Annotated in this window: 718 protein-coding genes, 14 tRNA genes, 1 rRNA gene, 8 pseudogenes and 3 riboswitches (1 of these 744 cut by a window edge); of the genes and pseudogenes, 304 read left to right on the forward strand and 437 right to left on the reverse strand. The window is 66.2% G+C overall.

Annotation, left to right across the window (positions count from 1 at the left end):
- Positions 1–114, forward strand: the 3' end of a protein-coding gene (locus Q7514_RS00555; protein WP_330131332.1) for a hypothetical protein. 201 nt of this gene lie to the left of the window's left edge; 114 of the gene's 315 nt are visible here — the last part of the coding sequence; its start codon lies off the left edge, out of view; its stop codon occupies positions 112–114.
- A 143-nt stretch (positions 115–257) separates the two neighbouring features.
- Here the strand turns inward: Q7514_RS00555 and Q7514_RS00560 are convergent, their stop codons facing one another.
- The 8 genes and pseudogenes from Q7514_RS00560 to Q7514_RS00590 all read right to left on the reverse strand — a co-directional run bounded on the left by Q7514_RS00560 (position 258) and on the right by Q7514_RS00590 (position 5,599).
- Positions 258–671, reverse strand: a complete 414-nt coding sequence (locus tag Q7514_RS00560) for a PPOX class F420-dependent oxidoreductase (RefSeq protein WP_330131333.1) — start codon at positions 669–671, stop codon at positions 258–260.
- A gap of 269 nt (positions 672–940) precedes the next feature.
- Positions 941–1,159 (reverse strand): hypothetical protein, encoded by a 219-nt coding sequence (locus Q7514_RS00565; protein ID WP_330131334.1) that lies wholly within the window; start codon positions 1,157–1,159, stop codon positions 941–943.
- 34 nt (positions 1,160–1,193) lie between these two features.
- Positions 1,194–1,910 (reverse strand): SOS response-associated peptidase, encoded by a 717-nt coding sequence (locus Q7514_RS00570; RefSeq protein ID WP_330131335.1) that lies wholly within the window; start codon positions 1,908–1,910, stop codon positions 1,194–1,196.
- 46 nt (positions 1,911–1,956) lie between these two features.
- Positions 1,957–2,298, reverse strand: coding sequence for an RES domain-containing protein (locus Q7514_RS00575; RefSeq protein WP_330131336.1), 342 nt, complete (start codon positions 2,296–2,298; stop codon positions 1,957–1,959).
- Between the two features lie 92 nt (positions 2,299–2,390).
- Entirely contained in the window at positions 2,391–3,107 is a 717-nt protein-coding gene (locus tag Q7514_RS00580) for a hypothetical protein (RefSeq protein WP_330131337.1), read from the reverse strand.
- Positions 3,108–3,173: 66 nt separating this feature from the next.
- A pseudogene (locus tag Q7514_RS33135) lies at positions 3,174–3,329 on the reverse strand (hypothetical protein); the annotation flags it as partial.
- Between the two features lie 74 nt (positions 3,330–3,403).
- Positions 3,404–3,955 carry a D,D-peptidase/D,D-carboxypeptidase VanY-N gene (vanY-N, locus tag Q7514_RS00585; protein WP_330131338.1) on the reverse strand — a complete coding sequence of 184 codons (552 nt, stop codon included), beginning with the start codon at positions 3,953–3,955 and terminating at the stop codon, positions 3,404–3,406.
- A 1,044-nt stretch (positions 3,956–4,999) separates the two neighbouring features.
- Positions 5,000–5,599, reverse strand: coding sequence for a TetR/AcrR family transcriptional regulator (locus tag Q7514_RS00590; protein WP_330131339.1), 600 nt, complete (start codon positions 5,597–5,599; stop codon positions 5,000–5,002).
- A gap of 97 nt (positions 5,600–5,696) precedes the next feature.
- Between Q7514_RS00590 and Q7514_RS00595 the strand changes: the two genes are divergently transcribed.
- The 3 genes from Q7514_RS00595 to Q7514_RS00605 all read left to right on the forward strand — a co-directional run bounded on the left by Q7514_RS00595 (position 5,697) and on the right by Q7514_RS00605 (position 9,142).
- Positions 5,697–7,184, forward strand: coding sequence for a carboxylesterase/lipase family protein (locus tag Q7514_RS00595; protein ID WP_330131340.1), 1,488 nt, complete (start codon positions 5,697–5,699; stop codon positions 7,182–7,184).
- A gap of 383 nt (positions 7,185–7,567) precedes the next feature.
- Positions 7,568–7,849: a transposase gene (locus tag Q7514_RS00600; protein WP_330131341.1), complete on the forward strand. Its 282-nt coding sequence runs from the start codon at positions 7,568–7,570 to the stop codon at positions 7,847–7,849.
- 507 nt (positions 7,850–8,356) lie between these two features.
- Complete coding sequence (locus Q7514_RS00605) at positions 8,357–9,142, forward strand: aminoglycoside adenylyltransferase domain-containing protein (RefSeq protein ID WP_330131342.1); 786 nt, start codon at positions 8,357–8,359, stop codon at positions 9,140–9,142.
- 146 nt (positions 9,143–9,288) lie between these two features.
- On the opposite strand, the gene Q7514_RS00610 is transcribed toward Q7514_RS00605, so the two are convergent.
- The 5 genes from Q7514_RS00610 to Q7514_RS00630 all read right to left on the reverse strand — a co-directional run bounded on the left by Q7514_RS00610 (position 9,289) and on the right by Q7514_RS00630 (position 12,161).
- Positions 9,289–9,834, reverse strand: coding sequence for a DUF2716 domain-containing protein (locus Q7514_RS00610; RefSeq protein WP_330131343.1), 546 nt, complete (start codon positions 9,832–9,834; stop codon positions 9,289–9,291).
- Positions 9,831–10,424, reverse strand: coding sequence for a hypothetical protein (locus Q7514_RS00615; protein WP_330131344.1), 594 nt, complete (start codon positions 10,422–10,424; stop codon positions 9,831–9,833). Before Q7514_RS00615 ends, Q7514_RS00610 begins: the two co-directional genes overlap by 4 nt.
- A 399-nt stretch (positions 10,425–10,823) precedes the next feature.
- On the reverse strand, positions 10,824–11,273 hold the full coding sequence (locus Q7514_RS00620; RefSeq protein WP_330131345.1) for a GNAT family N-acetyltransferase: 450 nt from the start codon (positions 11,271–11,273) through the stop codon (positions 10,824–10,826).
- A gap of 9 nt (positions 11,274–11,282) precedes the next feature.
- Entirely contained in the window at positions 11,283–11,744 is a 462-nt protein-coding gene (locus Q7514_RS33140; protein WP_408016008.1) for an HIT domain-containing protein, read from the reverse strand.
- A 96-nt stretch (positions 11,745–11,840) separates the two neighbouring features.
- The gene (locus tag Q7514_RS00630; protein WP_330131346.1) at positions 11,841–12,161 is read right to left on the reverse strand and encodes a hypothetical protein; all 321 of its coding nucleotides are present in this window, start codon (positions 12,159–12,161) and stop codon (positions 11,841–11,843) included.
- A gap of 177 nt (positions 12,162–12,338) precedes the next feature.
- Here Q7514_RS00630 and Q7514_RS00635 point away from each other — a divergent pair, with 177 nt between their 5' ends.
- The 3 genes from Q7514_RS00635 to Q7514_RS00645 all read left to right on the forward strand — a co-directional run bounded on the left by Q7514_RS00635 (position 12,339) and on the right by Q7514_RS00645 (position 14,259).
- The gene (locus Q7514_RS00635; protein ID WP_330131347.1) at positions 12,339–13,037 is read left to right on the forward strand and encodes an ATP-binding cassette domain-containing protein; all 699 of its coding nucleotides are present in this window, start codon (positions 12,339–12,341) and stop codon (positions 13,035–13,037) included.
- Between the two features lie 60 nt (positions 13,038–13,097).
- A complete protein-coding gene (locus Q7514_RS00640) occupies positions 13,098–13,730 on the forward strand; it encodes a pyridoxamine 5'-phosphate oxidase family protein (RefSeq protein ID WP_330131348.1) in 633 nt (210 codons plus the stop codon).
- A gap of 175 nt (positions 13,731–13,905) precedes the next feature.
- Positions 13,906–14,259, forward strand: coding sequence for a type II toxin-antitoxin system Phd/YefM family antitoxin (locus Q7514_RS00645; protein ID WP_330131349.1), 354 nt, complete (start codon positions 13,906–13,908; stop codon positions 14,257–14,259).
- Between the two features lie 193 nt (positions 14,260–14,452).
- Here Q7514_RS00645 and Q7514_RS00650 read toward each other — a convergent pair whose 3' ends face one another.
- Positions 14,453–15,025 (reverse strand): GNAT family N-acetyltransferase, encoded by a 573-nt coding sequence (locus tag Q7514_RS00650; RefSeq protein WP_330131350.1) that lies wholly within the window; start codon positions 15,023–15,025, stop codon positions 14,453–14,455.
- 122 nt (positions 15,026–15,147) lie between these two features.
- Positions 15,148–16,056, reverse strand: coding sequence for a LysR family transcriptional regulator (locus tag Q7514_RS00655; RefSeq protein ID WP_330131351.1), 909 nt, complete (start codon positions 16,054–16,056; stop codon positions 15,148–15,150).
- Positions 16,057–16,131: 75 nt separating this feature from the next.
- Here Q7514_RS00655 and Q7514_RS00660 point away from each other — a divergent pair, with 75 nt between their 5' ends.
- Positions 16,132–17,358, forward strand: coding sequence for an MFS transporter (locus Q7514_RS00660; protein ID WP_330131352.1), 1,227 nt, complete (start codon positions 16,132–16,134; stop codon positions 17,356–17,358).
- Between the two features lie 346 nt (positions 17,359–17,704).
- Here the strand turns inward: Q7514_RS00660 and ykgO are convergent, their stop codons facing one another.
- A complete protein-coding gene (gene ykgO / locus Q7514_RS00665) occupies positions 17,705–17,827 on the reverse strand; it encodes a type B 50S ribosomal protein L36 (protein WP_120285218.1) in 123 nt (40 codons plus the stop codon).
- Positions 17,828–17,898: 71 nt separating this feature from the next.
- Here ykgO and Q7514_RS00670 point away from each other — a divergent pair, with 71 nt between their 5' ends.
- From Q7514_RS00670 to Q7514_RS00685, 4 genes are all read left to right on the forward strand, one after another.
- Entirely contained in the window at positions 17,899–18,864 is a 966-nt protein-coding gene (locus Q7514_RS00670; protein ID WP_330131353.1) for a GTP-binding protein, read from the forward strand.
- 118 nt (positions 18,865–18,982) lie between these two features.
- Positions 18,983–19,112, forward strand: a riboswitch (cobalamin riboswitch).
- Positions 19,113–19,346: 234 nt separating this feature from the next.
- Positions 19,347–20,183 carry an ABC transporter substrate-binding protein gene (locus Q7514_RS00675; RefSeq protein WP_330131355.1) on the forward strand — a complete coding sequence of 279 codons (837 nt, stop codon included), beginning with the start codon at positions 19,347–19,349 and terminating at the stop codon, positions 20,181–20,183.
- Positions 20,180–20,947, forward strand: a complete 768-nt coding sequence (locus Q7514_RS00680) for a class I SAM-dependent methyltransferase (RefSeq protein ID WP_330131356.1) — start codon at positions 20,180–20,182, stop codon at positions 20,945–20,947. The genes Q7514_RS00675 and Q7514_RS00680 overlap by 4 nt, the downstream gene beginning before the upstream one ends.
- 244 nt (positions 20,948–21,191) lie before the next feature.
- Positions 21,192–21,656, forward strand: coding sequence for a hypothetical protein (locus Q7514_RS00685; RefSeq protein WP_330131357.1), 465 nt, complete (start codon positions 21,192–21,194; stop codon positions 21,654–21,656).
- A gap of 45 nt (positions 21,657–21,701) precedes the next feature.
- On the opposite strand, the gene Q7514_RS00690 is transcribed toward Q7514_RS00685, so the two are convergent.
- Both Q7514_RS00690 and Q7514_RS00695 read right to left on the reverse strand, forming a co-directional pair.
- Positions 21,702–22,229 (reverse strand): helicase associated domain-containing protein, encoded by a 528-nt coding sequence (locus Q7514_RS00690; RefSeq protein ID WP_330131358.1) that lies wholly within the window; start codon positions 22,227–22,229, stop codon positions 21,702–21,704.
- A 96-nt stretch (positions 22,230–22,325) separates the two neighbouring features.
- A complete protein-coding gene (locus Q7514_RS00695; RefSeq protein ID WP_330131359.1) occupies positions 22,326–22,883 on the reverse strand; it encodes a TetR/AcrR family transcriptional regulator in 558 nt (185 codons plus the stop codon).
- Between the two features lie 82 nt (positions 22,884–22,965).
- On the opposite strand from Q7514_RS00695, the gene Q7514_RS00700 reads away from it, so the two are divergent.
- The 4 genes from Q7514_RS00700 to Q7514_RS00715 are packed head-to-tail and all read left to right on the forward strand — an operon-like array spanning position 22,966 to position 28,693.
- On the forward strand, positions 22,966–26,100 hold the full coding sequence (locus Q7514_RS00700) for a bifunctional cytochrome P450/NADPH--P450 reductase (RefSeq protein WP_330131360.1): 3,135 nt from the start codon (positions 22,966–22,968) through the stop codon (positions 26,098–26,100).
- 47 nt (positions 26,101–26,147) lie between these two features.
- A complete protein-coding gene (locus tag Q7514_RS00705; protein ID WP_330131361.1) occupies positions 26,148–26,810 on the forward strand; it encodes a TetR/AcrR family transcriptional regulator in 663 nt (220 codons plus the stop codon).
- A 34-nt stretch (positions 26,811–26,844) separates the two neighbouring features.
- A complete protein-coding gene (locus Q7514_RS00710; protein ID WP_330131362.1) occupies positions 26,845–27,819 on the forward strand; it encodes an ABC transporter substrate-binding protein in 975 nt (324 codons plus the stop codon).
- A 22-nt stretch (positions 27,820–27,841) separates the two neighbouring features.
- A complete protein-coding gene (locus Q7514_RS00715; protein WP_330131363.1) occupies positions 27,842–28,693 on the forward strand; it encodes a siderophore-interacting protein in 852 nt (283 codons plus the stop codon).
- Between the two features lie 121 nt (positions 28,694–28,814).
- Here Q7514_RS00715 and Q7514_RS00720 read toward each other — a convergent pair whose 3' ends face one another.
- On the reverse strand, positions 28,815–29,711 hold the full coding sequence (locus Q7514_RS00720) for a diacylglycerol kinase (RefSeq protein WP_330131364.1): 897 nt from the start codon (positions 29,709–29,711) through the stop codon (positions 28,815–28,817).
- Complete coding sequence (locus Q7514_RS00725) at positions 29,708–31,330, reverse strand: FAD-binding oxidoreductase (protein WP_330131365.1); 1,623 nt, start codon at positions 31,328–31,330, stop codon at positions 29,708–29,710. The genes Q7514_RS00720 and Q7514_RS00725 overlap by 4 nt, the downstream gene beginning before the upstream one ends.
- 17 nt (positions 31,331–31,347) lie before the next feature.
- Between Q7514_RS00725 and Q7514_RS00730 the strand changes: the two genes are divergently transcribed.
- Genes Q7514_RS00730 through Q7514_RS00740 form a run of 3 tightly spaced genes read left to right on the forward strand, consistent with a single transcriptional unit; the run spans position 31,348 to position 34,526 of the window.
- Complete coding sequence (locus Q7514_RS00730; RefSeq protein WP_330131366.1) at positions 31,348–31,995, forward strand: TetR/AcrR family transcriptional regulator; 648 nt, start codon at positions 31,348–31,350, stop codon at positions 31,993–31,995.
- Between the two features lie 2 nt (positions 31,996–31,997).
- Positions 31,998–33,527 carry a glycerol-3-phosphate dehydrogenase/oxidase gene (locus Q7514_RS00735; protein ID WP_330131968.1) on the forward strand — a complete coding sequence of 510 codons (1,530 nt, stop codon included), beginning with the start codon at positions 31,998–32,000 and terminating at the stop codon, positions 33,525–33,527.
- A gap of 42 nt (positions 33,528–33,569) precedes the next feature.
- On the forward strand, positions 33,570–34,526 hold the full coding sequence (locus Q7514_RS00740) for a macrolide 2'-phosphotransferase (protein ID WP_330131367.1): 957 nt from the start codon (positions 33,570–33,572) through the stop codon (positions 34,524–34,526).
- Here Q7514_RS00740 and Q7514_RS00745 read toward each other — a convergent pair.
- The gene (locus Q7514_RS00745) at positions 34,478–35,122 is read right to left on the reverse strand and encodes an MBL fold metallo-hydrolase (RefSeq protein WP_330131368.1); all 645 of its coding nucleotides are present in this window, start codon (positions 35,120–35,122) and stop codon (positions 34,478–34,480) included. The genes Q7514_RS00740 and Q7514_RS00745 overlap by 49 nt on opposite strands.
- Positions 35,123–35,330: 208 nt before the next feature.
- A complete protein-coding gene (locus Q7514_RS00750; protein WP_330131369.1) occupies positions 35,331–35,816 on the reverse strand; it encodes a hotdog fold domain-containing protein in 486 nt (161 codons plus the stop codon).
- A gap of 57 nt (positions 35,817–35,873) precedes the next feature.
- On the opposite strand from Q7514_RS00750, the gene Q7514_RS00755 reads away from it, so the two are divergent.
- The gene (locus tag Q7514_RS00755) at positions 35,874–36,338 is read left to right on the forward strand and encodes an SRPBCC family protein (RefSeq protein ID WP_330131370.1); all 465 of its coding nucleotides are present in this window, start codon (positions 35,874–35,876) and stop codon (positions 36,336–36,338) included.
- A gap of 12 nt (positions 36,339–36,350) precedes the next feature.
- On the opposite strand, the gene Q7514_RS00760 is transcribed toward Q7514_RS00755, so the two are convergent.
- Complete coding sequence (locus Q7514_RS00760; RefSeq protein ID WP_330131371.1) at positions 36,351–36,893, reverse strand: CGNR zinc finger domain-containing protein; 543 nt, start codon at positions 36,891–36,893, stop codon at positions 36,351–36,353.
- A gap of 26 nt (positions 36,894–36,919) precedes the next feature.
- Between Q7514_RS00760 and Q7514_RS00765 the strand changes: the two genes are divergently transcribed.
- Positions 36,920–37,126, forward strand: a complete 207-nt coding sequence (locus tag Q7514_RS00765) for a hypothetical protein (protein WP_330131372.1) — start codon at positions 36,920–36,922, stop codon at positions 37,124–37,126.
- Between the two features lie 476 nt (positions 37,127–37,602).
- Positions 37,603–38,316 (forward strand): hypothetical protein, encoded by a 714-nt coding sequence (locus Q7514_RS00770; protein WP_330131373.1) that lies wholly within the window; start codon positions 37,603–37,605, stop codon positions 38,314–38,316.
- A 90-nt stretch (positions 38,317–38,406) separates the two neighbouring features.
- Here Q7514_RS00770 and Q7514_RS00775 read toward each other — a convergent pair whose 3' ends face one another.
- Positions 38,407–39,645, reverse strand: coding sequence for a Glu/Leu/Phe/Val dehydrogenase dimerization domain-containing protein (locus Q7514_RS00775; RefSeq protein ID WP_330131374.1), 1,239 nt, complete (start codon positions 39,643–39,645; stop codon positions 38,407–38,409).
- 150 nt (positions 39,646–39,795) lie between these two features.
- On the opposite strand from Q7514_RS00775, the gene Q7514_RS00780 reads away from it, so the two are divergent.
- Positions 39,796–40,740 (forward strand): LysR family transcriptional regulator, encoded by a 945-nt coding sequence (locus Q7514_RS00780; protein ID WP_330131375.1) that lies wholly within the window; start codon positions 39,796–39,798, stop codon positions 40,738–40,740.
- A 67-nt stretch (positions 40,741–40,807) separates the two neighbouring features.
- Here the strand turns inward: Q7514_RS00780 and Q7514_RS00785 are convergent, their stop codons facing one another.
- The gene (locus tag Q7514_RS00785; RefSeq protein ID WP_330131376.1) at positions 40,808–42,391 is read right to left on the reverse strand and encodes an ABC transporter substrate-binding protein; all 1,584 of its coding nucleotides are present in this window, start codon (positions 42,389–42,391) and stop codon (positions 40,808–40,810) included.
- A gap of 178 nt (positions 42,392–42,569) precedes the next feature.
- Here Q7514_RS00785 and Q7514_RS00790 point away from each other — a divergent pair, with 178 nt between their 5' ends.
- Positions 42,570–43,532 carry a DUF2332 domain-containing protein gene (locus Q7514_RS00790; protein ID WP_330131377.1) on the forward strand — a complete coding sequence of 321 codons (963 nt, stop codon included), beginning with the start codon at positions 42,570–42,572 and terminating at the stop codon, positions 43,530–43,532.
- Between the two features lie 34 nt (positions 43,533–43,566).
- Here Q7514_RS00790 and Q7514_RS00795 read toward each other — a convergent pair whose 3' ends face one another.
- A complete protein-coding gene (locus tag Q7514_RS00795; RefSeq protein ID WP_330131378.1) occupies positions 43,567–45,072 on the reverse strand; it encodes a protein adenylyltransferase SelO in 1,506 nt (501 codons plus the stop codon).
- A 124-nt stretch (positions 45,073–45,196) separates the two neighbouring features.
- Here Q7514_RS00795 and Q7514_RS00800 point away from each other — a divergent pair, with 124 nt between their 5' ends.
- The 4 genes from Q7514_RS00800 to Q7514_RS00820 are packed head-to-tail and all read left to right on the forward strand — an operon-like array spanning position 45,197 to position 48,342.
- Positions 45,197–45,541: a hypothetical protein gene (locus Q7514_RS00800; RefSeq protein ID WP_330131379.1), complete on the forward strand. Its 345-nt coding sequence runs from the start codon at positions 45,197–45,199 to the stop codon at positions 45,539–45,541.
- Positions 45,538–46,047 carry a hypothetical protein gene (locus tag Q7514_RS00805; RefSeq protein ID WP_330131380.1) on the forward strand — a complete coding sequence of 170 codons (510 nt, stop codon included), beginning with the start codon at positions 45,538–45,540 and terminating at the stop codon, positions 46,045–46,047. Before Q7514_RS00800 ends, Q7514_RS00805 begins: the two co-directional genes overlap by 4 nt.
- A complete protein-coding gene (locus Q7514_RS00815) occupies positions 46,047–47,567 on the forward strand; it encodes a TPR repeat region-containing protein (RefSeq protein ID WP_456239139.1) in 1,521 nt (506 codons plus the stop codon). The genes Q7514_RS00805 and Q7514_RS00815 overlap by 1 nt, the downstream gene beginning before the upstream one ends.
- Complete coding sequence (locus Q7514_RS00820) at positions 47,560–48,342, forward strand: hypothetical protein (RefSeq protein ID WP_330131383.1); 783 nt, start codon at positions 47,560–47,562, stop codon at positions 48,340–48,342. The genes Q7514_RS00815 and Q7514_RS00820 overlap by 8 nt, the downstream gene beginning before the upstream one ends.
- A gap of 61 nt (positions 48,343–48,403) precedes the next feature.
- Here the strand turns inward: Q7514_RS00820 and Q7514_RS00825 are convergent, their stop codons facing one another.
- The 11 genes and pseudogenes from Q7514_RS00825 to mshC all read right to left on the reverse strand — a co-directional run bounded on the left by Q7514_RS00825 (position 48,404) and on the right by mshC (position 59,378).
- Positions 48,404–48,844 carry a VOC family protein gene (locus Q7514_RS00825; protein ID WP_330131969.1) on the reverse strand — a complete coding sequence of 147 codons (441 nt, stop codon included), beginning with the start codon at positions 48,842–48,844 and terminating at the stop codon, positions 48,404–48,406.
- Positions 48,845–48,950: 106 nt separating this feature from the next.
- On the reverse strand, positions 48,951–49,490 hold the full coding sequence (locus Q7514_RS00830; RefSeq protein WP_330131384.1) for a VOC family protein: 540 nt from the start codon (positions 49,488–49,490) through the stop codon (positions 48,951–48,953).
- 124 nt (positions 49,491–49,614) lie between these two features.
- Complete coding sequence (locus Q7514_RS33145; RefSeq protein ID WP_408016030.1) at positions 49,615–49,839, reverse strand: hypothetical protein; 225 nt, start codon at positions 49,837–49,839, stop codon at positions 49,615–49,617.
- Positions 49,840–49,887: 48 nt separating this feature from the next.
- Positions 49,888–51,295: pseudogene (locus Q7514_RS00835) on the reverse strand (DEAD/DEAH box helicase); the annotation flags it as partial.
- 106 nt (positions 51,296–51,401) lie between these two features.
- Positions 51,402–52,076 (reverse strand): hypothetical protein, encoded by a 675-nt coding sequence (locus Q7514_RS00840; protein ID WP_330131385.1) that lies wholly within the window; start codon positions 52,074–52,076, stop codon positions 51,402–51,404.
- 107 nt (positions 52,077–52,183) lie between these two features.
- Complete coding sequence (locus Q7514_RS00845; protein ID WP_330131386.1) at positions 52,184–52,723, reverse strand: helix-turn-helix domain-containing protein; 540 nt, start codon at positions 52,721–52,723, stop codon at positions 52,184–52,186.
- A 268-nt stretch (positions 52,724–52,991) separates the two neighbouring features.
- Positions 52,992–53,897 (reverse strand): 4-hydroxy-tetrahydrodipicolinate synthase, encoded by a 906-nt coding sequence (dapA, locus tag Q7514_RS00850; RefSeq protein ID WP_330131387.1) that lies wholly within the window; start codon positions 53,895–53,897, stop codon positions 52,992–52,994.
- Positions 53,898–53,963: 66 nt separating this feature from the next.
- Complete coding sequence (locus tag Q7514_RS00855; RefSeq protein ID WP_330131388.1) at positions 53,964–55,202, reverse strand: vWA domain-containing protein; 1,239 nt, start codon at positions 55,200–55,202, stop codon at positions 53,964–53,966.
- A complete protein-coding gene (locus Q7514_RS00860; RefSeq protein ID WP_330131389.1) occupies positions 55,199–56,440 on the reverse strand; it encodes an AAA family ATPase in 1,242 nt (413 codons plus the stop codon). Before Q7514_RS00860 ends, Q7514_RS00855 begins: the two co-directional genes overlap by 4 nt.
- Positions 56,441–56,525: 85 nt before the next feature.
- Positions 56,526–57,896: a hypothetical protein gene (locus Q7514_RS00865; protein ID WP_456239140.1), complete on the reverse strand. Its 1,371-nt coding sequence runs from the start codon at positions 57,894–57,896 to the stop codon at positions 56,526–56,528.
- A 240-nt stretch (positions 57,897–58,136) separates the two neighbouring features.
- The gene (gene mshC / locus Q7514_RS00870) at positions 58,137–59,378 is read right to left on the reverse strand and encodes a cysteine--1-D-myo-inosityl 2-amino-2-deoxy-alpha-D-glucopyranoside ligase (RefSeq protein ID WP_330131391.1); all 1,242 of its coding nucleotides are present in this window, start codon (positions 59,376–59,378) and stop codon (positions 58,137–58,139) included.
- A gap of 144 nt (positions 59,379–59,522) precedes the next feature.
- Here mshC and Q7514_RS00875 point away from each other — a divergent pair, with 144 nt between their 5' ends.
- Positions 59,523–60,476 (forward strand): DUF808 domain-containing protein, encoded by a 954-nt coding sequence (locus Q7514_RS00875; protein ID WP_330131970.1) that lies wholly within the window; start codon positions 59,523–59,525, stop codon positions 60,474–60,476.
- A 43-nt stretch (positions 60,477–60,519) separates the two neighbouring features.
- On the opposite strand, the gene Q7514_RS00880 is transcribed toward Q7514_RS00875, so the two are convergent.
- The 4 genes from Q7514_RS00880 to Q7514_RS00895 are packed head-to-tail and all read right to left on the reverse strand — an operon-like array spanning position 60,520 to position 63,587.
- On the reverse strand, positions 60,520–61,317 hold the full coding sequence (locus tag Q7514_RS00880) for an SCO1664 family protein (protein WP_330131392.1): 798 nt from the start codon (positions 61,315–61,317) through the stop codon (positions 60,520–60,522).
- Between the two features lie 4 nt (positions 61,318–61,321).
- Entirely contained in the window at positions 61,322–61,909 is a 588-nt protein-coding gene (locus Q7514_RS00885; RefSeq protein ID WP_054719069.1) for a DUF3090 domain-containing protein, read from the reverse strand.
- 45 nt (positions 61,910–61,954) lie between these two features.
- A complete protein-coding gene (locus tag Q7514_RS00890; protein WP_330131393.1) occupies positions 61,955–62,686 on the reverse strand; it encodes a histidine phosphatase family protein in 732 nt (243 codons plus the stop codon).
- Positions 62,687–62,741: 55 nt separating this feature from the next.
- The gene (locus Q7514_RS00895; RefSeq protein WP_330131394.1) at positions 62,742–63,587 is read right to left on the reverse strand and encodes an undecaprenyl-diphosphate phosphatase; all 846 of its coding nucleotides are present in this window, start codon (positions 63,585–63,587) and stop codon (positions 62,742–62,744) included.
- 207 nt (positions 63,588–63,794) lie between these two features.
- Between Q7514_RS00895 and Q7514_RS00900 the strand changes: the two genes are divergently transcribed.
- The 8 genes from Q7514_RS00900 to Q7514_RS00935 all read left to right on the forward strand — a co-directional run bounded on the left by Q7514_RS00900 (position 63,795) and on the right by Q7514_RS00935 (position 71,013).
- Positions 63,795–64,733, forward strand: a complete 939-nt coding sequence (locus Q7514_RS00900) for an aldo/keto reductase (RefSeq protein WP_330131395.1) — start codon at positions 63,795–63,797, stop codon at positions 64,731–64,733.
- Between the two features lie 90 nt (positions 64,734–64,823).
- Complete coding sequence (locus Q7514_RS00905; protein WP_330131396.1) at positions 64,824–65,489, forward strand: biliverdin-producing heme oxygenase; 666 nt, start codon at positions 64,824–64,826, stop codon at positions 65,487–65,489.
- Positions 65,490–65,494: 5 nt separating this feature from the next.
- The gene (locus Q7514_RS00910) at positions 65,495–66,517 is read left to right on the forward strand and encodes a heme/hemin ABC transporter substrate-binding protein (RefSeq protein WP_330131397.1); all 1,023 of its coding nucleotides are present in this window, start codon (positions 65,495–65,497) and stop codon (positions 66,515–66,517) included.
- 55 nt (positions 66,518–66,572) lie between these two features.
- The gene (locus Q7514_RS00915) at positions 66,573–67,634 is read left to right on the forward strand and encodes a FecCD family ABC transporter permease (protein WP_408016026.1); all 1,062 of its coding nucleotides are present in this window, start codon (positions 66,573–66,575) and stop codon (positions 67,632–67,634) included.
- 5 nt (positions 67,635–67,639) lie between these two features.
- Positions 67,640–68,509, forward strand: a complete 870-nt coding sequence (locus Q7514_RS00920) for a heme ABC transporter ATP-binding protein (RefSeq protein WP_330131971.1) — start codon at positions 67,640–67,642, stop codon at positions 68,507–68,509.
- Positions 68,510–68,641: 132 nt separating this feature from the next.
- Positions 68,642–69,649, forward strand: coding sequence for an NHL repeat-containing protein (locus Q7514_RS00925; protein ID WP_330131399.1), 1,008 nt, complete (start codon positions 68,642–68,644; stop codon positions 69,647–69,649).
- Positions 69,650–69,651: 2 nt separating this feature from the next.
- Positions 69,652–69,906 carry a DUF5703 family protein gene (locus tag Q7514_RS00930; protein ID WP_330131400.1) on the forward strand — a complete coding sequence of 85 codons (255 nt, stop codon included), beginning with the start codon at positions 69,652–69,654 and terminating at the stop codon, positions 69,904–69,906.
- 42 nt (positions 69,907–69,948) lie between these two features.
- Positions 69,949–71,013: a quinone-dependent dihydroorotate dehydrogenase gene (locus tag Q7514_RS00935; RefSeq protein ID WP_330131401.1), complete on the forward strand. Its 1,065-nt coding sequence runs from the start codon at positions 69,949–69,951 to the stop codon at positions 71,011–71,013.
- An 83-nt stretch (positions 71,014–71,096) separates the two neighbouring features.
- Here the strand turns inward: Q7514_RS00935 and Q7514_RS00940 are convergent, their stop codons facing one another.
- Positions 71,097–71,639 carry a YbhB/YbcL family Raf kinase inhibitor-like protein gene (locus Q7514_RS00940; protein WP_330131402.1) on the reverse strand — a complete coding sequence of 181 codons (543 nt, stop codon included), beginning with the start codon at positions 71,637–71,639 and terminating at the stop codon, positions 71,097–71,099.
- Between the two features lie 41 nt (positions 71,640–71,680).
- Entirely contained in the window at positions 71,681–73,033 is a 1,353-nt protein-coding gene (locus Q7514_RS00945) for a M20/M25/M40 family metallo-hydrolase (protein ID WP_330131403.1), read from the reverse strand.
- A gap of 119 nt (positions 73,034–73,152) precedes the next feature.
- Here Q7514_RS00945 and Q7514_RS00950 point away from each other — a divergent pair.
- Positions 73,153–73,238, forward strand: a tRNA-Leu gene (locus tag Q7514_RS00950).
- A gap of 211 nt (positions 73,239–73,449) precedes the next feature.
- A tRNA-Leu gene (locus tag Q7514_RS00955) sits at positions 73,450–73,535 on the forward strand.
- A gap of 65 nt (positions 73,536–73,600) precedes the next feature.
- On the opposite strand, the gene Q7514_RS00960 is transcribed toward Q7514_RS00955, so the two are convergent.
- Entirely contained in the window at positions 73,601–73,846 is a 246-nt protein-coding gene (locus Q7514_RS00960) for a hypothetical protein (protein WP_330131404.1), read from the reverse strand.
- Between the two features lie 95 nt (positions 73,847–73,941).
- Between Q7514_RS00960 and Q7514_RS00965 the strand changes: the two genes are divergently transcribed.
- From Q7514_RS00965 to Q7514_RS00990, 6 genes are all read left to right on the forward strand, one after another.
- The gene (locus tag Q7514_RS00965) at positions 73,942–75,417 is read left to right on the forward strand and encodes an SDR family NAD(P)-dependent oxidoreductase (RefSeq protein ID WP_330131405.1); all 1,476 of its coding nucleotides are present in this window, start codon (positions 73,942–73,944) and stop codon (positions 75,415–75,417) included.
- Between the two features lie 137 nt (positions 75,418–75,554).
- Positions 75,555–75,923, forward strand: a complete 369-nt coding sequence (locus tag Q7514_RS00970) for a universal stress protein (protein ID WP_330131406.1) — start codon at positions 75,555–75,557, stop codon at positions 75,921–75,923.
- An 18-nt stretch (positions 75,924–75,941) separates the two neighbouring features.
- The gene (locus Q7514_RS00975) at positions 75,942–76,334 is read left to right on the forward strand and encodes a DUF2784 domain-containing protein (RefSeq protein WP_330131407.1); all 393 of its coding nucleotides are present in this window, start codon (positions 75,942–75,944) and stop codon (positions 76,332–76,334) included.
- Positions 76,335–76,343: 9 nt separating this feature from the next.
- On the forward strand, positions 76,344–77,588 hold the full coding sequence (locus Q7514_RS00980) for a saccharopine dehydrogenase family protein (protein WP_330131408.1): 1,245 nt from the start codon (positions 76,344–76,346) through the stop codon (positions 77,586–77,588).
- A 271-nt stretch (positions 77,589–77,859) separates the two neighbouring features.
- Positions 77,860–78,807: a sulfite exporter TauE/SafE family protein gene (locus Q7514_RS00985; RefSeq protein ID WP_330131409.1), complete on the forward strand. Its 948-nt coding sequence runs from the start codon at positions 77,860–77,862 to the stop codon at positions 78,805–78,807.
- A 72-nt stretch (positions 78,808–78,879) separates the two neighbouring features.
- Positions 78,880–79,482, forward strand: coding sequence for a hypothetical protein (locus Q7514_RS00990; protein ID WP_330131410.1), 603 nt, complete (start codon positions 78,880–78,882; stop codon positions 79,480–79,482).
- 66 nt (positions 79,483–79,548) lie between these two features.
- Here Q7514_RS00990 and Q7514_RS00995 read toward each other — a convergent pair whose 3' ends face one another.
- The 4 genes from Q7514_RS00995 to mutA are packed head-to-tail and all read right to left on the reverse strand — an operon-like array spanning position 79,549 to position 85,419.
- Positions 79,549–80,256 carry a lysoplasmalogenase gene (locus Q7514_RS00995; protein ID WP_330131411.1) on the reverse strand — a complete coding sequence of 236 codons (708 nt, stop codon included), beginning with the start codon at positions 80,254–80,256 and terminating at the stop codon, positions 79,549–79,551.
- Positions 80,253–81,302: a methylmalonyl Co-A mutase-associated GTPase MeaB gene (gene meaB / locus Q7514_RS01000; protein ID WP_330131412.1), complete on the reverse strand. Its 1,050-nt coding sequence runs from the start codon at positions 81,300–81,302 to the stop codon at positions 80,253–80,255. Before meaB ends, Q7514_RS00995 begins: the two co-directional genes overlap by 4 nt.
- A gap of 1 nt (position 81,303) precedes the next feature.
- Positions 81,304–83,550 (reverse strand): methylmalonyl-CoA mutase, encoded by a 2,247-nt coding sequence (gene scpA / locus Q7514_RS01005; protein WP_330131413.1) that lies wholly within the window; start codon positions 83,548–83,550, stop codon positions 81,304–81,306.
- Positions 83,551–85,419, reverse strand: coding sequence for a methylmalonyl-CoA mutase small subunit (mutA, locus tag Q7514_RS01010; RefSeq protein WP_330131414.1), 1,869 nt, complete (start codon positions 85,417–85,419; stop codon positions 83,551–83,553).
- A gap of 252 nt (positions 85,420–85,671) precedes the next feature.
- Here mutA and Q7514_RS01015 point away from each other — a divergent pair, with 252 nt between their 5' ends.
- The 4 genes from Q7514_RS01015 to Q7514_RS01030 all read left to right on the forward strand — a co-directional run bounded on the left by Q7514_RS01015 (position 85,672) and on the right by Q7514_RS01030 (position 88,798).
- Entirely contained in the window at positions 85,672–86,373 is a 702-nt protein-coding gene (locus Q7514_RS01015) for a TVP38/TMEM64 family protein (protein WP_330131415.1), read from the forward strand.
- A gap of 31 nt (positions 86,374–86,404) precedes the next feature.
- Positions 86,405–86,986, forward strand: coding sequence for a hypothetical protein (locus tag Q7514_RS01020; RefSeq protein WP_330131416.1), 582 nt, complete (start codon positions 86,405–86,407; stop codon positions 86,984–86,986).
- Positions 86,983–87,498 (forward strand): hypothetical protein, encoded by a 516-nt coding sequence (locus tag Q7514_RS01025; protein ID WP_330131417.1) that lies wholly within the window; start codon positions 86,983–86,985, stop codon positions 87,496–87,498. Before Q7514_RS01020 ends, Q7514_RS01025 begins: the two co-directional genes overlap by 4 nt.
- Before the next feature lie 54 nt (positions 87,499–87,552).
- Positions 87,553–87,640, forward strand: a riboswitch (glycine riboswitch).
- Positions 87,641–87,781: 141 nt separating this feature from the next.
- Entirely contained in the window at positions 87,782–88,798 is a 1,017-nt protein-coding gene (locus Q7514_RS01030) for a DMT family transporter (RefSeq protein ID WP_330131418.1), read from the forward strand.
- Between the two features lie 57 nt (positions 88,799–88,855).
- Here the strand turns inward: Q7514_RS01030 and Q7514_RS01035 are convergent, their stop codons facing one another.
- The 3 genes from Q7514_RS01035 to Q7514_RS01045 form a co-directional block, all read right to left on the reverse strand.
- Positions 88,856–90,109, reverse strand: coding sequence for an SPFH domain-containing protein (locus Q7514_RS01035; RefSeq protein ID WP_330131419.1), 1,254 nt, complete (start codon positions 90,107–90,109; stop codon positions 88,856–88,858).
- Positions 90,110–90,541: an NfeD family protein gene (locus tag Q7514_RS01040; protein ID WP_132469968.1), complete on the reverse strand. Its 432-nt coding sequence runs from the start codon at positions 90,539–90,541 to the stop codon at positions 90,110–90,112.
- Positions 90,542–90,610: 69 nt separating this feature from the next.
- Entirely contained in the window at positions 90,611–91,429 is an 819-nt protein-coding gene (locus tag Q7514_RS01045) for a DUF3097 domain-containing protein (RefSeq protein ID WP_408016027.1), read from the reverse strand.
- 116 nt (positions 91,430–91,545) lie between these two features.
- Between Q7514_RS01045 and Q7514_RS01050 the strand changes: the two genes are divergently transcribed.
- The 4 genes from Q7514_RS01050 (at position 91,546) to Q7514_RS01065 (ending at position 96,342) form a co-directional block, all read left to right on the forward strand.
- Positions 91,546–92,358 (forward strand): hypothetical protein, encoded by an 813-nt coding sequence (locus tag Q7514_RS01050; protein WP_330131421.1) that lies wholly within the window; start codon positions 91,546–91,548, stop codon positions 92,356–92,358.
- Positions 92,359–92,470: 112 nt separating this feature from the next.
- A complete protein-coding gene (locus Q7514_RS01055; protein WP_330131422.1) occupies positions 92,471–93,529 on the forward strand; it encodes an ABC transporter substrate-binding protein in 1,059 nt (352 codons plus the stop codon).
- 22 nt (positions 93,530–93,551) lie between these two features.
- On the forward strand, positions 93,552–95,195 hold the full coding sequence (locus tag Q7514_RS01060) for an ABC transporter permease (protein ID WP_330131972.1): 1,644 nt from the start codon (positions 93,552–93,554) through the stop codon (positions 95,193–95,195).
- Between the two features lie 58 nt (positions 95,196–95,253).
- Positions 95,254–96,342, forward strand: coding sequence for an ABC transporter ATP-binding protein (locus Q7514_RS01065; protein ID WP_330131423.1), 1,089 nt, complete (start codon positions 95,254–95,256; stop codon positions 96,340–96,342).
- Here the strand turns inward: Q7514_RS01065 and Q7514_RS01070 are convergent.
- Complete coding sequence (locus tag Q7514_RS01070; RefSeq protein ID WP_330131424.1) at positions 96,323–97,150, reverse strand: class I SAM-dependent methyltransferase; 828 nt, start codon at positions 97,148–97,150, stop codon at positions 96,323–96,325. The two genes, Q7514_RS01065 and Q7514_RS01070, sit on opposite strands and share 20 nt — an antisense overlap.
- Before the next feature lie 161 nt (positions 97,151–97,311).
- On the opposite strand from Q7514_RS01070, the gene Q7514_RS01075 reads away from it, so the two are divergent.
- The gene (locus Q7514_RS01075; protein ID WP_330131425.1) at positions 97,312–98,007 is read left to right on the forward strand and encodes a winged helix-turn-helix transcriptional regulator; all 696 of its coding nucleotides are present in this window, start codon (positions 97,312–97,314) and stop codon (positions 98,005–98,007) included.
- A 1-nt stretch (position 98,008) separates the two neighbouring features.
- Here the strand turns inward: Q7514_RS01075 and Q7514_RS01080 are convergent, their stop codons facing one another.
- The 8 genes from Q7514_RS01080 to Q7514_RS01115 form a co-directional block, all read right to left on the reverse strand.
- Complete coding sequence (locus tag Q7514_RS01080; RefSeq protein WP_330131426.1) at positions 98,009–99,055, reverse strand: ferrochelatase; 1,047 nt, start codon at positions 99,053–99,055, stop codon at positions 98,009–98,011.
- 30 nt (positions 99,056–99,085) lie between these two features.
- Positions 99,086–99,892 carry an NADH-dependent enoyl-ACP reductase InhA gene (inhA, locus tag Q7514_RS01085; RefSeq protein ID WP_330131427.1) on the reverse strand — a complete coding sequence of 269 codons (807 nt, stop codon included), beginning with the start codon at positions 99,890–99,892 and terminating at the stop codon, positions 99,086–99,088.
- A 51-nt stretch (positions 99,893–99,943) separates the two neighbouring features.
- Positions 99,944–100,690: a 3-oxoacyl-ACP reductase FabG1 gene (fabG1, locus tag Q7514_RS01090; protein ID WP_330131428.1), complete on the reverse strand. Its 747-nt coding sequence runs from the start codon at positions 100,688–100,690 to the stop codon at positions 99,944–99,946.
- 64 nt (positions 100,691–100,754) lie between these two features.
- A complete protein-coding gene (locus Q7514_RS01095) occupies positions 100,755–101,735 on the reverse strand; it encodes a VWA domain-containing protein (RefSeq protein WP_330131429.1) in 981 nt (326 codons plus the stop codon).
- Positions 101,732–102,682, reverse strand: a complete 951-nt coding sequence (locus Q7514_RS01100) for a DUF58 domain-containing protein (protein WP_330131430.1) — start codon at positions 102,680–102,682, stop codon at positions 101,732–101,734. Before Q7514_RS01100 ends, Q7514_RS01095 begins: the two co-directional genes overlap by 4 nt.
- Positions 102,679–103,959, reverse strand: coding sequence for an AAA family ATPase (locus Q7514_RS01105; protein WP_330131431.1), 1,281 nt, complete (start codon positions 103,957–103,959; stop codon positions 102,679–102,681). The genes Q7514_RS01100 and Q7514_RS01105 overlap by 4 nt, the downstream gene beginning before the upstream one ends.
- Before the next feature lie 112 nt (positions 103,960–104,071).
- Positions 104,072–105,649, reverse strand: a complete 1,578-nt coding sequence (locus Q7514_RS01110; RefSeq protein WP_330131432.1) for an NlpC/P60 family protein — start codon at positions 105,647–105,649, stop codon at positions 104,072–104,074.
- A 544-nt stretch (positions 105,650–106,193) separates the two neighbouring features.
- A complete protein-coding gene (locus Q7514_RS01115) occupies positions 106,194–106,775 on the reverse strand; it encodes an Rv1476 family membrane protein (protein WP_330131433.1) in 582 nt (193 codons plus the stop codon).
- Positions 106,776–107,109: 334 nt separating this feature from the next.
- Between Q7514_RS01115 and acnA (Q7514_RS01120) the strand changes: the two genes are divergently transcribed.
- Together acnA (Q7514_RS01120) and Q7514_RS01125 are read left to right on the forward strand one after the other, a co-directional pair.
- On the forward strand, positions 107,110–109,911 hold the full coding sequence (gene acnA, locus Q7514_RS01120) for an aconitate hydratase AcnA (RefSeq protein WP_330131434.1): 2,802 nt from the start codon (positions 107,110–107,112) through the stop codon (positions 109,909–109,911).
- A gap of 136 nt (positions 109,912–110,047) precedes the next feature.
- Complete coding sequence (locus Q7514_RS01125) at positions 110,048–110,614, forward strand: TetR/AcrR family transcriptional regulator (protein WP_330131435.1); 567 nt, start codon at positions 110,048–110,050, stop codon at positions 110,612–110,614.
- A 32-nt stretch (positions 110,615–110,646) separates the two neighbouring features.
- On the opposite strand, the gene Q7514_RS01130 is transcribed toward Q7514_RS01125, so the two are convergent.
- Both Q7514_RS01130 and Q7514_RS01135 read right to left on the reverse strand, forming a co-directional pair.
- Positions 110,647–110,901: a helix-turn-helix domain-containing protein gene (locus Q7514_RS01130; protein WP_330131436.1), complete on the reverse strand. Its 255-nt coding sequence runs from the start codon at positions 110,899–110,901 to the stop codon at positions 110,647–110,649.
- A 141-nt stretch (positions 110,902–111,042) separates the two neighbouring features.
- Positions 111,043–112,674 (reverse strand): ABC-F family ATP-binding cassette domain-containing protein, encoded by a 1,632-nt coding sequence (locus Q7514_RS01135; RefSeq protein ID WP_330131437.1) that lies wholly within the window; start codon positions 112,672–112,674, stop codon positions 111,043–111,045.
- Positions 112,675–112,839: 165 nt separating this feature from the next.
- Here Q7514_RS01135 and Q7514_RS01140 point away from each other — a divergent pair, with 165 nt between their 5' ends.
- Positions 112,840–113,958, forward strand: coding sequence for a lycopene cyclase family protein (locus Q7514_RS01140; RefSeq protein ID WP_330131438.1), 1,119 nt, complete (start codon positions 112,840–112,842; stop codon positions 113,956–113,958).
- Positions 113,959–113,997: 39 nt separating this feature from the next.
- Positions 113,998–114,954, forward strand: coding sequence for a non-homologous end joining protein Ku (gene ku / locus Q7514_RS01145; RefSeq protein WP_330131439.1), 957 nt, complete (start codon positions 113,998–114,000; stop codon positions 114,952–114,954).
- A gap of 29 nt (positions 114,955–114,983) precedes the next feature.
- Here ku and Q7514_RS01150 read toward each other — a convergent pair whose 3' ends face one another.
- From Q7514_RS01150 to Q7514_RS01185, 8 genes are all read right to left on the reverse strand, one after another.
- Positions 114,984–115,502, reverse strand: a complete 519-nt coding sequence (locus tag Q7514_RS01150; RefSeq protein ID WP_408016009.1) for a MarR family winged helix-turn-helix transcriptional regulator — start codon at positions 115,500–115,502, stop codon at positions 114,984–114,986.
- On the reverse strand, positions 115,499–115,909 hold the full coding sequence (locus tag Q7514_RS01155; RefSeq protein ID WP_330131440.1) for a metal-sulfur cluster assembly factor: 411 nt from the start codon (positions 115,907–115,909) through the stop codon (positions 115,499–115,501). Before Q7514_RS01155 ends, Q7514_RS01150 begins: the two co-directional genes overlap by 4 nt.
- Entirely contained in the window at positions 115,906–116,385 is a 480-nt protein-coding gene (sufU, locus tag Q7514_RS01160; protein WP_330131441.1) for a Fe-S cluster assembly sulfur transfer protein SufU, read from the reverse strand. The genes Q7514_RS01155 and sufU overlap by 4 nt, the downstream gene beginning before the upstream one ends.
- On the reverse strand, positions 116,385–117,674 hold the full coding sequence (locus Q7514_RS01165; RefSeq protein WP_330131442.1) for a cysteine desulfurase: 1,290 nt from the start codon (positions 117,672–117,674) through the stop codon (positions 116,385–116,387). Before Q7514_RS01165 ends, sufU begins: the two co-directional genes overlap by 1 nt.
- A 4-nt stretch (positions 117,675–117,678) precedes the next feature.
- Positions 117,679–118,479 carry a Fe-S cluster assembly ATPase SufC gene (sufC, locus tag Q7514_RS01170; RefSeq protein WP_330131443.1) on the reverse strand — a complete coding sequence of 267 codons (801 nt, stop codon included), beginning with the start codon at positions 118,477–118,479 and terminating at the stop codon, positions 117,679–117,681.
- A gap of 51 nt (positions 118,480–118,530) precedes the next feature.
- Entirely contained in the window at positions 118,531–119,781 is a 1,251-nt protein-coding gene (gene sufD / locus Q7514_RS01175) for a Fe-S cluster assembly protein SufD (RefSeq protein ID WP_330131444.1), read from the reverse strand.
- Positions 119,782–121,230: a Fe-S cluster assembly protein SufB gene (sufB, locus tag Q7514_RS01180; RefSeq protein ID WP_330131445.1), complete on the reverse strand. Its 1,449-nt coding sequence runs from the start codon at positions 121,228–121,230 to the stop codon at positions 119,782–119,784.
- A gap of 100 nt (positions 121,231–121,330) precedes the next feature.
- Entirely contained in the window at positions 121,331–122,074 is a 744-nt protein-coding gene (locus tag Q7514_RS01185) for a helix-turn-helix transcriptional regulator (RefSeq protein WP_408016010.1), read from the reverse strand.
- Between the two features lie 117 nt (positions 122,075–122,191).
- Between Q7514_RS01185 and mptB the strand changes: the two genes are divergently transcribed.
- The 4 genes from mptB to Q7514_RS01205 all read left to right on the forward strand — a co-directional run bounded on the left by mptB (position 122,192) and on the right by Q7514_RS01205 (position 126,697).
- Positions 122,192–123,931 (forward strand): polyprenol phosphomannose-dependent alpha 1,6 mannosyltransferase MptB, encoded by a 1,740-nt coding sequence (gene mptB, locus Q7514_RS01190; RefSeq protein ID WP_408016011.1) that lies wholly within the window; start codon positions 122,192–122,194, stop codon positions 123,929–123,931.
- On the forward strand, positions 123,928–124,872 hold the full coding sequence (locus Q7514_RS01195) for an ABC transporter ATP-binding protein (RefSeq protein ID WP_330131447.1): 945 nt from the start codon (positions 123,928–123,930) through the stop codon (positions 124,870–124,872). Before mptB ends, Q7514_RS01195 begins: the two co-directional genes overlap by 4 nt.
- Positions 124,869–125,669, forward strand: a complete 801-nt coding sequence (locus Q7514_RS01200) for an ABC transporter permease (protein ID WP_330131448.1) — start codon at positions 124,869–124,871, stop codon at positions 125,667–125,669. The genes Q7514_RS01195 and Q7514_RS01200 overlap by 4 nt, the downstream gene beginning before the upstream one ends.
- 62 nt (positions 125,670–125,731) lie before the next feature.
- Positions 125,732–126,697 carry a COX15/CtaA family protein gene (locus Q7514_RS01205; protein WP_330131975.1) on the forward strand — a complete coding sequence of 322 codons (966 nt, stop codon included), beginning with the start codon at positions 125,732–125,734 and terminating at the stop codon, positions 126,695–126,697.
- 72 nt (positions 126,698–126,769) lie between these two features.
- Here the strand turns inward: Q7514_RS01205 and Q7514_RS01210 are convergent, their stop codons facing one another.
- Positions 126,770–127,111 carry a hypothetical protein gene (locus Q7514_RS01210; protein ID WP_330131449.1) on the reverse strand — a complete coding sequence of 114 codons (342 nt, stop codon included), beginning with the start codon at positions 127,109–127,111 and terminating at the stop codon, positions 126,770–126,772.
- Between the two features lie 22 nt (positions 127,112–127,133).
- On the opposite strand from Q7514_RS01210, the gene Q7514_RS01215 reads away from it, so the two are divergent.
- Entirely contained in the window at positions 127,134–128,099 is a 966-nt protein-coding gene (locus tag Q7514_RS01215; protein WP_330131450.1) for a quinone oxidoreductase family protein, read from the forward strand.
- 87 nt (positions 128,100–128,186) lie between these two features.
- On the opposite strand, the gene Q7514_RS01220 is transcribed toward Q7514_RS01215, so the two are convergent.
- Positions 128,187–129,164, reverse strand: a complete 978-nt coding sequence (locus Q7514_RS01220) for a heme o synthase (protein WP_330131451.1) — start codon at positions 129,162–129,164, stop codon at positions 128,187–128,189.
- Positions 129,165–129,375: 211 nt separating this feature from the next.
- Here Q7514_RS01220 and tkt point away from each other — a divergent pair, with 211 nt between their 5' ends.
- The 5 genes from tkt to pgl are packed head-to-tail and all read left to right on the forward strand — an operon-like array spanning position 129,376 to position 135,826.
- The gene (gene tkt / locus Q7514_RS01225; RefSeq protein ID WP_330131452.1) at positions 129,376–131,478 is read left to right on the forward strand and encodes a transketolase; all 2,103 of its coding nucleotides are present in this window, start codon (positions 129,376–129,378) and stop codon (positions 131,476–131,478) included.
- A gap of 5 nt (positions 131,479–131,483) precedes the next feature.
- Entirely contained in the window at positions 131,484–132,629 is a 1,146-nt protein-coding gene (gene tal, locus Q7514_RS01230) for a transaldolase (protein WP_330131453.1), read from the forward strand.
- A gap of 2 nt (positions 132,630–132,631) precedes the next feature.
- The gene (gene zwf / locus Q7514_RS01235; protein WP_330131454.1) at positions 132,632–134,173 is read left to right on the forward strand and encodes a glucose-6-phosphate dehydrogenase; all 1,542 of its coding nucleotides are present in this window, start codon (positions 132,632–132,634) and stop codon (positions 134,171–134,173) included.
- On the forward strand, positions 134,170–135,078 hold the full coding sequence (gene opcA, locus Q7514_RS01240) for a glucose-6-phosphate dehydrogenase assembly protein OpcA (protein WP_408016012.1): 909 nt from the start codon (positions 134,170–134,172) through the stop codon (positions 135,076–135,078). Before zwf ends, opcA begins: the two co-directional genes overlap by 4 nt.
- Positions 135,071–135,826: a 6-phosphogluconolactonase gene (gene pgl, locus Q7514_RS01245; RefSeq protein WP_330131456.1), complete on the forward strand. Its 756-nt coding sequence runs from the start codon at positions 135,071–135,073 to the stop codon at positions 135,824–135,826. Before opcA ends, pgl begins: the two co-directional genes overlap by 8 nt.
- A gap of 14 nt (positions 135,827–135,840) precedes the next feature.
- Here pgl and Q7514_RS01250 read toward each other — a convergent pair whose 3' ends face one another.
- Positions 135,841–136,791, reverse strand: a complete 951-nt coding sequence (locus Q7514_RS01250) for a GlxA family transcriptional regulator (RefSeq protein WP_330131457.1) — start codon at positions 136,789–136,791, stop codon at positions 135,841–135,843.
- A gap of 102 nt (positions 136,792–136,893) precedes the next feature.
- Between Q7514_RS01250 and Q7514_RS01255 the strand changes: the two genes are divergently transcribed.
- Together Q7514_RS01255 and Q7514_RS01260 are read left to right on the forward strand one after the other, a co-directional pair.
- On the forward strand, positions 136,894–137,085 hold the full coding sequence (locus tag Q7514_RS01255) for a hypothetical protein (protein WP_330131458.1): 192 nt from the start codon (positions 136,894–136,896) through the stop codon (positions 137,083–137,085).
- Between the two features lie 298 nt (positions 137,086–137,383).
- Complete coding sequence (locus tag Q7514_RS01260) at positions 137,384–137,872, forward strand: SRPBCC domain-containing protein (protein ID WP_330131459.1); 489 nt, start codon at positions 137,384–137,386, stop codon at positions 137,870–137,872.
- A 48-nt stretch (positions 137,873–137,920) separates the two neighbouring features.
- On the opposite strand, the gene Q7514_RS01265 is transcribed toward Q7514_RS01260, so the two are convergent.
- The 4 genes from Q7514_RS01265 to secG form a co-directional block, all read right to left on the reverse strand.
- Positions 137,921–139,180: an RNA polymerase sigma factor gene (locus Q7514_RS01265; protein WP_330131460.1), complete on the reverse strand. Its 1,260-nt coding sequence runs from the start codon at positions 139,178–139,180 to the stop codon at positions 137,921–137,923.
- Positions 139,181–139,184: 4 nt separating this feature from the next.
- Positions 139,185–139,529, reverse strand: coding sequence for a YciI family protein (locus Q7514_RS01270; RefSeq protein WP_132470039.1), 345 nt, complete (start codon positions 139,527–139,529; stop codon positions 139,185–139,187).
- Positions 139,530–139,635: 106 nt separating this feature from the next.
- Complete coding sequence (gene ppc / locus Q7514_RS01275) at positions 139,636–142,392, reverse strand: phosphoenolpyruvate carboxylase (RefSeq protein ID WP_330131461.1); 2,757 nt, start codon at positions 142,390–142,392, stop codon at positions 139,636–139,638.
- 47 nt (positions 142,393–142,439) lie between these two features.
- Positions 142,440–142,673 carry a preprotein translocase subunit SecG gene (secG, locus tag Q7514_RS01280; RefSeq protein ID WP_054720914.1) on the reverse strand — a complete coding sequence of 78 codons (234 nt, stop codon included), beginning with the start codon at positions 142,671–142,673 and terminating at the stop codon, positions 142,440–142,442.
- Positions 142,674–142,886: 213 nt separating this feature from the next.
- Between secG and Q7514_RS01285 the strand changes: the two genes are divergently transcribed.
- Positions 142,887–143,822 carry a tyrosine-protein phosphatase gene (locus tag Q7514_RS01285; RefSeq protein ID WP_330131462.1) on the forward strand — a complete coding sequence of 312 codons (936 nt, stop codon included), beginning with the start codon at positions 142,887–142,889 and terminating at the stop codon, positions 143,820–143,822.
- 75 nt (positions 143,823–143,897) lie between these two features.
- Here Q7514_RS01285 and tpiA read toward each other — a convergent pair whose 3' ends face one another.
- From tpiA to Q7514_RS01360, 15 genes are all read right to left on the reverse strand, one after another.
- On the reverse strand, positions 143,898–144,683 hold the full coding sequence (gene tpiA / locus Q7514_RS01290; RefSeq protein ID WP_330131463.1) for a triose-phosphate isomerase: 786 nt from the start codon (positions 144,681–144,683) through the stop codon (positions 143,898–143,900).
- 3 nt (positions 144,684–144,686) lie between these two features.
- Positions 144,687–145,898, reverse strand: a complete 1,212-nt coding sequence (locus Q7514_RS01295; RefSeq protein WP_330131464.1) for a phosphoglycerate kinase — start codon at positions 145,896–145,898, stop codon at positions 144,687–144,689.
- A 29-nt stretch (positions 145,899–145,927) separates the two neighbouring features.
- Positions 145,928–146,944: a type I glyceraldehyde-3-phosphate dehydrogenase gene (gap, locus tag Q7514_RS01300; protein ID WP_330131465.1), complete on the reverse strand. Its 1,017-nt coding sequence runs from the start codon at positions 146,942–146,944 to the stop codon at positions 145,928–145,930.
- Between the two features lie 123 nt (positions 146,945–147,067).
- Entirely contained in the window at positions 147,068–148,045 is a 978-nt protein-coding gene (whiA, locus tag Q7514_RS01305) for a DNA-binding protein WhiA (protein ID WP_330131976.1), read from the reverse strand.
- Entirely contained in the window at positions 148,042–149,067 is a 1,026-nt protein-coding gene (locus Q7514_RS01310; protein ID WP_330131466.1) for a gluconeogenesis factor YvcK family protein, read from the reverse strand. Before Q7514_RS01310 ends, whiA begins: the two co-directional genes overlap by 4 nt.
- Complete coding sequence (gene rapZ / locus Q7514_RS01315; RefSeq protein WP_330131467.1) at positions 149,064–149,963, reverse strand: RNase adapter RapZ; 900 nt, start codon at positions 149,961–149,963, stop codon at positions 149,064–149,066. Before rapZ ends, Q7514_RS01310 begins: the two co-directional genes overlap by 4 nt.
- A 20-nt stretch (positions 149,964–149,983) precedes the next feature.
- The gene (gene uvrC / locus Q7514_RS01320; RefSeq protein WP_330131468.1) at positions 149,984–152,146 is read right to left on the reverse strand and encodes an excinuclease ABC subunit UvrC; all 2,163 of its coding nucleotides are present in this window, start codon (positions 152,144–152,146) and stop codon (positions 149,984–149,986) included.
- A gap of 10 nt (positions 152,147–152,156) precedes the next feature.
- Positions 152,157–152,630 carry a PH domain-containing protein gene (locus Q7514_RS01325; protein WP_330131469.1) on the reverse strand — a complete coding sequence of 158 codons (474 nt, stop codon included), beginning with the start codon at positions 152,628–152,630 and terminating at the stop codon, positions 152,157–152,159.
- Positions 152,627–153,109, reverse strand: a complete 483-nt coding sequence (ribH, locus tag Q7514_RS01330) for a 6,7-dimethyl-8-ribityllumazine synthase (protein ID WP_330131470.1) — start codon at positions 153,107–153,109, stop codon at positions 152,627–152,629. Before ribH ends, Q7514_RS01325 begins: the two co-directional genes overlap by 4 nt.
- Positions 153,109–154,359: a bifunctional 3,4-dihydroxy-2-butanone-4-phosphate synthase/GTP cyclohydrolase II gene (locus tag Q7514_RS01335; RefSeq protein ID WP_330131471.1), complete on the reverse strand. Its 1,251-nt coding sequence runs from the start codon at positions 154,357–154,359 to the stop codon at positions 153,109–153,111. The genes ribH and Q7514_RS01335 overlap by 1 nt, the downstream gene beginning before the upstream one ends.
- A 74-nt stretch (positions 154,360–154,433) precedes the next feature.
- Positions 154,434–155,039 (reverse strand): riboflavin synthase, encoded by a 606-nt coding sequence (locus Q7514_RS01340; protein WP_330131472.1) that lies wholly within the window; start codon positions 155,037–155,039, stop codon positions 154,434–154,436.
- Positions 155,040–155,076: 37 nt separating this feature from the next.
- Positions 155,077–156,093: a bifunctional diaminohydroxyphosphoribosylaminopyrimidine deaminase/5-amino-6-(5-phosphoribosylamino)uracil reductase RibD gene (ribD, locus tag Q7514_RS01345; protein WP_330131473.1), complete on the reverse strand. Its 1,017-nt coding sequence runs from the start codon at positions 156,091–156,093 to the stop codon at positions 155,077–155,079.
- Positions 156,090–156,773, reverse strand: coding sequence for a ribulose-phosphate 3-epimerase (gene rpe / locus Q7514_RS01350; RefSeq protein WP_330131474.1), 684 nt, complete (start codon positions 156,771–156,773; stop codon positions 156,090–156,092). Before rpe ends, ribD begins: the two co-directional genes overlap by 4 nt.
- A gap of 313 nt (positions 156,774–157,086) precedes the next feature.
- A complete protein-coding gene (locus Q7514_RS01355) occupies positions 157,087–157,584 on the reverse strand; it encodes an SgcJ/EcaC family oxidoreductase (RefSeq protein ID WP_330131475.1) in 498 nt (165 codons plus the stop codon).
- Positions 157,574–158,086, reverse strand: a complete 513-nt coding sequence (locus Q7514_RS01360; protein ID WP_330131476.1) for a MarR family winged helix-turn-helix transcriptional regulator — start codon at positions 158,084–158,086, stop codon at positions 157,574–157,576. Before Q7514_RS01360 ends, Q7514_RS01355 begins: the two co-directional genes overlap by 11 nt.
- Before the next feature lie 125 nt (positions 158,087–158,211).
- Here Q7514_RS01360 and Q7514_RS01365 point away from each other — a divergent pair, with 125 nt between their 5' ends.
- On the forward strand, positions 158,212–159,060 hold the full coding sequence (locus Q7514_RS01365; RefSeq protein ID WP_330131477.1) for an SDR family oxidoreductase: 849 nt from the start codon (positions 158,212–158,214) through the stop codon (positions 159,058–159,060).
- Between the two features lie 125 nt (positions 159,061–159,185).
- On the opposite strand, the gene Q7514_RS01370 is transcribed toward Q7514_RS01365, so the two are convergent.
- From Q7514_RS01370 to Q7514_RS01415, 10 genes are all read right to left on the reverse strand, one after another.
- Entirely contained in the window at positions 159,186–160,115 is a 930-nt protein-coding gene (locus tag Q7514_RS01370) for a 1-phosphofructokinase family hexose kinase (RefSeq protein ID WP_330131478.1), read from the reverse strand.
- Positions 160,116–160,213: 98 nt separating this feature from the next.
- Entirely contained in the window at positions 160,214–160,759 is a 546-nt protein-coding gene (locus Q7514_RS01375) for a dihydrofolate reductase family protein (protein WP_330131479.1), read from the reverse strand.
- 155 nt (positions 160,760–160,914) lie between these two features.
- A complete protein-coding gene (locus Q7514_RS01380; protein ID WP_330131480.1) occupies positions 160,915–162,162 on the reverse strand; it encodes a glycerate kinase family protein in 1,248 nt (415 codons plus the stop codon).
- 55 nt (positions 162,163–162,217) lie between these two features.
- Entirely contained in the window at positions 162,218–163,723 is a 1,506-nt protein-coding gene (locus Q7514_RS01385; RefSeq protein ID WP_330131481.1) for an SLC13 family permease, read from the reverse strand.
- Positions 163,720–164,379 (reverse strand): response regulator transcription factor, encoded by a 660-nt coding sequence (locus Q7514_RS01390; RefSeq protein WP_330131482.1) that lies wholly within the window; start codon positions 164,377–164,379, stop codon positions 163,720–163,722. Before Q7514_RS01390 ends, Q7514_RS01385 begins: the two co-directional genes overlap by 4 nt.
- Entirely contained in the window at positions 164,376–165,971 is a 1,596-nt protein-coding gene (locus Q7514_RS01395; protein WP_330131483.1) for a sensor histidine kinase, read from the reverse strand. Before Q7514_RS01395 ends, Q7514_RS01390 begins: the two co-directional genes overlap by 4 nt.
- A complete protein-coding gene (locus tag Q7514_RS01400; protein WP_330131484.1) occupies positions 165,940–166,440 on the reverse strand; it encodes a hypothetical protein in 501 nt (166 codons plus the stop codon). Before Q7514_RS01400 ends, Q7514_RS01395 begins: the two co-directional genes overlap by 32 nt.
- Positions 166,441–166,574: 134 nt before the next feature.
- Positions 166,575–168,011, reverse strand: coding sequence for an RsmB/NOP family class I SAM-dependent RNA methyltransferase (locus tag Q7514_RS01405; protein WP_330131485.1), 1,437 nt, complete (start codon positions 168,009–168,011; stop codon positions 166,575–166,577).
- Positions 168,008–168,931 (reverse strand): methionyl-tRNA formyltransferase, encoded by a 924-nt coding sequence (gene fmt, locus Q7514_RS01410; protein ID WP_330131486.1) that lies wholly within the window; start codon positions 168,929–168,931, stop codon positions 168,008–168,010. Before fmt ends, Q7514_RS01405 begins: the two co-directional genes overlap by 4 nt.
- Positions 168,932–169,119: 188 nt before the next feature.
- Positions 169,120–170,100 (reverse strand): esterase/lipase family protein, encoded by a 981-nt coding sequence (locus Q7514_RS01415; RefSeq protein ID WP_408016013.1) that lies wholly within the window; start codon positions 170,098–170,100, stop codon positions 169,120–169,122.
- Between the two features lie 124 nt (positions 170,101–170,224).
- Here Q7514_RS01415 and Q7514_RS01420 point away from each other — a divergent pair, with 124 nt between their 5' ends.
- Positions 170,225–170,644 carry an NUDIX hydrolase gene (locus Q7514_RS01420; protein ID WP_330131487.1) on the forward strand — a complete coding sequence of 140 codons (420 nt, stop codon included), beginning with the start codon at positions 170,225–170,227 and terminating at the stop codon, positions 170,642–170,644.
- Between the two features lie 10 nt (positions 170,645–170,654).
- On the opposite strand, the gene Q7514_RS01425 is transcribed toward Q7514_RS01420, so the two are convergent.
- The 16 genes from Q7514_RS01425 to Q7514_RS01500 all read right to left on the reverse strand — a co-directional run bounded on the left by Q7514_RS01425 (position 170,655) and on the right by Q7514_RS01500 (position 188,380).
- Entirely contained in the window at positions 170,655–172,673 is a 2,019-nt protein-coding gene (locus Q7514_RS01425; protein ID WP_330131488.1) for a primosomal protein N', read from the reverse strand.
- A gap of 18 nt (positions 172,674–172,691) precedes the next feature.
- The gene (metK, locus tag Q7514_RS01430) at positions 172,692–173,906 is read right to left on the reverse strand and encodes a methionine adenosyltransferase (RefSeq protein WP_330131489.1); all 1,215 of its coding nucleotides are present in this window, start codon (positions 173,904–173,906) and stop codon (positions 172,692–172,694) included.
- A gap of 161 nt (positions 173,907–174,067) precedes the next feature.
- On the reverse strand, positions 174,068–175,339 hold the full coding sequence (gene coaBC, locus Q7514_RS01435) for a bifunctional phosphopantothenoylcysteine decarboxylase/phosphopantothenate--cysteine ligase CoaBC (RefSeq protein WP_330131490.1): 1,272 nt from the start codon (positions 175,337–175,339) through the stop codon (positions 174,068–174,070).
- Complete coding sequence (gene rpoZ / locus Q7514_RS01440) at positions 175,336–175,638, reverse strand: DNA-directed RNA polymerase subunit omega (RefSeq protein WP_054720830.1); 303 nt, start codon at positions 175,636–175,638, stop codon at positions 175,336–175,338. Before rpoZ ends, coaBC begins: the two co-directional genes overlap by 4 nt.
- A gap of 91 nt (positions 175,639–175,729) precedes the next feature.
- On the reverse strand, positions 175,730–176,341 hold the full coding sequence (gene gmk / locus Q7514_RS01445; protein ID WP_330131491.1) for a guanylate kinase: 612 nt from the start codon (positions 176,339–176,341) through the stop codon (positions 175,730–175,732).
- 5 nt (positions 176,342–176,346) lie between these two features.
- Positions 176,347–176,667 carry an integration host factor, actinobacterial type gene (mihF, locus tag Q7514_RS01450; protein WP_054720859.1) on the reverse strand — a complete coding sequence of 107 codons (321 nt, stop codon included), beginning with the start codon at positions 176,665–176,667 and terminating at the stop codon, positions 176,347–176,349.
- 400 nt (positions 176,668–177,067) lie between these two features.
- Positions 177,068–177,910 (reverse strand): orotidine-5'-phosphate decarboxylase, encoded by an 843-nt coding sequence (gene pyrF, locus Q7514_RS01455; protein WP_330131492.1) that lies wholly within the window; start codon positions 177,908–177,910, stop codon positions 177,068–177,070.
- The gene (carB, locus tag Q7514_RS01460; RefSeq protein ID WP_330131493.1) at positions 177,907–181,245 is read right to left on the reverse strand and encodes a carbamoyl-phosphate synthase large subunit; all 3,339 of its coding nucleotides are present in this window, start codon (positions 181,243–181,245) and stop codon (positions 177,907–177,909) included. The genes pyrF and carB overlap by 4 nt, the downstream gene beginning before the upstream one ends.
- Complete coding sequence (gene carA / locus Q7514_RS01465; RefSeq protein ID WP_330131494.1) at positions 181,245–182,429, reverse strand: glutamine-hydrolyzing carbamoyl-phosphate synthase small subunit; 1,185 nt, start codon at positions 182,427–182,429, stop codon at positions 181,245–181,247. Before carA ends, carB begins: the two co-directional genes overlap by 1 nt.
- Positions 182,430–182,534: 105 nt before the next feature.
- Positions 182,535–183,026 (reverse strand): PH-like domain-containing protein, encoded by a 492-nt coding sequence (locus Q7514_RS01470; protein ID WP_330131495.1) that lies wholly within the window; start codon positions 183,024–183,026, stop codon positions 182,535–182,537.
- Positions 183,026–184,381, reverse strand: coding sequence for a dihydroorotase (locus tag Q7514_RS01475; protein ID WP_330131496.1), 1,356 nt, complete (start codon positions 184,379–184,381; stop codon positions 183,026–183,028). Before Q7514_RS01475 ends, Q7514_RS01470 begins: the two co-directional genes overlap by 1 nt.
- Complete coding sequence (locus Q7514_RS01480) at positions 184,378–185,319, reverse strand: aspartate carbamoyltransferase catalytic subunit (protein ID WP_330131497.1); 942 nt, start codon at positions 185,317–185,319, stop codon at positions 184,378–184,380. The genes Q7514_RS01475 and Q7514_RS01480 overlap by 4 nt, the downstream gene beginning before the upstream one ends.
- Positions 185,316–185,933: a bifunctional pyr operon transcriptional regulator/uracil phosphoribosyltransferase PyrR gene (gene pyrR / locus Q7514_RS01485; RefSeq protein WP_330131498.1), complete on the reverse strand. Its 618-nt coding sequence runs from the start codon at positions 185,931–185,933 to the stop codon at positions 185,316–185,318. Before pyrR ends, Q7514_RS01480 begins: the two co-directional genes overlap by 4 nt.
- Positions 185,934–186,155: 222 nt before the next feature.
- Positions 186,156–186,680 carry a transcription antitermination factor NusB gene (gene nusB, locus Q7514_RS01490; RefSeq protein WP_330131499.1) on the reverse strand — a complete coding sequence of 175 codons (525 nt, stop codon included), beginning with the start codon at positions 186,678–186,680 and terminating at the stop codon, positions 186,156–186,158.
- The gene (efp, locus tag Q7514_RS01495; RefSeq protein WP_054719624.1) at positions 186,681–187,244 is read right to left on the reverse strand and encodes an elongation factor P; all 564 of its coding nucleotides are present in this window, start codon (positions 187,242–187,244) and stop codon (positions 186,681–186,683) included.
- 35 nt (positions 187,245–187,279) lie between these two features.
- Positions 187,280–188,380 carry a M24 family metallopeptidase gene (locus tag Q7514_RS01500; protein ID WP_330131500.1) on the reverse strand — a complete coding sequence of 367 codons (1,101 nt, stop codon included), beginning with the start codon at positions 188,378–188,380 and terminating at the stop codon, positions 187,280–187,282.
- A 75-nt stretch (positions 188,381–188,455) separates the two neighbouring features.
- Between Q7514_RS01500 and Q7514_RS01505 the strand changes: the two genes are divergently transcribed.
- The 4 genes from Q7514_RS01505 (at position 188,456) to Q7514_RS01520 (ending at position 191,061) form a co-directional block, all read left to right on the forward strand.
- Positions 188,456–189,064: a B-4DMT family transporter gene (locus tag Q7514_RS01505; RefSeq protein WP_330131501.1), complete on the forward strand. Its 609-nt coding sequence runs from the start codon at positions 188,456–188,458 to the stop codon at positions 189,062–189,064.
- 78 nt (positions 189,065–189,142) lie between these two features.
- Positions 189,143–189,571, forward strand: a complete 429-nt coding sequence (locus tag Q7514_RS01510; protein WP_330131502.1) for a helix-turn-helix domain-containing protein — start codon at positions 189,143–189,145, stop codon at positions 189,569–189,571.
- Positions 189,568–190,404, forward strand: coding sequence for an alpha/beta fold hydrolase (locus Q7514_RS01515; RefSeq protein WP_330131503.1), 837 nt, complete (start codon positions 189,568–189,570; stop codon positions 190,402–190,404). The genes Q7514_RS01510 and Q7514_RS01515 overlap by 4 nt, the downstream gene beginning before the upstream one ends.
- A gap of 63 nt (positions 190,405–190,467) precedes the next feature.
- Positions 190,468–191,061, forward strand: a complete 594-nt coding sequence (locus Q7514_RS01520) for a TIGR03086 family metal-binding protein (protein ID WP_330131504.1) — start codon at positions 190,468–190,470, stop codon at positions 191,059–191,061.
- A gap of 34 nt (positions 191,062–191,095) precedes the next feature.
- Here the strand turns inward: Q7514_RS01520 and aroB are convergent, their stop codons facing one another.
- From aroB to Q7514_RS01545, 5 genes and pseudogenes are all read right to left on the reverse strand, one after another.
- Entirely contained in the window at positions 191,096–192,205 is a 1,110-nt protein-coding gene (aroB, locus tag Q7514_RS01525; RefSeq protein ID WP_330131505.1) for a 3-dehydroquinate synthase, read from the reverse strand.
- Positions 192,202–192,762 (reverse strand): shikimate kinase, encoded by a 561-nt coding sequence (locus Q7514_RS01530; protein ID WP_330131506.1) that lies wholly within the window; start codon positions 192,760–192,762, stop codon positions 192,202–192,204. Before Q7514_RS01530 ends, aroB begins: the two co-directional genes overlap by 4 nt.
- Before the next feature lie 4 nt (positions 192,763–192,766).
- A complete protein-coding gene (aroC, locus tag Q7514_RS01535; protein WP_330131507.1) occupies positions 192,767–193,954 on the reverse strand; it encodes a chorismate synthase in 1,188 nt (395 codons plus the stop codon).
- Between the two features lie 138 nt (positions 193,955–194,092).
- A pseudogene (locus Q7514_RS01540) lies at positions 194,093–194,971 on the reverse strand (RNA-guided endonuclease TnpB family protein).
- Positions 194,972–195,134: 163 nt separating this feature from the next.
- Entirely contained in the window at positions 195,135–195,761 is a 627-nt protein-coding gene (locus Q7514_RS01545; RefSeq protein WP_330131508.1) for a prepilin peptidase, read from the reverse strand.
- Positions 195,762–195,905: 144 nt separating this feature from the next.
- Here Q7514_RS01545 and Q7514_RS01550 point away from each other — a divergent pair, with 144 nt between their 5' ends.
- Positions 195,906–196,268 (forward strand): DUF1622 domain-containing protein, encoded by a 363-nt coding sequence (locus tag Q7514_RS01550; protein WP_330131978.1) that lies wholly within the window; start codon positions 195,906–195,908, stop codon positions 196,266–196,268.
- Here Q7514_RS01550 and Q7514_RS01555 read toward each other — a convergent pair.
- The 7 genes from Q7514_RS01555 to Q7514_RS01585 form a co-directional block, all read right to left on the reverse strand.
- Entirely contained in the window at positions 196,255–197,484 is a 1,230-nt protein-coding gene (locus tag Q7514_RS01555; RefSeq protein ID WP_330131509.1) for an RNA polymerase sigma factor, read from the reverse strand. The two genes, Q7514_RS01550 and Q7514_RS01555, sit on opposite strands and share 14 nt — an antisense overlap.
- A gap of 1 nt (position 197,485) precedes the next feature.
- A complete protein-coding gene (locus tag Q7514_RS01560; RefSeq protein WP_330131510.1) occupies positions 197,486–197,839 on the reverse strand; it encodes a YciI family protein in 354 nt (117 codons plus the stop codon).
- 113 nt (positions 197,840–197,952) lie between these two features.
- A complete protein-coding gene (locus Q7514_RS01565; RefSeq protein ID WP_330131511.1) occupies positions 197,953–198,798 on the reverse strand; it encodes a shikimate dehydrogenase in 846 nt (281 codons plus the stop codon).
- Positions 198,788–200,470 (reverse strand): endolytic transglycosylase MltG, encoded by a 1,683-nt coding sequence (locus Q7514_RS01570; RefSeq protein WP_330131512.1) that lies wholly within the window; start codon positions 200,468–200,470, stop codon positions 198,788–198,790. Before Q7514_RS01570 ends, Q7514_RS01565 begins: the two co-directional genes overlap by 11 nt.
- On the reverse strand, positions 200,467–200,988 hold the full coding sequence (ruvX, locus tag Q7514_RS01575) for a Holliday junction resolvase RuvX (RefSeq protein ID WP_330131979.1): 522 nt from the start codon (positions 200,986–200,988) through the stop codon (positions 200,467–200,469). Before ruvX ends, Q7514_RS01570 begins: the two co-directional genes overlap by 4 nt.
- Positions 200,988–203,654: an alanine--tRNA ligase gene (gene alaS, locus Q7514_RS01580; protein WP_330131513.1), complete on the reverse strand. Its 2,667-nt coding sequence runs from the start codon at positions 203,652–203,654 to the stop codon at positions 200,988–200,990. Before alaS ends, ruvX begins: the two co-directional genes overlap by 1 nt.
- 121 nt (positions 203,655–203,775) lie before the next feature.
- Entirely contained in the window at positions 203,776–205,188 is a 1,413-nt protein-coding gene (locus Q7514_RS01585; RefSeq protein WP_330131514.1) for a replication-associated recombination protein A, read from the reverse strand.
- A 196-nt stretch (positions 205,189–205,384) separates the two neighbouring features.
- On the opposite strand from Q7514_RS01585, the gene Q7514_RS01590 reads away from it, so the two are divergent.
- Complete coding sequence (locus Q7514_RS01590; RefSeq protein ID WP_330131515.1) at positions 205,385–207,010, forward strand: alkaline phosphatase D family protein; 1,626 nt, start codon at positions 205,385–205,387, stop codon at positions 207,008–207,010.
- Between the two features lie 10 nt (positions 207,011–207,020).
- Here Q7514_RS01590 and Q7514_RS01595 read toward each other — a convergent pair whose 3' ends face one another.
- A complete protein-coding gene (locus Q7514_RS01595; RefSeq protein WP_330131516.1) occupies positions 207,021–208,187 on the reverse strand; it encodes a phosphotransferase family protein in 1,167 nt (388 codons plus the stop codon).
- A gap of 415 nt (positions 208,188–208,602) precedes the next feature.
- Positions 208,603–210,393: an aspartate--tRNA ligase gene (gene aspS, locus Q7514_RS01600; protein WP_330131517.1), complete on the reverse strand. Its 1,791-nt coding sequence runs from the start codon at positions 210,391–210,393 to the stop codon at positions 208,603–208,605.
- A gap of 139 nt (positions 210,394–210,532) precedes the next feature.
- On the opposite strand from aspS, the gene ypfJ reads away from it, so the two are divergent.
- Positions 210,533–211,444 carry a KPN_02809 family neutral zinc metallopeptidase gene (gene ypfJ, locus Q7514_RS01605; RefSeq protein WP_330131518.1) on the forward strand — a complete coding sequence of 304 codons (912 nt, stop codon included), beginning with the start codon at positions 210,533–210,535 and terminating at the stop codon, positions 211,442–211,444.
- Positions 211,445–211,480: 36 nt separating this feature from the next.
- Here the strand turns inward: ypfJ and Q7514_RS01610 are convergent, their stop codons facing one another.
- From Q7514_RS01610 to Q7514_RS01630, 5 genes are all read right to left on the reverse strand, one after another.
- Positions 211,481–212,101 carry a hypothetical protein gene (locus Q7514_RS01610; protein ID WP_330131519.1) on the reverse strand — a complete coding sequence of 207 codons (621 nt, stop codon included), beginning with the start codon at positions 212,099–212,101 and terminating at the stop codon, positions 211,481–211,483.
- A gap of 182 nt (positions 212,102–212,283) precedes the next feature.
- A complete protein-coding gene (locus tag Q7514_RS01615; protein WP_330131520.1) occupies positions 212,284–212,754 on the reverse strand; it encodes a nucleoside deaminase in 471 nt (156 codons plus the stop codon).
- 52 nt (positions 212,755–212,806) lie between these two features.
- Positions 212,807–213,106, reverse strand: coding sequence for a protease inhibitor I42 family protein (locus Q7514_RS01620; RefSeq protein ID WP_330131521.1), 300 nt, complete (start codon positions 213,104–213,106; stop codon positions 212,807–212,809).
- A gap of 59 nt (positions 213,107–213,165) precedes the next feature.
- Complete coding sequence (locus tag Q7514_RS01625) at positions 213,166–217,347, reverse strand: cation-translocating P-type ATPase (protein WP_330131522.1); 4,182 nt, start codon at positions 217,345–217,347, stop codon at positions 213,166–213,168.
- Positions 217,348–217,584: 237 nt separating this feature from the next.
- Complete coding sequence (locus Q7514_RS01630) at positions 217,585–217,716, reverse strand: hypothetical protein (RefSeq protein ID WP_330131523.1); 132 nt, start codon at positions 217,714–217,716, stop codon at positions 217,585–217,587.
- Positions 217,717–217,778: 62 nt separating this feature from the next.
- Here Q7514_RS01630 and Q7514_RS01635 point away from each other — a divergent pair, with 62 nt between their 5' ends.
- Positions 217,779–218,051, forward strand: a complete 273-nt coding sequence (locus Q7514_RS01635; RefSeq protein WP_330131524.1) for a hypothetical protein — start codon at positions 217,779–217,781, stop codon at positions 218,049–218,051.
- A 16-nt stretch (positions 218,052–218,067) separates the two neighbouring features.
- Here Q7514_RS01635 and Q7514_RS01640 read toward each other — a convergent pair whose 3' ends face one another.
- Positions 218,068–218,523, reverse strand: coding sequence for a hypothetical protein (locus Q7514_RS01640; RefSeq protein ID WP_330131525.1), 456 nt, complete (start codon positions 218,521–218,523; stop codon positions 218,068–218,070).
- A 235-nt stretch (positions 218,524–218,758) separates the two neighbouring features.
- On the opposite strand from Q7514_RS01640, the gene Q7514_RS01645 reads away from it, so the two are divergent.
- Positions 218,759–219,106, forward strand: coding sequence for a PH domain-containing protein (locus tag Q7514_RS01645; protein ID WP_330131526.1), 348 nt, complete (start codon positions 218,759–218,761; stop codon positions 219,104–219,106).
- On the opposite strand, the gene Q7514_RS01650 is transcribed toward Q7514_RS01645, so the two are convergent.
- Positions 219,096–219,968: a TIGR03620 family F420-dependent LLM class oxidoreductase gene (locus Q7514_RS01650; RefSeq protein ID WP_330131527.1), complete on the reverse strand. Its 873-nt coding sequence runs from the start codon at positions 219,966–219,968 to the stop codon at positions 219,096–219,098. The genes Q7514_RS01645 and Q7514_RS01650 overlap by 11 nt on opposite strands.
- Before the next feature lie 41 nt (positions 219,969–220,009).
- On the opposite strand from Q7514_RS01650, the gene Q7514_RS01655 reads away from it, so the two are divergent.
- Entirely contained in the window at positions 220,010–221,719 is a 1,710-nt protein-coding gene (locus Q7514_RS01655; RefSeq protein ID WP_330131528.1) for an alpha/beta hydrolase, read from the forward strand.
- A 48-nt stretch (positions 221,720–221,767) separates the two neighbouring features.
- On the opposite strand, the gene acnA (Q7514_RS01660) is transcribed toward Q7514_RS01655, so the two are convergent.
- Entirely contained in the window at positions 221,768–224,563 is a 2,796-nt protein-coding gene (acnA, locus tag Q7514_RS01660) for an aconitate hydratase (RefSeq protein ID WP_330131529.1), read from the reverse strand.
- Between the two features lie 210 nt (positions 224,564–224,773).
- Between acnA (Q7514_RS01660) and Q7514_RS01665 the strand changes: the two genes are divergently transcribed.
- Positions 224,774–225,955: a trans-sulfuration enzyme family protein gene (locus Q7514_RS01665; RefSeq protein WP_330131530.1), complete on the forward strand. Its 1,182-nt coding sequence runs from the start codon at positions 224,774–224,776 to the stop codon at positions 225,953–225,955.
- A 41-nt stretch (positions 225,956–225,996) separates the two neighbouring features.
- Here Q7514_RS01665 and Q7514_RS01670 read toward each other — a convergent pair whose 3' ends face one another.
- Positions 225,997–226,347 (reverse strand): hypothetical protein, encoded by a 351-nt coding sequence (locus Q7514_RS01670; protein WP_330131531.1) that lies wholly within the window; start codon positions 226,345–226,347, stop codon positions 225,997–225,999.
- Between the two features lie 478 nt (positions 226,348–226,825).
- On the opposite strand from Q7514_RS01670, the gene Q7514_RS01675 reads away from it, so the two are divergent.
- From Q7514_RS01675 to idi, 7 genes are all read left to right on the forward strand, one after another.
- Positions 226,826–226,924: a potassium-transporting ATPase subunit F gene (locus tag Q7514_RS01675; protein WP_330131532.1), complete on the forward strand. Its 99-nt coding sequence runs from the start codon at positions 226,826–226,828 to the stop codon at positions 226,922–226,924.
- Positions 226,925–226,931: 7 nt separating this feature from the next.
- Positions 226,932–228,632 (forward strand): potassium-transporting ATPase subunit KdpA, encoded by a 1,701-nt coding sequence (gene kdpA / locus Q7514_RS01680; protein ID WP_330131533.1) that lies wholly within the window; start codon positions 226,932–226,934, stop codon positions 228,630–228,632.
- Between the two features lie 89 nt (positions 228,633–228,721).
- A complete protein-coding gene (gene kdpB / locus Q7514_RS01685) occupies positions 228,722–230,737 on the forward strand; it encodes a potassium-transporting ATPase subunit KdpB (protein WP_330131980.1) in 2,016 nt (671 codons plus the stop codon).
- 3 nt (positions 230,738–230,740) lie between these two features.
- Positions 230,741–231,379 (forward strand): potassium-transporting ATPase subunit C, encoded by a 639-nt coding sequence (locus tag Q7514_RS01690; RefSeq protein ID WP_330131534.1) that lies wholly within the window; start codon positions 230,741–230,743, stop codon positions 231,377–231,379.
- A gap of 7 nt (positions 231,380–231,386) precedes the next feature.
- Positions 231,387–233,921 carry a sensor histidine kinase gene (locus Q7514_RS01695; RefSeq protein WP_330131535.1) on the forward strand — a complete coding sequence of 845 codons (2,535 nt, stop codon included), beginning with the start codon at positions 231,387–231,389 and terminating at the stop codon, positions 233,919–233,921.
- Positions 233,918–234,598 carry a response regulator gene (locus Q7514_RS01700; RefSeq protein ID WP_330131536.1) on the forward strand — a complete coding sequence of 227 codons (681 nt, stop codon included), beginning with the start codon at positions 233,918–233,920 and terminating at the stop codon, positions 234,596–234,598. The genes Q7514_RS01695 and Q7514_RS01700 overlap by 4 nt, the downstream gene beginning before the upstream one ends.
- A gap of 142 nt (positions 234,599–234,740) precedes the next feature.
- Entirely contained in the window at positions 234,741–235,298 is a 558-nt protein-coding gene (gene idi, locus Q7514_RS01705) for an isopentenyl-diphosphate Delta-isomerase (RefSeq protein ID WP_330131537.1), read from the forward strand.
- Between the two features lie 54 nt (positions 235,299–235,352).
- On the opposite strand, the gene Q7514_RS01710 is transcribed toward idi, so the two are convergent.
- From Q7514_RS01710 to Q7514_RS01720, 3 genes are all read right to left on the reverse strand, one after another.
- Positions 235,353–235,709, reverse strand: a complete 357-nt coding sequence (locus Q7514_RS01710) for a VOC family protein (RefSeq protein WP_330131538.1) — start codon at positions 235,707–235,709, stop codon at positions 235,353–235,355.
- 52 nt (positions 235,710–235,761) lie between these two features.
- Complete coding sequence (locus Q7514_RS01715) at positions 235,762–236,229, reverse strand: hypothetical protein (RefSeq protein ID WP_330131539.1); 468 nt, start codon at positions 236,227–236,229, stop codon at positions 235,762–235,764.
- Between the two features lie 71 nt (positions 236,230–236,300).
- Positions 236,301–236,891: a TetR/AcrR family transcriptional regulator gene (locus Q7514_RS01720; protein ID WP_330131540.1), complete on the reverse strand. Its 591-nt coding sequence runs from the start codon at positions 236,889–236,891 to the stop codon at positions 236,301–236,303.
- Positions 236,892–236,956: 65 nt separating this feature from the next.
- Between Q7514_RS01720 and Q7514_RS01725 the strand changes: the two genes are divergently transcribed.
- The gene (locus tag Q7514_RS01725) at positions 236,957–238,009 is read left to right on the forward strand and encodes an alpha/beta fold hydrolase (RefSeq protein WP_330131541.1); all 1,053 of its coding nucleotides are present in this window, start codon (positions 236,957–236,959) and stop codon (positions 238,007–238,009) included.
- A 9-nt stretch (positions 238,010–238,018) separates the two neighbouring features.
- Here Q7514_RS01725 and Q7514_RS01730 read toward each other — a convergent pair whose 3' ends face one another.
- Entirely contained in the window at positions 238,019–238,411 is a 393-nt protein-coding gene (locus Q7514_RS01730) for a hypothetical protein (RefSeq protein ID WP_330131542.1), read from the reverse strand.
- Between the two features lie 27 nt (positions 238,412–238,438).
- Positions 238,439–238,551, reverse strand: a riboswitch (SAM riboswitch).
- Between the two features lie 145 nt (positions 238,552–238,696).
- Between Q7514_RS01730 and Q7514_RS01735 the strand changes: the two genes are divergently transcribed.
- Together Q7514_RS01735 and Q7514_RS01740 are read left to right on the forward strand one after the other, a co-directional pair.
- Positions 238,697–239,560, forward strand: coding sequence for a formate/nitrite transporter family protein (locus Q7514_RS01735; protein ID WP_330131543.1), 864 nt, complete (start codon positions 238,697–238,699; stop codon positions 239,558–239,560).
- A 56-nt stretch (positions 239,561–239,616) separates the two neighbouring features.
- On the forward strand, positions 239,617–240,228 hold the full coding sequence (locus Q7514_RS01740) for a nucleoside/nucleotide kinase family protein (protein ID WP_330131544.1): 612 nt from the start codon (positions 239,617–239,619) through the stop codon (positions 240,226–240,228).
- Position 240,229: 1 nt separating this feature from the next.
- Here Q7514_RS01740 and Q7514_RS01745 read toward each other — a convergent pair whose 3' ends face one another.
- Positions 240,230–241,414 carry a winged helix DNA-binding domain-containing protein gene (locus Q7514_RS01745; RefSeq protein ID WP_330131545.1) on the reverse strand — a complete coding sequence of 395 codons (1,185 nt, stop codon included), beginning with the start codon at positions 241,412–241,414 and terminating at the stop codon, positions 240,230–240,232.
- Positions 241,415–241,462: 48 nt separating this feature from the next.
- On the opposite strand from Q7514_RS01745, the gene Q7514_RS01750 reads away from it, so the two are divergent.
- Positions 241,463–242,116 (forward strand): MSMEG_1061 family FMN-dependent PPOX-type flavoprotein, encoded by a 654-nt coding sequence (locus Q7514_RS01750; protein ID WP_330131546.1) that lies wholly within the window; start codon positions 241,463–241,465, stop codon positions 242,114–242,116.
- 9 nt (positions 242,117–242,125) lie between these two features.
- On the opposite strand, the gene Q7514_RS01755 is transcribed toward Q7514_RS01750, so the two are convergent.
- Positions 242,126–242,584 carry a PPOX class F420-dependent oxidoreductase gene (locus Q7514_RS01755; protein ID WP_330131547.1) on the reverse strand — a complete coding sequence of 153 codons (459 nt, stop codon included), beginning with the start codon at positions 242,582–242,584 and terminating at the stop codon, positions 242,126–242,128.
- An 822-nt stretch (positions 242,585–243,406) separates the two neighbouring features.
- Between Q7514_RS01755 and Q7514_RS01760 the strand changes: the two genes are divergently transcribed.
- Positions 243,407–244,822 (forward strand): hemolysin family protein, encoded by a 1,416-nt coding sequence (locus Q7514_RS01760; RefSeq protein WP_330131548.1) that lies wholly within the window; start codon positions 243,407–243,409, stop codon positions 244,820–244,822.
- On the forward strand, positions 244,815–245,828 hold the full coding sequence (locus Q7514_RS01765) for a hemolysin family protein (RefSeq protein WP_330131549.1): 1,014 nt from the start codon (positions 244,815–244,817) through the stop codon (positions 245,826–245,828). The genes Q7514_RS01760 and Q7514_RS01765 overlap by 8 nt, the downstream gene beginning before the upstream one ends.
- A gap of 166 nt (positions 245,829–245,994) precedes the next feature.
- On the opposite strand, the gene Q7514_RS01770 is transcribed toward Q7514_RS01765, so the two are convergent.
- The 3 genes from Q7514_RS01770 to Q7514_RS01780 form a co-directional block, all read right to left on the reverse strand.
- The gene (locus Q7514_RS01770; RefSeq protein WP_330131550.1) at positions 245,995–246,780 is read right to left on the reverse strand and encodes a pirin family protein; all 786 of its coding nucleotides are present in this window, start codon (positions 246,778–246,780) and stop codon (positions 245,995–245,997) included.
- An 18-nt stretch (positions 246,781–246,798) separates the two neighbouring features.
- Positions 246,799–247,806 carry a pirin family protein gene (locus tag Q7514_RS01775; RefSeq protein ID WP_330131981.1) on the reverse strand — a complete coding sequence of 336 codons (1,008 nt, stop codon included), beginning with the start codon at positions 247,804–247,806 and terminating at the stop codon, positions 246,799–246,801.
- Between the two features lie 82 nt (positions 247,807–247,888).
- Positions 247,889–248,392: a VOC family protein gene (locus Q7514_RS01780; protein WP_330131551.1), complete on the reverse strand. Its 504-nt coding sequence runs from the start codon at positions 248,390–248,392 to the stop codon at positions 247,889–247,891.
- A 106-nt stretch (positions 248,393–248,498) separates the two neighbouring features.
- Between Q7514_RS01780 and Q7514_RS01785 the strand changes: the two genes are divergently transcribed.
- The 3 genes from Q7514_RS01785 to Q7514_RS01795 all read left to right on the forward strand — a co-directional run bounded on the left by Q7514_RS01785 (position 248,499) and on the right by Q7514_RS01795 (position 249,852).
- On the forward strand, positions 248,499–248,969 hold the full coding sequence (locus tag Q7514_RS01785) for a MarR family winged helix-turn-helix transcriptional regulator (RefSeq protein WP_330131552.1): 471 nt from the start codon (positions 248,499–248,501) through the stop codon (positions 248,967–248,969).
- 83 nt (positions 248,970–249,052) lie between these two features.
- Positions 249,053–249,382 carry a GNAT family N-acetyltransferase gene (locus Q7514_RS01790; protein ID WP_330131553.1) on the forward strand — a complete coding sequence of 110 codons (330 nt, stop codon included), beginning with the start codon at positions 249,053–249,055 and terminating at the stop codon, positions 249,380–249,382.
- Entirely contained in the window at positions 249,379–249,852 is a 474-nt protein-coding gene (locus Q7514_RS01795) for a carboxymuconolactone decarboxylase family protein (protein ID WP_330131554.1), read from the forward strand. Before Q7514_RS01790 ends, Q7514_RS01795 begins: the two co-directional genes overlap by 4 nt.
- Here the strand turns inward: Q7514_RS01795 and Q7514_RS01800 are convergent.
- Positions 249,812–250,513 (reverse strand): phosphatase PAP2 family protein, encoded by a 702-nt coding sequence (locus Q7514_RS01800; protein ID WP_330131555.1) that lies wholly within the window; start codon positions 250,511–250,513, stop codon positions 249,812–249,814. The genes Q7514_RS01795 and Q7514_RS01800 overlap by 41 nt on opposite strands.
- Positions 250,514–250,592: 79 nt before the next feature.
- Here Q7514_RS01800 and Q7514_RS01805 point away from each other — a divergent pair, with 79 nt between their 5' ends.
- Positions 250,593–251,012: a glutaredoxin family protein gene (locus tag Q7514_RS01805; protein ID WP_330131556.1), complete on the forward strand. Its 420-nt coding sequence runs from the start codon at positions 250,593–250,595 to the stop codon at positions 251,010–251,012.
- Positions 251,013–251,094: 82 nt separating this feature from the next.
- Positions 251,095–251,535, forward strand: a complete 441-nt coding sequence (locus tag Q7514_RS01810; protein ID WP_330131557.1) for an acyl-CoA thioesterase — start codon at positions 251,095–251,097, stop codon at positions 251,533–251,535.
- Between the two features lie 13 nt (positions 251,536–251,548).
- On the opposite strand, the gene Q7514_RS01815 is transcribed toward Q7514_RS01810, so the two are convergent.
- A complete protein-coding gene (locus Q7514_RS01815; RefSeq protein ID WP_330131558.1) occupies positions 251,549–252,484 on the reverse strand; it encodes a LysR family transcriptional regulator in 936 nt (311 codons plus the stop codon).
- A gap of 90 nt (positions 252,485–252,574) precedes the next feature.
- On the opposite strand from Q7514_RS01815, the gene mqo (Q7514_RS01820) reads away from it, so the two are divergent.
- Positions 252,575–253,978 carry a malate dehydrogenase (quinone) gene (gene mqo / locus Q7514_RS01820; protein ID WP_330131559.1) on the forward strand — a complete coding sequence of 468 codons (1,404 nt, stop codon included), beginning with the start codon at positions 252,575–252,577 and terminating at the stop codon, positions 253,976–253,978.
- Positions 253,979–254,226: 248 nt separating this feature from the next.
- On the opposite strand, the gene Q7514_RS01825 is transcribed toward mqo (Q7514_RS01820), so the two are convergent.
- Entirely contained in the window at positions 254,227–254,739 is a 513-nt protein-coding gene (locus Q7514_RS01825) for a hypothetical protein (protein ID WP_330131560.1), read from the reverse strand.
- A 27-nt stretch (positions 254,740–254,766) separates the two neighbouring features.
- Here Q7514_RS01825 and Q7514_RS01830 point away from each other — a divergent pair, with 27 nt between their 5' ends.
- A complete protein-coding gene (locus Q7514_RS01830) occupies positions 254,767–255,321 on the forward strand; it encodes a hypothetical protein (RefSeq protein WP_330131561.1) in 555 nt (184 codons plus the stop codon).
- An 18-nt stretch (positions 255,322–255,339) separates the two neighbouring features.
- Here Q7514_RS01830 and Q7514_RS01835 read toward each other — a convergent pair whose 3' ends face one another.
- On the reverse strand, positions 255,340–255,594 hold the full coding sequence (locus Q7514_RS01835; protein ID WP_330131562.1) for a hypothetical protein: 255 nt from the start codon (positions 255,592–255,594) through the stop codon (positions 255,340–255,342).
- A gap of 65 nt (positions 255,595–255,659) precedes the next feature.
- A complete protein-coding gene (locus tag Q7514_RS01840) occupies positions 255,660–256,679 on the reverse strand; it encodes an Rv2578c family radical SAM protein (RefSeq protein WP_330131563.1) in 1,020 nt (339 codons plus the stop codon).
- A 153-nt stretch (positions 256,680–256,832) separates the two neighbouring features.
- Between Q7514_RS01840 and Q7514_RS01845 the strand changes: the two genes are divergently transcribed.
- Positions 256,833–257,171 (forward strand): type VII secretion target, encoded by a 339-nt coding sequence (locus tag Q7514_RS01845; protein WP_330131564.1) that lies wholly within the window; start codon positions 256,833–256,835, stop codon positions 257,169–257,171.
- Entirely contained in the window at positions 257,168–258,394 is a 1,227-nt protein-coding gene (locus Q7514_RS01850; RefSeq protein WP_330131565.1) for a hypothetical protein, read from the forward strand. The genes Q7514_RS01845 and Q7514_RS01850 overlap by 4 nt, the downstream gene beginning before the upstream one ends.
- 76 nt (positions 258,395–258,470) lie before the next feature.
- Here Q7514_RS01850 and Q7514_RS01855 read toward each other — a convergent pair whose 3' ends face one another.
- The 3 genes from Q7514_RS01855 to Q7514_RS01865 all read right to left on the reverse strand — a co-directional run bounded on the left by Q7514_RS01855 (position 258,471) and on the right by Q7514_RS01865 (position 261,130).
- The gene (locus Q7514_RS01855; protein ID WP_330131982.1) at positions 258,471–259,025 is read right to left on the reverse strand and encodes a hypothetical protein; all 555 of its coding nucleotides are present in this window, start codon (positions 259,023–259,025) and stop codon (positions 258,471–258,473) included.
- A gap of 85 nt (positions 259,026–259,110) precedes the next feature.
- Positions 259,111–260,385 carry a histidine--tRNA ligase gene (hisS, locus tag Q7514_RS01860; RefSeq protein WP_330131566.1) on the reverse strand — a complete coding sequence of 425 codons (1,275 nt, stop codon included), beginning with the start codon at positions 260,383–260,385 and terminating at the stop codon, positions 259,111–259,113.
- A gap of 61 nt (positions 260,386–260,446) precedes the next feature.
- The gene (locus Q7514_RS01865; RefSeq protein ID WP_330131983.1) at positions 260,447–261,130 is read right to left on the reverse strand and encodes an MBL fold metallo-hydrolase; all 684 of its coding nucleotides are present in this window, start codon (positions 261,128–261,130) and stop codon (positions 260,447–260,449) included.
- Positions 261,131–261,279: 149 nt separating this feature from the next.
- On the opposite strand from Q7514_RS01865, the gene Q7514_RS01870 reads away from it, so the two are divergent.
- The 3 genes from Q7514_RS01870 to Q7514_RS01880 all read left to right on the forward strand — a co-directional run bounded on the left by Q7514_RS01870 (position 261,280) and on the right by Q7514_RS01880 (position 263,891).
- The gene (locus Q7514_RS01870; protein ID WP_330131567.1) at positions 261,280–262,152 is read left to right on the forward strand and encodes a peptidylprolyl isomerase; all 873 of its coding nucleotides are present in this window, start codon (positions 261,280–261,282) and stop codon (positions 262,150–262,152) included.
- Positions 262,152–262,922 (forward strand): peptidylprolyl isomerase, encoded by a 771-nt coding sequence (locus Q7514_RS01875; RefSeq protein WP_330131568.1) that lies wholly within the window; start codon positions 262,152–262,154, stop codon positions 262,920–262,922. Before Q7514_RS01870 ends, Q7514_RS01875 begins: the two co-directional genes overlap by 1 nt.
- 150 nt (positions 262,923–263,072) lie before the next feature.
- The gene (locus tag Q7514_RS01880) at positions 263,073–263,891 is read left to right on the forward strand and encodes a peptidylprolyl isomerase (protein WP_330131569.1); all 819 of its coding nucleotides are present in this window, start codon (positions 263,073–263,075) and stop codon (positions 263,889–263,891) included.
- An 18-nt stretch (positions 263,892–263,909) separates the two neighbouring features.
- On the opposite strand, the gene Q7514_RS01885 is transcribed toward Q7514_RS01880, so the two are convergent.
- The 21 genes from Q7514_RS01885 to Q7514_RS01985 form a co-directional block, all read right to left on the reverse strand.
- Complete coding sequence (locus Q7514_RS01885) at positions 263,910–266,222, reverse strand: RelA/SpoT family protein (protein WP_330131570.1); 2,313 nt, start codon at positions 266,220–266,222, stop codon at positions 263,910–263,912.
- A 55-nt stretch (positions 266,223–266,277) separates the two neighbouring features.
- On the reverse strand, positions 266,278–266,835 hold the full coding sequence (locus tag Q7514_RS01890) for an adenine phosphoribosyltransferase (protein WP_408016014.1): 558 nt from the start codon (positions 266,833–266,835) through the stop codon (positions 266,278–266,280).
- Positions 266,832–268,586 (reverse strand): ABC transporter substrate-binding protein, encoded by a 1,755-nt coding sequence (locus Q7514_RS01895; protein ID WP_330131571.1) that lies wholly within the window; start codon positions 268,584–268,586, stop codon positions 266,832–266,834. The genes Q7514_RS01890 and Q7514_RS01895 overlap by 4 nt, the downstream gene beginning before the upstream one ends.
- Position 268,587: 1 nt before the next feature.
- Positions 268,588–269,793, reverse strand: a complete 1,206-nt coding sequence (gene secF, locus Q7514_RS01900; RefSeq protein WP_330131572.1) for a protein translocase subunit SecF — start codon at positions 269,791–269,793, stop codon at positions 268,588–268,590.
- Positions 269,790–271,541, reverse strand: coding sequence for a protein translocase subunit SecD (gene secD / locus Q7514_RS01905; protein ID WP_330131573.1), 1,752 nt, complete (start codon positions 271,539–271,541; stop codon positions 269,790–269,792). Before secD ends, secF begins: the two co-directional genes overlap by 4 nt.
- A gap of 134 nt (positions 271,542–271,675) precedes the next feature.
- Entirely contained in the window at positions 271,676–272,011 is a 336-nt protein-coding gene (gene yajC, locus Q7514_RS01910) for a preprotein translocase subunit YajC (RefSeq protein ID WP_330131574.1), read from the reverse strand.
- Between the two features lie 157 nt (positions 272,012–272,168).
- Entirely contained in the window at positions 272,169–273,275 is a 1,107-nt protein-coding gene (gene ruvB / locus Q7514_RS01915) for a Holliday junction branch migration DNA helicase RuvB (protein ID WP_330131575.1), read from the reverse strand.
- Positions 273,272–273,871: a Holliday junction branch migration protein RuvA gene (gene ruvA / locus Q7514_RS01920; protein ID WP_330131576.1), complete on the reverse strand. Its 600-nt coding sequence runs from the start codon at positions 273,869–273,871 to the stop codon at positions 273,272–273,274. Before ruvA ends, ruvB begins: the two co-directional genes overlap by 4 nt.
- The gene (gene ruvC, locus Q7514_RS01925; protein WP_330131985.1) at positions 273,868–274,446 is read right to left on the reverse strand and encodes a crossover junction endodeoxyribonuclease RuvC; all 579 of its coding nucleotides are present in this window, start codon (positions 274,444–274,446) and stop codon (positions 273,868–273,870) included. Before ruvC ends, ruvA begins: the two co-directional genes overlap by 4 nt.
- 135 nt (positions 274,447–274,581) lie before the next feature.
- Positions 274,582–275,334 carry a YebC/PmpR family DNA-binding transcriptional regulator gene (locus tag Q7514_RS01930; RefSeq protein WP_330131577.1) on the reverse strand — a complete coding sequence of 251 codons (753 nt, stop codon included), beginning with the start codon at positions 275,332–275,334 and terminating at the stop codon, positions 274,582–274,584.
- 65 nt (positions 275,335–275,399) lie between these two features.
- Positions 275,400–276,017 (reverse strand): pyridoxal 5'-phosphate synthase glutaminase subunit PdxT, encoded by a 618-nt coding sequence (gene pdxT, locus Q7514_RS01935; RefSeq protein ID WP_330131986.1) that lies wholly within the window; start codon positions 276,015–276,017, stop codon positions 275,400–275,402.
- A 76-nt stretch (positions 276,018–276,093) separates the two neighbouring features.
- Positions 276,094–276,924 (reverse strand): acyl-CoA thioesterase, encoded by an 831-nt coding sequence (locus Q7514_RS01940; protein WP_330131578.1) that lies wholly within the window; start codon positions 276,922–276,924, stop codon positions 276,094–276,096.
- A gap of 68 nt (positions 276,925–276,992) precedes the next feature.
- Positions 276,993–277,895 carry a pyridoxal 5'-phosphate synthase lyase subunit PdxS gene (gene pdxS / locus Q7514_RS01945; RefSeq protein ID WP_330131579.1) on the reverse strand — a complete coding sequence of 301 codons (903 nt, stop codon included), beginning with the start codon at positions 277,893–277,895 and terminating at the stop codon, positions 276,993–276,995.
- A 206-nt stretch (positions 277,896–278,101) separates the two neighbouring features.
- Positions 278,102–279,181: an NUDIX hydrolase gene (locus tag Q7514_RS01950; protein ID WP_330131580.1), complete on the reverse strand. Its 1,080-nt coding sequence runs from the start codon at positions 279,179–279,181 to the stop codon at positions 278,102–278,104.
- Complete coding sequence (locus Q7514_RS01955; RefSeq protein ID WP_330131581.1) at positions 279,178–280,305, reverse strand: glycosyltransferase family 4 protein; 1,128 nt, start codon at positions 280,303–280,305, stop codon at positions 279,178–279,180. The genes Q7514_RS01950 and Q7514_RS01955 overlap by 4 nt, the downstream gene beginning before the upstream one ends.
- Positions 280,306–281,208 (reverse strand): phosphatidylinositol mannoside acyltransferase, encoded by a 903-nt coding sequence (locus Q7514_RS01960; protein WP_330131582.1) that lies wholly within the window; start codon positions 281,206–281,208, stop codon positions 280,306–280,308.
- A 16-nt stretch (positions 281,209–281,224) separates the two neighbouring features.
- Entirely contained in the window at positions 281,225–281,899 is a 675-nt protein-coding gene (gene pgsA, locus Q7514_RS01965) for a phosphatidylinositol phosphate synthase (protein WP_330131583.1), read from the reverse strand.
- 109 nt (positions 281,900–282,008) lie between these two features.
- Positions 282,009–282,530: an HIT family protein gene (locus tag Q7514_RS01970; protein ID WP_330131987.1), complete on the reverse strand. Its 522-nt coding sequence runs from the start codon at positions 282,528–282,530 to the stop codon at positions 282,009–282,011.
- Between the two features lie 41 nt (positions 282,531–282,571).
- On the reverse strand, positions 282,572–284,650 hold the full coding sequence (gene thrS, locus Q7514_RS01975; RefSeq protein WP_330131584.1) for a threonine--tRNA ligase: 2,079 nt from the start codon (positions 284,648–284,650) through the stop codon (positions 282,572–282,574).
- 173 nt (positions 284,651–284,823) lie between these two features.
- Positions 284,824–285,171, reverse strand: a complete 348-nt coding sequence (locus Q7514_RS01980) for a DUF742 domain-containing protein (RefSeq protein ID WP_330131585.1) — start codon at positions 285,169–285,171, stop codon at positions 284,824–284,826.
- Positions 285,172–285,658: 487 nt separating this feature from the next.
- Positions 285,659–285,730: transfer RNA gene (locus Q7514_RS01985), tRNA-Val, on the reverse strand.
- A 379-nt stretch (positions 285,731–286,109) separates the two neighbouring features.
- Here Q7514_RS01985 and Q7514_RS01990 point away from each other — a divergent pair.
- The 5 genes from Q7514_RS01990 to Q7514_RS02010 all read left to right on the forward strand — a co-directional run bounded on the left by Q7514_RS01990 (position 286,110) and on the right by Q7514_RS02010 (position 286,571).
- A tRNA-Gly gene (locus tag Q7514_RS01990) sits at positions 286,110–286,182 on the forward strand.
- A gap of 25 nt (positions 286,183–286,207) precedes the next feature.
- A tRNA-Cys gene (locus Q7514_RS01995) sits at positions 286,208–286,278 on the forward strand.
- Between the two features lies 1 nt (position 286,279).
- Positions 286,280–286,354, forward strand: a tRNA-Val gene (locus Q7514_RS02000).
- Between the two features lie 48 nt (positions 286,355–286,402).
- A tRNA-Gly gene (locus tag Q7514_RS02005) sits at positions 286,403–286,478 on the forward strand.
- 18 nt (positions 286,479–286,496) lie between these two features.
- Positions 286,497–286,571: transfer RNA gene (locus Q7514_RS02010), tRNA-Val, on the forward strand.
- A 51-nt stretch (positions 286,572–286,622) separates the two neighbouring features.
- Here the strand turns inward: Q7514_RS02010 and Q7514_RS02015 are convergent.
- Entirely contained in the window at positions 286,623–287,165 is a 543-nt protein-coding gene (locus Q7514_RS02015) for an alpha-isopropylmalate synthase regulatory domain-containing protein (RefSeq protein ID WP_330131586.1), read from the reverse strand.
- A gap of 364 nt (positions 287,166–287,529) precedes the next feature.
- On the opposite strand from Q7514_RS02015, the gene Q7514_RS02020 reads away from it, so the two are divergent.
- Positions 287,530–288,087: a GNAT family N-acetyltransferase gene (locus Q7514_RS02020; protein ID WP_330131587.1), complete on the forward strand. Its 558-nt coding sequence runs from the start codon at positions 287,530–287,532 to the stop codon at positions 288,085–288,087.
- Positions 288,088–288,190: 103 nt separating this feature from the next.
- On the opposite strand, the gene zapE is transcribed toward Q7514_RS02020, so the two are convergent.
- Positions 288,191–289,201 (reverse strand): cell division protein ZapE, encoded by a 1,011-nt coding sequence (gene zapE / locus Q7514_RS02025; protein WP_330131588.1) that lies wholly within the window; start codon positions 289,199–289,201, stop codon positions 288,191–288,193.
- A 175-nt stretch (positions 289,202–289,376) separates the two neighbouring features.
- Between zapE and Q7514_RS02030 the strand changes: the two genes are divergently transcribed.
- From Q7514_RS02030 to msrB, 3 genes are all read left to right on the forward strand, one after another.
- Positions 289,377–290,936 (forward strand): alpha/beta fold hydrolase, encoded by a 1,560-nt coding sequence (locus Q7514_RS02030; protein ID WP_330131589.1) that lies wholly within the window; start codon positions 289,377–289,379, stop codon positions 290,934–290,936.
- 60 nt (positions 290,937–290,996) lie between these two features.
- Positions 290,997–292,280 carry a glycosyltransferase family 87 protein gene (locus Q7514_RS02035; RefSeq protein WP_330131590.1) on the forward strand — a complete coding sequence of 428 codons (1,284 nt, stop codon included), beginning with the start codon at positions 290,997–290,999 and terminating at the stop codon, positions 292,278–292,280.
- 119 nt (positions 292,281–292,399) lie between these two features.
- Entirely contained in the window at positions 292,400–292,828 is a 429-nt protein-coding gene (msrB, locus tag Q7514_RS02040; RefSeq protein WP_330131591.1) for a peptide-methionine (R)-S-oxide reductase MsrB, read from the forward strand.
- Here msrB and Q7514_RS02045 read toward each other — a convergent pair.
- The 6 genes from Q7514_RS02045 to hemE form a co-directional block, all read right to left on the reverse strand.
- Entirely contained in the window at positions 292,791–293,516 is a 726-nt protein-coding gene (locus tag Q7514_RS02045; RefSeq protein ID WP_330131592.1) for an HAD family hydrolase, read from the reverse strand. The genes msrB and Q7514_RS02045 overlap by 38 nt on opposite strands.
- Positions 293,517–293,593: 77 nt before the next feature.
- Complete coding sequence (locus Q7514_RS02050) at positions 293,594–294,736, reverse strand: serine hydrolase domain-containing protein (RefSeq protein WP_330131593.1); 1,143 nt, start codon at positions 294,734–294,736, stop codon at positions 293,594–293,596.
- Positions 294,737–294,911: 175 nt separating this feature from the next.
- Complete coding sequence (locus tag Q7514_RS02055; RefSeq protein WP_330131594.1) at positions 294,912–297,200, reverse strand: molybdopterin-dependent oxidoreductase; 2,289 nt, start codon at positions 297,198–297,200, stop codon at positions 294,912–294,914.
- Positions 297,201–297,253: 53 nt separating this feature from the next.
- Positions 297,254–297,949 carry a hydrogen peroxide-dependent heme synthase gene (hemQ, locus tag Q7514_RS02060; RefSeq protein WP_330131595.1) on the reverse strand — a complete coding sequence of 232 codons (696 nt, stop codon included), beginning with the start codon at positions 297,947–297,949 and terminating at the stop codon, positions 297,254–297,256.
- Between the two features lie 5 nt (positions 297,950–297,954).
- Positions 297,955–299,313, reverse strand: a complete 1,359-nt coding sequence (locus Q7514_RS02065) for a protoporphyrinogen oxidase (RefSeq protein WP_330131596.1) — start codon at positions 299,311–299,313, stop codon at positions 297,955–297,957.
- Positions 299,310–300,407, reverse strand: a complete 1,098-nt coding sequence (gene hemE, locus Q7514_RS02070) for a uroporphyrinogen decarboxylase (protein ID WP_330131597.1) — start codon at positions 300,405–300,407, stop codon at positions 299,310–299,312. Before hemE ends, Q7514_RS02065 begins: the two co-directional genes overlap by 4 nt.
- 117 nt (positions 300,408–300,524) lie before the next feature.
- On the opposite strand from hemE, the gene Q7514_RS02075 reads away from it, so the two are divergent.
- The 5 genes from Q7514_RS02075 (at position 300,525) to Q7514_RS02095 (ending at position 307,412) form a co-directional block, all read left to right on the forward strand.
- Entirely contained in the window at positions 300,525–301,100 is a 576-nt protein-coding gene (locus Q7514_RS02075) for a DUF3000 domain-containing protein (protein WP_330131598.1), read from the forward strand.
- Between the two features lie 10 nt (positions 301,101–301,110).
- Complete coding sequence (locus Q7514_RS02080; protein WP_330131599.1) at positions 301,111–302,373, forward strand: ribonuclease D; 1,263 nt, start codon at positions 301,111–301,113, stop codon at positions 302,371–302,373.
- 140 nt (positions 302,374–302,513) lie between these two features.
- Positions 302,514–303,722, forward strand: coding sequence for a thiolase family protein (locus tag Q7514_RS02085; protein WP_330131600.1), 1,209 nt, complete (start codon positions 302,514–302,516; stop codon positions 303,720–303,722).
- 2 nt (positions 303,723–303,724) lie between these two features.
- Complete coding sequence (locus Q7514_RS02090; RefSeq protein ID WP_330131601.1) at positions 303,725–305,833, forward strand: 3-hydroxyacyl-CoA dehydrogenase NAD-binding domain-containing protein; 2,109 nt, start codon at positions 303,725–303,727, stop codon at positions 305,831–305,833.
- A 172-nt stretch (positions 305,834–306,005) separates the two neighbouring features.
- Positions 306,006–307,412, forward strand: a complete 1,407-nt coding sequence (locus tag Q7514_RS02095) for a sugar porter family MFS transporter (protein WP_330131602.1) — start codon at positions 306,006–306,008, stop codon at positions 307,410–307,412.
- A gap of 24 nt (positions 307,413–307,436) precedes the next feature.
- On the opposite strand, the gene dxs is transcribed toward Q7514_RS02095, so the two are convergent.
- The 5 genes from dxs to Q7514_RS02120 form a co-directional block, all read right to left on the reverse strand.
- Positions 307,437–309,350 carry a 1-deoxy-D-xylulose-5-phosphate synthase gene (gene dxs / locus Q7514_RS02100; RefSeq protein ID WP_330131603.1) on the reverse strand — a complete coding sequence of 638 codons (1,914 nt, stop codon included), beginning with the start codon at positions 309,348–309,350 and terminating at the stop codon, positions 307,437–307,439.
- A gap of 151 nt (positions 309,351–309,501) precedes the next feature.
- Positions 309,502–311,121, reverse strand: a complete 1,620-nt coding sequence (locus Q7514_RS02105) for an MDR family MFS transporter (protein ID WP_330131604.1) — start codon at positions 311,119–311,121, stop codon at positions 309,502–309,504.
- Positions 311,118–311,603: a MarR family winged helix-turn-helix transcriptional regulator gene (locus tag Q7514_RS02110; protein ID WP_330131605.1), complete on the reverse strand. Its 486-nt coding sequence runs from the start codon at positions 311,601–311,603 to the stop codon at positions 311,118–311,120. The genes Q7514_RS02105 and Q7514_RS02110 overlap by 4 nt, the downstream gene beginning before the upstream one ends.
- Before the next feature lie 119 nt (positions 311,604–311,722).
- The gene (locus Q7514_RS02115) at positions 311,723–313,015 is read right to left on the reverse strand and encodes a class I SAM-dependent RNA methyltransferase (RefSeq protein WP_330131606.1); all 1,293 of its coding nucleotides are present in this window, start codon (positions 313,013–313,015) and stop codon (positions 311,723–311,725) included.
- Positions 313,012–315,036 carry an APC family permease gene (locus Q7514_RS02120; RefSeq protein ID WP_330131607.1) on the reverse strand — a complete coding sequence of 675 codons (2,025 nt, stop codon included), beginning with the start codon at positions 315,034–315,036 and terminating at the stop codon, positions 313,012–313,014. Before Q7514_RS02120 ends, Q7514_RS02115 begins: the two co-directional genes overlap by 4 nt.
- A 120-nt stretch (positions 315,037–315,156) precedes the next feature.
- Here Q7514_RS02120 and Q7514_RS02125 point away from each other — a divergent pair, with 120 nt between their 5' ends.
- Entirely contained in the window at positions 315,157–315,825 is a 669-nt protein-coding gene (locus Q7514_RS02125) for a potassium channel family protein (RefSeq protein ID WP_330131608.1), read from the forward strand.
- Between the two features lie 10 nt (positions 315,826–315,835).
- On the forward strand, positions 315,836–316,489 hold the full coding sequence (locus Q7514_RS02130; protein WP_330131609.1) for a potassium channel family protein: 654 nt from the start codon (positions 315,836–315,838) through the stop codon (positions 316,487–316,489).
- Here Q7514_RS02130 and Q7514_RS02135 read toward each other — a convergent pair.
- Together Q7514_RS02135 and Q7514_RS02140 are read right to left on the reverse strand one after the other, a co-directional pair.
- Complete coding sequence (locus tag Q7514_RS02135) at positions 316,486–317,202, reverse strand: DUF3159 domain-containing protein (protein WP_330131610.1); 717 nt, start codon at positions 317,200–317,202, stop codon at positions 316,486–316,488. The two genes, Q7514_RS02130 and Q7514_RS02135, sit on opposite strands and share 4 nt — an antisense overlap.
- 59 nt (positions 317,203–317,261) lie before the next feature.
- A complete protein-coding gene (locus Q7514_RS02140; RefSeq protein WP_330131611.1) occupies positions 317,262–317,639 on the reverse strand; it encodes an OB-fold nucleic acid binding domain-containing protein in 378 nt (125 codons plus the stop codon).
- Positions 317,640–317,771: 132 nt separating this feature from the next.
- Here Q7514_RS02140 and Q7514_RS02145 point away from each other — a divergent pair, with 132 nt between their 5' ends.
- Complete coding sequence (locus Q7514_RS02145) at positions 317,772–318,518, forward strand: alpha/beta hydrolase (RefSeq protein WP_330131612.1); 747 nt, start codon at positions 317,772–317,774, stop codon at positions 318,516–318,518.
- Positions 318,519–318,559: 41 nt separating this feature from the next.
- On the opposite strand, the gene Q7514_RS02150 is transcribed toward Q7514_RS02145, so the two are convergent.
- Complete coding sequence (locus Q7514_RS02150; RefSeq protein ID WP_330131613.1) at positions 318,560–319,381, reverse strand: DUF3710 domain-containing protein; 822 nt, start codon at positions 319,379–319,381, stop codon at positions 318,560–318,562.
- Between the two features lies 1 nt (position 319,382).
- Positions 319,383–319,853 (reverse strand): dUTP diphosphatase, encoded by a 471-nt coding sequence (gene dut / locus Q7514_RS02155; protein WP_054714462.1) that lies wholly within the window; start codon positions 319,851–319,853, stop codon positions 319,383–319,385.
- 60 nt (positions 319,854–319,913) lie between these two features.
- Between dut and Q7514_RS02160 the strand changes: the two genes are divergently transcribed.
- A complete protein-coding gene (locus tag Q7514_RS02160) occupies positions 319,914–320,417 on the forward strand; it encodes a DUF3093 domain-containing protein (protein WP_330131614.1) in 504 nt (167 codons plus the stop codon).
- Between the two features lie 92 nt (positions 320,418–320,509).
- On the opposite strand, the gene Q7514_RS02165 is transcribed toward Q7514_RS02160, so the two are convergent.
- Positions 320,510–320,812, reverse strand: a complete 303-nt coding sequence (locus Q7514_RS02165) for a DUF4193 domain-containing protein (RefSeq protein ID WP_054714450.1) — start codon at positions 320,810–320,812, stop codon at positions 320,510–320,512.
- Positions 320,813–321,205: 393 nt separating this feature from the next.
- Between Q7514_RS02165 and cei the strand changes: the two genes are divergently transcribed.
- Positions 321,206–321,889 carry an envelope integrity protein Cei gene (gene cei, locus Q7514_RS02170; RefSeq protein ID WP_330131615.1) on the forward strand — a complete coding sequence of 228 codons (684 nt, stop codon included), beginning with the start codon at positions 321,206–321,208 and terminating at the stop codon, positions 321,887–321,889.
- A 107-nt stretch (positions 321,890–321,996) separates the two neighbouring features.
- On the opposite strand, the gene Q7514_RS02175 is transcribed toward cei, so the two are convergent.
- Entirely contained in the window at positions 321,997–322,923 is a 927-nt protein-coding gene (locus Q7514_RS02175) for an inositol monophosphatase family protein (RefSeq protein WP_408016015.1), read from the reverse strand.
- A 105-nt stretch (positions 322,924–323,028) separates the two neighbouring features.
- Here Q7514_RS02175 and ppgK point away from each other — a divergent pair, with 105 nt between their 5' ends.
- A complete protein-coding gene (ppgK, locus tag Q7514_RS02180; protein WP_330131616.1) occupies positions 323,029–323,814 on the forward strand; it encodes a polyphosphate--glucose phosphotransferase in 786 nt (261 codons plus the stop codon).
- A gap of 134 nt (positions 323,815–323,948) precedes the next feature.
- Positions 323,949–325,298, forward strand: a complete 1,350-nt coding sequence (locus Q7514_RS02185) for an RNA polymerase sigma factor (RefSeq protein WP_330131617.1) — start codon at positions 323,949–323,951, stop codon at positions 325,296–325,298.
- 115 nt (positions 325,299–325,413) lie between these two features.
- Here the strand turns inward: Q7514_RS02185 and Q7514_RS02190 are convergent, their stop codons facing one another.
- Complete coding sequence (locus Q7514_RS02190; RefSeq protein ID WP_330131618.1) at positions 325,414–325,758, reverse strand: DUF952 domain-containing protein; 345 nt, start codon at positions 325,756–325,758, stop codon at positions 325,414–325,416.
- Between the two features lie 285 nt (positions 325,759–326,043).
- Here Q7514_RS02190 and Q7514_RS02195 point away from each other — a divergent pair, with 285 nt between their 5' ends.
- Entirely contained in the window at positions 326,044–326,244 is a 201-nt protein-coding gene (locus Q7514_RS02195; RefSeq protein WP_054714459.1) for a DUF7455 domain-containing protein, read from the forward strand.
- 111 nt (positions 326,245–326,355) lie between these two features.
- Here Q7514_RS02195 and Q7514_RS02200 read toward each other — a convergent pair whose 3' ends face one another.
- Positions 326,356–328,086, reverse strand: coding sequence for a DEAD/DEAH box helicase (locus Q7514_RS02200; protein ID WP_330131619.1), 1,731 nt, complete (start codon positions 328,084–328,086; stop codon positions 326,356–326,358).
- A gap of 222 nt (positions 328,087–328,308) precedes the next feature.
- On the opposite strand from Q7514_RS02200, the gene Q7514_RS02205 reads away from it, so the two are divergent.
- Positions 328,309–329,592: a YihY/virulence factor BrkB family protein gene (locus Q7514_RS02205; protein WP_330131621.1), complete on the forward strand. Its 1,284-nt coding sequence runs from the start codon at positions 328,309–328,311 to the stop codon at positions 329,590–329,592.
- Here Q7514_RS02205 and Q7514_RS02210 read toward each other — a convergent pair.
- On the reverse strand, positions 329,565–329,801 hold the full coding sequence (locus Q7514_RS02210; RefSeq protein WP_054714474.1) for a DUF3039 domain-containing protein: 237 nt from the start codon (positions 329,799–329,801) through the stop codon (positions 329,565–329,567). The two genes, Q7514_RS02205 and Q7514_RS02210, sit on opposite strands and share 28 nt — an antisense overlap.
- Before the next feature lie 73 nt (positions 329,802–329,874).
- Here Q7514_RS02210 and Q7514_RS02215 point away from each other — a divergent pair, with 73 nt between their 5' ends.
- The 3 genes from Q7514_RS02215 to Q7514_RS02225 all read left to right on the forward strand — a co-directional run bounded on the left by Q7514_RS02215 (position 329,875) and on the right by Q7514_RS02225 (position 332,971).
- Positions 329,875–330,234: a DUF3099 domain-containing protein gene (locus tag Q7514_RS02215; RefSeq protein WP_330131623.1), complete on the forward strand. Its 360-nt coding sequence runs from the start codon at positions 329,875–329,877 to the stop codon at positions 330,232–330,234.
- 101 nt (positions 330,235–330,335) lie between these two features.
- A complete protein-coding gene (locus Q7514_RS02220) occupies positions 330,336–331,814 on the forward strand; it encodes a DUF7782 domain-containing protein (protein ID WP_330131624.1) in 1,479 nt (492 codons plus the stop codon).
- Between the two features lie 194 nt (positions 331,815–332,008).
- The gene (locus Q7514_RS02225) at positions 332,009–332,971 is read left to right on the forward strand and encodes a sigma-70 family RNA polymerase sigma factor (protein ID WP_132470281.1); all 963 of its coding nucleotides are present in this window, start codon (positions 332,009–332,011) and stop codon (positions 332,969–332,971) included.
- Positions 332,972–333,090: 119 nt separating this feature from the next.
- Here the strand turns inward: Q7514_RS02225 and Q7514_RS02230 are convergent, their stop codons facing one another.
- Together Q7514_RS02230 and Q7514_RS02235 are read right to left on the reverse strand one after the other, a co-directional pair.
- Entirely contained in the window at positions 333,091–335,778 is a 2,688-nt protein-coding gene (locus tag Q7514_RS02230; RefSeq protein ID WP_330131989.1) for a bifunctional acetate--CoA ligase family protein/GNAT family N-acetyltransferase, read from the reverse strand.
- Between the two features lie 52 nt (positions 335,779–335,830).
- Entirely contained in the window at positions 335,831–337,102 is a 1,272-nt protein-coding gene (locus Q7514_RS02235) for an acetoin utilization protein AcuC (protein ID WP_330131625.1), read from the reverse strand.
- A 103-nt stretch (positions 337,103–337,205) separates the two neighbouring features.
- On the opposite strand from Q7514_RS02235, the gene Q7514_RS02240 reads away from it, so the two are divergent.
- Together Q7514_RS02240 and galE are read left to right on the forward strand one after the other, a co-directional pair.
- The gene (locus Q7514_RS02240) at positions 337,206–337,892 is read left to right on the forward strand and encodes a metal-dependent transcriptional regulator (RefSeq protein ID WP_330131626.1); all 687 of its coding nucleotides are present in this window, start codon (positions 337,206–337,208) and stop codon (positions 337,890–337,892) included.
- A gap of 50 nt (positions 337,893–337,942) precedes the next feature.
- Positions 337,943–338,938 (forward strand): UDP-glucose 4-epimerase GalE, encoded by a 996-nt coding sequence (gene galE, locus Q7514_RS02245; RefSeq protein ID WP_330131627.1) that lies wholly within the window; start codon positions 337,943–337,945, stop codon positions 338,936–338,938.
- Here galE and Q7514_RS02250 read toward each other — a convergent pair whose 3' ends face one another.
- Together Q7514_RS02250 and Q7514_RS02255 are read right to left on the reverse strand one after the other, a co-directional pair.
- Entirely contained in the window at positions 338,939–340,069 is a 1,131-nt protein-coding gene (locus tag Q7514_RS02250) for a DUF4192 domain-containing protein (protein ID WP_330131628.1), read from the reverse strand.
- A gap of 212 nt (positions 340,070–340,281) precedes the next feature.
- Positions 340,282–341,046, reverse strand: a complete 765-nt coding sequence (locus tag Q7514_RS02255; protein ID WP_330131629.1) for a DUF5642 family protein — start codon at positions 341,044–341,046, stop codon at positions 340,282–340,284.
- A 144-nt stretch (positions 341,047–341,190) separates the two neighbouring features.
- Here Q7514_RS02255 and Q7514_RS02260 point away from each other — a divergent pair, with 144 nt between their 5' ends.
- From Q7514_RS02260 to Q7514_RS02275, 4 genes are all read left to right on the forward strand, one after another.
- Complete coding sequence (locus tag Q7514_RS02260; RefSeq protein WP_330131630.1) at positions 341,191–342,132, forward strand: proteasome assembly chaperone family protein; 942 nt, start codon at positions 341,191–341,193, stop codon at positions 342,130–342,132.
- 238 nt (positions 342,133–342,370) lie between these two features.
- Positions 342,371–343,408: an alpha/beta fold hydrolase gene (locus Q7514_RS02265; protein ID WP_330131631.1), complete on the forward strand. Its 1,038-nt coding sequence runs from the start codon at positions 342,371–342,373 to the stop codon at positions 343,406–343,408.
- 31 nt (positions 343,409–343,439) lie between these two features.
- Complete coding sequence (locus Q7514_RS02270) at positions 343,440–345,944, forward strand: DEAD/DEAH box helicase (protein WP_330131632.1); 2,505 nt, start codon at positions 343,440–343,442, stop codon at positions 345,942–345,944.
- A 31-nt stretch (positions 345,945–345,975) separates the two neighbouring features.
- Complete coding sequence (locus Q7514_RS02275; protein ID WP_330131633.1) at positions 345,976–346,749, forward strand: LysR family substrate-binding domain-containing protein; 774 nt, start codon at positions 345,976–345,978, stop codon at positions 346,747–346,749.
- 25 nt (positions 346,750–346,774) lie between these two features.
- Here Q7514_RS02275 and Q7514_RS02280 read toward each other — a convergent pair whose 3' ends face one another.
- Complete coding sequence (locus Q7514_RS02280; RefSeq protein ID WP_330131634.1) at positions 346,775–347,704, reverse strand: LysR substrate-binding domain-containing protein; 930 nt, start codon at positions 347,702–347,704, stop codon at positions 346,775–346,777.
- A 176-nt stretch (positions 347,705–347,880) separates the two neighbouring features.
- On the opposite strand from Q7514_RS02280, the gene Q7514_RS02285 reads away from it, so the two are divergent.
- Together Q7514_RS02285 and Q7514_RS02290 are read left to right on the forward strand one after the other, a co-directional pair.
- Positions 347,881–348,471 carry a peroxiredoxin gene (locus Q7514_RS02285; RefSeq protein ID WP_054716170.1) on the forward strand — a complete coding sequence of 197 codons (591 nt, stop codon included), beginning with the start codon at positions 347,881–347,883 and terminating at the stop codon, positions 348,469–348,471.
- Positions 348,468–349,007, forward strand: coding sequence for a carboxymuconolactone decarboxylase family protein (locus tag Q7514_RS02290; protein WP_054716159.1), 540 nt, complete (start codon positions 348,468–348,470; stop codon positions 349,005–349,007). The genes Q7514_RS02285 and Q7514_RS02290 overlap by 4 nt, the downstream gene beginning before the upstream one ends.
- Before the next feature lie 77 nt (positions 349,008–349,084).
- On the opposite strand, the gene Q7514_RS02295 is transcribed toward Q7514_RS02290, so the two are convergent.
- Positions 349,085–349,801: a hypothetical protein gene (locus Q7514_RS02295; RefSeq protein WP_330131635.1), complete on the reverse strand. Its 717-nt coding sequence runs from the start codon at positions 349,799–349,801 to the stop codon at positions 349,085–349,087.
- 42 nt (positions 349,802–349,843) lie between these two features.
- Between Q7514_RS02295 and Q7514_RS02300 the strand changes: the two genes are divergently transcribed.
- Positions 349,844–350,107, forward strand: coding sequence for a hypothetical protein (locus Q7514_RS02300; RefSeq protein ID WP_330131636.1), 264 nt, complete (start codon positions 349,844–349,846; stop codon positions 350,105–350,107).
- Positions 350,108–350,116: 9 nt separating this feature from the next.
- On the opposite strand, the gene Q7514_RS02305 is transcribed toward Q7514_RS02300, so the two are convergent.
- On the reverse strand, positions 350,117–351,310 hold the full coding sequence (locus Q7514_RS02305; RefSeq protein ID WP_330131990.1) for an aminotransferase family protein: 1,194 nt from the start codon (positions 351,308–351,310) through the stop codon (positions 350,117–350,119).
- A gap of 123 nt (positions 351,311–351,433) precedes the next feature.
- Between Q7514_RS02305 and Q7514_RS02310 the strand changes: the two genes are divergently transcribed.
- Together Q7514_RS02310 and hrpA are read left to right on the forward strand one after the other, a co-directional pair.
- A complete protein-coding gene (locus tag Q7514_RS02310) occupies positions 351,434–352,381 on the forward strand; it encodes a TIGR03621 family F420-dependent LLM class oxidoreductase (protein ID WP_330131637.1) in 948 nt (315 codons plus the stop codon).
- A 63-nt stretch (positions 352,382–352,444) separates the two neighbouring features.
- The gene (gene hrpA, locus Q7514_RS02315) at positions 352,445–356,338 is read left to right on the forward strand and encodes an ATP-dependent RNA helicase HrpA (RefSeq protein ID WP_330131638.1); all 3,894 of its coding nucleotides are present in this window, start codon (positions 352,445–352,447) and stop codon (positions 356,336–356,338) included.
- Positions 356,339–356,364: 26 nt separating this feature from the next.
- Here hrpA and nrdR read toward each other — a convergent pair whose 3' ends face one another.
- Together nrdR and Q7514_RS02325 are read right to left on the reverse strand one after the other, a co-directional pair.
- Positions 356,365–356,841 carry a transcriptional regulator NrdR gene (gene nrdR, locus Q7514_RS02320; RefSeq protein WP_054718166.1) on the reverse strand — a complete coding sequence of 159 codons (477 nt, stop codon included), beginning with the start codon at positions 356,839–356,841 and terminating at the stop codon, positions 356,365–356,367.
- Between the two features lie 190 nt (positions 356,842–357,031).
- Positions 357,032–357,397, reverse strand: a complete 366-nt coding sequence (locus Q7514_RS02325; protein WP_330131639.1) for a hypothetical protein — start codon at positions 357,395–357,397, stop codon at positions 357,032–357,034.
- A 187-nt stretch (positions 357,398–357,584) separates the two neighbouring features.
- Between Q7514_RS02325 and lexA the strand changes: the two genes are divergently transcribed.
- Positions 357,585–358,295, forward strand: a complete 711-nt coding sequence (lexA, locus tag Q7514_RS02330) for a transcriptional repressor LexA (protein ID WP_330131640.1) — start codon at positions 357,585–357,587, stop codon at positions 358,293–358,295.
- A 126-nt stretch (positions 358,296–358,421) separates the two neighbouring features.
- Here the strand turns inward: lexA and Q7514_RS02335 are convergent, their stop codons facing one another.
- The 3 genes from Q7514_RS02335 to ptsP all read right to left on the reverse strand — a co-directional run bounded on the left by Q7514_RS02335 (position 358,422) and on the right by ptsP (position 362,698).
- Entirely contained in the window at positions 358,422–359,564 is a 1,143-nt protein-coding gene (locus tag Q7514_RS02335; RefSeq protein WP_330131641.1) for an acyl-CoA dehydrogenase family protein, read from the reverse strand.
- Between the two features lie 106 nt (positions 359,565–359,670).
- On the reverse strand, positions 359,671–360,927 hold the full coding sequence (locus Q7514_RS02340) for a uracil-xanthine permease family protein (RefSeq protein ID WP_330131991.1): 1,257 nt from the start codon (positions 360,925–360,927) through the stop codon (positions 359,671–359,673).
- Between the two features lie 103 nt (positions 360,928–361,030).
- Positions 361,031–362,698 (reverse strand): phosphoenolpyruvate--protein phosphotransferase, encoded by a 1,668-nt coding sequence (gene ptsP, locus Q7514_RS02345; RefSeq protein WP_330131642.1) that lies wholly within the window; start codon positions 362,696–362,698, stop codon positions 361,031–361,033.
- Positions 362,699–362,810: 112 nt separating this feature from the next.
- On the opposite strand from ptsP, the gene Q7514_RS02350 reads away from it, so the two are divergent.
- From Q7514_RS02350 to Q7514_RS02365, 4 genes are read left to right on the forward strand one after another with little or no spacing between them, the layout of a single operon-like run.
- Positions 362,811–363,578: a DeoR/GlpR family DNA-binding transcription regulator gene (locus Q7514_RS02350; RefSeq protein WP_330131643.1), complete on the forward strand. Its 768-nt coding sequence runs from the start codon at positions 362,811–362,813 to the stop codon at positions 363,576–363,578.
- On the forward strand, positions 363,575–364,579 hold the full coding sequence (gene pfkB / locus Q7514_RS02355; protein ID WP_330131644.1) for a 1-phosphofructokinase: 1,005 nt from the start codon (positions 363,575–363,577) through the stop codon (positions 364,577–364,579). Before Q7514_RS02350 ends, pfkB begins: the two co-directional genes overlap by 4 nt.
- Positions 364,579–366,636, forward strand: a complete 2,058-nt coding sequence (locus Q7514_RS02360) for a PTS fructose transporter subunit IIABC (protein ID WP_330131645.1) — start codon at positions 364,579–364,581, stop codon at positions 366,634–366,636. Before pfkB ends, Q7514_RS02360 begins: the two co-directional genes overlap by 1 nt.
- Positions 366,637–366,663: 27 nt before the next feature.
- Entirely contained in the window at positions 366,664–366,921 is a 258-nt protein-coding gene (locus Q7514_RS02365) for an HPr family phosphocarrier protein (protein WP_330131646.1), read from the forward strand.
- 11 nt (positions 366,922–366,932) lie between these two features.
- On the opposite strand, the gene Q7514_RS02370 is transcribed toward Q7514_RS02365, so the two are convergent.
- The 5 genes from Q7514_RS02370 to Q7514_RS02390 form a co-directional block, all read right to left on the reverse strand.
- The gene (locus Q7514_RS02370; protein ID WP_330131647.1) at positions 366,933–368,003 is read right to left on the reverse strand and encodes a hypothetical protein; all 1,071 of its coding nucleotides are present in this window, start codon (positions 368,001–368,003) and stop codon (positions 366,933–366,935) included.
- Complete coding sequence (gene hflX, locus Q7514_RS02375) at positions 368,003–369,466, reverse strand: GTPase HflX (RefSeq protein ID WP_330131648.1); 1,464 nt, start codon at positions 369,464–369,466, stop codon at positions 368,003–368,005. Before hflX ends, Q7514_RS02370 begins: the two co-directional genes overlap by 1 nt.
- A 73-nt stretch (positions 369,467–369,539) precedes the next feature.
- Complete coding sequence (gene dapF / locus Q7514_RS02380) at positions 369,540–370,406, reverse strand: diaminopimelate epimerase (protein WP_330131649.1); 867 nt, start codon at positions 370,404–370,406, stop codon at positions 369,540–369,542.
- Between the two features lie 37 nt (positions 370,407–370,443).
- The gene (gene miaA / locus Q7514_RS02385; RefSeq protein WP_330131650.1) at positions 370,444–371,361 is read right to left on the reverse strand and encodes a tRNA (adenosine(37)-N6)-dimethylallyltransferase MiaA; all 918 of its coding nucleotides are present in this window, start codon (positions 371,359–371,361) and stop codon (positions 370,444–370,446) included.
- Complete coding sequence (locus Q7514_RS02390) at positions 371,358–372,080, reverse strand: class III extradiol ring-cleavage dioxygenase family protein (protein WP_330131651.1); 723 nt, start codon at positions 372,078–372,080, stop codon at positions 371,358–371,360. Before Q7514_RS02390 ends, miaA begins: the two co-directional genes overlap by 4 nt.
- Positions 372,081–372,229: 149 nt before the next feature.
- Here Q7514_RS02390 and Q7514_RS02395 point away from each other — a divergent pair, with 149 nt between their 5' ends.
- Complete coding sequence (locus Q7514_RS02395; protein ID WP_330131652.1) at positions 372,230–373,645, forward strand: DUF349 domain-containing protein; 1,416 nt, start codon at positions 372,230–372,232, stop codon at positions 373,643–373,645.
- An 84-nt stretch (positions 373,646–373,729) separates the two neighbouring features.
- Here the strand turns inward: Q7514_RS02395 and Q7514_RS02400 are convergent, their stop codons facing one another.
- Both Q7514_RS02400 and miaB read right to left on the reverse strand, forming a co-directional pair.
- On the reverse strand, positions 373,730–374,362 hold the full coding sequence (locus Q7514_RS02400) for an Rv2732c family membrane protein (RefSeq protein WP_330131653.1): 633 nt from the start codon (positions 374,360–374,362) through the stop codon (positions 373,730–373,732).
- A complete protein-coding gene (miaB, locus tag Q7514_RS02405) occupies positions 374,350–375,879 on the reverse strand; it encodes a tRNA (N6-isopentenyl adenosine(37)-C2)-methylthiotransferase MiaB (protein ID WP_330131654.1) in 1,530 nt (509 codons plus the stop codon). The genes Q7514_RS02400 and miaB overlap by 13 nt, the downstream gene beginning before the upstream one ends.
- A 271-nt stretch (positions 375,880–376,150) precedes the next feature.
- Between miaB and Q7514_RS02410 the strand changes: the two genes are divergently transcribed.
- The 4 genes from Q7514_RS02410 to Q7514_RS02425 all read left to right on the forward strand — a co-directional run bounded on the left by Q7514_RS02410 (position 376,151) and on the right by Q7514_RS02425 (position 379,470).
- The gene (locus Q7514_RS02410) at positions 376,151–376,879 is read left to right on the forward strand and encodes an amino acid ABC transporter ATP-binding protein (RefSeq protein WP_330131992.1); all 729 of its coding nucleotides are present in this window, start codon (positions 376,151–376,153) and stop codon (positions 376,877–376,879) included.
- Between the two features lie 71 nt (positions 376,880–376,950).
- A complete protein-coding gene (locus Q7514_RS02415) occupies positions 376,951–377,784 on the forward strand; it encodes a glutamate ABC transporter substrate-binding protein (protein ID WP_330131655.1) in 834 nt (277 codons plus the stop codon).
- A 103-nt stretch (positions 377,785–377,887) separates the two neighbouring features.
- Positions 377,888–378,568, forward strand: coding sequence for an amino acid ABC transporter permease (locus tag Q7514_RS02420; protein WP_054714961.1), 681 nt, complete (start codon positions 377,888–377,890; stop codon positions 378,566–378,568).
- Complete coding sequence (locus tag Q7514_RS02425) at positions 378,565–379,470, forward strand: amino acid ABC transporter permease (RefSeq protein WP_330131656.1); 906 nt, start codon at positions 378,565–378,567, stop codon at positions 379,468–379,470. The genes Q7514_RS02420 and Q7514_RS02425 overlap by 4 nt, the downstream gene beginning before the upstream one ends.
- A 17-nt stretch (positions 379,471–379,487) precedes the next feature.
- Here the strand turns inward: Q7514_RS02425 and recX are convergent, their stop codons facing one another.
- The 8 genes from recX to Q7514_RS02465 form a co-directional block, all read right to left on the reverse strand.
- A complete protein-coding gene (gene recX, locus Q7514_RS02430; RefSeq protein WP_330131657.1) occupies positions 379,488–380,102 on the reverse strand; it encodes a recombination regulator RecX in 615 nt (204 codons plus the stop codon).
- 10 nt (positions 380,103–380,112) lie between these two features.
- Positions 380,113–380,745: a GDSL-type esterase/lipase family protein gene (locus Q7514_RS02435; RefSeq protein ID WP_330131658.1), complete on the reverse strand. Its 633-nt coding sequence runs from the start codon at positions 380,743–380,745 to the stop codon at positions 380,113–380,115.
- Positions 380,746–380,778: 33 nt separating this feature from the next.
- The gene (locus Q7514_RS02440; protein WP_330131659.1) at positions 380,779–381,264 is read right to left on the reverse strand and encodes a hypothetical protein; all 486 of its coding nucleotides are present in this window, start codon (positions 381,262–381,264) and stop codon (positions 380,779–380,781) included.
- 138 nt (positions 381,265–381,402) lie between these two features.
- Positions 381,403–383,538 carry an intein-containing recombinase RecA gene (gene recA / locus Q7514_RS02445; RefSeq protein ID WP_330131993.1) on the reverse strand — a complete coding sequence of 712 codons (2,136 nt, stop codon included), beginning with the start codon at positions 383,536–383,538 and terminating at the stop codon, positions 381,403–381,405.
- Between the two features lie 191 nt (positions 383,539–383,729).
- Positions 383,730–383,924 (reverse strand): DUF3046 domain-containing protein, encoded by a 195-nt coding sequence (locus Q7514_RS02450; protein WP_330131660.1) that lies wholly within the window; start codon positions 383,922–383,924, stop codon positions 383,730–383,732.
- A gap of 60 nt (positions 383,925–383,984) precedes the next feature.
- Positions 383,985–385,130, reverse strand: a complete 1,146-nt coding sequence (locus Q7514_RS02455) for a glycosyltransferase (protein ID WP_330131662.1) — start codon at positions 385,128–385,130, stop codon at positions 383,985–383,987.
- Between the two features lie 79 nt (positions 385,131–385,209).
- Positions 385,210–385,932 carry a PIG-L deacetylase family protein gene (locus tag Q7514_RS02460; RefSeq protein ID WP_330131663.1) on the reverse strand — a complete coding sequence of 241 codons (723 nt, stop codon included), beginning with the start codon at positions 385,930–385,932 and terminating at the stop codon, positions 385,210–385,212.
- A 21-nt stretch (positions 385,933–385,953) separates the two neighbouring features.
- Positions 385,954–386,130, reverse strand: coding sequence for a hypothetical protein (locus tag Q7514_RS02465; protein WP_330131664.1), 177 nt, complete (start codon positions 386,128–386,130; stop codon positions 385,954–385,956).
- Positions 386,131–386,376: 246 nt separating this feature from the next.
- Here Q7514_RS02465 and Q7514_RS02470 point away from each other — a divergent pair, with 246 nt between their 5' ends.
- The 3 genes from Q7514_RS02470 to Q7514_RS02480 are packed head-to-tail and all read left to right on the forward strand — an operon-like array spanning position 386,377 to position 388,271.
- Entirely contained in the window at positions 386,377–386,973 is a 597-nt protein-coding gene (locus tag Q7514_RS02470) for a biotin transporter BioY (RefSeq protein WP_330131994.1), read from the forward strand.
- 15 nt (positions 386,974–386,988) lie between these two features.
- Positions 386,989–387,669: an energy-coupling factor ABC transporter ATP-binding protein gene (locus Q7514_RS02475; RefSeq protein ID WP_330131665.1), complete on the forward strand. Its 681-nt coding sequence runs from the start codon at positions 386,989–386,991 to the stop codon at positions 387,667–387,669.
- Positions 387,666–388,271 (forward strand): energy-coupling factor transporter transmembrane component T family protein, encoded by a 606-nt coding sequence (locus Q7514_RS02480; protein ID WP_330131666.1) that lies wholly within the window; start codon positions 387,666–387,668, stop codon positions 388,269–388,271. Before Q7514_RS02475 ends, Q7514_RS02480 begins: the two co-directional genes overlap by 4 nt.
- A gap of 54 nt (positions 388,272–388,325) precedes the next feature.
- On the opposite strand, the gene pspM is transcribed toward Q7514_RS02480, so the two are convergent.
- The 5 genes from pspM to pgsA (Q7514_RS02505) all read right to left on the reverse strand — a co-directional run bounded on the left by pspM (position 388,326) and on the right by pgsA (Q7514_RS02505) (position 391,885).
- Positions 388,326–389,135 carry a phage shock envelope stress response protein PspM gene (gene pspM / locus Q7514_RS02485; protein WP_330131667.1) on the reverse strand — a complete coding sequence of 270 codons (810 nt, stop codon included), beginning with the start codon at positions 389,133–389,135 and terminating at the stop codon, positions 388,326–388,328.
- A 35-nt stretch (positions 389,136–389,170) separates the two neighbouring features.
- Positions 389,171–389,983 (reverse strand): PspA/IM30 family protein, encoded by an 813-nt coding sequence (locus tag Q7514_RS02490; protein ID WP_330131668.1) that lies wholly within the window; start codon positions 389,981–389,983, stop codon positions 389,171–389,173.
- Positions 389,984–390,191: 208 nt separating this feature from the next.
- Positions 390,192–390,608, reverse strand: coding sequence for a helix-turn-helix domain-containing protein (locus tag Q7514_RS02495; RefSeq protein ID WP_330131669.1), 417 nt, complete (start codon positions 390,606–390,608; stop codon positions 390,192–390,194).
- Positions 390,609–390,710: 102 nt separating this feature from the next.
- Positions 390,711–391,196 (reverse strand): CinA family protein, encoded by a 486-nt coding sequence (locus Q7514_RS02500; RefSeq protein WP_330131670.1) that lies wholly within the window; start codon positions 391,194–391,196, stop codon positions 390,711–390,713.
- Between the two features lie 20 nt (positions 391,197–391,216).
- Positions 391,217–391,885, reverse strand: coding sequence for a CDP-diacylglycerol--glycerol-3-phosphate 3-phosphatidyltransferase (gene pgsA / locus Q7514_RS02505; protein ID WP_330131671.1), 669 nt, complete (start codon positions 391,883–391,885; stop codon positions 391,217–391,219).
- A gap of 42 nt (positions 391,886–391,927) precedes the next feature.
- On the opposite strand from pgsA (Q7514_RS02505), the gene Q7514_RS02510 reads away from it, so the two are divergent.
- Positions 391,928–392,455, forward strand: coding sequence for an amino-acid N-acetyltransferase (locus tag Q7514_RS02510; protein ID WP_330131672.1), 528 nt, complete (start codon positions 391,928–391,930; stop codon positions 392,453–392,455).
- A 59-nt stretch (positions 392,456–392,514) separates the two neighbouring features.
- Positions 392,515–392,799, forward strand: a complete 285-nt coding sequence (locus Q7514_RS02515) for a YciI family protein (RefSeq protein WP_330131673.1) — start codon at positions 392,515–392,517, stop codon at positions 392,797–392,799.
- On the opposite strand, the gene Q7514_RS02520 is transcribed toward Q7514_RS02515, so the two are convergent.
- Positions 392,789–393,814 carry a TerC family protein gene (locus tag Q7514_RS02520; RefSeq protein ID WP_330131674.1) on the reverse strand — a complete coding sequence of 342 codons (1,026 nt, stop codon included), beginning with the start codon at positions 393,812–393,814 and terminating at the stop codon, positions 392,789–392,791. The genes Q7514_RS02515 and Q7514_RS02520 overlap by 11 nt on opposite strands.
- Positions 393,815–394,004: 190 nt before the next feature.
- Positions 394,005–396,461, reverse strand: coding sequence for a DNA translocase FtsK (locus tag Q7514_RS02525; protein ID WP_408016016.1), 2,457 nt, complete (start codon positions 396,459–396,461; stop codon positions 394,005–394,007).
- Between Q7514_RS02525 and Q7514_RS33150 the strand changes: the two genes are divergently transcribed.
- Positions 396,454–396,879, forward strand: coding sequence for a hypothetical protein (locus Q7514_RS33150; protein WP_408016017.1), 426 nt, complete (start codon positions 396,454–396,456; stop codon positions 396,877–396,879). The two genes, Q7514_RS02525 and Q7514_RS33150, sit on opposite strands and share 8 nt — an antisense overlap.
- A 29-nt stretch (positions 396,880–396,908) precedes the next feature.
- Here the strand turns inward: Q7514_RS33150 and Q7514_RS02530 are convergent, their stop codons facing one another.
- The 4 genes from Q7514_RS02530 to thyX all read right to left on the reverse strand — a co-directional run bounded on the left by Q7514_RS02530 (position 396,909) and on the right by thyX (position 401,131).
- Positions 396,909–397,532 (reverse strand): TIGR03085 family metal-binding protein, encoded by a 624-nt coding sequence (locus tag Q7514_RS02530; RefSeq protein ID WP_330131676.1) that lies wholly within the window; start codon positions 397,530–397,532, stop codon positions 396,909–396,911.
- A 55-nt stretch (positions 397,533–397,587) separates the two neighbouring features.
- Positions 397,588–399,399, reverse strand: coding sequence for a ribonuclease J (locus Q7514_RS02535; protein WP_330131677.1), 1,812 nt, complete (start codon positions 399,397–399,399; stop codon positions 397,588–397,590).
- On the reverse strand, positions 399,399–400,304 hold the full coding sequence (gene dapA, locus Q7514_RS02540) for a 4-hydroxy-tetrahydrodipicolinate synthase (protein WP_330131678.1): 906 nt from the start codon (positions 400,302–400,304) through the stop codon (positions 399,399–399,401). The genes Q7514_RS02535 and dapA (Q7514_RS02540) overlap by 1 nt, the downstream gene beginning before the upstream one ends.
- A gap of 71 nt (positions 400,305–400,375) precedes the next feature.
- Positions 400,376–401,131 carry an FAD-dependent thymidylate synthase gene (thyX, locus tag Q7514_RS02545; RefSeq protein WP_330131679.1) on the reverse strand — a complete coding sequence of 252 codons (756 nt, stop codon included), beginning with the start codon at positions 401,129–401,131 and terminating at the stop codon, positions 400,376–400,378.
- Positions 401,132–401,256: 125 nt separating this feature from the next.
- Between thyX and Q7514_RS02550 the strand changes: the two genes are divergently transcribed.
- Entirely contained in the window at positions 401,257–401,865 is a 609-nt protein-coding gene (locus Q7514_RS02550) for a toxin-antitoxin system HicB family antitoxin (protein ID WP_330131680.1), read from the forward strand.
- An 88-nt stretch (positions 401,866–401,953) separates the two neighbouring features.
- Positions 401,954–402,394 (forward strand): SRPBCC family protein, encoded by a 441-nt coding sequence (locus Q7514_RS02555; protein ID WP_330131681.1) that lies wholly within the window; start codon positions 401,954–401,956, stop codon positions 402,392–402,394.
- 18 nt (positions 402,395–402,412) lie between these two features.
- On the opposite strand, the gene Q7514_RS02560 is transcribed toward Q7514_RS02555, so the two are convergent.
- The 12 genes from Q7514_RS02560 to Q7514_RS02615 all read right to left on the reverse strand — a co-directional run bounded on the left by Q7514_RS02560 (position 402,413) and on the right by Q7514_RS02615 (position 418,083).
- A complete protein-coding gene (locus Q7514_RS02560; protein ID WP_330131682.1) occupies positions 402,413–402,880 on the reverse strand; it encodes a flavodoxin family protein in 468 nt (155 codons plus the stop codon).
- Positions 402,881–402,919: 39 nt separating this feature from the next.
- Complete coding sequence (locus Q7514_RS02565) at positions 402,920–403,411, reverse strand: hypothetical protein (RefSeq protein WP_330131683.1); 492 nt, start codon at positions 403,409–403,411, stop codon at positions 402,920–402,922.
- Positions 403,408–404,166, reverse strand: a complete 759-nt coding sequence (dapB, locus tag Q7514_RS02570) for a 4-hydroxy-tetrahydrodipicolinate reductase (protein WP_330131684.1) — start codon at positions 404,164–404,166, stop codon at positions 403,408–403,410. The genes Q7514_RS02565 and dapB overlap by 4 nt, the downstream gene beginning before the upstream one ends.
- 106 nt (positions 404,167–404,272) lie before the next feature.
- Complete coding sequence (locus tag Q7514_RS02575) at positions 404,273–405,607, reverse strand: M16 family metallopeptidase (RefSeq protein WP_330131685.1); 1,335 nt, start codon at positions 405,605–405,607, stop codon at positions 404,273–404,275.
- A gap of 124 nt (positions 405,608–405,731) precedes the next feature.
- Positions 405,732–406,463, reverse strand: coding sequence for a respiratory nitrate reductase subunit gamma (narI, locus tag Q7514_RS02580; RefSeq protein ID WP_132470396.1), 732 nt, complete (start codon positions 406,461–406,463; stop codon positions 405,732–405,734).
- The gene (narJ, locus tag Q7514_RS02585; RefSeq protein ID WP_330131686.1) at positions 406,460–407,152 is read right to left on the reverse strand and encodes a nitrate reductase molybdenum cofactor assembly chaperone; all 693 of its coding nucleotides are present in this window, start codon (positions 407,150–407,152) and stop codon (positions 406,460–406,462) included. Before narJ ends, narI begins: the two co-directional genes overlap by 4 nt.
- The gene (gene narH / locus Q7514_RS02590) at positions 407,149–408,822 is read right to left on the reverse strand and encodes a nitrate reductase subunit beta (protein ID WP_330131687.1); all 1,674 of its coding nucleotides are present in this window, start codon (positions 408,820–408,822) and stop codon (positions 407,149–407,151) included. Before narH ends, narJ begins: the two co-directional genes overlap by 4 nt.
- A complete protein-coding gene (locus Q7514_RS02595) occupies positions 408,822–412,520 on the reverse strand; it encodes a nitrate reductase subunit alpha (protein ID WP_330131688.1) in 3,699 nt (1,232 codons plus the stop codon). The genes narH and Q7514_RS02595 overlap by 1 nt, the downstream gene beginning before the upstream one ends.
- Complete coding sequence (locus tag Q7514_RS02600; protein ID WP_330131689.1) at positions 412,517–413,764, reverse strand: nitrate/nitrite transporter; 1,248 nt, start codon at positions 413,762–413,764, stop codon at positions 412,517–412,519. Before Q7514_RS02600 ends, Q7514_RS02595 begins: the two co-directional genes overlap by 4 nt.
- Before the next feature lie 254 nt (positions 413,765–414,018).
- Positions 414,019–416,319, reverse strand: coding sequence for a polyribonucleotide nucleotidyltransferase (locus Q7514_RS02605; RefSeq protein WP_330131690.1), 2,301 nt, complete (start codon positions 416,317–416,319; stop codon positions 414,019–414,021).
- 310 nt (positions 416,320–416,629) lie between these two features.
- The gene (rpsO, locus tag Q7514_RS02610; RefSeq protein ID WP_054713197.1) at positions 416,630–416,899 is read right to left on the reverse strand and encodes a 30S ribosomal protein S15; all 270 of its coding nucleotides are present in this window, start codon (positions 416,897–416,899) and stop codon (positions 416,630–416,632) included.
- 218 nt (positions 416,900–417,117) lie between these two features.
- Positions 417,118–418,083: a bifunctional riboflavin kinase/FAD synthetase gene (locus Q7514_RS02615; RefSeq protein WP_199233097.1), complete on the reverse strand. Its 966-nt coding sequence runs from the start codon at positions 418,081–418,083 to the stop codon at positions 417,118–417,120.
- A gap of 111 nt (positions 418,084–418,194) precedes the next feature.
- Between Q7514_RS02615 and Q7514_RS02620 the strand changes: the two genes are divergently transcribed.
- A complete protein-coding gene (locus tag Q7514_RS02620; protein ID WP_330131995.1) occupies positions 418,195–419,082 on the forward strand; it encodes a metal ABC transporter substrate-binding protein in 888 nt (295 codons plus the stop codon).
- Here Q7514_RS02620 and Q7514_RS02625 read toward each other — a convergent pair whose 3' ends face one another.
- On the reverse strand, positions 419,083–419,973 hold the full coding sequence (locus Q7514_RS02625; RefSeq protein WP_330131691.1) for an RNA-guided endonuclease InsQ/TnpB family protein: 891 nt from the start codon (positions 419,971–419,973) through the stop codon (positions 419,083–419,085). It abuts the gene before it with no gap.
- 83 nt (positions 419,974–420,056) lie between these two features.
- On the opposite strand from Q7514_RS02625, the gene Q7514_RS02630 reads away from it, so the two are divergent.
- Genes Q7514_RS02630 through Q7514_RS02640 form a run of 3 tightly spaced genes read left to right on the forward strand, consistent with a single transcriptional unit; the run spans position 420,057 to position 422,416 of the window.
- Positions 420,057–420,836, forward strand: a complete 780-nt coding sequence (locus tag Q7514_RS02630; RefSeq protein ID WP_330131692.1) for a metal ABC transporter ATP-binding protein — start codon at positions 420,057–420,059, stop codon at positions 420,834–420,836.
- Entirely contained in the window at positions 420,836–421,711 is an 876-nt protein-coding gene (locus Q7514_RS02635) for a metal ABC transporter permease (protein ID WP_330131996.1), read from the forward strand. Before Q7514_RS02630 ends, Q7514_RS02635 begins: the two co-directional genes overlap by 1 nt.
- 9 nt (positions 421,712–421,720) lie before the next feature.
- Complete coding sequence (locus Q7514_RS02640) at positions 421,721–422,416, forward strand: metal-dependent transcriptional regulator (RefSeq protein ID WP_330131693.1); 696 nt, start codon at positions 421,721–421,723, stop codon at positions 422,414–422,416.
- Positions 422,417–422,425: 9 nt separating this feature from the next.
- Here the strand turns inward: Q7514_RS02640 and Q7514_RS02645 are convergent, their stop codons facing one another.
- Entirely contained in the window at positions 422,426–423,169 is a 744-nt protein-coding gene (locus tag Q7514_RS02645) for a hypothetical protein (protein WP_330131694.1), read from the reverse strand.
- On the reverse strand, positions 423,166–424,098 hold the full coding sequence (locus tag Q7514_RS02650; protein WP_330131695.1) for an ABC transporter ATP-binding protein: 933 nt from the start codon (positions 424,096–424,098) through the stop codon (positions 423,166–423,168). Before Q7514_RS02650 ends, Q7514_RS02645 begins: the two co-directional genes overlap by 4 nt.
- A 107-nt stretch (positions 424,099–424,205) precedes the next feature.
- Between Q7514_RS02650 and Q7514_RS02655 the strand changes: the two genes are divergently transcribed.
- Together Q7514_RS02655 and Q7514_RS02660 are read left to right on the forward strand one after the other, a co-directional pair.
- Entirely contained in the window at positions 424,206–425,381 is a 1,176-nt protein-coding gene (locus Q7514_RS02655; protein ID WP_330131696.1) for a sensor histidine kinase, read from the forward strand.
- A 5-nt stretch (positions 425,382–425,386) separates the two neighbouring features.
- A complete protein-coding gene (locus tag Q7514_RS02660) occupies positions 425,387–426,034 on the forward strand; it encodes a response regulator transcription factor (RefSeq protein ID WP_330131697.1) in 648 nt (215 codons plus the stop codon).
- 130 nt (positions 426,035–426,164) lie between these two features.
- Here the strand turns inward: Q7514_RS02660 and truB are convergent, their stop codons facing one another.
- The 11 genes from truB to rimP all read right to left on the reverse strand — a co-directional run bounded on the left by truB (position 426,165) and on the right by rimP (position 437,050).
- Entirely contained in the window at positions 426,165–427,082 is a 918-nt protein-coding gene (truB, locus tag Q7514_RS02665; protein WP_330131698.1) for a tRNA pseudouridine(55) synthase TruB, read from the reverse strand.
- A 3-nt stretch (positions 427,083–427,085) separates the two neighbouring features.
- Entirely contained in the window at positions 427,086–427,748 is a 663-nt protein-coding gene (npt, locus tag Q7514_RS02670; RefSeq protein ID WP_330131997.1) for a 4'-phosphopantetheinyl transferase Npt, read from the reverse strand.
- Between the two features lie 41 nt (positions 427,749–427,789).
- The gene (locus tag Q7514_RS02675; RefSeq protein WP_330131699.1) at positions 427,790–428,728 is read right to left on the reverse strand and encodes a metallophosphoesterase family protein; all 939 of its coding nucleotides are present in this window, start codon (positions 428,726–428,728) and stop codon (positions 427,790–427,792) included.
- 6 nt (positions 428,729–428,734) lie between these two features.
- Positions 428,735–430,102 carry an MATE family efflux transporter gene (locus tag Q7514_RS02680; RefSeq protein ID WP_330131998.1) on the reverse strand — a complete coding sequence of 456 codons (1,368 nt, stop codon included), beginning with the start codon at positions 430,100–430,102 and terminating at the stop codon, positions 428,735–428,737.
- The gene (locus Q7514_RS02685) at positions 430,102–431,118 is read right to left on the reverse strand and encodes a DHH family phosphoesterase (RefSeq protein ID WP_408016018.1); all 1,017 of its coding nucleotides are present in this window, start codon (positions 431,116–431,118) and stop codon (positions 430,102–430,104) included. Before Q7514_RS02685 ends, Q7514_RS02680 begins: the two co-directional genes overlap by 1 nt.
- Positions 431,102–431,551 carry a 30S ribosome-binding factor RbfA gene (rbfA, locus tag Q7514_RS02690; protein ID WP_330131700.1) on the reverse strand — a complete coding sequence of 150 codons (450 nt, stop codon included), beginning with the start codon at positions 431,549–431,551 and terminating at the stop codon, positions 431,102–431,104. The genes Q7514_RS02685 and rbfA overlap by 17 nt, the downstream gene beginning before the upstream one ends.
- 61 nt (positions 431,552–431,612) lie before the next feature.
- Complete coding sequence (locus Q7514_RS02695) at positions 431,613–431,903, reverse strand: DUF503 domain-containing protein (RefSeq protein WP_330132000.1); 291 nt, start codon at positions 431,901–431,903, stop codon at positions 431,613–431,615.
- A gap of 89 nt (positions 431,904–431,992) precedes the next feature.
- The gene (infB, locus tag Q7514_RS02700; protein ID WP_330131701.1) at positions 431,993–434,887 is read right to left on the reverse strand and encodes a translation initiation factor IF-2; all 2,895 of its coding nucleotides are present in this window, start codon (positions 434,885–434,887) and stop codon (positions 431,993–431,995) included.
- A 92-nt stretch (positions 434,888–434,979) separates the two neighbouring features.
- Positions 434,980–435,483, reverse strand: coding sequence for a YlxR family protein (locus Q7514_RS02705; RefSeq protein ID WP_408016019.1), 504 nt, complete (start codon positions 435,481–435,483; stop codon positions 434,980–434,982).
- Entirely contained in the window at positions 435,408–436,436 is a 1,029-nt protein-coding gene (gene nusA / locus Q7514_RS02710; RefSeq protein ID WP_330131703.1) for a transcription termination factor NusA, read from the reverse strand. The genes Q7514_RS02705 and nusA overlap by 76 nt, the downstream gene beginning before the upstream one ends.
- Positions 436,433–437,050: a ribosome maturation factor RimP gene (gene rimP, locus Q7514_RS02715; RefSeq protein WP_330131704.1), complete on the reverse strand. Its 618-nt coding sequence runs from the start codon at positions 437,048–437,050 to the stop codon at positions 436,433–436,435. The genes nusA and rimP overlap by 4 nt, the downstream gene beginning before the upstream one ends.
- A 174-nt stretch (positions 437,051–437,224) precedes the next feature.
- Between rimP and Q7514_RS02720 the strand changes: the two genes are divergently transcribed.
- The gene (locus Q7514_RS02720; RefSeq protein WP_330131705.1) at positions 437,225–437,695 is read left to right on the forward strand and encodes a hypothetical protein; all 471 of its coding nucleotides are present in this window, start codon (positions 437,225–437,227) and stop codon (positions 437,693–437,695) included.
- Positions 437,692–438,138, forward strand: a complete 447-nt coding sequence (locus Q7514_RS02725; protein ID WP_330131706.1) for a ferritin-like domain-containing protein — start codon at positions 437,692–437,694, stop codon at positions 438,136–438,138. The genes Q7514_RS02720 and Q7514_RS02725 overlap by 4 nt, the downstream gene beginning before the upstream one ends.
- 33 nt (positions 438,139–438,171) lie before the next feature.
- Here the strand turns inward: Q7514_RS02725 and Q7514_RS02730 are convergent, their stop codons facing one another.
- The 3 genes from Q7514_RS02730 to Q7514_RS02740 all read right to left on the reverse strand — a co-directional run bounded on the left by Q7514_RS02730 (position 438,172) and on the right by Q7514_RS02740 (position 440,971).
- Complete coding sequence (locus Q7514_RS02730; protein ID WP_330131707.1) at positions 438,172–439,020, reverse strand: ABC transporter permease; 849 nt, start codon at positions 439,018–439,020, stop codon at positions 438,172–438,174.
- A complete protein-coding gene (locus Q7514_RS02735; RefSeq protein ID WP_330131708.1) occupies positions 439,017–439,625 on the reverse strand; it encodes an ABC transporter ATP-binding protein in 609 nt (202 codons plus the stop codon). The genes Q7514_RS02730 and Q7514_RS02735 overlap by 4 nt, the downstream gene beginning before the upstream one ends.
- Positions 439,626–439,777: 152 nt before the next feature.
- Positions 439,778–440,971: a serine hydrolase domain-containing protein gene (locus Q7514_RS02740; RefSeq protein ID WP_330131709.1), complete on the reverse strand. Its 1,194-nt coding sequence runs from the start codon at positions 440,969–440,971 to the stop codon at positions 439,778–439,780.
- A 62-nt stretch (positions 440,972–441,033) separates the two neighbouring features.
- Between Q7514_RS02740 and Q7514_RS02745 the strand changes: the two genes are divergently transcribed.
- From Q7514_RS02745 to Q7514_RS02755, 3 genes and pseudogenes are all read left to right on the forward strand, one after another.
- Positions 441,034–441,855, forward strand: a complete 822-nt coding sequence (locus Q7514_RS02745; RefSeq protein ID WP_330131710.1) for a sensor histidine kinase — start codon at positions 441,034–441,036, stop codon at positions 441,853–441,855.
- A 34-nt stretch (positions 441,856–441,889) separates the two neighbouring features.
- Positions 441,890–442,216, forward strand: a pseudogene (locus tag Q7514_RS02750) (response regulator transcription factor); the annotation flags it as partial.
- A 92-nt stretch (positions 442,217–442,308) separates the two neighbouring features.
- Positions 442,309–442,743 (forward strand): VOC family protein, encoded by a 435-nt coding sequence (locus Q7514_RS02755; protein ID WP_330131711.1) that lies wholly within the window; start codon positions 442,309–442,311, stop codon positions 442,741–442,743.
- 34 nt (positions 442,744–442,777) lie between these two features.
- On the opposite strand, the gene Q7514_RS02760 is transcribed toward Q7514_RS02755, so the two are convergent.
- From Q7514_RS02760 to Q7514_RS02775, 4 genes are all read right to left on the reverse strand, one after another.
- Positions 442,778–443,257 (reverse strand): carboxymuconolactone decarboxylase family protein, encoded by a 480-nt coding sequence (locus tag Q7514_RS02760; protein WP_330131712.1) that lies wholly within the window; start codon positions 443,255–443,257, stop codon positions 442,778–442,780.
- Positions 443,254–444,345, reverse strand: coding sequence for an NAD(P)H-dependent amine dehydrogenase family protein (locus Q7514_RS02765; protein ID WP_330131713.1), 1,092 nt, complete (start codon positions 444,343–444,345; stop codon positions 443,254–443,256). Before Q7514_RS02765 ends, Q7514_RS02760 begins: the two co-directional genes overlap by 4 nt.
- Before the next feature lie 79 nt (positions 444,346–444,424).
- Positions 444,425–445,078: an O-methyltransferase gene (locus tag Q7514_RS02770; protein ID WP_330131714.1), complete on the reverse strand. Its 654-nt coding sequence runs from the start codon at positions 445,076–445,078 to the stop codon at positions 444,425–444,427.
- A 62-nt stretch (positions 445,079–445,140) separates the two neighbouring features.
- Positions 445,141–446,883: a proline--tRNA ligase gene (locus Q7514_RS02775; protein WP_330131715.1), complete on the reverse strand. Its 1,743-nt coding sequence runs from the start codon at positions 446,881–446,883 to the stop codon at positions 445,141–445,143.
- Positions 446,884–446,937: 54 nt separating this feature from the next.
- Between Q7514_RS02775 and yaaA the strand changes: the two genes are divergently transcribed.
- Entirely contained in the window at positions 446,938–447,681 is a 744-nt protein-coding gene (gene yaaA / locus Q7514_RS02780; RefSeq protein ID WP_330131716.1) for a peroxide stress protein YaaA, read from the forward strand.
- A gap of 45 nt (positions 447,682–447,726) precedes the next feature.
- Here yaaA and Q7514_RS02785 read toward each other — a convergent pair whose 3' ends face one another.
- From Q7514_RS02785 to mqo (Q7514_RS02795), 3 genes are all read right to left on the reverse strand, one after another.
- Positions 447,727–449,154, reverse strand: a complete 1,428-nt coding sequence (locus tag Q7514_RS02785) for an MFS transporter (protein ID WP_330132001.1) — start codon at positions 449,152–449,154, stop codon at positions 447,727–447,729.
- 43 nt (positions 449,155–449,197) lie between these two features.
- Positions 449,198–450,430, reverse strand: coding sequence for a uroporphyrinogen-III C-methyltransferase (gene cobA, locus Q7514_RS02790; RefSeq protein WP_330131717.1), 1,233 nt, complete (start codon positions 450,428–450,430; stop codon positions 449,198–449,200).
- Positions 450,431–450,538: 108 nt separating this feature from the next.
- A complete protein-coding gene (gene mqo / locus Q7514_RS02795; protein WP_330131718.1) occupies positions 450,539–452,065 on the reverse strand; it encodes a malate dehydrogenase (quinone) in 1,527 nt (508 codons plus the stop codon).
- 215 nt (positions 452,066–452,280) lie between these two features.
- Between mqo (Q7514_RS02795) and Q7514_RS02800 the strand changes: the two genes are divergently transcribed.
- Complete coding sequence (locus Q7514_RS02800) at positions 452,281–453,324, forward strand: alpha/beta hydrolase (protein WP_330131719.1); 1,044 nt, start codon at positions 452,281–452,283, stop codon at positions 453,322–453,324.
- Positions 453,321–454,694, forward strand: a complete 1,374-nt coding sequence (mtr, locus tag Q7514_RS02805; RefSeq protein WP_330131720.1) for a mycothione reductase — start codon at positions 453,321–453,323, stop codon at positions 454,692–454,694. Before Q7514_RS02800 ends, mtr begins: the two co-directional genes overlap by 4 nt.
- Before the next feature lie 57 nt (positions 454,695–454,751).
- Here mtr and Q7514_RS02810 read toward each other — a convergent pair whose 3' ends face one another.
- Positions 454,752–455,318: an alpha/beta fold hydrolase gene (locus tag Q7514_RS02810; protein ID WP_408016020.1), complete on the reverse strand. Its 567-nt coding sequence runs from the start codon at positions 455,316–455,318 to the stop codon at positions 454,752–454,754.
- Positions 455,319–455,432: 114 nt separating this feature from the next.
- Between Q7514_RS02810 and Q7514_RS02815 the strand changes: the two genes are divergently transcribed.
- Genes Q7514_RS02815 through Q7514_RS02825 form a run of 3 tightly spaced genes read left to right on the forward strand, consistent with a single transcriptional unit; the run spans position 455,433 to position 457,458 of the window.
- Positions 455,433–455,789, forward strand: coding sequence for a GntR family transcriptional regulator (locus Q7514_RS02815; protein ID WP_330132003.1), 357 nt, complete (start codon positions 455,433–455,435; stop codon positions 455,787–455,789).
- Positions 455,789–456,727 carry an ABC transporter ATP-binding protein gene (locus Q7514_RS02820; protein ID WP_330131721.1) on the forward strand — a complete coding sequence of 313 codons (939 nt, stop codon included), beginning with the start codon at positions 455,789–455,791 and terminating at the stop codon, positions 456,725–456,727. Before Q7514_RS02815 ends, Q7514_RS02820 begins: the two co-directional genes overlap by 1 nt.
- Entirely contained in the window at positions 456,724–457,458 is a 735-nt protein-coding gene (locus Q7514_RS02825) for a hypothetical protein (RefSeq protein WP_330131722.1), read from the forward strand. The genes Q7514_RS02820 and Q7514_RS02825 overlap by 4 nt, the downstream gene beginning before the upstream one ends.
- 20 nt (positions 457,459–457,478) lie before the next feature.
- On the opposite strand, the gene map is transcribed toward Q7514_RS02825, so the two are convergent.
- Both map and Q7514_RS02835 read right to left on the reverse strand, forming a co-directional pair.
- Positions 457,479–458,336 (reverse strand): type I methionyl aminopeptidase, encoded by an 858-nt coding sequence (map, locus tag Q7514_RS02830; protein ID WP_330131723.1) that lies wholly within the window; start codon positions 458,334–458,336, stop codon positions 457,479–457,481.
- 77 nt (positions 458,337–458,413) lie between these two features.
- Complete coding sequence (locus Q7514_RS02835) at positions 458,414–460,039, reverse strand: AMP-binding protein (RefSeq protein ID WP_330131724.1); 1,626 nt, start codon at positions 460,037–460,039, stop codon at positions 458,414–458,416.
- Positions 460,040–460,153: 114 nt separating this feature from the next.
- Between Q7514_RS02835 and Q7514_RS02840 the strand changes: the two genes are divergently transcribed.
- Positions 460,154–461,011 carry a helix-turn-helix transcriptional regulator gene (locus tag Q7514_RS02840; protein WP_330131726.1) on the forward strand — a complete coding sequence of 286 codons (858 nt, stop codon included), beginning with the start codon at positions 460,154–460,156 and terminating at the stop codon, positions 461,009–461,011.
- A 25-nt stretch (positions 461,012–461,036) separates the two neighbouring features.
- Here Q7514_RS02840 and Q7514_RS02845 read toward each other — a convergent pair whose 3' ends face one another.
- The 5 genes from Q7514_RS02845 to dxr all read right to left on the reverse strand — a co-directional run bounded on the left by Q7514_RS02845 (position 461,037) and on the right by dxr (position 467,465).
- On the reverse strand, positions 461,037–462,803 hold the full coding sequence (locus Q7514_RS02845; RefSeq protein ID WP_330132004.1) for a penicillin-binding transpeptidase domain-containing protein: 1,767 nt from the start codon (positions 462,801–462,803) through the stop codon (positions 461,037–461,039).
- A 117-nt stretch (positions 462,804–462,920) separates the two neighbouring features.
- Positions 462,921–463,757, reverse strand: a complete 837-nt coding sequence (locus Q7514_RS02850) for a GNAT family N-acetyltransferase (RefSeq protein WP_054717061.1) — start codon at positions 463,755–463,757, stop codon at positions 462,921–462,923.
- Positions 463,758–463,880: 123 nt separating this feature from the next.
- Entirely contained in the window at positions 463,881–465,032 is a 1,152-nt protein-coding gene (ispG, locus tag Q7514_RS02855) for a flavodoxin-dependent (E)-4-hydroxy-3-methylbut-2-enyl-diphosphate synthase (RefSeq protein WP_132470474.1), read from the reverse strand.
- A gap of 45 nt (positions 465,033–465,077) precedes the next feature.
- Positions 465,078–466,295 carry a M50 family metallopeptidase gene (locus Q7514_RS02860; protein ID WP_330131727.1) on the reverse strand — a complete coding sequence of 406 codons (1,218 nt, stop codon included), beginning with the start codon at positions 466,293–466,295 and terminating at the stop codon, positions 465,078–465,080.
- A gap of 15 nt (positions 466,296–466,310) precedes the next feature.
- Entirely contained in the window at positions 466,311–467,465 is a 1,155-nt protein-coding gene (gene dxr, locus Q7514_RS02865) for a 1-deoxy-D-xylulose-5-phosphate reductoisomerase (RefSeq protein WP_330131728.1), read from the reverse strand.
- 155 nt (positions 467,466–467,620) lie between these two features.
- Here dxr and Q7514_RS02870 point away from each other — a divergent pair, with 155 nt between their 5' ends.
- The gene (locus Q7514_RS02870) at positions 467,621–467,866 is read left to right on the forward strand and encodes a DUF2631 domain-containing protein (protein ID WP_330131729.1); all 246 of its coding nucleotides are present in this window, start codon (positions 467,621–467,623) and stop codon (positions 467,864–467,866) included.
- A 115-nt stretch (positions 467,867–467,981) separates the two neighbouring features.
- Here the strand turns inward: Q7514_RS02870 and Q7514_RS02875 are convergent, their stop codons facing one another.
- From Q7514_RS02875 to Q7514_RS02885, 3 genes are read right to left on the reverse strand one after another with little or no spacing between them, the layout of a single operon-like run.
- Complete coding sequence (locus tag Q7514_RS02875; RefSeq protein WP_330131730.1) at positions 467,982–468,749, reverse strand: enoyl-CoA hydratase/isomerase family protein; 768 nt, start codon at positions 468,747–468,749, stop codon at positions 467,982–467,984.
- Position 468,750: 1 nt separating this feature from the next.
- On the reverse strand, positions 468,751–470,019 hold the full coding sequence (locus Q7514_RS02880) for an acetyl-CoA hydrolase/transferase family protein (RefSeq protein ID WP_330131731.1): 1,269 nt from the start codon (positions 470,017–470,019) through the stop codon (positions 468,751–468,753).
- The gene (locus Q7514_RS02885; protein WP_330131732.1) at positions 470,016–471,290 is read right to left on the reverse strand and encodes a CaiB/BaiF CoA transferase family protein; all 1,275 of its coding nucleotides are present in this window, start codon (positions 471,288–471,290) and stop codon (positions 470,016–470,018) included. Before Q7514_RS02885 ends, Q7514_RS02880 begins: the two co-directional genes overlap by 4 nt.
- Positions 471,291–471,396: 106 nt before the next feature.
- Between Q7514_RS02885 and Q7514_RS02890 the strand changes: the two genes are divergently transcribed.
- Positions 471,397–472,908, forward strand: a complete 1,512-nt coding sequence (locus tag Q7514_RS02890) for a class I adenylate-forming enzyme family protein (protein ID WP_330131733.1) — start codon at positions 471,397–471,399, stop codon at positions 472,906–472,908.
- Positions 472,909–473,022: 114 nt separating this feature from the next.
- Positions 473,023–473,799, forward strand: coding sequence for an SDR family NAD(P)-dependent oxidoreductase (locus Q7514_RS02895; RefSeq protein WP_330131734.1), 777 nt, complete (start codon positions 473,023–473,025; stop codon positions 473,797–473,799).
- Positions 473,800–473,814: 15 nt separating this feature from the next.
- Here the strand turns inward: Q7514_RS02895 and Q7514_RS02900 are convergent, their stop codons facing one another.
- The 6 genes from Q7514_RS02900 to Q7514_RS02925 form a co-directional block, all read right to left on the reverse strand.
- The gene (locus Q7514_RS02900; protein ID WP_330131735.1) at positions 473,815–474,810 is read right to left on the reverse strand and encodes an ABC transporter ATP-binding protein; all 996 of its coding nucleotides are present in this window, start codon (positions 474,808–474,810) and stop codon (positions 473,815–473,817) included.
- Positions 474,810–475,928, reverse strand: coding sequence for an ABC transporter ATP-binding protein (locus Q7514_RS02905; RefSeq protein ID WP_330131736.1), 1,119 nt, complete (start codon positions 475,926–475,928; stop codon positions 474,810–474,812). The genes Q7514_RS02900 and Q7514_RS02905 overlap by 1 nt, the downstream gene beginning before the upstream one ends.
- Entirely contained in the window at positions 475,925–476,845 is a 921-nt protein-coding gene (locus Q7514_RS02910; protein WP_330131737.1) for an ABC transporter permease, read from the reverse strand. Before Q7514_RS02910 ends, Q7514_RS02905 begins: the two co-directional genes overlap by 4 nt.
- Positions 476,842–477,777, reverse strand: a complete 936-nt coding sequence (locus Q7514_RS02915; protein ID WP_330131738.1) for an ABC transporter permease — start codon at positions 477,775–477,777, stop codon at positions 476,842–476,844. Before Q7514_RS02915 ends, Q7514_RS02910 begins: the two co-directional genes overlap by 4 nt.
- 77 nt (positions 477,778–477,854) lie before the next feature.
- The gene (locus tag Q7514_RS02920; protein WP_330131739.1) at positions 477,855–479,456 is read right to left on the reverse strand and encodes an ABC transporter substrate-binding protein; all 1,602 of its coding nucleotides are present in this window, start codon (positions 479,454–479,456) and stop codon (positions 477,855–477,857) included.
- A gap of 93 nt (positions 479,457–479,549) precedes the next feature.
- Positions 479,550–481,124, reverse strand: a complete 1,575-nt coding sequence (locus Q7514_RS02925; RefSeq protein ID WP_330131740.1) for an ABC transporter substrate-binding protein — start codon at positions 481,122–481,124, stop codon at positions 479,550–479,552.
- 258 nt (positions 481,125–481,382) lie between these two features.
- On the opposite strand from Q7514_RS02925, the gene acuI reads away from it, so the two are divergent.
- From acuI to Q7514_RS02940, 3 genes are read left to right on the forward strand one after another with little or no spacing between them, the layout of a single operon-like run.
- The gene (gene acuI / locus Q7514_RS02930; protein WP_330131741.1) at positions 481,383–482,366 is read left to right on the forward strand and encodes an acrylyl-CoA reductase (NADPH); all 984 of its coding nucleotides are present in this window, start codon (positions 481,383–481,385) and stop codon (positions 482,364–482,366) included.
- 11 nt (positions 482,367–482,377) lie between these two features.
- A complete protein-coding gene (locus tag Q7514_RS02935; protein ID WP_330131742.1) occupies positions 482,378–483,574 on the forward strand; it encodes a MaoC family dehydratase in 1,197 nt (398 codons plus the stop codon).
- Positions 483,575–483,604: 30 nt separating this feature from the next.
- On the forward strand, positions 483,605–485,368 hold the full coding sequence (locus tag Q7514_RS02940; RefSeq protein WP_330131743.1) for a class I adenylate-forming enzyme family protein: 1,764 nt from the start codon (positions 483,605–483,607) through the stop codon (positions 485,366–485,368).
- Between the two features lie 65 nt (positions 485,369–485,433).
- On the opposite strand, the gene Q7514_RS02945 is transcribed toward Q7514_RS02940, so the two are convergent.
- Genes Q7514_RS02945 through Q7514_RS02965 form a run of 5 tightly spaced genes read right to left on the reverse strand, consistent with a single transcriptional unit; the run spans position 485,434 to position 490,694 of the window.
- Positions 485,434–486,522 carry an acyl-CoA dehydrogenase family protein gene (locus tag Q7514_RS02945; protein ID WP_330131744.1) on the reverse strand — a complete coding sequence of 363 codons (1,089 nt, stop codon included), beginning with the start codon at positions 486,520–486,522 and terminating at the stop codon, positions 485,434–485,436.
- Positions 486,519–487,730: an acyl-CoA dehydrogenase family protein gene (locus tag Q7514_RS02950; protein ID WP_330131745.1), complete on the reverse strand. Its 1,212-nt coding sequence runs from the start codon at positions 487,728–487,730 to the stop codon at positions 486,519–486,521. Before Q7514_RS02950 ends, Q7514_RS02945 begins: the two co-directional genes overlap by 4 nt.
- Complete coding sequence (locus tag Q7514_RS02955; RefSeq protein ID WP_330131746.1) at positions 487,727–488,557, reverse strand: enoyl-CoA hydratase/isomerase family protein; 831 nt, start codon at positions 488,555–488,557, stop codon at positions 487,727–487,729. The genes Q7514_RS02950 and Q7514_RS02955 overlap by 4 nt, the downstream gene beginning before the upstream one ends.
- Positions 488,554–489,525 carry an acyl-CoA dehydrogenase family protein gene (locus Q7514_RS02960; protein WP_330131747.1) on the reverse strand — a complete coding sequence of 324 codons (972 nt, stop codon included), beginning with the start codon at positions 489,523–489,525 and terminating at the stop codon, positions 488,554–488,556. The genes Q7514_RS02955 and Q7514_RS02960 overlap by 4 nt, the downstream gene beginning before the upstream one ends.
- The gene (locus Q7514_RS02965; RefSeq protein WP_330131748.1) at positions 489,522–490,694 is read right to left on the reverse strand and encodes an acyl-CoA dehydrogenase family protein; all 1,173 of its coding nucleotides are present in this window, start codon (positions 490,692–490,694) and stop codon (positions 489,522–489,524) included. The genes Q7514_RS02960 and Q7514_RS02965 overlap by 4 nt, the downstream gene beginning before the upstream one ends.
- 121 nt (positions 490,695–490,815) lie before the next feature.
- On the opposite strand from Q7514_RS02965, the gene Q7514_RS02970 reads away from it, so the two are divergent.
- The 17 genes from Q7514_RS02970 to Q7514_RS03050 all read left to right on the forward strand — a co-directional run bounded on the left by Q7514_RS02970 (position 490,816) and on the right by Q7514_RS03050 (position 510,541).
- Positions 490,816–491,619 carry a FadR/GntR family transcriptional regulator gene (locus Q7514_RS02970; protein ID WP_330131749.1) on the forward strand — a complete coding sequence of 268 codons (804 nt, stop codon included), beginning with the start codon at positions 490,816–490,818 and terminating at the stop codon, positions 491,617–491,619.
- A gap of 394 nt (positions 491,620–492,013) precedes the next feature.
- A complete protein-coding gene (locus Q7514_RS02975; RefSeq protein WP_330131750.1) occupies positions 492,014–493,603 on the forward strand; it encodes an SMP-30/gluconolactonase/LRE family protein in 1,590 nt (529 codons plus the stop codon).
- Between the two features lie 7 nt (positions 493,604–493,610).
- Entirely contained in the window at positions 493,611–494,456 is an 846-nt protein-coding gene (locus tag Q7514_RS02980) for an SDR family NAD(P)-dependent oxidoreductase (protein ID WP_330131751.1), read from the forward strand.
- Between the two features lie 30 nt (positions 494,457–494,486).
- Positions 494,487–495,869, forward strand: a complete 1,383-nt coding sequence (locus Q7514_RS02985) for an aromatic ring-hydroxylating oxygenase subunit alpha (protein WP_330131752.1) — start codon at positions 494,487–494,489, stop codon at positions 495,867–495,869.
- 33 nt (positions 495,870–495,902) lie between these two features.
- Positions 495,903–497,729, forward strand: a complete 1,827-nt coding sequence (locus tag Q7514_RS02990) for a flavin-containing monooxygenase (protein ID WP_330131753.1) — start codon at positions 495,903–495,905, stop codon at positions 497,727–497,729.
- Positions 497,726–498,646: an SDR family NAD(P)-dependent oxidoreductase gene (locus Q7514_RS02995; protein ID WP_330131754.1), complete on the forward strand. Its 921-nt coding sequence runs from the start codon at positions 497,726–497,728 to the stop codon at positions 498,644–498,646. Before Q7514_RS02990 ends, Q7514_RS02995 begins: the two co-directional genes overlap by 4 nt.
- Positions 498,636–500,342 (forward strand): thiamine pyrophosphate-binding protein, encoded by a 1,707-nt coding sequence (locus tag Q7514_RS03000; protein ID WP_330131755.1) that lies wholly within the window; start codon positions 498,636–498,638, stop codon positions 500,340–500,342. Before Q7514_RS02995 ends, Q7514_RS03000 begins: the two co-directional genes overlap by 11 nt.
- A 79-nt stretch (positions 500,343–500,421) precedes the next feature.
- The gene (locus tag Q7514_RS03005; protein ID WP_330131756.1) at positions 500,422–501,855 is read left to right on the forward strand and encodes an aldehyde dehydrogenase family protein; all 1,434 of its coding nucleotides are present in this window, start codon (positions 500,422–500,424) and stop codon (positions 501,853–501,855) included.
- A gap of 16 nt (positions 501,856–501,871) precedes the next feature.
- Entirely contained in the window at positions 501,872–502,402 is a 531-nt protein-coding gene (locus Q7514_RS03010) for a nuclear transport factor 2 family protein (protein ID WP_330131757.1), read from the forward strand.
- 25 nt (positions 502,403–502,427) lie between these two features.
- Positions 502,428–503,363 (forward strand): SDR family NAD(P)-dependent oxidoreductase, encoded by a 936-nt coding sequence (locus Q7514_RS03015; RefSeq protein ID WP_330131758.1) that lies wholly within the window; start codon positions 502,428–502,430, stop codon positions 503,361–503,363.
- A complete protein-coding gene (locus Q7514_RS03020) occupies positions 503,360–503,929 on the forward strand; it encodes a nuclear transport factor 2 family protein (RefSeq protein WP_330131759.1) in 570 nt (189 codons plus the stop codon). Before Q7514_RS03015 ends, Q7514_RS03020 begins: the two co-directional genes overlap by 4 nt.
- A gap of 64 nt (positions 503,930–503,993) precedes the next feature.
- Positions 503,994–504,827 (forward strand): TauD/TfdA dioxygenase family protein, encoded by an 834-nt coding sequence (locus tag Q7514_RS03025; protein ID WP_330131760.1) that lies wholly within the window; start codon positions 503,994–503,996, stop codon positions 504,825–504,827.
- Positions 504,828–504,982: 155 nt separating this feature from the next.
- Complete coding sequence (locus tag Q7514_RS03030) at positions 504,983–505,579, forward strand: carboxymuconolactone decarboxylase family protein (RefSeq protein WP_330131761.1); 597 nt, start codon at positions 504,983–504,985, stop codon at positions 505,577–505,579.
- Positions 505,580–505,602: 23 nt separating this feature from the next.
- Positions 505,603–506,829, forward strand: coding sequence for an ABC transporter substrate-binding protein (locus Q7514_RS03035; RefSeq protein ID WP_330131762.1), 1,227 nt, complete (start codon positions 505,603–505,605; stop codon positions 506,827–506,829).
- A gap of 65 nt (positions 506,830–506,894) precedes the next feature.
- Complete coding sequence (locus Q7514_RS03040) at positions 506,895–508,907, forward strand: ABC transporter permease (RefSeq protein ID WP_330131763.1); 2,013 nt, start codon at positions 506,895–506,897, stop codon at positions 508,905–508,907.
- A 91-nt stretch (positions 508,908–508,998) separates the two neighbouring features.
- Positions 508,999–509,748 carry an ABC transporter ATP-binding protein gene (locus Q7514_RS03045; protein WP_330131764.1) on the forward strand — a complete coding sequence of 250 codons (750 nt, stop codon included), beginning with the start codon at positions 508,999–509,001 and terminating at the stop codon, positions 509,746–509,748.
- Positions 509,741–510,541: an ABC transporter ATP-binding protein gene (locus tag Q7514_RS03050; protein ID WP_330131765.1), complete on the forward strand. Its 801-nt coding sequence runs from the start codon at positions 509,741–509,743 to the stop codon at positions 510,539–510,541. The genes Q7514_RS03045 and Q7514_RS03050 overlap by 8 nt, the downstream gene beginning before the upstream one ends.
- On the opposite strand, the gene rlmN is transcribed toward Q7514_RS03050, so the two are convergent.
- Positions 510,538–511,647, reverse strand: a complete 1,110-nt coding sequence (rlmN, locus tag Q7514_RS03055) for a 23S rRNA (adenine(2503)-C(2))-methyltransferase RlmN (RefSeq protein ID WP_330131766.1) — start codon at positions 511,645–511,647, stop codon at positions 510,538–510,540. The genes Q7514_RS03050 and rlmN overlap by 4 nt on opposite strands.
- Positions 511,648–511,770: 123 nt before the next feature.
- Here rlmN and Q7514_RS03060 point away from each other — a divergent pair, with 123 nt between their 5' ends.
- Positions 511,771–512,601, forward strand: a complete 831-nt coding sequence (locus tag Q7514_RS03060) for an HpcH/HpaI aldolase/citrate lyase family protein (protein ID WP_330131767.1) — start codon at positions 511,771–511,773, stop codon at positions 512,599–512,601.
- On the opposite strand, the gene Q7514_RS03065 is transcribed toward Q7514_RS03060, so the two are convergent.
- The 6 genes from Q7514_RS03065 to rpsB all read right to left on the reverse strand — a co-directional run bounded on the left by Q7514_RS03065 (position 512,579) and on the right by rpsB (position 517,568).
- A complete protein-coding gene (locus Q7514_RS03065) occupies positions 512,579–513,301 on the reverse strand; it encodes a class I SAM-dependent methyltransferase (RefSeq protein ID WP_330131768.1) in 723 nt (240 codons plus the stop codon). The two genes, Q7514_RS03060 and Q7514_RS03065, sit on opposite strands and share 23 nt — an antisense overlap.
- A gap of 52 nt (positions 513,302–513,353) precedes the next feature.
- The gene (locus Q7514_RS03070) at positions 513,354–514,289 is read right to left on the reverse strand and encodes a phosphatidate cytidylyltransferase (RefSeq protein WP_330131769.1); all 936 of its coding nucleotides are present in this window, start codon (positions 514,287–514,289) and stop codon (positions 513,354–513,356) included.
- Between the two features lie 2 nt (positions 514,290–514,291).
- A complete protein-coding gene (gene frr / locus Q7514_RS03075; protein WP_054719480.1) occupies positions 514,292–514,849 on the reverse strand; it encodes a ribosome recycling factor in 558 nt (185 codons plus the stop codon).
- Positions 514,850–514,877: 28 nt separating this feature from the next.
- The gene (pyrH, locus tag Q7514_RS03080; protein WP_132470557.1) at positions 514,878–515,606 is read right to left on the reverse strand and encodes a UMP kinase; all 729 of its coding nucleotides are present in this window, start codon (positions 515,604–515,606) and stop codon (positions 514,878–514,880) included.
- A gap of 177 nt (positions 515,607–515,783) precedes the next feature.
- Positions 515,784–516,608 (reverse strand): translation elongation factor Ts, encoded by an 825-nt coding sequence (gene tsf / locus Q7514_RS03085; protein WP_330131770.1) that lies wholly within the window; start codon positions 516,606–516,608, stop codon positions 515,784–515,786.
- A 132-nt stretch (positions 516,609–516,740) separates the two neighbouring features.
- Positions 516,741–517,568: a 30S ribosomal protein S2 gene (rpsB, locus tag Q7514_RS03090; protein ID WP_330131771.1), complete on the reverse strand. Its 828-nt coding sequence runs from the start codon at positions 517,566–517,568 to the stop codon at positions 516,741–516,743.
- 321 nt (positions 517,569–517,889) lie between these two features.
- On the opposite strand from rpsB, the gene Q7514_RS03095 reads away from it, so the two are divergent.
- Positions 517,890–518,372 carry a M23 family metallopeptidase gene (locus Q7514_RS03095; protein ID WP_330131772.1) on the forward strand — a complete coding sequence of 161 codons (483 nt, stop codon included), beginning with the start codon at positions 517,890–517,892 and terminating at the stop codon, positions 518,370–518,372.
- Between the two features lie 40 nt (positions 518,373–518,412).
- Here the strand turns inward: Q7514_RS03095 and Q7514_RS03100 are convergent, their stop codons facing one another.
- From Q7514_RS03100 to Q7514_RS03110, 3 genes are all read right to left on the reverse strand, one after another.
- Positions 518,413–519,402 carry a MinD/ParA family ATP-binding protein gene (locus tag Q7514_RS03100; protein WP_330132005.1) on the reverse strand — a complete coding sequence of 330 codons (990 nt, stop codon included), beginning with the start codon at positions 519,400–519,402 and terminating at the stop codon, positions 518,413–518,415.
- Positions 519,403–519,673: 271 nt separating this feature from the next.
- Positions 519,674–519,961, reverse strand: coding sequence for a hypothetical protein (locus Q7514_RS03105; RefSeq protein ID WP_330131773.1), 288 nt, complete (start codon positions 519,959–519,961; stop codon positions 519,674–519,676).
- Between the two features lie 115 nt (positions 519,962–520,076).
- Positions 520,077–521,045, reverse strand: coding sequence for a tyrosine recombinase XerC (locus tag Q7514_RS03110; RefSeq protein ID WP_330131774.1), 969 nt, complete (start codon positions 521,043–521,045; stop codon positions 520,077–520,079).
- An 87-nt stretch (positions 521,046–521,132) separates the two neighbouring features.
- On the opposite strand from Q7514_RS03110, the gene Q7514_RS03115 reads away from it, so the two are divergent.
- Positions 521,133–522,296, forward strand: coding sequence for a multidrug effflux MFS transporter (locus Q7514_RS03115; RefSeq protein WP_330132006.1), 1,164 nt, complete (start codon positions 521,133–521,135; stop codon positions 522,294–522,296).
- Positions 522,297–522,315: 19 nt separating this feature from the next.
- On the opposite strand, the gene Q7514_RS03120 is transcribed toward Q7514_RS03115, so the two are convergent.
- Positions 522,316–523,098, reverse strand: a complete 783-nt coding sequence (locus tag Q7514_RS03120; protein WP_330131775.1) for a siderophore-interacting protein — start codon at positions 523,096–523,098, stop codon at positions 522,316–522,318.
- Between the two features lie 96 nt (positions 523,099–523,194).
- Here Q7514_RS03120 and Q7514_RS03125 point away from each other — a divergent pair, with 96 nt between their 5' ends.
- Positions 523,195–523,473: a DUF6953 family protein gene (locus tag Q7514_RS03125; protein WP_330131776.1), complete on the forward strand. Its 279-nt coding sequence runs from the start codon at positions 523,195–523,197 to the stop codon at positions 523,471–523,473.
- Positions 523,474–523,549: 76 nt separating this feature from the next.
- On the opposite strand, the gene dprA is transcribed toward Q7514_RS03125, so the two are convergent.
- The 9 genes from dprA to Q7514_RS03170 form a co-directional block, all read right to left on the reverse strand.
- Positions 523,550–524,725, reverse strand: a complete 1,176-nt coding sequence (gene dprA / locus Q7514_RS03130) for a DNA-processing protein DprA (RefSeq protein ID WP_330131777.1) — start codon at positions 524,723–524,725, stop codon at positions 523,550–523,552.
- On the reverse strand, positions 524,722–526,230 hold the full coding sequence (locus tag Q7514_RS03135) for a YifB family Mg chelatase-like AAA ATPase (protein ID WP_330131778.1): 1,509 nt from the start codon (positions 526,228–526,230) through the stop codon (positions 524,722–524,724). Before Q7514_RS03135 ends, dprA begins: the two co-directional genes overlap by 4 nt.
- Positions 526,230–526,586: a YraN family protein gene (locus tag Q7514_RS03140; protein ID WP_330131779.1), complete on the reverse strand. Its 357-nt coding sequence runs from the start codon at positions 526,584–526,586 to the stop codon at positions 526,230–526,232. The genes Q7514_RS03135 and Q7514_RS03140 overlap by 1 nt, the downstream gene beginning before the upstream one ends.
- A gap of 171 nt (positions 526,587–526,757) precedes the next feature.
- Positions 526,758–527,072, reverse strand: a complete 315-nt coding sequence (locus Q7514_RS03145) for a DUF2469 domain-containing protein (protein ID WP_006550963.1) — start codon at positions 527,070–527,072, stop codon at positions 526,758–526,760.
- A gap of 37 nt (positions 527,073–527,109) precedes the next feature.
- Positions 527,110–527,808, reverse strand: a complete 699-nt coding sequence (locus Q7514_RS03150; protein WP_330131781.1) for a ribonuclease HII — start codon at positions 527,806–527,808, stop codon at positions 527,110–527,112.
- Positions 527,805–528,545: a signal peptidase I gene (lepB, locus tag Q7514_RS03155; RefSeq protein ID WP_330132007.1), complete on the reverse strand. Its 741-nt coding sequence runs from the start codon at positions 528,543–528,545 to the stop codon at positions 527,805–527,807. The genes Q7514_RS03150 and lepB overlap by 4 nt, the downstream gene beginning before the upstream one ends.
- Before the next feature lie 187 nt (positions 528,546–528,732).
- Entirely contained in the window at positions 528,733–529,074 is a 342-nt protein-coding gene (gene rplS / locus Q7514_RS03160; protein ID WP_054715236.1) for a 50S ribosomal protein L19, read from the reverse strand.
- 83 nt (positions 529,075–529,157) lie between these two features.
- Positions 529,158–530,066: a hypothetical protein gene (locus Q7514_RS03165; protein WP_330131782.1), complete on the reverse strand. Its 909-nt coding sequence runs from the start codon at positions 530,064–530,066 to the stop codon at positions 529,158–529,160.
- A 135-nt stretch (positions 530,067–530,201) separates the two neighbouring features.
- Positions 530,202–532,580, reverse strand: coding sequence for a Tex family protein (locus tag Q7514_RS03170; RefSeq protein WP_330131783.1), 2,379 nt, complete (start codon positions 532,578–532,580; stop codon positions 530,202–530,204).
- 125 nt (positions 532,581–532,705) lie between these two features.
- Between Q7514_RS03170 and Q7514_RS03175 the strand changes: the two genes are divergently transcribed.
- Positions 532,706–533,665, forward strand: coding sequence for a serine hydrolase (locus tag Q7514_RS03175; RefSeq protein ID WP_330131784.1), 960 nt, complete (start codon positions 532,706–532,708; stop codon positions 533,663–533,665).
- 6 nt (positions 533,666–533,671) lie between these two features.
- Here the strand turns inward: Q7514_RS03175 and trmD are convergent, their stop codons facing one another.
- The 21 genes from trmD to Q7514_RS03280 form a co-directional block, all read right to left on the reverse strand.
- Positions 533,672–534,376: a tRNA (guanosine(37)-N1)-methyltransferase TrmD gene (trmD, locus tag Q7514_RS03180; RefSeq protein WP_330131785.1), complete on the reverse strand. Its 705-nt coding sequence runs from the start codon at positions 534,374–534,376 to the stop codon at positions 533,672–533,674.
- Between the two features lie 3 nt (positions 534,377–534,379).
- Complete coding sequence (gene rimM / locus Q7514_RS03185; RefSeq protein WP_330131786.1) at positions 534,380–534,994, reverse strand: ribosome maturation factor RimM; 615 nt, start codon at positions 534,992–534,994, stop codon at positions 534,380–534,382.
- An 8-nt stretch (positions 534,995–535,002) separates the two neighbouring features.
- Positions 535,003–535,245 carry an RNA-binding protein gene (locus tag Q7514_RS03190; protein WP_054718064.1) on the reverse strand — a complete coding sequence of 81 codons (243 nt, stop codon included), beginning with the start codon at positions 535,243–535,245 and terminating at the stop codon, positions 535,003–535,005.
- Positions 535,245–535,685 carry a 30S ribosomal protein S16 gene (gene rpsP, locus Q7514_RS03195; protein WP_330131787.1) on the reverse strand — a complete coding sequence of 147 codons (441 nt, stop codon included), beginning with the start codon at positions 535,683–535,685 and terminating at the stop codon, positions 535,245–535,247. Before rpsP ends, Q7514_RS03190 begins: the two co-directional genes overlap by 1 nt.
- Before the next feature lie 173 nt (positions 535,686–535,858).
- On the reverse strand, positions 535,859–536,929 hold the full coding sequence (locus tag Q7514_RS03200; RefSeq protein ID WP_330131788.1) for an amidohydrolase family protein: 1,071 nt from the start codon (positions 536,927–536,929) through the stop codon (positions 535,859–535,861).
- A 64-nt stretch (positions 536,930–536,993) separates the two neighbouring features.
- Positions 536,994–538,565 carry a signal recognition particle protein gene (gene ffh / locus Q7514_RS03205; protein WP_330131789.1) on the reverse strand — a complete coding sequence of 524 codons (1,572 nt, stop codon included), beginning with the start codon at positions 538,563–538,565 and terminating at the stop codon, positions 536,994–536,996.
- Positions 538,566–538,701: 136 nt separating this feature from the next.
- On the reverse strand, positions 538,702–541,203 hold the full coding sequence (locus tag Q7514_RS03210) for a [protein-PII] uridylyltransferase (protein ID WP_330131790.1): 2,502 nt from the start codon (positions 541,201–541,203) through the stop codon (positions 538,702–538,704).
- Complete coding sequence (locus Q7514_RS03215) at positions 541,193–541,531, reverse strand: P-II family nitrogen regulator (protein ID WP_054717737.1); 339 nt, start codon at positions 541,529–541,531, stop codon at positions 541,193–541,195. Before Q7514_RS03215 ends, Q7514_RS03210 begins: the two co-directional genes overlap by 11 nt.
- A gap of 127 nt (positions 541,532–541,658) precedes the next feature.
- A complete protein-coding gene (locus Q7514_RS03220; protein WP_330131791.1) occupies positions 541,659–542,966 on the reverse strand; it encodes an ammonium transporter in 1,308 nt (435 codons plus the stop codon).
- 211 nt (positions 542,967–543,177) lie between these two features.
- Complete coding sequence (ftsY, locus tag Q7514_RS03225) at positions 543,178–544,722, reverse strand: signal recognition particle-docking protein FtsY (protein ID WP_330131792.1); 1,545 nt, start codon at positions 544,720–544,722, stop codon at positions 543,178–543,180.
- Between the two features lie 12 nt (positions 544,723–544,734).
- Positions 544,735–548,361 (reverse strand): chromosome segregation protein SMC, encoded by a 3,627-nt coding sequence (smc, locus tag Q7514_RS03230; protein ID WP_330131793.1) that lies wholly within the window; start codon positions 548,359–548,361, stop codon positions 544,735–544,737.
- A gap of 22 nt (positions 548,362–548,383) precedes the next feature.
- Positions 548,384–548,644, reverse strand: coding sequence for an acylphosphatase (locus tag Q7514_RS03235; protein ID WP_330132008.1), 261 nt, complete (start codon positions 548,642–548,644; stop codon positions 548,384–548,386).
- A gap of 42 nt (positions 548,645–548,686) precedes the next feature.
- On the reverse strand, positions 548,687–549,124 hold the full coding sequence (locus Q7514_RS03240) for an OsmC family protein (RefSeq protein WP_330131794.1): 438 nt from the start codon (positions 549,122–549,124) through the stop codon (positions 548,687–548,689).
- Between the two features lie 45 nt (positions 549,125–549,169).
- Complete coding sequence (gene mutM, locus Q7514_RS03245; protein WP_330131795.1) at positions 549,170–550,054, reverse strand: bifunctional DNA-formamidopyrimidine glycosylase/DNA-(apurinic or apyrimidinic site) lyase; 885 nt, start codon at positions 550,052–550,054, stop codon at positions 549,170–549,172.
- 7 nt (positions 550,055–550,061) lie between these two features.
- Positions 550,062–550,826: a ribonuclease III gene (gene rnc / locus Q7514_RS03250; RefSeq protein WP_330131796.1), complete on the reverse strand. Its 765-nt coding sequence runs from the start codon at positions 550,824–550,826 to the stop codon at positions 550,062–550,064.
- An 11-nt stretch (positions 550,827–550,837) separates the two neighbouring features.
- Complete coding sequence (rpmF, locus tag Q7514_RS03255) at positions 550,838–551,020, reverse strand: 50S ribosomal protein L32 (protein ID WP_006551208.1); 183 nt, start codon at positions 551,018–551,020, stop codon at positions 550,838–550,840.
- A gap of 2 nt (positions 551,021–551,022) precedes the next feature.
- Entirely contained in the window at positions 551,023–551,586 is a 564-nt protein-coding gene (locus tag Q7514_RS03260; RefSeq protein WP_330132009.1) for a YceD family protein, read from the reverse strand.
- A 162-nt stretch (positions 551,587–551,748) separates the two neighbouring features.
- Positions 551,749–552,507 (reverse strand): DivIVA domain-containing protein, encoded by a 759-nt coding sequence (locus tag Q7514_RS03265; protein ID WP_132470596.1) that lies wholly within the window; start codon positions 552,505–552,507, stop codon positions 551,749–551,751.
- Positions 552,508–552,635: 128 nt separating this feature from the next.
- Positions 552,636–553,127 (reverse strand): pantetheine-phosphate adenylyltransferase, encoded by a 492-nt coding sequence (gene coaD, locus Q7514_RS03270; RefSeq protein WP_054716847.1) that lies wholly within the window; start codon positions 553,125–553,127, stop codon positions 552,636–552,638.
- Positions 553,124–553,690, reverse strand: a complete 567-nt coding sequence (rsmD, locus tag Q7514_RS03275) for a 16S rRNA (guanine(966)-N(2))-methyltransferase RsmD (RefSeq protein ID WP_330131797.1) — start codon at positions 553,688–553,690, stop codon at positions 553,124–553,126. The genes coaD and rsmD overlap by 4 nt, the downstream gene beginning before the upstream one ends.
- Positions 553,687–557,088, reverse strand: a complete 3,402-nt coding sequence (locus Q7514_RS03280; RefSeq protein WP_330131798.1) for a pyruvate carboxylase — start codon at positions 557,086–557,088, stop codon at positions 553,687–553,689. Before Q7514_RS03280 ends, rsmD begins: the two co-directional genes overlap by 4 nt.
- A gap of 303 nt (positions 557,089–557,391) precedes the next feature.
- On the opposite strand from Q7514_RS03280, the gene Q7514_RS03285 reads away from it, so the two are divergent.
- Complete coding sequence (locus tag Q7514_RS03285; protein WP_330131799.1) at positions 557,392–557,952, forward strand: dihydrofolate reductase family protein; 561 nt, start codon at positions 557,392–557,394, stop codon at positions 557,950–557,952.
- Positions 557,953–557,968: 16 nt separating this feature from the next.
- Here Q7514_RS03285 and recG read toward each other — a convergent pair whose 3' ends face one another.
- Positions 557,969–560,275 (reverse strand): ATP-dependent DNA helicase RecG, encoded by a 2,307-nt coding sequence (gene recG, locus Q7514_RS03290; protein ID WP_330131800.1) that lies wholly within the window; start codon positions 560,273–560,275, stop codon positions 557,969–557,971.
- A gap of 45 nt (positions 560,276–560,320) precedes the next feature.
- Entirely contained in the window at positions 560,321–561,982 is a 1,662-nt protein-coding gene (locus Q7514_RS03295) for a DAK2 domain-containing protein (protein ID WP_330132010.1), read from the reverse strand.
- Positions 561,983–562,174: 192 nt separating this feature from the next.
- Between Q7514_RS03295 and rpmB the strand changes: the two genes are divergently transcribed.
- Entirely contained in the window at positions 562,175–562,366 is a 192-nt protein-coding gene (rpmB, locus tag Q7514_RS03300; RefSeq protein WP_054720034.1) for a 50S ribosomal protein L28, read from the forward strand.
- Between the two features lie 88 nt (positions 562,367–562,454).
- On the forward strand, positions 562,455–563,255 hold the full coding sequence (locus Q7514_RS03305; protein ID WP_330131801.1) for an enoyl-CoA hydratase/isomerase family protein: 801 nt from the start codon (positions 562,455–562,457) through the stop codon (positions 563,253–563,255).
- A 40-nt stretch (positions 563,256–563,295) separates the two neighbouring features.
- Here the strand turns inward: Q7514_RS03305 and Q7514_RS03310 are convergent, their stop codons facing one another.
- From Q7514_RS03310 to Q7514_RS03325, 4 genes are all read right to left on the reverse strand, one after another.
- A complete protein-coding gene (locus Q7514_RS03310) occupies positions 563,296–563,994 on the reverse strand; it encodes a uracil-DNA glycosylase (RefSeq protein WP_330131802.1) in 699 nt (232 codons plus the stop codon).
- Positions 563,995–564,057: 63 nt separating this feature from the next.
- A complete protein-coding gene (locus tag Q7514_RS03315) occupies positions 564,058–564,579 on the reverse strand; it encodes a gamma carbonic anhydrase family protein (RefSeq protein ID WP_330131803.1) in 522 nt (173 codons plus the stop codon).
- Positions 564,580–564,588: 9 nt separating this feature from the next.
- Positions 564,589–565,632 (reverse strand): thiamine-phosphate kinase, encoded by a 1,044-nt coding sequence (locus tag Q7514_RS03320; protein WP_330131804.1) that lies wholly within the window; start codon positions 565,630–565,632, stop codon positions 564,589–564,591.
- A 98-nt stretch (positions 565,633–565,730) separates the two neighbouring features.
- Complete coding sequence (locus Q7514_RS03325) at positions 565,731–566,876, reverse strand: RNA-guided endonuclease InsQ/TnpB family protein (RefSeq protein ID WP_330131805.1); 1,146 nt, start codon at positions 566,874–566,876, stop codon at positions 565,731–565,733.
- Positions 566,877–567,011: 135 nt separating this feature from the next.
- On the opposite strand from Q7514_RS03325, the gene Q7514_RS03330 reads away from it, so the two are divergent.
- Positions 567,012–567,617, forward strand: coding sequence for a DUF3515 domain-containing protein (locus Q7514_RS03330; protein WP_330131806.1), 606 nt, complete (start codon positions 567,012–567,014; stop codon positions 567,615–567,617).
- Positions 567,618–567,627: 10 nt separating this feature from the next.
- On the opposite strand, the gene Q7514_RS03335 is transcribed toward Q7514_RS03330, so the two are convergent.
- Entirely contained in the window at positions 567,628–569,175 is a 1,548-nt protein-coding gene (locus Q7514_RS03335; protein WP_408016028.1) for an acetyl-CoA hydrolase/transferase family protein, read from the reverse strand.
- Between the two features lie 165 nt (positions 569,176–569,340).
- Between Q7514_RS03335 and Q7514_RS03340 the strand changes: the two genes are divergently transcribed.
- From Q7514_RS03340 to Q7514_RS03360, 5 genes are all read left to right on the forward strand, one after another.
- Positions 569,341–571,443 (forward strand): RecQ family ATP-dependent DNA helicase, encoded by a 2,103-nt coding sequence (locus Q7514_RS03340; RefSeq protein ID WP_330131808.1) that lies wholly within the window; start codon positions 569,341–569,343, stop codon positions 571,441–571,443.
- Between the two features lie 142 nt (positions 571,444–571,585).
- Positions 571,586–572,104 (forward strand): diaminobutyrate acetyltransferase, encoded by a 519-nt coding sequence (ectA, locus tag Q7514_RS03345; RefSeq protein WP_330131809.1) that lies wholly within the window; start codon positions 571,586–571,588, stop codon positions 572,102–572,104.
- Positions 572,105–572,170: 66 nt separating this feature from the next.
- The gene (gene ectB / locus Q7514_RS03350) at positions 572,171–573,454 is read left to right on the forward strand and encodes a diaminobutyrate--2-oxoglutarate transaminase (RefSeq protein ID WP_330131810.1); all 1,284 of its coding nucleotides are present in this window, start codon (positions 572,171–572,173) and stop codon (positions 573,452–573,454) included.
- A 45-nt stretch (positions 573,455–573,499) separates the two neighbouring features.
- Positions 573,500–573,901: an ectoine synthase gene (locus Q7514_RS03355; protein ID WP_330131811.1), complete on the forward strand. Its 402-nt coding sequence runs from the start codon at positions 573,500–573,502 to the stop codon at positions 573,899–573,901.
- Positions 573,902–573,965: 64 nt separating this feature from the next.
- On the forward strand, positions 573,966–574,904 hold the full coding sequence (locus Q7514_RS03360; protein WP_330131812.1) for a D-isomer specific 2-hydroxyacid dehydrogenase family protein: 939 nt from the start codon (positions 573,966–573,968) through the stop codon (positions 574,902–574,904).
- Here the strand turns inward: Q7514_RS03360 and ligD are convergent.
- Positions 574,898–575,860 carry a non-homologous end-joining DNA ligase gene (ligD, locus tag Q7514_RS03365; RefSeq protein ID WP_330131813.1) on the reverse strand — a complete coding sequence of 321 codons (963 nt, stop codon included), beginning with the start codon at positions 575,858–575,860 and terminating at the stop codon, positions 574,898–574,900. The genes Q7514_RS03360 and ligD overlap by 7 nt on opposite strands.
- A 130-nt stretch (positions 575,861–575,990) precedes the next feature.
- Here ligD and Q7514_RS03370 point away from each other — a divergent pair, with 130 nt between their 5' ends.
- From Q7514_RS03370 to Q7514_RS03380, 3 genes are read left to right on the forward strand one after another with little or no spacing between them, the layout of a single operon-like run.
- Complete coding sequence (locus tag Q7514_RS03370) at positions 575,991–576,596, forward strand: phosphoribosylanthranilate isomerase (protein WP_330131814.1); 606 nt, start codon at positions 575,991–575,993, stop codon at positions 576,594–576,596.
- Positions 576,597–576,647: 51 nt separating this feature from the next.
- Positions 576,648–578,186: an ATP-dependent DNA ligase gene (locus Q7514_RS03375; protein ID WP_330131816.1), complete on the forward strand. Its 1,539-nt coding sequence runs from the start codon at positions 576,648–576,650 to the stop codon at positions 578,184–578,186.
- 24 nt (positions 578,187–578,210) lie between these two features.
- Entirely contained in the window at positions 578,211–579,053 is an 843-nt protein-coding gene (locus Q7514_RS03380) for a Sir2 family NAD-dependent protein deacetylase (protein ID WP_330131817.1), read from the forward strand.
- Here Q7514_RS03380 and proB read toward each other — a convergent pair.
- The 10 genes from proB to Q7514_RS03430 form a co-directional block, all read right to left on the reverse strand.
- Entirely contained in the window at positions 579,050–580,150 is a 1,101-nt protein-coding gene (gene proB, locus Q7514_RS03385; RefSeq protein ID WP_330131818.1) for a glutamate 5-kinase, read from the reverse strand. The genes Q7514_RS03380 and proB overlap by 4 nt on opposite strands.
- Before the next feature lie 13 nt (positions 580,151–580,163).
- A complete protein-coding gene (obgE, locus tag Q7514_RS03390) occupies positions 580,164–581,618 on the reverse strand; it encodes a GTPase ObgE (RefSeq protein WP_330131819.1) in 1,455 nt (484 codons plus the stop codon).
- Between the two features lie 135 nt (positions 581,619–581,753).
- Positions 581,754–582,017, reverse strand: a complete 264-nt coding sequence (gene rpmA / locus Q7514_RS03395; RefSeq protein WP_054720124.1) for a 50S ribosomal protein L27 — start codon at positions 582,015–582,017, stop codon at positions 581,754–581,756.
- Positions 582,018–582,053: 36 nt separating this feature from the next.
- A complete protein-coding gene (gene rplU, locus Q7514_RS03400; protein WP_054720120.1) occupies positions 582,054–582,365 on the reverse strand; it encodes a 50S ribosomal protein L21 in 312 nt (103 codons plus the stop codon).
- 224 nt (positions 582,366–582,589) lie between these two features.
- Entirely contained in the window at positions 582,590–585,859 is a 3,270-nt protein-coding gene (locus Q7514_RS03405; protein WP_330131820.1) for a translation initiation factor IF-2 N-terminal domain-containing protein, read from the reverse strand.
- Between the two features lie 388 nt (positions 585,860–586,247).
- Entirely contained in the window at positions 586,248–586,667 is a 420-nt protein-coding gene (gene ndk / locus Q7514_RS03410) for a nucleoside-diphosphate kinase (RefSeq protein ID WP_330131821.1), read from the reverse strand.
- Positions 586,668–586,684: 17 nt separating this feature from the next.
- The gene (locus Q7514_RS03415; protein ID WP_132470785.1) at positions 586,685–587,014 is read right to left on the reverse strand and encodes a DUF4233 domain-containing protein; all 330 of its coding nucleotides are present in this window, start codon (positions 587,012–587,014) and stop codon (positions 586,685–586,687) included.
- Positions 587,015–587,160: 146 nt separating this feature from the next.
- Positions 587,161–588,603 (reverse strand): bifunctional tetrahydrofolate synthase/dihydrofolate synthase, encoded by a 1,443-nt coding sequence (gene folC, locus Q7514_RS03420; RefSeq protein ID WP_330131822.1) that lies wholly within the window; start codon positions 588,601–588,603, stop codon positions 587,161–587,163.
- Positions 588,600–591,269 (reverse strand): valine--tRNA ligase, encoded by a 2,670-nt coding sequence (locus Q7514_RS03425; RefSeq protein WP_330131823.1) that lies wholly within the window; start codon positions 591,267–591,269, stop codon positions 588,600–588,602. The genes folC and Q7514_RS03425 overlap by 4 nt, the downstream gene beginning before the upstream one ends.
- A 62-nt stretch (positions 591,270–591,331) precedes the next feature.
- A complete protein-coding gene (locus tag Q7514_RS03430) occupies positions 591,332–593,323 on the reverse strand; it encodes a S9 family peptidase (protein WP_330131824.1) in 1,992 nt (663 codons plus the stop codon).
- Between the two features lie 168 nt (positions 593,324–593,491).
- Between Q7514_RS03430 and Q7514_RS03435 the strand changes: the two genes are divergently transcribed.
- The 6 genes from Q7514_RS03435 to Q7514_RS03460 all read left to right on the forward strand — a co-directional run bounded on the left by Q7514_RS03435 (position 593,492) and on the right by Q7514_RS03460 (position 597,517).
- Positions 593,492–593,791, forward strand: coding sequence for a hypothetical protein (locus Q7514_RS03435; RefSeq protein WP_330131825.1), 300 nt, complete (start codon positions 593,492–593,494; stop codon positions 593,789–593,791).
- Positions 593,792–593,915: 124 nt separating this feature from the next.
- Entirely contained in the window at positions 593,916–594,707 is a 792-nt protein-coding gene (gene thiD / locus Q7514_RS03440; RefSeq protein ID WP_330131826.1) for a bifunctional hydroxymethylpyrimidine kinase/phosphomethylpyrimidine kinase, read from the forward strand.
- A gap of 159 nt (positions 594,708–594,866) precedes the next feature.
- Entirely contained in the window at positions 594,867–595,187 is a 321-nt protein-coding gene (locus Q7514_RS03445) for an SAV_915 family protein (protein ID WP_330131827.1), read from the forward strand.
- Positions 595,184–595,474: a hypothetical protein gene (locus Q7514_RS03450; RefSeq protein WP_330131828.1), complete on the forward strand. Its 291-nt coding sequence runs from the start codon at positions 595,184–595,186 to the stop codon at positions 595,472–595,474. The genes Q7514_RS03445 and Q7514_RS03450 overlap by 4 nt, the downstream gene beginning before the upstream one ends.
- Before the next feature lie 327 nt (positions 595,475–595,801).
- Complete coding sequence (locus tag Q7514_RS03455; RefSeq protein ID WP_330131829.1) at positions 595,802–596,548, forward strand: hypothetical protein; 747 nt, start codon at positions 595,802–595,804, stop codon at positions 596,546–596,548.
- A 15-nt stretch (positions 596,549–596,563) separates the two neighbouring features.
- On the forward strand, positions 596,564–597,517 hold the full coding sequence (locus Q7514_RS03460) for a hypothetical protein (protein ID WP_330131830.1): 954 nt from the start codon (positions 596,564–596,566) through the stop codon (positions 597,515–597,517).
- Positions 597,518–597,792: 275 nt separating this feature from the next.
- Here Q7514_RS03460 and Q7514_RS03465 read toward each other — a convergent pair whose 3' ends face one another.
- Complete coding sequence (locus tag Q7514_RS03465; protein WP_330131831.1) at positions 597,793–598,575, reverse strand: SAM-dependent methyltransferase; 783 nt, start codon at positions 598,573–598,575, stop codon at positions 597,793–597,795.
- A 249-nt stretch (positions 598,576–598,824) separates the two neighbouring features.
- Here Q7514_RS03465 and Q7514_RS03470 point away from each other — a divergent pair, with 249 nt between their 5' ends.
- Entirely contained in the window at positions 598,825–600,222 is a 1,398-nt protein-coding gene (locus Q7514_RS03470) for a DUF4185 domain-containing protein (protein ID WP_330131832.1), read from the forward strand.
- Positions 600,223–600,376: 154 nt separating this feature from the next.
- Here the strand turns inward: Q7514_RS03470 and Q7514_RS03475 are convergent, their stop codons facing one another.
- The gene (locus Q7514_RS03475) at positions 600,377–600,676 is read right to left on the reverse strand and encodes a hypothetical protein (protein ID WP_330131833.1); all 300 of its coding nucleotides are present in this window, start codon (positions 600,674–600,676) and stop codon (positions 600,377–600,379) included.
- Between the two features lie 138 nt (positions 600,677–600,814).
- Here Q7514_RS03475 and Q7514_RS03480 point away from each other — a divergent pair, with 138 nt between their 5' ends.
- The 3 genes from Q7514_RS03480 (at position 600,815) to Q7514_RS03490 (ending at position 602,158) form a co-directional block, all read left to right on the forward strand.
- Entirely contained in the window at positions 600,815–601,105 is a 291-nt protein-coding gene (locus Q7514_RS03480; RefSeq protein WP_330131834.1) for a hypothetical protein, read from the forward strand.
- Positions 601,106–601,181: 76 nt separating this feature from the next.
- On the forward strand, positions 601,182–601,355 hold the full coding sequence (locus tag Q7514_RS03485) for a hypothetical protein (RefSeq protein ID WP_330131835.1): 174 nt from the start codon (positions 601,182–601,184) through the stop codon (positions 601,353–601,355).
- Between the two features lie 173 nt (positions 601,356–601,528).
- The gene (locus tag Q7514_RS03490) at positions 601,529–602,158 is read left to right on the forward strand and encodes a hypothetical protein (protein WP_330131836.1); all 630 of its coding nucleotides are present in this window, start codon (positions 601,529–601,531) and stop codon (positions 602,156–602,158) included.
- A 114-nt stretch (positions 602,159–602,272) separates the two neighbouring features.
- Here the strand turns inward: Q7514_RS03490 and Q7514_RS03495 are convergent, their stop codons facing one another.
- Together Q7514_RS03495 and Q7514_RS03500 are read right to left on the reverse strand one after the other, a co-directional pair.
- A complete protein-coding gene (locus Q7514_RS03495) occupies positions 602,273–602,599 on the reverse strand; it encodes an amphi-Trp domain-containing protein (protein WP_330131837.1) in 327 nt (108 codons plus the stop codon).
- Positions 602,600–602,772: 173 nt separating this feature from the next.
- A complete protein-coding gene (locus Q7514_RS03500) occupies positions 602,773–603,378 on the reverse strand; it encodes a GNAT family N-acetyltransferase (protein WP_330131838.1) in 606 nt (201 codons plus the stop codon).
- Positions 603,379–603,533: 155 nt separating this feature from the next.
- Between Q7514_RS03500 and Q7514_RS03505 the strand changes: the two genes are divergently transcribed.
- Together Q7514_RS03505 and fdhD are read left to right on the forward strand one after the other, a co-directional pair.
- Positions 603,534–605,864: an FdhF/YdeP family oxidoreductase gene (locus Q7514_RS03505; RefSeq protein WP_330131839.1), complete on the forward strand. Its 2,331-nt coding sequence runs from the start codon at positions 603,534–603,536 to the stop codon at positions 605,862–605,864.
- Entirely contained in the window at positions 605,852–606,664 is an 813-nt protein-coding gene (gene fdhD, locus Q7514_RS03510; RefSeq protein ID WP_330131840.1) for a formate dehydrogenase accessory sulfurtransferase FdhD, read from the forward strand. Before Q7514_RS03505 ends, fdhD begins: the two co-directional genes overlap by 13 nt.
- A 10-nt stretch (positions 606,665–606,674) precedes the next feature.
- Here the strand turns inward: fdhD and Q7514_RS03515 are convergent, their stop codons facing one another.
- Complete coding sequence (locus Q7514_RS03515; RefSeq protein ID WP_330131841.1) at positions 606,675–607,859, reverse strand: lipase family protein; 1,185 nt, start codon at positions 607,857–607,859, stop codon at positions 606,675–606,677.
- 61 nt (positions 607,860–607,920) lie between these two features.
- On the opposite strand from Q7514_RS03515, the gene Q7514_RS03520 reads away from it, so the two are divergent.
- Positions 607,921–608,562, forward strand: a complete 642-nt coding sequence (locus tag Q7514_RS03520; RefSeq protein WP_330131842.1) for a TetR/AcrR family transcriptional regulator — start codon at positions 607,921–607,923, stop codon at positions 608,560–608,562.
- Between the two features lie 36 nt (positions 608,563–608,598).
- Here Q7514_RS03520 and Q7514_RS03525 read toward each other — a convergent pair.
- Positions 608,599–608,958, reverse strand: a pseudogene (locus tag Q7514_RS03525) (SDR family NAD(P)-dependent oxidoreductase); the annotation flags it as partial.
- A gap of 356 nt (positions 608,959–609,314) precedes the next feature.
- On the opposite strand from Q7514_RS03525, the gene Q7514_RS03530 reads away from it, so the two are divergent.
- The 5 genes from Q7514_RS03530 to Q7514_RS03550 all read left to right on the forward strand — a co-directional run bounded on the left by Q7514_RS03530 (position 609,315) and on the right by Q7514_RS03550 (position 611,423).
- A complete protein-coding gene (locus tag Q7514_RS03530) occupies positions 609,315–609,497 on the forward strand; it encodes a hypothetical protein (protein WP_330131843.1) in 183 nt (60 codons plus the stop codon).
- Complete coding sequence (locus Q7514_RS03535; protein WP_330131844.1) at positions 609,494–609,691, forward strand: hypothetical protein; 198 nt, start codon at positions 609,494–609,496, stop codon at positions 609,689–609,691. The genes Q7514_RS03530 and Q7514_RS03535 overlap by 4 nt, the downstream gene beginning before the upstream one ends.
- 111 nt (positions 609,692–609,802) lie before the next feature.
- Positions 609,803–610,111 carry a hypothetical protein gene (locus Q7514_RS03540; protein WP_330131845.1) on the forward strand — a complete coding sequence of 103 codons (309 nt, stop codon included), beginning with the start codon at positions 609,803–609,805 and terminating at the stop codon, positions 610,109–610,111.
- A complete protein-coding gene (locus tag Q7514_RS03545; protein WP_330131846.1) occupies positions 610,111–610,278 on the forward strand; it encodes a hypothetical protein in 168 nt (55 codons plus the stop codon). Before Q7514_RS03540 ends, Q7514_RS03545 begins: the two co-directional genes overlap by 1 nt.
- A gap of 50 nt (positions 610,279–610,328) precedes the next feature.
- The gene (locus tag Q7514_RS03550; protein WP_330131847.1) at positions 610,329–611,423 is read left to right on the forward strand and encodes an AAA family ATPase; all 1,095 of its coding nucleotides are present in this window, start codon (positions 610,329–610,331) and stop codon (positions 611,421–611,423) included.
- Between the two features lie 540 nt (positions 611,424–611,963).
- Here the strand turns inward: Q7514_RS03550 and Q7514_RS03555 are convergent.
- Positions 611,964–612,200, reverse strand: coding sequence for a hypothetical protein (locus Q7514_RS03555; protein WP_330131848.1), 237 nt, complete (start codon positions 612,198–612,200; stop codon positions 611,964–611,966).
- Positions 612,201–612,307: 107 nt separating this feature from the next.
- Between Q7514_RS03555 and Q7514_RS03560 the strand changes: the two genes are divergently transcribed.
- The 6 genes from Q7514_RS03560 (at position 612,308) to Q7514_RS33155 (ending at position 615,813) form a co-directional block, all read left to right on the forward strand.
- On the forward strand, positions 612,308–612,445 hold the full coding sequence (locus Q7514_RS03560) for a hypothetical protein (protein ID WP_330131849.1): 138 nt from the start codon (positions 612,308–612,310) through the stop codon (positions 612,443–612,445).
- Positions 612,442–612,729: a hypothetical protein gene (locus Q7514_RS03565; RefSeq protein WP_330131850.1), complete on the forward strand. Its 288-nt coding sequence runs from the start codon at positions 612,442–612,444 to the stop codon at positions 612,727–612,729. The genes Q7514_RS03560 and Q7514_RS03565 overlap by 4 nt, the downstream gene beginning before the upstream one ends.
- A gap of 6 nt (positions 612,730–612,735) precedes the next feature.
- Positions 612,736–612,894, forward strand: coding sequence for a hypothetical protein (locus tag Q7514_RS03570; protein WP_330131851.1), 159 nt, complete (start codon positions 612,736–612,738; stop codon positions 612,892–612,894).
- Positions 612,895–613,164: 270 nt separating this feature from the next.
- On the forward strand, positions 613,165–613,713 hold the full coding sequence (locus Q7514_RS03575; protein WP_330131852.1) for an HK97 family phage prohead protease: 549 nt from the start codon (positions 613,165–613,167) through the stop codon (positions 613,711–613,713).
- A 10-nt stretch (positions 613,714–613,723) separates the two neighbouring features.
- Positions 613,724–615,154: a phage major capsid protein gene (locus Q7514_RS03580; protein ID WP_330131853.1), complete on the forward strand. Its 1,431-nt coding sequence runs from the start codon at positions 613,724–613,726 to the stop codon at positions 615,152–615,154.
- A gap of 227 nt (positions 615,155–615,381) precedes the next feature.
- Complete coding sequence (locus Q7514_RS33155) at positions 615,382–615,813, forward strand: HNH endonuclease (RefSeq protein ID WP_408016021.1); 432 nt, start codon at positions 615,382–615,384, stop codon at positions 615,811–615,813.
- An 839-nt stretch (positions 615,814–616,652) separates the two neighbouring features.
- Here Q7514_RS33155 and Q7514_RS03585 read toward each other — a convergent pair.
- The 8 genes and pseudogenes from Q7514_RS03585 to Q7514_RS03620 all read right to left on the reverse strand — a co-directional run bounded on the left by Q7514_RS03585 (position 616,653) and on the right by Q7514_RS03620 (position 624,962).
- Entirely contained in the window at positions 616,653–617,087 is a 435-nt protein-coding gene (locus tag Q7514_RS03585) for a hypothetical protein (RefSeq protein ID WP_330131854.1), read from the reverse strand.
- A gap of 82 nt (positions 617,088–617,169) precedes the next feature.
- The gene (locus Q7514_RS03590; protein ID WP_330131855.1) at positions 617,170–618,582 is read right to left on the reverse strand and encodes a recombinase family protein; all 1,413 of its coding nucleotides are present in this window, start codon (positions 618,580–618,582) and stop codon (positions 617,170–617,172) included.
- 46 nt (positions 618,583–618,628) lie between these two features.
- Positions 618,629–619,072: pseudogene (locus tag Q7514_RS03595) on the reverse strand (SDR family NAD(P)-dependent oxidoreductase); the annotation flags it as partial.
- A gap of 84 nt (positions 619,073–619,156) precedes the next feature.
- A complete protein-coding gene (locus tag Q7514_RS03600; protein ID WP_330131856.1) occupies positions 619,157–619,813 on the reverse strand; it encodes a PaaI family thioesterase in 657 nt (218 codons plus the stop codon).
- The gene (locus Q7514_RS03605; RefSeq protein WP_330131857.1) at positions 619,810–620,679 is read right to left on the reverse strand and encodes a MaoC/PaaZ C-terminal domain-containing protein; all 870 of its coding nucleotides are present in this window, start codon (positions 620,677–620,679) and stop codon (positions 619,810–619,812) included. Before Q7514_RS03605 ends, Q7514_RS03600 begins: the two co-directional genes overlap by 4 nt.
- A gap of 6 nt (positions 620,680–620,685) precedes the next feature.
- On the reverse strand, positions 620,686–622,875 hold the full coding sequence (locus Q7514_RS03610; RefSeq protein ID WP_330131858.1) for an acyl-CoA dehydrogenase: 2,190 nt from the start codon (positions 622,873–622,875) through the stop codon (positions 620,686–620,688).
- Positions 622,876–623,047: 172 nt separating this feature from the next.
- Positions 623,048–624,211 (reverse strand): steroid 3-ketoacyl-CoA thiolase, encoded by a 1,164-nt coding sequence (locus tag Q7514_RS03615; RefSeq protein WP_330131859.1) that lies wholly within the window; start codon positions 624,209–624,211, stop codon positions 623,048–623,050.
- A gap of 145 nt (positions 624,212–624,356) precedes the next feature.
- Positions 624,357–624,962, reverse strand: coding sequence for a TetR family transcriptional regulator (locus Q7514_RS03620; RefSeq protein WP_330131860.1), 606 nt, complete (start codon positions 624,960–624,962; stop codon positions 624,357–624,359).
- A 226-nt stretch (positions 624,963–625,188) separates the two neighbouring features.
- Here Q7514_RS03620 and Q7514_RS03625 point away from each other — a divergent pair, with 226 nt between their 5' ends.
- A complete protein-coding gene (locus Q7514_RS03625; protein ID WP_330131861.1) occupies positions 625,189–626,112 on the forward strand; it encodes a 3-oxoacyl-ACP reductase in 924 nt (307 codons plus the stop codon).
- A 24-nt stretch (positions 626,113–626,136) separates the two neighbouring features.
- The gene (locus Q7514_RS03630; protein ID WP_330131862.1) at positions 626,137–626,880 is read left to right on the forward strand and encodes an SDR family NAD(P)-dependent oxidoreductase; all 744 of its coding nucleotides are present in this window, start codon (positions 626,137–626,139) and stop codon (positions 626,878–626,880) included.
- A gap of 74 nt (positions 626,881–626,954) precedes the next feature.
- On the opposite strand, the gene clpX is transcribed toward Q7514_RS03630, so the two are convergent.
- From clpX to Q7514_RS03655, 5 genes are all read right to left on the reverse strand, one after another.
- The gene (clpX, locus tag Q7514_RS03635; protein WP_132470664.1) at positions 626,955–628,232 is read right to left on the reverse strand and encodes an ATP-dependent Clp protease ATP-binding subunit ClpX; all 1,278 of its coding nucleotides are present in this window, start codon (positions 628,230–628,232) and stop codon (positions 626,955–626,957) included.
- A gap of 230 nt (positions 628,233–628,462) precedes the next feature.
- Positions 628,463–629,125 carry an ATP-dependent Clp protease proteolytic subunit gene (locus Q7514_RS03640; RefSeq protein WP_330131863.1) on the reverse strand — a complete coding sequence of 221 codons (663 nt, stop codon included), beginning with the start codon at positions 629,123–629,125 and terminating at the stop codon, positions 628,463–628,465.
- Between the two features lie 49 nt (positions 629,126–629,174).
- Complete coding sequence (locus Q7514_RS03645) at positions 629,175–629,801, reverse strand: ATP-dependent Clp protease proteolytic subunit (protein ID WP_132470665.1); 627 nt, start codon at positions 629,799–629,801, stop codon at positions 629,175–629,177.
- 110 nt (positions 629,802–629,911) lie between these two features.
- Complete coding sequence (gene tig, locus Q7514_RS03650; RefSeq protein WP_330131864.1) at positions 629,912–631,300, reverse strand: trigger factor; 1,389 nt, start codon at positions 631,298–631,300, stop codon at positions 629,912–629,914.
- A gap of 68 nt (positions 631,301–631,368) precedes the next feature.
- A tRNA-Pro gene (locus Q7514_RS03655) sits at positions 631,369–631,445 on the reverse strand.
- A 159-nt stretch (positions 631,446–631,604) separates the two neighbouring features.
- Between Q7514_RS03655 and Q7514_RS03660 the strand changes: the two genes are divergently transcribed.
- The 3 genes from Q7514_RS03660 to Q7514_RS03670 all read left to right on the forward strand — a co-directional run bounded on the left by Q7514_RS03660 (position 631,605) and on the right by Q7514_RS03670 (position 633,888).
- Positions 631,605–631,678: transfer RNA gene (locus tag Q7514_RS03660), tRNA-Gly, on the forward strand.
- 137 nt (positions 631,679–631,815) lie between these two features.
- Entirely contained in the window at positions 631,816–632,991 is a 1,176-nt protein-coding gene (locus tag Q7514_RS03665) for a WS/DGAT domain-containing protein (RefSeq protein ID WP_330131865.1), read from the forward strand.
- A gap of 105 nt (positions 632,992–633,096) precedes the next feature.
- Positions 633,097–633,888, forward strand: a complete 792-nt coding sequence (locus tag Q7514_RS03670) for a DUF1542 domain-containing protein (protein ID WP_330131866.1) — start codon at positions 633,097–633,099, stop codon at positions 633,886–633,888.
- A gap of 16 nt (positions 633,889–633,904) precedes the next feature.
- On the opposite strand, the gene Q7514_RS03675 is transcribed toward Q7514_RS03670, so the two are convergent.
- Together Q7514_RS03675 and Q7514_RS03680 are read right to left on the reverse strand one after the other, a co-directional pair.
- A complete protein-coding gene (locus Q7514_RS03675) occupies positions 633,905–634,702 on the reverse strand; it encodes an Fpg/Nei family DNA glycosylase (protein WP_330131867.1) in 798 nt (265 codons plus the stop codon).
- A gap of 3 nt (positions 634,703–634,705) precedes the next feature.
- A complete protein-coding gene (locus tag Q7514_RS03680; protein ID WP_054719228.1) occupies positions 634,706–635,182 on the reverse strand; it encodes a ribose-5-phosphate isomerase in 477 nt (158 codons plus the stop codon).
- A 97-nt stretch (positions 635,183–635,279) separates the two neighbouring features.
- Between Q7514_RS03680 and Q7514_RS03685 the strand changes: the two genes are divergently transcribed.
- Positions 635,280–636,221 carry an ABC transporter substrate-binding protein gene (locus Q7514_RS03685; RefSeq protein WP_330131868.1) on the forward strand — a complete coding sequence of 314 codons (942 nt, stop codon included), beginning with the start codon at positions 635,280–635,282 and terminating at the stop codon, positions 636,219–636,221.
- A 146-nt stretch (positions 636,222–636,367) separates the two neighbouring features.
- On the opposite strand, the gene rsgA is transcribed toward Q7514_RS03685, so the two are convergent.
- On the reverse strand, positions 636,368–637,420 hold the full coding sequence (gene rsgA / locus Q7514_RS03690) for a ribosome small subunit-dependent GTPase A (protein WP_330132011.1): 1,053 nt from the start codon (positions 637,418–637,420) through the stop codon (positions 636,368–636,370).
- Positions 637,421–637,827: 407 nt separating this feature from the next.
- The gene (locus Q7514_RS03695; RefSeq protein WP_330131869.1) at positions 637,828–638,457 is read right to left on the reverse strand and encodes a mycothiol-dependent nitroreductase Rv2466c family protein; all 630 of its coding nucleotides are present in this window, start codon (positions 638,455–638,457) and stop codon (positions 637,828–637,830) included.
- 161 nt (positions 638,458–638,618) lie between these two features.
- Here Q7514_RS03695 and Q7514_RS03700 point away from each other — a divergent pair, with 161 nt between their 5' ends.
- Both Q7514_RS03700 and pepN read left to right on the forward strand, forming a co-directional pair.
- Positions 638,619–639,860: an NAD(P)/FAD-dependent oxidoreductase gene (locus tag Q7514_RS03700; protein WP_330131870.1), complete on the forward strand. Its 1,242-nt coding sequence runs from the start codon at positions 638,619–638,621 to the stop codon at positions 639,858–639,860.
- Between the two features lie 63 nt (positions 639,861–639,923).
- The gene (gene pepN, locus Q7514_RS03705) at positions 639,924–642,506 is read left to right on the forward strand and encodes an aminopeptidase N (RefSeq protein ID WP_330131871.1); all 2,583 of its coding nucleotides are present in this window, start codon (positions 639,924–639,926) and stop codon (positions 642,504–642,506) included.
- Between the two features lie 120 nt (positions 642,507–642,626).
- Here the strand turns inward: pepN and Q7514_RS03710 are convergent, their stop codons facing one another.
- The 3 genes from Q7514_RS03710 to Q7514_RS03720 all read right to left on the reverse strand — a co-directional run bounded on the left by Q7514_RS03710 (position 642,627) and on the right by Q7514_RS03720 (position 644,065).
- Positions 642,627–643,097: a DUF5130 family protein gene (locus Q7514_RS03710; protein ID WP_330131872.1), complete on the reverse strand. Its 471-nt coding sequence runs from the start codon at positions 643,095–643,097 to the stop codon at positions 642,627–642,629.
- Positions 643,084–643,350, reverse strand: coding sequence for an aa3-type cytochrome oxidase subunit CtaJ (gene ctaJ / locus Q7514_RS03715; RefSeq protein WP_330131873.1), 267 nt, complete (start codon positions 643,348–643,350; stop codon positions 643,084–643,086). Before ctaJ ends, Q7514_RS03710 begins: the two co-directional genes overlap by 14 nt.
- 88 nt (positions 643,351–643,438) lie before the next feature.
- On the reverse strand, positions 643,439–644,065 hold the full coding sequence (locus Q7514_RS03720) for an HNH endonuclease (RefSeq protein ID WP_330131874.1): 627 nt from the start codon (positions 644,063–644,065) through the stop codon (positions 643,439–643,441).
- Between the two features lie 215 nt (positions 644,066–644,280).
- Between Q7514_RS03720 and Q7514_RS03725 the strand changes: the two genes are divergently transcribed.
- Complete coding sequence (locus Q7514_RS03725; protein ID WP_330131875.1) at positions 644,281–644,673, forward strand: globin; 393 nt, start codon at positions 644,281–644,283, stop codon at positions 644,671–644,673.
- A 28-nt stretch (positions 644,674–644,701) separates the two neighbouring features.
- Here Q7514_RS03725 and Q7514_RS03730 read toward each other — a convergent pair whose 3' ends face one another.
- The 9 genes from Q7514_RS03730 to Q7514_RS03770 all read right to left on the reverse strand — a co-directional run bounded on the left by Q7514_RS03730 (position 644,702) and on the right by Q7514_RS03770 (position 658,126).
- Positions 644,702–645,415, reverse strand: coding sequence for a hypothetical protein (locus Q7514_RS03730; protein WP_330131876.1), 714 nt, complete (start codon positions 645,413–645,415; stop codon positions 644,702–644,704).
- A complete protein-coding gene (locus tag Q7514_RS03735; protein ID WP_330131877.1) occupies positions 645,408–645,842 on the reverse strand; it encodes an acyl-CoA thioesterase in 435 nt (144 codons plus the stop codon). Before Q7514_RS03735 ends, Q7514_RS03730 begins: the two co-directional genes overlap by 8 nt.
- A gap of 3 nt (positions 645,843–645,845) precedes the next feature.
- Positions 645,846–650,636 carry an NAD-glutamate dehydrogenase gene (locus Q7514_RS03740; protein ID WP_330131878.1) on the reverse strand — a complete coding sequence of 1,597 codons (4,791 nt, stop codon included), beginning with the start codon at positions 650,634–650,636 and terminating at the stop codon, positions 645,846–645,848.
- Between the two features lie 125 nt (positions 650,637–650,761).
- Positions 650,762–651,178 carry an acyl-CoA thioesterase gene (locus Q7514_RS03745; protein ID WP_330132012.1) on the reverse strand — a complete coding sequence of 139 codons (417 nt, stop codon included), beginning with the start codon at positions 651,176–651,178 and terminating at the stop codon, positions 650,762–650,764.
- A gap of 7 nt (positions 651,179–651,185) precedes the next feature.
- The gene (gene ettA, locus Q7514_RS03750) at positions 651,186–652,859 is read right to left on the reverse strand and encodes an energy-dependent translational throttle protein EttA (RefSeq protein WP_132470675.1); all 1,674 of its coding nucleotides are present in this window, start codon (positions 652,857–652,859) and stop codon (positions 651,186–651,188) included.
- 59 nt (positions 652,860–652,918) lie between these two features.
- A complete protein-coding gene (locus Q7514_RS03755) occupies positions 652,919–654,076 on the reverse strand; it encodes a lipase family protein (protein WP_330131879.1) in 1,158 nt (385 codons plus the stop codon).
- A gap of 3 nt (positions 654,077–654,079) precedes the next feature.
- On the reverse strand, positions 654,080–656,188 hold the full coding sequence (locus Q7514_RS03760) for a cytochrome c oxidase assembly protein (RefSeq protein WP_330131880.1): 2,109 nt from the start codon (positions 656,186–656,188) through the stop codon (positions 654,080–654,082).
- A gap of 70 nt (positions 656,189–656,258) precedes the next feature.
- The gene (locus Q7514_RS03765) at positions 656,259–656,939 is read right to left on the reverse strand and encodes a response regulator transcription factor (RefSeq protein WP_330131881.1); all 681 of its coding nucleotides are present in this window, start codon (positions 656,937–656,939) and stop codon (positions 656,259–656,261) included.
- Complete coding sequence (locus Q7514_RS03770) at positions 656,936–658,126, reverse strand: sensor histidine kinase (RefSeq protein ID WP_330132013.1); 1,191 nt, start codon at positions 658,124–658,126, stop codon at positions 656,936–656,938. The genes Q7514_RS03765 and Q7514_RS03770 overlap by 4 nt, the downstream gene beginning before the upstream one ends.
- A gap of 180 nt (positions 658,127–658,306) precedes the next feature.
- Between Q7514_RS03770 and Q7514_RS03775 the strand changes: the two genes are divergently transcribed.
- The gene (locus tag Q7514_RS03775; protein ID WP_330131882.1) at positions 658,307–658,783 is read left to right on the forward strand and encodes a hypothetical protein; all 477 of its coding nucleotides are present in this window, start codon (positions 658,307–658,309) and stop codon (positions 658,781–658,783) included.
- On the opposite strand, the gene Q7514_RS03780 is transcribed toward Q7514_RS03775, so the two are convergent.
- Genes Q7514_RS03780 through Q7514_RS03805 form a run of 6 tightly spaced genes read right to left on the reverse strand, consistent with a single transcriptional unit; the run spans position 658,768 to position 665,623 of the window.
- Positions 658,768–660,030, reverse strand: coding sequence for a vWA domain-containing protein (locus tag Q7514_RS03780; protein ID WP_330131883.1), 1,263 nt, complete (start codon positions 660,028–660,030; stop codon positions 658,768–658,770). The genes Q7514_RS03775 and Q7514_RS03780 overlap by 16 nt on opposite strands.
- Positions 660,027–660,926, reverse strand: a complete 900-nt coding sequence (locus Q7514_RS03785) for an AAA family ATPase (RefSeq protein WP_330131884.1) — start codon at positions 660,924–660,926, stop codon at positions 660,027–660,029. Before Q7514_RS03785 ends, Q7514_RS03780 begins: the two co-directional genes overlap by 4 nt.
- Positions 660,923–661,804, reverse strand: coding sequence for an XdhC family protein (locus Q7514_RS03790; RefSeq protein ID WP_330131886.1), 882 nt, complete (start codon positions 661,802–661,804; stop codon positions 660,923–660,925). Before Q7514_RS03790 ends, Q7514_RS03785 begins: the two co-directional genes overlap by 4 nt.
- A gap of 33 nt (positions 661,805–661,837) precedes the next feature.
- The gene (locus tag Q7514_RS03795) at positions 661,838–664,252 is read right to left on the reverse strand and encodes an aerobic carbon-monoxide dehydrogenase large subunit (RefSeq protein WP_330131887.1); all 2,415 of its coding nucleotides are present in this window, start codon (positions 664,250–664,252) and stop codon (positions 661,838–661,840) included.
- Positions 664,249–664,737: a (2Fe-2S)-binding protein gene (locus tag Q7514_RS03800; RefSeq protein ID WP_330131888.1), complete on the reverse strand. Its 489-nt coding sequence runs from the start codon at positions 664,735–664,737 to the stop codon at positions 664,249–664,251. The genes Q7514_RS03795 and Q7514_RS03800 overlap by 4 nt, the downstream gene beginning before the upstream one ends.
- A 4-nt stretch (positions 664,738–664,741) precedes the next feature.
- On the reverse strand, positions 664,742–665,623 hold the full coding sequence (locus Q7514_RS03805; protein ID WP_330131889.1) for an FAD binding domain-containing protein: 882 nt from the start codon (positions 665,621–665,623) through the stop codon (positions 664,742–664,744).
- Positions 665,624–665,914: 291 nt separating this feature from the next.
- Between Q7514_RS03805 and Q7514_RS03810 the strand changes: the two genes are divergently transcribed.
- From Q7514_RS03810 to gdhA, 7 genes and pseudogenes are all read left to right on the forward strand, one after another.
- Positions 665,915–666,613, forward strand: a complete 699-nt coding sequence (locus tag Q7514_RS03810; RefSeq protein ID WP_330131890.1) for a DedA family protein — start codon at positions 665,915–665,917, stop codon at positions 666,611–666,613.
- Between the two features lie 50 nt (positions 666,614–666,663).
- Positions 666,664–666,737 (forward strand) — tRNA-Arg (locus Q7514_RS03815).
- Between the two features lie 107 nt (positions 666,738–666,844).
- Positions 666,845–667,273, forward strand: coding sequence for a DUF1801 domain-containing protein (locus Q7514_RS03820; protein WP_330131891.1), 429 nt, complete (start codon positions 666,845–666,847; stop codon positions 667,271–667,273).
- 229 nt (positions 667,274–667,502) lie between these two features.
- Positions 667,503–667,892: pseudogene (locus tag Q7514_RS03825) on the forward strand (DUF3556 domain-containing protein); the annotation flags it as partial.
- Positions 667,889–669,322, forward strand: a complete 1,434-nt coding sequence (locus tag Q7514_RS03830) for a phytoene desaturase family protein (RefSeq protein ID WP_330131892.1) — start codon at positions 667,889–667,891, stop codon at positions 669,320–669,322. The pseudogene Q7514_RS03825 and the gene Q7514_RS03830, both read left to right, overlap by 4 nt.
- Positions 669,323–669,335: 13 nt before the next feature.
- A pseudogene (locus Q7514_RS03835) lies at positions 669,336–670,394 on the forward strand (PucR family transcriptional regulator); the annotation flags it as partial.
- Between the two features lie 280 nt (positions 670,395–670,674).
- Positions 670,675–672,018: an NADP-specific glutamate dehydrogenase gene (gdhA, locus tag Q7514_RS03840; RefSeq protein ID WP_330132014.1), complete on the forward strand. Its 1,344-nt coding sequence runs from the start codon at positions 670,675–670,677 to the stop codon at positions 672,016–672,018.
- A 78-nt stretch (positions 672,019–672,096) separates the two neighbouring features.
- Here the strand turns inward: gdhA and Q7514_RS03845 are convergent, their stop codons facing one another.
- From Q7514_RS03845 to Q7514_RS03855, 3 genes are read right to left on the reverse strand one after another with little or no spacing between them, the layout of a single operon-like run.
- A complete protein-coding gene (locus Q7514_RS03845; RefSeq protein WP_330131893.1) occupies positions 672,097–672,303 on the reverse strand; it encodes a hypothetical protein in 207 nt (68 codons plus the stop codon).
- An 11-nt stretch (positions 672,304–672,314) separates the two neighbouring features.
- Positions 672,315–673,538, reverse strand: a complete 1,224-nt coding sequence (locus tag Q7514_RS03850; protein ID WP_330131894.1) for a fatty acid desaturase family protein — start codon at positions 673,536–673,538, stop codon at positions 672,315–672,317.
- A 41-nt stretch (positions 673,539–673,579) separates the two neighbouring features.
- Entirely contained in the window at positions 673,580–674,686 is a 1,107-nt protein-coding gene (locus tag Q7514_RS03855) for a ferredoxin reductase (protein WP_330131895.1), read from the reverse strand.
- A gap of 165 nt (positions 674,687–674,851) precedes the next feature.
- On the opposite strand from Q7514_RS03855, the gene Q7514_RS03860 reads away from it, so the two are divergent.
- The 5 genes from Q7514_RS03860 to Q7514_RS03880 all read left to right on the forward strand — a co-directional run bounded on the left by Q7514_RS03860 (position 674,852) and on the right by Q7514_RS03880 (position 678,726).
- Complete coding sequence (locus tag Q7514_RS03860; RefSeq protein ID WP_330131896.1) at positions 674,852–675,502, forward strand: TetR family transcriptional regulator; 651 nt, start codon at positions 674,852–674,854, stop codon at positions 675,500–675,502.
- A 22-nt stretch (positions 675,503–675,524) separates the two neighbouring features.
- A complete protein-coding gene (locus Q7514_RS03865; protein WP_408016022.1) occupies positions 675,525–676,409 on the forward strand; it encodes an alpha/beta fold hydrolase in 885 nt (294 codons plus the stop codon).
- Positions 676,410–676,433: 24 nt separating this feature from the next.
- A complete protein-coding gene (locus tag Q7514_RS03870; RefSeq protein ID WP_330131897.1) occupies positions 676,434–676,874 on the forward strand; it encodes a hypothetical protein in 441 nt (146 codons plus the stop codon).
- Positions 676,875–676,950: 76 nt separating this feature from the next.
- Positions 676,951–677,772 (forward strand): acyl-CoA thioesterase, encoded by an 822-nt coding sequence (locus tag Q7514_RS03875; protein WP_330131898.1) that lies wholly within the window; start codon positions 676,951–676,953, stop codon positions 677,770–677,772.
- A 66-nt stretch (positions 677,773–677,838) separates the two neighbouring features.
- Positions 677,839–678,726: an SGNH/GDSL hydrolase family protein gene (locus Q7514_RS03880; protein WP_330131899.1), complete on the forward strand. Its 888-nt coding sequence runs from the start codon at positions 677,839–677,841 to the stop codon at positions 678,724–678,726.
- On the opposite strand, the gene Q7514_RS03885 is transcribed toward Q7514_RS03880, so the two are convergent.
- Positions 678,712–680,043, reverse strand: a complete 1,332-nt coding sequence (locus tag Q7514_RS03885; protein WP_330131900.1) for an MFS transporter — start codon at positions 680,041–680,043, stop codon at positions 678,712–678,714. The two genes, Q7514_RS03880 and Q7514_RS03885, sit on opposite strands and share 15 nt — an antisense overlap.
- Before the next feature lie 75 nt (positions 680,044–680,118).
- On the opposite strand from Q7514_RS03885, the gene Q7514_RS03890 reads away from it, so the two are divergent.
- Entirely contained in the window at positions 680,119–680,877 is a 759-nt protein-coding gene (locus tag Q7514_RS03890) for an AraC family transcriptional regulator ligand-binding domain-containing protein (RefSeq protein WP_330131901.1), read from the forward strand.
- Entirely contained in the window at positions 680,874–681,707 is an 834-nt protein-coding gene (locus Q7514_RS03895; RefSeq protein ID WP_330131902.1) for an SDR family oxidoreductase, read from the forward strand. Before Q7514_RS03890 ends, Q7514_RS03895 begins: the two co-directional genes overlap by 4 nt.
- Positions 681,708–681,725: 18 nt before the next feature.
- Here the strand turns inward: Q7514_RS03895 and Q7514_RS03900 are convergent, their stop codons facing one another.
- Entirely contained in the window at positions 681,726–682,337 is a 612-nt protein-coding gene (locus Q7514_RS03900; protein ID WP_330131903.1) for a TetR/AcrR family transcriptional regulator, read from the reverse strand.
- A 251-nt stretch (positions 682,338–682,588) separates the two neighbouring features.
- Here Q7514_RS03900 and Q7514_RS03905 point away from each other — a divergent pair, with 251 nt between their 5' ends.
- The 8 genes from Q7514_RS03905 to Q7514_RS03940 all read left to right on the forward strand — a co-directional run bounded on the left by Q7514_RS03905 (position 682,589) and on the right by Q7514_RS03940 (position 690,665).
- Entirely contained in the window at positions 682,589–683,401 is an 813-nt protein-coding gene (locus Q7514_RS03905; RefSeq protein WP_330131904.1) for an ABC transporter ATP-binding protein, read from the forward strand.
- Positions 683,398–684,117, forward strand: a complete 720-nt coding sequence (locus tag Q7514_RS03910; protein ID WP_330131905.1) for an ABC transporter ATP-binding protein — start codon at positions 683,398–683,400, stop codon at positions 684,115–684,117. The genes Q7514_RS03905 and Q7514_RS03910 overlap by 4 nt, the downstream gene beginning before the upstream one ends.
- A 9-nt stretch (positions 684,118–684,126) precedes the next feature.
- Positions 684,127–685,005: a branched-chain amino acid ABC transporter permease gene (locus Q7514_RS03915; protein ID WP_330131906.1), complete on the forward strand. Its 879-nt coding sequence runs from the start codon at positions 684,127–684,129 to the stop codon at positions 685,003–685,005.
- A 1-nt stretch (position 685,006) separates the two neighbouring features.
- Positions 685,007–686,119: a branched-chain amino acid ABC transporter permease gene (locus Q7514_RS03920; RefSeq protein ID WP_330131908.1), complete on the forward strand. Its 1,113-nt coding sequence runs from the start codon at positions 685,007–685,009 to the stop codon at positions 686,117–686,119.
- Positions 686,116–687,378: an ABC transporter substrate-binding protein gene (locus tag Q7514_RS03925; RefSeq protein ID WP_330131909.1), complete on the forward strand. Its 1,263-nt coding sequence runs from the start codon at positions 686,116–686,118 to the stop codon at positions 687,376–687,378. The genes Q7514_RS03920 and Q7514_RS03925 overlap by 4 nt, the downstream gene beginning before the upstream one ends.
- 202 nt (positions 687,379–687,580) lie before the next feature.
- A complete protein-coding gene (locus Q7514_RS03930) occupies positions 687,581–688,093 on the forward strand; it encodes a hypothetical protein (protein ID WP_330131910.1) in 513 nt (170 codons plus the stop codon).
- A gap of 61 nt (positions 688,094–688,154) precedes the next feature.
- Positions 688,155–688,958 carry a mycolate reductase gene (gene cmrA, locus Q7514_RS03935; protein WP_330131912.1) on the forward strand — a complete coding sequence of 268 codons (804 nt, stop codon included), beginning with the start codon at positions 688,155–688,157 and terminating at the stop codon, positions 688,956–688,958.
- A 246-nt stretch (positions 688,959–689,204) separates the two neighbouring features.
- A complete protein-coding gene (locus Q7514_RS03940; RefSeq protein ID WP_330131913.1) occupies positions 689,205–690,665 on the forward strand; it encodes a flavin-containing monooxygenase in 1,461 nt (486 codons plus the stop codon).
- A 3-nt stretch (positions 690,666–690,668) separates the two neighbouring features.
- Here the strand turns inward: Q7514_RS03940 and Q7514_RS03945 are convergent, their stop codons facing one another.
- Entirely contained in the window at positions 690,669–692,237 is a 1,569-nt protein-coding gene (locus Q7514_RS03945; RefSeq protein ID WP_330131914.1) for a helicase HerA-like domain-containing protein, read from the reverse strand.
- Positions 692,238–692,320: 83 nt separating this feature from the next.
- On the opposite strand from Q7514_RS03945, the gene orn reads away from it, so the two are divergent.
- Positions 692,321–692,920: an oligoribonuclease gene (orn, locus tag Q7514_RS03950; protein ID WP_330131915.1), complete on the forward strand. Its 600-nt coding sequence runs from the start codon at positions 692,321–692,323 to the stop codon at positions 692,918–692,920.
- An 85-nt stretch (positions 692,921–693,005) separates the two neighbouring features.
- Positions 693,006–693,078 (forward strand) — tRNA-His (locus Q7514_RS03955).
- A 107-nt stretch (positions 693,079–693,185) separates the two neighbouring features.
- Here Q7514_RS03955 and Q7514_RS03960 read toward each other — a convergent pair.
- The 6 genes from Q7514_RS03960 to Q7514_RS03985 form a co-directional block, all read right to left on the reverse strand.
- Positions 693,186–693,926: an ABC transporter permease gene (locus tag Q7514_RS03960; RefSeq protein ID WP_330131916.1), complete on the reverse strand. Its 741-nt coding sequence runs from the start codon at positions 693,924–693,926 to the stop codon at positions 693,186–693,188.
- Positions 693,927–693,942: 16 nt separating this feature from the next.
- The gene (locus tag Q7514_RS03965; protein ID WP_330131917.1) at positions 693,943–694,821 is read right to left on the reverse strand and encodes an ABC transporter ATP-binding protein; all 879 of its coding nucleotides are present in this window, start codon (positions 694,819–694,821) and stop codon (positions 693,943–693,945) included.
- 18 nt (positions 694,822–694,839) lie between these two features.
- Entirely contained in the window at positions 694,840–695,589 is a 750-nt protein-coding gene (locus Q7514_RS03970) for an SDR family NAD(P)-dependent oxidoreductase (RefSeq protein ID WP_330131918.1), read from the reverse strand.
- Positions 695,586–696,227, reverse strand: a complete 642-nt coding sequence (locus Q7514_RS03975) for a TetR/AcrR family transcriptional regulator (RefSeq protein ID WP_330131919.1) — start codon at positions 696,225–696,227, stop codon at positions 695,586–695,588. Before Q7514_RS03975 ends, Q7514_RS03970 begins: the two co-directional genes overlap by 4 nt.
- A 61-nt stretch (positions 696,228–696,288) precedes the next feature.
- The gene (locus tag Q7514_RS03980; protein WP_408016023.1) at positions 696,289–697,443 is read right to left on the reverse strand and encodes an alpha/beta fold hydrolase; all 1,155 of its coding nucleotides are present in this window, start codon (positions 697,441–697,443) and stop codon (positions 696,289–696,291) included.
- 3 nt (positions 697,444–697,446) lie between these two features.
- Positions 697,447–698,583, reverse strand: a complete 1,137-nt coding sequence (locus Q7514_RS03985) for a L,D-transpeptidase (RefSeq protein WP_330132017.1) — start codon at positions 698,581–698,583, stop codon at positions 697,447–697,449.
- Positions 698,584–698,922: 339 nt separating this feature from the next.
- On the opposite strand from Q7514_RS03985, the gene Q7514_RS03990 reads away from it, so the two are divergent.
- Positions 698,923–698,995 (forward strand) — tRNA-Lys (locus Q7514_RS03990).
- Between the two features lie 65 nt (positions 698,996–699,060).
- Here the strand turns inward: Q7514_RS03990 and Q7514_RS03995 are convergent.
- Together Q7514_RS03995 and Q7514_RS04000 are read right to left on the reverse strand one after the other, a co-directional pair.
- On the reverse strand, positions 699,061–699,828 hold the full coding sequence (locus tag Q7514_RS03995) for a L,D-transpeptidase (RefSeq protein ID WP_330131920.1): 768 nt from the start codon (positions 699,826–699,828) through the stop codon (positions 699,061–699,063).
- Between the two features lie 148 nt (positions 699,829–699,976).
- Positions 699,977–700,201 carry a DUF3618 domain-containing protein gene (locus tag Q7514_RS04000; protein WP_054720792.1) on the reverse strand — a complete coding sequence of 75 codons (225 nt, stop codon included), beginning with the start codon at positions 700,199–700,201 and terminating at the stop codon, positions 699,977–699,979.
- Positions 700,202–700,274: 73 nt separating this feature from the next.
- On the opposite strand from Q7514_RS04000, the gene bcp reads away from it, so the two are divergent.
- The gene (bcp, locus tag Q7514_RS04005) at positions 700,275–700,748 is read left to right on the forward strand and encodes a thioredoxin-dependent thiol peroxidase (RefSeq protein ID WP_330131921.1); all 474 of its coding nucleotides are present in this window, start codon (positions 700,275–700,277) and stop codon (positions 700,746–700,748) included.
- A 25-nt stretch (positions 700,749–700,773) separates the two neighbouring features.
- Here bcp and Q7514_RS04010 read toward each other — a convergent pair whose 3' ends face one another.
- Positions 700,774–702,138 (reverse strand): dipeptidase, encoded by a 1,365-nt coding sequence (locus tag Q7514_RS04010; RefSeq protein ID WP_330131922.1) that lies wholly within the window; start codon positions 702,136–702,138, stop codon positions 700,774–700,776.
- Entirely contained in the window at positions 702,135–702,890 is a 756-nt protein-coding gene (locus tag Q7514_RS04015; RefSeq protein ID WP_330131923.1) for a TetR/AcrR family transcriptional regulator, read from the reverse strand. Before Q7514_RS04015 ends, Q7514_RS04010 begins: the two co-directional genes overlap by 4 nt.
- A 91-nt stretch (positions 702,891–702,981) precedes the next feature.
- Between Q7514_RS04015 and Q7514_RS04020 the strand changes: the two genes are divergently transcribed.
- From Q7514_RS04020 to Q7514_RS04030, 3 genes are all read left to right on the forward strand, one after another.
- The gene (locus Q7514_RS04020) at positions 702,982–703,929 is read left to right on the forward strand and encodes an ATP-binding cassette domain-containing protein (RefSeq protein WP_330131924.1); all 948 of its coding nucleotides are present in this window, start codon (positions 702,982–702,984) and stop codon (positions 703,927–703,929) included.
- On the forward strand, positions 703,926–704,714 hold the full coding sequence (locus Q7514_RS04025) for an ABC transporter permease (RefSeq protein ID WP_408016024.1): 789 nt from the start codon (positions 703,926–703,928) through the stop codon (positions 704,712–704,714). Before Q7514_RS04020 ends, Q7514_RS04025 begins: the two co-directional genes overlap by 4 nt.
- A gap of 91 nt (positions 704,715–704,805) precedes the next feature.
- On the forward strand, positions 704,806–705,606 hold the full coding sequence (locus tag Q7514_RS04030; RefSeq protein ID WP_330131925.1) for a TetR/AcrR family transcriptional regulator: 801 nt from the start codon (positions 704,806–704,808) through the stop codon (positions 705,604–705,606).
- 20 nt (positions 705,607–705,626) lie between these two features.
- Here the strand turns inward: Q7514_RS04030 and acpS are convergent, their stop codons facing one another.
- Positions 705,627–706,052, reverse strand: coding sequence for a holo-ACP synthase AcpS (gene acpS / locus Q7514_RS04035; RefSeq protein WP_330132019.1), 426 nt, complete (start codon positions 706,050–706,052; stop codon positions 705,627–705,629).
- A 38-nt stretch (positions 706,053–706,090) separates the two neighbouring features.
- Complete coding sequence (locus Q7514_RS04040; protein ID WP_330131926.1) at positions 706,091–715,375, reverse strand: fatty acid synthase subunit beta domain-containing protein; 9,285 nt, start codon at positions 715,373–715,375, stop codon at positions 706,091–706,093.
- A 439-nt stretch (positions 715,376–715,814) separates the two neighbouring features.
- Between Q7514_RS04040 and Q7514_RS04045 the strand changes: the two genes are divergently transcribed.
- From Q7514_RS04045 to Q7514_RS04080, 8 genes are all read left to right on the forward strand, one after another.
- A complete protein-coding gene (locus Q7514_RS04045) occupies positions 715,815–716,285 on the forward strand; it encodes an HNH endonuclease (protein WP_408016029.1) in 471 nt (156 codons plus the stop codon).
- Positions 716,286–716,302: 17 nt separating this feature from the next.
- A tRNA-Leu gene (locus Q7514_RS04050) sits at positions 716,303–716,390 on the forward strand.
- Between the two features lie 112 nt (positions 716,391–716,502).
- Positions 716,503–716,886 (forward strand): ArsR/SmtB family transcription factor, encoded by a 384-nt coding sequence (locus tag Q7514_RS04055; protein WP_330131928.1) that lies wholly within the window; start codon positions 716,503–716,505, stop codon positions 716,884–716,886.
- Positions 716,879–718,837 carry a heavy metal translocating P-type ATPase gene (locus tag Q7514_RS04060; protein ID WP_330131929.1) on the forward strand — a complete coding sequence of 653 codons (1,959 nt, stop codon included), beginning with the start codon at positions 716,879–716,881 and terminating at the stop codon, positions 718,835–718,837. The genes Q7514_RS04055 and Q7514_RS04060 overlap by 8 nt, the downstream gene beginning before the upstream one ends.
- A gap of 89 nt (positions 718,838–718,926) precedes the next feature.
- Positions 718,927–719,298, forward strand: a complete 372-nt coding sequence (locus Q7514_RS04065) for a cupredoxin domain-containing protein (RefSeq protein ID WP_330131930.1) — start codon at positions 718,927–718,929, stop codon at positions 719,296–719,298.
- A 168-nt stretch (positions 719,299–719,466) separates the two neighbouring features.
- On the forward strand, positions 719,467–720,828 hold the full coding sequence (locus Q7514_RS04070) for a hypothetical protein (RefSeq protein ID WP_330131931.1): 1,362 nt from the start codon (positions 719,467–719,469) through the stop codon (positions 720,826–720,828).
- 64 nt (positions 720,829–720,892) lie between these two features.
- Complete coding sequence (locus tag Q7514_RS04075; protein ID WP_330131932.1) at positions 720,893–721,309, forward strand: transcriptional regulator; 417 nt, start codon at positions 720,893–720,895, stop codon at positions 721,307–721,309.
- On the forward strand, positions 721,306–721,683 hold the full coding sequence (locus tag Q7514_RS04080) for a DUF3817 domain-containing protein (RefSeq protein ID WP_330131933.1): 378 nt from the start codon (positions 721,306–721,308) through the stop codon (positions 721,681–721,683). The genes Q7514_RS04075 and Q7514_RS04080 overlap by 4 nt, the downstream gene beginning before the upstream one ends.
- Before the next feature lie 22 nt (positions 721,684–721,705).
- Here Q7514_RS04080 and Q7514_RS04085 read toward each other — a convergent pair whose 3' ends face one another.
- From Q7514_RS04085 to Q7514_RS04095, 3 genes are read right to left on the reverse strand one after another with little or no spacing between them, the layout of a single operon-like run.
- Positions 721,706–722,146 (reverse strand): response regulator, encoded by a 441-nt coding sequence (locus Q7514_RS04085; RefSeq protein WP_330131934.1) that lies wholly within the window; start codon positions 722,144–722,146, stop codon positions 721,706–721,708.
- The gene (locus tag Q7514_RS04090) at positions 722,143–723,762 is read right to left on the reverse strand and encodes a sensor histidine kinase (RefSeq protein ID WP_330131935.1); all 1,620 of its coding nucleotides are present in this window, start codon (positions 723,760–723,762) and stop codon (positions 722,143–722,145) included. The genes Q7514_RS04085 and Q7514_RS04090 overlap by 4 nt, the downstream gene beginning before the upstream one ends.
- Positions 723,759–724,952, reverse strand: coding sequence for a PP2C family protein-serine/threonine phosphatase (locus Q7514_RS04095; RefSeq protein WP_330131936.1), 1,194 nt, complete (start codon positions 724,950–724,952; stop codon positions 723,759–723,761). Before Q7514_RS04095 ends, Q7514_RS04090 begins: the two co-directional genes overlap by 4 nt.
- A gap of 197 nt (positions 724,953–725,149) precedes the next feature.
- Here Q7514_RS04095 and Q7514_RS04100 point away from each other — a divergent pair, with 197 nt between their 5' ends.
- Entirely contained in the window at positions 725,150–725,500 is a 351-nt protein-coding gene (locus Q7514_RS04100; RefSeq protein WP_330131937.1) for an STAS domain-containing protein, read from the forward strand.
- 30 nt (positions 725,501–725,530) lie between these two features.
- Positions 725,531–725,962, forward strand: coding sequence for an ATP-binding protein (locus tag Q7514_RS04105; protein WP_330131938.1), 432 nt, complete (start codon positions 725,531–725,533; stop codon positions 725,960–725,962).
- Positions 725,963–726,054: 92 nt separating this feature from the next.
- Here Q7514_RS04105 and rdgB read toward each other — a convergent pair whose 3' ends face one another.
- From rdgB to clpS, 7 genes are all read right to left on the reverse strand, one after another.
- A complete protein-coding gene (gene rdgB, locus Q7514_RS04110) occupies positions 726,055–726,675 on the reverse strand; it encodes an RdgB/HAM1 family non-canonical purine NTP pyrophosphatase (RefSeq protein ID WP_330132020.1) in 621 nt (206 codons plus the stop codon).
- Position 726,676: 1 nt separating this feature from the next.
- A complete protein-coding gene (gene rph / locus Q7514_RS04115; RefSeq protein WP_330131939.1) occupies positions 726,677–727,465 on the reverse strand; it encodes a ribonuclease PH in 789 nt (262 codons plus the stop codon).
- A 47-nt stretch (positions 727,466–727,512) separates the two neighbouring features.
- Positions 727,513–728,274: a cyclic nucleotide-degrading phosphodiesterase gene (locus tag Q7514_RS04120; RefSeq protein ID WP_330131940.1), complete on the reverse strand. Its 762-nt coding sequence runs from the start codon at positions 728,272–728,274 to the stop codon at positions 727,513–727,515.
- 129 nt (positions 728,275–728,403) lie between these two features.
- Complete coding sequence (locus Q7514_RS04125) at positions 728,404–729,027, reverse strand: rhomboid family intramembrane serine protease (RefSeq protein ID WP_330131941.1); 624 nt, start codon at positions 729,025–729,027, stop codon at positions 728,404–728,406.
- Between the two features lie 46 nt (positions 729,028–729,073).
- Positions 729,074–730,141 (reverse strand): P1 family peptidase, encoded by a 1,068-nt coding sequence (locus tag Q7514_RS04130; protein WP_330131942.1) that lies wholly within the window; start codon positions 730,139–730,141, stop codon positions 729,074–729,076.
- Positions 730,138–730,716 carry an oxidative stress transcriptional regulator AosR gene (gene aosR / locus Q7514_RS04135; RefSeq protein ID WP_330131943.1) on the reverse strand — a complete coding sequence of 193 codons (579 nt, stop codon included), beginning with the start codon at positions 730,714–730,716 and terminating at the stop codon, positions 730,138–730,140. Before aosR ends, Q7514_RS04130 begins: the two co-directional genes overlap by 4 nt.
- Before the next feature lie 26 nt (positions 730,717–730,742).
- A complete protein-coding gene (clpS, locus tag Q7514_RS04140; protein WP_054719636.1) occupies positions 730,743–731,078 on the reverse strand; it encodes an ATP-dependent Clp protease adapter ClpS in 336 nt (111 codons plus the stop codon).
- 69 nt (positions 731,079–731,147) lie between these two features.
- Here clpS and Q7514_RS04145 point away from each other — a divergent pair, with 69 nt between their 5' ends.
- Genes Q7514_RS04145 through Q7514_RS04155 form a run of 3 tightly spaced genes read left to right on the forward strand, consistent with a single transcriptional unit; the run spans position 731,148 to position 735,122 of the window.
- Positions 731,148–732,485: a nicotinate phosphoribosyltransferase gene (locus tag Q7514_RS04145; protein WP_330131944.1), complete on the forward strand. Its 1,338-nt coding sequence runs from the start codon at positions 731,148–731,150 to the stop codon at positions 732,483–732,485.
- Positions 732,486–732,490: 5 nt separating this feature from the next.
- Entirely contained in the window at positions 732,491–733,066 is a 576-nt protein-coding gene (locus Q7514_RS04150; RefSeq protein WP_330131945.1) for a nicotinamidase, read from the forward strand.
- Positions 733,067–733,091: 25 nt separating this feature from the next.
- Positions 733,092–735,122, forward strand: a complete 2,031-nt coding sequence (locus Q7514_RS04155; RefSeq protein ID WP_330131946.1) for an ATP-dependent DNA helicase — start codon at positions 733,092–733,094, stop codon at positions 735,120–735,122.
- 4 nt (positions 735,123–735,126) lie between these two features.
- Here the strand turns inward: Q7514_RS04155 and glgP are convergent, their stop codons facing one another.
- The gene (gene glgP / locus Q7514_RS04160) at positions 735,127–737,703 is read right to left on the reverse strand and encodes an alpha-glucan family phosphorylase (RefSeq protein WP_330131947.1); all 2,577 of its coding nucleotides are present in this window, start codon (positions 737,701–737,703) and stop codon (positions 735,127–735,129) included.
- A gap of 485 nt (positions 737,704–738,188) precedes the next feature.
- Between glgP and Q7514_RS04165 the strand changes: the two genes are divergently transcribed.
- From Q7514_RS04165 to Q7514_RS04175, 3 genes are read left to right on the forward strand one after another with little or no spacing between them, the layout of a single operon-like run.
- A complete protein-coding gene (locus Q7514_RS04165; protein ID WP_330131948.1) occupies positions 738,189–740,207 on the forward strand; it encodes a maltotransferase domain-containing protein in 2,019 nt (672 codons plus the stop codon).
- Positions 740,204–742,540, forward strand: coding sequence for a 1,4-alpha-glucan branching protein GlgB (glgB, locus tag Q7514_RS04170; RefSeq protein WP_330131949.1), 2,337 nt, complete (start codon positions 740,204–740,206; stop codon positions 742,538–742,540). The genes Q7514_RS04165 and glgB overlap by 4 nt, the downstream gene beginning before the upstream one ends.
- Before the next feature lie 33 nt (positions 742,541–742,573).
- Positions 742,574–744,022, forward strand: coding sequence for a neutral zinc metallopeptidase (locus Q7514_RS04175; protein WP_330131950.1), 1,449 nt, complete (start codon positions 742,574–742,576; stop codon positions 744,020–744,022).
- A gap of 36 nt (positions 744,023–744,058) precedes the next feature.
- On the opposite strand, the gene Q7514_RS04180 is transcribed toward Q7514_RS04175, so the two are convergent.
- The 3 genes from Q7514_RS04180 to Q7514_RS04190 all read right to left on the reverse strand — a co-directional run bounded on the left by Q7514_RS04180 (position 744,059) and on the right by Q7514_RS04190 (position 746,727).
- Positions 744,059–744,949: a tetratricopeptide repeat protein gene (locus Q7514_RS04180; RefSeq protein ID WP_330132021.1), complete on the reverse strand. Its 891-nt coding sequence runs from the start codon at positions 744,947–744,949 to the stop codon at positions 744,059–744,061.
- Between the two features lie 94 nt (positions 744,950–745,043).
- Positions 745,044–745,403 (reverse strand): DUF3817 domain-containing protein, encoded by a 360-nt coding sequence (locus Q7514_RS04185; protein ID WP_330131951.1) that lies wholly within the window; start codon positions 745,401–745,403, stop codon positions 745,044–745,046.
- A gap of 133 nt (positions 745,404–745,536) precedes the next feature.
- On the reverse strand, positions 745,537–746,727 hold the full coding sequence (locus Q7514_RS04190) for an acetyl-CoA C-acetyltransferase (RefSeq protein WP_330131952.1): 1,191 nt from the start codon (positions 746,725–746,727) through the stop codon (positions 745,537–745,539).
- 97 nt (positions 746,728–746,824) lie between these two features.
- Between Q7514_RS04190 and mce the strand changes: the two genes are divergently transcribed.
- Together mce and Q7514_RS04200 are read left to right on the forward strand one after the other, a co-directional pair.
- The gene (mce, locus tag Q7514_RS04195; RefSeq protein WP_330131953.1) at positions 746,825–747,310 is read left to right on the forward strand and encodes a methylmalonyl-CoA epimerase; all 486 of its coding nucleotides are present in this window, start codon (positions 746,825–746,827) and stop codon (positions 747,308–747,310) included.
- An 82-nt stretch (positions 747,311–747,392) separates the two neighbouring features.
- The gene (locus Q7514_RS04200) at positions 747,393–748,580 is read left to right on the forward strand and encodes a coiled-coil domain-containing protein (RefSeq protein ID WP_330131954.1); all 1,188 of its coding nucleotides are present in this window, start codon (positions 747,393–747,395) and stop codon (positions 748,578–748,580) included.
- A gap of 14 nt (positions 748,581–748,594) precedes the next feature.
- On the opposite strand, the gene Q7514_RS04205 is transcribed toward Q7514_RS04200, so the two are convergent.
- Positions 748,595–748,933 carry an ATP/GTP-binding protein gene (locus Q7514_RS04205; RefSeq protein ID WP_330131955.1) on the reverse strand — a complete coding sequence of 113 codons (339 nt, stop codon included), beginning with the start codon at positions 748,931–748,933 and terminating at the stop codon, positions 748,595–748,597.
- Positions 748,934–748,936: 3 nt separating this feature from the next.
- On the reverse strand, positions 748,937–749,614 hold the full coding sequence (gene nucS, locus Q7514_RS04210) for an endonuclease NucS (RefSeq protein ID WP_330131956.1): 678 nt from the start codon (positions 749,612–749,614) through the stop codon (positions 748,937–748,939).
- Positions 749,615–749,657: 43 nt separating this feature from the next.
- Here nucS and Q7514_RS04215 point away from each other — a divergent pair, with 43 nt between their 5' ends.
- Positions 749,658–751,202: an adenylate/guanylate cyclase domain-containing protein gene (locus Q7514_RS04215; RefSeq protein ID WP_330131957.1), complete on the forward strand. Its 1,545-nt coding sequence runs from the start codon at positions 749,658–749,660 to the stop codon at positions 751,200–751,202.
- 10 nt (positions 751,203–751,212) lie between these two features.
- On the opposite strand, the gene ehuA is transcribed toward Q7514_RS04215, so the two are convergent.
- The 5 genes from ehuA to rrf all read right to left on the reverse strand — a co-directional run bounded on the left by ehuA (position 751,213) and on the right by rrf (position 754,662).
- Positions 751,213–751,977 carry an ectoine/hydroxyectoine ABC transporter ATP-binding protein EhuA gene (gene ehuA / locus Q7514_RS04220; RefSeq protein ID WP_330132022.1) on the reverse strand — a complete coding sequence of 255 codons (765 nt, stop codon included), beginning with the start codon at positions 751,975–751,977 and terminating at the stop codon, positions 751,213–751,215.
- Between the two features lie 46 nt (positions 751,978–752,023).
- A complete protein-coding gene (ehuD, locus tag Q7514_RS04225; protein WP_330131958.1) occupies positions 752,024–752,668 on the reverse strand; it encodes an ectoine/hydroxyectoine ABC transporter permease subunit EhuD in 645 nt (214 codons plus the stop codon).
- Positions 752,665–753,399: an ectoine/hydroxyectoine ABC transporter permease subunit EhuC gene (gene ehuC, locus Q7514_RS04230; protein WP_330131959.1), complete on the reverse strand. Its 735-nt coding sequence runs from the start codon at positions 753,397–753,399 to the stop codon at positions 752,665–752,667. Before ehuC ends, ehuD begins: the two co-directional genes overlap by 4 nt.
- Positions 753,400–753,415: 16 nt before the next feature.
- On the reverse strand, positions 753,416–754,318 hold the full coding sequence (ehuB, locus tag Q7514_RS04235; RefSeq protein WP_330131960.1) for an ectoine/hydroxyectoine ABC transporter substrate-binding protein EhuB: 903 nt from the start codon (positions 754,316–754,318) through the stop codon (positions 753,416–753,418).
- A 227-nt stretch (positions 754,319–754,545) separates the two neighbouring features.
- Positions 754,546–754,662, reverse strand: a 5S ribosomal RNA gene (gene rrf, locus Q7514_RS04240).
- Positions 754,663–754,665: the final 3 nt, after the last annotated feature.

The following is a 754,665-nucleotide window of genomic DNA, read 5'->3' on the forward strand; positions in this document are numbered from 1 at the left end:
GGCCGCGCAGCCTGCACGGCTCGCGTGGTCATCGTGGCCTCGTTTTCGCACTGCTCCGCGAGGCGAGCCACATCCGGAGTACTCATCGGAGTGGACATTTCCTCGATCGACTGATCGAGCCCCGGGAAGTACTTGCAAAAATCACCACGCTCGTCATGCTCGAACCAACGAACTACGAGAAGAAAACCGTGCTGCGGTCACACTTCATCCGCCAGGCGACCTCGAGTTGATCGGCGACCGGAACAACCCGGCGCACCTCATGTAGCAGGCATGGCCGACGGCCCGGCGTCGAGGCTGATCTCCAACCCAACTGCCCGTCCACCGTGTTTCCGGAGGCTGCCGAACAGTGTGGTGATCACGAATACACGGAACTTATTGCCATATTTCGCGGTCATCGCCCGCTTCGCGGTGCGTAACTCATGTGCGGGCAGCACTCGCGCCGAGCCGGACCGCCACGGTCCCGTAGGGATTCCATCGAAGTCCGACGACGCGATCTCAACCCTGGGGTTGCGCCGGATCCGTTCGACCTTCCACGAGCGAGCAGGCGTATACCCATACCAGCGGCCACCGGCAGATGCCAGCCACACCGGCGTCGTCCTCGCCGAACCGTCTCGTCGGAACGTGCGCAGGGCAAAGAACTGGTCACCACCGGGATCGTCACGAAACGCCATACCCGCAGTATCCCAAACCTCAGCACCGACCACGGAATCCACCGATATCGATGATGGGCGATCCACAGATCTTGACAGTGTCTCCATCCGGGGACCTGTCATACAGTACGGCCCACATCGTCGAGGTGACTCCCCGCCGGCATCAGCGCCATCACCTTGCGGCTCAGCTTGCTCGTCATCCCCGACAACATCCTGCCCTTCTCATCCAACGCCAGATCGGCGGACGCGCGCAAATTCGCCGAGCGGGGCCGTCCGGATCGGCGTGCACCTCACCCGAGCTCGAAACACACCGCCTCTGCCTCGATTTCGAGGCTCTTCATCGCCTTGTCCACGCGGGTGAATTTCAGGAGGTGCGCCGGTGTGAGGATCGCTTCGATCGGCGACCACCTCGATACATGATCGCGGGTGAAGGTAGGGAGTCCCGCGTGTGGCGCGGGCGATTCCCTCGACGATTCGCGTACCCGGATCAGCTTCTGAAGCACCTTCATGCTCGCTTGGTCAGATGACATGTCCCCTATGCACTCACCGGTGCACAGGACGCAACAACTCCGGGTCGTTGTTGCGCGGCGAGTTCACCGCCGTAGCCACCTCATACAGATCCAAATGCGGCTCCGGGATCGAATTCAGCAACGCATCGATATCCTCGCGCTCCGTCAGCGCCGGATCAAGCCACGGCCCGACGAACGTATCCGGAAGAATTACCGGCGACCGGTCGTGCACCTGACCGGCCGCATCTGTCGCCGGCCGCGTGAGCACTGTGCACGTCCACAACCACCGATCGGGATCGTCCTTGGGCAGATCCGGATTCGGCCACAACTCGTACAGGCCTGCCATCGACACCGGACCGTCACCGTGCAGGAAGAACGGGATCTTCTTGCCGTAATCGTCCTTCATCCATTCGAAGTAGCCGTCCGCCGGCAACACGCAGCGGCGGCGCACCGAAGCCGCTTTGAAGGCCGGTTTGCTCGTGATCGTCTCCGACCGCGCGTTGATCAACCGCGACCCGATCTTCGGATCCTTCGCCCACGACGGCACCAAACCCCATTTCACCTGCGATGACACCATTCGCACCGGGTCTGCGTCCGGATCGCTGCGCGGCGCGCGTTCGAGCACCACGTTCACCTGCTGGGTCGGCGCGATGTTGTAGGACGGTGGTAACTCCTCCCCCACTGTCTCGACGGCGTCGTACGCCGCGAGCAGATCGCCTCGGGTGCTGGTGCTTGCATAGCGTCCGCACACGATCAGACCTCCGTTGTCACAGATACACAATGAACGATAGCCTCGGTCACCGACGCGTCCGGAGATTCGGATAGGAAATAGGGTGTTCATCTGCGCTGATGCGACGTCCCCGGCGCTTCCGCAAACTGTGTCGCGGTCCGCCCTGCGCACCTCCCGCGGTGCGGCAGAACGACTTGCTGGCCAGGACCTTGACGATCGGTGCCCCCTCGATCTCGTCCGGGCAGTCCCACAGCGCGAGCGCTCGGCCTCCGAAGTCAGCGGACCGGTAGCGGACGCCCGCGACCTTCGCAGCGGCAGGCTGATCCCCATAGATCGCGCGTGCCCACTGCTGGGTCAGCGCGCGGTTCTCGTTCCCGGAGGCCCTCGCGGGCAGCGCACCGATCGCCATTGCCGCGCCGGGCCGAATCGTGAGTGTGGATCTCCCGCAGCAGCCGCAGCCTGGCAACGCGCCATTTCGAGTGCAGCGGCACGACCCCAGCCTCACCGAACACCTAACACGCGGACGTCGCAAGATCGACCGCCAGGTAGATCACCGAGCGCGCATCCGGGTCGACCGCCGGTACGGCGAAGGGCGGCTGTGATGATCGAAAACGGGCATACACCCCGAACAACTGGAACACCGACCCGCTCGGGGTGACCGATCGCGGTGATAGATACGATACCACGGTACCGCCGGCAGGCGCGCACGCCCACCGATGATCCGCAGCGGACAGTCGCCGCGCCGGTACCTCGAGGGGATTGGCCATCAGGCGGCTGACAACGATTCGACGACCGCGAACACGTGGTCGAAGTCGCGAAGCATCTCTTGCGCGGGCGTGGGCCCCCGAAGTTGTCGTTCGGCCGACTCATCCACTGCGACAGGCTCGACACCCCGCCCGGCAAGGCATCGACGAGCGGACCAAGATCCGGCAGCACCGACACCGTCTGAGGAGAAATCCCGAGCACATCGGCGCCGCCTGACGGCCGAACAGGTGCGTCGCGGGAGACCAGTAGCGCGGCGGCGTCCATGGGTTCCAGGTCGCCCAGCTCGATGACCTGCACCATGTCGGCCCAGCCGGGGTCGGCCTGCCACGCCACATCCGGGGGTATGTGCCCGGCCACCACGACCACCGCACCGACCGGCAGCGCCGGCAGAAACCGTTCGCACAGCCAGTTTTCCAGGCTGTGGATATGTTGGAAGTTGTCGATCAGCAGCACCGCGCGCTCGTCGGCGAGTATCGAGCCGGCCTCGGTCGTGAAGGCTGCGGGGGATGTCTCGAGCATCCTCCCGTCCAGCATCAGCACGGTGCGAGCAGCCTCTGCGCCTCGCTGGGCGAAGCGTCCCAACAGCGCCGACTTGCCGACGCCGCCGGGGCCGTGCACGAACATCACTCTGCCGCCGCTGCACAGCGCCTCGTCGAAGGCGGCGAACTCCTCCTTCCGTCCGACGAAGGATCAGTGCCTCGCGGCCTCGAGACGCCCCATCCACGCGCCCGGCATCATCGCGCCCCTCGTCAACGAGCGTGCAGAGCATTGCGAATTTCCTGGGTCGTTGGTGGCACGCCGACGTCCGGGTGGTGTTCGAAGTGCCACCACTCGTTGTCGTAGATGCGGTAGAGGCCGTAGCGGGCACCGTGTTCTTCCAGCCAGCGCGCGCCTTCGAGCGGGCGCACATCCAGTGCACTGCCCTTGACGTGCCTGGATTCCGCAGGTGGCAGTACGTGTATCCGGGCTGCGGCCGGTGAGCCGGCGCGGCGCACCTCCTCGTCGAACAACCGCTGTTGAAGACAGGGATCGCGGTATCCCGAAGTGAGGCCGATAAGCTGCCCGTGGCGCCAGAGCGCCTCGGTGCGCGCAGCGGTGAACGCCGCCCTGGCATCGTCGGTGAGCCCGGTGAGTTCTTCGGCAGGAAATCGCAATCCCAATGCCCAGCAGCAGGCCAGTTCGCGGGCGCGGCAGGGATTGCAGATGAACGCAACGGGCAGCAGGAACACGGCGAGCACCACCGTGACTACGGCAAACAGCCGGTCACGGGGCCGAAGAGGGATGGTGCGTGGTTCGTTCATGCCTCCAGTGAAGGAGGTCTGGTGTTGCCGGCCCGTATTCAGTTTTCGATACTTCCACGATATGCGCCAGCTCGTAGTATCACGTGTATACGCGTGTTGATGTCGAAAACGAGCCCTACATGGCCGATGCCCTCCGCAACAGGCTGCGCCTCGAGGCCATCGAACTCCGCGATCTGCGTGCTCCGGCTCCGCACCACGCAGATCGATCTTCACCGTCCAGTCCGTCGAGTTCGACGTAGGCTCACCCGATTAGGCTCCCATCGTCCCTGAACGCGTACCTCGCGGCGCGTTCCGACCCCGCGATCTATCCGACTGGGAGCGGCAGGACTCGCCAGCACCGGAATTCTGATCGGATTGTCTACCGCTTTCCACAGCGCGAAGTTCCCACCACGCCTTCAGCTGGAGCTGTCCATGACACCATCCACTGATCCCTACGCAATCGAAAACGCACCAACGCATTTCGACCTTGGCTCGCCCTACCTGATCGTCCCTATAGTCGGTTGCATCCTCGGGATCCTCGCGGCGCTGCTATGGACTGTGGCCGAGCGTCGCTCCGCCACCGCACACTGAACGCCCTCAAGAAACACGGCTGCCAGGTGACGCCGTAGAACTGCGCGCGGTACGCGTCGCTACCTCGTTGACCACCGGCACCGCTACGTTCAGGCGATGAGATGTGCGCGCTGCCGTCACGATCCAGCACAACCACATCAACTTCCTGGGCCGCTACGCCTTCTCCCGAGCTGATGTGGCCGGGGGATTTGCGCCCCTTCCACGACGGCGCCCACGAGAGCGGCTGAGTGTCGGTTTCGGGGAACTGAGTCAGGAGCCGCGCGAATATAGGGCTGGGTGAGGGTCAGCCGGTGGTTGACCGCCACGGGTGCATGGGGCTCGGTACGGCGGGCGTCGGCGCGGACACTCACGGCACAAATGGGACAGCCGTTGCCGGGAGCGGTAGCGAGGTAGAGGTGGCCGATCAGTGGACACCAGGCGGGGAGCGGCCGTCCTAGAGCTGATCTTGCCCCACCTCCTTCGTGTCCGGGCAAGTCACGTACTCCTGAACAGCCGGTCCAGATGCACGTCGATCGCGGCGAGCACATCCCGGGGCTCGATCACGTCGAGTTCGATCAGGGAGGTGAAGCCGGTGAGGGCAAGGAGCAGGTTGGTCTCGATCGCCGGGTCGCGGCCGGAGTCGATGTGCCCGTCGGCGATCGCCTGGCGGACCAGTTGCTCGACGAGGGCCCGCCCTTGGACAAGGCCGCGGCGCGCCTGCTCGTGCACGTCCTCGTCGTGCAACGCCTCCAGGACGTAGGCAGCGCTCATCCGGCTGGTCGCGCGGGCATCGGCATGCAGAGGGAGCATTTCCGCGAGCGTCAGTCGCAGCACGTCACGGGGATGCGGACGGTCACCGAGCTTTTCGAGCCCCTGGCGTACGCGGACCGAGGTCTGCTCGGACGCGAAATCCATGGCGAAGGAGAGCATGGCGGCCCGGGAAGCGAAGTAGTGCTGCAGCTGCCCGAGTGACATGCCCGCCTCCTGCGCCACCACACGCATCGTCAGCTGTGTGACGCCGCCCTGCTCCACCACTCGCCACAGTGCGCGGGCGATCACTTCGCGGCGGCCACGGTGATCCACCTGTTTCGGCATCGCCGACCCTCCCCTCGTATCCCGGAACTACTCCAATACAGTTGACATAATACACACGACCCATAAACCTTGGGTCCACGCGAGGGAAGGAATCGTCATGTCCGAACAGCCGAAGGTACGGACCACCGAAGGCGTGGTGCAGGGGCGGCGGCGGAGGCACGCGGTGTTCCGCGGCATCCCCTACGCCCAGCCCCCGGTCGGAGCGCTGCGCTTCGGCGCGCCCGCGCCGCCGCACCGCTGGGAGGGGACGCGGCAGGCGGTCGAGTTCGGCCCCGTGGTGCCGCTGTCCCTGCCGATCGACGTGCCCCCGCAGGGCACAGACTGGCTGACGCTCAACGTCGGCACACCGGATCCCGGCACGGCGGGACTGCCGGTGCTGGTGTGGATCCCCGTGGGCGGCTACCTCTCGGCGGCGTCGAGCGACCCGATGTTCGACCCGGCAGCACTGGCCGAGGCGGGAGTCGTCGTGGTGACCATCAACTGCCGCGTGGGCGCGGAGGGATTCGCGTTCCTCGACGACGTGCCGCCCAACCGCGGATTCCTCGACCAGATCGCGGCGCTGGAGTGGGTGCAGCGCAACATCGCCGCCTTCGGAGGCGACCCCGGCCAGGTCACCGTGGCCGGGGTATCAGCCGGAGCGGGGTCGGTCGCCGCTCTCCTGACGATGAAGTCCGCGCGCGGACTGTTCCGACGGGCAATCGCCCACTCGGTGCCGGGGCTGCACAGCACCCCAGCGCTGGCACGACAGGTCACCGCCGCGTTCGCGGACCGGCTCGGCGCGGTGGCCCCCACCGCCGATGCCCTGCGCGACATCGACCCCTGGCGCCTCGCCGCCGAGCTGACCTCTTTCAACGCAGGCCTCCACGCGCACCAGGAGAGCTGGGGACGCCTCACGGAGACCGGCACCGCGCTGTGCCCCGTTGTCGACGGCGAGGTGCTCGCGGAAACTCCCTGGTCCGCGCTGACAGGCGCGCGCGCGAGCGGGACCGAACTACTCGTCGGCCACACCCGGGACGAATTCCGGTACTTCAGCGTCATGAGCGGACGGTACGGCACCTTCACCGAGGAGGACGCCCATGCAGCCCTGGAACTGCTCGCCCCGCAGCCGGACGGTGCGCAGGCCTACCGTGCCGCGTTCCCGCAGGCAGGCCCGGAGGAGCTCGTGGAGACGGTGTACTCCGACGCCCTCTTCCGCATGCCATCACAGAAGCTGGCCGAGGCGAACGCCGCAGCCGGCGGCACCTCCTACCTGTTCGAACTGTGCTGGGTTGCCCCGGCCCTCGGCGGCATCCTGGGCGCCTGCCACAGCCTCGACGTGCCCTTGGCGTTCGGCACGCTGGACAGCCCCGTCGCCGCCCAGCTCATCGGCGAGGAGCCCACTTCCGAGGCCGTCGCGCTCTCCCGAGAACTCCAGGAGGCATGGGTCCGCTTCGTCACCACAGGCGACGCGGACTGGCCCGCCCACCGGCCCGACAGGCACCTCACCCGCGTCCTGGACACCGAGTCGAAGACTCTGCCCTACCCCGAACAGGCATCCCGCCAGATCTGGGAAGGCCACTTCCCCGCCCCCTTCGACCTCTCGTAATTGTCCGAGTCGCCTCCTACAACTGCGACGCCGCCACCCACCCATCGGGCACAGCGCGAATCGTCCTGCAGCCAGGAAACACCCGGCCCGCTTGGCACCAGATCCCACCAGAGTGTGGACATTGACCACGCGGCCGTTATCGCGGACCTCGAGCACGAGAACATCGGCGGGCGACGAGTGCGTACTGCCCTGGTCCAAGGGGCGGAGATGCCCGGCAACGACGTTGAAGAAGCGACCCAGTTCGAAAGGGCGGGTTGGGGTGGGACATTCCACCGTCGGATGGTCACTGCGCGCAGCCCAACGACAGGCCAGGTGAGCTTCCCCCACTTCCCCGGGGACTTCCGAACCAGGTTTGATCGTAAGAACCGAGGAAGGACGTCATCGTGGGAACGAAGAAGTATCCACCGGAACTACGCGAACGCGCGGTCCGGTTGTATCGCGAGTCGGATCCGAACCCGGTACTCCGCCGACTGGCCGAACAGCTGAACCTGCACCCCGCAGCGCTGCGGAACTGGATCCGGCAGGCCGAGGCCGATCACGGCGAACGCGAGGATCGGCCGACCACGGCGATGCTCGAGGAGAGCTGGCGCCTGGCGAAGGAGAATGCGGAGCTCCGCCGGGTCAACGAGGTCTTGCGGGCGGCGAGTGCGTATTTCGCGTCGTAGATCGACCCGACCCGGAGAAGGTCATGAATTTCATTGATGACCATGACTTCTCGGTCGGTCTCGTCCTGCGGTATTGAAGGTTCCGGCCTCGACCTACTACGACTGGCGAGCCCGGCGCACCCCACCGTCGCCGCGGCGGCGCGGCGACGCCGAGCTGCTGGAGTTGATCGACGAGATCCGCCGGCTCACACGAGTTCGCCAGGCACCTACGGCTCCCCGCGGGTCTCGCTCGAACTGCGACGCCGTTCCATGACATCAAGGATCTCCACGAGCGGCGCCGGTTCGTCGGGGAGAGACCACTGCGTCACCGGCGAGATCGTCGACAAAGTACGGCGCAGATGCATGGCAGACAGTAGCTGCAGTCACCGACATCGACGTGCACAAGTAAGGAACCCAGTGTCGTTCGGTCACCTCGCAGCGGGTAGGCGCGACGAAGATCCAGCCGGACCTCGCAGCCAGCTCCTGTGCCCAGTCGGTGAGTGTGCGGTTCGCGTACATTTGGTACCGATGGACACTGCGATCACCGCCTTGCTGGCGCACCTCGATCACGTCGACCCGGGCGGTGTCGTCGGCGTCTACCTGTTCGGATCAGCCACCGCAGGCGGGCTCCGTCCGCACAGTGACCTGGACCTTCTCCTCCTGACTCGACGCACATTGACGCGGTCGGAGAGGCGCGGGATCGTGAAACTACTGCTGTCACTGTCGGGTTGGCCGGGACATTCCGTACGGTTCCCTGAGGTAGCGGATCGGCGCCCCGTCGAGTTGACGTCACTGGTGCTCATGAACGACCACCCCTGGTCTCCACCTGCGTGGCGAGACTTCCAATACGGGGAATGGTTGCGTAACGATTTCGCCGGTGGCGTGCTACCCGAGTCTTCAGAGGACCCGGATGTTCCGATCCTGTTGGCAACCGCACTCGGGGGCCACCGACCCCTTCGTGGACCGGACCTCGGCGATCTGATCGCCCCGGTGCCGGACGAGGTTCTGCGTCGGTCGATGTTCGATCTGTTGCCCGGCATCCTCGATGGGTTGTCCGCAAATGAGGGCGAAGAGACGCACATACTGCTGGTGCTCGCCCGCATCCTCGTGACGCTCGAGACCGGGCGGATCGTCCCGAAGAACGAGGCCGTCGATCACGTCGCGGTTTATCTACCTGAACCGCACGCGCTGATACTCGAGCGCGCCCGTGCGAGCTACGTCGGTGAGGTACCGGACGATTGGTCGAGCCTCGCCGACGGGGTAGCTGCGGCAGCCGAATACATGGTGGCTCTCGCTCGCAGGCATTCTGCCTAGACCGGCGACCACCACAGTTTCATCCGGTCGAACCCGACCCGGCCTGTTGGTGCGGGCACACACGATGAAAATGCACTTCGCCCGCAGATGGTCAAAGTGCGCATTCTGGACCCGCTTTCCGTAGGGGTGAGGAAAGTTCGGTGACGTTACACGGCGTCAGGTCGGTGGCCATCGATTCGTTTGACGGGTAGCCACGTCGAGAGGGTCCGGCCCAGTGATCCCAGAAGGCGCTCGCCGTACACGCACAGGGTCTGCTCCCATGGGTGCCCGAACGTTCCCTCGCTCAGATCCTCGCGCAGGAAGATGTAGTAGTCACCGTTGGGGTAGACCGGCACCCGCCACTCGGCGTCGCTGGTGGTGGCATGCACGGCCGCATCGAGCCGATAGCACGTGTGCTGCCAGTCCAGCACCACGAACATCGGATCGTCCGGAAACTCAGTGATGAAGCAACGCAACGCTTCGGCGTTGACCGCATCGAACCTGCTCGCCCACGCGCCCGTGACGTCGGCGGGCGCGGTGAGATCGAACGTGATCGACGGTGTCGGTTCGGCGATCGCCGGCCAATCCGGCTCGGTGAGACCCGGCCGGAACCCGAACCGGTCAGTGAACCGACCCCAGTACGGATGCTTGTCGTCGAGTGTGGTCCATCCCGGCGGCAGCGGGCTACCGAAGTCGAGCGTGTGCCTCATCATGGCGCGTCTCCTGTCGACGACTGTTGCGACCGCTTGTACGGGTTCTGCGGTAGCGGGTTGATATCATCGCTGTCCCAGGCCACCCGGTTCGTGGCGGTGGTGTCGATGGTCTCCACGGGCGGGCACGCATGCAGTGCTCGGGCGCAGTCGGTGGAGGAACCGATGTAGGTCGGCATCAGATCGATGTCGGCGGCGGCGAACCACGCCCGGTCCTGCGGCCACCACAGGTTCGGTCCCCACGAGTCGAGAGCACGAACCGCGTCGTCCCAGACGGTGCCCCGGCCGTCCCCGACACCACCGTTGGTCCCGTTATACAGCAGGGAGAACCATTCGACAGTCGGATGGATCACTGCGCCGGTTGCTGCTGCGACCTCGGCCCACCGCACTGGCATCTGCTCACCCGAGCCGGTCGCGATGTGCATCGCAGGATGAAGTATCTGCGTGTCGGCAGGGAAGATCGGCGGCACCAACGATCCGACGGTGCAATCGAAGCGGGGCAGTGCGGCGGTTACCCAGTCACCCGGGTACACGTCGTCGACGGCATCTTCGGCCTGCCACACCAGATTCTGTTCGTGGTCACCCAGAGTCATCGCGCCTCACTTACCCAGCTGCTGGACGTCGGTGGCCTTGAACAATATCCGTCCTGTTCTCCTTGTCTCCAGTCGAACTCGACGGTCTCTCCTACGACCTGGCTCGGAGTTCGGTCTTGTCGATGTGGCTCCAATGAGCCTGTCTTGTCGGCCCGTCCTTCCCAGGCATGTTGTGCGTTGCTTCCTGGCCTTCGGTGAAGGAGCCGTATCGTCCGACGCATCGCACGATTGGAGTTCGGTGTTCTGGAAAGGCGTGGGGTCGGTGGCAGACGGTGGTGCTGCGCCCGGAAGCGTCTTACGACGGCAACGGTGCGGGAGTGGCATGGCGAGGTCGGGTCGGGAGTGCTCGATTCTCCAGAGATCCCGGCGGGTGCTGGGTATCCACAGAGTGGACGGTGGCTACCGGATCAGATTCGGCCTCAGGACAACCCGGAATCGCTCGACACCGGGATAGCGCTGACCGAGCGATGCAACATCGAACCCGATCGCCCGGTAGAACCCGACCGCGTCGCCGTCCGTTTCGGTCTCGATCGGATCGCCCGGATGCTCGGCCTGAACCCACTCGACCAATGCGGCGCCTACACCTTGTCGCTCCCAACGTGGATCGGTGGCGATATGCAACAGCTCCACGCAGCGAAGTGTCCCCCGGCAGTCGGTGTGATGGAAGTAGCCGACGACGCCGATAACAGAACGCTCCGCGAACACGCCCGTGAGTCCGGCTGGTCCGGCGCAATAGCGCGCGCAGGCGCGGTCGAGCCGCGCGCGGTCGTCCCCGCCGACCGCGCGCTCGAGGAGTTCGACGACGCCAGCGACGTCGATGGTCGTTGGCTCAACTACGAATGCCGTCATGACCGGACGCTAACAGTGGAAGCCATTTGCAGTCGCCACAGGAGAACGCCGGTCGAGACGGCGATCTCCCGTTCGTCGCGGCGCAGGCACGCCGCGCTGGCCAACATGGCCGAGACCCCTCAACTCAGAGCGGCGACAGGCGATCACCCAACACCGTGATCGTGTACCTATTGCCGGGAACTTCCGGTGTCGACGGCACCAGACCAGCCGATCCGTTGCCTTGTCGATGTACCGCGGCACCCCATGCAGATGAAAATGGAATGCCGATTGCCACGCGTCAGCGCCGCAGCAGTTGAGGAGATTCACCTCGTCGGCCCCCAGACGCTCGATGGCAGCCTTGGCGATCCGCTGGGCGGACATGATGACTGCAGTCAGGTCCTCAGCCGGTATCTCGATCAGGTCTTTTGCTGCGCCTGTCGCACGACGTCGAATCAAACCCGACGACTCACCTTCTCCTTGCTGCTCGACCATCTTGGCGGACGGGCCAGTCGCGGATGGGTGGCATGCGCCTCGCGATTGCGTGGTATCACATCCGATCTCGGCATAAGCGGTTGATCAATCGCTGGGTCATGTCTTCTGCTCTCCTTGCTGCTGGCGATCGACGTAGGCGGTGAGCTCACCTATCCGCGCTACGATCTCGCCCTTGTACCGTCCCCACATGGCCTGACCGTAACGCTGCTGAGGTGCGAGGTGAGTGCCGTCGGGCAACGCAGGCCACTGCAGCCATTCATCGAAATCCTGGGAATAGCTCCTGATCTCGGCGGCGATTCTGGTGTCGCTGACGTCACTCGACATCCAGAATCCGTTCGTAGGGCTGCCGTTGACCATCATCGTGAGAAGCAACCCCGCTACGGGGTCCACCTCGGGTCTGACGTCGATGTGCCACACACCGGGATCGAACTTGTCCAGTCCGTCGGAGGGCAGGGTGTCAGGGGAGATCCGGGCGAACAGCTCGAAAGCGATTCCGTCATCGCATCACAGGCGTGCGTTGAGCTCCGGTTGCGAGCGCCCACCAATGAGGCCGGCCTCTATGAGATTGTTCGGTGCGGCATTGATACTGGACGCGTGAGTGCCGAACTACGATCCCTTACCGTGTACGTCGACACCGGGCGCTGGGCCGACACCGTACTGACGGAGGTCGATCTGTATGTCCCCGCAGGGCAGATCACCGCGCTGATCGGTGGCCCCGGCGAAGGAAAAACGATGATCGCCTACGCCCTGACCGGCCGACTGCCCGACTCGGCCCAGGCCACCGGTGACATTCTGATCGATGGCACGGTCGGGTACATCCCACAGGAGGGCATCGACGCCTTCGCCCCCGACGACACCGTCTTTGCCCAACTCGATGATCTGGAGCAACGCCATCGGTCTTGGACGGTCACGCAAGCGTGCGCCGCCGCCCACTATCCGCCCGATGCTCGAAAACTCCTTCCTCGGAACAACTCTGCGGGGCAGATCCAGCGCGCCGCTGTTGCCGCAGCTCTCCTCAGGTCCCCCGACGTACTGATCGCCGACGGCCCGACCTCTTCCCTCGATCAGGGCACAGCACTCGGTGTGTGGACATCACTACGCGAGTATGCCGATTCCGGTGCTGCACTCCTCGTCATCACCCACGACATTCCGCTGCTCATGGCTACCGGCTATGCCGACAATGTCGTGGTGATCGAGAAAGGACGCATACTCGCCGCCGGAACGACATCGGAGCTGTCCACCGCGCACGACCCACGAGTGCGTACCTACTTCCGGAACTCGAGGCCCGACTGATGCAGGCCCTGCGGAGAAAATTGGTTGTCAGACGGCCATCGACATTGCTTCGATGTTGCCATGAGCGAACGCACGCAACTCACGCGCATGCACGATCGCGGCACCGACGACCCCGAGATCCTCTATCGCCTCCTCGACGAGGCGCGGGTCGCTCACGTGGCATTCATTCGGCGCGATTACCCGGTGGTGTTGCCCATGGCGTTCGGTCGGGACGGAAACAGGTTGTTTCTGCACGGCTCCACGGGCGCCGGCGCCTTTCTTGCTTCACGTACCGGGCTCGAGGTGTCGGTCGCCGTCACCCTCGTCGACGGTCTCGTGTTCGCGCGCTCGACATTCGACAGCACCATGAACTACCGCAGCGCGGTGGTTTTCGGCCTCGCGACACCGGTGCCCGAAGCCCACAAGGAGAAGGCTCTGCGCGCGGTCACCGAGCATCTCATGCCGGGGCGATGGGACGAGGTTCGCACGCCCACCGCGAAGGAGCTCGCTGCAACGACCGTGCTGGAAGTCCCGTTGAGCGAGGTGAGCGTCAAGATGCGTGCAGCTGGTCCCGGCGAGGATCCGGGCGACAGCGAGGATCGGTCGGTGTGGGCCGGAGTGGTGCCGCTGCGCACTGTCGCCGGCGTTCCTGAACCGTCACCGTTGACCGATTCCAGCGTGCCGGTATCCGATTCGGTCCGGTCGTTGCTCTGACCCGTTCGACCGCGAAGACCCTCATCCGCCTCGTCGGGCGTACACCGCCGACAGGGCCTACACGCCCTCTTGCCAGAACGCGCGCTGACACGCGGATCGCGTTTCCTGCTCGAAATCGGCCCGACGATGGGATGATGCGCTGGGTCGGTCGAGCAGACGAAGGGAGTTCACGCGGGTGCCATCAATCACGGTGAAGGCCGCCCGCGCGCAATTGAGGGATCTGGTTCGGAAGGTCAACGACGATACGGTCGCGGTCGAGATCGACGGTAAACGCGACACCGCGGTGTTGATCTCGAAGGCGCGGTACCTCGCTCTTCAGGAGGCGTCCTTCCTACTACGCTCCCCCGAGTTGATGGCAAGTCTGCGTCGAGAGATGGAGCGGTCGGTTCAAGAGCAGATGGTCGCGCACCCGGTGTCCGAGGACGAATCCGTGGGCGAGCCCACCTCCGCACCGTCTCCCAAGAACACCAAGAACACCAAGAGCCGAAAGAAGCGGAAGACGCGCAAAAAACGGCGGCGGGCCCGGTAGCCCTCCCGAATCCCGTTTCTCACCCGCATGTCGCGGCCGTGCGAGTCCGATTCGAGGCTGAATACGGCACCCCGGTTGCCGCGACGCGATCTCGAACGAACCTTCGCCGATGCGGAGCGCCTCCAGGGTCCTTGACCCGTTGCCGGTGCACGTCGCCTCTGACCACCACCGCGTTACGAACCGGTCGATACCGTCAGCGAAGGTCGAGCCGCATCAGAACTCGGGGATGACCGGCCAGAACGGAGGTGGTGTCGGCGACATGGGTGAACCCGGCGCGTTCGAAGTTCTTTCGGATACCGGCGTAGGCCATCGTCATGTCGACCTTGTCCTCACCACTGTCGAGCGGGTACGCCTCGATCGCCGGTGCGCAGTGGGCGCGGGCGAACTCGATCGCGCCGGCGATCAGAGCATGTGAGATCCCCTGCTTGCGATGACCGGGACGTACACGGATACACCACAGCGACCAGACCGGCAGGTCGTCGACATGCGGGATCCTACGGCTGCGCGCGAAGGACGTGTCCGAGCGCGGCGCCACGGCGGCCCAGCCGACCGGCTCGTCACCGTCGTAGGCGAGAACCCCCGGTGGGGGCTCCGCACGGCACAGTTCGGCGACATAGTCGCCGCGGGCCGATCCGCGAAGTTCGTTGTTGAGCTTGGACGAAATCCGGTAGCTCAAGCACCAGCACACGTTGGCTCCGGGTGACTTCGGACCGACCAGAGCGCGGACATCTGCGAACACCGAGGCGGGGCGAACTGCGATGGTCATGGATCCACGATGCCATGACCTACCTGACGACACCTCTGATGCTGTGTGGTTCGGACCGCTGTGGAGGCGGTGTTCGAAGGTTCCATCCTCGGCGTGCGATCTCCCGACACACGTTGTGGTTCTCATTCTTCGGTCTGCCCGCCCGTGGGAACAGCCGACGAATTCGTGGCGAGGAGCCCGAGAAAGTGCTCTGCGGCCACTGTTGTGGGCGCCAGTGTCCGGCCGACCAGAGCCAGAATCCGCCGGGGGCGATTCGGGCGCACCCGAATCCTTCGCAGACCGCTGCGCCGTGCGATCGTGTCCGGGACAACCGCGACGCCGAGGCCGTGCCGAACCAGCTCGAGTACTCGATCGATGTCGCTCACGCGGAACGTGATCCGTCGGTGCACACCTGCGGCAACGAACAATGATTCGATGGTGGTCTGCAGACCTGTTCCGGCCTGGAAGTCGACGAAAGGGTACGGTTGCAAGCCTGCCAGGTCGATGTCGTCCGTTGCCGAGAGCGGATGGCTTGGAGCCACCACAACGGCCAGTTCCTCGGTGTAGCTACGCAGTGCGGTGAGCCCGGCAGGAAGCGGTCGCGCGTCGAGGGCGACGAATGCCAAGTCCAGTTCGCCGGCGGCCACAGCCTCGAACAGTTCAGCGGTGGTCGCCTCCCGAAGTGTGACCTCGATCCCCGGATATCTGTAATGCAGCCGAGCGAGCAACGCGGGTAGATCCACCGCGGTGAAAGTTTGCACCGTTCCCAACGCCAACGTGCCTGCCTCTCCGGTCCGGAGGCGGCCGACAGCCGCGCCGGCGTCCGCTGCCTCGCGGAGCATCCGCTTCGCATAGGGGTAGAACACTTTGCCGGCCGCAGTGAGAAGCACGGATCGAGTCGTGCGCTCGAACAAAGCCGAGCCGAGCTCACCTTCGAGCGCCCGAACAGAGGAGCTGAGGGCCGATTGGGACAGGTGCATCGACTCGGCGGCGCGGGTGAAATGAGCGTGCTCGGCCACCGCCACGAAATGTCGAATCTGACGAAGCTCCATTAACCGATTCTACTTCTCAATCCGATGAAAATATCCTGTTGGACAGATAGTCGAGATGACTCCACGATCGACAGCATGGCCCGCACCCCCACCACGTTCCCCCGATTGGATCGACGTCTCGTCGCTGTGATGGCGCTCGCTTCCGGCCTGGTGGTAGCCAACAGTTATTACGCCCAACCGCTCGTCGGCTCGATCGCCGAGAGCTTCGACGCCTCGACGTCCGAAGTGGGCCTCGTCGTCACCGCGGGGCAGGTCGGCTACGCCCTCGGACTGGCATTGTTGGTACCGGTAGGAGACATGGTCGAGCGGCGTCGACTCCTGCGCTGGATGCTGGCGGCCACCGCCGCGGCGCTGCTGATGATGGCCTGGTCCCCGACCTGGCAGACCCTTGCCGCCTCCGCGATCCTGGTCAGCACCGGTTCGGTCGTGGGCCAGATCCTGGTACCCTTCGCAGCTACGCTTGCTCACGACGACGAACGCGGGCGGGTCATAGGCAACGTGATGACCGGTCTGCTGCTCGGCATCCTCCTGTCCAGGGTGATTGCCGGGTTGATCGCCGAGATCGCCGGCTGGCGAGCGGTGTTCGTGTGCGCAGCCGTTCTGATGCTGATCACCATGTGCTTGATCCATACGCTCCCGGTATCGGCTCCCACCACCGACTCCGGTTACCGGGCGCTGCTGGCCTCGGTGGTACGACTGGTGACCACCGAACCGGTACTGCGACAGCGAATCGCCTACGGCGCACTGACATATGCGTCCTTCGGGGTATTCTGGACCACCGTCGGATTCCTACTCGCCGGCCCGAATTACGAATGGTCCCAGGCACAAATCGGAGTATTCACCCTCTTCGGTGTCGCCGGCGCACTGGCTGCCCGTGTGGCGGGATCTCTGGCTGACCGCGGATACTCCCGCCAACAAACCGGAGTGTTCGTCGCCGTCACTGCTACGAGTTTCTTCCTGCTCGGCGTCGGAGAACACCATGTCATCGCACTGGCCGTCGGTGTCGCCCTGCTCGATCTCGGGATCCAGGGAACCCACATCAGTAACCAGAGCTTGATCTACCCGTTGCGCCCGGACGCACGAAGCCGCCTGAACACCGCGTACATGACCTGTTACTTTCTTGCCGGGTCACTCGGGAGCGTGTTGTCCACCGTCGCCTACTTCACCGGCGGGTGGCGGGCGGTGTGCGTACTCGGTGGATTCTTTCCCGCATGTGGTGTCCTACTGTGGATCCGGGAAATGTGCGGAAGCGCGGGCTCACCGCGGGAAGTCGGCGTGGAACAACAAGCCAACGGGACCTGATTCAACCGGGAGCACGGAAGCCCCTGGCGACAATGGGCTCAGCGTACGAAAAAGTCCGACTGGTCGATGCGACGAAGAACCCAACCCAGTTCAAGGACGATGACGAGGTCGCTCCAACGCGGACGGAGCATGAGAACGGAAACGCACTCCGCAGCAGCGCAATGGAATCCGGTTGTGTTCCGTGTCCCGGCAGGCAACCCTTGATGAGCCGTTTCCGATGGCAGGATCTGCAGCGGCTTACACCGCCGACGAAGCGTGGGGGCCTTTCTGCTTGCCGCCGGGCAGGCTCACCGGACCGATGCATGGCGGGTTTGTGGGCGTACTTACCTGCATTCGACTGTGCCCGCTATCCCTGCCGCGCCTTGAAGCGCGGGTTCTGCTTGTTGATCACGTAGACCCGCCCGCGGCGGCGGACAACCTGCGATCCCGGCTGGTTCTTCAACGACTTCAGCGACGAACGGACCTTCATACACCCTCCTAATGACAACGGTTATCGTTATACTAACGCATCTCACACGTGCACAGCACAGGACGGAAACCATGAACACCACCGAACCCGTGAAGGTCCACCTGTTCTTCACCCAGCACGCCGCCACCGACGCATTCCAGCGAGCCCTCGGTACAGCCACGAACCGAATGATCGACTGCAGCGCACTCCTGTCCGCGGGCCCGGCGCTGCCGAACTCCGCCACGCCCGACCTCCTCGTCCGGTGCAGCCCCGACACCGACGCGCAGCGCATCGTCTCCGAATTCGAGTCCGCGCGACGCCACTCGGAAATGCGAGCCGATCTGGCATCTGTCATCACCACCCTCGACGCCGACAGCACCGCCCGAACCCTGCTCGGACGGCCACATCTCGGCGCACCCGAGTCACCCGTGACGCTGGCGGCACACATCGAACACGCGTCGACGCTCGTGCTGACCGGATGGGGCTCGATGGAGCCCACCGACCTGCATCCACTCGTGGCTCTGCTCGGACACCTCAATCCCACAGCCACACTTGTCCTTCTCGGTCCGCAAGCGCCACTCGGCCCACTTGGCCACCCCACCGATATCGCAGCGGTGACGTTGAACCGGCCCGGCTGGATCCACCTGCTGGGCGACGCATTTTCCCCGCGGGTCGCGCACGACCGCGTGCAGGCGTTCCGGTATCAGAACTTCCGGCCATTCCACCCCGACCGACTCGCCGCGATTCTCGGTGGCGGGTTCGACTGCGATTCCGGCGGCCGGGTGATCCGCTCGGCCGGTTTCTGCCGGCTGGCATCCCGGCCACACACGACGATCCTGTGGGACCACTGTGGAACAGAGATCGGACTCGGCCGGCTCCGCACCGAAGACCACTCCCCCGAACCGCTGACGTTCGGTCAGGACATCGCGTTCTTCGGCATCGATCTCGACATCCCCCGCACGATCACGATGTTGGACGAGTGCACACTCGACGACGACGAATTCCTCCTCGGGCCCGACAACTGGACCCAGATCCCCGACCCCCTGCCCAGATGGTGAACACTCGTACCGGGCGACATGCGGCGTCGGAAGCCCGTGGAGCCGCCGTCGGAGAATTCGCTGTCGGTGAACGAATCGGACCGGCAGACGGGTCCAATTGGGATGTATGGCCTTCTTTGCTAGATTCGTCACGCCAGGTAGCCCCGACAATGGGGTCAGGTGGAATCCGGTGGGAATCCGGAGCTGACGCGCAACGGTGAGGGGCGAACAACCCCGAGCCCGATACCCTGCTGGACCGGTGGCGGCTCGCCGTGCCCGGTAATGACGTGTGGTCCGCTCGCGTGCAGTGGCTACGGGAAGCTCGATGGGTAATGCACCGAAGAATTCGGAAGTCTGTGGTCGCCGCGGCGACCGTGATGGTGTTGGGCGCGGCCGGGTGTGGCACTTCTACCGATAGCGACGACCCGGACGATACCGTAGACGCTCGCGGTGTGATCAACTGCGGGATCACGGTTTCACCCAGCGGTCCCATCGAGCGGGCAGTGGCCGTCAACCAGCCCGCCGTCGAGTTGCTGCTCAGTCTCGGGCTGGCAGATCGGCTATCCGGGGTCGCACTCGGTGACGACCGGCTTCTGCCGGAGCTCGAACCTGCGGCCTCCGAGGTGTACGCGTTCGACACGGAATTCCCCTCGTTCGAATCGGTGCTGGATCGTGAGCCGGATTTCGTCTACACCACTTTCGACTACACATTCACCGATGAGGGAATCGCGGATCGCGACCGGTTCACTGAAATGGGAATCTCGACGTATCAGTCTCCGAGCGAATGCACCGGGCAGGACGCCGTGCAGGATTCCGAGCTCACTCTCGACGATCTGTACTCCGAGATCGTGGACGTATCCACGCTGTTCGATGTCCGCGAACGCGGCGATGACCTGGTCGGCGATCTGCGTGGCCGGGCAACGACGGCTGCTGGAAGTATCGACGCCTCCGAGGTGACACTCGCATGGTGGTATGCGGGAACTGCCAGTCCGTACATTGCCGGCTGCTGCGGTGCTCCGGGAATCATGACGCGCGAGGTCGGGGCGCAGAACGCGTTCGGCGACAGTCGACAATTGTGGCCCGAGGTGGGATGGGAGAGCATCCTGGATCGTGACCCCACCGTCCTCGTCTTGGCCGACCTCACCCGTGGCAGTGACGGCGACAGCGCCGAGGAGAAGATCAGGTTCCTCGAAGCGGATCCGGTGGCCAGTCGTCTGACCGCGGTGCAGAACAAGCGCTACATCATCCTCGAAGGCACCACCATGGACCCGTCGATCCGCAACATCGGAGGAATCGAGCAGCTCGCCACAGACCTTCGCGAACTGGGTGTGGCGCAATGACACCCGATGAATTGGTCGAGCGCTGGGACAGCCAGCAGGCCGCCTATATCGCCGACCGGGAGGGGCGGTTCACGGCGATTCTCGACACGCTCGAGCTCGCGACAGGAGGCGAGTTCACCGCAGTCGACCTCGCCTGTGGTCCGGGCTCGTTGACCGCGCGGATCTTGGACCGGTTCCCACAATCGCGTGTCGTCGCGGTCGACTACGATCCGATGCTGCTCGAACTCGCCCGCGAGTACCTCGACGACTACGGACATCGCGTGCGTTACGTCGACGCCGACCTCACCGATCCACAGTGGTCGAATCGGGTGGCCGAACAGCTCGATACCTCACCTCGGGCGTTTGTCTCGACCACCGCGTTGCACTGGCTGCAGCCCGAGCAGGTGGTGAGCCTGTACGCCCAGATCAAATCGATGCTCGGACCGGGTGGCCTGTTTCTCAACGGTGACCACTTCCGCTTCGACGGCATCGATCAGCACATCACGGAGTGGTCGGCACAGCACGATCGGTCGACCCAGCGCCTCGGTTTCGCTGCGGGCGCGGACGAGTGGGATCAATGGTGGGACCTGCTGCGGTCACACCCCCGCATCGGGTACCTGCATGACGAACGAACGCGCCGATTCGCAAATCGGGACGGCACTCCCCCGACCACGGTGCAATTCCAGCTTGCCGCGTTGAGACAGGCCGGGTTCGCCGAGTCGGGGACCGTCTGGCAACTGTTCGACGATTACGTCGTCTACGGAGTCGTCCGACCACACCGATGACGTGACGCGCTCGGACTGCTCGGCCGGGGCGACGACGGCGGCGGTACCATCACGACTCGTGCATACTCTCGCGATTCCCTCCCCGGAGGAGATGCGTCCTCGCTGGGCTTCTTACGCAGCCGTATCGGCCGCTCGAGGAAGCCGATGGGCCGAAGGATGCTATGCGCGTGGAGCGACTTGGCATTTCGACGACGGTGGCGGGAACTGGGCAGATCTACGTTGGCACAGCAGGTCGGAAGCTGTCTTGATCGGTTACGACCACGAATACTCCGAAGCCTACTTCGATGCCGCGGCCGACTATTTCGACCGCAGCGAAACAGATCTGTTCGCTGGTGTTCCGCCGTGGTGGAGACATGCTGCGGCCCGCTACATCGAACGCCAGCGTCGAACCGGTGAGTGGATCGGCTTCGTCTACGGCTTCGACGGTTCCCGGTGGAGTCGAGCCGACTACACCGAACCCGACGGGTTCGACGCACTCGGCCTCCCCTTTTCGAGTGACGCCACCTGCAGCCGGCACATCGTCGACCTGCTGAATTCTTGGAATCCCCACGACCGCGCTACCTCTCACACCGTCGCCTCCCTGCTCTCCCGAGGTCACACCCTCGATCGCAGCACAGCCGACTCGGTGCTCGGGGCCAGAAATCTCGACGTTGACGCCGCCGTAGCCGCCGCCAACGCGTTCACACCGCTTCCCAGGGGCGACAACTGAGGTTGGCCGGTGTCGCGCATCGAATGCGCCGCCGATCTACTGGTATCAGCGTCCTTCATCCGAATGATGTTCTGGCACAGCAGTTACCCCCGGCCTGGGGCCGCGTCGACGAGCGTTCGGCGTCACCCCGAACAACTCGAGGACCGCTCGTTCGTCGTCGGCGAGCGTACCGGTGCGCCAGCGTTTGATCTGCCGATACAGCCACTCTCCGAGTCGCTCACCGTCATCGGTGGTGTAGTGGACAGGCACCTCTGCGGTGCCATGCACTTCACGGTACGCGGCAAGTTCGGTGAGCATGCGGAGCCGCTTGGCATCGACTCGAGGAATCGGCTCGACCCGCCAGTCGAAGCCGACCGCATCGAGCTCTCGTTCACGCTGAGAAGGTAGCGTTCGGGTCGCGCGCGCAATCCGTTGCCGCTCCACCCAACGTCCGAGTCGAAATCCGTCTGCGGTCACGAGATCACCGGTTACCGAAACGCGTTGAGCATGCGCGGCGTACCTCCGGACGGCCGGGGACAACGCTCGAGGCTCTTGGGACGGAGGGGTTCTGTGGGCGACGGTGGATGCTCGCATAGACCCAGTATGAACCGTCGACGGCCAGGAGAACCATCGAACGTGAACGCCGCGCGTCGTGAAGCGGGCATAGGTTGGTGAACACGGGCCCCGAATTCAGAATGCCGAGAGCCCCGCAACAGCAAAGTTGAGGAAGGCCTCGAACGTCTTCTCCGGATCCGCGGCTCCACCTTGCTCGTTCAACGCTCCGGTCGTCTCGCCGAGAATGAACCCGGACAGGAGTGCGAACAGAGTCTTGCGGGCGTAGACGAATTCGGCCTCGTCGACGCCGGCACGGGAAAGGATCCGGTCGAGCGCTCGCCAGAGAAGATGGTCGCCTCCGGAAACTTCCGGGTGCGACAGCGCGTAGAGCCACAGTGAAGGGTGCCGGCGGGCGCTGGCGCGGCATGCGTAGCCGAGTGCACGCAATTGTTCCCCCCATGGTGCGTCACCTTCGGGCACGTCCAGTTGGAGGGCCACCAGGGCGCACACTCTCTGGAGTAGCGCGGTCTTGTTGTCGACATGGTGATAGAGCGACATCGGGTTGACGTCCAGTTCGACTGCCAGCTTGCGCATGGACAGGCCCTCCACGCCGCCCGCGTCGACGAGGCGCAGAGCTGTCGAATAGATCTCGTCCGGGGTAAGAGGTGCGCCCCGATGCGCGCTCACAGCCATACACCGTATGCTAGCGATCGCCATACAGTGTATGGCTGGTGACTACCATCGGTTACCGGCCTCGGGCGACAAGGAGTTCTCGATGACTGCGACCCGATCCATCCCCGCGCTGCGCGGGGTGCCGTTCCTCGGCAATGCCCTGCAACTGTCCGGCGACGTGCCCACGGAGTTCCTGGTCGAGGCAGCCGACAAGCACCCCGAAGGGATCTACCGGGTGGATATCCTCGGCCGTCAGGCACTGTTCGTCTATGATCCCGACCTTGTCGACGAGGTCTGCGACGAGACGCGGTTCTACAAGAGCGTCGCGCCCCCGCTGTCGATCGTGCGCGACTTCGCCGGCGACGGCCTGTTCACCGCCCGCGGTAACGAACCGGTCTGGGGCCAGGCCCACCGGATCCTGATGCCCGCATTCGGGCAACGATCCATGAAGGCCTACTTCCCCCAGATGCTCGAGGTCGCCGAAGCCCTGACCACCTCGTGGACAGCCCGGCAGAGCGAGGATCTTGCCGTCGCAGACGATATGACCCGCCTGACCCTGGACACCATCGCCCTCACCGGCTTCGGATATCGGTTCGACTCCTTCTCCTCCCTGCAACTGCACCCGTTCCTACAAGCAATGGGCAATGCCTTGACCGAGGCCATGGTTCGCGCCAGGCAGCCTCTGATGGTCACCCGCATGCGCGCGCGTCGGGAAGAGGCCTACCGGGCCGACATCCGGGCCATGCAGGAATTGGTGGACGACGTCATACGCCAGCGCCGCGGCCACGGTCATGACGGTGGGACAGACCTCCTCGGCCTGATGCTCGAAGCCACGGACCCCCGCACCGGGGATCCGTTGCCCGATGAGAACATCCGCAATCAAGTGCTGACATTTCTCATCGCAGGCCATGAAACGACCAGCGGGCTGCTGTCGTTCGCCCTGTACAACCTGCTTCGCAACCCCCATGTGCTCGCGCAGGCCTATCAGGAGGTGGACCGCTTCCTTCCCGACGGTAGCGTTCCGACTTACGAGACAACAATGAAACTCGACGTGATCCCCCGCGTGCTCGAGGAGACGCTACGGATCTGGTCGCCCATCCCGGGGATCATCCTCAAGCCTTTCGCCGATACCACTATCGGCCAGTACCGTGTCCTCGCGGGTCAACAGATCTTCGTTCTGCTGCCCTCGCTGCATCGGCACGCCAAGGCGTGGGACCGCCCCGACGAATTCGACATCGACAGATGGCTCCCCGAGCGCAGGGGCGAGCACCATCGTGCCGGTTACAAACCGTTCGGGAACGGTGAACGCGCCTGCATCGGGCGACAGTTCGCGCTCACCGAAGCACGCTTGGCCCTCGCGATGATCCTGCAGAAGTTCGCGATCAGCGATCCCCACGCCTACCGAATGCAGGTGAAACAGACACTCACTCTCAAACCCGAGGGCTTCACCATCCGTGTCCGCGAACGTCGTCCCCACGAGCGGGCACCCATGCCTGCCCCGGCCGCCGACCCGAATACCCACGAGCACCACCTCGGCGCGGTGACCGCCGGCACCGCACTCACTGTCGCCTACGGATCCAATCTGGGCACCTGTACCGACATCGCCGAACGACTCGCCGAGCGGGCCGGACGATCCGGCTTCGACGTCCACCTCACCACTCTCGACGAGCTCACTGCCGAGCCACCTCGCGATGGGATGCTCGCAGTGGTCACGTCCAGCTACAACGGGCGCGCGCCCGACAACGCCCAACTCTTCGATTCCCTCGACGAGCTGCCGTCACTGCAGGGAGTGCGATTGGCGCTGCTGGGGTGCGGCGACACGCAATGGCCCACCTACCAGGCGTTCCCCCGTCGCGCCTACGCGAAACTCACCGGAGCCGGGGCGGTTCCACTGATCGCCCGCGGCGAGGCCGACGCAGCCGGCGACTTCGACGGTGGTGTCAGCGCATGGACCTCGGCTCTGTGGAAAGCGTTGGCTGCGGAGTACGGCGCGACCGCTGCGGACCGCGGTTCCCGCTACCGCATGGAAGTCCTCACCGAAGCCGACATTCGACCCGACGTTCTCTCCGCGACCGCCGTCCCGCTGACTGTGGTCGAGAACCGGGAACTCACCGGCGATCCGTCCGGACTGTGGAACTTCAGCCTCGAAGCTCCCCGCCCCGGCGTGCGTTCGATCGTGGCCGAACTTCCCGACGACGTTCCCTATGCCGCCGGCGACCACCTCGCCGTCTTCGCCAGGAACGAGCCCGAACAGGTCCGACGGGCACTGCACCTGCTCCGAACCTCCCACAACCAGGTCATCCGGCTGCGCACCCGAGGAACTACACATCTCCCCGTGGACACGCCGGTCACAGCCGCACTGCTGCTGACCGAATTCTCCGAACTGCAGGAGCCGGCCACCCGCGCCGATCTCGAGACGCTCGCCGCCCACGCTCGCTGCCCGGACACACTCCGACAACTCGCAACGCTCGCAGACTCCTACGCAGAGGAGATCCTGACCAAACGCGTGTGCGTGCTCGACCTGCTCGAACGGTTCCCCGCGATCACGCTGCCGCTGGCGGTCTTTCTGGAGACTGCGGGCCCGATCCGGCCGCGCTACTACTCCATCTCGTCTTCGCCCCTGGCTTCACCGAACCATGTCCGGCTCACGATCGGGCTCGTCGACGGGCCCTCATGGTCGGGTTCCGGCCGGTATCGCGGTACCTGCTCTGCCTACCTGGCCGGCCTCGCCCCGGGCGACGTCTTCTACGGCCACGTTCGCACCCCCGTACCGGCTTTCCGACTGCCCGACGACCCGGACACACCGGTCATCCTGATCGGGCCGGGTACCGGCATCGCCCCCTTGAGAGGATTCCTGGAGGAACGGGCCAACACCGCGTCCAGAGGGCCGGTCGAGCTGTTCACCGGATGTCGCCACCCCGAGCACGACCGTCTCTACGCCGACGATCTCGACAGGTGGCATGCAGCCGGTCTGGTGCGGGTGCACACGGCGTACTCCGCGCTGCCCGACCACCCGGACCGATTCGTCCAGCAGGCCCTCGTCACCGAAGCCGACCGAATCCGGGAACTGCTCGAGCGAGGAGCACACATCTACGTGTGCGGAGACGGGCTGCACATGGCGCCGGCCGTACGACGGGCACTTGCACAGGTCCTTACCGGACGGACCGGCGACGACGGCGAGACCGCGCTACGCCGTCTCGAGTCCGACGGCCGCTTCCACCAGGACATCTTCGCCTGACGTCGATGTCGCACCGATTCGCACGTGCCGCCGCGTACGGTGACCTCATGCGTTCAGGCGGTAAGGGATCGATCACTCCTAAGTTGGGCCGGCCACCCACGACGTCGATCGAGGACATACTCGACGCGGCCGAGCGAGTGGGCCTCGACAACCTCACACGAGCGGCGGTTGCGCGCGAACTCGGAGTGTCGGACGCGACCATCCGTCATCACGTTGAGTCGATCGACCGCCTGTACGCGAGGGCGTCCGCCCGGGTGTTCGGCCGCCTGCAGCTCGACGCACCCGAGGCGCAGACCTGGCAGGAGTATCTGCGCGTCCTCGCGGATCGGTTCACTGCACTGCTGAAAGAGTTTCCGGGGGTCGAGGACTATGTGCTTCGCGGCCCGTACGAGCGCATCACAGTGGACATGTTCGAGGCAATCATCGACGAACTGATGCAGCGCGATACCCGCCTCGACCGAAAGGCGTCGCATCTTCTCGGATCTCGGCTGCTTACCCTCACCGCTGCGCTGCGTCCTCCGCGTCGCAACCGCTATCCCGGCGCCGTCTACCCGCGCAGTGATCTGTACGAGGGTCAGGTGGGCTGGACCATCGAGGCGTTTCTCGTAGGCGCCGACATGCTGATCGCGAACGGACAACTACCCGAAGCGGTGCCGACACCGAACGCCGAGTGGACCCATCTCGACGCAGCCGACCCGTCAAGGCACTGAGGTAACCCTTCCCTTTTATTGCTAGGGTGGCAATATGTCACCTCGCGCATGCAGACGCACGCTCGGACTCCTCGCCACCGCCACGGCAACGGTCCTCGCGCTCACCAGCTGTTCGACTGCTTCCACCACGGACGACGAACACGCACAGAGCACAGCCTCGTACTACCCGATTACCGTCACGACCACGACCGGGTCGACAACGATCCACGAACTTCCCGAACGCGTCGTCACCCTCGGCAACCCCGCTTTCGAAGACGTGATCGCACTCGGTATCGACCCCGTCGGTGCAAGTGTCCACAACATCGAGGCGCTGCCCTATCTCGCCGACCACGCGGATCACGACTCGATCGACGATAATCTCGCAGACCCGTACGCGAACGAAATCAACTTCGAAGCCATCCTTGCGCTGGAACCCGACCTGATCGTCGCCCCCGCGTGGCCCCAGTTCACCGAGCCCACAACGGCCGAGACCCTCCGGAAGATCGCACCGACCCTGATCTTCGACATGCAAGACGCCGACAACGATTGGCAGCTCGGAATCCGGCAGGTTGCACAGGCCTTCGACAGGACGGACGAAGGCGAGCAGCTGATCGCCGACGCCGTCGCCGCCTATGACGACGTGGGCGCGAGGCACCCCACCCTCGCGGAGAAGCCCTACTCGTTCGGCCTCTACTACAACTCCGACATCATGCTGGCGTCCGCCGGCAACGTCCTCCGCTTGTTCGGCATGCGTCCGGCAGACGATCAACACGAGGTCGAGAACGGTGACGCGAAAACCGTGTACTCGGGTGAGACCACCGGATTGGTCGACGGCGCGCTCGTGTTGCTGATGCCGTCGCCGCGCACCTCCACCACGACGCTCGAGTCGTCACCCTCGTGGGACGGCAATCTGTCCGAGCGTGTCGTCTGGCTCAGTGACGCGCAGGGCGAAGCAATCAACAACGCAGGAATCCTGGGCAAGATCTGGCTGCCGCAAGCCATGGACCCGACGTTCTCCGCACTCGATTGAGCCATGCACGGAAGGACTCGCAATGACCGACGGATACGAATTGGGCAATGGAATCGTGATGACCCGCGCCCATATCACCGACATCACCCCACGTCCCGGTTCCATCCTCCGATTCCGGGTCCACGCTCCCCTCATCTCACAGATGCGGCCGCGCGGCCTAGCTCCGGTCTTCAAGATCTTCACCGCCAGGAGCCGGGATGCACGCCTGACCCTCCCGACATTCGACGAGCACCAATTAGCCCTCCCCACCTGGGAGAGCGACCCCAGCCGCCCGATTGCCCGCGCCTACACGGCGCTATGTTTCGTCCCTGGCGCCGACCACATCATCTTCGACGCACTCGACCTCGGAGCAGCCGCCAGTTGGGTTCACCGTGCGCGCATCGGGGACACGGTCGGCGTCATCGGGTTCAAGCATGAGTTCATCGTCGACGACACTGTCGACAGCGTTCTCCTCGTCGGCGACCGCAGCACCTCCCCCGCCGTGGACGAGATTCTGCGGTCGTGTCCGGATCGGGCACGCACCACAGTTCTCCCTACCGATGTCTCATTCGACGACGGCGACTCGTGGGAAACGCGAATGCAATCCGCTCTCGTCGGCGCGGGCGATCACACGTCGGTATGGATCGCCGGTGAGGTCGACCTTGTCGCCGCGGGACGGCGAATCGCCATTGCATCCGGCGTTCCCGGATCCAGAATCGTGTCGCTACCGTACTGGCATCGAGACTTGAGCCGCGAGGACTTCGATCGCGTCCTCTACCGCCGCTATCAGCGCGCCGCCGAGGCCGGCCTCGAGATTTCCGATCCGGAGATCGCCGCGCAGATAGAACTGTCGCGGGCAGAGCCGACGGAACTACACGCGATCGGATCATATTGAGTCCCAGCAGGTTCCCACTTACACCACCGCCCTCGTCAGGCATCGACCCGTGAGCCCCGATTGCCCGTGTCAAGACGAACGATGCATTCGACGACGCCACCCGGTGGTGGGTCGGCCTGCGTCAGTGTTCCGGCACCAGCACCGCCCCGGCGCCGCGCACCGCCTCCACGTCGACCGGCAGTGATCGGAGGGGTTCTCCGTCGGCGTAGACGGTGATGCCCGGGCACTCGAGCCGCACCCGTCGTGCGCGGCGCACCATCACCTCGGGCAGGTCGACGTGGGTGCCCCGATAGACAGTCGGGAACAGGCGCAGGAGGCGAGAACGGTTCGCCGAGGTGGCGACCACCACGTCGAGCAGACCGTCGTCGAGTAGCGCACCCGGTGCAATTCGCATGCCGCCCCCGTAAGTGGAGGCGTTGCCGACGGCCACCAGAGTTGCGTCGAGTTCGATGGCCGGTTCGTCATCGAAGGTGATCCGGTACGGGAGCAGTCGCAGGTTCACCAGTTCGACGACTGTGGCGGCGTTGTACCGCAGGCGACCACGAGGCCACTTCATACGGTTGGCGCGGTCGGTGACGAGAGCGTCGAATCCTCCCGCGAGCACAGTGCCGAACCACTGGTCCGGCCCCTGGGTCGAGGAGACTCGACCCAGATCGATGGTTCGTCGCCGACCGGTGGCGACGATATCGGCTGCTGCGGCCGGATCGTCCGGGATCCCAAGGACGCGAGCGAGATCGTTTCCGGTTCCGGCAGAGACGATCCCGACGGGCGTGCCCGTCGTGGCGGTTGCCTGCCACGCCTGCCACACGATACCGTCGCCGCCGACAGCGACGACCGCGTCGATGCCGTCCTCGACTGCGTGGCGGGTGAGTGCGATCGATTCATCGACGGAATCGGCGGCGATGTGAGCGATGCGCAGTCCGTGCGCGCGTAGTCGTTTGCCGGCAACCGCGAGCGTGTGGAGGGCATCGGCGCCTGCGGTCGGGTTGCTCAGCACCACAACCGAACCGGTGGTCAAGGGATGAGCTTTCCGGGATTGAGGATGTGGTGCGGATCGAGCGCGTTCTTGATGGCACGGAGCACTTCCACACCGCAGTCCCCTATCTCGTCCGTCATCCACGGCAGGTGGTCTCGTCCGACGGCGTGATGATGGGTGATGGTTCCGCCGGCAGCGACCATCGCCGCCGTGGCCGCCTGCTTCGCCGCGGTCCATTGCGCCACCGTGTCATCGGTCTGGGCGCACACGATCGTGAAATACAGTGACGCACCGGCCGGATACGTGTGCGAGATGTGGCACATCACCAGCGGTGGCGTGCCGCCCTCGCGGAGCGTGTCGGTGAGCGCCTCGGTCACCGCTGCACGCAGCCGCGACAGATTCGACCAGGTGGTCGCCGTTTCGAGCGTCTCCGCGAGGGCACCCGCCTGGAGCAGCGCGTCCCGCAGGTGCGGTGCGCCGAATCGCCCGTGCTCCCATTGGCGGGCAGGCTCCGCGCCGAGGTCGACTCCTCCTGCCGCACCGAGGATTTCCTGCACTGCTGCCGCGCGGTCACGCACGTATCGCTCGTTGCCCTCGATGGTGGTCACCGCAAGACATCCACCAGGAGATGTACGCCCGATGTCTTTGTGCAGGGCGAGGTTGAGGCCGGTTTCGGCTTCGTCCGAGAGCCGGAGCACGGTCGGCGGCAGGCCGCTCTGGACGAGAGTTCGAAGTGCGTCCGCGCCGGTGGTGAAATCGGGGAAGCTCCATGCCCGGTGCTCGACCACTGCAGGGATGGGATGGATGCGTACGCCGACCTCGGTGATGATTCCGAAAGTCCCTTCGGAACCGAGGAAGAGTTGTCGTAGATCCGGGCCTGCTGCGGAGGCCGGCGGGTGGCCGACCCGAATGGTGCCGCGCGGTGTGGCCACCGTCATGTGTTCGACCATGTCGTCGAACCTCCCGTATCCAGCAGAGGCCTGACCGGAAGATCGGGTGGCTGCGAACCCGCCGATGGTAGCGTGCCGGAAACTCTGAGGGTAGTGACCGAGCGAGAATCCGTGCCTGCCGAGCAACTCTTCGGTCTGAGGCCCGGTGGCACCGGCCTGCACGGTGGCGATGCGTGAGACCGGGTCGAGATCGGTGAGTGCGTTCAATCGGCGGAGATCCACAGCGATCACTGCGGACAAGCGGCCGGAATCAGGGTCGACTCCCCCGACGACACTGGTACCTCCGCCGAATGGGACAACCGCAATCGACTGTGCTGCACAGTATTCGAGGAGGCTCAGGACCTCGTCGTGATCGGCGGGCAGAACCACAGCGTCCGGTGCCGTCTGCGAATCGGAGCCCTGCCGATGCAACAGGTCCAGAGTGCTCTTGCCGCCGGCGTGACGGAGGCGCGTGGCGTCGTCGTCGAGGACGTGGTCGGCATCGAGGAGGCGAACGAGGTCGGCGCGATACTCCGGGGTGAGCCGGGTAGGGGTGAGCCGGACGTCGGATTCCGCGAGCGGGACCCGCCGGCGGTGGACACCGAGCGCCTGCTCGAGCAGGGTATGCACCTCGGGGCCCAGTTCGGTTCGATGTTCGGCCGTCCCCCATGCGTCCCACTCCATGTTCGGAGCGAGCTGATCGGGTCGTTGGGGCGTGAAGCTCTCAGTCATGCGTTACAGTTTTACACATGACGCCAGTTCGTAACGACATATTCGGTGATGAGGCGTCCTCGCAGCACCCGGTGGGGCCCGATTCCGAGCGCGCCGGCGACAGCATCGAGGACAAGATTCTCGACGCCGCCCGCTCCTGCCTGCTCGACTTCGGATTACGACGCACCACCCTCGCCGAGATCGCTCGCCGCGCGGGCGTCAGCCGACCTACCGTCTACCGTCGATGGCCGGATACGGACTCGGTCCTCGCCGACCTGCTCACCAGGGAAATCCGTGCCGCGCTTCCCGACACACGCGGTGTCGGGCCCACCCGCCCGCTTCTGGTGTCGGCGGTCGTCGCCGCCGCCCACGACATCGGCACGCACCCCATCTTCGAGAAGGTGTTGCGAACCGATCCGGAAGTGTTCATCACGTACATCGTCGACCGGCTCGGCACCAGCCAGCGCGTCATCCTCGATATCCTCGTCACTGCGATCGAACAGGGCCAGAACGATGGCTCCATCCGCGCCGGTAATCCGCAGACGCTCGCCGCGTTCATCCTGCTCACCGCGCAATCGACGGTGCAATCGGTCCGCATGATCAGCGAAGTCGTCGACCACCGAGCCCTACTCGACGAGCTCGGCCAGGCCATCGATTCCTATCTCGCCCCAACCGAAAGGCACTGATGATGACCCCCACCGGGTCGAGCGCCCTGAACGCCACCCGCCGCATCCGCGAGCTCGAGGAACTCGACGAGCACCCCACCGTCGACCTCCTCGTCATCGGCGGTGGCGTCACCGGGGCGGGTGTCGCCCTCGACGCCGCCAGCCGGGGACTGAGCGTCGTGCTCGCCGAACGCCATGATCTCGCGTTCGGCACCAGCCGCTGGAGCTCGAAACTCGTACACGGCGGGCTGCGCTATCTCGCTTCGGGCAACGTCGGCATCGCCCGAGAGAGCGCAGTCGAACGCGATATCGTCATGACGCGCACCGCACCACACCTCGTGCGGCCACTCCCCCAGCTCGTACCGCTCCTGCCATCCGTGGGAGCCGCCGAAGCAGCATTGGTCCGCACCGGATTTCTCGCCGGCGACGCGCTGCGTGCCACCGCAGGAACACCGGCCAGCGTTCTTCCGCGGTCCCGGCGCGTCAGCGCGACGCGCACCGCTGCTCTTGCCCCGGCGGTTCGGCGAGCCGGGCTGCGCGGCGGCCTTCTCGCCTACGACGGTCAGCTCGTCGACGACGCCCGGTTCGTCGTCGCGCTCGCCCGCACGGCCGCCGCGTACGGGGCGCGGATCCTCACCCGCGTCGAAGCCCGCGACGTCACCGGCGACGGCGCCACCCTCCACGACGTCCTCACCGGCACAGACCTGCATGTCCGTGCCCGCGCCGTCGTGAATGCCGCCGGGGTGTGGGCCGGTCGTGTCGACCCCACCATCCGGCTGCGACCGAGCCGCGGTACCCACCTCGTTCTCGATGCGGCGGCACTCGGGAACCCGACCGCCGCGCTCACGGTGCCGATCCCGGGCGAGCGCAACCGCTTCGTGTTCGCCCTACCTGCCCAACTCGGCCGCGTCTACCTCGGATTGACCGACGAGGAAGCGCCTGGTGAGCTGCCGGACGTGCCCCAGGCCAGCGACGGTGAGATCGATTTCCTGCTCGACACGGTCAATACGGCACTCGCGACACCACTGACCCGCGACGACGTGCTGGGAACGTTCGCCGGATTACGCCCACTGCTCGACACCACCGCGCCCGACACCGGGGGTTCGACAGCCGACCTGTCGCGCAAGCACGCGGTCATCAGGACGGAGGGCGGGCCGATCGGCATCGTCGGCGGCAAACTCACCACCTATCGGAAGATGGCCGAGGACGCCGTCGACACGGCAATCGAAGTGGCCGGCCTGACTGCGCGGCCATGCCACACCCGGCAACTGCCGGTGGTCGGCGCAGCGAAATCCGCGGTGCTCGGCATGCTGACGGCGCCGCAGTCACTGGTGCAGCGGTACGGAACCGAGGCGGCGCTGCTTGCGGCCGATCCCGTGCGGATGGAGCCCATCGCACCCGGAATCGACATAACGAGAGCGGAAGTGGAGTTCGCTGTGAGCCACGAAGGCGCGCTCGACGTCGGCGACGTGCTCGATCGCCGCACTCGAATCGGCTTGGTGCCAGGAGAGCGGGCGCACGCCGAAAACGCGGTCTCGACCGTATTCGAGTAAACCGTTGGACCGCGGCTGGACATAGGTGAAATCGTGAGGGACATGACCTCCTTCGACGCCTCCGATGCCATCTCGCTCGCCGCCGCGCACGGCCTGCACCTGTCCGCGGACGACGCCACAGTGAACGAAGCCGGCCTGGACTACCGCGTAGTCATGGCTTCCGACGACACGGGGCAACGCTGGGTACTGCGTGTACCACGCCGCGACGACGTCTCGTCGGGCATGGCCACCGAAATGCGTATTCTCGATCTGGTCTCCCCCGTCCTGGCCGAGGCCGGTATCGCTGTCCCACACTGGCAGATCCGCGCCGCTGACCTGATCGCCTATCCTGCGCTACCCGGAGCGCCCGGATTGACCCTCACCGACACCGGAGAACCCGTCTGGCACATCGAGCCCGCCAGCCCCGACTACGCCCGGCGCCTGGGACACCTATTGGCCCGCCTGCACTCCCTCGGCGCGCAGCAGGCCGAGGCCGCGGGCGTCGAGGTACGCAGCCCCGCCCAGGTACGCCGGTCATGGCGAGACGACATCGATCGGGTGAGTGAGGCTTTCACCGTCGCCCCTTCCCTGAGCCGGGGGTGGCAGACCTGGCTCGAGGACGAGAGCTGCTGGCCCGAACACACTGTCATGACACACGGTGAGATCTACCCCGCACACGTCCTGCTCGACGAAGGCGGCGCGATCACCGGGGTCCTGGACTGGACCACCGCCCGTGTCGACGACCCGGCCCGCGACCTGTCCGCCCAATACGGCGCCGCCGGTGAGGACATGCTGCACGCCACCATCGCCGCCTACGCTGCCGCTGGAGGGCGCACGTACCCCGGGCTCGCGGCCCAGGCCAAACAACTGTGGGACGCCTCCCCCATCGGATACGCCCTCTACGCCCTGACCACCCAGGCAGAAGCCGACCTCACCACGGCAGCCACGCTGCTCAACCCGGTTCGACAACCTCAACGTGTCACGACACCAGACAGCCCGGACAGGGCCTGTTCGAGGTGAGCAGGCCATTCCTGTGGGTCGATCCTGTGTACCGCAGACTCGCTGGGGAAGGCACTGGAGATCACCACATCCGGCGTGAGCGTGCCCAGCAGCCGCAGGCTGTCGGCCAGAGTGCGGGCGTCGCTGAAGCTTTCGATGTACCCCGCCGTCCATTCTCCTGACGCACCGACGAACAGCGTGTCGCCGGTGAACAGGTAGCGGGCTCCGTCGGCGCCGGGAACCAGATAGCAGACACTGCCGATGGTGTGTCCGGGTGTCGGAATCACCTCCACCCCGTTGTCATCGGTGTACCGGTCCGCCAGCGGGACGTCGATGCGTGCGTGCCGTCCGATCGCATCGGCTTCGGCCGCGGGTGCGTGCAACTTCGTACCGAACCGCTCGGCGATCCTTCCGAGCATCGGGCCCGCTTCGTCCTGATGAGACAGATACTGATCAGTGAATCCGCCTCGTCGTTCCAATTCGGCGAAGTCGGCCTCGCCGGCGACCGAGTAGAACAGCACGTTGGTGTTTCCGGTCCACAGGTAGGCATGGGTGGTCAGGCCGGGAAACGGATCATCTTGTTGTGTTTCCCACATGTCAGGCAGCACTTGCCGCATCGTTGTTCCTCCTCGTTGTCAGTGTTGAACGACAACTCCACGGTGCAACCTCGAGCCCACTCGAGGTCAAGGCCGGTGGAGATGAGGGCGTTCCATTCCCGCAACCACCCTGGTGTTGCCGCACCGGCAATCGCGGGAGCTGGAAGCCGACACACGCGCGCGAAGACTGCCCGGTCGTCGAATTCCGTACCAGGCGGAGGTAACCGCGTCACTGCCCGCGCGGCGTGACCCAGATGGTGATGTCCGCGTGCACGACCTCTGTTCCGCCGGTGTCGTAAACACGCACCGGGACAACCAGTTCCAGACCTTCGGAATCGGATGCGAAGTCCGGGAGCGAGCCGAGTTCGGCCACCGCGCGAAGACCGGATTCCGCCTTGACAAGGTACTGGGTGGACATCGCCTTCGGAATCCATCGATGCGTCGAGGGCACTGTCGCCTCGGCGAGCATCCCCATGGCCGCTTCGGCGAGGTTGCACGCGGCGATTGCATGAAAGGTACCGAGATGGTTGTGGACGCCCCACCATTTCGGGGCTCGCACCTCACAGCGTCCCGGTTCCAGCTCGGTGACGCGGGGCAGCACCGTCGCGAAGAACGGCACGCGCACACACATGCCCACCGAGAAGAGCGCGGACCCCACGGCATTGCGCGGCAGCTTCAGCCAGCTTCGATAGGTCGATGTCAAGGCAGATTCCATGCCGCCACCTTACTCGGCAGTAAGAATGGGGAGAGGTGGCTGTGGTTGGATCGAGCCATGACCGAGGACAACGATATCGCCACCGTCGTCAGCGCCGGCCGAGTCATCGCGGCCCGGCCCGAAGTTGTATTCGAATTGATCGCCGACCCGATGCAGCAGCCACGCTGGGACGGCAACGACAACCTCGCCGAGGCAGCACCCGGTCAACGGGTACAGGCGATCGGTGACGTGTTCACCATGACCCTCAGCAATGGCAAGGTCCGCGACAACCACGTCGTGGAGTACGAAGAAGGTCGTCTGATCGCGTGGCGACCGTCGCCGCAGGGTGGGCGCCCGCCCGGACACCTGTGGCGCTGGGAGCTCGAGCCGGTCGACGAGGACCACGTCCGCGTCACGCACACCTACGACTGGACCGAACTGACCGACAAGTCACGGCTCGAGCGCGCACGTGCCACCACATCGGACAAGCTTGCAGCCTCGGTGGACCGGCTCGCCGCACTCGCCGAGTCGACTCGCTCCTGACCCCGCCTCGGCTCAGCGATCAAGTTTGGCCTTCGCCCGGTGTCGACGGACGGCATCGCGGTTCGCGCAACGCACAGAGCAATACCGCTGACGACCGTTGCGGGTGATGTCGACGACGACGGCCGAGCACGGGTCCCCTGGGACCTGCCCTGCGGCGCAACGTCCGAGACGGTGCATTCCGCGGGTGGTGAGGTGCAGCGCCGTGCCGACGCTGATGATGGATCGGAGAACGTCGGGTAGCGATTTCTCTTCGGCGCGGTAGTGCAGATGCCACCCCTCGCCGTCGTGATCGATCAGCCGCGGATAGGCCGACGCGGTGGCCATCTGCGCGTTGAGCAGGCGTGCGCGTTCCTGCGGGTCGGACGCGTCGACGACCGTCAACCACTCATCGATGACCGTCCGGGCGAGTGCATGGTCGTCCGACGCCTCGTCGAATTCCATCGTCATCCCGACATCCCGTGTTCGTGTCTCGATCTCGGCGCGTGTAGCGGGCCAGTCATTGGCCAGTGACGCGGCGAGTACGACTGCATACTCGCCGTAAGGGTTGAGATGCATAACGGCATTACATCATGGTGGGAGGCATGATCACACGGGAAACCTACGAAAACCCCACACTCGCCGGCACGCAGAGCAGCGCGCACGAACACGGGTGGGCTGTCGAGTCGAGCCACGCGACGTCGATGGGTCGAGTGCTCTACGTCCTCTGCGAAGCGTGCAGAGCGCGGCGTATCGATCTCCAACACCACACTCAGGCTCCCCCGGCGGCACTCACCAAAGATCTCCCCTGACAGCGTCGAGCACAGAAATTGGCATGACGCAGCGGCGCCGGATCCGCAATACTGTGCCGTTCGCCTGCAATCGACGAAAGAGGCCAGATCCATGGCTGTAGTTATCGAGCGAGACGACGGTACTCGCATTCACGGACCGGGGAAGTTGTCGGCCGAACGCCTTCAACACGAACTGGCGTTGCGCCGGCGGGCGAATCGAATCCCCAGGCGACGTCACCACGACGGAAAGGGCGGTCGTCGCCAGCAACGCCGCGCTGCCGCGTCGTCGTGGTGACGGGCGCCTTCTCAGTTCGGCTCGGCAATCGAACGCCGCTTCCGCTACGGTGTCCGTGTGTTGTCCACTGCCCGTACCTGGTGGCGGCCGCTCCGGCGGTCGTGACCATTGCGCGTGTCCCGAGTCGCCTTCCGCTGGCGGCTCGGCTCTGAGAGACAGACGACGTCAGTGCAGGCCGCTCCCGAATCGATGGAGCTTTTCGATGCCGACAGAATCCGATCCACCCACCACGATCAGCGACATCCTCGTCAGTTCACGATCACTGGCGGAGTACCGAGCGATGTTCACCCTCACCGGCGACGACCTGCGTTGCCGAATCCTCGACTGTCCGGGCGGTACTGCAGGTTTCACTGCCGACGTGTGTGCGGCCGGCGGCGACGTCACCGCGTGCGATCCGGTCTACGGGCAGTACACGACCATAGAGCTGGCAGCTATGGCTCAGCGGGAATCCGATAGGGGCAACCGGTACTGCCGCAGCCATGCGGACGATTATGTGTGGACATTCTTCTCGGATCCGGACGATCACGCCTTCTCACGCAGCGAAGCCGGCCGTCAGTTCTCGGACGACCGCCGCGCACATCCCGAGCGCTACATCGCAGGCGGACTCCCCCGATTGCCGTTCGACGACAAAGCTTTCGACTTGGTGCTCAGCTCTCACCTGCTGTTCAGCTACGCGGATCGGCTCGATCTGTCGTTCCACCACGATGCTGTGTGTGAACTCATGAGGGTCGCCGCCGCCGAGGTGCGCATCTTCCCTCTCGTCACTCTGGATCAGACCGAGTATCCGCACCTCGACGCCCTGCGACAACGTCTCGCCGACGACGGCATCACCACTGACATTCTCAGCGTCGATTACCAATTCCAAGCCGGTGCCAATGCGATGCTCGTGTGCACTCGGAGCACCGACCCGCAATGACGACTGTCAGGTGCGAGAAAGACTTTCCTCGCGTCGTGCGGGTTTCCGATGGTGATGTTCGTGAGGAAACCCGCACGGCGGAAGGAAGGTTTACGGAATCACCGGTAGCGGCGCCGCACCGGGATCCACCAGCGCCGACGCACGGTGGTGAGCAGCGACCAACTCGTCCGCAGTCTGTCGCGGCGGCACCCGATCGAGCAACCAACGCTCGACCAGCAGCGCAACCTTGGCCAGCATCTCGGTACGCAACCGCAGGAACGAATCCTCCGGATCGTCGCCGACCTGGCCGAGCAGCACCCACCACGCCCATGCGACAGCCCCGGCGTTGGCAACGAAATCCGGAACCACCGGGATACCTCGCCCGATCAGTGCCACCTCGGCCTCCGGGGTCGTCGCCGCATTCGCGGCCTCGACGACGACTTTCGCCGCGACCTGGTCGATGTTGTCCGTCGTGATCGCATACGAGATCGCGGCGGGGACGAAGATGTCTGCCGCGACACCGACCACGGCCGCGCGCGGCAATTGCTGAACGTGCGCCGGGACCCGGGTGCGGTCGATCTCCCCGTAGGCGTCACGCAGGTCGAGCAGAGCCGGGATGTCGAGGCCGTCGGCACAGTACAGCGTGCCCGCGGCATCGGCGACAGCGATCACGCGAACGCCGGCCTCATGCAGATACCACGCGGCACCACCTCCCATGGTGCCGATGCCCTGGATGGCGACGGTCGTGTCGGCCAGTGCCCATTCGTGCGCGTGCATGGTGCCGATGCACGCCTGCGCGACGCCGTACCCACCGACCACATCTCCGAGCAGGAAACCGCCGGTGACCGGCGCGTTCAGCGCTGTCCGGACGCGCTGCAGCGTCCGTTCCGGATCCTGGGCACGCCCGATCGCCGCGTGGTAGGACTGCTGGAGTCCGAGCCGCGCGAAGACGTCGTCGATCAGATGCTGAGGCACTCCCAGGTCCTCCGCGGTGACCCAATGTGTGTCCAGCCACGGACGCATCGCGTGACAGAACCGCTCCAGGACGCCGACCGCACGGGGATCCTTCGGGTCGAAATCGATGCCACCCTTTGCGCCGCCGACCGGCAGGTCGAACACTGCGGTCTTCGCCGCCATCCCGCGGGCCAGATCCTCGACCTCCGACACCGTGCAACCCGCCCTCATTCGGGTGCCGCCGGTGGAAAGCCCGGACACCGAAGTGTGCACGACGAGATAGCCGTGTGCTCCGGTGATCGGGTCGGTCCAGGTCATTCGCAAGAGAGGCTCACGGGGACCTTGTTCTCTGTTGTCGGGTCCTTGCCCGAACGCACGCTCCATCGTCGAGGTCATAGTGAGCCACCCCAATCATCCGCAGTAGATTTTCGTCGCCACGAGTAATCGGCTGACAACGCCAGCGTGCATGTGGTTGCGACCCGGCGTCCAGTTACGAAACATGAATGATTGCGTTCACAGTTCCTACACAGCCCTTACCCTGGCGGTATGGAGCTGTCCCTGCGCCGGCTACGGATGCTTCGGGAATTACATCGCCGAGGCACCGTGACCGCGGCTGCCGCGGCATTGCATTACACCACCTCGGCCGTCTCTCAACAGCTTGCGTTACTCGAACGAGACGTCGGTGCAACTCTTTTCGTGCGACATGGCCGTCGGGTGCAGCTCACCGACGCCGGTCTCGTCCTCGCCGAACACGCCGAGGAGATCCTCCGCTCGGTGGAGCGCGCCACGACCGCTCTCGAACGCACCCAGGACGGAGTCACCGCACGATTGGTCGGCGGCGTGTGGGCGTCGGTCGCATCGAGTCTGTTGCCGAAGGCACTGACCTTGCTCGCGGTCGAGCATCCCGGCATCGAGGTCCGCACGAAGGAGCTCGCGCCGGAGGACACCGCGGGTGCTGTCCAGGTCGGCACGTTGGATTTCTCGTTCGTGATCGATTACTCCAACTATCCGATGCCGTGGGATCCCGCGTTGACCAGGGTGGTCATCGCGGTGGAGCGATTACACGCCGTCATGCCTCCCGGAACGGCACCGGCCGAGACCATGACGTTGGCAGATCTCGCCGAGTACCCGTGGGTACTGGCCGGACCCACTTCCCATTTCGGCCGAGCGGTGCGCATAGCGTGTCAACGCTCCGGGTTCGAGCCCAGGATCAATCACGAGGTCGGCGAGCAGGCGACGGCACTCGCGATGGTCGCTGCGGGCCTGGGCGTCACCCTCGTCTCCGACCTCGGGCTGACACTGCCTCCACCCGGGATAGAGGTGGTCGCGCTCACCGACCCGCTGATGCGCACGATCTCCATCGCCCATCGCGGCGCCGACGCCCAACGACGGCCACTGCAGTTGGTGATCGACGCGGTCCGCACGGCGGCGGCCGCCCAGGGGCTCGCGGTATCGCTACCGTCCGAGGAACCGTCGATCACACACGAGTGAATCGGTTGTGCAGTTTTCGACGTCTGCCCTCGGCGTGTCGCGTCAAGTTCTGCGCACTCGAAATCGCTTATCGCGTCGTCGTCCACAGCAATTCAGGGCGTATCGATCCCATCCCGTACATCTGAACACCCTGAGTGCCTTCGCCGAGCACGGCCGCCGGTGCGGTACGGATGTACCACACGACGGGGTTGAGGTCGACGATTCGCTGCTGGGCTGTCTCGTAGGCTCCGGCGCGATCCTCGAGTTCGGCCGCGGTCCGGCCTTCGTCGATGGCGGCGTTGAGTTCGGGATCGTTGATACCGCTGAAATTCCCGGTCGAGTCACCGTGAAAATTGCTCCAGAGTGCGGTATCGGGATCGAGGATCGTTGCCGACGTGATCGCCACATCGAAATCGTATGTGTGGAGTCGCGGTAGCGCGGCGGTGAAGTCCAGGACTTCGACCTGAACGTCGACACCGTCGAACGCGCTCAACTGCGCCTGGACCGCTTCCGCAACGGCCTTGTTCTCGACCGAGGTGTAGGCCAGGAAGGTGAACGATACGGGTTTGCCCTCGGCTGCGAGTTCGTCGAACAACTGCTGCGCCGTATCCGGGTCATGCGTCGAGATCGGAATGTCCGCATAGAACGGTGAGTTCTCGTCGAACAAGGTCCGCGGAAGTTCGGCGCGTCCTGCGAAAACCACCTCATTCAGTGCGTCGATGTCGATAGCGTGTGCGAGCGCTCGCCGAGCGCGTTCGTCGTCGAACGGTGCTCGGCGGGTGTTCAGCGCGAGAAACTGTCCGCCACCCGACGGTTCGACGAGCGTGCGGAGACCGGCGTCCTCTGCGCGGCCGAGGGTCGCCCAGCTCCCTTCGATAGCAAGACCGGCCTGGCCCGAGATCACGGCGTTGACGCGCTGGTTTGTGTCGCCGTTGTGCACGAGTTCGATTCCGTCCAGATAGGGCGCCGGCTCGTATCCGGGGTTGCGTTCGAGGATGATGCGGTCCTGCCGCCGCCATTGCGTCATCGTGAACGGACCGGCCCCGACAGGATGGTCGTCGAATGCCTGACGTCCCGCCTCGAGCGCGGTGGGGGAAGCGATCCAATTCAAACCACCCCACACCACGGCCTGCGCATAATGCGGGTTGGGCGAAGCGAGTATCACCCGCAGTGTCAGCGGATCGGTCACTTCGAGAGCTGTGATCTGCGATGCCTGGATCAACGACGGCGATCCGGTGTTCTGATCGCGCATGCGTTCCCAGTTGTATCGGACGGCTTCGGCGTCGTAGGGAGTTCCGTCGCTGAAGCGGATTCCCTCGCGCAGTTCCAGTTCGAAGGTGGCCCCACCATCCGACGTCTCGAACGATTCGGCGAGGACGGGCGTCAGCTCGAGCGTCTCCGGATCGTTGACCAGCAACGTTCCATACAGCGCGTTACCGATGAGACTGTTCGACACCCACGCGTTGACGAGAGTCGCCGGATCGAGTGAGCGCGGCTCACCACCCTGGACGACCCTCATCGTCCCTCCTCGAACCGGATCTCCCGCCTCCGCATCATCAGTCCGCACTGCACCGCTGCCTCCACACCCACCGACCACCAAGGCCATCGATGTGACCAACGCCGCCAGCATCGTGCGCCGGGCCACGGGTCGGCGACGCGGGAGGTTCAGCATCTGGGACTCCTTCACTGGAGTCACTGCGCGAGAGCCGGATTCGACTCGAAACAGAGACAATTCGGTGTGGTTCGAAACATGACGAAACGATACTCTCACAGTCAAGAATATAATTCTTCTGCCGGTGTCGAGACACGAGTATTCCGCTGAGCCCGCGCATGCGGTACTCATGTCGATCATGTCCACCAGGGAGAGATATCAGCGATTCGCAGAGCTCGAAGCCCACGGCATCTCACCGACCTACGAGCTGCTGTGTTCGGGGATCGCCGACGACTCCGAGATCGTCGAACACATCGAACGGCTCCCCGAATCCAAACGACAACCGAACCTCGTCCTCGGAGCGTCCCGCCACCTCGGTGCCCCCACGGATTCGTACTCGTCCTTCCGCAGGTGGACTCTCGATAACTGGGCTGCCGTGGAGCGAACTGCCCTCGCTCACTCCACCCAGACGAACGAGGCAGGACGAGCTGCGGTGCTGTTGCCGATACTGGGGTTACTCGACGGACCTCTGTGGCTGATCGAGGTCGGCGCTTCAGCAGGGCTGTGCCTATACCCGGATCGGTACAGCTACCTTTACGACGGACATCATGCGGTGCACCCGGACGACGGTCCCTCGCCAGTCGTGCTGTCTTGCACCACCACTGGGGAGCCCCCGATTCCCCGCCGGCTTCCGACGATCGCGTTCCGCGCCGGTCTCGATCTCAATCCTCTCGATGTCACCAACGAGGACGACATGTCCTGGCTCGACAGTCTGATCTGGCCCGAACACCACACCCGACGCGAGAATCTCCGCGCGGCGGCTGCCATCGCCGGAGCGGATCGACCGCATCTTGTCCGCGGCGACCTCAACACCGCTGTCGCCGACCTGGTGGACCAAGCGCCCACAGGCACCACTGTCGTCGTCTTCCACAGTGCTGTACTCAACTACGTGGACCCAGAGGAACGCGCTGCGTTCGAGCAGACCGTCCGAGCATTACCGTGCCACTGGATATCCAACGAGAGTCCACGCGTCCTCCCCGGCATCACCCGCCTGCTGGGCGTCCCCCTGGGCGAGATCGGTGGACGGTTCGTTCTCGGCCTCGACGGTCGACCTGTCGCACTGACCGGCGCGCACGGACAATCGCTCGACTGGGTTCGGTGATGGCCTCCCTCCTTGCACACGCGACGCGCACCCGTCAGGTGCCGCAGAAGGTCTGGAAGGTGTCGGTGAACGACCGCGGAGCGGGTACGGCGTACTCCGACCACTCGTCGCGCCGCTCGAACGGATGCGTCACCACCTCCAGCAAAGTCTCGAACGGAACCAGATCGCCGGTGGTAGCGGCACGCAGAGCAGCCTCGACGTGGTGGTTGCGCGGGACATACAGCGGGTTGACGCGATCCATCACGTCCGCTGTCTCGGCCATCCCACGCCCATACCTCTCGAGTTCCGCACGCCAGCGTTCCAGCCACGGACCTGCGGATTCGCGAGGCATGAGATCGTCGAGGGGCGCCGAATTCCCGCGGAGTTCGTCGGCGAGGGCACGGAAGGTGCCCGTCCAGTCTGCGCCGTGTGCGGCCATCAGCTTCAACAACTCGTCGGCCAGAGCCCGATCGACGTCCTCGCCGGCCAGTCCCAGTTTGGCTGCCATGCCGCGCGTGAAGCCGGTCTCGTAATGGTCGTCGAAGGTATCGAGGGCAGCGGTCGCGGCGGTGATCGCGTCGTTCGGAACGGAGTCCAGCAGTGCCAGAAGCGTTTCTGCGAAACGCGCCAGGTTCCATTTCAAAACCACGGGTTGTTTGCCGTACGAGTAGCGGCCACTGTGATCGATGGAGCTGAAGACAGCTGAGGGGTCGTACGCGTCGAGGAAAGCACACGGACCGTAGTCGATGGTCTCCCCCGAGATCGTCGTGTTGTCGGTGTTCATCACTCCGTGCACGAACCCGGTGAGCATCCAGTGCGCCACCAGGCGCGCCTGGGCCTCGACCACTGCCTCGAGGAACGCCAGATAACGGTTCCGCTCGCCTTTCGCCGGCAGGTCGGTGAGCTGCGGGTAATGACGGGCGATCGCATAGTCGGCGAGCGTGCGGAGGATGTCGCCGTGACGGACCGCGAGTTCGAAAGTTCCCACACGCAGATGACTGGCCGCGACCCGCGCGAGTACCGCCCCGGGCTCGGCACCGTTGCGGTGGACGGGGCAACCCGTCGCAACGACCGACAACGACCGTGTGGTGGGAACCCCGAGGGCATGCATCGCCTCGCTGACCAGGTATTCGCGCAGCATCGGGCCGACCACCGCGAACCCGTCGCCGCCGCGAGAGAACGGTGTGGGCCCCGACCCTTTCAGATGCAGATCCACGCGGCTTCCCTCGATGTCCACGAGCTCGCCGAGCAGCAACGCTCTGCCGTCTCCGAGGAGCGGCGCGTACCCACCGAATTGATGACCCGCATACGCCATCGCAACCGGTGTCGCGTCGGACGGCGCCGCCGCCCCGGACAGGACTGCGATCCCCTCGTCGCTTCGCAGTACCGCTGCGTCCAACCGCAGCTGCGCTGCGAGCTGGTCGTTGAGCACGAGCAGCGTCGGATCCGGAACCTCGGCGCCCTTCCATGACACGCTCAGCGCACTCAGTTCGTCGACGAAGCTGCTCTCGAGACCGAAGGCTGTATTCGTGTCTGCTGGTGATTCCTGCGTAGCCGCCATGCTTCGAGGGTAGCCACCCCGACCTACCACCGGTGTGTGCATCGCGCGGAGGATTCCACGATGTGTTCGCCTCCGCGCAGGTCCGACGGCTCTGTTACTCTCCATCGCTGTCAAGGGGGGACACATGCCGAATGATGCCTCGAGAGTTGATCTTGATCGACCCTCACACCTGTCGGGCCGGCTCGACCAGCTCGCACGAAGCGCCGGCACACTGAAGGTCGTACCGCACGAGCCCTGGATCGACGCTCCCGCAACGAGCCTGTCGTCGCTCCGGGCAGTTGTCAGCATCTCGACAGACCTGCTCGACGGAGCGTTGGTCGCTGCTGTCACCGAACGGTTCGAGGAAACAGCCGACGTGATGCGTCAGGCCGTAGTCCAGTACAAGAATGCCGACGACGCCGTGGTGGAACAGCTTGCCGCGACCTACCTGTCGGCCACCGGTACCTGGACCACGAGCAGCGACACGTGACACCGACGAGAACCCAGGTCGAGAACTGGACCCCCGGATCACTGCTCACCTGGCGAGACGGCTGGAAAAGCCTCGGAACCAGCAGCGAAGGGCTCTTCGACGACTACGTCGCCCACGTCGAGAAGGTCGACGGCCAGTACTGGGAAGGTGTGGCCGCCGAAGCGGCCTTCGAGCGCGCCCACAGCGACCGCACCACCGCACGCTCCATCGTCGACACACTCGAGCGCGTAGCCGGAACCGTCACCACCGGATACCACGCGATCAAAGGCAACCTCGACGCTGCACGCGACGCTCTCGCCACCGCACAGGAGAACTGCTTCACCATCACCGAGAACCTCGACGTGATCGACCCCCGCACCGAAGACGACGCAGACCGCGAGGCGTTCCGCGCAGGGCTGCAGACCACTCTGCAGCGCTATGCCATGCTCGCCGAGCAGGCAGATCTCGATTTGACGCGCAGACTGGAAGAGGCCCGCACCAGCTTGCAGATGGCCTTCAGCAGTTGATGTCGACGCTGCCGGACGACGCACGAGCGGGTCTGGCCAACTCGTTGCAGATCATCTCGACCGACACCGTCACCGTCGCGACCAGCGGAGACCCCGACGTCCCCAGCCGAGGCGGCTTCGACCTTCTCCCCGAAGGCATCCGCGACTCCCTGTCCCGGGACGACCGGGTGGTTCACAGCGTAGAAGCGGTCGGAGGTACCGCTCTGAGGCAGACCACCCTCCATGGTGTCCCAGAGACACACGCCATCGCGTCGATCGTCGCTGCAGGAGACAGCGAGTACCGCCACGGCAGCGACCTCGACAAGAACCTCCTCGCCGCAGGTCGCGAATATCTCGATGCACAGGTCACGCACGATCAAGATCCCCAGCGTCAGATGACGATCTTCGAAGTCAATGGCCACCCGCCGGGAGATCCGTACCTCGACCCGATATTCGCAGCGGTCTCCGACGATCGCGTTGCCGTCGAGCAGGCAGTCACGGATGCGAACGGTTCCGATTTCGTACGAGACGTCCTGACCCACTCGTGGTCCGATGAATCCGCCGTACAGCCGATGTTCCACTTCGACGAAATCGAAGGCGCCGTCCAGGACCCGAACGATCCCGTCGATGTCGCGGAAGCAACCCGGAGCGGACAGATCATGTCGGCGGTCGCGTCGGCGATGAGCACAGATGCTGCGTGGCAGCAGATGTCGAGCATTCCCGGCACAGATCACCACTCGATCGGCGAGGTGAATCCCGAACTGGTGCGCACCATTTCCCACAGCATGACGCCGTACATCCCAAGCCTCGTGAGTGTCGAGACACCTGGTCGGCCCGGGTTCGATATAGAGGGGTGGACGGACCCCGAAGGCTCCGGAAGCTACCGCGGCTCCGCCAACGTATTCGCCGCGCTGTCCACTGATGACGAAGCTGGGACGCACTTCCAATCCCATGCCCTGAAAGAATCCGTCGCAGCCCAGATCCGATTCGGAGAGAACCCGGATGCTCCGAATTCGAACCAGCATCTCGCCAACGCCGGTCAACTTTTGGCGTTGACCGACAAGGGTATCGAAATGTCGATGCAGGACCGGTACGACGACGAAACCACCCGGGACCTGGCCGTGTATGAACAGAGGGCCAATGCATACAACGCTGTCACGTGGCTCGGAGGTCACGTTCTCCCTGGAACTGATTTGTTCTTCAATACGAGATCCGCCGGCGGGGAGCCCTTGAAAGAAACACTGCTCGGCCCCAAGCCGGATCCAGCAGCCGACGCGTACGTGAATCGCCCGAATTTCGAGCGCCTCAGCTACGTTGCGCTGTCAGCCATTCAAAACTTCCCAGAGTCTGACCGGATGCGCTTCAACGAATTATTCAATGAAGACGGAAACCTGCGCAGCTACGGTGAGCTGTTCTCGCCGGATAGTAGCGATTCACACAAAAAGACGATGGACTACCTTCTTGCCAATCTAATGGACGCATCCGGTGACCACCACGGACTCCAGCTGGCCTACAACGAAGTCAGGCTCTCACGTGACTAGAATCTGCCGTCCTTTAACCGTCATTTCAATGCTCCTATTCCTCGGCGGATGCACCCAGCCGAGCAGTTCCATTCACTCACCCGCTACGCCCGAATTGCAGATAGCCTATACAAACTCTTGGTCCGCCGAACCGAGTATCGACCTGTTCAGCCGCGGTAGCGAACTCGTTCGCGCTTCCCTCGAAGCTGGCTGGCAGACATCCAATTACACGTTCGAGGACTCATTTCCTGGGTATCGCGAAGCCATTGGCTACCCGGGCAAGGTCAACCGAGACATCACTTGGATCGTCCAATCGGAGAACACCGAGAAGAACCGGGTCGGCGAATTCACAGCCCGCTACCATATCACCGAACTCATCGAATCACCCACCGAAATCACTGCCAACGTATGTGAGGACTTCGTCTACGCAGAAACGAAGACCTACGATACTCCTGCCCGCCACGGCTTCTCGTGGACCGTGGCACTCCGCAACACCTCCGACACCCCAGGCCTCCCCGGAATCGTCGATACCGACCCCGACGAACACGATCCCCGCGCCCGCCGCACACCGGGCTGGGATGTGTTCGGCACCTGGAAAATCACCCGACTGACCCCCGACAGTCTCGACAACGAGCAAAACCTTGCCGACCCTGCCTGTACGACATGGTGGCTGACCAATCACCCTGACACTTTGCGGGTCGTCGACCACTTCACGTTTCGCCCGCCCGGAACTGTTCCTGGTGTCCCGCGCACTCCGCAGTATCCCGAGTGGATAGGCCAATCGGAGCCTCAGTAGCGGCACAGACCGATCGCCCTGCCCGGGGAGCGTCGGCGACATAGGTGGGGATCAGGGTTCGTCAACCGACCTGCTCGAACAGCGACACGATGATCCCTTCGGGCCCACGCACGTAAGCCATCCGCACGCTGTTCTCGTACTCACCGATACCGCCGACGAGGCCGAATCCGCCCGCGGACACCGCGTCGATTACAGCTTGAAGGTCGCCGACTTCGAAAGACACGTTGCGCAACCCGATCTCGTTGGCCATCGCCGACGGCGATCCGGGCACGTGATCGGGCGTGACGAAGCTCGAGAGCTCGAGCCCAGAGCCTCCGCCGGGCGGCCGTAGCATCACGATCTCGCAGTGTGCGCCGGGGATGCCGCAGACAGTCTCGACGAATTCACCTTCCACAGATCCGGTGCCCTCCACCTCGAGGCCGAGTTCTACGAAGAATGCCGTCGCTGAGGCGAGATCCGCGACGGTGATGCCGACGTGGTCGAACCGTTGTACACGTGCCAAGGGATTCATCCCCTGATTATCGTCATGTCCAGTTCGGTTTCGGGGTGCAGACCCGGATATTCGACGTGTTCGTACGGAGTGCGACTGTTCCCATCACACTCGGCGATCACGACGTCGTCGATGACCTCGCCGCGAGTCGCTTCCAGACCTCGACGTCGGTGCGAGGTCCTCCCGGCATGTCGGCTCCGTAGCGAGCAATCTCGCCGGGAATATCCAAGGGTGCGACCATTGCAGCACCCGGATACAACGCTTCTTCGATCCGCTCGTCGGGCACAAGCCAGCAGATCTCGAATTCGATCCCGTCGGGATCGCGGCCGTACAGCGCCTTGGTGGCGGCGTGGTCGGCCGCGCCCGTCAATGCTCCCGCGTCGACCAGACGCTGACGCATGTCGTCGAGGTCGGAAAGTGTTTCCACCTCCCACGCAACGTGATACAGCCCGACCCTGCCCGGCACCATCGGACCGCCGCCCTGCGCCTGGAACAGTCCCAGATCATGATCGTTCGCCGATCCCGCGTGTCGGAGAAACGCACCACCGGGGAACTCCCCCGCCAATCGCTCGAACCCGAGCACGTGCTCGTAGAAGTGCAGACTGCGTTGCAGGTTCGCCACATACAGGACGACATGATTGATGCCGCGCATCCCCATCGACAATCCCTCTTCGAAGGCCGCACCGCGTCCGGTGCGTGAGCTGTGAACCTGCCATTCTCCATCGAGCGTTCACCGCCGCGATCACGCGTTCCCGAAGAGCGGAACCCGCACAGTGCGCTCTCTACTCGACCCTCCGGCGAATGGTGCGCGGCACCTCCAATACCGCGTGTGCACCCTCGTCATCACCGAGTCGCTCGGCCAGGGATTGTTCCGCGAGTCCCGGCGGCAATGCGGCGGAAAACTTCAGTCCCGACACCGCATCGGCCGCGACCGTCCGCGCGCGCCACGCAATCTGTGCGAGAGCGGCGGCCACATCGCGTGCGGTGCCATCGGGCAGCAGGCGCAACGATTTCTCATCGATGGGTTGCCGAGGGTCGATCAGCGACGGCAACGACGCCTGCAGGGTTCGGTTGGCTGCAGTACCCGCCCACGTCCACCATCGTCCGCTCCCTTCGGAAGGAAGCGCGATGACCGATGCCTCGGTCTCGACCGCAGGCAGATAGCTCGCACGCAAGTCGACGAGGGTTGATTCGGCTCGTTGAGTCAGCGTGACACCCGGTGGCGTCGCACCGAACAGCACCGATCGCATGCCCTTGCGCGATCTCGTACGCCACGCCGCCGCCGAGGCCGGACCATTTGGCTCGTCCACCCGAGTCGACGGGTTCGACGAAGCAGCGTCTCCGCGGCCGGTCGATGTGGGTGACCTTCCATGAGCGACCCGCGAGCAGCAGGATCCGAGGTCCGTCGACCTCTTCGGTGAGCAGGTCGGTGCCGATCGTGCCGACCTCGTTGCGTCCGGCGAGCACCGTGAATTCCGGTGGGGCACTGAACACCGCAGTCAGGTCAGAAAAGTAGCGTCGGCCGAACCGTCGTTCGGCTTCCGGTCCGATGTCGTTCGGCGGCAGACAACGATGAATGCGACAGGAATGTGGTGATGCCACGGTCGCGCGACGCCGCACCGAGTTCCTCGGCGCGGCGTCGCGAGTCGACGAACACCAATCGCATCTCCCCCTGATGCAGGGATGCGATGACCGTGGCAGCGTTCGAGACGGAACCCACGTAATCGACGGTGATGTCGGGATCAGTAGCGGGTGCTCCGACATCCGGCGCGACGACACGGCGCGGCCGACCGGTTGCACTCCCCTGCAGCCACGCCGGCAACTCGTCGGGATTGCCGACCGTCGCCGACAGTCCGATGCGCTGAATGTCGCGACCGGCGACGCGGGCGAGTCGTTCGAGGACAGCGAGCAGGTGCCTTCGCGGTCGTCCCCCGCGAAGGCGTGGACTTCGTCGACGACGGCGCGCAGTCCCGCGAACAGCACCCGTGGATCGACCTTCGTGGACACAAGCATCGCTTCGAGTGATTCGGGGGCGGTGAGCAGGATATCCGGTCGCTCCCGCAGGATGCGCATGCGTGCAGACTGGCCGACGTCGCCGTGCCACACGGCAGCGCTGCGACCGAGCCATTGCGCGTAGCCGTGTAGACGTGGCTGAAGGTTGTTGAGCAGCGCCCGCAGCGGGCATACGTACAGTACCGAGGTGCCCTGCCGGTCGTGTTCGGCCATGGCCGACAGCAATGGGTAGGCCGCGGCTTCGGTCTTTCCGCCGGCCGTGGGAGCCAGCACGAGCGCATCGTCGCCTGCAAGGATCGGTGCGACGGCAGCAGCTTGGGTGGGTCGAAGGCCGTCCCAGCGCAGGGTGTTCGCGAGGTGGTACTGAACTCCCGGGTGGAGCTGGCCGAAGGCGTCGTCGGTCACGAATCGAATCCTTCGGTCGTGATGGTCGGACACCTCGTCGATCATTCGCGGACGACCCGGACAGAGCAACTCCGCAACCGGTCTCGCTACCGACCCCGAAAGGAATCTGTAGTGACAGGCGATGGACATGTCGCTGCACTCGCCGCCGTCATCAACTTCTGAGGGCACGCGATAGCCCTGCGAGGTCAAGCCGAATCTCGGGAGCGCATTTCCAGCATAGGCCCCGAACTGCGTCCACCCGCCCGCCGAGCTCGACATGCGAGTCGTCGTCAGCGCACTCGGATGCCCTGATCGGCGAGGAACTCACGGGCACGTCCCAGTTGGCGGTCAGTGGAGAAGGCGTACCACTGATCGGCGAGGCCTCCTGGTGGACGAGGTCCCGGAACCGGCCGAAAGCACCATTGCCCTCGATCGCCCGCTCCAGCCGCTCCCGCAGCGCCGCATCATGATTCCGCTCGGTGAAGGCCGCCATGTCATGCCAGCCATCGCGTGAGTCGGCCCGGTCGAATCGGAGCCAATGATCGGGCTCGGCCTCCACGTCGACGGCGGCGTCCTCTCCAACCATCATCGGATCAGTACTGCTGGCGTCGAATACCTCTCCGGTGCGCAGGTCGACGTAGCCGCCCGTCGACATCTCCAGGTCCCCCTCCAATTCGATACCGAGCATCTCGAGGTCGACCGGCACCACCCGCCCGGCCGGCGGCTCGCCGCGCAGGCACGCGAGCAGGTCCTCGGCCAGCACCCCGTCGCCCGTCCCGGCCCGCCAGGTCAGTTCTTCCAGGATCGCCTCCGACCACAGCGGCCGGTACAGACCTTCGATCGCCAAGGACTGCAGGAAATCCCGCTGCCGGCCGGGCCACACTACCGATGTGTCGAGGACAACCGCGAACATCCGTGGAGTGTATGGACGCCGACCGACATGGACTCCGGTGGTTACCTGCGCTCGGCGCGGGTACGTCGGCGCGCCGCCACCGCCTTACGGGCGGCCTTCGACTGCTGGGCGATCTTCTCCGGATCATCCTCGTCATCGAGTGCAACAGAGGTGTTCACCAGCTCCTCGTACTGCTGCGCGCGTCGTCGCTGCTGATAGTCGAGGACATCGCGCAGCACGAGACGATGGCGGGTGCCGATCTTCTCCGCCGGCAACTCTCCCACCGTGATCAACCGCTTGACCGTCGGCCGGCTCACCCCGAGCAGATCGGCTGCCTGCTGCGTGGTCAGCTTCGTCATACGGGGCGCAACAGTAACCGCGCGTCCGGCTTGCAGCGCGGAGACCACCTGCTTGAGGATTGCGTGCACCTCAGGAGGGACCGGCACCTGTTCGCCTTCGCCGGCGCCAACGAGTAGATATCGCGGTTCGACCCGATCACCGAAGCGACGTTCGTGAGCGTCGAGGAAGCTGACCACATCGGCCAGGCCAGTGTGTTCGCCGGGATCCGGAAGGTAGGTGTGTTCCTCCAGTGCTTGCGTCATCACCCAACCTCTCTCCTTCGAAAGAAACGAAACATGTTATCGAAACTTTCGAAATCTGCCCAAGGTACTGGCCGATAGCCCCGAATCAGGTGCAGTCCGGGATGCCTGCGATGAGTGAGATTGTGCGTGCGCGCAGGCCCGCCGCGGCGCTTCAGTCCTCCCAGGTCCCGGCTGTGACGCCGACCACGTCGATCGCGAATCGGCGATCACCTGATCCGGCGTTATCCGGTAGGACTCGTGGAGCCGAAATTCCGGAAGACGGCCGCCGTCAGCGCAGCAGCCCTGAAGCCATCAGCCCCGTTCGAAGCGCGTCGTACTCGCCGTCATCAAGAGCAAGAAGCGGAGACCGCACGAACCTGTTCTGCAGGACACCGAGCAACTCGAGCGCCCCCTTGACCGTCGTCGCACCGTAATTGGGGACGCCCATCACCGCATGCAACGCCGGCTGCAAACGGGCATTGATCGTTCGCGCGGCCTCGACATCGCCCGAGAAGAACGCTGTGATCATCGCGCGGATCTCGTCGCCCGCCACATGGCCGAGCACAGAGACGACCCCGCACGCCCCGTACGCAAGGAATCCCAACGTGAGACTGTCATCCCCCGAGTAGACCGCATAGCCCAATTCGCGCAACAGGATCGCCTGAGTGGGATCCCCCGCTGCGTCCTTCACGGCGACCACAGAGGGCCACTGCGCCATCTCCTCGAACGTCGACGGTGCCAGCTTGGTGCCCGCCCGACCTGGAATGTCATAGATCATGACGGGAACGTCGACTGCATCCACGACAGAACGAAAATGGTGCAGAACTCCACCCTGACTCGGCTTGTTGTAATACGGCGTGACCAACAACAGCCCATCGGCCCCGTGCTCGGCAGCCTGACGCGCCAATTCCAGCGTGTGCCGGGTGTCGTTCGTACCCACCCCGGCAACGATCGTTGCGCGGTCGCCCACCGCATCCTTGACCACACGCAATATCCGACCGTCCTCGGCGGTGGTCGTCGTGGCCGCCTCACCGGTTGTGCCGGAGACCACGATCCCGTCGTGTCCGTGGTCGACCAGATGTCGCGCGATCCGAGCAGTCGCCTCCTCGTCGACGTCGCCATCGGCGGTAAACGCGGTAGCCATCGCGGTCAATACGCGCCCGAACGGCGCCACGGGCTCAGCGGAAACTGTCATTGCCTCAGTATGCGCGACACACCGGCACAACCCCCACAATCCGCGGTCAGCACACTCCGATGCCGATCAGCTGCGCGATGCGCCGATCGCCACCACCTGCGCCCATTCCGGTGGTCGGGTGGGAACGTAGTCGGGGTTCGATTCGTTTCGGGGAACGATGCGAGGGAACAGGCCGACCACCGTTCGGCATCCCGGACGGCTGCTGGGCCAAGGGGTTTGCCCGTCGGTGAGGACAACCACCACATCTGGGCGGGGCCGACTGCGCAGCGCCCTGTCGAATCCGGCGCGCAGATCCGTGCCGCCGCCCCCGAACAGTGGAATGTCCTCCGCCTGGCACAGCGGGTGCACGACCCTGGCTGCCGCGTCGCAGGACAGCACCGTGACCAGGTCGCGGCGCCCGCCCACGGCCCGCGCGATGGCGGCCACCTCGAGGAGTGCGCTGCCCAGGTCGGCGTCGCTGACCGAACCGGAGGTGTCGACGATGACACTGACCCGAGGCGGGGTGCGCCGCAGGCTCGGTAGCACCGCACCGGGCACAGCGGCGGAGCGCCGCGCCGGCCTGCGGTAGGTGTAGTCATCGCCGGTGCCGGACGAGGAGGTGGCTGAGCGGATCGCCGCGCCCAGCAGAGCCCGCCACGGCTGCGGCGGGTGCAAGGCCTCCTCCGCCCACCGTCGCCATCCGCGGGCTGCATTGCCCGATTGCCCGATGATGCTGTGCGCCACCCGGAAACGAACAGCGTCTCGTTGCTCGTCACTGAGCGCGTTGGCGCCCTCGGGGCCCAGTTCCCACTCCCGGCTCAGTCCGTCGGCACCGCTGCCGCAGTCGAGCCACGCCAGTCCGTCGGTCCACGGACCGAGTCCGAACTCGCCCAGGTAATCCTCCATGAGCCGACCGCCGGACAATCCCAGGGTGGACGGCAGTACTGCATCGTGAGGTGTCTGCAGTCCGTCGCCGAACGCGTCGTCGTTGATCTCGGCATCGGCGGCGAGATTCATCCGGAGCCGATCGGCGCGCGACGTCAGTTCGTGTGCGCGGGCGTAGCGGTCGCTGCGGCCGTGATGATCGCGCAGCAGATGCGACACCCCGTGGACCAGGACCGAGGCCAGTTCCTCCACCGGTCGCTGAGCGAGGAAGGCAGGTGAGACGTAGCAGCGCCAATGCCGGTCCACACCGATGGTCGGCACGCGGGGCGACGCGACGATGTGCAGCGCGTACAAGGCGGTCGCGAGGTAGGGCCGGGCGCGAGCGGCGTACAACCGCGCGGCGTAGATCTTGTCCACGTCGACCGCAGGTGCCGCCCTCATCGACCGGCCTGCGCGGCGGCACGGTCGCCGGCGAGGTCTGCCGCCTGAGAGACCGACACGACCCCGGCGAGCCGGTCGATCGCCGCAGGCACCTCCCAGTCGTCCCGGCGCAGAGTGGCAAGGGTGGTCGCCGGGACGACCACGAGGTCGGGTGGCCCGGTTTCCACCGCGGTGACCAGGATTTCCCACGCCGCGTCCCAACGGGGCTTCTCCGGCCGTCGGCGGACGGCGGCGACCACCGCGTCGAGCACAGCCTGACGCAGATCCCCGCGATCGGGGAGATCGGCCGACGCGGGATCGGCGAGCAGCGTCTCCGGGTCGGGGAGGTCCATGCGCTCGATGGCCGCGAGCAGCTCGAAACCGGGCCCGTCGCCGACACTCCCCCGGACCAACAGGGACAGCACGTCTTTCGACGACGAGGTGGCGGTCGCGAAGGCGATCAGCCGCACGGTCATGTCCCAGCTCCGTGGCGACGGCCAGGCGCTACCGCGGCGGGTCTGGCTGCTGGGCAGTTGATGCACGAGGGCGGGTCGGGCGGTGAGGAGCTCGCAGACCGCGCGGCGGGCGAACGTCACCGCGTCGGAGAACGTCTCCGGGTCGAGGCGCGGTAGCGTCGCGCGTGGCCAGGTTCCGCCGAGGCCCCGGACGACCACGTCGTGGTCGTATGCCCAGTGCAGGTGCACGAATCGGTTCGCCAGAGGTGGACTCAGTTCCCAGCCGTCCGCTGCCGACGACGGTGGGTTGGCTGCGGCCACGATGCGGACCTCGGGTGGGAGTTGCAGTGCCCCGATTCGTCTTTCCAGCACGAGACGGAGCAGAGCAGCCTGCACGGCAGGCGGTGCCGTCGACAGTTCGTCCAGGAAGAGCAATCCTCGGCCGGCCTCCACGAGTCGGACGGCCCAGTCGGGCGGGGCCATCGGGACGCCCTGTGTTGCCGGGTCGTCCCCGAGAACGGGCAGACCCGAGAAGTCCGACGGCTCGTGCACACTCGCGATGACGGTGGTCAGTGGTAGGTCCACGGCTTCGGCGAGCTGGGTCAGGGCGGCGGTCTTGCCGATTCCCGGTTCGCCCCACAGCAGGACCGGTAGGTCCGCGGACACCGCCAGTGTGAGGGCCTCGAGTTGGTCGTCGGGGCGAGGTTCGGTTGTGACCGTGCCGAGCATCGCCAACAGAGCTGCGGCACTGTCGAGTTCGATGTTGCCGGGACTGCGGGGAAGGAATGTGGAAGACATGTGCATCACCTGTGGTATCTCGGGGGGAACATCAGGATTCGGCCGGTCGGCCGCGCTGCGGGACAGTGAGTTTCGGGAAACGAGGAAGGGTTCAGTGGGAGCGGGTACGGCGCGACCGTCCGGTACGCCGCGGTCGCGATGCGGGCGGTGTCTCGACCGGTGCCGTACGGAACCGGTCGTAGATGGTGCGGCGGTCCACAGATGCTCGGAGTTCGTCCAGCAGGGGTCCGTCACGGAGAATCGCGTCGGGACCGAGTAGTCCTTCGACGACTGCCAGCGCCCCATCGGTGTCGCCATGGTCCAGGCGTTCACGCACGCCCGGCAGACAGTCCGGGCGGCGATGCGCCTGGTCGATGACCTGAAGACACGGCAGCGGAGTGCCGCGCAACGCAACGAGCAGTTCTTCGCGCCGGATCTCGACGGGGTCGTGGTCGAGTGCGGTCAGTACGCCGTCGACCAGTCCGATCCGGTGTCGTTCACCACGGCATTCGACGAGGTGAATCCGGTTCTCCCGGTTCGGCGTCCGGGAAGTTTTCGGCGGCGACCAGCCCGGTTCCAGGACGGCGGCGACCAGTGGGTGCAGCCGATCGGCGGTGATCGCGCCCGACCGGATGAGTTCCAGGTCGGGCAGCACCCAGGTCGCGGCATCGGGCAGCACCGGGAGCGCGGCGAGCCGGCCGCGCGGGTAGTCGTCCACGAGATGCATCGCGGCGGGGTCGGTGTCCCCCACCGGCTCCACCACCAGGTCGTGCCGGCCCCCGCACCGCACCCGCACAGGGCCATCACGTTGTCCGTCCGCGCCGAGCAGGATGCGGGCTTCGTCAGCCCAGCGGTCGATGGCGCAGCCCTCCGGGATCGCCGCGGCCAGGGCTGGGTCGAGCTCGGCGACGCCCGGCATTTGGCCTGTCCCACTGCGTATTCGCAGATCACCGGATCTGCGCGTATCCCACAGGTGCCGGTGGAGGTCGAGCCGGAACCGCCGGTTGGGTCGCGGATGGGGATGGTTCGCGGAATCCGAGCCGCCCCACAGTGCCAGCACGATTCTCTGCCCGGCATCCGCCCAGGCCGGAGCGGTGCGGACCACCAGGTGCACGGAACCGGTTCCACCGCAACATTTTCGGTTCTCCTGTGGACCGTATCGGGCCAGTGCGATGGTCAGCCCGGGGCGCAGCAGCCCGTCGGGGGCCACGCGCGGAAGGTGCCAACGCAGTAGGTCGGGAGCCAGGTGTCGCAGGTCGTCCAGGACCTGCGACGAGACGTCGAAGCCGTGCGTGCGGGCCAGTACGCGTAGGTCGATGTCGACATCGAATCCCGCTGCTGCACAGGCGCCGCGCCAGTCACCGGCGAGACGCCGGTCGGTTGCGGCTTCGATCACGGACGACGGCACGGCGAACTCGCGCACGCGCAGCCAGAAGGACAGTCGGGTGTCGAACCCATTCGCGTTCGGAGGGTGCATCAGCACTCACCGTGAGCGAACTGGGCCCCCAATCTTGGATCAGAGAACTTTGTCATCCGCGTAATCGTAGCGCGCCTCTGCGATTGCGGCCAGTGTGCTCGCCCGGTTCCTGCCCGTGCGCGCATCCAGCAGCAGCGGGTGACGGGGAGGTTGTGTGCGAGCCTGTCGCCGGAATCGCACACAACCTCCCTCTCACCGCATCCGGAGAAGCCACGTGAGACCGGGATCCGCCGTCGCCCCCGGCGCTCAGCGCAACGAGATACCCAGAAGTGCGTCGACGGCGTCGGCGAACAGGCCTGGCGCGGAGGTATCGTCGCCGCCGCGGTCGACGGCGAACTGTGCCCACGCGTCGAGGGCTGCGAGGGCCTTGGGGGTGTCGAGGTCGTCGGCGAGGTGCTGGCGCAACCGCGCGACCGTGTCCTCCGCGGACGCAGCCGACGTCAACGCCGCCGCCCGCCGCCACAGGTCCAGCCGGGCTTCCGCAGAAGCAAGCACCTCGGACGTCCACGCCCGGTCGACGCGGTAGTGACCGGACAGAAGGCCGAGGCGGATCGCGGCGGGGTCGACGCCTTCGCCACGCATCTTCGAGACGAACACGAGGTTGCCCCGCGACTTGGACATCTTCTCGCCGTCGAGTCCGATCATGCCGGTGTGCACGTAGTGCCGTGCAAAGCGCCGGTCGCCGGTGACAGCTTCGGCGTGCGCGGCGGAGAACTCGTGGTGCGGGAAGATCAGGTCGCTGCCGCCACCTTGGACGTCGAAGCCGCTCCCGATGCGGTTGAGTGCGATAGCGGCGCATTCGATGTGCCAGCCGGGCCTGCCGTCGCCGAATGGGGATGGCCAGGACGGTTCGCCGGGACGCTGTGCGCGCCACAGGAGCGCGTCGAGCGGGTTGCGTTTGCCCGGCCGGTCCGGGTCGCCGCCACGTTCGGCGAAGAACTTCGCCATGGTGGCGTGGTCGTACCCGGACTCGTAGCCGAACTGTTCGGTGGCGTCGACCCGGAAGTACACATCCGGATACTGGTCGTCGTCGACGACATACGCGGCCCCTGATGCGACGAGCTTCTCGACGAGCTCGATCACCTCGCCCACCGATTCGACGGCACCGATGTAGTCGCGCGGCGGTAGTACCCGCAGCGCCTCCATGTCCTCACGGAACAGCGCGGTCTCGCGCATGCCGAGCACCACCCAGTCCTCGCCGTCGCGGGCGGCGCGTTCGAACAGCGGGTCGTCGACGTCGGTGACGTTCTGCACGTAGTGGACATCGTGCCCGTTGTCGCGCCAGATGCGGTTGACGAGATCGAACGTGAGGTAGGTGGCGGCGTGCCCGAGGTGGGTGGCGTCGTACGGGGTGATCCCGCACACGTACATCGTGGCCGTCGCGCCGGGGGTGACCGGTCGCACCGCTCGGTCGGCGGTGTCGAACAACCGCAGCGGGGGGCCTTCACCGGGCACGGACGGAATCGCGACATCGGACCAAGACAGCATGGACCCGAGCCTAATGGAATGGGCGAAACGAGCAGCCTCGCCCCTGCTCCGCGGCGGTGCGTCACCATGGATTCGGTACGGTTCGATGTCGGCCACGACCACGTGCGTTCGGCTCTACTGATTTCGGAATTGTGGGAGGTTCCCGTGGCTGGTGGTCTCGTCGCTCTGTTGGACGACGTGGCGGTGCTCGCGAAGGCGGCTGCTGCGTCCATCGACGACATCGGAGCTGCGGCCGGTAAGGCAAGTATCAAGGCTGCGGGTGTGGTGGTCGACGACACCGCCGTCACTCCCCGCTATGTGCACGGGTTCTCCCCCGACCGCGAACTGCCGATCATCCGCAGGATCGCGATCGGGTCGATCCGCAACAAGCTGCTGATCATCCTGCCGGTGGCGATGCTGCTGAGTCAGTTCCTTCCACAGGCACTGCCGTATCTGCTGATCGCCGGTGGCCTGTTCCTGTGCTTCGAGGGCGCCGAGAAGGTCTACGAAGCGCTGTTCGGTGGTCACCATGCCGACGAGGACGTCCCGGCGGCGGCGCGCGGGCCCGAGTTCGAGAAGACCATGGTCAGCGGCGCGATCCGTACCGATCTGATCCTGTCGGCCGAGATCATGGTGATCTCGCTGTCGTCGGTCGAGAGCGAACCGTTCGTCACCCGGCTTCTGGTGCTGATCGTCGTCGCGCTCCTGATCACCGTCCTGGTGTACGGGGTGGTCGCGCTGATCGTCAAGATGGACGACGTCGGCCTGGCGCTCGCACAACGCACCTCGGCCTTCAGCCAGCGCATCGGGCGCGGTCTGGTGGCCGCGATGCCGAAGGTGATGACGGTGCTCACCGTGGTCGGTATCGCCGCGATGCTGTGGGTGGGCGGCCACATCCTGATCGTCAACGTCGGTGAGGCCGGGTTCCATTGGCCGGCGGATCGTCTCCACGATCTCGAACACTGGTTCGGCGAGCTCGTACACGGCGGGTTCGGCGGCGTCCTGTCGTGGACCGCAGGCACCGTGTCGTCCGCGATCGTCGGACTCGTCCTCGGCGCGATCGTCGTGCTGATCGTGCACTTGATTCCGAAGCGGACGAAGAACTCCGCGGCGCACTGAGACGATCAGTTCGCGGGCAAGATCAGAACGACCGCCGACGCGGTCAGAATGCGGGCCAGGGGATGCGCCGCTCACCGATGGGGCGGGGCATCGCGGGCTGTTCGAGCAGCGTGGTGATGCGGTGGTGCAGCGCCGCGACCTCGGCGTCGGTGATGTGCTCGGCGAGCACATCGGCGAAGTCGCCGTCGAACCGGCGGGCGAGTTTGTCGAGGTCGGTGAGCAGCGCCTGGTCGACGGTGGAGTTCGCCCATCCCCACAGCACTGTCCGCAGCTTGTTCTGAGAGTGCAGGCAGATGCCGTGGTCGATGCCGTAGACGGTGCCGTCGATGCCTTCGAGGACGTGACCGCCTTTGCGGTCGGCGTTGTTGAGGACGACATCGAGCACGGCCATCCGCTGCAGTCGCGGGTCGTCGGCGTGGACCAGCGCGACGTCGCTGCCGTCCATGTCGCGCGCGTGCAGCACGGGCAGCCACCCGTCCGGGACGGCGTCGATCGGGCAGATGTCGACGAGGTCGAGCCGGTCGGCGGAGTCTTCGCGGGTGTCGATCCATCGTTGCACCATCCCGGGCCCGAACGGGCCGTCGCGCAGCACCGTGAGGGGGATGACGCCCCAGCCGAGTGCCTCGGAGATGAGGTAGGAGGCAACCTCGCGTCCGGCGAGGGTGCCGTCCGGGAAATCCCACAGCGGGCGTTCTCCGCGGACGGGTTTGTAGACGCACCGCACGGTCTGCGAATCGAGTGTGGCGTCGCACACGAGGGTGGCGTTGCTGGCGTGCACGACCTGCCCGACGACGGTCAGGTCACCGTCGGGCAGCACGCTGCGCACGTCGGGCACGGCCACGGTGTCAGCTCTCCTCGTCGAACCACGACGTCGGATCGAAGCCCGGTGTGCGCAGGTAGCCGTTGGTGCGCACACAGATGTGGCCTTCACCACCGATGGGTTCGCCGCACAGCGGGCAGGGGGTACGCCCGGCGGAGATGACCATCTCGGAGCGGGTCGCGAAGCCGCGCGCCTGGATCGGAGTGAGGAACACCCGGACCGCGTCGGGGCCTTCCTCGGTGTCGTCGAGGACGACGGATTCGTCGAGTTCGGTCTCGGTGACGGCGAGCAGTTCGACGACGACGGCGCCGGAGTCGGCGTCCCAGCCCAATCCCATGGTGCCGACCCGGAATTCCGCGTCGATGGGGGTTTCCAGGGGGCTGGTGTCGACGTCGGCGTCTTCGGGCAGCGTGGTGCCGAAGCGCCGGTGAACTTCTTCGAGCAGCAGACCCATCCGGTCGGCAAGGATCTGGACCTGCTGCTTCTCCAGTATCACACTCACCACCCGGGAGTCGTGTACGGCCTGCAGGTAGAACACCCGGTCGCCGGGTTCACCGACGGTGCCGGCAACGAACCGGTCCGGAGTCCGGAAGACGTGTATCGCGCGGGCCATTGCACCTCCTCGAGTCCGTTCACTGTGCCATGTCGGTCACTGTCATTATCCGCCCCGGGTGCTGTGTCCCTCTCCGGCCTCGTCTGCCGAGGATTCGTCGGCCCCGCTGCCGGGCACTTCACCACCGGGAACGGATTTCGGGGCGTCGGCGACCGCGAGACCGGAGAAGTCGCCGCCGGTGTCGTTGACGCGCAGGACGAAGGGCCTGGTGTCGGTGTAGCGCACGACGCTGATCGATGCGGGTTCCGCGACGATGCGCTGGAACCCGTCGAGGTGGGTTGCCAGCGCGTCGGCCAGGATCGCCTTGATCACATCGCCGTGGCTGCACGCGACCCACACGACGTCCTTGCCGTGGGTATCGGCGAGGCGACGGTCGTGCTCGCGGATCGCCGCGACCGCGCGGGCCTGCACCTGCGCGAGTCCTTCGCCGCCGGGGAAGATCGCCGCGGACGCATGCTGCTGCACCACCTTCCAGAGCGGTTCGCGGACGAGGTCGCCGAGTTTGCGGCCGGTCCATTGCCCGTAGTCGACTTCGGCGAGCCGGTCGTCGATGGTCGGTGTCAGCCCTCGGTCGGTGGCCAGCGGCTGCACGGTCTGTCGGCAGCGCAGCAGCGGCGACCGGACGATCTCGCTGATCTCGAGCCCTGTCAGGCGGGTGAGAAGGTTCTTGGCCTGCACGTGGCCGACCTCGTCGAGTTCTACCCCGGGGGTACGGCCGGCCAGCATGTGCGAGGTGTTGGCCGTCGACCGTCCGTGGCGCAGCAGGATGACCGTCATGTGATCCAGCCTAGATGTCGTGCGGCGCCATGGCGGCCGAGCGTCCCCACGGCGGCTACGTCGCCGCGATCACACCGGTGCCGAGCAGCCCGAACAGCAGCAGACCGACGATGATGCGGTATCCGACAAACCAGTACATCGAGTGGTTCACCACGAATTTGAGCAGCCAGGCGATCGCCGCGTAACCGACACCGAACGCGATGAGCGTCGCGACCGCGAGCTGAGCACCGGAGGCCTCGAGCCCCTCGCCGACGGGTTCGAACGCATCGGGAAGGCTGAACAGCCCTGAGGCGAGCACGGCCGGGATGGCCAGCAGGAACGAGTAGCGGGCCGCGGCTTCACGCGTCAGGCCGAGGAACAGCCCGGCGGAGATCGTGCCACCGGAGCGGGACACCCCCGGGATCAGTGCGAGCGCCTGCGCCGAACCCATGATCAGGCCGTCCTTGAGCGTGAGCTGCTCGATGGTGCGGCGCTGGCGTCCGTAGTATTCGGCGGCGGCGATGACGAACGAGAACACGATGAGCATGGTCGCGACGAGCCATAGGTTGCGTGCGACGGTGCGGATCTCGTCCTTGAACACCAGTCCCAGGATGCCGATCGGGATGGTGCCGAGAATCACATACCAACCCATCTTGTAGTCGTGGTTGTCGCGGTGCTCCTTGTGGAAGACGCCACGGAACCACGCGCGCATGATGCGCCAGATGTCGCCGGCGAAGAACAGCAGAACGGCGGCTTCGGTGCCGAGCTGCGTCACGGCGGTGAACGATGCGCCGGCGTCTGCTCCGAAGAACAGCTCGGACACGATCCGCAGGTGACCCGACGAAGAAATCGGCAGGAATTCGGTCAGACCCTGCACGAGTCCGAGGATGATTGTCTGCAGCCAGGTCATCGATTCGGTCATGCCGTCACCTCGGCACGGTCGCGGGAGGGTGGTGTCCGGTGGGTCGAGGTGCCCGCATTCGATGAGCGCAGAGTCCGATTCACCCGCGAAACAGTACGCGGCGCGGCGAACCTCCACTCGTCGTGCATCCGACATTAAGGTGCCAGTCATGGGAACGGTCGTGCATCGATCGGCAGGTTCCCTCCGGTCGGGAGGATCACAGGCGGTATGGAACACAGAACAGTGGGTTCGAGTGGACTGCGCGTGTCGCGGCTCGGACTCGGAACATTGACCTGGGGACGCGGCACCGACGGGGATGAGGCGGCTGCCCAGCTGTCGGCGTTCGTCGATGCGGGAGGCACCCTCGTCGACACCTCGCCCGCCTACGGTGATGGGGTTGCGCAGCGCATCCTCGCCGAACTGCTCGACGACGTGGTGCCCCGCGACGAACTGGTGCTCTCGGGCAGTTCCGGGATCGACACCACCAAGCTCGGCGCCGGCCGGGTCGACTGCTCCCGCGGTGGTCTGCTCACCCAACTCGACCACACACTGCGGGAACTGGGCACCGACCACCTCGATATCTGGCAGGTCGCGACCTGGGACCCGCACACCCCCATCGACGAGGTCGTCTCGGCTCTCGAGTTCGCCGTGTCCAGCGGCCGTGTCCGGTACGTCGGGGTGCGTGGCTATCTCGGGTGGCAGCTCGCGACGGCAGCAGCACGCACCCGACGGCCCGCTCCCCTGGTGTGCACGCAGGTCGAGTATTCGCTCCTGGCCCGCGGCGTCGAAGAGGAACTGATTCCCGCGGCAGCACATCACGGCGTCGGCGTGTTCGCGGCGGTTCCGCTCGCCGGTGGTGTGCTCACCGGTAAGTACCGCTCGGGGACGCCCGCCGATTCTCGCGGCGCCGACGACGTGCACACCGACGAAGTGCAGCGGTACCTGACGAAGTCCGCGATCAGGGTGGTCGACGCGGTGGCCACTGCCGCCGACGGGCTCGGCACATCGCCGTTGGCGGTGGCGTTGGCGTGGGTGCGGGATCGTCCGCATGTCGCCTCGGCTCTGGTCGGTGCGCGTGATCTGGCACAGTTGACGGGGGTGCTGGTCGCGGAGGAGCTGGCGTTGCCGCCGGCGATCTCGGCTGCGCTCGACGACGTCAGTGCGTGAGATGGAACCGGACCTCGCCGGCCCATCCCGCAGAGGTTAGGCTGTCCTGTCAACAGGGTTGATCACGGACAGCACAGGGAGGTGGGGTCGATGACCACGACCGAGGTCACAGGGTTCGCCGAGCGGATCCGGATCGAGACACAGCAGGCACATTCCGACACCGAGAACTCGGTGTTCGTCACCGAACTGCTCGCCGGCAAACTCGACGCCTCGGCCCATGCTGCGCTGATCGCCCAGACCTGGTTCGTGTACGACGCGCTCGAACGGATCGGGCAGACCTACGCCGACGACCCGATCGTCGGACCGTTCCTGGCCCCCGAGCTTCTCCGCACCTCGGCACTCGAGGCCGACCTCGTGTTCCTACTCGGCGAACAGTGGCGTGAAGGTATCGTGCCCCTGCCCGCCACCGTCGCGTATGTCGAACGGTTGCAGAAGGTGGCGGCATCCTCGCCGGAAGCGTTCCTGGCGCACCACTACCTGCGCTACATGGGCGACCTGTCGGGTGGGCAGATCATCCGCCGCATGCTCGAACGCGCCTACGGATACGACCGCGACGGGCTGCACTTCTACATCTTCGACGAGATCCCGAAGACGAAGCCGTTCAAGGACTCCTACCGCGCCAAGCTCGATGCCGCTCCCCTCGACGAGACACAGCAGCAGCAAGTGATCGACGAGGCGAACCTCGTCTTCGGTCTCAACGGCGCGTTGTTCGCCGGCCTGGCCGCCGATCTCGACCGATACCGGGCGCAGGTCTGAACGATATGTTCCGTTCGACCGTAAAGGTCCTGTCGGCGCTGCTCGTGGCGATCGTCGCGCTCACGCTCGGCGGCTGCAGCACCGAGTCCGGTGGAACCGGGACATCCGCGGCTGCCGGTGCCCGCACCGCGACCGTCGCAGACCCCGATCCACGACCGATCACCAGGGATACGTCCCCGACGCTTCCCGCGACAGTGCGCAGTTTCGACGGTGTCGATGTCACGGTGACCGATGCGTCGCGGATCGTGGTCGCGGACCGCTCCGGGACCCTCGCTCAGACCGTGTTCTCGCTCGGTCTCGGCGACAACGTCGTCGGCCGTTCCACCGCGATCTTCCCCGCCGGCGAGCACCTGCCGAACGTCACGCCCGGCGGGCACAGTCTCAACACCGAAGCGATCCTGGCGTTGAACCCCACGGTGGTGCTCACCGACACCTCGATAGGTCCGTTGGCCGTGCAGCAGCAGTTGCGCGACACCGGCGTGCCGGTGGTGTTCGTCGATCCGGAACGCAGCCTCGACACCGTGTCGACGGGCATCGAATCGGTTGCCGCAGCACTCGGCGTCCCTGAGGCAGGCGAGGCGCTGATCGAACGTACCAACGAGGAGATTGCCGCGGCACAGGCCTCTGTTCCGGCGGAGCACCCCGAGTTCACCGTCGCGTTCCTGTATCTGCGCGGCTCGGCGATCAAAATGCTGGGCGGACCGGGTTCCGGTGCCGATGCCTTGATCGAAGCCCTCGGCGGACGCGACGCAGGAACTGTGGCCGGTCTCGAGTCACAGTTCATGCCGATCACCAGCGAGGCCATGATCGCGTCTGCCCCCGACACGATCCTGATCATGACGCACAGTCTCGAGTCCGTCGGCGGGCCGGAAGGCCTGGCCGAGCTTCCGGGTGTCGCGCAGACCCCGGCCGGGAAGAACGGCAGCATCGTCGACATGGACGACGCGGTGCTGCTGAGTTTCGGACCCGAGACCGGTGAGGTCCTCGCGGCTCTCGTCGAAGCGTTTTATCCCCCCGATGCCGCGTGACCGTGTATCCCCTGATCGCGTGTCTGCTGTGAGCGAGGTGGGTGAAACCACCGGCCTGCCTGCCGAAGCGCTCCGCAAGGCCGGCCCCACCCGTACCACTGTGGTGTTCACCGGTCTCGTCCTCGCGCTCGTGGCGCTCGCGATCGTGTCGGCGTGCCTCGGCCAGGTGCCCACCAGCCCCGCCGAAGTGGTCGGCAGTATCCTCCACCGCATCGGACTCGACATCGGTCCGCTGCCCGCCCACCCGGCCGGCGAAGTCACGCTGTGGGAGGTGCGGTTCCCACGTGTCGTACTGGCGATGCTCGTCGGCGCCGCACTCGGCTGCTCCGGAGCGCTGCTACAGGGCATCTTCGCGAATCCTCTCGCCGAGCCCGGCGTGATCGGGGTGTCCTCGGGTGCTGCCGTCGGCGCGTCCGCGGTGATCGTGCTCGGTGGTGCCTTCTCGTCGGGATGGTCGCTGGCGTGGGCGGCGCTCCTGTCCGGCCTGGTCACCACGTTCCTCGTGTATGCGATGTCGCGATCGGGGGGACGGACCGAAGTGGTCACCGTGATCCTCACCGGTGTCGCCGTCAACGCCATGGCCGGTGGGCTCATCGCGTTCTTCACCTTCGTCGCGAATCCCGCAGCCCGCGACCAGATCGTGTTCTGGCAGCTGGGCAGCCTCGGGGGCGCCACGTGGGACGTCGTGTCGGTGGTCGCTCCACTCACCGCAGTCGGTGTCGCGGTGGCGATCGTGCTCGCTCCCAAACTCGATGTGCTCGCCCTCGGTGAGAGCGTTGCCCGCCATCTCGGGGTCAACGTCGAGCGGGTCCGGCAGGTGGCGATCGTCGCGGTCGCGGTGCTGGTCAGCGCGGCGGTGGCATTCACCGGCATCATCATGTTCGTGGGGCTCGTCGTGCCGCACCTGATGCGTCTCGCGCTCGGCCCCGCCCACCGCGTGCTCATGTTCGCCAGTGTCCTGGGCGGCGCGGTAGTGCTCCTGGCTGCCGATCTCGGTGCCCGCACCCTCGTGCCCAACGCCGACCTGCCGCTCGGCATGCTCACCGCACTGATCGGCGGCCCGGTGTTCTTCCTGATGCTGCGCCGGACCCGAGCCAAGCAAGGCGGGTGGGCGTGAGCCGGATGTCGTTCACCTCTCCCCTCGCGCCGATACTCGACCGGCTACGTGGCCGCCGCGACCTGCCCGAGCGAGCCACGCCCGGTTCCGTGCCCCTGAGCGGAACCGGGATCCGATTGCAGCGCGGCGAACGCGAAATCCTGCACGGCGTCGACTTCGAGGTTCGCGTCGGCGAAGTGGTGGCACTGGTCGGCCCCAACGGCGCGGGCAAGTCGACATTGCTCTCCGCGTTGACCGGCGACCATCCGCTCAGCGGCGGGCACGTCGAGGTCGACGGACGGGATCTCGACGAATGGACTCCCCTGGCGTTGGCGCGACGACGTGCGGTGCTGCCGCAGCAGCACACCGTCGGCTTTCCCTTCACGGCGCGGCAGATCGTGCAGATGGGCCGGGCCGCGTGGGCACGCACGGACCGCCAGGCCTCCGACGTCGAACTCGTCGACGCCGCGTTCGCAACCTGCGACGTGATGCACCTCGCCGACCGCCCCTTCCCCGCGTTGTCGGGCGGTGAACGTGCCCGGGTCGCGTTGGCCCGTGTGCTCGCCCAGGACACCCAGACGCTGTTGCTGGACGAACCGACCGCAGCACTCGACATCGGACATCAGGAAACGATCATGCGGGTGGTGCGATCCCGCGCCGATCACGGACACGCGGTGGTGGTGGTGTTGCACGACCTCGGCCTCGCGGCCGCGTACGCCGACCGAATCTGCGTGCTCGAGAAAGGGCGCCTCGTTGCCGACGGCAGCCCGGACGAGGTGCTCACCGAGGAATTGCTCAGCCGCGTCTACGACTATCCGGTGCGGGTCAGCGCTCACCCGGAGACCGGGACCCCCCTCGTGCTGCCGCATCGGGAGGTACCCGCGTCGCCGCTGTGAGCGCCACGTCACACCGTCATCGACCGGCGCGGAGGCGCTTGCACCCCCGGGATGACGATCGGGAAGACTGGATGACGGCGGCACCTGCAGGGCACTGCCACAGCCACAGCACAACAGCGAGGAGCAACGACGATGGGTGGACCGGTGATGCGCAGCGCCGCGGTGGTGATCGGGCTCGCGGTGACGCTGGTCGCCGGATGCTCCTCGTCCGAGGACGCGGCCGAGTCGGTACCGACCCGCGACCCGGCCACCGCTGCAGTGGCACCCGCGGTGACCACGACACCCGCCGGCGTCGTCACTCCCCTCGCGGAGTCGGTCGAAGCGATGGTCATCGCCCCCGGCACCAGCGTCGTCGCAGCCCTTGTCGACGACGGGCAGCAGCTGCTGTTGATCGATGGAGCAGGCGCAGACCCGCGCGAGGTGGCGTTGCCCACAGCCGCGGCAACCGTCTCCCCCGGCCCCGACGGAACCGTCCTGGCGCCCGCGGCAGGCGTGGTCGCGCAGGTCGACACCACCACCGGAACCGTCACGGAGGTGCCGGTCGACGGCGAGGCACTCTCGGCCGCGGTCCTGCCCGACGGCCGCTGGGCGGTCGGCACGTCGAACGGCACAGTGCTCATCGTCGCCCCCGAGACCGGTGACGTGGAGTCCACGATCCGCGGACTCGTCTCCGTCGACGCACTCACTGTCACCGACGACACCGTCGCCGCGCTGGACCGGCACCAGACGTCCATCACCGAACTCGACCTCGAGGATTCAAACCTGCGTATCGCACTGCGCGCCGGTGACGGCGCCACGCAGATGACCAGCGACCCGTTCGGGCGCGTCCTCGTCACCGACACCGACGGCGACGAACTGCTCGTCCACACGCTCGACTCGCTGGTGTTGCGGCAGCGTTATCCGGTGGGCCCAGCACCCTACGCGGTGGCCTACGACGAGAAACGTGACCTGGTGTGGGTCACCCTGACCGGCAGCAACGAGGTCGTGGGCTACGATCTGTCGACCGGTATCCCGAGGGAGCGCCACCGCTTCGCAACGGTGCGGCAACCCAACTCGCTCGCCGTCGATCCCGCAGATGCGGCACTGGTGGTGGCATCGGCGACCGGCGATGGACTGCAGAGGATTCCGGTCGAAGGGTAGTGATGACCAGCGAGAATGCGAGCCGGTTCACCCGCCTCCCCGTGGGGTGGGATACCAGCAACGACGACTACGAGTACGTGCCGCTGAAGCTTCCGAAGGAAGTCTCGCGGATCAGCGCCTCGCTGCGGCTCGCGATCTCGGCCGAGTTCCACGGCTGGGAGCTGACCCGGCTGCGGTTGTACCCCGACGGCAGTCGACGCGTGCTGCTGCGTCGGCGCAAGACCGGCCGTCACATCCCCGAACCCACCGTCCGCTGATCGAATATCCGGGCCTCGCGCCCACTCTGCAGGGAGTCGTTCGTGTACCGCTTGCTTCTTCGCGTGATGTTTCTCGTGCCGCCGGAACGGATCCACCACCTGGTGTTCCTGGTGCTACGTCTGATCACCGGCTTCGGGCCGACCCGCGCGCTCGCGTCGAAGATCCTCGCCGTCGACGATCCGGTGCTGGACAACACCGTGTTCGGTGTCCGGTTCCCGAATCCGGTGGGCATGGCCGCAGGTTTCGACAAGGACGCCAAGGGTGTCGACGCGTGGGGCCCACTCGGGTTCGGTTTCGCAGAGATCGGTACGGTCACGGCGCAGGCGCAGCCCGGCAACCCGGCGCCGCGACTGTTCCGGTTGCCGGAGGATCGAGCGCTGGTCAACCGGATGGGGTTCAACAATCACGGTGCCGGTGAGGCCGCGAATCACCTGCGGCAGCGCCGCAGGACGGTGCCGATCGGCGCGAACATCGGCAAAACGAAGATCGTGCCCGCCGAGCAGGCTGCGGAGGACTACACCGCGAGCGCGCAGCTGCTCGGTCCACTCGCCGATTTCGTGGTGGTCAACGTCTCGTCCCCGAACACCCCGGGCCTGCGGGATCTGCAGGCCGTCGAGTCGCTGCGTCCGCTGCTGCTGGCGGTCCTCGATACCGTGACGGTGCCGGTGCTCGTGAAGATCGCCCCGGACTTGTCGGACGAGGACGTCGACGCGGTCGCCGATCTCGCTGTCGAGTTGGAACTCGCCGGGATCGTGGCCACCAACACCACCATCCGCCGCGACGGATTGCGTACCGACGCCGCCCGTATCGAGGAGATCGGGGCCGGTGGCCTGTCGGGTGCTCCCGTGGCAGCACGGTCCCTCGAGGTACTGCGACGGCTGTACACGCGTGTCGGTGATCGATTGACGCTGGTGTCGGTCGGTGGGATCGAGACGCCCGAACAGGCGTGGGAGCGCATCCTGGCCGGTGCATCGCTGGTGCAGGGGTACACCGGGTTCATCTACGGCGGCGCGTTCTGGACGCGTCGCCTCAACAAGGGCCTCGCCCGCAAGCTGCGTGCGTCGGGGTATGCGTCGATCGCCGATGCAGTGGGGGCCGGTCGCTGAGACCGCCACTCCGCCCCACCGACCGAAGGTGACGTTCGGTCACTTGGAGTGTACGAATGTCACCTTCGGTCAGAGCGATCTTGCTACTTCACCTCGTAGGTACCGGTGAGCAGGCCGCGCGCGATGGCGTGTCCGAATACGTTGAATCCGAGGAACGCCGGGCTCGCATCCGGCCCGACGCCCTCGAGTGTGTCGACGTCGAGGGCGTGCACCGCGACGATGTAGCGATGGTGGCCGTGTCCGGCCGGCGGCGCCGCACCGATGAATCCGAAGGCGCCACCGTCGTGGCGCAGCTGCACGGCTCCCGTCGGCAATGCGGACGCATCGGCCGTACCGGCGCCGGACGGCAGTTCGGTGACCGAGGCCGGGATGTTCGCCACCGCCCAGTGCCAGAAGCCGGAGGCGGTCGGGGCGTCGGGGTCGAAGACCGTCACGACGAAGCTCTTGGTTTCTTCCGGGAAGCCGGACCACGACAGCTGTGGGGAGATGTCGCCACCGCCGGGTATTCCGAAGGCGCCGCTGGCCTGCGGGAGCTTCCACTCCTCGCCTTCGGCGAAGTCCTTGCTGGTCACCTGGAAGGTGGGCAGCGTGGGCAGGAACTCGTACGGGTCGTAATCGAAGGCCATACCGGTCCTTTCGGGTTGTGTTCGGTGATCGGTTTCGGTGATCAGGAGTGCATGAGGAAGTGTTCCATGACACGCGTGCCGAAGCGCAGCGCCTCGACGGGAACACGCTCGTCGACCCCGTGGAACAGGGCCGCGAAGTCGAGTTCCGGGGGCAGCTGCAGTGGCGCGAAGCCGAAGCAGCGGATCCCGAGCTTGGCGAACGCCTTGGCGTCGGTACCTCCCGACAGCATGTACGGCACCGTGCGCCCGAGGGGGTCGTGCGCCTCGATAGCGGCGTTCATCGCATCGACGAGGTCGCCATCGAACGTGGTCTCGTAGGAATCGAGGCTGGTGATCCATTCACGGGTCACGTCGGGGCCGATCAGTTCGTCGACGGTGCGTTCGAACTCGGCGCGGCGACCGGGCAGGATCCGGCAATCGACGACCGCTTCGGCGGTCTGCGGAATGACGTTCGCCTTGTAGCCTGCATCGAGCATCGTCGGGTTGGCGGTATCGCGCAGCGTGGCGCCGACAATTCTGGCGATCGAGCCGAGCTTGGCCAGAGTGCCCTCGAGGTCGGGTGAGGTGGGGTCGAAGTCCAGTCCGGTCTCCTCCCCCGCGGCGGCGAGAAACTCGGCAACAGAGTCAGGGACGACGAGCGGGAACGTGTGAGTGCCCAACCGCGCGACGGCCTGTGCGAGAATCGTGACGGCATTCTCCTCGTGGAGGAACGATCCGTGTCCGGCGCGCCCCTTCGCGGTCAAACGCATCCATCCGAGGCCCTTTTCTGCGGTCTCGACCATGTAGAGCCGGCGTTCGGTGCCGTCGGGTCGCGGGACGGTCAGGGAGAAGCCGCCCACCTCACCCACAGCTTCGGTGATCCCCTCGAACAGGTCGGGGCGGTGCCGGACCAGCCATTGGGAGCCGTAGGTCCCGCCGGCTTCTTCGTCGGCGAGGAATGCGAAGACGAGGTCGCGGGGCGGGACGATGCCCTCCGCTTTGAAGCGTCGGGCGACGGCGATCATCATCCCGACCATGTCTTTCATGTCTACGGCGCCACGACCCCAGACATAGCCGTCCTCGACTGCGCCGGAGAACGGGTGCACACTCCAGTCGGCGGGTTCGGCGGGGACCACGTCGAGGTGGCCGTGCAGCATCAGCGCACCGCGGTCCGGATCGGCACCGGGGAGCCTGGCGAACAGGTTGCCTCGACCGGGTGCACCGGATGCGACGTAGGTGGTCTCGTATCCGACCTCCTGCAGTTGGGACGCGACCCATTCGGCACATTCCTTCTCGCCGCGGGTAGTGGCGAGGTCGCCGGTATTCGACGTATCGAAGCGGATGAGCCGGGAGACGAGGTCGACGACCTCGGCTTCGGCTCGGGACGGTTGGTGCGCGCTCGACGTGGTGGCCATGCCTGCATGTCTACCACCGACGGCGTTGTGAATCACTGCAGGTGGGGGTGGCGATTTGGGAGCTGGGGCGTGGTGCGTTAATCTTTCACAGCGCCCGCCGGAGCGGGTGCGAGCATCAAGTCCGAGTGGCGGAATGGCAGACGCGCTAGCTTGAGGTGCTAGTGTCCTATTAACGGACGTGGGGGTTCAAGTCCCCCCTCGGACACTCTGAGTCGAGACAGACGATGAAGGCCCCGAACCGATCAGGTTCGGGGCCTTCATCGTTGTCCGGATGATCGTCGGTCACGACGACGGGCAGGGTGAACGCGCCCCCGAACCGATCTGGGGAGGCGAATTGGGGAACGGCGCATCCATGCGCTACTGTTTCCGACAGCGCCCGCGAGAGCGGGAGTACACCGTGTGCTCGTGTGGCACCGGTCCGAGTGGCGGAATGGCAGACGCGCTAGCTTGAGGTGCTAGTGTCCTATTAACGGACGTGGGGGTTCAAGTCCCCCCTCGGACACCCCGAACATGATGGCCCCGAACCTGTTTCAGGTGCGGGGCCACCTTCGTCGGAGGGAATGCCACTCAGTCGCGGCGACCCTTGCGGAAATAGCTGATCGGCCCCACGAAGTTCACGGCGATGATCAGCGCCCACTCGAGCCTGTTGCCGTTGACCTTCTCGGCAGGCCGCGTCGCGAGATCGGCCCAGGCGCTCGCGGCGAGTGAGAGCTGGATGCTCGCGAGCACGAGCACGAGGGCTCTCTGCCACGGCGGCATGTCGGCGAATTTCTTCTTGGCACAGGTCGCATCCGCTGGTGCGGTCGAACTCATATTCCCTCCGAAGTGATCCTCAGGACACGAGCGTCGGGCCGTCCGCGCTCGCCCGGTACCATTATCGGGCTTCACCACACACCGGAAAAGGGCACATGGACCCCCACAGCGACACTGCAGCGACACTCACCGACACACTCGGATCCGATCGGATCGATCCCGCCGAACTCGACACCTGCCTCCGCGTACTCGATCTGGCGGGTGGACTCGCGGCCGATCACCCGGATGCGGTCACGGTGCAGCGCGCCGTCGGGCACATGTTCAAGAAGTTCAAGCGGCGCCGCCGCAACGAGCGACGCGACCGAAAGGCCGCCGCCGATCGCGAAGTGCTCGAGTCCACCGCGACCGGCTCCCCCACGCGCATCGACGACGAGACCGCCGGTGTTCCGCTCACCTCGTCCGCACGCAATGCCACCGCGGGCACGCTGCTGCGTCCGCGTGGCTGCTACGTGTGCAAGAACAAGTACACCCAGGTGGACGCGTTCTATCATCAGCTGTGCCCGGAGTGTGCTGCCGCGAATCATTCCAAGCGTGACGCCCGCACCGACCTCACCGGTCGACGTGCACTGCTCACCGGTGGCCGCGCCAAGATCGGCATGTACATCGCCCTGCGGCTGCTGCGCGACGGCGCGCACACCACGATCACCACCCGCTTCCCGAACGACGCGATCCGTCGGTTCAGTGCGATGGAGGACAGCGCCGACTGGATCCACCGCCTGCGGGTGGTCGGTATCGATCTTCGCGACCCGGCGCAGGTCGTCGCCCTCGCCGACGAGGTCGCAGCGCAGGGCCCGTTGGATATCCTCGTCAACAACGCGGCGCAGACCGTGCGGCGCTCCCCCGGCGCCTATTCGGCGCTCGCCGAGGCCGAGTCTGCGGCCCTTCCGGCAGGGCCTCGTCCAGAGGTCCTCACGTTCGGGAAGCCGTCGGATGCGCATCCCGCCGCCCTCGCCGGGAGCCTCTCGGACAGTGCGTTGTCGGCGGAGTCCGTGTCGTCGCTGGCCATGGTGGCCGGGTCCGCGACTCCCGAGCGGATCGCCGCGGGCATCGCGATCGACGCCGGCGGCCTGCTTCCCGATCTGGTGCACACCAACAGCTGGGTGCAGACCGTGGGTGAGGTCGAGCCACTCGAGCTGCTCGAGGTGCAGTTGTGCAACTCGGTGGCGCCGTTCATCCTCGTCGACCGGCTGCGCCCGTCGATGGCCTCGTCACCGGCGCGCCGCAAGTACGTCGTCAATGTCTCTGCAATGGAAGGACAGTTCGCGGGTCGCCGATACAAGGGTGCGGGACACCCGCATACGAACATGGCGAAGGCCGCGCTCAACATGCTCACCCGCACGAGCGCCGAGGAAATGTTCAGCGACGATATCCTCATGACTGCCGTCGACACGGGATGGATCACCGACGAACGACCCCACCACACGAAGATCCGGCTGGCCGAGGAAGGCTTCCACGCACCGCTCGATCTGGTCGACGGGGCGGCACGGGTGTACGACCCGATCGTGCAGGGCGAAGCCGGCGTCGATCTGTACGGGTGCTTCCTCAAGGACTACACCCCGGCGCCCTGGTGACATCCGGTCCGGTGAGATCCGGCCGACACGACACCACCGGCGGAGATCACTTGCACACCGATCGGATTCCGGATTCACCGGTGCGGGCCGCGATACTGATAGACGTGGTCCACTGTCCCACCGCGCATAGGAGCATCATGTCTGTCGCCGTCGTCCATGCCGAAACCCCCGAGGGACGCGCCGCCCTGCGTGCCGGCGCCCGCGAGGCCGCCGACCGCGGGCAGAAACTGGTCGTGCTGGCTCTGCTCGACGACCCCGCCGAGAGTGAGGCGGTGGACGCCGACGTCCGTGAGATTCTCGGCGAGGGCGACTGGGAACTGCTCACCGACGTCCACGACGGTGATTCGGTCGGAACACTCGTCGAGTTGCTCGCGCGCAGCGGCGCCGAAAGGGCGGTGGTGGGTAGCCGCGGCCGGACCGCAACCGGCAAGTTCCTGCTCGAACGTGGGCTGCAGCGCATGATCATCGAAGCGGCTGTTCCGGTACTCGTCGTGAAGGACGAATGATCGGCTTACGCTGGTTGCATGGTCTACCGGCTGCTCGCCGACGCCACCGCGTTCGTCCATCTGCTGTTCGTGCTCTACGTCGCGTTCGGCGGGTTTCTCACGTGGCGGTGGCCACGCACGATTGTCACCCATGTGCTCGCCGTGGTGTGGGGCGCTGGATCAGTGATCGTGGGGTTCGACTGCCCGTTGACGTCGGCAGAGAACTGGGCCCGGGACAAGGCCGGTGACTCGGGGCTACCCCCGGGCGGATTCATCGATCATTACCTGACCGGTGTGATCTATCCCGAATCCGCACTCGGCTTGGTCCGCGCGGGTGTCGTGGTCTGTGTCGTGGTGTCGTGGTCGGTGCTGTGGGTGCGCCACGGACGCACGCGGGCGAGAAAGGGCGCACTAGGACTTACTCGACAGTAGGGTGGCGGCATGACTGCCTCACGCCATCTCGACGTCGTCGTCTACGGCGCTACCGGCTTCGTCGGCCGGCTCACCGCCGAGTACCTCGCACACCACCTGCCGTCCGGTCTGACGGTCGGTCTCGCCGGTCGTTCCCACGACAAACTCGAATCCGTGCGCGGGGCGCTTCCTCCCACCGCCGCCGAGTGGCCTTTGATCATCGCAAATGCGGACGATCCCGATTCCCTGGCCGCGATGGCATCCGAGACTCGCGTGGTGATCACCACGGTCGGCCCCTACGCCCGTTTCGGCCTGCCGCTGGTCCAGGCGTGCGCCGAGGCAGGTACCGACTACGTGGACCTGACCGGCGAGGTTTTGTTCCAGCGCGAGAGCATCGACCGGTTCGACGACATCGCACACCGCACCGGCGCCCGCATCGTGCACGCGTGCGGGTTCGATTCGGTTCCGTCCGATCTCGGTGTGCATGCCTTGCGGCGCGCCGCGGACGCCGACGGTGCCGGCGCACTGACCGACACCACGTACGTCCTGACGTCGATGCGCGGCGGTGTCAGCGGCGGCACGATCGATTCACTGCGCAACCAGCTCGATGTAGTGCGCGGCGATCGCACTGCACGGAAGATCGCGGCGAGTCCCTACTCGTTGTCACCCGACCGGGATCTGGAGCCCGATCACGGCCGGCAGAGTGATATCGCGCTGGTCGACGGCAAGGCGATCGCTCCGGAGGTCACCGGATGGAAGGCGCCGTTCGCGATGGCGTCGGTCAACACCCGGGTGGTACGGCGCAGCAGCGCCCTCACCGAGGGGACCTACGGGCCGCGGTTCCGGTATCGGGAGGTGATGAACGTCGGCTCGTCGGTGGCATCCCCTCTGATCGCCGGGGCAGTCGCAGCGGGGCTGGGTGCCCTCGTGGCGGGCCTGTCGTTCCGCCCGACCAGGTTCCTGCTCGACAAGGTGTTGCCCGCCCCCGGTGAGGGCCCGTCGGAGCAGACCCGCGAACGCGGGCATTTCACGGTCGATCTGTACACCACCACCGAGACCGGCGCCCGCTACACAGCGCGGTTCGCCGCGAAGGGCGATCCCGGATACAAGGCGACCGCGGTGATGCTGAGCGAATCCGCGCTGTCGTTGGCCGTCGGAGGTTCGGCGTTGCACGCCGGTGGCGGGGTGCTCACGCCCGCGGTGGCGTTCGGCGACGTGCTGACCGAACGGCTCCGAGCGGCGGGCTTCGAGATCTCGACGCGCCGCCTGCCCTGACTGCGCGCACCGGCGTGGATCCGACATCGGCGACGGGTTATGCTCGATCGGTCGCTCATCCAGCGACCGAAGTATCCGACGGAAGATGGGGCACCATGCACGCGACGAGCATCGAGACGGCTCCGGCCGCTCGGCTTGCGCTGATGGCGTTCTGGCCCACCCGTCGTGGCGCGTGCTTCGACTGCGAGTGTTGTTCCTGGATGTCCTTCTGAGCGGTGTCGCACCGCTCGTCGTGTTCGTCTAGGTCCCTTCCAGTCGCACGGAGCGATGCATGCTCAATCTCCTCGTCTTCACGTTGGTCGGTGCCGGTGCCCAGTTGGTCGATGGTGCACTCGGCATGGCGTTCGGTGTCACTGCCACCACCCTGCTGATCTTCAGCGGTGTCGGCGCAGCGCACGCGAGTGCCGCCGTCCACCTGGCCGAGGTCGGCACAACTCTGGTCTCCGGTGCTGCGCATTGGCGGTTCCGCAACATCGACTGGAAGGTCGTGTTGCGACTCGGTGTGCCCGGCGCGGTCGGCGCGTTCCTCGGTGCCACTGTCCTGTCCGGCCTGTCCACGGAGGCAGCCGTGCCGGTCACGGCGACGATCCTGCTGGTCATCGGTGTGTACGTAGCGTTGCGTTTCTCGGTGCGCCCGCCGGCCGTGGCCGATGCCCGTAGATCGCCGCACACCGCGAAGTTCCTCTCACCACTCGGATTCTTCGGTGGTTTCATCGACGCGAGCGGCGGCGGTGGCTGGGGTCCCATCACCACCAGCACACTGCTTTCGCGCGGAAAGACCGCGCCGCGCACGGTGATCGGCTCGGTCAGTGCCTCGGAATTCCTCGTCGCGGTCGCCGCTAGCATCGGCTTCCTGATCGGCCTGGGGCGCGAGTCGCTCGACAACCTGCTCATCGTCGCAGGATTGGCACTCGGCGGTGCGCTTGCCGCCCCGGTGGCCGCATGGCTGGTCTCCCGCGTTCCGGCGACACTGTTGGGGACCGCCGTCGGCGGCGTGATCGTCGTGACCAACCTGTACAAGTTGTTCGACACCTTCGAGGTGTCCAGCACCGTCGCGACACTGCTCTACGTGCTGCTCATCGCCGGCTGGATCACCCTGTTGGTCGTGTCGTGGAAGCGTTCGAAACTCACTTCGGTCGAGTCGTCGGGCGGCCTCGAGAATCTCGAGGCGCCGACCCCGACAGCGTTGCAGGAAGACCCGCAGGGCCAAAAAATCTAGCACGTACCCCGGCGGGACAAAACGCCCATACCAAGATCATTACGGCGCTTGGCACCCGATAGCATTCGCCGCGTGAATCGACTCCGCCTTGCAGCTCTGCCTGCCATCCTTGCCTGCGCTCTCACCCTCGGTGCCTGCTCGTCCGACGACGACACGTCGGCCTCCGAGAGCGGCAACGCCTCCGAGACTGCCGATGCCACATTCTCCGACGGAGATGTCAGCGTCGAGACGCTCGACGCCGACCTCCTCGCGAAGTTCTCGAGCTGCGACGACGTGGCCCCGGCCGTGGAACAGTACATCGAAGGACTCGACGCCGATCCGAACAACGGCTCGAGCGACTACGGCGTGTACTGCACCTGGTCGACGCCCGCCAGTGCCGCAAGCCTCGACGACATCCGCACGGTCGAGGTCATGATCGAGACCGGGAACGGCGCCGTGTCGGACACCTCGGTACTCGGCACCGCAGGTCTCGAAGTGCTCTCCGACAGCGCCGTCGAGTCGAAGGGGGGCGTCGCGTACACGATGAACATGGGCACCGACGCGGCCGGCATCACCGTCACCACCGTCGAGTTCCCGGACGTGCGTGTCTCGATCACGGGCGGGCAGTGGTCCGACTCCCCCAGTTTGGACGGACCGGCCGCCGTCGCTGCCGCCACCGAAATTCTGGGCCTCTGAACAACCGGTCCGAGACGACCCGGGCGCGATCACCGAGATGGTGAGCGCGCCCGTTCTCGTGTCGGGTCACTCGAGTGTGCTCGCCGCACTCCGATCGGCGTCCTCATCCCGGGCAGCCCGGTCCCGGGTCATCACCCCGTGGGTGATGAGTACCTGCGCCGCGATATAGGTGAGCATCACCCAGAAGCCCGACAGCGGCAGGGGGAAATCCGAGACGAACGCGCGCAGCGCGATCAGCGAATCGGAGACCACGAAGATCACCGCGCCGATCGCGACGGCGCGCCCGACGCCGGTGGCGAGGATCGCCATCGTGGCCAGGCACAACGCGTAGACCACGACGGGGATCAGCAGCACACCTGCGCCCGGAGCGCACACCGCCACGAGGGCGACGACGGCGACACCGAATACGACGAGTACCCACCGCCTGGTGTGCAGCACGCTCCCGGCCCGATACGGCAGAAACGCCGCGATGTACGTCACCTGCGCACACAGGAAGAATCCGACGAGCACCAGGAACGAGGTGTCACCGTCGAACAGATCGGGTGCCGTGTCGCCGAGCCAGGAGAAGGTCAACGCCACCAGCGTCAGCTCGACGAGCCGTGATCGGGGCGCGGTCGTGCCGAGTACGAGCGCGGTCGCCAGCACCGGCATGAGCAGCCATTGAGTGGCATCGACCAGCATGGTCTCGGGGTCGATCAGCTGGGCGATCAGATGCACCGCGGCGAGTACACCGAAACCGGCGAACGCGATCCGCGCACCGATGCCCTGGGTCACCGAGCGGGACCGTCGTTCTCGTCGCCGCCGACACCGTCGAAAGCATCGAGGATCTGCTGCGCACCGATGGCCGCGGTGAGCGACCCGTCGCGCACTCCGGCCTCGACGTCACCGCGGATCGCCTTGACGCGCGGATTGCCTTCGAGTCGCCGGAGCAGCTGGTCGTGCACCATCGTCCACGTCCAATCGACCTGTTGGCGACTGCGGTTCTCGTCGAACTGTCCGGCCTCGGTGAGCACCCTCTTGTGCTCGAGGACGGTGTCCCAGAACGTATCCAGCCCCAGGCCTTCGAGACCACTCATAGTGATCACCGGCGGCTTCCACAACGCGTCGTGCGGATGCACCATGCGCATCGCGCCGGACAGTTCGCGCGCAGCGACACGCGCGTCGCGCTCGTGGTTGCCGTCCGCCTTGTTCACCGCGACCAGATCGGCGAGCTCGAGTACACCCTTCTTGATGCCCTGCAACTGGTCGCCGGTGCGGGCGAGCGTAAGGAAGCAGAAGCAGTCCACCATGTTCGCGACGGTGACCTCCGACTGCCCGACACCGACGGTTTCGACCAGAATCACGTCGAACCCGGCCGCCTCGAGCAGCACCATCGTTTCGCGGGTCGCCTTGGCGACACCGCCGAGAGTGCCGGCGGTGGGCGACGGCCGGATGAAGGCGTCCTGTTCCCCGGACAACCGGGCCATCCGGGTCTTGTCGCCCAGGATCGAGCCACCGGTACGGGTCGACGACGGGTCGACGGCGAGCACCGCGACCCGATGTCCCTTACCGAGCAGGTACATACCGAGCGAGTCGATGAACGTCGACTTCCCGACCCCGGGGACGCCGGTGATACCGACCCTGATCGCACCGCCCGCGCGCGGGAGCAGGCGCAGCAGCAGCTGCTGCGCCTGCTCCCGATGGTCGTCGCGAGTCGATTCGATCAGGGTGATCGCCTTCGCGAGTCCGGCGCGCTCGTTGGCGAGTACGGATTCCGCGAGGGCATCGAGGTCGACCGGACGCCTGCGCGTCACGGTATTCCCGATCGAGGTGTCACTCATGTCAGCTCGCGAGGGAGTGTCCGAGCTGGTCGGCCAGCTTGGTGAGCAACCCGGCCGCAGCGTCGGCGATGACGGTGCCGGGCGGGAAGATCGCCGCAGCACCGGCTTCGTACAGCTCATCGAAGTCACCGGGCGGGATGACGCCGCCGACCACGATCATGATGTCCTCGCGGCCCACCTCTGCAAGCGCCTGCTTGAGCGCGGGCACCAACGTGAGGTGTCCCGCTGCCAACGACGACACGCCGATGACGTGCACGTCGTTGTCGGCCGCCTGCCGGGCGACCTCTTCGGGGGTCTGGAACAGCGGTCCGACGTCGACGTCGAATCCCAGGTCGGCGAACGCGGTGGAGATCACCTTCTGTCCGCGGTCGTGGCCGTCCTGGCCCATCTTCGCGACGAGGATACGGGGACGACGTCCCTCTTCCTCCGCGAACTTCTCGACGAGTGCGATGGTCGTGGAAATGTTGCTCGCCTCCCCAGCTTCGTCGCGGTAGACGCCGCTGATCGTGCGGATCTCGGCCTGGTGCCGACCGTAGACCTTCTCAAGAGCGTCGGAGATCTCCCCGACGGTGGCCTTCGCGCGGGCCGCGTCGATCGCGAGCGCCAGCAAGTTGTTCTCGATGCCGCCCTCGGTGGCTGCGGCAGCACGGGTCAACTCCCCGAGCGCAGCCTGAGTGGCCGCCTCGTCGCGGTCGCCACGCAGCTGCTCGAGCTTCGCGAGCTGCTCGGCGCGCACCTTGGAGTTCTCGACCTTGAGAACCTCGATGCTGTCGGGCTCGGCAGGCACGTACTTGTTGACACCGATCAGCGGCTGGCGGCCGGAGTCGATGCGTGCCTGGGTACGGGCAGCAGCTTCCTCGATACGCAACTTCGGGATGCCCTCGGAGATGGCCTGCGCCATACCGCCGGCCTCCTCGACCTCCGCGATGTGCGCGCGGGCCCGGTTGGCGAGTTCGTGGGTGAGCCACTCGACGTAGTGCGAGCCTCCCCACGGGTCGATGGGCCGGGTGGTACCGGACTCCTGCTGCAGCAGCAGCTGGGTGTTGCGCGCGATGCGGGCCGAGAAGTCGGTCGGCAGCGCGATCGCCTCGTCGAGTGCGTTGGTATGCAGCGACTGGGTGTGTCCCTGGGTCGCGGCCATCGCCTCGACGCAGGTGCGTCCGACGTTGTTGAACACGTCCTGTGCGGTGAGCGACCAGCCGGAGGTCTGCGAGTGGGTTCGCAGGGAGAGCGACTTCGCGTTCTTCGGATCGAACTTCTCGACGAGTTCGGCCCACAGGAGCCGGCCGGCGCGGAGCTTGGCGACCTCCATGAAGAAATTCATGCCGATGGCCCAGAAGAACGACAGGCGCGGTGCGAACTTGTCGATTTCCATGCCCGCGTCGAGACCGGCGCGGATGTACTCGACACCGTCGGCCAGGGTGTAGGCCAGCTCCAGGTCGGCCGTGGCTCCGGCCTCCTGGATGTGGTAGCCCGAGATGGAGATCGAGTTGAACTTCGGCATCTTGGTGCTGGTGTACGCAAAGATGTCGGAGATGATCCGCATCGAGGGCTTCGGCGGGTAAATGTAGGTGTTGCGGACCATGAACTCTTTCAGAATGTCGTTCTGAATGGTTCCGGCCAGCTGCTCGGGGGTGACACCCTGTTCTTCCGCAGCCACGACGTACAGCGCGAGGATCGGCAGCACCGCGCCGTTCATCGTCATCGACACCGACACCTTCGACAGGTCGATGCCGTCGAACAGCTGACGCATGTCGAGGATCGAGTCGATGGCGACACCGGCCATACCGACATCGCCTTGGACGCGCGGGTGGTCGGAGTCGTAGCCGCGGTGGGTCGCGAGGTCGAAGGCCACCGACAGGCCCTTCTGACCGGCAGCGAGGTTACGACGGTAGAAGGCGTTGGATTCGGCTGCCGTCGAGAAACCCGCGTATTGGCGGATGGTCCACGGCTGGTTGACGTACATCGTCGGGTACGGGCCCCGCACGAACGGCGCGATGCCCGGGTAGCTGCCGAGGGGGTAGCCTTCGGCGGCGATGGCGTCGCGGTCGGACTTGGTGTAGACGGGTTTGACGTCGATGCCCTCGGGGGTGTTCCACACGACGTCGTCGACGGTGTAGTTGTTCGCGGACGCAACGGAGTCGACGAGCGCGGCGGTCTGCTCCGCAGTGGGAGCAGCGGGTTCCGGGGAATCCGGATCTGTCAGCGGGACATCGGCGAAGCTGCCGATCTCGGGGTGGATGCTCACTTACGCTCCCAGGGTGTTCAGAAGATCGGTCAGTGCGGCGACCGCGTCGATACGCGCGGTGAGGTAACCGTCCGGGCGGTTGTCGCCCTGCGCGTCACCCACGGCCTTCTCAGGGCCGGCGAGCAGCACGGTGGTGATCCCTGCTGCGCGCAGCGCGGCGGTGGCGGTGCCGCTGTGCTCGCCGTAGCGGGCATCGGTGCCGCACAGCACGGCGACGGTGGCGCCGGAGTCGCGGACCGCGGCGGCAAGGGTGTCGTCGCTCGGATCCACCGGGCCGGGGTTGAATGCCTCGATGCCACCGGCCGCGAGCAAGTTGCTGGCGAAGGTGGTGCGCACGTTGTGCTCGGCGACAGGTCCGAGGGGCGCGAGCAGCACCGTGGGCCGGGAGCCATGCACAGCGAGGTAGACGTCCGAGCGGTCGCGCAGCGCCTCGAACGGTGCTGCGTAACGCGCCGCGAAGGCACCCGAGTCGGCGACACCGGCGGGCAAGGGGGCCTCGCCGAGGTTCGGGAACTCGTTGATGCCGGTGACGGAGGTCTTGCGGTGCGCGATGTCGGACTCGCGGCGGGCGCGGGTCGCGGCGATGCGCTCGGAGACCAGCCCGGCGTCGAGCGCCGCGCGGTAGCCGCCGGCCGCCTCGATCTGCTGGAAGAACTCCCACGACTTGACCGCGACCTGCGCTGTCAGGTCCTCGATGTACCAGGATCCGGCGCCCGGGTCGAGGACGCGGCCGAGATTGGATTCCTCGAGCAGGAGCAGGTTGGTGTTGCGGGCGATGCGTGCGGAGAACGCCTCGGACACGCCGACGGCACCGGCGGGGAGCGCGGCATCGAACGGCAGGACGGTGACGGCGTCGGCGCCGCCGACTCCGGCGCCGAACGCGGCGAGGGTGGTGCGGAGCATGTTCACCCACGGGTCGCGCTGGGCCATCATGGCAGCGGAGGTCACCGCGTGCTGCGGTGCGTTGCCGGCGTCGCTCGCTCCTGCAACCTGTGCGACACGCGCCCACAGCTGACGGGCTGCGCGGAACTTCGCGATGGTCTGGAACTGGTCGTCGGTGGCCGCGAACCGGAACTCGATCTGGCGGAGGGCCTGCTGCGCGGACAGCCCTGCGGCGACGAGCGCGCGGACATACTCGATGCCGGCGGCGATGGCCGCGCCGAGTTCCTCGGCGTCGGAGGCACCGGAGTTGTGGAAAGCGGTGCCGTCGACGGTGAATGCGCGAACGGTCTCGACGCGCTCTGCTGCCGCGGTGGCGAGGGCAACGGCGTCGTCGACCGTGATGTCGGCGCGGCCGGAGAAGGCGCTGGTCAGCGGTGCAGCGCCGAGCGTGATGCGCACTGCGGCACGGTCGGCGACATCGGTGCGTGCGTCGAGGAACGTGTAGAGGGCCTCGGTGGCGGCAGCGAGGTCGCTGCCTGCGTCGAGGCTGATGGGTGCGAGGTCGACGAGCACCTTGTCGAGCGCCGTGGACAGTCCGTCGACGGGCAGTGCCCCGTCTCCGACCTGCAGCCACAGTGCGCTGACGCCGTTCTCCAGGGAGTCGAGGATGCGCTCGCCCAGGTCCTTGGCGTCGGTTCCGTCGAAGCGGGCGCTGACGAGCCAGCCGGCGTTGACGTCGCGGGTGGACGAGCCGCCACGGGTGTACGGGAACTGCCCGGGCAGGGGTGCCTCCGGGCGTTCGTCGCGGCCGCTGTAGAGCGGGGCAACCGTCACGTCGTCGTACGTGGTGGTCTCGAGCAGGCGCTGCGGCTCCGGGCCGAGTTCTGCCGGATCGACGCGGCGCGACTTGGCGAGTACGCCCGCGACCGCTTGCTGCCACTGCGCGTATGCGCGCGCGGCGTCCTCGGCCTCTGCTGCTAATGACACGTGCGATTTCCTCCTACTGCGGGTGGGCAGGCTCTCGGGCGGCCGGGGTGGGCCGACGGGGCGTGGCGCCTCGCAAAACATTAAGCCGATGTCGTTGTGATGCTAGCCGCACACTCCGGTGAATAATCGTGGGGATCACCACAATTTCGCTAGCGATCGATAACCACGCGAAACGCGGTTGTGTGATCCTGCAGTCCGTATCTCGGCGTGCCAGGTGCGTGCAGACCACGGCAGGTAGGCTGAGCCTCCGTGATGAGGATTCTCAGGGACCGCAGGGTCATCGGCATCCTCGTACTTCTCGCAGTCTTGGCGGCGGCGGCGCTGCTGCTTCCCCATCCATCGATCGGGCAGATCCGGGAGTGGTCGGAATCGGTCGACGGCCCCCTGCTGGTCCTGATCTTCTTCGCCGTCCACTCCCTTGTGACGATCACCCCGGTTCCGCGCACGGTATTCACCCTCAGTGCCGGTGTGCTGTTCGGTCCCGTGGTCGGGATCGCGGTCACCGGCGCGGCGACCGCCGTCAGCGCGGTTCTCGCGTTCGTGCTGGTACGAGCGCTGGGACGAGGCGTTGTGGCGTCGTATCTGACGCATCCCGCGGCGAAGGCCGTCGATCTGCGCCTCGCACGACGCGGTTGGCTCGCGGTCGGATCGCTGCGGCTGATCGCCGCGGCACCGTTCTTCGTCGTGAACTGTTGTTGTGCTGTGTCGGCGGTGCGCCTGGCCCCCTACACGCTCGCGACCATCGTCGGGATCCTGCCGGGGACCGTTGCCGTGGTACTCCTAGGTGATGTTCTCACCGGGGAGTCGAGTCCTGCACTGATGGGGACGACGGCGATCTGTATTGCGCTCGGCGTCGGCGGGCTCCTCCTCGAGGCGCGTCTGCCTCAGCCTGCAGGGTCGGCACTCGATGCCGTCATCGATCCGAACGAGAATGAGACAAGCCTGAAGGCTTGATTTTTAACATTCAAGGCTCTATCCTTGATTCATGTATGTGCTGACAGTCGATCAACGCGGCAGCCGCCGCGACATCGACCGCGTCGCCGATCTGCTCGACGAACTCCGCGACGCTCCCCTGCTCCGCAAGTTCGAACGCACCGCCGGCGACGAAGTCCAGGCCGTGTCCGACGACTCCGGCACCGTCATCGATCTCGTATTGAATCTCCTCGACCGGGACAACTGGAGCATCGGCATCGGGATCGGTCCCGTCGAGACACCGCTGCCCGCCCAGACCCGCGCCGGTCGCGGTCCCGCATTCGAGCACGCCCGCATCGCCGTCGAGCGCGCCAAGAACGTGCCCGGCCGCATTGCTGCGGACGGCGCCGACACCGATTCCGCATCCGACGTCGATGCCGCTCTGACCATGCTCGCGACGATTGTGCTCCGCCGTACCGATCAGGGTGTCGAAGCCGTTGCGCTTGCCCGCGCCGGACGGTCCCAGGCCGAGATCGCCGCCGAACTCGGCATCAGCAAACAGGCCGTGTCCCAGCGGTTGCTCACCGCCGGGTGGCAGGCCGAGTTCGCGGGCCGAGCCCTCCTGCACCGACTCCTCGAAAGGGCCGACCGTTGACCGTCGCCTCCCTGGTGCTCCTCGCTGTCGCCGCCGTCGCGCCGGCACTGTCCCTGATTCCGCGTCTTCCGGTGTGGATCGGGGCGGCGGTCACCGCGATCGCACTCGGTATCGCGGCCCTGACCGCGGCCGCCACCGACCCCGCTCAGGGCTTCGCGCTCGGGGCGACGCTCACCCTCACCACCCTCGTCGCCATCACCGGCGGCGGCCCGGCCGTACTTGTCGCGTTCCGGATCGCCCGTCGGCAACCCGACGCGGGACCGACGCCGACACCCCCGCCGGGACCGCTGCGCGGTGGCCGGGTCATCGGCGTCCTCGAACGCGGCGCGGTCGCCGCATCGATCCTGGCCGGGTGGCCGGAAGGGATCGCCATCATCATGGCGGTCAAAGGCCTGGCCAGATACCCGGAACTGCGCGAACCGCAGGCATCCGAGCAATTCATCATCGGCACGTCCACGAGCGTGCTGTGGGCCGCCGCGGCGTGTGGGGTCGGCCACGCCCTGATCACCTGAGCGCCCATACCCGCAGCCCGGCTGGCATAATTGCGGCGCAACTGAATATGCCAAGGAACTGCGGCGGGAGAGTCCCGCGTCTGCGGGCGCCGAAGGAGCAACCACCCGGGAATCTCTCAGGCCCACAGACCGCCGCACGCAAGGCAACTCTGGAAAGCAGCCCTTCGGGGCTCACCGACGGTGTAGGCGAGTCCTGACGGATTCGTGAAAGCTCTCAGGTCCGATGACAGAGCGGGGAACCACTACCGCTGGTGCGTGATGCACCCTGTCCGGAGGAAGTTCCTTGTCGCTGACCGTCGGCGCGCCCACGCGCGTCCAGCCTGTTCCCGTTCCCGTCGCACCGTCGACCACTCCCCCGCTTTCGCGACCACATCCGAATCGACGGCTCGGCATCGCCGCCATCGTCATCTCCGCGACCACCATGGGCGCCGCAGGGCTGTTCGGTCGTATGGCCACCCCGCCCGGCGCAGCGCTCGGCGAGGCCCTGACGCTGGGTCGAATGCTCGTCGGAACCGTGGGAATGCTGCTCCTGACCGTCTTCTCCCGACGGCTCGGCGTCATCCGCCGCACGCGGTTGTCCCCGTCGATCGTCCTCGGCGGTGTGTTCCTCGGTCTGTCGCTGGCCACCTACCTGTCGTCCACCCTGCTCACCGACCTGTCGCGGGCGGTGGTTCTGCACTACCTCGGTCCGCTCATCGCAACGGTGCTGGCCAGGGTTCTTCTCAAAGAATCGATCACTCGCATGGACGCGTTGTCGCTGGTGACCGCGTTCGCCGGGATGCTGCTGGCCGCCGGACTGATCGGCGGTAGCGCGACGGCGGGGTCCGACCAGCAGACCCTGGGAACGGTGCTAGGCGTCGCATCGGGCATCTTCTACGGCTTGGCACTGCTCTGCTACCGGTACCGCTCCGACATGCCCGCCGACGTCCGTAGCTTCTGGAATTTCGCCTTCGGCGCCGTGGCCACCGCGGCGATGGTCGCGGTCACGCGCCCTGACGTGACGGGCATGACCGGCGCCAACTGGGCGTGGGCCGCCGGCTTCTTCGTCGTCTGCGGCCTGCTCGCCCTGGGCCTGCTCGTCATCGCAGGCAAGCACCTACGGGCGGCCGAACTATCGGGTCTGTCGTATCTCGAGGTGGTGGTCGCGCTGATCTTCGGCGCCCTCGCGTTCGGCGAATCCATCTCGCTGGTCGCCGCCCTCGGAGCGGGAATGATCATCGCAGCGATGACGCTGCCCCTCGTCGCCGGTCGCCGGCGCCGCACCATGGCCCCCGCCACACAGATCGCACCCGCGGTATGACAGCGTCGCGGCCCGCACATCGGAGGTGCGGGCCGCGACGATTACGAGCGGAAAGCGTTATTGCTGGGGCGGATATTGCTGCTGGGGATCCGCCTGCTCCGGTTCACCGGTGGGCATCCACCCGGCCTGCGGGGGCTGCGACTGCGGCAGCGCCTGAGGCGGCGTTCCCGCGGCCCCGCCCGCCTGATGTCGCGGCGTCGGCACGGGCACATCGGGATCGACCGGCTTGCGGGCCACGGCCTCGGCTTCGGCGACAGCCTGCGCCACCGCGGGGTCGCTCTTGGTGGTGAACCAGTCCTCGACCTCCTCCGAGTCGTCCTCGGGCCGCTGCAGATCCTCTTCGACCGGACTCGGCTCGAACCGGAACACACCGTCATCGCCCGGCGCACCGAGATTCCTCGCGAAGCCCTTGAGGGCATCCCCGAAATCGCTGGGCAGCAGCCACACCTTGTTCGCGTCGCCCTGCGCCATCTGAGGCAACGTCTGAAGGTACTGGTAGGCAAGCAATTCCGGCGTCGGCTTACCTGACTTGATCGCCGCGAACACCTTCTCGATCGCCTTCGCTTCGCCCTGCGCCTCGAGGTAGCTCGCGGCACGGTCGCCCTGCGCGCGCAGGATCCGCGACTGCCGTTCCGCTTCTGCTTCCAGGATCGCAGCCTGCTTCGCACCCTCTGCGGAGAGGATCCGGGACTGCTTGTCGCCTTCGGCGGTCTTGATCGCGGCTTCACGATGGCCCTCGGCAGTGAGGATCACCGCGCGCTTCTCACGGTCCGCCTTCATCTGCTTTTCCATCGACTCCTGAATCGACGGCGGCGGATCGATGCTCTTGAGTTCGACTCGGGCCACCCGCAAACCCCACCGGCCGGTGGCCTCGTCCAGGACCCCGCGAAGCTGTCCGTTGATCGAATCACGCGACGTCAGGGTCTCTTCGAGCGTCATACCGCCGACCACGTTGCGCAGGGTCGTCACGGTCAGCTGTTCGACAGCAGCGATGTAGTTGCTGATCTCGTAGACCGCGGCCTGCGGATTGGTGACCTGGAAGTACACCACTGTGTCGATACTCAACGTCAGGTTGTCCTGGGTGATCACCGGCTGCGGCGGAAACGACACGACACGCTCACGCAGATCCACCTTGTCGCGGATCCGATCCACGAACGGCACCAGGAAGGTCAACTGTCCCGACGCCGTCCGGTAGTACCGGCCTAGTCGTTCGATCACGGCGGCCTCGGCCTGCGGCACCAACGCCACCGACCTGATCACCACGATCACAACAAGTGCCACCAATACGGCGAGCACTATCAATGCTTCCATCTACGGACCCCTCCACACGACGGCGGTTGCGCCGTCGATCTCCATCACGGTCACGGTTGTTCCGGCTTCGTACGATTCGGTCTCGTCCAGCGGTCGCGCTGTCCAGACGTCACCGTCGATCTTGACCTGACCCGAATGCGCATCGACCGACTCGAGCACCAGCGCGTGCTTGCCCGGCAGCGCATCGATTCCCGTGGTCAGGGCAGGTGGTTGTGCGTAGCGACGCCGCAACGGCGGACGCACCCCCAACAGCAGAACCAGCGACGCAATCGCGAATACCAGGGCGTCGAACCACACAGGCAGATCGGTGACGGCCGCGACACCGGCAGTGGCCAGCGCTGCCCCGCCCAACATCAGCAGGACGAAATCGCCGGTCAATGCCTCGCCGGCCGCCAAGGCGACACCGGCGATGAGCCAAATCAATGCCGTCACATGCCCATCCTGACACAATCCGGACATCCGGCGCAGATTCGCAGATCAGCGGTCCGACCGATGCGCTCGTCAGGGGTTCTCGGTTTCGGTGACGAAATCCACCAATCGTTCCACCGCGCCGAGCAGCGGTGATTCGAGGTCCCGGAATCCCGACACGGCACCGTAGACGCGGCGCCATCCGTCCTGCGGCGAGCCCCAGCCCAACTCGCGGCACACCCCGGTCTTCCAGTCCTGACCTCGTGGGATCTTCGGCCACGCATCGATCCCCAATACGGCCGGCCGAACGGCTTCCCAGACGTCGATGTAGGGATGCCCGGTGACCATCACGTAGGGGCCCAGATTCTGGGTGAGCCTTTCCTCCTTCGACCCGGCGACCAGGTGATCGGCCAGCACCCCGACGCGACGCCCGGGGCCCGGCCGGAATTCGGCGAGCCGCGCTCCGAGATTGTCGAGGCCCTCGAGTTGCTCGACGACCACACCCTCGACGCGCAGGTCGTGGCCCCACACCCGCTCGACGAGTGCCGCATCGTGCACGCCCTCCACCCAGATGCGGCTACCGCGCGCCACCCGGGCACGGAGGCCCTCGACCCGGACCGACCCCGACGCCGACCGGGTCGGTGTCGCTGCGGCGCGTGACTTCGGACGCGTCAACGTCACCGGAACACCGTCGACGAGGAACGCCGCCGGGCGCATCGCGAAGAGACGTGTTCGCCCCCCTGCGTCCTCGAGCCGGACGAAGTCACCGTCGTAGGTGCGTTCGAACCCGATCACCGCCCCACACCATCCGGACGCAGCGTCTTCGACCACCAGGTCTCTTTCGGCTTCGAGTTCCGGGATGGGCTTCTTCTTCGTGCGGCCGTGCCCGGCATAGATGTCGGCACCGTACATATCTCGTGGGCTCACGCCCGACCACGTTAGAACAGAGCGTCGAGGGCCCGATGGCGCCACGCCGAACGCCGCGACATGGACCGGACGCTGTCGGCGGATCGCTCTATGCTCGTCCGGTGAGTTCTCCCAGTCTGACCGTGGCCGTGTGGACGGGTTCGTGGCTGTCCGGCCACGCTGCCGCCGACGATGTGATCGACGCCCTGCTCGAGTGGGCCCCGATGCATCTGGTCGCCGCTCACGACGAGGACGCCGCGGCAGCCGCAGGGTTGCGCGGAACCCGACCGGTGGACGGTGCGGCGGGGTTGCTCACGGCGATCCGCCGGGCCGACCCTGCCGGTGGTGCGGGCCTCCGGTTGGTGCTCCCGGCGGCCGGTGATGTGCACGGACTGCCCGTGGGCACCGAATTCGCGACTGCGGCACTCGCTGCCGGTGAGGGCGTGCTGGCAGGCGCACCCGGCACGCAAGGCCTCGGGCTCGTTCCGACCGTGGAAGGTCCGGATGTCTTGCACTGGAAGGTGTTCGCGCTTCCTATGCTCCCCGAGCCGCCCACACCGCCCGGTCTCGGCGAGGCCGAGTTCACGATGAAGGAAGCGGTACGCGACGCCGCGGCGACCTTGACGAAAATCCAGACCGTGGACACCAACGGCCGACACGCCGATCCTCGAGCCGCGATCGCTGAGCAGATCGCCGAGTATGCGCGGCACCGGTATCCGGGGGTTCTGCCGCCACGGGCGGTACGCATTCTCGAATCCGCCGACCAGGTCGCGGCAATCCTGACTGTCGCGTCCGCAGGCGAGGGCCTACAGGCGGGTTCGGCGTCCGCGGCCGCCGCCCGCGAGGACGCACTGCGTCCCTTGTGGTCGGCGGTACGACTTGCCCGTCTCGGAGCAGTGGCAGCAACGCTCGGCGCGCTGGACCGCCACCGGTAGCCGCCCGCCACGCGGATCGTCGCAGGACAGCCGGAAGTTCACCTTCGGGACGCCTCGGCTTCGCGTGCACGGTGCCTTCGGGCAACACCGATCGCAGATCATTCCCGTCGCTATGACACCTAAATTGCGAAACCTCCGTTCTGCACTGAGCCGCGTCTCCGGTCTCGCTGTCGCTGCCGCCCTGACTGTTGCGCTGGCGGCCTGTTCCGAGCCCGCCACTCCGGACGAATCCACCGACGCGACGACCGACGCTGCGGCATCCACCTCGCTGACGGTCTACACCTCGGAGCCGCAGGCGAAGATCGACGAACTGGTCGCCGCGTTCAACGAGCAGAATCCCGACATCGACGTCGAGGTGTTCCGCGCCGGTACCGGTGACCTGACCGCACGGATCGAAGCCGAGCGCACCACGGGCGCGATCGCGGCGGATGTGCTGCTCGCCGCCGACGCCCCGACCTTCGAGAGCTACAAGTCCGACGGACTGCTACAGCAGTACACGCCGACAGGCGCCGATGCACTCGATCCCGATGTCGTGGATCCGGAGGGGTTCTATGTCGGCACCCGCATCATCCCCACCGTGATCGCCTACAACACCGGCGCGGTGGATGCGCCACCCATGTCGTGGCAGGACCTGACGGATCCGCAGTATCTGGGCAGGATCACCATGCCGAATCCGGATGTGTCCGGAGCCGCCGCCTACAACGCCGCGGTGTGGTTGAACACCCCTGAGCTCGGTGAGGCGTGGCTCGAGGGCCTCGCGGCCAACGAGCCGGTGATCGCCGAGAGCAACGGCCCGGTCGGACAGGCCGTCGCGGCCGGCACACAGCCCGTCGGCATCGTCGTCGACTACCTGGTCCGTGAGCTCGCAGCGAAGGGGTCGCCGATCGCGTTGAGCTACCCCACCGACGGTGTGCCGTACGTGTCTCAACCGGCGGGCATCTTCGCCGATTCCGACAGCACCGAGGCCGCGCAGAAGTTCGTCGACTTCCTCGTGAGCCGCGAAGGTCAGGAACTTGCGGTCGAGCAGTCGTATCTGCCGGTGCGCGACGACGTCGGTACACCCGACGGTGCCCCGGCCATGTCGGAACTGGCATTGCTGACCCCAGACCTGCAGGTGATCACCGATTCGCAGGACGAGGCGGTTGTCACGTTCAACGAACTTGTCGGCTGAGGTCCACGCTGTCGCCGCTGGGATGCAGTCCCGGCGGCGTAGGCGTGTCCGCGGCAGCGTGGACGCCGTCACCCTGGTGCGTGTAGCGCTGTGGGTGTTCGTCGCCGCTCTGATCATTGCGCCGCTGGCCACGGTTGTCTCGCTCGGCGCAAGCGGTCGCCACGTGCAACGTCTTATCGACGACGACATCGCGACCGCGGCAATCAACAGTGTCGTGTCGGCCGGCCTGTCGGCGGTGTTCGCGGTGTTCCTCGGCACGGCGATGGCGTTGCTTCTCGATCGCACCGATCTTCCCGGACGCGCAGCCCTACGGTTGATCCTTCTGTCACCCTTGCTGATTCCTCCGTTCGTCGGGGCGATCGCATGGACCGGTCTGCTCGGGCCGAGCGGCATGATCAACCGGTTCTGGACCGAACGATTCGGGGATGTGCTGTGGAACATCTACGGCGGCGACGGTGTGGTCTTCCTGCTGACGGTGCATTCGTATCCGATGGCGTACCTGATCATCGCGGCGGCATTGCGGAAGGTGCCCGGCGATCTCGAGCAGGTGGCGCGGATCGGCGGGGCCGGTCCGTGGCGTGCGATGCGGACTGTCACTGTGCCGCTCCTGCGCCCCGCCCTGCTGGCCGCGTTCACTCTCACCGCAGTGTCGAATCTCGCGGACTTCGGAATCCCCGCCCTGGTCGGGTTGCCGCAGCGATACGTGACCTTGTCGACGATGGTCTACCGCTATATCCAGTCCGGCACGGCCGATCGTCCGCTCGAGGTGGTTTCCACGATCGGTGTCGCGTTGCTGCTTCTCGCGGTCGCGGCGGTGTTCGCCGATCGTCGACTCGCCCGCCGCGGCCGGCAGCTCGACGGCCCGGTGACAGCGCCCCAACCGATCTCGTTGGACACCAGGCGTATTCCGGTTGGGATCCTCGCATGGATACTCGGTCTCGGTTCGACGGTCCTGCCGATCCTCGCACTGGCAACCCAGGCGCTGCTGCCGGCACCCGGTGTGCCGTTGACATGGGAGAATCTCACCCTCGACAGCATCGCCGGAGCGTTGACGGCGCCCGGCACCCTGGTCGGCATCCAGAATTCGGTGCTCCTCGCTACCGGGGCAGCTGCGGTCTGTACGGTGGTCGGCCTCATACTCGGTGTCCTGACCACCCGCACACAATCCAGGGACAACGCCGGACTCGACCTGATGGCGATGTTGCCGCAGGCGATCCCCGGTCTGGTGATCGCGGTGGGCTGGCTCATCGTCGGCCGTTACACCGGCCTGTTCGACACCCGCTGGGTGATCCTGTGCGCATATGTCACCGCGTTCCTGGCGATTGTGGTGCAGTCGGTGCGGGCGCCGTTGTCGTCGACTCCCCTGGCGCTCGAGGAGGCCGCGCGATCGTCGGGTGCATCGCGACTGCGAGCTTTGCGTGACGTGCCGTGGGCGATGACCGTCCCGGCAGCGATGACCGGCGGACTCCTCGTCGCGCTGACCGCGGTGCGTGAGCTGACGATGTCGGTGCTGCTCGTCTCTCCGGGAACACAGACCCTCGGCGTATCTATCTTCAACCTGCAACAGGCCGGTGACTACAACGCTGCATCGGCGCTGTCACTGGTCGTCGCGCTCGTGGGTACCGCGGGGCTCGGTCTGCTCGCCGGTGCGCGCGGCGGGCGTTGATCCGGCGCGGCGATACAGCGAAAGCCGCCGTACGGCGAAAAGGGAAGGAAACACAGCTATGTCGGCGATCACCCTCACCGGTGTGGACCTGCACTATCCGGACGGCACCGCCGCATTGACCGAGGTCGATATCGATGTGCACGACGGTGAGTTCATCGCGCTCGTCGGCCCGTCCGGGTCCGGTAAGACCACGCTCCTGCGGACCGTCGCCGGGTTCCTCGAGCCCACCGCCGGCACGGTGCGGATCGGCGGCGACACGGTCGCCGACAGCAGCCGTGCTGTACCGCCGGAGAAACGGCGCCTGGGCATGGTGTTCCAGCAGCATGCGATCTGGCCACATCGCTCCGTCGGCCGGAACGTGTCGTACCCGCTCGAGATCGCGAAGATGCCGCGGGTCCGCCGCGCCGCGCGAGTAGCGGAGGTGCTGGACCTGGTCGGGCTGGACGGATTCGAGAAGCGCGATCCCGCAACACTGTCGGGTGGCCAGCGCCAACGGGTCGCACTGGCGCGGGCGCTGGTGACCCATCCTCGTGCGTTGTTGCTCGACGAAGCGCTCTCCGCGCTCGACGAACCGCTGCGTGACAGGTTGCGTCTCGAACTGCGCACGCTCACCCGCGCACGGAATCTGACGGTATTGCACGTGACCCACGACCGTGCCGAAGCACTCGCGCTCGCCGATCGGGTCGCGATTCTCGAGGACGGCCGGATCCGTCAGATCGGAACGCCCGAAGAAGTGGTGTCGCGACCGAAGTCGGCGTTCGTAGCGCGATTCCTGTCGGACGCGAACGTGCTGCGCGGGTCTCTCGACGACGCAGGGTTCCGCTCCGGCGACCGCGCCGTCACGGTGTCGTCGGACGTTCTCCGCACAGCCTCGCGCGGCTCCGGCACACTCGCGGTGCTGCCGGCCGACATCGAGTTGGTTCCACTGGGCGCGCCGTCCGACCACGCCGGTGTCGTCGTGTCGTCGCTGTTCGGCCGCGATGCCAGTGACGTCGTGGTCACCTGTGGCGGGACCGATTTCCGTTGTGCCGTGCGGGGGTTACGGCCGACGGTCGGCGAGCAGGTCGGGCTCGGGATCCGGCGGGCATTGTTCTATCCCGACGACCCGGCGGCGGACCGCGACCCGGTCACGAGCGCCGCGCGGTGAGCAGCAGGTATTCCCAGTCCATGGTTCCCCGCCCGAGATCGTAGCGGCGCGCGAGATCGTCGAGGTCGCGGTCGAGTGCCGCCGCCCGATCCGGTGTGTCCGTCAGCGAGGCGTACACAGCCACGGTGGGTCCGTAGTTCTGCTTGAAGAAATCACGGAACTCGGCTGCGGTTCCGAAGGCGTCGACGCGCACCGTCTCCGTCCGGGTGTCGATGTCGCGCACCCGATCGCCGAGCAGCCCATGCACGTGAGTCTCGTCTCCCCACAGGGGTGGCGGCTGGGCTCCGGGAGGGGGCGGCGGGGCGTACGGCTTCATCGTCGCGAACATTTCTCCGATGAAGCCGGTCGGGGTCCAGGCGAGCAGCCCGATCCGGCCGCCCGGGCGCGTCACGCGTACGAGTTCGTCGGCCGCCGCCTGGTGGTGCGGCGCGAACATGATGCCGACGCACGAGAGCACCGTGTCGAAGGCGCCGGTGTCGAAGGGCAGGGCTTCCGCGTCGGTCTGGGTCCAGTCGAGCCGTGCACCGGCCGCCGCCGCATGGCGACGACCCACCTCGAACAGTTCCGGTGTCAGGTCACCGGCGGTGACATCGCCACCCGCCAGCGCTGCGGGAATCGACGCGTTGCCCGAGCCGGCGGCAATGTCGAGAACCCGGTCGCCGGTCTGCACGCCGGTGGCGGCGACGAGCCGTGCACCGAGGGTGGGTATGACGGTGTCCGCGACGGCCGGGTAGTCGCCGAGTGCCCACATCGCACGGTGTTTCGCCTTGAGCGCGTGGTCGGTGGTGGGAGTGGTGGAGTCGGTCATCTCGATGCTCCTGACTGGATGTACGCAACTCATCTCCGAGTGCGTGTGGTTCGACAGTACGAAGTAGCCTGCCCGCGTCTCCAGTACACGATCTGTACTGCTTTTCTGTTTACTCGGTGCCGAATCTGGTTCGAAGCCGCAGAGGGGCATAACATTCGTTCATGGGGCCGTCGTACCGCCAGTTCTGCCCCGTCGCGAAGGCGATGGAGCTGTTCGACGAGCGCTGGACGTTGTTGATCGTGCGTGAACTGGTACTCGGGAGCGAGCATTTCAACGAGCTGCGGCGCGGTCTGCCACGGATATCTCCGACGCTGCTGTCGAAACGGCTGCACCAGCTCACTGTCGCGGGCATCGTGGAGCGAACCGAGAACGGATCGGACGTCCGATACGTCCTGACTTCCGCGGGACGCGGACTCGAACCGGTCGTCGAGGCGCTCGGTGCCTGGGGTTCCCAGTGGACCGGCCGGCTCGGCGATCATGATCTGGATCCGAAGCTCCTGATGTGGGACATGCACCGTTGTGTCGATCACACGATGGCGCCCGAGACCCGCACGGTCATACAGTTCACGTTCCTGAGCTCGGCGCGCGGTTCACGCCGCTGGTGGATCGTGATCGCACCCGACGACGTCGACGTCTGCGACGAGGACCCCGGCTTCGAAGTCACGGTCCGCGTCAGCGCGGATCTGCGCGCCTTGACCGAGATCTGGCGCGGCGAGCTCGAGTGGCCGAAGGCTCTGCGGTCGGGCGCCGTGGTGATCGACGGGCCGGTGGAGATCCGGCGGAGCTTGCCGACGTGGTTCGTTCCGCGGTCATTCGGCTCGCCGCCTGTCGTCGAACCGGTCGTCTCAGGCGGGTGAGTCAGGACGGCAGGGAGCAACACTCGACGGCGTGACCGTCGGCGTCGACTCCGAGCGTCGGGAGCGTCCCGAGCCGTTGCGCCGCGAGACCGTCGGTCATCTCCTGGACGAGCCCGCGCACCAGTTCCACGAAGCGCTGATCGGTCCCGATCGTGGCGGCGCGAGCGAACACGACGCCGAGTTCTGCTGCACGGTCGCGGGCTTCGGTGTCGAGGTCCCACAGCACCTCGAGGTGATCGGAGACGAAGCCGATGGGGACGACGATGACGGCCCCGACACCCTTGTCGGACAGCGTGTCGAGGTGGTCGACGATGTCGGGTTCGAGCCACGGCACCTGCGGCGGACCGGAGCGGGACTGCCACACCTGGTCGTACTCGTCGACACCGGCGGCTGCGGCGACGAGCGCGCACGCCTCGGTGATCTGCCTGCTGTAGAGATGGCCACCGAGATCGGTGGGCCCGTCGGTCGCATCGGCGCGCACGGGCACCGAATGCGCGGTGAAGATGATACGGGCGTCGTCGCGGACCTCGTCGGGCAGCTCGGTGCGGGCTGCGGCGATCGCGTCGGCGGCCGCGGAGACAGCGAGCGGATGATCGTAGAACTGGCGCAGCTTCGTCAGCGCGGGGGCGTCGGCCCCGACGGCCTCGCGGGCACGCGCGAGGTCCTCGTGATATTGGCGGCACCCGGAGTATCCACCCCATGCCGAGGTCGCGAACACCAGTGCGTTGCAGACACCGTCGCGGGCCATCTCTGCGACGGTGTCCTCGACCATCGGGTGCCAGTTGCGGTTGCCGAAATAGATCGGCAGATCGATTCCGTGCGCATCGAATTCGGCACGCACGGCGTCGATGATCGCGCGGTTGAGCGCGTTGATCGGAGAGACACCCCCGAAGTGCAGGTAGTGCTGGGCGACGTCGTCGAGTCGTTCCGGCGGGATACCGCGACCACGGGTGACGTTCTCGAGGAACGGGCGCACATCGTCGGGGCCTTCGGGCCCGCCGAACGACAGCACCATCAGCGCGTCGTACGCCTCGGGGGTGTTCTCCATCGTGTTGTTCCTACTTCTCCGGTCGGTTCGTCAGGCGCCGAAGCCGACCTGCGAATGGAAGCCACCGTCGACGTAGACGATGGACCCGGTGGTGCCGGGCAGCCAGTCGGACAGCACGGTGCACACGGTCTTCGCGACCGGAGTGGGGTCGTCGACGTCCCAGCCGATCGGCGACGCGGCCGCCCAGCCGTCGTTGAGCTTGTTCATTTCGGCGCCCGGTCCGGTCGCGTCACCGGCGATGGCCTTCGCAGCGAGGGTCTTGATGGGGCCGGCGGAGACCAGATTCGAGCGGATGCCGCGCGGGCCGACCTCTTTCGCCACGTATCGGTTGACGGATTCGAGGGTGGCCTTGGAGACGCCCATCCAGTTGTAGAACGGAACGGCGCGGGCCGGATCGAAGTCCATGCCGACGATGGAGCCACCGTCGTTCATCACGGGCAGGACGGCTTTGGCGAGCGCGGCGTACGAGTACGCGGACACCTCCACTGCTACCGCGACGTCGGACCAGGGAGCGTCGAGGAACGGGCTTCCCAGGCACGAGCGGGGCGCGAAACCGATCGAATGCACGACGCCGTCGATACCTTCGGGCGCCAATTCCCGGATCTTGTCCGCCAGGCCCTCGAGCTGCTCGGGATTCTGCACGTCCAGCTGGATCGCGGGCGGCACCGGCTGCGGCAGCCGCTGCGCGATGCGGTCGATCAGCCGGAGCCGGTCGAATCCGGTGATGATCACCTTTGCGCCCTGTTCCTGCGCGACCTTCGCGGTGTGGAACGCGATCGAGGCATCTGTGATGATGCCGGTGACGAGAATGGTCTTGCCCTCGAGCAGTCCGCCCATGAGTGTGTCGATCCTCCAGTGAGTTTCGGATGTGGTCCGGTTCGCGGGCTGCTAGTGGCCCATGCCCATACCGCCGTCGACGGGGATCACCGCGCCGGAGACGTAGGCGGAGTCGTCCGAGGCGAGGAAGCTGACCACCGCGGCGATGTCCTCGGGCTTGCCGAGACGCTGCAGCGGGATGAACTTCTTCGCCATGTCGCGCATGTCGTCGGACAGATCGGCGGTCATGTCGGTCTCGACGAAGCCGGGGGCGACGACGTTGGCGGTGATCGACCGTGAGCCGAGCTCACGGGTCACCGAGCGTGCCAGGCCGATGACGCCGGCCTTCGAGGACGCGTAGTTGATCTGGCCGGCCTGACCGGCCATGCCGACAACCGAGCCGAGGAAGATCATCCGTCCCCAGCGTGCCCGCAGCATCGCGCGGTTGGCCCGTTTGGCACACCGGAACGCGCCGGTGAGGTTCGCATCGAGAACGTTCGTGAACTGGTCTTCGGTCATGCGCATCAGCAAGGTGTCGTCGGTGATGCCTGCGTTGGCGACCAGTACCTCGACCGGCCCCTGGTGTTCCTCGACGTCGCTGTATGCGCGGTCGACGGAGTCGCTGTCGGTGACATCGCAGACGACGCCGAACAGGTCCTCGGGCACGCCGGATCCGCGGTGGGTGACGGCGACCTTGTGTCCGTCCGCCTGGAGGCGTCGGGCAACGGCGAGGCCGATGCCCCGGTTTCCTCCGGTGACGAGGACCGAACGGGGGGTGGCCACGTGCCGCGACGGCGTGGCGCTGGTTGCGTCAGTCATGCCGACAAACCTATCTGGTAGTGGATCGAGTACGGAAAAGGCACCGCTGCTGCCACAACGCGGGTCAGGGCAGTCGCTGACGGAGCACCATCGCGGCGATCAGACCCCCGGCGACCGCAAAGACACCGAGCATGAGCCACGGACGGCTGGCGTCGCCGCGGGTGGTCTCGAACCCGATCTGCTCTTCGAGGGTGTCGTAGGCGCCTTCGAGTTCTTCGAGGCTGGACGCGGCGAAGAAACTACCACCGGACAACTTCGCTATCTCCTCGAGCGACGGATCGTCGACGGGGACCGGGATCTGTTCGTCCTCGATCGTCACGCTGCCGTATTGGGTGCCGAACGAAATGGTGGACACCGGGATGTCCTTCTCCGCTGCCTGACGGGCCGCGGTGAAACCGCCTCGGGGATCGTCCGGGCTTTCGGGCACGGTCTGCTTGCCGTCGGAAAGCAACACGATGCGCGCCGGTGGGGCCTGGTCGCTGCCACCGAGGACCGCGGCGAGGGTCTCGATGGATTGCATCGAGGTGAAGATCGCCTCGCCGGTCGCGGTGCGTTCGCTCAGTTGGAGATGATCGATCGCGGTCTTCGTCGCTTCTCTGTTGGTGGTGGGTGAGACGAGGACCGACGCCGTCCCGGAGAACGCGACGAGCCCGAGGTTGATGCCCGGGGTGAGGTCGTCGGCGAACGACTTGGCCGCTTCCTGTGCCGCCGCCAACCTGGACGGTGCGACGTCGGTGGCCTCCATCGACAACGACACATCGATCGCGAGGACAACGGTCGCGCGGTTGCGGGGAACCCGCTGTTCGGAGGTGGGTCCGGCCAGTGCGATGGTCAGCAGCGTGAGTCCGACGAGGAGCAGCGCGACGGGGATGTGCCGCGCGCGGCCCGGTCTGTCGGGTGCGACCTTCTCGAGCAGTTCGAAGTTGGTGAACCGCAGGGTGTTGGTGAGCCGGCGACGCTGCACGAGGATGTATCCGACGGCGAGAGCCGCGACGACGACCAGGAACAGCAGCCACCACGGGGAGGCGAAACCGGAGAAACTCATCGTCCCCCCTGTCCTGCGCCGATGCTGTGTCTGCGGGATGCGACGAAGCGGACGACATCACCGATCCAGTCGCGGTCGGTGCGCAGGCTCAACCGCGGTACGCCGCACCGTCGCAGAGCCTGTTCCACTGCGGCACGGTGGTCGGAGGCGGCCTGCGCGAAGTCGGCGCGCAGTTGCGGGGTGGTGGTGAATTCGCGGGTCCGGCCGGTTTCGGGGTCGTGCAGTACGACATCGCCGAGATCGGGTAGTTCGAGATCTCGCGGGTCGAGGACCTCGACGGCGAGCACGTCGTGCCGGGCAGACAGTGCCCGGAGCGGGCGCTCCCAGTCGATGGGGCCGAGGAAGTCGCTGATGACGACGATGAGTCCGCGGCGTCGTTGTGGGCGACGAAGTGAGTCGATGACACCGCGCAGATCGCCGCGGGTGCCATCCGCTGGGTGCGGAGTGGTGGCGATCGTGCGCAGCATCGACTGCGCATGCAGGCGTCCACCGCGGGCCGGCATGCGCGCGAAGTCGCGTCCGTTGGACACCACCGCGCCGATACGGTTTCCGCCACCGCCGGTGAGATAGGCAATCGCGGCAACGGAAGCGATCGCGAGGTCGCGCTTCTCGCAGGTTCCGGTACCGAAATCCAGGCTGGCCGACAGATCGAGTGCCAGCCAGGTCTCGAGTTCGCGGTCGGCTACGGTCTGCCGGACGTGCGGGTGGGTGGTGCGCGCGGTGACCGACCAGTCCATCTGCCGGACGTCGTCGCCGGGCTGGTATTCGCGGGCGTCACCGGGCTCGGATCCGGGGCCGGGGATCAGACCGAGGTGATCGCCGTGCAGGACACCGTCGAGGCGGCGGCGGACCGTCAGTTCCAGCGTGCGCAGCGCAGCGGTGAGTTCGGGTTCACGCAGTTGACCGGCACGGAACGTCGGCGGCGACCCGGGGGCGCGTTCACTCACCGGGGCGCCGCACCCGCCTCGGGTCCGGTGGACGGTGCGCCGGCACGTGCCGGCTGCGGAGGTGCAGACGCAAGAGGCGCGACCTGCGGAAGGCCGACGGTCTGCAGGATCCGGCCGATGATGTGATCCGGCGAGACGTCGTCGGCGAGCGCGTCGTACGACAGCACCAGACGGTGGCGTAGCACGTCGGGGATGACATCGATGATGTCCTGCGGGATGACGTAATCGCGTCCACGAACCAGCGCCAGCGCTCGGGCGGCAGAGATGATGCCGAGCGTCGCGCGGGGTGAGGCACCGTAGGCGATCCAGCCCTGCACGTCGTCGAGACCGATTTCGGCCGGGACGCGGGTCGCGAAGATCACCCGCACCACATAGTCGACGAGTGCATGGTGCACGAACACGCGACTCGCGACCGTCTGCAGGCGGATCAACTCGTCGCTACCGAGAATCTGCTTGGGTTCGGGTGCCGCGACACCCATGCGGTAGACGATCTCGCGTTCTTCCTCGACCGTCGGATAGTCGACGAGGACCTTGAACAGGAACCGGTCGCGCTGCGCCTCGGGAAGCGGGTAGACGCCCTCGTTCTCGATCGGGTTCTGGGTCGCCATGACGAGGAACGGATCTGGCATCGGGAAGGTCTTTCCACCGATGGTCACGTGCCGCTCGGCCATCACCTCGAGCAGCGCCGACTGCACCTTCGCGGGGGCACGGTTGATCTCGTCGGCGAGGACGAAGTTCGCGACGACCGGGCCGAGTTCGGTGTCGAATTCCTCGCGACCCTGCCGGTAGATCCGGGTGCCGACCAGGTCGGTCGGAACGAGGTCGGGGGTGAACTGCACGCGCGAGAACGAGCCGCCGACGACCTTGGCGAAGGTTTCGACGGCGAGGGTCTTGGCCACACCGGGCACGCCTTCGAGCAGCACGTGGCCTCTGGCGAGGACGCCGACCAGCATTCGTTCGACAAGCAGATCCTGTCCGACGATGACCCGTTTGACCTCGTAGATGGCCCGTTCGAGGAGCCGGACATCGTTCGCAGGATCGACCGCTTTCGGCGCGCTCTGGGCGTCACGGTTCTGTCCGTCGGGTTTCGGGCCGTCGTTGCGCGGCGGGGCCGGCTGCTGCGCCTTCGTCGTGTTCACTGCCGCGTTGTTCGCCGCCGGTGTGTTCCCGACCGGGGCTTTCACTGCGTTGTTACGCTCGCCGCTCTTCTGGCCGGTCGAGTCGCTCTTGTCGTTCGACCCTGCAGTCCCCGACGTCCCACCCTCGCGTGAGGTCACCAACAATCCACCGCTTTCGCCTGTCGCTCCGCTGGAAACACCTGCCGGCACCACTATTGCAGGTACCGGTATTCCGTGTCGTCACCCCCGCGCGACCTGCGCCGCGTTGCCGTCACGACACCATGCGCACCACATACGGTGTCATGCCGTCCCAGCGTACCGGCGAGATCTTCACGTGCGCACCCGACTGCGGCGCCTCGAGCATCGTGCCGTCGCCGAGATACAGGCCTACGTGCTGGCTGGCGTTCGGTCCGTAGAAGATCATGTCTCCGCGTTTCATCTCCGACGCGGCAACCTGAGTACCGGCGGTGTACTGATACCCGGTGTAGTGCGGGAGGGAGACGCCGATTCCTGCGAAGGCGTAGATCATCAGTCCGGAGCAGTCGAATCCGACCTTGTTGTAGTCGCCGTAGCTGTCGGCGACACCACCATCGCGGATTCCGCGGGTGGGTCCGTTCTCGTCACCGCCGCCCCATGCGTAGGGCACACCGATCTGCGACAGTCCTCGGTCGATCACCGTTTCGACGGCTGCGGTCCCTGTCAGCGTCGGACGCTGGGTCGTGCGCGGCGACGAGCGGGGGCCGGACTCGCGTGACGTCGACGGGCCGGTCTCATCGGCGGGGTCGGGATTCGTCCATTCACGGACGTCCTCGTCCTCGTCGTTACCTGTGTCGGTGCCCGTTCCGGTGTCGCCGCCCGTATCGTCGGGCTCGGTGCCGGTGCCCGTGCCGTCGGATTCGTTCGGCTCGGTCTCGGGTGTTTCGGTCTCGGCTACTTCGGTCTCGTTCGGACCGGTCACTGTCGGTGCAGTGACGGTCGGTGCGGGAATGTCGAGCTGTGTATGGGGACGTTGTCCGTTCGAGAGTTCGGCGGCACGCGCTCGCGCGGCGGCGTCCGCTGCCACCCGCACCGCCGCTTCGGATGCGGCCTGCGCGGCGACCTGCGCGGCTGCGGCTGCGGCGGCTTCCTCGGCGCGACGGCGGTCGTCCCACGCCACGTATTCGGCGCGCTGCCCTTCGAGCCCTGCGACATTCGTCCGCGCCTGGTCGAGTGTGGTCTGGGCCTGTGCGCGTTCCTGCTCGATGCGTTGTTTTTCGCTCGTCTGCGCGTCGAGCGCCGCGCGGGCCGTCGAGATTGCGGCTTCCGCCTCGGAGCGGCGTTGTTCGGCAGCGGCCGCCGCGGCGTCGGCGTCGAGCTTCGCAGCGCGGGCGCGGGAGTTGCTGTTGGCCTCCGTGGCGCGAGCACGTTCCAGTGCGTCGAGCACCGCGGTCCTGCCCGAGGACAACAGTCGCATCACCTGGGCGCGGTCGAGAAGATCGTCGGGTCCGTCCGTCGACAGGAAGGAAGCGAGAGACGCGCCGTTGACGCCCTGCGTGTAGCTGCTGCGCGCGAAGTCGTCGAAATCGTCCTGTGCGTGCCGGATCCGGGCTCCCGCATCCTGCAACGCCAGTTCCGAGGCTGTTACCTCCTGGGCCGCCGCATCCGCGGCATCGCGAGCCGACTGCAGATCGACGAGCGCACGGTTCACGTCTTCGCGCTTGATCGCCACCTGGGCATCGAGTTCGGCAAGCTGCTGGTCGGCACCGGCGATCTGCACGATCAATGAGCCGATCCGGTCGACGCCGGAACTCACCGCGTTGCCGGCGGCGTCGAGTTCCGAGTCGCTCGGATTCGGTGGAGGCGGTGGCACCGCTCCCGCTGTGGACCCGAGCCCGACGAGAACAGTGGTGATCAGCCCGAGCCCCGCGAGTAACCGCGGAACACGCCGCCGTGTTTGCGAAGACAGGTCCCTGTCCCGACCCGACGACCCATCTCGGTGCGTCGCCTCTCCGTCGTGTGACGAGGACTGTCGCGGAATCCCCCCGCGGATACCGAACCGTCGCACTGTGCTCTCCCTCGGTCGTGCCGACCGATCGCACCGGTCGACCCCGACGCCTGGAGAAGAGCGCACAACACCGATCGCCCGCGGTCGCGCGGTCGATCGCTGATGATCTCGTACCGATCACGGGTCAGCGTCCCGCAACTCGGGTTGTGACACTTCTTCCCCAAGAGCGCCACGTGAACCGTACGACACAGTAGGCACCCCCCGCACGACAGTCACAGATATTCGTCGGGAAAGCCCTGGTCGGCCACGACCGAACAGCGGCGACCGTCCCGGTCACAGGCGTGACCCGGTTGTCACCGCAGCAGAAGAATCGGTCGCGATCGAATGGTGGCGCGGCCACCGAGGGAGATCAGGAGAAGGAGGAGTCGGTGCGTCCGGGCGCAACCTGGCCGTCACCGGAACCCGCGACCGGTTCGCTGACCACCCGCCGCCGCTTGGCGAGATACGTCAGTCCGGCGCCTGCCGCCACCACAAGAATCAACACGATGGTCATCAATGTCCACGGTGGGGACGGTTCGAGGAGCGAATCGACGAAGTTGGTCGTCGACTCCACCGTGTCTCCCGTATAGGTCCGATCCTGTGCCGCCTCGAGCGTCACACGGTCGACCGTGTCGCTGAACGTGCCGACCCAATCGGGGCTGAGCACCAGCACGGTGCCACCGTCCTCGGATCCGACGGCGGTGGCGAGGTCGCGTAGTTGCGAATCCATGTACGGGTTGCTGTCGACCACGACGACACTGAGGTCGATGCCGTGCTCCTGGGCACGCTGCACCTGCTCGACGAGTTCGGAGGGATCGAGATCCGAGACCTCGAAGTCTTCGGGGACCGCTACCTGATCGTCGGCCAGGTCGGCGAGGATGGTCTCGAGTGTGACTCCGGGAGGGAGGTCCGTGGCCGCGGGCCCGGGTATACGAAACAGTGGCGCAGACATCTCTCTCCGGTGGTGCTGGTCAGAAGCGGGCGAACCGCATTCGCCGCGTCAGCCGAGAACGACGGGGACGCCGTCGGTGTCGCAGGCATGCCGCACTCGCACGGCACCACCGCACATTACGCGATGAACGGGGCCGGCTCGGACACCGACTCTCGCGCGGAGACCGGCTGTCACCGACGTGTCGAACCCCGCCCCGCCTATGTAGGACAAGCGTACTGTTAGACTTGCGGCGAGATGCCGCGGCACCGGTCAACCCCGGCCATGGTCGCGAGCCTCGCTTGAGCCGTCGACACAGCCCCGTCGACGGCGAGTCGTGACGACGAGTGGAGCTGATGTGAGCACCAGTATTGATTCGTTCGGCGCTAAGGGGACGCTGCAGGTCGGAGAGAACTCGTACGAGATCTTCCGCCTGTCGTCGGTCCCCGGCACCGAGAAACTCCCCTATTCCCTCAAGGTCCTCGCCGAGAACCTCCTGCGCACCGAAGACGGCGCGAATATCACCGCGGACCACATCCGCGCGATCGCGAACTGGGATCCGTCGGCCGAGCCGAGCGTCGAGATCCAGTTCACGCCCGCCCGCGTGGTGATGCAGGACTTCACCGGCGTTCCCTGCATCGTCGACCTCGCGACGATGCGCGAGGCCGTCACCGCTCTCGGTGGCGACCCGAACAAGGTCAACCCGCTCTCCCCCGCCGACATGGTCATCGACCACTCGGTCATCCTCGACGTCTTCGGCCAGGCCGATGCACTCGAGCGCAACGTCGACCTCGAATACCAGCGCAACGGCGAGCGTTACCAGTTCCTGCGTTGGGGCCAGGGCGCGTTCGACGATTTCAAGGTCGTCCCCCCGGGTATGGGCATCGTGCACCAGGTCAACATCGAGTACCTTGCACCGACCGTCATGTCCCGTAACGGACAGGCTTACCCCGACACCTGCGTCGGCACCGATTCGCACACCACCATGGTCAACGGCCTCGGCGTGCTCGGCTGGGGCGTCGGCGGCATCGAGGCCGAGGCCGCGATGCTCGGCCAGCCTGTCTCCATGCTCATCCCCCGCGTGGTCGGCTTCAAGCTCTCCGGCGAGATCAAGCCTGGAGTCACCGCAACCGACGTCGTGCTGACGGCCACGGACATGCTGCGCAAGCACGGCGTCGTCGGTAAGTTCGTGGAGTTCTACGGCGAGGGTGTCGCCGAGGTTCCGCTCGCGAACCGCGCAACCTTGGGCAACATGAGCCCCGAGTTCGGTTCCACCGCGGCAATCTTCCCGATCGACAGCGAAACGATCGACTACCTGCGGCTCACCGGCCGCAGCGACGAGCAGCTCGCACTCGTCGAGGCGTACGCCAAGGAACAGGGCCTGTGGCACAACCCCGACCAGGAGCCCGTCTTCTCCGAGTACATCGAGCTCGATCTGGGAACGGTTGTTCCCTCGATCGCAGGCCCGAAGCGCCCGCAGGACCGAATCCTGTTGTCGGAGTCCAAGACCGCATTCCGCAAGGACATCCACAACTACGTGGAAGAGCACTTCCCGGCGGAGCACACCCAGCTCGACGAGGCCGTCGAAGAATCCTTCCCCGCCTCCGATCCGGCCGCGCTGTCCTTCGCTGACGACGGAGCCGTCGACGTTCTGTCTGCTGCCAACGGCGCAGAAGGCCGTCCGAGCAAGCCGGTGGTCGTCAAGTCCGACGCCGGCGAGTTCGTGCTCGATCACGGCGCCGTCGTCGTTGCCGGCATCACGTCCTGCACCAATACGTCCAACCCGTCGGTCATGCTCGGTGCCGCGCTTCTCGCACGCAATGCTGTCGAGAAGGGCCTGACCACCAAGCCGTGGGTCAAGACCAATATGGCGCCCGGTTCGCAGGTGGTCACCGACTACTACGAGAAGGCCGGCCTGTGGCCGTACCTCGAGAAGCTCGGCTACTACCTCGGCGGTTACGGCTGCACCACCTGCATCGGTAACACCGGGCCGCTGCCCGAAGCCGTCTCCAAGGCGATCAACGACAACGACCTGTCGGTCACCGCGGTGCTCTCGGGCAACCGCAACTTCGAGGGACGCATCTCCCCCGACGTCAAGATGAACTACCTGGCATCCCCGCCGCTGGTCATTGCCTACGGTCTTGCCGGAACCATGGACTTCGACTTCGAAACCGATTCGCTCGGCAACGACACCGAGGGCAACCCGGTCTTCCTCGAGGACATCTGGCCGTCCACGCAGGAAATCGAAGAGACTATCAAGACGGCGATCAGCCAGGACATGTTCCGCAAGTCCTATGCCACGATCTTCGCCGGCGACAGCCGTTGGCAGAACCTTTCGACTCCCGAAGGTGACACCTTCGAGTGGGACCAGAACTCGACCTACGTTCGTAAGGCTCCGTACTTCGACGGCATGACGATGGATCCGGCACCGGTTGCCGACATCTCGGGTGCACGCGTGCTCGCGCTGCTCGGCGACTCGGTCACCACCGACCACATCAGCCCGGCCGGCCCGATCAAGCCCGGCACCCCGGCCGCGCAGTACCTGGACGCCAACGGTGTCGAGCGCAAGGACTACAACTCCCTGGGCTCGCGTCGCGGTAACCACGAAGTGATGATCCGCGGCACGTTCGCGAACATCCGTCTGAAGAACCAGCTCCTCGACGACGTCTCGGGTGGCTACACCCGCGACTTCACGCAGGAAGGCGCCCCGCAGGCGTTCATCTACGACGCGTCGCAGAACTACCAGGCTGCCGGCATCCCGCTGGTCGTCCTGGGCGGCAAGGAGTACGGCTCGGGTTCGTCGCGTGACTGGGCCGCCAAGGGCACCAGCCTGCTCGGCGTCAAGGCCGTCATCGTCGAGTCCTTCGAGCGGATCCACCGCTCGAACCTCATCGGCATGGGCGTTGTGCCGCTGCAGTTCCCGAAGGGCGAGTCGGCCGGTTCGCTCGGCCTGACCGGCACCGAGGTCTTCGACATCGAGGGCATCGCCGAGCTCAACAACGGCGTCACCCCGAAGACCGTGAAGGTCACTGCCACCAAGGAGAACGGCGAGAAGGTCGAGTTCGACGCGGTCGTCCGCATCGATACGCCCGGCGAAGCCGACTACTACCGCAACGGCGGCATCCTGCAGTACGTGCTGCGGAACATGATCCGAAGCTGATCGGATTCGTGACCGCCACGGTCACACCGGTGCGACAGCGGCGGGCCCGGGACACCTCTCGTCTCGGGCCCGCCGTGCACCACCGACCGTCCTGTTTACCGCTGTGGTTCCTATTTCCGGAAGGATGTGGGTGGTAGTGCCCAAAGTCAGTGAGGATCACCTCGCCGCGCGGCGCAGCCAGATCCTCGACGGTGCACGGCGCTGCTTCGCCGACTTCGGCTACGACGGAGCGACCGTACGACGCCTCGAGATCGCCACCGGCCTCTCTCGCGGCGCAATCTTCCACCACTTCAAAGACAAGGACGGGCTGTTCCTCGCGCTCGCGCAGGAAGACGCCGAACGCATGGCGGATGTCGCCAGCAACGAGGGCCTCGTCCAAGTCATGCGCGACATGCTCTCCAGCCCCGAGCAGTTCAATTGGCTCGGAACCCGTCTGGAGATCACGCGCAGACTGCGCACCGATCCCGAGTTCGCGAAAGCGTGGACCCAGCGTTCGGCCGAATTGACCGAGGCCACGGTCGGACGTCTCGAACGTCAGCGTAACGCCGGAAAACTCCGCGACGACGTGCCCACCGAGGTCCTCGTCGCGTATCTCGATCTCGTCCTCGACGGCCTCATCGCGCGGCTCGCATCAGGCCATGCGGAAATCGAACTCGGCCGGGTCCTCGACCTCGTCGAAGAATCGGTGCGCCGCCGAGACTGACCTCGCTCAGTGCCGGAGGCGTGGACAAGTTCTCAACTGCTGCTGTTGCTCGCCGATGTCGCACGCCGCCGATTCGGTCCGCCGCGTCCACGCAGACGCACCTGCGACTCCACAAGCACGTTGTGCACGAAACCGTATGATCGCCCGGTTTCCTGCGCCAACGTCCTGATGCTCGCACCCGCCTCGTAGCGACGCTTGAGTTCGGCCTGTAACCGGTCTCTGGACTCCCCGGTCACTCTGGCTCCCTTCGCATACGAAGGCTGCCCAGTGTCAGGATTTCGTGCCATCGAATCCTCCCGTCGCCTCGCCGAAGGTCCCATCACCCAGGCTAGTTCACGCAGGCAGCGCCCGGAGCGGATCGCGCAACGCCGACCGGATCGAAGGAAGAATCTGTGGGGCAGGGAGCACGTGCACCCGGCCCGAGGCGGTCACGCCAGCTGGATCAGCTCGAGGTAGTCCTGTGACCAGTGGTCCTCGGTGCCGTCCGGCAGCATGATGACCCGCTCCGGGTTCAGCGCCTCGGCAGCGCCCGGATCGTGCGTGACCAGAACCACGGCGCCTTCGTAGCTGCGCAGTGCATCGAGCACCTGCTCGCGCGAGATCGGATCGAGGTTGTTGGTCGGCTCGTCGAGCAGCAGCACATTCGCCGCGGACGACACCAGACCGGCGAGAGCCAGACGGGTCTTCTCGCCACCGGACAGCGTGCCTGCCGGCTGGTCGAGCTGCGGACCGGTGAACATGAACGCACCGAGCAGACCGCGCAGGTCCTGTTCGCCGGCGTCGGGCGCCGCGTGCCGGATGTTCTCCCACACCGTTGCCGCGTCGTCGATCGTGTCGTGCTCCTGCGCGAAGTAGCCCACTTTGAGACCGTGCCCGGGCTCGAGTTCGCCGAGGTCGGGGGTCTCGACACCCGCCAGCAGGCGCAGCAGCGTCGTCTTGCCGGCACCATTGAGCCCGAGGATCACGACGCGACTCCCACGGTCGATGGCCAGATCGACACCGGTGAAGATCTCGAGCGATCCGTACACCTTGGTCAATTCCTTCGCCATCAGCGGAGTCTTGCCACAGGCCGCGGGTGTGGGGAATCGGATCTTCGCGACCCGGTCGGCCACCCGGACGTCGTCGAGATCGCCCAGCAGTTTCTCGGCGCGCTTGGCCATGTTCTGCGCGGCGGTGGCCTTCGTCGCCTTGGCACCGAGCTTCGCTGCCTGTTTCTGCAGGGCCGAGGCCTTCTTCTCCGCATTGGCGCGTTCACGTCGGCGACGCGCCTCATCGGTCGCGCGGGCGTCGAGGTATTTCTTCCAGCCCATGTTGTAGATGTCGGCCTCGCCGCGCACGGCGTCGAGGAACCACACCTTGTTGACCACGTCGGCGAGAAGATCGACGTCGTGGCTGATGACCACGAGGCCACCCTCGTGGTTCTGCAGGAAGCCGCGCAGCCAGGTGATCGAGTCGGCGTCGAGGTGGTTGGTGGGCTCGTCGAGCAGGAGTGTGGTGTCCGACTTGCCGCCGGATCCGTCGGATGCGGCGAACAGGATCCGGGCCAGTTCGACGCGGCGACGCTGACCACCGGACAGGGTGTGCAATGCCTGGCCGAGCACGCGGTCGGGTAGGCCGAGACTGTGACAGATCCGGGAGGCCTCGGACTCCGCGACGTACCCGCCGAGCGTCGAGAACCGTTCCTCGAGGGAGCCGTACTTGCGCACGGCGCGGTCGCGGACCTTGTCGTCGACTGCTTCGGCCATCAACGCCTGCTGCTTCTCCATGCTGCGGAGAATCTCGTCGAGCCCTCGTGCGGAGAGCACCCTGTCCTTGGCGAGGACGTCGAGGTTGCCCTCCTTCGGGTCCTGCGGGAGGTATCCGAGGTCACCCGAGCGGATCACGGCGCCCGCATACGGTTCGCCCTCCCCCGCGAGGATCCGCAGAGTCGTGGTCTTCCCGGCACCGTTGCGCCCGACCAGACCGATCCGGTCACCCGCCTGGATGCGCAGCGCTGATCCCGGTGAGGAGAGCAGCGTCCGCGCGCCGGCGCGGACTTCCAGGTCGGTGGCGGTGATCACGCGTAAAGCTCCTCGATGGGTGAGAGTGGTGTGTGGGTCATCATGCCGGACACGCGGCACACGAACCATTGATTTTACCGCGCCACGTGCCGTTTCACGAGGTGAGATGCGCTACGTCTGCGCGCGACCGGATTAGTGTGACCCCATGATCACCGCGAGGACCGAATGAGGGCCGCACAGACCGCGGATGTCCTGGTCGCGGGCCTGGGACCGTCCGGGCGCGCGCTGGCCGCGCGCTGCGCGCAGGCCGGTCTGACGGTGCGGGCCGTCGACCCGTCACCGCACCGGGTGTGGACCGCCACCTACGGTGCATGGGCGGACGAATTGCCCCCGTGGCTACCGGAGAGTGTTCTCGCGGCCCGGGTCGAGTCCCCGGGTGCGTGGACCACCCGTCCCCATGTCCTCGACCGTCCTTATGCCGTGCTGGACACCGCGGCGCTGCAGCGGTCGCTGTCGCTCGAATCGGTGACAGTGACCCAGGCCCGTGTCCGCTCGGTCGGTCCCGGTGAGGTGGTCCTCGACGACGGTCAGCGATTGCGCGCCTCACACGTCTTCGATGCCCGCGGGGTGCCGGTGTCATCCGAATCCGCACAGCAGACGGCGTTCGGTGTGGTGACCGACGCGCACACCGCGGCGCCGGCCCTCGAGGAACGTTCGGCGTGGTTCATGGACTGGCGGCGCGACAACGGCACCACCGAGACGGACGCACCATCGTTCCTGTATGCGGTGCCCTTGGACGACGAACGAGTTCTTCTCGAAGAGACGTGCCTGGTAGGACGGCCTGCGCTCCCCCTCGCCGAGCTGCAGCGCAGGCTCGCGACACGATTGTCCGCACGCGGCGTCGAGGTCGCTGCCACGGCACCCGTGGAGCGGGTTCGGTTCTCGGTGGAGGGCGGTCCGCGACGGCACGACGGTGTGCTCGGGTTCGGTGCCTGCGGCGGTCTGATGCACCCGGCGACGGGTTATGCAGTCGCTGCGGCGCTCGCCGCCGCGGATCCGCTGGCGTCGGCGATCCGGTCGGGATCTGATCCCTACCGGCTGCTGTGGCCGAGGTCTGCGCGCGCTGTGGCGACGTTTCGGACCATGGGGCTGCAGGTGCTGCTCGGCCTGCGCCCGACGGAGGTACCCGAGTTCTTCGCCGCGTTCTTCGACCTGCCGATCGCGCGGCAACGCGCCTACCTGTCGGGAAGGACCGACGTCGTGGGAACCCTCGACGGGATGCGCCGGGTGTTCGGAGCCGCACCTTCGGGTGTGCGGTGGTCGATCCTGCGGAGGATCCGGTGAAGCCGAGCGCCTCCGGCCCGGGTCGATCATGATGGAATCATGCGATCGATCTGGAAGGGTGCCATCGCGTTCGGGCTCGTGAACGTCCCCGTGAAGGTGTACTCGGCCACAGAAAGCCACGACATCAGATTCCACCAGGTCCATGCCGCCGACGGCGGCCGGATCAAGTACCAGCGTGTGTGTAGTGAATGCGGTGAGATCATCCCGTTCCAGGACATCGACAAGGCATACGAATCCGACGAGGGCGTGCGTGTCGTACTCACCGACGACGATTTCGAGAAGCTACCCGCCGCCGAGAAACATGAGATCCCTGTCCTGCAGTTCGTTCCCACCGAGCAAATCGATCCGATCCTGTTCGAGAAGACCTACTATCTCGAGCCGGACTCTGCGTCCCCGAAAGCCTATGCACTGCTCGCGGCTACCCTCGAACGTAGTGACCGGACCGCGCTCGTGCATTTCACGCTGCGTCAACGCACCCGGCTCGCGGCCTTGCGGACCACCGACGGGGTTCTCGTCCTGCAGGCCCTGTTGTGGCCGGACGAGGTACGTGCCGCCGAATTCGGTGCGCTCGACGACGTGACAGCTCCGACCGACAAGGAGCTCGCAATGGCCGAGACCCTCGTCGAATCGATGTCCGACGACTTCGACCCCGCCGAGTTCACCGACGAGTACCAGCTGGAACTACGCGCGCTGCTCGACGACGCGATCGAGCGCGGGGGCGAGAAGGTTTTCCAGGTCGCCGAGGCGTCGACCGAAGGTGAGGACGCCGAGGTTCTCGACCTGGTGGCCGCCCTGCAGCGCAGCGTCAAGGCCGCAGGTGGGAAACAGGACACCGACGAGCAGGACACCGACACGACGAAGTCGGGGACGACCGGGACGAAGTCGACCGGGCGGAAGGCCCCGGCGAAGAAGACTGCTGCGAAGAAGGCGGCACCGAAAAAGCCTCAGGCCTCGGAGAGCACCGCGAAGAAGAGCACTGCGCGCAAACGCGCGTAGGAGGATCAGATCTCCGCGGTCGGGGCCGTTCAGCCGTCGTGAACCTCGATCGAGTCGCCGAGACGACCGAGAAGTTCGTTGAGTCGACGGATGTCGGTGCTGTCCCAGTCCGACAATCGGGTGCGCCACTGCTCGGTGTGCACCGATTCGAGTTCGCTGAGCCGTTGCCGGCACGCCGGGGTCAGCGCCAGGAGACGTGCACGCGCGTCGTTCGGGTCGGGTGTCCGCTCGACCAGACCGAGCCGCACCGTGCTGTCGATCCGGCGGGTGAGTGTGGACTTCTCGATGCCGAGGTCTGCATGCAGATCCGCCATTGCCACGGCATCGGCGCGACGCAGGATCATCAGCATCGGATAACAGACCGGATCGAGTTTGGGATGAACCGCCGAGGCTCGATCGCGGATCAGACCGCGGACACGGCGCCACAGGATCACCAGGCCCTGTTCGAGACCGATGATCGGATCGAGCTCAGAGACCGAATCGGCGGCCGCCGCCGGCCCTGAGGCCGCCCGCGCATCCGCCGATTCGGAGGTGTCTGTACTGGTCACACCGTGAAACCGAGCGCGCGCAGCTGCTCACGCCCGTCGTCGGTGATCTTGTCGGGGCCCCACGGCGGCATCCACACCCAGTTGATGCGCAGGTCATCGCAGAGTCCGCTGCGCACCAGGGCACCGCGAGCCTGATCTTCGATCACATCGGTGAGAGGGCATGCGGCCGAGGTCAGCGTCATGTCGACCGTGACGGCCTCGTCCGATTCGGAAATTCCGTAGACGAGCCCGAGGTCGACGACGTTGATGCCCAATTCAGGGTCGACCACATCGCGCATTGCTTCCTCGAGCTCGTCGAGACGCACGGGATCCAGAGGCGGTGCCGAATCTGCCACCAAGGCCGTGGCGGCCTCGTCGGTGGTCTGCTCGGTGTCGCCGACAGCGGTGTCGGGGGCGGGTTCGGTCATCGGTTCAGTCCTCCGCTCGAAACGGTTTCGTCGTCGCTCGTGCTGTCGGCGATCTGCACGACCGCATCTTTGAATGCCATCCAGCCCAGCAACGCGCACTTGACCCGCGCTGGGTACTTCGCGACTCCGGCGAAGGCGATGCCGTCGCCGAGTACGTCCTCGTCACCTTCGACTGTGCCGCGGCTACCGACCATCTCCGCGAAACTTGCGACCGTGGCCAGAGCCTCCTCGACAGGCATGCCGATCACCTGGTCGGTCAGGACCGATGTCGCGGCCTGGCTGATGGAGCAGCCCTGCCCGTCGTAGGAGACGTCGGCGACGACACCCTCGTCGAGGTGTACCCGCAGGGTCACCTCGTCGCCGCAGGTCGGGTTGACGTGGTGTACTTCCGCACCGTAAGGATCGCGCAGGCCCCGGTGATGGGGGTGCTTGTAGTGATCCAGGATCACTTCCTGGTACATCTGTTCCATTCGCATCAGGCACGCACCCCGAAGAAGGCCTGAGCACGACGGATGGCGGCGCCGAGCGCGGTGACCTCGTCCAGCGTGTTGTACACCGCGAACGACGCGCGCGCGGTTGCGGCGACCCCGAATCGACGGTGCAGCGGCCACGCGCAATGGTGCCCGACGCGAATTTCCACACCCTCGTCGTCGAGGATCTGCCCCAGGTCATGAGCATGAATACCGTCGACGACGAACGACACCGCACCACCGCGTTGTTCCGGGGTGGTCGGGCCGATGATGCGCAGCCCGTCGATGCCACCGAGCTCTGTCAGGGCAGCAGCGGTCAGTTCGTGTTCGTGTGCGGCGACGGCGTCCATGCCGATGTCCTGTAGATAACGCACGGCGGCACCGAGACCGACGGCCTGCGACGACATCGGGGAGCCCGCTTCGAATCGTTGCGGCGGCGCCGCGAACGACGTGGAGTCCATGGTCACGGTTTCGATCATCGATCCGCCCGTGATGAACGGCGGCACCTCGGCGAGGAGGGCACGGCGCCCGTAGAGGACCCCGACCCCGGACGGGCCGAACATCTTGTGCCCGGAGAACGCGGCGAAGTCGACACCGAGTTCGCGGAAATCCACCGCCATGTGCGGAACCGACTGGCATGCGTCGAGCACCACCAGCGCTCCGACCGCCTTCGCGCGGCGGACGATTTCCTCGACCGGGGCGACTGCACCGGTCACATTGGACTGGTGGGTGAACGCCACGACCTTGACCGCGTCGGTGAGCTCGCCATCGGTGGGAGCCTGCGATCCACCGCCGTACAACCGCGTCAGATCGATGCGGCCGTCGTCGGTGACCCCGTACCAGCGCAGTGTGGCGCCCGTGCGCTCGGCCAGTTCCTGCCACGGCACAAGGTTGGCGTGGTGCTCGAGTTCGGTGATCACGATCTCGTCGCCGGGTCCGAGTCGGTGTGCGAACCGGGCGTCGGCGAATGCGTAGGTGACGAGGTTGAGCGACTCGGTGGCGTTCTTGGTGAAGACCACCTCATCGGGATCGACCCCGACGAACGAGGCGATGACGGCGCGTGCGCCTTCGTATGCGTCGGTCGCTTCCTCGGACAACGCGTGCGCACCGCGGTGCACCGCGGCATTACGCGTGAGAACGAAGTCGCGTTCGGCGTCGAGCACCTGCACGGGACGCTGCGAGGTGGCCCCCGAATCGAGGTAGACCAGCGGCTTGTCGTCACGCACCGTGCGCCCGAGGATCGGGAAGTCCTCCCGTATCCGGGTGACGTCGAATGTCCGCACCGGCACCGTCATAGGGTCACGCTCCCTGGATGTCTGCCGTCGCTGCAGCGGCGGTGAAGCGTTCGTAGCCGTTCGCTTCGAGTTCGTCGGCGAGTTCGGGGCCACCGGACTCGACGATGCGGCCACCGACGAACACGTGCACGTGTTCCGGCTTGATGTAGCGCAGGATGCGCGTGTAGTGGGTGATCAACAGAACGCCGCCGTGCTCGCGCTCGCGATAGTTGTTGACGCCTTCGGACACCACACGGAGTGCATCGACGTCGAGTCCCGAGTCGGTTTCGTCGAGGATCGCGATCTGCGGCTTGAGCAAACCGAGCTGCAGGATCTCGTGGCGCTTCTTCTCACCGCCGGAGAAGCCCTCGTTGACGCTGCGCTCACCGAAGGAGGGGTCGATGTCGAGTTCGCTCATCGCCTCCTTGACCTCCTTGACCCAGTGGCGAAGCTTGGGAGCTTCACCGCGGCTGGCCGTGGCGGCGGTGCGCAGGAAGTTCGACATCGACACACCCGGCACCTCGACGGGGTACTGCATGGCGAGGAACAGTCCGGCACGGGCCCGCTCGTCCACACTCATCTCGAGGACATTCTCGCCGTTGAGGGTGATCGAGCCCGAGGTGACCTCGTACTTGGGGTGTCCGGCGATCGCGTACGACAGCGTGGACTTGCCGGAGCCGTTCGGGCCCATGATCGCGTGGGTCTCGCCGGAGCGGACTGTGAGGTTCACGCCCTTGAGGATGTCGATCGGCTCTGCATTCGCATCGGTCTGCGCGACGCGCGCGTGCAGGTCTTTGATCTCGAGGACGTTCTGGGGGCTGGACATCGGTCTACTGATTCCTTCGAAAGTCAATGGGAGTAACGGCGGGGCGGCGCGTCAGACGCCGACCGCAGCAAGTTCGGCCTCGACTGCGGCCTCGAGCCGTTCACGAACCTCGGGCACGGTGATCTTCTCGAGCAGTTCGTGGAAGAAGCCGCGCACGACGAGCCGTCGGGCCTGGTCCTCCGGAATACCGCGGGCTCGCAGGTAGAACAGTTGCTCGTCGTCGAAGCGGCCGGTCGCGGAGGCGTGGCCGGCGCCGACGATCTCGCCGGTCTCGATCTCGAGGTTCGGCACCGAGTCCGCGCGGGCACCGTCGGTGAGCACGAGATTGCGGTTGAGCTCGAAGGTGTCGGTGCCCTCGGCCTCGGCGCGAATGAGCACGTCGCCGATCCACACGGTGCGCGCATCGGGCTTGCCCGAATCCGGGTCGCCCTGGAGTGCGCCCTTGTACACCACGTTCGACTTGCAGTGCGGCTGCGAGTGATCGACGAGCAGACGCTGTTCGAGATGCTGTCCGTCGTCGGCGAAGTACAGGCCGAGAAGTTCGGCGTCGCCGCCGGGGCCGTCGTATTTGGCGGTGGCGGAGATGCGTACCAGGTCGCCGCCGAGCCCGACGGTGAAGTGCCGCAGCACGGCGTCACGCCCGAGGCGGGCATGGTGCGCCGCGACATGCACGGCGTCATCGGCCCAGTCCTGGATCGCGACGATCCGCAGCTGCGCGCTGTCGCCGAGGACGAATTCGACGTTCTCCGCGTAGGTGCCGCTGCCCTTCTGATCGAGCACGACTGTGGCCTGCGCGAACGCTCCGAGCCGGATCTGCAGGTGCCCGAAGGCCACGTGGTCTTCGCCCGGGCCGGTCACCGTGATGGTGACGGGTTCGGCGACCTCGACCTCGCGACCCACGGTGACGACGGTCGCCGTCTCGAACGAGGAGTACGCCTGCGCAGCGACCCGGTCGAACGGCACTCCTCCCTGGCCCAATCGGGTGTCGTCGCGGCCGACTGTCTCTACCTGCACACCCTCGACATCGCTGACCTCGATGGTCGCGGCGCCGTCGGCGACGGCCGTGCTGTCGTGCAGTCCACGCAGCCGACGCAGCGGGGTGAACCGCCACGCCTCGTCACGGCCGCCGGGGATCTCGAACGCGTTCACGTCGAACGACGTGAACACCTCGCCCTTATTGACAGCCGGTGTGCGGTTCTCACCGCGAACGGCGTCCTGGACACCGTTGCGGACAGCCGGCTCGCCGGCGGTATCCAAAGCCGGCTTGCCGGCGGTGGGAATGTTCTTTGCTTCCGCAGTCATTTAGCCGACTGCCCCTTCCATCTGCAGTTCGATGAGCCGGTTGAGCTCGAGTGCGTACTCCATCGGCAGTTCCTTGGCGATGGGCTCGACGAAGCCGCGCACGATCATCGCCATCGCCTCGTCCTCGTTCAGTCCGCGGCTCATCAGGTAGAACAGCTGATCGTCGCTGACCTTGGAGACGGTGGCCTCGTGACCCATCGTCACGTCGTCCTCGCGGATGTCGACGTACGGGTAGGTGTCGGAGCGGCTGATCTGGTCGACGAGCAGTGCGTCGCACTTGACCGTCGACTTCGACCCGTACGCGCCCTTGTTGACCTGCACAAGACCGCGGTACGACGCGCGACCGCCAGCACGTGCAACGGACTTCGACACGATCGTCGAGGAAGTGTGCGGCGCCAGGTGCAGCATCTTGGCACCCGTGTCCTGGTGCTGGCCCTCGCCGGCAAACGCGACCGAGAGCACCTCACCGCGGGCGTGTTCGCCCATCATCCACACAGCGGGGTACTTCATCGTCACCTTGGAACCGATGTTGCCGTCGATCCATTCCATCGAGCCACCCGCCTCGACCTTGGTGCGCTTGGTCACCAGGTTGTAGACGTTGTTCGACCAGTTCTGGATCGTCGTGTAGCGGCAATGGCCGCCCTTCTTGACGATGATCTCGACGACCGCGGAGTGCAGCGAGTCCGACTTGTAGATCGGCGCAGTGCAGCCCTCGACGTAATGCACGGACGCATCCTCGTCGACGATGATCAGCGTGCGCTCGAACTGGCCCATGTTCTCGGTGTTGATCCGGAAGTAGGCCTGCAGCGGGATGTCGACATGGACACCCGGCGGGACATAGATGAACGAGCCACCCGACCACACCGCGGTGTTGAGCGCTGAGAATTTGTTGTCGCCGGCCGGGATCACCGTGCCGAAGTACTCGCGGAACAACTCGGGGTGCTCCCGCAGACCCGAATCGGTGTCGAGGAAGATCACGCCCTGCGCCTCGAGGTCCTCACGAATCTGGTGGTAGACCACTTCGGACTCGTACTGCGCGGCGACACCCGACACGAGACGCTGCTTCTCCGCCTCCGGGATACCGAGCTTGTCGTAGGTGTTCTTGATGTCGTCGGGTAGGTCGTCCCAGCTCGCGGCCTGCTTCTCCGTGGAACGCACGAAGTACTTGATGTTGTCGAAGTCGATCCCGTCGAGATTCGAACCCCACACCGGCATCGGCTTCTTGTCGAAGGTGCGCAGCGCCTTGAGGCGGATGTCGAGCATCCACTCGGGCTCGTCCTTCTTCGAGGAGATGTCGCGCACGACGTCCTCGGACAGGCCGCGCTGCGCCACTGCGCCGGCAGCGTCGGAGTCCGACCAGCCGTATTCGTAGTGGCCGAGAGACTCGATGGCCTCTTCCTGCGTCAGCGGTGTACCGGCGCCGGATGTCTGGTCCGATGTGACGGTCATGCGGGCTCCTTCCGGAGTGGGGTGGTTGTCGGCGCGGGCTGTACCGACGGACGAACTTCGGGCTGTCTGGTGTTTCTGGTGTCTGGCGGTTCTCGGAGGGTCACGGGCTCGGCGGCTCCTTGGCCGGGAGAACCGGTACGTGGGTCGTGCAGAACGCGTCGCCATTGGCGATCGTCGCGAGACGCTGCACGTGGCTGCCGAGCAGCTGAACGAATGCGTCCTGTTCCGCCTCGCACAGCTCGGGGAACTCCTCCGCGACGTGAGAGACCGGGCAGTGGTGCTGGCAGATCTGCACGCCGGTACCGACCCGACGTGTCGACGCCGCGAATCCCGCTGCACTGAAGGCCTCGGCGATCTCGTCGGCGACCGTGTCGATCTCGTCGTCCGATCGGACGGGTTCGATACCGCCCACGATGGACTGGACCCGGCGGCGCGCGAAGTCTTCGATCGCCGCGGAGCCACCGAGTTCCCGCAGGTGGCGCATCGCCGCGCCGGCGAGATCGTCGTACGAGTGTCCGAGCCGGGCGCGACCGACGGAGGTGAGCTGGAAGCGGCGGGCAGGTCGGCCGCGTCCGCGTGTCTTCGCGCGCGGCGGAACGACGGACTGGGCCTCACCTGACTCGATGAGGGCATCGAGGTGACGCCGCACGCCCGCTGCGCTCAGACCGAGCCGCTCGCCGATGTCGGTTGCGGTGATCGGTCCGTTCTCGACCAGCAGCTGCACGACCGCGGCGCGGGTCTGGCCTTCCTGGTGCTCGCGTCCGGTCGCTGGACGCGCAGCACCCACGGCAGGTGCATGACCTGCGCGTTCCGCATGCTCCACGAACTCCGACGGGCTTTTCACAACACCAGTGTGACGGAATTCAGGACGCCGGTCCACCAAGGGTGCCCTTCCTCACCGTGGGAACAGACGCCACACCGGACAGATCCGGGCCGTCTCGACGCCCGTTACGCTTCCTGGGTGCCGTCGACTTCCCCCGAACCCGATTCGCCCTCGGATCACAGGTCCGACGGAACCGGTGTCGGTACCCGCGTGCTCACGCTGACCCGGCGCGCCCTCGGTGTCGACGGCCGCGGCGCACGACTCGATGTGGCCACCGTGCTGCACGGCGACGAGACCGAAGGGCGCGGGCTCGATGCCACCGAGACCGTACAGTTGCACCGCATCCGACTGTTCGGTGCGAGCGGCGCCGTCCTCATGGCCGTCGGCGCGCTCGGGGCCGGGGCGCAACCGGTGCTGCAGAACCCCGTGCAGGGCGTCCGCGCGCTCGGACTCGCTGCCCGGATGCCCAGCGCCGCGCTGACCCTGACCATGACGGGGACCGTCCTGGTCGTCCTCGCGTGGCTCCTGCTCGGGCGTTTCGCGATCGGACGCCGCGACCCCGACGGACAACCGCGCCGCCTGACCCGGTCACAGCTCGACCGCACGCTGCTGTTGTGGATCCTTCCTCTGATCGTCGCGCCCCCGATGTTCAGCAAGGACGTGTATTCCTATCTTGCGCAGAGCGAGATCGCCGCACGTGGCTTGGACCCGTACGGAATCGGCCCGGCCGGTGCACTCGGCGTCGATCACGTCCTGACCCGGACTGTGCCGAACATCTGGCGCGACACCCCCGCTCCATACGGACCAGCCTTCATCTGGCTCGGCGAAAAGGTCACACTCCTCACCGGCGAGAACATCGTCGCGGGCATCTTCGTACACCGGTTGTTCGCATTGCTCGGCGTCGCCTTGATCGTGTGGGCCCTGCCGCGACTCGCGCGGCGGTGCGGTGTGGCTTCGGTGAGCGCCCTGTGGCTCGGCGCCGCGAACCCACTGCTGCTGTTCCACCTCGTGGCGGGTATCCACAACGAGGCGTTGATGCTCGGGCTCATGCTGGCCGGCGTCGAACTGGCGTTACGCGGGGTCTACCGCGACACGGACGGCACGCCACGATGGCAGGTCGTCGCGTGGCTTGCGGCGGGCACATCCGTGATCGCGTTGTCGTCGATGATCAAGGTGCCGTCGCTGCTCGCCCTCGGCTTCGTCGGCATGGCCCTGGCCCGCAAATGGGGCGGATCGGTGCGCTCGGTCCTCACGGCGGCGGCAGCGCTCGGTGTCGTCGCACTCGCGGTGATCGCCCTCATCAGCTGGGGCAGCGACCTCGGACTGGGCTGGACGCACACCCTGGGCACCGCTACCGAGGTCCGCAGCTGGATGTCGATCCCGACCTTGCTCGGAGTGGGAACCGGCCTGGCCGGAGTCCTACTCGGCCTCGGTGATCACACCACCGCAGTGTTGTCCATCACACGACCGATCGCCGCGCTGGTGGCGGCGTTCGTCACCGTGCGAATGCTGCTGGGCGTCCTGACCGGACGTCTGCATCCCGTCGGCGCACTGGGTGTCTCCCTCGGCGCGATCGTGCTGCTGTTCCCGGTGGTCCAACCGTGGTATCTGCTGTGGGCGGTGATTCCGTTGGCGGCATGGGCGAGCCGGCCGATCTTCCGCGTCCCGACGATCGTGTTCTCGTCGGTGGTCAGCGTGATCCTGATGCCCAACGGTGGCGAATACCAACCGTTCATCATCGTGCAGGCGGCCATCGCCACGATCGTGGTCGCCGGTCTCCTGATCATCGCGACCCGCAATCTGCTGCCGTGGCGCGGTGAGGATCACGCACCAGCGCGCCCGACAGAAAACGTCGACGCCTACGCTGGAAACCCGTGACCTCGAAATCTGCCGCAGGTGCGGCTCCCGCTGTGCGCCTCGACGGCGTCGTCAAGAAATTCGGGGGTGTGACCGCGGTCGACGGACTCGACCTGACAGTCGAACCCGCTCAGGTACTCGCTCTGCTCGGCCCCAACGGTGCCGGCAAGACCACCACGGTGGAAATGTGCGAAGGGTTCGTCACCCCCGACGCGGGCACGGTCCGCGTTCTCGGGCTCGACCCGATCACCCAGTCCGACCTCCTTCGGCCACGGATCGGGGTCATGTTGCAGGGTGGCGGCGCCTACCCGGGTTCCAAGGCCGGGGAGATGCTCGATCTGGTGGCTGCCTACTCCGCGGACCCACTCGATCCGAATTGGCTGTTGCAGCGCCTCGGACTCGAGGACTCCCGCCGCACCCCGTACCGGCGACTCTCCGGTGGGCAGCAGCAGCGCCTCGCGTTGGCGTGTGCGCTCGTCGGTCGCCCGGAACTGGTGTTCCTCGACGAACCCACCGCCGGATTGGACGCCCAGGCCCGGCTGCTGGTGTGGGAACTGATCGACGCCCTGCGTCGCGACGGTGTCGGCGTGTTGCTCACCACGCATCTGATGAACGAAGCCGAAGAACTCGCCGACGAGATCGTCATCATCGATCACGGCAAGGTCGTCGCCTCGGGGACCCCCGAGGAGGTCACCCGGATCGGTGCGGAGGGCCAGCTGTGGCTGTCGGCGCCACCCGACCTCGACCTCGCCGCGTTGCGCGTTTCCCTGGCAGACCCCTACCGGGTGCGCGAAGCGCTGCCCGGTCGTTATCTCGTCGAAGGCGATATCGATCCGTCCGTGGTCGCCGCGGCGGCCACGTGGTGTGCCGAGCAAGGTGCGCTCGCCACCGAGATCCGCGTCGACCAGCGCAGCCTCGAGGACGTGTTCCTCGAACTCACAGGACGGGAACTGAGAGGTTGAGTGTGACGCCCCGCGACCGCCTGGTCGACAACCGATTCACCCCCGGCACCTTCACGCCGGATCCACGACCCAACGCGCCCACGAAGATGCTCGTGGCACAGACTCGGATGGAACTGACTCTGCTGCTGCGCAACGGTGAGCAGCTTCTGCTGACGATGTTCATCCCGATCACCTTGCTGGTCGGACTCACTCTCCTGCCCATCGGCGACCTCGGCGACCCCCGCGTCGAGCGGGTCCTGCCCGCCGTGATGATGGTCGCGGTGATGTCCACCGCGTTCACCGGACAGGCGATCGCCGTCGGATTCGATCGCAGATACGGTGCACTGAAAAGGCTCGGCGCGACCGCCCTCCCTAAATGGGGCATTATCGCAGGTAAAAGCGCTGCGGTCGGGATCGTAGTGGTGATGCAATCAATTCTCCTGGGCGCAATCGGACTCGCGCTCGGCTGGCGCCCGAGCGTGATCGGGTTGGTCATCGGAGCGGTGGTCATCGCACTGGGAACGGTGATGTTCGCGACCCTGGGCCTGCTGCTCGGTGGCACCATGCGCGCCGAGATCGTGCTGGCGCTCGCGAACATCGTGTGGTTCGTTCTGCTGGGCATCGGCAGTGTCGTGCTCCTCGACGACGTGATCCCAGAGGCACTCGTGCACGTGGTCCGGTTGGTGCCGTCCGGATCCTTGACGTTGGCGCTCGACTCCGCGATCGCCGGAGGGGTCGATTGGCTCTCGATCGTGGTGATGGCGGTCTGGGCGCTGATCGGTGGCGCAGCTGCCGCCCGCTGGTTCCGGTTCACCTGACATGCGAGACGCGGGAGCACCCAACTACAGGCCGTAGTGGACGGAGTCGTACTATCGTGACCGTGCTGTATCGCGGCTATCTGAGTCTTGTCGACCGTCTGCCCCTGCCATCCCTCCGGACGCAGAAGATCATTGCGTTTCTGTCGATCGTGGTGCAGGGCGCCATCGCCGTCACCGGTTCGGTGGTACGCGTGACCGCGTCCGGGCTCGGGTGCCCCACATGGCCGCAGTGCTTTCCCGGCTCGATGGTGCCGGTCGGTGTGTCGAGCAACGTGAACACGTTGCATCAGATCGTCGAGTTCGGCAACCGGTTACTCACGTTCGTCGTCGTCCTGGTCGCCGCCTCGATCGTCCTCGCGGTCACACGGGCACGGAGGCGCCCCGAGGTGATCGCGTGGGCATGGGTGATGCCCGCAGGCACCGTGGTGCAGGCGATCATCGGCGGAATCACCGTGCTCGCAGGCCTGCTGTGGTGGACCGTCGCGATCCACCTCGTCGCCTCGATGCTCCTGGTGTGGCTCGCTGTGATCCTCTACACCAAGGTCGGTGAGCCCGACGACGGCGTGGTGGTGCAGACACTCCCCCAGCCGCTCCGGTGGCTCACTGCACTCTGCGGGGTCGCACTCGCCGGAGTCCTGATCGCCGGAACGATGGTCACCGGCGCCGGCCCGCATGCCGGCGACAAGAGCATCGACCGGCCGGTGCCGCGCCTGGACCTCGATATCACCAACCTCGTACACCTGCACGCGGAGTTGCTCGTCGCGTACCTGGCTCTACTGGTCGGCCTCACATTCGCGGTGTACGCAGTGCACACCACCGACGCCGTGAAGCTACGTCTGAAGGTCGTGCTGGCACTCGTCGTCGCGCAGTCCTCGATCGGTCTGATCCAGTTCTGGACGGACGTGCCGGCGGTGCTGGTGGTCATGCACGTCGCCGGCGCGGGACTGTGCACTGCTGCGACCGCAGCCGTCTGGGCTGCGGGCCGGGTTCGCACCGATTCTCCGGACCGCGAACCCGTCGCGGTCTGAGTTTCCTCTACAGATACGACTTCGGCCGCCCGAGGATCTCGGGCGGCCGATGCGTTCGTCATGCGGGCTCGGTCAGCGTTCGTTGCGCGCCTTCGGGAACCGGGTCTGCTTCGCGACCCAGCCGGCCATCTTCTTCCAATGCCCCTGTGCCGGTGTGGCGATGCTGGCGACCTCACGCTCCCAACCGGAGACGGTGACGTTGGGCAGCGCATCGACCACCGCGTACGCGGTCGGCAGGTCGGCGACCACACGATCGCCGAGCACACCGTCCTCGGCGACGACGGTGATCCGCACGCCCACGTATCCGACGGGCTGGATGACCGCCTTGGCGGTCTCGCCGTGCTCGGCGACGAAGCTGCGGAGGGACGAGACGATGTCGGCCGGTGCCGGCGCGGTCTGGGTTTCGACGCTCATGCCTGCAGAATACTGTGGCCGTATGCGCGCAATACAAGTGGCACAGCACGGCGGTCCGGAAGTCCTCGTCCCGACGGAACTCCCCGACCCTCGACCCGGCCCCGGCGACCTGCTCGTCCGAACCGACGCCGTCGGCGTCAATTTCATCGACACCTATTTCCGGACCGGGATGTACGGCTCGGATCTGCCCTATGTCCCGGGTTCGGAGGGCACCGGGACGGTGGTGGACGTCGGCTCCGATGTCGACGATTTCGCCGTCGGGCAGCGAGTGGCGTGGTGCGCCGCGGAGGGCTCCTACGCCGAACTGGTCCGCGTCCCGGCAGCCGTGGCAGTGCCCGTTCCGGACTCGATTCCCGCCGATCAGGCCGCAGCGGTGCTGCTGCAGGGAATGACCGCGCACTACCTGATCGAATCGACCTATCCGGCGCAGCCGGGCGACACGGTGCTCGTACATGCGGGGGCGGGGGGCGTCGGGCTGCTCCTGACCCAGCTCGCCGTCGCCAAGGGCGTCCGCGTGATCACCACGGTCTCCACCGACGAGAAGGAGGCCTTGTCGCGGGAGGCGGGTGCGGCAGAGGTTCTGCGGTACGACGACGATCTCGGCGACCAGGTCCGGGCCCTCACCGGCGGTGACGGAGTGGCCGCCGTGTACGACGGGGTCGGTGCGGCAACTTTCGAGGCATCGCTGACGTCGCTGCGCATCCGCGGCACCCTCGCGCTGTTCGGGGCGGCGAGCGGCCCGGTGCCCCCATTCGATCTGCAGCGTCTCAATCCGGCCGGGTCGTTGTTCGTCACCCGTCCCACGCTGGCACACCACATCCTGACCCGCGAGGAGCTGCTGTGGCGCTCCGGTGACGTGTTCGCGGCGATCGCAGCGGGAACGCTGAACATCCGGGTCGGCGCGACGTACCCCCTCGCCGACGCGGACCGGGCACACACCGATCTCGAGTCGCGCCGCACCACCGGCTCGATCGTGCTGCTCCCGTAAAGGAACTCCCGCGACGATCTCTGCTTCCCGCGTCGGTTACGCGTCGTACGACCAGTGCGGGAAGCAAGAATTGTCGCGGGAAGGGTGTCAGAAGTACGACGCGATGGTCGGCAGATCCAGCACAGAATCCACGGCCAGGCCGAGGCATACGACGGCGAGATAGTTGTTGGACTGCAGGAAGAGCTTGAGGGGCTTGACGGACGCGCCGCCGCGAACGCTGTTGTAGAGCTGGTGCGCGACGTACAGGAACCACGCCCCCGCCAGCACCGTGACCACTGCGTAGACGAGACCGGCCGCGGGCACGATGACCAGCGTCGCCAAGACCGTCGCCCACGTGTAGAACAGGATCTGCTTGGTGACGTGCTGTTCGGTGGCGATCACCGGAAGCATCGGCACCCCGGCCGCCTTGTAGTCCTCCTTGTAGCGCATCGCGAGCGCCCAGGTGTGCGGCGGAGTCCAGAAGAAGATCACCAGGAACAACACGATCGGTTCCCAGCTCAGCGACCCGGTGACCGCGGCCCAGCCGACCATGACCGGCATGCACCCTGCGGCACCGCCCCACACGACGTTCTGCCACGTGCGGCGTTTGAGCACCATCGTGTAGACGAGCACGTAGAACGCGATGGTCACGACGACCAACACGCCGGCGAGGAGATTCGCGCGCCACCACAACCACAGGAAGGATGCGAGTCCCAGCACCACACCGAACACGAAGGCGTTGCGAGTCGGGACCGCTTGACGCGCAAGAGGCCGCAGCGCCGTGCGCTTCATCACCTTGTCGATGTCGGCGTCGACGACGCAGTTGAGCGCGTTTGCGCTCGCGGCACCCATCCACCCGCCGAACAGGGTGCTCAGGATCAGGACGATGTCGACGCTGCCACGGTCGGCGAAGAGCATCGCGGGAATCGTCGCGACGAGCAGCAGCTCGATCACGCGCGGTTTGGTCAACGCGATATACGCGAGCACCGTGCCGGAAAGACGACCCCACGCGGTGTCCGGTCGTGGCGTGGCGGGAACCTCCGGGGCGCCCAAGCCGTGACCTCCTGGTCGCCGCCCTGCTCGCACACTGTCTCCTTGCACCACGCGAATACGCACCTTCGCTCGCCCGCTCACGGTCGCCCGGTCGTTCGGACGCGCCACTACTACGGACGATGGTAGACCGCAGCCACCTGCGGACCGAATCGACCCGCTCACCACCGGGCATTACTCTGGAGGAGCGCGTGGGGCTTTGACACCCGCCGGCACCCCGTACACCCATGTCAGGAGACTTCTGCTCGTGTCGATCACAGACGAGATCCGCACCCTCACCCAGCCGGTCCACCCCGCCGACTGGACCGACCTGGATACCAAGGCCGTCGACACCGCGCGGATTCTCGCCGCCGACGCCGTCCAGAAGGTCGGAAACGGGCACCCGGGCACCGCAATGAGCCTGGCACCACTGGCCTACACGCTCTACCAGCGAGTTCTGCGGCACGATCCGACCGACCCGAAGTGGGTCGGCCGCGATCGCTTCGTTCTGTCGTGCGGGCATTCCAGCCTGACGCTGTACGTGCAGCTCTACCTGTCGGGCTACGGCCTCGAACTCGCCGACCTCGAGTCGCTCCGCACCTGGGGTTCGCTCACGCCCGGACACCCCGAATACGGCCACACCGCGGGCGTCGAGATGACCACCGGCCCGCTGGGCCAGGGTCTCGCCTCCGCCGTGGGTATGGCGATGGCAGCACGCCGTGAGCGTGGCCTGTTCGACCCCGAGGCCGCGCCGGGCTCGAGCCCGTTCGACCACTACATCTACGTGGTGGCCTCCGACGGCGACATCGAGGAGGGGGTTACCTCCGAGGCGTCCTCGCTTGCCGGGGTGCAGGAACTCGGCAATTTGATCGTCTTCTACGACGACAACAAGATCTCCATCGAGCACGACACTGCGATCGCCCTCGGTGAGGACGTCTCGAAGCGTTACGAGGCGTACGGCTGGCACGTGCAGACCGTCGAGGGCGGCGAGAACGTCTCCGCTCTGCTCGAGGCCGTCGAGAACGCCAAGGCGGTCACCGACCGTCCGTCGTTCATCTCGGTACGCACGATCATCGGTTACCCCGCCCCCACAAAGATGAACAGCGGCGACGCTCACGGTGCCGCGCTGGGCGCCGACGAGGTCGCCGCAGTCAAGACCGCTCTCGGGTTCGATCCCGAGAAGAACTTCGACGTGGCGGCCGAGGTGATCGAGCACACGCGCCGTGTCGTCGATCGCGGCACCAAGGCCCGCGAGGCCTGGCAGGCCGACTTCGACGCATGGGCCGAGCGTGAGCCGCAACGCAAGGAACTGTTCGATCGTCTGCACGAGGGCAGCTTCCCTGCGGGCTGGGTCGACGCACTTCCTACGTACGAACCGGTCGAGAAGGGACCGGCCACGCGTGCCGCGTCGGGTAAGGCACTCGCTGCCCTCGGCCCGATCCTGCCCGAACTGTGGGGCGGCTCCGCCGACCTCGCGGGCAGCAACAACACCACGATCTCCGGGTCCGAGTCGTTCGGCCCCGCCTCCATCTCGACGAAGGACTGGACGGCCCAGCCCTACGGCCGGACCCTGCACTTCGGCATCCGCGAGCACGCTATGGGGTCGATCCTCAACGGCATCGCGCTGCACGGTCCCACCCGCCCCTACGGTGGCACGTTCCTCGTGTTCTCCGACTACATGCGTCCCGCGGTGCGTCTCGCTGCATTGATGCAGACCCCCGCGATCTACGTGTGGACGCACGATTCGATCGGTCTCGGTGAGGACGGTCCGACACACCAGCCGATCGAACACCTCACCGCGCTGCGGGCCATCCCGAACCTCGCGGTGATCCGCCCCGCAGACGCCAACGAAACCTCGTTCGCATGGAAGTCCGCGCTCGAGAACCGCACCGGCCCCACGGCGCTCGCACTGACCCGTCAGAACGTGCCGGTACTCGCGGGCACCCGTGAGAAGGCCGAAGAAGGCGTCGCCCGCGGTGCCTACGTGCTCGCCGAGGCGTCGAACGACACACCCGAGGTCGTGCTCCTGGCCACCGGTTCCGAGGTCGAGCTCGCCGTCGCCGCCCGCGACACGCTCGAGGCCGACGGTGTCCCGACGCGGGTCGTGTCGGTACCGGTCCTCGAGTGGTTCCTCGAGCAGGATCAGGCGTACCGCGACGAGGTGCTGCCCCCGTCGGTCAAGGCCCGTGTCTCGGTCGAAGCCGGCCTGGCAATGTCCTGGTACCGGCTGCTCGGCGACGCGGGTGAGGCCGTCTCGCTCGAGCACTACGGCGCCTCCGCCGACTACAAGACTCTGTACCGCGAGTTCGGCATCACCGCCGAGGCCGTCGTCGACGCCGCCCGCCGCTCGCTGACACGTGTGAAGGGATGACCCCGATGACCCAGCAGACTTCCATTCAGAACGAGACTCTGGCACAGCTGTCCGCCGAAGGCGTGTCGGTGTGGCTCGACGACCTGTCGCGTGAGCGGATCGAGTCCGGCAATCTCGCCGAACTCGTCGCGACCCGCAGCGTCGTCGGTGTGACGACGAACCCGTCGATCTTCCAGGCGGCTCTGTCGAAGGGCCAGGCCTACGACGCGCAGATCCGCGAGCTCGCCGCGTCGGGTGCCGACGTCGACGCGACGATCCTCGCTGCCACCACCGACGACGTGCGCGCGGCGTGCGATGTGCTCGCCCCGGTCTTCGACGCGTCCGGCGGTCTCGACGGTCGTGTATCCATCGAGGTCGATCCCCGGTTGGCACACAAGACCGACGAGACGGTCGAGCAGGCGATCGAGCTGTGGAATATCGTCGACCGCCCGAACCTGTTCATCAAGATTCCGGCGACGGTAGCGGGCCTGCCTGCGATCGCCCGCGTGATCGGTGAAGGCATCAGCGTGAACGTGACACTGATCTTCTCGGTCGATCGCTACGAGCGGGTGATCGATGCATATCTCGACGGTCTCACCGCCGCCAAGGCGGCCGGTCACGACCTGTCGCAGATCCGGTCGGTGGCGTCGTTCTTCGTCTCGCGCGTCGACACCGAGATCGATCCGCGACTCGAGGAAATCGGTACCGACGCCGCACTTGCTCTGCGGGGCAAGGCCGGAGTCGCCAACGCTCGCCTGGCCTACGCGGCGTACCGCGCGGCGTTCGAAAGTGGCGCACGATTCCCATCGCTCGAGGCCGCGGGTGCCCACCCTCAGCGGGCACTGTGGGCCTCGACGGGTGTGAAGAACCCCGCCTACTCCGACACCCTGTACGTCACGGAACTGGTGGCGCCGAACACGGTCAACACCATGCCGGAGAAGACCCTCGAGGCCGTCGCCGACCACGGCGAGGTCACCGGCGACACCGTCACCGGCAACATCGCGGCCGCCCAGCAGGTCTTCGATGCACTCACCAAGATCGGAGTCGATCTGCCCGACGTCTTCCGCAAGCTCGAAGACGAGGGCGTAGAGAAGTTCGAGGTGTCCTGGAACGAGTTGCTGACGGCCACCTCTGAGCAGTTGGCTGCACACGCTCCGGGCGCGGAGGGCTGAGCGTGCGCGAATCCGGCGCGGCGGCGTGGGTCAACCCGCTGCGGGATGGCCGAGACCGTCGTCTTCCCCGCATCGCTGGGCCATGCGCCCTGGTGATCTTCGGGGTCACCGGCGACCTGGCCCGACGGAAGCTGATGCCCGCGGTATACGACCTGGCCAATCGAGGTCTCCTGCCGCCCGGATTCGCGCTGGTCGGTTTCGCTCGTCGGGACTGGGCCGACGAGGACTTCGGTCGGATCGTGCACGACGCTGTACGTGACCATTCGCGCACCCCGTTCCGCGAAGAGGTCTGGCAGCGACTCTCCGAAGGAATCCGCTTCGTGCAGGGCTCTTTCGACGACGACAGCGCTTTCGAAGAACTGGCCACCACGCTCGAGAAGCTCGACCGTGAACGCGGTACCGGCGGGAACCACGCGTTTTATCTGTCGGTCCCGCCCGCCGCGTTCCCTGTGGTGTGCGGGCAGTTGTCGCGCTCGGGGCTCGCCGAACCGAAGGACGGCGCGTGGAGCCGCGTGGTGATCGAGAAGCCGTTCGGGCACGATCAGGAAAGCGCGCGCGAGCTCAATTCCGTCGTCGGCGAGGTGTTCTCCCAGGATTCGGTGTTCCGCATCGACCACTATCTCGGTAAGGAAACGGTCCAGAACATCCTGGCGCTGCGTTTCGCGAACCAGCTGTTCGACCCGATCTGGAACGCTCATTACGTCGACCACGTGCAGATCACGATGGCCGAGGACATCGGTCTCGGTGGTCGCGCGGGGTACTACGACGGGATCGGCGCGGCCCGCGACGTCATCCAGAACCACCTGCTGCAGCTGCTCGCCTTCACAGCGATGGAGGAGCCGGTCAGCTTCGCACCGTCCGAGCTGCGCGCCGAGCGGATCAAGGTGCTCTCCGCGACCCGTCTCGCCGAGCCTCTCGACGAGACCACCGCCCGCGGTCAGTACACCGCGGGCTGGCAGGGCGGTGAACCCGTTGTGGGGTTGCTCGAGGAGAAGGGCTTCGCGTCCGATTCGACGACGGAGACCTACGCCGCGATCACCCTCGAAGTGGACACTCGCCGGTGGGCGGGTGTGCCGTTCTACCTCCGCACCGGCAAACGGCTCGGTCGTCGCGTCACCGAGATCGCGGTGGTCTTCAAGCGCGCACCGCATCTGCCGTTCGACACCACGATGACCGAAGAACTCGGTCAGAATGCCCTCGTCATCCGTGTCCAGCCCGACGAAGGTGTCACCATGCGTTTCGGCTCGAAGGTGCCCGGATCCGAGATGGAGGTCCGTGACGTGAACATGGACTTCAGCTACGGCCAGGCTTTCACGGTGTCGTCGCCCGAGGCGTACGAACGGCTGTTGCTCGACGTCCTGCTCGGTGAGCCGTCGCTGTTCCCGGTGGACGAGGAAGTCGAATTGTCCTGGCGTATCCTCGATCCGGTGCTCGAACAGTGGGCGACGTCGGGTCGCCCCGACGGATACGAGTCCGGCACCTGGGGTCCGGCGACCGCCGACGAGATGCTCCGCCGCTCCGGCCGTGAATGGAGGCGACCGTGAGAGTTCAATTACGCGACACCTCTGCCGTCGATGTCAGCAAGAAGATCGTGGAACTGCGTCGCACGGGCGGCGTCGTCACCCAGGGTCGTGTGCTGACCTTGATCGTGTGTGCCGGCGACGCCCGACGCCTCGAAGCGTCGATCTCGGCAGCGACCGACGCGTCCCGCGAGCATCCGTGTCGCGTCATCGTGATCGGGCGGGGACGCGCCGACGGCCCACCCCGCCTCGATGCGGAGATCCGGGTCGCCGGAGAGGCCGGTGCCTCCGAGGTACTGATCCTCGCGTTGCACGGCGAACTCGGCGACCATCAGGAATCTGTCGTGGTCCCGTTCCTGCTGCCGGACACACCGGTGGTCGCGTGGTGGCCGAACCAGGCCCCAGCCGTACCCGCCCAGGATCCGGTCGGGAAACTCGCGGTGCGGCGCATCACCGATGCCACCAATGCCATCGATCCGCGGGCCGACATCGTGGGGCGGCTCACTGGGTACCGGCCCGGCGACACCGACCTCGCATGGGCCCGAATCACGTACTGGCGCGCATTGCTCGTCTCCGCATTGGACCAGCCTCCCCACGAGAAGGTGCTCACGGCGAAGGTCTCAGGTCTGCACGGAGAGGTCGCGATCGATCTGCTGGCAGGATGGCTCGCGAGCCGGCTCGACTGCCCGGTACAGCGCGCAGTCGGTGAGTTGCGCGTCGAGTTGCACACCGAAACTCAGACCATCGTGCTCGATCGGCCGCAGGACGGCCGCGTGGCCACGCTGCAGCGCACCGACAAACCCGACGCCCTGATCACCCTGGCTCGCCGCGACTCCGCCGAATGTCTCGCAGAGGAGTTGCGACGCCTCGATCCCGACGAAATCTACGAGGCCGCGCTGGCGGAACTATCGAAGGTGGAATATGTCTGAGTTCGGACCCGTGGACGTAGCGAAGTTCGCCGATGCCGATGCGGTCGCGAAGGCTGCTGCGTCGGAATTCGTCGAAGCGATCGTCGCGGCACAACGCGAGCGTGTACAGGCATCGGTTGTCCTGACCGGCGGGGGCACCGGCATCGCGGTGCTCGAGCATGTCGGCCGCGCTCAGGGCGGCATCGACTGGTCGGCGGTGAACGTGTTCTTCGGCGACGAGCGGTTCCTGCCGCCGGGCCACCCCGACCGCAACGAGGTGCAGGCACGCGCCGCGCTGCTCGATCTGGTTCCGATCGACGCCGCGCGTGTCCACACGATGCCGGCGCTCGGCGAGGACGGCTGCACCACCCCGGAGGAGTCCGCTGCTCGCTACGCGGAGATGCTCGCGCAGCACTCCCCCGACGGCACCGTCCCCGCCTTCGACGTGCACCTGCTCGGTATGGGCGGGGAGGGTCACATCAATTCGTTGTTCCCGCACACGGATGCGGTGCGTGAGGAGACCCGGTTCGTGGTCGGGCTCGACGATTCCCCGAAGCCCCCGCCCGCGCGGGTGACGCTGACGTTGCCCGCGATTCAGCGGGCGCGACAGGTGTGGCTGCTCGTCACCGGTGCAGCCAAGGCCGACGCGGTCGCCGCGGCGGTCGGCGGCGCCGATCCGCAGGAGATTCCCGCAGCGGGTGCGAGGGGCCGCGAGCGGACAGTGTGGTTCGTCGATCCTGCTGCGGCAGCGAATCTCCCGAAGTCCTGATCGTCCGACCCGTTCTACGCTCCGCGGAAGCTCATGCGGTAGTCGCGCGGATTGGTCCCGGCAACACGCCTGAAGTGGTATCGGAAGGTTTCCGCGGCATCGAATCCTGTTGCACGTCCGATCGCCTCGACCGGCCGATCGGTGCTTTCCAGCAGCGACATCGCCGCTCGAATGCGCTGGCGGACAAGCCAGTCCAAGGGCGGGAACCCTGTGTATGCCCGGAATCTCCGGTGTAGTGTGCGCGGCGATACGTTCGCTTCGGCCGCAAGGTCCTGAACTGTCCACGGGCGGCCGACATCGTCGCCGACGGCACCGAGCATGCGCGTGAAGGCGGGGTCGTCGCGCACCTGAATCCGGTCGACGTCGACGAATTGGGACTGGTCTGCGTGGCGATGCGGTGTCACCACCAGCCGCCTTGCGATGTCGTTGGCCCGCTCGACCCCGTGGTCGTCGCGAATGAGGGCGATGCTGAGGTCGAGACCGGCGGATGCTCCGGCGCTGGTCACGAAGTTGCCGTCGCGCACGACGATCGCCGCGATGTTGAGGTCGACAGCCGGAAATGCGGACCTCATGAGATGCTCGTGCCGCCAGTGGGTCGTGGCCCGGCGACCGTCGAGGAGTCCTGCCTCGGCGAAGGCGAACGCACCGGTGCAGACCGACACCATACGGGCGCCGCGTGCTGCAGCCCCGCGGAGCAGATCCGCCCACTCGGCACAGCGATCACGGTGGGCGTCTCGGACGCCCGTCACGATGACCGTGTCTGCGTCGGCGATGGCCTCGATCGGGAACTGAGGGATGAGCGCAGCCCCGCTGAGTGTCGTCACGCCCGCCTCCGGCCCGCAGGTACGCAGTTCGTAGTCGAGATCGGGTAGCTCGGACCATCGAAATCCCAGGGCTTCGACCACCGCACCGTATTCGAGAAAGGTCATGCCGTCGTACACCGGCAGCGCCACCACCTGGGACATGACCTAATCTTACCGGTACCTGGCGTTGCTGCCACTGTTCTCGGTGTACCGGCAGTGGTGTGCTCGGAGTGCCAGAAGTAGCGACCACCAGGAGGTCTGTCCATGACTGCCCATTCGATGATCTCGAGCCTGCGCCACATCCTCGCGGGCCTGGACGCCGCGGCCCGCATTCGTCACGGAGTCCCCGTTCCGCCGACCCACCTCGCGCGCGCAACGCAGGGCACCTCGCCGCAGCTCACTCCTCCGATCCGTTCCGATCCGGGTCGTCCTGACCCGACTGCTGCTGCGGCATAGCCCCTCCCACGTGCACGCAACGTATGCGCGTCAGCGAGCGCGGACCGCTCACCGCACGTAGGGCCCTCAGTGATGACCGGGTCGGTATGCATCGCGCGGTGCGTGGATCCATGCGGCGGGCTCCTCACGTGGTTGCCGCGGCCTGTCGCCGCGTGATTTCCCTCTCGTCAAGTTCGACGCGGCCAACACCCGAACGGTTCCCTCTCGCATCGAATACGTCGCCGTGACCCCGGCACGCTGCGCGACAATAGGACAATGGAGAGAGCACGACGTACAGAAGCGGGAGAGGAGCGTCACGATGAGCACCCCGACGACCACCCCCGGGGCGGTCCGGCCCGAGCAGGATTGCCCGGACGGCTCGACCCTGGTCACGTTGCAGTACCAGCGGGTCGTCGTCTGCTCGCTCGGTGAGGTGTGGGCAGCCCTGACCGACCCCGAATCGCTCTCGCGCTGGTACGGCACCTACACCGGCGACCCCACGACGGGATGGATTCGACTGACGATGACCGACCAGCACGACACCAGCACCACCGATGTGCGGGTGGTGAAATGCACTCCCCCGACGGGATTCGTCGTCGATATCGACGGATGGTTGCTCGAGGTGGCATTGCATTCGGTCGGTCAGGTCACCACCGTCGAGTTCCTCCATCGACACGTCCCACGGTCGCAGATCGGGGAGATCGGTCCGGGCTGGCAGTACTACCTCGACCGGTTCGAGGCCGCGTTGGCCGGGTCCCGGCTCCCACGGTGGGACGAGTATCCGGATCTCGCCGACGAATACCGGTGACTCCTGAGACCTCACTGCTGAGAGATCATCGCTGGGACAGCACTGACATCACTGCAGGTCGATCTCGCTGAGCTTCAACGCCAGGTACCGACGTTCGGGCGCGGTACCGGCGAGGTCCAATGCGCGCCGGTAGAACTCGGCGGCCTCGCCGTGGCGTCCGAGACGGTGCAGCAGTTCGGCCCGGGCCGCGGAATACGGGTGGTGCTCGCGCAGGGCCGGTTCCCCGGCCAGATCCTCGAGCTGGGCGAGTCCCGCAGCGGGGCCGTCGCGCATCGCGACAGCCACTGCGCGGTTCAACGCGACGATCGGAGACGGCGCCAGTGCGCGCAGAACGTCGTACAGCGCCACGATCTGAGGCCAGTCGGTCTGGTCGGCTCGCTCCGAGTCGTCGTGTACCGCCGCGATCGCTGCCTGCACGGCGTAAGGGCCGGGACGGCCACCGGTCAACGCATCTCCGACGAGACCCCGACCTTCGTCGATCATCGCTCCGTCCCATCGGGTGCGGTCCTGGTCGGCGAGCAACACCAGCGCACCCGTCGAGTCGGTGCGTGCCTCGCGACGAGCATGCACGAGCAGGACCAGCGCGAGAAGGCCGGTCACTTCGCGTTCAGACGGCATCAGCCGGTGCAGGATCCGGGCCAGACGGATCGCTTCCTCCGCGAGGTCGAGGCGCTGCAGTGCGTCTCCGGAGCTGGCCGCGTATCCCTCGGTGAAGATCGAGTACACGGCGCTGAGCACCACCGGCAACCGCTCGGACAGCTCGTCGCGTCGCGGCACACGGAACGGGATGCGGGCATCGCGGATCTTTTTCTTGGCCCGCACGATCCGCTGGGCCATGGTCTTGTGCGGGACGAGGAAGGCACGCGCGACCTCGCCTGTACTCAGTCCGGCGAGACACCGCAGGATCAACGCGATGCGGTCGTCCGGCGACAAGGCCGGATGCGCGCACGCGAAGAAGAGTTCGAGCCGGTCGTCGGGCAGGTCGTCGCCGACGGGAATCGGCCCGGGTTCGGATCTCTCGGCTTCCACCGCGAGGATCGCCAACCGATCGGCGTATGTGCGATCGCGGCGGAGGCGATCGAGGGCGCGCCTCCGCGCCGTGGTGAGCAACCACGCGCCGGGCCGGTCCGGGACTCCGTCCACCGGCCAGTGCCTCAATGCCGCTTCGACGGCCTCGGAAGCGACTTCCTCCGCGAGGTCGAGATCGCCGAACCGGTGGACGAGTGCCGCGAGCAGCCGACCGTGTTCCTCCCGGAACACCGCCCCGACCCGTAGCGCGGTGTCGGCAGAGGTGCCCGGGTCGGTCACGGCGCTACGCCCCGAACTCCGCGATGGGTCGCACCACGACCCGGCCGCCGTCGCGCGAACCGGGACAACGCGCCGCCCAGTCGAGTGCGACGTCGAGGTTCGGCACGTCGATGACGTCGTATCCTCCGAGCACCTCGCGGCTCTCCGCGAACGGCCCATCGGTGACACTGCGGCGGCCGTCGGCGTCGACCTGGACGGAGGTGGCGGTGACGAGGTCTTCGAGGGCATGTCCGGAGACGAGAACTCCCGCCTCCTTCAGCTCCTTGTCGTATTGCTGCCAGTCCTCGAAGTCGCAGGTGGGCTCGACGTCGGAGCCGGTATCTGCGTAGATCATCAACATGTACTTCACGGCGGTTCTCCTGTGTGGGAATGTGCGGCCGGGTTGCCGCACATGATGACGACGATCGGACTCGCTTCGAATCGACACACCACCGGATGATTCTTTCGCGGGAATCTCAACCGCTGTTGCGCAGCGCGGTGGCCAGTCCGTTCATGGTGAGTTGAATGCCGCGCCTGACCTCATCGGTGTCCTCACCGCCACGATATCGCCGCAACAGTTCGACCTGCAGGTGGTTGAGCGGTTCGAGATACGGGAACCGGTTGTGCAGCGACCGTTCCAGCGCGGGATTGTCGGCGACCAGCGAGTCGTATCCGGTGATCTGCAGGTACACCCGCACGGTGCGTTCGTGTTCGGTGACGATCCGGTCGAACACCCGCTCGCGGAGCGCTTCGTCCTCCACGAGTTCCGAATAGCGGGCAGCCAGCCCCAGATCCGATTTGGCCATGACCTGCGCCATGTTCGACAGCACGGACCGGAAGAACGGCCACCGACGGTAGAGGTCCTGCAGCGTCGACAGCCGTTCGGGGTCGTCGCCGATCCATTCCGTGACGGCACTTCCCGTGCCGTACCAACCGGGCAGCATGACGCGGGATTGGGTCCAGGCAAGCACCCACGGGATGGCGCGCAGGTCGGCGATCGCTTCGGTCGGCTTGCGGGACGCCGGACGGCTCCCGATGTTCAGATCACCGATCTCCGCGACAGGGGTCGAGGTGGTGAAGTACTCGACGAAACCCGGAGTGTCGTGCACCAGATCCCGGTAGGCGCGGTGGGCGAGTTCGGCCAACTCGTCGAAGACCCGGTACGCCGCGGGAGCATCGGTGCCGAGACCTTCGACGTCGAGTAGCGTGGATTCGAGCGTGGCCGCGACAAGCGCCTCGAGGTTACGTCGGGCCAGAACGGGATCGCGGTACTTCGCGGAGATCACCTCGCCCTGTTCGGTCAAGCGCAGCGCCCCGTTCACCGCACCCGGTGGTTGCGCGAGGATCGCGTCGTAACTCGGCCCGCCCCCGCGACCGACAGTGCCGCCCCGGCCGTGGAACAAGCGCAACCGGATACCCGTGGCGTGTGCCGCATCCACCAGGTCGAGTTCGGCCCGGTACAGCGCCCAGTTCGCGGCGAGATATCCACCGTCCTTGTTCGAGTCCGAATAGCCGAGCATCACTTCCTGCACGCCGTCGTGGGCGTCGACGAGGCTTCGGAACTCCGGGAGAGCGAGCGCCGCAGTCAGGGTGGCGGCTCCCCCGCGTAAATCCTCGATGGTCTCGAACAGAGGGATGACCTGCACCGTGCAGCGCGGATAGCCCGCGTCGAGGTCGAGTAGCCCGACCTCCTTGAGCAGCACCTCCACTTCGAGCAGGTCCGAGACAGACGTGCACATGCTGATGATGTAGTGCTCGATCGCCGCGGGACCGATACGACGCACTGCGGCCGCAGCAGCGCGGAGGATCGCGAGTTCCTTCGCGGTCTCCTCGGTCAAGAGTGCCTCTGGTGTGGTCAGTGGTCGACGGATGCGCAGTTCCGCGGAAAGCAACGCGATACGGGCGTCCTCGTCGAGGTCCGCGTAGCCGTCGGTCACACCCGCCCAAGCGAACAGTTCTGCCACGACACGTTCATGGACCTCCGAGTTCTGGCGCAGGTCCAGCGGGGCGAGGTGGAATCCGTACACCTCGACGGCGCCGCGGAGCCGAGCCAGGCGATCGTCGGCGATCACGGCACTGCCGGCGCCGCGCAGTGATGCGTCGAGGACTCCGAGATCGGCGAGCAGTTGAGCCGGTGTCTCGTAGCCCACGCGCCCGTCGTCGACGATGCCTGCCAGTTCGATTCCAGGGTGCAGGCGCGCCGCGGTCGCGGACAGCCGGCCGCGGATCCCGTGGATCGCGCGTCGGTACGGTTCGTCGCGGTGAGCAGGGTCGTTGTCGCCGGAGCCGTCCGCGAGCGCGCTCAGTCGTTCGGTGACCGGAGTGATCCGGCCGGACATCGACAGTTCGCGTTCGAGCGCGGCGAGTTCGCCGAGGTGGTGGCGCAGGGCCGTGGCGCTCGCGCGGTCACAGGCCGTCGCCACGACATCGGCGTCGACGTTGGGGTTTCCGTCGCGGTCGCCGCCGATCCACGATCCGGGCCGCACGAGTGGCTGCGTGAGGATCGCCGCGCCGGGCCAGCGACGTCGTAGTTCGCGGCGGACCTCTGTGTTGAGTTCGGGGACGACGTCGAACAGCGCAAGCTCGTAGTACCGCAGACCGTTCTCGATCTCGTCGCTGATCCGTAACCGGGACAACCGGATCAACGCCGTCTGCCACAACGTCAGGATCTGGCGCTGCAGGTCTTGGTCGAGTGCCTCACGAGCACGCGGGTCGACGGTGTACTCCCTGCGACGCATGAGATCAGCGACGGCGCTCTGCACGTCGAAGACGGTGCGGCGGCGGGTTTCGGTCGGATGTGCGGTGACGACGGGAGCGACGAGCGCGGCGGCGAGTGCATAGGCGACGGTCTCGGGGTCGAGATGCGCTGCGTCGAGCCTGGTGTAGGTCGCGGCGAGAGAACTGTCCGGAGCCGGGTCGCCGGCGCGCACGTGGACGGCGCGACGGCGTTCGCGGTGGAGGTCTTCAGCGAGGTTTGCCAGCAACGCGAAGTGGCTGAACGCGCGCACCACCGGGATCGCGTCGGCGGTCGGGACCGCGGCGAGGCGCGCGGCCAGTTCGGGGCGTTCCAGCTCGGAACGTCGGATCTGGAAGCTGGCGACACGCGCAGCTTCGACGAGATCGAAGATCTCGTCGCCCGCGTGGTCTCGGACGACGGTGCCGAGCATGCCGCCGAGCAGTCGGATGTCGTCGCGGAGCGGTTCGGTGGCCGAAGCCGGAGCGGGGTCGGTCATGGAGCCCAGTATCCGGGGCCGGCGGCGGCTCCGCGACCGCTACAGCGTCAGCTGAACTTGATCTGCAATCCGATGCCGAGAATCGAGATGACCCAGATGATGCCGACGAACAGGGTCACCCGGTCGAGGTTCTTCTCCGCGACGGTCGAGCCGGACAGGCTCGACTGGACTCCGCCACCGAACAGGCTCGACAGGCCGCCGCCTTTTGCGCGGTGCAGCAGCACCAGCAGGATCAACAGGAGGCTGGTGGCGATCAGCAGGATGTCCAGGAACAGTGCCATGTCGGTGTTCGGTGCCCTTCGGCTGGTGGGTGACGTCGGGAGTCAGCTTACCCGGTGACCGGATGCGTGCGGATTCCCGGCCCCGCCGCCATCCGAGTTGTCCATCCGTGGCCACCCACTCTACAAGAATTCAGTTCTCAATTCGAGAGTACACATTCTCGAAGTTTGGAATTATGTTCGCACAGAACCAATCACCGAGCGGAAGGACCCCGCGTGTCCGATTCTCAGAGCACAACCCCGAGCCGCCGCGCCACACATTTCACTGCCGCGTTCGCGTTGTCCTGCGCCCTCGCGTTTCCCGGCGCCCTCGCGTTTCCCGGCGCCGTCGCCGTCGCGGCCCCGCTCGACGTGCCCGGTGGATCGACCGGATACAGCGCGCCCGGTATATCCGCGTCCACCCCAGCGCCCCGCCTCACATCCGTGGACAACTTCCGGGATGTGGCCGGCCCCGACGGCGGCTATCCGGCCGCATTCGGACTCCACGTGCAGCCGGGTGTGTTCTATCGGTCGAATGCACTGGCCACCAGTGATGCCGATGCCGCGATACTCGACACCCTGCGACTCTCCGCGGTATACGACCTGCGCACCGATTCCGAGGTCGCAGACAAGCCCGACAGAGTCCCCGCCGGTGCCGCCTATGTGCGCCATCCCTTGTTGTCCGGAAATCTGAGTGCGGCCTCCGATCTGAAAACACCCGACGATGCGCGCGAGTTCATGAGAGGAATCAACCGTTCCTTCGTCACAGACCCCGTGGTGCGCGCTGAACTCGGCGCGATGCTCAACGAGTTCGCCTCCACCGGCGGCCCTCAGCTCTTCCATTGCACGGAAGGAAAGGATCGGGCGGGCTGGACTGCTGCGATGCTCCTGTCCCTGGTCGGAGTCGACCGTGAAACGGTGTACACCGACTACCTGCTCACCAACGAGTATTCGGCCGAACGTGTCGACGCGACGCTCGCCGCGGCCGCAGAGGCCCGCGGACCCGAGAAAGCCGCCGTGTACGCCCCGATGCTGGGAGTGGAGCGAGAATTCCTCGAAGCCGGATTCGATCAGCTCGAAGCGGATTACGGCACCGTGCACAACTACCTGCTCACCGGCCTGGGTCTGAGTCCCCAGACGATCGCCGCCCTGTCCGCAAAGCTCGTCGCCTGACCAGACCGGCGACGAAAGCGCCTGTGGGCGTGGGATCCTAACCCCACGCCCACAGGCGTCACTACTGCGCCGCCGTCAGAGCAGCGGGCCACCCGCTGCGATCGCCGACAGCTGCGCGAACTCGTCGGCCTTGAGCGACGCACCTCCGACGAGACCACCGTCGACGTCGGGCTGAGCGATGAGCTCACCGACGTTCTTGGCGTTGACGGAACCGCCGTAGAGGACGCGGACGGATGCCGCAATCTCGGGCGAGGCGAGCTCGGCGACGGTGGCGCGCACCGCCGCACACACTTCCTGAGCGTCGGCGGCCGAGGCTACCTTGCCCGTGCCGATGGCCCAGACCGGCTCGTACGCAACGACGATCTTTGCGATGTCGTCCGCGGACAGACCTGCGAGCGAACCCTTCAGCTGCTCGACGTTGTACGCGACGTGGTTGCCCGCCTCGCGGATGTCGAGGCCCTCACCGATGCACACGATCGGTGTCAAGCCGTACTCGAGCGCAGCCTTGGCCTTGTCGCGGACGATCTCGTCGGTTTCACCGTGCAGGGTGCGCCGCTCGGAATGCCCGACGACCACGTAGGTGCAGCCGAGCTTGGCGAGCATCGCACCGGAGATCTCCCCGGTGTAGGCGCCGGAACCATGGGCCGACACATCCTGCGCACCGTAGGTGAGCCCGATCTTGTCGCCCTCGATCAGGGTCTGCACCGAACGGATGTCGGTGAACGGCGGGATGACCGTGACGTCCACCTTCTCGAGGTACTTGTCCGGCAGGGTGAACGCGATCTTCTGCACCAGAGCGATGGCCTCGAGGTGATTGAGATTCATCTTCCAGTTGCCCGCGATGAGCGGCTTACGTGCCATCCCTCAGCCCTCCAGAACTGCGATACCGGGCAGTTCCTTGCCCTCGAGGTATTCGAGGGAGGCACCGCCACCGGTGGAGATGTGCGAGAACCCGTCCTCGGGCAGACCCAACTGGCGCACAGCCGCGGCCGAGTCGCCGCCACCGACGACACTGAACGCGCCCTTGCCGGTGGCCTCGACGATGGCCTCGGCGACCCCCTTGGTGCCCGCGGCGAACTTCTCGAACTCGAACACGCCCATCGGGCCGTTCCAGAACACCGTACGTGCCGAGGTGAGCAGCGACGCGAACCGCTGCACCGACTCCGGTCCGATGTCCAGACCCATCCAGCCGTCGGGAATCTCGGAGACCGGGACCGTCTTCGATTCGGCGTCGGCAGAGAAGCTGTCGGCCACGATCACGTCCTGTGGGATGTGCAGGACGTCGGCGTACCGGTCGAGCAGGCCCTTACAGGTGTCGATCATCGACTCCTCGAGCAACGAGGTTCCCACCGAAATGCCCTGTGCAGCGAGGAATGTGAAGCACATTCCGCCACCGATGACGAGGGTGTCGACCTTCGGCGCGAGCGCCTCGATCACGGCGAGCTTGTCGGAGACCTTCGACCCGCCGAGCACGACCGCGTACGGACGTTCGGTGTCGGTGGTGAGCTTGGCCAGCACCTCCACCTCCGCAGCGACGAGGCCACCCGCGTAGTGCGGGAGCAGCTTCGCCACGTCGTACACCGATGCCTGCGCACGGTGCACCACGCCGAAACCGTCGGAGACGAACGCGCCGTCGTCGCCGACGAGTTCGACGAGCTCACGTGCAAGCGCCTGACGCTGTGCTTCGTCCTTGCTGGTCTCGCGCGGATCGAAGCGGATGTTCTCGAGCAGGAGGATATCGCCGTCGGTCAGGCCCTCCGAGCGGGCCAGGGCGTCCTGCCCGACGACATCGCCGGCGAGCTGGACGTTGCGGCCGAGCACCTCACCGAGCTTCGCGGCGACGGGCGCCAGCGAGAACTTCGGGTCGGGTTCGCCCTTGGGGCGGCCCAGGTGCGCCGTCACGACGACCTTGGCGCCGGCCTCTGCGAGCGCCTTGATCGTGGGCGCCGACGCGAGGATGCGACCGGGATCGGTGATCGTCTCGCCGTCCAGGGGGACGTTGAGGTCGGAGCGCACCAGCACGCCACGACCCTCTACCCCGGCGTCGAGCAGATCCTTCAGGGTCTGAACTGCCACTGTTCGGGTGTCCTGTTCGATGTGAGGTGTCAGAGGGACTTGCCGACGAGACCGATGAGGTCGGCCAGGCGGTTGGAGTAGCCCCACTCGTTGTCGTACCAGGACACGATCTTGACCTGATCTTCGATGACCTTGGTCAGCGGCGCGTCGAAGATGGACGAATGCGGGTCTGTGACGATATCCGACGACACGATCGGGTCGGTGTTGTACTTGAGGATGCCCTCGAGCGGGCCTTCCGCGGCAGCCTTCATCGCAGCGTTGATCTCGTCGACAGACGCGGACTTACGCAGGTTCGCGGTGAGGTCGGTGACCGAACCCGTGGGGATCGGCACTCGCAGCGCGTAGCCGTCGAGCTTGCCGAGCAACTGCGGGAGGACGAGGCCGATGGCCTTGGCTGCGCCCGTGCCGGTGGGCACGACGTTGATGGCGGCGGCACGGGCGCGACGCAGATCCTTGTGCGGTGCGTCCTGCAGGTTCTGATCCTGCGTGTAGGCGTGGACCGTCGTCATCAGACCCTTCTCGATGCCGAACTCGTCATCGAGGACCTTGGCGATGGGGCCGAGGCAGTTGGTGGTGCATGAGGCGTTCGAGATGATGTTCTGCGTGCCGTCGTACTTGTCGTCGTTGACGCCCATGACGATGGTGATGTCCTCGTCGGTGGCGGGCGCGGAGATGATGACCTTCTTGGCGCCGGCATCGAGGTGACCCTTCGCCTTGGCAGCGTTGGTGAAGATACCGGTGGACTCGACGACGACGTCGACACCCAGGTCGCCCCACGGAAGAGCCGCCGGGCCTTCCTTGATCGACAGTGCCTTGATCTTCTGGTCGCCGACGACGATGAAGTCGTCCTCGACACGCACGTCCTTGTCGAGGCGACCCAGGATCGAGTCGTACTTCAGGAGCGTCGCCAGGGTGTCGTTGTCGGTGAGGTCGTTGACCGCGACGATCTCGATGTCCGTGGTGCCGAGCGCCTTCTGCGCCTCGACGGCACGGAAGAAGTTACGTCCGATACGACCGAAGCCGTTCACGCCTACGCGGACAGTCACAGTGAAGCTCCTTTGCCCAGAATTTGAGATGATTGTGCTGGTGTGACCACTACCCTAATGTGCGTGGCTCACCGCGTGGGATCCGCCCTTGCGTGGCACGGATCACCACTTCAGAGTGACGCGCTAGGCCTCCTCGAGCAACTCCGCGGTCACTGCCGACTCCGTGTCGGGAACTCCGAGTTCCTTCGCACGGCGATCGGCCATCGACAGCAGCCGCCTGATCCGACCGGCAACCGCGTCCTTGGTCATCGGCGGATCTGCGAGCTGACCGAGTTCCTCGAGCGACGCCTGTCGGTGCTGCACCCGCAGCGTGCCGGCCGCAGCGAGATGGTCCGGGACGTCGGCACCGAGGATCGCCAGAGCCCGCTCGACCCGCGCAGCCGCCGCGACTGCGGCGCGCGCCGACCGCCGCAGATTCGCGTCGTCGAAGTTCGCGAGCCGGTTGGCCGTCGCGCGCACCTCGCGGCGCATGCGACGCTCTTCCCAGGTCAAACGGGTGTCTTGGGCACCCATGTGGGTGAGCAGCGCACCGATGGCCTCACCGTCGCGGATCACGACGCGGTCGGCGCCGCGCACTTCACGCGCCTTCGCGGTGATGCCGAGCCGGCGGGCAGCACCCACTAGTGCGAGCGCCGCCTCCGGCCCGGGGCAGCTGACCTCGAGTGCGGAGGACCGTCCCGGTTCGGTGAGCGAACCGTGCGCGAGGAACGCACCGCGCCACGCTGCAGCGGCATCGGACACACTGCCGCCGACCACCTGCGCCGGTAGACCTCGCACCGGCCGGCCGCGACTGTCGAGCAGCCCGGTCTGCCGAGCGAGCGCCTCACCGTCCTTCCCGACCCGCACGACGTAGCGCGAGCTCTTGCGGAGCCCGCCGGCACCGAGAACGAGCACCTCCGCCTGATAGCCGTACAACTCGAAGATCTCCTTGCGCAGCCGCCGCGCGATCGACCCGAGGTCGGCCTCGGCCTCGACGACGACGCGACCCGCGACGATGTGCAGACCGCCTGCGAACCGCAGCAACGACGACACCTCTGCCTTGCGGTTGCTGGTGCGGGTGACGACGAGCCTGCTCAGCTCGTCCTTGACCTCCGCTGTCATTGCCACGAGACGATCTCCCTTCCGCCACCGCCCACGGAACTGCTGCGTCCGTGTGGCCTGGTCAGATACTGTCCGAGCGCCCTCGCCAACTTGGCGGGGTCGTGCCGATGAGTGCCCGTCTCGGCAACGTCGACGAAGTCGACCGCGGCACCGAATCCGGTCGCGGCGCGGCGAAGATGCTCACGTTCGCGCCCGGCGGGTACCGATGCCGCGTCGACGACGACGTTGTCGACACGGAAGTCCGGCGCGTGCTGCGCCAGGACATGCAGATGCCGTTCCGCGGAGAACCCGGCGGTTTCTCCAGGTTCGGCCGCGAGATTGAGTACCAGCACTTTGCGCGCGCTCGTGTGGATCAGTGCATCGAACAGCTCCGGCACCAGCACGTGCGGGATGACACTGGAGAACCACGAGCCCGGCCCGAGGACCACCAGGTCGGCATCGCATACCGCGTCGAGCGCGTCGGAGCTGGCCGGCGGATTGGCCGGGATCAAGCGGACACGTCGCACTTTGCCGGGGGTCGTCGCGACCGCGACCTGCCCGCGGATGCATCGGCTGGCCCGCGGATCGGATTCGAGTCCGGAAACGTCGGCTTCGATGTCGAGCGCGATCGGTGACATGGGCAGTACGCGACCGCGCACCTGCAGCAATCTCCCCACGGTGTCGAGGGCTGCGGTGGTGTCGCCCAGCACCTCGGTCAGGCCCGCGAGGATCAGATTGCCCACCGAGTGCCCGGCCAGAGCTCCGGTACCGCCGAAGCGGTGCTGCACCGTTTCTGTCCAGATACCCACCTCGGGGTCGTTGCCTGACATCGCGGCGAGCGCCATACGCAGGTCGCCGGGCGGGATCACTCCGAGCTCGGCGCGCAGCCGCCCCGACGACCCGCCGTCGTCGGCGACGGTGACGACGGCCGTGACCCGGTCCGTGAGCCGACGCACGGCGCGCAGCGTCGCGAACAGGCCGTGTCCGCCGCCGAGGGCCGTGATCGCGGGACCGCTGGGCGAGTCCCCGAGATAGGTGCTCACTCGCGCCCCAGATCACGGTGCACGACATGCACATCGAGTCCGGGTTCGCCGCTCAGACGACCGGCCAGGGCTTCGGTCATCGCGACGCTGCGGTGCTTGCCGCCGGTGCAACCCACCGCGATCGTCATGTAGCGCTTGCCTTCGCGCCGGTAACCGGCCGTCGTCAGTTCGAGCATCCGCTGATAGCTGTCGAGGAATTCCGGTGCGCTCTCGTGGGCCAGGACGTAATCGCGCACCGGCGCGTCTCGACCGGTCTGCGGACGCAGTTCGGGAACCCAGTGAGGGTTCGGGAGGAAGCGCACATCGCATACGAGGTCGGAGTCCATCGGCAGACCGTACTTGAAACCGAACGATTCGACGGTCACCTGGATGGTGTCGGAGGTCGCGTCTCCGAAGGCCGTTTCGATCTTTCGGCGCAGTTCCGGTCCGGTGAGCGCAGAGGTGTCCACCACGAGGTCGGCCGCAGCCTTCACAGGTGCGAGTTGCCCGCGTTCGGCCGCGATCCCGTCGATGAGAGTGCGGTCGGCGGTATCGGCCTGCAACGGGTGACTACGGCGGACCTGCTCGAATCGCCGGACGAGCACGGCGTCTGTGGCCTCGAGGAACAGCACCCGGGTGTGAACCGGCCGCGCGGCCAGTTCGTTGACGACCTGACCGAGATCACCGGTGAACAAACGGCTGCGCACATCCATGACGATGGCGAGACGCTCGAGCGGTGGATCGGCTCGGACCGCGAGATCGATCATCGAGATGACCAGCTGCGGGGGGAGATTGTCGGCAACGAACCACCCGAGGTCCTCGAGCGCGGTGGCCGCGGTACTCATGCCGGCCCCGGACAATCCGGTGATGATGATCACCTCGGCGCGGCGAGAGGCACCGTTTTCACTCGACTCCATGGTGTCTCTACCAACATCCGTCATTGCTGCGACTCCGCTCGTACTTCCGACACGCCGACGGTGCCATCATTGCCCACCGGTGTGTCTCCTGCATCCGAGTCGGGTTCCGGAGGCGAGTCGGAGGGGGACGTCGAAGCGCCGTCGGACGACTCGCCGCGCAGTGCATCGTGCACGGTCTGCGCGGTCGCGCGGCCGATCCCCGGGACTGCCGTGATCTCCTCGACAGAGGCCTCACGCAGCTTCGCGACCGATCCGAAATACATTACGAGTGCCTTGCGACGTGTATCACCCAGACCGCGGATCCCGTCCAGCGCCGATGCCGTCATCCGCTGCGAGCGTTTGCTGCGGTGGAACGTGATCGCGAAACGGTGCGCCTCGTCGCGGACCCGCTGCAGCAGGTACAACGACTCGCTCGCCCGCGGCAGGATCACCGGATCGTCCTCACCCGGCACCCAAACCTCCTCGAGGCGCTTGGCGAGACCGATCACGGCGACATCGGTGATGCCGAGGTCGTCGAGGACTTCAGCGGCCGCCGCCACCTGCGGCGCACCACCGTCCACCACATACAAGTTCGGTGGATACGCGAAACGGCGCGGTCGGCCCGTGACCGGGTCGAGCGCGGCCTCCGGCGCGGCATCGCCGCCGTCTGCACCGTCCTCACCGATCACGGCGTGTGCGGTGTCGCGGTTGTGCCGGAGGAACCGACGGCGAGTGACCTCGGCGATCGAACCGACATCGTCGGATCGACCCTCACCGGCGGCCTCCTTGATCGCGTACCGCCGATAGTCGGATTTGCGGGGCAGTCCGTCTTCGAAGACCACCAGCGAGGCGACGACATCCGTACCCTGCACATGGCTGATGTCCACGCACTCGATGCGCAGGGGCGCCGAGTCGAGGTCGAGAGCTTCCTGGATGCCCTGCAGCGCCGCCGATCGTGCGGTGAAATCGCCCGCCCGCCGCAGTTTGTGCTGGGTCAACGCTTCCTTCGCGTTGCGCAGGACCGTCTCGGCGAGTGCCTTCTTGTCGCCGCGCTGCGGTACGCGCAGCCGCACCGGTCCGCCGCGGAGCCCGGACAGCCAGCGGCTCATCTCGTCCGGGTCGGGCGGCAGCGCCGGAACGAGTACTTCGCGCGGCACCGCGCTTGCGGCGCGCTCGTCGTCGTCGGCGGCGGCGGTGAGCGCGACCTCCTCCCCGTAGAACTGGGTGAGGAACTGTTCGACGAGCAGTGACAACTCTTCGTCGCGATCGGCGTCGTCGGATCCGGACGGCCGTGCGTCGCGATCCGCCGGCCGATCGACGACGTCGCCGGACTTCTCGACGACCCAGCCTCGCTGACCGCGAACGCGGCCGCCGCGCACGTGGAACACCTGGACGGCGACCTCGAGTTCGTCGCCGGCGAACGCGACAAGATCGGCGTCTGTTCCGTCACCGAGTACCACGGCCTGCTTCTCGAGCGCCTTCCGCAACGCGCCGAGATCGTCACGCAGGCGTGCCGCGAGCTCGAAGTCGAGTTCTGCGGAGGCAGCGTGCATGCGAGTCTCGACGTCACGGACGAGCCGGTCGGTGCGGCCGGCGAGGAAATCGCAGAAGTCGTCGACGATCCGGCGGTGTTCGTCGGCGTCGACCCGGCCGATACAGGGGGCCGAGCACTTGTCGATGTAGCCGAGCAGGCACGGCCGCCCGATCTGCGAGTGCCGTTTGAAGACGCCGGCCGAGCAGGTGCGGGCCGGGAACACCCGGAGCAGCAAGTCTAGGGTCTCCCGGATCGCCCACGCATGGGAGTAGGGGCCGAAGTAACGCACGCCCTTGCGTCGGGGACCGCGATAGACGAACAGACGCGGAAACTTCTCCCCCACGCTGACGGCGAGCATCGGATACGTCTTGTCGTCGCGGTACCGCACGTTGAAACGCGGATCGAATTCCTTGATCCAGTTGTACTCGAGCTGCAGCGCCTCGACTTCGGTGCGCACCACCGTCCACTCGACGCTGCCGGCGGTGGTGACCATCTGCCGGGTACGCGGGTGCAACGAGGAGACGTCGGCGAAGTACGAGTTCAATCGTGAACGCAGACTCTTGGCCTTGCCGACATAGATGACGCGGCCGTGTGGGTCGCGGAATTTGTACACCCCCGGCTCCGTGGGAACGGTGCCGGGGGCGGGGCGGTATGTCGAGGGGTCGGGCACGACGTCCAGGCTAGTCTTCTGTTCCGACACCCCGGCCGTAGCGTGCTTCGATCTCGCGATAGCGTTCCAAGGCGTCGACAGCGCCTGCACCGTCGCGGGCCTGCACCGCGACCACCGCCAGATACTCGTCGTCGGGAAGCTCGAGATGAGCCCACGGCGCATCGTGCGGGAACGAGATGCCGTGCACCTGATCCCAGCCGAAATGCTTTTCCTGGAACATGTTCCGAACTGCGACACCGCTCGCGCCCGCGCGCAGTCGCGGTCGAGTGAAGAGCAGTACCCCGGATGCGACCACGAGGCCGATCATGACCATCGCGATCTGGTCGGCGACGCGCAGGTGCACACCGGTGTCGCCGCCCGCCCGCAGAACGACGGCGGCGCCGATGTGTCCGACCACCAGGAACCCGGCGATGATCTGCGCTGCCAGGGTCATCTTGCGGGCACGGACGTCGAGTTCCCACTGTGTATCGGTTGCTGCAGTCACGGCGTGGCGCTCCGGAGTCGACGCAAGGTGACCGCGGCGTCCAGTGCGGCCGCGCACGCCTGTCCGCCCTTGTCCTCGACCGAATCGGGCAGCCCCGCTCGATCGAGTGCTTGCTGCTCGGTATCGGTGGTGAGCACACCGTTGCCCACCGGGGTGCCTTCGTCGAGGGCAATCCGCGTCAACCCGTAGGTCACCGCGTCGCACACATACTCGAAGTGCGGGGTCCCGCCGCGGATCACGACACCCACCGCGACCACGGCATCGTGGGTGCGGGCGAGTTGCTGCGCGACCACGGGCAGTTCGATCGCGCCGGCGACACGCTCGACGGTGATGTCGGTGATCCCGACATCCACCGCGACTCGCTGCGCCCCTGCGATGAGCGCATCGGAGAGCGCAGTGTGCCAGCGTCCCGCGACGATCGCCAGGCTCAGCCCGGCGGCGTCCGCGAGTTGCAGGTCGGGCAGTCCTTCACCGCTCATCAGGCGTCACCGGCCTCGTAGTCGTCGAGCCCGATCAGGTCGTGCCCCATCCGGTCGCGTTTGGTACGCAGGTAGGTGAGATTCTCGGCGTTGGCGCGCAGCGGCATCGGGACACGCTCGGTGATCTGCAGGCCGTATCCGTCCAATCCGACCCGCTTGGCCGGATTGTTGGTCAGCAACCGCATCGACCCGATACCGAGATCGACGAGGATCTGCGCGCCGATGCCGTAGTCGCGAGCATCGGCGGGCAACCCGAGTTCCAGGTTGGCGTCGACGGTGTCGGAACCGGCGTCCTGCAGTTGATAGGCCTGCAGCTTGTGCATCAGGCCGATGCCGCGACCCTCGTGGCCACGCATGTAGAGCACGACGCCGCGACCTTCCGCCGCCACCATCTCGAGTGCCGCGTCGAGCTGCGGTCCGCAATCGCAGCGCAGCGATCCGAACACGTCACCGGTGAGGCATTCGGAGTGCACGCGCACGAGCACGTCGGCACCGTCACCGTCGGGTCCGGCGAGGTCGCCGCGGACGAGCGCGACGTGCTCGACCTCGTCGTAGATGCTCTGGTAGCCGACCGCGGTGAAATCACCGTGGCGGGTGGGGATTCGCGCCTCGGCGACACGCACCACATGCTTCTCGTGCTTACGGCGCCATGCGATGAGATCCGCGATGGAGATCAGCGCGAGGTCGTGTTCATCGGCGAACACCCGCAGCTCGTCGGTGCGGGCCATGTGGCCCTCGTCCTTCTGCGAGACGATCTCGCAGATCACACCGGCAGGACGCAGATCCGCCATCCGGGCGAGGTCGACAGCGGCCTCGGTGTGGCCTGGACGTCGCAGCACGCCGCCCTCTTTGGCGCGCAACGGTACGACATGGCCCGGACGCGTGAAGTCCAGCACGGTCGAATCGGGGTCAGCGAGCAGCCGCATGGTGGTGGCACGATCGGACGCCGAGATTCCGGTGCCGATGCCTTCCTTCGCGTCGACCGTGACGGTGTACGCGGTGCCGTGCTTGTCCTGATTCGTGGAGTACATCGGGGGCAGACCGAGCCGGTCGCAGTCGTCGCCGTCGAGCGGCACACACAGATAACCGGAGGTGTAGCGCACCATGAACGCCACGAGTTCGGGAGTGGCCTTCTCCGCTGCGAAGATGAGGTCGCCCTCGTTTTCACGGTCTTCGTCGTCGACCACGACGACCGCCTTACCGGCGGCGATGTCGGCGACCGCGCGCTCGATGGTGTCGAACCTCGTCACTTGCCCTGACTCCAAATCTTCTAGTCGGACGACTCGTGCTTCGCGTCCACTGTCCTGTTCCACAGTACGACCTCTCATCGAGCGTTCTGCAGTCGCTCCACGTACTTTGCGATCACGTCGACCTCGAGGTTGACGGTGGTACCCGGCTCGGCGCCACCGAGTGTGGTCAGCGACAACGTCGTCGGAATCAGCGAGATCTCGAACCATTCGTCGCCGGGCTCGCCGCCGAGCGCCGACACCGTCAGCGACACACCGTCGACCGTGATCGACCCCTTCTCGACGACATACCGGGCGATGCTCGCGGGCAACGAAATCCGGACCACCGTCCAGTTCTCGGACGGCGTGCGGGAGAGCACGGATCCGGTGCCGTCGACGTGCCCTTGAACGATGTGACCGCCGAGCCGGCTGTTCACCGCCGCCGCGCGTTCGAGGTTGACGCGGCTGCCCGCAGCCAGATTCTCGAGGCTCGAGCGGTTCAGTGTCTCCTGCATCACGTCCGCAGTGAACGAGTCGGTGTCGACCACATCGACGACGGTCAGGCACACCCCGTTGACCGCGATCGAGTCGCCATGTTTGGCGTCGGTGGTCACCACCGGTCCCCGAACAGTGAATCGAGCGGCATCCGCGAGGTCTTCGCGCGCCACGATTTCACCCAGTTCTTCCACGATGCCGGTGAACACGTTCGGCTCCTTCACTCCCGGCCAGGGACCGGGCTCATCAGTCCCGCTCCGGGACCAGGGTCATCAGGACATCAGCGCCGACAGTCTCGATACGCTCCCGACGAAACCGTAGCGCCTCGGCGATCGTCGCGACGCCCGCGTCCTGCACTGCCGCGCTTCCGGCACCGAGCACGATGGGCGCGATGTACGCCTGGACACGGTCGACGCGGCCAGCAGCGAGGAACGCGCCGGCGAGACGTGGACCGCCCTCGATGAGCACATCGGGGTGGTCGGTGAGCGCCGCCAGGACCTCGTCGATGTCGTGAGTGCGCAGAACGAGGGTGGGTGCGCTGTCGTCGAGGACCCGCGCATCGGTGGGGATGTCGCTGAACCCGACGACCACCCGCAGGGGCTGATGCGGCGCGAGGTCGCCGTCGGGCAGGCGCGCGGTCAGCCACGGGTCGTCGGCGAGGACGGTGCCTGTGCCCACAACGATCGCGTCGAGCCGGCTGCGCTCGTCGTGCACCCGTGAGCGGGCGTCCGAGCCGGAGATCCACTGGCTGGTGCCGTCGGCGGCCGCGCTGCGTCCGTCGAGCCCGGCCGCGTACTTCCAGGTCACGTGGGGACGGCCGGTGCGTTGACGGTGCAGCCACGCACGCAGGGGGCCATGGGCGACGGCGTCCGCTCCGAGCCCCTCGTGAACCGTGATCCCGGCCGCACGCAGGGTGTCGGCACCGCCTCCGGCGACCGGGTTGGGATCGGCGATCGCATAGTGGACGGTCGCGATGCCGGCGTCGATCAGAGCGTGCGCGCACGGACCGGTGCGACCGGTGTGGTTGCAGGGTTCGAGGGTGACGACAGCGGTCCCACCGCGCGCCCTTTCTCCGGCGGCCGCGAGGGCGCGCACTTCGGCGTGGGGACCGCCGAGCGGTGCGGTGGACCCGACCCCGGCGATACGACCGTCCGCGTCGAGAATCGTCGCTCCTACCGGCGGGTTGGGGCTCGTCGTCCCGCGAACTGCTTCCGCCGCGTCGAGCGCGAACTGCAGGGCTTCGGCGAGTTCCGGTGCGGTCACGGTGCGGGAGTCAGGTGCGCTGAAGCCTTGGCTGCCTGCGCACGCAGTTTCCGTACTGCTTCACCCGGATCCTCTGCCCCGTAGACCGCGGAGCCGGCGACGAAACAGTCGACGCCGGCCTCGGCGGCGGCTTCGATGGTGTCCGCGTTGATCCCACCGTCGATCTCGACGAGCAGGCGAAGCTCACCGGAATCCACCAACCGCCGCACGGCCCGAGCCTTACCGAGTACGTCGGGGATGAAGGATTGACCGCCGAATCCGGGCTCGACGCTCATCACGAGGAGGGTGTCGAATTCCTTCAGGATCTCGAGGTACGGCTCGATGGGGGTACCCGGCTTGACGGACAGTCCGGCCTTCCCACCGGCCGCGCGGATGTCCCGGGCGACCGCGACCGGATCGTCGGTCGCCTCGGCGTGGAACGTGACGTTGTGCGCGCCTGCCTCCGCGTACGGCGGCGCCCACCTGCCCGGATCTTCGATCATCAGGTGGCAGTCGAGGGGAATCTCGGTCGCTTTCAGCAACGATTGCACGATCGGCAGGCCGAGGGTCAAGTTCGGCACGAAATGCGCGTCCATGACATCGACATGCAGCCAGTCGGCGCCGGCGACGGCCTGGGCCTCGTCGGCAAGGCGTGCGAAATCCGCGGACAGAATGGAGGGGGCAATCATCGGGTGGGCCACGTCAGCCGAGTCTAGTGCGCGCGGTGATGTCCGTGTCCGTGCGGGCAGCATACCGAATCGGGGACTTTCTGCCCTGGTCAGCGCGCCGACGGAATGGTTCGCTGGAGGAAGGTCACGGCACTGTGCCCGCTACCACGGGTAATCCGCCGAACTCGGCGAGGTGCCATGGGTCCTTGTCACCGCGCCTCTCGGTCGCGGTCACCTCAGCGCCGCAGGGGGGTGCTCCGGTGATCGCGACCGCGGCGCAGTCGCGGAGGTAGCACGCTCCGCACCGAGAGTCCCACCGGTCGACGACACGACGTACAGGACATGTTCAGACCGGCACGCCGGTGTGCTGCGCACGCCCCAATCCCACCGCACGAGTGGCCTGCACCAAGGAACGGGCCGCTCGTGCGGCGAACGATTCCGACACCGGAATCCGCACCGGCCGAATCCGGCCGTTGTGGATCGCCGTGAACCGCCAGCCTTCCACCGTTCGAACTGCAACGATGGTGTTCCGGGTCAGTCGCCGTTTCGGTGGTTGCGAACGCCATGCAACAACGACCGAACCGGTGCCGTACAACAGCGCAACGTCGTCACCGAGGTGACGTATCGAGTCGATCTCCCCGACCAGGGCACTACCGAACAGCACACCTCGGAACAGCGCGTCGTGGGATTCGACCACCGACCCGCGCCCGATGATTCGGGTGCCGTCGAACGAGACATAGTCGCAATCCTCGGTGAAGCACGCGCCATAGGCTTCGGCGTCGCCGTCGGTCCACGCTCGGCACATCCGATCGAACAGACTCCTGAGCTGGTCGTCATCGGTCATGATCCTTCTCCTTGACTCTCGATATCGCTTCTGTTCGCATGATCGCGACCCGCCGGTACGAGAAATCGATGCTGCGGGAGATGAACTCGGCAATAGCGGCGAGTTCGTGATCGTCGAATCCCGCGACCAGGCCGGCAGCGTCGTCTCGGATGCTGCCGAACACCTCGACGATCTCGGGCGAGGCATCGAACACCGGACGCAGGATCTGCTTGCGCCCGTCACGAGGGTCGGGCTCACGGGTCAGGTGCCGCGCCTTCTCCAGGCGCGCGACGACCCCGGTGACAGCGCCAGTGGTCAACCCCGTGATAGCCGCCAACTCGCTGCCTGTCATCGCGCCCCTCTCGTACAGCAGATCGAGGCACTTGTGGTCGGTGGGACCGAGCCCGAGGCGTTCGGCTACAGCGTGGTGGAACAGGACAGTGGCCGTGCTCAATCGGCGGGAGAGATCACTCGTGATCACATCCGCCAGATCGTCGCGGCCGTCCCACATCGACCCGTTCACAGCTCTCCTCCCTATTTCGCTTAGCATCTAAGCTACTTGGTAAGCGTGGTCACGACAAGGGCGAATCCCTCTCGGGAGCGCCACACTGCGCCCATACTCGAACGCAACCGACGAAGGAGGCACCGATGGGCGCTCCAGATTCGAAATCCCTGTCCGGCCGGACCATGATCATGTCCGGAGGCAGTCGAGGAATCGGCCTCGCCATCGCCCTGCGCGCCGCCCGCGACGGCGCGAACATCACACTGATCGCCAAGACGGACCACCCGAATCCGAAGTTGCCGGGGACCATTCACACCGCTGCCACCGAACTCGAGCAGGCAGGCGGGCAGGTGTTGCCATTCGTCGGCGACATCCGCGACGACGACGCCGTGGCCGAAGCGGTGCAGCAGACGATCACCCGGTTCGGCGGAATCGACTTGGTCGTGAACAACGCATCCGCAATCGACCTGTCCCCCACTCCCGATATCACCATGAAGAAGTACGACCTCATGCAGGACATCAACTGCCGCGGCACGTTCCTGCTGTCCAAGTTGTCGATTCCGGCGCTTCGTGACTCCGCGAAGGCCGGGCGCAACCCTCACATCCTCACGTTGTCTCCGCCGCTGAATCTCTCGCCCAAGTGGGCGGGCGGTCATCTCGCCTACACAATGGCCAAATACGGGATGAGCTTGACGACGCTCGGCCTCGCCGAGGAACTGAGGAGCGACGGCATCGGGGTCAACTCGTTGTGGCCGCGCACGACCATCGCCACCGCTGCGGTGCGCAACCTTCTCGGCGGCGAGCAGATGGTGAATTCGTCACGCACACCGGACATCTACGCCGACGCCGCGTACGTGGTACTCACGTCGCCGGGTCGTGAAGCGACCGGCAACTTCTATATCGACGACGAGGTACTCGCCGGTGCCGGAGTCACCGACCTCGGCCGGTACCGGGCGGGCGACGGAGAGTTGCAGCTCGATCTGTTCCTCGACTGACCACGCGTCGACTTCCGGGACTTTCCGCCGCGTGCATGGGTTTCCGTGGGTCGTCGAGCCACGGAAGCCGGGTAATTGGACGAAGTCTTCGGTCGATCACGCCAGCGGAGCAGGCACAGGCGTGTTCACAGTCCTCTGGCCAGAGCATCGAACCGGTCGATGTCCTCTCGGCGGCACACGTGACTTCCGGCGGTGAGGAGTGCGGCACTTCCACAGGCGATTCCGAGCGCCAGCGCATCGTGCAGCGACCTTTCCTGCAGCAATCCGACCACCAATCCCGCCACCATGCTGTCGCCCGCCCCGACCGCGCTTCGCACCTCGACGTCGAGGGCCGGTACCTGCACGGCGTCGTCGGCCGTGACCATGATTGCCCCGTCGGCGCCGAGCGACACCACGACCACCTCCGCAATTCCCCGGTCGACGAGCTCACGTGCCGCATCGGTCTTTTCCGCATCGGTGGACAGTTCACGCCCGACCCACTCGCACAACTCGTCCAGGGACGGTTTGACGAGGAATACCCCCGAATCGATGGAGGCGAGGGCGTCACCCGAGGAATCGAGCACGAAGCGCGCACCCGCATCGCGCGCGGCGTCGGCAATACGCCGGACGAACGTGCCGGGTACCCCGGGTGGGAAGCTGCCGCTGGCCACCACGTATTGCGCGCCCGCTGCCACCTTGGTGAGAGCCGCGAGGCACTGTTCCTGCTCGTCGGCTGTCAACTCCGGCCCCGGCGTGACGAACCGATATTCGAGCCCGGTTCCGCGATCGATCGCGGTGAAGCATTCGCGGGTGTCGTCGATGATGGGCACGATGTGTTCTTCTACATCGTCGTCGTCGAGCAACCCACTCATCTGTTCGCCGCGCGCACCTCCGGCCGGATACACGGCCGCCGCAGAAGCACCGAGTACGCGGGCGACCTTCGCGACGTTCACCCCGCCCCCGCCGGCGTCATAGAACGGTTCGTCGCACCGCAGCTTGCGGGTGGGAACCACCTTGTCGGTGAATGTGGTGACGTCGAGCGCCGGGTTCATGGTCAACGTGACGATGTCGGGCATATGCGAACCCTATGGGCAGAAGTTCGCGCACGTCGACTCCGAGCGCCAGGAATCGGCAAGGTGTGTGGGAGCTGGGCGCCCACTGTTCGTCTCGTTGCTCAGGCGGTGTAGCGCAGCAGGGAGACACCGCTCGGGAAACCTCGGGCCTCGATCAGCTGGAGATTCGACGTCTCGTAACCGTCGGGGAACAGCCGTCTCCCCCGGCCCTGCACGGTGGGATAGACGAACAGTCGATATTCGTCGACAAGACCGGACTCGATCAGACCATGGGTCAGCATGATGCTGCCGGTGACGACGATGTCGCGACCCTCCATTTCTTTCAGAGCGTGCACCCGGGCGATCCAGTCGCCGGTGAGCACGGTCGAGTTCTGCCATTGGGGCTCGGCCAGCGTCGATGAGACGACGTACTTCTCGATGCGGTTGAGCTCGTCGGTTACCCCTGTGTGGTCGTCGGTCTGCTGGGGCCAGAAGCCGCGGAAGTCCTCGAAGGTTCGCCGACCCAGCAGGATCGCGTCGGACCCCTCGGACTGTGAACGGGTTGCTTCCAGCACTTCCGGGTCTTGGTCCATCGGATCGAACCAGTCGCCGAGCATCTCTATGGCGCCGTCGAGGGTGACGTTCTGGGTGATCGCAAGTGTCCTCATGTCGAGTATCGACCCGTTCGGGACCGCGGAATAATCGCTGCCGCAGTGCCTCGGATCGAGAATCCGTCGAATCCGACATCACTGCATCCGACATCACTGCATCCGACATCACTGCATCCGACATCACTGCATCCGGCATCACTGCTCTGTGCGCGTCAGGCCGCGGCCACCGCGGCGACCCGCCTCTTGTTCTTCTTGCCTCGCCCCTTGCTCCGGCATGCGACGGCGGAGCCGAGCATGAGCAACCGCATCGACCGCGCGGCAGCCTCGACGAGCAGATCGTGTCCGTTGGCGACGGCGTCCTCGAGTTTCATCGGAACGGGGATGATCGAGGCGATCGCGCCGATCCCGACGTCGTGCACGTCCGGGGCGCCGCGGCCGAGCGACCCGGCGAGCGCGAGCACCGGCACCCCGACCTGCTGAGCGCGCCGCGCGATCTCGGCGGGCACCTTGCCGTGCGGTGTCTGGAAGTCGATGCTTCCCTCCGCGGTGATGATCAGGTCGGCGCGGGCAACGAGGGCGTCGAGATCGATGCCGGACAGTCCGCTGTCGAGCAGCACGTCGAAACGGGACGCGATACGCGCCCCTGCGAGCGCCGCGAGTCCCGCGCCGAGCCCGCCGGACGCTCCGGTCCCGGGACCGGTCCGGATATCGAATCCGTCAGTAGTGCAGTGTTGTTCGAGCACCCCCGCCCACCTGTCCAGCGCAGCGGAGAGTTCGTCGACCTGTGTCGGAGTCGCGCCCTTCTGCGGACCGAACACGGGGGCGACCCCCCGCGCCCCGCACAGCACATTGTGGGTGTTGCACGCCAGGACTATCTCGGTGTCGGCGAGCGCCGGGTGCAGGGCATCGAGGTCGAGTCGATCGGCGCGCACGAGATGGCGGCCGCCGTCGGGAAGAACACCCCCGTCGCGGTCGAGGATCCGAACGCCGAGCGCCCACAGGGCGCCGGCGCCTCCGTCGCTGGTTCCGGAGTCACCGCATCCGATGACGATGCGGCGGAAGCCGTCGTCGAGCGCCGCGGCAATGAGTTCGCCGACACCGCGAGTGGTGGTCGCGCCGGGGTCGCGGCGGTCGCCGGGCACGAGTCGCAGGCCGGCGGCCGAAGCCATCTCTACCACTGCGGTGCCCGTGGAGGCGCCTCCGAGTCGTGCCCACTGCGCGACGACGGGCTCGCCGACGGGGCCGGTGACCGTGGCCGGAACGAGAGTGCCGCCGGTGGCCTCCGCGAGGATCTTCGCGGTGCCCTCCCCGCCGTCGGGGATCGGGACGGTGTCGACGGCGACGCCGGGCAGCGCTCTACGGACCCCTATGGCGATCGCCGATGCAACAGAGGGCGCGTCGAGACTCTCCTTGAATCCGCTGGGTGCGACAAGAATTCGGTGCGGAACCTTCAGTGCCATTACGCCACTCCTATCGATGAGGGGAGAACAATTCAGTGGGTGACCACGGGTGGAATCATGGGAACAGCGGCATGCCGAGCAGCGGCCACACGAACCAGGCGAACAGGAGCACCAGCACGGCACTGAGCGGGCCGAGCACCGCGGACAACCGCAACAGGTGCCTGCTCGTGTAGGTGGGGACGTCCGGCACCGACGAGAACAGCGTCACCGGTTTCGCGGAACTGGGCAGTGTATGACAGAAACCGGCTGCAGCGGTCGAAAGGAATGCTGCCGCAAGCGGATCCACGCCGACGGTGGGTGCGAGCGCCACGACCACGGGAATGAGCACCGCCGACCGTGCCGAACGCGACTGGATCACCAGGTGCGCGGCGGTCGAGATCACGACGACAACCACGACGAACAGCGGTCCCGCGGCCGCACCGCGTGAGGTGAGCGGACCGAACGCGCTGGTTGCCAGCCAGTCCACGGCGCCGCTGGTGGTGAGCGCGGTGCCGATCGACAGAGTCGCGGCCATGAACAGCAGCAGTGTCCACGGCACGGCCTTCAGTGCAACTCCGAGCTTCACCGATCCGTAGCGCGGCGACGTCGCGACGAGCGCACCGAGCAGCGCCACCACAGCGGGATGGATGCCGTGCAGCGGTTCAGTGCACCACAGCACGGTCACGACTGCGAGCAACAGCGCCGACCGGGACTCGGCGACGGTCAATGGACCTGTCACCGGGGTCGAGGATTGCGCGCCGACATCCTCGGCCGAAATCGACAGGCGCCGGCGACGGTCGTCGGCGTCGGTGAACATCCAGAGCACCAGTTCCGCTGCTGCGTGCGACGAGACGATCGCGAGTGGCAGTCCCAGCAGCATCCACGTCGCGAAATCGAATCCGCTGCCGGTGGCGGTGGTGACGATCTGGCTGGTGATCAGGTGTGCGCCGGCACCGAGCAGCGATGCCACGGCCGACAGCAGGATCACTGTCGGGAACAACAGCGCCAGTCCGCGTACCAGTCGGGGACGGTCCGCCAGGACGCCGGCGATCGCGACGAAGACCGGCAGCACGAGCGCCGCGCGCCCCGATGTCGACGGCACCGCGAATGCGGTCACTACGAGCGCAGCGGTCACAAGGTGGATCAGGCTGCGTGGGGTGCGGGCGCCGGTGACGAGGAACGCGGCGCCGCGGGTGGCGAGCCCCGAGGAGGCGACGCCTGCGGCGATGACGAAGGCCGACAAGAGCAGCCATACGATGTCGTCGCCGAGGGTGGCGAACAGCGCGTCGGCGTCGGTGACTCCCACGACGGTGAGGGTCGCGGCAGCGCCGAGCGCCACATAGGTGTCGTCGATTCGGGTGAAGATCCACAACCACACCGCGATCACGAACACGATCAGGGTGACAGCCGCGTCCGCGCTGAGCGCGACATCGGTGCGAGCGAGATGCACGATGCCGGCGCACGTCACGAGGAGGACGAGGACGGCTGCGAGACGGCCGGGTCCCGGTCGGCGTCGGACGCGCGGAAGTGGCGTCGGCGAGGACATCGGGACACGCGGCGGTGTGGTGGCGTAGAAGGTCATCGCAGCCGGTACCCCGCACCGCGAATCGTCTCGACGCGACCGCCACCGATCTTGTTGCGCAGCGCCCGCACGTACACGTCGACGACGTTGGAGGCCGGGTCGAAGTCGTAGCCCCACACGTGCCCGAGGATCTGTTCGCGGGAGAGCACCTGCCCGCGATGCCGCAGGAACACCTCGAGGAGGGAGAATTCGCGGCTGGTGAGGTCGACGCTGGCGCCGCTGACCTCGACGCGGCGGGTACGCAGGTCCAGCGCAAGATCGCCGTCGCCGAGCATCGACGTCGGGTCGGTCGCACCGGCGTCGCCGATGCGCAGCCGGATCCGGGCGAGGAGTTCGGCGAACTGGAACGGCTTGCTCACGTAGTCGTTGGCGCCGCCTTCGAGTCCTGCGACGGTGTCGGTGACGCTGTCGCGGGCAGTGAGCACGATCACGGGAGTCCGGACCCCTTCGCCCCGGAGCCGGTCGAGCACGGTGAACCCGTCCATCTCGGGCAACCCGATGTCGAGGATGACGAGGTCGAACGCGTCGCTGCGGGCCAGCAGCAGCGCCGTGTCTCCATCGCCCGCATGGGTGATGGTGTAGCCGGCGGCGCGCAGTCCCTTCTCCAGGAAGGCAACGATGCGCGTGTCGTCTTCGGCGATCAGGATGCGGCTCACGAGGTGACGGCCTTTCGGGGGTCGGGTACGGATTCGGCGTTGTGCGGTTCCGGATCGCCCTGTTCGCGGTGGTCGGTGGCGGGGAGCCGGACATCGGGGTCGTGCACGGGTAGATCGATACCGAAGGTGGCGCCCTCTCCCGGGGTGCTGTCGACCCACACCGAACCGTGGTGGGCGTCGGTGATGGCACGCACGATCGCCAATCCGAGTCCCGCACCGCCGCGTTCGGGTGCGGGTCCGCCCACGTCGGCGGGCGCGGGGTTGCCACGCCGGAAGCGCTCGAATATGCGACTCGCGTCCTCCGGTGCCACACCGGGGCCGGTGTCTCGTACCCACACACGGAACAGACGTCGGCCGTCGACGTCGACGAAGGCGGATCCGAGCTGGATCACGTCGCCGTCGTGTGTGTGGGAGACAGCGTTGGTGGCGAGCTGCAACGCAGCCTGGGTGACACGCTGGCTGTCGATGCCGGCAACCCCCTCCGCCACTTCCATGAGCTGCCAGTCGCGGGTGCCGAGCATCTGGGCCTTGGCTTCGATGTCGAGTGTCAGGTCGGTGACGTCCACCTCGCGGCATGTCACGAAGTCGGGACGTTCGGCCTTGGCAAGCACCAGCAGGTCACTGACGATGCGGGCCATGCGATCGAGTTCGTCCTCGACGAGGCGAAGAGTCGCGGCGCGGGTGGTGGCATCAGCGGTCCGGTCGAGTTCCATCACCTCGAGGTGCCCGCGGATCACGGTGATCGGGGTGCGCAGTTCGTGTCCGGCGTCGTCGACGAACCGTTGCTGGGTGTCGTGGGCTTGTTCGAGTCGATCGAGCATCGAGTTGAAGGTCTCGGCGAGCGCGGCGATGTCGTCGCGCCCGTGGACAGGCACCCGGCTGGTGAGGTCCTTCTCCCCGATCGCCGCGGCGACTTCACGCACCTGCCGGATCGGGGCGAGGATCTGGCCGGCGACGAGCCAGCCGATGACTGCGGTGAGTCCGAGCCCACCGACCGCGACGAGCGCGATGGTGCGGATGGTCTCGCCGACCTGCGCTCGCTGTTCGGCGGTGAACACCGCGACGATGAGCGCGCCGTCGTTGTTGCCCGAGGTGACGTCGGAGCGAGCCCACCGGACCCGGCCACCCTCGACGTCGATGACGCCCGAGTTGGTAGGTGTGGCGAGCATCGGGTCGAAGAGGTTTCCGTCCTCGGTCAGTCCCGGCGGCAGGTCGGGTCGATCGAGTGCGATACGCCGGTCGAACAGCAGGTCACCACCGACGACCCCGACGATCACCTCACCTTCCGAGGTGTGCTGCCGGTTCAGGTACACCTCGAGCATCCGGTCGACGGATGTGAACGGTGCGGCAGTGGTCGGGTCGACACCGACGGCCGCGAACGCGCGGAACTCGTCGATCTCTTGGGTGATGTCGGCGTTCGCGTCGTGGTCGACATCGTTGAGCAGCAGCGCACGGGTCGTCACGACGACCGACACCAGTGCGACGGCAGTGGTGAGGAGAATCCACGTGAGGATGCGCCAGCGAGCCGGGAGGGCGGATCCTCGCGGTTGCCTCTCCCCGTCACTCGTCATCGTCATCCCAGTCGTCGTCATCGTCCCAGTCGTCGTCCCAGTCGTCATCGTCCCAGTCGTCATCCCACTGCGTCGCAGGAGCGGGAAGCGGCTGACGTTGCACATCGGAGATCTGCGGAGATGCGGGGGGCGCCGTGTCCCCTGCCGGTGGCGTAGCGGCCGCCACGGTGGGAACCGGGGCGGGGAGTACTGTCTCGGGGCCCGGCGCGGTGGGCTCCTCGACGCTGCCGGGACCGGGTGTCGGCGAGTGCGCACCGGGAACGTCGTCGGCATCGCCTGCGCCATTACTCCTGCCGGTGCGATCACTGCTGCCGGTGTCGTCCGGGGCGTCGGCATCGCCGGGGCTGCGGGGGTCGACGGACACCGTGATCGATGCGTTACCCACGTCCGGGGACCCGGCGTGGCCGCCGAGCAACTGGCCCGCCCATGCGAGGCCGGCCGGGATCACCAACAGGGCTACCAGCGCAGATATCCGCTTCACGATTGCCATGACCACAATGTTCTGGCGTCGGAGTGAACAGTTCGTGAAGCGAAGATGAGAGAGTCTTCATCTTCGACACTCGTGCTTGCTCCCGACCGTGCCACCAGGCCCAGCGGTCACCTGACGGCACGGTCGGGAGCCGGCTACTCCACCGGCTTACGCAGTGCCGCCATGAACATCGCGTCGGTGCCGTGCCGATGCGGCCACAGCTGCACGCCCGGTCCGGCGCCGAGTTGTGGCACTCCCGGAACGAGTTCGCGGGTGTCGAGTTCTTCGACACCGTGGCGACGCACCGCGTCGGCAACGATCGCCACTGTTTCGGAGACGTGCGGCGAACACGTCGAATACAGCACGACGCCGCCGGGCCGCAGCAATTCGATCGCGGACGCGAGGAGCTGCTTCTGCAGGCGCACCAGGTCGGCGACATCGCCGGGTCGGCGGCGCCACCGTGCCTCGGGCCGGCGACGCAAAGCACCGAGGCCGGTGCAGGGCGCGTCGACGAGGATGCGGTCGTAGCCGGGTTGGAGACCGGGTTCGCGGCCGTCGGCGACGTGCACCGTGACCGGCAGACCACGAGTGGTCTTGCGGACCAGGTCGGCGCGGTGTTCGACCGGTTCGACGGCGTCGACGGTGAATCCGTCGAGGTCGGCGAGCGCACCGAGCAACGCGGCCTTGCCACCCGGTCCGGCGCACAGGTCGAGCCAGCGTCCACCGTCGTCGCCGGTGAGCGGCGCGAGGGTCAACGCCCGACCGACGAGCTGACTTCCTTCGTCCTGCACAGCGGCCATGCCTTCGCGGACGGGTTCGAGCCGGCCGGGGTCGCCGTGGTCGAGATGCACCGCGTACGGCGACCACTCGCCCTGTTCCCCGCCGGTGACGAGAGCGAGTTCCTCGGCGGTGATGATGCCGGGGCGGGCCACGAGATGCACGATCGGGCGGGCGTCATCGGCGGCGAGCACCTCGGCGAGTTCACCCGCGTCGGGGCCGAGGGCGTGGGCGAAGGCCTGCGCGATCCACACCGGATGCGCGTAGCGGAACGCCAGATGCCCGACGGGATCACGATCCGCGTCCGGGGCGAGCCGTTCGATCCACTGGTCCTCGGTCTGTTCCCCCACGCGCCGTAAGACCGCGTTGACGAATCCTGCTCGGCCCTGGCCGAATTCGGTGCGGACCAGATCCACGCTGGTCGCGACGGCGGCGTGATGCGCGACGCGGGTGCGCAGCAACTGATAGGTGCCCAGGCGCAGTACGTCGAGCAGCGCACCGTCGATCTCGTCCACGGGACGTTGTGCGGCGGACTCGATGACCGCGTCGAGCATGCCCTGGGCGCGGGAGGCGCCGTAGGTGAGTTCGGTAGCGAGCGCTGCGTCGCGGGAATCGAGTTTCCGTTCACGCAACAGCGCGGGAAGTACGAGATTGGCGTAGGCGTCGCGGTCCCGGACCGCGCGCAGCACGTCGCGAGCTGCGGTGCGCGCCGGATCCACCGCAGACTGCGACGGGCGCCTGGCCTGACGCGGTGTCGGGTTCCGATCGCCTGTTCCTCTTCCGGAACGGCGTGCGGGCCTGCGGGATTCGGTCACTGTGCACGCACCTTGTCGTCGAGGCGGGCGCCGCGCACCCAGTCGGCAGCGGCCATCGCCTTCTTGCCGGGCGGCTGAACGGTGCCGAGCCGGACCGCAGTGGTCGCCGTCCCGATGAACAGACCGTCTTTGCGCGCGAGAATCTCACCCGGTTCCAGCGTTTCGTCCGTCGACGTGACGGGCCCGAGCTTCACGCGCAGGTCACCGATCATCGTCCACGCGCCGGGAGCCGGGGTGACCGCGCGGATGTGCCGGTCGACGACGTGCGCGGGATGCGTCCACGTGACCCGGGCCGCATCCACTGTGATCTTCGGAGCGAGCGACACTCCGTCGGCGGACTGGGGTGCGGGGTCGAGGATGCCGTCGGCGATGCCGTCGAGGGTCGATTCGAGAAGGACCGCCCCGGCGTCGGCAAGGCGGTCGAGGAGGTCACCGGCGGTGTCGGTAGGGCGGATGGTCTCGGTTACCACGCCGTAGACGGGACCGGTGTCGAGGCCGGCTTCGAGCCGGAAGGTACTCGCGCCGGTGATCTCGTCGCCCGCGGCGAGTGCCGCCTGCACGGGGGCAGCGCCGCGCCATGCCGGCAGCAGCGAGAAGTGCAGGTTCACCCAGCCGTGGACGGGGATGTCGAGCACGGATTGCGGGATCAGCGCCCCATACGCGACGACCGGGCAGCAGTCCGGTGCCACCGCGGTCAGCCGCGCGATGAAGTCCGGGTCGCGCGGCGAACGCGGGGTGAGCACCTCGATGCCGTGTTCGTCGGCGAGTTGGCCGACGGCCGAACGCACCGTCTTCCGGCCGCGGCCGGCGGTGGTGTCGGGGCGGGTCACCACGGCGACGACGTCGTGCCGGGCGGACTCGATCAGGCGGCGTAGCGACGGGACAGCGGGTTCGGGTGTGCCCGCGAACACGACGCGCATGTCAGCGCACCACCGGCACGACGCGATGCGGTGTGGTGGGGATGGGTCCGGCCGGACGTGTCACGAATGCTGCTCCCGAATCTCGACGACGATGATTCCCACAGTCTAGGGAGTCGACCAGTACGGGGAGTCGACCAGTACGGGGAGTCGGCGGGTGGCAGATCTGATGCAGTGGAATACCGGCGGACTCAGAAGTTGCTCTGGATGATCATCTCGGGAATACCGGTACCCAAAGCCACAGGAACGCAATCACCAAGCCCGTAGCGGTCCGGATCGAGGGCGTGCCGCATCAGCGACAGCGCGAACGGATCGTAAACCATGTTGAAATGCCCGGTCAGGTCCTGCGGGCACAGATCCTGGATCTCGTAGTTCACCGCGTCACCGCTGCGCAGCGCGACGTTGCCGGCGGGTTGGATCACCTCGTCGACATTCGTGCCGATCGTCGTGTACCGCACTCCGGGCACCGTGTCGGTGGGGGTATTGAGCTGCTCGAGCAACTCCGAACCCTCGAGCTGCTGGACCAGTGCTACCGAAAACGACTCCTCTGCGATCTCCAGCGCACCGGGCACCAGAGCAGCAGCGGCACCGAGACCGTAGAAGGTGCCCCCGTAGCTCGGGGACGCGACACCTACCCATCGGTCGACGACGTCGTCACCGCCGAGTTCGTTGATGTAATAACGGGCGACGGTGGCGCCCTGCGAGTAGCCGAGGAGATCGACCTCGTCGGCACCGGTGGCCGCGCGTACGGTGTCGACGAAACCGCCGAGCTGGGCGGCGCTGACACGGATGTCTCCGGTGCCGTACTCCTCGTCGCCCGCGGCGAGTCCGTAGTTCAGGACGAACACGCACCAACCGGACTCCACGAGCAGTGGGGCGAGCGCAGCGAAGTCCGAGTAGCTGTTGGAATCGGTGCCGTGCGCCAGGATCACCGGCTTGGGGTGTTCGTTCGAGGGTCGGCAGGTGAAGTCGTTGGTACCGGTCGGTGCTGCACCCCGGTGGGTGTCGGCGTACTCGGCAGCCTCTGCGTGCGTGTGCATTATCGGACCGGGGGTCACAGGGACGAACGCGGTGGAGCTTCCGGCGGGTTGTGCACCCACCGGCCCCGCGACGAGAGCAAGGGTGCACAGCGCACCCACGAGCGCGGCGCCCACTGACCGATGTCTCCGCACAGCGATTTCCTTCCTCTGGACGACCCGCCACAATTGTGACCTGCAACAGCTCACTTGTCGTGCCGATAGGAGTCGATACAGTGCGAGGGATGAGTCACCCGTGAGGCGCGGCTAGCATGTCGGGGTGGCAACGACCGGAGTGATCACCGTCAGTGCAGTGGTGTTGAGGAACGCAGCGGGATCGTCTGTGCTGACCGTCCGCAAGCGCGGAACCACCACCTTCATGTTTCCCGGCGGCAAACCCGAACCGGGCGAGACCGCCGCCGAGACACTCATCCGTGAATTGGAGGAGGAACTGGGGGTGAGCTTGGATCCGGCCGCGCTGCGTCCGCTCGGAGTGTTCCGGGCCGCGGCCGCCAACGAAGCGGGTTTCGAAGTCGAAGCCACGGTCTTCGAGCATCCGACGGTGCCGATCGGCGGCCCGGCTGCGGAGATCGACGAGGTCCGCTGGCTCGACCTCGGTCTCGAGATCATCCCCGACGACATCGCGCCACTGACCGCACTGATGCTCCCCGCGCTACGGACCGATCCGCAGGAGCGATGATCTTCTCCGGCTAGCCGATCTTCGGCGGGTCCATCTGCACGCGCAGCGGCCCGTTCGCGCGGCGCGCGGTACGCGTCGCCTGGGCTTGACGCAGCGCCAGGCCCAGCTCCCGCCCACGGGTGCGTGCAACCCTGATGAGCATGCGGTGCACGTCGTCGGGCTCCGGAGTGTCGGCGCTGAAGGGCAGTCGCTCACCGGGCGGCAGCGGCACCGGCCCGAGCACTTCTGCACCCTCCGGGAGATGTGTGGCCTCGATCAGCTCGGCAACCGCCGCCGATCCCCCATCGACAGCCGCCATGTGCACAGCCGGCGGGAAGCCCACCTCGGCGCGCTCCTCGACCTCGGTCCGAGCGTGCCCCACCGGATCCCAGCGCACCAGCGCCTGCACGGTGGGGATCCCGGAATCGGCAACCACGACCACCTGACCGCCGTCCGCAAACGAGCGCACCAGGGCCGACGCAGTGAGCCATCGGCGCATCGTCTCTTCCGCGGCCCTCAGGTCGGCGCGCCCGAGCAACGCCCACCCATCAAGCAGAAGCGCGGCACCGTATCCCCCGGGCGCGACCGGTTCCGCGCCGACGGTGGACACGACGAGTGCCGCTCCTTCCGGAGCAACGGCCTTCACGTCCGTTCCACCCGAGATCACCACCGGCACACCGGGAAACGCGCGACCCAGTTCCTCGGCGGTGCGCCCCGCGCCGACCACCACGGCGCGCAACGACCGGGCACCGCATGCATGGCACCGATGGGTGGCGTCGGCGACTCCGCACCAGCGACAGGCCGGCACTGCCGCGCCGTCGGGTCCACCCGAGGACGGCAAGGCCAGGGGTCCGTTACAGCGTCTGCACCGGGCAGATGCTCGGCATTTTCCGCACGCCAGGGCGGGGACGTAGCCGCGGCGGGGTACCTGTACCAGCACGCCGTGGCCGGCGCCGAGCGCGGTACGGGCCGCCGCGAAGGCGATCGCGGGGAGCCGGGCTGCACGGGCCGCGGGATCACGGGCCAACGCCTGGTCACTGTCGGCGAGCGCGGTGACCTTCGGTGCCCACGCGCGCAACACGTCACGGGACGGGACGAGATCGTGTGCCCATCCGGCCTCGACGAGCGCCTGGGTCTCGGCGGTGCGGGCGTGCCCGGCGATGACCACCGACGCGCCCATCGCGTGGGCGCGAAGCGCCGCGACCTCCCGGGTGTGTGGGTAGGGCGAGCGTGGTTCACAGTGCAGGTCGTCGCCGTCGTCCCACACGACGAGCAGCCCGATGCGCGGTGTGGGTGCGAACACCGCGGCGCGGGTACCGACGACGATGCGGGCAGAGCCTCGCAATGCGGCGAGCCAGCGTCGATACCGTTCGGCCGGGCCGAGTCCTGCGGCGAGACCGACGACATGGTCGGCACCGGACACGTCGACACACGCGGCCAGGACTCGGTCGAGGTCGCGTTGATCGGGAACGACGAGGACCGCGGCGCGGTCGGTGGACGCGACGGCAGCGGCGAGTTCGGCGAGCCGGCGTGGCCAGTCTTCCCCGGGTAGCGCCTGCCATGCGGCACGAACCGTGCGACCGGCGCCGAGGGCTTCGAGGAAGTTCTCGCCGTGCCGGTAACGCACCCATGCCGCGTAATCCATCTCGGGTACCGGTGGTACACCGGTAACGCGGGGGGTTTCGGCTTCGACGCGGGCGTGTCGGGGGGGGACTGCGAGCCGCAACACGTCGGCGCGGGTTCCGGCGTAGCGAGTGGCGACCTCGTCGGCGAGTTCGACGATCTCGTCGGTGAGCACCACCTCGCCGGACACCACGCGGTCGAGCCAGCCCAGTTTTCCTCGATGGTCACTCGTGGCGACTCGGGACAGGAGGAATCCGTCGACGAGTCGCCCTGCGAACCGCACGCGCACGCGGACACCCGGTCGGGCATCCGCGTCGAGGTCGTGCGGGATCAGGTAGTCGAATACGCGGTCGAGGTGCGGCAGAGGAAGCAGCGGAAGTACCCGTGCGATCGGGTCGGCCTCGGCGGCGCGGCGCTGTTCGGCCACCACTGGCCCGTCGCCGGGTTACAGACCGGCAGCCGCGCGGAGCTTCTCGGCGCGGTCGGTGCTCTCCCACGGCAGGGAGATGTCGGTGCGGCCGAAGTGACCGTACGCGGCCGTCTGCGCGTAGATCGGGCGCAGCAGATCGAGATCGCGGATGATCGCGCCGGGACGCAGGTCGAACACCTCGCCGATGGCCTGTTGGATCTGCGCGGGATCTGTCTTCTCGGTGCCGAAGGTCTCCACGAACAGGCCCACGGGCGCGGCCTTCCCGATGGCATAGGCGACCTGCACCTCGATGCGGTCGGCCAGTCCGGCGGCGACGGCGTTCTTCGCGACCCACCGCATGGCATAGGCGGCCGAACGGTCGACCTTCGACGGGTCCTTTCCGGAGAACGCACCGCCGCCGTGGCGGGCCATGCCACCATAGGTGTCGACGATGATCTTGCGACCGGTCAGGCCGGCGTCGCCCATGGGGCCGCCCAGCACGAACGACCCCGACGGGTTGACCAGCAACCGGATGTCGGAGGTATCGAGCTCCGCGAGATTCGGGTCGGCCAGCACGGCGTCGACGACATGGGTGCGCAGGTCGGGGGCGAGCAGGTTGTTCAGGTCGATGTCCGCGGCGTGCTGCGTGGAGATGACGATGGTGTCGAGGCGAACCGGGGTGTCGCCGTCGTACTCGATGGTGACCTGGGTCTTGCCGTCGGGCCGCAGGTAGGGAAGCACTCCGGTCTTGCGGACCTCGGTGAGCCGGCGGGCGAGCCGGTGCGACAGGGAGATCGGAAGGGGCATCAGTTCCGGGGTGTCGGAGCAGGCGTAGCCGAACATCAGGCCCTGGTCGCCGGCGCCCTGGAGGGCCACCTCGTCGTCGGTCAGTGTGCCGGTACGTGCCTCGTGGGAGACGTCGACGCCGCCCGCGATCTCCGGCGATTGTGCACCGATCGCGACATTGACGCCGCACGAGTTTCCGTCGAACCCTTTTGAGGACGAGTCGTATCCGACGTCGAGGACACGGTCGCGCACGATCTTGGGGATGTCCGCATAGGCGGAAGTGGTGACTTCACCGACAACATGGACCTGCCCGGTGGTGACCAGGGTTTCCACCGCCACGCGCGAGCGGGGATCCGCGGTGAGCAGCGCGTCGAGGACGGAGTCGCTGATCGCGTCACAGATCTTGTCCGGGTGTCCTTCTGTCACGGACTCACTGGTGAAAAGCCGACCGCCGGTCTTGCTCACAGAACTCCCTCTCGACTGTTGGATGTAGCGCTGAACCGTACCTGGTGGGACGCGAACGCTGCTGATCGGAACACATCCGACCATGTGCCGACGCTACTGCTCCCGGCGCGTCGGCGCGAGTGCTGAAAATCACTCGAGCAAAAGTGCTGAGCGCAGCCCGATCAACTCGGCGGCGGAAGCAGCGGACGCAATGCGTCGAGCACGCGACTGGCCATCAACGCCTTGGAGCCGTGCGCGAGCGCGGTCTCCGAACCGTCTGCCGCGAGCAGCCATCCGTCGTTGTGGTCGACTTCGAACGCCTTGCCGTCACCGACGGCGTTGACCACGAGCAGATCGCATCCCTTGCGGGCGAGCTTCGCACGGGCGTAGGTGAGGACGTCGCCCTGCTCGTCGCCGGTCTCGGCGGCGAACCCGACGATCACCGTATCGGCCGACAGGGCGCCGTCGTTGCGGGACCGCACCAGGCCGGCGAGGATGTCGTCGTTCTTGGTCAGGGCCACCGAGTCCGGCTCCCCCGCGCCCTTCTTGATCTTGCTGCTGGCGAAGGCCGCAGGACGGAAATCGGCGACCGCCGCAGACATGATGACGGCATCGGCACCGACTGCGTGTTTGGCGACGGCATCGCCCATCTGCTGTGCAGTCTGGACCCGCACCACGTCGACGGCGGCCGGATCGTCGAGTCCGGCGACGGCCCCGGCGACCAGCGTGACGTCGGCGCCACGTTGCGCGGCGAGGCGTGCGAGCGCGTAACCCTGCTTGCCGGAGCTGCGGTTGCCGAGGAAACGGACGGGGTCGAGCGGTTCACGGGTACCGCCGGCGGAGATCACCAGACGGCGACCGGCGAGGTCTCGGGGCAGCGCATCTGCACGCTCGAGCAGCAGTGAGGCGAGCGCGAAGATCTCGTCCGGTTCGGGCAGGCGCCCGGCTCCGGTGTCCTTGCCGGTCAGGCGTCCCGACGCGGGCTCGACGACGATGTTGCCGCGGCGCCGCAGGGTGGCGACATTCTCGACCGTGGCGGGGTGTTCCCACATCTCGGTGTGCATCGCGGGCACGAACATCACCGGACAACGCGCAGTGAGCAGTGTCGCGGTCAGCAGATCGTCGGCGCGTCCCGTCGTGGCGCGCGCCATGAGGTCGGCGGTCGCGGGGGCGATCACGACCAGATCGGCTTCCTGACCGAGCCGCACGTGCGGTACTTGCGGCACATCGGTGAACACACCCGTGTGCACAGGGTTCCCGGAAAGCGCTTCGAAGGTGGCACGCCCGACGAACTCCAGAGCGGATTCGGTCGGCACGACACGAACCTGGTGCCCGGACTCGGTGAGTGCACGGATCAGGGCACAGGATTTGTATGCGGCGATGCCACCGGCAACCCCGACGACGACGCGACGGCGCCCGGAGTCCGGGGCGCCGTCGACAGCCGGAGCGTTCACTCGCCTTCGGTGTGCTCGAGCAGATCCGAGTGGATCTCGCGCATCGCGATCGACAGCGGCTTCTCCTGCAGGCCCGGCTCGACCAAGGGGCCGACGTACTCGAGGATGCCGTCGCCGAGCTGGTTGTAGTAGTCGTTGATCTGGCGGGCACGCTTGGCCGCGTAGATCACCAGCGCGTACTTCGAGGACGCACGCTCGAGCAGCTCGTCGATCGGCGGGTTGGTGATACCCAGCGGGGGGTCGTAGACCGGGAGGGCGTTGCCCGCCGTGTCGGTCGCGGCTGCCTGAATGCTGCTCACTCGGTGTTCTCCTGAGTATTGGCGGGAATGAAAACTGGGGCGGACGCGCACCCGAACCGCCCTCGACCGACGTGTCGGTCGCGAACATCGGCTAGGTGACGTGGGGTCCAACCAACAAGGATACCAACTCTGCACAAGCGCGGTCGACATCGTCGTTGACGATCACAGTGTCGAACTCGTCCTTCGCGGCGAGTTCGGTGCGCGCGGTCTCGAGCCGGCGGGCCACGACGTCGTCGGATTCGGTGCCACGGCCGGTCAGGCGCTCGACGAGTACCTCCCAGCTGGGTGGTGCAAGGAATGCGAGTGTGGCCTCGGGCATCGCGGTGCGGACAGCGCGGGCTCCCGCGAGGTCGACCTCGACGAGGACAGGGCGGCCGGCGTCGAGCGCCTCCCTGACGGGTGCGGCCGGGGTTCCGGACCGTTGCAGGCCACCATGGATGTCCGCCCATTCGAGCAGCTCGCCGTTGTCGATCATGCGGTCGAAGGCATCCCGGGTGACGAAGTAGTAGTCGTGTCCCTCGACTTCGCCGGGTCGTGGGTCGCGCGTCGTCGCCGACACGCTGAACAGCAGATCCGGGATGAGGGTGCGCAGGCGGCGCACGACAGTCGACTTCCCGACAGCGGAGGGGCCGGCCAGAACGACCAGCCGACCCCTTCGCGTCTCGGGTGCGCTGTCCGCCACAGGTTGTGCGTCAGCTACCACGGTGCTCAGGCTTCGAAATCGAACCTGGCAAGCAGTGCCTTGCGCTGGCGATCGCCGAGTCCGCGCAGACGGCGGGTGGGAGCGATCTCCAGTTCGGTCATGATCTCCTGCGCCTTGACCTTGCCGACCTTCGGCAGTGCCTCGAGCAGGGCAGACACCTTCATCTTGCCGAGGATCTCGTCGTTCTCGGCATCAGCGAGCACCTGCTTGAGGTCGGTGCCGCCACGCTTCAGGCGCTCCTTGAGCTCTGCCCGGGCACGACGGGCAGCAGCCGCCTTCTCCAGAGCAGCGGCGCGCTGCTCGTCAGTCAGCTGGGGAAGGGCCACGGTTCCTCCGTCTCATCGTTGGAAAACAGTCTTCGACCGCTGTAACCAGCGGCGATAGCGACCGTACTCACGCAAGCCGACGATTGCGAACCCGACCCCCGCCGTTCCACTCGAAAATCCGTGCGGTAATGCACGCGGATCCCGCAGCGCGTAACGCGCAGGTCGAAGCACTCCCCGAACGACGATCAACTCCCCCACCGAAGAAAAACCGCAGGTGAGAGACATATGACACCGCCTCGATCACGTTCCGGCGGCAGGTGCGCCCCGACGCCGCGCACGGAGCGCAGCGTCCTCCGAGCGCGGCACGAAAAAAATCTGCGCCCTGCGCGTGTCGCGCAGGGCGCAGAGCTGGGAAAAGGCGTGCACCGTGCATGTTCGGGCCGTGGTCAGGCCCCGAGGATCAAGCCTGCAGGAACGAGAACCCGTCGACCGCGCGGGCCACCGCAGCGCGCAATGCCGCCACGGACGGCCCGGCGCGCAACACCTCACGTGAGACGTTCGGCACCACCGACCGGAGCGCATCGCCCGCGAGACGACGCACGTCGTCCGCGGTACCGCCCTGCGCCCCCACTCCCGGCATCAGAATCGGCCCGCGCAGCTCACCGACGTCCGGCGCGGCCGCCAGGGTCGCCCCGACCACCACACCCACCGATCCGAGCGTCACGGCGCCTGTGTTGCGGGCGGCCGCCTCGTCGACCATGACTTGCGCGACGGTGCGTCCGTCGTCCACCCTTGCGCGTTGCACCTGGGCGCCCTCCGGGTTGGAGGTGGCGGCGAGCACGAACACCCCGCGCTGGGTCTGTGCCGCCAGCTCCAGGGCCGGAGCGAGCGCTCCGAAGCCCAGATAGGGCGACACCGTGACGGCGTCGGAGCGCAGCTCAGAAGTGTCGGAGAGCCAGGTGCGTGCGTAGGCATCCATCGTCGAGCCGATGTCACCGCGTTTGGCGTCGGCGAGCACCAGGGTGCCCGAACTCCGCAGCGCTCCGATGACGCGTTCGAGGACGGCGATTCCCGCCGACCCGAACGCCTCGAAGAACGCTACCTGCGGCTTGACCAGCGCGACCCCGTCGAACGCCTCGACGCACCGTTCACTGAACGTCTCGAGCCCGGCCACATCGACGGGCAGGCCCCATTCGGTGAGCAGCTGCGGGTGCGGGTCGATGCCCACACACAGCGGCCCACGCTCGGCCAGGGCCGACGCGAGCCGCTCCCCGAACGGCCTCCTTGCTGCGTGCTCGGTCACTGTGCGACGCTGTCGCGCAGCCGCGCCTGCAGACGCTGGATCGAGGAGACCCCGATGTCACCGCGCAGGGCCGCTTCGATGCCCTGGATTGCAGCGGACGCACCCTGCACAGTGGTGACACACGGAATGTTGGCCGCGACCGCCGCGCTGCGGATCTCGTACCCGTCGACGCGAGGACCGGAGTTGCCCCACGGGGTGTTGATCACCATGTCGACATCGCCGGCGCGAATCCGGTCGACGATGTCCGGAGCACCCTCCGGGCGGTCCTCACCCGACACCTTGTACACCTGCTCGCACGGGATACCATTGCGGCGCAACACCTCCGCAGTGCCGACAGTGGCCATCACGTGGAAACCGAGATCTGCGAGACGCTTGACCGGGAAGATCATCGACCGCTTGTCCTTGTTCGCGAGCGAGACGAACACCACGCCGGAGGTGGGCAGCGGACCGTACGCGGCGGCCTGGCTCTTGGCGAACGCGGTGCCGAAGTCTTCGTCGATTCCCATGACCTCACCCGTCGACTTCATCTCGGGGCTGAGCAGGGTGTCGACGCCGGTGCCGTCGGCGCGACGGAACCGGTTGAACGGAAGCACCGCTTCCTTGACCGCGACCGGGGTGTCGAGCCGGGTGTCGCTGCCGTCGCCGGTCGCGGGCAGGATGCCCGAGCCACGCAGTTCGGCAATGCTCTCCCCGAGCATCACCCGCGCGCACGCCTTGGCGAGTTGCACCGCGGTGGCCTTCGACACGAACGGCACCGTGCGGCTCGCGCGGGGGTTCGCCTCGAGGACGTACAGGATGTCGTCCTTGAGTGCGTACTGGACATTGAGCAGACCCTTGACACCGATGCCCTTCGCCAGCGCTGCCGTGGAACGGCGGACGTTCTCGATGTCGGCGCGGCCGAGGGTGATCGGGGGCAGCGCGCACGCCGAGTCACCGGAGTGGATGCCGGCCTCCTCGATGTGCTCCATGATGCCGCCGATGTACACCTCGGTGCCGTCGCACAGGGCGTCGACGTCGATCTCGATCGCGTCGTCGAGGAATCGGTCGACCAGTACGGGGCGGTCGTCGGAGATCTCGGTGGCGTTCTCGATGTAGTTGGCCAGTGCCTTCTCGTCGTAGACGATCTCCATGCCGCGACCGCCGAGTACGTACGACGGGCGCACCAGCACCGGGTAGCCGATTCCGGCGGCGATCTCGCGTGCGCCGTCGAACGTGGTGGCGGTGCCGTACTTCGCGGCCGGCAGGTCCGCCTCGTCGAGGACTCGACCGAATTCGCCGCGGTCCTCCGCGAGGTCGATGGCCTCGGGGCTGGTGCCCACGATCGGTACACCCGCGTCCTGGAGGCGGCGCGCGAGCCCCAGCGGGGTCTGTCCGCCGAGCTGCACGATCACGCCCTCGACCGTGCCGGATTCGCATTCGGCGCGATACACCTCGAGCACGTCCTCGAAGGTGAGCGGCTCGAAGTACAGGCGATCGGCCGTGTCGTAGTCGGTGGACACCGTCTCCGGGTTGCAGTTGACCATGACGGTCTCGTAACCGGCCTCCGACAGGGTCAGTGCCGCATGCACACACGAGTAGTCGAACTCGATGCCCTGCCCTATGCGGTTGGGGCCCGAGCCGAGGATGAGTACCTTCGGCTTGTCCGGCTGGGGTGCGACCTCGGTCTCAGCGGCGGGGTCGAGCTCGTACGTCGAATAGTGGTAGGGGGTCTTCGCCTCGAACTCGGCGGCACAGGTGTCGACCGTCTTGTACACGGGGTGGATGCCGAGCTCCCCGCGAAGGGCTCGTACGTCGTTCTCGGACGAGAACTGTGCAGGACGCAGCTCCGCGATCTGCCGGTCGGAGAACCCGTGGTGCTTGGCGTACCGCAGCTCGGTCGCGCCGAACTCCTCGGCCGAGCGCACGTCCTCCCCCAGCTCGATGATCTGCTGGAACTGGTCGAGGAACCACGGGTCGATCTTGGTGGCGTCGAACAGCTGCTCGACGGTCGCCCCGAGATCGAGTGCGCGCGCGATCTGGTAGAAGCGTCCGTCGGTAGGAGTCTTGATCGCTTCGAGCAGCTCGTCGAGAGTGCCCTCCACCTCGGGGCCGGTCCAGAATCCGGCGCGCTTGGTTTCGAGCGAGCGCAGCACCTTGCCGAAGGCCTCGGTGAAATTGCGGCCGATCGACATCGCCTCACCGACGGACTTCATGGTGGTGGTGAGGGTGCCGTCGGCGCCCGGGAACTTCTCGAACGCGAACCGCGGGGCCTTGACCACGACGTAGTCGAGCGTCGGCTCGAAGCAGGCCGGGGTTTCCTTGGTGATGTCGTTGACGATCTCGTCGAGGGTGTAACCGATCGCGAGCTTGGCGGCCATCTTCGCGATCGGGTAGCCGGTCGCCTTCGAGGCGAGCGCCGAAGAGCGCGACACGCGCGGATTCATCTCGATGACGACGAGTCGCCCGTCACGCGGATCCATCGCGAACTGGATGTTGCAGCCGCCGGTGTCGACACCCACCTCGCGCAGAATCGCGATCGACAGGTCGCGCATCGCCTGGTATTCGCGGTCGGTCAGCGTCATGGCGGGGGCGACGGTGATCGAGTCACCGGTGTGCACGCCGACCGGGTCGACGTTCTCGATCGAGCAGACGATCACGACGTTGTCGCGGCCGTCGCGCATCAGCTCGAGCTCGTATTCCTTCCATCCGAGGATCGACTCCTCGATCAGGACGTTCGCGGTCGGCGATGCGGCCAGACCGCCACCGGCGATGCGTTCGAGATCCTTCTCGTCGTACGCCATTCCCGAGCCGAGGCCACCCATCGTGAACGACGGACGAACCACGACGGGGTAACCGAGCTCGGCGACGGTCGCGCGAACCTCGTCCATCGTGTAACAGACAGCCGAGCGGGCGGATTCGCCGCCGCATTTGGCGACGATGTCCTTGAACTTCTGCCGGTCCTCGCCGCGCTGGATGGCGTCGAAGTCGGCGCCGATGAGTTCGACGTCGTACTTGTCGAGGATTCCTTGCTCGGACAGCGCAACTGCGGTGTTGAGTGCGGTCTGACCGCCGAGTGTCGCGAGCACCGCGTCGATGGGGGTGCCGTTCGCCGCCTCGGTCGCGAAGACCTTCTCGACGAATTCGGCGGTGATCGGCTCGATGTAGGTCGAGTCGGCGAACTCCGGGTCGGTCATGATCGTGGCGGGGTTCGAGTTGACGAGCGAGACCCGCAGGCCTTCCTCGCGCAGCACCCGACAGGCCTGGGTGCCGGAGTAGTCGAACTCGCAGGCCTGACCGATGACGATCGGACCGGAGCCGATGACCAGGACGTGGGAGAGATCGGTACGGCGTGGCATCAGTTCTTCTCTCCCTCGAGCATGCGGGTGAAACGGTCGAAAAGGTAGGCGGCGTCATGCGGTCCGGCAGCCGCTTCCGGGTGGTACTGCACGGAGAACGCGGAGCCGTCGGCGATCTTGACGCCTTCGACGGCGCCGTCATTGGCACATGTGTGGCTGACCACGGCGCGTCCGAACGGGGTGTCGAACTCCTGGCCCGCCTCCCCTTCGAGCGCGAACCCGTGGTTCTGCGCGGTGATGGCGATACGGCCGGTCTCGTGTTCGACGACCGGGATGTTGATGCCGCGGTGGCCGAACTTCATCTTGTAGGTGTCCAGTCCCAGCGCGCGGCCGAGGATCTGGTTGCCGAAGCAGATACCGAACAGCGGCAGCCCCTGCCCGAGCACCTCCTTCGTCAGGTGCACCGCGCCGTCGGCGGTGGCCGGGTCGCCGGGGCCGTTGGAGAGGAACACGCCGTCGGCCTTCAGATCCAGGATGTCGTGCAGCGTCGCGGTGGACGGCAGCACATGCACGCGGATGCCGCGCTGCGCGAACATGCGCGGGGTGTTGGTCTTGATGCCGAGGTCGATCGCCGCGACGGTGAAGCGGGCGTCACCGTCGGTGGGTTCGACGATGTATCCGGTACTGGTGCTCACCTCACCGGCGAGGTCGGCACCGAGCATCGACGGCTGGCTCTTGACGCGATCGAGGAGGGTGTCGATGTCGAGGTCGTCGCCCTTCCATGCGAGAGCGTCGCCGGAGAACACGCCGGCGCGCATCGAGCCACGGGTGCGCAGGTGCCGCACCAGCGCGCGGGTGTCGATTCCCGCGAGGCCGACGACGTTCTGTCGCTCGAGCTCGTCCTGCAGCGATCCGGTGGCACGCCAGCTCGACGTGCGGCGGGACGGATCGCGGACCACGAATCCGGCCACCCAGATCTTCGATTCGGAGGCCTCGCCGGTCGGCCCGACCGATTCGTTGTCTTCCTGGTTCCAGCCGGTGTTGCCGATCTGCGGCGCGGTGGCCACGACGATCTGACGGTGGTAGCTGGGGTCGGTCAGAGTTTCCTGGTATCCGGTCATGCCGGTGCTGAACACGGCCTCGCCGAGGGTCTGCCCGACGGCGCCGAAAGGGACACCTCGGAAGACGCGCCCGTCCTCGAGGACCAACACTGCGGTGCCACCGCCGAAGGTTCTGCCGCTCATGCGTTGTCTCCGTTCTGTTCGACCTCACCAGAGCCGGCCGCAGGGGCTGAATTCTCGCGTGTCGTGATTGTCGTGATCGTCATCGTCGTTGTGATCGTCACAGTCCTATGAGTTTTCGTTCTCTTCGCGCGTCCAGGCCGGATACACCGATTTGTCGTCGCCTCGGAATCCGGTGTCGATCTCGGTACCCGAGGGCAACTCCCAGCGGATGACCAAGACGCCGTCTTTGGTCATCACCTTCCCCGCGAGTCCCCGTTCGGTTCGGATGGCGCGGATCGAGTCCTGCGGAATCCAGATGGGTGTCTCACCGGTGCGACTCAGCAGAATGCCCTTGGTGTGGCGGCTCAGCTCCGACTCTGCGCGGTGCCCGAGGTCCCCGACGGCGATGCGGTCCTGCCAGCTCGGGGCGAGGGTACTGCCCACGTACAGGCCTGTGCTCGGGGCGATGAGTTCACCGCCGAGATCTTCGGGCAGCGCGGGCAGTTCCCCCACGGCATCGGCCTGCCGCCGGGCACGTCCCCGCCAGCCCTTCCACATCAGCAGGACCAACACCACCCATAGTGCGACGAAGGCCAGGGTCAGCAGAATGCGGTCCATCAGAGCGCCCACTTTCCGCCGGGACGCGGGACCACCGCACCGTCACGGGCAGTGATCCGCCCGCGCAGCGCGGTGACCGTGACCTTGCCCGGCAGGGTCATCGCTTCGTACGGGGTGTTGTGCGAGATGCTTGCCAGGTCGGGTCCGCTCACGGTCCACTCGGCGTCCGGGTCGACGAGCACCACGTTGGCGGGTTCACCGACCGCGAGCGGTCGACCCTGATCGTCGAGTCCGACGATCTGCGCGGGCCGCTCGCTCATCACCTTCGCGACGCCACGCCAGTCGAGCAGCCCGGGACGCACCATCGTCTCGATCACGATCGACAGAGCCGTCTCGAGTCCGAGCATGCCCGGGCGGGCCTGGGAGAACTCGCAGCACTTGTCCTGCTCGGCGTGCGGAGCATGGTCGGTGGCCACACAGTCGATGGTGCCCGCGGCCAGGCCTCGGCGGAGCGCTTCGACATCGGAGCGTTCACGCAGCGGCGGGTTGACTTTGTTCACTGCGTCGTAGGTCTCGAGCCGCGAGTCGTCGAGCAGCAGGTGGTGCGGCGTGACCTCGGCGCTGATCGAAATACCCTGCGCACGAGCCCATTCGACGAGCGCGACGGTGCCGGCGGTGGAAGCGTGGCAGATGTGCACGCGAGCCCCCGCATCACGGGCGAGCAGTGCGTCGCGAGCGACGATCGACTCCTCGGCCGCGCGCGGCCACCCGGCGAGCCCGAGCCGGGCTGCGGTGGGGCCTTCGTGCGCGACCGCGCCGACCGTCAGGCGCGGTTCTTCCGCGTGCTGCGCGATGAGCACTCCGAGCGAGCCGGAGTATTCGAGTGCGCGCCGCATGATCAGCGGGTCGTAGACGCATTTGCCGTCGTCGGAGAACATCTTGACCTGGCCGAGACCTGCCGCCATGGTGCCCATCTCGGCGAGCTGCTTGCCCTCGAGCCCCACGGTCACGGCCCCGACCGGGTGCACATCGACGAGGCCGCATTCCTGGCCGCGGCGCCACACGTGGTCGGTGATGACCACCGAGTCGGCGACCGGGTCGGTATTGGCCATGGCGAAGACAGCGGTGTAACCGCCGAGCGCGGCTGCGGCCGAGCCCGTCTCGATCGTCTCGGTGTCCTCGCGGCCTGGTTCACGCAGGTGGGTGTGCAGATCCACGAATCCGGGCAGCATGATCTGCCCGGTTCCGTCGATGATGGACGCGTCGGCGGGCGCAGCGACGGCGGTGCCGATCTCGAGGATCTGTTCGTCGCCGAGCAGGACGTCGACCGGATCCCCTTCGCCGTAGAGCCGGACGTTGCGGATGAGCACCTGCGGCGTCACCGGTGTATCTCCTGTTCCTGAGGGGTGGGTCATGACAGCTCCCCTTCCGCGCCGACGAGCAGCCGGAAGAGCACGGCCATGCGGACGTGCACACCGTTGGTGACCTGCTGGAGGACGGCGGTCTGCGGTGCATCGGCGACCGGGAATCCGATCTCCATGCCGCGCAGCATCGGACCGGGGTGCAGCACCACGGCGTGCTCGGGCAGCATCGCGGCACGCCGGGCGCTGAGTCCGTAGCGGATCGAGTACTCGCGCGCGGACGGAAAGAACCCGCCGTTCATGCGTTCGGCCTGCACGCGCAGCATCATGACCGCGTCGAGTGCCGGCAGTTCGGCGTCGAGCGAGTCTGCGACGGTCACCGGCCACGTTTCGACCCCGACGGGCAGCAGCGTACGCGGGGCGACGAGCACGACCTCCGCGCCGAGCATGCTCAACAGCAGCGCATTCGATCGGGCGACGCGGCTGTGCAGGACGTCGCCGACGATCGCGATGCGGCGGCCCTCGACCGAGCCGAGCCGCTGGCGGATCGTCAGAGCGTCGAGCAGCGCCTGGGTGGGGTGTTCGTGGGTGCCGTCGCCGGCGTTGATCACCGCGGGGCCCGATCCGGATTCGTTGGTCCACTCCGCGATGCGGTGCGCGGCACCGGATGCGGGATGTCGGACGATCAGGGCGTCCGCGCCGGCGGCGTGCAGGGTCAGTGCGGTGTCGCGCAGCGACTCGCCCTTGGCCACCGACGAGCTCGACGCGGACACGTTGATCACGTCCGCGCTCATCCATTTTCCGGCGACCTCGAAGGAGACGCGGGTACGGGTGGAGTTCTCGAAGAACACCGTCATCACAGTGCGGCCGCGCAGCGTGGGCAGCTTGCGGACCTCACGGCCGAGCAATGCCTGTTCGAAGCGTTCGGCGTCGTCGAGAAGCTCGGTCGCGGAGTCCCGGGTCAGGTCCGCGATGGAGAGCAGGTGCTTCACGAGGTCTTGCCTCCCGAGATTTCCACGGCATCACGGCCGTCCTGTTCGTCGAGCAGTACTCGGACGTCTTCGGTACGCGCGGTCGGCACGTTCTTCCCGACGTAGTCGGCGCGCAGCGGCAGTTCGCGATGTCCGCGGTCGACGAGCACGGCCAACTGGACGGCGTCGGGCCGGCCGAGGTCGCGCAGAGCGTCGAGGGCGGCACGCACCGAACGGCCGGAGAAGAGCACGTCATCGACGAGGACGACGAGCGTGTGGTCGACGCCTCCTTCGGGCACCGAAGTGCGTTCGAGGGGACGGTGAGGCTTGGTGCGCAGGTCGTCGCGGTAGAGGGTGATGTCGAGAGACCCCACGGGGACCCGCACTCCGGAGAATTCTTCGATGCGGTCGGCGAGGCGGTTGGCCAGGGTGATGCCGCGGGTCGGGATTCCGAGCAGGACGACGCGGGGTGCGCGGTCGTCGGAGGCATCCAGTGCGGTCTTCTCGATGATCTGATGCGCGATTCGCGCGATGGTCCGGCTCACATCAGCAGCGGACAGTAGTTCGCGGGCCGGTGCGGACACATCGGGTGTCGACTCGGGTGAAGCTGTGGACCTGTCCTCGGACATGGCCATCCAGCGACCTCCTTCTCCGCCTCACTGGACGGGTCGTTAAAGGATGCCTGACGGTCAATGAGCCTATCAGCGGGCCGGCAGCGTCCGGCCTGGTTCGCAGGTGAAGCTCAACACAGCCGCTCGGGAACGTCGGCCGTCGACATCGAGGAAAAACGTCTCGAGCGGGCCCACCAGGCGAACCTGGACGGACCCGCTCGACACGGAACAGCGGAGTGGGGCCCGTCAGGGCCGGTCGGTACCTGCCGAGTCCGCGTCGGTGGTCCCACTCCCGGCCACCGGACGTGCCGAGGTGGCTGCTGCTGCAGCACGCACCTGGTCGGCGAGCGTCACGATCTGGCCGAGCACACCGTTGATGAAGGCAGGCGAGTCGTCGGTCGACAGCTGCTTGGCCAGCTCGACGGCCTCGTCGACGGCCACCACCGGCGGCACATCCGTGGTGTGGAAGAGCTCCCAAACCGACAGCCGCAGGATCGCGCGATCCACGGCCGGCAGACGATCGAGGGTCCACTCGTGCAGGTGGTCGGCGATCGTGCGGTCGATCTCGTCGAGGTGCTCGGCGACACCGCGGATGATCGTCTGTGCGTAGGGCGGCACCGGCGCAACCTGATCGTCGCGGACGGCGAGCTCCACCCGATCGGCCGCGAGGTCGACCGGGTGCGTATCGCGGGCCTCCGCCTCGAACAGCAGGTCGACGGCGCGCTTACGTGCCTTGTGACGGGCTCCGAGTTTCTTCTGGGTACCGGACACTCAGGAGTTCACTCGCCCCAGGTAGTTGCCGTCGCGGGAATCGACCTTGAGCTTGTCACCGGTGTTGATGAACAGCGGAACCTGGATCTCGGCGCCGGTCTCGAGGGTCGCGGGCTTGGTGCCACCGGTGGAGCGGTCACCCTGCAGGCCGGGGTCGGTGTGCTTCACGACAAGCTCGATCGTGACGGGCAGCTCTACGAACAGCGGCACATCCTCATGGGTTGCGACCTGGACCGGCATGTTCTCGAGCAGGAACTTCGCGGCATCGCCGAGCAGTTCGGGCGTGATCGAGATCTGGTCGTAGGTCTCGCCGTCCATGAAGACGTAGTCGGTGCCGTCGTTGTACAGGTAGGTCATGTCGCGACGGTCGACCGTGGCGGTCTCGACCTTGACACCGGCATTCCACGTCTTGTCGACAGTCTTGCCCGACGTCACATTCTTGAGCTTCGTGCGCACGAACGCGGGGCCCTTGCCCGGCTTGACGTGCTGGAACTCGATGATCTGCCAGAGCTGGCCTTCGATCTTCAGAACGAGCCCGTTCTTGAAATCACTGGTGTCAGCCACTTACTTCGCGTCTCCTAGAGTCGGGGGACCGCCCCTTATACGACGGTCAATGTCTTGGCGGTGAGCGTCAACAGCTCCGGAGTCTGCTCGCGCACCACGAGCGTGTCCTCGATCCGCACGCCTCCGCGCCCCGGGAAGTACACACCCGGCTCGACGGTCACCGCCGCACCGGCGACAAGTGTACCGGGCGCGGCGGCACCGATTCCCGGCGCTTCGTGGATCTCGAGACCGACTCCGTGCCCTAGGCCGTGCAGGAACAACTCTGCGTGCCCGGCCGCGGCGATGATCGAGCGGGCGGCCGCATCCACGGCTGCACACTCGATTCCCGGCGCGAGGGCTTCTCTCCCGGCGCGTTGGGCGCGCAGGACCACGTCGTAGACGTCACGCTGCCACTCTGCGGCGCGGTCGAGGACATAGGTGCGGGTCATGTCGGAGTGATAGCCGCCTATCTGCGCGCCGAAATCGAACTTCACGAAGTCTCCGGACGCGAGGACCGCACCGGTCGGACGGTGGTGCGGTACCGCAGAATTGACGCCGGCCGCGACGATCGTCTCGAACGATATGCCGTCGGCTCCGTGCTCGAACATGCGCCATTCGAGGTCGCGCGCGACCTCTTTCTCCGTGCGCCCGGGCCGCAGGCCGCCCACGTCGATCAGGTCGGCGAGTGCTCGATCCGCGGCACCGCACGCCTGTCGGAGCAGATCGATCTCGTACTCGTCCTTGACCATGCGCAGTTGCTCGACGAGACCGGGGGCAGCGACGAAGGAGATGGCGGCATCGAGGGTGTCCCACTTCGCACGGTCGTCGACGGTCACGACATGACTCTCGAACCCCCATGATCTGTGCGGGCCCGGTCCCGCCGTTCCAACCAGGTGACCGGCCGACGCGCGGGCGATCTCGGCGTGCAGGTCAGGGACCTGCTCGGCCACCTGGGACAGGTAGCGGCCGTCGGTGCAGATCAGGGTGCGCGACTCGTCGGCATCGTCATCGGTCGATACGACCAGCGCGGCATTGGATCCGGTGAATCCTGTGAGGTATCGGATGTTGAGCAGATCGGTCACCAGCAGGGCGTCGAGGCTGCGGTCGGCCAGGAGTCCGCGCAGCGCCGCGCGGCGAGAAGCATGATCGGCGGGCATGTCGTCCAACCTACCGCGCAGACGTAATGTGGGACCGGACACACTTCTCTCAGCGCAGGCGTTACTCTCGGGTACATGAAATCCTGGTTGCTTCGCGGGCTCGGGCTCGCCCTGGTCCACGTCGTCGTGCGTGTCCTGCTCGGTGCCGCACTGATCCAGTGGCCCCTACAGGGGTCGGTCCTTCGGTGGGCCGGACTGGCCGTGGTCGTTCTCGCGGCGGTGGCATGGGCCGGTCTCGACGGGATCCGGGACCGTCGGGCCCACCCGGACGTGGACGACGGCGACGATCTGACAATGCGGTGGCTGGCGGCCGGTGCGGTCACGGGCCTCGTCGGCGGCTTCGTGACATGGCTGGTCGACACCGTCACCTCCATCCCGGTGGGCGTGAAGTCGTTGTTCTTCGAACTGACTTCCGGCGCCGCCTTCACCGTGCTGCTGGTCTTCCTCCCCGCGATGGCCGCGGTCGCCGTCGGCCGGTTCCTGGTACGGCACGACAAGCCCGGCGACGACGACTGGTCCGATCACTCGAACCGTCCGGAGCGCACACCCGCGATGGCTGCGACGGGCCCCTCCACCACGGACTCGACCCGAGGCGCCGCCCCGACGGATGCGTGGAGCAACGACGAGGCACCGACAGAGGTGTTCCCGGTAGTCGATCCGACAACCCGCAACCGCGACGCCTGACGCAATCACCTTAATTCTCTCAAACAACCCTGTCGTTCCCTATTGATACATGCATATAGGTAACGATAGGGTTGTTTCATGTCTGAAGTCCTGTATTCGGTGGACCAGGTCGCTGAGCGCCTGGGGCTGCATGTCCGCACCGTCCGCAACTACGTGCGTGACGGGAAGCTCCCCGCGGTACGCATCGGCAAGCAGTACCGGATCGCCCATGAAGACCTCGAGGCGTTCACCGGGCGACCCGTGCCACCACCGCTCCGCGAGAGCACCCCTACCGAGAGGCACAGTGAGGTGTCGAGCATCGTCGAGATCGACGCCGTCGACCCCCACACCGCCTATCGCCTCAGCACACTGCTCACGGCGTCTGTGGCGGGCCGCGGCGACGGCCCGAAACTGCGGCTCGACACGGTCTACGACGAACAGCGCGGTCGTATGAAGGTGATCGTCCTCGGCGGCCTCGCCGACACCGCACGCCTACTGGAATCCGTCGAGGCGGTGCTCGGGTCATGAGCACCATCTACCGGTCCGAAGCCGGCGGTCGCCGGATCGTGCAGCGCTATCGCGAACAACTCGACGCGTGGCCCGCGCCCGCGGAGCACCTGCGGATAGACACCCGCGAGGGCGAGACCTTCGCCCTCGCGTGCGGTCCCCCCGAGGCACCCCCGGTAGTGCTGTTGCACGGGTCGGGTGCGAACTCTTCGACGTGGCGGGGCGACATCGCATCCTGGTCTCGGAACTTCCGCGTGTTCGCGGTGGACATGGTGGGCGAACCGGGCCTGAGCGCCCCGTCCCGCCCACGGCTCGACACCGATGCGGTCACCTTGTGGCTCGACGACGTCCTCGACGGACTCGGCCTGACCCATAGTGCCCTGGTGGGAATGTCACTCGGCGGGTGGAGCGCGCTCGACTACACCCTCCGCAGACCGGATCGGGTCGACCGGCTGGCGCTGTTGTGCCCCGGTGGGATCGGACGGCAGACCACCGGGCGTGTCGCCGCAGTCGCGGCGCTGAGCTTGTTCGGGCAATCGGGTCGGCGTCGATCCGCAGCGCGGATGACCGGACTCGCCCCGGACAATCCCCTCGTCGACGAGATCATCGCCACCTTCGGGATCTTTCGGCCCCGCACCGAACGGCTTCCGGTGTTCGACGACGCTGCGTTGGCCGGCATCGGAGTACCGGTGCTGGCGATCGTCGGTGACCGCGACCTGATGTTCGACTCTGCCGACACCGCGACACGCCTCGAACGTGCCCTGCCCACCGCCCGGGTGCACGTCCTGCCCGGTGTCGGGCACGCGATCCTCGGCCAGACCGAGACGGTTCTCGAATTCTTGCGTGAACCGTAGCGGCGCTCAGTTTCCCGCCCGGCCGCAGTCGGTACTGACAGAACCACCGACCGAGGAGAGACCATGTCCGAAATGCTCGACCTGTCCCCTGCCGCCGACCGGATGGCCGACGTCCTCGAGGAGATCGACGACGATCACCTGGATCGGCCCACACCCTGTGACGGGATGCCGGTCCGGGTTCTCGTCGACCACGTGCTGGGCCTGTCCCTCGCGTTCGAGGCCGCCGCACGTAAGGATTTCGGTGCTCTCACCGACAGCGCTCCCTCGCCCGGCGCGGTCGACCTGCCCGACGACTGGCGCGCACTGGGCCGGAACCGCCTCGACGCGCTCCGGCGGGCATGGGAGGATCCGACCGCGTGGTCGGGTCCGACCCGAGCAGGCGGCCTCGACCTGCCCGGCAACATCGCGGGGCTCGTCGCGCTCGACGAACTCGTCGTACACGGCTGGGATCTCGCCGTCGCCACGGGTCGGTCGTACTCGTGCACGCCCGTCGACATCGCCGCGTGCACCGCATTTGCCGAGTCGATCACAGACGAACAGCGTGACGCCGGTGGTCTGTTCGGTCCGGCGGTTCCCGTTCCGGACAGCGCATCGGACCTCGATCGGTTGATCGGGCTCACCGGTCGCGATCCGGCGTGGGCTCCCGACGGCGCCTGACCGATTTCAGCCCGACGGATTACAACAGAACGGATTACAACAGAACGGTGCCCGCATCGGCCGTGCCCTGCCGGGCCACCTCGGAATAGGCGGCTGCCAGCAGCGACGGATCCGGGCCCTCGAGCCGACCGGGCTTCGCGAGGCCGTCGAGCACCACGAACCTGAGCATTCCTGCGCGGTTCTTCTTGTCGGTCTGCATACCCGCAAGCAGGTCACCGAACGCATCCGACGCGTACGTGGTGGGCAGACCCACCGATTCGAGGACCGTGCGATGCCGGTCCGCGGTGGCGTCGTCGAGACGCCCCGCGAGCCTGCCCAGTTCGGCGGCGAATACCAGACCGACGGACACCGCCGCGCCGTGGCGCCACTTGTACCGCTCGCGGCGCTCGATCGCGTGACCGAGCGTGTGGCCGTAGTTGAGGATCTCGCGCAGGTTCGATTCCAACAGATCCGCGGCGACGACTTTCGCCTTGACCTCGACCGACCGTCGGATCAGCTCGGGCAGCACGGTCCCGGTCGGGTCGAGTGCAGCCTCCGGGTTCTCCTCGATCAGCTCGAGGATCACCGGATCTGCGATGAAACCGGTCTTGATCACCTCTGCCATACCCGCGATGATCTCGTTGCGCGGCACCGTCTCGAGGGTCGCGAGGTCGACGAACACCGCCGACGGCTCGTGGAACGACCCCACGAGGTTCTTGCCCGCCTCGGTGTTGATGCCGGTCTTGCCGCCCACGGCCGCGTCGACCATGGCGAGCAGCGTCGTCGGAATGTGGTAGACCCGCACACCGCGCATCCAGGTTGCGGCCACGAAACCCGCGAGGTCGGTGGCAGCGCCGCCACCGAGGCCGACGACCGCGTCCGAACGGGTGAGCCCGATCTTTCCGAGTACCTCCCAACAGAAACCGGCAACCGCAAGCTCCTTGCCGTCCTCGGCATCCGGGATTTCGATGCGATGCGCGTCGATGCCGGTCTCCGCCAGAGCTTCCCGCACTGCTTCCGCAGTGGCGGTCAGCGTCGGTTGGTGGAAGATCGCCACGGTACGAGTGCCCGCGAGTGTCTGGACGACGTCGCCGAGCAGTCCACGTCCGATGACAACCGGGTAAGGCTGGGAGGTTTCGACGTCGATGCGTACCGGTTCGGTCACGGTGTGCTGCTCCGATTCTCTTCGCTGGTCATGTTGTTCGAGTCTTCTTGCGCCGAATCGAGTTTGGCGAGCACCTGCTGGACGACGCGCCCGGGGCTGCGGCCGTCGGTGCGCACCCGGATCGTCGCCGACTTGCGGTAGAGCGGCCGCCTACGCCGCATCAGATCGCGGTACTTCTGCGCAGGATCCCCGCCGTTGAGCAGGGGCCGAGTGGTGTTCGTCCCGGTCCTGCGCAAACCTTCCGCGACGCTGATCTCGAGATAGACCACCGTGCAGCCCACAAGCCGTTCACGAGTCCGCTCCGACAGGATCGCGCCGCCACCGAGAGACACCACTCCGTGGTGCGAGGCCAGAGCGTCCGCGACGACCTGTTCCTCGATCCGGCGGAACTCCGGCTCTCCGTCCTCGGTGAAGATTTCGGGAATCGTTCGCCCGGTCGTGCGTTCGATCTCGGCGTCGGTGTCGAGCAACGGCACATCGAGCGCCTGAGCGACCCGACGTCCGATGGTGGACTTTCCGGCTCCGGGTGGCCCGATCAGTATTGCGCGCGGCGTCATGATGTCACCGCGGCGGACGCGCCGCGATCCCCTTCACGTAATGGTCGACGTTGCTTGCCGTCTCGGCCAGCGAGTCACCACCGAACTTCTCGAGCGCGGCCTGCGCGACGACGAGAGCGACCATCGCTTCGGCCACCACCCCTGCTGCAGGCACCGCACACACGTCGGAGCGCTGATGAATCGCGACGGCCTCGTCGCCCGTGCTCATGTCGATGGTGGAGAGTGCTCGCGGCACCGTCGAGATCGGCTTCATCGCTGCGCGTACGCGCAGCGCCTCACCGTTGGTCATGCCGCCTTCCAGCCCACCGGCGCGATTGGTCGAGCGAATCACCCCGTCCGGGCCCGGCACCATCTCGTCGTGGGCGGCGCTGCCTCGGCGACGCGCGGTTTCGAAGCCGTCGCCGACCTCGACGCCCTTGATTGCCTGGATGCCCATCAATGCAGCGGCGAGGCGGGAGTCGAGGCGCTCGGCGCCACTGACGAACGACCCGAGGCCCACCGGCAGGCCGTGGACCACGACCTCGACGACACCGCCGAGGGTGTCACCGTCGCGCTTGGCGGCTTCGATCTCGCTGATCATCGACTCTTCGGCTGCTTTGTCGAAGGCGCGAACAGGGCTCGCATCGATCGCGTCGAGGTCTGTACCCGACGGCCCCGGGCCGACGTACGGATCGGAGGCGCCGATGGAGATGACATGAGAGACGACCTCGGCACCGAACACCTGGCGCAGGAAGTTGCGGGCCACGGTTCCGGCGGCGACGCGGGCCGCGGTCTCGCGCGCACTCGCGCGTTCGAGCACAGGGCGGGCGTCGTCGAAGCCGTATTTGAGCATGCCCGAGTAGTCGGCGTGACCGGGGCGGGGACGGGTCAGCGGTGCATTGCGTGCCTGCCCTGCGAGCAGTTCCGGGTCGACCGGGTCGGCAGCCATGATGGTTTCCCACTTGGGCCACTCGGTGTTGCCGATCTCGACGGCGACGGGGCCGCCGAGTGTGCGTCCGTGCCGGACACCTCCGATGATGGTGACCTTGTCGGCCTCGAATTTCATGCGCGCGCCGCGTCCGTAACCGAGGCGTCGCCGAGCGAGCTGCTCCGAGATGTCGTTCGACGTCACCTCGACACCAGCAACCATGCCCTCGAGCATCGCAACGAGGGCGGGACCATGGGATTCTCCGGCAGTTATCCAGCGCAGCACGCATCCATCCTTCCATGTCCCCAGGTGAGTTGTGACGCCACCCTGTTGACGTCCTCCCGGCCGAGAACAACCGGGATTCCTACCGCAGCGCTACACGCCACCTCGGTGGGTTCCTGTTTCATCGAGTCGCGCTCCCCACTAAGCAGGAAGACTTACCGTCTCTCCGCGGGCGTTTCGCCTCTCCGCCCGTCCAGCGGCGAGGATGTTTCGTGCTGCATTGACATCGCGATCGTGGACCACACCACACCCCTGACAGGTCCACTCCCTCACCGACTACGGCTTCGGTCCGTCGACCCGCCCGCACGCCGAGCACAGCTGCGACGACGGAAACCAGCGGTCCACCTTCACGAACACCCGCCCATACCGGGCGGCCTTCTCCTCCAGCATGCGGGTGAACATGCCCCACCCGGCATCGTGCACCGACTTCGCCAACCGCGTCCGCGCCACACCCTTCACGCACAGATCCTCGACGAACACCGCTTGATTCTCGCGGACGATCGCCGTGGAGTGTTTGTGCGCCCAATCGCTGCGGGCATCGGCCACCTCGGCGTGGGCCTTGGCCACCCGGATGCGGGCCTTGGCACTGTTCTTGCTGCCCTTCTCCTTGCGAGACAGACTCTGCTGCGCCCTGCGGAGTCTGCGTTCGGCGCGTCGGAAGAACCTCGGGGACTCGATGACCTTCCCATCCGAGAGCACCGCGAATCGGACACTGAACCCGTTGCGGGTGAGCCGGATCGCCTGCCGAGTGTTCTTGCGAGACCGGAACCGCGGAGCCCCCACCCTGCGACCCCTCCGCTTTCCCGACATCGAGTCGAAAAGTTCCTGTACGCCCTCCGCGCGTCCTGGCATGCCTGCACCAACACCACCGAGGCCACCTCGCAAAGCCATACCCGCTGCGGGGTCTTCTTCGCCTCGGTGACCACCTGTTTCTGCACGTCGGTGTCCGAGATTTTCACTCCGGCCGCATACGCCTCCTGCCGGGCGCGCAACGCATCGTTGAACACCACCCGCGCGCATCCGAACGACCGGGCCAGCATGTCCTGCTGCCGGGCGTCGGGTAGACGCGGTACTGGTATCTGAGTTGCACGCCCGCACCGTACAAGCGACCACCGACACACACCGTTCGAGGGATCGGCTATCCCGCCGGTGAACGACCGGGCTTGCGCCGAAGACAGTGCGGTCAACCGGCGGACAGCACCGCCAGCACCGTCGCGACACACATCGACGGACCGTGAGGTACCACCGTCGACCCGGTCGATCGCCCGCCCGACGAGACCCGCCCGATACGCCGGTACAGCAGGACAACCGACCCGACGACGGCGGTCAGCAACGGCGGGAGCAGCAGCGCGATCATCCAGGCCTGCGCTCCGGCGACACCCGCGGCGCCGCCCAGTCCGATCGCGAGTTTGACGTCGCCGGCACCCAGCGAGCGGGGGAAGAGCAGGTGTGCGGTGAGCATCACCGCGGTCAGCATGGCCGCGCCGACAGCAGCCGCGCGACCGTGTCCCGCACATGCCCCGATCGTCACGACCGCCAGTCCCCCACCGAGGGTGAGCACGTTGGGAAGCCGTTGCACCAGTACATCGACCCCACTGCAGCACACGCACCACCACATCAAGAGGGCGAGCGCTGTCGTCGAGGGCCACGTCGCCATGACGGCGAGGGTCCCGCCGACCGCACACGCGACCTCGCATGCGCCGGGCCACGGGTCCGCTCCGGACAGTCGCGCCGTGAGCTTCCGCACACACACGCCGACCACCGCCCCGAGGAGCGCCATCACTACGGACATCACGACTGCGGGGATCACACTCGCAGCATGGGCCGTTCACGCCGACCGTTGGTGCCGCCGGCCCCGGAATCGTCGAATCTGTGGATCGATGCGCCTCCTGTGGACAACTCGGCGTGCAAGCATGAACACGTCGGTCGTCCCGGGTGGGAGGGAGTTTCACTGATGCAGGTGGCAGAAGTTCTCGAGCACGTGGGATCCGCGATCGATGTCGTCGGTGTCGCATGCATCGTTCTCGGCGCGACAGTGTCCACCTGGATCGCATTGGATTCGTGGCGGCGCAGGAACGGCGCGAAGATCTACGAGCCCTATCGACGAAATCTCGGGCGCTCCATCCTGCTCGGACTCGAGTTCCTTGTCGCGGCCGACATCATCAAGACCGTCGCGGTCACTCCCACGTTCACGTCGGTCGGGGTGCTTGCGATCATCGTCCTCATCAGGACTTTCCTCAGCTGGTCGCTCCAGCTCGAGATCGAAGGCCGGTGGCCATGGCAGAAGGAGGAGGAACCCACTGTCAGGGCGAGCTGAGTTCATCGCGGCGGCGCAGCAGGAACTGTCGTTCGACGTCGTTTCCGGTCTGTTCGGCCGCGATGGTGTACTCGGCCGCGGCCTCCGGCCCGCGGCCGAGGCGTCGCAGAAGATCGGCGCGCACGGCGTGGGCCACGTGGTAGCGGTCGAGCGCGAGTGTGTCGACGATCCCCAAGGCGACTGCCGGACCGTCGACCTCCGCAACCGCAACCGCGCGGTGCAGTGCGACGATGGGCGTGGGCGCGACCGAATACAGCTGATCGTAGAGCTGCACGATCTGGGACCAATCGGTGTCGGCAGCACGGTGTGCGTCCGAGTGCACGGCGGCGATGGCCGCCTGGATCTGGTACGGGCCCGGCGTGTTCCACCGCAGACAACGGCGGACGAGGGCCTGTCCCTCCTCGAGGAGCGTGCCGTCCCACCGCGACCGGTCCTGATCTGCGAGGAGCACGAGTTCACCGTCGTCCGACGTCCGTGCGGGACGGCGCGATTCACCGAGCAGCATCAGTGCGAGCAGGCCCGTGGTCTCGGGATCGTCGGGCATCAGCTCGGTCAGCAACCTGGCCAGACGGGTGGCTTCGGCACACAGGTCGACAGCGACGAGATCACTGCCCGCGCTCGACGTGTGTCCTTCGGTGTAGATCAGATACAGCACGGCATGCACCGCGGTCAGCCGTTCGGGCAGCTCGTGTTCGTCCGGGTTCCGAAACGGTATTCGCGCGTCGCGGATCTTGTTCTTGGCGCGTGTGATTCGTTGGGCCATCGTCGGTTCGGGCACGAGGAAGGCGTGGGCGATCTGCCCGGTGGTGAGGCCACCGAATAATCGCAGTGTCAGCGCGACCCGCGCGGGAGGGGCGAGTGCCGGGTGGCAGCACGTGAAGATCAGGCGCAGTCGGTCGTCGAGCATGTCGGTCGGTTCGATCGGGACCGGCTCACCACCGGGTCGCAGGAGTTCGGCTTCCGCCTGCCTGGACGTGCGGGTCTGTTCACGTCGTGCGCGGTCGATTGCGCGCCGCCGAGCAGTCGTGATGATCCAGCCGGCGGGACTCGGAGGTATTCCGTCGACAAGCCATCGATCTGCGGCGATGGTGAACGCGTCCTGCACCGCGTCCTCGGCGGCGTCGATGTCGCCGAGGACGCGGGTGAGCACAGCCACTGCCCGTCCGTATTCGTCACGGAAGATCAGCTCGATCCGCGCTGCAGGGCCCTCGCTCACGTCAGCTGCACGAGCCCCACTGCAAGGGACGTACTTCGACCGGCAGCGTCGTCGCCTTCGCGAGTGTGCGTCCCCAGCCGAGTGCCGCGTCGAGGTCGGGTGCCTCGATGACGTTGAAGCCCCCGAGATGTTCCTTGCCTTCGAGATACGGGCCGTCGGTGGTCAGGACCTCGCCGTCCTTCGCCGCGACCACCGTGGCGCTGCTCGGCGAGTGCAGCCCGCCGGAGAACACCCACGCGCCCGACTCGCGGAGTTCGGCGCCGAATGCCTCGACCGCACGCATGATCGGTTCGAGGACCTCGGGTGCCGGCGGATCACCATCCGGTTGGTAGATGCTGAGCAGGTACTGGGCCATGTCGTGTTCCCTTCGGGCGGGGCCGGCAGTTCCCGGCCTCTCACCTACTACACGAACGGTAGGTGCCGGATTCGACACCTGCTACGACAACCGGCCGAGAATTTCTCGATTCGCTAGCCGAGGCCGACGGCCGAAGCCATCGCGTCCTTCGGTGCGGGGCGGCCCGTGAACTGTTCCACCTGACCGAACGCCTGATGCAGCAGCATCGTCAGGCCCGATACGACGATGCTGCCACGCGCGTGTGCGGCCGCACCCAGCGGGGTCGGCCAAGGGTCGTAGATCGCGTCGAGAATGAACGGTGCCTGCGCCAACGTGTCGGCATACGGAGCTGCCGCGGCAGCGGGCACCGTCGAGACCAACGCACCGGACGCCGCACACACCGCACCCAGTGCCGGATCGTCGAACGACACCCACTGCGGCGTGACCCCCACGGCCTCGGCGCAATCGAAGGTTTCGGCTGCCCGCTGCTCCGAGCGCGCCACGATGGTCACCTCACGGGCACCCAGGTCGGCAAGGCCGACGATCGCGGGACGGGAGGTGCCGCCGTTGCCGACGACGACCGCGGGCCGTCCCGTCAGGTCGTTTACACCGATGGTGCCGAGCGCGCCGCTGACACCGTCGATGTCGGTGCAGTCGGCGCGCCAGCCGCCGTCTATACGGACGAGGGTGTTCGCCGAGCCGATCGCGATCGCCCGCTCGGTGCGTTCCGTCGCGAACTCGAGCGCGGCGAACTTGCCGGGCATCGTGACGGACAGGCCGACCCACTCGTCGCCGAGACCGGACACGAGACCCGGTAGCTGCTCACCCGTGCATTCGATGCGCTCGTAGGTCCAGTCGACCAGGCCGAGTGCCCGATATGCGGCGAGATGCAGCAGCGGGGACTTCGAATGACCGATCGGGCTGCCGAGTACTGCGGCCTTGCGGGGTCTGTTCGTGCTGTTCGTACTGTCATCTACCACTGTCGAGAATTCCGCTTTCGAGAGCCAGCTGTGTGTTGACGAGGTGTTCCTCATAGGTGTCGGCGAACAGTGTCGTGCCCTGGTCGTCGATCGTCACGAAGTACGTCCATTCGCCCGGTTCCGGGTTCTCCACTGCCTGCAGGGCACCGATGCTCGGGGACGAGATCGGGGTGGCCGGCAGACCGACGCTCGCGTACGTGTTCCACGGCGTCACGCGTGCGCGGTCCGCGTCGGTGGTCGCGAGTTCGGTCTCGTCGAGCGCATAGTTGACCGTCGAATCGAACTGCAGCATCTGGTCGATCTCGAGTCTGTTGAGGATCACCCGCGCGACCCGCGCGAAATCGTCCGGCATGGCTTCACGCTCGACCAGGGACGCGGCGACGAGCATCTCGTACGGTGTCAGACCCACCGTCGGTGCTGCAGCCGCGATTCCCGTCTCGTCGTATCGGGCGGCGCTTCCGGTCACGAGTGTGCGCAGCACCTCGGCGGGTTCGGCCGAAGGGTCGAAATCCCAGCTACCGGCGGCGATCAGGCCTTCGAGTTGACGCTCGCGATTCGGGACCTGCGCCACGGCGTCGCGCGCCCATACCGGGACCCCGAGTGCATCCAGGTCGGTGTTCGCCCCCGCTGCAGCGAGTTCATCGTAGGTCAGACACTGTGGTACACCGGCATCGTCGTAGCAGCTCGCTTCCGCGATGAGGGTGTAGATGCCCTTGCGGACGGCGCCGGTGTTGACATCGCGGATGTCGTGGAGCTGTCGGCCTTCCGAGATGACGAGCGCGCCTACCCGGCTCTCCGGGGCGACGAAGGCAGAGACCGCGTCGATACCGGAGATGTTGGTGGGGATCGCATAGAAGCCGGGGTGCACGGCGTTCATGCCGGCATTCTGCACCGCAGCGTTGTAGAACGCGCCGGCACTGGCGGTCACGCCCTTGTCGGCGACTTCGCTGCTGATCTCGGATGCGGTCTCGCCGGGATGCACCTGCACGATCGCGACGGGGCCCGCGGGTCCGGCGAAGTCGGGCGGCAGTCCCGGCCCCACGAACCGGTCGTAGGCGAAGTAGCCACCGCCGACCACCACGATGAGCAGCAGCACGGCCGCCAGCGACCCGACGACCTTGCCTCGCCTACGCCGTTTCGCCGATGCGGTGGTCTCGGCTTGCTGTACCGCCGTCGCGCCCACGGCGGCGGGGGCTGCGCGATCGTCGTCGTCATCCCACCACTCGGCATCCGCGTCGTCGTCAGCGGGGATCGCGGCAATGGTCTCGGTCCGGTCGAACACACCGGGCTCGTCGTAGTCCGGCTCGTCGTAGCCTGCCGCGGCGTAGTGATCGTCTTCTCGACGATGAGCATATGAGTAACCACCGACGTATTCGTCGTCGTGACGGGCCCGCCGGGGTTCGTCCTCGAGCGGTGCTGCCTGTTGTGGCGGTACATCCTGCTGTGGTGGGGGTCCGTCGAACACGCCCTCCTCGAATTGCAGAACGTTGGTGGGGTCGTCGTCCGATTGCCGACCACCCCCGAGACGGTGCTGGCCGTATTCGTCGCGCTGGGGCGACGCGGGGGGGATGTAGCGACCTGCGGTGTCGTAGTGACCGGCGTAGGGGTCGCTGAACATACCGCCCTGCCGAGCATCGGGAGTGTCGTCGCCGTACCGTCCGTCCCGGCTCACCGGCCGCTCCCCTGGTCCCCGTCTGCCACGTTCACTACTGCACTCCGCTCGTCCAACCAACCTTGCAAGATGGCGACGGCGGCGGCCTGGTCTATCACGGGCCGCGCACCGCGCGCGCTGACTCCGCTGTCGCGAAGCGCACGCGCCGCAGTGACCGTGGTGAATCGTTCATCGGCCATCCGAACGGGAACCTCGGGAATCTGCCGGCGAAGTCGACGCGCGAATTCGCTCGCCAGCTTCGCGGCCTTCCCCGGCTCGCCGCGCAGGGTCTGCGGCAGCCCGACGATAACCTCAACCGCCTCATATTCCATAACGATCTGGACAATGCGCCGGAGATCGGGCGCGTCGGGGCCACGTTGCTTGGACCGTGCCACAGTCTCGACCGGGGTCGCGAGGATGCAGTCGGGGTCGCAGGACGCCACGCCGATCCGCACACTGCCGACATCGATGCCGATTCGACGACCCCGGCCCGGATCATCCGAACCGGGACGATCCGGGCCGGGTAGCTCGGCCACGATCAGCCGGCCAGCTCGCGCAGCCGAACGCGGAACGCATCGAGCGCCGCATCGATACCCGAGGCGTCCGAGCCTTGGCCCTGGGCCATGTCGGGCTTGCCGCCTCCGCGACCACCGATCGCCGGGCCGAAGCTCGACACGAGGTCGCCGGCCCTGATGCCCTTGTCCCGCGCAGCGTCGTTGGTCGCCACGACGAACGGCACCTTGCCGTCGGCGCTGCCGAGCAGCAGCACCACGGCCGGATTGCTGCCGAGCCGTCCACGGATGTCGGTCACCAGGGTGCGCAGGGCATTGCCGGACACCCCTTCCGGCGCCCGGACCGCCACCACGAGGACATCGCCGATGCGCTCGGCCTTGTCGGCGAACGAACCTGCCGCGGCGGCCACGTTCGCGGCGCGACTCTTCTCGAGTTCCTTCTCGGCGACCTTGAGACGCTCGAGGAGTGACTCGACTCGTCCAGGAACCTCTTCCGAGGGCACTTTGAGGGTCGATGACAGACCCGCGAGCAATGCGCGTTCCTTGGCCAGGTGCCGGTACGAGTCCAGGCCGACGTAGGCCTCGACGCGGCGGACACCCGAGCCGACGGACTGCTCGCCGAGCAGCGTGACAGTGCCGACGTGCGACGAATGCTGCACGTGCGTGCCACCGCACAGTTCCATCGAGAACGGCCCGCCCATCTCCACGACACGTACTTCGTCGCCGTAGTTCTCACCGAACAGCGCCATCGCGCCCATCTTCTTGGCCTTGTCCAGGTCGGTGACGAAGGTGTTCACCGGGTAGTTCGCGGCCACCGCCTCGTTGGTGACAGTTTCGATGTCCTGCTTCTGCTGCTCCGACAGCGCACCCGGCCACGAGAAGTCGAAGCGCAGGTAGCCGGGCTTGTTGAGTGAACCGGCCTGCACCGCGTTCGGGCCGAGGACCTCCCGCAGCGCCGCGTGCACCAGGTGAGTACCCGAGTGCCCCTGGGTGGCGCCCTTGCGCCATTCCGGATCGACCTGAACGAGAACGGCGTCGCCTTCGACGATCTGGCCCTCGAGGACCGTGACCTTGTGCACCCACAGCTGCTTGGCGATCTTCTGCACATCGTTGACCTTCACGCGCAGTCCGGTGGCGGTGATGGTGCCGACATCGGCGATCTGACCGCCGGACTCCGCATACAGCGGGCTGCGGTCGAGGATCAGTTCGACGTCCTGTCCCGCGCTCGCGGTGTGCAGGCGCTCACCACCGGTGATGACGGCGAGCACATGCGCCTCCGAGACGAGCTCGTTGAAGCCGGTGAACTCGGTGGGGCCGCGGTCGAGTAGTTCCTTGTAGACCGTCAGGTCGGCGTGGGCGTGCTTACGTGCGCGGGCATCGTCCTTCGCGCGCTGCCGCTGCTCGGCCATGAGCGAGCGGAAGCCGTCCTCGTCGACTGTGAGACCGGCCTCCGACGCCATCTCGAGGGTCAGGTCGATCGGGAACCCGTACGTGTCGTGCAGCGCGAAGGCCTCCGAGCCGCCGAGCACGGTCTTGCCCACGGCCTTCACCGACTCGACGGCACCTTCGAACAGCTTGCTGCCGGTGCCGAGGGTCTTGAGGAACGCCGTCTCCTCGCCGACCGCCACGGTCTCGATACGCGCGAAGTCGGTGGACAGCTCGGGGTATGACGGGGCCATGGTGTCGCGCACGACGGCCATGAACTCGGCCATCGTGGGCCGCTCGGCGCCGAGCAGACGCGCGGAACGGACGATGCGGCGCAGCAATCGGCGCAGGACGTAACCGCGGCCGTCGTTGCCGGGGTTGACACCGTCGACGATGAGCATCGCAGCGGTGCGCGCGTGGTCGGCGATGACACGGAAACGCACGTCGGAGCTGTGATCGGTGCCATAACGACTCCCGGTCACTTCCTGCGCCTTGTCGATGACGGGGCGCAGCAGGTCCGTCTCGTAGACGTTCTCGACTCCCTGGAGCAGGAACGCGACACGTTCGACACCCATACCGGTATCGATGTTCTTCTTCGGCAGCGGGCCGAGAATCTCGAAGTCTTCCTTGCTGGTGCCCTCCCCACGCTCGTTCTGCATGAACACGAGATTCCAGATCTCGATGTAGCGGTCCTCGTCGGCCTCCGGACCGCCTTCGACGCCGTAGTCCGGGCCGCGGTCGTAGAAGATCTCCGAGCACGGGCCGCACGGGCCGGGGATGCCCATCGACCAGTAGTTGTCCTTCATCCCACGACGTTGGATCCGCTCGGCCGGGACACCGATCTTGTCGTGCCAAATCGAGTACGCATCGTCGTCGTCGAGATAGACAGTTGCCCAAAGCTTTTCGGGGTCGATCCCGTAACCGCCCTCGTCGACGGAGCCGGTGAGCAGCGACCACGCGTGCGTGATGGCTTCTTCCTTGAAGTAGTCACCGAACGAGAAGTTGCCGGCCATCTGGAAGAAGGTGTTGTGCCGGGTGGTGATCCCCACCTCTTCGATGTCGAGCGTGCGCACACACTTCTGCACCGAGGTCGCCCGCGAGTAGGGCGGAGTCTGCTGCCCGAGGAAGAACGGCACGAAGGGGACCATGCCTGCGTTGACGAACAGCAGGTTCGGATCGGCCAGGATCAGCGAGGCGCTCGGCACTTCGGTGTGGCCTGCCTTCACGAAGTGGTCGAGAAAGCGCCTGCGGATCTCGTGGGTCTGCACGTCGATGGTCCTTTGTCGTCTGACGGTGGCGGAGCTGCCCGGCAAGGGGCGGACGATCAAGTCAATCGGCCGCCTTTCAGCTTATCGCGCCACCGCGAGCGGATTATCAGGACCGCGGCGGCTACCGCGGTCCGCGCACGATCCGACGCAGCTTCGGCAGCCGCGACGACAGATCACGCTCGACGCCGCGACCCGTCGGCTCGTAGTAGTCGACACCCACCAACTCGTCGGGCGGGTACTGCTGTGAGAGGACACCGTCCGGGTGGTCATGGGGATATCGGTACCCGATGGCGTTACCGAGCTTCTGCGCGCCCTGGTAGTGGCCGTCACGCAGGTGACTCGGCACGGGCCCGGCCTTACCCGCCTTCACATCGCCGATAGCAGCGGACAGTGCGGCGGTCACCGATCCGGACTTCGGCGCGGCGGCAATGTGGATGGTGGCCTGCGCGAGGGCGAGCTGGGCCTCGGGCATGCCGACCTGCTGGACCACCTGAGCCGCGGCCACTGCCGCCTGGAGCGCGGTGGGGTCGGCCATACCGACCTCCTCGCTGGCCTGGATCATCAGGCGCCGGGCAATGAACCTCGGGTCCTCCCCCGCCACGATCATCCTCGCAAGGTAGTGCAGTGCGGCATCGACGTCGGAGCCCCGCAGCGACTTGATGAAGGCACTGGCGACGTCGTAGTGCTGATCGCCGTCGCGGTCGTATCGGACCGCGGCCTTGTCGATGCTGGATTCGACGGTCGGCAGGTCGATGACGGCGTCGGTGTCGCCGGCGCGGTCGAGTGCGGTTTCCGCCGAGGCTTCCAACGCCGTCAGGGCGCGGCGGGCATCGCCGCCGGCGAGGCGGACGAGGTGATCGAGCGCGTCATCGGTGATCGCGACCGCCCCGTCGAGTCCCCGCGGGTCGGTGCGCGCCCGTTCGAGCAACGCGCGGATGTCTTCCGGGCCGAGGGGCTGCAACTGCAGCACCAGCGACCGTGACAGCAGAGGTGCGACGACGGAGAAGGACGGATTCTCGGTCGTGGCGGCCACCAGCAGAACGATCCGGTTCTCCACCGCGGCGAGCAGAGCGTCCTGCTGGGTCTTGGAGAAGCGATGGACCTCGTCGATGAACAGCACGGTCTGCTCACCCTGAGTGAGCCGGCGACGCGCGAGATCGATCACGGCGCGGACGTCCTTCACACCTGCGGACAGCGCGGACAACGCTTCGAAGCGTCGACCCGTGGCACCGGAGATGAGCGACGCAAGGGTGGTCTTGCCGGTTCCCGGAGGCCCGTAGAGAACGACGGAAGCGGCACCTGAGCCCTCGACGAGGCGCCGCAGCGGCGCGCCCGGTTCGAGCAGGTGCTGCTGGCCGAGGACCTCGTCGAGGTTCGCCGGGCGCATCCGAGCCGCCAGCGGTGCGTTAGGCCCGGTCGGGCCGACCGGGGCACGGCGGATCGACGGTTCCGGGTCCGGCTCCGATTTACGCGGCGCTTCGAACAAGGCGTCCGGTTCGGCCGACGGGTCGTTCGCACCGAAAAGATCACTCACGCCGACGACGCTACAAGCGCCACCACCCTTCGAGCGAATGTGCGGTCGATCTCCTCGGAGCGAGGGAGGGTGCCCTTCGCTCGGAATCGGTTCCCGGAAGACGAACGCTCGGTGAAATCCGAACACTCGGTGAATTCTTGGCGGGCATCCTGCTCGTTCGTCGAACACCCGTCCAGAACTGTGTTCGGATCGGTGCGTGATCTCTACGCGATTGTCCCGCCGCACATTACTGCGCTCCGGAGTCGGTGCCGCCGGCGCTGCCGCACTCGCCGCCACCGGGAGCACGGCATCGGCGTCGCCGGCGATGTTCCACCACGGCGTCGCCTCCGGTGATCCGCTCCCGGACGCGGTGATCCTGTGGACGCGGGTGACCCCGTCGCCCGAGGCGACACCCGGTTCGGGGCTCGGACCCGAGACAACAGTGCGGTGGGAGCTCTCTCGCGATGCGAACTTCGAGACGATCGACGCGACCGGGACAGTCACCGCGTCCGCCGCATCGGATCACACCGTCAAGATCGACGCGACCGGACTCGCCCCCGCAACCGAGTATCACTACCGCTTCGTCGTCGGAGATGTCGTGTCGCCGACGGGGCGCACCCGCGCCGCACCCTCCCCGGGCGAACCGACGGATCATCTGCGTTTCGGCGTGGTGTCGTGCTCGAACTGGGAGGGCGGCTACTTCGGTGCGTACCGGCATCTCGCGGCCCGCGACGACCTGTTCGCGATCCTGCATCTCGGCGATTACCTGTATGAATACGCGGCCGGCAAGTTTCCTGTCTCCGGGACCGGCCCCCGGACCCATGCGCCGGCCAACGAGATCGTGACCCTGGCCGACTACCGGATCCGACACGGCCAGTACAAGACCGACTCCGATCTGCAGGCCCTCCATGCGACACTGCCGTGGATCGCCGTGTGGGACGACCACGAATCGGCCAACGACGCCTACGCGGGCGGTGCGGAGAATCATGATCCGGCGACCGAGGGTGATTGGGCCACGCGCAAGGCTGCCTCGGTCAGGGCCTACTCGGAGTGGATGCCGGTCCGTATGGACGGCACCCGCCTCTACCGGCGGCTCCAATTCGGCGACCTCGCCGAACTGTCCATGCTCGATCTGCGCAGCTACCGGAGCGAGCAGGTCCGCCCGGGCGCGGAGTGGCGCACCGTCGACGACGACACCCGCACGATCACCGGACCGGAACAGATGGCGTGGTTGACCGCGGGGCTGACGAGCTCGCAGACGAAGTGGCAGCTGGTGGGGAACTCGGTGATGATCGCACCGGTGCTGTTCCCGCCCCTGGACCCGCACACGACAGGCGCGCTGACCGAGCTTCTCGGTGTGCCGTCGAACGGGATCCCGTACAACGCCGACCAGTGGGACGGCTACCCGTCCGACCGTAGACGACTGCTCGAGACGATTACCGCGGCGGGGCGTCGCAACGTCGTGTTCCTCACCGGCGACATCCACACCTCGTGGGGTGCAGACATCCCGATCGACGCCGCCTCGTACCCGGGCGCAGGAGCGGTGGCAACGGAGTTCGTCGTGCCATCCGTGACCTCGGCGAACATCGACGAGTTGCTCGGGGTTCCGCCGCGGACGATCAGCCCGGCACTCGAATCGGCCATCCGGTCCACCAATCGGCACATCGAGTACGTCGAACTCGACTCGCATGGCTACGGAGTACTCGACGTCGCACCCGAGGCGGTGCAGATGGAATGGTTCCACCTGCACAACCCCTCCGATCCCCGGACCGGCGTGACACGGGCCGCGGGGCTACGAGTTGCTGCAGACAGCGCGAGGATGGAGCCGGCACCGCCCATCTAGAGTGACGACGTCAGGGCTCTACGCGCTGATCCAGATGCGACAGGACGTCGCGCGCGTGTGCCGCCACGTCGTCGTGCCCGGTGTCGGTGGCGAAATCCGCCAGCAACGACCACCGCGAGCTCAGCGCGGGGATCCGCGCCACGGACAGTTCGTGCGTCCGCACCGACGCGATGCGGGCGTGATCCTCGGGCAGGAACAGATGGGTGCTCAACCAGACGCAGGCGAGCTGAGCATCGAGCAGACGCTCGGCGAGGACTTCGTCGTAGGCGAGTTGCGGCCACATGCCCACCACCTCGGCACGCCAGGCATCCGCCATGGCCCGCACCCGCTCGGAGGTCAAGGGTGCTGCACACAGGCACAACGGGAACGAGGTGAGCGCGTACGCGATGTCGAGCGTCGCGTCGCGGAACCCACCCCATTCGTAATCGAGAAACTGCACCCCGTCGTCGCCGACGACGATGTTGTCGGGGCACAGATCCGACGGACTGAATGCGCGGAATCGGCCCCCGGTGAACAGTTTCGCAGCGCGTTCCGCGCGGTCGAGTACCGACTGGGGAACGATGAGCCCGAAGTCGGTGGCGAGTAGTTCAGGCACGCCCCGGACCGCGTCGATGGCCTGTTCGGCCACCGCATCGCTGACGGATACGACGCCGGCTCTGCGGAGCAACGCCGAGAAATCTTCCTCACGGCCGACGGTCGCGGCATGCATGCGACCGAGAGCCTGCGCGAGCGCCATGAGCGTATTTCCCACGGTATCGGTGTCGCCGCTGCGCAGCAGCGTCGCCAGCGGGGTGGCGTCGCCGAGGTCGCTGAGCACCAGCAGCCGGGTCTCGAAGTCGTAGGCGAGCAGTTCCGCTCCGGGTCGATGGTCCTTGGCGAGCGCGGTCGCGAACTGGTACGACACGGCTTCGCGGAGGAAGGCAACCTCCTCGTCCGTCGTGGCGCCGCGGAGGTCGACGTGGCCGGCGCCCCGAGTCGGCGGCACCTGTTTCAGGACGAGGGTGCGGGGCAGCGAGAAGGGGTTCGCAGCAACTCGTACGCGAAGAACTACCGAGCGGCCGCTGCCGCCGAGATCCACAGGATCCGCGAGCGTAACCGGGGCGCCGGTGCGACGAGTGAGCAGCGTCTCCGCTGCTTGCACTACCTCCGAAACGGGGTCTGCCAATGTTGCGGTCATCACCGAACAATCTACATCGTCGCGGCCTCCGACAGGGCGTGCGGAATCCCCCACCGACTCGGGACCAAGGTCCATTTCGACCGAATCAGCGAAGCCGCACTGCCCCGTCGGGCCGGGTTGCGCCTGATCATCGAGTGTTTCAGCGAAACGGACAATCCGCACCCGAGTGTTACGTTCCTCCTCGAAAGTTCTTCTCGGAAGCGCGAATCGAGGAGGTCTTTCGTGAATGAGAGCTGCCATCGCCACCGATTCGGCATATCAAGCTCTTCCGTGCTGTCCGAAATCCCTAGCCAGGACCGACGAACAGGGCGCGCTCACCGAGATGAACGCGCCCCGTCAGTGCGGGCAGGATTTCCGCTGCTGTCCCACTGGCGGCAGTCGGCGAACCTTCTGCCCGGTTGCCGCCGCGGCGTCTCTACTGTGCGGCGGCCGCTGCGGTGTCCTTCACGTCGGGCTTGAAGTCCATACCGGATTCCTTGCGCTGCTCGTCGCTGATCGGGCCGGGCGCGTCGGTGAGCGGGTCGACTCCCCCACCCGACTTGGGGAACGCGATGACCTCGCGGATCGAGTCCACACCGGCGAGCAGCGCGGTGATCCGGTCCCAGCCGAAGGCGATACCGCCGTGCGGCGGCGCACCGTATTTGAACGCCTCGAGCAGGAAGCCGAACTTCTCGTTTGCTTCGTCCTCGGGAATTCCCATCACCTTGAACACGCGTTCTTGGATGTCGGGTCGGTGGATACGAATCGAGCCGCCGCCGATCTCGTTGCCGTTGCAGACGATGTCGTAGGCGTAGGCCAGCGCCGAGCCCGGATCGGTGTCGAACGTGTCGAGGAATTCCGGCTTCGGTGAGGTGAATGCGTGGTGTACCGCCGTCCAGGCAGACGAACCGAGAGCGACGTCACCCGACGCGGTCGCATCGGCGGCCGGCTCGAACATGGGGGCGTCGACCACCCACACGAAGGCCCACGCATTCGGGTCGATGAGGTCGAGCTTGCGGGCGATCTCGCCGCGCGCTGCGCCCAGCAGGGCGCGCATCGGCTTGGTCGCACCGGCGGCGAAGAAGATGCAGTCACCGGGGGCGGCACCCACATGTGCCGCCAGCCCGGCCCGCTCGGTGTCGGTGAGGTTCTTCGCAACGGGGCCGGTGAGCTCGCCGTCCTCGCCCACGAGTACATACGCGAGACCCTTGGCACCGCGCTGCTTGGCCCATTCCTGCCACGCGTCGAGCTGACGACGCGGCTGCGAAGCACCACCCGGCATGACGACCGCACCGACGTACTCCGCCTGGAAGACCCGGAAGGTGGTGTCCTTGAAGAAATCCTTGCACTCGACAAGTTCGATGTTGAAGCGCAGGTCCGGCTTGTCGCTGCCGAAACGTCGCATTGCGTCGGCGTAGGTCATGCGCGGGATCGGTGTCTCGAGCTCGTATCCGACCAGGCGCCACAGTGCGTGCAGTACCTCTTCGGCGAGCAGGATCACGTCGTCCTGGTTCACGAATGCCATCTCGATGTCGAGCTGGGTGAACTCCGGCTGCCGGTCGGCGCGGAAGTCCTCGTCGCGGTAGCAGCGCGCTATCTGGTAGTACCGCTCGATGCCACCTGCCATGAGCAGCTGCTTGAACAGCTGCGGTGACTGCGGCAGAGCGTAGAAATTGCCGGGCTGCAGTCGCGCAGGCACCAGGAAGTCACGGGCGCCCTCGGGCGTCGAGCGCGTCAGCGTCGGGGTCTCGACCTCGACGAACTCGTGATGAGCGAGCACCGAGCGGGCAGCGGCGTTGACCTTGCTACGGAGCCGAATGGCCTTGCCCGGCCCTTCACGGCGCAGGTCCAGGTACCGGTACTTGAGGCGGGCCTCTTCGCCCGCCTGGTCATCGAGTTGGAACGGCAGTGGCGCCGCCTCGCCCAGCACCTCGAGTTCGGTGGCGTTGACCTCCACCGCGCCCGTCGGGATCTCGAAGTTCTGGTTGCCTTCGGGCCGGATCTCGACGACTCCGGTCACCTTCACGCAGTATTCGGCGCGCAGCTTGTGCGCCTGCTCGAGCACCTCTGCGTCACGGAACACCACCTGGGACACGCCGGAGGCGTCGCGCAGGTCGATGAAGATGACCCCGCCGTGGTCGCGGCGCCGGGCAACCCAACCGGTGAGGGTGACGGTTTGCTCGGCGTGCTCGGCTCGCAACGAGCCGGCGAGATGGGTGCGCAGCACGGAATTCCTTTCGAAACGATCATCGACGGGGTTCGTCGCTGCAATCCTACGAAAGACATGAATCGGCCGAGCACACACGTGTCGAATCGGCCGTGCCAGACTTGTGCGGCTCGAGTGGCTCGATGACAAGGCGGATGCGATGACGTTCAACCAGGGCGCACGGATGGATCCGAACCGGGTCCGCACCGGCGGGGGCGGTCGCGGCGGCAAGATCGCACTGGGAGGCGGCGCCGGAGGCCTGATCGTGCTGATCCTGGCGCTGTTGCTCGGCGGGGATCCGTCGTCGCTGCTCGGGTCGGGCGTGCCCGATGCGTCCGAACAGGCCGGCACCGGCGCGCTCGACCACTGCGCGACCGGCACAGATGCCAACGCCGACGTCGACTGCCGTGTGCTCTACACGGTCGGGTCGCTCGATACGGTGTGGGAGCAGCAGCTCGCCGCACAGACCGGCGTCGCGTATGTACAGCCCGAAGTCGCGTTGTTCACCTCCGCGACCTCGACCGGGTGCGGCAACGCGACCAGCGACATCGGCCCGTTCTACTGCCCCGCGGACGAGACCGCGTATTTCGACACCAGTTTCTTCCAGCAGCTCGTGACACAGTTCGGTTCGAGCGGCGGACCGCTCGCCCAGGAGTACGTGGTCGCGCACGAGGTGGGTCACCACCTGCAGAATCAGCTCGGCGACCTCGGCCGCGCGCAGTCCGATCCCCGCGGCCCCGAGTCGGGTGCGGTGCGCACCGAACTCCAGGCCGATTGCTACGCCGGCGTGTGGGCGCACTACGCGGACACTCTCCCCGACCCGGACACCGGAGTGCCGTTCCTGGCGCCGCTCAGCGACACCGATATCCGCGATGCACTGTCTGCAGCGTCCGCGGTCGGCGACGACCGCATCCAGTCCACGGCGACGGGTCGTGTCAACCCGGAAGCGTGGACCCACGGCTCGTCCGAGCAGCGCCAGAAGTGGTTCATCGCGGGATACGACACCGGGCAGATCGCAGCGTGCGATACCTATTCCGCTGCCGATCTGGACAACCCGGCCTCGCTGCGCTGACGACCGGCTTCACGAGATCTCAGACAGCCCTGCCGTTCACGGGACGGGGTCCACGACGAGCCGCACCACCTCGTCGTCGACCCTCCACCATCCGTCCGGATTCTCTCGCGCTGCGGTGTAGACGACGGCTGCGGCGTCCCCGGTGATCACTCCTGGCGATCCGGGGTCGCCCGTCATGAACGTTGCGGGATCGGGGCCTGGCCACGCCGGGACATCATCGTCCGGGGCGGTCACCGCGGTCGGTTCGTGGACGTGCACAATGTCCGGATCGTAAGGCTCGGCGTCGCCCTCGGCCAGACCCCAGGCGCTCTCGATCACGGCGCGCAGTTCTTCTCGATTCTCGAGAGCAGTCGACGGGAGATCCCGTTCGAACCGCGTACCGAACGCGTAGACGCGCAATTCGGAGGCGTCGCCACGTCCATGGAAGGTGACGGTGGTCGTCGCTTGATCGGTCACGCCGGGACTTCCGACATCGGTGCCCAGATCGATGAGGTACTGCTCCTCGAGTTCGTCGGCAAAACGAGCGACATCGTCCGGATCAGCCTGTACCACCAGATATTCCGGCGGAGACATGGTGGTGGGCTCGTTTCGCTCGGTGAAGACCACACGGCCGTCGCCGTAGACCGAGATCACCGGTGACCGAATCGCCTCGACCACGTACGGCGTCCATCCGTGGCCGCTTGAGCCGACACTGAACACCAACTGGTCGGCCGGAAGCGGGTCCGAGTGCTCACCCCGTGAGCCGCATGAGACCACTACAAGCGCAGCTACACCGGCCCAGGCGAGTCCGAGCGGTCGATGCACCGACGACACATTTCCCCCAGTCCGTTGCCTCCGCTTCAGGGTAGGCGATCGGATGACGGAGCGACGCCGATATCTTCATCCCACAAATCCGGCGACTCATCGATGAATCGGGTCATCAGCGCGACACACCGCGGGTCGTCCAGCACAGTCACCGACACTCCGTTGTCGGCGAGCCAGTCGTGACCGCCGCAGAACGTGACCGCCTCCCCGACGATGACCGACCCGATACCGAACTGGCGTACCAGGCCACTGCAGTACCAGCACGGCGACAGCGTCGTCACCATGATCGTCGACCTGTAATCACGTCGGCGACCGGCCGCGCGGAACGCAGCGGTCTCGGCGTGGAGCGTCGGATCGTCGTCTTGGACGCGCCTGTTGCGCCCCTGGCCGAGCAGTGTGCCATCGGCGTCGAACAGCGCGGCTCCGATCGGTATGCCACCCTCGGAGAGTCCCCGCTCGGCCTCGGCGAAGGCGACGTCGAGGAACCTGTATGCGTCGATGTCCATTCCGCGAAACCTCAGGTCACCTTCCGTGAAGACGACTCACGTCGAAGAAGACTCACGTCACCGTGACGGTCATATCGGCGAGCGCCGCAGACAGATCCAGGTGCCGGCGCATCCGCAGCGACAACGGCCATGTCCCCGGCCGCTTCGCACGGAGATAGAACACCCGTTCGCTCGTGGCGCCGGGCAACGGATTCTTCGAGGGGACGAACCTGATGTCGCGCAGGTTGAGCCCCTTCCCGATCCGGGTCGTCGACCAGCAGTAGTCGCGGGAAGTGTTCTCCGGCAGATGCAATTCGATGGTGTCCCCCACATCGACCGTCAAATCGCGCGGACCAGTGGTGATGTGCGTCATGGATCCAGGGTACGGCGATAATGTGATCCAGACCACCATTACGGGGCCGTGACCACTACCTACGCGAGCGCGGGCATGCGCCGTAGCACCGTGGGAGCCACGGCAGCGGCTGCTGTTGCTGCTGCGGCCGACCCGAGACCCACCGCCCAGCCGACCGGACCCACGGGCACACACCCGAGTGCGATGCTCACCACAGGGATACTGATGATCAGCGCCAGAACGGCGAGGGATCCGAGCGCTGTCGCCACGACGAGCGGACTACGGGAATCCAGAAGGGTCTGGCCGAGCTGACTGCAGACCAACGCGATCAGAGCAACTGTGGAAGCACGCCTCCTGGTACCCGTCATGCTCGCCACCGCCCAGGCAAGTGATGCGCCGGCTGCAGTGGTGACCCCCCGAACGGCCACGACCTTCAGCAATGCTGCTTGGTCCGGTCCGCGCGTCGTGTCAGCACCCGAGGTTCGTCCATTCGTCGATCCGACGGCGAGCGCCGCAGCGGGCAGCGCGTCGGTGAGCATGTTCACGAGCAGCAACTGCCGGGCATTCAGTGGCGACTGCCCGGTGAACATGCTGCCGATGATCGCGAACATCACCTCACCGGCGTTACCTCCGAGCAACACGGCCACCGCCGCAGTGACCCGCTGCCACAGCTGACGGCCCTCGTCGAGCGCGTCGAGCAATGCTCCGACCTTGCCGTCGAGCAGCACGACATCTGCCGCACCGCGTGCGGGATCGCTACCCCGGGACGCGACCCCCACTCCGACACTTGCCGCGCGGATCGCCGCCGCATCGTTGGCGCCATCGCCGACCATGGCGCACACCTGACCGGAACGCTCGATCGTCTGCACGATCTGCACCTTGTGCTCGGGTGTCATCCGTGCAAAGACGAGTCGCTCCCGCACCGCGTGTTCTTGTTCCTCGAGCGACAACGAATCCCACTCCGTTCCGTCGATCACCTGGTCCGCAGTCACCTTCAGCCCCAACTCGTCGGCGATCGCGACGGCGGTGACGGGATGGTCACCGGTGATCAACCGCACGCCGATGCCTTGGCCCCTCAGCGCGGGGAGAAGCCCCAGCGCTTCAGGGCGCGGGGTATCCGACAGTCCGATCAGCCCGACCGGTCGTAGCGTGCTCTCACACAACGCTTCCAGCTCGCCGGGGTCGGCGGCGACCGCGTCGGCCTCCTCGTCCGTGAGGATGCGCTCGCCCACGGCAATGACCCGTAACCCGGCCTCCGCCATCGTGTCGACCTGGGCAAGGAGCGAATGATGATCGCCCGAATACGCGGCCGACATCACCTCCGGCGCACCCTTGACCGTGAGATGCCGTCCGTTCAACGCGGCCGCATAGGACCGACCGGACCGGAACGGCAGGTACGCAGTGCGCGTCGACCCGCAGTCGTCGAGCGAATCGGCTCGAGCCGCACCGACTATCGCGGCATCGGTGGCATGGTCGGGCGGCCCACCGTTGTCCGACACCCCGGTCCGCGCAGCGAAGCTCAGTAATTGGGCACGCGTGTATCCGGGAGCCGGCCGGGCAGTGCGGACCCGCAACCGGTTCTCGCTCAGTGTGCCGGTCTTGTCGAAGCAGACGACGTCGACGCGGCCGAGAGCCTCGATCGCGCGAGGCGTGCGCACAAGCGCAGACGACGTCGTCAGTCGGCGGGCCGATGCTGTCTGTGCCAGGGTTGCGACCAGTGGCATCCCCTCCGGCACGGCGGCCACGACCACCGAAACACCGCTGACCACTGCAGCCCGAAGCCCGGCTCCCCGCAGCATCCCGAGGATCCCGACCAGGACGCCGCCTCCGAAACTGACCGGCAGAGCCCGGCGGGTCAGTGCGCGCAATTGGGACTGCAGTCCCACATCGTGTATCGCGGTCGGCGCCATCGCCGTCGCACGCCGGGTTTCGGTGGCGCCCCCCACCGCAGTCACATGGGCTACCGCGGTCCCCGTGAGCACAGTGGTGCCCGCATAGATCATGCACGTCCGCTCGGCGAGAGGCGCCCCGGGGGTAGGGCCGGGATACTTGGTGACAGGCAGCGATTCGCCGGTGAGCGACGACTCGTCGACCTCGACTCCGGCAGCGACGGCGATCCGCCCGTCCGCCGGGACCACCTCGCCGGGGCGGACTTCGATGACGTCACCCGGACGGACTCGTCCCGACGCCGTCTCGATGTACCGGACGCGGGTCTCCGATCCCTGACGGAGGCGTGCGATCGGATCCTGCTGCACCAGCAGCGATTTCAACGCCCTTTCTGCACGGAGACGTTGCGACGCCGAGATGGCTGCGTTGAGCGCGAGGACCGAACCGACGAGCAGGGCGTCCACCGGCGAGCCCAGGACCGCGCTCGCTGCCGCGCAAGTGGCGAGCACCGGAGTCAACGGATCCGCCAATTCGCCGCGCAATGCGCGCGCGAAGTCGTAAGCAGCGACAGCCGGAACCACGGCGCGAGCGGGCACCCGACGCAACAGTGCGGGGGCCGTAGCGCTCGTATCGCGCGGACTCACATCATGGGGACGGGGAAGCGAGCGGATCACCTCCTCGACCGGCATCGCGTGCCACTCGCGCTCCGGCCGCGGATCGGGCATTCGCTCTGCGAAAACGTTACGGGCCGTGGAGTATCCCACCCACAGACCCACCGCGGCGGACGCGGTCACCGACTCCGGCCCCTGCCCTGCCACCCCGGGCAACATCAACAGGGCTCCGAGTGCGGTCGCGCTGAGTGAAAGCTGCACCCCACGCCGACTCGCCGACCGCGCCGGCGGGAGGGCGTGCAGGACCCGCCACACCCCGGTCAGGTCGTCACAGATCAGGTGTGCTCCCCACGGACGGGCGGCGGGCGCTGTCACCACCCCGATGCCCACATCGGCCGCAGCCAGTGCGTTCGGTGCCTCCGCGGCCACCACAGCTACCGTCCGCCCGTCCTGTCTACACTCTTCGACCGCGTCTCGCAGAGTGCGGTCCATCGATTCCGAGAACGGTTGCAGCCTGTCGAAGCCGTTGCGTAACGAACGCAACGAGTCGTCGTCCGCCGAGATCACCTCGACTCGTGCCCGCCGCGCCTCGGCGAGCAGCGCCGACGCGTAGCCGTCGTGCACAGGGCCGACCAGCACGCGCCCGTCCCGGATACCGTGCACACCCGGAATCGACTGCACCGGATGCCATCCCGGATCGATTTCATCTTTCTCGACAGCACGGCGCGCGCATTCCCACACGCGGGTGCGATCGTGATCGTTCACGCCGAGCACACGGGTGACATCCAATTTCGCCGTGTACAGGACCCGGGGATCGATCACGACCGCATCCACTCGATCGAGGTGACGCAATGCGGTAGCTGCAATGGGCAGGACGCCGTGCGTGGGCAGGCCCCGGCCCAGGGTCGCAGCAAACAACTCCCGCGTCGTGCGGGTTGCCTTGGGGGCCGCCACGATGGCCGCGTTGCCTGCGCTCAACGGATTGCCGTACAGCCCTCCTAGCACGGCTGCAGCGGCGGCACCGACGATGCCGGAGCGCTCTGCATGCCGTTCGATCGGTCCGGTCCACTGGCTCCGAGGTCGATACGGTCCGGGCGGACCATCCGCGTCTGCGGCCTCCTCCGCAAAGATCGGTTCCATCTCCTGCCATGTACGGCGGGCGGCCAAGGTCTCGGCCATCGCTGCGACGCGCATAGCGGTCTCGACCGCGAGCGACGAAGGAACCTGCGCCGCCGTGTAAGCAGCTGCCGTGAGAACGGAGAACAATACCTCGGCGCCGTCCGTTCCGACCGCGGACTCGACGATCCGGCGCAGCTTCGGCTGGTAGTCCACCGCGACCACAGGGGCCGGTATCACCCCGGTGATCCGGGGCATCCGGAGGATGCCGCCGACGAGGCTGACGCCCAGCCCCGTTGCGGCAGCCCCGACCGAGATCACCCGACGCGCAAGGAGGCCGTCGTCGCCGGGAAGGTCGACCGGCAGCGTATCCGGGCCTGCGATGCCGAACTGCCGCTCGACACTCTCGACTATGCCGGTCATCTCCTCGGGCGTGGGCCCGTCAGGCTCCGTCGTGACAACCAGCCGAACCCAAGGCCTATGTAATTCCACTCGTTCCACACCGGGGGTATCGCGGAGGACCTTCTGCACCTGCTCACCGATTTCGTGGCCGGACTCGGATCGGAGGCCGTGGACTTCCATCCAGGTGCGGCCCGATCCGGAGCCGCAGCGACGACTGCGTCCACCACCCACGGCCTCGCGAGCCATTTCCAACATCGAGCGCACAAGGGGCGCCGGTGCCGGCACTCCTCGTATGGCGCTCGTCGGCGCGCCGACGAGCGCAATGCCGGATCCTGTTACCGACACGACCCCCTTGATCAGCCTTGTCACACCGAGCATGTGGTCACCCGGCGTGGTTCGGGACCTTGAACAGCTGCATCGGTCCAGAGTTCCACAGAATGCGCCCCGCAAACCCTCGAATCCAACAGAGATGCAGGGGCGGGGTCAGTCGTCGTCGACGATGAGCACGCCAGTACGCATCAGCAGTGCGTAGAGTTCACAGAGCGGGGGTGTGAGGACCCGTACCACTGCTCCCACTACCGCATCCGGCCCGGCAACGATCGGTGGAGTCGACATGACCCGATCCTATTCGCCGCGGGTGCGCATCAGATGAACCGAAGTCGACGAAGGAGAGAATCATGGCGGACGCACAGCAATCGTTCTGGGACTCCCATCGCACATTGGCGCAGGTGGTCCGTGAATCCGAGCGCTTCGCGCTACAACTGCCGCTCGTGGGACGGATCGGCGTTCCCCGACCTGAACAGGTCGCCTTCATCGTCGGCTTGGGCGCACTCGTAGCGCTCGATCTCATCGAGTGGCCGGTTGCGCTCGTGCTCGGCGCCGGGCAGGTACTGATCAGTGAGCAGATGACCAGGACGCACCCACCTGCAGTCGGAGAGCAGCTCGCATGATCGGCACGCGCGACGACTAGGCGGTCTTGGCCCTACCTTTTCGCGCAGCCGGCGCACGCTTGGCGGGTGCACGCTTGGCGGGTGCACGCTTGGCGGGTGTGGTCTTCGAGCCGTCCTTCTCCGCGCTGGAGCGCGTCGACGACTTGGTGGGCGAAGTCCGACGTTCGGCATGCTGTTCACCGTCATGATGCGTGAGCAGACGAACGGTCAGGGCGGATGCTCCGATTGCGGCCAGCACCGGCCCCGCAACAATTCCGGTGGCGATACCGGTCGCCCCGAGTGCGCCGATGGTCAGGGCCGCCGCCGGTGTCGAATCCGCTCCGCTGCTGATTCCCGAACGAGCACCGCTGACTGCACCTTTCATGCTCCCGACCACGGCGCCCACGAGAGCCCCGCCGGCCGCCCCGGCCACTCTCGTGGTCGCATACGAGGTTTCGGTGGCCACTCGTGCGGCCTTGTCGAGGATCTGCATTCCATGCCTCCCACTCGATAGCTCGTTCCATCGTACGTCCGATGTCCAGGTCACCTGGTGATCCGACAAAGGGCTCCTCCGATCACCATGTCCTGCTTCCTGCAGCACCGCGAGGCTTCGCGCTGCGCGTGGCGACCGAGATTCTCCGCGATCCCGAATCATGGTCACGTTCGGCGACCCTGAGACCACATCCTCGTGCCGCGGGAGGCCGCCGAGTGCGCTGGTGCTGATCCCGATGGCACCCCTTCTGGCCGTCGACGCATACCGCAGTCTGGGCCATGCCGTCAGCGGCGACTACCCGATCGCTCGTAGCGGAACGGTGCGCCGAGCCACCGTGGCGTTGCAGCGCCGCGGCATCATCGGGTGGACAGTGAAAGCGTCGCTGTTCCAACGTCGCGCCAGGCTGGTCACAATCGTCGTGACCACCGCCGCAGGGTCCGGCGCCTACCGGATCATCGACGTCGACGAATCCGACGGTGTGGCGTTCATCGAGTCCGCACTCCCCCACCTGTTCGTTCCGTTTCTGGACCAGGCACCAAGTCTGCCCGACCGGCCAGGCTTGATGCCTCCCATCAGGCGATGAGTGCGGCGGCGAGGTCCCGGTATGCCTGCGTGGGGAATGATGTCGGGTCCGCTGTCAGTACCTGGATGGGTACCTCGTCGGCGCCGGCCTCGTAGTGCCGTTCGATCCCGGCGACGACGCGTTCGATGCTGCCCGACGGAATCAGCGCCTCACGCAACCGGTCGCTGCCTGCTCCCGCCACATCATCCTCGGTGTAACCGAGACGCAGGAGGTTGTTGGAGTAGTTCGGAAGCGACAGGTAGCCCCGCATGTACTCCTGAGCGATTCCGCGGGCAGTGTCTTCGTTCTCGTCGAGCACCACGGCGACTTCGGGCGCCAGAAGCGGGCCGTCGCCGAGGATTGCCCGGGCCTGGGCAGTGTGTTCGGCGGGTACGAAATAGGGATGTGCGCCCGCAGTACGTTCGGCGGACAGCGTCAGCATGCGGGGGCCGAGCGCCGCGAGCGCCAGAGCCTCCGCGGGCACCGGGGTGCTCGTCGCATCCAACGCGTCGAGGTACTCGACCATGCGGCTGTAGGGCTTGGTGTATCGGCCCGCGTCGGTCGCGTCCACGACCGCGCCGTGGCTCGCGCCCAGGCCAAGCAGGAAACGGCCGGGATACTCCCGCTCGAATCGGTCGACCTCCTTCGCGAGATCCGCCGGATCCGCGTGCCAGATGCTGATGATTCCACTCGCGACACCGAGCTTCGGCGTCGCAGCGAGCACCTCGCCGTAGATGGAGGGCACCCCCTCGCCGAACCCACCCGACGTCCACAGCCTCGAGTAGCCCAGTCCGTCGAGTTCCCGCGCCGCATCGAGTGCGGCCTCCCTGGTTTTCCGACTCAGCCAGAATCCGCCGCCCCACACACTCACTCGTCGCGTCATGTATCCGACACTATCTTCCCGCATCGGGATACCGTCGGCGGATGACGACCGCATCGGCCCTCGACGGCACCCCGACCGTCGAACAGCGGCCGTACTACTCGGTATTCGGGCTGGATTTCGTCGGGCTCGTGGTTGCGGTGTTCTTCTTCGCGTGGAGTCTGAGTCCGTCGTTGATCCCCCGGGAATGGCTGTATCAAGGCCTCGTCAGCGGAATCACGAGCGTCACGGGATACGGAATCGGAATTCTGCTCGCCTATCCGGCGCGCCGCTGGATCGCACCGCGCCTGACGTGGTGGCGCAGGCGACGCGCCGCCCGCATGATTGCGCAGATCGTCGTCGCTGTGCTTGCTCTCATCACGGTGACCGGATCTCTGTTGGTCGCTGCCAACTGGCAGAACGATATCCGCGCGCTCATGGGTATCGAGGACACCACGTCGTTCGCGTATCTGCGTACCGGACTGGTCAGTGTCGCGGTCTTCGCTGTTCTCCTGCTGACCGGGCGCGGCCTGCGCCGCGTGGCCCACGGGTTCGCACGGTTCCTCAGCGCACGGCTACGTATCCCGGTTCCGGCCGCTCACGTGATCGCACCGGCGGTGCTCGCGGTGGCGGCGGTGGTATTCGTCGACCAGGTGATCCTCGCGAGCACGTCGACCGCCGCACGATTCGTGTTCGCGTCCGACAACAACAGCACCGACCCGGGCGTCGCACCACCGTACGAACCGGAACGCTCGGGCAGTTCTGCGTCGGCATCGTCGTGGGACAGTCTCGGCAGGCAGGGCCGCACGTTCGCCGACGGTGGCCTGCGGGCCGACGAGTTGACCGAGCTCAACGGCGCGCCCGCCCGTGAACCGATCCGCGTGTACGCGGGCCTGCACGCCGATACCTCCACCGAATCTCAGGTGCAGTTGATTCTCGACGAACTGGACCGGACCGAGGCGTGGGAGCGGGACATCCTGGTCGTGTCAGGAACGACGGGCACCGGGTGGGTCAATCCGGTTGCGGCGGATTCGATCGAGATGATCTACAACGGTGATTCGGCGATCGCCGCGATCCAGTATTCGTTCCTGCCGAGCTGGATTTCGTTCCTGGTCGACGGTTCGGCCGCGAAAGCGGCGGGTGACGCGCTCATCAACGGCGTGCACGAGCGATGGGTGCGGCTCCCGGAAGATCGACGTCCGAAGGTGGTGGTGTACGGCGAGAGTCTCGGGTCGCAGTCTGCCGAGGCAGCGTTCGACGACCTCGTCGATCTGCGCGGTGATGTCGACGGTGCACTGTTCGTGGGTCCGCCCAATTCGAACTCGCTGTGGCGGAGCATCGTCGCCGCTCGCGATCCGGGAACGCGGGAGGTCCTGCCCGTCTACCACGACGGTCTCGACGTGCGGTTCGCTTCGAACCTCCAGGACCTGGAATCCTCCGACGCACCGTGGCACGATCCGCGTGTGCTGTATCTGCAGCACGCATCGGACCCGGTGGTGTGGTGGGGTCCCGGGTTGCTGTTCGAGCGGCCTGATTGGCTCGCCGAGCCACCGGGTGCGGATCGGGTGCCGTCGATGCGTTGGTATCCGATCGTCACGTTCTGGCAGGTGGCGGCGGACATCATGGTCGGCACGTCACCTCCGGTCGGGCATGGTCACAACTACGAGGACTTCATTCCGTACGGGTGGGCGGCGGTCACATCGCCCGACGGGTGGACGGACGCCGACACTCAGCGGGTCGCGGACGCGATCTCCGACATGCACCTCGGGGACTGAAACGCTCGAATCGGCCTACTTCGCCAATGGTCCGTACCTACGGCGCGGTCACGCGGCCAGCTGGCGGAGCACGTACTGCAGGATGCCGCCGTGCCGGAAGTACTCCGCCTCTGCCGGGGTGTCGATGCGTACCTTCGCATCGAACTCGATGTCCGCCGCCCGCACATGCACGGTCTCGGGTATCGCTTCGGCGTCGGCCAGTCCGGTGATCTCGAATTCCTCCTCCCCGGTCAGGCCGAGGCTCTCCGCCGAGGCTCCATCGGAGAACTGCAATGGCAGCACTCCCATACCGATGAGGTTGGACCGGTGGATGCGTTCGTACGACTGGGCGATCACCGCGCGCACTCCCAGCAGCAGCGTGCCCTTCGCCGCCCAGTCACGTGACGACCCCGATCCGTACTCCGCACCGGCCAGTACGACCAACGGTGTGCCGTCGTCCGCGTATTTCTGTGCAGCGTCGTAGATGTCCATCTGTTCGCCGGTGGGAAGGTACCGGGTGGCTCCCCCTTCGACGTCGGGCACGAGTTGGTTCCGCAGCCGAATGTTGGCGAAGGTGCCGCGGATCATCACCTCGTGATTGCCGCGCCGCGACCCATACGAATTGAAGTCTGCCGGGTCGACACCATGCTCCTGCAGGTAGCGTCCGGCGGGACTGTCGCGACGGATCGCGCCGGCCGGGGAGATGTGGTCGGTGGTGACAGAGTCACCGAGGAGTGCCAGCACCCGCGCGCCCGCGATGTCGCGCAGCGGCTCGGGTTCGGCCGGCATCCCGTCGAAATACGGTGGGCGCCGCACATATGTCGAGTCGCCCTTCCACTCGAACACCTCACCGGTAGGGATATCGAGGTTCCGCCACGTGTCGTCGCCGTGATACACGTCGGCATAGCCGGATTCGAACATCTCCGAGCGCACACACTCGTCGATGACAGCCTGGATCTCCTCGGTGGACGGCCAGATGTCGCGCAGGACCACGGGGTTGCCGTCGGTGTCGGTGCCGAGTTCGTCCTCGAAGATGTCGACGAGCATCGACCCCGCGAGTGCATAGATGATCACCAGTGGCGGCGAGGCGAGGAAGTTCATCTTCGTCTGCGGATGGATCCTGCCTTCGAAATTACGATTGCCCGACAGGACGGCCGACACGTTGAGGTCGTGTTCGTCTACCGCGGACGCAATTTCGTCGGGCAGGGGGCCGGAGTTGCCGATGCACGTGGTGCATCCGTATCCCACGAGATTGAACCCGAGCTTCTCGAGATACGGCGTGAGTCCTGCGCGTTCGTAGTAGTCGGTGACGATCCTCGATCCGGGTGCGAGGGTTGTCTTGACCCACGGTTTGCTGCGCAGGCCCTTCTCCACGGCCTTCTTGGCGAGCAGGCCGGCACCGATCATGACCGAGGGGTTCGACGTATTGGTACACGACGTGATCGCAGCGATCACGACGTGACCGTGGTCGAGTTCGAAGTCGGGTCCATCGCCTATGTGCACGGGAATCTTGTTCGACGGCGGATCGGCTGCGATGAGATCGTCGGGCAGGGGGTTACGCGGTGGTGCGCTGGTGTCCGTACCGAAGATCGCGACGGGATCGCTCGCAGGAAACGACTCGATCGAGCCTTCGTCGAGACCCACCTCCTGCACGTGTGCGACGACGCCCGGCACATCAGCGCCTGCGAGCAGCGCCCCGACCGCCCGGGGTGCGAGAGCCACCGGGATGCGGTCCTGTGGCCGTTTGGGGCCGGCGATCGACGGGCGCACCGTCGACAGGTCGAGTTCGACGACCTGGCTGTACGCGGGTTCGCGGACGGGATCGTGCCACAACCCCTGTTCCTTGGCATACGCCTCGACGAGACCCACCTGATCGTCGGATCGGCCGGTGAGGCGCATGTAGTCGAGAGTGATGTCGTCGATCGGGAAGATGGAGATGGTCGAGCCGTATTCGGGACTCATATTGCCGATCGTGGCGCGATTGGCAAGCGGCACATTCGCTACACCGGGACCGAAGAACTCGACGAATTTTCCCACCACGCCGGTCTTGCGCAGCATTTCGGCGACGGTGAGAACCAGGTCGGTGGCGGTGGTGCCCTCCCTCAGTTCTCCGTTGAGCTTGAATCCCACGACCTGCGGGATCAGCATCGAGGCGGGCTGACCGAGCATCGCGGCCTCGGCTTCGATTCCGCCCACGCCCCACCCGACGACACCGATGCCGTTGATCATCGGGGTGTGGGAATCGGTCCCCACCAGCGAATCCGGGTACGCCAGCGTCTCTCCGTCCTCGGTCTCGCGGGTGAAGACGACGCGACCGAGATACTCGAGGTTGACCTGGTGGCAGATGCCGGTACCTGGAGGGACGACCTTGAAGTCGTCGAATGCGCCCTGCGCCCACCGCAACAATTCGTAGCGTTCGCGATTGCGTGAGAATTCGAGATCGGTATTGATGCGGAATGCATCCTCGGTGCCGAACACGTCGGCGATCACCGAGTGGTCGATGACGAGTTCAGTGGGAATCAACGGATTGATCCGGGTGGCGTCGCCGCCGCGGGTCGTCATGGCATCGCGCATCGCGACGAGGTCCACCACGCACGGCACTCCGGTGAAGTCCTGCATGAGAACGCGGGCAGGCGAGAACTGGATTTCGGGGTTGTGCGTGGACTCCGGATCCCATCCCGCGACCGCTTCGATCTGTTCGCGGGTGACCAGCCTGCCGTCCTCGGTACGCAGCAGATTTTCGAGCAGGACCTTGAGGCTGTACGGCAAACGATCCGAGCCCGGCACCCGGTCGATGCGATAGATGCGGTAATCGGTGTCCCCGACGGTGAGTGTGTCTCGTGTGCTGAAGCTGTCGTGACTCATATCGTGCCTCCTGGGCTGCACAGCTCGAGTGCGTGTCCGACACCGCCGCACCTCGATCACCGTGCCGAAACGGTGTCACCTCGACGCTACGACACCTGTCGCAGTCCGTCAGAGGATCACGGTAGGGAGCATCGGGGTGCACTCGTCGCAGCGGCCCACGCGATACTCGTGGCGGTCCCCTCGAACGCACCTTGTGAACGGAGTTCAGGCGTGAAGCAGAAGTCAGCAGGTCAATCGACCCAGGCCATCCACGGCACCAGCATCACCGATGCCCACGGCGCGCCGCACCTGCCGGTCTACAACACGACGACCTTCGCGTTCGAGAACACTGCGGCGCTGCTCGACGTCGCCGATGGCCGCCGGAAGGGACCGCTCTACACCCGCTACGGGCTCAATCCGACGATCTTCGCGCTCGAGGAAACGATGACGTCGGTCGAAGGCGCCGGGAGCGCGTTGGCCTTCTGCTCCGGTATGGCCGCGGAAACCGCGTTGTTCGCGCAGTACGGACGCGAAGGCATCGTGTGCGTCGGCGACGCCTACGGCGGCACCATGGAACTGCTCACCACGCAACTGTCCCAGCTCGGCCTCACCACCACATTCCTGCTCGGCGACGAAGTCGATCGTCTGGACGAGGTGCTCAGCGGAGGGCCGAAACTGGTGTTCTTCGAAACGCCCACGAATCCCGCACTCGGTATCTACGACGTCGCTGCGCTCGCTGAGACCGCGCACCGTCACGGTGCGCTCGTGGCGGTCGACAACACGTTCGCCTCGCCCGTCAACCAGCGGCCACTCGCACTCGGCGCCGACCTCGTCTCGTACTCGGCCACCAAGTATCTCGGCGGGCATTCGGACGTCACCGCTGGATTCGTGCTCGGCGCAGACGAGCTGATCGAACCGTTGAAGCCGTGGCGCAAGAGTTTCGGGTCATGCATCGCACCGGAGCCGGCAGCGTTGTTGTCGCGGAGCCTGCGCACACTGATCGTCCGCGTCAATCAGCACAACGCGAATGCGCAGGCGGTCGCGGAAGCAATGGAAGCCGACCCTCGGGTCGCGCGGGTGCTGTACCCGGGTCTGCCGAGCTTCCCCGGGCACGTACTCGCCGCGAAGCAGATGACAGGTTACGGCGGCATCGTGACGATCGAGATCGCCGGCGATACCGACACGACCGTGCAGGTGGTCGACCGCCTGGAATTGTTCGCATTGGCGCCGAGCCTCGGTGGCGTCGAAAGCCTGGTGACTCAGCCGGTGACCACGACCCACTACGACCTCTCACCTCAGGAGAGGCAGCGACGCGGAATCACCGGCTCGATGATCCGTCTGTCGGTCGGTCTCGAGGATTCCGACGATCTCATCGCCGATCTCACACAGGCCCTCGAAATCGTCACCGTGTGATTGCCGACTGCGGCCCGCAACGGCCCGGCTCGCCGGGCTCGTCACCTCGGCGCTCGAGCACTCACCGGATCGAGGTGGGACCTGAAGACAGAGGCCAGCCACGTCAGTGTGGCCATCGCGAATCCGAATCCGGTGATGAGCAAGGGATGCGTGACAGCACCCACCAGGCTTCGGTCTCCGGCGTCGGTGCTCGCGGCTACCCGATCCGTTTCTGTGAGGTGACCTGACGGAATCCACGTCGGCGCGGGGTCGGAGTCGTCCGACCGGAAGTACCACAATCCGGACGGGTAGATCCGGTACGGGCCGGACACTTCGAGTTTCCGGCCCTCGTAGCGTGCTGACACAATCTGTGCCGGGTCGTCGGTTCGGGCGGTGGGTGCGTTGTTGCTCATGCGATCACGTCCCGGTACGTCGGAGGTTGTACGTGGGGCACCGTTGCGGTGGGTGACATCTGCGGCAGCTTCCACACCCGAGCGTAGCCGCGAGTGCATGCGGTCGCAGCGCCGAGCGGTGCGAGAAGAAACACGGTAACAGCGACGAGGTCGGCTGGATCCCGGCGACGACGCTTCGGGCGCTCCCCCGGTTCAGAGGGAAGACCTCGAGGCCGACCCGGATCGCTCGGCGGCATGGCGTAAGCAAATCGTCAGGACGTCGGACAGCAGCGTCAAGATTTCGTATGGATCGAAGCCGAGCGGGCTTCTCCGCGCGATGGTGTGATGCAGCGCCGACCGGCGCCGATCCGTGTCGACGACAGGAAAACGAGATGGCCGACGCCGCCTATGTGGCGCTGATGATCGCTGGGATCGTGATGTGCGCTCTGATAATGCGCGCCCTCCACAGCATCGAACTCCACGGGACTGGAGAACGCAGATGACGTGGGCCGGAGTGACAACCACCGCCCTCACCGTGGTCGCAGCGGTGATCGTCGTGTATCTCCTGGTCGCGTTGCTCGATCCGGAGAGGTTCTGACGCCGCGATGACTCCTGCTGTTGCTGCGGGACTGCAAATCGCTCTGGTCGTCGCAGTCCTCGCCGCGGTGTATGTCCCCCTGGGCGACTACATGGCGAAGGTGTACACCACCGACACCGACCTACGGTCGAACGACCTGAGAATCGAGTCGTGGATCTACCGCGCATGCCGTATCGACTCCCGCGCAGAACAGACCTGGTACGGATACGGCGCGAGCGTGCTGGGATTCTCCCTCGCGAGCGTCATGCTCCTCTACGGTCTGCAACGCATCCAGGGTGTGTTGCCGTTGAACAACGGACTCGAAGGTGTGAGTCCCGCGGTCGCGTTCAACACCGCCATCTCGTTCGTCACCAACACGAACTGGCAGTCGTACGTTCCTGAAACCACGATGAGCCCGCTGACCCAGTCGGCCGGACTCGCGGTGCAGAACTTCGTGTCCGCCGCGGTGGGCATGGGCGTCGCCGTCACGTTGATCCGCGGGCTCGTACGCGTCGGCCGGGGCGGGGAGGTCGGCAATTTCTGGGTGGATCTCACCCGCGGCACGCTGCGCATCCTGCTCCCCCTCTCGTTCTTCATCGCGATGATCCTGCTGAGTCAGGGAGTGATCCAGTCCTACCGGAGCGGTTTCGTCGCAACGGGACTCGATGGGCATGCGATGACCACAGCGTTGGCTCCGGTCGCGTCACAGGAGGCGATCAAGGAACTGGGCACCAACGGTGGCGGCGTGCTCGCCGCGAACTCGGCGCACCCGTTCGAGAACCCGACACCGGTGAGCAACATTGTGGAGGTCATTGCAATCCTGCTCATTCCGGTCGCCCTCACCCGCACCTTCGGCACCATGATCGGTCACCGCAGGCAGGGCCTGACGGTGCTGGCCGTGATGGCGACGCTCTACACCGCGGTACTCGCGGTGACTCTCGCGGCCGAATCCCGCACGCACGGTGTCGCCGCCGATGCAGCCGGCTCGATGCTCGAGGGCAAGGAGGTGCGCTTCGGCATTCCGGGATCGGTGCTGTTCGCAGTCTCTACCACGGGCACGAGCACCGGTGCGGTGAACTCCGCCCACGACAGCATGTCGCCGCTCGGTGGGGGCGCGGTTCTGCTGAACATGCTGTTCAACGAGATCGCACCGGGTGGCGTCGGAACCGGACTGTACGGAATCCTCGTCATCGCGATGGTGGCGGTGTTCGTCGGTGGCCTGCTCGTCGGCCGAACACCGGAGTTCCTCGGCAAGAAACTACGCACGCGGGAGATCACCCTCGCCGCGCTGAGCATCCTGGTGATGCCGGCCCTCGTGCTGGTCGGCACTGCCGTCGCCGTCATCCTGCCGGCGACGGCCGGTGCTCTCGGCAACTCGGGAGATCCCGGAACTCCCAGCGCGATCCACGGATTCACCGAAGTGCTCTACGCATACGCGTCTGCGGCGAACAACAACGGCAGCGCCTTCGGCGGGCTCACCGTCACGAACGACTGGTTCCAGGCGAGCCTCGGGATGTGCATGTTGTTCGGGAGATTCCTACCGATTGTCTTCGTCCTCGCGCTCGCCGGGTCCCTGGCGTCCTCGCACCGTGTGCCTGCAGGCGCTGGGACCCTACCCACCTCGGGTATCGCGTTCGCTGGACTTCTCACCGGCACAGCCGTTCTCGTGGCGGCACTGACCTTCTTCCCCGCCGTTGCGCTGGGCCCGATCGCGGAGGCATTGCATTGACCGCGTCCACTACACCTCTTACGTCCCCCGACCCTCGACCCTCCGACTCTCGAACATCCGGGGCACACACCGACCGCGTTACCGCCGGCGTGTTCGACTCCCGTCAACTCGCCTCCGCCGTCCCCGGCGCATTCCGCAAACTCGACCCGCGCCACGTCGCACGCAATCCCGTGATGTTCGTCGTCCTGGTGGGATCGGTGATCGCAACGGTCGCAGCCGTCGCCGACCCGAGCATGTTCGCGTGGGCGATCGCCGTATGGCTCTGGTTCACCCTGCTGTTCGCCAACCTCGCAGAATCGGTAGCCGAAGGGCGCGGCAAAGCACAGGCCGAGTCTCTGCGACAGACCAAGCAGGACACCATGGCCCGACGGCTGACCAGCCCGGATCACGAGGAGTCGGTCAACGGCACCGAGCTGCGGGCCGGCGACCTCGTGGTGATCGAAGCCGGCGAGCTCATCCCCGGCGACGGCGATGTGGTGGAAGGTATCGCGACAGTCGACGAATCCGCGATCACCGGCGAATCCGCCCCCGTGATCCGCGAATCCGGGGGTGACCGTTGCGCTGTCACCGCAGGAACCACCGTGTTGTCCGATCGCATCGTCGTCCGGATCACCGCCGAACCCGGGCACACGTTCGTCGATCGCATGATCGCGCTCGTCGAAGGCGCCGTCCGGCAGAAGACACCCAACGAGATCGCGTTGAACATCCTTCTCGCCGCCCTGACGATCGTGTTGCTGCTCGCGGTGGTCGCCGTCGGGCCGATGAGCGCGTACGCCGGCGCAGAGCAGCGGCCGATAGAGCTGATCGCGCTGCTGGTGTGCCTGATCCCCACCACGATCGGCGCGCTGCTGTCCGCGATCGGTATCGCCGGGATGGATCGGCTCGTGCAGCGGAACGTCCTGGCCAAGTCGGGCCGCGCGGTCGAAGCTGCCGGCGACATCGACACGCTACTGCTCGACAAGACCGGCACCATCACCTACGGCAATCGGCGCGCGACCGCTCTGCACCCCGCACCAGGCGTTACCGAACACGAGCTGGCCGGCGCAGCGAGAGTGTCCAGCCTGTCGGACGGCACCCCGGAAGGGCGCAGCATCGTCGAGCTGTGCGCCGACCGGTACCGGCTCGACCCCCACAGTTCGACCGCCGAGGACGGTGCCGAATTCGTGCCGTTCACGGCGCAGACCCGGATGAGTGGCGTCGACATACTCGACAGCGGAACTGTCGTCCATATCCGCAAGGGCGCCGCCGACACCGTCGCACGCTGGGCGCGCGAACACCAGGGCACTGTCCCCGACGAAGTGACCGCAACAGTCGAGGACATCGCAGGCCGCGGCGGCACGCCGCTGGTGGTCGCACGCGGGGCCGAGATCGCCGGCGTCGTGGAGCTGTCCGATGTCGTCAAACCCGGCATGGCCCAACGATTCGTGCAGCTGCGTGCGATGGGCATCCGGACCGTGATGATCACCGGCGACAACCCGTCGACCGCCAAGGCCATCGCGGCGGAAGCGGGCGTGGACGACTATCTCGCCGAGGCGACACCCGAGGACAAGCTGGCCTTGATCCGCGCGGAACAGCAGGGTGGCCGTCTCGTCGCGATGACCGGCGATGGCACCAACGACGCACCCGCGCTCGCGCAGGCGGACGTCGGTGTCGCGATGAACACCGGAACCTCCGCCGCGAAGGAGGCCGGCAACATGGTCGATCTCGATTCCGACCCGACCAAACTGATCGAGATCGTCGAGATCGGCAAGCAACTGCTGATCACGCGCGGCGCCCTGACCACATTCTCCCTCGCCAACGACCTGGCCAAGTACTTTGCGATCCTGCCCGCATTGTTCAGCGGGATCTACCCGCAACTGTCGGCGCTGAACATCATGGGCCTGGCAACCCCGCAGTCCGCGATCCTGTCGGCGGTGATCTTCAATGCTCTCGTGATCGTCGCGTTGATTCCGTTGGCACTACGAGGAGTCCGATATCGGCCGTCGAGCGCGTCGTCGCTTCTGGGCCGTAACCTGCTCCTCTACGGAGTCGGCGGTGTCGCGGCACCGTTCGTCGGGATCTGGCTCATCGACCTCGTGGTCCGACTCGTACCGGGAATGGGATAAGACATGCACACCACGAACTTTCTGAGACAGCTCCGCGTGGGCGCGGTCGTGTTGCTGCTGCTCACCGTCATTGTCGGAGGCGTGTACCCGGCAGCGGTGTGGGCGGTGAGCCGCATCGGGACCGCGAGCGCCGAGGGAGCACCCCTGACCGACGCGAACGGGTGTGTGGTCGGCAGCACGTTGATCGGTGTGGATCCGCAGGTCACGCCCGGCGATCCCGACCCGTTCTTCCACCTGAGGGTCGTGGGATCGATCGCCGACGCGGATCCCTTCACACCGGGTGATCCCGCGGCCTCACTCCCCTCGAACCAGGGTCCGAGCAGCGATATCCTGGCAGAGTTCGTCGAGCAGCGGCGCGCCGCGATCGCTGCCCGCGAGGATGTGACGGCTGAGGAGGTACCGGTCGATGCGGTCACAGGATCAGGGTCCGGCGTGGACCCGCACATCTCCCCCGAGTACGCCGCGATGCAGATCCCACGGGTGGCGCGGGTGACCGGCCTGGGCACCGACCGCGTCCTCGAACTCGTCGCCGCACACACAGACGGACGGCAGCTCGGATTCCTCGGTATGGAGAGAGTGAACGTGCCCGAACTGAACGTAGCGCTGGGCTCGACGGCGCCCGGCTGCAGCACCGGCTCATGAGTGTGCAATGAGCGATATTCCTGACCCACCGCCCCGGCGCGGGCGCCTGAGGATCTACCTCGGCGCAGCGCCGGGCGCAGGCAAGACCTACGCAATGCTCGGGGAAGCGCATCGCCGCATCGCACGTGCTGGCGATGTCGTGGTCGCGATCGTCGACACCCACGGGCGCATCCGCACCGAGGAGCAGGTCACGGGCCTCGAGGTCGTTCCACCACGGCGGTGGAGATATCGGGGAGTCGAGTTCGACGAACTCGATCTCGACGCGGTGCTCGCTCGCAGGCCTGCGGTGGCGTTGGTGGACGAGCTCGCACATACGAACGTGCCCGGCAGCAGGAACGAGAAACGCTGGCAGGACGTCGAGGAACTGCTCGACGCAGGTATCGACGTCCTGTCCACCGTCAACATCCAGCACCTCGAATCGCTCAACGACGTCGTCGAGCAGATCACCGGCGTCGTGCAACGCGAAACCGTCCCGGACACGGTGGTGCGCCGCGCCGAGCAGATCGAGCTCGTCGATATCACCCCGCAGGCGCTTCTACGACGGCTCGCGCACGGCAACGTCTACGCGCAGGACAAGGTCGATGCTGCACTGCGCAGCTATTTCCGTGAAGGGAACCTGACGGCGTTACGTGAGATCGCATTGCTGTGGCTGGCCGACCAGGTCGATGTGGCACTCGCGAAGTATCGCGGCGAGCACGCCATCACCGACACGTGGGAAACCCGCGAACGCGTGGTTGTCGCCGTGACGGGCGGCCCCGAGTCCGAGACCCTGATCCGTCGCGCGAGCCGAATCGCGGCCAAGGCGAGCGCCGAACTGTCGGTCGTGAATATCGTCCGAGGTGACGGCCTCGCCCGTGTCTCGGAACGCCGGATGGGGAAGGTCCGGCAGCTTGCCGCAAGCCTCGGCGCGGGGGTGCACCAGGTCGTCGGCGACGAGGTGCCGTCGACGCTGCTCGCGTTCGCGCGGGAGGTCAACGCCACGCAACTCGTGATCGGTACATCACGGCGATCACGCTGGGCTCGCATCCTCGACGAGGGCATCGGGGCGGCCGTCGTGCGAGAATCCGGCAAGATCGATGTGCACACGGTCACTCACGAACATGCCGTGCGCGCACCGAGAATCGCTTTCTTCGGTCGCCGCGAACGGCGTCTCCAGGCATGGATCGCCGCGTTCGTGATCCCCACCGTGGCGACTGCATTGATGGTTCTGCTCGATCGCACCATCGGGGTCGCGGGCCAAGAAGCGTTGTTCTTCGTCGCCGTGCTGGCCGTTGCCCTGTTCGGTGGTATCGGACCGGCCATCGTCGCGGCCCTACTGTCCGGTCTACTGCTCAACTTCTACTTCACCGAACCGCTTCACAGTCTGACGATCGCGGCACCTGAGAATTTCGTCACCACCGTCGTGCTGCTCGTCGTCGCTGTGGCCGTGGCCGCCCTCGTCGACGTGGCGGGCGCGCGGGCGAGGGAGGCGCGCTTCGTCTCTCAGGAAGCCGAGTTGCTCGCGCTGTTCGCCGGTGCCGTACTGCGCGGCGCCGACGTGCACGCACTGCTCGTCAAAGTGCGCGAGACGTACGGTCAGAAGGGCGTGGCCGTCCTGCGAGTCGAGGACGGAACCCATCTCGTCGTCGACAGCGCAGGGGTCGACGCACCGACCTCACCCGACACCGCCGACACCGTGTGCGAGGTCGACGAAGGCCGGTACGTGCTCTTACTGTCCGGGCGGCAGTTGCGTCCACGCGACCGACGGATCCTCACCGCAGTCACCGGGCAGATTGCCGGACTCGTCCGGCAGCGCGAGCTTGCGGCCGAAGCCGCTCGTGCCTCGGCACTTGCCGAGACGGACCGGCTGCGGCGACTACTGCTTTCTGCGGTCAGCCACGACCTGCGCACACCGCTCGCGGCGGTCAAGGCATCCGTGTCGAGCCTGCGCAGTACAGACATCGAGTTCTCGGCGGACGACACCTCCGAACTACTCGCGACCATAGAAGAATCCACCGATCAGTTGACCCTGCTGGTGACGAATCTGCTCGACTCGTCGCGCCTCGCGTCCGGCGTCGTCGCACCGTCGTTCGATGTGGTCTATCTGGACGAAGTGGTCCATCGCGCCATACTCACACTCGCGAGCGGCAGCACCGACATCGTCCTCGCGCTCCGGAAACGGATCGAGGTCGATGTCGACGACACGACCGTCTGCGCCGATGAGACCTTGCTCGAGCGGGCTCTTGCGAACCTGATCGACAACGCGTTGCGATACGCACCCGACAGTCCGGTCCGCATCGACGCAACGATCGCCGACGATCGGAACATCCTCACCGTCGTCGACCGAGGTCCAGGGCTGCGCCTCGACGAACACAACGACGCGTTCACGGTCTTCCCGCGGGTCGGAGATCACCGCACAACCGGGAGTGCAGGCCTCGGGCTCACCGTCGCCCGAGGATTCATCGAGGTGATGGGCGGGACCCTCACTCCTACCGACACCCCCGGCGGAGGCACCACCATGGTCATCGACCTCCCCACCGCCCCGGCGAAGATGGACCGATGACTCGCATCCTGGTGGTCGACGACGAACCACAGATACTGCGCGCTCTGCGGATCAACCTCGAGGCGCGCGGCTACGACGTCATCACCGCCGCCGCCGGTTGCACAGCGCTGCGCGCCGCGGCACAACATCATCCCGACGTGATCGTCCTCGACCTCGGCCTTCCCGACATCGACGGGATAGAGGTGCTCGCCGGGCTCCGCGGCTGGTGTGCGACCCCGGTGATCGTCCTGTCCGCCCGCACCGATGCCGCCGACAAGGTCGCCGCGCTCGACACCGGCGCCGACGACTACGTCACCAAGCCGTTCGGGATGGAGGAGTTCCTGGCCCGGATCCGCGCAGCGATCCGACGCGCCACCGCGATCTCCGGGCTACCTGATCCGCTGGTGGTGGCCGCAACCTTCACCGTCGATCTCGAATCCAAGAAGGTCACGCGCGACGGCGTCGATGTGCACCTGACACCCACCGAGTGGGGCATGCTCGAGATGCTCGTCCGCAATCGCGGCAAGCTCGTCGGTCAACGCGAACTGCTCACCGAATTGTGGGGCCCGACATACACGACCCAGAGTCATTATCTGCGCGTCTATCTCACTCAGCTGCGTCGCAAACTCGAACTCGATCCGGCGCGCCCCCGCCACTTGCTCACCGAACCGGGGCGTGGTTACCGCTTCGAACCGTGACGTGGTCGTGTGCGCTCGCTGGGAAGAGCATCGGGCCTGTCTCCCGGTACACAGACTCGCCGGCCCCGGACGCACAGGTAGGCTCGATCCGGCGAACGTCAGACCTCGCCCGACACTCATCAGCACCCCACGGAGACCCCCGATGACAGCGCTTGCCCACGAAGAACTCGTAGTTCTGCTCGACGAGGACGAGCGACCCATCGGTACAGCTCCGAAGTCCACCGTCCACCACACGGACACCCCTCTCCACCTGGCATTCTCCTGCTACGTGTTCGATGACGCGGGACGAGTCCTCACCACACGGCGCACACTGGGCAAGATCACGTGGCCCGGCGTGTGGACGAACGCGTGCTGTGGTCATCCCGGGCCGGACGAATCCCTCGAGGCCGCGGTGCGTCGGCGCCTCGATCAGGAGTTGGGCCTCGTCGTCGACGATGTGACGTGCGTGTTGCCGCATTTCCGGTACCGTGCGACGGCAGCGGACGGAACCGTCGAGAACGAGGTCTGCCCGGTGTTCTGCGCCCGCGCCGCATCCGGCCTCGACCCCGAACCATCCGAGGTGATGGAGTGGTCGTGGGTGTCGTGGGCCGATATGCAGACCGCGGCAACCGTTCCATGGCTTATCAGCCCATGGGCAGCCGAGCAGATCCCGCAACTCGCGCAGGCCGGAGTTGCGCGGTGGTCCGACACCGCGATCTGACGTTCACTGCACGTGCCGGACGGCTGTCCGCGACGATCGACGGCCCGGGAGGAATCACGCGTCGGACCACACACCCAATTCGTTTCCACTCGGATCGAGGAAGGTGAACCGGCGCCCGCCCGGAAAGTCGTACGGTCCCGACGAGATGACGCCTCCTGCACGCTCGACCGCACCGACGGAAGCGTCGAGGTCGCGGGAGTACAGCAAGACCAGAGGTCCGGCTGTGCCCGGTGCGCGCAGGGTCGTCAGCCCCCCGACCTCCCTGTCACCCTCGACCGCGCGAATACCGGCGTACTCCGGCCCGTAGTCGTTGAAGTTCCAGCCGAAGGCGGTTTCGTAGAAGGCACGTGACGTAGGAAGGTCGGTAGCGCCGAGTTCGATGTAGTCGATTGCGTGATGTGTGTTTCCCATGAGGCCATGGTGAACCTACCCACCGACATCCACCGAGTGACCCGGCATCCCGTCACGACGCCCGTGCCTCGCTCGATCGAGGCGGTGACTGGATCGTCTCCGCGCTCTCCGATCGCCTCCGCGGGCCGACAATCACCGATCGCACTCCGCCCCGGGCGATCATCGAACGGACGATGCCCGATTTACGCAGGACTCGTGCAAGAGCATCCGTGTCACCGGTGTCGTGGAGTGGTTGCGACGAGGCGCCGAGCAGGATCTGCGGTTCGGGGCTCGATCGGCTTCCTTCGATGAGCAGCGCTTCCTCGTCGACCTCGCGAACCACAACCTCGCTGTGCCCGGACATCTCCCCGAGCAGTAGAAGCACGTATTCGATATCGGTGCCGGGGTCGTGCGTGGCGATCAATCTGGCCCGGTGACCGCCGCACGTCAGGGCCTCGTCCAATTCCAGGGGCACCCGATCGGAGTCCGAGATGTCGATCCGATCGGCGGTATCGTACGAATATGTCGTCGATGTCCTCATGACATCCTCCGATCTTCGTTCCTTGCCACACCAGCATCGCAGTGAGGTCCGACACGAACTCGGGTAGTTCACTACTCGTTTCCGCCCGTGACGTCCCCGATGGTGCGGTCGATCTCTCGGGTGACGAGATCGACCGCACCATCGGCGTCCATCCCCGCAACCAGCACGGATTGTGTCGCACCGTTGCTGAGTGCCACCAACCTCATGGCCTCGCCGTGCGCCTCGACCTCGGACAGGCCGGCGCGACGAAGAAGTCGCTCGGCCTCGCCGACGGTCCCACGCGACGCCTCGGCAAGGAACGACCTGATCCACGGATCGTTCGTCGCCTTCGCGAGATAGGCATACCAGACCGAGACACCCACACGCGAGGGTGCATCGGTGGGAACAGGCTGGATGAGCAATGCCGCGAGAGCCGATCTCGGATCGCCGGCGGACCCACGTTCGCGATAGTTCTTCTCGGCACCGGAGACCATCTCCTGCGCTCCGGACCGGATCAGATGATGCTTCGATTCGAAGTAGTGCTGGATCCTGCCGATCGAGACGCCGGCCTCGACTGCCACCGCCTGAAAGGTCACCCCGTCGATACCTCGTTCGTGGATCACGGCCCACAGGGCCCACACGAGCTCTCTGCGACGCTCGGCATGGTCGACCAATTTCGGCATGACAGAATTTTACAATATTTCTATACTGCAAACAGTTCGGATCGTCGAAATCGAGGAGAAGACACATGAGTGAGCGCACCGTAGGCACACACGCCCGGCCCGACCATCCACCACCCACCCGCCTTCACCACCGATTGCTCCGTCACCGATGGCTTCGCCGTAGCGGGTTCGTCGCGATTGCAGCGCTTGCCACACTGGGCGCAGTAAGTGTGCAGCAGTTCTTCTTCGGAGCTCCGAAGGTCGGGCACTTCCGCGACGAGGAGGGTCGCCGCACCTACCTCGAGGCGTATGAACAGGCGATGTCCGCACTCCCGTCCCCTACGAAAACCCTCGACGTCGCGACCCGCTTCGGCTCGGTTCGTGTCTACGAGTGGAGTTCACCCGAAACCGAGGACACCGCTCCGGTCGTCCTGGTACCAGGCCGGTCGTCGGGTGTCCCGATGTGGACCGAAAACCTCACCGAGTTCGTGCCACACCGACGCGTCCTCGCCTTCGACTCGCTCGGTGATGCCGGGTTGTCGGTGCAGAGCGTTCCGCTGACCTCCTTCGGTGACCAGGCGACGTGGATCGACGACGCACTCGACGAACTCGCAGCCGAACCCGTCCACATCGTCGGCCATTCGTTCGGCGGCGCGATTGCAGCGACATACGCACGGCGATTCCCCGATCGCGTGCGATCGCTGACGCTCCTCGAACCCGTCTTCACCTTCGCCTATCCGTCCGCTCGCATGATGGCCTGGACGATGGTGTCGAGCCTCCCGCTCCTGCCGAAGACCTGGCGCAACACCGCCCTCGGCAAGGTCGGCGGGGCCGAGTTCGACCCGAACGACGACATGGCACATATGATCGCTGCGGGCTCGGAGCACTATTCGGCAGCACTGCCGACGCCCTCACCCTTCAACGACGACGAGATGGACTCTCTCACCATGCCCACCTATGTCGCCGTCGCGGAACGGGATTCACTCGCAGGCGGCGATACCGCCGCGCAGCGGGCACGAACGCTCCCGCGCGCGACGGTCGACATCTTCCCCGAGACCACCCATTCCCTACCGATGCAGGCGAAAGAGCGTCTGGCGGTGGATCTTCCCTCGTTCTGGATCGAGGCCGAACAGATCTGATCCGAATCGTCACCGCCCGGGCACGTGGGTCAGCGCCGGGACACGCTCCGGCACACACTCGGTCCAGTGATCAGGAGCGGCGAGGGTGAAGGTCGCGGGCACGTGCGGATCGGAACCCGGCAGAATCAGCACCCGCCACTGCGGAACCCAGGTCCCGATCTCCCCACCCGCGTGGGCCACACGGGCGATCGCGGCGGCGTCATGATGCCGGAATACGAGCCGTATTCCGTCCCAGGACAATTCGACGCGAGTATCGTCCAGCACGCACACCAGCGCACCGACACTGAGGTCGGAATCGTCGAAAGCCTTACGGGCGCGGATGAAATGGACGTGGTGACCGTCGCCGAACGAGGAGCACTCGTGGACGTCTGCGTGATCGGTACTGCGGATACGGTCGGTCATCGTCATACCTCCGGGTCGGCCCCGGGCGGGGCGCTCGTGCCCGGGCCGGTCGGCCGCGAGCCGCTTCGTCATCCGAGCCACCCGCGAGCGTGGGGTTGGCGTGCCGTCAAGTCGGAGCTTGGCGACGGCATCTCGTGAAGCACCGCCAATATACATGAGCGAGAGACCTCACAACCCGAGCGACCCTCCTCGGAGGAGAACGCAACGCATCCTTATTGCCCCGAAACGCGCTGGTGACGGGCACTACTGACACTGGTCGGGCACTGTTCGCACCAGGAGGTTGCCGTGTCCTACGTTCCACCCGCCGAGTTGGCCCGCGCGATGGTCGACGCCGGCCAGAGCAAGGTCCTCATGTCCACTCGCGACACCCTGATCAGGGCGTATATGGCCGGTGCCATCCTCACGCTCGGAGCGGCATTCGCGATCACCGTCACGGTGCAGACCGGCAACGCACTCCTCGGAGCGATCCTCTTCCCGGTCGGATTCTGCCTGCTCTACCTGCTGGGTTTCGATCTACTCACCGGAGTGTTCACGATGGTCCCCATCGCCTATCTGGACAAACGTCCGGGGGTGACGATCAGCTCGATGCTCCGGAACTGGGGACTGGTCTTCGTCGGCAACTTCCTCGGCGCCTTCACGGTGGCCGTGCTGATCACATTCATCATCACCTACGGCTACTCGATCCCACCGGACGCGGTCGGTGAGCGTCTCGGCGAGATCGGCGAGGCCCGAACCCTCGGCTATGCAGAGCATGGCGCTGCCGGCATGGCGACCCTGTTCTTCCGTGGAATGCTGTGCAACTGGATGGTGTCCACCGGCGTCGTCGCAGCGATGATGTCGAAGAGTGTGCCGGGCAAGGTTCTCGTCATGTGGATGCCCGTCATGCTGTTCTTCTACATGGGATTCGAGCACTCGGTCGTCAACATGTTCCTGTTCCCGTCCGGTCTGCTGCTCGGCGGAGACTTCACCCTCGGTGACTACCTGATCTGGAACGAGATCCCGACGGTTCTGGGCAATCTGGTCGGCGGTGTCGTGTTCGTGGGTCTCGCCCTCTACGTCACCCACGTGCGGACACAGCCCAAGCGCGCAGTCACGACACCGCTTCCGGATCGTGCCGCAGCGACCGACAAGACACCTGAAACCGTGTGAAGGGACGGTTCGGGGACCTCCGGTTCTTCCGAAAACTCGATGCCTACTCTGATCGGATGCCGTCCTTCACACCGATCTCTCCGGCTGCGCTTGCCGAACTGCTCGCCGAGCGCGCATGTGCACGACCGGACCGCGTCGCCATGGCCATTTCGGCCGCCGATGCCGCGGACCCCATGGATCTGGCGAACCGGGTGGTCGAAGCCCTGCGCACCGCGGGACGTCCCGCGCACGCGGTGTCACTCCACGACTTCGTGCGGCCGGCGTCGCTCCGTCTCGAACACGGGCGTACCGATGAGCAGAGCTACCGGTCGAGTTGGTTCGACTACGACGCCCTGGACCGTGAGGTGGTCTCGTCCCTGAAGAAACGGCAGCGTTTCCTGCCGCGGCTGTGGGACGAGACCACCGATCGTTCGGCTCGTGTCCATCGGATCGATGCCGCCGACGACCACGTTGTGGTCGTCGCGGGCCCGATGCTCCTCGGCCGTACGCTCGAGTTCGATATGACCGTCGAGCTGAGAATGTCCCGGGGTGCGCTCGAGCGACGGACTCTTTCGGATGATCGGTGGACGATCGCGCCATTGCTCGCGCACGACGCCGAGGTCTCTTCCGAGGCCGACATCGTCGTGCGTTTCGAGCATCCCGCTCGGCCCGCGGTGCGCGACGGCTGAGCTACCCACTCGCCAGGGTCTTGGCGAGGGGCGAGGGGAATCTCGGCATCACCCGCACACCGCCGAGCCATTGGTCGAGCCGGGCAGCTTCGTCGGTGAGGAATGTTTCCGCATCCTTCCCTGCATCCTCGAGCATGTGGAGTCGGACGGCGCCGTCGTCGTCCTGCCACCACGTACCGACGATCCTGCCGTCCCACCACGCGGTCGGTCCGGCGTTTCCGCTCGTGTCGAAGAGTTGCTGCTTGTACGGGCCGAGATACCACTCTCGCTCGAACCACCCCATCGTCGTGGGATCTAGCGACGGCAACAGTGCGCCCCACGGCTCGACAGTCGGCGCAGGGTCGAGATCGTCGGGAAGCAGGTAGCCGGTACGCCCGCCGAGGTCCACTTCCACCGCCGCGAGTTCGGTCAAGGCGGCTCGGACCCCTCTGACGGTAGTGCCGAGCCACCACTTGATGTCGGCTTCGGTGCCCGGCCCGAATGCGCGCAGCCACATCTCGACGAGGTCCCGAAGCCCTTCCGCTTCGCTTCGCGGTTCGATCTCCTCCCCCAACCATGCGGCTGTGCGCGCCCAGTTCGGTCGCGAGATTCGCCAGGGCCCGTTGTTGGAGGCCCGGACCACCTCACCCGAGGCCGAGAGCACCGTCATCACGCGCGGAGCGAAGGGCACTTTCCCGCCCCACGATTTTCCGATGCCGTACTCGATCGATGCGTCGAGAAGAGGTATTTCGGAACGTAATTCGGATGAGGTGGCTTCCCGGCCGTCGGCCAGGGCATCGAGGACCTCCGCGGTGGCCTCGTCGAGCCACTGTGCGCCGTCCTGGTGCAACCCGGCACGTTCGACGTCCTTGATCACGCTGCGGCGCTGGGCGGCCGCGACCCTACTGCTTGCGCCGGCCTGCGCCGCCGGCAGCGCCGCACGCGGAAACACGAAGACGGTGCGACGCATCGCGAGGTGCTTGACCAGAGTTCGGTCCGTGTAGAGGGCGTCGTCGAGTTCGGCCACGGAGAAGTCGTCGACGCGCGACCACGCCGACAGATACACGGTCGTGGGATCGGTGCCGTGCAGGCACACCATACTCGTGGCCGCCTCGACTGCATCGGGGGCGCGATGCGCCGGGGCAATGCGGTGGCGAGCCGCGAGGCGCGCTCTGCGTTCACCGACGTCGACAGTCCGAAGCACCATGCGCTCACTCTAGATGCGGGCACCGACATGCGTTGTTACTGTCCTGTCGTGGCCTGGACCGAAATTCGCGATTCCGCCGAGTTGACCGAACTTTTCGGCAAGCCGACCTTCCGCGCGGCACACAAGGTACGTTCGAGGCTGCACCCGTACGACGTGGATTGGCTTGCCGCATCACCGTTCTGCGTCGTCGCCACGACCGACGAGACCGGTCGATGCGACGCATCACCCAAAGGTGATCGACCCGGCAAGCTGGCGTATGTGATCGACGACCGCACCATCGCACTCGCCGAGCGCCCCGGCAACCGGCGCATGGACGGCTTCCGAAACATCCTGCGGAACCCGTTCGTGGGAACTAACTTCTTCATCCCCGGACGCGGCGACACCCTACGGGTCAACGGGCGCGCGCGCCTGGTCAGCGATGCGCCGTTCTTCGACGACTTCGTCGTGCGGGATCACCGTCCGATCCTGTGCCTCGTGATCGAGATCGAAGAGATCTTCCATCACTGTGCAAAGGCATTCATGCGGTCCGCGTTGTGGGATCCGGACACCTGGGAGCCGGACGCGCTGCCCTCGGTGGCGACACTTTCGAAGACGATGGTCCCCGACGGTCCCGAGACCCTCGAAGAACTCGAGCTGTATTACGGTCCGTCCTACGCCGACCAGCTCTATCGCCCGCAGCACCCGGCACCCGGTAGTCGGTGAGGAGCGCGGTCAGCGTCGTAGCTCGGGCGGGAATCCGCCGGTGGCAACCGGCCCCCAGGAGTCGATGGTTATCCGGATGAGCGATTTGCCCTGCGCGCGCATCGCGTCGCGGTATTCGTCCCAGTCCGGGTGTTCCCCGGATATGCCACGGAAGTAGTCGACGAGCGGTTCGACCGCCTCGGGTATGTCGAGCACCTCTGCGACGCCGTCGACCTGGACGTACGCGCCGTTGAACTCGTCGGACAGGACGCACAGGGTTGCGCTGGGGTTGCGGCGCAGGTTCGCCGATTTGGCCCGCTGAGGGTAGGTGGCGATGACGATTCTACCGTCGTCATCGACGCCGAGAGTCACGGGCGAGACCTGCGGCGCACCCGATTCCCGCCACGTGATCAATACGCCGCGATGCCGGGGACGGACGAAGTCGAGCAGTTCGTCGCGCGAGACGTGGTCAGCGGTTGCGATTGCCATGATGCCCAGGATAGGTGGCGTGCCCGCACCCGGCCTCGGTGTTCGGACACGTCTCGGTGTTCCGGAAACGACTCGGTGTTTCGGAAACGACTCGGGCCCGGAGGCCACAGCCCCCGGGTCCGACGCTCGACAGCCTACTGCTGGGCGCTGCTGATCCCTTCAGCGGAACCGGTGAAGAAGTCGAGTGCGCCGAAGAGGTCAGCGGCGTTGACGAAGAATTCGGCGAGGTCAGCGAGCATGATGTAAATCCCATCTTTGGAGAATCAACAGCGGTCCGGTCGCGGCAGCGACCGCGATTCAATTGTTACCAGAGAAATCGGATTCCGCAGCCCGACACACTGAGAAACAAATCACATTCCGCCGGTTCCGATCGAATCACGAACTCATCACGGATGTGCGATGATCTTCATTTATGCAGTTCGGACGTGTGGCCTTGCCGGGAATCTCCCATTCGTAAGGGATTTCGACGGCGCCTCGAAATCAATCTCGAAAATTATCGGGAGAAGATCGAATTACACATCGTCGAGCAAACTTCCCCTCCTCCATAATGCACACACCGGACAAAAGGAAATTACCTGCCACTCCGACTGCCTGTCGCCCTCATGACGGGGCCGCACCGAGACACACCGCCGACTCGGGGGCGGTCGGCGCCCTGCACGGCCGTCGGCCCCCTATCCTGAGTGGGTATCTGTCCGCGAATACACACACAGAGAGAACCATGAGACGCGCCAAGCGCAAACCTCGAAGACCCGCCCCGTCCCCTTCCGTGGACGACCACCCCGTCCCTGAACCTCGGTTCGTTCCCGATACCCGGGATCCCCGATGCTGACCGCGCTCGGGATCGCCTTCGGAATCTTCGTAGTCCTGGCCATCACCGCTCTGACCGGTTACTTCGTGGCCCAGGAATTCGCCTATATGGCGGTCGACCGCTCGCGGATGAAGGCCCGCGCCGAAAGCGGAGACAAATCCGCCTCACGCGTCCTGTCGGTCACTCGCCGCACCTCCTTCATGCTCTCCGGCGCACAGTTGGGTATCACAGTCACAGGCCTGCTCGTCGGCTACGTCGCCGAACCTCTGATCGGTAGCGGGCTCGGTGTGGCGCTCGGAGGCGTGGGCGTACCCACAGCCGTCGGCATCGCGGTCGGCACCGTCCTCGCGGTGTTGTTCTCCACCGTGGTCCAGATGGTGTTCGGTGAGCTCGTCCCGAAGAACCTTGCGATCGCACGGCCCGAACCCGTCGCCCGGTGGCTCGCGCTGTCCACCACGGTGTATCTGAAGATCTTCGGGTGGCTGATCCGACTGTTCGATGCATCGTCGAACCTGCTGCTGAAGGCGTTGCGGATCGAGCCGGTCCACGACGTGGAGCACTCTGCTACACCCCGAGACCTCGAGCACATCGTTGCGGAATCCCGCGACACCGGCGAACTGCCGCCCGAGCTGTCGAAGCTGCTCGACCGGATCCTCGACTTCCCGACTCGCACCGCCGAACACGCGATGATTCCCCGTGCCCGTGTCGACTTCGTCGACATCGACGAATCCGTCGCCAGCGTCCTCGAGAAGATGGGCACCGGTCACACCCGTTATCCGGTTACCGGCACCTCGTCGGACGACGTTCGGGGTGTCGTGCATCTGCACGACCTCCTGAGCACCGAGAATCCGACAGGTACGGCAGGAGACCTGTGCCGACCCGCGGTGATCGTCCCGACGACCCTGACACTGCCCGAGGTGCTTGCACAGCTCAACGCCGAAGGCGAGGAGATGGCGCTGGTGATCGACGAATACGGCGGATTTGCCGGAGTCGTCACTGTCGAGGACATCGCCGAGGAAGTCGTGGGCGAGATAGCCGACGAGCACGATCCGGCACTCGAAACCCAGGTGATCACCCGCTCGGGTGATGGATGGCTCATCCGCGGCGATGCGCACCTCGACGAAGTGGTCCGCACGCTCGACGCCGAGCTCCCCGAGGGCGATTACGAGACCCTCGCAGGCCTGGTGATCGCAGAGTTCGGCGGACTGCCCGAGGTCGGCGACACGGTGACGATCGAAGTCGATCCGGATCCGGCCGATCTGGTACGCGAGTCGCATCCCGCAGCCAAGTTCCTCGTCGCCGAGGTTCGCGCGGTCGACAAACACGTTCCGTCCTCGGTTCACGTGACGCTACGCACCGACGACGAGACGAACGACAACACAGTGGGGGACCACAACGAGGCGGACGGCGAGGTGAAGAACCATGAGTAGTCCCTGGGTGGTCGCAGTCGCGACCGTGGTATTGATCGCAGCGAGCGCATTCTTCGTCGCCGTCGAGTTCGCGCTGATCGCCGCGCGGCGTCACCGGCTCGAAGATGCGGCGCCGGAGAGTCGTTCGGCTCGTGCTGCCTTGCGCAGCGCGTCGGAATTGTCGGTGTTGCTGGCCGGTTCGCAGCTCGGGATCACCGTGTGCACCCTGGCTCTCGGTGCGATCACCAAGCCGGCGGTCCACCACTGGCTCACGCCGGTGTTCGAGAACTGGGGTGCGCCATTGTGGCTCGCCGACGTCGCCGGATTCGTGCTGGCGCTGATCATCGTCACCTTCCTGCACCTCGTTGTCGGTGAGATGGCCCCGAAGTCCTGGGCCATCGCGCATCCGGAGAAGTCGGCGACTCTGCTCGCGCTTCCGATGCGCGCCTTCATGTGGGTCACGCGACCGGTCATCGTGCGGCTCAACCACATGGCGAACTGGGTGCTCCGCAAGCTCGGAGTGGAGCCGGTGGACCAGGTCGCGTCGGGTCAGGACCCGGATGCCCTACGTCATCTCGTCGAGCATTCGGCCACGGTCGGGACACTCGACGAGCGGTATCACGGTCATCTGAGCAGTGCACTCGAACTCGAGTCGCTCACGGTGGGGGACATCGTGACGCCCGAGGCGCATCCGAGCAGTGTCCGGCCCGAGGCCACCGTGGCGCAGATTCAGGCCGTGGTGCGCCGCACCGGCCACCTTCGGCTTCTCGTGCGTGGCAACGGGCACATCGACGGTGTCGTCCACGTGCGAGACAGCCTGCAGGCCGGTGACGGTGTCACTGCCGCAGACCTCATGCGCCCGGCATTGACACTCGATGCGGCAATTCCGGTGTACGAGGCGCTGGCCACGATGCGCGAGACGAGGAATCATCTCGCGACGGTGACCGCTGACGGTCGGGTGGTCGGGCTGATCACCCTCACAGACGTGCTGGCACGACTGCTCCCGTCGGAGCAGGACGCCGCCTGAGGTAGCCCCGGGTGCCGCGGGGCCCGCGCTGCAGGAGTTGTTCCGCGGCGCGGGCCACCTCGTGCGGCTCGATTCCGAGCCGGAGCAGTGCCTCGTCCTGTACCAGTCGTGCAACAGCCGGATCTGCGAGTGGTGTCAGGACGGTCCGTAGACCCGCGGGTCGGATTCAACCTCCGACGGTGGCGTGCATCTCCCATACGAGAACTTCGGCGCCGGTATCGGTGGTCAGTTGTTGCCCACCGCCGCCGCTGACGCGCACCGCGTCTCCTTCGGCGAGCAGCCCCACCCCTTCGAGAGCAGCGTCGCCGCGCGCGACGAACACATGCAGGAACGGTGCGTCGGGCAGTGAGACCGGACGGCCGGGCCTCATCCGCGACACATGCAGCGCCGCATACTGATTCCGGATGCGGATCGCCGCATGGTCGGCGTGGTCCTTCATTCCGGAGGCGATGGGGACGAGGCCTCCGGAGAGCAGTTCGTGGTCGATCTCGAGTTGCTCGTAGCCCGGGGTAACCCCGGCCTCGTCGGGCAGCACCCACATCTGGACGAAGTGCACGGGTGTGTCGTGCCGCTCGGCGTGCAGGCCGGTGGCGCCGTCGAAGCGCCACGAGTCGTTCTTCTCCGAATGCAGAATTCCGGAACCGGCAGTCATTCGCTGAGCCAGACCCGGGTAGATGACACCGGAATGGCCGGTCGAATCCTGGTGGACGAGTGAACCCTGGAGGACCCAGGTGACGATCTCCATGTCCTGATGGGGATGTGTGTCGAAGCCCTGGCCGGGTGTGACGATGTCGTCGTTGTTGACCATCAGAACACCGTGGTGTGTGTTTGCGGGATCGTAGTGATGGCCGAAGGAGAAGGAATGCTTCGAATCGAGCCAGGCGATCTTCGTCTTCAGCCGGTCGTCTGCACGGCGGACATCGAGGTGCGGTTCGTGGACGGTGGTGCTCATGATGATCGGTTCTCCGGGTCAGCAGTTCGGATCTACGGTGGGCGGGTTGCGACGGGGGCGGATCTGCGCGTTCGGCAGACTCGGTGCGGGCAGACGCGCGACGTCACCCACGTAGCCTTCGACGCGCCCGAATCTGCCGGATTCGTTCTGCCACGCGTCGCGGTAGGCGACGATCTCGTCGTGGGAACGAGCCACGAAGTTCCACCACATGACGATCTCCTCGCCGAACGGGGTCCCTCCCAGCAGGATCAGGCGAGCGGGTTCGCCGGTGCGGTTGGTCAGGGTCAGCCGGGGTACACCGGTGCCGACGTAGCCGAGCGCCGCTCGTTGCAGGACGGTGTCGAAGAGTGCCACTTCTCCGGTGTCGACCAGGACGCCGTGTTCGAACCCGGGGTCGACGTCGAGCGTGATGGTGGCGGCGGGGTCGACGATGATCTCGACACCGAGCAGCGGCGTAAAGGTGTGCACCGGTGAGGTGTCACCGGCGAGGCTGCCGAGGAAGACTTTGCCGGTGCCGCCGCCGAGGTCGGTGGGTTCGGGCACGTGATGCTGGAAGTCGCGAGGAGCGTCGCGGTCGGAGGCGGGCAGCGCCACCCACAGCTGGACTCCGTGAAGGGTACTCGTCGCCGGTGTCGAGACCTCCGAGTGGCAGATCCCGTGGCCACCGGTCATCAGGTTCATCTCGCCCGGCAACACCATGGCGTGCACCCCGTTGCTGTCCCGATGCTCGACCTCGCCGGTGAACAGCCAGCTCACGGTCTGCAGACCGGTATGGGGGTGGGGTGCGACGTCCATGCCGCCGGTGACGGAGACGTCGTCGGGTCCGTAATGGTCGACGAAACACCATGCCCCGATGAGTGAGCGTTGTCGTTGGGGCAGCGTGCGTCGCACAGGCATGGCACGCGGACCACCGAGAGGCACCTCGCGTGAGGTGATGATCTCGACGCGTGGATTCCGAGTGTCGCCGACCGTATGGTTCTCGGCCTGGCAGAGGATCTCGGTGGGGGTGGCGTCCGTGTTGCTCATCTCGATCGTGGCCTTCCGGTCTGGTGCGGAGCTCATTGTCCAGTCTGCGCTACCGGCGCTGTGCACACCGACGGGCGTCGACTCAGAGGATGGTCGAGCCGTACATTTCTCCGAGCGGATCGGCGATGAGCTCGAGTCGTTCGCCGTCGGGGCCCGGGAAGTACAGCGAGACCTCGCTGTGTTCGACGAGTTCGATTCCGGCAGCGACGAGCTTGTCGCGCAGGTATTCCCACTTGAAGGGTTCGATGCTGATCGCGATGTGATGCAATCCGCCCAGCACCTCCCGGTAGGTGCCGACATCGAGGCCGGGGAAGTCGAAGAACGCCAAGAGGTTTCCGTTGCCGATGTCGAAGAAGAAGTGCGACGATCCGGGATAGTCGCGGTTCTCGATGAGTTCGACCAGGGGGAATTCGAGCAGTTCCTGATAGAAGTTCACGGTGCGCTCGACATCGCTGCTCACGATCGCCGCGTGGTGCAATCCGCGCGCCGACGACTCCGGACGTGAACCCTCAGGCAGCAGATAGCGCTCGCGGATCTCCTCGCGTCGGTGCGCAAATGAATCGTGGACCTGCGCGGTGGCGGTCATGTCGGCCCTCTTTCACTTACCGGCAGCGGATACCTGCCGAACTAGTTGATCTCTCAATCATGACAGAGTTATAGTTGCGTCGTCAACTATCTGTTAGGCTCGAGACATGGAACCGACAAGATGGCTGACCCACGATGAGCATCGGCTGTGGCGTTCCTTTCTCGACGCCACTCGCATGCTCTTCCAGGACCTGGACAAGCAGCTGGTGCGCGACTCGGGGATCTCGTTCGCCGATTACGAGATCCTCGTCCTGCTCTCTGAAGCAGAAGACCGGAGGCTTCGGATGCGAGAGCTCTCCGACGCGAGCACCACGACCCGGAGCGGCATCACCCGCGCCATCACCCGCATGGAGGCCGCCGGCTGGGTACAACGCGCCGAATGCGAATCCGACAAGCGCGGCGCGTGGGCCGAATTGACCGACAAGGGCGCAGCGACACTCGCCTCCGCCGGTCCCGGACACGTCGCGGCGGTACGCGCGACCATGTTCGCCGTCCTCTCCCCCGACGACATCACCGTGATGGCCGACGCCTTCACTGCGATGCGCGACCACATTCAGTTGCACCGGCGCAGCGGCTGACCTGCGAACCACTCATACGACCGATCCCCACACCTTTCGCGGCTACGCTCGAAGACGGCCGCACTCGCCGGAAGGATGTAGTAATGCCCACGGACACCCCCGATCCCCGCCTTGCCGACATCAACGTCACCCACAACTCCCAACGGAATCGCTACGAGATCCTCGATGGCGACACTGTCATCGGACACACCGACTACCGCACCGGTGAGGGCACTCAGCGCGTGTTCGTCCATACCGAGGTCGACGAGAGCTACGGCGGCCTCGGCCTCGCCGGCCGCCTCGTGAAGTTCGCGCTCGACGACGTCGCGGCGGCGGGCGGGCGCATCGTGCCGGTGTGCCCGTATGTCGCCCGGTACGTGACCAAGCACCACGATTACGACAGCATCATCGACCGCCCCGGAGGACACACATGAACCCGGGCGACCGCATCTCCATCGACAAGCAGACCCGCTCTGTATACCGCGCGCAGGTCGCCGTCGCGGTCGCTGTCCGGGACGCAGTGAGCGAAGCGGGCCTCGATCGGAAGCTCGCCGAACTCGTCAATGTCCGCGTCTCGCAGATCAACGGGTGTGCCTACTGCCTCGACGTCCACATTCGTGACGCGCTGAAGGCAGGCGAGAAGGCCCAGCGCCTCGCCGTACTGCCCGCATGGCGCGACACCGACCTGTTCACCGACGCGGAGTGCGCCGCGCTGACACTCGCCGAACTGGTGACCGAGCTGCCGTCGTCGTACGAACAGGACTGCCGCTATGCAGAAGCCCGGAAGGTTCTCGACGACGCGCAGTTGTCCGCAGTCATCTGGGTTGCGATCGCCATGAACTCGTTCAACCGCATCTCGATCCTCAGCCGCCACCGTGTTCGCCCGGACGACTGGAAGGCCTGACCGGATCGGATCCCGAGCCTCCTCCGATCCGAGACGCGACCGGGAGTAGCGCCGCGGTCACCAACGAGACCACCAGCACACCCAACGCCATACCCGAGAACACGTCGTGTACGTAGTGCACGCCGACGGTCACGCGCGAAAGACCGAGCACCATGGCCATCGGGGCGACGAACCAGAGCGACCGTCGGACCGCCAGCACACACGCGGTGGCGAACGACGCCGCGATCACGGAGTGGTTCGACGGCCATGACCAGTCACCGATCTCCGGACACTCCAGAACGGTCGCGATACCCAGGGTCCGGCACGGCCGCGGTTCGGTCACCACCAGCTTGATGAATTCGCTGAGCAGGTATGCGGCGATCACCCCGGCCCCGGCAACCACGAGAGTGCGGAAAGCACGTCGATCCTCGCGCCAGGACCACACGGCGAGTGCACCTGCGGTGGCCACGAGGACAAGCAGTCCCTTGTCTGCGACGACACCCGCTGCCGGTCCCAGGAACGACGCTTCGAATGTCTGCGCGATCACAAGATAGAGCTCATCACGGACGGGCACGGCTGCCACAGCGAGCAGTGCCAGGACGACCGCTGTCGGCATGGCAGGTAGAAGCATCGACTGGACCAACCTCGGGGGAATACGAGGTGAACGCTCGGTGACAACCATGATCGACAACGCTAGCGTGGCGGCACTCCCTCTGCGAGTCCGGCTCGCCCGAGATGCGAGCGCCAGTACGCTGTGGCCCATGTGGAGAACCTGGGTTCCGTCGCTGGCGATCGTCGCAGTCGCGGTGCTCGTTCTGACAACCGGAGCGCTCACCCCGGCCTCGATCGCCATCACGGTCGTCCTGCTCGCGCTCGCCTGGATCGGATCTCCGTTCGTCTTCCCGGGCCATGTCGACGATGCGGCCGCCCGCCGCGAGGCCGCCGATACGAACACTCCGGTGATCTACTGGCGCCCGGGGTGCATGTTCTGCATGCGCCTGCGGGCATCCCTGCTCCGCCGCGCCGATCGGGCGATCTGGGTGAACATCTGGCGCGACCCCGCAGCGGCGGAACGGGTCCGGGAGGTCAACGACGGCAACGAGACCGTGCCGACCGTGTTCGTTGCAGGGAGTGCACACACCAATCCCGATCCCGAGTGGTTGCGCGCGCAGCTCCGCTGAGCGAGATCGTTCGCCGCTGGCCTCGTCTCTCCCGGGTATCGTGGACCGACCACCCCACCTGCACGCGAGAGGCCGAACCCCGATGCGCCACGATCCGCGACGACTGTCGCAGGACCTGTATCCGCTGCGCCGTACGGTCACTCCGTTGTTCGGAGACGTCGACGCGCTCGGGCACGTCAACAACGTCTCGATCGCCCGATACTTCGAGCAGGCCCGTGTCCTCGTGATGGAGGAACTCACCTCCGCTCTCGGCGGACCCGCGTTCGAACGCGCGGTGCTGGCCCGGATCGAGATCGATTATCTCGCCGAGGTCTTCTACCCACACGAGGTCGTGATCTCCACCGGCGTGTCGAAGGTGGGTACCTCGTCGCTGGTACTCGGCTCAGCACTGTTCCAGCACGGCCGATGCGTGGCGCTGGCGACCTCCATCGATGTCGGCACGAAACCGGAAGGTGGTGCGGCGCCGATTTCCGACGAGGTGCGCGCTGTGCTCGACAAGTATCTGCTCGAGCTCCCGAACTGATCGACTCTGCCGATCACCGTCCTCCGGAAACGAACGCTCCCGCTCTGCGCACGAGGTGATCGTGCAACCGCGCGACGGCCGGAGTCGGGCGGTGGTTCCCCCGGATCAGGCCGATGTCGCGATCACGGTGTCCTGCCAAGGGAATCCCTACCGGGTCGTCGCGGGAGGTGCCGGGGTCGGCGACGACACGGCGCTCGGACACCGGCAACAGTGCGACACCGAGCCCCTGAGCGACGAGCGCACGAGCAGTCTCGAACTCACCGATCTCGAACGCCACCTGCGGCACGAAACCGGCTTCCTTACACCAGGTCTCGAGGAGCTGCCGCAGATGGTAGTCGGGCGGGTTCGCGATGAAGCGCTCCTCGGCGAGCTCGGCGAGGTCGATCTGCGTCCGCCCTGCCAGCTCGTGCGACGGCGCGACGTAGAGCAGGATGCGTTGCGTCCCGAGGTGCACGGTCGGCAGGTCGTCCGGGGGCGGGATCACGACGGCGAGGTCGAGGCGACCCTCGCGGACCATCGCGCACAGTGCTTCGCCGTGGGCCTGGACGAGACCGAACCTGATCAGCGGCGCGGTGTCGTGGAATTCGGCGAGGAGCGAGGGAATACTCACCGGACCGAGAGTGAGAGGGAACCCGAACCGGACCGATCCACTGTCCGGGTCGGCGTTGCTGCGCACGACGTGAACTGCGTCGTCGATCTCACGGAGCGCCCCGCGGGTCCGTTCGTGCAGATCGCGACCCGCTGCGGTCAATGCGACACCCCGACCGACCGGCTGGAACAGCGCCACCCCGAGGATCTGCTCGAGCGATTTCAGTCGCCTGCTCAGTGACGACTGCGGCACACCGAGGACAGCGGCCGCGTGAGTGATGTGTCCCTCCGTCGCGGCGGTATCGAACGCTGCGAGCAGTGGCACGATCTCGGCGATCCGACCTGACCTGTATCCATCCATATTCCGATGATAATCCACCAAATATCTCATTGGACGGATCAATTCCTGCGGGGGAAGCTGGAGACACCAGCGAGAGAAGGAGTGTTTCCCATGAGCGACAACACATTCGACACCATCCACGACGTCGTCCTGATCGGAGGCGGGATCATGTCCGCCACCCTCGGCGCCATGATGTCCCGCCTCGAACCCGACGCCTCGGTCGCCCTACTCGAACGCCTCGACGAGATCGCCGGTGAGAGTTCCGGCGCATGGAACAACGCCGGCACCGGACACTCCGGCTACGCGGAACTCAACTACATGCCCGACGCCACCGACGGCGCGACAGCGCAGGACATCGCGCGCCGATTCCGCCTCTCCCGACGGTTCTGGTCGTCGCTGGCAGCCGACGACACCATGCCGGAGTTCCTCACTCCCGCACCGCACATGGACATCGTGTTCGGCGAACGAGACGTCGAATACCTGTGCACCCGGGTCGACACCATGCGGACATCGCCGACGTTCTCCGATATGGAATTCACCGAGGACCCCGAGACCATCCGCGAGTGGGCTCCCCTGCTGGTCGAGGGCCGCACCCACACCGGACCCATGGCCGCCTCACGCCACCACGCCGGCACCGACGTCGATTTCGGTGCACTGACCAGATGGCTCGTCGACGACATCGCGACCCGCGGCACCGACGTACGTCTGCACCACGAAGTCACACGGCTGCACCGCCGTGATGACGGACTGTGGGTGATCACAGGTCGAGATCGGACAGGTGGGCAACGTTTCCGTCTCACATCACGGTTCGTCTTCGTCGGTGCCGGCGGCTACGCACTGGAGTTGCTCCAGAAGGCTCAGGTCGAGGAGGTGCGTGGATACGCCGTGTTCCCCGTCGGAGCACAGTTCTTCCGCACCGACAACCCGGTGGTCGTTGCACGGCACGACGCAAAGGTCTACGGCCGGGCCGACGTCGGTGCTCCGCCGATGTCCGTGCCGCACCTCGACCTGCGCGTGGTCGACGGGACGCGGTCGTTGATGTTCGGACCGTACGCAACATTCAGCACCCGGCTACTCCGACACGGCCGGCTGTCCGACCTGTTCCGCACGATCCGCCTGCGCAACGCCGCCGTGATGGCCACCGCCGGCGTGCGTAACCTGGCCCTCGTGCGGTACCTCCTCGGGCAACTCGCCTCGTCGAGGAAACGCAAGTTCGCGCAGCTTCTCCGGTTCTACCCGGGCGCGGATCCCGCCGACTGGTACCTCATGCAGGCCGGACAGCGCGCGCAGCTGATCAAGCCGGACGAGCACGGCCACGGCGTACTGACATTCGGAACCGAGCTCGTCACGAGCGCCGACGGGACGATCGCGGGACTTCTCGGTGCGTCGCCGGGAGCGTCCATCGCCCCTGCGGTCATGGTCGATCTGCTCACACGGTGCTTCCCGGACCGGCAGGACGCGTGGGCATCCACGCTCGGCAACTGGATGCCGAACCGGTCACACGACGCAGCGTGATCCGGCTGCATTCCCCATCCGACGACGACCCTGCCCAACTCGCCGTGTGAAGCGCATCCCGACCGCTTCGATGTGGGCCTCGGTGGTGTTCCGGTCGGGGTGACACCGGCGGATGCGTCCTGACCACCGATACTCCCACCGATACCTGACATGAGGGCGGCGACGAGAGCGAGGCACGCCAACGCGGAGGTCGCCTGAAGCCCACGCTGATGGGTGGCCGGGACGTAGTCGGGACGGTCCGCCCGACATCACCGCCCGACGACCCACCACCGATTCATCTTGTCGACGCCGCGACCGACGACGGCGGGTCCCCCGCCCATCAGCGTGGGCAGCAGATGGCACATAATGCCGAACAGCAACTGCGCCGCGAATCCGGCCAGGAACGGAACAGTCATCAGTGTTGCCCGGTCGGCGTCCATCGGACCGGTCGCGAGCACAATCGCCAGGCCCGCAAGCGACCCGAACAACCACAACATCGCTGCGGTCACGGACGCGGCAGCAAAGCCGTCGGGCGGATGTGAGAGGGCGCCGCGCAACAGCGGTCCTGCCACCACGATCCACCCGACAAGATAGACCGCGCAGCCACCCGCGGCGAGGAGCGGATACCCGGTCAAGGCACCCATCATCAGCACGGCGATACCGACGAGCAGGATCGCCAGAGCCGCGGGACGTCGCTCCACACCGGCCTTCTCCATCCCGATCAGATTCGGGTACATCACGGTGAGCACACCTGCAGCGGCCAGACCCAGGAACCCGAGCATGATCAATGAGCGCCATCACTGTTCAGCTTGGCCGATTCGGGCGTAGGCAACCTTCATCGGTGGATCGGTAAGCCCGAAGAATGGACGCGAGTTGTCGGGCCACTGGTTGCGTCGAAATATCAGCGAGGAAGCACCGTTGAGGAACAGCTCATCCAGACTGCTATATCGATTGAGGCTCTCGGATATTCAGTTGCACTGAGAGAAGGACAGGTGCGACGAGGGACGAGTCTTTCTTTCCCCCAGTATCTGAAGCGCATTCATGAAACGCTGGACTGCTCAGTGAAAGAAGTGATCGCAGGAAGCCCTCAGAACGAGATCCCAGCATTCAACAACTGTGAAGAATGGGCCGAAGCATTCAATGAGGTTTACAAGCAGGCGAAACATGCGGACCATCCTTTGCCTGATCCGCTGCGTGCAGTGGTCTTGACCGACGCTGGCGCCCTGCTGGTCCGACTGTATTTTGCCCCGGAATTTGGGGTTGAGCGCGAGCGCCTGGAGCAGGCGTCAAGTACGCGAGTTGACGGCACCAGACCAACGAAATCGCCCCGGCCGACCTTATGGTTGACCGGGGCGCTCCAGTAACAGAGATCGGTGTGGAACTCAGGCTGTGCAGAAAGCTGACTGCTGGACGATTGACAGTGACTTCCAGTCAACCGCGATGTAGACAAGCTCCTTGATGCTGTCGATGCGGCTAACCGTGCCCTGACCCGTGAGTCCCGACTCAGGCTCCGTCACAGTGACTACGTCGCCCTCGTGGACATCGCCAAGCCGACCGGACAAAACATCCTCAAAGCCTGCGTACGTCTCGTTCCGTTCCACGCGGACGTTTGGGTCAATGGCAAGTGTCGTTGTCATCGCTCCCTCTTTCGTGGTTGGAACAGCGCACGGATGCGCTCAGTATCCTCGATAGGTTTCACACCTCAGAAGAGCGTCGGAGGACCGACCGGCATAGGCTCCTGAGACCGATCCGGTACCTCGGCGCTTCGATGCCCCGAGCGCCTGTCTCCCAGCCCGTACTGCTCGACGAGCGGATCGACCCGGGCATCGAGCCAGCGCGTGTACTCCCGGGATACATAGGCACCCCGACCATAGAGTCGCCGGTACCGCGGCAGCAGAGCAGGATGCTCCGTGCCCAACCACGACAGGAACCACCCCCGCGTGGATCCTCGCAGGTGCATCGGGATCACGGTGACCCCCGACGCTCCCGCCGCTGAGAGGTCGGCAAAGAGCCCCTCGAGGTGCCGCTTCGAATCCGTGAGGTACGGGATGACCGGGGCAACCATCACATGACACGACATCCCCGCATCGGTGATCGCACGAATGAGATCGAGTCTGGCCTTCGGAGACGGCGTGCCCGGTTCGATCTGTTGCAGTTCGTGGTCTCCGATCGCCAACGAGACGGAGACACTTACGTCGACCTGATGCGACGCGAGCGTGAGCAGCGGCAGGTCGCGTCGGAGAAGCGTGCCCTTCGTCAAGATCGAGAACGGGGTGCCGGATTCCGCGAGAGCTCGGATGACGCCCGGCATCAACCGATATCGACCCTCGGCGCGCTGATACGGATCGGTGTTGGTACCGAGCGCAACGTGCTCGCGCTTCCAGGACTTGCGCGCAAGTTCTCGGCGAAGGACGGCTGCGACGTTGGTCTTGACCACGAGCTGGGTGTCGAAGTCGTGGCCGGCGTCGAGGTCGAGGTACTCGTGCGTGGGGCGCGCGAAACAATAGCGGCACGCGTGACTGCAACCTCGGAACGTGTTGACCGTGTACTCGAACGGCAGGCGGGACGCCTCGGGTGTCTTGTTCAGCGCGCTCTTGCACAACACCTCATGGAAGGTGATGCCGTCGAATTCGGGTGTCCGCACACGGCGCACGAGACCGGAGCGCTCGAGCCCGGGCAACGCACCGTCGTCTACGTCCACCGCCTGCGTCGTCCACCGCATACCCACAGTCGAACACTCGTACGAGCGGGTGTCAACCGTTTCCTCGAATCGGTGTTCGACCTACACCGCAGTCCACTCGACCCCGGAGTCCCGGTCGCACCGCCGGACGCCTCGAGCTAAAGTGCTCCTCACGTTGATATCGAGGGGGGTTCGATGAGCGGTTTGTTTCCCGGTGCCGGAATCCGGGTGGTTCCCGATGGTGTCCGAATGTATGGAAGCGCCAATCTTCATGCAGCAGAACAGGTTGCGCGTGCCGGATCGATGGACCTGGGTGCGAATGTAGCGTCTCTGAGTCCCGCCATGGGACTGATCGGCGCCGATTTTCTCGCAGCCTTCGCGGCTGCACAGGGCGAACACACGCGTGCGGTGGGGCAATTGACTCTCGCGTACGCATCCAATGGCGTTGCGGCACATGAGGCAGCCGCCGCGTACGACGACACCGACGCCGCCACCACCATCGCGCTCGCACGCTCCGATGGGAGCCTGGCGTGAACGCCATCGCGCCGATCCAGGCGCCCGAGGTCTCCCCCACCGTGCTCGACGCCTTGCGCGCATCGCCGGTGGCGCCCGTACTCGACATGCCGCTTCCACCGGCTCCTGAGCTTCCCACCTTCGTGCCGCCGGCAGCACCCGGACAGGAAGCGATCGCGGAACTGCTGCAGTCCATTCCGGTTCCCACACTGCCCCAGATCGACGAACTGCTCCGCCCCATCGTCGAGCTCGGAAACATGTTCGGCACCGGTATCTGCGAGACACTCGATCCCTCGACCATCCTGCAGCAGGGTTCACGGCTGCTCGACGGCGCCGCCTCACTCGGCCGATCGGCGCTGTCCGCCCTTCCCGAATCGTGGGAGGGCACCGCCGCCGACATGGCAGCCGATCACTCGACCAGGGCGCAGCTCGCATCCTACGAATTGAGTGAGCGTGGCGATCTCATCGGTCAAGTGACCCGCGCGGCGACCGCTACCGTCGAGCGCGGGAATGTTGAATTGACCGGCATTGCACAGTCTTTCATCGCTTCTGCTGTCGCGACCGCCCCCGTGGCCATGACTCCGCCCGGCCAGGCGGCGCTGATCACGTCGGCCGTCGAGCACGTCAGTTCTGCGCTTGCCGTCGTCGCACGCACCCGCGGAGAACTCGCCGGGCACACCGTGGCGATGAATGCATTGATTCCCCCGATCCCGGTGCCGGCACCTGCCATGACCTCGATTCCGCTCGATCCGGGCGCGCTCGCGAGCACGGTCTCGGGGACGGTGCCGCACGTCGGGGGGCTCCTCTCGGGCGCTGCCGGCGAGCCCGTCTCGACCCTCCCCACCTCCACCGCGCCCACCGGCGCAGCCGCCACGATGGCAACCTCGGTCACGTCGGGTGTCGGTGCCGCAGGTCTCGGCGCGGGAGGTATGGGGACGGCGTACGGCAGTGCGGTCGGCAGCTACGGTGCCGCGAACGCCGGCGCGACAGCGATACCGTCGGCCGGGACACCTTTCGCCATGGCACCGGCCTCCGGTGCAGGCGCAACCGGTACCGCGGGCACCGGGACCGCCCGCGGCCCTGTCCTCGGCGGCGCACCTATGGCCGCAGCGAACCGCGCCGAGGACACCGCACACCGCAGTGCTCGCGGGATTCTCGTCACCTCCGGCACCAGCAGCGACGTGGTCGGCGAACTGCCGTTGGTGACCCCTGCGGTGATCGGGGCCGTCGACGACGAGTGGTGATCGGCCCGGCGGTCAGCACACCGAGGTAATTTTCACTCAGGGCGACCCTTCCGGATCCCGAGAAGATCCGGAAGGGCTACTCGAGAAGTGATGCCACCTCATGATCGGTCAGTGTCGTCTGCGGAACTCGTCCCGCAGCGCGAGCCAGTTCGACCGCGCGATACAACGGGCGTTCACCCAGCCCGGCACCGCGCGCTTCCGCGCGCAGTTGCTCGACGAGCACCGACGAAATCGCCGCCGCAGACGCGAGTTCACTCGACGAGAAAGCGTCCGCCAACCTCCGTAGTGCAACGATATCCAGCTCACGACCACCCTCGCCGCTGTACAACGCCACCGGGACCAGGATCAGTCCGTGGCTGCCATCGTTGACCCGCACGATGACCTGCGACACCCGGGCCGCACGCACGAGGAGTTCGATCCCCGCGAGGTGCTCGAGTTCGACCCGGCGTGATCGGAACAGTCCACTCGCGGTGATCATCGTTCCGTCGAGTCGGATATGCCGCTTGGTCGCGGTGAACGCGCCGAGAGCGGGCGCAAGACCCACGACGGCGGCGACCAGGGCCGCGACCCACCACGGAGCAACGAGCCACACGACCGCGCCAACTATCAGACCCGCGAGAACAGCCAGCATCGCGAGTTTCCGGGCGCGCGGCACCAACAGCTGCGCCGGAATCAGATCGAGGGCAACCGGGTCCGGCTTCGGCGCTTGCCGACCGTCAGGCGAGGTCAACTGCCTCACCCACGCGCGCGACGACTTCGGCAAGCGGCACCGTCGCCTGCTCACCGTTGCGGAGATCCTTCACCACGATCTCGCCGTGCTCGAGTTCCCGGTCGCCGAGCACCAGGGCAACGACGGCACCGGACTTGTCGGCCGCCTTCATCGCACCCTTGAGACCGCGCCCACCGTACGCCAGGTCGACGCGGATTCCCGCGGTCCTCAGCAGGTGTGCCACGGGGACGAGCGCGGCCTTTGCCGCATCGCCCATCGGAATGCCGTAGACCTCGCACCGTGCCGGGGTGGCCGCCGTCTTCCCCTCCGCGGCGAGGGCGAGGATCGTGCGATCGACGCCGAGCCCGAATCCGATGCCGGACAACGGCTGTCCACCGAGCTGTTCCATGAGTCCGTCGTACCGGCCACCGCCACCGATCCCGGATTGTGCGCCGAGTCCGTCGTGCACGAACTCGAACGTGGTCTTGGTGTAGTAGTCGAGTCCGCGCACCATGCGGGGGTTGACCACGTACGGCACGCCGAGCGCGTCGAGGTGTGCGCGCACCTCGTCGAAGTGCGCCTGCGCTGTGTCGGACAGATGGTCGAGCATCAGCGGTGCGTCGGCGGTCATCTCCCGAACCTCGGGACGCTTGTCGTCGAGCACCCGTAGGGGATTGATCTCCGCACGGCGACGCGTGTCCTCATCGAGAGGAAGACCGAAGAGGAACTCCTGCAACCTTTCCCGATACTGCGGCCGGCAGGTGTCGTCGCCCAGCGAAGTGAGCTCGAGGCGGAAACCCTCGAGCCCCAGAGCGCGGAAGCCCGAATCCGCAATGGCGATCACCTCGGCGTCGAGAGCCGGATCGTCGATGCCGATCGCCTCGACTCCGACCTGCTGCAACTGCCGATAGCGCCCCGCCTGGGGTCGTTCGTAGCGGAAGAACGGGCCCGAGTACGACAACTTGACAGGCAGCTGTCCGCGGTCCAGGCCGTGCTCGATCACCGCACGCATGACGCCGGCGGTGCCCTCGGGTCGGAGCGTCACCGATCGATCACCGCGATCGGCGAACGTGTACATCTCCTTGGTGACCACATCGGTCGACTCACCGACACCACGCGCGAACAGTCCGGTGTCCTCGAAGATCGGCAGCTCGATATGCCCGTATCCCGCCAGGCGCGCGGCTCGGATCAAACCGTCGCGTACCGCCACGAACTCGGCGGACTGGGGGGGAACGTAATCGGGCACGCCTTTGGGAGCCGAAAACGTGGAGGCCTTGCTCACTGTCGCTGCTTTCTCTCGTCGGAAGATTCGTGGCCCCGGGCAGAGCCGGGCGGAGCCGCTGTCAGCGGGATCCGGTGAGGCCGACCAGGAACGGGTTCGAGGCCCGTTCCTGCCCGATCGTGCTGGAACCGCCGTGCCCAGGCAGGATCGCTGTGGTGTCGTCGAGCACGAGCAGCTTCGCAGCGATCGACTCGAGCAGTTGCTCGTGGTTTCCGCCCGGCAGGTCGGAACGGCCGATCGATCCCTGGAACAACGTGTCGCCGGTCAGGGCAACGTCGAACTCGACACCGTCCGGGTTGCTCGTGCGGGTGCGCAGCACGACGGAGCCCTGGGTGTGCCCGGGTGTGTGATCGACGACGAACATGATGCCCGCGTGCTCGATCTCGTCGCCGTCGGCGAGTTCGATCACCTCGTGCGGCTCGGTGAATGTGGTTCCCTCGAGCAATGGGGCAAGGCTGGACCCCAAACCCACTCCGGGATCGCTGAGCATGTGGCGATCGTCCGGGTGGATATAGGTGGGGATCGAGAACCGATCGGCAACCGACTGAGCGGACCAGACATGATCGAGGTGACCGTGTGTGAGCAACACCGCACGCGGCGTCATGTCGGAGCCGGTGAGGAACTCGATCAGTGGCTCCGCGGCATCCTGGCCCGGGTCGACGACGACGCACTCTTTCGCGTTGTCCTGCGCAAGGATGTAGCAATTCGTCTGGAACATCCCCGCGGGAAATCCGGTTACGAGCACGAGCATCGCTCCTACGGTGTGGGCATTCGTGGTCTCGTACAGCCTAAGCGCTGTGCCCTGACGCCCCGTTCTCAGGTTGGGGTGGCAAACTCGACTCGGCCTGAACGCGGGCACCAGCACATCGATCGGTTCACGGGAGGACAACTGCAGTGCCGAGCAATGCACAGCGGCGCCAGGCCGCGAAACGCAAACTCGAGCGTCAGCTCGAGCGCCGAGCGGAACGCGAGCGCAAACGGCGTCGTCTGACTATCGGATTGTCGGCACTCGGGGTCGTCGTGGTGGTCGGCGTGGCCGCTGCCCTGTGGTCCGTGAACGGGGACTCCGAGGACACCGCCACCGACACCACCGCAACCGACTCCTCCGAATCCGACTACCCGGCGCTGCCCGATGGCCGGGCCGAAGCTCTCGCCGAGTCGGTGAGCTGCGAGTATCCGGCCGACGGCCGTGAACCGTCGAAGCCGGTCGAGCCACCGCGGACCGACGGGATCCTCACCTCCGGCGAGGCCAACACCGACATCAGCGTCAGTGTCGAGACGACCCAGGGCAACATCGGGTTGATCCTGCACAACGATGATTCGCCGTGCACGGTCAACAGCTTCCTGTCCCTCGCGGCGCAGGGCTACTTCGACGCCACCACCTGCCACCGACTGACGACGGCGCCCAGCCTGCAGGTGCTGCAGTGCGGCGACCCGACGGGGACCGGGTCCGGTGGTCCCGGCTACCAGTTCGCGAACGAGTTCCCCACCGATCAGTTCGCGGCCGACGATCCCGCATCGCAGGAACCGATGACCTACAAACGCGGCACCCTCGCGATGGCGAACGCCGGACCGGGGACGAATGGGAGCCAGTTCTTCCTGGTGTACGGCGATTCCGTCCTGCCACCGCAGTACACAGTATTCGGTGAGATCGACGAGACGGGGCTCCAGACCCTCGACAAGATCGCGGCGGACGGAGTTGCCGGTGGCGGCCAGGACGGCGCCCCGGCCCTCGAAACAACTCTCACGAGTGTGAGGATGGACTGATGATCCGATTGCGCACCACCGTTGCCGCCGGCGCAGGCCTGGCCCTGCTGCTGGCCGGCTGTGCCGATGACTCCGAGAGCGAGACCACGAGCACATCCATCAGCTCCGAAGCCGAGCAGCCGCCGGCGATGGGCGTGCTGCCGGAGCGCCCCACGGACGGCGACCCCGTCTCGTGCACCTACACGCCGGACGGACAGGCCGCGAAGGATGTGGCCCCGCCGTCCGACTCGGACGTGCCGGCGGCCGGAATCGCCGAGGTATCGATGACGACGAGCGCCGGACCCATCGGGTTGCTGTTGGATCGGGCGTCCGCACCGTGCACGGTGAACAGCTTCGTCTCACTCGCCGAGCAGGGCTATTTCGACGACACCCCCTGTCACCGGCTCGTGACGTCGCCGGGGCTGCAGGTGCTTCAGTGCGGTGACCCGACGGGCACCGGTACCGGTGGCCCGGGTTACGGCTTCGACACCGAGTACCCGGAGAGCTTCTACGCACAGGGTGCCCCGCAGCTGCGCCAGCCGGTGGTCTACCCGCGCGGCACGATCGCCATGGCCAACACCGGACAGCCGGGAAGCAACGGTAGCCAGTTCTTCCTCGTCTACGAGGACTCGCAGTTGCCTCCGATGTACACGGTGTTCGGCACGGTCGACGAAGCAGGCCTCGCAGTCGTCGAGGAGGTCGCCGCTGCAGGCGACGACGGTTCGATGTCCGCCGGCGGCGGAGCCCCGAACCTTCCTGTCCAGATCGAATCGGTGGCCGTCTCGTCGTAGACGACAACTCTGAACGCACGGGGTGCTCCTCGCCACCAGGCGGGGAGCACCCGTGTTCTGTGCCGGCGGCCGAATCGCCCGCGTGCAGTTTACGGAAGAGTGACAACACCTCTACCAAATCGTGATTCGGTCCGCTACGCTTCCGACTCTGTGATATCTCCTACATCGACCGGCTCGTCCGGATTGCGCGGCCTCGCCACCGCAGCAGGCGTGCTCCTCGGTGCAGCACTGACGGCCGGCTGCTCCAGCGGCGAGGCCTCGACTCCCCCACCTGCCACCACCACAACCCAGGCCCCCAGCCACGCACTGACCAGCGAATCCGTATCGCGTTACCCCCGACTCCCCGACGTGCCGCCGCTGGACACCCCCACCGTCTCCTGCTCGTACACGACGTCGGGATCGGCCGCACGGACCGCGACACTTCCCTCGACGTCCGCGTCGACGACCGGCACCATGGAAGTGGCGTTCGAGACGTCGATCGGCCGTATCGATCTCGTCCTCGACAGAGCCCATGCCCCCTGCACGGTCAACAGTTTCGTCAGCCTCGCGCAACAGGGCTTCTACAGTGGCACGTCATGCCATCGACTCTCGGACGAAATCGGTCAGCAGTACTACCAGTGCGGGGATCCGACCGGGACCGGCACCGGAGGCCCCGGCTACACCTTCCCCGACGAGTATCCCGTGCTGCAGTTGACAGCACAGACCGCGACGGGAAGGCCTCCGGACATAGTCGCCTACCCGCGCGGGACCGTAGCCCTCGCGGACAGCGGCAGATCCGACACGAACGGGAGTCAGTTCTTCCTAGTCACCGGCGACACGCTGCTACGCCCCGATTACACCGCCTTCGGTCGCATCACCGACGAGTCACTGGCACTTCTCGATGCCGCCGCGGCGACAGGGCACGACGCCAGCTCGGTTCTGGGCGGCGGCGTGCCGAATACCCCTGTGACGATCACATCGGTGAGGTGACCGCTCGGTCGGCCGATGCTACGCCGCCGATGTCACGCGGTAGACGTCGTACACACCCTCCACGTTGCGGACCACGTTCAGCACGTGCCCGAGATGCTTCGGATCACCCATTTCGAAAGTGAAGCGGCTCACCGCGACCCGGTCGCCGGTGGTGGTGACGGATGCGGACAGGATGTTGACCTTCTCGTCGGCCAACGCCTTCGTCACGTCCGAGAGCAATCGGTGCCGATCGAGTGCCTCGATCTGGATCGCGACGAGGAACACCGACGACGGCGACGGCGCCCACTCGACCTCGATGATCCGTTCCGACTGCTCACGCAGGGAACCCGCATTCGTGCAGTCCGTGCGGTGCACACTCACCGATCCTGTGCGCGTCACGAATCCCATGATCTCGTCACCCGGGACCGGAGTGCAGCACTTCGCCAGCTTCGACACGGTGCCCGGTGCGCCCGGAACGAGGATGCCGGAGTCGCCGCTCTGCCGCGACCGGGTGGGAATCGTGGACGGTGTGGACCGTTCGGCGAGCTCTTCTTCGACGCCGCCGACACCGCCGAGCAACGCCACGAGTCGCTGCACGGCGTGCTGGGCCGACACATGATGCTCACCGACTGCGGTGTAGAGCGCCGACACATCGGCGTAGTGCAATTCCTTGGCGACGGCGACCATCAGGTCCGCGTTCATCAACCGCTGCAAGGGTAACCCGACCCGGCGGACTTCCTTCGCGATCGCGTCCTTGCCCGCCTCGAGCGCCTCTTCACGGCGTTCCTTCGCGAACCACTGCCGGATCTTCGCCTTCGCGCGGGGCGACACCACGAAGGTCTGCCAGTCGCGGCTCGGTCCGGCATTCGGGTCCTTCGACGTGAACACCTCGACGACTTCGCCGTTCTCCAGCTTGCGCTCGAGAGCGACGAGCCGCCCGTTGACCCGAGCACCGATACATCGATGCCCGACCTCGGTGTGTACCGCGTACGCGAAGTCCACCGGCGTCGATCCCGACGGCAGCGTGATCACTTCCCCTTTCGGGGTGAACACGAAGATCTCCTTGACTGCGAGGTCGTAACGCAGTGATTCGAGGAACTCCCCCGGATCGGCCGCTTCACGCTGCCAGTCGAGGAGTTGACGCATCCAGGCCATGTCGTCGACCTCGGCGACATCACCCGAGTGCCGACCCTTGGTCTCCTTGTACCGCCAGTGCGCGGCGATGCCGAACTCGGCGGTCCGGTGCATGTCGCGGGTCCGGATCTGCACCTCGAGCGGCTTGCCCTCGGGACCGATGACCGTGGTGTGCAGCGACTGATACACGCCGTACCGCGGCTGCGCGATGTAGTCCTTGAACCGCCCCGCCATGGGTTGCCACAGGGAATGCACGACGCCGACAGCCGCGTAACAATCGCGGACCTCGTTGCACAGGATCCGCATTCCCACCAGGTCGTGGATGTCGTCGAAGTCGCGGCCTTTGACGATCATCTTCTGGTAGATCGACCAGTAGTGCTTGGGGCGCCCCTCGACGGTCGCGTCGATTCGGGAGGCAGCGAGCGACGAACCGATCTCGTCGCGGACCTTGGCCAGGTACGTGTCGCGGGACGGGGCACGGTTCGCGACCAGTCGCACGATCTCCTCGTACTTCTTCGGATGCAGGATCGCGAACGAGAGGTCCTCGAGTTCCCACTTGACGGTCGCCATCCCGAGCCGGTGGGCGAGCGGCGCGATGACCTCGAGGGTCTCGCGGGCCTTGCGTGCCTGCTTCTCGGGCGGCAGGAAGCGCATCGTGCGCATGTTGTGCAAGCGGTCGGCCACCTTGATCACCAGCACCCGAGGATCGCGGGCCATCGCGATGATCATCTTGCGGATGGTCTCGGCCTCCGCGGCGTTGCCGAGCACCACCTTGTCGAGCTTGGTGACACCGTCGACGAGGTGCGCGACCTCCTCACCGAACTCCGAGGTGAGCTGTTCGAGGCTGTACCCGGTGTCTTCGACCGTGTCGTGTAGCAACGCCGCGATCAACGTCGTCGTGTCCATGCCGAGTTCAGCGAGGATCGTCGCGACAGCCAGTGGATGAGTGATGTATGGATCGCCGGACTTGCGACGCTGACTCGCGTGCCGTTCTTCCGCGACGTCGTAGGCCCGTTGCAGCTGTGACAGGTCGGCCTTGGGATACAGCTCCCGGTGAATCGTCACCAGCGGTTCGAGCACCGGTTTGACGGTGGCGCCGCGCTGCCCGGTGATCCGGCGTGCGAGCCGGGCCCGCACGCGCCGCGACGCCGAACTCGACGCGGGTGTCGGTGCCGGTGCCGCACCAGTGCTCTGGGACTTGTCAAGATTCTGGGTCATCCCCGCTCCTCCCATCGCTGGCTCCGGCACACCGGCTTCCCGCCAACTGTAATCCTCAGAGACGCACGAGCGACGTCAGCGGGTAGCTTTCCAGCCGTGCGCGCCCGCCGAGCGCTTCGAGCTCGGTCACCACCGTGACCCCCACGATGTCCGCCCCGACCCGTTCGAGCAGTTCGAGGGTGGCGCGCAGGGTCCCGCCGGTGGCGAGCACATCATCCACCACGAGCACCCTGCGCCCACGCAGCGACGGCGACTCGTCGGGGATCTCGATGGCTGCTGTGCCGTACTCGAGCGAGTACTCGCACTTCTGCACCGGCGGCGGTAGCTTGCCCGCTTTGCGCACCGCGAGCACGCCCACACCGAGCTCACGCGCCATTCCGCCGCCGAGCAGGAATCCACGGGCATCGATCCCGGCGACGAGCTCGGCATCCGTCGCAGCCGAGGCCAGCGCCGCGACGACTGCCGAGTACGCCGGGCCGTGGGCGAACACCGGCGTGAGGTCGGCAAAGCGAACACCGGGGCTCGGGAAATCGTCGACCCAACGCGTGTGGGCCGTCACCGCAGCAGCGGCCGCTCGGAGCAGGTCAGGATCGGCAGTGCGTAGAACGTTCACCCCGTAAGTATCCACCGATCCATGTTCCACCCCGCACCTGCAGCCGTCGGGTTGGCGACAGCCGAGTGCATGTTCGGGGCGAATCCGATCGTGCGCGGCTGCAGGAAGAGCGGCAATGTGGGCATCTCGTCCCACAGGATCCGCTCACCTTCCTCCGCCAGCCCCAATACCGTCGCGTTGTCGCCGGCCACCAGGAGTCCGGCGAGGATCTCGTCGATACGCCCGTTCGCGTAGCCGCCGATGTTGCTTCCCGCGCGGGAATTCAGTGCACTGCGTGCGTCTTCCATGTCGGCCCGGCCACCTGCTCCGGACACTCCGGCGGTCCCGCTGAGGACGGCGTCGATCTCGCCCGAATCCAGCTGTGACGGCAGGAATGTCTCGGACCCCGCGTCGACGACGTCGATTCCCGCGTCACGGCACGACTGGGCGATCAATTCGACCGTGCGCGCGCGGCGCATGTCGGGTGCGGTATATCCGATCCGCACCTGAATCCGCTCCTGCCCCGAACGTTCACGTTCGGTGCGCGCAACATCGAGATCCGCTGTGTCGAACCGCTCGGACGGACCGGACACGAGTGGATACAGCGGCGAGCCGATCGGTAGCAATCGCGACCCCACCGGACCCGACCGCTCGTCATCGGTCGCGGCGCCGAGTTCGTCGAACAGTTGCTGCCGCGGTACGCACGACGCCAGGGCTCGACGAGCCGCAGGGTTCTCGAAGACACCGTTCGTCGCCAGGATCAGCTGTTCGAGGTTTCGCGAGACCACGGTGGCCGCGTCGACCGTCTCCCCGAGCGCCGAAGTGTGGCCGAGTGCCCCGTCGGCACTGTCGACGACCTGCACTTGCCCTTCTTCTGCCGCGGTCTGCGCTGCGGTCCCGCGTGGCCACACGACGATCCGGTCGGTGCCCGGAGGGTTGCCCCACCACCGCTCGTTGGCCACGAGGACGAGACCGTCTTCCGCGGTGTAGGACTCGATCCGGTACGGCCCCGACGACGGCAACAGGGTCGGGTCCAGAGCACCCGGCGTCAATGTCCATCCGGTGTTCCAGAACTCGGCGATCGGCCGGACCGCATCGGCGTCGTCGCCGGTCAGAACTCCGACGAGGTCGGTGACCCCGGATGCCCGCGCTGCGACGTGCGACGGCATCAACGCGGTTGCACCGAACAGCGACCTCCAGTCGGTGTCACCGCGACCCGGCCGGAACACCACGGTTGCGTCCTTCGAACCCGGTGCGCAGTCGATGCGCTCGATGTCGGCATATCCGCCGCGTAGCGCCGCATCGAAGAGGTTGGATTCGGCCCCCGACTCGTCGGACTCCGTGAAGCGGCCGCTCGCAGCGGCCCAGGTGAGCACGAGATCATCGCACGACATCGGCACACCATCGGAGTAGACGCTCCCCGGGGACAGCCGATATTGGACGGTCAGCTGCTCACCCGGGACCGCAGTCGCGGTGCCGATGTCGGTATCGGCGATGACGCGACCGGCCGGGCCCACATACCCGAAACCCGGCAGAACCCTGGCCAGGGCCTGCGGCGCACCCGAGGCGGCACCGTCGACCGTATTCGCGTTGTACCCGGTCACTGTGTTGTCGATCATGTATCCGATCGACGGCAGTGGCTCTTCCTCCGTGCTGCAGGCCACGGTGGTCGCGGCGGCCGCGGCGAGCGCCGCGCCGACCACGACCATCCGCCGGGAGAATCGGCTGCGTCGTGTGTGGGGTCGTCGCTCGTTGCGTTCACTCGCAGCCATGTCAGGACCTTCTCTTGGCGCGCTTTCCGGTCGGGCGGGCGCCGGGTTTCGGCGTCCTCTGTGGCACGGCCGGCGGGCGCGGTGCAGCGTGACGCGCAGTGGGCACCGCCGACGAGGTCTCGACCCCCACCGGTGCAAGCTCGGCCGCACGGCCGTTCTCCGCCCGCGCAGCTGCTTCTTCCCGCTTCGCAAGCACCTTGCGAGTGTGCTTCGCGATCGGGCCGCGCCATTCCTTGAGCGTAACGAGGAGCGGACTCGCGAAGAACACCGACGAGTACGCACCGACCACGATGCCCACCAACTGCACGAGGGCGAGGTCCTTGAGTGTTCCCACGCCGAGCATCCACACGGCGATCACCATGAGCGCAATCACCGGGAGCACCGAGATGACCGTGGTGTTGATCGACCGCATGAGGGTCTGGTTGACCGCGAGGTTGGCCTGCTCCGCGTAGGTACGTCGGTGCAGATGCAGGATTCCGCGCGTGTTCTCCTCGACCTTGTCGAAGACGACCACCGTGTCGTACAACGAGAATCCGAGGATCGTGAGCAAGCCGATGACTGTCGCCGGTGTCACCTCGAATCCGACCAGGGAGTAGATACCGGCGGTGACGATGATGTCGAAGAACATCGCGGCGATCGCGGCGATCGCCATGTCACGCTCGTACCGCACCCCGATGTAGACGCTGACGATCACCAGGAACACCAGGAGTGCGATCAACGCCTTCTGGGTGATCTGCCCACCCCAGGTCTCGCTGACGTCGGCGACGCTGATCGCGTTGCGCGAGGGCTCCCCCTCGGCGTCCACCGGCTGGAACTCGTCGAAGAGCGCTGTCTGTACCGATTCGACCTGGCCGATGTCGAGAGCCTCGGACCGGATCTGGAAAGTGGCGCCCGCGCCCGCGCCCACGGTCTGCACCGATTCCGGTGCGAATCCGACCGCGTCGTCGAACACGGTTTCGACGTCCGTGGCGGTCGCCTCGGCAACCACCGGCATCTGGATCCGGGTGCCACCTTCGAAATCGATACCCCACGTGAAGCCGCGCAGGAGCATGCTCAGCAGTGCGACCGCGACGATCGCACCCGTGAGCAGGTAATACCGCTTGCGCTGCCCGATGATCTCGAACGCACCCGTGCCTGTGTACAGGCCGGAAAGCCGGCCCTTTCTCGAGACGGTCGATGCCGTTGTCGTCGTGTCGGTCACCGTCACGCCTCCTTCGCCGCAGCCGCAGCCAGCTGACGCTCGCGCGCCACCTCTTGAATCGCGCCGAGACCGTTCATGCTCGGCTTGGACCACGTCTTCGACCTGGACGCAAGATGCACAAGCGGCCAGGTCACCAGGAAGACCACGACGACGTCGAGGATCGTCGTCAGGCCCAGAGTGAATGCGAAGCCTCGCACCTGACCGACCGCCAATACGTACAGCACCGCAGCTGCAATGAAGCTCACCGCGTTACCTGACAGGATGGTGCGACGGGCACGAGCCCACCCGCGCGGCACCGCCGACCGGAAACTGCGCCCCTCACGGATCTCGTCCTTGATTCGTTCGAAGAAGACCACGAACGAATCAGCGGTCATGCCGATACCGATGATCAGACCCGCAATACCGGCGAGGTCGAGGGTGTACCCGATGTACCGCCCGAGCAGCACCATGATGGCGTAGACGGCGAGACCCGCGAGCACCAGCGACAACGCGGTGAGCAGACCCAGCATCCGGTAGTACACCAGGCAGAAGAGCAGGACCAGCACCAGACCGACTGCGCCCGCGATCAGGCCTGCTTCGAGTGACGCGAAGCCCAGGGTTGCAGAGACCGTCTGCGCCTCTGACGCGACGAACGACAACGGGAGCGAACCGTACTTGAGGGTGTTCGCCAGCTCGGTCGCCTGAGTATTGGTGAACTGGCCCGTGATCGATGTGGCGCTACCCGCAGGCGTCGCACCCTGGATGACCGGGGCGCTCACCACCTTGGAGTCGAGCACGAACGCGGCCTGCGAACCGATGTTCGCGGCGGTGTACTGCGCCCAGGTGTTGCTGCCCTCGTTGTCGAACGTCAGGCTCACCTCGTAGCGCGACTGCTGGCTGTTGAAACCGGAGGTCGCGTCGTCGATCTGCTGACCGTCGATGATGCTCGGTCCGAGCAGATAGATTGCCGTGCCATCGGTCGAACACGCCACCAGCGGCAGCGCGGGGTCATCATTGCCCGCCAACGGATCGGGGGCCGAACAGTCGAGTGCCAGCGCGGCCTCCTGCTGCACCATCGGGTCGTCGCTCTGGCGGGTTGCCATTGCCGCAGCGATGTCGACCGCGGCCTGCTCCTGCTGGGTGAGCGGCTCGGAATCCTCCGGAGCCGGGGCAGGCTCGTCCGTCGGTGGTGCTGTCTCTGTCCCCGGTTCGACGGGAGGGTCGGTGGGATCCTGTGCGGGGAACGGCCGGCCCTGCGGTTCCGGAGCATCGTTCGCGGGCTGCTCCGCAGTCTCGGGCTGGGCAGGTGCTGCCGGATCGGTGTCCTCCGGTGCCAGCGGGTCGGTGCCCTCCGGTGGCGTCTGTTCGGTCAGCTGGTCCGCCGTCATGGAACTGTCGATCGGGCCACCGATCACGGGGCGAATGTACAGACGGGCCGTCTGGCCCAGCGTCTTGGCCTGCGCACTGTCGTCGCCGGGCACGGTGATCACCAAGTTGTCGCCGTCGACGACCACTTCCGAGCCCGACACGCCGAGACCGTTGACGCGGGTCTCGATGATCTGCTGAGCCTGCGACAGGCTCTCCCGGCTCGGCGTGCTCCCGTCAGGTGTGCGCGCTGTCAGCGTCACCCGCGTGCCGCCCTGCAGATCGATGCCGAGTTTCGGAGCCGGCGACTTGTCCCCGGTGAAGAAGACCAGTGCATACAGCGCGACGAGAATCACCCCGAACAGGGTGAGTGCGCGCGCGGGATGCACCGATCCATTGGAAGGTGCCACGGTCTGTCAGTCTCCTCGATACGCGTGAGTGGGTCGGTGAAAACGGCCGCGCAGGGCGCGGCGGATCGACACCGGCTACCGCGGTGTCGACCACGCTGGACGTGTCGGCCGGCCGAGACGGCCGAGCGTACGCCTCAGTGCTCGGTCGGACCCGTCTCGGGTGTGGCGTTGTCGTCCTTGCGCAGCGAAACCGAGTCGAGGTCGTCGGCCAAGGCCGGCTCCTCGATCCGCTCACGGATGACCAGGCGCGACCACACTGTGACCACACCCGGGGCAACCTCGAGATCAACCGTGTCGTCGCGCAGCTCTGTGACTGTGGCGTGCAGGCCCGCTGTGGTCACCACGCGGTCGCCGACGCGCAGGGAGTCCTGGAGCGCAGTGACCTTCTGCATCTCCTTCTTCTGCCGACGCACTCCCAGGAACGTGGGCACGAGCAGTGCAAGAATCAGGAGCGGGAAGAGCAATTCCATCGTTGAAGTCAGTCCTCGGGTTCGTAACCGGTGTCGCGGTGGTATCCACCACAGCAACGCTCTGTCGGCCCCCGTGGACCGACGCAATAGACCAGTGTGCCACTACCTCGGATGCGAAGGTATGTCCCGCCGTCCGGTTTGCCGCGATAGGGCCCGTTCACTCCTCGGCAGACAAATCGACCTGCGGCTCGCGGGCACGCACCTCGATCCCACCGGCTGCCGCGTCCGGAGGGGGCGTCAACCCCAACTGCAACCATGCGGCCTGCGTCGCGACACGCCCCCTCGGAGTGCGCGCCACCATGCCCGCACGCACGAGAAACGGCTCGCAGACCTCCTCGACGGTGGCCGGCTCCTCCCCCACGGCGACCGCAAGCGTCGACACGCCCACCGGTCCGCCACCGAAGCTACGCACGAGCGCGCCGAGCACTGCGCGATCGAGCCGATCGAGCCCGATCGGGTCCACGTCGTACACCTCGAGGGCGGCCTGCGCGATCGCACGTGTGACGATGCCGTCGGCGCGAACATCGGCGTAGTCGCGGACACGCCGCAGCAGCCGGTTCGCGATACGCGGGGTACCGCGGGAGCGCCCGGCGATCTCCGCGCTCGCATCCTCGTACAGTTCGATACCGAGGATGCCGGCCGAACGCTGAAGAATCCGCCGCAGTTCGGGAGGGTCGTAGAAGTCCATGTGGGCGGTGAAGCCGAACCGGTCGCGCAGCGGACCGGTCAGGGCACCGGAACGGGTGGTCGCGCCGACCAGCGTGAACGGGGCGACCTCGAGTGGGATCGACGTGGCGCCCGGGCCCTTGCCGACGACGACATCCACGCGGAAGTCCTCCATCGCCAGATAGAGCATCTCCTCTGCCGGTCGGGCGATCCGGTGGATCTCGTCGATGAAGAGAACATCACCCTCCACCAAATTCGACAGCATTGCGGCGAGGTCGCCGGCACGTTCGAGTGCCGGCCCGGACGTCAGCCGGAGCGAGGACCCGAGTTCCCCCGCGATGATCATCGCCATCGAGGTCTTCCCCAGTCCGGGCGGACCGGACAGGAGGATGTGGTCGGGCGTGCCGCCGCGCATCTTGGCACCGCGCAGCACCAGTTGCAGCTGTTCCCGAACCCGGGGTTGGCCGATGAAGTCGTCGAGGCTCTTCGGGCGCAGGCTCGCCTCGATCTCACCGTCGGACGATGTGTACTCCGCAGTGACCGCCGATTCCTCGGCGAACTCGTCGGCGAAAGGATCGGGAGTGTCGTCCTCGGTCATCGTGACTTACCCAAGGCCGACAGCGCCGCACGCAACGCGGTGGACGTGCCGGCTGCGGGATCGGCGTTCAACACCGCATCAGTCGACTGCTCCGCTTGCTTGAGCGGAAAGCCCAGGCCAACGAGCGCCTCGACGACCTGCTCCCTGATCGGCGAGGACACCGCAGACAGGGTCGGCGAGTCCTCACCGACTCCGTATGTGGCGACTTTGTCTCGCAGTTCGACGATCATGCGCTCGGCGCCGCGCTTGCCGATGCCGGGAACCCGGGTGAGCGCCGCCGTGTTCCCCTCCGCGAGAGCCGCGCGCAGCGCTGTGGGCTCGAGGACAGCGAGCGTCGCCATCGCGAGGCGCGGGCCCACACCCGACACGGTCTGCAGCAGTCCGAAGAGGTCGCGCGCCTCCGGATCGGCGAATCCGTAGAGGGTCATGGAGTCCTCGCGGACGATCATCGCCGTCACCAGTCGTGTTTCGGCTCCACGACGCAATGTCGCGAGGGTGGCCGGCGTGGCATTGACGCGGTACCCGATTCCTCCGGATTCGACGACGACGTGGTCGAGCGCAATCTCGAGGACTTCTCCGCGCACCGAGGCGATCACCGTGTCCCTGCCTTCCGGGCCGCGACCTGGTCGCGTAACCGTTGCTCGTACCGTCGCTTCTGTTCTTCTGCCGCAGCTTCCGCTGCTGCCAACCTCGCCAGCATCGGCGCCCGCCAACAGTGACAGATGGCCAGGGCCAAGGCGTCCGCCGCGTCGGCCGGTTTCGGTGGAGTGTCGAGCCCGAGAATGCGGGTGACCATCGCGGTCATCTGCTTCTTGTCGGCACTGCCGTTACCGGTGACCGCGGACTTGACCTGGCTGGGGGTGTGGAACATCACCGGGATGCCACGTCGAGCGGCAGACAGGGCGACCACGCCCCCGGCCTGCGCGGTTCCCATCGCGGTGCGGACATTGTTCTGTGAGAAGACGCGCTCGACGGCGACGACATCCGGCTTGTAGCGATCGAGCCAGTCTTCGGCGGCATCGGAGATCAGCAGCAGCCGCCCGGCGAGGTCGAGATCGGTGGGCGTGCGGATCACATCGACGGCAACGGGCACGACGACCCGGCCTCGACCGGTATCGACCATCCCGAATCCACATCGTGTCAGCCCGGGGTCGACACCCATCACACGCAACCGCCACACCCCTTCACGCACTACGAACAGTTGTTCGAGACCCTAGCGGAACACTCCGACTGCGGCCCGAACGACACGCGCCGCGCCACCGATCTGCCGTGGCGCCGACCCGAGGGCCGGTGCCACGGCGGTGGGTCAGGCGTCGAGTTCGGAGAGGACCTCGTCGGGGATGTCGACGTTCGAGTAGACGTCCTGCACATCGTCGCAGTCTTCGAGCGCATCGATGAGCTTCATGACCTTCCGTGCGCCCTCCGCATCGACGGGCACTTCCACCGACGCACGGAAGTCGGGATCCGCCGCGTCGTAGTCGATTCCCGCATCGATGAGCGCGGTACGCACGCCAATGAGATCCGTCGGCTCGGACACGATCTCGAACGAGTCTCCGAGGTCGTTGATCTCCTCGGCGCCGGCGTCGAGGACGATCTCCAGGAGGTCGTCCTCGGACCGACCGTTCTTCTCGAGCGTGACGACGCCCTTGCGGGTGAACAGATAGGCGACAGAGCCCGGATCGGCCATGTTGCCGCCGTTCCGTGTCATCGCGGTCCGCACCTCGCCCGCAGCACGATTGCGGTTGTCCGTCAGGCACTCGATGAGCAGTGCTACACCGTTCGGACCGTATCCCTCGTACGTGATGTTCTGCCAGTCGGCGCCGCCGGCTTCTTCGCCCCCACCACGCTTGCGAGCGCGTTCGATGTTGTCGTTCGGTACCGAACTCTTCTTCGCCTTCTGGATGGCGTCGAACAGGGTCGGATTCCCGCTGGGGTCACCACCACCGGTACGAGCTGCCACCTCGATGTTCTTGATGAGTTTCGCGAACATCTTGCCGCGCTTGGCGTCGATGGCCGCCTTCTTGTGCTTGGTGGTGGCCCATTTGGAGTGGCCGCTCATTCGCTTCGAGCCCCTTCCGGCGATGTGAAGTCGGTGAAACCGACAGTTCGGAGAGTCGAGTCTACCTACCGGGCCCCGGCGTGCGAGCGCACAGCCTCGACGAAGAGTCGATGGACCCGCAGATCACCTGTCACCTCTGGGTGGAAGGACGTCGCGAACACCCCGTCCTGCCGCACCGCCACGACCCGCCCCTCGGCCGGACCCTGGGGAACCCGGGCGAGGACCTCGATGCCGGACCCGACACGCTCCACCCAGGGCGCGCGGATGAACACCGCCCGCACCGGACCGCCGTCGACTCCACTCATATCGAGGTCGGTCTCGAACGAATCCACCTGGCGACCGAAGGCGTTCCGCCTCACGGTGATGTCGAGCGCGTCGAGATGCTCGGCATCCGACCGAGTGTCGAGTACCTCGGTGGCAAGCAGGATCATCCCGGCGCACGAGCCGTAAGCAGGGAGTCCCTCCTTCAGCCGCGCCCGCAGTGGTTCGAGCAGATCGAACACCCGGAGCAGCCTGCTCATCGTCGTCGATTCGCCACCGGGAATCACGATGCCGTCGACCGCGTCGAGTTCGCTGTCGCGGCGCAGCGCGACGGTGCGCGCACCCGCCGCTTCAAGCGCCGCCCTATGCTCCCGCACGTCGCCTTGGAGCGCGAGCACCCCGATCGTCGGAGTTGTGTGCAGCAGCGAAGTTGCCACGGCGGTCCGCCTTCCTCTCATGTCGTCGGTGGCCGCCGAACTCGCTACCGAGGTCGGCAGATCAGGAGTCACGCAGGTAGCGCGTGAGTCCTTCCTGCACGACCGCGGCGACCATGTTTCCTCGGCTGTCGTAGATACGGCCCTGGGTCAACGCACGGCCGAACCCAGCCGAGGGCGACGTCTGGTCGTAGAGCAACCAGTCGTCGGCCCGGAACGGTCGCAGGAACCACATGGCGTGGTCGAGCGACGCGTCCTGGGTCTTTTCTTCCGGGTGGATGACGTGTGCGGAGCCGAGCAGGGTCATATCGCTCATGTAGGCGAGGGTGCACACGTGGAAGACCGGGTCGTCCGGAAGCGTGGCACGCGAGCGGAACCACACCCGCTGATGCGCGGCCACCCCGCGGTCGGCAACCATGTGCTCAGGCGGCACGAATCGGAAATCCCAGTTCGACCATTCGTGCAACGCCCACGCGAACTCTTCGCGCCCCTGTTCGACGAGTGTCTTCGCGTCGGGGAGCTCCTCCGGCTCGGGCACGGTGGGCATCTCGTCCTGATGTTCGAGGCCCCGATCGTCGTCGTGGAAAGACGCCGACATGGTGAAGATCGCACGGCCGCCCTGTACGGCGGTGACCCGGCGCGTGCAGAATGACCGCCCGTCCCGGATCCGGTCGACCTGGTACACAATGCCCCTCGTCGGATCTCCCGGACGGAGGAAATAGCCGTGCAGAGAGTGGACCTGGAATTCCGGGACCACGGTGCGTACTGCCGATACCAGCGCCTGCCCCGCCACCTGGCCGCCGAACGTCCGCGGCAGCAACGTCTCCGTTGCGATACCGCGGAAGATGTTCTCTTCGATTCGTTCGAGCTCGAGGATGTCTTCGATCTTCGCCATGCGGGACCTTTCCGTCTTGTACCCGGAAGTAGGTTATCCGCCGGACGACCCGGACAAGGCAGGGACGGCTACCATCCGCGCTCGGCAAGCCGGTGCGGCACCGGGATGTCGTCGACGTTGATGCCGACCATGGCCTCGCCCAGTCCACGCGACACCTTCGCGAGCACATCGGGGTCGTCGTAGAAGGTAGTGGCCTTGACGATTGCGGCGGCACGCTGTTCGGGGTTGCCGGACTTGAAGATCCCGGAACCGACGAACACGCCTTCCGCACCGAGCTGCATCATCATTGCCGCATCCGCGGGGGTGGCGATACCGCCCGCCGTGAACAATGTCACCGGCAGCTTCCCTGCCTTCGCGACCTCGACCACGAGATCGTAAGGAGCCTGTAGTTCCTTCGCCGCGACGTAGAGTTCGTCCTCGGGAAGCGAACTCAGCCGCCGGAGCTGCTGCCGGATCTGCCGCATGTGAGTCGTGGCGTTGGAGACGTCGCCGGTGCCGGCCTCACCCTTGGAGCGGATCATCGCCGCACCTTCGTTGATTCGCCGCAGTGCTTCCCCGAGGTTGGTCGCGCCACACACGAACGGAACCGTGAATGCGAACTTGTCGATGTGGTTCTCGTAGTCGGCCGGCGTGAGGACCTCGGACTCGTCGATGTAGTCGACCCCGAGGGCCTGCAACACCTGGGCCTCGACGAAGTGTCCGATCCGGGCCTTGGCCATCACCGGAACGGAGACCGCACTGATGATCCCGTCGATCATGTCGGGGTCGCTCATCCGGGACACTCCGCCCTGAGCGCGGATGTCCGCGGGCACGCGCTCGAGTGCCATGACCGCCACCGCACCCGCGTCCTCGGCGATCTTGGCCTGGTCGGGGGTGACCACATCCATGATCACACCGCCCTTGAGCATTTCGGCCATGCCACGCTTGACGCGGGCGGTACCGGTGGGGGCAGTGGTGTCCGGGGTACTCACAGCTGAACTCCTCAGAAGAAACTCGACACAGCAGAACTCGGGTGCAGCGAACCGACGCAGCAAAATCCGGCACGACGACGTCGGCACGGAAGGACGTCGCGCAGAAGCGCATCGCGACTCGCCGAGCCTATGACCGCAAGCCGGTGGTTCCCCATAGCCAGTCGCGATGCGCTGGCCTCCTCGGGTCGCTGTCGGGATTCTCAGGGTCAGCGAATGGCACGCAGCGGAGTGTTCGCCGCGGTTTCCTCGTGCGTACCGGCGATACGCCTGGCCTCGTCGAGCAGCTCCGGGAGGTCCTGCGGGTACAGCGGTTCTCCGGAGGCGACGAGTGCGCGGAGGCCTTCGGTGTCGAACCACCTGAACTCGAGACCCATTCGATGTTCGAGCTCGGTGAACCCTTCCGGGCCCGGCTCGAATCCGGGTGTCTGTAGAACGAAGAACAGTTCTTCGGAATGGAGGACCTCACCGTTGAACGGGAAAACGGCCACTCGTCGCCACACGGGTCCGACGAGCTGCGCGGCGGCGACGACGTGCCCGGTCTCCTCTGCGAGTTCCCGAACGGCTGCGACACGCAGGTCCTCTCCCGGTTCCACGGCACCACCGACGGTGAACCAGAAGCGCACCTCCGGACGGGCCGGATCGTGACCGCGAAGCAGGAGTACGCGTCCGGTGTCGTCCAACAGCACCACCCGGGCCGAGGTGCGGGCCCGATCCGGTGTCGGCGCCTGCGATGGGCCGACACCGGCATTGTCGACGGTCTCGTATCTCTCGACAGCGACTGCCTTGTCGACTTCGCGTTCGGCGATCTCGAAATAGGTCGGCAGCGGCGCAGTGCCACCGAGGTGGAGCCACCGCACCGGGCGACGAGTGCGCAACGCGAGTGTGTCGCGCACAGCGTCGTTGTGGAATCTTCTGGCGATGAGAACCCGGGCCTCGGCATCGGCCAGTTCGGCGACCAGTTGCGGGCGCAGACGTTCGACGTCGAGACCGGCCAGTGCAACGGAAAGTTCGTTCTCCGCCGTCTCCCTCTGTGCACGGTCCGCACGTTCCGCCCGGTCGGCCAGCACCGACAACCGACGACCGTCCGAGGCGGACGTGGATGCCGCGATACTCCGCACCACCACGGCACGACGGGCGAGGGCAGCATCGAGCGCATGCCAAGACAGGTCCGACCGCACGTGCAGCCGGTCGAGGCGATTCGCTGTCCCGTAGGCCCACAGGCCGAGCAACAGGACGACGGCGGCGATCAACGCCAGGACGAAGATCGTCAGAGCGCTGAGCGTCACGACCGCACCTCCCGTACCGGCCCGGCGCCGACGGTGACCGTCTCGTACACCCGCAGGATCTGGTCGGCCACCACCGGCCAATCGTAGGTCTCCACGACCTCGGATCCGGCCTCGACCAACGCTGCGCGACGGTCGTCGTCATCGAGGACCTCCAGGATGCCGCCTGCGAGCGCCTTCGAGTCACCGATGGGGACGAGCACCCCTGCTCGGCCGTCGCGCAGCACTCGCCTGAACGCATCGAGCTCGGAGGCGACGACGGCGGTGCCGGCCGCCATTGCCTCGACGAGCACGATTCCGAAACTTTCCCCGCCGAGGTTCGGTGCACAGTACACGTCGGCGCCACGCATCGCGGCGGCCTTCTCGTCGTCGTCGACCTGTCCCAGGAATCGGAGGTGACCTGCGTGGGGCCCGGCGTCTTTTCGGAGTCTGTCCTCGTCGCCGCGACCCACGACCAGGATCTCGATGTCCGGGTATCGCGCCACCAGTGCGGGCAGAGCCCCGATGAGCACGTCCATGCCCTTGCGGGATTCGTCGAAGCGGCCGAGAAAGAGCACAGTCCGGCCCTCCCGCGGATAACCGGGGAGCAGCGGAGAGTGTCGGAAGAACGGCACGTCGACCCCGTTCGGGACTTCCACGGCGTCGGCTCCGAGGGAGGTGACCTGCCAACGGCGGGCGAGTTCGGAGACGGCGATGCGACCGCTGATCTTCTCGAGAAACGGCTGCAGAACCCCCTGGAAGGTGCTCAGTACCAGCGACTTCGTCGTCGACGTGTGGAACGTCGCGACGATCGGCCCCTCGGCGATCTTCAATGCGAGCATCGACAGGCTCGGTGCGTTCGGTTCGTGGATGTGGAGGACGTCGAAGTTGTTGTCGTTGATCCAGCGGCGCACCCGAGCGTAGGAGACCGGCCCGAAGCTCAGTCGGGCCACCGATCCGTTGTACGGGATCGCGACTGCTCTACCTGCGGAGACGACGAAGTCGGGCAGCGCCGTGTGCTCAGAAGCGGGCGCGAGCACGCTCACCTCGTGGCCGCGGGCGATGAGAACCTCGGCGAGGTCCACGACGTGGGCCTGGACACCACCCGGCACATCGAACGAGTACGGGCACACCATTCCGATCCTCACTCACTCCTCCATTCGGGCGCGTCGTGAGTCGGACAGGTCGTCCATCCACAATGGTTGCAACATGTGCCAGTCTGCAGGGTGTGCCGCTATATCGGCGGCGAATCGGTCGGCCAGTTGCTGCGTGGCGCTGCCGATACCGCCGCTGACATCGACCTCCGGGTGGACCCGGAATCCCCACCCGTCATCGGTGAACCAGCAATGCACGGGAAGTAGCGCCGCGCCGGTGTCGATCGCCAGTTTCGCGGGTCCGGCAGGCATCCGCGTGGGCTCTCCCATGAACGTCACGGGCACGCCCTTGCGCGCGAGATCGCGCTCCCCCAACAGGCAGACGACCTTGTTGTCGCGCAGACGCGCCGACAGCTCGACGAACGGGGGGCTCTCACCGCCCGAGAGCGGGAACACCTCGAATCCGAGGCCTTCCCGGTACTCGACGAAACGGCGGAACAACGACTCGGGGCGCAGACGCTCGGCCACCGTGGACAACCCGCCGTACGTGCGGACGCACCACACGCCGGCCATGTCCCAGTTGCCGCTGTGCGGCAGAGCCAGAACCGCGCCACGTCCGGCAGCCAACGCCGCCTCGATGTGTTCGCGGCCTTCGACCGCCGAATCGATCGCTGCCGCGGTGGCGTCGAGGTCCATCGACGGAAGACGGAAGGATTCGCGCCAATAACGCGCATACGACCGGACCGAAGCCCTGATCAGATCATCGGGTACCTGTTCGGGAGAAACCTCGAGCACGCGGGCGAGATTGCGGCGCAGTTGATTCGGTCCGCCGTCCCGGCGAGCAGCGAAGTCGGCGCCCGCATCGAACAACCGCGTCGCGACACGCTCCGGCAACAGTCGCACCAGCCGCCATCCCGCTGCGTAGCCGAGGTCCGAGAGTCGCTCGGCCGCATTCATGCTCTGCCCTCACCCTTCACGACCGCTCCCCGTTGTCGGTATCCGTCTCGGGCGTCGGGGCAGATGCCGGCGTGATCGGCAGCAGTTCACGCGCGCCGGGCGAGTTCCGCACCGCGAACACCCGCTGGATCACAGTGACGACCGATCCCGCGGCGAGCATCCACATCGCGATGTGGATGGCCCAGTCGAGACCGAGACCGGTCAGGCCGGAGCCGACGAGCACGATCACGAGACGATCGGGGCGCTCGATGAGACCGCCGTCGGCCGACAGGCCGCTCGCCTCGGCACGAGCCTTCGCGTACGAGATCACCTGCGAGGACACGAGGCAGATCAGCGTCGCGACCACCAACGGCCTGCTCTGCTCGTGATAGACCGCCCACCACGCGAGACCTGCGAAGATCGCACCGTCTGCAACTCGATCGCACGTGGCGTCCAGGACCGCGCCGAAACGTGTTCCGCCGCCGCGGGCACGTGCCATTGCACCATCGAGCATGTCGAACATCACGAACAGCCAGATGACGAGTGTGCCGACGAACAGGTGGCCGGCCGGGAACAGCGTGAGGGCAGCGGCGATCGTGGCAACAGTACCGATGATGGTGACGGCGTCCGGGGTCAGGCCGGTGCGGTTCAAGGCATGACCGAGCGGTGCGGTCACCTTCGATACCGATGCGCGACCGAAGAAGCTCAGCATTCCGAGACCCCCGAATTTCCCTTCGACCGACGTATCCGGAATCCGATCCTGCCATGACGCACCGTGCGACCGCGGGTGCGGCCTGGGGCGTGCCCGTCTCCGGTCGGCGTCACTCGTCCCATGCCGAGGCCAGCAATGCGCGGGTGTCGCGCAGCAGCTGCACCATCACCTTGGATCCGCCGAGGACGGTGATGAAGTTCGCGTCGCCACCCCACCGCGGCACCACATGCAGGTGCAGATGTTCGGACAGCGAACCTCCCGCAGCGGCTCCCAGATTGAGTCCGACATTGAACCCGTGGGGACGCGACACCTTCTTGATCACCCTAAGCGCCCGCTGAGCGAAGGCCATGAGCTCGGTGCTCTCGTCCACCGTGAGATCTTCGAGGTTCGCCACCCGCCGGTAAGGCACCACCATGAGGTGGCCCGGGTTGTACGGGTAGAGGTTGAGCACCGCGTACACGGTTTCGCCGCGGGCAACGACCAGGCCTTCTTCGTCGGCCATCTTCGGGATCTCGGTGAACGGCTCGTACGGCTCGCTTCGCAGCCCCGGGGATTCGGTGATGTACGACATGCGGTGCGGGGACCACAGCCGCTGAAGGTGGTCGGATTCGCCGACACCGCGGTCGATCATCGAATCGGCGGTGTCGGCGGGCCCCGGAGTTCCCTCGCCGGTCAAGAGCTAGCTCCCTGCTCTGCCGGACGCACCAGCTCCGCGGTGGGAGAGGCGTTCTCCCGTCGGCGAACCCACTCGGACACAATGCTCACGGCTTCATCGACGGGCACGCCGTTGACCTGAGTGCCGTCGCGGAACCGGAAGCTCACCGCACCGGCAGCCACGTCGCGTTCGCCGGCGAGCAGCATGAAGGGAACCTTCTGCGTGGTGTGGGTTCGGATCTTCTTCTGCATGCGATCGTCGGACACATCCACCTCGGCGCGGATACCGGCCGACTTCAATTCGGCGACGACGTCGAAGAGGTGATCCTCGAACTCGGCGGCGACAGGGATACCGACCACCTGGACGGGTGAGAGCCAGGCGGGGAATGCGCCGGCGTAGTGCTCGGTGAGTACACCGAAGAATCGCTCGATCGAGCCGAACAGCGCACGGTGAATCATTACCGGACGGTGCTTGATGCCATCGGATCCGGTGTACTCGAGTTCGAAGAGCTCGGGCAGATTGAAGTCGAGTTGAATGGTCGACATCTGCCAGTTACGACCGAGCGCGTCGTTGACCTGGACGGAGATCTTCGGCCCGTAGAACGCGGCGCCGCCCGGATCCGGAACCAACGTCAGGCCCGAGGACTCCGCGACCTCACGCAACGTCTCGGTGGCCGTCTCCCACAATTCGTCGCTCCCGACGAACTTCTTCGGGTTCTTCGTCGACAACTCGAGGTAATAGTCGTCGAGGCCGTAATCCTTGAGCACGTCGAGGATGAAATTCAAGATCGTGGTGAGCTCGTCGCGCATCTGCTCGGGCGTGCAGAAGATGTGCGCGTCGTCCTGCGTCATGCCGCGCACACGGGTGAGCCCGTGCACGACACCCGATTTCTCGTAGCGGTACACCGAGCCGAACTCGAACATCCGCAATGGCAGCTCTCGGTACGAACGCCCCCTCGACCGGAAGATCAAGTCGTGCATCGGGCAGTTCATCGGCTTGAGGTAGTAGTCCTGCCCGGGCTTGCGGATCGTGCCGTCGTCGTTCAGTTCCTCGTCGATGTGCATCGCGGGGAACATGCCGTCCTTGTACCAATCGAGGTGGCCCGAGACTTCGTAGAGATGCCCCTTGGTGATGTGCGGGGTGTTGACGAAGTCGTATCCTGCGTCGACGTGGCGCTGGCGCGAGTAATTCTCCATCTCCTGGCGGATGATGCCGCCCTTCGGATGGAAGACCGGCAGACCCGAACCGAGCTCATCGGGGAACGAGAACAGGTCGAGTTCTGCACCGAGCTTGCGATGATCGCGGCGCTCTGCCTCGGCGAGCAACTCCAGGTGGCGGTCGAGCGCCTCGGAGGATTCCCATGCAGTGCCGTAGATTCGCTGGAGGTCGGCATTGTCCTGGTCGCCGCGCCAGTACGCTGCGGAGCTGCGGGTGAGCTTGAAAGCGGGAATGAACTTGGTGGTCGGCAGGTGCGGGCCGCGGCACAGGTCCTTCCACACCAGCTCGCCCGTGCGGGGATTGAGGTTGTCGTAGATGGTCAGCTCCTTGCCGCCGACCTCCATGATCTCGGGGTCCGGCTCGAAATCGCTGCCACCCGACTTGTCGTCGATGAGCTCGAGCTTGAACGGCTCGTTCTTCAGTTCCTCGCGGGCGTCGTCGATGTTCTCGACGACGCGGCGGGAGAAACGCTGCGCATCCTTGACGATCTTCTTCATTCGCTTCTCGAGCTTCGCGAGATCCTCCGGAGTGAAGGGCCGCTCGACCTGGAAGTCGTAGTAGAAGCCGTCCTTGATGGGCGGGCCGATGCCGAGCTTCGCTTCGGGAAACTCCTGCTGGACGGCCTGGGCAAGAACATGAGCGGCCGAGTGCCGGATCACGCTGCGGCCGTCCTCGGTGTCGGCACGGACTGCCTCCACCTCGACGTCCGCGTCGGGAATCCAGGAAAGGTCGCGCAGGGCACCTTCGTCGTCCCGGACGACCACGATCGCGTCGGGACCCTTGGCGGGGAGTCCGGCCTCACGCACTGCGGAAGCGACAGTGGTTCCCGCAGGCACCCTGACGAGCGTGGCTGGATTCGCGGATGCGGGCGTGGTCACTGTGCTGGACTCCTCGGCTGATGCCTGTACTGGGGCTGGATGCCTGTTCTGGGGGCTGCTACCGGGCGCGTCGGCGACGCGCGACGGGCAACCTCCTCATGCTATCGATATGCGTTCACACAGCCGAACACAGGGCATGCCGAGCGAAACACGGCGACGACGCACCCGAACCGTCAGAGCGAGTGCAGCCCCGTGAGGACCCGCTCGAGAAGCTCACTGCCCGGCCCGACCCGGTCCACCGTGCTGTGCACGGTCAGGATGCCCGCGCTCGCGAGGTCGCCGATCAGTACACGGGCCACTCCGAGGGGAATTCCCGCCAGAGCGGCCACCTCCATGGTCGAGCGCGGTTGTGCACACAGACCGACGACCACACGGTGTTCCTCCGCGAACTTGCCGGCCATCATGCTCGTCGACGACGAGACCGTGGACACCAGCGCCTCGAGCGGCAGGTCCACTTCGGCCCGGGTACGGCCACCGATCCGGACGAACGGCCTCACGAACGACGATGTGTGATCTTCCAATTTCCCGACTCCCCCAGTGCTTTCGTACACAGTGCCGTCGAACGTCCGATCCATCGGGCGCGAGCCCCGGCGCGCCACCTCACCGGCAGCCATCTGACCTCCGGTAGTCGGCTCCGCCCCCTCGACCGACGCCGGTGTCACAGCAGCGTCCCACTCCGACGACCGCTCCCCCTCTTCAGAGGGGGAATATACAAGATCGTCCCGCTTCGTGCGGTGACGTGGACGCCTGGACCCGAAGCGGGCACCTGTCGTCCCCACTGCCGGCCATGCACCGTCTGCGACACTCATCTGACGAATCCTCCTCGAACCACCGCGGTCTGCACCTGCATCGCCGATACGGACTTCGATGGCCGCAGACGTGCAACATTGTCGAGCGGGCAACGAGCCTCTCGTCCCACCGGATCGCACAGCCACGGCTGCGCTCGACAGTTGCATGCCAAGATACGCAAAAAGGGCACCCTGTGCAGGGTGCCCTTGCGCGAACCTGTGGTCCCGGCTGGGATCGAACCAGCGACCTTCCCGGTGTGAACGGGACGCTCTTCCACTGAGCCACGGGACCGTTCCGCTTTGCAGCGGCTCGAACGCAAAGAAATTTAACACGCTCCCGTGGGCGAACACGAATCTGCAGGTCTCGCCGCTTTTCGCGGTATTTCACCCGACCGATGAGCTCCCGTCATCGGCCTCTCGGGACGTCACCCCACAAGGGTGAGCCCTCGAGTTGAGGTACCAGCACCTCGGGCGCGCCGCTCTTTCGTCGCACACTGCCACGTTCCAGTCCCACTCGATGCCCCTCCAATCCGCCCCAACGACGTCCACACACCCTTTCCAACGCCGTCCTGGCTGAGTTTTCTTGCGCTGACCTGCAGATTTGTGTGTTTCCGCGATGGTCGGCTAAGTTTTTAACCGCACCACGGAGAGCACGACGCCACGGTGCAAGTGCGGATGTAGCGCAGCTGGTAGCGCATCACCTTGCCAAGGTGAGGGTCGCGGGTTCGAATCCCGTCATCCGCTCGAGAGGTTGGACTCGACCTTTTATGGTGGAGTGGCCGAGTGGTGAGGCAACGGCCTGCAAAGCCGTGCACACGGGTTCGATTCCCGTCTCCACCTCGCGCGATTAGCTCAGCGGGAGAGCGCTTCCCTGACACGGAAGAGGTCACTGGTTCAATCCCAGTATCGCGCACCAGGGTCGACCAGCACGTGGGTCGATTCGAGTTTCGCCCAACGTGCACACGCGGATGTAGCGCAGCTGGTAGCGCATCACCTTGCCAAGGTGAGGGTCGCGGGTTCGAATCCCGTCATCCGCTCCACACCGGCGTCCAGTGCCGGCGCGATTAGCTCAGCGGGAGAGCGCTTCCCTGACACGGAAGAGGTCACTGGTTCAATCCCAGTATCGCGCACCAGAAACAGTGAAATCCCCCTTCGGATTCCGAAGGGGGATTTCACGTTCTCGGTCAGCGCGCGGAATCGAGCCGATTCGCTCCGGAGATCATGGCGCGCAGGGTGGATTCGGTCGCAGACTGCCCCGTACCCAAGGCCCACTTCTGCTGTTCCCCCTCGCGACAGAGGAGGAACGTCGCATGCGTTCCACCGCGGCGAGCCGCGCCGCGGACACCGAGTTCGCGCTGATGGAACGACAGGATCTCGAGGTTGATTCCGAGATCGTGGAGCATTGCGGTCATTCCCGCCACAGGACCGTTCGCGACAGCCGATGCCGTGTGAATCGCTGCACCCACCGCGAAGGTCGCCTCGTATGCGCTGCGCCCCGCAGCCAGTGCGGTGACGGTCCATCCACCGAGACGCACCGGACCGTTCTGCGGCGCGTAGACGGCAGCGAATCGTTCCCAGGTCAGCCCCGCAGCATCAGCCCGCAACGGCAGGGGCAGACGGTCCCGCCACGATCGCTCGGAGGTACGGCCACGGGACGAAGCAGACGCGAGGGTAGCGGCCGAATCGAAAGCAGTGGAATCGAAAACAGTGGAATCGAAGGCGTTCATCGGGGTGGTCTTCCACGAGAAGGGAGGACCGACACGTAGCTCGATGACCCGCAGCGAAGGGTCGGTCCGGATCAGACCCCGCTACGGCGGTGAACTACGAGTACGCGCTTCATGACGCCCACCATAGAACCTCGACGTGACGAGTGCAAACCTCCGACCGGAAATCATGTGACGAAACCGTGACCGCACGAACCGAGCCGCAACTTGGAAGCTGAGGAATCCCTCATGTATCGTGAGAAGTGCCATCCCCCCCGATGGTAATGAACCCCAGCCATGACCCCCCATCCAAGGCTGGGGTTCAGCCATATCCGGGCACTTTCCGGGCCGGCGTACGTCGGGCACCGTCGGCTGGTTCACTGGAATCATGCCGACACCACTCGAAGAAACCACCGCACCCGTCTCCGTGGAACGTGCAGGAATCTGGGACGCCGAGAGTATCGCCGACGTGGCGGCAGCGACATTTCCGTTGGCGTGCCCACCCGATGCGACGAGCGCGGACGTTGCCGCTTTCATCGAGGCCACATTCACGGCCGAACGATTCAGCGAGTACCTCACGGACCCGACACGGATCGTTCTCAAGGCCTCGATCGACGGTGAGATCGTCGGATATCTGATGGCAATCGATGCTCCGCCCGAAGACCCGGAGATAGCCGAGATGCTCACCGCGCGTCCGGCGATCGAGATCAGTAAGTTCTATGTCCTCCCCGGCCGGCACGGTACGGGGGTCTCGAAAGCTCTCATGGCAGCGATCGTCGAGCTGGGCGGCTCGGGCGGTCACGCCGGATTGTGGCTCGGAGTCAATCAGCAGAATGCGCGAGCGCGTCGCTTCTACGCGAAGGAAGGGTTCGACGTCGTCGGCGAACGCACATTCACGGTGGGGTCGCAGATACACCAAGACCACGTGATGCAGCGCACCCTGTAGGGCGCGCTGCATCACGGCTGCAGTCACATCGTCACAGTTGCGGAGGCATGGGAGCTGCAGGAAGCCAGGGCCTGCGGACATGCCCGCCGCTCGGACCGCGAGGTCAGGCGGGAACCTCGAAGCGCGACAGCGCGAGGAGACGCGAGGTGGCACGCAGATACTTCTTGCGGTACCCACCGGCCACCATTTCGGGTGTGAAGATCTCGTCGAGCTTCGCGCCCGCCACTGTCACGGGGATACTCGCGTCGTAGAGACGGTCGGCGAGGACCACCAGCCGCAGGGCAACGGACTGATCCTGGGCCGGGTGGACGCCGTTGAGGAACACCGCGCTCACACCCTCGACCAGCTTTCCGTAGCGCGAGGGGTGCAGCGTGCTGAGGTGGACGCACAACTCGTCGAAATCGTCGAGTGTCGCGCCGGGAATCTCGTTGGCTCGTTCGACGAGGACCTCCGAGTCGACCGGTTCGGGTGCGGGGGGAAGATCACGATGACGGTAGTCGGGGCCGTCGACGCGGAGCGTCTCGAAGATGGAACCGAGCTTCTTGATCTCGCGAAGGAAGTCCTGCGCCGCGAACCGGCCCTCGCCGAGCTGACCGGGAAGGGTGTTCGAGGTGGCAACGATCGAGACTCCACGTGCCGACAGCTCGGTCAGCAGCCGGGACACGAGCATGGTGTCGCCGGGATCGTCGAGTTCGAACTCGTCGATGCACAGCACGCTGTGACTCGACAGTTCCTCGACGGCCTTGTTGAAGCCGAGCGCACCGACGACGTGGGTGAGTTCGACGAACGTGCCGAATGCCTTGGGAGAAGGGGCACTGTGGAAGATCGAGGCGAGGAGGTGCGTCTTGCCGACACCGAACCCGCCGTCGAGGTACAGACCGGCACCCGTGGAGGGCGCTTTGCGGCCGAACAGCCCGCGCTTACCGCCGCGGATCTTCCCGACCTTCCCGACGAACGCCTCGGCCGCAGCCACGGCAGCTGCCTGGCTGGGCTCCTCGGGATCCGGAATGTACGACGCGAAACTCACCTCGTCGAACATCGCGGGCGGCACCATTTGCGCCACCAGTTGGTCTGCGGGCACCACCGGATTCCGGTCGACGAGACGTTCGTGCATCACACCAGGATAGTGGCGGGGAATGGCACATCCAGCACAGGACGGGGTAATGGGATCTACTTCACAGGCCGTTCACGGTGAGTTCACCGCATCGGAGCATGAGAGGGGTACACCTCATCCCCTTCTGGGCGCACCGGTGCACACCGCAGCTGCGCGCACCTGGCAGGCTGTCCGCATGCGCAGAACCGGGGTGCTCGCTGTGTGTTGGCTCGCAGTTGCGTCGGTGGTGGCCGCATGCGGAGCGGGTCCCTCGATCCGTCCCGACGTGGCGGTCGTCCAGGACGTGGGAGGCGACCAACCGGCCGAGCCAGACGAGAGCGACCCGGGTGCCACCGACCTTCCGGTACCGCAGAGCGACCTCGCCTGGCGCGACTGCACCGCCGAAACGATCGGTGGTTTCGGGCTACCACCAGGCCCCACCGGCCTCGTTCTCGAATGCGCGCAGGTTCCCACACCCATCGACGTCACGGGCGCGGTACCCGGATCGTTCCCGCTCGGAGTCCTCCGGGCGCGGATCACCGACACGCCCGACGACGTCGCACCGCTGGTCGTGACGACCGGCTCCGATCTTCCGTCGAGCCGGGCGCTCGCCGCACTCGCGACCGGTCCGATGTCGGCGACCCTGACCGCCCGCCCGCTGGTCGCTGTCGACCGTCGCGGGCTCGGGATGTCCCAGGAGATCGACTGCATCTTCGGGGCCGATCACCGTGCCCTTGCAGACCTCGGGCAATTCGGTCGTAGCGGAGATGCGTCCGATCGCGTCGCCGAACTCGGTCGCCAGGCGACCATCTCGTGCACCGACTATCTGCAACCGCAGCAACTGATGTTCGGTGCATCGCATGCCGCCAGCGATATCGAGCAGCTGCGCCGCGCCTGGGATGTCGACCGGTTGGGTCTGCTCGGTATAGGCAACGGCGCGACCGTCGCGCTGGCATATGCAGCCGCCTATCCGGGTGGTGTCGGGCGGCTGATCCTGGACTCACCCGCCGCAGCGACCGCGGACGCCGAACTACTCGCCGAATCCGGTGCGCGAGGGGCGGAGGCCGCCGTCGACGAATTCGCTCGCCGATGTGCTGCTCTGGAGTGCTCACTGGGGCCGGATCCGCGCGGAGCGATCGAGGAACTCTACGGTCGCGCAGCAGATGGCCTGCTCGCGCCGGTGTCGTCGAATGCGCTTCTGACGGCGATCACCGCCTTCCTGGGTACACCCCGCGCAGACCTGCAGGCCCGCATCCGCGAGTTGTCCGACATGCTGGCCGCCGCCCGGGACGGCGATGTCATGCCACTGCTCGAATCCGTGGGGGCAGCCGAGGCGATGCTGTCGACGGACGGCCAGTGGGTGTCGCAGTGCAGCGACGGGCAGCGATGGCCGACCGCGATGCGCGCCGCTGAACTGCAGAAGATCTGGTCCACGACGTATCCGTTGTTCGGTGGGGATGCCGCCGTCGCGGCGACGTCGTGTGCGGCGTGGCCGAGCATGGCCGCGCCGGCGCTCCCCGCCGCCCTCGACGTACCTGTGCTCGTCACCAGTGCGGCAGCAGATCCGATCGTCGGAAACGCAGGCTTGGAATCGGTCACAGGAGCGTTGACTGCAAGCGGTATCCGGTGGACTGCTCTGGCGTGGCAGGGCGCCGGATACTCGGCGACGCTCCATTCGACATGTGCCCAGAGCCGTGCCGAGGCATATGTGGCCGATGGAGTACTTCCACCGAACGGGAGCCTCTGCCCGGCCTGATCGCAGCCTGCAGAGTCCCTGGATGCGTGGTTCGGTCCGATTGCGGTGTACCGTGCCGTAGTGTTCCTCAGCAGTCTCGAGCCTCGCACCGCCCGCACCACAGCGGAAGTGGTCAAGTGCGTCGTATGGCCATTGGCCGTACTGACAGTGTTGCATCGGGTCATCATCAAAGCCGTCAACGGATTCCGGACCGACGACTTCAAGCCCGTGTACGAGGCCGCGTTGGCGTTCCTCAATCGTCGCCCGGTGTACACCGCCAACTTCGATTGGGTGGATCCGCACTACCTGTATCCACCGTCGGGGACGCTGCTGATCTCTCCGATCGCCGTGATCGATCCCGAGCGCTCCCGGTGGTTGTTCATCCTTGCGAACGCCATCGCGATCCTGATTGCTCTCTATCTGCTGCTTCGGATGTTCGGGTTGCGTCTCGATTCCCCGATCGCACCGATCCTCGTGCTGGCCGCATTCTCATCCGAGACGGTGACGAACACCCTCGTCTTCACCAACATCAACGGCCTCGTGCTGCTCGGCGAGGTGGCGTTCCTGGCGCTGTTGCTCAAACGTCGCGACCTGTGGGCGGGTGTTGCACTCGGCCTCACATTCGCTGTGAAACCCATTCTGGCGCCCTTGCTGTTGCTACCGCTGGTGCGAGGCCAGTGGAAGGTGTTCATCACCGCTGCCGGTGTTCCCTTGGCACTGACACTCATCGCGTGGCCGTTGTCGGTCGACGCGTGGCAGTTCGTCGAGCACACCGTCCCTTACCTGCTCGAGTCGCGCGACTACTTCAACAGCGCGATCGTCGGCAACGGCATGTATTACGGACTGCCGGGCTGGCTGGTCGCGGGCCTGCGGGTCGTGCTCGGGCTGATGGTCATCGCGTCGATGTGGCTGTTGTACCGCTACTGCCGCGACGACGAACTGTTCTTCGTGTGCACGAGCACCGGCGTACTTCTGGGCGCATCGTTCCTACTCGGCTCGCTCGGCCAGATGTACTACTCGATGATGCTGTTCCCACTGATCATGACCGTCTTGCTTCCGAACTCGGTTATGCGTAACTGGCCGGCATGGCTCGCCGTCTACGGTTTCCTCAGCTACGACTCATGGCTGTCCGGACGCTGGGTCGAGACCGGTCGTGCAGCCGAGTACATGAAGACGACGTTCGGCTGGTCCCTGCTGCTCATCGTGGTCTTTGCTGTCCTCTTCGACCGCTATCTGGCCGCACGCCGAGAGGGTCGTCTCGAGGGTGGAATCGAACCGTCGCACCTGTTGCGTTCGCCCGAGCAGGAGAGCACGGCCCGGTCGAAGCCGGATCAGGAACCGGAGCGCGAGGCCACAGCACCGTGACCCGACGGGTCGGTCGGCTCGATCCATCTCGTGGCCGGACCTACCTGATGGCCCCACCCACTCGATGGCCACACCCCACTCGATGGCACAGTCACTCGCGCACCGCTAGCGTGGATGCCATGACTACCACCCCCCGATCGGAACCCGCACCGAAGGTCACGCACAGCGACGACGAGTGGCGTGCCAAGCTGACCCCGGCCGAGTACGCGGTGCTGCGCCAGGCGGGTACCGAACGTCCGTACACCGGCGAATACACCGATACCGAAACCGAGGGTGTCTACGAGTGCCGCGCGTGTGGTGCGGAGTTGTTCCGAAGCTCGGAGAAGTTCCATTCGCACTGCGGCTGGCCGTCGTTCTTCGATCCGTCCGAATCCGACGCCGTGATCCTGCGTACCGACGAGAGCCTCGGAATGCGGCGAGTCGAGGTTCTGTGCGCGTCGTGCCACAGCCACATGGGCCATGTGTTCGAGGGTGAGGGCTATCCGACGCCCACCGATCAGCGGTACTGCATCAACTCGATTTCCCTGCGCCTGGTTCCGAAGGCCTGATGCCTGCGGCCGACAGTGCTCTCCACAATGCGTCGGGTCGTTCGGCGGTGGGACGAGATTCGACGAGCTGGAACGAACATCCGATCTCGCGGGCGGCACCGTCGGCCTTCTCACTGTCGCCGATCATGAGGGTGTGAGCGGGATCGACTCCCAGCGTCTCGACGGCGTGCCGGAAGATCTCCGGTTCCGGTTTGACCGCCCCTACTTCGAACGACAGCGTGAACGCCGAGACGAGGTCGTCGACACCGAGCTCGGCGAAGGCCGGCCGGATGTCGAAGGCGATGTTGCTGAGTACCCCGATTCTGTAGCCCTCGCCCGACAGGGCCTCGATCACCGGGACCGTGTCGGGATAGACGGTCCAGCAGGCCGGGTCCGTCACCTTCGCGTACAAACTCTGCGCCTGCTGTGGATCGGCGACACCGGATTTCCTGAGCACCGTGAGATAGGCCTCCCGATGCCACGCCGGGTCGCGGTCACGATTGGTCCAGGCGTGATGTTCTTCGGCGTCCATCTCGACAGGTTGCCCGGTCGGGGCCGTGAGGCGTCGCATCAATTCGGCCTGCTGGTGCACATCGAACTGTGCACCAGCGCTGTCGGTGATCTGCTCCATCCAGCTGTCGTCCTCCTCCAGTCTGAACAGCGTGCCGGAGAAGTCGAACAGGACGGCGTCGAACGATGTCGTGCCCATACCTCGAAAGGCTAACAACAGTGGGCGACAACGATGGACGAGACGTCAGATACTCCGGCGCCGACACAGAGCCGCTCTCATTCCGCGTACATTCCGTCGATCAAGCCCTTCGCGATCGTCGAGGCCGGATCACGGCCGTCGACGCCGGGCGCCAAGTTCGCCCAGACGACGAGCGTGATGCCGTTCTCAGGATCCGACCCCATGAACGAGTTGTATCCGGGCAGTTCGCCGGTGTGCCCGTACATCGGTCCCATCTTGGCAATGCCCCAGCCGTAGCCTGCCGCCTCCGGCACGGACGGGTCGGTCGGGAGGATGCTGTCCATTCGCTGCCGTTGCAGGTCCGCATCGAGCATCGAGCCGTCGGTGAGCGCCTCGACCCAGGTCGCCAGGTCGTTCGCAGTCGCAATACCCGCCCCGGCAGCCCACGCCCACGACGGATCGGTGTTCGTGACGTCGCTGGGATCGAGGGTTCCGTTTTCGGCTTCGGTCTGCATTTCCCCGGGCAGAGCAGGATCGGTGAGGGTGAGCATGTTGGTGCCGAAGAAGTAGCCGTGGGAGTAGGGCGTGGGGAGCGCCACCTCGGTCGCGTCCGGGAACGACGAATTCGCCATCCTGGACGACCGGAAGATCCGTTCGTCGAAGATATCCGACAATGGCCGGCCATCGAGCTGTTCTGCGATCAAACCGAGCAGGACGTAGTTGGTGTTCGAATAGTGGTAGCCCTCTCCCGGCGGGAAATACGGCGGGTGGGCGTAGGCGAGTGCGAGCAGTTCATCGGGCTCCCAGACCCGCTCCGGATCATTGTCGAGTGCCTCGTTGAGTTCCGGAGTCTCGCTGTAGTTGTACAGACCCGATCTCATGTTCAGAAGCTGTTCGATGGTGATGTTCTCGCCGTTCGGGACATCGGGCCGATGTTCCGACACCGGATCCGACAGCGACAGTGCACCCTCGGACACCATCTGGAGAATGACGGTCGCCGTCCAGGTCTTCGTATTGGAGCCGATGCGGATGTGATCGTCGAGAGAGACCGGATCGCCTCCGTCACGCTCGGTGGTTCCGTAGGTCGCGGTGATCGTGCCCGATGGCGTGCGCAGCAGCGCGACCGCTCCGGGTAGGAGGAATTCCTGCGCGCCGGACTCGAGCGCGGACTGCAATTCGGCCTGATCCACCGGGCTCGGGGCCCCGACCGCAGGCGCTTCGGAACCCGACGTCGTCGCCATCGCCGTTTCCGTTGCCGAAGCGGCGGAGGATGTGTCATCCCCCGAATCCGCACACGCACCGGCGAACAGAACCACTGCGACTGCGGCACCGGCAACCCGCAGACGACGATCGCTTACCGCACGACGCTTCATGAGCATTCAGACTACCGCGACATCACTCACATAGTGATGCAATTCACATCCGGTGCCGAATGGGCGGGGGGTCGTACGCGCGGATCGGTGGGAGTGCACCGTCGAAGTGCTCGATCTCGACGAGCACGTGCTGCCCGGTGCAGCCGTGAGACAAGCGTGACGTCCCCACGTCGGCGGTGAGCACGTTCGGGTTTCCGTGCACACACATCGACCCGGGGTCCTCCGGGTCGAAGGGGTCGTACCACGCACCGGTCGAGAGCTGGACGACGCCGCGCAACACCCCGTCGTCGAGTACCACCCCGGCGAGGCAGGCACCACGGTCGTTGAACACGCGCACCACATCACCTTCCGAGAGGTTGCGCGCCGCGGCATCGCCGGGATGCATCCGGATCGGCTCGCGCCCCCGGATCTTCGAGGCCTGGCTGACCGCGCCGTGGTCGAGCTGGCCGTGGAGCCGAGTGCGCGGCTGATTCGCGATCAGATGCAGCGGGAACTGCTCGGCACGTGCGCCTCCTAGCCACTCCTCCGGCTCGTACCACTTCGGATGGCCGGCGCAGTCTTCGTAGCCGAACCCGTCGATGTCCGCAGAGAAGATCTCGATGCGGCCACTCGGGGTCCGCAGCGGGTCGCGTTGCGGGTCGTTGCGGAACTCCTCGAGCAACGTCAGATCGTCCTCGGTACGCATCCGCACGTGACCACGACGCCAGAACTCGTCGAATTCGGGCGGATCCTCGACTCTGGCGGGGTCGGCGAGGACGAATCCGCGCCACTGCCCGTAGAGATATTCGAGCCACGCCTGCGCGCCGCGTTTCTCGGTGAACCGGTCGCCGAAACCGAGCCGGTACGCGAGTGCCGAGAACGTGTCGTAGTCGTCGCGGGCGTCCTCGAATCGGGGTACCGCCGCCTGCATCGCAACCAGCAAGGGGTCGCTGCGCGTGCAGGTCAGGTCGTTGCGTTCGAGGGTCGTGGTGGAGGGCACGACGATGTCGGCATGCTTGGCCATCGGTGTCCAGTACGGATCGTGGACCACGATCGTGTCGGGGCGTCCCAGCGCATTGCGGAGCCGACCGATGTCCTGATGGTGGTGGAACGGATTTCCGCCCGCCCAGTAGACGAGCCGGATATCGGGGAATGTGTACTGCTTGCCGTCGTAGTCGAACTTCTCCCCCGGTCGCAACAACAGATCGGAGATCGCGGCCACCGGGATGAAATCGTCCACGTCGTTGTTGCCCTGGAACAGGGTGGGCAACGGATACGGCACCGGCGCGGTCCCCGGTTCGTTCATCGATCCGTACCCGTGGCCGAAGCCTCCCCCCGGTACACCGATCTGTCCGAGCATGGCCGCCAACGTGATTCCGGCCCACGGCGCCTGCTCGCCGTACCGCACTCGCTGCAGCGACCACGACACCGTCACCAACGTCCGTGAGGACGCCATTCGATGTGCGAGTTCGATCAACGTGTGCGCGGACAGTCCCGACAGTTCCGCTGCCCACTGCGGCGATTTCGGAATCCCGTCCGTGCGGCCGAGCAGATAGTCCTCGAACTTGTCGTAACCCGTGCAGTACCGGTCGAGGAAGCTACGGTCTGCGAGGTCCTCGGTGGCCAGGACGTAGGCCAGCGCGAGCATGACCGCGACATCGCTGCCCGGCCGCGGTGCGAGCCATTCGCACTCGCCGTGCGTGTCGTCGCGCAGCGGGCTGATCGACACGATACGGCCCCCGCGGGCCCGCATCCGATCGAGTGCGTCGCGGGTGGGGTGGTCACTGTTCCCACCGTCGTTGATGGAGGTGTTCTTGACGGGAACACCGCCGAAGCACACGAACAGCTCCGTGTGCCGGGCGATGAGATCCCAGTTGGTCGAGCGCGCGAACAATTTCCAGTGGGTTCCGACGACGCGGGGCATCACCACACCGGTCGCGCCGAGCGAATAGCTGTGCACCGACCGGGTGTACCCGCCGAACATCTTGAGGAATCGGTGTACCTGGCTCTGCGCATGATGGAACCGTCCGGGCGCCGACCATCCGTAGGACCCGCCGAAGATCGAGCGATTACCGTAGCGATCCGCGACACGTCGCAATTCACGGGCAAGCAGTTCGGTCAGTTCGTCCCACGACACGGCGACGAACTCGTCGCTGCCACGGCGAGTGGAGGGCCCTGGCCCGTTCTCGAGCCACCCGCGTCGCACCACCGGACCGGCGATGCGGGCGCGGTGCCGCACCGAGCCCGGCACGTTCCCGAGGATGGGTGACGGGTCGCGGTCGCCGGCGTACGGGTGGACGGCGACGACCTCGCCGCCGTCCACCTGGGCCGAGAACATCCCCCAGTGGGCCATCTGCGAATACCTCGCATCGGCCGTTCGGGAGTGCCGCGACTCGCCGTGCGTGGTCAAGGCAGCGAGGTGATCAGCGACTCCGGCGCCACGCGGGGACCCGAGAAGAACGGGGTCTCCTCCCGGACGTGCCGACGCGCCTCGGTGGCACGCAGGTCGCGCATCAGATCGACGATCCGGTCCAGGGCGGGGGCTTCGAACGCGAGAATCCATTCGTAGTCGCCGAGCGCGAACGAGGGAACCGTGTTCGCGCGGACCTCCGGATACGGACGTGCCTCCTTGCCGTGATCGGCGAGCATCTTGCGACGCTCGGCGTCCGGAAGCAGGTACCAGTCGTAGGACCGCACGAACGGGTACACGCAGATGTAGTCGCCGGGTTCCTCGCCCGCGATGAATGCCGGGAGGTGGCTCTTGTTGAACTCCGCCGGCCGGTGCAGCGCGGTGTTCGACCACACGGCGGTACTCGCGCGCCCGAGGATCGTGGTGCGGCGGAAGTCCGAGTAGAACTTCTGCAGATCCTCGATGTGCTCGGCGTGGGTCCAGATCATGAAGTCTGCGTCGGCGCGCATCCCTGCAATGTCGTAGATCCCCCGCACGATCACGTCGGTGCCCTCGAACGAAGCGAGGAACTTCTGGAAGTCCTCGATCGCCTCCGTCCGGTCGTCACCGAGTGTGCCCGGCCTGACCTGGAACACCGACCACATCGCGTACCGAAGGGTGGAATTGAGCTTGTCGAAATCGAGACGTGCCATACCCCTCATCCTGCCACTCGTGCCGCGAGCCGTGCTGCGGCCTTCGTGCCTGATTCGACACACGCCGGCACACCGACTCCGTGCAGCATCGCGCCGGCCACTGCGAGGCCGTCGATTCCGTCGATTTCCCGCTCGAACGCCGCCACGATCTCAGTGTGTCCGGCCCGGTACTGGGGCAGACCGCCGTACCACCGCTGCACGAAGGCCGCCGCGGGTTCGTCGGCGACGCCGGTGACGGTCGCGAGATCGGCACGGGCAAGGGTGATCAGCTGTTCGTCGGGTGCATCGACGAGCCTGTCGTCGCCGAACCTGCCGAACGACGCGCGTACGAGAGCGACATCGCGCTCGGCGAGGTGCGGCCACTTCCGCCCGGAGAGGGTGAACGCCTTGGCCGACAGTTCCTCCCCAGTGGCGACGAGGATGCCCGAGTTCTGCGGCAGTGCCGCCTTCGAGGGCAACGCGAGCGAGACGGTCACCGACGACGCGAGCGGAATCTCTGCGGCATGCGCCGCGGCGGCCGGGACCGATCCGGCCAGCAGGGCCGCTGCCTCCGGTGCCGGTACTGCCAGCACCACGCCGTCGACCTCGCCGATCGGATCGAGTGACCAGCAATTGCTGATACGACGCAGGTTCGACACGGTGGTTCCGTAATGGATCTCGGCGCCTGCCGCCTGCTCGAGCGCGTCGAGGAGCACTCCGTAGCCGCCGCGCAGGGTGCCGAACACCGGCTTGTCGGAGGGAACCGGTAGCGCACGCGCGACTGCCTCCGTCAGGCTGGCTGCACCCTCGTCGAGGGCACGCGCGAGGGCCGGCACCGTGGCGCGCACTCCTGCGGTGTCGGACAATCCCGAGTAGACGCCGCCGAGCAGCGGGTCGACGCTGCGGCGCACGACCTGCTCACCGAACCGCGACCCCACCAACTGCGCAACCGACATGTCACCGTCGCTGTCCCAGTCCAGGAGGATCTCGGGCTCCCTCGCAATGCGGGCGAGGGCGTCGTCGTCGACGAGCCCGTCGAGCGCCCGAGCACCGGCGGGGATCCCCATCAAGGTTCCCGCGGGAAGGGGGTGCAGTGCCGCGCCTGCGTAGACGAGGGGACGTGCCCCGGTGGGATGGACGAGTTGATCGGTGAGCCCGAGTTCGTCGAGCAGCGCGGGCACCTCGGGTCGCCTGCCGATGAACGCCTCGGCACCGACGTCGACCGGGCCACCGGCCAGCAGAACTGTGCGTAACTTGCCGCCGAGCCGATCCGACCGCTCGAGCAGCACGATGCGAGCGTCCGGGCCGAACGCGGCCCGCAGCCGGTAGGCCGCAACGAGCCCGGTGATGCCACCGCCGACAACGGCGACGACAGGCACGCTCACAGCGAATGCACCAGCTCGACCACACGGGTGAGAATGGTCGGATCGGTATCGGGGAGCACACCGTGACCGAGGTTGAAGATGTGTCCGGTCGCACCGGCAGCGAGGGCCCGGTCGGCCGAGGCGATCACGCGACGGACCTCGGAGTCGACGACGTCCCAGCCCGCGAACAGCAGCGCTGGGTCGAGGTTGCCCTGCAGGGCCTTGCTCGCGCCGACACGCTGCGCGGCGACGTCGAGCGGCACCCGCCAGTCGACGCCCACGACATCCGCTCCGACCTCGCCCATCGCACCGAGGAGTTCGCCCGTTCCGACACCGAAGTGGATTCGGGGAACGCCGAAGGATTCGATCTCGGCGAATACCCGCTGTGAATGCGGCATGACGAATTCGCGGTACTCGGCGAGCGAGAGGGCACCCGCCCACGAATCGAAGAGCTGGACGGCGTCGACACCCGCGTCGAGTTGCGCGCGCAGGAAGACGATGGCGACGTCGGCGAGCCGGCCCAGCAGTGCGTGCCACGTCTTCGGGTCCGCGTGCATGAGTGCCTTGGTGCGTTCGTGATTGCGGCTCGGTCCACCTTCGACCAGGTACGACGCGAGTGTGAACGGCGCGCCGGCGAATCCGATCAGCGGTGTGTCGCTCAGTTCACGGGTCAGCAGAGTCACAGCGCGCGCAACGGCACCGACCTCGTCCGGCTCGAGATGCGGCAGCGCGGCCACATCGGCAGCCGTACGGATGGGATTCGCGACGACCGGGCCGGTCCCGGCGACTATGTCGAGGTCGATGCCCGCTGCCTTGAGGGGCACGACGATATCGGAGAACAGGATCGCGGCATCGACCTTGTGGCGGCGCACAGGCTGCAGGGTGATCTCGCACACGAGCTCAGGGTCGAAGCAGGATTCGAGCATACCGATACCCGCTCGGATCTCTCGGTATTCCGGCAACGAGCGGCCCGCCTGACGCATGAACCACACCGGCCGGTGCGCCGGTTGCTCGCCGCGCGCCGCGGCGAGCAGTGGAGCGTGCGGGAGAGCCCGCCGCGTGGGGTACTGCGTGGCCGCAGTGGAGCCGACGTTCGTGTTCTCCAAGCCGGTCATCGATCCTCGTTCTTCCGAAAGGCACGGGTCGCTGCCCATGCTGCCACGCGTGTCCGGTTCGCTGGAATCGGCGCGCCTCCCGCGTGTGCTCGGTCACCGGCACTAACGTCCGCTTGCGTGACCACCTCGCCTGCCGAGCCGGCCCGTTTTCGCGCTGCTGTCGCTGCGATGAGTGCGGCCACCGTGCGCCCGGAGATCGAGGTCGAGCCGATCCGGCCACCACAGCGACTCGCTCCGTTCAGCTATGCGCTCGGCGCCGAGGTGCTCCATCCCGACGAGACCGAGGTTCCGGAGGAGTCGGAGGGCGACGCATTCGGGCGGCTGATCCTGTTGTACGACCCCGACGGCGACGAGGCCTGGCACGGGACCACCCGGCTGGTCTCGTACATTCAGGCCGATGTCGACGCGTCCTTGGCCTCCGACCCCCTGCTGCCCGAGGTGGCGTGGAGCTGGCTCGTCGATGCGCTCGAGGCCCATGAGCAGCCTCTCACCGCGCTCGGGGGCACAGTGACCTCGACGAGTTCGGTGCGTTTCGGTGATATCGCGGGACCGGCGCGCGCACATCAGCTGGAATTGCGTGCGTCGTGGACGCCGACCTCGGAAGTTCTCGGTCCTCACGTCGAGGCGTTCTGCGAGGTCCTCGCGTATGCGGCGGGGCTGCCACCGGTCGGGGTCGCCCGCTTGCAGCGATAGAGTCACGGCCATGTCGGCAGGAAACGATCACGACCCGAACCCGTCGGAGGACGCCCCCGCTGCGGCCACCGAGCCGTTGCTGGCCCCGCGTGACGGTGTCCCCGATGTTGTCACCACGGCGGCCGGCGCCGAGGAGGCCGCCGCACTGCTGGCGCGCGGTCACGGTCCTCTCGCAGTCGACGCCGAGCGTGCCTCGGGTTATCGGTATTCCGCCCGCGCGTATCTCATCCAACTCCGCCGTGACGGTGCGGGCACCGTCCTGCTCGATCCCATCCCGACCGCCGCAGATCTCGGGTCCCTCGCCGTGGTGATCAACGAACTCGAGTGGGTTCTGCATTCGGCCGATCAGGATCTGCCTGGGCTGGAGGAACTCGGCCTGCGTCCCGCGGCGCTGTACGACACCGAGCTTGCCGGTCGGCTCGCGGGGTTCCCACGGGTCGGGCTGGCTGCAATCGTGGCGCAGACACTCGGCCTCGAGCTGAAGAAGGGACACGGCGCCGCCGACTGGTCGAAACGCCCGCTGCCCGACTCGTGGCTCAACTATGCGGCGCTCGACGTCGAGATCCTCGTCGAACTCCGCGCCGAGATGGCGGCCGAATTGGACAGGCAGGGCAAATCGGATTGGGCTGCACAGGAATTCGAGCACATCCGGCTCGCAGGTCCGCCGAAGCCGAAGCCCGAGCGGTGGCGTCGCACCTCAGGCATCCACGCGATCAAGAACGCCCGCAAGCTTGCGATCGTTCGTGAATTGTGGTCGACACGCGACGAAATCGCCGCCCGTCGCGACATCGCACCCGGACGGATCCTTCCGGATTCCGCGATCGTCGCAGCAGCACAAGCCGTTCCACGGACGATCGGAGACCTTCGCGAGTTGCCCGTCTTCGGCGGGCCGCGTCAACGCCGCTCCTCCCGGGCGTGGATCTCGGCCATCGAACGCGCCCGAGCACTGCCGGACGCAGAGCTTCCACCGCTGACACAGCAGTTCGACGGACCGCCTCCCGCGGCGCGTTGGTCGCGTCACCATCCTGAGGCCGCAGCCCGTCTGACGGCTGCTCGTACCGAACTGTCCGCGTTGAGCGAGGAGGTCTCGATCCCTGTCGAGAATCTTGTGAGCCCCGAACTCGTGCGGCGCCTGTGTTGGGACTGGGATCTCGCCGCAACCGCCGATGCGGTCGAGTACATCTACTCCAGGTTCACCGCAGGCGATGCACGTCCGTGGCAGCGCGAGCTCACGGCCCCCCTGCTCGCGAAAGCACTCACGGACGCGCAGTAGGGACTTCCGCCCACTTAAGTTACTCGTCGGTAATGACGATGTAGGGTGGTGCCGAGGCCGGTCACTGCTCGGTGCCCGGTCCGATTCGCCTCGCCGCGGAACGTGTCGGCGAGGACACCGCTCCACCGGGAGGAAAACGCGTGGCTTCCACCACCTCGAACCAACGCAACGTCGTCTTCGTCGACGGCATACGTACCCCGTTCGGCAAGGCGGGCCCGAAAGGCATCTACGCCGACACCCGCGCCGACGACCTCGTCGTCAAGGCCATTCGGGAATTGATGCGCCGCAACCCCCAGCTCGACCCCGCCCGCATCGACGAGGTCGCTGTCGCGGCGACCACGCAGACCGGCGACCAGGGGCTGACGATCGGACGCACCTCCGCGATCCTCGCCGGGCTTCCCGAAACCGTGCCGGGCTTCGCCATCGATCGCATGTGCGCCGGCGCAATGACCGCCGTGACCACCACCGCATCCGGAATCGGCTTCGGCCAGTACGACGTCGTGATCGCCGGCGGTGTCGAGCACATGGGCCGCCACCCGATGGGTGAGGGCGCCGACCCCAACCCCCGCTTCCTCGCCGACAAGCTCGTCGACCCGAGCGCGCTCGTCATGGGCAACACCGCCGAGAACTTGCACGACCGTTTCCCCAGCATCACCAAGGCCCGCACCGACGCCTACGCGGTGAACAGCCAGAACAAGTACGACGCCGCCAAGAAGGCCGGCTGGATCGCCGACACCCTCGTGCCCGTCGCGACCCGCTCGGGCGCGGGCTGGGGCCTGGCCACCGAGGACGAGCCGCCCCGCCCCGGGACGACGCTCGAGGATCTCGCGAAACTCAAGACCCCGTTCCGGCCTGCCGGTCGGATCACTGCGGGTAACGCCGCCGGTCTCAACGATGGCGCCACCGCCGCGATCCTCGCCGGGGAGGACACCGCGCGGGAACTCGGCCTGCCGATCGGCATGCGCATGGTCGGCTTCGCGTTCCAGGGTGTCGACCCCGCCGTCATGGGCATCGGCCCCGTTCCGGCGACAGAGAAGGTCCTCGCCCGCACCGGCCTGAGCATCGACGACATCGGCCTGTTCGAGATCAACGAGGCGTTCGCCGTGCAGGTGCTCGCGTTCCTCGGGCACTACGGCATCGCCGACGACGACCCCCGCGTCAACCAGTGGGGCGGTGCGATCGCGTGCGGTCACCCGCTCGCATCGTCGGGTGTCCGCCTGATGACCCAACTCTCCCATCAGTTCGCGCAGCATCCCGAGGTGCGCTACGGACTGACCACCATGTGCATCGGTCTCGGCATGGGCGGCACCGTGATCTGGGAGAACCCGAACTTCGAGGGAGACAAGTAGTCATGACCGATCTTTCGTCCCTGTTCGCCGACGAGGTCGTGACGAACGCCTACACCAGGTTCGTGTCCGTCCCCGGCCTCGACGGGCAGATCGCACTGGTCACCCTCGACAACGGGTTCGACCACACCAAGCCGAACTCGTTCGGACCCGCCGGCCTGACCGCGTTCGGCGCTGCCCTCGACGAGGCGTTCGCTGCGAACCCCGCGGCCGTCGCCGTCACCGGCAAGCCGTTCATCTTCGCTGCCGGTGCCGACCTCAAGGGCGTCCCCGCAGTCACCGAGCACGCGCAGGGTGTCGAGCTCGGCAAGCTCGGCCACGACGTGTTCCGTAAGCTGCGCGAGTCGTCGATCCCGACATTTGCGTTCGTGAACGGTCTGGCGCTCGGCGGCGGGCTCGAAGTGGGTCTGCACGCGCACTACCGCACCGTCGCGGACAATGTTCCGGCCCTGGGCCTGCCCGAGACCATGCTGGGCCTCGTCCCCGGATGGGGTGGAACCCAGTTGCTGCCGAACATCATCGGTCCGGAGCACGCGGTCACTCTCATCCTCGAGAACCCGCTCAACAACGGGCGCACCATCCGCGCAACACAGGCGAAGAAGCTCGGCTACGCCGACGAGGTCTTCGGCTCGGCAGACTTCCTCGAGCAGTCACTCGCCTGGGCCGCGAAGGTCATCAACGGCGAGATCGCGCCTGTACGCCCCGAGATCGACCGCGGCTCCGGCTGGGATGCTGCGGTTGCCCGGGCGAAGGCCCTGGTCGACGGCAAGACCCGCGGCTTCGCTCCCGCTGCTCTGCGCGCGATCGAGCTGCTCGAACTCGCCCGCGGCACGGACATCTCGGACTCCGCGTCGCTCGACAAGGGTTTCGCTGCCGAGGACGAAGCTCTCGCGGACCTGTTGCTGACCGATGAGCTGCGCGCGGGCCTGTATTCGTTCGATCTCGTCAACAAGCGCGCCAAGCGTCCGGCCGGTGCGCCGGACAAGTCGCTCGCCCGGAAGATCACCGGTGTGGGCATCGTCGGTGCCGGCCTGATGGCCGGCCAGCTCGCGTTGCTGTTCGTGCGGCAGTTGAAGGTGCCGGTGATCCTCACCGACATCGATCAGGAGCGTATCGACAAGGGTGTGGGCTATGTGCACACCGAGATCGACAAGTTGCAGCGCAAGGGCCGTCTGTCTCCCGATGCCTCGAACCGCCTCAAAGCGCTCGTGACCGGTTCTCTCGACAAGGCGGCGTTCGCGAAGACGGACTTCGTCATCGAAGCCGTTTTCGAGAACATGGACGTCAAGAAGAATGTGTTCGCCGAACTCGAGCAGCACGTCTCGCCCGAGACGATTCTCGCGACCAACACGTCGTCGCTGTCGATCACGGAAATGGCCGCGGATCTGCAGCACCCGGAGCGGGTCGTGGGCTTCCACTTCTTCAATCCCGTCGCGGTCCTGCCGCTACTCGAGGTGATCAAGGGCGTCAAGACCGACGATGCGACGCTCGCAACGGCATTCGCCACTGCGAAGTCGTTGAAGAAGTCTGCGGTCTTGTGCGGAGACAAGCCCGGCTTCGTGTTCAACCGCCTCGTCACCCGCACGCTCGGTGAGGTCATGACCTCCGTGGACGAGGGCACCCCGTTCGATGTGGCGGACAACGCCGTCGGTGCGTTGGGCATGCCGATGTCGCCGTTCACGCTGCTCGCACTCGTCGGTCCTGCCATCGCGCTGCACACCGGAGAGACGCTCCAGGCCGCATACCCGGATCGCTTCGTCTCCTCCCCCGGACTCGAGGCGCTCGTCGCGGCGAAGAAGCCCGGCGTGTGGTCCTACGAGGGCGGCACGCAGGTCGTCGATCCCGAGGTCGCTGCACTGTGGCCGCAGGGTGACAACCCGTCGACGGCCGACGAGGTCCTCGACCGGACCCGCCGGGCGTTCGCAGAGGAAATCCGCATCATGCTCGACGAGGGCGTGGTCGCGGCTCCCGAGGACATCGACCTGTGCCTGATCCTCGGCGGCGGTTTCGCATTCTGGAACGGCGGGATCACGCCGTACCTCGACCGCACCGGGGCCTCCGACGCGGTCAACGGACAGCGCTTCCTGGCGCCGGGAGTCGCAAGCGTGTCCTGACGTCTCCGGATACCCGATGAAACGAGGGCGTGTCACCGATCGGTGACACGCCCTCGTTTCGTGATCTTGCCGCGGGACGGTGACCGGAGAGCTAGCGTGAATTGGTCCGACACTGCGCGGGACGAGAATCCGCCGGTGACCGGTATCCACGGAAGAGCAGGTGCGAGTGGAAATGTCCCAACCCACGCAGCCCTCGAGCGGGCACGCCGCCAAGGTCATCGCGGTCACCGTCGCAGCCGCAGTCGGTGGCTTCCTCTTCGGATTCGACAGCTCGGTCATCAACGGCGCCGTCGATTCCATCCAAGGACATTTCGAGCTCGGGTCGTTCTTCACAGGATTCGCCGTTGCCATCGCACTGCTCGGATGTGCCGCCGGTGCCTGGTTCGCCGGCCAGCTCGCCGACCGTTGGGGCCGCAAGAAGGTCATGCTGCTCGGCTCGGCACTGTTCACGATCTCGTCGATCGGTTCGGGGCTCGCGTTCAGTGTGCCGGACCTGATGTTGTGGCGTGTCCTCGGCGGCCTCGGTATCGGCATCGCATCCGTCATCGCACCGACCTACATCTCAGAGATCGCACCAGCGCGTTACCGAGGCAGCCTGGCGTCGCTACAACAGCTCGCCATCACGCTGGGTATCTTCACCGCACTGCTGTCCGACGCGATCCTGCAGAACGCCGCGGGCGGCGCCTCGAACGAACTGTGGTGGAACTTGGAAGCGTGGCGATGGATGTTCCTCGTCGGCGTGGTCCCCGCCCTCGTCTACGGCGTACTGGCGCTGATGATCCCGGAGTCTCCGCGCTTCCTGGTCGGTAAAGATCTCGACGAGGAAGCCGCCCGAATTCTCGCCGACGTCACCGGAGATCTCCATCCGGACGAACGTGTCGCCGAGATCCGACTGACGCTGCGCCGCGAGACGGCGCGATCGTGGGACGACATCCGCGGTCCGGTCTTCGGATTGCAGTCCCTGGTGTGGGTAGGCATCACGATGGCGATCTTCCAGCAGTTCGTCGGTATCAACGCGATCTTCTACTACTCGACGACGCTGTGGAAGTCGGTGGGGTTCAGCGAGAACCAGTCGTTCACGACGTCCGTGATCACCGCGGTCATCAACGTCGTCATGACGTTCGTCGCGATTCTGTTCGTCGACAAGATCGGGCGGCGACCTCTGCTCATGGTGGGGTCGATCGGTATGTTCGTCAGCCTTCTTCTCGCCGCCATCGCGTTCTCGCAGGCAACCGGGAGCGGCGACGACCTACAGCTCCCGGCTCCGTGGGGCACCGTGGCGCTCGTTGGCGCTAACGCGTTCGTGATCTTCTTCGCCGCCACGTGGGGCCCGATCATGTGGGTGATGCTCGGCGAGATGTTCCCGAACCGGATGCGCGCGCTGGCACTCGGTCTGAGTACCGCCGCCAACTGGATCGCGAACTTCACCGTCACCCTGGCCTTCCCGCCTCTCACGGAGTCGGTGGGGTTGTGGTTCCTCTACGGTCTGTTCGCATTCTTCGCGCTGCTGTCGTTCTTCTTCGTCAAGTCGAAGATTCCGGAGACCAAGGGCATGGAACTCGAGGACATGCACACCTGACACCGCAGTTCGAGATCCGCCGGCTCAGCGTTGCGCGATCGTCTCCGAGGCATCACTGCCGTCGAGGCCCACCACCCAGCCTGTGACCTGACGCGCGACATCCTGCGCGGTCAGGCCGAGCTGCTGGTGGATCTCGCTGCGCGAGGCGTGGTCGAGGAACTGCTGGGGGACCGCGAGGTCACGGGCAGGCACATCGATGTCGTTGCTGCGCAATGCCGAGGACACAGCCGATCCCACTCCACCGTGCACTCCACCGTCTTCGACGGTGACGACGAGCCGGAATCCGACCGCGAGGTCGATCATCGCGTCGGGTACCGGGAGCACCCACCGCGGGTCGACGACGGCAGCAGTGATGCCCTGCTTGGCCAAGCGGTCGGCCGCATCGAGCGCCAGGGACGCGAATGCTCCGACCGCAACGAACAGGACGTCGCCCCTCCGCGCCTCCGGCATCCGCAGCACATCGACCGTGCCGTCGAGGCGTTCGATCGCAGGGATGTCATCTCCGACAGCGCCCTTCGGGAATCGGAGGACGGTCGGACCGTCGTCGATGTCGAGGGCTTCACCGAGTTCTTCGCGGAGGGTGGTGCCGTCGCGCGGTGCTGCCACGCGGATTCCCGGCACGATGCCGAGAAGCGACATGTCCCACATGCCGTTGTGGCTCGCGCCGTCCGTGCCCGTGATCCCGGCTCGATCGAGAACCAGCGTCACGGGTTGCTTCAGCAGTGCCACGTCCATGAGCAGCTGGTCGAACGCCCGATTGAGGAACGTCGAATACACAGCGACGACGGGGTGCATACCACCGAGGGCCAGACCTGCCGCAGAGGTCACCGCGTGCTGCTCGGCGATCCCCACATCGAAGGTCCGGTCGGGGAATCGGTCGCCGAACTTCGCGAGCCCGGTCGGACCGGCCATCGCGGCGGTGATCGCGACGATGTCCTCGCGGGCTTCGGCACGTGCGATGAGTTCGTCCGAGAACACAGACGTCCAGTCCGGTTTCGACGACGAGGTGGCGCGTCCTGTGCGCGGGTCCATCACGCCGGTGGCATGCATCTGGTCTGCCTCGTGATTCTCGGCCGGCGCGTACCCCGCGCCCTTCCTGGTGACCGCGTGCACAATCACAGGACCGCCGTACGCTTTCGCGCGGCGCAGGGCAGCTTCGAGGGCCGGCTCGTCGTGGCCGTCGACCGGCCCGAGGTACTTGATCCCGAGATCGGTGAACAGGACCTGCGGGCTCACCACATCCTTGATCCCGCTCTTCATCCCGTGTAGCACGGAGTAGGCTGCGGCACCGAACCACGGGATCCTCTTGACCATGCGGCGACCGTTGTCGAGCGCACGCTCGTATCCGGGCCGCAGCCGCAGCGCTGCCAGGTGCTCGGCGAGACCACCGATCGTCGGCGCGTACGAACGGCCGTTGTCGTTGACCACCATCACCAGAGAGCGCGTGCTGCCCGCGGCGATGTTGTTGAGCGCTTCCCAGCACATTCCGCCGGTAAGGGCTCCGTCTCCGACCACTGCGACGACCGTACGGTCCTGACCACCGAGTTCATATGCCTTGGCGAGACCATCGGCGTAGGACAGCGCGGCGGACGCGTGCGAAGACTCGATCCAGTCGTGCTCACTTTCGGCCCGGCACGGGTACCCGGACAGGCCTCCGCGCTGCCGCAGCGTGTCGAAGTCGTCCTTGCGGCCGGTGAGAATCTTGTGGACGTAGGCCTGATGACCGGTGTCGAACAGGATCGGGTCGTGCGGCGAGTCGAACACGCGATGGAGTGCGAGCGTCAGCTCGACGACACCGAGGTTGGGGCCGAGGTGTCCCCCGGTTGCCGCCACCTTCTCGACGAGGAAGCCTCGGATCTCACCTGCGAGTTGCGTGACCTCGCTCGGCGAGAGACGACGCACATCGTCGGGTGACTGGATGCGGGACAGGACACCCAACTGATCTAGCTCCCTCCGGATCGTGATTCCCGCGGCGGTGCGCGAGCAGTTACTGCATTCTACGGAGCGGCGGCACGGTTCTGACCGTCACATCACTCACATCCGCGAGACGCACAGGTCGGGCAACATGTGCGCCTCGCTCGATGCCTCCTCACACTTCGGCGGCCTGGGCACGACGATCGGTCGTGGGCTCCTCGTCGACGAGGTCGATCGTGGTGCGCAACTCACGGTTCGGGATGAGCACCACTGCCACCAGAGTAATCAGTGCGAACCCGGCGGCTACGAGGAAGAGCGTACCCGTGGCATCTCCGTAGGCCGTATGCACGACCTCCGCGACCGGTGCGGGGAGCGCGTCGAGATCCAGATTGGCACTGCCACCACCCGACGCCGAGGCGTCGATTCCGAGCTTCGCGAATCCATCGGCGGAGAGGGTGGAGACGCGCGCTGCCAGGATCGAACCCAGGATCGACACCCCGATGGCGCCGCCGAACGTACGGAAGAACGCAACCGAGCTGCTCGCTGCACCGATGTTCTTCACACTCACGGTGTTCTGCACCGCAAGGACCAGGTTCTGCATCAGCATGCCGGTGCCGAGACCCACGATCGCGATGTAGACGCCGATGACGACGAGCGAGGTGGTGTGATCGATGGTGCCGAGGAGCGCGAAACCGACGAACTGGAGCACGGCCCCACCGACGATGAACGGCTTCCACTGGCCGAACCGGGTGATCAACTGTCCCGACAGCGTCGACGACACCAGCGTGCCGGCGACCATCGGGATGGTGAGCAGGCCGGCCGCGGTCGGGCTGAAGCTGCGAGCCGTCTGGAAGTACTGGGTAAGGAAGGTGGTGGCACCGAACAGGCCGACTCCGACGGCGATCGATGCGATGATCGCCAGCGCGGTCGTACGTTCGGTGACGATCTTCAGCGGGATGATCGGATCCGCAACCTTGGACTCCACGAACACGGTGGCGGCGAGCAACGCCAGGCCTGCGACGACGTAGGCGGCGGACTCGAGGGAGAACCACTCGTAGTAGCCCTCCTTGCCTGCGAACGACACCCAGATGAGCAGGACGCTCACACCGGCGGTGATCAAAGTCGCACCGAACCAGTCGATCTTCACATTCCTCTTGCGCTCCGTCGCGATTTTCAGGGTGCGCTGCAGGAGCACCAGCGCGATGACCGCGAGGGGGACGCACACGTAGAAGCACCAGCGCCACCCGAGCGGGCTGTCGACGATCACGCCACCGAGCACTGGGCCTCCCGACATGGCGACAGCCATCACTGCACCCATGTAACCGGAGTAGCGACCGCGTTCACGCGGCGGGATGATGCTGCCGATGATCGCCACGACCAGCGCGGTCAGACCGCCCATTCCGATGCCCTGGACGACGCGGGCACCGAGGAGCACGGTGACGTCCTGTGCGAGGCCGGCCAGCACCGACCCACCGACGAAGATCAGGATCGACAGCTGGACGAGGAGCTTCTTGTTGAACAGGTCGGACAGCTTGCCCCAGATCGGCGTGGACGCGGCGTTCGCGAGCAACGCCGTGGTGATCACCCAGGCGTACTGGGTCTGGGTTCCCTGCAGGTCGGCGATGATCGTCGGCAGGGCGGTCGACACGATCGTGCTGCTGAGCAGCGCGGTGAACAATGCAGCGAGAAGGCCTGCGAGGACCGCGAGGATCTCGCGATGGGTCAACAGCGACTCGGCATCCTGACCGGAACCGGGCGGCGTCGAAGCTCCGTCCGTGACGGCGGTTGTACTCATGAACAGTTCCTTTGGAGGTTGGTCGTGGTGGCCGCGTCTGTGGCGGCGATGGGACTCAGGGCTGCGTCGAGCCGGGCGACGACATCGAGAGCGTCGGCAACCTGTGCCTCGCTCCAGTCGTCGAGTTGGGCAGCCAGCCGCTCGGTGCGCCGAGCGCGAATGGCTGCGAGCATGTCGAGACCTTCCGGCGAACAGGTCACGAGATGTGCCCGTTTGTCGTCGGGATCGGGATCCCGGCGTATGAACCCGCGGTCGACGAGCTCACCGATGTGTCGACTGAGCGATGACTGACCGACGTGCATTTCGGCAGCCAGCACACTCGGGCGACACTGCCCTGTGCGGGCCAGCAGGAAGAGCACACCGGCGAGTGCGTTGGGGAGCAGATCCGGCTCGCTCCGGGTCAGCGCGGCACGCAGGGTTCGGCCGAAGAGGAAAATCGAGTCGGCGAGCGCGTGCACCGTGTCGGGTTGAACAGCAGTCAACGCGGACCTCCGAAAATGACGAATTCAATTGCTTGCGGCATGCAACTATACAGTTAGTTGCATGCCGCAAGCAATTACTTCGCGAATCGGACAAGCCACATTGCCGCCCGGGGTGGACGTCAGCGCGTGAACAGCGCGAGGCACTCCACGTGGTGCGTCGACGGGAATGCAGCGAACGCGCGCAGGTCCGCCAGCTCGAATCCTTGTGCACGATAAAGGCCCACATCACGCCCGAACGACGCCGGGTCGCAACCGACATGGATGACTCGCCGAGGCGCCGCATCAGCGATCGCAGCGACGACCTCCTTGCCTGCACCTGCGCGCGGCGGATCGAGGATCACCACGTCGGGCGCGGCGAGTGCGCCGATGACGCGCTCGACCCGACCATGCCGGAACGACACCTGCGACAGGTCCGCGAGCGCCTCCGCACCGTCGTCCACCGCCTGACGGGACGACTCCACCGACTCGACGCGCCCTGATACGCCGACCTGGTCGGCCACCGCCGCCGCGAACACGCCGACCCCGCCGTAGAGATCCCACACAGTGCCGCCTGCCGTCGCATCGGCCCACTCGCTCACGACGGTCGAGTACGTCTGCGCGGAACCTCGATGGGCCTGCCAGAATCCCGTGGCGGCCAACCGCCACTCCCGCGACCCGACCCGCTCGACCGGGCGACCGGAACCCTCGACCACCTTCTCCGCGCGAGGTGCATTCACCGCGGCGCGCCGCGCAGATGCGCCGCGACGGCCCGGGCTGCGGCGACCGGTACGCGACACCACCGGTGGTGCGATCTCCACCACGTGCCGCTGCCCGTCCGCGTCGAGGACGACCTGGAGGTCGGCACCCGGCTGCCACACGTGTTCGACCAGGTCGGTGTACGCTCGCTGATCGATCTGGGTGCAACCGAGGTCGGGTACCACCTCGTTGCTGTGGTAGCGCCGGTATCCCGGCGTTCCCGCCGCATCGACCGCCAATCGCACCCGCGTTCGCCACCGGGTGCCGTCCTCCGCGCCCCCGGCTACCTCCTCGACGAGAACGTCACGCTCCACACCACCGAGGCGACGCAGTTGTTCGGCGACCACGGCCGCCGCGATGTGCCGCTGAGCCGACGGCGTGGCATGCGACATGTCACAGCATCCTGCACCGCCGGGGCCGGCGACGGGACACACGCGGTCGACGCGATCATCCGACGCTTCCAAGATCTCCACCGCGTCGGCGAAACAGAAGGAGCCTCCGCGATCCTCGGTGACGACCGCGAACACCCGCTCCCCCGGCAGGCCGTGTCGCACGAACACCACACGGCCCTCCCGGCGGGCGACGCAGAAGCCGCCGTGTGCGGGATTGCCGAGTGTCACCTCGATCCGTTGCCCGGACCAGTCGGTTCCTGCACGCTTCTGCTCCTGGCGGCTCACTGATCTTCCTCCTGTTTCGCGGGTCTGTGACCCGCTTCGTTCTCCAACCCGCGGCGGACCGCCCCGGGCACAGTGTCGATCCGGTCCTTGGGCACCCTCGCAGACGAGCGCAACTGCCACGGCACACTCGTGACCATCACTCCCGGCTGGAAGAGCAGACGGCTCTTCAATCTCAGGGCGCTCTGGTTGTGAAGGATCTGCTCCCACCAGTGCCCGACCACGTACTCCGGGATGAACACGGTGACGACGTCACGCGGAGAATCTCGCCGGACGCGCCGCACGTAGTCCAGAACCGGCCGGGTGATCTCGCGATACGGCGACTCGACGACCTTCAACGGTACCGTGATGTCGCTGGCGTCCCAGTCGCGGACCAGTTGACGGGTATTCGCGTCGTCGACGTTGACCGTGATCGCCTCGAGCGTGTCGGGACGCGTCGCCCGGGCGAAGGCCAAGGCCCGACGGGTCGGCATGTGCAGCGTCGACACCAGGACGATCGAGTGCGTGCGGCTGGGCAGGACTCCGTCCCATTCCGCCGCCTCGAGCTCGGCGGCCACGCTGTCGTAATGACGCCGGATCGCTTTCATCAGCACGAAGATCACCAGGATCATGAGGACGGCAATCCACGCTCCACCGGAGAACTTGGTGGCCAGAACAATGATCAACACCGCGGTGGTGGCGATCAACCCGAGACCGTTGATCACGCGCGCGCGAATCATCCGCCCCCGCTCGGCGGGGTCGGTTTCGACCGCCAGGTGCCGCGTCCAGTGCCGCACCATGCCCGCCTGCCCGAGCGTGAACGCGACGAACACCCCCACGATGTACAGCTGAATCAGCTGGGTGACCCGGGCATCGAATACCCATACGAACACGACCGCCACGCCCGACAGGAACAGGATCCCGTTACTGAACGCCAGCTTGTCGCCACGAGTGTGCAGCTGCCGCGGAAGATACCGATTCTGCGCGAGCACCGACGCGAGCGCCGGGAATCCACTGAATGCGGTGTTCGCCGCGAGCAGCAGGATCAACGCGGTGGCCACGGTGACGAGGAAGAAACCGACGGGAAATCCTGCGAACACCGTATGCGCGAGTTGCGCAACGAGTGTCTTCTGTTCGTATCCCTCGGGGGCACCCTTCAATTGGGTGGCGGGATGCTCTGCCACCACGACACCGATCCGGCCTGCAAGGAACACGACCCCGAGGAAGAGCGGCACCGCTACAGCACCCAGTAACAGCAACGTGGTCGCAGCGTTGCGGGCCTTCGGCTTACGGAACGCGGGAACTCCCGTGCTGATTGCTTCCACACCTGTGAGGGCTGCACACCCGGACGAGAACGCACGCGCGATCAGGAACACGAAGGCGATCGCAGTCAGATCCGTTTGCTCCGCCACGAGTTCGAAGTCGGCGGACTCCGCGCGCAGGTCCCCCCCGAGCACGAATATCTGCACGAACCCCCAGACGATCATGATGGCCATGGCCGCCATGAACGCGTAGGTGGGGATCGCGAACGCGGTTCCTGCCTCCCGCATTCCGCGCAGGTTCATGGCGGTGAGGAGACCGATCGCCAGGATCGCGAACAGCACCTTGTGCTGTGCGACGAACGGCACGGCCGAGCCGATGTTGGCGGCGGCCGACGAAATCGACACCGCAAGGATGAGCACGTAGTCCACGAGCAATGCACTGCCGACCGTGAGCCCCGCGATGGGCCCGAGATTCTTCGTCGCGACCTCGTAGTCACCACCACCGGAGGGGTAGGCGCGCACATTCTGGCGGTAACTCGCCACCACGATGACCAGCACCACGGCGACCGCGATACCGACCCACGGCGTGAAGGCGTACGCCGACAGGCCTGCGACCGACAGGACCAGGAAGATCTCCTCCGGCGCGTACGCGATCGACGAGAGTGCATCGGAGGCGAACACCGGCAGCGCGATGCGCTTGGGGAGCAACGTGTGCCCGAGGGTGTCGCTTCGAAACGGCCGACCCAGCAGTAGCCGCTTCGTGGCGGTGGAAAGCTTGGACACGCGCCCAGCCTAAGCCGTACTCGGCCCATCACGACCCGGTGTCCGGGTCTTCCACCCGCCGTTGCCGTCGGAGCGGTACGGTTTCCGTTCGGCAGGAGGTGCCGACGAACGGAGTGCGTGGTGTACGTGGTGGTCATGGGTTGCGGCCGTGTGGGATCGTCGGTGGCCACCGCGCTGGCCCGACTCGGTCACGACGTGGCGGTCATCGACCGCGACGCGGGGGCGTTCCTCCGACTGGGCGACGACTTCCCCGGTCGCACGGTCGTCGGGATGGGCTTCGATCGTGACGTCCTGATCGACGCCGGAATCGAGCGCGCCGACGCGTTCGCCGCAGTGTCCTCCGGAGACAATTCCAACATCATCTCCGCTCGCACAGCCCGCGAGACCTTCGGCGTGGAACGTGTGGTCGCACGGATCTACGACGCGAAACGCGCCGCCGTGTACGAACGGCTCGGGATTCCCACCATCGCCACGGTGCCGTGGACCACCGATCGGCTCCTGCACACGCTCACCCACGAGAGTGAGAACGCGCGCTGGCGCGACCCGACAGGTTCGGTCGCGGTCTGCGAGGTCAATGTCCACGAGGAGTGGGTCGGCCGACGCGTGACCGATCTCGAGGCAGCCACCGGAGCCAGAGTCGCCTTCCTCATCCGATTCGGTGCGGGCGTGCTCCCGGACCGGAAAACCCTGATCCAGGCCGACGACCAGGTCTACATCGCGGCGGTCTCGGGAACCGTCGCCGAATCGATTGCGCTGGCAGAAAACCCGCCCGCCGACAACGACGAGTGAGGACATACCGATGAAGGTCGCCATCGCAGGTGCAGGCGCAGTCGGACGTTCCATCGCCCGCGAGCTTCTGCGTAACGAGCACGAGGTGATGCTCGTCGAGCGCAAACTCGATCACGTCGACCCCACGTCCGTGCCCGATGCGAAATGGGTCCACGGCGATGCCTGTGAACTCAGCCTGCTCGAGACGGCAGGACTCGAGCAGTACGACGTGGTGATCGCCGCGACGGGCGACGACAAGGCGAATCTGGTGCTGAGCCTGCTCGCCACCACAGAATTCGGAGTCGCGCGGGTCGTTGCCCGGGTCAACGATCCACGCAACGAATGGCTGTTCGACGAGTCGTGGGGCGTCGACGTGGCCGTGTCCACACCGAGGATGCTGGCCTCACTCGTCGAGGAAGCGGTCTCCGTCGGCGATCTCGTTCGGCTGATGACCCTGCGCAAGGGCGCGAATCTCGTCGAGATCACACTGCCTGACACCACCGCGTTGGCCGGAAAACCGGTCCGCAAGCTCGCACTCCCCCGCGACGTTGCGCTCGTGACGATCCTGCGCGGAGACCGCGTGATCGTCCCGCAGGCCGACGATCCACTCGAGGGCGGGGACGAACTGCTCTTCGTTGCAGCGGAGGAGGTCGAGGACGAGCTTCGCGCCCTGATCGAGCGCTAACTCTTGTCGCGCGGTGCGGGTGTGGGTGTGTCATGTGATGCGGCACCCGCGTCTGCCGCTATGCCGGTCTCCGCTGCGACTTCCGAGTCCGCCTCGCCCTCGTCCACCGGCGGCTCGACCAGCCTGTCGGCCTTACGGACCGCCCAGAGGGTCACAAACAGCGCAAGCGCGGTCAGCGGCCAACCCATACCGATTCGAGCGGCCGCGAGCCAGCCGGTCTGATCCTGGTCGTAGAGATGGTTCTGTACGAGATAGCGCACGACGAACACCAGCGCCCACGCGGCCGTCGCGATGTCGTAGGCCCGCACGGCGTCGCGATGGGCACGCCAGCGCGAACCCTGCCCGTTGAGCATCCCCCAGATCACGCCGACGAGAGGTCGCCGCACGAGCACCGACAGCACGAACGCGCCGCCGTAGACCAGGCTCGCGTAGATTCCGAACAGAAAGTAGCCTTTCGCGTCTCCCGTCCGATGCGCAATGAAGGCGCACAGGGCCACGCCCATGAATCCGGAGATGGCCGGTTGAATGGGTGTCCGCCGGATCAGTCGCCACACCAGGACACCGCACGCGACCGCGATCGCCGACCAGATCGCGGCTGTAAGACCCCACACGCTGTTGATCGGCACGAACACCAGCACGGGCAGTGTCGAGTACACCAACCCGCTGAGTCCACCGAGTTGTTCGAGAAGGGTCTGCCGGCTGGTATCGCTCACGTATACGAGGGTGCCACACTCGGGCGCCCTTGCCTCCCGCCGAGCTGCGGGTACTTCGTTCAGGCGGGGTCTCTGAGCTCGTAGTACGGGTTGTAGATCGCCTTGCGGCCGTCGCGCTCGCCGACCCGACCGCGGACCTGCAGGGTCTTACCCGGTTCGATGCCGGGGATACGCCGACGCCCGATCCACACGAGCAGAATCGAATCGGTTCCGTCGAAGAGTTCCGCCTCGACCGAGGCACACGCAGCCTTCGACGACGATTCCACACTTCTCAGTCGCCCGAACATCGTCACTTCCTGCCCCCTGGTACAGGACACAACAGGCAGCGCGCCCGTCGCGTGTGACGATTCGGCCATCTCCTCCGCATCGAGTTCTTCGAGATCCTCGGTGAGGCGACGGGTGAGCCGACGAATGTAGCCGGCTGCGGCGGATGCCATAGCGCGCTCCTGAAACGGGCGGCACGGGTCTCGTGCCGCGACACTTCCTTCGTCCGCCACTGTAGACCGATCCACCGAAGAGACAACCACACCGGGTCGACAGCGTTCGAATCGATTCGGCACGATCACACCATGACGCGAGATTCTGCCACCGCACCGTTCGACACCGCCGTGAGCGCAGTCGTCCTACCTGGGACGGGCTCCGACGCGCGGTTCGCCCACGATGCCTTCGCAGTTCCACTGCAGGGTCGTGGGATCGCCACCGTTGCGGTCGAACCGGATCCTCGCGGTGTGGTCGCTAGCTACTCCGAAGCGATGGACCGTGCCGCTCTCGACGGTCCCATCCTCGTCGGTGGTGTGTCCATCGGAGCAGCTGTCGCGCTGCAGTGGGCTGCACTGCACCCGGAGCTCACCGTCGGTGTGCTCGCAGCTCTCCCTGCCTGGACGGGAGGGCCCGACGACTCCCCTGCCGCCGCCAGTGCCCGCTGGACGGCATCGCAGCTCCGTGCTCACGGCCTGGAGTCGGTCACCGCGGCAATGGTCGAGTCGAGCCCTTCATGGCTGGGAGCCACGCTGTCACGTTCGTGGCGTTCCCAGTGGCCGGATCTCCCCGAGGCGCTCGAGGAAGCCGCGGGCTACCGGGCACTCGACCTCACCGAACTGCGTTCGGTGACGGTGCCCGTCGGTGTCACTGCCGCCGTCGACGATGCGGTTCATCCGCTCGGCGTGGGGCGTGGGTGGGTAACCGCGTTGCCGTTCGCGTCCCTGACGACCGTCACCCTGGACGACATCGGAGCCGATCCGTCGGTCCTCGGCGAGGGATGTATGGGGGCACTCGACCTGGCGACCCGCGCCAAGCGGGCCATCGCGTCTCGTTGAGCGCAGTGCACCGAGTGGCCCACCGGGGAGCCGGTTGCGGTTCAGAATCCCAATTGCTGCATGGCCGAGCCCGACCCGCCGGTGCGGGGGCGCGGCTGCGGCCGGGCAGGGGGAACCTGCTGTCCTGCTGTCGGTGCTCCCGGCTGCTGCGGCCGGGCCTGCTCCTGCTGCGGACCGCCGGCCTGGCGCGCCGCCTGCTGCTGTTGGGCCGCAGCGGCGAGCTGGTCCGCGAGCGTCTGGGGAAGGACGACCGGCAGGGGGGTGCGGACGGGGTGCGGTTCCTTGCCTCGTCGGACGACTGTATCGGCGAGCACTGCGTGAGCTGCCGCAACCAACGGACCATCCGCCGCAGCGGCACCGACAGGGCCTGCGGCGACACATCGGATCATCCACCGGTAGCCGTCGATGCCGATGAACCGCATGTCTGCATTCGGAGTGCTTCCGTGCAGCTCCCGGCCCCAGGGCCCGCTCTCCATGCTCACCGTGGCGTTGTCGTTGCGCAGCGTCTCCGCCAGTTCGGCAGCCACTTCACGCCACTGTCCGGGCGATTTGGGCGCGGCATATGCCGCGACGGTGATCCGCCCGTGCTGTGTCACCAGGTGCACCGCCTGCGGGCTCCCGTTGGGGGCCATCTCGACCTGGATCTGACCGCCCTGAGGGATCGGCACGAGCACGGAGCCGAGGTCGAGTCGGGACGTGCCGACCTCGTCCTCATCGATCGCATCGATGTCGTACGGACCTCCGTCGAAGAATGCGCCGTCGTCGGGGTTGTCACCCGCGGAGGAACCTTCGACGCGTTCGAATTCATCGGTCGTCGGGTCGTCGAAGTGGTCGGAGCGGTTCTTGCGGCGTCGTCCGAACATGTCAGGACCCTTCCTTCACGAGGCCGGCGTGGCCACCACTCGAGCCGTAACCACCGGAACCACGGGTGGTGTCGTCGAGTTCCTCGACCTCCACGAAGTCGACGAGTTCGACCCGCTGCACGAGGAGTTGCGCGATACGGTCGCCCCGATTCACCTCGATGGCGTGCTCGGTGTCGTGATTGATCAAGCACACCTTGATCTCTCCTCTGTAGCCGGCATCGACGGTTCCCGGTGTGTTCACCACGGAAAGTCCGAACTTGGCGGCGAGCCCCGAGCGCGGGTGGATCAACCCGACAGTCCCCACCGGCAACGCCACGGCTACTCCGGTTCCGACGAGCACCCGTTGCCCGGGTTCGATCGTCACATCGCTGGTGGCACACAGATCCACGCCCGCGTCGCCTGCGTGCGCCCGTGTCGGCATGGGGACACCCGGGTCGAGACGACGCAGCGGGATGGGGGAAAGGTCGGTCACGTGCACCGAGACTACTCTCCGGATGTCGATGCCCCATCTCCAGGCGACTATCCTGGGTGTGTGTCTGATACCTCCAGCTCCGGCAGCACCACCGGTTCGTCGACCCACACGCCGACCTACTCCGAACGGTTGTGGGTTCCGATCTGGTGGTGGCCCATCGGTATCGGAATCGCAGCGTTGCTCGCAGCCGAACTGCACATGGGTGCACCTGGGATGTACGCGTGGCTGCCGTACGCCGTACTGATCCCCTGCGCCCTGTGGGTGCTGGTGTGGCTCTCACGACGGCGTATCGAGGTCATCGACGGTGAGCTCGTCGTCGAACAGGCCCACCTCCCGGTGGAGCTGATCTCGCGCGGCGTCGTCGTTCCGGGCTCCGCGAAGAGCGCCGCGCTCGGCCGACAGCTCGATCCCGCCGCGTTCGTGCGACATCGCCCGTGGATCAAGACGATGGCTCTGGTCGTCCTCGACGATCCGGAGGATCCGACCCCCTACTGGCTGATCAGCACGAGACGACCGGCGGAACTTCTGGCTGCCCTGGGACACGGGGAGCCTCCAACGAGCTGACGATTACCTCACAGCACATACTTCTACGCCGCAGCAGTGGCCCTCGGGTCACTGCTGCGGCGTTTCGATGTCGATTCAGCGCGGGTGCTTCGTCACCAGGCGCAGTCACGGCAGATCATCTGTCCGCCCTCTTCGCTCGCGAGGCGGCTCCGGTGATGTACCAGGAAGCAGCTCGAACAGGTGAATTCATCGGCCTGTTTCGGCACCACGCGCACCGACAGTTCCTCGCCGGACAGGTCCGCACCCGGGAGCTCGAAGGATTCGGCCGTGTCCGATTCATCGACGTCCACTACCGCGGACTGCGCCTCGTTGCGCCGTGCCTTCAGTTCTTCGAGTGAGTCTTCCGACACATCGTCGCTATCGGTCCGCCGCGGTGCGTCGTAGTCAGTCGCCATTTCCCTCTTACCTCTTAGTCCTCTTACAGGTGCTCGACAGGGAACCACGGTGATGCTCCCGGCCAAGGCAACGCCCGACCGCGCGGTGAAGTTCCCACGGGTATCGGTTTGTCGTCGGTATCCCCGAAATACCCCGAGTCCGAACCCGTCGCCCTCGTCGATGGACGACGCTCGGCCGCCGAACAATAGCCGACAGCAGAGCGGAATATGCAATCGATTCACGTTTTCATCGAAATCGACCGGAAATCGTCACCCACATCACGGTGACCGTGATGTGGGTGACCCGGTACGCCTCCATCGCACCGGTCGGACAGCCCTCTACAGTGAACGGCGCACAGTTCCACGGCAGTGAACGACGCCGTTCCACGGCGAGGAGACGAAAGGCAGACCTGCGTGGTTTCCCTGATCACCGAAGGCAGCGCAACCGACAAGCACGGTCGCCCGTTCCATCGTCGCCGCTGGGTGCCCGCCGCACTCGCGGGTGCCGTCCTCGCCGCAGGCACGATCGTGGTCTGGACCTCGGTGTTCACCACGGCCGAGACAACGACGACCACGGTGGCATGCCCGGCTCCACCCACAGCACCGACCGATCCCGAGAGCCCCGCACCTGCCCCGCTCGGGCAGGTCGTGGACCGTTCGACCATGGTCGACGTCGATCCGGCCCCTCTGGCCGCCACCCGAGTGCGGGTGTTCAATGCGAATGGTGAGCGCGGGCAGGCGTCCACGGTCGCGGCACAGCTCAGCGACTACGGCTTTGCGAGTGCGCCGGATGTGCAAGCGGGTAACGATCCGGTGTATGTCGATCAGAACATGCAATGCCACGGTCAGGTCCGGTTCGGTGAGAGTGGTCGCGCTGCGGCGAATACCGCGCGCCTCGTCGCGCCGTGTGCCGAGTTGGTTCTGGACGATCGCCAGGACGACACGATCGATCTGGCGCTGGGCACGTATTTCCGCGACATGACGCCGAGCGCCGACGCCGAAGAACTGTTGCGCACGTTGCGGGAAGCGCCTGTGGGCGAGAAGTCCGCGCCTCTCGACGTGGAACTCCTCGACGCCGCACTCAACGCACCGTGCTGACCGCGCGCACAATTCACAAAATCGGGCAGAATTCCCTATTCGTCCGATTTTGCCCTGATTTCGGGGCCTGATTCACCGCAGTTCCCGAACGAAGAACCCGACGGCTGTTATGCGGGGACAGGTGCGGCTGCGCCGATTTCCGCAAGCACCGCCGCGAATTCGTCCGCCACGCCCGGAGCTGCGGCGGTCATGATCTCGCCATCGTCGCCGAATCCCGCAGGCAACCGGACCTCGGCGCCCGCTTCGGACGCAATGAGCGCACCGGCCGCCCAGTCCCAGGGATTGAGGCCGTGCTCGTAGTGAGCGTCGACCCGCCCCGACGCCACCATGCACAGATCCAGGGCCGCTGCTCCCACCCGACGGATATCTCGCACCCGCGGCAACAGTTCCGCCACCAACCGGCCCTGAATCGCCCTGCGCTCCGCCGAGTAGGAGAACCCGGTGGCGACGAGCGCAAGCCCGAGATCCGAGACAGGCGTGCAGCGCAGATTCGTCACTGCCCCGTCGGCATCGGTACACGTCGCACCAAGGCCGGCTGCCGCCGAGTAGAGGTCTCCCGACGCGACATCGACCACGGCGCCTGCCACCGACACCCCGTCGACCCGGGCCGCCACACTCACCGCATACGCGGGAATCCCGTAGACGAAGTTCACGGTGCCGTCGATGGGATCGACGACCCACTGGACCGTGGTCTCCCCTACGCCGCCTTCACCTGCGCCATGGCTGGCTCCGCTCTCCTCGCCGAGGAATCCGTCGCCAGGCCTCAACTGTCCGAGGCGACTGCGGATGAGGTCCTCGGACTCGGTGTCGGCGATGGTGACCGGATCGGTGTCGGTGGACTTCGTCTGCACCGAATGTCCCTCACCACCTGACGGCCGGTCCGAACCGAACAACTCGGCACGGCGACGACGCACATGTGCGGCTGCTTCCAGTGCAACGGTGACGGCGACCGCTCGGAGCGCGGCGGGATCGGAGTCGGACACGGCGCGGGAATCGTTGATATCGGACACTCGCCCATCGGAACACACGCGCATCGCCCGCACCACCCGCCCAAATCGTGACTTTCGAACTATCGTTGCCCCACGAGCGTTGCGGCCGACCGACCAGTGTTGCGGACCGACCCGGAGAGTGAGTACCTCATGACGCAGGGAACAGCCCCCACCTCGACCGACTCCCCCGGCGTGGGATTCGGCGTCGACGTCGGCGGCAGCGGAGTGAAAGGCGGCCTGGTCGACCTGTCGACAGGTCGGTTGATCGGCGACCGGATCAAGATCCTCACGCCACAACCGTCGACTCCCGACGCCGTGGCCGGCACAGTGGCCGAGATCGTCGAGCAGGCAGGTTGGGACGGCCCCGTCGGTATCACTCTCCCGAGCGTGGTGGTCGGAGGCGTCGCCAGGACAGCCGCCAACATCGATTCCTCGTGGATCGGGACGGACGCTCGATCCCTGTTCTCGACCGCGCTCGACGAACGACACGTCACGGTCCTCAACGATGCCGACGCCGCGGGCATCGCCGAGGATCGGTTCGGCGCAGCGGCCGACACCGACGGCGTGGTCATCCTCCTGACCTTCGGTACCGGTATCGGCTCAGCAGTCCTGCACAACGGTGTCCTGCTCCCGAACACAGAATTCGGACACATGGAGGTCGACGGCAAGGAGGCCGAGCATCGTGCCGCCTCGTCGGCAAAGGAGCGCCACGACTGGTCGTACAAGCGGTGGGCCCAGGAGGTCTCCCGGGTCCTGGAGCGCTTCGAGGCCCTGCTGTGGCCCGATCTGTTCATCGCGGGCGGTGGAATCAGCCGCAAGCACGAGAAGTGGATTCCGCTGCTGACGAACGACACTCCCGTGGTGCCGGCCGAACTGCGCAATACCGCGGGGATCGTCGGCGCTGCATACGCTGCGAAAACAGGCACCACTCCTTGAGTCCGGCACATCCTCGGTCACAGGGATCGTTACAATGGTGCACAGCCGGCCGGAACCCGGCCTGATCCCGACAGACCTCTCCGCCGGAACACCTCTGGCGCGACGCCGCACTACCTCGTCACGAAAGGGCGTACGTGGCAGCCACCGACATCCACACCGCTGATTCACAGAAGGAATCGGCACCCGTCGCGGACGCTTCGGGCGCCGCCGACGCTGCAGACACTGCGACACCCGCGGCGAAGCCACCGGCCAAGAAGGCCGCCGCGAAGAAGGCACCCGCCAAGAAGGCCGCCGCGAAGAAGGCGCCGGCCAAGAAGGCCGCCAAGAAGACTGCGGCGAAGAAGTCCGCAGCCAAGGGCGGGAAGCCCGGCGACGACGACTTCGACGGTGCAGCCGAACCGGAACTCGAAGACATCGACGTGTCGGAAGGCGAACTCGTCGCCGGAGATACGCCGGTCGAAGACGACGAGCCCAGCGAAAAGGACAAGGCGTCCGGCGATTTCGTGTGGGACGAAGAGGAGTCCGAGGCGCTGCGCCAGGCGCGCAAGGACGCCGAGCTCACCGCCTCCGCCGACTCGGTCCGCGCCTACCTCAAGCAGATCGGCAAGGTTGCGCTCCTCAACGCAGAGGAGGAGGTCGAGCTCGCCAAGCGCATCGAGGCCGGCCTGTACGCGACGTTCCGCTTGCAGGAACTCGCCGCGAAGGGCGAGAAGCTCCCCGTTGCCCAGCGCCGCGACATGAACTGGATCTGCCGCGACGGCAATCGCGCCAAGAACCACCTCCTCGAGGCCAACCTTCGACTTGTCGTCTCCCTCGCCAAGCGTTATACGGGCCGCGGTATGGCGTTCCTGGACCTCATCCAGGAAGGCAATCTGGGCCTGATCCGTGCGGTGGAGAAGTTCGACTACACCAAGGGCTACAAATTCTCGACGTACGCGACGTGGTGGATCCGTCAGGCCATCACCCGCGCAATGGCCGACCAGGCCCGCACCATTCGCATCCCTGTGCACATGGTCGAGGTCATCAACAAGCTCGGTCGCATCCAGCGCGAGCTGCTCCAGGATCTGGGTCGCGAGCCCACTCCCGAGGAACTCGCGAAAGAAATGGACATCACGCCCGAGAAGGTGCTGGAGATCCAGCAGTACGCGCGTGAGCCCATTTCGCTCGACCAGACCATCGGCGACGAAGGCGACAGCCAGCTCGGCGACTTCATCGAGGATTCCGAGGCGGTCGTCGCGGTCGATGCTGTGTCGTTCACGCTCCTTCAGGATCAGCTGCAGTCCGTCCTCGAGACGCTTTCCGAGCGTGAGGCCGGTGTCGTGCGACTGCGCTTCGGCCTCACCGACGGCCAGCCCCGCACTCTCGACGAGATCGGCCAGGTCTACGGGGTGACTCGTGAACGCATCCGCCAGATCGAGTCGAAGACCATGTCCAAGCTGCGCCACCCGTCGCGGTCCCAGGTCCTGCGCGATTACCTCGATTAGTCACGTAGTTCCACCGGCCGGCGCAAGGTGGGCTACAGGCGGTTCGGAACGGCGGAGGGGCATCATCGCCCCTTCGCCCCTTCGCCCCTTCGCCGCTCTGCGCGTCAGGCCGCGATCACAGGGATGAGAATCGTCCGTCGTCACCCGGCCGGAAGTCGGCCACCTCCACGACCGCGCCGACCGGCAGCGGCCCGTACAAATGCGGAAACCTCATCGACTCGGGATCCTCCGGCACCCCCGGCTCGAACCGCACGTCTGCGGTCAGGCGGGACGGATCGATGTGGAGCAGGACAAGGTCCGTGCGCCCATGGAACAAACGATTCGCGGGCAGGTGGACCTGATCGGGCGTCGACAGGTGGACGAAGCCCATGTCGTCCAGCGACGGGGGTGTGACGGCGCCTGTCACACGGGCACGAAGCCACTCACCCCTCGGGCAGATGTGAAGCAGAGTTCCACTCATGCCCCCATTCTTCGCTCCGTCGAAGCGCGGACGGCACCGCGACGCGCCGTGCGTTACTGCTGCGCTGTGAGCGAACAACCGCGCTGTGAGACAACCAACAGATTCGCAAATGCCCACGTCCTGGGGTTTCTCCAGGTGAATTCGTGAAACACAACACGAATCGACGATGAGGGGAACAACCCACGAACGCGAATCGTCTGTAAGAGTAGATCTACCGCGCTACCCCCGGCGCGGCGGACCAGACCCCAGGCGACCGTTGTCGAAGGTGGCCAGTTTGGAGGAGTCATGCCCGGTACGTTGACCACCCCGAAGTTGACCGCCGCCGACAGGTGCGATCGGTGCAATGCCGCCGCTCGCGTACGCGCCGTCCTTCCCACAGGCGGCGAACTGTTGTTCTGCGGTCATCACGCCAACGAACACACCGATCGGCTCCGTGAGCTCGGTGCCACGATTGTCACCGAGGCCGACGCCGACGCAACCGTCTGATCCGCCGTCCGGAACCCACGGTTCCGCGACCGACCCCGAAAACGGGCGACTGCTTTCCAGCAGTCGCCCGTTTTCCTCGTTCACGGCCGAGTCCTCACCACAGTCGGTTCGTCACCAGCTCCGCAGAATGGCGATGCGGTCGCGCAACTGCTCGGCGCTCGCCATGGCGGTCGGTGGGCCACCGCACTGACGCCGGAGCTCCCCGTGGATCACGCCGTGCGGTTTGCGCGTGCGATGGTGCACGACCGCCACCAAGGAATTGAGTTCGCGTCGCAATTGGGGAAGCTCATCGGCCGCAGCGACCCGTTCCGCCACCTGCTGTGGCGGGGCCGTCGGCGCCTGCTGGACCGCAGGTTTGTCCAGCTGCTTCTCCTGCCGCTGACGCAACAAGGCCCTCATCTGGTCTGCGTCCAGCAGCCCTGGTAGACCGAGATAGTCCGCTTCCTCGTCACTGCCCGAGAACGTGGCGGTGCCGAAGGAGGAACCGTCGTAGATCACCTGGTCGAGTTCGGCCTCCGCACCGATCGAGGTGTAGGCCTTCTCGTCCTCGCCGGGCTCGTCCTTCCTGCGATTGGCGTCGGCGAGCAGTTCGTCGTCGAAACCTTCCTTGACCCGATGCGGCTTGCCCAGAATATGGTCGCGTTGCGCTTCGAGCTGGCTGGCGAGCTCGAGCAGCACCGGCACCGACGGCAGGAACACGCTGGCCGTCTCGCCCTTCTGCCTCGCGCGCACGAAGCGGCCGATCGCCTGAGCGAAGAACAGTGGGGTCGATGCGCTGGTCGCGTATACGCCGACGGCGAGCCGCGGGACATCGACACCTTCCGACACCATTCGGACGGCAACCATCCACCGCTGGGTTCCCGCGCTGAACTCGGAGATCCGCGAGGAGGCGGTGGGGTCGTCGGACAGCACGACGGCGGGTGATTCCCCGGTGAGGCGTTCGAGCGTCTTCGCATAGGCGCGAGCGACCGTCTGATCGGTCGCGATGACGAGGCCACCGGCATCCGGCATGCCCCCTGCACGCAATTGTTCGAGGCGGGTGTTGGCGGCACCCAGTACGGCCGGCACCCAGTCGCCCTCCGGGTCCAGCGCGGTACGCCACGCACGCGCCGTGTGCTCGGCGCTGAGCGGCTCACCGAGCCGGGCGGTGTACTCATCCCCCGCGCTGGTCCGCCAGCGGGCCTCACCGGAGTAGGCGAGAAATACGACCGGCCGCACGACGCCGTCTGCGAGCGCATCGGAGTACCCGTAGGCGTGGTCGGCCTTCGATTGCATCAGGCCTTCCTCGTTCGGTTCGTACGTCACGAACGGTATAGCGCTGTCATCGCTACGGAACGGTGTGCCGGTCAACGCCAATCGTCGTGTCGCGTCGCCGAATGCCTCGAGGATCCCCTCACCCCAGCTCTTGGCATCGCCGCCGTGGTGGATCTCGTCGAGGATGACGAGCGTGCGGCGCGCTTCGGTGCGTACACGGTGCTTGAACGGGTGGGATGCGACCTGCGCGTAGGTCACGACGACACCCTGGTAGTCACTCGAGGTCTGCCCCGTGGAGTTGGTGAAGTTCGAGTCCAGCGCGATGCCGACTCGTGCCGCTGCCGACGACCACTGGTGCTTGAGGTGTTCGGTCGGTGCAACGACCGTGACCTGATCGACGGTCCGGTCCTTCAACAGTTCCGACGCGACCCTCAGCGCGAATGTGGTCTTACCGGCCCCAGGCGTGGCCACCGCGAGGAAATCGCGAGGTTTGGTGGCGAGGTACTTGGTCAGGGCGCGACGCTGCCACGCGCGCAGCTGTCCCCCCGATGCGGAGGTCGTAGCCTGTCCGACGGTTTCGATGCTCACCGGTTCTTCGTGCTCCTTGTCCGCTCAACTCCGGTCGGCGACGGTAGAACTCGAAATTCCGGTGACCGACCGCCATGCAGCCTATCGCCTCAGCCCACCGATCGACGCCTCGAACCGCCAGGCCGATGAGGATCGGAAGTGATGGTCGTGACAGAATCCGAGACACCGACAACCGCATGTGGGGCGCGCATTACGCCGTGTCATCAGGAATGCTGGAAGTAGATGAACACCACAGCTGCGCCTCCCGCGAAAGGACCGCGCCGTATCCGGCGCGCCGTGCGCGCGTGCGGTCGGGTACTCGGCCACACCGCGCAATCCGCGTGGAACCACTCGATCTTCAGCAAGGCCGCGACAGCGGCGTTCTGGCAGACCCTGTCGCTGCCCCCGCTGCTCCTGGGACTGCTCGGCAGCCTCGGCTACGTGGGCGGATGGTTCGGCCCCGACATCCCCGACATCATCGTGTCCAAGATCGTCACGTTCACTCGCACCGCATTCAGCGACAGTGTCGTCGACGAAATCATCGCGCCGACCGTCTACGACGTGCTCAATCGCGGGCGCGCGGATGTGATGTCACTGGGCTTCATCCTGTCGCTCTGGGCAGGCTCGTCGGCGATCTCCACGTTCGTCGATTCGATCGTCGAAGCACACGGCCAACAGGATCACCGCCATCCGGTCTGGCAGCGCGTGTTCGGCCTGTTGCTGTACGTGATGTTTCTCATCCTGGCTGTCGTCACACTGCCTTTGGTGGCGCTCGGACCGACGATGATCGGCCGCCTGCTACCTCAATCCTGGTACACGATGGGGTCGCAGATCGTCGACACCTTCTACTACCCGGGAGTCGGGCTACTGTTGCTCGTCGCCCTGACCACCTTGTACAAGGTGGCGCTGCCGAAGTCCTTGCCTTGGCACCGACTACTCGGTGGCGCGGTTCTCGCAGGAGCGTTCTTCATCCTCGCAAGCGCAGGACTGCGCAGGTATCTGACGTGGATCGCCGAGCACGGGTACACCTACGGGGCTCTGGCCGCGCCCATTGCGTTCCTGCTGTTCACGTTCTTCCTCGGTTTCGCCGTCGTCATCGGAGCCGAGTTCAATGCGACTGTCCAGGAAATGTGGCCCGCGCGAGCAACACGGATCGAGCAGTGGCGTGTGTGGCTCGCCGAGCAGGCCGACAAGCAACCGTCACCTGCGGAAGGTCCGGTCACCAACCTGACGCGGCGGATCACGATGGCGAGTCCGATCCGGCTCACCGATCTTCTGCGTTCCGATCAGCTTCCCGGCTACGACGATGCGTTCGGGTCCGACGAGCAAGTGCCCGCCGCGTGCCCGATAGACCGTCCGGACCGCTCGGCTGCGTCAGCGCACCCGCCGTCCGCGCACGACGAATCGGCCGAGGAGGCTTCGATCACCTCGGCCGATGACGGTCCGGTCTCGCCCCGAGACCCCGAGCCGGCGGAGAACGCTCCGCTGACTCGACTACCTCAGTCGCCCTTGCGCAGGCCGTCGTAGACCTTCTTGCATTCGGGGCACACCGGGGAACCGGGCTTCGCCGACTTGGTGACCGGGAAGACCTCCCCGCACAGCGCAACCACGTGGGTGCCCATAACGGCGCTTTCAGCGATCTTGTTCTTCTTCACGTAGTGGAAGAACTTGGGAGTGTCGTCGCTGGTGGTTTCGTCGGTGGTGGTATCCGGCCGTTCCTTGATATCCGTACTCACGTGTCCATGATGCCGCACCGAGACCCCGGACCGGTATGTGCATTCGATCTATGGGCGTGGGAAGGTAGTAGATATGGCACGAACACCTGGTTTCGGCGGATCCCACGAGAGCGGATCGCCCGATAACCCGGTCCTGATCACGGAGGCGGAGGCGTCTCTCGAGGACCAGCACCGAGCGCGGGTCCGTAAATACATGACATTGATGGCGTTCCGAATTCCCGCCCTGATCCTGGCCGCCGTCTCGTACGGCGTGTGGGCGAACCCGTGGATCGCGATGGCGATCATCGGGCTCTCGATCCCCCTGCCGTGGATCGCGGTACTGATCGCGAACGACCGGCCACCGCGACGGAAAGGCGAGCCGAGTCGCTGGGACGGCCGGCGTCAGGAGCTCGCGGAGCTCGAGGCATACGAGCACCGTGTGATCGACGGCTGACCCGACAGGGGACACGAACGCCGGCACACGTCCGGCGACGGGCGCTCAGCATCCGCATGGGCGCGTCATCGTGTGGTGCGTACAGCTGCGAGAATGCTCCCGTGGACCGCGACCTACTCCTGTCGATCTGCCCCTCCCTACGTAGTGCGTTGACCCGGTGTCGCTACGACATCGACAACGTGCGCGAACTCCTGGGCGCCGAAGCTCACGCCGCACTGGGGCGCAGCGAACCCGTTGCCGCGCGCCGCGCCACGCGCGACGCGGGTGATCTGGGTGTGTTGGTGCGTCTGTTCCTCTTGCAGGATGCCTGCCCGGCCGGCGAGGTCGCCTCGGCTCTCGCACCTCTGGACCTCGACGACGCGGTCGCCGCGGGGCTGCTCGAACGCGACGCGGATTGCGTGTTGTCCGCGCTGGATCTGCGGCCGCTGGGCGCCGGCGGAGGCAATCTCTGGGTTCTGTCGGACCTGGACGGTGCGCTTCGCTCTGCGCCGACCCGTCCTGATCACGTGCTGGGGGTCGGGCAGGCGTCCCTGTCGCTGTTGCAGGCCACCCCTGCTGATCCTGTCGGTTCCGTGCTCGATCTCGGCACCGGATGCGGAGTCCAGGCAATCCACGCGACCGAGTACGCCGACACGGTGACCGCGACCGACATCACTCCGCGGTGCCTCACTCTTGCCGCGGCCTCTGCCGCGCTGAACGAACTGAACCTCGAACTGCTCGAAGGCTCGTGGTTCGAGCCGGTGGCGGGACGCCACTTCGATCGAATCGTCGCGAATCCGCCGTTCGTGGTGAGCAGCGGCCAGGTGGAGCACAGCTACCGTGATTCGGGACTCGATCTCGACGGTGCGAGCATGCTGATGCTCTCGCAGGCCGTCGACCACCTCAACCCGGGAGGGACCGCATGCATCCTCGCATCATGGGTCCATATCGAGGGCCAGGACTGGCGGGCACGCGTCGCGTCGTGGTTGCCCGCGCACGGGGTGGACGCGTGGATCGTGCAGCGTGATGTCGCCGACCCCGCCCTGTACATCGGGACGTGGCTCCGGGACGGCGACGCCGATCAACGCGACCCAGCCGTCGCCGTGCGCGCCGAGGACTGGTTCGACCACTTCGCACGCAATGGCGTGGAAGGTGTCGGTTTCGGGTTCGTCTATCTGCGACGCACGGATGAGCCCTCGGATGTGCTGGCCGAAGACCTGCGTCATGCCTTCACCGATGCGCTCGGCCCTGAATCGCTCGACTATTTCGCACGTCTCCGGTGGCTCCGGGATCACGACGTCCTCGAAGCACGATTCCGGGTACGCGCCGACACCGCGCTCGAGCGTGTGTTCCTGCCCGGCGAAGAGGGCTGGGCCGAGGTCGTCACACGGCTGCATCGTGGAGGTGGGCCTGCGTGGCAGCACGAGGTGGACGACCTGGTGGCGAACCTGCTCGGTGGCCTGCGTGCCGATGGCCTCCCGCTGGGTGATCTGGTCGGTCTGCTCGCGGCAGCACACGGAGAGGACGAGGACGAGCTGGCGGCCATGGCGGTACCCCTGATACAGGGACTCGTCCGTCACGGTCTCGTCGAACCGGTGTAGGTCCCGGACGGTGTAGGTCCCAGGGATCAGGCACAGTTCCCGCGACGGCGTCCTCCGCGGATCTCTCAGCAACTTCTCAGACGAGCATCCAGATTTGTGCAGGTCGCAGCACTGGGGCGCGGGAACCGGTGGGAACTTTCCCGGGTGACTCGAGCGTTGAACCCTGTGAGACACCACCGATGAGGAGGCACGTCATGGCACGCCCCGCAACAACCGCTCGAGTCAATTCCGACCTCGACAATCAAAGTCCCGCCGCCGATCTTGTACGCGTTTATCTGAACGGCATCGGAAAGACGGCACTGCTGACTGCAGCGGACGAGGTCGAACTGGCGAAGCGGATCGAGGCCGGCCTCTACGCCAAGCACGTGCTCGAGACCAAGAAGCGTCTCTCACCTGCAAAGAAGCGTGACCTTGCGATCGTCATACGCGAGGGCCAGGCGGCTCGTAGCCACCTGCTCGAAGCGAACTTGCGCCTCGTGGTGTCGCTCGCCAAGCGCTACACCGGACGCGGAATGCCGCTACTCGACCTGATCCAGGAAGGCAACCTCGGCCTCATCCGGGCGATGGAGAAGTTCGACTACGCGAAGGGCTTCAAGTTCTCGACGTATGCCACGTGGTGGATCCGCCAGGCAATCACGCGCGGCATGGCCGATCAGAGCCGCACCATCCGGCTCCCTGTCCATCTCGTCGAGCAGGTCAACAAGCTCGCCAGGATCAAGCGGGAACTGCACCAGCAGCTCGGCCGCGAGGCCACCGACGACGAACTGGCGGAAGAGTCCGGCATTCCGGTGACGAAGATCGCTGATCTGCTCGACCACAGCCGCGATCCGGTGAGCCTGGACATGCCGGTCGGCAGCGACGAGGAAGCACCGCTGGGAGACTTCATCGAGGACGCCGAGGCGACCTCCGCCGAGACCGCGGTGATCGCAGGACTCCTGCACAGTGATGTCCGTAGCGTTCTCGGAACCCTCGACGAGCGGGAGCAGCAGGTCATCCGCCTGCGGTACGGGCTCGACGACGGCCAGCCGCGCACGCTCGACCAGATCGGCAAGTTGTTCGGTCTCTCGCGCGAGCGCGTGCGGCAGATCGAACGCGAAGTGATGGGCAAACTCCGCGAAGGCGAGCGTGCGGAACGCCTCCGCGCATATGCAAGCTGACCGGGCGCGTCAGCTGTAGCGATCCCCGAGAACCGGGCTGGGTTCTCGGGGATCGCGCTATCGAAGGGCTGCTCTGTTCGACGATCGCACTTGCTCGATCGATCACCCGATGTGTTCGATCACCGCAGCCGGCGCGGCCCCAGGTCGAGCGGGTGCTGCGGTTCCGGGCCGACACGCAGGTGCGCGTCGGTGAGTTCGGCCCCGATCGGAGACGCCAGCACCGGTTCGCACACGAGTTCACGAACCTCTGGGAGGTCGTCGGCGAGCGCCGAGATGCGCTGCACGATATCGACGAGCGCAGCGCGATTCGCCGGTGCTGCATTGCGGTAGCCGGTCAACAGTGGCGCGGCCTTGGGCGCGTCGATCAATTCGACTGCTTCGTCCTCGGTCAGCGGCAACACCTGGTAAGCGCGGTCACCCAGCAGATCGGAGATCACGCCCGCGACACCGAAGGAGATCAACGACCCGAATGAGGGGTCGTCCTGCACCCGAATCGCGCATCCGATCCCCTTGGTCGCCATCTTCTGCACGTGCAGCAGCGGCTCCCCGGACACCGCGGCGAGGTCACGGTAGGCAATCCGGACCGAATCGTCGTCGACGAGATCCAGTCGGACACCGGTCAGATCAGGCCTGTGACGCCATTGTGCCCCCGTGGCCTTGACCGCCACCGGGAAGCCGATTTCGTGGGCCGCAGCGACCGCTTCGTCCTCGGTGGTCACCGAGCGGAACGGGGCGATGTGCACGCCGTAGCACGCGAGCAGCAACGCAGCCTCGGTGTCGGACAGGTAGCGCCCGTTCGGCGTGGTGTCGAGCCAGCCGTCGACGAGCGTGCGGGCACGCTCCGGGTCGATTCCCGCCGGACGTACGACCTGTGACTGCGGGCGAGATCGCCACTTGGCGTACCGCCACGCGCGTGCCAGCGCAGTCGCGGCCCGTTCCGGCCCGGGATACGAGGGCACCGACCCCCTGACCGGGTTGCCCTCCTCATCGCGGACCGCGAGGACGTCGGGGATACCCTCGGTCGCAAGGAATGTGGTGACCACCGGCTTCACTGCACCTGCCACCGCATCGCGCAGTGCCTGTGCGTAGGGCTCCACCGTCACCGCGACCGGGGGAACGAACACCGCGATGACCGCATCGATCTCAGGCGCTCCGACCGCCTGGGTGACGGCTTCGGCGAACTCCTCCGGGGTGGCCTGCGCACCGAGATCCACTGCGTCGGCGGGCTTGAGGCCTTGCCCTCGCGCCGCATCCACAGCGAGCACCCCGAGCGCCGTGGAGTTACCCACCACCGCGACCCGGGGACCCACCGGCAACGGCTGATAACTGAACAACAACGCCGAATCGAACAGCTGCGCAATGGATTCGACCTGGACGACGCCGGCCTGCTCGAACAGGTGACGCACGATCGCGTCGTCCATCTCGCCCGTTCGGGCCTCGAGCGCGGGGGGCACCGCGTGCCGACCCGATTTGACCGCGACGATCGGCTTGCTCCGAGCGACGCGACGCGCAATGCGTGAGAACTTGCGCGGGTTGCCGAAGCTCTCCAAGTAGAGGAGCACCACTTCGGTTGCGGGGTCGGTGTCCCAGTACTGCAGCAGGTCGTTGCCCGACAGATCGGCGCGGTTGCCCGCCGACACGAACGAGGACAGCCCCACTCCCGTCTTGGCGGCCTCGTCGAGAATTGCGATGCCCAACGCACCCGACTGGCAGAAGAATCCGACGTTGCCCGCGGCCGGCAGAATCGGGGCGAGTGTCGCATTGAGCCGGAACGCCGGATCGTTGTTGGCGACTCCGAGGGCGTTCGGTCCGATCAGCCGCATCCCGTGAGCACGTGCGGCGTGCGCCAGGCGCCGTTCCGCATCGCGCCCCTCGGGTCCGGTCTCACCGAATCCGGACGACACGACGAGAAGCGCTTTGACGCCTTTCGCAAGGCAGTCGTCGAGGACCGCGTCGATCGATTCGGCGGGGACCGCGGCGATCGCGAGGTCGATCTCGTCGGGGATGTCGCGCACCGTCGGGTAGGCACGCACACCCCGTACCGACCGGTGTTCGGCGTTGACAGGATAGACCGGACCGGTGAATCCGCTGCGCAGCATGTTCACCAGGACGGCGTTGCCGACCTTCCGGCTGTCGGTGGAGGCACCGATCACTGCGACGCTTTCCGGGCTCAGGATGTTGCGGACGCTACGAGCCTCGGCGGCGCGCTCGCGCGCGTTGCGTACCGAGACGAGCGCCTCGGTGGGATCGATGTCGAACTCCAACCGCACCACACCGCCCTCGAAACTGCGGCTCACCTGGTACCCGGCCTCACGGAACACCGAGATCATGTGACGGTTCTCGGCGAGAACCTCGGCAACGAAGCGACGAAGTCCGTTCTCCGCGGCAGCTCCAGCAAGATGCTCGAGCAGGATGGGCCCCAGCCCGCGCCCCTGATGCGAGTCCGACACGGTGAATGCAACTTCGGCGGAGAGACCGTCCCCCTCCGACGGAAGCCCTTCGTAGCGGCCGACCGCGATGATCTCGTCGCCGAGCAGAGCCACGAACGCCACCCGTTTGCGGTGATCGACGACGGTGAAATTGAACAGGTCGCGTTTCGAGATGGTCGGATAGGGCCCGAAATAGCGGAGGTATCGCGTCCGTTCGGACAGCTTGCCGTGGAATTCGACGATCTTGTCGGCATCCTCCGGAACGATCGGCCGCAGATGGACGACACCTCCATCGGAGGCAAGCACATCGGCAACCCAGTGCCGGGGATAGTCACGTGCGACCGCGAGTGCCCGCTCGCGCTCGGGATCGACACCCACATCGGATGTCCGAATCGACCCGTCGCCCGCAGGTGTCCGCGTGCTCTCCGAATCAGTCACGAGGATCCTCCGGGTCCAGCCCGAGAAGCGGGAAGCTTGCTCGGCGCGTAGCGATGATCGCGGAATCGATTCGGGTCAGTGCGCGATCGAGAGACGCCACACCGGTTTCGGGTGTGCCACCGGGACCGTCCCACGGTAGGTAGGACAAGTCGGCTCCTTCACCCATTTCGGTGGGAAGTTCGACTCCCGGGGCCATCGCTCCGACACGTTCACGCCAGTCGTCGGGAACCTTTGTGGTGAGGTCGATCTCACGGTCGAGCGCCGCGGCGATCAGATGCGTCCATGAGCGTGGCACAACTCGGACCAGGCCGTATCCTCCCCCGCCCAACGCGAGCCAACGCCCCTCGCAGTACCGATCGGCGAGGTCACGCATCACGAGGTACGACGCGCGTTGCCCGTCGACGGTGAGCGACAGATCGGCCAACGGATCTTCGCGGTGGCTGTCGGCTCCACACTGACTGATGAGGATCTGCGGACGAAACGCGGCGATCGCACCGGGCACTACAGCGTGGAACGCCCGCAACCACAACGAATCAACCGTGCCGGGGAGCACAGGCAGATTGATGGCGGTGCCCTCGGCCGCGCCCGCCCCGACCTCACTCGACCAGCCGGTGTTCGGCCACAGCGTCGCGGGGTGTTGGTGAATCGACACTGTCAGCACACGCGGGTCGTCCAGGAACGCGTGCTGGACCCCGTCGCCGTGATGGGCGTCGACGTCGACATAGGCGATGCGGTCGTAGCCCTGATCGAGCAACCACGAGATGGCGATCGCTGCGTCGTTGTAGACACAGAAGCCGGCAGCCCAGTCCGCCATCGCGTGGTGCATGCCGCCACCGATGCTCACCGCCCGGCGGGTTCTGCCGGACACGATCTCGCGGGCAGCGGCGAGCGTGCCCCCCGCCAGTGTCGCGCTCGCCTCATGCATTTTCGGGAAGATCGGATTGTCTTCGGTACCGAGACCGTGCGGTGTATCGGCCGGAGGCTCCGCCCCGGCGGGCGCCGAACCTGCCTTCTTGACGGCGTCGACATACCCGGAGGTATGGATTCGGAGCAGATCTGCGTCGTCCGCAGGGTCCGGACGCACCGTTTCGACGCCCTCGAGCAGCCCGATACTGCGCGTCAGTGCCATCGTCAGATCGAGCCGGGTCGGGTTCATCGGATGGCTCGGACCCCACCGATAGTCGAGGTAATCGGGACTCCAGACCACCACACGGTCGCCGCCCAGATGTGTCGAACCGCCTGCCGCGGTGGAGCTCGTGGTCATGAACACAGACGCTACTTGCCCGCCTCGGGTCGCGCGAGCATCGGACCTCACCCACCACCCCAACGGCACGGTTAGAATCGGGCGCAGACGAAGGGGTGTGAGAGTGAAGGACCTGGTCGATACAACGGAGATGTATCTCCGGACGATCTACGACTTGGAGGAGGAAGGTGTGGTGCCCCTGAGGGCACGCATTGCCGAACGCCTCGAACAGAGCGGTCCGACGGTGAGCCAGACCGTCGCCCGTATGGAACGCGACGGATTACTGCGCGTCGCAGGAGACCGTCATCTGCAACTGACGGAGAAGGGTCGAGATCTTGCCGTCTCCGTCATGCGTAAGCACCGTCTCGCAGAACGGTTGCTCGTCGACGTGATTGGGCTCGACTGGGAGAACGTGCACGCCGAGGCGTGCCGCTGGGAGCACGTGATGAGCGAGGAGGTGGAACGTCGCCTCGTCGAGGTACTCAACAATCCGACCACCTCGCCGTACGGCAATCCCATCCCCGGGCTCGCGGAGCTGGGTATCGACAAGGCCGTCATCTCCGACGAGAAGCTGGTCCGATTGACGGAGATCCCGAGTGGGCAGCCGACCGCCGTCGTGGTGCGCAGGCTCGCCGAGTACGTCCAGTCGGACCCCGACGTGATCGCTCGACTGCGTGAGGCGGGCGTCGTGCCCGACGCACGCGTTACAGTCGAGACGCGTCCGGGTTCGGTGATGATCACCGTGACCGGTCACAGCACATTCGAGCTTTCCGACGAGATGGCCCATGCCGTGCAGGTGAAGCAGGTCTGACGCCTGCCTCTTCCACCGGCCCGGCGGGCCGGTGGAAGAGGAGACCCAGCGTGAGACTTCTGGTGACCGGCGGCGCCGGCTATGTGGGCAGCGTGTGCAGCACAGTGTTGCTCGAGAACGGCCACGACGTGGTCGTCGTCGACGACCTGTCCACCGGTAACGCCGACGCCGTCCCGTCCGGTGCCGAGTTCATCCACGCCGATATCGCCGATGTAGCCGCAGAGGTGCTGGGCGCCGGAAGTGGTTCACCTCGGTTCGACGGTGTTCTCCACTTCGGCGCGCAATCACTCGTCGGGGAATCGGTCGAGTTCCCCGAGAAGTACTGGCAGGGCAACGTCGTCACCACGCTCGCACTGCTCGAAGCGATGCGGTTGTCCGGTACACCGCGGCTGGTCTTCTCGTCGACCGCAGCCACCTACGGCGAACCCGAGCAGGTGCCGATCACCGAGGATGCACCCACCCGGCCCACCAATCCGTACGGTGCCTCCAAACTCGCGATCGATCATGCGATCTCCTCGTACGCCCACGCCCACGATCTCGCCGCGACCAGTCTTCGCTACTTCAACGTGGCGGGAGCTTATGGGGGCGCCGGCGAGAATCGTGTCGTCGAGACACATCTGATCCCACTCGTGCTGCAGGTCGCCCTGGGCCAACGCGAGCGCATTTCGGTGTTCGGGACGGACTGGCCGACCAAGGACGGCACCGCGATCCGCGACTACATCCACGTCAAGGACCTTGCCGACGCGCACATGCTGGCACTGTCGAAGGCAACTGCGGGATCGCACCGCATCTACAACCTCGGCAGCGGTGAGGGCTTCACCGTGCGCGAGGTCATCTCGTCGTGCGAGCGAATCACCGGACTCCCCATCTCCGGTGCCGATGCACCCCGACGCGCCGGTGATCCTGCCGTGCTGATCGCGTCGAGCGCGCGCGCGATCGATGAGCTCGGATGGAAGCCCGAACACACGGACCTCGACGAGATCGTCGCGGACGCCTGGGAATTCATGCGAAATCTCGGTGATCGCGCGCACGCTGCCCGTCGCTGATCATTCCGGCGGACCCGGCGGGGGCAGCACCACGCCCAGTCGGGCGGCTATCTCATAGCCGGTGTCGGCGAGCCCTCGGATGGCTTCGGGACGCAGTCCGGCTTGCAGTGCCTGGTCGAGGAGATCCGAGAGACGATGTCGGGGGTTCGATTCCAGCGCCACGCCGAGCGCAACGCCCGCGAACGGGCCGTCTCCTCGCACGTAGGCACTGAAGGCGACGAGTGCGGCGGCGTCGGCTCGTTCCGGATCCGGTAGTACACGGGCAAGCTCGACCCACATGCGTTCGGCAGCACGCGACTGCGCTCCTGCCGCCAACGCGAGCACCGAGTCGCGGACTGTCGGATTTGCCAGGAGCACAGCCACTTCCGCGCATTCCCGATCTTGGAGCCCGGCACCGTCACCGAAGGCAGCGAGACGCCCGAGTAGTGATTCGAGTTCCATTCGATCTGCGCGGTCGGCGCCGCCGGCCCGTGCCGCGTGCTCGTACGCCAGGTCGCGGGCATCGATCACGTCGTCGATGCACTGCCCCACCCGACGGCGACGCTCCTGCGGCGAGGGAGCGAGCAGCGCTTCGAGTTCGTTCCGCGACCGCCGGATCGGGCTACCACCGAATACTCGTGTGGCGGCAACGACCGAACTCTCGGGATCGGGAATTGTCCCGTTCACTTCCCCTTCGGGCGCGAACCACATGCGCCCGCGGGCAATTTCGGGGGTGGCGTGAACCCCGGCCACTTCGATGCCGGACAGTGCGAGTTCGTCGGCGAATTCCTCGACCAGTCGCACTGCGGCACCGGAAGCATGGTTGTGTGGATGGTCGAGTCTGTCATCGACGAGCACCACCAGCACGGCGCGCGCCCCTTCACGGACGCAGACTGTGCAGAATCTCTCGAATGCGGCGCTCATCGCGGCAGGAATCGGTTCGTCAACGCGTGGCAGCAGAAGGTCGTGCCGCATGATGGCACCGATCGCGTCGCCTCGCCCGTCGTTGTTCGGTGATTGTTGCGCGGGAGAGAGGCTCAACACGAGGAACGAGCGTGTCGGGTGGAAGCCGAGCATGGCGGGAACTGCCGCGAGGAGTTCACCGATGTCCGACAGATGCAGTGGCTGGGAGGAGGATGTCGATGCGGTCATGCCCAGCACGATCCATGGTCGAGCCCACCGAAATCCGTCCTCGGGCACGGAATCCGCGAATCTGTGGATGGATGCGGCGACTGTGGACAACCAGATCGCCGAGCCGGTGCCCGGGGGGCAGGGGCTGCGGAAAGTGTCGGCACAGAATGTTAGCGTCGCACCCCGTGGGGTGGATGCACGAAGAGCGTCATCGTGCACCTGAGGTACCCCGGTCAGCCCCCGAACGCGTACACCACCGCGTCGTGGAATGCGATGTCGAGGGCGTCGCGGTCGACGTCGCGGTCGTCGAAGGTCATGTAGGTCACCAGAATCCTGGCATCTCCGAGTTGAGCGCCCCGGGTCTCCATGGACTGGGTCAGCTCGTGGCCGGGCTGCCCCGAGGTCACAGTGCGGGTGTACGCCAACGTCCGGACGCCACCTATCGGTGGAAGCGGATTCGACGCGGCGACGGTGGTGACGGTAGAGGTCACGCCCCGGTGAGTGACATCGACCTCACCACACTCTCCGAGGTGTTTCCTCAGTTCGGGGAGTTCCGGGGCCGGGACCACCACTTCGACGCTGATGGTGGCTCTGCCGTCCGCGGAGGTCCCCACGGCCATCGCGGTCCCCTCGGGGCCGTAGTTCTGCGCGAGAGGGAGACATCCGGGTGGCTCGACCTTCGCTCCCACCGGAATCCCGGCCAGGTCGGGAGCAGCCTGTGCCACTGCCGAAGGAGGCAGCGTCACGGCCTGGTACGAGGCGTGGAACCGTTCGGGGGGCAGCAGAAGCGCAGCGGGCAACGGCAGGTCGAGGGTGGGATCGGAAATCCCGGTCACGGAGATGGCATTCGACGCGGATTCGGGCGTTGCGGTGCCGGCCACCGTGGTCGAGCATCCCGATGCAGTCACGATCAGCGCCGCAGTGACGATCAGCGCCGCACACATGACCACACGACCCATATGCCGCTCACGCCGGCGACGCACTGCGTTCACGGCCACCCGAACCTCCGCTGTTCCCATTCACACGGAGCAGAACACCCCGTCGAGCGCTGTTCTCGGTTCAATTAGACTCGAACACCACCATGCCACGCCGGTGCGCCACCGGGCAGAAGGCTACGACGACCTGATCGGAGTGGTTCGGATATGGACGAGCAGTCCCGGATGTACGAGCTGGAGTTTCCCGCTCCTCGACTGACATCGGCCGATGGGCAAGGCCCTGTGCTGGTGCACGGGCTGGAGGGTTTCTCCGATGCCGGGCACGCTGTGCATCTGGCCACCACACATCTGCGAGAGCAGCTCGAGACGGAGGTCGTGGCGTCCTTCGCCGTCGACGAACTGGTCGACTACCGATCTCGTCGGCCGATGATGACGTTCGAATCGGATCATTTCTCCGAGTACGCAGCGCCCGAACTCAACCTCTACGCGCTCGTCGACAACGCGGGTACCCCGTTCCTGCTGCTCGCCGGCACCGAGCCGGACCTGAAATGGGAGCGATTCATCACGGCGGTCCGCCTGTTGGCAGAGCAGTTCGGGGTCCGTCGCACGATCGGCCTGAACTCGATCCCCATGGCGATCCCACACACCCGTCCGCTGGGGGTGACCGCCCATTCGACGAACAGGGACCTGATCGCTGATCATCACCGCTGGTCCGGTCAGCTGCAGGTCCCGGCGGGCGCGTCGTCGTTGCTCGAGTTCCGGATGGCGCAGCACGGGCACGAGGCCGTCGGGTTCTCGGTACACGTCCCGCACTACCTGGCCCAGACCGACTACCCGGCTGCCGCCGAGTCGCTGCTGATCAATGTCGCCGAGGTCGGGAATCTCGACCTTCCGCTCGGGGCGTTGGGCGAGGCTGCCGCGCGTGTTCGTGAGCAGGTCGACGAGCACATCGAGGGCAATGAGGAGGTGCTGTCGGTCGTGCAGGCGCTCGAACGGCAGTATGACAGCTACGTGGCAGCACAGGAGCAGCAGTCCACTCCCCTGCCGACCGATGAAAGCCTCCCCAGTGGGGACGAGCTCGGGGCCGAGTTCGAACGATTCCTCGCCGAGTACGAGCGCAGGGACGGCGACACGGACTCCGAGTCCTGACAGCGGTCCCAGAGAGTCGGGTCTCCGCCTGAGAATCGGGAGGGTTCGGCGCGACCGATGCAAGAACCGGCCCGGTATCGCTACTGCGGCATTACATACCGGTCACGATCGTTATTGCTGGCGTCACATACAGAAAGTATGCTCGGCCGGCATGCAAGGCTGAGCACACAACGATCACCTCCCGAGCCAGATCGGAGACCGGCCGGCTACAGCCCCGTGGACACGGCAGGAGAGACTGATGGCTACATCGCGAGCGCGTACCTTGCGTCCAGTTCCCGATACGGAACCACGAATGGTCTTCCGGACAATTCACGGGTACCGACGCGCCTTCCGCCTCGCAGGCAGCGGTCCGGTGCTGGTGTTGATCCACGGTATCGGAGACAACTCGTCCACCTGGCTCGACGTCATTCCACATCTTGCGAAGAAGTACACCGTCATCGCCCCCGATCTGCTCGGTCACGGGCGTTCCGACAAGCCTCGCGCCGACTACTCCGTCGCCGCATACGCCAACGGTGTTCGCGACCTGCTGTCGGTACTCGGTGTCGAGCGAGCCACGATCGTCGGCCACTCCCTGGGGGGCGGCGTTGCGATGCAGTTCGGCTACCAGTTCCCGGAGATGATCGAGCGGCTCGTGCTGGTTTCGTCCGGTGGTGTTACCAAGGACGTCCATCCAGCCCTGCGGCTGGTGTCCTTGCCGGGGGTGAGCGACCTGCTCAGACTGCTCAGAATTCCGGGTGCAGTGCCTGCGGTGAAGCTCGCAGGCGCCGTCCTCGGCCACATCAACGGCTCGCCGCTCCGACCGGGAACGCTGCTGCACGATACGAGCGATCTCGTCCGCATCCTCTCCGGTCTGCCCGATCCGACCGCGTACGAGGCCTATCTGCGCACCCTGCGGGCGGTTGTCGATTGGCGCGGTCAGGTGGTGACCATGCTCGATCGTTGCTATCTCACGGAGGATGTCCCGGTGCAATTGATCTGGGGTGACCGCGACAGTGTGATCCCGGTCGGGCACGCATACCTTGCGCACTCGGCCATGCCGGGGTCGCGGCTCGAGGTGTTCCACGGTTCGGGGCACTTCCCGTTCCGGGACGACCCGATCCGATTCCTGCGAGTCGTCGAGGATTTCCTCGACTCCACCGCGCCGCTCGCGTTCGACGAGGAGAAGTGGCGTCAGCTCCTGCTCACCGGGGTGAGCGAATCCCGGATCACTGGTGGCCCGGCCACCCGCACCGCTGTCCTGGGAGCGATGGGATCGGACGAACGCAGTGCGACGTAGGACCGCCCGGCATTCCGACTAGCCTGGAGCGGTGCTGCTTCCGGATCTGATACCCGACCCTGTCGACGACGACTCTCTGTTCGACGCGTTCACCTCCTGGACGACGGATCGAGGCATCACGCTCTACCCTGCGCAGGAGGAGGCGTTGATGGAGCTCGTCTCCGGCGCCAACGTCATCCTCGCGACCCCCACCGGCTCGGGCAAGTCCATGGTCGCGCTCGGGGCTCACTTCCACGCGCTGGCCACAGGAAAGCGCACCTTCTACACCGCGCCGATCAAGGCGCTCGTGAGCGAGAAGTTCTTCGCGCTGTGCGACGTGTTCGGGGCAGATCTCGTCGGAATGATGACCGGTGATGCGTCCGTCAATGCGGGAGCACCGATCATCTGCGCGACCGCCGAGATCGTCGCGAACCTCGCGTTGCGTGAGGGCGCGGACTCCGACATCGGCCAGGTCGTGATGGACGAGTTCCATTTCTATTCGGAACCCGAACGCGGCTGGGCGTGGCAGGTGCCGATCGTCGAACTCCCGAACGCACAGTTCCTGCTCATGTCTGCGACACTCGGCGACGTCACCTTCCTGATGGATGATCTCACGCGGCGGACCGGCCGGCCCACGGTCGAGGTCTCGGGCTCCGAGCGCCCTGTTCCCCTGACGTTCTCGTACTCTCAGGTTCCGATCGGCGAGGCCATCGAAGAACTCGTCACTACCCACCAGGCCCCGGTCTACGTCGTGCACTTCACGCAGGCCGCCGCGCTCGAGCGGGCGCAAGCACTCACCAGCGTCAACATGTGTTCCAAGGACGAGAAGACGGCCATCGCCGAGGCCTTGGGCGGGTTCCGGTTCACCACCGGATTCGGCAAGACACTCTCACGATTGGTCCGGCACGGAATCGGCGTCCACCACGCGGGCATGCTGCCCAAATACCGGCGCCTGATCGAGAAGCTCGCACAGGACGGCCTTCTCAAGGTCATCTGCGGCACCGACACTCTCGGCGTCGGCATCAACGTGCCGATCCGCACGGTACTGCTCACGGGACTGACCAAGTACGACGGCATCCGAACGCGGCAGCTCAAGGCACGCGAGTTCCACCAGATCGCGGGGCGGGCCGGGCGCGCCGGCTACGACACGATGGGAAGCGTCGTCGTGCAGGCACCCGAGCACGAGATCGAGAACATCCGTGCGCTCGCCAAGGCCGGTGAGGACCCCAAGAAGCGACGCAAGGTCCAACGGAAGAAGGCGCCCGAGGGATTCGTCTCCTGGGGGCAGGGAACCTTCGACAAGCTCATCGCTGCGTCCCCGGAGCCACTGCACTCTCGTTTCGCGGTGAGCAACTCGATGCTTCTCAACGTCATCGCGCGACCGGGCAACTGCTTCGACGCGATGCGTCACCTCCTCGAGGAAAACCATGAACAGCGGCCCGCACAGCGCAGGCACATTCTCAAGGCGATTTCGCTGTACCGCGGCCTGGTACAGGCGGGGGTCGTGCAGCAGCTCGACGAACCCGATGAGGACGGACGCATGGCGCGTCTGACCGTCGATCTGCAGCGCGACTTCGCGCTGAATCAGCCCCTCTCACCGTTCGCGCTGGCCGCGATCGAGCTGCTCGACATGGAGTCGACCACGTACGCACTCGACGTGGTGTCGGTGATCGAGTCGACCCTCGACAATCCTCGTCAGATCCTGATGGCGCAGCAGCATGCTGCGCGTGGCGAAGCTGTCGCGGAGATGAAGGCAGACGGCATCGAGTACGAGGAGCGGATGGAACTGCTCGAAGAGATCACCTGGCCCAAGCCCCTCGTGGAGCTACTCGAACCCGCATTCGAAACCTACCGTGGCGGGCACCCGTGGGTCTCGGAGTTCCCGCTGTCGCCGAAGTCCGTCGTGCGCGACATGATCGAGCGTGCGATGACGTTCGCGGAGTTGGTGAGCCACTACGGACTGGCGCGGTCGGAAGGCCTCGTGCTCCGGTATCTCGCCGATGCGTACCGGGCGCTGCGTCAGACCGTCCCCGACGCCGCACGCACCGAGGAACTCGAGGACATCACGGAGTGGCTCGGCGAGCTGATCCGGCAGGTCGATTCGTCTCTGCTCGACGAGTGGGAATCGCTCACCGACCCGGGTTCGGAATCGGACGACCAACAGATCGCGTTCGGGGCCGACACACCGCGGCCACTCTCGGCGAACACGCGTGCGTTCCGGGTGATGGTGCGCAACGCGATGTTCAAGCGTGTCGAGCTCGCGTCGCGGAAACGCTGGAACGATCTGGCCGAACTCGGTGACGGTCTGGATGCAGAGGACTGGTCGGATCTGCTGGAGCTGTACTTCGACGAGTACGACGAGATCGGCACCGGGCCCGATGCGCGCGGCCCGCTGTTGTTCTCGGCCGAGATGAGTTCCGCGGTGTGGCGGGTTCGTCAGACCCTTGCCGATCCGGAAGGTGATCACGGATGGGCGTTGATCGGGGAGGTCAACCTCGCCGAGTCGGATGCTGCCGGCGAGGTCGTCTTCGACGAGTTCGAGATCGTCGAGGGCTGAGCGATGGCACGGGGCCGGTACCCTGGTTCCGGTGAACGATGAGTCCGCTCCGGTGTTTCGCCTGTCCTACGTCCCTGGCGTGACCCCTGCCAAGTGGGTTCGGGTGTGGAAGGACCGGATTCCGGACGTACCGATCGAGCTGGTTCCGATCGAGTCGACATCGGGAGCGGAGTGCGTACGGAACGGTATGGCGGACATCGCGCTGCTGCGGTTGCCACTCGAGCGTGACGGACTGTCGGTGATCACCCTCTACACCGAGACCTCCGTGGTGGTGGTGCCGAAGGAGCACGCGATCGCCGCAGTCGACGAGGTGACGGTGTCGGACCTAGCGGAAGAGACCGTGTTGCATCCCCTCGACGATGTGCTCGATTGGGTGAGCCTGCCCGGCGAAGAGTCGTTCGAGCGGCCTGAGACCACGGAGGACGCGATCTCGCATGTCGCGTCGGAGGTGGGAGTGCTCGTGACGCCGCAGTCGCTCGCTCGTCTGCACCATCGCAAGGATCTGACCTATCGACCGGTCGTCGACGCTCCTCAGTCGCAGGTCGGTCTCGTATGGCTCACCGACCACACCACCGATCACGTGGACGAGTTCGTCGGCATCGTCCGGGGCCGGACCGCGAACAGTTCCCGTGGTCGGCGGGGCGACTCCGGAACCGAGGACGCGCCGAAGAGCCCGAGCAAGCGTCGGGGCGAGCGTCAAGGTTCGCAACCGAGAAAGATTGTCGGCGACAAGAAGCCGAAGTCACGTCGAGGAACTACCGGTCGAGGCAAGAGCGTCGGGCGATCCCGCCGCGGTCGCGGTTGATCGGACTCCTTCGCAGCGCAACTGATCAGCCGATGGCGCGGGACTGCGGCGGTGCCTGCGACCGCAACACGTCCGCCAACGCTCGGTAGTCGTCGGCGCGGGCACTCGAGGCCCGGAAGACCAGACCGATGGTGCGCCCCGGCTCGGGTGCAGCGAAGTGCGCCACGGCCAGATCACCTCCGGCAGTTTCCACCGGTATCGCCGATGCGGGAACGAGCGTGACCCCGAGACCACCTGCGACGCAGCGCACCACCGTTGCCAGCGATGTTGCGCGAGTGTCACCTGCATCGGGTCTGGCGTCGACGGATCGACACAGGTCGAGTGTCTGGTCACGGAGGCAGTGACCCTCGTCGAGCAGCAACAGTGGTAGCTCGTCGAGGATCGACAGTGGGAGGTCCACTCGTCCGGCCAGTGGATGGCCGGAGGGGACGACGAGGATGAAATCCTCGGTGTACAGCGGAATCTCCACGACACCGGCAACCTCGGATGGTAACGCGAGTACGGCGACGTCCAAGGTGCCCGAGCGCAACGACCCGAGGAGCCTGGCTGTCTGATCCTCGATCACGTGCACTGCGAGATTGGGCATGCGCGTGCGGAATTCCGGGAGCAGACCAGGAAGGAAATAGGGCGCAACGGTGGGAATCAGCCCGATCCTCAACGGGCCCGAGAATCCGTCGGAGACGCCTGCCGCCGCGGCGACGAATCCGTCTGCAGCGTCGAGAATCGCCTTGGCCTGGGCGAGTAGTCGCGCGCCGGCGGGGGTGACGAGTACGCGACGGGTACTTCTCTCGATCAACTGCACGCCGAGCCCGTTCTCGAGCGACGCGAGCCCCTGCGACAGTGTGGGTTGGCTCACACTCAAACGCGCTGCGGCCGTTCCGAAGTGCTTGTAAGTGGCGACGGCCACGAACGCACGCAGCTGTGACAGGGTCGGGTGATAAGTCTGATCGGGCACGCCTATCAGTATAGTGCGAGTAATCACCTTTACCTTTTGAAAATTTTCCGGCAGGATGAATCTCATACCGGAGAACAGACCGCAAGGATCGTCCGGTAATGCACATACCCACGTCATCGGGCGTGGCGTGCGCGATCGACTCGCTTGTTCACGAGACACCCACGAGAGGACCGAAAATGGCATTGCTGACCATCGGCGATCAGTTCCCCGCTTTCAACCTGAAGGCCCTCATCGGCGGCGACCTGTCGCAGGTCGACGCCGCGCAGCCCGACGACTACTTCACCACCATCACCAGCGATGACTACGCCGGTAAGTGGAAGGTCGTCTTCTTCTGGCCGAAGGACTTCACCTTCATCTGCCCCACCGAGATCGCCGCATTCGGCAAGCTGAACGAAGAGTTCGCAGACCGCGACACGCAGGTCCTGGGCGCGTCTGTCGACAACGAGTTCGTGCACTTCCAGTGGCGTGCACAGCACGAGGATCTCAAGACCCTCCCCTTCCCGATGCTGTCGGACCTCAACCGTGAACTCGTCTCGGCCACCGGCGTCCTGAACGCCGACGGTGTTGCCGATCGCGCCACCTTCATCATCGACCCGAACAACGAGATCCAGTTCGTGTCCGTCACCGCCGGTTCCGTGGGCCGCAACGTCGACGAGGTCCTCCGCGTCCTCGACGCCCTGCAGTCCGACGAGCTGTGCGCGTGCAACTGGAAGAAGAACGACCCGACCCTCAACGCGGGTGAGCTCGTCAAGGCGGCGCTGCAGTGAGTGTCGACAACCTGAAGAACGCTCTTCCCGAGTATGCGAAGGATCTCAAGCTCAACCTGAGCTCGCTCGCTCGCTCGACCGAGCTCAACGAGCAGCAGCTGTGGGGCACGTTCCTCGCGGCCGCGGCCGCCACCAAGTCGGCGACCGTGCTCGCGGAGATCTCTGAGGAAGCAGCTGATGTGCTGTCGGCGGAGGCGTACAACGCCGCACTCGGCGCAGCGTCGATCATGGGCATGAACAATGTCGCCTACCGGGCCAAGAGCTTCCTCGGCGACGAATACACCCAGGTGCGTATGGGTCTCCGGATGAACATCATCGGCAGCCCCGGAGTCGAGAAGTCCGACTTCGAGCTGTGGTCGCTGGCAGTGTCCACGATCAACGGATGCCACGACTGCACCGCAGCGCACGACAGCGTCGTGCGCAAGGAGGGCCTCACCAAGGAACAGGTCTGGGAGGCCGTCAAGGTCGCCGCGACCCTCCAGGGCGTGGCCCAGGCGATCACCGCAAGCGAGATCCTCGCCGGCGCCAACGCCTGATCTACTGCATCGTCGGAAAGGGGTCCCTCTTCTGAGGGGCTCCTTTCTTGTTCTCCGGGCTGCACGGCGATACACGGCTATAGGGTCGGGTGCGGCTGATTTCCGCCGAGCGCCTCGCCTGCCGCGATATCACTCGTCCCGAGTGCCACTTCGATCTCACCACCGAACTCGACACCGGGCGCCAGCGGCAATCTGTCACCGCTCCAGAACCTCCCCGGGTCGTACCAACTGCTCCCGCGACGTCGCTGTTCGAGCAGCCCCATCGCCTCCATCGTCACTGCGACGACCTCGGCACAGTACGCACTTTCGAGGCCGGACTCGCGTCGCTTCAGTCGAGGCACACGACCCGCGAACCATCGTCCGGCGAGTTTCGCTGTGGATGGGAAGGGTGTTCCGTCCAGGCGAGCGATGGTACGCAGCAACTGATCCTCTTGTTCCCCGGTGACAGGAACCGAGAGTTGACGAAGCCAACCGCGCTGCCCGTAGCGCGCCCCCCACACCTGTACCGCGCTGCGAAGATCGTGAAGTTGGACGCCTCGTTGTTTCCGGCCCGTCCACATATCGGGCAGGCTCCGACCCAGTTCGGCATGCCACATCAGCGGCGGCAGGTCCGCGAACGCCACCGTCATGCCTACGTGGTTGACAGGGGCATTGGTGAGAGTCTGGATGGCCCTGTCCGCCCCACTGGTACCGCGGAAGACCCAGATGTCGCCCGTACGTGTGAGATCCACCGCCTCGTCCAGAGTGATGCGCGACGGCGTCGGACCAGGTTGTAGAAGGCCTCGGGGATGCATGGGGAAAGCGTGCCATGAACCGCACTCGGTTAGGGTCGCTGCATGGCCCTTCGTACCAGCACGGTGTGGAAGTTGCTCGGACTCGCCGGCGTCGTGGGAGTCGCGGCGACCGGTGCGATCACCCTGCGCAACGAACGCAGGCGTCGCGACTACAGCCCCGAGGAGATCCGGTCGGTCCTGCATGAACGGTACGCACGAGCGGTCGCAGCGCGCGACGGCACCGACGAAGTGCCGCTGACCGAGGTTCCGATGAATGCAACGCCACGGATCCGCCGCCTGTTGCGGCGGATCCGGAGTCGACGCTGACTGATCCGGTCAGCCCAGTGCTGCGGCGAATCCGTCGGCCAGATCCTGCACCTGCTCGTCCGTCATGACGAACGACGGTGAGATCTGCATCGCGCCCTGACCGGCTGCGCGGCCCGAGATACCGTACTCCCGCAGGGTTTTGACGAAGCCCAGGGCCTCACCTGGATCAGCGAGCTGCACAGCCGCAAGCGCACCGATCCCGCTACGCACCTCCGCAACACGCGGATGATTCGCGAGCGGAGCCAGTTTCTCGTGGAGTGTCTTCTCGAGGCGCGCGGATTCGTCGAGCAGGCTCTCTCGTTCGAAGATGTCGAGGTTGGCATGCGCGGCGGCGGCTGCCGCCGCGTGACCGCCGTAGGTGTAGCCGTGGCGCCACCACACGCCACCGGCGAAGAACGGTTCGGCGACCCGCGGCGCCACGAACACCGCACCCATCGGCAGATAACCCGACGTCAGTCCCTTCGCTGTCGTCACGATATCGGGCTGCAGATCGAACCTGGTCGACGCGAACCACGAGCCGCCGATACGGCCGAACCCGGTCACCACTTCGTCGGTGACGAACAGGATGTCGTGGTCGCGGCAGATGTCGCGGATCTCTGTGAGGTAGCCGTCCGGCGGCAGGTACACGCCGCCGGCGCCGATGATCGGTTCGCAGAAGAACGCAGCAATGTTGTCGGCCCCGACCTTCTCGATGAGTTCGAGCAGGCCTTTGGCGTCGTCCCAGGGCACCGTGGCGGTGTCGGCCCACAGCGAGCCGTAGCCCTCTGCGTTGACGGGGATACCCGCCATCGATGTACCGCCGACGTGCATCCCGTGATACGCCTTCTCGCGGCTGACGATCAGCATCTTGCTCGACCTGCCGATCTCCTGCCAGTAGCGGCGGGCGAGCTTCGCTGCGGTATCGATCGAGTCGGAGCCGCCCGAGGTGAAGAAGACCTTGCTGCCGGGGACCGGTGCGATTGCCGCGAGCCGCTCGGCGAGAGCGATCGTGGGTTCGGCAGCGAAATCACCGAAATTCGAGAAGTGCGCGACCTTCGCGAGCTGCGCGGCAACGGCCTCACCGATCTCGGTGCGACCGTGGCCGACGTTGGCGAACCACAATCCCGCCGTCGCATCGAGATAGCGGGTGCCGGCGTCATCCCAGATGTATGCGCCCTCTCCACGGGCCACTACGAAGGCCCCATCCCGCTCCACGACACCCATATCGGCGAATCCGTGCCACAACGCACCCACAGCCAGCTCCTGTCCACAACTACCGGTCTTCCGCCATCGTATGGGCTCGCGCCGAGGCTGGCGGATCGGCCCGCTCGGAGAGACCCTCGACGTATGAGGTTCCGGTTCTCGGTCAACATTTTCGGTCTCGAATCCCGCCGTGCATTCGTCGCCTTCTGCCGTGACGCAGAACGGGAGAGCTACGACGCCGTCTACGCGACCGATCACCTGGGTGTGGGGTCACCGTTCCCGCTTCTTGTCGCGGCGGCAGACGCGACCCGTCGTCTGCGCGTGGGCACCCTGGTGCTCAATGTCGAATTCTGGAACCCGGTATTGCTGGCACGCGATATCGCGACCACGGACATTCTCACCGACGGCCGCCTCGAGATCGGGCTCGGAGCGGGACACATGAAGTGGGAGTTCGACCGGTCCGGTATCGAATGGGAGGGTTTCACCGCACGCACGCGCCGGCTCGAATCGACGATCACCACGCTCCGGGACCACTTCGGCGGCGACGGGTATTCGGAGCAGGAACCGCTCCGCGCGGAGTACGACATCCCTGTCCTGCGGCCGATCCAGCGCCGTGGATTCGGCCATCAGGGACCACCGCTGATCGTCGGTGGTACCGGTGAGCGCATCCTGCGGGTCGCGGCCGAGTACGCGGACATCGTCAGTATCGCCGGCGCGTTCCAGATCCGAGGCCGACCACCGGGCACCTTCCGGATCGGCACTGCCGCGGAGGCCGCAGCACGAGTCGCCTTCACTCGCGACTGTGCCGGCGACCGGGCGAACAACATCGAGTGGCACACCCTGTTGCAGGCCGTCTGTGAAACCGAGGACAGGCGTGGCACGGCGGAAGCGCTGCTTCGGCGCACCGGCCTCGAGATGCCGGTCGACCGGCTCCTCGATTCGCCTTTCCTCCTGATCGGCACTGTCGAGGAGATGGCACGACAAATCCTCGACAACCGTGACCGGCTCGGGTTGTCGCACTACACGGTGCATGCGCCCTATCGAGAAGCGTTCGCACCGGTCATGGCGCGGACGCGGACGCTTGCCGGCTGACGTACTCGTTCGCCCACCGGTGTCGCCGCGCGACCTCGACAGTCGCTAGGCTGTGTGACCAGCATGTCCATCTCTCCTGCCCCGAACCGTCGCGAGCTTCGCGCAGCCCTGGCCGAGGTGTCGCTCAGCGACGAACATCGGTTCCGCCGCCGTCTCGATCGAGCCCGCGGCGACGACGCACTCGCCAAGATCGCCCGCGAGATCGATTCCGCGCGGGCCCGCCAGAGCCAGCGCATCCAGTCCGTCCCCCCGATCCGGTATCCGGAAGACCTTCCGGTCTCCCAGCGCAAGGACGACATCGCGGACGCGATCCGCGACCACCAGGTCGTCGTGGTTGCGGGTGAGACGGGGTCCGGCAAGACCACTCAGATCCCGAAGATCTGTCTCGAACTCGGACGCGGTGTGCGCGGCCTCGTCGGGCACACCCAGCCCCGTCGTATCGCGGCGCGTGCAGTGGCCGAGCGTCTGTCGGAAGAACTCGATTCCGAACTCGGCGACACCGTCGGCTACACAGTGCGCTTCACCGACCAGGTATCCGATCACACCCTGGTCAAGCTGATGACCGACGGCATTCTGCTCGCCGAGATCCAGCGCGACCGTATGCTGCGCCGCTACGACACCCTGATCATCGACGAGGCGCACGAACGCAGCCTCAACATCGATTTCCTCCTCGGGTATCTCGCGCAGCTGCTCCCGCGCCGACCCGACCTGAAGGTGATCATCACCTCGGCGACGATCGACCCGGAGCGGTTCGCCACGCACTTCGCGGACGCGGACGGGACGCCGGCTCCTATCGTCGAGGTCTCCGGGCGCACGTATCCGGTAGAGGTGCGGTACCGTCCGCTGACCGTCGAGCGGGGTGACGAACTCGTCGACCGCGACCCCGTCGACGCTGTGTGCGAGGCGGTCGAGGAACTGCAGTCGGCCGGCGACGGCGACATCCTCGTGTTCCTGTCGGGTGAGCGCGAGATCCGCGACACCGCCGACGCACTGCGCGACCGCAAGTTGCGCAACACCGAAATCCTTCCCCTCTACGGTCGACTGTCTGCTGCCGAACAGCATCGTGTCTTCACCGGTCACAGCGGACGGCGCGTAGTGCTGTCGACCAACGTCGCCGAGACCTCGTTGACGGTGCCCGGCATCCGCTACGTCGTCGACCCCGGAACTGCCCGCATCTCGCGGTACTCGGTGCGGACGAAGGTCCAGAGACTACCCATCGAGGAGATCTCCCAGGCGTCCGCTCGGCAGCGTGCCGGTCGCTGCGGTCGTGTCGCCGACGGCATCTGTATCCGTCTCTACTCGGAGGACGATTTCGAGTCGCGCCCCGAGTTCACCGAGCCCGAGATCCTGCGCACCAATCTCGCGTCGGTCGTCCTGCAGATGACGGCACTCGGTCTCGGCGATATCGCCTCGTTCCCGTTCGTCGAGCCGCCCGACCCACGCGCGATCCGCGACGGTGTCGCGCTGCTGCACGAACTGGGCGCGATCGAACCCGCCGGAAAGGACGAAACCCCGCGTTTGACCGGTACCGGCCGGGAACTCGCGCGGCTGCCCGTCGATCCCCGCATGGCGCGCATGATCGTCGAGGGCCACCGCAATGGATGTCTGCGCGAGGTCCTCATCATCGTGTCGGCGTTGTCGATCCAAGATGTCCGCGAGCGGCCCACCGAACATCAGCAGGCCGCGGACGAGAAGCATGCGCGGTTCAATGTCGACGGATCGGATTTCCTCGCCTTCCTCCGCCTGTGGGACTACCTCAAGGAACAGCGGAAAGAGCTGTCGTCCAATCAGTTCCGAAAGTTGTGTCGTGCCGAGTTCCTCCACTGGATGCGCATCCGGGAGTGGCAGGATCTACAGGGGCAGCTTCGCCAGATCACGCTGGGCCTGGGTTGGGAGACCACGCATCAGGAGGTCTCCGACGACGCAATCCACCAGTCGCTGCTCGCCGGCCTGCTCTCACATGTCGGGCTGCGCGAAGGCGACAAACGCGACTTCCTGGGCGCGCGCGGGGCCCGCTTCGCGATCTTCCCCGGCTCGTCCCTGTTCAAGAAACCACCGCGGTGGGTCATGGCCGGCGAACTGGTCGAGACGTCGCGGCTGTGGGGCCGGATGGCGGCGCGGATCGAACCCGAGTGGGCGGAGAAGCTCGCACCGCACCTGGTCAAGCGCACCTACTCCGAGCCGCATTGGTCGACGAAGCAGCAGGCGGCGATGGCGTACGAGCGCGTCACGCTCTACGGCATCCCGCTTGTCGCGCAACGACGGGTGCAGTACGGACGGATCGATCCCGAGGTCTCGCGCGAGCTGTTCATCAGGCACGCACTCGTACAGGGCGAGTGGCAGACCCGTCACAAATTCTTCCACGAGAACTGGGCATTGCTCGACGACGTCGAAGAACTCGAACACCGCGCGCGGCGGCGGGACCTCGTCGTCGACGACGACACACTGTTCGAGTTCTACGACCGGCGTGTGGGGCCGGAAATCGTCTCGGCCAGGCATTTCGACACCTGGTGGAAGAAGGCCCGGCAGGAGCAACCGGATCTGCTGACCTTCACGCCCGAGACGGTGGTCAACCAGGACGCGGCCACGGTTCTGGAAGGCGACTATCCCGACGCATGGCGTCAGGGCGAGCTGCAATTCCGCCTGACCTACCAGTTCGAGCCCGGCACCGAGGACGACGGAGTCACCGCCAGGATCCCGTTGGCGCTGCTCGCGGGAGTCCGACCCGTCGGATTCGACTGGCTCGTCCCGGGACTTCGGCACGAACTCGTCACCGCCCTGATCAAGGGCCTGCCGAAACAGATTCGACGCCAGGTGGTTCCGGCACCCGATTTCGCGAAGGCCGCCCTCGCCTCGGTGACCGCGCGTAGTGAACCTCTCGTCAACGCGCTCGCCCGCGAGTTGTCGCGGCTCGGGAACTGCAGGATCGAACCGAGCGACTTCACCCCATCGGCACTGCCCGATCACCTGAAGATGACGTTCGCTGCTGTCGACGAGAACGGAAAGGTGCTGGGCCGCAGCAAGAGCGTCACCGCGCTGCGAAAGCAGCTCTCGACACGAGTCGACGCCGAGGTCGCGCGCGCAGCCTCGGGCACCGAACGCGCACCGACGGTCGTATGGACCGCCGAGACCCTCGGCACCCTGCCGCAGACGGTCACACGCGAGGTCGGCGGACAACAGGTGACCGGCTATCCCGCTCTGGTGTCCGAGGGCGAGGGTGTGGCGGTACGCGTTCTGGCCACGCCACAGGCACAACGCGCCGCCACCCGCGCCGGGTTGCGCGCGCTCCTCCTCGCCGCTGCACCCACCAAGGCGAAGGTCGTGACCTCCGGGTTGACGAATTCGGAGCGACTGGCACTCGGCCGCAACCCGGACGGTTCGTTCGACGCTCTCGTCGAGGACTGCCGGGCGTGCGCGGTCGATGAATTGATCGATGCACACGGGAAACCGGTACGGTCACCCGAGGAATTCGAGGCGCTAGCCGCGGTCGTACGCAGCGAACTTCCCCGGCGCGTCGCGCACCTGCTGAAATCGGTGGTCCCGGCACTGAGCAAGGCTCATGAGGTCGGCGTGCTGCTCGATCGGGTTCGCGACGAGGCTGCTGACGACGTCCGAGAGCAACTGTCCTCGTTGCTCTTCGCCGGGTTCGTCACAGACCTGGGCACTCGTCGCCTGGCCGACCTTCCACGGTATCTCGCTGCCGCCGCCCAGCGCCTCGAAGCGCTGCCGGCAAGTGCGAATCGCGACGCGCAGGCCATGGACATCCTCGATCGGGTGTACGCGGCCTACGACAAGCTACTCACACGGTTACCCGAGGAACGCCGAACCGCGCGCGACGTCGTGGACGTCTACTGGATGATCGAGGAACTTCGCGTGAGCCTGTTCGCCCAGGGAATGGGCACGCGGGGTCCGGTGTCGGAGAAACGGGTACTCAAGGCCATCGATTCGATCCGCTGACGAGGCAGACCCCGAGTCCGGCCAGGTCAGTCCATGTCGGCGGCGACATCGCGGGTGCGTTGGTGTTCGCGCAACTCGGTGATCTCGCGTTCGAAATCCTCGGCGGAGCTGAACGACCGGTATACCGAGGCGAATCGGAGGTAGGCGACCTCGTCGAGGTCGCGCAGCGGTCCGAGTATCGCAAGCCCCACCTCGTGGCTGGGAACCTCCGGTGCCCCCTTGGCGCGCACAGCGTCTTCGACCTGTTGCGCAAGCTTGTTCAGGGCGTCGTTGTCGACATCACGTCCTTGGCAGGCGCGCGCGACGCCGCGCACGACCTTCTCTCTGCTGAAGGGCTCGGTCACGCCGCTGCGCTTGACAACGGACAGCACGGCGGCCTCGACCGTGGTGAATCGGCGACCGCACTCCGGGCAGGCCCGACGGCGGCGAATCGCGGCGCCCTCGTCGGCTTCGCGCGAATCGACGACCCTCGAGTCGGGGTGCCGGCAATACGGGCAGTACATGTCGATTCCTTCGTCGCTGCCGTGATGGCCGCGACGTCGCCGACGAAACGATGCCGTGTTCGTAGGATCGATCTCGCCCGGGGGCAGGGTCGTCCCGACGCGACCACACGGGGTGGTGTGACTGACAGATTCAGACAATACCCGCACGTGTGGTGTGCTCTTCGAGTCCGGGTGGGTCTTCACCGCACCGTCATCTACCACCGGTGACCGCTTCCCCTGCCCCAGCGGGCGACGCTGCGTCGGTCACGACCGGTATCGAGTGAGCGGCTTCCGCTACGACCTGGCTCGTACGGATATGCGCGATGCACAGGATCGCCGTGACCGCGACGGCCGTGAACACCACCGTGGCGAGCACCTGCCACAGCGCGTGCCCGTGGCCGGCGCGGACAGCGGGCGGGTGAGCGCAGGACGTCCCCGCGTACCGCACCGGGTATCGATGGTCGCCTCCCGCCCACAGTGGTGATGCAGCCGGCGCGATCTCGATCGTGCCGATCGGCGCGGTGGTCCGGAATTCCGTCAACAGTGCTGTGCCCATCGGATCCTCCGTGGCAGTCATGGGTCGATAGGTTCGCCCACACATTCGAACGAATACCTGTTCGAAGTTTCTATCACGCGGAGGTGATCCGCGTCGCTGGTTTGTTCGAAACAATCTCGAACAGATGTTTGATATACCGCACGGATCCGGTTAGATTCGAGAGATCACACGCAACACATCAGAAACTCGACGCACGGAGGTCACGACCATGACGGACGCCAGCTCCGCGACCAGCCGGCCGAAGAAGTCGTCCGGCACCGACGGCACGGCGCTCACCGAGCGTCAACGCCGCGTCCTCGAGGTAATTCGCACATCGGTCGCCGAAAGGGGATACCCGCCGAGCATCCGAGAGATCGGAGACGCGGTCGGCCTCAACAGCACGTCCTCGGTCGCACACCAGCTACGCACGCTCGAGCGCAAGGGTCTGCTGCGCCGCGACCCCAATCGCCCCCGCGCGGTGGACGTACGAGGATTCGACGATCCGCAGGTAGCCTCCGACGTCGTCGGCGAGGTGATCCCGGCGGTCCCCTCCGACGACATCCCGTCGGCCGCACTCGTTCCCGTGGTCGGACGGATCGCAGCGGGCGGCCCGATCCTCGCGGAGGAGGCCATCGAGAACGTCTTCCCGCTGCCCCGCGAGGTCGTGGGCCAGGGGTCGTTGTTCCTACTGAAGGTTGTCGGTGAATCGATGATCAACGCGGCGATCTGCGACGGCGACTGGGTCGTGGTTCGCCAGCAGAATGTAGCCGAGAGCGGCGACATCGTCGCAGCCATGCTCGACGGCGAGGCCACGGTCAAGACGTTCAAGCGGGTGAAGAACGATGTCTGGCTGATGCCGCACAACCCGATGTTCGAACCGATCCCCGGTAACGACGCCGTCATTCTCGGCAAAGTGGTCACGGTCATCCGCAAGCTCTGACCCGCGCATTCGGCCGCACACCAGGGGCGGTTCCTACCCATTCCGACACGCCGAGGCCGGTGTGGGTCCATCTCGGTGGACCCACACCGGCCTCGCGCTGTGCATCTGCGATCAACCGCGCGTCGATCAGATGTCCAGACCGCGGCCGATGACCTCCTTCATGATCTCGTTGGTACCGCCGTAGATCTTCTGGACCCGAGAATCGAGGTACGCCTTGGCAATCGGGTACTCACGCATGTATCCGTAGCCGCCGTGCAATTGGAGGCAGCGGTCGATGAGCTCGACCTGCTTGTCCGTGGTCCAGTACTTGGCCATCGCTGCTTCCTGCACAGTGAGGGCACCGGCATTGAGCAGCTCGACGCACTTGTCCACGAACACTCGAGCAAGCAGAGCTTCCGTCGACAGCTCGGCGAGCTCGAATCGGCTGTTCTGGAACCGTCCGATCGGCTTACCGAATGCCTTCCGATCGCGGCAGTACTGGATTGTATCCTCGAGAACCTGCTCCATCGCTGCGGCCGCGACCACAGCGATCGAGAGCCTCTCCTGCGGAAGATTCTGCATCAGGTAGATGAACCCCAGGCCCTCTTCGCCGAGCATATTGGCGGCGGGGACACGCACCTCGTCGAAGCTCAGCTCGGCGGTATCCTGCGCATCGAGACCGATCTTGTCGAGGTTGCGGCCACGCTCGAAGCCGGGCATACCGCGTTCGACGACGAGTAGGGAGAATCCCTGTGCCCCCTTCTCCGGGTCGGTGCAGGCAACCACGATCACCAGGTCGGCGTTGATCCCGTTGGTGATGAACGTCTTGGATCCACTCAGGACCCAATCGTCACCGTCGCGAACCGCGCGGGTCTTGATGCCTTGGAGATCGCTGCCGGTACCGGGCTCGGTCATCGCGATCGCCGTGATGATCTCGCCCGAGCAGAATCCGGGGAGCCACCGCTTCTTCTGCTCCTGGTTCGCGAGATTCAGCAGGTACGGTGCCACGACGTCGTTGTGCAACATGAAACCGACCCCGCTGTATCCACCGCGGGTGGTCTCCTCCGTCAGGACGACGTTGTAGCGGAAATCGTCGACGCCGCCGCCACCGAACTCTTCGGGCACCGCCATTCCCAGGAAGCCTTGGGCGCCCGCCTTCTTCCACACCTCACGATCGACGATCTTGTCCTTCTCCCACTGCTCGTGGAAGGGTGCCACCTCCTGTTCGAGGAACTTCCGGTACGACTCACGGAACAGGTCGTGTTCGGGCTCGAAAAGGGTGCGTTCCATCTGCGCTCCTGTCAGTGACGACGTGGACATACCCACGGTATGCACGCGGCCTGACCGTGACGCTGACAGGAGCGAGCGGATTTTGTGACCGCGACAACCTCGATCGTCAGCGGCGCAGATCAGCCAATCGACGAAGGATCGGGTATGCCACGAGGATTCCCATCGAACCCCATGCGATCCCGCCGAGCTCGACCGATCCGATAGAGAGCGTCAGGTCGCCGATACCTGCAACAAGTGCAGCCGCCACGACCGTGAGATTCACCGGGTCGGTGAAGTCGATCTTCGCATCCATCCAGATCCGCACGCCCAGAAGTCCGATCAACCCGTACAGGACGAGCGTGGCACCGCCCAGAACGCCGTCGGGCACTGTGAACACGAGTGCCCCGAATTTCGGGGAGAACGCCAGAATCACCGCGGTCACTGCAGCCACCCAGTACGCGGCCGTCGAATACACCCGGGTCGCGGCCATCACACCGATGTTCTCGGCGTACGTGGTGGTTCCCGATCCTCCGCCTGCTCCCGCGAGCGTGGTGGCCAGACCGTCGGCGAGCAGTGCGTCGCCTGCGACATCGTCGAGATTGCGGCCCGTCATTGCGGCAACAGCCTTGACGTGACCTACGTTCTCCGCGACCAGGACGATGACCACCGGCAAGGCGAGCAGCACAACCGACAACTCGAAGGTCGGTGCGCGCAATTCGGGCAGGCCGAACCAGGCTGCCGCCTTCAGTGCATCGACTCGGTCGGGCGCAAGGCCTCCGGTGACCCATGCGAAGATCCATCCGATGACCACGCCGACGAGGATGCCCAGCCGGCCGAGAAGGCCGCGGCCGAGCACCGTCACCACGAGGATCGATACGAGCGTCACCGTACCGATCAACGGTTGGGCTTCGAACGATCCGGCAGCGGTCGGTGCGAGGTTGAGACCGATCAGTGCGACCACGGCGCCGGTCACGACAGGGGGCATCACGGCGTCGATCACCCGCGAGCCGAGCGCCTTGACGATCAGGCCGACGACGGCGAGCACGACGCCGGCCGCCACGATACCGCCGAGCTGCGCGGCCGGACCGCTCCCCGCCGATGCCGTCAGGGGTGCGATGAACGCGAAGGACGATCCGAGATAGCTCGGTACGCGTCCTCGGGTGATGAGCAGGAACAACACCGTGCCGATACCGGAGAACAGCAACGTGGTTGTCACCGGGAATCCGGTGATCGTGGGCACCAGCAGGGTGGCACCGAACATGGCGATCACATGCTGCATTCCGATGCCGACGGTGCGCGGCCACGACAGCCGCTCGTCGGGAGCGACGACCGCCCCGGCATTGATCTGTCGCCCGTCACCGTGCAGTTCCCAGCCGAATCCCATGTTGCGACTCGTCGGCCGCACGCGTTCACTCACGACGGAGATCGTAAGACTCGGGAAAGGCGCATGTGACACCGGTCGAGAAAGTTCAACGCCGCTTTCTACCTCAGCCGAGGATGCGCGACGCCGCAGCGCGCGCCGCTGGCGGGTCGTCGGTGCTCAGGACTGCCTGCGCAGCATCCTGACACTGCGCGGCGGTCACCGCTGACAGTCGCGCACCGACCGAGGCAACTGCCGATGCCGCGCACGACAGCGACGACACGCCCATTCCCACGAGAACGCAGGCGAGGAGCGGATCTGCGGCGGCCTCGCCGCACACCCCCACGGGCTTGCCAGCGACGGAACCCGCCTCCGCCGTGCGCGCGACGAGGGCCAGCACCGCCGGCTGCCAAGCATCGGTCAGCGACGCCAATGCCGGCGACATGCGGTCTGCCGCCATCGTGTACTGCGCGAGGTCGTTCGTCCCGATCGAGAGAAAATCGACGTGGGTGAGCACGCGGTCGGCGAGCAACGCCGCGGACGGCACCTCGATCATCACGCCGGGTACCAGGTTCCGGGAGCGGACCTGTTCGGCGAACGCTGCTGCTTCGGCCACGGTGGCGATCATCGGAGCCATCACCCATGGCCTAGCACCGGTGCGTTCCGCGGCGGCAGCGACCGCGTCGAGTTGCCGTTCGAGGATTCCTGGGGCCGCTGCGGCGATACGGATGCCTCGGACACCGAGCGCGGGGTTGTGCTCGTCCGGGTGGTCGGCGAATCGCAGCGGCTTGTCGGAACCCGCGTCGAGGGTCCGGAGCACGACCTTGCGGCCCTGGTACGCCTCGAACACCGCAGAGTAGATGTCGATCTGCTCATCGACGGTCGGTTCTGTATCGCGATCGAGGAAACACAATTCGGTACGGAACAAGCCCACGCCTTCGGCCGGAGTCGACCGAGCGGCGCGTGCGCCGGCACCGTCCTGGACGTTGGCGAGGATCGCGATCGGGTGCCCGTCGGAAGTCTGTCCGGGTCCGGTCCACATCGCGATGCGGGCACGGTCCGCCCTGTCTCTCTCGATGACAGCTTCCGCATCCTCGTGGTCCGGTTCGACCACGATTTGCCCGGTCCCGCCGTCGACCAGGACAGCGGTTCCGGCCTCGATGTCGTCGATGCCGGCCGCCGCGACGATGCACGGGATACCCAGTTGCCGCGCGATGATCGCGGTGTGACTGGTGGGTCCGCCGAGGGTTGTCGCTATTGCGACGACAAGTGCGGGGTCGAGAGCGGCGGTGTCGGCCGGCGCGAGGTCGTCGGCCAGCAGGACCGAGGGAACCTCGGGTATGTCGATGCCGGGCTCGGGCTCGCCGTTCAATTGGGCGAGCACTCGGTCACGGATGTCGATCAGGTCGGTGACCCGCTCCGCCTGTAGTCCGCCGATCTTCTCGAAGATCGTGACGAACTGGGCGGTCGCGCCGACAGTGGCGGCCACGGCGTCCGCTCCCGCTCGGATCTTCCCCTCCGCCGCCCCGCGCCACGCGCGGTCCTCCACCAGCACCGCGTTGGCCTGGAGCACTTCCGCGGCAGCTCCTGAAGCGCGTGCGGCTCGCGCCCGCAGACGAGCTGCAACCACGTCAACGGCTGCTTCGAACCGAGCAGCCTCGGCTTCTCGCGCAGTATCGGGAACAACATCCGACGACGTGGTGATCTGGGGACGCGGGGCCGGCCTGATGACCGGCCCGTATCCGATCCCGGGCACCACCGGCGTGCCCTGCAGAACTGGTGCCTCGTTCGTCATTCCGTCTCCTCACCACGACTTCATCTGTGACTCAGATTACCCGTAGGCATTGACATGTCAACACATACGGGCGTAAAACAACATTATCCAACATCGAGCGCAAGGGGTTCAGGTGTACCCAGAGGAACGTCAGCAGGCGATCGCGGACTTGATAGGCCGCCAGGGCCGCGTGTCCGTCACCGATCTCGCCGAGCGATATGACGTCACATCGGAGACCGTGCGCCGCGACCTCGCGCTCCTCGAACGACTCGGACACGTCCGGCGCGTACACGGTGGGGCGGTTCCCGCGGCGGCGCTCACAGTGTCCGAGCCCGGACTTGCCGAACGGGACAACACCCGTGCGGGCCACAAAGACCGGATCGCAGCGGCAGCGGCACGCTTCCGCCCAGGCTCGGGAGGAAGCGTGATCCTCGATGCCGGCACCACCACCAGCAGAGTCGCCGCCGCCCTACCGGGCGATACCGAGATCACGGTCGCAACCAACTCGGTGCCGATTGCCGCGCGTCTGGCAGGGATCGGGTCGGTGCGGCTGCACTTGATCGGTGGTCGGGTACGCGGCACCACCCAGGCCGCCGTAGGGCCGGAAGCCCTTCGCTTTCTGGAGATCCTCAACGTGGATGTGGCGTTCATCGGAACGAATGCCCTCACGATCGAACACGGGCTGTCCACGCCCGACTCGGACGAGGCCGCTGTCAAACGCGCGATGGTTCGCTGCGCCGACCGGGTGGTCGTCGTTGCGGATTCGTCGAAGATCGGCCGACGCCACCTCTTGAGCTTCGCACCACTCGATGCCGTCGACGTCCTGGTGACCGACACAGACCTCGACGACGCAGATCGAGACCGCCTGACCGACCACGGAATCGAGGTGGTGACGGCATGATCGTCACACTGACCGCCAATCCCAGCCTGGACCGCACTGTCGATCTGGACGGACCGCTCCGACGCGGGACCGTGCACCGTGCCACCGGCGCGACAGTCGATCCCGGCGGCAAAGGAATCAATGTCGCACGTGTCCTGCATCGAGCGGGCCACGACGTTCTCGCAGTGCTGCCCGGCAACCCCGGCGACCCGCTGCTCGCGGCCTTGGACGAGCGCGGAATTCCATACCGCGCGGTGCCGACATCCGCGGATGCCCGTACGAATATCACCATCGCCGAATCCGACGGAACTACGACGAAACTCAACGAGCCCGGCGCCCCGTGCCCGGCCGCCACCCGAACGGAACTGGTCGAGGCGATGGTCGAGAATGCTCGGGCCGCCGATTGGGTCGTGCTGTCCGGCTCACTTCCACCCGGCGTTTCGGACGAGTTCTATGCAGATCTCGTACGCGCACTGCGACCCACCGGATGCCGCGTCGCAGTCGACACCTCGGAAGCTCCGTTGCTCGCCCTTGCAGTCGGATTCCCCGAGACCGCTCCCGATCTCATCAAGCCGAATTCCGACGAGCTCGCCCAACTGACCGGCTGCGACGCGAAGTCGCTCGAGGACGACGCTTCGCGCGGCGACGTCGGATCCGTCGCGAAGGCCGGGCGCGTGCTCGTGGCACGGGGTGTGGGAGCCGTGCTCGCCACCCTCGGCTCTGCTGGCGCCGTGCTGGTCACGTCCGAGGGGGTCTGGCGTGCCACACCCCCTCCGGTTGTCGCCCGCAGCACCGTCGGGGCCGGTGATTCCTCGCTCGCCGGCTACCTCGTCGCCGAGCGGGCGGGCGCCGCGCCGGCCGACCGACTCCGCCACGCTGTCGCGTACGGCAGCGCCGCAGTCGCTCTGCCCGGGACGCGTATTCCAGGCCCCGACTCCATCGACACCTCCGCCGTTGCCACCGAACCCGTACCAGACGACCCCGACCGCACGAATCGCCCACTCTCCCGTAAGGACATGTGATGTCAGACAGCGCTTCCGGCCCTGCCCGTAGCCCGGCGATCATCGATTCCCGGCTCATCGCACTCGACGCCGACCTCGGTTCCGACAAGGAGTCGGTGATCACGGCACTGGCCGACCGGCTCACAGCTGCGGGTCGCGCGACCGATCGCGACGCACTCGCCGGCGCCGTACTCGATCGCGAGACCAAATCGGCGACCGGACTGCCCGGCGGAATCGCGATCCCCCACTGTCGGCACGAGACGATCACCACCCCGTCGCTCGGATTCGCCAGACTCTCGCCGAAGGTCGACTTCGGCGCTCCCGACGGTCCTGCCGACCTGGTGTTCCTCATCGCCGCCCCCGAAGGCGCCGGCGCCGATCACATGCGTCTTCTCACCGCTCTGGCTCGCGCACTCGTCCGGCCCGATTTCGTGTCAGCGTTACGCGCCGCGCCCGGCCCCGACGACGTGATCGCGTTGGTCGAAGACGTCCTGCCTGCGGCTCCCACTGCTCCGCCGACCGAGGACACCACAGGGTCGATCGACGGAAGTCAGGAACCACCCGAGTCCGAACCGTCCGAGCGGTCCGAGCGGTCCGTGGTCGCGGTCACCGCGTGCCCCACAGGAATCGCGCACACCTATATGGCGGCCGATGCGCTCACGGCGGCAGCCGAGCGCGCCGGAGTCGCGCTGCACGTCGAGACGCAAGGTTCGAGCGGAAGTACACCGATTCCGGCATCCGTCATCGCTGCCGCGGACGCCGTCATCTTCGCGACCGATGTCGGAGTCAAGGGAAAAGAGCGGTTCGCGGGCAAGCCGGTGATCGCGTCCGGCGTCAAGCGCGCGATCAACGAGCCGGATGTGATGGTCGCCGAAGCCCTGCGTGCGGGCGCTGATCCGAACGCACCCCGGGTCGAGGCGGGTGCGACGGACACCACCGGCGACACCGATTCCGCCGACATCGGCTGGGGCACCCGGCTGAGGCAGATCCTGCTCACCGGTGTCAGCTATATGATCCCGTTCGTCGCAGCCGGTGGTCTGCTCATCGCCCTCGGGTTCCTGTTCGGTGGCTACGACATCTCCGACTCCGCGTCCACCATCGTCGTGGACAATTCGCTGACGAATCTGCCGGACGGCGGAATCGCGATCTACCTCGGCGCCGTGCTGTACCAGATCGGCTCGCTCGCGTTCTCCTTCCTCGTACCCGCGCTTGCCGGGTACATCGCCTACGCGATCGCCGATCGCCCCGGTCTCGCGCCCGGCTTCACCGCCGGTGCCGTCGCGGTATTCGTCGGGGCCGGGTTCATCGGCGGTCTGGTCGGCGGACTCATCGCCGGTTTCGCAGCCTTGTGGGTCGGTCGGATTCCACTGCCGACGTGGGCACGTGGGCTGATGCCCGTGGTGATCATTCCCCTGCTCGCGAGCCTGATCGTCGGCGGACTCATGTTCCTCGTCCTGGGCAGGCCGCTCGCCGCGATCACCACCGGCCTCACCGACTGGCTCAACGGACTGTCCGGCGGCTCTGCCGTAGCGCTCGGCGTCATCCTCGGTCTCATGATGTGTTTCGACCTCGGAGGACCGGTCAACAAGGCGGCGTATGCGTTCGCCGTGGCAGGCCTCGACGTCTCCAACCATGCGTCGCTGCAGATCATGGCCGCCGTGATGGCGGCCGGTATGGTGCCTCCACTCGCGATGGCGCTCTCCTCACTGATTCGGCCGCGACTCTACAGCGCAGCCGAACGTGAGAACGGCAAAGCCGCATGGCTTCTCGGCGCCTCCTTCATCTCGGAAGGCGCCATCCCCTTCGCAGCAGCGGATCCGTTCCGGGTGATTCCGTCGATGATGCTCGGCGGCGCTGTCACCGGCGGCATCATCATGGCAACCGATGTGACGCTGAGCGCACCTCACGGTGGCATCTTCGTGGTCTTCGCGATGGATCGCGTGCTGTGGTTCTTCGTCGCACTCGTGGTGGGCACGGTCGTCGCCGCGCTCAGCGTCACCCTCGCGAAGGAGTTCACACGTTCCGAATCCCGCAGTCCCGCAGCACCTGAAGCCGGATCTCAGCCGGCCGCCGTCTGATTCCCCCACCCTACAAAAGGAGCTCCCATGCCCGCCAATACCGTCAAGGTCGGCTCGTCCATCGGCCTGCACGCACGTCCCGCCGGAATCATCGCCGAAGCCGTCGTTGCCGCAGGAGTTCCGGTGACGCTGTCGGTCGACGGAGGCGATCCCGTCGATGCGGGATCCGCCTTGATGATCATGACACTCGGAGCCTCACAAGGTGTCGCGGTCACGGTCCAGTGCGACGACGAGTCCGTCCTCGCGCACGTCAGCGAACTCGTCGCCGCTGACCTCGACGCCTGACGCTCGGACGGTCAGGTACGCCGGGCGCGCAGACGCCACACGAGCGCGGCAGCTGCGATCAGGATCACCGAGCCGACCGCCGCGGCGGCTCCGATCCGCCCGGCATCGCCCGATCCGGGGTCGGACTCGGCCTCCGTCCCCGGATCGCCGGTGAAGTAGTCGGCCACCCCACGAAACACCTGGATCGGAGGCCGCTCACCGGTGACGGCGCCGCCCTGGAGGATCGCCTCGGATCCCGTCAACAGGTCGCCCGCGTCGGTGAACGCCATCGCCTCACCCTGAGGTTCGTCGGGAACGGGGATCCGAAAGACCGGACCCGCAGCGATCGCGGCCGCGAGATCCGAGTCCGGCGCGTGGAAGACGTAGACGTCGGTGTAGGTACGAACAGCCGCGACTGTGCCGTCCGTACTCACTGCGCCGCCGGTGATCAACGTCGACGACGCCCCTGGGAGCGGGCCCCCGGGGGTATCGGTGGGACCGAGGGAAAGAGAACCGATCTTCTCGAGCGGCACCGGCCCCGGCGTCTCGAGCCGGTCGACCGTCCGACCGCGCACCGGCCGATACACGCCGCTCGCACCGAACAACGCCTTGGTCACGATCACCGGTTCCCCGCTCACGGAGACCAGCAGGGCCTCCGCGTCGCGTGGACCGTCCGGGTAGGTCAGTCGGTGAAGGTCGCCGGTGCCGCTGGCAGGGTCGAGTGAGATCAGTGCCACCGTCTGTCGCACGGAGGTATTGTCTCCGATGTCCGCGAGCCACAATCTACCGTCTGGGCCGGCCGCGAGGTCTTCGATGTCGTAGGGGTCCACCGGGACCGGAAACCGTTGCACCACTGCGCAGTCCGCGTCGAGTTCGACCACCGACTCGTCTGCGCCCGCGTCAGGTGTAGCGAACAGCCGCCCGCCGATCACGGCGAGTCCGGACAGTTCGACCAAGGCAGGATCGTCCGGCGTACACAGCACCTCCGCCGGAAAGTCCGCGACCGGGACTTCTGCGACGTCCGCCGCAGCCGGCGCCGCACCCGGCAGTGCGCAGACGAGCGCAACGACGGTCGTGACACCGGCGTCGCGCAGCGACCCCATCAGGCGGCGTACTCGTCCAATGCGGAGGCGAGCGCCCGCGGAACTTTGGCGTGCACACGGGTGCCGTCGGCCTCGTGCGCGGAATGGAGGATCTGGCCGTCGGAGTGGATTCGGGACAGCAGGTCGCCGCGGGTGTACGGCACGAGGACCTTCACCTCCACGTCCGGGTCCTCGAGCAGACGCCCGAGCCGTTCGCGCAGTTCTTCGATGCCCTCGCCGGTGTACGCAGACACGAACACCGAGTCGGTCAGGAGACCGCGCAGCTGGGTCAGGGTGACCGGGTCGGCCGCATCGACCTTGTTGACGACGATCAACTCGGGCGGCGGTGGGCCGTCGGATTCGCGAAGAACATCGGTGATGACCTCGCGGACCGCCTTGATCTGCTCGGTCGGAAGCGGATCCGATCCGTCGACCACGTGCAGCAGAAGATCGGCGTCGGCGACCTCTTCGAGCGTCGACCGGAATGCCTCCACGAGCTGAGTCGGCAGGTGACGCACGAATCCGACCGTGTCGGTCAGGACGAATTCCCGGCCGTCGGGTAGTGCCGCGCGTCGTGTCGTCGGGTCCAGGGTGGCGAACAGTGCGTTCTCCACCAGGACACCCGAGCCGGTGAGCCGGTTCAGCAGACTCGACTTGCCGGCGTTGGTGTAGCCGACGATCGCAACAGACGGGATCCCGTTGCGCAGCCGGCGAGTCCGCTTCGTGTCGCGGGCCGCCTTCATTCCCTTGATCTCGCGGCGCAGCTTCGCCATCCGCTCCCGGATTCGGCGACGGTCGGTTTCGATCTTGGTTTCACCGGGACCGCGAAGACCCACGCCGCCGTTGCTTCCGGCCCGACCGCCTGCCTGACGCGACATCGATTCGCCCCAGCCACGCAACCGCGGCAACATGTACTCCATCTGCGCGAGAGAGACCTGGGCCTTACCTTCACGTGAGGTCGCGTGTTGGGCGAAGATGTCGAGGATGAGCGCCGTCCGGTCGATGACCTTGACCTTGACGACCTTCTCCAGCGCGGTGAGCTGAGCGGGAGTGAGTTCGCCGTCGCAGATCACGGTGTCGGCGCCGGTAGCGAGCACTATCTCGCGTAGCTCCTCGGCCTTGCCCGAACCGATGTAGGTGGCGGCGTCCGGCTTGTCGCGGCGCTGCACCATCCCCTCGAGCACCTCGGAGCCCGCGGTTTCGGCGAGTGCAGCGAGCTCGGCAAGGCTCGCATCGGCCTGGGCGGCGGTGCCACCGGTCCACACACCGACCAGCACGACCCGTTCGAGACGGAGCTGGCGATATTCGACCTCGGTGATGTCTTCGAGTTCGGTGGACAGACCCGCGACGCGCCGGAGGGCGCTGCGGTCTTCGAGCTGCATCTCGCCCACCGAGGGATCGTCGTGGGCCCAGCCTTCGGGACCGTCGTACCCGGTGCGATCGGTGTCGTCTGTCGTGTTGCGAGTGCGCGATGTGTTCGTCATACAGGTCCCATAGTCCCACGAAGCCCGATTCGGTGCATTCGAGTTTTTCGGACGTCCCGGGATCGTACGGTGCTCACGCGAGCGCCGACCACCATTCGTCGCTGATCGCGCCGTGCGCGACGAGCACCGACGGCCCCCGCAACCAGGCGTGTTCGTCCTCGATCCGCACCTCCACGGCACCGCCAGGGATCCGCACTCGGACGACACCGGCGTCGGCACCGTCGTGCCGCAGGGCTGCTGCGGCGGCCGCCACCGTGCCGGTGCCGCACGAGCGTGTCTCGCCGACGCCCCGCTCGTGCACACGCATGTCGACGGCTCCCGACTCGATCGGGGTCAGGAATTCGATGTTGACGCCCTGCGGGAAGAATCCGGGGTCGTACCCGGGCGCGGTGAGATCGAGTGCGACGAGGCTCGCGCCGGTCAGGTTCGGATCGACACAGGCCAGGTGCGGGTTGCCGACGTCGATACCGATTCCGGGATAGACGCGGCCGTCGATTGTGGCGGACGACTCGCCGAGTTGTGCGACCCGCCCCATCTCCACGGTGACCTCGCCCGCAACCGGTCCGGTCGAGTGGACCTGCACGGGTTTTCCGCCCGCCCTCGACCCGACGACGAAGTTCTCCCGGCTCTCGAGTCCCTCGGCTGTGAGGTAGTGCGCGAACACCCGTACCCCGTTGCCGCACATCTCGGCGATCGACCCGTCGGCGTTGCGGTAGTCCATGAACCAGTCGTCGGCGTTCGTACCGTCCGGGAGCGCATCGAGCAGACCGGAGTCGACCAGTGCTCCGGTACGCGCGACACGCAGCACACCGTCGGCTCCGAGTCCGCGACGTCGATCACACAGCGCTGCGATTCGGTCGGATGTGAGGGTCAGCCGGGCATCGGGATCGGGAAGGATCACGAAATCGTTCTCGGTGCCGTGGCCTTTGCTGAACTCCATGCCGTCAACCTTAGCGAGAGTCCCGCTGCTCGCCGCCTCAGGACTCTACGACCCGCAGCGCTTCGGCAGCGAGATTCGGATCGGCGCCGTCGAGCCAATGTATCCGGTGGTCGCGGCGGAACCACGAACGTTGCCGTCGGACGTACCGTCGGGTACCGATGAATGTCCGTTCGCGAGCGTAGTCGAGGTCGCACTCGCCCTCCAGATACTCGAGGACCTGTGCGTATCCGATCGCGCGGCGCGCCGTCACGCCGTCACGTAGTCCGCGGTCGATCAGTGCACGCACCTCGTCGACGAGTCCGAGTTCGAACATGAGATCGGTGCGCTTCTCGATACGCTCGTCCAGATCTGTCGTGTCGCGGTCGACGCCCAGGATCAGCGTGCCCCACCGTGGATCGCCGACGGTCGGTTGCGACGCCGCGAAGGGAAGACCGGTCAGTTCGACGACTTCCAGCGCACGGACCATGCGGCGTCCGTCCGTGGGCAGGATCGTGGCGGCCGCGGCGGGGTCGGCACGCCGCAGTGCCTCGTGCACCGCCGCCACTCCCCCGTCGGCGAGAACGGATTCCCACTTCGCACGGACCTCGGGGTCGGTCGCGGGGAACTGCCACTCGTCGAGCAGGGACTGCACGTACATCATCGACCCGCCGACGACGACCGGAACCCGGCCGGACGCGAGGATGCGCTCGACGTCGGCGGTGGCGGCCTCCTGGTAACGCGCGACCGTCGCGGTCTCGGTGACGTCGAGGACGTCCAGCTGGTGGTGTGGAATCCTGCGTCGCTCGCCTACCGGCAGTTTGGCGGTGCCGATGTCCATGCCGCGGTACTGCTGCATCGCGTCGATATTGACGATCTCGCCGCCGAGGGCTTCGGCGAGATCCAGACCGAGATCCGACTTGCCTGTGGCGGTCGGACCTACGACAGCAATCGGGCGGTGATGTCCCGGAGTGCTCACGGGCGCCAGATACCCACGTGGTACCCCACACCGTACGGTGCGGCGCTGTACTCGATCGTCGCCTCGGACGGGGGCTGGGTGAATGCCCCTGCGAGGACCTGCCACGCGGCACGCCCCGCGAGTGCGATCTCCTCGCACAGCCCGGCGTCGAACGCGGCGAGTCCGTGTGGATCCCCGGCGGCGAGAGCTGCGCGCAGGCTCTCCTCGACCGCGGCAGACCTCTCGTCGAGTGCGCCGGGCGCCTTCGCTGTCAGTGTTGCGGCGCCGTCGGCGACGATGAGCAACCCTCGTCGCGTCGTATCGGCGTCGAGGTGTGTTCGCAGTGTCTTGCCCAGCTGCGCGCAGTCGGCCGGGTCCGTGTCTCGGGCGAGGACGTGCACCTCGGCGCGCGCACCGGGCGCTGCACGCTCGCGGAGCCATCCGGCGACCAGTGCGGCCAGCGGCATGTCTGCATCCGGTGTTCCAGGGGTCGTGACTGCTGCCGGGCCGAGCGAAACCCGGACGTCGGCACCGAATCCACGGAAGGTGCCCACGGCGTGGGACGGGACATCCGCGGCCTCCGCTCCGGTGCCCACCACGATCCATTCGTCGACGTCGCCGATCCGGCGCGCCCCGTCGAGCGCAGCGTGTCGGAGGTCGTCGGTCTCGGAAGCAGCGAGCCCGATCAATTCGGGCACGAGAAGAGGTGGGGAAGGTACGAACACCGCAGCGATCAACACATCGGCCACGGTAGTCGACCGGACCCGGAGCCCCGCAGGCGCGCGACCTGTTTCAATAGGGGGCGGACGTGATCACGGATGCCCGTGACCGGACCTGCGGTAAGCGATGCGATCAGGCAGCCGTGCCGCGCGGCAGAGATGAGGTAGCGATGACCGACCCGAACGCACAGGACCCGACGCCAGAGCAGGTGTCCGGCACACCGCCGCGTCCTGGTCCCCCGAAGCCGGGAGCCCCACGCCCGGGTGCGCCGAGGCCCGCCCCGACCGAGCGTACGACCGAGTCGGAGCATGCACCCAAGCCTCATCCGGTCCCGGGACAGACACATCCGCACGCCCCTGCAGTACCGGCGAGCGATCCGAGCAAGTTCGGGCGGGTCGACGAGGACGGCACCGCGTGGGTCCTGACTGCCGACGGTGAGCGGTGCATCGGTTCGTGGCAGGCGGGCAACTCCGCCGAAGGGCTGGAGCATTTCGGTCGGCGTTACGACGATCTCGCCACCGAGGTCGCACTGTTGGAGACGCGTCTGACGTCCGGCTCGGGCGATGCCAAGAAGACCCGTGCGGCGGCCGAGGCGATCCTCGAGTCGTTGCCGACCGCGGCAGTGATCGGCGACCTGGATGCGCTTGCGACACGGCTCACCGGTGTGATCGAGGAGTCCGAGAAGGCGGCGGTCGCCCAGAAGCAAGAGAAAGAACAGCACCGCGCGGAGGCCACCGCCCGCAAGGAGGCGCTCGCGGCGGAGGCCGAGGAGATCGGCGCCGACTCGACACACTGGAAGGCCGCGGGCGACCGCCTGCGGGAGATCCTCGACGAGTGGAAGTCGATCCGCGGTGTCGACCGCAAGACCGACGACGTGCTGTGGCGCCGGTATTCGAAGGCGCGAGAGGCCTTCAACCGTCGTCGCGGCGCCCACTTCGCCGAACTCGATCGTGAACGTGCCTCCGCGAAGACCAAGAAAGAAGAGCTGGTCGCGCGCGCCGAAGCACTGCAGGACTCCACCGACTGGGGAGCGACCGCCGCAGCATTCCGCGACCTGCTGGCCGAGTGGAAGGCGTCGGGGCGCGCCCCGCGCGAAGCCGACGACCAGCTGTGGAAGCGTTTCAAGGGCGCGCAGGACGTCTTCTTCGCCGCGCGCAACGCCGCGTCAGCCGAGCGCGACGCCGAGTTCGAGGACAATGCCCGCGCCAAGGAGGCTCTGCTCGAGTCGGCGTCGACCATCGACCCGGCGGCCGATCTGGAGGCGGCACGTACCCGGCTGCGCGAGTTGCAGGAGCGGTGGGAGGCGATCGGCAAGGTTCCCCGCGACCGGATGCACGATCTCGAGGCCCGCCTCCGCGCAATCGAGAAGCGGGTCCGTGAAGCATCCGACAGCGAGTGGCGGCGGACCGATCCCGAAGCCCTGGCCCGCGCTGCCCAGTTCCGCGAACGAGTCCAGCAGTTCGAGGAACAAGCGGAAAAGGCCCAGGCGAAGGGCCGCACCAAGGACGCCGATGCCGCGCTCGCTCAGGCTGCGCAGTGGCGGGAGTGGGCGGAAGCCGCGGAAAGCGCCGTCGGAGAACGCTGACCGCCACGCGGAGTAAGAACGAGCCCCGTTCGTGCCGGCCAGGAAGCCGGCACGAACGGGGCTCGTCTCATGTCTGTGAGCGGCCTATTTCAGATGGCCACCGAACATTCCCCGACGGTCGTCTTCCTCGGCGACACGCCGCAATTCGGCCTCGGCTGCAAGCTGCGCCGACGTACGGGACCAGGCCACGCGGACCCAGTGGAAGGTCAGGACCATCACGGCAAGCCAGCCGAGGAACAGCCCGATTCCGGGTCCGGACGCGGCGGAGTCGACAGGGAGCGTCTGACGTGACCACACCGTGAGCAACCCGAAGATGATCGACACAGCGGAGCCGGCGGCTGCGGCCCATGCCAGGAACCACTTTCGGGTCACGAGCGCGAGAATCGAGGCGACCGCGCCGAAGCCGAGCGCGAGCCAGGTGAAGATGCGGGACGGAAGCGCGATCGATTCTGCCGTCGCGTCGGAGGCGAACGAGAGCACCTCCCACCCATTGGCGGCACCGGCGTGCGGGAGGGTGAACGAACCGAGCAGCACGAGCACCGCGACGGCGACGAACATCGCACGGGCTCCGGGGTCGATCTCACCTGCGATCCTGCGTTCTGCTGCCTCGAGGTCGGCGCGGGCCTCCCTGAGTCCGTGGTCGCTCAGCCGGTCGGTGTCACCATCCGTGCCCCTGTGGGTGTTCGGACTGTTCTCGCCCGTGGTCATGCGTTGCATCCCATCTGTGTCGGTAGGGGGTCAGGGGCACCGATGCTCGGCAGGCCGAGTCCCACACCGATCGGTTTCGTCTTGGGCAGGCGCCCCTGTTCGAAGTGATCGCCCGCGCGGGTGCGGCGGTGGGTGAGGATCGGGTTGTCGGCGACGAGATGATGCGGCGCAGCATCGCTGACGACGATCGTGACGATGTCGCCGGGCCGAACCGCGGTGTCGATGTTGCCTTCGGGCCGGAAGTGCACGAGACGCCCGTCGCGCGCGCGTCCGCTCATACGGGCGGTTGCCGCGTTCTTTCGGCCTTCACCCGCCGCGACGAGAAGTTCGACCTCGGTACCGACGAGCATGCGGTTCTCTTCGAGGGTGATGCGCTCCTGCAGCGCGATCAGGCGCTCGTACCGCTCCTGGACGACGGCCTTCGGGAGCTGCTCGTCCATCTCGGCCGCGGGTGTGCCGGGGCGCTTGGAGTACTGGAACGTGAAGGCGCTGGTGAATCGTGCCTTCTCGACGACCTCGAGGGTGTCCTGGAAGTCGTCTTCGGTCTCGCCGGGAAATCCGACGATGATGTCGGTGGTGATGGCCGCGTGCGGCATGGCTGCACGGACCCGCTCGATGATGCCGAGGAACTTCTCCTTGCGATACGAGCGGCGCATCGCGCGCAGGATCCGGTCGCTGCCCGACTGCAGCGGCATGTGGAGCTGCGGGCAGACGTTGGGCGTCGATGCCATCGCTTCGATGACGTCGTCGGTGAACTCCGCGGGATGCGGCGAGGTGAAACGCACGCGTTCGAGACCGTCGATGTCGCCGCACGCGCGGAGCAGTGACGCGAACGCACCGCGGTCGCGGGGCTGTTCCGGATCGGCGAAGGAACGCCCGTACGAGTTGACGTTCTGCCCGAGCAGTGTCACTTCGAGTACACCCTCGTCGACGAGTGCCTGAACCTCTGCGAGGATGTCACCGGGTCGGCGGTCGACCTCTTTGCCGCGCAGGGCCGGCACGATGCAGAAGGTGCACGTGTTGTTGCATCCGACCGAGATCGACACCCAGCCCGCGTAGGGTGACTCGCGCTTCGCCGGAAGCGTCGAAGGGAATGCTTCGAGCGACTCGAGGATCTCGACCTCGGCCTTCCGGTTGTGGCGTGCACGGTCGAGGAGCGCCGGGAGGTTGCCGATGTTGTGGGTGCCGAACACGACATCGACCCACGGAGCCTTCTTGACGACGGTGGCGCGATCCTTCTGCGCGAGACAACCCCCGACCGCGATCTGCATGTTCGGGTTCTCGTCCTTGACCGGCCGGAGATGGCTCAGGTTGCCGTACAGCTTGTTGTCGGCGTTCTCGCGAACAGCGCACGTGTTGAAGACGACCAGGTCGGGCGACGCGCCGGGCTCGGCGCGGGCGAATCCGGCGTCTTCCAACAGGCCGGACAAACGCTCCGAATCGTGCACGTTCATCTGGCAGCCGTAGGTGCGGACCTCGTAGGTCCGGGCACCTGTGTTCGGGGCAACATCGTCGATCAATGACACGTCTCAGGGTAGCTCACGAGAATAACCGACCGTCCCAGCGGTGACCGTGTGCGCCGCGCCGCGCCGACGGCCGGGACGGCGACGTTCCGGTCACGTCACTCTGTCGCTGTAAAAGTTGAATGTCGATGGGACGAAATGTGGAGGTTCCGGACAGTGACCGCATAGGGTCTTGATCATGACACCAGCGGACGCGGGTTCGACGAAGCCCTCGGAGGACTCGGGCGGTACAGGCGCAGTGGCCGGTACCGGGAAATCGGCCGGCGCGCCCCCGATGATCACGATGACGAACGTGAACAAGCACTTCGGTGCTCTGCATGTCCTCCAGGACATCGACATCGAGGTTCCGAGTGGCCAGGTGGTCATCGTGGTCGGCCCGTCGGGATCCGGAAAGTCCACACTGTGCCGGACCATCAACCGGCTCGAGCCGATCGACTCCGGCGAGATCCAGGTCGACGGCAAGACCCTTCCGGCCGAAGGAAAGGCCCTGGCAGCGCTGCGTGCCGATGTCGGCATGGTGTTCCAGTCGTTCAACCTCTTCGCACACAAGACGATCCTCGAGAACGTGATGCTGGGCCCACTCAAGGTCCGCAAGCAGAAGAAGGACGCGGCACAGAAGAGCGCTCTGCAGCTACTCGAACGCGTGGGCATCGCGAACCAGGCCGACAAGTACCCGGCACAGCTGTCCGGCGGTCAGCAGCAACGTGTCGCGATCGCCCGAGCACTGGCCATGAATCCCAAGGTGATGCTGTTCGACGAGCCCACCTCGGCACTCGACCCCGAGATGGTCCAGGAGGTTCTCGACGTGATGACCTCACTCGCCAAGGAGGGGATGACAATGGTCGTCGTCACCCACGAGATGGGCTTCGCCCGCAAGGCCGGGGACCGCGTGTTGTTCATGGCCGACGGCCGCATCGTCGAGGACACCGACCCCACCACGTTCTTCACCGCTCCGACATCCGATCGGGCCAAGGATTTCCTGGGCAAGATTCTCAGTCACTGAGCGGGCAAGATCCTCAGCCATCAGCTCCACTCCACGACAGCCCGATCGAACACCACAACCGGAGGTCCTCGATGAAAATGTCTCGCTCGATCCGCCTGGGCATCGGCGCGATCGCCGTCGCTCTCGCCGCCACAGCGTGCGGTGGCGACGAATCCCGCAGTGTCACGTCCTCTGCCGAGAACGGAAACCTCGTGGTGGGCATCAAATTCGACCAGCCCGGACTCGGCCTCCGCAACCCTGACGGCACGTTCAGCGGATTTGATGTCGAGGTCGCCAAGTATGTGGCCGGCCAGCTCGGAGTATCCGAGGAGAACATCGAGTTCAAGGAGTCGCCGTCGGCTCAGCGCGAAACGCTGATCCAGAACGGCGAGGTCGACTACATCGTCGCAACCTACTCGATCACCGACGCCCGCAAGGAGAAGGTCGATTTCGCAGGTCCGTATTTCATCGCGGGCCAGTCACTGCTGGTGCGCGCCGACGAAGCCGAGATCACCGGTCCGGAATCACTCAACGGCGGCAAGCGCCTGTGCTCGGTGACGGGTTCGACCCCGGCACAGAACGTCAAGGACACCTACGCACAGGATGTGCAGTTGCAGGAGTTCGACACCTACTCGGCATGCGTCGAAGCCCTGCGCAACGGTGCAGTCGATGCGGTGACCACCGACGACATCATCCTCGCCGGTTACGCAGCGCAGAGCCCCGGTGACTTCAAGGTGGTCGGTGAGCCGTTCACCGAGGAGCTGTACGGCATCGGCCTGGCCCAGGGCGACGAGGCGTCGCGCACTGCCATCAACGATGCGATCGAGGACATGATCGACAGTGGAGCCTGGGCGGAGGCCTTCGAGGCAACCGTCGGTGCATCCGGATACCCGCTGCCGGATCCGCCGACCGTCGATCGGTACTGATCCGACCGCGCGTCCCGAGGTTCGACCGGCCGGTTCGTGAGGAGTTCACGGACCGGCCGGTTCCACCCTCACAGTCCCGTCCCGTCGATCCCGGAGTTGACCTGTGGATCTGTTCAGCAAGTACGGCAGTCAGCTGCTCGAAGCATTCTGGACGACAATCCAGCTGACGGTGTTGTCCGCGATCGGTTCGCTGATCCTCGGTACGATCCTCGCCGCCATGCGGGTGTCACCGATCCCCGTCGCCCGGGCAGTCGGAACCGCATATGTGACGATCTTCCGAAACACACCACTGACCCTGATCATCATCTTCTGCCTGTTCGGGCTGTCGCAGACCCTCCAGATCCATCTCGCACCGCAGTCGTCGCCGACATTCTTGGTGGACAACAACTTCCGTCTCGCGGTTCTCGGCTTGACCGTCTACACCGCCGCCTTCGTATGCGAGTCGCTGCGCTCCGGTATCAACACCGTCCACCTCGGGCAGTCCGAGGCGGGCCGCTCCCTGGGCCTGACGTTCGGCCAGAATCTCCGGTTCATCGTGCTGCCGCAGGCATTCCGCGCGGTCATCGCACCGCTCGGGTCCGTGCTCATCGCCCTCACCAAGAACTCGACCATCGCGTCGGTGATCGGTGTGGCCGAGGCGTCGCTGCTGATGAAGACGATGATCGAGAACGAGGCGGCGATCTTCGTCATCGGCGGCATCTTTGCCTTGGGCTTCGTCATCCTGACCCTCCCGACCGGCCTGCTGTTCGGCTGGCTCAGCAAGCGATTCGAGGTGGCCCGATGAGTTCGGAAGGCACTGTTCTCTACGACGCGCCCGGGCCGAAGGCGCGCGCGCTCTACCGCGTACTGTCCGTCGTCGTAGCCGTCGTTCTCCTGGTCATCGCATACGTCGTGTACCGCGCGCTGGACTCCCAGGGCCAGCTCACTGCAGCGAAATGGGAGCCGTTCCTCGAGTCGTCGAGCTGGACGACATATTTGATCCCCGGTATCCGAGGCACACTCGTCGCTGCCGCACTGTCGATCGTGCTCGCCTTGATTCTGGGCGCGATACTGGGTATCGGCCGTATGTCCGAGCATCGCCCCGTTCGGATGGTGTCCGGGTTCATCGTCGAACTGTTCCGCGCGATCCCCGTCCTCATCCTGATGATCTTCGCGTACCAGGTGTTCGCCGAGTACCGCCTGTTCAAGTCCGACTATCTTGCTCTCGCCGCAGTCGTGACCGGTCTGACTCTCTACAACGGGTCCGTGATCGCCGAGATCGTGCGCGCAGGTATCAACTCACTGCCGAAGGGCCAGACCGAAGCAGCGTCTGCCATCGGTCTGCGCAAAGGCCAGACCATGCGGCTGATCCTCCTGCCACAGGCGGTGACAGTGATGCTGCCGGCGATCGTGTCGCAGATGGTCATCGCGCTCAAGGACTCCGCACTCGGCTATCTCATCGGCTACGTCGAAGTGGTGCGGTCGGGACAGCAGCTCGGCGCCTACTTCCAGAACTACCTACCGTCGCTGCTCGTGGTGGCTGCGATCATGATCATCCTCAACAGTGCCCTGACCCGTTTCGCAACGTGGCTCGAGAAGCGGTTGCGGTCGAGCCGGCGCCGGGGTGCCGCGACCGGAGGTGCGCCCGATGCGCCGGTGCCTGTCACGGCGGTGCCCGGGATGGACATCACCGGTCCCCCTCGGTGAGGTGACGAGCAGAAAGTTCAGTCGAGTGGCTCGTTCGCGTCAGCTTCGAAAGCCCCGAGCTCGTCGCGGACCACCTCGAAGGCCATCCCCTGCGCGTAGCCGCGACGGGCGAGCATCCCGACGAGTCGTCGTACCAGCTTGTCGCGTTCGGCCGCGATCTCGCGACGATCGCCCTCCGTGGGCAACGGCGCCTGGGTGCGGAGTTTCTTCCTGACCAGCTCTACTGCTCGGTCTCGTTCGGATGCACTGTCGATCGTGTCGAGAGCATCGGCCGCATCCTGCTCGTCGATGCCCTTACGGCGCAACTCCAGTGCTATCGCACGCTTACCCTTCCCCGAGTACAGGTGCCGCGAGCGCACCCACTGCTGAGCGAAGTCGGCGTCGTCGATCAACCCGACCTCGGTGAGGCGATCGAGAGTGTGCTCGGCCACGTCGGCCGTGAAGCCCTTCTGCTCGAGTTTGGTGGCGAGTTCGGCGCGACTCCGGGCCCGATCGGTAAGAAGCCTCAGGCACACGTCCTTGGCCTGCGCTTCGGTACCGCCTCCGGGTTGGAGCCGGACACGACGCCTACGACCACCGGATGCGGTGGCCGTGTCCCGTCCGGATGGTCCGACATCTTCAGGATCGTCCATGGTGAGAACCCTAGACGCGGCCACCGACGGAATCCGCGGGCATACCGAGCCAGGCAGTGATGTCTGCGCACACGAGGCCGGCGAGGTCGGCGTAACCCAGCGCACCCGGGTGCGCACCATCCCTCTGCGCCGCTTCCCGCATCCACGACGTCACACCGGCGAGATGAGAGAAGGTGTGGATGTAGGGCACAGCGCGCCCCTGGCACAGCAGGCCGAACCGCTCGTCGAGGACTGCGGTACTCACATTCTGCCGCTCGTCTGCGATCGGTGGCGGCCCGACCACGAGTGTCGCCCATCCGTGGAACGCCGCCCGGTCGAGGATCGCGGCGAGATTGGATTCGGACTCGTCAGGCTCGACGCGACATGAGCCGTCCTGCAATGTCGTGTCGTTGACGCCGAACGACACGACAACCCGGTTGTCGCACTCGTCGGAAAACCGCGCGAGCGCTTCACGGTGCCAACGCTCACTCACATCGCAGGACGTGTCACGCCTGACACCGAGGTTGTAGACAGTCAGGTCGATGGGCAACTCGCCGAGTACATACTCGGCGACTCCGCCCACCCAACCGCGATGCGTCGGGTCCCCGACACCCGCGACGAAGGAATCACCGAAGACACATAACCGTATGGGGCGCACCGTCATCCCACAGATGCTGCCAGACGATCGGTGGAGCGCTCAGGGAACGAACACCTCGAGGGGCGCTGGGACGACGTGGTGCAGACTCGTGGTGGCGACGGAGAACAGGACTCGCCCCGGCCCCGTGGGGATATCCACGTATCCGCCGTCCTGACGACTCGGCGCGAGCCCCCTCGAATGGTTCACCATGTACTCCGGAACCGAACCCGAAGCGCCGGTATCGAGGTTGTTCCAGTTCACCAACGCGGTCACGGCGCACGTCGGCTTTCCTCCACTCGCCGTCCCGAGGTAGGGCGCGAATGTCATCGACACCAGCGCGGCGCCGGGATGATCGTGAGGAGATCGGATACTCGTAGTGATCTGGCCGGCGCACAGCGGATCGTTGCCTTCACCGAGGGTGTGCGTGTGGCCGGGAACGATCATGTAGTCGATGTGATCAGCGGCTGCGGTCCCGGTGGCACCGAAAATCGTTGCGGCGCTCAATCCTGCCAGGACGGCGATCCTTCCTGAATGTCGTGTGTCCACAAGACCGAAGACTACTTTTCGAGATCAACGTCCGCAGCGCTTGTCCGAACTGTCGTGCCCGCCCGGCTACGCCCCGTGTCGGATCTGGGGGAGGCACGGACCAATGGCCCGTACCTCCCCCAGGATTGACGTCGGCGACTAGAAGTCGGCCTCTTCTTCTGCCGCCTCGGGGTCGGTCAGAACTGCACCGATACCGAGCTTCTCTTTGATCTTCTTCTCGACCTCATCGCGGATGTCGGTGTTCTCGAGCAGGAACTTGCGGGCGTTCTCCTTACCCTGACCGAGCTGATCACCTTCGTACGTGTACCAGGAACCGGACTTTCGGATGAAGCCCTGATCGACACCCATGTCGATCAGCGAACCCTCCTTGCTGATGCCCTGCCCGTAGAGAATGTCGAACTCCGCCTGCTTGAACGGCGGCGACACCTTGTTCTTGACGACCTTGACGCGGGTGCGGTTACCGACCGCGTCTCCGCCGTCCTTGAGCGTCTCGATGCGCCGGACGTCCAGCCGGACGGAGGCATAGAACTTCAAAGCCTTACCACCCGTGGTCGTTTCAGGAGAATTGTGCACCATGACGCCGTCGACGAAATAGTTGTGGTTGCCCTCGACCTCGATATCGAACCGGTGCATCGAGCGGGTTTCGGGCTTGACGTGGACATCGAGCACCCGCGCGGGCACCAGACGCTGCGTGGACTCGACGAACTGCGGTGTCACCGTACCGAGACCACGGAAGCGGGGCAGCAACTTGTATTCCATGGACGGAGCCATGTGCGGAGCCACAATCTCCTGGAACTTGGTGCTCGACTCGGTGGTGAACGTCAAGAATGCCGCGCCAGCGGCACCTGCGCTGCGGAGCTTCACGTCGAGATCATGAGTGTCGCGCAGGTAATCGCGCAACCGCACACGCGAGCCTTCGCTGAATGCCTCGACGCAGATCTCGATTCTCCCGCTGCCACCCACAGTTCGCCGCTGGAGCCCTTTCGAGCGCACGGAGAACGAGCCGTCATCCATGTACCAGACCGCGAGAGACAGCGGGGTGAGCGCCTTCAGGTACTCCTCGGACAGGAACTTCTTGCCGTCACCGAGATACACCGCGCGCTGCAGTTCGGCGAGTTCGGGCAGCGGAGTGAAATCGACGAACTTGGCGCCCTTGTCGTTGATGTGCGTCGAATGGTCGATGTTGCCGAGGAGCTCGGTCTTCCAGTCGAGGTATTCGTGCTGCTGCGCGCCGTGGCCCAACCGGAAACGAACACCGTTGCGGTCTCGACGGTTCGGCGACAGGTTGCCGTCGCCCATCAACGAGCCGAGAACAACCTCGAACTGCTGATCACTCAGACGGTGCGGCTCCATGGCGAGAACGCGGTCGCCCGCGATGATCTCGCCGGCGTGCGTCCAGCCGCCGGGGGTCCGGATGAGATGGTTCGGTGTGGCCGCGAACTGGGAACGACCGTTGCCGCCGGACTTCTCGACGGTGAACTGCAGGAAGTGGTCGGCCGGGCCGTTGTCGAACCAATTGACGATGCGACGAGGCACGATCTTGTCGGTGTCGGGGTCGTAGGACATGACCTCGACGTCCATCTTCTGATTGACGATCTTGCCGATCTTCTCGGTCGTGCCGTCGGCCAACTGCACCCTCGTGGAGTAGTTGAAGCAGCCGAACATCACGCCGATTTTTTCACGCAGCTGGTTGATGAAGATCGCGGTGGTGCCGGAGTTACTGAGCGCACCCGTCATCTTGCGCAGCGCCTGGCTCATCAGGCGGGCCTGCAGGCCGACATGGCTGTCGCCCATCTCGCCTTCGATCTCGGCGCGCGGCACGAGGGCTGCGACCGAGTCGATGACGAGGATGTCGAGCGCGCCGGAGCGGATCAACATGTCGGCGATCTCGAGCGCCTGCTCGCCGGTGTCGGGCTGCGACACGAGCAGGGCGTCGGTGTCGACTCCGAGCTTGCGCGCATACTCCGGGTCGAGGGCGTGCTCCGCGTCGATGAATGCGGCGATACCGCCGGCAGCCTGAGCGTTGGCCACCGCGTGGAGCGCCACCGTGGTCTTACCCGAAGATTCCGGGCCGTAGATCTCGACAACTCGGCCGCGCGGCAGGCCACCGATACCGAGGGCCACGTCGAGCGCGATCGACCCGGTGGGGATCACGGCGATGGGAGCACGCGCCTCCTCCCCCAGACGCATCACCGAGCCCTTGCCGAAGTTCTTGTCGATCTGCGCCAGGGCGAGCTCGAGCGCCTTCTCGCGATCGTGTGCCTGTGCTGCCATCTTGGTCCCCTTCATCGTGTCTCGTCCTGCTTGTCGACGACGCTATATCCGGGCACCGACACATTTCGCTGCCACGACTGCGGAGCCGCCTGATCTGTGGATGAATGCGGCGCCTGTGGACAGACGCGCTTCACCGCCGAGCACCCCCAGCATAGGGGAACGTCTGTTCGAATACATGCAAATGTGTTCGATCAACGACGTACAGCGGGCACGTCGAACTCCTCACACAGCGCCCGCCACACTTCACGAGGCTCCCGACCTGCTTCGATCGCCTGGGCCGCGGTGCGCCCGCCCAACTCGAGCAGTATGTGGTCACGTAACAGGGCATCGCCGTGCATCTGCCCGAATTCGTCTCGGACCATCTCGTGGAACTCTGTCAATCGCACGCCACCACCGTAACGGCCCGAGCGAGCGGCATGCAGCGACGTTCGCAGCCGGCAGCGATGTCAGTGACCCGCACCCAGGCACACCGCGACCGGATCCTGCACGTCCGCCGCCGTGACGGCGGCGCAACGAGCCGCCTCGGTGAACCTCGGTTCTGCCAGGACAGCAGTGACCGCATCCCGGACCGCGGCGGCGTCGAGAGGCCGGACGACCACCGCGCTCCCCTGCCGCGCAGCCCGGTTCGCGAGTTCCCACTGATCGCCTCCGCCCGGCACGATCACGGCCGGCACCCCTGCGCTCAAGGCCTTGGCGAGCATCCCGTGCCCGCCACCGCAGACCACGACATCGACATCACGAAGAAGGACATCCTGGCGACCCTGCCCTGCGACCGCCCATTCCGGGAGCACATTCGCGGGCGGGTCGAGCATCGTGGCAGCGACACGCATCCCCAGCCCTCCCAGCCCTTCGCACACCGCGTCGAGCATCCCGGCGACTCCGGTGGTCGCCGTCGATGGCGCGACCATCACAAGAGGGCCGTCACCCGGAGGCGGTTCGAGAACGGCGCCGGTCGGCTCCCAATGCAACGGGCCGACGACGTGGGCGTTCGACGGCCAATCCGGCCGCGGCACCTCGAGGGCGGGCACGGTCGCGACGAGTCTCGCGTTCGGCCCCGGATCCTGCGCCGGTAGACCGATTCCGACGCGCGCAGCGGAACGCTGGCGTTTTCCCTGCCTCAACGACCGCGCCGTGAGTCCGCGCAACACCGCATCGCGTGCCCGCCCGCGGAGTCCCGTCCCGGGCTCGAGTCCGCTACCGATGGGGGGCAGGCCGCGCGACGGCAAGTACAGCGGATGCGGAGACAACTCGACCCACGGGATTCCGAGCCGCTCGGCAGCCATTCCGCCTCCCGCGGTGATGACGTCGGAGACGACAAGGTCCGGCAGAAGCGCGCTGAGACCGGGCAACAGAAGCGTCGCGATGTGCGCGGCCCGCGCATGAATCTTCGCACCCGCATCGCCGTCGTCGTCGTCGACTCTCGGCGTCAGGCCGTCGAGCGGCGCCACCGTGACCCCGGGCACATCGATGTCCAACCAGCGTTCGCCGGTGAAGAGCACCGCTTCGTGACCGGCATCGACGAACCGCTTGCTCAGCGCAATGGCCGGAAACGCGTGTCCCGCATCGGGCCCGGCCACCACTGCCACTCGCATCGGCCCAGACTGCCACACGATCGTGCTCACCCGAGCACGCGGTCACCGACGCCGGCCCCCAGGGTCCAGCCGGAGAAGTCTAGCCGGAGAAAGTGTAGAGATCGAAGCCCACGGCGCGAGCCGCCGGAAACCCGGGTAGCGGCCCCGTCGCCATCTCGACCTGCGCTCGGGCCTGCTCCGCGACGTCGGCGCCGGAGAGCGCCTCGAGATACCGGCGATGCGCGGCGAGCGACTCCACCGCCACGTCGACGGTGTCGGTGACATCGACCGCGTGCGACGCGCCCGGGAGGTTGACCGCTGCCCACCGCACTCCCGACCACGGAGCCAGTCCCTGTTCCTCGGTGAGTTCCGGGAAGATCCATTCGTTGGCCGCATCGGACACGGCGTCGAGCGCACTCAGACCCAACGCGCGATGATCGGCACTGTTCAGCGCTCCGGGAAACCACGTGAGCCCGAAATTCGCGGTTACCACCATCTCGGGCCGATGCCGTCGGATCGCCGCCGCCACGTCACGCCGCAGATCCGGTCCGGCGACGAGTCGCCCGTCCGGGTGGCCGAGGAACTCGACGGTCTCGACGCCGACGATCGCCGCCGATGCCCGCTCCTCTTCCTCCCGGAGCGGACCGCACTCCGCGGGCGGCAGGCCCGCTATCCCCGCCTCGCCGCTTGTAGCGAGGACATATCGGATGTCCTTGCCTTGCCGAGTCCACCGGGCGACCGCCGCGGCCGCTCCGTACTCGATGTCGTCGGGATGCGCGACGACGACGATTCCCCGCGTCCAGTCCTCCGGCACGTGTTCCATACGTCCACTATGCGGTCCGGATCAGATCCTCGTGATGTCGTCGCGCCGATTTCCTCCGGAGATGGCCTTGTACAGCATGTAACCGCCGAACGCGATCGCACCCAACACCAGGATTCCGAAGAGGTGGTCGAACACTGCGCCGATCACGGCAAGCGCGATCCACACGAGAACCACTACACCGACAATTTTCCAGAACATCGTCTTCTCCCGCCTCGTGCCTGAGCACGTTCCGTGTCGTACTCACACGATCCTGGCACGACAACGTCGAGAAAACACCAGCTCAGAGCATAGATCAGGGAAAGATCAGGGGATACCCGCAGAACCCTGGTGCACCTCTCGGGGTCGGCGTTCGCCCAGGGCGGTGGTGCGGATCCGTCCGCATCCGCCTACGCTCGACGGGTTTGGTCCTCTATTCGGAAGTCGACTGTCGGAAGCTGAGTGAACGTGTCCCCGAGCCGCCCTACCCCCGCCCGCGACCTGGCACAGATCGCGGTGTTCGCCGCCCTCATCATCGCGCTCGGCCTGCCGGGCCAGATCACGATCGGGTCCTCGGGTGTCCCCATCACCCTGCAGACTCTCGGCGTGATGCTCGCCGGCGCGCTGCTCGGTGCCCGTAAGGGCATGCTGTCGGTCTCTACCGTGATCCTGCTGGGTCTTGCGCTGCCGGTACTCGCGGGGGGACGGACCACACTCACCTCGCTTGCCGGGCCGACGGCAGGCTTCCTGATCGGCTGGATTCCGGCAGTCGCGGTCATCGGGTGGCTCAGCGCCCGCATGCTCCCCCGTTATCGCGTGCTGCCGGGCATTGCGGTCAATGTGCTCGGTGGCATCGTGGTGCTGTACGTGTTCGGAATCGCCGGGATGGTGCTACGAACCGATCTGACCGTGTGGGCTGCGGCCGCAGCCAACGTCACGTTCCTCCCGGGCGACCTGTTCAAGGCCGTCGTAGCCGCCGCGGTGGCCGCCCAGGTCCATCGGGCCTACCCGGCCCTGCTCATGTCCCCGATCAGACCTTCGCCCACGGCCGACCCCGCACACTGATCGCTGCACGACCCGATGAGCGAGATTCGTTTCCAGCAGGTCCGTCACGCCTACGGTGAGCGCGCCGTCCTCGACGACGTGAACCTCATCCTCACCGAGCAGCGCATCGGCATCGTCGGCGCGAACGGCAGCGGGAAGTCGACGCTCGCACGGATGATCAACGGGTTGGTCGTCCCCACCTCGGGTTCGGTGACCGTCGACGGACTGGACACCGACCGCAAGGGGCGCGAGGTCCGCAAACGCGTGGGATTCGTCTTCACCGATCCGGAACATCAGATCGTGATGCCGACAGTCGCAGAGGACGTCGCGTTCTCCTTGCGGCGTAGCCCGCTCGGTAAGACCGAGCGGGCCGAGCGGGTCCGGCAGGTGCTCGACGACTTCGGTCTCGCTGCGCATCACGATCACCCGAGTCATCTCCTGTCGGGTGGCCAGAAACAATTGCTCGCGCTCGCGGCGATCATGGTCACCGACCCGCAGGTCCTGGTCGCTGACGAACCGACCACCCTGCTGGACCTGCGCAACACCAAGCTGATCGCGCGGACGTTCGCGAGCCTCGAACAACAATTGGTCGTCGTGACCCACCATCTCGATCTGCTCGGCGACTTCGATCGGGTCCTCGTCGTCGATTCCGGCCGGATCGTGGCCGACGACGCACCGGGCCCGGCGATCGCCTGCTACCGGGACCTCATCGGGTGAGCATCGTCGGCCTGCACCATCCTGGGAATTCGCCGCTGCATCGAATGCCGGCGGGGATGAAGCTCATCGTCGTCGCGCTCGTGATCGTGGCCATGACGCTGTGGATCCGGCAACCGTGGCAGGTCCTTCCCTGCGCTGTCGTCGTCGCGGGTACCTACGCTCTCGCCCGGATCCCGGTGCGCCTCGCCGTGACGCAGTTGCGGCCGCTGCTGTGGATGCTCGCGATCATCGCGGTGTTCCAGGTGATCGTGGCGGGATGGGAACGTGCCGTGGTGATCTGCGGATCACTGTTTCTGGCGATCGCCTTCGCCCTGCTGATCACGCTGACCACCCGCATGACGGACATGCTCGACGCGATTGTCGCGGGGGTGCGACCGCTTCGCCGGGTGGGAGTGGACCCCGATCGGGTGGGCCTCGTCCTCGTGATGACGATCCGCTGCATTCCCCTCCTCGCCTCGATGGTCGCCCGGGTCACCGAGGCGCGCAAGGCACGGGGGCTGGGTTTCTCGTTGCGGGCACTGGTGGTGCCCGTCGTGGTGGGCGCACTCATGACCGCAGAGGCCATGGGTGAGGCACTCGCCGCACGCGGCATCGACGACTGACAGAGGCGCGCACCCGATTTCTCGTGGCCGATTCCTGCGCGATGAAGTGGCGGTTCAGTGTCGGTGGCGCTGCTGGATCTGCTCGATCTCCTTCCAGGACTGCGCCCAGCTCTCGAGCCGGTCCGACGCGTCGATGAGCTCGGAGCGCTGCCGGTCGAATAGCGCCATCGACCGGGTGCCTTCGGGTGCTGCCGCGAGTTTCGCAGCCGCGGAGACGAGATGTTCGTATTGGTCGACGCCCGCCTCGAGCTGCTCGCCCGCTGCCGTGATGGCGGGACCCAGATGAACTCCTGCCGCCGCGCTGGCCCGGGCCGCCGATTCGAGGGCCACGATGTCTTCGACCACGCTGTCGAGCGCAGACGACGCCGACCGCGCGGCCTCCCCGATCTCCTCGAGGTCGTCGCCTGCCACGGCACCCGACTTCGACACGACTGCGAGCAATCGCGCGAGGCCCTGCTCATTGCTCGACAACCGTTCCACGGCCGCTCGGGCCACCGATCCCACCGGTGGCAGCGACCGGCGCGGCGGAAGCTCAGGTGGAAGGGATACCGAGTCGAGGCGGCGGAACCGGCGCAGGGCGAACACCGCGGGCACGGCGAAGGCTGCGGTCGCGCCGCCGGTGGCCACGATCGTCCAATCGGGGGCCGACGCCGCGACCAGCGTTGCGGTACCGATACCCCATGTTCCGGCGGTCGCGCCGAAGAACCCGGCGCTCCGACGGGCGCGGCGTTTCTTACGTCGTAGCTTCGCTGCGGGGTCGCGCCATCGACGCGCGACGTCCACCGCCGCGTCGGTCACGTCTCGGAGCGCGGCGACGGCCGGACCGGGAGTCATTCCGGTCCGGCCGTCGTCGGGTGTGCTCATGCTTGTCGAGTTCCGCGTCGATGGAGGTCGAGCGACTACTGTGACCCGGCGGAGCCTGCAGCGTTCGGCGGCTCCTTGGCGGTGTTGACAGCGGGATTCGCCGGTGCACCGCCTGGCAGGGCGTCGCCCTTCATGGAGGCACGGATCTGTTCGAGACGACTGTGGCCGGCCATCTGGACGGTGGCCTGCTGCACCTCGAGCATGCGACCCTGTACCGAGTTCTGCGCGAGTTCGGCCGAGCCGAGCGCGGTAGCGTAGCGCTGCTCGATCTTCTCCCGCACGGCATCAAGGCTCGGAGTGGTGCCAGGCGCGGACAGCGTCGAGTCCATGGACCGCAACGATTCGCTGACCCGTTCCTGCATCTTCGCCTGCTCGAGCTGGCTGAGCAGCTTGGTGCGCTCGGCCACCTTCTGCTGGAGTGCCATGGCGTTCTGCTCGACGGCCTTCTTGGCCTGTGCCGCTGCTTGCAGCGACTGATCGTGCAGGACCTTCAGATCCTCGACCGACTGTTCGGCGGTGACGAGCTGTGCAGCGAATGCCTCCGCTGCATTCGTGTACTGGATCGCCTTCTCCGTATCGCCTGCGTTGCTGGCCTGGTCGGCCATCATCACGGCCTGGCGAGCGCTCGCGTTGAGCTTCTCGACCTCGTCCAGCTGCCGGTTCAGCTTCATTTCCAGCTGGCGCTGATTGCCGATCACGGATGCTGCCTGCTGCGACAGGGCCTGGTGCTGACGCTGTGCGTCTTCGATCGCCTGCTGAATCTGGACCTTCGGATCGGCCTTCTCATCGATCTTGGAGTTGAAGAGCGCCATGAGGTACTTCCAACCCTTGACGAACGGATTAGCCATGGGTGTGATCCCGCCTCCATCTGTACGCCGCGCCGAACGCGACCCGGTGCGCGACCCTCGCACACCGGTTCCGGTCCGTCGTGCCGGTCACCTTCGCCTCGACCGGTCCGACGATCCCACCTGGCGACTCGGGCCACCCCCCGGACGGTGACCCACGCTATGTCGCTTTCGTCCGTATCCGGCGAGGCCGACACGGTCGTGATCCATGTTAGGCCGCAGCGAGCGCCCGCGCCGCAGGTGCCGGAATCACCACGCGAGTCTCCTGCGTGATCAGCGAGTCCTGGGTCAGCAGGCCGGCGTCGACCGTTTCTGCCCCCGACTCGGAGTGTGCCGCGTCCGGGCCCGCATACGCACCCGGCATCACGACCTCCGCGCCGGCGTGCTGCAGAGACCGATCCGCAAGCGACTCACTGACGTCGAAGAGCACGTCGGACAGGGGTACGTCGAGCGCGTCGCAGATGGCGGCGAGCAATTCGCTCGACGCCTCCTTCCGCCCTCGTTCGACCTCCGAGAGATAACCGAGACTGACCCGGGCGCTGCTGGACACTTCACGCAGGGTGCGGCTCTGCGAAACACGGGTGCGCCGAAGGCTGTCACCGAGTGCCTCACGCAACAACAGCGCCATCGCATCCTCCTTCGTCCGTCGTGCCTACACCTCGACAACGCGCGACCCGCTCGCGAGGTTCCCGGGCATCCTCCGGACTTCGAATACCGCGGTGCACAGACATTACAACGCCGACGAAGAACCCAAGCGCGTGAGTAGCCCCGACACGGCCGCTTCGACCGCTCCGAGTCTGATCTGCCATCGATCGCCGCCGACTTCCGGTCGCGTGACGGAGGTCCCGGTCGGTCCGCAGATCCCGAGAAACAGGGTTCCAGGAGGATGCCCGTCCTGGTCGTCGGGACCGGCGACGCCCGTAAGTCCGACACCCCACGTCGCATCGCATCTCCGCAGCGCACCCTCGGCGAGCGCAGCAGCGGTCGAGGCAGCCACCGGACCGTCGAGCGCCAACTGCTCGGCCTGCGCACCGGCGAGGGTCGCCTTGAGATCGGTGGCGTAGACAACCAACCCTCCCCGTAGGACCGCGCTCGCTCCCGGAACACCGGCGATTGCGGCCGAGAGCAACCCGGCGGTCAGCGACTCCGCGGTCGCCACCGTCTCCCCGCGTACCGTCAGTGCCGCGACGAGTTCCCGCGCACGGGTGGCCGCCACCAGAGGGTCCCCGCCCGGTGTCACGCCTGTTCGCCGTTCCGGTGCTCATGTTCGGCACGACGCACCCCGGCGCGCAGCCGCGCCGCCTGGACCACGTAATCGAGACCGGTGACGACCGTGAGCACCACCGCCAGCACGATCAACACCATGGCGAACGGTGTGACGGCGTCAGGTAGAGGAAGCAGATACACACCGATCGCGACAGTTTGCACCAACGTCTTGAGTTTGCCGCCGCGACTGGCGGGTATCACAGCGTGCCGCAGCACCGCGAAGCGCAGTGCCGTGATACCCAGTTCGCGGATGGCGATGATGCCGGTGACCCACCATGACAGGTCGCCGAGCAGCGACAACCCCACCAGCGCCGCCCCGATGAGTGCCTTGTCGGCGATCGGGTCGGCCATCTTCCCGAAATCCGTGACCAGGCCGAACCTGCGGGCGAGCTGACCGTCGATACGGTCGGTGATCGCAGCGATTGCGAAGACCCCGGCCGCAGCGAGCCGCCAGAAAGTCTCCTGTCCGTCACCGATGAACAGGAGGACGAGGAACACAGGGACCAGCGCGATGCGCATCACCGTGAGGATGTTGGCGATGTTCCACAGCGGGACAGGGTCGTGCGCGGAACCGGCATGCGGTCCCGGTGCGGCGCCGCTCCCGCCCGATGCGGCAACGGACTGGCGGGGCGTGCTCATGCGCCCACAATATCGGTACATTCACGCGCTACTGTTCACCGCATGACTTCACCGGCCCACGAACAGGACACGAACGACCGGATTGTCGTGCGGCGCGCCCGAACATCCGACGTGCCGGGTATCAAACAGTTGATCGACATCTACGCCGGGAAGATCCTCCTCGAGAAGAATCTCGTGACTCTGTACGAATCCGTTCAGGAGTTCTGGGTCGCCGAACTGGCAGGTCGACTGGTCGGATGCGGAGCCCTCCACGTCCTGTGGTCGGACCTCGGCGAAATCCGCACCGTCGCGGTGGATCCACAGGTCACGGGACACGGTACAGGGCACCTCCTCGTCTCGCGCCTGATCGAGGTCGCGCGCGAACTCGAGCTCGATCGGCTTTTCGTCCTGACCTTCGAGGTCTCGTTCTTCGCGCGCCACGGGTTCGCAGAGATCGACGGAACGCCGGTCACCTCCGAGGTCTTCGCGGAGATGTGCCGGTCGTACGATACGGGCGTCGCCGAGTTCTTGGACTTGAGCTACGTGAAGCCCAACACCCTCGGCAACACCCGGATGCTGCTCACCCTGTGAGCGCACCCCCGAGAACGTAGAGCCCCGAACGGTCGATCCCTGCACGGAAGTGAGAACCCATGGCCCTGTTCGCCGTCGAATACACCTACACCGAGGCCACCACGACGGCCCGCGACGAGCACCGACCGAAGCACCGCGCCTGGCTCGGTGATCTGGTCGAGGCAGGCACGGTGCGGGCGACCGGGCCGTGGGTCGACGGTTCCGGCGCGTTGATCCTCATCGACGTCGCCGACGAGGCGGCCGCACACGATCTGATGGCGCAGGATCCGTTCGCTCAGTTGACGCTGATCGAGGCTGTCCGCATCACCGGCTGGACTCCGGTGATGGGCATGTTCAACGACTGAGGTTCTTTGCCCCGGTCGGGCTGTCACCGGGCTTGTCGTCACCTTGATTCTTGTCGTTCCTGGTCTTGATCAGGCTTGCGACCGTGGTGACGATGAGCACCCCCACGATCACGATCAGCGACACGGAAGTCGAGATCTCGGGGACCGCCACATGCTCGCCGCCGTTGATGAAGCCGAGCGTGTTCTCGTGCAGGGCATGAAGGATGAGCTTGACTGCGATGAACCCGAGGATCACCGATAGGCCGTACGAGAGATAGACGAGGCGCTCGAGCAGGCCTCCGATGAGGAAGAACAGCTGGCGCAGACCCATCAGAGCGAACGCGTTGGCGGTGAACACCAGGTACGGCTCGCTGGTCAGTCCGTAGATCGCGGGGATGGAGTCGAGAGCGAACAGGATGTCGGTGAACCCGATCGCGATCAACGCGAGCAGCATCGGGGTGACCATCTTCTTGCCGTCGATCCGGGTGACCAGCTTGTCGCCGTCGTACTCGTCGTGGACGGGGAGGAATTTCCGTGCCAGCGAGACGATCTTGTTCTCGGACGGCGTCTCGTTCTCCTCGCCGTTCTCGCGCATGAGCTTGATCGCGGTGAACAGCAGGAAGAAACCGAAGATGTAGAAGACCCAGCTGTACGCGTTGATTGCCGCCGCGCCGACAGCGATGAAGGCACCGCGCATGATCAGCGCCAGGACGATGCCGATCGTCAGGACCTTCTGCTGAAACTCCCGTGGCACCGCGAATGTGGCCATGATGATCACGAAGACGAACAGGTTGTCGACCGAGAGGGCCTTCTCGGTGATGTACCCAGCAAAGAACTCGCCGCCGTAGGTCGGGCCCCATAGCGCGAAGACGATGAGGCCGAACACGATCGATATCGCGATGAACACCATCGACCAGAATCCGGATTCCCGGAGGGTCGGAGCGTGGGGTTTACGGACGTGCGCAAAGAAATCGAAGATGAACAACCCGATGATGACGGCAATCGTGATCAACCAGGTCGTCAATGTGACGTGCATGTGCACCTCGGCCTTCCGGTAGGTGTGTACCTGCCGGAGGTCTCTCCCGCCCGATGCGCATCTCGGACCGACAGCCCCGGATCGGCAGCGGTGCCGAACGTGTTGACGAGACTGCCGCGGATCAAGGGATACTCCCCTCCACAGCTTCCCCGATTGTGCCACACGCCCGTGCGGCGCGCGCCCCGACACCTCACATGTCGCCGGCGTCTCCTTCGGTCGCGTCGCCACCGCCCCGAATCGAGTAGAGCAGGCCGTCCAGTTCGTCCGGCTTGACGAGCACCTCGCGGGCCTTGCTCCCCTCGCTCGGCCCCACGACGCCTCGGGTCTCCATCAGATCCATCAATCGGCCGGCCTTCGCGAAACCGACGCGAAGCTTACGCTGCAGCATCGAGGTCGATCCGAATTGGCTCGTGACTACGAGTTCCACCGCCTGCAGGAACACGTCGAGGTCGTCGCCGATGTCGGGGTCGACATCCTTCTTCTCCCCGGCCTTCGGGACGGTGACGCCTTCGTTGTATTCGGGCTCCGCCTGGGTCTTGGAAAACTCGACGACCGCCGAGATCTCCTCGTCGGTGATGAACGCGCCCTGCATGCGGACCGGTTTGCCGGCACCCATCGGCAGGAACAGCCCATCGCCCATACCGATGAGCTTCTCGGCGCCGGGCTGGTCGAGGATGACCCGCGAGTCGGTCAGCGAACTCGTCGCGAACGCGAGTCGCGAAGGCACATTCGTCTTGATCAGACCGGTCACGACGTCGACAGATGGCCGCTGGGTTGCCAGAACGAGGTGGATACCGGCGGCACGGGCCTTCTGGGTGATCCTCACGATCGCGTCCTCGACGTCGCGCGGCGCGGTCATCATGAGGTCCGCGAGTTCGTCGACGATGGCCAGGATGTACGGGTACGGCCGGTAGACACGCTCGCTGCCCAGAGGCGCGGTGATCTCGCCCGACTTGACCTTCGTATTGAAGTCGTCGATGTGCCGCACTCGGTTCGCCTGCATGTCCTGGTAGCGCTGCTCCATCTCTTCGACGAGCCACGCCAACGCGGCGGCAGCCTTCTTCGGCTGGGTGATGATCGGTGTGATCAGATGCGGAATGCCCTCGTACGGTGTGAGCTCGACCATCTTCGGGTCGATGAGGATCATCCGTACTTCTTCCGGTGTCGCCCTGATCAGCAGCGACACCAGCATGGAATTGACGAAACTGGATTTGCCGGAGCCGGTGGAGCCGGCCACCAATAGGTGCGGCATCTTCGCGAGGTTCGCGGAGACGAAGTCGCCTTCGATGTCCTTACCCAGCCCGATGACGAGCGGGTGGTGGTCGCGGCGCGTGGAAGGTGCCCCCAGCACATCGGACAGGCGCACGAGTTCGCGATCGGAGTTGGGCACTTCGATACCGACCGCGGATTTTCCGGGGATCGGCGCGAGCAGCCGGACGTTGTCGGTCGCGACGGCGTACGCGATGTTGCGGGCGAGTGCGGTGATCTTCTCCACCTTCACACCCGGTCCGAGCTCGACCTCGTATCGCGTAACCGTCGGGCCTCGGGTGAACCCGGTGACCGCCGCATCGATCTTGAACTGCTCGAGTACCTCGGTGATCGCTTCGATCATCTGATCGTTGGCGGCGGAGCGGGTCTTGGGTGGGTCGCCTTCCATCAGAAGCGACAGGGACGGCAGTGTGTAGTCGCCCTCCACGACGCGGTCCGGAACGAGCGGTTCCATGACATCGGCGTCGGCTTGCGGAGGCGTAGCAGCCGGAACTGCCGCTGCGGCCGTGGCCGCCTTCGGCTTGGCCCGGGCCCGCGGTTTCGGAGCCTCCGGTTCCGGTTGGGGCTCGGGTGCAGGCGACGTGTCCGGCTCGTCCCACAACGGCAGGACCTCGGTGCGTGCATCGCCGTCGAACTCGTCGGTCGGGTAGTTCTCGCTGGGGGTTCGGCGACGACGCGTTCGCGGCTTCTCGGTGCCGTCCTCGTAGAGCAACGGGTTGAGGTGGTCTGAATAGCCGTCGTGCTCGGGGTCGTATTCGCCGTGCTCGTCGTAGGGTCCGTACCCGTCGTCGCGGTAGGGCAGGCCGAAGTAGTCGCGGAAGAGCTCGGGTAGTTCGCGAATCGTTGTGCCGGTGACCAGCAGGATTCCGAAGCCCATGGCCATCAACATGAGCGGCACCGACAACCACACCGTCAGTCCGGCAGTGATCGGACCACCGACGACAGCACCGACGAATCCGGCGCCCTCCGAGCGACCTTCGGCATCGGTGGGTGAACTGGACGCGATGTGCCAGAGTCCCAACGCGGGGATCGCGACAAGCAGCGACCCGAGCACCAGGCGTGGGCGAGCCTCCGGCCACGGTTCGGTCCGCATGAGGACCACCGCGACACCGACAGCGACGAGGGGCAACACCGCGCTCGCGCCACCCGTGACGGCACGTACTCCGGTTTCTACCCACTCGCCGACGGGCCCGCCGACGCCGAACCACACCGAACCGGCCACTACCACTGCGAATGCAACGAGACCGAGTGCGATTCCGTCACGCCGGTGACCGTGTTCGATGTCGGTCGCGCGTCCCATCGTCCGTGTGGTGGCACCGAGCCCGCGGGCAATCATGAACCAACCGGCACCGACGCTCTTGCCGATCGCCGTGAGCAACCCTCCTGATCCTCGACGAGGCTGCGGTACAGGACCGCCGCGCGGACGCGCCGCGCTGGATCGGCGTGCCGCGGACGAGGCGCGCGAACCGGAGGCCTGCGGCTTCCGCTTGGCGGGAGACTTCGCAGTCGATGCCTTCGCAGTCGATGTGCGGGGAGCCGGTTTCTTCGCTGTCGATCCCTTCGCGGAACGCGCGGAAGACGCCCTCGCGGACGAGGTCGATTTGGCGGCAGGGGCACCCGCCCGACCGGAAGCGGCCGACGCGCGCGTCCCCGACCGCGACCGAGAAGTCGCAGTGGACGATGCGCGGCTGCCTGACTTTCCTGCCATATCCGCCAGGGTAGCCGCATCGACCACTCACGAACCATCAGCAACACGGGGCGCACGCGGCGGCACTGATCACAACACCGAACCGTGAACGGATGCCACAGAGGCGGTACGTGCTGTTCAGAGCCCTCTTCGGGATCCGGTGAGCTCGGCGATATCCGCCTCGCTCCCGTCCTGCTCGAGGCGAATTTCGTCGCGGCCGAATGCGTGGAGGAGCAGTTCGGACGGCTCCCCTCGCAGCACCACGGTCTGCGGGCCTCGCTTGCGGACAGTGACCCGGTCGCCCCCGGGCCGCTCGAAGACAACCGTGATGTCGGTGCCCCCGTAACTGGTGCGGCCGATGGCCCGGGCGTACTTCCAGAGCGCGTCCTGGTCTTCCGCGGACAACCGACGTGGTTCCCATCCGGATTCGCCTCGTCGCACGTCCTCGTGGTGCACGAACATTTCGGTTGCATTCGCTACCGAGTCGACGAGATACAGGGGGGACCACTTGGGCGGCCCGGAATCGATATCGGCAAGCAGGTGTGCCCACTGTCGGTCGGTCAGCTCGCGCCGTACCTTCTCCGTGTGGTCGGCCAGCGCCGGGAGCATGATTCCGGGCATCGCGTCGATACGACGTTCGCGCACCAGCAGGTGCGCCGCGAGGTCGCGGGTCGTCCAGTCACCGCACAGCGTGCGGGCTTCCGGGCCGACCTCCGACATGGTCTTGACCAAGGCGTGCCGTTCGCGTCGAGCAAGGCTCATTCGGCCACTCTAACGAGCAATCCGTGCGGCGGCACGAACGATCGCGGTGTGTGTCTCAGGAGACCGCGATGACCGTGGGCACGATCATCGGCCGCCGACGGTAGGTGTCGGCCACCCATCGACCGACGACACGGCGGATCCCCTGCGCGATGCGATGCGTCTCGGTTACACCCTCGGCGGCAAGTTCGTTGAGCGCCTTGTCGACCAGCTGCGCCGCTTCGTTGAGTGCGGTCGGGTCGTCGGAGAAACCGCGCCCCGACACCTCGGGCGCGGTCACCGCACGACCGGTCGTGGCATCGACAGCGACGGAGATCGAGATGAAGCCGCCTTCGCCGAGAATCAATCGGTCCGACAGCGTGGACTCGCCCACGTCACCGACCGAAAGCCCGTCGACGTACACGTGCCCGACCGGTACCCGGCCGACGATCTCCGCGAGGCCGTCCACCATGTCGACGACGACGCCGTCCTCCGCGAGCACGATCCGTTCCTTCGGCACACCGGTGGCCTCTGCGAGCGCCGCGTTGGCCCGGAGGTGGCGCCACTCGCCGTGCACCGGCATCGCGTTGGTCGGTCGCACCGCGTTGTAGAGGTAGAGCAGTTCACCGGCCGATGCGTGGCCGGAGACGTGCACCTTCGCGTTCTGCTGCGTCACGACGGTGGCACCGCGCTTGGCGAGCCCGTTCACGACCGCGAACACCGAGTTCTCATTCCCCGGGATCAGCGACGACGCGAGTACCACGAGGTCGTTTTCCTTGATGTTGATCTGGCGGTGTTCGCCGCGCGCCATACGCGACAGCGCTGACAACGGCTCGCCCTGCGAACCCGTCGACACGAGCACGAGCCGATCGTCGGGCAGCGACGCCGCGGTGTCGATGTTGACCTCGAGGCCGTCCGGCACGTTGAGGTAACCGAGGTCCTGCGCGATCTGCATGTTGCGGACCATCGAGCGCCCGACGAACGCGACGCGCCGGTTGTAGCGGTGTGCGACGTCGACGACCTGCTGGATCCGGTGCACGTGGCTGGCGAACGACGCGACGATGACGCGGTTCTTCGCTTTTCCGATGACGTTGTCGAGCACTCCGCCGATCTCGCGTTCCGGGGTCACGAACCCGGGAACCTCTGCGTTGGTGGAGTCGACGAGGAACAGGTCGACGCCCTCGTCACCGAGGCGTGAGAATCCGGCGAGGTCGGTGAGCCGGTTGTCGAGCGGTAGCTGGTCGAGCTTGATGTCGCCGGTGTGCAACACGACGCCGGCATCGGTGTGTATCGCGACCGCGATCGCATCCGGGATCGAGTGGTTGACGGCGAAGTACTCGCACTCGAACGGGCCGTGGGTGGTCCGCTCTCCCTCGGTGACCTCGGTGAGGTTCGGCCGCAGCCGGTGCTCGCGACACTTTGCCGAGACGAGCGCAAGAGTGAACTTCGAGCCGACGACCGGGATGTCCGGGCGCAGGCGCAGCAGGAAGGGCAACGCACCGATGTGATCCTCGTGACCGTGGGTCAGGACGACCGCCTCGATGTCGTCCATCCGGTTCTCGATGTACCGGAAGTCGGGGAGGATGAGGTCGACGCCGGGCTGCTGATCCTCGGGGAAGAGCACACCGCAGTCGACGATGAGCAGACGGCCCTGATGCTCGAACACCGTCATGTTGCGGCCGATTTCACCGATACCACCGAGAGCGACAACTCGCAGCCCGGTCTTCGGCGCCTTCGGCGGCGTTCCGAGACGCGCGGTGGGGTCCGGCGCGGGCCGGGGGTCGGGCCGCTTCGTTGCGGCCGAGGTCTGGGCGACACGGCGGGCCGGCTTGGAGGTCGGCGGTCCTGCATTGCGGGTGACGCGACCACGGCCACGGTTGGGACGACTCATCACAGCACCCCCGCTGCATGCAGATCTGCGGCCAGCGCATCGATCTGGGCGGTCACCGGCGCAACCTGTGGTAGTCGAGGTTCCCCGACATCGATGCCCATCAGGCGCAGACCGGCCTTGGACGCACTCACCCCACCGAGTCGCGCGACCGCGCGGTAGATGGGAATCAACGACAGGTTGATCTTCCGTGCGAGTTCGAGGTCGCCTGCTGCAAATGCGGTGTGCAGCTCGCGCAGACGCCCGGGCACCAAGTGCCCGATGACGCTCACGAAACCCACCGCGCCGACGGACAGCCATGGCAGATTCAGTGGGTCGTCGCCCGAATAGAACTTCAGGTCGGTGGTGCCGATCAGTTCCGCACCCGCGTTGAGGTCGCCTTTGGCGTCCTTGACCGCAACGATGCGGGGATGCTCTGCCAGAAGCCGCAAGGTCTCCGTCTCGACCGGGACGACCGAACGCGGTGGAATGTCGTAGATCATGACCGGTAGGTCGGTGGCGTCGGCCACGGCGACGAAATGCGCGTAGAGACCGGCCTGCGGCGGGCGAGAGTAGTAGGGCGTGACGACCAGCAGGCCGTGAGCTCCGGCACGAGCAGCATCGCGGGCCAGCTCGACGCTGTGGGCGGTGTCGTTGCTTCCGGCGCCGGCGATGATCTTTGCGCGGTCCCCGACGGCTGCGAGCACAGCCCGCATGAGTTCGATTTTCTCGTTCTCGGTGGTGGTGGGCGATTCACCGGTGGTACCTGCGAGAACCAGTGCGTCGCAGCCGCCGTCGACGAGATAGGTCGCGAGGCGCACACCCGCATCGACATCGAGCTTGCCCTCGGCAGTGAACGGGGTCACCATCGCTGTTGCGATGGTGCCGAACGGAAGCTCGACAGCAGTTGCGGAATCACCGTTGGTCATGGTCAGAAGGCTACCGCGTGGAAGCTGCCACCCGGAACACGGCTCGCGCACGAACCGCACCGACAGCGCTGTCAGCCGTCGATCTGGAAGCCTCCCGAGGCAACCTCGGTGCCGTCGGCAAGTGTACTGATCGTGAAGTCGCAGAAGGCGTTCGGCGCCGCCTCGGCAAGCTGCCGCAGACATTCCACGGCGAGTCTCCTGATCTCGACGTCGGCGTGTTCGGTAGCACGCATCGCGATGAAGTGCCGCCACGACCGGTAGTTGCCGGTCACCACGATCCGGGTCTCGGTGGCGTTCGGAAGGACCGCTCGCGCGGCTTCGCGGACCTGCTTGGCCCGCAGGGGGCCGGGCGGGAGGTGCGACAGCTTCTCCTCGAGCGCATCGATGAGTTCGACGTACGCATCGCGGCTGCGCTCGGCGGCGCGGAAGAACACGGCCTCGAGTTCGGTGTCTCCCTCGATGGCCGGGGGGATGACGACAGGTGCGTCCCCGCCCGGGACGAACCGTTGTGAGAGCTGCGAGAAGGAGAAGTGCCGATGGCGGATCAGTTCGTGCGTGCACGACCGTGAAATACCCGTGATGTAGAAGGTGACCGTCGCGTGCTCGAGCACCGAATCGTGTCCGACGGCGAGGAGGTGGTTGAGGTAGCCGCCGTTGGTGGCGGTGCGAGGGTTCGGCTTCGACCAGCTCTGATAGCAGGCGCGACCTGCAAACTCGACCAGCGCTTCCCCACCGTCCGCGTCGGTCTCCCAGGGCACGTCCTCGGGCGGCAGGAATTCCGTCTTGGCGATGAGCCTGACCTTCAGTCCGATCGGTTCCGGCGCCATGCTCGTCTCCCTCCACGGTTCCGCACGGTATTTCTGCACGACCTTAGCGCCCGGTCATTCGAAACCCCCGAATGACATCATCTACGACGGTTGACTGACATCACCATTGGCGTCACACTGGCGTCATGAATATCGATGCCTATACCGACGCCATCGCCGACTCCGTGCGGAACGCAGCGGAACTGGGCGACGAGCAGACCCGACGCACAGCCGCAGCCCTCGCCACAGCCATCGCAGCGCCCGCCCGGCTGGCCGTCCTGGGTGCATTGTCCGATCTGGCCTCCGAGGTGTCCGAGCAGCTCGCGGACCGCAGGGTCACCGTCCGCCTCGAGGGAACCGACGCCGTCGTCGAGGTTCACGACGGCCCGGCACCCGAGGCCGACGACACTCCCCCGACCTTCGAGGAGATGACCGGCGATATCAGCCGCGTCACGCTGCGGCTGGTCGAACAGATCAAGACCCGCGCCGAGGAGGCTGCCGCGCAGAGCGGGGTCTCGCTCAATTCGTGGGTGGGACAGGCGGTCCAGGGCGCACTACGCGAGCAGATGCGCTACCAGCGCCGCGCCGACGAATGGCGCTGGCCGACCGCCAAGCCGACGACCGCCTCCCCGGCACCCGAGACCCGTTCCGACGCCGACGCGCCGGTCGACACCCAGAAGCCCACACCCACCGAAACCGACGATGCCGAAAACGACGACGCGACCGGCGGAGCCGACGAGCGCCACACCGACTGACCTCTCCCCGCGCGTATTCGTGCGGTAGATTTCCGTCGCACGCGAAGGCGCAGTCCGCGAAGGTGCGGACCCGAGGGGTGGAGTAGTCATGGCCGTCAGCAGCACCAGAAGCTTCGAGATCAAGGCGACACCGGAGCAGGTGATGGCGGGGATCGTTGCAGTCGAGCGACTTCCCGAATGGTCGTCGACGCACAAGTCCGTGACGATCGAGAGCACCCACCCCGACGGTCGGCCTCACCGCGTACGCATGACCGTCTCGATCATCGGCATCACCGACGAGCAGGTCGTCGACTATTCGTGGAACGGCGACGAATCGATGTCATGGACCCTCGTGGAGAGCGCCCAGCAGAACGTGCAGGACGGCGCCTACACGCTCACCGCGACCGACAAGGGAACCAAGGTCGACTTCAGCCTCACCATCGATCCCAAGATCCCGGTGCCCGGCTTCCTCGTGCGCCGCGCAGAGAAGACCGCGATCGAAACCGCTGGCAAGGGCTTGACGAAGTTCGTGGAGAAGAACTTCCAGTAGCGAGCCCGGCTGTCGCGCTCAGTCCATCAGCTGAGCGGCGACGGTCGCACCGAGTTCCCAGCAGGCCTCGAGATCACTCTTGCTCGGCTTACCCGATGCAACGACGTGGTCGGCAGCCTTGACCCACCCGAGCCCCGTCGTGATGGTGTCTACGGCGCGCTCGGCGCCCTCGGTGCCCTCGTTGCCGTGGATGTACAACCCGTACGGCCGACCTCGCGTCGAGTCGAGGCACGGGTAATAGCAGACGTCGAAAGCGTGCTTGAGTGCACCGCTGATGTACCCGAGGTTGGCGGGTGTTCCGAGCAGATATCCGTCCGCCTCGAGCATGTCGGTCGGTGAGACCGTGAGGGCCGGACGCCGGACCACTTTCACGCCTTCGATGTCGGGATCGCTGGCGCCCGCCAGTACGGCTTCGAACATCGCCTGCATGAACGGCGACGGGGTGTGGTGCACCACGAGCAGAGTACGGGAGTTCTCTTCGGTCATGCCCGCAGACTACGCATTGCCGCAGGCGACGACGAGCGGCTATCCCGCGTCGTCACGCTCGGACTTCTCCAGGGCCACGGCGCGTTTCATCGTCTCGCGTGCCCGGCTGCGGTCGCCCGCGAAATCGTAGGCACGGGCAAGGCGATACGAGTTGCGCCAGTTGTCCGGGTCGGCCTCCCACTCGGCTTTCACCGACTGGAACAGTTCGTCCGCGGCGTCACGCTCGATACGACCCGACGCCATTCGCGGAAGATCGCTGACGTCGAGGTCGAGGCCCTCTTGGTGGATGCGCCGGGACAGTCGCTGATGGTCCAGCCCTGCGCGCAGGGTCGCGTACACGATCCACACACCCACCAGCGGGAGCAGGAACACGCCGATTCCGAACACGATCGACACCGCCTCGCCGCTCGTGATCAACGAGATCCCGGTGTGCCCCAGTCGCACGAAGTAGAACGCGAGCGCCGCGACGATGAAGGCGATCGCGATGACCACCTTCGCGACATCGCGACCGGCGGACGCTGAGGAACTCACAGGTCGAGGAGGGGGTCGATTCCCACGGTCAGCCCCGGACGGGAACCGATCTCGCGGACGCCGAGGAGCACTCCGGGAGCGAACGACGACCGATCGATCGAGTCGTGCCGGATCGTCAGTGTCTCCCCCTGCGTGCCGAGGAGCACTTCCTGGTGGGCGACGAGGCCTGCCACACGCACCGAATGCACCCGCACGCCGTCGACGTCCGCGCCGCGCGCGCCGTCGAGTTCGGTGCTGGTGGCGTCAGGGCTGCGACCCACGCCGGCCGCGGCGCGAGCCTCGGCGATCAACCGGGCGGTGCGGTATGCGGTGCCGGACGGCGCGTCGGCCTTGTTCGGATGATGCAGTTCGATGACCTCGACGGAATCGAAGAAGCGCGCGGCGGCCTGCGCGAATCGCATGGACAGCACGGCGCCTATCGCGAAGTTGGGGGCAATGAGCACGCCGACGTCGAGTTTCGCGGCGAGCCATTCCCGAACCTGCTCGAGGCGCGCGTCGTCGAATCCGGTGGTGCCGACAACGGCGTGGATACCGTTCTCGATCAGGAACTGCAGATTGCCCATCACGACGTCAGGGTGGGTGAAGTCGACGACGACCTGGGTTCCGGACGTGACGAAGACATCGAGGTCATCGCCCTTGTCGACCGTCGCGGCCAGTTCGAGGTCGGCGGCTGCATCCACTGCGTCGCAGATGGCCTGGCCCACCTTGCCCTTCGCTCCGAGGACCCCTACCCGAAGAGCTGTCTTGTCCGCCACCGATCCACGTCCTTCCGTCGCCGTCTCCCGGAAAGCCTACGCAACCAGCGTGACCACCGGGTGGGCGGGAGGAGGTGCGGCCGGGAAGGCGGGAGGAGGCGAAACGTCAGGCCACGATCCCGCGCACGGACGCCGGAAGGTCGCGCGCCCGCCGGTAGGGTCCGACGACGGCCGCCGCGTAGGGGCGGTGGAGCAGTTCACCGGCCACCTCACGCACCTGCTCGGTGGTGACGGTGGCGATGCGCTCGAGCGTCTCCGTGATCCCCCAATGTCGCCCGTAGCTCAGTTCGCTGCGGCCGATCCGGTGCATGCGGGCACCGGTGTCCTCGAGTCCGAGGACGAGACCGCCGCGCAGCGAGCCTTTCGCGCGTGCACACTCCGCGTCGGTGATGCCGTTCTCCGCAACCTCGATGAGGACTTCACGCACCACCGAGGCAACGTCGCCGAGGTTCTCGGGCTGACATCCGACGTAGGTCGAGAACGCACCGGTGTCGGCGAACGTGTCGACACCTGAGTAGACGGAGTACGCAAGCCCCCGCTTCTCGCGCACCTCCTGGAACAGCCGTGAGCTCAGGCCGCCTCCGATCGCGGTGTTGAGGACCGACAGCGCCCAACGCCGGGGATCGTGCCGGCCGAACGCGCGGACGCCGAGACTGAAGTGTGCCTGCTCGTTGTCCTGATCGGTGATGCTCAGGGTGGGTGCGGTACGCAACCGCAGCGTCCCCTCGCGACGCGGTGCCGCGTTGGCGGACTCGTCGAGGTGACCGGCGAACGCCCGCCGGACGAGTTCGACCGTGTGTGCGTGATCGACGTTGCCCGCCACCGCCACCACCATCCGCTGCGGCGTGTACCGGCGCAGGTGGAACGAATGCAGCTGGTTGCGGGTCATCGATTCGATCGATTCCGTCGAGCCGATGATCGGACGCCCGACCGGGTGATCACCGTAGAGCGCGGTCAGCAGGGCATCGCCGAGCAGATCCTCGGGGTCGTCGTCACGGATGGCGATCTCTTCGAGTACCACCTGGCGCTCCACATCGACGTCGGTGCTGCGGCACTTGCCGCGCAACACCACGTCCGCGACGACGTCGATGGCGATCGGCAGATCGTCGTCGAGCACATGCGCGTAGAAGCAGGTGTGTTCCTTGCTGGTGAACGCGTTGAGCTCGCCGCCGATCCCGTCGACGAGCTCGGCGATGTCGAGGGCGGATCGGGTGGGAGTCGCCTTGAACAGCAGGTGCTCGAGGAAATGGGCAGCTCCCGCGACCGAAGGTTGCTCGTCACGGGAGCCGACACCGACCCACACACCCACGGCTGCCGATCGCACGCCCGGTACGTGTTCGGTGACGACACGCACGCCGCCGGGCAACACGGTGCGCCGCACACCGGTGTCCGCGGCCGCCGACGGGGTGTCGAGTGAAAGGGAATCGAAGGTTGTTGCCATGGGTTGTTCTACGGTCCTGCGCTGTCGGTGATTCGTCTGTGGTGAGAGCTGTGTTCAAGGCACGGAACACCACACACTACACGCGACTACCTCTGTCTTCTCGTCACCAACCGCTGCCTTCCCCTCACCAACCTCGACGCCTGGGCTGCGATCCGACGAGCTGTCCCTTCGCGGCTTCATCACGACCGCGGTACACGATGTACGGGCGGAACAGATACGCGACAGGCGCACTGAAGGCATGGACCAGTCGCGTGAACGGCCAGATCGCGAACAACACCAGCGCGACCGTCACGTGGATGTGGAACGAGAGTGGCGCCTCGGCCATCAAGTCGCCCCGGGGTTGCAGGATCCAGATCGACCGGAACCACGGGGAGACCGTCTCGCGGTAATTGTGCGCTTCGTTGGCCTCGAACGCGCCGATCATCGTCGTGGCGAGCCCGGCGACGATCGCGGCGACCAATACGACATACATGACTTTGTCGTTGACTGTGGTCGCGCTGAACACCGGCCCCCTGGTACGCCGACGGTAGACGAGCAGTGCCACGCCGAGCAGCGTCGCAACACCCGCGATGATGCCCGGAACCGCCGCGCCCCAGTGGTACATGTGTTCGCTGATACCGACGGCCTCCGTCCAGGACTCCGGGATCACCAGACCGATGAAGTGTCCGAGAATCACCACGAGAATGCCGAAGTGGAACAGCGGGCTGCCGATCCGCAACAACCGGCTCTCGTACAGCTGCGACGAGCGGGTCGTCCACCCGAACTTGTCGTAGCGGTACCGCCACCAGGTGCCGACTATCAGCATGGCGAGGGCCACGTACGGCACGATGTCCCAGTAGATCTCGCCTGCACTCATGCCGGCCGACCTCCTTCTCGAACGGAACCGCCGTCGCGGCGCGGCGGCACGGTGAGGGCGAAGGGCTGCAGTCCGATCGCCTCGGCAGGCGGCCCTGCTTCCGCCAGGTGCCGTGCCCGCTCCACCTCTTGGTCCGTGACCGGCGGGAGCGTGGCGCAGACCGCGGTCACGGGGTCTGCGTACGGAGAGCCGCGTTCGACGAGCGCGGTCTGCAGCACGTCCAGGGGCGCCCGATGCGCGACGAGCAACTGCTCCCCCACTTCGGGATCGACCGTCGCAGCGAACTCGAGTACAACGGGCAGGTGGTCGGGGGCCTCGCCGGCAGGTGGCTCCACTCCCGCATCGCGGTAGGCACGTGCGAACGCGTGGATCTCGGTGCCGCGGTTTCGTGTGTCGCCGCCGGTCCAGTAGGTCAGATACATCGTCGAGCGGCGTCGCATGTCGAACGTCTCGACGTACTCACGTGCCGCCACGAGGGGCTCGGTCGCGCGGAGGTACGACGCGGTGCGTTCCAGGGCCTCGCGTTCGGGGCCGGTGACGTGCTCGAGCAAGGCATCGACGGTGACGAGCCTCGACGTTGTCCGTTCGTCGGGATACGCGAGCAACAGGGATGCGACCTGCCTGATCGCGCGATGCTGCAACCTCACCGACGCGAGGTCGCGTCGCGTCGGCCGACGAAGGAGTTTCATCGGTCCTCCTCCACATCGCCACTGCGGTGTTGCGGGAATATCCCTGCGGGAACGCCTTTTCCGTCCCAGTTCAGCAGGTTCACACGCGAGGGGTTGCTCGCGTTCGCGGCCATCCCCTCCGAGGTCTGCCGCTGTTCGAGCGCGTGGAACGTCTCGACGGCAACCGGTACCGGTCCGCCGCTGGACTCACCGAACGGACCCGATTCGTACATTCCCGGCCCGCCGTCGAACGACAACGCGCAGTCCGTGGCCGTCTCCTCGAGCTTGTGGCCCTCGTTCGCGTACGCAGTCGGAATGACGTAACGCTCGTCGTACTTGGCGAGCGCAAGGAGCCGGTACATCTCGTAGATCTCTTCCTCGGTCATGCCCACCGCCTGCGGGATGTGCGGTTGGGTGTCCCGTCCGAGGTTGACGTCGCGCATGTACGAGCGCATTGCCGAGAGCCGGTGCAATACTCCTTCGACCACGTCGGTGTCGCCCGCGGTGAACAGTTCCGCGAGATACCGGACGGGGATGCGCAGTGATTCGAGTGCCCCGAACAGGTTTCCGAGGTCCTCGCCGTCGTGACCGTCACGGCTGACGGCATCGACGACCGGCGACAGCGGCGGGATGTACCAGACCATCGGCATGGTCCGGTATTCCGGATGCAGCGGCAACGCCACCTTGTACTTGTTGATCAGCGCGTGGATCGGCGACCGCCCGGCTGCGGCGATCCACTCGTCCGAGATCCCTTCGGCCCGCGCACCGGCGATGACGTCCGGATCGTTCGGGTCAAGGATGAGCTGCCGTTGCGCCTCGTACAGATCCTTGTCGTCCTCGACGGACGCGGCTTCGAGCACCTTGTCGACGTCGTAGAGCACGAGGCCGATGTATCGGAGCCGACCGACGCAGGTCTCCGCGCACACCGTCGGCAACCCGACTTCGATCCTCGGGTAACAGAACGTGCACTTCTCGGCCTTGCCCGTCTTGTGGTTGAAATACACCTTCTTGTAGGGGCATCCCGACACACACATCCGCCAACCTCGGCAGCGGTCCTGGTCGACGAGCACGATGCCGTCCTCGCTGCGCTTGTAGATGGCTCCCGACGGGCACGAGGCCACGCACGACGGGTTCAGGCAGTGCTCACAGATTCGTGGAAGGTAGAACATGAAGGTCTCTTCGAGCTGGAGTCTGACGTCCTCGTTGACCTTCTGCAGGATCGGGTCCTCCGGCACGATCTCGGGAGACCCACCGAGGTCATCGTCCCAGTTCGCCGACCACTCCACCTTCATCGGTTTGCCGCTGATGAGACTACGTGGCGGTGCGACAGGAATGTCGTTGCCGAGTGGGGCGGTGGTGAGGTTCTCGTAGTCGTAGGTCCACGGCTCGTAGTAGTCGTCGATCGACGGCATCTTCGGGTTCGAGAAGATGCGGGTGAGCTTGTGGATGCGTCCGCCGTCGCGCAGGCGCAGCCGGCCCTTCTTGTCGCGGACCCAGCCTCCCCGCCACTTCTCCTGATCCTCGTATCGTCGCGGATACCCTTGTCCCGGTCGTGTTTCCACATTGTTGAACCACACGTACTCGGTACCCGATCGGTTGGTCCAGGCCTGCTTGCAGGTCACCGAACAGGTGTGGCATCCGATGCACTTGTCGAGGTTCATCACCATCGCCATTTGCGCCATGACCTTCATCAGTACGTCACCTCCTGGCTGCGGCGGCGAACCACCGTCACTTCGTCACGCTGATTTCCGGTGGGCCCGAGATAGTTGAAGGCGTACGACGTTTGCGCGTACCCGCCCGCCAGGTGCGTCGGCTTGATGAGAATTCTGGTGATCGAGTTGTGGATACCACCGCGTTTACCGGTGGTCTCGGTCAGCGGAACGTCGATCGTGCGTTCCTGGGCGTGGTACACGTACACAACCCCTTCGGGCATACGGTGCGAGACGATCGCGCGGCACACCACCACACCGTTGCGATTGACGGCCTCGACCCAATCGTTGTCCCGGACCGAGATCTTCGCCGCGTCGGCGGGGCTCATCCACATCGTCGGGCCACCGCGCGAAAGCGACAGCATGAACAGATTGTCCTGGTACTCGGAGTGGATGGACCATTTGGAGTGCGGCGTCAGATACCGCACCGTCAGACCGATTCCGTCCGTTGTTCCGATGGCGGACTCACCGAACAATCTCGACATGTCCAGCGGGGGCCGGTAGGTGGGCAGCTGCTCGCCGACCTCTTCGATCCAGTCGTGGTCGAGGTAGAAGTGCATGCGACCGGTGAGGGTGTGGAACGGTTTGAGTTCTTCGATGTTGACGGTGAACGGGGCATATCGCCGGCCACCGGTCTCGCTGCCGGACCACTCGGGGCTGGTGATCACCGGGACCGGCCTGGCCTGGGTATCTGCGTAGGTGATCCGGCGTTCTTCGCTGCCCTCGGCCAGGTGAACGAGGCGCCGGCCAGTGCGTCTCTCGAGTTCGCGGAATCCTTCGACGGCCAGCCGGCCGTTGGAGGTCCCGGACAGCGCCAGGATCACGTCGGCCATCCGTTCCGCGGTGGTGATCGCCGGGCGGCCCGCACCGGCGCCGGTGTTCATCACACCGAACTTCGCGGCGAGCTCGGCGACCTCCTCGGTGGGATGAGTGGTCACGCCCTTGGTCGTCAACCCGAGCTTGTCCACGAGTGGGCCGAGGGTGGCCCACTTGTCGGCGATGGCGGCGTAGTCGCGTTCGACGACCACGAGCGGACCCATCGTCTTTCCCGGGACCGGAACCTCACCGGTCTTGCGCCAATCGTTCTCGGTTCCGGACGGGAAAGCCATCGCTCCGGGAGTGTCGTGCTGGAGCGTGCCCATCACGACGTCGGTGCGGGTGCCGAGGTGCGTGCGCGCTTGCGCACTGAAGGCCTTCGCGATGGCACCGAAAGCGTCGTAGTCCGAACGGGTTTCCCACGGCGGGTCGATCGCGGGACTGAACGCGTGGATGTAGGGATGCATGTCGGTGCTCGACAGGTCGCCCTTCTCGTACCACGTCGCGGCAGGCAGCACGACATCCGAGAACAGCGTGGTGGACGTCATGCGGAAGTCGATCGACATCAGCATGTCGAGCTTGCCCTCCGGCACGGTGTCGGGCGACGTCACCTCGCTCGGGCGCAGACCGTCGATGGCCGGTTCGCCCTGCAGGTTCGAGTCTGTTCCCAGCAGATGCTGCAGGAAGTACTCGTTGCCTTTGCTCGAGGAGCCGAGCAGGTTCGAGCGCCACACGCTCAGTACGCGTGGCCAGTTCTTCGGGTTGTCCGGATCGGTCACCGACAGTGTGAGGTCCCCACTCGCCAACTGCTCCGCGACGTAGGCCGGGATCTCCTTGCCGGCGGCACGTGCCTCGTCGGCGACGTCGAGATTGTTCCGGTCGAACTGCGGATAGAACGGGGTCCACCCCATCGCGACGGCGGAGGCCATCACATCCATCGTGTGCTTGTCGCGGAATCGACCGCGTCCGAGCGGACTCGCCAAGGTGTCGGCGCGGTAGCCGTCGTAGCGCCATTGATCGGTGTGCACATACCAGTAGGAGGTACCTGCCATCTGTCGCGGCGGCCGACTCCAGTCGGTTCCCATCGCCATCGCGGCCCACCCGGTGACAGGACGACACTTCTCCTGGCCGACGTAATGCGCCCAGCCTCCGCCGTTCCGACCCATCGATCCGGTGAGCAACAGCAGCGCCAGCACCGCGCGGTAGGTGGCGTCGCCGTGGAACCACTGGCAGATCCCCGCGCCCATGATGATCATCGAGCGACCGCCCGATTCCTCGGCGTTACGGGCGAATTCCTTCGCGATCCGGATTGACTGTTCCGCCGACACTCCGGTGATCGTTTCCTGCCACGCCGGTGTATAAGGCGAATCCGCATCGTCGTATCCCGTCGGCCAGTGTCCCGGCAAGTGCAGGTCCGGCCGGTTCACGCCGTACTGGGCGAGCATGAGGTCGAACACCGTGCACACCAGGTGTTCTCCGACCCGGCGTACCGGGACACCGCGTTCGATGCTCTCACCGTGGCCGTCGATCGAGTCGAAGCTCGGCAGATGCACCGCCGCGGTCTCCCCCGTCCCGCCACCGGCCGGAGCGACGGTCAACGTCGGTACGAGGTCGCCGAGATCCAGGTTCCATTTCCCGACGCCGTCGTCTCCGTAGCGGTGTCCGAGCGAGCCGTTCGGCGCGACAACAGTGTCGGTGGCACCGTCGAGCAGGACCGGCTTGAACGCGGCGTTCTCGACATCGTGGCCGAGGTCGGCCGCGGTGAGGTTCTTACCCGGCACGAGCCTGCCGTCGCGGTCTTCGAGTTTCACCAGGAACGGCAGATCCGTGTACTGCCTCACGTAGTCGACGAAGAACGGGACCCGCTGCTGTACGTAGAACTCGTTGAGCAGCACGTGGCCCATCGACATCGCCAGCGCGCCGTCGGTGCCCGCGGCACACGGCATCCATTCGTCGGCGAACTTGGTGTTGTCGGCGTAGTCGGGACTGATCGAGACGACTTTCGTGCCGCGATAGCGGACCTCCGCCATCCAGTGGGCGTCGGGGGTCCGGGTGACAGGGACGTTCGAGCCCCACATCATCAAGTACGCGGCGTCCCACCAATCACCGGACTCGGGCACGTCCGTCTGGTCACCGAACACCTGCGGGGATGCGACGGGAAGGTCCGCATACCAGTCGTAGAACGAGGTCATGACGCCGCCGAGCAGCTCGATGAACCGCGAGCCCGCCGCGAACGACACCATCGACATCGCCGGAATGGGTGAGAATCCCGAGACGCGGTCGGGACCGTACTCCCTGATCGTGTGCACGTGCGCGGCCGCGATCATCTCGGTGGCCTCGGTCCACGTGACGCGGACAAGACCGCCCTTGCCGCGAGCGCGTTGGTAGCGGGCGCGCCGCTCGGGATCGTTCTGGATATCGGCCCAGGCGAGGACCGGGTCGCCGAGTCGTTCTCTGGCCTCGCGGTACATCTCGACGAGCACACCGCGCGCGTACGGATACCGCACCCGGGTCGGCGAATATGTGTACCAGGAGAACGCGGCGCCGCGGGGGCATCCTCGCGGTTCGTATTCGGGGCGGTCGGGACCGACCGACGGGTAGTCGGTTTCCTGTGTCTCCCAGGTGATGATCCCGTCCTTGACATAAATCTTCCACGAACACGACCCGGTGCAATTGACGCCGTGCGTGGAGCGCACGACCTTGTCGTGACTCCAGCGGTCGCGATAGAACACATCTCCCTGGCGGCCGCCCTCGCGGGTTACGGTGCGGCCGTCGCCGGAACCCTGTCCGGGAGTGAAGAATCGACCACTACGAACCAGGAGTTCTTCGAGCGCTCCGCCCGTACCGGTCTTCTCTGTGGTCACTTCGATTCCTCCTGAGGCTGCGGCGTGCCGGCTGCCGAATCGGTCGCCGGTTCACGTGTCTTCAGTTTCAGTGCGGTGTAGGCCAGTGCGATCAGGGCTGTCGCGACAAGCAGCAGCAGACCGACCGTGTAGTCGTTGTCGACCGGGTCGTAAGTCGCGCCCATCACCAGCGGCGGGAAGTAGCCTCCCAAACCGCCTGCTGCTGCGACGATTCCGGTGACGCTACCGACCGACTTGGCGGGCGACCGCCGCGCAACCCACGCGAACACGCCGCCGGTGCCGATGCCCAGGAAGATCGCCATCGCGATGAAATCGGTGGCCGACCAGACGTCCGGTGGAGGCTTCAAGGTGGCGATGAACGCCGTCACAGCGGTGCCGGCGAGGGACGCGAGCACAACGTACTTCGGTGGGATCCGGTCGGAGAGTGCACCGCCGATGGGGCGGGCGATGACCGCGGCGACCGCGAATCCGGCTGTCCTCGTTCCCGCATCGACGGCCGAGAAGTCATAGATCGTCTTGATATACGTGGGCAGGTAGTTGCTGAATGCCACGAACCCACCGAACACGATCGCGTAGAGGAAGGACATCTCCCATGTCACTCGCAGCTTGCAGGCCGCAATCAGCTTCGGGGTCACCTTGTCGGTGTTCGGGGTGAACGTCGGCGAGTTCTTCATCGCGACGACACACAGTACGGCCGTGAGCGCGAGCGCGATCGCGATGATCACGTGGGTGGCGATCGTCCCGAACCAGCCGACGAAGCGCGGAGTGAAGAACGCGGACAGCGCGGTACCGACCATGCCCGCTCCGAACACACCGGTGGCGAATCCCCGGCGGGAGGGGTCGTACCAGCTGTTCGCGAACGGGATTCCGACAGCAAAGATCGTGCCCGCGATGCCGAGGAAGAATCCGAATACCAGGAGCAGCGGGTATGACCCCGCTTCACCTGCGAAGCCGACCGCGAGCACCGGGATGATCGAGGCGACCGTGACGAGGATGAACATGAACCGACCGCCATACCGGTCGGTGAGGGGTCCGACGGCGATTCTGCCGAGCGAGCCCACGAGGATGGGCGTCGCGACGAGCATCGACGCCTCACTACTACTGAGCGACATGTCGCCCGCATATGTGGTGGATAAGGGGCCGATCATGTTCCAGGCCCAGAAGTTTATGGCAGATACCCAGGTGGCCAGTGCCAGATTGAACCCGGGACGTGCCCCGATGCCACTCGATGCAACCGTGTTCACTCCCTCAGGTAACCACTCCGGAGTGGAGGCGCGTGCATATTTGGGTAAACGTTACAACTGACGATATTTGTGAATTCGAACTTGGGTACGAAAGCCCCTGGCTGCCGCCATCGCCTACCGCCTAGGGTGCGAACTGAGCGAAAGCCCCCTGTTGACAGGGCCTTTCTCCCGGATTCCGCAGGCCGGCTACGACAACGCCCGCGGGCAGTTCTCCCCTAGCGGGGAGAACCACACGCGGGCGTGTGTGCGAGAGGTCAGGATTCGGCAGCCTCGGTGGCGGCCTCTCCGTCGGCAGCCGGCTCAGCGGCGGCTTCCTCCTCGACGGGGATCAGGCTGATCTTGCCGCGGTTGTCGATGTCGGCGATCTCGACGCGGATCTTCGACCCGACGTTGACGACATCTTCGACCTTGGCGATCCGCTTGCCGTTGCCCAGCTTGCTGATGTGCACGAGACCGTCGCGGCCCGGGAGGAGCGACACGAACGCACCGAAGGCGGTGGTCTTGACGACCGTGCCCAGGAAGCGCTCGCCTACCTTCGGCAGCTGCGGGTTCGCGATGGCGTTGATCTTGTCGATCGCGGCCTGTGCGGACGGGCCGTCCGCAGCACCGACGTAGACGGTGCCGTCATCTTCGATCGAGATGTTGGCGCCGGTCTCCTCGGTGATCGAGTTGATCATCTTGCCCTTGGGGCCGATGACCTCGCCGATCTTGTCGACGGGGACCTTGATGGTCGTGATGCGCGGTGCGAACTGGCTCATCTCGTCGGGCGTGTCGATGGCCTCGGCCATCACCTCGAGAATCGTGGCCCGGGCGTCGTGCGCCTGCGACAGCGCACCGGCGAGAACCTGCGACGGGATGCCGTCGAGCTTCGTGTCGAGCTGAAGTGCCGTGACGAAGTCCTTCGTACCCGCGACCTTGAAGTCCATGTCGCCGAATGCGTCCTCGGCACCGAGGATGTCGGTGAGAGCGACGTACCTGGTCTCGCGGGTGCCGTCCTCGAGCTCGATCTCGTCGGAGACCAGGCCCATCGCGATGCCTGCGACCGGCGCCTTGAGCGGCACACCTGCGTTGAGCAGCGAGAGGGTCGACGCGCACACCGATCCCATCGACGTCGAGCCGTTGGAGCTCAGCGCCTCGGACACCTGACGGATCGCGTACGGGAACTCTTCCTGGCTCGGGAGCACCGGGATGAGGGCGCGCTCGGCGAGTGCGCCGTGGCCGATCTCGCGGCGCTTCGGCGAACCGACACGACCGGTCTCACCGGTCGAGTACGGCGGGAAGTTGTAATGGTGCATGTAGCGCTTGCTCGTCTCGGGCCCGAGCGAGTCGACCTGCTGCGCCATCTTCACCATGTCGAGGGTGGTGACACCCATGATCTGGGTCTCGCCGCGCTCGAACAGTGCGGAACCGTGGGCGCGCGGCACGACGGCGACCTCGGCCGACAGTGCGCGGATATCGGTGATGCCGCGGCCATCGATGCGGAACTGGTCGCGGAGGATGCGCTGACGTACCAGCTTCTTCGTCAGCGAGCGGAATGCTGCGCCGATCTCCTTCTCGCGACCTTCGAACGACGGTGCGACCTGTTCGAGGATCTCGACCTTGACCTCGTCGGTGCGGTCGTCGCGCTCCTGCTTGCCGGCGATCGTGAGAGCCTCGGCGAGCTTGGTGGACGCAGCGGCCTCGACCGCGGCGTACACGTCGTCCTGGTATGCGGGGTACAACGGGAAATCGCCGGTCGGCTTCGCGGCGGCAGCGGCGAGCTGCTGCTGGGCGATGCACAGCCGTGCGATGAACGGCTTCGCCGCTTCGAGCCCCTCGGCGACGATCGTCTCGGTGGGCGCCTGCGCGCCCCCCTCGACGAGTTCGATCACCTTGTCGGTGGCTTCTGCCTCGACCATCATGATGGCGACATCGGCAGAATCCGGGTTGTCGCCACCGCCGACGATGCGGCCCGCGACGACCATGTCGAACACTGCGTTCTCGAGCTGCTCGACGGTCGGGAACGCCACCCACTGGCCCGCCTTGTTCTCATCCGAGGTGATGAGCGCAACACGCACGCCACCGACCGGACCGGAGAACGGCAGACCCGCGATCTGGGTGGATGCCGAGGCCGCGTTGATCGCGACGACATCGTAGAGATCGTTCGGGTTCAGGCTCAGGACCGTGACCACGACCTGGATCTCGTTGCGCAGGCCGTCGACGAACGACGGACGCAGCGGCCGGTCGATGAGGCGGCAGGTGAGGATCGCGTCGGTCGAGGGGCGGCCCTCACGACGGAAGAACGAGCCGGGGATGCGGCCCGCTGCATACATACGTTCTTCGACGTCCACCGTCAGCGGGAAGAAGTCGAAATGTTCCTTGGGCTGCTTCGAGGCGCTCGTGGCCGACAGCAGCATGGTCTCGTCGTCGAGGTATGCGACGACGGAGCCGGCGGCCTGCTGAGCAAGGCGGCCGGTCTCGAATCGAATGGTGCGGGTGCCGAAGGACCCGTTGTCGAGCGTGGCGACGGTTTCGAATACGCCCTCGTCGACCTCGACTGCGGTGTTACTGGTCATCTGTGAAATCTTCTCTTCCCTCTTCGTCTTCGCCGTACCCGCGCGGGCGCCGGGCCCCCTTGGCCTCGGCTGCGCACCGACTCACGGAGGCGGTCGACGATCGAAACCCACCGGCACTTCTCGTGCGGCCGGGGGGTCACTACCGAAGACCGACACCGTCGGTGCGTACGGATCATCACCGTCGGCGGCGATGTTCTGCGCCGGCACATGCGGCGCATACACCGATAGCCAACGAGGCCCAGTCTAAGGGGTACCCCGTTGGCTATCGGAAAAGATCAGCGAATGCAGATCGTGTCGCTTCCGAGCTGCGTCAGCGACGCAGGCCCAGACGCTGGATGAGCGAGCGGTAGCGCTCGACGTCGACCTTCTCGACGTACTTGAGCAGGCGGCGACGACGACCGACCAGCAGCAGCAGGCCGCGGCGGGAGTGGTGGTCGTGCTTGTGCTGCTTCAGGTGCTCGGTCAGATCGGTGATGCGCTTGGTGAGCATCGCCACCTGCGCCTCCGGCGAACCGGTGTCGGTCTCGTGGAGACCGTACTCGCCGAGGATCTGCTTCTTCTGCTCGGTGGTCAATGCCACTGTTGTACTCCTGATCACTGACGTTCGCGTGATGAAAAACGGGCCGGGCCCGGCAGTGCGGCCGCCGCGAACCGCAGCACACACCGACGGATAACGTTACCAGACCTCCACCGCTCGAATTGCCGGCCGCCTCACGGACGACCTCTCGACCTCGCCGGCCCACGCAAGCCCAGGCCTTCGACACAAGCATCCGGAGGTGCCTGTTTCATCCGAACGGACTACGCGTCGCCCGCCAAGAGATCGCGGGCCCGGTCCGCGTCGCGATGCATCGCGGAAACCAGCGCCTCGACGGAATCGAACTTCTCCATGCCTCGGAGTCGCTCGACGAAGTCGACCGCGACGTGCTGCCCGTAGAGATCGGCCTCTTCATCGAGCACGAACGCCTCGACCGTGCGGTTACGGCCCGAGAAGGTGGGGTTCGTCCCCACCGACACCGCGGCACGATAGCGCAGGCCCGTCTCGAGCCCGTCCACGGGCGATCCCGAATCGAGGGCAGTGAACCATGCGGCGTAGACGCCATCCGCGGGAATGGCCGCGTACATCGGGGGTGCGATGTTCGCCGTGGGGAACCCCAGCCCGCGGCCGCGTCCGTCGCCGTGCACGACGACACCTTCCACACGGTGGGGGCGGCCGAGAGCATCGGTAGCGGCGGCCATGTCTCCGGCATCGACGCACGACCGGATGTAGGTCGATGAGAACGTCACCGCATGTTCGGCAAGCAGGGTCTGCCCGTCGACCGCGAAACCGAAGCGTTCACCGATGGTGCGGAGCATCTCCACGGTCCCCGCGGCCTTCTTGCCGAAAGTGAAGTTCTCCCCCACGACGACCTCGGCGACGTGCAACCGCTCGACGAGGATTTCGCGGGCGTAGCGCTCGGGCGAGAGCTTCATGAACTCGGGAGTGAACGGCATCACGCAGAACACGTCGACGCCGAGTTCCTCGGCGAGTTCGGCGCGCCGGGCCAAGGTGGTCAGCTGGGCCGGATGACTCCCAGGACGAACCACTTCCATCGGGTGCGGGTCGAAGGTCATCAACACACTGGCGATGCCCCGCTCCTTCGCCGACTTCACCGCACGGGTGATCAGCTGCTGGTGACCTCGATGCACTCCGTCGAACACGCCGATCGTGACCACGCACCGACCCCAGTCCGCAGGTATCTCGTCCAGACCTCGCCATCTCTGCACATCGGAAAGCCTACGACCCCGACCCCAGACCGGCATCCTTGCCCTCTCACTCGACCCTAGTGGACAACCCCAACCTGCGCTCTGCATAATTTCGGTGTGCCGAACTTTTTGATGAGACCAGCCAAATTAATCCTGGCAGCGACCGCACTCGTCGCACTCGCCGCATGTGGCACCGCACAATCCGACGACGAGCCCCTCGTGCTGACCACGTTCACCGTGCTCGCCGATATGACGCGCACCGTTGCAGGCGACCAGGTACGGGTGGAATCGATCACGAAACCCGGCGCCGAGGTGCACGGGTACGAGCCGACACCCGGCGACCTGAGGCATGCGGCCGAGGCAGATCTCGTCCTCGACAACGGGCTGGGCCTCGAACGCTGGTTCGAGCAGTTCCTCGCCGACACCGACGCCGCACACGTCGTACTGACCGAGGGTGTCGAGCCCCTGCCGATCGGCGACGATTCCTCCACACAGCTCAACCCCCACGCGTGGATGTCACCGCTGACCGCGCAGATCTACGTCGACAACATCGAGGCCGCGCTCAGCGACCTCGCTCCCGAGCACGCCGCGGATTTCGCGGCCAACGCCGACGCATACCGGTCCGAACTCCAGGCCGTACACGACGAACTGATCACGACGCTGGCGGCCGTTCCCGAGCACCAACGGGCACTGGTCACCTGCGAGGGTGCCTTCGGTTATCTCGTGCGCGACGCCGGAATGCGCGAGGCCTACCTGTGGCCGGTCAATTCCGACCAGCAGGGCACCCCACAACAGATCGCCCGCACAGTCGATTTTGTGCGCGACAACGATATTCCGGCGGTGTTCTGCGAATCCACCGTCTCCGACAAGGCGCAGCGGCAGGTCGCCGCCGACACCGGCGCCGCGTACGGAGGCACCCTCTACGTCGATTCCCTGTCCGAACCCGACGGCCCGGTGCCCACCTATCTCGATCTTCTCCGCCACGATGTCGCAACTATCACGTCAGGACTGAACCCTTGACTACTCCCCGCCCCGAAGGACAGGGATTCTCGGACTCACATCCGAGAGTTCCTGTTTCACCGGCGAATGCGGACGGGAAAACCCGTGCCGTCTGACATCGCCTCCACAGGCGTTTCGTGTCTCCGCCAGCCCGGCGGCGACAAGGATGTTCTGCGCGGCATTGACGTCCCGATCCGCCAACCGACGGTTGCGGACCATGTTGCGCGGGGCGAGGTCTTCGACGGCAATCGTGCCGAACCGCGCCACGAGATCCGTGCTGGTCTTGTGGAGGAAGTCACGGCGGGCATCGCGGACACGGGAGTGCTTCCGTGCCACCCTCGAACGTTGCTTGGCTCGGTTGTTCGAGCCCTTCTGCATCCGCGCCAGGCGCCTCTGGTGCCGTCGCAGGCCGCGTTCGTGCCGGGCCATGTGCCTCGGGTTCCCGATCTTCTCCCCGGTCGACAGGACCGCGAAGTCCATGATCCCGAGATCCACACCGACCGACTCGCCAGTAACCGGCAACGGAGCGGGATCGGACGTGTCGACGGCGAACGTCACGAACCACCGCCCGTCCGCCTCGCGGGAGACAACCACCATCGTCGGGTCGAGCCTGGCAAGGTCGATGCCGGGCCAGGACCACGCCACCTTCATCGGCGCGGTGGTCTTCGCCGGCCACAACCCGTCCGGTTTGATGCGGAACGCCGAGCGAGTGTAATGCGCGGACTGGCGAGAATGCCGGTTCTTGAACCGTGGGTACTTGGCGGTGCCCTTGAAGAACGAGTGGAACGCGGTGTGCTGGTGGCGCAGCGTCTGCTGAAGCGGCACCGAGGACACCTCGCCGAGGAACGCGAGCTCCTCGGTTTTCTTCCACTCGGACAGCGTGGCGTCGGTGTCCTTGTACGAGGTCCTCATCTCCTCATGACAACAGAAGGGTCCGACATGTCGAACACCATTCCTGCCCGCCGTGAACGGCGGGGCATCCTGGCGAGGTCCCGGTGACACGCTCCGGCACCGCACGCCCCGACCACGCCCGACCATCCGGCCCTGCACTGAGTCTGGATCACGTCACGGTCCGATACGACTCCGTCGTCGCACTCGACGGAGTGAGCCTCGAAGTGGCCCCCGGCAGAGTGTGCGGACTCGTCGGCACCAACGGCTCGGGGAAGTCCACCCTGTTCAAGAGCATCATGGGGCTGGTCAAACCGGATGAAGGCGACATCGCCATCGGCGGCGTCGGAATCAGCGCGGCACGGAAGTCCGGCGCCGTGGCGTACGTCCCGCAGGCCGAGGGCGTCGACTGGGACTTCCCGATCGGTGTTCGCGACGTCGTGATGACCGGGCGCTACGGACACCAGGGATGGACGCGCCGGGCACGTCGAGTCGACCACGACGCGGTCGCGGAGGCACTCGACCGCGTCGGCATGACCGCGTTCGCCCACCGTCAGGTCGGGCAGTTGTCCGGGGGCCAACGCAAACGTGTGTTCGTCGCGCGGGCCATCGCGCAGTGTGCGCCACTGTTGCTCCTCGACGAACCCTTTGCCGGCGTCGACACGACCACTCAGGCCGCGCTGACCGACGTTTTCCGTGGCCTCGCCGCCGACGGACACACGCTGCTGGTTGCCACCCACGATCTCGCGGGTGTGCCGCAACTGTGCGACGAGGCGGTTCTGCTGCAGAAACGGGTCGTCCTGCACAGCACGCCCGACGACGTACTGCGGCCGGAGAACCTTGCGCGCGCGTTCGGTGCGAGCACCGAACCACAGGAGGTGTCGTGATGCTCGATCTGATCGTCGAACCACTGCAGTACGGCTTCATGCAGCGTGCTCTTGTCGTCGCGGTCGTCGCGACCGTGATATGTGCCCTGCTGAGCTGCTGGCTCGTGTTGATCGGCTGGTCGCTGATGGGCGATGCGGTTTCGCACGCGGTCCTACCCGGAGTGGTCCTCGCCTACCTCGTGGGTGCGCCGTTCACCCTGGGCGCGTTGTTGTTCGCAGGTCTCGCCGTGGCGTTGATCTGGCTGGTCCGCGGGACCACGAAGATCAAGGAAGACGCTGCGATCGGGACGGTCTTCACCACACTGTTCGCCCTGGGTGTGGTCCTCATCTCGAAGAATCCCAGCCAGATCGACCTGCACCACGTGCTGTTCGGAAACCTGCTGGGACTCTCGCAATCCGACGTCTGGCAGATCGCGGGGCTCGCCACCGCGGTGTTCGTGGTGCTCGTGGTCAAGCGTCGGGACCTGACCCTTTTTGCGTTCGACCGCGTCCACGCGCACACACTCGGCATCTCCCCTGCCACGCTGTCGGCGCTTCTACTGGCACTGCTGGCGATCACGATCGTGAGTGCGGTCCAGGCCGTCGGCGTGATCCTCGTGGTCGCGATGCTCATCATCCCGGGCGCCACCGCGTACCTGCTGACCGACAGGATGTCTCGAATGCTGGTCATCGCGCCGGTGCTCGGCGCGCTCGGTTCGGTGGCCGGCGTGTACACGAGCTATTACACCGATGCTGCGACCGGTGGCGTGGTGGTGCTGGCCCAGGCCACCCTGTTCGCTGCCGCGTATCTCTTCGCACCGCGACAGGGCCTGGTGACCACTGCACTGCGCCGGCGACCGGCCCGAGAAGGTGATTCTTCGCTGATGGTTACCTAAGCTGGTCACGTGCCTGACACTCGTGAGCCCTCCGCCGTGACCGACACGTTGTCCTCGGTCGCCCAGGACTACCTGAAGATCATCTGGACCATCCAGGAATGGTCGGGTGAGAAGGTCTCGACGAAGCTGCTCGCCGAGCGTCTCGGGGTCTCGGCGTCGACGGTGTCCGAAGCCGTCCGCAGACTCGCCGACCAGGGGATGGTCGACCACGCACGCTACGGGTCCATCTCACTCACCGACAACGGCCGCGACGCCGCCGTGGCCATGGTGCGCAGACACCGCCTCATCGAGACCTTCCTCGTCCGCGAACTCGGCTACGGCTGGGACGAGGTGCACGACGAAGCCGAAGTTCTCGAGCACGCGGTCTCCGAGCGCATGATCGCGGCGATCGACGCGAAACTCGGCCATCCCGAACGCGACCCGCACGGTGATCCGATTCCCACTGCGGGCGGCTCGATTCCCGCGCCCCCCGCCCGCGCGCTCAGCGAGTTCGGCGACGGAGAAGGTGGACGTGTAGCCCGGATCTCCGACTCCGACCCTGCGATGCTGCGCTATTTCGACGAGGTCGGAATAGCTCTCGACACCGACATCCAGGTGATCGAACGCCGCGACTTCGCCGGCACGGTCTCGGTGCGGATCGGGAGCCCGGACGGCACCCCGGTGGATCTCGGAAATCCTGCGGCCGAAGCCATCTGGCTCGTCTGATTCCGTCGGTCAGCAGTCGCGACGGCGGAGCGCCCACCATCCGGCCAGGACGGCTGCACCCGCCCACACCGTTGTCACGACCAGACCCGCCCATGGCCCCGGTGAGCCGAGCGGATCCAGGACGAGCACCTGACGGCCTGCGCGATCGGGCAGATAGTCGGCGACACCGCTCCTGCCGGCGACATCTCCGAGCACGAACGACAGCAGCAGCACGAGCGGGACGAGAATGCCCAGTGTGGCTGCAGCATTGCGTAGCAGAGTTGCTGTCCCCGCCGCGAACAGCGCCATCAGGGTCAGATAGACCGCGCACCCGAGGATCGCACGACCGGCGGCCGCGTCGGTCGATGCCATCCGATGCTCACCGAGCAGTATCTGGCCACCGACGAAGCACGCGAGGGATGTTGCCAGACCGACGACGAAGGTGAGACACGCAACGACGGTCAGGCCGGCGAGGTAGAACACACCGCGTCTGGGCACCGCGACGAGCCAGATCCTCAGCCCGTTGTTCTTGAACTGTGCGGCCGCGGCGAGGGCGCCGAAGGTGATCGCGACGACCTGGCCGAAGTTGACACCGAAGAAGGAGATCAGCAGCGGGTCGAACTCGGGTTCGCCGGCCTCCTCTCTGCCGATCGTTGCACTGCCGACCAGGGAGAATCCGACGGTGACGAGGAATAGGAGCGCGAGCGCCCCGCCGAGTGACGGCAGGGATCGTGCCTTGATCCACTCCGAACGGAGCACCGGTGCATACGTCATGACCTGCCCTCCCGGTGTGCCGTGCCGGATGTGTGGGTCGTCGCGCACGATGTCAGAGCAAGGTAGGCCTGTTCGAGCGATGCCTGTTGATCAGCAAGCTCGAGGACGGGAATGCCTGCGTCGGCGAGCCGTGCTCCGATCTCGTCGATCCGGCCACCTCGGACCATCCATCGACCTCTGTCGTCCTCGACGGCAGTGAATCCGGAACGCGCAAGCACCTCGTCGGGGCGGGTTCCGTGCGGGGTGCGCAGGCGCACGCGGGATTCGGCATGAGCGCGGACGAATTCGTCCGTGGAGGAATCGGCGAGGATGCGGCCTTCGCCGAGGACCAGGAGGTGATCTGCGTACGAGGCGATTTCGGACATCAGATGACTCGACACCAGGACGGTGCGCCCTTCGCGTGCGAGTCTCGGCAACGCTTCCCGGATCCAGATGATCCCCTCCGGGTCCAGCCCGTTCGACGGCTCGTCCATTATCAGTACCTGTGGGTCGCCGAGCAGTGCGGCGGCGATCCCGAGACGCTGGCGCATTCCGAGCGAGAAGGCCGAGACGCGGCGACCCTCGACCGCGGACAGTCCGACCTCGTCCAGGACCGCGCCGACACGGTCGGCCGGGATGCGATTGCTCGCCGCGAGCGCCAGCAGGTGGTTCCGGGCGGTCCGTCCCGGATGCGCGGCGTCCGCGTCGATCAGCGCGCCGGCCAGTGTCACGGGATGCTCGGCTTCCGCGAAGACCCTACCGCCGATCACTGCGGTCCCCGCCGTCGGTCGGTCGAGACCGAGGATCATGCGCATCGTGGTGGATTTCCCGGCACCGTTGGGACCGAGGAACCCGGTCACCACCCCGGGACGCACAGTGAACGTCACGCCGTCGACCGCCCGGGTCGATCCGTATACCTTGATGAGGTCGTGCACTTCGATCGTCGTCATGCACTCAGCGTCATCCGATCCGGTCGCGCGATCTCCCCCCACGGGTGGGATTCGTCTCCCCCGTTTCGGGGAGCCACCGACGGCGCCCCGACTGGCACCATGAACGCATGATCCGAGAGATCGGCCGGCTGGTGGCCCGGCCGGCCACCTACAGCCGCGGGCTACACCTGTGCCTGCCGTTGGCGTTCGCTGCGGTGTGGATCTTCATCGACGACGACCGGCCGTACATGCTCGCCCTGTTCGTCGTGCCGGTGGGGTTGGTGCCGGCGATGCGGCTCGCAGAAGGAATCCAGGCGCGCCTGTTCCTCACTCCCGGTGAGGAAACCCGTACTGCCGAGCCGTCCATCGGCGCCGCCTCGTCCGCGAGTTGGTCAGACCGGTGGCGCACCGTGCTCTGGCTCGAAGTCAGGCTCGCACTCAGCGCGGTGCTGTGCGCCGTGTGTGTACCGATGATCATGCTGTGCGCGGACCTCGTCGGTGCAGCGGTCGGAGCTGCGCCGAGCGGAGACGCCCTCCTGAAGGTCGAGCAATCGCAATGGTGGTACGCGCTGCTGATCCCACTTCCCGTGGTCGTGATTCTCGCGACGCTTATCGGGCTCGGGTCCCTGGTCACCGTTCTGGCACGTTGGTTGCTCGGCCCCTCTGCCGCGGATCGGATGCGGGCCTTGGAGGAACGCACGGACCTTCTCCTCGAACACACCCGTCTGGCTCGCGAGCTGCATGATTCGATCGGTCATGCCCTCACTGCCGCGGTGTTGCAGGCCGGTGCGGCGCGTGCCGCCGGTGATCCCGAGTTCACCGCTCGAGCACTGCGCGCCATCGAAGAAACCGGACGCGACGCGCTCGACGACCTCGATCGGGTCCTTCTCGTGCTGCGCGACTCCACGGGGCCTGGTGATCGTCCCACCCTCGCCGACGCTCATCGGCTTGTCGAATCCGCACGATCCGCGGGCGCCGAGGTCGATGTCTCGGTCACCGGCGCTCTCGATCATGTACCGGGGCCGCTGTCCCGGGAGGGCTACCGGATCGTGCAGGAGTCGCTGACCAACGCGTTGCGTCATGCAGGTCCCGGCCCCGTCCTCGTCCGCGCACAGGTGGATGCCGAGCGGCTCGAACTGGAGGTGACGAGCGCACTGCCTGTCGGCGTGTCCCCCACCGATCGTGGGAGCGGGTTGCGCGGTATCCGTGAACGCGCGGAACTACTCGGTGGCCGCGCGGTCACCGGACCGGCCGACGGCGTCTGGCTGGTCCACGTCACACTCCCGTTCGATGGAACGCGGTGATACGCATGCCGATCACCGTGCTGCTCGTCGACGATGAACCACTTGCCCGCGCGGGACTGCGCGCGATCCTCGAAGCTCAGCCGGATATCGAGGTCGTGGGCGAGGCCGGGGACGGTGCCGCCGTCGTTCCACTTCTGCGGCGACTGCAGCCGGCGGTGATCGCGATGGATGTGCGGATGCCGCTGATGGACGGGATCGACGCGACGCGCGCGATCCTGCGAACCGTACCGTCACCACCGAAGATCCTGATCGTGACCACCTTCGAAAACGACGAGTACGTCTACCGGGCCTTGCGTGCGGGCGCGAACGGGTTCCTACTCAAGCGTGCACGCCCCGGCGAGATCGCCAATGCTGTGCGCACCGTAGCCGAAGGCGATTCGCTCCTCTATCCCGCTTATGTCCGGACGCTCGCGTCGGGCCACGGCAACGCGCCCGCGCGCGAACAACTCGATCGTGCGACGCTCACCGAACGTGAGTCGACCGTGCTGCGGTTGATGACCCGAGGCATGTCGAACGCCGAGATCGCCACGCATATGTTCGTCGGAGCCGAGACGGTCAAATCGCATGTCAGTGCGATTTTGGCCAAGCTCGGTGTGCGCGACCGGACCCAAGCGGTGATCGTGGCCTACGAGTCGGGTTTCGTCACGACGTGAGCGTGCCGGGATCGAGGTTCGGAGCCCCGCGCATGTTCACGAGCCGCCGCCCGGCGGCGCCGAACACGATCAGTCTCATGAGACACGGCTCCTCACCCGGACGGCAGGCGTGCCCGCCGACGGAACGTCCTCAGATGTTCGACGGGCGAACCACGAACACCGATGACGCCCGCTTCCCCTTCTCCTGCAGCAGCGCCACCGCGCGGCCCTGAGGGTCGATCGCCGCGTACACATCCGGCATTCCGATCGGATCGAGCCAGCGGCCGTGCGAGAGCACCACGGCCTCGTCGGCAGTGACCGAGCGCGTCGCGAACGCCGTGAGGACAGCGGCGTCGAGGTCGAGGCTCGGCGTCGGATCGTCCGCCAGCTGCTCGAGGGTGCGCGCGTGTTCGAGACCGAACGGGCCCACTGTCGTGCGCCGCAGGGCAGTGAGGTGCCCGCCGACATCCAGTGCGGCACCGAGGTCCCGGGCCAGAGCCCGGATGTACGTCCCGGACGAGCAGTCGACCTCGACATCGAGATCCACGAGCCCGCCCTCCGCGAGGTCACGGCGAGCGAGGGTTTCGAAGCGCGACACGGTGACAGGGCGCGGGGGGATCTCCACGGCTTCACCTTCGCGCATCCGCGCGTATGCGCGCTTACCGTCGATCTTGATCGCGCTGACGCTGGCCGGGACCTGTTCGATGTCGCCGGTGAGCGCGGTGATCTCCGTGGCGATCCTGTCGTCGGTCACCGTCGAGGCGTCCACGGTCTCGAGAACCTCGCCTTCCGCGTCATCGGTGACAGTGCTCTGACCGAGGCGGATCGTGGCGGTGTACGACTTGGTGGTCAGCGCCAGCAGCCCCAGCAGCTTGGTGGCGCGTTCGACGCCGAGGACCAGAACCCCGGTTGCCATCGGGTCGAGGGTGCCGGCATGGCCGACCTTGCGGGTGCCCATCAGTTTGCGACACCGAGCGACGACATCGTGGCTGGTCATGCCCGCCGGCTTGTCGACGACGAGCAGTCCGGCGCGGGTGAGCGCGGGGTTCTCGGAGGCGGATTCGGTCATGGGTCAACGCACCGTGATCGCGGTGAGCACCAGGCCGTCGTCCACCAGCCAACGACCCTCGAAACCGGTCAGCGGCGGTCCGTCCGAGGTGTCGCCAGGGACCAGCAGCTTCGACCGGAATGTGCCGGAGGTCGCGCCCGATTCGTCGCGTTCGAAAGTGATGTGGGCGTCTTCGAAACCGAGCCACCGGCCGGTGAGCGGGAACCACGCCTTGTAGGTGGCTTCCTTGGCGCAGAACAGCATCCGATCCCAATGCAGGTCGGTGTCGGCGGTCGAGGCGAGCCATGTGCGTTCGACGTCGAGACTGACGGCGTCGAGGACACCATCCGGGAGGCGGTCGTGCGGCTCGGCGTCGATCCCGAGCGAACGGACCTGCAGCGAGTAGCCGAGGACGGCGCCGCGGTAGCCGTCGCAATGCGTGAGGCTACCGACCACTCCCCGTGGCCAGACCGGTGCGCCCTTGTCGCCCTTGAGGATCGGGGCCGGTTCGACGCCGAGCCGGCTCATCGCCTGACGCGCGCAGTATCGCGCGCCGATGAACTCGCGGCGACGCTTCTCGACCGCTCTGGCGATGAGGGGTTCCTCCTGCGGGTGGGCCACCAGGCCCGGTGGGTCGGAGAACAGTTCCGCGGCAGCGACGCCGTCCGGAACGATCCGCGCGATCAGACCGTCTCGTGCACCGACCTGGGATTCGGTCGTCGGCTCCGTCACCGCAGTTCCTTCTCTCGTTGCGCCCGAAACTTCTCGGCTTCGGCTTCCATCTCGGGGGTCACCGTGAAGTGACCGCCCCACTTGTTGAGCGTGCCCGGCGGGTAATCCGGGACGGGCAGGATCTGGCGCAGCACGTTGTCGGGGAGGCCCCGTCGCTGCCATTCGCGCGGATAACCCACCGATACCTCTTCGAAGCGCACCCCGTCGTAGTAGGTGGTCCGCGGGATGTGGAGATGCCCGTACACGCTACACAGAGCCCGGTAACGCACGTGCCAGTCGGCGGTCTCGGTGGTGCCGCACCAGAGTGCGAACTCGGGATAGAACAGCATCCGAGTGGGTTCGCGCACGAGCGGGAAGTGATTGATCAGCACCGTCGGCAGCATCGGGTCGAGCGCGTCGAGGCGCGCACGGGTCTGCTCGAGGCGTGCCCGGCACCACGTGTCGCGGGTGATGTAGGGGTCGGGCTTCAGCAGGAATTCGTCGGTCGCGACCACATTGCGCGAGCGCGCCAATGCGAGCCCGTCCGCTTTCGTCGTGGTGCCGTCCGGCAGGAACGAGTAGTCGTACAGCAGGAACATCGGCACCAGCGTGACGGGGCCGCCGTCGCCCTCCCAGACCGGGTACGGATCTTCCGGTGTGACGACACCGAGTTCGCGGCACATGGTCACGAGATAGTCGTAGCGAGCCACCCCGTGCATCTGCACGGGATCCTTCGCGGTCGTCCACAGTTCGTGGTTGCCGGGAACCCAGATCACCTTCGCGAAGCGTTCACTGAGCAGCTTCAACGCCCAGCGGATGTCGTCGGTCTTCTCCGAGACGTCGCCGGCCACGATGAGCCAGTCGTCCGGAGATTCGGGGAACAGGTCCTCGGTGACAGGCCGGTTACCCCGGTGCGCCACATGGATGTCACTGACCGCCCACAGTTTCGCTGCCACCGGTTTCTATCCTCCCGTTCCGTCGTCCGCGTGGACCTGTCGGTCCGCGCCCGTCACTGCCCAACGCCCCGTCCGGGTGCGCCACACGACGGCAATCATCCGAAACACGATGAACACCGTAAGCCCGGTCCAAATTCCCGCCAGCCCCCAGTCGAAGGCGAGCGAACACCAGATCAGCGGCAAGAACCCCACCAGCGCGGCCGTGAGCGTGGCGTTGCGCAGGAACGCGGCGTCTCCCGCGCCGAGCAGTACTCCGTCGAGCGCGAACACCACCCCGGCCAGCGGCATGATCGCGATGAAGAACCACCACGCCACATCGATCTGGTCGAGCACTGCGTCGTCGGCCGTGAACAGGCCGGGGATCAGTGTCCGCCCCACCAGAAAGAACACTGCGAGGACCATCGCGAACAGGACCGACCACGCCGTCACCCGCCAGGCGATCCGGCTCGCACCACGGGTGTCCTTGGCCCCGAGCGCCGCACCGACGAGAGCCTGTGCTGCGATGGCGAGCGAGTCGAGGGCGAGCGTGACGAAGTTCCACAGTTGCAGAACCACCTGGTGCCCGGCGACGGCAGCGGCACCGAACCGCGCTGCGACCGCGGCTGCAGACAGGAAGCACGCCTGGAACGCCAGGCTCCGGGCGATGAGGTCGCGGCCGAGTTGCAACTGGGCGACGATCACGGAGCGGCGCGGCCGGCGCGACACTCCCGTCCGCAACAACGCCACGACGAACAGCGTCGCCGCGACGAACTGCCCCACGACGTTGGCGACCGCTGAACCGACGAGTTCCCAGCGTGGAGCGCCGAGCAGACCGTGTACCAGGATCGGGCACAACACCGCCGAGAGTCCCAATCCCAGCACCACGTACCGCAGTGGTCGTGCCGTGTCCTGCACGCCACGCATCCACCCGTTGCCCGCCAGGCTGATGAGGATCAGCGGCGCACCGAACAGTGCGACACGCAGCCAGGACACGGCGGCGGTCGCGATCTCCTCGTCGCCGGCGATCAGACCCGCGACGGGTGCCGCAAGCAACTGGCCGATCACGACGATCACGGCACCGACACACACCGCGAGCCAGGTGGCCTGGATGCCTTCCGTGACGGCGTCGTCGTGCCGGTCGGCACCGTGGAACCGCGAGGCCCGGGCGGTCGTCCCGTAGGACAGAAAGGTCAGCTGGGTCGTGACCTGGGCGAGGACGAGACCGCCGATGGCCAGTCCGGCGAGCGGAAGCGCGCCGAGCCGTCCCACGACAGCGATGTCGAACAGCAGGTAGAGGGGCTCGGCGGCCAGCACTCCGAGCGCCGGCAGCGCGAGTCCGAGGATTCGCCGACCGGAGAGGTCGAGTGGGGTCGACGCGGGTCCCGCCGACTCCATCACCCGAGCGCGGCGCACAGGGCAGCGACGATCTCCTCGGAGTCGCCGTGTGCGGTGTATCCGGACGCGAAGCGGTGTCCGCCACCTCCGAGGGTGGTCGCCACGAGGGAGACGTCCACGTCACGTTTGGAACGCAGCGAGACGGTCCATTCCTGCGGACCGACTTCCTTGAACACTGCCGCTACCTCGGCTTCCACCGTGGTGCGCACGATGTCGATGACGCTTTCGATCTCTTCGGCTCCGAGGTGAGCGGAATCCGTGCGACGCACCAACGCGTACACCAGTCCACTGTTGCTCGCTGCCTCCGGCACGAGCGTCGCGGATGCCAGCACCGACGAGAGCATCGGTAACCACCCGAACGGGTGCGTGTCGAGAAGCGTGCGGGTGATGTTCGCACCGTCGATACCCGTCGCGAGAAGCCGCTCCGCGAGTGTGTGCGTGCCCGCGCGCACCCACCGGAAGGATCCGGTATCGGTGGCGAGCCCCGCGAACAGGCAGTGAGCGATGTCCGCATCGATCTCGACACCCCACGCGTCGAAGATGTCCGCGAGTACCGCCGCGGTGGCCTCGGCATCTGCATCGATGAGATTGTGGGTCCCGAACCGGGTATTGGATCGATGGTGGTCGATGACCAGCGAGGTCCGGGCGCCACCCAAGCGGGTACGCAACTCGCCGAGACGACCGGCGGTGCCGCAGTCCACGGCGACGAGTAGATCCACCTCGTCCCGGACCGCATCCGCGGCGGTGACCAGATGTGTACCCGGCAGGCCCCGCATCGACAGAGGCACCTCGTCGGGAGCTGCGAAAGCCACCTGCACGGGAATCCCTCGTCGTTCCAGCGCCAGACCGAGTGCCAGCCCGCTGCCCAGGGTGTCGGCGTCGGGCTGGACGTGGCACAGCACGGTCACCGTCTGTGCAGTGGAGAGCAGCGCGACAGCGCCGTCGAGATCGACTGCACTGTCGTGGACGGTCGACACTTCGTAGTCGGACATGGTGTCGCTATTCGTCGTCGCCACGTTCGCGAGGTTCCTTGTACGGGTCGGAGTCGCCGGCCGGTACCGCACCCTCCCGCGCCCGTGCCACCTCGTCGTCCGCCGCACGTGCGCGTTCGAGGAGTTCTTCCATGTGACGGGCGGTGTCCGGGACAGTGTCGGTCACGAACGTGAGCGTCGGGGTGAATCGGACACCGGTCGCCGCTCCGACCTTCGAACGCAGGATGCCCTTGGCCTTCTCGAGGCCCGCAGCTGCCGCCACGAGGTCGGGCTCGGTCTTCAGGTCGGCGCCGCGCACGGTGTAGTAGACCGTCGCGTCGTGCAGGTCGGCGGTGACCTTCGCGTCGGTGATGGTGATGAACTCGAGCCGTGGGTCCTTGATCTCATGGTCGATCGCGGTGGCCACGATAGTGGAGATGCGCTTCGCGAGGCGACGCGCGCGTGCTGGATCGGCCATGTCGTTCGTTCCTCCTCGGCCGCCGGTCTCCGGCAACCACTGTCTGTGTTGTGTCGGTCCGTCAGTCTTCCGGGCCGAACACTCTTCGTCTGGTGGAGAGCAACTCCAGTTCGGGACGGCCCGCAGCGAGCCTCTCGCACGTGTCGAGTATGTCGCGAACGTGCGCGAGGTCGGGCGCGGCCACCGCCACGCCCAGTTTCGCCCGTCGGTGCAGATCCTGGTCGCCGGTCTCCGAAGCCGAGACACCGAGGCGACGTAGCTCGGCGAGCACCGGCCTGATCAACGATCGCTTCCCCTTGAGCGAATGGACGTCGCCCAGGAGAATGTCCAGCTCGAGTGCTCCCAGATACATCGTCGGCCTTCCCCCGTCGGATCCGGATTCTCTCGACACGCCCGTGGCGGCAGACGACATGGTCGTCCACCGCCACCGGTCGAGATGTGTCAGTCGCGCGGCTTCTCGCGCAACTCGTAGGCCTCGATCACATCGCCGACCTTGATGTCGGAGTAGGTGACCGTCAGACCACATTCGTAGCCCTCGCGCACCTCGACGACGTCGTCCTTCTCACGCCGCAGCGACGAGATCGTGACGGTCTCCGCAACCACATTGTTGTCGCGGAGCAGACGTGCCTTGGCGTTGCGCTTGACGATGCCCGACTGCACGAGGCAACCGGCGATGTTGCCGACCTTCGACGACTTGAAGATCGCGCGGATCTCGGCGCGACCGAGCTCGACCTCCTCGTAGATCGGCTTGAGCATGCCCTTGAGAGCCTTCTCCACCTCGTCGATCGCCTGGTAGATGATCGAGTAGTAGCGGATGTCGACGCCCTCGCGGTTCGCCAGCTCCGTCGCCTTGCCTTCTGCGCGAACGTTGAAGCCGATGATCACGGCGTTCGACGCCGCGGCGAGGTTGACGTTGGTCTCGGTGACGCCACCGACACCGCGGTCGATGACCCGCAGACGCACCTCGTCGTCGATCTCGATACCCATGAGCGCCTCTTCGAGGGCCTCGACGGTACCCGAGTTGTCGCCCTTGAGGATGAGGTTGAGCTCGTTGTGCTCCTTGAGGGCTGCATCGAGATCCTCGAGGCTGATCCGCTTGCGGCTCTTCGCGGCCAGAGCGTTGCGCTTGCGCGCATTGCGCCGGTCGGCGATCTGCCGGGCGATGCGGTCTTCCTCGACGACGACAAGGTTGTCGCCGGCGCCGGGCACCGAGGTGAAGCCGATGACCTGGACGGGCCGCGACGGAAGCGCCTCGTGCACGTCCTCGCCGAACTCGTCGACCATACGTCGCACGCGGCCGTACGCGTCGCCGGCGACGATGGAGTCGCCGACACGCAGGGTGCCGCGCTGGATCAGGACCGTGGCGACCGGACCGCGACCGCGGTCGAGATGCGCCTCGATGGCGACGCCCTGCGCCTCCATGTCGGGGTTGGCCCGCAGGTCGAGGGACGCATCTGCGGTGAGCAGCACGGCCTCGAGCAGTTCGTCGATGTGCAGACCCTGCTTCGCCGAGATGTCGACGAACATGGTGTCGCCGCCGTATTCCTCGGTGACCAGGCCGTACTCGGTGAGCTGCTGACGGATCTTCTGAGGGTTCGCACCCTCCTTGTCGATCTTGTTCACCGCGACCACGATCGGCACGTCGGCCGCCTGGGCATGGTTGATCGCCTCGACCGTCTGCGGCATCACACCGTCGTCCGCGGCGACCACGAGGATCGCGAGGTCGGTCGACTTCGCACCGCGGGCGCGCATGGCGGTGAACGCCTCGTGACCAGGTGTGTCGATGAAGGTGATCAGGCGATCTTCACCGTTGAGGTGCGTCATGACCTGGTAGGCACCGATGTGCTGCGTGATGCCACCGGCCTCCGCCTCGCGGACGTTGGCCTTACGGATGGTGTCGAGCAGTCGGGTCTTGCCGTGGTCGACGTGACCCATGACCGTGACCACCGGAGGACGCTGCTGGAGGTCTTCCTCGCCGCCTTCGTCCTCGCCGTACTGAATGTCGAACGACTCGAGCAGCTCGCGGTCTTCGTCCTCGGGCGAGACGACCTGAACGACGTAGTTCATCTCGGAGCCGAGCAGCTCGAGCGTCTCGTCGTTGACCGACTGTGTGGCCGTGACCATCTCACCGAGGTTGAACAGGGCCTGTACGAGTGCTGCCGGGTTCGCGTCGATCTTCTCCGCGAAGTCGGACAACGACGCGCCACGTGCGAGACGGATAGTCTCACCGCTGCCCCGCGGCAGCCGCACGCCACCGACGGCCGGCGCCTGCATCGAATCGTATTCCTGCCGCTTCTGCCGCTTCGACTTGCGGCCACGACGCGGCGCTCCACCGGGACGACCGAACGCACCGGCTGCACCACCGCGTCCACGCCCACCGCCTCCGCCGGGACGACCCCGGAAGCCGCCGGGAGCACCTGCTCCAGCGCCTGCACCGGCGCCGCCGGCGCCACCACCGGCTCCGCCACCGCGGTAGCCGCCACCACCACCGGGACGACCGCCGGGTGCGCCGCCCGGGCGACCGGGACGACCGGACGCAGCCGGACGCGCAGCACGCTGCGGCATCGCACCGGGGTTCGGGCGAGGAGGCATGGATCCGGGGGACGGACGAGGTCCGCCCTGGCCGGGAGCCGGACGAGGACCGCCCTGACCCGGAGCCGGACGCTGACCGCCGGCGGCCGGACGTCCCTGACCCGGCGTCGGGCGGGGGCCGCCCTGTCCGGGAGACGGACGAGGTCCGCCGGGTCCCGGGCGGGGACCCGCCGGGCGCGGAGCAGGCCGCTCGGCAGGCGCGGACGAGTACGGGTTGTTCCCGACGCGCGGGGACTTCGGGCCCGGACGCGGGGCCGGCTTGGGACCAGGCGTAGGAGCCTTCGGTGCCGGCTTGGCAGCGGGAGCCGGAGCATCCGCCGGGGCAGCCGTGTCGGCGGCGGGAGCTGCGGGAGCCGCCGGAGCTTCAGGCACCGAGGGAGCCGGAGCTGCGGGCTTGGGAGCACCGGGCTTCGGCCGTGCCGAAGGGGCCGGCGCCGCCGGCGCTTCCTGCGCCGGAGCTGCAGGCGCGGCGGGAGCCGGGGCCGCAGGTGCCGGTGCTGCCGGGCGCGGACCCGGACGGGGCGCGCCGGGACGCGGGCCGGGCGTGGGTGCGGCCTTCGCAGCCGGCGCGTCCGTGCTCTGCGCCTTACCGAAGGACTCGCGAAGACGACGGGCTACCGGGGGCTCCACCGTCGACGACGCTGACTTGACGAACTCGCCTTGCTCCTTGAGCTTTGCGAGTAGTTCCTTACTTGTGACACCGAGTTCTTTTGCCAACTCGTGCACGCGGGCCTTGCCTGCCACTGCTCTCCTCACTGATGAGGTCGAGCGGCCAATGCCCGCACGACCTCGGGTTATCTCCGATGGACGTTCATCGCTGGTGCTTCACGGTGTGCTCATGAGTGTTCGTGCCTGTTCTTCTCAGAGTTCGATGTCACTGTTGGTGTCCCGTCGTCGGGGTCGCTGTGCGACCTCTCCGCCATGGACCCGACCAGCTGATCCAGCGCTGAGATATCCGGACCCCCGGACACCTTCAGTGCTCTGCCGAGTGCTCGACGCCGAACGGCCAGGTTCAGACACTCCGCAGTGGGATGCATCCATGCACCTCGCCCGGGAAGCCTGCGCCGCAGATCGGGGACGACCACGAAACCTTCCGGTTCCGAGCCTCGCGCCACGATCCTCAGCAGTTCGGCAGCCAGCGTTCGCTGCCGACATCCGACGCAAGTGCGCACCGGGCCGGTGCGCTCCGGGCCGACGGAGGGCAGATCATGCTGAACCATCGACCACTGTACCGCTGTTTTGCCCGAAATCCCGCATCCCGCCTTCACCTGCCTGTCGGGGACTCGCCCGCGTCCCCTACCTCGACGGGTGCGGCGTCGCTCCGGATGTCGATTCGCCATCCCGTCAGGCGGGCTGCGAGACGCGCGTTCTGCCCTTCTTTGCCGATCGCGAGCGACAACTGGAAGTCGGGGACGACCACGCGTGCGGCACGCGCATCCGGGTCCACGACCGTGACGGACACCACCTTCGACGGCGACAATGCGTTGCCGACGAACTTCGCAGGATCCTCGTCGAAATCGATGATGTCGATCTTCTCTTCACCGAGTTCGCGCATCACATTGCGTACCCGCTGCCCCATCGGTCCGATGCACGCGCCCTTCGCGTTGAGCCCGGGCACGAGTGAGTGCACAGCAATCTTCGAACGATGGCCGGACTCCCGCGCGACCGCGACGATCTCGACGGACTCGTCGGCGATCTCGGGAACCTCGAGTGCGAACAGCTTGCGAACCAGGTTCGGGTGCGTGCGCGACAGTGTGATCTGCGGTCCGCGCTGACCGCGCGAGACACCCACGACGTAACACTTGATGCGGTCGCCGTGTTCGTAGCTCTCCCCCGGGACCTGCTCGGCCGGCGGGATCAGCCCTTCGGTGGCACTGGCGTCGCCGCCGATCTTGACGACCACCATGCCGCGGGCGTTGGCACGGGAGTCGCGCTGGACGACGCCGCTGACGATCTCACCCTCGTGGGTGGAAAACTCACCGAACCGCTGCTCGTGTTCCGCGTCGCGGATCCGCTGCATGATCACCTGGCGGGCGGTGGTCGCGGCGATACGCCCGAAGTTCTCGGGGGTGTCGTCCCACTCGGCGATGACGTTGCCGTCCTCGTCGCGCTCCTCGGCGAGCACCTGGATCGCTCCGGTCTTGACGTCGACCACGACCCGCGCATGCGGCTGGTGTCCGTCGACATGCCGGTAGGCCGTGAGCAATGCCGTCTCGAGCGTCTCGATCAGCTCGTCGAACGGAATGTTCTTCTCCGACTCCAGCATCCGCAGAGCCGCAATTTCGATATTCACTTGTCCATCCTCGGTTCGTTGCTTTCGGTGTCCTCGTCCACCGCGTTTTCGTCGTCTCTCGCGTCTTCGCCCACTGCGTTCTCGTCGATCTCACCGGCCTGCACGCGCCCCTCCGGAAGCCCGCCTGCGAGTTCCAGCTCCCGTGCATGCGGGGGCGAGAACTCGATCTCGACCACCGCCTTGCGGACGTCGGACAACGGCACGGACCGGACGAACGGACCCTCCCTATCGGACGCCACCACACGAATGGTGTCGCCGACGAGCTCTCCGATCCGAGCGACGAACGTCTCGTCGGCAGTCTCGATCCGAGCCTTGCGCCCCTGAGCACGCCGCCAATGCCGATCGAGCGTGAGCGGCCGGCCGATACCCGGACTCGTCACTTCGAGGACGTACGGGGACTCCCCGAAATCGGAGACGGAATCGAATGCTTCGGATACCAGACGACTCAGGCGAGCAGCCTCGTCGAGCCCGAGACCTGCGTCACTGTCGACCATCAGACGAACGGTGCTGTGCTTTCCGGCGGCGGTCACGACCACGTCCTCGAGGTCGTAGCCCTCGTTGTCGAGAAGATCCGTGACGAGCTCGACGATCCTCTCCGGGGGTGGCACAGGCATGGTGAGCGGGCTCCTCGTTCAGTTGTGATCGCAGCGGACACCGGCCGGGACGGGCGCTCCGGCAGATATCCAGCCTAACGTGCAATTCGCCGCCCCGTGACCAGGCCGGGGTCGTTGTCCGTCACACACGACTGGCAGGATGGTCCGGTGACGATGCCAGTGACGCGATCCGCGATGTCCCGACGAACCCTGTTGCGATGGTGCTCGGCTGCGGCAGGAGGAGTCTCGGTCGCTGCGGTCACCGGATGCGGAGTCGCCGACGACGAGCTCGAGCCGGACCCACTGCTCGCACAGGCCGCACGCGCCCGCACCGATGCATCGACCGCCACCGCCCTGGTTGCTCTCGTCCCCGACCTCTCGGAACCGCTGACAATGATCAGCTCCGAACGCACGGCACACGCCGACGCGCTCGAAGCCGAGATAGCGCGCGCCGCAGGCGCCACGACGAGCTACACCCCTCCCTCGTCGACGACCACGACCGCTGCAGCCGGACAGGCTCCGACCGTCGAGCTGCTGCGCGAAAGCCTGGTCCGGTCGCAGCGCAGCGCAGGGGACGTCGGCCGCACCCTGCAGGGGTTCCGCGCTGGCATGCTCGCCTCCATCAGCGCCGCGTGCGCCGTCCAGACGGCGGTGTTGCTGCCGTGACATCACCCGAGCTCGGTCCCGAACAGCAATCCCTCGTCGATGCCCTCGAAGCCGAACACTCCGCTGTGTTCGGGTACGGCGTCGTGTCCGCATTCGCAGACCCGGCGCGCGCCGACGAGGTGGCGACCGACACAGCGGCGCATCGCGCGCGCCGCGACGCCACGATCGACGCGCTGATCACCATCGGTGTCGAACCACCTGTCGCGGCACCCGGATACACGGTGCCGTTTCCTGTCGACGACCCGGCGAGCGCCGCACAACTCGCACTGCAGATCGAGACCGATACCGCGGTCGCATGGCGCTCGGTGGCCGAGCGGGCACGGAGCGAACCGACACGGGCGACCGCGATCGAGGCGCTCACCGACACCGCGGTGCGTGCCGCGCAGTGGCGGATCCACCTCGGCATCGTTCCGCCGACGGTGCCGTTCCCCGGTCGGTCCTGAGGACCTGGCCGACCCCCGGCCGACGACGCACGGTCACACTTCCTGGCGGCGCATCCACCACACGGTTCCGGCGGTGAACACAAGGATGTAGCCCGCGAGCACCCACGCGGCGGTCGGGCCGCTCAGAATGTCCACGACACCTGGTGTCGCGTCACCCGCAGCGCCACCGCGAAGTGCACCGGCCAGCGACCCCGCCGCGGTGCCGGGCAGCCAGTCGGTCACCAACGTCATCGGTTCGAGGACCGCACCGACGCCGCGCAGCAGATTCTCGACGACGAGGACCCATACCAGCCCGAGCCCGACCGACAGGGCGGGTCCACGCGCGACCGCGCCGATCAGCGCCCCGGCACTCGTCCTATCCCCAGAATCAATGCACCGGCGCCGAGCGCTTTGCAGTAGTGACCCGAGGTCCGGCAGTGCCGCAGATCGGGATTCGACGCCCGCGATGAGCGCCGCGACCCCCAGATCGATCACGCACACGACGACCAGGAGGACGAGCACCACGGCACCGAGCACCGTCAAGGTCGCACCGACCACCGCAATCCGCGACGGCCCCTGCGTGAAGGCCGTCTTCCAGGTGTCCCAGCCGTACCCACTGCCGAAGGTGAGGGCGCCGAGTATCAGCATCAGGGCGCCGCCGAACATCGCCATCCCCTGGGTGAAGACCGAGGGCACGACGCCCGGCAGCATCTGGTCCAGCAGCACCTCCGCGGGTGCAGTGCTCGACAGACCGGTCGTTCCCCCGGTTCGGAAGGTGATGTAGTTGAAGACGTACAGGAAGACGAAGTTCAGTACGATCCACGAGGCGAGCGGTACCCACATCGTCGGCCATGTCCGCAGACGCTGCAGCTCCGCGCGAGTCCCGGCAATCAAGGTGTTCATGACAGCTCCTGCCTGGTGTCGATGGCCGTACGGTCGGCGGTCATACGGAAGAACACGTCTTCCAGCGACTGCTCACGGCGGGTCAGTTCGTGCAGTTCGATCCCGGCACCGACCAATGCCCGCACCAGCGCGGGAGTCCGATCCGCATCGATGTCGACGATCAGTACGTCCCGCTCACGCGTCAGCGCGTCCGCTGGTACCAGCGCCGCAACCACGTCGTGTGCCGGTTCGATGGGCTCCGCCCGGACGGTCGGTCTGCTGCCGCCGCGCAGGTCGGCAACGGTCGATTCAGCGACTAGCAGACCGCGTGAAATGACTCCGACGCGGTCGCACACCTCCTGGACCTCGGCGAGCATGTGGCTCGACAACAGCACGGCGTGACCGTGGTCGGCGAGGTCTACGACGAGTTCACGTATCTCGGCCATCCCGGCGGGGTCCAGCCCGTTGGTGGGCTCGTCGAGGATCAGCAACTCCGGCTCGCCGAGCAATGCGGCACCCACGCCGAGTCGCTGCTTCATCCCGAGCGAGTAGGTGCGGTACCGGTCCTCTCCGCGGTCCAACAGCCCGACACGGTGCAGTGCCGCCTCGACATACGTGTCCTGCATCGACAGAGTCCACGGCGGTCTGCGTGCCGTGTCGCTTGGTCAGTCGGTCTGTGACCACGATTTCGTTCGACATGATTCGACGATGCGCCGTACGGGCAAGTATGCACATCGGCCGCGAGGCGTCACATGAAGTACGTGTCGCGGACCACGGGTCATCGGCCCGGCGCGAGGATCTCGGCGACGCGTCGGAACATCTGATCGGCGGGGTGGGCCTTCGGCGCGACGTCGGATTCGTTCATGTAGACGACGACGGTCGCCCCCGAGTCGGGGTTGTGGAAGATGGCCGCAGTGAAACCGAGGCCTTCGCCGTTGTGCCCCCACCAACCTGCCGTCTCGCCGATTCCGAGTGCGTAGATGTCGTACGGTGGCCCCACGTCCAACGGCGCCCCTTGTTGCCGCTCGGCTTGGGTGTCCGGCTGCAGGAGCGTGCCAGCGGCAAGGACCTCGCCCCACACTCGACCGTCGTCGAGGTTGCTGATCATGGAGCCGGCCGGCCCGAAGATGGACAGGTTGTCCGGCTGCTCCTCGAGACCTCCCTCACCCGCTGCGTACCCGCGTGGATGTGGATCGGCCCACTGCGCGACGTCGAGGACGTACTTGCTGCCGTCCAGCCCGAGGGCCCTCAGGATGCGCTCGTCGAGCACGTCGGCGAACTGCTGACCGGTTGCCTGCTCGACGACGGCGCCGAGCAGGTTGGTGTTCGCGTTGGTGTAGACCTTCTTCTCCCCGGGTGCGAACTCCGCCGGCGCACCGAGCACGAAACTGTTCAACTCGTCGAGCGTGAAGATCCTCGCGGGGTCCTCGGAGAACACCTCGACGAATCTGTCGTCGGTGTAGTCGGCGTTGCCACTGGACATCCCGGCAAGTTCTCGGAGAGTGATCCTGCCCCCGTCCGTGACGCCGTCCACGTACTGGTCGATCGTGTCGTCGAGACCGATCGTGCCCTCGTCCACCAATTGGAGGATGAGGGTGACGGTGTACGACTTGGTGATACTCCGCAGTGGCCAGGTCATGTCTGTGGTGACAGCGACCTCGCCCTCGATGTCGGCGGTGCCGACCGTCGCAATCCAGGTGCCTTCACCCGGAACCCATACGCCCACGGCGGCGCCGGGCACCCCGTATTCTGTCACCGTCCGATCGAGTGCGCCCTGCAGTGCTGTCCGGAGGGGGTCGGGGAGCGTCCCTTCGGGCGCAGCCGGTCGGGTGACAGTGGCCGACCGGGCGGGTACCCGTTCGTCGCCCGGGGGCGTCGAGCACGCCGCAGCGAGGACGGCGACGGTCGCCACGGAGACGAGGGTGATCAGTGAGCGCGAGAGTCGCGCCGTACCGTGCAGATCGATGGTCATGCGACATCCCCAGTTGTGTCGTCCACCAGAGCGCTGGGACAGCGGCGCGCCTTCAGCATGACGTGTCTGCGAGGTTTCCATATGCGGTTCACGCCATCGGCCTCGAGGCGTGGCTGCTGGTGCTCGTCGCACTGGCGGAGATCATTCGGCAACGCCGCACGGCCCGCCTGGCCCGGCAGGAACGACTGGCGGCCGCCGAGCGGTCGGCCGTGGAGGAACGTCGACGACATGCGAGCGAGGAACGCCTCGAGATCGCGCGCGAACTGCACGACGTGCTGGCACCCAGTCTGTCGTTGATCCACGTGCAGTCGTCGGTCGCGCTCGCGTTGTTCGATGCACATCCCGAGCAGGCGCGTCCCGCTCTGAGCACGATCAAAATCACCAGCCGCGAGGCGATCGACGAGGTACACGCGCTTCTCGCCTCGTTGCGCAGTGGCGGCGAGGGAGTGCCCACGCCGGCCCCCCGGATCGCGGATCTCGATGCTGTCGTCGACCGCGCACGTGCTGCCGGAGTGGAAGTCGAGACCCAGGTGCGCGGTGTGCCGGTCCGCCTGCCGAATCTCATCGATGTCGCCGCGACGCGGATCGTGCAGGAGTCTCTGACGAACGTGGCGCGCCACGCGGGCGGCGCACCCGCGACCGTGACCGTCACATATACCGCGCAGCGCCTCCTGATCAGCGTCGACAATCGCTTCGGCACCAAGGTTCCGCCGACGCTCGAGGAGCCCGGTCCATCCGACGTCGGCGGCGGCAACGGTATCGCCGGCATGCGTGAGCGGGCACGGGCACTCGGCGGTACGTTCTCGGCGGGACCGCGGCCCGACGGCGGTTTCCGGGTTCGCGCCGCGTGGCCACTCCCCCACGAGTACGAGGTGGCCGGATGACGATCCGGGTTGTGGTGGCCGACGATCAGGCGCTCGTACGGTACGGGTCGTGGCAGAGGGAGATGCGTTGCTCTCACCGTCGGTGACACGAAAGTTGGTGGCGGAGTTCGCCGCACACACGAAGCAGGCGCCGCCCGCGCCGGGACTCGAGCGGCTCACCGACAGGGAGCGGGAGGTGATGGTTCTGGTCGCCGAGGGCCTGACCAACCGTGAGATCGGCGACCGACTGTTCCTGAGCCCCGCGACGGTGCGCACCCATGTGAGCCGGATCTTGCTCGAGCTCGGTGCGCGGGACCGGACCCAGTTGGTGGTGCTGGCCTACGAGTCCGGTCTGGTGCGGCCCGGATGGCAGGAGGGTTGACCGTTCGACCGAAGCCGTTCCGCCTGTTGTGAGGGTATCGGCGCACTAGACTGCGGGTGCGCGACCGTCCGTACAGCGATATGGGAGCACACATGAAATCAGTCGACCCGTACCTGAATTTCAACGGCAATACCGAAGAAGTGTTCACCTTCTACCAATCCGTTTTCGGCGGGGAACTGCAGCTGGCACGCTTCAGCGACATGGACACCGGCGACATGGAGCTGACCGAGGAACAGAAGAATGGCGTCGCACACGTCGCGCTCCCGTTGGGGGACAGCATGCTCATGGGATCCGACGTACCCGGGGCGATGGGCACTGTCACCGCCGGAACGAATTTCGCGATCTCGATCGACGCCGACAGCACCGAGGAAGCAGACCGGGTGTTCGGCGGACTGTCCGAGGGCGGTGAGGTGTCCATGCCACTGGGGAAGGTGGAATGGGCCGAGCGCTTCGGCATGTGCACAGACAAGTACGGCGTGCAGTGGATGATCGGCTACACCGGGGACGTGGTGTTCGGCGCACCCTGACCCTTCGGCGCACCCTGATCATTCGTCGTGTCGGTCAGTGTCCGGGTAGTACACAGGCGGTGTCCAACCCGAGCACGTGATTGAGCCGGCCGAACGCCAGCCACGATCCGATGCTCATCGACAACTCGACGATCTCGGCGTCGGTGAACTGGGCCTTCATCCGCACCCAGAACTCGTCGTCGAGACCGTGGTGATCGAGCGCGTATCGCTCGGCGTACTCGGTGGCCAGTCGTGTTCGCGCGTCGAAGTGCTCGGTGGTGCGCCAGTTCTCGACGTCTCGGTCGAAACCGGGCTCCACCTTGATACCGTCCCGTTCGGTGCGCCAGTCCTGGCAGAAGACACATCCGTTGATCTGCGCGATCCGCAGCCGCGCGGCTTCGAACGCGCGCAGGTCGAGGGTCGAGTGCTCGTATACGGAGAGCGAGAACTGGGAAGCGGGGATCCCGATACCGGGGACCATCTCGGCCCAGACATAGCCGATCGGGTCCTTGTCATCGGGGATGTCGATGATCATGCGGGGGCTCCTTCCGCGGCTGTGAGTTTGCCGGTAGCGGGGCGCAGCGGAACTTCGAGCGCGTCGTAGAGGCCGGGTTCGTGCTCGACGAGCCAGTCGATCGCGCCGACGAGCCGACCCACCGCCGTCGCATTCCCGCCTGCCGCCCGACTCCCTCCTTCGTCGTCGGCCTCGATACTGACTTCGATCCGAGGTCGTCCCTCGATGATCACCCGGTGTGCGCCCGCACCGCCGTCGGGTGGGGTCGGCCAGTCAGGCGCGCAACTCGGGTGGATGCGGGTGACGTGTTCGATGACGATTCGGGGCTGTCCGCCGACGATGCCCTGCAGTTCGAATCGCACCGCGCCCTGTGTGCCCGCCTCGAAATCGCCCATCGTCGCAGTGGTGATGGTGTTGTCGAGGGCCCGCCGGTCGAAGACCTCGCGGATCTCGTCGAGTTCGACGCCGAGGCCTCGCGCCATCAACCGCACCTGTCCGCCCCACACCATCGTGGGAACCGACGGTGCGAGCATCGGAGGTTCGTAGTCCATCGGCTGACCCATCCCGACGAGGTATCGCACCGAGTCGGGCTGGTCGTAGGTCGAGTAATCGAAGATCTCCTGGCAGCGGATACCGTCGACCGTCGTGCCGAGTCCGCTGAGCAACAACGGCAGCACGTCGTTGCCCCACCCGGGATCGATACCCGACACAAACAGCGACCCACCTGCCTCTTCGATCACCGCCAGGACCGGCTCTCTCATCTCGGGCGGTGCACTGCGGTGGTCGTAGAGCGGGAACAGCGCGGGTGTGACGACGACGGCACCGGTGCGCAGCGCACGGAGGATGTCGGCGAATGCGCCGTCGGGGCGGATATCTCCGGTCGCCGCGTACACGATGGCGGCGGGGCCCTCGGACAGCACGGCGTCGATATCTGCTCTCGCCCTGACACCGAGCTCACGGCCGAGCTCACCCAGGTCCCCGGCGTCACGCCCGACCTTCTCCGGGTTGTGGACGAGAACCGCTGTGAGCTCGAGCTCGGGGTGCGCATCGACGGCGCGGATCGCCGCGCGCCCGACGTTTCCTGTGCCCCAGACGACTGTGGAGATCATGGCTGCGCACATTACGACACTGGAACAGGTTCTCGTGGCGGATCAGGACAATTCGGAGGGAACCTGTCCGGCAGCGCACTCAGTGGATGACCAGCGCCATCGCGAAACCATCCCAGTTCTTCGCCCCCACCGTCTGCAGTGCAGTCGCGTCGAGGCGAGGTTCGGATGCGAACAATGCGAGGACATCCCGAGACGCACGGACCCGCTCGTCGTCCTCGTCCGGATCCGCGATCGCACCGCCGCGGACGATGTTGTCGACGATGATGACGCTGCCCGGGCGGGTGAGCCGCAGTGCCTCGCGCACGTAGTTGGAATTGTTCTCCTTGTCCGCGTCGATGAACACGAGATCGAACGGGCCCTCGAGATGCGGCAACGAGTCCAGGGCGGGGCCGACGCGGATGTCGACGACTCCGCCGACCCCGGCACGGTCCAGGTTCGTACGGGCAACCTCGGCGTGGCGGGGCTCGAATTCGAGTGTGATCACGCGCCCTTCGTCGCCGACGGCCCGCGCGAGCCAGATCGTGCTGTATCCACCGAGCGTGCCGATCTCGAGGATCGTCCGTGCTCCCATCGCGCGCGCAAGCAGGTGCAGGAACTTCCCCTGCATGCGTGAGACGTCGATGGCCGGCAGACCGGCCTCGGCGTTCGCCGCTAGCGCGGACTCGGTGGCTCGATCGTTGCCGATGAGGAGGTCGGAGAGGTAGGTGTCGGTACGTTCCCAATCAGGAGCCATGGACCCAGTGTCCCCTGTCACAGGGTCCCCCGTCGCCGCCTCATCGGCAGCCGTCGGTCTTTTCAGCGGCGGGTCGCTGCGAGAACCTCGTTCACCGCGTCACCGACCGGTACCTCGCGGGCCTCTCCGGTGAAGCGGTCGCGCAGTTCGACATGTCCGTCGGCGAAACCGCGGCCGACCACGACGACGAGCGGCATTCCGAGCAGTTCGGAGTCCTTGAACTTCACGCCCGGAGATGCCTTGCGGTCGTCGAAGAGCAGGTCGATGCCGGCGTCGGAGAGTTCCTGCGCGAGGGCCTCGGCGCCCGCGCGGGCCTGCTCGTCCTTGTTGGCGATCACGAGGTGCACGTCGAACGGCGCGATCTCAGCGGGCCAGCGCAGTCCCTTGTCGTCGTGCTGCTGCTCGGCGACCACGGCGACGAGTCGCGAGACACCGACGCCGTAGGAGCCCATGGTGGGACGCACAGGCTTACCGTTCTCACCGAGGACGTTCACCTCGAAAGCGTCGGTGTACTTGCGACCGAGCTGGAACACGTGGCCGATCTCGATGCCGCGGGCGGACACGAGCGGACCTGCGCCGTCGGGCGACGGGTCGCCGTCGCGCACCTCGGCCGCCTCGATCGTGCCGTCCGGTACGAAGTCGCGGCCGGCGACGAGCCCGAACACGTGCTTGCCGTGTTGGTCGGCGCCGGTGATCCAGGAGCTGCCGTCGACGACCCGGGGGTCGACGAGGTAGCGCACGCCGTTGGCCAGCAATGCCTCGGGCCCGATGTACCCCTTGACGAGGAACGGATTGGCGGCGAAGTCGGACTCGCCGAGCAGCGCGAACTCGGCCGGCTCGAGGGAGGCTTCGAGGCGCTTGTCGTCGACCTCGCGGTCGCCCGGAACGCCGATCCCGAGGAGCTCCCACTCGCCGCCGGGCTGCCGCACCTTCACGAGGATGTTCTTGAGCGTCTCGGACGCGTCGACCTCGCGGCCGAGGATGTGTGAGGACGCTGCGACGAGGGTGTCGATCGTGGGGGTGTCGGGGGTGTCGTGGACGACCGCCTCCGGCCGGCCTTCGATCGGAATGGGTGCCGGTGCCAGGGTCTTCACGGCCTCGACGTTGGCCGCGTACCCGGATTCGAGGCACCGCACGTAGGTGTCCTCACCCGCGGGCGACTCGGCGAGGAACTCTTCCGAGGCGCTGCCGCCCATCGCGCCGGACGTCGCCGACACGATCACATACTTCACGCCGAGGCGCGCGAAGATCCGCTCGTAGGCGTCGCGGTGCGCGCGGTACGACTCGGCGAGCCCCTCGTCGGTGAGGTCGAAGCTGTACGAGTCCTTCATGGTGAACTCGCGGCCCCGGAGGATGCCGGCGCGCGGCCGCTCCTCGTCGCGGTACTTGGTCTGGATCTGGTAGAGCGTGACCGGGAAGTCCTTGTACGAGTTGTATTCGCCCTTCACGGTGAGCGCGAACAGCTCCTCGTGGGTGGGCCCGAGCAGGTAGTCACCGCCCTTGCGGTCCTTCAGGCGGAAGAGGCTGTCGCCGTACTCGGTCCAGCGGTTCGTCGTCTCGTAGGGGTCGCGCGGCAGGAGCGCGGGCAGGGAGATCTCCTGTGCGCCGAAACTGTTCATCTCTTCGCGGACGACCCGCTCCACCTGCCGCAGCACCTTCAGGCCCAGAGGCAGCCACGAGTACACGCCCGGCGCGATGCGGCGCACGTAGCCGGCGCGGACGAGCAGCTTGTGGCTGGCGACCTCGGCGTCTGCCGGATCGTCGCGGAGCGTGCGGAGGAACAGGTGCGACATGCGGGTGATCACGATCGGTCAGCCTACCTCGCGACCCGATCCACCCGATCGGTACGGTTGTCGTTTGTGCTGGTACTTCTTCCCCCGTCCGAGACGAAGTCCGACGGCGGCGACGGCGCCCCGCTCGATCTCGGTGACCTGTCGATGCCGCAACTGACCGAGACACGCGAACTACTGGTGCAGGCCCTGGTCGACCTCGCCGCTGATCCGGAGGCGTCGTGTCGGGCCCTCGGATTGGGTGCCACCCGGTTCGAGGAGGTCGAACGGAACGCGAAACTGTGGGTCTCCCCGACCCGGCCGGCGCTCTTGCGCTACACGGGAGTGCTGTTCGATGCGCTCGACGCCGCGTCCTTCACCAAGGCCCAACGTGACAAGGCCTACCGTCGACTGGGCATCGGGTCCGCGCTGTTCGGTGCGGTCCGTGCGGCCGACCCGGTTCCCGCGTACCGACTGTCGGGCGGATCGAAGCTGCCCGGTTTCGGGACACTCGCGGCGCTGTGGCGCCCGGAACTGTCCGACGCGATCGTGACGGAGGCCGACGGTGATCTCGTCGTCGACCTGCGCTCGGGTGTCTATCAGCAGCTCGGTCCGGTGCCCGGTGCGGTGACAGCCACGGTGCTCACCGAGCAGCCCGATGGCACCCGCAAGGTGGTCAGCCACTTCAACAAACATCACAAGGGCCTGCTTGCGAGAGCGCTCGTGCTCACTCGCGCCGAGCCGATCGACGTCAAGGGTGTGGCTCGGGTCGCGTCGAAGGCCGGGCTGCGGGTCGAGGTCGAATCGCCGACCGAGTTGATCGTCCTGACATGAAACGAAACCGGCCCCGCCGACGGGGCCGGTCGGGAGTTCGGCACGTCAGGTGGTCTGGACCGACTTCTCGGCTTCCTGTGCCTGCGCAACCTGTTCGGGTGTGAACCGGATGAACAACGCCGAGATACCCGCGATCACCGCACATACCGCGCAGCCCACGAGCGCGAACATGTAGCCCGCGCCCTGTGCGGCGAGCTGGGCCTCTGTCATGTCGGCGACTGCGCCGGAGGTACCACCGAGCGACAACGTCTTCGACGTCGCCATCGCCCCGATGATGCCGAGACCGACGGGCCCGCCGAGCGTCTGAGCGACCTGTGCGATCGCAGACAGTGGTCCGATCTCGTGCGACCCCACCCCTGCAATCGCGCACAAGGGCAGCGGGACCACGGCGAGTCCGACGCCGAACCCGACGACGAGCACCAACACGAACAGGGTGGGAAGGTAGCGGACGCTGCCGTCCATCGTGGACCCGTACAGCAGGCTCGCGGTCATGATCACGGTGCCGGTGACGATCAGCCACCGTGGCTCGATGCGCGCCACGAGCTTCGAGGACGCGGCAGCCGCAGCACCGAGACCGAACGCGAACGGCACGAACGCAAGACCCGCCTGCAGCGGGGTGTAGCCGAGGACGTCCTGTACGAACAGTGCAACGAATGCAGCGAGGCTGAACATCACCGCGCCCGCGAAGAAGATCGACACGAACACCGCAACGCGGTCCTTGTTGCGGAACAGGACGAACGGCAGCAGTGGATTCTCGGCGCGACGCTCGACCAGCAGGAAAACCCCGAGCAGCACGACACCGGCGACGAGTGCACCCACCACTGCGGGACTTCCCCAGCCCAGTTCAGGCCCTTCCGTCAACGCAAAAACCAGACCGGTGCAGCCCAGAGTCGCAAGAATTGCACCGGGTACGTCGAGCGCGAGCCGCTCGGCTGCGGTCTCTCGGAGCGCGATCACCGCGAGACCCACGATGAGCGCACCGATGGGCACGTTGATCAGGAAGATCCATCGCCACGACACCTGGGTGAGCGCCCCACCGAGGATGAGACCCGCAATGGACCCGACGCCCGTCATCGCGGCGAACACCGCAATCGCCCGGTTGCGGGCGGGTCCCGCCGCGAATGTAGTCGCTACGAGAGCAAGGGCGGTGGGCGACGCGACGGCCGCGCCGACGCCCTGCAGGGCACGCGCACCGATGAGCATCGCTTCGTTGTTCGCGAGGCCGCACAGCAGTGATGCAATTGTGAAGAGCCCGACACCGGCGATGAACATCTTCTTGCGGCCGTAGCTGTCGCCGAGGCGCCCGCCGAGCAGCATCAGGCCGCCGAAGGCCAGTGCGTACGAGGTGAGGACCCAGTTGCGGCCCGCGTCGGAGAGTTCGAGTTCGCTCTGCAGTGGCGCGAGAGCGAGGTTCGCAACGGTGCCGTCGAGCACGACCATGAGCTGGAGCCCACTCAGGACCAGAGTCGCCATGGCGACTGCGCGTGTCGTCAGCTGCTTCGATGGCTCGGTCACGTCACACACCTTCCACGGTGAAGCCCGCGACGGGGCCGATGACGATGATCGCGGGTGGACGGATACCTTCATCGCGCACGCGGGTGGCAACGGTGGCGAGGTCGGCACGCAACACTCGCTGGCTGCGCAGCGTTCCCTCCTGCACGACGGCCACCGGGGTATCGGCGGGGCGTCCACCAGCGAGCAAGGCGTCGGCGAACTGTTCGATACGCGCAACTGCCATCAGCAGCACGAGCGTGCCCCGAAGTTTCGCGAGCGCACCCCAGTCGGTCAACGAATCCGGATGGTCGGGTGCGACGTGGCCGCTGATCACCACGAACTCGTGGGTCACCCCCCGGTGAGTGACGGGGATTCCGGCGGCCGACGGCACCGAGATCGCACTGGTGATGCCCGGCACCACCGTCACCGGGACGCCTGCCTCGGCACACGCTTCGAGTTCTTCGAAGCCACGTCCGAATACGTACGGGTCGCCGCCTTTGAGCCGGACGACGAACTTCCCGGCGTTGGCGCGGTCGACGAGGATCTCGTTGATGACCTGCTGCGCCATCGCCCTGCCATAGGGCAGTTTCGCGGCGTCGATCACCTCGACGTGCGGGGCGAGTTCGGCGAGCAGCGGCTGCGGCGCCAGATGGTCTGCGACCACGACATCGGCCTGCGAGAGCAGGCGACGTCCTCGGACAGTGATCAGGTCCGGGTCACCCGGTCCGCCGCCCACCAGCGCGACACCGACCGGCTTGTTGCCGGTGTCGGAAATCCCGGAGGTGCCCGAACCTGCGAGTGCATCGAGGATCGAGGTGCGGACGGAGGCCGAACGTCGGTGGTCACCACCGGCCAGTACACCGACGGACAGACCGTCGTGCTGGGCAGTCGCGGGGGTGACCGCACTTCCCTCTCGCGCATTGTCGGCGCGCACGCAGAACACCCTGCGCCGTTCGGCTTCCGACACGACCGCCGCATTGGTGTCGGCTTCGTCGGTGCATGCCATCGCGTACCACGCGCCGTCGAGATCTCCCTCGACGTAGTCACGGAGTTCGAGGGTGATATTTCCCTTGGCGGCCATGCTCTCGATCACCGGCGTCGCTGCGCGCGCCACCACGTGGATGTCCGCGCCCGAGTAGGCGAGCAATCCGAGTCGACGCTGCGCGACGGACCCGCCTCCCACCACGACGACGCGGCGCCCGGACAGATTCAGGCCGACGAGATAATTCGTCTCGCCGACGCTCTCGGTTGGCACCCGGTGGTCCCCACTTTCCGATCCGATGTGAGTACAGGCCGGTCCGCTCCCCACTGGGCGCGGACCGGCCTGCGACGACTTTGTGTGACTGACAGACTGCCGGAGCTGTCAGACTGCTGCGGCCTCGACAGGAGCGGTCGGCACAGGATCGGACGCGACGTCGAGCTCGAGCGACTTGGTGCTCCAATTCCACACCTGCTCGAACAGCGCGGGATTCTCGGACAGTTTGATGCCCAGCGACGGAACCATCTCCTTCAGCTTCGGCTGCCATCCTGCCCACTGCTGCGGGAAGCACCGCTCGAGTACGTCGAGCATTGCAGGCACAGCGGTAGACGCGCCGGGCGACGCACCGAGGAGGCCCGCGATCGTTCCGTCGGCGGCGTTGACCACTGCAGTACCGAACTCGAGGACACCACCCGCGCCCTTACGCCGGATGACCTGGACGCGCTGACCGGCGACGATCAGCTCCCAGTCCTCGAGGCGAGCCTCGGGGGCGAACTCGGACAGCGTCACGATGCGGTCGGCGGGCGACTGGCTCAGCTCACTGACCAGGTACTTGACGAGGCCGAGTTCCGTCATGCCCACCCCTAGCATCGACATCAGGTTGTTCGGCTTGACCGACTTGGGCAGGTCCATCACGCCGCCCTGCTTGAGGAACTTCGGCGACCAACCGGCGTACGGACCGAAGAGCAGGCCCTGCTCACCGTTGATCACGCGGGTGTCGAGGTGGGGCACCGACATCGGAGGTGCACCGACGGCGGCCTTACCGTAGACCTTGGCGCTGTGCCGAGCGATGACCTCGGGGTTGGTGCAGCGCAGGAACGCACCCGAGACGGGGAACCCGCCGAAGCCCTTGGCCTCGGCGATACCCGACTTCTGAAGCAGGTGCAGTGCACCGCCGCCGGCACCGACGAACACGAACTTGGCGTGAACCTTGCGGGACTCACCGGTACGACGATTGCGGACCTTGACGATCCAGCTGCCGTCGGATTGCTTGGAGAGGTTGGTGACCTCGTGGCCGAAGAACACCGTGCCGCCGGACGCGGCGACGTTGTTGACGAGCTGCTTGGTGAGCGCACCGAAGTCGACGTCGGTGCCGGTTTCGGTCCAGTTCAGCGCGACCGGGTCGGAGAAGTCGCGGCCCTCGGCCATCAGCGGCAGGCGCTCGGAGAACCATTCGGGGCTCTCGGAGTACTCCATGTCGGCGAAGAGCGGGTGTCCGGCAAGGGCGTCGTAGCGGGCGCGCAGGTACTTCACGTTGTCGGCGCCGTGCACGAAGCTGACATGCGGAATCGGGTTGATGAAGTTCTTCGGATCCGACAGGATTCCCTTGTCGATCGCGTAGGCCCAGAACTGGCGCGATACCTGGAACTGCTCGTTGACGTTGATCGCCTTGGTGATGTCGACCGAGCCGTCGGGCTTCGCGGGGGTGTAGTTGAGCTCACACAGGGCGGAATGTCCGGTGCCCGCGTTGTTCCACGGGTCGCTGCTCTCCGCGGCGGCGGCGTCGAGCCGCTCGAACGCCGTGATGGACCACTCCGGCTGCAGCTGGCGCAGCAGCGCTCCGAGGGTCGCGCTCATGATGCCCGCGCCTACGAGCACTACATCGGTCTTCGCCTCTACGTTCTCTGACACTGGGAAATCGACTTCCTTGTCTGTTCGCACGCGCCGCCGCGGTGGTGGTCCGCCCGCGTGAGTGTCCCGTACACGGACATGGACGCTCTCGTACACCGAGATCACCACGATCGTGCCGACTGCGACGAACAGGTTACCCGGATGTTGACCGGCGTTTCACTTCACCCAATTGTGTACCCACTTCCGTCTACCGCAGTCACCAATACAGTGTGATAGTGACAACTTGGCAGCCCGACATCCTCGGCGACGGATACCAGCAGCTCAGTCTACCTCTGGGCACCGACCCGGACGGGGAAGGACAGATCAGCGCGACGCTCGTCCGGTATCAGCCGGACGAAGCCGATCTCCCCGATCGCGCGGTCCTCTACGTCCACGGTTTCACCGACTACTTCTTCCAACAGCACCTGGCCGAGCACTTCGCCGCGCAGGGCTACCGATTCTATGCGCTGGACCTGCGTAAATGCGGTCGATCACTGAGGCCTGAGCACACCCCCCACTTCGTCACCGACCTGAAGTTCTACGATTCCGAACTCGACCGGGCGTTGCGCCTCGTGCGTGACGAGGTGCGCGGGGGCGTCCTGCTCGCCGCCCATTCGACCGGCGGTCTCGTGCTCCCGCTGTGGCTCGACCGCCTCCAGCGACGCCCCGGCGGCGCCCGCGGAGCGGGTGTGACAGGTCTGATCCTGAACAGCCCGTGGTTCGACCTGCAGGGGCCCTCCTATCTGCGCAATGTCGGCACGGCCGCGATCGATCTCATCGGCCGGCTCCGCCCCAAGGACGCGGTCCCCGGCCCGAAGCTCGAGACCTACGGGGCGAGCCTGCAGCAGGGCGGCTGGACCTACGACCTCGACTGGAAACCGCTGACGGGATTCCCGATCAGGTTCGGCTGGATCCGCGCGGTCCGACACGGACATGCGCAGCTGCACCGCGGGCTCGATATCGGAGTACCGTCGCTCATCCTGCGTTCGGGGAAGAGCGGTTCGGCGCCCGCATACGACCCCGAGATCGATACCGTCGATGCCGTCCTCGATGTCCGGCAGATCGCCCGGTGGGCGGGGTGCCTCGGCAACCGGACGACGATCGTGCCCATCGACGGCGCTCGGCACGATGTGTTCCTTTCCACACCGCTGCCGCTGGGTGAGGCGTTCCGGGAATTGGACCTGTGGCTGGAATGGTTGGACGGTCACAGGACCGGCGACGAGACCGCCGGCGCCCGGGCGGATGACGCCCGGCCACGAACCACGGGAGAGCATGCGTGACCCACTACGACCTCGCGATCATCGGCACCGGATCGGGTAATTCACTCATCGACGAACGCTACGACGACAAGCGCGTCGCGCTCCTGGAAGAGGGCACCTTCGGGGGTACCTGCCTCAACGTCGGGTGCATCCCGACCAAGATGTACGTATATGCAGCCGAGGTCGCACGCACGATCAGGACCGCAGGCAAGTACGGTGTCGACGCTTCGATCGACGGTGTGCGCTGGAACGACATCGTCGACCGAGTGTTCGGACGAATCGACCCGATCGCAGCGGGCGGCGAACGCTACCGCCGCGAAGACTGCGACAACGTGACCGTGTACGGCGGGCATGCCCGGTTCGTCGGTGAGCGCAGGATCGACACAGGCACAGGCGAGACCATCACAGCCGACCAGGTGGTCGTGGCGGCAGGCTCACGTGCGAGTGTCCCCCGCAGCGTTGTGGACAGCGGCGTGCGCTATTACACGAGCGACGACATCATGCGTCTGCCGAAGCTTCCCGAATCGTTGGTGATTCTCGGGACCGGATTCATCGCCATGGAGTTCGCGCATGTGTTCTCTGCGCTGGGCACCAGGGTGTCGGTGATCGCGCGCAGCGGCGCGCTGCTGCGCCACCTCGACACCGAGGTCTCGGAGCGTTTCACGTCGCTGGCGTGTGAGAAGTGGGACGTCCATCTGACCGATCCGGCCCGCCGATTCCGGCCCGTCGGCGACGGTGTCGAAGTGGAACTCGAGAACGGCACCGTTGTCTCCGGCGATGCACTGTTGGTCGCGACCGGTCGCGAACCCAACGGCGACCTGCTCGACGTGGCGAAGGCGGGGATCGAGCTGGACGACGAGGGTCGCATCGTCGTCGACGAGTTCCAGCGCACCACCGCGCGCGGTGTCTTCGCGCTCGGTGACGTGTCGTCGTCGTACCAGCTCAAGCACGTAGCGAACCACGAGGCTCGCGTCGTGCAGTACAACCTGCTCCACGACGCGTGGAGTAGCGACACATCCGAGCTGCGGCGGTCCGATCACCGTTTCGTGCCTGCGGCTGTCTTCACAGATCCGCAGATCGCGACCGTCGGGTTGACGGAGGAGCAGGCCCGCACCGCCGGGTACGACATCTCGGTCAAGGTCCAGAACTACGGCGACGTCGCCTACGGCTGGGCGATGGAGGACACCGAGGGCTTCTGCAAGCTGATCGCCGATCGGTCCACCGGCCTGCTGCTCGGTGCGCACATCATCGGGGCACAGGCGTCGACCGTGATCCAGCCGCTGATCCAGGCGATGAGTTTCGGTCTGACAGCAAAGGAGATGGCCACCGGCCAGTACTGGATCCATCCGGCACTGCCCGAGGTCGTCGAGAACGCGCTGCTGGGTCTCTGACCCGATCGATGAACGGCGCCTCCCGGATCTTCGGACCCGGGAGGTGCCGTCGTTCGTCTACCAGCTTCCGGTGCGGAGCGCGATCGCGGATGCGAAGTCGGCCGGTGCGTGCGCCGGGATGTTCTCGACCCCGTCGAGTTCGACCACGCGGAATTCGCCGGTGACGTAGCGCATCGAGCCATCGGCCTCCGCGCGCCGCGCTGCGCTCCCGATCACGATGGTGGTGGGGACCTCCGCGGCCGGCGCCGAAGCGTCGCGCACGGTGCCGTCGACGTCCGCGACGGCCGGGTGCCCACGTTCGGCGACCACAAGACTCGCGAACCGTCCGAATCGTCCTGCCGCAACCGCCCACGCGAGTTCGGCGCCGGCTCCGCTGCCCACGAGATGCACCCACGGCAGTGCCAGGTCATCGAGTATCGCGAACACGTCGGCCGGACCGAGACCGTCGATGTCGTCGACGACGACCGTGCGGAGATCCGAGTTGTGCAGCCGCTCACACACGACGTCGTACACGCCTGCAGACTCCCCTGCGTCGGGAAGCAGTAGAACTGTATGCCGACTGTCGGGCCCCCCGACATGCACCCGAACACTCCCCCCTGGGGCGCTCACCGTCCTGGTTTCCATGCGCGCAAACGCTACACGCCGGGCCGTCGCGCCCCGGGTATTGCACCCCGCTCGTCGCGGTTCTATGGTTAGTTACATGAGTAATGAACCGACGAACACCACGTCGATCTCATGTTGACCGACGGCGGACAACCGCTCTTCCGTCAGATCGCGGAACTCGTGGAGAACTCGATCATCGACGGCTCACTCTGCGAAGAAGAGCAAGCGCCGTCGACGAACGAGCTCGCAGCGTTCCACCGCATCAATCCAGCCACGGCAGCCAAGGGGCTGAATGCCCTGGTCACCGACGGAATTCTCTACAAGAAACGGGGAATCGGCATGTTCGTCAGCACCGGCGCCCGCGACACACTCCGGGCGCGACGCCGCGAGCGGTTCGCGCTCCAGTACATCGCCCCACTCCTCCGCGAAGCGGACAAGCTCGGGGTCACGACCGAAGAACTCAAAGCGATGCTCGACAACTGGGAGGCCTGATGCCCGCCACACCCGCACCTCCACTCGTCCGCGCACGCGGGCTGCGGCAGCAGTTCGGCGCCTTCACCGCGCTCGACGACGTGGATTTCGAATTACAGGACCACACCATCTACGGACTGCTCGGCCGCAACGGCGCTGGGAAGACCACCCTGATGCAGATCCTCACCGGGCAAACACTCCCGAGCTCCGGGCGGATCGAGGTCTTCGGAACCGACCCGTACGAGAGCGCCGCAATCATGCAGCAGATGTGCTTCGTCGCGGACACCCAGCGCTATCCCGACGCCGTCTGCGTCCGGCACGTGCTCAGTTCCGCGGAACTACTCGTCCCCCGGTGGGACAGCGACTACGCGCACCACCTCGTCGAAAGGTTCGCGCTGCCCGAGAACCGCCGGGTCAAGAAGCTGTCGCGCGGTATGACGTCGGCGCTGGGAATCGTGGTCGGATTGGCCTCGCGGGCACCGCTGACCGTCTTCGACGAGCCCTACCTCGGCCTCGACGCCGTCGCACGGAAGATGTTCTACGACGAACTGATCGCCGACTACGCGGAGCATCCGCGCACGATCGTCCTGTCGACACACCTCATCGACGAGGTCGCCGACCTTCTCGAACATGTACTCGTGCTCGACCGCGGCCGACTGGTCCTCGACGTCGACACCGACACCGCACGCGCCAGCGCCGCGGTGGCCGAGGGCCCGGCCGACGACGTCGCCCGAGTCGTCGGCAGCCACACCGTGCTCCACCACGAGAGCCTCGGGAACACCGTCCGCACAACCTTCCTCAGCGGGACCGACGGTATCGACGAGACCGGCCGGCCGGCCGGCGTGAGCATCCACGCCGTGTCGCTGCAGGACCTCGTCGTACATCTGCACGTTGACCCCACGACCGAGTCGCACGCGCGCACCACGACTGCATCGACAACACAGGAGGCTCCGCTGTGACCGCCGCGCTCGCCCTACCCGCCCCCGTCACCACCGGAGCAGCACGCGTGTGGTCCGTCGCACGCATCCAGACGGTCGCGTGGCCCCTGCTGATCGCCTGGCCCGCCGGGATACTCGCCACTGCCTTCGCGATCCCGTGGGTCATCTTCGCCCTGGTCACGACCGACCAGCAGTACAACGTCACCGGTAGTGTGCTCTCGCTCTACGGATTCGTCGTCGCCTTCTACCTGCTGTCGATGACGCAGATGTTCCCGTTCTCGCTGCGGTTGGGCAGCACTCGCGCACATTTCATGTCGTCGATCGTGTTGATCGGACTCGTCCAATCGTTCGTGTTCGCGGCGGTCCTGCAGGCGCTCTCGGTGGTCGAGGAAGCGACGGACGGCTGGGGCGTACGGATGCGCATGTTCGGAGTACTCCGATTCCTGACCGACAGCGCCTTGATCCAGTTCACCGGCTACTTCGCCACATTGACACTCGTCGTAGGGCTGTCCGTACTCGCCGGCGTGATCCACCAGCGCTGGCGCGCAATGGGGCTGCTGACCGCAGGCACCGCCATCATCGTGGCCGTCGGGCTCGCATCGATCCTGCTGACGTGGACGCAGTCGTGGTCGGCCCTGTGGTCGTGGTTCGCCGACACACCCCGCGTGGTGACCCTCGTGTTGCTGCCGATCGCGATCGCGGCAGTGTGTACTGCCGCAGCGTGGCGAATCCTGCATCGATCGGCACCCTGATCTCAGGCAGGGTCCAGATCTCAGGGAAGGGTGAGGATCTCGCTACCGGTCTCGGTGACGACGAGTGTGTGCTCGAACTGCGCGCTCCACCTGCGGTCCTTGGTGACAACGGTCCAGCCGTCGTCCCAGATCTCGTAATCCGGGGTGCCGAGGTTGATCATCGGCTCGATGGTGAACACCATGCCCGGCTCGATGACGGTGTCGATGTCAGGGCGGTCGTAGTGCAGGATCACGAGTCCGTTGTGGAAGGTCTCGCCGATCCCGTGACCGGTGAAGTCGCGCACTACGCCGTATCCGAACCGGTTGGCGTACGACTCGATGACACGGCCGATGACGTTGAGAGCCCGGCCCGGCTTGACTGCCTTGATCGCGCGCATCGTCGCCTCGTGGGTGCGCTCGACGAGCAGGCGTGCGTCCTCGGACACGTCGCCGGCCAGGAAGGTGGCGTTGGTGTCGCCGTGGACGCCGTGGATGTAGGCGGTCACGTCGATGTTGACGATGTCGCCGTCCTCGATCACGGTGGTGTCCGGAATTCCGTGGCAGATCACCTCGTTGAGCGACACGCACACCGACTTCGAGAATCCGCGGTAACCGAGGTCGGACGGGTACGACCCGTGATCGCACATGAACTCGTGTGCGATGCGGTCGATCTCATCGGTCGTCACGCCGGGGGAAACTGCCTTGCCCGCCTCGACGAGCGCCTGCGCCGCGATCTTCGATGCGATGCGCATCTTCTCGATCGTCTCCGGAGTCTGTACCCACGGCTCGTTGCCTTCGTTCGCCGTGGGCTTCCAGACGTACTCGGGGCGCTCGATGGACTTGGGGACCTCACGGATGGGGGTCGGGGTTCCGGGGACGAGCGGGGCACGGGTAGACATGCGGTCCAGGTTAGTCGCTCCCGACCACCTCGTTGCCTCGTGCCCCGCTCGCCGATCCCGGTTCGCACGACGGACGCTCAGGACGTGACCCCTTGCCGCAACAGGAACCTCTGGACCTTGCCGCTCGGAGTCTTGGGCAGATGCGGGACGAAATGGACTGCACGCGGGTAGGCGTGCGCCGCGAACTTCTTCTTCACGAGTTGTTGCAGGTCCGATTCGAGCGCATCGTCGCCGTCGACACCGTCGCGGAGCACCACGAATGCTTCGAGAACCTCGCCGCGCAGTTCGTCGGGAAGACCGACGACCGCCGCCTCGACCACGTCCGGATGCATCACCAACACGGATTCGACGTCGAAGGGCCCGATCCGGTAGCCGGCCATGATGATGACGTCGTCGTCGCGCGAGGAGAAGAAGTAGAAACCGTTCTCGTCGACCTTCCCTGCGTCGCCGGTCAGGTACCAGCGACCGTCGTCGGTGAATCGGGTAGCGGTCTTGTCGGGGGCATCGACGTATCCCGTGAACCACACCAGCGGGCTGTTCTCGACGTCGATCGCGACCCGGCCGAGCTCGCCGGGTTCGGCGATGTCGTCGCTGTCGTCGCGCAGGACCGCGCAGGTCCATCCCGGCAGTGGCTTCCCCATCGATCGCTCCGGCACATCGTCGCGGAGCCCGTCGGCCCACGCATCGACGACGAACATGCCGTGCTCGGTCTGCCCGTACTGGTCGCGCACCACCACACCGAGTTCCTCGCGCGACCAGGCCAGCACGTCGGGAGTCAGCGGCTCCCCCGCCGACGATGCCCGCCGAAGACGGATCCGGGCGTGAGGGGCGGAGTCGGCGCGCAGCGACCGATACACCGTCGGCGCCGCCGCGAAGTTGGTGACGCCGAAAGTGTCGAGCACGTGCCAGGTGAGCGCCGGGGAGAATCCGGCGTGCAGCAACAGACTCCGGCGGCCCGCGGCCAGAGGTCCGAGCAGCGCGTAGTAGAGCCCGTACGCCCAGCCTGGATCGGCCGCGTTCCAGAACACGTCGTCCTCACGGACGTCGAGACCGAATTCGAGGTAGGCGTGGAACGAAGCCAAGGCCTTGACCGGCACCGGGACGCCCTTGGGGGTGCCGGTGGTACCCGATGTGAAGAGCTGGACGAGACCACCGTCTCCGCCCACCGACACCGCACTACCTCGCGGATCGTCAGCGGAATGGGATTCGACGAGCTCGGCGAAGTCCAATCCGACACCGTCCCCATCGCCTACGACGATCACCTGCCACGGCGCATCGTGCGGGATGTCTTCGCCGGGAGCGAGCTTGCCCACCTGATCACCGTCTGCGACGACAACCTTCGCGCCGCTCGCGCCGAGACGGAACGCGATCGCGGGCGGCGCGAACGCGGTGAACAGCGGGACGTGGACGGCGCCGCGGCGCCAGATTCCGAGCAGCGCGACGACGAGGTCAGCGGATTTTCCCATCAGGGTCGCGACGTGGTCGCCCGGTTCCACACCCAGATCGGCGAGTGCTGTCGCGAATCGCGCCGACCGCTCTGACAGGTCGCCGAACGTCAGGTCGGTCGATCCGAGATCGGGGTCGATCACCGTGAATGCCACCGCATCGGCCGGGTGGTCGTCGCACAACAGACGGGCAGCAGTGGCGTCGGCTGTATCGTAGCGGTCCAGAAGTTCCTGCACACGGGTCGCTGTGTCGGCCATCGGTCCGTCCTTTCGTAGCGCATCGGCGTGGGCCCCGGGCCCACTCGACCCTGGCACGATCTATGATTCCTGTCACAGAAACCTCCCGATACCCCCGGAAAGGGGTGGCCGACCGTGTCCACCGCTGCCTCATCCCTGCTTCGCCCCCGAGACGGCGACGCACTGCGGAGCGAGCTGCGCCGTACCGCCTCGCACGCGCAAGTTCCCGTTGTCTTCGCCGGTGAGGTGAAGAGCGGGCATCTGCACCTCAGCGAGTTCCTCGGTACCCGGACGAACGGTCTGGCGGGAGTGGTCGTGCCGCCGCGCGCGGGTCTCGGCGGCCGCGCACTCGACGAGGCACGCCCGGTGACCGTCGCCGACTACGGAAGCGCGTCGTCGATCACCCATCACTTCGACCGTCCGGTACTCGGAGAGGGGCTGCGCTCGATCCTGGCGGTGCCGGTCGTGGTCGGTGGTGCTGCACGCGCCGTGCTGTACGGCGCAGTACGCGAGCGAATCCAATTCGGAGATCGGGCCGTGAACGCGTTCGTTCACGCTGCGACCCGGCTCGCGAGCGAGATCACGGTGCGTGACGAGGTGGACCGACGGGTCGCTATGCTCGGCTACCTCACCTCCGACACGAAGGAGCCGATCGCCACCACCGAAGTGCGGGAGGTGCACGCGGAGTTGCGCGCGCTGGCACAGGACGTCGACGATGCCGAGCTCCAGCAACATCTCAGAGCCCTGTCCGACCGTCTCGCGTCGGCCCTCGTCGGGAAATCGCCGTCGGATACCGAGGTCACGCTCTCGACGCGTGAGACGGATGTCCTGTCCTACGTGGCATTGGGCTGCTCGAACGCCGAGATCGCCCGGCGCCTGGCGGTGGGGCCCGAGACCGTCAAGAGCTACCTGCGCAGCACCATGAACAAACTCGACGTGCATTCCCGCCACGAAGCCGTCACGGTCGCGAGAAAGCTGGGCCTTCTGCCCTGACCGTGTCGCGGCCGCGGCGCACCGTTCATGCTCCGTCCGACCGGTACTCGGGTGGCAGCGCGGCGAACATGTCGCGCGTGACGCCCACCGCGTTGTCCGAGCTCCCGCCGCGGACCACAAGTGTCGCGAAGGCGAGATCACCGCGGTAGCCGACGAACCACGAGTGCGACCCACCTTCGACCTCTGCCTCACCCGTCTTGCCGTAGACGTCCCCCTGATCGCGGATTCGGTCGGCGGTACCGCTGGTGATGACCAGTCGCATCATGCCGCGTAATCCGTCGACCACCTCGGCAGAGATCGGCGGCGCCTCATCCTCCACGACCGTCTCCCGCCCCTGGATGAGATACGGGATCGGGGTGTGCCCGCTCGACACCGTCGCCGCGGCGAGCGCCATTCCGAACGGGCTGACGACCACCTTGCCCTGCCCGAATCCGTCCTCGGTGCGCTCGACGAGATCCTCTGCGGGCGGGACGGATCCCGAGTCCGTCGGCATGCCCACCACGTCGTGGCCGACGCCGATACCGAACTGGGCGGCAGCCACGGTGAGCGCGTCGGACTCCATCTCGGAGGCGAACTTGGCGAATGTCGTGTTGCACGAGCGCGCGAACGCGGTGGCCATCGAGACCGTGCCGAGCGCGAACTCGTTGTAGTTGGGAACACTGCGCTCGCCGATCGTGATCCGGCCGGGGCACGGCACCATCGTCTCCGGGGTCGCGATCCCGTTCGCGATCGCCGCACCCGAGGTGATGATCTTGAACGTGGAGCCGGGTGGATACTGGCCCATCAGCGCGACCGGGCCGTCCTTGTCGGCGGCCTCGTTCTGTGCGACCGCAAGCACGGCACCCGTCGAGGCCTCGATGACGACCATCATCGCCTGCTCGGTACGACCGTCCACCGCCGCTTGAGCGGCCACCTGGATCGGGCGGTCGAGGCTGATCGAGAACGACGGCACGGGTTGGGGTGCGGTTTCAGTGAGAACACCGGTTTCGACGCCGTACTGGTTGACGAGTACCACGCTCCAGCCGGCGGTTCCGTCGACCTGGTCGATGACGGTCTTCTTGACCTGGCCGACCAGGTCCGGGGCGAAGGTGCGGTCGGTCGCGACCATGTCTGCCTGTTCGGTGACGACGACACCCTGAATCGACGACAGCGCGCCGGCGACGAGGTCGTAGTCGTCCTGGCGAAGACGTACGACCGCGCGCGGTCCGTCGGCGGCGGTCACGGACTCGGCGATCGACTGGGCCGTCAGGGACCTGTCGAACTGCGAGAGCGTGGCCGACAGCGACCGAGCGGCAGCCGGAATATCGGGACTCAGGGAGGCGTCGAACGCGATTCCGTACACGACGCCCGGCACGAGGACGTCACTTCCTGCGTGCTCGTTGACCCGGGCCCGCGGCGCAGGATCGCTCCTCAGGAACATGGTCTGACGATCACCGAGTTGCGGATGCACGGCGGATTTGGACCAGCGCACCACCCAGTCCTCGCCGCTGCGACCCATCTGCAACTGACCGGTGTAGTCCCACACCCGATCCTTGGGGAGGTGCCATTCGTAGCTGTAGTCGACGACAGCGGAGTCACCGGCGATCCGGACTCCCGCCGTGGTCGCCGTGAGCGACTCCGCCTGCAATCCGTTCCAGACTTCGACAAGCGAGGTCTCGGCGTCGTCCGGCCGGTCGGTGTAGCCGGCTGCCCGCGCGAAATCCTGTTCCGCCAAGGCATTCAGGAAAAGCTGGGCCGCCGGTTCCGGACCCGCTGCGCGCGGCGTGCAGGCGGCGACGAGCCCGAGGAGCATCAGCAGCGTCGTGATGACGGCTGCGGATCTCCCGCCGGCACGGCACGACGGAGCGGATCGAGGTCTCATCGCCGTCATCGTAAGGGCTCGTGGCCCGGATTCGGCTCAGGCGCCGCGTCAGTCCAGGAGCACGGTGCAGAATGTCGCGACCTGACGGAACCCTGCACGCGCGTAGGCGGCACGCGCCCGGACGTTGAAACTGTTGACGTACAGACTCGGGAGACGACCGCTCGCTGTGACCGACACGGCGACCGCGGCGGTGCCGGCTGTGCCGAGTCCCTGACCGCGCATCTCCGGATCCACCCAGACACCTTGGATCTGTCCCACGGCCGACGACACCGATCCGACCTCGGCCTTGAACACGACACGGCCACGTTCGAATCGCGCCCACGCCCGTCCGGCAGCGATGAGGCTCGCGACACGACGCCGGTAGCTCGCTCCCCCGTCGCCGGATCGTGGATCGATTCCGACCTCCTCGATGAACATGGCGATCGCTGCGGGCAGATACCGGTCGAGTTCCTCGGGCCGGACGCGCCGCACGCGTGAATCGGGTTCGATGAGGGGTTCGCGGTCGAGGACGAGCAGCGGTTGCTCCGCGCGCACCTCACGCGGCGGGCCCCACGTCGATTCCAGCAGTTCCCACATCGGGAGTGCGTACTCGACGCGGCCCACCACCGAGGAGCACAGGCGGGGGCCGCGCGCGGCCCGTTCGGCGAAGGCGTGGATGTCGTCCGGATCGCCCAGGAGCGGAATCAGGTTCGCGCCCGAGAAACACAACGATTGGTCGGGGCCACCGCGACTCCACATCTCACCGCCGAACGAGCGGTGGTCGAGTCCGTACTCCTCCACACGCCCGGCGACCATGCACGATGCCACAGGGTCGCGGGCGAGCACCCGTTGCACCGCGACCGTGTCGCGGCCTCCCAGCGACCGGACACCAAGAAGCTTGAGCACTCGCTCACCACCCGTCGACAAGCCGATACGAAATCAGAGTGCCATGTGTCACGCCATCGGGGAAATCGTGTCCTGCTCCATGTGTCCGAGTACCTTGCAGGCGCCTCACACGCCCCACCGGTATCAGGAGATGGACACCGTCGGGGACCCCGCTCCGGCGTCTTCCATCTCTTCCGCGATCCGCATCGCTTCCTCGATGAGCGTTTCGACGATCTGAGCCTCGGGCACGGTCTTGATGACCTTCCCCTTGACGAAGATCTGGCCCTTGCCGTTTCCGGAGGCGACGCCGAGGTCGGCCTCGCGGGCTTCGCCGGGGCCGTTGACAACACAGCCCATCACCGCGACACGCAGCGGGACCTCCATGCCTTCGAGTCCCGCGGTGACTTCGTCAGCGAGCTTGTAGACGTCGACCTGAGCACGACCGCACGACGGGCACGAGACGATCTCGAGCTTGCGCGGTCGTAGGTTCAGCGACTGCAGGATCTGACCGCCGACCTTGATCTCTTCGGCGGGCGGGGCGGACAACGACACCCGGATCGTGTCGCCGATCCCCTGCGACAGCAACGCACCGAATGCGACGGCCGACTTGATGGTGCCCTGGAAGGCCGGGCCCGCCTCGGTGACACCGAGGTGAAGCGGGTAGTCGGACCGGGCGGCAAGCTGACGGTAGGCCTCGACCATGACGACGGGATCGTTGTGCTTGACGGAGATCTTGATGTCGCCGAAGCCGTATTCCTCGAACAGGCCTGCTTCCCACAACGCCGATTCGACGAGCGCCTCGGGTGTGGCCTTGCCGTACTTGGCCATGATGCGTGGGTCGAGGGAACCGGCGTTGACACCGATACGGATCGGGATACCCGCGTCGCCGGCCGCCTTGGCGACCTCCTTGACGCGGCCGTCGAACTCCTTGATGTTGCCCGGGTTGACGCGGACCGCCGCGCAGCCGGCGTCGATCGCCGCGAAGATGTAGCGCGGCTGGAAGTGGATGTCGGCGATGACCGGGATCTGGCTCTTCTTCGCGATCGCGGACAGCGCATCGGCGTCTTCCTGGCGCGGGCACGCGACACGGACCATGTCGCATCCGGCAGCGGTGAGCTCTGCGATCTGCTGAAGGGTCGCGTTGATGTCGTGGGTCTTGGTGGTGCACATCGACTGCACCGAGATGGGATGGTCGCTTCCGACACCCACGCCACCGACCATGAGCTGCCGGGTCTTTCGCCTGGGCGCGAGGACGGCGGGGATCTCGGGCATGCCCAATCCGACGGGGCTGGTCACAGTTCGCCTTCTTTCGTAGCTACTGCGCGATTCTACCGGCGCAGGTCAGAACAGCTGGATGGGGTTGACGATGTCTGCTGTGAGAGTGAGCACCATGAACGCACCGCCGATGACCACTGCGACATATGTCAGTGGTAGCAGTTTCATGTAGTCGACGGGTGCGCCGACCGGGAGTCCGCGCAGATTCCGGAACCAATTGCGGATGCGCTCGTAGATCGCGACGGCCATGTGCCCGCCGTCGAGCGGCAGCAGTGGCAGCAGGTTGAAAGCCCCGAGGAAGAAGTTCAGCTGCGCGAGCAGCAGCACGAACGACTCCCAGATTCCGCGTTCGGCGAACTGCCCACCGATGACACTGGCGCCGACGACACTCACGGGTGTGTCGATGGACCGTTCCCCACCCGTCACCGCGGTCCACAGGTCGGCGACCTTGCTCGGTAGCGACACCAAGGCTTCAGCGGTGCGCACCGCGAGGAAACCGGTGAACTCGAAGGTGGCCGGCACCGCCGACAGCGGGGTGTATTCGAGGACGGTCGGCTCGCCGCCGACGCCGATCGCGCCGACCTCCCGGGAGACGGGCTCCGCCTCTGGGGCAGTGCTCTCGTACACCCAGCGCTGCACCTGCTGGATTGCGACCGGGAACGTGAGGGTCTCGTCGCCGCGCTCGACCGTGAACTCCGCAGTGCCCGTCAGCGCCTGTGTCTCCGTGACGAGATCACGGAAGGTCTCGACGGGGGTACCGTCGACCGCCACGATCACATCGCCGACCTCGATGCCGGCCTGCTGAGCGGGGCCGGTTCCCGAGCACTCGGCCGGCTTGTAATCCGGTGGCCCGGCCTGAGTCGGCGCTGCACAGTCCAGCGCGCCGACCACCGCGCGGTTGTCGGTGTTGGGAAGCCCTCCGGTCACCGCCAGCCCGTAGATGAGCACGATTCCGAGCAGGAAGTTCATGGCGATGCCGCCGGACATGACGACCAGGCGTTTCCATGTCTTCTGCTTGTACATCGCACGGTCGTGTTCGTCGGGCTCGAGTTCGTCGAGCGCGGTCATTCCCGCGATGTCGCAGAAGCCGCCGGCCGGGATGGCCTTGAGCCCGTACTCGGTCTCTCCACGCCGGAAGGAGAACACACGGGGCCCGAAACCGATGTAGTAACGCCGGACCTTCATGCCGAGCTTCTGCGCGGTCCACATATGACCGGCCTCGTGCAAGGCTATGGATACGGCGATGCCGAGGGCGAAGAGCACGACGCCCAGAACGAACAGCATGTGTGGCCGATCCTCCTACTTGACGAGTGTGCGAGCCCGCTCACGGGCCCAGCTGTCGGCAGCGAGCACATCGTCAACGGTAGCGGGTTCGGCCGACCACTGATCGGCGTCGCCGAGCACCGCCTCCACAGTACCGACGATCCGTGGGAACGAGAGCGCACCGTCCAGGAATGCCTCGGCAGCCACCTCGTTGGCCGCGTTGTACACCGCGGTGAGGCATCCGCCGCCCCGCCCGGCCGCGCGCGCGAGTTCGATCGCGGGGAAGACATCGTTGTCGACGGGTTCGAAGTGCCACGTCGAGGCTGTCGCGAAGTCGAGCGCCGGCGCCGCGTCGGAGACCCGGTGAGGCCATCCGAGGGCGAGTGCGATCGGCAGTTTCATGGACGGTGGCGACGCCTGCGCAAGGGTGGAACCGTCGACGAAGGTGACCATCGAGTGCACGATCGACTGCGGGTGCACGGTGACGTCGATGCGGTCGTAGTCGACTCCGAACAGCAAGTGCGTCTCGATGAGCTCGAGCCCCTTGTTGACGAGTGACGCCGAGTTGAGCGTATTCATCGGTCCCATCGACCACGTCGGGTGCGCGCCTGCCTGCTCCGGGGTCACGGAGTCGAGTTGCGCGGCCGTCCAGCCGCGGAACGGTCCACCCGATGCGGTGAGCACGAGCCGCGCGACCTCGTCGCCGGTGCCGCCCCGCAGACATTGCGCGAGCGCGGAATGTTCGGAGTCCACCGGCACGATCTGCCCGGGTGCTGCCGCCGCGGTCACCAATCCCCCACCCGCGACCAGCGACTCCTTGTTGGCCAATGCCAGTCGGGCACCGGTCGCGAGGGCCGCGAGGGTTGGTTCGAGCCCGAGAGAGCCGACCAATGCGTTGAGGACGACGTCCGCTTCGGATTCCTGCACGAGCCGGGTGACGGAGTCGGAGCCGCTCCGAACAGGGAGGTCGAGCCGGGATGCCGCGACAGGATCGGCGACCGCGATGTCGGTGACACCGGTCGTGCGGATCTGTTCCTGGAGCAGGTCGATGTTGCCGCCCCCGGCGGCGAGGCCGACGACCTCGAACTTGTCGGGGTTCGCGGCGATCACCTCGAGCGCCTGGGTTCCGATGGAGCCGGTGCTGCCGAGAAGCAGCACCCGAGTGCGGTCATAGGTCTCTGTGTCGGCCACGCACACATTGTCGCTGATGCGACCGAGGGTTCCGCCCCGCGGTGGCGGACCGGGACGAATGCGACGCGCGGAGTACGGCCCCCACTTCATACGACGGGCGGTCGTATGTCACGATTAGCGGCAACACCAGCATCTGGCGAGCAGGAGGAACAACGGTGGCCGGTACCGAGTTGCAGCCCACTCACGTCTCTACGGCGGAAGTGCCGTCGGCCGAGTGGGGATGGAGCGGTGAAGCTCCGCGGCTGTTCCGTGCCCTGGGTTGGATCTTCGCAGTATTCCTGCTGCTGATGATGATCGGCAACCACAGCGGCTGGGTCGAGAACCTGTACCTGATCGGCTTCGCCGCCGTGATCGTCTTCATCCTGGTTCGCGACATCGTCAGGCGCCGCAAGCCCCGGTAGACCGGCGGGGCCCGTCCGAGACGGACTCGAACACACGAACACCCGAGGTGCACACGTGCACCTCGGGTGTTGTCGTCCCCGGGACGCTTCTCCCGTCAACAACCCGACCTGATTGTCAGTGCCCCGACCACTCGGGTGCACGCCGCTCCGCGAACGCCCTCGGTCCTTCCTGGGCGTCGTCGCTGTTGTAGCAGTACTCGGAAGCGTGTCGTGCTGCCCGCAGCGCGGCCGATCGGCCCATCTCCGTGGCAAGCATCACCGTCTCCCGTGCCGCTCGGACCGACAGCGGCGCACCGGAAAGGATCTCGCGGGCGAGTTCGAGTGCGGAGTCGAGCAATGCGGGCGGGTCCGCGATTCGGTTGACGAGTCCGATCTCGTACGCGCGCTGGGCCGTGATGGGTTTGCCCGTGAGCAGGATCTCCATCATGATCCGCTGCGGGATCATGTGGATCAGGGGCGACGCCCACGGCGAGCTCCTGCCCACCTTCACCTCGGTCACCGCGAAAGTGGCGGTGGTGCTCGCGACGGCCAGGTCGCAGGACTGGGCGAGGAGCCATCCCCCGGCGAACGCGGCGCCGTTGACCGCCGCGATGGTCGGTTTGGTCAGCTCGACGTTGTCGTACGGCACAGGGATCAGATCGCGGGGCGGCACCCGCATCCCGGTCTGCACCATCTCCTTGAGATCGCCGCCGGCGCAGAACGCCCTGTCGCCCGCTCCGGTGAGGATCGCGACGCGCAGCGCGGGGTCGGATTCGAACAGTTTCCACGCGGCGTACAGGCCCTCGCGGACATCCTCGGCAAGGCAATTCCGCGTCTCAGGGCGGTTGAGTGTGATGATCGCGATACCGTCCTCGCGGGCATCGAACAACACGGCGTCGCTCATCTCAGAAACCTCGCTGCTCGATCGTGTGGGCGTCACGCGCCAGGTCTTCTCTGAAGTCGGGGTGGGCGATGGCGATCAGTCGCCGCGTCCGCTCGGCGAGCGAGCGGCCGCGAAGATCCGCCGCACCGAACTCGGTGACGATCACGTCGACGTCGCTGCGGGCTGTGGTGACCGGGCCCGACAACGTCGCGGTGATCCGACTGATCGTGCCGGCCTTCGCGGTCGCGGGCAGGGCCATGATGGCGTGACCTCCCGGCGACCGGGATCCCGCGCGCACGAAATCCACCTGGCCGCCGGTCCCGCCGAGATAGGCGGCGCCGCTCTGCTCCGCGTTGACCTGACCGGTCAGATCCACCTCCATCGCCGAATTGATGGTGACCAGCCGCTCCACCTGCGCGAGCACGGCCGCGTCGTGGGTGTACGAGGTGGGGCACATTCTGATCTGCGGGTTGTCGTGCGCGAAATCGTAGAGGCGCCGGGTCCCGATGAGTGCTCCGGTGATGGACACACCCTGGTCGATTCGCTTGCGCGCGTTGGTCACCGCACCCGCTTCGACGAGATCGACGAGGCCGTCCCCGAGCATCCCCGAATGAACGCCGAGGTCCTTGCGATCCGGCAGCAACCGCAACAGCGCGTCGGGGACCGCGCCGACTCCCATCTGGATGACGGAACCGTCGCCGATGTAGTCGGCGGCATGTCGCGCGATCGCCTCGTCGATATCACTGATCCGGGCCGGTGGCACCTCGACAGGCGGGCGCGACGTGTGCACGGCGTAGTCGATCCTCGACGCGGGCAGCAACAGGCCTTGTGTGAACGGCACCTGGTCGTTGACTTCCGCGACCACGACACGGGCCTTGCCCACCGCGGCCTGCACGTAGTCGCTGATGAGTCCGTAGCTGTGATTCCCGTCGACATCGGCTTCACTCACCTGGACGAAGGCCACGTCGCATCCGAGGATGCCGGCCTCGATCATCGGCCCGACCTGGCTGACGTGACACGGAATGACGTCGAGGCAATGCGCTTTCGTCATCGACCGCAGCGCACCGATCGCGCCCATGCTCGACAGCCTGAAGCTGCCTGCCGTCTCGGGGCTGAAGATCCCCGAGAAGCTGGTCGCGACGAACGCAGTGAGGTCGCCGATGTCGTCGCCCTGGTCGATCAAGGCTTCGATGAGGGTCGTGGGTTCGCCGCAGGCCTGCCCGATGACGATGCGGTCGCCGGGGCGCAGGAACTCGCGGACGTCGATGTCGGGTGCCGCCAGGACGTTCACGCGTCACGCTCGATGTTGTCGAACCGCACCGCGGCGGTGTCTTCATGCCGCACCGCGGCGGCGTCTACCGGCCGCACCGCGGCGGCGTCTACCGGCCGCACCGCGGCGGCGTCTACCGGCCGCACCGCGGCGGCGACACGCAGGTCGTCGATGATCTCGTCGGTGTCTGCCCCGAGCCTGGGCGCGGGCCCCGAGATGCGGCCGGGTGTGCGCGAGAACCAGGCCGGGGGCCCGGGGAATCGGACCGTGCCGTAAGGCGATTCGACCTCTTCGAAAAAGCCGACTTCCTCGAGATGCGGGTTCTCGAACAGCTCGTCGAGCGTTCGGACGGGCGCCGCCGGAATGTCATGGGAGCGCAGAAGATCGAGCCATTCCTGTGTCGTGCGTTCGAGGAAGGTGTCGCCGAGCAGCCGGTAGACCTCGTCGATGCGTGCGGCTCGCTGAGCGAGCGTCGCGAAATGCTCTCCCGCCCACGGTGGTTTCACGGCGTCGACGAACGCGCTCCACTGCTTGTCGTTGTAGACCAGCGCTGCGATCCGACCGTCCTTGGTGCGGTAGGGCTTCCGGTTGGGCGCCACCACGCGGGGATACACCGCTGGCCCCAGCGGCGGCGTGAACATCGCCCCGTTGCCGTGTTCGACGAGCATGAAGGCCGCCATGGTCTCGAACATGGCGACCTCGACCTCTTGGCCCTCCCCCGTCCGTTCACGATGGAACAGCGCCATGATGGTGGCGTACAGGGCCGTCAGTCCGGCCACCTTGTCCGCAATGATGGTACCGACGTAGCCGGATTCGCCCGTCAGCTGCTCCTGCACGGACGGCAGCCCGCATTCCGCCTGGATGGTGTCGTCGTATGCGGTGAGATTCGAGTCGGGGCCGCCGCGTCCGTACCCGTAGCAATTCGTGTACACGATCGACGGGTTCAGGGCCGCCACCTCGTCATATCCGAATCCGAGGTGGGCGATCGCGGTAGCGCGCATCGAGTGGACGAACACGTCGGCATCGGCGATGAGTTCGCGCAGTGCCGCTACACCCTCGTCGGATCGAAGATCGAGGACGACGCTGCGTTTGCCCCGGTTGACATTGACGAACACGCCGCCCATGCCCGGCTCCGGCCCGACCGAAATATATCGGGTGTTGTCGCCGGCCGGCGGTTCGATCTTGACGACGTCCGCTCCCATGTCGGCCATGATCTGGGTGCAGTATGGACCCATCACCATCGCCGTGAGATCGACGACTCGCACTCCGGACAGGGGACCTGGGTGTTTCATCTGCAGAACCTCGCGGCGTCGGGTCGGAAATCCCGGATGCGCATCCGTCCGGGTGGGCGCCAAACTATCAGATGAATCTTTACAAGGATAGTGGTATGACTGGTGGGTGGACGAAAACAACGCCATCCCGGGAACTGTCGCCAGAGTCCTCGATGCCGCGCTCGTGGAGCGCCCGAACGCGCCCGCCGTCGAAGCCGCCTCGGGCATCTGGTCGTACTCGGATCTCGACGACCAGGCCCGCCGGGCTGCCGGTGCCCTGTGGTCACTCGGGGTGCGCCCCGGAGACCGGGTCGCGGCATGCCTCCCCAACGATCTGGACATCGTCGCCGCCTTCCACGGCACACAACGGATCGGAGCCGTGTGGGCCGGCATCGGCGAAGCCCTCCCCTCCGCCGAACAGCAGTACCTCCACGACCTCTGCACGCCGACAGTCGTCCTCGCCGGTGAACACTGCAAGCTCAGCACTCCCGGCCGAGTAGATCCGGACAGGTGGGCTGAACTGCTCGCCCGCGGGGGCGATACGCCCGCGCTCGACCTCGACGTCGATGCACCCGCCGGAATCGCCTTCACGAGTGGCACGTCCGGAAAGCCCAAGGCGGTGGTCCACAGCCAGCGCAATCTCCTGCTTCCTGGCGCGGTCCTCGTCGCCACCCGGGGGTACGGCCCGGATCTGCGTAAGGGCGACAGCTTCCCGTTCACAATCCTCAACCTCATGGTGCTGTCCACTCTGCTCACCGCGCAGGCCGGCGGATGCGCTGTCGTCATGAACCGGCGGGATCTCGAGGGCGTCGCCGAATGGATCGCCACACGCAAGGTGACCGTGTGGAACGGAGCCCCCGCTCAGATCTACGATCTCGCCGCGCGCCCCGACCTCGACCTCGACTCTCTGGAAGAGGTCTGGAGCGGCGGCAGCGACACGCCGGATGAATTGCGCCGAGCATTCGCCGACGCACACCATCTCGATCCCCGCGTCACCTACGGCCTGACCGAGGCGCCCACCGTCGTGTCGATCGATCCCGTGGGTGTCGAGTGGCAGCCGCGCTCGAGCGGAACTGTCCTACCGCATCTCGACGTGGCAGCCTACGACGACGCGGGTCAGCGCCTCCCCCCGGGTGAGCTGGGTGAACTGCAGCTGACCGCGGCGAACAGCGGTCCGTGGGCGCACGCGTGGACACCGATGCTCGGATATCTGGAGGACGGCGCAGTTCGCCCTCCGGAGCCGGGCCCTCTTGCCACCGGCGACATCGGAACCGTCGACGAGCACGGCAGGCTGACGGTGTGGGACCGCAAGAAGCTCGTCATCATCCGGGGTAGCGCCAACGTGTACCCGCTCGAGGTCGAGCGGGTCATCGGCACCCACCCGGAGGTCACCAAGGTCGCCGTATACCCGATCCCCGACGACCGGCTCGGGCAACGGGTCGCCGCGGTGATCGAAAGTCCGGTCGAGCAACCCGATTTCGAGGCACTCACCGAACTATGCCGGCGCGAGCTCTCACCGTACAAGGTTCCGGAGGTCTGGACGCGGGTCGACGCTCTACCTGTCAACGCGATGGGCAAGATCCGACGCGCCGGGCTTCCCGAGCTGATCGACGCGCACCGCCGTTCCGGCGTGTCCTGACGAGTGGTTCCAGCGTGTCCTGACGAGTAGTTCCGGCCCGATCCGTCGATCGGCCTGCCCCGCCGCCCAACACTGCAAGAATTCGTCCTGCGTTTCGAATCCGAGGAGACCCCTGTGGCACTGAACCCCGACACCGCCGCACGAATGTTCGGCCTCGACGGCCGGGTCGCGATCGTGACCGGTGCCTCGTCGGGTCTCGGCGCCACGGTGGCCGAGACTCTCGCGTCCTTCGGTGCGAGGGTTGCCGTGGTGGCCCGGCGAAAGGATCGGCTCGAGGAGCTCTCCGAGCGGATCGGAGGCGTCGCGGTCGCGTGCGATCTGTCGGATCTCGACGAGGTCGCCACCGTCGTACCGGCCGTGGCCGAACTGCTCGGCCCACCGGAGATCCTCGTCAACGGCGCGGGCAGCATGTTCACCGAAGAGCGAGCCGAGGACGAGCCGCTCGACGCGATCCGGCGCACCATGGACCTCAACCTGATCGCCCCGTTCCGACTCGCCCAGGATGTGTTCCCGCACATGTGCGTTGTCGGTCGAGGCACGATCATCAACATCTCGTCGATCAGCGGCCGCGTGGGTGTCCCCGGAATCCCCCAGGCTTCCTATGCAGCAAGCAAGCTCGGGCTGTCCGGCCTCACCTCGGAACTGGCCGTGCAGTGGGCACGGCATTCGATCCGCGTCAACACGGTGGCGCCGGGATTCTTCCGCAGCGAGATCACCGGCCCGCTCTACGAGAGCGAACGCGCGACCGAGTACCTGCGCCGCAACACCCCGCTCCCGAAAGAAGGCACCCCCGACGACATCGTCGGTGCCGTCGTATGGCTGGCCGGCGACTCGGGAAGCTATGTCACGGGCCAGACCATCGTTGTCGACGGTGGCTGGACGGCGCGATAACCGAGCCGCGGCCCCTCATCCCACTCCGACGGGGAAGTGGCATGCCGCGAAATGTCCCGGCCGCAGCTCACGGATCTCCGGTTCTTCGGCCGCACACCGCTCCTGCACGGCCGGGCACCTGGTGCGGAACCGGCATCCGCTCGGCGGATTCGACGGCGACGGCAGGTCGCCGCTCGAGGTGGCCGAAACCACCTGCGCATCGGGATCCGGATCTGGGATCGAGTCGATCAGCGCACGGGTGTAAGGATGTACGGGTGAGGTGAACAGGTCGTCGGAACCGGCGACCTCACAGACCTTTCCGAGATACATGACGACCACACGGTCGCTCACGTTCTTCACCACCGCCAGATCGTGCGCAATGAACACCATGGTGAGTCGGTAGCGCTGTTTCATCTCTGCGAGCAGGTTGATGATCTGTGCCTGTACCGAGACGTCCAGAGCCGACACAGGTTCATCGCAGATCACGATCTCCGGGTCCAGGACCATCGCGCGGGCGATCGAGATCCGCTGGCACTGGCCACCGGAGAACTCGTGAGGTCGGCGATCCGGGGCGGCTTCGGGGTCGAGCCCGACCCGTTCGATCATGTCTCTGGTCCGCTTGTCGACGTCGGCCTTGCTCACGTCTCCCTGGATCCTCAGCCCCTCCGCGATGATGTCCTTGACCTTGCGCAGCGGGTTCAGTGAGGAAATCGGGTCCTGAAAGATCATCTGCAGTTTCCGCCGGTGTCCGCGCAATGCGGATGCACGGAGCCCGACGATGTCCGACCCGTCGACGACCACAGATCCCGACGTGGGCCCAGGTAGCTGCATGATCGCCTTGGCGACACTCGACTTTCCGCATCCGGATTCGCCGACCAGACCGATGGTTTCTCCCCGCCTGGCGTCCAGACTCACATCCGATACGGCGAAGACCCGCTCACTCCCCCGTCCGGCGTACTCCACCGTGAGGTTCCGAACGCTCAACACCACGTCGTCATCGGCGCGCAGGTGCGCCACTCCACTGCCCGCCATCAGGTCACGTCCCTCGAGTCGACGAGTGTGCCCGCCGCGGTGACACCCGCGGCGACGTTCGTTGCGCGGGCGCTCTCCCCCGCCGGAGTCCCGAGCGGAAAGAAGCACGCCGCGGAATGCGCGCTCGAATCGGGTGAGGCAACCAGCACCGGCGATTCGATCAGGCATCGGGATTGCGCCGAGGGGCATCGCGGCGCGAAACTGCATCCCGGCGGAGGATCGATGATGGTGGGCGGACGCCCCGGAATCGAGGGCAGGTAGGTGTGGCTCGGGTGGGCAAGCCGCGGAATCGCATCGATCAGAGCCCGGGTGTACGGATGTCGCATGTGCGCGAACAGTTGACGCGTCGGCCCTGCTTCCACGATCTTACCCGCGTACATGACGGCGATCGAGTCGGCACGCCCCGCTACGACACCGAGGTCGTGGGTGATCAGGATCATTCCCATCTTCGATTTCCGTTGCAGGTCTTGGAGAAGTTCGAGTACCTGCTGCTGCACCGTGACATCGAGAGCCGTGGTCGGTTCATCGGCGATGAGTAGCTTCGGGGAACACGCGATCGCAAGCGCGATCGTGACGCGTTGCCGCATACCACCGGACAGGTGGTGCGGATGCCGAGCGAACCGGCTTTCGGGTTCGGGTATCCCCACCTGCGTCAGCAATCTGATCGCTTCGGCCTTCGCCTGCGCCCGATCGAGATCCAGGTGGAACCGGAGGGTTTCGGTGAGTTGCCGCCCGATCGTCATGACCGGAGTGAGGGAGGTCATCGGGTCCTGGAACACCATCGACAGATCGACTCCCCACAGGTGCTTGTTCTTCTTCGGCGACACGGTCGCCAGATCCACACCGTTGAAGCGGATCTCACTGGTCGGATGCACCTGAGCGCTGGGCGCGAGAATTTTCATGATCGCGCGGGACAGCACGGACTTTCCCGAGCCGGATTCGCCGACGATGCCGAGTGTCCGTCCGGCATCGACTGTCAGATCGACGCCGTCGACCGCACGGACCAGGCCACGTGGCGTATCGAACCACACCCGCAGATCACGCACTTCCAGCAGTGACGCCCGCCGCGTAGCCTCCGCCCCTTCGGTCCCCTTCTCGAGACTTTCGACACCACTCATACCGACGACTCCTTCCCGACCCGGCCACGCACCCAGTCCCCGAGTTTGTTGAACGAATACACGGTGAGAAAGAAGAACAGCATGGGAATGAGTACGAGATGGGGGTATTCCCTCAGGGATTCGCGTCCGGCCGCGAGCATCCCGCCCCAGCTCGGCGTGGGTGGGGGAACACCCAGTCCGAGAAAGCTCAAACTGCCTTCCGCGACGACGAGCGTCGCCATCACCACGAGCGCGAGCGACATGACAGGCAACATCACGTTGGCGAGCAGTTCCCGAGTGAGTACCCGCCACGTTCCCGCTCCGAGCGCCTTCGCCGCCGTGACGAATTCACGTTCCGAGAAGGCGATCGTGTTGGCCCGCGCGACACGCGCGAAGTTGGGGATACCGAGCAGTGCGAGGCCGAGCACCAGTGTCGACAGACTCGGACCGAGTGCGGCCACCAGTGCGATGAGGAAGATCAGTGCGGGGAACGAGAGCAGGAAGTTGATGACCAGTGAGATCGCCCGGTCCAGAAAGCCTCCGACGTACCCGGCAACCATCCCCGCCGTGACGCCGATGATCATCGCCACGGTCGTACCGACGATGGCCACCGTCATCGACACCCGCGCGCCGTAGATGCATCGCGAGAGTGTGTCGCGGCCCAATGAGTCGGTCCCGAGCGGGTGCGCTCCCCATCCCGGGGTCGCGCTGAACTCGTCGGTGATCTCATTGGGGTCGGGCAGCGGTAGCCACTGTGCGGTCAGGGCCGCGAGGACGACGAGACCGATCCAGACAGCACCGAGCAACGCACCGTACTCGCGTCGCCGGCGTCGGCGAGACAATGGCGCAGCAGCCGGCACCGCACTGGTAGGCGTACCGATCGTAGGCCCCTGCTCGGATGCTCCGATATGGTTGGCCTTCCCGACGAGATCTGTCACGATCCACTCACTTTCCGGACGCGCGGGTCCAGCCACGGGTAGGCGACGTCGACGGCGGTATTGATCAGCAGGTAGAGCAACGCGCTGAGCAGAACCACGGCCTGCACGACGATGAAGTCGCGCGACAGGATCGAATTGACGACCAGCGTGCCCATGCCCGGTATCGAGAAGATCAGTTCGACGATGACTGTTCCGCCGATGAGCCGGCCGATCACCACCCCGGACACGGTGATCAGGGAGAACGAGGATTGTCGCAGCGAGTGCCCGGTCAGAATGCGCCACGTGGGCAGTCCGCGTGCTCGCGCCGAGAGGACGTGGTCCTGCTGGAGGGTCGCCATCATGTCGCCTTTGAGCAGACGGGTGAAGAGCACGCATTCCCCGGCAGCCAAGGTCATGACCGGCAGTACGAGGTACCGGAGATGGTCGATCGGGTCTTCGGAGAACGGTGTCCACCCGAGGGTCGGAAGCCAACCGAGCAGTACGCCGAACACGAAGACGAGCAGGACTCCCAGCGCGAACGACGGTATGGCCAGTGTCGCCGACGTCAGCGCTGTCGCAATCCTGTCGACGCGGCCGCCGGGCCGGTATGCCGACCAGATGCCGACGGGCAGCGAGATCGCGAGCGCTACCAGCATCGACAGGATCGCGAGTTCCAGAGACACCGGTGCTCGTTCGGCAATCGATGTCAGTACCGGTGTCTGTGTGGTGAAGGAGCGTCCGAAGTCGCCCTGGAGAACTCCGCCGATCCACGAGAAGTATCGCTGCACGAGCGGGTCTGACAGTCCATAACTCTCGCGGGCGAGCTCGCGCATCTCGTCGGACGCACCCGGTGGCACCAGTGCGTCGACGGGGTCGCCGGGAATCAACTCCAGAAGCAGGAACACCGCCGCGCTGACCATCCAGACCAGCAGGAGAAAGTTCCCGACGGACACCGCGCTTCGCCTCATCGAGGGTCCGACCACGTTTCGATCACCTCTTCCTCTGTCGCCCCGCTATTCGGCCTTCCCCGCTACTTGTCGACCCATGCCTCGTCCAGGTAGACGCCCGCTCCACTCGGCGTGCCCGTGATGATCAGGTCCTTCACGTAGTCCTGGGTGAAGAGGTATCCGGTCTGGTATCGCCAGTTCCGCAGTGGGGCGTCGTTGGAGATCTCCCCATTGACCACTTCGTAGGCCTTGGAGACCGCCTCCGGATCCTGTGATGCCCGGCTCGTCTCGAATGCTTCGTCCACCTTGGGATTCGAGTAGCCGGTGATGTTGCGCGTGCCATTGGAGTGGAACCGCTCGTAGATGCCGTCCATGTTCTGCGACAGGGCGGCCGCGATGCCGAGCTGGAACTCACCCGCGTTGAGGGCACCTTCGAGCGTGGCGTAGTCCATAGCGTCGATCTGGATGGTGAGTCCGTCGATCTGTTGTGCCTGCGACTGCAGGATCTGCGACACCTGTTCGAGTGCGGGAAGACCCGCGAATGTGCTCAGACGCAAGGTCAGATCTGACTGGCCGGTGCGGTCCAGATACTCGTCGAACAGCTTCTGCGCCTCGTCGATGCCCTTCTCGGGGAACTTCCCGAGCGAGTCGTCGCGGTAGGGACTGTCCGGGTAGAGGAACGCGTCGACCGGTTCGTCGCCCGGGTACACGGCGCTGTTGATCTGGGCGCTGTCGAACGTCCTCAGGATTGCGAGGCGTAATTGCGGGTCCTTCAGGTCGGGGTCTTCGAGGTTGAAATTCAGGCCGGTTCCGCCGACGAGGGGCAAGCTGTGGACCGTGTACCCCTCCGCTTCGATCGCCTTGGCATCCTTCGCCAGAAGAGACCAGTCGATGTCGACCTCGCCGGCACGCAACGCGTTCAGACGCTGGTCGTCCTGGCCGATCACCTCGAGTACGTAACTGTCGAGATACGGGGCGCCTTCGTTCCAGTAACCGGGGTTGGCCGTGTAGGTTGCTTTCGAATTCCGGACCCAGGTATCGAGGGTGAAGGGACCGGCACCGATCGGCGCGTTTCCGAAATCGGGGCCGAGCTGCGCGATCGCTGTCGGTGACCCGATCATGCCGAGGCCCTGTGTCAATGCCCAGGGAAGCTGGAAGTTCGTCTGTTCCGAGACGACTTCGACTGTGAGTGGGTCGACGACCCGCCACGTGAGCGGAGCCGCGACCAGAGCAGAGGGCGAGAGATTCGCTGGATCCTTGATGCGATCCCAATTGAAGACGACAGCATCGGCGTCGAACGGGGTGCCGTCGGTGAACCGGACACCGTCCCGAAGTGTCAAGGTCCATGTCCGGCCGTCCTCGGAGTCGAACGACGACGCCATCGAGGGCACGAACTGTTCGTCCTCGACGTCGTAGCGCATGAGGGTGCCGAAGACGGGCACACATCGTTCGAATGCGTTGCTGGCACACCAGACCGGATCCATCGTCTTGCCCTCGACGTTGATGGCCATCACCAGTTCGCCGCCGGGTACGGGCGTGTCGGAACCTGTGCCTCCACCTCCCGACGAATTCCCACCACCGCACCCGGCGGCCACCATCACCGACGCGACGGCCAGAAGCAACGGTCGAGAAATCCCTCGCCGTGCACGGACTCGCGGCAACACGTGCAGTCGACTCACTGGCACTTGCACTCCTGTCGTAGTTCCGGGCCTGCTGCGGATACCAGCCCCATCGGGACCACTACCCGCAGCAGGCACTTCCGAGATTCGCGGTCAGGGCTATTCGGTAACCCAGATTTCCTCGGGCAGCGGCGATCCGAGCGCATACACCTCGACACCGTGCACGTTGTCGGCCCATACGACTCCGGGGACGGCGCGGTAGTACCAGATGCCCGGGACGAGTTCGGTCAGACGCTCCTGCACCGTGTTGTACGCGGGCTTACGCTCGTCGACGTCCTCCGAGATGCGGCCGGCATCGAGCGCAGCATCGAGCTCGGGATCGGACACGCCCACGTTGTTGCCGGCCGAGGCACTGTGGAAGGCCAGCCACAGCGGGGAGTCGGGGTCCTGGATGACGGCCGAGGAGATCAGCATGTCGAAGTCGTGGGATCCGGTCCGGGCCACAGCCTGGGGGTAGTCGACCACGTCGACGTTCATTTCGACGTTCTCGAATGCGCTGAGCTGCGCCTGGAGTGCCTCACCGAGGGTTCTGCTCTCGGTGGTCGGGTACGACAGGAACGAGAACGACACCGGCTTGCCTTCTCCGGCGAGTTCGTCGAACAGCTTCTGGGCTGTCTCAGGATCGGTCTCCTCGAGCGGGATGTCGGTGAAGAACGGGGAACTCTCGGCGAAGAGCGTTTTCGGCACCTCGCCCAGCCCGTTGTAGACAGCGGTGTTGATCGCGTCGAGGTCGACGGCGAGTGCCACGGCGCGACGTGCGCGCTCGTCGTCGAACGGCGCGCGCCGGAAGTTCATGCCCATGAACTGACCGCCACCGGTCGCCACGACTTCGGCGTTGAGGCCCGCACTCTCGAGCTTGTCGATGCTCTCCCAGTTCGTCTCCGACGCGAGATCCGCTGCGCCGGTGGTCATCGCGTTCACGCGCTGGTTGGTGTCGCTCACCGTGCGGATCGTGAGGCTGTCCAGATACGGCTTGGGCGCATCCCAGTAATCCGGGTTCTTGGTCAGCCTCACAGCGTCCTGACGCGACCACGATTCCAGGGTGAACGGTCCCGCACCGATGGGATTCTCGTCGAATGCGGCCTGGCCCTGTTCGAGGGCCGCGGGGGATGCGATCCAGTTCAGTGAACTCCCCACGACCGCCTGCGCGTAGTGCGGGTTCTCCGATCGCATCGTGACCGTGAGCGTGGTCGGATCCTCGACGCGTGTCTCCTCGATCTGCGCTGCCCACCGTCCCGAAGTGGATCCCAGCGCGGGATCGGTCAGCCGATCCCAGTTGTACTTCACGGCTCCGGCGTCGAGCGGTGTGCCGTCGGTGAAGACGAGGTCGGGCTGAAGCTTCAGGGTGAAGGACTTGCCCCCGTCGAGGGTCGAGAACTCGGTGGCCATCTTGTAGTCGATCTCGAGGCTCTCGACATCGTTGATCATCAAGGTGCCGTACAGCGCGTTGCCGAGCGTGGGCTGGAATGCCCAGTAGTTGGTCAACGCGGCAGGATCGAGCGACCGTGGCTCACCTGTCTGCAGTACCTCGAGGGTGCCTCCCGCGACCGGATCCCCCGATTCGATCGGCGCGCTCGAACCGTCCGAACCCGAGTCGCCGCACGAGCTCAGGAGGAGGACGGCAGCGAATACCGCTGCGCCTGCTGAAAGTACACGTCTGTGTCGAAACATCATGGCCTCTCACAAGAATGGAGTCGTCCCGGACGAAGCCCGTGGACGGTCGGAGGTCGAGGTACGGCAACGGATATCGGCGTACAGCGATCGACAGCCCGGACAATCGAGACGCCTGAGCGTGACGGCGATCACAGGAAGTATCACCATTCCCACGCCAACATTCAAGTATTGCCATCCTTGTAATGATTGAAGTAGCGTGCGAACCGAGCGCAACCTCCGTACGTGCCCGGGTGGGCTGAGGAAGGAATTCGGTTTCTGATGTTTTCGGCAGTAGTGATCGAGAAGGGCGAAACCGGCCAGACGGTGACGCGCACGAGCATTGACGAATCTGCACTCCCCGAAGGGGACGTGACCGTCGACGTGGAATATTCCACACTGAATTTCAAGGACGCGCTGGCCATCACCGGCAAATCTCCTGTGGTGCGGAAATTTCCGATGGTTCCCGGTATCGATGTCGCAGGGGTCGTCACCGACAGCTCGAACCCGGAGTGGAAGGTGGGCGACCGCGTCGTACTCAACGGTTGGGGCGTGGGCGAGACCCACTGGGGCGGATTCGCCCAGAAGGCACGACTGAAGGGCGACTGGCTGATCCCCCTGCCCGAAGCATTCACTGCGCGGCAGGCGATGGCGATCGGCACGGCCGGATACACGGCGAGCCTGTGCGTGGATGCCCTGGTGGACTTCGGCGTGACCCCCGAGCAGGGCGAAATCCTGGTCACCGGCGCAACGGGTGGTGTCGGCAGCGTCGCGATCGCTCTGTTGACGAAGGCCGGGTTCACCGTGACCGCTGCGACCGGAAAGACAGCCGAGGCCGAATACCTGCAACAGCTGGGCGCCGCCACCATCATCGACCGCACCGAACTCTCCTCGACCGGAAAGCCCATGCAGAAGGAGCGGTGGGCCGGCGTCATCGATACGGCAGGCAGCAACACCCTTGCCAATGCGTGCGCGCAGACCCGCTACGGCGGCGCCGTGGCCGCGTGCGGACTGGCACAGGGCATGGATTTCCCGGCCTCGGTGGCGCCCTTCATCCTTCGCGGGGTGTCATTGCTCGGGATCGACAGCGTGATGGCACCGCGCGAACGGCGCCTCACCGCGTGGGCACGCCTGTCCCGCGATCTCGAGGCGAGCACGCTCGACACAATCACCCAGGAGGTGTCGCTGGAGGAGGCGATCACCGCGGCGAACCAGCTCATGGACGGCACGGTGCGCGGCCGCATCGTCGTCGATGTCAATCGATAACAGGAGCACCAGTGACAAAGAAGTCCGAAAACACCAGTCCTGTCGAACTCGACCTGTCCGACGTCGACCATCGCGTCGGAAAACCCATCGGCGGCGGACAACTGTGGGATCCGTGCAGCACCTCCGACATCCGTCGGTGGGTGATGGCGATGGACAATCCCAATCCGATCCACTGGGATCACGAATTCGCACGCAATTCGCGATACGGCGGCATCATTGCCCCGCAGTCGATCGCCGTAGGATTGGACTACGGCCACGGCGCGGCGCCGGCGTGTGTGGGACACATCCCCGAGAGTCATCTCATCTTCGGCGGCGAAGAATGGTGGTTCTACGGCTGCCCGGTCCGCCCGGGCGACAAGCTGTTCCAGGAGCGGCGCTTCCACGACTACAAGGTGACCGAGACGAAGTTCGCCGGCCCCACCATGTTCTCGCGCGGCGATACCGTCCACAAGAATCAGAACGGCGTCCTCGTCGCCAAGGAGCGTTCCACCGCCATCCGGTATCTGTCCGCCGAGGCCACCAAGCGCGGGATGTACGAGAACCAACTCGGCGAGAAGAAGAAGTGGACCAACGCCGAGTTGCTCGACATCGAGAATCTCCGCTACGAATGGCTCCTGACCACCCGGTCCGGAATCTCTCCGCGGTTCGACGAGGTCAAGATCGGCGACACACTGCCCCGACGGGTCCTCGGGCCCCACACCATCGCCTCGTTCACCACCGAGTACCGTGCATTCCTCTTCAACATCTGGGGCACGTTCGAGTGGGTGGCACCCGAGGGCATCGAGGATCCGTGGGTCTACCAGGATCCGGGCTGGGTCGAAGGTTTCGGCTTCGACGAGGAAGGCGCCAAGATCGATCCGCGTAAGCGCGACGGCCTCTACGTCGGCCCGTCCCGCGGACACATCGACGAGGAGAAGGCCGGCGAGGTCGGCATGGCGCGCGCCTACGGATACGGCGCGACGATGGGCGCCTGGTGCACCGACTTCCTTGCCAACTGGGCCGGCCTCGACGGCATGGTGCGCCACATCAAATCGGATTTCCGCGGGCCTGCCTTCGAAGGCGACGTCACGTACTTCGACGCCGAGATCGTCGACAAGGAGCCCATGTCGGCCTGGGGCGTACCGCTCGTCCAGGTCAAGCTCCGGCTGACCAACCAGGACGGCACTGTCCTCGTGTCCTCCCTCGCCGAGGTCGAGCTGCCGCTCTAGCGGCACCGCGCAGACAACAGGAAGTCATGCATGAGTACTGAGACGAAGGCAGAAGCGGTGGACTCTGTTTCGATCGTGTCGGGACCACCGTTGAGCGACGAACCCGGGCTCGGGGCACTCACTTTGCCCGGTTTTCTGCGCGAGGTGACCGAGCTGTACGGCGATCGCGAAGCGCTCGTGATGCACGGAGACCAGTGTCAACGGGCGGCGCTCGCCACCGACGGCGTCACCCGATGGACCTACTCCGAACTGTGGGAGCGTGCGATCGACGTCGCGCGCGCACTGCGGGGACTCGGCCTCGCGAAGGACGGGCGCGTAGGCGTGCTGATGACGAACCGCCCCGAGTGGATCACGGCGGTCTTCGGCGCCTCCCTTGCGGGGGGTGTCGCAGTCACACTCAGCACGTTCTCGACCCCGTCGGAGCTCGAGTACATGCTCGAGACCTCGGGTGTGGAGATCCTGCTGTTCGAGCGCAATGTCCTGAAAACGGACTTCGCCGCAGCCCTGACCGATCTGGAACCGCAGATCGGAACGGCCGGAGGCGCCGAGGTCCACTCGGCGAAGTTCCCTTTCCTCCGACACGTCGCGATGGTGGGCAAGAAGGCCGAAGGCGAGTCGATCGAGTCCGAGTCGATCGAGTCCGAGTCGATCGAGACGTGGGACGAGTTCCTCACCCACGGCGAATCACAGCCCCGCGAACTGGTCGAGGCGTCCGCTGCGGCAGTACAGCCCAGCGATGTGGCCGTGCTGTTCTTCTCCTCCGGTTCGACCAGCAAGCCCAAAGGCATTCTGAGCGCGCATCGCGGCGTGTCCATTCAGATGTGGCGATTCCGGCGGATGTACGGCTTCTCGCCCGAGCTGAACATTCGGTGCTGGACGGCGAACGGTTACTTCTGGTCGGGGAATTTCGCGATGGCCCTCGGCAACACCCTCGCCAGTGGTGGGTCGCTGGTCCTGCAACCGACCTTCGATCCGGGCGAAGCACTCGAGCTCATCGAGAAGGAACGGGTGAACTTCCCCTTCGCCTGGCCACACCAGTGGGCTCAGCTCGTCGGCGCCCCGAACTGGGACAAGGCGGATCTGAGCAGCCTCCGCTACGTCGACTTCAATACCCCGGTTGCACGTCATCCCACGGTGACCGACGAGTGGTACGAGCCGGGCCACGCGTACGGAAATACCGAAACCTTCACGATCAGTACGTGTTACCCCGCCAATACGCCGTCAGCTGTGGCCGCGGGCAGCAGCGGAAAGCCGTTGCCCGGAGTGACGATCCGAATCGTCGATGCATTGACGGGCGAGGTCGTCCCCCGAGGTGAGCGAGGCGAGATCTGCGTCAAGGGACCGACGTTGATGCTCGGGTACGTCGGTACTCCGCTCAGTGAGACGGTCGACGACCACGGGTTCTTCCACACCGGCGACGGCGGCTACGTCGACGACACCGGGCGCCTCTACTGGGAGGGCCGGCTCACCGACATCATCAAGACCGGCGGCGCGAACGTGTCGCCCCTCGAGGTCGACGAAGCGCTCGTCGCGCATCCCGGGGTCAAGGTGGCGCGCACGGTCGGTGTCCCCCACAACACGCTCGGGGAGGTCGTAGTCGCCTGCATAGTGGCGCACGCAGGAGCCGACCTCGATGTCGACGGGGTTCGTGGATACCTACGCGAGCGGCTTGCCAGTTACAAGGTTCCGCGGGAGGTGCTGTTCTTCGACAACGAGGAGATCAGTCTCACCGGCACCGCGAAGATCAAGTCGAGCGACATCAAGGAGCTCGCCATCAAGCGTCTCCAGACATAGTCACCTGCCTGAGCGAGAGGGCCTGCACACGCTGCCAGCGTGTGCAGGCCCTCTCGCATTCGGATTCAGGAGGCGGACCGGTACCGTTGGGCGAGGTACGCCCGGTGCAGAGAAGGTGAGCCGAACAGCGAGCGGTTCAGCGTCGCGCGCTTGAGATACACGTGGATGCCGCTCTCCCACGTGTAACCCATTCCCCCGTGCAACTGCATGGCCTTGCCGGCGATCTCGACGGCCGCCGCACAGCTGTAGGACTTGGCCATCGAGGCCGCAGTCGTTGCCTCCGGGTCTGCGGACACCAGGCTGAGCACTGCCGCGTCGACCAGAGTTCGGGCCACCGTCACCTGGACGAACATGTCGGCGCAGGCATGCTTGACCGCCTGGAACGAGCCGATCTTGCGTCCGAACTGCTCGCGCATCCCGGCGTAGGCAACGGTAGCGTCGAGCATCGCCTCGCCCACGCCGAGACTGTCGCAGGCCACGGCCACAGCAGCACGGTCGTGCAGCCGGTGCAGTGCCTCCTGCGGATCACCGTGGAATCTCCACAACGATTCCGGCGGGATCGTCACCCCCTCGGCGAGCACCGTGCCGAAACTGCGTGTCGCGTCCACGACCGGCTGTTCGGTCACCACGAGTCCGGGCGCCCGCGGGTCGAGATCGATGACGACGATCGTGCCATCGGGTTCTCGCGCCGGTACGAGGAGCCGGCCTGCGCCGGGAGCGTCGAGCACGAATGTCGCGGCGCCCCGCAGAAACGCTCCCTGCGGCCCGACCTCCACCTGGAACTGGGTCCGGCCTGCTGATTCCCCGCCGAGGACGAACACCGGAACGGTGCTTCCCGAGGCTGTGTCGCGGAGTAGACGCTCACGCTCGGGGCCGGATTCGAGGAGCGCGAGGGCCGCCACGGTGAGTGACGCGACCGCCGGATAGGGCCCGCGTGCGGACGCGCGGCCGATCTCCCGGAGAATCACGGCAACCTCGGCGAAAGTGGCGTCGGCACCGTCGAATTCGCTCGGAACTTCGAGGCCGAGCCATCCGGACGTGCTGATCGACTCCCAGTCGACCGGCGCGTCGTGGCCTGACCGTGCCAACAGGCCTCGCGCGACGGACCGTAGTTCGTCATGGAACTCGGACAGGTCTGGGAGTGAGTCGGTCATCGATGTCCTGTCGGCTCGCGGGGCAGACCGAGGCCACGTTCCCCGATGATGGTGCGTTGGATTTCGCTGGTTCCGCCTGGGATCGTCCACTCCCACGAGCCGATGAAATCGAGCATCCATGCCCCTGATTCCCACCCGCTGGACTGAGGTTTCCGCAGATCCGTGTGTGCGGCGAGACCCGCGATCTCAGTGCCGAAATCGGTCATGCGCTGGAGCAACTCGCTGTAGTAGAGCTTGACGATCGACGCGTCGGCCGGCCCCGGCCGGTTCGCGGCGACGAAATCCGTCACCAATGCGCGCAGCCCCGTGAGTTCGATCTCGAGTGTGGTGAGCCTGTCTGCGACACGAGTGTCGTCGAGTGGGGTCGTCCCGTCGGGGCCCGGTCGGGTGCACAGGTCGACGAGCAGGCGGAACCCGCCGTGACTCAGTCGCTCGGTGAGTTCGAGCATGGTCATGCCGCGCTCGGCTCCGAGTGTTTCCTGCGCGACCCGCCATCCTTCGTTCTCGGGTCCGACGAGGTTCGTCGCAGGAATGGCGACATCGTTGAGGAATATCTCGCAGAAGTGCGCTTCGCCGGTCGCTTGCCTGATCGGACGCACTTCGACTCCGGGAGTACGCATGTCCATCAGGAAGTACGAGATGCCCTTGCGCTTCGGGGCGTCGGGATCGGTGCGGGCCAGCAGCAGGCACCGGTCGGCGTACAACGCGCCGCTGGCCCACAGTTTCTGACCGTTGACGATGTAGACGTCGCCGTCCTTGCGGGCGCTGGTCGCGAGTGCCGCCATGTCGGATCCCGCGCCGGGCTCGGAGAAGCCCTGGCACCAGATCTCGCCGTCGAGGATCGCGGGGAGATGGCGGTTCCGTTGTTCGTCGGTGCCGGCGGCGAGAAGCGTCGATGCGGCGTGGTGGATCGAGACGAAGGGCAGAACCAGTCGGGGTGCGTCGTGGGCGGCCAGTTCCTGGTACAGCACGACCTGTTCGGCGACAGACATGCCGCCTCCCCATTCCTCCGGCCAGTGCGGCACGGCGAAGCCGGCTCCGCGTAGTTCCTGGAACCAGGACTTCTGAAAGCGGACGAATTCGTCGTCGGGGACATCGGTTTGGGCCCGGCGCCAGTCTGCGGGGATATGGTCGCGGCACCAGCTGCGGACCGAGGCCCGGAAGCCCTCGAGTGTGGACGCTCCGACGCTTGTCGCCCCGGCACTCATCGCGCTTCTTCCTTCTCCCTCGGCGTAGTCTTCCTCACCGCATTCTCCCGGTTGACTGCATTCTCCCGGAGAGCGAGCAATCTGTCGCGATGCTCGGCGGACTGCATGGTCGCGATCTCCGCCGCGAAACCGGCCTGCATCGGACCGCCGAGCGCTTGGGACAGATACATGTTGACCACACGTTTCGTACTGCGCAACGCCTGTGCGGGTTGTGCCGCGAGGCGTTCGGCGAGGCGACGCGACTCGGACAACAGGTCGTCGGGCGCAGTGACGCGCGAAGCCAGGCCGAGTTCGACTGCCGTCGTCGCCGGGATCCTATCGCCGGTGTAGAGGTATTCGCGCGAGCGCAGGATGGGGGTGAGCAGCGGCCAGAAGGCCGCGCCCCCGTCTCCCGCGACGAGCCCCACTGCGACGTGCGGGTCGGCCAGGTACGCCGTGTCCGACATCAGGACCACATCGGAGAGCACCGCGACGCTACAACCGAGACCCACCGCGGGGCCGTTGACCGCCGCGATCACGGGCAGCGGGAAGCGGAGCATCTCGTCGATGATCTCGGCGCCTTCCCGGACGCTCTCGTCGCGCGCGACCGGATCGTCGAGGAACGAGATGATCCAGTCGAGGTCGCCACCGGCGCTGAAGGCACGGCCCGCTCCGGTGAGGATCACCACGGCAGCGTCGGTGTCGGCGGCGACCTGACGCCACACGTGCGCAAGTGCCCAGTGCAGATCCTTGTCGACGGCGTTGAATTCATCGGGCCGGTTGATCGTCACGATGCGGACGGGGCCTTCGCACTCGACGGTGAGCGCGTCCGGGAGTTCGTACTTCACAGCATCGCCTTCTCGGGAGCCAACGCGTTCTCGGGAGTTTCGGAGAACAGGCCGGTGAGCCCGCGCCGATCGATCCGCTTGGTCAGTGCATCGACGGTTCCGGACGGGCCCCACGGGATTCGGCGCAGCGGAATGCTGTAGCGGGAGATCCAGGACACCGTGGTTTCGTCGCAGAATCCGCTCGCTCCGTGCAGTTGGTGCGCGACCCGGAACACGATCTGCGCCGCTTCGACGGCGGCCAAGCGGAACGCGAGGGCGTCGTCGACGGCCTCGTCGTTGCCCGCCTGGATGCTCCACAGTGTGTACTTGGCGAGCGCGTCGAGTCCGGTTCGTTCCACCTCCGCCTCGGTGAGCTGGAACTGGACGCCCTGCAGTGTCGCGAGGGGTGCCCCGAATTGTTCGCGCAGGAGTACGTGTGAACGGGTCAGATCCATTGCTCGGTCGAGCATTCCGAGGAGAGTCCAGCACGGAAGTGTCAACGCGAGAGCCAGGTCTTTCGCGCCGTCGCCGTCGATCGGCCGGAGGTCGAGCTGGGAGGTGAACGCCGACATGCGCGGCGGAGTGCTCGGTGGGCGGGCGTCCACGAGGCTGCGCCGACCGTCGATACTCACCGCAGCCCACCGCAGATCGAGGCACGCGATGGGCGCTTTCGGGTCGGCATCGTCCACTACGACCAGTCCGTCGACATCGAGGTCGGCGGGTCGTGCGAGCCTTTCTGCCACAGGGTAGGGCACCGCCCAGTATCCCACGCTGCGGCACAGCGCTGCGGCCGCTTCGAGTTCGTCCGCATCCCCGCGGGGATCGAGCTCCCAGGCGCCGAGCTCACCGAGCGTCGGCTCGACGGTGGTTCTGCGGTGATCGGGATCGCTTTCGATCAGCTGGACGAGATCGTCTCCCCCCGCGGCTTCCAGAGCGCGGATCGCTTCGCGCCCGTACTCGGTTGCTTCCTTGCTCAGTTCAGTGTTCATGATGCCGCCAGGAGGGCTCGGGCCAAGAGAATCCGCTGCATCTCGATGCTGCCGGAGGCCACCGTGGCTGCCTGTGAGTAGCGCCAGTGATCTTCGACCGCGCGGCGGAACCACTTGGCGGTGTCGTCGTCGAAATCGTCGGTGTCGGCGCTCGGTGTCGTCGCATACGTGGCGATCTCGGTGAGGACCTCGGCGCTGTCCTGATCGAGGGTCGTCACCGCGATCCGGTACGCCGCGGCGTCGCCGGGCTTGACGGCGCCTCCGCTCTGCATCGACACCACCCGGTACGCCAGCAGCCTTGCGCGACGGCAGTGCGTAAGCATCCGGGTCCAGCGTGCCTTCAGCTCGCCCGGCAGGTCGTCCCATCGCGCACCGAGGACCGACGGTGCAGCCTGCAACAGACGCTCACAGCGGGCGTAGCGGGCGATTCCGACGCGTTCGTACGCAAGCACTTCCTGCACGACCTTCCACCCTTCGTCGACGGTGCCGAGCACATCGGCATCGGTGACGCGGAGGTCGTTGAAGAAGACTTCGTTGAGGTGGTGTGGGCCCAGCATCGCCCGAATCGGGCGGACCTCGATGGCAGGATCGGACATAGGGACGAGAAAGACGGTGAGTCCCTGCTGCTTCCGCCCGTTGTTGGAGGTGCGGGCCAACAGAAAGCACCATTGGGCCATCGTGGCGTAGGACGTCCAGATCTTCTGGCCGGAGATGAGCCAGCCGTCGCCGTCCCGGCGCGCAGCGGTACGCAACGACGCGAGGTCGGAGCCGGCTTCGGGTTCGCTGAATCCTTGACACCAGATCACTTCGCCACGCGCAATGGGCGGAAGGTGAATATCCTGCTGTTCCGCGGTTCCGTGACGCATGATCGTGGGACCCACCCAATTGACGCCCATGTACTGCGCGCCTCGAGGTTCGTGGTGCGCCCACATCTCCTCTCGCACCACTGTCTGTTCCCAGATCGATGCACCACGTCCGCCGAATTCCTCGGGCCACGTCATACACAGCAGCCCGCTGTCCGCGAGGAGGCGGCAGAACTCTTGCGCCGCTTCGAGATCACTCGGGTCGTCGGTGAATGCTCCGAGGAAATGAGGGGGGACGTGCTCATGCACCAGCCGGCGCAGCTCACCCCTCAGTTCAAGGGCGGCACCACCCATCGTGAAGTCCATGCCCGGACATTACGTCAATCCTCACAAGGATAGCAATGCTTGCCAATTTTAAACCTCACAATACTTGGAAGAAAAGACCCCCTGTCGTTAGACTGCAACCCATGCGTGAAAGGCGAGTTTCTTGACGACCCCGCGGCGTGGCCGGGTGCCGCAGCGCCGTATCGCCGAAACCGTCGCCGACGAACTACGCGACCACATTCTTTCCGACGACGATTACCGCCTGCCGACACAGGACCAGTTGGTCAAGGACTTCGGCGTCAGCTACCCCTCAGTGCGAGAAGCCCTCCGCATTCTGGAAACCGAAGGACTTGTCACTGTACGCCGTGGCAACGTCGGCGGCGCCGACGTGCATCGCCCCGACGAATTCTCCGCCGCGTACCACCTCGGGCTCTCGCTTCAGGCCGGCCGGGTCACACTCGAAGATCTCGCCGCCGGTCTACAGCTACTCGAGCCGATGTGCGTCACCGAGTGCGCGAAACGCCCGGACCGCGCCGAGATCGTCGTCCCGGCCCTCAACGCATCCATCGACGCCTCCGCCGAACTCGTCGGCGACGGAGTCGCATTCACGCAGGCCGCTCGCGAGTTCCACGATCTGATCGTCTCGTTCACGCCGAATGCCACGATCCGTTACGCCGTGCGCAGTTATATCGCCCTGTGGTCCGCGCAGGAGGAAGCCTGGGCCGAGGCCCTCACCCGCCGCGGCGAGTATCCGTCCGAGGGCAAGGCCGAAGACGCCGTCCACGCACACCGTCGCATCGTCAAGGAAATCGCCGACGGGCGCGTGGCCGAGGCCGAGCGACTCGCACGCTCCCACCTCGCAGCAACCCAGGCCCTCGTCCTCGACCGGTTCGGTGACACCATCGTCAACGCGTCGGCGGCAATGACGCGCAACACGTTCCCCGCACGCCAACGCCCACGTAACTGACTCCGGGGCACCCACCCCTGATGCCGCCCCCGAGAACGGCCGGACTCGATCTCCTGACCGAGCCCGGCCGTTCCGCTGCACACCGACTCCGCTGCACACCGACTCCGCTGTACACCGAGCCCTTGCCCGTCCACTCCATGGGGCGCACACTCACGAGAACGTGATTCTCTTCACATCCGTTCAGCCTAGCTCAATCCTTACAAGGATAACAATACTTGTAGCGCTGGCCGGTTCGTGATTAACTGCCAGTCACCACTCGGGAGTGGCTTGTATCACTAAATCTCCATGAGAATCGGACATAGACCCACAAACCGGAGCCGCTCCCTCTCGAACACTGCGGAACAACGTTCTCGCTGAGTGCGGATCGGCGTTCTCACACAGGAGGAGACCTACCTTGACGCAAGGGTCGCGCTACACGGGTCCAACGACACACCTCGCCGAGGGGTGGAGTCTCAAACGACTCACTTCCCCGAGCCGCCTGTTCGGCGCAAACGGCATCCGGGCCGGCGCAGACGGTCGCATCTACGTCGCGCAGGTGGCCGGTAGCCAGATCAGCGCGTTCGATCCCGACAACGGTGCAGTGGAGACCATCAGCCCCAAGGGCAGCGACATCGTCGCCCCCGACGACCTGGCCTTCGACCCCGACGGGGAGCTCTACATCACCGAGTACTACGACGGACGAGTCAGCATCCGCTCCGACGACGGAAGCACGCGCCTATTGCGCGACGACCTCCCCGGCGTCAACGGCATCACCTTCCACCAAGGCCGGCTCTTCGTCGACGAGTGCCGCCCCGACGGACGCCTGATGGAAATCGACCTCAACGGCGGCGCACCGAAGGTGCTCGTCGAGGGTCTCCAATTGCCGAACGCCCTCGAGGTCGGCCCGGACGGCAAGCTGTACTACCCGGCGCTCGGCACCAACGACATCTGGCGTATCGATCAGGAGGGCGGCGAACCCGAGCGCGTCGCAGGCGATCTCGGTGTTCCGGTCGCATTGAAGTTCGACTCCCAGGGCTACATCATCTCCCCGCAGGTGGGCTCCGGACAGGTACTCCGAATCGACCCGCGCACCGGCGACAGCACCGTGCTGGCCGATATCGGATCGGGTCTCGACAATCTCACCTTCGTCGGTGACCGCCTGTTCGTCTCGAGCTTCACCGGCCAGATCACCGAGGTTCTCGGCGGCGGCGAGACGAAGACCGCGCTCGCAGACGGCCTCACGTGGCCCTTGGACCTGACAGTGGGAACGGACGGCACACTCTACGTCGCCGACGGCACCTTTCTGCTCGCACTCGAGGCGAGTGGCGAAATTCGCACCGTCGCAATGCTCTTCCATCCCGGATGGCCCGGGTACATCCGGGGCATCACCTCGGTCGGCGACGGCGAGTTCATCGTCGCCGGCGATACCACGGTCTCACGGTACCGGCCTGCCGCCGCCGAGAGCGAGCTGCTGTTCGGTGGACTCGAGCAGGCCTACGGCGTGGCGGTGTCCGCCACCGGAACCGTCGCAGTGGCAGACATCGGCACGGGCAAGGTCCACTCTGTCGGATCCGGCCAGGCGGAGGTCCTGGCGTCGGGCCTGCAGGACCCGACAGGACTTGCGTTCACCTCGGAGGGCACTCTCCTGATCTCCGAAGCCGGAGCCGGAAGGATCATCTCGGTGACGAGCGCCGGCGTCGACACCCTCGTCGACGGTCTCGAGCGGCCCCAGGGAATCGTCGTGCGCGACGGAAAGCTCTACATCGTCGACGTCGACGCCAAGACGCTGATCAGTGTGGATCTCGAGACCAAGGCCCAGCAGGTCATCGCACGCCATCTGCCGGTCGGCGCACCCGAGGGGATCACCCCGAAGCCGCTGAAGGGGCTCATTCCGTTCGCCGGTCCGCAGGGGCCCTTCGCCGGAATCACCGCAGGCCCCGACGGCACCCTCTACGTCTCCGCAGACGCCGAAGGTAGCGTCCTCGCGATCCGCGAAGGGAAGTGAACATCCGATGAGCAACGATTTCCTCGATCTCACCGGCCGTATCGTCATCGTCTCGGGAGCGGCAGGCGGTGGCATCGGCACCTCGGTGACCCGCATGGTCGCGCAGGCCGGAGCCACTGTCATCGCTGTGAGCCGCTCCGAGGAGAATCTCAACGAACACATCGAACCTCTTGTTTCCGAGGGTCTTTCGGTGGTTCCTGTTGCAGCGGACGCATCGACCGACAACGGTATCGCCACGGTTCTCGACACCGCCCGCCGAACCGACGGCACCTTGTACGGGCTCGTGAACGTCGCCGGCGGTGCAGCACCTGCCACCTGGATGCCGGCCACCCGCGTGACGCGGGAGGATTGGCGCGCACTGATGACGCAGAACCTCGAAACGATGTTCTTCATGAGCCAGGCGGTCGCGGCTGAACTGAAGAAGAACGCGCTGCCGGGATCGATCGTCTCGATCTCGTCGATCAGCGGTATGAACACCGCGCCGTTCCACATCGCATACGGAACCGCGAAGGCGGCGCTCGTCGCCGCGACACGCACCATGGCAGTCGAACTCGCCACCGACAACATCCGGGTCAACGCCATCGCACCCGGCGTCACCGCGACACCCGCCTCGGGCACATACGTCGATGCCGACCCCGAGCGCGATCGTCAGGCCATCGCGATGGGCCGGCGAGGCACACCCGAGGAGCAGGCAGGTGCAATCCTCTTCCTGCTGTCCGACCTCTCCGGTTACGTCACGGGACAGACTGTGCTCGTCGACGGAGGCCTGAACCTCAAATGGACCCATATGGGTGCCGACCATACGTCCCTGTTCCTCAAGGACGAAACCTTCCGCACCGCCATCACTCGCTGAATCAGCCCAGTTTCACGAGGAGGATCTCTCATGACCGACACTGTCGACAACATCCAGGAAGCCGACTCCGTAGCAACCGAACCGCTCTCCGAACCCCTGACGATCGGCGTCGAGGCGTACCTCTCGAGGGACTACGCCCGCGCCGAAGGCGACAAGCTGTGGGCCAAAGTGTGGCAGCAGGTCGGCCGTGTCGAGGAGATCCCCAAGGTCGGCGACTACCTCACGTACGAAATCATGGACGATTCGCTGATCATCACGCGAACGTCGCCCGAAACGATCCGCGCCTATCACAACGTCTGTTCACATCGAGGTCGCCGCCTCGTCGACACACCCGACGGACAGCGTCAGGCCCGTGGTTGCGTCAAGCAGTTCGTGTGCGGCTTCCACGGCTGGCGCTACGACATCGAGGGCAACAACACCTTCGCCGCGGAGGAGGCCGACTGGAAGGACCAGCTGACCGCCGACAAGATGCGACTCGAGGAGGTCCAGGTCGACACCTGGGGCGGATGGATCTGGATCAACATGGATCCGGACTGCGAGCCTCTGCGGGACTACCTCGAACCCGCCGCGTCGCTCCTCGATCCCTTCCAGCTGGAGAACATGCGCTACCGCTGGCGCAAGTGGCTCGTATTCGACTGCAATTGGAAGGTCGCCCTCGAGGCGTTCATGGAGACCTACCACGTGCCGTACACCCACCCGGAGTTCATGAACTTCGGCAAGTTCCTCGGCTGGTCGAGGGCTCAGGGCAAGCACAGCAACATCGGCTACGACGCACCCAAGGGCATGGAGGAGAACCAGGCCAAGCTCCGGATCGGCAGCGGGCCGGACGCCCGCAAGGCGACGATCGACATGCAGAACTTCACGTGGGAGAACGCGAACACCAACACCACGCGGACCCTCGTCGACGCTGCACAGCGACTCGTCGACGAACTGCCCGAAGGCACTCCTCCCGACCAGGTCCTACGCCACTGGCTCGATTCCGCTCGCCGCGACGACGCCGAGCGCGGCGTGATCTGGCCGACCGTCCCGCCCGAGATCGTCGCCAAGAGCGGTACCGCGTGGCAGATCTTCCCGAACTTCCAGATCGGCCACGCACTGAACAACATGCTCTGCTACAGCGCACGCCCGTACGGCGACGATCCCGACAAGTGCATCTTCGAAGCGGCGGTGTACGAACTCTTCCCGGCCGGCGAGGAGCCGCAGACAGAGTGGGAGTTCACCCCGCCGGACGATCCGGGCTGGCGCACGGTTCTCCCGCAGGACTTCCACAACATGTCCGCGGTGCAGAAGGGCATGAAGACCCGGGGATTCTCGGGTCCGGTCCCCAACCCGTATCGCGAACGCAGCGTCGTCAACCTTCACCACAACCTGGCCACCTACATGGGTACCGGCGCTCCTCGAGATCTCGCCTGACTCCCGACCCCCCCACTAACCGAGGACATTCACATGCAACCCTGCGCCCCATCGCAGACACCCGAGGTCGATCAGGAAGCCCTGCACCGGAAGTATCTCCTCGAGCGCGACAAGCGTCTTCGTTCCGACGGCCAGCAGCAATACCTCGAAGCCGACGAGGAATTCGAAGAGTTCTACACGGGTGATCCGCACCTGCCGGTGGAGCCACGTGAACCGATCATCGGCGAGGTCGAGGTTGTGGTCCTCGGTGGTGGTTTCAGCGGCCTGATCACTGCGCACCGGCTCCAGCAACAAGGTGTGGAGGACTACAAGATAATTGAGCTCGGCGGAGACTTCGGCGGCGTCTGGTACTGGAACCGCTATCCCGGAATCCAGATCGACTCGGATGCATACTGCTATCTGCCGCTACTGGAGGAAACCGGCTACATGCCGAAGGAGAAATTCTCCAAGGGCGACGAATGTTTCGAGCACGCCCAGCGCATCGGCAAGCACTTCGGGCTCTACGAACACGCGATCTTCCACACCCTGATCCGGTCGCTGGAGTGGGACGAAGAGATCAAGCGCTGGCGCATCAGTACCAACCGCGGCGACGAGATCCTCGCGCGCTTCGTCGTGATGTGCCAGGGCCCGTACAACCGGCCGAAGCTCCCCGGCATCCCGGGTATCAAGGACTTCAAGGGACACACTTTCCATACTGCCCGCTGGGACTTCGACTACACCGGCGGCGACCTCCACGGTGGACTCGACAAGATCGGCGACAAGCGGATCGCCATCATCGGCACCGGTTCGAGTGGAATCCAGGCGATCCCGCACCTCGCGCGCGGGGCGAAGCACCTGACCGTCTTCCAGCGGACACCGTCGTACGTCTTCGAACGCGCCAACTACCCGACCGACCCGGAATGGGTGAAGAGCCTGACGCCCGGTTGGCGGGCAGAGCGGCAGCGCAACTTCCACAACGCCGCATTCGCCTTCTACAACCCGGGCGAGCCCGACCTCATCTGCGACGGTTGGACCGAGGTCGCGCGCAACCTTGCCGCGAAACTCAACGAGACGAACGGCTGGGCTGCCCTTGCCGATCCGAAGAAGTTCCTCGAACTCAAGGAGATCGAGGACTACAAGGCGATGGAACGGCTCCGTCAGCGGGTCGAGGCGATCGTCGAAGACCCGGAAACCGCGGAGAAGTTGAAGCCGTACTACCGCAACATGTGCAAGCGCCCGGTCTTCAACGACGAGTTTCTGCCCACCTTCAACCGTGACAACGTCACCCTCATCGATGTGTCCGAAACGAAGGGTGTCGAACGCATCACGGAGAAGGGGATCATCGCGGACGGTGTCGAGCACGAGTTCGACTGCATCGTCTTCGCCAGCGGATTCGAGATCACCACTGCCCTCGAGCGTCAGTTCGATATCGCGCCGTTCACCGGCCGCGAGGGAACCTCGCTCTACGACCACTGGGGCAAGGGATTCCGTACCCTGCACGGAATCATGGCGCACGGATTCCCGAACCACTTCGCGACCGGCTTCGTTCAGGGCGGTGTCACGGCGGCCACCACACTGATGTTCGAGCAGCAGGCCGACCACATCGCGTACATCATCAAAGAGGCGCAGTCCCGCGGGGTCACGCACGTCGAGCCGACCTCGGAAGCCGAAGAGGGCTGGGTCCAGACAGTCCGCCAGTACTCGGTCGACAACAGCACGTTCACGACGGAATGCACGCCCGGCTACTACAACAGTGAGGGCGAGCCGAACGGACGGTCGTTCCTCGGCGATCCGTTCTGGGGCGGATTCTACGAGCTCACCGAGCTGCTCGAAAACTGGCGCAGCACCGGCGATCTGGAAGGTCTGGTGTTCGAGAAGTGACACTCCGATTCGATGATCGTGTCGCCGCCATCACCGGTGCCGGACGAGGGCTGGGACGCGACTACGCACTGTTGCTCGCGTCGCTCGGAGCGAAGGTCGTCGTCAACGACCCCGGCGCCGCGATCAACGGAGCAAACGTCGACTCGGGGCCGGCCGAGGACGTTGTCCAGGAGATCCGGGCCACCGGCGGTGAGGCGGTTGCGTGTGTCGAGTCCGTCGCGACCGCCGAGGGTGGCCGGGCGATCGTCCAGGCCGCACTCGACAGCTACGGCCGCATCGACATCCTCATCCACAATGCGGGCAACAATCGCTACGCGTCGTTGTCGGAGATGTCGTACGAGGATTTCGACGCGGTACTCGACGTCCACCTGCGAGGCGCGTTCCACGTTGTCCGCCCGGCATTTCCGCTGATGTGTGATGCCGGGTACGGCCGGATCGTGCTGACCTCGTCGATCGGGGGTATCTACGGCAACGCGAACGTCGCCAATTACGCGGCATCGAAGGCCGGGATGATCGGACTCTCCAACGTCGCCGCGATCGAAGGGGCGGATCACGGGGTCCGCTCCAACGTGATCGTTCCCGCGGCGCTGACCAGGCTGGCCGAGGGACTCGACACCTCTGCCTACCCGCCCATGGGACCGGAGCTTGCGGCACCGGTGGTCGGATGGCTTGCTCACGAATCATGCTCGGTCACAGGCGAAATGTTCGCTGCTATCGCCGGCCGCGTCGCGAGGGTCTACATCGCCGAGACTCCGGGCGTGTATCGCCCGACCTGGTCGATCGACGAGGTCGCCGACAACGTCGAAGCCATCCGCGATACGAGCGACCCGTGGATTCTGCCCGCAGTATCGGGCCACGTCGACCACATCACGAAAAGCTTTGCGATAGCCATGGAGGGCACTACACATGTCGGTTAAGGTCTACGAACGAATTCTGGATCTCTTCGAAGCCGAAGGAATCAACACCCTGTTCGGCATTCCGGATCCGAACTTCGTTCATCTGTTCCGCCTCGCGGAGGAACGCGGCTGGAATGTGGTGGCTCCCCATCACGAGGAGTCCGCCGGGTTCATGGCGGAGGCCGTCTCGCGCATGACCGGCAAGGCCGCGGTGTGCATCGGTACGCTCGGCCCCGGTCTTGCGAATCTGTCCGGCGCCATCATGTGCGCCAAGGTCGAGAACTCGCCGGTGATCTTCCTCGGTGGTCAGCGCGCCCGCATCACCGAGCAGCGTGTTCGGCGTGGCCGGATCCAGTTCGTGCAGCAGATGGCTCTGGTCGAGAACTCCGTGAAGTACCACGCGAGCATCGAGTACCCCGAGCAGACCGACGAGATCATCCGTGAGGGTCTGCGCAAAGCACTCTCGGGTACCCCCGGGCCGGTCTACATCGAGTACCCCCAGAACGTCATCCTCGAAGAGATCGACGCTCCGCCGGTTCTCCCGCCCGAGAAGTACCGCCTCGTGGGCCAGACCGCCGGAGCCGATCTGGTCGCCAAGGCGGCCGAATTGATCGGGGCCGCAAAACAACCTGTTCTCCTCGTCGGCCACGGCGTGCACACCTCCAGGGCCGGTGCGTCCGTCAAGGAACTCGCCGACCTCATGGCATGCCCGGTGATCCAGACCTCCGGCGGCACGTCCTTCATCGAGGGCCTCGAGGACCGCACGTTCCCGTACGGTTTCTCGGCAGCATCCATCGACGCCGTCGTGAACTCCGACCTGTGTCTCGCCATCGGCACCGAACTCGGCGAGCCCGTCCATTTCGGACGTGGTCGGCACTGGGTCGCGAACGAAGCAAACCGCAACTGGATCCTCATCGAGCAGGATCCGACGTCCATCGGCGTCAACCGCCCGATCGATGTTCCGTTGGTCGGCGATCTGCGAGCGATCGTCCCGCAGCTCGTCGATGCACTGAAGGATTCCCCGCGCACCTCCACCCCCGAACTCGAGGGCTGGATCAAGCAGGAGGCCGAACAGCTCGCCGAACTTGCCGAAACCGCACCGTCCGGGATGTCCCCCGTGCATCCGGCTCGCCTCATCGTCGAGGCCACGAAGGCGTTCCCCGCCGACGGCATCATGGTCCGCGACGGTGGCGCCACCACGATCTTCGGCTGGACGTACTCGCAGGCCAAGCCGCACGACGTGATGTGGAACCAGAACTTCGGCCACCTCGGAACCGGTCTCCCCTACGCTGTCGGCGCCGGTGTCGCTGCCGAGGGTAAGCGCCCGATGATGCTGATCACCGGCGACTCGTCGTTCCAGTTCCACATCGCCGAACTGGAGACGGCCGCGCGAGTAGGTCTTCCCCTCGTCTGTGTCGTCGGTGTCGACTACGCCTGGGGTCTCGAAGTCGGCGTCTACAAGCGCACCTTCGGTCACGACTCGCTCGAGACAGGCGTCCACTGGAGCAAGGAAACCCGCCTCGACAAGGTCGCGGAAGGCTTCGGATGTTACGGCGAGTACGTCGAACGCGACGAAGACATCGCACCTGCCATCAAACGGGCCTACGCCAGCGGTAGGCCGGGCGTCATCCACGTCGCTGTGGATCCCAAGGCGAACTCGGAGGAAATGCCGAGCTACGACGAATTCCGCACCTGGTACGCCGAAGGCCAACAGTGACACAGCACGCCGAAGGCCAACAGTGACATTCGCTCAGCAGTGAACTTCGTACAGGATCACACGAGAGAACCGGGTAGCCATGCGTGAATATCTGAAGTTCTACATCGATGGACAGTGGACCGATCCGGCCCAGTCCGACACCTTCGAGGTCATCAATCCGGCGACCGAGGAGGTCGCCGGTACGGTGTCGCTCGGATCGTCGGCAGACGTCGACAAGGCCGTTGCCGCCGCGCGACGCGCCTTCCCCGCCTGGTCGGCCACCAGCCGCGAGGAGCGACTCGCACTGCTCGAGAAGATCCTCGACGTGTACCAGCGTCGGATGGCCGACATCGCTGCCGCACTGACCGAGGAAATGGGTGCACCCGCCGCACTGGCGAGCGGCTTCCAGGTGAACCTCGGCCTCGGGCATCTCACCACAGCGATCGAGGTGCTCCGGAACTTCGTCTTCGAAGAGCAGCGCGGCGGCAGCCTCCTCGTCAGAGAACCTATCGGGGTGTGCGGCCTGATCACACCGTGGAACTGGCCCATCAGCCTCATCTCGGTGAAGGTGTTCCCCGCCCTTGCCACCGGCTGCACGATGGTGCTCAAGCCGTCGGAGCAGTCGCCCTTCAACGGCCAGATCTTCGCCGAGATTCTCGACGAGGCCGGCGTTCCCGCGGGTGTCTTCAACCTCGTTCAGGGCGACGGTCCCGGGGTCGGGCGCGCTCTCTCCGGGCACCTCGATGTCGACATGGTGTCGTTCACCGGGTCGACGCGCGCGGGCATCGACGTCGCGGCCAATGCCGCCGCCGGCGTCAAGCGAGTGACGCAGGAGCTCGGCGGGAAGGGCCCGAACATCATTCTCGACGACGCCGACCTCGCCGAGAATGTCGGTAAGGGTGTCGCAACGATGATGATGAACTCGGGCCAAACCTGCAGTGCACCTTCGCGAATGCTGGTCCCCGGGGAGCGCATGGAGGAAGCCATCGCTGCAGCACGCGAGGCGGTATCGCACGTGACCGTGGGCGACCCGACCGGCGATGCCGCGATCGGTCCCGTCGTGTCGAAGGCCCAGTTCGAGAAGGTTCGAGGTCTCATCCAGAGGGGCATCGACGAGGGGGCGAACCTCGTGGCCGGTGGTGTCGGGCGGCCCGAGGGCCTGACCACCGGCTACTTCGTGCAGCCCACCGTCTTCGCCGATGTCAAGAACGACATGACGATCGCACGCGAGGAGATCTTCGGCCCTGTCCTCACGATTCTGGGTTACGACAGCATCGACCACGCGATCGAGATTGCGAACGACACCGACTACGGACTGGCCGGATTCGTAGCGGGCGCGGATCTCGAGCTGGCCCGCAACGTGGCACGACGGATCCGCGCTGGAAACATTGCGATCAATGACGCGTTCGACTTCGGGGCACCGTTCGGGGGCTACAAGAAGAGCGGAAACGGGCGTGAGTGGGGCGAATTCGGTTTCGACGACTACCTCGAGATCAAGGGCATTCTCGGTTACTCGCCCGAGGGCGGCAGCTGACATGGGTGCCTCCGACGTGAGTGTTCTCCTCGCGCATCACGAGGTCCGAGCGTGCATCGTGCGCCTCGCGCGCGGGGAGGACCGCCGAGACGGCAGGGTGGTCAGTTCTTCGTTCTGGCCCGACGCCATCGTGGATTTCGGGATCTTCGCCGGCTCGTTCGACGACTACCTCGCATGGGTCGTTCCGGGATCCCCCGCCGTTCTGGTCACCCAGCATCTGCTGGGGCAGACACACATCGAACTGGACGGCAACACCGCCCTGGCCGAAACCCATGTCACCGCGTACCACCGCGTCGACATAGGAACCGAAGAGCGCGACACGGTGCTCGGCGGGCGCTACCTCGACCGCCTCGAGGAGCGTGACGGGCAGTGGCGAATCGCGGAGCGCACCATGCTCTACGACTGGTCCCGCGACGAGGGGGTGTCCGTGGATTGGTCGCAGGGCCTCATGGGCACCCCGTTCAGCGGTGACCACTTCACAGGCAAGGCCACCGGTGATCACAGCGAGATCTTCTTCGGCACCGGCCCCTTCGCGATACAGAAGTAACTCACAACACAGTCAGGAGTCGGGAATGGGTGCGCTGTCGAGCAGGGTCGCCGTTGTCACGGGTGCCAGCCGCGGGATCGGTAAGGGCATCGCCCTTGCGCTCGCGGAGCACGGCGCCACGGTCTACGTCACCGGACGCACGGTAGCACCCGGCTCCCACCCACTTCCGGGCACCGTCGGCGACACCGCCGCGGAGTGTGATCGCCGCGGAGGCACCGGTGTTGCGGTCCAGGTCGATCACGCGAACGATGAGCAGGTGGCCGCGCTCTTCGAGCGCGTCGAACGCGAGCAGGGCCGCCTCGACATCCTGGTCAACAATGCATTCTCCCTCCCCGACGACCTGACCGATCCCGAACCGTTCTGGGAGAAGCCGCTGTCGAATTGGGAGATGGTGGATGTCGGTGTGCGGTCGAACTTCGTGGCGGCACGGCACGCCGCCACGATCATGGCGCCAAAGAAGTCGGGGCTCATCGTGGCCGTCTCCGGGTACACCGGCGTGGCGTACACCTACGGTGTTCTCTTCGGGATGGCCAAGTCGGCGGTGGATCGGATGGCGCGCGACATGGCCGTCGAGTTGCAGCCGTACGACGTGGCATCCGTGTCGATCTGGCAGGGCCTGACCTTCACGGAGCGCGCCGAGCGGAACTTGGCGGCCATCCCCGGGCTGGCGGAGGGTTCTGCCACCCGCCCGGAGAACGGCTGCTCACCGGAGTTCGCCGGCCGCGTCATAGCCGCTCTCGCACAGGATCCCGCAATCATGAGCCGCTCGGGCGGCACCTTCATCACCGCGGAACTGGCGGAGGAGTACGGCGTCACAGATATCGACGGCCGCGAGATCCCTTCACTTCGATCGACCCGCGGCGAACCGATCTGGTCCCCGATCGCGGGAGCAGATAGTTCAGGGCTCGGTGTCGGCCCAACCCCCTCCCCTTCCTCCTCACTGCAACGGAGCACATCATGAGCACGCCGGTGGCATCTCTCTCGTCCGACAGGATCGCCAAGCTCGACGCCCTTCTGGATCGCCAGGAGATCCTCGATGCGCTGACCCGCTTCAGCCGGGCAATGGACCGATTCGATCGAGATCTGTTCCTCTCCGCCTTCCACAACGACGCGACGATCGCCGCAGGCAGTTTCGTCGGTGGGCCTGTCGACCTCTACGACTGGTCCACCGCGATGCACGCGCAGGGGCAGAAAGCCACCCACCACAATCTGCTGAACCACACCTGCGACCTCGACGGCGATACTGCCCATACCGAAACGTATTACCTGTTCGCAGCCCGGAACGTCGACGACAGCAACTGGATTGCCGGCGGACGCTACATCGACCGTCTGGAACGTCGCGACGGCGAATGGCGGATCGCACTACGCACCAACGTGATCGAGTGGTCGGGAATGGTTCCGTCAATGGACATTCCCTTCGCGGACGTCCCCGATGTCTACGCCAACGGCACTCCGGCCCGCGATACGAGCGACCCCTCCTACACGCGCCCGCTGGCGAACGTCCGGCAGCCGAGCATTCCGCGCTGACGGCGCGGGCCGCACCCCACCGCACAACAGTCTCTCAAGGTTGAACAACAGCGAGGAACGACCGATGGACACCCTCAACATCAGAAAGCTCAGCGACAAGGTCGGAGCGGAGATTCTCGACGTCGATGTCGACCGGCTGCTCCACGACGACGAACTCCCGGCTGCGTGCCTGGAAGCCTTGGAAGAATACGGCGTGTTGCTGTTCCGCGAACTCGGCGCCGACGACGAAGCCCAGGTGACATTCGGTCGAAAGCTGGGTACGCTGAGGAAATTTCCCGCGGTTCCTCCCGCCACGGAAGAAATCATGGAGATCAGTTTCGATCCTGACAACGGAAATGCGGAGTACCTGGCGGCCAACATCTTCTGGCACATCGACGGCCTGACCGACGATGTCGCATCGAAGGCATCGATGCTCAGCGCCCGAATCATTCCCGACGAGGGCGGCGAGACCGAATTCGCCAGTACCTACGCGGCATACGACGATCTGTCCGACGAGGAGAAGGAACGATTCGCCGATCTCCACGCGATCTACACGTTCGAGGCGATCCAGCGTCGGTCCTATCCGAATCCGACACAGGCACAGCTCGACGAGTGGGCATCCCGGACCCCTCGGGAGCACCCCCTGGTCTGGGAACATGATTCGGGACGTCGCTCGCTGGTGATCGGGGCGTTCGCGTCCCATATCGTCGGAATGGACTTCGATGAGGGCCGGGCCCTGTTGGAGGATCTCGAGCAGCGGGCGACCACACCGGATCGGGTGTACCAGCACACCTGGTCTGTCGGCGATCTGGTGATCTGGGACAACCACGGCCTGCTCCACCGGGCCTGCGCGTTCGACCACAACAAGCGGCGCGTGATGAATCGTTCGACCGTCGCCGGACGCGAACCGATCAAATGAGCGATCGCACTGCGATCATGATCGTCGCTACATGCGGGTTCCCAGCGTGCGACGATGCCTGCTACATCACCGGGCAGACGATCGGCGTCAACGGCGGACGCAACACCTGATCTGCCCGCCGCCCTCCGCGCGAATCGAAAGGACACCTCCGCACAATGTCCCGGATACCCCCTCTTCCCGAGAACGACTGGACCGAAGAGATCGCAACGTACATCAACGGTTTCCGATCGGCCGTCGCGAGCACCCCGGACGAAGACAACAGGCAGCCGGGGACGAACCTGCTCGGAACCCTGGCGCAGCATCCTTCGCTGGCGATGGCGTTCCTGAGTTTCAACCGGCACCTGCTGGCACACTCCACCCTGTCGGTCCGGCACCGCGAACTTCTCGTTCTTCGTATTGCCTACCTCCGCCGAGCGGAATACGAATGGGCCCAACACGTCATCCTCGCGGAGCGAGCGGGCATCACCGCCGGCGAGATCGCCCGCATCGAAGAAGGACCCGACACGGACGGCTGGTCGCCGATCGAGCGGGCGCTGCTGACCGCAACCGACGAGCTGATCGGAGACGGCGCGATCGGCGACGATACGTGGGCTGTGCTCGCGGGCGAGTTCGACCGTCAGCAGCTGATGGATGTCGTGTTCACCGTGGGCTGCTACTCGATGCTCGCGACCGCGCTGCGATCGTTCGGGGTCCTGCCCGAACCCGGTCTCGTTCCGTATCTTCCCAACCATCCTGTCTCCTCCCGCGACTGATTCGAGAAAGTGGGACGTACAACGTGAAGAAGCGACATATCGGTGCCATCGCGGCGGTTGCTGCACTTGCCCTGTCGGCATGCAGCTCCGACGGCGGGGACAACAGTGCCGGAGCCACTCCCAGCGGTGAGCCGATCGTCATCGGCGCGTTGGCACCGATCAAGGGCGCGTCCGCGTATCCGCAGACAGCGTACGGTCTCGAAGCCGGCGTGCATTACGTCAACGAGGTGCTCGGTGGTATCGACGGGCGTCCCCTCGAGGTCGATGTGTGCGGCGGCGACGGCAGCCCCGAAACCGCGATCAGTTGCGCCAACGGCTTCGTCTCGAAGGGTCTGCCGCTCGTGATCGACGCGGTCGACCAGAGCATGGGTGCGGCGGTGCCGATTCTGGCGTCTGCGGGGATCCCCATCGTCGGTACGCTCGCGGGATCGTTCGTCGCGGATTCGGCCGAATACGGGCAAGCGTTCTACTTTACCGGGCCGGTGTCGTTCGCTGCGCTCTCGAGCATGTCGGTGCTCGACACCATGGGGAAGACAAAGGCCTCGCTCGCCGTCAACGAGTCGCCCACTTCCCACGCGTACGTCGACGACCTGATCATGCCGATCGCCGACAAGATGGGAATCGACGTCGCCGTCCAGTACCCACCGGCTTCGGGCGCCAACTTGAATGTCGTGGCAGCGACGCAGCTTTCCGACGACCCGGATATGGCCGGCGTCATCGCCCTCCCCGAGGACGGCTGCACCGGCCTGTTCCAGGCGCTGCGCCGGCAGGGTTACGACGACACGATCCTGGCCGGATCATGCTCACAGTTCATCGACGATATGGGAGCCGATGCCGCAGGCATAGTCACCCAGCCCCGACTGTGGGTACCTCTCGCCAAGGATTCCGCGCCCGCCGAGGTCCAGGAACAGTTGGACACCTTCGCAGATTCCATGGATGCCGTCGGATACGGCGACGAACTCTCGTCCCGGTCCATCTACACATTCGCGGCCCTGGTCAACATCGCGGAGATCCTGTCCGGGTCGGAGGAGATCACCACGACGACGGTCACAGACACGTTCAAGGGACTGAGGGACTTCCCGACCTTCGCCGGCCCGTCCGTGACCTGCGACGGGCAGCAGTGGCCCGGTGTGGCTACCACGTGCAACGCGCAGGCGATCTTCTTCGAAGTGCAGGAGGACGGAACGCTGCGGTCGGTGGAGGAAGCCGGATACATCGATCTCGATCCTTCGCTGATGCCGACCTCCTGATGGCACCACCGTGCGCGAGGAGGCCATTCGACCTCGTTGACGACATACACGCAACGGAGTAGCGCATGAGCACGTATCTGCAGTTCATCGTTCTGGGGTTCGGCCTCGCCGCGGTGTACATAGGCCTCGCCAACGGATTGCTCCTCGTCTATCGCTCGACGGGGATCATCAACTTCGCGCAAGGTGCGACCGCCATGTGGGGCGCGTACGTCTACGCGCAGTTGCTCATCGACGGCACCCTGGTCCTGCCGATCGGCAGTATCGAGTTCGACGAGGCGCCGTCGATACCTGTTGCCTTGGCGATCGGCCTCGTGATGGCGGTCCTGCTCGGGGTCGTGACCCACTACCTGGTGTTCAGGCCGGTGCGTCGTGCACCGGCCCTGGCCCAGGTGGTGGTGTCCGTCGCGCTGATGCTCACCGTGCAAGCGTTGGTGGTCATCAGGTTCGGGCCGAACAACATCCCGATCGAATCGATGATCCCGTCCGGGTCGATCTCGCTGTTCGGCACCTCGGTGTCGTCGGCGGAGGTCGTGATGGTCGCGATCATGGCCGTGTTCTCGGTGCTGGTGTGGGCCTACTTCCGCTTCACCACAGCCGGCGCAGCAACTCGTGCAGCAGCCGAGAACGAGCGGGGGGCCACGCTTCTCGGGTTTTCACCGGATCGGCTCGCAGCGATCGCGATGGTCATGGCCTCGGTGGTCAGCACGGTCGGTGTCCTGCTCGGGGCATCCCTGACGGGCCTCAATCCGCTGAACTATTCCCTGCTCGTCGTTCCGGCGCTCGCGGTGCTCCTGGTCGCGCGGATGGAGTCCGTTGCGACGATCGTGATCGCGTCGCTGGTGCTCGGGGCATTCCAGTCGGTGCTCAACCTGCTCACCGGCGAGAGTTGGTGGCCCACGTGGGCACAGTCCGGCGTCGATCAGGTCGTGCCGTTCTTCGTCGTCATCGTCGTGCTGTTCGTGTTCGGTGGACGGTTGCCGTCGCGTGGGTCACTGCAGACCATCAAACTGCCGGACGTTGTGGTGCCTCGCTTCCGTCCGATCCCCGCCGCACTCGTGATCGTGGTGACCGGTACGCTCCTCGCGGTGTCTTCCGGCACCTATCGATTCGGCCTGACGTACTCCATCATCCTGATGCTGCTGGCGCTGTCGTATGTGGTCATCACCGGCTACCTCGGTCAGATCTCTCTGGCACAGGCGGCGTTCGCCGGTGCGGCGGGGTTCACCCTCTCGAAGGTGACGACGAACTGGAGCATGCCGTTCCCGATCGCGCTCGTCTTCTGCTCGCTCGTGGCCGCCCTGCTCGGCATGCTGGTGGCGTTGCCCGCCTTCCGGATTCGTGGCGCGCAGCTGGCCATCGTCACCATCGCTGCAGCACTGGCGATCGAGCGGTTCATCTTCAACAACTACAGTCTCACGCCGCCGTCGGGGAATCCCATCGCGAATCCCACGCTGTTCGGCCTGAACCTCGGTGTGCGCGAGGGCAGCGATATCGCACGGCTGTCGTTCTCGTTCACGGTCCTTGTCGTCGCGGCGATCATGGTGTGGGCGTTCATCCGGATCGCCTCTGGCGACACCGGGCGCGCCTTCCTCGCAGTGCGGGCGAACGAGCGGGCCGCCGCGGCCGCGGGAATCGACGTGCGGTTGACCAAGCTCATCGGGTTCGGGCTGTCCGCGTTCATCGCCGGTGTCGCGGGCTGTCTCATCGGATACAGCGCCGGCCAGCTCTCGGCCGAGTCGTTCACCGTGTTCGTCGGGCTGCAGGTGCTGGCAGTCGCGTATCTCGGCGGCATCACCTCGTTCAGTGGTGCGGCGATCGCAGGCATCATCGGTCCGCTGGGAATCGTCTATGTGCTGGTGCACAACATCTTCGACCTGGGCGACTACTACGCTCTGATCTCCGGGATCGCGCTGATCATCACTGCGATCATGAATCCGATCGGAATCGCCGGTGAGGCCGGCAGACTCGGCGCGCTGCTACGTGCCAGACTGCGCGGCCCAGCGGCCGCGCCGGATTCTCCGGTTTCCGAAACCGGCGACGAGGTCGATCACGGGAAGGTGGCGGTGGCAGATGCCTGATTCCAGGGAAACTGATCGCACGGAAAACCATGCCACACAATCTGATTCTCCGCGGCCTGATTCCGGATCGCCCGATGAGGTACGGGGTGGCTTGTCGGCGCAGGACATCACCGTGCGCTACGGCGGTGTCGTGGCGAACGAGAATGTGTCGCTCGAGGTTCATCCCGGTGAGATCGTCGGCCTGATCGGACCGAACGGTGCCGGTAAGACGACGTTCGTGGACGCCGTCACCGGATTCATCGACTACGAGGGAACGATCAGCGTCGACAGCACTCCGATGAACGGCCTCCCACCGCATCAGCGTCGCCGCACCGGTCTCTCACGCACGTGGCAGTCGGGTGAGCTCTTCCCGAACCTGAGCGTGAACCAGAATGTCATCGCGGCAATGCGGCCGGGCGGTCTCGCGACGCTGTGGCGCGACCTGATCGGGCGTCGGCGCGGTGGCAGCAACGAGGCCGTGGACGCAACGCTGCGAGCGGTCGGGCTCGGCGATGTCGGAGACACTCTCGCACGGGATCTCACGCTCGGGCAGCAGAAGCTCGTCGGTGTCGCGCGCGCACTCGTGGGTTATTGTCGTGTCCTTCTGCTGGACGAGCCCGCTGCGGGCCTGGACAGTCAGGAGAGTGTCGAGTTCGCCGAACGCATTCGGGCAGTCGTGCGGAACGGGCCCGGTGCACTGCTGATCGACCACGACATGTCGCTCGTACTGGGTGTGTGTGATCGCATCTACGTCCTCGAGTTCGGCAAGGTCATCTTCTCGGGAACTCCGGACGAGGCCAGAAAGGATCCCGCCGTGATCGCTGCATATCTGGGCGCACCGATGGAGACCGCCCATGGCTGATGCTGCTTCCACGAACACAGGCCCGGCCTCCACGAACACTGCTCCTGTCCTCACTGCAGAGGCCCTGACCGCCGGCTACCACGGCGTCGTCGCGGTCACCGACGTGAACCTCTCGGTCTCGGCCGGTGAAGTCCTCTCGATCCTGGGGCCCAACGGCGCAGGAAAGACCACCACCCTGTTGTCACTCGCCGGTGTACTCCCCACGATGAGTGGACGGGTGACGATCCTGGGCGAGCCGGTCGACAGCAGGCGGCCCTACCGAATGGCGCGCAGAGGCATGCGCTTCGTCCCCGACGACCGAGGGCTCTTCCCGTCCATGACGGTGGGTGAGCATCTCCGGCTGGCCCGCCGACGACCCGACAAACACCGCGAGCACTCGGTGTTGGAGCGGTTTCCGGCCCTGGCGAAACTCCGGTCCCGAACGGTGGGGCTGCTCTCCGGCGGGGAACAGCAGATGCTTGCGATCGCAGTGGCCCTACTGGCCGAACCGCGGTTGCTCATGGTCGACGAGATGAGCCTCGGGTTGGCGCCGATGATCGTCGAGCAGATGCTCCCTGCCATCCGCGACCTGGCACGCGCCGAAGGAATCGCCGTCGTGCTCGTCGAACAGCATGTGGGTCTCGCGCTGGCGGTGTCCGACCGGGCGATGGTTCTCAACCACGGCCGGGTCGTGCTCGAAGGACAAGCCGGTGCACTCCTCCGCGAACGTGATCGGGTCGAATCCGCGTACTTCGGCGCCGGTGAGTTCGCTGACGAGGAACACGGTGACGCAGACCGTCCGAGCGTGGTCTAGGCTTCCGCGGCGAGCTGACCGCAGGCCGCAGCGATCTCCTGTCCGCGGGTGTCGCGGACGGTGCAGGAGACACCCTGCGCGATGACCCGGCGGACGAATTCGCGCTCGACAGGTTTGGGGCTGGCGTCCCATTCACTGCCGGGAGTGGGGTTGAGTGGGATCAGGTTGACGTGCACGAGCGGGCCGAGCGCTTTGCGCAGTTTCTTGCCCAGTAGATCGGCGCGCCACGGCTGATCGTTCACGTCCCGGATCAGCGCGTATTCGATCGAGACCCGGCGGCCGGTCTTGTCGGCGTAGTACCGGGCGGCGTCGAGAACCTCGGCGATGGACCATCGGTTGTTGACCGGCACGAGGGTGTCGCGGAGTTCGTCGTCTGGGGTGTGCAAGGAGACGGCGAGGGTGACGTGCAGGCCTTCGTCGGCGAGCTTGCGGATAGCTGGCGCGAGCCCCACGGTCGAGACAGTGACCGAGCGCTGCGACAGTCCGAAGCCTTCGGGTGCGGGCGAGGTGATCCGGCGAACAGCCGCGACGACCCGCTTGTAGTTGGCCAGCGGTTCCCCCATGCCCATGAACACGATGTTCGAGAGTCGGCCCGGGCCACCTGCGACGTCGCCGTCGCGCAGTGCCGCGGCGGCCGCCCGAACCTGATCGACGATCTCTGCGGTGGTCAGGTTCCGGTCGAGGCCACCCTGCCCGGTCGCGCAGAACGGGCAGGCCATTCCGCACCCGGCCTGACTCGAGATGCACAGCGTCGCGCGGTCCGGGTATCGCATGAGCACGCTCTCGAGGAGCGTTCCGTCGCCCGCGCGCCACAGCGTCTTGCGGGTCTCCCCGCCGTCGCAGGCGATGTGCTTGACCGGGGTCAGCAAGGACGGGAACAGTGCCGCACCGATCTTCTCGCGCACCGCTGCGGGAAGATCGGTCATCTTCTCCGGGTCGGCTTCCAGCCGGCCGTAGTACTGCCGGGCGATCTGGTCGGCGCGGAAGGCCGGTAGACCCAGTTCCTTCATTGCCTCGCGGCGCTGCTCGGCATCGAGATCAGCGAGGTGCCGCGGGGGCATACCGCGCTTCGGAGCGTCGAAAACCAGGGGCAGTGAGGAAGCCATAATGATCCATTCTCCCATGCTTTGCGGCCTGGCTGTCCGGTCTGCACTGTGATGCTCACCCCCAACTGGCGCCGAGATCCGCGGTCCGTGCAATTCACACGTCGGAGAGGGGAAGATCGAATCATGACCCCCCGTATTGCTCCCGAGTTCGCCCGATCCTGGCTTCTTGTTCCCGGCAATGCTCCCGAACGATTCGAGCCTACGGCCGCCTCCCCCGCCGATGCCGTGGTGCTCGATCTCGAGGACGCTGTCCCTGCCGAGGACAAGGCAGCCGCCCGGGCAGGAGTCGTCGAGTGGCTGCGAGGCGGCGGCAGGGCGTGGGTCCGCATCAACGACACCACCACGTCGCACTGGTGCGACGACGTCGACGCCCTCGCGGGCGTGCCCGGCCTCGAAGGGGTCATGCTCGCGAAAGCCGAAAGTGGGCAGCAGGTGGACGCCACCACCGACGCCCTGCCGGACGGCACCAGAATACTCGTGTTGATCGAATCGGCGATGGGGCTCGAGGCAGCACCGGAAATCGCCCGTGCCGAAGGTGTGTTCCGGCTGGTGTTCGGCAGCGGCGACTTCCGTCGCGACACCGGGATGAGCGCATCACCACTGGCCATGGCATATCCACGTTCGCGCCTGGTCGTCACAAGCCGGGCCGCGCGGCTCCCCGGGCCGATCGACGGACCGTCCCTGACCGACGATCCCACCCTCCTCGAGCAGGAGGCGCAGCTGACACAGTCGATGGGCATGACGGGGAAGCTGTGCATGACCCCCGATCGAGCGCGGTTCCCCAATGCGGCGCTGAGCCCCAGCACCGACGACATCGACTGGGCCCACACCGTCATCGACCGTCTCGGCGAGGACGGACACGGCGTCAAGGATGGGAGCGATCTACCGAAGCTGGCGCGGGCGAAGAAGATCAAGGAACTCGCCCGGGTGTTCAATCTGCAGGGGACCCACTGAACCCGCCCACTTCGATACCGCGCGGCTTGCGCCGGATGTGAAGGCGGTAGCGCACCGCCAAAGTCGTTCCGGGCGTCTCCCGGATCGCGCGCGCCGCCACCTTCGGACCGAACTCGATTCCGAGGACACGCTCGAGGGTGCCACGGTCCGGGAAGTTCCATTCGGTGTCGATCCGCCGAAGTGAGAATCCCTGGGCGTCGAAGAACGCCTCGACGACACGAGGGCGGTAATGCGGGAGATCGGCAAGCATCCATTCGCCGTACGGGTGCGCCGTAGCGTCGAGATCGATGATCGCGAGTGCTCCGCCCGGGCGCAGGACCCTCAACGCTTCGGTGATGCCGGCGCCGCAGCCCGGACCGAAGAAGTACGCCGTCCGTGCGTGCACGAGATCCACGGACTCGTCCGGCAGCGGCATGTGCGCGGCGGATCCCGGCAGGACCCGGACCGTATCGAGGTGACCAACCCGTCGTCGAGCCGCTTCGGCGAGCGGCGGGTGAGGTTCGACCCCTATCACCGACCGGGCCGTCTTCGCGAACATGCCGAGGTGGAAACCGGTGCCACACCCGACGTCGACCACGTCGAGCCCGGCCCAGTCGGTGTCTACCCGCAGCGCTGAATACACGGCGCTGTGGGTGTCCTGTGCGCGGTTCTCCTGTTCGTACACCTCCGGCCAGTGCCAGATGTTGGGGCTGGCGATCACGCCCCTCTCGTCTCCTCGATGCTCGCCCATCGTCCGGACCTGTGAGCCCGGCCTACACGAAGATCGTGAGGATCAGCCAGGTCACGAATGCCGACGGGAGGATCGAGTCGAGTCGGTCCATGATGCCGCCGTGGCCGGGAAGGAGCGTGCCCATGTCCTTGATACCGAGGTCGCGCTTGACCTGCGACTCGATGAGGTCGCCGGCAGTGGCCGTCAACACGAGGACGACGCCGAGGAGCGCACCGATCCACCACTGTCCATCGAGCAGGAACACGACGGTGAGTATTCCGACCGCCACGCACGCGACCAGGGATCCGCCGAATCCTTCCCACGACTTCTTGGGGCTGATCGCGGGTGCCATGGTGTGCTTGCCGAACAGCACACCGGCAGCATAACCGCCGATGTCCGAGGCCACGCACACGAGCATCAGGCAGAACACCCGTGCGGCACCTTGGTCCTCGAGGACCATCAGGGTTGCGAAGGACGCGAGCAGCGGTAGCCACGCCGCGGTGAACACCGCGACCGCCGTGTCGCGCAGGTAGTTGTGTGGTTGCGCGGCCAGACCGTGGTCGAACAGTCGCCACAGCATGGTCACCACCACTGTCCCCGCGAATGCTCCGAGGACACCGGTGGCTCCGTAGGGCCAGCCCAGCCAGATGATCGCCTGCCCTCCGAGGAGCAGCGGGAGACGCGGCACGAGCACGCTCGCTTCACGCAGCCGCTTGGTGACCTCCCACGTAGCGATCGCGATCGCTGCCGCAACCACACCGAGCCAGGCGGTGGGAGCGAACAGCAGGATCGCGATCACGAGCGCGCCCAGACCGGCCCCGACCGCTATGGCTGCAGGAAGGTTCCGGCCCGCGCGTGACGTCTTGGCGGGCGGTGTCGCGTCGTCGGGTGGTGATGCTGCGTCGGCAGCAGTGACGTCGGAGGTATCTCCGGCGCCGAGTGGAAGCTGCGGGTCGGAGGACCCGTCGGCTCTGCCCACCGTCAGACCTCCATCAGCTCGGCTTCCTTGTGCTTGACCAGCTCGTCGATCTGCGCCACGTACTTGGCTGTGGTCTTGTCGAGCTCCTTCTCCGCGCGCCCGACCTCGTCCTCGCCCGCCTCGCCGTCCTTCTGGATGCGACCGAGTTCCTCCATCGCCTTGCGTCGAACATTCCGCAAGGCCACCTTGGAATCTTCGCCCTTGGCCTTCGCCTGCTTGACGAGTTCGCGGCGGCGTTCTTCGGTGAGCTGCGGCACTGAGATGCGGATGATGTTGCCGTCGTTGGTGGGGTTGACCCCGAGATCGGAGTTACGAATCGCGGTCTCGATCGCACCGAGCTGCGATGCCTCGTAGGGCTTGATGATGACCATCCGGGCCTCGGGCACGTTGATGCTGGCGATCTGCGTCACGGGGGTGGGCGATCCGTAGTAGTCGACGACGATCCGGTTGAACATTCCCGCGTTCGCGCGGCCGGTGCGGATACCGCCGAGATCGTCCTTGGCCACCGTGATGGCCTTCTCCATCTTCTCCTCGGCCTCGAAGAGAGCTTCATCGATCACGGCAGTTCCTCCATGTTCCATTGTCCAATCATGACCGTACGAGCGTTCCGATCTTCTCACCGGCCACGGCACGAGCGATATTGCCCTTGGTCAGCAGATTGAAGACCATGATCGGCATGGCGTTGTCCATGCACAGGCTGAACGCGGTCGCGTCCGCGACCTTGAGGCCGTTCTCGATGACCTCGCGATGGGTGACCTCCTCGTACAACTCGGCATCGGGATCGATGCGAGGGTCCGCGGAGTAGATGCCGTCGACGGCCTTGGCCATCAGAACGACGTCGGCGCCGATCTCCAGGGCGCGTTGCGCCGCGGTGGTATCGGTCGAGAAGTAGGGCATTCCCATACCGGCACCGAAGATGACGACCCGGCCCTTCTCGAGGTGGCGCCGCGCACGAAGTGGCAGGTAGGGCTCGGCGACCTGACCCATCGTGATCGCCGTCTGGACACGGGTGTCGATGCCCTGCTTCTCGAGGAAATCCTGGAGCGCCAGGGAGTTCATGACGGTTCCGAGCATGCCCATGTAGTCCGAGCGAGCACGCTCGAGTCCGCGCTGCTGCAGTTCAGCGCCGCGGAAGAAGTTGCCACCACCGATGACCACGGCGACCTCGACACCGCTACGCACGACCTCGGCGATCTGTTGAGCGACGGTCGTCACGACATCGGGATCGAGTCCGACCTTGCCGCCACCGAACATCTCGCCGCCGAGTTTGAGAAGCACCCGGCGGAAACCGGGCCGATCGTGGGCATGCTCGGACATGACTCTCCTCTGGTTGCGCATGAATCGGCCCTTTCATCCTGCCTCATCCACCCGGTGGAACCGAGACCGGGAGCGAGGCGACACGCCATCGGTGACCGCCGGATGCTGATCACCTGGAGGCGTCGGACACACCACGACCCCGCCGGCAACAGCCGACGGGGTCGATCGATCTGTGGACTAGCTGGCGCCGACCTCGAACCGCACGAAGCGGGTCACGGTGGCTCCGGCCTCGTCGAGAATCGCCTTGACGGTCTTCTTCGAATCCGTCACCGACGACTGCTCGAGGAGCACGACGTCCTTGAAGTAGCCGTTCACGCGGCCTTCGACGATCTTCGGCAGAGCCTGCTCCGGCTTGCCTTCCGCCTTGGCGGTCTCCTCGGCGATACGACGCTCGCCCGCGACGACGTCCTCGGGAACCTCGTCGCGGGTGGTGTACTTCGCCTTGAGAGCAGCGACCTGCATAGCAGCGCTCTTGGCAGCCTCGGCTGCGGCGTCGCCCTCACCGGTGTACTCGACGAGCACGCCGACGGCGGGGGGCAGGTCCGATGCACGCTTGTGCAGGTAGACCGACACCTGGCCGTCGAATGCTGCGACGCGCCGGATCTCGAGCTTCTCACCGATCTTGGCGGAGAGCTCCTGAACCAGGGCGTCCACGGTCTTGCCGTCGATCTCGACGGCTTTGAGCGCCTCGACGTCGGCCGGGCGGGCCTCCGCAGCGGCAGCGACGATCGTGTTTGCGAGAGCCTGGAACTCGTCGTTCTTCGCGACGAAGTCGGTCTCGGAGTTCAGCTCGACCAGAACGCCGTCCTTGGCGACGACGAGGCCTTCTGCGGTGGAGCGCTCGGCGCGCTTGCCCACATCCTTGGCGCCCTTGATGCGCAGCTGCTCGACGGCCTTGTCGAAGTCGCCGTCGTTGTCGGCGAGAGCATTCTTGCAGTCCAGCATTCCGGAGCCGGTGAGCTCGCGGAGACGCTTGACATCAGCGGCGGTGTAGTTCGCCATCTTGAGCGGGCCTCCTGTGTCTGTGGTGAAAAGTCTCGGGTGCGGATGGCGCCGCGTGTGTGCGGGCCGGGCCGCGATGCAACGGCCCCGACCATGATCTCTCGATCGTCCGGTCGGGGCCGTGCAAACGGATCAGGCCTCGGGGGCTGCGTCCGCGGCGGGCGCTTCCGCTTCGCCGGTGGAGGCGGCCTGCGCGAGCAGCTCCTGCTCCCACTCGGGCAGCGGCTCTGCGGCTGCTGCCTCGGGCTTGGCGTCGGCGTCGGTGTTCTTGCCGGCGCGAGCCTGGAGGCCCTCGGCGACTGCGGACGCGACGACCTTGGTCAGCAGCGCCGCGGAGCGGATCGCATCGTCGTTGCCCGGGATCGGGAAGTCGACGAGGTCCGGATCGCAGTTGGTGTCCAGGATTGCGACGACCGGGATGTTCAGCTTGCGAGCCTCACCGACAGCGATGTGCTCCTTGTTGGTGTCGACGACCCACACGGCCGACGGAACCTTGGCCATGTCGCGGATGCCGCCGAGGGTCCGGTCGAGCTTGTTCATCTCACGCGTGAGCATGAGGATTTCCTTCTTGGTGCGACCCTCGAAACCACCGGTCTGCTCCATGGCCTCCAGCTCCTTCAGGCGCTGCAGGCGCTTGTGGACGGTGGAGAAGTTGGTGAGCATGCCGCCGAGCCAACGCTGGTTCACGTACGGCATGCCGACGCGGGTGGCCTCTTCGGCGATGGATTCCTGAGCCTGCTTCTTGGTGCCGACGAACAGGATCGTTCCACCGTGAGCGACGGTCTCCTTGACGAACTCGTACGCCTTGTCGATGTACGTCAGGGTCTGCTGCAGGTCGATGATGTAGATACCGTTGCGGTCGGTGAAGATGAACCGCTTCATCTTCGGGTTCCAGCGACGAGTCTGGTGTCCGAAGTGGGCGCCGCTGTCGAGCAGCTGCCTCATGGTTACGACAGCCATGGCTGTTGTCTCTCTTTCATGTCGGTTGCTGCGGATGATCTTGCGATCCCCGCCCTGGCGCCCGCATGCCCGTCGACCCTTGCGGGACCGGCGACGGCCATCTACGGTGCATCCGTATAGACGGAATTGCACCGACGCGCGGACGCGCGAAGTCGATCTGCGAACACAGACCGCTCGACAAGCATACGACCCGGACGCCTCGAACTGCCAACCGCCTCGTCAGAACGGTCTCTTCATCCGGTCCTGTGGACAACCGCAAAGTTGTCCACATTCGTCGATTCGGGGTATCGCGGCGGTCTCCCGGCGGCAAGTGTGGGACGCATGCGATTTCCCGTACTCGCGTTACTGACGACTCTCGTGTTCCTCATGGGTACTGGGCCTGCAGCCGCGGACAACACTTTCGTCTGGCCTCTCGAACCGCGTCCGGCGGTGACCCGGCCGTTCGATCCACCCGAGCAGAATTGGCTGCCCGGTCACCGCGGTGTCGATCTCGCGGCACATGCTGGACAGACAGTGTTCGCGGCCGGCGACGGGATCGTCGTGTTCGCCGGAACCGTCGCGGGGAAGCCCGTCGTGTCGATCGACCATCCGGGTGGCCTGCGCACCACCTACGAACCCGTGGCCGCGACGGTGGCGACGGGCCGCCGGATCTCCGCCGGCGACCCGCTGGGCACAGTGGAAGCGGGACACGAGGGCTGCCCCGTCGAGGCGTGCCTGCATTGGGGCCTGCGCCGCGACCGCGACAGCTATCTGGATCCGCTTCCCCTCGTCGAGCGCACGGTGATCCGACTCGAACCGGTGTGACGTCGATGGTGGTGGTGCGCAGTCCAGCGGTATGTCCTCGTCACCACTGCGCGGAATGCCGACCGGTCAGAACCGGGAAATCATCGGCGACCATGGCCGCGAGCTCGGCGAACGCCCGTCGGGTCGCGGGGCGCAGCAGGTCCAGGTCGATCTCGGCTCCCTCCGCCAGGTGCTCGTCGAACGGCACCACCTGCACCGCGCGGCAGCGCGCGAGGAAGTGCGCGGTCAACGCACCGAGGTCGATATTGGAGGTTCCCGGTCGCGGCGAACTGATCACCACGACCGTACGGTCGACGAGGTCGCTGTACCCGTGATGCTCGAGCCAGTCCAGTGTCGCGGCGGCGCTGCGAGCACCATCGACAGCCGGGGACCCGACGAGTACGAGAGCGTTCGCCAGGTCGAGCACACCTTTCATCGCGGAGTGCATGATGCCGGTTCCGCAGTCGGTGAGAATGATGTTGTAGTAAACCTGCAGGATTTCGATGACGCGGCGATAGTCGTCCTCGCTGAACGCCTCCGACACCGCCGGATCACGTTCACTGGCAAGCACTTCGAGCCGACTCGGAGCCTGCGACGTGTGAGCGCGCACATCCGAATAGCGCTCGATCCGATCCGCAACCGCGATCAGATCCCGCACCGTCGACTGCGTCTGCTCCGGAATCCGCTGCGCGAGCGTTCCGAAATCCGGGTTGGCGTCGACAGCGATCACACAGTCACCTCGCATCGACGCGAAGGTCGAGCCGAGCCCGATCGTCGTCGTGGTCTTTCCGACACCGCCTTTGAGTGAGAGCACCGCAATGCGGTAGTCGCCGCCGATCGGCTGGCGGATGCGTGCGACGAGATCGTCGTGGTGCGCGTCGTCGGAGGATTCTCCGGGGTCGAACAGTCCCCCGGTGAGCCGATGCACACCGCGCCGCCACCCGCGGCTCGGCGCACGCCGGGAACGACGGACGAGCACCCCCGACGCGAGGTCGAGGTTCGACGGTTGATGGTCCGGCGCCGTCGTAGCGCGCGGAGCCGGATCGTGCATGACATCCCGATCAGGGCCTTCGACAGGAGCGGGATCGGGTTCGCGAACGGGCGACGGTGCGTGGACTGCCTCCGTTTCGACAGCATGCTCCGATTCCGGCAGAGGCTCGGCCTCGGCCACTGGCTCGCGCGCGGGCGCGGGCGCCGGTTCGGGATCAGGCACCGGTTCAGGCGCCGGCTCCGGGTCTGGCGCGGGCTCAGGCAGAACTGCGAGTTCCTGCACAACGTCTACGGGCTGCGGCTCTACGGACTCCGGCTCTACCGGCTGCGGATCACATGCAACCGGAATGATCGAAAACGGTACCGACGCCGGCGGCGCGATCGAGGCCGGTGTCGATGAGATCGGTGCTGCGGCGGGAGGGACCGGCGTTGCGCCGGACGGAGCCGAGAGCGCTGTAACGGAGCGTGCGGGCGCTGCGGTCTCCACCGGGGCCGCCGGCCGTCCAGTCTGCGGCGCGGGATCCGCGGTGTGCTGTTCCGCCGCGCGTGCAGCACTGCGGCGCAGACCACGTCGCGGCGTGACCGGCGCCGGCCGAACCTCGGGTTCGTCCTGCAACCACGCAGGCAGCGCATGGTTCGACTCGTCACGTGTCATCAGATCCCCCCGAAATCCCCCACTGTCGATCGGCTGGACGCTACCAAAGCGGACTGAGCTGCGTACACCTCAGGCGCAGCTCAGGCACGAGGGTGCGCCTGCTCGTGGACCGCACGCAGCCGCGCGACCGACACATGGGTGTACAGCTGAGTGGTCGCGAGACTCGAATGACCGAGGACCTCCTGGACGACGCGCAGATCGGCGCCGCCTTCGAGCAGGTGGGTCGCTGCAGTGTGTCGCAACCCGTGCGGCGCGAGATCAGGTGCTCCGGGAACAGCCTCGACCGCCTCGTGCACCACCGTGCGTACCTGCCGTTGTCCGATGCGCCCGCCACGCTTTCCGAGGAGCAGCGCCGGCCCGGACGCCGCTGTCACCAGGGCCGGCCGGCCGATGGCAACCCACCGTTCCAGCGCATCCGCGGCGGGCGCCCCGTAGGGCACCGTTCGTTCCTTGTCGCCTTTGCCCAGCACACGCACGACACGCCGCTCGGAGTCCACGCCGTCGAGGTCGAGCCCGCACAGTTCCCCGACCCGGATGCCGGTCGCGTAGAGCAGTTCGACGATCACGCGGTCTCGTAGCGCAACCGGGTGTTCCTCCCGAGCGCCGGACTCCGCAGCCACCATCACTTCCGACGCCTGCTCGGCGTGCAGAACCGTGGGCAATGTCCGGTGTGCTCCTGCCGATGCCAGGCGTGTTCCGGGGTCGTGTTCTGCGCGTCCCGAGCGGACCAGCCAGGAGGTGAAAGTCCGGACCGACGACGTGCGTCGCGCGATCGTGCTGCGCGCAGCACCGGAGGCCACCTGCCGAGCGAGCCATGCCCGCAGAGTCCCGAGGTCGATATCGGACACCTGCGCGTCCGGCCTTCCGTCTGCGAGGTGAGTGAGCAACGAACGCACGTCCGTCGTGTACGCGCGGACTGTATGCGCCGACCGGTTCGACTGCAATGTCAGATGCTCAGCGAAATCCTCGACATGGACGGCGAGCGCGGGAGGCAGCGCCGATGCCGGACCTGTGGGGCCGGGTGCTCGACGCCGTCGATCATGGTCCATGCGCACCACCGTGCGCGGTGTTCCGGATCCATGCAAGCCAACGCGCCTCGATAGTGTTCGTTCGTGAGCAAAACAATCTCTTGGCCGATGTTGTGCGCACTGGCGCTACTGTCGGCCACAGCGCCGCTGGCAACGGATATGTATCTTCCCGGTCTGCCGATCATGTCCGAGAGTCTCGGAACCTCGACCGTCGGCATTCAGCTCACGCTCACGACGTTCATGGCAGGCCTGGGCATCGGCCAGCTGGTCACCGGTCCCCTCTCCGACGGGTGGGGCCGCCGTCGCCTACTCATCATCGGCACCATCGTGCTTGCGGCGAGTAGCGCTGTGTGCGCGCTTGCACCGACGGTCGAGGTCCTGATCGGAGCACGCGCGATTCAGGGCTTCAGCGGGGGTATCGGTATCGTGCTCGCCCGCGCGGTCATCGCGGACCGCACGAGCGGCCACGAATCTGCTCGCTTGTTCAGCTTCATGATGATCATCGGCGGCATCGCACCCATTGCCGCGCCCGTCATCGGTGGTGCACTTCTCGACCCCATCGGATGGCGCGGCATTTTCTGGGTCCTGACCGGCGCCTCCATCGCGATGCTCGCCGGGGTTCTCGTATTCATCCCCGAAACACTGCCACCCGAAAAACGTCACGGCGGCGGATTCGCAGCGCTAGCGGGCAACTTCGGCTACGTCCTCGGCAACCGCCGGTTCATCGGGTACGCCGCGTCGTTCGCACTCGGCTTCGGCGCGATGTTCGCGTACATCTCGGCGTCGCCGTTCGTGGTGCAGAACGTACTGGGAATGTCCGCCACGCAATTCTCGCTGGTCTTCGCAGCGAACTCGGTGGGATTGGTGACCGCGAACATCATCAACACCCGGCTGATCGGCCGGTTCGAGGTGCGGTCCCTTCTACTGTTCGGTGTCACCCTCATGTCGACCGCGGGAACACTGCTGCTCGTCAGCACAGTGATTCTCGGCGCTCACCGCTGGCTCCTGCTGCCGCTGCTGTTCGCCGTCGTGTTCAGCCTCGGATTCACGATGGGCAATTCCACAGCTCTCGGTCAGGGCGAAGTGCCGTCGGCAGCCGGCACCGGCTCGGCAATCATGGGCGCGTCCCAATTCGGCCTCGCCGCGATCGTCTCGCCACTGGTCGGGTTGGGTGGAGAGGGCACCGCCGCTCCCATGGCGATCGCGATCGTCGTGTCGGCGGGGCTCGCGATGACCGCGTTGCTCACGCTCACCCGCGTGCCCCGCACCTGACCGCCGGAAGGATTCGACTCTAGCCGGCGTCGACTTCGGCGAGTTCTCGCTTCCAGGTGCGGAAGCCTTCCTCGGTCCTGCCACGACGCCAGTAACCGGAGATCGACGCGCGCGCCGGTTTCACTCCCCGTTCCTTACGCAGGTAGGGGCGGATGTGCTTCATGACGGTTTCCGCCTCGCCGTGCACGAACACCTGGACGTCGCCGTCGGGCCACGGCAGTGCCCGCACCGCAGCGACGAGCGGTGCATTGCCGTCGATCCGGTCCTGGCCGGCATCGCCGGCCGCGACACCACGATGGAGCCACGTCACGGTCACCCCGGACGGTGCCTCGAGTTCGAGCTCGTCGGTTCCGCCGGCCACCTCGATGAACGCTGCTCCGGCAGCATCGGCCGGGAGGGATTCGAGTGCCGCGGCGATCGCGGGGACAGCTGTTTCGTCGCCCGCCAACAGGTGGAAGTCCGCCGCCGGATCGGGCAGGTAGCCTGCTCCGGGACCTCGCAGCACAACCTCGGTTCCGGGTTGGACGGAGCGCGCCCACGGCCCCGCGACCCCCTCGTCGCCGTGGACGACGAAGTCGATCCAGATCTCCTCGGCGTCGGGGTCGACACGGCGCACCGTGTAGGTACGCAGCACAGTGTCGTCACCCGCCTGGAGTTCGATCTTGACGTAGCTGTCGGTTTCGGGTCGAGGAGTGAAGTCGGCGAACCCGTCACCTCCCAGCACCACACGAACGAAATGCTCGGACACAACCTCCGTGCGCAGAACTGTCAACGTTGTCGATTGCGGACCCTTGGGTGCCACCCTGCCTCCTTATTAGGATTGCCTTCCTTCAGGGACACTACCCGTTGTTCGACGTCAGGCGCAGTGGCCCGATGTCGTCCGACTACGCTCGAGACCATGAGTACCAGTGCGTCCGACATTGCCACCTGGATGGTCGACATCATCACCACCGAACACCGCGTCGGTCAGGCCGACATGGTCGACGCCATCGAATCCAAGTTCGGGTCGGAATGGATCTATGTGGGCGACAGCGGTCACCCGTCGATCGATCGGGCCGTCCTCAAGGAATTCCGCAAGGCCCACCGCGGCGCCGTGAAGTGGCATCGTGAGGATCTCGCCTGGTACATCGACGACGAACCCGAAGCCGACCCGGCCGAACCCTCGGCGGCAGAATAGTTCACCTGCACGTAGAGGTCGTGCTCTCCGACAGGGCATGATTTCCGACCGTTCCACCGGCGGAAGATGAACATCGTCACCTGCCCGCGACGCGCGACCAGCCGTCCTCGTCACGCTGGACGAGTCCTTCCATCTCGAGCAGCGGTAGCGCCGCACGCACGCGGTCGACCGAGACGCCCGCGGATTCTGCGGCCGCGATCGGCTCACACGCATCTGTCGCAGGCAAGGCCTCGTAGACGAGTGCCAGGTCGCCCGAGAGCCCGTCGAGTGCGCGCACGAACTGGGCATCCCGGTCGTCGTCGACTCCGAGAAGTGGACCGCATTCCTCGACGATGTCCCGCGCATTGCCGACCAGCCGCGCTTCGCCCTCGCGAATCATGCGGTGGCATCCCTGGGACGCCGCCGAGGTGACCGGCCCGGGCACCGCCATCACCGGTCTGCCGAACCGGCGAGCCCACGCTGCCGTGTTGCGGGCGCCGCTGCGCCACCCCGCCTCTACGACAACAGTCCCTCCGGACAGTGCCGCGATGAGCCGATTACGCGCCAGGAATCGATAACGCGCGGGGACGGTGCCGGGTGAGTATTCACTGATCACCAGGCCGGATTCGGAGATGCCTCGCAGGAGTTTCGCGTGCGCGGCAGGATAGGCCCGGTCCACACCGCACGCGAGTATCGCAACGGTTGTTCCTCCGACCCCGAGAGCAGCGCGATGTGCCGCGGCATCGATCCCGAATGCTGCTCCGGAGACCACCGTCCACCCGTCGACGGCGAGGTCGCCCGTGATCTCCGCCGTCACGTGTTCGCCGTATCCGCTGGCAGCGCGGGTGCCGACGATCCCGATGGCACGTTCGACGAGTTCGTCGAGCCGCCGCTGCCCCCATACCCACAGCGCCAGCGGCGGCCCTTCCGCGTCGGTGGCCGTGTCCAGTTGATCGAACCCGAGCATCTGCCACGCGGGCCACTCTTCGTCGTCCGGGGTGATGAGGCGTCCGCCTGCCCGGTCGAGCCGCTCCAGATCGGCGGCAGCCGTGTCGAGGTGGGCGCGTGGCCCGAGTTTCGCGGTGAGTTCGGCACCCGCCGAACCTTTCCGCGCAGCGTCTGCTACCTCGACGACTCCATGCTCGGCGATGGCCGCGGACACCGTCCGCGAGGCGCCTTGGGTTACCGCCGAAAGATATGCCCACGCGTGCCGTCTCTCGTCTGCCTTCGGTGCCTCGTTCACGGATGGTCCGCTGGTGGTACGACCGGTCATGCGGCACCGCGATCCCGGAAGTCGAGCGCGGCGGCCACGTGGATCTCTGTCGGCCGCGACTCCCCCTCCAAATCGCACAGTGTCCAAGCGACTCTCAGTGCTCTGTCCGCCCCACGAGCGGTGATCGCCCCCTTTCGCAAGGCCCACTCCACCGGTTTCACTACGGTGGCCGGCAACCGGAATTTCTGGCGCAGGGCCGGCCCCGGAACCTCCGCGTTCGTCGCCCACCCGAATTCCTTCCACCGCTCCGCGGCAGCGGCACGCGCAGTCGCGACTCGGGTCCGTACGTCGTCGGTGCTTTCCCCTGCGTCCCCCATCAGCGCGCTCGTCGCGACGGATTGCATCCGTACCCGTAGATCGATACGGTCGAGCAACGGACCCGACAGTCGCCCGAGATACCGCCGCCGCGCAGTGGGCACGCACACGCAATCGGCGTCGCGAGCCGGCGCGCACGGGCAAGGGTTCGCTGCCAGGACCAACTGAAATCGGGCAGGATATCGGGCCACGCCGTCTCGACGGGCGATACGTACTTCTCCGTCTTCGAGCGGTGTTCGTAACGCTTCGAGAGTCTTCGTTCCCATCTCGGCGACTTCGTCGAGGAACAGCACCCCACGGTGTGCACGGCTGACCGCCCCCGGTGTAGCCATGCCCGTCCCGCCACCGATGAGCGAGGCCACCGTCGCGGTGTGATGTGGCGCGATGAACGGCGGTTCCGTGACCAGGGGGCGGTCCGAGGTGAGGGTCCCCGCGACCGAATGGACGGCAGTCACCTCGAGAGCATGGGTTTCGCTCAGCTCGGGAAGTATTCCCGGAAGACGCTGGGCGAGCATTGTCTTTCCGATCCCCGGCGGACCTGTGAGCATGAGGTGATGCGCGCCCGCCGCGGCAACTTCGATCGCGCGCCGCGCCTCGTGTTGTCCGACGACCTCGCTGAGGTCCGCACGCAGAGTTCGCGGAGGAGCCGCCCGGGGATCGGGGCGTTCGAGCGGTCCGTCGCCTTGCAGCCACAGCACCACGTCGCGCAGGTTGTCAGCGCCGTACACATCGATTCCTGCGACGAGCGACGCCTCGGTCATCATCACGGTGGGCACCACGACTCGCGACCATCCGTAGTTCTTCGCCGTGACTACGGCGGGCAGGACTCCTCGGATCGGCCGCAACCGGCCGTCGAGCGCGAGTTCGCCCAGCAGGATCGTCTTCGTCATCGCTTCGAGCGGTACGACATCGGCGGCGTTGAGCACCGCGCACGCGAGGGCAAGATCGTAAACACTGCCTACCTTGGGCAGTGTCGCGGGCGACAGCGCCAGGACCACCTTCGAATCCGGCCATTTTCCACCGGAGTTCGACACCGCGGCGCGTACGCGGTCACGCGATTCCTGCAGTGCCGTGTCGGGCAGGCCGACCATTTTCACACCCGGCAATCCCCCGCCGATGTCGGCTTCGATCTCGACGACGTGGCCGTCGACACCCGCCACGGCCACCGACCATGCCTTTCCCAGCGCCATCAGAGCACCTGCTTGCGGTGAGTGATCTCGGGAGCATTTCCCCGAACCAGCACGACCGTGACGACGTCGATGCGAATCCGGTCCCATCGGCGGTCCTGGTCGGCGAGCCACAGTCCGGCCAGGCGCCGCAGCCGCTCCGCCTTCGTACGTGTGACGGCTTCGGCGGGTGTGCCGTAACCGAGCCCGGTTCTGGTCTTGACCTCCACGAACACGAGGACTGCGCCGTCCTGCGCGATCAGGTCCAGCTCGCCGTACCGGCACCGCCAGTTGCGTTCGAGCACCACCATCCCCGTGGACTCGAGGTGTTCGGCCGCGAGTTCCTCACCGTGGATCCCCACTTCTTGATTTCGTCCCATCCCTGCTCCTCCTCCCTGCGTGCACACACTGTGCAGCAGGGCGGCCGGCTGAATGGGGCTTCGGTGCCCGACAGAGGAAATCTGTGGATGAAACGACCAGGTGTGGACAATCGCCGGCGCGTCGGCCGGCGCGCGGCAGCCCTGTCCGAGGCTTTCGCTAAGGTGCGGGGCTCATCCGAGCTTGTCGGGCAGACGGAGTTCGGGCTTGTCGAGCTCTTCGATGTTGACGTCCTTGAACGTGATCACCCGGACATGCTTGACGAACCGCGCCGGGCGGTACATGTCCCAGACCCATGCGTCCGACATCCGAACCTCGAAATACACCTCACCGTTGGCATTGTGCGGAAGCAACTCGACGGCGTTGGCGAGATAGAAGCGCCGCTCGGTTTCGACGACGTAGGCGAACTGACCGACGATGTCCCGGTACTCCCGGTACAGCGAGAGTTCCATCTCGGTTTCGTACTTCTCGAGATCCTCGGCACTCATCGGTCTCGGTGTCCTCCCACTCTGGTGTGTTCTGTCATCATCCCGCATCCACTCCGGCACCGACGAGTCGGCGTCGGAACGGTGCTTCGCCGCACGCTGCGGCAACGTTCGCCCATGATCTCCGATGCTCGGGTGACAGGCCGAGTTCGCGCAGTGCGGCCATGTGCACCGCTGTGCTGTAGCCCTTGTGTATCGCGAAACCGTACCCCGGATACGTTCGATCGAGCCCGACCATGATCCGGTCGCGGGTCACCTTTGCCAGCACGCTCGCCGCGGCGATGCACGACGCAGCGCCGTCGCCGCCGATCACCGGCAGCGACGGCGCCGGCAGACCTGGGACCCGGAATCCGTCGGTGAGAACGTATCCGGGTGCGAGCGACAATCCTGCGACGGCACGCCGCATCCCCTCGATGTTGGCCACGTGGATACCGATGGCATCGACTTCGGCGGCCGGCACCTCCACCACGCTCCACGCCAGTGCACGACGCACGATGGCGTCGTAGAGCTCTTCACGGGTCTTCTCGGTCAGCTTCTTCGAATCGTCCAGGCGATCCAGCGATCGGTGCGGCTTCGGTTCCAGGATGCAGGCGGCGATGACCAGCGGACCGGCACACGGCCCGCGACCGGCTTCGTCGACACCCGCTACTGGGCCGAGCCCGCATCGCAGCAGCGTCGATTCCATCGTCCGTAGACCCGATGATCGGCGGATCACCGGTCGCGGTGGCCAAGTACTCACGAAGGCATGATCTCCGGGGAATCGATGAGGCCCCATCGGCCGGGGGGCAGCACGATGAAGCGCGCCTTTCCGATCACATTCTCCAACGGAATGGACCCTTGATGCTCGTCGCCGACGTGATAGCGCGAGTCCGCGGAGTTGCTGCGGTTGTCGCCCATCACCCACACGTGCCCCTCGGGCACAGTGACAGGACCGAAGCAGCGTCCGGACGGCACCTCGGTGTCGCACGTGACGACACCGGGTGTGAACGGGTAGTCCATCTTCACGTAGGGCTCGTCGATCGGTTGCCCGTCGACGAGGATGCGGCCCTGGTCGTCGCAGCATTCGACGGTCTGTCCGCCCACCGCGATGACACGCTTGACGAGATCGTTCTCGTCCGGCGGGACCAGCCCGACGAGCGAACCGACTTCCTGGATCCCGCGGAGGACAGGGTTCTCGGAGCGTGTCGAGGCATATCCCTCGGACCACGAATCGGGCCCCTTGAACACGATGACGTCTCCGGGGCGCGGATCACCGAATCGGTAGCCGATCTTCTCGACGACGATGCGGTCACCGGTGCAGCCCGGACACCCGTGCAGTGTCGGTTCCATCGATTCGGACGGAATCAGGTACACGCGGGCAACGAAGGTCTGGAGGAGAAAACTCAGCGCGAGGGCGACGACGATGAGAATCGGGAGTTCACGCCAGAACGACTTCTGCTTCTTCGTCTTCTTCGTGGGGGCGCTGTCGTCGGTCAGGTCGTCCGGTTCCTCTCTCCTGTGGTGAGCACCGCGCGTCCGGTTGTGAGCCGAGAGTCGGTCGTCGCCATGTCGGTTCGCGTCCGGCCCGGCCGGTTCGTGCGGTGAATCTGCCACTCGAACAGACTAGCCCGGCCCGGATGCGAATCCGGGCCGGGCCAGTGAGTATGTCGTCAGGCAGCGACGATCAGCGCTTTTCCTTGATCTTCGCAGCCTTGCCACGCAGCTCGCGCAGGTAGTACAGCTTCGCGCGACGGACGTCGCCGCGGGTGAGGACGTCGATCTTCGCGAGGTTCGGGCTGTGCACCGGGAAGGTGCGCTCGACACCGACGCCGAACGAGATCTTGCGGACGGTGAAGGTCTCGCGGATGCCGCCGCCCTGGCGACGAATCACGACGCCCTTGAAGACCTGCACACGCTCCTTCGAGCCCTCGATAACCTTGACGTGCACGTCGAGCGTGTCGCCGGGGCGGAAGTTCGGAATGTCGTCGCGCAGCGACTTTGCGTCCAAAAAGTCCAGGGTGTTCATCGGTGTTCTATCCTCTTGTTCGCTCGAGCAGAGGAACCTGGCGGCGACCGCCGTGAGGCGGGCTCGACCGGTTCGTGCCCAGGTCAGGTAGGCGTGCCCGAACGGGGCAACCCGTCTATAGTGCCAGACTCCACCGGGTTGGGTGAAATCACGGGTGCCGGAGCCGCGTGGACCGTCCTGTCGAGGACGGCCTCCGCAGCGATTCGCGAATGCTCCACACTCCCGAGCACCGCTTCCAGGGTCGGGGCACCCGCGACGAGATCCTGTACGAAGATCTTCGCTCGGATCACCGGTCTGCGGAACCGGCGTTCACGCGCGATCGCACGGGTCATCTTCCGTGTCTTCCCCTGGTAGCGCCAGCGAGCCCACGGCGCCCCGGGCCGCGACAGACGCGCCGCACCGACCCAGAGCAACGGGACCACGAACAGTCCCACCAGGCCGGTCCAGATCTTGCCCTTGGCGAGCACCACGCCTGCGAGAAGCAGATTCACGAGAACCGATACCACCAGAACGAACCGGTTCACCCAGTCTCCACCGTCGTCGAAGTTGGTGAGGTCGACGAGATCGAGGGGTTGCAGGCCGAGCATGAGCATTCCGGTCACGGCGATGGCGACGAACACCGCGTCGACGGAGACCCGTCCCTCTTCCTCCCAATACACGTCGTGGAGATAGAAGATGAGCGCGAACTCGTCGAGAGTCAAGGCAGCTCCCACCCCGAACAGTGCGGCGAAGACGGCAACGAGGGTCCTGGTGCCCACCTCGTACACCGAGATGAGACCGCCACCGGCGATGACCATCGTGACGACCCCGAACACCATGTGGTGCACGTGCAGCCCACCGGGCGTGATGTTGCCGGGCCACCACCGCACCTTCGCCCGGATCATCCGGACGCTGATGCGAATGAAGACGAAAGCCACGACGAAGCCCAGGAGGAAGCACAACAGCGGCAGGCGCCCCTGGTCGATGATCTCGGCTCGAAGCCAGTTCATCATCGCGGCCCCGTAGTCCTCATCATGACACTGCCCGAGACGACCCTGCCCGAGCTTCGCGACCGTGAAACCCGCACGTGTTCCAGCATCCCAGGCGCCGGTCGCTCGCGATGCGATACGACCGGCACCCGTGGACGGTTACTTGCCGAAACCGGCGCGACGTAGAGCGTCGGCCATCGATCCACTGGCGGGAGCAGCTTCGGGACGCCGGCCTTGCTTGCCACCGCCCTGCCTGCCACCGCCTTGCTTGCCGCCACCCTGCCCACGGCCCTGTCCACCGCCGCTGCCCCGCTGACCGCGAGGTGCAGGCCGGGATCCGCCCTGGCGACCACCGCGCGCGGTGGTGCCATCACTGTCCGTTCCTGACGGGATCTCGTCGTCGAGGCGCAGCGTGAGGCTGATGCGCTGTCGCGGAACATCGACATCGAGGACCTTGACCTTGACGACCTCACCCGACTTCACGACATCGTGGGGATCCTGGACGAAGCTGCGCGACATCGCCGAGACGTGCACGAGTCCGTCCTGGTGAACTCCGACGTCCACGAACGCGCCGAAGGCGGCGACGTTCGTGACGACCCCCTCGAGCACCATGCCCGGTGCCAGGTCGCCGACCTTCTCGATTCCCGCGGCGAAAGTCGCGGTCTTGAACTCGGGGCGCGGATCACGACCCGGCTTCTCGAGTTCGCTGATGATGTCGGTGACGGTGGGAAGACCGAACTTGTCGTCGACGAACTCCTCCGCCCGCAACTTGGAGAGCAGAGCAGAGCTGCCGATCAGTTCGAGGACTCCGGTGCCGCTGCGGTCGACGATCCGCCGGACCACCGGGTAGGCCTCGGGGTGCACCGCGGACTCGTCGAGCGGGTCGTCGCCGCCTGGGATGCGAAGGAAACCTGCGCACTGCTCGAAGGCCTTCGGGCCGAGCCGCGCGACATCCTTGAGGGCCTTGCGGGTGCGGAAGGGGCCGTTCTGGTCGCGGTGGGTGACGATGCTCTCGGCGAGTGATCCGGTGATGCCCGAGACGCGGGACAGCAAGGGCACCGAGGCGGTGTTGACGTCGACTCCGACTGCGTTCACCGCATCTTCGACAACCGCACCGAGCGACCGGGCGAGCATCGTCTCGGAGACGTCGTGCTGGTACTGCCCGACACCGATCGACTTGGGGTCGATCTTGACGAGCTCGGCGAGCGGATCCTGCAGGCGTCGTGCGATCGAGACCGCACCGCGGATCGATACGTCCAGGTCAGGAAGTTCCTGCGATGCGTAGGCGGACGCCGAATAGACCGACGCCCCGGCTTCCGACACCACGATCTTGGTCACGCCGGTGACACCGGACTCGGCGATCAGCTCTGCGGCAAGAGCGTCCGTCTCGCGGGAGGCGGTGCCGTTGCCGATCGCGATGAGTTCGACACCATGCTCGGCCACCAGAGTCGCGAGGGTCGCGAGCGCCTGGTCGTGCTTGTTGTGCGGCTGGTGCGGGTAGATCGTCGTGTGGTCGACGACCTTGCCCGTCGCATCGACGACGGCGACCTTGGTGCCCGTACGGAAACCGGGGTCGAGGCCCATCGTGGGGCGGCTTCCGGCCGGCGCTGCCAGCAACAGGTCGCGTAGGTTCGCGGCGAACACGTCGACGGCGTCGCTCTCGGCGGACTGCTTGAGCCGCATCCGGACGTCGACACCCATCGAGACCTGCAGCCTGGTGCGCCACGCCCAACGGACGGTGTCGAGCAGCCAGCGGTCGGCCACGCGCCCCTGATCGGCGATCCCGAAACGGCCGGCGATCCGGCCTTCGTAGTACGACGGTGTTCCGGGTTCCTGCTCTTCGAGGTCCGGCTCCAGGGACAGGCTGAGAACTTCTTCCTTCTCGCCGCGTAGAACGGCGAGGATACGGTGCGACGGCAGGTCGGCGAACGGCTCCGAGAATTCGAAGTAGTCGGCGAACTTCGCGCCGTCGGTTTCCTTTCCGGGCCGCACCGTGGACTTCAGGCCGCCACGACTCCACATGGCCTCACGCAGCTCACCGACGAGGTCGGCGTCCTCGGCGAAGCGTTCGACGAGGATGGCCCGGGCACCGTCGAGCTGTTCGGCGCTGTACTGCGCGGGATCGGTGGTCGGGTCGCCGATCAGTGCGTCGGCGACGGGCTCGTGCCCGGCCTCACGGGCGATCTGGGCCTTCGTGCGGCGTTTGGGCTTGTAGGGCAGGTAGATGTCTTCGAGCCGGGCCTTCGTCTCAGCAAGCATGATCTGTCCGCGGAGCTCGTCGTCGAGCTTGCCCTGCTCTTCGATCGACTCGAGGATCGCAGCGCGGCGTTCGTCGAGTTCGCGAAGATACCTCAAGCGCTCTTCGAGGGTGCGGAGCTGGGCGTCGTCGAGCCCGCCGGTGACCTCCTTGCGGTAGCGCGCGACGAAGGGCACGGTCGCGCCGCCATCGAGCAGTTCCACCGCCGCAGCCACCTGGTTTTCGCGGACGTCGAGTTCGTCGGCGATGCGCCGGTTCACGGTGTCGAGTTGGGTCGTCACGACGATCGACCCTACCTTTATCCTTTCGTATGTTCCCCGTGGTGCCTCGAGCACCTGTTCTCCGGGACCCCGAACTTCGACCACCGGCGCGCTGCGCGTCGCACAATGGAATACAGGAGTGTTGGATGACCCGGGATCGGTTCCGGTCGGGCCTCGCGTTGCTGGTCGTGACAGCAACGCTGTCGGCGTGCGGAGCGCCCCTGCACGGGGCGCCCGCCGTCGGGTCCGAGGTGTCCGCTGGGGGCCTGCACGTCGAGGCCGACGCAGGCACCGGCATCAGCGACCCGATCAGGATGGACGCACTCGCGGACCGAATCGACCACGCGACACAACTCGCCACCGAGCGTGGCGCGGAGGTCACGGTCGCCGTCCTGGACCGCGCAACGGGTACGCGATCGGTCGGCGGCGTGGACGAGCCCATCGAAACTGCGTCCGTGGTCAAACTGTTCATTGCCGACGACCTGCTGTTCCGGGAAGCGATCGGCGAGATCGTGCTGACCGACGACGACTACGATCTGATCGGCGCCATGCTCACGCGGTCGGACGATTCGGCCGCGAGCCTGCTGTGGGATGCATTCGACGGCCCTGAGATCGTCGATCGTGTCGTCGAGCGGCACAGCCTCCCAGGCACGGTCGCCCCTCCCGACTTCTGGTGGAACACCGTGACGACAGCATCCGACATCCTGACCTGGTACGACGACCTGCTCAGCGGCGGGGGCGGGCTCGACGAGCCTGCCTCGGCCCGGATCGTCGGGTACCTGATCGAGTCCGAACCCACCGGAACCGACGGCTACGACCAGCAGTTCGGCCTACCCGACGGACTCTCGTATGCCGTCGACCTCGGATCCAAGGCCGGGTGGATGTGCTGCCTCGACTCGCAGTGGATTCATCTGTCGACCGGGTTCTTCGGCAACGACCACCGCTATGTGGTTGCCGTGTTGTCGCGCGAGACGGTGACCTACCCAGACCCTGAGTACGACGGCTGGTTCCTTCCGGACACATCGATGTACGACGCGTCCGATGACGAGAGTGCCCGTCACGCACGTGAGACTGTGACGATGGTCGTGGAAACCGTGTTCGGCTGATCCCGCTCAGTCGTCGGTGAGGAGATCCGGACGTCGCTCGCGCGTCCGGATCAGCGATTGTTCATGGCGCCACTGTGCGACCTTGCCGTGGTCGCCGGAGAGCAGTACCGGAGGAACGTCGAGCCCGCGCCAGTACGCGGGCCGCGTGTAACTGGGGCCTTCGAGCAATCCGTCGGAGAACGAATCCTCCTGGTGCGACAGCTGATTGCCGAGCACCCCGGGGATCAGGCGTACGACGGCCTCGACCATCACCAGTACGGCGACCTCACCGCCGATCAGCACGTAGTCGCCGATGCTGACTTCCTCGACGCGGACGCGTTTCGCGGCATCGTCGAAGACTCGTTGGTCGATTCCCTCGTATCGACCGCATGCGAAGACGATGCGCTTCTCGGTCGACCACCGCTGCGCCGTGGCCTGATCGAAAGGCCTGCCCGCGGGGGTGGGGACGACGAGCAGCACATCCGGGTCGGTCGAACCCTCGTCGACGCCGACGACATCGTCGAGAGCCGGTCCCCAGACAGTAGGTTTCATGACCATGCCCGGGCCGCCACCGTAGGGCGAATCATCGACTGCCTTGTGGACGTCGTGCGTCCAGTCGCGCAGGTTGTGCACGCCCACCGAAATCAGACCCTTGTCGATCGCCTTGCCGAGCAGGGCTGCGCGCAGTGGTTCGAGATACTCGGGAAATATGGTCACCACGTCGAGCCGCACGGACTACTCGTTCTCCTCGGTCGCCCGGCGCCGCGTCGTTTCCTGCCGCTTCTTCGCTTTGGTGGGCGGCTCTCCGAAATCAGGGTCGAGCAGGCCGCCGGGTGGATCGATCTCGATCACGCCGTCGGCGACCGACACCGTGGGAACGATCTCGGTGACGAACGGGATGAGGATCTCCCGGCTCGCGTCATCGGCAGGCCGGATCGACAGAAGTTCACCTGCGGCGGTGTGCAGGACCTCACGTACGGTGCCGATCTCGGTACCGCCGTCGGGGCGGCCGGCCACGATCCGGACCCGCAATCCTTCGAGTTCGTGATCGTAGAACTCGTCGGGATCGTCGGACGGAGCCAGGTCGTCACTGTCGACGACGAACAGGACGCCGCGCAGCGCGTCGGATCCGGTGCGATCGGTGACACCGTTCAGACGCAGCAGAAGCCGCCCGGAGTGTTCCCGGGCGGCTTCCACCGTGTAATTGTACAGCTTCTGCTCGCGGGGCTTGTGGCCACGCAGGACCGCGCCCACAGCGAAACGCTCGTCGGGTTCGTCGGTGCGAACCTCGACGACCACCTCACCTCTGATGCCGTGCGACTTCACCACACGGCCGACCACGAGCTCCACCGACGCTCCTAGCGGTCGGTGTCGACGACGTCGACGCGGATTCCTCGGCCACCGATTCCGGTAACGAGGGTCCGCAGTGCCGTCGCGGTGCGGCCACCGCGACCGATCACCTTGCCGAGGTCGTCAGGATTGACGTGGACCTCGACGGTGCGGCCACGGCGACCGGTGATGAGATCGACGCGCACGTCATCGGGGTGCGCGACGATGCCACGGACGAGATGCTCGACCGCATCGGCCACCACGGCACTCATTACTCGGCGGCCTCGGTGGACTCAGCAGCAGCCTCGGAGGTCTCTTCCTTGGCAGCCTTCTTCTTCTTCGGGGTGATCGCCTCAGCGGCCGGCTCGTTCTCGGCCTGTGCGAGAGCGGCCTGGAACAGTTCGAGCTTGGTCGGCTTGGGCTCTGCCTTCCTCAGGGTGCCCTCTGCGCCCGGCAGGCCCTTGAACTTCTGCCAGTCACCGGTGATCTTGAGGAGGTTGAGAACGGGCTCGGTGGGCTGGGCACCAACGCTCAGCCAGTACTGTGCACGCTCCGAATCGATCTCGATGATCGACGGATCTTCTTTCGGCTGGTAGCGGCCGATGGTCTCGATCGCACGGCCGTTCCGGCGGGTGCGCGAGTCGGCGACGACGACGCGGTACTGCGGGTTGCGGATCTTGCCGAGTCGTGTGAGCTTGATCTTGACAGACACTGCTGTGCTCTCCTTCGCGCGTGGGGACGCGCATGTCACGTGCAATTCGGACGACGCGCCCGATTGGCACGCCCGGTTTTGCCTCTAACCTGTGACCGCCGCGCGGTACGGAACCGGATGCGACGACAGCGGTCCATTCTGCCAGACGTGGGATCAGGACCGGAAATCGACGGTCAAGGGGAGCCGACGACAACGGCGCCGCGCAGAACTACCAGGTCGGGGCGGGCCGATCCCGGATCGATGCGGGGGTCGTCCGCGTAGACGATCAGGTCGGCGGAAGTGCCCGATTCGAGGCTGGGATGTCCGAGCCAAGCGCGGGCCGCCCAACTCGCTGCCGCGAAGGCCTCGTCGGCGTCGAGTCCGACCTTGCCCAGTGCTGCGATCTCGTCGGCGATCCGGCCGTGCTGCACCTGCCCACCGGCGTCGGTGCCCGCGTAGATCGGGATGCCGGCGTCGTGTGCGGCGCCGATGGTGTCGGCGACGCGCGAATGGAGGTCGCGCATGTGCGCGGCATACACGGGGAAGCGTGTGGCCGAGTCCGCGATATCGGGAAAGTTTTCGATGTTGACCAGGGTCGGGACCAGCGCAGTGCCGTTCGCCGCCATCGTCGCGATCGTGTCGTCGGTCAGGCCGGTGCCGTGTTCGATGCAGTCGATGCCGGCGGCGAGCAGGCCGGGCAGCGCGTCCTCACCGAACACGTGTGCCGTGACGCGGGCACCCTCGCGATGTGCCGCGGCAATCGCCTCGACGAGGATCGCGTCGCTCCACAGCGGTGCCAGATCGCCGGTAGCCCGGTCGATCCAGTCTCCGATGAGCTTGACCCAGCCGTCGCCGGCGCGGGCCTGCCGCGCGACCTCGTCAGGAAGTTGCGATTCGTCCTCGAGGTCGACCGGCAGACCACGGATGTAGCGCTTCGGCAGCGCGATGTGCCGTCCTGCCCGGATTATCGTCGGCAGGTCGGGGCGGACGTCGAAGGCGCGTGTGTCGACCGGGGATCCGGCGTCGCGCAGAAGCAGGACGCCCGCGTCACGTTCGATGACGGCCTGCGCGAGAGCACCCGCTTCGTCTTCGACTCCTCCACCGAACCGGATCCCGACGTGACAATGCGCGTCGACCAGACCCGGCAGCACCCACCCTCCGGTCGACAGCACCTGCGCTCCGGGAATGGGCTCGCGGGAGAATTCGCCGTCGGCACCGATCCACAATTCGACGGGTTCACCGTCCGGCAGGGTTCTGCCGCGCACGACGAACGGGCCTCCAGCACCGACCCCGACCAAGACCGGTCCTCCTGTTTCTCGCGAATGCGCTCTAGTTCTTGGGGAACTTCAACTTCGACAGATCGAAGCCCTCGAGACCCGGAGGGAGTTCGTCGAGGCCCTTCGGCATGTTGGACAGGTCCGGCATGCCCGCACCGAGCCCCGGGAACCCGGCGGGCATACCACCGGGAAGACCACCCCGCACCTTCGGCGGAGTCGGCCCGCGGCCGCCCTTCTTTCCCTTCTTGCCCTTCTTCGAACGCTGGTTTCGCCGGGCGCCGGGCATACCCATTTGACCGGCCATCGCGGACATCATCTTCCGCGCTTCGAAGAAGCGGTCGACGAGCTGGTTCACATCGGAGACTTTCACGCCGGAGCCGTTGGCGATGCGCAGTCGACGGGAGCCGTTGATGATCTTCGGGTTGGCACGCTCCGCAGGGGTCATGCCGCGGATGATCGCCTGGATCCGGTCGAGTTGCTTCTCGTCGACGCCCGCGAGCGCGTCCTTCATCTGGCCCGCGCCGGGAAGCATACCGAGCAGGTTCGCGATGGGACCCATCTTGCGCACAGCCATCATCTGTTCGAGGAAGTCCTCGAGGGTGAGCTCGCCGCTGCCGATCTTGGCGGCGGTCGCTTCGGCCTGTGTTGCGTCGAAGTGCTGCTCGGCCTGCTCGATGAGGGTGAGCACATCGCCCATGCCGAGGATGCGGCTGGCCATACGCTCGGGGTGGAAGACGTCGAAGTCCTCGAGCTTCTCACCCGTGGATGCGAACAGGATCGGCTGGCCTGTCAGTTCGCGGACGCTGAGTGCGGCACCGCCGCGCGCATCGCCGTCGAGCTTGGTGAGCACAACGCCGGTGAAGCCGACACCCTCACGGAACGCCTCAGCGGTGCTCACGGCGTCCTGGCCGATCATCGCGTCGAGAACGAACAGGGTCTCGTCGGGCTGGACGGCGTCGCGGATGCCTGCGGCCTGCGCCATCAGTTCCTGATCGATGCCGAGACGGCCGGCGGTGTCGACGACGACCACGTCGTACTGCTTGTTCTTCGCCTCCGCGATGCCCTGCTGTGCGACCGCGATCGGATCGGCGGCCGTGACGCCGAGTTCGTTCTCGCCACCGCCGATCGACGTTCCAGGATGCGGTGCGAACACCGACACACCGGCTCGTTCACCGACGACCTGCAGCTGTGTGACCGCGCCGGGACGTTGGAGGTCGCACGCGACCAGCATCGGGGTGTGGCCCTGATCCTTGAGCCACTTGGCGAGCTTGCCGGCGAGCGTGGTCTTACCCGCACCCTGCAGACCGGCCAGCATGATGACGGTCGGAGGGGTCTTCGCGAATTGGAGCCGACGGGTCTCGCCGCCGAGGATCCCGACGAGTTCGTCGTTGACGATCTTGACGACCTGCTGAGCCGGGTTCAGCGCGCCGTGGACCTCGGCACCCTTGGCCCGTTCCTTGATCTTCTTGATGAACGAGCGCACGACGGGCAGCGCCACGTCGGCGTCGAGGAGGGCAAGGCGGATTTCGCGGCACGTTGCGTCGATGTCCGCGTCGGACAGGCGCCCCTTGCCGCGCAGGTCCTTGAGGACCCCTGTCAACCTGTCGGAAAGGGATTCGAACACCGAATGCGCTCCTGCGGTCTGACGAGAACACGGACAATACTGCGCTCCAGGGTAGCCGCTCCGATCCACCCGCAACCGGGGGTGGGGCCGTCCGGCCGACCGACATGCCGCAGGAGGCCCCGGATCGCGAGTCACCTCACGACGCAGTGGGGGGGTTCTTCGGCTCGGGGGTGGGAAGGACGGCCAGCAGAGCCTGCTCGAGCCGTTCCCGTGACGCCCTCGTTCCGGCGGTGGACAGATCGACGCAGAACGAGTCGACCACGGTAGATCCGATCGTCGTCACCGTCGCCCACCGCACGTCGGCCCCGAGGTCCTCGAACACGCCGGCGAGGCGACAGAGCATCCCGACTCGGTCCTCCGCTCGGACCTCCAGCACAACCTGTCCCGGATCCGTCGTGTCGAGCCAGATCAGGCGTGGTGGGGCCTGCGAGTACGTGCCGGGCACCGCGCGCTCGGGACGTGCCGACGGTGCGGACTCGCGCGCCGCACGATCCTTCGCCTCGAGTTCCGCAAGCAGATCCAGATCACCGGACCGGGCGCGTACGAATTCCTGCCGCAGCAGACCCGCCGCGGGCGGCGCACCGAACCGTGGCACCACGACGAACGTATTGACCGTGCTTCCCGCATGGGCACCGATGGAGGCCGACTGCACCCTCAGCCCGTGCAGAGCCAGCACTCCCGCGGTGTCGGACAACACGCCGGGCTCGTCCGGAGCCACCACCGTCGCGGTGTAGCCGCGACCGTCGGGCCGCGGGTCGAGCGAGACATGCATGGTTCCGTCCTCGGCGAGTTGCGCGAGTTCGGGGTCGATCGGGGCCGGGGCAGGAAGGTCCTCCCCTGCCATCATCAGCCGGCAGCGTCGCACCAGTTCCCGGATGAGCGACGCTTTCCACTCACCCCACACACCGGGTCCGGTGGCCTGCGAATCTGCTTCCGCGAGCGCGTGCAGCAGTTCGAGGAGCAGTGGGTCGCCGCCCAATGTGTTCACCACCGACGCGACGGTTGCCGGATCGTCCAGGTCGCGACGGGTCGCCGTGTGAGGGAGCAACAGGTGATGCCGGACCATCGCCGTGAGCACCGCCAGATCGGACGGCCACAAGCCCATGCGCGTTCCGATCTGGTCGGCGACCTCGGCACCGACCACACTGTGGTCGCCGCCGCGGCCCTTGCCGATGTCGTGGAGGAGCGCTCCGAGGAGCAGCAGATCAGGACGCGATACCCGCGTGGTGAGTGCACTCGCGTGCACTGCGGTTTCCACCAGATGGCGATCGACGGTCCAGGTGTGAACGGCGTCGCGCGGGGGTAGGTCGCGGACCGCTCCCCACTCGGGCAACAGGCGTCCCCACAATCCGGTGCGATCGAGAGCCTCCACGACGTCGACGGCAGCAGGTCCTGACGCGAGCAGCACGATCAGGTCGTCGAGTGCCTGCCGGGGCCACGGCTCCCGCAGTTCCGGTGCGTGATCCGACAGCCGGGTCAACGTCGCCGCGGAGATCGGTAGCCCCGATCGCGCGGCTGCCGCCGCCACCCTGTTGATCAGGCCCGGGTCCTTGCTCGGCTGCGCATCGCGGGCCAGCGCGACCTCGCCGCCGTGCTCGACGACGCCCTCGTCGAGGGGGTGTCGCACCGGTCCACGCCGTAGTCGCGACAGGCCCTTACGCGGCAGAGAGTTCCCGGCGGTGCGTACACCGACCTCGACGGAATAGCTGATCGTGCGCGCGGCCTCCGTGAGCAGACGTGCCAGGTCGAAACGGTCGCCGATACGCAGTGCAGCGCCGATCTCGTCGGCGTCCTGAGCCTGCAGTTGATCGCGGCCGCGACCCGCAACGCGGTGCAGTTCGGTGCGAACATCGAGGAGGTGACGGTGGGCTGCCGCGAGTCCACCCCCGGGCGCGTCCGGTCCGAGGCCCGGCATGCCGTCGGTGAGCTGCGCGACGGACAACGCGTTGAGCAGTTGGACGTCCCGCAATCCTCCTCGACCGCTCTTGAGATCGGGCTCGGCGCGGTGCGCGATCTGGCCGGACCGCTCCCACCGTGCTTCCGTCATCTCGATCAGCTCGTCGAAGCGGTTCCGTATCCCGGTGCGCCACTGTCTGCGCACGCCACCGATGAGCAAATTGCTCAGTTCCTGGTCGCCGGCGATGTGTCGGGCTTCGAGCATCCCGAGCGCCGCGGGAAGGTCCCCGGAAGCCACCTGCAGAGCCTGCGGGACCGTCCGGACGCTGTGATCGAGCCGGATATGTGCGTCCCACAGCGGGTACCACAGCCGGTCCGCCACCGACGACACCGTCTCCGGATCGATGTTGTCGTGGAGCAGGATGAGATCGAGATCGGAATGCGGCAGCATCTCACGCCGGCCGAGGCCCCCGACCGCGACGAGAGCGAACCCGCTGTCCGGTCTGATGCCGAGGTCGGAACCCTCGGTGGTCAACCAGAAATCGAACAGGTCGACGAGCGCGTCGCGCAGCGCTTGCGTATCGAGGCGACGAGTTCGGCCTGAGCTGGAGACGAGTGCGTCCCGGGCCGCCGAGAGGTCCGTCGCCGTGGCCGGGGTCGAAGAGGCCGAAGGCCCACGACCCGCTGCGTGAGCAGCGTGTCCTGGGCCTCGGTTCTCTGCCCCTCGGGGGTCAGAGTGCATCCGTACCTCGTTCTCCGGTGCGGACTCGAATCACCGATTCCACCGGGGTGACCCACACCTTGCCGTCACCGATCTTTCCAGTGCGTGAGGCCTCGACGATCGTGTCGACCACCTTGTCCACCACGGAGTCGTCGACGACGACCTCGACGCGCACCTTCGGCACGAAGTCGACCGAGTACTCGGCTCCCCGGTACACCTCGGTGTGGCCCTTCTGGCGTCCGTAGCCCTGCACTTCGCTCACGGTCATTCCGAGTACCCCGGCCTGTTCGAGCCCTGCCTTGACGTCCTCGAGCGTGAACGGCTTCACGATTGCCGTGATCAACTTCATTTCTCATCCCTTCCCGGTGCCCACCGGACGTTTGTCGTTGGTGTCCGCGTAATCCTTGCCCGCTATCTTCGTCCACTTTCCACCTCAGCGACGAGGTGAACTGTTACTTCAGTGACGAGCTGAAGTATTACTTCAGTGCAGTGGCGAAGTCGTATGCGGATTCCGCGTGCTCGGTCTCGTCGATTCCGCGAGCTTCGTCCTCGGGCGAGACGCGCCAGCCCAGGGGCCGCAGAGCGAGGGCGATCACGGCGGTGACGATGGCAGTGAACACCAGGGCGACCAGGGCGATCACGATCTGGATGACGAGCTGCTTGTAGTCGCCTCCGTAGAACAGGCCGGTCTCGGTGCCGAGTAGGCCGATGGCGACCGTGCCCCAGAGACCGGACACGAGGTGCACGCCCACGACGTCGAGCGAGTCGTCGTAGCCGAACTTGTACTTCAGCCCGACTGCGAGGGCCGAGAGGATACCTGCGACAACACCGAGGACGATGGACCCGACGGGGCTGAGGGAACCGGCCGCGGGCGTGACGGCGACCAGACCGGCAACGGCACCCGATGCGGCGCCGAGGCTGGTGGCCTTACCGTCCCGGACGCGCTCGGTCGCGAGCCAGCCGAGGATTGCGGCGGCGGTGGCCACAGTGGTGTTGAGCCACGCCAGGCCGGCCACACCGTCGGCAGCGAATGCGGATCCACCGTTGAACCCGAACCAGCCGAACCACAACAGCGCGGCGCCGAGCATCACGAACGGGAGATTGTGCGGGCGGAACGCGGTCTTACCGAAGCCAGTGCGCTTGCCGACGATGAGCGCGAGGACCAGCGCGGCAATACCGGCGTTGATATGGACCACCGTGCCGCCTGCGAAGTCGATCGGATGGACTGCTGCGGTGAGTCCGCCTTCACCGTCGTCGACGGTGCCGAACAGCATCGCAGCGATGCTGTCCTCGGAGCCGGAGAGCAGGCCGCCACCCCACACCATGTGGGCGAGCGGGAAGTACGCGAGGGTCACCCAGACTCCGACGAACACCATCCACGTGCCGAACTTCACGCGCTCGGCAAGTGCACCGCTGATGAGCGCCGTGGTGATGATCGCGAACGTGACCTGGAACCCGATATCGATGACCTGCGGGTAGTTGCCCAGTCCCGGCAGGAAGCCACCTTCGTCGTCGTAGATTGCGCCCTGCAAACCGAACAGCTCGAACGGATTCGCGAAGATGCCGCCGATGCTCTCGGAGCCGTACGACATCGACCAGCCCCACAGCACGTAGATCACGGCGATCAGCGCCATCGCGCCGAACGACATCATCATCATGTTCAGGACCGACTTGGCGCGTGACATGCCGCCGTAGAAGAACGCCAGACCCGGTGTCATCAGCAGCACGAGCGATGCCGCCATGAGCATCCATGCGGCGTCGCCGGTATTCACCACTTCCTCCACTTGCACACCTCCCAGTTGTCCGCGCCGATGAGCGCGTCGTTGGGGAAAGCTTCCTGCGGAGATGTTTCAGCAGAAGCGCCGTCCTGTTTCGACGGCGTGAACGCGCGGCGGGGCGGTGTTTCGTTCATGTTTCACGGCCGAGCCTGCATCGGGAAGCGACAAGGCCGCCCCGCCGTAGCGGAAGCGGCCTCGAGTCGATCGATCGTAGAGGTCAGCCCAGCAGCGCGTCGACGAACGCACCCGGTTCGAAGGGGGCGAGGTCGTCCGCGCCCTCACCCAGACCGACGAGCTTGACCGGAACGCCGAGCTCGTGTTGCACCTGGAAGACGATTCCACCCTTTGCGGTGCCGTCCAGCTTCGTCAGCACCACACCGGTGATGTCGACGACCTCGGCAAACACGCGGGCCTGCATGAGCCCGTTCTGGCCGATGGTGGCGTCGAGCACCAGCAGAACCTCATCGACGGCGGCCTTCTTCTCGACCACACGCTTGACCTTGCCCAGCTCGTCCATCAGGCCGGTCTTCGTGTGCAGTCGGCCTGCGGTGTCGATGAGAACTGCATCCACACCGTTGTCGATGCCCTTCGCGACGGAGTCGAACGCGACTGCTGCGGGGTCGGCTGCTTCCTTGCCGCGCACCACCTCGGCGCCTACACGCTCGGCCCAGGTCTGGAGCTGATCTGCCGCAGCGGCACGGAAGGTGTCGGCGGCACCGAGCAGGACTCGACGTCCGTCTGCGACGAGGACACGGGCAAGTTTGCCGGTCGTGGTCGTCTTGCCCGTGCCGTTGACGCCGACGACGAGCAGGACCGACGGAAGGTTGTCGTGCGGCAGGGCACGGATGGAACGGTCGAGGTCGGGTCGCAGTTCGTCGACGAGGACCTTGCGGAGCACCGCGCGCGCATCGGCCTCGGACCGGATGTTGCTCGCTGCCATCTCCTCTCGCAGCCGGTCCACGATCTTCGCGGTGGTGGCGGAACCGAGATCGGCGATCAGGAGTGTGTCCTCGATCTCCTCCCACGAATCCTCGTCCAGATCGCCGCCGCCGAGCAGGCCGAGCAGACTCTTGCCCACAGCATTCTGCGAGCGGGCCAGCCGCCCCCGAAGGCGGACGAGTCGTCCCGATGTCGGCTCGATCTCGTCGAGCGCTGGTGCAGCGGGTGTTTCGACGGGCGCGGGGGCAGGCACGGCTTCGACGGACGCAACCGGCGTCGGCGCAGCGTCGACAGGCGCCTCGGGCTCCGCTGTCTCGGGGGCCACCTCGGGCTCGGGGGCTACCTCGGGCTCGGGGATCACGTCGGGCGCAGCAATGACCTCGGGCGCGCTTTCCGGCTCTGCAGGCTCAGGTTCTGCGACGGGCGGACCGGGCGAGGCCTCCGGTTCGACGGGCTCAGGCTCTGCAGGCTTCGGCTCGCTCGGCGGCGCCACCGGGGTCCGCGGGGTGGGCGGCGCCTCGGTGACCTCCTCGGGCAACGGCACGGTGCGAGGCTCCGGAGCCGGGGCCGGCGCGGGTTTCGGGGTCGGCCGTTCGACCGGTTGCGGCGGCGCAGCCGCAGTCGTTCCCTGACTGAAACTGAATCCGCTCTGCGCCTTGTAACCGCCCGAGCGATCCTCGGCTTCCGCGGTGTCGAGCCGGCGGGTCTCCTCCTTCGCCGTCAGCGACACCTGCCGTCGCCGATAGAGCGTCAGACCCACGACGAGCGCGACGAGAACAACCGCGAGGGCGGCCGCGATGATTATCCAAGCTCCGGTACTCACGCACCCATACTGTCAGGCTTGGAGCTCATCCTCCGGTTCAGGGACGGGTGTCGTGACATTCTGACCACGCAGACGCTGGGAGATCACGCGGGTGATGCCGTCACCGCGCATGCTGACGCCGTACAGCGCGTCGGCAACCTCCATCGTCGGTTTCTGGTGGGTGATGACGATCAGCTGAGATTTCTCGCGCAGCTGCTCGAACAACCCGATCAGCCTTCTCAGGTTCGTGTCGTCGAGCGCTGCCTCCACCTCGTCCATAACGTAGAACGGGGACGGCCGGGCGCGGAAGATCGCCACGAGCATCGCGACGGCAGTCAGTGACTTCTCACCACCGGACAGCAGCGACAACCGCTTGACCTTCTTACCCGGGGGCCGGGCCTCCACCTCGATGCCCGTCGTGAGCATGTCCTTCGGGTCGGTGAGGACGAGTCGGCCTTCACCGCCGGGGAACAACTTTGCGAATACCTGCTCGAACTCGCGCTCGACGTCGGCGTAGGCCTCGGTGAACACCTGCAGAATCCGCGCATCGACCTCGTCGACCACGGCCAGCAGATCCTTGCGGGCGTTCTTGACGTCCTCGAGTTGCGTCGCGAGAAAGTTGTACCGCTCCTCGAGGGCAGCGAACTCCTCGAGAGCGAGCGGGTTGACCTTGCCGAGCGTCGAGAGATCCTTCTGGGCACGCTTCGCGCGGCGTTCCTGCGTCGCGCGATCGTAGGGTTGAGGCTGCGGGGCGACCACCTGCTCGCCACGTTCGCGTGCCTGCTCGTACTCGGCGATTTCGAGTTCGGTCGGCGGGAGCGGGACGTCGGGGCCGTACTCGGCGACGAGGTCGTCGAGCGCGATGCTGAACTGCTCGAGAATCGTCTGCTCGAGCTGTTCGATACGCAGCGCGGCCTGCGCCCGTGCCACCTCGTCGCGGTGCACGGCGTCGGTGAGCTGGTCGCGCTGCCTGGAGAATTCGCGGACAAGTTCCTTGGCCCGGTCGAGTTGCTCGGTGCATTCGGTGCGGCGACGGGTCAGTTCCTCCCGGTGCGCGTGCGCGGTGGCGACCGCGGTCTCGAGTTCCCCGGTCACGCGGGCACCGGCCGCAGCGACCGCCGCAGCCACCGCAGCAGCCTGCCGACGGGTCGCGCGCGCCCGCTCGGCGCGCGCCCGCGCTTCACGTTCGGCCTGTGCAGCGCGGCGTAGCGAGTCGGCCTTGCCGCGCAGCGATTCGGCGCGTTCTTCCGCGGTACGCGCCGCGAGCCGGGCCTCCATCTCGACGGCACGCACCTCGGCGAGGGCCGCCGCGGCCATCTCACGCTCGGCGGCGGTCGATTCGGTGCCGGCACCGTCGCCGGTGCTCTCCTGCTCGTCCTCCGCGAGCCGCAAGCGCTCTTCGAGTTCGACGAGCTTCTCCCGGGCCGCATCGCGTTCCTTCTCCGCTGCCGCACGCTGCGTGACGAGGCGTTCGGATTCGGCGTGCGCGTTGCGAGCCGCCTGGCCGAGACGTCCGAGATGTTCGTAGACCGCCGACATCGCCGCGTCGGATTCGTTGAGGGCCGCGAGTGTCTGCTCGACATATTCGGCGCGCGCCTTCTGTTCCTCGGCGGCACCGGTCAGCGCTGCGGCAAGTTCTTCCGAGCGACGCTCCGCTGCCTCGAGCCCCTCCCGTGAGGAATCGATCGCCGCTTGGATCTCGAGTGTGCTCGGCGCACGATCGGAGCCTCCGACGACCCATCCGGAACCGGTGAGGTCGCCGCGACGGGTGACCCCACGCAGATCCGGTCGCTGCGAGCACACCGTCGCAGCGGCCGCGAGGTCGTCGACCACAACGATTCCGGCGAGGATCGCATCGAGGCCGCCGCGCAGATCATCGGGGCATACGACCACGTCGCGTACCCACCGAGCGTCCGCGGGCAGCGACCCGGACTCGTCGGGCGCGGCGGCCCCGACCGCGAGGAACGCAACCCTGCCCTGGTCGGCGTCGACGAGCGCAGTGGCCAGCGAATTCGCTGCGGCCACCGACGTGACAGTGAGGGCGTCGGAGGCGGGTCCGAGTGCGGCGGCGACTGCCGCCTCGAAACCGGGTTCGACACGCAGACGGTCTGCGAGCGGACCCAGCACACCGGAGTCCGTGTGGTGCTCGAGTAGCCATGCAGCACCGTCCTTGCGCTCGAGGCCCATTGACAACGCCTCGATGCGAGCGCCGAGCGAAGCGACCTCCTTACCCGCAGCGCGTTCGGCGTTCTGGAGTTCCTCTACGCGTTGGTCGGCGATGCGGGCCGCCTCGACGGCCCGCTCATGTTGGGCGTCTGCGTCGATCTCCCCCGCATCGAGATCGTCGATGCGGCCCTGCGCGGTTTCGAACTCCGCCTGCGCGTCGACTCCGCGGCGACGGGCCTCCTCGATCGCAACAGTGAGGCGTGTGATCTCGCCGTCGATCGAATCCGTGCGGGTCCGGACGGTGTCGACCTGGCCGGTGAGGCGAGCGAGTCCCTCGCGGCGGTCCGCGATGGCGCGGACTGCCGCCATGTGCGCCCGTTCGGCCGCTGCCGCGTGTTCCTCCTGCGAGATGAGTTGTTCCTTCGCCGCTTCGAGGGTGCCGTGCGCGATCTCGACGGCCTCGATCAGTTCGGCTTCTTCGGCGGCGATCCGGTCGGCACGTGCTTCCATCTCGTCTGGGTCCTGCCCGGCGCGGGCCTCGGGTTCTGCGTCGAGGTGGCGGGCGCGTTCCTGCGCGATCCGCACCGTTGCGGACACGCGTTCGGCAAGGGCGGAGAGCCGGAACCAGGTCTGGGAGGCCGCTTCGGCGCCCGGGGTGAGTTGGGCAAGAGCCTGTTCGTGGCGGGCGAGGTCGGCGGTGGCCTCGTCGAGCATCACATTGACGTGGTCCAGGCGCTCGCGCAGGACTTGTTCCTGCTCGTCCTGGCCCACGAATTCGGCGCGACGAGCGACGAGATCGTCGGCAGCCAGGCGCAGCCGCGCATCACGAAGGTCGGCCTGCACGGTCTGAGCGCGGCGCGCGACCTCGGCCTGCCGTCCGAGTGGTTTGAGCTGGCGGCGCAGTTCGGCAGTGAGGTCGGTCAGCCGAGCGAGATTGGCCTGCATCGAGTCGAGTTTGCGGACCGCCTTCTCCTTGCGACGGCGGTGCTTGAGCACCCCGGCAGCTTCTTCGATGAACGCCCGCCGGTCTTCCGGGCGAGATTCGAGGATCGCAGCAAGACGCCCCTGCCCGACGATCACGTGCATTTCGCGGCCGATACCGGAATCGGAAAGGAGTTCCTGCACATCCATCAGGCGGCACGAATTGCCGTTGATCTCGTACTCGCCGGCGCCGTCGCGGAACATGCGCCGCGTGACGGATACCTCCGAGTACTCGATCGGAAGGGCCCCGTCCGAGTTGTCGATCGTCAGTGTCACCTCGGCGCGACCGAGCGGAGGGCGTCCCGCGGTACCCGCGAAGATGACGTCCTGCATCTTCCCGCCACGAAGCGCTTTGGCTCCCTGCTCCCCCATCACCCAGGTGAGAGCATCGACCACATTGGACTTACCCGAGCCGTTGGGCCCGACGACACAGGTGATGCCGGGCTCGAAGCGCAGAGTCGTCGACGAAGCGAAGGACTTGAAGCCCTTCAGTGTCAGACTCTTGAGATGCATGAGGAAAAACCTTACCGGGACGTCAGCGCTCGACGAATCCGGTGAGGTCCCCGCGTGCCGGTTCCCAACTCTCGACCACGAGTCGCACCTCCCCCGGTGTCACGTCGGAGCGCAACCAGTCGAGCAGCATCTCGAGGGCGTGACGCGGGCCCTCGGCAATGACGAGTACCCGACCGTCCGCTTGGTTGGTGGCATGGCCGACGAGTCCGAGCTCGAGCGCCCGGGCTCGAGTGAACCAGCGGAAGCCGACACCCTGGACTCTGCCGTGCACCCAGGCCGTCAGGCGTTCGGTGTCGTCGGGATGTTCCGATGCCACAGCGCTCCTCTAGGCGTCGGCGATGATGGTCAACGACACCTTCGTGCCGGCCTTCAGCGTGCGGCCGACGGTGCAGACCTTGTCGACGGATCGCTCGACGAGCGCGACGAGTCGCTGCTGGGCTTCGGCGTCGAGTTCGGAGAGGTCGAGGATCAGTTCTTCCTCGAGGTGCGGGTAGACCTCGTTCTCGCGATCGGCTGCGCCGGACACCTTGATCGTCGCGTCGTAGTCGTCGCCGAGCCGCCGTGACACGGGGAAATCGGAGCTCATACCGGAACATGCGGCAAGGGCGATCTTCAACAGCTCGCCGGGGGTGAAGACACCATCGACGGTCTCGGAGCCGATGAGCACCTCGGCGCCGCGTGAGCTGCGGCCCGTGTAACGGCGGGTGCCGGTGCGTTCGACCCACAGTTCGGTGGGTGTGGTCGCGGAGTTCTGGTCAGCCATGCAGGAAATCCTGCCATGTGCTGCCGACACCCGGCGCAGAGCGTCTCACACTCCGGCGGTCGCGCCGTCTCGGATACTGCGCGGCCTGGGCTGGCACCGCGGGCACGAGAAGGACGAGCGATTCATGAATCTCTCGCGGCGGATCGGTGCGCCGCATCGTCGGCACGGCCTGTCTTCCTGGCCATACGCGTTCAAGGAACGCTCGAAATAGCCCGACTCACCGTTGACGTTCACGTACAGCGCATCGAACGACGTGCCGCCCTGATCGAGCGCTTCCGCCATCACGTCGTGGGCGGCAGCGAGCACAGCACGCAGTTTCGGGCCGGTCAGTTTGTCGGTCGGCCGGTTGCCGTGGATCTGCGCACGCCACAGTGCTTCGTCCGCGTAGATGTTGCCGATACCGGAGACGATCGTCTGGTCGAGCAGTGCGCGTTTGATCTCGGTGTGCTTGCTGCGCAAGACCTTGACCACCGTGGACGGATCGAATCGCGGGTCCATCGGATCCCGTGCGATGTGCGCGACGGGCAGCGGCAAGCGATCACCGTCGACCTCGACGAGCGGTGCGAGTGCCCATCCTCCGAAAGTGCGCTGGTCGACGAAACGCAGGTCGGCTCCGCTGTCGAGCACAGCGCGGATCCGCAGGTGCTTCTCGTCCGCAACCGTGGGCGGCTGCACGAGCATCTGACCGCTCATCCCGAGGTGCACAACCACCGCCAGGTCAGTCGGTTCGAGGACGAGCCAGAGGTACTTGCCTCGTCGTTCGACGGCGGAAACGGTCTGTCCGGTCAGCTGAAGCGCGAGATCACGCGGTCCGGGTTCGTGACGCCGCGCCGCCCTCGGGTGCAGGACCTCGACGGACTCCATCGTGGCGCCCAGGACGTGGGTGGTGAGCCCACGTCGAACGACTTCGACCTCGGGGAGTTCGGGCACAGCAGGATCAGTTCTTCTCGGTCGAGGTATCGGAGTTCTCGTCGGCCTCGCCCGACAACAGCTGCCACGCGGTGGAGGCGGCCTTCTGCTCGGCTTCCTTCTTCGTCCGTCCCACGCCGACACCATACGGCTTTCCTGCCACGAGAGCGGTAGCAGTGAATTCCTTGTCGTGGTCGGGACCGGTCGCGGTGATCTCGTAGACGGGAACACCGGCCCCGCGTTCGGCCGTGAGTTCCTGCAGGCTCGTCTTCCAGTCCAAGCCGGCGCCCAGACGTGGGCCACGGTCGAGCAGTTCGGCGAACAGACGCAGGACCACCTCGCGGGAGACTTCGATGCCGTGCTGCAGGTGGACCGCTCCGAGCAACGACTCCATTCCGTCGGCGAGGATGCTCGCCTTGTCGCGACCGCCGGTCATCTCCTCACCCTTGCCGAGCAGGAGGTGTACGCCCAGTCCACCGTCACCGAGCCCGCGCGCCACTTCTGCGAGCGCGTGCATGTTGACCACGCTCGCGCGGATCTTCGCGAGTTCACCTTCGGGTTTGTCCGGGTGGGTCAGATACAGGTATTCCGTCACGGACAGACCCAGCACGGCATCGCCGAGGAACTCGAGTCGTTCGTTGGTCGGCAGACCACCCTTCTCGTACGCGTACGAGCGGTGAGTCAATGCCAGGGTCAGCAGGTCAGGGGCCACCGCGACACCGAGGGCGGCGAGGAGAGACGCATGTTCTCCCTCGCCGCCCTCGGGTGCGGTATCGATCGACTTGGTCGTCACGTAGGTACCGATCAGACGGGCGCGGTCACCTGACGGCCGTTGTAGGTGCCACACGACGGGCACGCCACATGCGGCAGCTTCTTCTCACCGCAGCCGCGGTTCGGGCAGGTGACGAGCGTCGGCGCAGTGGTGTTCCACTGGCTGCGCCGCGACCGGGTGTTGGAACGCGACATTCTGCGCTTGGGGACGGCCACGTCTACTTCTCCTCGTTGTTCTTGCTGTCGGATGCACTGCTGGATTCTTCGGAGCCTGCGCCGAACGCGGCTGCCAACCCAGCCCAGCGAGGATCCAGTATTTCATGTCCGTGCCCGGATTCCGCAATCGCCAGGCGAATGCCGCATTCCGCGCACAGTCCCGCGCAGTCGTCGGTGCACAACGGACGTAGCGGAAGTTCCAATCCGACCGCGTCGACGATCGCAGGCTCGAGATCTATCAGATCGTCTTCGATCCGATAGACCTCGTCTTCCTGCGTGGTCTGGTCGGTCACGCTGTTCGGGTAGGCGAACAGTTCGGTGAGGTACAAACTCACCTCGCCCGTGAACGGCTCGAGGCATCGAGAGCATTCACCGACGGTGTCGGCACGAACTGTACCGGTCACCAGAACACCCTCCGACACCGACTCCAACCGAAGGTCGAGGTCGATGTCGCCGCCTTCACGGATCGCGATCATCTCGAGTCCGATGCGCGACGGAGACGCGATGTGCTGCTGCACCGTACGCATCGACCCGGGACGACGCCCCAGCGAGAGCGTATCCAGCACGAGACCGGCTTCCCGTTCGGGATGCCGCGTACCGGAGCGGTGGGTAGACACGTCGATCTCACTTTCGAATAGAAGACAGTGCGAATTCACTGGGCAACCGCTCTATGGTACGCGATGCCCCTACGATTCACGAAAATACAGTGCTTCACCACACCCGACGGTTCACCGACGCCACCCTGCGCGATGGTCCGCCTCGGCATAGTCCGGCCTGCCCGACGTCCTCAACTGCTGACGGCCACGACCGACCGAACGCAAAGTCGTGTCGAGGACTTCCTCGAACTCGGCAAGCTTGCCGTCGACGTACTCGTCGCACTCGGTGCGCAGCCGGTCGGATTCGGCATGGGCACCATCGATGACGCGCGCCGACTCCGCGTGCGCGGACTGCACGACCTCGGTCTGAGATACCAGCCGTGCCTGCTCGGCCTCCCCGTCAGCGACGGATCTGTCGTACGCGGCCTTGCCGGCCTCGATCATGCGATCCGCCTCGGACCTGGCCCGACCGGTGACAGCGTCGTACTGCCGCTTGCCGTCGGCGATGAGACCGTCTGCCTCCGCCTGCGCATCGGCGACAAGCTCGTCCGCATGTGCGCGCGCTTCCGCCACCATGCGATCTGCCTGCGCCTTCGCATCGGACAGCATACGGTCGGCGTCGGCTCGCGCATCCTCGATCAGTGTGCGCGCCTCGTCGTCTGCGTCACCGACCGTTTTGTCCGCCAGAGCCCGTGCGTCGCCGACCAGCTTGTCGCGGTGATCGAGAACGTCCTGAGCGTCGTCCAGTTCGGCGGGAAGAGCGTCCCTCACATCGTCGAGAAGTTCGAGCACATCGCCGCGCGGGACCACGCAACTCGCCGTCATGGGAACGCTTCGTGCCTCTTCGGTGATCGCGACAAGTTCGTCGAGTGCCTCGAATACCCGGTACACGCCAACCCCAATCCTGATCCGTCGACCCGGCCGGTGCGACCGCGCCGTGTCCAGTCTGCCGCAGCTCGGGCTCCGGCTCCGGCCCACGCGCCGGTGTGTCGGATCACGGTTCGGTGGTGTGAGCGCAGTTACTTGTCGGCGGCCCGTTCGGCGAGACGCGCGAGGAGCCGCTTGTGCACGGCCTCGGGCAACATGTCGGAGACATCGCCGCCGTAGGTGGCGACCTCCTTGACGAGCGAACTCGACAAGTAACTGTAGACGGGGTTCGTGGCCACGAACAGGGTGTCGACGCCCGTGAGCTTGTGGTTCATCTGCGCCATCTGCAGCTCGTAGTCGAAGTCGTTGGCGCCGCGCAGCCCCTTGACGATCGCGGAGATCCCATTGGCGGTCGCGTAGTCGACGAGCAGGCCCTGCCACGAATCGACGCGCACGTTGCCGAGATGCGCGGTGGCATCAGCGAGCATCTCGAGGCGTTCGGGCACCGTGAACATGCCCTGCTTGTTGGGGTTGATCACGACGGTGACCACGACCTCGTCGAATTGCACCGCAGTACGGGCGATGACATCGAGGTGTCCGTTGGTGACCGGGTCGAAGGATCCTGGGCATACCGCGCGGCTCATGAGTCAGCACCGTAACAGGCCGCGATCTCCACGCGCGTCTCACCGTACTTACGGATCCGATCGACGCCGAAACCGGTGGGCCACGCAGTTTCCGGTGCCCGGGTGGAGCGTTCGAGTACCACGATCGAGTCCTCACCCACCCAACGGTGCTCGAGGAGCGCGGTGAGCACATCCCACACCGCGTTCTCCGCGATCGCGTACGGAGGATCCGCGAAGACGACGTCGTATTCGCGGTCTGCACCCCCCGCGAGGACTGCGGCGACCGGCGCGGAGCGAAGCACCGCACCGGTCAGTCCGACGGAGGAGATGTTCTCTCGGATCACCGCGGACGCTTTCGCGTCCGATTCGACGAGCATCGCGTGCGAGGCCCCTCGGGACAGTGCTTCGAGGCCCAGTGCGCCGGACCCGGCATAGAGGTCCAGCACTGTGGCCCCGTCGAGATCCATCCGTGCGTCGAGCGAACTGAACAGTGCCTCTCGGACCCGCTCGGATGTCGGGCGAGTACCGCGGGGCGGCACCGCAAGGCGCCGCCCCCCGGCTCGACCAGCGACAATCCGTGTCACTCGGCGCTGTCCTCCGTCGCCACCACCACGAGCAGATCTCCGCCTTCGACCTGCTGTACCGGACCGGCAGCGATACGCGTGATCAGTCCGCCACGAGGCGCGGTGATGGCCGCTTCCATCTTCATCGCCTCGATCGTGGCCACCGTGTCGCCGGCAGCGACCTTGTCGCCCTCGGACACGACGAGCGTGACCGTGCCCGCGAACGGAGCCGCGACGTGCCCCGGATCGTTGCGGTCCGCCTTCTCCGCGGCCGGAACTTCGCTCGCGATCGACCGGTCACGCACCGACACCGGGCGAAGCTGGCCGTTGAGCAGGCACATCACGGTACGGAAACCGCGCTCGTCCGCATCGGAGATCGCCTCGAGTCCGATGAGCAGCTCGACGCCCTTGCCGAGCCGGACCCGGTGTTCCTCGCCGTGCCGCAGCCCGTAGAAGAACTGGTTCGCCGACAGCTCGCTGGTGTCGCCGTACTGCTCGCGATGCTGCTCGAACTCGCGGGCAGGACCGGCGAACAACAACCGGTTGAGAGTCCGACGACGCTCGAGAGACGACCCGGCCAGGCCCTTTTCCTCGTCGGCGGTCAGCGGCGTCTCGGGCTTCGGGTCCTTGCGCCCGGAAAGCGCCTTGGACCGGAACGGCTCCGGCCAGCCACCGGCCGGCGTCCCGAGGTCGCCACGCAGGAATCCGATGACCGAATCCGGGATGTCGAACTTTCCGGGTTCTGCGGCGAACTCGTCGACCGACACGCCCGCACCGACCAGGTGCAGGGCGAGGTCACCGACCACCTTCGACGACGGCGTCACCTTGATCAACCGGCCCAGCAGTCGATCCGCGCCGGCGTAGGCGGCCTCGACGTCCTCGAACCGGTCGCCGAGGCCGAGCGCGATCGCCTGCTGGCGGAGGTTCGACAACTGTCCGCCCGGAATCTCGTGCGTGTAGACACGGCCGGTCGGCGCGGGCAGACCCGACTCGAACGGCGCGTACACGCGGCGCAGGGCCTCCCAGTACGGCTCGAGATCGCACACTGCCTGCAGGTCCAGGCCGGTGTCGAATTCGCTGTGCGCCGCCGCCGCGACGATCGCCGACAGCGCCGGCTGACTGGTGGTACCCGCGAGCGCCGCCGATGCACCGTCGACGGCGTCGGCTCCCGCGTGCCATGCCGCGACATATGTCGCGAGCTGACCACCGGGGGTGTCGTGAGTGTGCACATGCACCGGCAGATCGAAGTTGCTGCGCAGCGCCTTGACCAGGGTGGCCGCGGCGGGCGCACGGAGCAGACCTGCCATGTCCTTGATCGCGATGATATGCGCGCCGGCATCGACGATCTGCTCGGCCAGCTTCAGGTAGTAGTCGAGCGTGTAGAGCGTCTCGTTCGGGTTCGACAGGTCGCCCGTGTAGGAGAGGGCCACCTCGGCGAGCGTGGTTCCCGTCTCGCGGACCGCGTCGATCGCCGGACGCATCTGATCGACATTGTTGAGCGCGTCGAAGATGCGGAAGATATCGATGCCGGTGTCGGCGGCCTCCTGCACGAACGCGCGGGTCACGGCTTCCGGGTACGGGGTGTATCCGACGGTGTTGCGGCCTCGTAGCAGCATCTGCAGGTTGATGTTCGGGATCGCCTCGCGCAGCGCCGCGAGCCGCTCCCACGGGTCCTCGTGCAGGAAGCGCAGCGCCACGTCGTAGGTCGCGCCACCCCACGCCTCGATCGACAGCAGTTCCGGTGTCATGCGGGCGACGTGGCCCGCCACCGTGAGCAGATCCTTGCTACGCACGCGCGTCGCGAGCAGCGACTGGTGCGCGTCGCGGAACGTCGTGTCGGTGACACCGACACTCTTCTGCTCGCGCAGTGCCCGCGCGAAGCCCTCGGGTCCGAGTTCGAGCAGACGCTGCCGCGACCCGGGAGCCGGAGGCGCCGACAGGTCGATCGCAGGAAGCTTGTCGTGCGGGTACACCGTCGCGACCCGCTCACCGTGCGGCTTGTTGACGGTGACATCGGCGAGGTACTCGAGGATCTTCGTGCCGCGGTCGGCCGATCGTCGCAGCGTCAGCAGGTGCGGACGTTCCTCGATGAACGACGTCGTCACCCGACCCGCGCGGAAATCCTCGTCGTCGAGCACGGCCTGCAGGAACGGGATGTTCGTAGAGACACCGCGAATACGGAACTCGGTCACCGCGCGACGGGCACGGGCGACGGCTGCCTCGAGGTCACGGCCACGGCACGTGAGCTTGACCAGCATCGAGTCGAAGTGCGCCGAGATCTCTGCGCCGACCGAGGTGCCACCGTCGAGGCGGATACCCGCACCACCGGGGGTGCGGTAGCCGGTGATCCGGCCGGTGTCGGGGCGGAAGCCGTTGGCCGGATCCTCTGTGGTGATACGGCACTGCAGAGCCGCACCGTGGATACGGATCGTGTCCTGGCTCAGGCCCAGATCGGCCAAGGACTCACCCGATGCGATCCGCAGCTGCGCCTGCACCAGGTCCACATCGGTGATCTCCTCGGTCACCGTGTGCTCGACCTGGATGCGCGGGTTCATCTCGATGAACACGTGCTTGCCACGTTCGTCGAGGAGGAACTCGACCGTACCCGCACACTGGTAGCCGATCTGCTCGGCGAACGCGACGGCGTCTGCGCAGATCCGGTCGCGGAGCTCCGGGTCCAGGTTCGGGGCGGGCGCGAGCTCGATGACCTTCTGGTGTCGGCGCTGCACAGAGCAGTCCCGCTCGTACAGGTGGACGACATTGCCGTGCTTGTCGGCCAGGATCTGCACCTCGATGTGACGAGGGTTGACCACTGCCTGCTCGAGGAAGACCGTCGGATCACCGAATGCCGCGTCCGCCTCGCGGGATGCCGCCTCGATGGATTCGCGCAGCTGTGCCGGCTCGGCGACTCGGCGCATTCCGCGGCCACCGCCACCTGCGACGGCCTTGACGAACACCGGGAACGTCATCTTCTCCGACGCCGCGATGAGCTCGTCGATGTCGGCGGACGGCTCCGACGATGCCAGCACCGGCAGACCCGCTGCCTTCGCAGCCGCGATCGCGCGTGCCTTGTTTCCGGTCAGCTCCAAGATCTCGGTCGACGGACCGACGAACGTGATGCCCGCACGATCGCATGCCGCGGCGAGGTCCGGATTCTCCGACAGGAAGCCGTAACCGGGGTAGATGGCGTCGGCACCCACCGACGAGGCCGCATTCACGATCTCGTCCACCGACAGGTAGGCCCGAACCGGGTGACCTTCTTCACCGATCTGGTAGGCCTCGTCGGCCTTCAGACGATGCAGGGATTTGCGGTCTTCGTACGGAAACACCGCAACTGTCTCTGCACCCAGTTCGTAGGCAGCACGAAACGCGCGGATTGCGATCTCGCCTCGGTTGGCGACAAGCACTTTGGAGAACATTGCACGACGGTACCGCGCCCCAACAGCACTTCCTCCCCCGGGATTCCACATCTCGAGACGCTGCTGCGTTCCGCCGGAACTGTAACGATGCAGTCGTCCACCAGGTAACACACACGAAACCTGCGCGGTCGCAGGGCCGTAACACCGCGCCGGGGAGCCGGTCGGGCTCGAAACATGCACCGATGAATTTTCTCGGTCGGCGCGGTCGGTTTCTGTAACCGCGAGTCGTCGATCCGAGACACTGGGGACCGAGACACTGGGGACAAAACCCTGGAGTTGCACATCGCAGAAAGGACAACGCTCATGCCCCGCAGGACCACCGCGCATCTGTTCAGCTCCGTCAACGGCGTCGTCGAGTCGCCCGACAAGTTCCAGTTCGACGCCTTCGGCCCCGAGGAGGGCGAGTTGATGGCCGAATCGCTGGACGGGGTGACAGATGTCGTCATCGGCCGGAAACTCTGGCAGGAGTGGTCGGAGTACTGGCCGGGCGCCGACGATCCGTTCGGCTCGTTCATCAACCCCGTCGGTAAGCACGTCGTCACGAGCACCCTGGACAGCGAGCGAGGCGACGGGGTACCGCTCGGATGGAACAGCACCGTGATCACCGGCGACCCGGTCGAGTACGTCAGAGCACTTCAGCAGGACGGCTCGGGTGGCATCACCGTGGCCGGGGGCATCGAGACCATCCGTTCGCTGTTCCTCGCCGGTGTCGTCGACGCACTGACGCTGACCGTCCACCCCGCAGCGACGAACGAAGGCCGACGACTGTTCGACGAGTCCGTTCCGCTGACGAGGCTGAACCTGGTGGACAGCAGGATCACCGGCCAGGGCAACGCCGTCTTGACCTACACGCTGCGCGAATGACCGCTACCGGCATCGATCACGATTTCTCGAGGTATTCGGCCTTCCTGGTATCGAGCGCGGCGTCCATCATGCTCGCGAGTCCCGGATGTTGCTTCAGTTCCGGGTCTTTCTCCGTGATCTCCCGAGCGAAACGCTGAGCAGCGGCGATCACCTCGACGTCGTCGACGAGCGACAGCAGACGCAGAGTCGACACCGTTCCGGACTGAGCGACACCGAGCACGTCGCCTTCACGACGCAGCTGCAGGTCGAGTTGGGCGAGTTCGAATCCGTCGGCCGTGCCGGCGACCGCCTCCAACCTGGTCATCGTCGGGCCTCCAGGCCTGGTGTCGGTGATGAGCAGGCACAGCCCCTGATGACCACCTCGGCCGACTCGGCCACGAAGCTGATGGAGCTGACTGACCCCGAACCGGTCGGCATCGACGATCACCATCACCGTCGCATTCGGTACGTCGACTCCGACCTCGACGACCGTGGTGCACACAAGTACGTCGATGTCGCCTTCCCCGAAGTCGCGCATCACGGCGTCCTTCTCGTCGCTGGGAAGCCGCCCGTGCAGCAACCCGACACGCAGATCGGCCAGTGGACCCGAGGCCAGTTCGTCGAACTGCTGAAGCACCGATTTCGTGTCGGGCGTCTTCTGCTTGCCCTTCTTCCCGGTGGCGGACTCGTCGAGAAGCTCGAAGGCTGCGGGATCGAAAGCAGCGTCGTCGTCGGCCTCTCCGTCGCCGATCCGCGAACACACGACGTACGCCTGGCGGCCTTCCGCCACCTCTTCACGAATGCGTTCCCACGCCCGGTCGACCCACGTCGGATGGGCTTTCGCTGCCACGACACGGCTGACGATCGGGGAACGCCCCTTCGGTAGCTGACGCAGCGTCGACACCTCGAGGTCGCCGAGCACCGTCATTGCGATGGTGCGTGGGATCGGCGTCGCAGTCATCACCAGCACGTGTGGGGCCGATCCGTCGCGGCCGCGGGAACGCAACTTGTCGCGTTGCTCCACACCGAACCTGTGCTGTTCATCGATCACGACCAATCCGAGATCGAAGAAGCTGACGTTGTCCTCGATCAGGGCGTGGGTGCCGATCACGATGCCGGCGTCGCCGGTCATCGCCTCGTTCAGTGCCTGCCGCTTCTGCGCTGTCTTCATCGATCCGGTCAGGAGCGTGATGCGGGTGGCGAGGTCGTGGGCGCCGAGTTCACCAGCGGCCGCGAGGTCGCCGAGCATTGCGGTGAGTGAGCGTGCATGCTGGGCTGCGAGGACCTCGGTGGGAGCGAGCAGCGCGCACTGGTGACCGGCATCGATCACCTGCAGCATCGCGCGCAACGCCACGATCGTCTTGCCGGAACCCACTTCGCCCTGCAGCAATCGGTTCATCGGGTGCTGCTGCGACAGGTCCGCGGAGATCTCCGCCGCCACAGACAGCTGACCCTCGGTCAGCTCGAACGGCAACCGGCGATCGAACTCGTCGGCGAGCGCATCGGCCCGACGTGGACAGTTCGGCGCGCTGCGTACCTCGACGTCGTGGCGCCGGCGCGCCATCACCAGCTGCACCGCGGCGGCCTCGTCGAACCTCAACCGTTCCCGCGCGCGGGTGACGTCGTCCTTGGTATCGGGCATGTGGATGGTCCGCAGGGCTTCGTCGAGTCCGATCAGGGAATGTTCGATGCGCACCCCGTCCGGGAGGGGGTCGTCGACCGAGTCGAGCTGATCGAGGACTTGCCGGACACATCGCATCACGGTCCACGACTCCACGTCGCGGGTGGCCGGATACATCGGGATCAAGGCGCGATCGAAGATCGACATGTCGATGCCGTCGCTGCCTTGGGCGCTGCGCGCCAATCCCGCCAAGGCACCGGCTCCGCGGACACGTACCGGTGCGGCTGCGGCGCCGCCGACCTCCGGGTCGCGCGGTTCGGGCAGGATCACGTAGCTCGGATGCGCCAGGCTCCACTTGTCGCGGAAGTACTTCACGGTTCCCGAGAACATGCCGCGCACACCGGGCTTGATGTTGTATTTCACCTTGTGCGGATTGAAGAAGGTGACGTCGATCTTGTGGCGGTCGGACACCAGCACCACGGCCAGCCGTGTGCCGGGCCGGCTTTTCATCCGCACCTCGTCGGCCTTCTCCACGCGGGCGATGATCGTCACGTGCTCGCCCTCGGCCGGTTGGGTGTCGCCGAGCTCGGCGCCCTGGGTGGCGTAGCGGTGCGGGTAGTGCCGCAGCAGGTCTTCCACGGTGGTCATCCCGAACGCTTCGGACAGCTTGTCGGCGGTTTTCCGGCCGAGGAGATGATCGAGGCGGTCCGCGAGTGTCGCCACTGCCGTCCCTTCCGTTCCGTGCGGTGACCCGTCCGAGGTCACCGGCTACTCGACGCCGAGCTGCAGCAGGTCGCTGCGCTGGCCCCCCTGGTACACCACGACCTCGAGTTCGGGGTGGCGGTCGTCGAGGTGGCGGGTCAGTTGTTCGGCGAGACCGTCGGGGGCGCCGTCGCCGACGAGCATCGTCACGAGCTCACCGCCCGCAGCGAGGATCTTGTCGAGCAGCGACACACCCGCTGCCACAAGATCATGCTCGATGACTACGACATCTCGACCTGCGAGCCCGAGACTGTCGCCCGGTTCGCACGTCCCGACCCAGGTCAAGGCACGTTCGGTGGCGTATCGCAATGATCCCCAGCGGGTCGCGGCGGCCGCTTCCGACATCGCGAACGCGTCGTCGACGGTCGCGCGTCCCGCGTCGTGCACTGCGAGGGACGCCAATCCCTGGACCATCGAGGAACACGGTAGGAACATCACCTCGCGTTGACCGTCTCGGGCCTGCGCACCCACTGCGACGACGTCCTGCTCGGACACCCACCCGTTGGGCAGGACGAGGACGTCCGTGCTCGGCAACGAGCGGATCGCGTCGAGCAGCAGACGGGGGTCGACGGCTGTCTCTGCAGTGAGGACGGTAGCGCCCTCGGCGTCGAACAATCCCTCGGCGCCGGCACCCGAGGCGATTGCGAGGACCGCGCGGCCGGAGGCGGACGCCGAAGCACGCGGGGCACTCGTGACGCACTGCTGGACACGGTCTGCTTCCAGCGTGAAGCAGGTGATCGCGATGCGGCGCAGCCTGCCCGCCGCGATACCCGCCTCGATCGCAGCACCGGCGTCACAGCAGTGCACGTGGACCGACCATCCTGCAGAGCCGTCCCCCACGATCGCAACCGAGTCGCCCAGTTCGTCGAGCTGGGCCCGGAGCACCGCGATCCGCGCGCGATCGGACCCGTCGACGATGTACATGACCTCGTAGTCCTGCGACTCGACGTCGTGTTCGGCAGCGTCGTGCTCCGGGACGTCCTGATCACCGGTGTCGGGGACTGGAGTGCTGGTGAGGCGTAGGTGACGGTCGGGGCGTTGTCCCGACACGATTTCGACCAGGCAGTCGAGCAGGATCAGCAGGCCGAGACCGCCGGCGTCGACGACTCCGGCCGCAGCAAGAACCTCGAGTTGTTCCGGTGTGACCTCGAGGGCGGTCGCCGCGGCGTCGGCGGCAGCCCCGACAGCGACCTTCAACGACGTCGTCTCGGCTGCAGCGCGTCCTGCTCCGTCTGCGGCGGCGCGCAGTACGGTGACGACAGTGCCCTCCGCGGGGGTACTCAGTGCGCCGGTCACGGTCGTGGCCGCCCTGTCCAGAGCGCGAGCGAAGTCGCGGCCGTCGACGGTGCTCAGTCCCGCGATCGAGTCCGCAACGCCTCGCAGGCCCTGCGCAAGGATCACCCCGGAGTTGCCGCGAGCTCCCACGAACGCACCGCGTGCGAGTGCCTCGGCGACAGCACCCACCGTGAGTGCCCCGTCGACGGGTCCGCCGAGTTCGTCGGCGGCGGCGCGCAAGGTGGCGAGCAGGTTGGTGCCGGTGTCTCCATCCGGGACCGGGAAGACATTGAGGGTGTTGATCTCGTGGCGGCGTTCCTCGAGGGTCGTCAGACCGAGATCAACCCACCGGCGCAACGCTCGACCGTCGACGCCCTCACCGACTTCGAGCACCCGATCACCCTCTTTTCCTGCGCCCTCGTACACTCGTGGAAAGCCTAACTGCGCCGCGTTCACGCGTCCGGTTTGGTCTTACGCTCTCCGGTTAGCTAAGCTGGTCCGGTTGCCTGACACGGGTGACGACGATCCCCGTGTCTGAAGCATGCACAGACAGAAGATATCCACTAGACACAAGGAGTTCGCGACATGGCTGCCGTCTGCGACGTATGCGCCAAGGGCCCCGGCTTCGGGAAGTCGGTCTCGCACTCGCACCGGCGTACCAACCGTCGCTGGAACCCGAACATCCAGAGCGTCCGCGCTCAGGTTGCACCGGGCAACACCCGCAAGATGAACGTGTGCACCTCCTGCCTGAAGGCAGGAAAGGTTGCTCGCGGCTGATCCCGGTCGAGATGTAGATCAAGGCCCTCGGTGCGTAATGCACCGGGGGCCTTGATCGTTCGGTCACCGATACCGATATGGTGCGACGGTGACCGATAACCTACAGTCCCTCGTACGCGTGGAGGACGGTGTGCTGCGGATCGCCGTGGCCACCGCCGAACACGGCACGTCGTTGTCCCCCGATGGCATGCGACAGGGCATCGACGCCCTGCGTTCGGCCGGTCCCGAGATCGGCGCAGTCCTGCTCGTCGGCGAGGGCGCGAACTTCTGCGCGGGTGGAAACGTCCGCGGCTTCGCCGCGGCGGAAGACCGCAGCGCCCACCTGTTCGACATCGCGAACCTGTTCCACGATTTCGTTCGCGCACTCGACGCCATCGCAGTTCCTGTCGTCGCTGCAGTGCACGGCTGGGCGGCAGGCGCGGGCATGAGCATCGTGCTGCACGCAGACATTGCGTTCGCGGGTCCTGGAACGAAGATGCGGGCCGCCTACCCGTCGATCGGGTTCACCCCTGACGGCGGTATGTCGTGGACTCTGCCGCGCGTCGTGGGGCTCGCCCGCGCACGCGAACTCATCATCACCGACGCTGTGATCAGCGCGGAGGAAGGTGTCAGGCTCGGATTGCTCAGCCGGATCGTCGGCGACGACGAGATCCAGGGCGAGGCCCTGCGGATCGCGCGCACCCTGGCGCACGGCCCGACCGCGGCCTACGCGGGCATCCACCGTCTGGTGAACGACTCCGTGCATCGGTCGCTGTCCGAACAGATGGACGCCGAGGCCGCATCGATCTCTGCCGCATCGACCACCCCCACAGGCATCGAAGGTGTGAACGCGTTCGTCGAGAAACGCCGCCCCGACTGGTCACTGGGCGCGGGCGCCGACCAGCAGTGATCGCCGCGAGCCGCTGGACCAGGTGCTGCTGGACCAAGTACTAGGGCAGACGCCAGTCCACCGGCTCGCCACCCTGCTCCACCAGCAACGCGTTCGCGCGGCTGAAAGGTTTCGATCCGAAGAATCCGCGCGACGCCGACAGCGGCGACGGGTGCGCAGACTCGACAGTCGGAATGTCGCCGAGCATCGGGCGCAGGGTGGCTGCGTCGCGGCCCCACAGAATCGCCACGAGCGGCGTCCCCCGCGTGACCAGCGCTCGAATCGCCTGTTCGGTGACGCCCTCCCACCCTTTACGCCGATGCGATGCCGGTTCACCCGGTTGCACGGTGAGCACCCTGTTCAGCAACAACACACCTTGTTGCGACCAGGGCGTGAGATCGCCATTGGTGGGCTGTGGCAGTCCCAGGTCTTCGCCGTACTCGCGGTAGATGTTGGCGAGACTGCGCGGAATGGGCCGCACGTCCGGTGCCACGGAGAAGCTCAGTCCGACCGCGTGGCCGGGCGTCGGGTACGGGTCCTGGCCGACGATCAGCACCCGCACGCGGTCGAACGGGTGGGTGAACGCACGCAGAACGTTCTCGCCCGCGGGTAGGTACCTGCGGCCGGCTGCGATCTCCGCCCTGAGGAACGCACCCATCGCGGTGATGTCGTCGGCGACGGGTGCGAGAGCCTCTGCCCAGCCCGGGTCGACGATCTCGGACAGAGGCTTCGGTGCCCGCTCGGTCGTCTGCTCGCTCACGTCGGAAACTCCTCCGGTCGGTCTTCTGTCGATACGGCCCTGGTGGGTTCGATCGAGACTCACTCAGTCGATACGGCGCAGGGCGGTGCGGTAATAGTCTGCGTTCGCGGCGTACATCTTCGCGTTCGCGTCGAAGTGCCCCTCGGGCAACTCGAATCCTTCACGGATCTTCGCGGGGATCCCCATCGCCATCCGCCGCGCCGGAAGCTCGAAGCGCGGCGGGATCAGGGCACCGGCTGCAACCTGCGCGCCCTCACCGATGGTCGATCCGTTGAGCACGAGCGAACCCGACCCGATCAGAGCACCGTCGCCGATCGTGGCGCCCTCGATATGGGTGTTGTGCCCGACCACGCACCGTGCGCCGAGGATCGTGTCGTCGATCGCGGTGCAGTGGATGATGGTGCCGTCCTGGATGTTGGTCTCTTCACCGACGACGATCCGGCCGTAGTCGGCCCGCAGCACCGCAGTCGGCCACACCGAGGCGTGAGCGCCGAGGGTGACGTTGCCGATGACCACCGCGTCGGGGTGCACATAGGCGGTGGGGTGAATGTCGGGCGTGCGGTCGCCGAGAGCGTAAACAGCCATGGGAAAAACCTATCTCGAGTTCGCGGACCCGAAACTCTCCCACCCACCCGGTGCGTCCCAGCTCCGGCCGTCGACCGTCACACCGCTGCCGTCGTGTACGCGGCCGATCCGGCGCCATCCGTCCGGCAGTTCCGCCTCGGGCGGGAAGCACGCGGCAAGGGCGTGGTCTTCGCCGCCGGTGAACACCCAGGTCCACGGGTCGGTTCCGAGTTCCCCCGCCGCGGCTCTCAGGCGCGGCCCGGGTTCGAGGGTGTGCTGTTCCACGGTGATCCCGGCGCCCGATGCGGCCGCGATGTGTCCGAGGTCGGCGAGCAGACCGTCGGAGATGTCGGTGCCGGCACGTGCCCCGGCGAGTACGGCGCTGACGCCGGCCTCGTAGGGCGGTGACGGAACCCGGTGGATGTCGACGAGGTCGGTGAATCCAGTGTGCTCGGCCGCGAGCAGGGCCAGTCCCGCCGCGGACGCTCCGGTGGTGCCGGCGAGCGCGACGATGTCACCCGCGCGTGCCTCCGAGCGCAGCAGCGGTGTGCGTCCCTCCAGATCGCCGAGGACGGTGACGGCGACGACCACCTGTTCGGCCTGAACGAGGTCTCCCCCGACTACGCCTGCGCCGATCGCTTCGGCTGCCTCACCGATGCCCTCGGAGATCCCGTCGAGCACTGAGACCGGAGTGTCGGGCGGGCAGCCGAGTCCCACGAGGAACGCGACAGGTCGCGCTCCCATCGCGGCGACGTCAGCACCGTTCTGCGCAACTGCCTTGCGTCCCACGTCCTGCGGCGACGACCAGTCCAACCGAAAATGTCGGCCTTCGACGAGCATGTCGGTGGACACCGCGACCCGGCCGTCCGCCGCCGCCACGATCGCGGCATCGTGTCCCGGTCCCACCAGCGTGGTGGTGGGCTGTCGCCGACCGGCGACCGCCCGGGCGATCGTGGGAAACTCCCCCACCTCGGCAACGGTGGGTTCCCGCCCGGGGCTGCTGAACGAACCGATCGGATCCGACACGGTGACTGGCGCCTCTTTCTCGATCGGCTGTGGTCGGGCGGAGTGCATGCCCTGCTAGCGTCTTGACTTCCTCTCCCGCCTGAAGGCGAGAGATTCCCTGACTTACGACAGGGCATTCCTGTTTCATCGAGGCTGCCTCTCTGCGCTTATGCGCGACGAGGTCTTACACCATCTCCGCAGGCTTGCACCGCCAGTCCGACGGCAAGAATGTTCTTCGCGGCATTGTGGTCCCGGTCGTGGACCGTCTCGCATGTCGAGCAAGTCCATTCCCGAATATCCAACGGCAGCGCGTCCACGATGCGCCCGCACGCCGAGCAGGTCTTGGACGAGGGGTAAAACCGGTCGATCGCGATGACCGCCCGGCCGTACCAGTCGGCCTTGTACTCGAGCATCGACCGAAAGCTCGACCAGCTCGCATCCGAGACAGCTCGGGCGGGACTGTGGTTGCGGACCATATTCCGCACGCTCAGGTCCTCGATGGCGATCACTTGGTTTTCGCGCACCAGTCGAGTGGAGAGCTTGTGAAGATGGTCCCGGCGCCGGTCGGCAATGCGGGCGTAAACCCTGGCGACCTTGTCGCGCGCCTTGGCCCGGTTGTTCGATCCCTTCTGTTTGTGCGCCAGTGCGCGTTGCGCCGCGGCGAGCTTCGCGCGGTCCTTCTTCTCGTGCTGCGGGTTGTGGATCTTCTCCCCGGTAGAGAGGGTGTACAGGCTGGTGATCCCGGCGTCGAGTCCGACCATGACCTCGGTCGGGCCGTGCTCGGTGATCGTGGTCTCGACCAGGATCGAGATGTGAAACCGACCCCGAGCGTCGCGAGACACGGTGACCTGCGACGGAACCGCTCCCTCGGGCAACAGGCGAGACCAGCGGATGTCCAGCGGTTCCGCCTGTTTGGCGAGCTTGATCTGCCCGTCCCGGTAGGTGAAGCAGTTCGAGAAGTAGGTCGCCGAGTCCTTCGAGCGACCCTTCTTTCTGAACGTCGGGTAGCTCGCCTGCTTGCGCCAGAACTTGTCGAACGCGCCCTGAAGATTCCGCAGCGCGGCCTGGAGCGGACCCTTGGATGGTTCGGTGAGCCATTCCGTTTCGGGATCGCACTTCCAGCCGGTGAGCATCTTGTCCGTCTCGGCGTGGGTGATGTTCCTGCGTTCCCGCGACCAGGCGCGGGAGCGTTCGTCCAGCGCCCGGTTGTAGACGTACCGCACACAGCCGAAGGTCCGGGCGAGCTGCTCGCGCTGCTCGTCCGTGGGATAGAAGCGGTACTTGTATGCCCGCTTCACCACCTTCGATGCCATGCGTGACAGAATACAATGTGCTTCTGTCATGAAATCTTGATGCGCTATCACCGGCCTGAAGGCTGGGCCTGCGCGCGACCCACTCCGGTCAAACGGAACCTTCCTACCCGCTCACTCTCCGATTCCGGGAAATAGATGAACGACAACTCTGCGCCCGAACCCGACCCGACCGCGACAGATGTCCCCGAGAGCGCCGCTGACGAGCCCCGCCGCAGCCCCGCGATGATCGCCACCGCGGTCGCGCTTCCCGTCGCGCTGCTCACCGGGATCGTCCTGGCGGCCGTCATGGTGTCGCGGGATCCCGTGACAAGTCCGGTGGGGCTGGGGCCGGTTCCCGCACCGGAAGCGGAATCGACCTCGTGCTCCGACCTGCTCGGCGCGCTCCCCGAGGACATGGGCGACTTCGCCCGCGCGGAGCTGGCCGATCCCGCCCCGGTCGGGGCGGCAGCGTGGCAGGCTCCCGACGCGTCCGAGGTCGTCCTGCGGTGCGGTCTCGACCGGCCCGCCGACTTCGATCAGGCAGCCGCGCTGCAGATCATCGACGGAGTGCAGTGGTTCGAGGTGTCGGGCGCCGAGCAGGGCATCGATGCCAGCACGTGGTATGTAGTGGACCGTCCGGTCTACGTCGCGCTGACGGTCCCGAACGGCTCGGGCGCGACTCCTCTGCAGGACATCTCGGCGGCCGTGATAGAAGTCCTACCTCAGCAGGAGATCGACCCCGCTCCGATCGAGGGTCCCTGAGCCGGCGCGATCAGCGCGCGTGCATGGTTCCGGTCTGCTGGAACCGCTGGTGGAATCCGAAGGCTTCCCCGAGCAGATGTGGAGTGTGACCCGCACCCTCGGTTGCTTCGGCGCGCTCGACGTAATCGGTCAACTCCGCGCGGTAGTCGGGGTGTGCGCACTTTTCGATCACCACCCGCGAACGACGGCGCGGTGCAAGTCCACGCAGGTCCGCGAGCCCCTGCTCGGTGACGAGAATCTGCACGTCGTGCTCGGTGTGGTCGATGTGCGGCACCATCGGCACGATCGAGGAAATTGCACCGTTGCGCGCAGTGGAGGGGCTCAGGAACATCGAGAGGTAACCGTTGCGGGCGAAATCTCCCGAACCACCGATCCCATTCATCATCCGTGTCCCCATCACGTGGGTGGAGTTGACGTTGCCGTATATATCGGCCTCGAGCATTCCGTTCATCGCGATGACTCCGAGGCGCCGGACGATCTCCGGATGGTTGCTGATCTCCTGCGGCCTGAGCAGGATGTGCTCACGGTAGAAATCGATGTTCCGCACCAGCTTGTCGAGCCCTTCTGCCGACAGCGCGAATGCCGTCGAGGAGGCGAAGCGCACCGTACCGTCGTCGATGAGCTGCAGCATGCCGTCCTGGATGACCTCCGAATAGCAGGTCAGTCCACGGTAGGGGCCGCTGGAGAGCCCTGCGAGCACCGCGTTGGCGACGTTCCCGATGCCCGACTGCAGGGGCAGGAGCGTATCGGCGGGCAGACGTCCGGCCTGGACCTCGTGACGGAAGAAGTCCAGAACGTGGGTAGCGATGGCGTCGCTGGTCGCGTCCTGTGGTGTCAGCTTCGCGGTGGTATCGGGCGATTCGGTCTCCACCACGGCGACGACACGCTCGGGATCCACCCGGAAGAAGGGCTGCCCGATCCGGTCGTCCACATCGGTGAGGAGGATCGGTGTGCGATGCGGCGGCAGCGCGGTGCCGTAGTAGATGTCGTGGCCACCCGCGAGTCCCTCCGGAATCCACGAGTTGACCTCGAGGATGATCTTCTCGGCCACATCGAGCCAGGTCTTGCTGTTGCCGACGGATGTCGCGGGTATCAACTCCCCGGACTCGGTGATTCCGGCAACCTCCACCACCGCGACGTCGACGTTGCCGTAACAGCCCTCCCACACCTGCTGTGCGACGTGCGACAGGTGGATGTCCACGTAGTCGATGCGTCCGTCGTTGATGCGGGCCCGAGCGGTCGGCTCGGCCTGGTAGGGCATCCGTAGAGCGATACCGTCGGTCTCGGCGAGCAGACGCTCGGTGTCCGCCGAGACCGACGCACCGGTGAGCAGATCGACGGCGAACTCGTCACCGGCCGCGCGGGCGGCACGGATGCGCTCGGCGAGCGCACAGGTGACGGCTTTCGGGGTGCCGGCGCTGGCGAAACCACTGATCGCCACGGTATCCCCACGGTGGATGTGCCGCACTGCCTCCTCCGCCGAGACGATCTTCTTGCGGAATTCTCGGTTCCGGATCCGATCCGTGCTGGAGACCGGAGCGGTGGGGGCAGAGCTCATCGACATGCAGGCAGTTTAGCGGCGCTAAAGATCGGTGGATCACACTACCCGTACCCGAGGGAACAAGATCACCGTAACGTACAGCAAGTAGGTGGCCTCCCGATTGCTCCATTCCTGTTCCGTGCACGACGGGTGGGCGTCGGACCCGTCGGGCACGATGGGCGCATGGGCACTGCGATGATCGATCTGCGCGACGAGGCCGAACGCCTGCTCGGCGAACTGGCCGGGCCGGGGGCGACACTCCGCGACGACCAATGGACGGCGATCGAGGCGCTCGTGGTGCACCGTCGTCGCGCTCTCGTGGTGCAACGCACCGGCTGGGGCAAGTCCGCGGTGTACTTCATCTCCGCCAAGCTTCTCCGCGCGCACGGCCACGGGCCCACCGTCATCGTCTCTCCGCTGCTCGCTCTGATGCGCAATCAGGTGGAGGCCGCCGAGCGGGCAGGCGTGCACGCCGCGACTATCAACTCCGGGAACGTCACCGAGTGGGGCGGCATCCATCAGCGCATCGCGGACGGCGAGGTCGACGTCCTGCTCGTCAGCCCCGAGCGACTCAACAATCCGGACTTCCGCGACCAGGTCCTGCCCTCACTTGCCCGTGATGCCGGACTCGTCGTGGTCGACGAAGCGCACTGCGTATCGGACTGGGGCCACGATTTCCGACCCGACTATCGGCGTATCCGCACGCTGGTCGCAGAACTCGGAGCGGGCATCCCGGTCCTGGCCACCACGGCGACCGCGAACAACCGGGTGGTCGCGGATGTCGCTACCCAACTCGGTGTGGGGGCAGGCAGCGACGACACACTGGTCCTGCGAGGTGGGCTCGACAGGCCGTCACTGCACTTGTCGGTGGTCCGGATCGACGAGCCTGCACGACGCGCCGCATGGCTTGCACAACGCCTGCACGAGCTCCCCGGCTCGGGCATCATCTATGCGCTGACGGTGTCCGCAGCACGCGACCTCGCGTCGTTGCTCGCCGAGCACGGACACACCGTGGCCGCATACACCGGGCAGACCGATACCGCCGAGCGTGAACAACTCGAGGCCGATCTCCTCGCGAACCGCGTCAAGGCCTTGGTCGCCACGTCTGCGCTCGGGATGGGCTTCGACAAACCCGACCTCGGGTTCGTGGTGCACCTCGGCGCCCCGTCGTCGCCGATCTCGTACTACCAGCAGGTCGGGCGCGCGGGCAGATCCACCGATCGCGCCGAAGTGATCCTCATGCCCGGCAGTGAAGACCGCCAGATATGGAAGTGGTTCGCTTCGGTCGCGTTCCCGGAGGAATCGCTGGTTCGCCGCGTGATCGGCGCGCTGGATGATGAGCGCCCGCTGTCCACGCAGGCACTCGAGCCCCGTGTCGACCTCAATCGGTCCCGGCTCGAGATGGTGCTCAAGGTCCTCGATGTCGACGGCGCGGTGCGCCGCGTCAAGGGGGGCTGGATCGCGACCGGGCAGTCATGGGAGTACGACGCCGAACGCTATGCCCGCCTCGAGGCGGCGCGTGCGGCCGAGCAGGAGGCGATGCTCGAGTACGAGCGGACCACGGGTTGCCGGATGGTCTTCCTGCGGCGCCAGCTGGACGACCCCGAGACGAACCCGGATATGCCCGGGTGTGGTCGGTGCGACAACTGCACCGGAATTCGCTGGGACGCCGGAGTCGACGACGAAGAGGTACAGCGCACCCGTACCCGACTCGAACGCCCGGGTGTCGATCTACCGCCCCGCAAGCAGTGGCCCACCGGCATGTCCACACTCGGCGTGAAGCTGTCCGGGAAGATCACCGACGGGCCGGAGCCCGGACGAGTATTGGGCCGGCTGTCCGATCTCGGGTGGGGCCCGCGGTTGCGAACGCTGCTGGACGGTCCCGATACCGAGGCGCCCGAATCCGTCGTGAAGGCCGCAGTCGCCGTGCTGGCGGCGTGGGACTGGGCCGAGCGCCCGACCGCAGTGATGGCCGTGGAGTCGGCCGACCATCCGGTCTTGGTGGAGACGCTCGCCGCGCAGCTCGCCCGACTCGGACGCCTGCAGAACTTGGGGGTGCTGCGACGACGCCCGGGACAACCCACGGTGACCGCCGCCAATTCCGCGTACCGCATCGCCGCGTTGGTCGACGCGTGGGAGCCGGTGGATCTCGACGCGCATCACGGACCGATACTCCTCGTCGATGCCGTGACCGACACCGGGTGGACGTTGACGATGGCGGCGCGCCATCTCGCGTCGGCGGGAGCAGACGCCGTCCTCCCGTTCGCACTGGCAAGCCCGAAGTAATCGCTCCGGCAACGCCAACCGATACACAATTGTGACCGGCCTCACAACTGGCGCCTCACCTGCGCAGAGCCCGGGTAATCTCTCACCGATTCGGACCAAAGGGGTGATTTCGATCCGGACTCTTGTTAGGTTCGAACTACTTATGAAGCCCGTTATGGAGAGTAGTACCCCAACGACCGAACCGGCTGAATTGAGTTTTCGGAGCCCACAGATATCCGACGGAAAGCGTTTGTGGCAGATTGCCCGCGATTCCGAGGTGCTCGACGTCAATTCCGGTTATGCGTACGTACTGTGGTGTCGCGATTTCGCCGACACATCGGTTGTCGCAACGGACGAGACCGACCGCCCGGTCGGATTCATCACCGGCTACCGCAGGCAGGACTCCCCCCAGACACTGTTCGTATGGCAGGTTGCCGTCGACGCTGATCAGCGTGGTCGCGGAGTCGCCGGGCGCATGCTCGACGCGCTCCTGGATCGCCTCCGCCCGTCCGGTGTGACGCGGCTGGAAACCACCGTCAGCCCCGACAACGCCGCCTCGATCGCCATGTTCACCGCCCTGGCACGACGCCGTGGCACTCATATCACGCGAACCGATTTGTTCGCTCCCGACGATTTTCCCGATTCACATCTTGCGGAAGATCTTTACACGATCGGCGACTGATCAGGCATTACGGAGAATTCCGTGCCGAGTTCGCCATCGAAATTCATCACAGGAGGACCAGAGAAAATGACCATCCTGGAAGACAAGCCCGGCACCCACGCTGGTAACGATATCTTCGAGCACCTCGAATCCGAGGTCCGCAGTTACAGCCGTGGGTGGCCCACAGTATTCGAAACCGCGTCCGGCTCCTGGCTGCGGAGCGAGGACGGCAAGGACTACCTCGACTTCTTCGCCGGTGCAGGGGCCCTGAACTACGGCCACAACAACCCGATCCTCAAGTCCGCCCTGGTGGACTACATCATGAAGGACGGGATCACCCACGGCCTCGACATGATGACCACCGCCAAGCGCGATCTCCTGGAGACGTTCGAGCGTGTGATCCTGCAGCCACGTGGGCTCGACTACAAGGTCCAGTTCCCCGGCCCGACCGGCACCAACACCGTCGAAGCCGCGCTCAAGCTGGCCCGCAAGGTCACCGGCCGCGAATCGATCATCAACTTCACCAACGCATTCCACGGCATGACGCTGGGCGCACTCTCGGTGACCGGCAACTCGATGAAGCGCGCCGGTGCCGGCGTTCCGCTCGTGCACGCCACCCCGATGCCGTTCGACAACTACTTCAACGGTGTCACCGAGGACTTCCAGTGGTTCTCCCGCGTGCTCGACGATTCCGGCAGTGGTCTCAACCGGCCCGCCGCGGTGATCGTCGAAACCGTGCAGGGTGAGGGCGGCGTCAATGTCGCGCGCGCCGAATGGCTTCGCGCCCTGGCGGATCTGTGCTCCGAGCGCGAGATCCTGCTCATCGTCGACGACGTTCAGATGGGTTGCGGACGTACCGGCAAATTCTTCTCCTTCGAGGAAGCCGGCATCACCCCCGACATCGTGACGCTGTCCAAGTCGATCGGCGGATACGGCCTGCCGATGGCCCTCACACTGTTCAAGCGCGAGCTCGACGTCTGGGGCCCGGGTGAGCACAACGGCACCTTCCGTGGCAACAGCCCGTCGTTCATCACCGCGACCGAGGCCCTGAACCACTATTGGACCAACGACGAACTCGAGCGCGGCACGCTGCGCAAGGGCGAACGTATCCACCAGACCTTCATGAACCTGTCCGACATGTTCGAGGGTGTGTCCACCCGCGGCCGCGGTCTGGTCCAGGGGCTGGTGTTCGAAGACCCGTCCGATGCTCAGAAGGTGTGCGCCATCGCATTCGAGAAGGGGCTGCTGGCCGAGACGTCGGGTCCGTCCGACCAGGTCGTCAAGCTGCTGCCGCCGCTGACCATCTCCGACGACGAACTCGAGTACGGTCTGAATATCCTCGCCGAGGCCACCGCCAAGGTCCGTTCCTGACCTGCTTCGTCTCCCAGTTCACCAGTAGAAAGAGCATCGCTTCACATGATCGTGCGTACCACCGAGGAAATCACCGATACCGAGCGTGACATCACGTCCGAGGATGGACAGTGGCGCAGCAAGCGCATCGTGCTCGCCGGTGACAGGGTCGGCTTCTCGTTCCACGAGACGACCATCGAAGCCGGGACGATCAACGAGTTCCACTACGCCAACCACATCGAGGCGGTCTGGCTGGTGGAGGGCACCGGTAAGCTGCGCGACCTCGACAACGATGTCGTGTACGACATCGGCCCCGGGTCGATGTACCTGCTCAACGGACACGAGCGGCACCGTGTCGAGCCGGAGACCCGTATGCGGATGCTGTGCGTGTTCAACCCGCCGGTCACCGGCCGTGAGGTGCACGACGAGAACGGGGTCTATCCGCTCATCGTCGAAGAGACTGCCTGACCGACCCGATTGATCGGGGTCACCCAGCGTGACCGATGCGGGGCGGACGCATAGAGTCGAGGCCATGGCTTCCACTCAGCGTTCGCCCCGCATTGCTGTCGGCCCCCGGCCCGACGACATGTTCGTCCGGGCGGTCGCGAGCGGAGGCGGGATCACCGTCTCCCTCGAGGAGAGTCCCGACGCACTGATCTGGACCAGCGGCCCGGACACGTTTCCCGCGGCCCTTCCCGAATCGGTGCGCTGGGTGCAGCTGTCTTCTGCCGGGGTCGAGAACTGGCTCACGGAGGGCATCATCAAGCGGCACCCGCGGGTGTTGTGGACGTCCGCGGCCGGAGCGTATTCCGCCACGGTCGCCGAACATGCCCTGATGTTGCTGCTCGCCGGTGTGCGGGCGCTCCCCCACCATCTCGCGGCGTCCTCATGGGCGCCCGAAGAGTTCTATCCACATCTGGGCACACTGCGCGGAGCGACGATCGGCATCATCGGCGCAGGCGGGATCGGACGTGCCCTCATCCCGATGCTCGCGTCGCTCGGCGCTCAGACGCTGGCCGTCAATCGCAGCGGACGTCCCGTCCCCGGCGCAGTCGAAACCTTCCCGGTGGAGCGGATCGACGAGATCTGGCCGCTCGCAGACCATTTCGTGATCTCAGCAGCGGCCACACCGGACACCGAGCAGCTGGTCGGCGCGGAAGAGTTGGCCGCGATGAAGCCGACCGCGTGGCTGGTCAACATTGCGCGCGGCAGCCTCATAGACACCGATGCGCTGGTCGGTGCCCTGACGGCGGGCACGATCGCGGGTGCCGGACTCGATGTCACCGATCCCGAACCTCTCCCCGCCGGGCACCCCTTGTGGTCGCTGCCGAATGCGATGATCACTCCTCACGATTCGAATCCTCCGGCCCTTCGGGTGCCCGCCTACGTGGAGCGGGTGGTCGAGAACGTCACGCGGTTCGCGTCGGGCGTCGAACCTGTCGCGGTGATCGATGTGAGCGCCGGTTACTGAGATCCATTCTTCTCCAGTGCATTTCGATCGTCCCGATCGGACCATTCCAGCAGCCGATCGAGCGAGAACGCGTCGTCGATTCGGGCATGCAGGTCACCGAGTTCTGCGAATCGGCCAGGGACGGTCTCGATGGTGAAGTCGCGCGGTTCGAGGTCGCCGATCTCGTTCCATCGCACCGGCGCCGAGACTGTTCCTTCCGGAACGCCGCGCACCGAGTACGCGCTCGCAATCGTGTGGTCGCGAGCGTTCTGGTTGTAATCGACGAAGACCGCAGTGGGATCCCTGTCCTTGCGCCACCACGCGGTGGTGACATCACCCGGCGCGCGCCGCTCGACTTCGCGCGCGAAAGCCAGTGCAGCCCTGCGCACATCGTCGAACCCCCAGTTCGGCTCGATCCGCACGTAGACGTGCAACCCATGCCCGCCCGAGGTCTTCGGCCACCCCACCGCACCCAGCTCGTCGAGCACCTCGTGCACCACCGACGCGACACGTCGCACCTTCCCGAAGTCGCATTCGGGCATAGGGTCGAGATCGATCCGCCACTCGTCGGGCTTCTCCACATCTGCGCGACGCGAGTTCCACGGGTGGAATTCCACCGTCGACATCTGTACCGCCCACACGACATCCGCGAGATGTGTGACGCACAGTTCGTCGGCGTCACGGTTGTATCGAGGGAAGTGCACACGGACGGTCTGCACCCAATCCGGTGCGCCGCGCGGCAGCCGCTTCTGATGGACCTTGTCACCCGCGAGGCCATCGGGGAACCGGTGCAGCATGCACGGCCGGTCCCGCAGCGCGCGGACGATGCCGTCTCCCACGGCCATGTAGTACCGGGCCAGGTCGAGCTTGGTGACGCCGAGCGCCGGAAAGTAGACGCGCTCGGGATGCGATATCCGCACCGTTCGGCCGCCGACGTCCAGCTCGACAGCTGTCGACGAGCCCTTTGCTGCTCCCATTCCCCGACTCCCGTCGTCGATCTTCCTCGCAGTCCATGGTCGCCCGTGGCCGCGCTCCGCATACGGCATTCGCCGACATCGAGGAGCGCCCAGGGCCACCGCTGAGCGACGGCGACGTAGGGTTCAGTGCATGTTCGTCAAGATCTGCGGTCTCCGGGAACCCGAGCATGTTGCGGCAGCCGTCTCGGCCGGCGCCGACGCCATCGGGTTCGTCCTGACCGAGAGCCCCCGGAAGGTCACCCCGGAACGGGCGGCCGAGCTGGCCGCCGGAGTGCCCGAGACCGTACTCACCGTCGGCGTGTTCGCCCGGCAATCGATCGCGGAGGTACGGGCGCTCGCCGACGTGTCCGGGGTCCGAGCGATCCAGCTGCACGGCAACTACCCGGTCGAGTCCTTCACCGCACTCGCAGAGCACTCCGCTCGGCTGATCCGCGCGGTGGGCGCCGACACCGCCCAGCCTTTGACTGCGGGCGCGTTCGGCGAGGACATGCTGCTGGTGGACGCACCGAGACCGGGCAGTGGCGAATCCTGGGACCCCGCGGTAGTGCCGTCACTGCCCACCGGGCGCTGGCTGCTGGCCGGTGGCCTGTACCCCGATACCGTCGCCGCCGCCATCACTGCGGTCCGCCCCTGGGGTGTCGACGTCTCGAGCGGTGTCGAAGTATCGCGCGGGGTGAAGGATTCCGACGCGATTCGCCGATTCGTCGCCGCCGCCAAGAGCTCCGGCCCGCACTGATACCGGCAGCATTCTCCGACATCGAGAACCGTCCGGCGATACCGTCGAACCGTGTTGTTCACACAGGTGGTCGAGACGTCTGCAGCGGTCGCCGCGACCCGGTCGAGGAAGACCAAAACGGCTGCCCTACGAGCCCTGCTGGCGCAGGTGACCCCCGATGAGGTCGAGCCTGTGGTGTCGTGGCTGTCCGGTGTACTGCCGCAAGGGCGCATCGGCGTCGGGTACCGCACACTGACGGCGTTGCAGGCGGCGCCCGCCGACGATCCGACGCTGACAGTGGCGGAGGTCGGCACACTCGTCGACCGGATCGCAGACCTGTCCGGCCCAGGATCGACCGGACTGAGAAATGAACTGCTGTCCGACCTGTTCACCCGCGCAACCGCGTACGAACAGACCTTCCTGATGCAGTTGCTCGGCGGGGAGCTCCGACAGGGCGCACTCGAAGGCGTCATGACCGACGCCGTGGCGGCCACCGCGGAGCTTCCGACCGACGCCGTGCGACGCGCGGTGATGCTCTCGGGGCAACTTCCCCGCGCGGCAGCCGCGGCGTTCACCGGTGGGCTCGACGCGCTGTCCACGTTCCGGCTCGAGCTCGGCCGTCCGGTCCGGCCGATGCTGGCCGTACCCGCCGAGTCTGTCGAGTCGGCACTCGACAAGTTCGCCGGCGACTGTAGCGTCGAGTACAAGCTCGACGGTGCGCGTATCCAGGTGCATCGCAGCGGCGACTCGGTCTGGGTGTTCACTCGGACTCTGCGCGAGATCACCTCGTCGGTACCCGAACTCGTCGAGCTCGTTCACAGGCTTCCCTGCCGGAGCGTCGTGTTGGACGGCGAGACGCTCGCCCTCACTGACTCGGGGCGACCACGGCCGTTCCAGGAGACCATGAGCCGCTTCGGAGCGAGCACCGCACACGAACTCCTCCTCCGCCCGTACTTCTTCGATTGCCTCCATCTCGACGGCGTCGATCTGCTCGATCTTCCACTGTCCGAACGTCTTGCCTCCCTCGAGCGTGTCGCGGGTGTGCATCGGATTCCGGCGGTGGTCTCGCCGGACCAGGCCGCCGCGCGCGCCCACTTCGACGCCGCGCTCGAGCGCGGTCACGAGGGCATCATGGCCAAGTCCCTGTCGTCGCCGTACCTGGCCGGACGTCGGGGCAGCGCTTGGCAGAAGATCAAACCCGAGCACACGCTCGACCTCATCGTCCTCGGTGCCGAATGGGGCTACGGGCGCCGCACCGGATTCCTGTCCAACCTGCACCTCGGTGCCCGCGACCCCGACGGCGGCCCCCCGATCATGGTCGGTAAGACCTTCAAAGGGCTGACCGACGAACTGCTGCGATGGCAGACCACCCGGTTTCCGGACTTCGAATCCCACCGTGACGACCACACCGTGTACCTGCGACCGGAGTTGGTCGTGGAGATCGAACTCGACGGTGCGCAGACCAGCTCCCGCTATCCGGGTGGTGTCGCGCTGCGCTTCGCCCGGGTTCTACGCTATCGCCCCGACAAGTCTCCTGCCGACGCCGACAGTATCGACGCGGTCCTGGCCCTGCTCCCCACCCGAGGGAGGAACACGACAACGCAGGAATAACATGGAGGCCGCGAAGGAGGGCCTGTGTTCGGTACCCGAGAGTTGACGGTGACGAACCCGTCCGAGAAGTTGCATGCGCTCGTGGACGGGCGACGCGTCGCCGTCCTCACCGGAGCCGGGGTGTCGACAGATTCCGGGATCCCCGATTACCGGGGCCCCGATTCGCCGCCGCGCAATCCCATGACGTTCCAGCAGTTCGTGGGCGACCCAGTGTTCCGCCAGCGCTACTGGGCGCGCAACCACATCGGCTGGCGGCACATGGATGCAGCACGACCGAATGCGGGTCACCGCGCGGTCGCCGCACTGGAACACAGCGGAACGGTCCTCGGCGTCATCACCCAGAACGTCGACCTGCTGCACACGAAAGCAGGAAGCCGTCGAGTGATCGACCTGCACGGCTCGTACGCTCAGGTCCGGTGCCTTGCGTGCGAGAGCCGCATCTCACGGTTCACGCTGCACGAGCGGTTGTCGACAGCAAACCCGGGTTTCGCGGAGCGCGCGCATGGCGTCACCGGGCTCGAGGTCGCGCCCGACGCCGACGCCGTCGTCGCCGACACCAGTGATTTCGTCGTCGTCGATTGCGACCGGTGCGGCGGGATGCTCAAACCCGACATCGTGTATTTCGGTGAGATCGTGCCGCGTTCCCGGGTCGAAGCGGCCTTCGAGATGGTCGACGAGGCGGATGTGCTTCTCGTCGCGGGAAGTTCACTGACCGTGCAGTCGGGGCTACGTTTCGTTCGTCGCGCGGTCGCACGGGATCTCCCGGTCGCGATCGTGAACCGTGGCCCGAGTCGTGGTGATGTCCACGCGACGGTGAAGGTCGACGCGGGCACGTCCGAAGTTCTGAGTGCGCTCACGGAGCGTTAGATGCGCACCAGATCGTCGGCATGCACGACCGGTCGCTGCAGATCCTGAGGCAGCTGTCGCGTGGAGAATCCGATCATGAAGTCGAGCTCGCTCGGCTCGTAGGCCACGACACCACGCGCGACAGTGCGTTCGTCCGGGCCGACGAGCGCGACAACGTCACCGGCATGGAAGCCGCCACTCATCCCTGTGACACCCGCCGCGAGCAGCGACCTACGACGATCGACAACAGCGCGCACCGCCCCCGCGTCGAGGTGCAGGGTGCCGACGGTGTCGGCCGCATGCCGAACCCAGAAGTGGCGGGCAGACATTCGCTCGGGACGCGCAGCGAACGCGGTGCCCACATCGGCAGCGCTCAATGCCCGTGCGGCGTCCGATGCGGCGGCCAGCAGCACCGGCACCCCGGAGTCGGCCGCGAGCCGGGCTGCGGAGAGCTTGGTCGCCATCCCCCCGGTTCCGAGTGCACCGCCCGAGCCGGCCACGACACCGTCGAGATCTTCCGGGCTGGTGACCTCCGGGATCAAGTTCGCTCCCCCCTTACGGGGATCGCCGTCGTAGAGCCCGTCGACATCCGAGAGGAGCACGAGTGCATCCGCACTGGTGAGGTGCGATACGAGCGCGGCGAGGCGGTCGTTGTCGCCGAAGCGCAGCTCGACCGTCGCGACGGTGTCGTTCTCGTTGACCACGGGCACCGCGCCCAGCGAGCGGAGGCGGTCGAGGGTGCGCTGCGCGTTGCGATGCTGGGTCCGACGAGCGATGTCGTCGGCGGTGAGGAGCACCTGACCGACGGTGCGGTCGTACCGGGCGAACGACGTCCCCCACGCATGCGCGAGCGCGAGCTGTCCCACACTCGCGGCCGCCTGCTTGGTGGCGAGGTCGCGGGGTCGCGAGGTCAGACCGAGCGGTGCGAGCCCGGCACCGACCGCACCCGACGACACCACAGTGACGTTCGAGCCGGCCCGCATGCGCCCTTCGATGGCGTCGACGAGTTGATCGAGGCGTTCACGGTCGAGACCGCCGGCCAGACTCGTGATGGCCGACGATCCGATCTTGACGACAATGCTGCGTGCGGAAGCGATGACCCCGCGGGTGTCGCTCACTGTTCTCCTCGGTTCAGAACTCGTCGTCGTTGGCGAGACCGCGGCGGACCTTCTTGGCATGACGACGTTCGGCCGCGCCCACGCGATCGGTCTGATCGAGGCGCGAGTCGGTGCCGCGACCCGTGGGCACCACGTCGACACCTGCATGGGTCTGCGGTTCCCATTCGAAGCTGACGTCGCCGATCGTGACGGAGCAACCCGGTCGGGCGCCCTGTTTGACCAGCTCGTCCTCGACGCCGAGCCGCGCGAGACGATCGGCGAGATAGCCGACGGCCTCGTCGTTGTCGAAGGCGGTCTGGCGGATCCAGCGCTCAGGCCGGGTACCGCGCACGATGAAACCGCCCGGTTCGTTCGGGTCGGCGACAACGCTGAAGCCGGTCTCGTTGCGGGCGACGGGACGGATGACAGGACGCGCCGGAGCGGCCGGTGGATGCGCCGCGCGGTACTCCTCGACCATCTTCGCCAAGGCGAAGGTCAAGGGGCGCAATCCTTCTCGACTGACGGCAGAGATCGTGAACACGGGCCATCCGCGGGCTTCGAACTCGGGCGTGACGAACTCGGCAAGTTCGGCGGCGTCGGGAACGTCGGCCTTGTTGAGGATGACGATACGGGGGCGCTCGGAGAGCTCACCGAGGCTGCTGTCGCCGGACAGCGCCGGCTGGTACGCGGCGAGTTCCGCTTCGAGAGCGTCGACGTCGGAGATCGGATCGCGACCCGGTTCGAGGGTTGCGCAGTCCACAACGTGCGCGAGCACCGCGCAGCGCTCGAGGTGCCGGAGGAAGTCGAGCCCGAGACCTCGCCCTTCGCTGGCGCCGGGGATGAGCCCGGGCACGTCGGCGACGGTGAACGTCGTATCGCCCGACTGTACGACGCCGAGATTCGGAACCAGCGTGGTGAACGGATAGTCGGCGATCTTCGGCTTCGCAGCGGACAGCACCGAGACGAGCGAGGACTTGCCCGCCGAGGGGAACCCGACGAGACCGACGTCCGCAACCGACTTCAGTTCGAGGACGAGGTCGAGTTCCTGGCCTTCCTCGCCGAGGAGCGCGAAGCCGGGTGCCTTACGGGCGCGCGACGCGAGCGCAGCGTTGCCGAGACCACCACGGCCGCCGTGCGCCGCGACGTATCGAGTGCCCGCCCCGATCATGTCGACGAGCACATGACCGTCCTTGTCGAGGACCACCGTGCCGTCCGGCACCTTGAGCACGAGGTGGTTTCCGTTCGCGCCCTCACGGTTGCCACCGGCACCCTGCGCGCCGTTCGTCGCCTTCGCGTGCTGGTGGAAGTGGAAGTCGAGCAGCGTGTGCACGCCCTCGTCGACCTCGAGGATGACGTCGCCGCCATTGCCTCCGTTGCCGCCGTCGGGGCCTCCGAGCGGCTTGAACTTCTCGCGGTGGACAGAGGCGCAGCCGTTGCCACCCTTGCCGGCGCTGACGTGCAGCACAACCCGGTCGATGAAACGGGACATGGGTGGACCTCTCTCCGAACGAAAACTAACGATGAAACCAACAATAGGGGCGGGTCAGGGTGTGCGACCCTGGCCCGCCCCTATTGGGAGTATGTCGCGAGAACGCTCTCGCGGTGTCCTTATCGGACGGCTGACTCAGGCGTCTGCCGTGACCGGGACGATGTTGACGGTCTTGCGACCACGCTTGCTGCCGAACTCGACAGCACCGGCCTCGAGGGCGAACAGTGTGTCGTCGCCGCCGCGACCCACGTTCACGCCCGGGTGGAAGTGGGTGCCACGCTGACGCACGATGATCTCGCCGGCGTTGACGGACTGCCCGCCGAAACGCTTGACGCCGAGTCGCTGTGCGTTCGAATCGCGACCGTTACGGGAGCTGGATGCGCCCTTCTTGTGTGCCATGACGAACCCTCCTGGGTTGTGAAGCCGAAGTTCGAGTTACTTGATACCGGTGACCTTGACGACCGTCAGCTTCTGACGGTGGCCCTGGCGCTTGTGGTACCCGGTCTTGTTCTTGAACTTGTGGATGCGGATCTTCGGACCCTTGGTGTGCTCGACGATCTCGGCGGTGACCGAAACCTTGGCCAGCGCATCACTGTCGGTGGTCAGCGCGGACCCGTCGACGACGAGGACCGGAGCAAGCGAGACAGCCGTGCCGGGCTCACCCTCGATCTTCTCGACCTTGACGAGATCGCCCTCAGCGACCTTGTACTGCTTACCGCCGGTCTTGACGATCGCGTACGTTGCCATCGGACGGCTACCCCTTGCTTCTTCGAACGTGCTCGCGTCACAGTGTTGCAACACGACTGGTCTGGTGTGGCTGCTGACTCGGGTCCCGCCGACTTCCTGAATCCAGGCGCAGCTGGGCAGTATCGCCGAGTAGCGACTGTGCAAGATTACGGGAAGGTGACTACCAGGGTCAAACCAGGTGTGACAGAAGCCGGATCGACGCGCGCCGACCCGGCTTCAGCGGGTCACACCTCGGCGTCGACCGGCGGCCCCGCAGGCCGCCCTGCAGCGCGACGACGACGGGGACGGCGAACGATCTCCACCGCATCGGCTCCGTCGTTCGACGGCACTGCCGGCACCGGAGTGGCCTCGGACGTAGGCGCCGGCACCACGAACACCCGGGGTTCACCTGCAACGTCGTCGACCGGTGCCGCCGCTGCCCGCGATACCCGGCGGGCACGCCGACGGCGCGGAGCCGGTTCGGTCTGCTCGGCCTCGGGTTTCGCATACTCGGACTCCGCGACCGTGTCAGGCTCGGCCTTCACAGGCTCGGGCTGCTCGCCGTGTTCCGGCTCCACCGGCTCCGCGGGAGCCTTCGATCCCTCTGTGAGATCCGCCACGGGCTCACCGGAAACCTCGGAGGACCGCTCCGGCTTCACCTCGACGTCCGGCTTCTCCACGACCACTACGCCTTCCTCCGGGGCGGCCTTGTCGGCGCCCGGTGTCGGCTCCGCAGTCGTGTCGCTGTCGTCGGCAGGCTTGTCGTGCGTCTGGTGCGCTGCCATCGCCAGCGCCACCGGATGCGCCGCGCGCTTGGCGGCCTCCTCCGGGTCGGTTGCAGGCGCCGGGGACGCTGTCACGGGCTCGGCCACGGGTTCCTGCTGATGGTTGCTCTTGTCGCGGCCACGCTTGCGTCGCGATCCCCCACCCTGCGACGACCGTCCGGAATCCTCCGCAGGTTTCGCCTCGATCGGCTCGGAATGCACGATGATGCCACGACCCTGGCAATGCTCACAGGTGGTGGAGAACGCCTCCACAAGCCCGGTTCCGAGACGCTTACGCGTCATCTGCACCAGGCCGAGCGACGTCACCTCGGACACCTGATGCCGGGTGCGGTCACGCCCGAGCGCCTCGGTGAGGCGGCGCAGCACCAGATCGCGGTTGGACTCGAGCACCATGTCGATGAAGTCGACGACGATCATGCCGCCGATGTCGCGCAGGCGCATCTGCCGAACGATCTCCTCGGCAGCTTCGAGGTTGTTGCGGGTGACGGTCTCCTCGAGGTTTCCGCCCGCTCCGGTGAACTTGCCGGTGTTGACGTCGACCACGGTCATCGCCTCGGTGCGATCGATGACGAGGGTGCCGCCGGACGGCAGCCACACCTTGCGGTCCAGCGCCTTCGCGAGCTGCTCGTCGATCCGGTGTGCACCGAAGACATCGACCGTCGACTCCGATCGGTAACGCTCCACCCGCGGAAGGAGGTCGGACGCAACGGTTCGGATGTAGTTCTCGACGGTGTTCCAGGATTTTTCACCCTCGATGACCAGCTTCGAGAAGTCCTCGTTGAACAGGTCTCGGACGACCTTCACCAGCAGGTCCGGCTCCTCGTACAACGCCTTCGGCTGGCCCGATCCGTCGGACTGCACCTTGTCGGCCTGTTCGCGGACCGCTTCCCACTGCGACTGCAGGCGTGCGACGTCGCGTGCGAGTTCGTCCTCGCTGACACCTTCCGCCGCGGTGCGGATGATCACGCCGGCATCGGCCGGGACGATCTCGCGGAGGATGTCCTTGAGTCGCTTGCGTTCGGTGTCGGGCAGCTTACGGCTGATACCCGTCGACGAGCCGCCCGGCACGTACACGAGGAATCGTCCGGCGAGGCTGATCTGGGTGGTCAGACGTGCACCCTTGTGACCGACCGGGTCCTTGCTCACCTGCACGACCACCTGGTCGCCCGGCTTGAGGGCCTGCTCGATCTTGCGGGACTGGCCACCGAGACCGGCCGCCTCCCAGTTCACCTCACCGGCGTAGAGCACGCCGTTGCGGCCGCGGCCGATGTCGATGAACGCAGCTTCCATCGAGGGAAGCACGTTCTGAACCCGACCGATGTAGATGTTGCCGACCATCGAGGCCGATCCGGCACTGGTCACGAAGTGCTCGACGAGGATGCCGTCCTCGAGCACGGCCACCTGGGTCATGCCGACGTGCGGTCCGTCGATCTTCTCTCGGACGACCATGACACGCTCGACCGCCTCACGGCGGGCGAGGAACTCCGACTCGGTGAGAATCGGCGGGCGCCGGCGCCCGGCCTCGCGACCGTCGCGGCGACGCTGACGCTTGGCTTCGAGGCGGGTCGACCCGCTGATGCCCTGGACCTCGTCCTTACCGGCCCGCGCCTTGGTGCGCGGTTCCCGCTCGTGGACGACGGTGTTGGGCGGATCGTCCTCGGAGGTGGCCTCGGCTGTGTCGCCGGTACCACGCCGCCGCCGACGACGACGCCGACGCCGGGAGGTGCCATCGCCCTGGGTCTCGTCTCCCGAGCTGTCTTCGGACTCGTCGGACGTGCTGTCCTCCGCACCGCCGGAAGCGGTCTCGTCCGCGGTGGTCTCCGCAACCTTCACGTCGGGGCCGCCGGTCTCGGAGTCTCCGGACTTCGTCTGGTCGGACTTCGCCTGGTCCGACTTCTCGCTGTCGGACTGCTCGGCGGACTCGTCCTGCTGCTCGTTCTCGGCGCTGTCACCACGGCCACGGCCACGGCCACGGCGGCCACGGCGACGACGACGGGGATGCTCGTCCTGCTCGTCGCGCTCCTCGGCCGGAGCGGACTCCGTCGACTCGGCGGTTGCCTCGGTCTCCGCCTCGGTGTCGGCGGCGGCTTCCGCGGGCACAGCAGCCTCGTCAGCAGCCGGCGTCGCAGTGCCACGGCGGGCACGGCGACGGCGCGGACGGGTTTCGCCTTCTTCGTCCGAGGGAGTCTCCGGCTGGAGGAACAGCGGTGCGGCAACCTGCTCGGTCGACGGAGCGGGCGCGGGTTCGGGCATCTCGAACAGCGGTGTGTCCTGCTCGAGGGAGGTGAACAGTCCGGTCGGGCCACCCACGGAAGCAGCGGCAAACGGCTCAGTGGCTGCAGCGTCCTTCGTGTCGTCGAGCTCGAGGGTGGTGCCCGTAGACGCCCCGTCCACCGCCGGTGTTTCTTCGCGTGCCGGTGTCTCTGCGACGACCGGCGCCTCGGCAGGCTCCGGCGCCTCTGCGGGCTCCACGATGTCGGCTGGTGCTGCCTGCGCCTGGGGGGCCTGTTCGGCCGGCCCGCTCAACGCGGCGTGCAGTTCCTCCGCGGCCTCGCGGGGAAGTGTCGAGTGGGCGCTGCGCAGCTCGGTACCGAGTTCGGCCGCCTTGGCGATCACCTGCTTGCTGGTCAATCCGAGAAGCTTGGCAAGAGCGTGCACGCGGATCTTCGCGGGCAAGTTCAGGGCATTCGCCTCGGTTGAGTTGTTCTCCTGCGGCTCTTGATCGGCCACGTAAGTCTCCTAAGACCCCCGGGCGCGTCCATCACCGCGGAAAGGCGATGTGAGCGGCCACACGGGGGCGCTGCTTGTGTACTCGCGCAGTGAGCGCGAGTTCTTCCGGTCTCGCATCACTCGGTCGTTCGGTGCCCGTTTTCACTGCACGGCCGAGAGGTGCCTGGCTTGATCGCAAATCGAGCGCCGGTGCATCCAGCATGCGGCCGAGCGAGGTATCTCCTGCGTTCCTCGGCCACAGCGATGTCGGGCATCGATCCGTGATGTCTTCGGTCGTGCCGCGCGGGCTCGTGCGGTACAACCTCCCCCAGTATCCCATACAGAGATGCACAGATACGCCAACGGCGCCCCGAAGGGCGCCGCTCCGCATGTTCGGAAGGTCGAGCGTCTACGCAGACGCGAGCGCGGGGAACCACAGCGCGATCTCGCGCTCGGCCGATTCGACGGAATCGGATCCGTGGACCAGGTTCTCTCCGGCCTCGAGTCCGAGGTCGCCGCGGATCGAACCCGGGACGGCCTTCTCGACGGGGTCGGTTCCGCCGGCGAGCTGCCGGAACGCGGCGATCGCGCGCGGCCCTTCGAGCACCGCAGCGACCAGCGGGCCACCGGTGATGAACTCGAGCAGGCCAGGGTAGAAGGGCTTGCCTTCGTGCTCCGCATAGTGGGCCGCCGCGATATCGGCGGGGGCGGTGCGCAGCTCGAGGGCCACGATGTTCAGTCCCTTGCGCTCGATGCGCGACAGGATTTCTCCGACATGACGGCGGGCGACGCCGTCGGGCTTGATGAGTACCAGGGTCCGCTCAGTCACGGAGACAGCGTAGTGGTTCAGCCACGCTGGCCGGGAAGCAGACCCCGTCGCTCACGGTCTTTGATGTCTTTACGCAGGTAGAGGATGTACGCCCAGACAACACAGAACAGGATGCCGATCGCGCCGAACGCGAGGTCGACGAAGAACCCCAGCACCGTCAGAACCTGCAGGACAATGTTGAACGGGATCGCCCATGACCGTCCCTGAACACCCGCACCGAGGAACATCAACACGGCAAGCCCCACGACGTATCCGGTGGACACTGGCGTCAGTCCGCCACCGAGCGTCGCGATCACCGGGAGCACCAGCAGCACGACGATCGCTTCGAGCACGAGCGTGCCGGCCATCACACCCCGGAATCCCTTCCACGGGTCGGTCGTCGGCGGGAGGAACTCCGGGGTCTCGGCGCCGGCCTGCGCCGTCTCGTTGCCGTCGGAGAGCTCGGAGTTGTCGCCGGACGTAGGGTTGTCCCCAGCCCTTGGGTTATCGCTGCTCACGCAGGGTCCTTTCCGAAAAGTGTGCGCGCCGCTCCGGCAGTGACGACCGAGCCGGTCACTACGACGCCGGCGCCCGACACCGCTTCGCCCGGCTCGCCGACCTCCTCCGCGATCGCGATGGCGGTCTCGATCGCATCGGGCAGGTTCCCTGCGGTGACCACGCGTTCGTCACCGAAACGCGCGACTGCGACGTTAGCGAGATCATCGACGTCCATGGCGCGCGGCGAACCGTTGTGGGTAACCACGATCTCGTCGAGTACCGGCTCGAGTGCCTCGATGAGCCCCGCGACGTCCTTGTCGACCATCACGCTGACCACGCCGACGAGCTTGCGGAAATCGAACTCTCCTGCCAGCGCTGCGGCGAGGGCCTTGGCGCCGTGCGGATTGTGCGCGGCGTCGAGGAACACTGTCGGGGCGTTCCGCACCCGTTCGAGGCGGCCCGGGTTGACGACCGACGCGAAGGCTTCGCGCACGGTGTCGACGTCGAGCTGCTTGTCGGGGCCTGCCCCGAAGAAAGCTTCGACGGCGGCAAGGGCGAGTGATGCATTGAACGCCTGATGCTCGCCGTGAAGCGGCAGGAAGATGTCGGTGTACAGACCGCCGAGCCCCTGCAGATCGATCTGCTGCCCCCCGACCGCGACAGCGCGGCGCACTACGGAGAACTCCGAGCCCTGGCGGGCGACCGCAGCATCGGCCTCGACAGCCTGCCGCAGCAACACATCCATCGCTTCGGGTTCCTGCTGCGCGATGATCGCGACGGTGTCGCGGGGCACGAGCCCGTCCTCGGGTGCCTTCTTGATGATCCTGGCCTTCTCCCCCGCGATCTCGGTGAGGGACTCACCCAGATACCCGGTGTGGTCGATGCCGATCGGGGTGATCACGGCAACCTGACCGGTGACGACGTTCGTGGCGTCCCAGCGTCCGCCCAGTCCCACCTCGACGACGGCGACGTCGACGGGCGCATCGGCGAACGCCGCGAAGGCCATCGCGGTGGTCACCTCGAACTTGCTCATCTTCGGACCGCCCGCAGCCTCGGACTGTTCATCGACCATCCGGACATACGGTTCGATGTCGCGGTAGGTGTCGACGTAGATGCGCGGCGAGATCGGGGCGCCGTCGACGCTGATCCGTTCTGTGGCGATCTGCAGGTGCGGGCTTGTCGTCCGACCGGTCCGATGTTGCATCCGGGTCAGCAGCGCATCGATCATCCGGGCCACCGAGGTCTTGCCGTTCGTCCCCGCGACGTGGATCGACGGGTAGTTGTTCTGCGGCGAACCGAGGATGTCCATCAACGCGGCGATCCTGGCGAGCGACGGCTCGATCTTCGTCTCCGGCCAGCGTTGGTCGAGTTCCGCTTCGACCAGCGTCAACTCCGCGAGGTCGACCGGGGACGGCGCCTCCGGCCGATCCGAGGATGCCGGATTGTCGTCGGCACTCATGCCTGCCCCAGCTCCTTCAGCCGCGCGGTGATGCGGGCGATTTCTTCCTCGGCGATCTGCTTGCGGCCCGTGATCTTCTCGACGACCGGCGCAGGCGCCTTCGACAGGAAGGCCTCGTTGCCGAGCTTGGCCGTCGTACCGGCGAGTTCCTTCTCCGCTGCCGCGAGGTCCTTGCGCAGACGCGCGATCTCCGCGCCGATGTCGATCGTGCCCGAGGTGTCGAGCTCGACGGTGACAGTGGCGCGACTCAGGCGCACCTCGATCGATGCCGACGCGCTGAAACCGCCCTCCGGTGGGGTGAGCCGCGCCAGCGACTGCACAGCCGGGACGTGCGCCTCGAGATCAGCGGAATCGACGCTCACGAGGCGGGCCGCGACCTTCTGCGACGGCTTGAGTCCCTGATCGCTACGGAAACGGCGGATCTCGGTGACGAGTTTCTGCAGATCTTCGATCCGGCGGGAGGAGTCGGCGTCGGCCACGACACCGGATGCCGCCGGCCACTCGGCGATCACGAGGGATTCGCCGCCGGTCAGCACCTTCCACAGGGTCTCGGTGACGAACGGGATCACCGGGTGCAGCAGGCGCAGCAGTGCGTCGAGAACCGTACCGAGGACGACCTTGGTGCCGTCCACGTGGGCGCTGCCCTCGGCGAGCTGGACCTTGGCGAGCTCGAGATACCAGTCGCAGACCTCGTCCCACGCGAAGTGATAGAGCGCCTCGCAGGCCTTGGAGAATTCGTAGCGGTCGAATGCCTCGTCGACCTCGGTGCGGACCTGTTCGAGCCGATCGAGGATCCAGCGGTCGGCGTCGGTGAGAGCATCGCGTGCAGGAAGTTCCCCGTTGACCGCGCCGTTCATCAGCGCGAACTTGGTCGCATTGAACAGCTTGTTCGCGAAGTTCCGGGACGACTGCGCGTGGTCTTCACCCACCGCGAGATCGCTGCCGGGGTTCGCACCGCGCGCAAGGGTGAAGCGCAGGGCATCGGCGCCGAACCGGTCTACCCAGTCGAGAGGATCGATACCGTTGCCGCGCGACTTCGACATCTTCTTGCCGAACTGGTCGCGAACGAGGCCGTGCAGGAACAGGTCCTTGAACGGAACCGTTCCGCCCTCACCGCCGCCCAGGGCCTCGTCACCGGAGACGTAGGTGCCGAACATCATCATGCGGGCGACCCAGAAGAACAGGATGTCGTAGCCGGTGACGAGAACGCTTGTGGGATAGAACTTGTCGAGCTCGGAGGTCTGCGCCGGCCAGCCCATGGTGGAGAACGGCCACAGACCCGAGGAGAACCACGTGTCGAGCACGTCGGTGTCCTGCTCCCAGCCCTCGGGGGCTGTCTCGTCGGGGCCGAAGCACTCGACCTCGCCGTCGGGGCCGTACCAGATCGGGATGCGGTGACCCCACCACAGCTGACGCGAGATGCACCAGTCGTGCATGTTGTCGATCCAGTCGAACCAGCGCGGTTCCTGGCTCTTGGGGTGGATCACCATGTCGCCGCCGCGCACAGCGTCACCCGCGGACTTGGCGAGGGCGTCGACCTTGACCCACCACTGCATCGACAGGCGCGGCTCGATGGTCTCGCCGGAACGTTCCGAGTGTCCGACGCTGTGGAGGTAGGGGCGCTTCTCGGCGACGACGCGGCCTTGCTCGGCAAGTTCCTCACGGATCCGGACGCGGGCTTCGAAGCGGTCCATGCCGTCGAATCGGGTGCCCGAGTCGGCGATCTTGCCGGTCTTGTCCATGATCGTGGGCATCGGCAGGTTGTGCCGCAGGCCCATCTCGAAGTCGTTGGGATCGTGTGCCGGGGTGATCTTCACGGCGCCTGTACCGAACTCGGGGTCGACGTACTCGTCGGCGATGATCGGGATCTGCCGGCCGGTGATCGGGTGCTCGAGGGTGGTGCCCAGGAGGTGCTTGTAGCGCTCATCGTCCGGGTGGACGGCCACCGCGGTATCGCCGAGCATCGTCTCGACACGAGTGGTCGCGACGATGACGTGAGGTCCGTCGTCGTCGAGGGATCCGTAGCGCAGGGAAACGAGTTCGCCCTCGACCTCTTCGAACTTGACCTCGATGTCGGAGATCGCGGTCTGTAACACCGGTGACCAGTTCACGAGTCGCTCGGCGCGGTAGATGAGGCCGTCGTCGTACATCCGCTTGAAAATGGTCTGTACGGCGCGGGACAACCCCTCGTCCATCGTGAAGCGGTCGCGGGACCAGTCCACTCCATCACCGATGCGTCGCATCTGGCCCTGGATGGTGCCGCCGGACTCACGCTTCCAGTCCCAGACCTTGTCGATGAACAGTTCGCGGCCGAAGTCTTCCTTGGTCTTGCCGTCGACCGCGAGTTGTTTCTCGACCACGGTCTGCGTCGCGATGCCGGCGTGGTCCATGCCGGGCAACCACAGCACCTCGTAGCCCTGCATCCGCTTGCGGCGCGTGAGAGCATCCATCAGCGTGTGGTCGAGCGCGTGGCCCATATGCAGACTGCCGGTGACGTTCGGAGGCGGCAGCACGATCGAGTATCCCGGCTTGTCGCTCGCCGGGTCGGCCTCGAAGTACCCGGCGTCGACCCAGCCCTGATACAACTCACCTTCTACTGCGCTGGGGTCCCAGCTCTTGGGGAGGGCGTCGGCGGGGTTCTGCGGGTTCTCTGGCGCACTGGTCACCCGACAATCGTAAGCGGATGGCCCAAATCACCAGGACACGGCCCGAGGAGTGCCTTCCGGGCTCACCCGAGGACCTCCGGCAGCTCGATCGGCGCACCGAGGACGTGTTCGGACAAGAATGCCTCGACGGCCCGATACCAGATCTTGGTGTGTTGTGGGCTGAGCACCCAGTGGTTCTCGTTGGGGAAGAGCAGGAAACGGTGGGCGGTGGTGCCGTCGTCCTCGGCGGGCAAACCGGATTCGTTGAGCAACTCGTACCAGAGGCGCAGTGCTTCCCCGATCGGCACACGGTAGTCCTTGTCGCCGTGGATGACGAGCATCGGCGTGACGATGTCGGCGACATACAGATGCGGCGAGTTCTCGACGGCCATCTCGGGTGTCATCTCCCGCTGCCAATACCACGCGACGTCGGTGGTAGGGACGAACTGATCGAGAGCCCACAGGCCGGCGTGCGTGACGATCGCCCGGAAGCGGTCGGTGTGCCCCGCAACCCAGTTGGCCATGTACCCACCGAAGGATCCACCCATCGCGGCGGTACGCGCGGCGTCGATGTCGGGGCGAGCCTCGACGGTGTCGGTGATCGCCATGAGGTCGGTGTAGGGCTCCTTGCCCCAACGGCCCCATCCGCGGCGAATGAAGTCGTCGCCGTATCCGGTCGACAGCGCCGGGTCGGGCAGCAGCACCGCGTAGCCGCGCGCGACCAGCAGCCACGGATTCCATCGCCACGACCACGTGTTCCAACTGCTCAGCGGCCCGCCGTGGATCCACACCAGCAGCGGCGCCGGGGCATCCGCCGTCGCGGTGTCCGGGAGAGCCAGCCACCCGCGCACGGGAGTACCGTCGTCGGCCGTCGAGACGATGTCGGTGAGTCGCCCTGACAGATCCGGTAGTTCCGCGGGTACCCGCAGCGGTGTCACCGTTCCGGCGTCGGGGCCGGTCAGCGCGACACGCACGGGATGCGGTGGCGCCCCATAGGACGCACGCAGCGCATACAGCGTCGAGCCATCCGGTGCGACGGACACATCGGTGTACGCGGCGTCATCGAGGGTGAGCTGTTCCGGACGATCGGTTCCGGACCGCAGCACGAAGATAGGGCCTCGACCCTTCTCGTCGGCGGTCAGAACGAGACCCGCACCATCGGGCAGCCACGCGATCGAGGTGGGTCGGCGGTCCCAGTCGCGTGCTTCGACGGTGGTGATGCCGTCGGCGACGTCGAGGATGCGCAGTGTGATCCGCGGCGGTGTGTCCGGATCACTCAGCGATTCGTGTAGATATGCGAGCTTGGTCCCGTCCTGCGAGAGCGCCGGGTGTGTTGCGTCGCCGGTGTCGTCGTCGACGAGCGGAGTGCGCAGTCCGGTGGTCAGGTCGACCCGCACGAGGGTGGTGCGTCGCGAGGCGAGAGGCCCGGCCACGACCCAGGTGGACGCCGCGAACGAGCCGTCGGCGGCGACGTCGAGTTGCGCGTCGCGTAGCGAACTCCGGACACCGGGTGTCAGGTCGGTGAGCTCGCCGTCGGTGCCGACGGTGAGCAGATGCGGGCGGTCGGGGCCGAGGTCGTGATCCCAGTACCGCACCGGGTAGCCGGTGTGCATCACGGCCGAGACCTTGCGGTCCTTGCGGGCAGCGCGGACGCGTTCGTCGTCGGTGTCGCTGTGGCCGAGCACGTTCGCGGCGAGCACGATCCGGTCTGCGCGCGTGGCAGCATGCACTCCCGCAATCCCGCCGTTGCGAGCGACCACCTTCTCGGCCTCACCACAGGCAGCGGGGAGACGCCACAATGAGGGCGGCTCGTCGTCCCCGCCCCGGGCGGCGGTGAACAGCAGATCGCCGCGCGCGGTAAAAGTCGGGTTCGACTCCCCCTTCTCTCCCTGTGTCAACCGGCGGGCGGGTTCGCCGCCCAGCGGGTCGATCTCCCACAGCGCACCGACGTACGAGGTCGCCGTGTCGTCGAGAGTCGATTGCGCGAGAACCAGCCGGGCACCGTCGGGCGACATCACGAGCCTCGTGGCACGCGGTAGCGCAAGGTAGTCGTCGAGGTCGTCGAAGGCCGTCATGCCCAGAACCTTAGAGCGCGTCCGAGAACTCCGGCACGAGTCACGCCGTTCGATCGACTCGGCCGAGACGGTGACGATCGTGGCGAGGGACAATTTCGCAGTGGGGCTACCGTGAAGGGAAAGCCGGACGAACACCCCGTCTGGACGAACACGCTGTAAGGAGATCCCATGGCCCTGAGCAAGACCGCCGTGTCCGCCCTCGCCGCAGGCGGACTCGTCGGCGGCTACGCCGTCGCACGTCGCACAGGTAACCGTCCGCTCGGGGGCACTGTGCTCGGCGTCGTCGGCGCCGTGTGTGGGACACAGTGGGCACGCACGAGCGGTCCTGCCCGCACCGCCGCGCTCGTCGCCACCTATCTGGGCGCGTTCGGCGCGTCCCATCCCTTGGCGAAGCAGCTCGGGGCCTGGCCGGCGGTCGGCGTCGTCGCCGCGGGCACCGCAGTGGCGTCGCAGCTCGTCAGCAGGTGACACCCGGCACCGTGCGGACGCTCTGAGAGACGTGATCACCGGGCGTCCGGTCGTCGGTTGTAACCTGGTCGTTCGACGAGACAGTTCGGGTTTCGTCTCCCCGATATCGAACGGAGAACGTACAGTGGTCGATCTCGCATATGTCATCGCCGGGTCGGAAGCGACCGGCGGCGCAGGCCTGCAGGTCGACCTCAAGACGTTCCAGCAGCTCGGGGTGTACGGCGTCGGCACAGCGACGTGCATCGTTTCGTTCGATCCGAAGGACAACTGGGGACACCGCTTCTTCCCTGTGCCCGCCGAGGTCATCGCCGATCAGATCGAGGCCGCCACGTCCGCGCACGACATGGATGTCGTGAAGATCGGAATGCTCGGCACACCCGCGACCATCGACGTCGTCGCGGACGGGCTGGGCAAATCCTCTTGGCGACACGTGGTGCTCGATCCGGTCCTGATCTGTAAGGGTCAGGAACCCGGTGCTGCACTCGACACCGACAACGCATTGCGCCGGCAGATCCTGCCGCACGCGACGGTGATCACCCCGAACCTGTTCGAAGCCCAGACACTGTCGGGGATGGCGTCCATCGAGTCCGTCGAAGACCTGACGGAAGCAGCGCGCCGTATCCACGATCTCGGCCCGAAGTATGTGGTCGCGAAGGGCGGCGTGGAGCTGCCCGGCGACGAAGCGGTCGATGTCTTGTTCGACGGCGAGCACATCACCCTCCTGACCGCCCCGAAGGTCGGAAACGAACGCGTGTCCGGTGCCGGATGCACGCTCGCGGCTGCCATCACCGCGGAGCTCGCGAAGGGCACCGAGGTAGCCGAGGCAGTGAAGGCCGCAAAGGATTTCGTCACGAACGGCATCAAGGGTCGCGTGTCGGCGCACACCCCGTTCGACACGGTCTGGCAGGGCGCGTAGCTGCACCCGTGCGTGCTCTTGGTAGCCCTTGATACCTCGAGCGCACACGACGTATCGCGTCTTGCTGCCCGGTCGGGAATCGATCTTGCTATTGTCGGCGTCGACGTGTTCGGCCTGGGGGGGTCGAGCATTTGCTGACACGATCATGGGGGGATCATCGTGACCGACGCACCACCGGTGCTGCCGCCGTATCTGTATCTTCTGTGCGCCCAGGCGGTTTCCGACCCGGCTGATGCCGTCGTCGATCTGAGATACCTCAGCGACGGCCGCATAGCATTGCTCGCCTACACGGCCCTCGATCGTCCGGTGTCCTGCTGCGGCGACATGCAACCCTGGCTTGTCGTTCCCGCGCAGCTACTCCCACGACTGCGCGAGGTGTACTCATGGGACGTGCTCGTGCTCGACATCGAGATCCCCGAGCACGAACACCGGGGCGCGTACCACAACGGGAACACACCGACGCCGCAGGCCACGCGATGACGTTGTACGTCGATCCCGACGAACTCGACCGTGCCGCAGAACGATACGAAACATCCGCCAATGCTGCAGCCGATATCGGTCGACATCTCCCCGATTCGGTGCGCGCAGGTGCCGCGACGGGCGCACTCAACGGAATGCTCGCGCAGGTGGCCGCCGACCTCGCCGGTCTCGTCGCGACACTCGGTTCGAGTGGGATGGTTCTCGGCGGATGCGGGGCCGCATACCGCCGAACCGACGACGACACTGCTGCGTACCTCGTGGCCCGCCTGTCCGACATGGACGAGTGATCCGATGCCGATCGACACATTCATCGACGGCGATCCCGCAGACATCTCCCGGATCGGAGAATGGGTCCGCCGAAGTCTTGCGGCCGCTGTCGAGAGCACAGGGGACGACGCAGCCGCCGCCCGTCGGATCGCCGGCGATGCGTGGGACGGTGATGCGTCCGAGGAGTTCCTTCGAGTGGCCACTGATCTCGTCCACTCCATCGACGGCTTCCAGAACGAGGTCCTCGACATTGCAGGTCGGTTCGATCAGATCGCCGCCGCCTCGGCTTCGGTGCTCACCGATATGGCGGAGCTCTGCGACGAGCCGCGGCCTCGGGATTGTCCTTGGTGTGCAACACCATTGCCGATCCCGCCCCCGATTCGGACGAGACCGTCCTCCGCGCGTACAACGACGCCGCAGCCGCGGCGCAGGACATTCACGCGCGCTGGGCGCGTGAGGTGGCCGCAGTCGCCAACCGATGGGCGAGTGAATCGTGGGCCGCGTCGTTCACCACCAGTACCGGACTCGATTACCTGACCGCAGAATTGAAGAAGACGGTGCAAGGTCTCGCAGAAAGGGCCGAGGGCTTCGCGCGGCAATCTCTGCGGTCGATGCAGTATGTGCTCGACCTACCCGACGGGACGCCGTACGACGAGGTGCGGCGGCTCTACGGGGTAGCTCAGGGCACCGCCGACGATCTCGCCGCAACCACTACACGCCACGCACAGCTGGCGGACGTTCCGGGGAGGATGACCGTCGGCGTGGGAGCGCTGAGCCTCGTCGCCGGTGTCGGTGTCGACTACTACGGCGGTGGAGAATCACTCGAGCAAGCCGTGGTCTCCAACTCCGCCGGCCTCGCGACTTCGATTGCCGCTGGAGCACTGATCGGATCAGCATTTCCCGGGGTCGGCACCCTCGGCGGCGCGCTGGCCGGGACAGTGGTCGGCATCTTCGCCTCAGGCGGGGTCGACCATCTCTACGAAGACTCCTCGGCCGGCATCATGAGCACACTCGACGCCGGCGGCAGCGAATTGGTCGAAGCCGCAATCTCCCTCAAAGATCTCGGGGTCGCGGTCGGTGGGCTGGTGAGCTAAGAGAAGGACACACGAATGCATTCTGACGAACACACCCGATTCGCAGCATACGGAAGCCGACTGGTCTACGGTGCGTCCCTGATCACCGGATACTGGACGCTCATGACCCTCGGGCTCCTGATCGGGGCCGTCATCGAGAACGCTCTCCTGGGCCGACACCCGGTCCTTCCTGAAATGGCCTTACTTGTGCTGGCCATGGGGATCTTCTCTGTCATCTATCCGATCTCCGGCTTCCTCATGTACAGTCCCCGAACCCGGTTCGCCGACATCACCGTCGGTACCGACCAGGATGTTCCCGCCCTCATGCTGCGCCAGTCCGGGCTGATCTACATCCTGTCCGTCATGCAACTCGCCGCGGCCACCGCAGTGCTGATCATGATGGTGAATCTCGGATTCGGCCCTGGACCCCACCCGTTTGCCTCAGGATGGACACTGATGATCATCATCGTCTCAGGCTGGCAGGTGGGAGTCGTTGCCCTGATGGCGCTTCGTCGTATCCGTCCCGGCTACATCGCCATCCGGCATGACGGGATTCGGATACGGGGTTACGTCAACGATGCGTGGGTGCCCTGGGACAGCGTCAGTCCATACTTGTTCAACAGCGACAGCCTGTTCGCCAGGGTCCACATCGAACCCGAGCACCGAGTGGTCATCTCCTCCCGCGTGCCGCGCATGTGGATGAGCATCGACAAGCGCCAAACCTTTCATGCTCACCCGTCACGGCCACGCAAGCCCATCATCACCGTCAGCACCGATCGTCGCCGCTACCGTATTGCTCCCGAAATCATCGACGCAGCCCTCAACCACTACACCGAAAACCCCACAGTCCGCGAGGAACTGCGCGACGCCGCGGCCATCGCACGCACCGTCGACACCCTTCGCTCCCACGCGCCCAAGACATGGTGGCGATCCCAGACACGACCCGTGCCCCTCCCCACTCTCACGGTGGATCCCCACCAACTCCCATGACCAGGCCATACCCCCACTCCCACAGACTCGCTGGTGTCAACGGCATCTGAATTCTGACGCCTCCTCAGCATCCGTGATGAGGCTCGCCGAGGATCTCACCCGATCGGCTGACCGCTCGGCAATTGTTCGCCAGCGCCCTCATCGAACCCGAACATCGAGTGGTTCCGGGTTGCCCCCGAAATCGCATTGGAGCGAGAGCGACGCACCGACCACAGATCGGGTCTCTGGTTCGGTTGCGCGGTCAACACTGGCTGCCTCGATACGATCCGAAGAGCTCAGGTGGAGGGCTTGCGCGCAATCACAATGCCGAAGCTTGTCCATCGACCTGCATCGACGCGCAGAGTGGTCGGGTCGCCGTCGGGGTCGGCTTTGGCGAAGGGGTCATGGCGCGCGAATTCGTCCCACCATTCAGTGGCATCGGGAGCGTACTCCGCATGGACTATTTCGAACCCCGCCGCAGCGACGTGGGCAACGGTGCTCGTCAGATCGCTGAAGCACTCGGCCCAGGAGAATTCTCCCCGCGTCACATACGGACGCAGGTCGTCGGGCAGGGGCACCTCCAGATGCATGGGTTCGCCGAGTCCGAACACCCCGCGCGGCGCAAGTACACGATGGATCTCGCGAAGCGCGGCAAGATATCCCGCCTCGCCTTCCATGGCGCGGATCATCTCCAGTGCGGTGGTGGAGTACGCGAAATCGAAGGATCCGGTAGCCAACCGGGTGTCGGGAACACCTGCCTGCAAGGCGAGTACCCGGCCACCGACGTCCCACGTGCGGGCGTTGTCAACGATGTGGTCGACCATCGGACGTCCGTCCTCCCGATCGTCCCACGGGTCGAGCGCGAGTGCAGTGACGCCGTACTCCTTGGCCAGGAAACACGTCTGCAAACCCCGATTGGCGCCGATGTCGACCAACGCTGCACCTTCCCGCAGTTCCATCGCGTCGGCCATGTACTCGGCCAAGCGCAACCCGCCCGGCCCACTGCACTGGGCGTAGACATGATCGAGATCCGGATAGGCGTCGGCGCGGCGCTGTGACCCAGTACTCGAGATGTGCATGGAGACGAGCCTGTACTACATTCCGGCCCTCTGCAACGGAATAAATGGACCCAGCGCGGTCTCGCTCGATCCTCTCCAGGGACGACGTACTCATCGAACGGTGTCGTTTCCACTCTCGCGGCGGTCGACATTTTCACGACACTGGTGAATCAATTTTCTCTCCAACACCAACAGTCACAGTGGAAACATGGTTTCCTGGGCGGAGTGAATAGTCCCGCGACCACCTCAACGTCACGACGAGGAGGGCACATGCCCACGCGCACATGCTGGTCCAGGCCGGTCCGAACATCCGCACGCCGAGTCCGGGGCACGGTCCTGGCGACCGGGGTCGCGTTGCTGCTCGCATCGAGCGTCGCGGCGCCGGTCACCGCTCAACCGCTCGGCGGTTCTTCGGGATCATCCGGATCCTCCGGCGCGCCGGGGTCCTCAGGCTCCGCGGACTCACCGGGCGGCCCCTGCGGGCAGAGCGCAGGCAGTTCGCTCGGCCGGGCCCTGCCGTGGCTGACCGGCGCACCGGACGGCAGGCTCCCGGTCCTGACGGGTCGCACGCAGGCCGTGGAGATGATGACGGGCCCAGGCAGCCCGAACGACACCATCGACCGTTTCAACGTCTCCGGCACCGACCTCGGCATCATGTGGGACAACGACGGTGCGGGCGGCGCGCGACACACGCTGATCGCGTTCGGAGACACCGTCGGCGACTGCGACGCCGACGGCGACGACTGGCGGTCCAATGTCCTGTTCCGCAGCTCCACCACCGACATCGGTGCCGGCATCCGCATCGACTCGTCCCCATTGGACGGGCCGAACAACTCCAAGGCCATCATTCCCGGGTTCGGCATACCCGGCGAGTACACCGTCATCCCGACCGCCGCCGTCGCAGTGGACGGTGTCCAGTACATGCGCGTCATGGGCGTCCAGTCGTGGGACGAGCCCGGCTCCTGGACCACGCTGTATTCGGCGCTCTGGACGTCCACCGACAACGGCGAGAACTGGACACCCAATCCGCTCACCGTGCGCGCCAACGTCCCGATCGACCTGCCTGGTGTCCCCAATGTCGATGCCCGTAACGCCGACTTCCAGCAGAGTGCGTTCGTCAAGCCCGGCGACGGTTTCGTCTACGAGTACGGGACGCCGTCCGGCAGGCACGGCAGTGCATTGCTCGCGCGGGTGCCCGAGGCCGATATCGAGAACCTTGCCGCGTACACGTACTGGAACGGAACCACGTGGGTTCCCGAACTGGCGCAGGCGGTTCCGGTGATTCCCTCGCCCGTCAGCGAACTGTCCGTGCAGTGGAACGACTACCTCGGCAAATACGTCGCCATGTATACCGATGCCACCAACTCTCTCGTCATCCGGCAGGCCGACCGACCCGAGGGGCCGTGGAGCGGCACCCAGACGATCCTGTCGGGCGTCCTCGTGCCGTCACTGTACGGCGGATTCATGCACCCGTGGACCAGCGGCCAGTACCTCGACTTCGTCGCCACCACCTGGGACCGCTACAACGTGATCCAGTTCCGCACCGACCTCAACGGTCTGCAGATGGCGGCCACCGACCAGGCCGACCGTCCCGACCCGGCGGTCACCGGTGAGTCCCGGCGTGTCGGCACCGAACTCCCCGGCGGCGAAGTAGTGCCGACCGAGTAGCCGCACCGGGGAGGACGCCTGCCCGTCGGTGGCATCGCTCGCCGCGTATGCGCGGATGAGCGAGCGGCGGGTGCGGCACTGCCTCGCCGCACGGCCGAGCGGTGCGGTGTGGCTGCCGACGGCAGCGAGCCGTCGGCAACCCGGCCCGGCCGGTTCAGGCCGTTTCAGCGATGATCAGCGCCGTGACATAGCCGCTGTACTTGTCGTCGAAGTTCTTGTCTGCGTATTGGCATTCGACGTTGAAGACAACCGTGCCGCCCGAGATCCGCACGAGGTCCGTGTCGACCTCGACGATGTTGATGTGATGGTCATCGTCGTCGTAGTCGATCTTGAACCCGTTGAGGGCCACGCCTGCACGAACGACACGGCCGGAGAACGACACCGTCGACTGGATGCTTCTGCGTCCCGTACCCAACGGAATTGTTATCGACGGGGTCGCGAACTGGATTGCCATGGGAATTCCTCTCCTCGTACACCTGCGGCGAAAACCGCTGTGTCCAATGTGAAAGGTCGTCGGAACTACAACCAGCTACCCGAGGGCTGATTCTCTCCCACCCTGACCGTCCGATCGTCGTCGACAACGCGCTTCCCAGTGGCGCTCACGCCCGGCGCGGCAGATGCGATATCCAAGGTCGACAAGTTCGTCAGCCTGAACGACCGGGACGGCGAGCTCTACCGCGGAGCCGTCGAAGTCGGCATCGAATCCGGAACGCATGTGTGGTCCACGATTTCGAACGAGGACTCGCGCTACGTCTACGCCGCGATCTACTCGGTCTCCTACCCCCCGTTCTCGGGCAGCAAAGCAGCTGCGCCGCAGTACACCCTGGTCGCCAGGGACGAGAATCACAACAGGTACGGCGGATACAACTCCGCGATTGCGTAGAGGCCCGCCCGTCGAACGACGTGGCCGGCCTGTTGCGCAGGGCCGGCTCGGACGCACCGTGCGCGCGATCTTCTCCATGAACGAGCAGCTCGATATCGGCGTCGACCGGGGAAGTCCGGTCACGGAGGAGATCGCCCGGAGAGGAAGGTTCTCATTCACCGGCACATTGCGGGATCTCCGAATTGAGCTCGCCCAGGGTGGCGGCGTGCCTGAGGCCGAGCGTCGAAGGGTCGAGATGGCGACACACTGAGCAGAGGCCGAATCTCACCGGAGCCCGCCATCCCGACGCGCGCCTCGCTCACAGCTGTGAAGATTGCTCACCACAAGGAACAGCTACTGCCCATTGCCTTCAGCGGAACGTAGGCGCAGTGTGAACATAGGAAACGACCGGCGGCGCCGTGTCGGCGCCGCCCTGACAGAAGGGTGCCGATCATGTTCGCACGCTCCACCACCGTTCATGCCCGTCCGTCCTACATCGACGCCGGGATCAAGCACGTACGCGACATCGTGATGCCTGCACTGACCGACATCGACGGTTGCCTCGGAATGTCCCTGCTGATCGATCGCAACTCCGGTCAGTGCATCGCAACCAGCTCGTGGCGGGACGAGGAATCACTACGTGCCGGCGAAGGACCGGTGCAGACATTGCGTCACGACGCTGCCGAAGTCTTCCACGGCACCACGGAAGTCTCCCGGTGGGAGATCGCAGTCATGCACCGCGACCACCATTCCGAGCGCGGGGCCTGCTGCCGCGTCACGTGGATCAAGACCGAGCCGGCACATATCGACCGCGGTATCGACGTCTGGAAGATGGCCGGGCTGCCCGCAATGGAGGAGCTCGACGGGTTCTGCAGCGCAGCTCTGATGTTCGATCGTGCCTCCGGCCGCGGTGTGTCGTCGCTGACGTTCGACAGCGCGGAGGCAATGGAACACAACAGAGAGCGCGTCGACGCGATCCGCGATGCAGGGGTTCGCGAGGCGGGCGCGCAGGTGCTGGCCACCCACCAGTTCGAACTCGCCATCGCGCATCTGCACGTACCGGAAATGGCGTAGCACGAGAGAATTCCTCCATTGCACCCGGCCGCGAACGCAATCCGGGCAACCGAGAAGGAGCGGCTGCGAACCCGATCGGATCTTACCCAGCAAGGATTCGATCGGGTTCACCGTTCATTTGGCTGCGCTCTTGCGCGGCCTCCCACGACGCACCGCTTTAGCCGGAGGCGTTGTCGCCGAATGCGATTGCGACTCGGACGCCGATTCCGCGGGCGGATCATCACGCCAGCTGATCTCGATCTCGATTTCGATCTCGTCGCCGTCGACTTCTATCTCGAGTTCCCACTGGACCCTGTCGGCGACGACGATTTCGATCGAGTCACCGCCTGAGCCCATTTCTACCTCGGAGCCGCCGGCAAGGGCATGCCCGAGCGCGATGAGGCGATCGGACACTTCCTTCCGGGAGAGCTCGGACTTGCGCTTGATCTCCAGCTTCGGCACGACGACTCCTGACCTCGGCGCAGTGTGTACCCACCGTACTCCCGCAAGTGGTGTCGCCAGTCCGAATACGTTCGATGGGACTCTCCTCCGCCTCCATGGGTTTCCTCGGGTCGTCGACGCGAGGAAACCCGCGGGGCGGGAGGAGAATTTCCGCCGTCGCTACCGCACCCCTGTCACTGCGGCTCGCGCCACATCGCCGACAGCGTAGGACCTCCGCGAGGGATGCGGATCTCACCGGTGACGGTGAATCCGAACCGCTCGTAGTACGGAACATTCTCTTGCTTGCTGGATTCGAGGTATGCAGGCGCGTGCTCGGCGTCGATCCGATCGAGCCGAGACTTCAACAACGCCGTGCCGCATCCCGCGCCCCGCGCATAGGACGCCGTTCCGATCGTCGACAGGTACCAGTGCGGCTCCTCGGGGTGTGCGGCTTCGAGTGCATCATCCACCGCTTGACCCCGGGCGGCGTGCCGACCGAGGGCCCGCAGTAGCCCCGGCATCATCCGCAGCGTCGCACCCATCGGCGCGCGCCATCGATCCGGCGGAGCCCACATCGCCGCACCACCGACCCGCCCGTCGAGTTCGGCGATCTCCGTTCCGCCGAGCGCGAGCATGTGGTGACGGGCTTCGGCCTCGAAGAATCGTCCCGAGCGACGGCTTCGGCTGCCGTCGTCCGGGAACATCCACGAAAAGACCGGGTCGTCGAAGAAGGCGTCTGCGAAGACGGCGGCGAGAGCAGGGAGGTCGCTGCGTGTGGCGGCCCGCACCGTGACGGTCATGATCGCAGCTTACGACGATCACCATGCGGAGCACCCACCGAGACGGAGGTTGTGTGCGAAATCTGTCGACATTTCGCGCATAACCTCCGTCTCGTACATGCATGCGCTCAATGGCCGGACGTGACCTTCTCGTACCGGCAGGCCAGTATGGAGGAATGATGCGACACGGTCCCGATGCGGACATCGACGAGTCCGACCTCGAGGTTTCGCACCCGAAGGACTACGCCGCGGGTGTTCCCGCGGTACTCGTCTCATTGGAGCGTGCATACGAGCAGATGGGCGCGATCCGCACAGCAAAGACGTTGACCCGACTCAACCAGCGTCACGGCTTCGACTGCCCCGGTTGTGCTTGGCCGGAGACTCCCGGGCACCGCAAGCCTGCGGAGTTCTGTGAGAACGGGGCGAAGGCTGTCGCGGAGGAAGCCACCCTACGGACGGTGACACCCGCGTTCTTCGCGCAGCACTCCGTCGACGAGCTTGCCACCAAGACCGACTACTGGCTCGGACAACAGGGCCGCATCACCCACCCGATGGTGTTGAGGGGCGGCGCGAGCCACTACGAACCGATCGGATGGGACGACGCGTACCGGGTGGTTGCCGAGCACCTGAAAGCGTTACCCTCGCCCGACCAGGCCGTCTTCTACACCTCGGGCCGCACCAGCAACGAGGCAGCATTTCTGTATCAGTTGCTCATTCGCAGCTACGGCACGAACAACATGCCCGACTGCTCCAACATGTGCCACGAGTCATCCGGTACCGCACTGACCGACTCGATCGGGATCGGTAAGGGCTCGGTGTCGGTGCCCGACATCGAAGCCGCCGATCTCATCCTCATCGCCGGCCAGAACCCGGGTACCAACCATCCGCGCATGCTCTCGACCCTCGAGAAGGCCAAGTCGAACGGCGCGCGGATCATCGCGATAAATCCCCTGCCCGAGGCCGGGCTGAAGCGGTTCAAGGACCCTCAGAAGGTGTCCGGGATCGTCGGCCGCGGCGTGGACATGGCCGACGAGTTCCTGCAGATCCGCCTCGGCGGCGACATGGCCCTGTTCCAGGGGCTCGGGAAACTGTTGTTCGAAGCCGAACATGCGGCGCCCGGCACGGTCATCGACCGCCCCTTCGTCGACACTCACTGCGCGGGCTTCGACGACTACGAAACCCATATCCGGAACGTAGACCTCGACATCGTGGTCGAGGCGACCGGCCTGACACTTGCTCAACTACGCGACACTGCCGCCGAACTCATCGCCTCGCAGCGCACCGTCATCTGCTGGGCGATGGGGTTGACTCAGCACACACACGCCGTCGCGACGATCGGCGAAGCCGTCAACCTACTGCTCGCCCGCGGCATGATCGGTAAGCGCGGCGCCGGGGTGTGCCCGGTGCGCGGACACTCCAATGTCCAAGGCGACCGCACGATGGGTATCTGGGAGAAGATGCCCGACGCGTTCCTCGCCGCACTGGACACCGAATTCGGCATCGAGACTCCGCGCCGACACGGGCTCGACACCGTCGACTCCATCCGTGCGATGCGCGACGGGCAGGCATCGGTGTTCATGGCAATGGGAGGCAATTTCGTCTCGGCCACACCCGACACCGCAGCCACCGAGATCGCGTTGCGCAACTGCGCACTGACCGTGCAGGTCTCGACGAAACTCAATCGCAGCCACGTGGTCCACGGGCGCACCGCACTCATCCTCCCCACTCTCGGCCGCACAGACCTCGACATCCAGGAAACCGGAAAACAAGAAGTGTCCGTCGAGGATTCGATGTCAATGGTGCATCTGTCCCGCGGACGACTGAAGCCGGTATCCGAGCACCTGCGCAGCGAAGTGGCCATCGTATGCCAGCTCGCCCGCGCCCTGCTGGGGCCGGATCATCCGGTGCCATGGAGCCGGTTCGAATCGAACTACGACCTCATCCGCGACTCGATCTCACGAGTGGTGCCGGGATTCGAGGACTACAACACCCGCGTGCGACAGCTCGACGGTTTCGCACTCCCCCATCCGCCGCGCGACAGTCGGCAGTTCCACACCGACACCGGGCGGGCGAACTTCTCCGTCAACGAACTGGAATGGGTACCGACCCCGGAGGGCCGGCTGATCCTGCAGACGATGCGCAGCCACGACCAGTACAACACCACGATCTACGGCCTCGATGACCGCTACCGCGGTGTGAAGGGCGGACGCAGGGTCATTCTGGTCAATCCCGACGACATCACCGGCCTGGGATTCCGCGACGGTGATCTCGTCGACATCATCTCCGAGTTCACGGGGCCCGACGGCACACCGGAGGAGCGTCGCGTCCACGGCTTCCGCGTCGTCGCCTACAGCACGCCGAAGGGCAACGCCGCGGCCTACTATCCCGAGACCAACCCGCTTGTGCCGCTCGGCCACGTGGCGAAGAAATCCAACACCCCGGCCTCGAAGGCGATCACCGTGCGACTCGAACCTGCAGCAACGAAGGATTCGGCATGGGCCGTGTGACGACACGTCGTGCCGTCCTGCGGATCACCGCGGATCGCACGACCCGGCGCCCCGACACGCTTGCCGTCGAGGAGCCTCTCGAGCTCCGGCTCGACGGACAGGCGTTGACGGTCACGATGCGCACCCCTGGGAACGATGTGGAGCTCGCTCACGGTTTCCTGCTTGCGGAGGGAATCATCGGCAGTCGCGACGACATTGCGATCGCACGGTACTGCGACGGCGTCGACGACACCGGCGCGAACACGTACAACGTGCTCGACATCCAGCTCGCCCCCGGTGTCGCGGTGCCCGACGGCGCCGGTGCACGGAATTTCCTCACCACGTCTGCGTGCGGGGTATGTGGCAAGGAATCCCTCGACCAGGTACGCACCCGCACCCGGTTTCCGCTGCGCGGCGATGTCGAGATCTCCGCGCGCACACTGTCGGAGTTGCCCCATCTGATGCATCGACAGCAGAAGGTGTTCCACTCCACCGGCGGCCTGCACGCCGCCGCGCTGTTCACGATCGACGGGTCGCTCGTGCAGCTACGGGAGGACGTGGGCCGGCACAACGCCGTCGACAAGGTGCTCGGATGGGCGCTGTCGGAAGGCAGGGTGCCGCTCTCCGACAGCGTCCTCGTCGTCAGTGGTCGCGCGTCGTTCGAGCTCGTGCAGAAGGCCGTGATGGCCGGTGTACCCGCGCTCGGGGCGGTGTCGGCGCCGTCGTCGCTCGCCGTCGACCTGGCCGAGGAGTCGGGCCTGACGTTGATCGGTTTCCTGCGCGACGACTCGATGAACGTCTACACCGGGTCGGTGCTCTGACGGAATCCGTTCAGCTGCAAGTAGTTTCGATAGCCTCGCCGGCGAGCACGCCTTCTGTGAACGCACGCACGTCATCGAAGGAGTCCTCGAGGACAGCGCGGTGGTCGGCGCCCTCGTAGACCTGGTAGGTCAGGTCCGAGCCGTTCGCGCAGAGGCCTTCGGTGAGCTGGTCGGTGAGCGGGCGGCCCACCAGCACATCCTCGGTCCCCTGGACCACGAACGTGGGGACGGTCGGCGTGAGCTCGCCCGGCTCCTGGGTCCGGTAGTACGCGGCCAAGCCCTCCAGGTCTGCGTCGGGCGCCAGGACCTGATCGGCAGGGACCGCCGCGGCCGCTGCCCGCACGTCGTCCATGCATCCGGTGCGCGCCGCGGTGAGCAATACACGCGAGGCGTCGGTGAGCATGGCATCGGCGCTCAACTCCGGCCGGGCTGCTTCGGCGCCGATCAACAGCACGGGCAGGAACGGCACTGCCGCCTCGATCCCCGGGCCTCCACTGGCGAAATAGGCGGCGGTGTCGCTGGTGCGGTTGCCCGGAGCCATCGACACGACCCCTGCGAGGTCGAGTTCGGGGGCGCGGTCGGCTGCGACAGCCGCGGCGTACAGCGCGGCGTGTCCGCCCTGGCTGTGCCCCATGGCAACCCAACTGGTGCCGACGGCCGGTTCCAGCTCTCGCGCTGCACGCACGATGTCGACGACGGAGTTGGCTGCACTGTCGCCGTTCATGTACGGGTGTTCCCCCGGAGTGCCGAGGCCTTCGTAGTCGGTCTGGACCACCGCGTAGCCGTCTGCGACCCACCGGTCGAGCATTTCGGTGGTCCGTGCGACGTAGGAGTGCGCGGGGCCGCCCACGGTGTCCGCGGACGGAGCACACGCGTCGCCGACGCCAGTGGTGCCGTGGGCCCAGCTGATCACGGGCCATCCGCTCTCGGGTACCTCGCCCTTCGGGATTGCGACGGTGCCCGAGACCAGCGTCGGACGCCCATCGGAACCTTCGGAAACATAGGTGATCAGTTCGGTGCGCTCAGCGCTGGGAAGCGCCGCCGCTGTGGTCAACGGCCGGTCGGTGATCAGCGAGCCAGGTGCGAGAGCGCCGGACTCCGCGGGCTCGGCAGCCGGGTCCGAGCATGCTCCGACGCCGAGCACCGCGGCGAGTGCGAGCGCCGCGGCGGCGCTCCGAGATGGGATGGTGGTCATGAAGCCTCCGTTAAGAAGAACGTATTATTTTTCAAGGTGTTGTTCTTAGTACAGTGGTCACATGACGATGTCAACGGGCCGTCTCGCCCTCCTGGACGCCGCAGAGCGGCTCATCGCACACCGCGGCATTCACGGAGTCGCCGCACGCGAAGTGGTCAAAGAGGCCGGGCAACGGAACAATTCGGCCATCGCCTACCACTTCGGCTCGTGGCACGGGCTCCTCGACGAGATCTGGAGCCGGCACGCTCCGCCGATGAATACCGAGCGCGCCGCGCTACTGGCTGCGGCAGACCTCGAGGACTCCCCCACCCTGGACCGGCTCGTCCACGCCTACATACACCCGCTCGCGGCGCAGATCGCGCGGAATCATCCGAGTTACTGGGCGCGCTTCAACGAACAATGGTTGTCCACAGCGCCACTCGACGTCCTCTCGACGCCCGCGCCCACCGGCGTTCAGGCCGACTACTATCCTTCGGACGACTCACTCGATGTGCTGTCCCGCCTGTTGATCAGGATCGCGGACCGGCTCGATCTCCCCGAGCCTGATGCTCGACGTCGAGTGAGCTTGATGGTGCGCTTCGTCATCGGCGCCTTCGCTGCGTTCGAGCGCGCTCAGGAGACCGGCGCCGCACCCGATTCCGCGTCGTTCGAGGCGGAGATCCTCCAGCTCGCAAGCAGAATGCTCGACCTGCCCCAGCCGTAGCGGCGCAGGTCGAGCATTCGGATCTACTACGAGTGGTCAGTCGACCTCCGGGGCCCACTGCACCCCGTTGATATGGCTTCCGCCGTCGACGAACAGTGTATTGCCCGTCAGATACCGCGAATCGTCGCTCGCGAGGAACGCTGCGACGGTGCCGATGTCCTCGAGCGGATCTCCGATGCGGCCCATCGGATTCGCCGCCGCCTGCGCAGCCACCATCTGCGGGTTGGTCTCCGCGACCCGCTGGTAGGCCGCGCTCTGCGCACCGGGGCAAATCACGTTGCAGCACACCTGCTTCGACGCCCACTCGCGGGCCGCTGTGCGGGTCATACTGCGCAGGGCCTCTTTCGACGCGTTGTAGGCCACCGAGTACATGTGTGCATTCACGCCGTTGAGAGTCGGTTCTATATGTACCTCGGTCAGCGTACGCCACTCGTCTTAAGGCGTATGACTTCGGCTTCGGAACGGTCACGACGACCCGCCTAGGTTCGACCGGCTGACCACCGCGCAATTTGCGCAGTACTTTCACGCTGCGCACCGTTCCGTTACCGCAGCCGCGCAAATTGCGCACGGGGACGTTGCCGAACGTGGACATCTTGCAGAAATGCGTACGCCACCCGTCTTAGGGCGTCCAACTCCAGCACCAGGCCGGTCACGAACCGTCCGGGCTACTTGTCGGGTCCCGTCGTACTCGAGAATGATACTGGCATGAGTCGGACCCACCCGAGAGATCCGGCAGGAACCAGGGAAACATCATGGCAGACAACAACGATCGCGAACGAGCCGCGCGCCGCGAACGCAACCGCAGGCACTACCACTCCGCCGCCCACGCCGAGCGTGTCCTGAAAGTCCTTGTGACAGCGGCGAATGTGGCCGACGACCGCCACGTCCTGGCCGCTTTGGAACGCGCCGAAGCGTACGTGAAGGACAACCGATGACCAACGACGACACACTGACCCTCGTCCTCGAACGCACCGGCCACTGGACGATCGACATCCCGGACGGCATGAGCAACCGCGCCGCAGCCAGCCGACTCCGCATCATCGCCGACAGCATCGACGCCGCAGCGACCGCACCCGAGCTGTCCGACACCCAACTGGTCATGAGCAGGGAGCAAGGCGACGCCGGATAGCGGAAAGGCTCCGAGCCTTACGCGGGACCCGGAGCCTTCCAACAGATCCAGGGGAGCCGATCCCGGACCTACCCACCACCACAACGACCCCTTAGGAGGAGGTCACCTTCAATGACGACGAAGAAGGCAGGAACCATTATGCCACAAAGCAACCGGCGACAGATGCGCGAAGCTCAACGACGCGCCCGCAAATACCTTGCCAAGCTGCGGTGTTTCCGTTGCGGCAAACGATTCGACGGCACCGCGTGGATCACCCAGTACGGCAACAATGGCAGACCGGATCACGTTTTCTGCGACGGCTGTTCGACACCCGCAGATGTCGCCGAGGCGCTCGCGTTCGATGCGAAATATCGGCCCGTCATCGCCGAGGTCACCGAAACCGAAGGTGTTGTGCCGCTGCTCTATCGGAGAGTGACGTGATGGACGACGACGATTTCCTCGCACTCGCTGCGGAGATGGACGCATTCACGGAACGACATCGGTGGGGACTCGCCGAATCGTGGCGGCTCGCCAAGTCCGGCGACATCGACGCAGCCCGAAAGCAATTCGAGGCAACACGCCGATTCGTCGAATGGCTCCGATCATGAGCCGCCTCATGGGGGAGTGGACGCCGGACGAATGCGAGGGAGGTAAACCAGTGACCGACAACGACATCCCGAAACTGATTGCAGGGCAGTCTGAAGAGTGGGTGCCGCCGTTCCGCGTGCTGGGCATGGATGAGCTGAAGGCGTTCACACCGCCCGAGCCGCTGGTCGGTCACCTCATCTACCAAGGTTGCACCTGCCAGCTCACAGGTCCCGCTGGCGGTGGCAAATCCGCTATCATGCACGGCATTTGCTGCGCTGTTTCGACCAATCAGAGATCGTGGGAAGGCTACCGGATCTACCGATCGGGACCGGTTGTGTATGCCGCTATGGAAGGCATATTCGGTGTGCGTCAACGCTTCATAGCGTGGTGCCACCAAAACCGCGTGGACCCTTCGGAGCTGGATGGTGAGATGTTCACTATGGAAGGGCAATTCATCCTCGCGAATGAGCGGCACGTTGCGGCGCTAATTACTGAAGTGCAGCAACGCGGCGCAATATTGCTTGCACTCGATACGCGCGCACGGATCACCGTGGGACTGGACGAAAACAGTTCGAGAGATCAGACCATAGCCATCGACGCACTGGATCTCATTGTCCGAGAGACTAAAGCGGCTGTTCTTGTCGCGCACCATTCGGGGCGTTCCGGAACGAATCCGCGCGGCTCCAGTGCATGGGATGGCGGCCTCGACAGTGACCTACGATTCCAAAATGAAGACAAGCACAAGGACAAGACATTCACTATCGAATGCTACAAACACAAGTACGGCCCTGATCGGTGCACGCACAGTTTCAAGCTGCAAACGATCACAGTACCGGAATCACTGTTGCCGGGACTCACCGAGCAACAAAGGCAATCCATTGTTGCTGTCACTAATGAAGGTGGCGTGGGCGATCCGCGCGGCAACGATGGACTCACCGACAACCAACGCGAAACACTCGACTCGTACCGAGAATTCGCGGGACAGGAAGGCATCGGCAAGGCGAAGTTGTGCGAGGTGTTGGGCTTTGATCGGGGTAGCGGAGGTCAGACCAGGATCTACCGGGACACGCCAAGGCTCCTGGAGCTGGGGAAACTCACCGCATCGGGCAAGGGAAATCAGACCAAGTACCGGATGGCCGACGAGCCCCATCTCGTTGTCAGATGATCTTGACAACAAGGGGCCTCGTTGTCATGGGGAATGACAACAGAATTCGGACATCTGTTGTCACCCTTGTTGTCACTGAAAACAGTTCCTGACCTGCTTGTTGTCACCTGTTGTCACGCAGAAGTATTCGATGACAACACACCGGTTTCCCCTTGTTGTCACACCTTCCCCTCCGTAGTGAAACGGAGGAGGTGACAACGAGAACCCAAGAATCAAAGACTCAGAGGGCCCTATGATGCTCAAAGCATCTGAACTCAAAGCATCTGAAAGATTCTCAGCGTCGGAGTGCTCCGGCCTGGTGATGCCGCGCGGAGGCTGTGCGGCACGCTCGCCGCCGTTCGGCACCGGTCCGGTAGATCCCGGACATCCAAAACACATACAGCAACAGATCCCAACAGTGAAGGAAACAATGATGACTGGAAATGCAACTCGTAAGTGCCTCCGCTCAGGCACGGTCAATCCCTGGGTGCACTGCGCCTACTGCGGCGGGGTAATCCACCAAGGCCAAGGGATGCAACATGTTTGCGCCAAGTGAGGGGATTAGCGATGTCCAGCGGTGAATTCGACAATGCGCGGGTTTGTACGCGCTGCGGTGCGATTGGTCCACACAGCTGTACTCGGCGACAACGTGCCGACAAAGTAGCTCGCCGTATCGACGCCGAGAAAGCCGATCAGATCCAGCGGGCCGCTGCCGAGCGGAACGCTTACCTCGCTCGCAAACGACGTGACTGCCCGTTGCGCTCCAGAGCCGACGGGAACGGTTTCACGGTCGATCACACGCGAGACGGTTCGAAACGCCCGCAGCGGCCAGTACAGCGCCGGGAATCGGCATATGTGCGGGAAGTCCCGGCGCACCTCCATCACTCGAACAGGAAACCGAGATCATGACCAAGATCGAACGACCGGCCAACCACAGGTGCCGCCGCTGCGGCAGTACCGAGCGACGGCATTTCACCGCGAGTGGTCTGTGCCGCAAATGCGGGCAGGCCGACAACTACTCACAGCAGGAGGCCGAATCATGAGGAAAGACAGCCCGCAGCAGCGCTTGACCCGCATCATCACCGAGAGCGTCGATGCCCTCGACCCACTGGACCGCGCCGACCGGATCTCGCACTGCCAGCAGACAGGCCGCCACGGCGTGGATCTCGTGTTCGCCGAACACGATGTCACCCTGTGGTGGGCCGATCAGAAGCTGGCCGTGGTCGAGAAGTCGGTGTTCACCGACGATGACGCGGAGCCGCACCTAGCCGGATGGATCGATCCGGATGATGTGCCCGACTCGGTGCCGGACGAGTGGAATGGGTGAATGATCATGGCATCATCCAACGAGTACAACAAGCGCTCCCAGATGCGAATCCGTCGCGAAGCCAGAGCGTTCCGGAACCTGCGCCAGCAGGCCCAGGCCGCGCGGGACTATGAACTGCTCCGGGTCCTCGATGACGCATTCGACGACACCGATTCCCGGTTCTGAGAGCCACGCACACAAGATCGAATAGGTTTCCGGTGTGTCGGGGTAGGGGAATGCCCCGAACATGCTGGAACCGCGCAATTTACGCAGTCGACTATTGCCTACCATTTGAGTAGGAAATGGTGTACGATGCGGACCAGGTCGCCGAATCATCAGTGCCGCACCCCGACACACCGGTTCGGATACGCCAAGACGTTCAGCACTCATAACAGGCAGACCACCTGATTCAAAGAGCCGCAGCGACCCAACGACACTCAACGATGGGTAACGCACATGGCAGACAGGCTGATTCGCACCGCAACCGCAGACCTCGAAGTCCGAGGCAAAGACGGGCGCACCCTCGTAGGGATCGCCGTTCCGTACGACACTCCAACGGACATCCGCGATTACAGCGGAACCTACTCGGAACAATTCCGGTTCGGCGCATTCGAGCGGACCATCCGCGAACGCGGAGACCGCATCAAACTTCTGTCGCTGCACGACCGGCTTAAACTGCCGATCGGACGAGCGACCCTGCTCCGCGAAGACACCGCAGGGCTCTACGGGGAATGGCGAGTCTCGAAAACCGAAGCCGGGGACGAAGTCCTCGAACTCGTTCGTGACGGCGCACTCGACAGCTTTTCGATTGGCTTTGTGCCGGTGCGAAATGTGTGGTCCCGCGACCGTTCATCCGTGGTACGCACCGAAGCGAAACTTTTGGAGGTCAGCGTCGTGGCGCTGCCCGCATATGAGACGGCGAGAATCGTTGGTGTACGACACAACCCGCGCATCATAGACGCAGCTACAGCAGAGCGACGTCTCAAATTGCTTGATATGGAATAGGACCAAAACAATGAAGATGCAAAAGCTGGACACTATCAACACCCGGCTCGCCGAGATCCGCACCGAAGCCCGCGCTTTGGTCGATGAAAACGGCGAGATCCGAGACGCCAACGCCGACCGATTCGACGAACTCGCCGCCGAAGCCGACACACTCAAAGCCGACAAGGTGAAAGCCGAACGCACCCTTGCAATGGCGGAAGACCTCGCCGAACGCGGATGTACCGAATCCACCACCGACCGGCGGGCCGTATTCCGCGACGGGCAGTGGCATTACGACGGCCAGCGCAACACCGGAAACACCCTGCGTGACCAGGCGCTCCGCGCAGTCGAACGCAACCACACCGACGGCTACATCCACGACGACGCCGCAGCAGTCGCAGAAGCACTCGTGGAACGCTCCGAATCGGCGCGTGAATGGGCTTCTGTCGCAGGAGATCCGCACTACGCCAGCGCGTTCGCGAAGATGGTCCGCGACACCGAACGCGGCCACATGCTGTGGACACCGCAGGAACAACGCGCATTTCAGTTGGCGCAGGCATACCAGCAGCGCGACATGATGATCGGCACCGGCTCGAAAGGTGGCCTGATGGTGCCGATGCACCTCGATCCGGCGATCATCCTCACCAACAACGGCACACTGTCGCCGCTGCGCCAAGTCTCCAGGGTAGTCACGATCTCAGGTGCCTCAGCGTGGAACGGAATTTCCTCTGCCGGGGCATCATCCGAGTGGATCGCCGAGAGCACCGAAGTCGCCGACGGTAGTCCGACACTCGCGCAGCCGAGCATCCCTGTGCACAAGTACGACTGCTTCGTTCCCTACTCGGTGGAGGTCGAAGGCGATGCAGCGAACTTCCTTCCGGAATTGCAGCGCGCCATCGTCGACTCGGTGAACAGCCTTCACGACACTGCCTACACGATCGGCACCGGATCGGGGCAGCCCACCGGCATCGTGACTGCTCTCGCAGCATCGAGCCCGAGTGTCGTTGTCGCTGGCGGTGGTACGGAGGTGTACGACGCCGACGACCCATACAAGCTGCAGAACGCGCTCGGCGCGCGGTTCCAGGCGAACGCGCAGTTCATGGCGGCACTGCCCACCATCAACACGTTCCGCAAGTTCGAGACAACCGCCGGGGCATGGCGTTTCCCCGAACTGCGGCAGAATCCGTTGCAACTGTTGGGCCGCAACCTGGTTGAGAACTCGGTGATGGATTCGACGTTGAATGCTGCAGCGACGGAAGCGAACTACGGCATCATCTACGGTGACTTCCAGAACTTCGTGATCGTCGACCGAGTCGGAACCACAATCGAATTGGTGCCGCACCTGTTCGGCAGCAACGGCAGGCCGAAGTTGCAGCGCGGCGTGATCCTGTGGGGACGTACCGGCTCGGACTCGGTGAACGACAACGCATTCCGGATGCTGAACGTGGCAACCACGGCGTGACGCAATGAGCTTGCTGCATCGGGCGTTTCAGAAGCGCTGATGGACTCCCACGATCCCGATCTTTCACGGGGTAGGAAATCCAGTGCAGCAAAACGGATCTTTGGCGGCTCGACATTGGACCGAGTGCGGCATCAACAGATCCGAACCGAGGACCCGACTGGTGGGAGTTTTTCGAGATTCGCCCAACCAGTCGGGTTCTCCCATAGTTTGGAAGGGGAATTCGAAAGATGCCCAGCAATATTCACGGCACCCGAGCCTGGCGGGAACTGTCCGAGCGACTCCGGCACGTGCTACCGCCGATCTGTCACATTTGCAGCGGCACAATCGATCTCACGCTCGATTCTAAACACCGGGAGTCGTGGACTCTCGACCATTTGAAACCTGCGTGTGACTACCCAGATTTGGCGCTGGAGCCGTCGAATTTGAAACCGGCGCATCGTCATTGCAACGCGGGTAAAGCTGCTCGCGGGGATTCTGTTTCACAACCGGCACACAACGGTGTGGTCTGCTCGCGGCTGTGGGGATTGAACCCTGACATTCCTGACAGAACAACAAAGTCGTTGCGCTGGTTGCTGTCTGGTTTGCCCTCACAGAGCCCTGATGCGCAGCTCATACGTGATGAGTTGGACAGACGCCATGAACCATACATACTCTCTTGATGTAAGCCACACTGAATACTGACAACACATACACATACCTATGTGCTGCCGTGTGCATGTACTACATACCTACATGTAGATACCTTATGTGTGTGTGAGATGCTCTGTGCCACAGAGTATGTGGTGCTTGTGCACGTACGTACCCTACCCACCTAGCAGTGAGATGCCATGTGCCACAGTGCAAGTGCCATGATGCACTAGTACCTATGCACTAGTACCTATGCCTTCGCATTGGGTTCGATGTATTCGATTATTCGATTCGATCAAACGTTTTGAATAATGTTTTCAAGAAACTTTTTTCATTCATTTTTCATTCATCAAACGAACATCAACATGATGCACAGCAATGGGTCCCATACGGCACCTGGCAATGGGTCCCAATGGGTCCCATACGAACCCAACAATGGAGTCCGATAAAGCCAAACAATGGCTTGCAATAACGCTTAACAATGGTAGAACAACGGCAATCGATAAAGGCCAAACAATGGCATGTAATAGCCGCTCAACAATGGTCGAAAGAATGGCGTAGGCAAGAAGCGTATGAATGGCGTAGGCAACGCCGGTCCGAGGTAGGGGGGGCTGTATCAAGACGGTTGGTACAAACGGAGGCCAAGCGACCCCGTCTCGCCGCTTTCCCGCTAACCTAGTACGATTCCTACCGGTAAACATGCAGGTCAGAGGCCCTGTGTGGCATTGTTGCTGACACTGGCACCGGCACATCCCGATGCACAGTCATTTTCACACCCGGAATCGGTTGGTACAAACGGCATTTACTACAGCGTAATTTACGCAAAGAATGGCCACGGGGTTTCCGTTCGAAGAGGCGATTCTTTATTCGCCTAACTACCGCCAGATATTTCAATCGTCCCCAAAGCTGGGTAGGTCGAAACTTCCAGATTGGTATTATTGCGTACGTCGGAGACTCGCGTCACGTAGGTTCGCGCACCGGAGATGAGCGCTGACGTGCTAATTGAATCCGCAGATACCATTTCGAGGATTCGACGGTGCTCCTCGATGAGTGCCCCTACCCCAGGTTTCGCCACGATCTCATCGCCTCCAGTTATCGGGGACGTGAAGAGCTGCAGTGTCCCACCGCCTTTCTGAACCCCCGCGAGAGCGTTTCTGTATGCCGAGACATTTTGCAAGAGTTCGTGTTGCCACTGCTCGTCGTCCGGGTTGGCGTCCCCTGCGATCAGTTGGGCGATGAGCACCCGATCGGCGTCATAGAGTGCCCTGTCGGTAGGGTTGTCGAGGTCGAGTCCGTCACCGTTCATGGCGATGATGCTAGCCATCCCCACGTCAGGGCGGTGCAATTTCACCTGACAATGCGCGAGGTCAGGTGATTTTCCGAATAAGTCACGCTATCCAGTCGATTTCGAGGGTGTCCTCGATCTTGTAGTTCTTCTTCCCGCGCCCCACCGGCAGAATCTTGATGCTCAGCGCGGAGCGGATCGCGTGCCGTTTCGCTTCCAGGCTGAACCCTTTCCAGAACCGGACACCTGCGGCACCGGTCAGCTTGACCAGCTGAGGGTCGATCACGGCCCGCTGGGCGTCGGCCTGTGCTGCCTCGATCTGCGGCGTCCACTTGTCATGCAGGGCCTGCAAGGAACGCGCTGTCATTGCAGGTGGTAGTTCCTGCGCGACAACGGCTTCTATCTGGGCGTCGAGGGTGGCCTGCAGGTCGTGGACGAGGTCGATCGGATCATGGTCTGACTGCGTATTTTGCGCAGTCTCAAGGCGCGCAATGACTTTCGGGTCCTGCAGGTACTCCAGCATCTTCGCCTCGACCACAGCGTCCACGGCCTCGATCGACCGTAGGGCGTGCCCATCGGGGCACTGGTACACCGGGACACCCTGCCGGTTCTTCATCCTGCCTACGGGCCTCTCACACACCGAGCAGACGGCGATGCCGGACAGCAGATACTTGGGTCGGTTGCCTCTGGTGACCTTCCGTTTCGGATCGTTGAGGATTCGGTGCACCCGGTCCCACGTCCTCGGATCGATCAGCGGCTCCCACGTACCGGGTCCGGTCTCGACGCCCTGAGACGTGCGTACGCCCTTGTAGGTGGGCCGCTGGAGCATCCGCACGATGAGGCTGTGCGTCCATGCCGGGAACTTCCCCGGAGGCGACACAGAGGCTCTGGTGAGGTCCTGGGCGATGCGCCACGGCGTCACACCGTCGGCCACTTTGCGGTACATGTCGGTGACGATCGGGCCGTGGATCGGGTGCGGGGATCTGCCGGTGATGACGCCGTGGTCGTCGGTGTCTGCGCGGTAGCCGTAGGGGATGCGCCCGTGCGGTCGGCCCGCTGCGAGGACGGCGCGGTGTGCCCTGAGCACTCGTTCCTGCGTCTTGTCACTCTCGTAGGCCGCGTTGTTGATGTCGGCGAACAAGGCGTGCCGGTCGCGGCCACGGGTCAGGTCGTAGGTCTGGCCGTCAGCTACTGCGATCAGGACATCGCGGGACTGGCACAAGTCGATGAGGTCCTCGACTTCGCGGCGCTGCCGTGTCAGTCGCGACGGCTCCCACATCACCAGCACGTCACCGGTCCGAAGGATGGCGGACAGCTGCTGGTATCCGGGCCGATCCTTGCGGGCATATTCGCTGGCACTCAGGTCGTTGTCGATCACAACCTGGCGCACCTCCCAGCGATGTTCGTCACATGTTGCGCGGCATTCCCTCTCTTGCTCGCCGACCGACTTTGCCCTACCTCGGGTATCTTTGCTCACTCGGCAGTAGATGACGGCTTGCCTGTTTGTGCTGGTCATGGCGGGTTTCCTTGCTTGCGGGTACTTACATGGTACTCCCGCCCTTCACGCCGTTGAGGCTGCACAGATTGATCACCCGGCCGGTGCCGTGCTCGACCAACGCCGGGTATGCGCGCTGCATCGCCCAGAACGCCGCCATCACGCCCATGTCGAACCCGGCCTGCATGCTCTCCTCGGGTGTCTTCTCCAGGCGGGCGAAACCCATTGAACGCCAGGCGTTGTTGACCAGGATGTCGAGGCGCCCGAACGTGCTCGTGGCGGCGTCGACCATCGCATGTACCTGCTCGCGGTCGGTGACGTCGGTGCGGACGAACGTCGCCTGCACGCCCCAGTCGTCGACGAGCCATTTCGCGGTCTCGGTGCCGGCCGCTTCGTCGATCTCGGCAACGACGATGTTTGCGCCTTCACGCGCCAACGCGCCCGCGATCCCGCGGCCGATGCCCATTCCGCCACCGGTGACGATTGCGAGCCGTCCGTCCAACTTGCCCATCCGGGCACCTCCTTCGTCGATGCCCGTGTGCGTTTCTGGTAGCTCCCGTTACCAGAAACGCCCACGGGTGGCCGGGCCGCCGCGTCAGCGGGGGCGGGGAACCGTCTTGTCGATGAAGAGCGCCTCGACGGACACGCAGACGGTGCCGTCTGCCGTGGCGATCTCCCCCACCGTGTTGATCTTGTGACCGTTCTCCTCCTCCAGGCGCCCACGAACCGTCAGCGGCTCGAACAGCGGCGTCGGGCGGTGGTACCGCACATTGAGCTGCGCAGTGGCACCGCTTCGTCCGGCCCATGCGTTCGCGACACCCAGGGTGTGGTCGATCAGCAGCGCAGCGACGCCTCCGTGGACGTGCCCGGGAGGACCTTGGTACGGGAATGTCAGCTCGACGACACCTTCGACCCACCCGTTGTCACGGCCGACGAGCACGAGCGGCGGAGCCAGTGCGTTCTCGGGGCCCGTGACGGGATCGTGCCGTGTGACCCCTTCGCCGTGCCACATGTCGATCAGGCGTTCCTGCACCTCGGGTGCGTGCTCCTCGAGGTGCTCGGCGATGCTGTCGAGTTCCTCGGCGACCCGCTCGAGATTCGCATTGGAGCGATCAGTACGCAACAGGGCATCGACCACGCGGCGCGCGGCTGCGGTAGCACGGTCGACGGCGGAGTCCTGTGGCGCCGACGTGAGCACTGTGCCATCGGGGGCGTTTCCGACGGTGGGGTGCGTAGCGGGATCGACTCTCATCGGACCTCCATCGTCGCGTGGGTGAGTACCGGCTGTCCGTCTCGCTCGGGGCACGTCGCCAGCAGAGTGAGCACATCACCGTCGCGCCACACCGAGGTCTCGATGGTCTCCCCCGGGTACAGCGACCCTGCGAAGCGCACAGAGAACGACTTCACCCGGGTCGGGTCACCGTCGAGGACACCGTCGACGACCGCCTTGCACACGACGCCGTACGACGCGAGACCGTGCAGGATGGGCCGATCGAAACCGGCCATCTTCGCGAACTCGGGGTCGGCGTGCAGTGGGTTCATGTCGGCGCTGAGCCGGTAGACCAAGGCCTGCGCGGGGCCGGTGTGCGACACGAGGACCTTGTCGGCATCCCGCTCGGGCGCGGAACCGCTCACCTCCGGACCGGCCTCGCCACCGAACCCACCTTCGCCACGTGCCCAGATCTGCATCGCGGAGGTCCACAACGGGCTTCCGTCTGCGGTGTGGGCCGACTGCTCGAGCACGATCACTGCGGCCTTGCCCTTGTCCCATACGTCCGCCACGCGCGACGAAATGGTCGCAGTGCCGGAGGCCGGAATCGGAGCGTGCACCGTGAGTGACTGCCCACCATGGAGAATCTTGCGCAGGTCGATGTCGATACCCGGCAGGTTCATCCCCACCGGGGTGACGTTCCCGGCCGAGATCCCCTGCCCCGCCACCATCGCGAAGGTGGGCACGACCTTCAGCTTCTTCTCGTACACCCATCCCAGCTCGGCTGGGTCCAGCGAGTCGGCACCGGCCCCGAGGCCGAGGTGGTAGAGCATCACGTCGCGCTCGGTCCAGGCGGCCTCACGGACGGCGGGTTCAGCCGTCAGCGCGGCATTCATGTCGATCGGCATGTCTGGTCACTTTCCGGGTTCGGGATCGCGGGGCAGACCGAGGATCCGCTCGCCGATGATGTTCAGCTGGACGTTCGTCGTCCCTCCGGCGATCGAGAGGTTCTGCGAATTCAGGAACATCTGGGTGTTGGACCAACGGTCCTGCTCACCGAGCAGCGACGTCGGACCTGCCCAGTCCATCGCGACTTCCCACACCTGCTGGATGTGCTCGACCCCGAGGAGTTTGGCGATCGACGACTCGGCGCCCGGCTGAGCGCCGGTCAGCGAACGCAGCGTGGTGCGCAATCCCATCAGCCCACCGGTCTGGGCGTCACAGAGCACCTTGCCCAGGACGGTGAGCTGTTCGTCGTCCAGCCCACCCGGAATCGTCGATGCGAGCGTCAGGAGCGCCTCGCCGCCGGAGCCGAGCGAGGAATCGACCGACAGCGACACCCGCTCGTTGGCGAGGGTGGTGCGGGCCAGTTTCCAGCCGTCACCGGGCTCGCCGACCAGGCACTCGTCGGGTACGAACACGTCGTCGAGGAACACCTCGTTGAACAGCGCCTCACCGGTGATCTCCCGCAGCGGACGAATGTCGAGGCCCGGGGAGTTCCTGATGTCGATCAGGAAGTAGGACAGGCCCTTGTGCTTGGGTGCGTCGGCGTCGGTGCGTGCCAGGCAGATGCCCCAGTCCGCAACGCGGGCCATCGACGTCCACACCTTCTGGCCCTGCAGCTTCCATCCGCCGTCGACCTTGACGGCCTTGGTGGACAGGCCGGCGAGGTCGGATCCGGCACCGGGCTCGGAGAACAGCTGACACCAGACGATGTCACCACGCAGCGATCCGGGCAGGAACCGTGCGAGCTGCTCGTCGTTGCCGTGCGCGATCAGTGTCGGCACCACCCAATTGCCGATGATCATGTCGTGCGGTCGAAGCTCGGCGGCGCGCAGTTCCTCGGCGATGACGAGCTGGGTGACGGCATCGGCCGTCTTGCCCCACGGCGCGGGCAGATGCGGTGTGGTGTAGCCCTTCTCGGCCAGGTAGGCCTTCTGTGCGGCACCTTCGAGCGCCTTGGCGGGCTCGAGTTCTGCGCGGATGTCGGCGCGGACCTGCTCGGCCTCCGCCGGCAGATCGATGCTCAGGACCCGGCGGGTGCCCTCGAGTGTGAGCCCCGCGACCCGGCGCTTCCATGATGCCGTGGAACCCGACAGGATCCGCAGGGACTGCGCGCGTCGCATGTACAGGTGAGCATCGTGCTCCCACGTGTAGCCGATGCCGCCCAGGACCTGGATGCAGGTTCTCGTGACCTGGAAACCCGCGTCGAGGGCGGTCGCCGCAGCCACAGCAACCGCGAGCGAGGCCTCGTCGGCCGAGATGTCCTCCCCCAGCGCACGGGCCGCGTCCCACGCGGTGACGCGGGCCTGCTCTGCGAGGCCGAGCATCCGTGCGACGGTGTGCTTGACACCCTGGAATTGACCGATGACACGGCCGAACTGCCGACGGACGCGGGCGTAGTCGGCAGCTGTGGTGGTGGCCCAGTCGGCGAGGCCGGCCGTCTCCGCCGCGAACAGCGTGACGGCGATGTCTACGACGCGCTGCGAATCCAGTGTCAGAATGTCGCTGTCGGAGAGCGGAAGACCGTCCACCGTGACCTCGGCATTTCGCCGTACGACGTCATGACTGGGCAGGTCGGTGACGTCGAGGCGGTCACGGTCGATGACGACGAACGCGAGCGTGCCTTCATCGTCGGCTGCGAGCAGGAAGACGTCGGCGACCTGCCCACCGAGCACGTAGCTCGACGTGCCGGACAATACGACGGTGCCGCCGTCTCGGACGATCTTCAGACCGCCGGGCTGCAGGGTGACGGCACCGAACAGTGAACCGTCGGACAGTGCGGCGAGCCGGTCGGGACGCCCGGCCTCGTGCAGAACTGCGGAGACCGCGACGGTCGGCAGGAACGGCCCGGGGACCATCGCGCGGCCGAGTTCCTCCGCGACGATGGCGGTTTCGAGCAGACTGCACCCCGCACCGCCGACCTCTTCGGGCAGGTGCAGCCCCAGCATGCCGAGTTCGGCGAGCGAAGCCCAGTACGAAGGTCCGGCCTCGGTCTTCGCCTCGACGGCATCGCGGATCGCTTCGGGCGTGGCGTGTCGTGCGGCCCAGCCGCGGACGGAATCGCGAAGGTCGCGATCGTCGTCACTCAATCCAATGGTCATGAACTGGTCCTTCGATGGAAGCAGGAAGTGTGCGTGTGCGTTGGCAACATCCGGCCGCGCCCCTACCCACCCACCCACTCTGAGCGAATGTATCGTTCGATCGCTCTATCGAGACGAACGATACATTCGCTCAATGTGAATGGGGTGTTGGACGGAGCAGCAGGACAAGCGGCTAGATGCGCTCGATGATGGTCGCGGTCGACAATGCGCCACCCGCGCACATCGTGATCAGTGCCGTCGAGCGGTTGGAGCGCTCGAGTTCGTGCAGTGCACTGGTGATCAAACGGGATCCGGTGGAGCCGACCGGGTGCCCGAGGGCGATCGCACCGCCGTTGACGTTGACCTTGTCCATGTCGGCTCCGTGGACCTGGGCCCACGACAGCACGACCGACGCGAAAGCCTCGTTGATCTCGACGATGTCGATGTCCGACAATGACATTCCGGTGCGCTCGAGGACCGCGCGGGTGGAGGCGATCGGACCGTCGAGGTGGTAGTACGGGTCGGAGCCGACCAAAGTGGAGGCGAGGATGCGGGCCCGCGGACGCAGACCTGCCTCACGGGCCTTGCCTTCGCTCATGAGGAGCACTGCCGCAGCGCCGTCGCTGACCTGCGACGAGTTACCGGCAGTGTGGATGCCGCCCTCGATGACGGGCTTCAGGCCCGCCAGGCCCTCCGCAGTGGTCTCACGGAGGCCGCCGTCGCGGGTGACCGTCACGATCTCACCGGTCGGCTCGCCTTCCTTCGTGACAACGGGGGCGTCCACCGGAACGATCTCGCGGTCGAACCGGCCCTCGGCCCATGCCTGGGCTGCCCGCCGCTGCGATTCGAGTCCGAGTGCGTCGACGTCGTCGCGCTTGATGCCGCGCAGGTCGGCGATACGCTCGGCGGAGGTGAACTGGTCGCCCATGTCGATGGTCCAGTCGGCAGGGTACGGGTTTCCCGTACCGGGGGCGTTGGCCTGACCGAGGAACACCCGGCTCATCACCTCTACACCGCAACCGATCCCGGCGTCGATCTGGCCGGACGCGATCAGGCCGGCAACCATGTGCACGGCCTGCTGCGACGAGCCGCAGGCGCAGTCGATGGTGGTCGCTGCGGTCGTGTACGGGAGGCCGGCGTGGAGCCACGCCTGCCGCGTCACGTTGTTCGACTGCTCCCCTGCCTGGGTCACGGCGCCACCGACGAGCTGGCCGACCTGCTCCGCGGGCAGCCCGGTCCGCTCCAGGACTCCCTTCTGGGCGGCGCCCAGCAACACTGCGGGGTGCACCCCGGCCAGCTGGCCGCGGCGCCGCCCGATCGGCGTCCGTGCGGCTTCGACGATGACGACGTTGTTCATGCCACTCCCTGCGTTACCGAGCTACTGAAAACTGCGTTCTACGTTACTGAAATTTATTCTATTTCCGAGGTTGAGCGAGGGCCTGCACCGTCCCACCGAGCGGGACCACCCTGGTCACGAACACGATTCGATGCAGCCGCATCCGTCAGATGAGGTCACCGAGCAATCGGTCGCACGCGACCCGTAGATCCGATTCGATCTCGGGGATCGACGTACGCCCGTTGAGCGCAGACTGCACCAGCCCGAACCACAACGCGACGACGAGCCGGAGCACAGTCGCGTCCAGGACTGTCGGCTCCTCGATCCCCACAGCGTCGAGAAGCAACCGGTCGAAAAGCTGGTCGATCCTCGCTACATCGGGAATCGTGGCCGCGTTCGACATCGCGGCCGACTGAATCATGGCCGTCGCGAGCCGCGGCGTACGCAACAGCGCTCGCGTCGCCTGCAGTAGCGCATCGCACACCGCCTCCGAAGGCGTCATCGCGGCGTGCGCACGCCGCGAGAGCTGAGCGCCCATCCGGTCGATCTGGTCGACCATGACCGCAACGAACAGGTGGGTCTTCGACGGGAAGTAGCGGTAGAGCGTGCCGATCGCGACGCCGGCCAGCCTCGCGACTTCCTGCATCTGGACACGTTCGAGTTCTTTGTCCGCACCGAGCTGGGCAGCCGCCTTCAGGATCCGGCCGTGCCGCGCACGCTGTTCCATCGAACTCGGCTCGGCCGCATCACGAGCCTCTGAGAGCCTGGGCATTCCTCACCTCTTCCTTTGCCCGGTCGCGGCCCGACAGTAGAGCCGGCAACACCGCACAAGTGCTTCCGTCCTGGTCAGCAGGATCCGCACCACCCGGTCAACCCACTCCCGCACAGCGGGACAACATCCACACGTCGAGCCCACCGCACTCAAACTAGAATGAATACTAATTCTGGTTCGGAGTCGCTTCCGAGGAGCCGAACCGATCGAACACGGGAGACTTTCCATGGGTGAATCTGTCAGCCTGGCCGGACGCGCGGCAGTGGTCACGGGCGCCGGAGCCGGCCTCGGCCGCTCCGAGGCTCTCACACTGGCCGCAGCCGGTGCCGCCGTCGTCGTCAACGACATGGGCGACGCTGCACACGCGGTCGCGGAAGAGATCGTTGCGGCAGGCGGACAGGCAATCGCCGTGACCGGTGACGTCTCCGACTGGTCGCTCGGTGGCCGCCTCGTCGAGGAGTCCGTCAAGGCGTTCGGCTCGTTCGACATCCTCGTCAACAATGCCGGCATCATCCGCGACAAGATGATCTTCAACCTCACCGAATCCGATTGGGACGACGTGATTCGCGTGCACCTCAAGGGCCACGCCGCGACCTCCCACGCTGCCGCGGTCCACTGGCGTGCAGCCAGCAAGGAGACCGGTGGCCCCGTGTACGGCCGCGTCATCAACACCTCATCGGAAGCGTTCCTGTTCGGTTCCGCCGGACAGCCCAACTACTCGGCCGCCAAGGCAGGCATCACCGCCCTGACGCTGTCCACTGCGCAGGGACTCTCCCGCTACGGCGTCACCGCGAACGCGATCTGCCCGCGCGCCCGGACGGCCATGACCGCCGAGGCATTCGGCGAGGCCGACACTGCGAACACCGGTCTCGACGCGCTCGCACCCGAGCGCGTCGGCACCCTCGTCTCGTACCTTGCCTCCCCCGCCTCGCACGAGATCAACGGCCAGGTGTTCGTGGTGTACGGCAAGATGGTCGCACTCATGGCATCCCCGAAGGTCGAGAACCGTTTCGACGCAGCAGGTTCCGCGTTCACGGTGGAAGAACTCGACGAGCAGCTGTCGTCGTACTTCACCGGCCGCGGCCAGTACGAGACGTACGCTGCCTACAGCATTGCGGAACTGGAGAAGGCCGCACTCGCAGTCGACTGATCACTTCACCCGAAGGAGCACGGTATGAGACTTGCAGGGAAGGTCGCGATCGTCACCGGCGGCGCCGGCGGTATCGGTCGCGGTATCGTCCGAGCATTCACCAAGGAGGGCGCTCGCGTCCTCTTCGTCGACATCGACGAACCCAAGGGCGCCGCCCTCGAGACCGAACTCGACGGCGCCGGGAAGTTCTCGAACGCAGACATCTCCCGGAAGGACAGCGCCGCAAAGATTATCGATGCCGCTGTGCAAGCGTTCGGGAAGGTCGACGTACTCGTCAACAACGCTCATGCGTCCCGGCAGGCACCGCTGCTCGAAACCACGCAGGAAATGCTCGATCTGTCGTTCGGGACAGGTTTCTACCCGACCCTCTGGCTGATGCAGGCGGCACACGCACAACTCGCCGCGAATCAAGGTTCGGTGATCAACTTCGCGTCCGGAGCCGGCATCGACGGCAACGTGACGCAGACGTCATACGCCGCAGCCAAGGAAGCGATCCGCGGGATCAGCCGGGTCGCCGCCAACGAGTGGGCCCCCGACAACATCAACGTCAATCTCATCTCGCCGCTTGCGTTGACGGAAGGCGTCGAGGCCTACATCGAGGCCAATCCCGGCGTCGAGGAGGTGCTGCTCGCGAAGACACCGCTACACCGGTTCGGCGACCCCGAATCCGACATCGGACGTGTCGCGGTGTTCCTCGCGAGCGACGACGCGGCGTACATCACCGGACAGACTCTGATGGTCGACGGCGGCAGCATCAAATTGCGCTAGCGCGACCCTTCGCCGAACAGACCTCGGCCCCGGCAGGGATATTCCTGCCGGGGCCGAGTCGTGTTGTCGGACGCTCAGGCGCTCTTGTCGCGGCGTTCGCGGTCGGGCTTGCGCGGCACGATCGTCGGGAGCACGTTGTCGGTCACGGTTTCCGCGGTGATGACGACCTTCTCGACGTCGTCGCGGCTCGGGATGTCGTACATCACCGGCAGCAGGACCTCTTCGATGATCGCTCGGAGCCCGCGGGCACCGGTACCTCGCAGGATCGCCTGGTCGGCGACGGCTTCGAGTCCGTCCCTGGTGAAATCGAGTTCCACACCGTCCATCTCGAACAGTCGCACGTACTGCTTGACGAGTGCGTTCTTCGGCTCCGAGAGAATCTCGACGAGCGAATCCTTGTCGAGGTTGGTCACCGACGCGACGATCGGCAGGCGGCCGATGAACTCGGGAATGAGCCCGAACTTGATCAGGTCTTCCGGCATGACGTCGGCGAAGTGATCGGTGGTGTCGATCTCTGCCTTCGACCGCACCTCCGCGCCGAAGCCGATCCCCCGCTTGCCGACGCGGTCGGAGACGATCCGCTCCAGACCCGCGAAGGCACCGGCGACGATGAACAGCACGTTCGTCGTGTCGATCTGGATGAATTCCTGGTGCGGATGCTTGCGACCACCCTGAGGGGGCACCGATGCCTGCGTGCCCTCGAGGATCTTCAGCAGCGCCTGCTGGACGCCCTCGCCCGACACGTCGCGGGTGATCGAGGGGTTCTCGCTCTTACGCGCGATCTTGTCGACCTCGTCGATGTAGATGATGCCGGTCTCGGCGCGCTTGACGTCGTAGTCGGCCGCCTGGATCAGCTTGAGGAGGATGTTCTCGACGTCCTCACCGACATAACCGGCCTCCGTCAGAGCGGTGGCATCAGCGATCGCGAACGGCACGTTGAGCATCTTCGCGAGAGTCTGGGCGAGATAGGTCTTGCCGCAGCCCGTGGGGCCGAGCAGAAGAATGTTCGACTTGGCGAGTTCGACCGACTCACCGCGTGCGTCGCGCGTCTTGTCGCCCGCCTGGATGCGCTTGTAGTGGTTGTAGACGGCCACTGCGAGCGACCGCTTCGCAGAATCCTGGCCGATCACGTAATTGTCGAGGAATTCCCGGATCTCGGCTGGTTTGGGCAGTTCGTCGAGTTTGACCTCACTGGTTTCGGCGAGTTCCTCCTCGATGATCTCGTTGCAGAGGTCGATGCACTCGTCGCAGATGTAGACCCCGGGGCCCGCAATGAGCTTCTTGACCTGCTTCTGGCTCTTTCCACAGAACGAGCACTTGAGCAGATCCCCGCCGTCACCGATACGTGCCATCTGTCAGGTCCCTACTTCCTCGTGTGCGTGCAACCGATCCCGTGTCCGTCAACGAGCGCCGGCCCGGGGAGCGGGCCCTTTGATCGACCGTACCCGGACTCCGGTACGCGGGTCGACAGGTTCTCCGCGTTTCCGGTCATATTTGTGCGCGCCGATCATGGCGCAACTCACACCCTGCACAACGGCCCGGCCGAACACACTCAGGAGGATTCGACCGGGCCGGGTGTCGCTTATGCCTGAGCAGACAACTTGCGGTACTCGAGCACGTTGTCGATCAGACCGTACTCGACTGCCTCGGCTGCCGTGAGGATCTTGTCGCGATCCGTGTCCTTGCGGATCTGATCGGGATCCTTGCCGGTGTGCTTGGCCAGCGTCGTCTCCATCAGACGGCGCATACGCTCGATCTCCGCAGCCTGGATCTCGAGGTCGGAGACCTGGCCTTGGATGCCGCCGGTGGCGGGCTGGTGGATGAGCACGCGGGCGTTCGGCAGGGCGAGTCGCTTGCCCGGCGTGCCTGCCGCGAGCAGCACGGCTGCAGCCGATGCCGCTTGGCCGAGGCACACGGTGGTGATGTCGGCGCGGACGTACTGCATGGTGTCGTAGATCGCCATCAGCGACGTGAACGAACCACCGGGCGAGTTGATGTACATGGTGATGTCGCGGTCGGGGTCGAGCGACTCGAGCACGAGCAACTGCGCCATGACATCGTTCGCGGACGCGTCGTCGACCTGGACGCCCAGGAAGATGATGCGCTCCTCGAAGAGCTTGTTGTACGGGTTGGATTCCTTGACGCCGTAGCTCGAGTGCTCGATGAACGACGGGAGGATGTAACGGCTCGCCGGTGAATTCGGGGCCTGGCCGCCGAGCTGGCGCGGATCGAACATGTTGGTCATCGCTTCTCCAAGAAAGTGTGGGACGTGGAGCGGGTCGGGGCCTCGGGAACTAATTCGACGTGCCGCCGGCCTGCTGGGCCCGCGCGACGACGTGGTCGACGAAGCCGTATTCGAGTGCCTGCTGCGCCGTGAACCAACGGTCGCGGTCCGAGTCGAGGGTGATCTGCTCGACGGTCTGCCCGGTGTGCTCGGCGATCAGCTCCGCCATCTCACGCTTGGTATGTGCGAACTGCTCGGCCATGATGGCGATATCGCTGGCAGTACCACCGATACCGGCAGACGGCTGGTGCATCATGATCCGCGCGTGCGGCAGAGCGTAGCGCTTGCCCTTGGTGCCTGCCGAGAGGAGGAACTGGCCCATCGAGGCAGCCAGGCCCATCGCAAACGTCGCCACATCGCACTCCACGAACTTCATCGTGTCGTAGATCGCCATGCCCGAGGTGACCGAACCACCCGGGGAGTTGATGTACAGCGAGATGTCGCGGGTCGGGTCTTCCGCCGACAGCAACAGGATCTGTGCGCAGAGCTTGTTGGCGATGTCGTCGTCGACCTGCGTGCCGAGGAAGATGATGCGCTCACGGAGCAGGCGTTCGTACACCGAGTCGCTGAGGTTCAACCCAGCGGTGGCCGAGGTCATCGTCGGACCGATGGATGTCGCCGGATTCTGAGGAGTCACGGGTACCTGCCTTCTCGTCAATCGTGGATTGCTGTCACTGACACTAACGAAACAGGGCGGCACCGGATGCCCGGTGCCGCCCATCTTCGCTCAAAGCGGAAAAGATCCGATTACTCGGATGCCTTCTCCTCGGTCGCCTCGGCGTCCTCGGCAGCCTCATCCGAGTCGGCCTTCGCGCCACCGAAAAGCTCGGAGGTGTCGACGGTCGCGCCGGTGGTGTCGGTGACATCGACCCGGTCGACGACCGTGCCGAGAGCCTTGCCGCGGCGGACGTCGGCGAAGATCGCGCCGAGCTGGTTTGCCTGGCTGATCTGCTGGATGAACTGCTCCGGCGGGATGCCGTAGCGCTGTGCCTGGAAGAAGATGCGCTCGGTCAGCTCTTCCTGCTCGACCGTGGTGTTCTCCGACTCGGCGATCGAGTCGAGAAGCAGCTGGGTCTTGACGGACCGCTCCGCCGACTCGCGGGCTTCCTTGTCGAACTCCTCACGGCTCGAACCCTGAGCCTCGAGCAGCTTGTCGAGCTCGGCCTCGTTGTGGTCGAGCTCGTGGATGGCGTCGTGCAGTGCGCTGTCGATCTCGGCCTGAACGACGGCCTCCGGCAGCGGAACCTCGACCTTGTCGAGGAGCTCGTCGAGCACCTTGTCGCGGATCTGACCGGCCTGCTCGACCTGCTTGACGCGGCCGACACGCTCACGCAGGTCTGCCTTCAGCTCGTCGAGGGTGTCGAACTCGCTCGCGAGCTGCGCGAACTCGTCGTCCTCAGCGGGCAGTTCACGTTCCTTGACCGAGTTCACCTTGACGGTGACGACGGCTTCCTTGCCCGCGTACTCACCGGCAACGAGCGTGGAGGTGAATTCCTTCGACCCGCCGGCCTCGAGGCCGATGATGGCCTCGTCGAGACCCTCGATGAGCTGGCCGGAGCCGACCTCGTGGGACAGGCCCTCGGTGGCGGCCTCGGTGACCTCTTCGCCGTCGACCGTGGCCGACAGATCGATCGACACGAAGTCGCCGTCCTGCACGGCGCGCTCGACACCGGTGAGGGTGCCGAAACGCTGGCGCAGCGACAGCAGCTGCTCTTCGATGTCCTCGTCGGAGATCTCGACCGGATCGACGGTGACGGCGATCTCGGAGAAGTCGGGAAGCGTGACCTCGGGGCGCACGTCGACCTCCGCCGCGAAGACCAGTTCGACGTTGTCCTCGAGCTTCGTGATGTCGATCTCCGGCTGGCCGATGGCCTTGACCTCGTTCGCAGTCACTGCTTCGGAGTAGCGCGATTGGATCGCGTCGTTGACAACCTGCTCGAGCACCGCACCGCGACCGACGCGAGCCTCGAGGATCTTGCGCGGGGCCTTGCCGGGACGGAATCCGGGGATCCGCACCTGGCCGGCGAGGGACTGGAAGGCGCGGTCGAAATCAGGCTGGAGCTCCTCGAAGGGCACCTCAACATTGATACGGACTCGCGTCGGGCTCAGCTGCTCGACGGTGCTCTTCACGGACATGACTCCTTCTTGTCGTGCTCTTGTCGGTCGATCGTTCTCACTACTGAGCGCCCTGACGCTGTTCGATCTGGTCGGGATGACAGGATTCGAACCTGCGACCCTCCGCTCCCAAAGCGGATGCGCTACCAAGCTGCGCCACATCCCGTCGTACTGCTCCCGCCGTGGTGCCGGGAGCCGGAGTGAATCCTACGGCCCCCCGATTATGAAATCCAAAGCCGGGTTCGGTACAGTCTCATCCTGCAAGCGGCGAACGCCGGAGAGCACCGGAAAACCACCTGGTGAGCACCGACAAAGCCGCAAGCTCGGGGATGTAGCTCAATGGTAGAGCCCCAGTCTTCCAAACTGGCTACGCGGGTTCGATTCCCGTCATCCCCTCCAGTGAACAGCCCGCGATCTCCTCGAGATCGCGGGCTGTTCTCTTTTCTGCGGCCTTCGGATCACCGTTTCGACTCGATCCCCGGGTACCGACTCGAATCCGAGACCGAAGACCCGACTGCTGTGAGAGCGTCGCCAGTGTGAGCGAGACACCCGACCGCACGTCGATGAGGTCCGGCGAGGCGCCAGCAGCGTCCGCCGGCGCCGCCTCGCGGTCGTCCGTCGTCGCAGCAGTCCTTCTCGACGCCGTTCCGGAATGGGATCGCGTCACAGCGATGCTCGCGCCCGGAAATCTGGAAGCCGCAGCATTCCGGCACCGGGTGGTCGAGGTCCCCATCGGGCTCGATGCCACCCGACGCAACGGCGACCACGACGACACCCCGTGGCATCTCGACCGGGTGTCACTGACGGGCACGGCCGGGTTCTCGGATGTGCTGTCGCTGTCTCCCACGGTTCCCGAGACCATCGACCTCCATCGTCCGAGCTGGGGCCTCACCCTGGTGGACGGGCTCACCGGTGGCCAGGCCGCACTCGTGATCAGCATCGTCCGCCCCGAACGCAACGGGCACGGAACACCCGCGCAGAACAACGGCGAACAACACGGGTCGGTGTGGTCGTGGCTGCGCAGCCTGTCGGAGCACACCGCGGAGGCAATTCGCTCGTCGACCGGGCTCGTCGTGGACAGCACCACCGAATTGGTGAAGGCGATCGTCGCACCGACGTCACAACCCCTCCCGCAGCGCGCGATCCCGCCGGGCGGACCGCACCGTCTCCATACTCTCGACATCCCCGGCCGTGAGATGCGCGACGCAGTGGATCGCGCCGGTTGCGGACTCGAAAGCGGTGTTGCGGCCGCGGTGCTCCTCGGATACGCGTCGTACCGGCACACCCACGGCTCGCCCGCAGACGATCTGTTCGCCGCGATCCCGGGCACCGGATCCGAGGAGCCCGCACAGGTCGCGCTCGGCGGCATCGAGATCGACGACGGGCCGGTCGCCTTGATGCAGCGCATCGACCGCGTGAGCGCGGGCATGCCCGACGACCCGAGTGTGCTTCCCGCAACTCGGATGTTCGGTCACGACGACGTGCTGACCTGCACGGTCCCCGGTTCGGCGACAACCCTGTTCATCGCGGGCGCGGGTATCGCCCGCTATTACGGTTTCGGCCGCACCCTCGGATCGGCGATCAACGCGACACTGATGTCCTACCGCGACATGTGCTGCGTCGGGCTCACCGTCGACCCCGCCGCAGTGCCCGACCACAAGGCGTTCGACGAGTGTCTACGGTCGGGTCTGCGGACCGTCCTCGACAGCTGACGGGATCGGTACGCTGGAGCCTGTACCGAACGCACTGTTGTTACTGCACTCGCCGTGTTACTGCACTCGCCGTTGTTACTGCACTCGCCGTCGTGAGGGGCCACCGTGGAACTTCTGCTCATCGTCGCCGCTTTGGCTGTCGTGGTGTACTTCGTATCCCGCTCGCAGAAGAGCACCACACGACACGCTGCCGGAAACCTCGACGACGCCAAGGCCGACGCTCGTCAGGCCATCGAACGGCTCGGCGGTCAGATCTACAACCTCACCGGTACCGACGACGCCTCCCGTCAGGCCCTCGCCGACGCCTCCGAGCGCTACACAGCGGCCGGCTCGCAGATCGACCAGGCGCAGTCCCCCGTCCAAGCCCGGCTTGCAAAGCAGACCGCCCTCGAAGGTCTGTACTACATTCGCGCCGCCCGCACCGCGATGGGCATGGATCCGGGGCCCGAGATTCCCACTCTGGACGGCCAGAAGTCGGCGGGTGCCGTGACCGAGGACCGGCAGGTCGAGTTCGAGGGTCGCCAGGTCGCAGCGTCACCGTCCCCATCGGCGCGCACTCCCAACTACTATCCGGGCGGCCGCGTCGCGGGCCGGCCGGTTCCCGCAGGTTGGTACTCCGAGCCGTGGTGGAAACCCGCGCTGGTCGCGGGCGCATGGGGTGTCGGTTCGATGCTGCTGTTCTCATCGCTGTTCGCAGGCATGGCTGGTGTTCCGTACGACGCGCAGGCATTCGAGAACGGCGCGGCGGACGGCTCGGACGGCGCATCCGGTGACGACTTCGGTGGTGGAGACGACATCGGCGGCGACGGATTCGGTGGTGGGGACGACTTCGGCGGTGGAGACGGCGCAGGTTTCGACGGCGGCGACGGATTCGGTTTCGACGGGTTCGATTTCTGACGTCGACGATGCTCGGTCAAGTCGGCTGGCAGACCGGGCACCAGAACAGATTCCGTGCGCCCATCACCTTGTGGAGCACCGGCGTGCCGCATACCCGGCACGGCTCCCCTGTGCGCCGGTACACGTAGGTGCGGGGCCGATCCTTCGCATACGCCGGCGCGCCGTGGTCGTGTTCGGGGCGCACGACGTGCATACGCCCCCGTTCCATCCCCACGTGCATCAACTCGACGAGGTCGACCCAGATCGCGTCGAACTCGGCGCGTGAGAGGTTCTTACCAGGGCGTTCGGGGTGGATTCCGTGCCGGAACAACACTTCGGCGCGGTACACGTTGCCGACTCCCGCGATCACCGATTGGTCCATGAGCAGGCCACCGATCGGACTGCGGGACCGGCTGACCCTCGCCCATGCCTGCTCCGGATCGGCGTCGGCGCGCAACGGGTCGGGGCCGAGACGGGCCTCGATCGTGTCGACCTCGCCCTCCGTAAGGACCTCGCATGCGGCCGGTCCGCGCAGGTCACTGCCGTGTCCGGAACCGATCATCCGCATGCGAACCTGTCCCGTGGGTTCGCCGAGCGGGAGTTCGGAATCGGTGAACGCCCCGTAGATTCCCAGGTGCACATGCACCGTCAACGCACCCTCGTAGTGGTGGAACAGGTGCTTACCCCACGCGTCGGCGTGTGTGAGGACCCGTCCGCTCACCGCAGCCGCACCGTCGGCGAAACGCCCCTGAGGGCTGGACACCCGTACCGGCGCACCCGCATACCAATCGTGGTGCAACCGGGCGAGCCGGTGCAGGATGTGTCCTTCGGGCACCGGTCAGTTCGCGCCCGGTACCGCGGGTGCGTCGCCGGACTTCTCGTACTCCGCGAGGATGTCGATACGACGCTGGTGCCGCTCCTCGTTCGACCACTCGGTCGCGAGGAAGGCGTCGACGATCGCGAGGGTCTCCTCGAGTGAGTGCATCCGGCCGCCGATACCGATCAGCTGGGCGTTGTTGTGCTCGCGGGCGAGCTTCGCCGTCTCGACACTCCAGGCCAGCGCGCAGCGCGCACCGGGAACCTTGTTCGCGGCGATCTGCTCGCCGTTGCCGCTGCCGCCGAGGACGAGGCCGAGGCTGCCCGGATCTGCAACCGTGCGACGCGCTGCTTCGATGCAGAACGCCGGGTAGTCGTCGAGTGCGTCGTATTCGAAGGCACCGCAGTCGACGGCTTCGTGACCGTTCGCCGTCAGGTGCTCGATGATCTGATTCTTCCGTTCGAAACCGGCATGGTCGGCTCCCAGGTAAACGCGCATGGGCAGAGTCTAGCCAGGAGCGTCTACCGGACTGAATCGCTGGTATCACTCAGGACTGAGGTTTCCCTCACCTAACCGGACCCGCTAAGTTGAGCGAATGTTCACATCACAAGGACGATCGACACGCGTCCTCCTGGTCGGGGCTGCTGCCGCGACAGCGGTCCTCTTGTCGGCCTGCGGCTCGACCTCGTCCGACGAGGCGGCACCCTCCGACGAGTCCTACTCCGTCGAGCACGCCATGGGTGAGACGACCATCGAAGGCACTCCCGAGCGCATCGTCGTCATCGACTCCCCGCACCTCGACGCCCTCGTCGCGCTCGGCATCACGCCGGTCGGCGCCACCGAATCCGGTGCCGGGACCGGTGTCCCCGCGTACCTCGCCGACGACCTCGAGGACACCGAGATCGTCGGACCGACGATGGAGCCCGACCTCGAAGCCATCGCGAGCCTGAACCCCGACCTGATCATCGGTGCACAGGTCCGACACGAGGCGCTCTACGAGCAACTCTCGGCGATCGCGCCGACCGTCTTCTCCGTGAACTCGGGTACCGATTGGGAAGAGCAGGCCCGCATCACGGCCGCCGCCGTGGGCGAGACGGACGAGATGGAAACCCTTCTCACCGGTGTCGAGGAACGCGCCGCGCAGATCGGCAACGAGATCGGCGCCGAAGGTCAGACCGCCTCGATGGTGCGTTTCCGCCCGGACAATTTCCGCCTGTACGGTCCCGACACATTCTCGGGCACGATCCTCACGCAGGTCGGGTACGACCTCGGTGCGGATCGCGCCTGGAACGAGTACTCGATGCTCGAGCTCAGCCCCGAGAACTACACCGAGATCGACGGCGACGTCGTCTTCTTCACCAATCCCGGCGGCGATCCGGCCGCAACTACGATGGCTGCGGTGACCGGCCTGTGGGGCGCACAGCCCGGGGTCGCGGCCGGAAACGTCCACGAGTTCGAGGACGAGACCTGGATGGTCGGCATCGGTGTGGTCGGTGCGAACACCATCCTCGACGACCTCGAGAAGACGCTGGGCTGACACCTGACACCGCGCGGGCCGGGACGGCATCCGTCCCGGCCCGCGCGTGTGCTGGTCAGCGCTTCATCAAAGCGCAGACCCCCCAGCCGAGGCCCTCACGTTGATAGCGCGTTGAATCTACAGGAGTTCATGTCGGCCAACTCCTTTCAGACTTTGAAGTTCGGAGATTTCTTGATCGCGCGGATGTGCCGCGTGATCTGCTTTTTCGGCCGCTCCAACTCGGCGCGCAGCCGCGCGTCGGTCCGGGAGGCAGCATGGGCGTTCTCTCGCTGCAACCGGTGGTAGCTGTCGAGGCGCCTTCGGGTGAGGTGACCTTCCTCGACGGCGGACAGGACAGCGCAGCCCGGCTCGGTGCCATGGGCGCAGTCCGCGAAACGGCAGTTCCGCGCCAGTTCGGTGATCTCGGCGAAGGTCTGGTCCAGACCCTCGTCGACCTCGTGCAGACCGACGCCCCGCAAGCCAGGAGTATCGAGCAGCACCCCACCGTGGGGCATCGGCAGCAACTCGCGCCACGCGGTGGTGTGCCGGCCCTTGCCGTCACTGCCGCGCACCGCGCCGGTGGCCAGGAGATCCTCACCCAGCAGGCGGTTGCCGAGGCTGGACTTGCCCGCGCCGGAAGGCCCGAGCAGGACCACCGTGCCCGACAAAACCGCGGTGCAGGCGTCCAAACCCGCGCCGGTGGCGGCGCTGGTGACCACCATCTCCGCCCCCGGGGCCACCTCGGCCACCTCGGCGAACGTCGACCCGAGGTCGGCGCACCGGTCGGCCTTGGTGAGCACTACCACGGGTGTGGCGCCGCTCTCCCAGGCCAGGGCGAGCATCCGTTCGATCCGTCCGTGCTTGAGCGGGTCGGCGAGGGAGACGACCACTGCCACGGTGTCGACGTTCGCGGCCAGGACCTGCGATCGGGAGGTGCGAGATGCGGTGGAGCGAACCACGGCGGTTCTGCGCTCCAGCACCTCCACGACAGTTGCCGAGGTGGCCGTGGTGGCCGGCCGGACTGCTACCCAGTCGCCGGTGCACGGGGTCGGCCGGTCGTCGGCACCGGAAGACACGACCACCGCCCGGGCGGGCCCGGCCTCGGTGACGACGTCACACAGGCCGCGCTCGGCCCGGACCACGCGTCCCGGCACGAGTTCGCCGGAACGCGACGGGGCGAAGGAACGCTCGCGTTCGGCATCCCAGCCGTAGTCGGTCAGGTTCAGTGCGTGCGATGGTGCGGATGAGTGTGAAGTGGGTTGTGGAAACGAAGTGGGTTGTGGAAACACTGTGGAGACCTTTGAGAAGGGGCCTCTTCGGACGACACGTGCAACCGACAGCTCCCGCTAGGAGCAAAGCGAGCCGGTGTGAGTCAGGTCGAGGCCCGGGAAGTGAGGATGATCCGGGCACTGCACACGGCAGTGGGCACCACAGTCATCAACTCACCTCCTTCGATTTCCACAGCAGACCCAGGCGTCGCTGCGCCTGCGAGAATAGCATGCTCGGTCGTTGCCGGCGTCCGGCCGGTCACCGGAACCTTTGCACGCACCGTGCTTGTCCCCGCAGCGCCCCACGCCGATGGTGCCGCGAAAGCTGCACGGCACCATCGGGTGTGCGGGCGACGGGTCTAGTCGAACGACGGATCTTCGTCGCGGCTGCGCTTGAGCTCGAAGAAGTGCGGGTAGGACGCGAGTGCGACGACGCCGTCCCACACCGTGCCGGCTTCTTCGCCGCGCGGGATCTTCGACAGCACCGGCCCGAAGAACGCGACACCGTTGACGTGGATAGTGGGGGTTCCCACGTCCGGGCCTACGGCGTCCATCCCCGCGGCGTGGCTTGCGCGCAGCGCCTCGTCGTATTCCTCGCTTTCGGCAGCCTGTGCGAGAACAGGGTCGAGGTCGAGTTCGGCGAGAGCACCGGCGATGACGTCGGTGAAGTCCTTGTTGCCCTCGTTGTGGATGCGCGTGCCCATCGCGGTGTACAGGCTCCCGAGGATCTCGTCACCATACTTCTGCGACGCCGCGATCGCGACACGCACCGGGCCCCAGGCCGTCTTCATCATCTCGGCGTACTCGTCGGGCAGGTCGCGGCCCTCGTTGAGTACGGCGAGGCTCATCACGTGGAAGCGCGCCTCGATGTCGCGCACCTTGGTGACCTCGAGGATCCACCGTGAGGTGATCCAACACCACGGGCACAACGGGTCGAACCAGAAATCGGCAGTGTCCTTACCGGCGGTGCCGGTGGCCTGGTCACTCAAGATGATCTCCTCACACGAATCGGTTTCCAGAGGGTGCAACACCGTTCCGCGGGGCATTCTTCCCGATCTTCGCCGCGGCAGTGCGCGGTCCCCGTACCGTCGGACACGAGGACCGGGATGCAGAGCGTGTGAGCGCGAACAAACGAACGAGAGGTCATGCGATGGCGGGTGAGAAGACGTTCGTGATCGTCGGCGCCGGACTCGCCGGCGCCAAGATGGCGGAGGAACTGCGGGCACGAGATTTCCCAGGTCACGTGGTACTGATCGGCACCGAGGAGCATCTGCCGTACGAACGACCACCGCTGTCGAAGGAGTACTTCGCCGGCACCAAGAGACTTCTCGACTTCACCGTGCAGCGCGGCGACTGGTACCGAGACCATCGGGTCGACCTTCGCCTCGGCACGACGGTCACCGCGATCGACCCGGCCGCGCACACGGTCGCCTTACCGGACGGTTCGACCGTGCACTACGACAAGTTGGCGCTCGCGACGGGATCACGGTCTCGGCGTCTGCCGCTGTCCGGGGCCGACAGTTCGGGTGTCCACGTCCTGCGCACCGTCTCGGAGGCCGACGACCTACTCGCCGCGATCCGGCGCGACGACGGCACCGCTGCGCGTCTCGCGATCATCGGCGCGGGATGGATCGGACTCGAGATAGCGGCCGGGGCGCGGGGGCACGGCGCCGAGGTGGCGGTGATCGAGTCCGCGGCAACTCCCCTGTCCGGATCGCTGGGCCCGCGAATCGGCACGGTGTTCGCCGACCTGCACCGGGCGCACGGAGTCGACATGAGACTCGGCGCGTCGGTCCGGGAGATCGCCGTCGACGGCGGCCGCGCCACAGGGGTCATCCTTGCCGACGGGAGCACCCTGCCGGCAGATGCGGTGCTGGTCGCGGTGGGTGCGGCACCCAACATCGAGCTCGCCGAAGACGCGGGTCTCGCTGTCGACGGCGGGGTCCTCGTCGACTCGTCGCTGGCCACGAGCGATCCGGACATCGTCGCGGTCGGCGACATCGCGGCGGCCGAGCACCCCACACTCGGCGGCCGGGTGCGGGTCGAGCACTGGGCCAACGCACTGAACCAACCTGCGGTGGCCGCGGCGACGATGCTCGGCATCGACGCCTCCTACGACCGCTTGCCGTACTTCTTCACCGACCAGTACGACCTCGGGATGGAGTACGTCGGGCTGGCACCACCCGATTCACGGGTAGTCACCCGCGGAGATGTCGACAAGCGCGAGTTCCTCGCGTTCTGGCTCGACGACGACAACAAGGTGCTGGCCGGGATGAACGTGAACATCTGGGACGCCGGCGACGACATCCGCGCGCTCATCTCGTCGGCGTCCCCGGTCGATCCTGCCCGCCTTGCCGACGCGAACGTGCCGTTGTCGGACGTCGCCACCTGAGCGGGGCCCGATCATGATGGGATGGGTCCCGACCGACATCCCGTCGTGAGAAGGAGTTCTCCTGTGGCACCACCGAACCTGACCCGCGAGCAGGCCGCCGAGCGGGCAGCGGTCCTGCGCGTCGACAATTACACCGTCGTCCTCGACCTCACCGACGGGTCCGGAGCGCCGGGAGCCACCACGTTCCGTTCCGTGACCACCGTGACGTTCGGCGCGACCGAGGGTGCGTCGACCTTCATCGATCTGATCGCCCAGACCGTGCATTCGGCCACTCTCAACGGCTTCCCCGTGGACGTGTCCGGATACGCCGAGGACACCGGGATCGCACTGACCGGCCTCTCCGCGCACAACGAACTCGTCGTCGACGCCGACTGCCTCTACACGAACACCGGGGAGGGTCTTCACCGATTCGTCGATCCGACCGACGACGCGGTGTACCTGTACTCGCAGTTCGAGACGGCCGACGCCAAGCGAATGTTCGCGTGCTTCGACCAGCCCGATCTCAAGGCCACCTTCGATCTGTCGGTCACCGCACCCGCCTACTGGAAAGTGATCTCGAACTCCGAGAACGTGCAGACCACCGCGGCGTCGCCCGGTCAGCACGTCTTCCGTACCACCCCGCGAATGAGCACTTACCTCGTCGCGCTCATCGCGGGTCCGTATGCCGAGTGGACCGACAGCTACACCGACGAGCACGGCACGATCCCCCTCGGCCTCTACTGCCGCACATCCCTCGCCGAGTTCATGGACGCCGAGCGTCTGTTCACGGAGACCAAGCAGGGCTTCGGCTTCTACCACGAGAATTTCGGCGTGCCGTACGCTTTCGGCAAGTACGACCAGCTGTTCGTGCCGGAATTCAACGCGGGGGCGATGGAAAACGCCGGCGCGGTGACGTTCCTCGAGGACTACGTCTTCAGGTCCAAGGTCACCCGTTACTCCTACGAGCGGCGCGCAGAGACGATCCTGCACGAGATGGCGCACATGTGGTTCGGCGACCTCGTCACCATGCGCTGGTGGGACGACCTGTGGCTCAACGAGTCCTTCGCGACGTTCGCGTCCGTGCTCTCACAGGTCTCGGCGACCGAATACACCAACGCGTGGACGACGTTCGCGAACGTCGAGAAGTCGTGGGCGTACCGGCAGGATCAGCTGCCGTCCACGCACCCGATCGCCGCGGACATCCCCGATCTCGCCGCCGTCGAGGTCAATTTCGACGGCATCACCTACGCGAAGGGCGCCTCGGTGCTCAAGCAGCTTGTTGCTTATGTTGGGCAGGAGCCGTTCCTCGAAGGTCTGCGCGCATACTTCCGCGACCACGCCTTCGACAACGCGACCTTCGACGACCTGCTCGCCGCGCTCGAGAAGTCGTCGGGCCGCGACCTGTCGGGCTGGGGCGCCCAGTGGCTCAAGACGACGGGGCTGAACATCCTGCGCCCCGACTTCGACGTCGACGCCGACGGCAAGTTCACCCGCTTCGCGGTACTGCAGGAGGGCGCGCAACCCGGCGCCGGCGAGTTCCGCGTGCATCGCCTCGCGATCGGTGTCTACGACGACGACGGCTCCGGCAAGCTCGTGCGCACCCACCGCGTCGAGATCGATGTCGACGCCGCCGCGACCACCGACGTCCCCGCACTCGTCGGTGTGGACCGGGGCAAGTTCGTGCTCGTCAACGACGACGATCTGACCTACTGCTCCGTCCGGCTCGACGACGAGTCGCTCAACACTGTGATCGAACGCGTCGGCGACATCGCCGACTCACTGCCGCGCACGCTGGTGTGGTCGGCAGCGTGGGAGATGACCCGGCAGGCCGAGCTCAAGGCCCGCGATTTCGTGGCGCTGGTGAAGCGCGGTATCGCTGCGGAGACCGAGGTGGGTGTCGTGCAGCGTCTGCTGATGCAGGCGCATACAGCGGTCGGCAGCTACTCCGACTCCGCGTGGGCCGAGGCGTCGGGTTGGAGCGACTACGCCAACCGCCTGCTCGAGCTGGCACGCGCGGCCGAGCCGGCCTCCGACCATCAGCTCGCGTTCGTCAACGCGCTGTCCACCGCCCGGCTCTCGCCGTGGCACACGGAGGTGTTCGAGGAGCTGCTCGGCGGCGATCCGGCGAAGGTCGGACTGCCCGGTTTGGTCGTGGACACCGATCTGCGGTGGCGTCTCGTGCAGGCGCTCGCAGCGGCCGGTGAGATCGACGCCGAGGGCGTCGAGTCGCCGTTCATCGACGCGGAAGCCGAACGCGACCCGACCGCGGCAGGTGCCCGGCAAGCAGCGGCGGCACGCGCGGCCCGTCCACAGGAGGCGGTCAAGGCCCAGGTCTGGCAGACGGTGGTCGGCGACGACACCGTTCCGAACATCACTGCTCGTTCGATCATCGGTGGTTTCGCGCCGGTCGGTCAGTCGGAGCTGCTCGAGCCCTACGTAGCACGGTACTTCGCAGAGGTGCCCGAGGTGTGGGAACGCCGGTCGAGTGAGGTCGCGCAGACCGTGGTCGTGGGGCTGTACCCGTCCTGGTCGATCAGTGAGGCTTCGGTAGCGGCAGCCGACGAGTTCCTCGCCGGCGATCGGCCACCGGCGCTGCGCCGGTTGATCACCGAGGGGCGCGCGGGGATCGTGCGGTCGCTGCGAGCTCAGGCGTTCGACGCGTCCTGACCGGCACCCTGGCAAACGCACTCGACCCGATGTCGCCTTCGGTCACTTCGAGTGACCGGAGGCGACATCGGGCCGATGCGTCGCAGCAGTGCTGCCGATGTCTTGCGGCGCCGCAGGGTTCTACGGGGCGATGATCGCGTTGGCGATCACGCGAATGGCGCTGATGATGCCGTCGATGAGCTGGCCCTGGCCGAACGGTCCGACCGCAGCGGTCACACCGAGCTGAGCGATCCGGTCGGTGACCTGGGTGGCGTCGCGTCCGCTGCGGATCTCGACGGCCTTCTGGTTCGGGTACACCGCGATGAGCACCGAATTCTCGGCCTCGGGCGTCGACGGGAAGACCGTGTCGGTGGCGGCGGCCGGGTCCGCTGCGTCGGCGATGTACACGTTGAAGCGCACACCGGTGGCGCGGATTGCGGACGTGAGCGTGTCGTCGAGGTCGATCATCTCGTCGTCCTCGAACGGCGGGCCCGCGAACTCGATGCTGTCGGCACGGGCCTCGGAGATCCGGCCGCTCGAGGTCAGCGCCGCAGCGTGCGGCAGGGGCGCGTCGCTGCGCGCCGGGGCATGAATCACGTCACCACTTGCCACTTGCGGTACCTCCGATCAGCTCTGCCGGTGTACCGGCTGCGTGCCCGTGATGTGCATGACGACCGTGCTCGGTCACCTCGTCGGTGGCGGTCCACAGCAGCGCACCGTGGTTCCATTCGTCGCCGAGTGTGTACGGGTGATCGGACGCAGCCGGGCCGGGCTTGCGGGGCGCGGTCCAGGAGAAAGCCCCGAAGACCAGAACGATCAGCAGCGGGATGCCGACGAATATCAGCGTTGTCTCGAGAATGCTCACAGGGAGAAGGTATCCCAGGTGGCTACGAAAGACCTCACATGCCCCGGATTTGGTCCCGCCCGGGGAGCGGATTCCCCGACCTCACCCATCAGGCAGCGCCCTCGCCGAGGTACGGAAGCCAGGTCGGATGCAGGTCCTGCAGTGTGGCCAGCAGACGCCAGTGCCTGCCCTTCGGCGGAACCAGGGACGCACGCAGCGTCCACCCGAGCTCGCTGAGCAGTTTGTCGGCCTTCTTGTGGTTGCAGGGTGCACAGCAGGCCACGCAGTTCTCCCACGCGTGCGCTCCACCGCGACTGCGGGGAACGACATGATCGATGGTCTCGGCCTTGGAACCGCAGTACGCGCAGCGATTGCCGTCGCGATGCATGAGCGCGGCCCGGGTCATGGGTACCCGAGCGTGGTAGGGAACCCGCACGTAGGTGCGGAGCCGGATCACCGACGGCAGCTGTACCGACCATTCGGCCGATCGCACCATCGGTGCGAGCGGGTCGTCGTGCACCGTGTCGGCCTTGCCTCCGGCCATCAGAACTACGGCACGTCGTGCGGGCAGGGCGGTGAGCGGCTCGTAGGTGGCATTGAGCAGCAGCACCCGACGTTTCACCCAGTCGGGAAGACCGACGTCATCGCGTACTACGTGCAGGGTGGTGGCCCCCGGCGCCCTGCTCGGGGCGTCCGCGGGCGGAAGTTGTCGATGTGCTGTGCTGCCGTGCTTCATACGACCTCCGGAAGACTGGAAACAGTGCACCACGGATATCTCGAAATCGCACCCGAAATCCGCGGACGAATCAAGGACCGCCCGGTGAACATCCTGTGTCGTGGGTACCGGCGGGTACGCGACCCCGTATGGGCACGGCTGCGTCGGTGCGGGCACAATGGGCGCTGACCGGCACGGGCACAATATGGGGCTGAGAGGGAGGTACGCAGAACACGATGACCGACCAGCAGACCTTCTACGACGAGATCGGCGGCGCCGAGACCTTCCACAAGATCGTCGCGCGCTTCTACGAAGAGGTAGCGAAGGACGAGATCGTCCGCCCCCTCTACCCCGAGGAAGACCTCGGCCCGGCGGAGCGCCGGATGCGGATGTTCCTCGAGCAGTATTGGGGTGGTCCACGCACCTACTCGGACGAGCGCGGTCACCCGAGACTGCGGATGCGCCATCATCCGTTCAAGATCGGCCCCCTCGAGCGCGACGCCTGGCTGCGATGCATGCACACCGCGATCGCATCGATCGACGATCGAACCCTCGATGCCGCGCACCGTCGTCAACTCGTCGACTACATCGATATGGCGGCGAATTCCCTGATGAACTCGCCGATCTGACCGGCCGGGTCACCGGACCGAGCAGTCGTCAGATGACGCTCAGGCCGAGTCCTCCACTCTTGCGCAGGTAGACCGAGCCGAAGCGGGCATCGAGCCGGAGCCAGATGTTCGAGGTACGTACCCGTACCACTTCGTCTGCGGCGATTCCGTCGGCGACCATCGTGTCGCGGCCGGTGGTGGGCACGAACCCCATCGCCCCGAGTGCAAACACCATCCGCATGGGCACCCCGACGGTCGTCTCATGCCCTCCTGCGGTCTCGCCTGCGCTGACCTCGAGGACCTCCTGCGCCAGGAGCGACGCCGGCGGTCCCTGTGCTCCCGCGTCGCGGGTCAGCGCCACACCCTGCTGGGCGAGTTCGACGAGAACCCGGGCCGGAACATCGTCGACATGTACGAATCCTTCGTCCGGCGGTAGTGCCCCCCGCCATGCCGAATCCATCGCCCACCCCGGGTCGATCGCATTCGCAGTACCCACCGACGCGGTGAGTGCGGCCCGCAGTGAATCCGCGGCGACACAGAGGTCGGCGGGGTGGACGGTTCCTCGCACGATCCGGGCGGCGAGGACCTCGAAGCCCGTCTGGATCCAGGCAGCGAGCACGCCGTCACCTCGACGTCGCAGCCGCACGACCGCGGCCTCGTCGAGACGCACCGCGCGGGTGAGGAATGCGGCGAGGTCGGTGCGGTCGTGCTCGCCGGCGAGAGCGACTGCGCGCTCCCCGAATCCCGCCGTAGGGTCAGTCACGTTTCCACCGCAGCAGGTAGGCGCGCTCCTCGCCGGTGAGCCGACGGAGTCGCTGTGTGTCGATGTCGAACGCGGCGATCTGGGTGGACGCGACGATCGAGGGCGTCGAGTCTGCGGGAGCACCGCCGGGTCGCACCTCGTAGCCGATCGTGAAGTCCACCGCGCGCACCTTCTCGGTCCACATCATGACGTCGAGGGGGCCGTCCTCGTGCCGCAATTGACCGCGATAGCGGACGTGGAGGTCGGCGATCACGGCCCCTTCTCGCAGACTCTGGGTGGGTCGCCCGTCGGCGAACAGCCACGGTATGCGGGCTTCTTCGAGCAGGGTCACCATCCGCGCGTGGTTGATGTGCTGGAAGACGTCCATGTCGGACCACCGCACGGTGACTTCCGTGTGGAATCCGAACTGCTCGCCCGCATCGCTCACGCGTTACCTCCGATCGGGTGCGCCGGTGCGCACCATGCTCCTGATCTGTCGTGCGGCCACCGACAGGGTGGCCAGGTCCAGACTCCCAGACGCGAAGATCTCGTCGAGTGCCGACCTCGCGCGCACGAGCCGCGAGCCGTTCGACATCTCCCAGTCCTCGATCATCTCCGGGCACGTCTCCCCCGGCTCTGCCCCGGCGAGGACGTCGAGGACGAGCGAGCGCAACGATCCGTACAGTTCGTCGCGCAGGGCAAGGCGCGCAAGGGAATGCCACCGGTCGCCACGTTCGAGTTCGGTGACCGCGGACAGCAGCCGGTCGATACCCAGGTGCGCGTCCATCGCGTAGTACAACTCCGCGACCTCGGTTTCCTCCCGTTCGACGATGTCCGCGATGTCGATGACATCGAGTAGCGGGAATTGGTCGAGTAGCCGATACACCACCGCGACCATGTCCGGAGGCGCCTCGTGCGACAGGATGTGCCGCGTCCGTTCCTCCAGGTCCTGTACGTGGTGACCGCGCATCCACTCCCCCACCTGCGGCGCGAGACTCGCGAACAACTGCCGGTAGCGGCTGATCTCGGCCCCCACGGCCAGCGGTTGTGGTCGATTCGACAGGAGCCACCTCGACGCGCGGTCGAGCACTCGACGGGATTCGAGCAGCAGATCGTCCGCGATGTCGGTGGGAAGGTCGGCCGATCGGACACGGTCCCAGATCCCGCGCAGGCCGAAGATCTCGGTGACCGCGGCGAACGCGCGGACCGCGTCGGTGCGGGAGGCCCCCGTCTCCTCGCAGAGGCGGAAGACGAAGGAGACACCGCCGTTGTCGACTGTGTCGTTGGCCAGGATCGTCGCGACGATCTGCCGGCGGAGTGGATGTGCCTTGATGCCAGCGCGGAACCTCGTACTGAGCGCCCGCGGAAAGTAACCGGGCAACCGGGTCGCGAAGGTGTCACTGTCCGGCAGGTCGGTGTCGAGCAGGTCGTCGACGAGGGACAGTTTGACGTGGGCGAGCAGTTGCGCCAGTTCCGGTGAGCTCAGTCCCTCTCCGTCTGCGCGGAGCTGTTCGATCAGGGTGTCGTCGGGGAGTGCGTCGAGGATGCGGTCGATCCGCCGCTCCTTCTCGAGTTCGGCGATGAGCCGCTGGTGGACACCGAGCAACGCGGGCGCGGAGTCCCGTTCCAGGCCGAGGACGCTGTTCTGGTCGATGTTGTCCGCGAGGACGAGTTCGGCGACGTCGTCGGTCATGGAGGCGAGCAGTGGGTTGCGGTCCTCGGCCTGGAGGTCGCCGGAGGTGACCATCGAGTCCAGCAGGATCTTGATGTTGACCTCGTGGTCGGAGCAGTCGACACCGGCGGAGTTGTCGATCGCATCAGTGTTGATCTTTCCGCCGTTGCGGGCGTATTCGATCCGGCCGAGTTGGGTGACACCGAGATTGCCGCCCTCGCCGACGACCCGGACACGCAGATCGGCGCCGTCGACGCGGACCGTGTCGTTGGCCTTGTCGCCGACGTCCGCGTGCGATTCGGATCGCGCCTTGATGTAGGTGCCGATGCCCCCGTTCCACAACAGATCGACGGGTGAGCGCAGGACCGCGCGAATCAGTTCGGGCGGTGTGAGTTCGGTGACGTGACCGGGCAATCCGAGTGCCGCGCGGGCCTGTTCGCTGATCGGGATCGACTTGCGGGTGCGTTCCCACACCCCACCTCCCGCCCCGATCAGAGCCGGGTTGTAGTCCGCCCAGGACGAGCGAGGCTTCTCGAACAGCCGGCTGCGTTCCGCGAACGAGGGCGCCGCCTGCGGGTTCGGGTCGAGGAAGATGTGGCGGTGATCGAACGCGGCGACCAACCGGATGTGTTCGCTCAGGAGCATCCCGTTGCCGAACACGTCGCCGCTCATGTCACCGACTCCCACCGCGGTGAAGTCCTGACTCTGGGTGTCGACACCGAGTTCACGGAAGTGCCGTTTGACGCTCTCCCATGCTCCGCGGGCGGTGATCCCCATTTCCTTGTGGTCGTATCCGGCCGATCCTCCGGACGCGAATGCGTCGCCGAGCCAGTACTTGTACTCGGCGGCAACCGAGTTGGCAAGATCGGAGAAGGTGGCGGTGCCCTTGTCCGCGGCGACCACGAGGTAGGTGTCGTCATCGTCGTGCCGTACCACTCGCTGCGGCGGAGTCGCTGTGCCGCTCGCTCGGTCGAGGTTGTCGGTGAGACCGAGCAGGGCAGCGATGAATCGTCGGTAGCAGGATTCGCCGGATGCCCGTACGGCCTGCCGATCCGCGGCAGCGTCGCCGGTGGGGGTCGGTGGGTGTTTGACGACGAATCCGCCTTTGGCGCCGACCGGGACGATCACCGCGTTCTTCACGGCCTGTGCTTTCACCAGACCGAGGATCTCGGTGCGGAAATCCTCGTGACGGTCGGACCAGCGGAGTCCACCGCGCGCGACCGCACCGAATCGCATGTGGACGCCCTCGACTTCCGGTGAGTACACGAACACCTCGAACTTCGGCCGTGGCTCCGGCAGTTCCGAGATGCCGCTGGGATCGAACTTGAACGCCAGGGTCCGACCCCGCGCCTCGTCGTCCGTTTCGGGCACGAAGAAGTTGGTCCGCAAGGTGGATCGGATCAACGACAGCATCGCCCGCAGGATGCGATCGGCGACGAGTGCGGTGACGGCGTCGATCTTCTCGAGCAGTTCGTCGGTGATCGTCTGCTCGCGGACGTCGGATGCGTGATCGGGATCGAATCGGGCGGCGAACAATTCCACGAGCAACGCGGTCGTGCCGGGCGTGCCCAGCAGGACACCTTCGATGTTGTACTGGCTATACGGAAAACCGGTCTGACGAAGGAATTTCGCGTATGCGCGGAGCATTGTGGCCTGTCGCCAGGTGAGTCCGGCGCGAAGCACGAGTTCGTTGAAACGATCCGTCTCGGCGTGACCACGCCAGACAGCGGCGAACATGTCGGTGATCCGGCCCGCGAGTGTGGGGTCGGTGTCGAACAATCCGGGGTCGAGGTCGTTCGGAAGGTGCAGGCCGAAGTCGTAGATCCAGCAGTCGACGCCGTCGGATCTCGGCAACAGGTAGGGCCGTTCGTCGACGACTTCCACGCCGAGGCTCTGTAACACCGGCAGGACACGGCCGAGCGTCACGGGTTCCGACCCGATGTAGAGGGTGAAGCGCCAACTACGGTGATCTTCGGTGTCGGACCGGTACACGAGTGTGTCGAAGTCTCCCGGGCCGAGAGCTTCGAGACGCATCAGGTCGGAGAGCGCACGTTCGGAACTGAAGTCCTCCTTGTACGCCTCGGGCGCGGCGTCGACATACCGCTGGACCAACTCCGGGTCGACACTCGGATGGGCCCCGGCCACCTCTGCGAGCCGGTCTTCCCAGCTGCGGCTGACCTCCGCGAGCAGCGCCTGGATTCGCTGCCTGTTGCTGTCGGAGGTGTCGACTCGGGGATGTGCGTGCTCGGGAAACCGGACGGTCACATGTAGCAGCGCAAGGTCGCCCTCGGACACCCGCGCGGTGTAATCGAGAGTGCCTCCGCCGAATTCGTGGAGCAGTATGTTCTGCATCCGGACCCGGACCTTCGTCGTGTACCGGTCGCGGGGAAGGTACACCAGGCACGACACGTATCGCCCATATGTGTCGACCCGGACGAAGAGCCGCACCTGCCGACGGATCTCGACCACGGACGTCACCGTCGCGTAAAGGGTCTCCTGGTCCATCGACAGCAGTTCCGCGCGCGGCAGGGTCTGCATGATCTCGAGCATCGACTGACCGCCGTACGACGACAACTCGACACCGGCACGGGCGATCACGGTCCGGGCACGCCGACGCAGCAGCGGGATGTCGAGGATGTTCTCGTGCATCGCAGTCACGGTGAGTACCCCGAGGAAGCGGTGCTCACCGACTGTGCGTCCCTCGGGGTCGAGGATGCCCACGCCGACGAAGTACGGATACACCGAACGGTGCACGGTCGCGGGCCGCGCGCCCTGGGTGAGCACGAGAAGTGGTCTGCGTTCCGGATACACCTCGGCGGGCAGATCGATCGGATCTGCAGTCTCGGACACCGTGCGCAGCACTCCGAGGCCGCTGCGCGGGACCGGGCGGGACAGGCATGCTCCGTCGGCGTCGGGTACGCCGAATTCGTAACGGCGATACCCGAGACCCGCGTAGTTGCCGCGGGCCAGCCACCTCAGCAGCTCGGCGGTCTCGGCGAGATCGGTCGTCACGTGGCCGAAGGTCGGATCGACTGCGAGCGTGTCGAGCTCGTCCGCGAGCCGGTTCTGCAGAGTGCGCATGGCATCGGTGTCGACCACGACCTGCCGCACATCGTCGAGCACACCGTCGATTTCACCGTCGATCCCGGCCAGGACGTCCGGCGGGGTGGTCGGGTGCAACTGGATGTGTATCCACGATTCCGCAGGCTCGTCGATCTGCAGTGCGCCGTCCGGCGCGATGTCGAGGAGCACGCCGTCCGGGTCGCGGTGTACCGCGAAGACGGGGTGGACCAATGCGGTGATCATCGCACCGAGACGAGAGAGCAGTGCGGTGACCGACTCCACCAGCAGTGGCATGTCGTCGGTGACGATCTGGACGGCGGCACCCACCGCGTCGTCCCGCCGGTACACACGCGTCGCGGTCGTGCCGGCGGGACGGTCGAGTCCGAGCGCCAGATGCGACGCCGCGGCGGCCTCGGGATCGCGGATTCCGTCCTGAGACTGCAGATACGCGCCCTCCAGGACTCGCACCGTAGACGAAAGATCGCGCGAAGCCGCGGATTCCGTCATCAACATCACTCTCCTCGCTCGCCGCCGAAACCACAGACACCGCGGACGGGCCCGTTGTCGAGCCTATCCGCGGCGTCCGATGCCAGGAGGCGAAAGCGTGAGCGTTCACCGATCCGATCCTGTTGTCAGGTCGTCGCAGCAACCCGATGCCGGGCGAGTACCGAGCGTTCACCGTCGGTGATGGGTCTCGGACGCTCGGTCGTCATATCGAACCCGACCAGGACCGCGTCGCCGCGGGCGCACACCCCGCCGTTGCGATCGAGCACCGCGTGCCTGAGCGTGTAGGAGGTGTTCCCCACGTGCATCGCGGTGATCTCGACCGTGACCGGCCCCGACTCGTATTTGATGGGACGAAGGAACTCGACGTCCATCTTCCGCACGACGATCGCGAGGTGCCGCATCTCGTCGGACTGCAGGAACTTGATGCGTCCTTCCTGCATGTATTCGACGACCTTGGCGTTGTTGACGTGTCCGAGCTGATCCGAATCGCCCCAACGAACCTCGACCTGAGCCCGATAGGGCTCGCCCGAGATCGCGGCCATTTCCTGATCAGTCACGTGTCAGCTTCCGGTGCGTGACGCGGTGCGGGCGTGCCGCGTCGGCGCCCAGTCGCTCGACCTTGTTCGCTTCGTACGCTTCGAAGTTGCCTTCGAACCAGAACCACTTGCCCTCTTCGACGTTGCCTTCCCACGCGAGGATGTGGGTACAGGTGCGGTCGAGGAACCAGCGGTCGTGGGAGATCACGACGGCGCAACCCGGGAACTGCTGCAGCGCGTTCTCGAGCGAGCTCAAGGTTTCGACGTCGAGGTCGTTGGTCGGTTCGTCCAGCAGGATCAGGTTGCCGCCCTCTTTGAGGGTCAGCGCCAGGTTCAGGCGGTTGCGCTCACCACCGGAGAGCACCTCGGCCTTCTTCTGCTGGTCCGGTCCCTTGAACCCGAAGGCGGAGACGTACGCGCGGGACGGCATCTCGTTCTGGCCGACCTCGATGAAATCGAGTCCGTCGGAGACCACCTCGAACACGCTCTTCTTCGGATCGATGTTCGCACGGGACTGGTCGACGTAGCTGAGCTTGACCGTATCGCCGACCTTGACGCTGCCGCTGTCGGGCTCTTCGAGGCCGACGATGGTCTTGAACAGCGTGGTCTTACCGACACCGTTGGGGCCGATGACACCGACGATGCCGTTGCGCGGCAGAGTGAAGGACAAGTCCTTGATGAGGACGCGGCCGTCGAAGCCCTTGTCGAGGTGCTCGACCTCGACAACGACATTGCCCAGACGCGGAGGCGTCGGGATCTGGATCTCTTCGAAGTCGAGCTTGCGGTGCTTCTCGGCCTCCGCAGCCATCTCCTCGTAGCGCCCCAGACGGGCCTTGTTCTTCGTCTGCCGAGCCTTGGAGCCGGACCGGACCCACTCGAGCTCCTCCTTGAGACGCCTCTGCAGCTTCTGGTCCTTCTTGCCCTGGACTTCGAGGCGCTCGGCCTTCTTCTCGAGGTAGGTCGAGTAGTTGCCCTCGTACGGGTGCAGCTTGCCTCGGTCGACCTCACAGATCCACTGCGCGACGTGGTCGAGGAAGTACCGGTCGTGAGTGACGGCGAGGACTGCGCCGGGGTACGACGCCAGGAACTGCTCGAGCCACAGCACCGACTCGGCGTCCAGGTGGTTGGTGGGCTCGTCGAGGAGCAGGAGGTCGGGCTTGCTCAGCAGCAGCTTGCACAGCGCGACACGGCGTCGCTCACCACCGGAAAGGTGGGTGACGGGCTCGTCCGGCGGCGGGCAGCGCAGCGCATCCATGGCCTGCTCGAGCTGCGAGTCGATGTCCCATGCGTTGGCATGGTCGAGCTCCTCCTGGAGCTTGCCCATCTCGTCCATGAGCTCGTCCGAATAATCGGTGGCCATGAGTTCGGCGATCTCGTTGAAACGGTCGAGCTTGACCTTGATCTCGCCGAGGCCCTCCTCGACGTTCTGCTTGACCGTTTTCTCTTCGTTGAGCGGGGGCTCCTGCAGCAGGATCCCGACCGTCGCCTCCGGATCGAGGAACGCCTCACCGTTGCTGGGCTGATCCAGGCCCGCCATGATCTTGAGGATGGACGACTTACCCGCGCCGTTGGGCCCGACGACGCCGATCTTCGCGCCCGGGTAGAAGCTCATGGTGACGTCATCGAGAATTACTTTGTCACCGTGCGCCTTGCGCACCTTCTTCATCGTGTATATGAACTCCGCCATGGCGACCAGCGTATCCGTCCCACGCGTAGATCCCACATCCTGCGGTTCCGGCAGCTGGATCAAGGTGCGGCGAACAGCGCCGCGACGAACGGGGTGGTGTCCGGCAACGACGCGGCCATCGTCTCGGAGTGCCCTGTCGGATACGTCCGGAACTGCGGCGCTGCGCCCCCGGCGGTGAGATCGGCGGCGAGCGCGAACGACAGTGGCGCCGGCACCATCGTGTCGTGCAGGCCCTGGGCGAGGAACACCGGCCGGTCGTACCCCGTGACGGGAACTGCCAGGTAGTCGGTGAACGCCGCACGGAACCGGTCGTCTGTGAGCGGTCTCTCGAGCAGGTCGCCGATGCCCACTCCGGCGTAGCGCTCGGTCAGCTCCTCGAAGCAGAGGTCCTCGGCAGCAGCGAGCACCTCGCGGCCTGCATCGGTGAGATAGCCATCGAGACCCAGCGCCGGATCCGCGTCGCGCAGGCCTGCGAAGATGTACGCGCTGAAGGTCGTGAGGCCGTCGAGACCCAGATCCGGGAAGCCGGGGAAACCGACCGGGAAGACACGTTCGAGATTGGACGGTGCACCGGTCGTCACGGTGCCGCGAAAGTCGAGCTCGGGTGCACGCGTCGTCGCGAGATGTGCGGTGTGGAGCGCAGCGTGGCCGCCTTGAGACTGTCCGACCACGACCCACTCGTCGGACAGTTCCGGTTCGACGGCGTGGCCGGCACGCACGATGTCGACAACGCTGTTCGCCGCGCTCTGTCCGTCCAGGTAGCGGTGCAGCCCGTCGCTGCCCAGCCCCGGATAGTCGGCTGCCACCACCGCGTAGCCCTGGCCCAGCCAGTGGTCGAGGTAGGCGGTGTCGCGGGCGCTGCGCGGGGTGCGCGAAGGCGCGCAGGAGTCCGACAGTCCGGTGGTGCCGTGCGCCCATGCGAGTACCGGCCACCCGCCCGCGGGTGCCTCACCGGCCGGCAGGAACACCACCCCTGTACCGACGGTGTCCTCCCCGGAGCGCCATTGCGTCCGGTAGGTGATCGTCTGAGCGCTCGCCGCACCCGGCACCGACAACGCCATCGGCAGCGTGTCCGCCGACACCACCGACCCGGGGGTGGGCGCCGCGCCCGCCACCGGTGCGGCGACACACGCGACAGCTACGGCGCAGACACAGGTGAGAAGTCCCCGCCACGCCGCGTGCACTACCGGTACGGATACCACTCGGGTCCGGGCCATGAATCAGGACGCTACGTGGTCTGTACCCGATTCACCTGTCCGAGTTCCATCGGATGCGGCGGTGTTCGGCGCTCTGCTCTCCGCTCCAGCGCTGTCACGACGGGCCAACTCGGCGAACATCGCGTTGTGTGCGGCCAGCTCCGCATCGTCGTCGCGATCGGCGGCCCGGTCGACGCGGCGGGCCACGCGTTCGTCGCTGCGCGACCACTGCACCACCAACGCGATCATCACGAGTACGAGCGGGATCTCACCCGCCGACCACGCGATACTGCCACCGACCTTCTGGTCCGAGAACAGGTCGGCGTTCCACGGCAGCGCCAACCCGCGGTAGTACGACTCGGCCATGACCGAACCCATGCTCATGAGGGTCACGCCGAAGAAGGCGTGGAACGGCAACGAGCCGAACACCATCGCCAGCTTGGTCACGGGCTGCACCTCGCGCGGCGACGGGTCGACACCGATGACCACCCAGTAGAAGAGGTAGCCGCTCAACAGGAAGTGCAGGTTCATCAGTACGTGCGCGGTGTGGCTGTCGGCGAATGCAGTGAAGATTCCGCCCAGGTACAGCGCATAGAACCCGCCGACGAACATCAGCGCCGCGACGAGCGGGTGCGTGAAGAAACGTGACGGGGGGCTGTGCAGGAAATCGAGGATCCATTCGCGCGGCCCGGGAGGGGCGCCGCGCCCGGCGGGTTTGAACGCGCGCAACGCGAGGGTCATCGCACCACCGAGGGCGAGCAGCACCGGGGTGAGCATCGACATCGCCATGTGGGCACCCATGTGCACGCTGAACATGGCCGGTGAATACATCCCGACACCCGAGCTGGTCGTCACGAGCAGGACGAAACATCCCGCGAACCACGCGATCGACCGACCGACCGGCCACATGTCACCGCGCTTGCGAAGCGTCCACAGCCCGATCGCGTACCCGGCCGCGAGCACCAACGCCGCCGTGCCGAAGATCAGGTCGAACCGCCATTCGCCGAAGAACAGGTTCATGAAGGTGGGCGGTGCGCTGAGGTTGTAGCCGAGCTCCACCTCGAGCACCGAGGGTGCCGCCGCGGGCGGGGGCGGCGGTGTACGTCCGAGCCCCACCGCCAAGCCCACGGTCGCGGCGAGGATGAGCGATTCGACCGCCGCGAACCGCACGAACGCCGCGCGGTTCGTCGGATCGGCCTCGAGGTCGGGCAATGCGCGCCGTCGCTGCGCCCAGCCGAAGATGCCGAGCACGACCAGGGCCACCGTCTTCGCAACCACCAACCGGCCGTACGTGGTGGTGAAGAGGTCGTCGAGCGACACCCGCACCGCGGAGTTGATCACACCGCTGATGGCCATCACCACGAACGCGATGGACGCGACGAAGGAGAATCTCCGGGCGGCCAGATCGGAGTACTCGCCCCTGCGCCACGCGTGGGCGAGCACCGCGAACAGGCCGCCCGCCCAGATAGACGCCGCCCCCAGATGCAGCACCAGGCTGTTGGTGGCCATGTCGTGGGAGCCGCCGCTGGACGAGTGTCCCGTCAGTGCGATCGGCATCAACGTCACGAGCGAGAGCACCAGCAGATACGGTGTCCACGACCAGCGCAGGGCCAGCCGGATCAAGATCGCGGTGATCAGTGCGAGCACTGTGGTCCACGCCCACGCGAGTGACGTCTCGACTTGGCCGAGGGCCGAGAACAGATTCTCCGGCCTGATCGCCTCGGAGAGCGGCTGACCGGAAGTGTCCGACAGCGTCAACGGCACCATCAGCGCCGCCGTGACCGCCCACACCATCGCGGAGGCACCCGCGGTCCGCACCGCACGGTAGCCGCCGACGTCGAGAACGCCGTTCGCTTGGGGAGGCACGAGGAATGCTGCGAAGAACAATGATCCGATGGTCAGAACCGTCGCGATCTCGGACACCGCGCGCACCGTCGGCAGGCCGTACGTGGTGAGCGGACCCGGGTCGGGAATGCCGAGTAGCACCAGTGCCTGCGCGGCCGACAGACCCACCACGATTGCCGCGACCATAGCCGCGACGACGCCGAAGAGGACGAACAGCGCTGAGGTGTTGCCACGCGCAGGGGCCGGCGCAGCCTGCGGCGCCTCCCGCTCGAGATCCGGTGTTGCCATACCTACAGGGTAGGACCTCGCAGAACCCCGCTACGACGCCCCGTCGGAGACTCGGGTCACCCACCGGCGCTCAGTCACGTAGCGTTTCTCCCGGAGTGACGATTCCGTGGTCGAAGGCGTACACGATGGCGGCGGCCCGGTCGCGAAGATCGAGTTTGACGAAGATGTGGCCGACGTGACTTTTCACCGTCACACCGGCGATACCGAGTTGCTGCGCGATCTCCGCGTTACTGGATCCGCGCCCGATGAGTGCGAGTACATCGACCTCACGGGCGGTCAGCTCGTCGAGCCCCTTGCTGCCGTTCCCAGTGGGCTGGGCGGCGGTGCGATAGGTGGAGAGCACACGACCGGTCACCGTGGGGTCGAGGAATCCGTCACCCGCCGCGACCCTCCGCACCGCGCGGATGAGATCCTCCGCCGGGGAGTCCTTGAGGATGAAGCCCTCCGCTCCGGCACGCAGGGCGCCGGACAGCAGTTCGTCGTCGTCGAACGTCGTGAGCACGAGCACCGGCGGTGGGGTCTCGAGGGATCGAAGCGCGCGAGTCGCCTGAATGCCGTCGACGTTCTTCATCCTGATGTCCATCACGACGACGTCGGGGTTGTGTTCGGCCACCGCGCCGGGTACCTCGGCGCCGTCGGCGCACTCATCGACGATCACGAACCCGTCCTTGCGGCGGAGAATGCGTCGCAGGCCGGACCGTACGAGTTCTTGGTCGTCGACGAGGAGCACCCCGATCTCCGGGGCGGTCATGTCAGTCCCGGGATGCGGCGCACGATCGGGCACGAGTCTGCGGTGAGCGGGACGCGAGCGCGCACGGACCATCCCCCGTCGTCCGGGCCCGCGCGCAGTTGACCACCGAGCAGCGCCGCGCGTTCACGCATGCCGCGCAGTCCGGAGCCCACCTCACCGCTCGGGGGCGACGCCGGGACATGGAGACCGTTGTGGATCCGCAGTGAAAGCCACTGGGCCCCGATCTCGAGTCGCACTTCGGTCTTCGCAGCGGGAGCATGTTTGACGATGTTCGCCAGGGACTCCTGACAGATGCGGTAGATACCGTGCCCGACGGCGCCTGGGGCCTCGTCCATCTCACCCGACATCTCGAAGGTCACCGGGACGCCCGCGCGACGGAAGTCGTCGATCAGCTCGGGGATGTCTCCGATCGTGGGTTCGGGGCGGGTACTCGAAGGTCCAGCATCGAGGAGACCCACTGTCCGCCGGATGTCGGCCATCGCTTCGCGTCCCAGTCTTTCTGCGTCGGTCAGGGCATCGACGGCTTCGTCGATGTCGCGGTCCTGCTCCAGGGCTCGGCGCGCAGCAGTCAGATGCAACAGCGTGACACTCAGCGAATGCGCCACGACGTCGTGGACCTCGCGGGCGATCCGTTGGCGCTCGGAGGTCGCGGCCTGCTCGGCCTGGATCGCTTGGGCGGCGCGCTCCTGGTGCAGAAGGCGTAACTGGGTGAGGAGCAGGCGCCCGATGATCCACCCGAGCACGACGGCGCCGAGGTAGTACAGCCCGCCGTCGAGGTTGCCGGCGAACGCGAACGCCGTGAGCGTCGCTGCGGCCGCGGCCAACGCACCGACGCTGACAGAGAAGGGTGTCATGGCCGCGATCTCGCCGACCATCAACACGAGAACGAGTGGGGCGAAGTCGAAGGCCGCGTCCGGTGGCCGCACGAGCAGCAACGAAGTCGCCCCCAGCACGACGAGTCCCATGAGCAGCCGTACGAGCATCGAATCCGGTTCGACCAGGTCGCCCACGATCGGTGCGGTCGCAGCGATCAGTCCGAACAGGAGCGCCCATCCCGGGGGCACGAGCCCGTCACGCTGCGCCACGGCGATACAGGCGACGACGACCATCCCGATGTGCCCGAACAACATCACACCGACCGGGTAGTCGTAGCCACTCGCCGCCATACGACGGCGGAAGAACGCCATCAAGTCCACACGACCAGCGTAGGCGGAGAAATCTTCAGCGGCGTCGTTCCCGGAGCGGATCCGTTCTCCGCCCACGGTAGGAGAGAAAGACTCGACGGTGGCACGACGAAACAGGGGCCGGATCTCCGTAGCGTTTCCCTCGAGAACAGTGAACGCACCGGATTCAGGGAGTTGACCGAGATGTCCTGGGAAACATACAGAGCACGGCGCGCTGTACTGGACAACGTGCTGACCCGAGCGCAGGTAGACCTCGACTCGGCGCTCCGGTTCGATGAGATACCCCGCGCAAGGGAGCTTTTCGGATCGGGAGACAACATCCTTCTCACCTTGCAGCGACAGTGGACCACGCACCTCGCCGTCCGGCTCGATCAAGCGCTCGAGGACGGCACGTCACTGGACGCAGCGTACGTCCGGCTTGCGGACGATATGCCGACGATTCGAGCAGTTCTCGACGCAGGCACCCACATGTCACCGACGTTGCGAAATGTTCGGCGCGGTGAGGTCGCAATGATCAATGCCCACAAGGCAGTCGAGCGCGACACACCACGCACACACGGTGTGCTCCGCAGACTCCGCGATCGGGCGGCAGCCGTGAAGGCGCCGGTGGCACCCATGAGCACGGCGACCCTGTGGGCCGGCAACTACGCGTGGAGGTGAGACCGAGCGTTCGACCCCGCAACCCGCTCGAACGGCGATGTCCGGCGGCTCTCGAGCTGCGCACCGGCCACGACATCGATCGCGCCGCGCAGGGCGGTGAGAGTGTCTGCCGGTAACAGCGCATCGCAGTGCTGCAGGGCCGCCGCCATCGACCCTGTCGCCGGCGCGAAGTCGCGCAGGCCCGCGCGCGGGTTGAGCCACACCACCCGATGTGCGCGACGACGGATCTGCGTCATGACCCGCGCCAGATCCTCGGGATCGTCGCTGTCCCAGCCATCCGAGGCGATGACGACGATCGCGCCGCGCAGCGCATGCCCACGATGTGAACGGAGGACGCAGGACAGTGATCCAGCGATGCGGGTCCCGCCGAAACGCGTCTCGACGTGGTCGTTGACAGCGTCGATCACCTGCTCGACGGATCTGTTCTTCAACGTCGGTGTCAGGCGGGTCGCCGTGGTCGAGAACGCGAAGACCTCGGCATCGCCCGCGCGCACGACGGCGCGCATCAGGTGTAGATAGATATCGGCGTAGGCGCGCATCGAGCGGCTGACGTCGCAGAACAGCACGAGTTGCCTGCGACGCCGCGCAGGTCTGGTGTGGACGAGTCGTACCGGTTCGTACCCGGTGTGTCGTGACGCCGCGATGCTCGCGCGCAGATCGAGTCGTCCGCTGTGATGCGATTCGCGGCGGCGGCTGACCCGGGTCGGCCACGTCACCGCGGCATGCTCGAGCCACGAGGCAATCTCTGCCAGACGAGCCGGATCGAGGTCTGAGAACCGCTGGTCGGCGACGGCCTCGAATACGCTGGGCAGTCGCTCGCCACGTCTGGAGTTGTCCTCCGGAGCCCGGTCTCCGAGGGCGCCGGTGACCGAGCGCGTGACCCACGGCACGTCGCCGCCCGCTTCGGGCCGGCGGCGGCCTACGTTCGAAGCATCGGTAGAAGGCCGATCCTGGCCGCCGTCGTCGAGTCCGGCACGGCGAGCATGCGGATCCATCGGCACCGCGCCGTGGTCGAACACCGCCGAGAACACGGCGTCGAACTTCTCGAGGTTGTCGCGTCGATCCACGAGCGTGAGACGCGCCGCCCAATACAGCTGCGAACGAGTGCGCGGGGGTCGTATACGCAACGCCCGGGTCAGTGTCGCGGCACCGTCGAGGGTCACGGCGATCCCGGATCGACGGAGCCGATCGGCGAGAGCCACCGCAAACGCAGCCCGGTCGATGCCCGGCAGTAGAAGAGCGGTCACGGCGCACCGGCCACCACGAAATCGGCGAAGGCCTCCCCCATTGCACCGCGGTCGTCGGGGGTCTTGGCGAGTGCCGCCAACGACACACCGGCACCGGGACGACCCAGATCCGAGACGCCGAGGGCCGAGAGCGCGGACACCCAGTCGATGGTCTCCGCGATGCCGGGCGCCTTGTCCAGGTCGAGTCCGCGCACGGTCGCAACGAAATCGGTGGCCCGTTCGATCAGCGCCGCACTGGCCTCCGGCACCGTGCGCCGCAGAATCGCGACGGCACGCTCGCGATCCGGATAGTCGATCCAGTGGTACAGGCATCGTCTCCGCAACGCGTCGTGCAGATCGCGGCTGCGGTTGGACGTGAGCACCACGACGGGACGTTGTGCGGCAGTGAGTGTTCCGAGTTCCGGGACGGTGACGGTGAACTCACCGAGGAACTCGAGGAGGAGTGCCTCGAATTCGTCGTCGGCGCGGTCGATCTCGTCGACCAATAGAACTGCCGGAGCAGCACCCTGATGTCGGACGCACTGGAGAATCGGGCGTTCGAGCAGGTATTCCTCGGTGTAGAGGTCGTCTTCCGTCGGCGTGCTCCCGTGGGCTTCGGCGAGCCGGATCGCGAGTAGTTGACGTTGATAGTTCCAGTCGTACAACGCCTCCGAGATCGACAGCCCCTCGTAGCACTGCAGCCGAATCAGCGGGCTCCCGAGGACATCTGCAAGCACCTTCGCCGCCGTGGTCTTGCCGACACCGGGTTCCCCTTCGAGAAGAAGCGGACGGCCCAATTCGACCGCGAGGTACATCGCGGTCGCGGTGCCCTCGTCGAGAAGATGATCGCGGGCATCGAACCGTGCGACGACATCCTCGACGTCGTCGAATACCCACGGTCGCGCCGAGTCGGTCACGCTGCGTGTTCCTTCTGGTAGGCCCGTCGGCAGCCGGGGCAGCAGAACCACACGTCGGTGCCGGCGACGACGAGGTGCGGTGTCGACTCCGCGACCGTCACCGTCATCCCGCATACCGGGTCGACCGCCGTCCGCGGAACGGGACGTGCCTGCTTCGGTAGTCGGGCGAGTTCGCCGCTGCGCACGGCCCGCACGATGTCGGCGATGATCGACAACCCGATCTCCGCCGCGGTCCGCGCCCCGACGTCGAGTCCTGCCGGGGTATGCACACGGGCGCGTTCGGGAGCGGTCAGATCCATCTCGTCGAGGACGGCCGCGCCGCGTCCGGGGCTCGCGACGAGACCGATGTAGCCGGCGTCCGCGTCGAGCGCCGCCCTGATCACACTGGCTTCGTCGCCACCGTGTGTCGCGATGATCACCGCTGCCGAGTCCCGTGGAACGTCTGATCCTCGAATCTGTTCCACCGTGTAGTCGACTCTCCGGGCGAAGTCTGCGACGGCCTGGGCCACCGGTGAGGAACCCGACACCGCGACGACTGTGGGTGGCAACCGTGGTTCGAGGAAGATCTCCATCGCCCCTCCCGACATGCAGGGGTTGACGGCGATCGTCGCGCCCGGAGTCTCGGGGAAGTCATCGTATTCCGCGGGCAGCACCCGCAACAACAGGCTCTCACCCCGATCGAGCACCTGTTGGGCTGCTGCACGCACCGAGGTCTCGGTGCACTGCCCACCCACGAAGCCTTCGATCGTGCCGTCGAGGAGAACGAGCGCGCTGTCGCCGGAGTGAGCCGAGGTCGGAGGTTGGGCCCGGACCACCGTCGCCCGCACGAACGGCCGCCGTTCTTCGTGTAGCTGTGTCTCACGGACGCTCAGATCCATGCCCGCGCCTCCTCTCGCTCCGGGAGCGGTCCATCAGATCGGGGGTGTCGCCCGACCCTGCATCGCTTCCCACACCCGCGACGGGGTCAACGGCATATCGGCGTGCCGCACCCCGAGCGGCTTCAACGCATCCAGTACCGCATTGACGATCGCCGGCGGCGAACCGACCGTGGCGGATTCGCCGATTCCCTTGGCACCGATCGGATGGTGCGGCGACGGGGTGACCGTGTGTCCGGTCTCCAGTGTCGGCACCTCGAGCGCGGTGGGGATCAGGTAATCCATGAACGAGCCGCCGAGGCACGTGCCGTTCTCGTCGAACGCGATCATTTCCATGAGGGCCATCCCGATGCCGTCGACGATGCCGCCGTGAATCTGCCCTTCGATGATCATCGGGTTGATCCGCGTGCCGCAGTCGTCGACGGCGAGGAAACGGCGGACCGTCACCTCGGCGGTGCCGGGGTCGATGTCGACGACACAGAAGTACGCGCCGTACGGGTAGGTGAGATTCTCGGGGTTGTAACAGATCTGGGCCTCGAGACCACCCTCGATTCCCTCGGGGAGATCACCGGCGCCGTGCGCCCGCATCGCGATGTCCTGGATCGTCACGGCGGCAGACGGATCGCCCTTGACGTGGAAGGAACCCTTGTCCCACTCGAGGTCGGCGACGGAGACTTCGAGCATGCCGGAAGCGATGATCTTCGCCTTGTCGCGCACCTTGCGTGCAACGAGGGCTGCGGCTGCCCCCGACACCGGCGTCGACCGGCTGCCGTAGGTGCCGAGACCGAATGGAGTGGCATCGGTGTCGCCGTGCACGACATCGATGTCCTCGGGTGGGATGCCGATCTCCTCGGCGACGATCTGCGCGAACGTGGTCTCGTGTCCCTGCCCCTGGCTCTGCACCGAAAGACGCACCACTGCTTTGCCGGTCGGATGCACCCGCAGCTCGCAACCGTCGGCCATGCCGAGACCGAGGATGTCCATGTCCTTGCGGGGGCCCGCACCGACTGCTTCCGTGAAGAACGCCATGCCGATGCCCATCAGTTCGCCGCGGGCACGCCGCTCGGCCTGTTCGCGGCGCAGATCGTCGTAGCCGATCATGTCCATCGCCTTGCGCATGGTGGTCTCGTAGTCGCCCGAGTCGTACTTCCACCCGGTCTTGCTGGTGTACGGGAACTGGTCGGGCCGCAGCAGGTTCTTCAGCCGCAGCTCCGCCGGATCCATCTCGAGATCGAATGCGAGACAGTCGACGAGTCGCTCGACGAAATACACAGCCTCGGTGATCCGGAACGAGCACGCGTACGCGACTCCGCCGGGCGCCTTGTTCGTGTAGACGGCCGTCATGTGGCAGTAGGCCGCTTCGATGTCGTAGCTGCCGGTGAAGACGCCGAAGAACCCGGCCGGATACTTCACGGGCGCGGCGGTGGCATTGAAGGCGCCGTGATCGGCAAGGACCTGCGACCGGATCGCGAGGATCTTCCCTTCCTCGGTCGCTGCGATCTCGCCGACCATGATGTAGTCGCGCGCGAAACCTGTGCTCATCAGGTTCTCGCTGCGATCCTCCATCCATTTGACGGGCTTGCCCAGGACGAGCGACGCGACGATCGCACCCACGTAACCGGGGTAGATCGGAACCTTGTTGCCGAATCCACCGCCGATGTCGGGTGAGATCACCTGGATCTTGTGTTCGGGCAGACCTGCCACCAGGGCATACAGCGTGCGGTGCGCGTGCGGTGCCTGGGACGTCGACCAGAGCGTCAGCTTTCCGGTGACCCGGTTGTAGTCGGCGACGGCGCCGCACGTCTCCATCGGTGCGGGGTGCACTCGCGGGTAGACGATCTCCTGTCGGGCGATGACGTCGGCTTTCGCGAAGACCGCGTCGGTCGCTGCGGCATCGCCCGCTTCCCAGTCGAAACAGTGGTTGTCGGTCTTGCCCTCGAGATCGGTGCGGATGACGGGTACGTCGGGTGAGAGAGCCGTACGGACGTCCACGACGGGGTCGACGATGTCGTAATCGACGTCGATGAGTTCGAGGGCATCGCGGGCCGCGTAATGGTCCTCGGCCACGACGAACGCGACCTCCTGCCCGTGAAACCGCACCTTGTCGGTAGCGAGAACCGCCTGCACGTCGTTCGACAGGGTCGGCATCCACGCGAGACCCTTCTCCGCCAGGTCGGCGCCGGTGATGACGGCCTTGACCTTCGGATGCGCCAGCGCCGCTGAGGTGTCGATTCCGACTATCCGAGCGTGCGCGACCGGGGAACGCAGGATCGCCATGTGCAGCATGCCGGGCAGTGTCACGTCGTCGACGTAATGGCCCTGCCCACGGATGAACCGGGGATCCTCCTTGCGAAGCATGCGACCGTGACCGCACGGCTTCCGGTCGTTGTCCGCAGTGGCCGGGTCTTCTTCTGTTCCCTGGACTTCGAGGTCCGGTTCGACAGCGGTCATGACGTGACCTCCGCATCCTGCTCGGAATGTGCGTTCTCGGCCGCCCAGCGCACCGAGCGCACGATGGTGGTGTAGCCGGTGCACCGGCAGATCTGACCGGAGATCGCCTCGCGGATCGTCGCTTCGTCCGGGTCCGGATCGCGGTCGAGCAACGCGCGGGCGGTGATCATCATGCCAGGCGTACAGAATCCGCACTGGAGTCCGTGGCAGCGCATGAAGCCGTCCTGCACCGGGTCGAGGACGCCGTCCTTCTCGAGACCTTCGACGGTCCCGACCTCGTGGCCGGCGGCCATCGCGGCGAGCGTCGTGCAGGACTTGACGGGTTCGCCGTCGATCGAGACGACGCAGGTCCCGCAGTTGCTGGTGTCGCAACCCCAGTGGGTTCCGGTCAGGCCCAGATGGTCGCGGAGGAAATGGACGAGCAACGTGCGCGGTTCGACGTCGGCCTCGACGTCTTCGCCGTTGACGGTCATCGAGATCTTCATACCGTCACGTCCCTTCGGTCGAGTCGAGTCGTTCCACCGCGCGGCGCAGTGTCCGCACGGTCAGTTCGGAGGCGAGGTGATGCTTGTATTCGGCGGTGCCCCGCTGGTCGGATTCCGGATCGCATGCAGCCGACGCGAGCGCTCCGGCCTCTCGGTACAGCTCCTCCGACGGAGCCTTGCCACAAAGCAGATCCGCGATCGCAGCGAGTGCCTCGTCGTCGGCACGGACCGCGGTGAGGCCGACTCGGGCGTCGGTTATCGCTCCGCCGGACATCCAGACTGCGGCGCCGGCCGCAGCGACCGCCCAGTCACCGGTACGCCGCTCCACCTTCGCGTAGGCACTCGAACCCGCGCCGTGTCGCGGCAGACGGACCTCGACGAGTAGCTCATTGCTCGCCACCGCTGTCTCGTAAGGTCCGAGGTGGAACGCCGCGAACGGCAATTCGCGCACACCCGACGGACCGCGGAGGACACACGTGGCGTCGAGCACCGCGCACACCGTCGAGAGGTCTTCGGCCGGGTCGGCCTGACACAGCGAGCCGCCGATCGTGCCGCGGTTTCGCACGACCGGATCGGCGATGACCTTCTCTGCGTCCCGGAAGATCGGGAACACGGCGGCGAGGTCGTCGGCTTCGAGCAACGCGCGGTGACGGGTGAGAGCTCCGATACGGACCGCCTCGGGGTCGATCTCGATGTAGTCGAGCTCGCCGCCGAGGTCGTTGATGTCGACCACATGCTCGGGATTGGCGAGCCGCAGCTTCATCATCGGAAGAAGACTGTGCCCGCCCGCGATGACCCGGGACTCCTCACCCAACCGGTCCAGCAGGCTTATCGCGTGCTCCACGCCGGTAGCGCGCTCGTACTCGAATGGGCCCGGAACCTGCATGTCTCACTCCCGACCTAGGGTGAATCCCACCACATCGAACATGCCGCATGTATGCCATCCCCGTGGTGCCCAGGGTAGCGCCGACGTGGGATTTCGGAGTCGAAATCGGACTATTGCGACCGACCCTCGGTTCGATCCCCGACGGGAAGCGCGAGCGGGCCCAGCGCAGGTGCGATCGAGGCAGCCGTCGCCGAGACAAGATCAGGGAGTCACCCTGATGTGCACACACACGAGGGCGAATACCGTAGAAGCAGCAACCTATGTGACCCCCGACAGGAGCAACGCCGCCCCATGGACGTGATCAACGAATTCATCATCGGCCAGGCAGCGGCCCTGTGGGTGTATCCACTCCTGTTCTTCGTCTGCGTCGTCGACGGTTTCTTCCCTCCGGTGCCGAGCGAGACAATCTTGGTCACCCTCGCATCCCTCTCGGGCTCGACCGGCAAGCCGTACCTGTGGGTGGTCATACCACTCGCGGCGCTGGGCGCGATCGTCGGCGACAACATCGCCTACACCATCGGACGGAAGGTCGGCACCGAGCGATTCGCATGGATGCGCAAGCCCAAGGCCCGAGCAGCGTTCGGCTGGGCACGCAAGGGTCTTGACAAGCGCGGCGCGGCGATCATCATCACCGCCCGGTACATCCCGATCGGCCGGATCGCCGTGAACATGACCGCCGGAGCGACGCGGTACCCGCGGAAGAAGTTCGTGCCGCTGACGATCATCGGAGGGATCACCTGGGCTGTGTATTCGTCGATGATGGGACGGCTCGTGGGCGGCTTCTTCCACGAGCAACCGCTACTCGGCGCAGTCGTCTCGATCTGTGTGGCGGTGGTACTGGGCATCGGGGTCGATCATGTGATGCAGAGGCTGCAGACCGGCAAGGTGGACGTGATCGACGAAACCGACGCCGAATCATCACCGCGAAGCGACGTCGCGACGGGCACCGCCGATGATTCCGAAGAATCCGGACCCACCCACACCACATGAGCCGACCCAATCCACAGCCACTGCTGCGGCCCCGTTAAGATTTTGGCCGCGCCCCCGTAGCTCAGCTGGATAGAGCAAGAGCCTTCTAATCTCTAGGTCGCAGGTTCGAGTCCTGCCGGGGGCACCTCACGGTCGCGAGCGCCTGCCGAGCACGGTCAACGGCGGTACGGTACCTCACATCGAACCGCATGATGCACGTCCGGCCGCGCAAGCCGCACCAGGAGGCCTCCCATGACCGATCCCAAGAAGAACGAGACGGGACCGAAACTCCTTTCGGGCGGCAACCCACAGATCCCCAAGGGCGAGGGAAACGGCCCCGTCGCGGCCTACATCGCCGCCATGCCCGAGTGGAAACGCGATCTCGGCGAACGCTTGGACGCTCTCATCGTCTCCGCGGTCCCAGATGTCCACAAGGCCGTCAAGTGGAACCAACCGTTCTACGGCCTCGAGGGCGACGGCTGGTTCCTGTCGTTCCGATGCTTCACCAAATACGTGCAGGTGCAATTCTTCCGGGGGACGTCGCTCGATCCCGTCCCGCCGAAAGCCTCCAAGCACGACGAGGTTCGCTACCTCGACATCTACGAGGACGACGAACCGGATGAGGACCGCCTCCGCTCCTGGGTCGAGCAGGCCGCGCGGTTACCCGGTGAGAAGATGTGACCGAACACGCGAATCTGCAGTCGCTACCACACCGTGCGGCGCGATTGGGCCTTTGTCCCCGGGGGACAAAGGCGGCATCCAAGCTGAGCCCGCTGGGCCATTCTCCGTCACCCTGAACCCGCATAGTGTCGTGAATCACAGGACGACGAAAAGGTGATTCAGGCATGACGGCTATCGATTATCTGGTGTGGGACCACGTGACAGAGCGCGGCGACGACCCGTGCGTCCGTGCAACTCGGTCGTTGCGTTCAACTTCGGCGACGGGCACTTCCACAGCAAGGGTCTGATCGATGCGATCCAGCGGCGCTGCAACTTCGCTCCCGGCGAGTTCCTCGTGACATGGGTCGAATCGCAACCCATGCACAAGAGCACCCAGGAGTACCAGGTGATCTATGCAGCGCTCGGCGTCGTCGAGCGAGGCACCTTCGAGGTCACCGATGCCACCGCGGAACAGCCGTGGCTGCCGAACGGCCCGATCCCCGTGAACGTGATCTGGACGATCGACGTGGACGTCGATCGGGCGCTCACCGACCCGGGGACACTGTCCGAACCGAAGATGCGTCACCGCCCCGCACCACCGAGCCCTGCAACGCCCACCGGGAAGGAGACTCGTCGATGAGCACCGCGGTCGTGGTCGGTAGCGGTCCCAACGGGCTTGCTGCCGCCGTCCATCTCGCACAGCACGGTGTGGACGTTCAGGTTCTCGAAGCCGCCGACGAGATCGGTGGGGGCACTCGGTCTGGTGAGCTGACCGTGCCCGGTCTGATCCACGACCACTGCTCGGCCTTCCACCCGATGGGAGCCGGCTCCCCGCACCTGCAGACCCTCGCCCTCGAACGCTACGGTCTGCGGTGGCGGTGGCCCGAAATCGATTGCGCTCATCCCCTCGACGGAACCGACGCGGCATTGTTGCACCGTTCGTTGGAAGACACCGTTGCAGGCCTCTGCGACGACGGGCCTCGGTGGCACCGAATGTTCTCCGATCTTGCTTCCGGATTCGATGATCTGGCAGCCGATCTCATGCGACCGGTGCTCCACGTCCCTCGGCATCCGCTGAGGCTCGCGGCGTTCGGTCCGCGCGCACTGGCCCCCGCAACCGTCGCGGCCCGCTGGTTCCGGACGCGGCAAGGTCGCGCGCTGTTCGGTGGCGTCGCCGCGCACGCCTATCATCGACTCGACCGACCGGCGACCTCCGCGGTCGGCCTGATGATCACCGCCGCCGGGCACCGCTACGGATGGCCGGTGGCCGAGGGCGGCTCCGCCGCGATCACCCGGGCGCTCGCGGCCATGCTCGCCGAACACGGAGGCAAGATCCACACCGGCGTGCACGTACGCAGCTCCGCGGACATTCCCACCGCCGACGTAATCCTGCTCGATATCGCTCCCGGAGCAGCGCTGACAATTCTCGGGTCGGCGCTTCCGAAACGGGTCGCGAAGGCATACGGAAGGTTCCGTCATGCCCCCGGCGCGTTCAAGGTGGACTTCGCGATCGACGGACCCATCCCGTGGTCCGACCCGGCCTGTGCCGGGGCGGGCACCGTCCACCTGGGCGGCGATTTCGACGAGATCGCCCGGGCGGAGCGTGAAGTGACCATGGGTCGGCTGCCGGACCGGCCGTTCGTCTTGCTGGGCCAGCAGTATGTCGCCGACTCGACTCGTTCGCGGGGGCCACTCCACCCTGTGTACGCGTACGCCCACGTGCCTGCGGGATTCACCGGCGACGCGACCGGCGCGATCGTCGGGCAGATCGAACGATTTGCACCAGGGTTCCGCGACCGCATCGTCGCGCAGGCGACCAGCTCCCCGGCCGACCTTGCCGTCGACAACCCCAATCAGGTGGGCGGTGACATCATCGGCGGCGCCAACGCGGACCTGCAGGTGGTGTTCCGCCCGCGAATCGCCCGCGACCCGTACAGCACCGGCATCGACGGGGTGTATCTGTGCTCGGCGTCGACGCCTCCCGGCGCGGGCGCCCACGGGATGTGCGGATACAACGCGGCAGAATCCGCGCTGCGCCACCTACGGCAGACGGGCAGGACACTTCGTTGACTGCTGCCGACCGGCCAACAACATTCCGGTCGAGCATCTGCAACCGACGACGGCTGCGGTGGAATACGCCTTGCGCCTCGCCCAGCGGGAAGTACCGTCGCATTCTCTGGTACGGGCGTACCATATGGGCCAGGACTACATGCTCGAGGCGTGCTACGACGAGATCGACGCATGTGACCTGCCGAGCCCTCAGGCCATGGCCGTACTCGAGCACATCTCGGGAGTGCTCTACCGCTACATAGACGCCATCACGCTGTACGTATTCGGTGCATACGAGCAGGAACGACGACGGTGGATCGGCGCGCAGGGGAACGTCCGATCGTCGACCATTCACGGCATGCTCGCCGGGAATCCGGCCGAGACGAGTGCCTTCGAAACCGAGACCGGCTATCGCCTCGAACGACTCCATGTCGCGGTCATTGCCTGGTCGACCGACAGCAGTGACAACGATCTTCCCCGACTCGATCGATACGTCCGCGACATCGCACGCCATCTCGGCACGGAGTCGGCCCCCATTCTCACTGCCGTCGACCGGGCGACGATGTGGGCCTGGCTACCGTTCGGACGCCGGCGGCCCCACATCGACACCGCAGAACTGTCCACTTCGGTACCCGGGAGCCCGGGCTTCCGCGCGGTCCTCGGCCTCGCTGCCGGAGGCGCCGCGGGATTCCGGCGCCCGCATGAGCGAGCCCGTGCAGCGCACACGGTCGCGAGTCTTCCCGACACCTCCACCGGCCCGATCATCGGTTTCGGTGACCGGGGTGTCGCGGTGATCTCGTTCCTTGCGGCGAACCTCGATTCGAGTAGGGAGTGGGTCGGGGAGGTATTGGGCCCACTCGCCGAGAACACAGCCCAGGCCGCAGACCTGCGCAAGACGTTGAGCGCGTACTTCGAGACCGGGGAAAGCCACCTCCACACCGCGCAACGGCTGAATCTGCATCGCAACACCGTGAAGTACCGGATCGGCAAGACGCTCGGCGACCCGGCCACGGGCCTGTCGAACCACAGCACACTCGACATCGCACTCGCCCTGCGCGCGTGCGAATTCCTCGGTCCCGCAGTACTCCGCTGACCCGTCCGCCCTGGTCACAGCCGTGCATCGGTCCGACGAACCAGGACACCTGGACGAAGGCATCGGTAGAATCACATACGACGCTCAGGCCGCCGCACGATCGGGCACACGCGCCCTGTTCTGCCACTCCGATTGCCGCTGAGGCCGCGTTTTCCGATTGTCGCGACAGCTGTGTTCCTTCTCGCACACGGGGACCGGATTACCAGACAGTAGTGCTCGGCACCTATAGTTCACGACGTAAATACGGTGTAACAGTCTTCTCACAGTCAGGTAGGTGGGCGTGTCGACCTCGGACCGCATCGCAGAGATCTATGAACAGGTCAAGGCCCGCAACGCGGGCGAACCCGAGTTCCATCAGGCTGCGGCCGAGGTGTTCGAGTCTCTGCACGTAGTGCTGGAACGCCACCCGTCCTACTTCGATTCCGGGCTCATCGAGCGCCTCTGCGAGCCCGAGCGGCAGATCATCTTCCGGGTGCCGTGGATCGACGACAACGGTCAGGTGCACGTCAACCGCGGTTTCCGTGTGCAGTACAACAGCGTGCTCGGCCCCTACAAGGGCGGGCTGCGCTTCCACCCGAGCGTCAACCTCGGCATCGTGAAGTTCCTCGGTTTCGAGCAGATCTTCAAGAACGCGCTCACCGGCCTGCCCATCGGCGGCGGCAAGGGCGGCTCGGACTTCGATCCCAAGGGTCGTTCCGAGCAGGAGATCATGCGCTTCTGTCAGTCGTTCATGACCGAGTTGCACCGCCACATCGGTGAGTACACCGACGTTCCCGCAGGTGACATCGGTGTCGGCGGACGCGAGATCGGCTATCTGTTCGGCCAGTACAAGCGTTTGACGAACTCCTACGAGTCCGGTGTCCTCACAGGTAAGGGACTCACCTGGGGCGGATCGCAGGTCCGCAAGGAAGCGACCGGCTACGGCGTCGCGTACTTCGTCGCGGAGATGGCCGAGGCCCGTGGCCACTCCCTCGAGGGTTCGACCGCTGTGGTGTCGGGTTCCGGCAACGTCGCCATCTACGCGATCGAGAAGATCCACCAGCTCGGCGGCAAGGTGGTTGCCTGCTCGGATTCCTCGGGCTACATCTACGACAAGGACGGCATCGACTTCGCTCTCCTCAAGGAGATCAAGGAAGTCCGTCGCGCGCGTATCTGCGAGTACACCGAGGAGCGCACCGGTGCCGAGTTCTTCGCCGACGGCAATATCTGGAGCGTCCCGTGCGACGTCGCGCTGCCCTGCGCCACCCAGAACGAGCTCGACGAGACCGCCGCCAAGACCCTCGTCACGAACGGTGTCAAGGTCGTCGCCGAGGGCGCTAACATGCCGACCACCCCGGGCGGTATCTCGGTGTTCCGCGAGGCGGGCGTCCGTTTCGCCCCCGGCAAGGCCGCCAACGCCGGTGGCGTCGCCACCTCCGCGCTGGAGATGCAGCAGAATGCGTCGCGCGATTCGTGGCACTTCGACTACACCGATGAGCGCCTCGCGGGCATCATGCGCGACATCCACGGTCGCTGCATCGAGACCGCTGCCGAATACGGCAAGCCGGGCGACTACGTGCACGGCGCCAACATCGCCGGCTTCGTGAAGGTTGCCGACGCGATGTTCGCCCTCGGCGTGATCTGACGAAGCTCGCAGACCTGTTACGAAGCTCGCAGCCCCAGTGGTCATCCACTGGGGCTGCGAGCTTCGTATCTGCCCTGCTTACTTCTCTTCGGGCTCCTCGTGATCGGTGCGCGCCTTCCGGGAGGCTTCGCGCATTTCGATCCCTTCGGTGATCAGGTCACCGATCTCGCGGGTCACGTCGCGAACCGCGCCGGCGATGATGCTCGCGATCGCGCCGACATGCGTCGCCGTCGATTCGGTCACCTCCTGGATGACGTCCTTGTTCCGCTCGAATCTTCCAACCATGCCGGATCCCCTCACGCGTTGTCCCGCGCGAGAGTACCCGTCGCCTCGGAGCTTCGCTCGGGACTCGGCGAACGGTCGATGAGCACCGTCGTCTCCGGCACGGGCGACACCAGTGCCGGCGGAAGCGCGAACCGGAAGATCTTCTTCCAGACGGAGGAAACCTGCGCGAACAGACCACCGGTGTTGTAGGGCAATCCATGCTTCTCGCAGAGAGCCTGCACCTGCGGGGCCAGTTCCGGATACCGGTGTGCGGGCAGATCGGGGAACAAATGGTGTTCGATCTGGTGCGACAGGTTGCCCGACATGATGTGGAACAGCGGGGTGCCGCTGATGTTCGCGCTCCCCAGCATCTGACGCACGTACCACTCGCCACGCGTCTCGTTCGCGGTCTCGTCCTTCGAGAACGACTGCACACCCGACGGGAAATGACCGCAGAAGATGATCGAGAACGTCCACACGTTGCGGACCAGGTTGGCGGTCGCATTGCCGACCAGCGTCGGAACGAACATCGGACCGCTCAACAACGGGAACGCGACGTAGTCCTTGACCACCTGACGCCGCACCTTGCGCCACCAGCCCTGGGCCAGCGGGATCACGTCGCGCCAGCTCCGCTCACGCGAGACGATCCGCTCCACTTCCGCATCGTGGAACATGACACCCCATTCGAAGAGCAACATCAAAACCGTTGCGTACACGGGGTTTCCGAGATAGTACGGGTGCCACTTCTGCGCGGGGTCCATCCGAAGGATGCCGTACCCGATGTCACGGTCCTTCCCCACAATGTTCGTGTAGGTGTGATGCATGTAGTTGTGCGAATGCCGCCACTGGTCCGACGGGCACACGGTGTCCCACTCGAATGTGCGGGAATTCAGCGACGGCTCGCGCATCCAGTCGTATTGGCCGTGCATGACGTTGTGGCCGATCTCCATGTTGTCGAGGATCTTCGACACACTGAGCGATGCCACTCCGGCCACCCACGCCGGCGGGAAGAAACCGAGGAACAACAGGCCGCGACCGGCCACCTCGAGTGCACGCTGGGCTTTGATGATCCGGTAGATGTATTCACGGTCCTCGGCGCCGAGGGATGCAACGGTGCGTTCCCGCAACGCATCCAACTCGCGGCCGATCTCGTCGACCTGGTCGCGGCTCAGGACTATCGGATCCGGCACGACCTGCGTGCGACCACCCGACAGAAACGGCAGGAACGGAATCGACGGAAGAGTCAAACCGAACATGCTGTCCTCCATTTTCTCTGGTTGGAAAGTTCGCTTCGTTGTCAGAGTTCGACGGCTACGTTGCCGACCGGCGCACTGACACAGATCTGGATGCGCCCACCGGGTTCGGAATCGAGGTCACCCGTGCGCACATCGCGTGTGCATCCGGAGTTCCGGATCGCCGTGCAGGTGTGGCAGATTCCCATGCGACAGCCGTGTTCCGGCGCGAGTCCGGCGTTCTCGGCCTGCTCGAGGACTGTGGCCCCGGTATTCGCGGCAACGATTCCCGACTCGGTGAACGACACCGAGCCGGACGCGTCGTCGGGGTCGACGACGTACGCGGGCGGTGTGAATTCTTCGGTGTGCAGCAGATCCGAGGATCCGGCCGCGGCGTAGAGGTCGCGGACGCTCTCGACCAGGCCGGACGGCCCACACACGTAGGTCGGAGTGCTGGCGAACCACGGCGCGACCGCGTCGAGGTGTGCGCGTTCGAACCGTCCGTGCAGGTGCCCACCCTCGCCGCGCGTGTGAGCGAGCACGACCTCGACGTTGGGCAGCGATGCCAATGCGTCGAGTTCCACGCGGCGGGGTACGTGTGCCGAGGTACGCGCGTAGTGCACGAACGTCACTGCACTCGTACCGCTTTCGGAAGCGATCGCCCCCAGCATCGACAGCACCGGGGTGATACCGGAACCGCCGCTGATCATCAGCAGGCGCGATGGCCGAGATTCGGGGAGTACGAAGTTCCCTGCGCCGTCACCGACCTCGACGACGTCCCCCACCCGTGCGTGTTCCGCAAGATGACCCGATACCAGCCCACCGGACCGCGTACCGACGGTGAGCACCACGTCGCGTGATCCCGGCACGATCGCCGGCGAGAGCGTGCGCACGTGCCGTACACCGTCGATCACGACGGCAACCTGGATGTGCTGCCCCGGCTCGAACCGGCACGGCCGTGCGGGACGCAGGGTGAGCGTCGTCGATCCGTGCACACTTGTATCGATACTGGTGATCCGGGCGCGATTGGCGACCGTCGTGAGCAGAGGGTCGGCGAGTTCGAGGTAACGGTCCAGGTGATGCGGTGTCGAGAGTGCACCAAGTGCTCCGAAGAGGAGTTTTCTGACTCCGATCCGAAGAGGGACACGGCTCGGCGCGGGGCTCACAGTCATGATTTCCAACCTTCCGATGCGGAGGTAGTCATTCAGTGCACATTCGTACACTGAGTTCAGTGTGCCAGGGTCGTACCGAACGCTGTCAACCCTGATGTGACGGCAGTAACAATCCTGTCGGGGGCGGCACGACCGCGGAGCGCCCGGCGTGCCTACACTCGGGGCGTGCCCGTAGCGCCCGCCCCCCAACCAGCCCCCGAACCGACCAGCCGGGCCGAACGCAAAGAACGCACCCGTCAGGCAATCCTCGACGCCGCACTCGAGCTGTCGTCGGATCGCAGTTTCGCGAGCGTGAGCCTGCGTGAGGTCGCGCGCGCAGTCGGCATCGTGCCGACGGCCTTCTACCGGCATTTCGCGTCGATGGAAGAACTCGGCGTCGCACTCGCCGACGACACGATGCGGTTGCTCCGCTCGGTCCTGCGCGACGCACGTCGCAATCCAGGACCATCCAATGCCCAGGCATCGCTGGCCGCCTTGCTCGGGCAGGTGCGCGACCACGAACTGGCATTCCGATTCCTCGCGCGCGAACGTCACGGCGGTCACCCGGCAGTGGCGCGGGCCTTCACCGTCGAACTCCGCCTGCTCACCCGCGAACTCGCGGTCGACCTCGCACGCATCCCCCAGCTCGCGGCATGGAATACCGACGATCTCGAGATGGCGGCCAACCTGCTCGTCACCTCCATGTTCGAAGTGGTGCTGGACCTGCTCGCCGTCGCACCCGGACGCGCCGCCGAAACCGAAGTCCTCACCCGCGGAGAGAAGCAGATGCGCCTGATCATGCTCGGAATGGCCGCGTGGAATCCGCTCCACGACTGACTTCGGGACGTACCGTTGAAGGGTGCCCGAAACAGCAGCGTTCGATTCAGCAGCGTTCGATTCAGCAGGGTTCGAGTCCACTGCCGTCACGCTCGGCGACCTGACCTTCGACGTCCGGTTCGCGGGCCCGGCCGACGGACCACCGATCGTACTGCTGCACGGCTTTCCCCAGACGTCGCGGTGCTGGAACGCGGTGGCCGCGGAGCTTGCCGGCAACGGTATGCGGGTGCTGCTACCCGATCAGCGCGGCTACTCCCCCGGCGCCCGCCCAACCGAGGTCACGGACTACAGGATCGATCACCTGCGAGCGGATGTTCTCGGAATTCTCGATGCATTCGATGTCGACGACGCGCACATCGTCGGACACGATTGGGGTTCGTCGGTCGCATGGCACGTGGCGGCACATCATTCCGCGCGGGTGCGATCACTGACCGCTCTGTCGATCCCGCACCTTGCTGCGTTCGGCTCGGCGTTGCGCGAGGACGAGGACCAGAAAGCACGCTCGACGTACTTCTCCCTGTTCCGTGAACCCGGCAAGGCCGAGCACGTCCTGCTCGCCGACGACGCGCACCGGCTGCGCGCCCTCTACGGCGAAGGAGTAGCGGCCGACGCAATCGACGAATACGTGCGCGTGCTCCGCCGGCCGGGCGCGCTCACCGCCACCCTCAACTGGTATCGGGCGATGACCCCCGACACCGGTGCTCTCCCGCCGGTGAAGGTCCCCACCACCTACATCTGGAGCACCGACGATGCTGCGGTCGGCCGGTTCGCCGCGGAACTATGCGGTGACTACGTCGACGCCGACTACACGTTCGAGGTGCTCGACGGCGTGTCGCACTGGATCCCGGACGAGGCTCCCGACGCCGTCACGGCCGCCATCGGCACACAGGTGGGACAAGGTAGATGAGAAGCTGCCGATGAGGAGATCCCCATGAAACGAGGCGCGCTGCTGCTGGTTGTGTTGATCGCGGCTGCGGTGGCAGCGTTCTTCATTGCGTGGGACGGGCCGAAGGACCCACCTCAGCGCACCCTCGACGACAGCGCGTTCGTCCTGGACGGGCACTCCACGACCTGCACCGCCCTGTTCCGCAAGCCTTGTGATTACGAAACCCAGCTCGAATACAACCGCCGGGGCACGGAGCTCGACACCTTCGTGGACTCGACCGACCTCGGGCCATGGGGCAACTCCCTGCCCTTCGCGGACGCGGCCGAGCTCGCCCTGCAAGCATGCGTGTACTCGCGCACGGCGGGAATGACGGTCCTCGAATTCATCGAGCTGGGGCAACGTACCCACCCGGACGCCGGATCGGTCGAGCTCACCCCCTTCTGGAACAAAGCACGTCAGGAACTGTGCGCCACACCGTGGCAGTAATCGATGCGCCCCACCTTCCAACGCACTTACCCGGGCGGTAATCGAGGAGCACCGCCGACTCTGGTTTCATGACGTCATGCCCGAAACCGAGAACGCCGTCCATGTCTTCGACACCGCTGTAGAGCTCACCGCCATCGATGCGGGTCGCTATATCGGAAACACCCACCCCGCGTACGCGAACATGGTCGGACCGTTCGGCGGTGTCACGGCCGCCACGATGCTGCAGGCCGTCCGGCTTCATCCCGAGGTTCTCGGGGCCCCGCTGTCGCTGACGGTCAACTTTGCGGCAGCGATCGCCTACGGCGAGTTCGAAGTTGTCGCCCGGCCGGTGCGTACCAATCGTTCGAGCCAGCACTGGGTGATCGAGCTGGCCCAGGACGGGGCCGTCACCACCACCGCCACCGCCGTGTTCGGCAACCGCAAGGACACCTGGGGGGCGACCGAACTTGGCAAGCCCAGCGCGCCTCCTGCGAACGAAGTCGTCGCCAGCCCGTTTCCCGATTTCGTGGCGTGGGGCAGGAACTACGAGATGCGATTCGTGGAGGGCCCGATCCCCGGTGCCGACGCCTCCCCGCACCCCGATTCCACCTCGACTCTGTGGGTCCGGGACGAACCTGCACGCCCGCTCGACTTCACCTCGCTCACCGCCCTGTGCGATGTCTTCTACCCCCGCGCGTTCCTGCGGCGCGGCCACGCGCTCCCCGCGGGTACGGTGACCCTGACGATCTACTTCCACGCAGACGCGGCCGAGATCGAAGCCCAGTCGGATCAACCGATCCTCGCCACGGCCCGCAGCAATCGATTCGGGAAGAACTACTTCGACCAGACCGCGCACCTGTGGGGCTCGGGCGACACCCTGCTCGCCACCGCCCACCAACTGGTGTATTTCAAGGCATAACGCCCGAATCCCTGACAGTCCCGGCGCACCCCGTCATGATGGAACGATCGGACAACAGGGGGTCACATGCGCCGATCATCGATGGGGAGTCGCGCGGCTTCGGCTGCCGTCGCGGTGGTTGCAGCCACTGCAGTGAGTGTGGTGGCGCCGACACCGGCGTTGGCTCAGTCGTTTTACAATTCGTATGTCGCCTTGGGTGATTCGTTCGTCGCCGGCCCGGGTATCCCACCACAGGGCTCGGGCCCCGAATGTGGCAGATCCGCGGTCAACTATCCGAGCCTGGTTGCGGATGCGATCGGTGTCGGCGACTTCGTCGATGCGTCGTGCGGCGGTGCCGTCTCGGAAGATCTCCGGGGCACTCAGATCTCCGTCGTCACCCGAGCCGACATCGCACCGCAATACGACGCATTGCGGCCCGACACCGACCTGGTGACGGTCGGGATCGGCGGAAACGACATCGGCCTCGTACAGTTGGCCATTTCCTGCATCAATTCAGCCGCTCCCCCGCAAGGTGTGTCCTGCGCGGAAGACAATCCCGACCGCCCCGATCCGTACGACGCCGCGATCGATGCCTTCGCACCCACGTACACCACGATCGTCGAAGAGATCCGGGCCCGGTCGCCGCACGCAGACATCCTGTTCGTCGGCTACCCGACGGGTATCCGTGACGGTGGCTGTTTTCCAGAGCAACAGATGTGGCCGCAGGACGCCACGTACCTGCAGTCCAAGATCGACCGGCTCAACACGGTGATGGCCCAGCAGGTCGGTGCGGCCGGGGCCGAATTCGTGGACCTTCGCACGTCCACGATCGGGCACGACTCGTGCGCCACCCCCGACGAGCGGTGGATGGAAGGGATCGTTCCGACCTCGCCTGGTATCCCGCTACACCCCAACGCAGCGGGCCACCGCAATGCGGCGGAGCAGGTGGTCGGCGCACTCTCAGCGAACGACTGAGCGTTCAGGTGCACGCACCGCGAGCAACGAGGCCAGGCCCGCCGCCAGCACGAGGAGAAGCCCCACGATGCCCGCCCGGTCCGCGCCGAACCACCACGCGAAGAATCCGAACAGCGTCGGCGCCAGGAACGACACCGCGCGACCAGTAGTGGCATAGAGGCCGAACATCTGCCCTTCGCGGCCGACCGGGGTGATGCGGACGAGGAAAGTACGCGCCGACGATTGTGCGGGGCCGACGAACAGGCACAGCAGAAGTCCGAATATCCAGAACATCAACGGTCCGGACACCACCAACAGCACCGCCCCCACCGCGATCATCGAAACCAATGAGGCGACGATGACCGCCTTCGGCCCGACCCGATCGTCGATGCGGCCTGCCGCGAGCGCACCGAGCGCCGACACCACGTTCGCGGCCACACCGAACAACAACACGTCGGCGGCGCTGATCTCGTACACGGTGACAGCGAGGACGGCACCGAAAGTGAACACCCCGGCGAGTCCGTCGCGGAACAAGGCGGACGCGCCGAGAAAACCGACAGTGCGCCGGTCCTCGTTCCACAATTCCTTCAGGTCGCTCCACAGCACACGATACGACTCGACGAAACCCACCCGACGTTCGTCGTCGGCGCGTTGATGGGGCTTCTCGGGCACAGCGAACAATACGGGCAGGGCGAACACCGCGAACCACACCGCAGCGAGCAACGCCACCAGTCGGATGTTGAGTCCGTCGTCGGTGGTGATCGACAGGAAGCCTCGGGTGTCGCCGTCGCCTGCGATGAATCCCGTATAGCACAGCAGAAGCAGCACGATCCCACCGAAATAACCCATGGACCAGCCGAATCCGGAGACCCGACCGATGTTCTTCTCGGTGGAGACCTGACTGAGCATCGCGTTGTACGGGACATTGGCGAGTTCGAAGATCACCGAGCCGGCGCCGAGGAGTACCAGTCCGAGCCACAGGTAGTGGTGGTCGTCCCGAACGAAGAACATTCCGGCCATCAACACCACCGTCACGAAGGTCAGAACCCCCAGTGAGCGCTTCCGTCGGCCGGTCGCGTCGTACTTCTGCCCCGACACGGGCGCGAGTACGGCGATGGCGAATCCTGCGATGCCGAGCGCCCAACCGAGCCAGGTACTCGCGGAGATCGACCCGGGAAGATCATCCCCGACGGCATCGGTCAGGTACACCGAGAACACGAAGGTGAGGATCACCGCGTTGAACGCTGCCGAGCCCCAGTCCCACAGGCCCCACGCGAAGACCTGCCGCCGTGTCGCGTCAGCACCCATGCCGGGTCTCACGTCCGTGTGTGTGTTCATGCCCCGCAGCTTATGAGTGACCGGACGACGATGCGACTGCGCGCCCCAGAGCTTGTCTTTCGTGTCATGGTCCCGGTGACCCGCGCTGCCGGCCTTCGCGGATTCACGTCGCCGGTCGAAGAACTCGGCGGCGACCCGAATCGGCTACTGAAGCGGTTCGCGTTGTCCCCGGACCTCATCGCCTCCGACGACGAACTCATCCCGATCGACGCGCACGACTTGATGTTCGACACCGCAGCTTCCGAACTCCACTGCCCTGACCTCGGCCTGAGGCCGGCGGCGCTGCAGCACCTGAGCGTCCTCGGCCCGTTGGCACTGGCGATCCAGGAGTCGTCGACGGTGGCAGCAGCGCTGCAGTGCGCGGGCGTGGTACGTCGACGGCGGACTCAACGGGGTGGACCCGGCGAAGTTCGTGACATTCGACGGCGACATCGAGCTCGGCCGGGGCATCGCACTGCTGTGGACGCCCGGCCACACCGACGGCAACCATTCGCTCGTCGTCAACACTCCGGACGGAGTGTGGGTATCGCCGGAAAACGGTATCTCCCTGGACAACTGGCAACCCGAACTCTCACGGATTCCCGGTGTGCGCAATTACCACGAACAATCGGCCGCGAGATCTACCCCAATGCCAGTAGCCTGGAAGATTCGCTCGATCAGAACGATTCGATGATCAAGGAGAAGACCTTGGCCGACCCCTGCACAGCAGACCTACGCTGGCTCCAGATCCTGCCGTTGAGCGAACTCGCTCCGCGGAAACGGCAGTGGCCTGTCGTACCGACCTACGTCCACGGCGGTATCGAATACGGCGAGATCAAGGCCGGTCGGCGATGAGCCGCATTCATGCGGGCGCGGTGGTCACGGGCGCCGGTCGCGGTCTCGGCAAGAAGATCGCCGCTCTCCTCGTCGAGTGCGGCTACCAAGTTCTGGTCACCGACGTCGACCTGGCAACTGCGCAGGACACGGCCGACGAACTCGGCGGCGGCACCACAGCCCTTGCCGTCGACGTCCGCGACCACACCCAGGTGGAAACCGCGCGCGACGCGATCGTCGAACGCGCGAGACGTCTCGATGTGTGGGTGAACAACGCCGGAGTCCTGCTCACCGGCCCGGCCTGGGAACAGGACGAGGCGGCCCGCCGGTTGATCATCGAGGTCAATGCACTCGGCGCGATCAACGGAACCGTTGCGGCCATCGAGGCAATGCGCGGCAACGGCGGCGGTCACGTCGTCAACGTCGTGTCGCTCGCCGGCCTGACCGCGGTGCCCGGCGAAGCGGTATATGCGGCGTCCAAACACGCAGCGCTCGGTTTCAGCCTGAGCACGGTGGCCGACCTCCGGCTTGCAGGCATCACCGACATCGACATCTCGTGCATCTGCCCGGATGGTATCTGGACACCGATGCTGCACGACAAGCTCGACGATCCGGCCTCAGCGCTGTCGTTCTCCGGGAAGCTGCTCGCACCCGACGAAGTCGTCGATGCGGTGCGCACGGTGCTCGACTCGCCGCGGCTGGTCACGACGATCCCACGGTGGCGTGGATTGCTCGTCCGGTTGGGTGACACGTTTCCTCGGTTCGGCCTGAAAACCGTACCGCTCATGGTGGCGCAGGGACGCCGAGCCCAGCGAAAGTTGAGATCCACCGGCGGACCTCGCAATCTGTGAGCTCGACCAGTGCGTGCTTCACCCCAATGCGAGGTGAACGGACGCCGCGAGGAGCGCAGAAACCGATTGGCGCATGACCGCGATCGCGTCGTCCACAGTGAGCTCGTACTCGTCGCGCAGTACCGACCAGGACGCCCAGGTGGACGCGATCCCGAGCGCCTGCACGATCTGTGCGCGTCGGTGTCGAGTCAACATCGCCAGCTCGCGCGCGAACAGGACCTCGATCTCGTCGGTCACACGATTGATGTGCAGCAATCGATTCGCGCGGAGCTGGGGCGAAACGGCTTCACGAAGCCCTGCGGCACGTGCCTGCGGCGCAACGTATTCGAGCAGGCGCGCCCTCTGGGAGCAGAACGCATCGATCCGGTCCGGCAGGTTCAGCTCCGGAGATACCGGCACGAACTGCGAATCCTGACGGCGCAGGACTTCCTCTCCTGTCGCGGCGAACAGCGTTTCGAGATCGGTGAAGTTGGCCCACAACGCGCGCAACGACACCCCCGCCGCCTCTGCGATCTGCCCGCCGGTGGGTTTCAGTTCACCGCTCTCGATAAGTCGAATATGAGCCTCGATCACCAACCGGCGGGTGCGTTCGGCCCGTGCGGTCCGGCCGTCGGAGCCGTTCGTCCCCACACTTCCTCGTTTCGTTCGTAACACTTCTCGATCCACACAGTCTGCCAGCGCGGGGGCGCACGACCGTGTACCACGCGCCCGGGTGCGCCGTCCACGTCGAGAACTTCGCCGCCCACTCTGAGAACTTTCATCTGACAGTAGGAATCTACACCCACAGTGTTGTAACCTTTCGCCGAAAGTGATGTCGATCTCAACTTCAACTTCGATTCGACGCCTCGGTGCCGAATCACGAACCAGAAGGTGCATCTTCAGTGCAGATACAGACTCCTTTTCGCACCGACGCTGCTGATACCTCACGTCTCGAACTCACCGGTATCGGAGTCCGGTTCGGAGGCATCGTCGCGCTCGACGACGTGTCCCTGCAGGTCCCTGCCGGATCCGTCGTCGGGATCATGGGGCCGAACGGCGCGGGGAAGACCACACTCTTCAACGTCATCTGCGGATTCATCCGCCCGGGCGACGGCTCCATGTCGTTCGATGGACGGCCGTTCGCCCCTGTCCCACAGAGACTCTCCGCCCGAGGTGTCTCCCGGACCCTCCAGGGTCTCGGCCTGTTCGCCGGGCTCACAGCCCTCGACAACGTCACCGCAGGTGCCTCCGGACGACACCGCTCTCCGTTCGCCGCCGGTCTACTCGGCCTACCGTTCGCGGCCCGCAGCAACCGACAGGCCGTCGGCGAGGCCTCTGCACTGCTCGACGAATTCGGTATCGGCAGCTACGCACACGCGCTCCCACCGGCACTGCCGTATCCGGTCGCGAAGAAAGTCGCGTTGGCGCGCGCACTCATCTCCGACCCCACACTGATACTTCTGGACGAACCCGCCGGCGGGCTCGATCAAGCCGATATCGACGACCTACGCGAGCTCATCAGAGCACTGCCGCAGCGCGCGGACAGCGTCGTCTCCGTCATGCTCGTCGAGCACAACGTCGACCTGATCATGTCCGTATGCGACCACATAGCGGTCCTCGACTTCGGCCGGGTGATCTCGCAAGGCACACCCGACGAGATCAAAGCCGATCCCGTAGTTGCCCAGGCCTACCTCGGCGACCGGGAGGCCTCATGAGCAGTCCACTGCTCCAGGTCGAAAACCTCACGGCAGGTTATGGTCCGGTGCCCGTCCTCCAAGACGTCGGCTTCGAGGTACCCGCAGGCACGATCGCTGCTGTGGTGGGCCCCAACGGCGCAGGCAAGACGACACTGCTGCGTGCACTCTCCGGGTCACTCCCTGCCGTCCAAGGCACGATCAGCGTCTCCGGCACCTCCCTGCGAGGGGTCCCCACCGAGAAGCTCGTGCACCACGGTGTAGCCCACGTACCCGAAGGACGCGGCGTGATCGGCGAACTCACCGTCGATGAGAATCTCCGGCTCGGCGGCCTGTGGCGAAAAGACCGCGCCGACGCCGCCCGCGCAGTCGCCGAGATGTACGAGATGTTCGAGCCGCTCGCCCGGCGCCGCGACAGCTCGGGGCACCAACTCTCCGGCGGGGAACGACAGATGCTCGCGATCGGCCGCGCACTCGTCGCACGACCGACGTTGCTTCTGCTCGACGAACCTTCGCTCGGACTCGCCCCGCGCATCGTCGACCTGATCATGACCACCCTGCGCGACCTGCGCGACCGCACCGGACTCACGGTCGTGCTCGTCGAGCAGAACGCACACAGCGCGCTCCCCATCTCCGATCAGGCGATCGTGCTGTCGCTGGGGCGCGTCGCAGTCGCCACATCCGCCGCCGAGCTCGCGCACGACCCCGAGTTCCGCACCGCATACCTGGGTTTCTGAGGAGGCACCATGGACAGATTCCTGTTTCTCACCGTCGATGGTCTCGCCCGCGGAGCCGTGTTCGCCGCGTTCGCCCTCGCTCTCGTCCTCATCTGGCGCGGGACCCGGGTGATCAACTTCGCGCAGGGTGCGATGGCAGCAGCCACGACCTACATCGCATACTCGGTCACCTCTGCGACGGGGTCGTACTGGTACGGCCTCATCGCCGCCATCGCAGGCGGATTCGTACTCGGAGCGCTCGTCGAACGGGTGCTCATGCGCCGCCTCGACCCCAACCGCCCCTTGGCCGCCGTCATCGTTGCGCTGGGCGTGGTGATGGTGCTGCACGCAGTGCTCGGCATGATCTACGGTAACGACTTCCGTCCGATGCAAATGCCGTTCAGCCGCGAGCCGTTCCGGTTCGGAGACGTAGCGCTGCTCTCCCCCTACGACCTGTTCGTGTTCATCACGGTCGGCATCGTGGTCCTCGCGCTGGCGTACCTGTTCACACGGACCGACACCGGCCTGAAGATGCGCGCATCCGCGTTCTCACCGGACGTGTCGCGGCTGCTGGGTGTGAAGGTCTCGGCGATGCTCACCCTCGGCTGGGCCCTGGCCGGCGCCGTCGGAGCCCTGGCGGCTCTGCTCGTCGTCCCCACCGAACTCGGACTCAACCCCCACGCCGTCGACCTCGTGTTCATCTTCGCGTTCACGGCAGCGGTGATCGGCGGACTCGACAGCCCGGTCGGCGCAGTCATCGGCGGCCTGGTCACAGGCCTGCTGCTCGGCTACGTCAGCGGCTACCTCAGCGGGAGCATCGCGCCGATCGCCGTGCTCCTGGTGTTGCTCGGAGTCCTCCTGATCCGACCCCTGGGCATCTTCTCCGGCACAGCGACAAGGCAGGTCTGACATGTTGTCGACACAACTCGCCGCATCGGTGAAACGCACCGCGTGGATCGTCGGCGCGACCGCAGTGGTGATCGTCGCGGTCTTCGTGCTACCGCCGTTCCGCAACTACCAGCTGGCCACGATCGCCGCGTACGTGTGTGCCACAGCGGGATTGACGGTGCTCATCGGGCGCAATGGTCAGCTCTCCCTGGGCCACGGAGCGCTGATGGCATGCGGTGCTTACACATTCGCACTCACCGCCAACAGTATGGGCGACGCGGGCGCCACCGGGATCGCGGTACTGCTCGTCCCCCTTGCCGCCGCGGTTGCCATCACCTCGGTCGTGGGAGTGATCGTCGGTGCGGCCGCCGCGCGGTTGCACGGCCCGTATCTCGCAGGTCTCACCCTCGCCCTCGTCGTCGCGATCCCGTCGATCACCACCACGTTCTCGGGGCTACTCGGCGGAGATCAGGGACTGTGGGCGTACGTCGAAGGCCCACCGAGTGGGATCGCCGCCTTGTTCACCGTCGAGCAGTGGCACGCCACCATCGCGGTTCTCGCTGCGGCAATGACCGTCCTCGCGCTCTCCAACCTGACCTCCGGCGAATTCGGGCGACGGATGCAGGCCGTGCGCGACGACGAGATCGCCGCCCGACTCGCCGGAATCGACGTCACCCGCACCAAGATCGCCACCTTCGTGGCGAGCTCCGGAGCCGCGGGGCTCGGCGGCGGTGTTCTGGCGATGGTGACGCAGAGCGCGTCGCCCGGTGCATTCGGTGTGACGTTCTCGCTGTTCCTGCTCATGGGTGTGGTCGTCGGCGGCCTCGGTTCTCTTCTCGGCGCGGTGTGGGGTGCGGTCCTGCTCGTCGTGTTGCCCGCACTCGTCGCAGCAGTCACCGATTCTCTGCACATGTCGCCGGCGGTGGCCGAGCGCCTCGACGGCAATCTCGCGATTGCGCTGTTCGGCCTTGCCGTGATCGCCGTCGTTCTCGTAGCTCCCGCAGGCCTTCAGGGTCTGTTCTCACGCGCTGTGCACGCCGTGTCACCGCGCGGGCGCTCCCCGCGCCACCGATCGGGTTCGGCTCCCGCGCCCGTTCCCGTCTCCACCACATCGAAAGCAGAGGCACACCGATGATCAGATCCCGGCGACACTTGATCCCGATCGTCGCACTCGCGGCGACCGCGGCTCTCACCGCAGCCGGATGCGGCAGCGGCACCAGCGCAACGGGCGGTTCCGCAGGCGAGGGCGACACCACCGGCATCACCGACACATCCGTCCTCATCGGCACCCACATGCCGATGACCGGACCCGCTGCGGCCGGCTACTCGAAGATCCCGGCCGCGACCCAGGCGTACTTCGACCACGTCAACGAGCAGGGAGGTGTGCACGGACGCACCATCGAATACAAGGTGCTCGACGACGGCTACAACCCGGCGAACACCCAGCAGGTGGTGCGCGAACTGGTGCTGCAGGACCAGGTCTTCGCGATCCTGGGCGGCCTGGGCACACCCACACACTCGGGTGTTCTCGATTTCCTCAACGCCAACGGCGTGCCCGACCTTTTCGTCGCGTCCGGGTCGCGAACCTGGAACCAGCCCGACAAGTACCCGCTGACCTTCGGATACAACGCCGACTACACGGTCGAAGCGAAAGTCATGACCGACTACGTCGACAAGAACCTTCCCGGGAAGAAGATCTGCACGTTCGGCCAGGACGACGATTTCGGAGCCGACTACCTCGATGGGGTCGAGCAGATCGTCGGCGCCGAGAACGTCGGCGAACGCCAGACCTACTCCACGAGCAACACCAACGTCGCACCCCAGATCGGAGCCCTTCAGGCCGCGGGATGCGAGGTGGTCATGCTCGCCACGATCCCCGGGTTCACCGCGCTGGCGATCGGCACCGCGGGCCGCCTGGGGTTCGCTCCGCAGTGGACCACCGCGTCGGTGGGCGGCGACCTCGTGACATTGTCCAAGACGCTCGGTGAGGCCGCTCCCCTCGCGGAAGGCCTGCTGAGCACCAATTATCTGCCGTCGCACTTCAGTGAAGACGACGAGTGGACCACCCGGTTCCGGGAAATCAACGACAAGTACAACGGCGGGGCCGAGTTCGACGGCAACATCGTCTACGGAATGTCGATGGCGCATCTGTTCGTGCAGGCGCTCGAGGCCGCCGGTGAGAACCCGACCCGAGAATCGATCGTCGCCGCGATCACCGGGAACGGTTTCGACGGACCCAACCTCGTTCCGTTCCGCTTCTCGGCCGATGACCACTCGGGCGCCGGCGGCGCGCGTGTCAATCAGGTCCGAGGCGGTATCCAGGAATACTTCGGGCCGTCCTACACCACCACGGACGCACCCGGCGACGCTGTCGTCGAGTACGCAGCGGGATAGATCTCGCCCGGAATCAGGTCTCCGGGTGCAGGGGTCGGTCATCGTGGGGGGACGACCGACCCCTCTCTCGTTCGACCGCGATTCCGGTCGAAACGATCTCCGCTCTCCCATACGAGAAAGACCGATCGAACACCGTTCGCCGACATGTCCATTCCGATAGTCTGCTGCGTAACAGCGAACTCTCGCGACGATCGGAATCGATATGGCAAAGCTTGTCAACACGTTGTCGGAGGACGAATTCGTTCTCATTCAGGAAACGAAGAAATCGCAGATTGCCGAACTCGCCGAAGACGACCTCATCGACCTGCACACCCGGACCCGCCGGGCGCGCAACAAGTACGTCAAGCTCTACCGCAGAAGCGGTGCCGAGAAGGTCGGGAAGAAGAAATCCCGCGCGTCCGGCCGGGCAGCGAACCAGCGCAATGCCGGTAAGGCAGAGTTGTTCGAGGACGCACTTGCGCGGGTCAGCCGGCGACTTGCCACGGTGGCACGCCAGTCCGCCCTGGAGCTCAAGGAAGAGCGGTTGGCGCTCGCACGGAGCGATTCCCCGGTGTCGTCGGACGGCGCAGGAGGCAAGGGCAAAGGCAAGGTGAAATCGGAGGGAAAGTCGCGCGTCGATTCCACCCGCGATTCGTCCGGCCGCAAGAAATACGAGGCATCGACGATCGCCGCGGGTGCGCGACGTCAGGCGAAGAAGGACAAGAAGAACACGTGACCAGCGGCAGGGTCGGCCGCTCGGGCGACGAGTCGCCCACGTCCCGCTAGGCTGACTGACCGTGACTCTGCCGACCCCCCACCCCGATGCCCGTGCCGTCGTCACCGGAGCCTCCTCCGGTATCGGCGAGGCCCTGGCCACCGAGCTCGCGGCGCGCGGGCATTCGCTGATCCTCGTCGCCCGACGAGGCGACGTCATGGAGGAGCTCGCGAGCGAGCTCCGGTCCACACACGGCGTCGAAGTGGACGTACGTGCGTGCGACCTGTCCGACCGCGATTCACGTTCCGGCCTCGTCGACGAGTTGTCGACGAGGCGGATCAGCATTCTCTGCAACAACGCAGGTATCGCTACGTTCGGCCCCGTGTCCGAGCTGGATCCGTCCTACGAGCGGGCACAGGTCGAGCTCAATGCGGTTGCCGTGCACGATCTGACGCTGGCGGTCCTTCCCGGGATGGTGGAGCGCAAGTCCGGGGCGATCCTCATGGTCGGGTCCGCTGCAGGCAACATGGCGATACCCAACAATGCGACCTACGCGGCGACGAAGGCGTTCGTGAACACCTTCTCCGAATCTCTTCGCGGAGAGCTCAAGGGAAGCGGCGTGAACATCACGCTGCTCGCGCCGGGACCCGTGCGCACCGAGGAACCTGATCCGTCCGAGGCATCGATCGTCGACCGGCTCGTTCCCGACTTCCTGTGGATCTCGAGTGAACACACCGCAAAAGTGTCGCTGGACGCGTTGGCACAGAACCGGATGCGTATCGTTCCGGGCCTGATCTCGAAAGCGATGTCGGCGGCCGGCCAGTTCTCTCCGCGGTCGATCTCCGCACCGATCGCAGGGGCGTTCTACAAGAAGCTCGGAGGCTGACTCCTCCCCCTGTTCACTTCCCGACCGGCGACCGGTGCAACCCCGCATCGGTCGCCGGTATCGCCACATTACGGTGATCCCTATCACGCGACTGCGCCGTCATCCGTGGACGGGCGCACCCGCTTCCACCTGCGGCGTTGCTGTCAAGCTCGGCTCGATCGGCGTGCGTGCCGATAATTCCCACAACTAACCAACTGTGTTAACAAAGTAGCTACGGAAACTTTTCACAAACACAGGAGAATCAACTTGTCGCCGAAGATCGCCATTCTGGGAGCAGGACCGAGTGGGCTCGCACAGCTGCGCGCCTTCGAGGCAGCACGGAAAGCCGGTCTCGACGACATCCCCGACATCGTCTGTTTCGAAAAGCAGGCGGACTGGGGTGGCATGTGGAACTACACGTGGCGTACCGGGCTCGATGCACACGGCGAACCCGTTCACGCGAGCATGTACCGGTACCTGTGGTCCAACGGCCCCAAGGAATGCCTCGAGTTCGCCGACTACTCCTTCGAGGAGCACTTCGGACGAACCATCCCCTCGTACCCGCCCCGCGAGGTCCTCCTCGACTACATCATGGGCAGGGTCGAGAAAAGCGATGTACGCAAGTACGTCCGGTTCAACACAGCTGTCCGGTGGGTCGAATACTCCGAGCAGACCGCGAAGTTCACCGTCACCGTGATGGATCACGACAAGGGCCGACTGGAATCCGAGGAGTTCGACTACGTCGTCGTCGCCACCGGGCACTTCTCCACTCCGAACGTGCCCGAGTTCGAGGGCCTCGACCGGTTCCCCGGTCGCGTCCTGCACGCGCACGATTTCCGCGACGCCGCCGAATTCGCCGGCAAGCGACTGCTTCTCGTCGGCAGCAGCTACTCGGCCGAGGACATCGGAACCCAGTGCTACAAGTACGGCGCGGAGGAGGTCACCTTCAGCTACCGATCCGCGCCGATGGGACACGACTGGCCCGATGTGTTCTCCGAGGTGCCGCTTCTCACCCATGTCGACGGCAACACTGCGCATTTCAAGGACGGCAGCACCCGCGAGGTCGACGCCATCGTGCTCTGCACCGGGTACCAGCACCACTTCCCGTTCTTGCCCGACGATCTGCGGCTGCGCACCGACAACCGGCTGTACCCGCGGAACATCTACAAGGGCATCTTCTTCCAGGACAACCCGCGCCTGATGTACCTCGGGATGCAGGACCAGTACTTCACGTTCAACATGTTCGACGCGCAGGCCTGGTACGCACGCGACGTGATGCTGGGCCGAATCGCGTTGCCCGACTTCGACACACGCAACGCAGACATCGAGTCATGGCGGACCCGCGAAGAGGCTCTGAGCAACCCGATCGAGGACATCGACTTCCAGGCCGCCTACATCCGCGACCTCGTCGATCCGACCGACTACCCCGAGTTCCACGTGGAGCGCCAGGGTGAGGTGTTCAAGCAGTGGAAGAAGGACAAGAAGAACGACATCATGGGCTACCGCAACCGCAGCTACACGTCGACCCTCACCGGGACCACCGCACCGCCGCTCCCGGCGCCGTGGCTGGAGATCCTCGATGATTCCAGGGAATCGTTCCTGTGCAACGATTTCGAGAAGCAATCGAAGGCAGGGCCCGGCGAGAAAGTCGTCACCGCACGACCCGATCGACTGTCCACTCCGAGCATGCAACGCCCTGCCGCACCCCGCGTCGCTGCGAAGGTGTGAGGGCTACCGGCGTCGGCGCCGGCCGGTCCCGAAGATGCTTCGTGAGATCTGGCGGCCGGCTGCCGATGCTGCCGAACGCAGGAACCCCTTGACCGCACTGTTGCCGAGCACCTGCTCGACCATGGACGGCCCGTCATCGGGAGGTTCGGCCGGTGCCTGTCCTCCGGAGTAGTCCGGCTGCGGCGGCACCTCGAACTCCGGATCGTTGTTCGGTGCACCCGACACCGTCGCGGTGAGCTTTTCGTACGCCGACTCCCGGTCGATGGTGCGGCCGTACTTCCCGTACATCGGGCTCGCCTGAGCGCCCGCCCGCATCGCGTTCTCGCCGACCGTGTCCATCAGCGACCTCGGCGGACGCATCCGCGTCCACGCGACGGGCGTCGGGGCACCCATTTCGGACAGCACTGTCACGATGGCCTCACCGGTCCCCAATGCCGTGAGAGCTTCCTCGAGGTCGTAGAACTCGGTCGTCGGATAGGTGCGAACCGTCTTCGCCAGTGCCTTCTGATCATCCGGAGTGAATGCTCGTAGCGCATGCTGCACGCGGGCGCCCAGTTGCGAGAGCACCGCGTTCGGAACGTCGGTCGGGAGCTGGGTGCAGAAGATCACGCCGACACCCTTCGACCTGATCAGCTTCACCGTCTGCTCGACCTGCTGCAGAAACGCCTTCGAAGCATCCGCGAACAGCAGGTGGGCCTCGTCGAAGAGAAACACCAACCTCGGTTTGTCGAGGTCGCCGACTTCCGGCAGCGCCTGGAACAAGTCGGCCAGTAGCCACATCAGGAACGTGGAGAACAACTGCGGGCGCATCGCCTGATCACCGAGTTCGATCAGGTTGAGCATTCCCTGCCCACCGACGACGTCGAGCAGGTCTTCGGTTTCGAGTTCGGGCTCCCCGAAGAACGTATCGCCGCCTGCGGCCTCCAGGTTGACGATCGCGCGCAGGATCACACCCGCCGTGGCCTTGGACACCCCGCCGATCCCCTGCAGTTCCGCTTTTCCCTCGTCGCTCGTCAGGTGCGCGATGGTCTGGCGCAGGTCCTTCAGGTCGAGCAACGCAAGACCGTTCTTGTCGGCCCAGTGAAAGATCAGCCCCAGCGTGGATTCCTGGGTCGCGTTCAGCTCGAGCACCTTGCTCAGCAGGATCGGTCCGAACGCGGTGACGGTCGCACGAACCGGGATCCCCACCCCTTCGGTACCCAGTGAATAGAATCGCACGGGAAAGCCGGTCGGATCCCAGTCGTCGTCGCCCGTGTCCACTGCACGAGCCGCGAGCGCATCGGTGGTCTCACCTGCCGCCGACAGCCCCGACAGGTCGCCTTTCACGTCGGCCACGACGACGGGCACACCTGAGGAAGAGAGTTGCTCCGCAATCAGCTGCAGAGTCTTGGTCTTGCCGGTGCCGGTGGCGCCGGCAACCAGCCCGTGACGGTTCAGGGTGGCCAGTGGTATCCGCACATGCGCTGCAGGATCGACCGTGCCGTCATGGACGACGGCGCCCAGTTCGAGCGCCTCTCCTACGACGGCATACCCGTCGGCAATCGTCGTGCTCGGTCGCGAAGTTTCGGTCATCCGATCTCCCCTCGACGTGTGACAGACCTCGGCGCACCCACCGACGACCTTAACCGTTCACGCGTCTGGCTACTCTGTGAGTCGTGCAGGACAAACTCGTATGGATCGATTGTGAGATGACCGGGCTGCGGATCGGCAGCGACAAGCTGATCGAGATTGCCGCGCTGGTCACCGATAGCGACCTCAACGTGCTGGGCGACGGAGTGGACATCGTCATCCACGCCGACGACGACGCACTCGCCTCCATGCCGGACGTGGTGCAGCAGATGCACGCGAAGTCCGGACTCACGGAGGAGGTGCGCCGCTCGACGGTCGGCCTCGCAGAGGCAGAGAAGCTGGTGCTCGACTACATCCGCGAACACGTCGCCGAGCCGGGCACCGCGCCCCTTGCCGGCAACTCGATCGGAACCGATCGCACCTTCATCGCCAGGGACATGCCCGAGCTGGACAGCTTCCTCCACTACCGGATGGTGGATGTCAGCTCGATCAAGGAGTTGACGCGCCGCTGGTACCCGCGGATCTACTTCGGCCAGCCCGAGAAGGGTCTCTCGCATCGCGCGCTTGCCGACATCAAGGAGTCGATCCGCGAATTGCGTTACTACCGGCGTACCGTGTTCGTTCCTGAACCCGGGCCCTCGTCAGCCGACATCGCAGCAACCGTGAAGGACCTCGGACCCGCCTGACCAGGCGATTCGGCTTTTCCGCCGAAGTCACGCTAGTATCTGTACCGCAAGCGCACGCGGTCGAAGACCGTACGCGAATGCGATGGTGAGTGTAGTTCAGTTGGTAGAGCACCAGGTTGTGATCCTGGCTGTCGCGGGTTCGAGTCCCGTCACTCACCCCGAAGAGAGACCCCGACCGGAATCCGGTCGGGGTCTCTCGTCTCCCGATCGCGTCGAAGTAGGAACCCTCTACCGTGGTGTCACGGTCATCACCCGTGATGCGGCTTCAGTCGAACCGGCGGACCTGATCACGGCGATGACCCCAGACGGTGAGCCCGGCCAGGACGACGATCCACACCGCGAGCATCACCAGCGACAGCGGTCCGACGGACTTCCCGGTGAGCGCGACCAACACCAGGTCGGTCGCGCCCCGGGTGGGCACGAAGGGCGCGATCTGCTCGATGATCTCCGGCGTATCCGCCTCGTCGAAGAACATCCCACCGGCCACCGCCAGCGGCAGGAAACCGATGGTGTTGGCGATTGCGGCCACCCGCATCGACATCAGGTAACCCATCGACATCCCCAGCAGGGTGAAGGTCACCACCGCAATCAACAGCGCCCCTGCCGCCAGCATCACCCGCGGCGGTGGGGCCGAAGCGGCGGTGAACAGTCCGGCCACCAGCAGGATCGGGATGATCGCCGCCGCGACGACCACCAACCCGACCAGTAGGTAACCGAGCATCTGCGGCGCGATTCCGCCTGGGAGGGTACGCAGATAGCGTCCCCAAGCGGACTCCCGTTGTGCCGCGATCGCGACGCTGAAGTGGCCGACGCAGGCCATGAGCACCCCGAACACCACCAGGGTTGCGGTGGCCGAGGTGATCGCCGCCGCATCCTGCCCGATGAACGGTACGACGAAGAACACCATCACACCGACCGGGACCAGCGTTACCGTCAGGAACATCGTGGGCGTGCGAATGTTCTCGGCGAGGTTCCGCTGGGTGTAGGTCATGGTCAAAGAGGACATGGAATGACCTTTCGGGTCATGTGCCCCGCCGATCACTGGTGATCGCCAGGAAGGCATCTTCCAGCGAGGCGGACTCGATCTCGATGTCGGTGAAGGACGCGCCGGCGGTCACCAGTTCTCGAACCAACGCGCCGGCGTCGTTGGTGAGCAGATGGGCGCGGTCGGCGTCTCGCTCGATCGAGGCGACCCCGATCAACTCGGGCAGCACCGGGTCGGTCAGTGTGACCCGCTTGAGCCGGACCCGGCCGCGGATCTCGGCGATGCCGCCGTCGGCGATGATCCGGCCACGGTCCATCACCACGACCCGGTCGGCGAGCGCCTCGACTTCCTCGATGTAGTGGCTGGTCAGCAGGACAGCTCCGCCCTCGGCGTGGAAGAAACGGATGCCGTCCCACAGCGCGCGACGGGCGTCCACGTCGAGGCCGGTGGTGGGCTCGTCCAAGAACACCAGCCGGGGCCGCCCGACGAAGGCCAGCGCGACCGCCACCCGCCGCTGCTGCCCTCCGGACAGTCCGCCGGCCTGCCGGTCGGCCAGCGCCGTGAGGTCGAATCGGTCGAGCAGTTCGGTACGGTCCACCGGGTCGGGAAAGTGGGCCGAGACGAAGTCCACCAGTTCGGCGACCCGCCAGGTCTCCGGCAGACCGGTCTCCTGCGGCGTCACGCCGATCACACGGCGCGTCGCTTCGCTGCGCGGGTCGGCGCCGCACAGTTCGACACTGCCGGAACTGGGCCGCAGCAGACCTGTCATGACGTTGATCAAGGTGGACTTGCCGGCGCCGTTGGGGCCCAGCAACCCGAGCACCTGCCCGGACCGGATGTCCAGGGACACGCTGTCCAACGCGGTCGTGCCGTTGTATCGGCGGGTGGCGTCGCGCGCACGGGCGAGGATGGTCATGGGTCGGCCTCCGTGCTGTCAGTTCGGGTCGGTCATGATCGATGGAAGGCCGGGGAATACGAAAGGGCTGGGCTCGCCGTGCGGCACGACCGGCCACGCCTGTCCTGTTCCGCCGCGCACCAGTACCCGTTCGGCGACCTCGGCGACCCGCTCCGGCGGAAGGACCGCCACACCGAGATCGTTGATGAACGGGATCGCCTCCCCGAGGATCGGGGTGTCGATGAAGGTGGGACACAGCGCGTTCACAGTGATTCCCCGGTCGGCCACGATCGGTGCGACCGAGCGGACCAGCCCGATCACGGCGTGCTTGGTGGCGGCGTAGAGCGGGTTCATCGGGCTCTCGCTCAAGCCGGCCAGGCTCGAGGTGGCCAGAATCGCGCCGGAGCCACGTTCGGTGAACACCTCCAGTGCGGCGTGCATCCCGTAGACCACCCCGTCGAGGTTGACCGAGACCAGGTCGCGGTAGTGCTCGGGCCGGAAGTCGTCGACGAAGCCCCCCTGTTCGCCGATTCCGGCGTTCAGCACTGCTATGTCGAGGCTTCCGAATCGTTCGTTCGCGGTTCGGACCGCGGCGATGTTGTCGGCTCGCCGGGTGACGTCGGTGCGGACGAAAGCTCCGCCGATCTCACGGGCGATCGGTTCCCCGGCCGGATCGACGTCGGCGATGACGACGCGAGCGCCGCCGGATGCGAAGCGGCGGGCGATGGCCGCACCGATGCCACTGGCACCCCCGGTCACGAGTGCGACCTTGCCGTCGAGGGGCTTCATGCCTGCTCCGCGGCGCCTGGGACCGGCCGGGTCGCGTGGTCGATCGCGGTGGTGATCTCCCGGAGGTAGCGGTCGATGTCGAGGTCGGGGTCGCGGGACAACGCGGTGGGAACGAGGTCGATCGCGCTTCGGACGATCCGGGCCATGACGGTGACGTCGAAGTCCCGGAACTCGCCGGCCTTCTGCCCCTCCGAGAACAGCTGCTCCAACGGCAACAGCATCTGCCGATCGAACTCGGCCGGGTCGGCGTCGGGAAGGTCGACCAGGCCGCCGCTGGTGAGGATCTCGACGATTGCGACCATCCGGGCCGGGTAGGCGCGAATGTACTCCAGGTTCGAGCCGATGTAGGCCCGTAGCTGGCGGGCGGGCGTGGTCTCGGCGTCGATCATCGGTGTCATGAATGCGGCCGCATCGCTGTAGACGGTGGTGATCACCTGGCTGATCAGCTCGGACTTCCCCGCGAAGTGGTACGAGATCAGCCCGCGACTGATCCCCGCACGGGCGCCGATCCGGCCCATCGACGCGCGCCGGTAGCCGACCTCGGCGATCGTCTCGACAGCGGCCGTCACGATCTGAGCTCGCCGCGCCTCCTCGATGAACGAGCGGGACTGGCCAATACGATCAGTATTTGGCTGCATGGCCAAAATTTAGCACACAAAGACAGATCACCGGTGCGAACAGCTGTGTCTACTCCACGGCTTACTGCGCGAGGAGGCGTGCTACGAACGGCGTCGTGTCGGGCATCGACCGTTCGATGGCCGTGAAGTGCCCCGCCATATAGACGCGATAATCCACATCCGTACCCGACGCCGTCATGTCCGAGGCCAGTTTCGCCGACAACGGGATCGGCACCATGACGTCGTGAATTCCGTGGCCGAGGAAGATCGGGCGGTCGTAGCCGGAGGTGGGGACCGCCAGGTAATCCGCGAGGACGGCGGGTAGCTCGCCCTCGAACATCGGACGCGCCGGCAACTCGCCGACGTTCACACCCCGGGCCAGCGCATCGAGATCGTCGTAGCAGAGCACCTCCGCCTGATCGAGGATCTCCTGCCCGGCCGGAGTGAAGTAACTGTTGATGTCGACATCGGGATAGGACTCACGCACCCCGGAGAACAGGTACCCGCTGAACGCAACGAGCCCCCACAGGCCCGGATCCGGGAGCCCGGGGAAACCGAGGGTGAAGGCCGACTCGAGGTTGGCCGGAGCCCCGGTCGCGACGGTGCCCCGGAAGTCGAGTTCCGGCGCCCGGGACGTCGCGATATCGGCGGTGTGCAGAGCCGCGTGCCCGCCCTGCGAGTGCCCGATCACCACCCAGCGATCGGACAAGGACGAATGGGCTGCGCGACCGGCACGGACGCTGTCGACGACGCTGTTCGCGGCACTCCGGCCATCGAGGTAGCGGTGCAGGCCCTCCGAACCGAGACCGGGATAGTCGGCCGAAACCACCGCGTATCCCTGATCGAGCCAGTGCCCGAGATACATCTTCTCGACGTCGGATCGCGGGGTGCGGGTCGTCAGCGAACAGTCGTCGCCGACGCCGGTGGTCCCGTGCGCCCAGGCGACGACAGGCCAGCCACCGTCGGGCGCGTCGCCTTCCGGCACAAACAGCGCGCCCGTGGCGACGGTGGGCTCACCCGAACGCCATTGGGTGCGGTACTCGATCTTCTCGGCGACGGCGACGCCGGGAAGAGAGAGTTCGGCGGGAAGCGATTCGACCGACACGAGGGTTCCCGGATCCGACTCCACCGACGTGACCGGTACCGGAGCGGCCGTCGCGATCTGCGACGCGAACAGCTGCGGAGCAACGAGGCCCAGCGCCACGACGGCGCTGAGCCACGTTCCGACTCGGGTCACCGGCTATGCATTCGCGTTACCGGCCTTCCAGGTTTCCCACGGAACGTTCCAGTCGCCGAGCCCGTCGGTGCCGGACAACACCCCGCCGACCGTGTTGCTCACGATCACGATGTCGCCACGCTTCGTGTTGTCGTAGATCCACTTGGCGTTCGCGGGACTCAGGTTCAGGCAACCGTGACTCGTGTTGCGGTAGCCCTGGTCGCCGAGCGACCACGGAGCCGAGTGGAAGAAGATGCCGCTGTAGGACATGCGAGTGGCCCAGTCCACCGGGGTGCGATATCCCTGCGGCGAATCGGCGGCAACGCCGTACGTCGACGAGTCCATGATCATGTGGTCGAACCGGTCGCCGATCGTGTAGACGCCGTTGGGGGTGGGAGTGTCGTCCTTGCCCATCGAGGTCGGCATCGTGATCACGTCGGCACCATTACGGTTGACGACCACCTGTTTGGTGTTGTCGTCGACCCGGATTATCACCGAGTCGCCGATCGTGAACGAGGTGTTGACATCGGACTGGCCGAACAGTCCGTCTCCCAGATCCTCGCCGTATGCCTTCACGTCGACCGTGACCGTGGTGCCGGGAGCCCAGTAGTTCTCGGGCCGCCACCGCACCTCGCGGTTGTTGACCCAGTAGAACGCACCCTCCACCGGAGGGTTCGTCGTGATATTGATCGCTTCTTCCGCGGCGAGGCGATTCGGGATGTTCTCGTCGAACTGCACCGCGACCGGCTGACCGATGCCGACGACGGAACCTTCACCGGGCATCACGTACGGCTGAGTGAGGTTGGACGGAGACGACGTCGTGAACGACAGGGTGGAGGTGGTGGCACCACCGAGCCCGTACGCGACGGCTTCGAGGACGTACTGGCGGTTGTAGCCGAGCAGTTCGGTGTTGACCCAGGTCGCGTCGTCCTCGATCGCACCGGCGACAGGCTCTCCATCGGGGTTGAGCAGAGTCACCGATTCGAGCTTGCCGTTGACTACCGAGACCGTCACCGGGTCGATCGGCGAGAACCCGACGCCGCCGTCTTCCACGCTTGCCGACACTGTCGGCTTGATGAGCGCTGCGAGTGGGTTCGAGTCGATCGGCACCTCGTCGGCCCCGCCGCCGGAACCGGGCGAGCACGCAGTGACGACTGCCATGAGCCCGACGATCACGAGGCCCAGCACGCCGACGGTCCGCCGTCGACGCGGACCCGTCGCTTGTTGTTGTTGCACTGACACTCTCCGCTCCCGCCTCCCCACAGGCACCATAACTGCAGGTAACACATGCAAAAATAATTCTGCCAGCCCATGTTTCGAGCCGGCCTCTCGACGCCCCCCGACATCGATAACGTTCGAATACCGAATCGTCTCCGCCCTGCTGCTCGTTACAGCGACAGAACCACGAATTAGCCCTGAACAGGCGATTTGGCGCGATCTTCCAAGGTGTGTAATCTTCTCTTCGTCGCCGGGACAACGGTCCGGAGACAGAAACACCAAGCGCCATTAGCTCAATTGGCAGAGCAGCTGACTCTTAATCAGCGGGTTCGGGGTTCGAGTCCCTGATGGCGCACAGCGAAGAGCCCCATACCCGGGAAACACTACCGGGATGGGGCTCTTTCGGCATTGTCGAATGAATCACCCTTCCACGATCACCGGATCTCCGAGCTTGACGTTCCCGTAGTACCAGCCGGCGTTCTCGGTGCTGAGATTGATGCAGCCGTGGCTGACGTTCGCGTATCCCTGGGAGTCCACCGACCACGGCGCAGCGTGCACGAAGATGCCGCCCCATGTGAGCCTCACCGCATATTCGGTGTCGATGCGGTACCCCTCGGGCGCGTCGATCGGCACGCCGTACGTCGACGAGTCCATCACCAGGTGCCGGAACTTCTCGAGCACCGTGAACGTGCCGACGGGCGTTTCGTAGCCCGGCTTGCCCATCGACGTCGGCATCGTCCGTACGACTTCACCGTTCAAGCTCACCGTGAACTGATGGGTCGAGCGATTCGCGACCGCCACGAACGAATCACCGACCTGGAAGTGGGTCCGCGATCCACCGACGAGGACGGTGACGTCGGTGTTCCCAGGCCAGAAACCGTCCGGCACCCACTGCAGCTCCTGATCGCTCACCCAGGAGAAGTGCCCGTCGACAGGTGTGGCAGTGACGATCTGCACCGCATTCTCGGCCGCTGCCCGATCCGTGACGGGTGCGGCGAATCGCACGATCACCGGGTGCCCGACCCCGACCACCTCCCCGACGGCCGGTTCGACCGCCGAGACACCGACCCCGCCGGGCGGCGCCTCGGCGACGGTTCCCGCGGCGGCCGCAGCTCCGGATCCGAACCACACGACGGTGGCGAGAATCGTGGCCAGGAGCAGTAGTGCACTCCGCTGAAGATCCCGCATGACGGTCGCCTCCTTCGAACAAAGACAGACCCCGACCCATCCAGTGAATCACGTCACACTTCTCGGCGCGGCACATGGCGAACCGTCGTTGCACAAACGGTGAGTGCCCGCGTCGAGAACGACGCGGGCACTCACCGGAACTCATGAATCAGCGCAGAACCTTGCGCAACACCAGCAGCCCCACCACTGCACCCACCGCGATGACGGCGTACTTCTTCACCTGAGGCTGGTTGACCTTCGCGACAAGAGTCTGCTTGGTGTTCGCCACCAGGTTCTTCGGATTCGCGCGGAGGCTCAGTTCGTCGAGCGTGCTCGCGAGCTGGTTGCGGGCCTTTTCGATGTCCCGCTCGATGTCGCCGGTGTCCCTAGCCACGTGATCCTCCAGAAAGTCGCTGCAGTGTGCTGCGACCACGGTAATGGACGAACGGTCTACTACTGTCGCGGACATGACGGAAAACAGGAGACTCTCCCCCGGTGACACCGCACCCGACTTCACACTTGCCGACGCCGACGGCAACGAGGTGTCGCTGTCCGACTACCGCGGACGCAAGGTCATCGTCTATTTCTACCCCGCTGCGAGCACGCCCGGCTGCACGAAGCAGGCCTGCGATTTCCGCGACAACCTCGCCGAACTGGGCGACGCCGGACTCGACGTGGTCGGCATCTCCCCCGACAAGCCCACGAAACTGGCCAAATTCCGCGACAGCCAGGAACTGAATTTCCCGCTGCTCTCCGACCCCGAGAAGACGACCCTCACCGCATGGGGCGCGTTCGGGGAGAAGAAGATGTACGGCAAGACCGTCACCGGCGTGATCCGTTCGACCTTCCTCGTCGATGAGGAAGGCAAGATCGAGGTCGCCCAGTACAACGTGCGGGCGACCGGGCACGTCGCAAAACTGCGACGCGATCTGTCCGTCTGACCTACCCGGCCGGGCCGGCCGGTAACTATTCGGCCGGACCCGCCAGGGAGCTCAGCAACACCGCCTCCGCCACGGCAAGGCTCTCGATCTCGGACGGATCGACACTCTCGTTCGGTGCGTGGATGACACAGCGAGGTTCCTCGACCCCGATCAGCGCGATCTCCGCCGTCGGCACCGCGCGTTGGAGTGCGGTGCACAACGGGATCGATCCGCCTTGTCCGGCGGTGCCCACCTCACGTCCGTACGCGGCTTCGAGCGCCGAGCGCAACGCGGTGTAGCCGGGCCCGTCGGTCACTGCGCGAAACGGTTCGCCGACGGCTTCGCGTTCGATCCGCAGGTGGGCACCCCACGGCACATGCGCTTCCAGGTGCGCGACGAGCGCGTCCTGCGCCGTGGTCGCGTCGATCCCGGGTGGCACCCGCAGGTTCAGGCGCGCGGACGCGCGGGGCACGATCGCTGCGGCCGAGCCGACGACCGGCGGCGCATCGATTCCGAGCACGGTGAGTGCAGGACGGGCCCAGACGGCGTCGGCGACCGTCCCGGAGGTCGGCAGTGACACACCGTCGAGGACACCGGCGTCGTCGCGGAACCTGTCTTCGGGATACGGCACGCCGTCCCATGTCGCGGTGGTGTCGAGACCGTCGACGACCGTGTTTCCGTCGGCGTCGCGCAGGGTGCCGAGCAGGCGCACCAATGCGGCGAGAGCGTCGGGCGCTCCCCCGCCGTACATGCCGGAGTGCACTTCGCCCTTCAGCGTCTCGATATGGACGTCGACGTTCGCGATCCCGCGCAGCGTTGTGGTGAGTGTCGGTTTTCCCACTTCGGCGTTGCCGCTGTCGCCGATGACGATGAGATCGGCCTGGAACAGCTCCGGTCGTTCCTCGACCAGGTGGTCGAGCCCCTCACCGCCCACTTCCTCGGATCCCTCGATGACGATCCGCACGCCCACCGGCAGGACCCCATCCGCGAGGACCGCCCGCAACGCGAGCAGATGCATCATGATGTTGCCCTTGCAGTCGGCGGCGCCACGCCCGTACCAGCGGCCGTCGCGCTCCGTGAGCGTGAACGGCGGGCTCTCCCAGAGGTCTTCGTTGCCCGGGGGCTGCACGTCGTAGTGGCTGTAGAGCAGGATGGTGGGGGCGCCGGCCGGGGCCGGGGTGTGCCCGAGTACGGCGAGCGACCCGTCGGAGGTCTCGATGAGTTCGACGTTGTCGATTCCGGCTGCGGCGAACGCGTCGCGCACCCACGTTGCGGCTCCGGCACATTCGTCGACGGGAAACTGCCGCGGGTCGGCGACCGAGCGGAAGGCGACCATGGTCGCGAGTTCGTTCCGGGCAGCCGGCATCGCTGCGCTGACGCGCTCGCGCATGCGTTGGGCCAGATCTGTCATCGTGTCGCCTCCGAACGTCCGATGAGTACGTCGATTCCATCGAGCAGCCGCTCGAGTCCGAATCGGAAATCCTGTTCGTGCCATGCCGCGAGGTCGTCGACCTCGTCATCATCGAACGCTCCCGCGGCGACCGCGGCGAGCACCCACGGGTACTTCTCCGGGTCGAGGATGCGCGGCATCACCGTGGGGTAGTCCAGGCGGTGGTCCACGAGAGAGGATTCGAGTTCCCAGGAGAACCGCGCACGGCTGATGACATACAGCGAGATCGTCAGGACGATCTGCACTTTCGCGTCCTCGTCCAGGAGTGTCGCCGAAAGGGCACCCAGTCCGGCGTCGAGCCAGCGCATGTTGTTGGGCCAGTACGGAGCCGTTCGGATCGGATGCTCGGTCAACCACCTGTAGGCGCGCAGCCCCCGGTACTCCGCTGTTGCCCAGGCGTCGAGACGCTCCCGCCAGGAGCCCTCGGATGGCAACTCGGGCGGCGGCCCGATCGCGCGGTCCCACGCGAGTTCGACGAGTTGATCCTTGCTGTCCACATAACGGTAGAGCGACATCGTGGTGAACCCGAGTTCCTTTGCGACCCGGCTCATCGAGAGTGCCTCGAACCCTTCGGTGTTGGCAACGGCGATTGCGGCGTCGAGCACCTGATCGAGCGTCAGGCCCCGACGCGGCCCCCGGGTACCGGGGCCGCTCAGACCCCACGCCAGCCGCACGTTACGCGGTAGCTCGTCTTCGGATCCTGGACTACTCATACTTCTCCGTCTGTCGGGGGTCTTGTCGCAATCCTAAAACTGTGTATCGTATAAACGTACATATATGACATACACAGTTAAGGACCGGGACATGTCCGATCTTCCAGCCGCTCTCCACGTGCGGTCACTGCACAAGACATTCGGTTCCACCGCGGTGCTCGACGGCATCGACCTCCACGTCGAACAGGGGTCCGTCTTCGCCCTGCTCGGCGCGAACGGCGCCGGAAAATCCACGACCGTGCGGATCCTCACGACACTCCTGCCCTTCGACTCCGGCACCGTCGAGGTCACCGGACTCGCCCTACCCGCACACGCGCGCGATGTGCGAGAACGAATTGCTCTCACCGGCCAGTACGCTGCAATCGACGACGTCCTCACCTGCGCCGAGAACCTCCGCCTTGCGGCGCGGCTGGCCCACCTGCCCTCGGCGACGATCGCGGACCGCGTCCGCGAACTGATCGAGCGGTTCGATCTCGGGCACGTCGTAGATCGGCGCGCAGGCGCCCTCTCCGGCGGCACCGCACGTCGGCTCGATATCGCGATGAGCCTCATCGCGGCACCGCAACTGCTGTTCCTCGACGAACCCACCACCGGCCTCGACCCTCGAAGCCGGCTCGTCATGTGGGAAGTGATCCGGGAGCTCGCTGCCGACGGAGTCACCGTCTTCCTCACCACGCAGTACCTCGAGGAGGCCGACCGCCTCGCCGATCGGGTTGCTGTCCTCGACGCCGGGCGCATCGTCGCCGAAGGCACTCCGGACGAGCTCAAGGCATTGGTGCCGGGTGGTCACCTGGAACTGCGCTTCGGCACCGAACCCGACCTCGATCGGGCAGCCGCGATCCTCGGCGGCGACAGCGATCGGGTCACCCTCACTCTCGAAGTCCCCACCGACGGCGATCTTCCCCACGTGGCCGCACTGCTCAACCGCCTCGCCGACGAAGCAGTTCCGGTCGAGAAGTTCGGTCTGCACTCCCCCACGCTCGACGACGTCTTCCTCACCCTGACCGGCACGACCGACCGAAAGAAGGTCTCGCAGTGACACTCACCGACACACTCACACACCCGGTCGGCTACCTACCCCGCGACTATGCGGCGGTGACCGGCAGAAACCTCAGGCGCATGCTCCGCAGCCCCGACGCCCTACTCATGGGTCTCGCGCTTCCGGTCCTGCTACTCGTACTGTTCGTGTACGTGTTCGGCGGCGCCATCGACACGGGCACCGACTATCTCAACTACGTCGTCCCGGGCATCGTGCTGCTGTCGGCATCGTTCGGCGCTGCACAGACCGCAGTCGCCGTCGCGTCCGACATGCAGCGCGGCATCGTCGACCGGTTCCGGTCCATGCCCATCGCGCGTTCGGCAGTCCTCACCGGCCACGTCGTCGCGAGCCTGGTCCGCAACCTCGCCAGCACCGTCGTGGTGTTCGCCGTCGCCGCACTGATGGGATTCCGGCCCGATGCCACCCTCGTCGAATGGGTTGCGGCCGTCGGGATCATCGCTTTGTTCGTCCTCGCGATCTCCGCGGTCTCGGCTGCGCTGGGCATGCTCGCCGGCAACGAGGAAGCAGCAAGCGGCTTCACGTTCTTCCTGCTGTTCCTGCCCTATGTGAGCAGCGCGTTCGTACCGCCGGACACGATGCCGACATGGTTGCGCGGATTCGCCGAACACCAGCCGGTGACGCCGGTCATCGAAACGGTACGCGGCCTGCTCACCGGCACATCGGTCGGTAGCTCCGCAGTGATCGCGGTGGGCTGGTGCGTGGCGTTCACCGCCGTCGGACTGGTCGCGGCAACTGCTCTGTTCCGCCGTCGAACCGCGCGGTGAATTCGCGTGCCGATGGCGCACTCCCCGTTTGATGACACCCCTTTTCACACTCATGTTCGGCTTTCGTACAGTCTGCCGCTAGCCTGGGCGCGTGGAGTCAGCAACGAACGGCCGCCGCGCCCCGCAACGGATCGACCCCGCACTCGAGGTCCAGGCGGAGCCGCAGGAACTCGTGCCCAGACGACGTCCGACGCAGGAACGCAGCCGGCGCAAGTTCGATGCGCTCCTGGCAGCCTCCCGCGACCTGCTCACCGAGGTCGGGTTCGAGTCGTTCACGTGTGAAGAGGTCGCGTCCCGCGCCGACGTCCCCATCGGCACCCTCTACCAGTTCTTCGCCAACAAGTACGTGATCGTCTGCGAACTGAATCGGCAGGACCTGGTCGGCGTCCAGAACGAACTCGCCACCTTCAACGGCCGGATCCCGTCGGTCGACTGGCTGCGCTTCCTCAACAGCTTCGTCGACCACATGGCGGGTCTGTGGACCACGGATCCGTCACGGCGCGAAGTGTGGCTCGCGATGCAGTCCACCCCGTCGACTCGTGCCACCGGCGCAATCCACGAGAAAGAGTTCGCCGAGCAGGTCGCGCGGATGCTGGCGCCACTCACCCCGGACACGCCGCGGGCGCGCCGCAAACTGATGGCCGAAGTTCTCGTACACATCGTGTACTCGATGTTGAACTTCTCGGTGCAGGACGATCAGACCCACGCCGACGCCGTGGCCGAACTCAAGCGGATCATGGTCGCGTACCTGCAGGTTGCCGAACAGGAGTCGCGAGCGCAGGCGAAACGCCAGAAGCGACGTGCGGATTCCGAACGCGCACGTGCCGCCGCATCCGATCGTGGCGGTCCCGAAACGAACCAGGCCGAGGAAGCGTCCGCTCCCTCGGCCTGATCTCGTGTAGCTCCCCGCTGCTACCTGTCGTCCTCCCCGGACGAGGTCTCCTGGACGGCGTCTTCCAGCACGACGAACGCGCCGGCCATATCACCGTCGTGTGTCAGCGACACATGGATCCGTCTACTACCGAGATGCTCGGCGACCTCGCGATGCAGCCGGATACTCGGCCGGCCCCACGCGTCGGACACCACCTCGATCTTCTGGTGGATCGTCTCCGGCAGCACCGGCGGACTCCCGAACAACGACGCCGACCACGCCTTGATCACGGCTTCCTTCGCCGCCCATCGGGCGGCGAAGTGTCGAGCAGGATCGGAGCTGCGGGTATTCGCGTCGCGACGCTCACCCGGTGTGAAGTTCGCCAGCATCGTCGTGCCCGGTCGGCGCAACTGCTCTGCGAACTCGGGCACCGACACGAGGTCGAACCCGATACCCGCAACTCCCATCACTCTGCTGTGTTCCCTCGCCTACTCCGTTCCCCGGCCTACTTGCAGCCGGGCAGACCCGAGCGGTACACGTCACCGTCACCGAGACGCGCGTCGTCGGTGAGCAGCACATCCGCTTCGAGCTGACGTGCTGCTGCCGCCGGAACCGCATCTCCGCCGAAGCGGCGATCCGCGGGACGCTCGTACAGTGCCGCACCACCGGTCATCGCCGACACCAGGCGACGCTTACCCGCGACCGTGCGCTCCGCAGCCTGCGCGAGGTACGCCTCACGACGATCGGCCGGCAGCGACTCGATGAACGCCTGCGGGTGCACCACCGCGATCAACCCGGACACGTGACCGAAACCGAGGCTGGTGAGCAGGCCCGCCTTGAGCGCGTACCGCTCGCCGAAACGGATCGGCGTGCGCGCCCACACGAGGTGCTCGTACTCGGCCATCTTCTCGTCGACGCAGTCGAGGCTGCGGTTCGGCGGGACGATGCCCTGGCTGAGCACCTGGCACAGGCCGACCAGCTGGAAGGCGGCTGCGCCACCCTTGGCGTGCCCGGTCAGTGACTTCTGCGAGACCACGAACAGCGGGTTGCCCTCGCTGCGGCCGAGCGACCCGGCCAGACGCTCGTGTAGTTCCGACTCGTTCGGGTCGTTCGCCGCCGTGGACGTGTCGTGCTTGGACACCACCGCGATGTCGTCGGCGGTGACGCCGAGCTTGCGCAGTTCCTTCGCCAGAGCCGACTCGCGTCCGCCTCGACCCGCACCGAGCGCACCGATGCCGGGAGCCGGGATCGAGGTGTGGACACCGTCCGCGAACGAACCGGCGTACGCCACGACACCGAGAACCGGCAGACCCATCTCCAGCGCGAGATCACCGCGCGCCAGCAGGATCGTGCCGCCGCCGGCCGACTCGACGAACCCACCGCGACGACGATCGTTGGCCCGCGAGAAGCGCCGATCGTCGATCCCCTTGGCGGTCATCTCGTCGGACTTCGCGGTGGCCGACATGTCGCCGAACCCGACGATGCCCTCGATACCGAGATCGTCGAAGCCACCGGCCACGACCAGCTCGGCCTTGCCCAGCTTGATCTTGTCGACGCCCTCCTCGACCGACACCGCAGCCGTGGCGCACGCCGCGACCGGGTGCACCATCGCACCGTAACCACCGACGTACGACTGGACGACGTGCGCCGCGATGACATTCGGCAGGGCCTCCTGCAGGATGTCGTTCGCGCGGTTCTCACCGAGCAGCGTGTCGATGTACAGCGACCTCATCGAGCTCATGCCGCCCATGCCGGTGCCCTGTGTGTTCGCCACCATCGACGGGTGCACCCAGCGCAGCAGCTCGGACGGGGTGAAGCCGCCGGTGAGGAACGCATCGACCGTGGACACGATGTTCCACAGACCCACACGGTCCACGGCATCCGCCATGTCGGCGGGGATGCCCCAGCGGGTGACGTCGAACCCGGTCGGGATCTGACCGCCGACCGTACGGGTCAGCCTCGCCTTGCGCGGCACACGGATTTCGGTGCCCGCCTTGCGGGTGACCGTCCAGTCTCCGGACTCGGCATCGACCGCCGCGACCGTGTTCTCCGGATCGGAGTCGACGAACGCGCGGGCCTCTGCCTCGGACCCGACCACGAAGGACAGATCCTTGTCGAGGAATACCGACGTCATCAGCGGAGCCGTGTTGTCGACCATCGCTCCGTCGTCGGCGTAGCGGCGGATGCCACAGCGCTCGACCACCGCGTCGTTGTAGCGGTCGGCGATCTCCGACTCGGGCACGAATTCACCGGTCTCGGCGTCGTAGAAGCCGGGCTTCGGCTCGCTCTCCCACTCGATCAGCCCCGTCACCCAGGCCAGTTCGAGCACACCGGCGGCCGACAGTTCTTCGTCGACCTCCATCTCGAACCGGGTACGCGACGAACCGTACGGGCCGAGCTCGCCGGCACCGACGATGACCACGAGGTCGGCCGGATCCGCGGTGACCTGGCTCCACTCGGGAGTCGGGGTCGCGTCGAGGCGCGGTGCCGCAGGCAGCGCCGCGATGGTCGCGGAGTCGTCCTCGTCCTGCTCGTCCGCGGCCTCGGCCGCGTCCTGCGCCTGCTTCGCGAGCGCGGGCAGATCGAGTCCTGCGTCGGCGAGTCCACCGGTGAGGTCGGCGACGAGCGGCTTGTCGGTGGCGAGACGCTTGGCCTCCTCACTGACCAGCTGCAGCAGCTCGGTCGCCATCTCCTGCGTCGACCACGTGCGGACACCGGCTGCTTCCGCGGCCTCGACCAGCGGATCGTTTCCGCCCATCAGACCGGTGCCGCGCACCCAGCCGATCAGGGCGTGAGCCAAGGTGACGCGCTCGGCCCAGATACGCTCGGCGTTCCAGCGGGTGACGATCGCGTCGAGCGCGGCCTTCGACTCGCCGTACGCGCCGTCGCCACCGAACATGCCGCGGTTGGGCGAACCCGGAAGCACCACATGCAGGTGGGTGTCGACGTCGTTGTCGGCTCCGATGCCGGACAGACCGGCGATCAGCCGCTCGACCGACCAGAGCAGAACCCGCATCTCCATCTCGGCGCGTGCACCGGCGTCGGCAAGCGAACCTGCCACACGGGGCGCGGCGAACGGGAACAGCAGCGTCGGGGTCAGCGCATCCTTGATGAGCTTCTTGGCGCCGCCCGCGTTCTCCACGGTCTCGGTGCCGAGCCACTCGATCAAGGCATCGACGTCGGAGTAGGACGCCATGTTCGCGGGCACGACCCACAGGGCCGCACCGGCGCGAGCATGACTCGCGTACAGGTCCTTGTAGAACCCGAGGCGCTTCGAATCGAGACGCGAGGTCGTGACGACGACCGTCGCGCCGCCCGCGAGCAGCTTGCCCGCGACCGCGGCACCGATACCGCCCTTGCTGGCACCCGTGACCACGGCGACCTCGCCCGCGTACTCGGCGTCGCCGGTGTTCGCGGCAGCCGCCGCGATGCGGCTGTAGGTCTCGGCGAGCACCGTGCGACCGGCGTCGGCGGCCTTGGTCTTCCAGAATGCAGCGTGCGCGGCGACCGTCCGGCCGGCACTCCCGAACCGCTCGACCTCGATCGTCTCGTCGAGCCAGAGGCGAGCCAGATCTTCCCGTGCCGTTGCCCAACGGTCGTCGATCAGCACGGCCTTGCGCGCGTCGAATGCGGGCGCGACCTGTCGCGGCCAGTCGGAGCCCAGCTCCGCCGAGACCAGGTCGACGAGCTCGTCGTCGGCCTTGTCCGCGAGTCCGGAGACCTTCTCGTCGAGACCCAACTGCTCGAGCACCAGGCGAGCAGCGCTGGCGAGCACGCCGTCGCGGCCGGTGATCTGCTCGGTGAACTCACCGAGCGCAGCGGCGTCGACGGTCGCTCCCCCGCCACCACCGGCCGACGGCATCGACACGGTGATTCCGCGACGTGAGCCGACCGACTGCACGGCAGCGTCGATCAAGGCGTCGACCGCGGCGGTGTCGCCGAGTGCGCCCTGCGACAGGCCACCCAGGTCGCCACCGCGGATCGACGATCCGTCGCGGCTACCGAGGGCGACCTCCGCGGTCACATGCTGGGTCCAGCCTTCGCCCAGACCCCACACCTTGGTGACGCGGTCGGCGACGTAGCCGGGACGCTTACCCGACGGGCCGAACACCTTGCGCAGGTGATCGTTGATCGAATCCGACAGCACAGGGCCGAACGGGCGGTACGTGCGGGCAAGGCGGTCGACCGTCCCGGCCAGCGCGCCCATGTCGGCGTCGGCGGCACCGTCGATCGCGCCGAGCGACAGCTCGGAACCGAGGTCGACGAGCAGCTGGTTCCGACGCGACGACACACCGTCACACAGTGCCTCGATCGTGTCGACGGGGCCGATCTGATCGGGACGCAGCTTGGTCCACAGTGCAATGAGCACCTGGGTGGCGTCGGCCGCCTTGAATGCGATGTCGTCCGGGGTCGGGCCACCGGTCGGCGCTGCCGGAGCAGCAGCCGGTGCCGCCGCAGCGGCAGGCGCGGCAGCATCGGCCGACGGAGCCTCGGGCTCGTCGTCCTCGACCGGAGCCGGATCCACATCGGTCGAGTACACGACCGACGCTTCACGCTCGATGTTGAGCACCTCGACCGGCTGACCGAAACGACCCGGCAACTTGAGAGTCTGCGACGCGAGGTTCGCGACGGTCGGGGCGGCACCGAGACCGACCTCGACGAAACGCTCCACACCCAGGCCGCCGTCGGCCTCGTCGGCGAACAGCAGATCCTGCGTCTCGATCCAGCGGACCGGCGACGCGAACTGCCACGCGAGGAGTTCGGCGAGCACCACGCGGGTCAGCTCGACCGGCTTCGCGGCCCACGCATCGAAGTCCGCGAGGACCTCGGCGAGCGGCTGCGACGGCACCAGATCGGCGATCTCCTGGATGAAGTCACGACCCAGGTTGAACGGCTTGGGCACCAGGTTCGGGATGTAGCGGCCGATGAGGATGTTCGGGTCGATCTCCTCGGGCAGCAGGTTCAGCAGCCGCTCACGGAAGTCGTCCACGCCGCCACGCAGGACGGTCGAGTGGAACGGCACGTCGATGCCCGGAACCAGAATGAACGCACGCTTGCCACCGAACTCGGCGACCTTGCGCTCGATGACGGTCTCGAGGGCTTCGAGGCCCGCGACCGTGCCGGCGATCGCGTACTGCGAACCGCGCAGGTTCAGGTTGACGATCTCCAGAAACTCTCCAGCGTCTTCTCCGACTCGTGCGATGAAGTCCTGCAGATCCTCGTCGGCGACACCGAACTGCGACGGCCGGATTGCGGCCATGCGGTAGTTCGAGCGGCCCTGCTCGTCACGCGGCACGAGGGCGTGCATCGCCGAGCCGCGCTGGAAGACGACCTCGAGCACGGCTTCGAGCGGGAGCACACCGGCAACCGCGGCGAGAGCGTTGTACTCACCGACCGAGTGACCGGCCAGCAGCGAACCCTCGACGAACGCACCGGCCTCGCGGAGCTCCGCGATCTGCGCGACACCGAGCGTCGCCATCGCGACCTGGGTGAACTGGGTCAGGTGCAGCACACCGTCCGGGTGCTTGTGGGTGACACCGCGAGCCTTGAGGACCGTCGGGTTGTCGCGCACCACAGCGAGGATCGAGAAGCCGAGCGCCTCGCGGGTGTGCTTGTCGGCGCGCTCCCAGATCTCGCGGGCAGCCTTGCTGCGGGCGCGAGCGTCCAGGCCCATGCCGGGGCGCTGGATGCCCTGGCCCGGGAATGCGTAGATGGTCTTCGGGGCGGCGATACGACCCGTTGCGACCATGACCAGGTCACCGTCGACACGGCAACCCACCTCGACGATCTCGGCGCCGCGATCGGTCGCGATGCGGTCGACGCGCACGTCGATCTTCGCGCCCGGGCGCACCATGCCGAGGAACCGCGTGGTCCACGCGGTCATCCGGCGGACAGGCAGCTTCGCATCCGACTCGACGGCCGTGGCGACCTGCTGCGCAGCGGCAGACAACCACATGCCGTGGACGATCGGGCTTCCCAGACCGGCCAGCAACGCGGCGTTGTCCGACGTGTGGATCGGGTTGTGATCGCCCGACACTCGAGCGAACGCGCTCATGTCGGTCGGGGCAACGATCACGGCATCGCGGCGACGGCGACGCGGAGTCTCGATGACATCGTCACTCAGAGAACCACCGGCGCGGACCGGATCGGCCAGCTCGGCGGTGCCGGTGCGGCCGCGGATCGCGAAACGCTCGATCAAAGTCGCAACCGTGTTGTCGCCCGAGCCGTCGCCGTTGTCGGCGGAGATGGTCACGTGAACCTCGACGACACGGCCCAGATCGGTGTCGAGGACGTTCTCGACCTCCGCCTTGACACCCAGGATCGACGGGTCGGTGGACAGACCGTTCTTCACGTCGATCGCGTGATCGAGGTGGACGAGATCGAGCATGCCCTCGATGACCGACAGGTTCTCGCTGGTGCGGGCAGCGCCCAGCGCGGCGAACACGGCCGGCCAGCAGGCTCCGACGAGGACGTCGGGCACACCGTTGGTGCTCGGGCTCAGATTCTCGGGCAGACCCGCACCCGTGACACCGGCGTGGTCGGCGATCTTCTCCGGCAGCCAGCCGAGGGTGATGCGCGCGGCGCCCTTCTTGACGGTCGGAAGTTCCTGGCCGGCAGCCACACCGAGCAGCGCCGACATAGCGGCGTCGGCGTCGGCTTCCGTGATGACCGGTGCGCCACCGGTGCTCACGGATGCGGGCACGGTGATGCGGATCCCGACCGCGCGATCGTTGCCGAGCGGCACCCGCAGGCCGACGTGCTCGTCGTCGAGAACGGTCAGGGTCGCCCCGGTCGGAGCGTGCGCGGCGGCAGTCTCCGACTCGACGGCCCACTCGTCGAGGTCGCCGAGGCGATCGATCGGGTTGCGCGTCTGGCGGCCGGCCCACGCGACATCGGGCGACGACAGCACAGCGTCGAGCAGACCGGTCGCCACGTCGCGGTGACGGCGAGCGACCACCGGGGTGGGCTCGACACCCGACTCGACAAGCTCGTCGACCGTGGCCTTCTCGAAACGGTCGAGCAACTCACCGACCGGCTCGTCGACGCGGGTGATGCCCGCGACGGCGACGGTGCCGGGGATGACGCAGACCTGATCGGCGGTGTAGCGCGGATCGTGTGCCTGCCACAGCGAGTCGGACCGCCACCAGCGACGCACGTCCTGGTCGACGACCGGCACGAAGTTCACCGGCTTGCCGGGGGTCTTGCACAGGGAGACGAAGAACGGGACGTCCGCGGGGTGCAGGACGACGTCGCCTGCGTCGGAGTACTGAGCCGTGAGCGACTTGATCGCTGCGTACGGACGCTCGAGCACCGCGTCGTCGTCGAACAATGTCGGAATGGGACCGCGGTCCACGGGGTGCAGTCGAGCTTCGGCGCGCTGCAGCATCTCGCGGAAACGCTCACGCCACGACACGTCCAGCCACGGGCTGACATGTGCCTCGGCGACGGCGTCGCCCAGGTCGCTGCCGCAATCGAACTCGGTAGCGCAATCGGATCCGATGGCCAGCTCGAGGTAGCGGGTCAGCCACTGCAGGTACGTCATCTCGGCGACGTCACCGAAGTACGGCTTCGCGGTGATGTCGAGCGCGGCGACGATCTCATCGCGACGTGCGGCCACGGCATCGGCGTCACCGGCGACCTCGTCGAGGAGGCGACCCGTACGCGAAGCGGCGTTGTCGATCTCGTGGATATCGGCACCGAGCTGGCTACGCCCCGAGGCCATGCCACCGCCCGCGGTGCCGGCTCCGACCCAGTCGGGGGTACCGGGAGTGTCGACGAGCAGCTGCTTGACCTCGGGGGCCGTGGTGGCTTCGAGAGTCGCCATCGCGGCGGTGCCGACGAGGATGCCGTCGAGCGGCATCGCCGGGAAGCCGTACTCGGTCGACCAGCGGCCGGTCAGGTAATCGGCGGCCCGCTCCGGCGTACCGATACCGCCACCGACGCACAGCACCAGGTTCGAACGGGTGCGCAGCTCAGCGTAGGTGTCGAGAAGCAGGTCGTCGAGGTCCTCCCACGAGTGGTGGCCACCGGCGCGGCCGCCCTCGATATGGACGATGATCGGGTAGCTCGGGACCTCGTTCGCGATGCGGATCACCGAACGGATCTGCGCGACCGTGCCCGGCTTGAACGCGACGTGCTCGATGCCGGCGTCACGCAGATCGGAGATGATCTGCACGGCCTCCTCGAGCTCCGGGATACCCGCAGTGACCACGACACCGTCGAACGGTGCGCCCGCAGCACGGGCCTTCGGCACGAGACGCTTGCCGCCCACGTGCAGCTTCCACAGGTACGGGTCGAGGAACATCGAGTTGAACTGCGCAGCGCGACCCGGCTCGAGCAGATCGGTCAGCTCCGCGACGTGATCGGCGAAGATCTGCTCGGTGACCTGGCCACCACCGGCCAGCTCGGCCCAGTGACCCGCATTCGCAGCGGCCGCAACGATCTTCGGATCGACAGTGGTCGGCGTCATGCCGGCCAGCAGCATCGGCGAACGGCCCGTCAATCGGGTGAAGGACGTCTCGACACCGACACGACCGTCGGGCAACGCCACCGGCTTCGGGGCGAACTCCGACCATGCGCGCGGCACCTCGGGCTCGGCACCCGGGGTCAGCAGGTTGCGCTGACCGCCGCGGGTCGCGGCGGCGATGATTCCGACGCCCTGACCGCGCAGACCGGACTGAGTGAGGCGGGTGAGCAGCTCGCCCGGGCCCAGATCGAGGATCCAGGAAGCGCCGGACGCCACAGCGCCGTCGACCTGCTCGACCCAGTCGACCGGAGTGACGAGGATGGACTCGGCCAGCTTGCGGGCGAGATCGGCGTCGAGGTCGCAGCGCGACGCCCAGTCCGCGACCTGCTCGACGGCAGCGGCGAACGCTGGGTGATGGAAGCCGACCTCGGCCGGAACCGGCTCGAAGGTGGGTGCGAACACGGCGCCACCACGCTTCTTGGAATCACGGTCGCGGGTCTCGGTCGCAGAGATCTGCTCGCACTGCTGCTGCACACGCTCGAGCGCGGCCGGCGGACCGGACAGCACGACGCGGCGACGGCCGTTGCGGATGGCGACAACCGCGCTGCGCTCGGGATCCTGGCCCTCGAACACCTCGGCGACGATGGCGCTCAGACGCTCCGCGTCGACACCGGACACCGCGAGCATGGGGAACCTACCGGCACCGGCGATCAGCCCGCGACGACGGCCGACGAGCGAGGCAGCAGCACCGATGAGCTGGGCGATCGCGAGGATCTCGGCGTCCTTGCGGCCACCGGCAGCAACGGCCTCGACGGCGAGAACGCCCTGCGAGTGCCCGATGACGGCGCTCGGGGCGTGGGCTGCAACATCGAGACCCTGGTTCGCGAGTGCACGCAGCGCAGCGACCTGGGTGAGGAAGACACCGGGCTTGGACACCGCAGCGGAGGTGAGGGTCGCTTCGGACGGGCCGGCCGACGGCGTGTCGTCCTCGTCGTCGACGAGTTCCTGCTCGAGGATCCACGCGATGGGATCGAACCCGGCCGGGCGCACAACCATGAGGTCGCCGGCGACAGGAGCGAGGTGTGCGGCCGCAGCGTTGACCAGTTCGGTCAGGACCGGCTCGAGGCCGTTGTCGCGGCTGAGTTCTTCGAGGGAGCTGAGCCAGGGCGCACCCTGACCACCGAAGGCGAGCGCGTAGGGCTCACCCGCGAGAAGCTTGTCGACCAGTGCACCGTTCGGGGCGGTTGCCGCCCGCCGGCCGGTGCTTCGTGATGCCTTCGAGTTCCGTCCGTTGTCGCCTGGTGTGGTCTCGTCGATCGTCACGCGTGTGGTTCCTCTCCTGAACACCCCTGCGTGGAGGCATTTCGTGTTGCAGCGCTGCCCGCGCCGGTGTGTTGCATGGACTGGTGTTCTGCTCGTACGGGCATGCCAAGGTTCGCACAAAATCATGAGGACTTCCTCATGTTTCGTTTCGCGCAGATTGCCGCACGAACCCCCTACCAGTGATTTCACTCACACTCACCAATGAAGCGACCGACGAGTAACCCGAATTGACGCAGGCCGCACCGATGCGTGGACGTCCACGAACCCGAGGAACCCTCACGTTTTATTGTTATCAAACCGTTACCTCTTGACGGCACGCCGTGGCCGTGCGTTGCCGCGGTCGGAAACATGTCGGACCTTCCCGCTAGCTTCCTTCAAACTCGAACATTCATTCGACAAAGGGGGCAATATGAGCAGGGCGGTCAAGTACACGAAGGAAATGCTCGATGAAGCAGTCGAGAGGTCGGCGAGTGTCGCCGGGGTTCTGCGCCACCTCGGGATACAGCCCACGGGTGGCGCCCACAGCCACATAAGTAGGCGCATCAAGAAGTTCGGAATCGATACCTCTCATTTCACCGGGCAGGCCCACCAAAAGGGGCGGCCACCGCGAAATCGCCTTCCCTGGGCCGAGATCTTGACACTCAAACCCGCTGGGTCGAACCGACAAGCTCCGAAGCGGCTGCGGCGCGCCCTACTCGAATCCGGCCGTCCCCACAAGTGCGAGGAATGCGGGATCGAACCGGTTTGGCGTGGCCAAGCATTGATCTTCCACGTCGACCACATCGACGGGAGGCCGAACGACTCCCGACCCGAGAATGTGCGCTTCTTGTGCCCCAACTGCCACAGCCAGACCCCGACGTGGGCCGGTCGGCATCGTCACTACTTCGAATCGGTTCCCGACGAGTCGTGACGTATTGTGTCCGTGACGCGCGAGTGGCGTAATCAGGCAGCCGCGCCAGGTTTAGGTCCTGGTGTCCTAACGGACGTGGGGGTTCGAGTCCCCCCTCGCGCACCACGGACAGTTCCATGAACTGCATACGGGGTCACGAACTCATATGAGGTCGTGACCCCGTTTTCGTGTGCACCACGAGCGACGCACTTATATCAATATCTATTAGTATGTCGATATGACTGTCGACAAGCCGGACACCTGCGACCTGCTGTGCCTCGACCTACCCCACGCGGAGCGGATCCGCACGGAGCTTCCGACGCTCGCCACTGTCGAACCCGCCGCGGCAGCAGCCCGCGCGCTGGGAGATCCGACTCGGCTGAGAATCGCGACCGCCCTGCGCGCAGGCGACGAACTGTGCGTGTGCGACCTGGCGTGGGTGGTCGGTCAAGCTCAGAACCTCGTTTCCCACCACCTGCGGCAACTCAAGAGCGCCGGCCTGGTCACCTCCCGCAGACAAGGCCGGCTCGTGATGTACACCTTGACCACCCGCGGAACAGCACTCGTCGACGCTGTCGTCGGATCCTCCGACCCTGAAGTGCTCGAACCCCGACATGTCTGATGCATGCTGCGGGCAGCCGCCCACCCATTCCGAACCCGATCGGGGACCGACCCGGCTGTGGCAGGTTCGCGAACTCCAGTGCGCCGTCGGCGCAGCGCTTCTCCTCGCCGGCGCCTGGGCGCTCGGCCACGCCGACTCCCACACTGCGGCAACGGTGCTCGAACTCCTCGCGGTCGCCGTCGCTGCGTGGGTGTTCGTGCCCGATGCCCTACGAAAACTTCGACACGGAAAAATCGGTGTCGGCACGCTGATGACCATCGCCGCGATCGGCGCGGTTGCCCTCGGGCAGTATCCCGAGGCGGCCATGCTCGGCATCCTCTTCTCCATCGCCGAAGGCCTCGAGCACTTTGCCCTCGCCCGCACACGCCGGGGCCTGCGTGCCCTGTTGTCGTTGGTTCCCCCGAGCGTGACCGTACTGCGGCAGGGGCACGAACTCCCGGTCGCACCTGATCAACTCGTGATCGGCGATCTCATGGTGCTGCGTCCGGGTGAACGTGCCGCAACCGACGGTGTCATCCGGAGCGGACGCACCAGCCTCGATCTCTCCGCCATCACCGGCGAGTCGGTGCCCGTCGAGGCAGGTCCGGGCGAGGAAATTCACGCGGGGACGGTCAACGGCGGCGGCGCCGTCGAAGTCGAGGTGGCTGCGCTTGCTGCCGACAGTTCCCTCGCTCGCATCGTGCACATCGTCGAAGAGGCGCAGGAACGCAAAGGTACAGGTCAGCGACTCGCCAACACCATCGCGACGCCGTTGGTGCCCGCAATCATGACCCTGGCCGCACTGGTGGCAGTCGTGGGATCGATCGTCGGCGACCCGATGTTGTGGATCGAACGCGCACTCGTCGTACTCGTGGCCGCCTCACCGTGTGCGCTGGCGATTGCTGTGCCATTGACCGTCGTCGCCGCTGTCGGTGCGTCGAGCCGGCACGGAGCCCTCATCAAGGGCGGCGCGGCCCTGGAAGAACTCGGCCTGGTCCGGGTCATCGCGCTCGACAAGACCGGCACGCTCACGCGGAACACGCCGACTGTAGTCGCGGTGGTCACCACGCGCGACGCGACCGAGCGCGAGGTTGTCGTTCTCGCTGCCGCACTCGAAGCACGCAGTGAGCACCCACTCGCACGCGCCGTTCTTGCAACCGCCACCGACCCCGTCCTCCCCGCTGAGGACGTCACCGCCGTGCCCGGCCACGGACTGATCGGCGTCGTGAACGGCGTTCGGATCCGACTCGGAAAGCCGACCTGGATCACCCCCGGGCCCCTCGTGCCCGAGGTGACCCGACTTCAGGAGGCAGGCGCCACCGTCATCATCGTCGAACGCGACGAGGCCGTGATCGGCGCGATCGCCGTGCGCGACGAACTCCGCGCCGAGGCCCCCGAGGCAGTAGCCGGTTTGCGCAGGCTCGGTGTCGACGTCGCCATGCTCACCGGCGACAACGAACGCACCGCGCGAGCATCGGCCCGGGACGCGGGCATCACCACGGTGCATGCCGAGCTTCTTCCCGAAGACAAGGCGGCTCTTCTCGGGCCGCTGTCTCGCGAGCGGAAGATCGCGATGGTCGGTGACGGCATCAACGACGCCCCCGCCCTTGCCACCGCCGACATCGGAATCGCAATGGGCGCCATGGGAACCGACGTTGCCATCGAGACGGCGGATGTCGCACTCATGGGCGAGGATCTGCGTCACCTCCCCCAGGTTCTCGCCCACGCCCGACGCGCCCGACGAATCATGGTGCAGAACATCGGCTTCTCTCTGGCGATCATCACCGTCCTGATACCCCTCGCTGCAACCGGTGTGCTCGGACTGGCCACGGTGGTGTTCATCCATGAGTTCGCCGAAGTCCTCGTGATTGCCAATGCGATCCGGGCTGCCCGCACAACACCGACGCCCGGACTCACGGCCGCCCCCGGGACCTCGGGATCGGTGAACATGAGCTTCACCGCGCAGACCTGAGGGCCATTCGGGTACTTCCTCGGATTTTCGGGTCCGGGATCGCTCCGGAGGTGTTGAATTCTTGGTGGGGCCCGAAAACGGAGGCACCCATGAAGCGCGCAGCATTGCTCCTCGCAACACTGTTGATCGCCGCCTTTGCACTGGCGGCATGCGGAGAGTCCGATACTGAATCGTCCGACGACGCCGGGGCACGCGGTGACGATTACGGGAGCACGGAGACCGCGACGATCGTCATCACCGGGTTCGAATTCGAAGTACCGGACTCGGTCGGGGCGGGCACGACGGTCACCGTCCGGAACGAGGACGATGTCGAACACAGCGTCACCGCCCGCGACGACACCTTCGACGTCGAGGTGGAGGCAGGCGAGACGGTCACCTTCACCGCGCCGGCGGACGCACGGACCTACGACATCTACTGCACCTACCACCCGGACATGACGGGGCAGCTCACCGTGTCCTGACCGGTCGTGGAGGAGACACGGAGGACAGCAGGCCGACCGGATGTGCGTCGGCGGGTCGACTTCATCCGCCAGAGGTGAAGCGGATACGACCGATGCCGTGGAACCTCGTGAGTATCGGTGCGGGGCCGACTCCGGCTCTCCGGCCGGCACGCGAAGGTAGGCACCCACATGGCAGAGCCCGACCACTCGCCCCACGATGCTCCGCTGAGCTCCGACGAGCGCGAGGAACTCGAACGGCTTCGCAAGGAAGTCGCGGAGCTGCGCGGCGAAACTCCTGCCGTACAGACCGATACGGAGCCTCCCACGCGCGGACACGCACTCCGCTGGACCGCGGTGGTCATCCTGCTGGTGCTCGTGGGTCTGCTCGCCATCAGCTCGGTGGCCGCCCGTTTCGCGCGCAGCCAGATCCTCGACACCGATCGCTACGTGACCATGGTGACACCGCTGGCCTCCGATCCGGTGATCCAAGGCGCGGTCACCGACCGGGTGACCGACGAGATCTTCGCCCAGGTCGACGTCGAGGGACTCACCACGGATGCCTTGACGGCGCTGACCGAAGACAGACCGCGGCTGGAACCGGTAGTCGGTTTGGCACCGGTCATCGCCGGCCAGGCAGAGAGCTTCGTGCACGACACCGTCGGCAGCCTGGTTGCATCGGACCAATTCGAGACCCTGTGGATCCAGGCGAACCGCACCGCGCACGACAGGCTCGCGGCGGTGTTGACCGGTGACACCCGTGTGGAGGCCATCGCGATCGACGACAGCGGGACGGTGAGCCTCAATCTCGCTCCGATCATCGAGCGAGTCAAGGCGCTCCTGGTCGAACGCGGTTTTTCGTTTGCCGACCAGATCCCGGAGATCGACAAGCAGTTCGTGTTGTTCGAATCTCCCGAACTCGTGAAAGCCCAGCGCGCCGTCAACGCCCTCGACAATGCCTCCGGCGTCCTTCCATGGCTGACGCTGCTCGTTGCTGCTGCCGCGGTCTGGGCCGCCCCACGGGGTTCGCGCCTTCGCGCACTGTCCGCCGTGGGTGCGACATTCGTCGTCGCCATGCTCTCCCTCGCATTGGCAATCCTCATCGGCCGGTCGCTGTATCTGGACAACCTGCCGGCCGAGGTGCGTTCGCCGGCTGCGGCGGCGGTGTTGTTCGACGCCGCCGCGACACCCTTGCGGACGATGCTGCGCGCGGTGCTGGTCACGGGGCTGGTGGTCGCGGTCGGCGCCTATCTGATCGGTGGCTCGCCCTCGGCGATGGCGGTGCGTCGCGGGTTCGGTTACGGGATGAACAAGCTGAGAAACCCGGACAGCACCCGCACGCCCGGCACCGTCGAGGTGTGGCTGGCGCACGCCCGTGTTCCGGTCCGCGCGGCGATCGTCGCCGTGGCCGTGCTGGTGATCGTGTTCTGGAACTACCCGACGGGCGCGGTCGTCGGATGGACCGTGGTGATCGCCCTGCTCGCGCTGCTCCTGGTCGAGGTCGTGGTCCGACCCATCCTCGCGAAGGAACAAGAAGCGGTCGATACGGCGTGACCTCGCCCACCGCCCCGGATCCCGTCTTGGCAGGTCGGTGCCGTGCTCAGGTACCGTCGAGGTCGTGTCCGAATACCGTCCGCCGCGCCGCGTGGCTCTGATCGTGTTGGTGATCGTCGCCGCGGGCGGATGCCTGGCTCTCGGCTATTGGCAATGGACCCGCTTCGAAGCGGTCGGCGGTAACGGACAGAATCTCGGCTACGCGTTCCAGTGGCCGGCCTTCGCGTTCTTCTGCATCTACGCCTACCGGCGATTCGTCAAGCTCGAGGCCGTGGAGGCTCAGGCCGACGACCCGGACGGCGGCGCTGCGTCGAAGCCCGAGGAACCCACAGAGATCCCGGCGGATCTTCTGCCGAGCCGCCCGAAGGTCGCGATCGACGAGTCCGAGGACGCCGGAGACGACCTCGAGGCGAAGCAGGTCCAGGAGTACAACGAATACCTCGCGCAGCTCTCGCGCGGGTCCGATAGGAGCGGTCAGTGAGCACCACCCCCGAGGCGTCCGATCAGGCAGCCGCGACCCCCCGCAACGTCAGCGACGCGGATCGCAAGAAGATCGGCTCCGCGTTGCTGCGGTACCGCGTCCTCGCGTACGCCACCGGTATCTGGCTGCTCGTCCTCACCGGCGAGATGATCGCGAAGTACATCATCGGCATCGAGAACGTGCCGTCGTGGATCGCGATCGTGCACGGCTGGGTGTACGCGGTCTACCTGGTGCTCACCTTCGACCTGTCGATCAAGGTGCGCTGGCCCGTCTCGCGCACCATCGGAACCCTGCTCGCGGGCACCGTTCCGTTCCTGTCGTTCTATGTCGAGCACCAGCGGACCAAGCAGGTCAAGACCGACTTCGGGGTCTGATCTCCCGGGGTCGCCGTGCGACTCAGCGGGTAGGCAGCCGCACTACCTGCACGAAGAACTCGTCGATCTGCTTGACGGCCCGAATGAACTGGTCCAGGTCGACGGGCTTTGTGACGTACGCATTGGCGTGCAGTCGGTAGCTGCGCAGGATGTCCTCCTCCGCCGACGAGGTGGTGAGTACAACCACCGGGATGTGTGAGAGTTCCGGATCCGATTTGATCTGCTCGAGTACCTGTCGACCGTCGTACTTGGGCAGATTCAGATCGAGCAGGATCAGATCCGGCTGGGGTGCGTCGGCGTGTTCCCCACGCCGGTACAAGAAGTCGAGCGCCTGCTCGCCGTCGCGCACGACGTGCAGATTGTTTCCTATCTTGTTGTCTTCGAACGCTTCCCTCGTCATCAACTCGTCGCCGGGGTCGTCCTCGACCAGAAGTACATCGATCGGCTTACCGGTCGGGGTCATGCGGGTGCTCCTTCGGGAACTTCGTCGGTCTCGGATGCGGTCTCACGCAGCACCGGAATCGTAAAGCAGAAACGGCAGCCGTCCGTATGCGTGCGGTCGATCCAGATCTCTCCACCGTGGTACTCGACGATCTTGCGGCAGAGCGCGAGTCCGATGCCCGTACCGCCGTATGCGTCGCGGCCGTGGAGTCGCTGGAAGATCACGAACACCTTCTCCGCGAATTCGTCGGCGATGCCGATTCCGTTGTCGCTGACGCTCACGTTCCACGTCGCGTCGTCGCCCTCACCCGTCTGCGAACATTCGATTCTCACAATGGGCGGCTGATCGGGTTTCCGGAATTTGATGGCGTTCCCCACCAGGTTCTGCCACAGCATCGTCATCAAGGTGGGGTCGCCCGTGATCCGGGGCAACGACTCGGGACGCTCGATGCGAGCGCCGGATTCGTCGATCGACTCGGAGAGGTTCGCTAGGGCCGAATCGAGCGATCGCCCGAGTTCGACGCTGACGTGGGTGTCACCGACACGGCCGACCCGCGAGAACGTGAGCAGATCGTTGATGAGGACCTGCATCCGTTTGGCACCGTCCACCGCGAACTCGATGTACTGATGTCCTCGATCGTCGAGTTTGTCGCCGTAGCGCTTCTCGAGTAGCTGACAGAACGACGCAACTTTGCGGAGAGGCTCCTGAAGGTCGTGCGAAGCGACATACGCGAACTGTTCGAGTTCCGCATTGGACCGACGCAGTTCCACTGCCTGGGCCTGGGCCTGATCATGGTGTTCCTTCGATACTTCGAGTTCGTGTGCGAGATGTGCGCGCATTCCGTCCACATCGATCGCGAGCGCGCGGATATCGCTGGGGCCGTCGACACTGATGCGCTGGTCGAAGTTGCCGCCTGCGACCTTGCGGGTTTCCTCCCCCAACCGTGACAGCGGACGGACGATGAGCATGTGGACGAGGAACGCCACACACATGCCGCTCAGAAGGAACACCACAATCATCGTCACGAACAAGCGGTCTCTCGTGACGCGGGCGTCGTCGAGTGCAGCAACCGCATCGTCCCGCGCTTCCGCGAGGTCGACGCGCTGGATCTCGAACAGCTCTCGCAGCCGGTCGAACGCCACCCCGCCTGCTTCGACGACGGCAACATCGACGGGGCGTGGCTCCCCGGGTACAACGGCGTTCACCAGTGGAAGTGTGTACACCCTGCGCCATTCGTCCGCTGCATCGTCGATCGCCTCGAGGTCTGCGAGTAGCTGTTCCCTGACGCCGGGCACTGCTTCCTGCTGCCCGATCAGTGACCGAAGAGCATCGGATGCGCGGGTCTCTTCCTCTCGGCCTGCCTCGTAGGGCTCCAACAGGGATGGATCGGCTGCGATGATGTAGCCGCGTACGCCGGTCTCCTGGTTCAGGAGCGCGCCCTGCAGGCGCTGCGCCTCGATCTCGGCGGGCTGGATGACGTCGCGCAGGTAGTTCGATACCTCCGCGGTGCGACTCAGCGAGCGGGCGCCGACGATGCTCGCGACGATCACCCACGCGATCATCAAACCCAGGACCAGCACCACCCACCCTCGCACTGTGAGTCGCGACCAGTATGGCGGTCGATCACGCGTCGTCATCGGTTCGCGTCCCCGTTCCATCGCACGTGCACCACCGCGACGTCGTCGGCCAGACCGCCGTGCGCCTCGGCGAGTTTCTCGGCATCACGCACCAGCGCGTCGGCGAACTCGTCGGATCCGAGGCGCCCTCCGTTGCGCGCGAGTTCCAGAAGGCCCGACTCTCCCAGGCGTTCATGTCCACCGCCGGTATGCCCTTCGAACAACCCGTCCGTGAAGAGCACGACAGCACCTTCCGGCGGGAGGTCGAAGGTGTGGATGGGCCAGTTGGCGGCTCCCGGTATCAGCCCGAGTGCGGGGCCGCCGGGTGCTTCGACCCACTCGACCGCGCGCCCGGTGCGCAGGAGCAATCCGGGGTGTCCCGCGCGCATCACCGACACGGCGGCCCGGTCGGGTGCCATGACCATGGTCGTCACGGTGGCGAAGACGCGATCCGCCGCCCGTTCCGCGAGGAGGATCTCCTCGAGCTTCTGCATCTGCAGCTCGCCGACGATGCCGGCCAGGACGAGGGTGCGCCAGGCGATGCGCAGTGCGACACCGACGGCAGCCTCGTCGGGGCCGTGTCCGGAGACGTCCCCGATGAGCGCGTGTACCGCACCGTCCGAGGTCTGGACCACGTCGTAGAAGTCTCCGCCGAGCAGCGCCGCCGCTCGGCCCGGCCGATACCGCGCAACGACTTCGACGTCGTTCGTGCTCACGAGTGGCGACGGCAACAGTCCTCGTTCGAGTCGCGCATTCTCCTGGGCGTGGAGTTCGCTCGCCTGCAGTGCCGCTGCGTGTTGTTCCGCTTGCTTTCGTTGGATGGCGTAGCGCACGGCACGACCGAACAGTTCCGGCTCGACTCGGCCTTTGACGAGGTAGTCCTGCGCACCGACGGCTACCGCGGCAAGTCCGGTCTGTTCCTCCGCCAAGCCGGTGAGAACGACGATCGGTACGGTCTCGGCGTACTGGTGCACTCGTGCGACGGCCTCGAGGCCGTGCGCATCGGGCAGGTGGAGGTCGAGCAATACACAGTCGGGCGCGGTGTTCGTCAGCGCGTCGCGTGCATCGGCAAGCGATTGCACCCACACGACCTTCATTTCGGGGGCACTGTCGGCGACGAGCTCTTCTACGAGCAAGGCGTCGCCGGCATCGTCCTCGATCAGCAACAGCAACGGCGCATGCGCCACTTCCCCTGGTCGATGCGCATCCACGGCGGTCGTCCCTCCCCTGATCACGGCGGCCCCCGGGAAATCGGCATTTCATGCCGACACCCTCGCGGAACAATACCCACAGGTGTGTTCTGCTGCGCACTCCACGACATCGCGGCCGGGCGCGCTCGCATCATCCGAGGTGTTCTTGCATGATGGGCATTGTGAATGAGCGATCAACGGAGCACCCCCATATGGGCATGTCTACGACACAGTCCGGGTCCATCACGGTGTTGTCCGTGAGCGGGGATGTGGATCTGTCCAGTGCGCCGATGCTGGAAGAGCAGGCCCTCGGCCTGCTCACCGGCAACCCGTCCGGCCTGATTGTCGATCTCACCGACGTGAATTTTCTCGCGTCGATGGGTATGGCCTTACTGGTCGATTTGTCGAAGCGCACGGCGGGCAGTGTCGAATTCGCAGTGGTGGCGAACGGGAATGCCACCGCACGACCACTCGAGCTACTCGGCCTGGGAGACGTCCTTGCGATCCATCCGGAACTCGACGATGCTCTTTCCGCGTTGAGCGGCGACCCGGCAGCACCGCCGGAATAACGCTGTCCGCCTCGACGAACAGAGGGAGCCATGCCGACTCATATATCAGGGTCCGCGTCGTTCGCGTCCGGTGGAATCTTCTTCCACGGGGTGCGTGCGGATCCGTCCGATATCGCCGATATACGCCGCTCCATGCAGCAGTGGCTGGGCAATCTGCATCTCGGACCCGAACACGAGCAGGACGTGGTGCTGGCAAGCTACGAGGCCCTGGCGAACGCTGTCGAACATGCCTACGCCGCGAACGATCCCCAGGCCACGGTGGATCTCGAGGCCGTCTACAGGCCATCCGACCGCCACCTCGAGGTGACGGTCTCGGATCACGGCAGGTGGCGCGATGTCATGGATCGCACCGGGTACGGATCTCGCGGACACGGTCTCACCCTGATGCGCAGCCTCTCGACCGAGATGGTGGTGACGCCGGGGCTGGACGGAACTCATGTGGCCATGCGCTGGTCGCTCTGAATCGAACTCACGCAACCGCGAAGCAAGAAGGCAGACACACTGCGTTGGCACCGTGTGTCTGCCTTCTGCGTTCGTGTACTGCAGTTCTCGGGTCAGCTGCCCGCGAATGCAGCGAGCGCGGGCACCAGCAGGGTGAGCGCGCGACCACGATGCGACGCTGCGTCCTTCTCTTCGGCGCTGAGCTCAGCCGCGGTGCGGTCTCCCGCTTCGGGCACGAAAACAGGGTCGTAACCGAACCCGTTCTCACCCCGAGGAGCACGCGCGATCGCACCGCGCCACTCGCCGCGCACCACGGTGACGGCGACGTCGTCGCCGTCGGGGACAGCAAATGCACAGGCCGACACGAAGGCGGCACCACGACGTTCATCGGGCACATCACTCAGCTGGGCGAGTACCAGCGCGGTGTTCGCGCCATCGTCACCGTGCGTGCCGCTCCACCGCGCCGACAACACACCCGGCATGCCGTTCAACGCGTCGATTTCGAGTCCGGAATCGTCGGCGATACACGCCATCCCGGTCGCAAGGGCACCGTCGCGTGCTTTCGCAGCCGCGTTCTCCTCGAAAGTCGCGCCGGTCTCGGGAGCTTCGGGGTACGGCGGGACGGCGTCGAGGCCGACCGGTTCGATTCCCGCGATGTCCGCCGCGTCGAGGACACGCTGCAACTCCCGGAGCTTCTTCGCGTTCCGGCTTGCCACGAGTACTCGTCCGGCCACGTCAGGCACCGAACTTCTTCTTCACCGGCTCGGCGACGACGGGTTCCGGGAGGACACCGGGGTACGGCTGTTCGAGGACCTCACGCTGGATGCGGCACAGCTCCTCGATGCCGCCGAGCGCCGAGTCGAGCAGTTTGTCGAGCGTCGTACGAGGGAACGTAGCGCCTTCGCCGGTGCCCTGGATCTCGACGAGGGTGCCGGTGTCGGTGGCGATGACGTTCATGTCGACCTCGGCGCGCGAATCCTCCTCGTACGGGAGGTCGAGCCGGACTCGGCCGTCGACGACACCGACGCTGATAGCCGCGATCTGGCACGAGAGCGGCTGCGGATCGGCGAGGCGACCTGCCGCGCGGAGCCAGGTGACAGCGTCCGCGAGTGCCACGTAGGCACCGGTGATCGCCGCGGTGCGGGTTCCTCCGTCGGCCTGCAGGACGTCGCAGTCGAGGGCAATGGTGTTCTCACCGATGGCGGCGAGGTCGATGCACGCGCGCAGGGAGCGGCCGACGAGGCGGCTGATCTCCTGGGTACGGCCGCCGACCTTGCCCTTGACGGATTCGCGTCCGCTGCGGGTGTGGGTTGCGGCGGGGAGCATCGCGTACTCGGCGGTGAGCCAGCCCAGGCCCGACCCTCGACGCCACCGCGGAACCCCTTCTTCGACGCTCGCGGTACACATCACGCGGGTCTGTCCGAATTCGACGAGGACCGAACCAGCGGGGTGGCTGGTGAACCCTCGGGTGATCTTGATGTTGCGGAGTTGGTCGTCTTCCCTGCCGTCTGCTCGTGTCGTCACCCGAACGAGCCTAGGGGATGCGCCCCGGACGGAGTCGGACGACCGAGTCAGATGCGGTAGACGTCTCCGGAGGTCACTGCGTGGACCGGACCGTGGAACTCGGCCTTCGCCTCTGCGATGACGTCCTCGCGAGACGTCCACGGCGGGATGTGGGTGAGCAGCAGTTCGCCGACACCCGCGCGGGCGGCCACCTGTCCCGCCTCGGTTCCCGACAGGTGGATGCCTTCGGGTCGTACTCCGGGTGCGTGGGTCCAGGATGCTTCGGAGAGCAGGACGTCGGCACCGCGCGCCAGCTCGACCACCTGGTCGCACATGCCGGTATCACCGGTGTAGACGAGCGTGCGTCCGGAGTCGCTGGTGATGCGGAATCCGTAGGCCTCGGGGGGATGGTTGACCTTCATGGGGCTGATGGTGAGCGCACCGAAGCGGAACGTTGCGCCGTCGCTCAGGGGTCGTACGTCGAGGGTGTCGGAGACGTCATCGACCTCTCCCGCCACCTCGGCCGATGCGACACCGAGGCGTTGCGCGGTACCGGCTGGACCGTAGACGGGAACCCGCCCGGTGGGGGCGTTCGGCGAGTAGCGGCGCCACACGAGGAGGCCGGGAATGTCGAGGCAGTGGTCGGCGTGCAGGTGCGACAGGAGCACGGATACCTCACCGGGATCGGCGTGGCGTTGCAGGGCTCCGAGCACTCCCGGACCGAAGTCGATGACCAGGGGCGGGGTATCGGGCGCGGTGAGCAGGTACCCGGATGCGGGAGAATCCGGCCCGGCCACACTGCCCGAGCACCCCAGAACGGTCATGCGCATAGGGGTCATGCTGCCATGCCGAAGGTCCCTGATGAAGCCGACACCGGTTTTCGTGGTGGACTCACAGTTACAACAATGCTGTGACCCACGGATCGTCACCCGGTACGGGCGTGATCCCGGTCGCTGAGTTCAGCGCAGCGGATCGGCTGCTCTGACTGCCCGTGCCCGGCGCGTGTCGGACGAGAGCAGCCATGCCGCGACGACACCACCGAGCGCCCCGAAGAGGTGTCCCTGCCACGACACGAACGGGTCGCTGGGGAGGACTCCCCACAGCATTCCGCCGTAGAAGAACAGTACGACGAGTCCGAGTACGATCTGCCCGCCCTTTCGGGTGAAGATTCCGCGGATGATCAGGTAGGTCAACCAACCGAAGATGAGCGATGACGCGCCGATGTGGTTCTCGCCGGAGCCGGCGAACAGCCAGGTTCCGACGCCTGCGACCACCCAGATCACCGCGGTTGCGACGATCCCGCGGGTGATGCCGGACGACCACAGGACCAGGAAACCCAGGATGAGCGCGGGCACCGTGTTGGCGGTCAGGTGCGTCCAGTCGCCGTGCAGGATGGGAGCGAACAGAATTCCCCACAGGCCGTCCCCGGTACGCGGCTCGATACCCGCCGACTGGAGGTTGGCGGGAAGGATCCGGTCCACGATCTCGACGACGTAGAGGAAGACTACGAAGCCGCCGATCCACAGTCCGGAACGCAGCCACGTCGGCCGTTCGGTTGGTGGTGTTCCTGTCGGGATGGTCATGCGTCCATTGTGACGTCTGCCCGGATGGCGTGCGGGTCTGTCGTGGTCACAGCGTCCGGGCGGACGGGAAGGTATCGAAGTAGGACGGGATTCCGGCGACGGATCGGGCGGAGAGCACTGCGTCGACGATGGCGCGTTCGACCGCGTCGGCTGCGGCTACGCACACGGCCGCGAGTATCGGCAGTTCGGTGGGGAATGCGTCGGGTACGCCCTCCGGTACGGGAAGTTCGGCGGTACCGGTGGACAGGGCGAAGAGCGTGTCGCCGTCCAGGGGCGAGTGTGCGGGTCGGATCGCGCGGGCCAGACCGTCGTGTCCGGCGACTGCGACCCGGCGACACGCAGCTTTCGACAGCGGCGCGTCGGTCGCGACGACACCGATGGTCGTATTCAGCACGGTGCCCTTCTCGCCGCGCGCGTTGACGGCGGCAAGGTCCTCCTCGGTCGGGGTGCCGAGGCCGAGCTCGACCGTCGTTCCCCACGGAAGTCCGGACCGGGGATCGAAGACCGACCCGACCGGGTTGGCGACGACCAGGGCCGCGACGGTGGCGCCTGCTGCCGGCCCGTCGGTCAGTCGGATGCTCGCGGTTCCGATTCCCCCTTTGAGAATGCCCGCGCGCGCGGCGGTGCCCGCACCGACGGATCCTCGTGGGAGTACCGAGTCGGTGGCTGCCGCTGCCGCTGCGTATCCGCCGTCGGCAGTGGGTCGGGTGTGCCAGTGTCCGACGGGCAGATCGAAGATCACCGCGCCGGGCACGATCGGCACCACGGCGCCGGGCGTACCCATCGGGATACCGCGGCCTTGTTCCTCGAGGTAGCGCATCACACCATCGGCGGCGGCCAGGCCGAAGGCGCTTCCCCCGGTGAGCAGGACGGCATCGACGTGCCGGACCGAGTGGCTCGGATCGAGCAGGTCGGTTTCGCGGGTGCCCGGCCCGCCGCCGCGCACATCGACCGCGCCGACAGTGGGCCGGTCCGTGAGGATCACGGTGCAGCCGGTGGCGGCACCGGTGCCGGGTTGTTCACCGGCGACGGTGACGTGGTCGTCGAGTTGCTGCCAGTGGCCGACGCGCAGGCCCGACACGTCGAGCAGGGAATTCGTGGGGCCGGCAGTCACGGCAGCAACGCTTGAACGAGGGAGTCCTGCATCCAGGTCAACCAGTGGTAGACGTCGAGGTGCGGAGCGCGCGGATCGTCGTCGTCGAGGGCCTCGGGGGTGTCGTCGTCGATGCCGAGGGTGGTGCCGAGCGCGAGCCGCACGTCGTTGAGCCCGTACAGCCAGGCTTCGGCCTGCTCGGGGTTGAGGACGACTTTTCCGCCGTCCTCAGGAACGGTCCGCAGGATGACGGCACCGGCGGCCAGCTTGGCGTCGATGATGCTCGGTTCGTGGAGGCTGCGGAGCGCGCCGTTGAGGTCTCCGGCCTCGTCGTCGGGGTTGACGGACGCGTCCGCGTCGGGTCGGTGGAAATCGGGGAGCAGTCGCTCGAGTGCGGGAATCTCGGGTGGGGTCGAGTTACCCGTGCGCAGCCCGGTGAGTTCCGCAAGGTCGTCCTGGGGTGCCTGCGCGGAGCGGTCTTCCAGCATCCCCAGCACCGAGGCGACGAGGGAGCGCAGGACGGAGGCCTCGTGGCCGTCCATCTCCGAGCGAAGTTTGGGGCCGCTCAGCGAGTTCTTCCGGGTCCACTGCCGCACGTCGGTCGGATCCTCCTGTAGGCGCCTTATTCGTCCCGTTGCATCGTGGCCCACAGCCCTGCGGCATGTAGACGCTGCACGTCGTGCTCCATCTTGTCACGGGATCCGCTCGACACGACTGCTCTGCCTTCGTTGTGCACCTTGAGCATGAGTTCGGTCGCCTTGGCCTTGCTGTATCCGAACAGCTTCTGGAAGATGAACGTCACGTAGTGCATGAGGTTGACGGGGTCGTCCCACACGACCGTCACCCAAGGCCGGTCGACCGCCTCGACTTCTTCGACGACTTCCGCTTCGGCAGGCATGGCCTGGCCCGCGGTGATCACGTGGACGTCGAGGGGGGTTGTCCTGGAACACGGCGCCATGCGTCCAGGGTACGGCGTTCTCGCGGCTCGAAAAACCCACCGTCGACATGCTCGCTCTAGAGTGAGCGGATGGCTGTCACATCCGCCGGTACGAAGCCGGTGAGCACCGCACTGTTCACGGACAAATACGAACTGACGATGCTCGAAGCTGCGCTGGCCGACGGCTCCGGCGCTCGGCCCTGTGTCTTCGAACTGTTCGCCCGCAAGCTTCCGGCCGGTCGCCGGTACGGGGTGGTCGCAGGCACCGGGCGTCTCCTCGATGCGCTCCCCGCGTTCCGATTCGGCGACGCCGAACTCGCTGTGGCGGCGGAGTTCCTCGAACCCTCGACCGTCGAATGGTTGCGCAACTTCCGGTTCAGCGGCAACATCGACGGCTACCGCGAGGGTGACTTCTACTTCCCCGGCTCGCCGATCCTGTCCGTCCACGGCACGTTCGCCGAATGTGTCCTGCTCGAGACGCTGGCCTTGTCGATCTTCAATCACGACAGCGCCATCGCGTCCGCCGCAGCGCGGATGGTGAGCGTGGCCGACGGGCGCACCCTGATCGAGATGGGCTCGCGCCGCGCACACGAGGAAGCGGCGGTGTCTGCAGCCCGCGCGGCATACCTCGCGGGATTCGATTCGACGTCGAACCTCGAAGCGGCGCGACGCTACGGGGTTCCGGCCGCGGGGACGGCCGCACACGCGTTCACTCTGCTGCACACCACTGCGCACGGCCGCAATGAAGCGTCGGCGTTCCACAGCCAGATCTCCTCGCTCGGTGTCGGCACGACCTTGCTCGTGGACACCTACGACATCACCCAGGGCGTGGCCACAGCCATCGAGGTCGCGGGCCCCGAACTCGGCGGCGTCCGGATCGACTCCGGCGACCTCGGAGTGCTGGCACGTCAGGTGCGCAGGCAGCTCGACGACCTCGGTGCTCGGCGGACGAAGATCGTGATGTCCGGCGACCTGGACGAATACGCGATCGCGGGTCTGCGTGCCGAACCGGTCGACGCGTACGGGGTCGGGACGTCGGTGGTCACAGGTTCGGGTGCACCGACCGCAGGCATGGTCTACAAGCTCGTCGAGGTCGACGGCATTCCGGTCGAGAAGCGCAGCACGGCCAAGGAATCGCGGGGCGGGGCGAAGCGCGCGACCCGGTACGCGCGCCGCACCGGCACGGTCGTCGAAGAGGTCATCTACCCCGAACATCTGGAGGTTCCGACGGGTGAGGGGCAGACAGCGACTGCACTGACGGTTCCGTTGGTCCGCGGTGGCGAGCCGGTCCCCGGACTCCCTACCCTGGAGGAGAGCAGGGAATACCTGAAGAAGTCGATGGTGAGTCTGCCGTGGGAAGGGTTGACGATATCGGCCGGCGACCCGGCGATTCCCACCCGTTTCGTGACTGCGGCGACCGGGAGGTGAGGTCGATGCGGGCACTACTGGTGGTCGATGTGCAGAACGATTTCTGTGAGGGCGGAGCTCTCGCAGTGACCGGCGGCAACGCGGTCGCGACCGCCATCACACGTTTCCTCGCAGAACGGGGCGACGACTACTCCCACGTGGTCGCGACACGCGACCACCACATCGATCCGGGCCCGCATTTCTCGGACGAACCCGACTTCCTCGACACCTGGCCGCCGCACTGTCGCGCCGACACCGCCGGGGCCCGGTTCCATCCGGATCTGGAGCTGTCGCGGGTCGAAGCGGTGTTCTCGAAGGGTGCCTACGAGGCCGCGTACTCCGGTTTCGAGGGCGTCGACGAGTCGGGGCAGTCCCTCGCGCAGTGGTTGCGCGAGCGCGGTGTGACGGACGTCGACGTCGTCGGGATCGCCACCGATCACTGTGTGCGCGCGACCGCATTGGATGCCGTCGAGGCGGGATTCGGGACCCGGGTGCTGCTGCCTTTCACAGCCGGCGTGGCCGACGCGACCATCGAGTCCGCACTCGATCGGATGCGCAGCGCAGGTGTCGACCTGGTCGAACGGGTCGGCGCCGAAACCTGACGGTGGGTCCCGCTACCCTGGCCCGGTGCCCGAACTCCCCAACGTCCCCGAATTGTTGCGTACTGCGGTGCATGCCCTGGGCGGCAAGGAGCGGCGCACTCAGCTGACCATGGCATCCGCGGTGGCGCACAGCATCGACACCGGCGAGCATCTCGCGGTACAGGCCGGCACAGGCACCGGCAAGTCGCTCGCCTACCTCGTCCCGAGTATCCGGTACGCGGTACAGACCGGCCGGACGGTCGTGGTGTCCACCGCGACCATCGCTCTGCAGCGCCAGCTCGTCGACCGCGACCTCCCTCGTCTCGCCGAGGCGCTCGAGAAGACCCTCGGCCGGAGGCCGCGCTTCGCGATACTCAAGGGACGCGGAAACTACCTCTGCCTGAACAAGATCCACACCGGTCTCGCGGAGGAGGCACCGGCCGAGGCCCAGCTCTTCGACGCGTTCACTCTCTCGCGCATCGGTCGTGAGGTGCGGCGCGTGACGGAATGGTCGTCGAGCACCGAGACCGGCGATCGCGACGACCTCTCCCCCGGCGTCTCCGACCAGGCGTGGCGCCAGCTCAGCGTCACCGCACGCGAATGCCTCGGCAAGGCGCGCTGCCCGGTGGGCGACGACTGTTTCGCGGAAATCGCACGCACCGAGGCGTCTCAGGTCGACGTGGTCGTCACCAATCATGCGCTCCTCGCGATCGATGCCATCACGGGGATCGCGATCCTGCCCGAACACGACGTGGTGGTCATCGACGAAGCCCACGAGCTGGTCGACCGGGTCACCGGTGTCGCCACCGCCGAGTTGTCGGGCAGCACCATCTCCGCAGCCGCGCGGCGCTGCGTCAAGCTCGTCGAGGACGAGGACGTCGACCGGCTCGAAGGTGCTGCCGAGAACTGGGAGTCGCTGCTCGAGGAGCTTCCGGCCGCTCGGTGGGATTCGATGCCCGACGGTGCGGCGGCCGCACTCGCGTCGATCCGCGATGCCGCGTGGGCCGTGCACACCGCCATCGGGCCGGCCAAGCCCGGCACCGACCCAGAGGCCGCTGCCGCCCGCAGCCAGGCGCTCGCCGAGATCGACGACGTGCACGACTGCGCGGTCCGGGCACTGACCACCTTCGAGCAGGCCGACCCCGCGCAGCGTCAGGACGTCGTATGGTTGGCGGCCGACGAATTCCGCGGCAACGTGCGCCGCACGGTGCGGATTGCACCCCTGTCGGTCGGGGGTCTGCTGCGGTCACGCTTGTTCGGCGAGTCGACGGTGGTGCTCACCTCGGCGACGCTCACAGTCGGAGGGTCGTTCGATGGCCTGGCCGTCAACTGGGGGCTCCCCCCACAGGCACCGTCGCGCAGCGAGACCACCGCCGCCTCGGGGGCCGAACCGCCTGCCGACAAGAGTGAACTGAAATGGAACGCCGTCGACGTCGGGTCACCGTTCGACCACGCGAAATCCGGGATTCTGTACATCGCGAAGCACCTGACGCCGCCCGGCCGCGACGGACTCGCGTCGTCGCATCTCGACGAGATCGCCGAGCTGGTCACAGCGGCAGGTGGTCGCACCCTGGGCCTGTTCTCGTCGATGCGCGCCGCGAAGGCCGCAACCGAAGCTCTGCGAGACCGGATCGACACGCCGATCCTGTGCCAGGGCGACGATTCCACGGGTGCACTTGTCGACAAGTTCGCGGCCGACGAAGCGACGTCGCTGTTCGGCACCCTGTCGCTGTGGCAGGGCGTCGACGTGCCGGGCAGGTCGCTCTCGCTCGTCCTCATCGACCGGATCCCGTTCCCCCGGCCCGACGATCCCCTGCTGGTCGCCCGGCAGCGCGCCGTCGAAAGCCGGGGTGGCAATGGCTTCATGGCCGTCGCCGCGAACCATGCCGCGCTGCTCCTCGCACAGGGTGTCGGCCGGTTACTGCGGTCCACCGACGATCGAGGGGTAGTCGCCGTGCTCGACTCTCGTCTGGCCACGGCCCGCTACGGTGGCTATCTGCGTGCGTCGCTCCCGCCGTTCTGGGAGACCGCCGACCCGGCCGTCGCCCGGAAGGCACTCTCCCGACTCACCAGCTGACGACTTACGGCAGCGCGACCATGCCGAACTCCGCGGGGGTTGCCATCAGGTCGTGGTGCGGGAGTACCCGGACGGTGTATCCGACCGCCCCTGACAGCGGCAGCGGCACGTCGACGGTGAACTCCTCCCCGAGGGGATCGGATCCCGAGTGCCTCATCGGCACCGTCACCGTGTCGCTGAGGGTGTCGTCCGATCCGACCTTGCCGAATACCGCCTGCACCTGCACATCGTCGGGGGCCAGGCCTCCGAGCTGGACATGTGCGATCAGTCCGAGGCTCGAGCCGATCACAGGGCTTTCGGGAAGTCCGTGACTGTCGACCTGCGCGACGCGTACAGCCGGCCACGCGGAGTCGATGCGGTGCCGGTATTCGGCGAGCGCCTTGGCTCCCGCGAAGTCGTCGGCGACGATTGTTCGCGCCGCTTCCGCAGCGGGTGTGTAATAGTCGACCGTGTAGTCGCGGACCATGCGGGATGCGAGGACCTTGGGCCCGAGGTTCTCGAGGGTGTGGCGCACCATCTCGATCCATCGGGTGGGCACGTCGCGATCGTCGCGATCGTAGAACCGCGGCAGCACCGAACGTTCGAGCAGTTCGTAGAGGGCTCCGGCTTCGAGATCGTCGCGTCGCACGTCGTCGACGCCGTCGGCGGTGGGGATGGCCCACCCGTTCTCGCCGTCGAACATCTCGTCCCACCATCCGTCCCGGATGGACAGGTTCAGGCCGCCGTTGAGTGCGGACTTCATGCCCGACGTTCCGCATGCTTCGAGCGGACGCAGCGGGTTGTTGAGCCACACGTCGCATCCCCAGTACAGGAAGCGCGCCATCGACATGTCGTAGTCGGGCAGGAACACTATGCGGTGCCGCACGTCGTGCTGGTCGGCGAACCGCACGATCTGCTGGATCAGTCCTTTGCCCCCGTCGTCGGCGGGGTGACTCTTGCCCGCGACGACGAGCTGCACCGGTCTTTCCTCATCGAGCAGCAGTGCGCGCAGGCGTTCCGGGTCGCGCAGCATCAGCGTCAGCCGCTTGTAGGTGGGCACGCGGCGCGCGAAGCCCACCGTGAGTGCATCGGGATCGAAGACGGTGCCGACCCAGCCGAGTTCGGCCTCGGTGGCGCCACGTTCGAGCCACGAGTTGCGCAGGCGGCGCCGAACCTCGTCGACGAGCTGTCCGCGCAGCACGTTGCGGGTGGACCACAGTTCCGCCGGGTCGACGGTCTGCAGTAGTTCCCAGCCGCGGGATTCCTCGACGCGGTCCGGTCCGGCGAGCCGATTCGCGAGCGTAATCCATTCGCGGGCCGCCCATGTGGGGGCGTGGACGCCGTTGGTCACCGACCCGATCGGCACCTCGGTGGCATCGAACCCGGGCCACAGCCCCTCGAACATCCCGCGGCTGACCTCACCGTGCAGCTCGGACACCCCGTTGGATCGTTGTCCGAGACGCAGACCCAGGTGGGCCATGTTGAACACGTGGGGGTCGTCCTCGCGGCCGAGCGCGAGGATCCGGTCGACGGGCAGGCCCGGCAGCAGGGCCGAATCGTTCTCTCCGTTGGGGCCTGCGAAGTAGTGCCGGACGAGATCGATCGGGAAGCGGTCGATGCCTGCGGGCACCGGAGTGTGGGTGGTGAACACCGTTCCGGCCCGCACCGCAGCGAGGGCTTCGTCGAAGTCCAGGCCCGTGGTAGTGACAAGTTCGCGGATACGTTCCGCTCCGAGGAACCCTGCATGGCCCTCGTTCATGTGGAACACCTCGGGGTCGGGCAGCGCGTGGATGCGGGTGTAGGCGCGCACGGCCCGTACCCCGCCGATCCCCGCGAGGATCTCCTGCTTGATGCGGTGGTCCTGACCGCCGCCGTACAAGCGGTCGGTGACCTTGCACATGTCCTCGTCGTTGCTCGCGATGTCGGAGTCGAGCAGCAGCAACGGCACACGACCCACCTGCGCGATCCATACGCGTGCATCGAGGGTGCGGGCGCCGGGGACATCGACGCGCACGAGCGCGGGCGTGCCGTCGGACTCGGTGAGCAGCCGCAGCGGCAGGCCCTGCGGGTCGTACGAGGGGTAGTGCTCGAGCTGCCAGCCGTCGGCGCTCAGCGACTGCTTGAAGTAGCCGGAGCGATACAGCAATCCGACGCCGATGAGCGGCAATCCGAGATCGGAGGCGGCCTTGAGGTGGTCGCCGGCGAGGATGCCGAGTCCGCCCGAATAGTTCGGAAGGACCTCGGAGACACCGAATTCCATGGAGAAATAGGCGATGCCGTCGGGCAGGGCGGTGCCGCGTTCCCGTTGGAGCTGGTACCAGGCCGGGCGCGACAGGTAATCATCGAGATCTGCGGCAGCGGCGTGGAGGCGCTCCAGGAATTCACTGTCGGTCGCGAGTGCATCGAGGCGCGACGGGGCGATCTCACCGAGCAGACGGACCGGGTCCTCGTCGACCTTCGCCCACAGCGTGGGGTCGATGGATTCGAACAGATCCTGTGTCTGCGGGTGCCACGACCAGCGCAGATTGGTTGTCAGTGCCTCCAGCGCGGCGAGCGGCTCGGGCAGATGGGCGCGGACGGTGAACCGACGCAAGGCTTTCACCCCGCGAATCCTACCCAGGTTCTCGCCTGTGCGACGGGTGCGGATCCGGCGCACTGCAGCGCTCGGCCGGTAGCGCGGTCCACACGGGGGACGGCCCCGCGGCGCGAACGCCACGGGGCCGTCATGCTTCTACGGCCGACCGCGCGCGGTCGGCCGAGGGGTCACAGTCCGCCGAGCAGAAGGTGCAGCAAATCCCCGACAACCCCGATCAATCCGGCAACCAGACCCATGATGTTCATCCCTTCGTCAGCGCCCTGTCGGACGTTTCTTTGCTGTGCGAAATCGACGGTAGGGGGAGTCGTATTGCCGTCCGGTCAACCGAGGTAACCCGTGAGTAACGGACACGGACAGTTACAGCAAAATGGACGTTTCACCCTTCCGGTCTCCATGACCGGAACTCTGCCGCCGCCTGGAATAGGGTTGTGGTCGAACACCAGGTTCATTTCGGCGCGGGCCACCCGCCCGCCCCAGCGAACGGAGAGCACGTGACAGGCCGTCTCGCCATCGACGACGTTCGGCCCGCGATCGACGGCGGGAGATATCCGACCAAAGCTGTCGTCGGCGAGGTCGTTCCCGTCTCGGCCGTGGTGTGGCGCGAGGGCCACGATGCGCTCGCGGCGACTCTGGCGGTGCGCGGTCCGTCCGCGGACCCCGAGACCATGGGCAAGCTCGTGCGGATCCCCATGACACCGGGCTACGAACCCGACACGTTCAACGCGGTGTTCACCCCGACCAGCGCGGGCAGATGGACCTACCGGATCGAAGCCTGGAGCGATCCGATCGCCACGTGGCGACACGCTGTCGAAGCGAAGATCGATGCGGGGCAGGGCCCGGAGGATCTGGCCAACGACCTGGAGATCGGCGCCCGCCTGTTCGAACGCACCGCCAAGGCGGCTCCTCGAGGCAGCCGACCTTCCCTTCTGGCTGTGTCCGCAGCACTACGGTCGCACCGCACACTTCCCGAACGTGTCGCTCCCGCCTACTCCCCCGACGTCACCGAGGTTCTCCGCGCGCATCCACTGCGCGAACTCGTCACCCGAGGTCGCGCCTACACCACGATCGCCGAACGCCGTCGCGCGCTGTTCGGTTCATGGTACGAGTTCTTCCCCCGCTCGACGGGCGGCTGGAACGACGACGGCACCCCGCGACACGGCACCTTCGCGACCGCCGCGGCCGACCTTCCGCGCATCGCCGCGATGGGATTCGACGTGGTGTATCTGCCGCCGATCCACCCGATCGGCAAGATGAACCGGAAGGGACCGAACAACGCGTTGGTCGCCGGGCCGGCCGACGTCGGGTCCCCGTGGGCGATCGGATCGGCGGAGGGTGGCCACGACGCCATCCACCCCGACCTGGGCACCGATGAGGACTTCCGCGACTTCGTCACACGCGCCCGGGAACTCGACCTCGAGGTCGCCCTCGACCTCGCGCTGCAATGCGCACCGGATCACCCGTGGGCGCAGTCGCATCCCGAATGGTTCACGGTGCTGCCCGACGGAACGATCGCATTTGCGGAGAACCCGCCCAAGAAGTACCAGGACATATATCCGATCAATTTCGATCTCGACCGCGACGGTATCTACGCCGAGGTGCTGCGTGTGGTTCGGCACTGGATCGCCGCGGGGGTACGCATCTTCCGAGTCGACAATCCGCACACCAAACCTCCGGACTTCTGGGAGTGGTTGATCGAGGAGGTCCACAAGGCCGATCCGGACGTGGTGTTCCTCGCCGAGGCATTCACCCGTCCCGCACGGATGTACGGTCTCGCGCGGCGCGGATTCGCGCAGTCGTACACATATTTCACGTGGCGGATCGCGAAGTGGGAACTCACCGAGTTCGGATTGGAGATCGCGGGCAAGGCCGACGAGGCGCGGCCGAACCTGTTCGTCAACACCCCCGACATCCTCCACGAGTCGCTGCAGCACGGGGGGCCCGGAATGTTCGCGCTGCGAGCAGCATTGGCCGCAACTCTGGCACCGACGTGGGGTGTCTACTCGGGCTACGAACTGTACGAGCATGTACCGCTGCGGCCCGGCAGCGAGGAGTATCTCGACTCGGAGAAGTACCAACTTCGCCCACGGCGGTTCGACGACGCTCGGCGTCGTGGCGAGTCCCTCGAACCATGGCTGACCGAGTTGAACAGGATCCGGCGGGCACACCCGGCGCTCCAGCAACTCCGCAACATCACGTTCCACCACATCGACAACGACGCATTGATCGGATACTCGAAGTTCGACCCGACGACAGGCGATGCGGTACTCACCATCGTCAACCTCGATCCGTATGCGGCTGAGCAGGGCACGATCTGGCTGGACATGCCGGCGATCGGACACGACTGGCACGATCGACTGCCGGTCTACGACGAAGTCAGCGGCGAGCAATATCACTGGGGTCAGGCCAATTTCGTGCGGCTCGAACCGTGGCGCGCGGTCGCGCACATTCTGGTGTTGCCCCGGATCGGCATTCCCGTCCGGACGAACCTCGCGTACAGGAGGCAGCCGTGACCGTGCCACCGTCATCACCGGAGCCCACCCCGGGACCCGGCAGGGCAACACAGCCGGGACCCGGCAGAGCAACACAGCCGGGACCCGGCAGGGCAACACAGCCGGGACCCGGCGGAGCCACGCCTCCGCCCGGTCGGTCGAGTACCTCCGCCCCGCGTCACGCGCCGAATCCCGACGATCTCGCACGCCTCGCGGCCGGCGAACACCACGACCCCCATTCGGTCCTCGGTGCCCACCCGCATCCCGAGGGCACCGTGTTCCGGGCACTGCGACCGGGTGCCGAGGCAGTGGCGGTGCGTGTGGGTGGAACGGATCATCCGCTCGAGCCTGTGGGCCACGACGTGTTCAGCGCGTTGCTGCCCTTGCACGACCCCGCCGACTATCGCTTGGTCGTGCGGTATCCGTTCGACCACACTGTGGTCGTCGCCGACGGCTATCGGTTCCTGCCCACCCTCGGCGAACTCGATCGTCATCTGATCAGCGAGGGGCGGCACGAACGGCTGTGGGATGTGCTCGGTGCCCATCCCCGTTCGTACGACACACCCGACGGCACTGTGACGGGAACGTCGTTCGCGGTGTGGGCGCCCGGCGCACGCGGCGTGACAGTGCTCGGCGAGTTCGACCTCTGGGGCGGGACGACCGCACCGATGCGTGTCCTGGGTTCGAGCGGTGTGTGGGAGTTGTTCGTTCCGGGTGTCGAGCCGGGCGGGCTCTACAAGTACAGGGTCCACGGGCACGACGGTTCGGTGCGCGACAAGGCCGATCCGATGGCATTCGCCACCGAAGTGCCTCCGGCGACCGCGTCCGTCGTCACGCGCAGCGTGCACGAGTGGCACGACGAGCATTGGCTCTCCGCGCGCGCGGAGGCGCAGCCGTGGCGGGAACCGATGAGCGTGTACGAGGTACATCTCGGTTCGTGGCGGCCGGGACTGACCTACCTGGAGCTCGCCGACCAGCTGGTCGCGTATGTGCACGAGACCGGGTTCACGCATGTGGAGCTCATGCCCGTCGCCGAGCATCCGTTCGGCGGGTCGTGGGGCTATCAGGTGACCTCGTATTACGCGCCGACCGCGCGGTTCGGCGCTCCCGACGACTTCCGCGAGTTCGTCGACCGCCTTCATGCCGCAGGAATCGGCGTGATCATGGACTGGGTGCCCGCGCACTTCCCGAAGGACGAGTGGGCACTCGCGCGGTTCGACGGCAGCCCCCTGTACGAGCACGCAGATCCGCGGCGCGGTGAGCAACTCGACTGGGGCACTTATGTGTTCGACTACGGACGCAAGGAGGTACGCAACTTCCTGGTCGCCAATGCGTTGTACTGGATCGACGAGTTCCATATCGACGGGCTGCGCGTCGACGCTGTGGCGTCGATGCTCTACCTGGACTATTCGCGGCCCGAGGGTGAGTGGACCCCGAACGAGTTCGGTGGACGCGAGAATCTCGATGCCGTGGCGTTCCTGCAGGAACTCAACGCGACGGTGCACAAGCTCCACCCCGGTGTCGTGACGATCGCCGAGGAATCCACCGCATGGCCGGGGGTGACGCGCCCGACGAACGTCGGTGGCCTGGGGTTCTCGATGAAATGGAACATGGGCTGGATGCACGACACCCTCGGGTATCTGATGCACGACCCGGTACATCGAACGTTCCACCACCACGAGATCACGTTCTCGCTGATGTATGCGTGGAGCGAGCATTTCGTGTTGCCGATCAGCCACGACGAAGTGGTGCACGGCAAGGGCACGTTGTGGACGCGAATGCCCGGCGATGACCACACCAAGGCGGCAGGGTTGCGCGCGATGCTCGCGTACATGTGGTCGCATCCCGGTAAGCAACTGCTGTTCATGGGACAGGAGTTCGGGCAGGTCGGCGAGTGGTCGGAGGAGCGCGGTCTCGACTGGTGGCAGCTCGACGACCCCCACATCGGCGCATTGCACAGGGGTATCCGCGCGCTGGTCGCCGATCTGAACCGCACGTACCGCGAGCACCCGGCGCTGTACACGCTCGACACGACGCCCGGCGGATACTCGTGGATCGATGCCAACGACGCCCACAACAATGTGCTCAGCTTCCTGCGCTACGGCAGTGACGGTTCGGTGATCGCGTGCCTGTACAACTTCTCGGGCAGTGCCCACGCCGACTATCGCGTCGGGTTGCCCGAACCGGGCACCTGGGAGGAGGTGCTCAACACGGACGCGATCGCGTACCAGGGAAGCGGCACCGGTAATCTCGGCGCGGTGATCGCCACGGCTCATTCGTGGCACGGTCGCCCGGCTTCGGCTCGGGTGACGCTCCCTGCGCACGGCGCGATCTGGCTGTCGCCGCGGCGGTGAGCGCCGACAGCGACGAGTGGAGAGTGGATCGACGTGACACGACACCGATGGTTCGCCCCGCTTCTCCCCGCTCTCGCGGCTGTGCTGGTGGCCGGTTGCGCGCAGGAGATCTCCGGGACGGCGGTGTCGATCTACGACAACCCGTTCACCGTCGCAGGTCTACCTGTGGTGTCGGGTCCGACGGGGCCGCGCAGCGGTGTCCCCGATGCCGACGTGACGATCGAGAACACCGACGGCGGCGACATCGACGCCCTCGCGGGAAACGCGATCGCCGACATCGAGGAGTACTGGAGGCAGGAGTACAGCTCGATCGCGCGGGGCGACTTCGAACCGGTCGGCACGATAATCTCGTGGGATCCTTCCGAGCGTCGCGGCCCCCGCTTCTGCGGCGAATCCACCTACGACTTCATCAACGCCGCCTACTGCAGTGGCGGGGACGTCATCGGCTGGGACCGCACCTATCTCATGCCCCAGCTCGTGGAGGACTTCGGGCCCATGTCGGCGGTCACCGTGCTCGCCCACGAATACGGGCACGCCATCCAGTACTCGACCGGGATCGTCGCCGACGACGATCCCGGCATCGTGTTCGAGCAGCAGGCCGACTGCTTCGCCGGTGCCTTCATGCGGCACGTCGCCGAGGGCAACTCCGAACACTTCGAACTCAACACCGCGGACGGCCTCAACAATGTGCTGGCGTCGATGGTGTTGTTCCGCGACAGCGACCCGAACGATCCGGATTCCATCCACGGTTCCGCGTTCGAACGCGTGACGGCGGTGCAGATCGGGTTCACGGACGGCGCCGCAACCTGTCCGCGGATCGACGCCGCTGAGATCGAATCGCGGCGCGCGGATCTGCCACAATATTTCGACAGCAGCGATGACGGCGAGCTTCCTGTCACCGCGGATTCCGTGGAGACGATCTTCGAGTCGTTCGACCACGTGTTCGACCTCGAGTCGCCGCCGGCATTGGATCTGTCCGGCGCGGACCTCGGCTGCTCCGACGCGAAGGCGACCGCGCCGGTGTCGTATTGCCCGTCGACGAACACGGTGGGCGTCGATCTCGAGGAACTCGCGGCGGTCGGCACCCCCGACCGTTCGCGACGCGACGGTTTCAGCGCCGATGTGCGCGGTGACTACAACGCCTACATTCTCGTCGCGTCCCGCTACGCACTTGCGGTACAGCAGGACGCGGGCCAGGTCCTCACAGATGCCCGCAGCGCATTGCGCGCCGCATGCCTGTCGGGTGTGATCAGTGCAGCTCTGAGTCCGTCGAGCACTGTTGCCGCAGGGCTCGACCCCGACGCTGAGATGGTGTGGCTCTCCCCCGGCGATCTCGACGAGGCCGTCTCCGGGTTGCTCCGCGACGGGCTCGCTGCGAGCGATGTCAACGGCAACACCGTGCCGAGCGGATTCGCGCGGGTGGATGCATTCCGGACCGGGGTGCTGGGCGGCGAAGGTGCGTGCACCGGCCGTTACCGCTGAGGCAACGGCCGGTGAGCCCTCCTCCGGAGGGACGCGTCAGTAGAGTGCGGCCGCAAGCTTGCGACGCGCGGCGATCACGAACGGCTCCGCCGTGTCGAACAGCTCGAACAGTTCCAGCAGCCGAGTGCGTGCCGCGGTCCGGTCGTCGCCGGCGCTGCGCTGGACGAAGGCGATGATCCGTTCGAAGGCGGCTTCGGGGTTCTGCGCGAACAGCTCGGCGTCGGCCGCAGCGAGTTGCCCTTCGAGGTCGGTGGGGGCAGCGTCCGCACGCGCAACCGCATCTGCAGGAACATTTTGTGCCCGTGCCAGGAACTTCACCTGCCGGAGCGCAGCCTTGGCGTCGGCATTGTTCGGCTCGGAGTTGAGGATCAGATTGTAGGCAGCTTCCGCGCCCTCTAAGTCACCCTGTTCGAGCGCCTGCTCGGCAGTGGTGAATCGCGGATCCGCCGGCTGCTCGGCCGGCTCACCTTCGGCGGAGGGCGGGCCCGACAACTTGCCTTCGACAGCCTGGGCGATCGCGTCGAGCCACTGCCTCAGAGCCAGTTCGGGTTGGACACCCTGGAAGTCGGCAAGCGGCTGTCCCGCGGCGATCGCAACGACGGTCGGTACCGACTGCACTCCGAATGCCTGGGCGATCCGGGGATTGGCGTCGACGTCCACCTTGGCGAGCACCCATGCGCCGGCGGCCTCGGTCGCGAGCTTCTCGAGAAGAGGCGAAAGTTGCTTACAGGGTTCGCACCAGGTCGCCCACAGGTCCACGATGACGGGGACCTGGGTGGACCGCTGGAGTACTTCGGTTTCGAAGGTGGCCTCGGTGACGTCCACGATCGACGCGAGTGCGCCTTGCGTGCCGTCACCGGACGGAGGCGGAGGAGGAGGCGTGGCAGCCCGCTCCTTGAGGGGCGCGAGATCCACCGCGCCGGACAACGCCGCGGCCGCGGCGGCGGAACGTACAGGACGGGAACCGGGTCGAGTCACGTCCTCCAGTTTGGCATGCCACGGCCGCGGAAGCTGCGGACGGTCAGGCAGCAGCGGGTGCGTTCTCGCGGCTACCGGGCGCGGAGAGTTCCGCGAGGCGGCCCGTCTTGACGGCCCAGCGCTCGAAGACGATGGTTCCGAAGGGCGGGACGCTCGACACGAGCGCGAGGAACGTGGTCTTGATGTCCCACTTCAGTGCCCAGGCGGTCACGAAGGTGACGACGACGAAGAGCATGAACCCGGCGATGCCGTGCACCATTCCGGGGATACGGATGGCTTCCTCGTACCCGAGAACCCATTTGAAGAACATCGCGATCAGAAGCGCCAGCCAGGTCACGGCTTCCCAGATGGCCACGAGGCGGAACCTCTTCGCGGGAGTGGACAGGTCGAAGATCGTCGTCATAGGGCCATTGTGCCCATTAATCTACGACGACTCGTAGTGCAGTGAGAGACATCACGGCCCTCGACGCTGGACGTCGAGGGCCGTGAAGCTTCCGAGTTCGCCGATCAGGCCCCGGTCGTTGCCCGGTCGACGACTACCCCTTCGGGACGCGCACGATCAGGGCGTCGCCCTGCCCGCCACCACCGCACAATGCAGCCGCGCCGACGCCGCCACCGCGACGCTTCAACTCGAGTGCGAGATGCAGTGCGATCCGGGCACCGGACATACCCAGCGGATGACCGAGAGCGATCGCGCCGCCGTTGACGTTGACCTTCGCAGCATCGATACCGAGTTCACGCGCCGACGCGATGCCCACCGCGGCGAACGCCTCGTTGATCTCGACGAGGTCGAGATCCGCGGGAGCAATCCCCTCACGCTCACAGGCCTTGACTATCGCGCGAGCCGGCTGCTGCTGCAGCGTCGAGTCGGGACCGGCGACGACACCGGACGCACCGATCTCGGCGATCCAGCTCAACCCGAGCTCCTCGGCCTTGGCCTTGCTCATCACCACCACAGCGGCCGCACCGTCGGAGATCTGCGACGCCGAACCCGCGGTGACGGTGCCGTCCTTCGCGAACGCCGGACGCAGCTTGCCGAGCGATTCGACGGTGGTGTCGGCGCGGATGCCTTCGTCGGCGGCGAACACGATCGGATCGCCCTTGCGCTGCGGGATCGACACGGGCACGACCTCGTCGTCGAACAGGCCGTCCTTCCATGCACGCGCCGCGTTCTGGTGCGAGGCGGCCGAGAAGGCGTCCTGCTCTTCCCGGGAGACGAAATCGGCATCCTTGTTCGCCGACTCCGTGAGGTTACCCATCCCCTGGTCGGTGAAGACGTCGTGCAGGCCGTCGTAGGCCATGTGGTCGCGTAGCGTGACGTCGCCGTACTTGAATCCGGCACGGCTCTTCTCGAGCATGTGCGGGGCCTGGCTCATCGACTCCTGACCACCGGCGACGATGATGTCGAACTCACCTGCGCGGATCAGCTGATCGGCCATCGCGATGGCGTTGATGCCCGACAGACACACCTTGTTGATGGTCAGAGCGGGAACATCCATCGGGATACCGGCAGCGACAGCGGCCTGACGTGCAGGGATCTGGCCTGCGCCGGCGGTGAGCACCTGGCCCATGATCACGTACTCGACCCTCTCCGGCGCGACCCCGGCCTTGTCGAGTGCGCCCTTGATGGCGACCCCGCCGAGATCGGATCCGGAGAAGTCCTTCAACGAACCTTGCAGGCGACCCATGGGCGTACGGGCGCCGGCGACGATGACAGAAGTGCTCACGGAAAATGTCCTTCGAATAGACAACGCGGATGCTCACTCGGTGGAATACCTGGGACCCGATATGAGCTTGACCAACGGTACCGCTACCGTCAGAGGCATGACCGAGACCTCTCCCACAATGTCGCCTGCAGCGGCCGCTCTGTCCTCCGGGCTCGTCACGGCGATCGATCACGTCGGCATCGCCGTGCCCGATCTCGACGCCGCACTCACGTGGTACGCCGAGAATGTCGGGCTCGTGTCCACGCACGAGGAGATCAACGAGGAGCAGGGCGTCCGGGAGGCCATGCTCTCCGTTCCCGGCAGCCCCGACGGTGCCACCCAGATCCAGTTGCTCGCCCCGCTGGACGAGAACTCGACGATCGCGAAGTTCATCGACCGCAGCGGTCCCGGCCTGCAGCAACTCGCCTACCGGGTCACCGACCTCGATGCGCTCTCCACCCACCTGCGCGAACGAGGCGTCCGTCTTCTGTACGACGCACCGCGCCGCGGCACCGCCGACTCGCGCATCAACTTCCTCCATCCCAAGGATGCGGGTGGCGTCCTCGTCGAGCTCGTCGAGCCCGCTGCAGAGCCCGCTCACTGACGCAGGCGGTGCGAACAGCTCCAGTGCCTGTGGTGCTGGAGCTGCGCAAGTGATCCCGGATTCGAGCGGGTAGATTGTCTTCATGGTCTTCGATCGTGATCGCGCCCCCAGTCACCTGCCGTTCTCCATCGTGCGGAAGGGCTTCGACCGCGACGAGGTGACCAACTACTTCGCCCGATTCGAAGCCGAGCTCCGCGTGACGGCAACCGACCGAGACGCCGCGTCGGCACAGGCCCGCGACCTCGCACGTCAGTTGGAGAACGCCCGTAACGAGATCGACGACCTGCGCAAGGACGTCGATCGGCTCTCGGTGCCCCCGACCACTGCGGAAGGCATGAGCGACCGCATCTCCCGGATGCTCCGGCTGGCGTCCGACGAGGCGTCGGAACTGCGAGCCCGGGCCGAGAGCGATGCCGCCGAGATGGTCTCCCTCGCCGAACAGGAAGGCATCCGCCTCCGTGGCGATTTGGAGAAGCGCCTCGAGGACCTCGAGAACCGGCGCCTCGCCTGCGAGGAAGAGCACGCCCGTACGATGGCTGCCGCGCGCGCCGAAGCAGACCGGATCATCGCTGCCGCGCACGCCGAGGCCGATCGTCGAGCCGCCGAGGCCGAGAGCAAACGTGAGCAGGTGCAGCAGGACTTCGAGATCACGATGTCGGAGCGCCGGTCGAAGTTGCTCGGTTCGCTCGACGAACTCGAACGCTCGAGCAAGGGCGAAGCAGAACGTCGCCTCGAACAGGCCACTTCCGAAGCGGCTCGACGCCTCTCTGTGGCCACCGAGGCCTCCGAACGCAAGATCGCGAGCGCCAAGGGTCTCACCGAGGAGCTTCTCGTCCTGCGCGGACGCATCCTCGGTCAGCTCGACGCCGTACGTGAACAGCTCGACGGCGTACCCGAGATGCTCGCCGCGGCGACCGAGGAAACCGACCTCCTGGCACGCGACCTCTCGGACGACGCGACACCGCCGTCGGGCTCCGAGGGCGACTCGTCCGACCGACCCGCAGGCAAGACCGAGGCCGACAGCACCCGAGGCGGACACAAGAACAGCGGCGCCGGCACCACACGCTCGGCAACAGAGCCCGAGAAGTCCCGGGCCGGCGCCGGCGAGTCCACGAGCAAGAGCAACGACTCCGACAATGCCGACGCCAGCGAGAACAGCCGCGATGCTGCCGCGCCGAAGCAGACCCAGTCCCCGACCCCGCCCCGGGGCGAGGCTCCGCGTCCCGGCAGCGGTCGTTCACCGGCTGTGGCGAGCAGGGTTCGACGGTAGTCGCACCCCTCCGGTCAGGACCACCGTCGGGTCGGTCCCCGCCTCGCGCGGGCCGACCAGCACCCGTTGTGCCAATGTCGACGATCGTCGGCACCGCCGGGCAGGTCGGTCGGCCAGGCCACGATGTGCGGCGTCCCCGGAGCGATCTCGTGGTCGCATCCGGGGCACCGATACGGTTTCGTGGCTCTCGACCCCGGCACCGTGCGCACCGTGAACTGTTCGGATTCTGCGCCGGTCGGTCCCGACTCGGTCCGCGTGGTCGCCCAACCGAACGGCGATGACCCGGGTCCCGACCGCCCGGTCTCCGCCTTCGCGCGCTTATGCGACGCCTGGGGACGATTCCGGCGTGGCATGGCTCAGAACAGCCGGAATTCGGTGCTCTCGGTTCCGCGCAACGCTTCGTAATCGAGTACGAGGCACCGGATACCGCGGTCGGTCGCGAGTGTCTTGGCCTGCGGCTTGATCTGCTGTGCGGCGAACACTCCGGTCACAGGCGCGAGCAGCGGATCTCGATTGAGCAGTTCGAGATAGCGCGTGAGTTGTTCTACACCATCGATCTCACCGCGCCGTTTGATCTCGACCGCAACCGTGGCGCCGTCGGCGTCGCGACACAGCAGGTCGACCGGTCCGATCGCGGTGGGAAATTCGCGGCGAACCAGGCTGTATCCCGCGCCCAGTGTCTCCACGTGTTCTGCGAGCAGTTCCTGCAGGTGCGACTCGACGCCGTCCTTGATCAGGCCCGGGTCGATTCCGAGTTCATGGCTGGAGTCGTGCTCGATCTCTTCGATGGTGATGCGCAACTGCTCCCCGGCCCTGTTCGTGACCACCCAGAGCGCCTCTACGTCCTCCTCGGGTGTCTCTTCGGACAGCCAGCACGGCGGGCTCATCCAGTTGAGGGGTTTGTAGGCACGGTCGTCGGCATGCACGCTCACCGACCCATCCGCTTTCACCAACAACAATCGGCGTGCGGTGGGAAGGTGTGCGGTCAGACGTCCGATGTAGTCGACACGGCAACGAGCAATCACTAGGCGCACACAGCCCACCCTAAAGGATGGCCTCGTCTACTCTCGAACGACCATGTCAGCACGCAACAGTCGCACCGCGCCGCTCGGTTCCGCGATTCTGGGACAACCGGAGGAACCGGTCCGGCGACTCCGAATTCGGGTTCAGTCGTTGCTGACGCTCTCACTTGCCGGCACCCACATCATCGGCGCGTTGATCGCGGCGACCCTCATCAATGTGGTGATTCCGGGGCCGTCATTGCTGACCTCCGAGTTCCTCATCGTGATTGCTGTCCTGGCACCGGCGTACGTGGTCGTGGCAATCGTGGTCGGCACCATCCTCGGCACCCGCTACGGCGTGGATCGTCTGGGCTGGGCTCTCGACGGTCGCCGCCCCACTCCTCGAGAACAACGGACGGCCCTGAATCTGCCCCTGCGCATGACCCTGCAGCAGGGCTTCCTCTGGATCATCGGGCTCGCCCTGTTCACGACCTGTCTCGGTATCATCGATCCCGACACCATTCCCAAGGTATCGATCACGATCCTGCTCGCGGGTCTCACCGTGTGCGGATTCGTCTATCTCTTCACCGAATTCGCACTTCGCCCGATCGCGGCACGAGCGCTCGAGGCAGGTGCACCTCGCCGTCATCGCTTCGCCGGAACCACCGGGCGCGTGATGCTCGCGTGGGCACTCGGCAGCAGCATCCCCGTTATCGGCCTGATGCTGATCGCGGTGTTCAGTTTCATCCGGCCGGTCACCCCGGTCCGGTTCGCGGTGACCATCCTCGCGCTCGGGAGCATCACTCTGCTCGTCGGTTCGTTGCTGCTGTTTCTCAGCGTGCGCTCGAGTATCGCCCCGATCGAATCGGTGCAGTACGGCATGTCACAGATCGAGAAGGGCGACCTGGACACCAAGGTCGTCGTGTACGACGGGACCGAACTCGGCGAGCTCCAGGCGGGATTCAACCGCATGGCCGAAGGACTGCGGGAACGCGAGCGCATCAGAGAGGTATTCGGCAGGCACGTCGGCCGGGACGTCGCGGCCGAAGCTCTCGACAGCGCCGACATTCTCGGCGGCGAGGAACGCGATGTCGCGGTGCTGTTCATCGACATCGTCGGTTCCACGACCCTCGCAGCCGAGAGACCCCCCGTCGAGGTCGTCGCTCTGCTCAACCGTTTCTTCGCGGTGGTCGTCGACGAGGTCCACCATGCCGGCGGGTCGGTCAACAAGTTCGAGGGCGACGCGGCGCTGGCGATCTTCGGTGCGCCGGTCCAGGTCGACGACGCGTCCGGTCGTGCCTTGCGCACCGCACGCACGATGGCGCAGCGGCTCGCAATCGAGGTCCCCGAGTGTCGCGCCGGAATCGGGGTCGCCGCAGGCCGAGCGGTGGCAGGAAATATCGGCGCCGCGGAACGTTTCGAGTACACCGTCATCGGAGACCCGGTGAACGAGGCCGCGCGCCTCTCCGATGTCGCGAAGTCCGTACCGGGCTACGTGGTTGCATCGGGCCGCGCCCTCGATGCCGCGACGAGCGACGAACCGTCCGCATGGAGCGTGCGCGACGAAATCACATTGCGCGGAAGGTCGGAGGTCACTCGGCTGGCAGTACCGGCCGAGTGACCTCGCTCGCTCACTCCCCTGCGAGGACTGCGTCGAGGAACTTACGAGTACGTTCCTCTTTCGGGTTCGTGAAGATGACGTCGGGCGGCCCTTGTTCGATGACCCGTCCCTTGTCGAACATCATGACGCGGTTGGAGACGTCCCGGGCGAAGTTCATCTCGTGCGTGACGATCAGCATCGTGATATCGGTGGTCTCCGCGATCTGACGCAGAACGTCGAGCACGTCGGCAACCAGTTCCGGGTCGAGCGCCGACGTCACCTCGTCCAGCAGCAGAATGTCCGGGTCCATCGCGAGTGCGCGAGCGATGGCCACGCGCTGCTGCTGGCCACCAGACAGCTGAGTGGGATGCGCCTTCTCCTTGTCCGACAGGCCGACCATCGCGAGCAGTTCCCGAGCACGCGCTTCCGCATCGGACTTCTTCCGACCCAAGACGTGGATGGGAGCCTCGGTGAGGTTCTCCATGACGTTCATATTCGGAAACAGGTTGAAGTGCTGAAACACCATGCCGATGCTCTGCCGCACCTTGCGCAGGTGCTTCTCCGACGCGGGAACGAGCTTCGAGCCTTTGCGCTCGTGGCTCAAAGGCTCCCCCTTCACCCACACCACACCGCCGTCGATCTTCTCCAGCGTCATGAGCAACCGCAGGATCGTGGTCTTGCCCGAGCCACTCGGGCCGATCAAGGTCACACGGTCGCCGGCTGCGACCTCGAAGTCGAGGTGATCGAGCACGACGTTGTCGCCGAACTGCTTCACCACCGATTCGAAGCGGATCATCGGATCGCCCGAGGGCTCCTCGGTTCCCCCGATGTCTTTGGTCAGGTCAGTAGGCAAGACGACGCTCCAATCGGCGGATCAGCAATGAGGTCGGGTAGCTCGCGATCAGGAAGATCAGCCCGGCCAAGGTCAGCGGCTCGAGATACTGGAAGTTCCTGGCACCGAACTGCTGAGCTGCGGTAACCATCTCGACCACCGTGATGGTGAAGAGGAACGGAGTGTCCTTGAACATCGAGACTGCGTAGTTTCCGAGCGCCGGGACCACCCGTCGCACGGCCTGCGGGAGGATCACCGCCCGCCACGTGCGAGTGTTCGGCAACGACAGCGCCCGGGCTGCTTCCCACTGACCCACAGGTACCGCTTCGATTCCTGCTCGATACACCTCGGCCATGTAGGTCGAGTAGTGGATACCCAGGACCGCGATACCGATCTGCAATGCAGAGAACTGAGGAAGCATGTAGTACACGAAGAGCAACTGCACGACCAGCGGTGTCAGGCGGATGAACTCCACGACACCGCCGAGCACCATGGCGAACGGTCGCGGCAACGTGCGTCGCGCGATCGCCACGACCAGGCCCAGTGCTGCGGCGAGGACGAAACCGAGGACGGTGGCGAGCAGCGTGATCTTGAACCCGTCGAGCAACACCGGGAGTGCCTCCCAGGCGCGTTGCCAACTCCAGTCGACGGTCACGTCTTCACCTCCTCCGGCTTGTCGATCACCGGCGCAAGACCGAAGATCTCACGCATCGACGGCCCCGTGCCCAGCCTGCTCTTGGCCCGCACCTCGAGTGCATTCATCAACAGCGTCAACACATATCCCACGATGAAGTACAGAACGAGCCCGACACCGAAGGCAAAGAGGGTGTCGCCGGTACTACGGCGCAACTGCTCGATCTCGAAAGTCAAGTCGTGCAAGAGGATATAACTTGCGAGCGCGGTGCCCTTGAGCAACTGGATCAGCAGGTTCGTCAGCGGCGGGATCATCTCGGCCCACGCCTGAGGAAAGATCACCCGCCTGAGGCGCTGCCAGTAGCTGAAATTCAACGCGGTCGCAGCCTCCCATTGGGGACGCGGAACCGAAGCTATGGCACCACGTACAACCTCCGCGCCGTAGGCACCGTAGTTCAACGACAGCGCGAGGATGCCACACACGATCGGCTCGAGCCGATACCCGAACAGCGGCATGACATAGAAGAACCAGAACAACTGCACCAGGAGCGAAGTGCCCCTGAAGAACTCGATGACAACCCTGGAACTCCCCCTCAGGATCAAGTTCTTCGCGCCGGCCGCCAGTCCGAGACCGACGGCCAGCAGAAACGCGAAGAACGCGCTACCGACCGTGAGGTAGAGAGTGACCAGGATTCCGTCGAGTATTCGAGGAAACGCGCTTGTCAGCGCCTCGATATTCGAACCGAAATCCATTCTGGAGAACCCGCTCTCAGGACACGCCCTCGCAGAGGATCTCTGTGGTCAGTTCAGGATCGGGCAACTCGTTCTCGGTGAACCCGAACTCTCCCACGATCGACAGGTACTTGTCCGGGTCCGACGTGATCTTTGCGAGTTCCTCGTTGTATGCGTCCCGGAGCTCCTCGTCGCCCTGACGGAACACAGTGCCACCGGCACCTACCTGTGGGACACCGTTGATCTCTGCGACGAACGACTCGGTGACGTCGACCGGAGCGGACTCGTTGTTCTGCTTCATCCAGTTGAGCGAGATACCGGTCAATGCGAACACATCCGAACGTCCGTTGATCACTGCATCCATGCCGTCCTGAGCCGATGCGACCTGAGTTGCATCGATACCCGACGCCTCGGCGTAGTCCGACTCGATCGCGCCGGTCATGGTCGACATGCTCGCGCCGCTGTCCTTGATCGACTGGATGTCCGACAGGTTCTGAGGGTTGCCCTCAGGCACCATCAACGCGGTCGTGTAATTGAACTCGGGCTCGCTGAACAACGCTTGCTCGCAACGCTGAGGCAGGATCGACATGCCTGCGCTGACAACATCGAACCGGCCGGCCTGTAGCCCTGGAATGAGCGCACCGAAGTCGGTGGCGACGCCTTCCACATTGTCGACACCGAGGTTCTTGAAGATCTCGCGGTGCAAGGCAACCGTTGCGCCGGTCAGTTCACCGTCCTCCATGAAGCTGTAGGGCGCCTCACCGGCGAACCCGACCGTGACGGTGCCTGCTTCTCTCAGGCTCTCGAGGGACGTCCCGCCCTCGGCACCGCCTCCGGGGTTGGTGCTGGTGCATCCGGCAACCGATGCGCCGACCAATCCGAGTCCGGCAATTCCTGCAGCGAGCCTCACGGTCGAGCTCTTGCCAAATCGCATCCTCATCGTCCAATCCCTTTCGTCGTCACTAGGAACGACCCGGGAGGATCCGCACCGCATTGCAGCACGACCCAACGGATCTGCCCAGCGGACGTTACCGAGTGAAAGGGTCAAACCGGAAACCAGAACCGCGTTGTTACCATCTCGTAACCTGATTGGTTGGCTCCGCACACAAAGCTATAGAAACGCGTTTGGGGCCCACACAAAAAGTGTGAGCCCCAAACGCAACGGGTGTTCGGCGGCGTCCTACTCTCCCACACCCTGACGAGTGCAGTACCATCGGCGCAGACAGGCTTAGCTTCCGGGTTCGGAATGGGACCGGGCGTTTCCCCATCGCTATAACCGCCGTAACT

The sequence above is a fragment of the Rhodococcus artemisiae genome (genome assembly GCF_036327795.1).
Classification (GTDB): Bacteria; Actinomycetota; Actinomycetes; order Mycobacteriales; family Mycobacteriaceae; genus Rhodococcus; species Rhodococcus artemisiae.

Coding starts and splice junctions, on each gene's coding strand:
- Q7514_RS04205 (WP_330131955.1), bottom strand. CDS start 748,933: ATGCCACGCCGGAATCGTCCCCAGGCGTCGCATAAGCGCGCGAAGGCG.
- Q7514_RS02845 (WP_330132004.1), bottom strand. CDS start 462,803: ATGCTCCTCGGGCTCGTCGCCGCCTGCACGCCGCGCGCAGCGGGTCCG.
- Q7514_RS02535 (WP_330131677.1), bottom strand. CDS start 399,399: ATGAGTCGTCCCAACCGTGGCCGTGGTCGCGTCACCCGCAATGCAGGA.
- Q7514_RS00785 (WP_330131376.1), bottom strand. CDS start 42,391: ATGCTGAACCTCCCGCGTCGCCGACCCGTGGCCCGGCGCACGATGCTG.
- Q7514_RS01370 (WP_330131478.1), bottom strand. CDS start 160,115: ATGCCCGACATCGTCACGTTGACCATGAACCCGGCGCTCGACGTCACC.
- Q7514_RS01620 (WP_330131521.1), bottom strand. CDS start 213,106: ATGACGCACATCACCACTGGTCCGCGCGATTTGACGGTCGATGTGGGG.
- Q7514_RS02465 (WP_330131664.1), bottom strand. CDS start 386,130: ATGTTCTGGAAAATTGTCGGTGTAGTGGTTCTCGTGTGGATCGCGCTT.
- Q7514_RS02300 (WP_330131636.1), top strand. CDS start 349,844: ATGGCCCTTCGTACCAGCACGGTGTGGAAGTTGCTCGGACTCGCCGGC.
- Q7514_RS01720 (WP_330131540.1), bottom strand. CDS start 236,891: ATGCCGAAATTGGTCGACCATGCCGAGCGTCGCAGAGAGCTCGTGTGG.
- Q7514_RS03020 (WP_330131759.1), top strand. CDS start 503,360: ATGAGCACGCCGGTGGCATCTCTCTCGTCCGACAGGATCGCCAAGCTC.
- Q7514_RS03800 (WP_330131888.1), bottom strand. CDS start 664,737: ATGAAGATCTCGATGACCGTCAACGGCGAAGACGTCGAGGCCGACGTC.
- Q7514_RS02175 (WP_408016015.1), bottom strand. CDS start 322,923: ATGCGCGTGTGTTCCGATGGGCGAGTGTCCGATATCAACGATTCCCGC.
- Q7514_RS02625 (WP_330131691.1), bottom strand. CDS start 419,973: ATGAGGACCTCGTACAAGGACACCGACGCCACGCTGTCCGAGTGGAAG.
- Q7514_RS02960 (WP_330131747.1), bottom strand. CDS start 489,525: ATGAACACTGAACTGAGCAAGGAAGCAACCGAGTACGGGCGCGAAGCG.
- Q7514_RS02105 (WP_330131604.1), bottom strand. CDS start 311,121: ATGAGTACAACCGCCGTCACGGACGGAGCTTCGACGCCGCCCGGTTCC.
- Q7514_RS03590 (WP_330131855.1), bottom strand. CDS start 618,582: ATGACCAGCACAAACAGGCAAGCCGTCATCTACTGCCGAGTGAGCAAA.
- Q7514_RS02195 (WP_054714459.1), top strand. CDS start 326,044: ATGCCCGGTACGTTGACCACCCCGAAGTTGACCGCCGCCGACAGGTGC.
- Q7514_RS03960 (WP_330131916.1), bottom strand. CDS start 693,926: ATGTCCTCTTTGACCATGACCTACACCCAGCGGAACCTCGCCGAGAAC.
- Q7514_RS01065 (WP_330131423.1), top strand. CDS start 95,254: ATGTCGGCGATCACCCTCACCGGTGTGGACCTGCACTATCCGGACGGC.
- Q7514_RS01675 (WP_330131532.1), top strand. CDS start 226,826: ATGACGTGGGCCGGAGTGACAACCACCGCCCTCACCGTGGTCGCAGCG.
- Q7514_RS03795 (WP_330131887.1), bottom strand. CDS start 664,252: ATGACCGCTGTCGAACCGGACCTCGAAGTCCAGGGAACAGAAGAAGAC.
- Q7514_RS01670 (WP_330131531.1), bottom strand. CDS start 226,347: ATGAGCAACAACGCACCCACCGCCCGAACCGACGACCCGGCACAGATT.
- Q7514_RS03910 (WP_330131905.1), top strand. CDS start 683,398: ATGAGCAGTCCACTGCTCCAGGTCGAAAACCTCACGGCAGGTTATGGT.
- Q7514_RS00725 (WP_330131365.1), bottom strand. CDS start 31,330: ATGACTGAGAGCTTCACGCCCCAACGACCCGATCAGCTCGCTCCGAAC.
- Q7514_RS03315 (WP_330131803.1), bottom strand. CDS start 564,579: ATGGCTGTTTACGCTCTCGGCGACCGCACGCCCGACATTCACCCCACC.
- Q7514_RS00945 (WP_330131403.1), bottom strand. CDS start 73,033: ATGGCCACCACGTCGAGCGCGCACCAACCGTCCCGAGCCGAAGCCGAG.
- fmt (WP_330131486.1), bottom strand. CDS start 168,931: ATGCGCGTCGTGTTCGCGGGCACACCCGAACCCGCTGTCCCGTCGCTA.
- Q7514_RS03000 (WP_330131755.1), top strand. CDS start 498,636: ATGTCGGTTAAGGTCTACGAACGAATTCTGGATCTCTTCGAAGCCGAA.
- Q7514_RS00590 (WP_330131339.1), bottom strand. CDS start 5,599: ATGCCGAAACAGGTGGATCACCGTGGCCGCCGCGAAGTGATCGCCCGC.
- Q7514_RS02875 (WP_330131730.1), bottom strand. CDS start 468,749: ATGAGCGACGCCGTGTTGTTCGATGCCCGCGAGGACGGTATCGCGATC.
- Q7514_RS02820 (WP_330131721.1), top strand. CDS start 455,789: ATGCCCGCCACACCCGCACCTCCACTCGTCCGCGCACGCGGGCTGCGG.
- Q7514_RS00660 (WP_330131352.1), top strand. CDS start 16,132: ATGGCCCGCACCCCCACCACGTTCCCCCGATTGGATCGACGTCTCGTC.
- Q7514_RS02560 (WP_330131682.1), bottom strand. CDS start 402,880: ATGACCGAAGAGAACTCCCGTACTCTGCTCGTGGTGCACCACACCCCG.
- Q7514_RS01625 (WP_330131522.1), bottom strand. CDS start 217,347: ATGGCTCGCGAGGCCGTGGGTGGTGGACGCAGTCGTCGCTGCGGCTCC.
- Q7514_RS02885 (WP_330131732.1), bottom strand. CDS start 471,290: ATGAAACACCCAGGTCCCCTGTCCGGAGTGCGAGTCGTCGATCTCACG.
- Q7514_RS03465 (WP_330131831.1), bottom strand. CDS start 598,575: ATGCACATCTCGAGTACTGGGTCACAGCGCCGCGCCGACGCCTATCCG.
- narH (WP_330131687.1), bottom strand. CDS start 408,822: ATGAAGGTCATGGCGCAAATGGCGATGGTGATGAACCTCGACAAGTGC.
- Q7514_RS03505 (WP_330131839.1), top strand. CDS start 603,534: ATGATGCGACACGGTCCCGATGCGGACATCGACGAGTCCGACCTCGAG.
- Q7514_RS02660 (WP_330131697.1), top strand. CDS start 425,387: ATGCCGATCACCGTGCTGCTCGTCGACGATGAACCACTTGCCCGCGCG.
- sufC (WP_330131443.1), bottom strand. CDS start 118,479: ATGTCCAGCCCCCAGAACGTCCTCGAGATCAAAGACCTGCACGCGCGC.
- Q7514_RS02520 (WP_330131674.1), bottom strand. CDS start 393,814: ATGCACGTCACATTGACGACCTGGTTGATCACGATTGCCGTCATCATC.
- Q7514_RS03210 (WP_330131790.1), bottom strand. CDS start 541,203: ATGCACTCTGACCCCCGAGGGGCAGAGAACCGAGGCCCAGGACACGCT.
- Q7514_RS01895 (WP_330131571.1), bottom strand. CDS start 268,586: ATGGCTGCGAGTGAACGCAACGAGCGACGACCCCACACACGACGCAGC.
- Q7514_RS03005 (WP_330131756.1), top strand. CDS start 500,422: ATGCGTGAATATCTGAAGTTCTACATCGATGGACAGTGGACCGATCCG.
- vanY-N (WP_330131338.1), bottom strand. CDS start 3,955: ATGAACGAACCACGCACCATCCCTCTTCGGCCCCGTGACCGGCTGTTT.
- Q7514_RS02460 (WP_330131663.1), bottom strand. CDS start 385,932: ATGGAACACGTGCCGGAGGACTGGACGCGGGGAATCGTCGTCGTCGCG.
- Q7514_RS03430 (WP_330131824.1), bottom strand. CDS start 593,323: ATGACGGCCTTCGACGACCTCGACGACTACCTTGCGCTACCGCGTGCC.
- Q7514_RS00960 (WP_330131404.1), bottom strand. CDS start 73,846: ATGAGTTCGACCGCACCAGCGGATGCGACCTGTGCCAAGAAGAAATTC.
- Q7514_RS03880 (WP_330131899.1), top strand. CDS start 677,839: ATGCGCCGATCATCGATGGGGAGTCGCGCGGCTTCGGCTGCCGTCGCG.
- Q7514_RS03540 (WP_330131845.1), top strand. CDS start 609,803: ATGACGACGAAGAAGGCAGGAACCATTATGCCACAAAGCAACCGGCGA.
- Q7514_RS00755 (WP_330131370.1), top strand. CDS start 35,874: ATGACCGAGGACAACGATATCGCCACCGTCGTCAGCGCCGGCCGAGTC.
- Q7514_RS02635 (WP_330131996.1), top strand. CDS start 420,836: ATGCTCGATCTGATCGTCGAACCACTGCAGTACGGCTTCATGCAGCGT.
- ectB (WP_330131810.1), top strand. CDS start 572,171: ATGACCATCCTGGAAGACAAGCCCGGCACCCACGCTGGTAACGATATC.
- Q7514_RS00970 (WP_330131406.1), top strand. CDS start 75,555: ATGTCTGTCGCCGTCGTCCATGCCGAAACCCCCGAGGGACGCGCCGCC.
- Q7514_RS02905 (WP_330131736.1), bottom strand. CDS start 475,928: ATGAGTGGTGTCGAAAGTCTCGAGAAGGGGACCGAAGGGGCGGAGGCT.
- ligD (WP_330131813.1), bottom strand. CDS start 575,860: ATGGGAGCAGCAAAGGGCTCGTCGACAGCTGTCGAGCTGGACGTCGGC.
- Q7514_RS01800 (WP_330131555.1), bottom strand. CDS start 250,513: ATGGTTGTCACCGAGCGTTCACCTCGTATTCCCCCGAGGTTGGTCCAG.
- Q7514_RS02925 (WP_330131740.1), bottom strand. CDS start 481,124: ATGATGTTTCGACACAGACGTGTACTTTCAGCAGGCGCAGCGGTATTC.
- rimP (WP_330131704.1), bottom strand. CDS start 437,050: ATGCCTGTGCCACCCCCGGAGAGGATCGTCGAGCTCGTCACGGATCTT.
- Q7514_RS02435 (WP_330131658.1), bottom strand. CDS start 380,745: ATGACGGTGCGCCCCATACGGTTATGTGTCTTCGGTGATTCCTTCGTC.
- Q7514_RS02985 (WP_330131752.1), top strand. CDS start 494,487: ATGACCGACACTGTCGACAACATCCAGGAAGCCGACTCCGTAGCAACC.
- Q7514_RS02555 (WP_330131681.1), top strand. CDS start 401,954: ATGGCCGTCAGCAGCACCAGAAGCTTCGAGATCAAGGCGACACCGGAG.
- idi (WP_330131537.1), top strand. CDS start 234,741: ATGACAGCGCTTGCCCACGAAGAACTCGTAGTTCTGCTCGACGAGGAC.
- Q7514_RS00745 (WP_330131368.1), bottom strand. CDS start 35,122: ATGCGGCAAGTGCTGCCTGACATGTGGGAAACACAACAAGATGATCCG.
- Q7514_RS00845 (WP_330131386.1), bottom strand. CDS start 52,723: ATGACGCAAGCACTGGAGGAACACACCTACCTTCCGGATCCCGGCGAA.
- Q7514_RS00975 (WP_330131407.1), top strand. CDS start 75,942: ATGGTCTACCGGCTGCTCGCCGACGCCACCGCGTTCGTCCATCTGCTG.
- ruvB (WP_330131575.1), bottom strand. CDS start 273,275: ATGACCGAGGACGACACTCCCGATCCTTTCGCCGACGAGTTCGCCGAG.
- whiA (WP_330131976.1), bottom strand. CDS start 148,045: ATGACAGCGGAGGTCAAGGACGAGCTGAGCAGGCTCGTCGTCACCCGC.
- Q7514_RS03745 (WP_330132012.1), bottom strand. CDS start 651,178: ATGGCCGCGATCTCGGGCGAGCCCTATCGGGCTCAGGTCGAGGTTCGT.
- Q7514_RS02645 (WP_330131694.1), bottom strand. CDS start 423,169: ATGACGTATGCACCGGTGCTCCGTTCGGAGTGGATCAAGGCACGATCC.
- Q7514_RS00905 (WP_330131396.1), top strand. CDS start 64,824: ATGACCACGACCGAGGTCACAGGGTTCGCCGAGCGGATCCGGATCGAG.
- Q7514_RS00700 (WP_330131360.1), top strand. CDS start 22,966: ATGACTGCGACCCGATCCATCCCCGCGCTGCGCGGGGTGCCGTTCCTC.
- tig (WP_330131864.1), bottom strand. CDS start 631,300: ATGTCCGTGAAGAGCACCGTCGAGCAGCTGAGCCCGACGCGAGTCCGT.
- tal (WP_330131453.1), top strand. CDS start 131,484: ATGACCCAGCAGACTTCCATTCAGAACGAGACTCTGGCACAGCTGTCC.
- Q7514_RS03850 (WP_330131894.1), bottom strand. CDS start 673,538: ATGTTCGGTTTGACTCTTCCGTCGATTCCGTTCCTGCCGTTTCTGTCG.
- Q7514_RS03320 (WP_330131804.1), bottom strand. CDS start 565,632: ATGCACTCCGCCCGACCACAGCCGATCGAGAAAGAGGCGCCAGTCACC.
- ptsP (WP_330131642.1), bottom strand. CDS start 362,698: ATGACGAACGAGGCACCAGTTCTGCAGGGCACGCCGGTGGTGCCCGGG.
- Q7514_RS01615 (WP_330131520.1), bottom strand. CDS start 212,754: ATGGACATCGACGCATACAGGTTCCTCGACGTCGCCTTCGCCGAGGCC.
- Q7514_RS02250 (WP_330131628.1), bottom strand. CDS start 340,069: ATGACCGCATCGACATCCTCCTCCCAGCCACTGCATCTGTCGGACATC.
- Q7514_RS04065 (WP_330131930.1), top strand. CDS start 718,927: ATGAAGCGCGCAGCATTGCTCCTCGCAACACTGTTGATCGCCGCCTTT.
- Q7514_RS01385 (WP_330131481.1), bottom strand. CDS start 163,723: ATGACCTTCTACGCCACCACACCGCCGCGTGTCCCGATGTCCTCGCCG.
- Q7514_RS01640 (WP_330131525.1), bottom strand. CDS start 218,523: ATGCAGATCCTCGACAAGGCCGCACGAGTGGCCACCGAAACCTCGTAT.
- Q7514_RS01560 (WP_330131510.1), bottom strand. CDS start 197,839: ATGGCCCAGTACCTGCTCAGCATCTACCAACCGGATGGTGATCCGCCG.
- sufB (WP_330131445.1), bottom strand. CDS start 121,230: ATGACCGTCACATCGGACCAGACATCCGGCGCCGGTACACCGCTGACG.
- thyX (WP_330131679.1), bottom strand. CDS start 401,131: ATGGCGCCGGAACCGATCGGACTGAAGGTCAGGCTCATCGCCAAGACG.
- Q7514_RS01785 (WP_330131552.1), top strand. CDS start 248,499: ATGGAACCGACAAGATGGCTGACCCACGATGAGCATCGGCTGTGGCGT.
- Q7514_RS03115 (WP_330132006.1), top strand. CDS start 521,133: ATGTTGTGCGCACTGGCGCTACTGTCGGCCACAGCGCCGCTGGCAACG.
- ehuB (WP_330131960.1), bottom strand. CDS start 754,318: ATGAGGATGCGATTTGGCAAGAGCTCGACCGTGAGGCTCGCTGCAGGA.
- Q7514_RS01930 (WP_330131577.1), bottom strand. CDS start 275,334: ATGAGCGGCCACTCCAAATGGGCCACCACCAAGCACAAGAAGGCGGCC.
- Q7514_RS03965 (WP_330131917.1), bottom strand. CDS start 694,821: ATGACCATCCTCGCCCGTGCGCGCGACGCCACCCGCCGATACAACGGC.
- rpmB (WP_054720034.1), top strand. CDS start 562,175: ATGGCTGCCGTCTGCGACGTATGCGCCAAGGGCCCCGGCTTCGGGAAG.
- Q7514_RS01510 (WP_330131502.1), top strand. CDS start 189,143: ATGTCTGAAGTCCTGTATTCGGTGGACCAGGTCGCTGAGCGCCTGGGG.
- Q7514_RS02575 (WP_330131685.1), bottom strand. CDS start 405,607: ATGGCAACAACCTTCGATTCCCTTTCACTCGACACCCCGTCGGCGGCC.
- Q7514_RS03500 (WP_330131838.1), bottom strand. CDS start 603,378: ATGACCGTCACGGTGCGGGCCGCCACACGCAGCGACCTCCCTGCTCTC.
- Q7514_RS02495 (WP_330131669.1), bottom strand. CDS start 390,608: ATGGCGCTGTTGTTGCGTGAGGCACTCGGTGACAGCCTTCGGCGCACC.
- Q7514_RS03340 (WP_330131808.1), top strand. CDS start 569,341: ATGGGCACTGCGATGATCGATCTGCGCGACGAGGCCGAACGCCTGCTC.
- Q7514_RS02455 (WP_330131662.1), bottom strand. CDS start 385,130: ATGCGAGTGGCAGTGGTGGCCGGGCCCGATGCGGGACACGCGTTTCCG.
- Q7514_RS04200 (WP_330131954.1), top strand. CDS start 747,393: ATGGTCTTCGATCGTGATCGCGCCCCCAGTCACCTGCCGTTCTCCATC.
- ku (WP_330131439.1), top strand. CDS start 113,998: ATGCGATCGATCTGGAAGGGTGCCATCGCGTTCGGGCTCGTGAACGTC.
- Q7514_RS00575 (WP_330131336.1), bottom strand. CDS start 2,298: ATGGCGATCGGTGCGCTGCCCGCGAGGGCCTCCGGGAACGAGAACCGC.
- Q7514_RS01885 (WP_330131570.1), bottom strand. CDS start 266,222: ATGACCCAGAATCTTGACAAGTCCCAGAGCACTGGTGCGGCACCGGCA.
- Q7514_RS00930 (WP_330131400.1), top strand. CDS start 69,652: ATGACCAGCGAGAATGCGAGCCGGTTCACCCGCCTCCCCGTGGGGTGG.
- Q7514_RS02720 (WP_330131705.1), top strand. CDS start 437,225: ATGTCCCGACGAACCCTGTTGCGATGGTGCTCGGCTGCGGCAGGAGGA.
- Q7514_RS01825 (WP_330131560.1), bottom strand. CDS start 254,739: ATGCTCGGGTTCCTGGGTCTGGCCGCTGCAGGTGTGCTCACCGTGATG.
- tsf (WP_330131770.1), bottom strand. CDS start 516,608: ATGGCGAACTACACCGCCGCTGATGTCAAGCGTCTCCGCGAGCTCACC.
- narJ (WP_330131686.1), bottom strand. CDS start 407,152: ATGAAACTCCTTCGTCGGCCGACGCGACGCGACCTCGCGTCGGTGAGG.
- Q7514_RS00640 (WP_330131348.1), top strand. CDS start 13,098: ATGAGCGAACGCACGCAACTCACGCGCATGCACGATCGCGGCACCGAC.
- Q7514_RS01215 (WP_330131450.1), top strand. CDS start 127,134: ATGCGCGCAATACAAGTGGCACAGCACGGCGGTCCGGAAGTCCTCGTC.
- Q7514_RS02945 (WP_330131744.1), bottom strand. CDS start 486,522: ATGACCGACTCACTCCCAGACCTGTCCGAGTTCCATGACGAACTACGG.
- Q7514_RS03560 (WP_330131849.1), top strand. CDS start 612,308: ATGACCAAGATCGAACGACCGGCCAACCACAGGTGCCGCCGCTGCGGC.
- Q7514_RS00650 (WP_330131350.1), bottom strand. CDS start 15,025: ATGACCATCGCAGTTCGCCCCGCCTCGGTGTTCGCAGATGTCCGCGCT.
- Q7514_RS01755 (WP_330131547.1), bottom strand. CDS start 242,584: ATGGCAATCGCAACCGCTGACCACGTCTCGCGCGACGAACTGCTCGAC.
- Q7514_RS01805 (WP_330131556.1), top strand. CDS start 250,593: ATGTGGAGAACCTGGGTTCCGTCGCTGGCGATCGTCGCAGTCGCGGTG.
- Q7514_RS02150 (WP_330131613.1), bottom strand. CDS start 319,381: ATGTTCGGACGACGCCGCAAGAACCGCTCCGACCACTTCGACGACCCG.
- Q7514_RS01655 (WP_330131528.1), top strand. CDS start 220,010: ATGACGACCGCATCGGCCCTCGACGGCACCCCGACCGTCGAACAGCGG.
- Q7514_RS01500 (WP_330131500.1), bottom strand. CDS start 188,380: ATGCCCGCCGATCATGCTTCTCGCCGCGCGGCGCTGCGCGGACTCCTG.
- rpsB (WP_330131771.1), bottom strand. CDS start 517,568: ATGGCTGTCGTAACCATGAGGCAGCTGCTCGACAGCGGCGCCCACTTC.
- Q7514_RS03360 (WP_330131812.1), top strand. CDS start 573,966: ATGGCTTCCACTCAGCGTTCGCCCCGCATTGCTGTCGGCCCCCGGCCC.
- Q7514_RS03805 (WP_330131889.1), bottom strand. CDS start 665,623: ATGCAGGTTCCGGGCCCATTCGAGTACGAGCGCGCTACCGGCGTGGAG.
- Q7514_RS01250 (WP_330131457.1), bottom strand. CDS start 136,791: ATGTCCCAGGTGGTGGCGCTGCCGGTGTACGACGGCATGACCTTTCTC.
- Q7514_RS02095 (WP_330131602.1), top strand. CDS start 306,006: ATGTCCCAACCCACGCAGCCCTCGAGCGGGCACGCCGCCAAGGTCATC.
- Q7514_RS00690 (WP_330131358.1), bottom strand. CDS start 22,229: ATGCGAGCATCCACCGTCGCCCACAGAACCCCTCCGTCCCAAGAGCCT.
- Q7514_RS00885 (WP_054719069.1), bottom strand. CDS start 61,909: ATGGCCCGCGCGATACACGTCTTCCGGACTCCGGACCGGTTCGTTGCC.
- Q7514_RS02510 (WP_330131672.1), top strand. CDS start 391,928: ATGACTTCACCGGCCCACGAACAGGACACGAACGACCGGATTGTCGTG.
- Q7514_RS01700 (WP_330131536.1), top strand. CDS start 233,918: ATGACTCGCATCCTGGTGGTCGACGACGAACCACAGATACTGCGCGCT.
- Q7514_RS03100 (WP_330132005.1), bottom strand. CDS start 519,402: ATGCACGATCCGGCTCCGCGCGCTACGACGGCGCCGGACCATCAACCG.
- rplU (WP_054720120.1), bottom strand. CDS start 582,365: ATGGCAACGTACGCGATCGTCAAGACCGGCGGTAAGCAGTACAAGGTC.
- rbfA (WP_330131700.1), bottom strand. CDS start 431,551: ATGGCCGATCCAGCACGCGCGCGTCGCCTCGCGAAGCGCATCTCCACT.
- Q7514_RS00925 (WP_330131399.1), top strand. CDS start 68,642: ATGGGTGGACCGGTGATGCGCAGCGCCGCGGTGGTGATCGGGCTCGCG.
- Q7514_RS02735 (WP_330131708.1), bottom strand. CDS start 439,625: ATGCAGGACACGTATGTCGAGGCGGCACTGCACCGTGTCGGGCTGTTG.
- Q7514_RS01070 (WP_330131424.1), bottom strand. CDS start 97,150: ATGACCGACTCCACCACTCCCACCACCGACCACGCGCTCAAGGCGAAA.
- Q7514_RS03475 (WP_330131833.1), bottom strand. CDS start 600,676: ATGGCAATCCAGTTCGCGACCCCGTCGATAACAATTCCGTTGGGTACG.
- pspM (WP_330131667.1), bottom strand. CDS start 389,135: ATGAGCACACCCGACGACGGCCGGACCGGAATGACTCCCGGTCCGGCC.
- pgl (WP_330131456.1), top strand. CDS start 135,071: ATGTCTGAGTTCGGACCCGTGGACGTAGCGAAGTTCGCCGATGCCGAT.
- Q7514_RS01960 (WP_330131582.1), bottom strand. CDS start 281,208: ATGAATGCGGCCGAGCGACTCTCGGACCTCGGCTACGCAGCGGGATGG.
- Q7514_RS04055 (WP_330131928.1), top strand. CDS start 716,503: ATGACTGTCGACAAGCCGGACACCTGCGACCTGCTGTGCCTCGACCTA.
- Q7514_RS01715 (WP_330131539.1), bottom strand. CDS start 236,229: ATGAGGACATCGACGACATATTCGTACGATACCGCCGATCGGATCGAC.
- Q7514_RS01475 (WP_330131496.1), bottom strand. CDS start 184,381: ATGACCCACCCCTCAGGAACAGGAGATACACCGGTGACGCCGCAGGTG.
- Q7514_RS03515 (WP_330131841.1), bottom strand. CDS start 607,859: ATGACCACCATCCCATCTCGGAGCGCCGCCGCGGCGCTCGCACTCGCC.
- Q7514_RS00985 (WP_330131409.1), top strand. CDS start 77,860: ATGCTCAATCTCCTCGTCTTCACGTTGGTCGGTGCCGGTGCCCAGTTG.
- narI (WP_132470396.1), bottom strand. CDS start 406,463: ATGAGTGCAGGCGAGATCTACTGGGACATCGTGCCGTACGTGGCCCTC.
- Q7514_RS03190 (WP_054718064.1), bottom strand. CDS start 535,245: ATGAGTGCCGTGGTGGCCGATGCGGTCGAGCATCTCGTCCGTGGCATC.
- Q7514_RS04090 (WP_330131935.1), bottom strand. CDS start 723,762: ATGACGACGCGTGATCGACCGCCATACTGGTCGCGACTCACAGTGCGA.
- Q7514_RS03855 (WP_330131895.1), bottom strand. CDS start 674,686: ATGACTGTGAGCCCCGCGCCGAGCCGTGTCCCTCTTCGGATCGGAGTC.
- ettA (WP_132470675.1), bottom strand. CDS start 652,859: ATGGCGGAGTTCATATACACGATGAAGAAGGTGCGCAAGGCGCACGGT.
- rapZ (WP_330131467.1), bottom strand. CDS start 149,963: ATGGAGTCGAGTGAAAACGGTGCCTCTCGCCGCGCCGAGGTGATCATC.
- clpX (WP_132470664.1), bottom strand. CDS start 628,232: ATGGCACGTATCGGTGACGGCGGGGATCTGCTCAAGTGCTCGTTCTGT.
- Q7514_RS02940 (WP_330131743.1), top strand. CDS start 483,605: ATGAGTACTGAGACGAAGGCAGAAGCGGTGGACTCTGTTTCGATCGTG.
- Q7514_RS03700 (WP_330131870.1), top strand. CDS start 638,619: ATGGCGGGTGAGAAGACGTTCGTGATCGTCGGCGCCGGACTCGCCGGC.
- Q7514_RS02360 (WP_330131645.1), top strand. CDS start 364,579: ATGTCAGACAGCGCTTCCGGCCCTGCCCGTAGCCCGGCGATCATCGAT.
- Q7514_RS03630 (WP_330131862.1), top strand. CDS start 626,137: ATGAGACTTGCAGGGAAGGTCGCGATCGTCACCGGCGGCGCCGGCGGT.
- Q7514_RS03140 (WP_330131779.1), bottom strand. CDS start 526,586: ATGGGACGAAATCAAGAAGTGGGGATCCACGGTGAGGAACTCGCGGCC.
- Q7514_RS02395 (WP_330131652.1), top strand. CDS start 372,230: ATGACCGACCCGAACGCACAGGACCCGACGCCAGAGCAGGTGTCCGGC.
- Q7514_RS01035 (WP_330131419.1), bottom strand. CDS start 90,109: ATGGAAGCATTGATAGTGCTCGCCGTATTGGTGGCACTTGTTGTGATC.
- Q7514_RS02310 (WP_330131637.1), top strand. CDS start 351,434: ATGAGGTTCCGGTTCTCGGTCAACATTTTCGGTCTCGAATCCCGCCGT.
- recX (WP_330131657.1), bottom strand. CDS start 380,102: ATGGACGATCCTGAAGATGTCGGACCATCCGGACGGGACACGGCCACC.
- Q7514_RS00615 (WP_330131344.1), bottom strand. CDS start 10,424: ATGACTCTGGGTGACCACGAACAGAATCTGGTGTGGCAGGCCGAAGAT.
- Q7514_RS00830 (WP_330131384.1), bottom strand. CDS start 49,490: ATGGGGATGCGCGGCATCAATCATGTCGTCCTGTATGTGGCGAACCTG.
- Q7514_RS04015 (WP_330131923.1), bottom strand. CDS start 702,890: ATGAGTAGTCCAGGATCCGAAGACGAGCTACCGCGTAACGTGCGGCTG.
- Q7514_RS02225 (WP_132470281.1), top strand. CDS start 332,009: ATGGCACGCCCCGCAACAACCGCTCGAGTCAATTCCGACCTCGACAAT.
- Q7514_RS01060 (WP_330131972.1), top strand. CDS start 93,552: ATGCAGTCCCGGCGGCGTAGGCGTGTCCGCGGCAGCGTGGACGCCGTC.
- Q7514_RS00760 (WP_330131371.1), bottom strand. CDS start 36,893: ATGCATCTCAACCCTTACGGCGAGTATGCAGTCGTACTCGCCGCGTCA.
- Q7514_RS02730 (WP_330131707.1), bottom strand. CDS start 439,020: ATGAACACCTTGATTGCCGGGACTCGCGCGGAGCTGCAGCGTCTGCGG.
- Q7514_RS02860 (WP_330131727.1), bottom strand. CDS start 466,295: ATGCTGTTCGTTCTGGGCGTCGTGCTCTTCGCCCTCGGCATCGCCGTA.
- Q7514_RS02365 (WP_330131646.1), top strand. CDS start 366,664: ATGCCCGCCAATACCGTCAAGGTCGGCTCGTCCATCGGCCTGCACGCA.
- Q7514_RS03040 (WP_330131763.1), top strand. CDS start 506,895: ATGAGCACGTATCTGCAGTTCATCGTTCTGGGGTTCGGCCTCGCCGCG.
- Q7514_RS01080 (WP_330131426.1), bottom strand. CDS start 99,055: ATGGAGAACACCCCCGAGGCGTACGACGCGCTGATGGTGCTGTCGTTC.
- Q7514_RS00800 (WP_330131379.1), top strand. CDS start 45,197: ATGCCGAATGATGCCTCGAGAGTTGATCTTGATCGACCCTCACACCTG.
- Q7514_RS03280 (WP_330131798.1), bottom strand. CDS start 557,088: ATGTTCTCCAAAGTGCTTGTCGCCAACCGAGGCGAGATCGCAATCCGC.
- Q7514_RS01095 (WP_330131429.1), bottom strand. CDS start 101,735: ATGAGTTTCTCCGGTTTCGCCTCCCCGTGGTGGCTGCTGTTCCTGGTC.
- Q7514_RS02410 (WP_330131992.1), top strand. CDS start 376,151: ATGATCACGATGACGAACGTGAACAAGCACTTCGGTGCTCTGCATGTC.
- Q7514_RS03165 (WP_330131782.1), bottom strand. CDS start 530,066: ATGATGAACTGGCTTCGAGCCGAGATCATCGACCAGGGGCGCCTGCCG.
- Q7514_RS02295 (WP_330131635.1), bottom strand. CDS start 349,801: ATGCATCCCCGAGGCCTTCTACAACCTGGTCCGACGCCGTCGCGCATC.
- Q7514_RS02285 (WP_054716170.1), top strand. CDS start 347,881: ATGGCATTGCTGACCATCGGCGATCAGTTCCCCGCTTTCAACCTGAAG.
- Q7514_RS03920 (WP_330131908.1), top strand. CDS start 685,007: ATGTTGTCGACACAACTCGCCGCATCGGTGAAACGCACCGCGTGGATC.
- Q7514_RS02140 (WP_330131611.1), bottom strand. CDS start 317,639: ATGGCATCCGCCGCAGCCGGCTACATTCGTCGGCTCACCCGTCGCCTC.
- coaD (WP_054716847.1), bottom strand. CDS start 553,127: ATGAGCCGCGCGGTATGCCCAGGATCCTTCGACCCGGTCACCAACGGA.
- Q7514_RS02990 (WP_330131753.1), top strand. CDS start 495,903: ATGCAACCCTGCGCCCCATCGCAGACACCCGAGGTCGATCAGGAAGCC.
- Q7514_RS00920 (WP_330131971.1), top strand. CDS start 67,640: ATGTCGTTCACCTCTCCCCTCGCGCCGATACTCGACCGGCTACGTGGC.
- rplS (WP_054715236.1), bottom strand. CDS start 529,074: ATGAACACCCTGGACTTTTTGGACGCAAAGTCGCTGCGCGACGACATT.
- Q7514_RS03755 (WP_330131879.1), bottom strand. CDS start 654,076: ATGGCCCGGACCCGAGTGGTATCCGTACCGGTAGTGCACGCGGCGTGG.
- Q7514_RS02055 (WP_330131594.1), bottom strand. CDS start 297,200: ATGGCCCACTGGGGGATGTTCTCGGCCCAGGTGGACGGCGGCGAGGTC.
- Q7514_RS00965 (WP_330131405.1), top strand. CDS start 73,942: ATGGACCCCCACAGCGACACTGCAGCGACACTCACCGACACACTCGGA.
- pgsA (WP_330131583.1), bottom strand. CDS start 281,899: ATGCTGAGCTTCTTCGGTCGCGCATCGGTATCGAAGGTGACCGCACCG.
- ppc (WP_330131461.1), bottom strand. CDS start 142,392: ATGACCGACCCCGCTCCGGCTTCGGCCACCGAACCGCTCCGCGACGAC.
- Q7514_RS02090 (WP_330131601.1), top strand. CDS start 303,725: ATGACCGATCTTTCGTCCCTGTTCGCCGACGAGGTCGTGACGAACGCC.
- Q7514_RS04060 (WP_330131929.1), top strand. CDS start 716,879: ATGTCTGATGCATGCTGCGGGCAGCCGCCCACCCATTCCGAACCCGAT.
- Q7514_RS03535 (WP_330131844.1), top strand. CDS start 609,494: ATGACCAACGACGACACACTGACCCTCGTCCTCGAACGCACCGGCCAC.
- Q7514_RS03520 (WP_330131842.1), top strand. CDS start 607,921: ATGACGATGTCAACGGGCCGTCTCGCCCTCCTGGACGCCGCAGAGCGG.
- Q7514_RS00715 (WP_330131363.1), top strand. CDS start 27,842: ATGACCGACGGATACGAATTGGGCAATGGAATCGTGATGACCCGCGCC.
- rpmA (WP_054720124.1), bottom strand. CDS start 582,017: ATGGCACACAAGAAGGGCGCATCCAGCTCCCGTAACGGTCGCGATTCG.
- Q7514_RS01355 (WP_330131475.1), bottom strand. CDS start 157,584: ATGACCGATGACGACCAGCTCAGGAGTCTGTTCGATCGGATGTGCCGA.
- Q7514_RS00890 (WP_330131393.1), bottom strand. CDS start 62,686: ATGACGGTCATCCTGCTGCGCCACGGACGGTCGACGGCCAACACCTCG.
- pyrH (WP_132470557.1), bottom strand. CDS start 515,606: ATGTCCGAGCATGCCCACGATCGGCCCGGTTTCCGCCGGGTGCTTCTC.
- Q7514_RS02755 (WP_330131711.1), top strand. CDS start 442,309: ATGAAATCAGTCGACCCGTACCTGAATTTCAACGGCAATACCGAAGAA.
- Q7514_RS00895 (WP_330131394.1), bottom strand. CDS start 63,587: ATGACCGAATCGATGACCTGGCTGCAGACAATCATCCTCGGACTCGTG.
- Q7514_RS00610 (WP_330131343.1), bottom strand. CDS start 9,834: ATGATGAGGCACACGCTCGACTTCGGTAGCCCGCTGCCGCCGGGATGG.
- Q7514_RS02605 (WP_330131690.1), bottom strand. CDS start 416,319: ATGACCAGTAACACCGCAGTCGAGGTCGACGAGGGCGTATTCGAAACC.
- acnA (WP_330131529.1), bottom strand. CDS start 224,563: ATGAGTCACGACAGCTTCAGCACACGAGACACACTCACCGTCGGGGAC.
- Q7514_RS01695 (WP_330131535.1), top strand. CDS start 231,387: ATGAGCGATATTCCTGACCCACCGCCCCGGCGCGGGCGCCTGAGGATC.
- recA (WP_330131993.1), bottom strand. CDS start 383,538: ATGGCAGCACAGGCACACGATCGCGAGAAGGCGCTCGAGCTCGCCCTG.
- Q7514_RS00775 (WP_330131374.1), bottom strand. CDS start 39,645: ATGACCTCGACGATGGAGCGTGCGTTCGGGCAAGGACCCGACAACAGA.
- Q7514_RS33140 (WP_408016008.1), bottom strand. CDS start 11,744: ATGGTCGAGCAGCAAGGAGAAGGTGAGTCGTCGGGTTTGATTCGACGT.
- Q7514_RS03975 (WP_330131919.1), bottom strand. CDS start 696,227: ATGCAGCCAAATACTGATCGTATTGGCCAGTCCCGCTCGTTCATCGAG.
- Q7514_RS00735 (WP_330131968.1), top strand. CDS start 31,998: ATGACCCCCACCGGGTCGAGCGCCCTGAACGCCACCCGCCGCATCCGC.
- Q7514_RS02080 (WP_330131599.1), top strand. CDS start 301,111: ATGTCGGCAGGAAACGATCACGACCCGAACCCGTCGGAGGACGCCCCC.
- Q7514_RS01835 (WP_330131562.1), bottom strand. CDS start 255,594: ATGACAACGACACTTGCCATTGACCCAAACGTCCGCGTGGAACGGAAC.
- Q7514_RS01630 (WP_330131523.1), bottom strand. CDS start 217,716: ATGTCGACTCCACCGATCGTTGCCGGGCCGGATGCGGTAGTGGGAGCA.
- Q7514_RS03760 (WP_330131880.1), bottom strand. CDS start 656,188: ATGGCAACACCGGATCTCGAGCGGGAGGCGCCGCAGGCTGCGCCGGCC.
- Q7514_RS04010 (WP_330131922.1), bottom strand. CDS start 702,138: ATGACAGATCTGGCCCAACGCATGCGCGAGCGCGTCAGCGCAGCGATG.
- Q7514_RS03460 (WP_330131830.1), top strand. CDS start 596,564: ATGCATTCTGACGAACACACCCGATTCGCAGCATACGGAAGCCGACTG.
- truB (WP_330131698.1), bottom strand. CDS start 427,082: ATGACCGAATCCGCCTCCGAGAACCCCGCGCTCACCCGCGCCGGACTG.
- obgE (WP_330131819.1), bottom strand. CDS start 581,618: ATGTCCCGTTTCATCGACCGGGTTGTGCTGCACGTCAGCGCCGGCAAG.
- Q7514_RS04020 (WP_330131924.1), top strand. CDS start 702,982: ATGTCCGATCTTCCAGCCGCTCTCCACGTGCGGTCACTGCACAAGACA.
- Q7514_RS03145 (WP_006550963.1), bottom strand. CDS start 527,072: ATGAGTGCCGAGGATCTCGAGAAGTACGAAACCGAGATGGAACTCTCG.
- Q7514_RS03585 (WP_330131854.1), bottom strand. CDS start 617,087: ATGAACGGTGACGGACTCGACCTCGACAACCCTACCGACAGGGCACTC.
- Q7514_RS00900 (WP_330131395.1), top strand. CDS start 63,795: ATGGAACACAGAACAGTGGGTTCGAGTGGACTGCGCGTGTCGCGGCTC.
- Q7514_RS03930 (WP_330131910.1), top strand. CDS start 687,581: ATGGCAAAGCTTGTCAACACGTTGTCGGAGGACGAATTCGTTCTCATT.
- Q7514_RS02340 (WP_330131991.1), bottom strand. CDS start 360,927: ATGGGATTCGGCTGGGAACTGCACGGTGACGGGCGACAGATCAATGCC.
- Q7514_RS01845 (WP_330131564.1), top strand. CDS start 256,833: ATGAGCGGTTTGTTTCCCGGTGCCGGAATCCGGGTGGTTCCCGATGGT.
- Q7514_RS04070 (WP_330131931.1), top strand. CDS start 719,467: ATGGCAGAGCCCGACCACTCGCCCCACGATGCTCCGCTGAGCTCCGAC.
- Q7514_RS01400 (WP_330131484.1), bottom strand. CDS start 166,440: ATGGCAATCGTGAAGCGGATATCTGCGCTGGTAGCCCTGTTGGTGATC.
- smc (WP_330131793.1), bottom strand. CDS start 548,361: ATGCATCTCAAGAGTCTGACACTGAAGGGCTTCAAGTCCTTCGCTTCG.
- Q7514_RS01365 (WP_330131477.1), top strand. CDS start 158,212: ATGGGCGCTCCAGATTCGAAATCCCTGTCCGGCCGGACCATGATCATG.
- Q7514_RS03325 (WP_330131805.1), bottom strand. CDS start 566,876: ATGGCATCGAAGGTGGTGAAGCGGGCATACAAGTACCGCTTCTATCCC.
- Q7514_RS01130 (WP_330131436.1), bottom strand. CDS start 110,901: ATGGCACGAAATCCTGACACTGGGCAGCCTTCGTATGCGAAGGGAGCC.
- pyrR (WP_330131498.1), bottom strand. CDS start 185,933: ATGGCCATGTCCGAGGACAGGTCCACAGCTTCACCCGAGTCGACACCC.
- fdhD (WP_330131840.1), top strand. CDS start 605,852: ATGGGCCGTGTGACGACACGTCGTGCCGTCCTGCGGATCACCGCGGAT.
- hflX (WP_330131648.1), bottom strand. CDS start 369,466: ATGACGAACACATCGCGCACTCGCAACACGACAGACGACACCGATCGC.
- Q7514_RS03335 (WP_408016028.1), bottom strand. CDS start 569,175: ATGAGCTCTGCCCCCACCGCTCCGGTCTCCAGCACGGATCGGATCCGG.
- dapA (WP_330131387.1), bottom strand. CDS start 53,897: ATGACAGTTTCCGCTGAGCCCGTGGCGCCGTTCGGGCGCGTATTGACC.
- Q7514_RS03470 (WP_330131832.1), top strand. CDS start 598,825: ATGCCCACGCGCACATGCTGGTCCAGGCCGGTCCGAACATCCGCACGC.
- Q7514_RS00565 (WP_330131334.1), bottom strand. CDS start 1,159: ATGAAGGTGCTTCAGAAGCTGATCCGGGTACGCGAATCGTCGAGGGAA.
- Q7514_RS01260 (WP_330131459.1), top strand. CDS start 137,384: ATGAGCACCCCGACGACCACCCCCGGGGCGGTCCGGCCCGAGCAGGAT.
- Q7514_RS01165 (WP_330131442.1), bottom strand. CDS start 117,674: ATGACGGTGCCGGTGCGGACATTCGACGTCACCCGGATACGGGAGGAC.
- sufD (WP_330131444.1), bottom strand. CDS start 119,781: ATGACTGCGGAAGCAAAGAACATTCCCACCGCCGGCAAGCCGGCTTTG.
- Q7514_RS01520 (WP_330131504.1), top strand. CDS start 190,468: ATGTCCGAAATGCTCGACCTGTCCCCTGCCGCCGACCGGATGGCCGAC.
- msrB (WP_330131591.1), top strand. CDS start 292,400: ATGACTACCACCCCCCGATCGGAACCCGCACCGAAGGTCACGCACAGC.
- Q7514_RS03945 (WP_330131914.1), bottom strand. CDS start 692,237: ATGACCGAAACTTCGCGACCGAGCACGACGATTGCCGACGGGTATGCC.
- Q7514_RS02695 (WP_330132000.1), bottom strand. CDS start 431,903: ATGTATCTGGGAGCACTCGAGCTGGACATTCTCCTGGGCGACGTCCAT.
- Q7514_RS03720 (WP_330131874.1), bottom strand. CDS start 644,065: ATGAAGCACGGCAGCACAGCACATCGACAACTTCCGCCCGCGGACGCC.
- Q7514_RS00680 (WP_330131356.1), top strand. CDS start 20,180: ATGACACCCGATGAATTGGTCGAGCGCTGGGACAGCCAGCAGGCCGCC.
- Q7514_RS03175 (WP_330131784.1), top strand. CDS start 532,706: ATGACCCGGGATCGGTTCCGGTCGGGCCTCGCGTTGCTGGTCGTGACA.
- Q7514_RS01055 (WP_330131422.1), top strand. CDS start 92,471: ATGACACCTAAATTGCGAAACCTCCGTTCTGCACTGAGCCGCGTCTCC.
- inhA (WP_330131427.1), bottom strand. CDS start 99,892: ATGGGCGGACTGCTCGAGGGCAAGACCATTCTCGTCACCGGCATCATC.
- Q7514_RS04125 (WP_330131941.1), bottom strand. CDS start 729,027: ATGACCATCCCGACAGGAACACCACCAACCGAACGGCCGACGTGGCTG.
- dapF (WP_330131649.1), bottom strand. CDS start 370,406: ATGGAGTTCAGCAAAGGCCACGGCACCGAGAACGATTTCGTGATCCTT.
- Q7514_RS01780 (WP_330131551.1), bottom strand. CDS start 248,392: ATGACCGCCACCGCGCAGGTCCACGATTCATTTGCGCACCGACGCGAG.
- Q7514_RS03770 (WP_330132013.1), bottom strand. CDS start 658,126: ATGGCGTTCTTCCGCCGTCGTATGGCGGCGAGTGGCTACGACTACCCG.
- Q7514_RS01790 (WP_330131553.1), top strand. CDS start 249,053: ATGCCCACGGACACCCCCGATCCCCGCCTTGCCGACATCAACGTCACC.
- Q7514_RS02490 (WP_330131668.1), bottom strand. CDS start 389,983: ATGGCTAATCCGTTCGTCAAGGGTTGGAAGTACCTCATGGCGCTCTTC.
- Q7514_RS00910 (WP_330131397.1), top strand. CDS start 65,495: ATGTTCCGTTCGACCGTAAAGGTCCTGTCGGCGCTGCTCGTGGCGATC.
- Q7514_RS01765 (WP_330131549.1), top strand. CDS start 244,815: ATGAGTAGTCCCTGGGTGGTCGCAGTCGCGACCGTGGTATTGATCGCA.
- folC (WP_330131822.1), bottom strand. CDS start 588,603: ATGAGTGCCGACGACAATCCGGCATCCTCGGATCGGCCGGAGGCGCCG.
- Q7514_RS02705 (WP_408016019.1), bottom strand. CDS start 435,483: ATGGCGAATCGACATCCGGAGCGACGCCGCACCCGTCGAGGTAGGGGA.
- Q7514_RS00560 (WP_330131333.1), bottom strand. CDS start 671: ATGGCGTTTCGTGACGATCCCGGTGGTGACCAGTTCTTTGCCCTGCGC.
- Q7514_RS02215 (WP_330131623.1), top strand. CDS start 329,875: ATGGCACGAACACCTGGTTTCGGCGGATCCCACGAGAGCGGATCGCCC.
- Q7514_RS01650 (WP_330131527.1), bottom strand. CDS start 219,968: ATGACGCGACGAGTGAGTGTGTGGGGCGGCGGATTCTGGCTGAGTCGG.
- Q7514_RS03810 (WP_330131890.1), top strand. CDS start 665,915: ATGGACGTGATCAACGAATTCATCATCGGCCAGGCAGCGGCCCTGTGG.
- Q7514_RS03970 (WP_330131918.1), bottom strand. CDS start 695,589: ATGAAGCCCCTCGACGGCAAGGTCGCACTCGTGACCGGGGGTGCCAGT.
- Q7514_RS00980 (WP_330131408.1), top strand. CDS start 76,344: ATGACTGCCTCACGCCATCTCGACGTCGTCGTCTACGGCGCTACCGGC.
- Q7514_RS02965 (WP_330131748.1), bottom strand. CDS start 490,694: ATGGACTTCACGATGGGTGGTGCCGCCCTTGAACTGAGGGGTGAGCTG.
- ppgK (WP_330131616.1), top strand. CDS start 323,029: ATGACGCAGGGAACAGCCCCCACCTCGACCGACTCCCCCGGCGTGGGA.
- Q7514_RS03895 (WP_330131902.1), top strand. CDS start 680,874: ATGAGCCGCATTCATGCGGGCGCGGTGGTCACGGGCGCCGGTCGCGGT.
- Q7514_RS03355 (WP_330131811.1), top strand. CDS start 573,500: ATGATCGTGCGTACCACCGAGGAAATCACCGATACCGAGCGTGACATC.
- zapE (WP_330131588.1), bottom strand. CDS start 289,201: ATGCACGAACGTCTCGTCGACCGGAATCCGGTGGTGCCCGCAGACCAA.
- Q7514_RS03640 (WP_330131863.1), bottom strand. CDS start 629,125: ATGACCAACATGTTCGATCCGCGCCAGCTCGGCGGCCAGGCCCCGAAT.
- Q7514_RS03740 (WP_330131878.1), bottom strand. CDS start 650,636: ATGACGGAATCCGCGGCTTCGCGCGATCTTTCGTCTACGGTGCGAGTC.
- Q7514_RS00595 (WP_330131340.1), top strand. CDS start 5,697: ATGTCCGAACAGCCGAAGGTACGGACCACCGAAGGCGTGGTGCAGGGG.
- Q7514_RS03725 (WP_330131875.1), top strand. CDS start 644,281: ATGACCGACCAGCAGACCTTCTACGACGAGATCGGCGGCGCCGAGACC.
- Q7514_RS03285 (WP_330131799.1), top strand. CDS start 557,392: ATGCCCCGCAGGACCACCGCGCATCTGTTCAGCTCCGTCAACGGCGTC.
- meaB (WP_330131412.1), bottom strand. CDS start 81,302: ATGAGTGACACCTCGATCGGGAATACCGTGACGCGCAGGCGTCCGGTC.
- dprA (WP_330131777.1), bottom strand. CDS start 524,725: ATGACCGGTCGTACCACCAGCGGACCATCCGTGAACGAGGCACCGAAG.
- Q7514_RS04105 (WP_330131938.1), top strand. CDS start 725,531: ATGCCGACTCATATATCAGGGTCCGCGTCGTTCGCGTCCGGTGGAATC.
- mshC (WP_330131391.1), bottom strand. CDS start 59,378: ATGCTGTCTTGGTCCGATGTCGCGATTCCGTCCGTGCCCGGTGAAGGC.
- ectA (WP_330131809.1), top strand. CDS start 571,586: ATGAAGCCCGTTATGGAGAGTAGTACCCCAACGACCGAACCGGCTGAA.
- Q7514_RS01470 (WP_330131495.1), bottom strand. CDS start 183,026: ATGGACCGCATTCTGCTGACCCTGGCCTTCGTCGCACTATGGGTGGTG.
- Q7514_RS01155 (WP_330131440.1), bottom strand. CDS start 115,909: ATGACCGAACCCGCCCCCGACACCGCTGTCGGCGACACCGAGCAGACC.
- Q7514_RS04120 (WP_330131940.1), bottom strand. CDS start 728,274: ATGCGCATGACCGTTCTGGGGTGCTCGGGCAGTGTGGCCGGGCCGGAT.
- hrpA (WP_330131638.1), top strand. CDS start 352,445: ATGTCCATCTCTCCTGCCCCGAACCGTCGCGAGCTTCGCGCAGCCCTG.
- Q7514_RS01770 (WP_330131550.1), bottom strand. CDS start 246,780: ATGAGCACCACCGTCCACGAACCGCACCTCGATGTCCGCCGTGCAGAC.
- Q7514_RS01745 (WP_330131545.1), bottom strand. CDS start 241,414: ATGGTGCTTCGGACTGTCGACGTCGGTGAACGCAGAGCGCGCCTCGCG.
- Q7514_RS03415 (WP_132470785.1), bottom strand. CDS start 587,014: ATGGCCGGCACGCTCGTGCTCGAAGCGATCGTCGTGCTGCTGGTGCTC.
- Q7514_RS03530 (WP_330131843.1), top strand. CDS start 609,315: ATGGCAGACAACAACGATCGCGAACGAGCCGCGCGCCGCGAACGCAAC.
- Q7514_RS03025 (WP_330131760.1), top strand. CDS start 503,994: ATGGACACCCTCAACATCAGAAAGCTCAGCGACAAGGTCGGAGCGGAG.
- Q7514_RS00730 (WP_330131366.1), top strand. CDS start 31,348: ATGACGCCAGTTCGTAACGACATATTCGGTGATGAGGCGTCCTCGCAG.
- Q7514_RS01810 (WP_330131557.1), top strand. CDS start 251,095: ATGCGCCACGATCCGCGACGACTGTCGCAGGACCTGTATCCGCTGCGC.
- Q7514_RS02760 (WP_330131712.1), bottom strand. CDS start 443,257: ATGATCATCGACATCCCCGATGACAAGGACCCGATCGGCTATGTCTGG.
- Q7514_RS01255 (WP_330131458.1), top strand. CDS start 136,894: ATGACTGCCCATTCGATGATCTCGAGCCTGCGCCACATCCTCGCGGGC.
- Q7514_RS01875 (WP_330131568.1), top strand. CDS start 262,152: ATGATCCGATTGCGCACCACCGTTGCCGCCGGCGCAGGCCTGGCCCTG.
- Q7514_RS03985 (WP_330132017.1), bottom strand. CDS start 698,583: ATGGCAGTCGTCACTGCGTGCTCGCCCGGTTCCGGCGGCGGGGCCGAC.
- Q7514_RS02835 (WP_330131724.1), bottom strand. CDS start 460,039: ATGGCCGACACAGCGACCCGTGTGCAGGAACTTCTGGACCGCTACGAT.
- Q7514_RS01075 (WP_330131425.1), top strand. CDS start 97,312: ATGGGGCCGTCGTACCGCCAGTTCTGCCCCGTCGCGAAGGCGATGGAG.
- Q7514_RS03625 (WP_330131861.1), top strand. CDS start 625,189: ATGGGTGAATCTGTCAGCCTGGCCGGACGCGCGGCAGTGGTCACGGGC.
- Q7514_RS00655 (WP_330131351.1), bottom strand. CDS start 16,056: ATGGAGCTTCGTCAGATTCGACATTTCGTGGCGGTGGCCGAGCACGCT.
- Q7514_RS00620 (WP_330131345.1), bottom strand. CDS start 11,273: ATGACGGCATTCGTAGTTGAGCCAACGACCATCGACGTCGCTGGCGTC.
- Q7514_RS02530 (WP_330131676.1), bottom strand. CDS start 397,532: ATGAGCCTTGCTCGACGCGAACGGCACGCCTTGGTCAAGACCATGTCG.
- Q7514_RS01550 (WP_330131978.1), top strand. CDS start 195,906: ATGCAGGTGGCAGAAGTTCTCGAGCACGTGGGATCCGCGATCGATGTC.
- Q7514_RS02765 (WP_330131713.1), bottom strand. CDS start 444,345: ATGATCTCCACAGTCGTCTGGGGCACAGGAAACGTCGGGCGCGCGGCG.
- Q7514_RS01940 (WP_330131578.1), bottom strand. CDS start 276,924: ATGGCGAAGATCGAAGACATCCTCGAGCTCGAACGAATCGAAGAGAAC.
- Q7514_RS03050 (WP_330131765.1), top strand. CDS start 509,741: ATGGCTGATGCTGCTTCCACGAACACAGGCCCGGCCTCCACGAACACT.
- fabG1 (WP_330131428.1), bottom strand. CDS start 100,690: ATGACTGACGCAACCAGCGCCACGCCGTCGCGGCACGTGGCCACCCCC.
- dapA (WP_330131678.1), bottom strand. CDS start 400,304: ATGACCAACGGTGATTCCGCAACTGCTGTCGAGCTTCCGTTCGGCACC.
- mce (WP_330131953.1), top strand. CDS start 746,825: ATGACCGAGACCTCTCCCACAATGTCGCCTGCAGCGGCCGCTCTGTCC.
- Q7514_RS04100 (WP_330131937.1), top strand. CDS start 725,150: ATGTCTACGACACAGTCCGGGTCCATCACGGTGTTGTCCGTGAGCGGG.
- Q7514_RS02020 (WP_330131587.1), top strand. CDS start 287,530: ATGCCGACACCACTCGAAGAAACCACCGCACCCGTCTCCGTGGAACGT.
- Q7514_RS02045 (WP_330131592.1), bottom strand. CDS start 293,516: ATGGGCACGACATCGTTCGACGCCGTCCTGTTCGACTTCTCCGGCACG.
- Q7514_RS01015 (WP_330131415.1), top strand. CDS start 85,672: ATGAGGATTCTCAGGGACCGCAGGGTCATCGGCATCCTCGTACTTCTC.
- Q7514_RS01530 (WP_330131506.1), bottom strand. CDS start 192,762: ATGACGCCGCGCGCAATACTGATCGGGCCACCCGGAGCCGGAAAGTCC.
- Q7514_RS03845 (WP_330131893.1), bottom strand. CDS start 672,303: ATGGTTGGAAGATTCGAGCGGAACAAGGACGTCATCCAGGAGGTGACC.
- Q7514_RS03605 (WP_330131857.1), bottom strand. CDS start 620,679: ATGCCGATCGACATGAATGCCGCGCTGACGGCTGAACCCGCCGTCCGT.
- clpS (WP_054719636.1), bottom strand. CDS start 731,078: ATGGCGCCGTGTTCCAGGACAACCCCCCTCGACGTCCACGTGATCACC.
- hemQ (WP_330131595.1), bottom strand. CDS start 297,949: ATGGCACGTCTCGATTTCGACAAGCTCAATTCCACCCTTCGGTACGCG.
- ykgO (WP_120285218.1), bottom strand. CDS start 17,827: ATGAAGGTCCGTTCGTCGCTGAAGTCGTTGAAGAACCAGCCGGGATCG.
- Q7514_RS03620 (WP_330131860.1), bottom strand. CDS start 624,962: ATGCCCAGGCTCTCAGAGGCTCGTGATGCGGCCGAGCCGAGTTCGATG.
- Q7514_RS03545 (WP_330131846.1), top strand. CDS start 610,111: ATGGACGACGACGATTTCCTCGCACTCGCTGCGGAGATGGACGCATTC.
- acpS (WP_330132019.1), bottom strand. CDS start 706,052: ATGGGAGTTGCGGGTATCGGGTTCGACCTCGTGTCGGTGCCCGAGTTC.
- Q7514_RS04145 (WP_330131944.1), top strand. CDS start 731,148: ATGGCTGTCACATCCGCCGGTACGAAGCCGGTGAGCACCGCACTGTTC.
- Q7514_RS03435 (WP_330131825.1), top strand. CDS start 593,492: ATGGCCCTGAGCAAGACCGCCGTGTCCGCCCTCGCCGCAGGCGGACTC.
- acuI (WP_330131741.1), top strand. CDS start 481,383: ATGTTTTCGGCAGTAGTGATCGAGAAGGGCGAAACCGGCCAGACGGTG.
- Q7514_RS00770 (WP_330131373.1), top strand. CDS start 37,603: ATGCCGACAGAATCCGATCCACCCACCACGATCAGCGACATCCTCGTC.
- Q7514_RS01970 (WP_330131987.1), bottom strand. CDS start 282,530: ATGATCGACCGCGGTGTCGGCGAATCCGACCACCTTCAGCGGCTGTGG.
- Q7514_RS01020 (WP_330131416.1), top strand. CDS start 86,405: ATGTATGTGCTGACAGTCGATCAACGCGGCAGCCGCCGCGACATCGAC.
- ehuC (WP_330131959.1), bottom strand. CDS start 753,399: ATGGATTTCGGTTCGAATATCGAGGCGCTGACAAGCGCGTTTCCTCGA.
- Q7514_RS01795 (WP_330131554.1), top strand. CDS start 249,379: ATGAACCCGGGCGACCGCATCTCCATCGACAAGCAGACCCGCTCTGTA.
- Q7514_RS03610 (WP_330131858.1), bottom strand. CDS start 622,875: ATGACCATTGGATTGAGTGACGACGATCGCGACCTTCGCGATTCCGTC.
- sufU (WP_330131441.1), bottom strand. CDS start 116,385: ATGCGAATGGAACAGATGTACCAGGAAGTGATCCTGGATCACTACAAG.
- Q7514_RS04185 (WP_330131951.1), bottom strand. CDS start 745,403: ATGACGACGATCTTCGACCTGTCCACTCCCGCGAAGAGGTTCCGCCTC.
- Q7514_RS02400 (WP_330131653.1), bottom strand. CDS start 374,362: ATGCAACGCATGACCACGGGCGAGAACAGTCCGAACACCCACAGGGGC.
- Q7514_RS00780 (WP_330131375.1), top strand. CDS start 39,796: ATGGAGCTGTCCCTGCGCCGGCTACGGATGCTTCGGGAATTACATCGC.
- Q7514_RS02305 (WP_330131990.1), bottom strand. CDS start 351,310: ATGGGTGTCGTGGAGCGGGATGGGGCCTTCGTAGTGGCCCGTGGAGAG.
- Q7514_RS03095 (WP_330131772.1), top strand. CDS start 517,890: ATGCGATTTCCCGTACTCGCGTTACTGACGACTCTCGTGTTCCTCATG.
- Q7514_RS02680 (WP_330131998.1), bottom strand. CDS start 430,102: ATGGAGTCGGCGGGACCCGCGTCGACCCCACTCGACCTCTCCGGTCGG.
- Q7514_RS03615 (WP_330131859.1), bottom strand. CDS start 624,211: ATGAACAACGTCGTCATCGTCGAAGCCGCACGGACGCCGATCGGGCGG.
- Q7514_RS02015 (WP_330131586.1), bottom strand. CDS start 287,165: ATGAACGCCTTCGATTCCACTGTTTTCGATTCCACTGCTTTCGATTCG.
- Q7514_RS03775 (WP_330131882.1), top strand. CDS start 658,307: ATGTCCTGGGAAACATACAGAGCACGGCGCGCTGTACTGGACAACGTG.
- Q7514_RS02785 (WP_330132001.1), bottom strand. CDS start 449,154: ATGGCGACTCTGGTCCTGAGTGGGCTCCAGCTCATGGTCGTGCTCGAC.
- Q7514_RS01380 (WP_330131480.1), bottom strand. CDS start 162,162: ATGGCACTGAAGGTTCCGCACCGAATTCTTGTCGCACCCAGCGGATTC.
- Q7514_RS00790 (WP_330131377.1), top strand. CDS start 42,570: ATGTCCACCAGGGAGAGATATCAGCGATTCGCAGAGCTCGAAGCCCAC.
- Q7514_RS00855 (WP_330131388.1), bottom strand. CDS start 55,202: ATGAGGGCGGCACCTGCGGTCGACGTGGACAAGATCTACGCCGCGCGG.
- Q7514_RS03680 (WP_054719228.1), bottom strand. CDS start 635,182: ATGCGCGTTTACCTGGGAGCCGACCATGCCGGTTTCGAACGGAAGAAT.
- Q7514_RS00750 (WP_330131369.1), bottom strand. CDS start 35,816: ATGGAATCTGCCTTGACATCGACCTATCGAAGCTGGCTGAAGCTGCCG.
- ypfJ (WP_330131518.1), top strand. CDS start 210,533: ATGACGTTCAACCAGGGCGCACGGATGGATCCGAACCGGGTCCGCACC.
- Q7514_RS02235 (WP_330131625.1), bottom strand. CDS start 337,102: ATGACCACGAGCTCCACCGCGGCAGGCGGTTCGACACATCTGGGCGGC.
- Q7514_RS03820 (WP_330131891.1), top strand. CDS start 666,845: ATGACCGATCCCAAGAAGAACGAGACGGGACCGAAACTCCTTTCGGGC.
- Q7514_RS01740 (WP_330131544.1), top strand. CDS start 239,617: ATGCCGTCCTTCACACCGATCTCTCCGGCTGCGCTTGCCGAACTGCTC.
- Q7514_RS03330 (WP_330131806.1), top strand. CDS start 567,012: ATGAACGACAACTCTGCGCCCGAACCCGACCCGACCGCGACAGATGTC.
- Q7514_RS02030 (WP_330131589.1), top strand. CDS start 289,377: ATGCGCAGAACCGGGGTGCTCGCTGTGTGTTGGCTCGCAGTTGCGTCG.
- Q7514_RS01775 (WP_330131981.1), bottom strand. CDS start 247,806: ATGAGCAACACGGACGCCACCCCCACCGAGATCCTCTGCCAGGCCGAG.
- Q7514_RS02205 (WP_330131621.1), top strand. CDS start 328,309: ATGAACACCACAGCTGCGCCTCCCGCGAAAGGACCGCGCCGTATCCGG.
- Q7514_RS01140 (WP_330131438.1), top strand. CDS start 112,840: ATGAGGGCCGCACAGACCGCGGATGTCCTGGTCGCGGGCCTGGGACCG.
- Q7514_RS03995 (WP_330131920.1), bottom strand. CDS start 699,828: ATGCGGGATCTTCAGCGGAGTGCACTACTGCTCCTGGCCACGATTCTC.
- Q7514_RS01515 (WP_330131503.1), top strand. CDS start 189,568: ATGAGCACCATCTACCGGTCCGAAGCCGGCGGTCGCCGGATCGTGCAG.
- lexA (WP_330131640.1), top strand. CDS start 357,585: ATGACGGACGCCAGCTCCGCGACCAGCCGGCCGAAGAAGTCGTCCGGC.
- Q7514_RS01375 (WP_330131479.1), bottom strand. CDS start 160,759: ATGAGGACACTTGCGATCACCCAGAACGTCACCCTCGACGGCGCCATA.
- Q7514_RS01505 (WP_330131501.1), top strand. CDS start 188,456: ATGAAATCCTGGTTGCTTCGCGGGCTCGGGCTCGCCCTGGTCCACGTC.
- Q7514_RS03370 (WP_330131814.1), top strand. CDS start 575,991: ATGTTCGTCAAGATCTGCGGTCTCCGGGAACCCGAGCATGTTGCGGCA.
- Q7514_RS02370 (WP_330131647.1), bottom strand. CDS start 368,003: ATGGGGTCGCTGCGCGACGCCGGTGTCACGACCGTCGTTGCGCTCGTC.
- Q7514_RS01690 (WP_330131534.1), top strand. CDS start 230,741: ATGCACACCACGAACTTTCTGAGACAGCTCCGCGTGGGCGCGGTCGTG.
- Q7514_RS02650 (WP_330131695.1), bottom strand. CDS start 424,098: ATGACGACGATCGAAGTGCACGACCTCATCAAGGTATACGGATCGACC.
- Q7514_RS01115 (WP_330131433.1), bottom strand. CDS start 106,775: ATGTCTGCGCCACTGTTTCGTATACCCGGGCCCGCGGCCACGGACCTC.
- Q7514_RS00860 (WP_330131389.1), bottom strand. CDS start 56,440: ATGCACATGTCTTCCACATTCCTTCCCCGCAGTCCCGGCAACATCGAA.
- Q7514_RS03570 (WP_330131851.1), top strand. CDS start 612,736: ATGGCATCATCCAACGAGTACAACAAGCGCTCCCAGATGCGAATCCGT.
- Q7514_RS03015 (WP_330131758.1), top strand. CDS start 502,428: ATGGGTGCGCTGTCGAGCAGGGTCGCCGTTGTCACGGGTGCCAGCCGC.
- Q7514_RS04085 (WP_330131934.1), bottom strand. CDS start 722,146: ATGACCCCGACCGGTAAGCCGATCGATGTACTTCTGGTCGAGGACGAC.
- Q7514_RS02050 (WP_330131593.1), bottom strand. CDS start 294,736: ATGGCGACGACGTCGGGTTCCGAAGCGCCTGCGGTCGGGGCCCCGAGC.
- Q7514_RS01710 (WP_330131538.1), bottom strand. CDS start 235,709: ATGGGAAACACACATCACGCAATCGACTACATCGAACTCGGCGCTACC.
- Q7514_RS02130 (WP_330131609.1), top strand. CDS start 315,836: ATGAAGGTCGCCATCGCAGGTGCAGGCGCAGTCGGACGTTCCATCGCC.
- Q7514_RS00670 (WP_330131353.1), top strand. CDS start 17,899: ATGAACACCACCGAACCCGTGAAGGTCCACCTGTTCTTCACCCAGCAC.
- ehuA (WP_330132022.1), bottom strand. CDS start 751,977: ATGATCCGCTTCGAATCGGTGGTGAAGCAGTTCGGCGACAACGTCGTG.
- Q7514_RS03600 (WP_330131856.1), bottom strand. CDS start 619,813: ATGAGAGTCGATCCCGCTACGCACCCCACCGTCGGAAACGCCCCCGAT.
- Q7514_RS00940 (WP_330131402.1), bottom strand. CDS start 71,639: ATGGCCTTCGATTACGACCCGTACGAGTTCCTGCCCACGCTGCCCACC.
- Q7514_RS03885 (WP_330131900.1), bottom strand. CDS start 680,043: ATGAACACACACACGGACGTGAGACCCGGCATGGGTGCTGACGCGACA.
- mqo (WP_330131559.1), top strand. CDS start 252,575: ATGAGCGACAACACATTCGACACCATCCACGACGTCGTCCTGATCGGA.
- Q7514_RS03240 (WP_330131794.1), bottom strand. CDS start 549,124: ATGGCTGACCAGAACTCCGCGACCACACCCACCGAACTGTGGGTCGAA.
- tpiA (WP_330131463.1), bottom strand. CDS start 144,683: ATGGCACGTAAGCCGCTCATCGCGGGCAACTGGAAGATGAATCTCAAT.
- Q7514_RS03565 (WP_330131850.1), top strand. CDS start 612,442: ATGAGGAAAGACAGCCCGCAGCAGCGCTTGACCCGCATCATCACCGAG.
- Q7514_RS02770 (WP_330131714.1), bottom strand. CDS start 445,078: ATGGCTCCTGATTGGGAACGTACCGACACCTACCTCTCCGACCTCCTC.
- Q7514_RS02980 (WP_330131751.1), top strand. CDS start 493,611: ATGAGCAACGATTTCCTCGATCTCACCGGCCGTATCGTCATCGTCTCG.
- Q7514_RS00605 (WP_330131342.1), top strand. CDS start 8,357: ATGGACACTGCGATCACCGCCTTGCTGGCGCACCTCGATCACGTCGAC.
- Q7514_RS01645 (WP_330131526.1), top strand. CDS start 218,759: ATGGCACCCCTTCTGGCCGTCGACGCATACCGCAGTCTGGGCCATGCC.
- Q7514_RS04215 (WP_330131957.1), top strand. CDS start 749,658: ATGTCAGCACGCAACAGTCGCACCGCGCCGCTCGGTTCCGCGATTCTG.
- Q7514_RS02900 (WP_330131735.1), bottom strand. CDS start 474,810: ATGGCGGGCAGTGGAGTGGCGCACCTGCGCGCCGATGACGACGTGGTG.
- rlmN (WP_330131766.1), bottom strand. CDS start 511,647: ATGGCTTCCTCACTGCCCCTGGTTTTCGACGCTCCGAAGCGCGGTATG.
- nrdR (WP_054718166.1), bottom strand. CDS start 356,841: ATGTACTGCCCGTATTGCCGGCACCCCGACTCGAGGGTCGTCGATTCG.
- Q7514_RS03060 (WP_330131767.1), top strand. CDS start 511,771: ATGACCCCCCGTATTGCTCCCGAGTTCGCCCGATCCTGGCTTCTTGTT.
- Q7514_RS03135 (WP_330131778.1), bottom strand. CDS start 526,230: ATGGCGCTGGGAAAGGCATGGTCGGTGGCCGTGGCGGGTGTCGACGGC.
- Q7514_RS01730 (WP_330131542.1), bottom strand. CDS start 238,411: ATGACCGACCGTATCCGCAGTACCGATCACGCAGACGTCCACGAGTGC.
- Q7514_RS04045 (WP_408016029.1), top strand. CDS start 715,815: ATGCTCGATGAAGCAGTCGAGAGGTCGGCGAGTGTCGCCGGGGTTCTG.
- Q7514_RS00740 (WP_330131367.1), top strand. CDS start 33,570: ATGACCTCCTTCGACGCCTCCGATGCCATCTCGCTCGCCGCCGCGCAC.
- Q7514_RS02190 (WP_330131618.1), bottom strand. CDS start 325,758: ATGAGTGGAACTCTGCTTCACATCTGCCCGAGGGGTGAGTGGCTTCGT.
- Q7514_RS01840 (WP_330131563.1), bottom strand. CDS start 256,679: ATGCGGTGGACGACGCAGGCGGTGGACGTAGACGACGGTGCGTTGCCC.
- kdpA (WP_330131533.1), top strand. CDS start 226,932: ATGACTCCTGCTGTTGCTGCGGGACTGCAAATCGCTCTGGTCGTCGCA.
- Q7514_RS01595 (WP_330131516.1), bottom strand. CDS start 208,187: ATGACCGCAACATTGGCAGACCCCGTTTCGGAGGTAGTGCAAGCAGCG.
- Q7514_RS02740 (WP_330131709.1), bottom strand. CDS start 440,971: ATGACCATCGATCTGCACGGTACGGCGCGACTCTCGCGCTCACTGATC.
- Q7514_RS02655 (WP_330131696.1), top strand. CDS start 424,206: ATGATCCGAGAGATCGGCCGGCTGGTGGCCCGGCCGGCCACCTACAGC.
- Q7514_RS02265 (WP_330131631.1), top strand. CDS start 342,371: ATGGCTACATCGCGAGCGCGTACCTTGCGTCCAGTTCCCGATACGGAA.
- Q7514_RS02415 (WP_330131655.1), top strand. CDS start 376,951: ATGAAAATGTCTCGCTCGATCCGCCTGGGCATCGGCGCGATCGCCGTC.
- Q7514_RS02475 (WP_330131665.1), top strand. CDS start 386,989: ATGAGCGAGATTCGTTTCCAGCAGGTCCGTCACGCCTACGGTGAGCGC.
- Q7514_RS03575 (WP_330131852.1), top strand. CDS start 613,165: ATGGCAGACAGGCTGATTCGCACCGCAACCGCAGACCTCGAAGTCCGA.
- Q7514_RS03925 (WP_330131909.1), top strand. CDS start 686,116: ATGATCAGATCCCGGCGACACTTGATCCCGATCGTCGCACTCGCGGCG.
- pgsA (WP_330131671.1), bottom strand. CDS start 391,885: ATGAGCACGCCCCGCCAGTCCGTTGCCGCATCGGGCGGGAGCGGCGCC.
- Q7514_RS00815 (WP_456239139.1), top strand. CDS start 46,047: ATGTCGACGCTGCCGGACGACGCACGAGCGGGTCTGGCCAACTCGTTG.
- Q7514_RS01045 (WP_408016027.1), bottom strand. CDS start 91,429: ATGTACGGTGCCGACATCTATGCCGGGCACGGCCGCACGAAGAAGAAG.
- secG (WP_054720914.1), bottom strand. CDS start 142,673: ATGGCACTGTTCCTGGACATCCTGCTGATCGCCACCAGCCTCCTGTTG.
- Q7514_RS02810 (WP_408016020.1), bottom strand. CDS start 455,318: ATGGAAACCAGGACGGTGAGCGCCCCAGGGGGGAGTGTTCGGGTGCAT.
- Q7514_RS03125 (WP_330131776.1), top strand. CDS start 523,195: ATGAGTACCAGTGCGTCCGACATTGCCACCTGGATGGTCGACATCATC.
- Q7514_RS02620 (WP_330131995.1), top strand. CDS start 418,195: ATGAGACCAGCCAAATTAATCCTGGCAGCGACCGCACTCGTCGCACTC.
- Q7514_RS01855 (WP_330131982.1), bottom strand. CDS start 259,025: ATGCTGGCTGTTCTCGCGGGTCTGATAGTTGGCGCGGTCGTGTGGCTC.
- Q7514_RS03485 (WP_330131835.1), top strand. CDS start 601,182: ATGAACGAGCAGCTCGATATCGGCGTCGACCGGGGAAGTCCGGTCACG.
- Q7514_RS03580 (WP_330131853.1), top strand. CDS start 613,724: ATGAAGATGCAAAAGCTGGACACTATCAACACCCGGCTCGCCGAGATC.
- Q7514_RS00695 (WP_330131359.1), bottom strand. CDS start 22,883: ATGGCTGTGAGCGCGCATCGGGGCGCACCTCTTACCCCGGACGAGATC.
- Q7514_RS03915 (WP_330131906.1), top strand. CDS start 684,127: ATGGACAGATTCCTGTTTCTCACCGTCGATGGTCTCGCCCGCGGAGCC.
- Q7514_RS01725 (WP_330131541.1), top strand. CDS start 236,957: ATGAGTGAGCGCACCGTAGGCACACACGCCCGGCCCGACCATCCACCA.
- Q7514_RS02515 (WP_330131673.1), top strand. CDS start 392,515: ATGGCCCTGTTCGCCGTCGAATACACCTACACCGAGGCCACCACGACG.
- Q7514_RS03875 (WP_330131898.1), top strand. CDS start 676,951: ATGCCCGAAACCGAGAACGCCGTCCATGTCTTCGACACCGCTGTAGAG.
- Q7514_RS02145 (WP_330131612.1), top strand. CDS start 317,772: ATGACGCGAGATTCTGCCACCGCACCGTTCGACACCGCCGTGAGCGCA.
- Q7514_RS02260 (WP_330131630.1), top strand. CDS start 341,191: ATGGACGAGCAGTCCCGGATGTACGAGCTGGAGTTTCCCGCTCCTCGA.
- Q7514_RS33155 (WP_408016021.1), top strand. CDS start 615,382: ATGCCCAGCAATATTCACGGCACCCGAGCCTGGCGGGAACTGTCCGAG.
- Q7514_RS03450 (WP_330131828.1), top strand. CDS start 595,184: ATGACGTTGTACGTCGATCCCGACGAACTCGACCGTGCCGCAGAACGA.
- ribH (WP_330131470.1), bottom strand. CDS start 153,109: ATGAGCGGTGAAGGACTGCCCGACCTGCAACTCGCGGACGCCGCCGGG.
- pfkB (WP_330131644.1), top strand. CDS start 363,575: ATGATCGTCACACTGACCGCCAATCCCAGCCTGGACCGCACTGTCGAT.
- Q7514_RS02425 (WP_330131656.1), top strand. CDS start 378,565: ATGAGTTCGGAAGGCACTGTTCTCTACGACGCGCCCGGGCCGAAGGCG.
- Q7514_RS04150 (WP_330131945.1), top strand. CDS start 732,491: ATGCGGGCACTACTGGTGGTCGATGTGCAGAACGATTTCTGTGAGGGC.
- Q7514_RS01395 (WP_330131483.1), bottom strand. CDS start 165,971: ATGACGACGACTGGGATGACGATGACGAGTGACGGGGAGAGGCAACCG.
- Q7514_RS01635 (WP_330131524.1), top strand. CDS start 217,779: ATGGCGGACGCACAGCAATCGTTCTGGGACTCCCATCGCACATTGGCG.
- Q7514_RS02325 (WP_330131639.1), bottom strand. CDS start 357,397: ATGACTGCCACGGAGGATCCGATGGGCACAGCACTGTTGACGGAATTC.
- Q7514_RS00765 (WP_330131372.1), top strand. CDS start 36,920: ATGATCACACGGGAAACCTACGAAAACCCCACACTCGCCGGCACGCAG.
- Q7514_RS03790 (WP_330131886.1), bottom strand. CDS start 661,804: ATGGATCTGAGCGTCCGTGAGACACAGCTACACGAAGAACGGCGGCCG.
- Q7514_RS02335 (WP_330131641.1), bottom strand. CDS start 359,564: ATGGAACGCACCCTTTTCGAGCCCGAACACGACCTGTTCCGTGAGTCG.
- Q7514_RS01815 (WP_330131558.1), bottom strand. CDS start 252,484: ATGGATGGATACAGGTCAGGTCGGATCGCCGAGATCGTGCCACTGCTC.
- Q7514_RS00795 (WP_330131378.1), bottom strand. CDS start 45,072: ATGGCGGCTACGCAGGAATCACCAGCAGACACGAATACAGCCTTCGGT.
- Q7514_RS03110 (WP_330131774.1), bottom strand. CDS start 521,045: ATGGACCATGATCGACGGCGTCGAGCACCCGGCCCCACAGGTCCGGCA.
- Q7514_RS03870 (WP_330131897.1), top strand. CDS start 676,434: ATGAAACGAGGCGCGCTGCTGCTGGTTGTGTTGATCGCGGCTGCGGTG.
- carB (WP_330131493.1), bottom strand. CDS start 181,245: ATGCCACGCCGTACCGATCTCTCCCACGTCCTGGTCATCGGCTCCGGT.
- yajC (WP_330131574.1), bottom strand. CDS start 272,011: ATGGAATTGCTCTTCCCGCTCCTGATTCTTGCACTGCTCGTGCCCACG.
- Q7514_RS03030 (WP_330131761.1), top strand. CDS start 504,983: ATGTCCCGGATACCCCCTCTTCCCGAGAACGACTGGACCGAAGAGATC.
- Q7514_RS03830 (WP_330131892.1), top strand. CDS start 667,889: ATGAGCACCGCGGTCGTGGTCGGTAGCGGTCCCAACGGGCTTGCTGCC.
- Q7514_RS03765 (WP_330131881.1), bottom strand. CDS start 656,939: ATGACCGCCCCGGAGATCGGGGTGCTCCTCGTCGACGACCAAGAACTC.
- Q7514_RS03215 (WP_054717737.1), bottom strand. CDS start 541,531: ATGAAGTTGATCACGGCAATCGTGAAGCCGTTCACGCTCGAGGACGTC.
- Q7514_RS02950 (WP_330131745.1), bottom strand. CDS start 487,730: ATGAGTGCCGGGGCGACAAGCGTCGGAGCGTCCACACTCGAGGGCTTC.
- Q7514_RS02165 (WP_054714450.1), bottom strand. CDS start 320,812: ATGGCGACTGACTACGACGCACCGCGGCGGACCGATAGCGACGATGTG.
- Q7514_RS00710 (WP_330131362.1), top strand. CDS start 26,845: ATGTCACCTCGCGCATGCAGACGCACGCTCGGACTCCTCGCCACCGCC.
- hemE (WP_330131597.1), bottom strand. CDS start 300,407: ATGACCGGCTTGGAGAACACGAACGTCGGCTCCACTGCGGCCACGCAG.
- Q7514_RS02550 (WP_330131680.1), top strand. CDS start 401,257: ATGAATATCGATGCCTATACCGACGCCATCGCCGACTCCGTGCGGAAC.
- map (WP_330131723.1), bottom strand. CDS start 458,336: ATGTCTACCCGTGCCCCGCTCGTCCCCGGAACCCCGACCCCCATCCGT.
- Q7514_RS03685 (WP_330131868.1), top strand. CDS start 635,280: ATGTTCACATCACAAGGACGATCGACACGCGTCCTCCTGGTCGGGGCT.
- Q7514_RS00705 (WP_330131361.1), top strand. CDS start 26,148: ATGCGTTCAGGCGGTAAGGGATCGATCACTCCTAAGTTGGGCCGGCCA.
- carA (WP_330131494.1), bottom strand. CDS start 182,429: ATGAGCGGCAGAACCTTCGGCGGTGGCACCGCAGTGTTGGTCCTCGAG.
- bcp (WP_330131921.1), top strand. CDS start 700,275: ATGACGGAAAACAGGAGACTCTCCCCCGGTGACACCGCACCCGACTTC.
- Q7514_RS01760 (WP_330131548.1), top strand. CDS start 243,407: ATGCTGACCGCGCTCGGGATCGCCTTCGGAATCTTCGTAGTCCTGGCC.
- Q7514_RS01210 (WP_330131449.1), bottom strand. CDS start 127,111: ATGAGCGTCGAAACCCAGACCGCGCCGGCACCGGCCGACATCGTCTCG.